We start from the raw sequence: 922,746 nt of genomic DNA on the forward strand, positions 1-922,746 counted from the left end.
CCATGTACGCCCGCCCACGCGGCGGGCGGGCTGTCCATGCTACGATGCCACGAACCGTATCGAGCATCGACCCGACATGGCAACCCTATACACGAAGCTTGGCGTAGCGGAAGACGCGAGCGCCGCCGAAATCAAACGCGCCTATCGCAAGGCCGCGATGAAGTGGCATCCGGACCGCAATGCCGGCAACGAAGAAGCCGCGCGCGCAACCTTCCTCGACATCAAGGATGCGTACGAGATTCTCTCCGATCCGGACAAGCGCAAGGTCTACGACTCGGTCTACGCCACCGAGATGCACCGCTGGCAAACGCAGCAGCAACGCCGTGATGAACAGCAGCGGCAACATCGCGAGCATCAGCATCGGCAGCACGCTCAACAGCAGCAGCAACGCGACCGTGAGAAGTCCGAACGGGCGCGGCGCGAGCGCGCCGAGCAGATCGCGGCCGAAGCGAAGTATCAGGAGCGCGTAAGCTTTGCGATGCGCTTTGCCGAGCAGGGCCATAACCGCGACGTGCTGTTCGGCGTGCTGCTCGGCCGCGACTGTCCGCCCGAGATCGCGGCGCGCATTGCCGATAGCGTCTCGGCGTTGCAGCAGGCGCGGGTCGGCGCGGCGCGCGCCGCTGCCGCCACGCGCAAGCGAAGACCCGCACCACGCGCGTACAGTGCGGCCACGAGCACCGCGCCGCGCGCGGCAGGCAGCAAGGCGGATGCGCACGGCAAAAAGCCGTCAGGCTTCCTCGATTCGTTGTGGCATAGCTTTTTTGGCGTGCGCTCGTAGGTTGAATGGCGCCGCCGCACGTCGCCCCCTCTAGCCCCGTCTAGCCGGTCAACCGTATGACGAAACACGGCGGGTCGGGCAGTTCGACAGACTTCAGCGTTGCCACGGCGCAGTCCGCGCCATCTCCACACCACCCTGCCCGCCTTCGCCGCGGTAACGCGCAATCGCTTCGCGCACGATGCTGCGATCGATTTCGCCGTCATCGGCCAGCGCATTGAGCGCGGCAATCACGATCGATACGCGGTCGATTTCGAAGAACGCCCGCAACGCGCTGCGCGTATCGCTGCGGCCGAAGCCGTCGGTGCCGAGCGTCACATAGCGGCGCGGCACGTAAGCGCGAATCAGCTCGGGCACCGCTCTCACATAATCGGTCGCGGCAATCACGGGGCCTCGCGTCGCGTCGAGTGCGGCCGTTACGTACGGAATCGGCGCCTCGTCCGATTCGCCAAGCGCCGCGCCGCTGTTGCGCGCGTGCCGCTCCGCTTCCATGCCGTCGCGCTGCAGTTCGGTAAAGCTCGTCACGCTCCATACCGCTGCGTCGATATGCCAGTCGTCGGCAAGCATGTGCCGCGCGGCGATCGCCTCGCGCAAAATCGCGCCGGAGCCGAGCAGTTGCACGCGCGCATTACGCTGCTCGCTTTCTGGCTCGTTTTCCGACTCGTTTTCTGGCTCGCTTTCATGATCCACGGCGCGACCGTGATCGACGGCAGAAGCCGGCAAGCGGTACATCCCCTTCAGAATCGGCTCGCGCAACGCATCGAACGTCGCGGCAAGCACCGATGGCTGCGCGTAATTTTCATTCGTGACGGTCACGTAATAGAACACGTCGCGTTGCGCATCGACCATCTCGCGCATGCCCGCGTCGACGATCGCCGCCACTTCGTACGCGAAAGCCGGATCGTACGCGCGGCAGTTCGGTATCGTCGATGCCGCCAGATGGCTCGTGCCGTCCTGATGCTGCAAGCCTTCGCCGCCGAGCGTCGTCCTGCCGGCCGTCGCGCCGATCAGGAAACCGCGCGCGCGCTGGTCGGCCGCGGCCCAGATCAGGTCGCCGATCCGCTGGAAGCCGAACATCGAATAGTAGATATAGAACGGCAGCATCGGCAGATCGTGCACGCTGTACGACGTCGCCGCCGCGATCCACGACGACACCGCGCCTGCCTCCGAAATACCCTCTTCGAGAATCTGTCCTTTCGTGTCTTCGCGGTAATACAGCATCGAGCCGAGATCCTCGGGCTCGTAGAGCTGGCCGAGCGGCGAGTAGATGCCGACCTGGCGGAACATGTTCGCCATGCCGAACGTGCGCGCTTCGTCCGCGACGATCGGCACGACGCGTGGACCGAGCGCGCGGTCCTTCAGCAGCGCGGTCAGCATGCGCACGAGCGCCATCGTCGTCGAGATTTCGCGGTCGTTCGAGTCGAGCGCGAACTGGGCCCAGTCGGCGACGGGCGGCACCGGCAGCCCGTGCGTCGCCGTGCGGCGGCGGCGCGGCAGATAGCCGCCGAGCGACTCGCGGCGCGCGTGCAGATACTGCATTTCGGGGCTGTCCGCTGCGGGCTTGTAGAACTTCAGCTGCTCGACATCGTCGTCGGAGAGCGGCAGGCGAAAACGGTCGCGGAATGCCTTCAGTTCGTCGACGCCGAGCTTTTTCTGCTGATGCGTCGTCATGCGCCCCTGTCCCGCTGCGCCCATGCCGAAGCCCTTCATGGTCTTGGCGAGTATCACGGTCGGCTGGCCGCGGTGGCGGCGCGCCTGTGCATACGCGGCGAACAGCTTGCGCGCGTCGTGGCCGCCGCGGCGCAGGCGGTCGATATCGTCGTCGCTCATCTGTTCGACGAGCGCTGCGAGCGCCGGATTCTGCCCGAAGAAATGCGCGCGGTTATAGGCGCCGTCGTTTGCGGAGAAGGTCTGGAACTGGCCGTCGACGGTATCCGCGAATGCGCGGAGCAACGCGCCCGTTTTGTCGCGTTCGAACAGCGCATCCCAGTCGGAACCCCACAGCACCTTGATCACATTCCAGCCCGCGCCGTTGAACTGCGCTTCGAGTTCGTCGACGATGCGGCCGTTGCTGCGCACGGGCCCATCGAGCCGCTGCAGATTGCAGTTGATGACAAACACGAGATTGTCGAGCCCTTCGCGCGCGGCGAGCGACAGCGCGCCGATCGATTCGGGCTCGTCCATCTCGCCATCGCCGAAAAAGCCCCAGACGGTGCGCCCATCGGTTTGCGCGAGGCCGCGGTTCTGCAGATAGCGCATGAAGCGCGCCTGGTAGATCGCGTTGATCGGACCGATGCCCATCGAGCCGGTCGGAAACTGCCAGAAATCGGGCATCAGCCACGGATGCGGATACGAACACAGGCCCGGACCCGCGATTTCGCGGCGGTAATGGCGCAAGTGCTGTTCGTCGAGAAAGCCTTCGAGAAACGCGCGCGCGTAGACGCCCGGCGACGAATGCGGCTGAAAGTAGACGAGGTCGCCGCCGCTGCCGGCGTGCTTGTCGACCTGCTCATCGGCTTGCGCGCGCGGCGCGGACGCACGGAAAAAGTGATTGAAGCCGACTTCGAACAGATCGGCCGCCGACGCGTAGCTCGCAATATGGCCGCCCAGTTCGCCATACGCCTTGTTTGCGCGCACAACCATCGCGAGCGCATTCCAGCGCAACGCGGCCGCGAGCTTTTCCTCGAGTTCGACGTTGCCCGGATAACGGCCCTGCTGCGCGAGCGGAATCGTGTTTTCGTACGGCGTGACGCGCGTGCGAGCCGATTGCACGCCAAGCGAGCGCGCATGTTCGGCCAGACGATCGAACAGGAACTGCGCGCGATCCTTGCCCGCATGTTCGAGCACGCCCTCGAGCGCGTCGAGCCATTCGGCCGTTTCCTGCGGGTCGGCATCTTCGCTGAGCCGCAACAGTTGCTCGTTGCCATTGGACAAGTCCGTCATCGCATACTCCAGATCCGGTTGCCGATTCAAGCGCCATCGGGATGAGGAATATGTTAGCGACGGGTGCGCAAAATGTGCATCTCATTTGCTTGCGCTTTTTGGCTCGCGTAGTGTATTTATTCTTAAACTCGCACGATAACCGGAATATTCGCACTATGACCTCGCCCACCCGCCCTACCGTCACGTCCCGCCGCCTCGACCGCATCGACATCGGCATTCTCAACGAGTTGCAGCAGAACGCGCGCATCACGAATTCGGAGCTTGCGCGCGCGGTGAACCTGTCGCCCACGCCGTGCTTCAACCGCGTGCGCGCGCTCGACAAGCTCGGGCTGTTCAGGCAACAGGTCACGCTGCTGAACCCTGAAGTGCTCGGTTTGCAGATCAACGTGTTTATTCAGGTGAGTCTGGAAAAGCAGGTCGAAGACGGACTGCGGCGCTTCGAACAGGCGATCGACGAGCGCCCGGAGGTGATGGAGTGCTATCTGATGACGGGCGACGCCGACTATCTGCTGCGCGTCGTGATGCCTGACATTCACGCGCTCGAGCGCTTTATCGTCGACCACCTCACGAAAATTCCGGGCGTGTCGAACATCCGCTCGAGCTTTGCACTGAAGCAGGTGCGCTACAAGACCGCGCTGCCGCTGCCGCCGGGCGGTCTGACGCTGTATGGCCGGGAGGACGAGGGCCTCGCGTAGACGCGGCCCCTCGCTCGCCGCCGCGTACTTCGCATGTCAGGCTTTGTTTGACGCTCGCGTCAAGCGTCCACCCAGTCGGCGAACGTCGCTGCCTGACCGCGGTAGGTACCGTCGCGATCGACGAGATTCCACACCACGGCTTTTTCGATCCAGAAGCGGCGTCCTGACTTCGCGATGCGCTGTCCGCGGTAGTCGGCGGAGTAGCCTTTCGTGCGCACGTCGTCGAGCAGGCGCGCGCGTTCTTCGCGATTCGGCTGCTCGGCGGACAGGCGCGAATGAAGCGTGACGAATTCATCCCAGTCGTACTCGAAGCAACGTTGCGCGGTGCGGTTCGCATACACGAAGCGCGGGTCCGCGTCGGTATTGTGCGAGACCACGACAAACGGCGCGTCTTCGTAGAGCCAGCGCGCGGCATCGGCGGCGGGAATGTCCGCCGGAAGCAGCGGGCGGCCGACGAGGCGCCGATAGCTGTCGGTCAGTAAGGCGGCAAAAGCGGGATCGGTGGCGAGGGAAGTCATTGAAGGTGCAGGCGCATGAAAGTTGAACAGGCAGGCGCAAGATCGCACGACAACGCGCCCGCATGGCCTGCAAATACTAGCGTAGGCTCGCGGACCGTGCAGCGTAGATGCCAGCGTGGCTTCGATACCTGGCGAATTCGACCACCCCTGGTAGCCTCGCAAGCGATGCACGCGAGAGCAAAAACCCGTTCGCCAGCTAAAACCCGTTCACATCGGCCAAAAAACTCGCCTCGCACGCCTAACTAATCTCACAAAGCAAAGCGTCGGCCTCTGCGCCGCGCGCGAAGATGCTTCGCCCGACCCGCTGCAGCGCACCCGGCCAGCGCATCAGCAAAAGCGCGACAGTCCGCGCAATTCAGCGTGCGCGCAATCCGCACGCCCTCCCTGGAATAGAGCCAGAACGACGGATGTTTAAGAGGACAAGCCGCAGCACACGCAGGCGCGCAGGCGGCGGCCACCATCGTCCCAAGGAGAACGATCATGCTCCAGCGTTTCCGTCCCGGCCCCTCGCTGCAGGAACAGGTCGAGCAACTCGGCCTGCTCGCCGATCTGAGTGGCCGCTGGTCCGGCCGCGGCTTCAATCTGATCTCGCTGCCCGACTTCGATTCGACGCCGCCGAGCACAGGGCCGAAGCCTTTTCGCGTGCTGCTCTCCGCCACACACGAAACACTGGAGCTGGAGCCGATCGGCGCCCATGTTCCAAACCGCGGTTCGGAATCGCGAGGCACCCCCACAACCGGTCAACCGGACATCACCCTCTTCGGCCTGCGCTATCTGCAGCGGATCAATGACGTCGATTCGCACGAGCCATTGCATATCGAAAACGGCTTCTGGCTCAATGTGCCATCGAGTGCGATTCCGAAGGAAGACCCGTCGATCGTGCGGCAAGGCTCGATTCCGCACGGCTCGTCGATTCTCGTGCAAGGCAAGGCCTTTGAATCGCCGAACGGCAAGCCGCAATTCGCCACGCTAGACTCGACGCCGCATCGCAACCCGGCCGGCGCCGCACTCTCGAGCGCCTACCTCGAACCGCTGACCAGCGCGACACTGCCCCCGCGCATCACGAACAAGGATGCGGTGAAGAATCCGAATGTCGTGCTTGCCGATGCGATCCAGCCCTTCATCGAGCATCTGGCTGCCACGACGGTCCTCACCGTATCGAGCAAGACAGCAGGCGGCGTGCTGAACATACCGTTCCTGCAGAACGCGACAAATAACAACGCAGCGGCCACGGCGGTCGAGGCAACCTTCTGGATCGAGACAGTGCAGCCCGAGCGCGGGCATCCGTTTCAGGTTCTGCAGTATTCCCAGACTGTCACGCTGAATTTTCTCGGCATCGACTGGCCGCATATATCGGTGGCGACGTTGTATCGCCAATGAGCGGCAAGTGACTCAAACGCGGCGCGGCATCGCTCGTCGCCCCATGCATCGATCGAGGCGCCCGCCCGCTTTGTCCAGTCGTTCCTTTTTCTAGTCTTTCGCGTCGGCTGCCGGGTCGTGCGCCATCGGTGGCTTGAAGTCCGGATCGACCTTGTCGTGCCGCGCCGGCCCGCTCGAACGGTCGCGCGAGCCCTCCTCTCGCGCACGTTTCGCCGCCGCGCGTGCAATTTCTTCAGCGTCCAGTTCGGCGAGCGGCGCTTCGGGACCGCCTGGCTCATCCATCGTGTTCGCGGGCTCGTTGGGCCGAATGTCCGCGCGTGCGCGCGACTGTGCGCGCGATGGCCGGCTCGATGCTCGTGTCATGGCGTTGCTCCTCGACGAAAAACACATTTGAAGCGCTTTAAATGCATTAGCGCGCACTGACAGCTACGCCACCACACGGCGCAATACCCATTCCCGTAAGCGCGCGGCACATGACGTGCTACGCATCGATGTTCGAGACTTCGGATCCGCAGTCGTTACGCTCAGGCGCCTGCGAGGCCCGCAAGCGCTTCCAATGCCTTCTCGCCTTTGACAACGATGCCAAAAATCACCGCTCGGTCCGCCATGCGCTCAGTCGCCGTTTGCTGCACGGCGCTGCTGCTAGGGGCCTGTGCGCACATCGGCCCCGACCGGCTGCGCGCCGACCAGGTCGACTACGAGCGCGCGCTCGGCGAAGCGAAAAAGCGCGAAATTCTGACCGCAATCGTGCAACTCCGTTTCGCGGACGCACCGTCTTTTCTGACCGTCAGCCAGGTGATCGCCGCCTACAATATCGACGCATCGGCGCTTGCGACGCTGAATGCGGGGTCCGGCGCCCAGCCGAACTATGCGCTCGCGACCGGGCAGCTGTCGTACTCGAACCACCCGACCTTCACGTTCACGCCGACCACTGGCGACGCGTATGCGAGCGCCTATATCCGGCCGCTTGCGCCGTCGCTCGTGCTGCCGCTCGCCGAAGGCGGCATTCCGATCGACCTGCTGTTGCGCATCGTCGCGCAATCGATCGGCGGCTTGCAGAACGGCTCCGCACTCGGCGGCGCAAACAGCGCCGGCACGCCGAAGTTCTTCCAGATGCTGCAAGCGCTGCGGCGTCTGCAGCTCGCCGGCGAACTCAACGTCGAATTGCGCAGCGACGACAAAGGCAGCAACAAAAACGGCGGCGGCGAACAGCACGTTTATCTTGTGATAGGCGCCGCGCAGACGACCGAGTCGTCGCTGGTCACGCCCGATCTGCGTTTTGTGCGCGACACGATGCATCTGTCGACGAAAACCAACCGGTACGAGATCGTCTACGGTCAGGCGTCGCCGGGCGGCGACCAGATCGCGATCCTCACGCGTTCGGTGCTCGGCATTCTGACCAACTTGGGCGCGCAGATCGAAGTGCCCGAAGCGAGTATCCGCAACGGCGCGACCAAGCCGACCGTGCCGCTCGTCGGCGGCGAGACGCGTCCGACGATCGTCGTGCACAGCGGCGATGCGCCGGGCGATAACGCGTATGTGGCGATTCGCTATGGCCGCTCGGTCTATTGGGTCGATCGTTCGGACTTCGATTCGAAATACGCGTTCACGGTGGTGCAGAATCTGATGGCGCTCGCCGAAAGCGATACGAACAGCAAGGCGCCGATCGTGACGATTCCGGCCAACTGACGCGCGGCCGCCGTCCGGCAGCCGCTCGTTCACCGTCCTTGCCGCGTGCGCGCGATCGTATGCATGAGTTCGATCAGCGCATCGGGGCTCACGGGCTTCACGAGGTGATGGGCAAAACCCGATGCGCGCGAGCGCGCGAAATCTTCGGGCTGGCTAAAGCCTGTCAACGCAATCAGCACCGGACAGACGCGCTGCGATTGCGCCGCCAGATGCCGTGCAATCTCGTGGCCGCTCATGCCCGGCAATGCGATGTCGAGCAGCGCGACGTCGGGGTCGAACTGCTCCGCAAGCGCAAGCGCCGCCGGACCGTCGGCCGCCGTGCGCGTGTCGTGCATGTCGAGCACGAGCGCGAGCGACTCGGCCGCATCGCGATTGTCGTCGACGATCAGAATACGAAGCCGTCTTTCCGGCACGTCGGCATAACGGCGGTCCGCATAGTGCTCGCCCGCAAGCGGCGTATCGGCTGGCGACACAGTGGCCGGCACCGGCGTCCCGGCAAGCGGCAGCGTGATCGAAAATTCGCAGCCCTTGCCGACGCCGTCGCTTGCCACCGAGATCGTGCCGCCATGCATGTCGATGAGCTTGCGCGCGACGAACAGGCCGATGCCGAGACCGTCGCGCGCGCGGCCCGCGGGCGGCGTCGCCTGCATAAACAGGTCGAACAGCGCCGGCAGCTCGGCCGCTGCGACGCCGATGCCGCTGTCCTTCACCGCGACGCGCGCGCGGCCGTTCACGACTTCCGCGCGGATATGGATCTCGCCACCGTCGTCCGTGTATTTGATTGCGTTGTCGACGAGGTTCGACAGGATCTGCGTGAGCCGGGTGCGGTCGCCATCGACCGGAATCGGCGTCGCGCGCGTGTTCAGAAAAATGCGATGGCGTCGTTGCCCGGCGGCCGGTCCGTTGATTTCCATCGCGCGGCCGATCGCATCGCGCAGATCGAGCACTTCGCGCTTCAGGTTGATGCGGCCCGTCGTGATGCGCGAGACGTCGAGCAGATCGTCGATCAGATGCGAGAGGTGGTGGCTTTGCCGCTCGAGCACCGCCTGCACCCAGCGGATTTTCGGCGGCAGGTTTTCGCTATCCTGCTTCAGCACATGCGCGGCGTTGCGGATCGGCGCGAGCGGATTGCGCAGTTCGTGCGCAAGCGTCGCGAGAAACACGTCCTTGCGCCGGTCCGCTTCCCTGAGCGCTTCCTGCGCATTGGCTCGCGCGGTGATATCGGCGAGCGTGCCGACGAACGAATGCCGCATGCCGTGCGCGTCGTAGCGGAAGCGTCCGTGCATTTCGAGCACGCGCAGCGCGCGGTCGCCGATGCGAAATGCGCGAAACACGGTATGGAACGGCCGGTGTGCCTGCTCGTCGGCGCGATAGCGCTCGACGAACGCGGCGGCGTCGTCCGGGTGCATGAAATCGCGCATGAAGGCTTCGTTCGTGAGCGGCCCGACGTCGATCGGCTGCCCCGTAATTTCAAACATCCGCGCGTTTTCCCACACGCCCGAGCGCGTCCCCGCATTCCATTCGAAGATGCCGAGGCCGGCCGCGCCCGCCGCGATGCGCAGCCGCTCGTCGCTTTCCTGGCGCGCGGCCAGCGCGCGGTCGCGCTCGCGCAGCGACGCGCCGATGCGCTGGTTCTGTTCGTCGAGCAACTGGCGGATCGCGCCGTGGATCGTCGCGCTGAAAAAGCTTTCGATCGTCCGATGCGCGCCCGCCTGTTCGGCGCGCGGCGACAGCGTGTTCGCGAAGTACTCGCGCACGACGTGCTGGACGCTGACCTGCAGCAGATCGAGCTCGCGATAGAGTTCGTCGAGCTGGTAGCCGTGCATCCAGCGCTTGCGCGCGTACTGGCGCGCATCGAAATCGATCCGCGCATCGAGCGCGGAATTCGGCACCGCGGTCAGCGCGGAGCAGATCTCGTCATAGAGCTGCGGGAGCAGATCGATCAGTTGCCGGTTCGTCAGCCGGTCGGCCGGCTCGATCGACGGGTCGGAGCGGACTGCGCGCAGCCAGCGGCGGGTAACGCGCCAGCGCTTGAAGCGAATGTGCAGCGCGAGATCCGCATACGGCCCGGCTTCGGGCGCTATTGTCGTGTTCAAGCGTGAGTCATGCGATGTTGCGTCGAGTTCCCGAACATATCACGCGGACGCGGTCGGAGTTTTGACGAATGCGAACCGTGTTTCCGGCAAACGACACATTAGCCGGGGTTTCGGTGCCGAACGCCGCGCACGGCCCGGCTTTCTTGCCGCCTTCCCCCGGCTTTCCTGCGCGGTGCGAGTACCGATAAGCGGTACGACCCTTGCTTGCGAAACGATATCGCCACGGTCGATTCGTCAGGTATCGGCCCGCGCGCCGCCTTCCGTGCCGTTCTCAAACCCATTTTTTCCCGCGAGGCCCAACGCGCTCATGACCCTCGAAGCGACGTGGTATCTGATTATCGGCGGCCTGCTGATCGCAATGGCACTGGCGCGCAAGCTGATAGCGCATCTGCCGATGACGGGCGCGATGGTCTATCTGGCAGTCGGCTTCGCGCTGGGCCCGGCGGGCGCAGGGATGCTGACGTTCGACGTCGCGAGCGGCGCGTCGGTGCTGCGCATCGTGACCGAAGCGGGACTCGTCATCTCGCTCTTCGCAATCGGCATGCACCTGCGCGTGCCGCTGCGCGACCGCTTGTGGTGGCTGCCGCTGCGCCTCGGCGTCGGCGCCATGCTGCTGACGATCGCGGCGATGACCGCGATCGGGTATTACGGGCTCGGCCTCGCGCCAGGTCTCGCGCTGATCGTCGCCGCGGCGCTCGCGCCGACCGATCCGGTGCTCGCCAACGAACTGCGTCCGCGTGCCGCCGGCGATTCGGAGCCGCTGCGCTTCGCCCTGTCCGGCGAAGGCGGCTGCAATGACGGCGCCGCGTGGCCGTTCATGCTGCTCGGTCTCGCGCTTTGCGGCGTCGAGGTCGGCGGCACAGCCGATGCGATCGGTGCAAACGGCGGCGGCGCAGGCGGTTCGATGGAGTCCATCGTCAGTTTCACCGGCTTCGCGGCGAGCGTCGCATGGGGCATCGCGAGCGCGCTTGCGATCGGCTGGGCGCTCGGCGCCGGTGTCGTTGCGCTCGTTACGCGCTTGCGGCTGCGTTTCGATCTCGCACTCGGCGTCGAAGGCTTTCTTGCGCTCGGCCTCATGTCCGCGTGCTACGGCGCCGCGCAACTCGTGCATGGCTATGCGTTCGTGGCGGTCTTCGTCGCCGGTGTCGCGTTGCGGCATCAGGAATTGCGCGCGACCGGTACGCATACCGTGCCGACGGCCGCGCTCGAAAAGGTCGAGCGCGGCGAGCGAAACAAAGCTGCGCGCTCGCCGGAACTCGCGCACGCATTTATAGCGGAATCGATGATGGCCTTCGCGGTCGAGGTCGAACAGACGGTCGAGCTCGTGCTGATGCTGCTGATCGGCAGCGTCGTGTCCGCGCATTGGCGCGAACTGCTCGACTGGCGCGCCGTGTGGCCCGCGCTCGCGTTGCTGTTCGTCGTGCGGCCGCTGTGCACGCTCGTGGCGCTGGCCGGTTCGAGTGCGACCTGGCCCCAGCGGTTGCTCGCCGGATGGCTCGGCATTCGCGGCGTCGGCGCGTTTTACTACCTGCTGTTTGCCATCGAGCGACTGCACCGCGTCGCGCAAGATGCGGCGCTCGCAGTCGTCATGGCTGCAATCGTCGGGTCGGTGCTGCTGCACGGCGTGTCGGCGACGCTGCTGCTCGACCGCTATCTGCGTGCTCCGCGCGAGCCGTGAGAGGTCGCTGCGATGCGCGAACCGCGAACCGCGATGCGCGTAGCGGCCTGCGCGCAACGGTGCAACCGCTTGCGCGACGGTTCGACTCGCGCATACGGCTTGCGCGTGCGACTCATATGTGCGCGCTAAGCCTCGGGATTCTGCAGATCGCCGGTCACTACGTTTTCGCCATAGCGCTGTGCGGCTTCACGCGCTTCCCGGCCGCTGTCGAACGGGCCGATATCGGGCGCGCCGGCGAACGGAAACAGAAGCCGCCCGTCGGTCTTGCGCACGACTTTCAGCAGTCCGACGAATGCGCCTTCGGTCGTCCGGCGATACGTTGCATAGATCTCATAGTCCGTTTTCGATTCGGCACGCGAAGTCGCGGAGTCTCGCGACTTGGGGAAAATCATTCGTGGCCTCGTCATTTTGCCGCTCCGGATCGATACGCACGCCGACGTCCCCGCCGGCAGAAAGGGCTTTGCAAACGATCCGCAAGCGATGTGCCCGTGCGGCGTGCGTGGTGGACCCGTCGTCGCCGCGACGCGCCGGGAGCGCCGGATGCGCCATATTCAGCACACGCCGCGCGTTGCGCCCGCTCGCCCGTCAACGGACCGCGCAGCGCGCCGGCCGAGGGTTGGCGCAATGGCGCGAAAAGTTACACCGCTTGAGTATGTTTGCAACGCGCCGCAGGCGGGCCGGTCGTTCGGCAGGCAGGCGGCCGGTCGTTAGACAGGCAGACCGGTTACTCGCCGCAGCCCGATCGTGCGACAGGCAGGCCGATCGTAAGTCCAACTACGCGCGTGGCACACTGTCCGTACCGTCTATCACCGCAGCGACGGGAGCCGAAATATCATGGAGCGTACATTTACCGATCGCGCCGAGGCCGGCCACACACTGGCGAATCTGCTCGACGCCTATGCGCATCGCAACGACGTCATCGTGCTCGCGCTGCCGCGCGGCGGCGTGCCGGTCGCGTTCGAAGTCGCGCGTACGCTCGGCGTGACGCTCGACCTGCTCGCGGTCCGCAAGCTCGGCGTGCCATGGCACGGCGAGCTTGCAATGGGCGCCGTCGCATCGGGCGGCGCGCTGTACGTCGACGAAGCGCTCGTACGCGAGATCGGATTGACGCAGGCCGCGTTCGATCGCGTCCTCGCGAGCGAGCGCGCCGAACTCGAGCGGCGCGAACGGTCGTACCGTGCTCGATTCCAGGCGCCGTGTGAGATTCAAGGCCGCATCGCGATCGTCGTCGACGACGGCGTGGCCACCGGCGCGTCGATGAAAGCCGCGGTGCGTGCGTTGCGCGCGCGCCGGCCCGCAAGAATCGTCGCTGCACTACCGGTCGCGCCGCCCGGTGCGGCAAGGCGGCTCGAAGAGGAGGTCGACGAATTCGTCTGCGCACTGACGCCGGCGAACTTCTACGCGGTCGGCCAGTTTTACGCCGACTTCAGCGAGACGACCGATGACGACGTGCGGGCGCTGCTCGCGCAGACCGGCCCGCGCGGCACGATATGAAGCGCCGCTTCAATTGATGCGACAGTTCAGCGCGGGCAGCACGCCCGGCCACGTTGCAAGGCAACGCCGCGCGTTGCAGGCAGGCATCGAGCGAAGCGCCGTGATTCAGAACGCGCGCGTGCGCGGCGTCAGGAACGACTTCGCCATGATCAGCAGGTGGAAATAAAACCGGCGGCTAAAGCCATAGTTGTACGCGGACAGATGCGAAAGCGCGAGCTTGAGGCTCTCGAGCGGCGCATGATTGCGCGCGTGGATCGACACGACGATCGGCACCATGCGCCGCAGCGCAAGCCGGCGCGCCGGTTCGAGTTGCGGCGGCAGCGCAAGCGCGCGCAGGAAGTTATACGCGACGAGCGTCGAGGCGCTCGTCGAGGCGCGCGTCGTCGTCGTAATCGAGACCTCGGTCTGGCGGTTGTACGACACGTACTCGTTCAGATAGACCACGCCTTTCGCCGCAAGGCAAATCTCGGTACCGAACACGTAATCGCAGGCGACGCCATTCTGTTCCCGGTAGCCGATGCGCTTGACGAGATCCGCGTCGGCCATCCAGCCGTTATTCGGGAACATCTGGACCAGGCCGGTTCGGCCCGGCTGCTTTTGCAGTCCGGCCGCGTCGCGCGTGCGGTGATAGGCGCGATTCAGATGCTCGCTCGCGGCGGGAAGCACGGTGCCGCGCGAGTCGGTCACGTACTGGTCGCCGAACGCGACCTGAACGTCCGGATACGTGCTCCACGCCGAAAGCATCCGCTCGAGCGCGTTTTCGACAAGGAAATCGTCGTCGTGGATCAGCAGAATCCTGTCGCCGGTGGCGCGCGCGAAGAGACTCTCGACGTTGCGCGCCTGCCCGAGCGAAGGTGTGTTTTTCACATAGCGCACGCGCGGATCGGCCGCATATCGCGCTTCGATCAGCGACTGCGTGCGATCGTCTTTGGAGTCGTCGCCGATCAGCACCTCGATGTTCGCGTGCGTTTGCGACAGACATGAATCGAGACACTGTCCGATCAGTTCAGGACGCTGATAGGTCGGCACGCAAATCGAGACCTTGCTTCGTGTTGTCATGAATGCGATCCCTCCGCTTTCATCATGCCATTGTCAACCGCTGCTTTATGACGTCGCCATAAAAATCAGCGTGCCCGAGTATGATTCGACGCCGCAAACGCGTCAACGCAAGCAACAATTTGTTTATTTTTCGTTTATCGGCCGATTAATTTTTTTCTTAGACTAGGCTTGGCGTGTCATTGCCGGGAAGGCTCGCGTGGCATGCCCCGCCTGCTCCCGCGCGTGATCGATGCATTGCGATGCATTGCAGGCGCCGCGAAAAGCGGCGTCGCATTTTTACCCGGCGCGTCAATTGACTCACGGTAATTTCTATATGGATACACACATGACTGGAGTACTGTCTATCCAGATGCGTGCAGTCGGTCACAAGACATACGCGAAGCTGATTCGCGACACGTCCGGTTATGAAACCGATCTCGACGTCGATTCATTCTGGGTCGATGACGAGCGCTCCGTCATGACGAAGATCGTGCGGAAAATGGCCGAGTTCCGCGTGCCGAAGCTGAACCGGCGCAATCTCGATTTCCGCCGTGCGCGTGCCGAGTGGGCCACGGGCGCCATGGGCTCGAAACTCGCGCATCGAAAAGCCGGCCTCAAGAACTACGACGTGCTGCACTTTCACACGCAAACCGCGGCGTTCGGCAGCGTGAGCCTCATGAAGTCGATTCCGACCGTCATCACGATCGATATGACCGCGTTCCAGCTGATGCGCGAGCACGGCTCCGGGCCCGAGTGGACCTATCGCCCGAACGTGCTGATGGAGCGCAACGTGTTCCAGCACGCGGCGCATATCGTCGCGTTCTCCGATTGGGCCCGCGATTCCGTGATCGACGAACACGGCATCGCCCCCGAGCGCGTGTCGGTCATCACGCCAGGCGTATTGAAGGAAGCATTCCATCAACCGCAATTCGAATCGGGCTCGGTCACGAAACCGAAGATCCTGTTTGTCGGCAATGAATTTCGCCGCAAAGGCGGCGACGATCTGATCGCCGTGTTTTCAGAGCACTTTGCGCACAAGGCTGAACTTCATCTGATGACGAACGATCCGCACGTTCCGTCGGGCGAGTCCGTCTTCGTCCATCGCGGCGTCTCGTCTTACACGCCCGAATGGCACCGTCTCTATGAGGAAGCCGAAATCTTCGTCATGACGAGCCGCGCCGAGGCGCTCGGCATGGTGTTTCAGGAAGCGGCCGCGTCGGGCCTGGCATTGATCGGCACCCGCATCGGCGGCATTCCGGAAATGATCGACCATGAAGGAAACGGCTTTCTGATCGCGCCCGGCGATCGACGCGCATTGCGTCAGTATCTGGGTGCGCTGATCGACAACCCGGCCATGCGCACGCGCATGCGCCACGCGAGCTACGAAAAGGCCGTACGGGAATTCAACGCGAGAACCAACACGAGACGCGTGTTCGAAGTGTTTCGATCGGTCGCCGCGCCCCACGACGCACAACCGGTGCTTGTCGGTTCGTAGGTCCGGACCCGCAGCGCGGCTGGGCGTAGCGCATAGACCGCCCGCCACCGCCCAACGCGCACTTCACCGCTCACACTTCGACGACATCGCGTCAGCGAAACGATGCGCGCCGGCGCGCACGGTGGACGCGCATGCGCGCCTTGCGGCGCCGGCCGCGCGAGGCCCGGTGACTGACGCGACCGGGCACGGCCCCATGGCTGCGAAGCAACGGCAGCGGCGCCATCACAGATTGCGCCGCGTTCGTTGCATGCGGCAGGCCGAGCGCAGCTGATCGGTCACCTCAGGCAGCCGCAGCCGTGAGATGCGCGGGCAGATAGCTTTGCAGGTATTCCTCGAACTCGGCGCGCACTTCCGGGTGACGCAACGCGAATTCGACGGTCGCTTTGAGGTAGCCGAGCTTGCTGCCGCAATCGAAACGCGTGCCGAAGTAGCGATAGGCGAGCACCTGCTCTTCGGTCAGCAGCGACTCGAGCGCGTCCGTCAGTTGCAGCTCGCCGCCCGCGCCCGGCTTGAGCGCGCGGATATGGCGGAAGATGGTCGGCATCAGCACATAGCGGCCCACCACGCCGAGGTTCGACGGCGCGACTTCAGGCGCCGGCTTTTCGACGATGCCCGACAGCTTGATCACGTCCTCTTCCCACTCGCGGCCCTCGACCACGCCGTACGAACGGCTGTCTTCGCGCGCGATCGTTTCGACGCCGACCACCGAGCTGTGATAGTGGTTGAACACGTTGACGAGCTGCTTCATCACGGGCTTTTCGCTGTGCAGCAGGTCGTCCGCGAGAATCACCGCGAACGGGCTGTCGCCGACGAGCTTCTCGGCGCACAACACCGCGTGACCGAGGCCCAGCGCTTCCGCCTGGCGCACGTAGAAGCAGTCGACATTGGCCGGCTTGATGCCGCGCACCAGTTCGAGCAGCTTTTCCTTGCCGCGTGCTTCGAGTTCCGACTCGATCTCATACGACTTGTCGAAGTGATCTTCGATCGCGCGTTTGCTGCGGCCCGTCACGAAGATCATCTCGGTAATGCCGGCTTCGATGGCCTCTTCAACCGCGTACTGGATCAGCGGCTTATCGACGATCGGCAGCATTTCCTTCGGACTCGCCTTGGTGGCAGGCAAAAAGCGCGTGCCGAGACCCGCCACGGGAAACACGGCTTTGGTGACTTTCAGCATGGTATGCATTCCCACTCGGTTGATGACGTTGGCAACCGCCGGTTTCCGGAGCGGGCGTCCACCCACGTCCGTGCAGACCCGGCGGCGAATCTGATGTGCAAGAAGCGTAGCGGAAAAATAATAGGACTTTCGTTAAAGCGCCGCTAATTTCCTCGAGTGGCTTTCGCAGATTTACCGCGGCCGTACTCTAAAATCGATAAAGCCGTTTTGCTTACCGCATAAACTGCCGCCGACGGCTGGCAATTACGTAAATATTGCCGGCCGCCGGCTATCCGTCGGCAATTATTGAAGAGCGGACTCTTCGTTATCATCGAACTGCGGCAGTTTTCCCGGGTTCATGCGAAAACGGCCGATTGGCTCGTTGCGCAACGCTTCGCGGTATGCCGAGACTGCCACCAGCACGAGCAGGACGATGACTCCAGCCAGCACATGTATGCTCATTGACACCCCCTCGTCAAGAATTTGGCCAGTCCAAGTTATCACAAAAAAAGTAGTGGATAACGCGAACAGTATTTACCCGGAATATTTAATCTTGACACTGCCGTGACAGTGACCGTTGTAGATCAAATGTGCATATTTTCCAGGACTTTTTTATCGCTTTTATTTCAAACACGATGCATTAGCATAGCGATGTGCGGTCTGCACGCGGCGGCCATTCGTCCGCGCCGGTGCCGCCGCACGATAACCGGAGTCGATATCGCGCGCACCCGCTTTCATTCACCTGTCGCGCCACCGTGCCGGCATGCAGTAACGAGGACCGCATGAGCGACACCGCTCTGACCGCCACCACAGCTACTACAGCCCCTGCACAATCGCTGGCCTTTTCCGCCGCACCTGCCGACGCGCACGTGTCGAGCGCGGGCAAGGAGCAGGTGATCGACGTAATGCGCGGCTTCGCCGCCTTGCTCGTCGCTTACTTCCACTGCCGCCAGGTGGTGTGGGTCGGCATGCAGAGCTTTCACCACGCTGTCGGCACCTCGCTCGCGCCGGGTTCGCTCATTGCGTATGCGACGTTTCCAATCGCGTGGGGTTCCGCAGGTGTGCCAATCTTTTTCGTGATCAGTGGCTACTGCATCCATCGCGGCGCCGCATTCAGGCTCGCCCACGACCCGCACTACCGGCTCGATGCGGGCAATTTCTGGATGCGCCGGTTCGCGCGCATCTATCCGGTGCTGCTCGCCGCGCTACTGCTCACGCTCGCACTCGATTCGATCAGCCTGCAACTGCCGCCCGTCAACCATAAGATCCGCGAGATCGGCCTTTATCCGTTCCTCGTCAACCTGTTCTCGCTGCAAGGCGTCGCAGGCCATACGTATGGATCGAACGGCGCGCTCTGGACGCTGTCGCTCGAAGTGCAGTTCTACGCGATCTATCCGCTGCTGTTCGCCTTGCGCCGCCGTTTCGGCATCAATGCGATTGTTGTCGGGGTTGCGCTCGTCAATATCGTGTCGGCGCTCGTGCTCGAGCGGCACGACATCCAGTTTTTCCCGTCGTACTGGTTTTCGTGGATGCTCGGCGCGTGGATCGCCGAAGCGCAGGCCGGCGCGACGCGCGTGCGGCCGCCGCGCTCGGCGCGCCTCTGGTACGGCCTCGCGGCGCTCTTCACGCTCGCGGGCTGCGGCGCGTTCTATGTCGGCCAATACCTCGCGTTCCAGCTGTGGGCGATCGGATTCGCGTGCTACCTGTACAAAGCGCTCGAGACCCGCCGCGCGGCGGCCGGATCGGCGCCGATGCGGGTGCTGTCGCGGCTCGGCGACTTCAGCTTCTCGCTCTACCTGATCCACCTGCCGCTGTTCGTGCTGCTGTCGTCGGTGATCTACCGGTCCGAGCTGCAGATGTCGATCTGGCCGTCGCTCGGCTATATGTGCATCGCGATTCCGGTCGCGTATGCGTTCTACCGGCTCGTCGAATTGCCGGCGATGAAGTGGTCGGCAAACCTGAAGCCGAAGGCGCGCGCGAAGGTGGAAGGCGCGGGCGTGCGCGTTGCCTGAAGCGGCAAAGCGAAGAGGCCGGGAGCAGAGCCCGATCGCGTTTCGCGTGAGCCCACGTTAAGAGCTAATGGGAACGTTCAGGGGCCGCCCGGCCCCCTCGTTGGCGTCGCTTCGTTGGCGTCGCTTCGGCGGCGTAACTTCGGTGGCATCCGCTTGCGTGAGGCCGTTTCGGTGACGAAGCCAGAGCAACGTCGCCTGGCTTGCCCCGCTCGGCCAGCGGCCATCGAATCGCGTCGCTCAGGCGGCCTTCTTCTGCTGTGCCTGCCCTCGCCGGTCACGCGGCGCCACGGCCGCCACGCGCTTCAGAATCCGCTCGACCCCGTCGACATACGCCACCGTGCCGAACGAATCGACCGCAGTCCGGTAGCCGTGCGTCACGAGCCGCTCGCGCAGCGTCCGGTTAGCGTGCAATTCGGCGAGCGTGGCGGCAAGCGCACGGGCGTCGCCCGGTTCGCAGAGCATGCCGTTCTCTCCGTCGCGCACGATCTCGGTCACGCCGCCCGCACGCGCCGCGACGACGGGCCGCCGCGCGAGCATGCCTTCGACGATCACGCGCCCGAACGGCTCCGGCGTGATCGACGTATGCGCCACGACATCCATCGCGCCCATGCAAGCCGCGATATCGTGCTGGAAGCCCAGAAAATGCACGCGCCCGGCAAGCCCGTGCTGCGCGACGAACGCGCGCAGTTCCGCCTCGTACGCATCCTCGCCGAACAGCGCGGAGCCGACGAATACCGCGTGCATCTGCGGATTCAGAGCGGCGCCGCCCTGCGCCATCGCCTCGAGCAGGACGTGCTGTCCCTTCCAGCGCGCGAGGCGGCTGAACGAACCAACCAGAAACGCATCGCGCGGCAGGTTCAGGCGCGCGCGCAGCGCCGCTTGCGGCATGTCGCGCAGCGCGTCGAACGGCGCGCTCGCGATGCCGTTGAACACGACGTCGACCTTGCGGTCGTCGAATTTCGTCAACTGCATGAACGCGCGCGCGGATGCGCCCGAGTTCGCAATGACATGCGCAAGCCCAAAGCGCGCGCACCATTTGATGACCGCGAGCTGCCGCCGGCCGAAGTGCTCGGCGCTGACGATGTCGCGCAGATGCCAGACCACCGGCTTGCGCGCGAGCTTGCCGGCCAGCACGCCGACCACCATCGAGCGCTGCGTATTCGCATAGATCACGTCGTTGTTGCGCGCCCGCGCAGCGGTCGCGCGCACCAGCGACCAGACGCTTTTCAGCGCGCGGCCAAGCGGCGGCGACGCGCCCTGCTTGCGCATGTCGCGCGTCGCGCCCGCGTCGAGCACGGTAACCGGGACGCCCGCCCGGTCGAGCGCCGCGCGAAACGGACCGTCGTCGAACAGCACGACATCCATGCGCGCGCGCAGCGCCTTGACGATTTCGAGCAGCGACAATTCCGCACCGCCGAGCACGCCGCTCTGGTCGACCGCGAGCACGCGCAGCGACGCAGCCGCGTTCGCGGCCGCGCCTCTCGGCGGCGGATCGTAGGGCGGCAGCTTCGCGCCCTGCAGCGCGGGCACGTGTGCGCACACATGGGCGAAGAAGCGCTCGCGAAACAAGGCCGCCGAAAAGCGTTCGGCGCTCGCGCGGCAGTGCGTGGGCGCGAAACGGGCGTGGACCGTACCCTGGCGTGGACCTTTGCCCGGAACTTCATCTGCGCCTTGGGCCGGATCCTGCTGCGTCCCGAGCTCCGGCGCCGACTGCGCCTCGAAGCTTTCGACGGCGGCGACGATCGCCTCGGCGCTCTGCTCGTCGAAAAACAGGCCGGTCGGCTGCGGGTGCGACAGATCGCGCACGGTTTCGAGCGCGCCGCCCTTGCCGTAGGCGATCACCGGCGTGCCGCAGGCCTGCGCTTCGACCACCGAAATGCCGAAGTCCTCTTCGGCGGCGAACACGAAGGCACGCGCGCGGCGCATGCGGTCGCGCAGCACCGCGAACGGCTGATAGCCCATGATCTCGACGTTCGGCGCCGCCTTTGCGCGAATCTTCTGCATCTCGGGCCCGTCGCCGATGACGACGAGGCGCCGCTGCGGCATCTTCGCAAACGCTTCGACGATCAGATCGATCTTCTTGTACGGCACCATGCGTGATGCGGTCAGATAGAAGTCTTCCTTCTGCTCGAGCACCGAGAACGCTTCCACGTCGACGGGCGGATTGATCACGTCGGCGTCGCGCTGATAAACCTTCTTGATACGCCGCGCGATAAAGTCCGAATTCGACACGAACGAATCGACCGAATTGGCCGTGCGCACGTCCCAGTTGCGGATGTAATGCAGGATCAGACGCGCAAGCGCCGACTTCGGGCCGGCCGTCAGCCGCGATTCGTTCAGGTATTGATGCTGCAGATCCCACGCATAGCGAATCGGCGAATGCACATAGCTCACGTGCACCTGGTCGGGACCGGTCAGCACGCCCTTGGCCACCGCATGGCTGCTCGAAATCACGAGGTCGTACGCGGACAGGTCGAGTTGCTCGATCGCGAGCGGCATGAGCGGCAGATATGAGCGGTACTTCGTCTTCGCTTTCGGCAGCCTCTGGATAAACGATGTCGTGACCGGCTTGCCGCGAATGAAGCTGCGGTCCTCGAGGAAGTCGACGAGCGCGAACAGGTCCGCATCGGGAAAGCACGCGATGATCTGCTCGAGCACGCGCTCGGCGCCCGCATAGGTGACGAGCCAGTCGTGCACGATCGCGACGCGTACGCGTTGCGCGGCGAACGACGGATGCGGCGTCATGCGCCGCGGCGGGACCGTCGCCGGCCTGTCGAACGCGGCGTGGCCCGCGGGCGCCAACGGGACCGACGAGGCAGCGGAATGCGCGAGCGTGCGCGTCGGATTCGGCAGCCGCGTGTCTTCAGCGATATCGTGGTTCATGATGCGCTGTTCCTTGAATACAGTCTCGAGAGCCTGCCCAGCACGGAGCGCGCCAGATCGCGCAGCGCCGGTGTCATCGTCAGCGACCAGGCGACGTTCGCAGCGGTCATCAGCACGACAGCCGCGGCCGCGAGCGGGATCGTCGTCGCGATCGTGGCAATCCACAGTGCCGCCGCGAGAAAGGCGAGGTGCGGCACCATGTCCATCACGATCGGCCGCGCATGCACGCGCGACAGTCTGAGCAGGACGAAGTAATCGAAGAAGCCGCGCGCGGCCACCGCGATCGCCGCGCCGGTCAGCCCGAAGTAATGCACGCCGGCCCAGATCGCGCCCGCGAACAGCGGCGTTTCGACGATGCTCACGCGCGCCGCGACGGCCGGATGCACTTGCGCCTGGATCATGATGCGCGCGAGGTTCGACTGCCCCGTGAGCCACACGAAGATGATCAGAATGCGGCCCACCGGCGCGCCCGCGCTCGCGACTTCGTTGCCGACCCACAGATGCAGAAACGGTTCGAGCACGAGCATCGCGACGAGCATGACCGGCGTGAATACGCCGTTCAGAAATTCGATCGACTGGCGCAGCACGAGGTCCGCATTTTCGCGATTGAGCGCGGACAGGCGCGGAAACAGCGTGCGCATCATCGCGCTCGGTATCACGCCGAGACGCCAGACGAGGTTTTGCGGCACCGAGTAATAGGTCACGAAACGCGCGCCGAGCGCCGAGCCCACCAGCACGCGGTCCATCGAATCGCCCATCAGTTGCAGCGTCGACGTGACGAGCATCCAGCCGCCGAAGCTGAACAGCCCCTTCGCGACGCCGAACTGCGGCGGCAGGATCTTGCGGATCTCGAGCACCTTCAGCGCGGAGCGGCCAAGCATCAGCGCCGCGATGATGCGCGCCGCCACGGCAGCGGCGAGCACGTTCGGCAAGGTCGGCGCGATCCACCACGCAGCGAACAGCGGCAGCAACTGGAACAGGAACGTGCCGATCGTCTGGTTCGTGTTGTAGCTGCCGAACTTCTCGGCGCCGCTGATCGCGCCGGCAAACACCCACGACACATTCGCGATCGGTATCGCAAGCGCGAGCCACGGCAATGCGCCGATCACTTCGTGATGCAGTTCGGGCGGCACCTTCGAGAAATACGCCGTGTAGATGAACGTGCCGAAATAGATGAGCAGCCCGCCGATCGCACCGGTGGCCAGGTTAAGCCAGGTGGCGCTCCAGAATACGCGCGCGCATTCCTCCTTGTCCGCGGACGCGCGCGCCTTCGAGATCTGGTTCTGCGCGGCCATGCTCATGCCGAGATCGAGAATGCCGAAGTAGCCGATCAGCACCCAGACGAGACTCACCACGCCGTACCGTTCGACGCCGAGCGCCTTGATGTACGCGGGCACGGTCACGAGCGAGACGAACGTGGGCAGTATCAGGCCGATGAAATTGATCCCTACGTTCCTCAGGATGCTTTTGTCCATCCGGTACCCTTCACGTCAGTCGTCGACGCAGATCGACGCATGTAAAAAGACGGCGCCGCACGTCCTGTGCAGCGCGAAACAAAACGCCGCGCATGCGTGGTGCGAATGCAGGTCGCAGCGCACGCTCATGACGGCTTCCAGCGATACATCATGACCTTGCCGCGCGCATCTTCCTCGACGAAGATCAGGTACTCGCCGTCGCTGCGCCGCGCCGCGCTCACACCGTTGGCGACGTCGACCCAGCCCGACGCGCGACCCACTTCGGGCCCCGGCCGGATCACGCCGATTTCCTTGCCGCGGTCGGTGTCGTACACGTGCACGACGCCGGCCGGCTCGACCGCGAAGATGTATTTCCCTTCCACGGTGAGGCCGATGATCGTGAAAATCGGCTTCGCATCGGTGTCCCACGGCAGCTTCAACGTATAGCGCGCGACCGGCTTGCCGCTCGACCACTTGTCGTAGCGCACGAGCACGCGGCCGACTTCCTTCCATTGCTGCTTGCGCGGCGGCGCATCGTCGGTGTAGCCCGTCACGTACAGCGAATCGGTCGACGCGTCGTAGATCGCGCGCTGTGCCTGCGTAAACGGCGCCGGCACGTCGTACGCCTGCATGTTGTCGTACGAGTAGATCGGGTTGCCGGACTTGTCGAGGCCGCCGAAACGGAAACGATAGATGCCGTGCGAATCGACGGTGCGCCACACGTCGCCGGCCGTGTCGACCCACCAGCCCCAGCCGCCGACGAGCCGTTTGCCGGTTGTGTTGCGCGCGAATTCGCCGTCGTCGAACCGGCCGTTGCCGTTCGCATCGCGCCAGATCCAGTCGCCGCCCGCCGGCGCGTTCGGAATCGCCTTCGGATCGCGTAGCCCTCGCCCGCCGAAAAAGCCGGACGGTATCGCCGTTTCGCCGTCGCGCGCCGCGTCGAAGCGATAGATCTTCAGGTGATCGGCGTACATGTCGGTCAGGTAGAGGAACGTGTGGCCTTTCACTTGCCGCGCGATTGGCAGGCCCGGCCACTGGTCCGTGTGGAAGACCGGATCCTCGGGATATCTGAAGCGGTTCGACAGGAAGCCGACGTAGGTCCACTGCTGACCGGCGGGCTTCGACAGATCGAGTTCGAAGCGCTTGTTGCCGGTATAGACGCTGTTCGGACGCGCAGGATCGATCCATGCGCCGTCGACGAACAGCAGCCCCTGAACCTGCCATAGCCGCTTGCCGTCGGGCGCATAGCTCTCGAGCGTCGCGCCCAGTCCCGCGCCGAGCGCGGCGCCGAATCCGGAACCCGGCGGCGAAAAATTCGGGCCGATGCCGTTGGTCGACACATAGATGTTGCCGCTCTGATCGACGCCGACGCCGGTCAGCCCGTTGAAGCGCTGCGGACCGGGCCGCCCCGCCACGCCCGAGAAGATGCCGCCGCGCTCGCCGAGCGAACCCGACGCCGCGTAGCGGCCGTTCTGCCTGCTGAAGAACAGCACCTGCTGGCGCGGACCGTTGTCCGCGACCAGCACGCGGCCTTTCGCATCGACCGTGACGTCGGCCGGCACACTGTCCGACGGCAGCGGCAAGGTGTCGTCGAGTTTGTCGCCGCTCGCCGAATAATGGACGATCTGCGATTTACCCGATAGCGTATCGGTCAGCACCCAGAGCGAGCCGTCCGGTGCGACGGCAAGATGGCCCGGCTCGTGTGCCTTGAACGAACCTTTGCGCATCATCGAATCGGGATCGTAGATATCGATGCGATCGAGCGCCGCGGTCGCGACGTAGAGCACCTTGTCGTTCGCGGCGAGTCCCGTGACTTCGTTATGGACGTTCCATGCGACGTCGCTGACGATCGCGAGGCTCGCCGCGAGCCGCGCCCGCGGATCGGCCGCGTTCGCGACCGGCTGGAACGGCGCCGTGCGCTGCGGGTCGCCGATCTCGCGCCGCGAGACGCCATACCAGATGTGGCCCTTCTGCGGCCACACGCCCTTGCCGACCAGGTGATCTCGTTCCGTGTTGACGCTGACCGCGATAAACGCGTAGCGACGGTTGACCGCGACGGCGTTGCCGCCGCCGTTGCCCCAACCATGCGTACCGTTCGCGTAGCCCAGCATTTTGCCGTCCTGATAGACACCCGACTCGGCGCCGCTTTCATCCCACGGCGCGTCCGTATAGACCTTGCCGTCGGGCGAGACCGCGATCGCAGTCATATTGATCTGCGTCCAGGTTCCGTTGCCGTAGCCGAAGGTGTTGCCGATCCATGACGTTTGCGCGTCGAGCGTCGCGGCAGCGCCTCGCGACTCTTGCGCGGAGTCGCGCGCGCGGTCTTGTCCGCGCTCTTGTGCGCACACGCCTGAAACGGCGATCAGCGATGCAAAAGCGCAAAGCGCTCCGGCAAACAGGGCTCGGATCAAAGGCACTTCTCCACAGTCGGAACCCGGGACTGGCGAACCTTGCGGCGGCCGCCGCGCCGGGTTGCTTGATGATGAAAGGTATTGCGTTCGAGCAGCGCTCTAAACAATGCAGCGCAATACGAACGAAACTGCGGAAACTGCGACGACAGCCACCGCGCAGCAACTGCGACGACACAGCGTATGAAATTCCGCGAGCAGCGCACGACGGCGCAGGTGGCCGCAGGGAAGCCCGGACCTGAGATTAAGCGGAAAGGGTGCGCGCAAAATAAATCCAAAAAATTCAAAATAATTCAGCGCAAAATCGAACCGGCATTAAACGGTATATTGCGGCCATAACCTTTTTGACTTGCGGGCGAAAATGCACGTATCAGGTTTTTCGTAATCCGCAGCTTTTGCCAGATGAATACGCGGCTGTAGAACTTACCTACCGCAACATCGTCATCCGATTGCCCGGCCGGCGTGCCTGTCGCGCGTGCATGGTGCAGCGCGCCGCGCACTCTGCCGCGAGCCGGCGCCGCTCGCCTTTCGGGGTCGATGATTAATCGTTTTCCTTCCAGTTTTTTCATCCATTTTCTCTTTCTAGAATGAGTGACCACTTATATCGGTCGCTTCGGCCACTGCGGCATCGACCGCGAGGCCCGGCCGATTTTGCGGCCAGCGCGACGCTGCAGATACCCGCGCCTATGCCGCGCATGTACCGGATCACAGGCAACGAGAAAGGCAAACGATGACAACCCAACGCAAAGCCATCATTACCGGCGTATCCGGCCAGGACGGCGCCTACCTGACCAAGCTGCTGCTCGGCAAGGGCTATCAGGTGACCGGCACGTATCGACGCACGAGTTCGGTGAACTTCTGGCGCATGGAAGAGCTCGGCGTGCTCGACCATCCGAATCTGAGGCTCGTCGAACACGATCTGACCGATCTTGGTTCGACGCTGCGCCTGCTCGAATCGGCGCAGGCCGACGAGGTGTACAACCTCGCCGCGCAGAGCTTCGTCGGCGTATCGTTCGACCAGCCGGCGACCACCGCGCAGGTGACGGGCGTCGGCGCGCTGAATCTGCTCGAAGGCATTCGCGCCGTGAACCCGAAGATGCGCTACTACCAGGCGTCGACTTCCGAGATGTTCGGCATGGTGCAAGCGATACCGCAGCGCGAGGACACGCCGTTCTACCCGCGCAGCCCGTATGGGGTCGCCAAGCTGTTCGCGCACTGGACCACGGTCAACTATCGCGAGTCCTACGGGATCTTCGCGACGAGCGGCATTCTGTTCAATCACGAATCGCCGTTGCGCGGACGCGAATTCGTCACGCGCAAGATCACCGATACGGTCGCGAAAATCCATCTCGGCAAGGCGGACGTGCTCGAGCTCGGCAATCTCGATGCGAAGCGCGACTGGGGCTTCGCGCTCGAATACGTCGACGGCATGCATCGCATGCTGCAGGTCGACGAACCGGACACGTTCGTGCTCGCGACCAATCGTACCGAGACCGTGCGCGACTTCGTGAAGATGGCCTTCGCCGCGGCCGGCACGCAGCTCGAGTGGTCGGGCAAAAACCAGGGCGAGACGGGCGTCGACATTGCAACGGGCCGCACGCTCGTGCGCATCAACCCGAAGTTCTACCGTCCCGCCGAGGTCGATCTGCTGATCGGCTGCGCGGATAAAGCGAAGGCGAAGCTCGGCTGGGAACCGCAAACCACGCTCGAGCAGTTGTGCCAGATGATGGTCAACGCCGATATCGCGCGCAACCGGATTCACGAAACGTTCTGACCGGCCGGGCCGTTCCGGTTCGCGTCTCTTCCAGCCCCCCTCCTGATGCGTGGGCGTTGCCGGCGGCAACGCCCAGCGCGCCCTCGCTCCTCTGTCCCCGCTGTCGCATTGCGCGGCCGTAGTGCGTACGCACGACCCGGCACGACGCCGGTCAGCCGAAGATCGCAGGACGTGATCGGCATGCGTACCGCACAACCCGAACGGAGGAAGGAATTGGATGTCCCGATAGCCACCCGGCAGTACCCGGTTCGACCCTACGGCTTCGCCGCCTCGAGCGAAGCCGCCAACGAAGCGCGGTCCGGCGGCGCAAAAGCTGGCGCGACGTCCGGTATGATGTCCGGCGCGCGCGCAGCGTCCGTCGCGCGCGCGCGACCGGGCGAGTCCGATAACCCGCATGGAGCCGACGAAGCGCATGGAACGAATCGCGGACCCTCCAGCGCCCTCACCGCGACCGAACTCGATCGCCTCTTTCACGACTATGCGGAGCAACGCCAGCCCGGTAGCGGGACCGACGTGCCGACGCTCGCCAACGACACGCGCAACGGACAGAAGCTCGCGGACGGCGCGGCGCGGGACCTGACCGGCTACCCGCGCGAGATTGCCCGCTTCGAACAGCGCCATGCGGGTTTGCTCGACCAGCTCGCAGCGCTCCCGCCGAGCCAGTCCCGCTTCTATGCAGCCGGCGCCGCGACCTTCGCCTCGGCCTACCGGATGGCGACGCCCGACGGGCGCGCGGACATCGACCGCGAATTCGGACAGCTGGAAAACGCGGTTCGCGACGAATACAACCGTGCCGTCAACGATCCGCTCGAGCGCGTGCTCGGCGTCTTCAATACGCCGGTCGGTGCGGGATATCTCGACCGTGCGGGCCAGAACAGGATCGGCCAGCTGTCGCGCATGCGCAGACGGTTCCTCGCGGCCGCGACACCGGAGCAACGCGCAAGCGTCTATCGGTCTGCGCTGTCGTTCAAAAAGAATCTGCAGTCGCAGATATCGGGGGCAATCGATACGTATGGCCGCCGGCAGGCGGCGGACTGGAAGGCAGCCAACGACGACGTCGACCGGATGCTCGGCGAAGCCGAACGCGTCGACGACGATCCGGGCAAGCGCTACGAACTCATTGCGCGCCAGCTCCACACGTCGAACCCGGGCAGCGGCGAAGATCCGTTCGAGGAGAAACGCATTCTCGCGTTCACGGAACGGATGCAGGACGACCCCGCGGTGCGCGACAAGCTCGCGCAATGGGGCTTCGATGCGGGAAAAAAACTCAACAGCTTCGGCGTGGGCGGTCCGAAACGCTACGCAGACATCGTGAACGATCCGCCCGCGGCGGGCCCCGAATACGTACGCGAGCTCGCCGACCGCTACGACGCCGTGCTGCGCGACGCCACGACGAAGGACCAATCGATCACGCCGCAGGAACGCGCGAAGCATGTGGCCGCGCAGATCCTCGAGGGAACCGCGCGCTTCGTGCTCGGCATGACGCCGTTCGCACCGCTTTCCACGGTGTTCGATGCGCATTCGTCGTTGCCGCCGAACGCGCGCATCGGCGTCGATGTCGCGGCAAATGTGCTCGGCACGTTGCTCGATCCGGCAAGCGCGGCAAGCGGTGCCATCGCGGAGTCGAAGGCGTTCGCCGACGCGATCGCGGCTATCGACACGGCGGCCGATCCCGGACATGGCGCCGCAACGGTCCTCGCTGCGGCGGCGTCGAAGCGGCCGCTCGCGCCCGTTTCGACGGTCGGATATGCCGGCTCGCTGGACAGCGCACCGGCACATCCGCTGACCGTCCCCGCCGCATACGCGTCCCATGCGCCGCTTGATTCGTTGAAGGCGTCCGCCGAAGCAAGCGCGATCCTGGAGGACGCGAGCGGGCAGAACTTCGTCGCAATCGGCGGCCGTGCGTACCCGGCCCGCTATGACAAAAGCAGCGGCACAGCGCGCGTCTACGACGCGGACAACCTGTGGAATCCGAGCTATTCCGCCCGGCTGAATTCGAAGCGCGAATGGGAGATCGTCGACGTCGGACCCCTGCGGCTCAGAGGCGGCGGCGGCGCGGCCGAAGCCGGGCCATCGAGCTCGCCGCCGATGTCGCAGGAACTGAAGACTGCGCTGCAAGCCGAGGACTGGCGCTCGCCGGCGAACGCGTACCTCGACGATCCAGCCTATCGGCAACGCTACCAGGCCGCGTTCGACAACCTGAGCGCCGACCAGAAAACGGCGCTCAGACGATGGACCGCGCTCGACGAGCGTGCCTCGAGCGAGAACGGCAACGATAGCGACAGCGGCAGCGATAGCAACCACAGCAGCGATACTGATAGCGATAGCATCGGCAGCCGCAGCACAGCGGGGCTCAACTTCGACCTGAACCACGATTTGCGCGCGGGCGATCCCTCTGCTGCGATGATCAAGGCGCGCGACGATCTCGCAGGCGCGCTCGAGCGCCTGCCCGCCCCGGCAACACAGGATGTCCGCCTGCTTCGCGTTGCCGACGTTCCCGCCGACTACGCAAGCCGGTTCAAGCCCGGCGATCTCGTCACGGATAAAGGCTTTATGGCCGCATCGAGCGACCGGCAGTACGCGCTCGACTCGATTGCGGACGACGGTGCCGTCGGCGGCTCGGAACAGCCGGCGATGGCCTTTTACGCGATCCAGTCGCGCTCCGCGAAGCCCTTTATTGCGGGCATCGACACCGATGCGTCGAACGAGAGCGAGTGGCTGATGCGCCCCGGCACGGTATTCAGGGTCGACGAAATCGCCACGCTCGTTCCGGCCGACACCGAACTCAAGCCGCGCATCGGACTGCGCCTGACCGAAGTGCCGGTGACGGCGCCCATCGACGCAAAAGACATCTATACCGGACAGGCCGTGCACGTTTCGCCGGGCGGGCGGATTACCGACGAACCGCCTGCCGGTCCTCCCGCGAAAAAGCAGAAAACCGGCTCGCCACGACCGCGCTAGCGGCCCGTTCAGTGCACCGAAGCGTCGGAGATCGCTTCGCTGTACACGGCCGCCACGCGCTTCGCGATCACCGGATTGTCGAAGTGCGCGCGCGCGTATGCACGGCATGCGTCGGCATCGGGCAATTTGAGCGTCCCGTCGAGCGCCTTCGACACGCCTTCTGCAATCGCATCGGCGCCGGTCGACGGCAGCACGAGATCCGGCGACAGCCCCGCGACCGCTTCCGGCAGGCCGCCGACCGGCGTCACGAGCACGGGCGTGCCCGACGCCAGCGATTCCACCGTGATCAGCCCGAAGCCTTCGAGTGCCACGGTCGGCACGACGCTGAGCGTCGCCGCGCGGTACAGCGTCGCCAGATGCTGGTCGGGCACGAAGCCGAGCAGCTTCACGTTGTCGCTCAGGCCGGCTTCGTCGATGCGCGCCTGCAGTTCGCCCTGGAGACGCCCCCTGCCGGCGATCAGCAGCAGCACGTCGGGGGCGCGGCGCTTGACGATCTTCACCGCGTCGATCAGATCCTCGAGGCCCATGCGGCGCACGAGACGCCGCACCGCGAGCACGATCGGCCGACCGAGCGGCAGTTGCATTTTCAGGCGCGCTTCGTTCTGCGTGAGCGGCAGATCGAACTGGTCGACGTTCACGCAGCCCGGCACCACGCGGATGCGCTCGGGCGAAATGCCGAAGCGCGACGTGAGGATCTTGCCGAACGCGTCGGACAGCACGATGAGCCGCGACGAGCGCGCATAGACGGTCTGCTCGAGATAGCGCTTCGCACGCTGGCCGAGCGAATCGGCCCCTTCCACATGACTCTCGTCGGCCCACGGCCCCTGGAAATGCGACACCTGCGGAATGCCGCGCGTGACGTCGAGCCCCGGAAACGTATAGAGCGCGAAGTGCGACGAGATCACGTCGGGACGCTGCGCGCGGATTTCGCGGCGCAGCGCGCGGCGCGCGGCCATCAGACGCAGCGGCAGCGATTGCGCGGCCGGGCCGAAGCCCTGGATCGCGCCGTTCGTGTCGGCCGCGACGCGCGGCGAGCCGGCCACCACGCCGCGCACCTCGACGCCGGCGCCGGGCAGCGCGCCGATCAGCGAGTAGTACATCCGGTCGAGGCCGCCCGCGCGCTCGGGAAACCAGTGCATGCCGATCTGCAGAGATTTGATCGAAGAGTGAGTCATGGCCATTCCTGTTGGTGTTCGTCGGGTTGTTCCGGATGCGCTTGCCCGTGTGCCGCTCATGCGCGATCCGCGCCGCGCGGCGCGCCTGCGAGCAGGCCCGGCGTCGTGATGTCGGCCGCGATGTCGGCATCGCGGCTCGCGCCGTTGCGGCTGCGGTCCTCGCGCGGCCCGGCGATCTGCCGGTACAGCGCGATGTACTGTTCGGCCATGCGCGCCCAGCCGAAACCGACCGCGAGCTCGCCGGCCGCGGCGCCCATCGCGCGGCGCAGGTCGTCGTCGTCGGCAAGCCGTCCGATCGCGCCGGCGAGCGCGCGCGGATCGTCGGGGTCGTCGAGCACGATGCCGCACTCGGGCGTGATGATTTCGGCGCCGCCCGCGGTGCGCGCGGTCACGACAGGCAGTCCCGCCGCCATCGCCTCGAGCAGCGACAGGCTCATCGCCTCGTAGCGCGACGGAAACACGAACGCGTCGACCGAATGCATGAGCACCGGCATGTCCTTGACGAGCCCGAGAAAATGCACGCGATCGGCAATGCCGAGCGCGCGCGCTTCTTCGGGATACGGGCTGCCCGGCAGATAACCGGCCACCGCGATCTGTACGTGATGCGGCAGATGCTGCAACGCGCGCAGCACGGTGCCGAGGTTCTTGCGCGGCGTGCGCAGGTCGCCGACGAACAGCAGCAGAAACGCATGCGCGGGCAGCCTGAACTTCGCGCGATCGCCGCTTGCCGCGGCGAAACCGCGCGTATCGACGCCGTTGTAGATCACGTCGAGCCGGTTGCGCGGCGTGAGGCCGATCGCGCGGATTTCGGCAGCGACCTTTTGCGACACCGCGGTGATCACGCGCGAGCGCCGGTACGCCCAGCGTTCGAGCATCGCGTTCACGCGCGTGTACACGTACTGGTATGCGGACCACACGCCGCCGGTGATGCCGAACGGGTAGTACTTGCTCGCGAACCAGCCGCTGTGCACGAAGTGCGCAGTGTTCACATCGGCGGCCGTCCACGAGATAAAGCCGTTCACATGCAGCACGTCGTATTCGCTGCGATGCGCCCGCAGCCATTGCGCGCTCTTCAGCGCGAACACCTGCTGGCGCAGCAGATTGGTCGGCCACCAGCGGCCGATCTTCATCGGCACCCAGCGCACGAGCGGATGTTCGAGCAGTTCCGGCGCCACATGCGACGCGACGAGCGTGACCGAAATACCCGCTTCGAGCGCGGCGCGCGCGATCTCGTGGTTGACGCGGCCCTGTCCATCGTTATGACGCACGACATGCGTGACAATCGCGACTCTCAATCGGTAACTCCGTGAAGAACGACCCTCGCCCTGCGGTGCTGCTTCTCGTAATGCGCCGCGGAGAGAATCGAAAACAGACTCATGAAAAGCAGTGCGCCGCCGGTGCCGACGAGCGTGTTCGTGAACACGATCATCGCCAGAATGGCCAGCGACAGCGACAGGCATGACGCAACGAATTTGTCGTCGCCGAGCTTGAACGTGGCGAACACCGCGCGCATGACGAGCCACGCGATACCCATCACATACAGCAGCGTGCCGGGCCAGCCGAGCACGAACGGAACGTTCATCACGCCGCTGTCGAAGCTGCCGTACTGGCCTTGCTGGCCGTCGTTGCCGGACGCGAGCTTGGTCGACGTGCCGGTGGCGCCCATGCCTTCGCCGGCCACATCGGTAAACGCGGTTTTCGCAAAGGTCGCGTAGAACTGGTTACGCGCCTGATAGCTCGGGTCGCTGTCGAGATCCGTGAGGGTCTGCAGACGCGTCTGCATGCGGTCGGCAACCGGCCCGATCGCGAGCAGCGGCACGCCGAGACCGACCAGCAGCACGCCGCTCGCAATGATGCGAAAGCGCACCTTGTTGTTCGATTTGACGAGCAGCATCGCGAGCGCGATGATCCAGCCGCCCCACGTCGAACGCACGAGCGAGAGCGCGAACGAGATAAAGCCGAACGCGCCGGCGATCCAGCGCACCTTGTGCTGCGCGGCGAGCACGAACACCATCGCACCGAGCATCGCGAGCGCGAACGGGCCCGACGAGTTCATCGTGCTGAACACGCGCACGCCTTGCGGCACCGGGTCGCCCTGCGAGCTCATCTGCGAGCCGAGCATCCACAGCACGTCCCACGCCGGCATGATGAAGAACTGCACCACGCCATAGACGCCCATCACGAGCATGCCCCAGATAAACGTGTTGACGATCGTCTCGCGAAACTTCGGGTAGTCGCGCGTGTTCACCATGATGTGAAAGCCGATCAGGATCGGATACAGCCAGTTCGCGAGGTCGTACACGGCGGCGAGCGGCCCCGCGGACACGATGCCGACCAGCAGCCCGTACGCGAGGCCGAACAGGATCAGCAGCACCGGCAGCCCGCGCCGCTGCGCGAGGATCGGGTAATAGCGCAGCAGCGACAGGCCGCAGATCATCGTGACCGCGAGCGGCGCGATCTGGATCAGGCTCGTCGGCGTGTACGAACCCTTCGACCAGTCGGCAAGGCGCCGCACCTCGGGGCTCAGGAACCACTGCCACCAGACGAAGCCGATATAGCGCGCCGGACTCCTGAAATAGAGCCAGGCGCCGACCAGCACCGAGAGCAGCGGAAAGCCGTAGGTCAGCGCGGTGCCCTGGTGGCCGATGATCAGCACGGCCGTGATCAGCCACAGCAGCGCCGGCGGCATCCATTCGGAGCGCTCGCCGCTGACGAGACCGCGTGCGCTCGTCGCGCCGGCATGCAGGAGCGAGGCCATCGGCTACGCGCCTCCGCGATTGCCGCGCGCGGCGACGCGCGGCGCGGCCGCGCTATCGACACCACCGGCGACACCACTGCCGCCCCCGCCGCTTGCCGACACGCCACTGCCGCAGACACCGCTGCCGGAGACACCACTGCCCGAGACACCGGCGGCGCGCATGCGACGCTGCAGCAAGTCGCGCGTGATTTTCACATGCTGCCGCGCGAACTGCTGCGTCGTGAAATCGCGCGACAGCAATTCGGCGGCGGCCGCGCGCGCCTGGCGCAGCGCGGCGTCGGGCGAAGCGGCTAAGCGATCGGCGGCCGCGCGCAGCGCCTCAGGATCGAACGGCGGCACGTAGCTCGCCGCGTGGGCCGAAAAATACTCCTTCAGTCCGCCGACGTCGGTCACGATCATCGGCTTGCCGACGGCCGCGGCCTCGAGCGTCACCGTCAAGCCCGAGACATGCGAGTTATGCCGCAACGGCACCACGATCACGTCGGCCCACGCGTACAGATCGCGCTGTTTCGCGATGCCCGATGCCGATGCGATCTCGACGTTCGGCGCGTGCAGCGACGCCGGAATGCGCCGCCGCGTCGCGAGCTTCACTTCGTAGCGCGCGTCGTTGCCGAAGGCCTCGATCAGCGTGCCCCAGTCGCGGTCGCGATCGTTGCCGATCGCGGCGACCCGCAGCGGCGTATGCGGCTGCCACGCGTCGGGCTGGCGGACCGGGAAATCGCTCGTGTTCAGGCCATAGAACACCTGCGTCGCATCGCGCTGCAGATAGCGGCGGCACAGCGCGGCATTGACGCTCGAATGCGTCGTCAGCACGTCCGCGCGCGCGACGAGCTTGCGGTAGAACCAGCGCCGCAACATACCGTAGCCGGGCCATTTGTCGAGCAGCCAGATGCTTTGCGCGAGCAGCAGCGGCGCAGCGCGGTGGCGAAAGCGCTGGCCATGCAGCATCAGCAGCAAGGCGACGGCGAGATGCTCGTGCTCGGTGTGGGTCCAGACGACGTCCGCGTTAAGGATCTGCTCGCGGTTGCGCCACGTGTGGATCATGTCGAACCCGGCCAGCGCTTTCAACGCGCGGCGCACGAGCCTGACGGGTTTGCTTTCGCGCGCGTCCTCGGAGTACGTGAGGCGGAACTCGTCGGATTCGGCATGGTGATAGCCGTACAGGCAGCCGATGTTGTCGCCCTTGCGATAAGTGCGCGGGTCTGCGCCGTAAAACAGATGGACGTTGACATTGATGCTCATGCAGGCACTCCGGTCTGCGTGTTCAGGGCACATTGCGGGACATCGTCATGATCGGCGCAACGGCGCAACGAAAATGCGAGGTGAAACGCAATGCATGAATACGTAACGGCGCGAAACAACGCAAAAACAGCGCCGCGGTAACCGAACCAGGCCACGACGACGCACAACCCGGCACGACCGGGCGGCGACGAAGCGACGTAGCAACGCAGCGGCACGGCGGCCCGGCGGCGCCGAAGCGGCAGCGCCGTTACGGCAGCGCGCGGCGCGCTTCGCGCGCGCCGCTGCGCACCGCTTTCCAGCGCGACAGTTGCGCGCGCTTGCGCGAGGCCATCGCGAGCACCGCATGCACGAAGCCCGGATAGGCGCGCGTGCCGACCAGCGCGTACCACCACCATGCCGTCTCGCGGTGCAACGGCGGCAGGTGCGCGCGCAGGATCAGATGCAGGTTGTAGGCGGCGTTGCCGATCGCGGCCATCGTCTGTGCGTCGCGCCGGTCGTCGTCGTGACGCTCCGCGGGGAAATGATCGACCGCGACGTGCGGGTCGTAGACGAGCTTCCAGCCCGCGCGCTTCACGCTCATGCTGAACGCCATGTCGTTGTGCACCTGCGCGCCCGCGCCGCGCAGGCGCGTATCGAAACGGATCGTGCGGATCGCCGCGCGCCGGTAACTCATGTTCGCGCCCTTCAGCATGTCGACTTCGCGCGCGTCGCCGACGCCGAGATGGTGATTGCCGATCAGCTTGCCCGAGCGCGTCAGCTTGCCGACCATGGCGCGCGAGCCGTTCAGCACGCTGCCCTTCTCGTGCACCCAGTCGCGCCCGCCGAGCGCGCCGAGCTTCGGGTCGGCGGCGAAATGCGCTTCGATGCGCGCGACCCAGTCGGCGTGCGGCGCGGCGTCGTCATCGGTAATCGCGATCACGTCGCCGGTCGCGGCGTCGAGGCCGCGATTGAGCGCGGCCACCTGCCCCGGCACGTCGACCGGTGCGATGACGAGCGGCAGCCGCTTATTGGCCACATGCGCGTCGAGGCAAGCATGCGTCTCATGGTCGTCGGGACGCGCGACCACCACCACTTCGTCGGGCGCGCGGTGCTGCCGCTCGAGCGCGGCAAGACAGCGCGTCAGGTCGTCCGGACGGCGAAAGGTCGGAACCAGCACCGTAATTTTCATCCTCTCCTCCGTACAGGCTCAGCAGGCTCGATCACGTGCTCAGGTATTCCTGAACGGCCGCGTAGCTGCGGTCGTAGCCGCCGCGCGCGCGGGCCGGCATCGCGTTGAAGATCGCCCCCTGCACGTGCACGCCCGCCACGCTGAGGCGCTTGAGCGAATCGCTGATCTCGTTCTCGGTATGCATGCCCGAGCGCACGACGAAGAACGTCGAGCCGACATAGCCCCCGATGATCGACGCGTCGGTCACCGCAAGCACCGGCGGCGTATCGATGAGCACGACGTCGTAGCGCTTTTGCAGCGCGTCGAGATACTGCGGCAGGCGCGGCGACATCAGCAGTTCCGACGGGTTCGGTGGACGCACGCCGCACGAGATGAACATGAGGCCCGGCGTGTCGGTCGGGCGGATCGCTTCTTCGAGCGAGATCTGCCCGGACAGCAGCTCCGACAGGCCGTTCGCCTGCGTGCCGCCGAGGTGCCGCTCGAGCGAGCCGCGCCGCATGTCGCCGTCGATCATCAGCACGCGCTTGCCCGAGTGCGCGAGCAGCACCGCGAGGTTTACGGTCAGGAAGCTCTTGCCGACGGCCGGCATCGGGCCGGTCAGCATGATGATGCGATTGCGCGCATCCATCAGCGTGAACTGGATCGACGTGCGCAGGCTGCGCAGCGCTTCGACGCAGACGTCCTTCGGCTTCGCGTTGGCGAGCACCTGGCGCTCGCGCGCCGCGCCGCGCGACACCTGGTTCTCGAGCACGGCCTGCTCGGCCGACAGCGGCACGAGACCGTACACGGGCAGATGGAAGATGCGCTCGACATGCTCGGGATCGTCGATGCCCTTGAACATGTTGCGGCGGACCAGCACGAAGCCGATGCCCGCGATCAGACCGAGAATCGTCGCGGCCGACAGGATCAGGAATTTCTTCGGCTTGACGGGCTCGCCCGGACGCAGCGCCGCGTCGACGATATGCACGTTGCCGCCCGTCCCGGCGCGCTGCACCGAGAGCTCCTGCACGCGGTTGAGCAGCAGCACGTAGATGTCTTCCGCGACCTTCGCATCGCGTTGCAGCTGCACGGCGCGCACTTCGGTCGCCGGCAGATCGCGAAAGCGCGCCGAATACCGCGCTTCCTGCGCCTGCAGTTCGGCCATCTGCTCGCGCGCGGCCTTCAGGATCGGGTGATCGTTCGCGTAGGTCTGCTGCAGCGACGCGATCTGCATCTTCAGCGAGGCGATCTGCTTCTGGTAGTCGACCGCGCCGTTCAGGTAGATCGTCGCTTCATCGGATGCATTGATCGAACCGGACTTGCTCTGATACTCGGTCAGCGCGGCTTCGGCATTCTCGAGTTCGGACTTCAGGCGCGGCTCTTCGCTTTTCAGAAAGTCGAGCATGCGGCTCGCGTCGGCCTGCTTGGTCTGGATGTGCTCGCGCAGATACGACTGCGCGACGGCGTTCGCGATCGCCGCGGCCTGATCCGGGTCGCCGCTTTCGAGCGAGATCTGGATCACGCCGGTCTGCTTGCCCTGCTCGGCCACCTTGATCGCCCCCTGGAAACCGGCGATCGCGTCGAGATCGTTCGCGCGCACGACGGTGAACTGCGTGCCCGGCCGCGCGACGAGCTTGTCGACGACGATCGTCACGCCGCCGCCCTGCGCGGTTTCGCCGACCTGGCCGCGCAACAGCAGCTGGCCGTTCGGCGCGCGCAACTCGTACTGGTTGCCTTCGAGGGCGGTCATCGTCAGCTCTTTGCCTTCGAGTTCGGGCGTCACTTCCACCGAATCGACGACGGCCTGCTCGCCGCCCCACGCATAGCTCTTCAGACCGAGCCACGGCTTCGCGAGGCCACCCGAATGATGCAGGCGCGCCGCGAGCCGGCCGAGAAACGGAAACGTCTTCGGCGTCACCGAGAAGTTCAGCTTCATCTGCTGCACGACAGGGCCGAGCACGCCGCGGCTCTTGATGATTTCGATCTCGGCGTCGGTCGGCAGTGCCGCCGCTGCGCCGCCGGTCGTGATGGCCGCGCCGCTCTGGTTTTGCGTCAGCGCCTGCGACGTGTTGTCTTGCGGTTCGACGCGCACATGCGCGTCGGCCGAGTAGACCGGCTTGGCGACGTAGCAGTAGACGCCCGCGATCGCGACGATGGTCGCGGCGATCGCGACCAGCCACCAGATGTCGTCGATGATCGTCTGGATCAGTTGCCCGAGGACGACGTCCTCTTCCTCGGTTCGGCCCTGAATGGCCAGATGCGTGTTGACTTGAGTACTCACGGTTCAATCCCCGGGTTAATCCCCGCTCGGTTCGAGGCTTACTGCGGTTTCGGGTGCGGCCGGCCTGCGCGCGGCAGGAGCCGGCCGCCGGCGATCGCGTTGCGCGTGCCCGTTGCTTTCGCAACGGACAGCCGCCGGGGCCGGTTCGGCCTCAGGCGGCGCAACCACGGTCGCAAGGGGCGATCAGTTCGTCAGCTCCTTGATGAAGAACACGGACTGCAGGGCCGGCAGGATCTGCTGGATCATGCGGTTGAACGTTGCGCCCGCCGCTGTGCCGACATACACCACGTCGAGCGGCTTGAGCTGAAATTGCGAACTCAGCATCACCGCGTCGGGTTGCGTCATGTCGAGCCGGAAAATCTCCGGCGAGGTCGGGTTGTCGCGCATGCCGCGCATCACGAAGATTTGCCGCGGGTTGGCGTCGGTGTCGAGAATGCCGCCCGCGCCGGTCAGCGCGTCGGCAATCGTGAAGCGGCCCTTCAGCATGCTGAGCGTGGCGGGGCTCTTCACCTCGCCCATCACGAAGATGCGGCTGTCGGTGCGGTCCGGCACGTTGAGCACGTCGCCGGGCTGCAGCAGCACGTCTTGCGAGGTGTCGCCGCGATCGAGCATCGCGTCCGCGTTCAGGATGTAGAGCTTCTGGTTGCGCGTGAGACGCACGCGCTGCAAATCGGCATCGGGATTCGTGCCGCCCGAGCGCGTGATCGCGTCGACGAGCTTCAACGGCACGTCGCTGATCGCGAGCGGTCCCGGTGTTTTCACTTCGCCGGTCACCTCGACGCGCTGGCTGCGGAACGCGAGCACGCGCACGTCGACCTGCGGGTCCTTGATGAACGGCCTGAGACCGATCGAGAGCTCGTCGCGAATCTGCGTGGTGGTTTTGCCCGCCGCGCGAATCCGCCCGACGAACGGGAAGAAGATCGTGCCGTCGGGGCTCACGGTCTGTCCGAACGGATCGGCCTGGCCCGGCAGCGCGGTCGTGTACGGCTGCTGCAGCACGCTCGAGATGGTCTGGGTGGTGTTGCCGCCGGTCGACAGCGACGTGCCGCTTTGCGTCGTCAGTTCCGGGTGATTCCATACGGTGACGCCGAGGATGTCCTGCGGCTCGACGTGATAGACGTAGTTCTGCAAGGTGTATTTCGACGGCGGCAGCGGCGCGGGCGCCATCGCGGCGGCGAACTTCGCCTGCGCGACGACGAGCTGCGCGTCGATCACCTTCACGTCGTAGGTCGGGGCGGGGCCGCTCGGCGGCTGCTCGTTCAGGCGCGACGTGTCGAGGTGGTTACCGGGCGCAATCGAGCACGCCGACAGAAAGATCGTCAGCGCAAACAGAAAAAGACAGGTGATATTTCGCTTTAGCATATTTTGTTGAGCCATCCCATGACCAGATGTTCGATGAGGACGAGGCTTTCGCGGTATTCGCGTTCTTCGCCTCCGTGCGGGTCGACGACGTCGGACCCCTCCCATTTGCCGAGCGCGTGGACCTTGCCGCGTGCGGCCGGGTCCAGCGCTTCGACGTCCTTGACCTGGCGCTGCTCGGTCACGAGCACGAGGTCCGCATCGCGCACCATCCGTTTGTTCAGGCGTCGCGCATGGTGTTCTCCGGCCACGATGCCGCGCTCGGCGAGCAGGCGCTGCATGACGGGATCCATGCTGTCGCCGTCCACCGCGCGGATGCCGGCGGAGTGGAACGCAATTGGCGCGCCCGGTTGTCGGTACTGGCCCGCCTTGAACAGCATCTCGGCCGCGGGCGACCGGCAGACGTTGGCGTGGCACACGATCAGGACATTGGCGAACATGTCAGTATCCCTGGATGTCTTGCGGGTTGAACGGTTTTTTGTCCGATAGTGGTCAAAAGTTCTCAAGCGGTTTGTCAAAAAAACCTGGTCGCGGCCTTGCGTGCGTGAAAGCTTGCAAGGCCGCAGCGCACCGGCGCCGATGCCTAGAGCGTGGTCGCGGGCGTGGCCGCAGCCAGCGCTTTCGAACCATCGCGCACGGCCGCATCCTGCTGCGCGTGCTGGCGGCCGATCGCGTGATACTCGATACCGAGTTCGCGCATCGAATCGGGTTCGTACAGATTGCGGCCGTCGAAAATCAACGGCGTCTTCAGATTCGCCTTCAGGCTGTCGAAGTCGGGGCTCTTGAAGACTTTCCATTCGGTCAGGATCACGAGCGCGTCGGCGCCGTGCAGCGCGTCCATTTCCTCGTCGACGAACGAGAGACGCGCGTGGCGCTGCGGCATCGATTCGAGATCGAGCGCGAGCACGCGCTTCGCTTCATCGATCGCGACCGGGTCGTAGGCCTTGACCCGCGCGCCGCGCGCAAGCAGCTCGGCGATCAGCGGACGGCTCGGCGCTTCGCGCATATCGTCGGTATTCGGCTTGAACGCGAGGCCCCAGACCGCGAACGTGCGGTCCGACAGATCGCCGCCGAGACGCTCGACGATCTTGTTCGCGAGAACCTTCTTCTGCGCGTCGTTGACCGCTTCGACGGCTTCGAGAATCTGCAGGCCTTCGCCGTGCTCGCTGGCGGTGCGGATCAGCGCCTGCACGTCCTTCGGAAAGCACGAGCCGCCGTAGCCGCATCCCGCATACAGGAAGTCGTAGCCGATGCGCGGGTCCGAGCCGATGCCGCGGCGCACGGCTTCGATATCGGCACCGACGCGGTCCGCGAGGTTCGCAAGTTCGTTCATGAACGAGATGCGCGTCGCAAGCATCGCGTTGGCCGCGTACTTCGTGAATTCGGCCGAACCGACGTCCATATACAGCGTGCGTTCGCGGTTGCGGTTGAACGGCGCATAGAGCCGCTTCATCATGTCGCGCGCCTTCTCGCCGGGTACGTCTTCGTCGCAGCCGATCACGATGCGGTCCGGGCGCGTAAAGTCTTCGACGGCCGCGCCTTCCTTCAGGAACTCGGGGTTCGACACCACCGAGAACATCTGCTTCGAGCCGCGCGCAGCGAGCTCTTCGGACACCGCCGCGGCGACGCGGCGCGCGGTGCCGACCGGCACCGTCGACTTGTCGACGATCACCTTGAAGCCGTCCATATGCCTGCCGATGTTGCGCGCGGCGGCGAGCACGTATTGCAGGTCCGCCGAGCCGTCTTCGTCGGGCGGCGTGCCGACCGCGATGAACTGGATGTCGCCGTGCGCGACCGACGCCGCCACGTCGGTCGAGAACGTGAGGCGCCCCGCCTTGCGGTTGCGCGCAATGATCTCGAGAAGACCGGGCTCATGGATCGGCACGCCGCCGTTGTTCAGCACATCGATCTTGCGCTGATCGACGTCGAGACAGAACACGTCGTTGCCGATGTCGGCGAGACAGGCGCCTGTCACGAGGCCTACATAGCCGGTTCCAATGATCGTCACGTTCATGAATCACACCTCAAATAGTGAGTAGTCCACCGTGGACACGAATGACACAACCGAATAACGAATGAGTCACGGCGCCGCATCGATGCGAAAGCGCGACGCAACCCATGCCTGCATGCGTGGGTTGCGCAAGCCCTGCGCCGCTTTCAATATGCGTTGCTGCCGACGAAACCTTTCCAGAAAGTCAGCACGACGATCTTCATGTCGAGCCAGAAGGTCCAGTGCTGCATGTAGTACAGATCGAGCTTCACGCGGCCCATCATCTTTTCGATGCGGTCCGTTTCCCCGCGATAACCGTTGATCTGCGCCCAGCCGGTAATGCCCGGCTTGATCCGGTAGCGGTGCATATAGCCGCGCACCAGATCTTTATAGATGTCGTCGTGCTCGAGCGCGTGCGGACGCGGGCCGACCACCGACATCTCGCCCCTCAGCACGTTGATGAACTGCGGCAGCTCATCGAGACTCGTACGGCGCAGGAAAGCGCCGACCGGCGTGATGCGCGGATCGCGCCGCGTGGCCTGCGTGATCTTGCCGGCCTGCTCCTTGTGCACCTTCATCGAGCGAAACTTGTAGATCTCGAACTCGTTGCCGTCGATGCCCTTGCGCTTTTGCCTGAAAAACACGGGCCCCGGCGACGACAGCTTGACGAGCACCGCGATCACGAGCATCAGCGGCGACAGCGCGCTCAGCGCGGCGAGCGCGAACAGGCGATCGAACACGCGCTTGGGCAGCACGCGCAGATCGGTGATCGGCGAGGCCGCGAGGTTGATGGCCGGCACACCGAGCAGATCGACCATCGGCTGATTGAACAGCGTGAGGCTGCGCACGTCCGGAATAAAACGGATGTTCACGAAGTCGTTGCGGAATTCGGTGACGAAGCGATGGATCGTGCGCTCCTTCGACATCGGCAGCGCCATCCACAGCTCGCGCACCGCGCCACGGCGCACCATCTGCACGAGATTCGCGTAGTCGCGCACGACCGGCACGCCCTCGATATCGGGCGGCCCGAACTCGCTCGCGGCGGGATCGTCGAGCGGATCGTTCTCGCGGCGGTTGTGCGCGCCGTCCTCCGTATAGAAGATGACCGGCGCGAAGCCCGCCTCGGGGCGGCTTCTCATCTGCTCGATCAGAAACTTGCCGTACGGCACGCTGCCGACGATCGCCACCGCCTTCTGATTGAAGCCTTCGCGGCGCAAGCCCTTCAGCACGGTATGCACGAGCGCCTTCGTGACGATCAGCAGCACGACGCTCGCCACGGCCCAGTAACCGAGCCACAGTCGCGACAGAAGCTCCGCGCGATGCAGGCTGAAGCTCATCAGGATGCCCGTCACCTCGACCAGCAGCCAGCCGCACGACACACGCCACATCAGGTCGTATAGCGATTTGCCGCGCCACGACTGGTAGATGCCGAGCGCCGGAAAGAACAGCACGATCAGCAGACAGTCGAAGGTCAACGAAATGCTTTGCATATCGTCGAGCCACACGAAGTGCCCACGGTGCACCGCGGCCGCGATCATGGCGCCCAGGGCGACCATCGCAATGTCGATGATTCTCGATAGCACGCTCAACATACTGCTGCACCTCGTTGATCAATACGGTCCGGATCACGGCCGCAACCCATGCAGGACGCCTCTCGAGGCAATCCGGCAGGTCCGTTTATTCGCGCGGGGATGCACTGGCGAATTGGTGAATACCCTCGTACTAGTATGAATAAAGAGGCATTAAAATTCGCGCCGCAAGTTTCTAAAAAAAACAATTTGTATCGGAAACTATTTCGCGATTTTTTTCTGATTTCTGCGGCAACAATTACCTCTTTTCTACCACTGGGAATGCGTTTCCAGCGCCGTCCGGCCGTGCTTCGCGATATTTTTTACGTTTCTTTCGCGCAGCTGTTGTATTCATGCATTCGCGATTCGTCCGGAACAGCGTCAGGGATATTTCGCTAATTCTCATATTTATCTGAGTTTTTCGGGTCGCTCTGACTTAAATCTATCGCAATTCCGGGCAGGAAGTTTTCCGGAAAAATTCGCTTTGAATTAAGCTTTCTTTTATTGACCAATTACTACGTGTTAAAACTCCGAGAACTCATTCCAGCTCGAGGAGTCAACCATGAGTGCTCTCGGCACGGCGTCCACTGCCGTCCAATCCCGCGTAGCGTCCGCCACGCCGCTTTCCGTCAAGCTCAAGGTTCAACCCGTGATTCTGGCCGGCGGCTCAGGTACGCGCCTATGGCCGATGTCGCGCGAGCAGCATCCCAAGCAGCTGATCGGCCTGCTTGGCGAGGACTCGCTGCTGCAATCGACGACGCGCCGTCTCGACGCGCTCGACGCCGGTTACGCGGTGGCCGAACAGCTCGTCGTGGTGTGCAACGAAGAGCATCGCTTTACGACGGCCGAACAGTTGCGCGTGGCCGGCAAGGCGAGCCGGCTCATGCTCGAGCCGGTCGGCCGCGACACGGCGCCCGCGCTGACGGCGGCCGCGCTGTCGGTGGCGGCGCAAGACGACGATGCGATCATGGTCGTGATGCCCGCCGACCACGCGATCGCCGACCTCGCCGGCTTCCAGGCGGCCGTGGCCGCGGGAGTCCAGTACGCGGCGGCCGGCCATGTCGTGACGATGGGTATCGTGCCGACGCGCGCGGAGACGGGCTACGGCTATATCCGCCTCGGCGCGCCGATGCCGGCGACGGCGGGCGAAAGCGGCGAAAGCGCGCCGGCAGGCGGCGCGCGGCACCTCGACCGCTTCGTCGAGAAGCCGCATTTCGAACTCGCGCAGCGCTATGTCGAATCGCAGGATTACTGGTGGAACAGCGGCATTTTCATCATGCGCGCATCGACGTGGCTGAAGGCGATCCGGCACTTCCACCCGGCGATCTACGATGCGGCCGCCGCCGCTTACACGGGCGGCACCGCGGACGGCGACTTCTTCCGCCTGCAGCGCGAGGCGTTCGCCAGCTGTCCGTCGAACTCGATCGACTACGCGGTCATGGAGAAGCTCGGCAGCGACGCGTCGGTGGCAAGCGGCGTCGTCGTGCCGCTCGCGGCCGGCTGGTCCGACGTCGGTTCGTGGGATGCGATCTGGCAGATCTCGCCGAAGGACGACGCGGCGAACGTGAGCCGTGGCCGCGTGATTTTCGAAGGCGCCGAATCGACGTTCGCGCATTCGGAAGGACGGTTGATCGCTTGCGTCGGCACACAGGATCTCGTGGTCGTCGAAACCGACGATGCGATTCTCGTCGCCGATAAAGCGCATGTGCAGGATGTGAAGAAGGTGGTGGGCCGGATTCGCAGCGAGCGCGGTACCGAAGCGACGAACCATCGCAAGGTGCATCGCCCCTGGGGCCACTACGATTCGGTCGATACGGGTGAGCGTTTTCAGGTGAAGCGCATCGTCGTCAAACCGGGTGCGCAACTGTCGCTGCAGATGCACCATCATCGCGCCGAACACTGGATCGTCGTGCGCGGCACGGCGCTCGTCACGCGCGGCGAAGAGCGATTCATCGTGTCGGAAAACGAATCGGCCTATATTCCGCTCGGCGTCACGCACCGGCTCGAGAATCCGGGCAAGATGCCGCTCGAAATCATCGAGGTGCAGTCGGGCTCGTATCTCGGCGAGGACGATATCGTCCGCTTCGACGATACGTACGGACGGCGGTAAAGGCGGTCGACCGGGGGGGCGCGACAGGTCTATTGCGCGCGCCCTTCTTTCGCTTCGCGCTACTGTGTTTTCACGTGCTCTGCTGCGCCGCGATGTCCAATAGGGCGACGGGTCGCTTCGAAAACTGCATCGGCACGCAGGCGAATGCTTCGAACGATCGCGCCGCGGACCTCGAAAGGTTCGCGGCGCGATCGTATTTGCGAAATGAGAACGCCGGCGTGTGGCCAACGTACGACGTGAGGAGACCGTCGGCCTAGCGGACGTGCGAAAGAATTTTGCGCGTCGGCGGAAAGCGGTCCGTCGTTTTCTCGGCGGGCGCACTGCTGCCGTTGCCTTCACTCGGATAGCGGCGCAATTGCACGCGGTGTGCATTCGCATGCTGCGGATATGCGCCCGACGCGGTCGCGGAACCATTGCCGACGTTGCCGGCGCTTGCGGTGCCGCCACTGCCGTTGCGGTTCGCGCTGGCGGCCGGCAACGCATTCTTGACCGCGGCCGACTCCGGCATTGCACGCGCCACGGGCGCCGTCGCAGGCATGGCCTGCTCCGGCGTTCGCGCAGTCAGCGCGACTACGCTCTGCTGCTCGCTAACCGCATCGACGTTGACCGACGCATAGCTCGGCATCTGCGCATGTCCGGACGCCGCCGCGACGTCATCGCCGTACGCGTGCGCGCCCGTCTCGCTACATTCGCGATCGATCCATTCGGTCGCCCATTCGAGCGCGAAACGGCGCGCCGCTTCTTCGTCCTCGAAACGCGGACCGATCAGCCCGGACCGCTCGATGCGCCGGCCATCTCTCAAGATTTCGGCCCACGCGCGATACATCGAACTGGCGACCTGCTCGGCAACGACGTAAATCACATAGCCGCGTTCGTCGTCGAACTGCGCGCCGCCCGGCATCGCGAGATTCATCCACAGCGGCGCGTGATAGTTCGCAAGGTCGTGCTGACGGCTGTGGCCCCAGTCGTCGTCCGACCCGCCATCGGCTTGCGTATGGCCCGCGTACGCCCGCTCGTATTGGTCCTCGTGAGCGCCGTCGAAGCGGCGGACATCGGCGTGCCCGTCGAAGGCATAACCGCCGGCTCCCTCCGGGTGATCGTCGAACTGGCGAGTGCCGTTCGGCAGATCGTTGAATCGCGACCCGTCGAACTGCGGCTTGGCGAGCGGCGCGCGCTCCGATGCAGCGCCGTATGACGCGCCATATCGCGTGTCGCGCTCGACATGCGCGTCAAGCATCTCGCGCGGCGCGTGCGCCTGCGCCTGCGCCGCACGCGCACGGGTGACCTCGCGCAGCACGTCTTCGTCGGGCGAACTCGACGCACCGGCGCCCGATGCATCGGCGTGAGCCGGCGGCGCGACGTCGTCCGAGAAAGTTTGCTCGTCGACCGCGCCCGCGAGCTGGCGCGTGATATCGGCCATTGCGCCAAGCGGACGCCAGCCGTTCGCGACGCCTGTGGCGGAGCCGGCGGTTTGCCAGGACTCCGGGCTCTTCCAGTAGACGCCGCGCACGGTGTCGTCGCGCGGCTTCGGCTGCTCGACTTCAGGCGCCGGCTTCGCCACGGCGGGCGGAGTCGGTTCGGGGATATACGCGAACGTGCGGCCCGTCTCGGACAGAAGACGAACCATTTCGATCAGGGTTCCATTGGCCTGCCATTCTTCGAAACGGCGGCGGCAGGTCGGGCCGGACGGATAACGCCCGGGCAGCTTCGACCAGGGTTCGCCGGTTGTGAGAATCCACAACACAGCGTTGGCGACGATGCGTGGTTCGGCTCGCGGCCGTCCACGGCGATTCAACCGGACGGCTGGCTCATCGGAAACGAGCGCGGATAGCCGAGCCCATTCGTCATTGCTTAGCTCATCGAAAAACATGCATTTCTCCACGCGGGCCAGGCCAGGCCGCGGCTTTGGGCCGTCACGAACTTCTACGGTTCGTGTAAGCGCCCCCGGTTGCACAATATGTTTTTCCGTTCCGGCTGCATCGCGAAGAAAGCGCATGGCGCACGGCGCCAGTGCGTGTTTTCCCAATTAGCGCGCACGAAACGTGGTCTCACTCATGCATGGGAGAATTTGTGCACGAAGCATACCATTACCAGGGTAAGCGTGAATGGGCTGCGGGCAAGTGTTACGGATAGAAACAATCTTGTCCTGTTTGCCGGGCTGTTTTGAATGCGTTTGTCACGTAAACGTCGTGCATTCTGTTGCAGCGAACGCGCGCTTCGCGGCAAGCATCGGCCGCTTATGCGCTTCTTCGTTTAGCTTATTCAAACGATCGCGCCAACCACCGCACAACCTGCTTTGCAAGCCATCCGAACGGCATGCGTTGCGTGATTCATACGCTTCGTCACGCGTCGCTGTTGCGCCACTGTTGCACCTCGCTTACGCGAATCTGAATAGCAACATGTCTTCGATGTTCACGCGTTCGCCGAACGGTTCGCAAATCGCGACTGCCGCTCGCGTCCACGCATTTTGCAGCGCGACTTCGATGCCGGTTACGCTTGCCGATATGCCGTGATCGCGCGCTTGTCCCGCTCGTCATCACGATCGTGATCGCAGTCGGAGAATGACTAAGCGCAGGCCGCACGGATTCGTTTCAACGCACGGGCGTTGCCTCGGCTTCACCGACGGCATTGCGAGTCTCCTTCATTGCGAAAAGCGAGTGGACAAAACGGCAACGCGTATTGCGCATATCGCGCATCGGCGCAAGCGTCGTTAGCGGGGATACCGGATACCAGGGAAACACCTGCCCTGCCCGCGCGCATAACCGTCAACCGGTGCACCCGTTTGCCCGTTCTGACATTTACCATTCAATACGATGGTGCAGTCAACGGGCCGGACGTCTTTGCCCCGGATCGAATAACGACGAATAACCGATAACCGATGGAGTCTCCCATGAAGATCCAATCCGCAATCGCCGCACTCGTACTCGGCGCAGTCCTCGCAGCGCCCGCCTTCGCCGAAAACAGCCAGCAGAACAAAATGACGATGTGCAACAAGCAGGCCGGCGACAAGAAAGGCGATGAACGCAAGGCGTTCATGAAGAACTGCCTGTCGGCATCGTCGGCGATGGCGGCCTCCGCGCCGATGACGCAGCAGGAGAAGATGAAGGCGTGCAACACGCAGGCCGGCGACAAGAAAGGCGACGAGCGCAAGGCATTCATGAAGAGCTGCCTCAGCAACAAGGGGTAAGCGCGGACTCCCCGCAGGTACGCTGTGGCGAGGCGCCAGGCCTCGCCTGAACCGGCGCGTTCGCGCGACGCGCCGGCCAGTCGTTGCACCCGCAAGCATCGACGCCTCCCGTACAACGGCAAGTTACGCCGGGGCCGTTTTCTTCTATGATGGCGGCACAAACGGCCCACAATACGCAATAGAAAAGACAGCCGACACACCAGAAAGGGCCGCCCGCTTGGTGGTATGCCAAAGCGCATGCACGGAGGCAACAATGGTTGGGAGACACAAGAATCGATGGCTGCGCCGCTGGCTCGTCACGATCATCTTCTGGTCGGTGCCGGTGGGGATCGTCGCAGTGCGCGAAATTCAGGAGGAGATGGCCTATAACCGGGTCGACCTGAACAACGCGCTCACGAGCTGGCAATTCACCGACGCGCAGCGCGCCGCCGGCGCGCCAGTTCATTGCCGCGGCACGCCCGATGTCGCACGCGACGCCGGCTGTCCGGCCGACGTGCTCGCCGCGAACGCGCCACGCCAGCAGGAAGCGATCGACGAATACAACCTGCGGCGGCGCACGCTCGCGTCCTACCTGTGGCATGCGTTCGTCGGGTACTGGGTCGTGCCGGCGGCGACGCTGTTCGTGATCGGCGCGCTGATCGGCGGCATCCGGCGCGCGCTGCGCCGGCCGCCTGCCGATCGCGTCGCGAGCCACATCGTGCCGGGCACTGCTGCGCCGGGCACGGCTCCGGGTGCCGCGCAGCATTCTTCGAAGGGCACGGCGAATCGTTAGGCCCCAGCCAGTGATGCGCAGCCGCAACACTTTCAGGAACATTTCAGTGGCTCGCGGCAGCCGCGCGAATCGAGTAAAAACAACCCGTTTTCGCGGAGCTTGCCCGGCCAGCCAATCATCAGCCAAAAGCCGCTGCGGCAAGAGCCGCGCACCATGCGAATCCGCCGTGCGCGCCTATGCGGCACAGGTCACAGGCGAGGTCAGATTTACCCGAAGTTTTGCCCGGATGGCCGGAAACGCCCATCACACAAGGCGTTGCGGGCGGCCCCCAAAAGGCACTCTTTACTCATCTGTGTGTTATAACTAAACGGCAACCCGCGTGAACTGAGGCTGCATCCCCGGAACCACGATGGAGAAAAACGATGCAAAGACGAAACTTCATTCTAAAAAGTAGCGCTGCGCTCGCTTTCGGAAGTCTTGCACTGGCAGGCTGCACCACCACCGGGAAGTCTGGAGAATCGGCCGCGACAGATATGTCGAAGCGCCAGTCGATCGACGCAAGCGTCGACGGCACGATGTCTCGGCTCTATTCCACGGTCGCCGGTTCGCGCGAACTGGTCGCGAAGTCGCGCGGCGTGCTCGTGTTCCCCTCCGTGCTCCAGGTCGGCTTCATCGTCGGCGGGCAATACGGCGAAGGCGCGTTGCGCGTAGGCGGCAGTTCGGTTGGGTACTACAGCACCGTGTCGGGCTCGTTCGGTCTGCAAGCAGGCGCGCAATCGAAGGCGATCATTTTCTGCTTCATGACCCAGGATGCGCTCGACCGATTCCGCAGCGCGGATGGCTGGTCGGTCGGCGCCGATGCATCGGTTGCGCTCGTGAAGGTCGGCGCAAACGGCGCGGTCGATTCGACGACGGCAACTGCGCCCGTCGAGGTGTTCATCCTGACGAATGCCGGCTTGATGGCCGATGTGTCGCTGGCCGGCACGAAGGTGACAAGGCTCAAGATCTAACCGGCCGCCGATCCGCCATCGGCATCCGGGGAACTCGCGCGGCACTCCCGCCCGGGAATCCGCGTGCGGCACCGACGGACATCGGCAGGAAAGTTGGCCCCACGTCTCTTCACCGGGACGTGGGGTTTTGTTTTGCGAGCACGGTATCCCCTTATTGCCTCATCGAGCGGCTCGCTGAACAGAATGGGATGTGTCGTCGCCGTCGAACGACACGTCGAATGCCGGCCCGCGTCTTGGCCGCGCAACCGCCAACTTCTTCATTTGCAGGAAGGTAACGATGAAAATCACGAATCAGCAGCAACCGTTTGCCGCCACGCAGGCTGACACGTCCGCGTCTCCGGTAACAGCCGGACTTAACGGTCCGCGCATCACGCCCTTGCCGATCGTCGATCGACACCCGGCCAACGACTTCGCCAATGGGGGCTGGGAGCGGCGCTCGTCCCTGCCGCCGACGCTCACGAGCAAGCCCTGGCAGCCCGCCGCCGACAACCATGCCGATTGCCGCTGCGAATCGATGACGAAGGGGATGTCGTCGGAGCCGAAGGGCAAGGACGTTTCCGAGCCGCCCATGACGTTGCTCGGCCACGACTCGCTGCTTGGAGTCTCGCGCGAGACCCGCGACGACGCGGCATAGAAGCGCTGTGCAACGCACGCTTGCGTGCCGCGCGCGCACCTCGCGCACCTCGCACGCGGTGCGACGCAGGCGTGTCGCCGTCACACGTTCGTCGACGACGCGTCGATGACCTTGAATCGCGAACGCTTCTGCGCGCGGATCACCGCCTGATACGCGTCGACGTACTGCTGGGCCATCCGGTGCGACGTGAAGCGCTCTTCGAAGCGTTGACGCACGCCCTTGCGCGGCACCTTGTGCAGCCGGTTCAACGCCGCCACCGCGCCGATCTCGTCTTCGACGATAAAGCCCGATACGCCGTCATCGACCACTTCCGGCACCGCGCCGCGATTGAACGCAACCACCGGTGTCCCGCAGGCCATCGCCTCGATCATCACGAGGCCGAACGGCTCCGGCCAGTCGATCGGAAACAGCAGCGCGTGCGCGCCCGACAGGAACCCGGCCTTCTGCTCGTCGGCGATCTCGCCGATGTACTCCACGTACGGCAAATCGAACAGCGGCTTGATATCGCGCTCGAAGTATTCGCGGTCGGCCGCGTCGACTTTTGCCGCGATGCGGATCGGCATGCCGCAGCGGCCCGCGATGCGAATCGCCGTATCGACGCGTTTCTCCGGCGAAATGCGGCCGAGAAACGCGAGGTACTTCTGCTCGACCGGCTGCGGCGTATAAAGCGTTTCGGGCAGCCCGTGATAGACGGTCGTGAGCCAGCGCGCCTGCGGCAACGGCTGGCGCTGCGAATTCGAAATGGAGATGACGGGCGCGGTGTTGAAGGTGTCGAACACCGGCTGCTGTTCGGGCAGATCGAGGCGGCCGTGCAAGGTCGTGACGAACGGCGTCTCCTGGCGCTTGAATACCGAGAACGAGTAGTAATCCATATGAAAATGCAGCACGTCGAACTGGCTGGCCTGGCGGCGCACCAGTTCCATCAGCAGCATGTGCGGCGCAACGCGGTCGCGAATGCCGGGGTCGAGGCGCAGTGCGCGCGGCCAGACCGCTTCGAGCTTCGCGTTCGTCACCGAATCGCCGCTTGCAAACAGCGTCACGTCGTGGCCGAGGTCGACGAGCGCCTCGGTGATGTACGACACGACACGTTCAGTGCCGCCATATAGCTTCGGCGGGACCGATTCGGTCAAGGGGGCGATCTGCGCAATTCTCATGGCGTCTCCGTAGTGGCGAGCGACTGTGCCATTGCGGCGGGCCTGCGGGCAATCGGAGCGGATCGCGCGGTCGACGTATCGTCGAACCGCGCGGTCCGCTCCGCATGCTCGCCCTCCCATGCACGATGGCTTTTTGCCTTGTCTGCTTGTGTCCTGCTTTTGTCGTTTTAGCCGGCCCGTTTCTCCTGGCCGTTCGTTTTGCTTACCTTACATGTGTCGATTATTGCCTGGCTCGCCGAAAAAAACTGCGTCTATTTCACTTGAAGAGCGCTGTTACAGTCGGGAAACATTCGCTCACGAATCGCCATGCGGGGCGATCAGGCGCGCCGCGCCGCTGCGCATCGCGTGCCGCACGGCTTACCGCACGGCTTAACGCGCCGGCCATTTCCACGGCGGGATGTCGAGCTCGTCGCTGCCCATGATGCGCGTCGCGCCGAGTTCCTTTTCGAGCACGAGCGACCGGCTGCCGCTTTCGCGTTCGAGCGCCGCGATCAGGCGCGCCGCATGCGAGACGACGAGCACCTGCGAATGCGCCGATGCTTGCACGATCAACCGTCCGAGCGCGGGCAACAGGTCCGGATGCAGGCTCGTCTCCGGTTCGTTGAGCACGAGCAGCGCGGGCGGCCGCGGCGTCAGCAGCGCCGCGATCAGCAGCAGATAGCGCAGCGTGCCGTCCGACAGCTCGGCGGCCTTCAACGGCCGCAGCAGCCCATGCTGGTGCATCGTCACCTCGAAGCGTCCGTCGAGGTTGGCGATGTCGATGCGCGAGCCCGGAAACGCATCGGCGACTGCGTCGTCGAGGGCCTGCGGCGAACCGATCTCGCGGATCGTCTGCAGCGCGGCGGCAAGGTCGGCGCCGTCGTCGGCGAGCACCGGCGTATGCGTGCCGATTTGCGGCAGCCGCGCGGGCGCGCTCGCGTCGGTGCGGAAGTAGTCGTAGAAGCGCCACGAGCGGATCTGCTCGCGCACCGCGAGCATTTCCGGCGCGCCGCGCGGATCGGCGAACTCGGTCATCATGCTGTCGAAGCTCGCCACGCTTTGCGGCACGGTTTGCCATTCGCCGTCGTCGGCGCGCGTGCGCAGCGAGGCGCCGTGGCGGTCGACGAGCAACGCCGACGGGCGCAAGACGGGCCCGCTCCAGATGCATTCGCGCTTGATCACGGGGTCGAGGCCGAACTGCGTGGGCCCTGGAACCGGCAGCCCGAGGTCGATCGCGTAGCCGAAGTCGTCGCCGGCAAAGCCCAGGCGCAGGTTCACGGGCTCGTGGCGGCGCGTACCCTGTACCGGCTGTTCGCCTTCGCGCATCGCGCGCGAGAAACGTTCGGGGCCCGCCCATAGCGTCGATTGCAGGCCGCCTTCGCGCGCAAGCGACGGAATCACGCCGCCGCGCGCAGTCGCCGCAAGCAGCCGCAATGCGCGATAGACGTTCGATTTGCCGCTGCCGTTCGGGCCGGTCACGACATTGAGCCGGCCAAGCGGCACGATCATGTCGCGCAGCGAGCGGTAATGGGCGATCGCGAGTGTGGTCAGCACGCGGATGTCGGGTCGCCGGTTAAGCGTTGAGCGCGCGGCGCTCAGGACGCGGCCCCGCGTGCGCTGCCCGGCGCGCCCGCGGTTTTCCCAGCGGGCCTCGCCTTCTCGAGCGGCACGGCGCGCAGATCGCGCAGATACGTATCGCGCCACACGCCGAGATCGTTCTTGCGCAGCGCGGCCATATTCGTTTCGTAGCGGCGCTTGCGCTCGTCGAGCGGCATCGACAGCGCGCGCTGCAACGCCTCGCACATGCCGACCGAATCGTGCGGGTTCACGATCAGCGAGCCGGTCAGCTCGGCCGCGGCGCCGGCGAACATCGACAGCACGAGCACGCCCGGATCGTCCGGGTTCTGCGCGGCCACGTATTCCTTCGCGACGAGATTCATGCCGTCGTGCAGCGGCGTGACGAAGCCGATCTGCGATTCGCGGAACAGCGACATCAGTTTCCAGCGGTCGTAGCGCTGGTTCAGATAACGGATCGGCGTGTAGTCGAGGCCCGAGTAGCGGCCGTTGATGCGCCCTGCCTCATATTCGAGGTCCTGACGGATCTGCTGGTACGTCGAAACGTCGGCGCGCGTCGGCGGCGCGATCTGCACGAGCGTCACGTTGCCGCGCCACTCGGGCGAGCGCTCGAGCAACTGCTCGAAGGCGCGGAAGCGCTCGACGAGTCCTTTCGAATAATCGAGCCGGTCGACGCTCATGATCAGCTTGCGCCCTTCGAGGCTCTGCTTCAGATCCATCACATGCTGCCGGCTTTCGTAGCGTTTGGCCTGCTCGGCGATTTCGTCCGGGAACACGCCGATGCGATAAACGCCGGTGCGCAGCTTGCGGCCGAACGCTTCGACGTGGCCGCCCGGCTTCACGGTGCCGCGTGCATGGCGCTCGATATAGTCGTGAAACGCGAGCTGATCGGTCTCGGTCTGAAAGCCGATCAGGTCGTAGCAGCACAACGATTTCACGAGCTCTTCGTGCGGCGGAATGTTGATCAGAATCTGCGGCGACGGAAACGGAATATGCAGAAAGAAGCCGATCCGGTTCGTGACGCCCTCGGCGCGCAGCGCCTCGGCGAACGGAAGCAGATGGTAGTCGTGCGCCCAGATGATGTCGTCGGGCTGCAGCAGCTTGACGAGCTTGTGCGCAAGCCATGCGTTGACGCGCCGGTAGCCCGCGTATTCGTCGCGCTCATAGCGCGCGAGGTCGTTGCGGTAGTGGAATACCGGCCACAGCGTCGCGTTCGAAAAACCGCGGTAGTACTGGTCGTAGTCCTTGCGGGTCAGGCCGACGGTCGCGAACGTGACCGCGCCGTCCTGCTCGAGCGTCGGGCCCGCGTTCGCCACCGTCTCGCTGACGACGTCGCCGCTCCATCCGAACCAGACACCGCCCGTGTCCTTCAGCGCGCCGAACACGCCGACCGCGAGTCCGCCAGCGGAGCCTTTGGTTTCAGTGGGCGTCGCCACACGATTCGATACGACAATCAGTCGGCCCATGCTGTAGTCCTCCTTATCCCGTTCAGGTTCGATCAGGCCGAGCCCTGTGTCTGGTTCGGCCGGCGTGACGCCGGCCCCGTTGCACAATCATCCGCTTGCGCGGCGGCGAGGCGCTTCGGCTGCGCGCTGCCTCGGCGCTGCGTGGGCGCTGCGTGCGCGGCTAGGTCGTGCGATCGGGTATGCGCGTGCGACCCGCTGGCGCGCGCGGCCCAGCGGACGGCCCAGCGGACGGCCCGTCGGACCGATCGCGCTCGCCGCGTGGGCCTCGTTTTGCCACCGGGTCGGCCGCGGTGTCGGCCGCGGTGCTCGATGCCGGCGCGGGCGTCGCCTTCGGCATCCAGTCTAGCTCGCCCGTGTCCGCACCGGGGCCGGTCCGGTCCGCAGCGCCCCCCTTCGTTACGTGTTCCAGATCGCCGGATGCCGCGCCCCAGTTCGCCGCGAGATCGGCGCGTGCGCGCGGCAGATACTGAGGATAGTGCCGCTGCACGAAGCTCACGAGCCCTTCGCGTACGCGGCAGCGCAAATCCCAGTTGAGCCCCGAATCGTTCGAACTGACGAGCACGCGCAATTGCATCGCACGCTCGGTCGCGTCGGTCACCTGCAGCACCTGCACGCGGCCGTCCCACTCGGGCGCCGCCTCCACGATGCGCGCGAGTTCATCGCGCAGCGGCACGAGCGGCATCCGGTAGTCGACGAACATGAACACGCTGCCGATGATCTGCGCATCGTTGCGCGTCCAGTTCTGGAACGGGTTTTCGATGAACCATTGCAGCGGCACGATCAGGCGCCGCTGGTCCCACAGGCGCACCGAAACGTACGTACCGGTGATTTCCTCGATGCGCCCCCACTCGCCCTCGATCACGACCACGTCGTCGAGGCGAATCGGCTGGGACAAGGCGATCTGCAGGCCCGCGATCAGATTGCCGAGCACCGGCCGCGCCGCAATACCGGCGACGAGACCGGCGACACCGGCCGACGCGAGCAGGCTCGCGCCGATCTGCCGCACGTTCGGGAAAGTCATCAGCGCGGCGCCGATCCCGATGATGACGATCACCACCATCACCGAGCGCGCGAGCACGCGCGCCTGCGTATGGATGCGGCGCGCCTGCAAATTGTCGGCCGTATCGAGCGGATGCGCGGCGACGATCGCTTCGCCGATCGACGCCGCGATGCGCACCGTGAGCCACGTGATGGCCGCGATCAAGGCGAAGGCCGCGGCATCGCGCAAGCCGCCGATCAGCAGCAGCGTATCGGGCGCTTCCCACCAGACGATCTCGAGCGCGACGATCGCCATCACGAACTGCGCCGGCCGGCCGATATGGCGCAGCACGACGCTCATCAGCGGATAAGGCCGCGCAATACGCATCAGCACGCGCTGCCCGACCCAATGCAGGCCGATCGAGCAGGCGACGAGGCACACCGACACGATCAGCGTGCCGAACCACGAATGGAGCGGTGCCGCTGCGATGCGGCCGAAGTCGTCGAACGTCACCATCAACGCAATGATTCCTCGTCAAGGTTACGGAGCAAAGGGCCGGCGCGAAGCCGGCGCAAAGCCGGCGTAAAGCCGGCGCAAAGCCGGCGTAAAGCCGGAAACCCGCGGGCCGGTCCGCGCGGTTCATGTCGGCATGCAGTCGACGCGCGGCGGACTGTGCGCGCACGTTGCGCGCGAGCTATCGTCCAATGCGCTGCCCGATGGGTTCACCGCGGGGTTCACCACGGGGTTCACCACGGGGTTCACCGCAGCGTTCACCGGCGTTCACCGATGTGTACGCCGTGGTGCGCACCGCCGGCAGGCCGAGCGGAGAAGCAGCGCTCGTGCCTGTCTCTGACGGCCTGGAGCCGATCGAGGCAGCGACGCCGCGCAACGCGCGGCCATCGGCCTTGGGGGTACAGCCCGGTACTGCAAGTGATCAGGCGCGGTGGTCACGCAACGACCCGCATGAGCGCGCCGGGGTCGCACGGTAGGCCCGGGTACGCCTGGGTACGCCCGGACGCCCGCCCTGGTTCGTCCGTCAGTTGGACGACCCTTTGCATGGAAATGCCTTGCCGAGCCCGAGCGAGACGGCCGTGCTCGCGTTGAAACTCGCCGCACTCGGATTTTCCGCGATGTATTTGCGTACCGCATCGGTCAGCTGTTGCGAGCGAGCCTCGGGCGGCAGGCAGAAGTACTGCCCGACGCGCGGCCCGGTCGTGCCGCCGATCGCATCGATCGTATTGAATACCCCGTCGGCCGCGCCTTCGATATACGCGCCGCATGCACTTCGCGAAGCGATATCGGTCTTCGTGCACAGCTTGTTGAGGTCGGCCCCCGTAAACGCATTCGCTGTCAGCGGCACGGCGAGCACGCTGGCGCAAATCAGAACCCGCAGCATGTTGATCCTTCAAGGTATAAGCGGAGCAGATTTTTTCCGGCCACTCCGTGCTTCGGCCGGTCCGCTATTTTGCACTGTTTTGCGACGCCGGCGCAGCGGCGCCGGCGGGCGTCTGCTGCTGGATCTGCTGCAGCCGCGCCGTCAGCCCGTCGACGACGTCCGGCTCCTTGTACTGCTTCGCGAAGTCGAGCGCCGTGAGGCCCAGCTGGTTCTTCACGTTCAGGTCCGCGCCGTTATCGAGCAGCAGCTTCACCGTCGACACATGGCCGCCGCGCGCGGCCATCATCAGCGGCGTCGTGCCGTTCGGCGAACCGGCGTCGATATAGGCGGAGTGGTCGAGCAGCACCTTGACGACGTCGTCGTGGCCATTGGTTGCCGCGTAGTGCAGCGGCGTCCAGCCCTTCTTGTTGACCTCGGCGTCCTTCGAGATCAGCAGATTCACGAGCGCGACGTCGCCGTTCAGCGCCGCCATCATCATCGCGTTTTCGCCGGCCTTGTCGACGATCTCGATGTTCGTTTTCGGATTGTCGAGCAGCAGCGCCGCCACGTTGTCCGACTTTTCGCGCGCGGCCAGCACGAGCAGCGGATAGCCGTACGAGTCGGCCATGTTCGGGTCCATGCCGTTGGCGAGCTGCTTTTTCACTTCGCTCACGTCGTCGAACTTGACGGCTTTGATCATCGTGTCCGCGGGCGCCGCCACTGCCGGCTGCGAGACGAGCGCGGCGAATGCCGCGCAGGCGAGCATGCCGGCCGCGACCGCCCGAGCGGCGGCGCGCGCGACGCCAACGCGCGCTTCAGACGGACCACGCAGCTCACGAATACGGAGTTCAGTGAAATAGTTTCGCATATTTAACTTTAATAATATTCGGTATCTTATTGATATCAAAAAAATAAAGGCTTTACACCGTCACGCCGTGCGGCGTTACGCGCCGACTGGCGCCTGAAGGCCGAACAGCCGGAAGAAGTTGCGCGTCGTCGCGGCGGCCAGTGCCTCGTCCGGCATCTCGCGCTGCTGCGCGATGAAGCGTCCGACATAACTTACGTACGCAGGTTCATTAGGCTTGCCACGATACGGCACCGGCGCGAGGTACGGCGAGTCCGTTTCGATGAGCAATCGATCGAGCGGCACCCGGCGCGCGACGTCCTGCACGTCGACCGCGCTCTTGAACGTCACGATCCCCGACAGCGAAATATGGAAGTTCTGCTCGAGCGCCCGCTCGGCGACCGCCCACGGTTCGGTGAAGCAATGCATGACGCCGCCGGTATCGCCCGCGCGCTCTTCGGCCATGATGCGCAGCGTGTCGTCGGCCGACGCGCGCGTATGGATGATGAGCGGCTTTTTCGTCGCGTGCGCGGCACGGATGTGCGTGCGGAACCGCTCGCGCTGCCATTCCATCTCGTCGATCGTGCGGCCTTCGAGGCGGTAGTAGTCGAGGCCCGTCTCGCCGATCGCAATCACCTTTGGGTGCTGCGCGAGTTCGACGAGCTCGGCGACGCTCGGCTCGCGCGCATCCTGGTGATCCGGATGCACGCCGACCGACGCGTAGATGTTGTCGTGCCGCGTGGCGATATCGAGCACCGACGGCAGCGTTTCGAGATCGACCGAGACGCACAGCGCATGCGTGACCGCATGCTCGCGCATCCGCTCGAGCACCTGCGGCAGGCGGTCGGCGAGCCCTTCGAAATTGATATGGCAGTGTGAATCGACAAACATGGCAAGTCCTGGTCAAGCGTTAATCCGGCGTCCCAATGTCGGGCCGCATTCGACGCCGCCGTCGAGCACGGTCCCCTCATCCACACGCGCTACGCGAACAGGTCGCGGTATCCGAGAAATAGCTCTTCGAACACGAGTCGCGCATTGAGCGGATGGTTTTCGACGGCCCGCTGCCGCGTGACGGTTCTCATGAAACGCGCGAACGCGCCGGCATCGGCGGCCTGCGCGCAGCGCGCAAGCGCGGCCGTCGCGTCCGGGAAATAACGCGGCGCGCCGGCCGTGCGCTGCGCGAGCAGATCGTAGAGCCAGCGCTGCAGCCAGCCGAGCACGAGCGGCACCGGCAGCTTCTGCAGCGTTTCGCCGCACGCGAACGCATCGCACTCCCGGCCGGCCGCGAGCTGTTGCAGCGTCCAGTCGCGCAGCGCGCGGTTTTCGTCGTGCGCGAGCGCAAGCGCCGCGAGCGGCGCGCCGCCCGCTTCGGCGAGCAGTGCGCGGGCGTCTTCGATATCCTGCGCGGCGAGCCACGCGGCGGCCGCGTCGGGCGCCGGCGTCGGCATCGGCCACTGGCGGCAGCGGCTGATGATGGTCGGCAACAGCCGGTCGATACGCGCCGACACCATCAGGAACACGACGCCCGCGGGCGGTTCTTCGAGCGTTTTCAGCAATGCATTGGCGGCCGCGACGTTGAGTGCCTCGGCCGGATACAGCACGACGACGCGCAGACCGCCGCGATGCGAGCCGACGCCGCAGAAGTCGAGCAGCGCGCGCACCTGTTCGATGCGGATTTCCTTGCTCGGCGCGCGGGTCTTCTTGCCGTCGTCGGCATCGGCTTTGTCTGCCTTATCGGCCTTCTCGTCGCCGTTCGCCGCGACGAAGCCCGCTTCGGCCGCCAGCGCTTCGGGCAGCACGATGCGGTAGTCGGGATGATTGCCTTGCACGAACCAGTTGCATGCCGCGCATTGGCCGCATGGCTGCCCGTCGGCTTGCGGCGCCTCGCATAGCAGGCCCTGCGCGACATGCTGCGCGAAGTGCAGCTTGCCGATGCCCGCCTGGCCGTGCAACAGCAGCGCGTGCGGCCACGCCGCGCGCAATTGCTGCAGGCGATTCCATTCGTCGATTTGCCAGGGATAAATCATTCTTTTTAAATTCAGATATTTGCGATCAGTTCTTCAAGTTGTCTCTGAATAATCGGCATGCTCAGCGTCGAATCGATAATGGCGAACCGGTAGGGTGCCTCTTCGGCCCGCCGCAGGTATTCGGCGCGCGTACGCGTAAAAAACGCGTCGGATTCCCCCTCGAAACGGTCCGGCGCGCGCACGGCGCCGCGGCGCGCGCTGGCGGTGTCGGGCGGCACGTCGAACAGCACGGTCAGATCCGGCTGGAAACCGCCCTGCACCCAGCGCTCGAGCGCTTCGAGCTTGTCGCGCGGCAAGCCGCGCCCGCCGCCCTGGTAGGCGAAGGTCGCGTCGGTGAAGCGGTCGGACAGCACCCAGTCGCCGCGCGCGAGCGCCGGCTCGATGACCTGCGCGAGATGTTCGCGGCGCGCCGCGAACATCAGCAGCGCTTCGGTTTCGAGGTCCATCGGCTGGTGCAGCAGGATGTCGCGCAACGTCTCGCCAAGCGGCGTACCGCCCGGCTCGCGCGTGACGACGACCGACCGGCCGCTGCCCGCCACTTTCGCCTCGAGCCGTTCCCGGAACCAGCCGAGGTGCGTGGTCTTGCCCGCGCCGTCGATACCCTCGAATGTGATGAATTTGCCGCGCGCCATCATTGCCCTCGAATGTATTTGTCGACGGCCTTGTTATGATCGCCGAGTGAGTCTGAAAAAATGCTGCTGCCGTCGCCGCGCGACACGAAATACAGTGCGCTCGTCTGCGCCGGGTTCAGCGCCGCCTGCAACGACGCGACGCCCGGCAGCGAGATCGGCGTCGGCGGTAAGCCGAGGCGCGTGTAGGTATTGTAAGGAGTGTCCGTCTGCAGGTCGCGCTTGTGCAGATGGCCCGTATAGCTTGCGCCCATGCCGTAGATCACCGTCGGGTCCGTTTGCAGCGGCATGCCCACCTTGAGCCGGTTCGCGAACACGCCGGCCACCATCGGCCGGTCCGACGCCTTGCCCGTTTCCTTCTCGATGATCGACGCCATCGTCAGCGCTTCATACGGCGTGCGGTACGGCAGACCGGCCGCGCGTGTCGTCCAGGCTTCGTCGATACGCAGTTGCATGAGCCGGTACGCGCGGCGATAGACGTCGAGGTCGCTCGTATTCCTGTCGAATAGATAGGTGTCCGGGAAAAACAGGCCTTCCGCATTGCCGGTCGGCGTTTGCGGCGCGCCGATCGCCTTCAGCAGATCGGCATCGCTGAGGCCCGCGGAATCGTGCCGCAACGCCGGGTTCGCATCGAGTTCCGCGCGCATCCGTTTGAGCGTCCAGCCTTCGATTACCGTCGCAACATATTCGTTCACGTCGCCGCGCGCGATTTTCTGCAGCACCTCGTACGGCGTGATGCCCTGCTTGAACTCGTAGTTGCCCGACTTCAGCTCCGCCTGTAAACCGAGCGCGCGCGCCATCAGGACGAACAGTTCGGGCGCGACCGGCACGCCGCCGCGATTCAGTTGCGCGGTCACGCCGCGCAGCGTGCTGTGCGGCTTGATCGTGACGTCCAGTTGGGGGGTGGCCAGATTGACCGGCGTGGTGGCCCAGCGATAACCGCCGGCGGCAGCCGCCGCGGCCAGCACGACGAGCGCCGCGCAGGCCAGGAGACATTTCTTCAAAAGGGTCATGCGGGACAGGGCTCAGGTGAAGACCCATATAATAACTGGTCGCCTTACCCCGAGTCATGGCCTACCCTGGTTTCCCCTTCCATGAACGCATCGCACGATTCCACCTCCGCCGCCGGCGTCGCTTCCGGCTCCGTTCCCACCGCCGGCGCTACCGCGCGTGCGCCGCTTGCCGCGCCCGTGCCGCCGCTCGCGCCGCTGCCGCGGCCGGCGCGCGACGAGTTCGACGCCGTGCTCGCGCGCGGCGCCTATATCCCGCTCACGCAATTCGGCGTGATCGACGTGACCGGCGACGACGCCGCGACTTTCCTGCACAGCCAGCTCACCAGCGATACGCAGCATCTCGACGCCGCCAGCGCGCGTCTGGCCGGCTACTGCACCGCGAAGGGACGCCTGCTGGCGTCGTTTCTCGCGTGGCGCGCCGGCGACGCGATCCGTCTGCTGGTCGCGCAGGATGTCCAGGTGGCCGTGCAAAAGCGCCTGTCGATGTTCGTGCTGCGCGCGAAGGCGAAACTTGCCGATGCGAGCGGCACGCTCGCCGCGGTCGGTTTCGCCGGCGACGTGCGCAATGCGTTGTCGACTGTGTTCGATGCGTTGCCCGACGGCGTGCACGTGAAGGTCGACGGTCCGCATGGGTCGCTGATGCGCGTGCCCGATGCGGCCGGGCGTCCGCGCTACCTGTGGGTCGGTCCGAAGGCCGACGTCGAGGCGCGCCTGCCTGCGCTCGACGCGAAACTCACGCGCGCGTCCGCTGCGGTGTGGGACTGGCTCGACATCCGCGCGGGCGAGCCGCGCATCACGCAGCGCGTCGTCGAGCAATTCGTGCCGCAGATGGTCAACTTCGACGTACTCGGCGGCGTCAACTTCCGCAAGGGATGCTATCCGGGCCAGGAAATCGTCGCGCGCAGCCAGTATCGCGGCACGATCAAGCGGCGCACCGCGCTCGCGAACGTCGCGGGCGAACCCGAGACGGTACTGCCCGGCACCGAGCTTTTTCATGCGAACGATGCGGGCCAGCCATGCGGGATGGTCGTCAATGCGGCCGCGGCGCCGGACGGCGGCGTCGACATGCTCGTCGAGATGAAGCTCGCCGCACTCGAAGCGGGGACGGTTCGTCTGGGGTCGGCGCACGGACCCGAACTGACCTTCATGCCTTTGCCGTACGCGCTGCCCGTCGACGACGCCTGAGCGCATCAGGTCCGCTCGCTGTAGTTCGCGCCGGGGCGCGGGCTACGGACGTCCGCGCGGCCGGCATCGGCCCGGATATCGAATTCCTGCCATCATTGTCGCTTTAGCGGCCGGGCGTCGTTGCGCGCCTGCCCGCGATCATCACCTATAAAGCGACTTCAAACGATGTGCCTGATTGTTTTCGACTGGCGGCCCGCCGCGGCCCATGGCCCGCTCTTCACGCTCGCCGCGAACCGCGACGAATTCCTGCGCCGCACAGCCGAACCGATGCATTGGTGGCAGGATGCCCCGGCGCTGCTCGCCGGCCGCGATCTCGCAGGCGGCGGTACATGGCTCGGCATGACGCGCGACGGGCGTTTCGCCGCGCTCACGAACTATCGCGCGCCGCAGTCGACGCGCCCCGATGCGCCGACGCGCGGCACGCTGGTCAGCAACTGGCTCACGCGCGCAAGAGGCGCGACGCCGCTCGACTATCTGAACGAAGTCGCGCAAAACGGCGACATGTACAACGGCTTCAATCTGCTGGTCGGCGACTGGGCGCGGCGCGAACTCGCGTGGTACTGCAACCGCTCGCCGCAGGCGCCCGCGCTGCTCGCCGAAGGCACGCACGGCATTTCGAACGCGGTGCTCGACACGCCGTGGCCGAAGCTCGTCAACCGGCGCGCGGCGCTCGCCGATGCACTGGCCGGCAATCCGCTCGTGCCGCTCGATCAGCTGATCGAACTGATGCGCGACACGCGCGTCGCCCGCGACGACGAATTGCCGGCTACCGGCGTGACACTCGAATTCGAACGCGCCCTGTCGGCACCGTTTATCGAAATGCCCGATTACGGCACACGCGGGACGACTGCCTTGCGCGTGTGCGTGCTGGCGAACGACCGCGACGAACGCGAGCGCCTGACCGTGCAGACCGCTGAGCGCAGCGACGACAACGGTTCGCACATCATCAGGCGGCCCGGCGATTACGAACGCAGGTTCGAATTCGATATCGAGGCGTGAGCTGCACCGCGCACGGAGATTGTGGTTTCGAAGCGCAGTTTCCAGGCCCAGCTTCGAACCGCGGCTTCACTCGATACCGAACGCCGCGCGCAGCGCAGCGGCCGCATCGGCATGCGCTTGCGCGACTTCGGGCACATAGCCGCCCATCTTGAAGAATTCGTGGATCATCCCGTCGTAGCGTACGAGCGTGACCGCATTGCCGGCCGCGCGCAGCTTGTCCGCGTAGGCAGCACCTTCGTCGCTTAGCGGGTCGTATTCGGCGATCGCGATCCACGCGGGCGCGACACCGCTGAAATCGGGCGCGCCGAGCGTGCCGTCGAGCGGCGCGAAGCGCCAGTCGACGCGGTCCTCGGCGCAGCGCAGATACTGCGAGAAAAACCACTGGATCGTCGTGCCGGCCAACAGATAGCCGTTCGCGAGCCGCGCGTGCGAACCGGTTTGCTGATGGCTCGAGGTACCCGGGTAGATGAGTAACTGCAAAACGATCGGAATACCGGCGTCGCGTGCAAGTACCGCATTGACGGTCGCGAGCGTGCCGCCCGCGCTGTCGCCGCCGAGCGCGATGCGCGACGCGTCGATTCCGTAAGCTGCGGCGTTTTCATGCAGCCAGCGCAGTGCGTCGAACGCGTCGTTCACGGCAACCGGGAATTTGTGCTCGGGCGCGAGCCGGTAGTCGACCGAGAGCACCGCGCATTGCGCATCGCGCGCGAACATCCGGCATATCGCATCGTGCGTCGCGACGCTGCCGACCGTGAAGCCGCCTCCATGAAAATAGACGAGCGCCGGCGCGGGCTGCGCCCAGTGCGGCTCGACCGGGTGATAAAGACGCGCGCGGATCGTCGTGCCTGTCGTGCCTGTCGTGCCTGTCGTGCCTGTCGTGCCTGTCGTGCCTGTCGTGCCTGTCGTGCCTGTCGTGCCTGTCGTGCCTGTCGTGCCTGATGTGCCATTCGGTCCTGTCGCGCCGTCTTGCACGGGCACTGCGAGGTCTTCGACCGAAAACATCGGCGCACTGGCGATCTCGAGAATCGGCGCGCTCTTTTCATACGACGCGCGTGCCTGTTGCGGTGTCAGCTCGTGAAGCGGCGGGCGCTTCGCGCGCCCGACCATGTCGATGATCTGTTCGATCCTGGGGTTCAGCGGCATCGTGCTTCGGGTGGCGCGGCGGCGCCCGTACGGAGGTGGCGAAGCGGGCAATGATGCCACGAAGCGTTCCGAACGGCAGGCGGCGCGCCGACCCTGCTCGCCTTCCGCAGAGGAAAGACGCGCGATCGCCGCTGCTCGTGCAGCGCGCGCCACGTTCTGCATATGGCGCACGTCGCGCCGCAAGCATCATCCTTCGCGCTTCGCCTCGCGCCGCAACGACATCGGATCGGTCGGCGCGCGTCCTTCCTCGATATCGGCATGACGCAGCTTCACCGCTGCGAGAATCGACGGATGCGTAAGCACATAGAAGCGCCCTTCGCGCACCGCATCGAACGCGAGCTTCGCAATATCGGCGGCGCTTTTTCTGCCCGACTGCACGGCGCGCTGCAGTTGCCGGTCCGCGGCGAGACGCGACGCGCTCGGCGGCGCATCGTCGCGTAGTTCAGCCGGACGCGCGCGCGCGGAATCCGCGATGCCGGTCGGCACATACGCGGGACACAGCAACGAACAGCCCACCGGCGCGCCCGTATTTCGCAGATCGTGATAGAGCGTTTCCGTCAGCGCAACGACCGCGTGCTTCGACGCGTTGTAGATCCCCATGGCCGGCGCCGACACGAGCCCCGCCACCGACGCCGTGTTGACGATATGCGCCGGCTCGTTCTGCCGCAGCATGATCGGCGTGAAGACGCGCACGCCATGCGCGACGCCCAGCACGTTGACGCCGAACACCCACGCCCAGTCGTTTGCCGAGCATTCCCACAGATGGCCGAGCGCGCCGACGCCTGCGTTGTTGAACAGCAGATGCACACGGCCGAACGCGTCGAGCGCTGCCTGCGCGAGCGCTTCGACTTCGTCGCCGCGCGATACGTCGGTACGCACGCCGATCGCCTCGACGTGCGCCGCGCGCAACTCGTCGACGGCGCGCGCAAGCGCCGCCTCGTCGACATCGGCGAGCACGAGCTTCATGCCGAGCGCGGCGCCATGGTCGGCAAACGCGCGGCCGAAGCCGCTTGCCGCGCCCGTGATGACGGCCACCTTTCCTGCGAAATCGTTGAACATCGAATCGTCCTTTCAGACCGCGAGACAGAGCGCGAAAGAGTCGAAGTATGCCGCGAAAGTCCGCTGCTATCCGCCGAAGGAGCCGTTACCTCGCGTCGTGAAGGATCCCTGCGCGTTCTCGATCTCGCGATAGCTGAAACTGCGCGGCGAGTTTCTCATGTCCTCCAGCTTTCCTCTCGATGCCACGACGCGCACGGTCACCCTGCCGTCCATGGCTTTCGTGATGACGGCTTTCGCGTTTCCGACTTCGCCGGCGTTGCGGTCCGGCGCCAGATAATTGAAGTTCAGCATGCTCCACAACTTCCCTTGCGAATTCAGCCCCGCATCGACCGGGGGACCGTACTTCGGGTGAGGCTGATTGCCCGAAGCATTGTCATAGCTGTAGACGACTGCCGAGAACGGACTCCCCGTCGCCGCACGCAGCAGACTGTCGAAACCGCTGCGCGGCGCTTTCGAGGTCGATACGGGCGCGCCGCTTGGGCCGAAGCGTTCCGCGGCCGTGGCGATGCTGCTTGCCGCCGCGTCCGAGGCCTTCGCACTCGACCTTTTCGGCACCTGCGCATGATAGGCGTACAGACCGCCTTCGTCCGCCGTGAATAGCATCGTGCTGCCGCGCATCGGCCCGCCGGTCACGATCGTGGTCGAACCGGGCTCGAGATCGGCGAAGTTGACATTGATCGCCGCCACGCCGTTCCTGCCGCTACCGAGCTTGATCACGCTGGCTTTTGCGAGATCGGCGCTCACGCTGATCGGCGCGCTGCGGTTCAGGTCGGCCCCCATCCCGGCGTCGTACGACGTGAGGTCCTTGCCTGTGCCGACCGACAGCACGCCAAGCCGCTCCTGATATCCCGTTGCATGGATGACCGCGGGGAAATCCGATGTCGCCTGCTTGTCACGCCTGTAGAACGTCACGGGAGCAGCGAATGCGTCGATCCTTCGTCGATCCTCCGCCCGGTTGAGCGCAGGCGCGAGGTTGAGCGGTCCGAACTTCGCGAGCTCCTTCGTTTGCGAAACCGACGCCTGTTCAGCCGAAGATGGCGCATTCGCGGCGCCGCCGTTTCCGCGGTCGCTTCCAGACGCGATCGGCCCCGCGCCCGAATTCGCGGGCCGCGTTCTGGCACCCGGGATAACGACATCCACCATCGCTGCCCCGTCGGCCAGATCTTCGATCAGCTCTTCCCGCGTCGGCATCTTGCCGTTGGCAGCGTTATTGATCCGGTTGAGCATTTTCCCAACCGTCTGCATGCTGCCGGCGGCCGGCACGATGCCCGCGGCGGTATCGAAGTGTTCAGTGATGCTTCGAATCGCGTCCTTCTGTTGTTGTGTCGCCGGCCGTCCGTCGATAAGCAGCGAGCCCGCGTTGGCCGTGCACTCCAGAAACGCGGTGAATGGCTTTGAAAACGCGTCACCCGCAATCTGCAGCACTTCCTTCGCCGTATAGGATGTCTTGATCCCGACACCCTGGATTCGTAACGCGCTTACCCAATTGTCTTTCCCGGCGCCGCGCTTGCCGGCGGGCAGCGATGCGCCGGTTCCCGTGACGGAGGAACGCGGCGGCGGCGCCGCGCTGCGTGTAGTTCGTTGCAGCGTCGCTGCGTCCTTCCCGGGTGCCTGAGTCGACGCGTTTTCGGTCTTGCCGGCATCACCCTGCGTTACATCGGTACTTCGTTGAACCTCGCCTGTTTTCATTTGATAAGCCCTCGCATTGGTCAGCATGTCGAAATAATCGAATGATTCTTTCAACGCTCGGAAATCGATCGATCTCCGGACATGCGAGGCTTATTTTCGAGTTCGAGAATCTGACTGGCGCAATGACTGCTCACAGCAACATACTTTTTACATCTCAGGTACGGATATTCACCGCGCGAGTGCATTGCGCACTGCGCGAGTGCGTCGGCGGCAACACCGCAATACCGTTAGTGCGGCACGCCTGCCCTCGCACGGCAGGCCTGCGTCTCTGCCATGGCCGGCTCGTACAATCGCCTGGTCCCTAGCTGTCGCTCGGGCCGGGTCTTGCAGACGGATCCGTACGCTGGCGCTGCTGCACGACGTCGCGGCCGACGGCGAGACGGCGCATGTACTTGAACGTGCCGAGCGCCTTGGCGACGAAATGGCCTTCTTCGTCGCGAATCTCGCCCTCGCAATAGGCCATCGTGGTCGAGCGGTGCAGCACGCGGCCCGTCGCGCGCAGTTCGCCGCGGCCCGGCTGCATGAAATTGACCTTCATCTCGACCGTGACGACGCCCACGCCGTCCGCAGCGAGACTGCGTGCCGCGATGGCGAGCGCGACATCGGACAGCGTCATCGTGACGCCGCCGTGCGCGACGTTCCACGTGTTCAGATGGTCGGGCGCGAGCGGCAGCACGACTTCGCTCGCGCCGTCGGCGGCGCGCACGACGCGCACGCCAAGGTGTTCGACGAACGGGCTTTCGATGACCAGCGACACCGCATGGTTGAGCGGCGCGGCACGATCTTGCGGCGCCGCGTTTTGCGATTCATTCATCAGGCAATCACACTTCGTAATCGACGCATTCGCGCGACTCGCGCACCTTGCCGACAAACGCCTTCAGCGCTTCGTGCGTCGGATGGGTCTGATAAGCGTCGAGCGCGGCCTTGTCGGTGAAATCGGAGACCAGCACGACGTCATACGTGGATTCGAGGCCCGGCTTTGCGAGCCCGGCTTCGAGATGCACAATGCCGGGCACGATCGAGCGGCAGCCTTCGAGCTTTTCCTTCAGCTTCAGCGCATTTTCCGCGCGCGTCGCGCCTTCGGCGTGTTCCTTCAGTTTCCACATCACGATGTGACGAATCACGGTCTTCTCCTTGTCCATTGATCGCGCTTGATCATATTTGACGGCGACGGTGCGCGGCATCGCCGCGCCCTCGTATCCTCATGATGATAACCCGCCCGGTCGATCGCATTGGCGCATGCACGCACAGACGACTCGTCAATATGTACTTGCATCAACCGCAACGGAGCGAAAAAAAGACGCCTCATGTGCGCGGCACCGCTGCGGGCGGCCCTGCCGTTTCCTATACTTTTTCCATCACGCTGCTTGCGCGGCCGTCTGGTCTTCCATTCCGACAATCCGCATCGAAAACGCCGCCCGATCGAAGCGCACATGCGCGCGACGCGGCGCCCCGGCCCGTGCGCCGGTCCGCACACGCAAACGCACCCGCACGCCCATGCGCAAGCGAGTGCACAGACCGATATCGACTGATGCGGCGCGCGACGCGCCGCGCGCACGGCACATCGCCATCCGACTTCGAGAGGGCAACATGGCTACGTACATCATGCTCGTCAACTGGACCGATCAGGGTATTCGCAACGTGAAGGACACCGTCAAGCGCGCCAAGGCATTCGAGGAAACCGCGCGGTCACTCGGCACGTCGATCGGCTCGCTCAAATGGACGCTCGGCGCCTACGATCTCGTCGTGACGTACGACTGCCCCGACGACGAGACCGCCACGCGCATCGGGCTTGCGCTCGGCTTGCAAGGCAATGTGCGGACGTCGACATTGCGCGCCTTCGGCGAAGACGAGATGGAGCGGATTCTCGCCGGCCTAAAGTGACCGGTGAGCGGCGAGCGGCGAGCGGCGAGCGCAGTTCGACGGCACCCGTCGGGCGCGAGATCGGGCGAGCGCTTCCTGTTGCGACGCCTGCTGGGCCTTGCGTGTGCCTCGCAAATGACAGACAGGCAAACCGGCGCGCGCATGGCAGTAACCATGCCGCGCCCAAATCGCCCGGCCCCGACTACAATGACCGCCAGATTCCCCCTCTCGCCGAGGTGCCGGCCATGTACTCCGATCGCGTCGTCAGGTTGGTCCGCTTCGTTGCTGTCGTGCTTGCCGTGGCCGCGTTGTCAGGCTGCGCCACGTGGTTCGGCAGCGATCCGCTGCGCGTGAACGTTGCCGGCCTCGAGCCGCTCGATAGCCAGGGCATGGAAATGCGCTTCAACCTGAAGCTGCGCATCCAGAACCCGAGCAGTTCAGCGGTGAACTTCACCGGTATTTCGGTCGATCTCGAAGTCAACGGCAAGTCGTTCGCGACCGGTGTGAGCCCCGCGTCGGGCAGCGTGCCGGCATTCGGCGAAACGGTCGTCAGCGTGCCTGTCACCGTCCCGGCGCTCGCCGTACTCAATCAGATGTTCGTGTTCGTCGACCGATCGCAATACGGCCAGATCGAATACATCCTGCGCGGGCGGCTGGCCGGTACCGGCATAACCGGCAGCACGCGCTTTGTCGACCAGGGCTCGATGTCGATTCCGTTCCCGTCCATCGGCGGCGCGACTTCCTGATTCACACGGTCGGCCCTTCGACCGGCTTGCGGCGCAAGGCGACCGCAATCGAGCTGCCCACCACGAGCGCGATGCCGGCCACCGACACGAACCCGATCGTCTCGCCCCACGCGAGATAACCGAATAGCGTCGCCCAGACGATGGTCGTGTAGTTGTATGGCGCAAGCGCGCTCGCGCTCGAATCGCGAATCGCGACGGTCATGAGGATCTGGCCCGTCCCGGCGAGAACGCCGATCAGCGCCATGTGCCCGAGTGCACCTGGCGTCGGCGTGCGCCACAGAAAAGGCAGCGACAGGCTACTGACGAGCATGCCGACGAGCGTGAAGTACAGCACCGCAACACTCGAATCTTCGGTCGGCTCGAAGCGCTTGATCTGGATGATCGACAGCGCCCCCGTGATCGCGCTCAGGATCAGCAGCAGCGGCCCGATCCAGTTCGAGTGATTGCCCGTCGGCCGCACGATCAGCAGCACGCCGATAAAACCGATGGCGGCCGCCGCGGCATCGCGGCCTCGCAGCGGCTCCTTCAGCAGCAACGGCGCGAGCACGGTGACGAACAACGCCTCCGAATACAGAATCGCGACCGCCTCGGACAGCGGCGCGTACGGCAATCCCGCAAAGAACAGCCCGAGCGTGACGAGCAGCGTCAGTGCGCGCAGCGTCTGTCTGCGCAGGCTCAGCGTTTTGATCCGCTCGCGCAACGGCGTGCCGCGCAGGCACATCGCGAGCGCCGGCGCGAGGCCGAACATCATCCGGAAGAATGTGAGCTCGTTGGCCGGATAGTCGAGCGAGACCGCTTTCGCAAGCGCGTCGACGAGCGCGAAGCAGAACATCGCGAGCAGAATCTGCACGATGCTGCGTGCGGTCACTGCATGCTGCCGGGGGACGGCGATGGACAAGGGAACCGGGCCCTTCTAGTTCGGCGAATTCGCCGGCACGCTCGCCGGCTGATCCGCCGACCGATCCGCCACCGACCCGCCCAGCAGATCCGTCGAGCGCGCACGCTGCACACCCGCGGCCTCGATCTCGCGCCACGCCGCCTCGAGCGAGCCGTTCAGGTCGATCGCGCGCGTCGCGTCTTCGATGACGATCACGTCGAATCCGGCCGCGCGCGCGTCGAGCGACGACCACGCAACGCAAAAGTCCGTTGCCAGCCCGCAGCACCAGACGCGTTTGACACCGGTGTCGCGCAAGTAACCGGTGAGTCCGGTCGGCGTCGCATGGTCGGCCTCGACAAAGGCCGAATAGCTGTCGACATGCCGATGATGTCCCTTGCGGATAATCGCGCGCGCGTGCGGAATATCGACGTCGCGATGAAAGGCGGCGCCCGCTGTTTCCTGCACGCAATGCACGGGCCACATCACCTGCTCGCCGTACGGCAGCGGGATGGTCTCGAACGGCTTGCGGCCTGCATGATTCGCGGCGAACGAAATATGCGAGCGCGGGTGCCAGTCCTGCGTCAGCACGACGTGGGCGAAAAGACGCGCGAGCCGGTTTGCGATCGGCACGACCTCGTCGCCGCGTGCCACCGCGAGCGCGCCGCCCGGCATGAAGTCGTTTTGCAGATCGACGACCAGCAACACGTCTTCGGTCTGGTCGATGTCGTACTTCGATACGGTGTTCATGCTTTTTCCCGCCTCTCCCGTTGTCTCATTCGCCGTCTAGCCGTTGAAACGCCGCCCCTGTGCCGCGCGGTCGACCAGGCCCGGTGCGATGTCCCACGCATCGCCGTTCGGCTCGGCCGCCGCATACCGGCGAATCGCGCGCTCCACCTCGTCAAGACCAACCGTATCCGCATACCACATCGGTCCGCCGCGCCACAGCGGAAAACCGTAACCGGTCAGATAGACCATATCGATGTCCGACGCTTTCGCGGCAATGCCTTCGTCGAGAATCTTCGCGCCTTCATTGACGAGCGCGTAGACGAGCCGCTCGACGATCTCGTCATCGCCAAGCTCGCGGCGCGCGACGCCCGCCTCGCGCGCATGCGCAACGATCATGTCGTCGACGGCCTTTGAGGGACGGGCGGTACGCTCGCCCGGCTCGTAGTCATACCAGCCGCCGCCGGTCTTCTGACCGAAGCGGCCCATCTCGCAGAGCCGGTCGGCGACTTTCGCATAGCGTTGCTCCGGATGCTCGCGATAACGGCGCTTGCGGATCGCCCAGCCGATATCGTTGCCCGCGAGATCGCTCATCCGGAACGGTCCCATCGCGAAGCCGAACACCTCGATCGCGCGGTCCACCTGTGCGGGCAGCGCGCCCTCTTCGATCATAAAGAGCGACTGGCGGATGTATTGCTCGATCATGCGGTTGCCGATAAAGCCGTCGCACACGCGCGCGACGACCGCGGTTTTGCCGAGCTTCTTCGCCAGCTTCATGACGGTGGCGAGCACGTCCTTCGCCGTCTGTTCGCCACGCACGACTTCGAGCAGCTTCATCACGTTGGCGGGGCTGAAGAAGTGCATGCCGATCACGTCCTGCGGGCGCTGCGTCAATGCGGCGATGCGGTTCAGATCGAGCGTCGACGTGTTCGATGCGAGAATCGCGCCCGGTTTCGCCAGCGCATCGATGCGGCGAAACACCTGCTCTTTCACGTTCAGATCCTCGAATACCGCTTCGACGATCAAATCCGCGTGCTTCAGATCGTCATAAGTTAACGACGGCTCGATACGCGCAAGCCGTTCTTGCGCCGCTTCAGCCGCGAGCTTGCCTTTTTTGACAGTATTGTCGTAATTCTTGCGGATCGTCGCGAGACCGCGCTCGATCGCTTCGTTGCCCGTGTCGATGAGCGTAACCGGTAAACCCGCATTGGCGAAACTCATCGCAATGCCGCCGCCCATCGTGCCCGCGCCGATCACGGCGACCCGCGCGATCGTGCGCGTCGGCGTATCGGACGGGACATCGGCAATCTTGCCGGCCGCGCGTTCGCCGAAAAATGCATGGCGCAGCGCGCGGCTTTCGGGCGATTGAACGAGCGCGACGAAGCATTCGCGCTCGAACGCGAGGCCCCGATCGAAACCGTGCAACACGCCGGCTTCGATCGCATCGATACATCGATGCGGCGCGGGATAATGCCTCGCGGTCCCGGCAATGTGTTTGCGCGCGGAGGCGATCTGAGCCGCCGCATCGGGACCGTCGATGGCGCGCTCGCGGAGCTTCGGGTGCGGTCCGGGCCGCGCGCCTGCGTCGCGCGCGAAAGCCAGCGCGGCGTCGAGCAGATCGGCTTCGGCGAGCCTGTCGAACAGCGCGGTATCCGCGAGCGCTTCGGACGTCGCCGGCGCCCCCGTCACGATCATATCGAGCGCACGCTGCAGCCCGATTGCGCGCGGCAGGCGTTGCGTGCCGCCGGCGCCGGGCAGAAGTCCGAGCTTCACTTCAGGCAATGCGATCTGCGTGCCGCGCGCGGCGACGCGATAATGCGCGCCGAGCGCGAGTTCGAGCCCGCCGCCCATGGCCACGCCGTGGAGCGCCGCGACAACCGGCTTCGCGCTGCCTTCGAGCGCGCGAATCACCGTGCCGAGCATCGGCTCAGCGCTCGCTTTCGGCGTGTTGAATTCCGTGATGTCGGCACCGCCGCAGAACACCTTGCCGGCGCCGGTCAGCACGACTGCGATCACGGCCGGGTCCTGCCGCGCGCGTTCGAGCGCATCGACGATACCCGCGCGCGTCGCGTGGCCAAGACCGTTGACGGGCGGATTGTTCAGCGAAATGACGACAACGCCGTCGCGGGTCGCGTAATCGACTGCCATCTGCGTGCCTCCGGGTTGGCCTGCGTGAGGCCGGAGCCGCATACCGCGTGCACGGCAGTGCATGATGCGTTCACGCGGATTCAGCGGGATGTAGGGCTACGGCTATTGTCCGCATTTTGCAGCGAACGTATCGCGAGCACGCAGCATACACAGACAGGAACGATCGTTCAATTCAGGTCGGGGCAACGGCGGGGCAACGGCGGGGCATCGCGAGGTTATCGCGAAGTTATCGAATCGTGCTCCCCGTAGTCAGCGCCCTCAGCGCCTGGAGCGCCGTACGCCCTCGCCAGGCGCTTCGGCGTCCGCGCCACGATCCGTGCCGGCGGCATGCGCAGGCGCGCTCGCCACTGGACATGCCGGGTCGGCAAGCACCGAAGGCGGCACATAGTCGCGGAACTGCTCGCGCAGCTTCACCTTTTGCAGCTTGCCGGTCGCCGTATGCGGCAGTTCGTCGACGAACACGACATCGTCGGGGATCCACCATTTGACGACCTTACCCACATAGAACGCGAGCAGCTCGTCGCGCGTAAGCGTCGCGTGGGGCCGTCTGACGACGACCAGCAGCGGCCGTTCGGTCCAGCGCGGATGCGCAACGGCGACGCACGCCGCTTCGGCAACGGCCGGATGCGCGATGGCAATATTCTCGAGATCGATCGAACTGATCCATTCGCCGCCGGACTTGATGACATCCTTGCTGCGATCGGTGATATGCATGAAGCCATCGGGGTCGAGCGTCGCGACGTCGCCGGTCGGAAACCAGCCGTCGATCAGCGGCGACGTTTGCGCGCCGTAGTAACGGTCGATCACACACGGCCCGCGTACGTGCAGATCGCCGAACGACACGCCGTCCCACGGCAGTTCGCGGCCATCGTCGCCGACGATCTTCATATCGACGTTGAAGATCGGCCGCCCCTGCTTCTCGCGCAGCGCGCGCCGCCGGGCGGCAGGGCGCCGCGCCTCCTCGCCTGTGAGCTTGACGAGCGTGCCGAGCGGCGACATCTCGGTCATGCCCCACGCGTGGATCACTTCGACGCCGTAGTCGTCCTCGAATGCGCGCAGCATCGCGGGCGGACACGCGGAGCCGCCGATCACCGTGCGCTCGAGCGTCGAAAAGCGCGCACCGGTTTCCTTCATATGCGCAAGCAGAGCGAGCCAGACCGTCGGCACGCCGGCCGAACAGGTGACCTGTTCCGCTTCCATCAGCTCGTAAAGCGACCGTCCGTCGAGATCCTTGCCCGGAAACACGAGCTTCGAGCCCGACAGCGGCGCCGCGTGCGGCAGACCCCATGCATTCACATGAAACATCGGCACGACCGGCATCACGACGTCGCGCGCCGACAGGGCCATCGCATTCGGCAGCGCCGCGTTGTACGCATGCAGCACCGTCGATCGATGCGTGTACAGCGCGCCTTTCGGATGGCCGGTCGTGCCGGACGTATAGCACAGGTACGATGCGCTGCGCTCGTCGATAAGCGGCCATTGGTACGCGCCGTCGTGCGGTGCGAGCAGCGCTTCGTAGCTTGTCACACGGTTTGACGCGAGTGCGCGCATGTCGGGCAGATGCGCGTCGTCGGTCAGCGCGATCCAGCCGCGCACGTGCGGACATTGCGGCGCGAGCACGTCGACGAGCGGCGCGAACGAGATGTCGAACAGCACGTAGCGGTCTTGCGCGTCGTTGATGATGAACGCGATCTGATCGGGAAAGAGCCGCGGATTGATCGTATGGCAGACCGCGCCGAAGCCCGTCGTGCCGTAGTACGTTTCGAGGTGCCGGTAGCCGTTCCAGGCGAGCGTCGCGATCCGCTCGCCTGGCTGCACGTGAAGCGCAATCAGCGCCTGCGCAAGCTGTTTCGCGCGCCGCTCGCACTCGCGCCAGGTATAGCGATGCAGATCGCCTTCGATGCGCCGCGACACGATTTCGACCGAACCGTAGAACCGCGCCGCGTGCCTTAGCAGCGCGGACACCGTCAGCGGCACATCCATCATCTGACCTTGCAGCGACGGCGTCATGGGCCTATCCCCAGTACTGGTGCGTTGTCGTTGATGATCGTCACTTCGCGAGGGCCGCAGTTTCCACTTCCGCGTCAAGGCATGGCCTATGCGACTAAAACCCGCGACCCAAACCCGCAAAGCACATCCGCGAAGCACATCCGCGAAGCAAACCGGCCGCCAGCAGCGCAAGACACGCGGATTTACAATATCGGCTATTAAAGAGGCGCTCAATATGACGTTTTCACCAGGCACCGCAGAACTTCCCGAAGCCGGCACGTCCGGTCCGCTCGATACGGCTGTCGCGGCAATCGCGAGCAAGCGGGACGGCTCGTTCGCCGAACTCGGTTCGGCATTCCTGACCCGCTTGCCTGCCGCGCCGCTACCCGCCCCGTATGTGGTCGGCTTTTCGCCGGAATGCGCGGCAATGCTCGGCTTTCCCGCCACGCTCGCGAGCGACCCCGGCTTTGCCGGGTTTTTCTCGGGCAATACCACGCGCACATGGTCCGCCGACGCGCTGCCGTATGCCTCGGTCTACTCGGGCCATCAGTTCGGCGTCTGGGCGGGCCAGCTCGGCGACGGCCGCGCGCTCGGTCTCGGCGAAGTCGAACACGCCGGCAAGCGCTTCGAAGTGCAGCTGAAAGGCGGCGGCCGCACGCCGTATTCGCGCATGGGCGACGGCCGCGCAGTACTGCGCTCGTCGATTCGCGAATTCCTGTGCTCCGAGGCCATGCATCACCTCGGCATCGCGACGACGCGCGCGCTGTGCGTGACGGGTTCCGACGAGCCCGTGCGCCGCGAGGAAATGGAAACCGCCGCCGTCGTGACGCGCGTGTCGCCGAGCTTCGTGCGCTTCGGACATTTCGAACACTTCTATTCGAACGACCGCACCGACGCGTTGACCGCGCTCGCCGATCACGTGATCGATCGCTTCTATCCGGCCTGCAGGCAGGCCGACGACCCCTATCTCGCGCTGCTGAACGAAGCGGTGGTGTCGACCGCGGACATGGTCGCGCAATGGCAGGCGGTCGGCTTCTGTCACGGGGTGATGAACACCGACAACATGTCGATCCTCGGCCTCACGATCGACTATGGCCCATTCGGTTTTATCGACGGCTTCGACGCGAATCACATCTGCAATCACTCGGATTCGCAAGGCCGCTATACCTACCGGATGCAGCCGCAGATCGCGTACTGGAACCTGTTCTGCCTTGCGCAGGCGCTGCTGCCGCTGTTCGGAGCACGGTATGAAGAAAGCCGGCGCGGCGAGCGTTCCGTCGAAGATGCGCAGCGCGTGCTCGAAGGCTTCAAGACGCGTTTTGCGCCGGCGCTCGAAGCGCGCATGCGCGCCAAGCTCGGCCTCGAAACCGCGCGCGACGGCGACGACGCGCTCGCGAACCGGCTCTTCGAGATCATGCATGCGAGCCGCGCGGACTTTACGCTGACGTTCCGCCATCTCGCACGCGTCTCGAAGCACGATGCAAGCGGCGATACGAGCGTGCGCGATCTGTTTCTCGATCGCGCCGCGTTCGATGCCTGGGCGAACGACTATCGCGCGCGGCTGTCACAGGAAGCACGCGACGACGCGTCGCGCGCGCTTGCAATGAACCGTGTGAACCCCAAATTCGTGCTTCGCAATCACCTTGCGGAAACGGCAATCCGCCACGCGAAGGAAAAAGACTTTTCCGAAGTCGAGCGGCTTGCAGCGGTGCTGCGCCGGCCGTTCGACGAACAGCCCGAGCACGCCGCCTATGCGGCGCTGCCGCCCGATTGGGCGGGTTCGCTCGAAGTCAGCTGTTCGTCGTAAACAACCGCGGCTTATCGACCGCCTTATTGCCCGACCCGCATTCTCTTCAGGACCCGACCATGAACGCTGACGATCTGAACCACTCCGCGAAGGCCTCCGCCGATACCAGCGAGTACCCCGTGCAAAAAGACGACGCCGAGTGGCGCAAGCAGCTGTCCGAGACCGAGTACGAGGTGACGCGCCACGCGGCGACCGAGCGCCCGTTTACGGGCCGCTACTGGGACCACTGGGATCGCGGTATCTACGATTGCGTCGCGTGCGGCACGCCGCTTTTCGAAAGCGATACGAAGTTCGATGCGGGCTGCGGCTGGCCTAGCTACTTCAAGCCGATCAACGGCGAAGTGATCGAGGAGCGCACCGACCGCTCGCACGGCATGCTGCGTATCGAAGTACGCTGCAAGAATTGCGGTTCGCATCTGGGCCACGTGTTCGAGGACGGTCCGGCGCCGACCGGCCTGCGCTACTGCATCAACTCGGCTGCGTTACAATTCGACCCCAAGTAAGCTCGCCGATATCGCTTCGGCGAAAGTCCGCGCTCAGGCCGCCCCTCGGGTCGGCCTCTTGCCAACTTGCGCGGCCCGCCGCAACCCGCGCGGCGAAGCGTGCACAATGTGCGCTTCGCCAGCGGATTCCTCCGACCTGATAATGAAATTCCTGTTCGATCTGTTCCCGATCATCCTGTTTTTTGTCGCATTCAAGGTCTGGGGCATTTTCACCGCGACCGCGGTGGCGATCGGCGCGACGCTCGTGCAGATTGCGTGGGTGGCGTTTCGCCATCGCAAGGTCGATCCGATGCTGTGGATCAGCCTCGGCGTCGTGACCGTATTCGGCGGCGCCACGCTCGTGCTGCACAACGACACGTTCATCAAATGGAAGCCCACGGTGCTGTATTGGGCATTTTCGGTCGTGCTGATCGTCTCGCAATTCGCGTTCGGCAAGAACCTGATCGAAGCGATGATGGGCAAGCAGATCACGCTGCCGCATCGGATCTGGGGGCACCTCAGCATTGTCTGGGCCGTGTTCTTCGTGCTGCTCGGCATGCTGAACCTGTTCGTCGCGTACAACTTCTCGACCGACACATGGGTCAACTTCAAGCTGTTCGGCGCGACAGGCTGTCTGGTCGTGTTTATCGTCGGACAGAGCCTGTGGCTCTCGAAGTATATGAAAGAAGAGTGACATCATGAGCGCCGACGCCTTCCTTCACGCCACGCCGGCCGAGCGCATCGCATTGATCGAAGCGCGGCTTGGCGCCGCGCTCGCGCCAGTCGAATCGATTACCGTGCGCGACGATAGCGCGCAGCACGCGGGACACGCCGGAGCCGCCTCGGGCGGCCATTACAGCGTGACGATCGTGGCCGCCGCGTTCGCCGGAAAGCCGCGGGTCGCGCGTCATCGCCTGGTGTATGATGCGCTGGCCGATGCGATGCAGCGCGGCATCCACGCGCTCGCAATCACGGCTTACACGCCGCAAGAATTCAGGCAGTTGCCGCATTAGCGCCTGTGTATCCCCGTGTCTCGGCCCCGTAGCCATGCGTTGCCTCGTGCGTGTGCTGCGCCTTGCACGGGCGAGTACCTTCGAAGTCGTTCTGATCGGCCGCCGCTATCCACCCACGTTACGTTAGCCCCCGTTAGTCTGCTCCATTAGGAACTTCCGATGACCTTGAAAAACACCCGCTACTGGGTCTTGCTGGCCGCGTGCGCGGCGGCCCCTGCGTTTGCACAGAACATCGCCGTCGTGAACGGCACGCCGATTCCGAAATCACGTGCCGATGCGCTCGTTCAGCAACTCGTGGCACAAGGTCAGCAGGATTCGCCGCATCTCGAGCAGGCGGTGCGCGAGGAGCTCATCAATCGCGAGATCCTGATGCAGGAAGCGGCGCGCCGCGGCCTGCCCTCGCGTCCCGACGTCAAGGCGCAGGTCGCAGTCGCGCAGCAGACGGTCGTGCTGCGCGCGCTGATCGAAGACTTCGTGAAGAACAACCAGCCGAGCGATGCCGAAGTCAAGGCCAAGTACGACGAGCTCGTCAAGGAAGCCGGCGGCGGCAAGGAATATCACCTGCACCACATCCTCGTCGACAGCGAGCAGCAGGCCAAGGATCTGATCGCGAAGATCAAGGGCGGCGCGAGCTTCGAAGACCTCGCGAAGCAATATTCGAAGGACCCGGGCTCGGCCAAGAACGGCGGCGACCTCGACTGGTCCGATCCGAAGGCGTATGTGCCTGAATTCGCGACGGCCGCGGAAAAGCTGCAGAAAGGCCAGATGACCGATACGCCGGTGCACACGCAGTTCGGCTGGCACATCATCCGCGTCGACGATGTGCGCGAAACCCCGCCGCCGCCGCTCGAACAGGTCAAGCCGCAGATCGTCCAGCAGATGCAGCAGGAAAAACTGCAGGCGTTCGAAGAAAACCTGCGCAAGAACGCAAAGATCCAGTAAGCGCGCTTTTCTCGAGCGCCACCGTTTCCGCGTAAACCCCCATGCTCCACGCAGCATGGGGGTTTTGCTTTTTGGGCGCGCCGATTCGCGCGGGCTTACGATTTTCAAACAGATCCAGACAATTTTCTAAAGCCGGTCAACCAGCCGGCCGTTATAGCCGTTTGCTTCCTTTACTCACTATTTGCACAACGGTATCGGTGCAGAGCCGCGCCACGCAATGCCTGGCGGCACATAGGGCGGTCGGCTCGCACCGTCGATCATAAAAACGACATCAAAGGATTCGCCGCGCGCCGCGGCAACCATGCCTCGAAATTCGGGTCTTCGAGGGTGCGGCGCAGCAACGCGGGTCCCCATGCTCCGAACCCATGCATGACACAGACTTATCCAGCCTGCACCGCGTTCTCGCGCGCGTAAGGCGCCTGCCCGGCGTGCAGCATTGGCGCCAATGCCTCGTTCCGGCCATCGCGTTCGGCGTCTGCGCGCTTCTGCTCGTCGTCTTCCAGCATCTGTCGCAAGCGGTCGACTACCGTTCGGTCGTCGCCCGGCTCTGCCATCTGTCGGCCACCGAATGGGCCGGCGCGCTCGGCGCGACCGCGGCGAGCTACGTCGCGCTGGTCGCGCGCGACGCGGTCGGGCTGCGCTACGCCGGCGCAAAGGTGCCGCGCGCGCCGTTGTGGGTCGGCGCGACGGTCGGCTCGGCGCTTGGCAACGCCACCGGTTTCGGCGCGCTGACGGGCGGCGCGGTGCGCTGCCGCGTGTACGGCGTGGCCGGCGTTACGCCTGTGCAGGTCGGCCAGATGACGGTGTTGACGAGCATCACGCTGGCGCTCGCCCTCGCGCTGATGACGGCGGCCGGCATGGTCGCGGATGCGTCGACGCTCGCGCGCATGACGGGGCTCGCGCCCGGCATGCTGCGCATGATCGGCTGCGCGCTGCTCGCCGGATTCGCGGTCCTGATCGCGGCGTGCGGCCCGAGCGCAAGGCGCGTGCAGTTTTCGACGCGCATCGCGATCGCGTTCACGGTGCCGGCGCGCCGCGATCTGGTCGAGGAACTCGCGCTCGCGGTGCTCGACGTCGTGGCGGCCGGCCTCGCGCTGTGGACGCTCTTGCCGCACGCGGGCGCGCAGGTGGGCTTCATCCAGTTCGTGACCGTTTACGCGGCCGCGATGCTGCTCGGCATGATCGGACACACGCCGGGCGGCGTCGGCGTATTCGAAGCGGCGATGGTCTATGCCTTGGGCTCGCGCGTGCCGACCTCGCAGATGCTCGCGGCGCTGCTCGCGTACCGCGCGATCTACTTTGGCGTGCCGCTCGTACTGTCCGCGGGCGTGCTCGCGGTGTTCGAGGGACACGCACAGAAAAAGGCGCTCGCCTCCGAACTCGCGCAGCGTGGCGCGCACAGCGTGTCGCAGCTCGCACCGCTGTTTCTGGCGATCTGCACGTTCGTGGTCGGCAGCATGCTCGTCATTTCCGGCGCGACGCCCGCGTTCGCGAAGCGCATTGCGATCCTGCAGACGGTCTTGCCGCTCTGGGTGCTCGAAAGCTCGCAGATGCTCGCGAGTCTGTTCGGCGTGCTGCTGCTGTTCGTCGCGCGCGGCCTGTTGCGGCGGCTCGACGCCGCCTGGTGGCTCGCGCTGATCGTCGCCGCGCTGAACCTCGCGCTGTCGCTGGCGAAAGGACTGGCATTCGTCGAAACGGGCGTGCTGTGCGTGCTGATTGCGCTATTGATGGCGACGCGCACGCGCTTCAACCGTCATTCGTCGCTGTTCACCGAGCGCTTTACGCCAGGATGGCTTGCCTCGGTCGGCATCGTGATCGCGCTGGCGGTGTGGGTGCTGTTCTTCGCGTTTCGCGACGTCGAGTACTCGCGGCACCTGTGGTGGCAGTTTGCGTTCGACGAGCGCGCGCCGCGGGCGCTGCGCGCGACGCTCGCCGCGGGCCTGTTCGCCGCGGCGCTCGCGTGCTGGCAGTTGCTGCGGCCCGCCGCCGGCCGCTTCGAAAAGCCCGCCGAAGCAGACCTCGTCGAAGCAGCGGGCGTGGTGCGCGCGCAGGAGCGCAGCGATGCGGTGCTCGCGATGATGGGCGACAAGAGCTTCCTTTTTTCCGAGTCGCGCAACGCCTTCCTCATGTACGCGAAACGCGGCCGTACATGGGCTGCGCTGCACGATCCGGTCGGGCCGCGCAGCGAATGGCCCGCGCTGATCCAGCGTTTTGTCGCGCTCGCGCATGCGCATGGCGGCCGCGCCGCGTTCTATCAGGTACGCGCCGATGCATTGCCGCTTTATCTCGACGCGGGCCTCACGCTGATGAAGCTCGGCGAAGAAGCGCATATCGCGTTGCCCGCCTTCGAACTCAAAGGCTCGCATCGCGCGCATCTGCGCTATGCATTGAAGCGCGGCGAACGCGACGGCTTTTCGACCGACATGATCGAACCGGCTTGCGTGCCCGACGCGCTGCCCGTGCTGCGCGAGATTTCGGATGCATGGCTCGAAAGCCGCGTCGCGCGTGAAAAGAGCTTTTCGGTGGCCGCTTTCACGGCCGGTTACCTCGCGGCGCAGTCGGTCATGCTGTTGCGCCAGCACGGCAAGCCGCTCGCGTTCGTCACGTTCATGACCACCGACCTCAATACCGAAGCAACGGTCGGCGTGATGCGCCATCTGCCCGGCGCTTCGCCTTATGCAATGGAATATCTGTTCACGCAGCTCGCGCTGCATCTGAAAAGCGCGGGCTTCCGCTCGCTGAGTCTCGGCGTCGCGCCGCTGTCGGGCATGCGGCCGACTCCGCTGGCGTCGCCGTTGCATCGCGGCGCGGCGCTCGCGTGGCGCTTCGGCGGCTGGTTCTACAACTTCCGCGGGCTGCGCAGCTTCAAGGACAAGTTCCAGCCGCGCTGGGAGCCGCGTTATCTGGCGGCGTCGGGGTCGATGAGCGTGTTTTTGACGCTTGCGGATCTTTCGCGGCTGGCGGGAGGGGCAAGGTCATGAGGGGTGTTGGCTTGAAGCGTGTGAAGTTGAAATCGGCGGCCTATGCCGCGTGTGCTGCGCTTGGCGCATCGATCGCATTTGCGCCGCTCGGACCGCTGGTTCGCGCCGCGCGCGCCGACACGACGGTCACGACCGTCGCGGGAGGCCGTTACGGCAACGTCGCCGTGACCAAACCTGCCGGCGACATGCGCGGCTTTGTCGTGCTGTTTTCGGATGCGGGCGGCTGGACCGCGTCCGATCAGCAGACAGCCGATGCGCTTGCACACGAGGGGGCGTTTGTCGTCGGCGTCGATACGGCGCGCTATGCAGCCAGACTCGCCGCGCAGAAACAGGAAAGTTGCCACAAGCTGTATAGCGACGCCGAGGAAATCGGACATCAGCTCGAGCGCCAGGTGCAATCGAGCCGCTATTTCTCGCCGATCATGGCAGGTACCGGCGAAGGCGCGCTGCTCGCCGAGCGCACGCTCGCGCAAGCTCCGGCCAATACGATTGCGGGTGCGGTTTCGCTCGATGCGGGCGGCGCGCTCGATCGGCGCTTTGCGCCGTGCCCCGCCGATCCGACTCTGAGTCGCGGCACGGGACTGCCTGGGTTTCTCGCGCAAGGCGTGACGGCCGCGGAGCCCGGCAACGCCGGTCGCAACGGCGCCGGCGCAGCGTCGGTTCCGGCTGCGGTTGCCGTTGCGCAGCCGAACAACGCGAAGTCCGTGCGCCGCACATTCGCGCCGAGCATCACGAAGGCCGCGCGCCTCACCGCGCTGGCCGAACCGTATTTGCGCACCGACGACACGACGCACGAAGAAGATGTGTCGGACCTGCCGCTGATCGAACTGCCTGCCGCGCATCCTTCGGACATGCTCGCCGTCGTGATCTCGGGGGACGGCGGCTGGCGCGATCTCGACAAGACGATCGCCGAGTCGCTGCAACGGCAAGGCGTGTCGGTCGTCGGCTGGGATGCGCTGCGTTATTTCTGGAGCGAAAAGACGCCCGCGCAGACGAGTCGCGATCTCGCCCGCGTGCTGAAGACTTACGGCGCACGCTGGCACGCAAGCCAGATTGCGCTTGTCGGTTATTCGTTCGGTGCGGATGTGATGCCGTTCGCGTACAACCGGTTACCCGACGCGCTGCGCGCCAAGGTGTCGTTCGTGTCGCTGCTCGGTTTTGCACCCGATGCCGATTTCCAGATTCGCGTGACCGGGTGGCTCGGCATGCCCGCTAGCGACAAGGCGCTGCCGGTCAAGCCCGAACTCGCGAAAATGCCGCCGGCGATCATCGAGTGCGTGTATGGCGAGGGAGAGAAGGATACGTTGTGCCCGTTGCTATCGAAGACCGGCATCGAGCTCGTGCGTACCGAGGGTGATCATCATTTTGGCGGACACTATGATGAACTCGCGAAGCACATCGTGCAGAGCTGGAAGAAGCAGATCGCAGCGCGGCAGTAACGCTGCACGGTAGCCGCGCGCCCGTGGTGAAACGCGTGCGCTGCCCGGTGATCTGCCGGTAACTTGCCACTTGCCGCTGATTGGGCGCGCCCGAATTTACCTCGGGCGCCCCCGTCACCCTGATTATCCGAGCCACTTCCGCGCGTTCTGAAACACGCGCATCCACGGGCTGCCGTCCGTCTTCGCCGCTGCCCATTGCGGCGGCGCCCAGCTCATCTGCACCGTCCGGTGCACGCGCTCCGTGTGCGGCATCAGCACCGTAAAGCGGCCGTCGGGCGTCGTCACCGAGGTAATGCCGTTCGGCGACCCATTCGGATTGAACGGATACCGCTCCGTCGCTTGACCGCGATGGTCGACGAAACGCATCGCAACTGCGACGCGCGACGCATCGCCTTGCTGCGAAAAGTCCGCGAACCCTTCGCCGTGCGCCACGGCCACCGGAATGCGCGAGCCTTCCATGCCGGCAAAGAAAATCGACGGCGACGCCTGCACTTCGACGAGCGACGTCCGCGCTTCGAATTTCTCCGACTTGTTGCGCGTAAACTTCGGCCACGCCTCGGCGCCGGGGATCATCGACGCCAGGCTGCTCATCATCTGGCAGCCGTTGCAGATGCCGAGCGCGAACGTGTCCTTGCGAGCGAAGAACGCGGCGAACATATCGGCCAGTTGCGCATTGAAGCGGATCGTCTTGGCCCAGCCCTCGCCTGCGCCGAGCACGTCGCCATACGAGAAGCCGCCGCATGCGACGGCGCCCGCGAAGTCCGCGAGCGAGGCGCGCCCCGCGAGCAGATCGCTCATATGCACGTCGTACGCATCGAAGCCCGCGCGGTCGAACGCGTACGCGGTTTCGAGATGCGAGTTGACGCCCTGCTCGCGCAGAATCGCGACGCGCGGCCGCGCGTTTTTGCCGATGTTTGCCGCAATGAACGGCGCGGCAACGTCTTCCGTATGGTCGAAGCTCAGTTGCGGCGCGAGGCCAGGATCGGCTGCGTCGAGCAACGCGTCGTACTCGGCGTCCGCGCATGCGGGGTTGTCGCGCAGCCGCGAGATGCGCCAGCTCACCTCGCTCCAGGCGCGCTGCAATTCGACGCGCGGCGCTTCGTAGATCTTCTTCGCGTCGCGATAGATTTCGATCGCGTCGTTGGCGTTCGGCTTGCCGATCACATGCGCGCACGCGGACAGGCCAAATTCGCGCAGCGTCGCGAGCACCGCATCGCGCTCGCCGGCGCGCACCTGTACGACCGCGCCCAGTTCTTCGCTAAAGAGCGCGCGCAGCGTGCGGTCGTCGCGGCGGCCGCTCGTCTGCTTCGCCCAGTCTTTGGCGTCGCCATAGTCGAACTCGTGGTTTGGATCGAGCGTCAGCATATCGACGTTCAGCGACACGCCGACGTGTCCCGCAAACGCCATTTCGCAGACCGTCGCCCACAGGCCGCCGTCCGAACGGTCGTGGTACGCAAGCAGCTTGCCCTCGCCATTGAGCGTCTGGATCGCTTCGAAGAAATGCTTGAGGTCTTCCGCGCTATCGACGTCGGGCACCGTGTCGCCGACCTGCTGCGTGACCTGCGCGAGAATGCTGCCGCCCATGCGGTTCTTGCCGCGGCCGAGGTCGATCGCGATCAGCACGGTGTCGAGCGCCTGGCCCGCATCGTCGGTGCGGCGCAGTTGCGGCGTCAGATGCTTGCGCACGTCGTCGACGGGCGCAAACGCCGAGATGATCAGCGAGACGGGCGCGACGACTTCCTTGGCCACGCCGTTCCCGTTTCCGCTTTGTTCGACCCATTTCGTGCGCATCGACAGCGAATCCTTGCCGACCGGAATGCCGATGCCAAGCGCCGGGCACAGTTCCATGCCGATCGCCTTCACCGTGTCGTAGAGCGCCGCGTCTTCGCCGGGGCTGCCGCACGCAGCCATCCAGTTCGCCGAGAGCTTCAGCTTGTCGAGCGACGCGATCGGCGCCGACGCGATATTGGTTACCGCTTCGCCGACCGCCATGCGGCCCGACGCCGGCGCATCGATCACGGCAAGCGGCGTGCGCTCGGCCATCGTCATCGCTTCGCCGTGGAAGCCCGCGTAGTCCATCGTCGTGATCGCACAGTCGGCTACCGGCACCTGCCATGGGCCGACCATCTGGTCGCGCACCGTCGCGCCGCCGACCGAGCGGTCGCCGATCGTGATCAGAAACGATTTGCTGCCGACCGTCGGATGACGCAGCACGCTCGTCGCAACGTCGTTCAGCGACACATGCGTGAGGTCCACCGCCGGCAGCGCGACCGATTCGCGCCTGACGTCGCGATGCATACGCGGCGCCTTGCCGAGCAGCACTTCCATCGGCATATCGACGGGCTCGTGCGTACTCGTTTCGCGCGGCTGCGCGTCTGCGTCGGTCAGCTTCAGCTGACGTTGCGCCGTCGCCGCGCCGACCACCGCGAACGGGCAACGCTCGCGCTCGCAGATCGCTTCGAACTTCGCGAGGTCCGCCGGCGCGATGGCGAGAACATAGCGTTCCTGCGCTTCGTTCGACCAGATCTCGCGCGGCGACAAACCGCTCTCTTCGAGCGGCACCTTGCGCAGCTCGAAATGCGCGCCCTTGTTCGCGCCATCGACGAGTTCCGGGAACGCGTTCGACAGGCCGCCCGCGCCGACGTCGTGAATGCTCAGAATCGGGTTGCGCTCGCCCATCTGCCAGCACGCGTTGATCACTTCCTGCGCGCGCCGTTCGATTTCGGGATTGCCGCGCTGGACCGAGTCGAAGTCGAGTTCCGCGGTGTTCGTGCCGGTCGCCATCGAGCTCGCGGCGCCGCCGCCCATGCCGATGCGCATGCCGGGGCCGCCCAGTTGAATCAGCAGCGATCCTTCGGGCAGGTCATGCTTGTGCGTGTGCGCATCGGAGATATTGCCGATGCCGCCCGCGATCATGATCGGCTTGTGATAACCGCGCACGCGTCCCGCGACGTTCTGCTCGTACGTGCGGAAGTAGCCGCCGAGATTCGGGCGGCCGAATTCGTTGTTGAACGCGGCGCCGCCAAGCGGCCCGTCGATCATGATCTGCAGCGGCGAGGCGATGCGGTCCGGACGCCCGTACGGGCCATGCGGGTCGGCGCCGTTGCGGTGATCGACCGGCTGCGTGGCGTCGCGATCGTTTTCCCATGGCTCGCGCGCATCGGGCAGTTCGAGACTGGACACCGTGAAGCCTGTGAGACCGGCCTTGGGCCGCGCGCCGCGGCCGGTCGCACCTTCGTCGCGAATCTCGCCGCCCGCGCCGGTCGCCGCCCCCGGGAACGGCGAGATCGCGGTCGGGTGGTTGTGCGTCTCGACCTTCATCAGCGTGTGCGTGAGCTCGACGTGACGGCCGTAGTGTTCGGCCAGCGCGCCGTCCTGCTGCGCGGGACGCGGGAACCAGCGCTCGGCCGGCGCGCCCTGCATGATCGCCGAGTTGTCCGAATACGCGACGATCGTGCCCTGCGGATTGAGCTTTTCGGTATTGCGGATCATCGCGAACAGCGACATGTCCTGCGCTTGTCCGTCGATCGTCCATTGCGCGTTGAAAATCTTGTGGCGGCAGTGCTCGCTGTTCGCCTGCGCGAACATCATCAGCTCGACGTCGGTCGGATTGCGCCCGAGCTTCGTGAAGGCGTCGACGAGATAGTCGATTTCGTCGTCGGCGAGCGCGAGGCCCAGTTCGGTATTCGCGCGTTCGAGCGCCTTGCGGCCCCCGCCCACCTCGCCGAGGATATCGACCGTCAGCAGCGGTTTGGCCGGCAGTTCGTCGAACAGATGCATCGCATGGTCGCGCGACGGCGCGACGCTCTCGGTCATGCGGTCGTGCAGCGCCGCGGCGACGGCCTCGCGCGCGCTGTCGGAGAGGCTTTTCCTGCCGCCGAGCAGCCCGCCTTTGAGCACCACCGTGTATTCGATGCCGCGCTCGATGCGCCGCACCTGCGTGAGCCCGCAGTGGTGCGCGATATCGGTGGCCTTGCTCGCCCACGGCGACACGGTGCCGAAGCGCGGCACGACGAGGAAGGTTTCGACCGCGCCGGTGTCCTTGTGGCTGCCCGCTTCGAACGGATCGCCATAGTGCATCAGCGCGTCGATCTTCGCGCTGTCTTCGCCCGAAAGCGGCGTGTGCGCGTTGACGAAGTGCAGATACTGACCGCGCACGCCGACGATATGGGCGTCGATGCGCGTAAGCGTGTCGAGCAGACGGGTTTGACGGAAATCAGAGAGGGCCGAAGCGCCGGGAAAACACGAGAAGTGGGCCATGGACTTGACGGTGCTTGACTGTACGCCGGGTGGCCCCTTGGGTTGCCGAGAAAGGTGCCGATCCGCGTTGGTACCTGTTGGTACCTTTGGTACCTGGTGATACCGGTGGTACCTGGTTGAACCTGGAGGTTTCCTGCGGGTTCCAGGTCGTTCCAGGTGCATACGCGGATCGCGCATCCGAGGCGCCCGTCGGGGCGAAGAGAAGTCCGAGATTATAACCCGGAAGCGCGCCTGAACCGGGCCTTCGCCGCAACCGGCCGGCTCGCCCGCCTACCCGTCATGCATCGCCGCGCTGCGCTGCTCGTGCGACCGCCCCGCATTGGCTGCTATCATGCGGCCTTTCATCAGACGGGCGCGGTACTGCACACCACTGCGGCAAACCAATGCGGCAAGCCACTGCGCAAGCCGCCGCGCCGCATCGGCCATCGGGGCTCCCGCCGGCAATACGAAACACAATATGGATGTCATTGTCATCGGCGGCGGGATCGTGGGCGTCGCCACCGCCTATCAGTTGCGCGCGGCCGGTCACCGGGTCTGCGTGGTCGAGCGGCACGCGACCGTCGCGCAAGGCGCCACGTACGGCCACGGCGGCACCGTGCTGCCCACTTCGCTCGACGTCTGGTTCGGCCCCACCTTCATGCCGCACCGGCAGGCCGCGAAGAACGGGATCATCCGCAAAACCGGCTTTAACGGCGCGGCTCGCGACTTCGTCAAGCGCCTTGCCGCCTTGCAGACGCCCGACGCTTTCTCGCAGCAATACGCGCGGCTGCGGCCGCTGATCGAATCGGCCCGCGATGCGCTGGCCGATATCGAAGCGCGCTTCGGCCTCGATTTCGAGCAGTCGAACGGCCAGTTGTATCTCGTGCGCGCGCAGCAGGAGTGGGAGCAGATCAAGCCGGCGCTCGAATTGCTGCGCCAGTTCGAAGTGCCGCATCATGTGCTGACGCCGGGCGAATGCGTCGCGCTCGAGCATTCGGTGCCGGCCGATCCGCCGTTCGCGGGCGGCGTGCTGTTTCGCGACGAACGCACGGCGAACTGCCCGCTCTTCGCGAAGCTCGTCAAGCAGACGCTCGATACGCAAGGCGGCGTGCAGTTCCAGTTCGGCCGCGAAGTCACCGCGATTCGTCTCGACAGCCAGCGCGCGGCGGTCGAACTGGCGCCGCGGCCGGGCGACCCCGTCAGTTCGCGCGAAGTCGACGTGATCGGCGCCGATGCGATCGTCGTCGCGGCCGGTGTCGGCAGCTTGCCGCTGCTCGATCGCGTGGGCCTGCAGTTGCCGCTGCACCCGTTGCGGCTGCACAACCTCGTCGCGCCGATCGCGCGCGAAGAATTCGCGCCCCATATGACGGTCATCGATGCGGTCAAGCGCATCACGATCACGCGCAGCAATCACCGGTTGCGCATTGCGGGCGGCGCGGTGCTGCAAAGCGCGCGCGACACCGACAAGCCGCTTGGCGAACCGCTGACCAAAGAAGCACTCGCGCTGCTCGGCCAGGCGACCCACGACTGGGTGCCCGGCGCCGCGCGCATCTCGCAGGCGCTGCCGTGGGAAGGCATCAAGCTGCTGTCGCCCGACGGCTTGCCGGTGACCGGCAACGCGCTGCATCCGCGGCTTTTCGTCAATCTCGGCCATGGTCCGGTTGGCTGGGGGCTCGCGTGCGGGTCGGGCAAGCTGCTCGCGGACCTGATCTCGGGCCGTGCGTCCGATTTGCCGCAGGAGACCGTGGCAGCGCTCGCGCCGGAGCGGTTCAGGCACTGAGCCGCGCTGGCCGCTGGTCGCTCGTCCCTGGTCGCCCGTCGGCGGTGGACGCCAGCGGGCTTCGCCGGTTGGACTCGCCCGCGCTGGTGGCACGGTTACGCACATTGCCACTAACATCGAGGTAATCGCGCCCGCGGCGCGGGTCTTTCGGCGTGCCGCGGTCTGCGCCTCCTCCACCCGTACGCGCTTCCGAACGCCGCCATGACCGCTGCCAAGTCCTCCGCGTCCTCGTCTGCCGCTTCTGCGTCGTCATCCGCGCAGTCCGCCGCGGCCGCGCCGATGCTCGTCAATCCGCATGACCGGCCGCTACCGCTTTACACCGTCGCCGAACTGCGCGCACTCGAAACGCAGGCCGCCGCGGCATTGCCGCCGCATACGCTGATGGCGCGTGCCGGCGCCGCGGCCGCGCGCTTTCTGATCGAACAGATCGCGCACGACGGCTCCGTCGACGGTGCGCATCCCGTGCTGCTGATCGCGGGGCCGGGCAACAACGGCGGCGATGCGCTCGTCGTCGCGGCCGAATTGCAGCGCGCGGGCGTCGCCGTCGAGGTCTGCATGCCGGTGGAAGTGAAACCCGACGATGCGCGCTGGGCGCTCGGCGAAGCGCGTGCCGCAGGCGTGACGATCACGGCGACGGCGCCCGCGTCGCTCGACGGCTTCGGCTGGATCGTCGACGGCATGTTCGGCATCGGCCTTGCGCGGCCGCTCGAAGGCGTGTTCGCCGAGCTGGCGCAGCGGCTCGCGGCGCGCGCGTCGAGTACGCCGGCCGATGCGGCGCAGTGGCCGCATGCCGCCTCGCCTGCCTCGCCTGCCTCGCCTGTCATGCCGGCATCGCCCGCGGCGCATGGACGCGTGCTCGCGCTCGATGTGCCAAGCGGTCTCGATAGCGATACCGGCAACGTCGTCGACGGCGGCGTCGCGGTCCGCGCGACATGCACGGTCACGTTCATCGGCGCGAAGCCGGGCCTCTTCATGGGCGCGGGGCGCGATCTCGCGGGCGCGGTAAGCGTGGCGCCGCTCGAACTCGACTCAAACCGCGCGCATCACCGGGCCGGCGCGCAACTGAACGCGCCGGCACTGTTCGCCGCGCATTTTCCGCCGCGCGATTTTGCCACCCACAAAGGCACGTTCGGCAGCCTCGCGGTGGTCGGCGGCGATACGGGCATGTGCGGTGCGCCGATTCTCGCGGCGCGCGCCGCGCTTTATACCGGTGCCGGCAAGGTCCATGTCGCGTTGCTCGGCGCCGGCGGTCCGGCCTACGATCCGCCTCATCCCGAACTGATGCTGCATGCGATCGACGACCTGCCGCTCGACAGCATGGATGCGCTATCGATCGGCTGCGGCATGGGCCATGGCGAGCGGGCGACGCGCGTGCTGCACGACGTCTTGCCGCTCGATCTGCCGAAGCTCTTCGATGCCGACGCGCTGAATCTGCTCGCCCGCGATGCGTCGCTCGCGGCGGCGCTCGAGGCGCGCGGCTCGCGCGACAACGACCCGGCGATTCTTACACCGCATCCGCTCGAAGCCGCGCGCCTGCTCGGCATCGACGCGCCGGCCGTGCAGCGCGACCGGCTCGCCGCGGCGCGCGCGCTGACGCGCCGCTTTGCGAGCGTCGTGGTGCTGAAAGGGACCGGCACGGTCGTCGCGGCGCCGGACGGCCGCCTCGCGATCAATCCGACCGGCAATGCGGCGCTCGCGACGGGCGGCACCGGCGATGTGCTCGGCGGGATCATCGGCGCGCTGCTCGCGCAGGGCTTGCCGCGATACGAAGCGGCGCTCGCGGGCGTCTATCTGCATGGGCTCGCCGCGGATGCGCTCACAGCGCGCGGCGACGGTCCCGCCGGATGCACCGCGGGCGAACTCGCGCCGATGGTGCGCAAACTGCTGAACCGCCTGTTCTATCCCGCGCAGGGTTAGACGGCCCTGCCCAACCAGGCATGCAGCATCACACCGCATGCATGCGCGGCTGCAGCATCGGATACGTGAACAGCAGAAAGTGCGTCGCGTTGAGCGCGAAGTGCGCGAGCACCGCCGCGCGCAGTCCGCCGAAGCGGTAGGCAAGCCCATAGCCTAGCCCCGCGACCGCGCCGAACACGACCCACAGCCATCCGCCTCCCGGCAAATGCATGAGGCCGAACAGCACGGATGCGACGACGAGCGCGATCGTCTTGCCGAGCGGACGGCCGTCGAAGAGCCGCATCATGCCGCCTTGCAGATAGCCGCGAAAGAACGCTTCCTCGACGACCGACACGAGCAGCAGGTTGTTGACGAGAAAAAGCAAGGCATCGGCCGGCCACTTCGGCTCCCAGACGATGAGCCGCATCGCGAACGCGGTGCCGATGCAGACGAGCGCCGTCAAGAGCCACCCGCCGATGCCTGCGGCGAGCGCAAGCGTCGCATTCTGCGGCCCGCGTATCCAGCGAAACGTCAGCAGCAGCCAGAACGCCACGAGCGGCTTGTCGAGATTCAGATACATCGTGAACGGCAGCGCGTCGGCGGTAAAGCGCTCCGCATGAATCACGCGCGGATTATGAAAGCCCGGCACCCAATGCAGGATCAGCGCGACACCGATCACGATGAAAACTGCATGCGCAACGCGGCGCACGGCCGGCGGACGCGGCGGCAGCACCGCATAGGCAAGCACGAGCAGCACGACAATGGCGGCGAGCGCCGCGGCGCCGAGCATCCCTGATACGAACGCTGCACCGTAACCGACCACGAGCAGCGCCACGCCGATCGCGCGCCGCTCGATCAGCCACGTCGCGGGCACCGCAAGGAAAATCGCGACCCAGGACAAGACAAACATCGAATCCCCGCAAAAAATGCGCTCGCGCGCGGCCGGCAAGCGCCTCGCATCGTTCCGGCGGATGGCCGGTGCATGGCTGACCCGATCGCTGCCAGCTCGTGGCGCTGAGCGAATGGTATGAATAAAACGGTCAAGCGCGACGATACCGTATCGTTGCGTAACGCGCGCTGAACCCGGCATCCGCGCATCGGTGCGGCTAGGCCGGGCATTGAGCATTGGGCGTCGCGCTGCGCCTCGGGTCCGTCGATGTCCCGTTATCTGGGGCTCCAGCGCCCACGCTGAACAGCGCGATCGTGCGCCGCTATACTGAGTGACTGCATGCGTCGACGGCGCGCTGCCGCGATTCCCGGAACGCACCTGCCGGGCGCGCCGTCTCCCTTCGTGCCCCTTCGTTTGACGGACGGTTATGACCAAGATCACTTTTCCCGCCTGGACCTCACTGCAAGCGCATTACGAACAGATTCGCGATGCACGGATGCGTGACTGGTTCAAACCCGAGAACGACCCTGCCCCGACCCGCGCTGAACGCTTCACGTACTCGGGCGGCGGCATCGCAGCCGACTTTTCGAAGAACCGCATCACGGACGACACGCTGAAGCTGCTGGTCCAGCTCGCGCGCGAAGCAGGCGTCGAGAAGCGCCGCGACGCGATGTTCGCGGGCGAGATCGTCAATCCGACCGAGCACCGCGCGGTGCTGCACACGGCCTTGCGCGCAAGCGACCCGAACGCGCCGTTCAACGCGCAGGTCAAGGCCGAGCGCGCGAAGATGGCCGCGTTCGCGACACAGGTGCGCGACGGCAATTGGACCGGTTACACCGGCAAGCGCATTCGCCATATCGTCAATATCGGCATCGGCGGCTCCGACCTCGGGCCGAAGATGGTCGTGCATGCGTTGAAGCACATCGCGTCGCCCGATATCTCCGCGCATTTCGTGTCGAACGTCGACGGTGCGGATCTGTACCGCGTGATCGAGAACATCGATCCCGAAGAAACGCTCGCGATCGTCGTATCGAAAACGTTTACGACGCTCGAAACGATGACGAATGCGCGCTCCATGCGCGACTGGTTCCTGCAAAATGGCTGCCCGGAAAGCCAGCTCGCGAAGCATTTCGTCGGGGTGTCCGCGAACCCCGCCGAAGTCGTCAAGTTCGGCATCGCGAAAGAGAACGTGTTCGAGATGTGGGACTGGGTCGGCGGCCGCTATTCGCTGTGGTCCGCGGTGGGCCTGTCGATCATGATCGCGATCGGACCGAAGCATTTCGACGAACTGCTCGCCGGCGCGAATGAAATGGACCAGCATTTCCGCACCGCGCCGCTCGATCGCAACCTGCCCGTGCTGCTCGGCATGATCGGCATCTGGTATCGGAACTTCTTCGGTTCGCAGAGCTATCTCGTCGCGCCGTATTCGGAAGCGCTGCACTTCCTGCCGTCCTATCTGCAGCAGCTCGAGATGGAGAGCAACGGCAAACAGGCGCGCCTCGACGGCACGTTCGTCGACTATGCGACGTCGGCGGTGACATGGGGCGAACCCGGCACGAACGGCCAGCATGCGTTCTTCCAGATGCTGCACCAGGGCCCGACGATCGTGCCGATCGATTTCATCGCGATCCTGACGCCCGAGCATCCGCTTGCCGACCATCATCCGAAGCTGCTCGCGAACTGCTTTGCGCAAAGCGAGGCCATGATGCTCGGCCGCACCGAGGAAGAGGCGAAAAAGGTCGCGGGCCCGGACAAACCGCAGCTCGTGCCGCACATCATGTTCCCCGGCAACCGGCCGACCACGACGATCCTCGTCGACGCGCTGACCGCGCATTCGCTCGGCTCGCTGATCGCACTTTACGAGCACAAGGTGCTGACGCAGGGAACGGTGTGGAACATCAACTCGTTCGATCAGTGGGGCGTCGAGCTCGGCAAGATTCTCGGCAAGGTGGTCGAAGCCGATCTGACGGCGGCCAGCACCGATGCGGGCAAGCATGATTCGTCGACGTCCGCGTTGATTGCACGGGCGCGGGCGGCGTTGAAGAAGTAATTTGCCGGTTTCGATGGAAGACGCGGGCCTTCGATTCGAATGGCCCGCTTTTTGTTTTGCGTTCTGCTTTCTCTGGCGTCTCGCTAGACAAGCCGCCCCGCCTCGATCGTCACCGTCGTATCGCAGCGGCGCGCCAGCTCGATGTCATGCGTGACGAGCACGAGCGTCGCGCCGTTCGCGCGGTTCATCTCGAACATCAGGTCGATGACCGCGTGGCCGGTCGCCGCATCGAGGCTGCCGGTCGGTTCGTCGGCGAAGAGAATGGCCGGATGCGTGACGAATGCGCGCGCCAGCGCGACGCGCTGCTGTTCGCCGCCCGACAGCAGCTTCGGATAGTGGCGCATGCGCTCGCCGAGCCCGACCTGCGTGAGCAGCGCTCGCGCCCTCGCGACGATGTCGCGCGCGGCCATGCCGCCTTGCAGTTCGAGCGGCAGTGTGACGTTTTCGAGCGCTGTCAGATGCGGCATCAGCTGGAACGACTGGAACACGAAACCAACGGAGCCGCTGCGCAAGGCCGCACGCCCGTCTTCGTCGAGTTCGGATAACTCACGGCCAAGCAAACGAACCGACCCCGAGGTCGCGCTGTCCAATCCCGCGAGCAAGCCGAGCAGCGTGGACTTGCCCGACCCCGATGCACCCACGATCGCCACACGGCTGCTGGCTTCGATCGACAGATCGATGCTGTCGAGTATCGTCAGCTCGCCTGTTGCGTCCTTAACCTTCTTCGTCAAACCCCGCACTTCGATGACTGGATCGGATTTGTTTTGCATGTTGAAGCGTAGGTTGAAAGTGCATGCGCTTTGTCAGGCCGCGCTGATCGCCGCTCGTGTGACGCCTGTCGTGCTGGTCGCGAGCTTCGCGGCTCATGCCGATGCCGCTTCTGCTGCGACTACCGGTGCGACGACCGGTGCGACTCCCGCTGCATCAGCCACCGCATCTGCCAGATTTACACAGACCAATGCGCCCGCGAACAAGCCCACGGTTGCGGCCAGGCCGGTCATCGTCGTGCTCGGCGACAGTCTCTCCGCCGAGTACGGCCTGCCGCGCGATACGGGCTGGGTGCAACTGATGCGGCAGCGTCTCGCCGACCAGCGGCTCGATTATAGCGTTGCGAACGCAAGCATCAGCGGCGATACCACGAGCGGCGGCCGGGCGCGCTTGCCGGTGCTGCTCGAGCGGTTGAAGCCCGCTATCGTGATTGTCGAACTGGGCGCCAACGACGCACTGCGCGGTGTACCGCTTTCAACGACCAAAGACAATCTGCGTACGATCATCGAACAGTCGCAGCAGGCGCATGCGAAGGTCGTGCTGATCGGCATGTACGTTCCGCCTAATTACGGTCCCGACTACACACAAAAGTTCCACGGCATGTACGTCGCGTTGTCGAGCGAGTTTCATGTGCCGCTCGTGCCGTTTCTGCTCGCCGGCATCGAGAGCAAACCCGATATGTTTCAGGCCGATCAGATCCATCCGACTCAGCAGGCACAGCCCCTGCTACTCGACAACGTGTGGCCGGCCGTGAAACCGCTTCTTCGCACAACTTCGACGCGGTGAACAGCACGCTGACATCTTGTTTCCTAATATTGGGGAACGTGCCTGGATGAGGTCTATCCGACACTATCGCCGGCTCCGCAAACCGGTTCTTTTTTAAGCGACTATGAAGGAGATGACGTGAAACACTTACCTCTTATCGCTTTGACAGTGGCGATTTCCGCTTGTGCAGCCCAGCCGCCTGCAGGTGTGCAGTCAGTCGGCACGAGCCAGCAACCTCCCGCAGCCGTCGGCAAGTGCATTGCGCAGAAATGGGCCGACAAGTCGCAACAACAGGTCGTGACGCAGAACACGCTCGCATGGGATCGGGCCATGGACGTATATGCGCCTGGTCAGCAACCGCCCAGCGGCTCGGCCGCACTCGTGCGTCCGTCGTACCAAGGTTCGGGAACGTGGGTAGGTTTCCGCCCGGGTGCAAGCGGCGGCACGGCAGATACCAGCGATATCAGCGGCTGCCTGTAACCGTAACGCGCGTCGCGCGTATCGCCCGACGATTCGAAGAAGTACTAGAAGTACCCGAGGAAAAGAAAAAGCCCCGCAAATGCGGGGCTTTTTCTTGGGCGAGGCATGGACTCAGGAGACGCATGTGCGCATGCCTGTGTCCGCCGTCGAGCGTTATTCGCTGCTCGGCGACGTTTGCGCGCTATCGAGCGTGCCGTACAACTTGATCTTCGAACGCGCACGCAGTGCATCGAAATACGCCTGCATTTGCGCTTGCGCATCGACCTGCGCGATCTGCTGCTGCGCGGCCGCCAGATGCTGCGGATCCACCGCTGCCGGCGGCACGATCGAATTCACGCGATAGATCGCATAACCATCGCTGCCGAGATCGACCCCCACGTAGGCCGGCAATTTCTGCGCATCGACTTTGTAAATTGCGCTCAATGCAACCGGCGGCACGCCTTGCGGATCATTGCGCGACACCTTCAATGCCGACGAGAAACCCGCCGTCGATTTCGACTTCTGCAGATCGGCGAGCTTCGCTTCGCCGTCCTTCTGTGCGAGCTCAGCCGATTGTTGCGCAATCACCTTTTGTCGAACCGCATCCTTGATCTTGTCGAGCGACGGCACTTCGGCCGGCTTGAAGTCGGTCACGTGCGCGGAGATCAGCGTGCTGTTGCCCACGTCGATCGCCTGCGTGTTGTTGCGGTCCTTGACCGAGTCGCTCGCGAACACAGCTGCGAGGAACTTCGGATTGTTGAGCGGGCTGTCGGCCGGCAGCGCCGGATTCGGATGATCGGTGACGGTGGCCGTCTGAACCTGCAGCTTGTATTTGTCGGCTGCGGGCTTGAGGCTCTTCGCCTGTTCATAGACGATCGACGTGAAGCCCTCCGAATCGTCGCTGAACATCTTCGCGGCCTGCTGCGCCTGCACGTCCTTCTGAATGGCCTGCCTGACGTCGTCGAATGGTTTCGTGACGGCCGGCTTCACGTCGGTCACCTTGATGATGTGATAGCCGAAGTCGGTTTGCACGATGCCGCTGATCTCGTCCTTCTTGAGGCCGAACACCGCATCGTCGAAGGCCTTGCCGCCCGCGATCATGCCGCGCGTGAAGTAGCCGAGGTCGCCGCCCTTCGATGCCGAGCCCGGATCCTGCGATTCCTTCTGCGCGATCGCGGCGAACTGGTCGGGATGCGCCTTCACTTCGGCGAGAATCTGTTCGGCCTTCTGCTTCGCCTTGTCCTTGTCGGCTGCGCTCGCGTCCTTCGGCGCCGTGATCAGGATGTGGCTCGCGCGCACTTCGCCTTCGGTGCGGTAGTGCGCGATGTTGTCTTCGTAGTACTTCTTGAGGTCCGCGTCGGTCGGCTGCGTAGCGGCCGCGAGCGCAGCCGGCGACATCACGACGTATTCGATCGTCGCTGTGGCGGGCGTCTGGAACTCGCTCTCATGCGCGTCGTAGAACGACTGCAGTTGCGCGTCGGTCGGCTGCACTTTCGACGCGTAGTCCTGCGCGCGAAACGCGAGACCCTGCACTTCGCGCTGCTGCTCGGCGAGTTCGGTCAGACGCTGCGCGAGCGCCTTCGGCACGAAGGCCGTGCTCTGGATCGCCGCCGGCAACTGCTGCATGGCCATGCCGTAGCGGACCTGCTCCTGATACTGATCGGGCGTCAAGCCCTGCATCGCGAGCAACTGCTTGTAGCGATCGAGATCGATCGTGCCGTCAGGCTTTTTCAGCGATGCGATGACGGGGTCGTTCATCAGCGCACGGCGCAGCGCATCGTCGGAAACCGTCAAATGCAAGCGCTGCGTTTCATCGGCGAGCACGCGCTGCTGGATCATGCCGTCGAGCATCTCCTTGCGGCGCTCCGGCGTGTCGAACGCCTTCGAGTCGAACTGGTTGCCGAGCATCTGACGCGCGCGATCGAGTTGCATGCGCATCGAGTTGTCGTATTCGGCGCGGGTGATCTTGTGTCCGTTGACGCTTGCGACGTTCGCGCTCTCGTCAAAGAACCCGCGGAAGCCCTGGATGCCAACGAAGCCCAAGCCCGGCAGGATGACCAGCACGAGCATGAACATCATCAGACGTTGGTGATTGCGGAAAAAATCGAGCATGCTTTCAAGCGCGGAAACAGTCCAAAGGAAATCCCGTGGACAGGGTTGCAAGAACGGGGTGGCCGAAAAACGGAACGCCCGATAGTACAACAGCGGACAACAAAAAAGGCGAACCGGAGTTCGCCTCGCAGTTCGCCTTGCTAGGATGCTGGCGGAGTGGACGGGACTCGAACCCGCGACCCCCGGCGTGACAGGCCGGTATTCTAACCGACTGAACTACCACTCCTTGTTACCGACTGATTGCTCAGTGGGACTGCTCAATGCCTGCGACGACTGGAACTGGTGGGTGCTGAGAGGCTCGAACTCCCGACCTACGCCTTGTAAGGGCGCCGCTCTACCAACTGAGCTAAGCACCCGTTCCGTGATACGCGACGTGCGACTCATGTGCCATGTCTCATTTGCCATGACTCATTTGCCATGTATGTGCCACGTACCGCCGTTCGCTACTGGTTGCTATTGGTTTTCACCAACCGGTGTTAGCAGGACACGCTTGAAGGATTGCATCCTTCAGCAGCCTTTCACCCTCAACCAGAGAGCCAGCTAGTTTAACGCATCCTTCAGAGCTTTACCAGGCCTAAATTTCGGCACCTTGGCCGCCTTGATCTTGATGGCCGCGCCCGTACGCGGATTGCGACCCGTGCGCGCGGTGCGTTTGCCGACCGCGAAAGTGCCGAAGCCGACCAGCGTGACCGAGCCACCCTTTTTCAACGTGCCCTTGACGCCACCGATCATGGCATCGAGCGCGCGTCCTGCCGCCGCTTTCGAAATATCTGCTTGTTCGGCGATGTGGTCGATCAATTCCGTTTTATTCATTCCAACCCCCGAGAATGTTGTTGGCAATCGTTAATGCGCCTGTAATGCGCTCGCTTATAAAACGGCCCGGCAAATACGCCGGGCCGTTTATTAGAATGAGCCGAAACCGCCGTGTCAACCGGGGTTGCGCCCAATTCCTGGCGGTTTTTTACAGGGTTTTCGTGACAGATTTTTGCGACCCGGTCGATACGATCGCAACTGATCGCATCGGGCCTCGCGGAAGTGCAAACGTTTGACACCGGTGACTATGAAAACCAGTGCGCGGCTGTAAGCAGAAAATAAAAAACCCGCGGCATGAGCCGCGGGTTTGGCTTGAGGCTTTCGCTTACGTCAGCTTACGTCAGCTTCCATCTGCTCTAGCCAGCTTAGTCTTAGTGCTTGACGACCTCGCTGGCCGCGCCGGATTCCGTTGCCGCTTCACCCACAGGCGTAGCCGGCTTCGGTTCTTCCTCGGGCAGCGGCGCCGGCGTACGCTCGAGCGCGAGTTCGAGCACCTTGTCGATCCAGCGGACCGGCACGATTTCGATCGCGTTCTTCACGTTGTCCGGGATCTCGGTCAGATCCTTGACGTTCTCTTCCGGAATCAGCACGAGCTTGATGCCACCACGATGCGCCGCGAGCAGCTTTTCCTTGAGCCCGCCGATCGGCAGCACTTCGCCACGCAGCGTGATTTCACCCGTCATCGCGACATCGGCGCGCACCGGAATGCCGGTCAGCACCGACACGAGCGCCGTCGTCATCGCAATACCGGCGGACGGACCGTCCTTCGGCGTCGCGCCTTCGGGCACGTGGATGTGGATGTCCTGCTTGTCGAACGCCTCGTCCTTGATGCCAAGACGACGCGAACGCGAGCGCACCACCGAACGTGCCGCTTCGACCGACTCCTTCATCACGTCGCCGAGCGAACCCGTGCGGATCACGTTGCCCTTGCCCGGCATGACCGCCGCTTCGATCGTCAGCAGATCGCCGCCCACTTCGGTCCATGCAAGACCCGTGACCTGGCCGGTCTGGTTTTCCTTCGCGGCCAGACCGAAGTCGTACTTGCGCACGCCGAGGAACGTGTCGAGGTTGCCGCTATCGACGACGACCGCCCCGTCCGCTTTCTTCAGCAGCAACATCTTGACGACCTTGCGGCAGATCTTCGACACTTCGCGCTCGAGCGAACGCACGCCCGCTTCACGCGTGTAGTAGCGAATGATGTCGCGGATCGCGCCTTCGGTCACTTCGATCTCGCCAGTGCGCAGACCGTTGTTCTTCTTCTGCTTCGGCAACAGGTAACGTTGCGCAATGCTGACCTTCTCGTCTTCCGTGTAACCCGACAGACGGATCACTTCCATCCGGTCGAGCAACGGCGGCGGGATGTTCAGCGAGTTCGACGTCGCGACGAACATCACGTCCGACAGATCGAAGTCGACTTCGACGTAGTGATCGGCGAACGTGTGGTTCTGCTCGGGATCGAGCACTTCGAGCAGCGCCGACGACGGATCGCCGCGGAAATCCATGCCCATCTTGTCGACTTCGTCGAGCAGGAAGAGCGGATTGCGCACGCCGACCTTCGTCAGGCTCTGCAGGATCTTGCCCGGCATCGAGCCAATATACGTACGACGGTGGCCGCGAATCTCGGCTTCATCGCGCACGCCACCAAGCGCCATACGCACGAACTTGCGATTCGTTGCGCGCGCAATCGACTGCCCGAGCGATGTCTTGCCAACGCCCGGCGGCCCAACGAGGCACAGGATCGGCGCCTTCACCTTGTCCACGCGTTGCTGGACCGCGAGGTACTCGAGAATCCGTTCCTTCACCTTCTCGAGACCAAAGTGGTCTTCGTCGAGCACGCGCTCCGCATTCGACAGGTCATTGTTGACCTTGCTCTTCTTGCGCCACGGCAAGCCGATCAGCGTGTCGATATAGTTGCGCACCACGGTCGCTTCAGCGGACATCGGCGACATCAGCTTCAGCTTCTTGAGCTCGGCGTCAGCCTTCTTCTTGGCTTCCTTCGGCATGCGCGCGGCGGTGATGCGTTTCTCGAGTTCTTCGAGATCCGCGCCCTCTTCGCCTTCGCCCAGTTCCTTCTGGATCGCCTTGACCTGCTCGTTCAGGTAGTACTCGCGCTGGCTCTTTTCCATCTGACGCTTGACGCGCCCGCGGATGCGCTTTTCGACCTGCAAGATGTCGATTTCAGCTTCGAGCTGCGCGAGCAGATGCTCGAGGCGTTCGATGACCGGGAACATCTCGAGGATGTGCTGCTTCTGATCGAGCTTGAGCGGCAGGTGCGCGGCAATCGTATCGGCGAGACGGCCTGCTTCGTCGATGCCCGACAGCGATGTCAAGATTTCCGGCGGGATCTTCTTGTTCAGCTTCACGTACTGGTCGAACTGCGAGACGATCGCACGGCGCAGCGCTTCGGTCTCGGCGCTGTCCGCATGATCGGGCTCGAGCGGCATGACTTCGCACGAGAACTGCGTTTCCTGTTCTTCGATCGACAGCGTCTTGGCGCGCTGCAAACCTTCGACGAGCACCTTCACCGTGCCGTCGGGCAGCTTCAACATTTGCAGGATGTTCGCGACGCATCCTACTTCGTACATGTCCTTTTCGGTGGGTTCGTCCTTGGCCGCCGTTTTCTGGGCAACAAGCATGATGTGCTTGCCGCCTTCCATCGCCGCTTCGAGCGCTTTGATCGACTTAGGCCGCCCGACGAAGAGCGGAATCACCATGTGCGGAAAGACGACTACGTCTCGCAGCGGGAGCAGCGGGAGCGTGACGCGTTCCGGCGGGAGGAGTTGGGTTCCTGACATTTCATTTCCCCATGAGTGGAATCAGTTTCGTTCGGTAATTAAGGCCGCGAGAAAGGATTGCAAGCCTACGCGTGTGGAGAAAAGTTCAGTGACACCAAAAAAACAGTCCAGCCTGACCACAAGATAAACGAAAAAAGCCGTTCACGTCGCCATGAACGGCTTTTTCTCAAAAATCGGGAAGCGCCGATCAATTCGAACCTGCAACCTTCGGTGCGTCTTCATAGATCAACAGCGGCTTGCCGTCGCCGTCGATCACGTTGTCGTCGATGATGACCTTGCTGACGCCTTTCATTGTCGGCAATTCGTACATGACGTCGAGCAACGCCTGTTCCAGAATCGAACGCAGGCCGCGAGCGCCCGTCTTGCGGCGGATCGCCTTGCGGGCAACCGCCTGTAGCGCAGCCGGCCGGATTTCCAGTTCCACGCGTTCCATGTTGAAGAGCTTATGGTATTGCTTGACGAGAGCATTCTTCGGTTCAACGAGAATTTTCATCAATGCCGCTTCGTCGAGCTTGCCGAGCGTCGCCACCACCGGCAACCGGCCGATCAATTCAGGAATCAACCCGAATTTGATCAGATCTTCCGGCTCGACGTCGCGCAGCACTTCGCCCGCGTCTCGATCCTGCTTGCTCTTCACGCTCGCGCCAAAGCCGATGCCAGTCTTTTCGGTGCGGTCGACGATCACCTTTTCGAGGCCGTCGAACGCGCCACCGCAAATAAACAGGATATTGGTCGTATCGACCTGGATGAAATCCTGGTTCGGGTGCTTGCGACCGCCTTGCGGCGGCACCGACGCCATCGTGCCTTCGACAAGTTTCAGCAGTGCCTGCTGCACGCCCTCGCCCGACACGTCGCGCGTGATGGACGGGTTGTCCGACTTGCGGCTGATCTTGTCGATTTCGTCGATATAGACGATGCCGCGCTGCGCCTTGTCGACTTCGTAGTTGCAGTTTTGCAGCAGCTTCTGGATGATGTTTTCGACGTCTTCACCGACGTAGCCCGCTTCGGTCAACGTCGTTGCGTCCGCAATCACGAACGGAACGTTGAGCAGGCGAGCAAGCGTCTGGGCAAGCAGCGTCTTGCCGGAACCGGTCGGGCCGATCAGCAGGATGTTGCTCTTCGACAGCTCGATTTCGTCCTTCTTGTCGAGATGCTTCAGACGCTTGTAGTGGTTGTAGACGGCGACCGCGAGAATTTTTTTCGCGCGTTCCTGGCCGATTACGTACTGATCGAGAATTTCGCGGATTTCTTGCGGACTCGGTAAATCTGACTTCGACATACCGGTTTCGAGTCCCGCGCCCGCTGCTTCGTCACGGATGATCTCGTTGCACAGGTCGATACATTCATCGCAGATGAATACCGACGGGCCAGCGATCAGCTTCTTGACCTCATGCTGACTCTTGCCGCAAAACGAGCAATACAACAGCTTCTCGCTGTTCGAACCTTTTTTGTCCGCCATAGATATGTAAGCCTCCGGACACTCCGAATAACATGATACGCCGTTTGCCCCGCCCTCACTCCGAGGCGGACCAATGTGCAAATGCTGACGGCGTTTGCCGCAGGCGATCAGACGGGTCTTATTATTTCACAACGCTTTTACCGGGCGCTCTTTCCCCTATTTGCGGAAAAAACGCGCCGGATCGGCGACGCCCGTATCTGACTCAGTTACCTGACTCAGGGACGCCGCGCCTGAAGACGCCGCTCAAGGACGCTTGTGCAGCACCTGGTCAACGAGGCCGTACGCCTGCGCGTCGTCACCGGACATAAAGTTGTCGCGGTCCGTATCGCGCTGAATACGTTCGACCGGCTGACCCGTGTGATGGGACAGTAGTTGATTCAGCCGTTCCTTCAAATACAGGATTTCACGGGCCTGGATTTCGATATCCGATGCCTGGCCACGCGCGCCGCCGAGCGGCTGGTGAATCATCACGCGTGCATTGGGCAGGGCAAAACGCTTGCCCTTGGCGCCGGCTGCAAGCAGAAACGCACCCATGCTCGCGGCAAGACCCATGCACAACGTCGACACATCGGGCTTGATGAACTGCATCGTGTCGTAGATGGCCATGCCGGCCGACACCGACCCACCGGGGCTGTTGATGTAGAAGCTGATGTCCTTGTCCGGGTTTTCACTCTCGAGGAACAACAGCTGCGCGATCACGAGGTTCGCGGTCTGATCGTTCACTTCGCCGACGAGGAACACCACGCGCTCTTTCAGGAGACGCGAGTAGATGTCGTACGAGCGCTCGCCACGGCCGCTCGTTTCAACGACGATCGGCACGAGACCGAGCGCCTGCGCTTCGAGATCCCGATCCCTCGACTGCGAGGTCAGCGTCTGGGAAGTCAACGTGTCCAGCATTTGAGCGCGGAAGGTCATGCAATGGATCCTTGTCTGGAAATAAGTACTGGACAGGTGAGTGCTGCGTAAGCGCTATTCAAGTATCAGGCGGACAACAAAAAACCAGAAAGCAAAAACGGCGTGCAGCTGTCGCTCGGACAGCCGGCACGCCGTAGCAGCAACGCTTAAGCCTGTTGCGCCGTTGCGCTTGCCAGCTCTTCGAAGCTCACTTCCTTATCCGTCACCTTCGCCTTGCTGAGCACGAAATCGACGACGTTCGATTCGACGACGAACGCTTCCATCTCGGCGAGACGTTGCTGATTCGAATAATACCAGCGGACGACTTCCTTCGGGTCTTCGTAGCTCTTCGCGAACTCGTCCACTTCGGCGCGAATCTGCTCGGGCTTCGCCTGCAGGTCGTTCGCCTTCACGAGCTCGGCGAGCACGAGGCCGAGCTTCACGCGACGCTCCGCCTGCTCCTTGAACATTTCACCCGGAATCGGCGCGTTCTGCGCGTTCGGCACGCCACGTTGCACGAGATCCTGGCGCGCCATTTCGACGAGACGCTGCTGATCCTGTTCGATGAGCGCGTTCGGCACGTCGAGTTCGGAGATCTTGAGCAGCGCGTCCATGACCTGATTCTTCACGACAGCCTGCGTACGGCGCTTCGCTTCGCGCTCGAGATTATCCTTGATCTCGCCGCGCATCTTCGTGAGATCGCCGTCTTCGATGCCGAGCGACTTTGCGAACTCGGCGTCGATCTCGGGCAGATGCGGCCACTCGATCTTCTTCATCGTGATCGTGAATTGCGCGGTCTTGCCGGCCACTTCCTTGCCGTGATAGTCGTCCGGGAACTTGAGATCGAATTCGCGCGATTCGCCGACTTTCAGACCGAGTGCGGCCTTTTCGAATTCCGGCAGCATCCGGCCTTCACCGAGCACGAACGCGAAGTCTTCCGCGCTGCCGCCCTCGAATGCAGCGCCATCGAGCTTGCCGACGAAGTCGACCGTTACGCGGTCGCCGTCTTTGGCCGCCGTGTCCGCGCCGCCGTCGCCATGCGCGCCGGCTTCGCCGCGCGCGTGATAGTGCACGCGCTGCTTGCGCAGGATGTCGAGCGTGCGATCGATTTCAGCATCGCTGATCGTGGTCGTGGTGCGCTCGATTTCGGCGGTCGCCACGTCGCCGAGCTGCACTTCCGGATAAACCTCGAAGGTCGCGTCGAACGCGTACGCGCTCTCGTCCGCATCGGTCTTCGGGGCGAAGCTCGGCTGACCGGCCACGCGCAGATTCTCCGCACGGCTGATGTCGAAGAATTCCTTGCCGACCTTGTCGCTCAGCACTTCGGCTTCGACCTGGCCGGCGTACTGCTGAGTGACCATCTTGAGCGGCACCTTGCCCGGACGGAAGCCGGGCATGCGCACATTCTTCGCCAGTTGACGGATGCGCGAATCCACTTCTTTCTGCACGGCGTCCTTCGGCAGGGAAATCGTCACGCGGCGTTCGAGCTTGCCGAGGTTCTCAACAACGTTAGCCATGGCTTCAATCGTCCTAAAATTATTCGAGCGAATCAGTTATCTTTTCTGCGCCTTCCGCCGACGTCCGAATTGCCGACACTCTTGAACATCGAGTACCGCTTCGGCGTCGCTCCTCGTTCTCATCGCTTGCACACCAGCCCGAACCAGCGCGGCGCCGGCCTGGTGCCGATCTGTTGCCGACTGCACGCGTGTGAGACACCCGGGTGGCGAATCGGTTGCACGCTGCGGACTGCACGCCTCGCGCGGACGCAGTTTGGGTCAGAGAGCCAAATATTTTACCAAACTATTTGCGCCGCCCACTGCGAATCGACGTCGAGCGGACAACGGCGGCGTTTGCCGGTCATTTTGCGGCCGGCTCGCAGACGGTTTGCGCAACCGGACTGCGACCGCGCGTGCCCGATGTTCTTCACGTGTTCCTGTGTGGGCCAGAAGAACTTCGCGAACCCATCGCGCAATCCTATGCAGCGTCTTTCATCGCTTCGCGCAACCTGCGTTCGCGCGGCGATGCGCGCTATGCCGTCCGGCCTATTCAGTCGCGGGCGCCATGCTGCTAAGCTAGCGGACGCGGTCGGGCAAGCCGGCCTGTCAATCATCGTCCGTGCTGCGCACTCCGGCCACAACTCAAATCACGAAGAGACATCATGCCTAATCCGTCGTCCGCGCCTCACGCCGCGCCCGTTGTTGTCATCGCTCCCGATTCGTTCAAAGGCTCGCTGAACGCCGAAGAAGTCGCACAGGCGATCGCCGACGGCATCCGCCGCGCGCGCGCGGACGCGAACATTCGCATTTGCCCGATGGCCGACGGCGGCGAAGGCACGCTCGACGCGATGCTGTCGCGCGGCGGCGAGCGCCGCATGCTGACCGTGCGCGGCGCGGCCGGCACAGCGCGAGATGCGGCGACGGGTCTCGTCGGCGACGGCAGCGCGATCATCGAAACGGCGGAAGTGGTGGGCATTACCGATCCGGTCGGCATGGGCGTGCCGGTCGAAGACCGCAGCACGCGCGGCATGGGCGAAGCGATACGCGCACTGCTCGACGAAGGCGTGCGCCGCTTCTATGTCGCACTCGGCGGAAGCAGCACCAACGACGGCGGCGCGGGTCTGCTAGTCGGCCTTGGCCTCAAGATTTTCGATGCACACGGCAACGAACTCGAACCGACGCCGCAGCGGCTCGCGCTCGCCACGCGCGTCGATGCATCGCAACTCGACGCGCGGCTTGCCGAAGCCGCCTTCATCGGCATGTCCGACGTCGACAACCCGCTCACCGGCGACCATGGCGCAACCGCGGTGTTCGGCCCGCAAAAAGGCGTGAAGCCCGATCAGGTCATCGCGCTCGACGCCGCCCTCGCCCGCTTTGCCGATCTGCTCGAGCCGGCGCTTGCGCGCAACGCACGCAACCTGCCAGGCGCGGGCGCGGCCGGCGGCCTCGGCTTCGCGCTGCATATGCTCGGCGCGCAGTTCGAACCGGGCGCCGAAGTGGTCGCGCGGCAAATCGGTCTCGACGATGCCTTGCAGGGCGCGGACTGGCTCATTACCGGCGAAGGCCGCTCGGATGTGCAAACGCTGCACGGCAAGGCGCCTTTCATCGCATGCCGCCATGCGCGGGCGGCCGGCGTGCCTGCTACGCTGCTTTCAGGCGCGATCGATCCGGCGGCGCTACCACGACTCACGGAACACTTCAGTGGATGCTTTTCGCCCGCGCCTGGACCGATCACACTCGAGACCGCGATACGCGACGCGGCGCGTTTGCTCGCGAACGAAGCCGAGCAATTGACGCGTCTGCGATACGACATGCGCGGCATGCGTTGACCCGCGCAGCGGATGCGGCAACAATCACAGCGCTACGACCGCATTCACTCCCAACAGGAAGACCATGAAGGCCTCCGATAAAGCCGGACTCGAGCAGTTTCTGACGTATCGTCTGCACATACTCAACAAACTCTCCGAGCGCGGCATCAGTGATCGTTATCTGGAGAAGCTTGGCGTGACGTTGCCTGAGGCGCGCGTGATTGCATCGGTTGGCTCGTTCGGTCCGTTTTCGATCATGGACCTCGCGCGCCATGCAAATCTCGACAAAAGTCAGGCGAGCCGGGCCGCTGAAGCGCTGATCAAGCAGGGGCTCGTGCAACGCGAAGCCAGCGACGACGACGGACGGGTCGTGCTCGTTTCGCTGACCACCGAAGGACGCGCGCTCTATCGCAAGGTGATGCCGATCGCGCGCAAGTGGAACAGCGATCTGTTCGACTGCCTCGACGAACGCGAAAAAGCGATGCTCGGCGCGACACTCGACAAGGTCATCGATGCAGCGCTCGAGCGCAACGAACCGTAGAGACGCGGCCAGGCTTTCTGCTTCAGGTCGCGTCGTTCAAACCCCGCTGTCGTTCAAAGCCCACTATTCGCCGCTCGTTGCCGCAGCAATCCGAGCACCGCATCGCAAAACGGCGTCGGCACATCGAGCTTGCGGCCCAGTTCCGGAAACACCCCGAGAATGGGCTCGACTTCGAGCGGGCGGCCTGCTTCGAAGTCCTGCAGCATCGACGTCCTGAACGCGCCGAGCTTGCGCGTGATCGCGAGACGTTCGGGCGGACTCATGCCCGCCGACAGCCCGAGCCGCGTGCCGATCGACGCGGCCTCTTCCATCATCCGCAGCACGAGCGCGTGCGTCAGCGGATCGTCGAGCAGACGGTCCGCGGTCGAGCCGGTCAACGCGCTCAGCGGATTCATGTTCATGTTGCCCCACAGCTTCGTCCATATGTCGGTGCGAATCGCTTCGGACAGCACGACATCGAAACCGCCGATGCGCATCGCATCCGCGAACATGGTTGCCTGCTCGCTCATCAGGCTATTGGGATTGCCATCCGGCGCGCCGACGATCAACTGGTTGCCACGTCCGCGGCGCACGACGCCCGGCGCGTCGGTCGATGAAGACAGATGCACGACGCAGCCGATCGAGCGTGTCGGCGGCAAGGCCGCCGACACGCTGCCCCCCGGATCGACGGCCTCGATGATCTGGTTATCGAGCGGCCCGGCGAAGCCGTGAGTGAACCACCAGGGCAAGCCGTTCATCGCGGCAACGATCGCGGTGCGCGGCCCGATCATTGGCTGCAAACTCGCGGCAATGGCAGGCAGCGTCTGCGCCTTGAGCGCAATCACGACGTAGTCCTGCACATCGAACGCATCCGGCGCATCGCCGGCATTCACGCGCACGACGGATTCGCAGGAGCCGTCGATCACCCTGAGCCCGTCCGTGCGCAACGCATCGAGCGTCTTGCCGCGCGCGAGCACGCTAACCGAATGGCCGGCGCGCACCGCCGCCGCTGCGATCAGACCGCCGATCGCGCCCGCGCCGACAACCGCCGTGCGAACGGGCTGTCGGACGGCTCGCTGCGCTGCCGCGTGGATGGATTGCGACTCGGAACTCATCGCGTATCACTCCTTGTATGACGCATCGATACGATCGATCTGCCTCGCAACGCATGCAAGAGATCGGCGCCCACGCCCTGGCGCGAATCGGATGCCAGTGCATCGCACGTGTTGCGCGCGGCGATATGGTCGGTGATTGCACGCGCCGTGCCCAGCGTTGCGACACCGGGTTGCACTTCGCAGGCGCGATTGGAGGGACCGCGGCCGCACGCGATTCTGCGCCCGGTTCTGCAAACGATACTCACGAGATTCCACGCATTCGTTCGGTGTTCGGCGCAATGCGAGCCGGAAGATTGACCAGAAAATGTCTGCCAGGCCGGGAACGCCCATTCGCCAACGGACCATGTGCATCGCGAGCATCAAGCAGACGGCTCGCGCGCGGCTGGCGTTGCGGTCGCCGCAGCATAGGCCAAACTGGTTGCACGCGCAACGAAAATGCGAACTGCACGCGACCTGTTCTTCAACGTACTTTCAGCAAATCGTAATACACGCTTGTTAGCATGTTGACCCCCTTCCCGTTATTTGATTTTCAGAGGACTCAGGATGAAGAAGGTTTTACTGGCGCTGGTTGCCGTCGCGGCCGGAATGGGCAGCATCTCGTCCGCATTCGCTTACGACCACCATCACGAAGTGTGCCACAAGGTGCGCGTCCATCATCATTGGGAGCGTCGCTGCCATCGCTGATCGTCGGTGCAGTTCGCGCGATGTGATTCACGAGATGTGACCGCATTCAACCCCGCGTCATGCGGGGTTTTTTGTCGATGCGGATTCGGGCTCGGATTCCGTTCCCGGCAATGCCGACAGCCGCGTGACGCTGCCCGGCGAAACGGCAAAATCGCGTACCACCGCATTCGTGTGCGCGCTGTCCTGGGTCATGCCGAAATAGAAGCCGAGCACCTGTTTCGCTTCGCTGAGCACGTAACCGATTAGCGTGCCGATCGTCAGCGCGGCGGTCGTGTCCTTGATCTCGTCATAAGCGTGGCCGCCGAGCACCGCCCACACGATGTAAGTGGTCAGCGCCATCAGCACGATGGCAAGCAGCGGCCGCATGAAGTCTTTTGGCTGCTGCGCGGCAAGCTTGCGCGCGCTGTCGCGGTCGGCCGCTTCGGCCTGATAGGAGTTCAGCGAGAACTGCATGCGGTTCTGCTCCTGCTGCACGAGCAGTTGCTGCATCTGGGTCTTGTTCGCGAGTTCGGCTTCCTTGAGTTTTTCAAGCGATGCCGGGTCGGCCTCGAGCGCCTTGCTGACCGCATCGGGCGTGTTCTCGGTGCCAAGCGCGCTTGCAACGAGCGCGCCGGCCAGTCCGCCGATCGGGCCGCCGAGCGCCGTGCCGAGAATCGGCGCCGCCTTGCCGACAGCGTTGGCAATGTCTTTCCAGTCCATCGAAGTCCCTCGGGTGCGATTGGGTAGCGCGTCGCAGACGAACGCGTCATCCGTTAAGGACGTTGCGCGTGAATTCTGTGAACTGGATGGAGTCGGTTAGCGGCCCGCACGCGATGCCGGGCAGTGCGACCGAACCGCGCGACCGAACCGCGCGACCGAACCGCGCGCAGCGCCGCTCAGCCGCGCCGCGCGGCGCGCCACGCGACCCACAGCTTGCGGATCGGCGTCAACGCAATGCGCTGATGCAGCACCTGATACCCGTCGCGCTCGATCTCATCGAGCAGCGCAAGCGCAAGCGCGGCGAGCGCGCGCAGCGTGCGCTGCGAGCGACGTTCGGCGCCGGGCAGCGCTGCAAGCGCGGTATCGATCGCGTCGCGAGCGCGCGTGGTCTGAAAGCGCATCAGGTCGGTGAATGCTTCGCTATACCGGCGGTTGATCAGGTCAGCGGCCGTCACATTGAAGCGCTGCATCTCGTCGATCGGGATATAGATGCGGCCATGACGCGCATCGTTGCCCAACTCGACGACAAACTGCGCGAGCATCAATGCCTGCCCGAGCGGCGCCGCCCAGCTTGCCGCCGCCTGCGGATCTTTCGCGGTCGCGCGCGCGACCACCGACGCAAACGTGCCGCCGACGCTATCGACATAGCGGCGCAGATTCGGGTAGTCGAGGTAGCGGGCCTGATCAAGATCCATCTCGAAGCCGGCAAGCAGTGTCTGTAGCGCCGGGTACTCGGTGTGAACGCCCGGCCAGTGCGCGGCCAGCGCCTTCGACACCGGATGCGACGGCTCGCCAGCCGCAAGCGCGGCGGCTTCCTTGTGCCACCATGCAAGCTTCGTGCGGCCGACGGTCGGATCGCTCGTTTCCTTTACCGTTTCTTCGAACTCGCGACGCAGCGCGAAGAGCGCAGTAAGCAGCGGCTGCCGCGCAACCGGCGCTTGTCTGAGCGCGTAGTAGATGCTCGACCCGGGAGGCGCCGCTTTCTGCTGGCAATAGTCGTCGAAATTCACGGGATGGCAGTGTCGGTGCGGTTTGGGCGCGATGTTGCGTAAAGGGTGATGACCGGGCGAAGCGTACCGAAGTGGACGCCGGCAAGGCAGGCGCCCCGATGCCGCCGCGTCGCCCCGCTTGGCGAGTCGAAAATTGTAGCATTGCGCGCGATCGCAAGTTGCAGACAAGCGCATGCCGATCGGGTAGAATCTCGCGCTCACGCTTTCGACCATGCCGTGTCGGTGCACGATGCGGTAGAAGACTGGCAAAAACCCAGCAATCACGACGAGAACACGCACTGGCTTTTGCGCCCCGGCATTTTTTGTCGGGGCGACAAAAACATCGGGCGCGATGCGCCCGGCGGCGAGGATGGCGAAATTGGTAGACGCACCAGGTTTAGGTCCTGACGCCCGCAAGGGTGTGCGGGTTCGAGTCCCGCTCCTCGCACCAGAAAGCGCATGAAAACCCGATGGGCTTCGCCCATCGGCTCCCGACGTCTTCCATCTCCTTGACGTCTTTAACTTCTCGGACACGCAGGCCTCAGACACGCAGTAGAGGCAGCGGCTCGAAGTAGCGTTCGAGCACGACGGCCGCATCGCATCCCCAGCACGACCGCAGCACGGTCGCATAAAGACATCTGAAGTCGACCGCCATCGGCAGATTGCCGTTCCCATCCAGTTGCGACAGCGACGGCGGCGCGCCGTACAGACCGCCGCGCACCCGGCCGCCGAGCACGAAGTGAGGCGCGCTGCTGCCATGCTCCGTGCCGCCGTTATCGTTTTCACGAGGGTGCCGACCGAACTCCGAGCTGGTCATGACAAGCGTGTCATCCCAGAGACCCAGTTCGAGCAGCGCCGCATGCAACGCGTCGATGCCTCGAGCGAGCTGCGCGAGCAGCGCTGCATGCCGCTCGCGCTGATTGAAATGCGTGTCGAAGCCGTTCAATGTGATCCGAATCACCGCGGCATCAGGCTTGCCTTGCGCACCGAGCACCGCACCGAGCGACGATGGCATTGGCGCCGTTGCGATATGTGAAGCACCGGCAAGCGGCCCGAACTCCGCACTACCGACGACGAGACCCCCGCCGCACATCGCGTGGTCCGCTCCGGCTTGCGCAAACGCGCGCGCAACCCAGCCCTCGCGCAAATACCGATGCGCGTCGGACGCGGTGTCCCAGATCTCCGTCGCGCGAAAGTGCGACAGATTGAATTGCGGATAGCCGAGCCCTTGCACGATGGCAAGTTGACCGTTTTGCCAGAGCGGCATCAACGGATCGAGCGCCGGATGCAGTGCCGCGCGTTCGCTGATTGGCAGTACCGTGTCGCGACTCACTGCGACACGTGGACGCAGTTGATAGTAGAGCGGGTCGGCATAGGGCACGACCGTATTGAGCCCGTCGTTGCCGCCTTTGAGTTCGACCAGGACAAGCAGTTTGCGACCGCTGGCCGCAGACGTTGAAATAGCGTTCGTCGAGACATCGATGCAGCCCGAACCAGAATTTCCCGCGCGCATCAGCGCAGCGCCGAACGACATGGGTGGCAACGCAAACGCTGCTGCAGCAGCGGCCGCCGTCGAAAGGAACTCGCGTCGCTTCATGCCGTGTCTCGCTCCGTTATCGAAGAGGCATTGCCCGCCAACCGGCAAACAACATACGCCCGGTAGGCAAGCCCCGCTTAAGAAACACAGTCAGCGCTTGTACAGTTCGCGTACCGCGTCTTCGATGTGCTGCCGCAACAGCCGTCGTTCTTCGGGTGTCATATGGCCATCGCGACGGCGTTGATCGAGGTCGGGCGGCACTGCCGTGCGCACGATCGGGTCGGAAGCCGGTGTTTCTGCAGGCGGTTTGCGCTGCGAATGGTAGGTCCGTGAACGCGAATGCGGTTCAGGACGTGCGGGACGTGAAGCGGGATGAGGAGGAGCGGCGCGGTCGGCAACTGGCGGGGGATCGGCAAACACAGGTGGGCTCAAAACGGCCGCGAACGCGCTCGCTGCTGCCAGCGCAATCATGCTCAGGCGCACGTTCGGCCAAACCCCTCCCTTCATCTTGTTCCCTTCGTGACGCAGCAACCGGCTTCCTCAAATGCGTATGGTGATTCCGGCAAAAACCGGGCGCGAAAGTTTTGGTCTTGTGAAGTATCTACCGAACAGGCGCAAACAGTAAAGGAGTGTAAGCGCGCCCGCTTTACGCCGTGCCACAGGCCGGGTAAATTTTGTAACTGACTGTTACTCGATAAATGCCTCAAAGGCGTTCCCCTTTGTAATCGCGCTAAGATGCCGACCATGGAAACCAAAAACCCTTCGAAAATCCTCGTCGTCGACGACGACCCGCGCTTGCGCGATCTGCTGCGCCGCTACCTTGGCGAGCAGGGTTTCAACGTATATGTCGCGGAGAACGCGCCGTCGATGAACAAGCTTTGGGTTCGCGAGCGCTTCGATCTGCTGGTGCTCGACCTGATGCTGCCTGGCGAGGACGGGCTCTCCATCTGCCGCCGGCTGCGCGGCAGCAACGACCGCACGCCGATCATCATGCTGACGGCGAAGGGCGAGGACGTCGACCGCATCGTCGGCCTCGAGATGGGTGCGGACGATTATCTGCCCAAACCGTTCAACCCCCGCGAACTCGTCGCGCGCATTCATGCGGTGCTGCGGCGCCAGTCGCCGTCCGAATTGCCGGGCGCGCCGTCCGAGACGTCCGAAGTATTCGAGTTCGGCGAGTTTGCGCTGAATCTCGCCACGCGAACGCTCACGAAGGCCGGCCAGGAAATCCCGCTCACCACCGGCGAGTTCTCGGTATTGAAGGTGTTCGCCCGCCATCCGCGCCAGCCGCTGTCGCGCGAAAAACTGATGGAGCTCGCGCGTGGCCGCGAATACGAAGTCTTCGATCGCAGTCTCGATGTGCAGATTTCACGTCTGCGCAAGCTGATCGAACCGGATCCGGGCAGTCCCCGCTTTATCCAGACCGTCTGGGGTCTCGGATACGTGTTCATTCCTGACGGCGCGGCCTGAATTTGCTCGCTGCGTGGAGTCTGTTCTTCGATAAGAAGGCCGCATGCGGATCGACCGGCGCCTCCTGACGCTCGCGTTCGGCGGCCTCTTCTGGCGGACGTTTCTGCTGATCGCGCTGTTGATCGCGGTCAGTCTCGCCGCATGGTTTCAGAGCTTTCGCGTGATCGAGCGCGAGCCGCGTGCACAGCGGGTCGCGCTGCAGCTCGTCGCGATCGTGAAGCTCACGCGCACCGCATTGCTCTACTCCGATCCCGATCTTCGTCGCGCGCTTCTGCAAGATCTCGAGAGCAACGAAGGCGTGCGCGTGTATCCGCGCGAAACCACCGATAAATACAAGCTGCAGCCGGACGAATCGCTAAACCGTCTGATCGAGCACGACATCCGCGGGCGGCTTGGCGACGATACGATCATCGCGCAGTCGGTAAACGACATCCCCGGCGTCTGGATCAGCTTCAAGATCGACGACGACGATTACTGGGTCGCGCTCGATCGCGATCAGCTCGATAACGTAACGGGCCTGCAATGGGCCGGCTGGGGCATATTCGCGCTCGCGCTATCGCTATTCGGCGCGGCGTTCATCACGAGCCTCGTGAACCGGCCGTTCGCGCGTCTCGCGATGGCGGCACGCAGGGTCGGTTCCGGGCAGGCGCCGGAGCAACTACCCGAACGCGGCCTCGGCGTGGCAGCCGAAACCAATCGAAGCTTCAACCAGATGGTGCGCGATCTCGATCAGCTCGAAGCCGACCGCGCGCTGATGCTCGCCGGCATCTCGCATGATCTGCGCACGCCGCTTGCTCGCTTAAGGCTCGAGACGGAGATGAGCCCGTCCGATCAGACGACCAAAGACGCAATGATCGACGACATCGAACAGATGGATATGATCATCGGGCGCTTCCTCGATTACGCGCGCCCGGTGCAGCGGATGCCCGAGCCCGTCGATCTGTCGGTCATCGCGGGAGAGCTGGCGGCGCGAATGTCGACCGAGGATGGAATCCGGCTGATTACGCGCCTCGCGCCCTCGGCCGTCATCGAAGCGGACGAAACCGATATCCGGCGCGTGGTCGGCAATCTGATCGAGAACGCGCGCAAGTACGGGCTGAGCGAAGAGGACGGCATTCCGCACGTCATTCTCGAAACGCGCGTATCGCATTCGCGCGTCGAGCTGTCCGTCGTCGACGAAGGGCCTGGCATTCCGGAAGACCAACTCGCGCTTGTCACACGACCGTTCTACCGTGTCAATTCGGCGCGCACGCAGGCGAACGGAACCGGGCTCGGCATGGCGATCGTGCAGCGGCTCGTCGGCCGGTATCGCGGCGCACTGCGGCTGCGCAACCGGACGCCGGGTCCAGGCCTCGAGGTGACGATCGAATTTCCGCTCGCCAGGAGCAGCTGAACCGGGCCGAAGCGGCAGATCTTTCAGCATTTGGTAGCGTTGGTCGCAGCGTTAATCGGAAGTTTCTGCTTTTTCCGTTTTGCCCCCATATAAAAACAAGATTGACTCGGAATGAATCCGAAAACAATCGCTTGGGTGCACACTATCGGTGCGTTGAAGAAAATCTATCCGGTTCGTTAGTGAAAAACTATTGACCACAAATAGCAATAGAGTTATAGTTTTGTCTGTGGGACGCAGCGCATGGCTAGAGCGCCCAGCGGTGAGCCCAGCGCGCGGCGCTACCCGATCCGTTTCGTCTGGGCGGTTACGGCTTTCCGGCAATCGCCATTTTTGAATCACCTCGCTTTTTACTGGCTTTTGGCCCGCTTTTTACCGTTTGCCACTTTCACATAGGAGTGTCTGCATGAAAACCATCGGCGATAAACTCGAAGCTTTCACCGTCACCGCTGCCAAGCCTGGCTTTAACCACCACGAAGAGAACGGCGTGTCGGCGTTCGAAGAAATCACCGAACAGTCGTTCCCGGGCAAGTGGAAGATCATCTATTTCTATCCGAAGGACTTCACGTTCGTCTGCCCGACGGAAATCGTCGAATTCGCCAAGCTCTCGAAAGATTTTGAAGAGCGTGACGCCGTTCTGCTCGGCGGCAGCACCGACAACGAATTCGTGAAGCTCGCATGGCGCCAGGCGCATAAGGACCTCGACAAGCTGAACCACTACTCGTTCGGCGACGTCAAGGGCGAACTGGTCGACCAGCTCGGCGTGCGCGACCGCGAAGCTGGCGTGGCACTGCGTGCTACGTTCATCGTCGATCCGGACAACACGATCCAGCACGTTTCGGTCAATAACCTGAACGTTGGTCGTAGCCCGGCGGAAATCCTGCGTATTCTGGACGGCCTGCAAACGGACGAACTGTGCCCGTGCAACCGCGCAGTCGGCGGCGCCACGCTGTAAGCCATTGCAGCTGAAAGCCCGCTAAGCTTGAAAAAGCCGGCGGGCTTTTTTATCGGCAACTCGATAGGAGATATCTATGGAATTCTTGTCCGCGATCAAAGAACTTGTCCCCGACTACGCGAAGGACATCCGTCTGAACCTCGACGGCACGATTGCGCGCTCGTCGCTCGAAGGCAATGACGCAGTCGGCGTCGCGCTTGCTGCAGCGTTCGCATCGAAGAGCCCGGCGCTCATCTCTGCGATCCGCAACGCGGGCGTGCTGTCGCCCGAAGAAACCAACGGTGCGCTGACGGCGGCCGCGTTGATGGGCATGAACAACGTCTGGTATCCGTACGTCGAGATGACGGATAACGCGGACCTGAAGGGGCAGCCGGCAGGTCTGCGGATGAACGCCTACGCGTCGCATGGCGGTGTCGACAAGCGCCGCTTCGAAATGTACGCGCTGGCTGCGTCGATCATCGGCAAGTGCCACTTCTGTGTGAAGTCGCACTTCGACACGCTGCTCAAGGAAGGCATGAGCTCGACGCAGCTGCGCGACGTCGGCCGGATTGCGGCCGTGGTCAATGCGGCGGCGCTCGTGATTGCTGCTGAAGACAAATAAGGGCAATTAAGGGCAAATAAGCGACCCGGATACGCCGCACAAGCGAGCGACGCAAACCGGCAACGCGAGCTCACTGCGGCAACAACGTGCACTCTCGCGCGCGGCGGTACACGATACCGCCGCGCCTGAAGCGAAAACGCCACGCATGATCTGCGTGGCGTTCTCCTTTTCATGGACGCGTTCGAGGCAGCGGCGCGCCGCGCGCGCCCGGGCCGGCGCGCGGATTCAGGCGGCACATCGCCGCATCAACGCGTCAACAACACCGCGGCCTGCGCCTCGATCCCGTCGCCCCGCCCGAGGTAACCGAGTTTCTCGTTGGTCTTCGCCTTCACGTTGACGCGCTCGAGCGGCAGTTGCAGATCCGCCGCGATATTCGCGCGCATCGCGTCGATATGCGGCGCGAGCTTAGGCGCCTGCGCGATCACCGTGCTGTCGACATTCGCGATCGAGAAGCCCGCGCGCGCGATGCGCGCCGCGCATTCGCGCAGCAGCACGCGGCTGTCGGCGCCGGCAAATTCCTTGTCGGTGTCGGGAAAATGACGGCCGATGTCGCCAAGCGACGCGGCGCCGAACAGCGCATCGGTAATCGCATGCAGCAGCACGTCGGCGTCCGAATGGCCGAGCAGACCGCGCTCGTAAGGCACGGTCACGCCGCCGATGATGAGCGGCCGGCCCGGCACGAGCGCGTGCACGTCGTAGCCTTGTCCGATTCTGAAATCCATAGTGGGTCCGTTGTAGCGAGTACGTCGTTTTTATGAAGAAGCCGCGTTGAGCGTGGCCGCCGGGCGGCTCAGGATCGCGTCCGCGAGATCGAAGTCTTCCGGGTAGGTGACCTTGAAGTTACGCAGGCTCCCTTGCACGAGCCGCGGCGCGTGGCCGATCCATTCGATTGCGCTCGCCTCGTCGGTCAGATCGTGGCCGTCCTGCTGCGCACGCAGGATCGCCTCGCGCAGCATGCCGATGCGGAACATCTGCGGCGTCTGCGCCTGCCAGAGCCCGTCGCGGCCCTCGGTGCGCGAGATGCGCGTATCGGTGTCGGGCGCGATGCGCTTGAGCGTATCGGCGACCGGCAACGCCATGATGCCGCCGATCGCATCGTCCTTCAGCGCATCGACGAGCGAGCGGATCAGCGCGGGCGTGATGCCGGGACGCGCGGCGTCGTGCACGAGCACCCAGTCGCTGTCGTGCGCGCCGAACTCGGCGAGCGCATGCAGCCCGTTCAGCACCGACGCCTGACGCGACGCGCCGCCGCAACGCCGCACCGCGAAGCGCAAACCGCTGAAGCGGCGCGCGTCGAAATGCTCGTCGTTCGGCGCGAGCACGACGAGCGTCTGCGAAAACTCGCTGCACGCATCGAATGCAGCCAGCGAGTAATGCAGCATGTCGCGTCCGGCGACGCTTCGATATTGCTTGGGCATCGGCGCGCCGGAGCGGCTGCCGGTGCCCGCACCGGGAATCAGGGCAAACAGGCGGGGAGTCACAGAACGGACGGTGCAAAGTCAAAGTGAAGGTCGGATTTTATAATAGGTCTTTCGTCCGCACGTCCCGACACGCGTAAACTTGCCGTTTCTGTCGCGCTGCAGTCGATGCCTGCTCCGAAGTCTGCTCAAAGTCCGCACGAAGCGAGCCCTGACGCTACCCCGACGTTACTTCATAAAACGGCCGTTCTTCCTTATTTATGTCCGACACCGCCGCATCCCCGTCGAATCCGCCGCAAGCCGCTTCTCCGCAGGAGAATGGCCCCGGGCGGCCCGCCGCCCAATGGAATCCCCCCGTCGCGCTCGTCAAAGCCGGCCAGCGTTTCGCGTTCGACGGCTCGCAAGGCTCCGCCGACGCGCTGCTGATCGCCCGCTATCACCTCGCGTACCACTCGCAGTTGCCGCTCCTCGCGGTGGTCTGCGCGAGCGCGGTCGACGCGCAGCGTCTGTCGCAGGAAATCCCGTACTTCGCGCCGAATGCCCGTGTGCGGCTGCTGCCCGACTGGGAAACGCTTCCGTACGACACGTTTTCACCGCACCAGGATCTGGTCTCGGAGCGGCTCGCGACGCTGCACGACCTCGGCGAAGGCCGCTGCGACATCCTGCTCGTACCGGCTACCACGGCGCTCTACCGCATGCCGCCCGCGTCCTTCATGGCCGCCTACACGTTCGCGTTCGCGCAGGGCGAGCGCCTCGACGAAGCGAAACTGAAAGCGCAGCTCACGCTGGCCGGCTACGAGCACGTCAGCCAGGTCATGCGCCCCGGCGAATACTGCGTGCGCGGGTCGCTGATCGACCTGTTTCCGATGGGCTCGCCGCTGCCATACCGGCTCGACCTGTTCGACGATCAGGTCGACTCGATCCGCGCGTTCGATCCCGACACGCAGCGCAGCCTGTACCCCGTGCGCGACGTGCGTCTGCTGCCGGGCCGCGAGTTTCCGTTCGACGAAGCGTCGCGCACGGCATTTCGCAGCCGCTGGCGCGAAGTGTTCGAGGGCGATCCGAGCCGGGCGTCGATCTACAAGGACATCGGCAATGGCGTACCGTCGGCCGGTATCGAGTATTACCTGCCGCTCTTTTTCGAAGACACCGCCACCCTCTTCCACTATCTCCCCGACGGCTCGCATCTGGTGTTCACGGGCGACCTCGACGCCGCCATCAAACGCTTCACCGCCGACACCCGGCAACGCTTCAACTTCCTGTCGCACGATCGCGACCGGCCGATTCTCGAGCCGCAGCGGCTCTTTCTGTCCGATGAAGATTTCTTCACGCTCGCGAAGCCGTTCGCGCGCCTGACACTGCCCGCGAAAGCCGAGGGCGGCTGGGCCGCGCCGCTGCCGAACCTCGCGATCGACCGTCACGCGGAAAATCCCATCACGGCATTGCGCGCGTATCTCGACACGACGCCGAATCGCGTGCTGTTCGCAGTGGAGTCGGCGGGGCGCCGCGAAACGATCGCGCAGTTGCTCGCGGAAAACGATCTGCGCGGTGGCTCAGTCGACAGCTTCGAAGCGTGGCTCGCCGCCGATGTGCGGTTCGCGCTCGGCGTCGCCCCCCTCGCGAGCGGCTTTGCGTTGCCGGGCGAAGGCATCGCGATCATCACCGAAACCGAGCTTTACGGGCCGCTCGCGCGCCGTGTGGGACGCCGCCGCCAGGAACAGGCGAGCAACGTCGATTCGATGGTGCGCGACCTGTCCGAACTGAAGGTCGGCGATCCGGTCGTGCATGCGCAGCACGGCATCGGCCGCTATATGGGCCTCGTGACGATGGATCTCGGCGAAGGCGAAACCGAGTTTCTGCACCTCGAATACGCGGGCGAAAGCAAGCTATACGTGCCGGTCTCCCAGCTGCACGTGATCTCGCGCTATAGCGGCGCGGACCCGGAAAGCGCACCGCTGCACGCGTTGGGCTCGGGCCAGTGGGAGAAGGCAAAGCGCAAGGCCGCGCAGCAGATTCGCGATACGGCCGCCGAATTGCTGAATCTGTACGCACGCCGCGCGGCACGCGAAGGCCACGCGTTCAAGCTCGATCCGCGCGACTATGTGAAGTTCGCCGAAAGCTTCGGCTTCGAGGAAACGCCGGACCAGGCCGCGGCGATCGCCGCCGTGATCGGCGATATGACGAGCGGCAAGCCGATGGACCGGCTTGTCTGCGGCGACGTCGGTTTCGGCAAGACCGAAGTCGCGCTGCGCGCCGCATTCATTGCGGTGATGGGCGGCAAACAGGTCGCGCTGCTGTCGCCGACCACGCTGCTCGCCGAGCAGCACACGCAGACATTCAGCGACCGCTTCTCCGACTGGCCCGTGCGCATCGCCGAACTGTCCCGCTTCAAGACCACGAAGGAAGTCAACGCGGCGATCCAGCAGATCAACGAAGGCAGCGTCGACATCGTGATCGGCACGCACAAGCTGCTTTCGTCGGAAGTGCAGTTCAAGCGGCTCGGGCTCGTGATCATCGATGAAGAGCATCGTTTCGGCGTACGTCAGAAGGAGGCGCTCAAAGCGCTGCGTGCCGAAGTGGACGTGCTCACGCTGACCGCGACGCCGATTCCGCGCACGCTCGGCATGGCGCTCGAAGGCTTGCGCGACTTCTCCGTAATCGCCACGGCGCCGCAAAAGCGGCTCGCGATCAAAACCTTCGTGCGCCGCGAGGAAGACAGCGTGATTCGCGAGGCGATGCTGCGCGAGCTCAAGCGCGGCGGCCAGGTTTACTTTTTGCATAACGAAGTGGAGACGATCGAGAATCGCCGCGCGATGCTCGAGGCGCTCGTGCCCGAAGCGCGCATCGCCGTCGCACACGGACAGATGCACGAACGCGAACTCGAACGCGTGATGCGCGATTTCGTCGCGCAGCGCGCCAACGTGCTGCTGTGTACGACGATCATCGAGACCGGCATCGACGTGCCGAGCGCGAACACCATTCTGATTCACCGCGCCGACAAGTTCGGCCTCGCGCAATTGCACCAGTTGCGCGGCCGTGTCGGCCGTTCGCATCACCAGGCTTACAGCTATCTGCTCGTGCACGATCCGCAGGGACTCACGAAGCAGGCGCAGCGGCGCCTCGAAGCGATTCAGCAGATGGAAGAGCTCGGCGCAGGCTTCTATCTCGCGATGCACGACCTCGAAATTCGCGGCACCGGCGAAGTGCTCGGCGACAAGCAGTCGGGCGAAATTCACGAGATCGGTTTCCAGCTATACACCGACATGCTCAACGATGCCGTCAAGGCGCTGAAGGACGGCAAGGAGCCCGATCTCACCTCGCCGCTCGCGGCGACGACCGAAATCAATCTGCACGCGCCCGCGATTCTGCCCGCCGATTACTGCGGCGACGTGCAGGAACGCCTGTCGCTCTACAAGCGGCTTGCCAATTGCGAGCACAACGATTCGATCGACGGCATCCAGGAAGAACTGATCGACCGCTTCGGCAAGATGCCGCCGCAAGCGCATGCGCTCGTCGAAACGCACCGGCTGCGGCTCGCGGCACGGCCGCTCGGCATTTCGAAGATCGATGCGGGGGAAGCCGTGATCGCGCTGCAATTCATCCCGAACCCGCCGGTCGACGCGATGCGCATCATCGACATGGTTCAGAAGCACAAGCACATCAAGCTGGCGGGACAGGACAAGCTGCGCATCGAAACGCGCAGCCCCGATCTCGCGGTGCGCGTCGCGACCGTCAAGGAGACGTTGCGTGCGCTCGGTGCGCCGGCGCGAGGCGCGGCCGGTCAGCGCGCGACCGCGCAATGAGGCTGCGATGAAGGACGCAGCGGGGAGCGGCCACGGCGAAACGCGCGCAAACGACGCGGATCGAGCCGCGCTTGCGCGAGACGCGCCCCGCGTGCTCGACACACTCGACGCCCGCACGGCCTCGATCGTCGCTCTGCTCGCGCAGCTCGTGTGCATTCCGAGCCGCGGTGGAATCGATCCCACAACACCGATACTCGAGTGCATCGAGCAGTGGTTCGCGCAACATGCGCCGAACCTGCCGCGCACACGCCTCGTGTCGCAAGGCGGCGAGCCGCTCGGGTTGTACACGGAAGTTCGTGGAAGCGCTGCCACGCCGGCCCATGCTTCGTCCCATTCATCGGACGAAGCTTGCGGCCATGCGCCCTACTACGTGCTCAACGCGACGCTCGACACCGCCGGCTTCGGCGACGAAGCGCTCTGGACCCAGCCGCCGCTTGGCGCGCGGATCGTCGACGGCTGGCTATACGGCCGCGGGGCGGCCGACAGCAAGGCCGGCGCAGCGCTGTTTGCGCATCTGCTCGTCGCGCTTTCGCAACGCACCTCGGAGTTCACCGGCCGTATCGGCCTGCTGCTCGACCTCGACGAACACACGGGCCGTTTCGGCGGTGCACGTGCCTTCTTCGACGAGTTCGTCGACCACCAGGTCGACCGTCTCGCCGACACGACCGTCAAATTTGACAGCGTTGCCAATCGAACCACGGGCGACGCTGACGCATCGCGCCCCGATGGCGTATTGATCGGCTACCCGGGACACAAGCGCATCATGGTCGGCGCACGCGGCTTTCTGCGCGCGAAGCTCGTCGTGCATGGCGTTGCCGCGCATTCAGGCAGCGGCAGCTCGCGAGGCCTCAACGCGGCGGTACGCGGCGGCGCGCTGGCCAACGCGCTGCACGACGTGCCGCTGCCCGATATCGACGACACGACTTTTGACCGCCAGGCACAATTGAGCGTGACCGGCATCGAGGCAGGCGACGGCGGCTTCGCTGCCGTACCCGATCGTTGCGAACTGAAGATCGATATCCGGCTCACGCCCCGCTTCGATGCAAAGCTCGCGCGCAGCCTGATTGCGGACGCAATTCGCGCGCACGACATCGCCTATACCTCCAGTCCTGCAAATAAACTATTGACGGACATCGAATGGATCGAAGGCTGGCCCGCTTATCGGGTGGCCGATACGCACCCCATGTTGGGCGCATTGTGCAAAGCCGCACAGCGCACATTCGGTGCAGTGCCGCGGTGTGAAGTGGCCGGGCCTTCGAATATCGGCAACTACCTCGCGTCGCTGGCCATTCCCGCGCTGTGCGGTTTCGGTCCGCGCGGCGAACGGCTGCACGCCAGCGATGAACGCGTCGAACTGGCGAGCATCGCTCCCGTCTATCGAATCTACGAAGACGCGATGCTCGAGTTATTGCGCCGGTAGCCGCTGCTAATGCGAGCCGAACGCAATTGCAAGCGCGCGTATTAGCGATTTATGCTGCATCGCGCAAACGATTTAATTGCCCTTTATCAGCGCTTTATCTGACCTTTAGCGCTTTGGCTTATTAAGGGTTTTTCGGTATGATCGGGCAGACAATCAAGTGGAGTCCCGTCATGTCCCAGGTCGCTGAATCAGCAGCTCAGCCCTCACGAACGTCTTCTCCATCCGCATCCGCTGTGTCAAACGTTTCCGTCAACGCTTCTTCCAACGCCTTTTCCAGCACTGCTCCGGTCTCGCTACCGTGGATCGAGCGCCTCGTGTCGTTCGACACCGTCAGCCGCAATCCGAATCTCGGACTCATCGAAACGGTGCGCGACGCATTGCGCACCCAGGGCATCGACGCCACGCTCACGCACGGCGAAGGCGGCACGTGGGCCAATCTCTTTGCGACGATTCCCGCGCACGACGGCGAAACGAATGGCGGCGTCGTATTGTCCGGACATACCGACGTCGTGCCCGTCGATGGCCAGAAGTGGGATAGCGATCCATTCAGGCCCGAAGTGCGCGACGGCAAACTGTATGGCCGCGGCACCTGCGATATGAAGGGTTTTATCGGCGCGGCGCTCACGCTCGTGCCCGACATGCAAAATACGAAACTCGCGCGGCCGATTCATCTTGCGCTGTCGTTCGGCGAAGAAGTCGGTTGTGTCGGCGCACCGTTGATGATCGAAGATCTGATCAGGCGCGGCATCAAACCCGACGGCTGCATCGTCGGCGAACCGACCAGCATGCGGCCCGTCATCGCGCACAAAGGCATCAATGTTTACCGGTGCTGCGTGCGCGGTCAGGCCGCGCATTCGTCGCTCACGCCCAAGGGCGTCAACGCGATCGAATATGCGGCACGGCTTATCTGCTACATCCGCGACATGGCCGATCGGTTCCGCGAGCAAGGGCCGTTCGACGAACTCTACGACGTACCGTTCACCACTGCGCAAACGAGCACGATCGAAGGCGGCAATGCGGTCAACACAGTACCGGCCGAATGCCGTTTCGCATTCGAGTTCCGCAATCTGCCGACGCTCGAGCCCGAACCGATCTTCGCGCGCATCGAGCAGTACGCGCGCGAAACGCTGCTGCCGAAAATGAAGCGCGAGCACGAGGCAGCCGCGATCGAATTCACGAAGGTCGCCGCGGCGCCGGGTCTCGACGCGGCGGAACAAACGGCGATCACGCAACTCGTGCGCGCGCTCACCGCGAATCAGGACAAGCGCAAGGTCGCCTATGGCACCGAGGCGGGACTTTTCTCGCGTGCCGGCATTCCGAGCATCGTCTGCGGACCCGGCGATATCCAGCAGGCGCACAAGGCGAACGAATTCGTCGCGCTCGAACAACTCGTGCAATGCGAACGCTTTCTCGGCAAGTTCATTCACAGCATGTCGGTCGACGCACGTACAGCCTGAGTCTTCAGACCCGGCGCAAGCATCCCCCACAAACGCAATCCACGTACGATCACGCCATGTCCACCGCCATCCAGCAGCACACCGACCACACGATCGACGGCGAGCCGATTCCGACGCTCGATGCGATCGCCTCGCAGCATTTTGCGTTGACGCCGTGGGTCGTGCGAACGCCGGTGTTCGACCGGATGGACTTCCCGACGCTCGAAGGCACGCTCGTCAACTTCAAGTTCGAACTGCTGCAAGCGGGCGGCAGCTTCAAGGCGCGCGGCGCGTTTACCAATCTGCTCGCGCTCGACGAGCCGCAGCGCAGTGCGGGAGTGACATGCGTATCGGGCGGCAATCATGCCATCGCGGTCGCGTATGCGGCGATGCGGCTTGGCATCAGCGCGAAGGTCGTCGTGTTCCGTTCGGCCAACCCGGCGCGCATCGCGCTATGCCGTCAGTTCCGCGCGGAAGTCGTGATCGCGGAAAACGCGGTTGAAGCATTCGAGATCGTGCGCCGGATCGAAGCGGAAGAAGGCCGCTATTTCGTGCACCCGTTCAACGGTTATCGCACCGTGCTCGGCAGTGCGACGCTCGGTTACGAATGGGCGACGCAAACGCCCGATCTCGACGCGGTGATCGTGCCGGTCGGCGGCGGCGGCCTCGCGGCCGGCGTCTCCACTGCGCTGCGCCTCGCGAATCCGCGCGTGCATGTGTTCGGCGTCGAGCCCGAAGGCGCCGACGTCATGAGCCGCAGCTTCGCCGCGAACCATACGGTGAAGATGGGCCATATGCATTCGATCGCCGATTCGCTGATGTCGCCGCATAGCGAGCAATACAGCTACGAGTTGTGCCGCCGGCATATCGACCGGCTCGTAACGGTCTCCGACGACCAGTTGCGCGCCGCGATGCTCACGTTGTTCTCGCAACTCAAACTCGCGGTCGAGCCTGCTTGCGCGGCAGCGACCGCAGCGCTGCTCGGCCCCTTGCGCGAAACGCTGCAGGGCAAACGCGTCGGCGTGCTGCTATGCGGAACCAATACCGATACGCTCACGTTCGCGACTCATATCGAGCGCGCGCGTTCGGCACAGACGTAACGGACGCAGCCGGAGGCGCACTCGGAGGCGCAATCAGGCGTGCAGCAAGCCGCGCAGAAAAGACGTCCTACCCGCCTGTCCGATCGTTCGCTATCATGCGTGCATTGACCACCAGGAGATATGCCTCATGAGCATGATCAAGGAATTCAAGGAATTTGCCCTCAAGGGCAACGTGATGGATCTGGCAGTCGGCGTGATTATCGGCGGTGCATTTTCCACCATCGTCAATTCAGTCGTGAAAGACCTGATCATGCCGATCGTCGGCACCGCAACCGGCGGCCTCGATTTCTCGAACCTGTTCATCCTGCTCGGGCACATCCCCGACAACTTCAAAGGCAACCCGGGTTCATACAAAGACCTGCAAACCGCAGGCGTCGCCGTGTTCGGCTATGGCGCATTCATAACGGCCGTGATCAACTTCGCGATTCTCGCGTTCATCATCTTTTTGATGGTCAAGTTCATCAACAATCTGCGCAAGCCCGCTGAAGCGGCGGCGCCGGCCGCACCGCCCGAAGATACGTTGCTGCTGCGCGAGATTCGCGATTCGCTGAAGAATTCACCGCGCTAGCCGACTTCGGCGCGCACGCTACGCCCCGCGCCACAGTGCGGCGCATGCCGAGGCGTCCTTCAGAACGCGTTCGCGCCGTCGCCCAAAGCCTTTTGCGCCTTGGTATTCGCCGCGCTCTCAATGGCTTTTTCGAGTTGCATGAAGTTGACGGGCTTCGTCAGATGCGCGTTGAAACCCGCATCGAGACAGCGCCGGATATCCTCGTCGGTGCCGAAACCGGTCAGCGCGACGGCCGGCACGTCGGAGCGCTCTCGAAGCACGCGGATAAAGTCGATGCCCGTGCCGTCGGGCAAACCGACGTCGCTGACGATCAGGTCGAACGACGCGCTCGAGGTTGCCGCAAGCGCATCCGCCACACGCCCTACCACGGTCACTTCGTGGCCGAGCATGCGAATCAGCTGCGCCATGACCTCGGCGGTGTCTTCGTGGTCTTCGACCATCAGAATCGAAAGCGCACCGGCCGGATGACGCGTCGATGCGTCCGCCACGACCGGCTTTTTTGCCGGCGCTTCGGCAGTCGGCAAGGTGATCGTAAAGGTGGCGCCGCAATGCGCACCGGGGCTATACGCGGTAACCGTGCCGCCATGCGCATCGGTCAGCGCCTTTGTAATTGCCAGCCCGAGCCCGAGGCCGCCGAATTGCCGCGACATGTTCTGGCTGCCCTGCTCGAATGCATTGAAGAGCTTGCCGATCTGCTCGGGCTCGATGCCAACGCCCGTATCTTCCACCGAGATCTGCACATGCATGCGCTCGTCGCGCGTGCGTACATAAATATGCCCGCCATCGGGCGTGAACTTCGCCGCATTGCGAATCAGATTCCATAGCATCTGCTGCAGCCGCGCGCGGTCGCCCAGCACATAGTGATGGTGAGCCGCCTTGTCGACATGCACGTCCTGCTGCTTGACCTGGATCTCGCTGCGAAAAAGCTCGAGCACGCTGTCTATCACTTCGTGCACATCGACCGTTTCATGCGACAGACGCAGCTTGCCGTTCGCCACGCGCGTGAGATCGAGCAGATCGTCGATGAGCCGCGCTTCGAGTTCGACGTTGCGGCGAATCATCGCGATGCCCGAGCGCGCCGCTTCGGGCAGTCCCGGAATCATCTCGACCATGCGCGCGCCGGCCAGCACCGGCGTAAGCGGCGTGCGCAGCTCGTGCGACAGCATCGCAAGAAAACGATCCTTGGCGCGGTTCGCTTCTTCGGCTGCCTGGCGCGCGGTCTGCTCCGACTCGAGCAGCCGCTCGCGCTCCTCGATCGCCTCGCGCTGAGAATGGATGTCGGTGCAGCTGCCGAACCATTTGCTGACGGTGCCGTCGGCGTCGCGCATCGCGACGATGCGCGTGTCGAACCAGTGATAGATGCCATCGTTGCGGCAAATGCGCAGTTCGTGCCGATACTCGGACGTGCCGCTGCGCACGGTCTTCAACCACGTGCGGCGCACTTCCTCGCGATCGTCGGGATGCACGGCGTCGAGCCACGCGAGGCCGAGCGAAGCCGCACTTTCGAGCCCCGTGTAATCGACCCATTGCTTCGACACGAAATCGCACGCGCCGCTCGCGTTGCACGTGAGCACGAGGTGCGGCAGCGCTTCGGAAAGCGTGCGGTAATGCTGTTCGCGATCGCGCAGCATCAGCGCTTCGGCCGATGCGCGCTGCAGCCGCACCTGCGACAGCACGCGTTCGACCGCTTCGGGCAAATAGTCGAGATAGTCGCCGGCCTTCGGCACGACGTCGGATACGCCCGAGCGCAGCGCCTCGATCACGCGCGATTCGTCGGTGAAGCCGGTCACGAGAATGGCCGGCACGCGCACGCCTTCGCTGCGCAAGCGCCGGAAGAAATCGAGCCCCGTCTCCGCGCCGGTCAGCTGATAGTCGAGCACGAGCAGGTCCGGCTCGCTCTCGGCAATCCGCGCGCGCGCCGCGCCGACGCCCGCGCACAGCGCGACCTTGCAGCCCGCGCGTTCGAGCGATTTGCGCGCGAGCCGCAGGATGCCCTCGTCGTCGTCGACGACGAGCACATGAGCCGCGGGCAACGTGGATCCTTCTGGTGTCATGCTGTTTCTTCGTTGTCTCTGCTGTCAATGACCAACGACCGCGCCCTCGCACATCGCGCGCGCATAAGCACGCATATGCACGCATCGCCGCGCTGCGGCGCGCGTGCCGTCACGCGACGATCATCCGGTGGCCGGGAGGCAGTTTAACCACTTGCAGGAAGAACCCGAGCCGGCGCACCGCCTCGATAAACGCGTCGTACTCGACCGGCTTCGTGATGTACACGTTACAGCCGAGTTCATAGCACCGTTCGATTTCGCGCGGATCGTCGGTCGTCGTCAGCACGATGACCGGCATCGCTGCCGTCGTGGGCGACTCCTTCAGCCGCCGCAGCACCTCGAAGCCGTCGACGCGCGGCATCTTGAGATCGAGCAGCACGACGTAGTTCGCGAGATCGTCGCGCGGCGGATACTTGCCCGCATGCTCGCCAGGCGGCCGATCGCCAAAGAAGTAATCGAGCGCCTGCTGGCCGTCCGCGAATCTTACGAAACCATTCGATATGCCCGCCCGGCGCAGGTTGCGCTCGACGAGCGTAGCGTGCCCATCGTCATCCTCGACGAGCACGATGCCCACGGCCCTGCCCATTGCTGCCGAACCCGTCATGTTTTCTCCGTCCGCTGCGTGCATTGACTGCTGCCCCCGTCGCTGTAATTGATTGTCCCGTTGCCGGCCGGGCCCGCGATCGCCGTTCAGACACTGCAGCCGATTGCACCGACCGCACCGACCGCACCGGCCGCACCGGCTGCCTGATCCTGGCAGGCTTCGCCAACCGGCCGGTCGCTTCGCCCGCGAGGCTCACGCCGTGCGCACCGGCTGATCCGGCAGCACGACGAAGAACGTCGACCCCGCGCCTTCCGCCGATTCGACCCAGACCCGGCCGCCGTGCCGTTCCACCGTGCGACGCACGAGCGCGAGACCGATGCCGTCGCCCTTCGATACATCGCCATGCAGCCGCTGGAACGCGCGAAACATCTTCGGCATGTAGGCCGCCGGAATTCCGAGGCCATTGTCGCGCACATAGAAGGTTCGCGTCGTCGGCGCTTGCGGGTCTGCTTCGTCCTCGGGTTCGGCGGGAAGCGCGCCCACTTCGATCCGGCCTGGGCGTCCCGGATCGAGGAAGTTCAATGCGTTGCTGATCAGGTTGCTGAACACCTGCTCGATCGCGGCCGGGTCGCCCCACGCGGTCGGCAGGTCGCGCACGGTGACGATCGCGAACCGTTCGCGAATCTGCGCTTCCAGCGAATCGACCGCGCGCGCGACCACGCGGCCGACGCTGACGCGCTGCCACTGATACTCGAGGCGCCCGGCGCGCGAAATGCGCAACAGCGCATCGATGATCGCCGCCGCGCGCGTGACCGACGAGCGCAGGAACTGCAGCGACTCGCGCATATCGCCATCGAGCACGCGATCGAGGCGCCTTCCTTCGACGTCGGGCAGGTTCGCTGCATCGATCGTGGCGCGCACATCGTCGCACGACACCTGCAGCTCCTTCGAAAAGCCCTGCAGGTTCACGAGCGGCGAACGCAGGTCGTGCGACACGCTGTAGATAAACATCTCATTGTCCTGCGTCTCCTGGCGCAGGGCCTCGTTGACGCCGGCGAGTTCCGCCGCGCGCGCCTCGAGCCGCTTTTGCAGCGTGACCTGCTCCTGCTCCGCCACGCGCAGACGGGCACTCGTCTGGTGCAGCGCGCGATCGAGCGCCGCGATTTCGTCGTTGCCGGCAAGCGGTGCGGAAAGCGGCTGACCGTTGCCGAGGCGTTCGGCGTTATCGGTCAGCACTTCGAGACGGCGGCCGATGTTGCGCGCGAACACGAGCGCCGTGACCGCCCAGATCAGCATCGAGCCGACCACGGCGGCGATCAGCGCATACTGCTGGCGCGCACGCGTTCGCATCACCGATGCGCTGTGCTTTGCGTCGAGACGCGAAGCTTCGGCGACAAACGCATCGAGCTCGTTGCGCACGATGCCGATCTGCGTGGGCATCGTGTTCGCTTCGAGCGAAATATAGGCTTTCGTGCTGCGGCCATCGCGCAGCGCATCGGCGGCATCGACGGCCTGCGCGTGATACCGGTCGATCGCATCGCGCATCGTGCGCACGCGCGCGGCCTGCTGCGGCGTATCGGCCACGAGCTGATCGAGATGCATGAGCCGGTCCGACAGGTCGACCCAGGCCGCATGACGCTCGATAAACGCCGGATCGCCGACGATCAGCCCCGTGCGCACGCGCGCCGCCTGGCGCAATAGCGGGTCTTCGAGCGCGGACGCCTGATAGAGAATCTGCTTGCTGTTCGCGGCCGACTGCACGGCAAGCGCGGTCTGCTCCTGCGTATCGAACACCAGCGCAAGCAGTGCGAGCTCGACGACGCTCGGCAATGCGATCAGCAACAAACCCTTCGTGAATAGTTTCATATTCGGCTGGCAAACGTTCCGACCGCAAACAGTCGTTCCGGCCGCAAGGACAGACAGCGCGATCGATGCACCGTAACGTGCGCGAGGCAAGCGGACAGGACGACAGGCGGCACAATGAGCAGCGAACTGAGTAGCAAACCAGGCAATATCCAGGCAACCGCCAGACAGCGAACAACGCGCGAAGGCGAGGCATCAGGACATGCACGGGTAGGCAACCACGACGACCTCAGGTAGCCTGAAAACCGGGCAGCTCCGGCGCGCCGCGCGCTGCGCGGCTGGAACCGAGCCATTATCGACGTGAATGGTCGACATTTCAACGCGGCGAGAAGGTGCGGCATGGCGCATGCGAAGCGATGCGCAATACCGCGCGGCAAATTATGTTGGAGAAGTGCTGGCGCACACAAAAATGCCTTTTTTATCGGTGACGGAATCCATCGCGCAGCCCCTGCGTCTATGATGGAGACAGATGCACAGAACGCGAAAGCGCACGGCGACACGATTGGGCATGTTCCGCACGGGCCGGTGTGAGACGGAACAATGTCGAATCACCGTGAATCCGGCATTTTCGTATGCTATAAAAGATCGACGTGCGGCGCGCGAAGCCGGGAGTGGTCGCATGAGGACGCTGCGTTTCTTGCAATTCTTTTTCAGGCGAATTTTTATGTCCTTCCCGAAAAAGCGTAGACGCGCGAAGGTGGACGGCGATGAGTCGTTCCTCGCGGTACTACGTCATTTCAAGGCGTTCGGCCAGCTCGATACCAAAATCGCGCGCGCCCGTGCGCAGGACGAACCGGTGCTCTATGCCCACGTGCTGCCGGGTCTCGACGTGCTCCTATGCTGCGTGCGCGGTGCTCAGCCGCCGTATCCGGCCACGGCCGAATTGCGCCGCCGCTGCATCGAATCGATCGCAAACGCGCTCGAGCAGCCGCTCGATGGACTCGAGAACGGCGGCTACTGGTACGAGGCCGACGGCTTTGGCTTCCTCGTGTTCGCAAGCCGCGCGCGTGCGCGGATTCTCCCCGAGTTCGGCGCGACACGCGCAGCCGCCGGTGCACGGCGCATGCGGCGTCAGGATGCCGGCGACGCAACGCCGCGTTCGCTGCGCTAGGGTTTGTCGATATCGTCAGGTTTCGCGCGTAGCGAAACAATCGTTCTCACGCCCGCCGCCGCGTTTAACCCGTCGTCATTCGTTCAGGTACAGAAAGAAGGCTGCGCACATGCGCGGCCTTCTCCGTCTTTGCTGCGGGAACGCACTGCACGCGATGGCACCGTCACTGCATCGCAGTGTCGACCAACCGGATATTTCGCGGCCCGTATCATCGACGCCGGGCACCGGGTCGAATACTCATCGATATTTGATCTTTGTGCGTGACCGAAACGCGACAACAGGTCAGCTTCCCTTGTATTCGGCCGCCTTGTCCGGCGTAGCCGTCTTCGGAGTCTGTCTTGCAGGTCCGTTCGCCGGCGCATGAGCAGGGGTGTCTCGACGCGTCGGCTGCGCGCCCGACGCCGCCGTATTGTCCGGCGTCAGCAACGGCGCCTTCGGCTTTTCCTTCTGGCCCGGCGGCGGCGCGACCGGCTTCGTGCCTACCTTTGAAAGCAGCTCCTGGCAGGGCAACGGCTTGTTGTTGCTCGGTGCGATCAACGGGATCAGCGCGGCGAACGGATTGATGAGACCGAGTCCGACGGCCGCGCCGCCGCGCAGCGCGAGCGCCGCCGCATTCACGCCGACATGCGGATTCTTGAACGTCCCCTTCGCATAGAGCGGCGAGCGCAGCGAAAAAATGCGGAAGCCCTTCGTGTGCGGGTGGACGCCGAGATCGAGCGTCTCGTCGCGCAGATTGATGTTGCCGTCGATGTTGATCACGGCGTCGGTCGTGTCGAGTGCGAAAACGCGCGAATCGAGCACGCCGTCGGTCACGACGAAGTCCGCCGCCGCGCAGTTGATTTTCACATCGTTTTTGCCGAAGAGCTTTTCGTAGATCACGTTCGCGACATTAAGGCCAGCCGCTTCCATCAGCAGGCGGCTCACGGTGCCGTCCGTCACGAGCAGCTTCACTTCGCCGTTCGACGTCGCGGCAAGCGCGGCCGGCGAATTGCCGGTTGCCGACAGGGCCGCGTCGCCATTGATCTCGCCCAGCGCGCTTTGCATCGTCCCGACTTTCGGAAACAGCTGTTTGAGCTTGATATGACGCGCCGATGTCGAGAAACGTCCCTTGAGCGGCGCGCCGCTGCCGTCCAGATCGATATTCGACGCGAGCGATCCGCCGGCGACGCCGAACTTCAGCGGCTCGAGCGTCAGCACGCCGTCCTTCATGACGACATGCGTGTAAAGGTCTGTGATCGGCAGGCTCGGATCCTTGACGATGCGCCGGCCCGTGAACTTGACGTCCGCATCGATCGCTTTCCAGCGGTCCGTCTTGAACGGCTCGACCGGCAGCACCTTGTCCGATGGTTGCCGGGCCGTATCGCCGCGTTTGGCTTTGCTCGCATTGCTGTCAGCGCCGATGATCGGCGCGAGGTCCGCAAAGCGCAACTCGTGCGAAACGAGCTCGCCCTGCAGCAACGGACGCGGCTTGCGGCCCACATAGGTCAACGTGCCGTTCAGGTCGCTGCCGCCGACGCGACCTGTAAAATTTTCATATCTGAATACGTTTCCGCTGTCCTTGAACTGGCCGATCAGATGGCCTTCGGTCGCATACGGCGGCGTCTCCGGCAAGGTGATGCCGGTGAATCCGTAGAGACGGTCGAGGCTCGTGCCGCGCAGCCACAGGCGCAAATCGACCGCGGCCAGATGCATCGGATCGGTGATCGTGCCGACCAGTGCGACGTGCAGATCGCCGGCGTGCACATCGGCCTGGATCGGAAACGGACGATCGGCGTCCTGCAGCGCAAGCACGCCGCCGACCTTGCCGCTGCCCGATACCGGCTGACGGTTATACGTGCCTTTGACGGTCCAGCCGATCGCGTATGGCGCGATGATCTGGCGTCGCGGCCCTGCAACCGCAGGTATGCTCACGCCGCTCGCCGGCACGGCCGCGAGATCCGATGCGCCGGACGCACTCGCCGTCGCCCCCGCACCCGGCGCGGCAACGACGGTCGAGGCGCCCGACGCGACGGCGTCCGACGCCCCATGGGCGGGCGGCTCGATCGCGGCCGTCGTGCCGGAAGCGGTCGACGCCGCCGACGCCTCTGCCGCTTTCGCCTGCTTCTCGAGCCGATTCGCGCCGGCCCGTCCAACTTGCTGCGCCGATTCGGCGCGCGACTTCTCCTGCTGCTGCTCGAGCGCCTCGCCGATCGGAATCGGCTTGCCCAAGGTATCGACGACCACCTGCATGTCGAGCTTCTTCTGCTGGTCGCTGACGGCGATATGACCTTTGTCGAACTCGATGTCGTGCAGATCGAGCTTCCATTCCGATGGGCTGGCCGACTGCTTGAACTTGAAGGTCCAGTTGTTGCGTCCATCGATGAGCCGTTCGACATCGACCGACGGGTTCACGAGACGGATCGCCGGAATTACGATGTCATGCGCAATCAGCGGCAGCACCTTCACCTCGAAGTCGATTTCATCGAGCGTCGCGAAGTGCGGCTGCTTCGTCCAGTCGGGATTGGCAATCGTAATGTTGGCCGCCGAGAAACGCGGCCAGGGCACCCAGCCGCGCCACCCGGTCTCGCCGACCGGATGGCGCCATCCGACCTTCAGGTCGCCCTCGATCGCAAACGGTCGCCCGATGGCTTCGCTCACTTTTTCATTGACCCATGGGCGTGCACGATTCCAGTCGAACGTCAGAATGAAGACGACTAGCACTGCGATCAGTATCGCGAGCACGGCGATACACCATGCGACGATCTTGCCGATGCGGCGTGCGAGCGACGGGTGGCTCTTCTGCGAAACATTCATGAGGCCTTGGCTCCGGTCTTATCCGTGCGCCGATTCGTCAGCAGATCGCGTGCCCGGTTTGCCCGAAGGCGCGCCGCGGCTTAACATGACAGCCGCGCCAGCCTCCCGTTGTGCAATGCGTCGCATCGCGACGCGTCGCGCAGCAAGCAAAGCTGGCGCGATCTCCCCACATACGAACATGATGACGGCTACTCCCCTCGTACAGGCCGACGGCATCGTGCGCCGCGACGCCGTGCACGGCACGATCCTGTTGCAGCCGACCGATTTCGCGCTCGCCGGCGGCGATCGCGTCGCGGTCACCGGTCCTTCGGGCTCGGGCAAGAGCGTGCTGCTGCGTGCGCTCGCGCTGCTCGACCCGCTTTCGGCCGGGCACGTGCGCTGGCGCGGCAAGGCCGTGTCTCGCGCCGCGATTCCGCGCTACCGCCGCGCGGTCGCTTATATCCGGCAGCGCCCCGCGCTGCTCGACGGCAGCGTCGAAGACAATCTGCGCTATCCGTTCTCGCTCTCCGTCTATCGCGATGCGCGCTTCGAGCGCGGCTACGCCGAAGCACTCGCGACGCGCGCGGGCCGCGGCGCGGGCTTTCTCGAACGTCAGGCAAGCGAACTATCGGGCGGCGAAGCGCAGATCGTCGCGTTGATCCGCGTGTTGCAACTCGTGCCCGATGTGCTGCTGCTCGACGAGCCGACCGCGTCGCTCGATCCCGAATCGACGGTCGCGTGCGAGGCGCTGATCAATGCATGGTTCGACGATGCCGCGACGCCGCGCGCATGGATCTGGGTTTCGCACGACGCGGCTCAGGCGGCGCGCGTCGGCAAGCGGCAATTGATCATGCGCGCAGGCGTGCTGAGCGAAAAAGCGGAACAAGCGGAACAAGCAGAACAAGCGGATAGCAGGCTTTACGCGCATCGCGACAGCGCCGAAAACACCGCACAACACAGCGCAAAACCCGACATCGCAGCCGGCAAGGAATCGACACGATGACATTGCAAGACTTAAGCCTGTGGCAAGTCGGCATCGCCGCGCTGCTGATCGTCGTCAACGGCGCGCTGTCGCTGCTGCTCAAGCTCGATCTCGAACGCAAGCTCGCGTGGGCGGCAGCGCGCACGATCGTCCAGTTGCTTGCGGTCGGATATGTGCTCGGCTGGGTGTTCAGCCACGCGCGCTGGTATTTCGTGCTACCGCTCATGATCGCGATGACGCTGATCGCCGGCTTTGCGGGCGCGGGACGCAGCAAACGGACCTACGCCGGTCAGCGTGCGGACAGCATTGTGTCGATCTGGGCCGGTTCGTGGCTCGTCGCGGCGGTCGGGCTGTTCGTCGTGATCGGCATCCACCCGTGGTACGAGCCGCAGTATGCGATTCCGATTCTCGGCATGATCCTCGGCAATGCGCTAACGGGCGTCTCGCTCGGCATCGAGCGGATGACCGAGGAACTGACGGCGCGGCGCGACCGCGTCGAAATGGCGCTCGCGCTCGGCGCGACGCGTTGGGAAGCCGCGCAGGGACCGGCACGCGACGCGGTGCGCGCCGGCATGATCCCGACGCTCAATCAGATGACGGTAGTCGGCGTGGTCAGCCTGCCCGGCATGATGACGGGTCAGGTGCTGGCGGGCCAGTCGCCGCTGCAGGCCGTGCGCTATCAGATCGTCATCATGTTCCTGATCGCGGCCGCGTCGGCGCTTGCCACGGTCGGCGCGGTGCTGCTCACGTATCGCAAGCTGTTCTCGGCCGAGCACCGGTTTCTCGCGTCGCGGCTCGTCGAGCGCGCCCGCTAGCGGCGTCTCGCTTACCGCTTCGCCGTCACCGCGATCTGCGACCCATCGCTGAGCGTCAAGGTCTTCGTGCTGCCGTTGGTCGGCATCGTAAAGCGGAGCACCTGGCTCACCGCCGTGTAGTCGGGACACTTGAGCGTCTTGCCATGGCTCGTGACGTCCTTCGTGCCATGCGGCGTTTGCGCCTGGAAGTTCAGTTGCACCGTTGCCGTGCCGTCCTTCGCGACGACCGGTGCAAAACGGATCTGCGTCTGGCGGATCATCGCGCCGTTCGAATCGAGCGCTAACGACGCGTAGTTCGGGCATTCGTCCGGCGCGGGCACCGGGCCCCCGGGCGGCACGGTCTTCCATGTGAAGTCGTCGGATTCGCCCGAGCGGATCGTGCGGGTTTCCTGCGAATTGCCGAACTGCTTCGACGTGACCTTCACCGTGTAGCGGATCGGTCCATCGGTGGACGCTTTCGACGTGACGGTGATCGGCGTCGCGGCAAGACTGCTCGCAGGCAACACGGCCAGCATGCAGGCGAAGAAGGCAGCAACAGAAACGGCGGAGAAGCTCGAGCCGATACGCATGCTTTTGCTCATATGTCACCTCGTTGTTGTGCTGGCGGGCGGTCTCCCATGCAAACGCCCTGCCAGCCAGTCTAACGCGGTGCGCCGCGCGTGCGTGCATCGATCGGATCGGGTATTACCCCGCTTGCCGTACGCGATGAACGCGCGCGCCTTCGTTCAAAAGCCTGTCAGCACGAGCTTGCCGATCGCGCGCCCCTCCTCGAGCATCCGGTGCGCGCGGCGCAGATTCCCGGCGTTGATGCGCCCGAGATCCTCGCCGACCGTCGTGCGCAACGTGCCCGCGTCGACGAGCCGCGCGACCTCGGTCAGCAGCAACACGGCCAGCATGCAGGCGAAGAAGGCAGCAACAGAAACGGCGGAGAAGCTCGAGCCGATACGCATGCTTTTGCTCATATGTCACCTCGTTGTTGTGCTGGCGGGCGGTCTCCCATGCAAACGCCCTGCCAGCCAGTCTAACGCGGTGCGCCGCGCGTGCGTGCATCGATCGGATCGGGTATTACCCCGCTTGCCGTACGCGATGAACGCGCGCGCCTTCGTTCAAAAGCCTGTCAGCACGAGCTTGCCGATCGCGCGCCCCTCCTCGAGCATCCGGTGCGCGCGGCGCAGATTCCCGGCGTTGATGCGCCCGAGATCCTCGCCGACCGTCGTGCGCAACGTGCCCGCGTCGACGAGCCGCGCGACCTCGGTCAGCAGCTTGTGCTGCTCGATCATGTCGGACGTGCCGAACATCGCGCGCGTGAACATGAACTCCCAGTGAAACGCGCCGCTCTTCGCTTTCAACAGCTCGACGGGCACCGGCCGTTCGTTCTCGACGATCGTGCAGATCGCACCTTGCGGTTTGATCATTTCGGCGGCGGCCGGAAAATGCCGATCGGTATCGTTGAACATCAGCACATAGTCGACTTGCGGGATGCCAAGCGCTTTCAATTGCGCCGGCATATCGCCGAAATGATCGACGATATGATCGGCGCCGAGTTCTTTCGCCCACTTCGCCGACGCCGGCCGCGACGCGGTCGCAATGACCGTGAGCTTCGCGAGCTGCTTCGCGAGCTGGATGCCGATCGAACCGACCCCGCCCGCCCCGCCGATGATCAGTACCGTGCGGCCTGCATCGGCGCCTTGCGGCGACACATGCAGGCGCGCAAACAGGGCTTCCCACGCGGTAATCGCCGTGAGCGGCAATGCGGCCGCCTGCGTGAAGTCGAGCGAGGCCGGCTTGCGTCCGACGATCCGCTCGTCGACAAGATGAAATTCGCTGTTCGCGCCCGGACGCGTAATGCTGCCCGCATAGAACACCGGATCGCCGACCTTGAACAGCGTGACCTCCGGGCCAACCGCGGCGACCGTGCCCGCGGCATCCCAGCCGAGCACGCGCGGCGTCGTCTCGACGGTATCCTTCGGCGCGCGCACCTTGTAGTCGACAGGGTTCACCGAAATCGCCTCGACCTTCACGAGCAGATCGCGGCCGGTCGGCGTGGGCTTGTCGATGTCGAGATCGAGCAGCGCTTCGGGCTCGCTGATCGGCAGGTAGCGATAAAGTCCTACGGCTTTCATGACGGTTCCTTTTCAGAGATCTTCGTTGATGGGTTGTCCGCTGCATGAAACACATCGTAGTGGCCCGCTGCTTCGCCGAAAACAGCCATAATTACTGAAACATTTTCAGGAATTTCCGAAAAATGGCTTTCGTCGCTCCACTCCCCGATCCGCGCGACAGGCTCGATCTGCTCGACGTCGCGCTGTTCGTGCGTGCGGCACTGCTCGCGAACGTGTCGGCCGCCGGCCGCGAGTTCGGGCTCTCGCCGGCAGTGGCGAGCGCCCGTATTGCGAACCTCGAACACGAACTGGGCGCACGCCTGCTGCATCGAACCACGCGCCGCATCAGCCTTACACAGGAAGGCGAAGTGTTTATGGGCCGCGCGCAGACGCTGCTCGAAGCGGCCGCCGCCGCGCGCGCGTCGGTCGGACGCGCGCAGGCCGAACCGCAAGGGCGGTTGCGCGTATCGATGCCGTCGTCGTTCGGCAGGCAGCATGTCTCCCCCGCGATCGCGGCGTTCCTGCGGCGCTTTCCCGGCGTCAGCGTCGATCTGAGGTTGACCGATCACGTCGTCGATCTCGTCGACGGCGGCGTCGATGTCGCGATCCGGGTCGGTGCGCTCAAAGATTCGTCGCTCGTCGCGCGGCGGCTCGCAGCGAACCGGCGCATGCTGTGCTGCGCGCCCGCCTACCTCGCCGCGCGCGGCACGCCGCATCATCCGTCGGACCTCGCCGCACACGAGTGCATCGTGCTGTCGAACCAGCGCGACTGGTCGTTCATCACGCCGGCCGGTCCGGTCAGCGTGCGCGTCGAAGGACGGCTTGCCACCGACAACGGCGAGGTGATTCGCGACGCGCTGCTCGACGGCTTCGGCATCGCACTGAAATCGACGTGGGACGTCGCGCCGTATCTGAAAAGCGGCGCGCTCGTCACGGTGCTCGACAGTTACCCGCTTGCCGAGACCGTCGCGATCTGGGCCGTCTACCCGAGCCGCGCATTCGTGCCGCCGAAGACGCTCGCTTTTATCGATTTTCTCGCCGAGCGCTTCGGCGACCCGCCGTATTGGGACGACCCGTCATAGCACGGCCTGCGTCGGGACGGCCCGGACCGGGACGGCTAGTGTCTGCCCGTCCCCTTTCCTTGCGAATTGCGGTTCGTATGCGCGTCGTTCTGCGTGCGCTCCTGATAATCGCCGCCGCCGCGCCGGTCCGTGTCTTCGAGCCCCTGCTCGACATCGCGATGTGCCTGCTTGCCGATGCCGCGTGCCGCATCTTCATGTTGCGATTCGCTATTTTGATCGGTCTCGTGCGGTAGCGGCGCCGACGCTTCATGCGACGCGTGCTGTTGCCCTGCGTTCTGCTTGTCGCGCTCGGTGGACGACTTCTGGTCGCCGGTCGCGCGTTGAGTCGATGTTTTCATCGTTGATTCCTCCGTCTGGTTTGGGGGTGCAGCCGATAACGGATAGCGGCTCGCGCAACGCACGCCGCTACCCGCGTTCGCCCGCGAGGCGTTTTCTCATCGCCGCCGTGATGCGCTGCCGCGTCTTCGCATAGTCGGCCCACGGATCCTCGCGCAGCGACTGCAGGCGCTCGTGCAGATTCGCGATGTTCCACTGGTCGCCGGCCGTGGTGTCCGGCACTTCGTCCCAACTGAGCGGCACCGAGACGCCGAGACCCGGCCGCGCGCGCGCCGAATAGGCTGCGACCGTGCTCGAGCCGCGGTTGTTGCGCAGGTAGTCGACGAATATCTTGCCCTTGCGGTTTTGCGCGCCCATCTTCGCGGCGAAGTTCTTCGGCAGCGTGCTCGCCATGTGCTGCGCGACGGCCTGAGAAAACGCCTTTACGTCGTCCCAGCCCTCGTGTTTCGTCAGCGGCACCACGACATGCAGGCCCTTGCCGCCGCTCGTCTTGCAGAACGATACGAGTCCGAGTTCGGCGAGCAGCGTATGCGTCAGTTGCGCCGCTTCGATCATCCGCTCCCAGCCGAGCGCAGGATCGGGGTCGAGATCGAACACGACGCGGTCGGGTTTCTCGATGTTCGAGGCCACCGCATTCCACGTGTGCAACTCGATCGTGCCCATCTGCGCCGCGCCGACGAGCGCTTTCGCGCTGTCGATCGTGATCAGCGACGGATGGCCGGGATCGAGCCCCGGATGCTGCGTGATGTTCGGGATCGACAGCTTTTCGGCATGCTTCTGGAAAAACAGCTCGCCGCCGATATCCTCGGGCGCGCGTACGAGCGACACCGGGCGATCGCGCAGATGCGGCAGCATCCAGTCGGCCACTGACTCGTAATAGCGCACGAGATCGATCTTGCGTGTGTCCGTGTGCTTGTCGATCACGCGGTCCGGATGCGAGATCCGCACGCCCGCGACCGTCTGCGTCGCGGCGCCCCGCGCTTTCGATGTGCCGCGCGACGCAGCCGTTGCCGCGCGCGTGTCGCCGCCTTCGGCTTGCGCCGTCTTGCGCGACGAAGACGCCTTACCTGCGCGTTTGGTTGCCGCCGTGCCGTCGCCGTCATGCGTCGCGGTCCGCGCTTTCGCCGCGCGTGCCTTCGTACGCGGCGCGGCCCGCGAGGCTGCGCTTTCGTCTTCACTCGTCTGTTGCACGTCAGCTCCTTGGCGCGGCGCTTCGATGACGATCTGCCGCGCGGGTTTATCGCTGCGCAGGCTGACAAACGACGCCTGGCGGACGATGCCTTCATCGGTCAATTCGGCGAAATTGCATTCGGCGACGAGCTCGGGCTTGACCCAGTGCACGGGTGTGCGACTGCGTTCGCTGGGTACGCTCGCGAAAGGCATCTTCGTCGTTTCGCGCGCGTCGAGCTCTTTTTTTACGGCACGCAGCCGCTTCGCATCGAAGCCCGTGCCGACGCGGCCTGCATAGCGCAGCTTGCCCCCTTCGTCGTAGACGCCAAGCAGCAGCGCGCCGAAGTCCGACCGGCTGCCGCCCGGTTCCGTATAACCGCCGATCACGAATTCCTGGCGCCGCCGGCATTTGAGCTTGATCCATGCCGACGAACGGCCCGACGTATAACGGCTGTCGCGCCGCTTGCCGATGATGCCTTCGAGCGACATCTCGCACGCGCTTCTGATCAAGGCCTCAGCGTCAGTGCCGAAGTCGGCCGAATAGCGCAACGCGTCGTCGTCGAGCGATTCGAGCAGCGCGCGTAGCAATGCGCGGCGCTGTTCGAGCGGTACGTTGCGCAGGTCGTAGCCGTTCAGATACGGCAGGTCGAACAGATACAGCGTGATGTCGCGTTCGCGATGCGTATCGAACGCGTTTTGCAGCGCCTGAAAGCTCGGTACGCCATGCTCGTCGAGCACCACGGCTTCGCCGTCCAGCCATGCGGTCTCGACTCCGATCTTCGCGAGCGCTTGCGCCTGTTTGCCGAACCTTTCGGTCCAGTCGTTGCCCGCGCGCGTGAAAATGCGCACCGGATCTTTCTCGTTGCGCTGATCGATGCGCGCGAGCACGCGGTAGCCGTCGAACTTGATCTCGTAGGTCCATGTGTCGCCGGCGGGCGGGGTTTCGACGAGCGTAGCGAGCTCCGGCTTCATCGCGGCAGGCAGCGCGGCCTTTTTCGCTCCTTCGATCGCAGGCGTTTGCGCGAGCTCGCGCAGCGACTCGCTGTTGCGCGTCGCGACGATGTCGGGGTGCTCGCTGCGCCTGGCCGCGCTGGTGCCAGTGCTGGTACGAGCCGTGCGAGCGGGCGCGCGGCCAGTCGATTGCGGCTTGGTCTGCGGCCTGGCGGCGCGCTCGCCCTTGCTCGCACCGTGCCCGCCCTGCGCGCCCGGCGCATCGGACAACACACTGCCAGGATACGCGCCGAGCACATCGAATTCGCTCTCGCTATGGGCTTCGCGGTCGCGCTCCTTGATCAGCAGCCACTGCTCCTTGTCGCCGCTGCCGCGCATATGGCTGCGCACGAGCGTCCAGCCGCCGTGCAGCTTCTCGCCGTGCAACTGGAACTTGAGCTTGCCGGCCGCGTATGCGGCGAGCGCCTCGCGCTCGCCGCCGACCGGTTCCCACGTGCCACGGTCCCAAACGATAACGTCGCCTGCGCCATAGTGGCCTTCCGGAATCGTGCCCTCGAACGACCCATAGTCGAGCGGATGGTCTTCGACGTGCACGGCGAGCCGCTTCACCGACGGGTCGAGGCTCGGCCCTTTCGGTATCGCCCACGATTTCAGGGTGCCGTCGAGCTCGAGCCGGAAGTCGTAGTGCAGACGCCGTGCATCGTGCTCCTGAATGACGAAGGCGAGCGCATGCGTCGCTTTGCGCGCTGCGCCTCGGCCGGCGGCCTTGCGCGGCGCATCCGCCCCGGACGGCTCGGGCGTTTCATCGAAGCGTCGTTTGCGGTGATAGGTTTCCAGTTTGTCGGCCATGATTCATCGTGACGGTCGGCTTCGCTATCTGTACGCCTAGGCGGCGCGGCGTTTGCGCACGGCCGTGCTGCTCGCGCCGCCTGAGCTTCGCCGCGTCGTTGCCTTGCTCTTTGCGGCGCGGCGCGGTGCGCGCCGCGTGTTGGCGCCGGTTTCCTGTTCGGCGTCCTCGTCACGGCTGGCGCGCGCACGCGCCGGCTTCGCCGTGGCTTTCCCATCTGCTTTCGCCGCCGACTTGCGCGCGCCCGCGGCTTTGCCCTTGCCGAGGCTGCGCTTGAGCAGTTCCGACAGATCGAGAATATCGGCGCTCGGCCGCGTGTCGGCCGGCTCGTCGACCTCGCCGATTTCCTCGGTCCTGCCTTCGCTGACCTTGCGGTCGACCAGGGCCATGATGTCGTCGTGGAACGTGTCGTGATACGCGGATGGATCCCACGCGTCGCTCATATCGTCGATGAGCTTCTTCGCCATCTCGAGCTCGCGCGGCGTGACGCCGGCCTTCTTGCGGTTTTCGTCCGGCAGCTTCAGTTCGTCGTACGATCGAACTTCGCCGGCCCAGCGCAGCGTGTTCAGCGCGAGCACCGGGCCGATCGGTATCAGCGCCGCGAGATGCTGCTTGTTGTGCATCACGACGTTCGCAATACCGATCTTGCCGCTTTCCTTGAGCGCCTCGCGCAACAGCGCGTAGACCTTTTCACCCTTGCGATCGGGCGTCAGATAGTAGGGCGTATCGAGATACAGGAACGAGATGTCCGGCGCTTCGACGAACGCGAGAATATCGACGGTCTGCGTCGATTCGGGGTTTGCCGAGCGAATCTCCGCATCGGACATCACGACATATTTACCCTTCTCGTACTCGAAGCCGCGCACGATATTCTCGCGCGTGACTTCCTTGCCCGTGCGCTTGTTGATCTGCTTGTATCCGATCGGATCGATCGACCGCTTGTCGAGCAGATTGAAGCCCACTTTCTCCGACTGCGTCGCCGGATACAACTGCACCGGCACATGCACGAGACCGAAGCTGATTGCGCCTTTCCAGATCATATGTGCCATCGCGCACTCCCCGAGGTTCAGACTTCGATGGAAGCAGCAAGCATGCCACGCGGCTTTCCACGTTGTGCCCACGGTAGATGGCTCGAGCACGCGCATTCATATGCGTATCGTGCCGCGAGCAGGCTGTAAGAGTTGCGTGCCGGGCGGCAAAAGATGCGGGCGGGCGAGCGCGTAGATCGGACCCGTTACAATAGCCGGATTTTCGGCGGCCGCCCTGCAGTGAACTGCAGTGAACCTCGCGGCCCACCTTTGCGCGCCTGTTTCCCTCTATTGCTTCCAGCCATTTTCGCGTCGACATGAACCTCGTCATTCAAAGCCCTGTGCCGCTTTCCGCCGATCATCGCAAACCGCTCGCCGCGCTCGCGCACGGCTCTCAAGCGATCGTCATCGACGAGCACGCGATTCGCCTCGAAAACGTGAACCCGGCGCAGCGCGCGGATCTCGACGTGTATTGCGGCACGCATCGGCTCGATTACGCGTTCGTCGAGCCGGGCCTGCGCCTCACGCATTTCGGCCTCGTCGCGATGGATATGGATTCGACGCTGATCACGATCGAATGCATCGACGAAATCGCCGATTTTTGCGGCCTCAAGGCCGAAGTGGCGGCGATTACCGAAGCGTCGATGCGCGGCGAGATCAAGGACTTCAACGAAAGCCTCACACGGCGTGTCGCATTGCTCGAAGGGCTCGACGCAAGTGCGCTCGAACGCGTCTACGAAGAGCGGCTGCAGCTGTCTCCGGGCGCGGAACGGATGCTTGCGGGCGCGAAGGCCGCAGGACTCAGAACGTTGCTCGTGTCGGGCGGTTTCACGTTCTTCACCGAAAAGCTGCAGGCGCGCCTGAATCTCGATTTCACGCGCGCAAACACGCTGGAAATCATCGACGGCAAGCTGACCGGGCGCGTGCTTGGAGAGATCGTCAATGCGGATGTGAAAGCGCGCACGCTGCGCGAGACGTGCGCGACGCTCGGTATCGAACCGGGCCGCGCGATCGCGCTCGGCGACGGTTCGAACGATCTGAAGATGATGGCCGAGGCCGGGCTCTCGGTCGCGTTTCGCGCGAAGCCCGTGGTGCGCGAAGCAGCGAGCGTCGCGTTCAATTACGTCGGGCTCGACGGGTTGCTGCGGCTTTTTCCGGGTTAGGCCCGCTCAGCGCGCAGGCACGGCGAGCGCATCGAGGCAGCGCTCGAGATCGGCGCGCAAGTCCGCCTCTTCCTCGAGCCCCATGAAAAAACGTACCAGCGTGCCGCGATACGGCCATGCGGACGCGCTGCGCATCGACGCGACGTCGTATGGCATCACGAGGCTCGCCACGCCGCCCCAGCTCCAGCCGATCGCGAACAGTTCGAGCGACTCGCAGAACGTATCGATTTGCGCGGCGCTGTAGCGGTCGTCGAATACGACTGAGAACAGGCCGCCCGCACCGGTGAAATCGCGCCGATAGTGCTCATGGCCCGGGCAATCGGACAGCGCGGGATGCAGCACCGCGGCGATCTCGGGCCGCGTCTTCAGCCATTTCGCGAGCGAGAGCGCGGTGCGATCGTGCTGCTGGAAGCGCACCTGCATCGTCGGCAGGCTGCGCAGGATCAGCGAGCAGTCGTCCGACGAAACGCCAAGGCCCATGTGCATGCGCGCGAGCTTGAGCTTGTGATGCAGCGCCTTGTCTGCCGTGATGGTCGCACCCATCAGCACGTCGGCGCCGCCCGACTGGTACTTCGTCAACGCCTGCACCGAGATATCGACACCGTGGTCGAACGGACGGAAAGCGATGCCCGCGGACCATGTGTTGTCGATGGCGGTTACGATGCCGTGCGCGCGTGCCACCGCGGTGATCGCGGGAATATCGGGCACTTCCATCGTGACCGAGCCCGGCGCTTCGAGCCAGATCAGCCGCGTATTCGGCCGGATCAGGTCGGCGATGCGCGCGCCGATCATCGGGTCGTAATAGCGCACGCTCACGCCGAAGTCACGCGCGAGCCATTCGCCATGATCGCGGTTCGGCGAATACACATTATCGGGAACGAGCACGTCATCGCCGGACTTGACGAACGCGAAGTACACATTCGAAATCGACGACAGCCCCGACGGCTGCAACAGCGTGTGCTGGCCGCCTTCGAGCGCCGCAAGCCGCTGCGCGAGCACGATCGAGGTCGGCGTCGCGTGCAGGCCGTAGCGCCACTGCGCATCGTTGCGCCAATCGAGCGCGCGCATCGTCGCGAGATCGGGAAAAATCACCGTCGACGCACGCGCGACCGGCACCGATAACGATTCGAAACCCGGTGTCAGGTCATCCTTCGGGTGGACGATGCGCGTCTGCAAACCATGTTTCGGAGGAGATGAGTTCATGTTCGTTGTCCGCTGGGGTTTTGCCGATCGGGCATAGCCGATCAAACTCGACGGGTTTGATTTTGTCGGTCTTGTTGAAGCTATTCGGCGGTGCGCAGGTTACTCACGCCGTTGACGGCCTGGCCGCCGGACTGCGCCCCGCCGCGCTGGTCCGACGGCGTCGGCGCAGTGGGCGTAGCGGGCGCGGCGGCAGCAGGTGCGCTCGCCGCGGCAGGCGCAGCGGGCGGCGGTATTGCCGCCCCCGCGGCCAGCGGGCGCAAATCGAATTCCTGCGGATTCGAATCGTCGACGTTCATCCGCTCGCCCGTCAATGTGCCGTCGGCGGCGAACTTGCCGACCCAGTTGCCGGTGATGTGCGTGCCGTCGTTCGATTCTTCGACCTCGAGCGTGTCGTCCGTGCGATCGCCCGCGATCAGGATCACTTCGCCGTTGTCGGTGAACTGATATTCGCCGTGCACGCCGGACGGATCGTCGGTTTTCGGCCCGAGCCGCAGCACGATCTGCCGCGAGCCGAGCATGCCCGCGTAACGCGGAAACTTCGCATACCCGGCGCTCGGCTTCAGCGGCAGCTGAATCGGCGGCGGCGCGGCCAGTTCCTTCACCGCATTGCCTTGTGCATGCGCCGTGGGCGCTATCGTTGCGCCCGCAACGACCAGCGCAACGGCGATCATCCTGAGCGTGCCGCGCATCGTTGCGCGCGTCTCGATCGGCTTCGTATGCTGCATTCGTGGTTCCTGTCGTTCGTTCTTTCGTCGTGCTTGCGTATTCCCGCGACTGCGTTGCAAACGCGGTACCCGCAGGTCGAGCGTTGCTCCGCAGTGCCGCGCGTGATGCGGCGACGCCGCGCAAACGCGCGGCGCGCCCGCTCAGTGCTCTAGACGCGCTCGAAGATCGCAGCGATGCCCTGCCCGCCGCCGATGCACATCGTGACGAGCGCATAGCGACCGCCGGTGCGCCGCAATTCATATAGCGCCTTGACCGTCAGCAACGCGCCCGTCGCGCCGATTGGATGGCCGAGCGAAATGCCCGAGCCATTGGGATTGACCTTCGCGGGGTCGAGCGCGAGCTCGTTGCTGACCGCGCATGCCTGCGCCGCGAACGCTTCGTTCGCTTCGACCACATCGAGGTCCGCCACCGTGAGGCCCGCGCGTTCGAGCACCTTGCGCGTGGCCGGCACCGGACCAATACCCATATACGCAGGATCGACGCCCGCATGCGCATAGGCGACGAGACGCCCGAGCGGCTCGATGCCGCGCGCATCGGCAACGCCACGCTCCATCAGCACGAGCGCGGCGGCCGCATCGTTGAGTCCCGATGCGTTGCCGGCCGTAACTGTGCCGTTCTCCTTCGCGAATACGGGTTTGAGCTTAGCGAAATCTTCCGCTTTTGCGTCGGCACGCACATGTTCGTCGGTATCGAACACGGTCTCGCCTTTCTTCGATGCGATCGTAAGCGGCAGGATCTGGTCCCTGAAGTAGCCGGCCGCGATCGCATGCGCCGCGCGCCGATGCGATTCGAGCGCGAGCGCGTCCTGCGCGGCGCGCGTGATGCCGTACTTTTGCGCGACGTTCTCCGCGGTGATGCCCATGTGGACGGCCTGGAACGGATCGTTGAGCGCACCGAGCATCATGTCGACGACGCGCGCGTCGCCCATGCGCTGGCCGAACCGCGCCGACGGCATGACGTAGGGCGCACGGCTCATGCTTTCGGCCCCGCCCGCAATCGCGATGTCCGCATCGCCGAGCAGCACGCTTTGCGCGGCTGACACCACCGCCTGCAGCCCCGAACCGCACAGGCGGTTCACCGTCAGCGCGGGTGCATGTTGCGCGACGCCGCCGTCGAGCGCCGCGACGCGCGCGAGATACATGTCCTTCGGCTCGGTGTGGATCACGTTGCCGAATACGACGTGCCCGACTTCGTCGCCGGCTACGCTCGCACGCGACATTGCCTCGCGCACGACGCGCGCCGCGAGGTCGGTCGGCGCAAAATCCTTGAGGCCGCCGCCGAAGTCGCCGATCGCGGTACGCACGCCGCTTGCCACGATTACTTCACGTTGCATCGCTCGCTCCTCCTGATATCGCTCGTGTATGTGCGGGCCGGCATGGCGAGCCGGCAAGGGATCGCTTCGCCGCCCCGACCGGTTGCATGGCTGCGTTGCGCGAATCAGCCGCATCGCTGCCGTGCAGCATCGCGCTGCGCCGCATGGCTGCACGAATTGTCGCGCAGATTGCGCCGCGCAACGTCCGGCAATGTCACGCGCCTACGCCGCCAGCAACCGCTCGACGGTCGCGCGATCGGGAATCGGCGCGACCGCGCCATAGCCTTGCGTCGACAGCGCGGCCGCCACGTTTGCATAGCGCGCGGCAGCAAATGCGTCATCGCCGGCGACGAGGCGCGCGACGAACGCACCGCCGAAGCAATCGCCCGCGCCCGTCGCATCGACTGCGTCGACGAGCAGTGCGGGCACCACGCGGCGTTCGTCGCGCGTCGCGATGTAAGCGCCGTCTCGGCCGAGCTTCATCGCGACGATACGCGGCCCCTGCGCGAGAAGAAAGTCGACGATCTCGTCGCGGTCTGTGAGGCCCGTGAGCACGGTGACATCATCCCAGCTCGGCAGACAGATGTCGCACTGCCGTATCGCTTCGAGCATCACCGCGCGCGCCCGCGCGAGCGGCCACAGTTTCAGCCGCAGGTTCGTATCGAAGCTGATGCGCACGCCGTGTGCGCGCGCATGTGCGATCGCGGCGAATGCGGCATCGCAGGCGCTCGCGCCGATCGCGAGACTGATACCCGACAGATGCACGGCTTTCGCCGCGGCAATCGCATCGAGCGGCAGATCGTGCGGCGCATAGCGGCTCGCGGCGGACCCCGCGCGCAGATAGTCGAACTGATGACCGGCCGAACCGTGCGAAACGAAATAGACGCCGGTCGGCGCGCTTTCGTCGACGCGCACGCACGACGTATCGACGCGTTCGTTGCGCCACAGCTCGAGCAGCAGCTCGCCGAACCGGTCGCGCCCCACCGCCGAGACGAAACCCGCCGACGCATCCTGGCGCGCGGCCGCAATGCAGAAATTCGACGTGTCGCCGCCGAACCCTTGAAGCCACGTCGGCAGGCCCGGCTGCGCCTGGTTGAATTCGATCATCGCTTCGCCGAAGGCGAGAATGTCGGGCGCCGCGGCTCGTGCGTCATCGCTCATCGTTCAGACTTCACCCCACAGGTCGTGGCCGTCCGCGCCTGTTATTTTCACCGCGACGAAATCGCCGACCTTGTAGCGCTTAGACGCCTTTGCCGACGGCGCTATGTAGACGACGCCATCGATTTCCGGCGCATCCGCCGCAGTGCGGCCGATGCCGCCGTCGGCATTGATTTCGTCGACGAGCACCTTCAGCGTCTTGCCGACCTTGCGCGCAATGCGCTTCGCCGACACCTGCTCGGCCACTTCCATAAAGCGCGCGCGGCGTTCCTCGCGCACGTCGTCAGGCAGTGCCCCGTCGAGTTCGTTCGCGCTCGCCCCTTCGACCGGCGAGTACGCGAAGCAGCCGACGCGGTCGAGTTCAGCCTCGCGGATAAAGTCGAGCAGCGCGTCGAACTGCGCTTCGGTTTCGCCCGGAAAGCCCGCGATAAACGTGCTGCGGATCGTCAGATCGGGGCAGATCTCGCGCCATGCGCGCACGCGCTCGAGCACCTTTTCCGCGTTGGCCGGCCGCTTCATGCGCTTGAGCACCTCGGGATGCGCGTGCTGGAACGGCACGTCGAGATACGGAAGTACATGGCCCTTGAATGGCCCCTCGGCCATCATCGGAATCACTTCGTCGACGCTCGGATACGGGTACACGTAGTGCAGCCGTACCCATGCGCCGTATTGCGCGGCGAGTTCGCCGAGCGCGGCAACGAGGTCCGTCATGCGTGTCTTGATCGGCTTGCCGTTCCAGAAGCCCGTGCGATATTTGACGTCGACGCCGTAAGCGCTCGTGTCCTGCGAGATGACGAGCAGTTCCTTGACGCCGGACTTGAACAGATTCTCCGCTTCGAGCATCACCTCGGCGACCGGCCGCGACACGAGATCGCCGCGCATCGACGGGATGATGCAGAAGGTGCAGCGATGGTTGCACCCTTCGGAGATCTTCAGATACGCATAATGACGCGGCGTCAGCTTCACGCCAGCCGCGGGCACGAGATCGACGAACGGGTCGTGCGGTTTCGGCAAGTGGCTGTGCACCGCCTGCATGACTTCGCCAACCGCATGCGGACCGGTTACCGCAAGCACCTTCGGGTGCACTTCCTCGATAAGGCCCGTACCGCTCGCGCTCTTCTTTGCGCCGAGACAGCCGGTAACGATCACCTTGCCGTTCTCGGTCAGCGCTTCGCCGATCGCATCGAGACTTTCCTGCACCGCTTCGTCGATAAATCCGCACGTGTTGACGACGACGAGATCGGCGCCGTCGTATGTGCCCGAGATTTCGTAACCTTCGGCGCGCAGTTGCGTGATGATCTGTTCGGAATCGACGAGGGCTTTCGGGCAGCCAAGTGAGACGAATCCCACCTTCGGTGTGGCCGACGGCTTATTCCTGGGGTCTGTAGGGTTTGAATAGGCGCTCAACTTATTACTTCCGGACGAGGGGCGAAAAAAACGCCGCGTAGATAGACTGGCTGTCCGCATTTTACCCGCAGCAGCCGTTGCGAAAGGACAGAGTTCAATGAGTCAGCCCGTTTTCCCCACCGTTTTGCTCGCCGGTTGCCCTGTTTCGCTGTTCCACACGAGCAACTTGTGCGCGAATAGCAAATTTGCTAATATTTGCCTATGACCTGGAACGTCGTTTATTTCAATGACCAGGTCAAACGCGAAGTCTTCGAACTACCCGATGGCATCCTCGCCAGCTATTTGCGGCTAGTCGACATCATGGAAGAATTCGGCGCCGATTTGCGTATGCCGCACTCGCGCGCGATGGGCGACGGATTGTTCGAGTTACGTCCGCGTGGAGAGGAAGGCATCGGGCGCGTGTTCTACTGCATGCACGTCAACCGGCAGGTCGTCGTTCTGCATTCCTTCGTCAAGAAGACGCAGGAAACGCCGCGCAACGAATTGAGCAAGGCTCGCAAGCGCTTGAAAGAAGTACAACGTTCGAAGGAGGTAGTACGCAATGGCTAAAGTAACTGCGCAGCGCGGCGGCAATCCCAAGGGGTTCGAGCCGGTCGCTCATACGAAGGCCGACACGGAACGGCTGCTCGCGAAACCGGATGTGCGCGCCGCGTACGACGCGCTCGAAGACGAATACTCGGCGCTGCGCGTGCTGCTTTCGGCGCGCCGCGAAGCCGGGCTCACTCAAGCGGAGATCGCCGAGCGCATGGGGACGACCGCATCGGCCGTGTCGCGCCTCGAAGCATCGCTTTCGAGCGAAAAGCATTCTCCGTCGTTCGCCACATTGCGCAAGTACGCCGCCGCATGCGGCAAGCGGCTCGTCATCTCGTTTGCGTAGCGGGGGCGCCGTCGTGCGTAAGCCGCCGTTGGCGGCCTTGGTGCACGCGTGCAAGCCCGCCCGCGCCAACGTCTATCAGCGCGGCGCCGGCGCAGTCCGCTTACTTCTTCTCCGGTTCCGCGTTCGGCGTAGCCTGCGTGAACGGGAACGAACTGAACATCGTCTTCGCCTGGTTCTGCATCTGCTCCTGCATCTGCACGAACATATTCTTCGACTGCTCGATGTAGCTCGTCATCATCCCCTGCATCATCGGCGCCTGCATGTTCATGAACTGCGACCAGACCTCGGGGTTCATCGTCTTGCCTTCGTAGAGACCCTTCGACTGATCCGCGAGCTTGTTCTGGATGTCGATGAACGCCTGGATGTTCTTTTCCAGGTACGTGCCCATCATGCCCTGCATCGCGTGCCCGTAAAAACGGATGATCTGCGACAGCATCGGCGATGAGAACATCGGCAAGCCGCCGCTCTCTTCTTCGAGAATGATCTGCAGCAGGATGCTGCGCGTCAGGTCCTCGTTGCTCTTGGCATCGATGACCTTGAATTCCTCCTGATCCAGCACCAGCTGCTTGACGTCGGTCAGCGTGATGTAGGTGCTGGTCTCCGTATCGTACAGTCGACGGTTCGGATATTTCTTGATGAGTCGTTCGGCTGTTTTCTTTGTAGTAGTGGTCATGTAACGCCTTTGAGCGCCAATGCAGCGCGGAAACGGCGCCTCTCGCACACAACGCAGCACAATACGGCTATTGCCTGCGCGAGACGCCGCCAGACACACCTGAAACCACGGTCCCGGCTCCTGCGAGCGGAACGCGTGGATCAGCCCATATGCAGGCCACCGTTCAACGAGAAGTCGGCGCCTGTTGCGAAGCCGGATTCCTCGGAAGCCAGCCACGCGACGATCGACGCGATTTCTTCCGGTGCGCCGAGGCGGCGTACCGGGATCGTCGCAACGATCTTCTCCAGCACATCGGGGCGAATCGACTTCACCATGTCCGTGCCGATGTAGCCCGGCGAAACGGTGTTGACCGTCACGCCCTTCGTGGCCACTTCCTGCGCGAGCGACATCGTGAAGCCGTGAATGCCGGCCTTGGCGGTCGAATAGTTCGTTTGACCAAACTGACCCTTCTGGCCATTCACCGACGAAATATTGATGATGCGGCCCCAGCCTCGCTCGACCATCCCGTCGATCACCTGCTTCGTGACATTGAAGAGGCTCGTGAGGTTCGTATCGATGACCGCGGTCCAGTCTTCGTGCGTCATCTTGCGGAACACGACGTCGCGCGTGATGCCCGCATTGTTGACGAGCACGTCGATCTCGCCACATTCGGCCTTGACCTTGTCGAACGCGGCCTTCGTCGAATCCCAGTCGCCCACATTGCCTTCCGAGGCGACGAAGTCGAAGCCGAGCGCCTTCTGGTCTTCGAGCCACTTCGTGCGGCGCGGCGAGTTCGGGCCACAGCCGGCGATAACCTTGAAGCCCTGCTTGTGCAGGCGCTGGCAGATGCCCGTGCCGATGCCGCCCATGCCGCCTGTTACGTACGCAATTCGCTTTGACATAAACCTGACTCCATTATCGTTTGCGGAAGCGCCGGCCGGCGGCCTCCTGCTTGCGTGGCTACTCCCTGCCCGTCACCGCGTGACCTTCGGGCTACCTTCGGTCTTGCATCGACCTGCCGGCGGCGTGACCCGAATCGGGTGGCGACCCGCGCCGGCGGCCACGCATCGATCGTCTCGCGTGCCGCCGCCAGCGCTCACGGCATCAGGGGCGCTCGACGGCGAGCGCCACCCCCATCCCGCCGCCGATACACAGCGACGCAAGACCGCGCTTGGCATCGCGCTTCTGCATTTCGTGCAGCAGCGTGACGAGCACGCGGCAGCCCGATGCGCCGATCGGATGGCCGATCGCGATCGCGCCGCCGTTCACGTTGATCTTCGACGTGTCCCAGCCCATCTGCTTGTGCACGGCCAGCGCCTGTGCGGCAAAGGCTTCGTTGATTTCCGCGAGGTCGAGGTCGTTGATGCTCCAGCCCGCGCGTTCGAGACAGCGGCGCGATGCCGGCACCGGACCCATGCCCATCACCTTCGGGTCGACACCGGCATTCGCGTACGCCTTGATGCGAGCGAGCGGCGTGAGGCCCAGCGCTTCGGCCTTCTTCGCCGACATCACGACGACCGCCGCGGCGCCGTCGTTGATACCCGACGCGTTCGCAGCCGTCACGCTGCCTTCCTTCGAAAACGCAGGCTTGAGCCCCGCAAGCGCCTCGGCCGTCACGCCATGGCGCACGAACTCGTCGGTGGCGAACGTAAGCGGGTCGCCCTTCTTTTGCGGAATCTGGATCGGCACGATTTCATCGTCGAAACGGCCGGATTTCTGCGCCGCTTCCGCCTTGTTCTGCGACAGCGCAGCGAACGCGTCCTGCTGTTCGCGCGTAATGCCGTATTCCTTCGCGACGTTTTCCGCAGTCATGCCCATGTGGTACTGGTTGTACACGTCCCACAAGCCGTCGTAGATCATGGTGTCGATGAGCTTCGCGTCGCCCATGCGGAATCCGTCGCGCGAATTCGGCAGCACATGCGGCGCCGCGCTCATGTTTTCCTGGCCGCCGGCCACGACGATCTCCGCGTCGCCCGCGATGATCGCATTGGCCGCGAGCATCACGGCCTTCAGGCCCGAGCCGCATACCTTGTTGATCGTCATGCCGGGCACGGCCGTCGGCAGGCCGGCCTTGATCAGCGACTGCCGCGCCGGGTTCTGGCCGGAGCCGGCCGCCAGCACCTGGCCCATGATTACTTCGCTGACCTGCTCGGGCTTCACGCCCGCGCGTTCGAGTACCGCGCGAATCACCGTGGCGCCGAGTTCAGGCGCAGGGATTTTCGCGAGCGAACCGCCGAATTTGCCGACGCCCGTGCGGGCCGCCGATACGATCACTACGTCAGTCATTTCGATTTCCTCCGGTACCGGAGCCGCCGCTTGCGCCATACGCTGCCGCAAACTGCCGCAAAGTGCCGTCAAGTTAAAGATTCGCTCAGTCGTCTACTGCTTCCACTGCCTGCCGTTGCGACGGCAACCTGCACGTCGCGTCGGGCATACACGCACATACGTACCGCTCACGCGCTACTCGCGTTGCTGCACATAACGCCCCGGCGCCGGTTCGATGACCGGGAACCCGGCCGAACCAGCCTCGGCGCGCGGCTTCACTTTCTTGCCTGCGTATTGGTCAAGCCATGCGGTCCATTCGGGCCACCAGCTGCCCGGCGTTTCGGTCGAACGCTCGAACCAGTCGTCGGCGCTGCGCGGCAAGGTCTTGTCGTCGCCGCCCATCACCCAATAACTGCGCTTTTTCTTTGCCGGCGGATTGATGACGCCCGCGATATGCCCCGACGCGCCGAGCACGAACTTGAGCGGGCCCGTCAGCAGCGGCACCGACGCATACGCGGTTTGCCACGGCACGATATGGTCTTCGCGCGAGCCATAGATGAACGTCGGCACATCGATGCGCGACAGGTCGACCGGCTCGCCGCATACCTTGAGCCGGTTCGGCTCGCGCAGGCTGTTCTCGAGATACGTGTTGCGCAGATACCAGACGTACATCGGGCCCGGCAGGCTCGTTGAATCGCTGTTCCAGTACAGCAGATCGAACGGCATCGGCGTGCGGCCCTTCAGGTAGTTGTCGACCACGTAGTTCCACACGAGGTCGTTTGGCCGCAGGAACGAGAACGTGTTCGCGAACTCGAGACCGCGCATGAGTCCGGGCGGCGTGCCGTTCTTGCCGCCGATGGTCTGCTCGCGCATCTGCACGTGCGCCTCGTCGACGAATACGTCGAGCACGCCCGTATCGCAGAAATCGAGCATGGCGGTAAGCAGCGTCATCGACGATGCCGGATGCTCGCCGCGTGCGGCCGCAACCGCGAGCGCCGTGGCGAGCATCGTGCCGCCGACGCAGAAGCCGAGCGTATTGATCTGCTCGCGCCCGCTGATCTGCTGCACGGTGTCGATCGCGGTCAGCACGCCTTCTTCGACGTAGTCATCCCACGTCTTATGCGCAATCGACGCATCGGCATTGCGCCACGAAATCAGGAACACCTGATGACCCGCGTCGAGCGCATGCGCAACGAGCGAGTTCTCAGGCTGCAGGTCGAGAATGTAGAACTTGTTGATGCACGGCGGCACGATCAGGAGCGGCCGCTCGCGCACCGTCGCGGTACGCGGCTTGTACTGAATGAGCTGGAACAGATCGTTTTCGAATACGACCGAGCCTTCGCTCATCGCGAGATTCTTGCCCACGACGAAACGCGACTCGTCCGTCTGCGATATCTTGCCGCGCTGCATGTCGGCCAGCAGATTCATGACGCCCTGACGCAGACTTTCGCCGTGGCTTTCGAGCAGCGTCTTTTGCGCTTCCGGATTCAGCGCGAGAAAGTTGCTCGGCGATGCGGCCGCCGTCCATTGCTGAACCGCAAAGCGAATGCGTTCGCGCGTTTTCGCATCGGTCTCGAGCGCGTCGACGAGTTCCTGCAGATAGCGCGCGTTCAGCAGATACCACGCGGCCATGTACGCGTAGATCGGCGTCGCCTTCCATGCTTGCGCGCTGAAACGGCGGTCCTTCAATTCGGGCGCGCTCGACGAATCCTGCGTAGCCTGCTGGAACAACTGCATGGCGTCGCGCGAATAATCGCTCTGCAATTTCTGTAGCCGTTCGGGCGGGATGGCCGCGGTGGGCAGCTTCATGCCCGGCAGCGCGGTGAAGGACTGCATGAAGGGCTGCATGGGCGGCTTGACCATCTCCGGGCCAAACCCGGCACCGGGCACGGCACCAAACGCGGTCCCAACCGGCTGTTGCGCGGCTTTGGCGAATGGCTCGGCCCACTGCCGGGCGAATTGTTCTGCGAATTGCGGCATGCCGGCGGCCGCTTGCATGAAATCGGGCATGCCGGCGGCCACCCCCGCGGGCAGCGCCGCAGGCCACCCTGCCGGCATCCCTGCCATTCCGGCAGGCAAACCCGGCACCGCGAACGGATTGCCGTTTGCAGCGGCCGGTGCACCGATTGAACGCCATGCGTTCAACCATGCGTCGAATAACTGTTGAACTCCGGCGGCATTCGCGCCCGGCTGCTGTTGCGTGCGATCCGATGAAGTTTGCGTGCGTGAGGAAGTCGAGGAGTGTTGAGCTGCCACCATACCTGCTTTTACCGGTGAGTCCTCGCGGACGGTTGAGAGGCAGGTGCCTTCGTGCATAGGCGGCGAAACGCTTGCGGCCGCTTACGCCCTGTCCCGTTGTTGGAGAACATTCTTGCGCCCCACTGCAAGGCATGTCAATGCTTGATCCCGATTTTGCCGCACTGCGATATTTTTTTCATTATCGTTTTCCCCATGTAAGGGAACGTGCGTTCGCAAGCGCCCTACCCATGCCGTTCGAATCTGACAGCGTGCCCGACAAATCAGGGTTTTCCGGGAGATGGCGGCGCCTCGCTGCGACACCGAAGACGCGGCCGTCTGTTAAACGTACGGTCATGCACGAAGGTTTCCGCGGCGCAGCAAAAATGTCGAAACTTTGCACAGCCTTCGGGCTTTTGCTGCAGCACCAATTGGCTCCGTGAGCAGCGGTATCGGTCGTCGGCCGCCGCTCATCGCACCCTTCACCATGCTTCGTGCGATGCGACTTTGCAAAGTCGAGAAAACGTCGCCATGAGCAGCAGCACGCGCCGCGGCACCGCACATGCTCAGCGCGCCAGCCAGATCAATGCGGCCATGCGGCCGGTGACGCGATCCCGTCGATATGAGTAATAACGCTCGCGTTGCGTGAACGTGCATTGGTCGCCGCCCGTCACCTGAACAATGCCGAGTTGCGCGAGCCGCTCGCGCGCGAGCGCCGGCAAGTCTGCCAGGTATTTACCGGGAGCCGCGCTACGCGGCACGAACGCACGCGCAACCGCATCGCGGCGCGCCGTCGGCGCCGCGTCGACGAATGCGTGCAGCACGTCCTCTCCGACTTCGAACGCGGACGGCCCGATGCACGGCCCGAGGTACGCATGCAATGCGGACGGTTCGACGCCCGCCAATGCGGCGACGCGTTGCGCGGTGTTTTCGACGACACCGGCGGCGAGGCCGCGCCAGCCCGCATGCGCAGCCCCGACCGCGCCGCCCGCCGGGTCGCACAGCAAAACCGGCATGCAGTCCGCGATCATCACGATCGATACGGTGCCTGGCTGGCCGGTCACGCTCGCGTCGGCGCTGATCGCCGCGCCGCCCGCGCGTGCATTCTCGAGTACGTCGTCGGCACTCACGACGTGCGCGCCGTGCACCTGCTGGAGCCACGCCGGTTCGTCGATGCGCGCGAGCGCGCGCAGCCGCGCGCGGTTCCGTTCGACATGCGCGGGCGCGTCGTCGGCGCGCCTGCCAAGATTAAGACCGCCGGGCTCGTCGGCGCCGTCGCGCCATCTGCCGTACGGCGGCAGACTCACGCCGCCGTTGCGCGTCGTGACGAGCGCCCGCACTTGCGGCGCGACGCGCCAGCCCGGTTGCAGCACATCGGCGAAGGTCAGGTCGGGAACGTTCATCGGCGGTGATCCTTGTTCTTGTGACGCGGATGGCCGCGCGCTTCGCGCGTGGCGCCGTGCGAGGCTTCGCCATCGGGCCCTCGACTGCGTTCGTCGAGCGCGTCGTCCGCTGCGACGGCATCGCTCTCGTCTTCGTCATCAAAACCGTCTTCGGCTTCCAACGCCTCGATGTCGCGATCGGCTTCATCGGCATCGAGCGTCGCATCGTAAGCGGCTTCGTCGTCGAGATATGCGTCTTCCTCGAAATCGTCCGCTTCTTCGCGGTCGAATCCGAGCGCGGCGCACAACGCCGCGAGGTCGTCGGGCACGTCCGCGCGCCACTGCATCGTGCGGCGCGTTTCGGGGTGAACGAGCCCCAGACGCCACGCATGCAGCGCCTGCCGCGCGAAGCCGCCCGGCAGCGGCGTCACGGAACGCTTGCCGCGCGCGCGTCCGTACACGGGATCGCCAAGCAGCGGGTGGCCCGTGTGCGCGCAATGCACGCGAATCTGATGCGTGCGCCCGGTTTCGAGATCGCAGTGAATCGCGGTCACGGGCTGCCGCTCCCACACCACCGTCGCAACGCGCCGGAAATGCGTGCGCGCCGGTTTGCCCGACGCGCCGGTCACGACTGCCATGCGCGTACGTTCGCGCGGGTCGCGGCCAATCGGCGCGTCGATCGTGCCTGCTTCGGGCATCCCGCCCCAGACGAGCGCGACATAGCGACGCTTGACCGTGCGCGCCTGCAACTGCCGCACGAGATCGGTCTGCGCGGCCAGCGTGCGCGCGACCACCATGAGCCCCGAGGTTTCCTTGTCGAGCCGGTGCACGATGCCCGCACGCGGCAGGCCCGCCGCCGCTTCGCCATAGCGATGCAGCAGGCCGTTGAGCACGGTGCCGCTCCAGTTGCCGGCCGCCGGATGCACGACGAGCCCCGCGGGCTTGTTGATCACGACGATCGTCTCGTCTTCGTAGACGATATCGAGCGGCACGGGCTCCGGCGTAAACGCCAGCTGCTCGGGCAGCAGATCGGGCACGAGCTCGATCGTCGCATTGAGCGGCACGGGCTGACGCACCTTCGCCGGCTTGCCCTCGACATGCACGCGCTGCGCTTCGATCCAGCTTTGCAGCCGGCTGCGCGAGAACTCGGGGAAGACTTTCGCAAGCACCTTGTCGAGCCGTTCGCCTGCGAGTTCGGCCGGCACGGTCACGACGCGCGGCGCTTCTTGTGCGGCCGCGCCGGGTCCGCAAGCGCGAGAAACCGGGGTGTCCAGCAGTTCGTCCGCGGCGAATTCGTCGTCGGGCATGCCGCAACGATTGGAACTGTCGGGGCTCGCCTCGTCGGAGCGTCCTTCGCATCGGCTATAATCTTTGTCGCTATTCCGTGTGCCGGCTGCGGCGCGCGGAGTATGAGAACGGGTCATCGAGACTGGTTACCTGACGTAAAGCGCTTGACGTGAAGCTGGACTGAGAATGCGAGCCTTGAACATGATTACCCAAATGGCCCAATACGCGACGGGAAAAGCGGCCCGAACGATCGCGTGCCTGTGCGCTGTCGCGCTCGTCGCAGCGTGCCACGGCCTGCCCGAGAAGACCGACGAAACCGCCACGTGGACCAACAACAAATTATATAACGAGGCACAAGACGCCTTGAGCGGCGGCGACTGGGGCAAGTGCGCCAAGTATTTCGAAGCGCTCGAGGGTCGCGACCCATTCGGCCATTTCGCCCAGCAGGCGCAGATCAATGTCGCGTATTGCAACTGGAAAGACAGCGAAACGGCCGCAGCCGACCAGGCCATCGACCGCTTTATCCAGCTTCACCCGGATCACCCCGATATCGCGTACGCGTACTACCTGAAGGGTATGATCCACTTCAACGACGACCTCGGCCTGTTTGGCCGGTTCTCGGGTCAGGACATGAGCGAGCGCGATCCGAAATCGCTGCGCGAGTCATATGACGCTTTCAAGGTCGTCGTCGACAAGTATCCGAAAAGCAAATATGCGCCCGATGCCGCGCAGCGCATGCGATATATCGTGAATGCGCTCGCGTCGCACGAAGTGCATGCGGCCGACTACTACTATCGTCGCGGTGCGTACGTGGCCGCGATCAATCGCGCGCAACTGGCGATCAAGGAATACAAGAACGCGCCGGCCATCGAAGATGCGCTGCATATCATGTGGCTGTCGTATGAGAAGCTCGACCAGCCGCAACTCGCCGACGACACGAAGCGCGTGCTCGCAGGCACCTTCCCGGACAGCCCGTACATCACGGGTCATGCGCGTCCCGGCAAGGAGAAGTCGTGGTGGCAGTTCTGATGCACCCGCATTGACGCCAACGCTGCTGCGTCGATAATAAAAACGCCACGGCATGCCGTGGCGTTTTTGTTTGCAGCCTTCGGTTTGCAGCCTTCGCACAGGCTGCGCGACGTATCGGCGGCGATCAATCGCGCTCGAAAAGCGCAATCGATTCGACGTGCGATGTATGCGGAAACATGTTCACCACGCCCGCGCCCTTGAGCCGATACCCGGCTTCATGGACGAGCAGCCCCGCATCGCGCGCGAGCGTCGCCGGATTGCACGACACATAGACGATGCGCTGCGGCAGCGGCCCGTCGCCGCTTTGCGCGATATCGGCCAGCGCCTTCGATACCGCCAGCGCGCCTTCGCGCGGCGGGTCGATCAGAAACTTGTCGAAGTGCCCTAAAGCACGTAAATCGTCGGCACCGACTTCGAACAGATTGCGGCATGCAAACGATGTATGTCCGTCGACACCGTTTTCCTTCGCATTGGCGAGCGCGCGCGCGGTCAAGGCTTCGCTACCTTCGATGCCGACCGCTTCGCGCGCGAGTCTCGCGAGCGGCAACGTGAAGTTGCCGATCCCGCAGAAAAGATCGAGCACGCGGTCGGTTTTCGACGGCGCAAGCAGACGCAACGCTCGCCCCACGAGCACGCGGTTGATCTGGTGATTGACCTGCGTGAAGTCCGTCGGCAGAAACGGCATGCGGACGCCGAACTCGGGCAGCGTGTAGTCGAGCTGTACGCCGGGCGGATAGAACGGCACGACCGAATCGGGGCCCTTCGGCTGCAGCCAGAACTGCACGTTGTGCGCATCGGCGAATTCGCGCAACAGCTGTTCGTCGGCGGCATCGAGCGGTTCGAGCACGCGCAGCACGAGCGCCGTGACGGTCGCGCCGACCGCGAGTTCGATCTGCGGCATGCGATCGCGAATCGACAGGCCTTCAACGAGCCTGCGCAATGGCACGAGCAGATCCGACACATGCGGCGGCAGCACTTCGCAGCTCGTCATGTCGGCAACGTAACTGCTTTTGCGTTCGTGAAAGCCGACGAGCACGCCGCCCTTTTTCACGACGTTGCGCACCGTCAGACGCGCACGGTAGCGGTAGCCCCACGAGGGCCCGTGGATCGGGCGGAAAATCGTTTCGGCACGCAGCTTCGCTAGATGCGCGAGGTTGTCTTCGAGAACGCGCTGCTTGACGGCGATTTGCGCGCGCACATCGAGATGCTGCATCGAGCAGCCGCCGCAGGTGCCGAAGAAGCGGCACTGCGGCCTGGTACGAATCACGCTTTCACGCAGGATATCGACTGCAACGGCCTGTTCGAAACTCGGCTTCCTTCTATAACTCGAATAGGTAACGCGCTCGCCGGGCAGCGCACCTTCGACGAAGATGACCTTGCCCGGCGTGCCGTCATCGGTGACGGTACGACCGACGCCGCGCGCTTCCATGTCGAGCGACTCGATGTCGAGTTCGGGCAACGCGGCGGGCGGCGTCGCGGTGCCGCCCGCGCGGGCGGCTTTGCGTTTTGCCGCTTTGCCCGGCGCCGGCTTGGGGGCGGAATTCGGCGCGGAATTCGCCTCGGAATTCGCCGCATGGGGCGTCGCGTTGTTCGCCGCGGCGTTCGGCGCCGCGCCTGCGGGCGGGCTCGCTTCGGCAGTTAAGGCTTCGCGGGGGACGGTTTCAGACACCAGCAACTTCCTGACAGACGGTGAAGTAAAGGCGAGATTGTAGACGAACGGAAACCTCGAACGGAGATTTGACGATGCGACTGATTAGCTGGAATGTCCAGTGGGGACGCAGCGCGAGCGGCGACGTCAGCCTGCCGCGCATGGTGAACGAGGCGAAGCGCCTCGCCGATTTCGACGTGCTGTGCATGCAGGAGGTGACGCGCGGCTTCAACGTGCTCGCGGGCCATCCGGGCGACGACCAGTTTGCCGAACTCGCCGACGAATTGCCCGGCTACACGGTACTCGACGCGATCGGCGCCGATCTCGCGCCGCTCAAGCTCGACGGACCCAGCGCGCCGCGCAGGCAGTTCGGCAATGCGCTCGCCACGCGTCTGCCCGTGGAACGCGTGATTCGCCACTCGCTGCCATGGCCGGCCGACGCCGACGCGCCATCGATGCAGCGCGTCGCACTCGAAGCCGTGCTGCGCGCGCCTGGTGGACCGCTGCGCGTCATCGTCACGCATCTCGAGTTCTATTCGCTGCCGCAGCGGCTCGCGCAGGTCGATGCGCTGCGCCATATGCAACAGGAAGCGGCTCGGCATGCGGCCCATCCGGCGCCTGCGGAAAACGCGATCGGGCCGTTTGTCGACACGTCCCGCCCGGTCAGCGCAATCGTCTGCGGCGATTTCAACAGTGCGTACGACAGCGACGCCTATCGGCGCATGATCGCGCCGCTCGACGGCAGCGCTTCATTTATCGACGCATGGACGACGTTGCATCCGGGCGCCACGCCGCCGCCGACGGCGGGCGTCTACGATACCGAGCAATGGAAGGACGGGCCGCTCACATGCGACTTCGTGTTCGTCACGGAGGATCTGCGCGGCAGGCTGCGCAGTTGCGAGATCGATGGTGCAACGCGCGCATCCGATCATCAGCCGATCGTGGTAGAGATCGCTTGAGACTGATCGGGCGATTGCGCCACGCGCGCGGCATCGACGGCGTCTTCCGCGCTGCTGCAACGCGGGAGCGCCGCACGCAAATCTAGTCGTCGAACGCGGCGAGATATTGGGCCCAGTGCGCGGCCGGTTCCTGCGCGAGTGCGTTCTTCACGAACGCGATTTCGTCAGCGTATTCGTCGGCCGAAAAACCGCCGCGCATCAGTTGGAACCGGCAATACAACAGATAGGTATTGACCACGTCGGTTTCGCAATAATTGCGAATTTCCTCGATGCGCCCCTGCTGGAACGCCTGCCACACCTGGCCGCCGTCCATGCCGAGCTTGCCCGGAAAGCCGCACAGCCTGGCAAGCGCATCGAGCGGCGCATTCGCGCGCGCCTGATACATCGCGAGCACGTCCATCAGGTCCGTATGACGCGCGTGATAGCGGCTGATGTAGTTATTCCATTTGAACTCGCGGTCGTCTTCGCCGAGGTCCCAGTAGCGGCTCGCGGTCACGCCATTGACCAGCGCGCGATAGTGCAGCACGGGCAAGTCGAAGCCGCCGCCGTTCCACGACACGAGCTGCGGCGTGTACTTTTCGATCACACGAAAGAACGACTGGACGAGCGTCGCTTCGCCATCGGCAAGCGTGCCGAGAGAACGCACGCGAAAGCCGTTGTCGTCGCGGAACACACAGGAAATCGCCGCGATCCGCTGCAGATGATGTGGCAGGAAATCGCCGCCCGTCTTTTCGCGGCGCGCGGCGAAGGCAAAGTCGGCGACTTCGGCATCGGATAACGTGGCGGGCAAATCTTCGAGCCGGCGAATGCCGGCGACATCGGGAATCGTCTCGATGTCGAATACGAGAATCGGAGTCATCAGGTTAGAGAACGGCGTCCTTGCGTACGCCATTGGACGCGAAGAAACGCTTGAGCCGCACTAGCGCTTCCTGCTGGATCTGCCGCACGCGTTCGCGTGTCAGGCCCATTTCGTCGGCCAGTTCCTCGAGCGTGGCCGGCTCGATGTGGTTCAGGCCAAAACGGCGCTCGATCACATGGCGGTGCTTGTCGGACAAGCGCGCAAGCCATGCGCGTGTAAGCGTTTCCAGTTCGCGATGCTGGACTTCGGCATCGGGAGACTGGCTCTGGTCGTCGGACAACAGATCGAGCAGACTGCTGGCCGGGTCGAGATCGAGCGGCGCATCGAGCGACGCCGTGTGCTCGTTCAGCGCGAGGATGTCCGTCACTTCGTCGCTGGTTTTACCGGTCAGATACGCGATGTCGTCGATGCTCGCGTCGCGGCGGTCCGCCGCTTCGCCCGAATTCATCGAGTTCTTTTCCAGATGGCGCTTGGCGCGCAGCACCTGGTTCAGTTCGCGGATTACATGCACAGGCAGCCGCACCGTGCGCGCCTGATTCATGATCGCGCGCTCAATGCTCTGGCGAATCCACCAGGTGGCGTATGTCGAGAAACGGAAGCCGCGCGTCGGGTCGAACTTCTCGATCGCGTGCATCAGGCCGAGATTGCCCTCTTCGATCAGATCGAGCAGCGGCACGCCCCGGTTCAGATAGCCCTTCGCGATACTGACGACGAGCCGCAGATTGCGCTCGATCATGACCTGGCGAGCCTCGAACTCGCCAGCCTTCGCGAGGCGCGAAAAACGCTGCTCTTCCTCGACCGTGAGCAGCGGCTTGACGCTGATCCGGTTCAGATAGTGCTGGATCGTATCGGCGGTCAGTTCAGCCTGCAGCAGTGCGCGAAAGTCGTCGGCGTCCGACGGGGCGTCGTTTGTGCCTTCGCGCCCTTCCGAGCCTTCGCCGTCGTCGCCGGAACGGCTGTCCTCGGAATCGGAGGCCCCGTTGTCGAGGTCGTCGATGCTGTCGTCGTCCTGGTCCGAAGCGCCCGTGTCTTCCACCGATACATGCGTGGCACGGCTGATCGTCTCAGTCTCGGCTTGCGGTGGTTGGCGCTTCGATTTCGGCATGGTCGTAATCGCTTATTGCGGCGGCAAATACTTCAGTGGGTCGACAGGCTTGCCCTGCCGGCGAACTTCGAAATGCAACATCACACGGTCCGAATCGCTGTTGCCCATCTGGGCAATTGTCTGCCCCTTCGTCACCGCGTCCCCCTCTTTTACCATCAAAGCGCTGTTATGTGCATAGGCGGTAAGGTACGTTGCATCATGCTTGATGATAATGAGATTGCCGTAACCGCGCAGCCCATTTCCGGCATAAACGACCCGGCCGTCCGCGGAAGCCTTGATCGGTTCCCCGATGGTTCCGCCAATATTCAAACCTTTGTTTTTCGAATCGTCAAACGTGTTGAGCAGCGGTCCGCGCACCGGCCACGCGAATGTCACATTGCCCGCGGCCGCCGCCGCGTCGCTCGTGGCGGCCGGCGGCTGGGGCGGAATGGTCGTGGCCGTCGCGCCGGGCGCGTTGCTGGTTGCGCCGTAAAGCGGCGGCTGCGCGACGCCCGCAGCAGCCGGCGCGCCACCGGCGGCCGCGCCGGCGATCGGCGCGCTTTGCACCGCACCGCCGGCAATCGGCGCCGTCGCGACGCCCGGCGTGGCCGCCGTCGGCGTCGTGCCCGGCGGCGCCACACGCAGCAACTGGTCGACTTCGATCTGATTCGGGTTGGTCAGATTGTTCCACGTCGCGATATCGCGATAATTCTGGCCGTTTTCGAGCGCGATCCGATACAGCGTGTCGCCGGGCTTCACCCGGTAATAACCCGGAGGCGGCGGGCCGAGCGGCGCCGGCGGCTGCACCGCCGCCTGTTGCGAGGCTTCGGTGCCGAGCGCGCCGGAGCGATCGACGACCGGCGCATTGTCCAGGCGCGTCGCGCAGGCCGCGAGCAGCGACAGCGCGAATACGCACACACCACGTTGAGCCACGGTCAGACGGACATTCGTGCTGGTTCTTTGCATCGTGCGCAGCTTACTGATAGTCATCGGATTCAAATCACTCCGGATTTTAAGGGTACAAAGAAAACGCGATCAAGCCGCGACTCCCGCCACTGCGCGGGCCCCGTGCGTTCGACGAGCGTGAGCACCTGCGTCTGACCGTCCTGGGTGCCGACCGGCGCGACGAGACGCGCACCGATCGCCAGTTGTTCGAGCAAGGCCTGCGGCACGTCGAGACCGGCCGCCGCGATCACGATCGCGTCGAACGGCGCCACCGCCGGCAAACCGATGCGGCCGTCGCCGTAATGCAAGCGAATATTCGGAATACGCAGTGGCCGCAGATTCGTCTTCGCTCGCTCGTATAACGGCTTGATGCGCTCGATCGAATACACGTCGCGCGCGAGCTGGCTCAGCACCGCCGCCTGATAGCCGCAGCCGGTGCCGATTTCGAGCACGTTGTTGAGTTCGCGCCCTGCGGCAGCCAGTTCGATCATCCGTGCGACTACCGACGGCTTCGAGATAGTCTGGTGATGGCCGATCGGCAGCGCCGCGTCTTCGTAAGCCTGGGTGGCAAGGCCTGGATCGACGAACATGTGACGCGGCACCGTTGCCATCGCGTCCAGCACGCGCGGGTCCGCCACCCCGTTGGCTCGCAGCCGTTCGACCATGCGTTCGCGGACCCGTTCCGACGTCAGCGCATGCGCACGGTTCAAGGGTACATTCGGCGCGCCGGCGCGCTCGGGCGAAGCCGGCAGCCTTAGCGCCGGTTGCTGGCGCGTGCTCGCGGTGCCGCTCGTGATGCCGCTCGCAGTGCCGCTCGTGATGCGTTTGGCTGAGCTGTCCGCAGGCTCGTTGCGTTTGGCGGTCACCCCCACGCGTGCGCCTCGCGCGCCGGCGCCGATAGACGAAGCCGTACCGGAATTGCCGCCCGCCCCGGGACCGCCCGATAAACGGCCATCCAGCACCGCGGTTTTCGCCGGGCGCGCGTCACCCGAACGCGCTTCGCTCCGGCGCGGTTCGCGCACCAGGTCTTCGAGGCCTAGCGGGAAGCGCTTTGCGCGCTCGCCCGTCATGAAGCGCTGCTCCCGGCGTGCGCCCAGTCGCGCGTGGCGGGCAACATCTCGGTATGCGTGAGATCGAGCTGCAGCGGCGTGATCGACACGTAACCTTGCGAGACCGCGTGAAAGTCGGTGCCTTCGCTTGCGTCGCGCGCGCTGCCGGACGGGCCGATCCAGTAGATCGGTTCGCCGCGCGGGTTGGTCTGCCGGATCACCGGTTGCGACGGATGCCGCTTGCCGAGCCGCGTGATGCGCCACTCGCGCAACTGTTCGTACGGCAAGTTCGGAATATTGACGTTAAGAAGCGGATGGCCCGGCAACGGCGCGTCGAGATAATGTTTGACGATTTCGGCAGCGACACGCGCCGCCGATTCGAGATGCGCCCAGTCTTTATCGACGAGCGAGAACGCGATGGCGGGCACGTTGAACATCACGCCTTCGGTCGCGGCGGCGACGGTGCCGGAGTACAGCGTATCTTCGCCCATGTTCTGACCGTTGTTGATGCCCGACACCACGAGGTCCGGCGTATGGTCGAGCATGCCGGTCAGTGCGATGTGAACCGAGTCGGTCGGCGTGCCGTTCACGTAATAGAAGCCGTTCGCGGAACGCAGCACCGACAACGGCCGCCACAGCGTCAACGAATTCGATGCGCCACTGCAGTTCTGCTCGGGCGCCATCACGGTGACGTCGGCAAGCGGCTTCAGCGCTTCGTAAAGCGCCGCCAGACCCGGCGCCAGATAACCATCGTCGTTGCTGAGTAGGATTCGCATCCGGCGATTGTAACCGAGGAAACAAGGCACGCGAACGACATGGCATGGTGCGATTGCCGATCGCGCGGCACCCGCGCGACATGCGCGCAACGGGCATGTGCCGCACGATGGAAAGCACGTCGGCAAACACATTGGCAAGCACGTCGGCAAGCGCGCCGCGACACACGCCATGACACTGCGCGACACGAACGCCGGCGGCACGACGCGCACGGTCGTTCGAGCCTGCTTTACACTCGCTGCGTCCGCCCACCTGTGCCCGTCTGCGAACACCGCTCAAAGGAGACGTCATGCGCGCCATCCGCTGTCATCGATACGGGCCGCCCGATATGCTCACGCTCGACGAACTGCCGGATTTGCAACCGCAGGCCGGCGAGGTCGTCATCGACGTGAAGGCGGCCACGGTCAACTTCGCGGACGTGCTGATCATCGAGAACCGGTATCAGTTGAAGCCGCCGCTGCCCTTCTCGCCCGGCGCCGAAGTCGCGGGCGTCGTGCGGGCGACCGGCGAAGGCGTGACACGCCTGAAACCGGGCATGCGCGTGGTCGCCTATGTCGCGCACGGCGGCCATGCAGAGCAGGCGCGCGCGGCCGCCAACGCCTGCGTGCCGTTGCCCGACGATGCGCCGTTCGACATCGCCGCTGCGTTTTCGCTGACCTACGGCACGTCGTACCATGCGCTCGCCGACCGCGCAGCGCTGAAGGCCGGCGAAACCTTGCTCGTGCTCGGTGCGGCGGGCGGCGTCGGCCTCGCGGCGGTCGAAATCGGCAAGGCGCTCGGCGCGCGCGTCATCGCGGCGGCATCGAGCGAGGCAAAGCTCGCCGTATGCGTCGAGCACGGCGCCGATGCGACGATCGACTATGCGACCGACGACCTGCGCGAGCGCATCGCGGCGCTGACCGACGCGCGCGGCCCCGACGTGATCTACGATCCGGTCGGCGGCGTCTACACCGAGCCCGCGTTTCGCAGCATCGGCTGGCGCGGCCGCTATCTGGTGGTCGGTTTCGCGAACGGCGAGATCCCGAAGTTGCCGCTCAATCTCGCACTGCTCAAGGGCGCGAGTATCGTCGGCGTGTTCTGGGGGGAGTTCACGAAGCGCGAGCCCGAGCGCGAGGCCGCCGCTTTTGTCGAAATGACCGGATGGATCAGAAGCGGCAAGCTGCGGCCGTTCGTATCGGCGCACTATGCGCTGGAAGAAGCGGCGCAGGCGCTCAACGATATTGCGGCGCGGCGCGTGGTGGGGAAAGTGGTGATCACGCCTTGAGGGCCCCAGCGAGAATTGCATACGCATTGTTGGGGGGCGCTGAGGAAGCACTGAGGAAGCACTGGGGGGCCGCTGAGATGCCCGGGCCCGCACCGGGGCCGCACCGGGCGATCACTGAATGCGCGCTAACGGCGCACGCTGTCATCGGAGATCACCTCACGCTCACAGCTTGTCGGTTTCGCCGCTCGCCGGCTGCCACTTCATGAAACGCCGCTCGATCACGCCGACAATACCGTCGAGAATCAGCGCGAACGCTGTCAGCACGAGAATGCCGGCGAACACGGTGTTGATATCGAACGTGCCCTCGGCCTGCAGAATCAGATAACCGACGCCACGCGCGGAGCCCAGATATTCGCCGACCACCGAGCCGACGAAGGCGAGCCCGACCGACGTGTGCAAGCTCGAAAACACCCAGCTCATCGCGCTAGGCAGATATACATTGCGCAACAGCTGCTGACGATTCGCACCGAGCATCCGCGCATTCGCGAGCACGACGGGGCTCACTTCCTTGACGCCCTGATAGACGTTGAAGAACACGATAAAAAACACGAGTGTCACGCCAAGTGCGACCTTCGATCCAATCCCAAGACCGAACCATACGCCGAAGATCGGCGCCAGAATCACGCGCGGCATCGAATTCGCGGCCTTGATGTACGGGTCGAACAACGCGCTCGCAACGGGCGCCAGCGCGAGCCACAAGCCGACCGCGAGCCCGAGCACAGTGCCGATCACGAACGCGAGCACGGTCTCGACGAGCGTGATCCACAAGTGAATATAGATTTCGCCCGACGTGAACCACTGCCAGATTCGCACGATGACTTTCTGCGGCTCGCCGAACAGGAACGCAGCCTTGTTCGGGTCGTCGAAATAGAACGCGGGCAAGAGCGTCGGGCTCGTCAGCACGTACCAGAGCACGAAGCACAGCACGAGCAGCAGCCACTGCCAGATCACGAGGTTCGCCCGGTTCGGACGCAGCATCTTCCACATCGGTCGTCAGGTCCTTTCGCTGTTCACGCGTGCGCCGCTCATACCGCTTTCAGCTGTTGCTGATAGCCCTTCAGTACCTCATCGCGCAGCACGCCCCAGATCCGCGCATGCAGTTCGACGAAGCGCGCATCCGAGCGGATCTCGGCGACGTCGCGCGGGCGTTGCAAATCGATGGCGAATTCGCCGATCGGCCGCGTCGCCGGACCTGCCGACAGCACGACGACGCGATCGGACATCGCGATCGCTTCGTCGAGATCGTGCGTGATGAAGAGCACGGCTTTGCGCTTCGCGGCCCACAGGTCGAGCAGTTCGTTTTCCATGAGCTGGCGCGTCTGGATATCGAGCGCCGAGAACGGCTCGTCCATCAGCACGATGTCGGGATCGAGAATTAGCGTCTGCGCCATCGCGACGCGCTTGCGCATGCCACCCGACAACTGATGCGGATAACGGTCGCCGAAACCGCCCAGACCGACGCGCTTGAGCCACGCTTGCGCGCGTTCGCGCGCTTCGGCGCGCGGCACGTTGTGGAACGACAGCCCGGCCATCACGTTATCGAGCGCGCAACGCCACGGCATCAGCGCGTCGGCCTGAAACATATAGCCCGCGCGGCGGTTGATGCCGCTCAACGGTTCGCCGAACACGCTGACCGAACCCGCCGACGGCGCAAGCAGACCGGCGCCGACGTTCAGCAGGGTCGACTTGCCGCAGCCGGTCGGGCCGACCACCGAGACGAACTCGCCGGGCGCGATATGCAGCGTTGCATCTTTGACAGCGGTGTAACGCGCGCCGCGTTCGTCGCGCGAAGCGAAGGTGCAGGTGATGTTGTCGAGCGCGAGTGCCGGGACCGTCATCGTCGCGCACCTAGGCCTTGACCGTCGCGAGCGCCTTCTTCACGAAGTCGTTGGTCCACGCTTTCGACAGATCGATCGGCTTGCCTTGCACGGTCGCATCGAACGCCTGCAGCGTTTTCAGCGACGTTGCGGGACCATCGGCAGGCATCAGTCCATCGGGCGAAATCGCCGGCTTCACGTGCTGCCAGGCCGCGATATACAACGCGCGGTCGCCGAGCAGATACGACTCGGGCACGGCATTGGCGACGTCGTTGTCGCTCGCCGTTTGCAGCCATTTGAGTGCGCGCACCATCGCATTGGTTAGCGCCTGCGTCGTATTCGGATGCTTGTCGATAAAGCTTTGCGACGCATACAGGCAACCGGCCGGCATATCGCCGCCGAACACCGCGTGCGTATCGGCAAGCGTGCGCGTATCGGAAATCACGCGGATGTCGCCCGCGCGCTCGAGTTTCGTCATCACCGGATCGAGATTGGCGAGCGCGTCGATCTGTCCGGCCTGCAGTGCGGCGACTGCGCCGGCGCCCGCGCCGACTCCGATAAACGACACGTCCTTCGCAGTCAGTCCCGCTTTCGCGATCACGAAGCTCGCCATGATCGCCGTCGACGAACCGGGCGCGGTCACGCCGATCTTCCTGCCTTTCAGATCGGCGATCGTTTTGTAGTTCGGCATTGTCTTCTTCGACACGGCCAGCACGATCTGCGGCGCGCGTCCCTGCAGCACGAATTCACGGAACATCTGATGCTGCGCCTGCAGCAGCAGCGTGTGTTCGAACGCGCCCGAGACCACATCGGCACTGCCGCCGACGGCCGCCTTCAACGCCTGCGAACCGCCCGCGAAATCGGAGATTTCGACGTCGAGCCCTTCGTCCTTGAAGTAGTTGCGCCGCTCCGCGATAGTCAGCGGCAAGTAATAGAAAAGGTTCTTGCCGCCGACCGCGATCGCGACCTTGCGCGTCTCGAGTTTCGCTTGCCCGAACGCGAACGGCGAATGGGCTGCGATCGCCGTGCCCGCGAGCGCCGCGGTGCCGGCCAGAAAGGTTCTGCGTTGCATCGTTGCAATCTCCGTTTCTTTTCTACTTGTGCTTGCGGTGTGCGCTTGCAGCGCTCGAGTCAGACGACCTGTTGCGCACGCAACCTTGCGATGTGGTCCGCATCATACCCCAGCGATTGCAGGACCTCGTCGGTATGTTCGCCGAGTTGCGGACCGAGCCAGCGCGTGTCGCCGGGCGTGTCCGAAAACTTCGGCGTCACCGCGGGCAGCGCGATCTCCTGACCGTCCTGCCACTTGAAGGTCTGGATCATCTGACGCGCGAGGTACTGCGGATCGGTGAACATATCCGCGACGCTGTAGATGCGGCCGGCCGGCACGTCGGCTGCATTCAGCACGGCGAGCGCCTCGTCGATCGTGCGCGTCGAGAGCCACGCGGCGATCGCGCCGTCGATTTCCTGCGTGCGCGGCACACGTCCATCGTTATGCGCAAGCTCGGGGTCGTTCGCCAGATCGTCGCGGCCGATCGCCAGCATCAGCCGCTTGAAGATCGGATCGCTGTTGCCGCCGATCACGATGCTGCCATCGCGGCACGGATACGTATTGGACGGCACGATACCGGGCAGCGACGCGCCCGTGCGTTCGCGCACCATGCCATAGACGCCGTACTCGGGCACGACGCTCTCCATCATGTTGAAGACCGCCTCGTACAGCGCGACATCGACGACCTGGCCTTTGCCGCCGTTCACCTGCCGGTGATGCATCGCCATCAGCGCACCGATCACGCCGTGCAGCGCCGCGATCGAATCGCCGATCGAAATGCCGATGCGCGGCGGCGGCAGATCGGGGTAACCGGTAATGTGCCGCAAGCCGCCCATCGCTTCGGCGATCGCCCCGAATCCGGGACGATCGCGATACGGGCCGCTCTGACCGTAACCGGAGAGCCGCACCATGACGAGACCGGGGTTCCCGGCCGACAATACGTCGTAGCCGAGTTCGAGCTTCTCGAGCAGCCCCGGGCGAAAATTTTCGATGACGATGTCCGCTTCCTTCGCGAGACGCCGCACGATTTCCTTGCCCTCTTCGGCCTTCAGGTTGACCGTCACCGATTTTTTATTACGCGCCTGCACGGCCCACCACAGCGATGTGCCGCCTGCCTCGGGATACAGCTTGCGCCATTTGCGCAGCGGATCGCCGCCCTTCGGGTCTTCGATCTTGATCACATCCGCGCCGAATTCGCCGAGAAAGCGCGCGGCGAACGGACCGGCAATCAGGGTGCCGAGTTCGAGCACCTTCACGCCTGCGAGCGGGCCGCCTGCGTGAGCGGTGTGAGAAGCGTTCGTCGCGTTCATGGGTGTCCTTCGATCATGGGTTACATCGAACTGCGTCGAACTTCGAACTGCATCGACCTACATCGAACGCCGGTCGAGCATCGCCCGCGCGATGGTGCCCGCGTCGACATATTCGAGTTCGCCGCCGACCGGCACGCCGCGCGCGAGGCGCGTGACCGACAGGCCGCGCGCTTTCAGCGTCTGCCCGAGATAATGCGCAGTCGCTTCGCCTTCGTTCGTGAAGTTGGTCGCGAGCACGACTTCCTTGACCACGCCGTCGGCGGCGCGCCTGACGAGGCGATCGAAGTGGATCTCCTTCGGACCGATGCCGTCGAGCGGACTCAGACGCCCCATCAGCACGAAGTAAAGGCCGCGGTAGGTCATGGTCTGCTCGAGCATGATCTGGTCGGCCGGTGTTTCGACGACGCACAGCAGCGTCGGATCGCGCTCCGGATCGCTGCAGACTTCGCAGATCTGCGCTTCGGTGAACGTATTGCACTTCTCGCAGTGCTGCAGATGCTCGGTCGCATAGAGCAGCGACCGGCCGAGCTTCTGCGCGCCGTCGCGATCGTGCTGCATCAGGTGATAGGCGATGCGCTGCGCGGACTTCGGCCCGACGCCGGGCAGTGCGCGCAGCGCTTCGACGAGCGCCGACAAGGCGGACGGTTGTTTCATGCGGATTTCTGGCGCAAATGCCGGGCTCGGATTGAAAACCGTAATTTAGAAAGGCAGCTTGAAGCCCGGCGGCAACGGCATACCCGCGGTCATGCTGCCCATCTTCTCCTGTGCGGTCGTCTCGGCCTTGCGCACCGCATCGTTGAACGCGGCCGCGACGAGATCCTCGAGCATGTCCTTGTCGTCGGCAAGCAAGGACGGATCGATCGACACGCGGCGCACGTCGTTCTTGCAGGTCATCGTCACCTTCACGAGACCGGCGCCCGACTGGCCCTCGACCTCGATCTGCGCGAGCTCCTCCTGCATCTTCTTCATGTTTTCCTGCATCTGCTGGGCCTGCTTCATCAGTCCCGCGAGTTGGCCTTTCATCATGGACGTGCTCCTTCTTGATCGTATGGGATGCGCGCAACGCTTCAGTGTCGCTCAAGCGCCGCAAGTTCGCTTTGGATTTGCGCTTTATGCTCGCGCTTCGGGTTTCCAATACTGTCCCGGTTCGGGCCGGTGTGGTTTGTTTCGGCGGTTCGATTCGACTGCTTTGCTTCGGGTTGTCCGGTTCTGCCTTTGGCGTGGGTCAGTGTGCGGCGCTCGCGCCACCCGCGCCGCCCTGCGCCGCCGGCATCAACGGGCGGACCGAGCCCGGCACGATGCTCGCGCCGAACTCGCGGATCAGCGACTGCACGAACGGGTCTGCGCCGATCTCGCGCTCGGCTTCCTGCTGGCGTTGCGCGCGCGCCGCGGCGTCGAGCGCGGCCGCCGTGCGACGCGCCGGGCCGACTTCCACGACGACCTCGACCGGACGGCCCAACCGCTCGGCCAGCGCGGCCTTCAGCTTTGCGACCTGCGCCGCGTCCGCGTATTGCGGAACCGGCACGTTGAGCTTGAGCGTCGTGCCGTCGAGCGCCATCAACTCGCTGTTGAACGCGAGCTGATACGAAATACCCTTGAGCGGCAGACCGGCGGCAAGCATCGGCCAGTCGCCGTGAAAGCCGAGTGCGTCGAGCGGCACGGCCGGCGGCAACGGACGCGTGTCGACGACCGGCGCCGGCGCGGTGGCCGGGCTCACGCGGAGATCGTTGGCGCCGCTGTCGAAAACCGGTGCGAAGCCGTCGTCGGGCGGCGCGAAAAACGCGTCGTCCGCGGACAGCGGGACGTAGTCGTCGAGTGCGCCCGCGGCGTCCGGCGGGATGTCCTCCCAGGGCGGCACCGTGGCGCTGCTGCCCGCACCGGCGTTTGCACCCGCGCGCGACGAAGCGGCGCGGGATGACGCGTTGTCCTGCTGCTGAGCCTGTGCCTGGGCGCGCCGCGCGGGGTCGGGCGTCGGTACCACCACGCGCGGCGCAGCGGGCTTCGGCGGCACCGGTGCGGCTTTTGCAGGCGCCGCTGACGCCGACGCATTCGGCCTGCTGCCGCCCGCCAGCTTCATGCCCGCATTGCGCAATACGTCGAGTGCCGCACTCGCGCCGCCGCGACGCGGCGCACCGTCGGCCGGTTGCGTTGACGGTTGTGTCGAAGATGACGTAGGCGCCGGCTCCGGGTCCTGCGCTTGCGCCGCCGCGTCGATGAAACGCTGTTGCACGACCGCGGCAGATGCGGCTGGGACCGGGGCCGGCTCGACTGCGCCGGATGCGTCAGCGCCCGACTTCGCACCGACATTCGTATCAACGTCGGCGGTCTGCGCACCGCTTCCGGCACCCTCGGAATTTTCCGAGCCCGAAACGGGTGGTGTCGGCGCTTCGGTTCGTGCGGGCGTCGAAGCCGTTGTGGCATGCGCGGCCAGCGTGTCTTGCTGAACGACGGTTTCCTGAACGACGGTTTCCGCTGCATTGGCGTCGCCACCCGACAACGCGTGGCTCGCGCCCGCCGGAACCGATGCTGCTTGCTGTCCGCGCGCTTCATGCGCCGGCTCGCGCGTCGCAGCCGTCTCGTCAGCAGCAGCGGACCCGTCCGCATTCGCCGCATCGAACACGACATCCGCTGCCTGCGCGTCGGCCGATGCCATACGGCGCTCCAGCGGCACCTGCGGCACAACGGTCTGCTGCGCCGTCACCGCGGGCGCGCCCGCGCGCCGGCCGCCGGCCGCCCCGCTTTGCTGGCCACCGGGCCGCGCCGCGGTTGCCGGCCCACCGCCCGCCGCGCCCCCGCCGCCGTTGGCTGCCGGTTCGAAGGCGAGCATGCGCAGCAGGGTCATCGTAAAGCCCGCGTATTCGTCAGGCGCGAGACCGAGTTCGCTTCGGCCGATCGTCGCGATCTGATAGAACAGTTGCACCTGCTCGGGACTCAACGCATCGGCAAAACGCCGCACGTCGCCGGCCTCGGGCCATTCGTCGAGCACCGACGACGGCGCGAACTGCGCCCAACCGATCCGGTGCAGCAGGCTCGCGAGGTCTTGCAGCGCCGTCGAAAACGACAGGCTGCGCAGCGCCATTTCGTCGGCCACCGCGAGCACTGCGGGGCCGTCGTTCGCCGCGAGCGCGTCGAGCAGCCGGATCAGGTAGCTTTGATCGAGTGCTCCGAGCATGCCGCGCACGGCTTCTTCGGTCACCTGGTTTGCCGAATACGCAATCGCCTGGTCGGTCAGCGACAACGCATCGCGCATCGAACCGTCCGCTGCGCGCGCGAGCAATCGCAACGCCTGCGCTTCGAATGCGATCTGCTCCTCGCCGAGAATCCGCTCGAGGTGCGACACGATATGGCCGGCCGGCATCTGCTTCAGATTGAACTGCAGGCAGCGCGAGAGCACCGTGACGGGAATTTTCTGCGGGTCGGTGGTCGCCAGAATGAACTTGACGTGCGGCGGCGGTTCTTCCAGCGTCTTCAGCATCGCGTTGAACGCATGGTTCGTCAGCATGTGCACTTCGTCGATCATATAGACCTTGAAGCGCGCATCGACGGGCGCATAGACCGCGCGCTCGAGCAGCGCCGCCATTTCGTCGACCCCGCGATTGCTCGCCGCATCCATCTCGACATAATCGACGAAGCGCCCTTCGTCGATCTCGCGACACGCGCGGCACACGCCGCATGGCGTGGCGGTAACGCCGGTTTCGCAGTTGAGCGCCTTGGCGAAGATGCGCGACAGCGTCGTCTTGCCGACGCCGCGTGTGCCGGTGAACAGATAAGCGTGATGCAGGCGGCCGCCATCGAGCGCATGCGTGAGCGCGCGCACCACGTGCTCCTGTCCGACGAGCGACGCGAAATCTTTCGGCCGCCACTTGCGTGCGAGAACTTGATAGGTCATCGGGAAATTGTATCAGCAACGCATCGGCACAAAGCCGGTTCGGCCGTAGGCAGCAAAGCGAATGCGAGAAACGGGCTTGAGCGCTCTATTGTATTTGGCTAATGGCCCGATAGAAAATGGTCATTAGCGTGAGGCGTCTCGCGCGTGCCCGCACGCAAAAGCGGCCAGGGCGAAAATCGCGCGCAAATTAAAAGAAAGCGAGTTGGAGAAAGCGAGGTGGACGCAAACGCGTCGACGGACATGCCTGGAACAAGATAGAACCAGCGACGCGGAACGCGACGTGCAACATGCAGAGGAAGTGGAAACAGGAGAAAACAGGAAGGTGACGAGCCCGACCCTCGGCACTGGTGGAAAACGGCTGTGGCTGCTTCGTTCCCGACCTGACCAGGTTGACCGCACCTCCATGCGAGGAGGCCCGTCACGTCGCATTCTATCATCGCGGCGGCAAATCTCCTAACCCTTGTGTTCGCCGCCACCATCTCCAGATAGGTGCGGAAAGGAACGGCAGAGGGTTGCGGCAAACCCGCTGCAACGCGCCGCTCCTGCTGTCCGCGATGGGTACTATCACCACGGGCAGCACATAGCGAATTAGGCTAAACTGCGTGCAAGTGACCCGTAAAGCCAAGCGCCGAGCGCCTTCGCAGGTTCTTAGCAGCCAGTCCCCACAGACCCTCGAACGTCATTCGGTTGAGCCTTTCTTTGCGGTAAAGCGAACGGAGATTTTCTTCAGTTTTGATGTATCGTGGCGAGCATTCAGGCGGGCCTCGAACCGGATGAGGTATTCAGACAATGAGCGAACAAATCAAGCACATCAGCGACGCATCGTTCGAACAGGACGTTGTGAAATCGGATAAACCCGTACTGCTCGATTTCTGGGCGGAATGGTGCGGCCCGTGCAAAATGATTGCACCGATCCTCGACGAAGTCGCAAAAGACTACGCAGACCGCCTGCAGATCGCGAAGATCAACGTCGATGAGCATCAGTCCACGCCGGTCAAGTTCGGCGTGCGCGGTATCCCGACGCTGATTCTCTTCAAGAACGGCGCAGTCGCCGCACAGAAGGTCGGCGCGCTGTCGAAGTCGCAGCTCACCGCGTTCCTCGACGGTAACCTTTAAACAGCTTTAATTGAACGATTAGCCGGCGCGTTTTATTGCGACTGTTTTATTGTCGTGTTGTGCGACCGGCGAATCCCGCGAGTGTGGCGTTGCCGACACCTGCCCCTCCATCCGGTTTGCCGCGCGACGCACGCGTGCATACCGGGGGAGATCGTGCCGGGTCGGACCGACGGTCAGGGTGCCCGGTTAAATTGCCGGATTAAAAAGCTTTCACCGTCCCTCCAGGTTCTGTGCTGTATGGCCCGTTGTTGTGGGTTCACAACACGGGCAAAACAAAGCGGCCGCTCCGCCACGCAAGCCGTAGCACGCGTGTGCTATGCTAGAATTCACAAAACGTCGAAAAGACGATTAAGTCCCTGAGCGGTTCCGCTCAACTCTCCTCCCAGATTTCTTTTCAGGTCGCACCTTCTCCTGCGGGTTCTCCGTATGCATTTATCCGAGCTTAAGACTCTGCACGTGTCACAGTTGATCGAAATGGCCAATGGCCTCGAGATCGAAAGTGCGAACCGCCTGCGCAAGCAGGAATTGATGTTCGCCATTCTCAAAAAGCGCGCGAAGACGGGCGAAACGATCTTCGGTGACGGCACGCTCGAAGTGCTGCCGGACGGCTTCGGTTTCCTGCGCTCGCCGGAAACGTCGTATCTCGCGAGTACGGACGATATTTACATCAGTCCGTCACAAATTCGCCGTTTCAATCTGCATACGGGCGATACGATCGAAGGCGAAGTGCGCACGCCGAAAGACGGCGAACGCTATTTCGCGCTCGTGAAAGTCGACAAGGTCAACGGCCAGCCGCCGGAGGCGTCGAAGCACAAGATCATGTTCGAGAATCTGACGCCGCTGCACCCGAACAAGGTGCTGCTGCTCGAACGTGAAATGCGCGGCGAAGAAAACGTCACGGGCCGCATCATCGACATGATCGCGCCGATCGGCAAGGGCCAGCGCGGCCTGCTCGTCGCGTCGCCGAAGTCCGGCAAGACCGTGATGCTTCAGCACATCGCGCACGCGATCAAGCAGAACCATCCGGACGTCGTGCTGTTCGTGCTGCTGATCGACGAACGTCCTGAAGAAGTGACGGAAATGCAGCGCTCGGTGGCGGGCGAAGTGATTGCGTCGACGTTCGACGAACCGGCCGCGCGTCACGTGCAGGTTGCCGAAATGGTGATCGAAAAAGCGAAGCGCCTCGTCGAAATGAAGAACGACGTCGTGATTCTGCTCGATTCGATCACGCGTCTTGCACGCGCGTACAACACGGTCGTGCCGGCATCGGGCAAGGTACTCACGGGCGGTGTCGACGCCAATGCGCTGCAGCGTCCGAAGCGCTTCTTCGGTGCGGCTCGCAACATCGAGGAAGGCGGCTCGCTGACGATTATCGGCACCGCGCTCATCGAAACCGGCAGCCGCATGGACGACGTGATCTATGAAGAGTTCAAGGGCACCGGCAATATGGAAGTGCACCTCGAGCGTCGTCTCGCGGAAAAGCGTGTCTACCCGTCGATCAACCTGAACAAGTCGGGCACGCGCCGCGAAGAGCTGCTGATCAAGCCCGAGATCCTGCAAAAGATCTGGGTGCTGCGCAAATTCATTCACGACATGGACGAAGTCGAAGCAATGGAATTCCTGCTCGACAAGATCCGCCAGACGAAGAACAACTCCGAGTTCTTCGACATGATGCGCCGCGGCGGTTGACGCACTGGCATGCTTCGAACCAGCGCTGCAAATCAGCGCTGCAATCAGCGCGTTCGAGTTAGTTGAATACGCCCGCATTCGCGGGCGTATTTTCATTGAGCGTCGAATCAGGCCGGCGCCGCGAATCATCGCGCGTCGCGTCGTGTCGGGTTGCACAATGCGCATGGCGGAGCCCGGCGCGATTAAAATCATCGCTGTCCGGAAAACCCACGGCCACGAAAATCGTCATTGCGTCATCGCGCGTGACGTCGCCGCCTTCAGCAATGCTCTCGAAACTGACTCAGTGGATCGACACACGCCGCCGCAATCGCGCGCTGCGCACACACGCGGTGTCCGACGCGCTGTGGCAAAAGACGCTCGCCGGCCTGCCGTTTCTCGCGTGTCTCGACGTCGAAGACCAGCAGCGTCTGCGCGAGCTGACGAGCCTCTTTCTCGCGCAAAAGGAATTCTCGACCGCGCATGAACTCGAACTGACCGACGAGATTTGCGTCGCGATCGCGGTCCAGGCGTGCCTGCCGGTGCTCAATCTCGGCCTCGAACTGTATCGCGGCTGGGTCGGCATCATCGTCTATCCGGGCGAGTTCGTGATCCGCAAGACCGTCGAGGACGAAGACGGCGTCGTCCACGAAGTCGAACACGATGCGAGCGGCGAAGCATGGGAAGGCGGCCCCGTTGTGCTGTCGTGGGAGGACGCACAAATGACGGACGGCAGCGACGCGTACAACGTCGTGATCCACGAATTCGCGCACAAGATCGACATGGTGACGGGCGAAGCGGACGGTCACCCGCCGCTTTTTCGCAGGCTGCACGCGCCACTCGACAGCACCGCCTGGGCCGACGTGTTCGATCATGCGTACGACCATTTCTGCGCGCGGGTCGATGCGGTGCCCGATCGCCGCTGGGCGCGTTTCGAGCGCGAGTCGCTGATCGATCCGTACGCGGCCGATCATCCGTCGGAATTTTTCGCGGTCTGCAGCGAAGCGCTGTTCGTCAAGCCGCGCGAGTTCGAAGCCGGGTATCCGGAGCTTTACCGGCTGCTGGCCCGCTATTACCGGCAGGATCCCGCGAAAACAGGCGTGCTGCGGACAGCCGCAGCTGATTAGAAATATCTGACGAAATTCTCGCCAAGCGACTGATTTTCTGGCATAATCGCCGCTTTTCGACCTTAGGCAAGTGGCTTACGAATGCGCGTGCTCGCTGAGCGAACTGAGCGCAAGATGCGCGCAAATTCACGCGCATCAGGATTCGCAGGCTGGCTACCGCCCGATCAGAGGAACCACCATGAAAGAAGGCATTCACCCCAATTACCGCGAAGTGCTGTTCGAAGACATGTCGAACGGCTTCAAGTTCGTGACGCGCTCGACGATCCAGACGCGCGACACCGCTGAATTCGAAGGCAAGAGCTACCCGCACGCGAAAATCGAAGTGTCGTCGGAATCGCATCCGTTCTACACGGGCCAGCAGAAGATCATGGACACGGCCGGCCGCGTCGAGAAGTTCAACAAGAAGTTCGGTGCCCGCGCAACGGGCAAGGCCACGAAGTAAGCGCGCGTCGCGAACTTCGCGGCGCCGGGACGACACGCAATGCTCGACCCGCGCAGCACAACACCAGAAAGGGCAGCATACGCTGCCCTTTTTTATCGGCCCGACCAAACCGGCCCTCGCTCGACCCGTCACGGTATCGATCGCCGCGCCAGCGCCGCCTGCGCGTGCATGCAGACAAAACGGAAAAAGCAGGTAAAACAGTACAAGCACGCCGAGCTTCAGGCCAAGCTTCACGCCGATGCATGCCGCATGTGCGGCGACGGCCCGCCATGCGGGCCCAAACATCGGATACCGAACCGGCGGCGCACGCACGAACTCGAGCTGCTTCATATCGCCGTTCCAAGTCTGCGCAAGGCAGCAACGTCCATGGCGGCGTGTACCGCAGCAAAATCGCCATTAGCAAAGCGCCGTTGTCAACACCTGGTTGTCAGCACGCCATGTTGCCTGTTACACATTCATGACGTGCAGCGCCGCGCACGTCTACAATGCCGGATGCTCAAAACCGGCCGGGGCGCCGCGCTGCACGCCGGGACAAAACCAGTGGCAAACCCCGTGTTCGATACCGAGGTTGCCTCGCTGTCCAACCGCTCGCTGTCCGACCGCTTGCGGTTCGGTCGCTTGCTCCCGGAACGTCCATCGCGTCCCGAAAAAACGCTTCATCACGATCAATAACACCGCATGAGACCCGTTGTCCGACTCACCGCCTCCGCGACCAGCGCCTTACCGCGCTCCCTGCTGCTCGCCATCTGCGTGATCTACGCGTCGTTCGGCCTGTTCGGCCGCGACCCGTGGAAAAACGAGGACGCGGCCGGCTTCGGCGTGATGTGGACGATGGCGAACGGCAATCTGCACGACTGGCTGCTGCCGAACCTCGTCGGGAAGTTCATCACATCGGATGGACCGCTCGGCTACTGGCTCGGTGCCGCCGCAATCCGCGCGCTCGCGCCGTGGGTCGACGCGAGCAACGCGTCGCGCGTTTTCACCGGTCTGCTCTTTTGCGCAGCCTGTGCGTTCGTCTGGTACGGCGCCTATCTGCTCGGCCGGCGGCCCGAGGTGCAGCCGTTCAAATACGCATTCGGCGGCGAACCGGAACCGCGCGATTACGGCCGCACGCTCGGCGACGGCGCGCTGCTGATCCTGCTCGCGTGCTTCGGCCTCGCCGAGCGCGGTCACGAGACCACGCCCGCGCTCGCGCAATTCTTCTGCATCTCGATGCTCGTCTACGGTCTCGTGCGCATGCTCGACAAGCCGATACAGGGCACGCTGATCTGGGGCGGCGGCCTCGGCCTCGTCATGTTGACGGGCAGCCCCGTGCTGGTCGGCGCGCTGCTCGTCGGCACCTTCGTCATGACGCTGATCGTGCGCGAAGCGCGCACGCGCTGGCTGCTGATCGCGGGCCTGCCGGTCGCGCTCGCGCTGTCGATATCATGGCCAATTGCCGTGCTCGCCGCGTTTCCGGCCGACGGCGTCTGGTTCCTGAATCAGTGGATGCGCGGCAGCCTCAATTCGTTCATGGGCCCGTTCGGACCGGTGCTGCTGTATGCGCTGAAGAACCTGCCGCTATTCACATGGCCGGCGTGGCCGCTCGCGATCTGGGCATGGATCAGTTGGTCGGGCTTGCGCCGCGCGCCGCATATCGCGATTCCGCTCGCGGTGATCGGCCCGCTCTTCGCGCTCGTCGTGCTGCAAAGCTCGGAGACGAACCGCCTGTATATGCTGCCGCTGCCCGCGCTGTCGGTGCTCGCCGCCTTCGCGCTGCCTACGCTCAAACGCGGCGCGATCAATGCATTCGACTGGTTCGCAGTGTTGAGCTTCACCGTGCTCGGCTCGTTCGTCTGGCTCGTCTGGCTCGCATCGATGACGGGCTTCCCGTTCTTCCTCGCGCGCAACCTGTCGCGGCTCGTGCCCGGCTATGTGCCGCAATTCAAGATCGTGTCGCTGATCTGCGCGATTGCGGTGACCGTCTGCTGGATGGCGCTCGTGCAATGGCGCGTCGCGCGGCACCCGAAGGTGTTGTGGCGCAGCGTCGTCCTGTCGAGCGCGGGCACGACGCTGATGTGGGTGCTGCTCATGACGCTGTGGCTGCCGATCGTCAACTACAGCCGGACCTACAAGGACGTCGCGCAACAGATCGCCGCACATTTGCCCGAAGACTACTCGTGCATATCGCCGGTGCGCCTCGGCAACGCACAGATCGCCACCTTCGCCTATTTCGGCGGCATGCACTTCTCGTTCGCCGACGACGACTGCGACGTGATCCTGCGCCAGGACACGCAGGACTTCGGCGAGCCGAGTTCGATGTCGAACTTCGTCTGGAAGCTCGTCTGGGAAGGCCGCCGCGCGGCCGACCGCGACGAGCGTTTCCGGCTGTACGTGCGAATCGACCGTCCGAAGCCGCCGGTCAAGCGGCGCAACGTGCGGCCCAAAACGCTGCAGTGAATCCGATAGTGCGCGAATCGCCGCTCGGCGCGCCCTTTCTCGCGAACCTCCGCAAGATCGCGGTGCTCGCGTGGCCGCTGCTGATCGGCCAGCTCGCGATCATTGCGTTCGGCGTGATGGACACCGCGATGGTCGGCCGCTATTCGTCGACGGATCTGGCGGCGCTCGGGCTCGGCGCCTCGATCTATATCTCGGTCTACATCGCGCTGACGGGCATTCTGACCGCCTTGCAGCCGATCGTCGGACTTGCGTACGGCGCGGGGCGTCATGCGGAAATCGGCGAAGACGTGCGGCAGGCGCTATGGCTCGCCGCGGCGCTGACGGCAATCGGCTTTCTGATCCTGTACTTTCCCACCCCGCTGCTGCAGCTCGCGCACGCGCCCGATGCGCTGCGCGAGCGCACCGTCGCCTATCTGCAGATTCTCGCGTTCGGATTGCCGGCAGCGCTCGTCTTTCGCGTCTATTCCGCGCTCGCGACTGCAGTCGGCCACCCGCGGCTCGTGATGTTCCTGCAGGTTGGCGCGCTCGCGCTGAAAATCCCGCTGAACCTGTGGCTGATTTTCGGCGGCCTTGGCGTGCCTGCCGCTGGCGGTCCCGGCTGCGCGCTCGCCAGCACGCTGCTGAACTGGCTGCTCGGCGCGACCGCCTTGCTGCTGCTCGTGAAGCTCGAGGTCTTCAGACCATTCGCGATTTTCGCGCGCTTTTGCTGGCCGGTCCGCAAGCGCCAGTTCGCGCTGCTGAAACTCGGCATTCCGATGGGCGCGTCGTATCTGATCGAAGTAACGTCATACACGTTCATGGCGCTGTTTATCGCGCGCTTCGGCACGACCACGCTCGCGGGGCACCAGATTGCCGCGAACCTCGGCGCCGTGCTGTATATGACGCCGCTGTCGATCGGCATCGCGACCTCGACGCTCGTCGCACGCGCGCTCGGAGCGCGGCACGATGCGGCGGCGCGCACCCTCGCGCGGCACGGCATCGTCATGGCATGCGCGATTGCGTGCTGCTTCTGCGCGATCGTGCTCGCGCTGCGTCCATTGATCGTGGCAGGCTATACGACCAACGAGCACGTGACGGCCGCCGCGCTGCCGCTCGTGTTGATCGTCGCGATCTATCACATCTGCGACGCGTTGCAGGTCGCGTCCGCGTTCGTGCTGCGCGCCTACCGGATCGTGATCGTGCCGACTGCGATCTATGCCGTCGCGCTGTGGGGCGTCGGGCTCGGCGGCGGCTATCTGCTCGGCTTCAACATCGGCGGTGTCGTGCCGCCGTGGTTGACCGGCGCGCGCGGTTTCTGGGTGGCGAATACCTTGAGTCTCGCGGTGGCGGGCGTCGCGTTGCTGTTCTACTGGCACAACGTCAGCGTTCGCCCTGTACACGCCGACGAGGCGCGCGACGCGGCGTAGCATGCGGTGCCGCACCGCGTTTTCAGGCGCGCCGGGTTCAGGCCGCCGCGCCCCCTGCCGCGTCGATATGCCCGAACACGTCCCGCGCGGCAAAGAGCGCATTCAGCGCAGCCGGAAATCCCGCATACACGGCCATCTGCATAAACACTTCGACGATCTCGTCGCGCGTGCATCCGACATTGAGCGCCGCTTCGATATGAACCTTCAGTTGCGGCTGCGCGTTACCGAGCGCGGCTAGCGCGGCGATCGTCGCGATCTCGCGTGAGCGCAGATCGAGCTGCGCACGGCTATAGATATCGCCGAACGGAAATTCGATCAGAAGACGCGCAAAATCCGGTGCGATCGGCGCCAGCGATGCGAGCACTTTTTCCCCGGCCGCGCCGTCGATTTCCTTCAGCTTGTCCCAGCCCCGCGCATAGCGCTCGTCCCGCGCATTGAGTTCATGGTGAGTGTGTTGCATCGTGATCTTTCGCTCCGCTCAAATTTGATCGACATGTCATGTCTCACTGCGCGTCGCCCCGCTTGCCGCCCCGCTTGCCGCCCTGCCTGCCGCCCGATTCGCTGCCGCGTTCGATCGCTTCGTAGTGGTCGATCTTGTCGCTGATCGCCGCAAGGTTCGCCTGCAATTGCGCGATGCGCGCGAGGACCGCCTCGCGATGCGCGACGAGCATGTCGCGGCGCGCACCGACGCTGACGTCGCCCTGGGCACGCAAGGCGGCGAACGCCTGCATGCCGGCGATCGGCATGCCGGTCGCCTTGAGCCGCATCACGAACTGCAGCCAGTCGAGGTCGGCCGGCGAATACAGGCGATGCCCCGCCTCGCTGCGTCCGACGGCGCGCAGCAGGCCCGACTGCTCGTAGTAACGCAGCGTGTGGGTGGAAACGCCGCTCGAAGCGGCAACCTGACCGATCGTGAGTGGTATGGACATGACAGCACCAAGGTTAGGAGTTCGAGTGCACTCTAAGTCAAGCGCGCCGCTTCGTGAACCGTCGGTACGCAAAGACGTCGTCCGGTTTCTCGCGCCGCGTAGGGTTGCGCCCACACCGTTTGACGGTTGGGAACCCGCCTCGTCCTCAGTTAGAATCGCCAGCGTTCTGTAAGCAATCTGGAGCTCGCTCGATGCGATTGGCGATGCAACGCGGGACCCGCCGGCGGACATGGCGGTCGGCATGTTGGACGTTCTTCATGCTGTGCGGCTTCGCCGCGTTTGCATGGAAGGCCGATGCAGCCCGCATCGCGCAGGTGTCGCCGCAAGGCAAAGTCGCGCAGGTGCGTCAGGTCGTCGTCAAGTTCGATCAGGCGATGAGCGCGTTCGGCGCCGCGAACGCAGCGGCGCCGGCGCGCGTGCATTGCGACGACGCATCGGCGAGCACGGGCAGCGGCCGCTGGATCGACGCAAAGACGTGGGCGTGGGACTTCAAGGCCGATTTGCCGCCGGGCATGCGCTGTTCGGTCGACCTTGACGACGCATTGAAATCGTCGTCCGGAGAGCCACTGACCGGCCCGCGCCGATATGCATTCGAAACCGGCGGACCGTTCGTACAGAGCGTGATGCCCGGCGGCGGCGAAATCGAAGAAGACCAGGCGTTTATCGTGCGTCTGAACGGCCCGGCCACCGATACTTCGGTACGCGAACATATCTGGTGCGAATCGAGCGGTCTCGGCAATCGCATCCCCGTCAAAGCAGCCGAGCCCTCCGTGCGTAGCGCCCTGCTCGCGCGCTTTCGCTTGCAGAAAGACGCCGCACGCATCCTGACGCTGCAATGCCAGCAGACGCTGCCCTCGGGCACGAAGATGCAGCTCGTCTATGGCGCCGGCGTCGCGGGCCCGAGCGGCCTCGCCAACGATGTCGAGCGGCGCTTCGATTACACGGTGCGCGAGCCTTTCGCCGCGAGCTTCTCGTGCGAGCGCGAAAACGCGAAAGCGCCATGCACGCCATTGCGTCCGTTGCGCGTGAAGTTCAACGCACCGATCGCGCGTGCCGACGCCGTAAAGATCCGGCTGCAGGCGTCCAAAGAACGCGCTGACGGAAGCACCGAGGAAAGCACCGGGCGGAACATCGCCCCGACCTTCCCGCGCGACGACAAAAGCGCCGAAGTCGACACGGTCGAATTCGCCGCGCCCTTGCCCGAACACGCCGAACTGACGATCGACGTGCCCGCGCATCTGAAAGACGTCAGTGGCCGCGCGCTCTCGAATGCCGACCTCTTTCCGCTGAAGACGACGACCGCGCCGCTGCCGCCGCTCGCGAAGTTCTCATCGGGCACCTTCGGCATTATCGAGCGCTATGCGCAGCCCGATACGCCGGCGCTTGTGCCCGTCACGCTGCGCAATGTCGAAGCGGATCTGCACGTCGAAGGGCTCAACGCAGGCAACCCGCAGTTCAGCGAAATGCGCGTCGATGCGGATACCGACATCCGCAGCTGGATGCGTGTCGTCGATCGTTTCGATCAGTATGGAATGACGCGCGAATCGATCGCGAAGCTGATGCCGGATCTGCTCGAGCGCAACCCGCATCCGGTGTTCGTGCCGCGTGCGCGCGATGAAACGCCGAACAACGCGCAAAATAACAGCGAGCGCGAGCGGCTGATCGATGTGCGCTCGCTGTCGCTGCTCGCCGGCGAGCGCGGCGTGACAACGCTCACCTTGCCGAAGGCCGACCCGAAAACGCTGAGGCCATTCGAAGTGATCGGCGTGCCGATCGCGAAGCCAGGCTTCTATGTGATCGAACTCGCCTCGCCAGCGCTCGGCGCATCGCTGCTCGCGAAGCCCGCGCCGATGTACGTGCGCACGGCCGTGCTCGTGACGAACCTCGGCGTGCACTTCAAACAGGGACGCGAAAACAGCGTCGTCTGGGTGACGACGCTCGACAAGGGCCAGCCGGTGCCGAATGCGGCCGTCCGCGTCAGCGACTGCAACGGCAGCGAACTCGCCTCCGGCAACACCGACGCGCGCGGCCTGCTCACGATCGGCAAGCCGCTGCCGACGCCCGAGCGCTGCAACGACGACAACTACGAAGGCCTGTTCGTCTCGGCCCGCATCGACGATCCGAAGACCGGCGCGGACATGGCGTTCGTGCGCAGCGAATGGAATCGCGGCATCGAGTCGTGGCGCTTCAATGTGCCGACCGATATGAGTCGCGAAGAGACGGTGCGCGCGCATACGATTTTCGATCGCACGTTGTTGCGCGCGGGGGAAACGGTATCGATGAAGCACATGCTGCGCGTCGAGACCTTAAGCGGCTTCGCGCTGCCGAAGCGGTATCCGGCGCGCGTGACGATCCGGCATCTCGGCAGCGGACAGACCTACCATTTGCCGCTGAAGTGGGCCGCCGATCACACGGCGGATTCCACCTTCGCCATCCCGGCCGCGGCGAAGCTCGGCGAATACAGTGTATCGCTCGACGATGACGACCCGAATGCGGCGGCCGGTAACGGCAACAACGATGCTGAAAGCAACGACGGCAACGAAGCCGATGCGGACGGCGGCCCTGCGCCGCACATGAGCTACGAGTCGGGCAGCTTTCGCGTCGAAGCGTTCCGTCTGCCCGTCTTCAAAGGCTCGATCGCAGTACGCGACGAGAATTCGCATCCGCTGATCGCCGCGCGCGAAGCGCCGCTCGCATTGCAGATCGACTACGTATCGGGCGGCGCGGCATCGGGCTTGCCGGTGCAGGTCTCGGCGCTAACCAGAAGCACATCGCCCGCATTCGCCCACACGTATCCCGACTTCAGCTTCATGCCGTATCGCAAGCCGTCCGACGACGATGCCGCGTCTTCCGCGAACGAAGACGACGGCGACGAGGGCGGCGGCGACGGCGGCGCGTCATCTCCGTCGAACGAAGACAGCACGAAGCTCGTGGCCGACAAGGAACCGGTCACGCTCGAGCGCAACGGGTCCGGCACGCTGACGCTGAAGAATCTGCCGCCGCTCGACGCGCCGAGGCGCCTCGTGCTCGAAGCGACCTTCGCCGATCCCAATGGCGAAGTCCAGACGATCAGCGGCGGCACGACGCTGTGGCCCGCCGCTGTCGTCGCGGGCGTGAAGTCGGGGCAATGGGTGTCGGTTGGCCATACCGTGCCGGTCAAGGCGCTGGCCGTCGATCTGCAAGGCAAACCGCGCGCCGGCGTGGCGCTCGACGTGCGCGCGATCGCGCGCATCACGAGCAGTTCGCGCAAGCGCATGGTCGGCGGCTTCTATGCCTACGACAACCACACCGAAACACACGATCTCGGCTCGCTTTGCAGCGGCACGAGCGACGCGCACGGCTTGCTGTCGTGCGACGCGACGCTACGCGAAGCGGGCAATATCGACCTCGTCGTGACCGCGAAAGACGGCGAGGGCCGCCAGTCGACGGCGACCACGTCAGTGTGGGTCACGCGTGCCGACGAATTATGGTTCGGCGGCGACAACACGGACCGTATCGACGTATTGCCCGAAAAGACCAGCTACGAGCCCGGCGAAACCGCGCGCTTCCAGGTGCGCATGCCGTTCCGCTTCGCGACCGCGCTCGTCGCGGTCGAGCGCGAAGGCATTATCGACACGCGCGTCGTGCAACTGAACGGCACCGACCCGACGATCGAACTCAAGGTAAACGAAGCGTGGGGCCCCAACGTCTACGTGTCGGTGCTCGCGCTGCGCGGGCGGATTCGCGACGTGCCGTGGTATTCGTTCTTCACATGGGGCTGGAAAGCGCCGCTCGAATGGGCGCGCGCGTTCTGGTATGAAGGCCGGCGCTACGAGCCGCCGACGCCGCTCGTCGATCTGTCGAAACCGGCCTTCCGCTATGGCCTCGCGCAAATCAAGGTCGGCACCGCCGCGCACCGGCTCGCGGTCGACGTGACGCCCAATGCGCAAACCTACACGGTACGCGGCAAGGCGCACGTGAAGCTGCGCGTGCGGATGCCAGGCGGCGCGCCCGCGCCGGCCGGCACGCAGATCGCGGTGGCCGCCGTCGACGAAGCCTTGCTCGAACTGATGCCGAACCGCAGCTGGGATCTGCTCGACGCGATGCTGCAACCGCGCGCCTACGGCGTCGAAACCTCGACTGCGCAGATGGAGATCGTCGGACGCCGGCACTTCGGCCGCAAGGCGGTGCCCGCCGGCGGCGGCGGCGGACATGCGGCCACGCGCGAACTGTTCGACACGCTGCTCTTGTGGAACCCGCGCGTCACGCTCGACGCGCAGGGCGCCGCCTCGCTCGACGTACCGCTCAACGATTCGCTGACGCGCTTCAGGATCGTCGCGATCGCCGCCGTCGGCACCGGCACGTTCGGCACCGGCAGCGCAACGATTCGCAGCACGCAGGATTTGCAGCTTATCTCGGGACTGCCGCCGCTCGTGCGCGAAGGCGATCGGTTTCGCGCGCAATTCACGGTGCGCAATACGACGGCACGCGCGATGAAGGTGGTCGTCAGCGCGAATGTGCCGGGGCTTGCATTGCCGCCGCAAACGGTCGATGTCGGACCGGACGCCGCGCGCGAAGTCGCGTGGGATGTCACGACGCCCGACGGGCTCGCCGATGCGGCATCCCCCGCGCTGGCGTGGAATGTGAGCGCGTCTGAGCAGGCAGGAGCGCGCGCGGCCGACTCGCTGAAGATCACCGAGCGCGTCGCCGCGGCGATTCCGGTCACGGTCCAGCAGGCGACGCTCGCGCAAGTCGACGCAACGCTGTCGCTGCCCGTCGCTGCGCCGCCCGATGCGAGCGCGGGCAGCAACGGCGCATTGCGCGGCGGCATTGCGGTGTCGCTGCAGCCGAAGCTCGCGGACGGCCTACCCGGCGTGCGGCGCTGGCTCGAACGCTATCCGTACACGTGCCTCGAACAGCAAAGCTCGCGCGCAATCGGCCTGCGTGACGCGCAGTTGTGGCAGTCGGTGGTCGCGAAGATGCCTGCCTATCTCGATCGCGACGGCCTCGCAAACTACTTCCCGCCCGGCGACGGCAGCCGCGACACAGGCAGCACGGTGCTGACCGCGTATCTGCTGTCGGCAAGCGACGAAGCCGCCAGGCTCGATACGCGCTTCGCGCTGCCCGACGCGTTGCGCGGCAAGCTCGAGGCGGGTCTCGCCGCTTTCGTCGAAGGCCGCATCGAGCGCAATGCGTGGGCGCCGCGCAAGGATCTCGATTTGCGCAAGCTCGGTGCGCTCGAAGCATTGTCGCGCTTCGGCGCGGTTCAACCGCGCATGCTCGATTCCATCGACATCGCGCCGAACCAGTGGCCGACCTCGGCGGTGCTCGACTATTACGCGGTACTGTCGCGCGTCAAAGGCATTGCGCAGCGCGACGAAAAGCTCGCTCAACTCGAACAGATACTGCGCGCGCGCCTCACGTATCAGGGCACGCGGCTCACGTTTTCGACCGGATCCGGCGACGACCTCTGGTGGCTCATGACCGGTCCCGAAACGAATGCGGCACGTTTCGCGCTGACGTTCGCCGATGCACCGGGCTGGAAAGACGAGATGCCACGGCTCGTCGGCGGCCTGCTCGCGCTGCAGCGTAACGGCGCATGGCAAACGACGACGTCGAATGTCTGGGGCTCGCTTGCCGTCGAGCGCTTTTCGCGTGTGTTCGAAAGCGAGCCGGTGAGCGGGCGCACGACGGTGCGGCTCGGCGCGCTCGACAGGACGATTGCGTGGAACGCGCCGGCGCCTTCGGTGTCCGGTGCTGCCAATGTGACTGCGGCTTCCGGTTCTGCTGCCGCCTCGGCTTCCACTACTTCGGCTGCATCGCCGGCGAGCGGCGCGGCCACGAAAACCACCGCCGCCGGCAACGCCACGCGCAGCGCATTGCTGCCGTGGCCGCCCGCCGCGCAGGGCACGCAGCCGCTTACGCTCACGCAGGAAGGCGCCGGCAAGCCGTGGGCGACGATCGAAAGCCTCGCGGCGGTGGCGCTGAAAGCGCCATTCGCCTCGGGCTACCGGATTGCGAAGACCGTCACGCCGCTCGATCCGGCCGTCAAAGGCGTTCTCACGCGCGGCGACCTCGTGCGCGTCCATCTCGACATCGATGCGCAAAGCGATATGACGTGGGTCGTCGTCGACGATCCGGTGCCCGCCGGGGCGACGATTCTCGGGTCGGGGCTCGGCCGCGATTCGCAGACAGCCGTGCTCGGCGAAAACCGGAACGATCGGAACGACGAAAACGCGCCGCATACCGCGTGGCCCACGTTCGTCGAACGCGGCTTCGACGCGTATCGCGCGTACTACGAGTACGTGCCGAAGGGCCGCTTGTCGATCGAATACACGGTGCGGCTCAATAACGCCGGCACCTTCGGCCTGCCGCCGACGCGCGTCGAGGCGCTCTACGCGCCGTCGGCTTACGGCGCATGGCCGAATGCGCCGGTCGTCGTGCGCGAGGCGGCGGCGCCGGGCGCGACTCAGGCGGTCACGACGTCGGCATCGTCTTCCGCCGCCTCCTCCGCCTCCGCCCCTGCGTCCGCGTCGGCCCCGAAGTAGCCGCGAACGGAACGGGACCATCATGCGCCGCGCGCCCAGCTCGCTACGAACCCGACCCGCGCAGGCACGCGCACTCGCGCGCGCGGCGGTTGCATGCGCAACCTTATTCGCGACGCTGACGCCGCTCGCCGCTTACGCCATGCCGGCATTCGACGATGTGCGCGCGCAATGGCGCAGCTCCGACTGGCTGCTGTTATCGCGCGAGGGCGAACCGCTGCAGCGCACGCGCATCGATCTGAGCGAGCGGCGCGGCGAATGGGTCGCGCTCGCCGATGTTTCGCCGGCGCTGCGCGAAGCGATCGTCGTATCCGAAGACAAACGCTTCTACGCGCACAGCGGTGTCGACTGGCGCGGCGCGGCCGCAGCGGCCTGGGGCAACTTGTGGAATACGCGCACGCGCGGCGCGTCGACGGTGACAATGCAATTATCAGGGCTCCTCGACGACGACCCGCGACGCTCGGGGCAACGCTCGCTCGTGCAGAAGGCCGGCCAGGCCTTCGACGCGTTGCGTCTCGAACGCAGCTGGCGCAAGGATCAGATCCTCGAGGCCTATCTGAATCTCGTGCCGCTGCGCGGCGAGACGGTCGGATTGTCCGCGCTCTCGCTCACGCTGTTCGGCAAGGCGCCCTCGGGCCTCGACGATCGCGAGGCCGCTGTGGCCGCGGCGCTCGTGCGCGCGCCGAATGCACCGTATCCGAAGGTCGCCGCGCGCGCGTGCCGGATCCTGCGCGACATGCAGGCGGCCGCGCGCTGCGCGAATCTCGACAGCTTCGTGCAACTCGCGTTCGCGCGCCCTGCCCCGGCGTTGCTGAGCACGTCGCCCGCCGCCGAATCGCTTGCGCCGCATTTCGCACGCCGCGTCGCAAATGAAGTGCATCCGGCCGCCGGTGCGCGCGTGCGCTCGACCCTCGACGCGAACCTGCAGCGCTTCGCGCGCGATACGCTCACGCGTACGCTCGCGGAGCTGAATGCGCGCGCACACGCGCGCAACGTGCACGACGGTGCGGTCGTCGTGCTCGACAACGTGAGCGGCAACGTACTGGCGTGGGTCGGCTCATCCGGCAATCTGTCGGCCGCACCGGACGTCGATGCGGTACTCGCGCGCCGTCAGGCCGGCTCGACGTTAAAACCGTTTCTGTACGCCGAGGCCATCGACGAGCGCCGCGTAACGACCGCGACGCTGCTCGACGATGCGCCGCTCGATCTGCCGGCGGGCGGCGGCCTCTACATTCCGCAGAACTACGATAAGGGCTTCAAGGGCTGGGTCAGCGTGCGCACCGCGCTCGGGTCGTCGCTGAATGTGCCCGCGGTACGCACGCTCGTGATGGTCACGCCGCATCGCTTTGCCGATACGCTCGTCGCGCTCGGGCTGCCGCTCGAGCAAAGCGGCGACTACTACGGCTACAGCCTCGCGCTCGGCAGCGCGGACGTCACGCTGCTGTCGCTGACCAACGCATATCGCGCGCTCGCCAACGGCGGCATGGTGTCGCCAACCGCGGATCTCGCGATGCGGTCAAGCGCGGCGCGCGCCAACGACACCGCGTTCGCAATGCGGCGCGTATTCAGCGCCGACGCGAGCTTTATCGTGACGTCGGTGCTGTCCGACAACAATGCGCGCACGCGCACGTTCGGCTTCGACAGTCCACTCGCGACACGCTTCTTCTCCGCCGTCAAAACCGGCACGAGCAAAGACATGCGCGACAACTGGACGATCGGCTTCACGTCGCGCTATACGATCGGCGTCTGGGTCGGCAATGCCGACGGCACGCCGATGTGGGACGTATCGGGCGTAACGGGTGCAGCGCCCGTCTGGGCCGCCGTCGCCGGTTATCTGCATCGGCGCGTGGCCAGTACGCCGCCCGCGGCCCCCGCGGGCGTGATCCGCACCCGTGTGACGTTCGAGCAGGCGCTCGAACCCGCGCGTGACGAATGGTTTCTGCGCGGCACGCAAATGCCGACGGTCGCGCTGTCGGCGGGCGCGCGCGGCGACGAAGCAGCGAACCCGCTCATGGCGCCGCTCGTGCAGCGAGGCACAGCGGCCGGTGCGACAAGAACGGCGATAACCGCGGCAACACGATCGACCGCCGCGATTGTCGCCACCCCCTCGCCCGCTGCCGCGCCCCGCATCGGCGCACCGGCCGACGGCACGCTGTTCGCACTCGACCCCGACATTCCGCCCGCGAACCAGCGCATTGCGTTCGAACGCGCAAACGGCACGTCCGCGCATAGCGTATGGCAGCTCGACGGCAAGCGGCTCGGCGATGCGCAGCGCGTAATGTGGCCGCCGTGGCCAGGGCGTCACACGCTCGAACTCGTCGACGCAAACGGACGCATCGCCGACAGCGTGCGCTTCGAGGTGCGCGGCGCGACCGCGCGCGCGGCGAGTGCGCGCGACGCCGCCGGCCATCCGCGCACATCGGCCGCCGCATCGGGCCATCCATCTTCCGCAACGCCTGCCGCTGAACCATTGCGCAGATGATTCGAACTGCATGGCCCGTGCGAAGCGAAACCTGACGGCGCGAAGCAGCCGCCGACGCACACGACCCGCACCCAATCGTCCAATGGCACGACGAATCAACGGTTTTCGCAATCGTGCCGCACAAAGTGTCCTATGCTTGAGTCGCAGTGCTTGCTGACTGCATGCGCGGTCCGTTCCCGGCCTTGTTGCCCTCAATGGAGTGCTTGCCATGTTGAAGAAGCTCTGGATGCTGTGCGTTGCGCTGGCTTTCGTGCTGTGCGCGGGCCTCGCCGCTGCGGTCGAGGTCAACACGGCCGATCAGGCCGCGCTCGAATCGGTGAAGGGTATCGGGCCCGTCCATGCGAAGGCGATCATCGACGAGCGCACGAAAAACGGCCCGTTCAAGGATGCCGACGATCTCGCGGCTCGCGTCAAGGGCATCGGCACAAAGTCGGTGAAGAATCTCGAAGCAGCGGGTCTGACAATCAACGGATCGGGCGCGCCGCCGACAGGCGCGGCACGGTCCTCATCGAAGTCGGCATCGAAGTCGACGAAGTCCGCACCGCCCTCTGCCGCGACCACGCCCCAGGCGCCTGCCGCCGATGCGCCCGCGGCCGCATCGGGTGGCAAAGCATCGAAATCGAAGAAGAAGAACAAGGCCGCCGCATCGGCGCCTGCGGCGTCGTCGGGCGCCTGACCCAAACCCGTGTTTCGGCTCGCAATCGTCTTTTACGATTGACGTGACGCGCACGTGTACGCTGTCGTTTCCCGGTGGCAAGCGTCGCAGTCCTGACGTTGCCCGTATGTCCACCGCCGCTGCACCGGTCGTTGCCCGTACAACGACCTTTGCCGGCACTTTCCGTGCCGCGCGATGCTCGCGGCGTTATCCCCCACAACCGGTCGCATGGCGCGCACCGGCCCTCAGGAGAGACAGTCATGAGCCTACTCGATACGATCGGTTCGATGTTCGGCAATTCGCCGCAAGGCGGCGGAAGTCAGCAGGCGCTCGTTGCAAGCGTGCTCGAATTCATCAACAACCAGCCTGGCGGTCTGAACGGCCTGATCCAGCGCTTCCGGGAGAATGGCGCCGGCGAGATCATCGGTTCATGGATCAGCACCGGCGAAAACCAGGCGGTCAGCGCCGACACGCTGCACAACGTGCTCGGTTCGGAAACCGTCACGAATCTGGCGGCAAAAACGGGCGTCGAGCCCGAGCAGGTTACGGGACTGCTGTCGCAAATCCTGCCGCACGTCGTCAATGCCGCGACGCCGAACGGCGAAGTACCCGCCGACGGCAAGATCGAACCGGCGAACCTGTCGGGCGCGCTCGGCGCATTGAGCGCGTTGTCGGGATTGTTCGGCAACAAAAACGCCTGACGTGTCCCGTCGCGCCGTCGTGCGTGGCCGGGGCGGCGGCGCCGAAACCGCGCGCGCCGCCCGGCCACGCGCTCATCTCGGCGCTTGCCATTGTCGCCAGCGCTCCAACGCGTCCAGTTCGAGATCGACTTTCAAACGTTCCGCTACCAGTTGCTGAATCCGCTCGGCGTTCTGATCCTGCTCCTGTAGCAAGACCCTGCGGTCCTCGCTCAAGCGCATTGCGTCGTTCCGGGCGACCATCCAACGTTGCTGCAGCATCGGCCGCACCGCTTCCACCGCGGGCAAATGGCGCATCGCGATCAGATCGCCTGCGTTTGCGGCACGCCTCAACTGCTCGATGTCGCGCCCGGTGGTCCTGCCGGCGTCCGCGAATGCCCGCGCAATCCGGTTCCAGACAAAGCCATGCTGCTTGACCGCGTACTGCCGGCCATGTATGTCGGCATCGAGCGCGCGGCCATGCTCGATCTGCTGATCAAGCCATCGCCGCCGCTCCCACAGCATGGGCTCGCGGTCGGGCCGCGCCATGGCGACCGGTTCGCGGCCATAAGCCGGTGCGAGGTCCACCCGCCATTGGGTCGCATAGGGCTCGAAACGCTGCCGCGGGGTCGGCAACAATCCTTGCCCTGTGTTCCGTCGTTGAGGCATCGACTGCGCCTGCGCTGCGAATGCGGCGGCGAAATCGCGGCTATCGATCGCCCGCGATCGAGGATACGGATGAAAGCGCACCCCCGCAGACGCTGCGTCATAGCCTTGGCCGACGAAATCGGGTCCGGGCATCGAACCCGGCGCGCGCGCATTGTTGCGGTCTGCGGATATCGGCCTGTCGCCACGGTCCGCGGCCGGTCCCGACGAAGCCGGAAACGCTCGCCCGTCCTCGATGAAAAACCGCATCCCGTTGCTGCGGTCGATGAAAATTCCCGGCGTTTCCGACGACTCGTATTCGGATGGAGGCGCGGACAAAGCGCGAGCGGTGGGCGGCCTTGACTGCCCGGCGAACGGCGGCTGCGTCCGCGGAAAAGGCACATAAGGCGTGGAAACACGCGCACGCGCGCCGCTGCGCACGTTTGCGCCCGGCGCACGCACGACAGCGGGCGGGCGCGTATCGACAGGCACATTCGCGGGGCGCGCTTCGGGCGCCCGGATCGTGTTCGGATGCATCGGCAACGGGTACATAGCACATCTCCATTCGTCGCATGCATAGATGCTAGAGACGCGCTACCGCACGGGTGCAATGCTTATTCATGAGCGGCAAAAAAAAGCGGACAACGAATTGCTTCGTTGTCCGCTTGACCTGCGCGCGGCGAGTACCGCTCGCCGAACGTGCGATCAGTGTACGACGCGCTCGAACACGAGCTTGCCGTTACGCACGTCGACCGGAATCACATCCTTCGGTCCGAACTTGCCCGCGAGAATCAGCTTCGCGACCGGGTTCTCGATCTCCTGCTGGATTGCACGCTTCAGCGGCCGCGCCCCGAACAGCGGATCGTAGCCGACCTTGCCGATCAGCTCGAGCGCCTCGTCGGAAACGACGAGCTGCATATCGAGCTTCGCGAGCCGGTCATGCACACGCTCGAGCTGGATCTTCGCGATCGACTCGATGTTCGAGCGGTCGAGCGCATGGAACACGACGACGTCGTCGATCCGGTTCAGGAACTCAGGCCTGAAGTGCAGCTTCACCTCTTCCCATACCGCATCCTTCACCGCATCCTGCGGCTCGCCGACCATCGACTGAATGACCTGCGAGCCGAGGTTCGACGTCATCACGATCACCGTGTTCTTGAAGTCGACGGTGCGGCCCTGGCCATCGGTCATGCGGCCGTCGTCGAGCACCTGCAGCAGCACGTTGAACACGTCCGGATGCGCCTTCTCGATCTCGTCGAGCAGGATCACGCTGTACGGCTTGCGCCGCACTGCTTCGGTCAGGTAACCGCCTTCCTCGTAGCCGACATAACCGGGCGGCGCGCCAATGAGCCGCGCGACGCTGTGCTTCTCCATGAATTCGCTCATGTCGATGCGGATCAGATGCTCTTCCGAATCGAACAGGAACGAAGCGAGCGCCTTGCACACCTCGGTCTTGCCGACGCCCGTCGGCCCGAGAAACAGGAACGAGCCGTACGGACGGTTCGGATCCGACAGGCCCGCGCGCGACCGGCGGATCGCATCGGCGACCGCGCTGATCGCTTCGTCCTGACCCACCACGCGCTGATGCAGTTTCTCTTCGATCTGCAGCAGCTTTTCGCGCTCGCCCTGCATCATGCGCGCGACCGGGATGCCCGTTGCACGCGACACGACTTCCGCGATTTCCTCCGCGCCGACCTGCGTGCGCAACAGACGCGGACGCGTCGGATTGTTCTGCTCCTGCGCTTCGGCCTGCGTGACCTGCTTCAGGCGCTGCTCGAGCTGCGGCAGCTTGCCGTACTGCAGCTCGGCAACCTTCTCGAGCTTGCCTTCGCGTTGCAGCCGCGCGATTTCGGCACGCGTTTTCTCGATCTCTTCCTTGAGCTGTGCTCCGCCTTGCACCGCGGCCTTTTCAGCGGTCCAGATTTCTTCGAGATCCGAATATTTGCGGTCGAGCTGCTCGATTTCTTCCTCGATCAGCTGGAGGCGTTTCTGCGACGCTTCGTCCTTCTCCTTCTTCACCGCTTCGCGTTCGATTTTCAGCTGGATGCGGCGCCGATCGAGCCGGTCCATTTCTTCGGGCTTCGAATCGATCTCCATCTTGATCTTCGACGCGGCTTCGTCGATCAGGTCGATCGCCTTGTCCGGCAGGAAACGGTCGGTGATGTAGCGATGCGACAGCTCCGCGGCCGCGACGATGGCCGGGTCCGTGATATCGACGCCGTGGTGCAGCTCATAACGCTCCTGCAAGCCGCGCAGAATCGCGATGGTCGCCTCGACGCTCGGCTCGTCGACGAGCACCTTCTGGAAACGCCGCTCGAGCGCCGCATCCTTTTCGATGTACTTGCGGTATTCGTCGAGCGTCGTCGCGCCGACGCAATGCAGTTCGCCGCGGGACAGCGCCGGCTTCAGCATGTTGCCCGCGTCCATCGCGCCTTCGGCTTTGCCCGCGCCGACCATCGTGTGGATTTCGTCGATAAAGACGATGGTCTGGCCTTCGTCCTTCGCGATGTCGTTGAGCACGGCCTTCAGGCGCTCCTCGAATTCGCCGCGATACTTGGCGCCCGCGAGCAGCGCCGCCATGTCGAGCGACAGCACGCGCTTGCCCTTCAATGTTTCCGGCACTTCGCCGTTGACGATGCGCTGCGCGAGCCCTTCGACGATCGCCGTCTTGCCGACGCCCGGTTCGCCGATCAGCACCGGATTGTTCTTCGTGCGGCGCTGCAGGATCTGGATCGAGCGGCGGATTTCATCGTCGCGGCCGATCACGGGGTCGAGCTTGCCGGCGCGCGCGCGCTCGGTCAGATCGATCGTGTATTTCTTCAACGCTTCGCGCTGGCTCTCGGCATCCTGGCTGTGCACCTGCGAGCCGCCGCGCACGGCGACGATCGCCGCTTCGAGCGATTTGCGCGTGAGCCCATGTTCGCGCGCGAGACGGCCGGCCTCGCCTTTGTCGTCGGCGACGGCAAGCAGGAACATCTCGCTCGCGATGTACGTGTCGTTGAGCTTTTGCGCTTCCTTGTCGGCCTGGTTCAACAGGCCCGTCAGTTCGCGGCCGATCTGCACGTTGCCGTCGGTGCCCTGCACCTGCGGCAAGCGCGCGATCGCGTCGTTCAGTGCGCTTTGCAGCGCCTGCGCATGCACACCTGCTCGCGACAGCAGCGAGCGCGCCGAACCATCGGGCTGCGCGACGAGCGCCGCGAGCAGGTGAACAGGCTCGATGTATTGATTGTCATGGCCGACCGCAAGGCTTTGCGCGTCCGCCAGCGCTTCCTGGAATTTGGTGGTGAGTTTGTCGATTCTCACAAGAGACCTCCAATTTCGAATGTCACCAAAGTGAGGGAGGTTATTCGCGTTTCAAGCGGTTTTTTGCGCCGGGAGATAACAATTCGCCCAATTGGTCGGGCCGACGGCGCTAATCCGCCCGCCGACTGCGTGCGCGCGGGCTTCGCGCCGCCGCGGACGCCGTACGGACAGCATGCGGCCTGACGCCGCGTCGGGTGCGGCGAGGCGCCGCGCCCGCACTTATACGTCGGGAGAGACCGGGACGATCGACGCGACCGGCATCGCGGCAGGCATCAGACCCAGCAATCTTAGCAACGGGTCGCTCGGCTGGGCGATATCGCGGATCGTGTGGCGGTCGAGTTCGGCGAAAAACGCGTCGCGCGCGCTTTCGAACACGCCCTTCAGGCGGCAATGAGAGCGGATCGTACAGTCGCGATGCGCGCCTTCGCCGTCGGGCAGGCAGGCGACGAACGCGAAGTCGTTCTCGGCCGCGCGCACCACCTCGCCGACCGTCAACTCCGACGAGTGCTCGTACAGCCGCAGCCCGCCGTTGCGTCCGCGCACCGTCTCGACCCAGCCGAGCTCAGCGAGCCGCTGGACGACTTTCATCAGATGATTTTTGGAGATTCCGTACGAGTCGGAAATGTCCTGGATCGTTGCAAGTCCCTGAGGACGTACGGCGAGGTACAGCAGCACACGCAACGAGTAGTCGGTATAGTCTGTCAGTCTCATGTATGCCAAGTCGCGATCGGCGAAGGCGGGGCCGCACAAAAGTCGGGACTCGTCCTTTCCAAGGTTGCCGTGAACGCTGTTCATCGCATGCTGGGTCGCACGTCTGATTGCAATAAGATGCTTGCATTGCGCATCTTATTGCTGCGTTTGTCGTGTTATTTCGCGTAACTATAAACGTTATGGTTTCTTTGCATGCGGACTTTTTTACAAGTTTGATGATGTCTTTTTGCATTTGACCGCCCGGTCTTTGTCGACCGGCTTACTTGCGAACGTTGAATGAATCCGTCTTTCGAGCCTGCCGCGGCCGTCGTGCGGCAATCCGAAGCAACTGAAGCGAATATCCGCGAGCTCGTCTACGCGTTCTACGAGCGCGTGCGCGCGGATGCGCTGCTCGGGCCCGTATTCGAGCAGAAGATCGCGGGCCGCTGGGACGAGCATCTGCCGAAGATGTGCCTGTTCTGGGGCAGCCTCGTACTCGGCTCGAAGCAGTACCGGGGCAATGTGCAGCAGAAGCATGAGCCGCTCGAAGGCATCGAGCCGCGGCACTTCAGCCGGTGGCTCTACCTGTTTCTCGACACCGTCGAAGCGCGTTACGCGCCTGCGGCGGCCGTGCGCTTCATGGAACCGGCGCTGCGTATCGCGCAGAGCCTGCAATTGAGCAAGTTCGGGTGGGACTACGAAATTCCCGCCGAGCAAAAGGCGTTGCTCGAGCGCGTGGCGCCGAGGCGGCCGAAAAAGGAAGGCGATGCATCGCATGCGCATGATGCGGACGCTTTGCCAGCGCGGCCGCGCGGCGAGCCGTTTCCGGCGAAGTTCGTCGGACGCGGACGGGACGACCGGTAAGCGCGCCGCCGGCGCCGCGTCCGCGCGAGGCGCAGTTCAACTGTTCAGCCGCTCGACTGTTCAGCCACTCAAACAGCGCCGCGCCAGCAAAGCGCGCCGCCGGACGCGTCATTCCGGTTTCGCGTTACCGGAGTCCAAACCCCATCGCTCGAGCGCCTTATCGTCGGTAACGCGCGCATCGACCCAGCGCTCGCCGTGTTCGGTCTTTTCTTTCTTCCAGAACGGCGCGTGGGTCTTCAGATAATCCATCACGAACTCGCACGAGGCGAACGCGTTGCCGCGATGCGCGGACGTCGTTGCGACGAGCACGATCTGATCGAGCGGATAAAGCTTGCCGACGCGATGCACGATCAGCACGTCGGTGCCGGGCCAGCGTTCGCACGCGGCGTCGACGATGCCTTCGAGCGACTTCTCGGTCATGCCCGGGTAGTGTTCGAGTTCCATCGTCTCGACCGTGCTGCCTTCGTTCAGATCGCGCACCGTGCCGATAAAGCATGCGACGGCGCCGACTTTCGGATTTTGCGCGCGCAGCGCGGCCAGCTCGGTCGAGACGTCGAAGTCTTCGGTCTGAACGCGTACCGTCATGGTTCGACCCCTAGCCGCCGGTAACCGGCGGGAAAAACGCAACTTCGCAGCCGTCGGTGATGCGCGTGCCCGCATCGGTCATCACATGATTGCAGGCCATGCGCAAGGCGCGCCCTTCGGCAAGCGTATCGGCCCAGATGCCGCCGCGCACGCGCAACCATGCGCGCACGTCGCCGACGGTCGCGACCTCGGCCGGCACGTCGACCGCCTCGTCGGACAGGCCAAGCGCTTCGCGTACGCTTGCAAAATATTTGAGCTGGATTTTCATCGGCGGCTTCGATTGAGTCGTGACAGGCTTCGCGACGCTAGTTCAGCAGTTCGGAAAACGGAATGAAGCGCACGGTCTCGCCGGCACTGATCGCATGATTCGGCGGATTGTCGATGAGCCCATCGCCCCATACCGTCGACGTCAGTACCGCCGAACTCTGGTTTGGAAACAGGTCGAGACCGCCGGCCGCGTTGACGCGCGCACGCAGAAACTCGTTGCGGCGATCGGCCTTGTGCTGCGTGAAATCGGCGCGCAGCGACAGCGCACGCGGTGCGACCGTGCGCACGCCGGCCAGACGCAGCACGAACGGCCGCACGAATAGCAGAAACGTCGCGAAGCTCGAGACCGGGTTGCCGGGCAGACCGATAAAGAACGTTTCGGCGCGTGCGGTGGACGTGCTTGCCGTGCTGGCCGCGTCACCGGCGCTGCTGCCGGCATGAGCGGCGTCGCCCGCGGCGGTACGCCGCACAGCGCCGAATGCGAGCGGCTTGCCCGGCTTCATCGCGATCTGCCACATCGACAACCGCCCTTCCGCCTCGACGGCCGGCTTCACGTGATCTTCCTCGCCGACCGACACGCCGCCGCAGGTCAGGATCAGATCGTGCTCGCGCGCCGCATCGCGCAGCGTCGCGCGCGTCGCATCGAGCCGGTCGGCCACGATGCCGTAGTCGGTCACGTCGCAGCCGAGTCTCTCGAGCAGCCCGCGCAGCGTGAAGCGGTTCGAGTTGTAGATCGCGCCCGGCTTCAACGGCTCGCCGGGCATCGTCAGTTCGTCGCCCGTGAAGAACACCGCGACTTTCACGCGGCGCTTCACGCGCAGTTCCGCGCAACCCACCGAGGCAGCGAGGCCGAGCGCTTGCGGCGTAAGGCGCGTGCCGGCCGGCAGAATCACCGCGCCGCGCCGGATATCGGCGCCTTGCTGCGTGATCCATTCGCCGGCCTTCGGCGTATGCAGCAGCGTGACGGCGTCGCCGGCGGCCTCGGTCTGCTCCTGCATGACGATCGCGTCGGCGCCGGGCGGCACGGTCGCGCCGGTGAAGATGCGCGCCGCCGTGCCCGCCGCCAGCGGCTGCGGCGCGTGACCGGCTGGAATGCGCTGCGATACAGGCAGGCGCCGGTCGCCATGCGCCAGGTCGGCCATGCGCACCGCGTAGCCATCCATCGAACTCGTGTGCATCGGCGGGACGTCGAGCGGCGAGATCACGTCGGCCGCGAGCACGCGGTTCAATGCGTCGAGCGTGGGCAAAGTTTCTTCGCCGTCGATCTGCACGGCGGCGCCGAGCAGAGTGGCGAGCGCATCGGCAGTCGACAGCATCGGGGCGCGAGGTGCGGCAGGCGTGGGTGTGGACATCGGTAGCGGGCGCGGGCGGGACGAAAGGTTATTTATTGTAGTGCGCGCGTCTATGACGCGACAGACCCGGCGACACGCTTCGCGACATACGCCTTCACACGTTCGGCATCGGCCGGCAGCACATCGAAGCGCTGCGGCAGCGCTTCGAGTCCGACAAATGCCGCGGGCCGCTCCGGCTCGCGCAACAGCGCCTCGCGGATCGTCTCGCCGAATTTGATCGGCTGCGCGGTCTCGAGCACGATCATCGGGATGCCGGCCTGCAGATGCTCGCGCGCAACCTTGAGGCCATCGGCCGTATGCGTGTCGATCATCGTGTCGTAGCGCTCGAACACATCGCGAATCGTCTCGACGCGGCTCGCATGCGTGCTGCTGCCCGACACGAAGCCGAATTCCTTGACGCGCGTGAAATCGCCGCTTGCCGCGAGATCGAAGCCGCCCTTTTCCTCGACATCGCGAAACAGCTGCAGCACGCGCGCCGGGTCGCGGCCGAGCAGATCGAACACGAAACGCTCGAAGTTCGACGCCTTCGAGATATCCATGCTCGGGCTGCTCGTGTGATACGTCTCGGCGGCCTTGCGCACGCGGTAGATGCCGGTGCGGAAAAACTCGTCGAGCACGTCGTTTTCGTTCGTCGCGACGACGAGCCTTTCGATCGGCAAGCCCATCATGCGCGCGATATGACCGGCGCACACATTGCCGAAATTGCCCGACGGCACGGTGAACGACACGCGCTCTTGATTCGACTTCGTCGCGGCAAAATAGCCCTTGAAGTAGTAGACGACCTGCGCCACCACGCGCGCCCAGTTGATCGAATTGACGGTGCCGATCTTCTGCGCGGCCTTGAACGCGTGATCGTTCGAGACGGCTTTCACGATGTCCTGGCAATCGTCGAACACACCTTCGACCGCGATATTGAAGATGTTCGGATCTTGCAGGCTGTACATCTGCGCCGTCTGGAACGCGCTCATTTTCCTGTGCGGCGACAGCATGAACACGCGAATGCCCTGCTTGCCGCGCATCGCGTATTCAGCCGCGCTGCCGGTGTCGCCCGAGGTCGCGCCGAGAATATTCAGCGTTTCGCCATGCTTCGCGAGCGTGTACTCGAACAGGTTGCCGAGCAGTTGCATCGCCATGTCCTTGAACGCGAGCGTCGGCCCGTTCGACAGCTCGAGCAGCGAAAGCGGCGCGCCGTCCTCGATGCCGAGCGTTTTGAGCGGCGTGATCTGCGCCGCCTGTTCGTCGTCGCGCACGTTGCAGTACGTTTGCGCGGTGTAGGTGCGGCGCGTCAGTTCGCGCAGGTCGTCGGCGGGAATGTCGTCGCTGAATTTCGACAGGATTTCGAACGCGAGGTCGGCATACGGCAGCGCGCGCCAGCGCGCCAGTTCCTCGGCCGACACGCGCGGGTACGAGGACGGCAGATACAGGCCGCCGTCTTTCGCAAGGCCGCCGAGCAGAATGTCGGAAAACGAATGGCGTTCGCCTGCCCCGGCGCCGCGCGTGGAAATGTAGTTCATGAGAGAAGTCCGCTCGAGTTCAGTTCAACGATTCCATACGCAGTTTCGTCACCTTCGAAACGACCGTGCGCAATGCCTCGATGTCTGCGATCGCCGCATTGACGTTCTTTTCGACCGTCTCGTGCGTGATCAGGATGATGTCCGTTTCGCCCTTGCCGTGATCGTCGACCTGCTCCGATTCCTTCTGCAGCAACGCGTCGATCGAAATGCCGGTGTTCGCGAGAATGCGCGTGATATCGGCCAGCACGCCGGTCACGTCGGCCACGCGCAGACGCAGGTAATAGCCGCTCGTCACTTCGTCGATCGGCAGGATCGGCGTGTCGGACAGCCGGTCGCGCTGGAACGCGAGATGCGGCACGCGATGCTCGGGATCGGCCGTATGCAGCCGCGTCACGTCGACGAGGTCCGCGACCACAGCCGAGGCCGTCGGCTCCGCGCCCGCACCCTTGCCATAGTAGAGCGTCGTGCCGACCGCATCGCCATGCACGACCACCGCATTCATCGCGCCTTCGACGTTCGCAAGCAGGCGCTTGGCGGGAATCAGCGTCGGATGCGTGCGCAGTTCGATGCCCTTGCCGGTGCGGCGCGCGATGCCGAGCAGCTTGATGCGGTAGCCAAGTTCCTCCGCATAACGGATGTCGATAGCCGCGAGCTTGCTGATGCCTTCGACGTAGGCCTTGTCGAACTGCACGGGCACGCCGAACGCGATCGCGCTCATGATCGTCGCCTTGTGCGCGGCGTCGACGCCTTCGATATCGAACGTCGGATCGGCTTCGGCATAGCCGAGCTCCTGCGCGGCCTTCAGCGCCGTGGCGAAATCGAGCCCGCGATCGCGCATCTCCGACAGAATGTAATTCGTCGTGCCGTTGATGATGCCCGCGATGTATTCGATGCGGTTCGCCGTGAGCCCTTCGCGCAGCGCCTTGATGATCGGGATGCCGCCCGCCACCGCCGCTTCGAACGCGACCATCACGCCGTTCTTGTGCGCGGCTTCGAAAATTTCCGTGCCGTGCACGGCGAGCAGCGCCTTGTTCGCCGTCACCACATGCTTGCGATTCGCGATCGCGCGCAACACGAGTTCGCGCGCGATGCCCGTGCCGCCGATCATCTCCGCGACGATGTCGATCGACGGATCGTCGACGACCGAGTTGAAGTCGTCGGTCACCGCCACGCCGGACGCATCGGCGCCATCCGCGTTGGCGAGCGCGCGCTTCGCTTTCTCGGGATTGCGCACCGCAAGGCGCGCAATCTCGATGTCGCGGCCGGCCCGCCGTTTGATTTCTTCCTGATTGCGGCGCAGCACCGTATAGGTGCCGCAGCCGACGGTGCCGAAGCCCAGCAGTCCAACTTTGATCGGTTCCATGCAGCGTGTGTGTTTCTAGTGAGAGTTTGAGGGAACGGGTAAGCGCAGGACCTGTATTTTAGGCCGCTACGTCAGGCCGCGTGCCGCTTCCGGTAGCCGTCGAGAAAGCGCGCGATGCGGTTGATCGAGTCCGCGAGGTCGTCGACGTTCGGCAGGAACACGACGCGGAAGTGGTCCGGCGCCTTCCAGTTGAAGCCCGTGCCCTGCACGAGCAGTACACGCTCCTCGAGCAGCAGGTCGAGGATGAATTGCTGGTCGTTGTGGATCGGATAGAGCTTCGGGTCGAGCCGCGGAAACATATAGAGCGCCGCTTCCGGTTTCACGCAGGTCACGCCCGGAATGGCGGTCAGCATGTCGTAGGCGAGTTCGCGCTGCCGGTAGAGCCGCCCGCCCGGCGCGATCAGTTCGTTGATGCTCTGGTAGCCGCCAAGCGCCGTCTGAATGGCGTACTGGCCCGGCACGTTCGGACACAGCCGCATCGACGAAAGAATACCGAGCCCCTCGAAATAGTCCTTCGCACGGCGCCGGTTGTCGCCGCCGAGGCCCGACACCCACATCCAGCCGGCGCGGTAGCCGCACGACCGGTAGCTCTTGGAAAGACTGTTGAACGTGACCGTCAGCACGTCTTCGGACAGCGACGCGATCGCCGTGTGCTCGCGGCCGTCGTAGACGATCTTGTCGTATACCTCGTCCGCGAAGATCACGAGACCGTGCTGGCGCGCGATGTCGATCAGTTCGAGCAGCAATTCGTTCGAATACAGCGCGCCGGTCGGGTTGTTCGGGTTGATCACGACGAGCGCGCGCGTGTTCGGCGTGATCTTCGCGCGGATGTCGTCCGGGTCCGGCATCCAGCGGTTCGATTCGTCGCAGATGTAGTGCACCGGCGTGCCGCCCGAGAGGCTTACGCCCGCGGTCCACAGCGGGTAATCGGGCGCCGGCAGCAGCACTTCGTCGCCGTCGTTGAGCAGGCCCTGCAGCGCCATCACGATCAGTTCGGAGGCGCCGTTGCCGATGTAGATATCGTCGAGTTCGACGCCGTGCACGCCCTTCTGCTGCGCGTAGTGCATGATCGCCTTGCGCGCCGCGAACACGCCTTTCGAATCGGAGTAACCGGACGATGTAGGCAGGTTCAGGATCATGTCCTGAATGATCTCGTCGGGGGCTTCGAAGCCAAACGGCGCGAGGTTGCCGATGTTCAGCTTGATGATGCGATGGCCTTCCTCTTCGAGCCGCTTCGCGTGTTCGAGAACGGGCCCGCGAATGTCGTAGCAGACATTGAGCAGCTTGTTGGATTTGAGTATGGGTTTCACGGCGGGTTTCTCGACGGGCACACGCGGCACTGACAACGCGCGCAACAAATAATGGAACGAACCGCAAAAACGCCCGGAACACGCGTGGAACAAACACGCAGGCTGGCAGCCAAACCGGATGAACGAGTGATTCAGGACGCCGTGCGCGGCTTGTTGATCTATCGATCGCGCTGACCGCGGGCCGCGTGCACAGCGCGAAGGGCCGCCGGGCGGCCAAAAAGCTATAATTTAGCGGATTTTGACCGACTTCCGCAATGCACCACTTGCGCGCAAGGCCCGCCGCCCGGGCGTCGCGTCGGGCATCAAGCGTGTTCGCCACCTATTCGTCGCAACTCACGGAATACCAGTTTGAAATTACACCAGGATTCGAGCGGTGCCCTCAATACCGTCACCGGTTACGGCGCCGACTACGTCGAAATCAATCTCGAACGTCATACCGGCAGCATCATCGTGTTGCCCGAACAACCGGTGATCGCATGGCCGGTTTCGTCGTTCGAGGACCTTGCCCCCGAGCATTTCGCGCTGCTGATCGGGCCGGCTCCCGAAGTCGTGATCTTCGGCAGCGGCGAACGGCTGCGCTTTCCTCATCCGCGGCTCACATCGGCGCTTGCGGCACAGCGCATCGGCGTCGAAACGATGGACTTCAAGGCGGCCTGCCGGACCTACAACATCCTGATGGCCGAAGGCCGCAAGGTCGCCGCCGCGCTTCTTATCGAGCAATAACGGCGCGCGCAGGTCGGCAGCGCCGCGCCGATCGAGTAAACTGCGCGGCGTTTCCCGAAGACGCACACCGCGACGCGCCGCGCGCGCAGCCTCGATGTGCGGCTCGATGTTCCGGCTTGACGCCGTTGTAAGGTGCGTCGATAAGGCTCCGTTAAGCTTCACCGCTGCATACTCACGGCGCGGCGCCGCGCGCAACGGCCGCCGGGACGTGCCGCGTAACAGAACGATGCGGCCCGGCCGCACCGGGGCAAGCGCCCCGGCAAGCATCGGGACCGGGCAAAAAAAGCATTAATCAGGCACCAAACAAGGTTGAAATCAATGAACGATACGCCTTCCAGGCTACCGCTCAATCGCACCGTCATTCTGCTGTTGCTGATCGCGCTCGCGCTTGTCTGGTTCGTGCCGCTCGACTGGCGCCATCTGCTGCCGAGCGACGAGGGCCGCTACGCCGAAATGGCGCGCGAGATGTTCGTTACCGGCGACTGGATCACGCCGCGCTACAACGGCTACAAGTACTTCGAGAAGCCGCCGCTGCAGACCTGGGCCAACGCGTTGACGTTCGCGTGGTTCGGGCTCGGCGAGTGGCAGGCGCGCCTGTATACGGCGCTCACCGGCTTCGCGGGCGTGCTGCTGATCGGCTTCACCGGCGCGCGCGTGTTCAACGCGGCCACCGGCGTCTTCGCGGCAATCGTGCTCGCATGTTCGCCGTACTGGTACCTGATGGGCCACTTCAACACGCTCGACATGGCCCTGTCGTTCTGGATGGAGCTGTCGCTCTGCGCGCTGCTGCTCGCGCAGCGCCCGGACCTGCCCACGCGTGCCGTGCGCGGCTGGATGTGGATGTGCTGGGCCGCGATGGCGCTCGCGGTACTGTCAAAGGGATTGGTCGGCATCATCCTGCCGGGCGCCGTGCTCGTGCTGTACACGCTCGTCGCGCGCGACTGGGCGATCTGGAGACGCCTTTACCTGGTCAGCGGGCTCATCGTGTTTTTCGCGATCGTCACGCCGTGGTTCGTGCTGGTCCAGCAACGCAACCCCGAGTTCTTCAACTTCTTTTTCGTGGTCCAGCAGTTCAGGCGTTATCTGACGCCCGAACAGAACCGCCCCGGCGCGTTCTACTACTTCGTACCGGTCATTCTGGTCGGGTTTCTGCCATGGCTGTCGGTCAGCGTGCAAAGCATGCGCCGCGCGCTGCAAACACCGCGCCAGGCGAATGGCTTCGCGCCGATCGTCATGCTGCTTGTCTGGTCGGCATTCATCTTCCTGTTCTTCAGCGCCTCGCATTCGAAGCTGCTGTCGTACACGCTGCCGATCGCGCCGGCGCTCGCGCTCGTGATCGGCATGTATTTGCCGCTCGTCACGAAGGCGCAATTTCACCGGCACCTCACGGGCTATGCGCTGTTGCTCGTCGTCGCCGCATTCGGCGCGGTGTTCCTGAGCCGCCTCGGCGACGATCGCAATCCGGCGGCGCTCTACATCGAGTTCCGCACATGGGTTTTCGCGGCGCTCGCAGTGGGGTTCGCGCTCACGCTCGCGGCCATCTGGATCAACCGCAAAAGTCGCCACGGCATTGTCGGCGCGACACTCGCGTACGGCGCCGCCTGGCTTCTGCTCGCCACGATCGCCGGCACCGGCCACGATGTGTTCGGCCGCCTCAGTTCGGGCGCGCCGCTTGCGCCGGCGGTACGCGCCGCGCTCGCGAAACTGCCGCCCGACACGCCGTTCTACTCGGTCGGCGTACTCGACCATACGATGCCGTTCTATGTGCGCCACACGATGATCATGGTCGAACACGGGGACGAATTGACGTTCGGCATCAGCGTCGAACCGCAAAAGTGGGTGCCGACGGTCGGCGAATGGATCAAGCGCTGGAACGCGGACCGCTATGCACTTGCGCTGCTGCCGCCCGACCGCTATGCCGATCTTGCGGCGCAGCATCTGCCGATGCAGGTCGTCGCGCGCGATGCGCGGCGGGTCATCGTCGAAAAACCCGTTGCCCAGGCGCAACCCGCCGCTGCACTACCGCATGCGCAGCAGGATGCGCAACCCGCGGCGCCAGCGTCCGGCGCCGCACCCTGACCTTCACGCCCACCCCCTCGATGAACCCGATCTCCCTCTTTTGCATTCTCGCGGGCGTCACGCTGAACGCGTGCGCGCAACTGCTGCTCAAGGCCGGCACGAATGCCGTTGGACACTTCGAATTCACCCGTGCGAACATCCTGCCCATCGGCTTCAGGCTGGCGACGCAATGGCCGATCATCGGCGGCCTGTGCTGCTATGTGGTGAGCGTCGTCGTGTGGATCGTCGGGCTGTCGCGCGTCGATGTCTCGATCGCCTATCCGATGCTCTCGCTCGGCTACGTGCTGAACGCCGTCGCCGCGTGGTACCTGTTCGGCGAAGTGCTGTCGGTCCAGCGCCTCGTCGGGATCGGCATCATTCTGGTCGGCGTGTTCGTGCTGGCGCGCAGCTAGCAAGCCGGTGCGAGGCAGTACGGCGGGTGCTTCGGCGCCACGCGGCGGGCGCCGCGCAGATCGGCGCGAAATGCCGTGCGCCTCTGCGCGCCGCTCGCCATGGCTTAAGCTTTGCGTCACGCGGTTGAAAGTATTCTTTATGCTGTCGGCATCGCGCCGTCTTCCTTATCGCTCAAGGTTCTCATGACCCAGTCATCCGTCCCGTTTTTGCCGTTCGTCCGCCCGGATATCGACGAAGAAACGATCCGCGGCGTCGCCGACGTGCTTCGCTCCGGCTGGATCACGACCGGGCCGCAGAACCAGGCATTCGAAGCGGCGTTGTCGGAATTCTGCGGCGGCCGCCCGGTGCGCACGTTCAACTCGGGCACGGCGACGCTCGAGGTCGGCTTGCGGATCGCCGGCGTCGGCCCCGGCGACGAGGTGATCACGACGCCCGCGTCGTGGGTCGCGACGGCCAATGTGATTCTCGAAACGGGCGCGACACCGGTCTTCGTCGATATCGATGCGCGTACGCGCAACATCGATCTGAACCTCGTCGAGCAGGCGATCACGCCGCGCACGAAGGCGATCATTCCCGTCTACCTCGCAGGCCTGCCCGTCGATATGGACCGGCTCTACGCGATCGCGCGCGAGCACAAGCTGCGCGTGATCGAAGACGCCGCGCAGGCGTTCGGTTCGACCTGGAACGGCGAGCGTATCGGCAAGCTCGGCGACATCGTCTCGTTCAGCTTCCACGCGAACAAGAATCTGACTTCGATCGAGGGCGGCGCGCTCGTGCTCAACGACGAAGCGGAAGCCGTGCTCGCGCAGAAGTACCGTCTGCAAGGCATTACGCGCACGGGCTTCGACGGCATGGACTGCGACGTGCTCGGCGGCAAGTACAACCTGACCGACGTCGCCGCGCGCGTCGGTCTCGGCCAGCTGCCGCGTCTCGAGGGCTTTACCGCGCAGCGCCGAAAACTCGCGCGCGCCTACTTCAACGGCTTCGCGGACGGCGCCGCCGTGAAGCTCGGCATCGGCCTGCCGCTTGCCGACTTCGCAAACAGCAACTGGCACATGTTTCAGATCACGCTGCCGCTCGAGAAGCTGAGCGTCGATCGCGCGGGCTTCATGGGCGCGCTGAAGGAACGCGGCATCGGTTCAGGCGTGCACTATCCGGCGATCCATCTGTTTTCGCTGTATCGTGCGCGCGGCTTCAGGGAAGGCATGTTCCCCCATGCCGAGCGCTTCGGCGCGTCGACGGTCACGCTGCCGCTCTTCACGCAGATGAACGAAGGCGACGTCGCGCGCGTCTGCCGCGCAGTCGACGAGATCTGCGAGCAGCATGGACGCTGAACGGACATCAGGCAAACCACGGACACACCACGCGGAATACAAGCGGACATGAGCCAAACGGAACAGCGCCGGGGACGACCCGAAGTGTCGATCATCATCCCGGTCTATAACGAGGAAGCCGGGCTGCACGCACTTTTTGCGCGCCTCTATCCGGCGCTCGACGCGCTCGGCACGGACTACGAAGCGATCTTCATCAACGACGGCAGCCGCGACAGATCGGCGGCGCTGCTCGCCGAGCAGTTTCGCGCGCGCCCCGACACGACGCGCGTGATCCTGCTCAACGGCAACTACGGCCAGCATATGGCGATTCTCGCGGGCTTCGAGCAGTCGCGCGGCGATATCGTCATCACGCTCGACGCGGACCTGCAGAACCCGCCCGAGGAGATCGGCAAGCTCGTTGCGAAGATGCGCGAGGGCTTCGACTATGTCGGCACGATCCGCATGCAGCGCCGCGACAGCCTGTGGCGCCGCAAGGCGTCGCAGGTGATGAACCGGCTGCGCGAGCGCATCACGCGCATCAAGATGACCGACCAGGGTTGCATGCTGCGCGCGTACAGCCGGCACATCATCGATACGATCAACCGTTGCGGCGAGATCAACACGTTTATTCCGGCGCTGGCGTACACGTTTTCGCAGAACCCCGTCGAAATCGAAGTCGCGCACGAAGAGCGTTTTGCCGGCGAATCGAAGTATTCGCTATATAGCCTGATTCGCCTGAACTTCGACCTCGTCACCGGCTTCTCGGTCGTGCCGCTGCAATGGCTGTCGTTTATCGGCGTGATTCTGTCGATGGGCTCGGCGGGACTCTTCATGCTGCTGCTGATCCGCCGCTTTATCATCGGCGCGGAAGTGCAAGGCGTGTTCACGCTGTTCGCCATCACGTTCTTCCTGCTCGGCGTGATTATCTTCGCGCTCGGGCTGCTCGGCGAATATATCGGCCGCATCTATCAGCAGGTGCGTGCGCGACCGCGTTATCTCGTGCAAACCATCCTCGAGCAACGCAACGGCGAAGCGGTCTCGGGCACGCCGCGCCAATCGGTCGTGCAGGCGGTACAGCCCGCGCACATCGTCGATCAGGGGCAAAACCCATGAAGCCGCGCGCCGTCGTGTTCGCGTATCACAACGTCGGCGTGCGCTGCCTGCAAGTGCTGCTCGCGCGCGGCGTCGATGTCGCGCTGGTCGTCACGCACGAAGACAATCCGAACGAGAACATCTGGTTCGGCAGCGTTGCGCAGGTTGCGGCCGAACACGGCATCGCGTGCGTGACGCCGGCGGATCCGCGCAGCGCCGAACTGCGCGCGACGCTCAGCGCGGCGCAGCCCGATTTTATTTTCTCGTTCTATTACCGGCACATGCTGCCGCTCGATCTGCTCGCGATCGCCGGGCGCGGCGCGTACAACATGCATGGCTCGCTATTGCCGAAATACCGCGGCCGCGTGCCGACGAACTGGGCGGTGCTGAACGGCGAAACCGAAACCGGCGCGACGTTGCACGAAATGGCCGCGAAGCCCGATGCCGGCGCGATCGTCGCGCAGACGCCCGTGCCGATTCTGCCCGACGACACGGCCGCGCAGGTATTCGACAAGGTGACCGTCGCCGCCGAGCAAACGCTGTGGCGCGTATTGCCGGCACTGCTCGCAGGCGAAGCGCCGCATCTGCCGAACGATCTCGCGCAGGGCAGCTACTTCGGCGGCCGCAAGCCCGAAGACGGCCGCATCGACTGGACGCAGCCCGCGCAACGCGTCTACAACCTGATCCGCGCGGTCGCGCCGCCGTATCCAGGCGCTTTCACCGATCTCGGCGATCACCGCTTTATCGTTGCGCGCGCGCGTCTGATGGCGCCCGGCACCGGACCCGCAAATTTGCCGCCGGGCATCCACGTAAGCGATAATGTCTTTTTTGCGACATGCGGCGACGGTCGCGCGATCGCGATTCACGAACTTTGGCACGAGCGCCGCGGCCCCACCGCCACGGACGAGGTCACGTCCGCTGGGGTGCCCGCTGTGGTGCCCGCGGCCGTACCCGCGGTCAAGCCCGCAGTCATACCCATAACGCCCGTCGAATTCACACGGCTCACCCAACCTTCCCGCAACTGATGAAAAAAGTCCTGATTCTGGGCGTGAACGGCTTTATCGGCCATCACCTGTCCAAGCGCATTCTCGAAACGACCGACTGGGAAGTGTTCGGGATGGACATGCAAACGGAACGCCTCGGCGACCTCGTCAAGCACGAGCGCATGCATTTCTTCGAAGGCGACATCACGATCAACAAGGAATGGGTCGAGTATCACGTGAAGAAGTGCGACGTGATCCTGCCGCTCGTCGCGATCGCCACGCCGGCCACTTATGTGCAGCAGCCGCTGCGCGTGTTCGAGCTCGACTTCGAGGCGAACCTGCCGATCGTGCGTTCGGCGGTGAAGTACCGCAAGCACCTCGTGTTTCCGTCGACGTCCGAGGTGTACGGCATGTGCGCCGACGACGAATTCGATCCGGACGCGTCCGCCCTCACCTACGGCCCGATCAACAAGCCGCGCTGGATCTACGCGTGCTCGAAGCAGCTGATGGACCGCGTGATCTGGGGTTACGGCATGCAGGAGGGTTTGAACTTCACGCTGTTCCGTCCGTTCAACTGGATCGGCCCGGGGCTCGACTCGATCTATACGCCGAAAGAAGGCAGCTCGCGCGTCGTGACGCAGTTCCTCGGCCATATCGTGCGCGGCGAGAATATCAGCCTCGTCGACGGCGGCGCGCAAAAGCGTGCGTTCACCGATATCGACGACGGCATCGGCGCGCTGATGAAGATCATCGCGAACGACAACGGCATTGCGTCGGGCAAGATCTACAACATCGGCAACCCGAAGAACAATTACTCGGTGCGCGAACTCGCGCACAAGATGCTTGCGCTCGCGGCCGAGTTCCCCGAGTACGCGGACAACGCGAAGAAGGTGCAGCTCGTCGAGACCTCGTCGGGCGCGTACTACGGCGCCGGCTATCAGGACGTGCAGAACCGCGTGCCGAAGATCGACAACACGATGCAGGAACTCGGCTGGGCGCCGAAGTCGACGTTCGACGAAGCGCTGCGCAAGATCTTCGAAGCGTACCGCGGCCATGTGGCCGACGCGCGCGCGCTCGTCGAGTAAGCGTCTGACCGGCTCCGCCCGTTCGCAGAAGAAGGCCTGATTCCTTGGCTCGCATCGTTCTCAAGATCGACGTCGATACGCTGCGCGGCACCCGCGAAGGCGTGCCCAACCTCGCGCGCATTTTCGATCGCTTCAAGGCGCGCGCGACGTTCCTGTTCAGCCTCGGCCCCGACCACACGGGCTGGGCGATGCGCCGCGTGCTGCGGCCGGGCTTCCTGAAGAAGGTATCGCGCACGTCGGTGGTCGAGCATTACGGCATCCGTCAACTGATGTACGGCGTGCTGCTGCCGGGGCCCGACATCGGCGTGCGCGCCGCCGCCGAGATGCGCGCGATTCACGAGGCCGGCTTCGAATGCGGCATTCACACGTGGGACCACGTGTACTGGCAAGACAACGTGCGCACGCGCGAGCGCGGCTGGACCGCCGCGCAGATGGAAAAAAGCCATGCACGTTTCATCGACATTTTCGGCATGCCGCCCGCGACGCACGGCGCGGCCGGCTGGCAGATGAACGTCCACGCGTTCGAGCAGATCGACCGGTGGGGCATGCGCTACGCGTCCGACGGACGCGGCCATGCGCCGTACTTCCCGGTGGTCGACGGCAAGACGCTCGCGCACGTGCAGATGCCCACTACCTTGCCGACGCTCGACGAAGTGCTCGGCGTCGATGGCATCGACGAAACCAATGTCGCCGCGTGGATGCTGAAACTGACCGCCGGCAATCCGCACGACCAGGTGTTCACGCTGCACGCCGAACTCGAAGGACAAAAGCTCGCGCCGGTGTTCGAGCGATTGCTCGAAGGCTGGCGCGCACAGGGCCACACGTTTGCGACGATGGGCGATTATCACGCCGCGCTAGACCGTGACACGCTGCCATCGTACCCTGTCACGTGGGGCGAAATTCCGGGCCGCTCGGGCGAATTGATCGTCCAGCCCGACTGACGCGACGACGCTGGTTTGTGAGGCTCATCTGGAACACCCATCTGGGACACTCATCCGCGACACGCGCTCGCGACGGTCATGCGCGGCCGCCATGGTCTCGATGGTCCGCGTCGATCCACATCGGTCATTTCAAGCCCCTCGGTCTCGCCAAGCTCGAGCCGGCGCGAGCGTGCATGCCAGAACCGGCACATGATCCGCACCGGCCATAACAATCGGAGAAACTCGTGCCCATCGCAGTCGACCAGCCCGTTCCCGACTTCACCGCCGCTGCAACCGGCGGCGATTTCACGCTATCCACGCTTCGGGGCAAGAAGGTGGTGCTGTATTTTTATCCGAAGGACAACACGCCAGGCTGCACGACCGAAGGTCTGCAGTTCCGCGACCTCTATCCGAAGTTCAAGCAGGCGGGCGCCGACATCGTCGGCGTCTCGCGCGACAGCGTGCGTTCGCACGAAAATTTCAAGTCGAAGCTGGAACTGCCGTTTACGCTGGTATCGGACCCGGACGAGACGCTCTGCACGCTCTTCGGCGTCATGAAACTGAAGAAAATGTATGGCAAGGAAGTACGTGGGATCGAACGCTCGACGTTCGTCATCGACGGGAACGGCGTGCTGCGCCTCGAGTGGCGTGGCGTGAAAGTACCGGGTCACGTCAATGAGATTCTGGAGGCTGTACAAGCGCTGTGAGGCGCGTTATATTGGGCCGCAATGATTGCCTGTCCACCCTATATTTTGCGCTGTTGCGCGCGCCGTCATCACGTTCGTCACACGCTTGACAACAACGCAAGCAGAAGCGACGTGAGAGCCGCGAGGCTTATGAGGCGCAACGCAACGCCCCAAGTCGAGCCGCTTGCCCCGTTCACCGGGGCGGCGGCTTTTTTAATTGCGCGCAGCTTCGTTGCGTCCGTTGCGACGCCGCGCGCCCTCGTCAAGGAGCCGATCGAAAAACCGCGGAACCGGCATCACTAACCGAAGCGCGCCTGCCGGCGCAAACTGCGTGCGCAACACCGGCACGTTCAGGATGCGGCAGCCGGCGCACACGATATGTTGCACAGATCATTGCGCAGGTTATCGCCGCTCATCGCCAGCCGACGCAACCGGTCTATGCCCCCGATTCCATTCGAGGAAAACCATGCCTTTGCCTACTCCGCCCAGCAAACTCGGTAATCTGTTGCCGCCTGACGAATACAAGGCCAAAGCCCATCCGGCACGGCCTGCTCGAAAACAGGGGCATGAAGGGGAGCAAGCAGAGTCGCCCGAATACGGGCGTGCGAATGTCGCCGTGCCGATGACGGACGCGGCAAATGCGGCCACCACGCTGCGGCCGGTGCCCGTTGCGGCCGCGACGCTCGCCGGCATCGACGCGCCCGCCGTGCCGCCCGAACTGGCCGGTCCCGGCAGTTCGGCCCGCGGCCGCAAGACGAAGCAGACGGCCGCATTGCTGCAACCGATGCCGCCCGCGCCCTCGACGGAAGACGAAGCCGGTTTCGCGACCCCCGCGGTCGCGCGTCGCGGCAAGGCGCCCGCCGGCGCCGACACCGACGTGGCGGAGACTGCGTCCACGCCGCGCGGCGGTACGAAGAAGCGCGACACGAAGGGCGCCGCGGTCGAAGTCCGCAAGCTTTTCGTGCTCGATACGAACGTGCTGATGCACGATCCGACCAGCCTGTTCCGCTTCGAGGAGCACGACGTCTATCTGCCGATGATGACGCTCGAAGAACTCGACAACCACAAGAAAGGCATGTCGGAAGTCGCGCGCAACGCACGCCAGGTGAGCCGCACGCTCGATGCGCTCGTCGCGAACGCGGGCGCGATGAGCGAAGGCATTCCGCTCGCGCGTCTGGGTAGCCGCGAAGCACTTGGGCATCTGTATTTCCAGACGAAGCTGACCGATATCGAGCCGGTCGAAGGCCTGCCGCAAGGCAAGGCCGACAACCAGATTCTCGGCGTCGTGCGCGCGCTGCAGCGCGACCGGCAGGATCGCCAGGTCGTGCTGGTGTCGAAAGACATCAACATGCGGATCAAGGCGCACGCGCTCGGCCTGCCCGCGGAAGACTATTTCAACGACCAGGTTCTCGAAGACAAGGACCTGCTCTACAGCGGCATCCGCGCGCTGCCGCAGGACTTCTGGACGCGCCACGCGAAAGGCATGGAAAGCTGGCAGGACACGAAGACGGGCACCACGTACTACCGCGTGACCGGCCCGCTGTGCGCGTCGATGCTCGTCAACGAGTTCGTCTATCTCGAGCCGCAGAACGGCGAGCCGACGTTCCATGCGATCGTGCGCGAGATCAACGGCAAGACGGCGCTGCTGCAGACGTTGCGCGATTACGGCCACCACAAGAACAATGTGTGGGGCATCACGGCGCGCAACCGCGAGCAGAACTTCGCGCTGAATCTGCTCATGAATCCGGAGATCGACTTCGTCACGCTGCTCGGCCAGGCCGGTACCGGCAAGACGCTCGTCGCGCTCGCGGCGGGTCTTGCGCAGGTGCTCGACGACAAGCGCTACAACGAAATCATCGTGACGCGCGCGACAGTGCCGGTCGGCGAGGACATCGGCTTTCTGCCGGGCACCGAGGAGGAAAAAATGCAGCCGTGGATGGGCGCATTCGACGACAACCTCGAAGTGCTGCAGAAAACCGACGATGCGGCCGGCGAATGGGGCCGCGCGGCGACGCAGGAGCTGATCCGCTCGCGCCTCAAGATCAAGAGCATGAACTTCATGCGCGGGCGAACCTTCGTCGATAAGTATCTGATCATCGACGAGGCGCAGAACCTGACGCCGAAGCAGATGAAAACGCTGGTCACGCGTGCGGGTCCGGGGACGAAGATCATCTGCCTCGGGAATATCGCGCAGATCGACACCCCGTATCTGACCGAAGGCAGCTCGGGACTGACGTATGTCGTCGACCGGTTCAAGGGCTGGGCGCACAGCGGACATGTGACGCTCGCGCGCGGCGAGCGCTCGAGATTGGCCGATTACGCGTCGGAGATTCTGTAGGCAGTCGAGCGGTTCCAGTCGAAGCATCGCGAATGCCGCTTCCGGCCCAGGCTGGAAGCGGCATTTTTACGGGCAAAGCTCAAAAGCAACAGTTAGCGCGTAAACCTCAAGTAATTCATCAAGTTTTCTTGCTCAGGCCAAGCTGGACGGGCTACCATCGAACATCGTCCGTTTCAGGGCGAGCCTGGCGCTCGCCTCGCCATTCATGCGCCGTGCCGGTTCGATTGCTCCGGGGTTCACGCCCCTCCTGAGGCTCCTGACGCTGCTGCTGGCCGTGCTGCTCGCCGCCTGCTCCAGTGCGCCGCAGCGGACCGTACGCGGCAGTGCAGGAGGCGCATCGTCGACGGCCGGCGCCTACCGCACGCCGCCCGGCTTCCCGCACTTCGTCGATCACAGCATCGGACGCGAGGAAATCTCGATTCAGGCGATGAGTCTCGTCGGCGTGCCGTACCGGTGGGGCGGCAATACGCCCGATGCCGGCTTCGACTGCAGCGGACTCGTCCACTATGTGGTCCAGCGCGCGGCCTCGGTGAATCTGCCGCGCACGACCGCCGACATGAGTTCGCGCGGCACGTCGATCGCCCCCGACGAGATCGCGGCGGGCGACCTCGTTTTCTTCAACACGACCGGGCGGCCACATTCGCACGTCGGCATCTACGTCGGCAAGCTGCGCTTCGTCAACGCGCCGTCGACAGGCGGCACGGTACGGCTCGACTACCTGACCAATCCGTACTGGGCGAAGCACTTCGACGGCATCCGGCGCGTTGCGCCGCCGCTCGCGCCGTCGAAGCCGACGCCGTTCGACGAGCCGACTTACGAGGCCGCAGCGCCGAAGGCGAATCGGGCCGTGAGCGAGACCGCCGGAGTCGCGCTGGCCGCGCCGGGAGGCGCATCGGTCGGCGCGCCGGGCACGGCGCCGCTGGGTGCAGCGGCCGAACAGACGCCGCTCACCGCGCAGCGCGACAGCCGCGTAGCGGCCGCGCGTGCGCCGGAAAGCGCGACGACCGCGACAACCGCTGCCGGTGCGCCCGCTGCCGGATCCACCGATGCGTTCGAACCACCACCCTCCGCGATGAGCGCCGCGCAATCGCAGGCACGCGCGGCAGGCGCCGTGTCGCCAGCCGTTACGCCAGCACCGGAATCCGCATCCGCGCCGACACTGCCGGTCACGGCCAGCGCGCGCGCACCCGACGCGATCGACGCCGCCGCCGATGCTTACGAGCCCCCACCCTCGTCCGCGATCGCGGCGGCACGCCAGGCGCAGGCCGCGCAGCGAACGCCGCAAGCAGCCGAATGGCAACGGCCGGCACCGGGCGGCAGCGTGCAGATCATGCGTGCGTCGACCGACTCGCGCGGCGTTCCGGCTTCGACACAGACCAACGACGATCCGATTGCCGGCTTCGCGAACAGCAGTTATTGACCGCGTTTCCCGTGCGGCACGAGACGCGCGGCGCCGCCAGACACTGAAAGATCGATGGCTCGTCTTACGGACCATCGTCACGCATCGCGACCTCGCGCCGGACCCGCCATCGCGGATCGAATTCGAACTGAAAGCCCTCTGTCAGCGCCGCCACTCGTCATTACTTCGAGGCCCGACCCCGAACCATGCACGCCGCCGCGCGCACCGCAATCGCGTCTGCTATCGTGTCCGATATTTTCAGAAAAAGCGGGTGTCACGATGGATCTCGGACTCAAAGGCAAGGTCGTCCTGATTACGGGCGGCAGCAAAGGAATCGGCCTCGCGTGTGCGCGCGCATTTGCGGTCGAAGGCGCAAAAGTCGCGATCGTGTCACGCGATCCGGCCAATCTCGCGCGTGCGCGCGAGCAGTTGAAAAACGAGGGCTTGCAGGTTCACCTCGCGCGCGCCGATTTGCACGATGCGCACAGCGCCGCCGATGTCGTCGAAGAAGCGACGCAGGCACTCGGCGAGATCGACGTGCTGGTCAACAGCGCGGGTGCCGCGCGCCGCTATGACCCCGAAACGCTCGACGCCGACGCGTTCAAGGCCACGATGGATGCGAAATATTTCCCGTACATCTACCCGCAGCAGGAAGTGCTGCGACGCATGGTCGCGCGCGTGAAATCCGGCGAGGCGGCCGAGCCGGGCACCATCGTCAATATCATCGGGATGGGCGGCAAATACGCGACGGACATCCATATTGCCGGCGGCGCCGCGAACGCGGCGCTGATGCTGGCGACCGTCGGCCTCGCGCACTATCACGCCCGCTATGGAATCCGTATCAACGCGATCAACCCGGGCGCGACGCTGACCGAGCGTGTCGAGGAAGCGCTCGCGCTCGAGGCGCAGCAGCAAGGCGTCGATATCGCCGAAGCGCGGGCGCGCGGCGAAGCGAAAGTGCCGCTCGGGCGTTTTGCGAAGCCTGAAGAAATCGCCGATGTCGCGCTTTTCCTCGCGAGCCGCCGCGCGAGTTATGTGACCGGCGCGCTGATCCCGATGGACGGTGTCAGCACGCCGCTGATCTGAGCACCGCCGTTACAGGAACCGATGGGCGAACCACCAGCCGGCGCCCGCGAGTATCGCGGACGCCGGGATTGTCAGAATCCACGCCCATACGATATTGCCCGCGACGCCCCAGCGCACGGCGGACAGCTTCTGCGTCGCGCCGACACCGACGATCGCGCCGGTGATCGTGTGAGTCGTCGACACCGGAATGCCGAGCCACGACGCGAGAAACAGCGTCAGCGCGCCGCCGGTTTCTGCGCAAAAACCGCCGACCGGCTTCAGCTTCGTGATCTTCTGCCCCATCGTGCGCACGATGCGCCAGCCGCCGAACAGCGTGCCGAGCCCCATCGACAGATAGCAGCCGCCGATCACCCAGAGCGGCGGTGCATCGGCGCCTGCCGACGCATAGCCGGTTGCGATCAGCAGCATCCAGATGATGCCGATGGTCTTCTGCGCATCGTTGCCGCCGTGCCCGAGGCTGTACAGACCCGCCGACAGCAGTTGCAGCCGCCGGAAGCGCCGGTCCACCTTGCTCGGCGGCGTGCGGAAGTACAGCCACGACACGCTCAGCATGAAGAACGACCCGAGCACGAAGCCGAGTAGCGGCGAGATAAAAATGAACGCGATGGTTTTCAGCAGACCGTCGATATTCAGCGCGCCCCACCCCGATTTCGCCAGCGCCGCGCCGACCAGCCCGCCGATCAGCGCATGCGACGAACTCGACGGGATGCCGTAGTGCCACGTCACGATATTCCAGCCGATCGCGCCGACGAGCGCGCCGAACACGACGTAATGGTCGACGATGCCCGGATCGATCGTGCCTCTGCCGACCGTCTGCGCGACCTTCAGGTGAAAGATGAAATACGCGATGACGTTGAATAGCGCCGCGAACGCGACCGCCTGTTGCGGCTTCAGCACGCCGGTCGAAACGACCGTGGCGATCGAGTTCGCCGCGTCGTGGAAGCCGTTCATGAAGTCGAACACGAGCGCGACCGCTACGAGCGTCGCGACGCCCCAGATGGCGAGATGTATCGAATGCATCAGGCGTTTTCCAGCACGATGCCTTCGATGATGTTCGCCACATCCTCGCATTTGTCGGTGACAGACTCGAGCAACTCGTAGATCGCTTTCAGCTTGATCAGCGTTTTGACGTCGTCTTCTTCGCGGAACAGCTTCGACATCGCCGCGCGCAGCACACGGTCCGCTTCGGACTCGAGACGATCGATGTCTTCGCAGGCCTTCAGGATCGTGCGCGCCTGCTTCATGTCGGACAGCATGCCGACCGCCGCCTGAACGCGCTCGCATGTCGACGTGCAGATATGCGCGAGCTGGCTCGCCTCCGATGTGACGGCTCGTACGTCGTACAACGAAATGGCGGTAGCGACGTCCTCCATCAAATCGAGGATGTCGTCCATCGTGCTGATCAGTTTGTGGATTTCGTCGCGGTCGAGCGGCGTGATGAAGGTCTTGTGCAGCAGATCGATCGTTTCGTGCGTGAGCTTATCGGCGGCTTTCTCGGCGGACTGGACGTTCTGCTTATGGATTTCCGCGTCGGCGAGATTATCGATCAGCAGTTCGAGCTCATGGCTCGCCGAGACGATGTGCTTCGCATGCGCGTTGAAGATTTCGAAGAATTTGCCCTCGGTGGGCATGAAGCGACCGAACATGGGGTACCTGAAGGAGAGCTGTCAGTCCGCCGATGTAGAAACGACGGTGCGTCTGTCATAAATCCGACATATTGTACCGTTCGTCGCACACCGAGACACTGACTTTGGAGCATTCTCCGTGGCATCCATGCGACTTCCGGGCGTTCGGTCGCATCGTCGTCGGTCGCGGCCGCGTTTCTGCCCGCCTTCGCGCCACTGTTTCCACGCGTGGCCTCTACTCGCTGCCGTAGAATGCCTGCGCGCCTGCAAAATTGTCGAATTTCGTGTACTGCCCGAGGAACGTGAGCCGAACGGTGCCGATCGGCCCATTACGCTGCTTGCCGATAATGACCTCGGCCGTGCCCTTGTCCGGGCTGTCCGGGTTATAAACCTCGTCGCGATAGATAAACAGGATCACGTCGGCGTCCTGCTCGATGGCGCCCGATTCGCGCAGATCCGACATGACGGGTCGCTTGTTCGGACGTTGCTCGAGGCCGCGATTGAGCTGCGACAGCGCGATCACCGGTACGTCGAGCTCTTTGGCAAGGCTTTTCAGCGAACGCGAGATTTCGGAGATTTCCGTCGCGCGGTTTTCGCCCGCCGACGATCCGCTCATCAGCTGCAAATAGTCGACGATGATGAGACCGAGCTTGCCGCATTGCCGCGCCAGTCGCCGCGCGCGCGAGCGCAATTCCATCGGGTTCAGGCCGCCGGTCTCGTCGATGAAGACCTGCGCTTCGCTCATTTTCTGCACCGCGTGCGTGAGCTTCGGCCAATCTTCGTCGGTGAGACGCCCGGTGCGCATCCGATGCTGATCAAGGCGGCCGACCGAACCGAGCATACGCATCGTCAGTTGCGTGCCCGGCATTTCCATCGAGAACACCGCAACCGGCAGGCCGTACTCGACCGCGACGTATTCGCCGATGTTCATCGACAGTGCGGTCTTCCCCATCGACGGTCTTCCCGCCACGATGATCAACTCGCCGCCATGCATGCCCGACGTCATCCGGTCGAGATCGACGAAGCCTGTCGGCGTGCCCGTCACGTCGCTCGGGTTCGCCGTGTGATAAAGCGTGTCGATCCGCTCGACGACCTGCGTGAGCAGCGGACCGATTTCGAGGAAGCCCTGCGTGCCGCGCGCGCCGTCTTCGGCGATCGAAAACACCTTCGATTCCGCTTCGTCGAGCAGTTGACGCACTTCCTTGCCCTGCGGATTGAACGCGTCTGCGGAAATTTCATCGGCCACCGATACGAGCCGGCGCAGCACCGCGCGGTCGCGCACGATTTCCGCATAGCGGCGGATATTCGCGGCGCTAGGCGTGTTCTGCGCGAGTGCGTTCAGGTACGCAAGACCGCCGACGTCTTCGGCCTTGCCCGACGTTGTCAACGCCTCGAACACCGTCACGACGTCGGCCGGCCGCGTTGCCGCGATCAGCCGGCCGATGTGTTCGTAGATGATGCGGTGGTCGTACCGGTAGAAGTCGCCTTGCGACAGAAAGTCCGCGATGCGGTCCCACGCGGCGTTGTCGAGCAGCAAACCGCCAAGCACCGATTGCTCGGCCTCGATCGAATGCGGCGGAACTTTCAGCGACTCGAGTTGGGGGTCTTTCGGCGGTGCGTTCATGGGGTGGGATTATCGGGCAATTAGCCGTGTCAGCAAAGACCGCCGGTGCGCGACCCGGCGATAAAAAAAGCAGGGGCCGGTTTCCCGGCCCCTGCCCTCGCGCCTCACTGATGCCCGGCGACTTTTTCTTGCGATCCGGCTCAGCGCCGGTTGCCGCTTACACGTGCTCGCCGAGCACCGACACCGTCACGTCGACGAGAACGTCAGTGTGCAGCGAAACCTGCACCGGATGGTCGCCGACCATCTTGAGCGGGCCTTCCGCCATGCGCACTTGCGCCTTTTCGACCGCGAAGCCTTGCTTCGACAACGCATTGGCGATGTCCGCGTTCGTCACCGAACCGAACAGACGGCCATCGACGCCCGCCTTCTGGCCGATCTGAACCGTCAGGCCGTTCAGCTTTTCGCCTTGTGCCTGAGCGGCTGCGAGCTTTTCGGCAGCGACCTTTTCGAGTTCCGCGCGGCGGACTTCGAATTCGGCGATCGCATCTTTCGTTGCGCGGCGCGCCTGCTTGTTCGGGATCAGGAAGTTACGTGCGTAGCCGTCCTTCACCTTGACGATATCGCCGAGGTTGCCCAGGTTGACGACTTTTTCGAGAAGAATGATCTGCATTCAAATGCTCCTAATGGCGCCGTCGGGTTTAGGCCTTGTGCTGGTCGGTGTACGGCATCAGCGCGAGAAAACGCGCGCGCTTGATGGCCGTGTCCAGCTGGCGTTGATAGTGCGACTTCGTACCCGTGAGACGCGCCGGCGTGATCTTGCCGTTTTCGCCGATGAAGTCTTTCAGCGTTTCGATGTCTTTGTAGTCGATCTGTTCGACGCCGGCAGCCGTGAAGCGGCAGAACTTCTTGCGCTTGAAGAGCGGGTTTTGTTGCTGGCGACGCTTGTCGAATTTCTTACCAGTCGGGCGGGGCATGTTCAGTCCTTTCCTATGTCCTGCAAATCTGTGATGTGAAACACCAGAGTTCTCGCATTGCGGCTTTTCTTGGCCAGAAAGCCTGTGAAGAGCGTTTCGACGCCCATCGCACAGCGTTCCAGCCTGCCGCTCGCCTCACCGGCCGCTACCGCCGGCATCGTCAGTTCAACCACGCGGGCGATGCCCGCTTCGACGACTTCGGCGCGGTGCTGCAACGTGCAGCCTGCAATCGGAACGCCGGCGGGCGTGTATCGCACCGGTTCGCGTTCGACGACGCTGGCTGTGAGTTGCAGCCGGTTCATTGATTCATGATTGACGGCGTTGCGTGACTCTGATGGCTTAAATAAAGAGTCTTAAGCCTGCGCTTCGGACGGTTGCGTAGCAGCCGCCTTCTTGGCTTCTTCGCGCTGCACTTCCTTCATCATCGGCGACGGGCCGGTTTCGGCCTTCTTCATCTTGACGATCAGGTGGCGCAGCACGGCGTCGTTGAACTTGAATGCGTGCTCGAGCTCTTCGAGCGTGGCCTGGTCGCACTCGATGTTCATGCAGACGTAGTGAGCCTTCGCGAGTTTCTCGATCATGTAGGCCAGCTGGCGACGGCCCCAGTCTTCGATGCGGTGGATCTGGCCGCCGTGCGACGTGATCGTGGACTTGTACCGCTCGATCATGGCGGGCACTTGCTCGCTCTGATCGGGGTGCACGATAAAGACGATTTCATAATGACGCATACACACTCCTTGTGTCGCTTATGGATATAAAGCCGCCCGGGCGTCGAACCGGTGCGGCAAGTGAGAAGCCCGAAAGTCTAACCTGAATGGGGCTCGAATGCAAGCTGGAATCGATGCTTGCAGGGCGTGATTATGCTTTGAATTTCAACGATTTACCGTACGCCGGCGCGACCGGGTCCCAGTCTGCCGCGCTATTGCCCTCGCCGCGCCGGACCAACGTCCGGCGCGGTTTTGCGCTGCTTCCCCCGTATCCGTTCTGTTTTGCTCGCGGGCACCGCCCGGTTTTCCAGCGCTGGCATCGCCCGATCAGCCGTCGATCAGCGCCCGATCAGCCGTCGATCAGCGGTCGATCACCCGCCGCCGAGCTGCAGCCGCGCCCGCAGCGCCGCCTCGAGCTGCGTCAGCGATTCCGGCGACGCATCGGTGACCGCCCACCACATCATGCCCGCGTCGCGCCAGCGCGCCACCGAGTAGCCGTCGCTCGACAGCGACGGCCCCGGCTTGCCGCCCGCCGGATCGGTGTCCGGAAACACATAGACGTCGATCACGTGCTTGCGATGCGTGTAGGTCAGCACCGCCACGCGCCGATGGCCGACGTAGTCGAGCCGTCCGCCCGCCAGCGCAAAGCCGCTCGACGCGAGGTCGACGACCGGCGGCGCGTAGTCGATGCGTCCGTTGAACCACGGCTTCACCGTGTGCTGGTCCGATGAAATCACGTCGATATCGCGCCCCGAAATCTGCGCGCGCACATGGCTCGACACGAGTTCGTCGACGAGCCCCGGCGGCGCGGCCGCACGCTGCTGCGTGTAAAGCACGCCGAGCGCGGCGGCCGCGCATACCGTCAACGCAATCGCCCCGCCGCGCCACGCGGCCGCGCCGAAAGGCTGCGCGAGCGGCGCCGGGTCCGACGGGCCGCCGCGCGCAGGATTGCTTGCCGGCCGCGCGCCGCGCAGAAAATCGAGCCAGCGGTTTCTCGCGGGCGTATTGCGCTGGCCGGCGCGAGCCGGGTCCGACGCCGCATCGCGCGCTCTTTCCGGCGCGTCGCCACGCCGTGGTTCGCCAGAATTCCGCTCCGCGGCGGCCCGGCGGGTCTCGTCGTCGCGCGGCTGTAAGGCTTGCGTCGCCGGCAGCGCCCCGATGATGCGCGCACGCAGTGCCTGCGGCGCGCGATGATATTGGGCCGCGTTGCGCACCGCGGCGCCGAGCGCGCGGATCGCGTCGGTTTCGCGCTGGCAGGCGGCGCACCCGTCGATGTGCTGCTGCAGCGCATGCGCATCGGGCGGCGAGAGTTCCCGGTCGACGTTCGCGTCGATGAGCGGGCGGGCGTCGTTACAGTCCATCTGGGCTCTCCTCTGCGATGCCGCCCGGCATCGCACCGCGATTGCCGGGGCTGCCTGCCGGCGGTTCGGCGGTCTTGCCGGGCATCCGGTCCTGCGAGTTGGTGGAAGTCGATGCGCCCGGCGTACGTGCGCCGGTCCAATTGGCTCGATTGGTCCGGTCGGCCGTCGCGGGCAGCGTTGGAACAGCGCGGGACGGCTGCATCGGCGCGGCATTTGATGCCGGCATGGCCGCAGCCGCGCCGGCGAAGCTCGCTGCGCACCGCTTGTCGCGCGCGCTGCGCCCGCCGGAACCCGCCGCGGACGACACCCCGCTGCCGCCGGCGGCCGCGCGCGACGGCGCCGACCCGCCACCCGGATTCCCCGAGCGCGCCTGCATCGACGCAAGCGCTGCCGCCAGCCGCCTTCGCCCGCGCGCAAGCCGCGACATCACGGTGCCGACCGGCAGGTCGGCGATCGTCGCGATCTCGCGATAACTGAGTTCCTCGAGTTCGCGCAGCACCATCACTTCGCGATACTCGGTGGGCAACTGTTCGAGCGCCGCATGCACGAGCCGCGTGTCCTGGTCGCGGATCATCAGCGTCTCGGGGTCGGCGTTCGAATCGCTCCAGCCTTCGAAGGTCGAGTCGTCGAGGTTTTCGTCGAATTCGACCGAATGACGCGACATCTCGCGCTTCTGCCACTCGCTGTACCACGTGCGCCGCACGATCGTGAGCAGCCACGGCCGCGCGTTCTCGCCGTGGAACATATCGAAGTATCGGAACGCGCGGACGTAGGCGTCCTGCACGATGTCTTCGGCATCGTTCGGATTGCCGCACAACCAGCGTGCGAGGTTAAAGGCCGCATCGAGATGCGGCAGCGCCATCTGCTGGAAGCGGGCGCTGCGCTGTGCGGCATCACTGTCGGTTTCGGTCACCGGAGCCCTCCGATCGTTACGGCTGCTGTACCGGCTACGCGACGAGTTTATTCCCGCGAGATGCGTCGTTCAGCGAAAAATTTCAAACGGGAATAAACGGTGTGCCCGCCAGGTTCGACAGACAAACCGCGACATTCAACGGCAAGCGGGTCACATCCGGGTGACGTCGGGGTCACGTCCGGGTCACGTCCGAGCGGCAACCAAGGAGGCAGTCATGCAAAGCACCCTTCGTCATCTGAAACGGCGCGATTTCCTGAAGCTGGCCGCGCTCGGCGGCGCGGCCTTCGCGTCGGCATTGCCCGGCTTCACGTACGGGCGCGACCAGGACTTCTATTTCGTCCAGCTATCCGATGCGCACTGGGGCTTCGAAGGCCCCGCTGTCAATCCGGATGCGAAAGGCACGCTGCCGAAAGCGATTGCCGCCGTCAACGCGCTGCCGGTCAAGCCGGATTTCGTGATCTTCACCGGCGATCTCACGCACACGACCGACGATCCGATGTTGCGCCGCGAGCGGATGAAGCAGTTCGAGGCGATCGTGCTCAATCTCGACGTGAAACCGCTCTACCTGATGCCCGGCGAGCACGACGCGAGCCTCGACGCAGGCGCCGCGTTCAGGGAGCGCTTCGGCGACACCCACTACACGTTCGATCACAAGGGCGTGCACTTCATTACGCTCGACAACGTATCGGACCCGGCGGGCCGCGTCGGCGCCGGGCAGCTCGCGTGGCTTGCCGCCGATCTCGACAGGCAGCCGGGAGATGCGCGCATCGTCGTCTTCACGCATCGGCCGCTGTTCGATCTCGCGCCGCAATGGGACTGGGCGACGCGCGACGGCGCGCAGGTGATCGAGGTGCTGACGCGCCGGCAGAACGTGACCGTGTTCTACGGACACATCCATCAGGAACACCACACGATGACCGGCAATATCGCGCACCACGCGGCGCGCTCGCTGATGTTCCCGCTGCCGGCACCGGGCTCGCAGGAGAAGCGGCTGCCGGTGCCGTGGGACGCGGCCGCGCCCTATCGCGGACTCGGCTGGCGCCAGGTCGAGGTGGACAGGTCGCCGGACGCGTTCGCGCTCGACGAGAAGCCGATTCGCAACCTTTCGTGATCGTGGGGAAGCGCGATGCAAAAACCAGTCGAATCCACCGCCCGCCACGCCACCGCTACGGCGCCGGGCAAACGTGCCGGCCATTCGGTCATGAAACCCGCCGCTGCGCAACCCGCCGCCAGGCTCGCCGCCGCGCCCGCACGGCGCAGATGGCTGATGCTGGCCGGCGCGGCCGCTGCGCTCGCCGCGATGTCGCGCATACCCGCGCGTGCCGCCGCGCCGCGCGTGATCGAGGTGCGCGCGAAGCGCTTCGTGTTCACCCCGAATCAGATCAGGCTCGCCCCGCACGAAGCAGTCGTCTTCGAACTGACCGCCGAAGACGTACCCATGGGGTTCTCCATACCGCAATACGGCGTGCGCGCCGACGTACTGCCGGGACCGCCGGTACGGCTCGCCGCGCAAGCCGGCGACGCCGGCACCGTCGAGTTCTTGTGCGACATCTTTTGCGGATCGGGGCACGAAACGATGAACGGCACGCTGGTCGTCGGATGAACGCTACGCCTCGCCCGTCCAGTAGCCGGGCCGCGCGTAAACGTCTTTCAGATAGTCGATGAAATAGCGCACCTTGGCCGGCACGAAGCGCTGCTGCGGATACACGGCAAGAATGTCGTACTCGGGCAGCGCGTATTCGTCGAGTACGGTTTCGAGCTCGCCGCGCGCGAGTTGCTGTTGCACTTCCCACGTCGAGCGCCAGCCGAGGCCGAGGCCTTCGGATACCCAACGATGGAGCAGCTCGCCGTCGTTGCAGTCGAGCGAGCCGCCGACACGCACGGTCGCGCGCTTGCCGTTGCGCCGGAAATACCAGCCGCGGTTCTGGCCGCCTTGCAGGTTGAAAGCGAGACAATTGTGCCCGGGCAGGTCTTCGAGCGTTTTCGGCCGGCCATATCTGTCGAAGTACTCGGGCGTGCCGCACACGACGCGCCGGTTCGACGCGAGCTTGACCGCGACGAAGTTCGGATCGACGGCGCCGCCGATGCGAATCGACAGGTCGTAGCCTTCGCGCACGAGATCGACGACGCGGTCGGTCAGATTGAACGACACCTGTAACTCCGGCTTGTCGGCAAGAAACGGCGGCGCGAGCGGCGCGACGTGCTTGCGGCCGAACGCGGCCGGCGCCGACACGATCAGGTGGCCGCCGACCGCGCGGTGCCCGGCCGACAGTTCGTTTTCCGCCTGATCCCATTCGGCCAGCAGCCCACGGCAGCGTTCGAGAAACACCGCGCCCTCCTCGCTGACGACGAGCCGCCGCGTCGACCGGTACATCAGCTTGACGCCGAGCCGCTTTTCGAGCGCGTCGATACGGCGGCCCAGAATGACCGGCGAGACGCCCTCCTCGAGCGCCGCGGCCGCGAGGCTGCCGGAGTCGGCCACCCGCACGAAGGTTTCGATCTGTTTGAAGCGGTCCATCTGCTGTCTCCGTGCCCAACCCGATTCGATACTTTTTGTATCGGAATAAACGACCCAAACCGATCTTATCAAACCTTTGGTGCGAGCCTAAAGTGCATGGAACGCCCCATTCCCACTTTGCAGGACCTCCCGAGGAGACACTCATGGCCAAGATGAGAGCCGTCGACGCAGCCGTACTCGTGCTTGAAAAAGAAGGAATCGACACCGCGTTCGGCGTACCCGGCGCCGCGATCAATCCGTTCTACTCTGCGATGCGCAAGGCGGGCAACATCAGCCACGTGCTGGCTCGCCACGTCGAAGGCGCATCGCACATGGCCGAAGGCTACACGCGCGCCGCGCCGGGCAACATCGGCGTCTGTATCGGCACGTCGGGCCCCGCGGGCACCGACATGATCACGGGCCTCTACTCGGCATCGGCCGACTCGATTCCGATTCTCGCGATCACGGGCCAGGCGCCGCGCGCCCGCCTCTACAAGGAAGATTTCCAGGCCGTCGATATCGAATCGATCGCGAAGCCCGTCACCAAATGGGCCGTCACGGTGCGCGAGCCGGCGCTCGTGCCGCGCGTGTTCCAGCAAGCGTTCCACCTGATGCGCTCGGGCCGTCCGGGTCCCGTGCTGATCGACCTGCCGGTCGACGTCCAAGTGGCCGAGATCGAGTTCGACATCGACACCTACGAACCGCTGCCGGTCTACAAACCGAAGGCGACGCGCGCGCAGATCGAAGCCGCGCTCAAGATGCTCAACGACGCGGAAAAGCCGCTGATCGTCTCGGGCGGCGGCGTCATCAACGCGGCTGCCGAAGATCTGCTCGTGCAGTTCGCCGAAACGATCGGCGTGCCCGTGATTCCGACGCTGATGTCGTGGGGCGCGATTCCCGACGACCATCCGCTGATGGCCGGCATGGTCGGCCTGCAGACGTCGCACCGCTACGGCAACGCGACGATGCTCGCCTCCGACTTCGTGCTTGGCATCGGCAACCGCTGGGCCAACCGCCATACGGGCAGCGTCGAGGTGTATACGAAGGGCCGTAAATTCGTGCACATCGATATCGAGCCGACGCAGATCGGCCGCGTGTTCGGCCCCGATCTCGGCATCGTGTCCGACGCGAAGGCCGCGCTCGAACTGTTCGTCGAGGTCGCAAAGGAATGGAAGGCCGCGGGCAAGCTGAAGAACCGCGGCGCGTGGGTCGAGGAGTGCCAGGAGCGCAAGCGCACGATGCTGCGCAAGACGCACTTCGACAACGTGCCGGTCAAGCCGCAGCGCGTCTACGAAGAGATGAACAAGGCGTTCGGCCGCGACACCTGCTACGTGAGCACGATCGGCCTGTCGCAGATCGCCGCCGCGCAGTTCCTGCACGTGTTCAAGGCACGCAACTGGATCAACTGCGGCCAGGCGGGCCCGCTCGGCTGGACGATTCCCGCTGCGCTCGGCGTGCGTGCGGCCGATCCGCAGCGCCCGATCGTCGCGCTGTCCGGCGATTACGACTTCCAGTTCATGATCGAAGAACTGGCGGCCGGTGCGCAGTTCAAGCTGCCGTATGTGCACGTGGTGGTCAACAACTCGTATCTGGGCCTGATCCGCCAGGCGCAGCGCGCGTTCGAGATGGATTACTGCGTGCAACTGGCGTTCGACAATATCAACGCGCCCGAAGTGGAAGGCTACGGCGTCGATCACGTGAAGGTTGCCGAGGGTCTCGGCTGCAAGGCGCTGCGCGTGTTCAAGCCCGAAGACATCCAGCCGGCGCTCAAGAAAGCGCAGGCGATGCTGTCCGAATTCAACGTGCCGGTCGTCGTCGAAGTGATTCTCGAGCGTGTGACGAACATCTCGATGGGCGCCGAAATCGACGCAGTCAACGAGTTCGAAGAACTGGCCGCGTCGCACGAGGATGCGCCGACGTCGATCACCGCACTGAGCGCGCTCGATTGACGAAACGAGCGGCGGATTGCGCCGCGCCGGCGCGCCGCCCTCGCCTGTGCCGCGCGTTGCCGTCGCGGCACATCTACCAGTCCGTTTCTGTTTTTGCCATGCCCGTGCGGCGGTTAGCGACAACCGCCCGCGGGACGTTGTCCACCTGACCGACCAGAGAGCAACAATGCCGAAATTCGCCGCAAACCTGACGATGCTGTTCAACGAAGTCCCGTTCCTCGAGCGCTTTGCCGCCGCGGCGAACGCGGGTTTCGACGCCGTCGAATTCCTGTTTCCGTATCCGTACAAGACGGCCGAACTCGCCGAACGCCTGCAGCAGAACGGCCTGAAGCTCGTGCTGCACAACCTGCCCGCCGGCAACTGGGAAGCCGGCGAACGCGGCATCGCATGCCTGCCCGATCGTGTCGGCGAGTTTCAGGAAGGCGTCGGGCGCGCGATCGAATACGCGAAGGCGCTGAAGGTGCCGCAATTGAACTGCCTCGTCGGTATTCCGACGGCCGGCGTCGATGCGGACAAGGCGCGCGCGACGATCGTCGACAACCTGCGTTTCGCCGCCGCCGAACTGCAGAAGGAAGGCATCCGGCTGCTCGTCGAGCCGTGCAACTCGTACGACATTCCGGGCTTCGCGCTGAACCGCTCCGCCGAAGGACTCGACGTGATCCGCGCGGTCGGCTCCGACAACCTGTTCCTGCAATACGACATCTATCACATGCAGCGCATGGAAGGCGAACTCGCCGCGACGATCAAAAAGAATGTCGCGTCGATCGCCCACATCCAGCTCGCCGACAATCCGGGGCGCAACGAACCGGGCACCGGCGAAATCAACTATCCGTTCCTGTTCGATCTGCTCGACTCGCTCGGCTACGCAGGCTATATCGGCTGCGAATACAAGCCGCGCACGACGACCGCCGAAGGACTCGGCTGGTTCCGGCAGGCGAAGTCGGCGCACGGCGCGAAAGCGACGGCGTAAGCACAGCGAAAACCTCAGGACCTCAATTTCCAGCTATCACGGAGAGTACGTAAATGGCAAACATCGGTTTTATCGGCCTTGGCATCATGGGCGCGCATATGGCGCGCAACCTTCTGAAGGGCGGCCACACGCTGTTCGTGAACGGCGCGTATCCGGTGCCGGACGATCTGACCAGAACCGCGACCGTGGTCAAGGATTCGACGGCCGTTGCGCAGGCATCGGACGTGATCGTGATCATGGTGCCCGATACGCCCGACGTCGCGAACGTGCTGTTCGCCGCTGACGGCGTCGCGGCGGGCCTCGCCAAGGGCAAGCTCGTGATCGACATGAGCTCGATCTCGCCGCTCGAAACGCAGGCGTTCGCGAAGAAGATCAACGAACTCGGCTGCGACTATCTCGATGCGCCCGTGTCCGGCGGCGAAATCGGCGCGCGCGAGGCGACGCTGACGATCATGGTCGGCGGTCCGCAGACGGCCTTCGATCAGGCCAAGCCCCTCTTCGATCTGATGGGCAAGAACGTCACGCTGATCGGCGACAACGGCGCGGGCCAGACGTGCAAGGTCGCGAACCAGATCATCGTTGCGCTCAATATCGAGGCGGTTGCGGAAGCGCTGCTGTTCGCGGCGCGCTCGGGCGCGGACCCGGAGCGCGTGCGCCGCGCGCTGATGGGCGGCTTCGCGGCGTCGCGCATTCTCGAAGTGCACGGCGAGCGCATGACGAAGCGCACGTTCAACCCGGGCTTTCGCATCGAACTGCATCAGAAGGACCTGAACCTTGCGCTCGACGGCGCGCGCAAGCTCGGCATCGCGCTGCCGCATACGGCGAGCGCGCAGCAACTGTTCAGCGTCTGCGCGGCGAACGGCGGCAAGGCATGGGATCACTCGGCGATGGTGCGCGCGCTCGAGATCATGGGCAACTTCGAAGTCGCGCAGGCGCCGGCGAGCGACGCGAAGGCAGCCTGACGCGTTCTTGCACCTGATAAAGCAGTCGAGCAGGACTCGGGCTGTCGCATCTGCCGCAACAGGCAGCGACAGCCCTCTCGTGGGGCGTCCGGTCCGAAGCGCATCGCGCAACGGGCTGGACAAATCAAGCCGCTCTGGGCTGAGGGCGGCTAGTGGGGTCCGCAGCGGCACCCGTCGGCGACGGGGAAGCCTTGGTCGGTCAGACGTCGTCGTCGGGTGTCCGCCTGTCGGATTTCAATCGAGCGCGCGCGCAACGCGACGTGCTTCTAGCGCACGCACCGCGCGTGCGAGGCCGCGTACCCAATCAGTAAAGATCGAATACGCGCTGCAACGCCGCTTGCGTCGTGTTGCCGGCCGCCAGCGCCAGCAGCAGCAGAACACGCGCCTTATAGGGATTCAGTGCATTCGCGCTGACAAAGCCGAGCGTGTCGTCCGATGCCGCACCGTTGTGCATCACATGCCCCGAACCGACACGCGATGCGCGTACGACTGCGATGCCCTGCGCAGCCGCGTCTGCGAGTGCTTGCTGCAGCGACGCGTGAATCGACCCGTTACCCGTGCCCGCGACGACGATGCCGCGCACAGCGGCCTTCACGAGGGCATCGACCGTCACGCGGCTTGCGCCCGCGTAACTCGCGACGATTTCGACAGCAGGCCAGCTATCGTTCGCCGTCGCTTCGATCGCGAACGCGGTGGCCGTCGTATGCGGGCGCACGACGCGGCGCTGAAATTCGACGCGCCCATCCTGCACCCAACCGAGCGCGCCGACTTCCGGCGACTGGAATGCGTCGACGGCGAACGTGCTCGTCTTCACCACATCGCGTGCGCTGTGAATGCGGTTATTGAACGCGACGAGCACACCCTGGCCGTGGGCCGCGCGGCTCGCCGCGACGCTGAGCGCATTGAGCAGATTGAGCGGGCCATCGGCCGACAGCGCACTCGAGGGCCGCATTGCCGCGGTCAGCACGACGGGCTTCGTGCTCTTCACGCTCAGATGCAGCAGATAGGCGGTTTCCTCGAGCGTGTCGGTGCCGTGCGTGATGACGATGCCGTCGATGTCGTCGGCGGCGAGCAGCGCGTTGACGCGTTGCGCGAGCGTGGTCCACAAAGCGAGCGACATGTCCTTGCTGTCGATGCTCGCGACCTGTTCGGCCCGGATGTTCGCGAGTGCCGCAAGCGCGGGCACGGCCGCAAGCAGTTGCCCGACACCGACGACGCCGGCCTGATAGCCGGCGGTGCGGGTCGCATCCTGTGCGGAGCCGGCGATCGTGCCGCCGGTCGCGAGCACGGCGATGCGCGGCAATGCGCTACAGGACGCGGCGGAAGGCGACGAAGAAGAGGTATTCATGCCGGCGATTGTAAGCGATGCGCCGCTTCGGTCCGCAGCGAAACGCATTGCCCTGCGCGGCTCGCGTCAGGCGAACGCTGAAACCGCCTGCCGCGAGTCCAGCCACGCTTAGGCCGTCTCGCGCAATTGCGCCGCGATTTCCGCTTCGCTCAATTGCGGCGCGAACATTTCGATGAGCCGGTACGCGTAAGCGCGCAGAAACGCGCCCTTGCGCAAGCCGACGCGCGTCGTGCTCGCTTCGAACAGATGCTGCGTGTCGAGCGCGACGAGTTCGCTGTCGCGCTTCGGATCGAACGCCATTGCCGCGACGATGCCGACGCCCATGCCGAGTTCGACATAAGTCTTGATCACGTCCGCGTCGATGGCGGTCAGCACGACGTCGGGCATCGCGCCGACCTTCGTGAATGCCTGGTCGATATGCGAGCGGCCCGTGAAGTCCTGGTCGTAGGTGACGATCGGGAATTCGGCGATCTCTTCGAGCGTCAGGTTCGCGCGGCCGACGAGCGGATGATCTTTCGGCACGACGACGACGTGATGCCACGAATAGCACGGGAACGTCACGATATCGGGGTAGCGGTCGAGCGCTTCGGTCGAGATGCCGAGATCTGCTTCGCCGTTGATGATCATCTGCGCGATCTGCTGCGGGTTGCCCTGGCGCAGCGCCAGATGCACTTTCGGAAACACGTCGGTGAACTGGCGGATCACTTTCGGCAGCGCGTAGCGCGCCTGCGTGTGCGTGGTCGCGACGACGAGGTGGCCGTTGTCCTGGTCCGCATATTGCCGTGCGACGCGACGCAGATTTTCCGCATCGAGCAGCATCCGCTCGATCAGCTGATGCACGGCCTTGCCCGGCTCCGTGAGGCCGGTGAGACGCTTGCCGCGCCGGATAAACACATCGACGCCGAGTTCGTCCTCGAGGTCCTTGATCTGTTTCGACACGCCCGACTGCGACGTGTAGAGCACGTTCGCGACTTCGGTCAGGTTCATATTCTGGCGCACGGCCTCGCGCACGAAGCGCAACTGCTGGAAGTTCATGGGGTCTCCTGTCGACCCGAGTCAGCGCTTCAGCGCTTACTCGGGCCCCATGCTGACGATGGTCCAGCTTAGCGCTTCAGCGCTTAGCTGGACCCGTCAGCCAATCCTGTTCAATCCCGCGCCGGGAACACACGCAGCGAACGCGGCACCGCGGTCACCGTATCGCCGACGGCAAGCTGCAATTCGCGCCACGCTTCGCGATCAAGCTCCGCTTCGAGCACCGGTGCGCCGGGTGCATCCGCCGCCGTTTCCCCCCCGCCGCGCTTACGCCCTTCGAGCTCGACACGCACCGACCCGCCAAGCGTCACCACGCGCCGCACGCCGAGCGCGATGCCCTCACATTGCCCACCCGCCGCCTCGCGATACAGCACGAGATCGTGCGGTCGCACATACGCGAGCGCCGGCCCCTCGAAGCCCGCATCGACGGCGATCGGCTGCGCCGCGCCGTCGACGACGAAGCCGCGCCGGTCGACACTGCCGTGCAGACGGTTCGCCGCGCCGAGAAACTCGTAGACGAACGACGTCTGCGGATGGTCGTACACATCCTGCGGGCTGCCGACCTGCTCGACATGCCCGTGATTCATCACGACGATGCGGTCCGCCACTTCGAGCGCTTCTTCCTGATCATGCGTGACAAAGATCGTCGAAATATGCAGATCGTCGTGCAGGCGGCGCAGCCAGCCGCGCAGCTCCTTGCGCACTTTCGCGTCGAGCGCGCCGAACGGCTCGTCGAGCAGCAGCACCTTCGGTTCGACCGCGAGCGCGCGCGCCAGCGCGATACGCTGCCGCTGCCCGCCCGACAGCTCCGACGGATAGCGCGGCGCAAGCCAGTCGAGCTGCACGAGCTTGAGCAGTTCATGCACCTTCTCGCGAATCGCCGCTTCGGACGGCCGCTCGTTGCGCGGCTTCACGCGCAGACCGAATGCGACGTTCTCGAACACGGTCATATGCCGGAACAGCGCGTAATGCTGGAACACGAAGCCGACCTGGCGCTCGCGCGCGCGGACTTCGGCGACGTCCTGCCCTTGCAGCACGACCTGCCCGTCGTCCGCGAACTCGAGACCGGCGATCACGCGCAACAACGTGGTCTTGCCGCAACCGGACGGCCCGAGCAGCGCGACGAGTTCGCCGGGCGGAAAGTCGAGCGACACGTTGTCGAGCGCCGTGAAATCGCCGAAGCGCTTATGCAAGTTACGAACGGTGATGCCCATCTGTTGCGCTCCTTATTGAACCCGGCGGCCGGCGGCCGCGCTCGACGGCACCGCCGCGCCCGCTTGAGCGGCGACCACGCCGGCCACGATGCCGGACGCGGCAGCGGCCTGCGCACCGGCACGCGACGACGAAGACTCTTCCGACATATGCCGCTCGGCAAGCAGCTTGAGGCCGAGCGTCACGAGCGCGAGCAACGCGAGCAGCGACGCCACGGCGAACGCCGCCGAGAAGTTGTATTCGTTGTAGAGAATTTCGACGTGCAGCGGCATCGTGTCGGTCTGCCCGCGAATATGGCCCGACACGACCGACACCGCACCGAACTCGCCCATCGCCCGCGCGTTGCACAGAATCACGCCGTACAGCAGACCCCACTTCACGTTCGGCAGCGTCACGCGGCGGAAAATCTGCCAGCCCGACGCGCCTAGCACGTGCGCGGCTTCTTCTTCGTCGGTGCCTTGCGCCTGCATCAACGGAATCAGTTCGCGCGCGACGAACGGGAACGTGACGAACACGGTCGCGAGCACGATGCCCGGCACCGCGAATACGATCTGCACGTCATGCGCTTGCAGCCACGGGCCGAACCAGCCCTGCGCGCCGAACAGCAGCACATAGATCAAGCCTGAAATGACGGGCGATACCGAAAACGGCAGATCGATCAGCGTCGTCAGCAGCGCCTTGCCGCGGAACTCGAACTTCGCGATACACCACGAGGCCACGAGCCCGAACACGAGATTGAGCGGCACCGCGAGCGCCGCGGTCAGCAGCGTCAGCTTGATCGCGGACCATGCGTCGGGGTCGGCGAGCGACTCGAAATAGAACGCGAGGCCTTTGCTCAACGCCTGATAGAACACCGCGGCCAGCGGCACGACGAGAAACAGCACGAGAAACAGCAACGCGACAGTAGTCAGAATCCAGCGGACCGCGCGCGGCTCGGTAACCGGACTGTCGGCGCGCGCGGCTTTCGAGGCCGTACGACGCGTGTTCGACAGCACGACGGAGTCGTCGCTCATCGCGCACCTCCGTCGTGCGCCGTGGCTGCCGGCAGATGGCCCGCGGCCGGCACCGGTGCCGATGCGCTGCGGCTCGTACGGCGCTGCAAATACCACTGCAGCGTATTGATCAACAGCAGCATGATGAACGACACCACCAGCATCACGACCGCGATCGCCGTCGCGCCCGGATAGTCGTACTGCTCGAGCTTCGTGATGATCAGCAGCGACGTGATCTCCGACTTCATCGGCACATTGCCCGCGATAAAAATCACCGAGCCGTATTCGCCGAGCGCGCGCGCGAAAGCGAGCGCGAAGCCGGTCAGCAGCGCCGGAAACACGGCCGGCAGGATCACGCGCCGGAAGGTCAGCCAGCGCGATGCGCCGAGGCACGCGGCCGCTTCCTCCTGCTCGCGTTCGAACTCCTCGAGCACGGGCTGCACCGTGCGCACGACGAACGGCAAGCCGATAAACGTCAGCGCGACGAGCACGCCGAGCGGCGTGAACGCGATCTTGAGGCCGAGCGGCTCCAGAAACCGGCCGATCCAGCCGTTGCCCGCATAGACGGCCGCAAGCGAGATGCCGGCCACCGAGGTCGGCAGCGCGAACGGCAGATCGACGATCGCATCGACGACGCGCTTGAACGGAAACGTATAGCGTGTGAGCACCCACGCGACGAGAAAACCGAACACGGCGTTGATCAATGCGCCGCCGAGCGCCGCGGAAAACGTGAGCCGGTATGACGCGAGCACGCGCGGCGAACCGACCGCGCGCACGAACTGGCTCCAGTCGAGCGTTGCGGTTTTGAGGAACGTGGACGCAAGCGGGATCAGCACCACGAGGCTCAGATACGCCACCGTGATACCGAGCGTCAGGCCGAAGCCCGGCAACGCACTCGGCTTGCGGAAGGTCAACGTCGTCATGCTGGGTACTCTTTCAAAAGTCTTGCGCGGGTCGCTGTCATGCACAGTGCGCGCACTGCGCAACAGGCACTTCGGTTACACGCTCAAAAGTGCGCCCGAAGGCGCGCTTGCCTGACTGCATCCGCCGCAGCGCGAGTACTACTGCGGCGAGTAAATCGAATCGAACACGCCGCCGTCGGCAAAGTGCGTCTTCTGCGCGTTCGTCCAGCCGCCGAACGTATCGTCGACCGTGTAGAGCTTAAGCTTCGGAAACTTTTCGGTCAGCGCCGCAGGCACCTTGTTCGAACGCGGACGGTAGAAGTTCTTTGCGGCGATCTCCTGCCCCTCTTCGCTGTACAGGAACTTCAGATACGCTTCGGCGAGTTTGCGCGTGCCATGGCGGTCCACGACCTTGTCGACCACCGCGACGGGCGGCTCCGCGAGAATGCTGACCGACGGCACCACGATCTCGAACTTGTCCGGTCCGAACTCCTTGATCGACAGGAACGCCTCGTTCTCCCATGCGATCAGCACGTCGCCGATACCGCGTTGCACGAAGCTCGTCGTCGCGCCGCGCGCGCCGGAATCGAGCACGCCCGCGTTCCTGTAGAGCTTCGACACGAACGCCTTCGCCGTCTGCTCGCTGCCGCCGGGCTGATGCAGCGCATACGCCCATGCAGCCAGATAGTTCCAGCGTGCGCCGCCCGACGTCTTCGGGTTCGGCGTCACGATCGCGATGCCCGGCTTCACCAGATCGTCCCAGTCCTTGATGTGTTTCGGGTTGCCCTTGCGCACGAGAAATACGATCGTCGACGTGTACGGCGAGGCGTTATCGGGCAAGCGCTTCTGCCAGTCTTTATCGACGAGACCCTTGTTCGCGAGCGCGTCGATGTCGTAGGCGAGCGCGAGCGTCACGACGTCGGCCTGCAACCCGTCGAGCACCGAGCGCGCCTGTGCACCCGAGCCGCCATGCGACTGCCTGAAGGTGATCGACTCGCCGGTCTGCGCCTTCCATTGCTTGCCGAATGCCGCATTGATGTCCTGGTACAGTTCGCGCGTCGGGTCGTACGACACATTGAGCAACGTCGTATCAGCATGCGCCTGTGCGGCCAGTCCGAGCACCGCAGCCGCACCGATGGCCAGAGAAGCGAAGAATTGCTTCGCGCGCACCGTCGAGCGCCATGTCGTCTCCCGCCGTGCCGCCATGTTTGGCGTCGACGTTTTCTTGCGCTCAGACGCGCTTTCTGCGAACCCCGTAGTGCGATCGTTCATTGATGTTTTCTCCGCTCGCCGCTGTTTCCCGATCCCGCGAATTGCTTACTCCGCCGGGCCTCATATCGATTTGAGGCCAGTCTATCCGCGGCGCTTCATCATTAAAAATAATGTTTCTTCATTTTTTAATACGCAAAAGTGGTAACGCCGGCCCGACACGGCGTTCGGACGGAAATTCCGAAGTGAAGAAAGATAGGGCTTGTCGACGAGGGGATCGGGAGCCGAACTTAAAGTAAAGCTTGAAAAGCGCCGGATACTGTATAAAAATACAGTCACCTGTTCATCCATACAGTGGCGCCATGACCAAACTCACCGCACGACAGCAGCAGGTTTTCGATCTGATCCGCCGCGCGATCGAGCGCACGGGCTTTCCGCCCACGCGCGCCGAGATCGCGGCCGAATTGGGCTTCAGTTCGGCCAACTCGGCGGAAGAGCATCTGCGGGCGCTCGCTCGCAAAGGCGTGATCGAACTCGCGGCCGGCGCGTCGCGCGGCATCCGGCTGCTGGCCGGACAAGACGACGCGCCTCATCAGTTCACGCTGCCGCATGCGGCGCTCATGCAGCTGTCGCTGCCGCTCGTCGGCCGCGTCGCAGCCGGCAGCCCGATCCTCGCGCAGGAGCACATCGCGCAGCACTATGCGTGCGACCCGGCGCTGTTCTCGAGCAAGCCCGATTACCTGTTGAAAGTGCGCGGCCTGTCGATGCGCGACGCGGGCATTCTCGACGGCGATCTGCTCGCGGTGCAAAAGCGCAGCGAAGCAAAAGACGGCCAGATCATCATTGCGCGCCTTGGCGACGACGTCACGGTCAAGCGCTTGAAGCGACGGCCGAACGGCATCGAACTGATCGCCGAAAACCCCGATTACGAAAACATCTTCGTCGAGGCCGGCAGCGCGGATTTCGCGCTCGAAGGCATCGCGGTCGGCCTGATCCGGCCAGGTGAATTCTGATTTCCCGCTGATTTAGCGCCGAGTGTTAGCGGATTTCCGTTCAGTTTCGGCTCGGTTTCAGCTCAGTTTCGCTCAGTTTCAGATACCGTCTGGAGAGATTCATGGAACGCCTTGCCCGCTTGCTGCCCTTCCGTCAGTTCGGCCGTCTGCGCCACCTGCGCAACCTCGTGCCATGCGCCGTGCTCGATGCGATGCATGTGCCGCGTACCGGCTCGCTGTTCGATTTCGAAGAGCATGAGCGGTCGATGGTCGAAGCCGACGCGTCGTTGCCGTCGTCGCTCCCCGCGTTTGCACGCGTCTCGCTGAACGCCGCGCTCAACGCCGAGCCCGCACGCCGCGCGCCGGTGCGCGTCTATCACGGGCCGTCGCGGCTCATCATGGTCGGCACCGTCGATGCCGTGTGCAGCATGATCGACCGCTGCATCGCCGAGGAGCACGCGCAAGCGGCGTGAGCGCGCCCGTTCATCGCGAACGTGCATATCGCGAAGGTGCATGTCTCGGCGCATGTCGCCAACGCGCATGTCGCCAACGCGCATGTCGAGAACGGCCGAGGCGCGATGAAGTACATAAGATTGCGGGATCGTTTCAGCGAGAATGGGGTCCACGGTAAACCACCCCATTCACCATGAAAGGAACGTTCCGCACGATGATGGTTCGCACAAGCTGCGCGCAACGCGCGATAAATGACCGCATCGGTGGCCACATGAATCACAAGATGACCGGCAGCGTCAGGCGGTCCGTGCTGGTCACGGTCGTTGTCATCGTTGTGCTGATCGCGCTGGCCTTCGCGTATGCATCGCCGTATATCGCACTCAACCGCCTGAAACGCGCAGCCGACGCGCGCGATGCGGCAACAGTCAACGAATACGTCGATTTCCCGGCGCTTCGCGAGAGTCTCAAGGAACAGCTCGGGGGCTTGCTAAGACGCAGAATCGGCGCGGAAAGTCACGGCAATCCGCTCGCCGCGCTGGGCGCCATGATCGGTGTCGCGTTGATCGGGCCGCTCGTCGACGCGTATGCGACGCCGGACGGCGTCGCCGCGCTGCTCAACGGAATGCCGCCACGCGGCGAACCGGGCGAGCGCCCGCCTGCGCCGCCGGACGCGTCGGCTTCGTCGTCCGATTCGTCGTCTGATTCGTCGTCAAACGGTGGCAACCCCGCTGCTGCGCGCTCTGCTCCACCCGTATCACCGGCACCGACAGCATCGGCCGCGAACGGCTCGAAGCCGCCTCAGCCTCCGCAAACCACAGCCGGATATCGCGGCGTCAACGAGTTCGTCGTCACGTATCGGCACGGTGTCGGCGACACGCGCTATGCCGCGATTTTCCATCGCGAAGGGCTTTTCACGTGGAAGCTTGCGGCAGTCGATCTCGGCGAGTAGGCAGCGCCGGTTCTGCCGGCTAGAGCCTCATGCCGCGGCCGACTGCTCCTCGCCTGGCGACGAACACGCAACGAGAATGCTGCACGACACGCGATCGAGTAGCGGCGTGTTGCCCGCGCCCATCCACCATCGCGAGAGTCCATGCCGGCAGCGATGGCCGACGACGACAAGATCGACCTTCAGCTCTTCCGCAAGCGCCGCGATTTCATCGATCGGATGACCGAACGCAAAGTGCCCTTGCGCCCTGACGCCACGCTCGGTCAGCCAGTCGACGCCTTCTTGCAGGATGTCGCGCGCCGTCTTTTCGAAACTGCCGCACGCCACGTCGGTCAGCAGGCCCGCGCTTTGCGCGATGCTCGAGCGCATGTCGACGACCGACAGCAGATGAGTCTCCGCTTTCAGATCCAATGCCAGATCCGCACCGCAGCGCAGTGCCTTGCGGCCTTCGCGCGAACCGTCGTAGCACAGCAGAATTTTCTGGTAGCTGGCCATTGTCGTTTCTCCCTTCCGCGCCAATCGCGGACGTCGAGTCAATCATGGTGCGCCGCAATTGCGCTTGCAAGGGCTGGAAAACGCTAAGTGCGCGCAAGCACGTTCGATGCCGCATGCGGCACCGCACGAAAGCCCGTCGCAGCCTTGCGGTGACCGCCCCGCGCCCGAAGACGTGGCCTAGAATAGGCGACGCTTCGAAGCGGCCAGCTCGTGAACGACTGCTTCGTTTTTATTCGACATCCCGTCGCGCCTGCTGTTCGTGTCGCCTCGCCGCTAGCTGTCGTTCGTCGTTCGTCGTCCGCTGTTCTGTTGCGCTGTCTCGCAGTCTCGCCGTCGCCCGTAGCGATCGCGAGTCATTGCGATCTTTGTCCAATCAACTATCGTCATCGAACGCTCCGCTTATGTCCGACGCCGCGATCGAATTCCATCGAGTCGAAAAACGTTACGGCGGCAGAAAGGTCATCGACGGCCTGTCGTTCGATGTGCGGGTCGGCGAATGTTTCGGTCTGCTAGGTCCGAACGGCGCCGGCAAGACCACGACGCTGCGCATGCTGCTCGGCATTGCCGCGCCCGATGCCGGCGCGATCCGTCTGTGCGGCGAACCGATTCCCGCGCGTGCGCGCATCGCCCGCGCGCGCATCGGCGTGGTTCCGCAATTCGACAATCTCGATCCGGACTTTACCGTTCGCGAGAATCTGCTCGTGTTCGGCCGCTACTTCGGCCTTAGCGCCAGGGCAATACGCGAGCGCGTGCCCTCGCTGCTCGAATTCGCGCGGCTCGAACACAAGGCCGATTCGCGTGTCGCCGAACTGTCGGGCGGTATGAAACGCCGGCTCACGCTCGCGCGCGCGCTCGTCAACGATCCCGATGTGCTCGTCATGGACGAGCCGACCACAGGTCTCGATCCGCAGGCGCGCCATCTGATCTGGGAACGGCTGCGCTCGCTGCTGTCGCGCGGCAAGACGATTCTTCTGACGACGCACTTTATGGAAGAAGCCGAACGCCTGTGCGACCGGCTTTGTGTGATCGAAGAAGGCCGCAAGATCGCCGAGGGCGAACCGAAGGCGCTGATCGCATCGGAGATCGGCTGCGATGTGATCGAAGTCTACGGCCCCGATCCGCTGGTGCTGCGCGATGCGCTCGCGCCGTTCGCCACGCGTATCGACATCAGCGGCGAGACGCTTTTCTGCTATGTCGACGATCCGCAGCCCGTGCACGCGCAACTGAAACAGCGCGACGACGTGCGCTATCTGCATCGGCCCGCGAATCTCGAAGACGTATTTCTGCGCCTCACCGGCCGCGAGATGCAGGACTGACGTGGCACGATCGAACGGCACGACTCAAACGCCGGAACTCAAAACAGCAGCACACACGCAGCAGGACTCATCGACCATGGATGCCCGCTCATACGATACCCCCGACCACCCGCTCGAGCCCGCGCGCGAACGCTTCGCGGCACTACCCGCCAATGCGCTGAACTGGTTCGCGGTGTGGCGCCGCAACTATCTCGTGTGGCGCAAGCTCGCGCTCGCGTCGATGTTCGGCAATCTGGCCGATCCGATGATCTATCTGTTCGGCCTCGGTTTCGGGCTCGGGCTCATGGTCGGGCGCGTCGACGGCGTGTCGTATATCGCGTTCCTCGCGGCAGGCACGGTCGCCTCGAGCGTGATGATGTCGGCGAGCTTCGAGTCGATGTATTCGGGCTTTTCGCGAATGCACGTGCAGCGCACATGGGAAGCGATCATGCATACGCCGCTGACGCTCGGCGACATCGTACTCGGGGAGATCGTCTGGGCCGCAAGCAAATCGGTGTTGTCCGGCACGGCAATCCTGATCGTCGCGGGTCTGCTCGGCTACGCGAAATTCCCCGCAACGCTCGTCGCCCTGCCCGTCATCGTGCTCGCGGGTCTGGCGTTCGCGGGCCTCGCGATGATCGTCACGGCGCTCGCGCCGTCGTACGATTTCTTCATGTTCTATCAGACGCTCGCGCTTACGCCGATGCTGCTGCTCTCGGGCGTGTTCTTTCCCGTGTCGCAGCTGCCGCCCGCCGCACAATACGCGACGCAACTGCTACCGCTCGCGCATGCGGTGGACCTGATCCGGCCAGCGATGCTCGCGCGGCCGATCGACGATGCGGCGCTGCACGTAGCCGTGCTCACGCTCTATGTGATCGTGCCGTTTCTGATCTCGGCCGTGCTGTTGCGCCGCCGGATGATGCGGTAAGCCGCTGCTCGTCGTTTCAGTCATCGAGCCGGCTTAATCTTCGTCGTCGGACCACGGGATATCGACGTCGGAAATGAATGCGACGGTTGCAAACGGCCCGCCTTCCTGGCGGCCGATCTTGCCGTCCGCACGATGCCATTCGACGCGGAACACGGTGCCCGGATCGTTGGCGAGAAGGCGCACGGTGCGCACTTCGTCGGGATCGGCCTCTTCGACGGGACCGTCGAGCGAGACCAGCAATGCCTGCGGCCACACGCCCTCGTCCGGGTCGTAGATGCGGTCGCCATCGGGAATCGAGGTCGACGCCTCGACGCCGATCGTCGCCGATGCGTCGACGATCATCTTGCCGAGCGCTCGCAGCAAAGCGGTTGCACGCGCCGAATTGGCCTGGCGGATCGCGAGGTCCCCGCGCGTGAGCGCCTGCTCGAGCTTCGGATTGGTCTTCTGTTGCGCCATGCGTTTGTCCTGAGTTCGATCGTCTTTTGACTATGAATAATCGCCTGCCGGATTGCCGACCGGCAATCTGCCGCCCCTGAGCACCCGGCTCCACCCAGTTTAGGTCGAGATTCGACCGTGGAGGCGGCTTGAAACCGCTTGAAACCGCTTGAAACCGCTTGAAACCGTTGAAACGGCCTGAAACGGGTTTGAAACCATTTGACGTGCCGAATCGCTCGATGACATGGGCGATGTTACGTCAGCCGCCCGCGCATCCGCTGTTGCAGCGCGTCATTTACAGGCCCATGCCGACCGCCAGCAGACCCGCCACGATACCGAATGCGACCACCGCGACCGCGACGATAGCAAGCACGCGCGGGCGAAATGAACGCGCGAGCATCGCGAGCGACGGCACGCTGATCGGCGGCAGCGTCATCAGCAACGCGCCGGCGGGACCGACGCCGATGCCTAGCGTCAGCATCGCCTGAATGATCGGTACTTCGCCCGCCGTCGGAATCACAAACAGCATACCGGCGACCGCGAACGCGACAATCCAGCCGATCTCGTTGCCAATCGCCGGCCCGATCTGCGGAAACAGCCACGCGCGCGCTGCGCCGAGCAGCAAGACCAGCACCAGATACTCGGGCACGAGGCGCACGGTCATGCGCGCGAGGATCCCCAACCAGCGCGCAAACGCGCTGCCTTCCTGCTGACGCGCAACCTGTTCGGCAAGGCGCGCGTCGGCCGCGCTGGCCTCGCCGGGCGTGACGAGCCGGTTTACGAGGTAACCCAGACCGAACACCATCAGCACACCGAGTGCAAGCCGCAAACCCGCCCATTGCCAGCCGAGTACGAAGCCCATGAAAACGAGCGTGGCCGGATTGAGCACCGAGTTGCCGAGCCAGAATGCGATCGCGCCGCCCGGGGACGCGTGGCGCGCACGCAAGCCCGCGACGACCGGGGCCGCGCAGCAGGTGCACATCATGCCGGGAACCGCGAGCAAGCCGCCTGCCGCCACGCTGCCGAATCCGGTCTTGCCGAGCACCTTTGCGACCCAGTGCGCAGGCAGCAACGCCTGTACCGCGGAGCCGAGCAGCAGGCCGAGCACCATCGCCTGCCAGATCGCCTTGCCGTATGCCCACGCGTAGGCGAGCGCCGCGGAGAGCGACGGCGCGGGCGGGCTCGACACACTGCCCATGAGGATCGACGAGCCGATCGAATGGGTCGACGCCGCCGTGAATGCGCGGTGATAGTACGGGAACCACTTCACATAAAAGAGTCCCGCGACCGCAAGCAGCAGGAAGATCAGCCACCCCGATGCCGGGGCGGTCTGTCGCGTGGTATTCATCTGGATTGTCCTCTGATGCGTATGTTGCCGGTTGCTTCTGTTCGAGTCGTAGTGCTTGCTTATGTAGCGTGCCTGTGTCCGCCAGGTATGCTGCGCAATCGATCAAGTAGACGCGTGCGCGATCCCTGGTTCATCGGCGCTGACCGATACCGATAACTGCGCGAGCAGCGCGTGCGCCTGATCGAGCGTGTCGCCGGCAGTCGGCCTGAACGTGAACCGCTGCGCATGCGCGAGCTCGGTGAAGTGTTGCCGGCTGCTGCGCTGATACGCGGGATCGTAGTGACGCTCGAGCAGTTCGTGGAACAACTCGCTGCGTGCATCGTCATCGATCATCTGCTGCCAGCGCGTCACCTGTTCGCGGCTATGCAGCCCGATCAGATGCGCAAGTTGATGCTTGAAGCCCGAGCGGTCGTCGAACAGATGGCCATAGTCTTCGAGCAGGAACGCCACGCGTTCGTCGAGCGCCGCGCGAATCTCGACACAGGCGCCGCGATGAAAGCGCTCGAGCAGCGCATCGGGCAACGTGATCGCGCCGATGCGCCGGCTTTCGGACTCGACGAACACCGGACGCGCCGGATCGAATTGCGCGAGCGCGCCGATCAGCGCGCTGTCGAACGCCTTCTGCGACGGTTGAGGCCGGCCCGGCCACGCGCCGAGCAACGACCCGCGATGGCACGCGAGCCCTTCGAGTTCGAGCACCTGCGCACCCGCGTCGCGCAATGCGTGCAACAGCCGCGTCTTGCCCGTGCCCGTATGACCGACGAGCGCGATGTAGTCGAACTCCCGCGGCAAGGTCGCGAGCCTGTCGACCACCGAGCGGCGATACGTCTTGTAGCCGCCGTCGAGCTGCCGCGCCTGCCAGCCGATCATGTTGAACAGCGTTGTCATCGATCCGGAACGCTTGCCGCCGCGCCAGCAGTAGATGAGCGGGCGCCAGTTGCGCGGCCGGTCCGCGAAGGTCGTGTCCAGATGGTGGGCGATATTGCGTAACACGAGCGCGGCGCCGTGGCGCGTCGCTTCGTAGGGCGACACCTGCTTGTACATCGTGCCGACGATCACGCGCTCTTCGTTCGACAACACCGGCGCATTGAATGCCCCCGGAATATGATCTTCGGCAAATTCGAGCGGCGTGCGCACGTCGATGATTTCATCGAAGCGCGCGAGGTCGTCGAGCGGCGCAAGCAGACTTTTCAATTTGGACACGCGAAATAAAGGGCATTTCCGGCGCGCACTCGGCGGTGGGCGTGCGCACGGGTTCTGCGAATCCGGGATTATCTCATGCGATGCCCATCGGCGAAGAGCGGTGCCGCGTACATGCGGCGCGGCGTTGCGTCGCCCCGTCGCCATTTGCGAGGCGATGCGGGCGCATGCGGAAGCGACGAAACGTGTGGCGATCAGTAGAATGTCGCTCCGAAAGCTTTTCCAGCATTCATCGCACTCTGCTACCCGCTGCACGGAGCGTTATCCCAATGTCAGATTCGCCGACCGCCGCTGCCCGCCCGGAAGACTCCACACTGATTGTGATGCTCGTCGCGGCCGCGTACTTCATGGAGAATCTGGACGGCACGATCATCGCCACCGCGTTGCCGCAGATGGCGCAGTCATTCGGCGTGCATCCGGTCGACCTGTCCATCGGCATCACATCGTATCTGCTCACGCTCGCGGTATTCATTCCGATCAGCGGGTGGGTCGCGGACCGCTTCGGCGTGCGCAACGTGTTCACCGCGGCGCTTGCCGTCTTCACCGCTGCGTCGGTCGTGTGCGGCATGACCAATGGCCTCGTCGGCTTTACGGCGGCGCGCGTCGTGCAGGGCATCGGCGGCGCGATGATGGTGCCGGTCGGACGGCTCGCGGTGCTGCGCGCAACGCCGAAAGACGATCTGATGCGCGCCATCGCGTTCATCACGTGGCCGGGGCTCATCGCACCCGTCATCGGGCCGCCGCTCGGCGGATTCATCACGACCTACTCGTCGTGGCGCTGGATCTTCTATCTGAATCTGCCGCTTGGGCTGATCGGCATCGTGCTCGCGTGGCGCTTTATCCATGCGGCCGGCAGCACGGAGCGGCGGCCGTTCGATGTGGCCGGCTTCGTGCTGTGCGGCGTCTCGGGCACGGCGATCATGTACGCAATGGAGTTGCTCGGCCGCGTCGATACGCGCTGGCCGCAAGCGCTCGCGTTTCTCGCCGCCGGAGTCGCGGCGGGCACGGCCGCGCTTTTTCATGTGCGGCGCACCGCGCACCCGGTCATCGATCTGAGCGCGCTGCGCGTGAAGACGTTCGCGGTCTCGATGGCGGGCGGGTCGCTGTTCCGCGTGTCGATCAGCGCGGTGCCATTTCTGCTGCCGCTGATGTTCCAGATCGGCTTCGGCATGAATGCGTTTCGCTCCGGGTTGCTCACGCTCGCGGTGTTCGCCGGCAACCTGTCGATGAAGCTCGTCACGACGCAGGTGATGCGGCGCTACGGCTTTCGCTCGGTGCTGCTCGTCAACGGCGTGCTAGCCGCATTGTCGCTCGCCGCGATGAGCCTGCTTACTGCGCAGACACCGTACTGGATCATCGCCGCGGTGCTGTTCGCGAGTGGCCTCGTGCGCTCGTTGCAGTTCGGCGCGATCAACACACTGAGTTTCGCCGACGTGCCGACAGCGCAGATGAGCGGCGCATCGACGCTCTCGAGCACGGTCCAGCAACTGACGATCGGCATGGGTGTCGCGCTCGGCGCCATCGCGCTGCGCATCGCCGCGTGGCTTCACGGACATGGCGCGCAATCGGTCACGAATGCCGATTTCAGCGTGGCCTTCCTGCTCGTTTCCGCGGTCGGATTCGCGTCGATTTTCGACGTGTTCGGGCTCGATGCGCGCGCCGGCTCGCATGTGAGCGGGCATCGCGCGTCACGCGCCGGGGCAACGCGATGAAGCCTGAAGACCTCGAACTGCTCGTCACGCGGGTCATGCCTTTCGGCAAATACAAGGATCGCGTGATCGCCGACTTGCCCGGCCACTATCTGAACTGGTTTGCGCGGCAAGGTTTTCCACCCGGCGAAATCGGCCGGCTGCTCGCGCTGATGCAGGAGATCGATCACAACGGGCTCAAGCCGATACTCGAACCGCTGCGTCGCAAGACGTAGAGCGCGCGATGGCAGCGCGCCGGTGCGCCGGTGCGCCGATGTGGATATCAAGGCGGCGAAATCGCGCCGCTAAAACTGGCTGAATAGGCGAAATCTGCCAAAATTGCGAAACGAAGCGATCCGAAACACGCTCTTTCGTAACAGTTCGTCATTTTTCTGCGGTTGAAATCAATCTTTTAAGCGGATACTGTAGTGCGGCGCCTGATCTCCAAGGAACCTTTTTCATGCGCAGCCCCGCTCCCGACTTTCAGCGGGGTTTTTTTTCGTCAACGGGCTAAATGAGGCGGATCGCGGCGCGGCATCATATCGACGAGCCGTCTACCTTCGGCGTACCCCGCATCGCGCGCTTCGTCTTCGCTGCGAAAGGTCGTGACCATTTCCTGAAAGCGTGTGCTCTGGCCTGCCAGATGCGCATCCGCGCCATGCCGGCAAAAATACGCGGTGTAGTGCCAGAGCGTATCGGGCGCCGGTGGCCCGTAGGCCAACACCGGCATGACCCAGATTTCGTAACCGTTGTGCTCGATGCGATCCCACATGTTCGGCTCCCGGCGGTCGTTCTTCAGGAATCCTAGCATGCGCTGCGGGCTTGCGATGAGCACGCGCCGAGTGGCCGTGCCGGTCCAAACCGGACGAAACGCCAGTGGTTAATCGGCTGCCGGCTGATCTTCGTCGGGCACTTCGCTGCCGAACCGGTTAGCGACGTAAAAGCGCATCGCGGCGACGAGCGGCGTCGCGCCATAAGCGCGGAACTGCGGAGCTTCGCCAGTCGGTCCGGCACCCCATGCATGCGCATCGGAGTAGCCGATGCAGATCAGTGCGCGTTCGATGAACGGCCCGCCGTGCGTCCAGTCCGTGGACGGCGCGAACGCGGCTTCAAGCGCGCCAGCGGGATCGCCGTCGCACGCGGGCTCTTCGATCCAGCAAAAGCCGTCATCGACGCGCGGCTTCGGCAATTGCGCGGCACGCGCGACCCAGTAATCGAGCAGCGGACCTTCCAGATCGGCAACGTTCATGGGTTCTCCCGTAGTCCCTTATGTTTGGTGGCAGACACGAATAGTAGCTTTTGTTCGGGACAGGTGTCGGATCAGGTTCAGCGGCGCGCCAATGCGGGGTTCGCTGCGCAAGCGGCAGGCGCGCGATTCAAGTCGGCGAGGCGCAACGACCTGCAACTGAAAGACTCGGGAAGCAACGGGAAAAATCGAAAGCAGCGATGAAAGAAACGAGATGGGGTGGCTGATGGGACTCGAACCCACGACGACAGGAATCACAATCCTGGACTCTACCAACTGAGCTACAGCCACCACTGGAACTGCTATCTGGCTTGCCAGAACTGGCTCACCGACGAAGAAGCGAGATTATACAAACACGTTCTGTGTTTGCCTAGCCCTTATTCCAACATTTCGACCGCGGCAGCGCTTTGCACGTCATTGCGACCCGCCTTGTCGTCGTCGCTTTCGGCGACTGCACGCAGATGCTGCCGCGCTTCATCGAAGATCGACAGATCGCGCGCCGCGAGTTTGCGGTTATCGGACAGCACACGACGCCACCCGCGCGCACCGGCCACCCCGCGATAAAGCCCAAGTGCATGGCGCACGATCGCGCCTGGATAGGTGCCGCGCGCGAGTTCGGTTGCACAGTAGTCGATGAGCTTCGCCTCGACTTCGTCGCGCGTCGGCGCCGCATCGGTCGAACCGTAGAAGCGCGCATCGACGCCGGCGAGCAGATAGGGATTGTGATAAGCCTCGCGACCCAGCATCACGCCATCGACATGCTCGAGATGCAGTGCGACTTCATCGAGCGTCTTGATCCCACCGTTGATGATGATCTCGAGATCCGGAAAATCGCGCTTGAGCCGATACGCGTATTCATACTTGAGCGGCGGAATCTCGCGGTTTTCCTTCGGGCTCAAGCCCTTCAGGATCGCGTTGCGCGCATGCACGATAAACACGCCACAGCCCGCTTCGGCAATCGTGCCGACGAAATCGCGCACGAACTCGTAGTGCTCGACCGCATCGACGCCGATGCGGTGCTTGACCGTTACCGGCACGGACACCGCATCGCGCATCGCCTTCACGCAGTCGGCGACGAGCTGCGGCTCGTTCATCAGGCACGCGCCGAACGCGCCACGCTGCACGCGCTCGGACGGACAGCCGCAGTTCAGATTGATCTCGTCGTAGCCCCATTGCTCGCCAAGACGCGCCGAACGCGCGAGGTCGTCCGGTTCGCTGCCGCCCAGCTGAAGCGCAACGGGCGCCTCGTCGGGCGTAAACGCGAGATGGCGCGCGACGTCGCCGTGAATCAGCGCGCCGGTGGTCACCATCTCGGTGTACAGCCACGTATGACGTGAAATCGCGCGATGGAGCGAACGGCAGTGACGGTCCGTCCAGTCCATCATGGGCGCCACGCTGACGCGGCGAGGACTCGAGGCCCGGTTCGGGGCCTGATTCGGGGCCTGGTTCGAAGAAGAAGACATCGGAATGTATGGCAAATGCGAAGCAGCGCAACGCGCTGCGCTCAAGGCTCGGATGGACGCGCATTTTAACGCAGGCCAGCTTATGACCCGAGCAGCCGTCCCCATGTGTTTTCCCGTCTTCGGCTTCTCAATTATTGGATAACGTCAGACGGGAATAACGACGGAAAACCCTTGAAAGCCCCGCCAGATAAGGCCGAGGGATTGTTTCGATTGACAGAAAAGTAATTTCGAGATATCGCGCACAAAACTTCGATAGTAAGGGTATACACTGCGCTCCAACGATGTCGCAAACCTTTCGTCTAGCCGATGACCGCGACATCTAGCAAATATCGAAACTTACTGGAGGTTGTCATGAAGACCAAATTTATCGCTGCTGCCCTGCTCGCCGCTTCCGCCGTTGTCGCCGCTCCGGCTTTCGCCAGCGGCTATGGTCCGGCTCCGTTCTACCGTCCGAACGTTGGTGCACCGGCCTCGCAACGCGGCGAAAGCGCACAAACGCTGGCTGCCGAACAGCAACAGATCGACGACAACGCAGTCGCCTACGGCGGTGTGCGTTCGGGCGAGACGCAAACGGGCTACCGCGTTTCGAACGCGCCCCAATCGGCATCGGGCAACAACAATGGCGTGTTCAAGGGTCACTAAGCCGACGGCAGCCGGTCGACCGCGTCAGGTCAACCGCTCGTAGCCGAAGGCAGGTCCCCGGGAAAACGGGCGTTCGAATCGGACGCCCGTTTTTTTCGTCTTGCGTCTTGCGGCAATCGCGTGACTACGCGGCGTCTTCCAGCCCCTTGTCGATCATATCGCGTGCCGCTCGAAGCGCCGCCTCGGCGGCCGCGCGTTCAGTCGGCCAGAACCGGTCGATGTGCACGAGGCGCCAGTCCAATGCGACAGTGCCATCTTTCAACACGCGGAAGTGCGCTTTCACGCCAGTAAGCACCTGCTCGACCGCGACCTCGATATCAAATTCCTTGTACCGTTCCTGATAGTCGCCCATGTCGAACCCCGTCGGCTCCATGTCCGGCTCCTTGATGCGGCTCGTGCCGCGTCGGTCAAACGTCAGACGGCGTCAAGCGCACGAGTTCGCGCCTCGCATCCAGCGTGTCAATCGCAATCGCCGGACAGGTACTTCCTGCCATCGCAGGTAATTTCGATGCCATCGCGGCCAGCCTTCGCGACGAGGCCGGCACCGAGCAGTTCCGCTACCACCGTGGCCGGCGGCGCGGTGGGCTGCGCGCCGGATGGCGCATCGTTCAGGTGCCGCAACGTGTCGATCGCATCGGGACTCAGCGCTTTCATCATTGCTACCTCCGCAAAAGGAACGGCCTTGTTCGCGGCGTCTACTTGCGGCCTGCATCCACCTTCGTTGCCCGATTCATGCTAGCACTTCCAGCGAGGCTTGCCGGCCGTCGCCGCAAGCAATGCGCGTGTTGCACGCGCACGCGCGCGCGAATCTTCATAGCGGCCGGCTGTCTACGAAGGGACGGGTCGCGCATGATGCATGACACGCAGAGAAAATGAACGGAAACTGGGCAAAAAACCGGAGGATCGATGAACGGAATGAAACTGCGAAAAACGCTGGCGCCAGCAGTAGGGTCGGGCGTCGTTCTGATTGCGAGCGCACTGGCGAGCGGTGCTGCGTTCGCGCAACAAGCCCCGATGCAAAATGCGCCCGCCGAGGACAGCGGGGCATCGATGGTCAAACCGCCTTCGGCCGCGTCAGGCGGCGAAAATCCGGACAATATGCCGGTCAAGAAACCGCGCAAACCGACCAACGACAAAATGATGCACTACCCGCCCGCCAGCGCGGCCAACGCGAAGTGATGCCGTCGTAGCGCGATCGCGCGAGCTGCCTTCGTGTGCATGCTCGCGAGACCGCGCCACAGTCCGGAACGGATCGGAGCGGGTCAAAGCCGTGCGATCGATCCGTCTGTCGTGAAAAGCGAACCGGCATACGAACTGGCAGGCCCGTCTTTCGATAGTGCATCGCTGCTGCCGGCGTCGCGCCTGAGCACCTGGCGCAGCACGCGGTCCTCGATACGCGCAAAGCCCGCCGACGCGCGCTCGCGCGGCCGCGCGAGCGGCACCGGCAGATCGAGCGCAATGCGCCCCGCTTCGATCAGCAGGATCCGGTCGGCCAGGGCAGCGGCCTCCTGCACATCGTGCGTGACGAGCAATGCCGTAAAGCGATGCTCGCGCCACAGGCGTTCGATCAGCGCATGCATTTCGATGCGCGTGAGCGCATCGAGCGCGCCGAGCGGTTCGTCGAGCAACAGCAGGTGCGGCCGGTGCACAAGCGCACGCGCCAGAGCAACGCGCTGCCGCTGGCCACCCGACAGTTGCGCGGGCCAGTCGTTCGCACGCTCGATCAGGCCGACTTCGGCAAGTATCGCGCGCGCATCTTCCCGCGCACCGCGGCCGAGGCCGAGCATTACGTTCTGCAGCACACTCTTCCACGGCAGCAGGCGCGCGTCCTGAAACATGATGCGGGTATCGAAACGCGCGGCGTTCGAGGCCGTGCCGGCCGCTTCGTTCGACACACTACTTTCAGCGCGCTTTTCGAGCGTGCCTGCCGTCGGCGTTTCGAGCCCGGCGACGAGCCGCAACAGCGTCGACTTCCCGCAGCCGCTGCGCCCCACGATCGACACGAAACTGCCGCGTTCGACCGACAGATCGAGATCCGCAAGCACCGTGCGCTCGCCGTATCGTTTGTGTACGCCGCGCAGTTCGACCGAGTAATCGGCGTTGCGCCGTTCGGTGACAGCGTGCTGCCCCGCGCAGCGCGAACGCTGCACGACCTCTTCGCGTAACAACGCGCCATGGACCGCTGCGCCGTGCGCTTGCGTCTGCTGCGTCTGCTGCGTCGGCGCGCCAGCAACCGCTTCACGCGCACGCTGCTGCCCGCGCTCAAGCCGGGCACGCACCGAACCGCCGCCGGGCCACGACGTTGAAAACCCGCTCGCACTCATGTCTTTGTCCCTTGTTGATAAGCAGGATGCCAGCGCAGCGTGACGCGCTCGAGCGTTTTGGCGAGCAGGTCCGCCAGCTTGCCGAGCACCGCATATAGCAGGATGCCGACCACCACCACGTCGGTCTGCAGAAACTCGCGCGCATTCATCGTCATATAGCCGATGCCCGACTGCGACGAGATCGTCTCCGCGACAATCAGCGTGACCCACATGAGTCCCAACGCGAAACGCACGCCGACGAGAATCGACGGCAGCGCGCCCGGCAGAATCACCTCGCGATACAGTGCAACGCCTTTTACGCCATAGCTGCGCGCCATCTCGACCAGATTCGCGTCCACCGAACGGATGCCGTGAAACGTGTTCGCGTAGATCGGAAAGAACACGCCGAGCGCGACGAGAAACACCTTCGCTTCTTCCTCGATGCCGAACCATAGAATCACGAGCGGAATCATCGCGAGCGCGGGAATATTGCGGATCATTTGCAGGGTCGAATCGAGTGCGACTTCGGCGGGCCTGAAAAGCCCCGTCGCGAGTCCGAGCGCGAAACCGATGCCGCCGCCCAGCGCAAAACCCGATAGCGCGCGCCACGTGCTGACCTTCACGTCGTCCCACATTTCGCCCGACCGGATCAGCGACCACGCGGCTTTCACGACCGCAAGCGGCTCCGGCAACACGCGCGTCGACAGCACGCCGCTTCTCGCGGCGAATTCCCACGCGATCAGTATCGCGAGCGGCACGAGCCACGGCGCGATGCGCGCGCCATACGACGCGCTGAAGTACCGCTTGTCGACGGCGAGCGCCGCAGTAGTAGACATCGATATGCCCTCCCCGCTTCAGCTTTGCGCGGCCTGCGGCGCATAGTGGTTACCGACGATTTCGCCGAACGGCCCCGACAGCGGTCCGTTTGCGCTCGCGCGCTGCCGGCCCGGCAGCAGCGGAAACACGAGCTCGGCGAAACGGTAGGATTCTTCGAGATGCGGGTAGCCCGACAGGATGAACGTCTCGATGCCGAGCGACGCATACTCCTGCATGCGTTGCGCGACCTGCTGCGGGCTGCCGACGAGCGCCGTGCCCGCGCCGCCGCGCACGAGGCCGACGCCGGCCCACAGGTTCGGATAGATTTCAAGGTCTTCGCGACTACCGCGCTTGCCGCCGTGCAGCGCGGCCATGCGCCGCTGCCCCTCCGAATCCATCTTCGCAAACGACGCCTGCGCGCGTGCAATCGTCTCGTCGTCGAGTTTGCTGATGAGCCTGTCGGCAGCGGCCCACGCTTCGTCTTCGGTCTCGCGCACGATCACATGCAGGCGGATGCCGAAGCGAATGGTTCGCCCGTACTGTTGCGCGCGCGAGCGGATCTGCGCGATCTTCAGCGCGACCGCGGCAGGCGGCTCGCCCCACGTCAGATACGTATCGATATGCTCGCCGGCGATGTCATGCGCGGCCGGCGACGAGCCGCCGAACCACAGCGGCGGATGCGGGTCCTGCACCGGCGGATAGAGCAGCTTGCCGCCCCTCGATCTCAGATGCTTGCCGATGAAGTCGAGCGATGCTTTGCGATGCGCGCCCGCAAGCAGACCGCGCCAGATATGCAGGAACTCGCCGGTGATCTCATAGCGCGTGTCGTGATCGACGAAGAGGCCGTCGCCTTCGAGTTCGACCGTATCGCCGCCCGTCACGACGTTGATCAGCAAACGCCCGCCCGAGAGCCGGTCGAAGGTCGCCGCCATGCGCGCGGACAAGCCCGGCGACGTAATGCCGGGGCGAATCGCGACGAGAAACTTGAGCCGCTTCGTGACCGGAATCAGGCTCGATGCGACCACCCATGCGTCTTCGCACGAGCGTCCGGTCGGCAGCAGCACGCCTTCGTAGCCGAGCGTGTCGGCAGCGCTCGCGATCTGCTGGAAATAGCTGTAATCGACGGCGCGCGCGCCTTCGGACGTGCCGAGATAGCGCGTGTCCCCGTGCGTGGGAATGAACCAGAAGACGTTCATCTGAAACTCCTGCATATCGCCAATTTGCCGTTCGATTAGTTGAATAAAGCGTGCGGAAAAACGTTGCCCGTGCGCGGCTCGCGCGACGCGCGAGCGCACCCGGGCCGCGCGCCGCGGCACATCGGTCAAACCATTAAGGAAAGGGAATTGCACTGTCCGCGTGTCGACTGCGCGGCATGGCAACGGAGCACGGCGCACGCGCCGTCTGCATCGAAAGCAGTCTATGGATGGGCCGGCGTCTTTAGAACGATTTTTTTGAGCTTAGGTTTTGCGCTTTCGTGATTTGACGCATTCACGGTGTATCGCGTGTCGATGACGACAGCCCGCCGCGCGCTTGCATTTATGCAACACCACGCGCCACGAATCGCGTCGAATCGGACCGGATAGCGAGGCACCGTCTATATAATGACGCTCGCTTTGCGACCATCCCGCTGGTCCCGCTCGCTGTTCCCGCTTTCAATACCGCCTGGCCGCGCCGGCCTTGCGTTTCGCGCGTGTGCGATAGATGCAAAAACTCATACTGCCGTTCGTGTCCGGATTTCTCGCCGCGCTGTTTTTCCATGACGCGACACTGGGCCTGCTGCACGCGGCCGGCGTGATCGACCTGAGCGGTTTTTCGACCGCGCCGTTCGCGCCGCTCGACATACCCGAATTCATCGCCAACGCGATCTGGAGCGCCGTATGGGGCGTGCTGATGGCGTGGCTGCTGCGCGTCTCGCCGGAACGCACGGCGCCGTGGGTGCCCGCGTTCCTGTTCGGCGGCATCGTGTTGACGGCGGGCAGCGTGTTCGTCGTCGATCCGATCCGCGGCATCTGGCCCGCCGGCAATATGCTGCCGCGCCTCGCGGTCGGCTTTGCGGCCAATGCGATGTGGGGCTGGGGCGCGCTCGTTTTCATGCGCGCGTTCATGGCCCGCGACAGCGAATCGTAGCGCGAGGCTCGCTGGCTCGCGCTCGCCGCTTCGCTTCAGCCGACGAGGTCGCGTAACGGATGCCCGTTCGCCGGCCACGGGCTCTCGAACATGCCAGCCACATACTCGGCCGGTACATCCTCGACCCGCGCGAAACGCCAGTTCGGCCGGTTGTCCTTGTCGATGATGCGCGCGCGGATGCCTTCGCTGACATCGCCGCGCTCGAACGTCGAGCGCGTCAGATCGAGGTCGCGCCGCAGGCAATCGGCCATCGTGCCTTCCGCGCGCGTGACCACTTCGAGCGAGACCGCCATTGCAAGCGGCGAGCGCTCGCGCAACACGCCGCCGATCTGCTCGGCCCAATCCGCATTCGCGCAATCGCCTTCCGCATCGAGCGACGCGATGATTTGCGCGACGTCGGGCAGCGCGAAATGCCGGTCGATCAGCGCACGCGCGTCGGCGATCGGCGATGTATCGGGCGTCGGCACGACCTTGTACGCGGCCGCTTCGCGTGCGACGCAACTCACGACGTCGGCGCCGCGCTCGAACGCTTCGGTCCTCAGACGCTCGACGAGCGCGGCTAGTGCCTCGTCCTCGAGATAGGCATCGGCCAATCCCGCATAGAGCGCGTCGGCCGGCCCCAACGACTCGCCTGTAACCGCGAGATAACGCCCGATCGCACCCGGCGTGCGGGCGAGAAACCAGCCGACGCCGACATCGGGAAACAGGCCGATGCGCGTCTCGGGCATCGCCATGCGCGTCGACGCGGTCACGACGCGCAGGCCGCCCGTGCGATATGCGCCCTGCGAAATGCCCATGCCGCCGCCCATCACGATGCCGTTCATCAGCGCGATATACGGCTTCGGATACGTGAAGATCGCATGGTTGAGCCGGTATTCCTCGATGAAAAACGTATCGAGCGCATCGCGCTCGCCGCGCCGATGCGCGTCGTACAGGAAGCGGATGTCGCCGCCCGCGCAGAACGCGCGCGGGTTCGCGCTGCGCACGACAATCGCGAGCACCTGCGGATCGTCGCGCCACTGGTCGAGCGCGGCGTGCATCGCGCGAATCATGGCGGTCGACAGCGCGTTCAACGCCTTGGGACGGTCGAGTTCGATGAAGCCGATGCGATTCGCGACGTAAGTCGCGACGTCATCGCCAGCGGCTAGCGGTGAGTGAGTCGACATGGGAATAACGCAGACAATAGTGACAGGCGACAGGGTGAACGGTAACACGTACCGATGGCATACAACGTGACGCGCGGCTTTCGGCGTTACGTTTTACCCGTCGGCGACGTGCGCGTCGCGCGTTTGCGCGCCGGCTTCGCGATTTCCGTAGCGCGCGTCGAACGTTCTCCGAGCCATGCATCGAGCGCCGTGTCCACCACCGTATCGAGCGACGTGCGGGGAAAAACCGGACAGGTCAGCCGTAACGCGACAATGCCGTGCATCGTCGCCCACAACGCTTCGGTCCACACGTCGCTATCCGCCGACGCGGGCAAACGGCCCTGCGATTTCATTTCATCGAGCGCATCGGCGACGAGCCGGAACGTGGCTTCGCCCGTATCGTCGCCGGCCTGTGCGGCGCTTTCGAAGGCGGCGCCGACGTAAGTCGGATCTTCCATGAAGATCAGCCGGTACGTTTGCTGATGTTCGATACCGAATGCCACGTATGCGCGCCAGATCGCCTTCAGGCGTTCAGCGGGATCGGTGACGGCCATATGCGGCTTGAGCGTCTCGATCAGCTGCGCAAAACCTTCCATGCACAGGGCCCGCGCGATTTCGTCGCGATTCTCGAAGTGCAGATAGAGCGTGGCCGGTGAATATTCGATCGCGTCGGCGATCTTGCGCATCGATAGCGCAGCAAAGCCCTCGCGCATCACGATGCGGCGCGATGCCTCGAGGATGCGCTCGCGCAGTACCTGCTTTTCGCGGGTTTTTCGTTCGGCAATTCCCATGCGCTGCATTTTCGGATTGACAAATTGAAATGTCAAATTAAACTGAACACCGTTTACTGAACAGTGTTCATTGAAACCACACCCGGGAGTTCTGATGGAAAACGATCGCACCCTTCCCGCTCGCATCGGCCTGTTCGGCGCTGCCGGCGCGGCGGGCCGCAGCATCGCCGCGGCGCTGCGCGCACGAGGCATGCGCTTTCGCGCTATCGGCCGTTCGCGGCAGGCACTCGAGGCCGCGTTCGGCAACGATCCGAGCGCGGACATCGTGATCTGGGATCCCGATAACCCGTCGTCGGTCGCCGCGGCAGCCGCGGGACTGCAAACCGCGGTCTACCTTGTCGGCGTGCCTTACGACCGCTTTGCGACGCATCCGCCATTGATGCGCAACACGCTGGCAGGGCTCGATGCGGCTGGTGTCGAGCGATTGATCCTGATCGGCACGGTCTATCCGTACGGGCGCCCGCGGCAGCGACCGGTTACCGAAGCTCATCCGCGCGAACCGCATACGTTCAAGGGCCGCATGCGACGCGAGCAGGAAGATCTCGTGCTCGATGCGCACGGGCGCAACGGCCTGTCGACGCTCGTATTGCGGCTGCCCGATTTCTACGGCCCGGGTGTCGAACGCAGCTTCCTGCACGGCGTTTTCGAAGGCGCGGCGCGCGGCGGCCGCGCTCAGATGATCGGGCCAATCGACATGCCGCACGAATTCATTTTCATGCCCGACCTCGGACCCGTCGTCGCCACGCTTGCGCAAACGCCGGCGGCCTACGGCCGCGTGCTTCATCTCGCGGGTGCAGGCACGATCACGCCGCGCGAGGTCGCAACGCGCGCGTATGCGCTGGCGGGCCGCGAACCGAAGCTGATGGTCGCCGGCAAGACAATGCTGCGCGCGATGGGCCTCTTCAATCCGCTGATGCGCGAACTGGTCGAAATGCACTATCTGCTGACGGACCCGGTCATCCTCGACGACTCGGCCCTCGAGGCGTTGATCGGTCCGATCAGCAAGACGCCATACGACGAAGGGATTCGACTGTCTTTCGAAGCCGCGCAGCGCGCGCTGGATCTGCAGGGCCGCAAATCTCACAGCCGATGAGGAAGCAACTTCGGATCGACTCGCTCGACGCGATGTCTCGCGACACGGCGCAAGCGGATCGATCACACGGCAATCACGCGGCGCGTGAAATCTGCCTGCGTCCCCTGCCTGCACCTCCGCCTGCACCAAGATACGCGGGCAAGACCCGCATTCACGACCGCACGTTGTCGCCGGGTGGGAAATGGCCGCTCTTGAGCAGCACCGGCGTGCCCTTGCTGATCTGCAAGTGCTCGCGCGCAACCGCCTCGATGCGTGGCCGGCCATTGTCGAATGCGCGCATCCAGCCGTCGCGATCGTAGGTCGGCGCACCGAAGTGATCTTCGAGCGCTTCGACCGAAATCGCGCACGGCACGGGCTCGCCGTCCACCAGCGCGCGAAAGACGACGGTCAGATTCGAATCGCGGTACGCGGGCGCGTCCGCGGGAAAGCGGATGTCCATGTTCGCCTCATCATCTGAATGATCGTGCAAAAGCCGACACGGCCGCACGGCGATGCAGCTCGAGCTGCCTGAGCCGATCGGCATTGTCGGGCTGATGGGGAGCTATGGTACTCGTCCCGGCAATCGCCAGTCTAGCCGGGCGCCGCGGCCGCGCCCACGCACCGGTGCACCCACGCATCCATGTGCGATCGGCCGCCGCGGCCGCTGGCCATTGCGGCTAAAGCGTATTCACGCCGACGATACCTGCAACAGACGATCGATATAGGCACGCGCGGCTCGTTCGACGTGCTCGAGGGCGCACTCTTCGGTCGCGAATCGCTGTTCGTCGCCAAGATCGAGCAAGGTCTCGATGCGGTGCACGTCGTCCGGTCCGCGCTGCGACAGACTGACCGAGCCGACATAGATTCCGCCCGTGCTCCCGGCGGCCGTACCCGGCGATGGCGCCGATTCGTTCGCATGGACGAGCCGCGCGGCCGCGCTGATGTAGTAGCCGCGATAGGGTCCGCTGACGCGTTCTGCCATTTCAACCTCCGTTTGACGCTCTTGCATCGACGCTCGTGCGTATGGATATAAGGCGCCTGCAAGGAAAATTAGTTCTGTGCACCTGCTTGCGCCACCTGCGTGCCACCCGCGTGCCGCTGTCGCGCGATGCGCCGGCCGGGCCGCGGCGTGTCCGTTGCGCAATGCACTAATTCGCCGCACATCGGTCGAACCCCGCGTGCCGCTCCGGCATACGACAATGGAGCGCCGCACGGTCGGCGCGAAGCGTCAGTCGTGCATATTCGTCAACCGGAACTAGCGATATGGGAAAATATTTCCTTCGGAACACAGAAGTGGCCGAACCCGATGCGGCAAACGCGTGGTTTTCCTATGCGGGAGAACACGGCATCGATATGCCGAAAGCGATCAGCATCTGGGAAGACGCGTCAAGCGAAGAAGGCGGCGACAGCCGGCGGGCGGTCGGAAAGGCGGGTATTCGCATCGAACCGGGCGTGGGCTGATGTGCGACGCGATCTTTTCCCGGCGGGCGTAAATCGTCGACCCGTCGACATACACGTTTCGATGCTTGCCGATCCGTGCATCGGCTTGAGGGATCGCGTTGTCGCCAGCCACGAATTCATCACAAGAGGACATGCCATGAAGTACCTCACGACGCGCTTGCGTTCGTCACGATCTGCGTTTGACCCGGCGCTTTCGCCGCGCACGGCATCGCGTCCCAGGCGTCTGAGTGCGGCGCACGTACGCGCCGCGCTGCTACCCGGCATTGCGCTCGTCGCTGCGAGCCTCGCTGCGTGCGCGTCGTCGAACACGACGTCGTTGATCAACCTGCCGAACGGCGAGACCGGCTTCGCGGTCAACTGCAGCGGCGCCGATGCGGGATCGAGCTGGGCTTCGTGCTATGTGCAAGCGGGCAAGGCGTGCGGCCCGACAGGGTACGACATCGTCTCGAAGGACAACGACGCAGGCGGCACGGCGGGCGGCGGCATCACCAATGTCGTGTCGGCCAACGTGAAGAACCGCTCGATGATCATTCGCTGCAAGTAGGGGCGACGCGGTGCAACGCGCTGCCGCGACGCCCGCGCGATGGCGGATTTCGCTGCGTCCGTCGATATGGATTCGCGTGTCAGTGCGTCTGCATCTTCGAAAACAGATTGAGCACGACCACGCCGGCGACGATGAGTCCGAGCCCCGCAACCGCGGGCAGATCGGGCACCTGTCTGTACATCACGAGCGCCACGAGGGTGATCAGCACGATGCCGACGCCCGACCATATCGCATAGACGACACCGACCGGAATGCTCTTCAGCGTGAGCGACAGCAGGTAGAACGACACGCCGTACCCGAGCACGACGACGACGGCCGGCAACCCTCGCGTGAAGCCATCGGATGCGCGCAGTGCGGACGTGGCGATTACTTCCGCGACGATCGCAATCGCGAGTAACGCATAAGGCGGCAAGCGCATCGCTTCAGGCCTTCGCGAGTGCGAGCTTGCTATAGTCCTGGTCGAGTTGCGCGCACAGCGCCTCGACGACGAGCTCGTGATCGGCGCGTTGCGGCAAGCCCGATACGGTGATCGAGCCGATCACGCCGGCGCCTGTCACCGCTAGTGGAAAGGCGCCGCCATGCGTGGCGTAGTCGGCAACGGCGAGTCCATGTTTGTCGGCCAGTGTCGCGCCCGATTGCTGCAGCTTGAGCCCGACTGCGTACGAGCTACGTCGGAAGTGCGCGACGACGTTGCCTTTGCGGCGTGCCCACTCGACGTTGTCCGGCGTCGCGCCGTCGAGCGCGCTGAAGAACAGCAACTGGCCGAACGTGCGTATATCGATGACAAGTGCGAGCCCGCGCGCCTTGGCGATTTCATGCAGGTACGCGCCGAGTTGCCATGCGCGATCGGGATCGAATTGCGCGAACACCAGCGCCTTTTCCTGAGCGGCGATCGCTTGCAGATCGTGAACGATGTCCATGTGCGATTGATTGGCAGAGAGAGGGAGAAAGAACGCTACGGCAATGAGGCGCCGCTGCGGCAGATCGAATAGCGATTCTAGCGCAGCCGCTTGCGACATCCGCGATGCCGGACGCGAGATGGGCGCGGCGATATGTGCGTAATAAAACGTGTGTGCAGATTGCGCGCCGCTCGAAACGCGAACATGTCGAAGCGAACAAGGGTGTTGCGCGCGAAGAGGGTTTGCCCTATAATCTTTTCTTCGACGGACGCGGGGTGGAGCAGTCTGGCAGCTCGTCGGGCTCATAACCCGAAGGTCGTAGGTTCAAATCCTACCCCCGCAACCAAGTGCAGCAAGGCTTCGAGCCGGTTTTTGCATCCTGTGTGAGTTGCCCGGTTTGACTGTTAGGGCAAACTGAGGGCAAACCCGGCGGATTTTAGGCGAAGTCTCACAATTATGGAACCCGCTACGGCGGGTTTTTTGTTGTCCGTTCGCTTTGCGTGTGCTCGACCGCTTCCCCTCGACCGCTTCCCCCGTACCCAATCAATTCGCCATCCTGATTGATTGTTTCAAACGTGGCGTCGACCTCTTCAAGCTCACGCTAGAACTGGCCTTGCGAAATTATCGCCGAAACAAGCCATAGTAACCTCCTCTGTTACGTCGCCTCAATATAGTAGCAATCCTAACTCAATCCCCTCGCGCTTCACCAGGTTCTCTGGCGCCAGCCAGGCGACCATGAACAACACGCAGAGTTCAAGCCTCACGGACCTTGCCCCCACATCGCCAACCGCCCCCCCCCTCGACCACTACACATACCTCTCGCAAGCACCGCGCGTCCCCGAATTTCGACCCGGTGATAAACTCCCATCACCGATTCCCGTCCCTGTTTCCATGAAATTCTGTTCTGTCTGCGGCCACGCGGTCAGCGTGAGCATTCCGCCCGGCGACAACCGCGAGCGCTTCGTCTGTGCGAATTGCGGCACCGTGCATTATCAGAATCCGCGCAATGTAGTCGGCACCGTCCCGGTTTGGGACGACAAGGTGCTGCTGTGCCGTCGCGCAATCGAACCGCGCTACGGTTACTGGACCCTGCCCGCGGGTTTCATGGAGATGGGCGAAACCACCGCGGAAGCGGCGGCGCGCGAAACGCTCGAGGAGGCCGGCGCGCGCGTCGAGGTGCAAAGCCTCTACACGCTTCTGAATGTGCCGCACGTGCATCAGGTGCATCTGTTCTACCTCGCGCGCCTGCTCGATCTCGATATCGCCGCCGGCGAAGAAAGCCTTGAAGTCAAGCTCTTCGACGAACGCGACATCCCGTGGGACGACATCGCATTCCCCACTGTCGGGCAGACGCTGCGCTTCTTCTTCGCCGACCGGAATTCGGGCAGCTTCGGCCTTCACACCGGCGACATCTTCCGCTCGTTGCGCGAAGGCTGAGCGGCCGCATGGTCCCCTGGCTTGGCCCCGACGACCCGTTTCCCTCCGTCGAGCGCGCGCTCGGCGAGACGAGCGGCGCGCCAGGCCTGCTCGCCGCGAGTGCCGATCTGCTGCCGTCGCGCCTTATCGATGCGTACCGCCGCGGCATCTTCCCGTGGTACTCGGACGGTCAACCGGTGCTGTGGTGGAGTCCCGACCCGCGGATGATCCTGCGGCCGCGCGAATTCAAAGTGTCGCCGTCGCTTCGCAAGACGCTCAAGCGCGTCGTGCGCGACGACACATGGGAAGTGCGCGTCGATCACGACTTCGCGGCCGTGATGCGCGCCTGTGCGCAGGCGCCGCGCCGCGGGCAGCGCGGCACATGGATCACCGCCGATGTGATCGATGCCTATACCTCGCTGCACCGGCGCGGGGATGCACACAGCATCGAGACCTGGCGCGACGGCATGCGTGTCGGCGGATTGTATGGCGTGTCGTTCGGCCGGATGTTCTTCGGCGAATCGATGTTTGCCGAAGCGACCGATGCATCGAAAATAGCGCTGGCCGCACTCGTCGCGCACTTGCAACGCCATGAAATAGAAATGATAGACTGCCAGCAGAATACGTCGCATCTGGCGTCGCTGGGCGGCCGCGAGATCGCGCGCAAGGCGTTTGTCGCGCATGTCCGCGCATCGGTCGATGGGCCGCCGATTCCCTGGCGCTTCGACAAATCGGTGCTGCTCGATCTCACGCGCCGCGAAGCGAATTCGTGACACGAAGTCGTGACACGAATTCATGAGGCAAATCGAGCCGCCACTCAGCGCCGCCGAACAGCGCAATCCGGTGCAACTGAAACACCGATGCGAAGAACACCCCGGCCCGCAATTGCGGACGTGCCCGTGATAGAGACGCTTCGAGAGCTGCCAACGTGACTCACCCGAACGAGCTGCCGCTTTCACCGCTTTCCGCGCTGCAATTTTATGCAACGGCGCCATATCCCTGCAGCTACCTGGAAGGGCGCATCGCGCGCTCGCAGGTCGCGACGCCGAGCCACCTGATCAATTCCGACGTCTACACCGATCTCGTCAAGGCAGGCTTTCGCCGCTCCGGCGTATTTACCTATCGGCCCTACTGCGACGGCTGCCGCGCCTGCATTCCCGTGCGCGTGCCGGTCGAGCGGTTTGCGCCGAACCGCACACAGCGGCGTATCGGCAAGCTGCACAGCGGGCTCGTCGCAAAAGTCACGCCGCTTCACTACGACGAAGAGCACTACGCGCTCTATATGCGCTATCAGTCGGCGCGTCACGCGGGCGGCGGCATGGACCGCGACAGCCGCGACCAGTACGAGCAGTTTCTGCTGCAAAGCAGGATCAACTCCCGGCTCGTCGAGTTCCGCGAACCGGCGCCGGACCAGGGCGGATACCCGGGCGCGGGACAACCGGGCACGAACCCGCCCGAAGCGGGCCGCCAGGGCGCGCTGCGCATGATCAGCATGATCGACATCCTCGGTGACGGACTCTCCTCGGTCTATACGTTTTTCGATCCGGATCAGCCGCGCAGCAGCTTCGGCACTTACAACATTCTGTGGCAGATCGAGCAGGCAAAGAGCCTGCATCTGCCGTTCGTCTATCTCGGCTACTGGATCCGCGAAAGCCCGAAGATGGCGTACAAGTCGAACTATCGGCCGCTCGAAGGACTCGTCGACGGCAACTGGAAAGTGCTCGATCCTTCGAATCCGCTCGAGTCGGCCATCGATGCCGCGACACACGGCCGCCGCGGCCCGGTCTACCTGTAGACTGCCGTGCCCGAAAGCGCCCGGCGCGTTGTCGTAAAATAGCGGGTTACCATCTCCAGCGCCGCCCTTTCGTGTTCAGTTCCCTTTACCCGCTCGTACGCGCCCAACTCTTTCGCATGGACGCGGAAGATGCCCACCATCTGACGCTTCGCATGCTCGGCGCCGCCGGCCGCACCGGCATGGCGAGCGCGCTCGCCGCGCGCGTGCCCGACGCGCCGCGCACCGTGATGGGCCTCGAATTTCGCAATCCCGTCGGTCTCGCGGCAGGTCTCGACAAGGATGGCGCATGCATCGACGGACTTGCCGCGCTGGGTTTCGGCTTTATCGAAGTCGGCACCGTCACGCCGCGTGCGCAGCCGGGCAATCCGCGGCCGCGCATGTTCCGGCTGCCGCAGGCAAACGCGCTGATCAACCGCATGGGGTTCAACAACGCCGGCGTCGATCAGTTCGTGAAGAACGTGCAAGCCGCTCGCTATCGCGGCGTGCTGGGCCTGAACATCGGCAAGAACGCCGACACGCCGATCGAGCGCGCTGCGGAAGATTATCTTTACTGTCTCGAGCGCGTGTACCCGTTCGCGAGCTATGTGACGATCAACATCTCTTCGCCGAATACGAAGAACCTGCGCCAGTTGCAGGGCGCGGGCGAACTGGACCAACTGCTCGCTGCGCTGAAGGACAAGCAGCAGCGCCTCGCCGATCTGCACGGCAAGCTCGTCCCGCTCGCGCTGAAAATTGCGCCGGATCTCGACGACGAGCAGATCAGGTCGATTGCCGATACCCTGCTGCGCCATAAGATCGAAGGCGTGATCGCGACCAACACCACGCTCTCGCGCAGCGCGGTCGCCGGACTGCCGCACGCCGACGAGGCCGGCGGCCTGTCAGGCAAGCCGGTGTTCGACGCCTCGAATCAGGTGATCCGCAAATTGCGCAGCGAACTCGGCGACGCGCTGCCGATTATCGGCGTCGGCGGCATTTTCTCGGGCGCCGACGCGCTCGCGAAGATCGCGGCCGGCGCATCGCTCGTGCAGTTGTACACGGGCTTCGTTTATCGCGGGCCGTCGCTCGTCGCCGAGTGTGCGGACGCGTTGGCGCGAGTACACGCCGCGTAGCGCGGCAGCGAACGCGTCGCATCGGCCCGCGCGCTGCTCGCGCCGATCTGCATCGCCGGCTCGCTTGCCACGCTCGCTTGCCACGCTCGCTTGCCACGCTTATTCGCGCCGCTTGTTCACCCGCTCACTCCCCCGCAAAGCGCAATCCAAGCGCTTCGCGCGCCGCATCGGCCATCGCGATCATATGGCGCGACGTCGCGTGCGGCATCACCGGGCTTTCCAGTTGCCCCGCGCGGATCAGTTCGCAGAAGTGCGCGGTCTCGTAGTTGAGCCCGCCGCCCTCGAACGGCGCGTCCAGCTCGACGACCCGCCCATCGACATAACGTACGGTCGCCCGCACCGGATTCCACCAGTTCTCGTGAATCGTCACGTGGCCATGGCTTGCCGCGATAAACGCATCGCCCTTGCCGTGCAGATCGAGGCCGCAGAACAGTTGCGCGATACCGCGCTCGTGCCGGCAATTGAGGCTCGCGAACGTATCGACGCCGGTCGGCCCGAGGCGCCCGAGCGTCTGCACGTCGAGCGGCGCGCCGAGCCAGTCGACCGCGAGAAAGAGCTCATAGATGCCGATATCGAGCAGCGCGCCGCCCGCATGTTCGAATGAAAAGGCCGGATGATCGGCCGGCGCATTCGCAATCGAACAGCCGGCGCGCACCAGGCCCACCTCGCCGATCGGGTCTGCCGCAAGCTGCGCGCGCAGCTTGCGATAGAGCGGATAGAACGGCGGCTTCATCGCCTCCATGAACAGCCGCCGGGCGTCGCGCGCGGCGCGCAAGACGTCGTCGAGTTGCGCCGCGTTGATCGTCGCGGGCTTCTCGCACAGCACATGACGCCCTGCCCGCAGCGCCGCGTGCGCATATTGCGCGTGGCTGTCCTGCAGCGTGGCGATGTAGACGGCGTCGATATCGCTGTCGAGCAATGCGTCGAGGCTCGCGCACGGCACGCAAACCGCGCCGCCGTATTCCCGCGCAAACGCTTCAGTCGCCTCGGCGCGCCGCGACCATAGCGCGCCCAGCTCGGCGCCCGGCACGAAGGCCAGGCTCTGTGCGAAGCGCTGTGCAATACGCCCCGCGCCCACGATGCCCCAGCGAACGACAGTTTCGTGACTCATCGGTTGTTCGGATCCGGTCCGGTTGTGCGAAAGCGCTATTGTCGCGCACGCGCGGACGATTACCGAACCGGTCAGCCGGGACGGGACCTCTTCGTCACTCGTGCCTGCCGTTCGGCGCTTTCCTGTCGCCCATCTCGTCAGCCGCGAACTCGATCAGGTCGCGCGAGGCCGCCTCGGCTTCGGCCGCATCGTGACGCTCGATCGCTTCGACCACACGCGTGTGCTTGCGGATCACCTCGTCCCACACCGCCTGGTCCGCGTTCACGAACTGGGTCGATGCCGATAAGGCGCCACGCACGATCGCAGCCATCTGCTGGAAGAACTGGTTGCCACTGGCAATGACTATCCGCGTGTGCAACAGTTCGTCGGCCGCCTGGTGACCCGGGTCGTCCGGCCGCATGACGCGAAAGCTCTCGAACGCCTCGCGGATCGCCGCGATATCCGCCGCGTTGCCGCGTTTGGCCGCCTGAGCGGACGCGCGCGGCTCGATCAGCATCCTGAACTCGATCACGTCGCGCAGGAACTCGGGATCGGGCTTCGCGCGAAACCGCCAGCTCACGACGTCTTCGTCGATCATCCGCCAGTCGCGCATCGGCCTGATGCGCGTGCCGATCTTCGGACGCACATCGAGCATGTGACGGGCGAGCAGCATCGACAGCGCCTCGCGCATCACGGTGCGGCTCACGTCGAACTCTTTCGACAGCACGTCTTGCGGAGGCAATACAGCACCGTATTTTTCTTCGACGATCCCCGTAACGAGACCGTCCATTACCTTGCTGACGAGCGACCGCTCCTTCGTTGCCTGTTCCATATCTTTCTCCCCGACTCGGCGTTTGGTACCCGTTGATCACGCGCTTCATGTGCCTGTAGTCGTACTTATTTCGACACGTTGCTTGCTTCGATACGCATGCGCCAGTTAGGAAACTTCCTAACAGGGTTATCCCTCTTACGAATTGTTTCGTTCGTGCAACGCGAGATGAAGCGAAGCACGCCTGGCCGCGATACCACATACGCCGAGCTGGAAATTTTGCATTGCCTGGCGTCCCCGACAGCAAACTTATGCAGTACCCGCAATCGATTGGAACAGACGATTAACCGCAAATTCTGTGCGAGGGAACACACAGCCAAACGTGATTGCTCGTACAACACACGTAACGTGTGACGTATTTCTCTTCGCGCTGTGCATGCGCGCGAATCGGACACCAATCATGTGTTCACGGCGCGCCTGAAAGCCTCGCTCGCTATGCGCTACATACGCGACGTCCGGCGGCGGTAAATTCATTCGTTATCCTCGCTATTCATGAGATATATGCGCGACGAGGGCGCCAGAAGGCCGGGCGAAGAAGCGGAGCGGATACCGTCATTACTCTGTTTAAAGTTGACGATACAAGTGCGACACCGCACGTCCGGAAGTCTGCCGATACTGCCATCGGATGCGAACAGTGCGGTGCTGAACGGCGAATATTCGCATGCAGCCGCAAGATCGGCCCTGTGGTGTGCGTAGCGCCTCGTGTCACGCGCGTCGAGTGTCGGAGCGCGTCCAACAGCCGGATTTTTTCCGACGCGATAAGCGCAGTTCGCGCCGCTGTTGTGTTCGCCAGCGCACGCAAGCGATAGAACACAACTGAATCATTTCTGGCACAACCCGGTCGCGCGTGTAAAACCAGTTGAATCGCGTGTCGGGAGCGCGAGCGCACGCGTCCCACAACGCGAATGAAGTCAGATAAATCTAATATTATCAATCACTTGCATCAGACGAAATTAGATTTCGAAGGCTCTACTGGGCGCAGATTGCGTTTTACAGAATTGAAACAAAAACACACATTTCGCCCGGTCCAGGACGCCCGCCGCGCTCGTTGCATCGCATCAGCGCTCGTTGTGCGACCGGTTGGCATAGTCCTCGCTAAAAGTGAGGCGCAACACACATGCACGGACGCAAATGGCGCTTGACGCTCGACGCGCACCGCATTACGGGGCCGTTCCCGCCCCCTCGGCCGCCCGCCAGGCGGCGCAGCGCGAGGCGACGGAAACGGAATACAACAGAAGCCGCAAGCGGCTTCGATGCGAGGACCGATTATGCTCACCCTTCAATCCGATCTGCACGGCAACCACCTGCTCGGGGCTCTTCCGTCGCATGAGTGGCAGGCGCTGGCGCCCCATCTCGAACTCGTTCACCTGCGCGCCGAGCAACTGTTGTGCGACTCCGCGCAGCGCATTCACCATGTGTACTTTCCGACCACCGCGATCATCTCGATGCTCTCGACGATGGAAGACGGCGGCTCGGTCGAGATCGCCGCTGTGGGCCGCGAAGGGATGACGGGCGTACCGATTCTGACCGGCGGCGAAACGATGCCGAGCCGCGTGCAGGTGCAATCGGCCGGCTTCGCCTACCGCATGACCGCACAGTGCCTCAAGCAGCAGTTTGCGCGTTCGGACTTCCTGCGCCGCCTGATGCTGCTCTACATGCACGTGCTGCTCACGCAGGTCGCGCAAACGGCGGCGTGCAACCGGCACCATTCGCTGAACCAGCAGTTGTGCCGCTGGCTTCTCATCGAAGTGGACCGCACCGCGTCGAACGAGCTGACCGTCACGCAGCAGCTGATCGCGGACATGCTCGGCGTGCGCCGTGAAGGGATCACCGAAGCGGCCGGCAAGCTCCATAACGAAGGGCTCATTCATCACAGCCGCGGCCATATCAAGGTGCTCAACCGCGTGGGACTCGAAGCAAAGGCATGCGAATGCTACGGACTCGTGCGGCGCGAATTCGATCGTCTGCTGCCGCGTCTGCGCCAGGCCGAAGCGGTCAGCTGAGCGGGTCGCGACAAGACCGTCGCAGCGGGCCACCATGCGGGCCATCGCGTCGTAGCGGTTCAAAACAACGACAACAACAGTTCGACTTCCCAGGCACTGCGCGCCGCCTGGACGCACGCCGCCAGCGTGCGGGCGCGTGGATCGCCGCGTGGCAGCGCTTCTCGCAACAACGCAACAACAAATGAACGGGGAAACGGCGGGCCGCGGCCGCATGTGCGGCTCCTGCCTTGCCGGTCTGGCGCAGATGCCTGATCGCCGGCCACGTCGAATCACGTTGCGCACGCAACGTTTCACGACGCGAGATCGGGCCGCCGTCAGTTCAATCGAGGCTTCCATGTCTGCTTTGCTGACACCGCCATCCGCACACGAAGTGCATGTCTGGCAGTGGCATCTCGATGTCGGCGATGACGATATCGACCGGTACTGGCAAACGCTATCGACGCAGGAGCGCGAGCGCACCAACCAGTTCCGTTTCGACCGGCATCGCCGCCGTTACGTCGCAGGACGAGCCGAACTGAGGCGGCTGCTCGGCCGCTATCTCGGGTTGCCGCCGCACGCCGTCTCCATCGACTATGGTTCGGATGGCAAACCTTTCTGCACATCCGCGCCGCGTGGACGGCCGATCTGCTTCAACCTCAGTCATAGCGAGCATACGGCCGCGCTTGCCGTCTCGAGCGGTTTCGAAGTCGGCATCGATGTCGAGCATGTGCGCCCGATCGAGGCGTGCGTGCCGGTCGAAGTTTTTTCCTTTCGCGAACACGCGGAATTCATCGCATTGCCAGACGCGCAACAGCAAGCGGTCTTCTTCGAAAGCTGGGCGCGCAAAGAGGCCTGCCTGAAGGCGCTCGGCACCGGCTTCACCTTGCCACCCGATCATTTCGAATTCGATCTCTCTATTCGCGGCGATACCGTCCCGCGTTTTGTCGGCGGCGAAGCCGAAGAGGCGGCGCATTGGCGCATCGGCGACCTCTCTTTGAGTCCGACGTGCGCGGGAGCGGTGGCTGCGCGCTGCACCGACTGGTCGATTGTCAGGATGAATTGACCGCCGGCGCGTCGGCGCGTCGGCACGGCGGCGCACGCGACGGGATGCGTTCGAACCGGCCCACCGCGCGCGGCATTCACGGCCACGGCACTCACCACGTTGCTACATGAAAGCTTCGGGTAACCGCCCGGGTACGGTGGCCATTTTCAGCCCGCCATGCCGCGCTTCGTCCAACGCGGATAGACGCCCTGCGCACGGGCGTTCGCGGCTGTTGCGTTGTTGCATCGTTCGTGCGACGGCGTACGGATAGCGATGCCGCGGAAGACTAACTTTCACTTGCGGCGGATTTCGCGCTCGAGACACGGGGGTCGGGCGCGCAAAGGCTCCTGCCGCTTGCCTCCCGTGACCGCCGCCGTTGTGTGTGCTCGCTGCGCGCTTATCGCCAGACGTAGCCAGGTACAAGGCTTTCATCGAAATAATTGGAGAGCGGCAAATGTCACACAGAGATGGATTTCCAGGCGACACGCCGGGCTGGACCGCTCATGGACCTGGCGTCGCAGCGCGCTTCGATGCCGTATGTGCGGAATCTGGCCATCATCTTGCTGTGATCGACGCGACCGGTGACGAAACGTATGCCGCACTCGGCGTTCGCTCGGCCCGCATTGCAACGGTCCTGCGCGAAATGGGTCTTGCGCGCGGCGATCGTTGCGCGATCATGGTTCCGCGCAGCCGGGACACGCTCGCATTGATTCTTGCGATCCTGCGCCTCGATGCGGTCTATGTGCCGCTCGATCCGGCCTATCCGAAAGCGCAACTCGATTTCATCGTGGCCGATTGCGCGCCGAAGCTCGTCATCGCAGAAGCCGCGGCGCTCGCCAGCATCGGCGAGCTCGACGCAGCGATGGTCGATCTCGCCGATATCGTCGCCTCGTCGCAGGCAGCCGCTCCCGCTGCGCTCGCGACGTGCAATGCCGACGACCCTGCCTACGTCATGTACACATCGGGCTCGACCGGCAAGCCCAAGGGCGTGATCGTGCCGCATCGCGCGATTCTGCGCCTCGTGCGCGGCCAGAGCTTCGCCGCGCTGTCGGCAGGCACGCGCTTTCTCAATCTTGCGCCACTCGCGTTCGACGCAAGCACGCTCGAAATCTGGGGGCCGCTGCTGAACGGCGGTTGCGCCGCCATCATCAACGAGGTTCAGCCTTCGCTCGATACGATCGCCACCGAAATGGCACGGCTCGACGTCACGAGCGCGTGGCTGACGGCCGGCCTCTTCAACGCACTCGCCGACTATCGGCTCGAAGCGTTCATGCCGCTCAAGGAGGTGCTGACGGGCGGCGACGTGCTCTCGCCTGCGCACGTGCGCAAGGTCATGCAGGCGCATCCGGGCCTGCAGATCGTGAATGGCTACGGCCCGACCGAGAACACGACCTTCACCTGCTGCTACCGCATTCCGCGCGACGGCGACGCCCTCGCAAACGGCGAGGCCGTTCCGATCGGCGACGCGATCGCCGGCACGCGCGTCTACATCGTCGACGACAAGCTTGCGCCCGTGGTCGACGGGGAAATCGGCGAGCTCGTCACGGGCGGCGACGGCGTGGCGCTCGGCTACCTGAATCGCAGCGAACTGACGACGGAAAAATTCATCGACGATGTGTTCGCGCCCGGCGGCAAGCTCTATCGCACCGGCGACCTGGTCCGGCGGCGCCCCGACGGCGCCATCGATTTCCTCGGCCGCAACGACCGTCAGATCAAGATCGCCGGCAAGCGCATCGAACTCGACGAGATCGAGCATGCGCTGCGTGCGGCGCCCGGCGTCGCCGATGCGGCCGTGGCCGCATTCGAAGGCCGCCGGGGCAAGTCCATCGCGGGCTTCGTGAAGGCCGGCGCCGCCGATGCCAACGCTGCGACCGTCTTCGTCGACGGTCTGCGCGCCCATCTCAAGGCTGTGGTACCCGACTACATGGTGCCGGCGGAACTGCGTGTCCTCGCGGAGTTTCCGCTGACGCCGAACGGCAAGGTCGACCGCAAAGCGCTGCTCGCGAGCCTCGATACGCCTGCCGCCGCACCAGCGGCACCGGCGGACGACGATGCGGCGGACCACGATTTCGCCGGCAGGCTCGCATCCGTGTTCGAAGGATTGCTCGGCCACCCCGTCGAGCGCCGCTCGAACTTCTTCGATCTCGGATTGCGCTCGCTCGATCTGATGCGCGCGCACGCGATCATCGTGCGAGACGTGGCGGCGAACGTCGCGCTCGTCGATCTGTTCCGGCATCCGAATGTCGAGGCGCTGGCCGCCCATCTGCGCACCACGCTCGAGTTGAACAGCAATGAAACATTCCAGCGCAGCCGACATACGCGCGGCAGCGCACACAGCGGCGCGATCGCCGTGATCGGCATGTCCGGACGATTTCCCGGCGCACGCGATGTCGCCGGACTGTGGGCCAATATCCTGGCGGGCCGCGACTGCATCACGCGTTTCGACGTCACCGAGCTCGAAGACACGTTCGACGAACGTTCACGCCGCGAAGCGCATTACGTGAAGGCGCGGCCGATCCTCGCCGACGTCGACCGCTTCGATGCGGGCTTTTTCGGCGTGCTGTCGCGCGAGGCGGCGCTGACCGATCCGCAACAGCGCCTGTTCCTCGAGATCGCGTGGGAAGCATTCGAAGACGCCGGCTATGACCCGGCCACGATCGCCGGTGCAGTCGGCGTGTTCGCCGGCACGTCGATGAACACGTATTTCCTCAAGCATGTGCTGTCCGATCGTGGCGTCATCGACGAATTCACGAGCCAGTTCCAGATCGGCGAGTATCAGAAGCTGGTCGGCGCCGGCGATTTCGTCGCAACGCGCACCGCGTACAAGCTCGGCCTCACGGGGCCCGCCGTTTCGGTACAGACCGCATGCTCGACCTCGATGACCGCGATCGGCATGGCCGTCGAGAATCTTCGCTCGGGACGTTGCGACATGGCGCTGGCCGGCGGCGTATCGGTCACGTTCCCGCAAAAGCGCGGCTACTTCTACGAGGAAGGCGGAATGGGCTCGCCCGACGGCGTGTGCCGCCCGTTCGATGCCAACGCGCAAGGCACGGTGTTCGGCTGCGGCGCCGGCGTCGTCCTGCTCAAGCGTCTCGAGGACGCGCTCGCCGACGCAGATTCGATCTATGCGGTGATCCGCGGTGTCGGCATCAACAACGACGGCGCCGACAAGGTCGGCTTCACTGCACCGAGCGTCGATGCGCAGGCGCGCGCGATTGCGATCGCGCACGCCGAAGCCGGCATCGATCCGGCCTCGATCGGCTATATCGAGGCCCACGGCACCGCGACGCCGCTTGGCGACCCGATCGAATTCGCCGGCCTCGTGCAGGCGTTTCGCCTCGGCGGCGTCGAAGGCGGCCAGTACTGCGCGCTCGGTTCGGCCAAGGCCAACGTCGGACATCTCGACGCGGCCGCCGGCGTGACCGGATTTATCGCGGCGTCGCTCGCGCTGCGCGACCGCGTCTTGCCGCCGCTGCTGCATTTCGGCACGCCGAATCCGGCCATCGATGTCGCGAACAGCCCGTTCTTCTTCAACACGGCAGCGCGTCCGTGGGCCGATGGCCCGACGCCGCGCCGGGCCGGCGTCAGTTCGTTCGGCGTCGGCGGCACCAACGTCCATGTGCTGCTCGAGGAAGCACCCCGCCCTGTCGATGCATGCATGCGCGCATCCGAATCGGGTCTGCAGATCCTGCCGCTGTCGGCACGCAGCGCGGCCGCGCTCGAACGCGCGAAGGCCAATCTCGCGCAGCACCTCGCAACGCATCCCGGGCTCTCGCTCGCCGACGTGGCCACGACACTGCAAACGGGCCGCCGTGCTTTCCCGCGCCGCGCCGTCGTGATCGCCGACAGCGTCGAGCAGGCGCAGGCCAGACTCGGCAAAGGCGCAATCGAAGCGCAGGCGCCGCAGGCCGCCCCTGCGGTCGTTTTCATGTTTCCGGGACAGGGCGCGCAGTATCCGGGCATGGGCGACGCACTCTACCGCAGCGAGCCCGTCTATCGCCACTGGATCGATAAGGGTGCCGAAGCATTGGCCGCGCATGTCGGTCTCGATATCAGGACCCTGCTCTTCAGCGAGACGCCCGAAGGCGACGATACGCCGCACCCGATCCGTTCGACGATCTACGCGCAGCCCGCGCTGTTCCTCGTCGAATATGCGCTCGCGCAACTGTGGATCTCGCGCGGCATCAAGCCGGCCGCGATGATCGGCCATAGCGTCGGCGAGCTCGTCGCGGCCTGCGTGGCCGAAGCGATCTCGTTCGAGGACGCGCTGTATCTGATCGCGCGGCGCGGTGCGCTCATGCAATCGGCCGAGCCGGGCGCGATGCTGGTCGTGCGCCTGCCCGAGGCCGAACTCGTGCCCGTGCTGCCCGACGACGTCGACCTTGCGGCCATCAACGCGCCGTCGCTGAGCGTCGTGGCGGGTCCGTTCGCGGCCATCGAAGCGTTCGAGGCACAGCTCAAGGCGAGCGACATCGAGCATCGCCGGCTGCACACGTCGCATGCGTTTCACTCGCGCATGATGTCAGGCGTCGTCGACGATCTCGCCAAAGTCGCCGATACGCTCGCCTTCGCACCGCCGAAAATTCCGTATGTGTCGTCGGTCACCGGACAGTGGGCATCGATGGACGAGCCCGTGCAAGGACATTACTGGGCGAGCCACTGCCGCAACGTCGTGCGCTTCAGCGACGCACTGGCCACGGTGACGGGAGAAAGCAAGCCGCTCCTGCTCGAAATCGGCCCCGGCCGGACGCTGTCGACGTTCGTCATGCAGGGCTTGCCCAAAGACCGCCATCAAGGCGCGATTGCCTCGCTGCCCGACTTCGCCACGCGCGAGCGCGAACTTGCGGTGCTTGCCGAGGCGACCGGGCGGCTGTGGCTGAACGGCGTCACGCCAGACTGGAAAACAGTCCAGACCGCAGGCGCGCGCCGCATCTCGCTGCCCACGTATCCATTCGAACCGGAACGGCATTGGATCGATGCCCCGGCCACCGCTTCTTCACGTCAACCGGTAACGACCGCCGCGGCAACGACCGCAGCGGCGATTGCCGCTCCCGCATCAGCCGACGCAATCACCGAGACCGCCCAGACCGCCATGTCCCAGACCGTTCAAATCGACCGCAAACCGCGCCTTATCGCCGAACTCGCTTCACTGCTTGCCGAGATGTCCGGCGAGGCGCCCGATACGTCCAATCCTGACGTGACCTTCTGGGATCTCGGTTACGACTCCCTGTTCATGGGGCAAGTCTCGCGGCAACTGCGGCGCCGCTACGACGTGACGATCAGCTTCCGGCAGATCATGAGCGACTATCCGACGCTGCCGACGCTCGCGCAGTTCCTCGATGGCGCGTTGCCGCCCGATCCGGAGCAGCCGGCGGTGGCCGCAGCTCCTGCCGCAACCGAAGCCGCGGCCGCCGCTGCGCCGTTCGCCATTGCAGCAGCGGCTGCGCCTGTCGCGACCGCACCGGCCGCCATGGTCGCGTCGTCCGCCCCAACGACGGCCGCGCCGTTCGCCTCGGTCCCGGCCACGGGGGAAATCCAGTCCGTGTTTCGCGACCAGCTTGCCGCGATGCAGTCGCTGATGTCGCGTCAGCTCGAGTTGCTGCAAGGCGCGCCGCTGGCCGCCCCGCAGCCCGTAGCGGCCATTCGGGCGTCCGCGCCGGGCGCCGTGCCCGCATCGACCGCCGCGCCGGCTGCGGCGGCCGCCCTGCCCGCACCTGCTGCACCTGCCGCGCCCGCTGCGGCCCCTGGCCGCGCCGCCGGCCCCGAAATCAGATTCGACGAAAACCGGCCGTCGCGCTTCGCCGCCTACAAGCCTGGCGCAACGAGCTCCGCCCAGATGACGGACGGACAAAAGGCGTTCATCGAGGACCTGTCCGCGCGCTACTCGGCAAAAACGCCGACCTCCAAGGCCCGCACGCAGTCGTATCGCGCCGTGCTGGCCGATCCGCGCACCGCGAGCGGCTTTCGCGAGGAATGGAAGGAACTCGTCTATCCGATCGTCGCCCAGCGTTCCAAAGGCTCGAAAATCTGGGATGTCGACGGCAACGAATACATCGATCTCGTCAACGGCTACGGACAAACCGCGTTCGGCCATACGCCCGATTTCGTCGTCGACGCCGTCAACGCGCAGATGCAGGAAGGTTTCGCGATCGGCCCGCAATCGCCGCTCGCGGGCGAAGTCGCGCGCATGTTCGCCGAGATCACGGGGCATCAGCGCGTCACCTTCTGCAATACGGGTTCCGAAGCCGTGATGGCCGCGATGCGCCTTGCACGTACGGTCACCGGCAAGGAAAAAGTAGTCTGCTTCGACGGCGACTACCACGGTCAGTTCGACGAAGTGCTCGTCAAGCCGGGCAGCGAAGCCGGTGTGCCGCGCGCGTTCCCGATCGCCCCGGGCATTCCGCAGCACTCCGTCGGCAACATGGTCGTGCTGCCGTATGCGCGGCCCGAAAGCCTCGAGTGGATCAAGGCCAACATCGACGACATCGCCGCGGTGCTGATCGAGCCCGTGCAATCGCGACATCCGAACCTGCGTCCCAAGGAATTCGTGCAGCAGCTGCGCGACGTCACGGCGGCCAATGAGTCGGCGCTGATCGTCGACGAGGTCGTGACGGGCTTTCGCGTCCACCCGGCCGGCATGCAAGGCTACTGGGGCATCAAGGGCGACATGGCGACCTACGGCAAGGTGGTCGGCGGCGGCCTGCCCGTCGGCGTGCTCGCGGGCAGCGCCCAGTATATGGACGCGCTCGACGGCGGCCAGTGGCAATTCGGCGATGCTTCGGTACCCGAAGTACCGCCGACTTTCTTTGCCGGCACGTTCGTGCGCCATCCGCTCGTGCTCGCCGCCATGAAGTCCGTGCTGCTGCATCTGAAGGAAGCCGGCCCGGCGTTGCAGGAATCGTTGAGCGGCCGCATGGCCGGCCTCGTGCAACGCATCAATGCGCATCTGGAGAAGGTCGGCATCGCCACGCGGGCCGAAACGTTCTCGAGCTGGTTCTATGTCAGCTTCGCCGGCGAAGACCGCCTCGGCAGTCTGTTCTACGCGTACATGCGCTACCTCGGCGTCCACATCATGGAAGGCTTCCCGTGCTTCCTGACGACGAGCCATTCGGACGAGGACATCCGTAGAATCGGCGACGCCTTCGTCGCAAGCATCGACGCACTGCAGCGCGTGGGCATTCTCGGCGGCACGCATGAAAGCGCCGCTGTCGCGGCGCCGGCCCCGGCGCAGCCGCACGCACGGCCGCAGCCGCAGCAACCGCAGCAGCCGCAACTCACGCAGTCGCCGCTGACCGAACCGCAGAAGGAAATCTGGATGTCGGCCCAGGTCGGCGACGAAGCCTCGCTCGCGTTCAACGAGTCGTTCACGCTCGAATTGATGGGCAATCTGGACGAAGCCGCGTTCGAACGCGCGTTCGCCGCCACCGTGGCGCGTCACGATGCGTTGCGCGTTCGCTTCTCGCGTATCGGCGACACGATGTTCGCCGATGCGGCGGCGAGCGTGCCGCTCGTCCATATCGATCTGTCGGGCCACGCCGACGCGGCCGCGGAACTCAAGGCCCTCGTCGACGGCGAAGCGCGCGAACCGTTCGATCTCACGGTCGCGCCGCTCGCGCGCGCCGCGCTGATCCGTCTCGATGCGCAGAAGTGGGCGTTCGTCTTCACCGCTCATCACATCGTGTGCGACGGATGGTCGATCAACATCATCCTGCGCGATCTGCAAGCGCTCTATTCGGCCGAGGTGTCGGGCAAAGAAGCCGAGCTCGACGAGGTGCAAAGCTTCCTTGCCTTCGCCAAAGCGCAGGACGAGGCCGGCGTCGACGCGGCCACGCGCGAGTTCTGGCTGAATCTGCATCGCGACCCCGCGCCGCAGGCCGACTTGCCCGGCGATCGGCCGCGCCCCGAGATCAAGAGCTTCAGCGGCGCATCGACGACGCGCCACATCGGCGCCGATCTTCTGAAGCAGGTGAAGACCGCTGCGTCGAAACAGGGCTGCTCGCTATTCGCCGCGCTGTTCGGCGCGGCCCAGGTGCTGTTCGGGCGTCTGTCGGGCAACGACGATGTCGTGATCGCCGCGCCGATGGCGGGCCAGTCGCAGGCCGGCGAAGCGCTGCTCGTCGGGCACTGCGTCAACTTCCTGCCGCTGCGCGTGCGATTCGACCGCGACCAGCCGTTCGCCGCGCATATGAAGGCGGTGCGCGATCATCTGTTCGACGCCGGCGACCGGCAGAACTACACATATGGCGCGCTCGTACGCGACCTCGGCATCAAGCGCGATCTGAACCGGCTGCCGCTGACCGACCTGCAGTTCAATCTCGAGAAAGTCGACGCACAGCTCGAGATGGCCGGCGGCGTCACCACGCGCTTCGCGCCGAACGCCAAGGCGTTCAGCAACTTCGATCTGTTCCTCAACGTGATCGAATCGGCGCAGGGGCTTCGTCTCGATTGCGACTTCAACACCGACGTCTATGACGAAACGACGATCCAGCGTTGGCTCGGCCACTATGAAACCTTGCTCGGCGCGATCGCGCGGAATCCCGAAGCGACCGTGGCCGCGCTGCCGCTGCTGAACGAAGACGAGATCCGTCACCTTCGCGACGAACTGAACGCGTCCGAACGCGCCTACGATCTGTCGCGGACCACGCCCGCGATGATCGCCTCGCAGGCGCGCCAAACGCCCAATGCGATGGCCGTATCGGATGAAACGGTGCGCCTCACTTATGGCGAACTCGACGAATACGCGAACCGCATCGCGCGTCGGCTCGTGGCGGCGGGCATCGCGCCGCATGGGCGCATCGCCGTCGCGATGGACCGCACGGTGATGACGGTGGCCGCGATGATCGGCGTGTGGCGAGCGGGCTGCGCCTATGTGCCGCTCGACATGACGATGCCGCCCGCGCGTCTGCGCCAGATTCTCGACGGCGCCGGCATCGCCGCGATCGTCAGCGACGCTGCAAGCCGGAATGTGCTCGAAGCGGGCGCGCATCGCGTGCTGGAGGTCGAATTGCTGCTTGCGCAAGGCGACCACGAGCCCGTGCGGCTGCCGGTCGTGCCGGACGCCGATCCGGCCTATGTGATCTTCACCTCGGGCTCGACAGGCCAACCGAAGGGCGTGGAAATTCCGCACCGCGCATTGAGCAACTTCCTGCTGTCGATGGCGCAGACGCCGGGCTTCACGGCCAGCGATCGCATCGTCGCGGTCACGACGTTCTCGTTCGATATTTCCGGTCTCGAGCTGTTCCTGCCGCTTGTCGTCGGCGGGCAGACCTTTATCGCAGGCCACACGGAAGTGCGCACCGGCTATGAGCTCGTGACGCGCCTGAAGGAGCAGTCCGCCACCGTTCTGCAAGCGACGCCGTCGCTGTGGCGCATGCTGCTCGAGGCCGGCTTCCAGGCGCCGCGCGGCTTCAAGATTCTGTGCGGCGGCGAAGCGCTGCCGCGCGATCTCGCAGACGCGCTGCTTGCGACAGGCGCCCAGGTGTGGAACCTCTATGGCCCGACCGAGACGACGATCTGGTCTTCCGCCTCGCGCGTCGAAGCGAACGGCCCGGTGGTGATCGGCGCGCCGCTCGCCAACACGCAACTGCATGTGCTGACCGACGACCTGCGTCTCGCGCCGCAAGGCGTGAGCGGCGAACTGTGGATCGGCGGCGAAGGCCTCGCCAACGGCTATTTCAATCGCCCTGATCTCACCGATGCCGCGTTCCGATCGGTGGCGATCGAGGGCGCCGCGCCGTGCCGCCTCTATCGTACGGGCGACCTCGCGAGGCGGCTTGCCGACGGTTCGCTGCAACATCTCGGCCGGCGCGACCAGCAAATCAAACTGCGTGGCTTTCGCATCGAGATCGAGGATATCGAAGCGGCATTGCGCAAAGCGCCGAGCGTGGCCGCAGCCGCCGTCGCACTGCATACCGTGAGCGGCAGTCCTCGCCTCGTGGGCTACATCGTCGAGGCCGTCGCGGGCAAGACCGACCAGGGCGCGGTCGCGGCCCACGTTGCCGCGCAGTTGCCGGCCTACATGGTGCCCACGCTGTGGATGACGCTCGACGCGCTGCCGCAGACCGGCAACGGCAAGCTCGACCGCAAGGCGCTGCCCGTGCCGACCGCGGACATGGTGGCCGCCCCCGTGCGCCAGCCGCAAGCCGCGCTCAAGGCGGTTGCGCAAATCACCGTGCCCGCCGAACGCGCGGCCGCGCCGATCGAGCCTGCTGCCATGACGCCTACCGAGGCCACGCTCGCGGCGATCTGGGGCGACGTGCTCGGCCTGCAGCACGTCGGCACCGACCAGCAGTTCTTCAGCCTCGGTGCAGACAGTCTGCAGCTGTTTCGCATCGTCGCGCGGATGAACGAGCGCGGCCTCGGCGTCGATGCGCGTCAGCTGATGAAGAACGTGACGATCGCCGAACTGGCGGCGAGCCTCGACGGCACGCAGGCGCAGACGCTGATCGAAGTCCCGGCCGTGGCACGGCCCTCGATCCTCAACTTCAAGCGCAGGAATGCAGGAGGACTGTGAGCGATGAACTCGATAGCGTTGGATATCGCCCCGGCTCATGCAGTCGATCAGGCAGTCGATCAGGCAGTCGAAGCCGGTTATGCGCTGTTCCCGGCGACCGCCTGCCAGATCCGCTTCTGGCATGAGCAGAAGGCTTCGCCGAAGGCCACCGCGCTGAACATCGCGCTGCGCCTGCAATTGTCGGGGCCGCTCGACGCCGCCAGCATCGAACATGTGCTCGGCGAACTCGTCGCCCGCCACGAGATCCTGCGCACCGGCTTTCTGATGACGGGCGCGGGCTTGCGTCAGCAGGTCTGGAGCCGCGCCGCCTTCCGGCTCGAGGTGGTCGACCTGACCGGTCTCGACGACAAGGCCGCGCTCGCCGAGGCCGAGCGCGTCGGCGGGCAGCAGGCGCGCACGCCGTTCGACCTGTCGTCGTCGTCGTTTTTCCGGGCCGTGTGGCTGCCGAGGTCGGGCACGCAGGGCGAACTGCAACTGACCTTCCATTCGCTCGTGATGGACGGCTGGTCTTTTGCGATCGTCACGCGCGAACTCGTCGAAGGACTGGCCGCGTTGCATGCGGGCCACGATCCCGATTATCCCGACGTCGAACTGCACCACGGCGACTATGCGCTGTGGAAGCAGGAGTTTCTCGGCAGCGGCGCGCTCGATCGCGCGCGCGCTCACTGGCGCGACGAGCTTCGGGGCTTTACGCGCTTCGATGTGCCAGGCGATCGTCCCCGCGCGCAGGAGCGGCGCTTCCAGGGCGCGATCCGCTCGATCCTGTTGCCCAACGCGTTGAGCGAGCGCCTGATTGCAGCCGCCAAGGCCCAGGGCGTGACGCTCTTCAGCGTGGCGGCCGCGGGCCTCGCCATGGCGCTGCGAGCGGCGGCCGGCCAGAGCAAAGCCGCCAACGTGGCGATCGGCACGCAGATGTCGTTGCGCGACCAGCAGGAACTCGAGGGCGTGGTCGGTCCGCTCATCAACACGGTGATCCTGCGTCTCGACATTCTCGAAGGCAGCACGATTGCCTCCGTCATCGCGCAATGCGGCGCCAAGCTCAGCGATGCGATCGAGCATCTGCACGTGCCGTTCGAAGAGATGATGGAGATGGCGGGCGAGGTGGCCGACGTCAACCGGCCGCCATTGTGTTCGGTCAATTTCGCCCTGCAGCAAAGCTTCGTCGGCGTAGGCGACGAAGTGCGCCGCGACGGGTTCGCCGCAACGACTTCGCCGTCTTTCAACGCGGGCGCGCTCTACGATCTGAACTTCTTCATGGTGCGGCGCCCGGACGGCTGGCGCATCTCTTGTGAAGGCGATACGGACCTCTACGACATCGGCACGATCGACCGGCATCTGGAAAAGTGGCGCGAGATGCTGGAAACCGTCGAGATCGTAACGGCACATCCGCAGGCACGCACGCCCGGCAAAACCGCCGCAACGTTCGCGGGCGGCGTCGGCCCGAGCGGCTTTCTGAGTCAGGCCCAGCTCGAGGCGAAGGCGCGCAATATCGTGAAGTTCAACGAGCATGCGCCGGGCACGCCGATCATCGCGCTCAACAACACGGCCGTGTTCTACGAACTGGCGCGGCAAATCGGCGACGAGCGGCCGGTTATCGATATTCCGATGGTGCCGGAAGGTCCGCCGCGTGAATTTCCGCCGCGCGCCTACGAAGATATCGCCGCGGACGCCGTGCGGCTCATCAGGCTGGCGCGGCCGACGGGCCCGTATATCCTGATGGGCCACTGCGTGCTCGGCGCACTGGCGATCGAAGCGGCCCATCAGCTGCGGCGCGACGGCGAAACCGTCGAACTCGTGATCCTCAACGATTCGTGGTGCCCCGGATACCGCGAGACGATGCCGTGGTACGACCGTTTGCTGCGCAAGCTGCGCGTGCGCGCCTACGATATTCCGCGCGACTTCCGCGCGGCCCGGCGGCGCGAGACCTCGATGGTGGTTTTCCTCAAGCAGTTCCGTACGGTTCGCTGGTTCCATCTGATCGAGCTCGGTCACAAGCTCGGTCTGTTCAAAAACGATGGGCCGAACAACGAGCTTGCCGAAAACCTCTGGTATATCGGCCATCTGCGCATGCAACAGGTGCGGTACCGCGCGGCGCCGTATGACGGCGATGTGCAGATTTTCCGCAGCGGTCAGGCGCTCAAGGGGCGCCTGTTCGCCCACGACCTCGGATGGCATCAGGTCGTGACGGGCAAGCTCGTCGTCACCGAGATTCCGGGCATGCATGACCAGATGTTCCGCGCCAACGGCGCAGCGATCATTGGCAAGCAACTGCGTGAGCGCCTCGCCGCCATCGAAGGAAAGCGCGCGGCGGCCCGCTTTGGCGAAGAGAACGCCGCCGCAGCGGTCACGAGCCGTGCCGAGGCTTAGATCGGAGATGGACTGGATAAGGTGGCTCGATGATGTCCCGTTTGCGTATCGTGTTGCTGGTCGGGCTTGGCGGTCTTCTGACGGCAGCCGGCCTGATGTTCGTCGGCGCGGCCATGCCTGACTGGCTTGGCCGACCGTTTGCCGCAGCCGACGCCGTCGCTGCCGGGTCGGCGCCGCCGTCGGCGCGGATCCGGTTGGCCGTGCTCGGCGATTCCGACAGCCAGTCGTATCACGACACGCAGATGCTCGGCAATCCGGGCCTGCGCGGCGGCGCGTGGCGCGCCACCACCTGGCAGTGGACCGAGGTCCTCGCCCGGCTGCGCGGCGACCAGATCGATCTCGGCGAATGGGGCGCATGGGGAACCGGCAAGTATCGCGCGCGCTTCGACAGGGTTTTCGGCGTCATCGCACGCACGCCCGCGAAAGACGACTATCGCTACGATTTCGCCGCAAGCGGCGCGTGGTGCAATCAATTGCTCGGATCCCCGCAGCATCAGGCCGTCAATCTTGTCGATTTGATGGACCGGGAACCGCAGGCGTGGAAAGGCGGCATCGTGCTGATCCGCATCGGTATCAACGATGTCGGCGGGCATGGCGTGCTCGACGAGCTGTCGCACGATCCGGGCGCATCGCATCCGATGTCGTTGATCAACGGGTGTGTCGATGCGATCGGCGAGACAGTCGCGTTGATCCACAAGCGGCACCCGCAGACCCGTGTCGTACTGGTCGGCGTGCTCAGCAATGCCGACTGGGCGGTCGAGTTCGACCATTGGCAATCGGCGCAGGCAATCGCCAATATCGATGCCGGCATGGATGTGTTCGACAACGGCTTGCGCAAAATTGCCGCGACCCATCGCGATGTCTACTTCCTCGACGATCGCGCGTGGTTCAGAAGCGTGTGGGGATCGCGCGACGAGCAAGGCCGTCCGCTTTACAAGACCGTGCATCTGCAGCCCGGTTGGGCGATCACCAATTCGTCGGGCGACGATCCGCACAACGCCGTGCTCTCCGATGGCCATGCGGGCGTCGTGTGGAACACGTTGTGGGCGCAACATCTCGTCGCTTCGTTGAACGCCGCGTTCGGTTTGCATCTGAGACCGATCACGAATGCCGAGGTTGTCGGCTTTCTCGAACCGAGCTTTGCTGCCAAACATCCGTGATTGCGGATCCCCGTTGCCACGCTCAGCTTTCGAACGGCGCTTCGAGCAGCAGGTCGCAGACGTTGGGAATCTCGAGACCGGGCACGAGGCGACGTCCGATATCCGCCAGCCCCGTTCCGATCGCGGTGTGCGGCTTGCGCCTCGCGACCTCGGCCAACGCCTCCGCAAACGCCTTCTTGAAACCGAGCCGCGGATAGAGCGCAAGCGTGTCGTCGATCAGTTCGGGCGAGATCTCGTCCATCCTGAGTCCCAACACGTCGACGTGGGCGCCGATGTGCACGAGCGCGATTTCCGGCTCCCTGCGATCGGCAATATCGGCGGACGAGTGAAGCGCAATGGCATCCCAGACGATATCGACCTTCGTCGCCGGATAGTCGTGCGCATGCAGGAACCTGCTCGCAGCGTCGGCACCATCCACTTCGAAGCGCTTGTGCGCAGCGTGATGGTCCGATAGGCCCAGATCGTGAAGCAACGACGCGAGATACACGAGCTCGCGATCGTACTTCATTTGCCGCCTGTTACCGATGAACTCGGCGAACCACCATGTTCGGTGAACATGATTGAGAAACGGCTTCGAATGGGCCCGCTCGACGAGCGCCGCCGCCTGGCGCGCAAGCTCGGAGTCCGGCGCAGTCATGCCTGCGATGGTGACAGGAACTTTCATAAACTTTCCTCGAATGTCTGATTCGAAAAAATAGTTCATCCTGTCTTTGTCAGCAATGACAAACACCCCTCGTTCGAGGACATGCATCCCCCGCCGGCGCGACGGCGTTCATGGCGAATTGCGCGTCAAGCCTTCGGCCGCCCGAAGCGTCGGCGATAGTCCTGGGGCGACACGCCATAGGCTTTTGCGAATGCGCGGCGCATGCGTTCGTCATCGCCAAAACCGGTCCGACGCGCGATGACCTGAATCGGGTCGTGCGCGGATTCAAGCAACCGCCTGGCCGCTTCGATACGAAGCCTCTCGACGGCCCGCGCCGGACTTTCGCCCGTTTCGCGAAGATAGACACGCGCAAAGTTGCGCGGGCTCATGCGTGCTGCGTCCGCCAACGCAGGAATGGACAGGTCCCCTTCCAGGCGGGTTCGAATCCAGTCATGAAGATCGTCGAACCGGCCGCGCGCATCGCGCATCTGCTGACGCAGTTCAATGCTGAACTGCGATTGCCCGCCCGGTCGCTTGAGAAAGAGCACCATGCCGCGCGCCACATCGAGCGCGGCCAGATGGCCCAGATCGTCCTCGATCATCGCCAGCGCCATGTCGATCCCGGCGGAGACGCCGGCCGATGTCCAGATATGGTCGGAGGTGACAAAAATCGCGTCGGGCTTGACGTTAATGGTCGGATGCTGGTTCTCGAGCCGGCTGCACGCAGCCCAGTGCGTCGTCGCATCGCGGCGATCGAGAACACCGAGCTGGGCCAGCACGAATGCGCCCGTGCAGACGGAGCCGAGCCGACGCGGCCGGTCGAGATAGTCCGCGAGCCTTGTTCGAAGCGATGCAGTCGCGGCGGCGGGCATGATCAGGTCGCCGCCCGCAATGAGCAGCGTGTCGACAGAGTCGATCGCCGTGTCGTCGAGGCGGACGGTTTCCAGCCTCACACGCGTATCGGTGCAGACAGAGCCGCCTGACTCGGAAGCGAGCACCACCCGATAAGCCGGGCGGCCATCGGGAAAGCAGGCATCGCTGAATGCCTGCAGCGGGCCCGATATGTCCATGAGTTTGGCACCATCATAAGCGACGATGACAACCTTGCGAGGCCCCTGCCCGTCCGAATTGTGGATTCCAGACATTGATCTGACGTATCGAGATGCCGCGGGTCGTGCCGATCACGGGCCCCGCCGGCGAGCTTCGACGTCCGCCGGCACGCACGATGACCCGAACACTGGAGCAACTGGCGGTGCGTCCCTGACAAAGCTTATAGGCATTTCAGAGGCGGCAGCAATGACAACCACACCTCTTTTTCTGCCAATGTGCGGCGATGCGGATGCGCGCTTGCGAACGCCGATCTCGAGCGACAGCGCTTTGGCAGAAATCGAGGGCGCAATGTCATTTCTGCCAGCATTGCGCAAATCTATACTTGGTGGCGAGCGCAGCCTTCGACAGCTGCATGCGTATCGGTCAGGCATCGACCACTCTGGAGCAAGGCAATGGCGAAATACAGCGAATTCGAATTCAGGACACAACCCTGGTTTGACCCGGCGTGGTTCGATCGGTCGGACTTCAAGGGATTCAGCCAGTTCATCCCGATGAAAACCATCGTGATCCACTGCTTCGATCCGCGGGCCTCCGAGATACCACAGGCCGTTGCCGATTATTTCGGGGATGAGGTCTATCCGGGCGAAAACATTCTCGACGAGGCCGGTAACCGGATCGGTAACACGCGGACGCTGTTTGCCGTGTCGAACGCGGGCGGCCGCGCTCTGTCGGCTTTGCAATCGGTCGCGACCATGGATTATCTCTTCAAGGTTCAGAACGTCGTGGTGGTTCATCATTCGTTCTGCGGCGCGACGGCGTTCACGCCGGACGCGCTCGTCGACGAGTTCCACGATCATCACCATACCGACATCTCGGCGATGTTCGATCACGATAGTCTCGCGATCTCCGATTTCGAGGAATCGATCAGGCACGACGTCGACTTGCTTCGCGCGAGTCCTGCTGTGCCGAAAAACGTCAAGCTCTACGGCTTCTTCTACGAAATCAATTCGGGAAAATTGACGCAGGTCGTGCAGGACCTCCCTTCATAGCGTTGCGTCGATTGTCGACTGGGCCTCTTGCAAGGCTCAGCCAATCCGCTCGACGAGATGCCGCCAGCTCTCGAGAATCGGTTCGCGCGCGAAATTGGCGAGATGCGTGCGAGCCTGAGCCATCCGGCGTGACCGCTCGTCGTCAGGCAGGCACGCCAGCGACCTCATGCCGGCCGCGATCGATTCCTTATCGAGCGGATCGGCATCGATCATTGCTTCGCCGCCGATTTCCGTCAGGATGCTCGACCTCGAGACGAGGCACGGCAAGTCATACTCGATCGCCTCGATCACCGGCATGCCGAATCCTTCCAGCAGACTCATCAGCACAAAGCCCGATGCATTGCGGTAGAGCCAGCGAAGCTGATCGTCGCTCGTATAGCCTGGCATGATCACACCGGCGCTCTGCTTTGCGAGTTCGATCGCGGCCTCGGCACCGGGCTCGCACTGCCCGACGATGACGTACTGCCAGCCCTCTTGCGCAAGCCCGCTTGCCGCGAACGCCTCGATGCAACGAGCCTGATTCTTCCGGTCGCCGACACTTCCCACGGTCAGCAGAAAACGGGAGGAAACGCCATCCACGGCACGTCCCTCTCCTTCCTTCACCCCGAGGCGCGTCGGGTTATAGATCACGCTCGACGATGCGTAGTCTTCGCCGTACAGGCGGTGAAACTCCTGCTGGGTCGTCTTGCTGACAAACACCATGTGCGGCTTGATGCGTCGAATCTGATCGTAGGCGAGCACATAGAACTCGTGCACGCCCGGCGCAAAATATTGGGGATGCGTGATCGGACCGACGTCGTGACACAGCACGATATCGCGTGCCTCGAGGCGATGACGCACGACGCTAAGCGGATCGAGATGCAGCGTGGGGCGAGGATCGCGGATGACGGGCAGCAAAGACGACAGCCGCGGTCTGAATACGCGCGCGACGGTTTCCTTGAGCGTCAGACGGCCCGCCACGCGGCGCATGAAATCGGTTTGCGGAAACTCGTGAAATCGTCCATAGCGAACGCGCGTCACCCTCGTGCCGAGCGTCGAAATAATATCTTTCCCCAGAAACAGCTTGCCGGTCCGATCGTTGAGCGCCAGCGAGAAATCGACATCGATAGACATGGTTCACCCTCAGTCTCTTTGTTCAGGGAATCAGCGCGAATCAGCGCGACACGGCGCTTACGGCGTCGAACAGATGGCGCGCCGCCTGCTTCCAGGTAAAGTTGCCGGCCCGTTCGCGTCCCGCCGAGATCAGCGATTGGCGCACCGCTTCGTCATCGAGCGCCGCCAGAATATTCACGCTCCACGCCTGCGGACTGAACGGGTCCGCATACAGCGCCGCCGTGCCGCACACTTCCGGAAGCGCGCCATACGGTGCCGCGACCACCGGACAGCCGAGCGCCATGGCCTCGAGCGGCGGCAAACCGAACCCTTCTGTTAGCGAAGGAAACGCGAGCGCGCCCGCATTGCGCATCAGCCCGACGAGTTCAGGATCGGTAATGCGGCCCGCGAACCGGACGTTCGGCGGCACGACGTGCCCGAGATTTTCGAAATCGGCCCGCGTCGCGCCGCCGAACAGCACCAGCTCGACATCGCTCATTTCCGCATGGGCGAAGGCCTTGAGCAGCACGCCGATATTCTTGTGCTTCTGCGTATTCGCAAGCGCAAGCACATAACGCCGCGGTTCGAGATTCAATACCGCGAGCTGCCCTTCGTCGGGCCGGATCTGCAAGACATGGTCGCAACCGTTGTGCACGACCACGATCTTGTCGGCACTCGCAATGCCGTAGCGCACGAGTTCGCTCTTCGAGAATTCCGACACGGTCAGGATGACCTTGTGCCGCTTGCCGATAAAAAAGAACAGGAACTTATACCGCAGCCGGAATGGCAACGAATACGATTCGGGCGCGGAATACACCTGCGCGTCGTGAATCATCGTCGCGCAGTCGCGGTGGAACAGCGGCCCGAGATTGCAGAGGTTGAGAATGAAATCTTTTCTGCGGGCCATCGGCAGATACAGCTGCTCCCACGCAGTCCTGTGAATCTTCCGAACCCACGGATCCTCGCGGACACACGAAATGTTTCGATAAGGCGGCACCTTGGCGCTGTCTCTGACCACAACGGCATAGTCGACGCCATCGGCGGCTTGCCCCGCGATCAGCGCATCGGTCGCCGCGACAAGCTGCTCGGCAACCCGGAGCACACCGGTCGGCGCTGAACCGAAAAACTTGCCATTGAACGCTATCGTTTTCGATGCGATCGTTTTCATCATCTTCCCGTCCGCCCAAGCGTCAATCTTCTTCGCAGTTATTTGCGGAATCCGACCAGATTGCCACTTAAACTACCCCCAAACCGTCAATGCAACACTCCGGCGCGGGACGCGCGATACAGCAGGCGCGCCATGCGCGGGCGATGCGATTTTCTATGCAGGGATCGTATCGATGCGGCGCATGCGCCACTGCTGCCTACCGCACGCAAGCTTCGACATTGAATGCGGCGTGCGCCGACGAACAAACTGCGCTGCGCGCCTCGGCCAGAATGCCAGGACGGCATACCGGACCATTCCATGAGCACCAAACCGAGTCTCAAACGCAGCGCCACCATCAACCTCGTCGGCAGCATCCTGCCGATCCTGGTCACGCTCGCAACCACGCCAATCTATCTGCACCATATCGGCACCGCGCGTTACGGCGTGCTCGCGATCGTCTGGATGGTGCAGGGTTATTTCGGCTTTCTCGACCTGGGGTTGTCTCAGGCGACGGCCAACCGCATCGCGCAACTCGACGACGCACCGCACAGCGAGCGCCAGGCCGTCGTATGGACCGCGCTGATCCTCAACGCCGGATTGGGTATTGCCGGCGGCGTCGTGCTGTTTGCGCTCATGCACACGCTGCTCGCGTTCTTCGACATCGGCGAGTCGCTCTCGGCGGAGCTGCTGCCCGCGCTGCCCTACGTTGGCTGCCTCGTGGCGCTCTCGAATCTGATCAGCGTGTTCAACGGCGCGCTCGTCGGACGCGAGCGCTTCGGCGCGCTCAACGCGCTACAGCTCGCGGTCGCCATCCTGTATCAGCTCGCGCCGCTCGGCATGGCGTTCCTGTTCGGGCCCAACCTGCGCTATCTGGTGTTCGGTACGCTCGGCGCCGGCATCGTAGCGCTGGTGCTGACGGCAATCGTGGTCTGGCGGGTATTTCCGCTGTCGCTTGCGAACGGCCCGCGCCGTGATCTGGTCCGCCCGCTGTTTTCGTACGGCGCATGGATCAGTCTGACGCGCCTCGCCACGCCCGTGCTGGAAACGGCCGACCGCCTTCTGATCGGCCACGCGCTCGGACCGCAGGCGGTCACCTACTACCAGGTGCCGTTCAATCTCGCGCAGCGCGTGCGGCTCTTTCCGTTTGTCGTTATCCGCACGCTATTTCCCCGTCTGTCGTCACTCGACGCCGCAAGCGCTGCAACACTCTCGTTCGGCGCAATACGCGGCCTCGCCGCCGTCCTCACGCCGATGATCGTGTTCGGCATCTTTTTCATGCACCCGTTTCTCTCGCTGTGGCTCGGCCGGGAATTCGCGTCGCGCGCCACTTCGGTCGGAGAGGCGATTCTGGTCGGCATCTGGATCAATTCGCTCACAATGATCGTTGCCACTCATCTGCAGGCAACGGGCAAACCCGGCATCGTCGCGCGTCTGCAGACCTACGAAATACTGCCGTTCCTCGCCTTGCTGTGGTGGATGCTGCAGCACTTCGGCGTGCTCGGCGCGGCGCTCGCCTGGAGCGTGCGCAGCCTCGTGGACGGGCTGCTGCTGTTTTATGCCGCGCGCCTCGATGCGCGGCCGATACGCATGCTGGTCCCGCCTGCGCTGATCGTCGCGGCAGCCTATGTCGGGACACTCGTGTTCGCTCCGCTCACCTGGCCGAGCATCGCGGTGTGGCTCGGCATGACGGGCATCGCGCTCGTATGGAGCGCGCACACCGAACCGCGGGCCCGGGTGCGCGTGATCGAGCTGTGCGCGTCGATCCGCAACTACACGCGGCGTTCGGCACAAAGCCAATAGGATCCGCCGCGCATCGCCGCCCGTGCTCGCGCATTCTGCCGGGCAAGACGGCAATGCGTTGCGTACGACCATCGGCCCTCGCGCCGGCGCGCGTCTATCACGCATACGTCGCCGGCGCCTCGACAATCGGCGCTTAGCGACTGGCAGGCCACGCCTCGACCGCAATGTCCCGCATGAGCCATCCGCCGATGTATCGCGATCCATCGGAAGTCAGATGATCGCGGTCCGTGTACATGAACTCGCCACCCTGACGCGCGTAGCAATTCTGCTTGTCGCACAGAAGCGGAAGCGGGTTGAACACCTTCACGTCGGGAAATCTCGCCAACGCCACGAGGATTTTCTTTTGCGTGCCTGACAGCCGCTGCTCCACTTTCGAACGCGGAACCGCGCAAGGCGAGCGCACCGAAATCTGCACGGGGCGCCGCACACAGGTGCTCGGATCGAAGTCGAGTTCCGGCGTGTCGAGAACGAAAATCACGCGCTTGCCTGCCGCGCGAAGCCGCGTCAACGTGCGTTCGAGACCGGCGAGATAAACCTCCATATTGCTCTCGTCGCCGCGTCGGGCCACGCCTCGCGCGGCCTGTGCATCGCGTGCGGCCACCAGACGGATATAGTCGCCCTTGCCGTAGTCGAAATCGCCTGCGATCGACGAAATCGCATAGCTCGACAGAATCACCGTATCGATATCGCGCGACTTCACCACGTAATCGAGCACGCCATCGAACAGCGCCGCGCAATGTTTGACGTACGTGCCAAGATAAATATCGACGCCGGAAAACGGCGGACAGTTGCCGGCGCCGACCGCAAGGAGTCCCGTTCCGCGCGCGGCCAACTCGCGTCGCAGCCCTTCGTAAAAGTGATTGGCATGACTGTCGCCGAGCAACGCCACTTCGGCGCGCCCGTGGGTCGTGGGCATCATGCAGAATTCGGCGCCCGGAAAGGCTTTCTTGCAGGCGTCGGTATAGACCCAGTGCTCCTGATGTTCGTTGAAGCTCGCGTCGGGAAAGCGGTTCGGCAGGCCGTTGTCGCGCGAAATCGCGTAGCTGGACACGCCGATGCCGGCCATCATCGCAAATAGCACGCTCGCCATGCGCACGGGGTGGCTGCGTGCGATACGGCTGAAGCGCACAGGCGCTTCGATGCACTTGAATGTCAGCACCGACAGCGCGAAGGCGACGCCGACGGCGGCAAGACGCATCGTCGCCGTCGGCGCGCCGCCGCTCGATAGACGAAGAAAGACGAGTATCGGCCAATGCCAAAGATAGAGCGGGTAGCTGATCAGGCCGACGTAAGTCATCGGCCTCAACGCAAGTACGCGGCGGTTGAGCCACGCTGTCGGGCCAGCGGCAATCACGAGCGTGGCGCCGCCGGCGGGCAGCGCCGCACGCCAGCCCGGAAACACGTTAGCTGGATCGTACAGCGCGAGGCTCAGCGCAATCAGCGCGACACCCGCGCACGAGGCGAGCTCGCGCAGCGGCACGCGCCGCGTCCACGCGAGGACCATCGTACTTGCACGCACGCTGCGATATGCGCCCGCGTGAAACTCCGCCCACGCCAGCGCGGAGCCGAATAACAGCTCCCAGCAGCGCGTCACCGGCAGATAGAACGCCGCGACGGCGTGCGTACCGCTCAAGACAATGCTGCTTGCAAGCGACAGCGCGATAACCGCGGCGATCGCGAACGTCGCCACGCGCCGGCTCGTATATCGCCACAGCACGAAGAGCGCGACCGGCCAGACGATGTAGTACTGCTCCTCCACGCCGAGCGACCACAGATGCAGCAGCGCGCTCGCGCCCGCACCTTGCGAAAAGTAATCGCGCGTCGTGAAGAAATAGAGGTTCGCGACAAACGCAACGCTCGCGAGCGCATCGGATGCAAGCTGCTCGAGTTCGCCCGATGCCATCATCACGATGCCCGCCGCGAGACAGGCCGCCATCACCGTGATAAGTGCCGGATAAATACGCTTGATACGTCTCGCGTAGAAACCCACGATGCTGAACCGCTGCTGATCGAGCGTCTCGATGATGTGCTGCGTGATCAGGTAGCCGGAGATCGCGAAGAAGATATCGACGCCGGCGAATCCGCCCGCGAGCGCCGCCGGGAATGCGTGAAAAACGACCACCGCTATCACCGCAACCGCACGTAATCCGTCGATGTCAGGCCGATAGCCCTGCACAGGCTTGCGTAACGTTGCGCTCACCGGAGTATTCCCTTCGAACGTGTATATGTGGCCGTGGATTCGAACCACGGCTCCTGCGCTCGATAGAGGATGCGCCAGACGATCCGCATATCGATGCGCCTGATCATGGTATCGGCTCGGCAAACACGCACTGCGGCCTATCCCACGCAGTATGCATAACACGCGCATTCGCCATGCGTACGCTTGCGAGTGCGCTTCCATGTGCGCTAGGTAGCAGTGCCGCGTCGGCCGCGGCAATACCATGCCTCCTGTATGAAGGCTGCATGGCTCACGAGGAGCCGGGACGTTCAGCCGATGACTAGATAGCGGTATCGGGGCAAGGCATGGAGGCCGGGGATGGAAGCAGTGGAAACAAGCGTCAAAAGCGGTGTATCTGTTCGCAAGCAACCTAAAGTCTGTCTGATCTTCGCGACGCGCAACCGCGCCGAGCTACTGGGGAAAGCAATTTCGTTCGTCGACATACAGACGGTGAAACCCGACCTGATCATCGTCTCGTGCGTCACGGACGAGGACGTCGGCGGCCTTGCAAGCCGACCGGGACTGCTGGTGGTCAAGGGCCGGCCCGGTCTGACCGCGCAGCGTAACAATGGCTTGAATCATGTGCCGGCCGGGTTCGACGTTCTGATCTTTCTCGACGACGACTTCCTCATGCATCGCACGTGGGTCGCCGCAGTCCTTGACGCCTTCGATAGCGATCCATCGATTGCCTGCGTGACAGGAATGACGCTCGCCGACGGCATCAACGGACCCGGCTATTCCTTCGAAGAAGGCAGCAAAATCCTCGCCGAAACGAACCACGTTCCGCAAACGATGATCGCGGCCGCGACCGGCGGTCCCTACGGCTGCAACATGGCCTTTCGCGCCCGCAGCATCGCGGGCCTGCGTTTCGATGAGCGGCTCGTGCTCTACGGCTGGCAGGAAGATCGCGATTTCGGCGGCCAGATCTGGAACCGCGGCGATCGTGTCGTGCGCATCAATACGGCGCTCGGCGTGCATCTCGGCACCAAGGGCGGCCGGATGTCAGGGCGCAGACTCGGGTATTCGCAAGTCATCAATCCGCTCTATCTGGCGAAAAAGAAGACGATGCCGTTGCGCGACGCGCTCGATCACGTTCTACGCAACGTATTCAGCAATATCACACGCAGCATTTCGCCCGAGTCCTGGGTCGACCGTCGAGGCCGGCTGAACGGCAATCTGATTGGCGTCTGGGATTTTCTACGCGGAAGACTGACGCCTGAGCGGGCCGAGAAGCTCTGACGAAGGCTGTTTGCCGGGAGCCCCATGTCAGGGCACTATGTTAGGTACCCTGTATAAGCGGCCCCGTTTCAGGGGCCGGTCTCAACCCCCTGTTTCAACCCCTGACGACGGCCCCGGCGACCGCACCTTGACGACGTCTCGACACGCGCCTTGGCACGCGCGCCGAGAGCGCTCCGGCGGCGGCCGCGAACAGATAGAAACACGAGCCGAGTTCGAACACCGAACCCGAAATCGATACGACGATCAACGCCGCCATCACAGCATGCCGCGCCGCATAGCATACGGCGCGTTCCGTGAACGGATAATCGGCCGACACCGGCGAAAGCAACGATTTGCCGACGAACATCGCATAGCAGAACGTCCCCACGACTCCGAGGCTGCCAAGCAAGACCACCAGAAAGCTCGACGCGCGAATACTGCCGAGTCCGACGCCTATCCCGTAGGTATCGAAGAAGTTGGTCATTCCCTGCGCATTCCATCCCATCCGTTCGACGCCGGACGAGCTGCCGGCTTTGCTCATGACCGTGATGTCGACAAAGTCGCTGAGTGCCTTCACGACCCCCGGCAGGAACAGGACGACGTACAGCACGCCGAGCACGCCCATGCACGTGGCAATGATCCACATGCGATGCTTGCGCGCGGCGGCCGCTCGCGTGACGAGGCTGGGTCTGCTGAACAGCAGGATGACCAGATACCCGGCGAGGCCGACATAGGCGCTTCCGGAAGTCGAGATCAGCAGCAGTCCGCCCGTCGCGAAAGCAAGCGCGCCGGCCAGTTTCGGGCGCCACCCGAGTATCCAGAGATTAAGACAGAACACGAACAGCGGCAGCGAAAAGGTCGAAAACGCCGAAGTCTCGCTGAAGGTGCCGCTGATGCGCACGAGTCCGCCGAGTTCCTCGCCGGTCAGGTCGGCGAACTGCGCGGTCTTGGTAAACGCGAGCGCATCGACGCCGACTGCGTGCGAAGCAAAGTCGACCACGCCGGAGAGCACGTTGAGCGCGGTGAGCACGAGCAGCGCGTTCGCGAGGGTCCGGTATGCGCCGCGATATTTCAGGAACGCAGCCATGCAGCAATACACGACGACGTCGCCGACGCAGTACACGACCTGCGAGACATTGCCCGACACCGGAGCGAGCGGTTGCAGCATGATCTCGTCGACGCTGCGATCGACGGGAAACACGAGCGTCGAACCGTGCAGCAGACGCGGCAGCACGATGGCGCCCATACATGCCCAGACGCTGGTGCAGAGCAGCCAGAAACCCGGCGTGTCCAGCGAGAACGCATCGGCAAGCTTCTTTCCGCCGACGAGGTTGAACGCCCTTAGCGCGAAGAAGGCAAGAAACAGTTGCGGCGGCAGGATACCCATGCCGCCCAGGCCCAAGGCGAGCGCACACCCGAACAGCGAGAATACGGCCATTCCGTAGATCGCGGCGCGATACGACATGTAAAGCACCGCCAGTCCGGTGAGGATCACGGCGATCCCGAATATCGACAGTTCCACTTGCTACGCCCCCTTCCAGTCAGCTGCCCTGATGTGCCGTCTCACGCGGAGCGCCGGTAAAGCACCGCCGGCGGCGTATCGTCGGCCAACCCGTTGTCCTGCGCTATCGCGCGTTCCACCGCAGCGAAGAACTCATGTTTGAACCGTTCGGCCGAGAAGCGCATCGCATTGCGGCGGCAGACTTCCCCGCGCAACGGCGGACGCGCTTCGAAACGCTCCACCGCATCGACGATCGACGCCACCGTCTGTTCGCCGAAGAAAAGCCCGGTGCCGCGCTCGGGATCGGCCGAATCGACGACAATTTCGCGCACGCCTCCGCGGCCGAACGCGATCACCGGCGCGCCGCATGCCTGCGCTTCGACCACCGAGATGCCGAAGTCTTCCTCCGCGGCAAACACGAACGCGCGCGCGCGTTGCATGTAGTCCACCAGCACCGCGTCGGGCTGATAGCCGAGCAGCGTCACGTTAGGCGTCGCGCACGCCTTGGCGCGTGCGAAATCGGGGCCTTCGCCGATCACGACGAGACGCCGCGACGGCATCGCCGCAAACGCCTCGACGATCAGCGGAATGCGCTTGTAGGGCACCATGCGCGACGCAATCAGGTAGAAGTCTTCATGCTGCGTGCCGAGTTCGAACCGCTCGACATCGACCGGCGGATAGATCACGGCGGCGTCGCTGCCATACGCCTTCCTGATGCGCCTTGCGACAAAGGCCGAATTGGCGACCAGCGCGTCCACGCCATGCGCGGTTCGCTGGTCCCAGATACGCATGTAGTGCAGCAGCGCGCGTACGATCCAGCTCTTCATGCCGCGCTGCATGCCGGCTTCGGCCAGATACTGATGCTGCAGATCCCACGCGTAACGGATCGGCGAATGCACATAGCTCACATGCACCTGATGCGGTCCGGTCAGCACGCCCTTTGCCACCGCATGGCTCGACGAAATCACGAGATCGTAGGAGGACAGATCGAACTGCTCGATCGCGAGCGGCATCAGCGGCAGGTAGTGGCGAAACGCCCGGCGCGCCCACGGCAGATGTTGAATGAACGACGTATGCGCATGCTTTCCGCCGAGCGCGGCGCGCTGCGAATCCGGAAAGAAATCGACGATGCTGTAGAGGTCGGCCTGCGGAAACAGTTTCAGAATCTGCTCCACCACCTTTTCCGAACCCGCATACGCTGCGAGCCAGTCGTGCACGACGGCGACCCGGCCAAAACGACTGGCGTCGTTCGTTACAGCGGCGGCAAGCGTCACATTAGCCACGGCGAGATCTCCTCGATCAGCTTGACTGCCGTGGCGCGCCACGTCAGTTCCGCGGTGCGCGCGCGGCCCCGCTCGCGCAGGCTCTCACGCAACGTGTCGTCGCCGGTAATCTGCTCGAGCAGGCGCGCGAGCTCGGCGGGATCGTCGGGCGATGTGTAGAGCACGGCGTCGCCGCACGCTTCCTGCACGGCCGGCAATCTCGATGCGATGACGGGACAGCCGAGCGCCAGCGCCTCGACAGGCGGCAATCCGAAACCCTCGTAGCGCGACGGATAGACGAAACAGGCCGCGCGCCGGTACAGCGCCGCCAGTTCGCCGTCGCTCACATAACCGACGTGCTTCACGAATGCGGGCAACGCCTGCTGGCCCGTTCCATATACGCGCGCATCGCCGCCGCCGACCACGACGATGTCGAACTGCGCATCGCGAATCAGACGCGCGGCCTCGGCCACCAGATGAAAATTCTTGTGCCGGTTGAGGCTTCCGACCGCCAGCACGAATGGACGTCCGTGCAGCGTCTGCGCCACCGCGCCTTCATCCTGTTGCACGCGCAACATATGCTCGCCGCTCTCGGGCACGACGCCGATCTTGCCGGCCGGGATCCGGTAAGCGTCGCTCAGCTCGCGCCGCGAGAATTCCGAAACGGTGATCACGCGCTGCGAAACGCGGCCGATGCGCGGCGCCATCAGGCGATACCACGCGACGAACGAGCGGCTGTAGCTGTCGGGCACGCGCGCGGGTGCTGCATCGTGCAGCACCGTCACCTGGCGGCGGTACATCAGCGGGCCGGAATTGCAGAGATTGAGCAGTAACTGGCCGCTTGCCGCCTGCGGCAACGCGAGCTGTTCCCAGCGCAAACCGCCGCCTTTGCCGCTCGCCCGCAGCCTGATGTGCCGGAATGGGTTGGACATGCAGGCCAGTGCCTGAGGCACGACGATCTCAGTCCTGAGACTGGCCACAAGCGGATCGCGCAATTCGACCAGCTGATCGAGCGCGCGCAAGGTTTCGAAGGCGAAGCGATCGACACCCGTGGCGCGGCGTCCAAGAAAGCGGCCGTTGATCAGCAGATTGGGAGCATGTTTCATCGACGAAGGTCCGGGATATCGCTCGTGGCGGGAAGTCGTGCGCGCGCCATATCACCGCAACCGCGCGAACGGAACCGACCTGCGAGGCAATTCAGTTCACATGTTTTCCAGTGTGACCCGTCTTCGCGTCGAAGAATGTTCGCCGTCGCCCATAGCTGCGCTGATCTGCATGCCCTCCCGGGTCGGGCTCGATCCGATCGCTTCACCGGCGGCCCGACGAGCCGCAGCCCGTTTTTCGGCGCGGCTTTCAAGCGGTCGACGACAACGGGTTTCCCTCGTAGCCGAGGGACGCATACGTCTCGTGCAAGAGCCAGCGACCCATCTGCGCGGCGCCGCTTATTGCCGTATCTACGCGTGCCGGATCGCTGCATCGGCGATCCGGGCAATGGTGCTTTCCCTAGTCGGCAGCGGCTCTTCTCCCTTCCTTCACTACGCCGTAGCTCGCATAACCATAAGCGGCGTATGCATCGCCATAGCGCCCGGGACGCGACACCATATCGTTGAAAATCACGCCGCGAATCGGCACGCCAACCTGTTCGAAACGGCGCACCGATTCGCGCAGTTCGGATACGCTCGTGGCGCCCTGGCGCGCAATCACGAATACCGTGCCCGCCAGCTTCCCGATAATGCCGGCATCCGCCACCGGCAACACCGGCGGTGCGTCGATCAGCACGAGGTCGTAGGCCTCGTTGGCCCACGCCACGAACTCCCTGAAGCTGCCTTCGCGCAGCAGTTCGCTTGCATTGGTCACATAGCCGCCCGTCGCGACGAAGTCGACGCCGGGCATCACCTCGCGATACACCACCTGGTCGTAATCCTGGTTCAGCTCGAAGATATTGGTGACGCCGGGGGTGCTCGGCACGCCCATGTGCTGGTTCAACGAGCCGCGCCGCAGATCGGCGTCGACCAGCAGCACACGCTTGCCCGACGCGCCGAACACGGCGGCCAGATTGACCGAGACGAACGATTTGCCCACCATCGGCGTCGGCCCGGCCAGCAACACGACGCGGTTCGCGGCATCCACGAGCGAATGTTCGAGCGCGCTGCGGAAGCTGCGCAGGCTTTCGACAGCCGGGTCGAATACGGCCTTGTGCGCAAGCACCATGTTCGTGCCCGGCGCACCGCGCGGCACGCGGCGCGTCAGCGAATGCTGGATGCGGCTGCGCGGCACGGCCGCGAAGACCGCGAGCCCCGTCCCCACTTCGATCTCGTCCACGAGCGAGACGCCACGATTCAACCGGTGACGCAACAGCACGATCGCCGAACCGATCAACATCCCGGTGAAGAACGCCGCGAGCAGCAAAACGACGCGCTTTGGCCGAACCGGGCTCTCCCCCGGCACCGCGGCATCGATCATGCGCACGTTCGACACGCGGCCGGCCTTGAGCAGGCGCATCTGCTCGCGGCTATTCAGCAGATTCGTGTAGATATTCGTATCGACGGTCACTTCGCGCTGCAAACGCACGAGGTGCTGTTCCAGCGGCGGCAGCGCGCGCGTCTGTCCCGCGAGATCTTTCAGCGACTTCTCCGCTTCGGCGACCTGCCCGTTCACGGCGACGAGCGCGGGGTTGTCCTCGGTGAAGCGTGCCATCAACATGGCGCGCTGCTGGCGCAGGTCGGCGATACGCTGCTGCGCGATCGCGGAACTCTGCAGCAGTGCCGTCGCCTCGGCACCCAGGTTGACGGCCCCATGCTCGGAACGGAACGTGTTGTACTCGTTCTCGGCTTTCTCGAGTTGTTCCTTCAGCACCGGCAGTTGCTGATCGAGGAAGGCAATCGATTTTTCCGCTTCTTCCTGCGTGCGCTTCGCGTTCTGCCGCAGATACTCGCTGCCGATCGCATTGAGGATCGTGGCGGTCAGAACCGGATCTTCGCCGTCGAGCACCACGCCGATCACATCGGACTCCTTGCCCTTCTCCGAAATCGCCAGCGCGGTCTGCAGCGACTTGATCGCCGTCAGTTCCGAACTGCGCGACAGATCGAAGTCCGTACCGGGCTGCGCATCGATGCGGTTCACGAGCAGATCGATCGTGCCGTCCGCGGCCGGCGCATGCAGCTTCTCGCCCACATGTCCATCGAGCGTGATGCCGCGATACTCGAGCGTGTAGGCGCCGTTGCCCCGGTAGGTCAGGACGAACGGCTTGCCGAGCAACTGCGGCGGGACGTCGAATTGCGCCACGTCGATCGCTTCGTCGCCCCATGCATAGCCCTGCCACCCCGACCAGCCGGCGAGGTTCAGATGCTGCGCGGCCCAGCGGCCGACAACCGGAAAATAGCGCGGCGTCGCGTGAATATAGAGCTTCGTCGCATTCACGGCCGACGAGACGACGAGCCGCGAACGCAGCACCTCGATTTCCGCCGTCGCACCGGTCTTGATCGCGAATTGCGCGGAAATATCGGCAAGCGCCGTTTTTGCGGGATTCGGGTTTTCTTCCACCTGAATGAGCATGTCCGACTGATACACCGGACGCGCCAGTAGCGCATACATGCCGCCCAACAGCGTACAGACCGCCGCGACGATCAGGATCGTCTTGCGGCCAGAGTGCAGCGTATCGAGCAGATTGCCCATATGTCCGCCGTCGGGCGCGATCGGCATGATCGTTTCGATGGGCCCTTCCAGCAGATAGTCACGCTGATTCATCTTGTTCTCCAGGTGGCGTGCGCGCTGAGTGTCGTAGCTTCGGTTCATGCGGGTTTCAGTAACCCACCGCGCGGCTCGCGGCGGCGGCTTGGGTAGTCGGCAGAATCAGACTGATGACGCGGCTCCACTTGACGAGCGTGGAGGTATCGACAAACACGACATCGTTGGGCTGCAATGCGAACGAATCGGCCATGGCCATCGCGGACGCACTGCTCGCGTCGAGATGGAATACGACCGGATTTGCGCTGTCCTGTCCGCGCACGACATAGACCTGAGACGCATCGGCCGACGCCTGGGCGATCCCGCCCGCGTTGCCGAGCGCCTGGTTCAGCGACATATGTCCGTTGTTGAACGCCACGCCGCCGGGGCGCTCGACCTCGCCGACCACGAAGACCTTGCTGTCCGCCGCCGCGTAGACGCGGACGAGGTCGCCGTCGCGCAACACGATGCGATCGGGATTGAAGCCCTTGCGGATCATCTCCGGCATATCGACCGCCACGGTCGTATCGCCGCGCGTCACGGCGACGCGCGAGCGGTCGGCGAGGCTCGTGAAGCCGCCGGCCCGGTTGATCGCTTCAGGCAGCGTCATCGGCCTGTCGTTGAGCACTTCGACGCCCGGCGTCTTGACCTCGCCGTCGACGTAGACGCGCTTGCTGCGGTACGTCTGGATGCGCACCGTGACCTGCGGCTTGCGCACGTAGCGCGCGAGCTTTTCGGAGAGCGCATCGCGCACCCCCATCTCCGACATGCCTTCGACCTTCAGCGGACCAATATAGGCATACTGAATGAAGCCGTCGTTATCGACCGTGTAGCCCGGAGACACGGAACGGTCTCCCGCGGCGCTGTCGGTGCCGCTGCTCGAGGTCGGCAGGTTGAGCTCGGGATGATCCCAGACCACGATGCTGAGAATATCGCCGGGCCCGATCTGGTATGGCGTGGCTTTGGCGAACAGCTTCTCCACGTCTGTGGGAACGCCTTTGGGCCGCGCGGCCAGTTCCTTTTGCACGAGCTCGCTCGTGATCTCGACGAGTTGGGCGTTTGCCGCGCCCGGAATGCCCTTGGTCACCACGCTGTCGGGCACGCCCCCGCCCGATGCACCGCCCGTCGCCGCGGCTGCGTTGCTCGCCGCTGCGGCGCCGCCGCTGGTAGCGGAGTTCGAACCCGGACCGCCATAGGTCATGCCCGGCGCCATCGCGCAGCCGCTCAGCACCACGAGCGCGAGCCACGCGGCGCACACGGCGCCCCGGCGCAATGTTCGCGTGACGCCGGCATGCCGCGCGCCACGCGCGCACGCATCGATCGATTCCATCGCATAGAGTCCCATTGCAATACCCCCAATTTCGTTACAAGGCTCCGGGCCATGCCGTGTGGCCCGGATACCCGACGTGTCGGCGTATTCCCGCTCAATACGCCCCGCTACGGCGAATCACCACGAAAAACGTCTTGAACAGAATCCCAATGTCTTTGCGGAAGGTCCAGTTCGTGACATAAGTGACATCGAGCGAGACGCGTGTCGCGTAATCGACGTCGTTGCGTCCGCTCACCTGCCAGAGACCCGTGATGCCGGGCGTCGCCATCAGGTAGTACTTGCTCGCGTCGCCGTAACGCTCGAGCTCCTGATCGACGATCGGGCGCGGGCCGACAAAGCTCATCTCGCCGCGCAGGACGTTCCAGATCTGCGGCAATTCGTCGAGACTCGAGCGCCGCAGGAAATGACCGATCCGCGTCACGCGCACGTCGTTCTTGAGCTTGAATTCGCGCTCCCACTCGGCGCGCGCCTCGGGATCGCGCGCAAGCAGATCCTTGAGCGCCTGCTCCGAATTCACGACCATCGAGCGAAACTTCAGGCAACGAAATTTCTTTCCATGTCGGCCGACGCGCGTGTGTCCGTATAACGCCGGACCGCCATCGCGCTTGACCATCAATGCGATGACGAGGAAGACGGGCGCGAGCAAAACGAGCGCGCTTGCCGCTGCAACGATGTCGAACAGGCGCTTGAGCGCATGCCCCACGACAGCGCTGCGCACCACGCTGCGGCGCGCCGTGACCTCGAGCGGCTCGCGGGTCCACCATGCCCGCGCGAGGCGCAGCACGCTGAACTCCGAAAAGAACAAGGTGTGCGACAGCAGCAGCGAAATACCTGTCGTGAGCGTCCAGTAGATAAACCACGGCAACGGCAGCAGGCGGTCATGATGAATCGCGTAAAGCAGCACGAGTCCGCACAGTTGCACGGCAAGCCACGCGAACGCCGTGCGGCCTGCCACGTTGAAAACCGATCGGCTGCCGCGCGTACCGTAGGTGCCGCAAGCGGGAAACACCGACAACGCAAGCGCCGCACAAAACGCCACGAGGGCGGGATCGGGATGACGCGCTTCGCCCATCATCGCGAAGTTCAGGTTAAGGTGTGCGCCGCATACGGCGCCCAGCACGATCAGCACAATATCGACCGTACGTTGCGTTAGCTCAGACATGTCCCCTACCTCAGCGCGTATCGTGTCCATCAGACGTTCGTGCTCCGGCGCGGTCGTCAACCCGAAGCGAACATGCGGATCACTCTGCCCCGGGAGATCCACGCGTTCGCATCGCCCGCCCCGATAAGCCATGGCGACACATTAAGGTTTGAGCAACGGCGAATCCGTGCGCAATCCCACCAACCATGGGCGGTCGTCGCAGACTTGCCGTGTGCGCCGCGTGCGAGCGGCATGACAGGACATGGGTAAACGTCGCGTTGTGCGCGCTCGCGCACATAAGGTCTTGTCTTTTGCGAAACGGCCGGCTTTCACCGAGCCGGATTGATAGAGAGGATTCCGTATCTTACGGTTGACGATCTGTTCACTGCCGGCTTCGTTCCCGCTTGCGAACGCGCAATGCCTTGCAAGCGAAATTTAATATTCCGTGGAAATACCGGACCGTTCGCCGACGCACACATGAACGACGCACCGGCGCGTCAGAATGGCGTTCGCCTGTCTCTCTCGGGGAGGGGCTGCCATCGAGAGGCCGGGCTCAGGCAGATCGCGCGGAACCGGCAACTTTCCCACGCGAGGAGTACGCCGTGAAGCATTCCGTAGCCACCGCCGCCGTTCTGCTTTCCGTACTCGCGCGCGCATCGACCGCACAAGCAGGCGATGCCGTGCGAGCGATGCCGGCCGACGCGTTCATCGACACACTCGGTGTCGGCATCCACCTCACCTATATGGATACCGCCTACACCAATGTGCGCAACGTCTACGACGATCTGAAGTGGCTCGGCATCCGGCACGTTCGCGACTATCCGCCCGGCGACAGGCCGCCGTTTTCGACCTATGTCTTTCTCGCGCAGCTCGGCATCAAATTCAACGTGCTGACGAACCCGGACTTCGCGTGGTCGGTCGGCGCGGCGGCGCGGTTGAACGCAGCGGTGCCCGGCAGCGTCGTGGCCGTCGAAGGCTCGAACGAGATCGATAACTGGCCGGTCTCGTACCACGGCCTGACGGGTGCCGCTGCCGGCCTTGCCCAGCAGCGCGATATCTATGCGCGCGTGCACGCCGCACCTGCGCTCGCGGGCGTGCCCGTCTACGATCTGACCGGCTTCGACACGCGCAAAGTCGAGTCGCGTGCGGGGTCGGCCAATTACGCGAACCAGCATGTCTACCCGCAGAACGGCGAACAACCGACCTATAACTCGAACGGCGACCGGTGGATGCCGGCGGCCATCGATGCCGTCAAGAAATACCAGTTGCCGATGGTCATCACGGAATTCGGCTATTTCTCGATGCCGCAGTCGGGCTGGTACATGATCGGCGTCGACGAGCCGACGCAGGCCAAAGGCGTTCTGAACGGCTATATGGATGCGGCGGCGGCCGGCGTGAAGCGGACCTACGTGTACGAACTGCTCGACGAAAAGCCCGACCCTCAGAACAAGGACAGCGGCATGCACTTCGGGCTCTTTCGCAACGACAACAGCCCCAAGCCCGTCGCCCACGCGATCCGCAATCTCACGACGATCCTGAACGCGGGCAAGACACGTCGCGCCAACGCCGCGGCGATGCGCGGCTCGCTCGCTTATACGCTCTCGGACATGCCCGTGTCGGCGAACAGCCTGTTGCTGCAGAAGAAGGACGGCCGCTTCGTGCTCGCACTATGGAACGAGACGCCGATCTGGGACCGGGCGATCGGCAAACCGGTCGAGAGCCCGCCCGCGCGCGTCGGCATCGACTTCGGCGCGAAAGCAAGCCGTGTCGACGTGTACGATCCACTCGTTTCGACGACGCCGTCGGCAAGCCATCGTGACGTGAGCCAGCTAGCCGTCGATGTGCCCGACCACGTGATCCTGCTCGAAATCACCGCGGTGGGCACACCTCGCCTGTAAGCGTCGGCGCGCACGCACGCGCAGCGCGCCTTGCGGCGCGCCGTTGCGACCCGCCGCTGCGGCTTTATCCGCGTCCGTAGCTGTCGTCGAAACGCACGATATCGTCTTCGCCGAGATACGCGCCGGACTGCACCTCGATCACTTCGAGCGGCAGCTTGCCGGGGTTCTCGAGGCGATGTTGCACACCGAGCGGAATGAAGGTCGATTCGTTTTCGCCGAGCAGGAACTGCTCGTCGCCGCGCGTCACGCGCGCGGTGCCGCGCACGACGATCCAGTGCTCGGCGCGATGGTGATGCAGCTGCAACGACAGCCGCGCGCCCGGCTGCACGACGATCCGCTTCACCTGGAAGCGCTCGCCGCGATCGAGCGAATCGAAGAAGCCCCATGGGCGGCGCACCTTGCGATGCTGATCGGCCTCAGGCGCCTGTTCGGCCTTGATCCGCGCGACCAGTCCCTTGACGTCCTGCACGCGCGAGCGGTCCGCGACGAGCACCGCATCGGCCGTTTCGACCACCACCACATTGGTCGTGCCAACGCATGCGACGAGGCGTCCTTCCGAATGCGCGTAGCTCGCGGTCGCCCCTTCGAACATCACGCGGCCGCGCGCGACGTTGCCGTCGGCGTCCTTTGCGTGCGCGTCCCATACGGCGTCCCACGAACCGAGGTCGGACCAGCCTGCTTCGAGCGGCACGACCACGCCCTGGCACGGCAGTTCGTCGGTGCCCAGATGCTCCATCACCGCATAGTCGATCGAATCGGACGGACTGCGTTCGAAGTGTGCGGCAGCCGGGCGCAGAAATGCGCCGTCGTTGCGGCTTTCCGCGAACGAGGCGACGCACGCGTCGTGCATGGCCGGCTGCAGGCGCCTGACCGCCTCGAGCCAGATCGATGCGCGCACCACGAAGATGCCGCTGTTCCACCAGTATTGGCCGCTCGCCAGGTATTGCGACGCGAGCTCCTGCGCGGGCTTTTCGACGAAACATTCGATATGGTGCGCGCCGTCCTGCAGCACCGCGCCGATCCTGATATAGCCGAAGCCCGTATCCGGCCGCGTCGGCGGCACGCCGAGCGTGACGATCGCACCGCCCTCCGCGTGGCAGGCAGCGGCGAGAATCGCGCGCTGGAACGCATCGACGTCGGCGATCGAGTGATCGGCCGGCATCGCGACGAGAATCACGTCCTCGCCGTGCGCCGACGCCACCGCCGCCGCGAGCGTCAGCGCCGGCGCGGTGTCGCGGCGCGCCGGCTCGACCACGAGCCGCGCGTCGACACCGTTCGCATGCAACTGTTCGATCGCGACAAAGCCGTGCTCTTCGCCGCACATGATGATCGGCGCACCGGCCACCTTGCGCTCGGCGGGAAAGTTCGACATGCGCCGCACCGTCGTCTGCAACAGCGAGTCGGGGCCGACGATGTCGAGCAACTGCTTCGGGCAGTTTGCGCGCGACATCGGCCACAGCCGCGTGCCGGAGCCGCCCGCAAGCACGACCGGCGCGAGTGCGAGCGTCTGCGAAGGCGGCAGCTGTCCCGCGAGACAGGCGCGCGAACGTTCGTCGAGGGTGTGGGCGATGGCTTCAGTCTGTTCGCTATCCAACATTTTAGATTCCTGAATATGTAGACGTTTGTTTCGCCGAACCGTCGGCAAACAATCCCTTGCGTCCGATGGCGTTCAGTTTCTCTTTAGCGAAATCGAAGTACGGTGCGCCAGCACGCGTAGCGATGCATGTGGTGGGCGGGCCCATGTTGCGCCGCCGCCGCAAAAGAAAAACGCCGTGCGCAGCAATTGCTGCGCACGGCGTCGTGGAGAACCGATCGCGATCTTGAGCGCGACGGAATCAGTGCGAGAGCCGTGTCAACGCGTCGGGTAGTCGATGCGCTCCACGCCCGTTTCGGCGCCTAGCAGACAGACGTTCGCGCCACGGCTCGCGAAGAGCCCGACCGTCACGACGCCGGGCCACGCGTTGATCTGCGCTTCGAACGCGAGCGGGTCGCCGATCTTCAGACCCTTGACGTCGATGATCTCGTTGCCGTTGTCGGTGATATACGGCGCGCCCTCTTTCGTCACGCGCACGACCGGCACCCCGCCCAGCGCCGTCACGCGACGGCCGATCGCGGTGCGCGCCATCGGCACGACTTCGATCGGCAGCGGAAACTGGCCAAGCACATCGACACGCTTGCTCGCATCGACAATACAGACGAATACGTCGGACACCGACGCGACGATCTTCTCGCGCGTAAGCGCACCGCCGCCGCCTTTGATCATCGCTCCGCGGCGATCGATTTCGTCGGCGCCGTCGACATACACGGGCAGCGAGTCGATCTCGTTCAGATCGAACACCTTCATGCCGAGCGCCTGCAAACGCGCGGTGCTCGCCACGGAACTCGATACCGCGCCGCGGTATCGACCCTTGTGGGCCGCGAGCGCATCGATGAAGCAGTTCGCGGTGGAGCCGGTGCCGACGCCGATGACCGAGCCCTCCGGCACATTGGCGTTCACGTAGTCGGCGGCGGCCTGGCCGACCCGTTGCTTGAGTTCGTCTTGAGTCATGGAAGTCCGGATGCTGGCGTGCGGAGAAACCGCCAGTTTACCGGACTCGCGCCGGCGCCGGATGAGCACGCGTGGCGGCCGCTCAGGCGGGGCTGCGGCCATCCGACGATGGGTGGCCTGCGGCCGCTCACGGTGTCGGCTTCGTCTCGCCGGCCGCGGCAGGCATATATTTGTCGAGCAGCGCCTGCGCGATCGCATCGGTTTGCGCATCCGGGTTGCCCGCATAGTCGCGCGGCCGGAAATGCATCTGGAACGCCGCGAATACGCGCCGGGTTTTCTCGTCGAGCACGCCGTCGGTGGCGACGTCGTAGCCGTAGCGCGCGAGTTTCTGCTGCAGGCCGCGCACGTCGGCAGGCGCGTCGGGCGCGCGGCCTGCGAGCTCCGCGGCAACGGTCCCCGCATCGGGCCAGGCGCCGACACCGGCATCGTAGAGTTGCTTCCACGGAAAAAGCGGACCGGGGTCCGTCTTGCGTTGCGGCGCGATATCGCTGTGGCCGACCACGCGCGTCGGCGGAATGCCGTAGCGCGCGACGATGTCCTTCGACAGGCGGATCAACGCGTCGACCTGCGCGGGCGGATACGGCTGCCACGTACGGCCCTGCGGCGTATCGATCGGGCCGAGGTTCACGTTTTCGATGCCGATCGATGCGGCGTTGAGCTCGGTCGTGCCCTGCCAGTAGCTGACGCCCGCATGCCACGCGCGCTGCGATTCCGGCACGAGCTGCCAGACGACGGGCTCGCCGTTCCTGACCGGCGGCGCTGCCGGCACGAGGTAATGCGCGCTGACCTGTTCGGTGGTCAGCACGTTCAGCGACTGCGCTTCGTCGATTTCCGTGTAATGCATGACAAGGAAACGGATGCGCGTGTCCGCGTACTGCGCATGATGGCTCGTATCGGCGTAATAGGTGCCGCGATCGATCGTCGTGGTCGTGCAGGCGGCAAGCAACGCCGCTGCGAAGGCGAACGCAGCACGCATGGGCGAACGCACGAGCGCCGGTCCAGGTCGGCGAACGCGGGCGAGAGGGCGGGCGAAGATCATCGTGACGGTTCTTGTTCTCGAAGCACCGGTGGGAAGCCGCGCAGCAAGGAAGCCGCGCGGCGAATCGGACTATTTCGGCGCGGCCCTCTGCCGCACCGCTTCGAACAGACACACCCCGCTCGCCACCGACACGTTGAGGCTCTCGACGCTCCCCGCCATCGGAATATGCATGACCTCGTCGCAGGTATCGCGCGTGAGGCGGCGCATGCCCTCGCCTTCCGCACCCATCACGAGCGCAACGGGCCCGTCGAGTTTCGTCTGATAGAGGCTCGCGGGCGCATCGCCAGCCGTGCCGACGACCCAGACGCCCGCATCCTTCAGTTCGCGCAGCGCGCGTGCGAGATTCGTGACGGTGATATACGGCACCGTGTCCGCCGCGCCGCTCGCTACCTTCGCGGCGGTCGCATTGAGGCCGACCGCGCGGTCGCGCGGCGCGATCACCGCATGGGCGCCAGCCGCGTCGGCCACGCGCAGGCATGCGCCCAGATTGTGCGGATCCGTCACGCCGTCGAGCACGAGCAGCAGTGCCGGTCCGCTCAGACCATCGAGCAGTTCGGCGAGATTCTGCGCGAGCGGCAAATCGGTTGCGCGCGCAACCACACCCTGGTGGCGCTCGGTATGCGCCAATCCCCACAGCCGCGTTTCGTCGGCGGCGATCACGCGCACACCGGCTTCTTTCGCGAGGTGCAGGAATTCGTTCATGCGACGGTCGCGCCGCGTCTGATCGTAGTAAACATCTTCGATCGTCGACGCGTCGTGCCGCATCCGGGCGATTACCGCATGAAACCCGTATAGAACCTTAAGACGTGACATGACTGAAACTACCTTTTATTAGCGAACGCCATTCGCGCATCAACGCTTTTTTCTGGACTGGCCCTTCGCCGATTTCGCCGACGCCGAACGCTTCTTCGCCGCGCCACGCGCCGCGCGCGCTTCTTTCACCGCGACGCTCGGCGCGGGCGCGGCCTTCTTGCGATGCGCGCCTTCACCCGGCGCCAGCGAGCGCACGCGCGGTCCGCCGTCGCCACGCTCGCCGACCGTTCTATCGAGCGCCGCGGCGCGGCTTGACGGCGGCTTGATCGGCGTGTCGCGCACGAGACGGAAATCGATCTTGCGCGCGTCGAGGTCGACGCGGCTCACCTGCACGCGCACGCGGTCCGATAGCCGGTAGCGGATGCCCGTGCGTTCGCCGCGCAGTTCGTTGCGGATTTCGTCGTACTGGAAGTAATCGGAACCGAGCTCGGTCACATGCACGAGCCCTTCGATAAACAGCGCGTCGAGCTGCACGAAGATGCCGAACGACGTCACGCCGCTCACCATCCCGCCGTACTCTTCGCCGAGCTTGTCGCGCATGAAGTAGCACTTGAGCCATGCTTCGACGTCACGCGAGGCTTCGTCCGCACGCCGTTCGTTCGACGAGCAATGCAGCCCGAGCTCTTCCCAGATCGCGGTGTTTTCGCGGCGGCGGCCCGCGCGCTTTTCGTCGTCGGCCTGCATCGCACGCGCGCGCGGCGACAACGCGGTGTTCAGCACCACGCCTTCGGGCGCTGCCGGCTGGTACTTGCGCCCTTGCAGGATCGCGTAGATCGCGCGGTGCGTGAGCAGATCCGGGTAGCGGCGAATCGGGCTCGTGAAGTGTGCGTAGGCCTCGTACGCAAGGCCGAAGTGACCGATGTTATCGGGGCTGTAGACGGCCTGCTGCATCGAACGCAACAGCATGGTCTGCAGCATCTGCGCGTCGGGCCGGTCGCGGATGTGCGCCATCAGCGCCGCGTAGTCGCTCGCGTGCGGCGTCTCGCCGCCGGTCAGCGTCAGGCCCATGCCGCGCAGGAAGGTGCGCAGGTTTTCGAGCCGCTCCGCCGTCGGTCCCGCGTGCACGCGGTAAAGCCCCGCATGCCGGTTGCGCTTCATGAAGTCGGCCGCGCAGACGTTCGCGGCCAGCATGCATTCCTCGATCAGCTTGTGCGCGTCGTTGCGATGGCGCGGTACGATCTGCTCGATCTTGCCCTGCGCATTGCAGACGATATACGTTTCCGTCGTGTCGAAATCGATCGCGCCGCGCTTCTGGCGCGCCGCGAACAGCGCCTTGTAGACGCCGTACAAATTCTGCAGATACGGCAACAGCGCCGCACGGCGCGCGGCCTCGGGCCCCTTCGTATTCGCGAGCACCGCGGCGACCTCGGTGTAGGTGAGACGCGCGGCCGAGTGCATGACGCCCGGATAGAACTGATACGCCTTGATCTCGCCGCGCGCAGTGATCACCATGTCGCAGACGAGCACGCAGCGGTCGACGTGCGGATTCAGCGAGCACAACCCGTTCGACAGCTTTTCCGGCAGCATCGGAATCACGCGGCGCGGGAAATAGACCGACGTGCTGCGCTCGATCGCATCGACGTCGAGGCCGCTGCCCGGCATCACGTAGTGCGATACGTCGGCGATCGCGACGATCAGGCGGAAGCCGTCGCCGCGGCCGACCTTCATCGGCTCGCAGTACACGGCGTCGTCGAAATCGCGTGCGTCTTCGCCGTCGATCGTGACGAGCGGCACGTCGCGCAGATCGACGCGATGGCGCAGATCCGCGGACCGTACTTCGTCGGGCAGCTTCGCGGCGGCCTCGAGCGCCGCATCGCTGAACTCGTGCGGCACGCCGTATTTGCGCACTGCGATTTCGATTTCCATGCCGGGATCGTCGATATCGCCGAGCACTTCGACGACACGTCCAAGCGGCTGCGAATGGCGGCTCGGGAAGTCGGTGAGTTCGACCACCACCACCTGTCCCACCTTCGCCTTCTTCGTGTTCTGGGTAATCAGGATGTCGTGGCCGATGCGCTTGTCTTCGGGCGCGACGATCAGCGCGCCGTTTTCGTTGAGCAGGCGCCCGATCACACGTTTGTTCGCGCGGTCCGTGACCTCGACGATATGTCCTTCGGGTCTCCCGCGCCGGTCGTAGCCGACGATGCGCGCGAGCACGCGGTCGTTATGCATGACCTTCTGCATTTCGCCGTTCGGCAGGAACAGGTCGTCCTGACCGTCGTCGCGCACGAGAAAACCATAACCGTCGCGATGGCCCTGCACACGGCCCGCGACGAAATTCGACGGATGGGTCAGCTGATAATGCCCGCGCGGATCGAGCCGGATCTGGCCGTCGCGTTCCATCGCGGCCAGACGTTTGAAGAAGCCTTCGCGTTCCTGGCGCTTGATCGAAAGCGCCTCGGCGATGTCGTTCGCAGCAAGCGGCGTTTCGCTCGTACGCAGCACGCCGAGGATTTCTTCACGGCTCGGGATGGGATACGGATATTTGCTCAAGGGCTTATCGATGGTTTTTCTCGGTGCGTGGACGTCGCGGATCAGGTGCCGGGCTACACTGCGCGGCGCTAACGCTGCGTCGGGCTCGCCCTGCTGTCAACGTACTGCTGCGGGCCATTCTATCATCCGTCTCTTAATGCAAACCGCGTCGCGAGGCACGTATGCAAGGCTTTGCGGCCGGCTTCGAAGCCCGTTCGGCGCGGCGCGGACGGCCTCTGCCGAACGCTTGACAGAACCCGTCAGCTCGCTATAATTGCGGTCTTTGCTGTTTCGCGTGTGTGTTTATCTTCAGCGGAGCGGCGGAAAAGACACCTTGCCCAGGTGGCGAAATTGGTAGACGCACTAGGTTCAGGTCCTAGCGGTGGCAACACCGTGGAGGTTCGAGTCCTCTCTTGGGCACCAAAGATTCAAAAAAGGCCGGCTTTTGCCGGCCTTTTTCGTTTTTGGCGTGGCTCGAACATGGCCGCCGGTTTTTAAACTTTCATTGACACAATGCCTCATGCCGCTACAATAGCGGTCTAGCTTGAGACGTGCCCAGGTGGCGGAATTGGTAGACGCACTAGGTTCAGGTCCTAGCGGTGGCAACACCGTGGAGGTTCGAGTCCTCTCCTGGGCACCAGCAGATTCAAAAGAAGGCCGGCAAAATTGCCGGCCTTCTTCATTTCGCCCTCTTCATTTCGCCCTCTTCATTTCGAGCTCGCACCATCGGTACCATCGGTCAGGCGAGCCGAAAAGCGCCCGACATCTGCTGCTGACGCGACGCGATACCGAGCGGCTCCGCAATCTTGCGCCACTGAGCCACGATGCGCCGCTGCCGCTCGACGATTTCAGCCGCCGCTTTAGCGCGCACACGAAAATAAGGCGCGACCTCGAACGCCAATTGCAGATCCATCGCATTGTCGGCTTCGCTGATGTTGGGTTCGAGCCCGTGCGCGTCGGCACTCGGATTCATGTCGAAAGCCGGCGACAAAGCCCAGCCCTTTCCGGGCACCAGCAAAAAACCATGATTGCGCAGGTGATCGTCGGTATTCGAAACCAGAAGACTGAAGACGATGCGCGACCACAGCTGCAGCAAATCGCGATCGGTTTGCGCGCCATCGGTCATCAGCACGCGGGCGATTTCGAGGTAGCTCGCGCCGGTCGACGCGTCGTCGCCGTCCCGATGGCCGGTCAGATTCATGGCGGACGCGAAATGCAATCGCCGCCCTGCCTCCGTTCGATCGAACCGCTTGACGAGAAACATATGATGCGGACCACCAAAGCGCCGCACCAACGCATCGGGCACGTCGAGGCCGCATGCCCTGGCGAGCGTATGGACCACCATCTCCCAAGCGCCGACATCATGCTCGTCGCGCACGCTCGGAAATCTGGCAATCCATAGATGCCCTTGCGGGTCGACCACGCTTGCCTTCGGCCGCGCGCCGCCCAACGAACCGCCGGGCGCGATCAGCATGCGCAGCCATTCGTCCGCCGCGCCAGCCGTGTTGTCCTCGTCGCGCTCGAGCGCGAGGCTTGCGGCTTCGAGCGCGCGCAACTGCACGAACGGCGGCGCGGCGACATCATGCCCGTCGTCCAGAAACGCGGCGTCATCGCCCCGGCGAAGGACGTGCAAGAAAGGCCCGATCGAATTCGAAATCGAACACCTCGCGAGCCGCCTCCGTGCCGCTGCGTACTGCAGTTTCTTCAGTCGAATTCGCGTGGAAATGCTGAATACCCGAACCCGAAACCGCGCCAGACAAATTACTTACAACTTACTAAAAGCCATCAAATAAAATTCATTTATTACATTAATAAAACAACCATCCGGCAATTCACTGCACGTTGATTCCCAGGGAATACCACTGAATCGCGCGCATTCACATGCAGCCGCTTGACGGTCGGCGTACACTCGTCCCGCGGCCGCGCCACGGGGATGCGCGCGTCACGCAGCAACGCTCAACACTCGAAAGCACGATCGCAAGAGGAGAATAAACACGATGGCATGGACCCGCGAACAGAGAAACGTCACGATCGCCGCCTATCTCGGCTGGACGCTCGACGCATTCGATTTCTTTCTGATGGTTTTTATTCTGAAAGATATCGCCGCCGAATTTAATACGAAAATCCCGGAGGTCGCGTTTGCGATCACGCTGACGCTCGCGATGCGCCCGCTCGGCGCATTGATCTTCGGCCGGCTCGCCGACAGGTACGGCCGCCGTCCGACGTTGATGGTCAATATCGCCATCTATTCGCTGCTCGAACTGCTGTCCGGCTTCTCGCCGAACCTGGCGACGCTGATCGTACTGCGCGCGCTGTTCGGTATCGCAATGGGCGGCGAATGGGGTGTCGGTTCCGCGCTGACGATGGAGACGGTGCCCGCGAAGTCGCGCGGCATCGTGTCGGGGCTCCTGCAGGCCGGCTATCCGAGCGGCTATCTGCTCGCCTCGATCGTATTCGGCGTGCTTTATCAGTACATCGGTTGGCGCGGCATGTTCTTCGTCGGCGTGATTCCCGCGCTGCTCGTGCTCTACGTGCGCTCGAGCGTGAACGAGTCGCCGGCATGGGTCGCGATGGAGAAGAAAGCGCGCCCGGGCCTGCTCGTCACGCTCAAGCGCAACTGGGTGCTTTCGATCTACGCGATCATCCTGATGACCGCGTTCAACTTCTTCTCGCACGGCACTCAGGATCTGTACCCGACCTTCCTGCGCGAGCAGCATCATTTCGATCCGCACACCGTTTCGCTGATCGCCATCGTGCTGAACATCGGCGCGATCGTCGGCGGTCTGCTGTTCGGTTCGATTTCCGAGCGCATCGGCCGCCGCCGCGCGATCTGCATCGCGGCACTGATTGCACTGCCGGTGCTGCCGCTGTGGGCGTTTTCGTCGACACCGGTCATGCTCGCGATCGGCGCATTCCTGATGCAGATCTCCGTACAGGGCGCGTGGGGCGTGATTCCGGTGCACCTGAACGAAATCTCGCCTGACGAAATTCGCGCAACCTTCCCGGGCCTCGTCTACCAGCTCGGCAACCTGCTTGCGTCAGTCAACGCGACGATGCAGGCGTCGTTCGCCGTGTCGCACAACAACAACTACGGGCTCGCCATGGCCATGGTCGCGGGCACGGTGGCGGTCATCATCGCGGTACTGATCCTCTTTAGCCGCGAGCGGCGCGGCATCGATATGACTAAATCGGCCGAGGCGGTCGCGGCAACCACGTCATAATCGCCGCCGCACCGCAGAACGCTTCAAACCGCGAAAGCCGAGAAAGCCGCGCCGATCCGATCGGCGCGGCTTTTTCATTGCCGCTGCGCTACACGCGCGTGCGCCGCGCCGTCGATCTGGTCGATGTGCAACGACCGCCGGTTAGAAGACTTCCCCGACGCCGATCGCTTGCCGGTTCGCCGTGGTCGTCCGTATCCTTCGTCAGCCACGCATGGCGCACATCGAAAACAGCCACGCACCGTTGAAACGGCAGCCATACTGTCTGTAGAACAGACAAGAACAGTCCAAAGGACAAGAATGGAATGGAGACGACCATGAGCCCATCGCCGCAGCCGCTACCGGCATGCCCCGCCGAAGTACGCGTTTCGCATGCGCCCCCGCAGCCGGTGCCCAATACCGATGGCATCTGGTACGCGTCGTATGCGCCCGGCGTGCCGCACGAAATCGACGTCGCGCAGTTCGCCTCGATCGTGCATCTCTTCGACGAATGCACGCAGAAGTATCGCGACCGCGTGGCGTACGTGAGCGTCGGTTCGGACCTCACGTACGGCGACCTCGCGCGCAAGGCCAACGCATTCGCGAGCTGGCTGCAAGGCATCGGCGTGAAGCCGGGCGAACGCGTCGCGATCATGTTGCCGAACACGTTCCAGTATCCGGTCGCGCTGTTCGGCGTCCTGAAAGCGGGCGCCGTGGTCGTCAACGTGAATCCGCTCTACACGGTGCGCGAGCTTGCGCATCAGCTAAAGGACAGCGGCGCGCAGACCATCGTCGTGTTCGAGAACTTCGCGAAGACGCTCGAGGACGCGCTGCCTGGCACGCGCGTGCAAAACATCGTCGTCACCGCGCTTGGCGACCTGCTGGCCGACGGGCTCAATCTCAAAGGCCGCTGCATCAATGCGTTGCTCCGGCATCTGAAGAAGATGGTGCCCGCATATCGATTGCCGCAGGCGATACGCATGCGCGAGGCGCTTGCGATCGGCACGCGCCGCGCGCCGGCGCCCGTCGCGGTCAACCAGACCGACCTCGCGTTTCTGCAATACACGGGCGGCACCACCGGCGTCGCAAAAGGCGCGATGCTCACGCATCGCAACATTATCGCCAACGTGCTGCAGGCCAAAGCATGGTCCGAAAGCGAGCTGGCCGGCGATATCGAAACGGTGCTGACGCCCTTACCGCTTTATCACATCTACTCGCTGACGTTGAACGCGATGATCTTCATGCTGCTCGGCGGGCGCAATATCCTGATCGCGAATCCGCGCGACACGAAGCGCGTGATGAAGGTCATCCGTCATGAAACGTTCACCGGCATCACGGCCGTCAATACGCTCTACAACGCGTTTCTCGACAACGAAGAATTTTGCAGGCGCGACTTCTCGAAGCTCAAGCTCGCGATGGCAGGCGGCATGGCGATGCAGAAAGCCGTAGCCGAGCGCTTCAAGGCGGTGACCGGAAAACCGGTTATCGAAGGCTACGGCCTCACCGAATGCTCGCCCATCGTCACGATGAATCCGGTCGACCTCAAGCATCTGCGCGACTTCGACGGCTCGATCGGATTGCCCGCGCCATCGACGGTCGTGCGTTTTCGCAAGGAGGACGGCAGTTGGGCTGGTATAGATGAGCCCGGTGAGTTGTGCGTGAAAGGTCCGCAAGTCATGAAAGGCTACTGGAATCGTCCGGAGGAGACGGCGAAGGTGCTCGACGACGCCGGATGGCTCGCAACGGGCGACATCGGCGTGATGAACGAGCACGGCTATATCCGCCTGATCGACCGTAAGAAGGACATGATTCTCGTGTCGGGCTTCAATGTTTATCCGAATGAAATCGAAGACGTGATCGCCATGCATCCGGACGTGCGCGAAGTCGCCGCGATCGGCGTGCCCGACGCGGCGCAAGGCGAGCGGGTCAAGGTCTTTATCGTGGCGCGCAATCCCGCGCTGTCCGAAGCGCAAGTGATCGAGCATTGCAGAAAGAATCTGACTGGCTACAAGGTGCCGAAGCTCGTCGAGTTTCGTGACGAGCTGCCGCAAACGAATGTCGGCAAGATTCTGCGACGCGAACTGCGCGCCCAGGAACTCGCGAAGCAAAAACCTGCCTGATGCAAGATATGTGCGGCACCAACGGCCGTCATCGGTTCAGCCGTTTCCGGTTTCTGTGGGAGTCCACTCATGCCGCACCCGCCGTCGACGAATCCGACTCGCCGCGCACCGGTCATGCGCGCGTTGCGTTGGCTCGCCTGCGCGGCAACCCTGTATATGACAAGCGCCGCGCTCGCGCAGCCGGAGCAGCAGCCAGGCGAGACGCCGGCGGCTAACCCGTCGTCCGCTGGTTCATCCGCTGGTTCATCCGCTGGTTCATCCGCTGGTTCGTTCGCTACATCGACGGCTTTGCCGGACAGCGCAGCCGGCACGAACAACTCGACCAGCGCACCGGCCACAACGAACGCGTCGGACCCCGCGGTTGCCGCGAGCGGCGCCAAACCGGAAGTCCGCCCGCCGACCGTTCCACCCGGCGAAGCAGGCAGGCTCAAACCCGCCGAACAGGTGCGATGGCTGCGCCAGGCGGCGCAAAGCGGCCTGCTCGAAAAACTCGACGATGCCAGTCTCACCGCGCTGTTCCAGTCGCTCGATCCGTTGACGGTGCCGCGCTACATCAAGGACGGCCCGAACGGCTACCCGTCATACGAGTTCACGATGATCCGGCAGGAGCGCATTCGAGGCGTATGGCCGAGCCGGCCCGATCGTATGGTGGTGCGCGTGACGCGCGACCCGATCCGCATCTACGCGAAATGGCTGCCCGGCGGCCCGCACACCGGGCAGGAAATCATCTACGACGAAACGCGGCGCAGCGACGAGATGTACGGCCATCTCGGCGGCTTCCTGAACATCATCCCGGTATGGGCATCGCTAAACGGCGCGCTCGCGCGCACGCAATCGAACCATCAGATTCGCGATCTCGGCACCGAGTACATCGCGAAGCAGTTCCTGTCCGAAGGCGAGAAATACGCACAGGCCGGCATTACGCGGCCGGAGCGCATCGAAGTGAAGACGCTCGACGGCGTGCGCGTGGTCGCATTCACCTACGAGACGAGCGCCGGCATGCCCGAGTTCTACGCGAAGCGCGAGACGCTCGGTCTCGATCTACGGCATCCGTACTTTCGCACCGTCGAATCCTACGACAACGACGGGCGCATCTTCGAGCGCATCGTGTTCCAGACGATCACGCCAAAAACCTTCGACGACGAAACCTTCGATCCGAAGAATCCCGCGTACAAGTTTTGATGCACGCACGGTCGCCCCGTCATATGGAAATAACGAACGAAACCGGTGCATTGGCATGCGGCCGGCTCGATTCCGTTGTGCGTGCAACGAGGCGGCCGGGGCGCAGCGCGAGACGCGTCAGCACGAAAAAATCCGACGCGCGTGTGAAGCCGATCAGCGTCGGCGACGGTGCGCGCGCCATGCTTGCCGCAAGCGACGTATGCCAGAGCGCACCGATGTCGTCGCCGATCTCGAAGACGGGAATGGCGAGCCGCGCCGCATGCTCGGCGAATGCATCGGCCCGAGCGAGCGAGGCATCGAACAGCGCGAAAGTCCGTGCGGTGCGCGCGAGCGTCGTGTCTTGCCGTGCGGCATCGTGAGACGCAGCGGCCCGTGCTTCGGCTGTTTCCGCGGCGAGCCACGCCGGCAGCCATGCGGCGCTCGAGTACCACGTGCCGGTCGCGATGAAGGTACGCCGGTCCATCGCCTATCCCGCGGCACGACGATAGCGGCGCGCGCTCGAGGCATTCACGTATAGCCCCGCTTGTCGCGCAATGCGCGCGGCCAGATACCCTGCTTGCCCGGCGACAGAATGCCCGCGGGGTCGAGTGCGTCCTTCACGGTCTCGGACAGGCGCAGCAATGCGCCGTCATTGAAGCTGTACTGTGCGGCCGCGTAATCCATATGCATCAGATGCGACCGGTATTCGCCGTAGCCGGCCGCGCGGACGTCGCTCATCACCGCGCGCAGCAGATCGCCGGCCCGTTCGCTTTGCATGGCGTCGTCGCGATTGAAAATGGCGGCGAAGATGTGGTGCAAGTGCCGCCCGCCGGCCGTGAAACCGCCGTAGTAGTCGAAACCGAATGATGCAGCGCGCCCTTTCACCATCATGTACTGCCGGAACGCGTCGCGGCCCACGGCCGGGCAGATCGGCGAGAAGTCGATATGCGCGCCGGTGCCGCCGCGCCAGTCGAGCATCCTGAACGCGGTCATCGCGGGAATGCCGGCCATGTTGCGATCGCCGCCGCCGGCAGGCTGCGCATCGCCCGCGTATTGCTTCGCGAACGTCGTCGCGCGAGGCACACGCGCAAACGCACGCTGCACGATCCGGTTGCGCGCGTCGAGCAGTTCGTCCGTGCCGTATAGCGCGTAATGCAGATTCCAGCGGCCGACGTCGAGCTTTTTCAGCATCGCGTCGATGGCGCTGTCGGGCATCGCACCGTCGCCGTCGTACCACTGCGCGCGCGGCGAGAGACCGGCCGCGCGCCGCAGGCCGCCTTCGATCACCGCGTGGTTCGTGATCGTGCCGTCAAGACGCAGCGGCCGCAGGATATCGACGATCGCCTCGAGATCGCGCTCATCGTGAAACTGGATTTCGCCGAGCAGATACGCGGGCGGCGCGGGCATCAGCCAGACGCCCATCTTCGTGACGATGCCGTAATTCGACTGCATGAACATCGCATCGAACGAGGGGCCGTAGCCTGGCCGGTACACCTGCCATGACGTGCCGATCTCGATACCGCCCATGCCGGTGCGCACGACATCGCCGTTCGCGAGCACCACTTCCATGCCGCACTGGTTTGCCGCGTGATCGCCGTAGGCGGTATAGCCGAAGCCGCGCTCGAGCGTGTTGCCGATCACGCTGCCCCAGCCGGCAGCGGGTGGATCGACCCACAGCTTGTAGCCGTGTTCGCGCAGGTAGTTGTACAGATCGAAATAGCTGACGCCAGGCTCGACGAGCGCATATGCGAGTGTTTCGTCGACCGCGAGCACGCGGTTCATACGCTGCAAGTCGACCACCACCGAACCGGCGAGACGCGGCGCCGCGCCGCCGTACGCATAGTTGCGGCCCGTCGATACCGTCCACAGCGGAATGCGGTACTCGTTCGCGATACGCAACACCGCCCGGATCTCGTCGACCGACGACGGCAGCAATGCCGCCGATGGCACAAACGCCGCTCCGGCCGGTCCTGGCGCGAACGGATCGAGATAGGACGTGAGCGCGGCGCCGTCGAGCACATGCTCGTCGCCGACGATCGATTGCCATGCGGCAAGCGCACGCTCGAACTGAGCGGCGCTGACATCGGGCGGCAGGATGCGGATCGCGGGCGACGTCATACGCCGACTCCCGGCGATGTATACGCCCCGGCCACGCTAGCGGCCATGGAAACCGCCTCCTCCGCCGTGAAATCCGCCTCCATGGAACCCGCCTCCATGGAATCCACCCCCATGGAAGCCGCCTCCGTGAAATCCGCGGTGAAACCCGCCATGCGCGAAACCGTGCGGATATCCGAAATGAACATGATCGATGTGATGGAAATGATGAAACCGGTCGACGAAGACGAACGACGCGCCGACGCCGAACAGAAACGGCGGCCCCCAGAACGGATCGTACGGATAAGGGTACGGATACGGATAGCCATACGCATAGTATGGATCGTACGGTGGCGCGTCGGGCGCTGCCGCTTCAGTCGCCCCGTCGGGGGCCACGCCGGGTGCCGGGTATGCAGCACCACCGTTGTCGCCCGCATCGTCGTCCGATTCCTCGATTCGCCATGTGCCGTCCGGCTGCCGGCACGCAAGTCCGCTGAACTGCTGCTGCTTGCCGTCGATCTGCGCATTGCCGCTGACGTCGCGGCACTCCTGTCTTGCCTGATCCTGTTCCGCTTGTTGCGCTTGTTGCGCTTGTTCCGCCTGCTGGGCCGGCTCGGCGAATTGCTGGGCGTATTGCTGCGGGTTGGGCGCGCTGCTCGTGTTCTGCGGAACATCGCCGCTTCGCCCATAGCCTTGCGCCCGCTGGTCGCCGTCCGTCTGCGAATCGTTGGGCGGCACATTGAGTTGCGCGCCCGAAGGCGCATTGAACATCGGCGGCCCGGACTCCTGGGCCATCACGGCCTGCCCGCTCATCGCACAGCCCACACAAACAAAAACCCCTGCTGCAAGTCCGAAAATATCGCGCATCGTTTATCCCGTCTCGACGGTGCGGCGCCGCGGCACGAACGCGTGCCATCGCCGTGCAGGCCCTGTCGATTCGCCTGCGTGGCCCGCGCCGCCGGCGCATCGATGCGCCGGAACAGCAGGCCTGCACTTCTATAAACGACACGATGCATATAGCTATTCCGCCGCATTGCGGGCGCGCAGCAGCCGGTTCGTTACCTGGTATTTCCGAACGCTCAGGTCGTGTGTCACCGGGCAAGCGCAACGGCGCAATCCGCGATTCGCGGCATGGGCTCAGCAAGCGATCCGCGCTCGGGCTGATATCGAGGCACGGTCCGTGCAGGCTCGCGTGCTATTGCCACGCTTCCGGCCGGCCGCCGAGCGCGCTGCAGACGTCGATCGCAATCGTGCGCAGTTTGCCCTCCGCGATCGGGCCGGACAGCGCATAGCCCATTCCATCGTTGACCCAATAGAAGGTGCGGCGGTTGCCGTCGCGAAAGAGACGAAATGCCGTTTCGTCTTTCGGCACGCCGGTTACGTAGAGCGTGAGGCGTGCACCGGTCTGGTTCTCGTACATGAATTGCGCGGCCGGCCCCGCTTCGCCGGGCAGAAGCCGCCCGCCGACCAGCGAGTAGCCGTATTCCTGAAGCGACGGGACCGAGAGCTGCCGGTTCAGACGCTTCGACAGCCACGTAATCAGATGCTCTTCCTCGGCCGCTGCGACTTCGACCGGATGACGACGCTCCGGCGTATAGACCGCATACGCGATATCGGCGCGCCGTGCGAACGACATCGTGTCGCCGCCCACGAGTCGCGGCACGAGCGGCGCCGCGCCGAGCGCGAGTCCCGCGCCGGCGACGAGCCAGCACGCGGCGATGCCCGCGCGCTGCCACCACGACGAACGCGACCGCAGGACCACGAATTGCGTGTCGTCGCGCGTCGTCGCTCCGCACAATGCGCGCAACGCCTCCTTCTGCGCGCGCCATGCGGCGACCTGCGCGGCCGCCTGCTCGTCGCGTTCGAGATGCTCTCGCACCGCGGCCGTGTCGTTCTCGCTCAGTTCGTTGTCGACGAACGCCGACAGCATGCGCAGGTCGGGCGAGGATGCGGGATGGCGGGCGTCGTTGTTCATGAAGAATTTCTCACCACTTTCAGCGACGGGGACTTGTGCGGCTTTTCCTGCGAGTCTGGCCGATCAGGACCTTCGGTCAGCATCAGTCTCATCTGCTCGCGCGCGCGCGACAGTCGGGACATCACCGTTCCAACCGGCACGCCGAGCGCAATCGACGCTTCCTGATAACTGAACTCCTCGACGCAGACGAGCAGCACGACTTCGCGCTGCTCGACCGACAGACTGTAAAGCGCACGTTGCACGTCGCGCAATATCAGTCCGTCGACTTCGCCGCGCGGCGCCTCGAGGTTGCGCCACGGCGCGCTTTCCTCGTCGACGGCCACCTCGCGGCGCACGCGCAGCTGGTCGATATAGAGATGCCGGAGAATCGTAAGCAGCCACGCGCGCAGGTTGCTGTTCGGCCTGAACGCCTTCCAGCGGGCGAGCGCGCGCTCGGCCGTATCCTGAACCAGATCGTCCGCCCAAGCGTGATCTCCCGTCAGCGCGCGCGCGTATCGACGTAGCTGCGGGAGCCAGGATACGACCTCTGCTTCGAAACTCACCCGGCTGGCAAACCGCGCGTCATCTGCGGATCAATATCCGCCGGAAGAACTGGAGCCGCTGCCGCCGCTCGCGCCGCCGCTGCCCATATCGCTGCAGCCGGTTGTCACAAGCGCCGCCGCGCCGAGCGCGACGAGCATGCAAAGGGTACTGACGAGTCGAGTCAACTTCATATGAGCCTCTTCTTTGGGTACGGGCCGGGCGGCCTCGTGAACGGGGAACGGATATTCGTGGAACGTGAAAGCGGGACTGCACCTGAACAAAACGAGAGTTCCGCGCGATTTATTCCGTCCCGACCCGCCGTTTTTTAAAGTTATGCCAAATCGGTTACAGCGACGTCTTTTTCGCCTCTGGCCGCTCGCCGGGCAGTGCGTGACGATGTCGAATGCAAAGATTCGTAACGCAACGTTACACATCGTATTTAACGGATGCTTATGCGCGCGCAAGCCGTTATAGTGGTCGACAAGTTCGTCGATTAGTACGCGTATGTGCCGACCCATGTAGAATCCCGGCGAACAACCGCACTTCCACACACAATCGTCCATGCCTTCCGCAGAATCGCACCCGCAAAACGACTTCATGAACGCCGCGCGCAAAGAAAGAAAGCGCGTCGAAATTTATCTCGTCAACGGTATCCGTCTGACGGGATGCATCGAGTCGTTCGATCAGTACCTCGTGATGCTGCGCACGCCTGTCGGGCTGCAGGGCATCTACAAGCGTGCCATCTCGACCATCCAGCTCGACACCGGCACGCGTCCGGGGCCTCGCGCCGGCCGGCCGTCGCATGGCGAGCATTCGTCGCGCGGACCGCATGGCTCGCACGGGTCGCATCGCGATTCGCCGCGCGAACCGCGCGAGTCGTATGGCGGCGGCGCGCCAGCATCATCTGAACGCTCGGGCTCCGACACACCGGTCGTCGTCACGCGCCGCCGGCGTCTGTTCGGCGCGGGCTCGAGCGACAACCACGGCCACGGCAATAGCCACGGCAATAGCCACGGCAACAACAACCACGGCAACAATCACGGCGGCTCGGGCAACAACAACAACAACAACGAATAACCGCAAAGCGCGCCTAGCCGTTCGGTCCGGCGAGGCGCTTGAGCATCCGCTCGATGCGCATCCCTTGCTGGTGCGTAAGCTGGTAACTTCCCTGAACCGCCAGCACACGACGGCGCCAGTACTGGGCGTCGAACATGTCGAGCATGGGTTGCCGCGTCGCCCACTCCAGATGCTCGAGTTCCGCGTCCACCACATGGGACGCATTCCAGCGCGGTATTCGGTCCGACCCGTCCGTCTCCACCATGGCTCACCTCGTCGTTGTGTCCGCGGACGGCTCGATGTGTCTCGGCCAGACGATTCGCAAAAGGCGGCCGTTGTCGCGCAGTGGAGCTAAAACGAAATCCCGCGCTGAAAATTCCATTGATCGCCGCGCGGCCCGCGGGGCACGCGATTGCGGCGGCGTTCATGCGACGCTTATTGAAATGCAGCGGCGGTCGAACCGCGACCTTGGCCGTGACTGTGCAAGATTAAGATTGGCCTTATGCCGTTCGGTCGAGTGTTGTCGATAGTGGCTTTGCGCTATTCTGGTTGTTCGACAACGTCCGAGCGGAGAGCGATATGTCCACGTCGAAGCCGAAATCTCAACCGGCCGAGCTCAGCGTCGAGCGGCGCCTCGACGAGGCACTCGCGGAAACCTTTCCGGCCAGCGATCCGATTGCCGTCGATCCCGAAGAACCGAAGCATCCTCCGGCAAAGCCGAAGGCGGGGGCGGCGAAACAGCCTGCGCCACACGGCACGCGGCCGAAGCACCCATAAGCGGAACCGGCCGGGCCTATCACCTCAGCCAAGTGCTACGCGCCCGAGGCGGTGCTGACCGCCCGGCGCCACTGCAGCGCAGATCCGGCAGCACGCCGTAGCGCAGCGCATTCAGCAAGCACGTGCACTACTACGGCGCGTGCGATCAACGAATTGGCAGGCCGCTGTCCAACTGGCGCTGCAATTCGCGCACCTGGCGCTGCGTATCGCGCAGCTGGGCTTGTGCCTGCGTCTTCTGTTGCTGCAACGCGCTCGCTTCGGCGCGGTTCTGCGCCTGCTGGCTGTTCACGATCGTCTGCTGCTGGCGTGCGATCGACAGGTCGGCCTGCAACCGGTTCGCGCGGTCCTGTGACAATTCGATCAGGTGATCCGTGAACGCCTTTTGCGCTTCGAGCTTCGTGCGCCGGATTTCGACTTCGGACAGTTGCGCGGTCTGGCGCACGAAGTCGCGATAGATCATCTCGGCACGCTGATCGTCGGAGGTCTTGATCACACGCCAGAAGTTTTTCTTCTGGAAGAGCGCGACGTAGTACGTCACTTCCTTGCCGTAGAACATCAGGCTCGCGCCATAACTGCCGTTGTACGTCGTGCGCATTTCGGTCAGATCGGGGCCGTGGATCATCTGTTGCAGTTCCGCCACATTGCCTGTAGCGGACTGCTTTGCCTCGTCTGGCGTCAGCGCAATCGTTTGACCCGACGGGACGGACGAAGCCGCCAGCGTGTCCGGCTGCGCCGCCGCTGTCGTTTCCACGGCCGCCCCGCTCGCGGCACTGTCCGACACCGCTTCCTGCGCAAAGGCGGCCTGCATTCCCCCGGTCGCGATCAATACCGACAGCACGATCTGCCGGGCTTTCGACTTCTGGTCCATGTAATTCCTGCTTTGAACAGTTTTTTGTTTTCACCCAATCGTCTCATTATTACTCAGTTTCTCGCGTTTCGGGTTCATCGTCGAAAATTTGATACTTCCTCATCTTCTTCTCTCGCACCTTGGAACGAGCGCCGAGGTGTCGCGCCGCGAGTGGCGCCGGCAGCGGTTCGCGTTCGACGCTGCCCGCATGCGGTTTCGCTCGTTGATATCGCGCTTGCCGCGGTCGATCGGCACTTCAGCCGCGGCGCGCCGGATGCCTGCCGACCGTTGCGTGCACGCGTCAGAAGACGCTGCAGCGCATCGCGTTCCGCGCGCGGGCGAGAGGCACTTTCACGCCGATCCGAGTCATCGCGTTGTGAAGTTCGCTGACGTTGCCGGAAAAGCGGGAACACCGATCGCATCAACCAGCCGATAACGGCATACCGGACGACGTCCGAGTCGCCCGACGCCCGTCGTCGACGCAATCAACGACGTGCAAGGGTTGTCGCGGAGTAACCGCCTTGCCGATGTCGCGACCGCGCTCGCACTGTCCACTGTCTATTCGAGCATGAGCGGGTCGATACTGGCACCGGCATCGCTTTCAATCGCCCCGGCCGCTCGGCGTCTGCAGGCGATCGCGAAAACGGACTGGCGTCACCCGGTCGGCAGTCGGACGTCTCGTCTCCATGCCAAAGAGGCGCGCCGATGCTCGAACGTCGTCACAGTCGGGGCAGTGCCGAACGATGGCAATCGACAAGGCGACGGTCGATGCTTCGCACTACCAGGGCATCATTACTCGCATTGCGGCATGCCCATCGATCCGGCGTCCGCGGGTCGAAGACACACGTCGGCCATCCGTCCGTCAACTGCGGATCGATGTCGCAGCTTGTATCTCTCGAACCGAATAACGCCGGCATCGCGGGCGGGCGATTAGAAGACTTCCTATCAGACAGCGCGCGTCCTCTAACGTATTCTGCGACATCGACCGAACCGGCCCGCAGCGAAGCCGGTTCGCGCGGCACGCTGCACGCGTAGAAGCAAGCGCACAAACGAAAGGCCGAAAGAAGCCTCCCGCGAATGTGATTCACAATGCATCCGGCCGAGATGACTGGGAAATGACCAACGCGGACCAACGCGTCTCGCCTTCGCGACGATACGAACAAGGAGCACAGCAATGACGCAATTCTCTGGTCGCGCCCTGCGCAACGCGACCCTGGCCGGTGTGCTGTTCGCAAGCGCCGCTGCTGCGTTTGCACAAAGCAGCAGCCCGGTCGGCATGTGGCAGACCGTCGACGATCATACGCATCAGCCCAAGGCGATCGTGCAGATCACGCAGGACGAGAACGGCACGCTAACCGGCAAGGTGATCAAGGGGCTCAACCCGAACGAGCCGCCCGGCCGCCGGTGCACCGCATGTACCGACGCGCGCAAGGATCAGCCGATCATCGGGATGACGATCATCGACGATATGAAAAAGGACGGCGACGGCTGGGACGGCGGGCAGATCCTCGACCCCGACAACGGCAAGGTCTACCGCTGCAAGATGCACACCGAAGACGGCGGACAGAAGCTTGTCGTGCGCGGCTATATCGGCATCTCGCTGCTCGGCCGGTCGCAGACGTGGATTCGTGAGCAATGAGCGATCGGCACGTGCGATGCCTTCGCGTATGAAAAACGGCCGGCGGTATGGACCTGCCGGCCGGCTGCTTCTTCAAAGGAAATGCGCTTTGCGCGACTCGCGTCGTTCGACTGACTGCCTGGCGTCGCGCATCCGTCACGCCGCGTGCTTGAGCGAGCCGCCATATTCGTACACCGGCGCACTGGACGGCGCCTGTGCGTACTCGACAGGCGCTGCGGCAACGGATAGTTCGTCCGCCTGACCCGCGACATGTACGCGCATGCGCGCTTCGATCGAGTTGCACAAGTCCGTGCCCGCCGCGCCGAACAGTTGCTCGAGCATGCGCTTGAGCACGCCCGACTGATGCCACGCCTTGAAGCGGCGATGGCAGGTTTGATACGACGGGTATTTGCGCGGCATGGCGGACCACGTAGCGCCGCTGTACATCACCCACAGCACGCCGTTGAGCACGGCCCGGGTGTTGGCAAGAGGCCGGCCGCGCAGTTCGGAACGCGGCCGTAGTTCAGGAAGCAGCGGCGCGACGCGCAGCCACTCTTCATCGGTTAGATCACGGTATGGGGTCAAGGTATCCTCCTTCGTCGATACCCGACGACGATATCGACTGACCCACACACCGAATATCAGAACAATCCGAATCTTGAAAATGCGACGCGTCCCGACGCCATTCGGCGCAACGCGCCGCGCGTTATCTCGTTCAGTTGAATTCCATCACTACGTAAGCGATGTGTCGACGGTACGCCGTGGCGTATCCAGATATTCCTTCGATTGCATTTCGACGATGCGCGACACGGTCCGCGTGAACTCGTTCGCCATCGGCCCTTCCACGTAGAGCTGTTCGGGCGGGACCGCCGCCGACATCAGCAGTTTCACCTTGTGGTCGTAGAACACGTCGATGAGCCACGTGAAGCGGCGCGCTTCCGACTGCATGCGCGGCGTCATTTGCGGCACGTCGGAAAGGATCACCGCATGAAAGCGCGAGGCGAGCTCCAGATAGTCGTTCTGCGAGCGCGGACCGCCGCACAGCGTCGCGAAATCGAACCAGACGACGCCGTCCGCGCGGCGCAGCGCCTTCAGCTCGCGCTTTTCGATATGCAGCAGCGGACTTTCGTCGGGCACCGCGGCGAGTCGCGCGTAGGCATCGCGCAACGCCTTGTCGGCGGCGGCGCCAAGCGGCGTGAGATAGACCTCGACCTGCGACAGCGTGCGCTGACGGTAATCGACACCCGCATCGACGTTGATCACATCGAGCTTGCTCTTGATCAGCTCGATCGCGGGCAGCATGCGGTCGCGGTGCAAACCGTCCGGATACAGCGTATCGGGGTCGTAGTTGGACGTCATCACGAACTGCACGCCGTTCGTAAACAGCCGGTCGAGCAGGCGGTACAGGATCATCGCATCGGCAATGTCCGACACGTGGAATTCGTCGAAGCAGATGAGCCGGTAGCGCTTCGCGATCCGGCGTGCGAGTTCGTCGAGCGGATCGGCCTGCCCTTTCAGCTCGTCGAGTTCGCGATGCACTTCGCGCATGAATTCGTGGAAGTGCAGGCGTGTCTTGCGCGTGAGCGGCACGATCATATAGAAGCTGTCCATCAGGAAGCTCTTGCCGCGGCCCACGCCGCCCCACATGTAGACGCCGCGCGGCAAGTCCGGATGCATGATCAGCTTCATGAACGCATTCGGCCGGCGCGCCTTGTACGCCACCCACTCTTCATAGCATCGCTGCAGACGATCGACTGCCGCGCGTTGCGCAGGGTCGGACTGATAACCCCGAGTCTGCAGCTCGTTTTCGTAGTATTCGGTGACGTTCATCGTGTGCGGCTTGTGTAGCTCATGTGACTTGTGCGATCGACGCACTTGCACAGCAGATAAGACGAAGGCGGGAGGGTTCGCACCCTGCCCGCCTTCGTCGTGATACCCAATGCGAGGAATCGGGCTCTTCGGACTTACATGTTCAGCGCGCGCTTGTCGACGGCGAGCGCCGCTTCACGCATCACCTCGGACAGCGACGGATGCGGATGGCAAATGCGGCCGATATCTTCCGACGCGGCCTTGAACTCCATCGCCACCACGGCTTCCGCGATCAGATCGGACGCGTTCGCCGAAATGATATGCACGCCGAGCAGCTCGTCGGTCTTCGCGTCGGCGATCATCTTGACGAAACCGTCGGCTTTATTGATGCCGAGTGCGCGACCATTCGCCATGAACGGGAACTGGCCCGTCTTGATCTCGCGGCCTTCGGCCTTCAGCTGCTGCTCGGTCTTGCCGACCCATGCGATTTCCGGCTCGGTGTAGATCACCCACGGAATGCAGTTGTAGTCGATATGCGGCTTCTGCCCGTCGATGATTTCGGCGACCAGCACGCCTTCGTCTTCGGCCTTGTGGGCGAGCATCGGACCGCGCACGACATCGCCGATCGCGTAGACGTTCGGCACGCTCGTCGCGCAGTGATCGTCGACGTCGATAAAGCCGCGCTCGTTCGCCTTCAGGCCGATCGCCTCGAGACCGAGATTGTCGGTATTCGGCACGCGGCCGATCGACACGATCAGGCGGTCGGCGTCGAGCGTCTGCGCGTTGCCGTCCTTGTCCGTATAAGCGATCGACACGCTGTTCGCAGTGGTCTTCACTTCGCCCACCTTCACGCCGACGTGAATGTCGAGGCCCTGCTTCCTGAACTGCTTGGCGGCTTCCTTCGCGAGCGCCTGGTCGGCCGCGCCGAGGAACTCGGGCAGCGCTTCGAGCACGGTCACGTCGGCGCCGAGACGCCGCCACACCGAGCCGAGTTCCAGACCGATCACGCCCGCGCCGATCACGGCGAGCTTCTTCGGCACTTCGGTAAACGACAACGCGCCTTCGTTATCGGCGACGATCCTGTTGTCGACCGGCACGTTCGGCAGATGGCGCGCCTTCGAACCCGTCGCGATGATCACGTTCTTCGCGACGACGGTCTCGGTTTCGCCTTCGCCGCTGACTTCGATCTGCACGCCGGCGTCGCTCCTGCCCATGAACTTGCCGTGGCCCTTGAGCCACGTGATCTTGTTCTTGCGGAACAGGAACTCGATGCCCTTCGTCATCTTCTCGACGATGCTTTCCTTGCGCGACAACATCTTCGCGATGTCGACCTTGACATTTTCCACGCTGATGCCGTGGTCCGCGAGATGGTGCGACGCGTTCTCGAACTCTTCCGACGAGGCGAGCAGCGCCTTCGACGGGATGCAGCCGACGTTCAGACACGTGCCGCCGAGCTTCAGCGCGCCGGCCGGGTTCTTCCACTTTTCGATACAGGCGACGCTCTTGCCGAGTTGCGCGGCACGGATCGCGGCGATATAGCCGCCGGGACCGGCACCGATCACGACGACGTCAAATTCTTTGGACATGACAATCCTTTGGAGAGGAAGGCGCCGCACAGCCACGCTTCGTGGCGCGCGACGCTCCGGTACTGACTGCGTACTGTGAACGACATGCGCGTTGCCTCGCTACCACCGAGGCAAGCGCGAGGCGCTGTACGGCGGCTTACAGGTCGAGCAGCAAGCGCGCCGGGTCTTCGAGCGCATCCTTCATCGCGACGAGCGACAGCACCGCTTCGCGGCCGTCGATGATCCGGTGATCGTACGACAGCGCGAGGTAGTTGATCGGACGGATCACGATCTGGCCGTTCTCGACAACCGGCCGCTCCTTCGTCGCATGCACGCCCAGAATGGCCGACTGCGGCGGGTTGATGATCGGCGTCGACAGCATCGAACCGAACACGCCGCCGTTCGAGATCGAGAACGTGCCGCCCGTCATTTCTTCGATCGACAGCTTGCCGTCCTTCGCCTTCTGGCCGAATTCGGCGATCTTCTTTTCGATGTCGGCGAGGCTCATCTGGTCCGCGTTGCGCAGGATCGGCACGACGAGGCCGCGCGGCGAGCCAACTGCGATACCGATGTCGAAGTAGCCGTGATAGACGATGTCGTTGCCGTCGATCGACGCGTTCACGAGCGGGAATTTCTTCAGCGCATGGACAGCCGCCTTCACGAAGAACGACATGAAGCCGAGCTTCACGCCGTGTTCCTTCTCGAAGCGGTCCTTGTACTTGTTGCGCAGATCCATGACCGGAGCCATGTTCACTTCGTTGAACGTCGTGAGGATCGCGTTCGTTTGCTGCGACTCGAGCAGACGCTCGGCGATACGCGCGCGCAGGCGCGACATCGGCACACGCTGCTCCGGACGATCCTGCAGCCATTGATCCGCACCCGGCGCCTTGACGTCGGGCAGCGACGGACGCGCAGCCTTCGGCGCGGCAGCCGGTGCCGGCGCGGCCTTCGGGGCCGGGGATGCCGAACCCGCCGCCGCTGCCCCGACGACGTCCTGCTTCGTGATACGGCCATCGCGGCCCGTGCCGGCGACGTCGCCGGCCGACAGGTTTTTCTCGGCCATCAGCTTCGTGGCAGCCGGCGACGACGCTGCATTCGCGTTCGCTGCGGCGGGCGCTGCCTGTGCCGCCTGCGCCGGAGCGGCTTCGGCCTGCGGCGCGGGCTTCACTTCGGCTTCGACGGCTGCGGCGCCTGCCTTGCCTTCGGTGTCGATCTTCGCGATCACTTCGTCGGCGACGACGATGTCGCCGTCGTGCTTGATGACCTGCGCCAGCACGCCGGCGGACGGCGCCGGCACTTCGAGCACGACTTTATCGGTCTCGATTTCAATAAGGATTTCGTCCTGCGTCACCGCTTCACCCGGCTTCTTCTTCCACTGCAGCATCGTGGCTTCGGACACCGACTCGGAAAGCTGGGGAACCTTGACTTCAACAATAGACATGTGATTTTCCTGGGACTCTATATGAGCGTATTTGGCTAACCGCGTGATTCAGCGCGTGATTCAGCAAATGACCGAGCGAATGACTCGTCGCATGATTCGCGCGTGTTCTGAGGCTCTGTTCTGGAGACGTCGTTCTGTCGCTAAGGGAAGCGAACCGCGTGCGCACTGCGAGATGCGCCGCGGGAAAGCGCGCTTGCGCTTTCCCGGTTCGCGTTGCCGTTATTTAACGATTGCTGCGCCCTTCAGACGGCCGAAAGCGCCTTCGACGAGCGCCTTCTGCTGCTCGTAGTGCTTCGCGTAGTAACCGACGGCCGGCGATGCCGATGCCGGGCGGCCGCTGTACGCGAGCTTCTGGCCTTCCTTCATGCCTTCCTTCAGGTGGTGCTCGATGTAGAACCACGGGCCCTGATTCTGCGGCTCGTCCTGCACCCAGACCACCTCGGTCGCGTTGTCGTACTTCTTCATTTCCGCTTCGAACTGCTTGTGCGCAAACGGATAAAGCTGTTCGACACGGATGATCGCGACGTCGGTCGACTTCGCTTCGCGGCGATGCGCGACGAGGTCGAAATACACGCGGCCCGAGCATGCGAGCACGCGCTTGACCTTCTTCGGATCGATCGAATCGTCGACCTCGCCGATGACCGTCTGGAACGAACCCTTCGCGAGTTCGGACAGATCCGACACGGCTTCCTTGTGACGCAGCAGCGACTTCGGCGTGAAGACAATCAGCGGCTTGCGGAACAGGCGGATCATCTGACGGCGCATCAGATGGAAAATCTGCGCCGGCGTGGTCGGCTGGACCACTTGCATGTTGTGGTCCGCGCACAGTTGCAGGAAACGCTCGATGCGCGACGACGAATGCTCCGGACCCTGGCCTTCATACCCGTGCGGCAGCAGCATGGTCAGACCCGAGACGCGGCCCCACTTCACTTCGCCCGACGAGATGAACTGGTCGATCACGACCTGCGCGCCGTTCACGAAGTCGCCGAACTGGCCTTCCCATGCGACGAACGTATTCGGTTCGGCGGTCGAGTAGCCGTACTCGAAACCGAGCACCGCTTCTTCGGACAGCACGGAGTCGATGACCGTGAACTTCGCCTGACCGTCCGCGACGTTCTGCAGCGGCACGTACGTGCCGTCGTTCCAGCGCTCCCGGTTCTGGTCGTGCAGCACCGCGTGACGGTGCGTGAACGTGCCGCGGCCCGAATCCTGGCCCGTCAGACGCACGGCGTAGCCTGATGCGACGAGCGACGCGAACGCGAGGTGCTCGCCCATGCCCCAGTCGAGCGGCGCTTCGCCGCGGCCCATCGCACGACGGTCGTTGATCACGCGCTCGACGAGCGGGTGCAGCTTGAAGCTTTCCGGAATCGTCGTGATGCGCTCGGCGAGGCGCTTCAGTTCCGCGAGCGGCACGGCCGTGTCGGCGGCGTCGGTCCATTTGCGGTTCAGGAACGGCACCCAGTCGACCGCGTACTTGCTCTTGTAGTTCGAGAGCACCGGGTCGATCGTGTGATGGCCTTCGTCCATCGCCTTGCGGTAGGCCTTGACGAACTCGTCGCCCTGTTCAGCGGTGATGACGCCCTGCTGCACGAGCTTTTCCGCGTACAGCGCGCGCGTGCCCGGGTGCCTGGCGATCGTCTTGTACATCAATGGCTGCGTGACCGCCGGCGTGTCCTGCTCGTTGTGGCCGAGCTTGCGGAAGCAGATGATGTCGACCACGACATCCTTGTGGAACTGCATGCGGTAGTCGATGGCCAGCTGCGTGGCGAGCACGACCGCTTCCGGATCGTCGCCGTTCACGTGCAGCACCGGCGCCTCGATCATCTTGACCACGTCCGTGCAATACAGCGTGGAGCGCGAGTCGCGCGGATCCGACGTCGTAAAGCCGATCTGGTTGTTGATGACGATATGCAGCGTGCCGTGCGTGCCATAACCGCGCGTCTGCGCAAGGTTCAGCGTTTCCATCACGACGCCCTGGCCGGCGAAGGCCGCGTCGCCGTGGATCTGCACCGGCAGCACCTGCAGGCCTACGTCGTCGCCGCGACGGTCCATACGGGCCTTCGCCGAACCTTCGACAACCGGGTTGACGATTTCGAGGTGCGACGGGTTGAACGCGAGCGACAGGTGAACCGGGCCGCCTTCGGTCGCGACATCCGACGAGAAGCCCTTGTGGTACTTCACATCGCCGGCCGGCAGATCGTCGACGTGCTTGCCTTCGAATTCGGCGAACAGGTCGGCCGGCATCTTGCCGAGCGTGTTCACGAGCACATTCAGACGGCCGCGGTGCGCCATGCCGATGACGATTTCCTGCACGCCCTTTGCGCCGCCGTGACGCACGACCTCATCCATCGATGCGATGAAGCTCTCGCCGCCTTCGAGCGAGAAGCGCTTCTGGCCGACGTATTTCGTATGCAGGAAGCGCTCGAGACCTTCGGCCGCGGTCAGGCGGTTCAGGATGTGCTTCTTCTTCTCGCTCGAGAAGTTCGGCGTCGAGCGGATCGATTCGAGCCGCTCCTTCCACCAGCGCTTCTGCTCGGGATCGCTGATGTACATGTACTCGGCGCCGATCGTGCCGCAATACGTGTCGCGCAGATTCTTCACGATGTCGCGCAGCGATGCGTGCTCGAAGCCGAAGTACAGCGCATTCGCGTTGAACACCTGGTCCATGTCGGCTTCGGTGAAGTCGTAGAACGCGGGTTCGAGTTCAGGGATCGGGGGACGTTCGCGGCGCTTCAGCGGATCGAGATTGGCCCATTGCGAGCCAAGGAAGCGGTATGCGTCGATGAGGGACTGGACAAAAACCTGTTTGCGGGCAGTGGATTCTTCCGCACCGCCTGCGACGCGCGGCAGGAAAGCATTCGCTTTCGCGCGCTGGGCGAACGATTCGACGATCGGGCCGTGGGCCACGTCGTTAGCACTGGTGCCATCCGATGCAGGAGTGTTCTGCAACGCGTCGAAATAGCTGCGCCAGTTCTCGGGCACTGACGCCGGATTGTCGAGATACGCTTCGTACAGTTCTTCTACGTACGGAGCATTGCCGCCGAACAGATACGAGTTCAGCTGGAATTGCTTCATCATGTTTACGCTCACCTTTCGTCGAGTTTCTCGAGAAATAGCGGGTTGTTGAACCTTCCGCGACACGGCCTGACCGTTTAGCGGATTGCGCGAATCAAGTCTTGCTTGGAAGGACCTAAAACTTGCATCCGCGGAGAATAGCACATAACCATCCCGAATGCCCGCATGCAAAGGCCCCGAACGCCCGTTGGAAAAGGGTTCGCGGGACAATGGCGCGATCGCTGCGATATATCTGCGGGCTTGCTGGGGCGCTCGCCGCAATATCGCCGCCTCGTCGATTCGAACCGCGCTTGCGACGACGCTTCGGGTCACGCCTCAAATCGCACAGAACACTTTGTGCAAAATCGCAACGATTGCGTCCGCTTCCATTGATATATCAGGGCGCGCACAAATAAAAAAAACCGCCCGAAAATCAGGGCGGTTCTGTGATCCGGCAACTGCGAAAGCGCCCGGCAACGACGCGCTGGCGCCTTCAGGCGGAAAGGGGCGCAAGGTCAGTCGACCGCAGCTTCGCGGCTCGCGCGGCGACGCTCGTGCTCCTTCAGATGGCGCTTGCGCAGGCGGATCGAAACCGGCGTCACTTCGACGAGTTCGTCGTCGTCGATGAATTCGACTGCGTATTCGAGCGACATCTGGATCGGCGGGACGAGGCGCACCGCTTCGTCGGTGCCCGACGCGCGGACGTTCGTCAACTGCTTGCCCTTGATCGGGTTCACGACGAGGTCGTTATCGCGGCTGTGGATGCCGATGATCATGCCTTCGTACAGCGGATCGCCCGGCTTCACGAACATGCGGCCGCGATCCTGCAGCTTCCACAGCGCGTAGGCGACGGCCGCGCCGTCGTCCTGCGAGATCAGCACGCCATTGCGGCGCTCGCCGACCGAACCTTCCTTGATCGGGCCGTATTCGTCGAATACGTGGCTCATCAGACCCGTGCCGCGCGTGAGCGTGAGGAATTCGCTCTGGAAACCAATCAAACCGCGCGCCGGAATGCGGTATTCGAGGCGCGTGCGGCCGCGGGCGTCCGACGCCATGTCGAGCATTTCGCCCTTGCGGCGGCCGAGTTCTTCCATCACGCCGCCCTGATGACCGTCTTCGACGTCGACCGTCAGCAGCTCGTACGGCTCCTGCTTCACGCCGTCGACTTCCTGCAGCACGACGCGCGGCCGCGACACGGCGAGCTCGAACCCTTCGCGGCGCATGTTCTCGATCAGGATAGTGAGGTGCAGTTCGCCGCGGCCCGACACTTCGAAGACCGTTTCGTCGCCGGTATCGCGCACGCGCAACGCGACGTTATGGTTCAGTTCTTTCGTCAGACGGTCGCGAATCTGGCGGCTCGTGACGAATTTGCCTTCCTTGCCCGCGAGCGGCGACGAGTTCACGAGGAAGTTCATCGTGAGCGTCGGCTCGTCGACGGTGATCATCGGCAGCGCCTCGGGCTTGTCCTGCGCGCAGATCGTCGCGCCGATACCGATGTCTTCGATGCCGTTGATCAGCACGATGTCGCCGGCCTGCGCTTCGTCGACCTGCACACGCTCGAGACCGTGGAACGACAGCACCTGGTTGATCTTGCGGTTCAGCACCTCGCCTTCGGGCCCGAAGCGCAGCGCAACCGCCTGGCCAGGCTTGATGCGGCCGCGGTTGATACGGCCAACGCCGATCCGGCCGACATACGTCGAGTAATCGAGCGATGTGATCTGCAGTTGCAGCGGACCGTCAGGGTCTGCCGGGCGCACCGGCACGTGCTCGAGAATCGCTTCGAAAAGCGGCCGCATATCGCCTTCGCGCACGCTCGGATCAAGCCCTGCATAGCCGTTCAGGCCCGACGCATACACTACCGGGAAATCGAGCTGTTCTTCGGTCGCGCCGAGCTTGTCGAACAGATCGAACGTCTGGTTGATGACCCAGTCGATGCGCGCGCCGGGCCGGTCGACCTTGTTCACGACGACGATCGGCTTCAGGCCGAGCGCGAGCGCCTTCTTCGTGACGAAGCGCGTTTGCGGCATCGGGCCTTCGACGGCATCGACGAGCAGCAGCACGGAATCGACCATCGACAGCACGCGCTCCACTTCGCCGCCGAAGTCGGCGTGGCCCGGGGTGTCGACGATGTTGATGTGCGTGCCTTCGTATTCGACCGCGCAGTTCTTCGCGAGAATGGTGATGCCCCGCTCTTTTTCGATGTCATTCGAATCCATCACGCGTTCCGCGATCTGCTGGTTTTCGCGGAAGGTGCCGGACTGGCGGAGCAACTGGTCGACGAGCGTGGTTTTGCCGTGGTCGACGTGGGCGATGATGGCGATATTGCGAAGAGCGCGGGACATAGGAACCTGAGGACGATTGAAGTGCCCGGCGGCGAGTGCTGAAGACAGCTTCGGCACATTCAGAACGCAAAGTGGGCGCACTTCCGGGAACCGCACATTCTAGCACGGACCTATGACGCATTTAACACAATCGCCCTCGTATTCCCCAATAGGCACCGCGCGAAGCCGCGACCGCGACGGTTTAGCCGACGCCGCGCATTGACGGCGCGCAAGCTTCACGCGTCGCCCGCTTGTGTAACAAAACACCCTTTCCTAATCTGTAAGAACGCTTGCCATGTCAATTAAGCGTTCTTATAATCATGCCTAGTCAACCATTGCTGTCGCATAAGAAACATGACGGACCCGTCCTCCACGCCGCCACCCGAGGTTCGCGACTATCAGCTCGCGGAAAGTGTCGGCTATCTGATTTCGCGCGTGAAATCGACGATGTCGAACATGGTCACGCAAAAGGCGATGGCCGAGCTCGGCATTACCAGCACGCAAGCCAGCATTCTGTTCATGGTCGCGAGCGGCAAGTGCCTGCTTGCCGCGGAGCTTGCGCGCGAGTACGGCATCGATGCGAGCGCGGTCACCCGCCTGATCGACCGCCTCGAAAAACGCGGCCTTCTGACCCGCGTGCGCAGCAGCGAGGACCGGCGCGTCGTGCGCCTTGCGCTTACGGCGGAAGGCTGTGCGATTGCGGCTAAGCTGCCGGCCATCTTCACGAGCGTGCTGGACAAACTGCTGTCCGGCTTTACGCCCGAGGAAGTTGGCTTCCTTAAGAGCATGCTCAGGCGCGTGCTCGCCAATAACGTCGATTCAAGCGGCATAACCCGTGACACGGCAAGCAATTAAGAGGCCAAGCCGCGGCAAAGTAGTTGCAGTGTCCATTACCAATATTGATTACAAGCAAGGGACGGATACATGAAGTCGTACCTTTCGTTCGCGCCCGGCCGGCCGTGCCGGGTTGCTGCCGTTTCCGTCGCGTCGGTCGCGCTGACGGCAACGGCCCTCGCCCTGTCGGGGTGCGCGAACTACATCGGCATCAGCAGCGACAAGCAGATTGCCGCGCCCGCGCAATACGAGGCCACGCAAAGCATGCCGGACGAAGGCGGGACGTGGCCGTCGCTCGACTGGGCCAACCAGTTCGGCGACCCGCAGCTGCCGAAGCTGATCGACGAGGCGCTCGCCGGCAACCCGTCGATCGCGCAGGCACAGGCGCGCCTCGAGAAGGCACAGTCGTATATCGAAAGCTCGCGCTCGGCGCTGTTCCCGCAGGTCACGGGCAGCTATACGTGGACACGCGAGCGCTATTCGCCGAACGGCCTCTTCGTTCCGCCGATCGGCGGCAAGTGGGACAGCGAGAACAGCGTGATCGCGAACGCGACGTGGGAACTCGACCTTTGGGGTAAAAACCGCGCGAAGCTGCAAGCCGCGGTATCGAAGGAAAAAGCTGCTCAAGCCGAGATGCAGCAGGTGCGCGTGACGCTCGCGGCGTCGGTCGCGAGTACGTATAACCGGCTCGCGCAGCTGTATGCGCTACGCGACATCGCGCAGCGCGAGATCCAGAACCGTCAGACGGTCGGTTCGATTACGAACGACCGCGTCGGCGCGGGGCTCGACACGAACGTCGAACGGCAGACCGCGAACGGCAACATCGCGACGAGCCAGTCGTCGCTGACCGACCTCGACGGCCAGATCACCGTCGTGCGCTATCAGTTGGGCGCGCTGCTCGGCAAGGGACCGGACCGCGGTCTGCAGATCGCTCAGCCCGTGCTGAACGCCGGCGACCCGGTCGCACTGCCCGGCAATCTGCCGGCCGATCTCGTCTCGCGCCGTCCCGATCTCGTCGCGGCGCGCTGGCAGGTCGAAGCGGCGCTGCAAGACGTGAAGGAAGCAAAGGCGGAATTCTTCCCGGACGTGAACCTCGCGGCCACCTTCGGCTTCGACGCGTTCGGCTGGAGCGACCTCTTTCTTTGGGCAAGCCGCCAGGTAATGGCCGGACCGGCGATTCATCTGCCGATCTTCGATGCGGGCGCACTGCGCGCCCAGCTCAAGGGCCGCTATGCGGACTTCGACCTCGACGTCGCGAACTACAACCAGACGCTCGTCAACGCACTGAACGACGTCGCCACCCAGATCACATCGATCCGTTCGATCGACAAGCAGGAAGGCGACGCGCAACGCGCACTCGATGCATCGACGAAGGCGTATCAGCTCGCGGTGATCCGCTACCGCGCGGGCCTGTCGCCGCAACTGCAGGTGCTCAACGCCGACGACAACCGGCTCGCCGCCGAGCAGGCGGTGACGAACCTGAAGATGCGCCGCCGCGATCTGCAGATCGGCCTCGTGAAGGCGCTCGGCGGCGGGTTCGACGCGACGGCCGTCGGTCTCGCGGCACCGCCTGACTCGCCGGCCGGCGCCAGCGACGCAACGCAGGCGCAAGCGCGCACCGATAGCGCGTCGACCACAGCCGCTTCGGCGCAGATGGCGAACTGAGCGTCCGCCCGCAACGGGTTGCCCGGGCATGGAAGCCCGATTGCGGCGCACCAGCTCCACCCGCCGCGCATCGAACACCACACGACACGCAAGCAGCACATAAGAGACACGGAAGAATACGGAGTACATCATGAGCACGCCTCAACAACAACCCGCGCCGAATGCGCGCCCTTCGAACAACAGCGGTAAGCGCAAACGGATGATGACGGTGCTTGTCGTCATCATCCTGCTCGCCGCGATCGGCTACGGCGCGTACTACTTCCTCGTCGCGCGCTTTCATGAAACGACCGACGATGCCTACGTCAACGGCAACGTCGTGCAGATCACGCCGCAGGTGACCGGCACCGTCATCGCGGTCAACGCCGACGACACGCAGACCGTCAAGGTCGGCGACCCGGTCGTCGTGCTCGATCCGGCCGACGCGCGCGTCGCGCTGCAGCAGGCCGAAGCGAATCTCGCCCAGGTCGTACGCCAGGTGCGCGGCCTCTACGTGGACGACAACCAGTATCAGGCGCAAGTGGCGCTGCGCGAGTCGGATCTGTCGCGCGCGCAGGACGATCTGCGCCGCCGTCTGAGCGTCGCGCAGACCGGCGCAGTCTCGGCCGAAGAAATCTCGCACGCGCGCGACGCAGTCCGCGGCGCGCAGGCCGCGCTCGACGCCGCGAAGCAGCAACTCGCGGCCAACCGCGCGCTGACGTCGAACACGACGATCACCAACCACCCGAACGTGATGGCCGCCGCCGCCAAGGTGCGCGACGCGTATCTGAACAACGCGCGCAACACGCTGCCCGCGCCCGTCACCGGCTACGTCGCGAAACGCTCGGTGCAGGTCGGCCAGCGCGTAGCGCCGGGCACGCCGTTGATGGCGGTCGTGCCGCTCAACGGCGTGTGGGTCGACGCCAACTTCAAGGAAGGTCAGCTCCGGCATATGCGCATCGGCCAGCCGGTCGAACTGACGGCGGACATTTACGGTTCGTCGGTCGTCTATCGCGGCAAGGTGGTCGGCTTTTCGGCCGGCACCGGCGCGGCGTTCTCGCTGCTGCCCGCGCAGAACGCGACCGGCAACTGGATCAAGGTCGTCCAGCGTCTGCCCGTGCGGATCGAACTCGATCCGCAGCAGCTCGAAAAGCATCCGTTGCGTATCGGCCTGTCGATGCAGGTCGATGTCGATATCCGGAACGACAACGGCGGACAGCTCGGCAACGCGCCGAACACCGTCTATCAGACGAAGGTCTTCGACAAGTACGGCGACGAGGCCGACGCGGAGATCGCGCGCATCATCGCCGAAAACGCGGGACACAGCGGCGGCAGTGCATCGCAGAACGCCGCGGCATCGGCGCCGCACGGCACGAGCAAACGCGCGGCGGCGGCCAGTCTGATGTAAGCCGGCTCGTTTCGTTTCAACGCCAGACCCAAGTTCACACCACACAGAGGCTTCCTGCTCAATGGCTCAGGCTCAAGCGCCGATCATTCACCCGCCGCTCGAAGGCGCGCAACTCGTGATCGGCACGATCGCGGTGTCGCTCGCGGTGTTCATGAACGTGCTGGACACGTCGATCGCCAACGTGTCGATCCCGTCGATTTCGGGCGACCTCGGTGTCTCGTCCGACCAGGGCACGTGGGTCATCACATCGTTCGCGGTCGCCAATGCGATCTCGGTGCCGCTGACGGGCTGGCTCACCGACCGCATCGGCCAGGTGCGCCTGTTCATGGCGTCGATCGTGCTGTTCGTGATCTCGTCGTGGATGTGCGGCCTCGCGCCGACGCTGCCGTTTCTGCTCGCGTCGCGCGTGTTTCAGGGCGCGGTCGCGGGTCCGATGATTCCGCTTTCGCAAACGCTGCTGCTGGCAAGTTACCCGCGCGCGAAGGCGCCGATGGCCTTGTCGATGTGGGCGATGACGACGCTGATCGCGCCGGTCGCGGGACCGATTCTCGGCGGCTGGATCTCCGACAACATCTCGTGGCCGTGGATCTTCTACGTGAACATTCCGGTCGGCATGATCGCCGCGGCGGCCACGTGGGCGATCTTTCGCAACCGCGATTCCGTGATCAGGAAAGCGCCGATCGATACCGTCGGCCTCGCGTTGCTGATCACGTGGGTTGGATCGCTGCAGGTCATGCTCGACAAAGGTAAGGACCTCGACTGGTTTTCGTCGACGACGATCGTCGTGCTCGCATTGACCGCGATCATCGCGTTTGCGTTTTTTGTAGTTTGGGAACTGACTGCCGACCATCCGGTGGTCGACCTGTCGCTCTTCAAGCTGCGCAACTTCACGGGCGGCACCGTCGCGCTGTCCATCGGTTACGGGCTCTACTTCGGCAATCTCGTGCTGCTGCCGCTATGGCTGCAAACCGATCTCGGCTATACGGCCACCGACGCGGGCATCATCATGGCGCCAGTCGGGCTGTTCGCCATCCTGTTGTCGCCGCTGACGGGCAAGGTGTTGCCGCGCACCGATCCGCGCTATATCGCAACCGCGTCGTTCCTCGTATTCGCGCTGTGTTTCTGGATGCGCTCGCGCTATACGACCGGCGTCGATACGTTCGCGCTGACGGTGCCGACCTTGATCCAGGGCGTTGCGATGGCGGGCTTCTTTATCCCGCTCGTGTCGATCACGCTGTCGGGCCTGCCCGGCATCCGGATTCCGGCGGCGTCGGGCCTGTCGAACTTCGTGCGGATCATGTGCGGCGGCATCGGCACATCGATCTTTCAGACCGCGTGGGACCATCGATCGATTCTGCACCATACGCGGCTCGCCGCGCAGGCCAACCCGTATAACCCGGCCTTCGATGCGTCGATCCAGCAGATGAACCAGCTCGGTTTGAGTCGCGAACAGGCGTACGGCCTTTTCAATTCGATGGCGACGCAACAAGCTGCGCAATTGGGCGTCAACGACCTGTTCTATATTTCAGCCGGTATCTTTATCGCGCTCATCGCGCTGATCTGGATCACGAAGCCCGAGCGTTCGGGCGGCGGCGATGCGGGCGCGGCAGCCTCCGCTGCACACTGAAATTGACGCGGCGAGGCAGTGACGCGAGCAGACGCGAATCGCCGCATTGCACGGCGAATTCGCGTCATCGATAAAGTGACTTGATCTGGTCGAGGCGGTAGATTCGCGACATCGTCGCATCGTCGTTACGACGCGCGCCGACACCCTCCTCGATTGGTCATTTGCAGGTCACTCATCATGAAAAAACACTGGACGAAAGCTTTCGCCACTGCGAGCGCCACGCTGGCACTCGCAACGCTTGCTCCGGCTGCCTCGCAGGCGCAGGAACAAACGGAAGTTCTGAAGCCGGTCAAGGTAACGAAGCCGGAAATCAACGGCGCGATCTTCGAGCGAAAAGACGCCGTGCATGAGAACAAGGACGGCAATGCGACAACGGATGTCGTCACGTTCACGTCGAAAGACAACGGCTATCAAACGGGGCTTTATAAATCCGGGCCGCTGCACGAGGTCATTTCGAAAGCGCCGGGCTATCCGTACAACGAGTTTCTCTACTTCATTTCGGGCGGCGCGACGTTCACGTCGGCGGACGGCTCGGTCGTCGCCGTTCACGCCGGCGAGGCCGTGAGCCTGCCGAAGGGCTGGGTCGGCACGTTCGACACGAAGGGCTATACGAAGCTCTACGTCACGTATAACCCCGACGACGTCAGGAAGTAGCCGCAGCTGCGACGATGAGCCGTTCCGGTGCGAGCACGCCGTCGGCCGCCTTTGCGACACCGAGCAGGCGCCCTCCTGTTGCCGCGTAGACGCGCACGCGCGGCGCGCATGACGGTTCACGGTTCAGGTCGCTGCTTATCGTGCTGCTTACCGTGCCGGTTATGCCGTCGCTGATCGATAGATCGGCAAGACGCAGCCGCTGGCCGTGCAGGAAGCGGCGTGCCGCTTCGTCGTCGAGATGCACCGCGGGGAATGTCGAGAGCAACGTGTCGACGGGCTGCAGCCAGCGATCGAGTTCGCCTTGCGCCGCATCGCTTCGCGCCGCATCTGACAGCGCGTCGAGCGTCACTGCATGTTCGAGCGTCAACGCGCCGACGCCGGTGCGTCTCAACGCGATCAGATGCGCGCCGCAGCCAAGCGACGCGCCGATATCTTCCGCCAGCGTGCGCACATACGTGCCCTTGCTGCAGGTCACGCGAAACGCGACATCGGGCAGCGCGCATGCGATCGGTTCGAGCGCGTGAATCGTCACGCGGCGTCCTTCGCGTTCGACCGTCTGCCCGGCACGCGCGTATTCGTACAACGGCTTGCCATCGCGCTTCAGCGCCGAGTACATGGGCGGAATCTGCACGATTTCGCCGCGAAACCGCTCGAACGCCGCGGCGATATCCTCTTCGCTGCAACGCACGTCGCGCGTCAGCAGCACTTCGCCTTCGGCATCGCCGGTAGTCGTCGTGACGCCGAGGCGCATCGTCGCTTCGTAAGTCTTGTCGGCGTCGAGCAGGTCCTGCGAGAACTTCGTGGCCTCGCCGAAGCACAGCGGCAGCAAGCCCGACGCAAGCGGATCGAGCGTGCCCGTATGGCCCGCCTTTTTCGCCTGATAAAGTCGCTTCGCGCGAATCAGCGCGTCGTTACTCGACAGTCCCACCGGCTTGTCGAGCAGCAGCACGCCGTCGAGCGCGCGGCGCGGCACGCGCACGCGCTGCTGCGGTGCGCTCGGAGAAGCATTCGTCATATCGGCCAACGCGTGCAGAGGTCAGGCTTCCGGGTCTTCTTTCGCGCGATTCGCATTCGCTTCGTCGATGAGCCGCGACATCTGTACCGCGCGCTCGATCGTCTTGTCGTAGTGGAAATGCAGCGTCGGCACGGTATGAATGTGCAGACGCTTGAAGAGCAGGTTATGCAGATGGCCGGCCGCATGATTGAGCGCGACCTGCGTTTGTTCGGCGTCGCCGGTCAGCGTCGTGAAATAAACCTTTGCGTGCGCATAGTCGGGTGTCAGTTCGACGCTCTGGATCGTGACGATTCCGATGCGTGGGTCTTTGACCTCGCGTAGCAATTCGGACAGATCGCGTTGAATCTGGTCCGCGATCTGCACATTGCGATTGGGAGAAGTGCGTTTTTTCGGCATGTTCAGTCAGGCATAAAAACAAAGGGCGGAGCGGCTTTGCGCCCGCTCCGCCCCGGTAGCGCGGCGCTCCGGTTACAGCGTACGCGCGACTTCGGTGACTTCGAAGACTTCGAACTGGTCGCCTTCGACAATGTCGTTGAAGTTCTTCACCGACATACCGCACTCGAAGCCCTGGCGCACTTCGCGGACGTCGTCCTTGAAGCGTTTGAGCGAATCGAGCTCGCCGGTGTGAATGACGACGTTGTTGCGCAGCACGCGCACCGACGACGTCCGTTTGACGATGCCGTCCGTGACCATACAACCCGCCACCGTGCCGACCTTCGGCACCTTGAACACCTGACGCACCTCGACCATGCCGGTAATGACTTCGCGCTTCTCCGGCGCGAGCATGCCCGACATCGCCGCTTTGATCTCATCCACTGCGTCGTAGATGATGTTGTAGTAGCGAATGTCGACGCCGTTCGTCTCGGCCAGCTTGCGCGCCTGCGCATCGGCCCGCGTATTGAAGCCGACGATGACGGCCTTCGACGCCGTCGCGAGGTTGACGTCCGATTCGCTGATGCCGCCCACCGCGCTGTGCACGATCTGCACGCGCACTTCGTCGGTCGACAGCTTGAGCAGCGCCTGTACGAGTGCTTCCTGCGAACCCTGCACGTCGGCCTTGACGATAAGCGGCAGGTTTTGCACTTCGCCTTCGCCCATCTGCTCGAGCATGTTCTCGAGCTTCGCGGCCTGCTGCTTCGCGAGCTTCACGTCGCGGAACTTGCCCTGGCGGAACAGCGCAATTTCGCGCGCCTTGCGGTCGTCCGGCATCACGATCACTTCTTCGCCGGCCGCCGGCACTTCCGACAGACCCTGGATTTCCACCGGGATCGACGGACCCGCCGACTTCGTCGCCTTGCCCGTTTCGTCGAGCATCGCGCGCACACGGCCGTAGGCGCTGCCCGCGAGCACGACGTCGCCGCGGTTCAGCGTACCGGACTGCACGAGGATCGTCGCGACCGGACCCTTGCCCTTGTCGAGCTTCGCTTCGATCACGAGGCCCTTCGCAGGCGATTCGACCGGCGCCTTCAGTTCCAGCACTTCTGCCTGCAGCAACACGTTCTCGAGCAGATCGTCGATGCCCTGGCCCGTCTTCGCCGACACCGGCACGAACGGCGAATCGCCGCCGTACTCTTCCGGCACGACGCCTTCCGCGACGAGTTCCTGCTTCACGCGATCCGGATTCGCTTCCGGCTTGTCGATCTTGTTGATCGCGACGACGAGCGGCACGCCGCCCGCCTTTGCATGCGAGATCGCTTCCTTCGTCTGCGGCATCACGCCGTCATCGGCCGCGACGACCAGAATGACGATGTCGGTTGCCTTCGCACCGCGTGCACGCATCGCCGTGAATGCTTCGTGACCCGGCGTATCGAGGAACGTGATGACGCCGCGCGGCGTTTCGACGTGGTATGCGCCGATATGCTGCGTAATGCCCCCCGCTTCGCCAGCCGCCACTTTCGCGCGGCGGATGTAGTCGAGCAGCGAAGTCTTGCCGTGGTCGACGTGACCCATCACCGTGACGACCGGCGGACGCGGCAATGCTTCCGCATCGCTGACTTCGCCTTCGATCAGCATCGCCTCGGGATCGTCGAGCTTCGCCGCCACCGCATGGTGGCCGAGTTCCTCGACGACGATCATCGCGGTTTCCTGATCGAGCATCTGGTTGATCGTGACCATCTGGCCGAGCTTCATCATCACCTTGATGACTTCCGACGCCTTCACCGACATCTTGTGAGCGAGGTCGGCGACCGTGATGGTTTCCGGCACGTGCACTTCGCGCACGATCGGTTCGGTCGGCGCCTGGAACGTCGTGCCCGAATCCTGATGCTTGCCGCGTCCCTTCGGACCGCCGCGCCAGCCGCGATCGACGCCGCCGCTCGTGTCGCCACGCGTCTTGATGCCGCGGCGCTTGGCTGCGTCGTCCTGCCAGCCGCCGGGCTTGCCGCCCGGGCCGCGCTTCTTGTCGCCGGCAGGCGCCGTCGACGGCGTCGTGGTCGATGCCGGTGCTGCTGCAGCAGGCTTCTTCGCCGCCGGACGCGCGGCTGTTTCGCCGGCCGGACGCGCCGGCTTGTGCAGCGTGCCCTTCGCCTCGGCCGCCTTCGGCTGCTCGGCGGGCTTTTGCGGCGCGGGTTCCGGCGCCTTCGCCTGGGCCGCCTTACGCGGCGTGTTCATCATTTCGCGAATCGCACGCGCTTCGGCTTCGGCGGCCGCACGGCGCTTCGAAATCTCTTCCTGCTCGGCACGCGCCTTTTCGGATGCGGCGCGTGCCGCGTCCTCGGCCTTCTTCGCCGCTTCGCGCTGCGCCGCGCGTTCCGCTGCGGCGCGCTCGTCTTCCTGCTCGGCGGCACGCTCGGCTTGCGCCTGTTCGCGCGCCGCGGCCTCGGCCATCGCGGCTGCACGCTTCTTCGCGGTTTCCTCTTCCGCGCGCTGGCGCTCGGCCTCGGCCGCGTGCTCGCGCGCCTGGCGCTCGGCCTCTTCGCGCTCGAGCCGCTCCTGGCGCTCTTTGAGCTCCTGAGCCTGCTTCTCGAGCAATTCAGCCTGCTGACGCGCTTCTTCCTCACGACGCTGCAGCTCGAGGTCTTCGGCCTCGGCGGCCGCCGCTGCATGAGCCGCGGACTGTTCGTTCTGCTCGGCCGTCTCGTCGCGGCGCACGAACGTGCGCTTCTTGCGCACTTCGACCTGAATGGTACGAGCCTTACCCGTCGCGTCGGACTGCTTGATTTCCGACGTGTGCCGTCGCGTGAGCGTGATCTTGCGCTTGTCGGCGTCCTGAGAGCCGTGCGACTTGCGCAAGTGGTCGAGCAGGCGCGCCTTGTCGGTTTCCGACAAGGCATCGTCCTCACTCGCTTTCTGGACGCCCGCTGCCTGCAGCTGCTCGAGAAGCACGCCTGCAGGCATTTTCAGTTCCGCGGCAAATTGGGCTACGTTGTTACTCGCCATTCATTCCTCTTAGTGCAAGGACCGATTCCTTGCGGTTAGCATCGGGTCGTGCGGCCATAAGACTTCAGATGAGGCTTGAAACGCAATTTCAAGAATTGCGATTCAACTACGCCTCGCATCGAAGCCGGCCGCGTTCAGGTCAGTGGTTCATGGTCATGTCACTCTGTCACTGAAACCAGTGTTCACGGGCCTTCATGATCAACGCCTTGGCGGCGTCCTCTTCCATGCCGGTCATCTCGACCAGCTCGTCTACTGCCAGTTCTGCCAGATCGTCGCGCGTCTGCACCTGATGTTCGGCGAGCTTTGCGAGCAGATCGGCGTCCATGCCCTCGAGGCTCTTCAGATCGAGCGCAACGCCCTCGACCTTCTCCTCGTTCGCAATCGCCATGGTCAGCAACGCGTCGCGGGCGCGGTTACGCAATTCGTGCACCGTGTCTTCGTCGAACGCTTCGATTTCGAGCATCTCGTTGAGCGGCACATAGGCAATCTCTTCGAGGCTCGTGAAGCCTTCATCGATCAGGATGTCGGCAACTTCCTCGTCGACATCGAGACGCGCCATGAACAGGTCGCGCAGGACACTGCGTTCCTGATTCTGCTTTTGAGCAGACTCGTCCGGCGTCATGATGTTGATCTGCCAGCCGGTCAATTCGCTGGCAAGACGCACGTTCTGGCCGCTGCGGCCGATAGCGACCGCCAGCTCGTTTTCGTCGACGACGACGTCCATCGAATGCTTTTCTTCGTCGACGACAATCGACTGGACGGCTGCCGGCGCGAGCGCGCCGATCACAAACTGGGCGGGATCCTCCGACCATAGCACGATGTCGACGTTTTCGCCACCGAGCTCGTTGCGTACGGCCTGCACACGCGAGCCGCGAATGCCGACACACGTGCCGATCGGATCGATGCGCTTGTCATAGGCAATTACGCCGATCTTCGCCCGCACGCCGGGATCGCGCGCGGCGGCCTTGATCTCGAGCAGCCCCTGTTCGATTTCGGGCACTTCCATTTCGAACAGCTTCATCAGGAATTCGGGCGCGGTGCGCGACAACTCGATTTGCGGGCCGCGCGCCGTGCGATCGACCTTCGCGATATACGCACGCACACGGTCGCCGACGCGCAGATTCTCCTTCGGAATCAGCTGGTCGCGGCGCAGCAGCGCTTCGACGCGGCCCGACTCGACGATGAAATTACCTTTATCGAGACGCTTGACCGTACCGGTCATGATGCTCTCGCCGCGCTCGAGGAAGTCGTTCAGGATCTGCTCGCGCTCGGCATCGCGAACCTTCTGCAGAATGACCTGTTTCGCAGCCTGGGCGCCGATGCGCCCAAATTCGATCGACGGCACCGGCTCTTCCAGAAAGTCGTCGATCTCGGCATCGGGTTTCTGCTCGCGCGCCTCGAATAGCAGGATTTCCTGGTCCGGCTCCTGCAGGCCCGCCTCGTCCGGCACCACACGCCAGCGCCGGAAGGTTTCGTGCTCGCCGCTTTCACGGTCGATATGGACGCGAATGTCCGCGTCCTCGTCGAAGAGTTTCTTGGATGCCGAAGCGAGTGCCGCTTCGAGTGCGGCAAATACGACGTCCTTGTCGACGTTCTTCTCGCGTGCCAGCGCATCCACCAGCATCAACACTTCGCGACTCATTGTTTGCGGCTCCTAAAGTCAACTTTCGGAACGAGGCGTGCCTTATCGATATCCGCAAGCGTGAAATCCAGCATCGCGGCGCCTTCCTTCCCTTCAAATTCAAGACCGATCGTCTCGCCCCGCGGAGCATGCACGATGCCCCGGTACGATTTACGTCCGTCCAATGGCTTTTTCAACGTGATCACCGCCTCGCTGCCCGCGAAGCGTTCGAAATCCGCCAGTTTCTTGAGCGGCCGGTCGAGACCCGGCGACGATACTTCGAGCCGCTCGTAGTCGATGTTCTCGACCGTCAGGACGTGCTGCAACTGACGCGTGACCTTTTCGCAATCTTCGATCGCGATGCCGGCAGGCTGGTCGATAAACACGGTCAGCATGCCGCGCCCGGTGCGCTCGAGATCGACGAGTTCGTAGCCAAGGCCTACGACCGTCGTTTCAATCAGTTCCGTCAGTTGCACAAGTGCCCTCTAGATGTTCGCGCGGCGCGCCTGCCGGGTTGCCACGGGGGGGTTGCCACGAAGCTGCCGCCGAACACCACCACAGGAACACCGCCGCAGCGGACCGCGCCAGGCCGGCGCGCTTATTCGCGCGTTATTGCATGTCGTTTTGCACGTAATAGCGCGCTGTTGCCTTTCGCTTTCGTATACCGCCGGCCCGCGTGCGACACCACCGTTGAACGCATTGATTTACGAACTTGCGCGGCAAAAAAAAAATGGGCGAAACGCCCATCATCTTATTGCCGGTGGTCGCACCTGAGCCGTTCGCAAAAACCAGACTCCCGACCGCACGCCCAGCGACTTCGTGATTGTAGCCATTTTTCAGGACAAACGCAAACCACGGCCGGCCGCAAAAGCGCATCCGCGCTCGTTCTGACGGCAATCGACCGGATCGGCGTCGCTTGAAAAAACCGCGCGAATGTCGGCCAGCAAAGGCCTGCAGCTAACCGGCCATCTGTGTGGAACCGACCCTGGCAAGACGTCGGACCAGCGCATCGCGCCCGCTCCACGCGGGCAACGCGCTGGGCGTTTACCGGCTGAGAACCGGTGGCGGCTACATGGACCGGCCCGGCCGCGGATCAGCGTCCGCGCGTGCGACCGCGCGGCGCGCGGTTTCCATTCGTGTTCGGGTTCGGACTGCCGCCGCCATTGCCGCCGCGATTCGCATTGGCGTTGCCGCGACGGTTCAGGTTGCCGGCCATGGCGCGGTTGCCGCCGCCACCCGCCCGCGCCCCGCCGCCCTGCGCCCCAGGCGCGCGATTGCCGCCGCCCGTCGGAGCACGGTTGCCGTCGACATCGTGTCCGCCGCGACCACCACGCTTGTTATCGCTACGACCATCAGTGCGATTGCCGTTGCGATTGCCGAAGTTACCGCCCAATCCGCCGTTCAATGCGTTGAACGCGCCGCCGCCCGACTGGCCTCGCCGACCGCCGCCAGCACCGCCGCCGCGCTGCTGATCGAAACGTCCGTGCGACATCAGCACGGGCTCGCGATGAATGAAGCCCATCGAGGTTTGCATCGGATCGGGCTGACGCCGCTCCTGCTCGGCGTGGCGGCTGCCCTTACCGCCTTTCTCTTCGCTCGGCGCCTTAAGACCCACGGCTGCCATCAGGCTGCGCACCTGATTGTCTTCCAGCTCTTCCCAGCGGCCGCGCTTCAGACCGCGCGGCAGCGAAATCGGACCGTGCCGCGTGCGGATCAGACGGCTCACCATCAGACCGACCGCTTCAAACATCCGCCGCACTTCGCGGTTACGCCCTTCCGCGAGCGCAACGTGATACCAGTGATTCGTGCCCTCGCCGCCGCCATCGCGAATACGCAGGAAATTGGCGGGACCGTCGTCGAGTTCGACGCCAGCGAGCAGTTTCTGGCGCATACCCTCGGCGAGTTCGCCGACGACCCGCACCGCATATTCGCGCTCGACGCTATAGCGCGGGTGCATGAAGCGGTTCGCCAGATCGCCCGAGGTCGTGAGCATCAGCAGGCCCTCGGTATTGAAGTCGAGGCGGCCGACCGCGAGCCATTTCGCGCTCTTCATCGGCGGCAGCTTGTCGAATACCGACGGGCGGCCTTCCGGGTCCGCGTGACTGACGATCTCGCCGGTCGGCTTGTGATACAGCAGCACACGCGGCGGTTTGTTCTGCAGCTTGCGCTTGACCGGCTTGCCGTTGATGCGAACGAGGTCGGTCGGCATGATGCGCTGGCCGATATGCGCCGGTTCGCCGTTGACGGACACGCGGCCCGCGACAATCAGCTCTTCCATTTCGCGGCGCGAGCCCATGCCCGCTTCGGCCAATACCTTGTGCAGCTTCGGCGCATCGTCGTCGGGGGCGAGCACGCGCTTTGGCTGCGCGGGCCGGCCGCGCCGCAGCATCGGTGCGCGCACCCCGCCACCGGCACCACCGTTCGGCACATTCGACGAATTATCCGCATCGAATGCGGGCGACGTCACATACGAGAACAGGTCGTCGTCCGCACCTGCGTCCGGCGCGCCCTGCGGACCGTTCTGGCCGCCACGCCGGTTCTGCTGGCGCGCGCCGTCGCGCGGCGCAGCGTCGCGCGGTGCCTGATTCCGCTGCCCGTCGCGTTGTCCATCGCGTTGTCCATCGCGTTTGCCGCCGGCTCGGCGGTTGCCTTGTCCTTTTGCGGCGGCGTCCTTGCGCGGCATACGCACCTGGGCGACGACCTCGCCATCGGGCGGCGCTTCGGGCACGGCCGGCACCGGTTGCTGCGCGGTCGCGGCGTCGCCGGGTGCCTTGCCCTTTGCGCCCGCGCGACGGCGTGCGATCAGGCTACGCGGTCCGCGGCGCAGGCCGCGGCGCGGCCGCTCATCGCCTTGCGCGTCGGATCCCTCGCCTGGCGCGCTAGCCGCGCCTTGGCCACCAGCGGGCGCGCCCGCGCCGCCGGGTCGTTCCGCGGCATTCGCCGGGGCCGCCGCCGTACGCATGTCGTCGACGGGCGCAGTGCGCACCGCGCGCTCGGATTCGGGCGAATCGGTATCGTGGATGTCTGTCAAAACAACCTCAAAATGTCAGGTCGCGCGCCCGTTGCGGGCGCGGCATAGGTTTGTTACGTCAGGCGCTGCGTGACTCGGGCTCGTCGTCCGTCAGCACGCCGGCGTCCTGCGCGGCGTCCCGGCGGTCTTGCAAACCGCCGCCGTGAGCCGCTTGAGTCGATTGCGGCCCGGTTGTGTGTTTCACGTGCTCCGCGTGTTCGGCTTCGCTGCGATCTTCACCGTGAAGTTCGTTGTGAAGCACGTGGGGATCCGCGAATTCCTCATGTTCGGCTGCGCCGGAGTCTGGTTCGTCGTTCCGCGCGGCGGCGCCGATCTTCTGCGCCGCGTCGCCGTCCGCATCGGGTGACGCGTGGCCGGCTTCGTGCTGTTTCTGATCTTCCTGCGCTTCCTGCCCGTTCGTTTGCGCTCCAGTTGGCGCAGACGTCATATCGTGACCAATGCCGTCGCTCGCCGCGTCGCTGGCAGGCGTGTCGGCATCGCTGCTCGCAGCGGACGCGAGTGTCGCATCTTCGGCCGCGTCCGCGCTTTGCGGCGCTTGCGGTATCTGATCCATCACTTCGGTCATCGACGCATGTTCGCCCGCGATACGATCGCCCGCTGCATGCGCGTCGACTCCATTCGCGTCGCGTTCAGCCGGCGCAGCAGCAGCCGCACTCAAACCTGCGTCGCTATCGCCATGCTGCCGGGCTTCGACCTCGAGCGCTGCGCCTGCATTCGCGTCCAATCCGGCATCGCTGCCCTCGGCACCGCCTTGCATCGCTTCATGCGATTGCGCTTCGCCTCGCGTTACACCCGGTTCGCCCGCGTTCGCACCGGCCGGCGCGGCGTTGCCCGATGCAGAGTCCTCCGACGTCTGCGCCGCGTCGCCCTCCGTGAACTCGATCGAATGCTGCGCGAGCAGATCGACGTTCGCTTGCGCCGACGGATCGTCGAGCGGCGGCAGTTCGTCGAGCGCTTTCAACCCGAGGTCGTCGAGAAACTGGCGCGTGGTCGCGTACAGCGCCGGACGTCCCGGCACGTCGCGATGACCGATCACCTCGATCCAGCCGCGATCTTCGAGCTGCTTGACGACCTGCGTATTCACCGTGACGCCGCGAATTTCTTCGATATCGCCGCGCGTGACCGGCTGCCGGTAAGCGATGATCGCCAACGTCTCGAGCACCGCTCGCGAATACTTCGGCGGCTTTTCCGGATGCAGACGATCGAGATACGTGCGCATTGCCGGTTTGCTCTGAAAACGCCAGCCCGTTGCGAGCACGACCAGTTCGACGCCGCGCCCCGACCAGTCCTGCTTCAGGTCTTCCAGCAGCGTGCGAATCGTGTCTGCCGACACGTTGTCGGCAAAAAGCTTACGCAACTCACCGAGCTTTAATGGCTCCTGCGCGCAGATCAATGCAGTCTCGAGGACGATCTTCGCCTCTTGGGTATTCATGCAGCTAGGTCAGACCCTGTGGTCAAAAGAACCGGATCAAACAGACGACAAGCAGACGATATGGAACAGAAGACGCGCTCGCCCGATTTTGATCGGTCATATTGATGGGAGCACGCACCGGGGGGAGGCAAAACAGGCATTCAGGCCATTCCCAGCCGGACGACGGAGCAGCGATATTCCGGAAAGGAATCGCGTGACTGGCTGCCATATTACGCAAAAAGATTCGGTGCGTAAAGCGACGGGGGCACGACCGCAAAACACCGGCGGACGGCGCGCTCGCCCGCTCGGGGCAAGACGCGCGCCCTTACCCCGGGCACCGTGCGTCGAGAAACCGTCGCAGGCGCGCGACGCCCTCATCGAGCCGCGCCGTATCAGACGCATAACACCAGCGCACGAAGCCCTCCCCTTCCGGCCCGAACGCGCTGCCCGGCGCGAGGCCAAGACGCGCATCGCGCACGAGCGCCTTGCACAATTCAAGACTGCCGGAAGTGCCTCGCACGGCCCCCGGCAGCGTGAAGAACAGATACATCGCACCCGCCGGCGCCTTCACGTCGACACCTGGCAGCGTCGACAGCGCCTGCACCAGATGGTCGCGCGACGTCTTCATTTCACTGACCAGCCGCTGCGCAAACGCCTCACCCTGCTGAACGGCCACGAGCCCGGCCTGCTGGACGAAGGCGGGCGCACACGACGTGTTGTATTCGACGAGCTTGCCGAGGTCGTCCATTAGCAAGGCGGGCGCGACGATCCAGCCGAGCCGCCAGCCCGTCATGAGCCACGCCTTCGAGAACGAGTTGACGCAGATCACGCGTTCGTCGCGCGCCGCAAGATCGAGGAACGACGGCGCGACGCGGCGCGCGTCGCCGGTCGCGCCGGCATGGCCCGCGTCCGCCCCGCCTGCCCCGTGCGCCTCGTCCACGTAGTAAAGGCGCTCGTAGACTTCATCGGCGATGATCCAGATGCCGTGGCGGCGGCAATGGTCGAGCACCGCGCGCTGCTCGTCGCGCGTCATCACCCAGCCGGTCGGGTTATTTGGCGAATTCACCATGAGCAGCTTCGTGCCGGGCGTCAACGCGGCGAGCAGCCGCTCGAGGTCGAGCGCCCAGCCGCGCGGACCGTAGTCGAGCGCCACCGTTTCGACATGCGCGCCGAGAATTTTCGGTATTTCGACGAGATTCGGCCACAACGGCGTGACCTCGACGACGCGATCGCCCGCGCCGACGACAAGCTGCGCCGCCAGCATCAGGGCGTTGACGCCGGCGCTCGTCACCGCGACGTTGTCGATCCCGGTTGCCCCATGCAATCCGCTCACGTAGCCGGCAAGCGCCGCGCGCAGCGGCGCGATGCCGAGATTGTGCGTGTAGAACGTCGCGCCGGCGGCAAGCGCCTCGCTAGCTGCATCGCGAATAAACGCCGGCGTCACGCGGTCGGATTCGCCGAACCAGAAAGGCAAAACGTCGGCGAGCCCGAGACCCGCATTCGCGACCTCGCGAATCTGCGATGGCCGCAGCGCGCGCACCGCAGCGCGCGCATTGGGGAAAGAGGCGGGGGATGCGTGCGCGCCCATGTCCGCTTTTGTTTCCGCTTTTGCGTCCGATTCGCTCATCGAAGTATCCGGGGAACTGAAAAGCCGACAGTTTATCTTCACGTCCATTTCTGTCGGGCAATCCATTCCGGCATGGTGAACCCGGTGCCCCCCACGGCGGCCTGACGATCACCTCACGCGCATTGCCAGGCACGCGGCAACGGCAGATCCGTCGACCGGGCTGCCCGGGTGGCCGCCATGGCAACCGGCGTCGAACGCCCGACGCTGCGCGTTCAACGCAAGTCCTCGCTGCGCGGCGGGACCTGCGTGATCAATCCCCACACTGCCTCGGCGGCCGGCGACAGCGACCGGTCGCGGCGCCGCACGAGCTCGACGGTGCGCTCCGCGCGTGGCACGAGCGGCAGCGCGACGAGCTTCGCGTCGGCCGGCAGCGGCAGCGCGAGCCATGGCAGCACGCTGATGCCGATACCGGCCTCGACGAGCCCATAAACCGTGGCCGGATGGCCGAGCTCCTGAACGACCGACGCGTGCACGCCCTGCTGGGTCATCGCCGCGTCGATGATCGGCCGACTGCCCGACGCGTAATCGAGCATCACGAGACGCTCTCCGTCGAGCGCCTTCCATTCGACCTGCTCAAGCTGCGCGAGCCGATGATCGGCGCGCGACACGACGCAGAACGAGTCGATCATCAGGGTCTCCGTCGATAGGTCGTCGGCCGCGATCGGCCCAACGACGACGCCGAAATCGACCTCGCCCGACTTCACCTTGCGCACGACATCGGTTTGCACGTCGTCGCGCAAACCGAGCGCGATATACGGAAACTGCCGGCTGCACGCGGCGATGACCTGCGGCATGAGCCGGCACGCGATCGTCGGGCTCGCCGCCACCACCACGCGCCCGCGCCGCTGCTCGCCGATCTCGCGAATCTCGCGCAGTGCGTCGTCGAGGTCGGTCAGAAGGCGCGACACGCTTGCGACCAGATTGCTGCCGGCGTCCGTCAACTGCACTTCGCGGGTCGTCCGGTCGATCAGCTTGAGGCCTAGCTCCGCCTCGAGTTCGCGCACGCAGCGGCTGACCGCGGATTGCGTCAGACCGATTTCGTCGCCGGCGCGGCTAAAGCTCTGCCGTCGCGCGACCTCGATGAAGACGCGCAGTTGCCGCAGCGTCACATTCATTTAGCGACCTCATCAATATCCTCGTTTGATGCGAATTGTATGCGGGAATCCTCATCGACCCGGCGCTGGCGCGCGATGTTGCCGCCCTCATTTCGCTGCGGCGCAGCAATAATGCGCAAACGCACGGGCGGTGAGCCTTGCTGCACAAGATTGGTGATTGTCCCGATTTGCGTGTCGGGTTTTTTGGATTCTCATACGGGCCTGGCTACTGCCCGTCTTGGCTTGATGCGACGGGACTTTCGGGCGGTTCGGCTACCGATTGGCACACTTCATGCGTTGAATTCGCGCAAGGGTCGGCGCCGAATGAGGTTCATAAACACCCGCCGCGGCAAGCCCGACCCCGCCTGGCATCCGGCTCGCGAGAATCCCGTACTCGACTCATACGGCTTCACGCTCAACCGGGTGCATCGAGAGTGCGCGGCGCGGGGCAGCGCACCGGAGTTAGCTTCGCTGAGGTGAAACATGATGCTGTTCGACGATTTGAAAGACAACGAGTGGTCTCTGGTCGAGGCGTTGTTCTGTGCGGAGCCGGCGCGGAGCGAACGTCGCGGTCGGCCACGCGTGGAAGCGCGGGCCGTGGTCAACGCGGTGCTGTGGGTTCTGTCGACGGGCGAAGGCTGGTCCAAGCTGCCCGGGCGCTATCCGTCACCGCCGACCTGCCGTCGCCGTTTCGACGAGTGGCAGGCCGACGGCACTCTCGCCGAAATAGTCAAGCGGCTCGCGACGAGCGGCCGTCAGATTTCGTTGCGCGGACGCATCGGCGCAACCGCGGCCAAGCCGCCTGCACCGCCGAGCCGCGACCGCCTGCGCGGCGCGTTCTGGACGAATCCGGAATCGTGGCGCGCCCCGGTCAAAATGGCCTGAGCGCCAACCGACGCCCCAAACGCTGCCCGTCTATCCCCTCCGGGCATATTGCTTCGCTGCCATCGGGCGCCCTCGGGCGCCCGACGCGTTTCAAGCGGACCGTCCAAACGCCGCGACGGTCAGACAGCATATACGGCACCATGTCCGCGCCGATCCCGTGCCTGCCTCGCGCCTTTACCCCGCGCCCTTCTGTCGCGCCCTTATCTCGCGCCCGCAGCCGACGGTCTGCCTGCCGCGGATGAAACAACCATTTACCATTATTTACAGCGCGCTTTCTTCGTCAGGCATACCGTTGCGGTATGCAAACCAGTCGGAACCGACCGTCCTGACGGGAGCCTTCCATGCGACCAATGTCCCTGCTTTTATGCGGCATTGTCGTCTCAATCTTTGCTGCCACCGCGCTGGCCCAGCAACGGCCGCAACAAGGCTGGAGCTGGAAGCCGAACCAGCCGGCCACGCTCGAAGCTTGGCAACAGGCGCAAACACGCAATCACGATTTCACGCCGCCAACACCGCGTGGCGATCTGCGCGGAGATATTGCCAGCAACGTGCGCGCGCCGCGTCCGGTGCAGCCACGCGACGACGATGCATCGCGCCGCCACCCGCCGCCGCGCACGCGGCCGTAACGGTCATGGGCGGCTGCGCCGGCTTTGCCAGGCTTGTGCCAGGCTTGTGCCCGGCTTCCGGCGTTTGGCGTGTACAACGATGAATTCGGGAACCAGGCGCTGGGCGGCTAGTCTCATCTTTTGCCATAAGCACAGCGTGGCAGAAGTATCCGGTATGCCCGTATCCGCGCGATACGGGCTTTTTTTGCGCGCGGCGAACGCGACGTATCTGCAGCCGGCAAGGATCGGCACACCTTCCCTCCCGCCGCCCGATGCAGCACCGCCGACGCATGTCGCCGCTCGCGCGCCATGCGCTTACGAACGACCCTTGCCGTTCGCGCAACCCCAACATCAAAAGTATCAGCTGAAAAAAACGCCTGAAACGGTCACCCCGGGCCGGAGTAATCCGGCCGGTCGGCTTCGTCTAGAGGGCCGCCGCCCGCGGCTCGGTCGCCACGTAGCTGGAGGTGCGCCGCGCGTCCCAGTCGAGCGCTCGCTCATCGCGCGCAAGCCGCGCGAATTCGGCACGACCTCGCTCGGTCAGCACCGCAATATCGACCGGCGCATGAAAGCCCGGCGCCGGCGCCACAGTACGCTGGCGCACCGTATCCATCATGCCCAGCGAGCGTAGATATTCGAACACGCCCGGGCGCTTCGCCCATGGCACCTGGCGATATTGCACACGCCGCAATGCTTCGAGTACCGCTTCATTGGAATAAGTGGTCATCTCACTTCTTTCTTAAAGTGCAGCCATCGTATATGTCGCGCGACAGTGGCCTGCCAGACGGCTTACCGCGACGCCCACGAAGCCTGCCGTGCCGCGCGCCCTGCGGCCGTGACACCGGCCGCGATTTATTTCATTCCGGCCCCCGTTGACCGGCATGATAACGTTCGCTGCGCGATGAAAGAATGCGGCGATGCAGCGTTTGTTTCGCTGCGATACCGAACGCGCAAATCTCGAGAACAGATGTTCCAGAACGATACGTTACCCCAATCAAATTGATTCTATTCATTTTATTGGTGCTTTTTTTCGCAGCTTTTCTGCTGATACGGCGCGCGCGCCTCGCTGTCGCCTTGACGGCACTCGCCGTGTTCTGGCTCATCGCCGCGGGGTGGCTCACCGCGCCGCTGCTGGCCAGTGCGCAAACCGTCGTCGCCAGCGGCAAAGATCTACCGCCCTCTGCATTTGCTGCCCGCACCGCGATCGTCGTGCTCGGCGGCGGCACCGAATATGCGAAGAACGGTACGCTGATTCCGAAGCGCGATGCGACTGTCCGCATCGCCGTCAGCGCCGACCTCTACGCGCGCTGCAAGCGTACGGCTACCGTATGCGACGTGATCGTAAGCGGCGGCAATCCGCAACATCACGATGCAGCCGAAGCCGACACCTATCTGCCGTGGTTACTGCGCGAGCATGTTCCGCGCGAGGACATCATTCTCGAGAACCGCAGCCTCACCACGTATCAGAATGCGCGCAACGTCGCTGCTATTTTGCCGCACGGATATTACGAATCTTTGATCCTCGTGACGTCTGCGTACCAGATGCCCCGCGCGTTGCTCGATTTCCGCCGCTTCGGCATGACGCCGCTGCCCGTGGTGTCGGACACACGGCACGCGCGGCGCGGCGTGTTGCCGCGTTACGAAAACCTGATCGGCGCCGAGATTGCGCTGCATGAGTTGATCGGGCTCGCACAGTTCTATGTTTATCGCGCGACCGGCTGGTTTTGATGCACGTCGAATGCTCATGTCGAGTTATCGTGCGCTGAGCAATTGCCTCGCTCTCCGATAGCGTCGCGCATCTGCACGACGCACGGCGCGCTAAAGACAACGCATTATTTAGCGATCCGATACATCAGCGAATCGCAGCTTCCGTGAAACGCCCTCATGTTGCCAAAGCGTCGTCAATCGCAGAATGGTGCTTGTTTCGCAGCGTTGCGAGGGGACGCGATGCACGCGCGAATCGCTCATTTTTACCTCCACCGGCGCGCCCACACCCGGCGCGGCACGAAACATGCGGGCCGGCAGGCCGTATGGGCGGGGCGTTTGCCGCCATGCGGCGTGTACGTTACCAAATGTAACGGTCTGTGAAATCTGTTACTTCGCCACCGCTGGACCGGACATTGCTGGATAGAATGCATTGTCTTTCCCCTTGGACAGGCCATACTTGGGTCAATAACCACTCTCCGGAGGTAGCGATGAAGAAAGTGTCCCTCGCAGTCCTGGTTTCCCTTTCGGCATTGACGGGCGCCGCGTACGCCCAGCAGGACGGTAGCGGCATCACGATGAGCACCGATCCGCAAAAAGCCGCTGAAATCGAGCAACATGCACAGGACGTGCAGGCCCGTCAGCAGCAGATGGAAAGCATGCCGGCGCAGCACCATCAGAAGGGAAAGACGCATCACAAGAAGCCGAAAATGGATTCTCAATAAGCGGTATGCGCATCGCGGCATAAAGCGCGCCCGCCGCCATGGCCGCTTCGCCGCTGTCTTACGCGGCCGTTGGGCGCCATAGATCGCGCGTCCGCAATCACGCGTTATGCGTAATGAAGAAAAAGGCCAAAGCCGTGGACCGCGGCTTTGGCCTTTCTCGTTTTGACCGTCAGATTGCGTGACGCGTTGTGGTGTATTGCCACGCTCATTTGCCCATGCCTTGCAGCGTAGCGGCAATGCAGCCGTATGCTAAAGTCGCGCACCGAATCCGATACAACGGATAGACGATTCAACCACGCGCACCGAGGTGCGGAGGAAAGCATGAGCAACATCCAGCTGGACATCGAATGGACTGAAGCCGCATCGCGCAAGATCGAAAAACTGATGCCGCGCGGCAGTCAGGACGCGTATCTTGCCTTGCCGCCAGTCGAATGCCTGCCGATGGAAGGCGACGTGCTGTTCCTCGGCCCGCAAGGCAAGCAGCAACCGTTCATCGTGGCCGAGCGTCAGTATCACCACGAGGGCGACGCGGACTGGACGATCATTCTGATTCTCGACGTGCCGCAGGCGGCGCACTGATCGCCACGCAGCGAATGCGATGCGAGTGCGATCGCCGCATCCGTCACCTGATTTTCTTGAGCACGCGGATTTCCGCATGCTCGACCCAGTCGGCAATCGCCTTCCGGTACGCCGCGATATGCGCGGACTGCGCGTGCGCGGCGAGCGCTTCCTCGCTTTCCCAACGCTCATAGAAAACAAAGCGACGCGGCTCGCGCAGATCGCGATGCAGGTCGTATTGCAATGCCCCCGCCTCGGCACGCGACGGCGCAACGATGCGTTCGAGCGCCTCGCGCAACTGCTCTTCAAAGCCCGCTTTCGCAACCGAGATTGCCACCACTGCGATTTCACTCATTGCCGACCTCCGTGTTTCGTGCAAAATCGAAGAGCATACCCGCGAAGCCGAAATCTCGCCGGCCACGCTCGACCTGCGAACGCGAACTTCGTCCGGATGGACGTCGATTGTTCCCGGGGTCTGTGATAACCCGAACATTCGCGTAGCTTTCGAACTGCTAGACTGCTTCGGGCAAGCTTGCGGGAAGCCTCACCTGGCCGTACACGTGGCTGCACATGGGGCCACACAAGGCTGGTGCGCCCGCACGCCGACCGGCGCGATGCAACTGCCGCCGCCGAAGCTCGAGTCCCGTGCCGAAAGATTTCCGGCATCCAGATTTCACCACGCGCCGCACGCTGCATAGGACATTCTGACGCCATGCCAAACGTCGACGATACGACGCTCACTGGCCTGTTGCAGCACATGGTGCTGGAAGAGACCGGCTGGGCCGCGCCATGGCGCACGATCACCTTGCGCAGCGTGTTCCAGCCCGTCGTATCGATCACCCACCAGCGCGTGGTCGGGTATGAAGCACTGCTGCGCGCGTTCGATCCCATCGGTCATCCGATCTCACCCGCCGTGCTTTTCTCCGGCACCCGCTCCACATCGGACGCGCGTGCGCTCGACCGGCTCGCACGATGTCTGCATGTCGCGAACTTCATGGAACAGCATATCGACAATGGCTGGCTCTTTCTGAACACGCGCCCGCAAGTGTTCGAAACGGGCTGGCCGCAACGTCCGTTCATCGACGAACTGTCGCAGCATTTCGGACTGCCGCAGGAACGCATCGTGATCGAAGTGCTCGAGCAACCGGCCGACGACGAGTCCGCCGTCGCCAGCATGCTGGCTGCTTCGCAACCGCGCGACTTCCTGATCGCTATCGACGATTTCGGCACGGGCTTTTCGAACTTCGATCGCGTGTGGCGCTTCCGCCCCGACATCGTGAAGCTCGATCGCTCGCTCGTCGCGCGTGCCGGGCGGCGCGAAAGCGACAACGCGCTCATCAATCATCTGATCACGATGCTGCATCAATCGGGCACGATGGTGCTCGCCGAAGGCGTCGAAACCGAAGACGAACTGATGACGCTGATGCAGGCCGACGTCGATTTCGTGCAGGGCTTCTGGTTCGGCCAACCGAAGCCGCTGATCGAGGCCGCCAACGCGCGCATACCCGAACTGGTCGATCAGATGTGGCAACGGTTTAACGAATACGAGCGCACGCACACGCGTTATCAGCGCCCGGAATTCGAAGGCTTCACCGAAGCCGTGCTGAACGGCGCACAGATCTTTGCGGCGACCGGCGACCTGTGCCTCGCCGCACAGCCGGTGTTCAGGATTGCCGATGCGCGCCGCGTGTTCGTGCTCAACGAGCACGGCGAGCAGACGCAGCCCTCGATCGCCGCGGCCGATGCGCCACCGCCCTCGCCGCGACTTGCACCGCTCTTTCCCGACACGCGCAACAACTGGTCGCGGCGCGCGTATTTCAAACATGCGCTGGCCGCGCCCGGACGCGTTGCGATGATGGGGCCGCACTGTTCGCTTACCGATGGCGAAGACTGCTATACCGCTGCTGTAGCCGTACCGCGCGACGGCGAACTCCATGTGTTCTGCGTCGATTTTCTGCCGCACTGACGCACGACGCCGGTTCTCTCATTCGAGTGTTGGCCGCTCGCTGCGCCGCTTCGCGTCGATCATTCGTCGCTGATTCTGCGCCGTCCCGATTTGACATCGCCACGGCGCGATTTGCTCTCGAGCCGGCGCTGTTGCGACGCGCGTGTCGGACGCGTGGCGACACGCGCCTTACGGTTCACGCTGACGCTTGCAATCAATTCGTCGAGCCGCGCGAGCGCCGCGGCGCGGTTCATTTCCTGCGTGCGGTACTCCTGCGCCTTGATGACGACCACGCCGTCGCGCGTAATCCGGTTATCGGACAGCGCGAGCAGGCGCATCTTCAGCACCTCGGGCAAAGACGAAGCGCGCACGTCGAAGCGCAGATGAATCGCGCTCGACACCTTGTTGACGTTCTGGCCGCCCGCACCTTGCGCGCGCACCGCCGTCAACTCGATCTCACCGGGCGGAATGTCGTAACGATAGGTCATGATCGGCCACAGCATAGCAAACACATCCGGTGCGCTGAAACCTGGCCGAACGGACGAGGTCAGAACGCAGACGAAATCAGTTAGACTCGCCTGCAGTTTTTGCCACGCTTCATCCCAACATTCACTACGCAAGCGGCCCGGTCAATTCGATGCGCTATTCGGTCGAGATCAAGAAATTTCTATACAGCCAGTATTTTTACGGCGGCCTGCGCATCGCGGTCGGTGTGTCTTTGCCGGCGGTGTTGTGTTTGACGGTATTTCACGATCGCGAGCTCGGCTTCACGATCGCGACCGGCGCGCTCGGCGCATGTGCGGTCGATATGCCCGGCCCGCTCAAGTACAAGCACAACGAAATGCTCGCGTGCAGCGTCATCGGCTTTCTGTCGGCGCTCGCAACGGGCCTCGCCACCGTCAACGCGCTCGCGCTGTGGTGCACCGTCGTGCCGCTCACGTTCGTGCTGTCGCTGATCGTCGTGTACGGCAACCGCTGGCCGCAGATCAGCTTCGCCACGCTGTTCATGATGACGATGACGCTCGAAGAGCACTTCACGCCGCTGCAGGCGCTCATCAATGCATCGTGGATCCTGCTCGGCGGCCTCTGGTACACCTACTGGTCGACGCTCGTGAGCCGCTGGATGGTGCACCGGATCGAGCAGCAGGCGCTGGCCGAAAGCGTGTTCGCATGCGCGGACTATCTGCTCGCGCGCGCCGACTTCTACGATCTCGACAACGACGTCGACGAGTGCTACCGCAATCTCGTCGCCAAGCAGATCGCGGCGGTCGAGCGCCAGGATGCCGCGCGCGACATCGTGCTGCGCAACCTGGCGAAATTAAAAAGCGGCCATCTCGAACCGGCGCGCGTCACGCTCTTCAACCTGTTCATCAATACGGTCGATCTGCATGAACTCTTTGTCGGTGCGCATACCGACTACCCGCTTGTGCGCACGACCTTCGGTGGCTCGGACGTGCTCGTTTTCTACCGCGATCTGATTCGCAAGGCGGCGGCCGATCTCGAGGATATCGGCCTCGCCGTACTGCAGGACCGCCCGCCGCGCGGGCGCATCAATATGAAAGCGGAACTGCGTGCGATCGAATTCGAGCTCGATCAATTGCGCAAGCACGGCCTGCCGGCCAAAAACCCGGAAGCCTATGCGGCGGTGTCCGCCTCGTTCAGACGCCTGTGGAGCGCGACGCGGCTCATCGACAGGATGCGTCGCAGTCTTGCGAACGAAACGTCGACGACCGAAACCGAACTCAGAATCGACCAGGCGCTCGCCCGATTCGTCTCAAGCCGGCGCGTGCCCTTTCGGCAGATCTTCTCGAACCTGACGATGGCATCGCCGAGCTTTCGCCACGCGCTGCGCGTGACGATCGCCGTCGCGATCGGCTTCTGGCTCGGGCGGCTACTGCCGCTCACCAACGCATACTGGATCGTGATGACGGTCATCATCATCCTCAAGCCCGGCTATTCGCTGACCAAGCAGCGCAACGGGCAGCGTATCGTCGGAACGGCGATCGGCTGCGCGGCGAGTATCGCGCTGATGATGTTCGTGAAGGAGCCGCATATCTTGCTCGTCGCGATGTTCGCATCGATGGTGATGAGCTACAGCCTGCTGCTTTTCAACTATGCGGCGAGTGTCGTGTTTACGTCTTCTTACGTGCTGCTGATGTTCCATCTGCTCGCACCGGGCAGCATGCGAATCATCGGCGAGCGGGCGATCGACACCGTCGTCGGCTGCGCGATCGCCATCGCTGCGAGCCATCTGTTCCCATACTGGGAATACCGGCTGATGGGCAAGCTCGTCAACAGCATGATCGCGGCGACGCGCCAGTATCTCGAGGCGAGTTGGTGGTGGAGCGGCAAGCCCGCGCTCGCAGTCGCGCCGGCCGCGGTAACCGAAGCCGGTGCGCGCGCGCCGGGCGCCGCTGTCGCGCGTCAGGACGCTCGCGTCGAGGTCGCCGTCGGCGGCGCGGCGCGGTCGGCCAGCGGCAGCGACCCGCACACCGCATTGGACACGAGCCGTGTCGAACCGCAGAACCGGATCGACCGGAAGGACGAGCTGACCGCGACACTCGCGGCCGCGACCGCCAATGCCATTCCCGCGGACGACGCGCCACCGCCCGTTCCCGCGTCAGCGCCGGGTTCACCCCCGGCGTCCGCTTCGAACGCGCGCGGCGCAGCGCCTGCATCGGGCGCCTCCGCCGCGGCCAGCGCGCTCGATCGCGACTATCGCTACCGTCTTGCGCGCAAGAACGTGCACGTCGCCTTCGCCAACCTCGGCCAGGCATTCCAGCGCATGATGCTCGAGCCGAAGTCCGCGCAGAAGTTCGTGCCCGAGTTAAACAACCTACTCGTACGCAGCCATGTGCTGGCGTCGGAAATCTCGGCCGCGGCGCCGCTGTTGCGCACCATCATCCAGGTCGACCGGAAGTCTCAGCAGCCGCTGCAGCGGGCGTTGAGCGTCGTGCGGGAAAATCTCGAACAGGCGGAAGCAGGCAACGCGCCGCCCACCAATCAGACCGACGTCGTCAGGCAGTTGACGCGCGAACTCGACTCGATGGTGATCGAAGCGGAAAAGGCGCCCGACAGTGCGGGCAAGGCCGAAGCGGTCAGTGAACTGAAACTGCTCGCGCACCAGTGCAAGCAGATGCTCGCGGCATCGTTTCTGATCCGCAAGGATGCGAGCGTGATCCGCCTGCCGGAGAATTGATTCGAAACCTGCTTACGCGCAGCTCGATCGGGAGTCATGCTGCGTCACTGCGCCGCACTGCCCGAAGCTGCCGTTGTGGCGGAAGCGCCCGCTTCGGCCGTACTCGAGGCAGCACTCGATGTCGCATCGGGTGGGTTCTCGCGCTCGAACTCACGCTTCTCGGTGATCGCGTTGTACAGCACGGTCGCGATCACCAGTCCCACCACGACTACGATCAGCACGGCAACACGGGTGGTCGGGTTTTTCTTGCGCGGTTCGTTCATCTCATGCCCTGCGTGCGGTTGATCGACAAAGCGGGCATTCTACGCCGCCGCGCCTTGCGGGTGCCTTGCAGTACGGGCGCGAATTCAGCCGATCACATGCAGCCAACCGCACGCAGCCAGCCGCATGAAGCCAACCGCATGCGCCAGGCGCCGACATCGGCACCGCGCTTCAGGCAGCCCTTGAACGCGGCATCAACCATTGGACGCCGTAACCTGCGGCCTCACCGGCAACGCCGTCGAATACTTGATCTGCTCCATCGCAAAACTCGAACTCACGTCATAGAGCGGCACCGATCGGATCAGTTGCTTGTACACGCGGTCGTAGTCGTCGATATCGGAGACGACCACACGCAGCAGATAGTCGGTTTCGCCGCTCATGCGGTACACCTCGACCACTTCAGGAATATCCCTCACCGAACGCGTGAACGTCTGCGCCCATTCCTCGGTGTGCTGATTCGTGCGCACCGCGACGAATACCGTCGTCCCGACACCGAGCTTGCGCGGATCGCACAGCGCGACCTGCGCGCGAATCACGCCCGCTTCCTTGAGCCGCTGCACGCGCTTCCAGCACGGCGTCTGCGACAGGTTTACGCGCTGCGCCAGTTCGGCGATCGGCATGGTCGCGTCCTCCTGCAGCAACTCGAGCAGTTTTCTATCAATGATATCCATGGGTTGGGGCTGGTTTTAATTTTGGCTTACAGATAGAAAAATCTTCTACCCGGTGACGATCTGAGGAAATTATATGAAAACTCTTTCTCCGCGCAAACCGGTATAAATGTGGCTGTCCGATCACATCAAAACCAGCAGTCACCGGAGTCTCCGATGAGCCACTCGAACCAGCCGCTCAACGTCGATCGTCATGGCAAGCAGGCCGCGCGTCACAGCGCCGCGGCGACCCGATTGGCGCTGCCCGGCGACACCGCCGCGCGCCCCGCGAACGCCATCGAAAGGCTGCGCGCGGCGCTCGATGCCGCACTCGATCTGTGTCGCGACACAGCCGACCTCGCGCGCGATGCCCGCTTCGCACGCGCGGTGCGCACCGCGCTCGTCGAAGCCGCCGCCGATCCGCATCTGCTAACGCCCGCGCAACGCGAAGGCGCGGCGGAAAAGTATCAACGCCATCTGCTTGCCGCAGACCCGCTCGGCCGCTACGCGATTGCCTCTCTGGTGTGGATGCCGGGTCAGACGAGCCCCGTGCATGCGCACCACACGTGGTGCGGCTACGTCGTGCTCGATGGCACGCTCAGCGAAGCACTCTATGACTGGAACGAAGAAGAAGATTACGCCATACCGGTTCGCACGCAGGCGCGCGACCGCGGCGCCGTCTCGTACGCGCGCGCGGGACGCAGCGCTATCCATCGGCTCGGCAACGCGAGCGGCGCGCCCGCGATCTCCGTGCATGTATATGGCGTGCCCGAAGCCGAGTTCGCGACTCGGGTGAATGACGTGGTCCGCTCTGTGGCGCACACGCCAGAAAGCATGCAGCCTGCCATGCGTGCCTGAGCTTTTTTAACTCTTCCCTGATTCGCCCGCCGTCGGAATCTGCGGCGGCACCGATGCGGTCTGTCCCGTCGAGGGCGGCGCCGGACGCGGCTCGTGCGATACGTCGCGCGCCGGCGCAGCGGCCAACGCCGCACTGGCCTGGCCCGCGCCCGTTGCAGCGAATGCCGGCATCATGTCGGCAACGCTTGCCGCATTCGCTCGCGACGCGCGCGGCGCCGGCCCGCCATCGGTCTCGTGCGCCGCACGCAGCGCTTCATGATCGGCCTCGTCGACGGCAGCGTCGCGCCGCGACGTCGCAGCGTTATCGAAGAACGGCTCGCCCTGCTGATCCTGGGCACCGGTGAAAATACGCATCTGCGGAACCGGAATCTCGATACCCGCCTGATCCATCATGCGCTTGAGCCGCAGGTTGAACGCGCGCGCGACGCTCCATTGCTGCAGCGGCCGCGTCTTGATCTGTCCTTTGACGACCATCCAGTTCGGATCGAACCGGTCGAGCCCCCACACTTCGACCGGCCCGAGCATCTCGCGCCGATAGCGGAAGTCGGCCATCAGGTCGGCACCGACCGCGCGGATCAACTGCGTCACCTCATCGACGTCGGCCGAAAACGGCACGCGCACTTCGAACACCGCATACGCAAAGTCGCGCGAGAGATTTTTCACGATCTTGATCTGCGAAAACGGAATCGCGTGAATCGCGCCCTGCCCGTCACGCAGCCGCACGGTGCGGATCGACAGGTACTCGACCGTGCCCGCATGCCCGCCGTCGACGTCGATCCAGTCGCCGACCGAAATCGTGTCCTCGAGGATGATGAAAAGCCCCGTAATCAGATCCGCGACCAGCGACTGCGCGCCGAAGCCGATCGCGAGACCGATCACACCTGCACCGGCAAGCAGCGGCGTCACGTTGATGCCGAGATTGGCCGCGGTGACGATGCCGGCAACCGTCAGGATCAGCACGAACAGCACGTTGCGCAACAGCGGCAGCATCGTGCGCGCGCGCATGCTCGGGTTGTGCGACTTGTTGCGCGGATTGGCCGGATTGAGCGCTTCGAGAATCGCGGTGTCGACGAGAATCCACACGAGCCACGACAGGAACAGCGTGGCGACGATCGCCGTCATTGCATGGGCGATGCCGCGCGCGGTCACGCTTTCCTCGATGACGCGCGCGAGCGAGATATCCCACAGCCGCGCCGCGAGTTCGAAGTACGCAAGCCATATGACCAGCATCAGCAGCGTGCCCGCGAAACGCGTGAGCCGCGTCACATACGGCGAACGCCGGCGCCGGCGCGCGCTTTGCGGCCGCGTGATACGGATGACGATGGCCGACAGGAAAAACGCGAGCACGAGCAGCAGCGCCGTGATCACCGATATCTGCAACACGTTCTCGCCGCTGCCCATACCGCCGATCGTCGCGACCACCGACGCGATCGCAAGCACGAGCATCGGCAGATGCCATAGCGAACCGAGCACGTCGAATGCATCGGTCGCGACCTTGTGGCCATGCCGTTGCTCGTATGAGCGGTTGCAGATCAGGTGCGCGACGGGCCGGCGAAACGCGAGCGCGAAGTACGCGGTCAACGCGGCCGCCGTCATGTTCGACACGGTTGAGATCAATGCGGCGAGATTGGTGCCAAGCTGATGCGCAACCTCGTAGTTCGTGGCCGCATCGCCGAGCGCGCTGCAGATACCGATCGCAAACAGCATCCGGCGTGCATGTTCGATCAGCAACTGCACGGCCGCGCGCCGATGTCCCGAGCCGAACAGCGAAAACATGATCAGGCAGATCGCCGAAAACACGGCGCCCGCGACGATCGCATAGGCGATCACCATCGCCAGCGTGCGGCCCAGCGCATCGGGCATCGAGCGCGCGAACATCAACGCGGCGACGAACGCCACGATCCACGGACCGACACGGCGCAATGCGAAGATCAGCAGTTCGCGCGTCGTCGGATTCGGGTTGAGCCTGACGACGATGCCATAGCGCGCATGCAGCTTGCGCTGCACGTAGATCAGCGCGGCCGCGCATGCGCCCCAACCCGCGAGCATCGCGAACATGTCGAGCAGAATGCGGCCGAATTTTTCGCGGCCCTGGCTCGACACGATGGTGTAGAGCTCGTTGCCCGCCGCATTCAGACGTCCGGACCAGTAGCTGATCGGCGTACGCCCGCGATTGACGTCCGCCTCGACCGAGGCGATACCCGAAGCGATGGCGCCGAGCAGACCCGGGCCAGGCTGCGCAGGCGCGACCGGCCCGACCGTTTGCGTCGCCTCGCGCAGTTTCTTCAGTTGTGCGACGAGTGCGGTGCGCTGACGATCGTTGTCGAGCGTCGTGATGACGCTGTCGAGCGAATGATTGAGCTCGGCCTGGCTCGCGGGCGACGGCGCGGATGCGGCTGTGGCAGCCGACGCCGCGGACGCGGGCGCCGCGGTTGCGCTATTGATGAGGCTTTGCAGCGCGGGCAGCACAGGACCGCCTGCTGCATGCGCGGCACGCGGCATCAGCAGCAGACAGGCAAGCGCACAGCAGAACGAAAAGATCGCAAACGCGGAAACGGCGCGAGACAATGCAGAGTGCGCCGAACGGCCGCCGGCATTCGGCGCAGCTCGACATTCGCGTCGCGGCGGACATGACTTCATGACGGTCGGATGAGCTAAACGGCAGACGGCCAAGTTTAGCCGCAGTTGCACCCGGCAAGCCGCAAACGGGCACAAGGATGCGTAACGGAATGTTAGAACGCTTGCACGGATCCGCGATACGCGTTCTGCACTGCAGCATCTGCAGACAAATCGAAAAGTGAAAATGAAAAGTGAAAAGCGCCGCCAGTACGGGCCGCTAACAATGCGGCATCACCGTTCCAACGCTTTGGCACTGCACGTAGCGTTGGCACCAAAGAGGTTCTGGCGCTTCGGCATTTCACGCAACGCTATTTATCCATCTGCTTTTGCGCAGCGCTCGTATCGCCCGACGATGCCGCAGCGGAATTGCTGCCCGCGTTCTCGTTCGACCATTGCTGCAGTTTGCGCCCCGCGGTTTCGAGCCCCACGCCCGCGGTGCTCGCTGCTTTGGCGAGTGCCGCATTGGTTGCGCTTGCCGCATCATGCAGATTGGCTTGCGCAGTCGACGCAAGCTGGCTCGGGTCGATTTTGATGGTTGCAGCCGGATTCGATGCGTCGGACGCCGCCGTGGCGACGTTCCCCTGCAGCGCCGCACGCGCCGCGTCGGTTTGCTGGCCGACATAGCTCGCCGCCTGATCGAGTTTCTGCCCCGCCTGCTGCGCGACGCTGTTCAGCGTGCTGTTGCCCGTCTGGCCAGCCGACGCGTCGTTTTTCTGGCATGCGGCAAGACCTGCGAGCAGCATGGCGGCGAATACGGTACAGCGAGCGAGCGGATATCGGGAGAACGGGATCATTGAGGAATGTGAGCCGCGACGAGCGGCTTCTGCATGCGAAAACGCTTCAATGATACGCCGTTGCGATCGACGTCCTCCTCCGCGAGCACGTGAAACCCCGCGCGTTCGAAGCTGCGCTTCGCGCTCGCGCTCGCATGGGCGGTCAGCACGGGCGTGCCCGCCGCGCGTGCCACCGCCTCGAAACGCGCGAGCAGCGTCCATGCGATGCCCTGCCCCGCGAACGCGGGCGCCGTGTAAAGCATCGATACATGGTCGGCCGGATGCAATTGCCCGAACGCCGCGATCGTATCGCTCGATACCGCGACGAGCGTCAGGCCCTGCGCAAGACGTGCGCCGAACACGTCGAGATCATCGGCCGATGCCGCCCACGCGGCGCGGCCCGCTTCATCGTAATGCGACGCCGCAAGCTGCATCACCGCGTCGCGAAACAGGTCGGCAAGCACGGGCGTGTCACCGGCTCGTAAAGTGCGCCATTCAATATGATTGATTGCCATTGCTTCACCATTCGCGTTTCTGTCGCGCCCGAGTCGAGTTCGATGGAGTAGACTCGTCAGCGACCAACGTGTTCCATCCTCAACGGAGGCATTCGATGGCGGCAAAAAACATCCTCTTTCTGACCGGCGACTTCGCCGAAGATTATGAAACGATGGTGCCCTTTCAGGCGCTTCGGGCAGTCGGCCATCGCGTCGATGCGGTGTGCCCCGGCAAACGCGCGGGCGAACGCGTGAAGACTGCGATTCACGACTTCGAAGGCGATCAGACTTACAGCGAGAAGCCGGGCCATCAGTTCACGTTGAATGCGACGTTCGACGAAATCGAACTCGCGAACTATGACGCACTGGCAATCGCCGGCGGGCGTGCACCCGAATACTTGCGGCTCAATTCGAAGGTGCTCGACGTCGTGCGCCATTTCGCGTCGAATGGCAAGCCGATCGCGGCGATCTGTCATGCGGCACAGCTGCTGGCCGCCGCCGACGTGATACGCGGCAAGCGCATTTCCGCGTATCCGGCCTGTGCGCCCGAGGTCGCGCTGGCCGGCGGCGAATATGCCGATATCGCGATCGATGCCGCGCATACCGATGGTCAGTTCGTTACCGCGCCCGCATGGCCCGCACATCCGGAATGGCTGCGCCAGTTTCTCGTCGTGCTCGGCACACGCATCGAACTCTGAGCGTTGTGCGCAACGCGCCGCATAAGCATGCGGTGCGAGTGCGGAATCAAGTGCGGAATCAAGCGCGGAACCAAGCGCGGAACCAAGCGCGGCATCAAGCACAAGCCAATGTGCGGCAATTTCGCGCAACCGCGCGCGATTGAGAGTAATCCGATGGTCTGAAGGCAAAGGCATCTCTAGAGTCGGCGGCTGACTTTTGAGGGCCTCGTGATGGACCTGACCAACTGGATCATCATTCTCGCCATCGCATGGACTGCGGTGGCGTTTGTTTGCCTGCGGCCCCGCGCGGACTGGTCGATCGAAAATCTCGCGCGGCGCCGTGCCGGCACGCGCCTCATTGCGCAAGCGGTGCTGGCGGCGTGGAGCGCGGCGCTGATCGTCGTCCACGGTCTTGCGCTAGCGTGCGCGCATCGCGCCGGCGATGCAGCGCCGCTTGCATGGCTGATCTTTGCCGCGGCACTGTGCGCGTGCGGCTCCTACTGGCTGATCCGCGGTCTGAAGCTTCTCAGGACACGCCGCCTCTTCACCTCGTGCTGAGCGGCCAGATCGCAAAGCCGAGGTCTTGCGTCGCACCCGCCTCCTCGGTGGTTACCTCGTCTTCCTGCGGCAAACGCGAAGCGGAATCGGGCAGCGACAGATAAAACGTCGTGCCCACCCCCTCCATCGATTCGGCCCATACGCGCCCGCCGTGCCGCTCGACGACGCGGCGCACCATCGCAAGGCCAATGCCTTCGCCGCTGGCGATATCGCCGTGCAAGCGCTGAAACGCATTGAAAAGACGCGGCAGCGCGACCTCCGGAATACCGAGCCCGTTGTCCTTGACATAGAAAATGCGTAACGACTGGACGCCCGGCGGCGCCGGCGCGGTGCCGATCTCGACGATGCCGTCGCGCTCCGGATGCAGATAGTTGACCGCATTGCCGATCAGATTCGCGAACACCTGTTCGAGCGCGGTCGCATCGCCCCAGACGCGCGGCAGCGTATGCACGACGATGCGTGCGCGCCGCGCGCGAATCGATACCTGCATCGCGTCGATGACCCGCTGCACGATGTCGCGCACATCGACCTGCTGCCGCCGGTACTCGACGCGCCCCACGCGCGACAGCCGGAGCAGCGCATCGATGATGTGCGACGCGCGCAGCACCGCGGTCTGCAGAAAATGCAGCGCTTCGCTGATATCGCCATCGATGAGCTGCTCGATATGCTCGCGCTGCGCGTCCGGCAACGACGACTGACGCACCGTCTTGCGCAGGTCGTCGCAAGCGTGCAGCAATTCCTTCGAAAAGCCTTGCAGATTCACGAGCGGTGCTCGGAGATCGTGCGACACGCTATAAATGAACGTCTCGTTTTCCTGGGTCTGCTGGCGCAGCGTTTCATTCGTGCGCGCAAGCTCGCCCGCGCGCCGCGCGAGATCGAACTGGAAGCGCGCCTGCAGCCGTTCGGATTCGAGCAGACGCCGGCTCGTTTCATGGAGCGTGCGATCGAGGCGCGCAATCTCGTCGCTGCCGGTATCGAGCGGCGCAAGCGGCTCGTTGCTCGCGAGCCGGATCGCGTTATCGGACAGCAGATCGAGCCGGCCGCCTACGCCGCGAGCAAACAGCCAGCAAGCGGTCGCCACGAACGCGAGCGAGCCGAGCACGGCCGCGACGATCAGCACCTGCTGCCGGGCGCGCGCCGCGGCGGCCACGCTCGTGCGCAACGCATCGAGCCGCCGTTCTTCGGTTTGAAAGGCGGTGACCTGCAGGCGGAAACTGTCGACGGCATCGGCGTTCGCCAGATCGCGAAAGCGCTCTATCACATCGCGCCGCCTACCGGCGCGCATCAGGTCCTGCACACGGCTCGACCATTGACGGTATGCCTGCACCGACTGGCGCATCTGCACCGCGCGCTCCACCTGCGCCGGGTCGTTCGAAACGGTTTCGGCGAGCCGGTCGATGCGCCGGTCGATCTCGACCCACAGCGCGTCCGGCGTGCCGGCCTCGCGCGCGCCGGCGACCACCGCGCCGCGCAAGCGCAGCGAATCGAGCAGCACCGGTTCGAGAATCGCGGTGGTCTGGTGCAACACGTCCTCGCTGTGCAGACTCCAGCGCTCCGCTTCGCGTGTGTCCGCCTGCGCCTTGACGATGCCGGACAGCAACGCCAGCTCGATGACGGCCGGAATCGCGATCAGCAACAGCCCTTTGGTGGTCAGTCTCATTGAAGCGCAGGCAAGATTCGAAGGCGTCGCCGGGCGGCGCGCATGGGACGGACATTATGTCGTTGTTTGAGTGGCCTGACAAAAATCGCGCGATAGGGTCGTCAAATATGCGTAGTAATAAGACTGGAAGCTTGCGCCCTCGAATAGCGCATTCGTCCGCCCGATTTTTGGGCACGAGCACATGTATGGTGCCTCTCGCCCGGCCCATTCGGCGCATGCGTTACAGCGCTTTGACCGCACGAGCGCTCGCCACCCTTCCATTTCAGTGCGTATTTGCACCTCTGAGATGCGTCGATGAACCAGATTGGCCCATTTTTTGCATTCAATGGGCGCTTTTTGCGCAACGAAGATTTCAACGCCAGATGGAAAACCTCAAAACCGGCACCGACACGCTCTTTCTGCTCCTGGGTGCCGCGATGGTGCTCGCGATGCATGCGGGTTTCGCATTTCTCGAACTCGGCACCGTCCGAAAGAAAAACCAGGTCAACGCGCTCGTGAAGATTCTCGTCGACTTTGCAGTCTCGACGATCGCGTATTTCTTCATCGGCTATACGATCGCGTATGGCGTTCAGTTCTTCGATGGCGCACAGGTGCTCGCCGCGCATAACGGCTATGCGCTCGTGCGGTTCTTCTTCCTGCTGACGTTCGCGGCTGCGATTCCCGCGATCGTGTCGGGCGGCATCGCCGAGCGGTCGAAGTTCAATCCGCAACTGTTCGCGACCTTCGTGCTCGTCGGCTTCGTCTATCCGTTTTTCGAAGGCATCGTCTGGAATGGACGCTTCGGCATCCAGGACTGGCTCGGCGCCGCGTTCGGCGCGCCGTTTCATGACTTCGCGGGCTCGGTCGTCGTGCACGCGTTCGGCGGCTGGATCGCGTTGCCCGCCGTCATGCTGCTTGGCGCGCGGCACGGCCGCTACCATCGCGACGGGCGCATTGCCGCGCATCCGCCGTCGAATATTCCGTTTCTCGCACTCGGCGCCTGGGTGCTGGCGGTCGGCTGGTTCGGCTTTAACGTGATGAGCGCGCAAACCATCGACAAGATCAGCGGCCTCGTCGCGGTCAACTCGCTGATGGCGATGGTCGGCGGCACGCTGACCGCGTGGATCGCGGGCCGCAACGATCCGGGCTTCACCTACAACGGGCCGCTCGCGGGACTCGTCGCCGTCTGCGCGGGCTCCGACATCATGCATCCGCTCGGCGCGCTCGTGACCGGCGCGCTCGCCGGAGCGCTCTTCGTCTATATGTTTACCTGCGTGCAAAACCGCTGGCGCATCGACGACGTGCTCGGCGTGTGGCCGCTGCACGGCTTGTGCGGCGCATGGGGCGGCATCGCGGCGGGCATCTTCGGGCTGCGCGCACTGGGCGGCCTCGGCGGCGTGTCGTTCGCCGCGCAGCTGATCGGCACGCTCGGCGCAATCGCGATCGCGTCGGCGGGCGGCGCGATCGTGTACGGCGCGATTCGCGCGACGGTCGGCCTGCGTCTTGAACAGGAAGAAGAGTTCGACGGCGCGGACCTCACGATTCATCGCATTTCGTCGACGCCCGAACGCGAGACCATCGTGTGATCATGGCGGCGACGCGCGCAGACCTGCCCATCGCGCCCCGTTTCGCGAACGACAGTGATAGACTTGCGCACCGGAGATGGCATTCTCCTTTAACCGCCCTTGTGGCTGATGATGCCTGCTTCGTCCGGCTGACCGCGGACGCGGTGTCATCACGCCCGCGGTTATCGGCGGCTCAACTGAAAGCAAGCTGCAACCCGTTTGAAATCGGCTTGCGGTTGATCTGCAGTTCACCGCCAGTCAGCCGGGTTCGTCGACGTTTCCGACCTTCCAGGCCTTTCCATGTATCTATCGATTCTTGCCGTCGGCATCGGCGGCGCGCTGGGTTCGCTGTTCCGCTGGTTTCTCTCGATCCGCCTCAATGGCGTGTTTCCCCCGCTGCCGATGGGCACATTGGCGGCCAACCTGATTGCCGGTTACATCATCGGCGTCGCCGTCGCGTTCTTCGTGCGCAACCCGAGTCTCTCGCCAGAATGGCGGCTCTTTATCATCACCGGACTGATGGGCGGCCTGTCGACGTTTTCGACGTTCTCGGCCGAAGTCGCGCAACGGCTGCAGGAAGGCCGATTCGGCTGGGCAGCGGCGGAAATCGCGATTCACGTGGGCGCGTCGGTGATCGCGACGATTGCCGGACTCGCGACGATCGGGTTCGCGTCAAAGTGAGCGGACCCGTGACCGACGACGAACGGGATAGAACGCGTTGAAATGGGAAGAAGCGCGGAAACAAGCGGGAAACACGCGGGAAACACGCGGAAACAAGCGGGAAACACGCGGGAAACACGCGGGCAATAAGCTTGAAATCCGCGCCCGCAGCACCGCTTCAGCGCGGCAACGTCACCACATTGCCCCGCTGACGGCCGGGCCGCGCGCCGAAACGATAGGTCGATCGGCCGGCCTGCTTCGCCGTATACATCGCGGCATCGGCCACGTCGAGCAGTTGCTCGACGGTATCGACACGATCGGGCCACGTCGCAATGCCGACGCTCACGCCAAGCGGAAAGCGCCCGCCGTAGTCGCGCCGGCCGATCTCCCGCACGCGCTCGATTAGCCGTCCCGCCAGGTCGCGTAACTGCGCGTCGTCGCCATAAGCGGGCACGACCATCACGAATTCGTCGCCGCCGACGCGCGCAAGCATGTCCTGCGCGCGCGTCGCCGTGCGCAGCGCTTCGCCGAGCCGGCGCAGCAGCGAGTCGCCGGCGCTGTGGCCAAGCGCATCGTTGACACCTTTGAAACCGTCGATATCGAGGTACAACAGCGCAAGCCGCTCCGTATCCGGCGCCTCGGCACGGCTTTGCGCCAGTTCGTCGAGCGCCGCGAGCAGCCTGCGGCGGTTGGGCAGGCCGGTCAGCGGATCGTGCGCGGCCGCGCGATCGAGCGCCGCCGAATGCTCGCTCATCTTGCCAAACGCCCTTCTCTGCACGTACAGCGTATAGACCAGCAGACCACAGATCAGCACGGCCAGCACCGCGAGCGCGATCGTGCCATACCACAGCCGGTCGTGCGCATCGCGCACCGCGGCGGCACGCCGCGTGCGCCAGTCGCTCAACAGATCGCCGAGTTCGTTACGCAGCGTGGCCATGTAACGCTCGCCTTCGTTCGTCTGCACGAGCGCGATGGCCGCATCGCGATTGCCCGAATGTGCGAGTTCGACCGTGCGGGCCAACTCGCTCACTTTCAGCGTCTTCGCATGCTCGATTCGGCGCACGGTTTCGACGGATTTATCGTCGTTCGTTACAACGCGTTGAAGGCGCAGGACCGTATCGTCGAGATCCTCGATGCCGCTGCGGTACGTCGCGAGGTAACGCTCGTCGCCGGTCAGCAGATACCCGCGTTGGCCCGTCTCGGCGTTCTCGAGGTCGTGCAGCAGCCGGTTCGCCGCGCCGAGCACCGCAAACGCTTCTTCGTCGCGCAAACCGTCGTCGACGATCTTGCGCGCTTCGTACATAAACAGCGCGGCAGCGACGATCAGGCCTACGGCCATCACCGCGTAAAGCGTGAGAAAGCGATTTCGATCGGAATGGGCGGAAAGCGCAAGACGCGGTGGCTGCAAAACGGCTCCCGGGCAACGACGGCACGGGACACATGATAGCGAAACCGCGAGCCGCGGGCCAATGCGAAGCGAAGATTACCGCTGCGCCATGCAAAAGACCGTTCGCGTTACGCGATCGTCGACATCGTTGACAATGTTGACACGAATGTCAAAATAACTCGCCCGAACCGTATTCGGTCCGCAGTTAGCTCGACGGCACGCGCGCCGCGAGCACCGATCAGGAATCACCGCCGATGACCGGCCCCGACTTCGCCTCCCTGCTCCCCGACCTGCTGCCGCGACTATGGGCATTTGCGTTACGGATCGCGGGTAACCGTCACGACGCCGAAGACCTCGTTCAGCACACCTGTGTGCGCGCGCTCGAACGGCAGCATCAGTTGCGAGCCGATACGTCGCCGCTCAGCTGGGTATTTGCGATCGCGCATTCGATCTGGCTCAACGAGGCGCGCGCGCGCAGCATCCGGGGTCGCACGAATGTCGCATGGGACGACGCGCTGCTCGAAGTGATTGCCGACCCGGATGCACGTACGCCCGAAAACGATGTAATGAACCGGCAGATCATCGAGGTGGTGGCACGCTTGCCCGAAGCACAGCGCAACACGCTTTTGCTCGTCGCAGTCGAAGGATTGACGTATCAGGAAGCGGCCGTGGCCCTCGATGTGCCGATCGGCACGGTGATGAGCCGGCTTGCGCGTGCCCGCCGCTCGATCGGCGCGCTGGCGCACGAACATGGTTTGCGCTCGCCTGCTCCCTCGCACCCGCAGCAACCGCAAGACGAAGTCGTGTAGCAACGCGTGACGGCGTAGCAAGACACCTGAAGGCACACGCTTATTCCGCACAAAATATTAAACATGAAGCCGTTTGGCACAATAGTTTCCTCCAGGCTCCAGCGTTTATCCGACAGCATGCTTGCAGCGACAATCACGGCGACCTCGTAAAGCCATGTCGCCGCGCTTGCAGTCGCTGCGCGCATGGCCGGGGTCAATTCTCTGCGCAGTTGCAACTCTTCGTTATCGAAGAAATTCACCTGATCCAGTTCGGCATTAATCGTCCGCTCAGGTGTTATGTGCTTCGTGTGGACTGCGTGTGCGCGGTCTCTACACAGTCTTCTTGTCGCGGCGGACAACCCCGGTCGTGCGAATCAGTCAGGCAGCCATGCTTGCATGGCCGCGCCGCGCTCATTCGCCCATCGATTCCGCCTTCGCTTTAAAGCATCAACTTGATTCGGTCGGGATACCAATATGCTGAAAAACTCAAAACGAGTGGTCTGGGTGTTTGGCGCACTCATTGTGATCGGCGGGGCCGGCGCACTCGTCGCGTGGCGCAATGACGCGAGTCCGGTCAGTCTGGCCGCGGCGGCCGACCAGGCTGCGCCGCCCGCGGTCGAAGTCGATGTCGCGACTGTGATTTCGCGTCCGATTGTCGACTATCAGGAATATTCCGGCCGGCTCGAAGCGATCGACGCCGTCGAGATCAAGCCGCTCGTGCCTGGCACGATCGTGGCGGTGCATTTCAGGGACGGCGCGCTCGTCAAGAAAGGCGACCCGCTCTTCACGATCGACCCGCGCCCGTATCAGGCCGAAGTCGATCGCGCGGCCGCGCAGCTTGCGATGGCGCTGGCGCGCGAAAAATATACCGACGCGGACGCCGCGCGCGCCGATCGTCTGCTGCCCGACAACGCGATCGCGAAGCGCGATTACGATGAAACGCAGAGCCGCGCGCGCGAAGCGATCGCCAACGTGAAAGCCACGCAGGCCGCGCTCGAAGCCGCGAAGGTCAATCTCGACTACACGCAGATCAAAGCGCCGGTCGCGGGCCGCATGTCGCGCGCGCTGCTGACGGTCGGCAACGTCGTCGCGCCGGGCGCGAATGCACCGGTGCTGTCGACGCTCGTGTCGGTCTCGCCGATCTATGCGGCGTTCGACGTCGACGAACACACGTATCTCGCGTATCTGAATCGCGACGCCGGCCACCCGGTGCCCGTATCGATCGAACTGGCGAACGAAACGACGTATTCGCGCCAGGGCTCGATCTACTTCGTCGACAACCATCTCGACACGAGTTCCGGCACGATCCGCGTGCGCGCGCGCCTCGACAACGCCGACGGCTCGCTCGTGCCCGGCCTCTATGCGCGCGTGCAGGTCGGCGGCGGCCAGCGGCACCCGGCGATCCTGATCGACGATGCGGCGATCGGCACCGACCAGGCGAAGAAATTCGTGCTCGTCGTCGACGGCACGAATCACGTGCAGTACCGGGAAATCGTCCAGGGCGAACTGCATGAGGGCCTGCGCGTCGTGACGAGCGGCTTGAAAGCGGGCGACCGGATCGTCGTGAGCGGCATCCAGCGTGCGCGTCCCGGCGACCTCATCAAAGTCCACGACGTCGATATGGCGACGGCCGCGCGCGCGAGCGGCTCTGCTGCCTGATCGACATGAAGCAACGATTTGAAGCGGCGATTTGAAGCAACGATTCGCAGCAACGATTCGCAGCCATTCGAAGCAATACGACGGAAGTCCATCATGAACATATCCCGATTCTTCATCGACCGGCCGATCTTCGCGGGCGTGCTTTCGATGCTGATTCTGCTCGGCGGCATCATCTCGCTCGTGAATCTGCCGACTGCCGAATACCCCGAAGTGATCCCGCCGTCGGTGGTCGTGAAGGCGCAATACCCGGGCGCGAACCCGAAGGTGATTGCGGAGACCGTCGCGTCGCCGATCGAGGAACAGATCAACGGCGTCGAGAACATGCTGTACATGCAGTCGCAAGCCAATAGCGACGGCAACATGACGACCACCGTCACGTTCAAGCTCGGCATGGACCCGGACCTCGCGACGCAGCTCGTGCAGAACCGCGTCAATCAGGCGCTGCCGCGTCTGCCCGACGAAGTGCAGCGGCTCGGCGTCACGACCATCAAAAGCTCGCCGACGCTGACGATGGGGGTGAACCTGATTTCGCCGGACGGCCGCTACGACATGACCTATCTGCGCAACTACGCGCTGATCAACGTGAAAGACCGCCTGAGCCGGATTCCCGGTGTCGGCGAAGTGCAGCTGTGGGGCTCGGGCGACTACGCGATGCGTATCTGGCTCGATCCGCAGAAAATCGCCGAGCACGATATGACCGCGACCGACGTGGTCAACGCGATCCGCGAGCAGAACGTTCAGGTCGCGGCCGGTATTGTCGGCGGCGCGCCGTCGAGCGCGCCGCTGCAGCTGAACGTGAACGCGCGCGGACGCCTGACGACGGCCGACGAATTCCGCGAGATCGTGCTGAAGGCGGGGCCCAATGGCGCAGTCACGCGCCTCGGCGATGTCGCGCGCGTCGATCTCGACGCGCAGGAGTACGGGCTGCGCGCGATGCTCGACAACAAGCAGGCCGTGATGATGATCATCAACCAGCAGCCTGGTGCGAACTCGCTCGCGATCGCCGAGAACGTCTACAAGACGATGAAGGAACTCAAAGCCGACATGCCGGAAGGCGTCGACTACAAGATCGCGTACGATCCGACCGAATTCGTGCGCGACAGTATCAAGGCGGTGATTCACACGCTGATCGAGGCGATCGTGCTGGTGGTGATTGTCGTGATCGTGTTCCTGCAGACCTGGCGCGCCTCGATCATTCCGCTGCTGGCGGTGCCGGTGTCGATCATCGGCACGTTTTCGCTGATGCTCGCGTTCGGCTTCACGATCAACGCGCTATCGCTGTTCGGCATGGTGCTCGCCATCGGTATCGTGGTCGACGATGCGATCGTCGTCGTCGAGAACGTCGAGCGCAATATCGGTAACGGTCTCAGCGCGCGCGAGGCCACTTACGAGGCGATGCGCGAGGTGAGCGGACCGATTATCGCGATCGCCTGTACGCTCGTCGCCGTGTTCGTGCCGCTCGCGTTCATGTCGGGCCTGACCGGCCAGTTCTACAAGCAGTTCGCGATGACCATCGCGATCTCGACCGTGATCTCGGCCTTCAACTCGCTGACGCTGTCGCCCGCCCTTTCGGCTCTGCTGCTGAAAGACCATCACGCGCCGAAGGACTGGCTCACGCGCGCCATGGACAAGGTGCTCGGGCGCTTTTTCCATCACTTCAACCGCGTCTTCAACCGCGGTTCGGAGAACTACGGCAAGGGTGTGAAAGGCGTGATCCGCCACCGCGGGCTGATGCTCTGCGTCTACGCGGTGCTGCTCGTGTGTGCAGGGCTGATGGCGAAGATCGTCCCCGGCGGCTTCGTGCCCGCGCAGGACAAGGACTACGTGATCTGCTTCGCACAGTTGCCCAACGGCGCGTCGATCGACCGCACCGAAGACGTGATCCGCCAGATGAGCGCGATCGCGCTGAAGCAGCCGGGCGTGCAGCACGCGGTCGCGTTCCCGGGCCTGTCGGTGAACGGTTTCACGAACTCCTCGAGCGCCGGCATCATGTTCGCGAAGCTTTATCCGTCCGCATCGCGCGGCAAGGGCGAATCGGGCAACGAAATCGCCGCGGCATTGAACCAGAAATACGCGGGCATCAAGGGCGCGTTTATCGCCGTGTTCCCGCCGCCGCCGGTGCTCGGTCTCGGTACGCTCGGCGGCTTCAAGATGCAGCTCGAAGACCGCGGCGCGCTTGGCTACGACGCGCTCAACAATGCAGTGCAGGCGTTCGTGAAGAAGGCCGCGCAAACGCCGGAACTGGGGCCGACCTTCTCGAGCTACCAGATCAACGTGCCGCAGCTGAACGTCGATCTCGACCGTGTGCGGGCCAAACAGCTCGGCGTGTCGATCACCGACGTGTTCGACACGATGCAGATCTATCTCGGCTCGCTGTACATCAACGACTTCAACCGCTTCGGGCGCGTCTACCAGGTGCGCGCGCAGGCCGATGCGCCGTTCCGCTCGACCGCCGCCGACATCGGACTTCTGAAGACGCGTAACGCCGCCGGCGAGATGGTGCCGCTGTCGTCGGTCGTGAAGGTGACGCCGACCTACGGGCCGGAGATGGTCGTGCGCTACAACGCGTACACCGCCGCGGACATCAACGGCGGACCCGCGCCCGGCTACTCGTCGAACCAGGCGCAGGCCGCCGCCGAGCGGATCGCCGCGCAAGTGCTGCCGCGCGGCATCAAGTTCGAATGGACCGACCTCACCTATCAGCAGATTCTCGCCGGCGACTCGGCGCTATGGATCTTCCCGATCAGCGTGCTGCTCGTGTTCCTCGTGCTCGCCGCGCTGTACGAAAGCCTGACGCTGCCGCTCGCGGTGATCCTGATCGTGCCGATGAGCCTGTTGTCCGCGCTGCTCGGCGTGTGGCTCATGCGCAGCGACAACAACATCTTCACGCAGATCGGGCTGATGGTGCTGGTCGGGCTGTCGGCGAAGAACGCGATCCTGATCGTGGAATTCGCACGCGAGCTCGAAATGGGCGGACGCTCGATCATCGACGCGGCGATCGAAGCCTGCCGGCTGCGCCTGCGACCGATTCTGATGACCTCGATCGCCTTCATCATGGGTGTGGTGCCGCTTGTCATATCGGTCGGCGCGGGCGCGGAAATGCGCCGCGCGATGGGTATCGCCGTGTTCTTCGGCATGCTCGGCGTGACCTTCTTCGGGCTCATGCTCACGCCCGTGTTCTACGTCGTGCTGCGCAAGCTGACCGGCGACGAGCATCTCGTCGACAAGCATGGCAACCATCCGCATGTGCAGGTCGGCGCATCGGTCTACGAAGAATAAGAGGCGTACGACAATGAAAACACTCCCGGAAAATCGGGCGCTGAAAAGCGCCGCTTCGAAAAGCGCGACGCCGCAAGGCGCGCCTCTGAAACGCCCGGCGCTGCTCGCCGCGCTCGTCGCCGCCGCGTTCGCGGCAACGGCCTGTTCGCTCGCGCCGAAATATCAGGTGCCCGATGCGCAAGTCGCGCCCGCGTACAAGGAAACCGCGGCCGACTTCACGCAGACGGCAATCAGGGTGCCGACCGACGGCACCTGGAAAACCGCGCAGCCGTCCGAAGCCATCGCGCGAGGACAGTGGTGGACTGTCTTCGACGATCCGACGCTCGATTCGCTCGAACAGCAGGCGCACGACGCAAACCAGGACCTGAAAGCCGCCGTCGCGCGCGTGAAGGAAGCGCGCGCTCTGAACGAGGTCGCGCGCGCGGGATTTTTCCCGACCATCAATGCGGGCTTCGGACCGACACGCCAGCAGATCTCCGCGGTGTCGTTCCTCCAACCGGACGGCACGCATATACCGGAGCAGACGATCTGGCGCGCACAGGCGAGCGCTTCGTACGAGGTCGATCTGTTCGGACGCGTCGATTCGAACTACAACGCGACCAAGGCCGACGCGCAGCAAACAGAAGCATTGCTGCACTCGGTCCTGCTCGCGTTGCAGGCCGACGTGGCGCAAAACTACTTTTCGCTGCGCGAACTCGACGGCGAAACGGCAGTGCTCGCCAATGCGGTCGATCTGCGCGTACAGGCACTCGGCCTCGTTCAACACCGCTTCGACGACGGCGAAATCAGCGAACTCGACGTCGCGCGCGCGAAGGCCGAACTCGAAAGCACGCGCTCCGACCTGCTGACCGTGCAGCGTTTGCGCGCCTCGTCCGAGCACAGCCTCGCCGTGCTGCTCGGCAAGACGCCTTCGGAATTCACGATGGCGGCCAACCCGCTGTCCCCGGTCGAAATCCGCATTCCGCCGGGCCTGCCGTCAGCGCTACTCGAGCGGCGGCCCGATGTCGCCGCGGCCGAGCGTGCGATGGCGGCAGCGAACGCGCGCATCGGCATCGCACGCGCCGCGTACTTCCCGTCGCTCGAGCTGACCGGCAATGCGGGCTTCGAGGCGGCCACCATCGGCAACCTGTTCCGCGCGAGCAGCTGGGCGTTCCTCGCCGGCCCGGCCGCCGGCACCGCGCTCACGCAAACGATCTTCGACGGCGGACGGCGCAAGGGCAACCTGAAGAACGCCCACGCGCAGTTCGAAGAGCAGGTCGCGAACTATCGCGAGCAGGTGCTCGTCGCGTTCCAGCAGGTGGAAGACAACCTGTCGGACCTGCGCATCCTCGAAGACCAGACGCAGACGCAAGGACGCGCGGTCGCGGCCTCTTCGCGTGCTGCTCACCTGTCGCGCGTGCAGTACAACGAAGGCGCGGTGAATTATCTCGATGTGATCGACGCGGAGCGCACGGTGCTCGACGCACGCCGCGTCGACGTGCAGTTGCGCGGCGTCCAGGCGGAATCGACCGTCGCGTTGATTCGCGCATTGGGCGGCGGCTGGGGCGACACCATTCCGAAGCCACCGGAAGAACCGAGTCTCGCGAAGCAGTGAGACGCCTGTTGAGAGGTGGCGGTCGCGACGGCGTCGCGGTCGCCGTCTCGATGCCGCGATGCCGCGATGCCGGCCCGGAAAGACCCGACCTGACTGGCCAGCATTCGCACCTCCCTTAATGCCTCGCCATTTACCTGTTTCTGCATCCATGGCTATTAATTCCCATAGCCTATAAAAATAAAAACGACAAGTAAATTTATGGCGAGACGCAAACTCCACTACCGGCCCACCGATTGTTTAGCAGGCTGATTGACTTCGAGCCTGAACTGCTTCCACGAGATTTATCAACTGCGAGGGCCGGGCGAATTCGAACAATCAAACGGCAATTGCGAGTGATTCTCCGTTCGTATATTGCTTAAAGGCTAACGAACATGGACGGCCTTATATGAGGGGACTTATGAAGCCCCCGGGAAAAAATAACGACGCATCAAACACTATGCAAAACGAATTCCTCATTTCATAGGAAAAATAAATTACGGTTTCCCGACGATGATTTTTCATACGGTAGCTATCAGAAAATGTAAAAAAGGGCTATTAGTATTGAGAAACAGGTTCTTTGTTACCGCATTGAAACTGGCATCGCGACCGATCCGGTCGCGTTTTCCACGAAGTGCCGCGATAAGCGGAAATCCCCTGACGCTGTTTCCGGTAAGCGGCGCGGCGCGCGCTGCCCAACGGATTTCCTATGGACGAGACACAAATGCGCTCTACCACAGATAATCTTCCGAGCGTCGCCCGCAGGATGCTGGCGGGCAAAATGTTAACGGACGGCGCAACCGTCGATGCCGTCGCCGACGCGCTGCATATATCGACTTATACCGTGCGTCGCTATAGAACGATTCTCAACGATGGTGGTCTCGACGCATTGCGCCGGATCAGTATCGGCGGCCGTACGTCGGTACTCGACGATATGGCGCGCGAATGGATTGCCAACGCATTACGCGGCTCTGCGAAAGAGCACGGCTTTCCAAGCGATGCGTGGACCAATGGGAGATTGCGCGAGCTGATCGGCTCGCGTTTCGGCGTGCACTATTCGCGCGTCTATACCTGGCAGATTGCGACCGATCTCGGATTGGGTCACCGGTTGTCGAAATCACGACGTTGAAATTTTTTAATTTCCCGATATCAATTACGCAAGCAAGTATTTATTGCGATCAATTCAACTATTTGGCGTGAGTCGAAACACCGATGTTGCAATATGCAAAAAAAAGGCGCCACGTAACCGTGGCGCCTTAAAAAGTTCTAGCCATTCCGAGGGCCGTGCTAGAACCTGAGAGACGGAATCCGAAAACCCTGGCTGTGTCCATTAATGTTGCTGACGACGCCCTGAATGTTAGTCCCGCCATAAGACATCCATGCGACGACACAGCGACAAAATCGAGAAAGACACGCTGCCGCCCGAATGACCGGGGTCATGCTTTCGGAATAAGGTCCCAATTTTTTATGGTTACGCTGCCCAAGTCAAGCAAAATCTCCTGAATATGGGCCCGGAAAAGTCATCCGGATATAATGAAACGGACGCTTAAACGGCGTCCAACCGTCGCTATAACTGACAGTGCGCAGCGCCGGCCGCGCAGCCGGTCGAAAATCCGGAACAGCGTTTCAAACCCGCCTGAGCGCGCCGGCGGGCAATCGGGAACCCGCAATCCCTCGCTGCCAGCCTGGCGTTTTCAATCTGTAACCTACGTAACCTTGCGAAAAATACACAGGCTGGACTGTTACCAGGGTGGGACGTAGCATCATGCTTCTTGCGGCTCATGCCCGTCCACGCAAGCTTGCCGCAAGCCCGGAAATGCCCGCGGCAAGGCGCCGCCGGAGCATCGTTGCGTCGACCTCTGTCGAGGTGGACATGCGAAGCGCCGCAGCGATACGCGAGGCGATACCGGCAAGCCGCGTGTCACACGTCGCATACACGCTCAAGCTTTATCGTATGGCCGCGGCCGGATCGACGCGCCCGGCCGGTGTCAGCAGGCGCCGCGCGCTTTGCGCCTGCTGCAGCTACGCTCTTTGCCACGCTTTGTCCTGCTTGAGTCAGTGCCTTGCCTCTTGCTTTTTTAACGCCGCATCGCGTTCGCTCCTCGGTCGCGCCAGCCGATCAGCGCGCCGCACGCACCACGCGCCGTACCGATATGCGGACCGTCGTGCAGCCTCGCGATACTCCGTAGTGTTTGCCCATATCTCGCTAGCCAGCTGATCGAACCGATGGACGAAAAACAAAAGCAGTCGGACACCAACCGCAACCCGCCTCCCGCACCTGCCCCCGCAAACCGGCCTCCCGCACCGGGCGGCGGACCGCGGCGCAGCCGCCGGGCGATATGGCTGGCGCTGGCCATCGTCGTCGTCGCGGCGATCGTGCTCGTGCGCTGGCATCCATGGCGCAAGGCCGACACAGGCGCGCGCGCAGGCGCCGCGGCCGGTGCAAGCGGCGCGCACGCCGGCCGCACGGGCGGCCGGCGCGGCGCATTCGCGAACCAGCCGCAGCCGGTCAAGGTTGCCTCGGTCACGCAAGGCGACATGCCGATCGTCATCACCGCGCTCGGCACCGTCACGCCGCTCGCGAACGTCACCGTGCGCACGCAGCTCTCGGGCACGCTGCAGACCGTCGCTTTCCAGGAAGGCCAGATGGTGAAGAAAGACGAGCTGCTCGCGCAGATCGACCCGCGCCCTTATCAGATCTCGCTTGCGAACGCGCAAGGCACGCTCGCGAAAGACATGGCGCTGCTGCAGACGGCGCGCCTCGACCTGAAGCGCTATCAGACGCTTCTGGCGCAGGACTCGATCGCGAGCCAGCAGGTCGATACACAGGCCTCGCTCGTCAAGCAATATGAAGGGCAGGTGCAATCGGACAAGGCGAATATCGACACCTTCAAGCTCGATCTGACCTACGCGCGTATCACCGCGCCGGTCGCGGGCCGCGTCGGCCTGCGCCAGGTCGACCCCGGCAACTACGTGACGCCCGGCGACGCGAACGGCATCGTCGTGATTACGCAGCTGCAGCCGATCAGCGTGATCTTCACGACGTCCGAAGACAATCTGCCGGCCATTCTCAAGCAACTGAACGGCAGGACGAAGATGTCCGTCACCGCATACGACCGCACGAATTCGACGTCGCTCGAAGCGGGCTACCTCGAAACGATCGACAACCAGATCGATACGACCACCGGCACCGTCAAGCTGCGCGCGAACTTCGCGAACACCGGCAACATGCTGTTCCCCAACCAGTTCGTGAACGCCCGCCTGCTCGTCGACGTCATCCACAACGCGACGATCGTGCCGACCTCGGCGGTACTGAACGGCTCGATCGGTCAGTTCGTCTACGTCGTGAAGCCCGATAACACGGTCACAGTACGCAAGGTCAAGGTGGGCCCGGTCGACGGCGAGCGCACGAGCATCGCGTCGGGCCTGCAGGTCGGCGAACGCGTCGTCACCGACGGCTCGGACCGCCTGAAGGAAGGCGCAAAGATCACGATTCCGGCCGAGCATCCGGCCAGCGCGTCGGGCGCGGCCGGAGCGTCGGGCGCGTCCTGGGCCGCCGGCGCGTCGGCTGCATCGGGCGCGCATGCCCACCGTCATCGGCACGCGTCGCAAGCGTCGTCGCAATGAGGCGCGCTTCGGATAACCACTTCAGGCGCCCGCTTCAACGACACGCTTCAACGACACGCTTCAAGGACCCGCTTCAAGGACCACTGATATCGCATGAATCCATCCCGCGCCTTTATCCTGCGCCCCGTCGGCACCGCGCTGCTGATGGCTGCGATCATGCTGGTCGGCCTCGTCGCGTTGCGTTTTCTGCCGCTTTCCGCGCTGCCCGAAGTCGACTACCCGACCATCCAGGTGCAGACCTTCTATCCGGGCGCGAGCCCCGACGTGATGACCTCGTCGGTCACGGCGCCGCTCGAACGGCAGTTCGGGCAGATGCCTTCGCTGAACCAGATGTCGTCGCAAAGCTCGGCCGGTTCATCGGTCATCACGCTGCAGTTCAACCTCGATCTGCCGCTCGATATCGCCGAACAGGAAGTGCAGGCCGCCATTAACGCGGCCGGCAATCTGCTGCCGTCCGATCTGCCCGCGCCGCCGATTTACGCCAAGGTCAACCCGGCCGACGCACCGATCCTCACGCTCGCCATCACGTCCAACACGCTGCCGCTCACGCAGGTGCAGGACATTGCCGACACGCGTCTCGCACAAAAGATCTCGCAGGTCGGCGGCGTCGGTCTCGTGAGCCTGTCGGGCGGCCAGCGCCCGGCCGTGCGCATCCAGGCGAACCCGCTCGCGCTCGCGTCGTACGGCCTGAACCTCGACGACCTGCGCACCACGATCTCGAACCTCAACGTCAACACGCCGAAGGGCAGCTTCGACGGCCCCACGCACGCCTTTACGATCAACGCGAACGATCAGCTGACCGACGCCGATGCGTATCAGAGCGCGGTCGTCGCCTACAAGAACGGCCGGCCGGTCATGCTGACCGACGTCGCGAAGATCATTCCCGGCGCGGAAAACACCAAGCTCGGCGCGTGGGTCGACGGCACGCCCGCGATCATCCTGAACGTGCAGCGCCAGCCGGGCGCAAACGTGATCCAGGTCGTCGACAGCATCAAGAAACTGCTGCCGTCGCTGCAGCAATCGCTGCCGGCCGCGCTCGACGTGCGGGTCGTCACGGACCGCACGACGACGATCCGCGCCTCGGTGCGCGACGTGCAGTTCGAGCTGCTGATGTCGGTCGTGCTCGTCGTGCTCGTCATGTATCTGTTTCTCGCGAACGTCTACGCCACGATCATCCCGAGCCTGTCGGTGCCGCTGTCGCTGATCGGCACGCTCGCGGTGATGTACCTGTGTGGCTTCTCGCTCGACAACCTGTCGCTGATGGCGCTGACCATCGCCACCGGCTTCGTCGTGGACGACGCGATCGTGATGATCGAAAATATCGCGCGCTACGTCGAGGAAGGCGATTCCCCGCTTCAGGCTGCGCTAAAAGGCTCGAAGCAGATCGGCTTCACGATCATCTCGCTCACGGTCTCGCTGATCGCGGTGCTGATCCCGCTGCTGTTCATGGGCGACGTGGTCGGGCGCCTGTTCCACGAGTTCGCGATCACGCTCGCGGTGACCATCGTCATCTCGGCGGTCGTATCGCTCACGCTCGTGCCGATGATGTGCGCGAAGCTGTTGCGCCACACGCCGCCGAAGGAAAGCCACCGCTTCGAGGCGCGCGCGCATGCGTTTATCGATTACGTGATCGACCGCTACGCCGTCGCGCTGCGCTGGGTGCTCGACCGCCAGCCGGCCACGCTCGTGGTCGCGGTCCTCACGCTCGTCGTGACCGCGCTGCTTTACGTGTTTATCCCGAAAGGCTTCTTTCCGGTCCAGGATACCGGCGTGATCCAGGCGATCACGCAGGCGCCGCAGTCGGTCTCGTATCAGTCGATGGCCGAACGCCAGCAGGCGCTCGCGGCCGAAGTGCTGAAAAACCCGAACGTCGACAGCCTCACGTCGTTTATCGGCGTCGACGGCACCAACATCACGCTGAACAGCGGCCGCATGCTGATCAACCTGAAGCCGCGCGACGACCGCGACGCCACCGCGAGCGAAGTGATCCGCGAGCTGCAGCGCGCGACCGCGCATATTCCCGGCGCGATGCTTTACATGCAGCCGGTGCAGGACCTGACAATCGATTCGACCGTCAGCCCGACGCAATACCAGTTCATGCTCACGGACCCGAACATCGCCGAGTTCCAGACCTGGGTGCCGAAGCTCGTCGAACGGCTGCAGCAGTTGCCCGATCTCGCCGACGTCGCGACCGATCTGCAGAGCAACGGACAGTCCGTGTACGTGGAAATCGACCGCCCGACCGCCGCGCGCTACGGCATCACGCCCGCGACCGTCGACAACGCGCTCTACGACGCCTACGGCCAGCGCATCGTCTCGACCATCTTCACGCAGTCGAACCAGTACCGCGTGATTCTCGAAGCGACGCCCACGCTGCAGCACTACACGGATTCGCTCAATTCGATTTACCTGCCCTCTTCCACCGCGGCCGGCGGCCAGGTGCCGCTGTCGGCCATCGCGAAGTTCCACGAGCGGCCGGCGCCGCTGCTCGTCACGCATCTGAGCCAGTTCCCGGCCACCACGGTGTCGTTCAACCTCGCGCCGGGCGCGTCGCTTGGCGCGGCCGTGAAGGCCATCCAGCAGGCGGAAAAGGACATCGGCCTGCCCGCGTCGTTCCAGACACGCTTCCAGGGCGCGGCGCTCGCCTTCCAGGCGTCGCTGTCGAACGAACTGTTCCTGATTCTCGCGGCGATCGTCACGATGTATATCGTGCTCGGCGTGCTGTACGAAAGCTTCGTGCATCCGGTCACGATTCTCTCGACGCTGCCGTCGGCCGGTGTCGGCGCGCTGCTCGCGCTGTGGTCGACGGGCCACGATCTCGACATCATCGGCATTATCGGCATCGTGCTGCTGATCGGCATCGTGAAGAAGAACGCGATCATGATGATCGACTTCGCGCTCGAAGCCGAGCGCGAACACGGCAAGCCGCCGCGCGAAGCGATCTATCAGGCCTGCCTGCTGCGCTTCCGGCCGATCCTCATGACCACGATGGCGGCCCTGCTCGGCGCGCTGCCGCTGATCCTCGGCAGCGGCGCAGGCTCGGAGTTGCGCCGGCCGCTCGGGATCGCGATCGCGGGCGGCCTCATCGTGAGCCAGCTGCTCACGCTGTTTACGACGCCCATCATCTACCTCGGCTTCGATTCGCTCGCGCGCCGTCTGCGTGCGCGCTTTCATCGCCACACGGGCGGCGACCCCGGCGGCGACCGCGGCGATGGCCCCGGCAACCGTGCGACGCCGCCTGCCACCGATGCCGGGAGCTGACCGATGAACCTGTCGCGTCCGTTCATTGCGCGCCCCGTTGCCACGACGCTGCTGTCGATCGGCATCGCGCTCGCCGGCCTCTTCGCGTTTTCGAAGCTGCCGGTCGCGCCGCTGCCGCAGGTCGACTACCCGACCATCTCGGTGCAGGCCTCGCTGCCGGGCGCGAGCCCGGAAACCGTCGCGACGAGCGTCGCGAGTCCGCTCGAGCGACACCTCGGGGCGATCGCGGACGTCACCGAAATGACGTCGACGAGTTCCGTCGGCACGACGCGCATCACGATGCAGTTCGGCCTGAACCGCGATATCGACGGCGCGGCGCGCGACGTGCAGGCCGCCATCAACGCGGCGCGCGCCGACCTGCCGGCCAGTCTTCGGCAGAACCCCACGTATCACAAGGTCAATCCGTCCGATGCGCCGATCCTGATCCTGTCGGTCTCGTCGAACACGCTGCAGGCCGGTCAGCTCTACGATTCGGCCGCGACCGTGCTGCAGCAATCGCTGTCGCAGGTCGACGGCGTCGGCGAAGTCGACGTCAGCGGCTCGGCGAATCCGGCCGTGCGCGTCGAACTCGAACCGCACGCGCTGTTCCATTACGGCATCGGCCTCGAAGACGTGCGCGCCGCGCTCGCCTCCGCGAACGCGAACAGCCCGAAAGGCTCGATCGAGTTCGGCGACAACCACGTGCAGCTGTACACGAACGACCAGGCGAGCAAGGCGTCGCAATACAAGGATCTCGTCATCGCGTACCGCAACGGCGCGGCCGTCCATCTGTCCGACGTCGGCGAAGTCGTCGATTCGGTCGAGGACCTGCGCAACCTCGGCCTCTCGAACGGCTCGCGCGCCGTGCTCGTGATCATCTACCGGCAGCCGGGCGCGAACATCATCGAGACCGTCGATCGCATCAAGGAGGAACTGCCGCAACTCGTCGCGTCGCTGCCGCGCGACGTGCAGGTGGTGCCCGCCGCCGACCGCTCGACGACGATTCGCGCCTCGCTGACCGACACCGAGCACACGCTGATGATCGCGGTCGCGCTCGTCGTGATGGTCGTGTTCCTGTTTCTGCGCAACTGGCGCGCGACGCTGATTCCGAGCGTCGCGGTGCCGATCTCGATCGTCGGCACGTTCGCGGCGATGTATCTGATGGGCTTTTCGATCGACAACCTGTCGCTGATGGCATTGACGATCGCGACCGGCTTCGTCGTCGACGACGCGATCGTCGTGCTCGAAAACATCGAGCGGCATATCGAGAACGGCGTGCCGCGCATGAGAGCGGCGATCATGGGCGCGCGCGAGGTCGGCTTCACGGTGATGTCGATCAGCATTTCGCTCGTCGCGGTGTTCCTGCCGATCCTGCTGATGGGCGGCATCGTCGGGCGCCTGTTCCGCGAGTTCGCGCTGACGCTGTCGCTGGCGATCGGCGTCTCGCTCGTCGTGTCGCTGACGCTGACGCCGATGATGTGCTCGCGCCTGCTGCACGAGCCGCATGAGAAAAAGAAGGAAGGCCGGATCTCGCGCTGGCTCGAAAGCGGCTTCGAGCGCATGCAGGAAGGCTACCGGCGCACGCTCGGCTGGTCGCTGCGTCATCCGCCGATCATTCTGCTCATGCTGTTCGCAACGATCGGTCTCAACATCTGGATGTACATCATCATCCCGAAGGGCTTCTTCCCGCAGCAGGACACGGGGCGCCTCGTCGGCGGCATTCAGGCCGACCAGAGCACGTCGTTCCAGGCGATGAAGGGCAAGTTCGCCGAGATGATGAGCATCGTGCAGGCGAATCCGAACGTCGACAACGTGGTCGGCTTCACGGGCGGCCGGCAGACGAACGCCGGCTTCATGTACGTGTCGCTGAAGCCCAAGCCCGGCCGCAAGGCCACGGCGGACCAGGTGATCCAGCAACTGCGCGGGCCGCTGTCGCACGTCGCGGGCGGCCGCACGTTCCTGCAGGCCGTGCAGGACATCCGGGTCGGCGGCCGGCAATCGAACGCGCAGTATCAATACACGCTGCTTGCCGATTCGACGCCCGATCTGTACAAGTGGACGCCGCTCATCACAACGGCGCTGCAGGCGCGCCCCGAACTCGCCGACGTCAATTCCGACCAGCAGGAAAGCGGTCTCGAGGCGTTCGTGACGATCGATCGCGCGACCGCCGCGCGCCTCAAGATCACGCCCTCGCAGATCGACAACACGCTCTACGACGCGTTCGGCCAGCGCCAGGTATCGACGATCTACAACCCGTTGAACCAGTACCACGTCGTGATGGAAGTCGCGCCGAAATACTGGCAGAGCCCGGAGATGCTCAAGCAGGTGTGGATCAGCACAACGGGCGGCACCGCGAGCGGCTCGCAATCGACGAACGCGACGGCCGGCACCGTGACGGCGACGAACGCATCGGGCAATGCCGCGAGCACGTCGGGCGCGGCGGGCGGCGGCACCTCGGCGGGCGCCGCCGGTTCGTCGAATGCGGCGGCTATCGCCGCCGATGCCGCGCGCAATCTCGCGAACAACTCGATCGCGGCGAGCGGCAAATCGGGCGCCTCGACGGGCGCGGCCGTCTCGACGTCGCAGGAAACCATGATTCCGCTCTCGGCAATCGCGACGTTCGGGCCCGGCAACACGCCGCTCGCGGTCAATCACCAGGGGCAGTTCGTCGCGTCGACGATCTCGTTCAACCTGCCGCCTGGCCGCTCGCTATCCGACGCGACGGCCGCCATCGACGACACGATGGCACGGCTTGGCGTGCCCGCGACGATACACGGCAGCTTCCAGGGCACCGCACAGGCGTTCCAGCAGTCGCTGAACGACCAGCCGATCCTGATTCTCGCCGCGCTGGCCGCCGTCTATATCGTGCTCGGCATTCTGTACGAAAGCTATATCCACCCGCTCACGATTCTGTCGACGCTGCCGTCTGCCGGGGTCGGCGCCCTGCTCGCGCTGCTGCTCTTCAATACCGAGTTCAGCATCATCGCGCTGATCGCGGTGATTCTGCTGATCGGCATCGTGAAGAAGAACGCGATCATGATGGTCGACTTCGCGATCGACGCCTCGCGCACGCGCGGGCTCGCGTCGCGCGAGGCGATCGAGGAAGCGTGCCTGCTGCGCTTTCGCCCGATCATGATGACGACCTGCGCCGCGCTGCTCGGCGCGCTGCCGCTTGCGTTCGGGCGCGGCGAAGGCGCGGAGCTGCGCGCGCCGCTCGGCCTCGCGATCGTCGGCGGCCTGATCGTGAGCCAGATGCTCACGCTTTATACGACGCCGATCGTTTATCTGTATATGGACCGCCTGCGCGTGCGGTGGGAAAAGCGCCACGGCGGTACCGGTCAGCCGGCTGCCGCGGCCGAGTGAGTGCGCGGCGGCACGCACTAGCCGTTCATTGCCCGCGCAGTTGCCTGCATCGCTAGCATGACAGCGTGCCGGGCCGGCTATCGCACTATCGCAGGTGGCGAGGCAACCGGATCATGCGGAGGTGCCTGTGATTCCTGTCTTCCGACCAACGCGCATCGCAGAGCGGCCGCCCGCCTCATTGCGGCCCGCGCACGAACCGGCTCCGCACGACACCACGGTGCACGACCGGCCCATGGCGCGAGGCGCGCGGCTGCCGGCCCCCGCTGCCATCGCGGACGATGCGCGGCCCGGTGTCGGAACGCGCACGCTGCCGAGCGGTCATCGCCGGCAACCGGCAGCGCTGCCGGTCGTGCCCGTCGCACCCGAGCGCCTCGCGTGCGCAGCGCCGGGGAACGTGACGCCACCCTTGCGCGCTCGCGATGCCGCCTTGATGTTCCGTACGGTTTCCGCGTGGAATCAGGCGACATCGGCGAAAGACGCAGAAGCAATCGACGCGCTCACGCAGCAGTCGAACGCCGGCCAGTTCGCGCGCCTGCAGCCATTCATCGAAGACGGCGAGCCGCAGATCAACCGTGCATTGCGCACGCATCGGCACCGAACCCAGACCATGCAGCGGTTTCTTTCCGACTTCGCGCAATTGCGCGACTATCGCGGCGAGTCGTATCGTGCAGCCTGGCTCAAGCCCGCGGCGCTCGACGCGCTATTACACCGCGCGCGTACGCGCTTTTTCGACGACGGCATCCAGACTGCGTCCGTCGCGCTGCCTCACGCGCAGATCTGGTTACGCAATCTGCCGCGCACCGAGCAGGATCGGAAGCCGGCGATTCTGATTTTCGATGCGAGCGTGCGGCAAAAAAATCTCTCGTACGGCAACGGACTCGGTATGGTCGCGGTCGAACCGGGCGTGCCGCTCGAACTGCGGCGCGTCACGCAGCAGCAAGGCATTACGTTTGCGCTGTTCACTGCGGCCGACGACGCCGACGGCCTGCTGACGAAGCTGCCGGACGGTTCGCTGGTCCATCGCTCCACCGTTTGACCGGCGCCGCTTGCCGCGCGAATGCGAGCTGAAAGACGTCACCTGAAACCGGTTAGCTAAAACAGGCTAACTAACACCGGCCAACTAAAGCTTCTGCGTTATCGCGCGCGTCAGAATGCGCTGCCACTGGCGTGCCTGCCGCTCGGTTTTCATCGGCAGTTGCCAGACCGGGCGCGCCGCATCCTTGACCCGCAGCCCGACGCGCCAGCCGCTGCCGTCGCGTTCGGCCTGCGCGCCTTGCAGGTCGCCGAAAATATAGTCGCCCTTTGCGCCGCCGAGCTGGATCGAACATAGGCCTTTACCCGCGGCAAGCCGCACGCCGCCCCATGGTTCCTTGAGCTCATGGGTCCAGTCGCCGTCGTCGATGTTCGGCGCGATCTCGCGATGGCGCCGCCACCCGTAAGCGAGCGCTGCAATCACGATCAGGGCCGCCACGGCCGCGGCGCCAATCGCGACGCCAGCGCCGAAGTGCGCGGCGAGCACGTGGTACGCGCGCACTGCGCCGTAGATCAACGCAATCAGCACGAACAGAGCGACAAAGACCGGCATCGCGCCTCCGTAAGGACGTGGGTCAAGCGTGGGCCAATCGTGGGACAAGCGCGTGGGTCAGGCTGCCCGATGGCGATCCAGTACGACGGGTTCACGCGCGGCCAGCACCGGCCCCGCGCATCGAGGCAAGACTTATTGCGGCTTGTGCGTCGCCGCCCATTGCTTGACCGCCTGCATCGTATTCTCGACGTGCTTGTCCGGCGACATGCTCGTGTATTCGTAGATGATCTTGCCGTCCGGCGCGATCACATACGAGACGCGATTCGCCATCGAATCGTGCATCGGCAGCCCGGCGTCGTAGGCGCCGATCACCTTGGCGTCGGAATCGGCGGCAACGGGGAATTTGCTGCGGCATTCGCTGACCGAGAACTTCGTCAGGGTGTCGATATTGTCGTGCGACACGCCGATCACGGTCGCGCCGTATTTCCTGTATTCGTCGACGGCGTCGGCAAACTCGTGCGCCTCGATCATGCAGCCTTTCGTGAAGGCGGCCGGATAGAAGTACAGCACGACCGGCCCCTTCTTCAGCGCATCGGCGAGCGAGTACGTGTAGGTCTTGCCCCCGAGCGACGCCTGCGCGGTGAAATCGGGCGCGGTGTCGCCGGGCTTCAAGGTGGCCGATGCGCCGAGTGCGTAGAACGACAGCGCGGCGGCGAGGCCGGCCGTCGCGACGGCTTGCTTCAGCATATGTTTCATCTGCGTGCCTCCGGTTCGTGCAGTGGGCGCACGGCGCTGCTCCGAAATTGCCTTCGCCGCCACGCACATCGATTCGCTATTGGATCACAGTTTGCGCGGCACCCGTGCATCCTGCCGTCAGCCCGACGAGCCCGTTGCCGGTTCAGCCTTATGCCGCCCCCTTTGCCGTCCTGTTCGTGGTCCCGTTTGCCGTCCCGGTTTGCGGCCGCATTCGCCGTCTCAGTTTCCACCCGCATGCGCACCGAACCACGCGGCCGCCGACAGGTTAAGCTCCGCCAGCACCGCGGGCGTGAACACCGCGAAGCGCTCGAGCGTTTCCGCCTGGACGATCGCCGTCGTCTCGGCGCCCTGCCCCGCCGCTTCGGCGACACGCAGCAGCGCGCCCATCTCGCCGTCGCGCTCGACGATCGCATTGCGGATCAGCGGCGACAGTCCAAGCTTGTCGAGCGCCTTAGCGGGCGACGAATCGACGACGACGTGGACGAGCGAAAAGATGCCGGTCATGAATGCCGCGTCGGCGAAATCTTCGTCGCCGGGCCGCAACAGGCGCGCGGCCAGCTCCATGAAGCGCGAGCGCGTGCCGGCCAGCTGCACGAGCGGATCGGAGCTCCATGGGAGCTCGCCGCCGCCCGCGTACAGCAGCAGTTGCGCCCAGCGCGCGATCTGCCGCGTGCCGGTCGCGATGATGGCCTCGCGCAGCGACGCGATATGACGGCCAAGGCCGAAGGCGCTCGAATTGACAAGGCGCAGCAATTGCACGACGACGTTCGGGTGGCGCTTCAGTTCCGCTTCGAGTTCGAAGAGACCGGCGTCGCGCGACAGCAGCGCGAGCAGGCGCAACAGCGCCGCGCTCGACGAACGGCTGCGTTGCGCGGCAAGCACCTGCGGCCGCGCGAAGAAGTAGCCCTGGAACAGATCGAAGCCGAGGTCGCGCGCCTGCAAAAAATCCTCGCGCGTTTCGACCTTCTCGGCGATCAGCGTCTTGCCGTGCCCGCGCAGCGTCGCCGCGAGCGTTTTCAGCGTACTGCGCTCGGCCAGCAGGAAATCGACCTTGACGATATCCGCGTACGGCAGCATCGCGTAAAGGCTCTCGGACAGCTCCCAGACGTCGTCGAGCGCGATCCGGAAGCCGGCCCGGCGCAATTCGGCCAGACGCGCGAGCAGCCGCGCATCGACGGTCACGTTTTCGAGGATTTCGAGCACGAAGCGCTGCGGCGACATCAGATGCACGGTGTCGTCGAACAGCAGGCGCCGGCCGATGTTGATATAGCCGCGGTGCTGGCCGAGCACGGCGGGCACACCGATGGAGCCGATGGTGCGCGCCACGACCTGGGCGGTCGCCTGCGCGTCGTCGGACACGCGCGCGTGGTTGTGCGCGCTGTCGCGGAACAGCAACTCGTAGGCATTGAGCGCGCCGCTGCGGTCGAGAATCGGCTGGCGGCCCAGATAAACGAACTCCGAAGCGGAACGCGGGGCGCCCAGCGACACACCGGGTGTGCCGCTCTGCGTGCCGCCGGCTCCTTTATCGGCCCTGCGGTCGTCTCTATCGTCGAACGGTTCTGACATGATGGATGGCGGCGTGGATTCAAAAAACAGCAATCGTGCAGGCCTGGGATGGAAACGGTCCCACCGACCGCCGCGCATCGTACCAAAACCGAACCGCATCACGAACAATCGCATTAACGGAACAAGGGGGGCAGTACTTTAGCGCGGCGCTCGATGCGGCGTCGCGAGCACCGCGAAACAGCCCCCGATCCGGCGAAATCGGCTCCCGCCGCGCGGAAAACGGGTATTTGCGATGCTTTTTTTCGACGTTGCGCTAAAGATTTTGCCGCGCCGGCCGTTATGGTGCTCTGATGGACGTCTTCCCATCTTCCGGCCGGATGCGGTAACCGGCAGGCGGACTCGCCCGCCTGCGACGAAACAGGATTGTCAGCGACTTACATGGAAGCGAACAGGATTACTGCACCTCGACGGGGCTGGCTGCGCAACGCGATCGACCGTTGGCGCACGGTACTGAGCCCGCGCGGCGGCGAGGCGCACGCGGCCGGTGCCGGCGCCGCCGCCCTCGGTCTCGAGCAGACCGTCGGCGCAGTCGACTTCCTTGCCCACGTCGACCGGGATTTGCGCTTCCTCTACGTGACCGACGCGAGCCTGCGCTTCATCGGCTACCACCGCGAGTATCTGCAAACCATCTCGTTGCACGACATCGTCGCCCCGGCCGACAGCGCGCGCCTCGAAGCCGTGCTGACGCGCGCCGAGGCAAGCGGCGCGGTCGAAAAGGTCACGCTCGATCTGGTCAAGTCGCTGACTTACCCGATCGCCGTCGAACTGCGCGTCGTGCGCAACAACCACGACGGCATCGAAGGCTATGCGATCGCGGGCTTCGACGTCTCCGCGTGGCGCGCCAACGAAGCGAGCCTCAAACGCGCGCTGCATACCGATCATCTGACCGGCATCGCCAACGTGCCGGCGCTCGTCGACGCGCTGCGCGACGCGCAGCAGCAGGCCGACGCGAACGGCACGCCGGCCGCGCTGCTGCTGCTCGACCTCGACGACTACCAGCGCGTGAACCGCGCGCTCGGCTACGACGCCGGCGACGAAATGCTGCGCGACACCGCGAAGCGCCTCACGCACATGACGACGCAAGGCGAAATCATTGCGCGCGTCGCAAGCGACGAGTTCGCGATCCTGCTGCCGCCGGCCGCGACGCGCACCGACGCCGCCATCGCCGCCGAAGCGCTCGCGCGGCGCCTGCTGACCGCGATCCAGCAGCCCTACTCGTATAACCGGCAGCCCGTGCATCTGTCGGCCAGCATCGGCATCGCCCTGTACCCGGACGTGCAGCACCTGAACGACACGACCTCGCGCGACAGCCAGTTGCTGCGCTGGGCCGACCACGCGCTGCTGCGCGCCAAGGCCGCGGGCGGCAACACGCTCGCGTTCTACGTGCCCGACGACAGCCCCGCCGACGCCGAGCGCCTGAAGCTCGAATCGGACCTCTACGACGGCGTGCGCAACGGCGAGTTCTCGTTGCACTTCCAGCCGATCACGAGCAGCCACTCGCGCGGCGTGGTCGGCGTCGAGGCGCTGATCCGCTGGCACCATCCGTTGCACGGGCTCGTGCCGCCGTCGATGTTCATTCCGCTTGCGGAGTCGGTCGGCCTCATCAACTACCTCGGCAACTGGGTGCTGAAGGCCGCCTGCATGCAGCTCATCCAGTGGGACGCAAAGGGCATCAAGCTGCAATACGTCGCGGTCAACGTGTCGCCGCAGCAGTTCCGCGACCCGCGCTTCACCGACAACGTGCGCGAAGCGATCGCGCTGACCGGCATCGACCCGCGCCGGCTCGTGTTCGAAATCACCGAGACGCTGCTCATGCACGATCCCGCGCATGCAACCGCACTGCTCGCGGAATTAACTGCCATCGGTATTCGTTTTGCAGTAGACGACTTCGGCACGGGTTATTCGAGTCTCGCGTATCTGCAACGTTTCCCGCTCGCCAAACTGAAAATCGACAGGAGCTTCGTCGAGAATCTGCTAACCTCGCGCAATGATCAGGCAATTGTCAGCGCGGTGGTCGGGCTTGCGCAGACACTCGATCTCGAACTGGTCGCCGAAGGCGTCGAAACGGAAGCGCAGCGTGCATTGCTGACCCAGATGGGATGCGATCACATTCAGGGGTGGCTCGTCTGCAAGGCGCTGCCGTCGGAAGAACTGGCGCAGCGCTTCGAATCGCGCGCGCTCTACCTGCACGACGCAGCATGACTCACGCGGCGCAACCACGCACCGGCGGTCCGCGCGCAAGGCGCGGCCCGCTACTCACTGGAACACGTATGGCTTTTGCGGGACTCACATGTTAAAGGCGGCGTTGCTCGACAGGCTCTGGGGCAAGATGAGCGAACGCGGCGATTTTCCGATGCTGTCGCAGTCGCTCCGCACCACGATGGCCGCCGTCAAGAACGACGAACTCGACTTCACGTCGCTCGTTCAGGTTGTGCTCTCCGACTTCGCATTGACGCACAAGGTGCTGCGTCTTGCGAATTCGGCGATGTACATGGCGTTCGGCGGCAACATCACCACGGTCTCGCGCGCGCTGATGGTGCTCGGCATGGACGCGGTCGGCCATCTCGTCGTCGGCCTGCAGATCGTCGATCACTTTCACCATAGCGCGCCACGCCGCATCGACGCAAAGCTCGAACTGAACCGCACGATGCTCTCGGGCTGCGTCGCGCGCAAGCTGACCGAACGCGGCGACCTGCGCGCGGGCGAAGAAGCGGTGGTGTGCACGCTGATGCGCCAGGTCGGCAAGCTGCTCGTCGTGTTCTATCTCGACACCGAATGGGACCAGATTCGCCGCCAGCTCGATGCGGGCGTCTCCGAAAAGGATGCGTGCGCAAGCATACTCGGCGTCTCGTACGAAGAGATCGGCATCGAGGCCGCGGCGCGCTGGCGCCTGCCCGAAATCATCCGCACCGGCATGACCGCGTTCGATCCGTCCCGCGACGACGAGCCGCGCCAGACGCAATGGATGCGCGCCGTCACGACCTTCTCGACCGAAGTCGCGAACCTGCTGACCGCGCCCGACATGCCCATCGCCGTGCGCGACGCGCGTATCGCGGAGCTCGCGCAGCGCTACAGCCGGCCGCTGAACACCGATGCGGACGTGCTGATCGAAATGAGCATCGCGCTCGCGCGTGAAGAAGCGGGCGACGGCGTGATGCGCGAAATCAACGAACTGCGCGCGAGCGCCGACGCCATCGCGCGCGAGCCGCTCGAACCCGAAGACCGCATCCGCGCGGGCGTCGAAGACCTGCGCGCGCTGCCCGCGGACAACGCGCTCGCGCCGGCGCTGACGCTCGCGTCCGAAACCGTGCTGGCGGGCCTCGGCTTCGACCGCACGGTGGTGTTCGTGCGCCAGGGCAGCGGCACCTTCAAGGCGAGCATGGGCTTCGGTCCGAAAGTCGACGCAGTGATGCCGCAGCTGTCGTTTGCCAGCGCATTCCAGCCGGACGTGTTCCACCTCGCCATCGCGAACTCGGTCGGCATCTTCATCGAGAACGCGCGCGACCCGAAAATGGTCGCGCGGCTGCCGGACTGGTACAAACGCTCGTTCAGCGACGCGCGGTCATTCGTGCTGCTGCCGGTCATGCTCGAAAATCAGTCGACGGTCGCGCTGATGTATGGCGACTGGACGCACAATACCGAGCCACGCCGCATCAGCCAGCAGGAAATGGCGGCATTGAACGAGCTATCGCGGGAATTACGGCGTTTTTTCGTCCAGGCGCCGGTGGTGGGTGAGCTGGAGACGCAGTGACTCGATCCCGCCAACGGGATTGATGGGAATCGCATCTCACTGAGCTGACAACTCTGCCGGCGCGGCATGCCCTCGCGTATGTGCGCGGTATGCGCCGCTGTGTGCCGCTGTGTGTTTCACCTGCACATGCGTACAGGCCTTGCACATTGACAGAGATTCAATCTTCGATCCGCTCGAGCCCTTCGGCTTCGGCGCTGCGATCGGCAATGCCGGCCCATGCGGCCGCGGTCAGCGCGAGTTCCGCCGCTTCAGGCACGGTCAACGGCGCGAGCGACTCGCAAGCCGCCTCGACTTCATCCCACGCGCCGCGTTCGAGCGCTTCGGTCAGCGTCAGCAGCATGCCGAGCGAGCCTTCGTGATGTTCGATTGCCGCGCGAATCGGCCGCGACAGCATCAGCACATTGAGCGTGGTTTCGAGCGAACCGCCGAACACTGCATCAACGAACGAAAAGACGCCGGTCAGGAACGCCGCGTCGGCTTCATCGCGCCCTGCCTCGGGCAAACGTGCAACCGCGAGTTCCATGAAACGTGCGCGCGATGCGGCAAGCTGCAGCAGCGGATCGTCTTCGAGTGCGACCTTGCGGCCGTCCGCGTACAGCAGCAATTGCGTCCAGCGCGCGATCTTGTCGGTGCCCGTTGCGTTGATCGCATCGCGCAGCGTCGTGACGCGCAAGCCCAGCGCTAGCCCGCTTGCATTCGCGAGACGCATCAGGTGCATGACGAGCACCGGATTGAGCTTCAGCTCCGCCTCGAGCTGCGCGACCGTCGGTTCGCCGGCCAGAAGCTGCAGCAGATTCAGCAGCGCATGGCGCGGTGCGCTTACGCGGCGCGTCGACGAAACGCTTTGCGCACGCGCGAAGAAATAACCCTGGAAGCGGTCGAAACCGAGATTGAAGGCGGTCTGGAAATCGTCGTGCGTATGCGTGTTGAGCGCGATCAGCATCTTGCCTGCCGACTTCAGTACGCTGGCGAGCTTCGGCAGCAGCGCGGCCGGCGTGCGCTGCAGATCGATCTTGACGGTCTCCGCATACGGCAGAAGGCGCGCAAAGCGGTCATCGACCTGCGTGACGTGATCGATCACGAAGCGAAAGCGCCGGCCGTGCAGCGTAACGATGCGCGCGATCAGTTCTTCATCCACGTGGATGTCGGGCGGCAACTCGAAAATAAACCGCTCGGGCGGCAGCGCCTTGACCGCCTCGTCGAACAGCAGTTCGCGGGTCGCATCGATATAGGCGGGATGGCCGGTCAGCGCGAGCCGCACTTCGGCCCGCACCAGCGCGCGAATCAGCTTGCCGACGCGCGCCTGGGCGGAGTTTTCGTTCGCGGATAATTCGCCGCCGCCGTCGCCGTCAGCGCCGCTTTGCGGTTCAGTGTTCTCGCCGGCATCGGCAGGCCCTGCGTCCTCGGCGGACACGAACGGTTGCTGGATTTTCAGCTCGAAACCGCACAGCATGCCGTCCCGGTTCAATAGCGGCTGGCGGGCGAAATAGACGTCGCGCGGCGCGCCTTCGGCGGTGCTGCCGGCGTCGCTTCGCCGGTCGCCGTCAGTGGAACCCGAAAGGCCGTCTGGCCGGCCTTCCTGCTGGACTGCGGTGGTGGTCATGCGGCTCCCCTATGGCAAGGCGCGCGTGGCGCGTTGCGCTCTCTTCGTTATACCTGGCGGTGCAATGAACCTCGCGATCCGCATTGCATGGAGGCGATGTTTTCCGAAGCGGCCCGATCGAATGCATGGCCGCGATATCGGGCCGTCGTGCCGTGCGGCCGATGCCGATATCAGCCCCATGCGGGTCCATATCAGGCCATACGGGCTCATACGGAGCTCATACGTGGATCAGACGCGACTCGGTCGCGGCCCATGCGCGATACACCGGGTTCAGATGCCCGGCGATTTTAGCGCACGCACGCATGCTGCGGACAGCGAAATCGTGTGCGGGGAACGAAACTTCGCTTATTGCAGTGACGCGAGCGCGTGCTCCGTCGTTTCGACGACCATCAGACCTGCGCGCAGCCCGGGTTTTACCGATGCATTCGGAAACACGATGCGCTCTTCCGGATGGCTCACCGTATAGCGATAAGCGCCGTCGCGCGCGAGCAGCGTGTGTTGCGGATAGGCGGTGAAATTCGGCACATCGGCTTCGACGAACAGTTCGAATGCGTCGCTGTGCTTCGTGATCTGGCCGATCACCGTAAAGACGCGCGGAAGCGGCAAGTCCCCCGCCGTTGCATCGCCGGAACCGACGCGAGCGGCACGCTCGTGTCCGTCATCACGCTGACCCGCAAGCAGGTTACGCAACGCGCGATCGGCACCCGCAAAACGCGCGAGCTCGTTCTGTCCGAACGGACGTACCTTGCCGAGTTCGAGCGTGCACGCATCGGCGCCGCACGCTTCGGAGGTGAAATGCGAATACGTGGTGCTCTTCGCCGCATGCACGAGCACGGCCGCGATCTGCGCATCGCGCAGCCATTCGAACATCGCGTGCGACATCGGCTCGCCTGTATGCGGCAGCAGCGCAAAGCGCTCGAACACCGATGCGCGGATCGCCGTGTGCATATCGATATGCCAGCGCGCGCTGCGCCGTTGCGGTGCATTCGCGAAGAATCGCGCGGCCGCGCGTTCGAGCGCCGCGGCGCGCGGCGCTTCCTCGCTCTGCGGCAATTGCGCGTGACGGCCGCTGAAAAGGCGGTTCAGATCGTCGTCGATATAACGGCACGCCGCGCGCATGGCCGAGACATTGCCGAGCACGACGAGCAGCCGGCACGCGAGCGGTGCGCGGCCCTGCGCGATATCGCGCACGAGCGTCGACAGCAACTCGATCGGCGCGGTTTCGTCGCCATGAATACCGGCCGACGCGAGCACGCTGTGCACGCCGGCAGCCTCGCCTGCCTCGCGTGCCTCGCTCCGAGCCGCCACGGGCTCGAACTGCAGCACGCCATCGTCGAGCCAGTTCCAGCGCACGCCATCGGCGCACACGCCTTCGCGTTGCGCATCGGCGGGCGGCGCGTGGCCGGCTAGCGTGTAGGCGAGAAAGTCGTCGAGCATCTTGCCCTGCCCTGTCATGGTTCCTGCGAAACGCCGCCTCGGAGACTCAGCAGCAACGATCAACGCTCATCAATCAACGCTGAAAATCGTACAAGGATCCGACACGCAGAATCTGCGTCAGTTCGTCGAGCGCCGTGCGCGATTCGTCGAGCAGTTGCGCGTCCGCGAGATCGCCCGGCGCGAGCCGGTCGCGATAGTGCCGGTCGATCCATGCATCGAGCAAAGCGAACAGCCGCCCGTCGATCCATACGCCCGGCAGCACCGCTTCGCGCTCCGCGTCGGTCAGCACGACACGCAACCGCAGGCAGGCGGGGCCGCCGCCGTTCTTCATGCTTTCGCGAAGATCGAATACCTTGACCTCGTCGATCGGTCCCGACCCCGCCACGAGCGTGTCGAGATAGCGCGCGACGCGCTCGTTTTCACGGCATTCCTGCGGCACGACGAGTATCTGCCTGCCGTCCTCGCGCATCAGCAACTGGCTGTTGAACAGATACGACGTGACGGCATCGTCGACGCTCACGAGCGCATCCGGCACTTCGATCACGTCGAACGGCGCATGCTGCGCGGCAAGCTTCGCGCGCAGTTCGTCATACACCGCGCTGGAGTCGACAAACGCGAGTTCATGGCAAAAGAGCGTGTGCGCGTTGCCGACCGCGATCACGTCGTTATGAAACACGCCCGCGTCGATCACGTCGGGATTCTGCTGCGCATAGACGGTCGTTGCTTCGGCGAGCCCATGCCGCTGCGCGACGGCGCGGCTTGCCTCGAAGGTCTGCCGCGCCGGGTAGCGCTTCGGTTCCGGACCGCGCCGGTATTCGCTGCGGCCGTACACGAAAAATTCGACGCCGCGCTCGCCATACGCCGCGCAAAAACGCGTATGGTTCGCCGCGCCTTCGTCGCCGAGCGCGGGCGTACCCGGCAACGCTTCGTGCACCGCAAAGCGGTTCTCGTCCGCGAAGATCGCGCGCAGCGTGCGGCGCGTCGATTCGTGTTCGATCGCGCGATGCAATTTGCTGCACAGATTCGCCGGCGTGAAATGCACACGGCCGTCTGCGGTGTCGGCCGAGGGACTCACGGTGGCCGCGTTCGCGGTCCACATCGCGGATGCGGAACTTGCCGCGGCGAGCAGTTCGGGCGCCTCCTTCGCGACCTTCGCCATCACGCTCGCGTCGGCGCCCGAAAAACCGAGTTCGCGCAGCAGACGCAGCGACGGCCGCTCCTGCGGCGGCAACACGGCCTGCCGGAAACCGAGGTCGGCAAGCTGCTTCATCTTGCGCAGCCCCTGCTTCGCCGCGGCCTTCGGATTGGCGACCGACTTGTCGTTCGACACCGACGCGACATTGCCGAACGAGAGGCCTGCATAGTTATGCGTCGGGCCCACCAGCCCGTCGAAATTCGCTTCGATCGCTCGCATGGTGCTATCCCTCGAAATGAAGTCCCGGCGACACGTTCGCGGGCATCTGCAACTGCGCGCTTTCGACCGACGCCATCGGGTACGAGCAATAGTCGGCCGCGTAGTACGCGCTGGGACGCTGGTTGCCCGAGCGCCCGATGCCGCCGAACGGCGCGGCCGACGACGCACCGTTGGTCGGCCGGTTCCAGTTGACGATGCCGGCGCGAATAGCTCGCTGAAAATGCGTCCATTGCGTTTCGTCGTCGGCGAGCAGGCCCGCGGAAAGTCCGTACGCGGTGTCGTTCGCACGTTCGATCGCGGCGTCGAAGCTGTCGTAGCGAATAATCTGCGCGAGCGGTCCGAAATGCTCTTCGTCGGGCAGATCGGGCACAGCGGTGACGTCGAGAAGCGCCGGGCTCACGAAGCCGAGCGCGGGATCGCGCTGCTGCATGCCGAGCAGCGGGCGCGCGCCGCGTTCCACGAGGCGCGCCTCGGCTTCGACAAGCCGGGCGGCCGCACGCGCGGTGATGACCGCGCCCATATACGGCTGCGGGTCCGCATCGTATGTGCCGACGCGAATGCGCGATGTCACGTCCACGAGTCGCGCGACAAAGCGCTCGCCGAACGCATCGTCGGGCACGAGAATGCGGCGCGCACACGTACAGCGCTGCCCCGCCGACAGGAACGCCGACTGGATCGTGTGATGGACGGCCGCATCGAGATCGGCCACTTGCGCGACGACGAGCGGATTGTTGCCGCCCATTTCGAGTGCAAGCACGATCTCCGGGCGTCCGCCGAACTGCTTGTGCAGCAGCGTGCCCGTGCCGGAGCTGCCGGTAAAGAAAAGCCCGTCGATCTGCCGATGATTCGCAAGCGCAACGCCTGTGTCTTTTTCGCCCTGTACGAGATTGAGCACACCCGCGGGCAGCCCGGCTTCCTGCCACACCTCGATGGTTGCGCGCGCAACGGCCGGCGCGAGTTCGGACGGCTTGAACACCACGGCGTTGCCCGCGATCAGCGCCGGCACGATATGCCCGTTCGGCAGATGCCCTGGAAAGTTATACGGGCCGAACACCGCGACCACGCCATGCGGGCGATGCCGCAGCACCGCGGTGCCGTCGGCGATGACCGAACGCTTTTCGCCGGTGCGCTCGTGATACGCCTGAATCGAGATATCGACTTTCGCCGCCATCGATGCGACTTCGGTGCGCGCTTCCCACAGCGGCTTGCCGGTCTCGCGGCCGATCGTCGCGGCAAGCGCTTCCTTGCGTTCGCTCAACAGCGCGGCGAAGCGGCGCGCGATCGCGCAGCGCGCTTCGAACGCCGTGGCCGACCAATGCGCGAATGCGCGGCGCGCGCTTCTGACCGCGCGCTCGACATCATCGGCCGATGCACTGTTGCCTTGCCAGACGAGCTCGTTCGTGCCGGGGTTGCGCGACGCGAACGCCGCGCCGGTACCGGCAGTCCAGCTGCCGTCGATGAATAGTTCGCTCATGCGGATCCCTGTTTCCGTTTCGGTGTGTGCATCGCCGCAAGCACGCGCACGGGGTCGCCGGCGTGCACGCGAAGCGCCGCGGCTTCGTCGGCGGACAGGCGGAACACGCCCGCTTCGACAACGCCGGGTGCGACGCCGACGCGAAAATCGTCGAGCGACGTATTCGAGACGAGCGAGCGCGGCGCTTCGCATTCACTGTCGGGCTCGCGTTCACGCGCGGGCCGAGCCGATGCCGGCGCGGCGTCGACGATCTCGACCGGCACGACCACACTCTCGCGCACGGTGCGCAAATCGGCGATATGGCATTCGAGCACCGGGCCCGCATCGAAGATATCGACATGGTTCTCGTAACGGAGCCCCTCCGCTTCGAGCATCTTGCGGGCAGGCAGCGTATCGCTGTGCGTGAGGCCGACGCATTCCTGCGCTTCTTCGGGCAGCAGATCGACATACACGGGAAAGCGCGGCATCAGTTCGGCGAGAAACGCCTTGCGGCCGTGCGAGCTCAGATAGTCGGCCGCATTGAAATCGATCTGATAGAAATGCGAACCGACCGCGCGCCAGAACGGCGACGTGCCCTCCGCATCGAAATGGCCGCGCAGTTCCGCGCAAATGCGCTGCGCAAAGCGCTCGCGGAACTGCGCGATAAACATGAAACGCGAACGCGACAGCAAGCCGCCCACCCCGCTTGCGCGATAGCGCGGGCTCAGAAACAGCGAGCACACTTCCGCATAGCCGGTCAGATCGTGCGAAATATTGAGCGCGCGCATCAGCGTCCAGATGCCGAGATCCTGGCTCGCGTGCACGACCGTGCTCACACGATAGTTGTAGAACGGCTGATCGAGGCCGACCGCCGTTTCGATGCCGCATACGCCCGCGATGTCGCCCGTCGTGCTGTCTTCCATCACGAACAGGTAGCCCTGCTCGTGCGGCGCCGCGCGATTGTCGAGCGTGCGGCGCGAGCGCGCGATGCGCGCCTCGAGCGCGGCGCGATCGGGCTTGAACGTGGTGAGGCCGGGGCCGGTTTCTCCCGCAAGGGTGACGAGCGCGTCGAGATCGCCCGTCTGCACGACACGCACGACGATCATGGGGCGTCCTCCGAAGATGCGTAGTTCTCTTCCTGATGCAGGATCACGCAGCGCACGGCATCGCCGGCATCGACGCCGAGCGCGGCCCGCGCCGCGGCCGGCAACGGCGCACCCGCGTCGCGCTCGCGCGGCAAATCGACGAGCACGCAGCGGAATTCGCCGGGGCGGTTGCTCGCGGCCATATAGGTGGCGCTGTGCGCGCGCTCGGGCGGCACGTCGTTTGCGGCGAGCACCGTGCGCATCTCGTTGCGCTTCACGCACGCGCTGCGATCGACCTGCGCGGTCAGCACCGGGCCCGCGTCGAAGATATCGACATAGCGGTCGGTCTCGAAGCCTTCTTCGAGATGAATCTCATACGCGAGCAGCGCTTTTTCGTCGGGCTCGCCGAGCACGCGCTGCGCCGCTTCGGGCAGCAGCGGCACATAGATCGGATAGCTCGGCATCACCTCGGCGATAAACGTGCTGCTGCGTCCGCCCGACTGCACTTCGATATCGGCGAAGTTGCGGCCGAAAAACTTGCGGCCCACCGCCTCCCAGAACGGCGACACGCCCGCCTCGTCGGTCACGCCGAGCAGCAGCGAAAACACCTCGGGCGTGAAGCGCTTGCGGTTCGCGGCGATATACATCATGCGCGCGCGCGACAGCAGATGCGCGGCCGCGGCGCCCCGCAGCTCGGGTTCGATATAGAAGCCGCCGAGACGGCTCTTGCCGGTCAGTTCGTGCGACATCGTCAGCGCGTGGATCTTGCGGTTCACATGCAGCTCGCGCGACGCATGAATCAGCGCATCGTTGCGAAACGCGTAGAACGGCTCCGCATAACCGGCTGCCGCGACGATGCTCGCGGTGCCGAGCAGCTTGTCGGTTTCGCTGTCTTCGAGCACGAACAGATAGAACTCCTCGCCCGGAAAATCGGCTTCTGCGCGAAACGAGTCTTCCGATAGCGCGACGCGCGCTTCGAGCGCGCGGCGGTCATGCGGCAGCGAATGCAGCACGGGCTGCGCGGCGCGCGCCATGCGGTCGAGCGCATCGAGGTCGGCGAGGCGGCCGGGGCGTACGAAGAGCATCGTCGTTCCTCAGTAGACTACTTTGCGTTCGACGCGGCCGTCGCACCGGCCACTTCCTCGATCGCCTTCGCGAGCCTTGCCAGGCCCTCGTGCAGATCGTCGAGCGGAATGATCAGCGACGGCGCGAAGCGCAGCACGTCGGGGCCCGCCATCAGCATGATGAGCCCGTGCCTGCCCGCCGCCGTGACAAAGTCTTTCGCGCGCCCCTTGAATGCACCGTCGAGCTCCGCGCCGATCAGCAGCCCCTTGCCGCGCACCTGCCTGAAGATGCCGAAACACTCGTTGAGCTTCGCAAGCGTTTCCTGCAGCACCGTGCTGCGCGAGCGGACGCCGGCAAGCAGCTGTGGATCGCTGATCAGTTCCACCACCTTCAGCGCGATCGCCGAAGCGAGCGGATTGCCGCCATACGTGGTGCCGTGCACGCCCACCTTGAAGTGCGCGGCCAGTTCTTTGGTGGTGAGCATCGCGCCGATCGGAAAGCCGTTGCCGAGCGACTTCGCCGTGGTCAGGATGTCGGGCGTCACATCGGTGTCCTGATAGGCGTAGAAAAAGCCGGTACGACCCACGCCCGTTTGCACTTCATCGAAAATCAGCAGCGCGCCGTGCCGGTCGCATGCTTCGCGCAAGGCGCGCAGAAACGCAGGATCGGCGGGAATCACGCCGCCTTCGCCCTGAATCGGCTCGACGACGACCGCGCATGTTTTCGGGCCGATCGCCTTGCGCGCCGCTTCGATATCGTTGTACGGCAGATGCACGATGCCCGCCGGCACGGGCCCGAAGCCCTCCGAGTATTTCGGCTGCCCGCCGACGCTGACGGTAAAGAACGTGCGGCCATGAAACGACTGCGTGAAGGAAACGATCTCGATCTTGTCCGCGCCATGCCGCTCGAATGCGACGCGACGCGCGAGCTTGAAGGCCGCCTCGTTCGCTTCGGCGCCGGAATTCGCGAAAAACGCGCGGTCGGCAAACGTCAGCTCTTCGAGCCGTCTTGCGAGGCGCAGCACGGGCTCGTTCGTATAGCCGTTGCCGATATGCCAGAGCTTCGCGCCCTGCTCGTTCAACACCTCGAGCAATTCGGGATGCGCATGACCGAGCGCGGTGACGGCGATGCCGCCGGCGAAGTCGATATATTCGCGGCCCTGCGTGTCCCAGACATGCGAGCCTTTGCCGCGGTCCGGCACGAACGATGCGGGAGAGAACACCGGCACCATCACTTCGTCGAAGGTCTGGCGTGTCACATTCTGGTCGTTCATGGCGCGATCCTCGTGGCGGGCAATATCCGTAGTGTAGAAAACGATGCGCGCGCCGTCTTGCGCATACGCGACGTGTTCTATCGAAGATCGCGAGGGGCGGCGTGCCGCACTATCGTACGTCGCGCGCCGGCGGCTCGCCCGGTGCGGCGGGCGCCGCAGGCGCCCCGTGCGCCGACCCGCCCGCCGCCTGCCTGTCGAGCCAGTTGCGGCGTTCTTCGCGCGGCGTCACCTTGAAGCGCTCGCGGTAGGCATTCGAAAAATGCGCGGCCGATGAAAACCCGCACGCAAGGCTGATCTGCACGACCGACTTGCTCGTGCGCTGCAACTGCGTGCGCGCCTTCGCGAGCCTCAGGCCCAGATAGTAGCGGGACGGCATCGCGCCGAGGTACTGGCGAAACAGCCGCTCGAGCTGGCGCCGCGACACGCCGACGAGACCCGCGATCTCGTCGGTCGTGAGCGGATCTTCGATGTTCGCTTCCATCAGCAGCAGCGCGTCGTTCAGATGCGGATGGCGTTCGCCCGGCGCCGTCACGTACGGAATGCGCTGCCGCTCGGCGCCCGCGCGCAGCGTGCCGACGCCAAGCGCATCGGCGATCCGTTCGGCGAGTGGCTGGCCGTGGTCGCGCGCGATCATCGCAAGCATGAAGTCGACGCTCGCCTGACCGCCCGTGCAGGTCGCGCGGTCGCGATCGATTTCGAAGATCTGCTGCGTGACGATCGCTTGCTCGAACTGCTCGGTGAACTGCTGATACGTCTCCCAGTTGACGCTCACGCGATAGCCGGACAGTTGCCCCGCCATCGCGAGCCACCAGACGCCGTGATGAATGCCTGTCACGAGCGGCGTGCGCTCGCTCGCACGTGCGAGGTTCGCGAGAAAAGGCCGGTAGTCGGAGAATGGCTCGAAGCGCTCGCTGATCACGATCAGCCAGTCGCACGCGAGCGCAGCGCCGAATGCGGCGTCGGCCGGCCATTGCGCGCCGCCCGCCAACGGCACGGGGCGCCCGTCCGCGGAGCAGACCTGCCAGCGGTACAGCGCGCGGCCATCGATTTCATTCGCGAGATTCAGCGTATCGACGACCGGTCCGACGCCGGACATCGACACCGGCGGCAATGCAACGATCGCGACCTGCGTGGTGCGCGGAGCGCCGGCTTCAGCGCCGGTCCGCGCGTCGGCTCGAGCGCTTGCGCCAACGCCGCTCTCAGCGCGGCCGCCGGCGTCTTCGCCAGTACTGCTGCCGGAAGCGGCACGAATCGATCGCGTCATGCACGCGCCGCTACTTGAGGCTGCCGGACAGAAACTGCCTGAGCCGCTCGCTCTTCGGCGTAGCGAGCACTTCGGCGGGCGGGCCTTCCTCTTCGGTGCGGCCCTGATGCAGGAACATCACGTGATTCGACACGTTGCGCGCGAAGCCCATCTCATGTGTGACGACGATCATCGTGCGGCCTTCGTCGGCGAGCGCCTGCATGACCTTCAGCACTTCGCCGACGAGTTCGGGGTCGAGCGCCGAGGTCGGTTCGTCGAACAGCATGACATCGGGGTTCATCGCGAGCGCACGCGCGATCGCGACGCGCTGCTGCTGCCCGCCCGACAGGTGCGACGGATACTGCTTCTCGAGCCGCGGCGCGAGGCCGACCTTCTCGAGGTACGTGCGCGCGCGGTCTTCGGCTTCCTTGCGAGACAGGCCCAGCACATGGATCGGCGCTTCGACGACGTTCTCCAGCACCGTCATGTGCGCCCACAGATTGAAGTGCTGGAACACCATGGCGAGTTTCGTGCGGATGCGCTGCAGCTGTTTGTGGTCGGCCACTTCGAAATTGCCTTCGCGGTCGGCCCTCGTGCGCACCGTTTCGCCGTCGACGATGATCTTGCCCGCGTTCGGCCGCTCGAGAAAATTGATGCAGCGCAGGAACGTGCTTTTGCCCGAGCCGCTCGCGCCGATAATGCTGATCACGTCGCCCTTCTGCGCGTTCATCGACACGCCCTTCAGCACTTCGTTGTCGCCATAGCGCTTGTGGATATCCTGCACGACGAGCTTGCAGACTTCATCCCTGGCTTGAGTTTGACTGTTATCGGGCAAGATGGTCTCCGGTGCAGAGGAGTCGACGGCGCGGCAGGGCAAGGTCCGCGACGGCATCAGGATCGCCGTATTGCTGCATAAAGGCAAGGTACGGCGCAGCGCGGAAAATAGCACATCCGGGCAGCGTCGCGCGACGCTCGGCATCACATAGGAAACCGCTCGAAACCGCGCTAACCCGTTCAAACCGACGAGGCGCGAACGCGCGTCACTCGCCGAGCAGCGCGCGGATCGCGGGCAGCATGGCCTCGACGGCCGCGCGCCCTTCGGCGATAGCCGGCTGCGCTCGATGAAAATCGAAGATGCCGAGGCCGCCGAGACGCGGCTGGATCAGCACGTCGGCCGGTTCGCCGGCGAGGCGGCTGCGGGTGATGCGCACCTGCATGATGTCGATGCTCTGTGCGATCGAACTGAGCATCGACGGTACGCGCGCGCTCGGCGCAGGCGGCACCCGGACGTCGCCCGGATGCACATTGCCTACGTGCACGTCGCCCACGCGATCTTCGAATCCCGGCGCCGGCTGCAGCCAGCGCGGCCACGGTTTGCCGTTACGGCGCAGTGCAGGCGTTTCGGCGGCACGCGCAACCTGGTCCGCCAGCGACGGCCCCGTCAGCAGCACATCGGCCTGCGGGTGAAGCGGATTCTCGAGCGGCATGGGCGCGGCTGCGCGCGGCGCCGGGCGTCGGCGCGCCCGCGCATGCGGACGTGCGGTGGCCGGCAACGGCAGCGCCAGGCCACCGAGGTCGCGCCCATTCAGGATGTCGTTGTTCAGGTCGACGGCAATCACACAGTCCGCGCGCATCCCGCGCGCGACCGATACCGGCACCGGATTCGCAAGCCCTCCATCGACGAGCCAGACGCCCTCATGCCAGACCGGCGTGAAAATGCCCGGAATCGCAATCGACGCGCGTACTGCGTCGACGACGCTGCCTTCCTGCAGGCACGTCTCGCGGCCCGTATCGAGCTCGGTGGCGACCGCCGCGAACGGCATCTTCAGGTCGCGAATTTCGCAGCCGTTGAAGCGCTCGGCAAAGACCTGGATCACCTTCTTGCCGCCGAACAGTCCACCCGAGAAACGCAGATCGAGCAGCCTCACGACCGACTGCCACGTGAGCCGCGAGACCCAGTCCTCGAGCCAGTCGAGGTCGCCGTGCGCATAGACCGCGCCGACCAGCGCGCCGATCGACGTGCCGCAGACGACGTCGGGCTTGATGCCCGCCTCGTGCAGCGCGCGGATCGCGCCGATATGCGCCCAGCCGCGCGCGGCGCCGCCGCCGAGCACGAGACCGATCTTCTTGTAACGACGTCGATGCGCCACCTGCCTGCCCTCTCCTCGTCGTATTGCCGTCAACGACCTTGCCGCTCAATGGCCGCGCATCACATCCGAGCGCGACGTCGTGTAGACGACGTGATTCGCATCGAAATGCACATTGAAGAACGCTTCTTCGGTGACGCCGCCTTCGCGCCACTTCCAGCTCCACACCGTTTCGGGCTTCAACGGATAGACCGCGATCTGGCCGGGCTTGCCGAGCAGCCGGCGCACTTCGTCTTCGGTCATGCCGGCGCGGATTTTCGCGAAGTTCGCCGCGGTCAGCACCTGCGTGACGGCCTGCAAGCGGCCGTCCGGACCGATGTCGACCATGTAGGTGTTGAGGCCTTCGGGACCGCGCGGATATTCGAGGCGCTTCGAGCCGTCGGTGAAGTTGCGCTCGGTTTCGGGCTTGCCCATCTGGTCGCGAATCTGCGCCTCGGTCGTGACGCCGGGCGTGAGTCCCTTGAGCAGCAGCACGTCGGGCTTGATCGCGTTGAAGAAATCCTTGAGCTTCTGCACGGCTTGCCCGGTCTGTTGATTGTCGCAGCCGGTCAGTGCAATCGATGCGCCGAGCGTGGCCGCGACCAGCGATGAATAGCGGAAGGCCATCTGAAAGCGTGGAAGGTGACGGACGTCACGAAGTCAACGACGTGACAGGATACCGCAGACGGGCGAAGCGGCGCGCAATGCGGCGAAGTCAGGACGAACCGGAAGTGCCGCGGCGCCTGAGCGAAGCTTCGGCGCACGCGCGCAGCGGCACGCACAGACCGCGTGGCCGATCGGATCGGTGCGTGGGAGATGGATGCGCGGAAATGTGAACGAAGCTCGAGAGGGCAACACAACGGCCGCGGACGTTTCGTCCCACGGCCGTTGTGCATGCTCCGCTTTGTCCGGCCGCGTTCATGCGGCTCTGTCGCTTTGTGCGGCCGCGCGTACGCGGCCGTCTGGCCCCTCGACTATGCGCCGATTGTTCACAATCTAGCGTCGCAAGGACGAACACGCGAGAGCGCGTTTACACCGAATCGGCTGACGAAACTGCAATCACGCGCGCGATGCCGACGATGCGCGCGAATGATGCGTCGGCGTCACGCTCCGGCTGAGCCGGTCGCCCGCTGCGTCCGGGGGTGCACTGCGTAGCCGACCTACGCGTGACGAGCTCAAGCGACCGGCGTCGAAGTCCGAGGAAGGCCGCGGCCATGTCGACAGCGCCAGCTTCAGGCTAATGCGCTCGTGCCTGCATTTCTGTGCGAATTCACACGCTTGCGGCTGCGGCGCAGGCTCGCCGCAGCAGAGCCCCGGCACATCGCGCAGCCCGACCATGCGGCGATTGTGGACTTATCGCGGCCTTCAGCGGAAATGAAAGCGGTTTGGCACAATCCGCTCTGATCTGCGCCGCTCAGGCGGCCTCCCTCTGGATTGCCATGATTCCCTTTTCCGTACTCGATCTGTCTCCGATCACCGCCGGCTCGACCGCCGGCGACGCCTTGCGCAACACGCTCGACCTCGCGCAACATGCGGAACGCTGGGGCTACAAGCGCTTCTGGCTGGCTGAGCATCACAACATGACGGGCATCGCGAGCGCCGCGACGTCGGTCGTGATCGGCCATGTCGCCGGCGGCACGCAAACCATCCGCGTGGGCTCGGGCGGCGTCATGCTGCCCAATCACGCGCCGCTCGTCATCGCGGAGCAGTTCGGCACGCTCGCGTCGCTGTATCCGGGCCGCATCGATCTCGGTCTTGGCCGCGCGCCCGGCACGGACCAGACCACCGCGCGCGCATTGCGCCGCGATCTGCAGGGCAGCGCGGACTCGTTTCCCGACGACGTCGTCGAACTGCAGCGCTATTTCGCCGAACCCGTCGCGGGCCAGCGCGTGCGCGCGGTGCCGGGCGCGGGACTGAACGTGCCGCTGTGGCTGCTCGGCTCGAGCCTTTTCAGCGCGCAACTGGCCGCGGCGCTCGGCCTGCCGTTCGCGTTCGCGTCGCACTTCGCGCCCGATCACATGATGACCGCGCTGCAGCTGTATCGCGCGCAGTTCCGCCCATCGGCTGCGCTCGAGCGGCCGTATGCGATGGTCGGCGTCAATCTGTTCGCCGCCGATACGAACGACGAGGCGCGGCGGCTCTTCACATCGCTGCAGCAGCAGTTCGTCAATTTGCGGCGCGGCACGCCGGGGCCGTTGCAGCCGCCCGTCGAGCGCCTCGAAGCGTCGGAGTTCGAACTGGCGAGCGTCGCGCATTCCCTCGCCTATTCGGTGATCGGCGACCGCGACACGGTGCGCGAGCAGCTCGCGTCGATCGTCGAGCAGACCGCCGCCGACGAATTGATGCTGACCGCGCAGATCTACGATCACGCCGCGCGGCTGCACTCGTTCGAACTGGCCGCGCAGATTCGCGACGAACTCGACGCGGCGGCGCGATAACGGCACATCGGCACCCGCACCCGCCTGCAGACGGGTGCAGGTACGACGGTCGAGCCGATCGGCCTCGCCGCGGCGGCGCACCGGGCATCGCTCGCACACGCCTGAACGCGGATCGTACGGCGGCGCCTCACGCATGCGGCGCCACGATCTACGCGTCCCGATGCGTAACCTTGAAATTCACGTTTTACCGTTACATGGGCCGGATGCGTCGGGCCGCGCAACTGCGTTACTTCGCGCCCTGCACCGCGGCCATGCCGTCGAGCAGCGCCTTGTGAAACGCCTGAGGATCCTGCAGCTGCGGTGCATGACCGAGCGTCGGGAATTCGACAAGCGTCGCATGGGGAATCGCGCGGGCCGCAGCCTTGCCGAGCTCCGGATAATGGCCAAGCTTCGCGCGCACGTCGGGCGGTGCGGCGTCCTTGCCGATCGCGGTGTTGTCCTTGTCGCCGATCATCAGCAGCGTCGGCACCTTGATCAGCCCGAATTCGTAATAGACGGGCTGCGTATAGATCATGTCGTAGAGCAGCGCGGAATTCCAGGCAACGAGTTGCTTGCCCGGTCCGCGATACATGCCCGCGAGCATCTGCACCCACGGTTCGTAGGCATCGCTCCATTGGCCCGCGTAGTACGTGGCCTGTTCGTAGCGGCGGATCTTGTCCGCGCTGGTCTTGAGCTCGCGCGCGTACCACTGGTCGACCGATAGCGAAGGCACGCCCTTCGCCTTCCAGTCTTCGAGGCCGATCGGGTCGACCAGCACGAGTTGCTGCGTCGCGTCCGGGTACATCAGTGCATAGCGGATCGCGAGCATGCCGCCGGTCGAATGGCCGATCATCGTCGCGCGCGTCACGCCGATCGATTCGAGCAGATCGTGCGTATTGCGCGCGAGCTGCTGGAACGTGAACTGGTAACGCTCGGGCTTGCTCGACTTGCAAAAGCCGATCTGATCCGGGGCGATGACGCGGTAGCCGGCATCGGTCAACCGGCGGATCGTCTCGACCCATGTCGCACCGCAAAAATTCTTGCCGTGCAGCAGCACCGCGGTGCGGCCGTTCGCATGGGCCGGGTCGGCGGGCGCGACATCCATATATGCCATATGCAGCGGTTCGCCTTGCGACATGAAGGTGAACTGGCGCACCGGATACGGGTAGTCGAAGCCTTCGAGTTCGGGGCCGTAGGCCGGCCCGGCGTCGCCGGCCGCGCTCCCGCCGCTCCCGCCGCTCCTGGAAACGCCGGAAGCCGCGCCGGCGGCGGACACGGCCACCGGCGCCGTACCGGTGCCCTCGGCCGCCTGAACGGCCGGCGCCAGCGCGATCGTCAGCGCACAGACGCCACCCGTCAACGCAGACGAAACTCGGGAAACCGAAAGGGAAACTGAGCGGGAAGCTGCGGGCAAAAGCGAAGACAACGACGCGAGCGTGAAAGGATGGCGCGGTTTCATGGGTTTGTTGTTGATTGAGAGGCGCAGGGCCATGCCGCTTGCCGTGCAAGCTATCGACCACTGATCGCGGTGCACGGCAGCAGCAGTAACCCGAACTTGAACCGACGTGGATCGGAGCGGATGATTCTACCTGGCGCCGCTCGAACGTGCTGGCGCAGGCACAGCCGGCACCCGTGCCTCGCAAGGGCGGGGAGGCACGAGGTTTGCAATATGCAGGTCTTGCTGCGCATTGCGCACGGGGTCCGCAAGGTCCAGACTGTCGAAGGTCGCATTCACAACAATAAACAGGAACAATACGGTTCGCAGCACGCCAGCTTGTCCGTCCGGGGGCTTCATCGAAAGCAACAGTGACCCGCGTAAGCGCCAAAGCGCCAGCGCAGGTCGACAAAGGAGACGCAGATGGATACTCCGGCAAGCCTGAACGATCTGCAACACACCACGCTCGCCATCGTGCTTGCGGGCGGCCGCGGCACCCGGCTCGGGCCGCTCACCAACAAGCGCGTCAAACCGGCCGTTCACTTCGGCGGCAAATACCGCATCATCGATTTCGCGTTGTCGAACTGCCTGAACTCGGGCATCCGCCGCATCGCCGTGGTCACGCAATACAAGGCGCACTCGCTGCTGCGGCACGTGCAGCGCGGCTGGGGTTTCCTGCGCGGCGAGTTCAACGAGTTCATCGATCTGTGGCCCGCGCAGCAGCGCGTCGAAGGCGCGCACTGGTATCGCGGCACGGCCGACGCGGTGTTCCAGAATCTCGACATCATCCGCTCGATCGGGCCAAAGTACATCATCGTGCTGGCGGGCGACCACATCTACAAGATGGACTACACGCGCATGGTGATGGACCATGTGGAAAGCGGCGCGGACTGCACGGTCGGCTGCATCGAGGTGCCGCGCATGGAAGCGGTCGCCTTCGGCGTGATGGCCGTCGACGAGCAGCGCCGCGTGACGGGCTTCGTCGAAAAGCCGGCCGATCCGCCCGCGATGCCGGGGCGCCCCGATATCGCGCTGGCCAGCATGGGCATCTATGTGTTCAACGCGCAGTATCTGTACGAACAGCTCGAGGACAACATCACGAGCGGCGCGACGGACCACGACTTCGGCAAGGACATCATTCCGCGCGTCGTGACCTCGGGCAAGGCGATCGCGCATCCGTTCAGCATGTCGTGCGTCTCGTCGGACCCGACCGTGGAGTCGTACTGGCGCGACGTCGGTACGATCGACGCATACTGGGCCGCGAATCTCGACCTCGCGTCGACGATTCCGACGCTCGACCTGTACGACCGCAACTGGCCGATCTGGACGCATCTCGAGCAGTTGCCGCCCGCCAAATTCGTGCGCGACCTGAATGGCTTGCAGGGCTCGGCGACGAACCTCGTTGTCTGCGCGGGCTGCGTGATCTCGGGCTCGCAGATTTCCCGCTCGGTGCTGTCGACCAACGTCGTCGTGAACTCATTCTGTAACATCAATGAGGCAGTCTTGCTGCCGCAGGTCACGATCGGCGCGAGCTGCCGGCTGCGCAAGGTCGTGATCGACCGCGGCTGCCAGATTCCGGACGGCACGGTGATCGGCGAAGACCCGGCGCGCGATGCCGAACGGTTCTATCGCACCGAAAGCGGCGTCGTGCTCGTGACGCCGGAAGCGTTGCGACGGGACGCGGCGCGCTGAGGCCGCAGCGCACGCAGGCCGGCACGCCTGCGCGCAGCACGGCATATGTGATTTCCACAAGGCCGCCGCGCGCCGCCGCGGCGGCACAAACATCGATGCCCCCCGATTGCGAGGACGACGCCTATGACGATTCGTGCGCTGCACGTGGCAAGCGAGCTGTATCCCCTTCTGAAGACAGGCGGCCTCGCCGACGTGACCGGCGCGCTGCCGCCCGCGTTGATCGAGCTCGGCGCCGACGTGCGCGTGCTGCTGCCGGGCTTCCCGTCCGTGCTCGCGGGACTGGCGGACCTGAAGCCCGTCGCGCGCCTCGAACGCACTTTCGGCGCGCCCGAGGCGACGCTCGAACAGGGCACGCTCGCGGCGAACGGCGTGATCGTCTATGTGCTGCGCGCCGACGCGTTCTACGAGCGGCCCGGCAATCCGTATCTCGATGCGCAGCATGTGCCGTATGGCGATAACGCGCAGCGTTTCGCGCTGCTCGGCTGGTGCGCGGCACAATTGGCCCAGCATCTCGATCCGGCCTGGGCGCCGCAGATCGTGCACGCGCACGACTGGCACGCGGGCCTCGCGCCCGCCTATCTGAGGGCCGCCGAGCGCGAGCGCGGCCGGCCGCTCGCGAAAAGCGTGTTCACGGTGCACAACCTCGCTTACCAGGGCGTCTTTCCGGCGCAGCAGTTCGGCATGCTCGGACTGCCGTCCGACTTCTTCGGCATCGACGGCATCGAGTTCTACGGCCAGATGTCGTTCCTGAAAGCGGGCCTCTACTTTTCGGACCGCCTGACTACGGTCAGCCCAACCTATGCGCGCGAAATCCAGACCCTCGCCCAGGGCGGCGGTCTGCACGGCCTGCTGCGCCAACGCATGCACGACCTGTCGGGCATTCTGAACGGCGTCGACTACACGGTCTGGAGACCGTCGACCGACACGCTGCTGCCCGCGCGCTATACCGATACGCGTCTTGCCGGCAAGCGCGCCTGCAAGACGTCGCTGCAGGCCCGCTTCGGGCTGCCGCAGAAAAGCGACGTGCTGCTGTTCGGCGTGGTAAGCCGGCTCACCGAGCAGAAAGGCCTCGACCTGCTGCTCGCCGCGCTGCCCGAAATCATCCGCCGCGGCGGTCAACTGGTCGTGTTCGGCACCGGCGACCCTGCGCTCGAAACGGGCCTGCAGCGCGTCGCGCAGACGCATCCGGAATCGGTCGCGGTCGAACTGGGCTTCGACGAAACGCTCGCGCACGCGATCATCGCCGGCAGCGACGTCGTCGCGGTGCCGTCGCGTTTCGAGCCGTGCGGGCTCACGCAACTCTACGCGCTGGCTTACGGCACGCTGCCGCTCGTGCATCGGGTGGGGGGCCTCGCCGACACGGTCGTCGACGCATCGCTCGAAAATCTCGCCGACGAAGCCGCGACCGGCTTCGTGTTCGACCGCTTCGAGCCCGAGGCGCTCGCTGCCGCGATCCGCCGGGCCTTTGCGCTGTACGCGCGGCGCAGCGAATGGAAGGCCACGCAGCAGCGTGCGATGCGCGAGGATTTCGGCTGGAGCACGTCGGCCGGACGGTACCTGGCGTTGTATCGCGAGCTCGTCTGACTCGCCCGCAGGGCGCGCTTGACGGTTCGGCGCAACAGCGCGCATCGCCCGATCGTTGCACGGCACAAAAAGTCATGTATTGTTCATTGACGCACATTGGGCGCGAGGGATCCGCGCGCAACACCCAATGTGCATGGGCATCGGGCCGCAAGCCCGATCGATCGAGGCAACCCGGCGAGCCGCTCGCTATAAAAATTACGCGCGTCCTGCGCACCGCCAGTCATGAAAAGCGTTCTGAGCATCCAGTCGCACGTCGTCTTCGGGCACGCGGGCAACAGCGCCGCGGAATTCCCGATGCGGCGTCTGGGCGTCAACGTGTGGCCGCTCAATACCGTCCAGTTTTCGAATCACACGCAATACGGCCATTGGGCCGGCAGCGCAATCGACGCGAAGCAGATGCAGGAGCTCGTCGAAGGGATCGGCGCAATCGGCATGCTGCCGCGCTGCGACGCCGTGCTGTCCGGCTATCTCGGCACACCCGAGCAGGCGCAGGCGGTGATCGAGATCGTCCGCGCCGTGAAGGCGGCGAACCCGCACGCGCGCTACTTCTGCGACCCGGTGATGGGCACCGCCACGGGTTGCCGCGTCGAACCGGGCATTCAGGAGTTTCTCGTCAACTCGATGCCGGAGGTGTCGGACGCGATCATGCCGAACCACAGCGAGCTGCAACGGCTCGTCGGCCGCATGATCGAGACGACCGAGGAAGCGGTCGTCGCGTGCCGCGAACTGATGCAGCGCGGGCCGAAGCTCGTGCTCGTCAAACATCTGCTCGATCGCAATAGCCCGGCCGACCGTTTCAATATGCTCGTCGTGACCGAGCGCGAGAACTGGGTCGGGCAGCGCCCGCTCTATCCGTTTGCGCGCCAGCCGGTCGGCGTCGGCGATCTCACGAGTGCGGTGTTCGTCGCGCGCACGCTGCTGGGCGACCCGCTGCGCGTCGCGTTCGAGCATACGCTCGCGGCCGTCAACGGCGTGATGCGCGCGACGTGGGACGCCGGCCGCTACGAACTCGAGCTCGTCGCGGCGCAGAACGACATCGCGCATCCGCGCGAGTGGTTCGATGCGTGGGTCGTCGAATCGGCGTGACGATGCGCGACGCGGCGCAAGCCGGCGTCGGCTTGCGCGAGGCTTTGCGAGCGCCGCTGCGGCTGCCTCGCTACTCGTCGCCGAGGAAATGCAGAACCGCGAAGTTGAACGCCGCGGGGTCCTGCAGGAACGCGAAGTGGCTCGTATCGGGCAAGATCGCGAGACCTGCGCCCGGTATCGTCGCGGCCATATATTCGGTGTGCGCGCGCTTGATTGCTTCGTCGTGATCGCCATCGAGCACGAGCACCGGCGATCTGATCGACTTCAGCTGATCGTCGGTCCAGTTCGGCTGCGATGCCCACATATGGCTGATCTGTTCGACGAACGCGTCGTACTCCTTCGGTGTGGGCGACAGCCGCCCGTATTCGTCGCCGGCGCGTTTGATAAAGGCGGCAAAGGTCGGATTCTTTTCGACGCCTTCGATCACGCCGTCGGTTTTCGTGTTCGCGGCGAACGCGACCACCTTGCCGACGCGATCCGGATGCCGGATCGCCAGGTCGAGCCCGATGATCGCGCCGTCGCTCCAGCCGACCACATCGGCCTTTTGCAGATGCAGCTTGTCCATCAGCGCCACGACGTCGTCGGCCATCAGGTCGTAGCCGAACGCACGCGTATCGCGCGAGCTGCGTCCATGACCGCGGCTATCGACGACCACCACCTTGTGGCGCTGCATCAGCGCCCGAATCTGGTTGCCGAGGTAGTCCGAATTCGCCAGCCCGCCGTGCAGCAGAATGACCGGTGAGCCGCGCCCGATCGTCGCGTAGTAGAGATGGATGCCGTTGACATCCGCCCTGCCCGTTAGCTCGCCCGCGACCGGCGCGGGCGTCGGCGGCAAGGTCTGCCAGCGCGGTGGCGACTGGACCTGCGCCTCGGCGTGATGTAGTGCTAATGCCGCGCACGCGAACAGAAAGCAGCGCAACAGACGTGATTGGGGTTTTGCGGACATGGGGCGATCTCCTCGGAGGATGCGGGTTCATATCGGGCGTCGCAACGCATACACATAACAAACGATATCCCTGCACTATTCCTTCATAACGCTTCGGCCCTCATCTCGCGCCTGACTCACGTCCTATAATGCGTGCCGCGCAACAGCGATCACATGGCAAACGCAGCGCGATCGCAGCGCCCATGCACCACGAACGCGCGCAGTTTTCAATCAAGGCATAGAGGTATCGATGGACGGCTATATCCGCAGTGAACGCGAAGAGCAATTCGAGGCGCTGTGCGTCAGCGTCGACGCAGACGAGGCACACGAGCAGGAAGCGATCGAGTTCTTCGAAGCACAGTTCGCAGAGGACGGCTTCGACGCCGCGCAATGGCTCGATATTGCGCTCTACTACTCGCCCGCGGTCGCGCGCGGCATCATCGACATGGTCACGCCCGACGACAAGGCGCGCAGCAATATCGCGTTCGTCATCGCCGATAGTCTCGACATTTCGTACGGCGAGGAAGAATGCCGGCAATTCGCCGAGACGCTGCAGTTCGCGATGGCCAACGGCGTGCCCGTCGATCTCGACATCGTGCTCGACGGCTGCCAGAACGCACTCGACGACCTCGACACGTGGGCCGACGACGAAACCAAAGAGCCGCTTTTAGGGCTGCGCGAAGAACTGTTGCGCATGCAGGGCGAGCAGTGACCGCCTGATCCTATGTTCGCGGGCCGTATCGCGGCCCGTATCTCGGCCCGTATCGCGGGCCGCCCTCGCGCCCCGCCCTCGCGCCATCAAGGCGAGCCGCGCCGTCTTTTTTCCGACTTACTTCCGCACCCCTCATCGTGCTTGCGCGGCCTTGCGCTTTTTGTAGGCAAATTGCCAACAGGCGAAAAGAAATTTAAACGTCAGCTAAATATCACGCGGCGTTCACTGCTCATACCTATCGTCTCCCGGATCGATCCAAAACCGTTTTTTCAACGCTAGTCCCGGGAGACTACGACATGGCACGTGCCCACCCCCTTGCATCGTTGCGTCCGAAGAACGCTTTGAAGTCCGCTTTGAAGCCCCTTGCGGCTGCAACACTGTTTGGCCTCGCCTCGCTCGGCGCGCAAGCGCAGACCGCGGCGAGCGCATCGCAGATCCCCGACCCGAGCACCGAAATCACGCAGAGCGGCTACTCGCCGACCTACCTCGGCGTCGATGCCGAAACCGCGACCGTGCCGTCGAATCCCGCGACGGCCGGCGGCCCGCCGACGATCAGCCGTGCCTATATCACGCGCGTCGACCTGTTCGCGCCGGGCATCACGCTCGAGACGACGCAGCACAGCGGCTCGCTCAATACGACGGCCGAGACGATTTCGCAGTTCGCCGCACGTACGCGTACGCGCATCGCGATCAATGGCAACTTCTTCGCGCCGTGCTGCAACGCGGCTCCCGAACCGAAAACCGTGATCGGCCTGCTCGTCTCGAACGGCAACGTGGTGAGTCCGCTCACAACCGATCCGACGCAAAGCGAAGCGGTGCTCGCGGTGACGCGGCAGAACCGCGCATTTATCGCTGAAGCGCCGCAGATCTCGCCGGCCGAACTGAAGCTGATCCAGTACGCGGTGGCCGGTTCGGCGATCCTCGTGAAGAACGGCCAGGACGTCAGCGCGCAAAGCCCGAACGAGGGCGATCCGTTGAATCCGAATCCGCGCACGCTAGTCGGACTGTCGCATAGCGGCCGCTACCTGTACTTCGCGGTGATCGACGGCCGGCTGCCCGGCTACTCGACCGGCACGACGAACGAACAATCGGCGCAGCTGATGCTGGCGGCCGGCGCGACCGACGCGATCAATCTCGACGGCGGCGGTTCGACCGAAATGGTCCGCGCCGACGTGCTCGGGGAGCCGTTTATCGTGAATACGCCGAGCGGCGGCGCCGAACGCTTCGATGCGGTCGGCTTCGGGGTGCACGCGTTAGCGTTGCCGCAACTGCCGTTCTAAGCGGCATGGGTGCGGGCCGCGCCGAACCAGATCGCGGCTTCGCACCCATTCGCCGCAAGCGCCTCGCGCGGCGATATGCCATAGCGTTCCCTGAACGCGCGGCTAAAGTGCGCGGGCGTCGAAAACCCGCAGCGATACGCGATATCGCCAATCTGCACGCGGCCCCCATCGCTGCACCCGCCTCGCTCACCGCGCCTGCCGCGCCTCAACATGTCCGCCGCCAGCGCGAGCCGGCTCTGCCACACATAGCGCATGACCGACTGGCCCTCTGCGCGAAACAGCCGGCTCAGGTGCGCCTCCGATACATAGACCGCCGCTGCGATCAGCGGCACCGTCAGCTCCGGATTGCGCAGATTCTGCGCGATGAAACGCCGCGCGCGGAATAACGTCGCATCGCTGCTGCGCGCTCGCGTCAGCGCGGCAGGGTCCTCGATCAGCAGATCGATCAGTTCGAGTAGCTGATCGCCCTGGCGATAGCGAAACGCCGCGCTCGTCTCGCCGCGCTGCGCGGCGATCGACATCACGAGTTCGCCGATCGCGCGCGTATCGGCAGCCGACATGTCGGGCGTGATCAGTCCGCGCAGCGCGTGCCGCAGCCCGCGCTCTTTCAGCGCGTGCGACGGGAAGCGCAGCGCGATCATATCGGTCTGCTCACCGAAAGATTGCCGGTACGCCTGCGAAGACTCGACGAGCACGATCTCGCCCGGCCCGATGCGCCGCGCCTGCCGGCCCTGTTCGATATGCATCGCGCCGTTCGTGACGAGCTTCAGATACAGCCATGAGTCGTCGCGGTCGGCCAGCGGCGCCAGCGACATATGCATGAAACGCCCGTCCAGCATGTCGAGCCGGCCGAGGCTCCATGCGTCGAGGCTCGAGCCGGCCGATCCGCCCGACTCGTACTTGCAGTCGAGATGCAGCTTCATTGCGCTGTCGTGGCGCCAGTTGTCCTTGCTATTGGGATCGTCGGTCACCGCGATTCGGCGGCAGTAGTCGTTTTGCATGTCTTCAGAAAGTTGTCGGCAAATGGAGCGCGGATCGGGAGATCGCGCCCTGCCGAACCGTACTGAAAGAACAGGCGCAGACGATCGCTTATTCCAGGCAACGCCGTATACACGAACGGAAAAGCGCGTGAATTCAAGCGCGCGTCGACGCCGCGCAAAACGCGCGCTCCGGCCAAATCGCCTGCCGGTTCTGGAACACTCGCGTGCGCGCGGCTCCCTTACGCTTGTCCTACCGATCCACTCGACAACGCAACGCACCGCGTCCGCACGCGTCGCGCCCCGCCGCCCTCAACGTTTGCGCTTCAAGGAGCCCGCATGCAAGCTTTTCAAACCCATTTCTGGAACTGGGAATCCCATCCGGCCGCCGACCAGGCCGTCCGTCCGCTACGCATCGTACGCGGCGACGGCTGCTATCTGTACGACGATCTGGGAAACGAACTGGTCGACGGTTCATCCGGCCTCTGGAATGTCGCGGTGGGACACAATCGCCGCGAAGTCAAGCAAGCAATTACGAAGCAGCTCGACGAGCTCGAGTACTCGACGCTGTTCGGCGGTGCGATCTCGCATCCGCGCGCCGAGGAACTCGCGAAGCGCCTCGTCGACATGCTCGAGCCGGAACAGATGCGCCGCGTGTTCTTCAGCCAGGGCGGCTCGGACGCGGTCGAAACCGCGCTGAAGCTCGCTCGCCAGTACTGGAAGATCGAAAAGCAGCCCGAGCGCAGCAAGTTCATCGCGCTGCGCATGGCCTATCACGGGACGCATTTCGGCTCGGCCGCCGTCAACGGCTTCACCGTATTCCGGCGCAATTACGAACCGACGCTACCCGGCGTGTTCCACGTCGAGCCGCCGTGGCTGTATCGCAATCCGTTCACTGAGGATCCCGATGAACTCGGCAAGCTCTGCGCCGCGCTGCTCGAACGCGAGATCGTGTTCCAGGGACCGGACACGGTCGCCGCGTTCATCGCCGAACCGATTCAGGGCGCGGGCGGCGTGATCGTGCCGCCCGCGAACTATTGGCCGCTCGTGCGCGAAGTGTGCGACCGTCACGGCGTGCTGCTGATCGCCGATGAAGTGGTGACCGGCTTCGGACGTACCGGTGCGTTATTCGGCAGCCGCATGTGGGGCGTGAAGCCCGACATCATGTGTTTCGCGAAGAGCCTGTCGTCGGGCTATGCGCCGCTCGGCGCGACCGTCGTCAACGAACGCGTCGCACGCGCGTTCCACGCCAACAGCGATTTCACCGGCGCGATCATGCACGGCTACACGAACTCCGGCCATCCCGTTGCATGCGCGGCCGCGCTCGCCACGCTCGATATCGTCGAGCGCGACGGGCTCACGGCCAATGCCGCGACACAAGGCGACTACCTGCTCGGCGCGCTGCGCCCGTTTGTCGACCGTTTCGACACGGTCGGCGACGTGCGCGGCAAAGGCCTGCTCGTCGCGCTCGATCTCGTGGCGGACAAGTCGACGCGTGAGCCGCTCGATCTGATGGGCGGCTACCCCAACCGCGTGTGCGATATCGCGCGCGCGCATGGCGCACTCGTGCGACCGATGGGAACGATGATCGTTGCCGCGCCACCGCTCGTCGCCGATCAAAAGCCTCTCGACGTGATCGTTGCGGCGCTTGCAGCCGGACTCGAACAGGCAAAGCGTTAATCGCGCCGCGCTTCTCGCGTCGTTTCTCTCACGCCTCTCCTATACACGGGCGCCCGTTCGCAATTATCGGGCGCCGGTCGTTTTGCGCCGTTCCGAACGGCCGCGAATGTTCGCCGTTCCTCGCAAACCGCTTCATCGTGCAGCCGCTATGCCGAAATCCGCATCGCGCATGCCGTGATCTGCCAAGACGGCCAAAAATTGGCTCTCTATATTCGCGCCAATCGGACGTGAGCTGCTTGCGCTTGCGTTCGACATGCTTCGCGTTTTCCTGCATTGCAGGCTGCTTCGCGTCATCCGTAATCTCGTGCATTCCTATCTTGCGAGGAGATCCCGCCGCCCGATCGATACGACATCGCCGCCCCATCCGATCAAGCATTGCATCGAGCAATCCGGCAAGCCGCGCCGTAGCAAGCCTGAAGCTGCGCAGCGCGAAACGCGCGCCTTCCTGCCCATCGTCTGTGCCGACACAAGGAGAAGCCCATGAGCTTGAGCAAAACACTAAAACCGTTTGCGCTGTTGGTGGGAGCCATGCTCGCCATGACCGCGCCCACCGCGCATGCGGACGATCTGACCGTGAAGATCGGTTCGGCCGCACCGCTGACGGGCCAGAACGCCGGTTACGGCAAGGATCTGCAAAACGGCATCCGGCTTGCGATCGACGAAGCAAACGCGCAGAAGATCACGATCGGCGGCAAGGTGGCGAACTTCGTCCTCGTTTCCGAAGACGATCAGGCGGACCCGCGCGTCGGCGTGCAGGCCGCGCAGAAGCTCGTCGATGCGAATGTCGCCGTGGTGATCGGCCACTTCAATTCGGGCACGACGATTCCCGCATCGCAGGTTTACGAGTCGGCGGGTATTCCGATGATCGATCCGGCGGCGACGAACCCGATAATCACGAACCGCGGCTTCGCGAACACGTTCATGGTGATTTCGACCGATGCGCAGAATGCCGGCAACGCGGGCACCTATGCGGTCAAGACGACCCAGGCGAAGCGTATCGCGATCATCGACGACCGCACCGCTTTTGGCCAGGGCGAAGCCGATGAATTCGAAAAAGCGGTCAAGGCCGCGGGCGGCGCGATCGTCGCGCGCGAGTACACGGACAATCATGCAGTCGACTTCAGCACGCAGCTCACCAAGATCAAATCGACGAACGCGGATCTGCTGTTCTTCGGCGGCCTCGACACGCAGGCGGCTGCGATCGCAAAGAAGATGAAACAGCTCGGCATGAACACGCAACTGCTCGGCGGCGGAGGCGTGGAAGACCCCGAGTTCATCAAGCTTGCCGGCGACGCGGCCGAAGGCGCGATGGCATGGGAATACGGCAGGCCGCTCGCGCAACTGCCGGGCGGCAAGGACTTCGCACAGAAGTTCAAGGCGAAATTCGGCGAAGACATCCTGTCGTACGCGCCGTTCGGCTACGACGGCACGTGGGCCGCAATCAAGGCGATGCAGGCGGCCGGGTCCGCCGAGCCTTCCGCCTATCGGCCGAAACTCAAGAGCATCCGTTTCGAAGGCGTGACCGGCACGATTGCGTTCGACAGCACCGGCGCCTTGAAGAACGCCGCATCGACGCTGTATCAGGTGAAAAACGGCGTGTGGGTGCCGGTGGTGACGAAGACCGGTACATAGTCGCTCGTTTCGCTCATCGCTTCGCTCGCCGTTTCGCCATCGCTTCGCGTAGTGCTTTTTATCGTGCCGCGTCGGGCGCTCACTGCGGAGCTAACCGCGACGCCGGCGGCTGCGCTTCGTTGCCGGCGCGCACGACGATCTGCGACAGCGCATCGCGCTCGATTCTGACAAGCGCTGCGCGCGCCGCGGCAAACTCGTCCGCGCTGCACATCTGATGGCCGAAGCGCGCGCTCAAGCGCCGCGTGATCTGCACGATCCGCGTATCGGGATCGAATATGTAGTGCGACGTGAAATCGAAGAAGCGGTCGTGCACCTCGGCGTCCTGCGGCAGATCGGTCACGCGCACGGTGTCGGGCAGCGCGATTTGCGACGTCTCGTCGAAGTCGCCGCCGATGCAGACCCATGGCTGCGTGCGCTTCGGCTCGGCGAGCCACGCCTGCACCTGCGTCGCGATACCGCCCGACAGGCTCGTCAACGCGGGCAGCGCGGTCGTGCCATCGGGCCACGTCACATGTTCGAGCGTACCTTGCATCGACGTCACGAAGGGCCCCGCGGTCGCGTTCAATTCGCCGGGCTGGATTCGCGCAAAGCCGGTAAGGCCCGTTTGCCGCAGCCGTTCAGCGGCGATCTGCTGCCAGCGCTGCCGCGTCGAACGGCGAAACACATTGCGCTCGGTTTCGGCCGGCGCGCCGATATCTTCGACGCGATAGCCGAAACGGCCCGCGCCGCTGCGATCGACGTCGATCTGCACGCGCGTTTCGCGCGCGCGCCGCTGCACGGCCGGCGTGCGCGCGAGCGTGCCGTCGTCGACGAGCAGCGCCGGCCGGTCCATCACGCTGGCCGGCAGATAACCGAAGCCGGTGCCGCCCGCGGTCGTATCGGCGAACAGCGCGAGCGACGGAATCCACGTAATCACATGATTGATCGCGCTCGCGCCATAGCCGGGCACGTCGGGCAACGTATAAACCGGCCCGAGGTTCAGCAGCACCGGTTCGCTTTGAATACCGACCGCGGCAAGCAGCGCGCCGAATAGCGCGACATGGTCCTTGCAATCGCCGTAGCGGTTGCGCAGCACGTCGACTGCGCGGTGCGGCACCGCGGCGGTCTCGCCGAGAAAAAGCGCGACGTAGCGGATATTGAAGCGCATCCAGTCGTACAGAATCCGCGCCTTCTCGCGCGGGTCGTCAGTCTGCGCGGTCAGTTGCTGCGCGAGCCGCACGATGGCGGGATCGTTCGTCGACGGGTCGGCGGCTGCATTGCGGTAGCGTGCGGCGAATGCGGCGAAATCGGGCGTCGTCGAGACCATCAGCCGGTCACCCCACGTCGCATAGCCGACCGCACCCGATTCGACCGCCGCATACGGGCCATGCCGGTAATCGAACGTATAGCGCGTGCGGCCGTTTTCGGTGACGGGCGGCTCGGCGACATAACCGCGCGCATCGGCATAGAGCGGTACGTCGGCGGGCAGATCGAAAATCAGCTTCTGCATCTCGATCGGGCCGCGCGTCGGTTCGACGAAATACGCGAACGTACCGGTTTGCAGCGGCACCGTGCGCGTCTTGCGAAACGCGAGATGCACACGCGAGCCCGGTTCGACACCGGGAAAAATCACCGTGCGCAATACGCCGTCCTGAAACGTCGGCGCGCCGGCCGAGCGCGGTTCCTGCACGTCGCGAATGCCGTCGGGGCCGACCGGACGCACGACGCCGTCGCGGTCGATCGTTTCCGCGGCGAGCAGTCGCACCTGCTCGATGTCCTTGTTGAACCAGACGTAGCGCTGCGCGATATCGTCGACGCCGCTCGTGGTATTCGCGCGTAACACGGTGTCGTCGTGCTCTTCGACCGAGCCGTCTTTCTGCACCACGAACAGATGGACGTCGCGCTCGATCGCCGAAGGCGGCGTGTCACCGGGCATGGCCGTCGCGTCGTCGGCCCGTGCGCCCCGCGCGACCAGCAACAGGCAGCCGAGCGACAGCAGGCATGCGCGCAGCAAGCGTCGTCGGCTCGGTTTGCGCACGGCTCGCATGCGGCGAGTCATTCGAGCCTCGCGAGCAGTGCGCGAAGTGTGCCGGCTTCCTTGCGCTCGCACAGCGCGTCCCGCGGTTGCGCGGCAATCTTCCTCAAGATGTGACCTCCCGAACGCCGTATCGTCGTATCGTCGTGTCGCCGTTTTAACACATCGACGCGGCGCATGGTCGCAAGCGCGTCCCACCCTTTTTTCAACGCCGGCGTCGATCGCCGGCATTCTGCACGGCCGACTCAACGCTGCCGCAATTCGTTGCCCTCTTCATGCGAGAGCCTGACGAAGAACAGCAGCGAACAGAGCGTCAACGCGCCGATCACGAAAAACGCCGGTGAAAAATCGCGCGCACCCAGTTGCGCCGCGCTGCCGCCGTTCAGATACGCCGTCAACGCGAGCAACGACGCGGCAAACGCCACGCCGATACTGATCGACAGTTGCTGCGCCATGCTCGCGAGCGCGGTTGCGCGACTCATTTGCGGCTTCGGCATGTCCGAATAGCCGAGCGTGTTGAGCGTCACCATCGCGAGCGAATTGAACAGGCCGCCGAACACCAGCACGACGAAAATCAGCGCGTGCGACGTGGCCGGCGTGAAGAGGCCGTAGCTCGCATAGAAGCAGCCCGTGACGAGCGTCGTGCCGATCAGCAGCCGGCGAAAACCGATGCCGCGGATCGCCGGCCCCATCAGCGCGCGTACCGACAGCGACCCGACCGCCGTGGCGACACTGATCGAACCGGACGCGAGCGGCGAGAGCCCGAAGCCGAGCTGCAGCATCAGCGGCATCAGAAACGGCGAGGCACCGAGCGCGATGCGCAACGGCATGCCGCCGACCACCGCGGTGCGATACGCGTGATAACGCAGCAGGCCCGGATCGATGATCGGCTCGGAATGCCGCCGCGTATAGAACCAGTACGCCATGAGCGCAAGCGCGCCGGTGGCGATCAGCGCGAGCGTCACCGGTTGCGCGACGAGGCCGCGTCCAGCCGTCTCGAAGCCGCCGACCATGCCGACGAGCCCGATCGACAGCAGCAGGAAGCCAGGCAGATCGAAGCGCGCGTCGTGCGGCTCCTGCGCATCTTCGATAAACGCGAGCGCGCATATCACGCCGATCACGCCGAACGGCACATTGAGCAGAAAGATCCAGCGCCACGATGCAACGGTGACGACAAAGCCGCCGAGCAGCGGCCCGGCGAGCCGCCCCACCGCGCCCGGCACCGTGAACCAGACCATCGCGGCCACCATGCGCGCGGGCGGCACGCTGCGCAGCAAGATCAATCGTCCGACCGGCACCATCATCGCACCGCCCATGCCCTGTACCACGCGAAACAGCACGAGTTGCGGCAGCGATGTCGCGAGGCCGCATAGCGCCGAGCCCACCGAAAACAGCGCGATCGCCGTACAGAATATGCGGCGTGTGCCGAACCGGTCGGCCAGCCAGCCGCTTGCCGGCAGAAACACGGCCAGGCTCAGCAGATACGAGGTGATCGCCAGATTCAGATGCAGCGGCTCGACATCGAGCGAGCGTGCGATCGACGGCAACGCGGTTGCCATGATCGAGGTGTCGAGGTTTTGCAGCAACAGGGGACAGGCGACGATGATGGGGATCAGTCGGGCACGGTCGGTCATGCGTTCTTTTACCGCAAATCACGCCACACGACGAGCGCTTGCGCCGTTTCCACTGTTACAGGGCATTTCGTGCCGACCTTCGCGGAGCATGACGCGGCGGACTCGACTGGCCTGCTCCGACACGGCCGCGTACCACGCCCGAGGATCGTTGCATGCGCATCGAATCGCCACGCCGGTTCAACCTTTGCCCCGGGTGCTTCGCGCTGCTCGGAGGTTCTCAAGGGCCGTCGTTCTCGCCGAGCCCCGCAAGCAGTTCATGCAGCTTCTCGACATGCCGGATCAGCATATGCCGATGCTTCTCGATCTGCTCGAGCCGGCCCGCGAGATCCGCGTGCACGTGATCGTCGAGATCGACCGCGCCCATCACGTCTTCGACTTTCGTGCGCAACGCGCCGATGTCGACGGGCGGGTGCGTGAGGTGCCGCTCGAAGCGCCGCACCTCCTGCATCGCGAGGTCGCGCACCTTGCGCAGATACGCCTGCTTGCGATGCGCTTCGGCGTCTTTCGCGTCGTCCTCGGGCTTCTTCGCGGGCGTTTGCCCGAAGATCGGCTCGGGCGGCCGCAGCACCGCCTTCTTGCGCACCGGCGCCGCGGTGCCGCGAAAGCGCGCAAGCGGGGCTTCGTTGTCGATTGCCGCCTGCGCGGCTTCGGGCACATCGTCCGCTTCATGCGGCGCGTCCATCCAGCCGGCCGGCAGACCCGTGACGGCCTCCACGCCGCGCGCGAACTCCTCGCTGAAATCGCGCTGGCCCGCGAGCATGAGCTTCAGGTACGACGCGGAGAATGTCATCATCCGCGCAAGACGCGTCGCTGCGCCGACCTTGCGCGTCAACAGCAGCAGATTTCCCCGCCAGACCGACAGCAGGGTTTCGTCGGAATATTCCATTGCTGGGCCTTCCTTTCGCTCTTTCGTTCCCGAAGGCAATGCGGCGCGACGCGCATCGATGCGCGGCCGTGAACGCCGATTTCCGTCAAAGATTAGTCGCTTGGCGATGCCGCGCGCAAGCGGGACGGCCGCCGCCGTCGACGCGTGGACGCAACAGCCGTGCCGCGCTGCGCATCGTTCCATCACAGGATGGACTTCGCGAGACGTGCCTTGTTCCTGGGCACGTGAATTGCGCCATTGAGCGACCTGACGCGCGACAGGGCGTCGCGCGACAGGAATCAGGTTCGCGCGACGGTGGGCTCGTTGGCGAGTCGAGCGGCCGCGCGAAGTTTATTCAGGTCCTGCTCGCGTGAACGGTCTCGCCGGCCCGCACGACGCGCGCACACAACGGCCGCCCGATCCAGTACGGCAGTTCCGCAAGCGACTCGACCGACCACACCGCAAAATCGGCCGCGCGGCCAGCCGCGAGTACGCCGTGCACATCGGCCTTGCCGAGCGCCTGTGCCGCATGACGCGTCACGGCCTGCAGTATCTCGGGTACCGTCATGCGGAATAGCGTGGCGGCCATGTTCATCATCAGCAGCAGCGAGGTGACAGGCGAGGTGCCCGGATTGCTGTCGGTCGAAATCGCGATCGGCACCGCGTGGCGGCGCAGCAGTTCGAGCGGCGGCAATTGCGTTTCGCGGATGAAGTAGTACGCGCCCGGCAACAGCACTGCGACGGTGCCGGCTTCTTTCATCGCGGCAACGCCCGCTTCGTCGAGATATTCGAGGTGATCCGCGGACAACGCGCGAAAGCGTGCAGCGAGCACCGCGCCACCGCTGTTCGATAGCTGTTCCGCGTGCATCTTCACCGGCAGGTTGTAGCGCGCCGCGGCCTCGAATACGCGCTCGCTCTGCGCCAGCGAAAAACCGATGCGCTCGCAGAACACGTCGACGGCATCGACGAGTCCCTCGTCGGCCAGCGCGGGCAGCATCCGTTCGCACACCTCGCGGATATATTCGTCGGCGCGGCCCGCGTATTCGGGCGGCAATGCATGCGCGCCAAGAAACGTCGTGTAGACGGACACCGGATAGCGCTCGCCCAGTTGCCGCGCGACGCGCAGCATCTTGCGCTCGTTTTCGAGGTCGAGACCGTAGCCGGATTTGATCTCGATCGCGGTGACGCCTTCGGCGATCAGCGGTTCGAGCCGGGCGGCGGCGGCGCGCAGCAGCGCGTTGTCGGCGGCGGCGCGCGTCGCGCGCACGGTCGACACGATGCCGCCGCCGCGCCGCGCGATCTCTTCGTAGCTGACGCCGGCGAGGCGCTGCGCGAATTCATCGGCACGCTGTCCGCCGTAGACGAGATGCGTATGACACTCGACGAGCCCGGGCGTAACCCACGCGCCGCCCAGATCTTCGCGCGGCCAGCCACGGTATGCGGCCGGCAGTTCGTGCGCGGCGCCGAGCCATTCGATGCGGCCGTTCTGCACCGCGATCGCGGCATCGGCGATCGTGTCGTTCGGATCGCCCTGCGCGCAAAGCTTGAGGTGCTGCCAGACGGTTTGCTTCATGGTCGGTTCGCTCGATAAGAATGCGCGCCAGCCGCGCTCGGCTCAGATTCGCGCCGCCTGCTCCCGATAGCGGATCGATATGGCAAGCACGGTGCCAGTGCCGCTCACGGCACAGTGCGACACCTGCCGCGCATCATCGATCCGCAACGTGTCGTTCGTTGCAAGCGCAACCGATCCGTCGATGCCGGCGAGCGCCACGTCCACGGAACCTGCGCTGCAGAACAGGAGCAGCGTATCCGCGCAGATGCGACGAAACTCGCCGTCGCGCCATACGTCTATTTCGCCTGTTGCGGCGCCGCGCCGGATCATCAGGTTGAAGTCGCGTGTCGCGCCGTCGACAAGCCGCGCGTCGATCGCCGTTTCGCCGGCAAAGCGCGCGATGTCGTACGGTTGCTCGAGCGCATACGTGCGCCCTTGCGCTTCATCGAGCAGCATGCCCGCACCGGACAGCAGCACGAGCGTACGGTCGATGCCTGCGAAAGACGAGAACGGTCCCGGCTGCGCGACGTCGGCGAGGCTCACGCGCCAGATAAACGTGTCGAAGCCTGCGCCATGCGGATAGGCCGCGATCTCGCGCGTGACGCCGCCGCCATTTTTCCATGGCGCCGCAATCAGGTCCGCGCCGCGAAGCAGCGAGGTTTGCATCGCCGTGGTTTTGGGCTCCATGCGCGGCATCCTGTTCATCGGCCCAGCATCGGCAGCTTGAGTCCTGCCTCGGCCGCGGTCTTGCGTGCGAGGTCGTAACCAGCATCGGCATGACGCATCACACCGCTTGCCGGGTCGTTGAACAGCACGCGGCCCAGTCGCGCATGCGCGGCGTCGGTGCCATCCGCAACGATGACGACGCCCGCATGCTGGCTATACCCCATGCCGACACCGCCACCGTGATGCAGCGACACCCAGGTCGCACCGCCCGCTGTGTTCAGCATCGCATTGAGCAACGGCCAGTCGCTGACGGCGTCGGAGCCGTCGAGCATCGCTTCGGTTTCGCGATTCGGACTTGCGACCGAACCGGTGTCGAGATGATCGCGGCCGATCACGATCGGCGCCTTCAGTTCGCCTTTCCTGACCATTTCGTTGAACGCCTGGCCCAGGCGATAGCGGTCGTTGACGCCGACCCAGCAGATGCGGGCGGGCAGGCCCTGAAAAGCAATCCGTTCGCGCGCCATATCGAGCCAGTTGTGCAGATGCGCATCGCCTGGAATCAGCTCCTTCACTTTCGCATCGGTCTTGTAGATATCCTCGGGGTCGCCCGACAGCGCGACCCATCGGAACGGCCCCTTCCCTTCGCAAAACAGCGGACGCACATAAGCTGGCACGAAGCCCGGAAAATCGAATGCATTTTCGACACCCATGTCGAGCGCCATCTGCCGGATGTTATTGCCGTAATCGAGCGTCGCGGCGCCGCGCTGCTGCAGTGTCAGCATCGCGCGCACCTGGTTGGCCATCGACTGCTTGGCCGGCGTGACGATGCTTTGCGGGTCGGTCTTCTGACGTTCGCGCCAGTCCGCGACATTCCAGCCTTGCGGCAGGTAACCGTTGATCGGGTCGTGCGCGCTCGTCTGGTCGGTCACGCAATCGGGCGTGATGTTGCGTTTCACGAGTTCGGCGAAGACATCGGCTGCATTGCCGAGCAGACCGATCGAGACCGGCTTGCCGCCGGCCTTCGCTTCGTCGAGCATCGCCAGCGCTTCGTCGAGCGTCTTCGCCTTTTTATCGACGTAACGCGTCTTCAGGCGAAAGTCGATGCGCGTCTCGTCGCATTCGACGGCGATCATCGAGAAACCCGCCATCGTCGCGGCAAGCGGCTGCGCGCCGCCCATCCCGCCCAGGCCGCCTGTCAGAATCCAGCGGCCTTGCGGCTTGCCGTCGAAATGCTGATTCGCGACCGAGAAGAATGTTTCATACGTGCCCTGCACGATGCCCTGGCTGCCGATGTAGATCCAGCTGCCCGCGGTCATTTGCCCATACATCATGAGGCCCTTGCGGTCGAGTTCGTGGAAATGGTCCCACGTCGCCCAGTGCGGTACGAGATTCGAGTTCGCGAGCAACACGCGCGGCGCGTCCGGATGCGTGCGAAACACGCCGACCGGCTTGCCCGATTGGATCAGCAGCGTCTCGTCGTCGTCGAGATCTTTCAGCGACGCGAGAATCTGATCGAAGCAATCCCAGTTGCGCGCCGCGCGCCCGATCCCGCCATAGACGACGAGCGCATGCGGATGCTCGGCGACCTCCGCGTCGAGATTGTTCTGGATCATCCGGTACGCGGCTTCGGTCAGCCAGCTCTTGCAGGTCTTCTCGCTGCCGCGCGGCGCGCGGACCGTGCGCGACGGGTCGAGACGCGGATCGATATGCTTCGGGTTGTTCATGGTGATGAGCCTTGAAAGTGCGGATAGAAGCGGCTTGGAAACCGCGGCCACGACAACGAAATAAAAACGGCGACTGCAGCGGTAAAGGGCAACTGCGCGGCAACGCTGCGCGCGCTCAGAAATGTCCGGTAAACCGATAGCGGCTGCCCGGGTGCCAGAGGTTGGCCACCGACGCGACGATGCCTTGCGACCATGTGCGCCGGTGCAGCACGAGACACGGCTCGGCGTCGTCCATCGACAGCAGCTCGCGGGTGGTCCCGTCGGCGGCCAGTGCCTCGATCCGGTATTCGACGCGCTGCAACGGCGCGACGCGTACCAGGTACTGGTTCGGCGTCGTGTTCGTGAAGTCCTGCTGTGCGTAGTCGGGCGCGGCGGCGGGATTGACCCAGCGCTCTTCGAGCTGCACGGCTTCGTCGTTTTCGAAATGCAGCACGCGCGAATGGAAGATCGGGCTGCGCGCTTTCAGCTGCATCTCGTCCGCAAGCGCGGCATCGGCGATTTCGCCGCCGATGTGCAGCACCTTCGCGTGATAACGATGACCGCGCGCGACGATTTCATCCGAAATGCTGCGGATCGCGACCAGCGTCGACTCGTATTTCGGACGCGCCACGAAGGTGCCCGAGCCCTGCACGCGCGTGAGCACCTGCTCGGCGGTCAGCTCGCGCAGCGCGCGGTTCACCGTCATGCGCGCGACATTGAAGTCGCGCGCAAGCTCGTTTTCCGACGGCACGAGGTCGCCTTCGGCCCATTCGCCTGCATGAATGCGGCCGAGGATGAAGTCCTTGATGCCCTGATAGGCGGGAGCGCTCATGTCAGCGACGCCCGGATGCAAATTCGAGCGGGCTGTGCGCGCCGATCGCGCCGTTTTGCACGAGGCGCGTGATCGCGGCGATGTCCGGCGCGAAATAGCGGTCGAGTTCATAGTGCGGCACTTCGTTGCGCACCACGCTCATCACGCGCTGCAGTGCAGGGCTCGTGCGATGCGGGGCACGCAGATCGACGCCTTGCGCTGCGGCAAGCAGTTCGATCGCGAGAATGTTCGCGGTGTTTTCGGCGATATCGGCGAGCTTGCGGGCGGCGAACGTCGCCATCGATACGTGATCTTCCTGATTCGCGGAGGTCGGCAGCGAATCGACCGACGCCGGATGCGCGAGTGTTTTGTTTTCCGAAGCAAGCGCGGCCGCCGTAACGTGCGCGATCATGAAACCGGAGTTGACGCCGCCATCCTTGACGAGAAACGGCGGCAGGCCCGACAGCGTCGCATCGATCAGCAGCGCGATGCGGCGCTCGGCGAGCGCGCCGATTTCGGCCGCGGCGAGCGCGAGATTATCTGCGGCGAACGCGACGGGCTCCGCGTGGAAGTTGCCGCCGGACAGCACTTCGCCGGTGTCGGGAAAGATCAGCGGGTTATCGGAAACCGCATTGGCTTCGATCAGCAGAATGTCGGCAGCATGACGCATCTGATCCAGGCATGCGCCCATGACCTGCGGCTGGCAGCGCAACGAGTAGGGGTCCTGCACCTTGCCGCAATCGCGATGCGACAGATTGATCGCCGACCCGTCGAGCAGCGACCGGTAGGCGGCCGCCGCTTCGATCTGGCCTCGATGTCCGCGCAGTTCGTGAATGCGTGCGTCGAACGGCTTGACCGAGCCTGCTGCCGCATCGACCGACAACGCGCCTGCGACGAGGCCCGTGCGATACAGGTCTTCGATCGCGAACAGGTTATAGAGCGCGAGCGCGGCCGACGCCTGCGTGCCGTTCAGTAGCGCGAGACCTTCTTTCGCCTGCAGCGTGAGCGGCTTCAAACCAACGAGATGCAGACCGTCGACGGCCGACATGCGCTCGCCCTTGCTGAATACTTCGCCGACGCCGAGCAGCACGGCCGACATATGCGCGAGCGGCGCGAGATCGCCCGATGCGCCGACCGAGCCCTTGACCGGAATCACGGGCAACACATCTGCGTTGAAAAGCGCGATCAACGCGTCGATCACTTCGCGGCGAATGCCGGAATGACCGCGGCCCAGACTGGAAAGTTTCAGTGCCATGAGCAGGCGCACGACCGGACGCGACATCGGCTCGCCGACGCCCACCGCGTGCGACAGCACGAGATTGCGTTGCAGCAGTTCGAGCTGATCGTGCGGGATATGCGTGCTGGCAAGGCGCCCGAAGCCGGTGTTGATGCCGTACGCGGGCTCGCCTTTCGCCGCGATATTGCGGACCGCGTTCGCGCAGGCATCGATGGCGGCGAAGCTCGCGGGATCCAGTTCAAGCGTGACCTGCTCGCGTGCGATCTGGCGCAGTTGCGGCAAGGTGAGGCAGCCAGGCGTGAGGATCATGGACGGCGTTCCTGTCTAGACAAGTGAAGTGATGGCGGAAGTCTAGCCGTTTCGAGTTGTATATACAAGTCGTTTTTGCAGGCAGGGCAGTCGGGGAATTCCATTAGGGGAAAGCGTTTCGGGGCGGTGGCCGGACGGATATGCGGACTCTGCGCAGAACAGGAAAAGTCGCGGCCAGATTCGGATCGTTCGACGGTTTTTTTGTTGGATGTGCATTTATCGTGATGCCCGTTGTCGCGGGTAATAAACACATACGACGAGAGAAAATTCGAATGGGTCTTTATGCTTCGCTGCCGCGCAAGCGGCACGGCCAGCCTCGATCGCATCAATCGCTATTGCAATGCGCCGGAGCCGGTCGCGCCGGAAACGAGTTGCCCGGTCGCCGATCCGGTTTATCCGGGCACCGGCGTCACGACGCTTGCCGAGGCCGATTTCGTCAGCGGCGGCGATACGCCGGTGACGTTTCGACGTACGTATCGATCAGTACCGCATCTTCATCCGGACGCGGGCGTCGGTTCGGGCTGGTTTCATAACTGGCAGCGCCAGCTCGACCTGACGAATGCGCGTGCCGCTTCGCCTCAGGTGATCGCCTATCGCGAAGATGGCGAGCCTGTCACGTTTGTCAAAACGAACGGCGCGTGGCGTGGAAAAGGCACGGCCTCGTTTGCGCTACGCGATGGCACGAACGGGTGGACGCTCACCGACCTGACGACCGATACCGCCGAGGCGTATTCGTCCGCGGGCGTACTGCTATCGGTCAGCACGCACGATGGCCAACAGGAACACCCACCGCGGACTATCGCAGAGGGACCGACCCAATCAGTGTAGAGATCCGCCTGAAGTGAGCTAGCTATGAGTATCATCCAAGACCGTCCCACCTTCGATCGCCTACGGCAAACGTGTAGCTCAATCGCGAACTGGAGGTCACATGACCCGGACAAATACGGGCAGAACATCGAATATTGCGACTGGATGGAGTTCAAGGTCGCCAATTTTTTAAATTTCGTCAATGCGCTTTCGCATGCGAACGGTGACGCCGAGTACTACTTTGTCGATGTTTGCGCAATGTCGCGCGACGACCTTGTGCTCACCGCCGGAGATTTCCCCGCAATAAGGTTCGACTGCCAGATCAGCGAGCGCGACTATTTTCACGAACTCGACCGGAAGGTGAATTTTATAAAAGACATGGACTACTACACCATGTTCTACACGAACGAATACGCGTTCTTCCCGTTATCGATGAACTGGCACATATACGGCCTCTACGATATCGAACTGGCGCGCATCCAAAGCCGGGCACCGTTCCCGGCAACGCCGTTCCCTCACGACTATATCCGGGCCGACGAAGCGCATCGCCTGATCCGGTTGCTCGATTAGTGACACCGGGCACTTGTTCAGCGAGTATGCAATGGCAATCGTCCGAGACGATCAAACGTTCGACCAATTGCGACGGATCTCCGGGGAAATCGCGAACTGGAAAACCCATGACGCCAATCGATATGGCGATAAGGTCGCGTACTTTGACTGGCTGGAATTTCGAGTTGCCGGCTTTATAGAATTTGTCAATGCCTTGTCGCATGAAAACGGTGATTCCGAATACTATTTCGTCGATGTCCTCGCGTTGGCTAGCGACAACCTCATCCTGACGGCTGGAGACTTCCCCGCGATGAAGCTCGATACTCGCGCCAACGAGCGCGACTATTTCAATGAACTCTACAGCTCGGTCAACTTCATCGAAAATGTGAACTATGCGATGGGCTACACGAACGAATACGCGTTCTTCCCGCTATCGATGAACTGGCACATATACGGCCTCTACGATATCGAACTGGCGCGCATCCAAAGCCGGGCACCGTTCCCGGCGACGCCGTTCCCTCACGACTATATCCCGGCCGACGAAGCGCATCGCCTGATCCGGTTGCTCGATTAGCCACACCGGGCACTTGTTCAGCGAGTATGCAGCTGCTCGATGACCCACTGACAGATAACCGACGAAATCTACAACCGTTATGTACCCCGCGCCGTCACCTCCAACAGCGGCGAAATTTACCTTCACGCTTCCCGACATGCTCAATTTCATCGCCGGCGAAAACGAAAACCTCGCCATACCCGGCTTCGACAGCTTCAAGCTAAAGCCTCACCCTCTGTTGAATAAAATCCAGAAAACACTTCACCCGACCGGCCAAAGACGCACTCTGGTAGTACACCGCATGAATCGGCTGCCGCCGATCGACCATCACGTTCTCCAGCACCGGCACAAGCCGCCCTTCCCGCAAATCGCCGGCAATCATGAAGTCGGCAAGGCACGCGATGCCCCACCCGTCGATCGCCAGCCTGCGCAACGTCTCCCCGCTCGACGCCGCAATACCCGGCTCGATCTTCAATAAGTCGCGTTCGCCGTCGCGCAGCGGCCACCGGTTCAAATGTTCAGGCGCCGTAAACCCGATCAGCCGATGCTCGTGCAACGCATCCACCGAGCGCGGCACCCCACGCTCCGCGACATACCCAGGACTCGCCACGATCCTCAGCTTGCTGCTGCCCAACGCGCGCGCATGCAGCGTCGAGTCCTGCAACTCGCCGATGCGGATCGCAATATCCACACGCTGCCTCAACAGATCGACGGTCCGTTCGTTGCTCGTCAGTTCGAGCCTGATTTCCGGATACAAGGCCGAAAACGCCTTCATATGCGGTGCTATGCAATGCAGCATGAACGGCGAGGCCGCATCCACGCGCAACGGCCCCGAAGGGCGCCTGCGCCGCCGTGCGACCGACTCCTCGGCCTCTTCCATCGCAGCAAGGATCGCGCGCGCTTTGGCGAGATACAGCTCGCCTTCTTCAGTCAGTTGCAAACGCCGCGTCGTGCGCCGCACGAGCGCGGTGTCGAGCTTCTTCTCGAGCCGCGACAGCGCGCGGCTCACGCCCGACACCGTTTGCTGCAGCCTTTCCGCAGCCGCCGTGATCGATCCGCTATCGATCACCGTCACGAACACGAGCAGTTCATCGGTCGAAGTTTTCATTGTTGATTTCAAATCAAGTGTGATTTGAGACTAACACGCTTTTTGCGAGAATCAGCCGGCCGCATACTGCGTTCAACGCCGCAACGCGCGGTATGGGAGAACATCGTGAATATCTTCATCACAGGCGCGAACGGCTTTATCGGCGGTTCGATCGCCGCCGGCCTCGTGCGCGCGGGGCATCACGTCACCGGTCTGATCCGCAAGCCCGAACAGGCTGCCGAACTCGAACGGCTCGGCATCGTCCCCGTCATCGGTTCGCTCGACGACCGCGCACTGCTGGTCGCGCAGGCACAAGCGGCCGACGCCGTCATCAACGCAGCAAGCAGCGATCATCGCGGCGCGGTCGAAGCGCTGATCGAAGGCCTTGCCGGTTCGAACAAGCCGTTTCTGCATACGAGCGGCTCGAGCATCGTCGGCGATGCGTCGGGCGGCGAAGCCGGCGCGGCTGCGATCTATCGCGAAGATTCGTTACCCGAACCAACTGCCGATAAAGCCGCTCGCGTGGCCATCGATCAGCTCGTGCTCGACGCCGCGAAACGCGGCGTTCGCTCGGCCGTGCTGTGCAATACGCTGATCTATGGGCACGGCGCGATCAAGGGCAGCGCAAGCGTGCAGTTGCCGCGACTCATCCGTCAGGCGCAAAAGAGCGGCATCGTCAGGCACGTCGGCAGCGGCGGCAATATCTGGTCGAACGTGCATATCGACGACGTGGTCGAACTTTATCGTCTCGCGCTCGATAAAACGCCCGCCGGCACGTTCTATTTCGTCGAAAGCGGCGAGGCGTCGTTTCGCGAGATGAGCACGGCGATTGCCGACGCGCTCGGTCTCGGCGCGCCGCAAGACTGGCCGCTCGAGGAAGCGAAGAAAGAATGGGGCTACGAAATGGCCTCGTACGGCCTCGGTTCGAACAGCCGCGTGCGCGGCACGCGCGCGCGCGAACTGCTCGGTTGGACGCCGAAGCGCACGTCGGTGATCGACTGGATCAAACAGGACATGCGCACGGCATCGGCTGAATAACAGCTTACGTCTCATTTGCGCGACTTCGTTGCGAATCCGTAAGGTCAACTCGATAGAATCGGCTCACCTGAACAAACGATTCTTCCGGGCGAGCCCGGATTCGCCGATGTTGCTCGCGCTCAACTTCGACTGGCTAACCAATCTGCTTGCGATTCTCTTTCTTGTCGCTTGTATGTACGACATGCGATACGACGAGTATGGGACGCTGACGCTCGCCGTCGCCGCGATGGGGCTCGTCGTGATGGCGATCCATCTGTTTCTCAAGCCCGCTTTCGAAATGTCGTTATAGCGCGGCGTGTGCCTCAGTGGGCGCGTATAAAACAACGGGCGCCGCGCAAGGGAACCGCGCCGCACCCGTGGAGGAAACCGCTAACCGGCAACCGCTAAACACCCGCAACAGGCGTTACGCATTACCGGGTTAATTCAAGCGCGCTCTGATCGGATCAGATCGCCCAGCCGCCCAGATAGAACACCGCAAGAACGATTGCGATCGCCACCGTCCCGACATTGAGCCTGCTGTACTCCCCGCTCACGATCCGACCGATCACGAGTGTGCAGAAGCCGAGCATGATGCCAGTCACGATATTCGCGGTCAGCACGATAAAAACGGCGCAGACGAGACCCGACATCGCGTCGACCATATCGTCCATATGCAGCTTGCTGACGCTCGACAGCATCAGGAGCCCGACATACATCAGCGCGGGCGCGGTCGCATACGACGGCACGAGCGCCGCGAGCGGCGAAAAGAACATCACGCAAAGAAACAGCAGCCCGACGACCGCGGCCGCGAGACCCGTTTTCGCGCCGGCGGCCACGCCGACGGTCGATTCGATATATGCGGCAGCCGGTGCGCCGCCCATCAGGCCGGAAAAAATCGAACTGACCGAATCGGCCGTCAACGCGCGGCCGCCGTTGATGATGCGGCCGTTCTGATCGAGTTGCCCCGCCTGCCCCGCAACCGCGCGAATCGTGCCCGTCGCATCGAACACCGCGGTCATCACGAGTGCAAGCACGCTCGGCAGCACCGCGAGCGACAACGCGCCTTTCAGGTCCATCGCGCCGATCAGCGACGTATGTCCCGGTGCACTCAACGACGGCAACGCGAACACGCCATGAAACGCGACCGCCGGGTCGAGCAGCAGCGCAAGCGCCGAGATCGCGACAATCACAATCAGGATCGCGCCCGGCACGCGGCGCCGCACAAGCCCGAAAATCGCCGCGAGCCCGATCACCGACATCAGCGCCGGCAGCGACGTGATATGGCCGAGCGACACCGGCATGCCAGGCCCCGGATTCTTCACCACGAGCCCGACGTCGTTGGCCGCGATCAGCAGCAGAAAGAGCCCGATGCCGATGCCCGTGCCGTGCGCGACGCCCGCCGGCAAATTGCGCAGAATCCATGAGCGCACGCCCGTCACCGAAATCGCGGTGAACACAAGGCCCATCAGAAACACGGCGCCCAATGCGACGGTCGGAGGCAATCCCTTGCCCAGCACCAGCCCGAACGCGGTAAACGCGGTCAACGATATCGCGCAGCCGATGGCGATCGGCAAGCGCGCCCATACGCCCATCAGCAGCGAGCCGAACGCCGTTGTCAGACAGACGGCGACGAATACCGCACTGGTGTCGAAGCCGGCCTTGCCGAACATGCCTGGCACGACGAACACCGAGTACACCATCGCGAGAAACGTCGTGATGCCCGCCACGACTTCGCGGCGCTGCGTGCTGCCGCGCGCCGACACTTCGAAGTAGCGGTCGATCATTCCCTCAGCCGCGCCTTCGAATGCGGCGGGGTCGCCGTCGAGGCCGGTTGCCGGCAAGCTTTGCGCATGCGCCTCTGTTTCCATCATGGTGAGTGCCTCCTTTATCAGCAAGCTGAAACGGCCATGCGGAAGCCGTCATCAGGTTCGTCTCGTCGAGTTGTCGTACGGCTTGTGCGGCTTGTGCCGCTTGTGCCGCCTGTTCGTATCGCAGCACGCGTGCGCCGCCGCCTTTTCTGTAGTTGCGAAGCGTAGGTGAAGACAAATATGTCTCCTATCGCAGCGAAGGCATGCCCGGCATGTCTCGATGCTTATATCGCCGAGCGCGCGGGAGTCGCGGCACGCGTGCCGGGTGTTTACACCTACGAGGAAAAACGCGCTAAAGCGCGTCGTGTGGCGATACGCGACGCGCCGCAAACCCGGCCTGGCCGCCGCAGCAGGTTAAACTCTGTCCGCGGCGCGCTTTGCGCCTCGCATTCACGCTCGCGATGAATGCGAGGCTCGCGCGCTGCAGAGCAGGTTTCGCAGCAACTTTTACAGCCAGTTTCACGGCACGTTTCACTGCACCGATCGCGGCGATGTTCAAACGCATCCCGCTTCACGCACGGAGTCCCTGTTGATGAGCGGCGGTTTCCTACGTCCGGCTTTCCGACTACTGTTTCTCGCCGTCCTGGCGCTCGCGGCCCTCGCGCTGTCGGGCTGCGCGCTGTTCGGCCCGACCCATCAGGAGCCCGCCCCGATTGTCGAGGCGGTGCCGACCATCGTCGAGCCGCCTGCGCTGCCGCTCGTCGAGAGCGAGCCCGAGGAAACGGAACCGGCCGAGCCGGCTCAGCCGAAAAAGCCCAAGCGGGTGATCGCGCGGCCGCACAAGGTCGAGCCGCCGCCCCCTCCGCCGCCCCCTCCGCCTCCGCCGCCGCCTCCTCCGCCGCCGCTGATCGTGACGCATGCGATCGACCGCGGCACGGTGCGAGGCCTGCTCGACAGCGAAGTGCAGAAGCCCGACGGCAAGGTGATCGGCCGCGCGGTCGATCTGACCGTCGACGTGCATGGCGCGCCGCGCGAACTCGTCGTCAATCTGCAAGGCTTCATGGGCATCGGCGACCGCAAGGCAAGCTTCCCGTGGAACGCGTTCCGCTTCAATCCGACCGCGAAGCCCGCCCCGATCACGATCACATTGCCGCCGAACCAGATGGCATCGGTGGGCCGCGCGAAGCCATCGACCTCGCTTGCCACGCCGCTTGCCGGCATTCCGCCCGCGCCGCCGGTGCCGGACGGCCAGCTTCAGTTGCTCGACGCGACCGTCGCACGGCCGAACGGCGCACAGGTTGGACGCGTGATCGATGTGCTGGTCGACGGCAACGCGCAACCGCAAGCGGTCATCATCGACGTGAGCGGCATCATCAATCTCGACCGCCGCTCGATTGCGGCGAGCTGGTCCGCGCTGCATTTCACGCCGAAGGACAAGTCGCTGCACGCGCTGATGGATCTGAACGAGGCGCAGATCAAGGCGTCGCCCTCGTATGAAAACGGCAAGCCGATCGTCGCGGTGTCGCCCGCGCCGCCGCAGGCTCCCGCATCGAGTGCATCGGCGCCGGCCGCGAGCGGCGCCCCGTCTCGCGCGGCGTCCCCGGCTTCGCCGCCTGCTTCGTCGTCCGGCGCGACGGCTTCTTCCGCGCGCACTTCCCGATGACGAGCCGGCACATGGTCAACGCACGCAGTCTCCGCGCCCTCGACTGGCTCAACTTCTTCGTCGCGAACGTGCAGACGGGGTTCGGGCCGTTTATCGCGTCGTATCTTGCGACACACAAATGGACCCAGGGCGAAATCGGTCTCGCGCTATCGGTCGGCACGATCAGCGCGATGGTGAGCCAGATCCCGGGAGGCGCAGCCGTCGACGCGCTGCGCAACAAGAAAGCCGCCGCCGCATGGGCGACCATCGCGATCATCGCCAGCGCGCTGCTGCTGGCGGTCAGCCCAACCGTGCTGCCTGTGATGGCCGCCGAAGTGCTGCACGGCTTCGCGAGCTGCATGCTCGTGCCGGCGATGGCGGCGATCTCGTTCTCGCTCGTCGGGCGCGCCGATCTCGGCGACCGGCTTGGCCGCAACGCGCGCTGGGCATCGATCGGCAGCGCCGTCGCGGCGGGGCTGATGGGGCTGACCGGCGAATACTTCTCGGCGCGCGCAGTGTTCTGGTTGACCGCCGCTCTCGCCATGCCCGCGCTTTTCGCGCTGACGATGATTCATCTGCCGACAGTGCTGCCGCGCGCGCGAGGTGCGCCAGGCCCGCACGAACCGCCGCCCGGCGACGCCGAGCCGACGTTGCCCGCGGATGCGGCGCCGGACGATGCGCCTGTCGAGCCCGAGCAGCGCGAGTCGATTCTCGAACTGCTGCGCGACAAGCGGCTGCTCGTGTTCGCGGTCTGCGTCGTGCTGTTCCATCTGTCGAACGCGGCGATGCTGAACCTCGCCGCCGGCGAAGTGACCGCGGGCATGGGCGACAACGTTCAGCTCGTGATCGCCGCGTGCATCATCGTGCCGCAGGCAATCGTCGCGCTGCTCTCGCCGTGGGTCGGACGCACCGCACAAAGCTGGGGCCGGCGGCCGATCCTGCTGCTCGGCTTTTCCGCATTGCCGATTCGCGCGCTGCTGTTTGCGGGCGTGAGCAGCCCGTATCTGCTCGTGCCGGTACAGATGCTCGACGGCATCAGCGCCGCGGTGTTCGGCGTGATGCTGCCGCTGATCGCCGCCGACGTCGCGGGCGGCAAGGGCCGCTACAACCTGTGCATCGGGCTCTTCGGGCTCGCGGCGGGCATCGGCGCGACGCTAAGCACGTCGCTGGCGGGCTTTGTCGCAGACCGCTTCGGCAATGCGGTGAGCTTCTTCGGCCTCGCGGGCGCCGGCGCGCTTGCCGTGCTGCTCGTGTGGGCCGCGATGCCGGAGACGCGCAACGGGGGCGCGCAGCAGAAAGCCGATGCGTTGCCGGAAGCGCGGTAACGGTGACCGGTAACCGGTAACGCGCGCAGACTCGTGGGCGGAACGAAGCCGCCGTTGCATGCCCGCAGCGGTGTCGCCCGCTGCCGATGTGCGCTGCCGATGTGCGCTGCCGATGTGCGCTGCCGATGTGCGCTGCCGATTCCCCGATTCAATCGAGCAGTTGCGCCGCCTGCTTGCGCAACGCAAGGCCGAATTCGTCGAGCCAGCCAATCGAGAGACGCCAGCTTTGCCAGTACAGATCGACGTCGAGATGCCTGCCCGGCAAGATGTCGATCAGTTCCCCGCGAGCGAGAGCCGGCGCAACCATCCGCTCCGGGCACATGCCCCAGCCGAGCCCCGTCATGCATGCGCGCATGAAACCGGCAACGTGCGGAATCCAGTGCTTCGGCGGATCGACTTCCGCGCGCGTGATCTTGCGCATGAAGCGCTTCTGCAGTTCGTCCTTCGGATTGAAGTCGATGCACGGCGCGCGGCGCAGCGTGTCGCGCGTCACGCCCCCGGCGAAGTGCCGCGCGTGAAATGCCGGCGTGCAGACCGCGAGGTACCGCATGCGGCCCAGCCGCGTCGAGCGGCAGCCCTGCACCGGCTCGGCCTGGGTGGTCACCGCGCCTTGCACGCTGCCGTCGCGGATCAGCTGGGCCGTGTGGTCCTGGTCGTCGATCACGAGGTCGAGCAGCATTTCACGCTCGGTGCAAAAGCCCGCAACCGCATCGATGAACCATGTCCCCACGCTGTCGTCGTTCACCGCGACGCGCAGCATGGGCCACGCCTGCAACTGCGCGCCCGGCAGCGCGGGAAGCGGGCCGGCCAGTTCAGCCTCGAGCAACTGCACGCGCTCCGTATGCCGGCACAGCAGCGCACCTGAAGTGGTGGCGACACATGGCGAGCCGCGCTTGACGAGCACGCTGCCCACGCGCTCCTCGAGCAGCTTCACGCGCTGCGATACCGCCGATGGCGTGACGTTCAGTTCGCGTGCGGCACGCTCGAACGATCCATGACGGACCACAGCCGCAAGCGCATCCAGCAATGCGTAGTCGAGCATTAGCGTTCCTTAACCGGTGTTAAGAGAATTAGGTTTTCTTAGCCAACAGATTACTTCAGACTGCGGCGATCCACCCTTTTATATTGTTTTGATACGCGATGAACTGGATATCTTTTTCTCATGGCGCCGCATTGTGCGCGTCGCTGATCGTGACGATCGGTGCGCAAAACGCATTTGTCCTGCGGCAAGGCATCATGCGCGCGCATGTCGGCAAGATCGTGCTGCTGTGCGCGCTGTCGGACTTTATCCTCATCGGCGCGGGCGTCGGCGGCGCCTCGGCACTGGTCAGCCGCTATCCCGTGTTTATCCACACGCTGCTGTACGTCGGCCTCGCCTATCTCACATGGTTCGGCATCAGCGCGTTGCGCCGCGCGCTACGGCCGAGCGGCAAGGTCCTCGATGCGCAAGGCTCCGACGCGTCGCGGGTTGCGTCTTCGACTGCATCCGCCCGCGAAACGCAGCGCACGATTCCGATTATCTTGATGACGCTCGCGTTCACATGGCTCAATCCGCATGTGTATCTCGACACGTTTCTGCTGATCGGCACGGCCGGCGCACGCGAGCCGGAAGGCGCGCGTACCGCATTCGCGCTCGGTGCAATGGCGGTCAGCGCAGGATGGTTCGTCGCGATTGGTTATGGCGCGCGCGTGCTTGCGCCGCTATTTCGTCGCGCCAACGCATGGCGCGTTCTCGATGGTGCAATCGGCGGGATGGTGTTGTTGCTCGCGCTCGCGCAGTTCCGCTGATTCGATGCCGCCGGCTCAGTTGCGTTGCGCGGCATCGAGCCGCGCCCGGCATGCCGCATCCGCACCGACGCCGACCGTGCGCAACGCGCCATCGGTCACATACGGCTCGATGCCTGCCGCGCAGATTTTTGCGGCGATGTCGCGCCGGCACGCTTCATCGTCCGGCGCGCAATAATCGATCGAAATTACCGGTAACCGGTAACGCTCGCGAATCGTGCGCGCCTGATCGAGCAGCCATTCGCGGTCGTCGGCCGGTACGGCTCCATAGCGCTGCTTGCCCTGGTCCCAGTTGCCGTACAGCGATTCGAATGCAACCGCCGCGACGTCGCCGTGAAGCTCGGGCAGCACTTCGAAGCCCCGGTTAAAAATGAGTTGCGCGTCCGGATAACGCGCCTTAAGCGCGCGAATCGTATTGACGAGTCCTGCCTGCTGCCGCGCACGCGCGGCATCGGTCTTCGCGATCAGTTGCCACGAATCGAGCGTATCGAGGAAAAAGCCGCGATAGCCGCGCGCCCACAGCGGCGCAATGATGTGTTCGACAAAAAACTGCGGCCAACCGGGCGCGCCCTGATCGATCACCGCCGAGGCCCACTCCGCATTGCGCCCGATCAGCCACTGCTTCGGCATCGACGCCAGGTAGTCGCGATCCTTCGTGACCTCGCCGACGCTCACATAGGCATACCATTTCGTACAGCGCGACCTGTCTGCGCCGTTCGCCGCCGCCATCGAAGATACCGTGCGCGGATCGAAGCCGCTATCCGCTTCGACCACTACCGTATCGAACTTCGACAGCTGATCGACCGGCACCTGTTCGCCGTAAAACAGGGCCACCGCACCGACACCGCCTTTCGCTCCGCGCGAGCAGGCTGCCAGTGCCGGCCGCGCACAGATAGCCGATAACAGCACGAGTACCGCCGCCACGCACGCGATCTGCACCCAGGGTGGGCCAAGCCGTGCGAACAGATTCGCGAGCGCGGTCATCTCAGTTGTGCAGCATGTAAGTTTCGTACTCGAGCCTTGCGAACTTGCGGTCGAGCATCTGCACGGCCGCGACGACGAGAATCAGCAGCGTCAGCGCAAAGCCGTAGCCATACGTGTCGGGCGAAAGCCGCAACGTGATGCCGGTCAGCACGCCGTTCAGCGCGACAAAAGCGACGCAGAGCTTCAGCACCGAGCGCCGCGCATCGAGATAGAAGAATACGTTCAGCAAACCGAGCAGCAGCACCTGCAGGCTTGCCGCGATCACGTCGAGAATCAGCAGCGGCATATACAGCGTGGAGATGTGCAGTGCATCGAGCACCCACCTGCCGAACGCAAGAATAAGCAGCAGCACCACCGCCTGGATCTTGACGATCTCGTAAAGGCCCGCGCGGATGCTCGACACCATCATGTCGCGCATGTCGTTGATATGGCGCAGCGTCGCGCCGCTGCGCACCGCATCGTAGAACGCGTCGTAGTACTCGACGAAGTCAGCCTCGATACGTACGAGAAACGTCGCCATGCCGGGCATCACGCATACATAGGCGATAAACACCGGAATATCGTAGATCACCGACGCATGCAGCGGCCCGATCACGGTCGCCCCCGTGGCCGGCGCGTACCAGAACATGAACTTGTCGAGCCACACGCCGAGATTGAACAGCAAACCGGCCAGCGCGAGACTCGGATACGCGAAACGTCGTTCGAACGCTTCGAACGAAATAAAACGCTCGCTGCGGTAGTTCCGGTAAATGAGCCCGGAAAGGCCCGTGAGCAGCACGACATGCCCCGCGACGAAGCCGCCCAGCAGCCCCGCAATGCCGTGCCGGTTCAGCATCAGCGCGAACGCGACCGTGCAGCCGTAACCGATAAAAAATACGACAAGAATCTGCCGGTATTGTTTGACGCTCGACAGAAAGATCACCGCGATCCAGATATTGCTGATCACGACAAAGCCCGCGACCATCAGCAGCCGGTACAGCAGCGGCTCGCCGCCGAAACCGAGCCACACGGCGAGATAGCCGACGATTCCCGACGCAGCCGTCGAGACCAGCACGACGCCGTTGTAGTTCGACAGCACGAGATCGTCGCGCTTTTCGAAGAGGCGGTCTGAAATGAAGCGCGTAAACGACAGCTGCAGCGGCCCCGTCAGAATCAGGCTGCCCGCAATCAGGTAAGTGACCGACACCTGGAATTGCACGATCGCGTATTTCGGGATCGTGAACGCAAGGCTCATCAGGCCGATCACGAGAATGCCGACGATCGACATGATCAGCGGCCCGGAACTGATCAGCCCCGCGTACGCGTAGGCGCGCATCGCGCCGGTCAGCGTGTCGCGCCGCAGGATCTTGCGAAGCTCGAAACCAATGCCTGCCATCAGCGATTCTCCTGCGCTTGCGAAGGCTGTACGCCCGCTGTGCCGGCCGCGGCTGCGCGCGCGCCCGCGTGCACCGGGCAACCCGTCATGCCCGATGCGATGCCTGCCGCGCCGCCCGCGTCGTTCGCGCCGCCACGCGCGGTCCGCGTCGGCGCGGCGGCAAGCCGCTCGTACAGTTCGCGATATTGATCGATCATCTGAGCCTTCGTATAGAAGCGGCGCACGCGTTCGAGGCCCGCTGCCTGCGCGGCTCGCCAGCGCGGCACGTCGCCGAGCAGTTCGAGCACCGCCTGCGCGAAGGCGGCCGGGTTCGCGATCGGCACGACAAGGCCGGCCGCGCCGAGCGCACGGTCTTCGTCGCCATAGCCTTCGATCAGCTGCCGGCACGATCCGACGTCCGTCGTAATCGACGGCACGCCCGCGGCGAACCCTTCGAGCACGACCAGCGGCAACGCCTCGCTGATCGACGTCAAGGCAAGCGCGTCGACTTGCGGCAGGATTTCATCGATGCGCTGAAAGCCGAGAAACTTCACGTGCCGCGCGAGGCCGAGACTTTGCGCGAGCGCGCGACATTCCTGTGCATAGGCCGGGTCTTCTTCTTCCGGTCCGACAATCCATCCTTCGATATCGGGCATCGTGCGCGACGCAATGAAAATCGCGCGGATAAACGTCTTGATGTCCTTGATCGGCACGACGCGGCCGATCAGCGCGACGACCTTGCCGGCCCGCGCCTGATCGGGCTCATGCGGCGCGCGTTTGGCGACGAGCGGCGCCAGCCCGTCGACATCGACGCCATTCGGAATATTGCGCGTACGCGCCGCATCGGCGCCATCGGCGATCTGCCGCTGCCGGTTCGTTTCGTAGAGCGCGACGATATCGTCGGCGGCGTCGTACGCGAGCTTGCCGAGCGCTTCGAAGAAGCGCACCCACAGTTCGCGGAAATAGCTGATCTTCGAGATGTCGCGCTCGAACGCGCCACGGTTGTCGCGAATCCACTGGCTTTGCAGCAGGTCGATCTTGCGTTCTTTCGTGTAGATGCCATGCTCGGAGACGAGCAGCGGCCGGCCGGTGCGGTAGTGCAGCAGCGCGCCGAGAAAGCCCGCATAGCCCGTCGATACCGTGTGGTACACGCGCGCCGGCGGCAATTGCGCGGCAATGCGCGCGAGCTGCCACAGCGGCTTGTGCATGATGCGCACGGTCCAGAAGTAGTCGGTAAACGACGGGTCCGTGCAATGCCGATGGTACTGATCGACGATAAAGTCCCATGCCGCGCGGCTCGACACGAATTGCTGCTCGTTGAGCGGTCCGTCGTCGCCGATCAGGTGCACGAGGTCGGCCATCAGCGCGGCCGGATTTGCGCCGTGCCGGTTACGCCATGCATCGTGCAGTTGGGCCGATTTTGCGAATGCGGCCGCATCGCCGGGAATTTCGCGCGCCGTCTGCCTGTCGGCCGGTGCCGCCTCATACAGGTAATGCGCTTCGAAGTGGACGACGTTATCGGGCAGCTCATACGCGGCGCCGTGATAGTCCTCTTCGCGGCTGCCGACGAATGCGATCGCAAAGCGAATTCCCGGGTACGAGCGGATCATCTGATTGACCCAGCTCGACACGCCGCCTCGCACGTACGGGAACGTGCCTTCGAGCAGCAGGCAGACATCGGCATCGGCGGCGCGACGAAAAAGTGACGAATTCATGGCGACCAGTATTGAACGACGGGTTTGAGCAGCGGCAGCGCCGATGCGTGGCCGAGCGACGCGAGCAATTCGGCCACGCGCGCGTAATCGCGTTGCAGGAACGCGGCTTCGGCGAGCCACGGCACGAGGCGCTCGCGCGGAAAACCGAGCGCCTGGGCGCGCGCCAGATAGCCCGCGGCATCGGCGGCCGCGCCTTGTGCGAGCGCGAGACGCCCGCGGATCAACCAGAGCGCAGCATCGCCGGCGTCGATCTCGAGTGCGGCGCTCGCGTAATGGTCGGCCTGCTCGAGCGTGTGCGTATAGACCGCGCCCTGCACGAGGTTCTGATAAACGAGCTCGAAATACAGCTCGGCCAGTTGCCGGTTGATCGCGTGACGCTCGCTATCGGTCTGCGCGAGTTCGAGCGTCTGCGCGGTCTGGAAAATTTTCTGCATCACGTCGTTCTCGGCCTGATCGAGCGTGCCGTATGCAATCAGCCGCACGTCTTCGATCGGATCGGCGAGCAGATCGCGCAGCAACGTGCCCGTGGTGCGCGTCGGCATGCTCTGGATCGCGACGAGCGCGGACAGCCGGTCCGATGCATTGACCTGCGTATTGACGAGCCGCGCCTGCAGGCGCGCGCCGCCGCCGTGCGAGACGCGCGACATCAGATACGTGACGAACTCCGGTGCGGGCACTTCTTCGAGATCGTCGTCGCTGCGCTTGCCTGGAAACCAGGCAGCCCATATGCAGCTCGCGAGCAGGACGAGGCCGGCCGCGACCGGGACGAACGTGCAGAAGAGCCACAGGAACAGCAGCGTGAAGCCGCGCGGCTCGCGATACCGTGGCGGCAGCAGCAGGCGGAACAGCACGGCCTGCAGCGCGCCGCAGATCGCGTCGAGCAGCATCGCGGGCAGGATCGGCCCTTCGACGGTCGCACCGGGCGCGAGTTGCCACAGCACGCTGCCCTGCACGAGTGCCAGCGCAACGATCGCCAGCAGGGCCAGCACGGACAACACCACGCGCCACGCGTTCGAACCGTTGGAAACGCTCGACGAGCGCTCGCGCCTAGCCATCGATGCCGCTGCGTGTCAGCAGCCCTCGCAACGCCGGGCCCGGCGCGCCGCTGCCCAGATGCAGCGTATGCACGCCGATGCGCGCGCCTTCGAGATCGAGATCGAACTGCACGCGCAGGCTTGCTTCGATACGCGCGAGATAGCCGTCGACGCCGGTCTCGTCGGTCGCGGGCATCAGATTCACGAGCACCGACTTGCCCTCGGTCCTGATCGGCCACAGCAGATCGAGCGAGCGGCGCCGGCGCATCACATGCTCGAAGAACGAATCGCCGGCGTCGTCATGCGGGAATACGAGCGCGACCAGCGACGACGCGATGCCCGCCGAGCGCGCAAGCCGCGAGAGCCGGCTCAGATCGAGCGCGAAGTCGTACGGGCAGTTCTGCACGACATCGAGAATCTCGCGCACCTGCCGCGAGTGCTCGACGCCATCCGCGTAATAGCCGAGCAAAACGAGCAGCAACTGGAGATTGTCGAAGTTCAGCGACAGGAACGGCATACGCCGGATCGCGACGAGCGCGAGCACATCGCCGTCCGCGGCGACCACCGGCGCACAGACGAGCAGCGAGGTATGCACGACCGGCCGTTCGTCGCTGCGCAGATGCGCAACGCTCTTCGTTTCGAGCGCGCGCGCCACGAGGTCGTCGTGCGCATCGAGTTCGAACGCGTCGCCCACGCGCGCGAGCGCCGCGGCGCCGGCCTTGCCGCCCTGCACGGGAAACAGCGCGGCCACTTCGATCTGGCATGCCTGCGCGACGAATTCGAGCAGTTCGTGCGCCCCGGGCATATCGTCCGCGGCACGCGTGCGCGGCGCCTCGAGGCCGTGCGCGACCGACAGCCGGCGCAACTCGGTAATCGAATCGCGCAGCGTGGTCGGCTTCGACAGCAGGTCCTTCTCGAGCCGCTCATGCGATAGACGCATCAGATAGTGGCTATTCGTGATTGCGACGAGCCGGTCGTTCAGATAACCGTTGAGCGCGTTCGCGCGTGCCGCGCGCGCGCCCCAGATATCGCCGAAATGACCGACGAGAATTGTCTGCAACAGGCCGCCGATGAAAAACGTCGTCGGCCATGCGTCGCCGCCGCCGTGCGTGTGCACGAGCCAGGCGCCGACCAGCATGGCGCTCGCCAGAAGACCGAGCAGCGTGCCGTAGCGCAGCGCGACCACGAGCGTCGCGAACCAGAGCCACGGAAAGCCCGTGTCGAGCAGCAGCGGGTCGGACGGATCGAAATGCCAGCACAGCAGGCAGACGATCAGCATGAAGCCGACCGTCTCGACGATCGCGAACGGCCGCGTGACCGCAGGCGCCACGAAGCGCCGCACGGCATTCAGATGACCGAACGGGTGCGCGCTGCGCGGCTTCACGGCTGCCGCGTTCGCGCTGCTGTCCGGTCGGGAAGTGGCGGTATTCACGGCCGACTCCTGATGGCTTGTCTAAAACCCGATGACGGCATGCGCCGCTTCATGCGTGCGCGCGCAACGGCGCGAGCAGCTTGCCGATCAGCGACGTCGCGACGTTTGCGAGGCTCGAGCGGCTCCAGCCGCTGCGCGAGCCCGTCGCGCTCCATACGACCTGGCCCGACGCGACATCGACGAGTTCGAACGTGACGCCCGCGACCGGCTCGCCATCGACGCCCGCCTTGTAACGCCACTCTTCGACCGCGCCGGTCAGCACGTATTTGACGTGCTGCTCGCGCGCCCAGGCGAGCTTCTTCTCGCCGATCTCGCGCTGCGCGGTGTCGAACATCGCATTCGACGCCGCATCGGCCGGCGCGACGCGCACGTCCGTGAGGCCGTTCTGACGCAGCACGTTCGCGGCGATCGCGGTCGCGCTGCTGCCGGCCGCCGGCGTCTCGGTGAAATTCGCCAGCGCGACGACCGCCACCGAATCGCCGGTGGCGAGCGACGGCGTGGCCGCGCTCTGGCTGATCGAGCCGCATGCGGAAAGCAGCAGCACGGTCGTCGCGGCGGCGGCAAGCCAACGAAGCGGACGGAACCGCCCCTGTGCCGTATGCGTAAGTTTGTCTCTGGTGTTCATCGAACCACTCCTTTCCCGTTCATTGCGTTTTACGTTGTCGCGCTTTTTCGATGCGAGTTTCGGTCACTGCCGTCCTGCCCTGCCCATCAGTAGTACCAGCTATATCGCGCACCCATCAGCGTGACCGGCGTTCCGAGACGCGACACGCGCTGATGCTGGATAAACAAGGCCATATGGTCGCCGCCGAACACGGTGCCCGCCAGGCCGACGTTGAAGTCCGGTCCCCAGCCCTGATTCGAATCGTGCAGGATGCCGACGTCGAGAAACGGCCGCCAGCGATGCGTGTACTGTTCGAGCAGGTCGTTGCCGAAACCGAAGTAGAGGCCGTACTGCGTGTATGTGTCGGGCAGGAAATCGCTCGCGACCGCAGGCTGATCGGCCGCGGGAATCAGCCGCGAGATCAGCGGATCCGCGCTGCCGCTTGCGCCGTAACCGCCGTGCGTGCCGACCACGCGCACCGTGTAGTCCGGATATTCGGTGTGAAAGCGGTAGCTGATTTCGCCGTTCGACAGCACGCCGCTGCCGATATAACTGCGCGCCTGGCTATAGAAACGGTCCGCTTCGACGCTGCCGGTGACCGTGATGCGCTCGGTCACGCGCCAGGTGAAGTCGCCGACGAGGTTGTCCTTCATGGCGCCGACCTGCAGCGATTGCGTTTCGTCGGCAAGCTGATTGCGGCCCGCGTGCACGCCGAGCGTGAGCGGCGAATTGCGGCCCGTTTCGGCAGCAAGCGCGAACGTATAGAAGCTGGCGAGCGCGTCGCGCCGGCCGCCTGTCACCTTGAACGAGGTATCGCGCGTCTGGCGCTCGCCATAGATGCTCAGCGACCGGTCCACCGACGGCACATTGACGAGTTGCGTGATATCGGTCGAATGCTGGAAGTTCTGCACGCCGAGCACGCCGACCCTATAGCGCTCGGCGATCTTGTGGCTCGCCGCGAGCGTCTGCTCGATATAGTCGAGCGGATGCTCGACGTGGCTCGTCACCGTCGCGTCGATCGATTGCGGCCAGTCGAGCGCCGTTTCGGTCACGCGCGTATGCAAGGCCGTGTCTTCCGGTGCGCCTTCGAGGCCCTCGAACGCAATCTGCTGCGCGCGCCGCGGCTGGTCGACAGCGATCGTCGCGTCGATGCGGTCCGCGATCGGCAACCGCGAGCGTTCCTGCGACAGCAGGCGCTCGAGCGTGGGAATGTCGTTGTCGGCAAGCGCGATCGTCAGTTGCGCATCCGCGGGGCGCGCGAGACGCGCTGCGTATTGCTGCGCGAGCCAGCGCTTCGCAAGCGGATTGCTTTCGTGCGACAGCGCCCATGCGATCGCTACCTCTTTGGCGACCGCATCGCGCAGGCGGCTGTTTTGCGGCAGTTTCGCGCCGGCCTCGGGCGCGCCTCCGGGCAAGCCGCTCGCACTGCCGAGCAGCGTGCGGCGCACATACGAAACGTCGGGCGGCGCGGCTTGCGTCGAGAGCAGGTTATCGAGCAGTGCCGCCGAGGCGTCGGCCGTCGTGTAGTCGGTCGACAGCGCAACGCGCCGGCCGCGCACATCGGCCAATGTTTCGGCATCCTGCGCGGTGCGCCCGCGCAGCGCGCCGCGCGGCGCGCCATGCAGCTTCGCGAGCGCGGCTGCATCCTGTTGCAGCTGCAGCCAGACCTTGTGGCGGATCGACCATGCGAGGTCCGCGTGGCCCGCCATTTCCTGCGCGTCGGCATAGGTCAGCAGCCACAGCGGATCGCGCGAGAGCGCGCCGGCCTGACGGCGCAGATACTCGAGCGCGGCGACCGGCCGGTTCAGGCGCATCTCGGCGGCCGCATACGGCTCCCACAGCGCGGCGCTGCGATCGATGTTGCCGCGCCAGCGATTGAGCGCGAGCTTCAGGTCCGCATCGCTGCCGTAGTCGACGAGGGTCCACAGATACGCCGCGCGCATGTCCGACGTCGCATCGGGCAGCTCCACCGCACGCTTGAGGTCGGCAAGCGCATCGAGCGGCCGGTCGGTCAGGCGCTCGTATTCGGCGCGCACGGCGAGCACGCCCGGCGAAGCTTCGGCGGCACGCAACTCGTCGGGCGTGAGGCTCGCGAGCAGTGTGGCGACGCGGTCGTATGCCTGCGCGTCGGTGTAATAGAAGATCGCATCCTGCAGCGCGCGCGGCGTGTGATCGCGCCGGTAGCGCAGTTCGGCCACGCGTGCCGCGTCGATCGGATACGGATCGTAGAAGTACGTCATTTCGCCGAGCTCTTCGGGCGTCGCGACGCCACTTGCGAGCAGATGCTGGTAGGCATCGTTCGCTTCGCTGTCGAGCTGCAGCAGGCGCGCGAGTTCCGCATAGTCGCGCCAGAAATCTTCGTCCTTGTCGCTCGCGCCGGCGCGCGCGCGCTTCAACGCTGCAAACGACGCGCGATAGTCGCCCGCGCGATACAGCACGCTCGCGGTGCGCAATGCCGCATTTGCATCGTTCGGATGGCGCGCCTGCACTGCGCGATAGGCGGCGAGCGCCTGATCGTCGTGGCCGGCCCGCTCCGCGAGGGCGCCGATGCGCTGGTCGAGCGCATCGCCATTCACGCCGCGCGGCAGCGAACGCAGGAACGCGAGGCCGTCGTCGGGACGGCCGAGGCGCTCGTAGGTCGCGGTGACGTTGTCGATCAGCTTCAGGTCGTTCGGCGTCTGGCGTGCCTGATGGACGAGCGCGGTCAGATACGCTTCGTCGTCGTCGAGCATCGGCGCGATGCGCAGCACGTTCTGCCAGCCGACCGGGTCGTCCGACAGTTGCGCGTAGTCGAGCCACGATTTCAGCGCGCGCGGCGCATCGCGGTTCCACTCGGCCGTCTGCGCGAGGCGTTTGACCCACAGCACCGAGTGCGGATCGCGCTGGACCTGTTGCGCGGCGATTTTCTCGGCGCTCGCGAGGTCGCCTGATTCGACGAATGCGTTGTAGACGACGTCGGCTACATTTCCGTTCGCGACGGGCGCCGATGCGCCGGCCGGCACTGCCGCCGAGGTCGATGCGGCTGCCGTCGATGCGGTAGCGGGATCAACCGGTTGCTCCGGCACCGCGGCAGGCTGCGTCGACGCCGCAACGCGGATCAGATGCACACCATCATGCATACCATCACGCGCGGCATACGACGCGCCCGGCGCGCGCCGCACGACCGGACCGTCCAGATACGCGTACGACGCGGAAGCTGCATTGACGCGCGCACGCGCATGCATCTTCGCGACGATCGCCATTGCGGCAGCCAGATCGCCATGCGCCTGCGCGTATGCCAGTGCGGCTGGTGAATGGGTCGAACGCGGCGCATCGGGTTCGGCGGGCTGCGCCTGCGCATAGCGGGCCAGCATCCGCGCGTAGCGGTCGACCGCCTCCGGACGGTTCGCCGCGCGCGCGAGATTCAGCAATACGATCAGCGTCGCCGGATCGTCGGCGAGCGTGCCGAGATGCGCGTCGGCCGCCGCAAGCGCATCGTCGAGCAGATTGCCGGACTGCAGCGTGCGGATGCCCGCGATAAAGCAGCGGCGGGCTTCGTCGCGCGTCTGCGCGGCGGCCTGCTTGCGGAACCATGCGTCGGCGGCCGCATGGTAGTCGCCGACCTGCAGCGCGTAGCGCGTGATCTGCGTGTCCCACTCGGTGCGCCCTTTCGGATCGTGCGCCGACAACTGCGCATAAAGATCGAGGGCGACTCGCGGCAAGCCGGCCGCGGCCGCGCGCTGCGCAAGCCATTCGAGATCGTGCGGCGCCCACTGCTCGTTTGCCGCGGCTGTCAATTTTGCGCGAAGGTCGTCGAGCGCGGCCGCACGGCGCGGATCGGTCTCGACGAGCGCGAACGTGCGCTGCTCGGCGACGCCAAGACGTAGCATCGTTGCGGCGCGGCGCATATCGTCGGTATGCAGTGCGTCCATTCGCGCGGCCACGCGCTGCGCATCGTCGGCGCGGCCGAGATACAGATACTGCGCACCGAGCAGCGACAGAAACTCTTCGTTGTCCGGCTGCACGCGCGACCACGCTTCGAGATAGGCAACGGAGAGATCGCTCGGCGCGCCGACCGACGCAATGCGCTCACGCATGCCGCCGCGCGGCGCCACAGCGTACATCGTCGCGAGCACGACGGCGGCCAGCGTCAGCACGAGCCATGTCGAAACGATGCGCGGGCGCTTCTGCGCCGCGGAACTGGCCGTTTGGGTTTCCACATTCGCCGCCGGATTAGCCATGACACGCAACCTCGACGGGCTGATAGTCGATGTTCAGACCGGCGGCGGGCGCCGTGTCGAAGCGCAGTTTCGAGCCATCGCGCTTCGTTGCGACCGGCCGCCCCGCTACGCTGACGCTGCAGCGCTGCGCGTTCGCGAGTTCGACAAAGGGCTGGTAGTAGCCGCCGAACTGGAACGACATGCCACGGCCGTCGCGCTTGAAATCGCGCACGAAACCGTTGGCCTGCGCGATGTAAGGCAAGGTGTTCGACGATGCCGCCGGCGCTTGCGCCGCGATCGCGTCGCGCAACGGCGTGTCGAATGCGACGCGCGCGGCGCCGTCGGCAATGTGGATGTATGTGCCGTCGGGGCCGGGCGCATAGCCGGTCACGCCGCGCGAAGCGCCGAGATCGGGCGCGTTCGTGCCCGGCCAATGCAATTCGCGCACTTCGCCGTTGCCGCGCACGATCCACGTGCTGCCCGCGGCGGCTGCCGTGTTCTCCGCGCGCTCAGTGCTCTGAGCGCTCTGAGCGCGCACTTCGCGCGCAACCGCGAACGTCCGCCAGTCGAGCACTTTCTGCGTGTAATCGGTGATCTGCACCGGCAGCACCGGTTGCTTCAAGACCGCCGCGAAGATCTGGTCGAGCGCGCGCAGCGATGCGACTTTCGTGCCGCTATACATGTGGTAATAGATGTCGATCGGCTTGAAGCGCAGCGGCCGGTCGGTCATATCGAACGTTTCGAGCACGCGCGTGAAACCGTAGAACGGCCCGAGCCAGTCGTTCGTATAGACGTTCTCGTCCTGATTCGGCGCGTACACCTGGTAAGCGCCCGGCCCTTTCGCGACACCGATCGGCGCGATGTTCGTCCAGCTGTTCGCGCTCTTCGTGATGACCGTGTCGCCGCCGTTGATGTTGTCGACGCCCGCCGCATATACCTTACGCACGACGATCGCGGGCGGCTCGCAGTTGCCGGGCCATTGCAGCACCACGGTCTTTTTACCCGGCGGCGCGAGGCGCGAATTGATGTAGTCGATCGAGCCCGTGATCTCGCGGTCGATGTTGAATTTGTAGTTCGGAATGTTCAGCGAGAAAGCCGTATCGCCGCCGCCGCGATCGATTCGCTCGCCGGTCTTCGCATCGACGTTCTCCCATTCGAACGGATGCGAAAAGGTGTGCGTGCCGATCGCCACGTACGGCAGCGCGAACATCTTGCGCGCGATCTCTTCGAGGCGCGGCGATATCTGCGGATACAGGCCCTTCGGACCGACCTCGCCTTCGATCACCGACAGCGTCATCGGCACCTTGTAGCGCGTGAAGATCTGCTGGTACAGCGCTTCGCCCGAGTAGTCGGCGCCCGGAAACTCCGCACGCGACGCGAAGCCGTCGCCATCGACATGCGACATGAAAAGACGCCGCCCGTTCTCGGTGGTTACGCTCGGCGCCGGCATCGGCGTGAGGCGCAGCGCATCGGCAAAGAATCTGATCGGCTGAATCGCCCAGCGCTCCTGGCCGATGCCGTTCAGCGAAACGACCGTGTAAGGGCTCAGTGCGTAACCGCCCCATGGCGTGATCGCGACCGGATCGAGCGTCGCTTCGCCGGACTTCACACGCAACAGCGACCGGCTCGCCGCGCCGACGCGTATGCCCGTCAGATCGCGCGGACCGAGCTTCGGGTCCGTCTCGAAACCGATGATCGGATCGCGCGACACCACGCTGACCGGTTCCGTGAAGGGCCCAGCCACCGGCTGCAGATCGAGCGCCGGACCTTCGTCTTCGGCCGCATCGAAACCGAACTGGCCGATGAACGCCACCGGCACGTGCGAAGCGATGCGTGCGTCGATCCATCTGCGCCACGTGGCCGTGTCGCGCGCCTCGTCGCCTTCGAGCCAGACGACGACGCCCGCATAGCGGTCCGGCGTCACGTCGTCGGGCAATCCGTCGTTGATGTTCGCGTATGCGACGTCGTAGCCGAGGTAGTTGAGCGGCGTGGCGACGTCGCGCACGCCCGGCGTTTCGTCGAGCGGCAAATCGTCGGGGCGATCCTGCACGACGAGGACGCGCCGCGGCAGCACCTCGATCGCGCCGATGCCGACCACGTTGCGCGAAAGGTTCGTCACATAGGGCGTCACGCCGCTCGCCACGACCCGCGCGGCGGTCGTGCGCGCGCAGGCACGGTCGTCGCCCGGGCACAATTCGATCGAGATCACCGGCACGCCGGTGCGCTGCGTGAACGAACGCGCGGCCGCGCTGCGCGCGGTACGCTCATCGGCCGACACGTCGAGCGTGCGCATGACGGCGCCCGGCGCGGCACCGCGCACGAGCGACGGACCCACCACCGCATACAGCGCGGCGGCGTGCGGCAAAGCGGCCTCGAGCGCGTCGGCGCCGCCGACGACCAGACGCGCGTCGACATGCGCCGCGCGAATCGCGTCAATCGCGGCAATCGCCGTCGGTGTGTCGAGCAGGAAGCCTCGATAGCCGCGCTGCCACAGCGGCTCGATCTGCTGTGCGACGAATGACGATGGATCGCCGCCCATCGCATGCGTGCGTGCGATCCAGGCTGTATGCGCGAGCGGATGTGCGGCGGGGTCGAAGCCGCTCGCCGGGTCGATCACCACGGCATCGAAGGCCTGCAGCAGATCGACGGGAGGATGCGCGCCATCGAAGAAGGCGATGTTAGGCGCGCTGCCGCGAGTTGCGCGGTCGACGGAGGGCGCCGCGGCGAGCGCAGCGGTGTCCTGAACGTCGGGAGTCTGCGGATGCGTCTGTGCCTGCGCTTCGCGTTGCGACACGGCGCCCGCGCCAAGCATGACGAGCGCGAGCGTCAGCCAGACGCACGCGGTATGCCGCACCGGAAGTGCTGAAAAAAACCAACGAATGCGTGCCGATAGCGGCCTCGCCGTCCCCGCCCCAAACTCCGTTGACATGATGGCTGTCCGTTCGCTTATTGCTTTTAACCGGACCATCGAATTACCTGCTTATCGACGGCTTATGCGACTTCCTGAATCGGATTCCCAACGCACCGGTTTTTTTCTCTGCCACGCGGCTATTTCCGCGTCGAATTGCAGACCAGCAACGAACGGACTTCACGAAGCGCTATTCCCTGAATCGGCGCGCATTTTAGCGTGCGTTCCCGCACAAAGAAAAGGCCTTTTGTCGAAATAGACTGCGCAAAAACTACCGAATGAAACGTGCGATTGATCAATAGCCCTTATCGTTAAAGACGCGCAAACGTTAAACAGAATTTTTCATAGAAAACGCATCGACGACGCTTTGGCTTTTTTACAACCGGCAATTTCGACTGAAATATCCGCAAATTTCGCGGAAAAATCCCGGGCGATAGGCACGACAGTTGCTCTGCTCGATGCGTCGGTGAGCCAGGAGCGTCGATGCGACGGCCGCCGCAATCGGGTTTGATCAGATCATTCAGCTACTCAACGGTGGAGGGATTCATGCTTCGATACGCTGCCATTTTCTTCGTGATCGCCATCATCGCGGCCGTGTTCGGCTTCGGCGGCATAGCGGCCGGCGCCGCGGAAATCGCGAAGGTGCTGTTCTTTATCTTTATCGTGATCTTCCTCGTGACGCTGCTGATGGGCGTCATTCGACGTTGACGCGCACCGCTCGGACCCGCCGGGCCAGCGCGCCCGGCCGCAAGAATTGCAAGCCGTGCGAGTGCGATTGAAATTGTTGCCGCTTACGCCGGCAGGGCGGGCATCCGGACGTGGATAGGTTCGGATCGTAAAGGTGGTGCGCGCCGGAGATGCGGTCCGGGATGCGGGCCGCGCCAGCGCAAGCATATACAGAGACGACGACTACGGACGGTTACGGCTGCGCTCGCGCTTCGAGGGCGAGCAAAGCTTCGTTCAGCTTCTTTACGCGGCTGCGTTGCGACGGCACAGATGCGGCGGAGGTCACGCTCTCCACGCGCTTGCGCCAGTATGAAAGTGAAAGCGGAATGCGATCATTTGCGCAGACATGGGTAAGCACCTGCTCGAGGTGCTGGATATCCGTTTCCAGCTGGTAGTGATTCATGGCCTTCCCCGATGACGGCCAAGCGTTTTTTGACAGCTATTCGATCGCCAGGCGCCCGACAAGCTTTCTTGTTCGAGTGGAGAGAATGGACAGGCTTGGCCCGTCCGCGGACCGACAATATGACATCGGCACAAACGGTCGGGCAAGAGGCTCGCACAGTATGCGAGGATTCCTCATAACTTAGCTTGCCGCGCAAACGGCGCTGGACATCTATGCCGCACGCATGTCGGCAACCGGCGGCGATTAGCTGCCCACAGGAGCAACGCCCGGCGGCAGGTCGTAGCGGATGAAGCCGAGAATGAGGCGCACCATCTCGTCCTCGAACCTGCGCGTGCCGAGATATTCGGGCCGCTCGAGCGCCGTCGCGAGCAACACACCCGAGATCGCACGGAACAGTACAAAGCGCGCCTCGTCCGCGGCAATGCGCTTGCCGGGTTCGGGACTTTCGTTATGCAATGCGTCCGAGATCAGCCGGAAATATCGCTGCATGCCCTCGCCGATCGGCGAATCCCGCGCCGCATCGCTCCACTCGGCGCGCAGGATGCCATAAAGGCGCGGCCTGTCGCCAATGAACGCGGCCATCGCGCGTATCATGCGGCGCGCGTTGATGCCCGTACCCGACGGGGCGGCGTCGGCAAGCGCGTTGCTCATCAGTTCGGTGAGGCGATCCAGTTCGCGCCGCGCGAGCGCCTCGACAAGGCCCTCCTTGTTCGGGAAGTACTGGTAAAGCGCGCCGATACTGAAACCTGCGGCGTCGGCTACGCGCTGAGTGGTCAGTCCTGATTTGCCATGTACTTCGAGAATGCGCGCGGCGGCTTCGAGAATGCTGTCGAGTGCGAATGACGCGCGGGCCTGCTTCGGCCGACGTCGTTCCGAAGACGAGTTGGACAAAGGGACTCCTATAAGGGGACACAGCTATCTTAGTTGAGTTGGCAACGGCTTTCAGCAGACACTGTGTAATATCCGCAACGTCTTGCCCAGATAGCATGGGCCGAAAAGATCGTCGATCGCGTCATTCGGTCTTTCTTCGTCGGCTCGAAAATGAAAGTCGACTTCAACCCGGACTCAACTCCGGCACCACCGCACAGCCCGCAATCTAAATTCTTGCAAAACGGATCGAGGAAAGACAAATGAACGAGGATGAACGCGCAATTCGCAATCTCGTCGATAGCTGGCTCGCCGCCACGCGAGCCGGCGATTTCGCCACGTTGTCGAGTCTGATCGCCGACGATGCCGTTTTTATGGTGTCCGGTGAAAAACCATTTGGCAAAGCGGCTTACATGGCTGGAATGGACAGCTTGAAACCGGCGCATTTCGAAGCGGCAAGCAATATCGAGGAATTACAGATACTCGGCGACTGGGCGTTCCTGCGCAATTGCCTCGATGTCACGCTCACACTGCCCGGAAATCTGCCGTCCATCCGTCGCGCAGGCTATACCCTGACGATGCTGCGCAAGGAACAGGACGGCAAATGGCGGCTTGCAAGGGATGCGAATCTGATGGTCACGAAAACGTAAGCATAAGACTTGCGCGTAGACGTTCCGAAAGCCACCCGAAAATGCGAAGGGCGTCACCTTCGTCTAACTTCGTGTGGCGACGTATGCGGATTGCCTTATAACGTTTTGTTTTGGACTTGCAGCAATCCACGAACCTGAGTAATAATCAAATCTCGATCCTCAGGGGGTTTCGTGGTTCTATCGCCTAAATTCACCAGCCCAAAATTGGCTGCGAAGATTCTTGGCGCTCGTTCGGAACAACGCGTAATCGATATTCTGAATACGGCTCAGGTTGTGTTCGGAGAACAGGGCTTCGACCGCGGCACGACCGCGGAAATCGCGCGCCGCCTCAACATTTCCGAAGCGACGATCTTCACGTATTTCGGCAGCAAGCGTGAGCTTTGCCAGGAGTTGCTCTACACCTGGTACACGATGATCACCGCGCAAATGGAAGAGGACTTTCCACGCACCGAAGGCCTGCGCAACAAGATCGACTATGTGGTGACGCGGCACCTCAATTATCTGCTGCAAGATACGAAAGGCTTCTGTGCGCTCATCCTCAGCGAAGGGCGCACGGTGCACGGCGAGTTCGCCGAAGATCTTGCCGATCTCAAACGCCGCTACCTCGCGAGCTTCATGGTCGCACTGCGCGAAGCGCAAGCAGCCGGCGAGATCGACCCGGAGATCCGTTTATCGATCGTACGCGACATGCTGTTCGGCATGATGGAACACATCCTGTGGCGCAATATCGAAGCCAATCGCGTGCCGGACATTGCCACGACCGCCTCCGAAGTCACCCGGCTTATCATGAAGGCGATTGCGCCAAACGGCGACGAACTACGCCGTCTTCGTCAATTTCGCGAGGACGTCGCCGCGTCGCTCAAACGCATCGACCAGTAACGTGGCGCAGAAGACACTGCACGGCGAACGAATGTCGTCGCGCAGAAAATTGAAATGAAATTGCTGTGATGCGCATAGCCCGGTGTGCGCGCCGACGCGCGTTCATACGCACGGGCTCGGGCCACGTTCGAGATAGGTCGTCAAAGCAATGTAGCTGCGCGTTCCGGCAAAGCCTTCGATCGAATGGATGCGCTCGAGCAAACGTTCAAGACTTTGCGTGTCGCGCGTGCGAACCTTCAACAGCATCGCGCTTTCGCCGGTGACGGTATGAATCTCTTCGATATCGGGCAACTCTTCGAGCTGCAGCAGTTGCCGGGTAACCATCCAGCTTGTCGTATCGACATGCACGAACGCGAGTAGAGGCCGGCCGAGTTTTGCGGCATCCATTGTGACGACGGTAGCCTTGACGACGCCATCCTGACGCAAGCGCTTCGCGCGTTCATGCACGGCGGGAGCGGAGAGATGGAGGCGCTTGCCGAGCTCGGCGTACGTGAGGCGTGCGTCTTCCGATAACAACGCCAATAGTTTGCGGTCAGTAGCGTCCAGTGTCGTTCCCGCACACGATTTTTTGCGATCCTTATCGGTCCCTGAAGTCATCTAGCCTCACCTGAACAAATCAGAGGCTGGTTGAGCTTTAGTCAAGTTAAAAATGCAAACATCTACATCTTTTTAATGAACTCCGCCCAACGAGCCGAATTTACCAGCTGCGCGGGGTTGAGTATAGCTCAAGTGAAAAAATGATGCCCACCATATGTCGACACTTTGTATGGCTTCAATCAAATATCTGCGCTTTACAGAACATTGTTGTCCCGAAAATTGACCATGCCGCACGCGCGATGTATTCGCCCGGTTCGCGCCCGATCACTTTGCCTGTCGCCGTTAACGGCAGATCGCCGACAAAATGAATGTTGCGCGCACATTCGTGCGCGGCCAGGCTTGTCTTTAGATGTAGCCGCAGCGCGGCTCGCCATCCGTGACCATCACAGGGTCGGCACGCGCACCCATCGCACCACATTCGTGGACGCTCAGGTGCGCGTTCGCCATGTCGACCGATCGCGATAGAAAGAGCCGAGACGGCGCCCTTTTACACACCGTTGGGCCGCAACGCACGAGCAACGCGGTCGGATCAGCGCTTCAGTACATCGAACGTATGTCGCTAGACGCGGCCGTTCAGCGATTCCTCGACGACCGTCGGTGCGCCCCTTGAGGTCGGCCCACCTGTCGCACGCATTGCCGCCGCTGTCGCATCGCGCGGATGCGCCATTCGGCACGGCACGATGTCTGTTCGTAGCCGCCGACGCGACGACGCATGACGCGTCCGAATATCGTTCGCCTGAATTTTGATCGGACGGCGTTCGCGGCACCCCGCGCCACCGTTCCTTACGATACGCTCACTTGCTGAGCGGCCCTATCGACGGCTTCAACGCTCGCAAGCCCGCGAGAATCACAAGCGCGATGACCGTGCTGAGGATCGCGGTCGCCTCGCGCCCGAGCCCGGCCGCGACACCGACGCCGGCGGCGAACCACAGGCTCGCCGCCGTTGTGAGTCCGCGTACTTCGCGCTCGGCGCTCAGTTTGATGATTGCGCCCGCGCCGAGAAAACCGATGCCGGACACGAGGCCTTGCAGCACGCGGCTCATGTCGTCCTGCCCGAAGCCGGCCTGCAATGGCACGAGCACAAAAAGCGCGGAGCCGGTCGAGACCAGCATATGCGTACGCAAACCGGCGTCCCGACCGGCCAGTTCGCGCTCGAAACCGAGCACGCTGCCGAGCACGAGCGCGACGCAAAGACGGATGACGAGCTGAGTGATGCTCGCCAGATCGTTGAGATCGGAGAACTCGCGCTGTGCGACCACCCAGACCTCGTGCATCCAGCCGTTCATATTGGCTCTCCTTACGGTCGGCGGAAATGGGCTCATCGGCCGCGCGACGCCGGAGCCGGCCCGCGGCACGATGCCAGTATGATGACGGCTGCGCGCGGGCGCGTCATTGTCTGCCGCACGATGCCGCATGGAGAGCGGCCGCGCCGTTGTCAAACATTGTCGACGGGTTCTCGTACCGGGTCTTTGTACCTATTGGGTCTTTGTACCTATTGCCGTCGGGGCGCGTGCGCCCTCACAATGCGCGCACTTCGGGAGGAACATGAAGAGACGTCTGCTGCTGGCCGGGGTGAGTGTGCTGACTGCCTGCACGGCGGTATCGAATGTGGAAGTACGGCCGAACGGCTCGTTGATCGTCACGAGCCGTGCGCGCAACAGCTTTGCATCATGGAACAGCATCCGCAATGCGGGAATGAAACACGCGAATGCGTACTGCCGCGAGCAGAACAAGCGCATGCACGCGATTTCGGTGCACACGATTGGCGTGCGTGGCGTCGACAACGAATCGATCGAAATCACATTCGAGTGCTTTTGACGCGACAGCGCCGTTGCCGTCTTATCCGGATTCAGCCGGCGCGCAACCAGTAATCGATCAACGGTCCGGTTTGGCCCAGCACCGGATCGGACGGCGGGAACGGCAAGGCCTCCATCTTCGTGCACTCTTCGCGCGTCAGCGCATCGCGGCGGATATCCCACTGCTGTCCTGTCGGGTAGGCGCCGACCACGCTGAACCGGCCGCTTGCCGATTGCAAACAGTGGCCGGTGCCGGCGGGCAGCAGCATCACATCCCCGGTGCGCACATGCACGACACGGCCGCGGGGCCCGCCGACAATCACATCGGCTTCGCCAGACACAATCGCCAGCACTTCGTGCGCGGTCGAATGGAAATGGTGGTAGTCGAAGATGCTGTCGCGCCAGCGTGGCGGCCAGTGGTGCTCGTCAAACAGTGCTTCGAATGCGGCGGCACGCTCTTCGGCGTCGATACCGGCGTCGCCAGACAGCGCGTCGCGGTACAGAACGACCGGCAGCCTGCGATTGTTCGGCACCCAGTCGTGAGGCGCCAGCTTGAATACTTCGACGTCGAGCTTCGTCGCATCGGGCCGGATTGCGGGATCCGCGTGCATGCTTGCCTCCGAGGAATCGTTACAGATCAGGCAGCACCGCCGCGCGTGCGCTCCCGACGGTTTCGCGCAACGCGAAATCCGATGGTCCCGGTGCGGGCACGCCCTTGGGCGGGTCCGATTCGCCTAACGGTTCGTCAGCATCGGCCGGCGCCGCCGGATCGGCGCGCTCGGCAGAATGCGCCCGATCGTGCTTCGCAGGCTGCTCGCCTTTTTCGGGCAGCGGCTGATCGAGACCGGGCTCGACCGGCGTCGGTATCGCGTCGCCGATCGGCTTCGATATCTCAGTCGGCGACTGTTCGGAAGGATCGAAGGGCTCGGCGTCGTCTGCGCCGCTGCCCGGTTTCGTCGTGGCCATCATGCGCTCCCTGAACACACTGAGCCTACGAACCAGCAACGGCCGTACCCGGGGCAGCCGCGCTCAGACCGACGCGCCCTGCGTTGGCGCGTCCTGACACGGCTTGCGCGCAAGCATCTTGCACAGCCGGGCGGCGGCGACGGACCCCGCAACGGCAAGCACGATCGGCACGAGCATTGCATGGCGCATATGCGTGAACTCGGCGATCAGCACAACCGCGCTGATCGGCATATTCATCGACGACGCGAGAAACGCCGTCGCGCCGATCAACGCGAATGCGCCTGTCGGCAGATTGACGCCGACGAATCCGCACACGCTGCCAAGCACGATGCCGGCCAGCGAACCGATCGCGAGGCTCGGCGTCAGCACGCCGCCATATGCGCCCACGCGCAGGCTGCCGAGCGTCACCGCCACTCTGAGCGCGAGCAGCGCGGCCGCGAGGCCGATCGTCAGATGCGTGTCGAAGCCGAGCTGCGCGGCGCTCTTACCATTGCCGAGCAGCTGCGGAAAATAGATAGCGAGCGCGCCGATGGTGGTGAAGTTCAATATGCAGAACACCGGCAAGCGCCAGCCGTCGCGCGGTGCTGCCGCGCCCGCCTTCTTCGCCGCCCAACTGAAGCCATAGGCCGCAACGCCGAGAATCGGCCCCACGATCACGGCCCAGACAATCATGCTCGTGCTGTCTGTCAGCACGGGCACGACGTACAGCGGCGCGTCGCCAAGCGCGAGACGTGCGGTCAGCGCGGCGATCACCGAAGCGGTCACCGCCATCGCGACGGCGGTTGCGTTCATCGAGACGAGCAGCACTTCGAGCACGAACACTGCGCCGCCGAGCGGCACGTTATAGACGGCCGCGAGCCCCGCTCCCGCGCCGCATGCAATCAGCAGCCGCGCCTGCGCGGGCGTAAGCCGCGCGAGCTTCGCAAGCCAGCCGGAGATCACCGCGCCGAGTTCGCGCGGTGCGGTCTCGCGGCCGAGCGGCGAACCCAGCGCGACGGTCACGATTTGCAGCAGCACATGCACGAGCGTCGTGCGAGGAGGCATCGGCGCATCGGGCGCGGCAAGCGTCTTCGCGATGCCGACGAGCGGCCGGCCGAAACGATGCAGCGCCCACCATCCGAAACCCGCGACCACGCCGCAGACGAACATCACCGCTACGCGCCGCAGCGGCGACGCATCGGTCACGCCCTGCAGGAACGTTTGCGTATCGACGAGCCTGTCGAGGCTGTAGCCGTACGCGACATGCTGGATGCCGTGCAGCAGCAGCGCGAGCAGCGCGCCGCCGAGGCCGGCGACGATACCGGTCGCGACTGTCGCCACCGCGAGGCGCAGCGCGGTGCGACCGGGATGCGGCGGCGGCGATTGCTCGCGCACGGTTTCGGAAGGCATGAAAGAGCTCCCTGAAAGGCGTCGGCGACCCGTGCACTATAGAATTTACATGCGGATGAATCAAATGACCCGGCCCGAACCATCGTTGCACGCGAGGCTCCGGCGCGCAAAACCGTATGCCGCGCGCCGGCTCGTCGCCCTAAGCCTTGCAACGCTACGCGAAGCCAGCATGGCGCCATTTCATAACCGCACTATGCAATCGCTTCCCGCACGCAGCCCTTCACGTCCAGTCGTCGCCCGTTGCAGCGCACTGCAGCCCGCCGCGTGGCTGCGCGTCTGCATCGCTGCAAGGCAGCGGCTTCGTCAACTCGCCGCGAACGCCTGGCGCAGTTTCTCGAGGAACCTCAAATAAGCGGTCGCGCCAGGATCGGGATGCCCGATGCTGCGCTCCTGCACCCATGCGGCGCGGCCCTTCTGCGATTGCAGCGCCGCTGTCGTCTCGACCTGTTCCTTCGCCATGCTGATCATCGCGTCGAGCACTGCGCCCGCATCGTCGTGCGATGCTTCGAGCACGTCGAGGCTCGGCACGAGCGCATCGAGCACGGTCTTGTCGCCGACCTTGCTTTTGCCGCGCTCGGTGATGCGCGCCGCGATCGCGCGGCCGATGGCGAGCGCATCGGCTTTCTCGAGTGCGTGTTTGCCCGTGACGGTCTTTGCCGCCGCCAGCAGACCGCCGCCGACCAGCGCCGCAAACGTCGACGGATTCGCGGTCGAAAACGCCTTGCCCGCGGCGAGCAGCAGGTCGGACGCCGACGCGTCGGCGGGCAGCGCGGCCCACGCCGCGACCACGGCCTTCGAGCCGGACTGCACGGTGATGCCGAGGTCGCCGTCGCCGAGCGCGGCGTCGAGATCGCGCAATTCCTCGGTATGCGCGGGCAGCGCATCGAGCGCGCGGCTCACGCGCTCGCGCATGTCACTGCTGGAAACGCTCATGCCAATCTCTCCTCACTCCGGTTCAACGAGATCCGTTCATTGCCATCGCGCGCCGCCGTCACGTCGGCAGCCAGTCGCGGAAAAACGGCGAACGCGCGGGCGCGGCGAGCAACGCCTCGAGTTCGTCGTCGAGTTTCATCACCGTAATCGATGCGCCGGCCATCTCGAGGCTCGTCACATACTCGCCGACGTACGAGCGCGCGATCGTGAGCCCCTGATCCGCGATGTTTTTCGCGGTGCGCCGATACAGCAGGTACAGCTCCTCGAGCGGCGTGGCGCCAAGGCCGTTGACCAGCACCGCGACGCGCGTGCCCTTCGGGGCCGCGAGATCGCGCAGGATTTCGCTGGAGAGCCGGTCCGCAATCGCATCGGCCGTCTCGAGTGCGCCGCGGTGCGTGCCCGGCTCGCCGTGAATGCCGATGCCGACTTCCATCTGTCCGTCGGGCAGCGTGAAGGTCGGCTTGCCGGCCGCGGGCAGGATGGTCGGCGACAAGCCGACGCCCATCGTGCGGCATGCGTCGTTCGCCTTCGCCGTAATGCGCGCGACGTCATCGAGCGAATCGCCGCGTTCGGCCGCTGCGCCGCCGCACTTGAACGCGAACACCATGCCCGCCACGCCGCGCCGGTCGCTCGCGCGTTCGCGCGGCGCGGACGCGACATCGTCGGTCAGCACCACGGTTTTCACGTCGATGCCTTCCGCCTCGGCCAGATCCGCCGCGAGATCGAAATTGAGCACGTCGCCGCCGTAATTGCCGTACACATAGAGCACGCCGGCGCCGCCGTCGACGGCTTTCGTCGCTTCGAAAATCTGTTCCGACGACGGCGACGAAAACACATTGCCGACCGCGACGCCGCTGCACAGCCCCTGCCCCACGTAACCGAGAAAGCCCGGCATATGGCCGGAGCCGCCGCCGGTAACGATGCCGACGTGCCCTGCTTGGGGCGCATCGGCACGCACAAGCGCACGTTGATCCGCGGTGGCGGCCTTGATCCAGCCCGGATGCGCGACGAACAGCGACTCGATGATTTCGTCGACGAACCGGTCCGGCTGATTGATGATCTTCTTCACGCGTTTCTCCCGAAATGATCTGCCTGAAAAGAAAAGGGTTTCAGTTCTTGCGGCGCTGGCTCAGCGCATCGAGCATGACCGCGGCGAAAATCACGCCGCCCTGAATGAATTGCGTCCAGAACGGGTTCACGCCGAGCAGCGATAGCCCGACGTTGATCACGCCGATCAGCACGACCCCGATAAAGGTGCCGACGATCGAGCCGCGCCCGCCCGCGAGCGACGTGCCGCCGATCACGATGCCGGCGATCACCTGCAGTTCGAGCCCGTTCGCTGCGGAAGGCAATGCCGAATTCAGGCGCCCGGCCAGCACGATGCCGGCAATCGCCGCCGTCAGGCCGGCGAGCGCGTACGTGATGAACATCACGCGCTGCACTGGAATACCGGCCAGACGCGCCGCCTCGCGATTGCCGCCGACCGCGAACACCTGATGACCGAACGTCGTTTTACGAAGCAGCACATGGCCGATGACGAACACGACGAGCATCACGAGCATCGGCATCGGCAATCCGGCGATCGATTTCGCGCCGAACACCGTGAACGCATTCGGGAAATCGAATTTCGTGCGGCCATCGGAAATGGCGAGCGTGAGGCCGCGCGCCATGGCCATCATCGCGAGCGTGACGATGAACGGCACGAGCCGCAGCCATGCGACCGCAAAGCCGTTCAGCGCGCCGACGCCGGCGCCCACGGCAAGCGCGATCACGAGACCCGCCAGCCCGAGGCCCAGGGCATCGGGCTGCGAGCCGGCCATGAACGTCGCGGCAACCATGCCCGTCAACGCAACGAGCGAGCCGACCGACAGATCGATGCCCGACGTGATGATCACGAACGTGCCGCCGACCGCCGCGATCCCGACCACCGACACCTGCACCATGATGTTGGTCAGTGTGCTCGTCGTCAGAAACTCTGGTAGCGCGAACGACAACACCATGCAGATAATCAGCAGTGCCGCGAGCAGCGGACCGATGCCGCTGCGCATTTGCCGGATCACGCGTGTCGACCACGCCTGCGAATCGGCTTCTTTTGCTGCCGTCGAATTCATGCGCCTACTCCTGTCGTCGCCCATTGGATCACCGTCTCCGAATCCGCCTTGTCGCGCGGCAATTCGGTGACGATACGGCCGCGATACATCACGAGCACGCGGTCGGACATGCCAAGCAGCTCCGGCAATTCGGAGCTGACCATCAAGACCGCGGCGCCCGCGCGCGCCATCGCGATCATGTGTGCGTAAATCTCGGTCTTCGCGCCGACGTCGATGCCGCGCGTCGGCTCGTCGAGCATGATGACCGCGGGGCTGGTCGCCGTTGCGCGGCCCAGAATCACTTTTTGCTGGTTACCGCCCGACAGATTGCCGGTGATCGCGGTCACCGACGGCGCACGTACCGCGAAACGCGCACTTGCTTCCTGCGCGAGCTTGCGTTTTCGCGCACTGCGCACGAAGCCTCCCGTGGCGAGCGCCTTGAGGCTCGACAGCGCGATGTTTTCTTCGATGCTCGCATCGAGCACGAGCCCTTCGAGCTTGCGGTCTTCGGCGGTATAGACGAGGCCTGCGCCGACGCCGGCTGCCGGCGAATGAATGTCGACCTTGCGGCCGCGCACATGGATTTCGCCCTGCGTGACCTTCTGTGCGCCGAAAATCGCCTTCAGCAATTCGGTGCGGCCCGCGCCGGCAATGCCCGCGATACCGACGATTTCGCCTGCACGCACGGCAAAGCCCGCGTGCCGCACGACCGGCGGACTGGCGAGATCGCGCACTTCGAGCACGACCGGCCCATATTCGCGCGGCTCCCACGGATAGAACGAATCGAGATTGCGCGCGACCATCGCCTGCACGAGGTCCTGCTCGGTCCATTGCGACATCGGCCGCGCGTCGACGGTCGCGCCGTCGCGCATCACGACGGCCGAGTCCGCGAGCTCGAACACCTCGTCGAGATGGTGCGAAATAAAGATGATGCCCATGCCGCCCTCGCGCAGGCGCCGCACGACGCGATACAGATTCGCGATATCGTCGTGCTGCAGCGCGGCGGTCGGCTCGTCCATCACGAGGATGCGGGCTTCGCGCGCGAGCGCCTTTGCGACCTCGACGAGTTGCCGCTTGTTGAGCGGCAGATCGCCGAGGCGCATCGACGGCGGCACGTTATCGAGCCCGACCTGCGCGAGCGCTTCGCGTGCGCGACGCTCGGCGGCACGGCGGTTCACGAAACCGCCGCTTGCCGGCATGCGGCCGAGGAACAGATTCTCGGCCACCGTCATATCGTTGACGAGCGACAGTTCCTGATAGATGACGGCGACGCCTGCATCGATGGCCGCGTGCGTGCCGCGCGCAAGCGCCACGCCGTTGATCTCGATCGTGCCTTCGTCCGGCTCGTATGCGCCGGACAAGGTCTTGATCAGCGACGATTTGCCCGCGCCGTTCTCGCCGACAATCGCCATCACGTGCCCTGCGTGCAGCGTGAGGCTCACGCCGCGCAGCGCCTTCACACCGGGAAAGCTCTTGACGATGCCTTCCATATGCAGCAACGGCGGCGCGCCGCCCGGGCGCCCTTCGGCGCGGGCGGCGGCCTGCTGCTGCGAACTCGATCCGGCATTCATGAATGATTCCGTCCTGCTTTAAAGCATGCGTTGAAGCGGAGCGTGCAAGCAAGCGCGTACGTCGGGTCGTGCCACCGTTCGACGCGACGCACGCGCGCTGTCGATGCCGCCGCTTACTGGCTGACCTCGAGCGACCACAAGCCGTACTTCTTCACTTCGTCCGAGTCGATATTCGACTTGTCGATCAGAAGCGTCGGCCATGCGTAGTTCGCCGGCACGTCCTTCTTCGCGATGTAATCGGAAATGAAGCTCAACGATTTCGCCGCCATCTGGATCGGGTTCTGCGAGATCGTCGCGTCCTGCTTGCCGGCGCGAATTGCGGAAAGCGCCTGAGCGGTGCCGTCCGCACCGATCACCATGATGTGCTGCTTGTCGCCGAGCGGCTTGTAGCGGCCCGCGTTGTCGATCGCCTTTTCCGCACCGACCGTGTTGTCGTCGTTGGCGCCGAACACCGCGTCGATCTGCGGGAACTTCTGCAGGATGTTGGTCATTGCGTTCAACGATTTCTCCTGATCGAAACCGCCCTCCTGACGCGCGACGACCTTGATGTCCGGGTACTTCGCGATCTCGTCGCTAAAGCCCTTTTCGCGGTCCGTGGCGGCCGTCGTGCCGACGAGACCGATCAGGTCGACCACGTTGCCCTTGGGCGATCCATAGCGCGCTTTGAGCTGATCGGCGATCCACTTCGCCGCGGTCTGGCCCAGCGCGACGTTATCCGACGCGACGAACGACGTGACCTTGCCGCCATCGGAGCCGCGATCGAGCGTGAAGACCGGCACGCCCATCTGGTTCGCCTTCTGCACCGCGGGGATGATCGCCTTGGAATCGATCGGGTTCAGCACGAGCGCGGTGACGCCCTGGCTCAACAGGTTGATCGCATCGTTGACCTGTTGCTGCGCGTCGCCGTTTGCGTTCGTTTGCACGAGTTCGAAACCCTCGGCTTTCGCGCCTTTCTCGACACCGAGTTTGAGGCCGACGAAGAACGCATTGTTCAGCGTCGAGACCGAGAAGCCGACCTTCGTCTTGCCGCCGTTCTCGCCGCCGCCCGACGCAGTCGCGGCCGGTGCCGCGCTTGCCGCGGCGGGCGCGCTTGCGCTCGTATCGCTTGCCGCGTTGCTGCCCGACGACGATTCGTTTTTCGAACAGCCGCTCAGCACGGCGGCCGTGCACAGCAGCACGGCGGCGGCCGACGGGCCGAATGAGGTCCAGCGATCGAATCTTCCTGCGTTCCAGGCCATGAGTGTCTCCATTGTTCAAGTTGTATGCGCCGTGTCCGATGCATCCGGTCTGGCGTTGGGTCAAACAGAACTGCGGCAAACAGAACTGCGATGCGAAAAACCGGTCCCGACGCGTGTCGTGCAGTGCACGTCAGGGCCTGTCGCTGCCGCTTGCGCGGCGCAAACCATAGTTGCTGAACTTCTTCACCACCTCGGCGATTTCGTCGTCGGACAACACCGGCGGCGGGCCAAGCTGACTCGCGAGCAGATACTGCGTCGCAAGCACTTCCACTTCGTTCGCGAGCCACAGCGCCTTTGCGAGATCGCGGCCCAGCGCGATCACGCCGTGATGCGCGAGCAGACAGGCGGTGCGGTCTTTCAGCGCTTCGAGCGCATGGTCGGACAGCGCCTGACTGCCGAACGTCGCATACGGCGCACAGCGGATCGAATTGCCGCCGGCGGCCGCCACCATGTAGTGATGCGCGCGGATGTCCCGGCCGTGTATCGCGATCGCCGTGGCCGCGCTCGAATGCGTGTGCACGACCGCGCCGACATCGCTGCGTGCGCGCAGGATGTCGCGGTGAAAACGCCATTCGGTCGACGGACGGCTCTGGGCGAAGACCGGCGCGTCGGCCTGGACATCGAATGGCAGCCACACGATCGCATCGGCGCTCAGTGCGCTTGCGGGCACGCCGCTCGGCGTGATCAGCAGGCCTTCGTCGAAACGCGCGCTGACATTGCCGGACGTGCCCTGATTGATGCCGAGACGCTCCATTTCGCGAGCCGTGCGGACGATTTCGTCGCGCAGCGCGGCTTCGTGTGCGCCTTGCGCAACGTGTGCGCTCCGTGCACCCGAATCGTTCGTGCCCGCGCGCGTGCCGCGCGTGCCGCTCATGCCGCCGCTCCACCGAACAGCGCCGCGAGATTCGCATCGAACGGTGTCTGGACGATGCCGCGTTCGGTGATATAGCCGGTTACGAGATCATGCGGCGTCACATCGAACGCAGGATTGCGGACCTTGATTCCCGCAGGCGCGATCGGCGTGCCGCCCAGATGCGTGACCTCGCTATCGCGGCGCTCTTCGATGACGATGCCGCGGCCGGTCGGCGTCTCCAAATCGAGCGTCGACGACGGGCAGGCGACATAGAACGGCACGTTGAAATAGCGCGCCGCAATTGCGACGCTCAGCGTGCCGATCTTGTTCGCGAAGTCGCCGTTCGCGGCCACGCGGTCCGCGCCGACGATCACGACGTCGATCAATCGTTGCGCCATCAACGATGCGGCCATGCTGTCCGTGATCAATGTAACGTCGACGCCGGCCTGCTGCAGTTCATATGCGGTTAAACGCGCGCCTTGAAGCAGCGGCCGCGTTTCGTCCGCGTAGACGCGAAACGCGATGCCTTCGCGCTGTGCCGTATAGATCGGCGCGGTTGCAGTGCCCAGTCCGGTCGTGGCAAGCGCGCCCGCGTTGCAATGCGTGAGCACGCCGCTGCCTGCGGTAATGAGCGGCAAGCCATGCTGGCCGATACCTTCGCAAAGTGCTTCGTCCTCGCGATGGATGCGCGTCGCTTCATCGACTAGCGCGCGATAGAGCGAGGGGGTATCGGCGACGCGCGCGCGATCCGCTGCGCGCAGCATGCGTTTCAGGCTCCAACTAAGGTTGACCGCGGTTGGACGTGCGCTGTCGAGATACGCGGCCTGTTCTTTCAATACGGCGCGAAACGCCTCAAGCGTCAAATGCCGTGCGCGCTGCACCGCGACGCACAAGCCATAGGCCGCCGCGACGCCGATCGCGGGCGCGCCGCGCACGCGCAATTCGTGAATCGCACGCCAGACATCCTGTGCGGTGCCTAGCGTCTCGACCACCGTCTCATTCGGCAAACGGGTTTGATCGAGAATCCGCAGACTATCGTTGTCCCACGCGAGCGTGGCCGGCAGATTCTGGAAAAGCGACGGCGAAACCATGCATGCTCCTATTCGTAGTGCGTCGCCTGAATTTCGCGCGCTAGCGCGACGACGTCGTCGATCGATGCAATCGAATGCCGGTCGACGAGCAGCCGCTCCGCGCATCGCAGCGCGCGCACTTCGACCGTTGCGCGCAATGCATCGTCGGCGATGCTCGTGACGTCCGCAACCTTCGCCATGCCGACGATGCGCCGGACCATCTTGCAGCCCGCAAAGCCGAGCGATGCGGCGAAAAGCCGCTGCATGAAGCGCGCGCGAAATGCTTGCGCGCATGCGCCGCTGCGATCGTCGCCAATGAAATGGCTTTTGCGGCGGCTTTCGTGCTCGCGCCACAGCGCGGCGAACTGCGTGGCAAAACCGCTCCAGATTTGCGTGGCCTGCTCGAGCAACCAGTCGCGATACGCGGGTTCCGCGCTCGTTTTTGCGTTTGCTTTCGCATGTCCATCGTGCCAATCGCGCGAGAAATAGGCGAGCAGCAAATTCGCGAGCACCGCGCCGACATCGAAGCCCATCGGTCCGTAGAACGCGAACTCGGGGTCGATCACGTAGGTCTCGTCCTGATTGACCATGATCGAGCCCGTATGCAAGTCGCCATGCAGCAGCGTTTCGGCGTCGTTCATGAACGACCACTTCATTTCACCGACCGCGACGCGCAATGCGGGCGATTTCCAGAGCCGCTCGATTTCGGCGCGCGGAAACGCGGCGCTGTAGACATTCGACGCGTGGTCCTCGAACGGATAGGTGAAGACGAGGTCTTCGGTGATCTTGCACAGCTCGCTGTTGATCGCGGCGCTCACGGCCTGCTTTTTCACATCCGGCGCGAGATAGAGATCGGAGCCGAAAAACAGCGTATGCGCGAGATAGGTGGACAGATGACCGGCAAGCTTCGGATAGACGATGCCGTCCATCAGTCCTTGACGCAGAATGCGATGCGACGACAGCCGCTGCATCACCATCAGGAAGCGCTCGTTGTCCGCGTGATAGACGCGCGGCACATGCTGCGGACACAGCGCGCCGAAGCGCCGCAGCGCGGCGACTTCGCGCTCCATGCGATGCCGCGTCAGCGGCCAGGTCTTGCCGACGAGACGCAGAAACGGCGGCGCCTGCTTGACGACCACGCTTTTCTCGGGCGTCTTCGCATTGCTCGCGAAGTAGACGTAGTTCAGATTGCCGTCGCCGACTTCGGCAATGTCGAGTTGGCCGGGCTCGTTCAGCAGCGCATAGACTGAAGGTACGCTGCATAGATAAGCCGATAGTTCGTCACAACTCATTGCCTCAAATTCCATGGACTGTCTCCTCCACGGTTGAACCGCAATGCCCGGTTCGTTCTCTGGCGCTTTTGCGCCAGGCGTTAGTGTCCGCGTGTTATCGCTTCTTGCGAACCAGGTCGAACTTGAAGATGCTCGTGTTGTAGTAGTCGTTGCTATAGCAAAGCGGCTCGCCGCTCTGATCGAAATCGACCTCGTCCAGCAGCAGAAACAGACCGAAGCCATCGCCGAGTTCGGGCAGATCGCGCGGCGTCAGGATGGTCGGCTGGATCGACGTATGCGTGTGCGACAGACGGCGGCCCGTGCGCGCGAACATCGCAAACAGCGACTCGCCGAGATCGCTGCCGGCCGCATCGAAAACGGCCTTCGGCACCGTGTCGATGCAGTAGGCGGCAATCGCGTCATCGGCACAGCGTACGCGTTCGATGCGCACGCAGTCGTCGCCGACGTTGATTTGAAGCTTGCCCGCGAGGCTTTCCGACGCCTTGATCTGCTCGATCTGAATCCGGCACGTGGACGGCACTGCACCGACGCTGCGGATCATGTCGGTTACAGACATCAGATCATCGAGGCCGCCTTGCAGTCTGAGCGAAATTTGTCTGATGAAGGTGCCGCGTCCCTGCACTCTCGACAGCAGGCCATGCGAAATCATCTGCGCGACCGCTTCCCGAAGGCTTGACCGTCCGACCCCCAACAGCTCGCAAAGCTCCATTTCAGTGGGGATCTGGTCGCCCGGCTTCAACGATCGCTCGCGGATCATCGCCATCAGCGATTCCTGGATCTTCTCGCTCATCGAGTGTTCGACGGACAGGCGCATAGGGGCAAGGGAGTCGGCTAACGGACCGAATATACATCAGATGTCTGATGTTTCCGTGGGTGTTTACCCGTGTTCAGACGACCATCAGAGCGCGTACGCCTGATGCGCGATGCGATTGCTGCGCACGCACATCGCCGCCTATGCTTGAGCTTTTAAGGATTTTTGCTTGGATTGCTTTGAGCGCTGGCTGAACCTGCGCAATGACCTTAGGGAGTTCTGGATGCTGCAAGCGCTTCACCATCTGCACGTGCGGGCGCGCACGCGCGGACTCGTCGACATAACGAAGCAGATCAGGGAGTTCGTCGCGGAACAGTCGATTGAAGTCGGGTTGCTGACGATTTTCTGCCGGCATACCTCGGCGTCGCTGCTGATTCAGGAGAACGCGGACCCATCGGTGCAACGCGATATCGAGCGATACTTCGCGACGATCGCGCCCGAAGATGCGCATCGCTACGAACACGATACGGAAGGACTCGACGACATGCCCGCGCATCTGCGCACGGCGTTGACGCAGGTGCACTTGTCCGTGCCGGTCGAAGAGGGTCGCCTCGTGCTTGGCACGTGGCAAGGGATCTATCTGTTCGAGCACCGGCGTGAGCCGTCGACGCGCGACATCGTGCTGCACCTGCTTGGGACCTGACTGGCGGTCCGTCAGCGGACCATCAGTCTTCGAGACGCTTGAGCTCTTCGTGAGCCATGCGCTCGAGTTCTTTTAGCGTGAAGTCGTTGACGTTCATGCTGGCTTGAAAATGAACCTGCACCTTCGCCGACTCCCCTGCCGGATTCTGCAGAACCACGAAGACGGTATTCGGATGGACGGTGCGATCGATTGTGACCGTTGTAATTCTGAGCGTCATTCGCTGCTCCCCGGTTTTGACGTTGTTTTAGCTTACCCGAAGCCTGGGCATGACGAAACCCGTAAGCTTGCCTCGACATCGTAAGCTTCGGTGGTGCGTCAATTTGTCTCCTCCGGTCATGTCGCGATTTCATATCGTCACGACAGGCTGCCGCCTCTATTACGGCACAAACGGCGATTATCGATCAGTGAAGTTCGCACGGCAGTTGGGTAGATGCAACCTGCGCTGTATGCCAATCGTCAATCGACGCGACTGCGTTGCGTTCGACGATGCTCATCGCCATCAGCACGTCGATTTTCAGCTTCGGGAAGGTTACGTCGACGCCTGGAATGCGCGCCTGACGTGTGCGTTCTTCAATGCCCTCAATCGTGGCCTCGCAATGCCATTGCGTGCCGGACGGGTCGGGCGCCATATCGACAGTTACCCGAAAGCCGCGGTGATTGAATGCCATAAATCCTCCAGATTCCTAACAAACTGCACGCGAGCTCGCCGCGAGATGCGGAGAGGCCGCGACTATACATCTGGCGAAGAAGTCGTTCAGCGACATGGGCGCTTTCAGGAACTCGCGCAAGCGTGTGTGTCTTACAGCAGATTGACGGAAAGCTGAACGGATATACTTGCGCTGCTTTTCGCGTCTCGCGACACCTGTCCCACCTGAAGCAGGCGGTCACGATGATTCCCTCCGTTCGATACGGGCTGGCATTTTTCGTCAACGTGGTGTTGCCGACGGCGGCGTATCGCCTCGCCTTTGCGCACGTCGGCCTGCCCGGCGCGTTGCTCGTCTCTTCCGTTCCGCTATTCGTGTGGATCGGGATCGATCTTTTGCGTTATCGGCACTTCGATGCGCTGAGTGCGCTCGTGCTCGCGAGCATCGCGATGTCAATGCTGATCTTCGCATCCGATGCTGCCGATGCATTGCGCGCGGCGCGTGAGCCTCTGGTGAGCGGCATCGTCGGTGTGCTTTTTCTGCTTTCGCTTCTTCTGCGGCGGCCGCTCGTTTTCTATCTCGCGCGCTCGACGCTATCGCGCGAGCGCCAGGGGCGCGAGTCTGAATTCGACGCGATGTGGCTGAGCCGGCCCGCGCTCGCGAGATCGATCCGGTTGATGACGGCCGTTTGGGGCATCGGCCTCGTTTGTGAAAACGCGATGCGGTTATGGATGGTCTTGTCGTTTGACACCGACGACGCGCATCGTGTCTCGACTTACGTCGGCTATGCGGTGTATGCGGCGTTGACGGTGTGGACGATTGTTTATCGGCATGGGGTGATCAAAAGGCAGTGAGGCCTTGCTGCGTTGTTCGGTCTTGTCTTTGTCTAGCTCCCCGCTAATTCGCTCGCTCCAGCCTTGTGGACGTAGGCTCGATCGGCGGCCATGCGCTTGCATGATTTCCAGTCGCTTGCTGCTAGGCGCGAATGGGCCGGCTTTTCCAGAATGCTGCGTTCTTGCCGTCAAATGCCTGTGTGGTCGCGCTCAATCGTGCCGCACTTGCCCAACGGGCGGAGCATAAAACACAGCGTAAAATTCACCAGCGATCCGACGCGCAGCGCAGTCGCGCGTTAATCACTAGCCGAGAGCTCATAACGGGCCGACCTCGTCTCCGAGCCCGGCTTCGCCGTCGGTCACGATCCCGGCATAGACGCCGCAGAACACATGGCCGAAATGCTTTGCCAGCGCTTGAGGAATGCCAAGGTCACGCTCTGCTGTAACCGGATTGACGTTCGTCGCAGCGCAGCGTCGCGTCTGCCGGACGATTCGTGCAGTCGCACTGCCGATCTTCACGTTGCGGTCGAGCCAGTCGAGCTCGCTCCAGGGCACCCCGTTGTCGAAATACAGATTCGCCCTGAAACGCAGCGGATCGAGCTCGACACCCATTGCGCGGCCCAGGTCGCGCAATGTAGCGAGATTGATAAGCGAGATGGCATTCATCAGCGCTGGCGAATACACGCTGACATCGGTGAACCGGATACCGTCCGCGCTGACCAGTTCCGGACGCCCGGGCAACGATATGCCGTCAAGCACGCGCAGCATCAGATCGCTGAATCGTTCACGGTCGGACGCGTTGCCAAGGTCGAACCGCTGTGTCCGACCGTCCCGTTCCCGAACCTGCAACGTCCCGTCGCTATCGCGCCAGGACGTCGACAGCGCTGCAAGCCGCTCATATTTGACGAGCGCCAGATAGTCGGTCTTGGGACGCGGAACGAAGCCGGCCGCATCGAATACCCACTCGCCATTTGCGATCGCGTAGCGTCGGTCGGACGGGAAACCCTGCCCGGCACTCAAGGACACACTCGACAGCATCTCGGCCGACAAGCCCTTGACCGGATAACGGCACAGCAAGCTCACGTGTTCCATAACCATCCTCAGGAGTCTCTTCTCTGCACGGCGCGGCAAGCCGAAGCCGGCCGCGTCGTTCAGATCGCGATCAGTAACCGTTCTTCTTCAGAAAATCGAGCATCAGGCTCGCGATTTCGTCGACCTGTTCGTCGAATGCGAAATGCCCGGCGTCGAGTAGATGGATCTCCGCATTGGGCAAATCCCGCGCGTAAGCTTCGGCCCCTGGCGCGATGAACGACGGGTCGTTCTTCCCCCACACCACCAGGGTCGGCGGTTTGTGCGCACGCAGCCAGGCCTGCCACGCCGGATAGGACGCGACGTTCGTCCGGTAGTCATAGAGCAGCGCGCCCTGAATCTCGCGCTGCCCCGGACGGGACAGGTGCGCGTATTCGTCGGTCCACGTGTCGGGATCGTAGCGCTCAGGATGCGATGTCCCGGCCGTGTGACGCTGTTCCGTTGCAGCAAATGAAATGAACGTATCCAGCACTTCGGGATGCGCGTTCGGATCGGCCCAGTATTGGGCGATGCCGGTCCATTTCGCGCCCAGCCCCTCGCGATAAGCATTGGCGTTCTGAATAATCAGCGTCTGTACCCGCTCGGGATGCTGGGCCATGATCCGGAAGCCGACCGGTCCGCCGTAATCGTGCAGATACAGGCTGTAGCGACGCACCCCGAGCTGATCGAGCAGTTCGCTGGTCGTCTGCGCCAGGTGATCGAATGTGTATGCGTACGCTTCCGCAGACGGGGCATCGCTCTGACCGAAGCCCGGAAAATCCGGAGCGATCAGGTGATAGCGCGTCGCCAATAGCGGGATCAGCGAATCGAATTCGCGTGACGAAGACGGAAAGCCGTGCAGTAGCACGATCGTCGGCGCGTCCGTGGGACCGGCCTCGCGATAGAAAATCCGTATGTTGTCGACGGTGGCACGATGATAGGAAGTCGTGCTCGAAATCGACGCCAGCGGTTCCGCCTGCACGGCGAAGCTGGCGGTCAGCGCGACCACCGCAGCCAAAAGAGTGTGTGTTTTCATCTTCAGGTTCTACCGGGTTGAAAAGCGCTGTTTGTACTGCCTACGGCTTGCCGGCGGACAATGCCGGCAAGCTTCTTCGTATTCTGCGTTCCGGGAAGATTCCCGGCGCCCCTCAGAACTGCGTCAGCCCGCCGTCGACCACCAGTTCGACGCCCGTCGTGTACGACGAATCGTCGCTGGCCAGGAACAGCGCGCTCCTGGAGATTTCCATCGACTCGCCGAAGCGCTGCAGCGGCACCTTGGCCTGAATGGCTGCCGCCGTTGCGGCGAGTTGTTCATCGGTGAGCCCGAGCTTGCCGTAGAACGGCGTCGTAATCGCACCCGGGCTCACGGCATTCACGCGAATGCCGCGCGGTGCCAGTTCCGCCCCCAGCGTGCGGACCAGCGACCGGACCGCTGCCTTGGTCGCGGCCAGCAGCGACAGGCCCGGCAGGCCGACGGTGTCGAGAAACGACGTCGTCGCCACCACGCTGCCGCCCTTCGGCATGAGGGGCACGGACTTCTGGATCGTCAGGAACAGGCCGGTGAAATTCAGCGAAAAATGCTCGTCGATCAGTTCCGCGGTGACGGCCTCGAGCGGTGCCACCTTGCCGGCCCCTGCATTGGCGAACACGACGTCGATACGACCGAATCTGGCGCGTACCGCTTCAACGGCACGTTCGATATCGACCGGCTTGCGCAGGTCGGCGGACAGCAACAGCACATCGCCGCCGATTTCCTTTCCGGCCGCGGCGAGACGCTCGGCATTGGAGCCGAGCACGACGACCGAGGCACCTTCCGCGCGAAACAGCTTCGCGGTTTCCAGACCGATGCCCGATGTGCCGCCGGTGATCAGCGCAACCTTGTTCTTCAGTTTCACTTTTCTTCCTTTACTCATGTATCAAAGAGGAATACGAACATTCACACATGGACTGTCCCGGCAAAAAGCGGTTACCCATGTAAATCTCCACACCGTCGAGTCCGGCTTCCCCCCATCCGGGCTGCGTGCCGGTACTCGTCGATGAACGGGCATCGACAGATCCGCATCATGCCGCGCGGCGCTTCGATGTTGAATCCACTAGAATCGATTTTCATTTCCTCAAAAAATGGACAAGTGACGTGGATCGACTCGAAGCCATGACGATGCTGCTCGCCGCGATCGAGAAAGGCAGCTTCTCGGCCGCCGCGCGCGAAATGAACGTGCCGGTGCCGACGCTCACGCGCAGGGTCACCGATCTCGAAGAACAACTGGGCACGCGCCTGCTCACGCGCACGACACGCAAGTTGGCGCTGACGGATGCGGGCGTGGCCTATGCGGCCACGGCCCGGCAGATTCTGGATCTGGTCGCCGAACAGGAACGCGAGGCAACAGGAGAATTCACGGTCCCGCGCGGAGCGCTCACGATCGCGACGCCGGTGCTGCTCGGGCGGCTTTATGTGCTGCCGCAGATCCTGGACTTTCTGGTTGAATTTCCCGAGATCGACGTCACGCTGACGCAGTCGAATCGAAATGTCGACCTGGTTGAAGCACACATCGACGTGGCCGTGCGTATCGGCAGGCTGCCCGACAGCAGCCTGATCGCGACGCGCATCGGTGCATTTCGTCCGGTCGTATGTGCAAGCCCGGCTTTGCTGGCGAAGCGAGGCGTTCCTCATGCGCCCGCCGACCTGGCGGATATGCCCTGTGTCGTATTCAACGGCCCCATGCTGTCGCCGGACTGGAACTTTCGATGTCCGGACACTGGGCGGCTCGTCACCGTTCCCATTTCGCCGCGACTGCAGGTCTCGTCGCCCGACGCCGCAGTCGACGCGGCGATTCGCGGTCTCGGGTTCACGCAACTCCTGCACTATCACGTTGCCGAGGCCATCGACGCCGGCAAGCTCGAGATCGTGCTGGATTCCTTCGAACTTGATCCGGTGCCGATCCAGATGGTCCACGTTTCCCGCAACTTGATGCCGTTGAAATTGCGGCGTTTTCTCGACTTCGTGACGCCACGACTGCGAGAATCTCTTTCGCGGTTCGCCAGGCAGACTCAAGCCGCACAGATGCATCTCACCGCAAGCGGCAGCGCACCGGCCGATTCGACTTATTGACCCCGTGTCGCCGCCCACGAGCCAACGAAACTCGATTTGTCGACTGGATGGCGTACCCGGCATCACTGCGCTCCTCTGGTGAACACCGGGGCAGCCGTGCAGGGCCGCCCCGTCCGAGAATCAAGCCACTGCCCCCGATGTGAAGCCGGCATCGATCTCGACCCGCGACAGATGCGCCACCGTGTTGGCAAGCGTCTTGCCCGCCACGGCCATCGCAATGGCGACTGCCGCGCGACGATCGAGGCCGGCGGCCGTCAGCGCATTGACATCGCTGTCGGAGACCTGCGTGCGCTTCGAGGCAATCGCCGTTGCAAAGCGGCGCACGGCTTCCAGCTTCGGATCGGCAAACTCGCCGCCATGACGCAGCGTGTCGACGACAACGCCGCTTGCACCGAGCTTGCCGGCCAGCGTCGCATGCACCGCCACGCCGTAGTCGGCCGCGTTCGCTCGGCTGGCCGCGGCCATCGCAACCTGCTGCGCGATCGGATCGAGCGAGGTCGTGCCGAGCGCCTGCAGCCAGGCCAGATAGGCGCCGAGCACCGCCGGCTCCACGCCCAGCGCATAGCCGAGGTTCGGCACGAAATCGAACACGCCGCGCATTGCCTCGAGGATCGGCCGCGCTTGCGCCGGAGCGTTCGCTTCGTTCAGCGCGCCGAACAACGCTTCGCCTTGCGCAGCGTCCAACGTACGCGCAAGGAAGGCGCGGATGATGCCGGCCACTTCGTCGAGATGCGTTTCGAGCGGGAAATGCCCGCCGTCTACGAAACGCACTTCGGCGTCGGGCAGATCGCGGCGGAACGCTTCGGCGCCGGCCGGCAGGAAGAACGGATCGTTCTTGCCCCACACGGCCAGCATCGGCGGACGATGCGTGCGGAAATATTCGTGAAAGCGCGGATACATCGCGACATTCGTCCGGTAGTCGCCGAACAGGTCGAGCTGGATCTCGTCGCTGCCGGCGCGGTCGAGGAAATGCTGGTCGAGCGTATAGCTTTCCGGCGCGATCAGCGTGGTATCCGGCTCGCCGTGCTGGTACTGGAACTGCGTGGTCCCGACCGCAAGCATGGCGCGCAGCTGCGTGCGATTGGCTTCGGACGGATCGTTCCAGTACGCGCGGATCGGATTCCAGCCATCGCTGAGACCTTCCTCATAGGCATTGCCGTTTTGCGAGATCAACGCAGACACGCGCTCCGGCCGCGAGGCAGCCAGACGGAAGCCGACCGGCGCGCCGTAATCGAACACATAGATCGCATAGCGAGTCAGGCCGATCGCGTCGGTGAAGCTTTCGATCACTTCGGCGAGATGGTCGAACGTGTAGCCGAAAGCCTTCGCATCGGGCGCATCGGAGAAACCGAAGCCGGGCAGATCCGGCGCGATCACGCGGTACTTGTCGGACAGCCGCGCAATCAGGCCACGGTACTGGTGGCTCGAGGTCGGGAAGCCATGCAGCAGCAGGACGGCGGGCGCGTCCTCCGGGCCGGCCTCGCGATAGAACAGATTGAGCGCGAGGCCCGTACGCCGGTCGGCGACGGAGACGGTTTGATAGGTGGGAAGCACGGACATCGAAATCTCCTGGATCGAGGGAACAGGCTAAAGCCGGACAAACTGAACCGAACGATCGGTACAGTATTAATAAACTATCGATCCGTCAAGCGTTGATTTCCGAGCATTCATTCCGTAAACTTTGGACTGTACCGAATGATCCGTCCAATCTAAGCACGCCATGTCCACTACGCAAACCGCAAAAGACGAAATTGTCGATCGATTGTTTGCCGTATTCCGCGATCGCGGTTTCGAGGGCGCGTCACTGGGCGACCTGTCGCGCGCGACCGGGCTCGGCAAGTCGAGCCTTTACCACCACTTCCCCGAGGGCAAGGAACAGATGGCGAAGGCTGTGCTCGAGCGTGCCACGGCCGCGATCGATAGCGAGATCCTGGGCGTCGCACAAGCCACTGGCTCGCTCAAGACACGCATCCGCAAAATCGTGGCGACGTTCGATCAGATGTACGCCGGTGGCCGCACGCCGTGCGTACTCGGCCGGCTATCGAGCGCCGACATCGGCGCCGGGGCTCGACAAGATCTGGGGCAAGCACTTGCGCACTGGATCGGAGCGATCGAAATACTGGCGCGCGAGAGCGGCCTGTCGCCGCTCAAGGCGCGGCATTTTGCGGAGGATTGGGTTGCGCGCGTGCAGGGAGCATTGGTTCTGCAAGCGGCGACGGGTGAAATCGGACCGTACAGGCGTGCCATGAACGCGTTGCTCGATCTATCGAAAGACAGCGCATCCCGGGCACCGGACTAACGCATTGTCCAACGCATCGATCCGGCTGCACGGCAGTTCAAAGCGGCATCGGATTCGCACTCGCCGAATCGTACCTGTCGGCAGGTTTCAACGTCGTCGGCAACGGGCGTTCGCAGGAACGTCTGCAGGACGCAGCAGCAAAACTCGGCAATCCCGACAGCTTCCTCGCGGTGGCGGGGGACATCGCCGTCGCCGGCACGTCGCAGCGCCTTTTCAGCGAAGCGATCGGCCGCTTCGGCAAAGCCGAGATTCTCGTGAACAACGCGGGCGTCTTCATCGCCAAGCCGACCACGAGTTATACGACCGACGACTTCGACAAGCTGATCGACACGAATTTGCGCGGTTTTTTCTATCCGACGCAGGCGGCAGCGACCCACATGATCGGGAACGGCGGTGGGCACATCGTCAACGTCACGGCCGTGGTCGGCATTCAACCGAACGCCAACGTGCCCGCGACCTTGTCGGCACTCGTGAAAGGCGGAATCAACAGGTCAAGGCGTCATCGGCAACGGCCGGATTTCGAGGACAAGTCCATCCCAAATAAAAAAGGCTCCGCACTGGCGGAGCCTTCCATATTTATTCCTTGGCGGAGAGACGGGGATTCGAACCCCGGATAGGCTATTAACCTATACACGCTTTCCAGGCGTGCGACTTAAACCACTCATCCATCTCTCCGGCGGGGACGCGCATTATAGCAAACTCCCGGGCGCTCGCCCATATCCCGAACGGCCGCCCGCAAACGGCGGACGAACCGCCGCCAGACACCCGCGCATCACCCGGGAATAGCCCCCTCAAGGGTGCCGGATATAGTCCACCAACGCCCGCGTATAAGCATCCGGTTTCCGGTCAACCAGACTCACCACGATCGCCACCACAAACCCCGCCGGCACGCCGAACACGCCCGAGCTGATCGGCTCGATCCCAAACCACCGCGGTCCGGCAAAGCCCGTCATCTGCGTGAAGTACGGGTACGTCGACACGATGTAATAGACGCACACCGCGAGCCCCGCCACCATCCCGGCCACGGCGCCCAGACGCGTCGTCCGCTTCCAGAACACGCCGAGCACGAGCACAGGAAACAGACTCGACGCCGCCAGCGAAAATGCCGCGCCGACCAGAAACAGAATGTTCCCCGTGTTCAACGACGCGACGTACGACGCAAACAATGCCACGCCCAGCAGCAGGATCTTCGAGATCGTCACGCGCCGCTGACTCGATGCTTGCGGATCGACCATGTGATAGTAGACATCGTGCGACAGCGCATTCGCGATCGTCAGCAACAAACCGTCCGCCGTCGAAAGCGCCGCGGCGAGCGCACCCGCCGCAATCAACCCCGACATCACATACGGCAGTCCCGCAATCTCCGGCGCGGCCAGCACGACCATATCGGGCTGCATGCGGATCTCGCTCCAACGCACGATGCCGTCGCCATTCAGGTCCGCAATACTGATCAGATATGGCTCGACCTTGCGCCACTGCATCACCCATTGCGGCAAGTCCGAAAAGCGCCCGCCGACCAGATTCGTCAAGATCTCGTACTTGATCAGCACCGCAAGCACCGGCACAGTCAAATAGAACAGCGCGACAAAAAACAGCGTCCACCCCACCGAGCGACGCGCGGACGCGACCGACGTCGTCGTGTTATAGCGCGTCAGAATATGCGGCAGGCTCGCCGTTCCCAACGAAAGGCACAGCAGCAGCGAAAGAAAATTACGCTTGTGCACGCGTCGTTCTTCTTCGCCTTCATCGGGAAACGGCTCATGCATCGGCACGGGCGGCGCGGCCAACGCCAGCAGTTCATCGCGTTGCTGCGTCCATACGACCCGCGCCGCCGCCGGGTCGCGCGGAAACCGCGCCAGCGTGCGTTCGAGTTCGGCGATTTCGCGCAGCGGCCCGTTGTGTCGGCGCAGCTCCTCGAGCCGTTGCGTCAGCGCATTCTTCCCGTCGACGAACGATTGCGGCAACGCGTCGATCTCCGTCTGTATCTGGGCCGCGTGCCGCCGGTACACCTCGCGCACGGCCTGCTCCTGCGGCGCGCTGCGCACGTCGCGCTCGAGCGCTTCGACCCGCTCCATCACGCGCCCATAGTTGAACTGCGGCACCCAGCCGAGTCCGTCCTTGTGCGCGATCATCGAAATCGGAATCAGGATCGCGGCGATCAGAATGATGTATTGCGCAACCTGCGTCCATGTCACCGCGCGCATCCCGCCCAGAAACGAGCACACGAGTATGCCCGCCAGTCCGCAGAAAATGCCGATCGCGAAATCGACGCCGATAAAGCGCGTCGCGATCAAGCCGACACCCTGAATCTGCGCGACCAGATACACGAATGAACAGAGAATCGCCGCGAGTGCCGCAAGTGCGCGCACCGCGTTGCTCGAAAACCGTGTGCCGAGAAAATCGGGAATCGTATAGCGCGCGAGTTTGCGCACATACGGCGCGAGCAGAAACGCGACGAGGCAGTAACCGCCCGTCCAGCCCATCATGTACGCAAGTCCATCGTAGCCGGTCGCGTAGAGCGAACCCGCAAGGCCGATAAACGATGCCGCGGAAAGCCAGTCGGCCGCGGTCGCCATGCCGTTGAACGCCGACGGCACGCGCCGCCCCGCCACGTAGTATTCGACGAGATCCGACGTGCGCGACAGCAAACCGATCACCGCATAGACAGCGATCGGCACGAACAGGAACACATAGCCGACCCACATGCCGGGCCCGTTCGCCGCTTCGATGCGCCACGCAATATAGATAAAAAGCAGAAAGCCGAGCGTATAGATCGAATACGAGCGGATCAGCCGATGCGCGAGCTTCATCGGTTCGCTTGCCGCGCGGCGGCATCCGCTTCGAATGCACGCTGCAATGCGCGATCGGCGAATTGCATCGAGACGATATAGACGACGATCAACGCCAGGTAGACGAGAATCGCCCCCTGCGCGCCGACATAGAACGGCAAGCTGAACCCGAAGAGCCGCACACCCGCCAACCCTCGCGAGGCGGCCGGCACAATGAACGATACGACGAAGCCGATTACCATCAGCGTCGCGATCAGCATCAGATTGAAGCGCCAGTAACGCCGATGCGCAAGCGCCATCGCGTCTGAAACCGGCGGCGGCTCAGGCGGTGGATTGATTGTTTGTCGGTTCGAAGCGTGTGGCGCGGCCATGCGCCTATTTAACAAAAAGCCGTTGCGCACGCAATCAGGATTGTCCGCGCAACGGCCTTTCGTACCACTGCAATACGACTGTCGTGGTATTGCTGTATTGCTTTCTGAAGCGCTTCGCCTGCTTCAGGCGCGCTTCACTTCAGCGCGACTCGCCCAACTGATCGAGAATCGCCGGGTTCTCGAGCGTCGACACATCCTGCGTAATCTCCTCGCCCTTCGCGAGCGAGCGCAGCAGACGCCGCATGATCTTGCCCGAGCGCGTTTTCGGCAGGTTGTCGCCGAAACGGATGTCCTTCGGCTTCGCAATCGGCCCGATTTCCTTGCCGACCCAGTTGCGCAGGTCGTTGGCGATCTGCTTCGCTTCATCGCCTTCCGGACGCGAGCGCTTCAGCACCACGAACGCGCATACCGCTTCGCCCGTCGTTTCGTCGGGGCGGCCAACCACGGCCGCTTCCGCCACGAGCGGGTTCGCGACCAGCGCCGATTCGATCTCCATCGTGCCGAGCCGGTGACCCGACACGTTCAGCACGTCGTCGATGCGGCCCATGATCGTGAAGTAGCCGGTTTCCTTGTCGCGGATACTGCCGTCGCCGGCGAGATACAGCTTGCCGCCCAGCTCTTCCGGGAAGTAGCTCTTCCTGAAGCGCTCGGCGTCGCCCCAGATCGTGCGGATCATCGACGGCCACGGACGCTTCACGACCAGAATGCCGCCCTGGCCGTTCGGCACGTCCTGGCCCGTTTCGTCGACGACAGCGGCCATGATGCCCGGCAGCGGCAACGTGCACGAACCCGGCACGAGCGGCGTCGCGCCCGGCACCGGCGTGATCATATGGCCGCCGGTTTCGGTCTGCCACCACGTATCGACGATCGGACAGCGCGCGCCGCCGACCTGCTCGTAGTACCACATCCACGCTTCGGGATTGATCGGTTCGCCGACCGTGCCGAGCACGCGCAGCGACGACAGATCGTAGCTCTTCGGATGCACCTTCGGGTCCGCGTCGGCCATCTTGATCAGCGAACGGATCGCCGTCGGCGCCGTGTAGAACAGCGTGACCTTGTGCTTCGCGATCATGTCCCAGAAGCGGCCCGCGTTCGGATAGGTCGGCACGCCTTCGAACACGACTTGCGTCGCGCCGAGCGTGAGCGGCCCGTAAGCGATATAGCTGTGGCCGGTGACCCAGCCGATGTCGGCCGTGCACCAGAACACGTCGGTCGGCTTCCAGTCGAACGCCCATTTAATGGTTTGCGCGGCCCACAGCAGATAGCCGCCGGTGCTGTGCTGCACGCCCTTCGGCTTGCCCGTCGAACCCGACGTGTAGAGGATGAAAAGCGGATGCTCGGCGCCGACCCATTCCGGCGCGCACTGATCGCTTTCGCCTTGCGTGATTTCATGCATCCACAGGTCGCGGCCTTCGTTCCAGGCGACCTTGCCGCCCGTGCGGCGATAGACGATCACGTTCTTCACCGCGTCGCAGCCGCCCATCGCGAGCGCTTCGTCGGCGATGCTCTTGAGCGGCAGCGCCTTGCCGCCGCGCATCTGCTCGTCGGCGGTCACCAGCGCTGTAGCGCCGACGTCGACGAGGCGCTCGTTCAGCGATTTCGACGAGAAGCCGCCGAACACGACCGAATGCGTCGCGCCGATGCGCGCGCACGCCTGCATCGCAACGATGCCTTCGATCGACATCGGCATATAGATGACGACGCGATCACCTTTCCTGATGCCGCGCTTTTTCAGCGCATTGGCGAAGCGCGACACGCGCTGCAGCATGTCGGTGTACGTGACACGCGTCACGGTGCCGTCGTCGGCTTCGAAGATCACGGCGACGCGCTCGCCGTTGCCTGCCTCGACATGACGATCGAGGCTGTTGTACGACGCATTGAGCTCGCCATCGTCGTACCACTTGTAGAACGGCGCGTTCGATTCGTCGAGCACCTTCGTGAACGGCTTGTGCCAACTGAGCGTTTCGCGCGCCAGTCGCGCCCAGAAACCTTCGTAATCGCGTTCCGCTTCGGCGACGAGCGCCCGGTAAGCGTCCATGCCGGATATCGCGGCCGCTTTCATCGTTTCGGCGGACGGCGGGAATACGCGGCGTTCCTGAAGAACGGATTCAATCGCTGACATCGACTACCCCTTGGTGAAGATGAAACGTAAAATCTGTGCCGGCGTGCCTCGGCACGCCGTATGACGCCAATTCGCGCGTAGCGCATACGAACGCGGCGCCTGTCTCCTTACCCTTGTGCACAACGAAGTCGCGTGACGATCCGCGCGGTTCGGCACGATGTGAAGCAAACACGCGTGCGGCAGCGCAACATGGCGCCCGCATCGGCCGGCGCGTGCATAAGTTCAGATGAGTGCGCATCGCGTACAGGTCATATACGACCTTGCCGACCCGTTACCGTGCCAAATTAAGCGCCGCAACTTACCGTGCACTTACGCGGCCCTGCACATTCGGGTCATCCCCTACTCGCCGCGTTGCACGGTGATGCTCCACTGCTGCAATGCTAACTGAACTGACCATTTTTCTTCCAGCGAAGCGGCAACGGGCACACATATCGACGCCATTATCCGCAGCGGCGCGGCGCCGGCGGGTGTCGCGGTACAATGTCGCGCCGCGCGCACGTCCGAAACCGAACCGACCCGGCGCAGCCCCCAGCCGGCACGACCGGCGCCCTCTTCCGCGATCCTGACCGCCTATGTCCGCCTCGAACTTCGATCCCGGCCGCCACTCGTCCCGCCGTCGCATGCGCCCGCTGCCCTCCATCATCTTCATGAGCCGCTGGCTGCAGGTGCCGCTGTATCTGGGCCTCATCGTCGCGCAAGCAGTTTATGTGGTGCTTTTCCTCAAGGAAGTCTGGCACCTCGTCACGTCGGCGATGAAGCTCGACGAAACGAGCACGATGCTCGTCGTATTGAGCCTGATCGACGTGGTGATGATCTCGAATCTGCTGATCATGGTGATCGTCGGCGGCTACGAAACGTTCGTGTCGCGTCTGGGCGTAGAAGGCCATCCCGACGAGCCCGAATGGCTCGACCATGTGAACGCCGGCGTGCTGAAGGTCAAACTTTCGATGGCGCTGATCAGCATCTCGTCGATCCATCTGTTAAAGACCTTTATCGATCCCGACCAGCGCAGCGAACACGCGATCCTGTGGCAGGTGCTCATCCATCTCGCGTTCCTGCTGTCGGCGGTCGTGATGGCACTCGTCGACCGACTGACGACGCATACGCATCCCGAGCACTTTCACGAGCCCGCGCCGCGCAAACCAAAGGCGCCCGACGCCACCGATTTCTCCTCCCCTGAAGGCGCATGAGTGATAGCGCATTCGCGATCACGACAAAAAACGCCAATGTCCCCACTGAGCTAGCCATGACCGTTATCAAACAGGAAGATCTGATTCAGAGCATCGCCGATTCGCTGCAATACATCAGCTATTACCACCCGCAGGACTATATCGAGGCGCTCGGCCGTGCTTACGAGCTCGAAGAAAGCCCCGCGGCGAAAGATGCGATCGCGCAGATCCTGACCAACAGCCGCATGTGCGCCGAAGGCCACCGGCCGATCTGCCAGGACACCGGTATCGTCACCGTGTTCGTGAAAGTAGGCATGGACGTGCGCTGGGACGGCGCCACGATGAGCGTCACCGACATGATCAACGAAGGCGTGCGCCGCGGCTATATGCATCCCGACAACGTGCTGCGCGCGTCGATCGTGAGCCCGCCCGAAGGCGCGCGCAAGAACACGAAAGACAACACGCCGGCGGTGATTCACTACGAGATCGTGCCCGGCGACAAGATCGACGTGCAGGTTGCGGCAAAGGGCGGCGGCTCCGAAAACAAGTCGAAGTTCGCGATGCTCAATCCGTCCGATTCGATCGTCGACTGGGTGCTCAAGACCGTGCCGACGATGGGCGCGGGCTGGTGCCCGCCGGGCATGCTCGGCATCGGCATCGGCGGCACGGCCGAGAAGGCGATGCTGATGGCCAAGGAATCGCTGATGGATTCGATCGACATTCAGGACGTCATCGCGCGCGGCCCGCAAGACTGGATCGAAGAACTGCGCGTCGAACTGCACGAGAAAGTGAACGCGCTCGGTATCGGCGCGCAAGGTCTCGGCGGCCTGGCCACGGTGCTCGACGTGAAGATCATGGCCGCGCCGACGCATGCGGCGAGCAAGCCGATCGCGATCATCCCGAACTGCGCGGCCACGCGTCACGCACATTTCACGCTCGACGGCTCCGGCGTCGCGAAGCTCGAACCGCCGTCGCTCGATGCATGGCCGAAAGTGCAATGGACCGCGAACACCGAAACGAGCAAGCGCGTCGATCTGAACACGCTCACGCCCGCAGAAGTCGCGAGCTGGAAGCCGGGCCAGACCTTGCTGTTGAGCGGCAAGATGTTGACGGGCCGCGACGCCGCGCACAAGCGCATCGCCGACATGCTGGCCGCGGGCGAGAAGCTGCCGGTCGATTTCACGAATCGCGTGATTTATTACGTTGGCCCCGTCGATCCGGTACGCGATGAAGCGGTCGGCCCGGCGGGCCCCACCACGTCGACGCGCATGGACAAGTTCACCGAGACGATGCTGGCGCAGACGGGCCTGATCTCGATGATCGGCAAGGCCGAGCGCGGTCCCGTCGCGATCGAGTCGATCCGCAAGCACAAGGCCGCGTACCTGATGGCCGTGGGCGGCGCCGCCTATCTCGTCTCGAAGGCGATTCGCAGCGCGAAGGTGCTCGCATTCGAAGACCTCGGCATGGAAGCGATCTACGAGTTCGATGTGATGGATATGCCGGTGACCGTCGCCGTCGACTCGAACGGCACGTCAGTCCATCAGACCGGGCCGAAGGAATGGCAGGCGAAGATCGGCAAGATTCCGGTCGCGACCGCCTGAACACCGTTGGCGGCCTGAGCGGTCTGCACCGCTTTGAAGAAGCAAAGCCGGGGCGTCAGGTCCCGGCTTTTTTATCTTTCAGAGCAGTCTTGTCAATCGGGCGCGAAGCCAATTCGCGCAAACGATTCTCATCAACCACATCTGTTCTTGGCATTTTCGAACTGCGCGTTTATTGTTGTGGAAAATCAAATCTGCCCGGTCTCCAAGAGGAAATACCATCATGCAAGGCGACAAGAAGGTCATTGAATATCTGAACGCCCAGTTGAAGAACGAACTGACTGCGATCAACCAGTATTTTCTGCACGCGCGGATGTACAAACATTGGGGCCTCGACAAGCTCGGCAAGCACGAATACGACGAGTCGATCGGCGAAATGAAGCACGCCGATAAACTGATCGAACGTATTTTCATGCTCGATGCGCTGCCCAATCTGCAAGACCTGCACAAGCTGCTCATCGGCGAAGAAACCAAAGAGATTCTCGAGTGCGATCTGAAACTCGAGCAAGGCTCGCAGGCAACGTGCAAGGAAGCGATCGCGCATTGCGAATCGGTACGCGATTTCGTGTCGCGCGAAATTTTCGTGTCGATTCTCGAAGACACCGAAGAACATATCGACTGGCTCGAAACGCAGCTCGACCTGATCGACAAGGTCGGCATTCAGAATTACCAGCAATCGGGCATGGGCGACTCGATGGAGTCGTAAGCACGATGCGGTGATCGATGCTCGCGCGCGGTCGTTGGTTTTCGTTCGGCCGCGCAGTGCACGTGCGATGCGATCTGACGTGATGTCGCATGCGGGTTATGGCTTGTACTGCAGTGCTGTCTGGTTCCACTTTGATACGCTTCTGTCCTGCTTCTATCCTGCTTCTATCCTGTTAAACTGCCGGCCACTTGCCTCGCGCTAGCCGCAATCGCCGTTCATCGCCGTCGCGCGCCCGTGGCATACGCCGCACGATTTTCGTGCTGAACGCTTTCTTCTTTCCATGACCGCTTTGCCGTCCGCTTCGATCAACGCCCCCTCCTCGCCGTCCGGCGCGCCGACGGCGGAGCGTATCCCGGCGGTCGGCTCGCACGCGCCGGTCGGCATCTTCGATTCGGGCCTCGGCGGGCTGTCCGTGCTGCGCGCCGTGCGTGCGCACTTGCCCGGCGAAGCAGTGATCTACGTCGCGGATTCGCGTTACGCGCCGTACGGCGCACGCGACGACGATTTCATCGCCGAGCGCACGCTTGCGATCGGCGAGTGGCTGATCGCGCAGGGGGCAAAGGCGCTCGTCGTCGCCTGCAATACGGCCACCGCCCAGTCGATCGCGCAGGCGCGCGAGCGCTTGCCGATTCCGGTGATCGGCGTCGAGCCCGGCATCAAGCCCGCGGCGCTGCAGTCGAAGACCCATGTCGCCGGCGTGCTGGCGACGCAGGTTACGCTGCGCAGCGCGCGGTTTCTCGCACTGCACGAGCGCTACGCGGCCGATTGCAGGTTCCTCTGCCAGCCGGGCCACGGTCTCGTCGAGGCAATCGAGCGCTGCGACCTCGGTTCGCCCGAATTGCGCGCGCTGCTCGACGGCTATCTGCAGCCGATGCTCGATGCCGGTGCAGACACGCTGGTGCTCGGCTGCACGCATTATCCGTTTCTCGATGCCACGATCCGCGAACTCGTCGGCGACCGGCTCGCGCTGATCGACACCAGTGTCGCGATCGCGCGTCAGCTCGAACGCGTACTCGACCAGCACGGTTTGCGCGCGGCTCCCGGCACCGCGGCGGGCGTGCCGCGCTTCTGCTCGACGAGCGACGGCGCGCATCTGCAGCAGTTGACGCGCACCTTGCTCGATCTCGAAGCGCCCGTCGAACGCGTGACGATCCCGTCGCCTCGAACGATCCAGCTCGAGAAGGCCGGGCAGGTCAAGCAGGCCGACGGCGAGGCCGAAACGGGGGCACAAGCCGCTACGCATAGCGACGATCCGCTCTCCGATCTGGCACCTGCCTCGCGTCCGGAACCCGAAGCGGCCTGACCCCTTCGTTCACCCAATCCAGCCGTCCCGCTCTCCCCGCTCCCGCGTGCGGCACAGCACGCCCAGCCGGCGAAAACCCTGCCAGGTGGCTGGTTTTGTTACAAAATTCCGCACGTAGCGCTTGCCAAACCGCGTCTACAAAATGATAATAATTCGCATTAACGTTGCCTATCGCGATCTACCATGATTGTCTGCGTGTGCAAATCCGTTTCCGACCGGAAAATCCGGGCTTCGATTGCCGAGGGCATCGATACCTTCGACGAGCTGCAGTTCGAACTCGGCGTGGCGATCTGCTGTGGCAAGTGCGAGGAGACCGTGCGCGACGTGATGGCGCAAAGCGGTGTCTGCGCGAGCCGCTGCGGCGTGGATGCACCGGTCGAGGCCGTCCCGCTGACGTTCTACGAACGCAAGGCCGCGTAAGCTCTGCCGGCGCGGCAGTCTCCGCGCTCAACCGCCGTCAGCAAGCCATCCAGTCATCGGACTTAAGCCAGCGACACGATTCCTCGAGGAGTTCGGGATGGAATTGCTGATTGGTTTCGTCACGACGCTGTTCATTTCGCTGCTCATATTCCGCAAATGACCTTGCTTTGCCTGACGCGCCGCATCGCCGGGGCGCCGCTACGCTAAACATGCAGGCTTCCTCCTCTACCACGGCAGGCTTCTCGCCTGCCGGTTCCGCCCGGTTCAAGCCGCGCCTCGCGGCGGCGGTCGTCGCGGTTCTTGCCGTGCATGCCGTGCTCATCGTCATTGTGTTGACGATGCGCGACAAGCCCATGCCGAAACCCGTCGAACTGCGCTCGATCACGGCCGAACTGCTGAGCCCGCCCGCTCCGCCCGTGGCCGCGCCGGCGGCAATCCAGTCGACGCCGACGCCGCCGCCGAAACCCACGCCGCCCGTCCATCGTGAAAAGCCGAAGGTTCAGCCACGGCCGACGCCGGTGCAAAAGCCGACGCCGACGCCGCTGCCCGAAGCGGCCGCGCCGTCGCAACACGAGATCGCCTCGCCCGAGCCGGCGCCGCCCGCTCCGCCCGCGCCCGCCGCGCCGCCTGAAGCGGCCGCGCCGCCCGCAACCGCCAAGCCGACGCTTGCGCTGTCCGCACCGAAAAGCGTCTCGCATCTCGACTGCAGCATCACGGCGCCCGACTATCCGGCCCTGTCGCGCCGGCGCGGCGAAAGCGGCACTGCGTACGTGCGTTTCGTCGTCGGCTTGACGGGCAAGATCGAAAACATCGAACTCAAAAAGAGCAGCGGTTTCGACCGGCTCGACGACGCCGCGATGTCGGCGATGCGTTCGAGTTCCTGCAAGCCGTATCTGGAAAACGGCCAGCCGATCCGCGCAGCGTACACGCAACCGTTCGAGTTCGGCCTCAGGGATTGAGCCTGCGCATTTGCGGCGCTCGAGCGCAGTCAACACGGAATTCGATCTGTCGGCGCCGTCGAACCGCTGACGCAGTTTTCAAAAAGAAGGAATGGCAATGCAAAACTACGGTATGGCCCACGTGTGGGCGCAAGGGGATTTCGTGACGCGCGGCATCGCGCTCGCGCTCCTGATCATGTCGGTGCTGTCGTGGACCGTGATCGTCGTCAAGAGCCTCGGCGTGATGCGCCTGAACCGGCTCACGAAAAACGCCGAACGCGCGTTCTGGCATTCGGACGATCTCGCCGAAGGTATCGGCAAACTCGGCAGCGGCAAGTCGACGCCGCAGGACAATCCGTTCCTCGCGCTCGCACTGTCGGGCCAGGAAGCCGCCGATCATCATCACCAGACGCAACCGCATCTGCATGACCGCATGGATGTGTCCGACTGGATCACGCGCTGCCTCAAAGATACGATGGACGATTGCGTCGCGCGCATGCAAAGCGGCCTCGCCATTCTCGCGTCGATCGGCAGTACCGCGCCGTTCGTCGGTCTGTTCGGCACCGTGTGGGGCATCTATCACGCGCTGCTGACGATCGGCGCAACCGGCCAGTCGTCGATCGATCAGGTGGCCGGTCCGGTCGGCGAGGCGCTGATCATGACCGCGGCCGGTCTGTTCGTCGCGATTCCCGCAGTGCTCGCATACAACGCGCTGACGCGCGCGAACAAGGGCATCGTCACGAAGCTCAACCGCTTCGCGCACGGCTTGCACGCGTTCTTCGTGACGGGCGCGCGTCTGTCGTCGTCGCGGCGCAGCGCCGACGGTCTTCGGCTCGCGGCGCAGCGACGCCCGGCCCATGCCGCCAACGCGAACTGATTGACGAGGCACTTCGATGGCAATGAGCCCTTTCGCCGGCGACGACGACGACGGCCTGATGAACGAAATCAACATGACGCCGCTCGTCGATGTCATGTTGGTTCTCCTGATCGTCTTCATGGTGACGATTCCGGTGATCCGCCATGCGGTGAAGATCGATCTGCCGCACGCGAGCAGTCAGAAGGAAGACACGAAGCCGGCGCAGGTCACCGTGTCGATCGACGCCGACGGCAACGTAATGTGGGACGACAAGAAAATTTCCGACGACGATCTGCGTGCGAAGATCGCTGCGGCGGCACAGCAGACGCCGCAGCCAGAACTGCATCTGAATGCGGATCGTAAGGTTGCGTATGAGAAGGTGGCCGATGTGATGTCCGCTGCGCAAGCGGGTGGACTGACGAAAATCGGCTTCGTCACGCAACCGGCCGGGAAGCCCTGAGGCCTACAAAGCAGACAAAGTAAAAGGCCTTCATCGTCGGATGAAGGCCTTTTTTCCTTGCGCACGCGGCGCCTTCGGGCGGCGGGATTACTTGCCATCGGAAGAGTAGCCAGCATCACCGCATGCGACAGCCGTGGTCGACACGGACAGCGCGGTCAGCCCTATCAGGCTCGCTATGATAGCGGCCATGAGTTTTCGCATAGGAAGCTCCCTTGCGAACGGGATTCCAATATAGGCCTGGCGGCGCGCGCATTCAAGCAAATGGCCATTGAAAGTACTGATCGGTGCGCGCGCTCGAATGCCTAAATCAAACCGCCCGCCATGCAGCATGCCGCGAGCAGCATCCTCGATACCTGGGACTGCCTATAGCGACTCCGCTCGCGCGTGGGCGTTGGCTTCGGCTTGCTCCGGCTCGGCCGAAAATCGCGTCGGGCACTCGCGCGTGATGTATTTGCCCGCATCGGGGTCGAGCATTTCGACGAGGTAATCGACGAAAGTCCGCACCGCGGGCACCATGCCCTGCCGCGACAGAAACACCGCATATAGCTGCGGCGACGGCAGCGTCCAGCCCGGCATCACCGGCGATAACTGGCCCGAACGCAACGCGGCGCCGTACAGCATTTCCGGCAGCGCGGCGATGCCTACGCCCGCCATCGCCGCCTCGCGTATCGTCGCGAGGTCGGCGGTGACGAGGCGCGGCTCATGCTCGTGCATATGCCGTGTGCCATCAGGCGCAATCAGACTGAATACGTAACGGCCGTCGTGAGTCGGCGTATCGAGCGTCTCGAAGCGGTTCAGGTCCGACGGCTGCAGCGGCGGCGCATGCTGGCTCAACAGGCTCGGCGCACCGACGAGCATCTGCTGCGTGCGCCACAGCGGCCGCACGATGATGTTCGAGTTGTCGGGCGGATCCGAACGCACACGCAGCGCGACATCGATCGAATCTTCGAACAGATCGACGACACGGTTCGTCACGCGCATCACGACGTGCACTTCCGGGTAACGATGCATGAACTCGGGAAGAATCTGCGACATGATCGTTTGCGAGACGGTGACGGGCACGCTCACGCGAACCGTGCCACGCGGCGACGAACGCAGTTGCTGCACGACGTTGACCGCCGCTTGCGCCTCCGCGAGCATCGCCTGACAGTGCTGATAAAACAGATGGCCCGCTTCGGTCAGCGCGAGCTTGCGTGTCGAACGCTGCAACAGGCGCACGCCGAGCGAGCCTTCGAGCTCAGTCAGGCGGCGCGATAGCCGCGACTTCGAAATGCCGAGCACGCGCTCGGCAGCGGAAAAACCGCCGTGCTCGACGACCTGCGAAAAGTACATGAGGTCGTTCAGGTTATGCGAATCGATCTTCATCTTATCGTTCCACTGGTAGAACAATCCATTGCGGCGCGCCCACTGTTAGCGCCAAAAGCGGTCCATATAATAGCCCTACGTTTCAAAAATAACGCCATTCCCCATTTTTCGAGGTGACTTTGATGAGCTCGACCCGCACGATCGAACGCACGTATCCCGCCGTTCGCACGACCGAAGGCGGTGGTTTTGTCGTCCACCGTCCGTTCCCTACCCGGATGCTGATGGACTTCGACCCATTTTTGCTGCTCGACGAAATGGGACCGGTCGACTACGCGCCGGGCGAAGCGAAGGGCGCGCCCGACCACCCGCATCGCGGCTTCGAAACGGTCACGTATGTGCTCGAAGGGCAATTCGGCCACAAGGATTCGGCAGGACATTCCGGTACGCTGCGTGCGGGCGATGTGCAGTGGATGACAGCGGGCGCCGGCGTCGTGCACAGCGAGATGCCTGATCCTTCGTTCGTTGCAACGGGCGGCCGCGTGCACGGGCTGCAGCTATGGGTGAACCTGCCGCGCCGCGACAAGATGATCGCACCGCACTATCAGGAAATACCGTCGACACGTATTCCCGTTGCGACGTCAGCCGACGGCAAGATTCGCGTGAAGGTCATCGCAGGCGAAGCGCTCGGTGCAAAAGCGGTGATCGAAACGCGCACGCCGATTCTGTATCAGCATTTCACGCTGCAGCCGGGCGCACAACTCGTGCATCCGGTGCCGCGCGAATATCGCGTGTTCGCTTACGGTCTGTCGGGCACCGGCCTGTATGGCGAAAGCCGGCAATCGATCGACGCGCGGAAGATGGTCGTGTTCAACGCCGACGGCGACAGCATCACGCTCGGAGCCGGCGACGAGCCACTCGATGTGCTGCTGTTCGGCGGCGTGCCGCTCAATGAGCCGGTCGTTCGCTACGGCCCGTTCGTGATGAACACGGAAGACGAAATCCGCCAGGCGGTGATCGACTACCAGGCGGGCCGTATGGGCAGCATCGCGCATTGATGCGTTTGACGCATGAGCACGCATCGCGAGCCCTCGCTGGCGTTGCCCATGGCAACACGATGTTTCGCGCGATTTCGGTCACAATAGCGGTTCGCCTTGCGCGCGGCGTCTGATGCACGTCGATGGTCTCGGGGGCTTCAAGGGGCCTCAGGGGTTCATGCCGCGCGCTGCAATCTACCGTTAAAGGAGCGTACATGGCAGAGCCCAAGGTCGGCGCACATATCGGCTCGACGAACTTTCAGGTTCTTTTCGACGACGGCGCACATACGTGGCTCGCCGACGAGCCCGAATCGCTGGGCGGCGGCGATCGCGGACCGACGCCGGTCAGCCTGCTGCTGTCGAGCCTTGGCGCATGCACATCGATCACGCTGAAGATGTATGCGCAACGAAAAGGCTGGCCGCTCGACGACGTGCACGTCACGCTATCGATTGAAACGGGCGACGAAGGATCGACGATCGACCGCCAGATTTCGCTCGAAGGCAATTTGTCCGACGAGCAGCGGGAACGGTTACTGCAAATCGCCAATGCATGTCCGGTCCACAAGATCCTGACGCGGCCGATTGCGATCCGCACGGGTTTGACCGCTGTTTGACATACGCCGCGACGCGGTGCCGAGACAAGGTCGATGTCGCACGTCATGCGCCCCATGTAATGCGACGTACCGATGCGACGACCCGACGTGACGATGCTGATGCGCCGTTCGCGACAACGAGGAAGCTGCCGTTTTGAATTTCGAACATCTGATCCAGATCAACGACCCGCTGAACCCGCTCATGGAAGACATGACGCGCGATCAGCTTTGGGAAGGCCTCGTGCTGCGCGCTGAGCAGCCGCAACTCTTCGTACTGGGGCTCGACAGTTGCACGATACTGTCGCGCACCGAAAACACGCTCGAGCGCGAACTGCATTACGGCCATGCCACCGTGCGCGATCGCGTCACGCTTGAACCGAAAGAAAGCGTGCGCTACGACATCATGGCGACGTCGGCGCACGTCGGCGGCTCGCTTACGATGACCATCGAGCAGCCCGACGCGCTGCAGCTTTTCCTGCGCTTCGAGTATCAGACGACGCTGCCGACTACCGAAGAGAAGCCGGCCGACAACGACGTGCGCCAGACGCAGGAAATCGTGAAATCCGCGTATCGCGAATCCGATATCGATACGGTGCGCCTGATTCGCGAATACATGCTCGGGCACAACACGCCGGATCAGCTGCACTGACTCCGTTGCAGCACTCGCCTGAAGACTCGCGAGAGACGCGCCCACTGCCGCCTTTTCACTCCTCGCTATCAGATCGTTATTCCGATGAATTTCGATTTCTTGTGAATAGGAATGGTTATCATTTAGAATCAACTCCATCGAATCGACAAACCGATGGCACCGAATGACGAACATGACGCGCCCTTCCACGTTGAGCTTGCGCCGCCCCGCGGCGCAAGCGCTGACGACGAGCCGTGCGAGCAAGACCAGCGCACCGGCCGCCACATCGACCGCGGAACGCGCGGGTCACGCCGCGTCGGCGTCGCCGGAGTCATCGGCTGGCGAACGTGTCGCCGAACGTGTCGTGCGCAGCGAAACGCTGCTGCAGGGCCGCAGTCACATCAGCATTACGCACAACGGCGAGACGTACCAGTTGCGCGCAACGCGTCTGGGCAAACTGATTCTGACGAAGTAGACGCTGCGTGCAAACGCAGCGTTGCAGTCACTGATTGCAGTACTAAAGGGTATTGTGGGGACCACCTCTGCGAGAGGTGTTAGGCTTTAGCCAGCCACGACGGCTTGCACGCGAGATCTAGACCCCTTCGTGCAGACACCCAAGCCAGCCGTCGAAGCCAGCCAGGCCGCTTTTTTGGTTCTCACGCATGGCAACGCGACATGTGGCCGTATCGACGAATCGACCAATCGACCCAGTGCATCGCGATGCAGCTAATCGATACGGCAAAAGCCGCGCAGGGGTTTATCCCGTCGCGCGGCTTTTGTGCTTTCAGCCGTCGCGTGTCACGGCGCGTGCGCCTCATCGAGCGCGGCGATGCCGGCCCGCGCGATCGACGCGTCCTGATCGGACTTCACGCCCGACACGCCGATCGAGCCGACCACCTCGCCATTCACGATGATCGGCACGCCACCCTCGACCATCGCGATCAAAGGCGCGCTCAGGAACGCGGTGCGCCCCTGCTTGATGATGTCTTCGTAGACCTTGGTTTCGCGCCGCCCGAGCAGCGCTGTGCGGCCCTTGCCGATCGCCATTTCGACGGTGCTCGCCGCGACGCCATCGCCGCGGTGCAAATAGAGCAGATGGCCGCCTTCGTCGAAGATCGCGATCGTCACATGCCACTGGTTCGAGGCCGCGTGCGCTTCGGCAGCGGCGGCCATTTTCCCGACGTCGTCGTCGGTCAGAACAAGTTTGCTTCTCACGGTAGTCTCCGTACAGGCCCACACGGGGCCTAACTGGGTGCCCGACTCGCCGTCAGCGCGCCCAGCCCCAGAACATGAGCCACCACGCGCTATCGACGACGGCCAATGCAGCGATGAACCATAGCATGGCGAACCCGCGCTGGAAAAGCCGTGCGCTGTAACGGCGCGTGACGAGCCACGCGAGCCAGGCGCTCCACACGTTCGCAATGGCGAGAATCGTAAGCCGCACATCCGACGCCCAGAAAAGCGGCACATGCTCGGCACGCAACAGCGATAGCGTGGTGGCCGACAGTCCGAGAAATACGCCCGTGCCCGCGATCGGAATCAGCGCCTGCGCGAGATGATGCAGGCGCGTCCTGTCGAAACGGCCGAGCGCGCGCGACGCACCCGCCATCAGCGCCAGCAGCACGGTGCCGTATACGAGCCCCGTCACGACGATATAGCCGATCACCATCGTGCCGTCGAGCCACGAGAAGACGTCGTTCTGCTCCGGATAGTGCGTAAACAGGAACCACGGCACGTGATCGGTTTCGAGCGGCCATGTGATGTCGCGGTCGATCATCCATGTCGCGAGGAACTGCTTGACGCCGATGAACCACGGCGACACGGTCCAATGGAATGCGCCGATCGCGATGCCGAGCAGGCCGTAGAGAATCAGCGCCGTGTCCCACGCGCTCGCCTGCCTGTCGCCGAGTTCGACGACTTCGGTGGAAGGCTTGCGCCACGTCAGCGCAATCGCATCGCGATGGCCGGCGCAGCGGCCGCACATATGGCACGCTGCCGCGCCTTTCATATTGCGCAGCGGCACGAGCGGCGCACAGTTGATCGGTATCACGCGGTGGCCGTGCTCGCCCTGTTTGTACGAGCGGCGCCAGGCCTCTTCGTCGACCTTGTAGTGAAACGGCGCTAGCCGCGCCAGCAGCGCAAAGACCCCGTTGACGGGGCACAGGTACTTGCACCACACGCGCTTCTCGCGCCCGTACAGGAAGCCGATGATCATCGCCGCGAACGTCGATCCGCCGAGCACCAGCAGCACCGCTTTCGGATACTGATAGACGCTCACCATCTGTCCGTAGATGGTGGTAATGCCGAACGCGACGAACGGCCACCCGCCCCAGCGCATCCAGTGCGGAATCGCGCGGCCGCGGCCGAATTTGCTCGCGAACTCGGCGAGCGCGCCTTCCGGGCACAGCACGCCGCACCAGACGCGGCCGAGCATCACCATCGACAGCAGCACGAACGGCCACCAGATGCCCCAGAACACGAACTGGGCGGCCAGCGTCAGGTTGTTCCACAGGTGCGCGGTATCGCCGGGCAGCGGCGTGAAGGCCGGAACGAGGATCAGAAATGCATAAACGGCGACGACCACCCACTGGATGCCGCGGATTGCCGCGCCGTGGCGCTGCATCCACTGGCCGGCTTCGGCAAGCCGGCCCGGTCGGCTTACCACGCTGCTCATGCGGTGCGCCCCGCCTGACGTTGCGCGAGCGGACGCTGCGCACGGCGCATCAGCAGATAGACGACCGCCCAGTACACGGCATAGGCAATCAGATTCATCAGCGCCGGATGCGCGCGATAGCCGGTCAGCGTCGCGACGAGCGAGCCGAACGTGCTCGAATCATCGAGCAGCCACGACGAGTTCCACACCTGGTCGACGATGGTCGGCAGGAATTCCTTGTCGATCAGCTTGTCGACGCCGGTCTCGAAAAGGCCCGCGCCGAGGAACAGCAGCATGATCTCGGTGACGCGGAAGAAGAGGCGCCACGAGAACACCTTGCCGCCCAGTTGCAGCACATAGAACGTCAGGAACGCGAGCGCGAGCCCGATCAGCGCCGCAAGCACCTGGCTCACCGGAACATGTCCCGACTGGCCAAACCCGACGCCGTAAAGGAAGATCACCGTCTCGCTGCCCTCGCGGGCAATGGCGAGCGTGACGAGCAGCGTGATGCCCCACCAGTTCGCATCCTGCGTGCTCTTTTGCAGCGATTGCTCCATGTCGCGCTTGAGCGTGCGGCCGTGCTTCTTCATCCATAGCACCATCTGCACGATCAGCACGCAGGCGATCAGCACGATCGCGGTCTGGAAATAGTCCTGCGCGTCGCCTGAAAGAACTTCGGTGAAGCCGACCAGTGCGGCGCCCAGCGCGATCGCCGCGAGCACACCCGCGCCGACGCCCGCCCACAGATAAGGCAAGCCGCGCCGCGCATTCTCGTCGCCGTTCTTCAGCCACGCATACAGGATGCCGACGACCAGCAGCGCCTCGACACTCTCCCGCCACACCACGAACATCACCTGACCCATCAAAGCCTCCAACCGCATTGCAGGGAGCGCCTGCGCGCTCCCGATCCTTGCCCGTGTGACCGTGGACATCGGCCGACTGCCCGAACCGGTGCCCGCAATTTCTGCTTTGCTACCGCTGCCCTGCTGCTCTTACTTCGCGACGATCACGCCTTGCGCCTGCTGGTGAAAATCGTCGAAGAACTTGTACTCGCCCGGCGACAGCGGCGCGATCACGACAAACGACGACGCGCCGGGCGCCAATACCTTTTCCTTGCGCAGTTCGACGCTCTCGAACTCGGCGGCGCCCTTGCCGACGTTATGCACTTCGATCTTGATACGCTGGCCGGAAGGCACTTCGATGCGAGCCGGGATCAGTTTGCCGTCGTTCATCTGGAGCTGGAACGTCGGCAGATCGGCAGCGTACGCGACATCGACCACAGCAGCCGAACCGACGAGCGACACCGCCGCGATTGCCGCACGCACCATCCTGTTGTTAAGTCTCATGCATCATCCCTGAAGCTTCGCTTAAGAACGCGCGGCGCCGCGCGCCACGCGTTATCGTCGAGTCATGCGACTCGCTGCGTTCCTGCGTTTGCGCGTTCCCGCGCTCGATACCCGCGCTCGATACCCGCGCTTAATACCCGCCCTTCTTGCCGATGCCGGCGAACGTGAAGTCGTAATCGAGCGTGAACGGCTTGAACCACGGACCCACGCCGGTTTCCTTGTCGATGTGACGGCCGAACGCCATATGGCCCGTCTGCATCGGCGGCTCGACGATCAGCTTCAGGTGATACTTGCCCGGTCCCGACAGTTTCACGTTGTCGCCGTAGTGCGGGCCGTCGTTCGCGACCATCGCCATCAGATCGCCCTTCTGCGACCAGCTCGAACCGTTCTTCGTCAGTTCGTAATGCACCTGCAGGTACGGCATCCAGTCGCCTTCCGCAAAGCCGGTCGGATTGTTCTTGACCGCATGGATGTCGGCTTCGAGGTGAACATCCGAATCCGACGCCTTGCGCATCATCCCTTCAGGATCCATCGTGATCGGCTGCAGATACACGGCGCCGATTTCCATACCGCCCTGAATCTGCTGCTTGCCGATCGGGTACTCGGCGGCCGCGGCCGGCAAGGCAACAGCCGCGGCAACGGCGAAAACACCACTGCACAAAATTGACGAAACGCGCATTGAAACTCCTTTGTTTTTGTAAGTCGTAGCGGACCGTCACGACCTGCCATGACGATTCACGCGAGGACTTTCCTGTTACCGCCGGCCACGAGTGCCGGCCACGACCGCCGACTGCGTGCTCACTGCGAACCTCATTGCAAACCTCATTGCAAACTTCTGCGACTGCGAAACCAGTAAATAACGGTAATGCGAACCATTCTCAATACTTGTCGCGAGTTTATCACTGTTCTGTTTCCGGGACAAATGCAAATGTGCTGGAAACCTAATCGCGACAGGGGTTTACGGGGAGCGTGTAGTCGTCTTGCCGGAGTAAAACAGGAAGTGAAACCAGGAGGTCGCGCCACGTGCGGCGCGATGCCGCACGCAGCGTAACCGAAGGAGATTTCATTTCGTCAGTCGGTGCCGGTCAGATGGTCGCCGACGTTCGCGCCGAATACGCGCCGGCGCAACAGCGCGAGCTGATCGCGCGCCTGCGCCGCCTTTTCGAATTCGAGGTTCTTTGCGTAGTCCATCATCTGCTTTTCGATGCGTTTGATTTCCTTTGCGAGCTGCTTTTCGGACATGTCCTCGAACTTCGCGCGCTGTTGCTGCTCGCGCAGTTCGGTGCGCGCTTCGTCCGCGTTGTAGACGCCATCGATAATGTCCTTGATCCGCTTGACCACGCCGCGCGGCACGATGCCCATCTGCGCGTTGTAGGCGATCTGCTTCGCGCGCCGCCGCTCGGTTTCGTCGATCGCGCGGCGCATCGAATCCGTAACGTTGTCCGCATACAGAATCGCCTTGCCGTTCACGTTACGCGCGGCGCGGCCGATCGTCTGGATCAGCGAGCGCTCGGCGCGCAGAAAGCCTTCCTTGTCCGCATCGAGAATCGCGACGAGCGACACTTCGGGGATGTCGAGCCCCTCGCGCAGCAGGTTGATGCCGACGAGCACATCGAACGTGCCAAGCCGCAGATCGCGGATGATTTCGACGCGCTCGACCGTATCGATGTCGCTGTGCAGATAGCGCACCTTGACGCCGTGGTCCGCGAGGAACTCGGTCAGCTGTTCGGCCATGCGTTTCGTCAACACCGTGACGAGCACGCGCTCGCCGGCCTTCACACGCTCGTTGATTTCGCCGAGTACGTCGTCGACCTGGCTGCGCGCCGGGCGCACTTCGATCTCCGGATCGACGAGGCCGGTCGGCCGCACGACCTGCTCGGCCACCTGGCCCGCGGTCTTCTTTTCGTAGTCCGCAGGCGTCGCCGACACGAACACGACCTGACGCATCTTGCGCTCGAACTCATTGAACTTGAGCGGCCGGTTGTCGAGCGCCGAAGGTAGCCGGAAGCCGTAATCGACGAGGTTTTCCTTGCGCGCGCGATCGCCGTTGTACATGCCGTTCAACTGACCGATCAACACGTGCGACTCGTCGAGCAGCATCAGCGCATCGGGCGGCAGATAGTCGACGAGCGTCGGCGGCGGCTCGCCCGGCAGCGCACCGGAGAAATGCCGCGAGTAGTTCTCGATGCCTTTGCAGAAGCCGAGTTCCTGCAGCATCTCGAGGTCGAAGCGCGTGCGCTGCTCGAGCCGCTGCGCTTCGACGTGCTTGCCTTGCGAATGGAAGAACTCGAGCCGCTCGCGCAATTCGGCCTTGATCGTTTCGACGGCGCGCATCACGGTTTCTCGCGGCGTGACATAGTGCGACGACGGATAGACGGTAAAACGCGGAATCTTTTGGCGCACACGGCCCGTGAGCGGATCGAACAGCTGCAGCGTGTCGATTTCGTCGTCGAAGAGCTCGATGCGTACGGCCATTTCGGCGTGCTCGGCCGGAAACACGTCAATCGTATCGCCGCGCACGCGGAATGTGCCGCGCTGGAAATCGGCCTCGTTGCGCGTGTACTGCATCGCGATCAGCCGCGCGATCACCTCGCGCTGCCCCAGCCGATCGCCGGTTCTGAGCGTGAGAATCATCTGGTGGTATTCGGATGGGTTGCCGATACCGTAGATCGCCGACACGGTCGCGACGATCACCACGTCGCGACGCTCCATCAGGCTTTTCGTTGCCGACAGGCGCATCTGTTCGATGTGCTCGTTGATCGACGAGTCCTTCTCGATGAACAGGTCGCGCTGCGGCACATACGCTTCCGGCTGGTAGTAATCGTAGTACGAGACGAAGTACTCGACCGCATTGCGCGGAAAGAACTCGCGAAACTCCGCGTACAGCTGCGCGGCGAGCGTCTTGTTCGGCGCGAACACAATGGCCGGGCGGCCAAGCCGCGCGATCGTGTTCGCCATCGTGTAAGTCTTGCCGGAGCCGGTCACGCCGAGCAGCGTCTGGAACGACAGTCCGTCTTCGACGCCTTCGACGAGCGTCTGGATGGCCGTCGGCTGGTCGCCGGCCGGCGCATACGGCTGATAGAGCTTAAACGGCGAGCCTTCGAACGAGACGAATTTGGATTCGTCTAGCGTGTCGTCGACTTCACGCAGGTGATGTTCGGACATGAGGGCGGCATCCTGGGCCGAAAGCAAACGACTATTCTAGCGATTTGCGAAGCGGCAAGCTGTGAGTTGAAGGCGGTTTGAGCGCGGATCTGGATACGGTCGCGTGGCCCGGTGGTTGGATTCAGGCTTATTAGCGTTCCGGGGCGGCATTTGTGTCGCTAAAGGCGCTTGGTACGGCGGGCTATGGGCCGGCTTGTGGCTTGCTTGTGGCCTGCTAGTACCGCTTGCTTGCGAACCCTGTTTCCGCGCTTCAAGCGGGTACCGCATGAGTAGTGATCCGGCACTCAAAACCATCCCGAAACCGCTCAAAACCCGCTCAAAACCCGCTCAAATCCACGCTGAAACCGCGGCAAACCCGTGCAAACCGTCACGCAATGCGCTGGCCGCGAACGCCCCGCGCGGCGCGTTATCGCCCGCGACACGACAAGCCGCGCAAGCTTGCATATGTGGTCATCGTGCTGCATTCCAACAGATTCGCGCCGAAAACCGCTCGCGGATTCGCTACAATGGCGCGTTGCGCTTCGCCCGCGCGTCACCTGGTTGCATTTTGCGTGGTGGCAAGCCATGCGCTCGCAAGCGCCGATCTAGCCGATTGAGAAGCTGTCCCGTCGCCGTCTTCCTTTTCACTACTGCCGAACCATCATGTCTCTCTTTTCCGCTGTCGAACTTGCCCCCCGCGACCCGATCCTGGGCCTCAACGAAGCCTTCAACGCCGATCCGCGCCCGACCAAGGTCAATCTCGGCGTAGGCGTCTACACGAATGAGGAAGGCAAGATTCCGCTGCTGCGTGCAGTGCGCGACGCGGAAAAGGCACGCATCGAAGCGGCACTGCCGCGCGGCTACCTGCCGATCGAAGGCATCGCCGCTTATGACGCAGCGGTCCAGCAGCTGCTGCTCGGCAAGGACTCGCCGCTCGTCGCGGCCGGCCGCGTCATCACCGCGCAAGCGCTCGGCGGCACCGGCGCGCTGAAAATCGGCGCGGATTTCCTCAAGCGTCTGAACCCGTCGGCCAAGGTGGCGATCAGCGACCCGAGCTGGGAGAATCACCGCGCGCTGTTCGAGAATGCCGGCTTCGAGGTGATCTCGTACCCGTACTACGATGCAAAGACGAACGGCGTCAATTTCGAAGGCCTGCTGACGGCGCTGAACGGCTATGCGCCGGGCACGATCGTCGTGCTGCACGCATGCTGCCACAACCCGACCGGCGTCGATCTGACGGCCGACCAGTGGCGCCAGATCGTCGAAGTCGTGAAGGCGCGTCAGCTCGTGCCGTTCCTCGATATCGCGTATCAGGGCTTCGGCGACGGTATCGAGGCAGACGCGGCCGCCGTGCGTCTCTTTGCGCAGTCGGAACTGAACGTGTTCGTGTCGTCGTCGTTTTCGAAGTCGTTCTCGCTGTATGGCGAGCGCGTCGGCGCACTGTCGATCATCACGAACAGCAAGGAAGAAGGCTCGCGCGTGCTGTCCCAATTGAAGCGTGTGATCCGCACGAACTATTCGAACCCGCCGACGCACGGCGGCTCGATCGTCGCGGCCGTGCTCGGTTCGCCGGAGCTGCGCGCAACATGGGAAGCGGAACTCGGCGAAATGCGCGAGCGTATCCGCGCGATGCGCAACGGGCTCGTCGAGCGCCTGCAGGCCGCTGGCGTCGATCGCGATTTCAGTTTCGTCAACGTGCAACGCGGCATGTTCTCGTACTCGGGGCTGACGGCTGCCCAGGTCGATCGTCTGCGCGAAGAGTTCGGCATCTATGCAGTCAGCACCGGACGCATCTGCGTCGCGGCGCTCAACACGCGCAACCTCGATGTCGTGGCGAACGCGATCGCGCACGTGTTGAAGTAAAGCCGCCGGTCGTACCGGGTGGCCGGGTTATGCGGCCCCGCTTTGGTCGACGCGACGTGTGAAGGCGAAAAGAGTAAAAGCGGAAGCGGCACTGTGAAGCGGTGCCGCTTTTTCTTTGCTCGTTCACCTTGCGCTTTTGCTCTACGCTTTTTTGCGATACCTCGTGCTTCGACCGTCGCCCTGCTCGCCCTGGCGAATATCAACGTACGTCGCGATGAATATCGTGCGTGACGAAGCCCGAGTCGTTGTCCGGCATATCGAGCCAACCAGGCTGCGCAAGCGACGCGCGAATGTCTTCGAGTCCGCTTTGCCAGTGTTCCCGCATCGTCGACAAGCCGAACTGATAGTCCTTGTAGTGCCCTTCGTACTCCTTGTTCCGGTAGATCAGATGGATCACGTTGTAGCGCTTCGAGCACGATAGCTCGTCGGCCAGCTTGCACCACGGGTCGTTGCGATGCTCTGGCGCGACACGATCGAGCAGTTCGCGCAGCACGTGCCTGAAACGCTGCGTGCGCTGCATCGTGTCTGTGACGTAGCGCGTGCGGCTCGAATACTGGATGTCCTTGACGCGCCCCTGCACATCGGTGATGTTGTCCGGCACCGGGCCGATCGCACTCCATAAATCGACCTGAAATGCGAGCGTATCGCGCCGCGGCGTGGTTTGCGCGACCTGATAGAGCGGCGTGTTCGACATCAGCCCGCCATCCCAGTAGTACTGCCCGTCGATCTCGACAGCGCCGAAGCCCGGCGGTAACGCGCCGGAGGCCATGAAATGCTCCGGCTTCAGCACCGTGTTCGGGTGCATGTTGTCGAAGTACGAGAAGTTACCGGTGCCGACGTTGACCGCCCCGACCGATACGCGCATCTCGCCCGAGTTGATGCGATCGAAATCGCAGAGCCGCTCGAGCGTCGCTTTCAACGGCGTGGTGTCGTAAAAGCTCGCGACTTGCGGCGGGCCGGACACGGTCGGCAGCGGCGGCGGAAAGCGCGGCACGAAAAAGCCCTTCTGCCCGTCGACGATCGCACCGACGGCTTGCATCGCGGTGAACGCCTTGCGGACCGCCTCGGTGGAATTGAAAAATGCGTGCTCGACGAATGGCGGCAGCGGCGGCCCGAACGCAGGCTGGCAGATGGTCTCCCAGAACTCGAGCAGCCGCTCGACGCGATGCTCGGGCGCATTGCCGGCGATGATCGCCGTATTCAATGCGCCGATCGAGATACCGGCGAGCCAGTTCGGCACAATACCCGCCTCGTGGAGCCCCTGGTACACGCCTGCCTGATACGCGCCGAGCGCGCCGCCGCCTTGGAGCATCAGCGCGATCGTTTCGTACTGCGGCAACTCGAGGCGACCGCTCGCGCGTGCACCGGCCACTGCGTCGGCCGCCGCACTGGCAGCGGTGCCGCCGCCTGCCGCACCGGCGGGCTCGCCGCTACCTTCGCCGGCCACGCCCGCGCGAGCCTGTTTGACGTTGCTGACGTTGCGTTGTGCCATTCGCGCTCTCCATGGTTATTGCATGTACCAGCCGTGGCTCACGATAAACGACTGCCCGGTCAATGCCGCTGTCGGGAAGGCCGACAGGAACAGCACTGTCTGCGCGACATCTTCGACGGTCGTAAACACGCCGTCCACCGTGCCGCCCAGCATCACGCGCTTGACGACTTCTTCTTCGCTGATGCCGAGCTCCTTCGCCTGCTCGGGAATCTGCTTGTCGACGAGCGGCGTGCGCACGAAGCCCGGGCAAACCACATGCGAGCGCACGTTATGCTTCGCGCCTTCCTTGGCGAGCACGCGTGCGAGACCGAGCAGCGCATGCTTGGCAGCCACGTACGCGGACTTCAGCGGCGACGCTTCATGCGAATGCACCGAGCCCATGTAGATCACGACACCGCCGCGATCGTCCTTGTACATGTGCTTGAGCGCCGCTTTCGTGGTGAGGAACGCACCATCGACGTGAATGGCTTGCATCTTTTTCCAGTCGGAGAACGCGTAGTTCTCGATCGGGTTAACGATCTGGATGCCGGCATTTGAAACCAGGATGTCGACCGAGCCCAATTCGGCCGCAACCTTGTCGATGCCTTGATTGACGGCGTCTTCGTTCGTCACATCCATCGCGACACCGATGGCCTTGCCGCCCGCCTTCGTGATTTCATCGGCAACGGCGTTCGCACCGTCCTGGTTCAGGTCGGCAATCGCGACGGCCGCGCCCGCTTGCGACAGCGTCAACGCGATCTGTTTGCCGATGCCGCTTGCCGCGCCGGTGACGACCGCGACCTTGCCCGTGAGACTCGTATTCAGTGACGACATCCAGAACCTCCATGCAGTAGATGAACAATGAAACCATGACGCACGTGCGCCGTGAAGCTAGCCGAACGGCATATGCCATCCGGCTGAATGTTGCACTGCAGCCAGCGCTGCTATTGTGCATGAACCTGAATGCGCAAAGCACGAGTCACGTATCGCGCGGATTCGGATTAAGCTAAGCGGTTTCAAGTACTGCTTGAATCAACCGTATGCATACCAAAGGGGAAAGGCATGAACTATCGTCGTCTGGGCCGATCGGGCCTGCAGATCAGCGAATTGTCGATCGGCTCGTGGATCACGTACGGCAATCAGGTGGACCGTCGCCTCGCGCGTGAATCGCTCGCTGCGGCACGCGACGCCGGCATCAATTTCTTCGATAACGCGGAAGTCTATGCAGGTGGCAAGTCAGAAGAAATCATGGGCCATGCGCTCAAGGAACTCGCGTGGCCGCGCGTCAGCTACGTTGTCTCCACGAAGTTCTTCTGGGGCCTCAATGAAGCGCCGAACCAGTATCACACGCTGAATCGCAAGTACCTGATGAACGCGATCGATGGCTCGCTTGCGCGCCTGCAGCTCGACTATGTCGATCTCGTGTTCTGCCATCGTCCCGATCCCCATACGCCGATCGAGGAAACGGTCTGGGCAATGAGCGACATCATTTCGCGCGGCAAGGCGCAATACTGGGGTACGTCCGAATGGAGCGCCGATGAAATCCGCGCGGCGTACGAAATAGCCGAGCGGCATCATCTGCACAAGCCCGTCATGGAACAGCCGCAGTACAACCTCTTTTGCCGCAAACGTGTCGAGGAAGAGTACAGCCGCCTTTACGAGGACATCGGTCTCGGCTTGACGACATGGAGCCCGCTTGCATCGGGCCTGCTGACCGGCAAATACCGCAATGGCGTGCCGGCCGGCAGCCGCGCGGAACTGCAGGGTTTCGACTGGCTGCGCAGCGCGGTAACCGACACGAACAAGAACAGCATTGTCGGCAAGCTCGGCAACGTCGCCGACGAACTCGGCTGCTCGCTCGCGCAACTGGCGCTCGCGTGGATCCTGACGAACCCGAACGTGAGCACCGTCATCACTGGTGCGTCGCGCGTCGAACAGATCGGCGAAAACATGAAGGCGCAAGATGTCGCCGCGAAGATTACACCGGAAATCAAGAAGCGCATCGAGGCGATCGTCGGCGAGTCGTATCAATGAGCTTCGCTCGAACGTAACACCGCAACGCCGGGACGTCGCCGCTGAAAGCCGAATGCACCGGACCATCGCGCATCGCGCGGCGTCGCGCGCTACCGGCGGCGCGTACTACCGTACTACAATACGCGCCCGCGTTGGACGAACCCTCAACGTACAAACCATGCGTCGCCGGTCGGAACGGCCGGCACGTGCCTATCTGTTTCTGGACACCCGCCCCGGATCGATCCAACATGCTCAGCTATCGACACGCCTTCCATGCGGGCAATCATGCCGACGTACTGAAGCACGCCGTACTCGTGCAGTTGCTCAAATACCTTGCTCAGAAAGACAAGGCCTACTGGTACATCGACACGCATGCCGGCGCCGGCGTTTATGCACTGAAGGAAGGCTACGCCGCCAAGTCCACCGAGTCGGCAAGCGGCATCGTGAAGCTGTGGAAACGCACCGACCTGCCCCCTGTGCTTGCCGAGTACGTCGAGGAAGTATCGGCGCTCAATCCGGACGGCGAGCTTCGCTACTACCCGGGCTCGCCTTATCTCGCATGGCGTCTGATGCGCGCGCAGGACAGGATGCGTCTCTTCGAGCTGCACAGCACCGAAATCGACGTGCTACGGCACAACTTCCGCGACGCGGGCAAGCGGGCCATGCTATTCGCGGGCGATGGGCTCGAAGGCATCAAGCCGCTGTTGCCGCCGGCGCCAAGACGGGGGCTCGTGCTGATCGATCCGTCGTATGAGGACAAACGCGATTACTCGCGCACGCTCAGTTGCATCGAAGACGGTCTGAAGCGGTTTGCGACGGGCACGTACGCGGTCTGGTATCCGCAGGTCGCGCGGCCCGAATCCCAGCGATTCGCGGAGCAGCTCAAGCGCTTGCAGGAGAAGAACTGGATGCATCTGTCGCTGACGGTCTCCAGCCAGCCGGCCGATGGTTTCGGCCTGTTCGGCAGCGGCATGTTCATCGTGAACCCGCCGTACACACTGCCGAATGCGATGAAGGAAACCATGCCCTGGCTTGTAGAAGCGTTAGGGCAGGACAAAGCGGCGCAATTCAAGGTCGAGTTCCGGCTCGATTAGATCGACGGTCTACCGTTGCCGAGGCCACCGCCAGTCTTTCCGCAAAACAGCCTGCGCCGTTTTCGTTGATGCCGCGCGCGACGCTATTGAGGCAGCCGCGGCTGTGGCGTCGGACGTGGCGCTTGCTGGCCGCCCGCGTGGGGCGGTCTGCCGCCATTCGCCGTGTTGGTCGGCAGGTTGATGTATGGCGCGACGTAAATCGGCGTCGACTGGTTATACGGTGCAAGCTGCGCGGGTTGGGCTGCGGGCGCGGCCTGCACGATCGGCTCCTGCGAGAGCGGTGCGTTTTGCAGCACGATGCCGCTCTGGCCATCGCTGATGCCATGTTGCGTGTCGAGGATCAGTGGTTGTCCGCCGCCCGCGGCGAAGGCTGTCGAAGCAACGAGCGCGCTCGCCAGCAGCATCGAGGCCGTGGTGGGGAGCGCGAAGCGGATCGAGCTGATGTTGCGCATGAATGAGCAAGCCCGGTGACTAGGCCAAAAGTAAAGACATCAACGAAGTCGACTGCAAGACCAACAAAAATACAAGCAGAGGTACAAGCAGATGCGCTAGCGAGACACGAGCGCCTATATCAAAAAAACCGCTTTACCTTACCGCAGTGGCAACGTTCAGACTAGTGAATATTAAGTGTACGGGTGCCAGAAACGACAAAGCCCCGCAGAGCGGGGCTTGATTAACGACTGCATTGCGCCTTCGGACTGCCTTACAGCGAATAGCCGCCCTTTTCGAGTTCGCGGATCCGCTGTTCCAGCTGAACGATATCGGCCGATTCGGCCAGATACGTTTCGCGACGGCTTTGCTCAGCGGTTTCGAACCAGTTGCTCAGTTTTTCGACAATGTACGCGATCATGATGCTTCTCCAAGGACCAGTATGAATCCCCGGTGGATTGGACGTCAGGGATTTCCCGTAAAAGGGTTAACCCGCATTATAGCCTTACGCTGCGCGTCCGCCAGTGAAATGCCTGACTTGCGTGCATTCCGATTTGGAATGGTGCGTCTGCTTTGCGACCGTAAGCATTTGATTCGCTGTCTATTTTTGATGACCAAGCGCAAAACGGCAGTTCGGGGAATCAAAAATCGCACCACTGTTGTGCAACACGCCATACAGCGATGAACGGCGATCCATCCCCACCAATCGGTCAATTGCCGTGGCATCCGCCACTGTCGCTCGCTGCGAGCCGCTCGATGATGGGGCAATCGGGCCGATCGTCACCGTGGCAATGATCCGCGAGATGGGAAAGCGTGTCGCGCATCTCTGTCAGTTCGGCAATCCGCCGGTCGAGCTCCGCAACGTGTTCGAGTGCGATCGCCTTGACTTCGGCGCTGGCGCGCGAGCGATCGTGCCACAGCGCAAGGAGGCGGCGAATGTCGTCGACGAGAAAACCGAGGCGTCGCGCCTGGCGGATAAAGCGCAACGAATGCACTTCCTGCGTTCCGTACACGCGATAGCCAGCCGGCGTGCGCTCCCTCGCCGCCAGCAGGCCGACACTTTCGTAGTAGCGGATCATTTTCGCCGTGACGCCCGACGCGCGAGCGGCTTCGCCAATATTCATGTCACTTGTTCCCGTTTCATCACTTTGCCGTCTGATCCTACACCTTCCCATGATGGGAAGCTCATCCTCGCGGTCTCACCGGGGCTTAATTAGGATCCGCCAGGCATAATCCAACCGTCGTCTTACCTGTTTGCCTAAGGAGTTTCGAATGACCATCGAATTCAACGTGGAAGGCATGAGTTGCCAGCATTGCGTGTCGGCCGTTACCCAGGCGATTCGCGAACGCGACGCAGCCGCGCATGTCAGCGTCGATCTGGCGGCAGGCAAGGTCTCCGTCGAATCGTCCGCATCGGTCGAGAGCTTGAAAGAGGCCATCGACGACGCCGGCTACACGGTCGTCGCCGTCGCGAACCAGTGACAGAGGAAAACCCGCCCGGGACTGACGACACATGTACAAGGTCGCATTAATCGGTGCATCGGGGCTGCTGGGCCGCGCCGTTGCGCAACGCCTGTCGCAACGGAATGACTGGCAGGTCGTGCAAACGGCGTTCGCGCATGCCGAGGCACCGCAAGTCGTGCTCGATATCCGCGATGAAAATGCGATTACCCGCTTCGTCGATGAGCAGGCACCAGACGCGATCGTGATCGCCGCGGCCGAACGGCGTCCCGATGTTTGCGAGAACGATCCCGCGCTCGCTCGCGCGTTGAACGTCGAAGCGGTGCGTGCAATTGCAGGTGCGGCGCGACGGCACGGCGCGTGGGTGCTGTCGATTTCGACCGACTACGTGTTCGACGGCACGCGGCCGCCCTATCGTCACGATGCGCCTGCGGCGCCGATCAACGCCTACGGCCGCAGCAAGCTCGAAGGCGAGCGGGCGCTGTTCGATGCGACGAACAATGGCTGCGTGCTCCGCTTGCCGTTGCTGTACGGGCCGATCGTCAGCTGGCAGGAGTCGGCGGTAACGAGCCTCGTGCCGGCGATCGCCGCTTCGGCTAGCGCCGCGGCGTGTCCGGCGGTGATGGACGCATGGGCAACGCGCTATCCGACGTTCACCCCGGACGTCGCGATCGTGATCATGCAAATGCTCGAGCGGCATGCGCGCGGCGAGCCCGTGTGCGGCATTACGCAATGGTCGGGCGACGAACCGATGACGAAGTACGACATCGCATGCCGGCTCGCCAAGGCGCTCGAACTCGATGCGCAGTCGATGCCGCCGCAGTCGATGCCGCCGCAGTCGATGCCACCGCAGCTGACGCCACCGCAGCTGACGCCACAATACGCGCCGGCTGACGCGACGCCTCGTCCGCGCGATTGCCACCTCGACTCGAGCGTGCTCGAAGCGCTCGGCATCGGACGCCGCACACCTTTCGATGTCGCGATCCGGCAGGTGCTGGCCGATTTTCCATGGCGCGGCGCTGCGGCCTGAGTGCTGTGGCCTGAGTGCTGCTACATGAGCGCAACTCGTGGTGCGCCGCGACGCGTGAGGTAGCGCGCATGCCGTGCCTGCCGGTGCGCTCGCGCGCGTCTTTGCGTCACAGTCTTCGGGATGCCGCGCGATTTTCGTCGCGTGCAGACACACCGGTTCAATGGTTGAATGGGCCGCACACGCGCATCATTGCGGCGCCCGCTTTCTTGCCGGCAACGCCCATCAGCAAAAGTCGCGACTCGTCGACTGCAATCCGCCGAGCAGATGCGACATATCGACAAGCCGATGCGCAACGAGATGCCGCACTTCGCCTTCGCATTGCCAGACGCCATACACTGCAAGCAGCGACGCGCCCAGCAGCTCCTTGCGCTGCGCTTCGACAAGCTTCGGCCATACGATCACATTGATATTGCCGGTTTCGTCCTCGATCGTGACGAAGATCACGCCTTTCGCGGTGCCCGGCTGCTGCCGCACCGTGACGATGCCGCAGCCGCGCGCGAGCCGGCCGTTGCGATACGTGTTGAGCGTCGCGGCCGGCATCAACCGGTGTTCGAGCAATTGCGGTCTGAGCAGCTCGAGCGGATGGCGGCCGAGCGTGAGGCCCGCGGACCGATAGTCCGCGACGATGTCCTGCGCTTCCGACGGCGCGCCCAGCGCGGGCGTTTCGTCCGTGACCGCGGTGCCCGCCAGCATGTCCTTGTCCGGCACCGCAGCCACCGACTGCCACAACGCCGCGCGACGATTGCCGGCGAGCGTCGCAAGCGCATTCGCATCGGCCAGCACATGCAGATCGCGACGGTCGAGCTGTGCGCGGTGCGCGAGATCGTGCACGCTGACGAATGGCCGCACCGCGCGTGAAATCTCGATGCGTTCCGCCGCGCCATCCTTCATTCCGCGCAGTAACGAGAGTCCGAGACGCACCGCGGGACGTGCTTCGCCTGCGAGTGTTTCGAGCGACGCATCCCAGCCGCTCACCATGACATCGACCGGCAACACCTTGACGCCATGACGCTTCGCGTCCTGTACGAGCTGCGACGGCGAATAAAAGCCCATCGGCTGACTGTTCAGCAACGCAGCGAGAAATGCCTCGGGCTCATGACACTTGAGCCAGCTGCTCGCGTAAACGAGCAACGCAAAGCTGGCGGCATGACTCTCCGGGAAACCGTACTCGCCGAACCCTTTGATCTGCTCGAAGATCGAGTCAGCGAAATCTTTTTCATAGCCACGCTCCAGCATGCCGCTGACGATGCGGTCATAGTATTTCTGCAGGCCGCCCTTGCGCTTCCAGGCCGCCATCGAGCGGCGCAGCTGATCGGCTTCGCCCGGCGTGAAGCCGGCCGCGATAATCGCCACCTGCATCACCTGCTCCTGGAAAATCGGCACGCCGCACGTGCGGCCGAGCGCGACTCTCAGCGCGTCGCTCGGATAGGTTTCAGGCTCGAGCTTTTGCCGCCGCCGCAGATACGGATGCACCGCCCCGCCCTGAATCGGCCCCGGCCGCACGATCGCGACTTCGATCACGAGGTCGTAGAACTCTCTGGGCTGCAGGCGCGGCAACATGCTCATCTGCGCACGCGATTCGATCTGGAACACACCGACCGTGTCGGCGCGCGAGATCATCCTGTATGTTTCCTTGTCTTCGGGCGGAATCGATTGCATTTCGAAGTCTTCGCCGCGCCGCTGCGCAACGAAATCGAGCGCGCGCCGAATTGCCGACAGCATGCCAAGCGCAAGCACATCGACCTTCAGCAGACCGAGCGATTCGAGATCGTCCTTGTCCCATTCGATCACCGACCGGTCCGCCATCGCCGCATTCTCGACCGGCACGAGCCGTGTCAGCTTGCCGCGGCTGATCACGAAACCGCCCGAATGCTGTGACAGATGCCGCGGAAAATTGAGCAGTTGCGATGCGAGTTTCGCCCACATCTGGATCAACGGCGTTTGCGGATCGAGGCCCGCCTCTTCGAAACGCTTCAGCAGATCGCTGCTCGAATCGAACCAGTGATGCGTCTTCGCCACCTTGTCGACGATCTGCGAATCGATGCCGAGCGCCTTGCCGGTCTCCCGCAGCGCACCGCGCGGCCGGTAGGTGGATACCGCAGCGGCGATCGCCGCGCGGTCGCGGCCATATTTGTTATAGATGTACTGAATGACTTCCTCGCGCCGCTGATGCTCGAAATCGACGTCGATATCCGGCGGCTCGCCGCGTTCTTTCGAAATGAAACGCTCGAACAGCATGTTGCCGCGTGCCGGGTCCACTTCGGTAATGCCGAGGCAGTAGCAAACCGCGGAGTTCGCCGCGGAACCGCGCCCCTGACACAGAATGTGCTGGCTGCGTGCGTAACGCACGATGTCGTACACCGTGAGGAAGTACGACTCGTAGTTCATATCCGCGATCAGCGCGAGTTCGTATTCGAGCTGTTGCTGCACTTCGTATGGAATCCCCGATGCAAAACGCCGATGCGCGCCCTTGTAGGTTTCCTGCCTCAAATACGTGGTCGGCGTGTAGCCCGCGGGCACGATCTCATCGGGATACTCATAACGAAGGCTATCGAGCGAGAACGTGCAGCGCGTGAGCAGGCTCATCGTCTCGCGCACCGTATGCTCGGGATAAAGATTCGCGATGCGCACACGCGAACGCAGATGCTGTTCCGCATTCGGCGCGAGATCGTAGCCGCATTCGCGCACCGGTTTGCCGGCACGAATCGCCGTCAAGGTGTCCTGCAACGGCTTGCGCGAGCGCACGTGCATCACGACATGACCAAGCGCGACGACCGGCACCCGCTGACGATCCGCCACATATTCAACCGAGCCGCGATGAATATCGTCCATTGCGCGCTGATGCAGCACGAGGCCCACCCATGCACGATCGGGAAACGTCTCATCGAGCCATGCGATTTGCGCATCGAGCGTTTCTTCTTTGGCCGGAAATTCCGGCACCAGAATCGCAAGACAGTCGGGCATGCCGCGCAGATGCGCGTGATCGCGATCGGGCCGCGACAGATCGTGCGGCGTCAAACGGTACTCGCCCTTTGGCGCACGCGTGCGCGCAAGCGTGATCAACTCGGACAGATTGCCGTATCCCTCGCGATTCTGCGCGAGCAGAATCAGCCCGAATGCGGGCGATCCGTCGGCATTGCGCAGTTGAAAATACGAGCCGATGACGAGCGGCAGATTCATTTCCTTCGCCGCGACATGTGCGCGAACGACGCCGGCAAGCGAGCATTCGTCGGTGATCGCGAGTCCTGAATAGCCCAGTTCCAATGCACGCTGCACCAGTTCCTCCGCATGCGATGCGCCGTGCAGGAACGTGAAATTCGAGAAGCAGAACAGCTCTGCATAGGCCGGCAATGTGTACGACACAGCGGACGGTTCGATGAAAGAGCCATCGGCGGACGGCGGCACGGCGGGCGGGACAATGGTCGAGGCCATGGTGCGTTGTGTTCCCGTTGTGTTCCGTCAGCCGAACAGGCCATGCAGGAACCAGCGCTGTTCCTCATCAGCGGCTGTACGGCTGCCGACACGCTCGAGGTATATCCAGTAACAGCTGAGATCCTCTGCCTGCATGACGTAGTAATCGCGCGTCACGAAGCCGTTGTCGAACCAGCCGGCTTCGATCCGCTCGGCCGGAGACACCTTGCGCAGCGGCGAACCGTAGAACGGACGGTTCTCGCGCATCAGGAGCCGCACCGGCGTTTCCAGCAGCCATGTCGGGCGCGGCAAGCCCTGCGGCAAAACGATTTTCTTCTCCTGATCGGCGACCGGCACCCAGCGGTTCGCAATTTCAGGCCGATAATCGGCCGTCGGTGCGGAACGCAACACGTTTTCCGGGCCGAGACGCGCGATCAGCAATTCGAGCAGACGCGCGTGGTCTTCCAGCGTGCCGCCCGGCTCCGGGAAAAGATTGTCGTTGGCCTGTTTCGCCGATGCGATTTTCGTCGCATCGAGCCGCAACGCAATGGCGGCCGCTGGCAGTTCCGCGCGATGCAGACGCTCTTTCACGAGCCGCAACAAGTGCTCCTCGCGCCATGCCGGTTCGCCGAGCGCAATGTCGATCAGCGTCGGCTCGAGCGCCTGTCTACCCCGCTCGTGTTCGAAAGTGAGCGTCAATGCGGCGGCCGCGAGTTGCTTCGCACATAGCCAGCCACATAGTTGTACGAGCAACCGGTGCGCGGCAAATACCGCACCGTCCGCATGCTCAAGACGATCAGGTAACTCGATGCGCGCGGAAAAAGTGGGCGGCAATTCGAGCCAGTCGAACAGCTCGGGCGCAACGCCGAATGCACGATCGAGCGAGTCGAGCAGATGCTCGCCGCAACGACGCTGCAAGCCCGCGCGCGGCAGACGACGCACATCGGCAATCGATTCGCAGCCGAGCCCCGTGAACCAGTCGGCAAACGGACGGATCTCCGGCACCGCATGCATCGGCAATGGCGCGAGCGAGCGCTCGAGCGAACTGATTTGCAGCACTCTGCGATTGCCGTGCTTCGCGAGCAACCACGCGCCCTGGCCGGTCGGCGCCGCGCTGATGCGCGCGGTCAGGCCGAACGTATCGAGCAACGCCTTCGCCTGTCGGCACAGCGACAGCACGCCGCCGAAAAGCCGTAGGCTCGCACCGACTTCGACAATAACCGTCGCCTCGTCGAGCAAGGCGACATCCGGTGAGAACTTCATCAGTGCGATGCCGACTTCTTGCTGCACGGCGCTTTCGCGTGCGATGTCGCGGTCGTATAAACGCGTCTGCGGCGCGAGCGTGTGCACGCCTGCCCGCTTCATGCCAGGACGCACACCGGCCGCGCGGGCCGCGCGATCGACGATGACCACCACGCCCTTCTCCAGCACGGCACAGCCATGCTCCGCACCGGCCGCCGCGCCCTCACGCAGCCACTTCGGCTGGAAGACTTCGAGGGGCAGCTTCGGCAAATGAACGGCGAGAAAGACGCGCATGACGGGAATACAGAACAGGTGTGGGTTGCAGGGAAATCGACAGAGGCTGCGCGCGCGTGGGACCTCGTCGTTTCACTATGTCGACCATCAGGCCTTCCGCAGCCGGTCGTAAGGCCAGCCGTAACGGAGCCGGCGATGAGCCTTGTGCGGCCGTAAGCGGCCGGACCATGATGAACAGCGTCTCGGATGATTGAGCAGCCAGATGCAAACGCCGCAACGACGATGCTTTTACGTGCTGCACCCACAGCAGGACTGCGCCGCAACTGCCGGCCTGAAGCATCTGCTCGGCTGACCATAATGCGTCGGTGATCTTCGTCGCCTTGATCTGCAACAGCCGGTCGAGCGACAGACCGATGTAGTTCAGACCCGGCCCGTCCGGTATATGCGGCGGCTTGATCAGCGCGATGGGTCGATCATTGAGCAGACTGAGCGCGGGCCGCAGAAGCCGCATTTCGCCGACACCCGGCTGCTCCACCATCAGATCGACGAGTTCACCGAGTGGCCACCCGCCACCGGGCAATTCGGTGGACAGGACCGGATAACCCGTGTCGACCGTCTTCCCACGCCCGTGCGCAAGCTGCGACGCTCGCCAGAGCGCCGGATGAATCTCTTCGGCAGGGATAGCGACGGGGGACATTGGTCGTAGGAAAAACCTGTATATTTATACAGTATCCTACACGCAATTCAGCACTCTGAACTGGCACTTTTTGAGATGCGCGAAACGAGATTCAGCTGAAGTAAGACGCGAAGTGAGACGCGAAGTAAGACGATTAGCCAGCTTTCAGGCTCAGTTGAGATAATCACTGAAAGCGGTTAGTTGAAGAATTGAAGGGCCGGCTTAGGAAGAACTTGATGGGGCGATGGACAGCACACCGCATATCGGGAATTCGATACTCACAGAGTGCTAATCGGTTTCAGCCGGCAGTAAACGCATCAACCCCGCTTTTGAGGGCGGGGTTGGTGTTTTCAACTGAGGGGGAGCCTGACGATTACCTACTTTCACACGGGCAATCCGCACTATCATCGGCGTGGAGTCGTTTCACGGTCCTGTTCGGGATGGGAAGGGGTGGGACCGACTCGCTATGGTCATCAGGCATGACGGGTTGTCCTGCTGCGCGCGGGCAGCCGGACCAATCGGGAAGAAGCGTGGTGTAGCAGGGGGTGGGTTGTGTTGTCTGGCACAACGCGGCTCACTCGACCGTGTGTCTGCGCTGCCCCCTGACGGGGGTGGGGTCCTGGTAGATGCTGGAGCATTAACCATGACCGCAAAACACACCGGTTATAGGATCAAGCCTTACGGGCAATTAGTATCAGTTAGCTTAACGCATTACTGCGCTTCCACACCTGACCTATCAACGTCCTGGTCTTGAACGACCCTTCAAGGGGCTCGAAGCCCCGGGGATATCTCATCTCAAGGCGAGTTTCCCGCTTAGATGCTTTCAGCGGTTATCTCTTCCGAACATAGCTACCCGGCGATGCGACTGGCGTCACAACCGGTACACCAGAGGTTCGTCCACTCCGGTCCTCTCGTACTAGGAGCAGGTCCCTTCAAATATCCAGCGCCCACGGCAGATAGGGACCAAACTGTCTCACGACGTTTTAAACCCAGCTCACGTACCTCTTTAAATGGCGAACAGCCATACCCTTGGGACCGGCTACAGCCCCAGGATGAGATGAGCCGACATCGAGGTGCCAAACACCGCCGTCGATATGAACTCTTGGGCGGTATCAGCCTGTTATCCCCAGAGTACCTTTTATCCGTTGAGCGATGGCCCTTCCATACAGAACCACCGGATCACTATGACCTGCTTTCGCACCTGTTCGACTTGTCAGTCTCACAGTCAAGCACGCTTATGCCATTGCACTATCAGCACGATTTCCGACCGTACCTAGCGTACCTTCGTACTCCTCCGTTACACTTTGGGAGGAGACCGCCCCAGTCAAACTGCCTGCCATGCACTGTCCCCGAACCCGCTTCAGGGTCCAAGGTTAGAACCTCAAACAGATCAGGGTGGTATTTCAAGGACGGCTCCACTGAAACTGGCGTTCCAGCTTCGTAGCCTCCCACCTATCCTACACAGACCGGTTCAAAGTCCAATGCAAAGCTGCAGTAAAGGTTCATGGGGTCTTTCCGTCTAGCCGCGGGGAGATTGCATCATCACAAACACTTCAACTTCGCTGAGTCCCGGGAGGAGACAGTGTGGCCATCGTTACGCCATTCGTGCAGGTCGGAACTTACCCGACAAGGAATTTCGCTACCTTAGGACCGTTATAGTTACGGCCGCCGTTTACCGGGACTTCAATCAGGAGCTTGCACCCCATCATTTAATCTTCCGGCACCGGGCAGGCGTCACACCCTATACGTCCACTTTCGTGTTTGCAGAGTGCTGTGTTTTTATTAAACAGTCGCAGCCACCAGTTTATTGCAACCCCTTCACCCTCTGCGCGCAGGCGCATCAAGCTACAAGGGCGTACCTTATCCCGAAGTTACGGTACCAGTTTGCCGAGTTCCTTCTCCCGGGTTCTCTCAAGCGCCTTAGAATACTCATCTCGCCCACCTGTGTCGGTTTGCGGTACGGTCAATGTGAAACTGAAGCTTAGAGGCTTTTCCTGGAACCCCTTCCAGTTGCTTCGCTCCCGAAGGAGCTCGCGCCACGCCCTTGAATTACGTGCCCGGATTTGCCAGAGCACCTTCTCCAACGCAGCGACCGGGACTTCCAACACCCGGACAACCTTCCGCGATCCGTCCCCCCATCGCATTTCACACTGGTGCAGGAATATTGACCTGCTTCCCATCAGCTACGCATTTCTGCCTCGCCTTAGGGGCCGACTCACCCTACGCCGATGAACGTTGCGTAGGAAACCTTGGGCTTACGGCGAGGGGGCCTTTCACCCCCTTTATCGCTACTCATGTCAGCATTCGCACTTCCGATACCTCCAGCACACTTTCCAGTGCACCTTCGCAGGCTTACGGAACGCTCTCCTACCATGCGCGCTTGCGCGCGCATCCGCAGCTTCGGTATATGGCTTAGCCCCGTTACATCTTCCGCGCAGGACGACTCGATCAGTGAGCTATTACGCTTTCTTTAAAGGGTGGCTGCTTCTAAGCCAACCTCCTGACTGTTTTAGCCTTCCCACTTCGTTTCCCACTTAGCCATATTTGGGGACCTTAGCTGGCGGTCTGGGTTGTTTCCCTCTTGACACCGGACGTTAGCACCCGATGTCTGTCTCCCGTGATTGCACTCTTCGGTATTCGGAGTTTGCTATGGCGAAGTAATCCGCAATGGACCCTTCAACCATGACAGTGCTCTACCCCCGAAGGTGAGACACGAGGCACTACCTAAATAGTTTTCGGAGAGAACCAGCTATTTCCAGATTTGTTTAGCCTTTCACCCCTATCCACAGCTCATCCCCTAGTTTTTCAACACTAGTGGGTTCGGACCTCCAGCACGTGTTACCGTGCCTTCATCCTGGCCATGGATAGATCATCTGGTTTCGGGTCTACACCCAGCGACTGATTCGCCCTGTTCGGACTCGCTTTCGCTACGCCTGCCCTAATCGGTTAAGCTCGCCACTGAATGTAAGTCGCTGACCCATTATACAAAAGGTACGCCGTCACCCGTTTCCAGGCTCCGACTGTTTGTATGCATGCGGTTTCAGGATCTGTTTCACTCCCCTCCCGGGGTTCTTTTCGCCTTTCCCTCACGGTACTGGTTCACTATCGGTCGATCACGAGTATTTAGCCTTGGAGGATGGTCCCCCCATCTTCAGACAGGATTTCACGTGTCCCGCCCTACTTGTCGTACACCTAGTTCTTCCACACTGCTTTCGCCTACGGGGCTATCACCCGCTATGGCCGCACTTTCCAGAGCGTTCGGCTAACAGTACAGATAAAGAGTACAGGCTGCTCCCATTTCGCTCGCCACTACTCTGGGAATCTCGGTTGATTTCTGTTCCTGCGGCTACTTAGATGTTTCAGTTCGCCGCGTTCGCTTCACATGGCCTATGTATTCAGCCACGGATACTCCATTCGGAGTGGGTTTCCCCATTCGGACATCTTCGGATCAATGCTCGTTTGCCAGCTCCCCGAAGCTTTTCGCAGGCTACCGCGTCCTTCATCGCCTGTGATCGCCAAGGCATCCACCACATGCACTTGTTCGCTTGACCCTATAACGGGTGTGTCTCCACGGACTTGCGTCCCTTCGACCACACGCACTACAGGCTGAGTTTTAGCGTGTCGCTGCCCGTTAGTGCTTTAGCACTTACAGGCAGCCCACACACTTGCGTGTTGTGCCGTATTCCAAGCGCCCTCTCATCGAGGACCCTAAAAAATACTTCGATACAATCACAACCCTGACCAATCTACTCACGCCCATCTCACAGACGCTTTCATTGATCTCTACTACTGCTTCTTCCTGATTGTTAAAGAACGACAGCCGATATGCCTTACCGCTTCATACCAGAGCTGACTGGCGCAATTGCCAATGCGTAATACCCGGCTCACCTGCTGACCGGACACTAGGCACTGGTAATTGGTGGAGGATGACGGGATCGAACCGACGACCCCCTGCTTGCAAAGCAGGTGCTCTCCCAGCTGAGCTAATCCCCCGCACGACAACTTTCAAGGGATCTGCTCTCCACCTTCCGCCCCCTTCGGGGGTGGGGCTTCCGTAAGCGCCAAAGCGCCAACGGCAGCCGACATGGTGGGTCTGGCTGGATTCGAACCAGCGACCCCCGCCTTATCAAGACGGTGCTCTAACCGACTGAGCTACAGACCCCTTCAGCCTGTCCTTCAATGCACAGCCGACAAGTGTGAGTGCTCAACTTTGAGCGCTTAAGCTCTGGAAAGGAGGTGATCCAGCCGCACCTTCCGATACGGCTACCTTGTTACGACTTCACCCCAGTCATGAATCCTACCGTGGTGACCGTCCTCCTTGCGGTTAGACTAGCCACTTCTGGTAAAACCCACTCCCATGGTGTGACGGGCGGTGTGTACAAGACCCGGGAACGTATTCACCGCGGCATGCTGATCCGCGATTACTAGCGATTCCAGCTTCACGCAGTCGAGTTGCAGACTGCGATCCGGACTACGATCGGTTTTCTGGGATTGGCTCCACCTCGCGGCTTGGCAACCCTCTGTTCCGACCATTGTATGACGTGTGAAGCCCTACCCATAAGGGCCATGAGGACTTGACGTCATCCCCACCTTCCTCCGGTTTGTCACCGGCAGTCTCCCTGGAGTGCTCTTGCGTAGCAACCAGGGACAAGGGTTGCGCTCGTTGCGGGACTTAACCCAACATCTCACGACACGAGCTGACGACAGCCATGCAGCACCTGTGTGACGGCTCCCTTTCGGGCACCCTCAACTCTCATCGAGGTTCCGTCCATGTCAAGGGTAGGTAAGGTTTTTCGCGTTGCATCGAATTAATCCACATCATCCACCGCTTGTGCGGGTCCCCGTCAATTCCTTTGAGTTTTAATCTTGCGACCGTACTCCCCAGGCGGTCAACTTCACGCGTTAGCTACGTTACCAAGCCAATGAAGGCCCGACAACCAGTTGACATCGTTTAGGGCGTGGACTACCAGGGTATCTAATCCTGTTTGCTCCCCACGCTTTCGTGCATGAGCGTCAGTATTGGCCCAGGGGGCTGCCTTCGCCATCGGTGTTCCTCCACATCTCTACGCATTTCACTGCTACACGTGGAATTCCACCCCCCTCTGCCATACTCCAGCAATGCAGTCACCAATGCAGTTCCCAGGTTAAGCCCGGGGATTTCACATCGGTCTTACATCACCGCCTGCGCACGCTTTACGCCCAGTAATTCCGATTAACGCTCGCACCCTACGTATTACCGCGGCTGCTGGCACGTAGTTAGCCGGTGCTTATTCTTCCGGTACCGTCATCCTCCATCCATATTAGGGACGAAGTTTTCTTTCCGGACAAAAGTGCTTTACAACCCGAAGGCCTTCTTCACACACGCGGCATTGCTGGATCAGGGTTGCCCCCATTGTCCAAAATTCCCCACTGCTGCCTCCCGTAGGAGTCTGGGCCGTGTCTCAGTCCCAGTGTGGCTGGTCGTCCTCTCAGACCAGCTACGGATCGTCGCCTTGGTGGGCCTTTACCCCACCAACTAGCTAATCCGCCATCGGCCGCTCCTTGAGCGCGAGGCCTTGCGGTCCCCCGCTTTCATCCTCAGATCGTATGCGGTATTAATCCGGCTTTCGCCGGGCTATCCCCCACTCCAGGACACGTTCCGATGTATTACTCACCCGTTCGCCACTCGCCGCCAGGGTTGCCCCCGCGCTGCCGTCCGACTTGCATGTGTAAGGCATGCCGCCAGCGTTCAATCTGAGCCAGGATCAAACTCTTCAGTTCAATGCCTGTTACTGTTTTCGGTTCATGTTTTTCGCAGTTTCCTGCGATGAACCGGTCGCTCACTCAACGTACTGACAGTTCGGCCTCCATCTCTGGAGACCCTTCAATACTGTGTGAGACACTTGATACTTTCGCTATCCGATAACCCCGAGAGGTCATCGTGCGCCGCCATCAAGCACCCACACTTATCGGCTGTGAATTGTTAAAGATCGATTCACGAATCGGGCTTCCCTTCCGGCGCATTCCACTGAACCGCCACCGCCTTCTTCGTGTCTGCCGCTCGCTGCAGCAGAGAAGCGAGATTATGCAGACTCCCACTCACATCGTCAACAGGTTTTTAACTTCGCCTAACCCGCCCGACGCCGCGAAAGCCCCGCCATTGCTGGCGATCCCGCTCACTTCCTCTTTCCGCGCTTTCTTCAACTGCGCCTCACAAAGACGCTGTCCGAAGCGCGAAAGACCGCGATTCTAGCTACTCGCCACAGCACGCGCAAGTGGCAAAGCGCGCTTTATTTTTCGGGAGCCTTTTCGACCTCGCGAGAAGCACCTTGCGCATCTGCTGCAACGATAGCCGATTCGCTCACGACAGCTCCCCGCGCGAGCGCCGAACCGACGGTCCAGTCGCGCAACACCGTATAGGCAACCGCCAGCAAGGTCGGCCCGATAAACACACCGAGAAAACCGAATGCAAACGCGCCGCCGAGAATCCCGAGCATCACGAGAATCAACGGCATGTCGCTGCTCTTGCCGATCAGGATCGGCTTGACCACGTTATCGGACATGCCGACAACCACGACGCCCCAGATGATCAGGAAAATCGCCCACCCGGTCTCGCCGCCGTGATATAGCCAGATCGCGGCCGGCAGCCAGACCACGACTGGGCCGCCCGGTATCACCGATAGAAAGAACGTCGCGAGCCCGAGCAGCGCGGGCGCCGGAACGCCGGAGATCCAGCAGCCGAACCCCGCCAGCACCCCCTGCACGAGCGCGGTGCCGAGAATGCCGTAGACCACGCCCTTCACCGTGCTGCCCGCGAGCGCGAGCAGATAGTCGGCGCGTTCGCCGGCCACGCGCCGCATGCCGGCGTTGAGCCATGCAGCCGCACCCTCGCCGCCCGTATAGAAAAAGAACGCGAGAATGATGCTGAGCGCGAGCAAGCCGAGACCATGCGTGACCGCGAGCGCGGCCGCGAGAATCCACTTGCCGGCCGGCGCGGCCAGCGTGCGCAATTGCGCGGCCATCTCGGAGCTGCTGCTCGTCACACGCTCCCAGAACGCTTCGATATTCGTGCCGACGAGCGGAATATGCGCGACCCATGGCGGCAGATCGGGCAGCCCTCCATCGAAAACGCGCTGCACGAACGCCGTGATGTCGCGTGCATGCGCGCCGAACGCGAAACCCGCATACACAAACGGGCCGAGCACGACGACCAGGATCATCAGCACCATCAGCGTCGCGGCCCACTTGCGCCGCCCGCCGAGCACCGCGGCCAGTCTGCAGTACAGCCCCCATGAGCTGAAGCTCAGAATCGCGCCCCACAGCAGCGCGGTCGTGAAAGGCGCGAGTACGAGCAGTGAGCCGCCGACAAGGATGATCAGCGCGAACACGGCCGCGAGTCGCTCGATAAGCTGGTCCGATTTCACCATGAGGCTCTCCCTATGCCAGAGCACGGCGACAGTCGTCGTTGCAACACAAAGCTCGCCCAGTCAGTATAGGAGAGCGTTACGGCACGCATTTTCGCGCGACGTTCCACCCCTGCGGTCGGCTTGAATCGACTGCTTCGCAATGCAGACCTCCAGCAGCCTTGTGTGCATCCCGGACATATCGCGCGATAGAAAGGACTAGAATATATGGTTCTCTGCACACAACCTTCGGATTTATGCGCTCGCGAATAGCCAAACGCCTCCCTCCCGATGCCGACAAGCTGGTCGGTCTGTCGCTTGCCCTATTCGCATCGGGCAGCCGCACTGAAGACCGTTTCTGGGAAGCGAAACTCGACGCCATGCTTGCGAAGATCGTTCGCAACGGCAATCAGACCACGCTCGACGCCGCTCTCGACCATCTGCAGCAGAATCACCCGGACGCATACGGCGCGCTCGCCGACATGGCCGAGACGCATAGCGAGTCGCTCGTCGTCGAGCATGAGGGCGCGACCTACGAAGCGTTGCTGATCGCGGCGCCCGTGCTCGCGTGGACCCGCTACGCGATCCCGTCCGGCACGTTGAAAGGCGACGCGTCCGACGCATTGCGCGCGCATCTGCAGGCGCATGTGCTGGCGGCCGACACACGTGTGGCGATGGCACCGTTTCTCTACAGCATCGACCAGTTGCCGCGCCATCACGTCGAAACATGGCGGCTCGCGCAGCAACTTGCGCAGGCCGCGATGAGCGGCGGCAACGCGAAGATCAACTTCGGCGAGCTGCCGGAAACTTCGCCCATTCTCGCGGACCCGCGTTTTCTGCTCGCGGTGGTCGCCGCACCGGTCGGCGCACCGGTGTTCCGCTGGCAGGAGGAAGAGCACGGCACGCGCATCGAGCGCGGTCAGTGTCTCGAGCAATGGGCTGCTCAGGGCGGTGCCAACCTGTCGGTCGTGCTGCCGGGCTGCGAATTCGAATGCCTGCTGCCCGATGCGTACTACTCGGCATGCCGCGACGCGGACGAACGGGTGCGCCCGCATACGGTTCGCACGGCGGTGCGGTATCTCTTCGACACGATCGGCACGGCGCCGCAGGAACTGCGCGCCGTGGTCGCCGGCTTCGGCGAGCGGCGCATCGACGAATATCGGATCGGCTTTACGCGGCGCGGCAGCAACGACGTGATCTACGGCGTCGTATGGCCGCTTTATGGGCGCGAGAACGGCGATCCGGGCATCGATGAGGAACCGCAGGAGCCCGGTGCGGAAGAAGGCCCGCTCGAAGAAATCGTCGCGCTGCTGAAGGAAACGGGCATCACCGAAATTCGCCGCCATGCAGGGCGCTTCGAACCCGAATATTGCGACGACTGCGGCGTGCCGCTGTATGCCGATCCGCTCGGCGAAATCGTTCATGCAGAAATGCCTGAAGACGCGGAGCCAGCACAGCCGCATTTCCACTGACTGCTCACACTGTTCTTAAGAACACGTCTCCAAACTCGAAAAAGCCCCGCCCAGCGCGGGGCTTTTTCAATTTTTGTGCGCTGATCCTATGCCTATCGGACAGGCGGTCATCCGTTAAGGAATTTGTCATTATCGGATTGGTGGGTGACGCATCGCCGCGCAACAGTCTCTAACGTTTCGCGCGCATCGCGGCACCTCGATTGCGACACATCAGGAGGCATGGCAATGCGTTTCTCGCTTCTCAACTCAGACGCCGAACGGCGCGAAGGGCTCAAGGCACTGCTGCGGCAGATCGACCGGAAAGCGCGTTTCAACGAAGCTCAAGACTGGCGTCAGGCCGACCGCATCCTGCGGCGCCATCCGCCGGAGCTGCTCGTCATCGACTGGCAGGACTGGATGACAATCAGCGATGCACGCGGGCTCTTTGCGGACCATCCGCACGTGCCGGTCGCCGTGCTCGTCGACGACACGTCGCCCGATTGCGTGCGCGACCTCGTCGAAACAGGCGTGCTCGGCGTGATTCCACGCTCGACCGATCCGCGCCTCATCGTCCGGGCGCTCGAGCTCGTGCTGCTGGGCGGCCACTACATCCCGCCCGGAGCGCTCGCCATCGTGTCGCCGGCGCTACCCTCGGCGCAAACGCCCCCGCCGGACCCTTCCGACGAAGTGGCGGCCGCCCTCGCCGAAGCCATGACGCCCTCGCTCTCCGACGACGTGCCGCGCCGGCTCGAACTCGTCCCGGCGCCGGCGCGGCGCATACGCTTCGCGGGCGGTCTGTCGCCCCGACAGGAACAGATCATGCGGTGCGTGCACATGGGCAGCACGAACAAGATGATTGCCCGTGCGCTTGGCATCAGCGAGGGGACCGTGAAAATACATCTGGCCAGCATCTTCCAGCAGCTCGGCGCGCCGAATCGGGCGGCCGCGGTTGCGATCTACAACGGCTGGCTCAACGCGCAACTGGAGGTGCTGCGCACAAGCCAGGAAAGCGCAGAGCGACCTGTGCGCGGGCAGCCCGGCATCGTGCCGCTGCGCCGCCGCGCGCGCCGCAAATTCAAATATCCGTTGCCTGCGAACGACACTGCGACACCATTGCCGATGGCAGCCGAACCAACGGAGCCGTTCGTCGAGCCATCCGGTGCATCGTGCGACGATGCCGCATCCCCTCCGGAGCCCACCGGAAGCACCGCTGCGACACCGGAAACGGGTGTCCAGGCGGTCGGCGCAGGCTGCGGCGATCCCGCCCCTGCTGCCCTCGAATGCGTACCGGAAGGCGAAGCAACGGATGCCGCGCGCGACGACTGGCACGGAATCCGCTCACACGTTTCGCCGCCCAACGAGTAATATGAGACATATGGGTTTCCTCTATACTCCGCTTCCGCTATGGGTCGCTGTCGGTGGCTGGATCGCCGCTGCGGCGCTGCTCGCGCTCGCGTTGTGGAAGAACCCTTTCAAACGTCTTCAGGACTCGGTGCTCCAGCACGTGTGGCTCGCGATCATCGTCGCGGTGTCGGTGCTGTGGGCAAGCAATGCATGGCTTGAGGATGGCACCGTGCTGCATCTGCTCGGTGCCACACTCGTCGTCACGCTATTCGACTGGGCGCTTGCGCTGCTGGCCATGGCCGCCGTGGTCGGCCTCGCGGCGCTCGTGTTCGATGCGCCGTGGCAAGGCATCGCGCTTACATTTCTGATCTTCGGCGCGTTGCCGGTCGGCGTGTCTGCGCTGTTGCAGCGCCTCGCCAAAGCGTGGCTGCCGCGCAGCCTCTTCATGTTCATCTTCGGTCAGGGCTTCGTATCGCCGGCCATCGCGGTGACGGTCGCATCGGCTGCCGCGCTGGCCACGCACATCGGTCTTTCCGACGGCTCGCCGAAGGTCATTCCGGCCGGCTACGCGTTCAGCGTATTCCTGCTCGCGTCGGGCGAAGCGTGGTTCACCGGCATGGCCACCGCGTTGATCGCCGTCTATCGGCCCGCGTGGGTCACGACCTACGACGTGCGACGCTATCGTCTCGGGGGCCCGCGTACCTGAGGTCAGGCTCCCGCTACGTCGTCATCGCATCTGGGTCACGACGATGCAAAATATTTGTGTCACGATTGAACTCGGTCCGGTATCAGCGCATCTTATTGGGCTGATGTCTTGAATCGTCCGCAGTTTTTGTTCTCCAGTTTCGTGCTTCCGTTGCGTTCCGATCGCGCGTCTTACGCGCCGTGCGCGTGACGGACGCATCATTCACTACAAGATGGATCGCACCAACGTACCGCGCCGCTTGCTGCGGTTGGTCGGCCGGATCGCGGTATGGGTGACGGGCGTAGCGCTCGCCTCTCCCACGCTCTCATTGGCCGATCAGCTCGAGCAACACAATCAGCTCGTCAATCAGTTCGTCAACGACATGCATGCCGATCCGCTCGTCGCGGACTGCGCCGCGCACGGCAGCTTCGTCGCGAGCACGTCGACCGCATTCGACCGCGTCGAATTCCCGCCCACCGCATTCGATAACGTGCACGCGTCGGTCACGCCGTGGAACGACTCGTTCGACGAGCGCAAACAGCGCGTGAAGGTCGAGAGCATCGTCACCGTCGATGGCCTCGGCATTCGGACGAACGGCGGCGATCCCGAGGAACTGCATTTCCGCTGCGGCTATGTCGGCGCGCAAATGCTCGCCTTCTCATGGAACGACCCCGTACCGCCGTTGCGGCGGGCGGCGCGCAGCGAGGCAGCGCCGGGCGCGGCCAGCGCGCATGGCAGGCAGGTGGCACGCGGCCACGCATCATCGACGAAAAAATCCACGGGGAAAGCGTCGAAGAAAGGCTCGACGAAAAAAGGCGCGAAATCCGCGGCAAAGTCCGGCTCAGCGAAATCCGGTACGACGAAGTCCAGCGCGAAGTCGGGCGCGAGATCCACCGCGAAAGCAACGAACAAAACGCCGGCGACAAAGTCGACCGCGACGCACAAGACGCCGTCAACGGCAAAGAAGAAAAAGCACTGATCGGCACGCGCGGCCCGCGAGATCAAAGGGTGGATCGGCGCGTTGATCCACCCTTTGCCGGCCGCGTCAATCATACGTTCCTAAGCGAACGCCTCCACATGCCGCAAAATCGCGTGCAGCATCGCCGCGCCAAGCGCGGCGCTGCGCTCGCCGTTCCAGCCGACACGTTCATCGGGCAAATTCGCGTTGTCCTTGAACGGCATCTCGAGCGTCAGTGACAGACACCCGAACTCGTTGCCGATAAATTTCGACGCGAGCCGCAGCGCATCCTGCCGGTATTTGCTCGCCTCGTAGCCGTACTTGTCCTGAAAGTCGGGACTCGCCTGCTTGAACGCTTCGATAAACGCAGTCTGCTCGCGCGCCTGGCGCTCGGTAAAGCCCGGCAACATCTCCGAGCCCGCGACGAACACATACGGCAGCACTTCGTCGCCGTGAATATCGAAGAAAAGATCGCAGCCGGTCGCGCGAATCGCATCGCGCACGGCGAGCACCTCGGGACTGCGCGCCGCATCGGGATCCAACCACTCGCGGTTCAGGTTCGCGCCGGCCGCATTGGTGCGCAGGTTGCCGTGCACGCTGCCGTCGGGGTTCATATTCGGCACGATGTAGAACACTGCGTGGTCGTAGAGCTTGCGCGCGACCGGATCGCCGGCCCAGTCACCCCAGCCCGCGAGCCGTTTGACGAGCCCTTCGACGAACCATTCGGCCATCGTTTCGCCCGGATGCTGACGCGCGATGATCCAGATACGCTTTTTCCTGGCACCGGCACCCGCCGCATCGTCGGCTTCGGGCGTCCCGAGCACCAGCATCGAAACCGGCCGCCCTTCGACGCTCCTGCCGAGCTCGGTCAGCGTCGCATGCGGCATCTGCTGGACCGCGCCGAGAAATTCCGCATGCCGCTCCTCGCTATACGGCTCGAAATACGCGTAGTAGATGCGATCGAATTCAGGCGTGTGATCGATCGTCAGCACGCGACCGTCATAGGTGGTCGGCACGCGAAACCAGTTCACGCGATCGTAGCTGGCCATCGCGTGATAGTTGCGCCAGCCGTCGGCGAATGCGCAGTCGCCGGCGTTTTCGAACTTCATCATGCAGCGCTCGCCGCGCGCGCCCGACAGGCGGAAGTAGAACCATTGCGCGAATTCCGCGTGGCTGTCGTGACGCACGCGCAGACGAATGTCATCGGCGTGCTCGCATGACAGCACCTCGATTGCGCCGGCGTCGAAGTTGCTCGTGATCGAAAGCGTCATCGTGTATTCCCGCTTGTTGGCATTGCTGCTGTTGACCTGCTCACGACGTGCGGCCCGTCAGCTTGCGACGCGCCTCCGAAAAACATAGGTAGCATCGTTCGACGCTTTGGCATCGAACGCGTAGCCTTCTGAATCGAAGTCCTTGAGCCCCTCGGGCGCGGCGATCCGCTGTTCGACGGCAAAGCGCGCCATCAGCCCGCGCGCACGCTTCGCGTGAAAGCTGATCACCTTGTATTCGCCGCCCTTCCAGTCTTCGAACACTGTCGTGACGACCGGCGCATCGAGCAGCTTCGGCTTGACCGACCTGAAATATTCGTTCGATGCGCAATTGATCAGCACGCGCGAGGCACCCTTGATGCGCTTCAGTTGTGCGTTCAATGCTTGCGTGATGCGCTCGCCCCAGAACGCATAGAGATCTTTCCCGCGCGCGTTCGCGAATCGCGTGCCCATTTCGAGCCGGTACGGTTGCAGCAGGTCGAGCGGACGCAACAGCCCATAGAGACCCGACAGCACGCGCACATGATTCTGCGCATAGTCGAGGTCGGCGGCCGACAGCGTGCGCGCGTCGAAGCCTTCGTAGACGTCGCCATTGAACGCGAGCACGGCCTGCTTCGCGTTGTGCTTGCCAAAGTGCGGCGACCAGTCGGCGTAACGCTGGAAATTCAGTTGCGCGAGCGGATCGGAAATATCCATCAGCGACGCGATCTGCTGCGGTGACAGCCGGCGCAACCCGCCGATCAGTTCGGCGGCATCGTCGACGAAATCGGGAATCGTGTGCTTGCTGACGTGCGGCGGGGTTTCGTAGTCGAGCGATTTCGCCGGCGACAGAACGATTATCATAGAGGCTTTCAGGCACGCCGTGCCTGTCGGTCAAAGACGAAGGCCCGATTGTAGCGAATGTAACGCATGCCCGGTTCCCTTGCCCCGCGCCTCGCGCCAGTTGTGCCCTCTGTGCCCTCTGTGCCCGATACTGCGCCACGCATCGTGCTCGATTCGAACGTGTGGATCGACATCCTCGTGTTCGACGATCCGCACACGCGCCCGATCCGTGCCGCGCTCGAATGCGGCGCGCTGTGCGCGCTCATCGACGCGCGCTGCCTCGGCGAACTGGCCTACGTGCTCGACTACCCGCAGTTTGCGAAGCGGGCCGTCCATAAACAAACCGCGCTCGACACGCTGGCCCGTTTGACTCAACCTGTCGAGCTGCCCACGCCCGACGAGGTCGCCAACGACGCCGCCATCAAACCGTTGCCGCAATGCAAGGACCGCGACGACCAGAAGTTCGTCGAACTCGCGTACCGCGGCCGCGCACAGTGGCTCGTATCGAAAGACCGCGCGGTGCTGAAGCTCGCGCGCCGCGTCGAACGCGACTTCGGTTTCAGGATTGCGCAGCCGGCCCGGTTCGTCGAAGCGTGCCTGTTGCACGACGAAGCGTCCGCGCCCGCATAACGATCCATCCGGCCACATACCGCCGCCCGCCTCTCAACCCTGATGCCCACGCCTACGGACCGCGCCATGAATGCACCGAACGACACGCCCTTCACGCCTTCGTTTCCGTCCCGCCTGCCGAACGTCGGCACGACCATCTTCACGGTAATGAGCGCGCTCGCGGTCGAAAAGAACGCGGTCAATCTGGGGCAGGGATTTCCGGACTTCGAATGCGACCCGCGCATTGTCGACGCGGTAACGGACGCGATGCGCACAGGCCATAACCAGTACCCGCCGATGGCCGGCATCGCGCCGCTGCGCGAAGCGATCGCGGAGAAAATCGCGAACCTGTATGGCCGCCGCTACGATGCGGCGAGCGAGATCACGGTAACGGCCGGCGCAACGCAGGCGCTCCTGACCGCGATTCTCTGCGCCGTGCATCCGGGCGACGAGGTGATCGTGATCGAGCCGACCTACGACAGCTACCTGCCGTCGATCGAACTCGCAGGCGGCAAACCGGTATTCGTCACGCTCGAAGCGCCCGACTACGCGATTCCGTTCGACAGGCTCGCCGCCGCGATCACGCCGAAGACACGGCTTATTCTGATCAACACGCCGCACAATCCGACCGGCACCGTCTGGCGCGCCGACGACATGCGCAAGCTCGAAGCGATCGTGCGCGGCACCAACGTGTCGATCGTCTCCGACGAAGTGTACGAGCACATGGTCTACGACGGCGCGCCGCACGAGAGCGTCGCGCGCTATCCGGAGCTCGCGCAGCGCAGCTTCGTCGTATCGAGCTTCGGCAAGACCTATCACGTGACAGGCTGGAAGGTCGGCTATGTCGCGGCGCCGGCCGCGCTCATGGCCGAGTTCCGCAAGGTCCATCAGTTCAACGTGTTTACCGTCAACACGCCGATGCAGATGGGCCTCGCGCATTACATGCAGGACCCTGCGCCTTATCTGAATCTGGCCGCGTTCTATCAGCACAAGCGCGACTACTTCCGCGCCGGCCTCGCGAATTCGCGCTTCCGCCTGCTGCCGTGCACGGGCACGTATTTCCAGTGCGTCGATTATTCGGCGATCAGCGATCTGCCCGAGGCAGAATTCGCGCAATGGCTCACGCGGGAGATCGGTGTCGCCGCGATTCCGGTTTCGGCCTTTTATCACAAGCCGCACGAATCGGGCGTCGTGCGCTTCTGCTTCGCCAAGAAGGAAGAGACGCTCGCCACGGCGCTCGACCGTCTCGCGCGGCTCTGATACGGCAAAACGCAAATCGGGGCGATGACGCGCGGTATCGGGAATCGCCAGCGGCATCGCTTGACGCGCGCTTACGATTCGCGTTTTGCGCGCCGCTTCCCCGCAGTTTCCATGTACGCCTTGCGATCGGCCGTCACACGCTGCGCGGCCGGACGCACATTGATCGCCTTCCAATAACTTTTCCAGTCGATACCCGCCTCGACGAGAAAGTCGCGTCCATACACCTGCTGCGTCGCAAGACCGACGAGCGGCAAATGCACGAAGCCGCTGAAATCGGCAACGCTGAATCGATCGCCGCGCAGATACGGTCCGAACTGCGCGAGACGCCTGAAGCCGCCGATATACCGCGTCAGCAGCTTTTCGACGCGCCCTTTCGTCGCATCGGTCACCGTGCCGCCGAAAAACGCCTGCTTGTACAGATTGCGCGCGGTCAGTTCGAGATGCACGTCGACGAATAGCATCATCTCGCGCTCCTTGGCCGCTTGCCAAGGGTCACTCGAGAAAATCGCCTTCTCCGGATAGCACGCTGCAAGGTACTCGATAATCGCCTGCGATTCGCAGAGGCTGCCGTGCCCGGTCTTCAGGAACGGCACCTTGCCGAGCGGCGAATGCGCAAGCACCGCATCGTCCTGGCTCGCCTGCACGGTCTCTTCGACAAAAGGGATCTCGTGTTCGAGCAGCGCAAATTTGACTTTGTTGTAATAGTTGGACAGCGAGAAGCCGCATAGACTGATCATTCGATGTCTCCCTTTATCGTCATCGATCGTCGGGCAACGACACTGCCCGCATGGCCATGTCCCCGGCGTCGTCAAGCCCGAAACCGCCATAGCCGGTACGGCCCGTGCTATTTTAGGATAACCATGGAGACAAACGACGCAATGACTCCCCTCTCTCCCGGGAACGCTCGCGACAGTCACGCAGGCACGCGCGGGCCGCTCGGCATCGAGACCATCGGCATCGTCGGCACCGGCGCAATGGGACGCGGCATCGCACAGATCGCGGCGCTCGCCGGACTCAACGTGCGGCTGTTCGATACGAACGCGTCTGCCGTGACGGCCGCACGCGACTACCTCGCCAATACATTCGCGAAACTCATCGCGAAAGGCAAGCTCGACGACATCGCAGCACGCGCGGCGCTCGCGAACGTATCCGGTGCGCAAGCGCTCGCGGAATTCGCCGATTGCGATCTCGTCGTCGAAGCTATCGTCGAAAAGCTCGATGCGAAGCGCGCGCTGTTTCGAGAGCTCGAATCGATCGTGAGCGGCCGCTGCGTGCTCGCGTCGAATACGTCGTCGCTGTCGATTACCGCGATCGCTGCAGGCTGCAGCGACCCGTCGCGCGTGGCCGGCTATCACTTCTTCAATCCGGTGCCGCTCATGAAGGTCGTCGAGGTGGTCGACGGACTGCGCAGCGATCCGGCCGCCGGCGACGCATTGATGGATCTCGCGCGGCGCATGGGCCACACGCCGGTGCGCGCGAAGGATATGCCGGGCTTTATCGTCAATCATGCGGGGCGCGGCATGAATACCGAAGGCTTGCGCATCGCCGACGAAGGCGTCGCGAGCTTCGTCGATGTCGATCGCATCATGCGCGAGCAGGCCGGTTTCCGGCTCGGGCCGTTCGAGCTGCTCGACCTGACCGCGCTCGACGTGTCGCATCCGGTCATGGAATCGATCTATCACCAGTTCTACGAAGAGCCGCGCTTTACACCGTCGCCGATTACGGCAAACCGGCTCGCGGGCGGACTGCTCGGACGCAAGGCGGGCGAAGGCTTTTATCGTTATGTCGACGGCCAGCAGCAAGCGCCGCAGGAACCCGCTGCGCCGGCCGCCGCCTTGCCGCAGCGCGTCTGGATCAGCAAGCGGCACGCGCAGGCCCACGACGCGGTGCAAGCGCTCGTCGAGCAGGCGGGTGTGGCGCTCGACACGGGCGCCACACCTGGCGCCGGCTCGCTGATCGTCGTCACACCGTTCGGACTCGATGCGACGACGGCCGCGCTCGACGAACAACTCGATGCGACACGCGTCGTCGCTATCGATGCGCTGTTCCCGCTATTTCCGTCGGTCGATGCCGCGCGCCGCACGCTGATGACCACGCCCGCAACGACGCGCGCCGCACGCGACAGCGCGCACGCGCTCTTTGCCGCCGACGGCGTGCCCGTGACCGTGATCCGCGATTCGGCGGGCTTCGTCGCGCAACGCGTCGTCGCAATGATCGTCAATATCGGCTGCGACATCGCGCAACGGCAGATCGCGACGCCACAGGACATCGATCTCGCCGTCACGCTCGGCCTCGGCTATCCGCGCGGGCCGCTCGCGCTCGGCGATGCCCTCGGCGCGCCAACCATCCTGACGATTTTGCGCAATATGAGCCGCGTGCTCGGCGACCCGCGCTACCGCCCGTCGCCATGGCTCGCGCGCCGCGCACAACTGGGCCTGTCGCTGACGCAAGCGGACGCGGCCGATACCGATTCACCGAACGCCGGGGAGCCACTGCAATGACCGCCGAACTGCTCGCCGCGCGCCCCGCCGAAAGCGAGGCGACGCTCGTGCTGACGTTGTCGAATCCAGGTGCGCGCAACGCGCTGCATCCCGATATGTACGCGGCCGGCATCGAAGCAATCGAAACCGCCGAACGCGACGCGTCGGTACGCGCGATCGTGCTGACCGGCGCCGACCAGTTCTTCTGCGCCGGCGGCAATCTGAACCGGCTGCTCGAAAACCGCGCGAAAGATCCTTCGGTGCAGGCACGCAACATCGACCTGCTGGCCGAGTGGATCGCAACGCTGCAGGCGTCGACGAAGCCGGTCATCGCCGCGGTCGAAGGCGCGGCGGCCGGCGCCGGTTTCTCGCTTGCGCTCGCATGCGACCTGATCGTCGCCGCCGACGATGCGAAATTCGCGATGTCGTATGCACGCGTAGGCCTGACGCCCGACGGCGGCGGTTCGTGGTTTCTCGCGCGCGCATTGCCGCGTCAGGTCGCGACCGAAGTGCTGCTCGAGGGCAAGCCGATCGGCGCGGCGCGTCTGTACGAACTGGGCGTGGTGAACCGGCTCGCGAAACCGGGCATGGTGCGCGACGCGGCGCTCGCATGGGCCGACGAACTCGGCAAGCTGTCGCCGCATGCGCTCACGCGCATCAAGGCGCTGATCGGCGCGGCCGGCTCGCAACCGCTCGACGCGCATCTCGCTGCGGAACGCGACAGCTTCGTGGCGTCGCTCCATCATCGCGATGCACTCGAAGGCATCAGCGCGTTCCTCGAGAAACGCACGCCCATCTACAAATAATCGCGGCAGACTTTCGCGCTCACACCATGCCTCAATATCAATTACCGAAGCGCCGCCGGATTTATCTGATGCGGCATGGCGACGTCACCTACTTCGACGCCTCGGGCCGCATGATCGACCCGGACACGGTGCCGCTCAACGCGAACGGCCGCGAGCAGGCGAGTGCCGCAGGCCGCGCCTTCGCCGAACAGCAGATCCGCTTCGATCGCGTGATTGCAAGCGGCTTGCCGCGCACCGTCGAAACGGCGCAGCGCGTGCTCGACGAGACACGTCAGCAGATCGACGTCGAGATCGAGCCCGCATGGCTCGAAATCCGCGGTGGCAAACTCGGCGGCATTCCGGACACCGACATCGAAGCCGCGTTTCTCGGCATCTTCGATGGAATCGTCCCCGAGCACACGCAGTTTCTCGGCGGCGAAACCATCGGCGCACTGTTCGACCGGGTCCTTCCCGCGCTCGGCGCGCTACGCGAAGACACGACATGGGATTGCGTGCTGCTCGTGCTGCACGGCGGCGTGAACCGCGCGATCCTGTCGCACGCGCTTTCGGCCGGCGGCCGCACGTTCTACGGGCATATCTCGCAGGCGACCGGCTGCATCAATGCACTCGACGTCGGCGACGCGCCGCGCGACTGGGTGCTGCGTCTGATCAATCATTCGCCGCCGTCGCCGCTGCATCGCGATATCCGTAATACGACGATGGAAATGCTGTACGCGCAGTTCAGTCAATATAAGAAGCAGAGTTAGCGCATCCGACTGAGACGCCAACCAGGCGTTAGGAGGAGACAATGCCGCAAACGAGGCCCGCTGTGACGTCCGACGCGACGTCCAATACCACGTCTGATACGACGCCCAATAAGGCGCCCGGCAGCACCGACTATTCCGCGTTCATCGGCACGCGCCCCGTGGCGGACCACCAGCGCGTCGACATCGACTCGCTCACCGCCTGGCTCGCCGCGCATGTCGACGGATTCGAAGGCCCGCTCGCGCTCGAGCAGTTCGCCGGCGGGCAATCGAATCCGACGTTCAAGCTGAATACCCCGTCGCGAGCGTACGTGCTGCGCGCAAAACCGGGGCCGGCGGCGAAGCTGCTGCCATCGGCCCATGCGATCGAGCGCGAATACCGCGTCATGCATGCGCTGCGCCGCAGCGGTGTGCCGGTCGCGCACATGCTCGCGCTGTGCGAAGACGAAAGCGTGATCGGCCGCGCGTTCTATGTGATGCAACACATCGAGGGCCGCGTGCTGTGGGACCCCTCGCTGCCCGGCATGACCGCTGAACAACGGGCCGCGATCTACGACGAGATGAACCGCGTGATCGCGGCGCTCCATCGTGTCGATCCTGCGGCCATCGGCCTGACCGGCTACGGCAAACCGGGCAACTATTTCACGCGGCAAATCGGCCGCTGGAGCAAGCAATACGCCGCGTCCGAAACCGAGCCGATCGACGCGATGCAACGGCTGATCGACTGGCTGCCGCAGCATGTCCCGAACGAAACCGGGTCGCACGTTTCGATCGTGCACGGCGATTACCGGCTCGACAATCTGATCTTCGATCCGCAGGAACCGCGCGTGCTAGCGGTACTCGATTGGGAGCTGTCGACGCTAGGCGATCCGCTTGCCGACTTCGCGTATCACTGCATGGCGTGGCACGTCGATCCCGCGCAGTTTCGCGGCATCGCGGGCCTCGACTGGCCGGCGCTCGGCATTCCCGACGAAGCCGCGTATGTGGAGCGCTATTGCGCGCGCACGGGCCTCGAGATTCGCGGCGACTGGAACTTCTACCTTGCGTACAACATGTTCCGTATCGCGGCGATTCTGCAGGGCATCATGAAACGCGTCGTCGACGGCACCGCGGCCAGCGCGCAGGCGCTCGATGCGGGCCGCCGCGCGCGGCCGATGGCGGAACTCGCATGGCGGTACGCGCAGCAAGCGCGTTAATCGTGCAATTCGATGTGCAACTGAAGAGGCAAGAATGAATTTCGACTACACCCCGAAAGTGCAGGCGCTGTGCGAAAAACTGCGCGCTTTCTTCGACGAGCATATCTATCCGAACGAGCGCGCATTCGCCGCCGAAGTCGCGCTGAACCGCCAGAACGGCAATGCGTGGGTACCGACCGAACTGATCGAAACACTGAAGCAGCGTGCGCGCGACGCGGGCCTGTGGAACCTCTTTTTGCCCGATTCGCAGCGCGGCGCCGGACTGACGAATCTCGAGTACGCGCCGCTATGCGAGATCATGGGCCGTGTGCCGTGGGCACCCGAGGTGTTCAACTGCAGCGCGCCCGATACAGGCAATATGGAAACGCTCGAGCGCTACGGCAGCGAAGAAAACAGGCGCGAATGGCTCGAGCCGCTGTTGCAAGGACAGATCCGTTCGGCGTTTCTGATGACGGAGCCGGAAGTCGCCTCGTCGGATGCGACGAATATTCAGACGCGTATCACGCCCGAGGGCGACAGCTACGTGATCAACGGGCATAAATGGTGGTCATCGGGTGCGGGCGACCCGCGCTGCAAGCTCTTTATCGTGATGGGCAAAACCGACCCCGATGCGCCGCGCCATCAGCAGCAGTCGATGATCCTCGTACCGTCGGACGCGACCGGCATTACCGTGCATCGGCCGCTCACGGTGTTCGGCTACGACGATGCGCCGCATGGCCATATGGAGATTACGCTCGACAACGTGCGCGTGCCGGCGTCGAATCTGCTGCTCGGCGTCGGACGCGGTTTCGAAATCGCGCAGGGGCGGCTCGGGCCGGGCCGCATTCACCACTGCATGCGGCTGATCGGCCTTGCCGAGCGCGCACTCGAACTGATGTCGAAGCGTGCGCTGCAGCGCGTCGCGTTCGGCAAGCCGATCGCCGCGCAGACCGTTACGCAGGAGCGCATTGCCGAAGCGCGCTGCATGATCGAGCAGGCGCGTCTGCTGACGCTGAAAACCGCCTACATGATGGACACAGTCGGCAACAAAGGCGCACGCGGCGAGATCGCGATGATCAAGGTCGTCGCACCGAACATGGCGTGTCAGGTGATCGACTGGGCGATTCAGGCGCACGGCGGGGCTGGCATGAGCGATGACTTTCCGCTCGCTTATGCCTATACGACGGCACGCTGGCTGCGGTTCGCCGATGGTCCCGACGAAGTGCATCGCAATGCGATCGCGAAGCTCGAACTGGCGAAGTACGCGCAGGCGGGTTCGAACCGATAAGCGCGGTATCCACGTCGGCCCTCATGCGGCCGCGAAACCCGGCAGCGCGGCGAAGCGCGCGAGATGGTGATCGACATCGCCAAGCGTCGTTTCGATGATCGAAAGCCGCTTGAACAGATGCGCCGCCATCACCTCGTTCGTCATGCCCATGCCGCCGTGCAACTGGATCGCCTGCTGACCGACGAAGCGTGCGGCCTGCCCGATGCGCGCCTTCGCCGCCGACACCGCGCGGCGCCGCTCGTCGTCAGCGGCGCGCGTTGCATAGCGGACCGCCGCCACGTACGTGAGCGAGCGCGCCTGTTCGGTGTGAATCATCATATCGACCATCCGATGCTGCAGCGCCTGGAAGCGCGCAATCGGTGCGCCGAACTGCTCTCGGGTTTTCGTGTATTCGACTGTCGCGCGGTTCAGCGCGTCGAGTGCGCCGAGCGCTTCGGCGCATAGCAGCACCGTAGCGTAGTCGGCGATGCGCTCGAGCGTCGCCGCGCCGGCACGTGCATCGCCAAGGCTCAGTGGACGCGCAGGCGTCTGGGTGAACCCAAGCGTTGCGGCGCGCTGGCCGTCGATGGTCCGATAGTCGGTGACGTCGGCACCCGCGGCGCCGCGCGCAACGACGAACAATGCGATCTCGCCGGCATCGACGCGCGCGGGCACGATCCAGAAGTCGGCCTGTGCACCGTGCTGAACGACGGACTTCGTGCCGTCGAGCATGTATCGATCATCGCGCCGCGCGGCCTTGGTCCCGACTGCAAACAGGTCATAGCGCGCGCCCGGCTCGTGAAACGCGACGGCAAGTCTGAGTTCGCCTCGTGCGACCTCGTCGAGCAGTGCGTGGTCCGCTTCATCGCCGCCCGCAAGCCGCAGCGCCTCGACGCCGGTGACGGTCGCCCAGTATGGCTCGACGGCGAGCGCGCGCCCCAGCTCCTGCATCACGACCAGCATATCGATCGCATTGCCGCTAAACCCGCCGTGCGCTTCGGGTACCGGCAACGCGTTCAGACCGAGTTCGGCGAATGCGGCCCACTGCGTGTCCGACACGCCCGCCGCCGACGCGATGATCGCGCGGCGCGCCTCGAATCCATATTCCTTGTCCAGATACCGGCGCAGCGCGTTCGCCAGTTGCTGCTGTTCGTCGTTGAACGTGAAGTCCATGCGCCGCTCCTCAAAGTCCGAGCATCATCTGCGCGATGATGTTCTTCTGGATTTCGTTCGAGCCGCCGTAAATCGACGTCTTGCGGAAGTTGAAGTAGTACGCGGCAAGCGGCGCCGCATCGTCGTCGCCGGCTATGCTGTGCGCGCGCTCGCCTTCGAGGAACGGCACGTCGAACGGCGCGGCAAGCGGTCCGATTGCTTCGACCATGAGTTCGGTCAGCGCTTGCTGTATTTCCGTGCCCTTGATTTTCAGCAGCGACGCCTCCGGTCCCGGCCCGCGTCCCTGCGTTTCGTTTGCGACGACGCGCAGCACCGTGACCTCGAGCGCCATCAGATCGATCTCGAGACTCGCGACCTTCGCGGCGAACACGGGATCATGCAGCAGCGGCTTGCCGTTTTTCCGCTGCGCGAGCGCAAGCCGTTTGAGGAACACCAGCTCGCGCTTCGAACTGGCGACGCGCGCGATGCCGGTGCGCTCGTGGCCCAGCAGATACTTCGCGTAAGTCCACCCGCGATTTTCCTCACCGACGAGATTCTCGAGCGGCACTTCGACGTCTTCGAAAAAGACTTCGTTGACTTCGTGATCTTCGTCGAGCGTGATGATCGGCCGCACCGTAATACCGGGGCTCTTCATGTCGATCAGCAGGAACGAGATGCCCTCCTGCTTCTTCGCATCGCCATCGGTGCGCACGAGGCAGAACATCATGTCCGCATGCTGGCCGAGCGTGGTCCAGGTTTTCTGGCCGTTCACCACGTAGTGGTCGCCGCGGCGCTCGGCACGCGTGCGCAGCGAGGCGAGGTCCGAACCGGCGCCCGGCTCGGAATAGCCCTGGCACCACCAGTCGGTGCCGTCGAGAATGCGCGGAAGATAATGCTGCTTCTGTGCGTCGCTGCCGTATTTCATCAGCACCGGCGCGACCATCGATACGCCGAACGGCAGCACGAGCGGCGCGCCGATGCGCGCGCATTCCTCATCCCAGATATGGCGCTCGATCGCGTTCCAGCCAGGGCCGCCATACTCGGCCGCCCACGCGGGCGCGGACCAGCCGCGCGCGCCGGTCACCCTGTGCCAGCTCACGTAGTCATCGCGGTTCAGACGTTTGTGCTGCAGAACCTTCTCGGAGAGCGTGCGCGGCAGATTTGCCGCGAGCCATGCGCGAATCCCGGCGCGAAATTCGTTTTCGGCGGGCGTGTAGTTCAGATCCATACGCGGATTCTCCCTGCCGCGGCCGCTTCACGTTGAGTGCCTGGCCGCCGGGACACCGCGCACGTTATTGCAGCGGTTCTTTCAGCGCGGCAGGAATCGGCAGCGGCATCACGTCGATGCCTTCCTCGACCAGAGCTTTTGCATCTTCGGGTGTCGTGACACCGCGAATATTGCGTGCGGGCGCTTCGTTGTAGTGAATGCGCCGCGCTTCCTCGGCGAAGCGGTCGCCCACGTTCTCAGTTTTTTCCAGCACCTCGCGCAGCGCCCGCATCGCCCGCGCCTGCCACTCCTGCTGCGACGGCGATCCGGCGGCTGCGGCAGCCGGCTGTGCCCCGCTGGCACCCGACAGATTGAGGCGCGGTGCGGACGGCAGACGGCTCACTTCATTGGCGCCGCAAACCGGGCATTCGACAAGGTGCCTGGCCGCCTGCGCTTCGAAGTCTTCAGCGGAGGCGAACCAGCCTTCGAACCGATGGCCGTGCGGACACTGTAAATCGAGGACCTTCATCTGGAATCAGGGCTTGCCTGCGAGTTTAGCGTAAAAGACTGGTTTGTGAACGATCGTTCCAAAACGTGATTGCCTTGGTGTCGGCACCTTAATGTGGGGATTATCCCGGCAGGCACAATGGTACTCCCGCGTCGACCGCTCGGGCCGGACGGACAACGGCATCTTCGCGACTCACGTCGCACGCTCGAGCGCGATCTCAGCAATGTGCAGCAGGGTTACACCCTCGTTGCAGTCGCGTTGCAGCCTGGTCACAGCCGGGTCACAGCCGAGTGCAACGCCCACGTTCTTGACATCGGCTTTCCGGGCCTCGTCTTCAGCCCTCGACGGGCGCCGGAACGGACCACTCGCCGGACAGGAACTTCTCCAGCCAGAACGTGCCGATAATCGTCTTCACATCGCTCAGCTCGCCGTTGCGGATCCACTCCGACACTTCAGGCACCGTCGCGGTGAACGTCTCGATGAATTCGCCCTCGTCGAGCCTCGGCTCGCCCGCAGTCAGACCGCGCGCAAGGTAGATGTCGATGAACTCGGTCGAATACGAAATGATCGGATGGATGCGCGTGAGATAGATATACTCGCGCGCCGTATAGCCGGTTTCCTCTTCGAGCTCGCGCTTCGCGCACGTGAGTTCGTCCTCGTTCGGATCGAGCTTGCCGGCCGGATATTCGATCATCACCTTGCCGGTCGCATAGCGATACTGCCGCTCGAGCAGCACGCGGCCATCGTCGAGCAGCGGAATCACCATCACGGCGCCCGCATGCACGACGTATTCGCGCGTCGCTTCCTTGCCGTCGGGCAAGCGCACGACGTCGAGGTTGACCGTCATGAACGGCCCCTTGTACACCTGTTTGCTCGACACGCGCGTTTCGTTCAGTGCGGCGTGACGCTCCAGGTGATGCTGTTCCGGATGACCGGTAGGCTCAGCCATATGCGACCTCTGGAAGACCAGGCGCCCCGGCTGGAACCGTCAGCGCCGTTTGACGAGATATTGAAACGCGAAACCAGGAAACGAGAATACGACGAACAGGCTGAAAGTAATTGCGTAAAATTGCCAGCCCTGCTCGAAGCGGTTGCCGGCGCGCGCTTCGAGCATGAAGCCGAACGCGCCGACCACGAAATACAGCACGATCATCTCGCCGATTCGGATCCACGCGTTTTTCTTCGCGGCCCTCATCGGCACGACCGCGAAGAGACGCTGGTTCGCAAATGGCAGGTTGGCGCCGACAAGCGCCAACAGCACGATAAACCACCCCGCCGCCGACATCGGTTAGAGCGGCAACGTGTGCGAGATAGCCTGCAGGCAGACCGTCATCAGCGGGCCCGGCACGATGCCGAGCAGGACCACGGCGATGCCGTTCAGCGCGAGCAGCAGGCGCTTGCTCGAATCGGCGGCGATCGCAGTCGTGTCCTGCGGCTCGTCGAAGTACATGAGCTTGACGATACGCAGGTAGTAGAACGCGCCAAACAGCGAGGTGATCACCGCGAGCACCGCGAGCCACGTAAGGCCGGCGTTCATCGTCGCCTCGAGCACCGCCAGCTTCGCATAGAAGCCGACCGTCGGCGGAATGCCGGCGAGCGAGAACATCATCACCATCATCACGAACGCGTACACGGGATTGCGCTGATTCAGGCCTTTGAAATCGTCGAGCGTGTCCGCTTCGAAGTCGCGTCGGCCGAGCAGCATCACGACGCCGAACGAGCCGAGCGTCGTCACGAGGTAGACGATGCTGTAGAACATCGCCGAACCGTATGCGCTTGCCGCAGCCGTCGTTTTGCCGTCGACCACGCCTGCGAGCAGACCGAGCAGCACGAAGCCCATGTTCGAGATCGCCGAGTACGCGAGCATCCGCTTCACATTGCGCTGCACGATACCGGTGATATTGCCGACGATCAGCGACAGCGCCGCGAGAATGACGAGCATCTCCTGCCAGTCGACCGCGAGCGGCAACAGGCCCATCACGAGGAAGCGCAGACCCCACGCGAACGCCGCGACCTTTGGACCGCCGCCGACGATCAGCGTCATCGCGGTCGGCGCGCCTTGATATACGTCGGGCACCCACATATGGAACGGCACCGCGCCCATCTTGAAGGCGATGCCGGCGACGATGAAGATCACGCCGAACAGCAACACGACATCGTTGATGCGGCCCGATGCGACCGCCTTCAGCACTTCGTTGAGCTCGAGCGAACCGGTCGCGCCGTAGATCATCGAGATGCCGTACAGCAGGAAGCCCGATGCGAGCGCGCCCAGCACGTAATACTTCATCGCCGCTTCGTTCGACTGCGACGCGTCGCGGCGCAGTGCGATCACCGCGTACAGCGACAGCGACATGAGCTCGAGGCCCAGATACAGCGTCAGGAAGTTATTGCCCGAAATCATGATCAGCTGTCCGAGCAGCGAGAACATGCCGAGCAGGTAGAAATCGCCGCGGAACAGGTTGCGATCTTCGAGGTACTTGCGCGAATAGATGATCGAGACCGTGTAGCCCAGCGTGACCACCGCCTTCATCACGCTCGCGAACGGGTCGACGATATACATGCGCGAGAAGTAATAGTGCTGCACCGGGTCGAGCGCGAGCGTCGCGAACCAGATGCCGGCGACGAGCGTCGAGAACAGCGAGATCAGATACGTGGTGCGCCGGCCCGCCTGGCCGGCGAACGTATCGTTGAGCCACGCGACGACCACCGCGGCCATCACCAGCGCGTCGGGTAGCAGAGCACTCAAAGGGGCGTTTTGCATGATTTTTCAGTTCCTCCGCTCTGCACTACTGCGACAGCGGCAGCTTCGACTGCGATACGTGGGTAAGGAGATTCTCCACGGACGCATGCATCACTGAAGAGAAAGGCTTCGGGTACAGGCCCATGAACAGCGTCAGCGCGGCGAGCACGATCAGCATGAAGAACTCGCGGCCGTTGATGTCGATGAGCTTCTTGACGTGGTCGTTGCCGATCGCGCCGAAGTACACGCGCTTGTACATCCACAGCGTGTACGCGGCGCCGAGAATCAGCGTGAACGCGGCGCCGAACGCAATCCAGAAGTTGTACTGGACCGCGGCCAGGATCACCATGAACTCGCCGACGAAGCCGGACGTGCCCGGCAAGCCGCAGTTGGCCATCGCGAACAGCATCACGAACGCGGCGAACTTCGGCATCGTGTTGACGACGCCGCCGTAGTCCGAAATCTGGCGCGTATGCATGCGGTCGTACAGCACGCCGATGCAAAGGAACATGGCGCCCGACACGAAGCCGTGCGAGATCATCTGCACGATCGCGCCTTCCACGCCCATCTGGTTGAAGATGAAGAAGCCGAGCGTGACGAAGCCCATGTGCGCGATCGACGAGTACGCGACGAGCTTCTTCATGTCCGCCTGCACCAGCGCGACGAGACCGATATAAATCACCGCGATCAGCGACAGCGTAATGACGACCGGCGCAAGGAAGTGGCTCGCATCCGGTGCGATCGGCAGCGAGAAGCGCAGGAAGCCGTAGGCGCCGAGCTTCAGCATGATCGCCGCCAGCACGACCGAGCCGCCGGTCGGCGCTTCGACGTGCGCGTCAGGCAACCACGTGTGCACGGGCCACATTGGCACCTTTACCGCGAACGCGAGGAAGAACGCGATAAATAGCAGCACCTGCGGTGTCATCGGAATCTTCGCCGCATGCCATGCGGCGAGATCGAACGTGCCCGTCTGCGTGTACAGATAGATGAGGCCGACCAGCATCAGCAGCGAACCCATCAGCGTGTACAGGAAGAACTTGAACGCCGCGTACACGCGGTTCGCGCCGCCCCAGACACCGATGATGATGTACATCGGAATCAGCGTCGCTTCGAAGAACACGTAGAACAGCATGCCGTCGGCAGCCGAGAACACGCCGACCATGATGCCCGACAGGATCAGGAAGGCCGCCAGATACTGGCCGACGTTCTTCGTGATCACTTCCCACGCGGCCACCACGACGATCACCGTGATCAGCGCGGTCAGCACGACAAACCACATCGAAATGCCGTCGACGCCGAGGTGATACGTGATGTTGAAGCGCTCGATCCAGTTGGCCTGCTCGACGAACTGCAGCTTCGCCGTGTCCGGATTGAAATCCGTCATCAGCGGAATCGTGACGATAAAGCTCAGGATCGAGCCGACGAGCGCAATCCAGCGCGCGGGCGCCGGGTTGCGATCGTTGCCGACCGCAAGCACGATCAGACCAAACACGATCGGCATCCAGATCGCGATGGAGAGAATCGGATAGTTGTACATGGTGTCTCCTCGCGTTGTTTATTTGCCGCCGAGCGTAACGAACAGCGTCAGGAGGCCCAACATCCCGATGATCATCGCAAACGCGTAGTGGTAGATATAGCCGGACTGCAGGAAGCGGATCACGCTCGCGAACCAGCCGACGAAGCGCGCGCTGCCGTTGACGATACCGTCGATCACGACCACGTCGCCTTCCTTCCACAGACCGCGGCCGATCGCCACGGCGCCGCGCGCAAAGACGACTTCGTTGATCTTGTCCATGTAGTACTTGTTGTCGAGCAGCGTGTAGATCGGCGAGAACGTCTGGCGGATCTTCGCCGGCAGCGACGGACGCTTGATGTACAGGAACCACGCGACGATCACACCCGCGAGCGACAGCCACACAGGCAGACCCTCGAACGACATGATGCCCATCTGGAACCAGCCGTGGAACTCTTCGGCCATCTCCTGCAGCGCCGGGTGGTTCTGGGCGATGTAGATGACCTTGTCGAACGCGACGCCATGGTCGAAGAAGCCGCCGTACAGCATCGGCTTGATCGCGATCGCGCCGATGATGACCGACGGGATCGCGAGCAGCACGAGCGGCACCCAGACGACCCACGGCGTTTCGTGCGGCACGTGCGGGCCATGATGGCCGTGGCCGTCGTGCGCGTCGTGACCGTGATCGTCACTGCCGTGGCCCTGCCCATGCGTCGCTTCTTCGGCGCCCATCGGCGAGTCGGGATGCTTCGGACCGCGGAAGCGCTCTTCGCCGTGGAACACCATGAAATACATGCGGAACGAGTACAGCGCCGTGACGAACACGCTCGCGGCGACCGCGAAGTACGCGAAGCCCGAACCCGGCAGATGCGACAGACGCGCCGCATCGATGATCGAATCCTTCGAATAGAAGCCGGCGAAGAACGGCGTGCCAATCAGCGCGAGCGAGCCGATCAGCGACGTGATCCACGTGATCGGCATGTACTTCCACAGGCCGCCCATGTTGCGCATGTCCTGGTCATGGTGCATGCCGATGATCACCGAACCGGCGCCGAGGAACAGCAGCGCCTTGAAGAACGCGTGCGTCATCAGGTGGAACACGGCGACCGGGTAGGCCGATGCGCCGAGCGCGACCGTCATGTAGCCGAGCTGGGACAGCGTGGAATACGCGACGACGCGCTTGATGTCCATCTGCACGACGCCGAGAAAGCCCATGAAGAGTGCCGTGATCGCGCCGATCACCATGATGAACGACAGCGCGCTATCGGACAGTTCGAACAGCGGCGACATGCGCGCGACCATGAAGATGCCGGCCGTCACCATCGTTGCCGCGTGGATCAGTGCGGAGATCGGCGTCGGGCCTTCCATCGAATCGGGCAGCCACACGTGCAGCGGAAACTGCGCGGACTTACCCATCGCGCCGATGAACAGACAGATGCAGGCGACCGTCAACAGGCCCCAGTCGGTGCCCGGGAACGTCAGCGATGCAAGTTCGTGGTTCTTCGCGAACACGTCGGCGTAGTTCATCGAGCCGGCGTACGCGAGCAGCAGGCCGATGCCGAGCAGGAAGCCGAAGTCGCCGACGCGGTTCACGAGGAACGCCTTCAGGTTCGCGTAGATCGCGCTCGGACGCGTGTAGTAGAAGCCGATCAGCAGGTACGACACGAGACCCACCGCTTCCCAGCCGAAGAACAGCTGCAGGAAGTTGTTGCTCATCACGAGCATCAGCATCGCGAACGTGAACAGCGAGATGTACGAGAAGAAGCGCTGGTAGCCGTCCTCGCCCGCCATGTAGCCGATCGTGTAGATGTGCACCATCAGCGACACGAAGGTCACGACGACCATCATCATCGCGGTCAGCGAATCGACGAGGAAGCCGACCTCGAACTTGAGCTTGCCGATCGTCATCCATTCGTAGATCGTCGCATTGAAGCTCCCGCCGTTCTGCACGTCGAGAAACACGATGACCGACAGGACGAACGAAATCGCCACCCCGAGGATCGTTACCGAATGAGCGCCTGCACGCCCGATCGTCTTGCCGAAGAGCCCCGCGATCAGCGAGCCCGCGAGTGACGCGAGCGGGATGGCCAGCAGCAGGTTTTCATTGAGTGTCGTTGACATAACCGCTTACCTGAAATGAACTTCGCTGAAATTAACCTTTGAGCTGATCGAGGTCCTCGACGTTGATCGTGTCGAGGCTACGGAACAGGGTCACCAGAATCGCGAGGCCGATCGCCGCTTCGGCTGCGGCCACCGTCAGCACGAAGAAAACGAAGATCTGGCCGTGCACGTCGCCGAGATAGTGCGAGAACGCGACGAAATTGGTGTTCACCGCCAGCAGCATCAGCTCGATCGCCATCAGGATGATGATCACGTTGCGGCGGTTCAGGAATATGCCGACGATGCTGATCGCAAAGAGGATCGCACCGAGCACGAGGTAATGAGCAAGGGTCAACATGTTTTTCTCCTCTCGGGCGCTCAGGCCTTGCCTGCGGGCGCCGGGGCGCCGGTTGCGGCACCGGCCGCGGTCGCGGCTGCCGTCGCTGCCGTTGCCGGCTCCGTGGGTTCCGGTGCCGGTGCGACTTCCGGTTTCATCTTTACGATGCGCACGCGATCCTGGCGGCGCACGGCCACCTGATCGGAAACGCGCTGGCGCTTGCTGTCTTTCTGATGGCGCGTGGTCAACGCGATCGCCGCGATGATCGCGACGAGCAGCACGAGGCCTGCCACTTCGAACGCGAAGATGTAATCGGTGTAGATGACCTTGCCGATCAGGCGCGTGTTCGACCAGCCGGCCGTGCCGCCTGCTCCGGCAACCGCAGCCGCCGTCGTATCGCGCACCGGCTGCACCGTCGCGCCGTAGCCGTGCCACAGGATCAACGCGGTTTCGATCACGATGATCGCGCCGACGATGGTCGCCATTGGCACGAAGCGTTTGAAGTCTTTGCGCAGCACGTCGAGATTGATGTCCAGCATCATCACGACGAACAGGAACAGCACCATCACCGCGCCGACGTACACGAGCACCAGCAGGATGCCGAGGAACTCCGCCTGCAGCAGCATCCAGATCGCGGCCGCATTGAAGAACGCGAGCACGAGGAAGAGCGCGGCCGACACCGGGTTGCGCGAAGTGATCACCTTCAGCCCCGACACCGTCAGGAGCAACGCGAAGATGTAGAACAGTACGGTCGTGAATTCCATGATTACCGGTTCTTCGTTAGGCCATCGTCAGGCAGGGTCCCTCGGCTTGCCGCGGCACGCGCGCGCATTTTACGCGACGTCGATCGGCGCGCGATGCGCGCGAGATGCAACGTGATACACGCCAGCGGCATTCGAGGGGCTGCGCACCGCGCCGCCATTACCGCGGCGGCCGACGCGACTTCGTACTACAGCAATGCAACTTCCTGGATCAACGATACGGTGCATCGGCCGCCTTGTTCGCGGCGATTTCCGCTTCGTAGCGGTCGCCGACGGCCAGCAGCATGTCTTTCGTGAAGTACAGGTCGCCGCGCTTTTCACCGTGATATTCGAGAATATGCGTTTCGACGATCGAATCGACGGGGCAGCTTTCTTCGCAGAAACCGCAGAAGATGCATTTGGTCAGGTCGATGTCGTAGCGCGTCGTGCGGCGCGTATTGTCCGCGCGCGTTTCCGACTCGATCGTGATGGCCAGCGCCGGGCACACCGCTTCGCAGAGCTTGCAGGCGATGCAGCGCTCTTCGCCGTTTTCATAGCGGCGCAGCGCGTGCAGGCCGCGAAAACGCGGCGAAATCGGCGTCTTTTCTTCCGGGAACTGCACGGTGATCTTGCGCTGGAACGTATAGCGTCCGGTCAGTGCGAGACCCTTCAACAGCTCGGTCAGGAAGAAGGTCTTGAAGAAGTTTTGAAATGCGGTCATGGGGACATCCGCCCTTTATTTCCAGATATTCAACGGCGACATGATCCAGAACCCGACCACCACGAGCCACACCACGGTCACCGGAATGAACACCTTCCAGCCGAGACGCATGATCTGGTCGTAGCGGTAGCGCGGGAACGTCGCACGCACCCAGATGAATACCGACAACAGGAAAAACACCTTGAGGACGAGCCAGAAGATGCCCGGAATGAACGACAGGAAACCGAACGGTGCGTCCCAGCCGCCGAGGAACAGGATCGAGGCGAGCGCCGAGATCACGATCATGTTGATGTACTCGGCGAGGAAGAACAGCGCGAACGCCATCCCCGAGTAATCGATCATGTGGCCCGCGACGATTTCCGACTCCCCTTCCACCACGTCGAACGGGTGGCGGTTCGTTTCGGCAATGCCCGACACGAAATAGACGACGAACATCGGCAGCAGCGGCAGCCAGTTCCACGACAGGAAGTTGATGCCGAAGCCCGCGAAGATGCCGCGCGTTTGCGAATTGACGATGTCCGACAGGTTCAGGCTGCCGGCCGTCATCAGCACGACGACGAGGGCGAAACCCATCGAGATTTCGTAGGACACCATCTGCGCGGCCGCGCGCATCGCACCGAGGAATGCATACTTCGAGTTCGATGCCCAGCCGGCGAGAATCACGCCGTAGACACCGATCGACGAAATCGCGATCGCGTACAGCAGGCCCGCGTTGATGTCGCCGAGCACGGCGCCCGCCTGGAACGGAATCACCGCCCAGATCGCGAAGGCCGGCACGACCACCATGACCGGCGCGATCAGGTAAATCCAGCGGCTCGCCTGGGTCGGCTGGATCACTTCCTTCAGCAACAGCTTGAGCACGTCGGCGATCGGCTGCAGCGAGCCGCCGGGACCGACGCGGTTCGGGCCCAGACGCACGTGCATCCAGCCGATCAGTTTGCGCTCCCAGAGGATCAGGTACGCGACGCACAGCAGAATCGCGACGGCCACCACGATGATGCGCACGAGCGCCCACACCGTCGGCCACGCGACGCCGAGAATCTGGCTGCCGCCCGCGTTGATCGTATCGAACAAGGTCATTTACGCCTTCTCCACCAGCAGTTCGCCGAACAGGCTCCCCAGCGCCGCGCCGGCAGGCGTGGCCGCCGACACGCGGACCACCGTCTCCGCAAGATTCGCATCGCGCACGGCCGGCACCTGCACCGAACGCTCCCCCTGGCGCACGCGCACCGCGTCGCCGTCTTTCAGACCCAGCTTGTCGAAGAGGCCAGCCGGCAGACCGATCGTGTTCGCGTTGCGCGCGGCTTGCGTCAGATGCAGCGAGCCGGCACGGCGCACGAGCGGATCGGCGTGGTAGATCGGCACGTCGGCGATGCGCTCGAACGAGCCGTTCGCGGCCCTGGCCGCACCGCCGTTGCCGCGTGCAACCGGCGACGTGCTCTGGTTCGACAGACGCGGCGCGAGGTCCGCATCGCCGAGCGCGGCCGCGCGCACTTCTTCGGCCGTGTCGTATTCGAAGCCCGACGCGCCGAGCAGGCTGCCGAGCACGCGCAGCACCTTCCATGCGGGACGCGCGTCGCCGAGCGGCCGCACGACACCGTTGAAGCTCTGCACCGTGCCTTCCGCGTTGACGAACGTGCCGGCCGTTTCCGTGAACGGTGCGATCGGCAGCAGCACGTCGGCGTAATCCATGCCCGTTCTGAACGGAGACATCACGACGACCATTTCCGCCTGGTTCAGTGCGGCAAGCGCTTGGGCCGGGTTCGCGGTGTCGAATTCCGGCTCGACGTTCATCAGCACGTAGCCCTTGCGCGGCTGCTCGAACGCTTCGCGTGCATTCAGGCCGCCGTTGCCCGGCAGCGCGCCGACGAGGTGAGCGCCGACCGTGTTCGCCGCTTCCGTCAGGAAGCCGAGCGTCGCGCCCGTCGCGTCGGCGATCCATTGCGCCGCGGCGTGGATGCGTGCGAATTCCGGATGCTGCACCGCTGCGTTGCCGATCAGCACCACGCGCTTTTCGCCGGCTGCGAGCGAAGCGGCGACCAGCTTTGCCGCATCCGATGCCTGTGAGCCTGCGAACGCTTCGGGCAGCGCGACGCCGCGCGCTTCCGATACGGCAGCCGCGATGCCGGCCAGTTCGTCGAGCCATGCGGACGGCGCTGCGGCGATGACCTGTGCCTTCGGAATCAGCGAGTTGTCGCTCGATGCCTGCAGCAGCGTGAGCTTCGCGCCGCCCTTCGATGCCTGGCGCAGACGCGCGGCCAAAAGGGGATGATCGCGACGCAGCGACGACGTGCCGACCACGAACGCCGCGTCGACGAGCGACAGGTCGGCGATCTTCACGCCAAGCCACGGCGCGCCGTTCACCGGCGCCGAGAAGTCGGCCTGACGCAGACGGAAATCGATGTTCGGCGTACCGACCGCCTGCGCAAGCTGCTTGAGCAGGAACAGTTCTTCGACCGTGCTGTGCGCGCTGCCGAGCGCGGCGATCGCGTTTGCGCCGTGATCGCCCTTGATGCCGTTGAAACCCTTGACGACGTATTCGAGCGCCGTTTGCCAGTCGGTTTCGACCCACTGGCCGCCCTGCTTCACCATCGGCCGCGTCAGGCGCTCTTCGCTGTTGAGCGCTTCGTACGAGAAGCGGTCCTTGTCCGAGATCCAGCATTCGTTGATCGCTTCGTTCTCGAACGGCAGCACGCGCATCACGCGGTTGTTCTTCACCTGCACGACGAGGTTTGCGCCGACCGAATCATGCGGGCTCACCGACTTGCGGCGCGACAGTTCCCACGTCCGCGCGCTGTAGCGGAACGGCTTGCTCGTCAGCGCGCCGACCGGGCACAGGTCGATCATGTTGCCCGACAGTTCGGAGTCGACGGTCTTGCCGACGAAGGTCGTGATTTCCGAATGCTCGCCGCGGTTCAGCATGCCGAGCTCCATCACGCCCGCCACTTCCTGGCCGAAGCGCACGCAGCGCGTGCAGTGGATGCAGCGCGTCATCTCTTCCATCGAGATCAGCGGCCCCACGTTCTTGTGGAACACGACGCGCTTTTCTTCGCTATAGCGCGACGACGACTTGCCGTAGCCGACCGCGAGATCCTGCAGCTGACATTCGCCGCCTTGATCGCAGATCGGGCAATCGAGCGGATGGTTGATCAGCAGGAACTCCATCACCGATTGCTGGCCCTTGATGGCCTTCTCGGATTTGGTGCGCACGACCATGCCTTGCGACACCGGCGTCGCGCAGGCGGGGACCGCCTTCGGCATTTTCTCGACGTCGACGAGACACATACGGCAATTCGCCGCGATCGACAGCTTCTTGTGATAGCAGAAATGCGGCACGTATGTGTCGACCTTATGCGCAGCCTGGATCACCATGCTGCCTTCAGGTACCTCGACCGTTTTGCCGTCTATTTCGAGTTCAACCATGATGGTCAATCTTCCTTAACCTGATACCGCTCAATCGTTCGCCCCGTTCATCGCGCCGGGCGCACGCCGTGTAGACGAGGCGCACCGCGGTGAATCTGCATTCGACGTTCTGCTTCTTCTACGCCGCGACCGTTTCCGACACCGCCGCCGCCCCGGCATGGCCACCGACGAGGCAGCGCTTGTTGGCGACGTGATACTCGAATTCGTCCCAGTAATGCTTCAGCATGCCGCGCACCGGCATCGCAGCCGCATCGCCGAGCGCGCAGATCGTGCGGCCCATGATGTTTTCGGCAACCGAGTTGAGCAGGTCGAGATCTTCCTTGCGGCCAAGGCCATGCTCGATACGATGCACGACGCGGTAGAGCCAGCCGGTGCCTTCGCGACACGGCGTGCATTGGCCGCATGACTCTTCGTAATAGAAGTACGACAGGCGCAGCAGCGAGCGCACCATGCAGCGTGTCTCGTCCATCACGATCACCGCGCCCGAACCGAGCATCGATCCGGCTTTCGCGATCGAATCGTAGTCCATGTCGGTCTGCATCATGATGTCGCCCGGGATCACCGGCGCCGACGAGCCGCCCGGGATCACCGCCTTGATCTTCTTGCCGCCGCGCATGCCGCCGGCGAGTTCCATCAGCGTCGCGAACGGCGTGCCGAGCGGCACTTCATAGTTGCCAGGACGCTCGACGTCGCCCGACACCGAGAAGATCTTCGTGCCGCCGTTGTTCGGCTTGCCGATCTCCAGATAGGTTTGCGGACCGACCTCGAGCAGGAACGGCACCGCGGCGAACGTTTCGGTGTTGTTGATCGTGGTCGGCTTGCCGTAGACGCCAAAGCTCGCGGGGAACGGCGGCTTGAAGCGCGGCTGGCCTTTCTTGCCTTCGAGCGACTCGAGCAGCGCCGTTTCCTCGCCGCAGATATACGCGCCGTAACCGTGGTGCGCATGCAGCTGGAACGAAAAGCCCGAACCCATGATGTTGTCGCCGAGGAAGCCCGCGCGGCGAGCCTCTTCGAGCGCCTCTTCGAAGCGCAGATATTCGGCGAAGATTTCGCCGTGAATGTAGTTGTAGCCGACCGTGATGCCCATCGCATACGCGCCGATCGCCATGCCTTCGATCAACGCATGCGGATTCCAGCGCAGGATGTCGCGGTCCTTGAACGTGCCCGGTTCGCCTTCGTCCGAGTTGCAGACGAGGTACTTCTGCCCCGGAAACTGGCGCGGCATGAAGCTCCATTTGAGCCCGGTCGGGAAGCCCGCACCGCCGCGGCCGCGCAAGCCCGATGCCTTCACATCGGCAATCACCTGCTCCGGCGGGATTTTTTCTTCCAGGATGCGGCGCAGCTGCTTGTAGCCGCCACGCGCGACGTAATCTTCGAGATGCCAGTTCTCGCCGTTCAGACCGGCGAGAATCAGCGGCTTGATGTGACGATCGTGTAAAGACGTCATTTCGAAAGTTCCTCGAGCAGCTGGTCGATCTTCTCGCGGCTCATGAAGCTGCACATACGATGGTTGTTCACGAGCATCACCGGTGCGTCGCCGCACGCGCCCATGCACTCACCCTCTTTAAGCGTGAACTTGCCGTCCGCGGTGGTTTCGCCGAAGTCGATGCCGAGCTTCTGCTTCAGATATTCGGCGGCGCTTTCCGAGCCGCCGTCCGGGCCGAGCTGACACGGCAGGTTCGTGCAGAGCGTGATCTTGTGTTTGCCGACCGGCGACGTTTCGAACATCGTGTAGAACGTCGCGACTTCCTGCACGGCAACAGCCGGCATGCCGAGATAGTCGGCGACGTACTGCATCAGATCGGGCGACAGCCAGCCATGTTCGTCTTGCGCAACGGCCAGCGCCGCCATCACGGCGGATTGTTTCTGATCGGCGGGGTACTTCGTGAGCGCACGATCGATTTCTTTCAGGCCTTCAGCTGAGATCATTTTCAGACACGACTCTTTCAATTCCTACCGAACGAAAACCTGTCGCTCACTGCATGATGCGACAGACCCGGCGTTCCTTGCTTGCCCCTTGCCTCGCGCCGCGCTGGCACGGCCTTCTCGCGCGGACGGGCCTCGATGAAAACGCTTTAGCGATCCACTTCGCCGAACACGATGTCCTGCGTGCCGATGATCGTGACCGCATCGGCGATCATGTGGCCGCGCGCCATTTCGTCGAGCGCGGACAGATGCGCGTAGCCCGGCGCGCGAATCTTCAGGCGATAAGGCTTGTTCGCGCCATCCGAAATCAGATAGATGCCGAACTCGCCCTTCGGATGCTCGACCGCCGCATACGATTCGCCTTCAGGCACATGGAAGCCCTCGGTAAAGAGCTTGAAATGGTGGATCAGCTCTTCCATGTTCGACTTCATCCCGACGCGCGACGGCGGCGCAACCTTGTGATTGTCGATCATCACGGGGCCGGGATTCTTGCGAAGCCAATCAATACACTGCTTCGCGATACGCGTCGATTGACGCATTTCTTCGACGCGCACGAGATAGCGGTCGTAGCAGTCGCCATTCACGCCAACCGGAATGTCGAAATCGAGCTGATCGTACACCTCGTAAGGCTGCTTCTTGCGCAGGTCCCACTCGATGCCCGAGCCGCGCAGCATCGCGCCGGTCAGACCCAGTTGCAGCGCGCGTTCGGGGCTCACGACACCGATGCCCACGAGACGCTGCTTCCAGATCCGGTTGTCGGTCAGCAGCGTTTCATACTCGTCGACACACTTCGGGAACCGGTTGAAGAAATCTTCGATGAAGTCGAGCAGCGAACCCTGGCGGCTCTCGTTCATTTTCGACAGCGCCTTCGCATTGCGGATTTTCGACGCCTTGTATTGCGGCATCGCGTCGGGCAGATCGCGATAGACACCGCCCGGACGATAGTACGCAGCATGCATACGCGCGCCCGACACCGCTTCGTACACGTCCATCAGGTCTTCGCGCTCGCGGAACGCATACAGAAACACGGCCATCGCGCCGACGTCGAGCGCGTGCGCACCGATCCACATCAGGTGGTTCAGCACGCGCGTGACTTCGTCGAACAGCACGCGGATGTATTTCGCGCGAATCGGCACATCGATGCCGAGCAGCTTTTCGATCGCGAGCACATAACCGTGTTCGTTCACCATCATCGACACATAGTCGAGACGGTCCATATACGGCACGGACTGGATAAACGTCTTGTTTTCGGCGAGCTTTTCGGTCGCACGATGCAGCAGGCCGATATGCGGATCGGCGCGCTGGATCACTTCGCCGTCGAGCTCGAGCACGAGACGCAGCACGCCGTGCGCTGCCGGGTGCTGCGGGCCGAAGTTGAGCGTGTAGTTCTTGATCTCTGCCATGGCGTTCTCTTAATGTTTCAGACCGCCATAGCGATCTTCGCGGATCACGCGCGGCGTGATTTCACGCGGCTCGATCGTCACCGGCTGATAGACGACGCGCTTCTCTTCCGGGTCGTAACGCATTTCGACGTAACCGGAGACCGGGAAATCCTTGCGGAACGGGTGACCGATGAAGCCGTAGTCGGTCAGGATGCGGCGCAGGTCCGGATGGCCTTCGAAGACGATGCCGTACAGGTCGAACGCTTCGCGCTCATACCAGTTCGCCGAATTCCACACGTCGACGACCGACGGAACGATCGGCAGATCGTCGTCCGGCGCGAATACGCGCACGCGCACGCGCCAGTTGTTTGCAATGGAGAGCAGATGCAGTACCGCGGCAAAACGCGGGCCTTCGTAAGCGCCGTCGCCATACGTCTGGTAATCGACGCCGCACAGATCGATCAGCTGTTCGAACTTCAGCGATGTGTCGTCGCGCAGACGCTTCACCACGTCGAGGTATTCGCTCGCCTTCACGACGATCGTCAGTTCACCGATCGATTCCGTGATGCTCGACAGGCGGCCGCCAAAGGCCGCCTCGAGATTCGCTTTGAGGGTCTCGAGTTTGCTTGCCATATTGTGGGGAGGCTTGGGCCTTTATTGACGGGCGATGGTGTTGGTGCGGCGGATCTTTGCCTGTAGCTGGATCACGCCATAGACGAGCGCCTCGGCCGTCGGCGGACAGCCCGGCACGTAGACGTCGACCGGCACGATACGATCGCAGCCACGTACGACCGAGTACGAGTAGTGGTAGTAGCCACCCCCGTTCGCGCACGAGCCCATCGAAATCACCCAGCGCGGCTCGGCCATCTGGTCGTATACCTTGCGCAGCGCCGGCGCCATCTTGTTGCACAGCGTGCCGGCGACGATCATCACGTCCGACTGACGCGGACTCGGACGAAACACAACGCCGAAACGGTCGAGGTCGTAGCGGGCCGCGCCCGCATGCATCATCTCGACCGCGCAACACGCGAGACCGAACGTCATCGGCCACAGCGAGCCGGTGCGCGTCCAGTTGATCAGTTTGTCAGCCGTCGTGGTGACAAACCCTTCCTTCAAGACCCCTTCGATACTCATTTGCTTTCCACTCCAGACGGGCAGCTAGCATAGGCCGCCCTGAAACCGGCAATTGGACCCGTCATTCCCAGTCGAGACCGCCTTTCTTCCAGATATAGGCGAAGCCCAGCAGGAATTCGAGCAGAAAAATCATCATCGAAATGAAGCCCGGCCAGCCGATATCGCGCAGCGCAACGCCCCACGGAAACAGGAACGCGGTTTCAAGATCGAAAATGATGAACAGGATGGCGACAAGGTAGTAGCGCACGTCGAACTTCATGCGCGCATCTTCGAACGCTTCGAAGCCGCATTCGTACGGCGCGTTCTTTTCGCTGTCGGGCCGGCTGGGACCGAGGATCTTGCCGATACTGACCAGTGCTACGCCTAAACCGGTACCCACGAGGAGGAACAACAATACGGGGAAATAGGCTGCGAGGTTCAAGACTATCCTCAATCGGTTGGTTCTAACAAACCATATGCCGGGAGCGGACCCCTCCCCCGACGCGAATCACTTCGGCCTGCTTGCTGTTGTAAGCGTATGGCAAGCAGCTCACTAGAAGTGAAAATGCCAGCCGAAGCGAAGCAAGCGGCTGGCATTAGGATAACGTCTAGATAACATTGGTGCCGACGGCGAGACTCGAACTCGCACAGCTTTCGCCACTACCCCCTCAAGATAGCGTGTCTACCAATTTCACCACGTCGGCACTGTCTGCAATCCGGGAAATCAACTTATAAAAGCCGCGAATCGCTTCAAGACTTGAATTGTAACTGGTTTAAACAGTTTGTTCAACGCACAAAAGCAGGCTAAACGAAAATTTATTTCGGCACATCCTGACCCGGCGCCGACGATGCAGGCGCAGCAGCCGCAGCACCTGAAGACGCACCTGAACCACCCGGAGCAACCGCATTCGTTGCAGTAGAAACCGACGCGGGCGCAGCGGCCGATGCGGGCCCGGATGCCGGTGTGGCAGCAGGCGCGCTTGTCGTTGCCGCGGTACCAAGGACACCTGCCGAAGGCTTCGCGTGATACGCACCGAGATAAGTCAGCGCAAGCGTCGTGACAAAGAAGATCGCGGCGAGCACCGCCGTCGAACGGGACAGGAAGTTCGCCGAACCGGTTGCGCCAAACAGGCTGCCCGATGCGCCGCTACCGAACGCCGCGCCCATGTCCGCGCCCTTGCCATGCTGCAACAGCACGAGGCCAATAATGCCAAGCGCCGACAACAGCTGCACGACGATGATCAATGTTTTCAAATACAGCATCACACTCACCCGAGTCTTTATTTAAAGGCGCAACGTAAAAGCACGCTGCGCGCAACAATCGAATTACCGCAACGATCGAATCTACCGCACCGCATTCGCCGCGACCGCCGCCTCGCAGATCGCAAGGAAATCGGTATGTTTCAGCGATGCACCGCCAATCAGGCCGCCATCGATGTCCTGCTGGCGAAACAGTTGTTCCGCGTTTTCCGGTTTCACACTACCGCCATACAACAGCGCAACACCCGCTGCCTGGCCCTTTGCTGCAATCCGCGCACGCAGAAATGCATGCACCGCTTGCGCCTGTTCGGCCGTCGCGGTCTTGCCGGTTCCGATGGCCCAGACGGGTTCGTAAGCGACTACGATGCGCGATACCTGATCGGACGACAGCTTCGCGAGCACGGCATCGATCTGCATGCCGATGACGTTTTCGGTTTCGCCAGCTTCGCGTTGCTCGAGCGTTTCTCCGACACACACAATCGGCGTCAGGCCCGCTTCGAGCGCACGCAGCGCTTTCGTCGCCACGAGCTCAGCACTCTCGAGATGGTAAGCGCGCCGTTCCGAGTGACCAACAATCGCATACGACGCACCGAACTCTACCGCCATTTCCGCCGCGACTTCACCGGTGAACGCGCCTTGCTCGTGCGCGGAGATATCCTGCACTCCCCACGCCACCCGGCTGCCATTGAGCAGCGCCTGCGCCTGCGCGAGATACGGACACGGCACGCAAACGCCGATGCCTACCTCATCCGGCAAGCCGCCCGCGCCTTGCGAGACCGCCTGCAGCAGCAGCTTGTTGTCGGCAAGGCGGCCATGCATTTTCCAGTTGCCGACTACCAGTTTCGCTCGTTGTTTCGCCATCGTCTTGCCCGTTGCCCCGATGTCATGAATGGTGGACCAACTCCGCTTCGTCGTTCGCCCCGTCGTTCGCCCCGGTTCCTTGAACCACGATGCTGTCTGGCTGCAACCCTGGCTTCGACCTGACTGCAACCCACACTCGCCGCACGCGCAAAACACGCGATTTTACTTTGCGCGGCACAGACGGGTCAAACGGGGAGCAAATTGAGCGGCAGCACATTGCCGCGCCGTCTCGCGACAACCGGTGCGGTCACGGCGCGATGCCCGCCGCGCGGCCACCCGTGCCTCACGTCTCGATCAGCTGTCCGCGCCCCAATTCAGCACGATCTTGCCGACGTGAGTGCTGCTTTCCATCAGCTCATGAGCTTGCGCGGCCTCGCGGGCCGGAAACACGCGATGCACGACCGGCTTGATGGTCCCGTCTTCGAGATGCGGCCACACACGCTCCTTGAGCTGCGCGGCGATCTTCGCCTTGAATTCGACAGGCCGCGGACGCAGCGTCGAACCCGTGATGGTGAGCCGGCGGCGCATGACGTCGCTCAGGTTCACTTCCGCCTTCGCGCCGCCCAGCAGCGCGATGATCGCGACGCGGCCGCCATCGGCGAGCGCCTTCAGTTCGCGCGCGATATAGCTGCCCGCGACCATGTCGAGAATCACGTCGACGCCGCGGTCGTTCGTCAGTGATTTCACCACTTCGACGAAGTCTTCGGTCTTGTAGTTGATCGCGCGCTCGGCGCCGAGCGCTTCGCACGCGCGGCATTTGTCGTCGGAACCCGCGGTCGCGAATACGCGAAAGCCGAGCGCATGGGCGATCTGGATCGCCGTCACGCCGATGCCGCTCGAGCCGCCTTGCACGAGAAACGTCTCGTTCGCGCCGCCTTCGCCCTTGCCCAGTTGCGCGCGGTCGAACACGTTGCTCCAGACCGTAAAGAACGTTTCCGGCAGCGACGCGGCTTCGATGTCGGTCAGTCCCTTCGGCACCGGCAGACACTGCGCGAGCGGCACTGCGGCAAATTCCGCATAACCGCCGCCCGCGAGCAGCCCGCATACGCGATCGCCCATCTTGAGGCCGAACGGATTGTGCTTTGCGTCGATCGTGCCGCCGACGATCTCACCGGCCACCTCGAGCCCCGGCAGATCGGACGCGCCCGGCGGCGGCGCATACGAACCCTTGCGCTGGAACACGTCGGGCCGGTTCACGCCGGACGCAGCCACCTTGACCAGCACTTCGCCCGCTTTCACTTCCGGCATCGGACGCTCGGCAAGCTTCAATACTTCCGGCGCGCCGAACTCGGTAATTTCGATCGCTTTCATCGCTGTCGTCTCCAAAGGTGGGGATTGCGCTGAAAACTGCGGGAACAATTGCGGCAACGACTGCGGCAACAGCTGCGGGTTCGCAATGCAATCCACCCTACATGAAAAACGGCCGGCGCGCATTCACGCTGCCGGCCGTCTGTTCGAGCCTCGCTTACTGCGGGGTCGATTCGGGTTGCGTCGCGGCGCCGTCGTTCAGCAGCGCCTTTGCCGACAACCGCACGCGGCCCTTTTCATCCGTCTGGATGACCTTGACCTTCACCTGCTGGCCTTCCTTCAGATAGTCGTTGATGTCCTTGATGCGCTCGTTCGCGATCTCGGAGATATGCAGCAGACCGTCCTTGCCCGGCAGGATATTCACGATCGCGCCGAAGTCGAGCAGCTTGAGCACCGTGCCTTCGTAGATCTGGCCGACTTCGACTTCCATCGTGATGTTTTCGATGCGTTTCTTCGCTTCGGCCATGCCTTCCGCGCTCGTGCTCGCGATCGTCACGACGCCGTCGTCGGAGATGTCGATCGTCGTGCCCGTTTCTTCGGTCAGCGCGCGGATCACCGAGCCGCCCTTGCCGATCACGTCGCGAATCTTTTCCGGATTGATCTTGATCGTGATCATGCGCGGGGCGAACTCGGACAGTTGCGTGTTCGCGCCCGACACGGCCGAGGTCATCTTGCCAAGGATATGCATGCGGCCTTCCTTCGCCTGGGCGAGCGCGACCTGCATGATTTCCTTCGTGATGCCCTGGATCTTGATGTCCATCTGCAGCGCGGTCACGCCGTCGGCGGTACCGGCCACCTTGAAGTCCATGTCGCCGAGATGATCTTCGTCGCCGAGGATGTCGGTCAACACCGCGAACTTGTTGCCTTCGAGGATCAGGCCCATCGCGATGCCGGCGACGTGCGCCTTCATCGGCACGCCGGCGTCCATCAGCGCGAGACAGCCGCCGCACACCGACGCCATCGACGACGAACCGTTCGACTCGGTGATTTCCGACACGACGCGAATCGAATAGCCGAATTCGTCGGCGCTCGGCAGGCACGCGACGAGCGCGCGCTTGGCCAGACGCCCGTGGCCGATTTCGCGGCGCTTCGGCGACCCGACGCGGCCCGTTTCGCCGGTCGCGAACGGCGGCATGTTGTAGTGGAGCATGAAGCGGTCGCGGTATTCGCCTTCGAGCGCGTCGATGATCTGCTCGTCGCCCTTCGTGCCGAGCGTCGCGACGACGAGCGCCTGCGTTTCGCCGCGCGTGAAGAGCGCCGAACCGTGCGTGCGCGGCAGCACGCCCGTGCGGATCTCGATCGGACGCACGGTGCGCGTATCGCGGCCGTCGATGCGCGGCTCGCCGTTCAGGATTTGCGAACGGACGATCTTCGCTTCGATATCGAACAGCACATTGCCGACCGTCGCCTTATCGGCCGCAACGCCGCCCGTTGCGAGCGCTTCTGCTTCGAGCTTCGCCGACGTCGCTGCGTAGACTTCCTTCAGCTTCGCCGAACGCGCCTGCTTGTCACGCGTTTGATAAGCGGAAAGCAGTTCGTTGTAAGCGATTTCGTTGACGCGCGCGATCAGCGCTTCGTTCTTCGGCGCCGGCTGCCAGTCCCACTCGGGCTTGCCGCCTTCGCGCACGAGTTCGTGGATCGCGTCGATCGCCGTTTGCATCTGCTCGTGGCCGAACACGACCGCGCCGAGCATCACGTCTTCGGGCAGTTGGTCCGCTTCGGATTCGACCATCAGCACGGCACGCTCGGTACCGGCGACGACGAGGTCCAGACGCGATTCCTTGATCTGCGAGCGCGTCGGGTTCAGCACGTATTCGTTGTTGATGTACGCGACACGCGCGGCGCCGACCGGGCCGTTGAACGGCAGGCCCGACACCGCGAGCGCAGCCGATGCGCCGATCAGCGCGGGGATGTCGGCCGGCACGTCCGGGTTGATCGACATCACGTGGATGACGACCTGCACTTCGTTATAGAAGCCTTCCGGGAAAAGCGGACGCAGCGGACGATCGATGAGGCGCGAGATCAGCGTTTCGCCTTCCGACGGACGGCCTTCGCGGCGGAAGAAACCGCCCGGAATCTTGCCTGCCGAGTAGGTCTTTTCGATGTAGTCGACCGTCAGCGGAAAGAAATCCTGGCCCGGCTTGGCGGTCTTCGCACCGACGACGGTGGCGAGCACGACCGTATCTTCGACGTCAACGAGCACGGCACCGCTCGCCTGGCGGGCGATTTCGCCCGTCTCGAGGCGAACCGTATGCTGCCCCCACTTAAATTCTTTGACGATCTTGTTAAACATAGACATTTGTCCTCCATTGATCTTTTCGTCAAGCCGTACACGCCAATGCGCGACGGCTACGCTTGAGCCGGTGCCGCAGGGGAAGAGGAGTGTTATGCCATTCCAGAGGGCCGCGCGGCGTGCGCGAACCGCTGGAATGACACAGCGCTCTTCCCTGAAGCCCGGCTGATTGCTGTTGCTCTTGCCTTGCTATTGCTTTCTGATCTTGCCTGCTTCTTGCCTGCTATCGGTTGCCTGCTATTGGAACCGACAGATCGGAACTGCCAGGAGCCGCCCGCGAGGCCTGAATGCGCACGGAATTTCGATTGATACGGCGACCCGTTTTGCGCACCGTTCAAAAACAAAATGCCTGCATCAGCGGAACTGACACAGGCACTTTGCTGAAAAGAACGACCCGCTTACTTACGCAGACCCAGCTTCTCGATCAGCGAACGATAACGATCGGCGTCCTTGCCCTTCAGGTAGTCGAGCAGCTTGCGACGGCGGCTCACCATGCGCAGCAGACCGCGGCGGCTGTGATGGTCTTTCGTGTGGGCCTTGAAGTGAGCCGTCAGCTCGTTGATGCGCGACGTGAGCAGTGCGACCTGCACTTCGGGGGAGCCGGTGTCGTTGGCGCCGCGAGCGAATTGCGCGACGACGTCGGATTTTTTGATTTCAGCAACAGTCATTTGATTTCCTTTGATTCAACAGGCGGTCACGGAAGAAGAGCCGTGCCGTGGGTTACAGCGAAACCGCTGGATTCTACGCTACAACGTGGCATACGAAAACCATGCGCCTGCTGCATTGGCCATGTCATCGCACTTGCCATGGCATTTGCCATGTTTTGCAACGAGGCGCGTATTGTAGCACAGCCCGAAAGCCCGGCGAATCGTGGTCTTTCGGACAGGTCGGACACCGCAGCCGCGTGCTCGCCCCGCCGAATTGCTATGCGGTTTGAAAATCTTTCGCCGCATCACATGTCAAAATGATGCCTGTCCGCGATAGAAATTATCGTGAAAACGCATCTGGAGAGATTCATGTTCAATCGCCTTTCAACAGCATACGCAGCGATTGCGCGGTACGCGCGCGGCCGGCGCATGCTGGTTGCCTGCGTCGGCACGCTCGCGCTGGCAGGCTGCGCGCAACCGTGGCAGGGCTATCAGCCAGGCGCCGACCAGTCGACGGTGCTCTCGCGCCTCGGGCCGCCACGCGAAGTCTACGATCTGCCCAACGGCGGCAAACGGCTCATGTGGCCGACGCAGCCGATGGGCGAATACACGACAGCCGCCGACATCGACGCAAACGGCAAGATTGTCAGCGTGCGCCAGGTGCTGCAGCCGAGCGAATTCTATCGCGCGGAAATCGGCAAATGGACGCGCGCCGACGTGCTCGTCAACTTCGGCCGCCCCGAGGAAACCTCGTATTTTCCGCTGATGAAGCGTGAGGTGTGGACCTACCGGTATTACGAGGACAACGTCTGGTACATGCTGTACAGCTTCTATTTCGACGATCAGGGCATCCTGCGGCTCACGCAGAAGACGCCCGATCCGCTGCACGACCCGGACCGCCGCAGCCTGTTCTGAGCGCACGCGGCGCTGGCATGAAAAACCCCGTGCGGACTTTGGAGTCCACACGGGGTTTCGTTTTTACCGCTGGCGCGATAACGCCGGCGTCAGTGCTTACGAGCGCTGTGGATTGAGCTTGTCCACACCGGTGTAAAGGCGGTTCAGCGCCGCGATATATGCCTTCGCCGAAGCCGCGACGATATCGGGATCGGTGCCGACGCCGTTGACCACTCGCCCGGCCTTCGACAACCGCACGGTCACCTCGCCCTGCGCCTGCGTGCCGGTCGTAATCGCGTTCACCGAATACAGCAGGAATTCCGCGCCGCTGCCGACTTCGCTTTCGATCGCGTTCATCGTCGCGTCGACGGGACCATTGCCGCGCGCTTCGGCCGTGACCTCCTTGCCTTCGACCGAGAACACGATCCGCGCATGCGGCTGCTCACCCGTCTCCGAGCGCTGCGAGAGCGACACGAACTTGTAATGCTCCTTCTCCTGCGCTTCGGCCGATTCCTCGGTGACGATCGCGATGATGTCCTCGTCGAAAATTTCGGCTTTGCGGTCGGCGAGTTCCTTGAAGCGCGAGAACGCGGTGTTGAGTTCGGCTTCGCTGTCGAGCGAAATGCCCAGTTCCTGCAGACGCTGCTTGAACGCATTGCGGCCCGAGAGCTTGCCGAGCACGATCTTGTTCGCGGTCCAGCCCACATCTTCCGCGCGCATGATTTCGTAGGTATCGCGCGCCTTCAGCACGCCGTCCTGGTGAATACCCGACGCATGCGCAAAGGCGTTCGCGCCGACCACCGCCTTGTTCGGCTGCACGACGAAACCGGTGATTTGCGACACGAGCTTCGAGGTCGGCACGATCTGCGTCGTATCGAGGCCGACGTCGAGGCTGAAATAGTCCTTGCGCGTTTTCACGGCCATGACGATTTCTTCGAGCGACGTATTGCCCGCGCGCTCGCCGAGACCGTTGATCGTGCACTCGACCTGACGCGCCCCGCCGATCTGCACGCCGGCCAGCGAATTGGCGACCGCCATGCCGAGATCGTTATGGCAGTGCACGGAAAACACGGCCTTGTCCGAGTTCGGAATGCGCTCGCGCAGCGTCTTCACGAGATTGCCGTAGAGCTCCGGTACGCCGTAGCCGACCGTGTCCGCGATATTGATGGTCGTCGCGCCTTCGGCGATCACCGCTTCGAGCACGCGGCACAGGAAGTCCATATCCGAGCGGCTGCCGTCTTCGGGCGAGAACTCGACGTCGTTCGTGAATTTGCGCGCGAAGCGCACCGCGAGTTTCGCCTGCTCGAACACCTGCTCCGGCGTCATCCGCAACTTCTTTTCCATGTGCAGCGGCGACGTCGCGATAAACGTATGGATGCGGAAATGATCGGCGGGCTTCAACGCGTCGGCGGCGCGCTGAATGTCTTTGTCGTTCGCGCGGGCGAGCGAGCAGACGGTGCTGTCCTTGATTGTCGACGCAATCGTCTGGATCGCATCGAAGTCGCCGTTCGAGCTTGCCGCAAAGCCGGCTTCGATCACGTCCACCTTCATCCGCTCGAGCTGCTTCGCGATACGGATTTTCTCTTCCTTCGTCATCGACGCGCCGGGCGACTGCTCGCCGTCACGCAACGTCGTGTCGAAAATGATCAGCTTGTCTGCCATCTCAGGTCTCCTGGGGATCCGGTCAATTCAAATCGAAAAGGAATACGGGTGTTTGCGCCACCGGCTGGCGACGCTAACAGGAGACGAGGCAGACGGGAGGCGAAAACGATCAGCGCGACAGGCGCGCCGAAGCTAGCGAGCGTAGTAGCGCGCCGGCTTGAAGAGTCAGGAAGGGGAACTTGGAAAGTGCCATGCCAGCGACTATAGCGAGATTCATCGATTCGCGCAATTCACGATAACGGCCGGCGCGACCGCTCCACAGCCGCTTGTTCGACGGTCGACACGGCGCGCGCCATATGGCGTAACGGTCCCCCGGCAACGTGCAGCAGGCGGCAATAGGCGCAGGCAAACGCGGCGATTGAAAAGCAGAATCAAGCGGAAAGAAGCAGAAACGGCTGCTTTGGCGCGGCGGGCGCGTCGCACCCGCCCTGAGCTCAAAGGCAGCCGTCGACCATGACCGCGTGACGGGCGTCGCAGCCGATCACAGCGGCGCCGACGGCTACGGCTGCCGCTGCGAAGAACGCGCGGGATTGCTACGGCCGCGCAGCGTTTGGTACCCCCAGAACACATAGCCCGAGAGGCCATACAGCACGAACAGTCCGAACAGCATGAGCGGCGGATCGGACGACACGAGCACGAACAGCATCACAATCAGAAGCGTCGCCGCGAACGGCACGCGATGCCGGATATCGAGCGCCTTGCCGCTATAAAACGGCGCGTTCGACACCATCGTCACGCCCGCGTAGATCGTCAGTGCGAACGCGACCCACGGCAGCCAGCCAAGCTTGAGCGGCACGCGGTTGTCGGTGGCGAGCCAGACGAAGCCCGCGATCAGCGCGGCCGCAGCCGGGCTCGGCATGCCCTGGAAAAAGCGCTTGTCGACAACGCCGATATTCGTGTTGAAGCGCGCGAGCCGCAGCGCCGCGCCCGAGCAGTAGACGAACGCCGCGAGCCACCCCCAGCGTCCAAGGTCTTTCAGCACCCATTCGTACATGACCAGCGCCGGCGCCACGCCGAACGACACCATGTCGGACAGGCTGTCGAACTGCTCGCCGAACGCGCTTTGCGTATGCGTGATACGCGCGACGCGCCCGTCCATTCCATCGAGCACCATCGCGACGAAGATCGCGATCGCCGCGACTTCGAAACGCACGTTCATCGCCTGCACGACCGCGAAGAAGCCGCAGAAGAGCGCCGCGGTGGTGAATGCATTCGGCAGCAGGTAAATGCCGCGCTTGCGCAGGAATTGCTGACGCGCGGCGCGCCGGCTGTCGATTACGACCGGCACGGGGTCGCCCGTCGGCTTGTTGCGGCGGAACGGTCTGATCGGCCGCGGTTGCGGTGCGGCGCTGCTGCGTGGTCGACGCGGTTTCAGGGCCATCGGAGTCTCCGTGAGCCGCTTTATAGTTCGGCCAGAATGGTTGACGAGGCCGATACCTTCTCGCCGATCGTCACGCGCGGACGGCTGCCCATCGGCAGGTACACGTCGACGCGCGAACCGAAGCGGATAAAGCCGTAGCGCTGGCCTCGCGTAAGCGGCTCTCCCGCACGGACGTAGCAAAGAATGCGCCGCGCGATGAGTCCGGCGATCTGCACCGACGTCACTGTCGCCCCGCTTGCCGTTTCGATGACGATCGCATTGCGCTCGTTTTCGAGCGACGCTTTGTCGACGGCGGCATTCAGATACGAGCCCGGAAAGTATTCGACCTTCTGGATCGCGCCATCGACCGGCGAGCGCTGCGAATGCACGTTGAACACATTCATGAACACGCTGATCTTCAGCGCCTCGCGCTTCGCATACGGGTCATGCGCGGTCTCGACAGCGACGATACGACCGTCGGCCGGGCACAGCACTGCGTTCGGCTGCGTCGGAATGGGCCTCGCCGGATCGCGGAAGAATTGAACGACGAAAATGACGAGCAGCCAGAAAAGCCACGCAATGCCGAACCCGAGGAAGGCATGGACCAACAGCGCGACGACAACGGCGATTCCGATAAACGGCCAGCCTTCGCGTGCGATGATCGGGTGAGGGTAATTCATGGATGGCTTCAGTGTTTTCGTAAAACCGTAGGATAGCAAAAGCCGCCCAGGGTTCAGCACGCTGGACGGCTTGGAGGGACGGCGCAGCGCAACGGCTGCGCCCGACATGGCATACGCTGGCGGAATGACCCCGGAGAAAAGCCCCGGGGAAACAACCGCACCGCCGGTCTTAGTTTTTCGACTGGTCGACGAGCTTGTTCTTCGCGATCCACGGCATCATCGCGCGCAGCTTCGCACCGACCTGCTCGATCTGGTGCTCGGCCGTCAGACGGCGGCGCGATTGCAGCGTCGGCGCGCCGGCGCGGTTTTCGATGATGAAGCTCTTCGCGTATTCGCCCGTCTGGATGTCTTTCAGCACGTCCTTCATCACCTTCTTCGTTTCGTCGGTGATGATGCGCGGGCCCGTCACGTACTCGCCGTACTCGGCGTTGTTCGAGATCGAGTAGTTCATGTTCGCGATGCCGCCTTCGTAGATCAGGTCGACGATCAGCTTCAGTTCATGCAGGCACTCGAAGTACGCCATTTCCGGCGCGTAACCGGCCTCGACCAGCGTCTCGAAGCCGGCCTTGATCAGATCGACCGTGCCGCCGCACAGCACGGCCTGTTCGCCGAACAGGTCGGTTTCGGTTTCTTCGCGGAAGTTCGTCTCGATGATGCCGGCACGGCCGCCGCCGTTCGCCGCCGCATACGACAGCGCGATATCGCGCGCCGCGCCCGATTTGTCCTGCGCAACCGCGACGAGGTGCGGCACGCCGCCGCCTTGCGTGTACGTGCTACGCACCGTGTGACCCGGCGCCTTCGGCGCGATCATGATCACGTCGAGGTCCGCACGCGGAATCACCTGGCCGTAGTGCACGTTGAAGCCGTGTGCGAACGCGAGCGCGGCGCCCTGCTTCGCATTGGCGTGCACTTCGTTCCTGTACACCTCGGCGATCTGCTCGTCGGGCAGCAGCATCATGACGACGTCGGCGCCCTTTACCGCCTCGGCCACTTCCTTCACGGCGAGGCCCGCGTTCTCAGCCTTGCTCCACGAAGCGCCGCCCTTGCGAAGACCGACGGTCACCTTCACGCCGCTTTCTTTCAGGTTCAGCGCGTGCGCATGGCCCTGCGAGCCGTAACCGATGATCGTGACCTGCTTGCCTTTGATGAGGGAGAGGTCGGCGTCCTTGTCGTAGAAAACTTTCATGTCTGTTCCTTGGCGATATACGGTGAATTCAAATGTTGCGTTTTACTGCGCGGCCGAGCGCGCGGTTGGCGCGCCCGGCCATGATCGATGGCGTCGTCAAACCTTGAGGATACGCTCGCCGCGCCCGATGCCCGAACCGCCCGTGCGGACCGTTTCGAGAATCGCGGTCGCATCGATTCCTTCGATAAACGCGTCGAGCTTGTCGCTCGCGCCCGTCAGCTCGATCGTGTAGGTCTTTTCGGTGACGTCGATGATGCGGCCGCGGAAAATGTCCGACATCCGCTTCATCTCTTCACGCTCCTTGCCGACCGCGCGCACCTTGATCAGCATCAGCTCGCGCTCGATGTGGGCGCCCTCGGTCAGGTCGACCACTTTCACCACCTCGATCAGGCGGTTCAGATGCTTCGTGATCTGCTCGATCACGTCGTCCGAGCCAATGGAAACGATGGTCATGCGCGACAGCGAACGGTCTTCGGTCGGCGCCACCGTCAAGGTTTCGATGTTGTAGCCGCGTGCCGAGAAGAGCCCGACGACGCGCGACAACGCGCCCGGTTCGTTTTCGAGCAGCACGGAAATGATGTGTCTCATGATCGCTTCTTCCAGATATCCAAGTATCGATTTATCCGCACCGGCCGCGCCGCTCCGCCTGCATTGCGCCTTTTGTGAAGGCGCGCATGGCGAAGCCAACGCTCAGTGACAAAAGCCGGCGCCGTTATAGATCTTCCGCACCGAGCAGCATCTCCGTGATGCCCTTGCCGGCCTGTACCATCGGCCAGACGTTCTCGGTAGGATCGGTCTGGAAGTCGAGAAATACCGTGCGATCCTTCAGACGCAGCGCTTCCTTCAGCGCGCCTTCCACATCCGACGTTTTCTCGATGCGCATGCCGACATGGCCATACGCTTCGGCAAGCTTCACGAAATCGGGCAGCGCATCCATGTACGAATGCGAATAGCGCTTGCTGTATTCGATCTGCTGCCACTGGCGCACCATGCCCAGATAGCGGTTGTTCAGCGAAATGATCTTGACCGGCGTGTCGTACTGCTTGCACGTCGACAGTTCCTGGATGCACATCTGGATCGAGCCTTCGCCCGTGATGCACACGACTTCATCGTCCGGATGCGCGATCTTCACGCCCATCGCGGCCGGCAGACCGAAGCCCATCGTGCCGAGGCCGCCCGAGTTGATCCAGCGGCGCGGCTTGTTGAAGCGGTAGAACTGCGCGGCCCACATCTGATGCTGGCCGACGTCCGAGCAGACAAACGCGTTGCCGTCGGTCAGTTCCCAGAGCTTCTCGACCACATATTGCGGCTTGATGATTTCGCTCTTGCGGTCGTACTTGAGGCAGTCTTTCGAACGCCAGCCTTCGATGTCCTTCCACCACGCGGCAAGCGCTTCGGTATCCGGGCCGTGGTCGGCCGTCTGCAGCTGTTCGATCAGTTCCTTCAGCACTTCCTTCACGTCGCCGACGATCGGGATGTCGACCTTCACGCGCTTCGAAATGGATGAAGGATCGATGTCGATATGAATGATCTTGCGCGGCCGCGACGCGAAGTGCGCCGGATCGCCGATCACGCGGTCGTCGAAACGCGCACCGATTGCGATCAGCACGTCGCAGTGCTGCATCGCCATATTCGCTTCGTACGTGCCGTGCATGCCGAGCATGCCGACGAATTTCTTGTCGCTCGCGCGATAGCCGCCGAGACCCATCAGCGTATTCGTGACCGGGTAGCCGAGCAGATCGACGAACTGGTTCAGTTCGCGCGCCGCGTCCGCGAGGATGATGCCGCCGCCGGTGTAGATATACGGGCGCTTCGCCGTCAGCAACAGCGACACCGCCTTGCGGATCTGGCCCGAGTGGCCTTTCGTGACCGGGTTATACGAGCGCAACGCGACGGCTTTGATCGGCTCGTAGTGGCAAGGCGCTTTCGAGACGTCTTTCGGAATGTCGATCAGCACCGGACCGGGCCGGCCGGTACGCGCGATATAGAACGCTTTCTTGACGGTGGCGGCCAGTTCGCGCACATCCTTCACGAGGAAGTTGTGCTTCACGCAAGGCCGCGTGATGCCGACCGTATCGCACTCCTGGAACGCATCCTGGCCGATTGCCGCAGTGGGCACCTGGCCGGTGATGATCACCATCGGGATCGAATCCATGTACGCGGTGGCGATGCCGGTAACCGCGTTCGTGACGCCAGGGCCCGACGTGACGAGGCAGACGCCGACCTTGCCGGTCGAGCGCGAATAGGCGTCGGCGGCGTGAACCGCGGCCTGCTCGTGGCGCACGAGCACGTGCTGGAATTTGTCCTGCTTGTAGAGCTCGTCGTAGATGTAGAGTACCGAGCCGCCAGGATAGCCCCAGACAAACTCGACGTCTTCGTCGGCCAGCGCGCGCATGAGCACGGTGGCGCCGATCGAGTCAGCTTCGGGATGGGGAGTGGTATCCGACGTGGAGAATTCCGCGCTGGGCATATTCATCGTTCACCTTTCGAATTTTCGGCAAAAAATTGATCGGGTGCTCTCTGCCGGGCTTGTGGCTCGGGTTCAAGCGGCGCGTCCAGTTTGACCGGCGGACTTCTTGGGCCCGCCTCAAATGAGACTAGTCACTTTATGTTGCGAACCAGCGACAATAGCGTTAAGCGGCGTTTCGGTCAAGAAAATATTTCCGCGCCGGGGATGCATCCGGCATTACGTTCATGCTCCGCAATTGTGCCGCGCTAACCGCTTGCTTCGCGCGTCCCGGCCTGCGCTTACTGCCTGTTTTTCCAACGTTTTTCTCCCAAACGTTTGCGACGCGGTTTGCACGAGGCTGCCCGATTTCTCCCGGCCGGCGCCGATTTTTGTTAGCATCCGCGAGTTTTACGACATTTTTCGGCCGTTGCTTCACGTGTACCCAGCCGGCTTTTTCTCACCGTTTCCAGCGCACGCGCCCGCTTCGCCCACTCAGCACGGATGGCATCAGACAAAGAACTCGCCGATTTTCTGGCGGGCGTCGAAAGGCGCGCGTTCAAGCAGACGGTGTACGCCGTGCGGGACGACGACGCTGCACTCGACATCGTGCAGGACGCCATGATCAAGCTCGCCGAGAAGTACGGCGACCGTCCTCCGCCTGAGCTTCCACTTTTGTTTCAGCGTATTCTTCAGAATGCGACGCACGATTATTTTCGTCGCCAGAAGGTGCGCAACACGTGGGTGAGTCTCTTCTCGTCGCTCGCCAACTCGGACGACGACGAATTCGACCCGCTCGAGACCATCGATGTTCAGGACGGCGCGCCCGGCGCGGAAAGCGGCGAAGAGCGCCTTGCGCGCGAGCAGATTCTGCAGTTGATCGACGACGAAATCCAACGGTTGCCGGCACGTCAACGGGAGGCGTTTCTGATGCGTTACTGGGAAGATATGGATGTCGCCGAGACTGCCGCCGCGATGGGCTGCTCCGAAGGCAGTGTGAAGACCCACTGCTCGCGAGCCACCCATACGCTGGCCCAGGCGCTCAAGGCCAAAGGAATCACGCTATGAGCCCCGCTCACGATAAGGAAATCGAGTTCGCGTGGCAGGTGCGGCGCGCCCTCGACGAAAGCGCCGCCCGCATCCCGCCCGCCACGGTCGACCGGCTCGCCGCCGCGCGCCGCACCGCGCTCGCGCGCAAGAAGCCGGAAGCCGTGCGCGCGCCGGCCTTCGTGCCGGTGCTCGTGCCGGCTCCGGCGGGCGTCATGCCGGCCACCGGCCCGGCGCCGCGCCGCGCGTCGAAACTGCGCCGCTTCGCGCTCGCATGGCCGATCGCCGCGCTCGTCGTCAGCCTCGTGGCGATCGCGTACTGGGAAGACCAGCAGCGCACCGCCGAGCTGGCCGATATCGACGCCGCGATGCTCAGCGACGACCTTCCGCTTTCCGCCTACCTCGATCACGGTTTCAACGCGTATCTGTCGCATGCGCGGTAGGACTGGGAGAAGCGACGGGTGAATTACAAGCGCGGCCTTGCCGTTGTCTCCGGATGTGTGATCGCCGCCGTGGTTGCGTTCGCCGCCACCTATCCGCGCTTTCATGCGCCGGCGCCCGTGCATGCCGCGGCCGGCACGCCCGCCAGCGCGACGCCTGTCGCGCCGAAGCCCGCGGCGCCCGCGCTCGCGGTCGAGATTCCCGGCTTGCGGAACAACGGCCCGCTTGCGTGGGCACGGCTCACGAATGCCGAGCATATCGCGCTCGCGCCTTTCGCCACGCAGTGGGATTCGTTCAGCGACGAGCGCAAGCGCAAATGGTTGAAGATTGCGGCGCGCTACCCGAAGATGACGGCCGAAGCGCAAAAGCGCCTGCACGAGCAGATGACCGAGTGGGTCAGGATGACGCCCGAGCAGCGCCGCATCGCGCGCGAGAACTATCAGATTTCGAAGGGGCTGTCGCGCGAAACGCGGCAGAACGCCTGGAAAGCCTATCAGTTGCTGCCGGAAGAACAGAAGGAACGACTCGCGGCGAGCGAGCATAGGCGGCGGCCGACTGTCGTCAGCGCGCCGCCGTCCGGCAAGAGGGAACTCAAGGACATCAACCGGCTCGTCAACGGCAAGGAACGCCCCGCAAGCGGCGCAGCCGGCAAACCCGCGCCGGGCGCTTCAGGCGTGTCGGGCGTGCCAGGCGCGGGCGGCGCACCGGCCGCTCTCGCGTCGACGGCGGTCGCCGCATCGCAGCCGGTCCTGCCCGCGATCCCGTCCGCCGCGAGCTTCGTGCCGGCGACGCCCACGCCGGTTTCGCCGGCCGATGCGCCGGCCGCGTTCCACGGCTCGTAAGCGGCCGGCAACGTGCCATGGCGGCGGCCGCCGCATAGGCGCGGCGCACACGGCGCACACGATGCGTGCGCGCCTCCGGGCATCTCCGTTTTCTGGGTCTTTTCCCTGATTCACGCTGCGGGACTTTTCCGTGATGCTCGCGGCTGATGCTGGCCTCGATCCTCCTCTGGTGCGCGCCGACCCGATTCGATGAAACCATCCGCTTCCGCTCCGAACGCCGCGCTTGCTTCGGCCGACTTGCCGCCTGAACCCGCGATCAGTCGGCAGACGCCGCCGGAACCGAAAACAGGCGCGGACACGCCATCGCCCGCACCGGCCCCCACCGTCCGCCGCCGCCTTGCAACGCTCGTCTACGAAGGCGTGATCCTGTTCGGCATTGTGTTTATCGCCGGCTATCTGTTCAGCACGCTCACGCAGCAGCGCAACGGGCTCGTCCATCGCGACTGGCTTGCGGCGTGGATCGGCATCGTCGTCGGCGTGTATTTCGTCTGGTGCTGGACGCACGGCGGACAAACGCTGCCGATGAAAACATGGCGCCTGCGCGTCGTGCGCGCGAAAGACGGCGCACCGCTGTCGTGGCCGCGCGCGCTGGCGCGCTACGTGCTCGCATGGCTCTGGTTCCTGCCGCCGCTCGCGCTGCATCCGCTCTTCGAGCTCACGGTGCCGCACACGCTCGCCGTCGCGGGCCTCTGGTTTATTGCGTGGGCCGCTGTCGCACGGCTTTTCGCAGACCGTCAGTTTCTGCACGACCGGCTCGCGGGCACGCGCATCGAGTCGGTCACGCGCTGAGACGCCGGCGCCGTTCCACCGCGTGCCGCCCGGCAGCGGCAACGGCAACGATAGCGGCGCGTCGGGCACCACACGAGGCGCACGCGAGTCCGCAAGCGAATGCCAGTGCTGCAAGCCGCACCGCTTCGAGGCTTTTCCGCCACTGCGCACATTGCATCCGTGTGACCGCAACGGTGAGCCTCGCCGCTGTATCGCGCGCACCACACGTCGGGTTGCGTAAAAAGAAATTCTCGTGACTGTCACGGCTCCGTCATGACGCAACTGTGCAATGCGGGTACTGCAACCCGACGCGCGAGCCATGGACCCAAAAACGTCCGCGACTTCCCTGTTCCGCCAGACTGGCCCGAGCGTCGACCCCGTCGGCTTCGGGCCCAACAGCCCCTCTGCCGCTGCGATTCCTCTGCCTCCGATTTCCGCCATTCCCTCCTCCAGCGACGCACCGCACGACGACAATCCCGATGAAGTGCATCGCTACCGGACCATCTGGCTCTCGGATATTCACCTTGGATCGAACGGTTGTCAGGCATCCTACCTACTCGATTTTCTCCGGCATAACGAGTCGGAATACCTGTATCTCGTCGGCGACATCATCGACGGATGGCAGTTGAGGAAGGGCTGGTACTGGCCGCAGGCGCACAACGACGTCGTGCAGAAAATCCTGCGCAAGGCGCGCAAAGGCACGCAGGTGGTCTACGTGCCCGGCAATCACGACGAAGCCGCGCGCCAGTTCTGCGATCTTGCATTCGGCGATATCCACGTGCGCGGCGAAGCGTTCCACACGACGCTCGCGGGCCAGCGGTTGTGGATCGTGCACGGCGACCTGTTCGACGGCGTGATCCAGCATGCGAAGTGGCTCGCCTATCTCGGCGACACGCTCTACACGCTGATTCTCGTGCTGAACCGCTGGTTCAACCGCATCCGCAGCAAGCTCGGCTTCCAGTACTGGTCGCTGTCGCAGTACCTCAAGCATCAGGTGAAGAACGCCGTGAATTTCATCTCGTCGTTCGAACGCGTGATGACCGACGAAGCGCGTCGCCGCGGCTGCGACGGCGTCGTCTGCGGCCATATTCACAAGGCCGAGATTCGCGATATCGACGGCGTGCTGTATTGCAACGACGGCGACTGGGTCGAAAGCCTCTCCGCGCTCGTCGAGACTTACGAAGGCGAACTGAAGGTCGTCTACTGGACCGTGATGCGCGCGCCGCCGGTCAGCGCGCAGAAGGCGCGCGCGACCGCGTAGTGCGCGCGAGCACGGCTCTCGCGCCGTTGCCCTGAGAGACATCGCAGGCACACAGCGCGAGAGCCATGCTCCCTCGTTTACCCGTCTGTCCCACTTCTTTCGACAAGGGCCACACCGATGAAGATCATGATCGTCACCGATGCATGGGAGCCGCAGGTCAATGGCGTGGTTCGCACGCTGAAGAACACGACGCGCGAACTGACCGCGCTCGGCCATCGCATCGAAATGCTCACGCCGCTCGAGTTCAAAACGATTCCGTGCCCGACCTATCCCGAGATTCGCCTGTCGCTGTTCCCGAAGCGCCATTTGCATCGTCGCATCGACGAATTCGCGCCCGACGCGCTGCATATCGCGACCGAAGGCCCGCTCGGACTCGCGGCGCGCGCCTATGCGATCAAACACAAGCTGCCATTCACGACCGCCTACCACACGCGCTTTCCCGAGTATGTCCAGGCGCGCTTCGGCGTGCCGCTCGCGTGGACGTATCGCTTCCTGCACTGGTTCCACAAGGCATCGCTCGCGGTGATGGCACCGACGCCGGTCGTGAAATCGGACCTCGAAAAATTCGGCTTCACGAACGTCGTGCTGTGGACGCGCGGCGTCGATCTCGACATCTTTCATCAGATGGACTCGAAGGTGCTCAATACCGCGCGGCCGATCTTTCTGTACGTCGGGCGCGTCGCCGTCGAGAAGAACGTCGAGGCGTTTCTGAAGATCGATCTGCCCGGTTCGAAATGGGTCGCCGGCGAAGGCCCCGCGCTCGCCGAACTGAAATCGCGCTATCCCGAAGTCAATTATCTCGGCGTGCTGTCGCAGCCCGAACTCGCGAAAGTCTATGCGGCCGCCGACGTATTCGTGTTCCCGAGCCGCACCGACACGTTCGGCCTCGTGCTGCTCGAGGCGCTCGCCTGCGGCACGCCGGTCGCCGCCTATCCGGTGACGGGCCCGATCGACGTGCTCGGCGATGGCGGCGCGGGCGCGATGAACGAGGACCTGCGCGAAGCGTGCCTCGATGCGCTGAAGATCGACCGCGACCACGCGCGCGCATGGGCCGAGCGTTTCTCGTGGGCTGCGGCCTCCGAGCAATTCGCCGCGCACCTGAAACCGCTGCCGCGCACCGCGTATCCGCGTGAAGAAAGCGCCGCCGCATAACGCGCGGCTCACGCGAGCCAACCGGTCACTTCCCATGCGAGCCAGACACCCGCATTTGCTGCGCGCTTCGCAACGCGCGCAGCACGATGACGAAGCGCATAGCGCCGGCGACGATCCGTTCGCCGACATCCACGAACACGAACACGGCCGCGACGAACGCGCCGCGCATCGCGAGCCTGCGCAGAACGGAACCGCCACGCACGCTTTCGACGAGCGCGCGCGCATCGAGCGCACCGCGGCGGCCGACCCGGCGAGCATGCGCTATGCTGGGCATCCGACCACGCCGAGGAAGCCCGCGATGCATTCCGAGCCGTCCCCGCGCCGCGAGTCCGACGCGCACGAACCGCTTGGCCCCGACGATCCGCTCGCGCCCCTGCCTTTCAATCCGTACAAGGGCAACCGCGGCCTCACGCGCGCATGGCATGCGATGAAGAATTCGCTTGCCGGCTTTCGCGTTGCGATTCGCGAGGAAAGCGCATTTCGTCAGGAACTGACGCTCGCGGCGATTCTCGTGCCGTGCGGTCTCGCCGTGCCCGTCGATCCGGTCTCGCGCGTGCTGCTGCTCGGCTCGGTGCTGCTCGTGCTGATCGTCGAACTGCTGAATTCGAGCGTCGAAGCCGCGATCGACCGCATCTCGCTCGAGCGTCACGAACTGTCGCGGCGCGCGAAGGATCTCGGCAGCGCGGCCGTGATGGTCGCGCTCTTCATGTGCGTGATGACGTGGGCGCTGATCGTCGGCCCGCTGATCGCGCGGTGGATCGGCGTGCTGTTTCACTGAAAAACGGCGAGCGCGCCGCGAAGCCGTTCGCTGCCGCTTGCCTTCGCATGCGTTCACTTGCCTTATCTCGCGGCGCGCTGCCTGATGCGTCGCTTCGCCGCCACGTTCGTCTCGGGTAAAACCCTGACCGCCCGGTCGGGGATTCGAACGGTCGGTTTATAATCTTCAAATAATCTCAGCGAACGCTGATCGGACGTTTACACCTGCACCGGGCGGACGCGCCGCAGTCGCATGCGGCTTTTTCGTGTCGGCCCGGTCATTATCTGAGGGCAGGACGACATGGAAGCCAAACCTCCCCGTCGCACGCGCGAACGGATACTCGAACTGTCTTTGAAGCTCTTCAACGAGATCGGCGAGCCGAACGTCACGACCACGACCATCGCCGAAGAGATGGAGATCAGCCCCGGCAATCTGTACTACCACTTCCGCAACAAAGACGACATCATCAACAGCATCTTCGGCCAGTTCGAGCAGGAGATCGAAAAGCGGCTGCGCCTGCCCGACGACCATCGCGTGACGATCGACGAGATGTGGTCGTATCTGCAGTACATGGTCGAATTCACGTGGCGCTATCGCTTTCTCTACCGCGATCTCAACGATCTGCTCGCGCGCAACCGTATGCTCGAGATGCACTTCAAGCAGATCATCAGCCACAAGGTGCGTTTCGCGAGCCAGTTCTGCGAGCAGCTCGTCGAAGACGGCGAGATGGTCGCGACACCCGACGAACTGCGCGTGATCACGACCAACATCGGCGTGATCGGCACGTACTGGCTGTCGTATCAGTTCGTCATGAATCCGCGCAAGTACAATGACCCGGAGTCGATCCGCGCGGACCTGCATCAGGTCAGCGTGCAGATCGTGTCGGTAATGGCCCCGTATCTGCGCGGCCGCTCGCGCCAGCTATTCGACGATCTCGTGTCGGGCAAGCTGCCGAAGCGCGAGTTCTACGACTACCTGCCGCCGCGCGATGCGGCGCCGTCGGCATCGGCGGCTGCGCCGGTTGCCGCGTCGGCCAACGGTGCTGCCGCAGCGGGCACGGAAGTCGCGCGCGAACGCAGTACGGTCAAACCTTGAGTGCGCATCGCACGCATCCTGAAGCAGGAAGTCCACTTGATGAAAGCAGTGTGTGTCTATTGCGGCTCCGCGAAAGGAGCCAACCCCATTTATGCAGAAGCGGCGCACGCGTTCGGCCGTGCCCTCGTCGACGCGAATCTGGCGCTCGTGTACGGCGGCGGCAAGGTCGGCCTGATGGGCATGATCGCCGACTCGGTGATGGCGGCCGGCGGCCGCGCGATCGGCGTGATTCCGGAGCTGCTCGTCGACAAGGAAATCGGCCATCACGGCCTGACCGAACTGCACGTCGTGTCCGATATGCATGAGCGCAAGAAGCTGATGGCGGACCTCTCCGATGCGTTCGTCGCATTGCCGGGCGGCGCCGGTACGCTCGAAGAGCTGTTCGAGGTCTACACGTGGGCGCAGCTCGGTTATCACCGCAAGCCCGTCGGCATACTCAATATCGCGGGCTTCTACGACCCGCTGATCGCGATGCTCGAGCACACGGTGCGCGAAGGCTTCATGCAGCAGACCTACTTCGAGACGCTGCAGATCGACAACGAGGCAGCAGCGTTGCTCGGCAAGCTGCAACACTACCGCCCGCTCGCGCAGGACAAGTGGTCGCAGCACCGCGACAAGGTTTGACGCGCTCCACTTGCGCGCAAGCCTTGATCCCCTTCATTGAACCGATGAGGCAACCATGACGAAAGTCGTTCTGATCACAGGAGCGAGCCGCGGCATCGGCCGCGCGACCGCGCGGCTCGCTGCCGCGCTCGGCTGGTCGGTGGGCATCAACTATTCGAGTAACGAAGCGGCCGCGCGCGAAACGGCGGCACTCGTCGAAAGCGCCGGCGCACGCGCGCATCTGCTGCCCGGCAATGTGGCCGAAGAACCCGCGGTGATCGCGATGTTCGACGAATGCATGCGCGTGTTCGGACGGCTCGACGGCTTCGTCAATAACGCGGGCATCGTCGCGCCCGGCATGCCGCTCGCCGATATGGACGCCGCGCGCATGAAGCGGATTTTCGACACCAATGTCTATGGCGCCTATCTGTGCGCGCGCGAGGCGGTGCGGCGCATGGCGAAGGACCGCGGCGGCCATGGCGGCGCGATCGTCAATCTGTCGTCCGCGGCCGCGCGGCTCGGCGCGGCGAACGAATATGTCGACTATGCCGGCTCGAAGGCCGCCATCGATACGCTGACCATCGGTCTTTCGAGGGAAATCGGCCCGCACGGCGTGCGCGTGAACGCGGTGCGCCCCGGTCTCATCGATACCGAGATTCACGCGAGCGGCGGCCGGCCCGATCGCGCAGCGGTGCTCGGCGCGCAGACGCCGCTTGGTCGCGCGGGCAGCGCGGAGGAAGTGGCGGAGACGATCGTATGGCTGTTGAGCGACGCATCGTCGTATGTGACCGGCGCGATAATCGACGTGACGGGCGGCCGGTGATTGCGAGGACTTGCGCGGCCGCCGTCCGCCGGGCGCACGGCCGCCTTGCCGCTGGCTGCACCGCTCGACCATTAGAAAAACGCGTTCGGAGCGCGCTGGAATCGTGCCGGAACTGCGCTAGAACCGCGATCCGCGCTCGCGCAGAAACGCGATCTCCTCTTCGGTCGATTGACGGCCCAGCAACGCATTGCGATGTGGAAAGCGCCCGAAGCGTTCGATGACCTTCGCGTGCCGCACGGCCGACTGCGCGTACGATGCGTCGAGTCCCTGCGCTTCCAGCTCCCGATAAAGCCGCATCGATTCGCGCTGGGCTTCCATCGTTTCGTCGTGCTCGAACGGGATATACGCGAATGCGCGATGGTAGAGCGTCGGCAGCAACACGTCGCTACCCTCTTCGATCATATGCCGCGCAATGTTCAGCGCCTGCGCATCGCCGTCGTACATACGCGCCGAACCCCGATGACAATTGCGCGTGAACTGGTCGAGCACGATGACGAGCGCGACGGACCCCAGCGGCGTCGCAAGCCATGCGTCGAGTTCATGCGCGAGCGCCGCTTCGATCAGTGAACCGAAACGCTCGCGCAGCATCGCGTCGAACGCGCCGCTGCGTTTGAACCAGCACTTGCGGTCCGTGCCATATTCGCCTGAAGCTGGCACGCCGAACCAGCAATCGAGCACGTCGCGCGAGCGCGCATCGAGCGAGGCATAGTCGGCTTGCGGCGAATACGCCTGCGCGCGGTTCGAACGCTCGCTCACACGAGTTCCAGCACGAGCCGGCGCGTGCGCGCACTCTTCTTTTCGAGCTTCGCGACGCGCAGTGCGCCGATTTCTTCCGTATTGCGTACATGCGTGCCGCCGCACGGCTGCAGATCGACACCTTCGATACGCAACAGACGCACGCGGCCGAGTCCCATCGGCGGCTTCACGCTCATCGTGCGCACGAGCTCGGGCCGCGCGGCCATTTCGTCGTCGGTGATCCATTCGGTCGCGACGTCATGCGCGCCGCCGACGAGCTCGGCGAGCCGCGCTTCGACATGCTCGCGCTCGATCGGCTCGACCGTCGCGAAGTCGAGCCGCGCATAGTCGGTCGTGATGCTGCAGCCATCGACCGCATAAGGCAGCACCGCGCACATCAGATGGCTCGCCGTGTGCAGCCGCATATGACGGTAACGGCGCGCCCAGTCGATTTCCGCGCGCACGCGCGCGCCCGCGCCGAGGCGCGCAAGCAGGGCTTCCTGGCCCGGCGCCGGCACGTGCACCGCGTCGTCGGGCGTCGCGCCTTCGAACTTCGCCTTGCGCGTGTCGGCGATCCCGATGCGCGTGCCGTCCGCGAGCACGAGCGCGCCCGCATCGCCGGCCTGACCGCCGCCAAGCGGATAGAACACAGTCTGGTCGAGATGAATGCCGTGTTCGTCGACGGCCGTGATCGTCGCGTCGCAGCCTGTCAGATATGCGTCTTCGCGAAAAAGTGCACGCGTCGCCATGGGGGAATCTCCTTGGTATCGTGATTCGGTTCGTGCGTCATGTTCGGTACCCGAAGCATGTGCCGGCGGCGGCATCGCGCGTGCTTCAGGCCCGACTCGGCTCTACCGTGGACGGTAGAACACATGTGCTCAGCCAGGCCGGTTACGCATCCAGTCCGCCGTGTCGAAGAACGAATGCAGCAGCCGTTCGCGCAGCGTGTCGGACAAACCGACGTCCTGCATCGCCCACGCCATGCAGCGCAGCCACTGATCGCGCTCGCTCGACGCGATCGCGAACGGCAGATGCCGCGCGCGCAGCCGCGGATGGCCGAAGCGGTCCTCATAGTGGCTCGGGCCGCCGAGCCAGCCGCACAGGAACCAGAAGAACTTGTCGCGCGAGCCTTCGAGCGTCGGCGGATGCAGCGCGCGGATGCCCGCGAAATCGGGCTCGAGGTCCATCAGGTCGTAAAAGCGGTCGACGAGTTCGCGCACGCGCGCCTCGCCGCCCACGAGTTCGAACGCCGTCGGTGGGGCGATCGTCGTGTCGTTAGAGTCGGTCATACGGGGAAAAGCCAGTTCATTGCAAATGAAGAAGTGTGACGCGCTTCACGCGTCGCGCAGCGATTGAAGCGCCGGCCGCATCAGCACATGCCGCAGGCTCAGCCAGCCGCCGAGTCCCGCGCACGCGATTCCGGCGGCGATGCCGGCCGGCAGCAGCCACGGATCGAACTCCAGATAGAAGTCGAATACGCGCGTGGCGAGCAGCGAACCGACCGCCTGCGCGCCAAGCGCGGCCATCAGGCCGGACAGCGCGCCCACCGCGACGAATTCGGCGATCTGCACCGCCCGCACCTGCCGGTGCGACGCGCCGAGCGCGCGCAGCAGCGCCGATTCTCGCATGCGTTCGTCGCGCGTGCCCGCCAGCGCCGCGTACAGCACGAGTACGCCCGCGACGAGCGTAAACAGGAACAGGAACTGCACCGCATCGATGACCTGCTCCATCACCGTCTGCACCTGGGCGAGAATCGGCGCGGTGTCGATCGCGGTCAGGTTCGGATAGGCGGCGATCAGACCATCGATGGCCGAGCGCCGCTCGGGCGGCACATGAAAGCTCGTGATGAACGTCGCGGGGAAATCCTTCAGCGCGGCCGGCGGCATCAGCACGAAGAAGTTCACCTTGAACGAGCCCCAGTCGAGCTTGCGCGTACTCGTGACCGGCGCCTCGATCGACAGACCCGTTACGTCGAAGCGCAGCGTGTCGCCGGGCTTGACGCCGATCAGCTTCGCGAGCCCCTGCTCGATCGAGATTTCCGGTTTGTCCGTAGCGCCGTACCACCGGCCGGCCTCGATCCGGTTGTCGTCGGGCAGTTGCGTCGTGTACGACAGGTTGAACTCGCGGTCGACGAGGCGCCGTGCATCCTCGCTTTTGTAGTCGTCGGGGTTGACCGGCTTGCCGTTGATCGCGGTGAGCCGGCCGCGCACCATCGGCGACAGGTCGACCTTGGCGAAGCCGTGCTGCGCAAGATACTGCGTGACCGGCACGCGCTGATCGGGCTGGATATCGATGATGAATTCGTTCGGCGCGTCGGGCGGCGTCGATTTGCGCCAGCCCGCGACGAGATCGTCGCGCGTCATCGCGATCAGCAGCAGGCACATCAGGCCGATCGCGAGCGCGGTGATCTGCAGCGCGCTCGCATTCGCGCGCCGCTCGAGCGACGCGAGCGCATAACGCCAGCCGACGCCGACCGCGAAACGCTCGCTGCGCACGACGCGCGCCGCGCCCCACAGCGCCACGCGCGCAACGCAGACGAACACGAGCAGCCCGCCCGCGAATCCGCCCGCGACGATCCCGCCTAGCTTCAGTTCGCCGGCCGCGAGCACGAGCAGAGCCGCGAACAGCACGACGCCTAGCGCATACGCGGCCCACGCGGTGCGGCCCGCTTCGCCCCATTCGCGGCGCAGCACGCGCACCGGCGGCACGCGCGTCAACGGCAGCAGTGGCGGCAGTGCGAAACCGAGCAGCAGCACGAGCCCCGCCGCAATGCCTTCGAAGGCCGGCCACGCGCCCGGATACGGCAGAACGACGCCGATCAGGCCGCCGAGCCAGCGCAGCAGCACGAAGTGCCCGACAAAGCCGAGCACGACGCCGACGAGTCCGCCGATGACGCCGAGCCCGACGAACTCGATCGTAAAGAGCGCGCGCAGCGTGCGCTGGCTCACGCCGAGGCAGCGCATCGCCGCGCAGCTGTCGAGGTGCCGGCGCATGTAGCGATGCGCGGCCATCGCGATCGCGACCGCCGCGAGCAGCGCGGTCAGCAGCGACACGAGCGTAAGGAAGTGGCGCGCGCGATCGAGCGTCTGGCGCACCTGCGGCTGACCGTCCTGCAGCGATTCGAGCGCGACGCCGCGCATCTTGCCGCCGTCGACGTGTTCGTGCGCCCATTTCGCATAGGTCTCGACCGACGCGTCGCTGCCCGCGACGAGCAGCCGGTACGTGACGCGGCTACCGTAGGTGATGAGCCCGGTCGACGCGACGTCGGCATCGTTCATCATGAGCCGCGGCGAGAAATTGACGAAGGCGAAGCCGCGATCGAGCTCCTTCGTGATCACCGCGCCGATCCTGAAATCGCGACCGCCGACTTTCACGCTGTCGCCAACCTGCACCTTCAGCGCGTCGAGCAGTTGCTCGTCGACCCAGACGGTCCCGGGCGGCGGAATCGAGCGGGCCGCTTCGTCGGGCGCCCCGGGCTTCGGTGCGATCCGCAGCGCGCCGCGCAACGGATAGCCGGGCGACACCGCCTTGATCGCGGCAAGCCGCGACATCGGCTGCGCGGCCGTCGAGTTGACCATGCTAGGAAAAATCGCCGTAGTCGCGGTCTCCAGACCGAGCGACTTCGCCTCTTGCGCGAATTGCGAATTGACCGGGTGATCGGCGCGCACGACAAAGTCGGCGGCGATCATCCGGCGCGCATCGCGTTCGAGCCCCTGATGCAGCCGGTCGGCGAGAAAGCCGACGCTCGTCAGCGCGGCCACCGCGAGCACGAGTGCGAGCAGCAGCATCGTCAGCTCGCCGGCGCGCCAGTCGCGCGCCGTCATCAGCGCCGCCTGGCGCAGCAGGTCGCCGGTCGCGACGCGCCGGCGCGGCACGGGCAGCGAGCGCTGCGCTACGTGTTTTCCTGCTTCACGGGCCGGCGCGCTCAATCGTGCCGGCTCCGCGCAAGACGCGACACCATATGCGTCGCCATGCCGCGGAAGCCGCCCTGCACGCCGCGCCACAGCCGCGGCAGCACCCAGCTCACGACGACGAGAAAACCGACCAGCAGCACGAGGAAGATGACCGGCGCGAACAGCGCGAGCAGCAGGCCGCCGAACACCATGCCTTCCTCGGCCGTCGACGTGACGACGTTCGACACCGGCTCGGGCGACAGGTTGATCAATGCGCGCGTACCGGCCTTCGTCAGATGCGCGGTGCCGGCGAGCGTGCCGCCCGCGAGCGCGGCCACCGTCAGCAACGCCGGATCGGCATGGCCGAGCGCACCGGCCGCGAGCACGGCGCCGGCCGGAATGCGGATAAACGTATGGATCGCATCCCACAGCGAATCGAACGCGGGAATCTTGTCGGCGAGGAATTCGGCAACCGTCAGCGCCCCGGCGACGCCGATTACCCATGACGAACTCAGCGCAGAGAGCGTGTCGGGAAGATGGATCACGCCAAAGCGTGCGAGCAGGCCCGCGATCAGCACGGTCAGATAGAGGCGCAGTCCGCTGCCCCATGACAGGCCCGCTGCAAGCGAAAGGGGTTCAAGCATGGCGCGCCTCCGGAGACGCGCACGGTGCACGCCTCGTGCTCCTCGCGACCTGCGGTGCGAAGCGCGCCCGTGCGCCCCGCCCAGCCATTGCCGCCGAGTCCGCGCAGCGCCACGCCGCACGGTACGAGTTCAGGTTGGAATTGGGTTCATTATAGCCACGTCGTTTCGGAATCCGCCGATTGAAAGGCAGAACTGCTGTGGCGAAAAGCGGACTATGCGCAGCAGATTCAAGGTTTTGCAGCGCCAGCCAGGCCGAACCGGATGAGTTGCGCGGGCAACCGGGTTGCCCGCGTGGCGTGCTCGATGCGTAATCGCCGAGCGCCTCGTCGACGCTCGGAGGTCGCTTGCAGACCGCTAAATGATCGCTCAATGACCTGACGACAGCTTGAGCCCGATCAATCCGACAACGATTAACAGCGCGCTGGCGATACGCGGCAGCGTTACCGCCTCGCCCATCATGACGATACCGAATACGAACGCGCCGACTGCGCCGATGCCGGTCCACACGGCGTACGCGGTGCCAAGCGGCAACTGGCGCATCGCGAGCGCGAGCAGCACGAAGCTGCCGAGCGCGGTGACGACGGTGAACACCGACGGCCACAGCCGCGTGAAACCATCGGAAGATTTGAGGCCGGCCGCCCAGGCAACTTCGAGCAGCCCCGCAATAAACAGAAGAAACCACGACATCAGGACGCTCCCACACGGTAACTGGGGTCGTCCCCGTTGATTCCGAACGCGTAAGGCCGTCCTTACGATACCGTAATTATATCAAACGGCATCTGATGAAAGGCGCACACATCCGCGAATCGATATAGTGCGCCGCACGCCGGCCTCAAGCCACGCCGACCAGCCGATACCCGACGCCGGTTTCGGTCAGGATATGCTCGGGCTGCGCCGGGTCGCGCTCGAGCTTCTGCCGCAGATGCGCCATATAAATGCGCAGATAGTGGTGGCTTTCGACGTGCGACGGCCCCCAGACGTCGCGCAGCAGCTGCCGGTGCGTGAGCACGCGGCCCGCATGGCGCACGAGCGTCGCGAGCAGCCGGTACTCGATAGGCGTCAGATGCACGAGTTCGCCGTCGCGCCACACCTGGCGCAGCGCGAGGTCGACCGTCACCGCGCCGAAATGCGCCTGCGGCGAGTCGCTCGCGCCCGCATGATTGCGCCGGCGCAGGTGCGCGCGAATCCGCGCGAGCAGTTCCGAGACGCCGAACGGCTTGGTCAGATAGTCGTCGGCGCCCGCGTCGAGCGCGGCCACCTTCTCGCTTTCCTGCGTGCGCGCGGACAGCACGATCACCGGCAGATCGCTCCATCCGCGCAGCTCGCGGATCACATCGAGGCCGTCGGTATCGGGCAGGCCGAGGTCGACGATCACGAGGTCGGGCTTGCGCGTCGCCGCTTCGACAAGCCCCTGCTTGCCGGTCTGCGCGTCGTGCACGACGATGCCCTCGCCTTCCAGCGACGCGCGCACGAAGCGGCGAATCTGTTTTTCGTCTTCGATCAGTACGACCGTGATGCTCGGGTCACTCATGGCCAGGTTTCGCTAATGTTGTCGTTGCCGTCGAAGCGGGCGAGCGGTCGCCGCCCGGCGGCTCGCGGCCCGACGATTCGCCACGCGGCACGTCGCCGTCCTGCGCCGCGCGGCCGTCATCATGGGCGCCGCTTTCTTCTTCGGACTCGTCTTCGAGCGCCTCCGGCACCGGCGGCGGCGTCTCGACCGGCAGCGTGAACCAGAAGCGCGCGCCTTCGATATGCCCGTCCGGCGCAACCCGATTGGCCGCACCGATCTTCCCGTCATGCGCGTCGACGATCGCACGGCAGATCGCGAGCCCGAGGCCGATGCCGGGCTTCGCCGACTCCTTCTCGCCGCGCGTGAATTTTTCGAAGATACGCGACTCCATGCCGGTCGGCAGGCCCGGCCCGGAATCGTCGATGGTGACGCGCACGAACGGCTTGCCGTCCTGCTCGATCTGCTGCGCGCCGATCACGAGCGGCGTATCGGCCGGCGTGTACTTCGCCGCGTTTTCGAAGAGATTCGCAAACAGCCGCTCCATCAGCACCGCGTCGAGCTGCAGCAGCGGCAGATCGGCCGGCAGCCGGACCTGCACCGGATGCCGCTCGAGCACGCGCCGGCATGTGCGCAGCGCCGCGCCGACCGTCTCCTCGAGCAGCGACCATTGCCGGTTCAGTTGCAACCCGCCCGCCTGCAACCGCGCCATATCGAGCAGATTCGTCACGATGCCGGCCATGCGCATCGACTCTTCGTGGATCGCATCGACGAGGTCGTCGATCGCCTGCGCCTGCGCGTGCGTCGCTTCTTCGAGCGCGCCTTCGGATGTCGCCTGCGCGGCGGCGCCTTCGGCCGCATTCTGCGCGGCGCGCGCCTGCGCGAGCATCGACGAAAAGCCGACGATCGTCGTGAGCGGCGTGCGCAGATCGTGCGAGATCGCCGACAGCAGCGAGTTGCGCAGCCGCTCCGATTCCATGTTGACGAGCGCATCGCGCGCGATTTCAACGTAATGCACGCGCTCGAGCGCGAGCGCGATCTGCGCGCCGAAGGCCTCGAGCATGCGCTGCTGCTCGGGCACGTCGAGTTCGCGTTCGTCGTGCATCTTCACCGCGAGCACGCCGCGCGTGCGCATCGGCGCTTTCAGCGGCAGATAGAGCGCGACCGCGGCCGGCAGCGTATCGGTGCCGTGTCCGGCCGGCTTCTGCTGGTCGTATACCCACTGGCCGACGTCGATATCGAGCGCCGCGCCGTCCAGCATGATCTGCTGATCCGGATCGTCGACCTTCTGGCGGACCTGATCCGCGCTGTCCGGCAGCAGGATCGCGACACGCGCGCGGAACACCTCGCTCACGTGGCGGCTGCCGATGCCGATGATCTGCTCGGTCGTCAGCGCCGCCGCGAGTTCGCGCGCCATCGCGTACATCGCGCCGGTGCGCTGTTCGCGCCGCTGCGCGACGCTCGCCTCGCGGCGCAGGCTCGACGTCAGATGGCTGATCACGAGCGACGTGAGCAGCATGCCGAAGAAAGTCAGCAGGTATTGCGTGTCGGTGACCGACAACGACATGCGCGGCGGCACGAAGAAAAAGTCGAACGCGGCGACGCTCAGAAACGACAGCACCACGCCTGGCCCGCGCCCGAGCCGGACCGCAGCGAAAATCACGCCGAGCAGGTACAGCATGACGAGGTTCGCGAGATCGATATGCCCGATCAGCAGGCTCGCGATACACGTGATCGCCGCGCAGATCGCCGCGGCCCACGCATAGGCGCTGCGCGGCGAGCGCCGTTCGCGCGCGGTGCGCAGCGCGTCGCGCCATGCGCTCGCGTCGGCGTCCTGTCCGCCGTCGCGTGCGCTGCCGCGTTCGGTCATCGCGCGGATCAGCGTCAGGTCGAGATCGTCGGCGCGCTCGGCGAGGCGTTCGGCGAACGGCCGCTGCAGCCGGCGCCGCAAGCCGCTGCGCGACGTGCCGCCCGCCACGAGCTTCGATACATTGCGCACGCGCGCGTAGCCGACGAGCGTGCCGATCGCGTCGGCGCCCGCGAGCGTCGCGGTTTCCGCGCCGAGTTCGGCCGCGAGCCGCAGCGCATTGAGCGTGCGTTCGCGGCGTTCGTCGGAGAGGCGCTGCAGCTTCGGCGTTTCGACGTACACCGCGATCCAGTCGGCCTTCAGCGCAGCCGCGAGACGCGCGGCCGCGCGCACCAGCATCGGCGCCTCGGGTCCGGGTCCCACGCAGACGAGCAGCCGCTCGCGCGCCTGCCAGATCGGCTGGATCGAGCGGTCGGCACGGTACTCGCGCATCTGCGCATCGACGCGATCGGCCGTGCGCCGCAGCGCCAACTCGCGCAGTGCGATCAGATTGCCCTTGCGAAAGAAGTTGCGCACCGCGCGCTCGGCCTGCTGCGGCAGATAGACCTTGCCGTCGCGCATCCGGTCGAGCAGTTCTTCGGCGGGCAGATCGACGAGCGTCACTTCGTCGGCGCGGTCGAACACGCGATCGGGCACGGTCTCCCAGACGCGAATGCCGGTAATCTGTCCGACCACGTCGTTGAGGCTTTCAAGGTGCTGGACATTGACCGTCGTATAGACGTCGATGCCCGCGTCGAGCAGCTCGTAGACGTCCTGCCAGCGCTTCGCATGCCGCGCGCCGGTCACGTTCGAATGCGCGAGTTCGTCGACGAGAATCAGTTGCGGCTTGCGTTCGAGCGCCGCGTCGAGATCGAATTCGGCGAGCTGCCGTCCGCGATACGCGATGCGCGCAAGCGGCAACACGTCGAGTCCGTCGAGCAGCGCGGCCGTTTCGGAGCGGCCGTGCGTTTCGGCGATGCCGACCACGACATCGACGCCTTCTTCCCTGCGCCGCCGCGCGGCCTGCAACATCGCATAGGTCTTGCCAACACCGGCGGATGCGCCGAAGAATACCTTCAGCTTGCCGCGCTGGCGTCGTTCTTCTTCGCGCTGCAGTTTGCCGAGCAACTCGTCGGGATCAGGTCGGTTCATGCTTGAAGGGGCTCGTCAATCGGACAGTCGACGCCACCATGCAAACGTCAATCGCTCATGGTGACACGCCGGGTGCAAAGCAGCAAACAGGCGCCACGCATACGCCAGGACGGAGCGAACCACGCTGCGCCACAAAGACGATCGGGGCGGCGCCCGCATGAGCGCCGCCCCGGGCCTCCCGGCAGTTGCGCGAGTCAGCCGTGCTGCATCGCGTCGAGCGCGAGATTGAGCTCGAGCACGTTTACGCGCGACTCGCCGAAGATGCCGAACTGGCGGCCCGACGTGTACCGCTCGACGAGCGCCTGTACGTCGGACGGCTGCAGATTGCGCGCTTTGGCGACCCGCGCGACCTGGTACGCGGCCGCGGCCGGCGTGATCTCGGGGTCGAGACCGCTGCCCGACGACGTCACGAGATCGACGGGCACGGGCTGCGACATATCGGTGCCGGCGGCCTTCAACGCATCGAGGCGGCCCTTCACGTTATCGGTCAGCGACGAATTCAGCGGACCGAGGTTCGACGCGCTCGAACCGCTCGCGTTGTACGGGTTCGGGCTCGTGGCCGACAGGCGCCCCCAGAAATACTTCGGCGCATCGAACTGCTGGCCGATCAGCGCGGAGCCGACCACCTTGCCGTTCTGCCCGATCAGGCTGCCGTTCGCCTCGTGGTTGAAGACAGCCTGACCGATGCCGGTCATCACGGCGGGATACGCGAGACCGGTGATCGCAGCGAGCACGACGAACAGCACGATCAGTGGACGAAACATGGATTTCATGATGGTTTCCTCAATTGAACATCGGGCGCATCAGGCCCAGCCGCATGCGGCAATCACCATGTCGATCAGCTTGATGCACGGGAACGGCAGGATGATGCCGCCGAGGCCGTACACGAGCAGATTGCGGCGCAACAGCGAGGCGGCGCCGATCGGCCGGTACCTGACGCCTTTCAGCGCGAGCGGAATCAGCATCACGATGATGATCGCGTTGAAAATCACCGCCGACAGAATGGCCGACGCCGGCGTGGTCAGATGCATGACGTCGAGCACACGCAGTTGCGGATACGTCGACGCGAATGCCGCCGGAATGATCGCGAAGTACTTCGCGACGTCGTTGGCGATCGAGAACGTGGTCAGCGAACCGCGCGTCATCAGCATCTGCTTGCCGATCTCGACGATCTCGATGAGCTTCGTCGGATTCGAATCGAGATCGACCATGTTGCCCGCTTCCTTCGCCGCCTGCGTCCCGGTGTTCATCGCGACCGCGACGTCGGCCTGCGCGAGCGCCGGTGCGTCGTTGGTGCCGTCGCCGGTCATCGCGACGAGGCGGCCTTCGGCCTGGTGCGCGCGGATCGTCGCGAGCTTCGCTTCCGGCGTCGCTTCCGCGAGGAAGTCGTCGACGCCCGCTTCGGCCGCGATCGCCGCGGCGGTCAGCCGGTTGTCGCCGGTCACCATCACGGTCTTGATGCCCATCTTGCGCAATTCGGCGAAACGCTCCTTGATGCCGCCCTTCACGACGTCCTTGAGCTCGATCACGCCGAGCACGCGCGCCCCATGCGCGCCCTTCTCGGCCACCACGAGCGGCGTGCTGCCGCGCCGCGCGACTTCGGTGACGACGTGGTTCACTTCGGCCGGGAAACGGCCGCCGCGCGCTTCGACATAAGCCTTGACCGCATCGGAAGCGCCCTTGCGGATTTCGCGGTCCGCGAGGTCGACGCCGCTCATGCGCGTTTGCGCACTGAATGCGATGAAAGTCGGATGCAGTGCCGCCATATCGCGCTGGCGGATATTGAAGCGTTGCTTCGCGAGCACGACGATGCTGCGGCCTTCCGGCGTTTCGTCGGCGAGCGATGCGAGCTGCGCGGCATCGGCGAACGCGTCTTCGGCGACACCGGGCGCCGGCACGAAAGCCGACGCCTGGCGGTTGCCGAGCGTGATCGTGCCGGTCTTGTCGAGCAGCAGCACGTCGACGTCGCCGGCCGCTTCGACCGCGCGGCCGGAGGTGGCGATCACGTTCGCCTGCATCATGCGGCTCATGCCGGCCACGCCGATCGCGGACAGCAAACCGCCGATCGTCGTCGGAATCAGGCAGACGAGCAGCGCGACGAGCACGGTGATCGTCACGACGTGGCCGGCCTTGACCGCTTCGACCGCGAACATCGAGAACGGCAGCAGCGTGGCCGTGGCAAGCAGCAGCACGATGCTCAACGCGACGAGCAGAATGGTCAGCGCGATTTCGTTCGGCGTTTTCTGACGCTTCGCGCCTTCGACCATCGCGATCATGCGGTCGAGGAACGCTTCGCCCGGATTCGCCGTGACGCGCACGACGATCCAGTCGGACAGCACGCGCGTGCCGCCCGTCACCGACGAGAAGTCGCCGCCCGATTCGCGGATCACCGGTGCGGATTCGCCGGTGATCGCCGATTCGTCGACCGACGCGACGCCCTCGATCACTTCGCCGTCGGCTGGAATCGTGTCGCCCGTTTCGACGAGCACGACGTCGCCCTTGCGCAGATCGGTTGCCGTCGTGATGCGGATCGGCGCCTTCGGATGCGGCTCGTTGAGCTTCTTGGCCATCACGTCTTTCTTCGCGCTGCGCAGCGACGCCGCCTGAGCCTTCGAACGGCCTTCGGCGAGCGCCTCCGCGAAGTTCGCGAAGAGCACCGTGAACCACAGCCACAGCGCGACGGCGAGAATGAAGCCGGCCGGCGCCTCGGCCTCGCCCGCGAGCGCAGCGATCCACAGGATCGTGGTCAGGATGCTGCCGACGTACACGCAGAACATGACCGGATTGCGGAACTGCGTGCGCGGCGTCAGTTTCTTGAAGGAGTCCACGATCGCCGGGCGGATCAGCGCCGGGTCGAACATGGACCGGGTTGCGGAATGTTCAGTCATTTCTTCCTCGAATAATTCTGTCTGCAAGCCCCGCCATCAATGGCCGAGAACCATCATCAGCTGCTCGACGCCCGGACCGAGCGCGAGCGCCGGTACGTAGGTCAGCGCGCCGACCAGCAGCACAGTGCCGAGCAGCAGCGCGACGAAGAGCGAGCCGTGCGTCGGCAGCGTGCCGCCCGTGACGCCAAGGCGCTTCTTTTCCGCGAGCGAGCCGGCGATCGCGAGCACCGCGATCAGCGAGCCGAAGCGGCCGAACCACATGCAGATACCGAGCGCCACGTTGTAGAACGGCGTGCTCACCGTCAGGCCGCCGAAGGCACTGCCGTTGTTGTTCGCGGCCGAGCTGAACGCGTAGAGGATCTCCGAGAAGCCGTGCGGGCCCGGGTTCAGGATGCCGGCCTTGCCCGCATCCGTGAGCACGCCGACCGACGCGCCGACCAGCACGAGCAACGGCGTCAGCAGGATCACGATCGACACCATCTTCATTTCGTACGCTTCGATCTTCTTGCCGACGTATTCGGGCGTGCGGCCGATCATCAGGCCTGCGACGAACACCGCCAGCAGCGCGAACGCGAGCGCACCATAGAGACCGGAACCGACGCCGCCGAACACCACTTCGCCGAGCTGGATCAACAGCATCGGTACGAGGCCGCCCAGCGGCGTGAGCGAGTCGTGCGCGTTATTGACCGCGCCGCACGAAGCCGCCGTGGTCGCGACCGAGAAGATGCCCGACTGCGCGATGCCGAAGCGCGTTTCCTTGCCTTCCATGTTGCCGCCGGACTGCAGCGCGCTCGCGGTCTGATCGACGTGCAACGCGGTGAACGCCGGATTGCCGACCTGCTCGGAACCGATCTCGACGGCCACGCATACGGCGAACGCGATCGTCATGAAGGCGAGCAGCGCGACGCCCTGGCGCTTATCGGCGACCATCCGGCCGAACACGAGACACAGCGCCGCCGGAATCAGCAGCATCGAGATCATCTGGACGAAGTTCGCGAACGGTGTCGGGTTCTCGAACGGATGCGCGGAGTTCGCGTTGAAGAAACCGCCGCCGTTCGTGCCGAGCATCTTGATCGCTTCCTGCGAGGCGACCGGGCCCATCGCGATCGTCTGCTTCGCGACCGGCGTATCGACCATCACCGGATTGCCCTTCGCGTCCTTCACCGGGTTGCCTTGCGCGTCGACCTTCGGCGCCGGATACGTGGTGGTCTGCAGCGTAGGCACATCTTCGTAGGCCTTGAAGTTCTGGATCACGCCCTGGCTCATGAGGACCACGGCAACGACGACCGACATCGGGATCAGCACGTACAGCGTCACGCGCGTGATATCGACCCAGAAGTTGCCGATGGTTTTGGCCGAATGACGCGCGAAGCCGCGGATCAGCGCGATCACGACGACGATGCCGGTGGCCGCCGACAGGAAGTTCTGCACGGTGAAGCCAAGCATCTGCGTCAGATAGCTGACCGTCTGCTCGCCCGAGTAGTCCTGCCAGTTCGTGTTCGTGACGAAGCTGATCGCGGTATCGAATGCGCCGTCGGGCGTCATCGCGCCAAGCGCCTGCGGATTGCCCGGCAAGAAGCCTTGCACGCGCAGGATCAGATACAGGACCGCGAGGCCGAGCACGTTGAAGGCGAGCGTCACGATCGTGTATTGCTTCCAGCCCATCTCGGCCGACGCATCGACGCCCGCGATGCGATACAACAGCTTTTCGAGCGGGCCGAACCAGCGCACGACACGCGACGAGCCGTCCATGACGCGCGTGATGTAGCCCGCGACCGGCACCGATAGCGCGAGCAGGACGACGATATAGACCGTCACCTGCAAGACATTGTTGGCGTTCATTCAATGTCCTCCGCGCGCAGCAGCGCATAAACCAGATAAACGAAGAGGAACGCCGTCGCGGCGCCCGATAGCCAGAGGATCCAGTTCATGAGCGCGCTCCCTGTCCCCGCCGGAATTGCATCAGCTTCGAGCAGCCGGCGACGAGCCCGAAGGTGAGCACCGTGATGACCACGAGGCCCCCGACATACAGCACATCCATCTCATGTTCCCCATTGTTGGCTATGGATGCGGAACGTTATGCCGATTCGGATAAAGGCCTGGTCAAAGATCGTTGGAGCGATATAAAAATGGCGTAAACAAAAAGCCGTTCCACAGTGACATGGAACGGCTTTGAAAGTGACGCGACGAGCGCAGCGAAAGCCCCGGAGGCCCGCGGCACAAGGCTGTGCGAGGCGCAGCGGCAACGCGTACGCTCGGTAGGAAGTAAGGATCCGCTAAGGAACCTTTAACACGGCGCTACGCGCGTTGATCCGGTTTCTTCGATCAGGGCACGAGGATCGTCGAGCCCGTCGTGCGACGCGCTTCGAGGTCTTCATGCGCCTTGGCGACATCGGCGAGCGCGTAGCGCTGGTTGACGCTCGTTTTCACCTTGCCCGATACGAGCACGTCGAACAGTTCGGCCGACATCGCTTCGAGGTCGCTGCGCTTGCCGATATAGGAAAACAGCGTCGGCCGCGTGAAAAACAGCGAGCCGCGGCTTGCGAGTTCCTGTGAATCGATCGGCGGCAACGGGCCCGACGAACTGCCGAACGAGACGAACATGCCAAGCGGCGCGAGACAGTCGAGCGACGCGATAAACGTGTCCTTGCCGATCGAGTCGTAGACGACCGGCACGCCCGCGCCGTTCGTCAGCTCGCGCACGCGCTTCGTGAAATTTTCGCGCGTGTAGACGATCGGGTAATCGCAGCCGTGCGCCTTCGCGAGTTCCGCTTTTTCATCCGAGCCGACCGTGCCGATCACGGTCACGCCGAGCGCCTTCGCCCACTGGCAGACCAGCAGGCCGACGCCGCCCGCGGCCGCCTGGATCAGGATCGTATCGCCGGCCTTCACGCGATACGTGCGGCGCAGCAGGTATTGCGCGGTCAGACCTTGCAGCATGACCGACGCCGCTTCGTCATAGCCGATCGCATCGGGAATCTTCACGACCTTCGCGGCCGGCATCACGCGCTCCTGCGCATACGCGCCCGGCGGTCGCTCCGCGTACGCGACGCGGTCGCCCTCCTTGAACTGCGTGACGCCTTCGCCGAGCGCGACGACTTCGCCGGCAGCTTCCATCCCGAGCCCGCCGGGCAGCGGCAACGGATACAGGCCGTTGCGAAAGTACACGTCGATGTAGTTGAGGCCGACCGCATGCTGCCTGATGCGGATTTCACCCGCACCGGGGTCGCCCACCTCGACGTCGACCCACTTCATCACGTCGGGACCGCCCGTCTTGTCGAATCGTATCGCCTTGACCATCGTTGCCGTTCTCCAGTTCGTCCAGCTCGTTCAGATGTGCTGCGTCATACGCAGCGCCAGTACATCGAGAATCATCCGTGCGGTCGAGATATTCGTCGCGCACGGTACGTTATGGACGTCGCAGGCGCGCACGAGCGCGTTGATATCGGGCTCGTGCGGCTGCGGCGTCATCGGGTCGCGCAGAAAAATCACCATGTCGACGCGGCCTTCGGCGAGTTGCGCGCCGATCTGCAGGTCGCCGCCGTTCGGGCCGGACAGCATCCGTTCGATTTCGAGTCCGTGCGCCGCCGTCACGCGCGCCCCCGTCGTACCGGTCGCAAGCAGATCGCAGCGCTTCAGCGTATCCACATATTCGCCGGCGAGTTTGACGATGTCGTCTTTCTTATGGTCGTGCGCGATCAGCGCGATGCGTGCTGTCATCTATCGATTCCCCCTGATTTTTTCGTTGCTCGAGTGTGGTTGTCGTTGCGCGTGCGTTGCGTGCGCTGCAGGTCTGCCGGAGGCTGCCCGTTCCGGAGGTTGCCCGTTCAGTAAGTGCCCGGATAAGCGCCGCCGTCGATCAGCAGATTTTGCCCCGTGATATAGCCCGCGTGCACGCTGCACAAGAATGCGCAGGTACGGCCGAATTCGTCCGATGTGCCGAAACGGCGCGCCGGAATGCCGGCCACGCGCCGCGTGCGCGCTTCTTCCATCGTGATGTTTTGCGCCTTCATCTGCGCAGCCATCGTCGCCGCGATGCGATCGGTATCGAAGGCGCCGGGCAGCAGGTTGTTGATCGTCACGCCGTGCGGCGCGACCTTGCGCGCGACGCCGGCTACGAACCCGGTCAGGCCCGAACGCGCGCCATTGGAAAGACCCAGCGTATCGATCGGCGCCTTCACCGACGAACTCGTGATGTTGACGACGCGCCCGAAACCGCGCGAGATCATGCCGTCGATCGTGGCGCGAATCAGCTCGATCGGCGTGAGCATGTTCGCTTCGAGCGCGCTGATCCAGTCGTCGTGCGTGAAGCTGCGAAAGTCGCCAGGCGGCGGACCGCCTGCGTTGGTCACGAGAATATCGGGCTGCGGACACGCGGCGAGCGCGGCCGCGCGGCCCTCGGGCGTCGTGATGTCGCACGCGATGGTCTTGACGGTTGCACCGCTTTTCGCGGCAACGGTCGCGCGAATTTCTTCGGCCGTGTTCTCGAGCGTATCAGCGGTGCGCGCGAGGATCACGATATGCACGCCTTCGGCTGCCAGCGCCTCGGCGCAACCGCGGCCAAGCCCCTTGCTCGCCGCGCAAACCAGCGCGGTGCGCCCTGCTATTCCAAGATCCATAAGATGCCTCCTCGTTGAATGCCGCTGTGGCGTTTGCCTGTCGTGTTTGCCTGTCGCGTTGCCTGAGCGTTTGCCCGTCGCGTCTCTGTCGTCGATGGGCGTTGCCCGTTGTGCGCACCGGACGCCCCGACGGCAAGCGCCCGCAAATGCCCCCGATTCTAGAAGAATCGACGCGACGCTGCCGACGCTGACTTATTCGGTCAATCGCATTGAACGGTTCGCCAAATGGGTTCGCCAAATGGCCATCCTGGAAATCTCGTGTTTCTTCCGCCAATACTTTCGGTAAACTTGCAGGAGTGGCGCACCGGTCCGACGGTCCGTCTCCCATCCCTTCGCCTCGCGCCGCGCCATGACACAGGACAGCCGTTTTCCCAATCTGTTTATCCTCGACCACCCGCTGATCCAGCACAAACTCACCCATATGCGCGACCGCGATACGTCGACGCGCACATTCCGCGAGTTGCTGCGCGAAATCACCTTGCTGATGGGCTACGAGATCACGCGCAACCTGCCCATGACCACGCGCCGCGTCACCACGCCGCTCGTCGAGGTCGATGCGCCGGTCATCGCCGGCAAAAAGCTCGCGATCGTCCCCGTGCTGCGCGCGGGCGTGGGCATGTCCGACGGGCTCATGGAGCTGATTCCGTCGGCGCGGGTCGGCCATATCGGCGTCTATCGCGACGTCGACCATCGGCCGGTCGAGTACCTCGTGCGGCTGCCCGATCTCGAAGACCGCATCTTTATTCTGTGCGACCCGATGGTCGCAACCGGCTACTCGGCCGTTCATGCGGTCGATGTGCTCAAGCGCCGCGGCGTGGCCGGCGAGAACATTTCATTTCTTGCGCTCGTCGCGGCGCCCGAAGGGGTCAAGGTCTTCCACGACGCGCATCCGGACGTGAAGCTCTTTGTCGCGTCGCTCGATTCGCATCTGGACGAGCACGCTTACATCATCCCGGGCCTCGGCGATGCCGGCGACCGGCTGTTCGGCACGAAGAACTAGCGCCTGAGCCCACCTGCCCGAACCGGGTGGCCTCGGGCGCCTGCGTGGGCGTCGCGCCCGCTCGGCCGGCGCGGGGCGCGTTCCGGCGGTTCTCTCGCAATGCCGCATACGCGCCACGCATCCGCCGCGCATCGGCGCCATGATAAAATCGCTATCCGCTCATCGAGCGGCTCGCCTTGCCTGCACTGCCCCGCACATCGCCGCCCCGCACATCGCGCTCTCACGCAGGCAGCGTACGGCACGCCGGGCACCGGGGCGGACACCGGGCGACACTGAGCGGACATCCGGCGAAACAGGTCCATCAAGGGTCCGCGCAGCCAGGCTTGGACCGAGGCGCGTCTCGCGAAACGCGCCCACATTGCACACAATCACGCGACGACACATTGCACATGCGTGCGCCCCGCTGGCGCGCGCGCTGGAGAAAAGTATGGCGGGTCATTCGAAATGGGCCAACATCAAGCATAAGAAAGCAGCGGCCGATGCCAAGAAGGGCAAGGTCTGGACGCGGCTCATCAAGGAAATTCAGGTTGCCGCGCGCATGGGCGGCGGAGAGATCGACTCGAACCCGCGTCTGCGGCTCGCGGTCGACAAGGCGTACGACGCGAACATGCCGAAGGACAACATCAACCGCGCGATCCAGCGCGGCACCGGCGGCGTCGACGGCGCGAACTACGAGGAAATCCGCTACGAAGGCTACGGCATCGGCGGCGCGGCGATCATCGTCGATACGATGACCGACAACCGCACGCGCACGGTCGCCGAAGTACGGCACGCGTTTTCGAAGTTCGGCGGCAATATGGGCACGGACGGCTCGGTGTCGTTCATGTTCGATCACGTCGGCCAGTTCCTGTTCGCGCCCGGTACAGCCGAAGACAAGCTGATGGAAGCAGCGCTCGAAGCGGGCGCCGACGACGTCGTGACGAACGAAGACGGCAGTATCGAAGTGCTGTGTCCGCCAAACGACTTCCCGAAGGTCAAGGCCGCGCTCGAAGCGGCAGGCTTCAAGGCCGAACTCGCCGAAGTCACGATGAAGCCGCAGACGGAAGTCGAGTTCACCGGCGACGACGCGGTGAAAATGCAGAAGCTCCTCGATGCGCTCGAAAATCTCGACGACGTGCAAGAGGTGTACACGAACGCAGCGATCGTCGAAGAGTGACGCGTTGACGCCGCACCGCCGTTCCATACCAGGCGGCGGTCCGGCATCGGTTTCGCGATTTGTGTTGGCTTCGTCACAGGCGTTCGATGCGAGTTATGCGAATCTTGCAGGTATTCACGGCCGGCGGCGCACCAGCAGCCCGCTCCAGCAGCACGCACCAGCAGCCTGGCCAGCCGTTCATGGTTGATAGCATTCGGGGAATCTCATGAAGTTACTCGTCGTCGGATCCGGCGGTCGCGAACATGCGCTCGCGTGGAAGCTCGCGCAATCGCCGCGGGTCCAGCTCGTCTATGTCGCGCCGGGCAATGGCGGCACTGCGCAGGATGAGCGTCTGCGCAACATCGACATCGTCGATCTGAACGCGCTCGCCGACTTCGCGGAGAAGGAACAGATCGCCTTCACGTTAGTCGGGCCGGAACAGCCGCTCGCGGCCGGCATCGTCAACCTGTTCCGTTCGCGCGGGCTCAAGATATTCGGACCGTCGCGCGAGGCCGCGCAGCTCGAAAGCTCGAAGGATTTCGCGAAGGCATTCATGAAGCGCCACGCGATTCCGACCGCTGAATACGAAACGTTCTCCGACACGGCTGCCGCGCACGCGTATATCGACGCGAAAGGCGCGCCGATCGTGATCAAGGCCGACGGGCTGGCCGCGGGCAAGGGCGTCGTGGTCGCCCAGACGCTCGACGAGGCGCACGCGGCCGTCGACATGATGCTGTCGGACAATAAGCTCGGCGACGCCGGCGCACGCGTCGTCATCGAGGAATTCCTCGCCGGCGAAGAAGCGAGCTTTATCGTGATGGTCGACGGCAAGCACGTGCTGCCGCTTGCCTCGAGTCAGGACCACAAGCGTCTGCTGGACGGCGACGCAGGCCCGAACACGGGCGGCATGGGCGCCTACTCGCCCGCGCCGATCGTCACGCCGCAACTGCATGCGCGCGTGATGCGCGAAATCATTCTGCCGACCGTGCGCGGCATGGAAAAGGAAGGCATCCGCTTTACCGGCTTCCTGTATGCGGGCCTGATGATCGATGCGCAGGGCAATCCGCGGACGCTCGAATTCAACTGCCGGATGGGCGACCCGGAGACCCAGCCGATCATGGCGCGCCTCAAGGGCGATTTTTCGAAGGTCGTCGAGCAGGCCATTGCCGGCACGCTCGACACCGTCGAGCTCGAATGGGACCGGCGCACGGCGCTTGGCGTCGTACTCGCCGCGCACAACTATCCGGACACGCCGCGCAAGGGCGACCGGATCAACGGCATACCGGCCGAAACGGCCGATGCGGTGACGTTCCACGCGGGCACGACGCTCGCGAACGGCAAGCTCTCGACCTCGGGCGGACGTGTATTGTGCGTCGTCGGGCTCGCCGACTCGGTACGCAGCGCGCAGTCGGTCGCGTACGAGACGATCAACCAGATTTCGTTCGACGGGATGCAGTACCGGCGCGACATCGGTTATCGCGCGGTCAATCGCAAGCATTAGCAGGCAACGTAGAACACCGCAGGACATCGGTGGTCGGTCCGATCGCCTGCCCCGAGGCCGCTTCGCCGCTCCCCGAGTGCCCGACCGCCCCGCCGGCGCTAAACTTCGCTCATTCGTGCGACGAACGGATTTCGACAGGCGCGCCGACGCGCCGTTGAGCGCCGCGGCTCCTGCAAAACCGGCATTTACCGTTTATCGTCGGCATACGCATGACAGAATACGGCGCGTTGCCTGCCGACGCGGGCCGGTTTTATCGGGCGAGTGCCCGGTTTTCCTTTTGACGAACAATCCGCTGCGCGAATCGGCATCCCGCGCGGCCCCCACAGACCGATGACAGATTCGACTTTCGACGCGGCGGCCGTGCGCAACTGGCTGCAGGGTCTGCAAACCCGCATTGCCGATACGCTCGGCGCATTCGACGGCGTTGCGTTCGCGACCGACACCTGGCAGCGCGCCCCCGGCGGCAAGCTGCGCGGCGGAGGCTGCACGCGCATTCTCGAAGGTGGGCGCTTTTTCGAGCGCGCGGGCATTGGCTTTTCCGACGTCGCCGGCGACGCGCTGCCCGCTTCGGCCAGCGCACTGCGCCCGCAACTGGCAGGCCGCGGCTTCGAAGCGGCAGGCGTTTCGCTCGTGCTGCACCCGCACAATCCGTACTGCCCGACCGTGCATATGAACGTGCGCATGCTCGTCGCGACGAAGGAAGGCGAGGCGCCGGTGTTCTGGTTCGGCGGCGGCATGGATCTCACGCCCTTTTACGGCTACGAAGAAGACGCACAGCATTTTCACCGCACGTGCCGCGACGCGCTGCAGCCGTTCGGCGCGGACCTGTACCCGCGCTTCAAGCGCTGGTGCGACGACTACTTCTTCCTCAAGCATCGCAACGAAGCGCGCGGCATCGGCGGCATTTTCTTCGACGACTATTCGGAGCCAGGCTTCGAACAGTCGTTCGCGATGACGAAAAGCGTCGGCGACGCGTTTCTCGACGCCTATCTGCCGATCGTCGAAAAGCGCCGCAACCAGACCTACGGCGAGGCGCAACGCGAGTTTCAGGCGTACCGGCGCGGGCGCTACGTCGAATTCAATCTCGTGTTCGACCGTGGCACACTGTTCGGGCTGCAAAGCGGCGGGCGCACCGAATCGATCCTGATGTCGATGCCGCCGGCCGCGAACTGGCGCTACGACTGGCAACCGGAACCCGGTACGCCGGAAGCGCGCCTCTACACCGACTTCCTCGTACCGCGCGAATGGGTCTGAACGAGACAGGCGCGCCGTCCGCGACGGCGCCACAGCCGCATAGCTCAGCCACGGCGGGCAAGCCGCTTGCGCGCCGCGTCGGCGTACTCGGCGGCACGTTCGACCCGATCCACAACGGTCATCTCGCGCTCGCCCGCCGCTTTTCCGACGTGCTGCAACTGACCGACCTGATCCTGCTGCCCGCGGGACAGCCGTGGCAGAAAGCCGGCGTGTCCGGCGCGCCGCATCGGCTCGCGATGACGCGCGCCGCCGCCGGCGCGCTGAACCTGCCGGGCGTGTCGGTCACGGTCGCGACCGACGAGATCGAGCACGATGGCCCGACCTATACGGTCGACACGTTGCGGCGCTGGCGCGAACGGGAAGGCGCGGACGCGTCGCTGTCGCTGCTGATCGGCGCGGATCAGCTCGTGCGCCTCGATACATGGCACGACTGGCAACGCCTGTTCGACTACGCACACATCTGCGCGGCGACGCGGCCGGGCTTCGACCGGTCGGCGGCGTCGCCAGCCGTCGCCGCGACGATCGCCGCGCGTTCGGCCAGTGCCGAGGTGCTGCGCGCAACCCCGGCAGGCCGCCTGCTGATCGATACGACACTTGCGTCCGACATTTCGGCAACCGATATCCGCGCGCAGTTGAGGCAACAGCTCGACGAACGCGAACGGTTAGCGAACGACGCCGCAAGCACGGCGGCCCATCGCGCGAGCGGCCACGGCACGGCCCGCGACGCGGCAGACCACACCGACACCGGCCCGCAAAGCGAGGTGCCCGCCCCGGTGTGGGACTATATTGTTCAACATCACCTTTACCAATCGTAAAAATGGATATACGCAAGCTGCAACGCACGATCGTCGACGCGCTCGAGGACGTCAAGGCACAAGACATCAAGGTATTCAACACCAGCCACCTGACCGAGCTGTTCGACCGCGTGATCATCGCGAGCGGCACGTCGAACCGGCAGACGAAAGCGCTCGCGTCCAGCGTGCGCGAGAAGGTGAAGGAGGCCGGCGGCGAGATCGTCAGCACAGAAGGCGAGGACATCGGCGAATGGGTGCTCGTCGACTGCGGCGATGCGGTCGTTCATATTCTGCAGCCGGCACTGCGCCAGTACTACAACCTCGAGGAAATCTGGGGCGACAAGCCCGTGCGCGTGAAGCTGGCCAACTCGAGCCCGTTCGGCGGTGCGCGCGTCGCCGACGATGAAGACGAAGAAGCCGAGGCCGTCGCGCGCCCGGCCCCGGCGCGCCGCGCGCCGGCGCGCCGCCGCTAGGCGCATCGCATGGCTCGCGCGCGCCGGTGACGCGCGGCGCCACGCCCGTTTCCAATGAAATTGCATATCCTGGCCGTCGGCCACAAGATGCCCGACTGGATCGCCAGCGGCTTCGACGAATACGCGAAGCGCATGCCGCCCGAACTGCGCATCGAACTGCGCGAACTCAAACCGGAGCAACGCTCGTCCGGACGTCCCGCCGACAGCGCGATGGCCGCCGAGCGGCAGCGCATCGAAGCGGCGCTGCCGAAAAACGCCCGCATCGTCGCACTCGACGAACGCGGCAAGGACTGGACCACGATGCAGCTTGCCGGCGCCCTGCCCGGCTGGCAGCAGGACGGCCGCGACGTCGCGTTTCTGATCGGCGGCGCGGACGGACTCGATCCCGCCCTCAAGGCGCGCGCGGACCTGCTGCTACGGCTGTCGAGCCTCACGCTGCCGCATGCGATGGTGCGCGTGCTGCTCGCCGAACAGCTTTATCGTGCGTGGACGATCACGCAAAATCATCCGTACCATCGCGCGTGAACGTGCGAGGCGGGTGGGCAACGCGCCAGGTTGCCACATCTGAAGCCGCTTGAACACGCTTTACCACGCTCGAGTCCGCTTGCGCTCGCCTGAACCCATTTGCCAGGATTGATTCATGTCAACGTCGCCCAACGGTCTCTATCCGTTCGTTTATCTCGCTTCGCAAAGCCCGCGCAGACAGGAATTGCTGCAGCAACTCGGCGTGCGTTTCGAACTTCTGCTGCCGCGCCCGGACGAAGACGCCGAAGCGCTCGAAGCCGAACTGCCCGGCGAACGCGCCCACGATTACGTGATGCGCGTTTGCGTGGAGAAAGCGCGCGCCGCGCGCAAGCGCCTCGAAGCGAGCGGCCACGCCAGCGCGCCGATTCTCGTTGCGGACACAACGGTCACGATCGACGATGCGATCCTTGGCAAGCCGCGCGACGCCGGCGATGCGGTCCGGATGCTCACGCGCCTTGCTGGCCGCGCCCATGAAGTGCTGACCGCGGTAGCCGTCGTCGATGCGGCCGGCGCGCAGTTGCCCGCCGTACTCTCGACCTCGCGCGTGCGTTTCGCGCCGGTGACGCACGCTGCGCTCACGCGCTATGCGGCAAGCGGCGAACCGCTCGGCAAGGCCGGCGCGTACGGCGTGCAGGGGCGCGCCGCCGAGTTCATCGAACATATCGACGGGTCCTATTCGGGTATCATGGGTTTGCCGCTTTATGAGACCGCTGCGCTACTGCGCGCGGCGCGCATCGACTTCTAGAACAACACCATGAACGAAGAGATCCTGATCAACGTCACGCCGCAGGAGACGCGTGTCGCGTTGGTCCAGCAAGGTGCCGTACAGGAGCTTCACGTCGAACGCACGCTGTCGCGCGGGCGGGTCGGCAATGTGTATCTCGGCAAGGTCGTGCGCGTGCTGCCGGGCATGCAATCCGCGTTCATCGATATCGGTCTCGAGCGCGCCGCGTTTCTTCATGTGGCCGACATCTGGCATCCGCGCATCGCGGGGCGTGCTCCGGGCGAGATGCCGCAGAACGTGCCGCATCAGCCGATCGAAAAGATCGTTTTCGAAGGTCAGACGCTGATGGTGCAAGTGGTCAAGGATCCGATCGGCACGAAGGGCGCGCGGCTGTCTACGCAAGTCAGTATCGCCGGGCGCACGCTCGTTTATTTGCCGCAGGAACCGCATATCGGCATTTCGCAGAAGATCGAGAGCGAAGCCGAGCGTGAAGCGATCCGCGCGCGGCTCACGTCGGTGCTGCCGGTCGATGAAAAAGGCGGCTATATCGTGCGCACGATCGCCGAAGATGCGACAAGCGAAGAACTCGCCGCCGACGTGGCTTACTTGCGCAAAACGTGGGCGACGATCCAGTCGCAATCGCAGCGCTTGCCGGCGACGAGCCTGCTGTATCAGGATCTGAATCTCGCGCAGCGCGTACTGCGCGATTTCGTCAACGACGATACGTCGCGCATTCAGGTCGACTCGCGCGAGACGTTTCAGATGCTTTCCGAATTCGCGACAGAATTTACGCCCGCGGTGCTCGCGAAGCTGCATCACTATTCCGGCGAGCGGCCGCTTTTCGATCTGTACAACATCGAAACCGAAATTCAGCGCGCGTTATCGCGGCGCGTCGATCTGAAATCGGGCGGCTATCTTGTGATCGACCAGACCGAGGCGATGACGACGATCGACGTCAATACCGGCGGCTACGTCGGTGCACGCAACTTCGACGATACGATCTTCAAGACGAACCTCGAAGCCGCGCACACGATCGCGCGGCAACTGCGGCTGCGCAATCTGGGCGGCGTGATCATCATCGATTTCATCGATATGGAGAACGTCGAACATCGCGACCAGGTGCTGTCCGAACTGAAGAAGGCGCTCGCGCGCGATCGCACGCGCGTGACCGTGAACGGCTTCTCGCAGCTGGGATTGGTGGAAATGACGCGCAAGCGCACGCGCGAATCGCTCGCGCACGTGCTGTGCGAGCCCTGCCCCGTATGCCAGGGTAAAGGGCAAGTCAAGACCGCGCGCACCGTTTGCTACGACGTGCTGCGCGAGATTCTGCGCGAGTCGCGTCAATTCAATCCGCGCGAGTTTCGCGTGGTCGCATCGCAGCAGGTGATCGACCTGTTTCTCGAAGAGGAATCGCAGCACCTCGCGATGCTGATCGACTTTATCGGCAAGCCGGTGTCGCTGCAGGTTGAATCGAATCTGAGCCAGGAACAGTACGACATTGTGCTGATGTAGGGCGGGAGATCGCTTTTTGCATCGCTTTTTGCATCGCTTTTTGCATCGCTTTTTGCATCGCTTTTTGCATCGCTTCCTGCATCGCTTCCTGCACTACTTCTCACTCCGCCTGGCATCAGGCTTCACGATTGACTCACAACGGCTGATGCTCACGCAGCCAATCGCGCAACGCGTCGTTCATGCGCGTTTGCCAGCCCTCTCCGGTCGCCCGGAAGCGTTCGATGATATCCGCGTCATAGCGGATCGAGACGAGCACTTTCGGCGACTCGAGCCGCGGCCGGCCGCGCGAGCCGAGCGGCTTCATCTGCCTGAATGCCTCGGCGGACACTTCGAAGGTGTCGGGGTCCGCCGCGATTGCGCGATTGATTGCCTCGTCTTCATCCGAAGTCGGCATGACGATCTTCGATTTGCTCGACATAATTTCTGACCTCTCGCTGGTTCGCCTTGCGCAGACTGATGATATGCATCGTGTCGTCTCGCTGCGTGAAGACGACACAGAACAGACGCTCGCCAATGACGCCGTAGCCGATTTCCCGAACTTCGCGGTAATCGCGGCACGTATCGACACAAGCCATCACTTCAGACCCGTCGAGATACGAGGCAGACGACAAATCAACGCCATGTTTGGCGAGATTGCTCTCGTTCTTCAGCGAGTCGTAAGTCACGTGCATTGGCATTATTGTAGCTACCATAATTGGCGAATTGCAAGCTTCGATTGTAGCTACGGTGAAAGCGGACTTCGCCTCGACCAGGTGGCATAGGACGAACTCGCGGTTACCGCGTAACCCTTGTCAGACGGGGCGCTTGGCCAGGTGGCACAGCGTTTGCTGAATCCGCTTACCTCACAGCACGCCGGACCACCGCCATGCATGCCGATCGCATCGAAATCATCGAAGAGTCCACCGCCGAAGCACCGGGTTTCGGGCAATGCTTCGGGTCGTTCGCCGGGCCGGCTCCGGCGCCCGCCCGTGGCTCCGAGGCCGAGCCGGAACCGACTCCGGTCGGACTGCTCACCCTTGGTATCGCATGGCTATTCGGCCTCGAGGCGCTGCTCGCGGACGAGCGCCGGCCGAAACGCTAGACGAGGCATTGCCGCAACGCGCACCGCGCATTTTCGTCAAGCACCGTGTAGACGTTACAAGCCGTTACATTTTGGGAAGATCCGCGCTGCCACCCGCCCGCCACGGGGATCGCCCGCGTCACCTAGACTTTGTATTGATCGGGATCGAACGGAGGCTGCCATGGCTGAATCGATGGTAAGCGTCGTGATAGCAGTGGCGTTCATCGCTTTCGCGGCGATTCTTCTGGCTCACCAGTTCAGACGCCATTCCCATCGCGGCAAAACGGCCGAGCGCACCGAAGGGCGCTTCGATCGCCGCCATCTGTGGGAACGGATGCGGCATCGGCATTGAGGGAGCTCGCTGGCAGCACCCGCTGTGCAATATCGCGTTTGTAGCGAGGCCACCATGTCCGACGATAACGTCAGCTCGCAAACGGTCGATCATGAAGCGGTCGGCTACGAAGGATTCGAGATCCACGTCTCGACGCGTCTCAAACGCAGCACCGACCGCTCGAACGGCGCGGGCTTTGCGTCGGCCGATGCACGCGAGCCTGCGCGCTACACGTACATCGGCTACGTTTGCCACCCGGGCGCTACGGTCGCGCTGCCCGGCCACACGGTGCCGTTTCATGCGGATGGCGACGACGCGTTCGCCACGGCGCAAGACGCATACGCCGAAGCGCTTAACGTCGGCCGCAGCATTATCGACGGCACGCATCCGGATCTTTCGGTCTTGTCGCTCGTGACAAGCGGCGCGTGAAGCGGCGCGTGAAGCGGCGCGTCAGATTGATGTGCGCGCGAGCGTATAGCCGTATAGCCCGTGCGCACCCCCACGCCTCGCGTGCCGTTTCATTTGCAAAGCCGGTCGAAAATATCAGCACGGGCCTCGGTATCCGGCAACCTGTGCGATCGCGCCGGCGACCCGTCAGCCGGTATAGCGCGATGCCTGCGGCATCTGCCCGCGCTCGCCGCGCTGCCGCTCGCCGCAGCCAAGCATCAGGCCCGCGAACGACCAGAATGCAAGCATGGTCGTTTGCCACATGAAATCGTCGGTTATGTTCTTGGTAATCATGCCGACGACAAGCGCGACGCCCGCCATCGCTATCCACAAGTTCACGCGCCGCAACTGCCAGAAACGCGCAATCAGCGCCGCGAACAGCACGATCTGCAACGCAAGCCCGATCAGTCCGGTTTGCAGCCACGTATTGAGAAACAGGTTGTGCGCATGCGTGAGCGCAACGGGCTCGAGCTTCAGCAGCGCTGCCGGCATCACGCTGTGATACGCGAGACCTGGCAGCGGCTTGCCGAAACCGATGCCGAGCCACTCGTGCGACTTTGCCGCCGACGAATAAAACGCCCACAGGCGCGGGCGCGTGTCGCCGGCCATCGTATCGTCGATGCCCGATAGCGCGCGCGGCAGATAGAGCGCGTGGCCGTCGACCGTGAGCGCGCCGCGAGGCGCCTGCACGATCGCCTCGCCGATTCGCAGACGCGAACTGAGTTCGAGCGTGCCGAGCCCCGCGACCGCGACGATCGCGATCGACACGGCGGCCAGCACCAGATGCCGGCGATAGAGCGGATAGAACGCGATCACGAGCGTCACCGCAACCGCGGGCCAGAAGAAGCGGTTCAAGGTCGCAAGACCGATGAACAGGCACAGCACGATGCCGAGCGCCCCCACCGCCCGCCAGCGCGGCCGCGTCAGCAGCGTGCCGGCGAACAGCGTGAGCGCGAAGATCGCGAGCGTGCTCGTGTGGCCGACGCGCGCGTAGTAGTGCAACAGAAAGGTGTCGGCTGTCGGCGGCTGTAAACGGCCCCAGTAGACGACGCTCGTCAGCACGAGCACCGCACAGGCGAGCCAGGCGATGCACACGAACCGCTCGGGGTGCGCGCTCTTTTTGCCGAGCACCCAGAACGCCCAGAATGCGACGAGCGGATAGAACACTTCGTCGAACCACGCGTGCAGGCTCACCGACGGCGCAAACGACCAGCCGATCGACGCAAGCGTCCACGCCGCCCATGCGGCGATCGGCAGTGCGAGCGGCCATTTCAAACCGCGCGCGCCACCGGTGCGGAACGCGGACCATGCGGCGGCAAGCGTGCCGATCGCCAGCACGGCCAGCGCGATATACACGATCGCCGTCATGTGCGCGAACATCAGAACGAACAGAAGCACCGGGCACGCGACCCAGAGTGCGCGCTCGAGGCGCGCTGCGATCAGGCTCATTGCACCTTCACCAGAACGTTTTGCAGCGCATCGCACACCGCGGCGACGGACAGCCGGCCCATGCACTCCGCGTGGTCGCCGCGCCACGCGACACAGGTCGTCGCATTGCGGTCGCAGCGCCTCACCCACTCGACCCTGCGACGGAAAATAACAGGCTCGTCGCGGCACGGCATGTCGGCGATCGTGACCGCGACAAACGGCACATTGCGCCAGTATCGGCCCGCGCCGTGAATCGACGCATTGCCGGGACCGAAGAGCGCGATGGTCGGCACGCCGACGAGGCGTCCCAGGTGCGCGACGCCGGTGTCGGGGCAGACGATCGCTTTCGCGCCGGCAAACAGATGCCACAATTCGCCGAGCCCGAGCCTGCCGGCAAGATCCGGATGACGCGGGTCGGGATCGATCGCGCGGATCAATGCGACTTCGCCGGGGCCGCCGCTCCATACCGGCATATAGCCGCGCGCTTCGACGAACCGCGCGACCTCGAGCCAGCGCGCGTCGGGCCAGCGCTTGACCGCGGTGCTCGCGCCCGGATGCAGTACGACGTAAGGCCGCGCGAGCTGATCTGCATCGGGAAGCTCGACATGGGACGGCGCCGGCCAATCGGCAGGATGATAGGCGCGCGGTTCGTCGCCGGGCACGAGGTCGGCCGTCAGGTCCGCCCATGCGGCCGGTACCTCCGGATAGGGCACAGCTTCGTCGACGGGCCAGTTTTTCCACGCGGGCACGTCATGCGCATGCGCGACGATCCACCGGCACCCGGCGGCAAGCGCGAGCCAGCTATGCCGGTTGTCTCCGGCTACGATGCCGAGGTCGTACGGGCCCGAACGCAGCACGCCGAGCACGCTCGCGAGATCGCGCGGATCGAATGGCAACGCGGTCACGCCGAACGGCCGGCCCGCATAGAGTGGCGCGATTGCCTTCGGGCACGCGAGCGCGATCTGCGCGTCGCGATACTGCGCGCGCAGCTTCGCGAGCAGCGGCGCCAGCAGCAGCGTATCACCGAGCAACAGATGATGTGCGATCAAAATCCGTTGCGGATGCAACGGCTTGCGGCGCAGCGGCTTCGCAAGGAGCCGCGGCAGCGCGCGTGCAAAAATTCGAATACGTCCAGCTAGTCGACTCATCGGGGTATCGGCGAGTTCGTCCCGCCTGTCATCTTGCTGTACGCCGTTATCCGGCAAGAAGCCGCATTCCCCTGCTTACTTCTTCAGCGGTTTCAATCTGAACGGCCGCTTCACGCGGCACGCGAACCGGGTATATCCCAAAAAGTCGGCACACATTTACAGCAGGCTTCGATGTTCGGCCGGTCCGTCAGTGCGACCGTATGGCGATTCAAGCCAGGTGAGATGGCGCCTGACGGAATGTGCCTGACGAAACAAGCGAAATGCCGGAAACAACACGGAATTCGCCCGAACGACAGACCGGAAAAAGGCCAAAACACGAACGACCGATCATAACATGTACCCTGCTCGAGCCACGACTTGAGCGGGCCTCGCGGCGTGCGCGAGCACCGTGCGGCCTCGCGCACGACGCGGCAAAAATCGGTGGAAAGCGACAACAAGCAACAACGAGCGACGGCAAGCAACAACGAGCGTCCGCAAGCGATAAGAATCAACGGCGCCCGACGATGCGCGTCGCGGCGCGCAGCAGCGCCTCGACATGGCTTGCGATGCGCGTGTCGTAAAGCACGCCGCCGCGCGCGACGTCCGCCGACGAAGCCGAAGCCGCGCCACCCGTTTGCGCACGTTGCCGCGCAATACGCTCGAGCGTCGCGCGCAAGTCGGCCGCGTCGCCGGGTTCGAACGTATGCTTCGCGTGCGGCGCAATCGCCGTGCAGCAGCCGAGCGTGGTCGGAAAAACCACCGGCGTGCCGCACATCACCGATTCGATACCGACGAGGCCGAACGGCTCGTACTTCGACGCGAGAATCGTGAAGTCCGCGGCGCGATAGCAGTCTTCGATATTTCTCGCGTAGCCGAGATGGCGCACGCGCGCATCGACGCGCTCGGGCGGACGTCCGGCAACGGCTAGCACGAAAGGCGCGTCGAGCTCGCGCAATGCGGCCTCGATCAGCGGCAAGCCCTTGCGGTCGTGGCTGCTCGACGGAAACAGCAGTACGATTTCGTGATCGGCAAAACCGAACCGCTTGCGCAGTGCCGCGCGCTCGTCCGCGCCGACCGGAGAAAAGCGCGCGTCGTCCACAGGCGGATACAGCACTTCGATCTTCGCATCGGCGATGCCGTAGAGTTCGCGCAGCTCGTCGCGCATCAGCTGCGAGTGCGCGACGATCAGTTTCGCATGCGCGTACTGGCTGCGTTCGAGCGCAATCTGCCTGACGTCGGAGCCTTTGTGCCGCCGGCCCGTCGCGCGCAGAAAGCCCAGGTGCGTGCCGCCGCAAATCGCAATTTCCGACGAATCGACCCGATTGACGCCGATCAGCACGTCGACGCCGGCGTTGCGCCGCGCCGCGCGCAAACGGCGCGAAAACCAGCCGTCGCGCCACTTGCCCGGCAGAAAAGACACGTTGATCCGATGCGCGTGCACCATCGCGGCTTCCGGCAACGACGCGTCGAAGCGCCGCGCAAAAAACTCCGGCGTCACGCCGGCCGCAACGAAACCGCGCACGAGATCCATCGCGTAGCGCTCGAGGCCGCCGCTGTGTTTCAGCGCGTTACTGGAGATGCCGATCTTCACGGTCACGCGGCGTTCTGCTGGAACTGGATCCGATGCAGATGCGCATAGAGCCCGTTATGCACCAGCAGTTCGCGATGCGTGCCGCGCTCGACGATGCGCCCCGCTTCCATCACGAGAATGCGGTCGGCGCGCTCGATCGTCGAGAGCCGGTGTGCGATGACGAGCGTCGTGCGGCCTTTCATCAGCGTTTCGAGCGCCGCCTGCACATGGCGCTCCGACTCGGAATCGAGCGCCGAGGTTGCTTCGTCGAGGATGAGGATCGGCGCATCCTTGTAAATCGCGCGCGCGATCGCAAGGCGCTGCCGCTGTCCGCCCGACAGCATCATGCCGTTATCGCCGACCAGCGTATCGATGCCGTTGGCCATCGCTTCCACGGTATCCCACAGGTTCGCCGCACGCAGCGCCGCTACGACGCGGTCGCGATCGGGCGTCTGCCCGTACGCGACGTTGCTCGCGATCGAGTCGTTGAACAGCACGACGTCCTGGCTCACCATCGCGATCTGGCTGCGCAGCGCATGAATGCCGTACTCGGGCAACGCCACGCCATCGACGAGAATCTCGCCGCTCGACGGATCGAAAAAGCGCGGCAGCAGATTCACGAGCGTGGTCTTGCCGCTACCCGACGGCCCCGCGAGCGCGACCATTTCGCCGGGCGCGACCTTGAACGACACCTGATCGAGCGTCTGGCGCTGCATCGGCCCGCTCGTGCCATAGGCGAACGAAACGTCGCGAAACTCGACCTCGCCGCTCGCGCGGTCGAGCGGCAGTCCGCCGCCGGCCGGCTCGGGCGGTTCGTCGATGAGTCCGAAGATCAGCTCCGCGGCCGTCATGCCGCGCTGCAGCGGCTGGTTGACGTCCATCAGATGCTTGAGCGGCGAGATGATCAGCAGCATCGAGGTCACGAAGGCGACGAAGCCGCCGACCGTCGTCTGGTCGGCCGTCGATTGCACCACGGCAATGGTCACGACGACCGCCAGCGCGATCGACGCGAGAAATTGCGTGAGCGGCTGTGCGAGGCCGCCCGAGACCTGCATCCGCATCGAATAGCCGCGCAGGCGCTTGCTCATTTCGGTGAAGCGGTCCATCTCGTACTGCTCGCCGTTGTGCACCTTGACGACCTTATAGCCGCCGACGGTTTCCTCGACGATGTACGACAGTTCGTTCGTGAGCAGCTGATGCTCGCGGTTCAGGCGCCGCAGCCGCCGGTTGATCTTGCCGACGAGCCAGCCGATGGTCGGCAGCAGCACGGCCACGATCAGCGTCAGGCGCCAGTTCAGATAGAACAGATAGCCGAGCAGGAACAGCACGGTCAGCGAATCGCGCACGAGCGTGACGAGCACGCCGAGCAGCACGTTCAGAATCTGGTTCACCTCGAACACGATCGCATTGATGACCGTGCTCGCCGTCTCGCGCTGGAAGAACGCAACGCTGGTGTGAAGCATGCGTTCGAACATCTTGAGCCGCAGGTCGAGCAGCACGCGGTTCGACACGTACGCGAGCAGATAGCCGGACGCGTATTGCGACGTGCTGCGCACGAGCGCAAGGCCAATTATCGCCATCGGCACGAACCATTTGGCGCGGTCGCTGCCGTGCGCGCCGAAACCATGGTCGAGCAACGGCTTGAGCAGCGCGGGAATCGCGGCGTCGGTGGCGGCGCTTGCCGCCATCGCGGCGATTGCCCCGACGACGACCCAGAAAAGCGGCTTCAGGTACGGCCAGAGCTTGCGCCAAACGATCATGGCGGACGACGCCTGACCGGATCCGATCGGTTTGCTTAACGTAGGCTTTGCGCTCAAGACTTCCTCAGAATTAGCGGACCGGCGCATGGCTCGACCATGGCCTTGCTGCGTGCATCGCATGCGCACCACAACCGCACCGCGGATGCGCGCAAATGCGTCACTTCGCTGTCCGGCAAACAAAAACAGCATTGTATACTTGCGCGACCCCGCGACCCCGCGACCCAGCACGCCCACCGCCGCCATCACGCATGAACGAACCCTCTCTCGGTGTCGCGATCATCACGAAAAACGCCGCTTTGCGGCTTGCGCAATGCTTGCAGTCGGTCGCGTTCGCCGACGAGATCGTCGTGATCGACGGCGGCAGCACCGATACGACCGTGGAGATCGCGCAGGCGCACGGCGCGCGCGTCGTGATCGACCCCGACTGGCCTGGTTTCGGCCCGCAAAAGAACCGCGCGCTCGACGCGCTCTCGACCACCTGGGTTCTGTCGATCGACGCCGACGAAGTCGTGACGCCGGAGCTCGCGGCATCGATTGCCGCCGCCCTCGCCGCACCGCGCGCGGACGTCTATGCGATCGACCGGCTGTCGTCGTTCTGCGGCCACTGGATTCGTCACTGCGGCTGGTATCCGGACTGGATTCCGCGTCTTTTCAGGCGCAGCGCCGCGCGCTTCTCCGATGACCTCGTGCACGAGCGGCTCGTATTCGACACACCGATCGAGCGGTTGTCGGGCAAGCTGCTGCATTACTCGTACGAAGACCTCGAAACCGTGCTGCGCAAGCTCGACGCGTATTCGACGGCAGGCGCGATGCAACGTCATGCGGCAGGCCAGCGCGCCGGCTTCGGCAAGGCGCTTGCGCGCGGCGCATGGGCGTTCGTGCGAACGTACGTGCTGCGCCTCGGCTTTCTCGACGGTCGCGCCGGCTTCATGATCGCGGTGTTCAACGCCGAAACGGTGTACTACCGGTTTCTGAAGCTCGCGCATCTCGGCACGCGAGCACCGCGCGGGTAGCGACGCGCGCTGCGGGACAGCGCGCACGGCCCGCGCTGTTAAGCGACGGCTTCGACGGCTTCGACCGCTTCGACACCTTCAATAGACGATTTCGATCGCGCTGTCGGCGAATTCGCCACGCAGCGCCGCGAGCAATTCATCGGTCGGCTTCACGCGCCACGCGTCGCCGAGGCGCACTTCGCCTTCCGCATGTTCGCTGCGATAGACGATCTGCACGGCAAGGCCGTTCGGCGCCGGCGCCGAGGCGCGTTGCCCGCGGCCATTGTCGTAGCCGCCATGGCCGTTGCCACCGTTGCCATATGCGCGGCCGCCGCCGTTGGCGCCGCGCCCACGCGCACCGGAAGCAGAAGCAGAAGCCCGCTCGTCACCGGCCCCGCTCGCCGCATCGGCCGCCGCGCTGTACGCTTCGAGCACGCGCCGCAACGCATGCGCATCGGCATTGCCGTTCATCTGCACCTTCACGGCTTGCGCGTAGCGGCTGCGCGCGCCGCCGAGGTCCATCGGCGTATCGACAGTGAAACGGATGCCGCCCGTAAACGCATCGTTACGCGCCTGCCCGTGCACGACGAGCAGTTCGTCTTCCTTGAACAGTTGCTTGTTCGCTTCGAACTGCTCGTTGAAGATCGTCACTTCGCACTGGCCCGTGCCATCGTCGAGCAGCGCGATCAGCATCTTGCCGCGCTGCGTCATCTGCGTGCGCAGCGACGAGATCACGCCGGCCACGAGCTTGTCGCGGCCCTCCTTGAGCTCGCCGATCTTCTGCCGCACGAAGCGGCGCACCTCGTCCTTGTACGCATCGAACAGATGCCCCGACAGGTAGAAGCCGAGTGCGCTTTTTTCTTCCTGCAGCCGCCGCTTGTCGGACCATGCCGGCTCGTCGACGAGTTCGTGGCCTTGCGACGGCGAATCGTCGCCCATATCGAAGAGACCCGCCTGCATCGCGTTCGCGCTCGCCTGATCGGCCGCCTCCATCGCGAGCGACACCGACGCGAGCAGTTGCGCGCGATTCGCGTGCAGCGTGTCGAACGCGCCCGCGCGAATCAGCGCTTCGATCGTGCGGCGATTGACGATGCGCCGGTCGATGCGCGCGCAGAAATCGAACAGATCGGTAAAAGGTCTTTCCTCGCGCGCACGCAGGATTTCTTCGATCGCGTTCTGCCCGCTGCCCTTGATCGCGCCAAGCCCGTAGCGGATCGTGCGCGAGCGTTTGCCGTCGGCTTCGGCGACCGGCTCGAAGCGATACGCGGACAGATTGATGTCGGGCGGCAGCACCGACATCTTGTTGGCGATGCAGTCTTCGAACAGGATCTTGACCTTGTCCGTGTCGTCCATCGCGAGCGACATGTTGGCCGCCATGAATTCGGCCGGATGGTGCGCCTTGAGCCACGCCGTGTAGTAGGCGAGCAGCGCGTACGCAGCCGCGTGCGACTTGTTGAAGCCGTAGCCCGCGAACTTCTCCATCAGGTCGAAGATCTCGTCGGACTTTGCGCGCGTGAGACCGTTTTTCGCGGCACCCTCGGCGAAAATCTCGCGATGCTTCGCCATTTCCTCGGGCTTTTTCTTGCCCATCGCGCGGCGCAGCAGGTCGGCGCCGCCGAGCGAATAGCCGCCGATGATCTGCGCCATCTGCATCACCTGCTCCTGGTAGACCATGATGCCGTAGGTCTCTTTCAGAACAGGCTCGACGCGCGGGTCCGGATACTCGACCGTTTCGCGTCCATGCTTGCGCGCGCAGAAGCTCGGGATCAGGTCCATCGGCCCCGGGCGATACAGCGCGACGAGCGCGATGATGTCCTCGAAGCGGTCCGGCTGCGCGTCTTTCAGCATGCCTTGCATGCCGCGGCTTTCCAGCTGGAACACGGCGACCGTGTTGGCCTTCTTGAGGATCGTGAACGAGGCCGGATCGTCGAGCGGCACTTGTGCGAGCGACCAGTTCTCCTTCGACGGATCGAGCCTGCGGATATACCGCTCGGCCCAGTCGAGGATGGTCAGCGTGGTGAGGCCCAGAAAGTCGAACTTGACGAGGCCGACCGCTTCGACGTCGTCCTTGTCGTACTGGCTGACCACGCCGCTTTCGTCGCCTTGCGTGTAAAGCGGGCAAAAATCGGTGAGCTTGCCGGGCGCGATCAGCACGCCGCCCGCGTGCATGCCGACGTTACGCGTGAGGCCCTCGACGCGCTGCGCGAGTTCGAGCAGCTGATGCACTTCGTCTTCGTTATCGAAGCGCTCCTGCAACAGCGGCTCTTCCTTCATCGCGTCGGCAATCGTCACATGCTTGCCGGGTTTGAACGGAATCAGCTTCGCGACGCCGTCGGTGAACATGTAGCCGAGATCGAGCACGCGGCCGATATCGCGCACCGCCGCCTTCGCGGCCATCGTGCCGAACGTCGCGATCTGCGACACGGCATCGGCGCCGTACTTCTCCTTCACGTACTGGATCACGCGATCGCGGCCGTGCTGGCAGAAGTCGATATCGAAGTCGGGCATCGACACCCGCTCCGGATTCAGAAAACGTTCGAACAGCAGGTTGTAGCGCAGCGGATCGAGGTCGGTAATGCCAAGCGCGTACGCGACGAGCGAGCCCGCGCCCGAACCGCGGCCCGGACCGACCGGCACGCCGTTGTTCTTCGCCCAGTTGATGAAGTCCGCGACGATCAGGAAGTAGCCGGGAAAGCCCATCTTGATGATCGTGCCGCACTCGAAGTCGAGCCGCGCATAGTACGTTTCGCGCTGCGCGTCGCGCGTGGCCTCGTCGGGGAACAGCTGCTCGAGGCGCTTTTCGAGCCCTTCCTTCGACAACTGCACGAGGTAGTCGTCGAGCGACATGCCGTCCGGCGTCGGGAAAAGCGGCAGCTTCGGCTTGCCGAGTTCGAGCGTCAGGTTGCAGCGTTTCGCGATCTGAACCGTGTTCGCAAGCGCGGACGGAATGTCGGCGAACAGCGCGGCCATTTCATCCTGCGTACGAAAGTGCTGACCGGTCGTGAAGCGCTTCGGGCGCCGCGGATTCGCGAGAATATCGCCTTCCGAAATGCACACGCGTGCCTCGTGCGCGGTGAAATCGTCGGGCGTCATGAACTGCAGCGGATGCGTCGCGACGACCGGCAGTTTCAGCGACGCCGCAAGCGCGACCGCCTGCTGCACATACGCTTCGCCGCCCGGCTGGCCGCAGCGTTGCAGCTCGATATAGAAACCGTTCGGGAAAATGCGCGCCCAGCGCCCGGCATTGCGTCTGGCCGCTTCGTCGTTGCCGGCCGCGAATGCGATGCCGATGTCGCCCTGCTGTGCACCCGACAGCGCGAGCAGCCCTTCGGCAAGTCCGCCCTCGAGCCATGCGGCGTCGACTTCCGCGCGGCCGCGATACTGGTTCGTCAGCCATGCCTTCGTCAGCAATTCGCAAAGATTCAGATAACCGCGCCGGTCCTTGACGAGCAGCAGCAGTCGCGACGGCTTGTCGCGGTCGGCCGGATTCATGATCCAGACATCGCAGCCGGCGATCGGTTTAACCCCTTTGCCGCGCGCTTCCTTATAGAAACGGACGAGGCCGAATGCATTGCCGAGGTCGGTGAGCGCGAGCGCGCCCTGAGCGTCTTTTGCCGCGGCGGCGACAACGTCTTCGAGACGCACGATGCCGTCGGCAATCGAGAACTCGGAGTGGACGCGGAGGTGGACGAAGCGGGGATCTGACATGGGCGGTATTGTAACTCGCGCCCCCGCGCAATAGGCCGTTCGTTATAGGGCAAACGGCCGGTCAGATTGCCGGCCGTGCGGCGCCGCCGGTCGGCGGGCCCCGCGCCGCTTCCGGCGCATCCGCCGGATGAGGGATAATACGGGTTTGCCTGTTGCGGGCGGCCGTCCCCTCACCGCAGTTATCCGTGGTTCTGCGCGGGTTGTGCGCGATTTTCCACGGTTATGCGCGGTTTCCCGGACGGCAGCCCCCTGAATCACCATGAGTATTCTCAATCTTTCCGCCTACCAGTTCGTGACGCTCGATGCGATCGCGGCATGGCGTCCGCTCGTCACCGAACGCTGCAACGCGCTCGGCCTGCGCGGCACGATCCTGCTTGCGCCGGAGGGCATCAATCTGTTTATCGCGGGCACGCATGACAACGTGCGCACGTTTATCGACTACATCCGCCGCGATCCGCTTTTCGAAGGCAAGTTCGCGAGCCTGCAGTTCAAGGAAAGCGTGTCCGACGCGCAGCCGTTTCGCCGGATGCTCGTCAAGCTCAAGCGCGAAATCATCACGATGAAGAAGCCTGCGATCCAGCCCGAGCTCGGCCGCGCGCCGTCGGTCGATGCGCGCACGCTGAAGGGCTGGCTCGATCGCGGCCACGACGATGCGGGGCGCCCGGTCGTGATGCTCGATACGCGCAATGCGTTCGAGGTCGACGTCGGCACGTTCGATCACGCGCTCGACTACCGCATCACGAAGTTCAGCGAGTTTCCGGACGTGATCGAACGCAATCGCGCGGACCTCGAAGGCAAGACGATCGTGTCGTTCTGCACGGGCGGCATCCGCTGCGAGAAGGCCGCGATCCATATGAAGGACGTCGGCATCGACCACGTCTATCAGCTCGAGGGCGGCATTCTGAAGTACTTCGAGGAAGTGGGCGGCGCGCATTACCACGGCGAGTGCTTCGTGTTCGATTACCGCACCGCGCTCGACCCGACGCTCGCGCCGACGGCGACCGTGCAATGCTTCGGCTGCCGCGCGGTGGTCACGCCCGAAGGGCAGCAGTCGCCGCTCTACGTGCCGGGCAAAACCTGCGCTGCGTGCCATCCGCAGCGTGACGGCGCGCGCGCCGCCTGAGCGACGGCGCGATGCGGCGCGACGCCACGCAGCACCAGACGATGCGATCGGTCGCGATGCGCGGCGCCGCATCCGCGCCGCGATGACGTACCGCGGACGCTTCGCCCCCTCCCCCACCGGCCCGCTGCATTTCGGTTCGCTCGTCAGCGCGCTCGCCAGCTGGCTCGATGCGCGCGCGCACGGCGGCCGCTGGCTCGTGCGCATCGACGATATCGACGGACCACGCACGGTGCCCGGGGCCGCGGAAGATATCCTCGCGACGCTCGAATACTTCGGCATGCGCGCGGACGAACCGCCGGTCTGGCAAAGTCGGCGCACCGCGCGCTACGAACAGGCGTTCGCGCAACTGCAGGCCACCACGGACCTCGTTTATCCGTGCGGCTGCACAAGAAAGGAAATCGCCGATTCGCTCGTGCGCGCGCATGCGCGGCATACGACGCTCGCGTATCCGGGCACGTGCCGCGACGGTCTGCACGGTAAGGCGCCGCGTGCGTGGCGCTTGCGCGTGCCCGACAGCGCCGCGCACGAACCGGAAGTCATCCGCTTCGACGACCGCTGGCAAGGCCCGCAAAGCCAGAACCTCGCAACCGAAGTCGGCGACTTCGTGCTGTTTCGCGCGGACGGCCAATGGGCATATCAGCTGGCGGTCGTCGTCGACGATGCCGATGCCGGCATCACGCACGTCGTGCGCGGCGCCGATCTGCTCGATTCGACCGCGCGCCAGATTTATCTGCAGCGCTGCCTGCGCGTGCCGACACCGTCGTATCTGCACGTGCCCGTGGTCGTCAACGAAGCAGGCGAGAAGCTCAGCAAGCAGACCGGCGCGCAGGCGCTCGATGCGAGCCGGCCGCTCGACGCGCTGCATGCGGCGGCCAGCCATCTGGGGCTCGAACCCGGGGCCGGCGCGCGCGCTTCGCTCGACGCGTTTTACGCCGCCGCGATACCGGCATGGGCGCGGCGCCTCGCGGCGCTGCATCGACGCTGACGCGACTAGCGCAGCCGGAACTTGCCCACCATCTGCTTTAACGCGCGCGCCTGATCGTCGAGCGACTTCGCGGCCGCGCTCGCCTGCTCGACGAGCGCCGCGTTCTGCTGCGTGCCCGCATCCATCTGCGAAACCGCGAGGTTGATTTCTTCGATGCCCGAACTCTGCTCGGCCGACGCGGCGGAAATCTCGCCCATGATGTCGGTCACGCGCTTCACGGCCTTGACGACTTCGTCCATCGTCTGCCCCGCGTCCTGCGCCAGTTGCGAGCCGTTGTTCGCGCGCTCGACCGAGGCGCCGATCAGCGCCTTGATCTCCTTCGCGGCCGACGCGCTGCGCTGCGCGAGATTGCGCACTTCGCCCGCGACGACCGAGAAGCCGCGGCCATCTTCGCCCGCCCGCGCCGCTTCGACCGCCGCATTGAGCGCCAGGATGTTGGTCTGGAACGCGATGCCCTCGATCACGCCGATGATGTCGCCGATGCTTTTGGCGCTGTCGTTGATCTCGTTCATCGTCGCGACCACGCGGCCGACCACGTCGCCGCCCTGCTCCGCGATCGACGATGCGTTATCGGCGAGCGTGCGCGCCTGCTTCGCGTTGTCGGCGTTCTGCCGTACCGTCGAGGTCAGTTGTTCCATGCTGCTCGCGGTACGCTCGAGCGCCACCGCCTGCTGTTCGGTGCGGTGCGACAGGTCGAGATTGCCCGTCGATATCTCGCTCGACGCGGATGCGATGGCCTCGGCGCTCGCGGCGATATCGGCGACCGTCGTCGACAGGCCGCTTTGCATGTCGGAGAGCGCGCATAGCATGCTCGACGTGTCGCGCTTGCCGAGCGCGATCGCATTCGACAGATCGCCCGCGGCGATGCGCGATGCGATTTCCTTCGCGTAGACGGGCTCGCCGCCGAGCTGCCGCACAAGACGGCGCACGACCCATTCGCCGATGACGAACGCAAGCACGATCAGCGCGAGCGTCGCGGCCGCGATCATCACGAACGACGAGCGGAAGATAAACGCGGACGCGCCGATCGTCGCCTTCGCGGCCGTGCCCTGCTGCGCGACGAGGCCGTCGACGAGTTTTTCGAGCTTGCCGGTTTCGACGAGCAGCGAGACATCCTGCATGCCGACCTGCCAGTTCATCTGCGACAGATCGAGCGACTGCGCCTGCACGAGCTTCACGAAGTCGCGCAGGTGCGTGCTCCACGTGGCGACGGCCGCGGCGAATTTCTTCTGCTGACCGATCGCCTCGGGCGTGCTCGCATACTGGCCGAGCGTATTGAGGTGAGCGCTCAGTGCCGCGAGCCCCTTGTCGATATCGGTGCCGAGTTCCTCGCGCTCTTTAGCGGTGGTCGCCGTAAGCAGCATTTTCTGCGCGCGGCTCGCGCGCAGCATCTCCCCGCGTGCTTCCTCGGCCGCGCGGTTCGCGATATAGCCCTGCTCGTAGATCGATTGCGTCGAGCCGTTCAGACGGCTGATCTGCGTCAGCGCGAATATGCCGATGGCGAGTGTGCCGGCCAGCAGCACGGCAAACGCGAGCCGCAGCGTTGCCTTCACCGATAGCCCGGCCCGCCGGGTCCCCAGTGCAACTGTTTTCATCGTTCTTTCCCCGTTCCGACCGACGGAACGGTCGGCTCCGGCGGTCTTTCAACTTCATGACAGGTTGACGGCAAGAGCGGCGGTGGTCTTTAGGTCTGTGCCCGTCGCCGTGCGCGTTCCGGCTGTCGCCCCTGTGCGCCGCCTCGTGGGCCGCGCGACCGGTGTTATACACGGCCAAAATCCCGCAGTCAGCCCTTGCTGACGCGCAGCCCGCGTCCGGTTCGAGGCGCTTTTCGCGACGTGACCATGTCCGATTCGCGACAAATCTTGGCAGGACAACTGGCTCAGGCCACATTACAATCCATCGCATACGATCCTTCGTCGACATTGCAGCGGCATTGCCGGAACGCGAAGGCCGTGCCGATCACCCCAACTTCAAGCCCCCCATGGAAACGAGCCTCGACAAACGCGCCCTCGCCGGCGCCCAGGCTGGCGGCGCATCCACTCCCGTCGCGGCGAGCGCGGCAAAGGTGCCGCAAACCGTCTATTCGATCCTCGGCGCGATCAGCTTCTCGCATCTGATGAACGACATGATCCAGTCGCTGATCCTCGCGATCTATCCGATGCTGAAGTCGAACTTCGCGCTGTCGTTCGGGCAGATCGGCCTCATCACGCTGACCTATCAGATCACCGCGTCGCTGCTGCAGCCGCTCGTCGGTATCTATACGGACAAGCATCCGAAGCCGTACTCGCTGCCGGTCGGCATGGGTTTCACGCTGGCCGGCCTGCTGCTGATGTCGGTTGCGCCGAACTTCGGCATCCTGCTCGTCGCGGCTGCGCTGGTCGGCTGCGGCTCGTCGGTGTTCCACCCGGAATCGTCGCGCGTCGCGCGCATGGCGTCGGGCGGCCGTCACGGCCTCGCGCAGTCGCTGTTCCAGGTGGGCGGCAATGCGGGCACCTCGCTCGGGCCGCTGCTCGCCGCGCTGATCGTGATTCCGCATGGCCAGCGCAGCATCGCGTGGTTCTCGCTCGCGGCGCTGGTCGGCATCGTCGTGCTCTCGCAGGTGAGCCGCTGGTACAAGCATCATCCAGCCACGAAAAAAGCGCGCGCGGGCGTCGCGCATGCCACGCTGCCGCGCGGCAAGATCGCATTCGCGATGAGCGTGCTCGTACTGCTCGTGTTCTCGAAATACTTCTATCTCGCGAGCATCAACAGCTACTTCACGTTCTATCTGATCGACAAATTCCATCTGCCCGTGCAGGCCGCGCAGATCCATCTGTTCGTGTTCCTTGCGGCCGTCGCGGCGGGCACGGTGATCGGCGGACCGGTCGGCGACCGCATCGGCCGCAAGTATGTGATCTGGGTGTCGATTCTCGGCGTGGCGCCGTTCACGCTGCTGCTGCCCTATGCCAACCTGTTCTGGACCAGCGTGCTGACCGTGGTGATCGGCGTCGTGCTCGCCTCCGCGTTCTCGGCGATTCTCGTCTACGCACAGGAGCTGATTCCGGGCAAGGTCGGCATGGTCGCGGGGCTGTTCTTCGGCTTCGCATTCGGCCTCGGCGGCGTCGGCGCCGCGGTGCTCGGCCAGCTTGCGGACGCGACGAGCATCGATTACGTGTACAAGGTCTGCTCGTTCCTGCCGCTGATCGGCATTCTCACGGTGTTTCTGCCGGATATCGAAGGAAAGCGCGCGAAGGCCTGACCGGACGGTCGATCGTGGTCGCCAGCGGCGCCGCACTCGCGGCGCCTTTTTTATCGCGGCCGCCGGTGACAGATATCGCTGACATTTCGCGCGGTTGCGGCGCGAATGTTAGATATTTCAGACGCTCACTCCCTCTTTTCTCACTGCGCGGTGTCATGGTGAACCCGCGTTGTCCGTGCGTTCGCGCCTGCTCTATGCTGTGCTCATCGCCGCACCGGCATGCCGATTGCGTGCGCCGCATCGTCGTTCGCCGGAACGCCGTTGTCCTTGATCCGCCCGCCCAAAGGATGGCCGCCGATGACCCGCTACCGCGAATTCCACCGCCGTTCGATCGAAGCGCCCGACGAGTTCTGGCGCGAAGAGGCCGCCCGCATTCACTGGCACACGCCTTTCGACACGGTGCTCGACCGCTCGAAGCCGCCGTTCGCGCGCTGGTTCACAGGCGGCAGGACGAATCTGTGCCATAACGCGGTCGACCGCCATCTCGCCGCCCGTTCGCAGCAGCAGGCGCTCATCTATATCTCGACCGAAACCGGCATCGAGCGCCGCTATACGTACGCCGAACTGTACGCGGAAGTGAACCGCATGGCCGCGGTCATGCGTTCGCTCGGCGTCGCACGCGGCGAGCGCGTGCTCATCTATTTGCCGATGATTCCCGAAGCGGCATTCGCGATGCTCGCGTGCGCGCGGCTCGGGGCGATTCACTCGGTCGTGTTCGGCGGCTTCGCGGCGCCGAATCTCGCGGCGCGCATCGACGATGCGAAGCCCGCGCTGATCGTCACCGCCGACGCGGGCGCGCGCGCCGGCAAGGTGATCGATTACGCGCCGCTGATCGACGAAGCGTTGTCGCGCGCCGCGCACAAGACGCCGCGCGTGCTGCTGATCGACCGCCAGCTCGCGCCGGAAAAGTTCAGTGCCCCCTATCTGCTCGACTACGAGCCGCTGCGCGAGCAGTTCTTCGACGCGCACGTGCCGTGCGAATGGCTCGAATCGAACGAGCCGTCGTACGTGCTGTACACATCGGGCACGACCGGACGCCCGAAAGGCGTGCAGCGCGACGTCGGCGGCTATGCGGTCGCGCTCGCCGCATCGATGGAATACATCTTCGAAGGACGCCCCGGCGACACGATGTTCACCGCCTCCGACATCGGCTGGGTCGTCGGGCACAGCTACATCATCTATGCGCCGCTGATCGCGGGCCTGACGACCGTGATGTACGAGGGCACGCCGATCCGTCCGGACGGCGGCATCTGGTGGCGGCTCGTCGAGCAGTACGGAATCAATCTGATGTTCACCGCGCCAACCGCGTTGCGCGTGCTCAAGAAGCAGGACCCGGCGCTCATGCAAGCCGCCGACCTGTCGAGCCTGCGCACGCTGTTTCTCGCAGGCGAGCCGCTCGACGAGCCGACTGCCGCGTGGGTCGCGCAATCGCTTGGCAAGCCCGTCGTCGACAACTACTGGCAGACCGAAACCGGCTGGCCGATTCTCGCGATCCAGCGCGGCGTCGAAGCGCTGCCGCCGAAGCTCGGCTCGCCGGGCGTGCCCGTATACGGCTACCACGTGACGCTGCGCGACGAGGTGACGGGCGAGCCCTGCAGGCCCGGCGAAAAAGGCGTGATCACGCTTGCGTATCCGCTGCCGCCGGGCTGCATGTCGACCGTATGGGGCGACGATGCGCGCTTTGTCGATACCTACTGGTCGGGCGTGCCGAACCAGACCGTCTACTCGACCTTCGATTGGGGCGTGCAGGACGAAGACGGCTATGTGACGATCCTCGGCCGTACCGACGACGTGATCAATGTCGCCGGCCATCGCCTCGGCACACGCGAAATCGAAGAAGCGCTGTCGGGCCACCACGCGGTGGCCGAGGTCGCGGTGGTCGGCGTGAACGATCCGCTGAAAGGGCAGGCCGCGCTTGCATTCACGGTGCTGCGCGATGCGGACCGCTACGCGTCGCCTGAAGCACGCGCGAAGCTCGAAGCGGAACTCACGGCGACGGTCGACCGGCAGTTGGGATCGATTGCGCGGCCGGCGCGCGTGCATATCGTGTCGATGCTGCCGAAGACGCGCTCGGGCAAGCTGCTGCGCCGCGCGATCGCGGCGCTCGCCGAGGGCCGCGACCCCGGCGATTTGCCGACGATCGAAGACCCGGCCGCGCTGCAGCAGATTCGCGACGCGCTGCGGGCGTCGGCCCCGGCCTCGCCCTGAAGCTGCTTACCGCACGTTATGCGGACGCTTATGCGGTCGTTTATTCGACCGCTTATCCGCGCGCTTGCAGGAACCGCCGCAAGATCCCGCTCGAATACGTGCCGGCGATCTCGACGAGAAACGTCGAGAACGACGCCGGGGCGTGCACGTCGGCAGTGTCGGAAATCGTACGCACGATCGCGCACGGCACGCCGTACTCGAAGCAGACTTGCGCGATCGCCGCGCCTTCCATTTCGACGGCGAGCGCATCGGGCAGCGCGGCGCGCAATGCGTCGACCGCCGCCGCGCTCGCAATAAACTGATCGCCGCTGATCACAAGACCGCGATGCACTCTGGGCCGCGCGGTACTGAAGCGTTCGGCGAGCGCGCCGCCTTCCTGCGCGATGAATTCTTCGCATGCCGAGGCGAGCGCTTCGGCGAGCGGCGCATCGGCGGCAAAGCGCGCGACGCCGAGCAACGGCACTTCGAAACGCGGAAACAGCGGCGACGCGTCGAGGTCGTGCTGCATCAGCGTATGCGCGACGACCACGTCGCCGATCTGCACGTCGCGCCCCACGCCGCCGGCCACACCGGTGAACACGACTGCCGCGACATCGAACGCGTGAATCAGCGCGCTGACCGTCGCGGCGGCGGCGACCTTGCCGACGCGCGCCAGTGTCACCACGCACGGCGCGCCGTGCACGGTGCCGACGTGATAGTCGCGCTGCCCGTGCGCGACGGTGCGCACGTCACCCTCGGCACGCATCGCGGCGACGAGGTCGCCGAGTTCTTCGGGCAGCGCCGCCATCACGCCCAAAGGCCGCAGCGTTCCGGCATCTTCGGCATCGCTGCCACGTTGAACGCCACGCGCCACTGTCTGCTTCGCTACTGCATCCTTCGCTTCGCTCATTCCACCGCCTGTAATTTCGCGACCGCGAGTGCCAGCCACTTCTCGCCATGCCGCTTGAATCTGACCTGCGCCTTGCCGTCGGAGCCGCCGCCTTCGAGCGCCGTAATCGTGCCTTCGCCGAACTTCGTATGGAACACCTGTTGCCCCACGCGAAAGCCCGTTTCGACCGCGCGCTGCTCGTTCGCGAAAGCCGGTAACGGGGCCGCGTGCGCGCCGCTGTCGTAGTTCGCGTAACCGTTGTCTTCGCGGTTCGAGCGCCCGAACCAGTCGCGGCCCCAGCCCGCATTGTCCGAACGGCCGCCCCAGCGCGAACCGGCCTCGACTTTCGGCGTGAGCCACTTTAGCGTGTCTTGCGGAAGTTCGTCGAAAAACCGGGAGCGGATGTTGTAGCGCGTCTGGCCATGCAGCATCCGGCTCTGCGCAAAGGACAGATAAAGCCGCTCCTTCGCCCGCGTGATCGCCACATACATCAGGCGCCGCTCTTCCTCGAGCCCGTCCGTTTCCATCGCGCTGTTCTCGTGCGGGAATAGCCCTTCTTCGAGACCCGTGATGAACACCGCGGTGAATTCGAGACCCTTCGCCGAATGCACGGTCATGAGCTGCACGGCGTCCTGGCCCGCCTGCGCCTGGTTGTCGCCGGCCTCGAGCGACGCGTGCGACAGGAAGCCCGCGAGCGGCGTCATCGTGTCGGGATTCTGCGCGGGATCCGCGGGGCCTGCCGGATCGAGCACGACGCTGCCCGGATCGTCCGTTTCGACCGCGATTTCAGGCGCGGCCGTCGCGCCCGGGCGCAGCGGAATCGAGCGCGCGGGCGTATCGAGCCCGTAGCCCTCTTCGCTGACGAACGCCGCCGCCGCATTGACGAGTTCCTGCAGGTTCTCGAGACGATCCTGCCCTTCGCGCTCGTTCTGGTAAAAATCGGCGAGACCGCTGCCGCGCACGACATGCTCGACCGTTTCCGGCAAGCTCATCTGCTGCGTTTCCGCGCGCATCTTCGCGATCAGGGTCGCAAACGCGCCGAGGCTCGAACCGGCCTTGCCGGTCACGTACGGAATCGCCGCCGCCAGCGAGCAGTTGTAGAGGCGCGCCGCATCGGCCAGTTGTTCGATGGAGCGTGCGCCGATACCGCGCACCGGAAAGTTCACGACACGCGCAAACGCCGTATCGTCGTTCGGATTGTCGATGAGGCGCAGATACGCGAGCGCGTGCTTGACTTCCTGGCGTTCGAAAAAGCGCAGGCCGCCATACACGCGATACGGAATGCCGACATTGACGAGCGTGTGTTCGATCGCGCGCGACTGCGCATTGCTTCGATACAGCACGGCGATCTCGCCGCGCGACAAGCCGGTATTGATCAGCGCGCGAATCTCTTCGACGATCCAGCTCGCTTCCTGCGAATCGGTGGCCGCCTCGTAGACGCGCACCGGTTCGCCGTGCCCCGCATCCGTGCGCAGGTTCTTGCCGAGCCGCCGCGCGTTGTGCGCGATCAGGTGGTTCGCCGCATCGAGAATATGGCCGTGCGAACGGTAGTTCTGCTCGAGCTTGATCAGGTTGCGGACCTTGAACTCGTGCTCGAAGTCGCGCATGTTCCCGACGTTCGCGCCGCGGAACGCGTAGATCGACTGGTCGTCGTCGCCGACCGCGAAGATCGCGTTGTGCTCGCCGGCGAGCAGCTTGAGCCATGCGTATTGCAGCTTGTTCGTGTCCTGGAACTCGTCGACGAGGATTTGCCTGAAGCGCGCCTGGTAGTGCGCGCGCAGCGGCGCATTGTGCGCAAGCAGCTCGTAGCAGCGCAACAGCAGCTCGGGAAAGTCGACCACGCCTTCGCGCTGGCATTGCTGCTCGTAGGCTTCATAGAGCTCGACGAACTTGCGGTTGAAGTTGTCGGTCGCGTCGACGTCTTTCGGCCGCAGCCCCTGCTCCTTCGCATTGTTGATGAAGTACTGCAGGTTCTTCGCCGGATATTTTTCGTCGTCGACGTTGAGGCCTTTCATGAGGCGCTTGATCGCCGACAGCTGGTCCGCGGTGTCGAGAATCTGGAATGTTTGCGGCAGGCCCGCGTCGCGGTAATGGGCGCGCAGCATCCGGTTGCACAGGCCGTGGAACGTGCCGATCCACATGCCGCGCGTATCGATCGGCAGCAGCGCCGACAGCCGCGCCATCATTTCGCGCGCGGCCTTGTTCGTGAACGTGACCGCCAGCACGGTGGGCGGCGACGCATAGCCGTGCTGGATCAGCCATGCGATGCGCGTGATCAGCACGCGGGTCTTGCCGCTGCCGGCGCCCGCCAGAATAAGCGCCGGTTCGTTCGGCAACGTGACGGCGGCAAGTTGTTCGGGGTTCAGGTTGGCGAGCAGATCGGGCATGTCGGATGGGCGGACGGATGAGCAGACAGATGAGCGCACTGACGGGCAGAGGGGGCAAAGGGCAACAAAGGGCAACAAAGCGGGCAAGCGGCAAAGCGGCGCATCGGGCAGTGATCGGGCAGTGGCGACCAGGCCGTCCGCCATTATAAGTCCCGCCCGACACTCGCATCAGGCGGGTGTCGCCTTGGCCGAATGGCCAGGTGACGGCCTGTCGTGCCGCGCAGCCTTTATAATTCAAGGTTTCGGGCATCTTTTCACGCATTTTTCGGCAGACTTCCACAATGAGCGACAGCACGCTGGCCAAAAGCTTCGAGCCCCACACGATCGAGGCCGAATGGGGCCCCAAATGGGAACAACGCGGCTATGCCGCGCCCGCGATGCAGCCGGGCCGCCATAATTTCTCCATTCAATTGCCGCCGCCGAACGTCACCGGCACGCTGCACATGGGCCACGCGTTCAATCAGACCATCATGGACGGTCTGACGCGCTATCACCGCATGCTCGGCGACAACACGCTGTGGGTGCCGGGCACCGACCACGCCGGCATCGCCACGCAGATCGTCGTCGAACGGCAGCTCGATGCGCAGAAAGTGTCGCGCCACGATCTCGGCCGCGAGAAGTTCGTCGAGCGCGTATGGGCGTGGAAGCACGAGTCGGGCTCGACGATCACGAACCAGGTGCGGCGTCTCGGCGCATCGATCGACTGGTCGCGCGAATACTTCACGATGGACGACAAAATGTCGCCCGCGGTCGTCGACGTATTCGTGCGCCTCTATGAGCAGGGCCTCATCTATCGCGGCAAGCGTCTCGTGAACTGGGACCCGGTGCTGCTCACCGCGGTGTCGGACCTCGAAGTGGTCAGCGAAGAGGAAAACGGCCACCTGTGGCACATCCAGTACCCGCTGTCGGACGGCTCCGGCCATCTGACCGTTGCCACGACACGCCCCGAAACGATGCTCGGCGACGTCGCCGTGATGGTGCATCCCGAAGACCAACGCTACGCGCATCTGATCGGCAAGACCGTCAGGCTGCCGCTCGCCGGTCGCGAGATTCCCGTGATCGCCGACGACTACGTCGACCGCGAATTCGGCACCGGCGTCGTGAAGGTAACGCCCGCGCACGACTTCAACGACTATCAGGTGGGCCAGCGTCACAAGCTGCCGCAAATCGAAATCCTCACCCTCGACGCGAAGATCAACGACAATGCGCCGCCAGCGTATCGCGGCCTCGACCGGTTCGAGGCGCGCAAGCGCGTCGTGGAAGACCTCGAAAAGCTCGGCCTGCTCGAATCGGTCAAGCCGCACAAGCTCATGGTGCCGCGCGGCGACCGCACGAACGTCGTGATCGAGCCGATGCTGACCGACCAGTGGTTCGTCGCGATGAGCAAGCCGGCGCCTGAAGGTACGTTCAATCCCGGTCGATCGATCGCGCAGACCGCGCTCGACGTCGTGCGCAACGGCGAGATCCGATTCGTGCCCGAGAACTGGACCACCACCTACTACCAGTGGCTCGAAAACATCCAGGACTGGTGCATCTCGCGGCAACTGTGGTGGGGCCATCAGATTCCCGCGTGGTACGGCGAGAACGGCGAAGTGTTCGTCGCGCACACCGAGGAAGGCGCGCGTGACAAAGCAGCGCAAAGCGGCTACACGGGCCCGCTCACGCGCGACCAGGACGTGCTCGACACGTGGTTCTCGTCGGCGCTCGTGCCGTTCTCGTCGCTCGGCTGGCCCGCGCAAACGCCCGAACTGCAGGCGTTCCTGCCGTCGTCCGTGCTCGTCACGGGCTTCGACATCATCTTCTTCTGGGTCGCGCGCATGGTCATGATGACCACGCACTTCACGGGCAAGGTGCCGTTTCACACGGTCTACGTGCACGGCCTCGTGCGCGACCACGAAGGCCAGAAGATGTCGAAGAGCAAGGGCAATACGCTCGATCCGCTCGATATCGTCGACGGCATCGAACTCGACGCGCTGGTCGCCAAGCGCACGACCGGGCTCATGAACCCGAAAAGCGCGGCCACCATCGAAAAGAAAACGCGCAAGGAATTCCCCGACGGCATTCCGGCATTCGGCACCGATGCGCTGCGCTTCACGATGGCGTCGATGGCCACGCTCGGCCGCAACGTGAACTTCGACCTCGCGCGCTGCGAGGGCTATCGCAACTTCTGCAACAAGCTGTGGAACGCCACGCGCTTCGTGCTGATGAACTGCGAAGGCCACGATTGCGGCTTCAGCAAGCCGGGCGCGTGCCAGCCCGGCGATTGCGGCCCCGGCGGCTATACCGATTTCTCGCAGGCGGACCGCTGGATCGTGTCGCTGCTGCAGCGGGTCGAGGCCGAAGTCGCGAAGGGCTTCGCCGACTATCGTTTCGACAATGTGGCGAATGCCCTATATAAGTTCGTCTGGGACGAATACTGTGACTGGTACCTCGAACTCGCGAAGGTGCAGTTGCAGACGGGCACGCCCGAACAGCAGCGCGCGACGCGCCGCACACTGCTGCGCGTACTCGAGGCGGTGCTGCGCCTGCTGCACCCGATCGTTCCGTTCATCACCGAAGCACTGTGGCAGAAGGTGGCGCCGCTGACCGACGCCTACCCTGCCGGCGTGGCCGAAGGCGAAGCATCGATCATGGTGCAGCCGTATCCGGTTGCCGAAACGAAGAAGATCGACGAGTCCGCCGAACAGTGGGCAGCCGATCTGAAGGCCGCGATCGATGCGTGCCGCAACCTGCGCGGCGAGATGAACCTGTCGCCGGCGACGAAGGTGCCGCTGCTCGCCACCGGCAACGCCGCGCGGCTCAAAACGTTCGCGCCCTACGCGCAAGCGCTCGCCCGCCTGTCCGAGGTGCGCATCATCGACGACGAAGCGCAGCTCGACAAGGAAGCGCATGGCGCGCCAATTGCTATCGTAGGAACTGACAAGCTCGTGCTGAAGGTGGAAATCGATGTCGCCGCCGAACGCGAACGGCTGTCAAAAGAGATTGCGAGATTAAACGCAGAAGTATCGAAATGTAACGCCAAGCTCCAGAACGAGAGCTTTGTCGCGAAGGCGCCGGCCGCCGTGGTTGAGCAGGAGCAGAGAAGGCTGGCAGAATACCAGACCACTATCGGCAAGCTTACAGCGCAGCTGACGCGCCTGCCGGCCTGACAGAGGCGGTGCCACAAGCGCCGCATCGACGGGTCGTTCGCACCACGGCAAGGGCAGTCAACAGACTGGCCAATCCATTACCAGGGGTAATCGAATGCTCAAAGTTACAAAAGCAGTCTTTCCGGTAGCAGGCCTCGGCACACGGTTTCTCCCGGCCACCAAGGCAAGCCCGAAGGAAATGCTGCCGATCGTCGACAAGCCGCTGATCCAGTACGCAGTGGAAGAAGCGATGGCAGCGGGCATCACGGAGATGATCTTCGTCACGGGCCGCAGCAAGCGCGCGATCGAAGACCACTTCGACAAGTCGTACGAGATCGAAGCGGAACTCGAAGCGCGCGGCAAGGCGAAGCTGCTCGAGCTCGTGCGCAGCATCAAGCCGAGCCACGTCGACTGCTTCTACGTGCGCCAGCCCGAAGCACTCGGTCTCGGGCACGCGGTGCTGTGCGCCGAGAAGCTCGTGGGCGACAACCCGTTCGCGGTGATTCTCGCGGACGACCTGCTGTACGGCACGCCGCCCGTCATGCAGCAGATGATCGAGGTGTTCGACCACTATCACAGCTCGGTCATCGGCGTCGAAGAGATTCCGCGCGACGAGACGAAGTCGTACGGCATTGTCGACGGCAAGGAATGGGAAGACGCGATCATCAAGATGTCGGGCATCGTGGAGAAGCCGGCGCCGGACGTCGCGCCGTCGAATCTCGGCGTGGTCGGCCGCTATGTGCTCAAGCCGCGCATCTTCGAACATATCCGTGCGCTGAAGCCGGGCGCCGGGGGCGAACTGCAGTTGACCGACGCGATCCAGTCGCTGCTCAACGACGAACAGGTGCTCGCGTACAAGTATCACGGCACGCGTTTCGACTGCGGCAGCAAGCTTGGTTACCTGAAGGCGACCGTCGAGTTCGCGCTGCGTCACCCGGAAGTGGCGGCCGATTTCGAACAGTATCTGCGCACGCGTTCGCCAGTGCTCGAGGGCTAGGAGGCCAGGGATCGGCGCTCGACTGCGACCGCGCGCGGTCGCGACGGCGCTCGACAATGGCAAAGATGGCACAGATGGCAAAAATGGCAAAAGGCGCTATGTCTGCTCATGCAGGCATAGCGCCTTTGTTTTGGGCGCGCGGTCGCCGGGAAGAGCGGCCTGCTTTCGATCTGCTTTCGCCCCGCTATCGCCGCCGGATCAGAAAGATGAACGTCTTGTCCTGCGTCGTCGTTTCGACGATACCGTTGCCCGTCTGCTTCGCGAACGCGGCGAAATCGCGTTGCGAGCCCGGATCGGTTGCGAGCACCTTCAGTATTTGACCGCTCTCCATATCGGCGAGCGCTTTTTTCGCGCGCAGGATCGGCAGCGGGCAGTTCAGCCCGCGCGCATCGACTTCCTTGTGAATCTGAATTTCCATCGGCCAAAACCTTCGGGATGAGGCGTCATCGAAACGCCATACAGAGGGCCAAATTCTACCGCAGGCGTCTCGTGCGCGCCGCCCCACCCTGATTTGCGCCGCACTGCGACGCGGGTCCTCACAGCCTGACAGCCTCGCCCGTTTCGAGCGAACGCCGCAACGCACTGCCAATGCGTGTCGCCTCGAGCGCATCGGCGAGCGTCGCACCGCTCGGACCGCCGGCGCCGCCGTGACCGTTGCGCGTGTTCCGGACTTCGGCGACGAACGCCTGCGCTTCATACAGGAACGCGTCTTCGAAGCGGTCGAAAAACGTCGGCGTGCACTCGTTGCGCACGCCGTGCACGTCCGCGATCTCGACGCGATCGAGCCGGGGATTGCGGCCAATCGCAAGCGCTCCCGCAGTACCGATCACTTCGCTGCCCGTATCGTTGCCGTGCGCCATCGTGCGCGACGCATAGAACATCGCGAGGCTGCCGCCTTCGAATTCACAGATCGCGACGCCGTTGTCGACGTCGCCGAACTCGCGCAAGCCCTCGTGCAACGCGACGGTGCCCGCCGCATAGACGCGCTTCGCCTTCGGCTTGCCGAGCAGCCAGCGCGCGACGTCGATATCGTGCACGGTGCAGTCGAGAAAGATGCCGCCCGAAGTCGGCGCAAAGCGGACGAAGAAGCCGTCCGGATCGTTGAGGTCGCAGGTCTGCGAGCGCACCATGAATGGCCGGCCGATCAGGCCCGATTCGATCTTGTCGTACGCATCGCGATAGCTCGGGTCGAATCGGCGCATAAAGCCGATCGTCGCCTGCAAGTGCGGCTGGCGCCGCGCTTCGCCCAGCACGCGCTCGCATTCGGCAAGATCGAGCGACAGCGGTTTCTCGCAGAACACATGTTTGCCCGCATGCAATGCGTCGACGATCTGCTGCGCGTGCAAGGCCGACGGCGTGACGAGCCACACCGCGTCGATGTCGCGCTCGGCGAGCAGCGCCGCGTAGTCGCGATACTCGCGCGGCGCGGGCAGCGCACCGCGCGCCCACGCGAGCTCTTCATCGAGCGGACTGCACACGGCGGCCAGCGTCGCGCCGCGCACGCGATACGCGAGGTTCTGCGCATGCCGCTTGCCGAGCCGGCCGAGGCCGACGACGCCGATCCGCAGCGGTGCGCCTTGTAGCGCTTCCGGCGCCGCCATCACGAAGCCTCGCCGAGCTTCACGGCACGCCCTTCGCGCCACGAACGCGTCGCTGCTTCGGCCAGCTCGAGCGCCTTCAGACCATCGGCAATGGTCGTGCGCACGGCTTTGCCTTGCGTGAGCACATCGAAGAAATGCGCAATCTCGAGCGCATACGCCGCTCGGTACCGTTCGAGAAAAAACGCCTCGGGCACATCGCTCGACACCGCGGTCTTCGAATACGCGACGACTTCGGTCGGCCGCACGTTGCCCGCCTGCAGCATGCCGTCGCTGCCGAGCACTTCGAAACGCTGGTCGTAGCCGTACGCGGCGCGCCGTGCGGTATTGATCTGGCACAGGCGCCCGCGCTTCGTGCGGATCGTCACCGCGGTCGAATCGATATCGCCCGCGTCGGCGATCGCCGGGTCCGACAGACAGCTGCCGGTCGCATGCAGCGTGTCCGCTTCGTCGTCGAGAATCCAGCGAAAGATATCGAAGTCGTGAATCAGCATGTCCTTGAAGATGCCGCCCGAGTGCCTGATGTACTCGACGGGCGGCGCGCCCGGATCGCGGCTCGTCACGACGAGCATTTCGGGCGTACCGATTTCGCCTGCTTCGATGCGCGCTTTCACCGCGGCAAAAGTCGGATCGAAGCGCCGCTGGAAACCGATCATGCAAACCACACCCGCTTGCGCAACCGCATCGGCGCATGCGCGCGCGCGCTCGAGCGCGAGGTCCACGGGCTTCTCGCAGAACACATGTTTCTTCTGCGCCGCCGACTTCAGAATCAGATCGGCATGCGTATCGGTGCTCGAGCAGATCACCGTCGCGCCGACCGACGCATCGCCCATCGCGCCATCGATATCGGCCACCTGCGCGCCATGCTGCGCAGCCAGCGCCGCGGCTGCATCGCGGTTCACATCGACCACGTATTTGAGCCGCACGCCCGGCTGCCGCGCGAGATTCGCCGCATGAATCCTGCCGATGCGGCCCGCGCCGAACACCGCGACGTCGATTGGTTTGCCGCCTCCCGTCACGCCATCAGTCATCGTATCCTCCAGTGTCTTTCGATTCTTCAACGTTCAGTTCAAGCTTGTACGCAAGCGCGATAAAGAGCGCCTGGCACAGGCAGATCGTGCTGGTCAGCGAGCGGAACGCGAACGCGCTGCCCTCTTTCACATACAGCTGCGTGGTTGCATAGCGCGCGAGCGGCGACAGCTGGCTGTCGCTGATCAACAGCGTCTTCGCCTGATGGTGATGCGCAACGCGCAGGCAGTACTGCGTCTCCTTGCCGTATGGCGCGAAGCTGATCGCGATCACCACGTCGCCTTTCTTCACGCTGCGAATCTGCTCGCGGTACATGCCGCCGAAGCCCGATACCAGATGCACGCGTTTCGGCGTGTGCTGCAGCGCATAGACGATATAGCTCGCCACCGGAAACGAGCGCCGCACGCCGACCACATAGATGTTGTCGGCCTGCTGCATCATCTTCACGGCCGCATCGAACTGCGCGTCGTCGAGGGTGCCCTCGAGTTCGTCGAGACCGCCGCGGCACGCGGCGATGAATTCGCGCGCGACCGTGCCGCCCGCGAGGCGACCGGGCTTCTCGTCGATCAGCTTGCGAATGCGTTGCTGATAACTCGGCGACGATGCGCCCTGCCCCGTATATGCCTGACGAAATACCGCCTGCAGATCGGAAAACCCGGAGAAGCCGAAGCGCTGCGCAAAGCGCACCACCGCCGACGGATGCACGCCGCAACTCGTCGCGATATCGCTCGTGCGATCGACCATCACGCTGCCGCGATGCTGCTCGATATACGTCGCCACGCTCTTCAACTGACGCGGCAGCGATTCGTAATTCTCCGCGATGCGCTGCATCAATTCATCGACGCTCGGCAATTCCTCTGTGTTGTCCTCGGCCATGGCCTTCCCTTCAGTGCTGTGTTGCGTCGCAAAAGCCGCGTGGTTCGTGTGTGCTGCGTTCATCTCGACACGCCCCGGCAGGCGCGCCGGAGCGGCTCTCCGACGTTGCCGATTATAGGTAGCGCACCCAACAAATGGAACGTATTTTCCAATTTTATTTTTGTTGAAATTTCCATTGCACCGCTCTCGAAGTTGACCTAATCTTGGTCGTGAGCGATGGTGCGCCCGCCTCGGTTCGTGTCGCGGCAGGCAGGCGCCCCATATGCTCCCTTCAAAAACGAACAGACCGAGAAAGGTGGAGACAATGAAACTTTGCAGAGGCAAGGGTTCGCTCACGGCGCTCTTTGCGGCGCTTTCGCTATCGCTTGGCTTCGCGGCATCATCGCCGGCACAGGCGGCGCCCGATGCGCACTTCGTGCTGATCAGCCACGCGCCCGATTCCGATTCGTGGTGGAACACGATCAAGAACGCGATCAAGCAGGCCGACGAAGACTTCAACGTCGAAACCGACTATCGCAATCCGCCGAACGGCGACATCGCCGACATGTCGCGTCTGATCGAACAGGCCGCCGCGCGCAACTACGACGGCGTGATCACCACGATCGCCGACTACGACGTGCTGAAGAGTTCGATCGGCAAGGTCACTGCAAAGAAGATTCCGCTCGTCACGATCAATTCGGGTACCGAAGAACAGAGCGCGAAGCTCGGCGCGATCATGCACGTCGGCCAGCCTGAGTATGTCGCGGGCAAGGCGGCCGGCGAAAAGGCGAAAGCGGCGGGCGTGAAGTCGTTCCTGTGCGTGAATCACATTGCGACGAACTCGGTGTCGTTCGACCGCTGCCGCGGCTTTGCCGACGCGATCGGCGTCAACTACAAGACGTCGACGATCGACTCGGGCCAGGACCCGACCGAAATCCAGTCGAAGGTGAGCGCGTATCTGCGCAATCATCCGAACACCGGCGCGATCCTGACGCTCGGACCCGTGCCTGCCGCTGCGACGCTGAAGGCGGTCCAGCAGATGGGCCTTGCCGGCAAGATCTATTTCTGCACGTTCGACTTCTCGGACGATATCGCGAAGGCGATTCAGGCCGGCACGATCCAGTTCGCGATCGATCAGCAGCCGTATCTGCAGGGCTACATTCCGGTCGCGGTGCTGGCGATCGCGAAGAAGGATCACACGACCGATCCGGTGAAGATCCGCCAGATCCTCCAGGCCAATCCGAAGTTCAAGGAGCGGCTCGAGACCTACGGGCTTCAGCCGTCCTACGGGCCTAAGGACATCCGCTCGGGTCCGGGATTCATCACCAAGGAGAATCTCGACAAGGTCATCAAGTACGCGGGCCAGTATCGCTGATCGATCGGAGGCGAAGTGCGCACCCCGCACACGCGCGCGGCACCGGCGGACTTCGCTCCGTCCCCGCCCGCGTAACAACGCGCCGGGCCGCACCAATTACCTGTTTTCTTCGTTCGCAGCGTCGATCACGCGAGTGAAGAAAACCGGGCATCTTGCAAGGAGACATCATGGGCGTAGCCGGCAAACATTTTCCGTCGCATACAGCAGAGGCGTCGAGCAGCAGCGACGCGTCGCCTGCCGCGACGACCGCGACGCAACCGGCGGCGCAACCCGCGGCGGCGCACGGCGACGAACGCATCCGCAAGGAATCCTGGTTCGGCCATCTGCTGAACCGCCCCGAGTTCGCCGCGATCTCCGGCACCGTGCTCGTGTTTCTCGTCTTCGCGATCAGCGCCGGCCACTCCGGCATGTTCAATCTCGACGGCGTAATGAACTGGGCGCAGGTATCGGCCTATCTCGGCATTCTCGCGGTCGGTGCGTGTCTGCTGATGATCGCCGGCGAGTTCGACCTCTCGATCGGCTCGATGATCGGCTTCGCCGGCATGATGGTGGCGATTCCCGCTGTCTATTTCCACTGGCCGATCTGGGCAGCGATCATTTTCGCGTTCGTCGGCTCGATGCTGCTCGGCGCCCTGAACGGCTATCTCGTGATGCGTACGCGGCTGCCGTCGTTCATCGTCACGCTCGCATTCCTGTTTATTCTGCGCGGCCTCACGCTCGCGCTGTCGATCATGGTGGCGGACCGTACGATCATCTCAGGTGTCGGCGACCTCGCGCAAGCCGATCCGGTCAGCAACTTCCTGTTCCATGGCGTCGCACTGCACGGGCTGTTCACGACACTCGCGCATATGGGCATCGGCACCTTGCTCGATAACGGCAAGCCGCTCGTGCCCGGCATTCCCAAAGTGCTGCTCTGGTGGTTCGCGCTCGCGGCGATCTGTGCGTTCGTGCTCGCGAAGACGCGCTACGGCAACTGGATTCTCGCCGTCGGCGGCGATGCGAATGCGGCCAAAAACGTCGGCGTGCCGGTCAAACGCGTGAAGATCGCGCTGTTCGTGCTGACCGCGTTCTGCTCGTGCCTGTTCGCGGTGCTGCAAGTCTGCGATATCGGCTCGGCCGCCGCCGACCGCGGTCTGCAGAAGGAATTCGAAGCGATCATCGCCGCGGTGATCGGCGGCACGCTGCTGACCGGCGGCTACGGCTCGGTGATCGGCGCCTGCTTCGGTGCACTGATCTTCGGCGTCGTGCAGATCGGCATTACCTACACCGACGTCAGTTCCGACTGGTTCCGCGTGTTCCTCGGCGTGATGCTGCTGCTTGCGGTGCTGTTCAACCACTACGTGCGCCGCCGCGTTGCGCAGTCGTGAATCGAGAGAGCAAGGAGACGAACATGTCCGACCTCATCAACCCCGGCGAAAGCGCCGCCCCGAATTCGGCGGCAGAACACGGCGACTACATCCTCGCGCTCGAAAACGTCAGCAAGTTTTTCGGCAAGGTTATTGCGTTGTCAGGCGTCACATTGCGCCTCAAACGCGGCGAAGTGCACTGCCTGCTCGGCGACAACGGCGCGGGCAAATCGACGCTGATCAAAACGCTGGCGGGCGTGCATGCGCCTTCCGCGGGCCAGTATCTGGTCGACGGCAAGCCCGTGCATTTCGAGTCGCCGAAAGACGCGCTCGACCGCGGCATCGCAACGGTCTACCAGGATCTCGCGCTGGTGCCGCTGCTCTCGGTGGCGCGCAACTTCTTCATGGGCCGCGAGCCGCAGAGAAAGATGTTCGGCCTCTTCACCGTGATGGACCTCGATACGAGCGCGCAGACCGCGCGCGAAAAGCTCGCGGAAATGGGCATTCACGTGCGCGATCCGCATCAGCCGATCGGCACGATGTCGGGCGGCGAGCGGCAATGTCTCGCGATCGCGCGTGCGATCCACTTCGGCGCGCGCGTGCTGATTCTCGACGAACCGACGGCGGCGCTCGGCGTGAAGCAGAGCTTCAACGTGCTGAAGCTGATCCACAAGGCGCGTGCGAAAGGCATTTCGGTGATCTTCATCACGCACAACGTGCATCACGCGTATCCGATCGGCGATTCGTTCACGCTGCTCAACCGCGGCAGATCGCTCGGCACTTATACGAAGGACACGATCAGCAAGGAGCAGGTGCTCGACATGATGGCGGGCGGCGCCGAAATGCAGAAGATGATCGCCGAGCTCGACGGCGCGACGATCTGAGCACACCGCCGCCGCCGAACCGCGCACCATCGCCGCCCACCTGATCCGACGCCACGACATACAGGACATTCCATGGCACCTACTTCGAATTCCGCGGCCGATACCTCCCGCTCCGACGGTCCGGCCGCGCATACGGGCCGCTTCGCCGCCGGCCGCAGCCGCGACATCATCTGTCTCGGCCGCTTCGCCGTCGACCTCTACGCACAGCAGGTCGGCGCACGGCTCGAAGACGTATCGAGCTTCGCCAAATATCTGGGCGGTTCGTCGGCGAATATCGCGTTCGGCTGTGCGCGGCTCGGACTCGCATCGGCAATGCTCGCGCGCGTCGGCGACGATCATATGGGCCGCTTTCTGACCGAAACGCTCGCGCGCGAAGGCTGCGACGTGAGCCATGTGCGCATCGACCGCGAACGGCTCACGGCACTCGTGCTGCTCGGCCTCAAGGACCGCGACACGTTCCCGTTGATCTTCTACCGCGAGAACTGCGCGGATATGGCTGTCGACGAAGCGGATTTCGACGAGGCGTTCATCGCATCGGCAAAAGCGCTGCTGATCACGGGCACCCATCTGTCGACGCAACAGGTGAACCGCACGAGCCGCCGCGCGCTCGAGTATGCGCGCCGCAACGCCGTGCGCACCGTGCTCGACATCGACTATCGACCGGTGCTGTGGGGTTTGACGGGCAAGGCCGACGGCGAAACGCGCTTTATTGCGAACGAGGGCGTGAGCGCGCATCTGCAAGGCATGCTGCCGCTGTTCGACCTCGTGATCGGCACCGAGGAGGAATTCCGCATCGCGGGCGGCCACACCGACCTGCTCGAAGCGCTGCGCACGGTGCGCTCGGTCACGCCCGCGACGCTCGTCGTCAAGCGCGGGCCGCTCGGCTGCCAGATCGTCGACAGCGCGGTGCCCGCGACACTCGACGACGCGCCGCTTCACGGCGGCGTGCAGGTCGACGTGCTGAACGTGCTCGGCGCCGGCGATGCGTTCGCGTCCGGGTTCCTCTCCGGCTGGCTGCGCGACCAGCCGCTCGACGCGTGCGCACGCGCCGCCAACGCGAGCGGCGCGCTCGTCGTGTCGCGCCATGGCTGCGCGCCGGCCATGCCGACGCCCGCCGAACTCGACTACTTCCTCGCCGAAGCGAAAGCGGACCCGCAACGGATGCGCCGCCCCGACCTCGATGCGAAGCTCGCGCGTCTGCATCGCGTGACGCCGGCCCGCAAGCAATGGGACGAAGTGCTCGGCTTCGCCTTCGACCATCGCAACCAGTTCTTCGAACTCGCGCAACAGGCGGGCGCGAGCGACGCGCGTATCGCGCAGTTGAAGGGCCTGTTCGTCGCAGCGGTCGCGCAAACGGAAGCCGCGCTCGGACTGCAGGGGCGTATCGGCGTGCTGATCGACGACCGCTACGGCCAGGATGCGCTCAATGCGGCGACCGGGCGCGGCTGGTGGATCGGCCGCCCGGTCGAACTGCCGGGCTCGGCGCCGCTCGTGTTCGATCACGGCCGTTCGATCGGCACGACGCTCGCGAGCTGGCCGCGCGAGCACGTGGTGAAATGCCTCGTCCACTATCACCCGGACGAGCCGGTCGAACAGCGCGTCGAACAGGAGGCGCAGCTGCGCGCGCTGTACGACGCGGTGCAGGCAAGCGGCCACGAATTGCTGCTCGAAGTGATTCCGCCGAAGCGCGCCGACCTGCCGTGCGATCCGGACATCGTCCAGCGCGCGCTGAAGCGGCTCTACAACATCGGCATCTATCCGGAATGGTGGAAGCTCGCGCCGCTCGACGCCGCGCAGTGGAAGGCCGTCGATGCGCTGATCGCCGAGCGCGATCCGTATTGCCGCGGCGTCGTGCTGCTCGGACTGTCGGCGCCGCTCGAGCAGCTGATCGACGGTTTCGGCGCGGCGGCGGCGTCGGCGACGTGCCGCGGCTTCACGGTCGGTCGCACGATTTTCCACGAACCGAGCCATGCGTGGCTTGCGGGCGAGATCGGCGACGACGAACTGATCGCGCGCGTGCGGCGCACTTTCGAAACCTTGATCGCGTCGTGGCGTACGGCGCGCGGCGGCGACGCTGCGCGCGCGGCCAGCGCGCACGCGGTCCATCAGGAGCAGGCAGCATGAACGAGCGTGGCTTGAGTCATGAAACGGCGACTGTGGAAAGCGCAGCCGCGCAGGCTTCCCCGAACGGCACGGTTCGCCTGACTGAGCGCCTGACCGCGTCGCAGGCGCTCGTGCGCTATCTGGCCGCGCAGCGCGTGGTCAGCGAAGACGGCAAGAGCACGGAGCCGCTGTTCGGCGGCGTGTTCGCGATCTTCGGGCACGGCAACGTGGCCGGCCTCGGCGAAGCGCTCTACCAGTACCGCAACGAGCTGCCGACGCTGCGCGCGCACAACGAGCAGGCGATGGCGCATAGCGCGATCGCGTATGCAAAAGCGCATTTCCGCCGCCGGATGATGGCGGTCACGACGTCGATCGGCCCCGGTGCGACGAATCTCGTCACGGCCGCCGCGCTCGCCCATGTGAACCGCCTGCCGGTGTTGCTGCTGCCCGGCGATATCTTCGTCTCGCGCGCGCCCGATCCGGTGCTGCAACAGGTCGAAGACTTCCACGATGGCGGCATCTCCGCGAACGACGTCTTCAAGCCCGTCTCGCGCTACTTCGACCGCATCGTGCATCCGGCGCAACTGCTCCATGCGCTGCCGCGCGCGCTGCGCGTGCTGACCGATGCCGCGCTCTGCGGCCCCGTCACGCTCGCGCTGCCGCAGGACGTGCAGGCCGCGGCCTACGACTATCCGGCCAGTTTCTTCGAGCCGCGCGTCGTGCAGTTTCATGCGCCGGCGCCCGTCGATCACGAGATCATCGCGGCACTCGCCCGCTTGCGCGATGCAAAACGCCCGCTGATCGCAGCGGGCGGCGGCGTGCTGTACGGACGCGCAACCGAAGCGCTGCGCGCGTTTGCCGCGCAGCACGGCATTCCGGTTGCGGAAACGCAAGCCGGCAAGGGCTCGCTTGCGTGGAGCGATCCGCTCAACATGGGCGCGCTCGGCGTGACCGGCTCGCCCGGTGCGAATGCGCTCGCGCACGAAGCCGATTGCGTGCTCGCCGTCGGCACACGCTTGCAGGATTTCACGACCGGCTCGAATACGCTCTTTACGCAGGCGGACGTGATCGGCATCAACGCGAATGCGTTCGACGGGCTCAAGCATCGCGGGCTCGTCGTCGAAGCCGATGCCGGGCGCGCGCTGGCGGCACTGTCCGCGCAATTGCGGGACTGGCGCGCCGACGCTGCATGGACGCAGCGCGCGCATCGGCTCGCCGACGAATGGCGCGCGGCCGTCGACGGGCTCACGCACGCGCCGCAACGCGACAACGTGCTGCCGTACGACGCCGACGTGATCGGCGCGGTGCAGCGCTCGAGCGCGCAGTCGGCCGCCGACGACATCGTCGTCTGCGCGGCCGGCACGCTGCCCGCCGAATTGCACAAGCTGTGGCGCGCAAGCCGGCCCGGCGCCTATCACGTCGAATACGGCTACTCGTGCATGGGCTACGAGATCGCGGGCGGCCTCGGCGCGAAGCTCGCGCGCCCCGAGCGCGAAGTGATCGTGATGGTCGGCGACGGCAGCTACCTGATGCTGAACAGCGAGATCGCAAGCTCCGTGATGCTCGGCGCAAAGCTGATCGTCGTCGTGCTCGACAACCGTGGCTACGGCTGCATCAACCGTTTGCAGCAGGCCTGCGGCGGCGCGCCGTTCAACAACCTGCTCGACGACTGCGTGCAAGGCGCAGGCGGCGCGCCGGCCATCGATTTCGCCGCGCATGCGCGCTCGCTCGGCGCACAGGCAGAGCATGTCGCGAACATCGGCGAACTCGAAGCCGCGCTGCAACGCGCGCGCGCCGCCGATCGCACGTACCTGATCAGCATCGATACCGACCCCGCCCGCACGACCGACGACGGCGGCTGGTGGTGGGAAGTCGCGGTGCCCGAAGTCTCGCCGCGCGCGGGTGTGCGCGATGCACGCGTGCAATACGAAGCCCAACTCGCCGCGCGCGGCGGACCCGCATACAGCCAGACCCACGACTGAATACGCGCCCCGACGCCGGCACCGGGGGCCATCGAACGAGGAACATCGCATGTCAACCTTCGAAGTACGCATCGGCATCAATCCGCTGTCGTGGATGAACGACGATCTGCCCTCGCTCGGCGGCGAAACGCCGCTCGAGGTCGCACTGACCGAAGGCCGCGAAATCGGCTACGAGGGCTTCGAGCTCGGCAACAAATTTCCGCGCGAGCCGCAAGCATTGAAGACGCTGCTCGCGCAGTACGATCTCGCGCTCGTATCGGGCTGGTATTCGGGGCGGCTCGCGAAGCGCAGCGTCGCCGAAGAAATCGAAGCGGTCGGACCGCATCTCGAGCTGCTCGCGAAGAACGGCGCCAACGTGATGGTGTATGGCGAAGTCGCCGATTCGATCCAGGGCTCGCCCGCGCCGCTTTATCAGCGGCCGCGCTTCTTCACGGAGGCGCAGTGGAACGCTTACGCGAAGCGCGTCGATGAATTCGCGCAATACACGCTAAGCCGCGGCGTGCGGCTTGCGTATCACCATCATATGGGCGCGTATGTCGAAACGCCCGCCGACGTCGACCGGCTGATGACGCTCACGGGCGATGCGCTCGGCCTGCTGTTCGACGCCGGCCATATCACGTTCGCGGGCGGCGACCCGCTCGAGGTGCTCGACCGGCATATCGCGCGCGTCTGTCACGTGCATTGCAAGGATGTGCGGCCCGCGATCATGAAGCTCGCGCGCAACCGCAACTGGAGTTTTCTCGACGCGGTATTGAACGGCGCATTCACGGTGCCCGGCGACGGCGCGGTCGATTTCGCGGGCATCGTCACGCGGTTGAAACGCCACGGTTATCGCGGCTGGCTCGTCGTCGAGGCGGAGCAGGATCCGGCCGTCGCGCCATCGTATGCATTCGCGCAAAAGGGCTACCGGACGCTGCGCGCGCTCGTCGACGCGCCGCTTACCGTGGCGACCACGACCGCACAGGAGGCAGCATGAGTCTGCTCGTCAAGGCCGAACGCGAAGGCCAGACCATCGCGCGCGTCACGCCCGACTCGGCGGGCTGGCGCTACGTCGGCTTCGCGGCCTACCGGCTCGAAGCGAATGAAGTCGTGCATGTGCTCGAAGCATCGCGCGAAGTGTGCATCGTCGTGCTCGAGGGCGCCGTCGATATCGAGACCGGTCAGGAACGCTGGACCAGTCTCGGCTCGCGCGACAGCGTGTTCGAAGACAGCGCGCCGTATGCCGTGTACCTGCCGCCCGGTGTGCGCGCAACGGTACGCGCGAACCGGCGCGCGGAACTCGGCGTCGCCAGCGCGCCGGCGACGGGCAAATTCGCGGCGCGTCTGATCGAGCCCGCGACGATGAAGCGCTCGACGCGCGGCAAAGGGCTCAACACGCGCTATGTGTGCGACATCCTTCCACAAACCGAGCCGGCCGAATCGCTGCTCGTGGTCGAGGTGCGCACGCCCGGCGGTCATTCGTCGAGCTATCCGCCGCACAAGCACGACACCGACAATATTCCGCACGAAAGTTCGCTCGAAGAGACGTACTACCATCGGCTCAATCCACGCCAGGGTTTTGCGTTCCAGCGCGTCTATACCGACGAACGCGATATCGACGAATCGATGGCCGTCGAGGATCACGACATCGTCATGGTGCCGCGCGGCTACCACCCGGTGATCGTGCCGTACGGCTACGACTCGTACTATCTGAACGTGATGGCGGGCACGCAGCGCGTCTGGCATTTCAGAAACGACCCGGCCCATGAATGGATCGTCGAGCGCGATGCGCGCGGCTGATACGCGGCGTCGCGTCTCGCACGGTGCACGGCCATCGCGACGACGGCCATCGCGACGGCGGGAACGATGCGGCGGGCTACGCGCGGTGCCGCCCGGTTCGAGAATGCGCGGTATCGCGACGTTATCGGGATAGCACCTCGCACACGCGGGCTCTGCTTTGATAGAGGGGCGGTTTCGCCGATGCGAACCACCCTTCTTTCACATAAGGCAGCCCATGACGACATCTGCAGCAAGTCCCACTGTCGCCGCCCACGCGATCCCCAGCGCGCCTCCCGGCGCAGACCCCGATGCGAATCAGGCGCTCGACCCGGCGCCGCGCCACGCACCGGACCCTACGCGTTCGGGCCGCCCGAAGCAACATCCTCGCGAGCGGCACCAGCGGCACGACGGACAGAACCCGCAGCCGTCGTTGCCTTCCGCCGCACAGATTGCGGCAAGAGGCGCGCCGCCTGCCGGCCCGCTTACCTCGCCGCACACCGCGCGAACCGCGCAAACCGCGGCAAACCGTCTGCAAGCGGCGCCTGATGCGCGACACGCCACCGACGCCGAACTCGCCTCGCTACTCAAGCGTTATGACGACAAACACGCTAACGCCGCCGGCGATACGCTCAATGCCGACCTCAGTGCGCGGCTCGTGGAAGTCCTGATGGCTGGCTATCCCGACGATGCAGGAAAATTCGAAGGCGAGGTGGAGCGCGATCTGGGCATGCTCGCGCAATTGCCTTCCGACGTCGCCGCTCAGTATCGCAATCAGATGAAATCGAACTGGGACGCGTTCGAATCAACATCGAATGCATGGCTGCGCGACAAGTACGCCAACGACGCCACGACGCTGCGCGACCAGCTCGCGGACGAATATCAGGAAGCGAGGACCGATCCGCGGCAACGCGCGCAAGCGATCTTCAATGCGCCGTTCGGCAGCGGCACGCTCGGCGATGGCGCGCAGGACGATCTCGACAGGCTCAGCGATCTCGGCAGGCAGTTCCGTCTCGCGCATTCGAAGGCGGACCGCGAAGCGATCTTTTTCGACGCGAGCGGACTCAAACAGTCGCTGCAGAACCGCGTAAGCGACGCGATCCTGGACCAGATCGACGCGTCGAGCCGCGCCGAGGCGGCCAGCGAAAAAGAAGTCATGCAGGCATTCGAACTCGCGCAAGGTATGAGCGGACCCGGCGCGACGCCGGGCGGACGGCTCGCCGATTTCGTCGGGCAGGTAGCCGCGAACGAGGCCCGCGCACGCGCGTTTACCGAACTGCGCCGCCTCACGCCCGAACGGCTGCAGCAATTGAAGGACATCGATCCGGACCGCGTCGCCCACCTGACGGCGCTCAAGCCCGAACGGCTCGAACAGCTGACGCAATGGGAAAATGCGCTCGCCGGACAGGATAGCGAGGCTGCGCGCGCGTTGCCGGAAGTGCCGCTCGATCCACTGAAATATCCGTCGGATGTGCGCTTCTACCTGCCGGCGCCGGGGTCCGGTTATGGCGAGGATTTGCGGCAGCGATACGTCGATTCGCTAAAGACGATCGTCGCCGCCGACAAACGCATCAGCATGTCGCACGAATCGCGGTCATCGCCGATCCGGCAGAACTACATCAGGACGCACCGGCCGCCGCAATGAGCGCGCGCACGCGAGACAAGCGCCGCATACGCGCGCGTCAGATCGCCATTGCCTGCTCGATATGCTCGCGCAGAGCCGGCGTGCAGACGATCACGCGATTGCCGTTGCGCAGACAGTCGGGCGTGAGAAAGTCGTTCGCCCAGCCGCCGGCCTCCTCGACGAGCAGCACCGCGGCCGCCGCATCCCACGAGTTGATGTGCAGTTCGCAGTACGCGTCCTGCCGTCCCATCGCGACATAGGCGATGCCGAGCGCGCCGGAGCCGCGGCGCTTGACGCCCGCGCCGAGCGCCTGCAGGCGCGCCTGCACGGTCGCAAAGCCTTCGAACGGGATGCGCGACGACCAGCCCAGCTCGACGACCGATTGCCGGATGTCCGCGATCGTGCTGACCTTGATCGGCGCGCCGTTCAGCGTCGCGCCTGCGCCCCGGCGCGCCGCGAACAGTTCGTCGAGCATTGGATCGTAGAGCACGCCGATTTCCGCCCGGCCGTCGCGCACGAACGCGATCGACACACAGAAGTGCGGCACGCCGCGCGCGAAGTCGGCCGTGCCGTCGATCGGATCGACAATCCAGACGTCGCGGCCGAACGACCCGCCGCCCTCCTCGCCGAAAAAATCGTCGTCGGGAAACGATTCGGCGATGCGCGCCGCGATCAGCCGTTCGACTTCGGCATCGGTTTCGGTCAGGTAGTCCTGCGGACCCTTGAATTTCAGCGTCAACGCTTCGTCGCGCTGCTCGAAGCGCAAGCGGATCAGGCGGCCCGCTTCGCGCGCGATCGCGCATGCGGCCAGGTAGCGGTGATGCAACTGCACGTCGGTCATACCTTCCTCGTTGCGGCGAGCGCGCAGAAAAACCGCGCGCGGTTGAAGTGTGCGGTGTGCACATTAAAGCGATTCGGTCAGCATGCGCCGGTAGTCGTCGGCGCTCGCAAGGCGCGGGTTCGTCTTGTGGCAATGGTCGGCCAATGCGCCTGCAACGACCTTATCGAACACGCTCGCGTCGACGCCCATCTGCGCGAGGCCGGTCGGCAGGCCAAGGCGCGCGGTCATGTCATGGACCGCCTGCGCGAGATCCGCGTTTTCCGGCAGGCCCATGACGCGCCGCATGCGCGCATAGCGATGATTCGCGATCACGCTGTCCGCGCTTTCGTTAAAGCGCAGCACGGCCGGCAACACGACCGCGTTCAGCGTGCCGTGATGCAGCGACGTGCGCCCGCCGACCGCGACGCCGCCAAGCGGATGCGACAGCGAATGCACACAGCCAAGCCCTTTCTGGAACGCCATGGCGCCCTGCATCGATGCGCTCATCATATTGAGCCGCGCATCGCGATCGCTGCCGTCCGCGGTGGCGCGCTCGATATGGGCCCACGCGCGTTCGAGCCCGTCGAGCGCGATGCCGTCGGCCGGCGGATTGAACGCCGCCGACAGAAACGTCTCGATGCAATGCGCGATCGCGTCCATGCCGGTCGCGGCGGTCAGCGCGGGCGGCAAGCCGAGCGTGAGGCCGGGGTCGCAGATCGCCGCCTTCGGCAGCAGATGCCACGAATGGAAGCCAACCTTGCGGCCGTCGTCGAGAATCACGATCGCGCCGCGCGCAACCTCGCTGCCGGTGCCGGCCGTCGTCGGCACGGCGATGAGCGGCGCACATGCCGACGTGATCCTGTCGCTGCCGCCTTCGATCGTCGCGTAATGCCTGAGCGGGCCCGGATGCGCGACGGCAATCGCGACGCCCTTCGCGAGATCGATCGACGAACCGCCGCCGACCGCGATCAGTCCATCGCACCGTGCTTCGCGATAACGTTCGGCCGCTGCATGCACCATCGCTTCAGTCGGATTCGACGGCGTCTCGTCGAACACGGGCGCAGCGCCGAGCTTCGCCGCATCGAGCACGCGCTCGACGAGCCCCGCCGCGACGACACCCTTGTCCGAGACGACGAGCGGCTGCCGTATGCCCGCGCGTGCGCACTCGGCCGGCAATGGCGCGAGCGCATCGTATCCAAGATGAATGTGGGTCAGGTAGTAGATGTAGGCCATGTCGGGACGCTCCTCGATGCTCGTTCTGATGACCGACCCGGTTCGGCCAGACGCGGAACCGGGACGGATGCCTGATGCACGTCGATAGACGTTGATGCAACCTGCACGAACAGACGCGGCGCGACGCGTGTTCCGTCAGACGAGCGTGGCGCGGCGGCCGACGTTCAGTCTACTGCGCTCCACTGCGTCCTACTGCCCCGGACGCTCGACGAATTCGAACGGCAGTCCGCGCCGGCGCATCCATTCGCCGAGCGCCTGCCCCGTGCCCGCGCGCCACGGCCGCAACTTGGCCGGCTCGACGAGGCGGTATTCGAGCAATTCCGGCGACAGCGCGATCGTTCCATGTGCACGCACGTGATACGCGATGATCAACTCGTTCTTGCGTATGAATTCATAGACGCCGACGAGCTCGACCGTGTCGGCGACCAGCGACGTCTCTTCTTTCACTTCACGCGCGATTCCCTGCTCCGGCGTTTCGCCGTTTTCGAGGAAGCCCGTGATCAGCGCGAACATCCCTTCGGGCCATGCTGCGTTGCGCGCGAGCAGAATGCGGCCCTCGTATTCGACGATCGCCGCCACCACGGGCAGCGGATTGTTCCAGTGCACATAACCGCAGCCGTCGGCCGGACAGCTCTGGCGAATGCGGCCGCCCTCGTGTTCGGGATCGGTGCGTTCGGTGAGCGGCGTGGCGCAGCGGGGGCAAAAACGGTAGTCGGTCATGACGAGGCGGGGTGGGGGTTCGATGGTTTGCGCTGCCGGGCTGTGCTAGCCGGTTGCGGGCGTCACGCGTGCGTACATAGCTGACGCACGTCGGCGGCGAAGCGCTCGACCGTCTCCGGCTGCGTATCCCACGCACACATCAGACGGCAACCGCCCGCGCCGATGAACTCATAGAACCTCCAGCCGCGGTTGCGCATCGCTTTCGCGGCGTGCGCCGGCAGTTGCGCAAACACCGCATTCGATTGCGACGGGAACATGATGGAGACGCCCGGAATGTCAGCGAGACGCGTCTGCATCAGGCGCGCCATCGCATTCGCATGGCGCGCGTTGCGCAGCCACACGTCGTGATCGAGCAGACCGAGCCACGGCGCCGAGATAAAGCGCATCTTCGAGGCAAGCTGACCTGCCTGCTTCAGCCGATACGCGAAATCTTCGGCGAGCGCGCGGTCGAAAAATACAACCGCCTCGCCAACCGGCAAACCGTTTTTCGTGCCGCCGAAGCACAACACATCGACACCGGCGCGCCACGTGATTTCGGACGGATGCACGTCGAGCGCGGCAACCGCATTGGCAAAGCGCGCGCCATCCATATGCACCTTCAGATGCCGGCGCTTCGCGATCGCCGCGATGGCGCGCACTTCTTCGACGCTATAGACGGTGCCGACCTCGGTCGATTGCGTGAGCGTGACGACCTTCGGTTTCGGATAGTGGATGTCCGCGCGGCGCGTGACGACCGCTTCGATTGCATCGGGCGTGAGCTTGCCGTTCACGCCGGGCGCGGTCAGCAGCTTCGAGCCGTTCGAAAAGAATTCGGGGCCGCCGCATTCGTCGGTTTCGATATGCGCGAGTTCGTGGCAGATCACCGAGTGATACGACTGGCACAGCGAAGCGAGCGCGAGCGAATTGGCCGCCGTGCCGTTGAAGACGAAAAACACTTCGCAGTCGGTCTGAAACAGGTCGCGCAGACGGTCGCAGACGCGCTGCGTCCAGGAGTCGTCGCCGTAAGCGGGCTCGTGGCCGCTGCCGTTGGCGGCGATCAGCGCCTCGAGCGCCTCGGGGCAGATGCCGGCGTAGTTGTCCGACGCGAAATGTTGCATGGCCGCCTGTCGCGCGGTGGCTGCCGCGCGGTATGAAGTAGGGAAGCCGACATTCTAGTGCGCGGGCGGGGATCTGTTTGGAGACGATGAAAACGCGGGATGCGCAGATGGGGCGCGATTTTGCGCCCGCCGCTTGTGCCCTCGCACGCTCACCTCGGTCTTGCGAGGCTCACCGCGACCAGACCGGCCGCGCCGGCAAGCAGCGCGCCGGCCGCGAGCCACAAGGCGATCGTGAACGAGCCCGTACGCGCGGCGATCGGTGCGGCGATCAGCGGCCCGACGATCTGGCCCAGACCGTAGGCGGCCGTCGCATACCCCATGAGCCCGGCCGCATCGTTGCCGTGCAGTCGCCGCGCCTCGCGCATCGCGAACAGCGTGATCGCGGTGAACGGCAAGCCGATCAGCACGCTGCCGAACGCAAAACCACCCGCGCTCGGCCAGACGATGCCCGATGCGATGCCGAGCGCCTGCAACACATAGCAGGCGGCGAGCAGCGTCCGGTTGTCCCAGTGCGCGGGCAGGCGCGCCCCGGTGAGCGCGCCTGCCATCAGCGCGACGCCGAACATCGGCCAGAACAGATCGGGCCACGCAGAACCCGGCAACGCGGCGCGCGCGATAACGGGCAGGAAGGTCGCGGTGATGATGTAGCCGAATCCCGGGATGCCGTAGAGGATGACGAGCCACCAGGCGTCGGCGCGATGCGCTCTGCGCGCCATCGCGGCGGCGGTGCTTTCGTTTTCGGGTGACGGTGGGCTCGTGCGGGCGGCGCCGTGATCGTCGGTCTTCGATGCCGGCGCTGCCCGTGCCGTTGAATGAGCGGCGCGGTCACGAGGAGCGAACACACGCCACACGAGCGCGGTCAGGACCGCGGACACGATGCCGAAGCCGATCCACCCTGCCGTCGCGCCATACCCGCCCGCGACGCTGACGAACAACCCGGTCCCGACGATACCGAAACCCGGGCCCGTATAGATGAGTCCGCCCCACGCGCTTTCGCCCAGTTCGGCGAGCCGGCGCAGCCCCCATTGCGACGCGAACACGAAGGTCCACGCACTCGCGATTCCTGCGACAAACCGCACGGCACACCACAGCGCGAGGCCGTCGACGATGCCCATCGCCAGCACCAGCAGCGCGGTCGCGCCAAGCCCGCAGCGCACGACACGCGCCGCATCGACGCGCAACGCCGCGCAGCTGAGCGCGCCGATGAAATAGCCGGCGTAGTTCGCCGACGCAAGCCAGCCGCCCTGCCTGATATCGAGCACGCCGCTTTTGAGCATCAGCGGCAGCAGCGGCGTGAACGCGAAGCGGCCGACACCGAGCGCGACCGCGAGCGTGACCATGCACGCGAACGCCGCACGCCGGGCCGCGGCGGGCCCGGCGCGCAGGTCGAGCGCAGCGCGTGTCAGGTCGTTCATAGGCTGAAGACGGGGGAAGCGGCGTTCACGGTGTCCGCGAGCGTTCGGACGTTCCGGTGCCGGCATGCTCGGGTGCGCGGACGTCCGCACCGAGAGCAACCGATAAACGACATCTTAATTGACCTTCCTGATCCCAAAAAATGAATTATATTGATCCAAACCATCACCTGAAGAGAACGGCTGGAGAACTCATGGACCTCGCCGCATTGACGATCTTTCGCGCCGTGGTACGCGAAAACGGTGTGACGCGCGCGGCTGCAAAGCTGAACCGCGTGCAGTCGAACGTGACCACGCGCATCAAGCAACTCGAAGAGCAGCTCGGCACCGACCTTTTCATCCGCGACGGCCGGCGGCTCGTGCTGACGCCGGCCGGCGAAACGCTGCTGCCCTACGCGGAGCGTCTGCTCGCGCTCGCCGACGAAGCGCGCCACGCGGTGCGCGAGAATCGGCCGAGCGGACGATTGCGTCTAGGCACGATGGAAAGCGTAGCCGCCACGCGGATGCCGGAACTGCTCGCCAGGTATCACCAGACCTGGCCCGACGTGTCGCTCGAACTCGAAACGGGCACGACCGGACGGCTGATCGAACGCGTGCGCGAGTTCGAAGTGGATGCCGCACTGGTCGCGACGCCGCTCGACATCGCCGCATCGCTTGGCGAACAGTTCGACGTCGTGCCGGTGTTTCGCGAGGAACTGGTGATGCTGACGCCGCGCGAACACCCGCCGATCGGACATGCGCGCGATATCGCGTTGTCGACGTTGATCGCATTCGAACGCGGTTGCGCCTATCGCAGCTATGTCGAGAAGTGGTACCACGAACACGGCATGCAGCCGACCCGCGTGCTCGAACTGGGCTCGTATCATGCGATCGTCGCATGCGTCGCCGCGGGCGCGGGCGTAGCCGTCGCGCCGCGTTCGGTGCTGGAACTGCAGCCCGAGATGAGCAACATCGCCGTTCACTCGCTCGGCGATCTGGGAACGATCGACACGCTGCTCGTCTGGCGGCGCGGGCATTTTTCGTCCGCGCTCAACGCGTTGCGGGACATGCTGCTCGAGCGGAGCAACCTGAAGGCGCAGAAGGCTGGGGCGGCCGATGAGAACGGGGCGTTGGAAGCCGCTTAGACGTTTTTTCTTATCAAATCCGCTCCGATCTTATCAACGGAGCGGTTTTGCCGAACACCACGCTTCTCACCGACATTCTGGCGTACGTCGAAAGCGTGCAAACCGACGCTTCTCCGGCGGAGATTACCGACCGCGTCGGCATGTCCCGGCCGACGGTCAACCGCGCGCTGGCGAAGCTGGTCGCAGACGGCCGCCTCGTGATGTCGGGCTCGGGCCGCTCCACCCGTTATCGGCTGCCATCCCGCGCAGAGTCGATCCAGCGACCGGTGCAGACAGTCGCGCGAGCCCTGCAATGGAGCCCGCAGAGCCAGACGCTCATCGCCACGCTCCCGGCGCCGCTTGGAGAGCGTACTCCGGTCGCGTACCAGCGAGCGTTCGTCGATGCCTACGAGCCGAATGTCTCGAGCTTGCTGCCCTCGGCACTTGCCGAGGAGTTGCATGCCGCGGGCCGCCTCCACGGACAGCAGCCTGCGGGCACCTATTTACGCAAGGTTCTCGAGCAGCTTCTTATCGATCTGTCGTGGCACTCTTCACGTCTCGAAGGCAACCGCAAGAGCTTGCTCGACACACGCGAGCTTTTCGAACGGGGTCGATCGGCACATGACGATCCCGACGCCACGATGCTTCTGAACCATAAGGAAGCGATCGAGTTTCTCGCGGACGCCGTTCCGACCGACGGGATGATCGTCCCCATTGTCCGTAACCTGCAAAGCGTGCTTAAGCAGGGCTTGCTCCACGACGACACGGACCTGGGCGCCATACGGCACAAAATTGTTCATATCCAGGATTCTGTCTATCTGCCTGCCCAGATGCCGTCCCTGCTCGAGGAGATGCTGGAGATCATCGTCGGGAAAGCACGCAGGACGCAAAATCCAGTCGAAGCGGCCTTCTTCCTGTGGGTCAACCTTGCTTATTTGCAGCCATTCGTGGACGGCAACAAGCGCACCAGCCGTCTTGCCGCCAATATGCCGCTTCTGCTCGCGAACTGCGCGCCGCTGTCATTCCTCGACGTGACCCAAGCCGATTATGCGGAGGCGATGCTCGGCGTCTACGAGCAAACCAGCGCCGCAATGGCGGTGGACCTATTCGCGTGGACCTATAGACGGTCAATCGCGAAATATCGGGTAATCGAACAGGCGATGGGGGTGCAGGACCCGCTGCGGGTTCGTCTGCGCGAAAAGCTCAATGACGCCATCCAGCAGATCGTCTATCACGGCAACACGCTGGCTTCGACGCTTGCAAGCCTGAGCCTCGAGCCTGACGACGTGAGCCCCTTCAAAACGATGCTTGAACACGAGCTGAAGATATTGGCCGTTCATAACTGCGCCCGCTACCGGCTGCCGCTCAGGAAGACGCGGGAGTGGATCGATGCGGGCCGCCCCTGCTGAACGGCCCCATGACCTCCGGCACAAGCGGCTGAAGCGAAAACCCAAAAGTTGGACACGAAAGTCGGACACCAATGGGCGACGAGTCGACAAGCAGTGAGTCAACAAGCGAGTGGCGACTTTACGCGCGTAAAGTCGCGTGAGGCTAGCGCATCACAACTAACTGCGCTTTACAGCTGGGCTTCGACCCAACCCTTGACACCCGCCAGCGCTGCCGGCAAGTTGGCCGGCTCGGTGCCGCCGGCCTGAGCCATGTCCGGACGGCCACCGCCCTTGCCGCCAACCTGCTGCGCGACGAAGTTGACGAGCTCGCCCGCCTTCACTTTCCTGCTCGCCTCCGACGTCACGCCCGCGATCAGGCTGACCTTGCCGCCCTCGACCGACGCGAGCACGATCGCCGCGCTCTTCAGCTTGTCCTTGAGCTTGTCGACCGTTTCGCGCAGCGTCTTCACGTCCGCGCCTTCGAGCGTCGCGGCCAGCACGTGCACGCCGCCCACTTCGATCGCCTGCCCGGCCAGTTCGTCGCCCTGACTCGATGCGAGCTTCGACTTCAGTGCGCCTAGTTCCTTTTCGAGCGACTTCACCTGGTCCTGCACCTGTGCAATGCGTTGCGCGAGCTCCGACGGCTGCGCTTTTAGCGCCCCTGCGGCCGCATTGATGCGTGCGTCGAGTTCCTGCACATAGCGCACGGCGTTGTCGCCGGTAATCGCCTCGACCCGGCGGATGCCGGCCGCGACTCCGCCTTCCATCACGATCTTGAAGAGCCCGATATCGCCGGTGCGCTGCACGTGCGTGCCGCCGCACAGCTCGCGCGAGAAACCGAGATCGAGCACACGCACTTCGTCGCCGTATTTTTCGCCGAAGAGGGCCATCGCGCCGCCCTTCACCGCTTCGTCGAACGGCATCACGCGGATGACGCCCGGCGCGTTCGCGAGCACCTCCGCATTGACGATCGTTTCGACGCGGCGGATTTCGTCGTCCGTCATCGGCGCGTTGTGCGCGAAGTCGAAGCGCGTCTTGTCGGCATCGACGAGCGAACCCTTCTGCTGCACGTGGCCGCCGAGCACTTCGCGCAGCGCCTTGTGCATCAGGTGCGTTGCCGAGTGGTTGCGCGCGGTGCGCGCGCGCCGGATCGCGTCGATTTCCGCCTTCACCACGTCGCCCACCTTGAGCGTGCCCTGTTCGAGCTCGCCGTGATGACCGATCACGTCTGCCTGCACCTTCTGCGTGTCGCCGACGGCGAAGCGCACGCTTGCGTTCGCCAGCAGGCCCTGGTCGCCGATCTGGCCGCCCGATTCCGCGTAGAACGGCGTGTGATCGAGCACGACCACTGCCTGCTGTCCCTTCGCGACTTCGTTGACCGACACGCCGTCGACATACAGCGCGATGACCTTCGCGTCGTCGAACACGATCTCTTCGTAGCCGTGGAACGTGGTCTTCGCACCCGAGTATTCGAGACCCTGCGCCATCTTGAACTTGCCGGCCGCGCGGGCCTGCTCGCGCTGTCGCGCCATCGCTTCGTCGAATGCCGGTTCGTCGACCGTGACGCCGCGTTCACGGCACACGTCCGCGGTCAGATCGAGCGGGAAGCCATACGTGTCGTGCAACTTGAACGCGAGCTCGCCGTCGAGCGTTTTAACCGATTTCGAGTTCAGATCGGCCAGCGCGTTCTCGAGAATCGACATGCCGTGTTCGATCGTCTCGAAGAAACGCTCTTCTTCCTGACGCAGCACGTCTGTCACGCGCGTTTCGGCTTCCTTGAGCTCCGGATAGGCGCCGCCCATCTGCGCGACGAGGTCCGCCACGAGCTTATGGAAGAACGCGCCCTTGCGGCCGAGCTTGTAGCCGTGGCGGATTGCGCGCCGCACGATGCGGCGCAGCACGTAGCCACGGCCCTCGTTGCCCGGAATCACGCCATCGACGATCAGGAACGAGCATGCGCGAATATGGTCTGCAATGACTTTCAGCGAGTTGTTCGTGAGGTCGGCAACGCCGGTTTCGCGCCCCGCGGCCGAGATCAGCGCCTGGAACAGATCGATTTCGTAGTTGCTGTGCACGTGCTGCAGCACGGCTGCAATCCGCTCGAGGCCCATGCCGGTATCGACGCAGGGCTTCGGCAGCGGCGTCATGTTGCCCTGCGCGTCGCGGTTGAACTGCATGAACACGAGATTCCAGATCTCGATGTAGCGATCGCCGTCTTCTTCGGGCGATCCCGGCGGGCCACCCCAGACGTCCGGGCCGTGGTCGTAGAAAATTTCCGAGCACGGGCCGCACGGACCGGTATCGGCCATTTGCCAGAAGTTGTCCGACGCATAGCGCGCGCCCTTGTTGTCGCCGATGCGGATGATGCGTTCGGTCGGCACGCCGATGTCGTTCGCCCAGATGCCGTACGCTTCGTCGTCTTCCTGGTAGACGGTGACCCACAGCTTGTCTTTCGGCAACTGGTAGACGGTGGTGAGCAGCTCCCACGCGTAGTGGATCGCGTCGCGCTTGAAATAGTCGCCGAACGAGAAGTTGCCGAGCATCTCGAAGAACGTATGGTGACGCGCGGTGTATCCGACGTTCTCGAGGTCGTTGTGCTTGCCACCCGCGCGTACGCTGCGCTGCGCCGTCGTGGCGCGCGAGTACGGACGCTTTTCGGCGCCGAGGAACACGTCCTTGAACTGAACCATGCCCGAGTTCGTGAAGAGCAGCGTCGGGTCGTTGCCCGGCACGAGGCTCGACGAACGGACGATCGTGTGGCCCTTCGATTCGAAGAACTTGAGGAATTTCTCGCGGATTTCGGCGGCTTTCATAACGTGCTGGGGACGGGTTCCGGGCATGGTTCCGACGCCTTGTTCAAGGTTTGTCGGCGTCGTGAATCGGGGGTTTCCTGAACCGCCGATTATACGGGATCGGCGAGCGCACGCGACGGCGCATCGCCCGCCGCGCGCGGCGCTGGCCGAACGGCCAGGGCAATCGGCCGCAAGTCGCGCCTGGCGCGGCCTGCACTCGCGTATCCGTAGCCGGCGTCACGGTAGTAAAGCGCGCCGGTAACCGGCGACCCGGTGGTCTGCGCGCTTCGCGCGGCGCCGCGTCGGTATGTGCGTTTTACCTATGCCGTTTGGCCGAATAGGCCCGCGCGCCGCGATCGCTTAAGATGCGTGACGTCGCTGGAATCCGCTTGCAATTCTGAAGGGGCGCGCCGCCGCGCCGCTCGCATGTCGAGGAGACATTAACCGAACATGGGCGCTCTCAGCCATATCCGCGTGCTGGACCTCAGCCGCGTGCTTGCCGGTCCGTGGTGCGGACAAACGCTCGCCGATTTCGGCGCCGACGTGATCAAGATCGAGCGTCCCGGCGCCGGCGACGATACGCGCCATTGGGGCCCGCCGTACCTGAAGTCGCCCGACGGCGCCGATACGCGCGAGGCAGCGTATTACCTCGCGGCAAACCGCAACAAGCGGTCGGTCACGGTCGATATCGCTACGGCCGAAGGCCAGCGCATCGTGCGCGAGCTTGCTGCGACGTGCGACGTCGTGCTGGAAAACTACAAGGTCGGGCAGCTCAAGCGCTACGGCCTCGACTATGAATCGCTGCGCGCGGTGAAACCGGACCTGATCTACTGCTCCGTGACGGGCTTCGGGCAAACCGGTCCGTACGCGCAGCGCGCCGGCTACGACTTCATCGTGCAGGGCCTCGGCGGTTTCATGAGCATCACCGGCGAGCGCGACGGCGAACCCGGCGGCGGCCCGCAAAAGGCCGGCGTCGCGATCGCCGACCTGATGACGGGCATGTATGCGACGGTCGCCGTGCTCACCGCGCTAGCGCATCGCGATCGCACCGGCGCCGGGCAGTACATCGACATGGCGCTGCTCGACGTGCAGGTCGCGATGCTCGCCAACATGAACTCGAATTTCCTTGCGAGCGGTACGCCGCCCGCGCGCTGGGGCAACGCGCACCCGAACATCGTTCCATATCAGACGTTCCAGACGAGCGACGGATGGATCATCGTCGCGGTCGGCAACGACGGGCAGTTCCGCAAGTTCGTCGAAGCCGGCGGGCATGCAGCGCTTGCCGACGACGAGCGCTTCGCGACCAATCCGGCGCGCGTGCGCAACCGCGAAACGCTGGTGCCGCTGCTTGCCGCGATGGTGCGCGAACGCAGCAAGCGAGCATGGATCGATGCGCTCGAAGCTGCGCAGGTGCCGTGCGGGCCGATCAACGATCTGCGCGAGGTGTTCGATAACGAACAGGTGATCGCGCGCGGCATGCAGGTGGACCTGCCGCATCCGTCGGGCGGCACGGTGAAGCTCGTGCGCAATCCGATCAGGATGACGGAAACGCCGCCGCAAGCGGCCGCGCATCCGCCCACTCTGGGCGAGCACACCGAGGAGGTGCTGCGCAGCGTGCTCGGCTACGACGATGCACGGATCGCCGCATTGCGCGCGCAACAGGTGGTGTAACCGGCGGTGCGACTTTCCGGAGGGCTGACTTCGTGCAGGCGACCGATTGCCCGCGCAGGTGCCGGTCGCGGCTCCGGCGCTGATGCCGAGGCTGATGCCGACACTGATACCGAGGCTGAAACCGATGCCGATGCGCCCTTGAGGCAACCAGGTTCAGCGATCGGCGTCGCGTTCAGGCAAACGACTTGAGCCAACCCAACCCGTCCTGCCAGTCGCCAAGGCCGCTATCCGCGTTGATATGACCGCGTGCGCCGATGCTGATCCAGCGGCTGCCCCACGCGGCCGCGCACGTGTGTGAGAACGGCACGCCACCGTAGGGGTCGTCGGTGCTGGCAACGACGATGGTCGGAAACGGCAGGCGTTCGTCGGGAACGGGCGTAAAGCCGTTCGCGGTGGCGGGAAACGCGCGGCCCGCCGGATCCGGCACGGCCACGAGCAGCGCGCCGGCCACCTTGTCGCGCTGCGCGGGCGCGGCATAGCGGGTCGCCCACCACGCAACAGTGAGGCAGCCGAGGCTGTGCGCGGCAAACACGACCGGTGCGCCTTCCGCCGTTACCGCGGTCACGGCGGCGTCGAGCGCGTGACACCAGTCGTCGCGCACCGGATGCTCCCAGTCGGGCATGCGCACCCTCGAGAACGACGCGTGCGCAGCCTCCCAGCGGGTTTGCCAATGCCCGGGGCCGGAGTCCAGATACCCCGGCAGCACCAGTACGTTGGGTTCTTTTTGCAACGCCATCACGTCATCCCCGTTTGTCGTTCAAGGTGTCCGATCGACACCCCACTGCTGCGGATTGCCTGCTAAGGAAACACGCGCGCAACACCCGCGCCGCGCGGGTCCGCTGCCGGCTGCGGCGTCGTGCCGTCGATCCTGATCATCTGCACGTCGCCGTTGAAGTCCTGTCCTTCCGGCGTGTAACCAAGCCGTTGCAGCTGCTGCGCGAGATCGCCGGCAATCGGGTGGTACGGCTCCCAGTAAATCGCCTTCGGCGGCAATGCCTGATGATGAAAGCGCATCGCGGCCAGCGCGTTCGTCGGCGGCATGCCAAAGTCGTACAGATCGGTCATCACCTGGAAGATCGTCGTAAAAATGCGCGAGCCGCCCGGCGTGCCGATGACCAGCACGACCTTGCCGTCCTTCAGCAAGATCGTCGGCGTCATCGACGACGCGGGCCTGCGGCCCGGCGCGATCGTGTTCGCCTCGTCCATGCCCGCGCCGGGCTTCGCGACAAAATCGTCCATCGCGTCGTTGAGCAGGAACCCGCCGCCGTCGACGACGACGCCGGAACCGAACGAACCGTTCAGCGTGTACGTGTTCGACACTGCGTTGCCCCATTTGTCGACGACTGAATAATGCGTCGTCTGAGGCTTCTCGGTCGGCGGCGCGTCGCCCGAAGCGGCGTTGTTCGACGCCGCGGCGCCGTCAGGCTGCGCCGGCGCAGCGGGCCTCGCTTGAACCGGTTGCGGCTGAGGCGCGTTTGCCTGCGGTGCGCCCGGTGCGCTCGCAGCGAGCGCATTCGTTGGCCCGGCATTCGCCTGCCCGCCACCCGGCTGACTCGCGTTCCGCTGCCCTGCGCCAGACGCAGCAGCGCCCGGCTGATTGGTATTCGGCTGACCAGCGTTTGCCGGTCCGGCGCCGGGCTGCCCTGCACCCGCCTGCCCCGCGTCTCGCTGCGTCGCGTTCGACTGCCCCGGGGCTTGCGGCACGGCGAGTTGCGCTGCGGCGGCCGCCTGACTCGCACCCGCCGGCCCCGCGCCGGCCGGCGCCGCAGCGCTGGCCTGCACCGCGCTCGCAGCCGCGCCGCTAGCCTGTTGCGCCGCCTGCTGCGCTTGCTCCTGCTCCGCCTTTTCCTGAGCCGCCTTTTCCTGAGCCGCCTTTTCCTGTTCCGCTTTCTCGCGCGCGGCCTTTTCCTGTTCCGCCTTCTCCCGCGCCGCCTTCTGCTGCGCCCACAGATCCTTCACCTCGCCCGCACGCTGCGCCAGGTACGCATCGTCGGTGAGCTTGCCGACCGGCACCGGCACCGCGTCCGGATCGGCCGCGTACTTCGTGCGATCCGCGAACACGCGGTCTTCCATTTGCGCAATCAGCTCGATGTACGGCGCGGAGTTCAGCTCGAGCCCGGCGAACTGCGGCTTCAGATCCGCCTTCATCTTCAGCAGCTGGATCAATGCGATGCCGCCCGAGCTCGGCGGCGGCGCCGTCACGATCCGGTAGCCGTTCCAGTCCGCCGCGAGCGGGTCGCGCCAGACCGCCTTGTACTGCCCCAGATCGGCCTTTGAAATCATTCCGTGGCCGTACATCTGCTTCTCGATCAGATCGGCGGTCTGCCCTTCGTAGAATTCGCGGCCACCGTCGTCGGCGATCCGTCCGAGCGTCTGGGCGAGCTCCGGCTGCCGAAACGTCGCACCCGCCTTCAAACCCGCAAAGTACACGTTGAAGTTCGTCTTGCCCGCGAATTTCGCGGCCGCATCGTCGCGGCGCTTCTGCAACGACGCGTCGACGACGAAGCCATCGCTCGCGTAGTGGATGGCCGGCGCAAGCACCTGCTTCCACTTCAGTTTGCCGAAGCGCTTCTGCGCGTCCCACAGGCCTTCGACGGTGCCTGGCACGCCCGCCGCCCGGAAACCGATCGAACTCATGTTCTTGACGACGTTGCCCTTGTCGTCGATATACATATCGCGCGTCGCCCGCTGCGGCGCCTGCGCGCTGTAGTCGAGAAAGTACGGCTTGCCGTCGACCTGCAGTGTCATGAATCCGCCGCCGCCGAGGTTGCCCGCGTCGGGACGCGTAACGGCGAGCGTAAACGCGATCGCGACCGCCGCGTCGACCGCGTTGCCGCCTTCCGCGAAAATCTGCTGCGCGGTGTCCGCGCTATAGCGATCGGGTGTCGCGACCGCCGATGCGTCGAACACGGTCCTGGCGGCCGCGGTCTTTGCGCCGGCAGGCATCGCGCCGAGCATGAGCGCGCCCAGCAGCGCCGCGAGCGCGACCGCATGCAAGGTCTCGCGAGCGGGTTTGCGGCCGGCTGTGTCGATGTCGGCCCTATTGCCTGAAAAGGCGTGACGCGCAAACCGCGCATCGAGCGTCGTAGGAGGCATGCAGGGAACTCCGGAAAAAATGAGTGCCGGCTGGATGCCGGCAAAGCGAACACGGGAAGTGTTGCACACCGCGCCGGGTGGATGGTCCGTCGGCCCATTGACGCAATGGCACAGGAGCGAGAAGCCCTCGACGCAGAACGCAGCCGAACGCCTGGTCGGCGAAGTCGATCGCGCATGCGTGCGCCGGCGAGTCCGGTCGCGCGACGCTGCGCGCGTGGTTGCGCGTATTCGTTCACCGGCGAATCCGCTCGCGCATCCCGTTCGCGCATCTGCCCGCGCCTGTTTCGAACCATCTGTTCGTGCGCATTGTCCGCGCCGCTATTCGGGTCCGCCGTTGTTCGCGTCGCCACTCGCGCCGCTTTCCGCGCCGATTTCCGCGCCGTTTTTCGCTTTGCGACCCGCGAAGATAGCGTGCCGTGCGAAACATCCGAACCGCCACAGCGAAGCACCGGCGAACCTGGCGAAGCGCAAACATCGCGCCCCGCGCAGCCCGGACGATCGTTTGGCGCCCAGAACCCACTTCGCCGTTGGCGGCATGCTACCGGCGCCGGCGCTCGCGGTCCAAACCGATTTACGTCCTGTTACAGCGCCTTTCGGATCGCCTCGAACCCGGGCGCCCACCCCGTCTCGTACCGCGCCTCCGTGCACCGCCGCGCTACGTGCCGCGTGCGCCGGACCGCGGCCGCGTCAAAGCGCTGTACCTCGCAATGCCGTCAGGTAGAATTGTCGGATTAGAGGGAGCAGCGCGCGCCCTCGTCACCTTCTCCCATTCGCATGAGTACAGACCGCAAGCACAGCGAGCACGGCGACGCATCCGCCGCCGCGCCCGCCGCCAACTTCATCCGCAACATCATCGACGACGACAATCGCTCGGGCAAATGGGCCCAGCGCGTCGAAACGCGCTTCCCGCCCGAGCCGAACGGCTATCTGCATATCGGCCACGCCAAGAGTATCTGTCTGAACTTCGGCATCGCGCGCAGCTATGGCGGCGTGTGCCACCTGCGCTTCGACGATACGAACCCGGAAAAGGAAAGCTTCGAGTACGTCGAATCGATTATCGACGCGGTGAAATGGCTCGGCTTCGAATGGAAGAAAGATGAAAAAGAGCACCTGTACTACGCAAGCGACTATTACGACAAGCTCTACGCGTTCGCCGAACTGCTGATCGAACGCGGCAAGGCCTACGTGGATAGCCAGTCGGCCGAAGCCATGCGCGCGAATCGCGGCTCGGCCACCGAGCCCGGCACGCCGTCGCCGTATCGCAACCGCTCCGTCGAAGAGAACCTCGACCTGTTTCGCCGCATGAAGGCCGGCGAGTTCAAGGAAGGCGAGCACGTGCTGCGCGCGAAGATCGACATGGCGTCGCCGAACTTCAATATGCGCGATCCGGTGCTGTACCGCATCCGCTTCGCGCATCACTACCGTACCGGCGACACCTGGTGCGTGTACCCGATGTACGACTACACGCACTGCATTTCAGACGCGCTCGAGAACATCACGCATTCGCTGTGCACGCTCGAATTCGAAGACCATCGGCCGCTCTACGACTGGATTCTCGACGAACTCGCCGCAGCCGGCGTCTTCACGCGGCCGCTGCCGCAGCAAATCGAATTCTCGCGTTTGAATCTCACGTACGCGATCACGAGCAAGCGCAAACTGCTGCAACTCGTAACCGAAGGCCACGTCGACGGCTGGGACGATCCGCGCATGCCGACCGTCGTCGGTTTGCGGCGGCGCGGGTTCACGCCCGAATCGATCCAGTTGCTGTGCGATCGCATCGGTGTCACGAAGGTCGACTCGTGGATCGACATGAGCGTGTTCGAGGGCGCGCTGCGCGACGATCTCGACGACAAGGCGCCGCGCGCGACCGCGGTGCTCGATCCGCTCAAGCTCATCATCGACAACTACCCCGAAGGCACGACCGAGGAATGCAGCGCGCCCGTGCATCCGCATCATCCGGAGCGCGGCACGCGCACGTTTCCGTTCTCGCGCGAGCTGTGGATCGAGCGTGAAGATTTCAACGAAACGCCGCCGAAGGGCTATTTCCGGTTGTTTCCAGGCAACAAGGTACGCCTCAAGTACGGCTACGTCGTCGAATGCACGGGCGCCGACAAGGACGAAAACGGCAACATCGTCGCGGTGCACTGCAACTACTTTCCCGATAGCCGCTCGGGTACCGAAGGCGCGAACAGCTACAAGGTGAAGGGCACGATTCACTGGCTCAGCGCGGCCGGCGCATGTCCCGCGGAGGTGCGTCTCTACGACCGCCTTTTCAAGGAAGCGCAGCCCGACGCGGGCGGCCGCGATTTCCTCGAGGCGCTCAATCCGGATTCGAAGCGAATCGCGCAAGCCTACGTCGAACCCGGCGCACGCGAGGCGGCGCCGGAGCAACGCTATCAGTTCGAGCGCCATGGCTACTTCGTCGCCGATCGTTACGACACGAAGCCGGGCAAACCCGTATTCAACCGCATCGTCAGTCTGCGCGACAGTTGGGGCAAGCCGGCGTAACGCAGACAAGCGGTTTATCGCGGGTTTATCGCGGGTTTATCGCGGGTTGATCACCGATAACAACGGTCCTTCGAAGGAGACAGAGAGGCCGGAAGAAACGCCGGCCCGGGGGAAACGATTGATGAACGCTGTTGTACGTCGAGACTCGCGTGTCGCACTTGCCGCGATCGCATTGCCTGTTGTCGAGAACTTCGTCAGGTTCGTGAAGTTCGCGACCTTTACCGCATCGATCGCGACATGCGCGGCTGCGTACGCATCCGCACCGGATGCCGCCTCGGCCGTATCGGGGCCGCGTTCGGAAGAACTCAGCGGCACGCTCAAAAAGATTCGCGACGAAGGCGTTGTCGTGCTGGGCGTGCGCGAAGCGTCGATTCCATTTTCGTACTCGGACGGCGGCCGCACGGTCGGCTATTCGCAGACAATCGCGCTCGCCGTTGTCGACCAGATTCGCAAGACGCTGGGCCTGCCGAATCTGCGCGTGCGCGAAGTTTCGATTACGTCGGCCAACCGCTTCCTGATGCTCGTCAACAATCAGATCGACTTCGAGTGCGGCTCGACCACGCACACGCGCGATCGCGAAAACGTCGCCGCATTCTCGAACAGCTTCTTTCAGTACGCGGTGCGAATGCTCGCCCGCAAGAACTCGGGTATCACCGACTTCGCCGACCTCGCGGGCAAGCCGGTCGTCACGACTGCGGGCACGTCCGACGAGCGGCTCGTGCGGCAACTGAACAGCGAGAAGCAGTTGAACATGCGCATCGCGAGCGTGAAGGACCACTCTGACGCATTCGCCGCCGTCAAGTCGGACCGCGCGGTCGCATTCGTGATGGACGAGCCGATTCTGTACGGCTTCCGCGCGAGCGACCCGCGCCCCGACGACTTCATCGTGACCGGCACGCCGCTTGGCTACGAGACCTATGCATGCATGTTCCGCAAGGGCGACGAGCCGTTTCGCGACCTCGTCAACGGCGTGATCTCGCAGATGCAGACATCGGGTGAAGCGGAGCGGCTCTACAACGTGTGGTTCACGCAGCCGATCCCGCCGCACGGAATCAACCTGAATTACCCGCTATCGCAGGAAATGCGCGCGTTGTTCGCGCATCCGAACGACAAGGCGCTGGACTGAGCGGTGAACTCTCGAACGGCACGCGCGAAGACCGCCGCCGCACCAGGGGCGGCGCAGCGTCGTTACAGCGACTGATGCAGTTCCGCAAGCGATAACGTCGTCTGAAACAGCCGTGTCAAACTTCGGCTTGCATACCGCTCGACTTCGTCGGGCCGGCACCAGCGGTATGCGTCCATCTCGGGAATCATCACGCCGTCCGAACGTCGCGGAAACAGCGACGTGCAGTTGCACGGCGTCAGGTCGAGTTCGTTCGGGCGCGCCCGCGCGGCAAACAGATGCAAGTCTTTATCGCGCCGGTAGACGAAGCGGCCAAGATCCTTGAGTCGCTCGACGCCGAGCGTGATGCCGGTCTCCTCCACCAGTTCGCGCAATGCCGTGACCGCGGGCGCTTCACCGGCTTCGCCGTGCCCTTTCGGAATATCCCAATGATTGGTGCCGGTCGCATGCGCGAGCAGCACGCGGCCATCGGGCGTGAGCAGCACGACGCCGCATGAAACGATGCGTTCGCTCAATGCTTCTTCTGCAGGATCCAGCGGCCGCTGTTGCCCTGACGGCAGTAGCGCGGCCCCAGATTCACCGACTGCCCTTTCGCGTTGAGCACCACGCGCACCGTACGGCAGGTGTTCGCGCCGTCTTTCGCGGTATCGACGGGCGTCAGTTGCGCATCGATTTTCACGCCGTTGCCGGTGCCCTCGTTATTCCACGTAGTCGATTCGCCGTCCGCCTTGTTGCTGAGCACCTTGTCCGCGGCCGAGCGCAGCGAATCGATATCGCGCTGCTTCATGTAGCTGATCGGCGTGTCGTTCAGAAAGCCGAGGTTCGCCGCGTGCGCGGCAAGCGAGCCCGCGACGAGCACAGCGCCGATCGTCAGACGGCTCAGCAAACGGGAATGACGCAGTTGACGTGAAGTCCGGTTTTGGATCGGCATTTTGCTTGGATCTCCGTGGGTGGTCGGGGCGGGTCAGCCTCGGCGAATTGGCCTCAGGAGGCCAAGGCCAATCGATCGGGCGGCCCGATGATCGGCGTGTCTCGATCTGGACCTGAAAAGAATAGCACGCGCGCGTGGCGGCCGATCTCACAAAGCGCGCGACATCGTGCTTCGCCGCGTGGCGCCACGGCGTCATCGACCGATGCGACTCCGCGCGCGTGGATTCGAAGGTGCGCGAGCCGTCGATCACCGTCCGTGAACGTATTGAGGGACGACGACCACGTCGTCGATTACCGGGTCGTCGATTACGGGCCGGTCGGGACGCGGGCTCGCGATCGAACGGAGGGTCGGCATGCGGTCGGCCCCGTGCCTTTTGGACTGGTCGCCAAACTGGCATTGACGCTGCACGGTGGGGCCTTTCTGTGCAATGATCGCGCGTCGCCGGACCAGCGCAAGCGGTTCTTCACCGGCTGCTGCGAACGCATGGCGCTCGACGGCGTCGGCATGTACCGCAGCGCGAGGCGAGGCAAGCCAATCGAGTCCGGGATCATCGGATTTCCGATGCCTGAGCCCCGGTTCCCACCCGTCACCGCAATCATGCTCACCGCCTATGTTCAAGTTCTCCGCCAATCTGTCGACGCTGTTCCAGGATCGCCCGCTCGCCGAACGTATCGCGGCCGCGCGCGCGACCGGCTTTCGCGCCGTCGAGATGTGGTTTCCGTATGACGTCCCGCCTGCCCGGTTGCGCGACACGCTGGACGAGCACGGCCTGCCGATGATCGGCATCAACACCGCGCCCGGCAATGCGAACGCTGGCGACTGGGGCCTCGCCGCCGATCCGCGCCGGCGCAGCGCATTTATCGAGTCGCTGCACGAAGCTTTCGAGTATGCGCAGGTGATCGGGTGTCCGAATGTTCATGTGATGGCGGGCATCGTCGACGCGTCGCTATCGCACGAAGCGGCGTGGGACGCGTATCAGGCGAATATCGACGAAGCGTGCGGCATGGCGGAACGACACGCGCTGACGGTGATGATCGAGCCGCTCAATGCCGTCGATCGCCCCACGTATCTTCTGACGAAACAGCAGCAGGCGATTGCATTGATCGAGACGCTCAAACGTCCGAATCTGAAGATCATGCTCGACCTGTTTCATGTGCAGCGCGGCGAAGGCAATCTGATCGAGCGGATGCTGGCGAGCCTGCCGTACGCAGCGCACATACAGATCGCGGATGTGCCCGGACGGCATGAGCCGGGGACCGGCGAAATCAACTTTCCGAAAGTGTTCGAGGCGCTGCAGTCCGCCGGTTGGACCGGATGGATCGGCGCCGAGTACTTTCCGGCAAATGGGACGGAAGCGGGCCTGGGGTGGATGTAGAGGGCGAGAGGGCGGCAAACGAGATGGCCGGCCGATTGCTATAAAGCGGACGGCCGCGAAGCGATTGGCGCGGCAGGAGGGACTCGAACCCCCGCCCCTCGGCTTAGAAGGCCGATGCTCTATCCAGCTGAGCTACTGCCGCACGAAAGAGCGGTGATGCTACACCAATGCACCGCTCATTTCATCTGTGACCGAACGCGGCCGGAGGAATTCTCCGCGAATTGATTCATTCGTCAGTTCGCCGCCTCGATGCTCGCCCATTGCGGGCGAGCCGGCATTCTACCCGAGCGCGAAGCCGCCGCGGTGTGCGCGGCGCGTTACATGGCGCCGCCCGACCGTCACGCCACCGGCTGTGGATGCGTGATAAACCAGCCGAGACACGCGAGCCCCGCGATCACGCAATAGACGCCAAACGACGCGAGCCGCCCGCGCCCTTCGAAATAGCGCATCAGAAAACGCACGCTCAGATAAGCGGCAATCGCGGTCAGCACGCCGCCGAGCGCCGCATCGCCAAGCTGCTCCGGCGCGTGAAAGAGCTTCGGCACCTCGAGCAAGCCCGCGGCGAAAATAATCGGCGTGCCGAGTAGAAACGCGAATTCGGCGGCTTTCTCCGCGGTGAGGCCCGCCGCATTGCCCGCGATCATCGTCAGTCCGCTGCGCGAGAAGCCCGGGATCAGCGCGCCGACCTGCGCGAGGCCGACGAAAAACGCCTGTTTGAACGTGAGTTTCTCGGGCGGACGATGCGCGCGCGAGCGCTGCAGACGGTCGCCCAACCACAGCAGGATGCCGTTGACGATCAATGCGATCGCCACGATACGCAAGTCGTGAAATACGCGTTCGAGCCGCTTCTCGAGCACGAGGCCGACGATGCCGGCCGGAATCGTGCCGATGATCAGCGCCCACATCATGTGACCGTCTTCGTTGCGCCGCCCGCCGAGCGACGCGAAGAAGCCGCCGATCAGCGCGATCCAGCGCTCGCGGAAATACCATAGCAGTGCAAATGCGGTACCCAGATGCAGCGCGACGAGGAACGGCAGCAATTGTGGCGCGTGCTTGTCGATGTGCATCCCGAACAATGCGGGTACAAGCAACGTATGACCAAGGCTGCTGACCGGAAAGAGTTCGGTGACGCCCTGCAGCACGCTCAGAAAAATCAGAAACGACAGGCTCACGCGGCGGTCCTCACGGAAGAGAAGGAATTGGGAGACAGCGCACCGGGCATGGATTTCCGGCGATCTGAAGGCGCGTCGATTATGCCTGGGCGACGCGAACCCGCCAAGCGCCCGGCGATTTTTTCACCAATTTTTTTCCGCAGTGCGGCGCACGTATGCGCAGTCTTTCCCTGGCGCGCGACGCTTGCGCCGCTCGCGCCGCGCACGAATCTTTCGGCCATGAAAGCAAAAAGGCCCGCCGTTCAAGGCGGGCCTGCACAGAGAGGACGCTCGGCCGGCTAACGCAACGCGTGTCCGGCTTCGCGGATCTCGACGCCCCGTTCTAGCGTGTCACTTTATGGAAAAAATAAATCGTACTGCCCGCGAACATCCCGAGCAGTGCCACGCCCATTGCCATTGCGAGATCCATAGCGCCTCCGAAAGCGATGAGCCCGATTTCCGGATCGGCTTAATCGGGCCTCGGTACAGATTATCGACGCGCGCGACTGTTCGACGACACTCGCAATTTCCCGATAAAGGGTTTCCCCGTAGCGCAAAGCGGCGCACAATCAGCGGCAACCCGCGGCAACCCGCGGCAACCTGCATCAACCCGCACCACCCTCAGGAACCCAAGCGGCCCCCGCCGTGGCGGCATCGCGCAGAGCACGTTCGCTGCACGCAGCGCCGCTTGCTGAGCTACGCTTGACGTTCGATCAACCGCTTTGACATCGCACCGACCATGCCTCAATTCCAGCAGCAGGACATCCTCGAGATCGCACAAGGCCCGTCGCGGCTGCGCTTTGCGCCACAAGCGGGCGGCCGGCTGCTGTCCTGGGACATCGACGGTAGCCCCGTCATTTTCTGGCCCGATCAGGCGGACTGGAGCCACCCCGCGAAAATTCGCGGCGGCAACCCGTTGCTGTTTCCGTTTCTCGGCCGCCATTTCGTCGATGGCCGCATCGGCGAATGGCGCGACCGGCAAGGCACGGTGCGCGCATTGCCGATGCACGGCTTCGCGCGCGACCTCGCCTTCGACGCGGCACTCGACGAAGCGCGCGCAACGGTGCGCATGACGCTCACCGACAGCGAAGCGACACGCACCGGCTACCCGTTCGGCTTCCGCTTCGAAGCGACGTATCGGCTTATCGATACGCATACGCTCGACGTCGAACTGACTACGTCGAACACCGGCGAGACCGCCCTGCCGTACTACGCGGGCCATCACTTCTACTTTGCGCTGCCGCACACGCAGCGCAACGAGACGGTGCTCGAGTTGCCGTGCACCGAAACGCGCTATCAGCTGCCGGACGGCACGCTTGCGGCGCCCGAGCCCGGCGAGCCGAGCTACCGGCTCGACGAAGACCGCATCCTCGATCGCTTCCACTGCCTGAAGGGCGCTTCCGCGCATCCGGTGCGTCTGGTTCAGCTCGGACTCAATCGCAGCATCACCATCGATCTGCAGCGGCCGGGGTCGGTGCCCTGGTTCGCCGTCACGACCTGGACCGAGAAGCCGGAGTCGGACTTTTACTGCGTCGAGCCATGGCTCGGCCTGCCCGATGCCATTCACAACGAAGAAGGCTTGCGCTGGCTCGAGCCCGGTGAGGCAGAAACCGCGGCGCTGCGTATCGCGGTGGGCTCGTTGCCGTAATGCAGGCGTTCGTTCCTCGGCATTCACTGAACTGAGCCGCATCGAACCGCTCCGAAGCGACCGGGGCGTATGCGCGCGGCGGACGAAACCTCCGCGCGCGGCGCCGATTTTTCCGTGCTGCGATGCAAAACCGTTAGAATCGGACGTTTTCTTTTCGCCGCGCGTTCGTACGACATAAGCGCGCCGACCCTTCCGGCATTCATGCAACCCGGCACGGTCGGTCACCGCGCGGCGGCGGTTTTGCGAGGTCCAATGTTGACAACAAGAATGAGACGGCTCGCCTGCGCACCACTGGTTGCAACGGTAGTCGCAGTGCTGGCCGCATGTGGCTCGGCTCCGGTCGGGCCGGGGTTTTACCGCGTCGAACGGGGCGACACGCTGACGAAGATCGCGCGCGATAACCGGCAGTCGGTGTCGAGCATCGCGCGCTGGAACAATCTGTCGAATCCGGATGCGATCGAAGTGGGCCAGGTGCTGCGCGTCGCACCGCCGGCCGGCGCCGCGTCGGCGTCGGCGACGACGTCGACCGCAAGCGCACGCAGCCGGAGCAACGCCGCCGCGCCGAATGGCGCAGCAGCCGAAGCGCCTGTGAACGTCGCCAACGCGCCGCCGATTTCGCTCGTATGGCCTGCGGCCGGCACCGTGATCCGCCGCTTCGACGGCAAGAACTCGAAGGGCATCGATATCGCGGATACCGCCGGCACGCCGGTCGTCGCGGCCGCGTCCGGCACCGTCGTCTATGCGGGCAACGGTCTGCGCGGATATGGCAATCTGCTGATCATCAAGCACAACGCCGACTACCTGACCGCGTATGCGCACAATCGATCGCTGCTCGTGAAGGAAGGACAGGCCGTGCAGCAAGGCCAGAAAATCGCGGAAATGGGCGATACCGACAACGACCGCGTGATGCTGCATTTCGAGCTCCGTTACGATGGCCGCTCGATCGACCCGTCGCGTTCGTTGCCTCCGCGCTGACGGCATCGGTCTGCATTGCGCGTCACGCTTCAAGGCATCGCGCAAACGTTCGCGCACGAGACGCACGCCTATGCGACGCGTGCTTTGTCGTGTTGTAGGACGCGCCGTCGTGAGCGCGTCGTTCGCAACCCGGCGTCGGGAACCCGGCACTGCGCAGCAGGCTCCATTGCAAAGGACATGGCAGATACGGCACGCGCCGTATCGACACCAGGACAACAGCGAGGAATGTAAATGAAAACCGTATTGGCAGCGGCGCGCGCGATGGCAGCGGGCCTTTCGATCTCTGTCGCGGCGGCGCTGGCCGGCTGCGCGAGCTCGACGACGATGACTTATCTGCCGAGCGGCGATACCGGCTTCGCGATCAACTGCAGCGGCAGCGACGCGAGTTCGAACTGGGGCGAATGCTATCAACGGGCAGGCGAAGTGTGCGGTGCGTATGGCTATGAAGTGATCTCGAAGGACGTCGACAACGGCGCGACCTCGGGCGGATCGCTTGGCGGCATCTTGGGCGCAAACGTCAAGAATCGTTCGATGGTGATTCGCTGCAAGCAGTAAGGTCCTGGACAACGCTGGGCGAGCATGCTTTTACGACCATGCGGCCATGCCGCGAGCCCTTCGTAAAGCCCGTTTTTTCAAAGAATGCATGCGTGCGCAACCAAAAAAAGGCCCGGCGCGAGGCCGGGCTAACGGGGGTTCGGCGCATATCGGCAAAGGACCGGTTTACCATGCGCCGAAACGAAATCTAGCAACGCCCCTATAGGCGTGCAATCGATTAATTGATCGAAATATGTGAGTCGGCGCACGGATCGAAAGCCGGATAGGCGTCACCGCGCTCGCTTTGGAAACCGAATCAACTCACATTGCATCGCCGCGCATTTGTTCATCGGAATGCTCTTTGCTTGAAAACCCGCATGAAATGGGCATCTCGATTCGTATGCGTCATGCAGGAGCGGTTCGAAGCGTTCGACGCCGGCCTCGGTTATACGCAATTTCCGTCACGAAACCGACATGCTCGATTTGGTACGCGAGCGCACCCAGCCGTTGTTTTTGTTTCGACTGAGCATTTGATTCGCGCCGGTTCGCTGCGCGAGGCGACGCGACCGGAATGGCCGAGCGTGTGACCACGCAATCGACTGTTGAGCTAGGCACGATGGTTTATAGTAACGACCGCAAGTCTGCAATCGGTTCCCACACTGCCCACATGGGCCACGCTTCCCGCGCATTCCGATGACCTCCCCCACCTCCCCCGATACACCGCAAGGCCCGTCGCAAAGTCCGCTCTACGCCAAGCTGCTCGGCGAAACCGCAAAGATCGGCTGGTCGGAACTCGAGCGTTTCTTCGCGCGTGGAATGCTGCTGCACGTAGCACGCGATCTCGACCTCGTGAGCGTTGCCGAGGCGATCGCCAACGACGATACCGAACAGGTCACCCGGTGGCTCGCGTCCGGGCTTGTCGAACGCGCGCAGGCGAACACGGCCGCCGACTTCGCCGCGCGCGACCCGGAGCTGTGGGCAGTCGTCGTCTCGCCCTGGGTTTGCGTGCAGGAGCGCGGTTGAATGCGCGTCAGCTTCGGCACGGTTGATCCACGCGTCAATGCGGCCTGACAGTTGAACGCCGCCGCACATGACGCGCAGTCATCATCGAGTGCGCCCGCGTTGCCGGTGCGTTGGCATCGACGCGTACTCGGGCTCGCGTTTCCGATCGTGCTTGCCAATCTGACGCAACCGATCCTCGGCGCGGTCGATACGGCGGTCGCCGGCCATCTGGCAAACCCCTCGTATCTCGGCGGCGTCGCGCTCGGCGGGCTCTTCTTCAACTTCGTGTTCTGGGGCTTCGGCTTTCTGCGCATGGGCACGACCGGGCTCGTCGCGCAGGCGTTCGGCGCGGGCGACGGCGTGGGCGTGCGCAGCAATGTCGTCCGTGCACTGCTGCTCGCGTTCGCGATCGGTGCTGCGGTGCTCGCCGTGCAAATACCGTTGATCGAATACGCGATTCGCGGGCTCGGCGGCAGTGCGGCGGTACAGCAGCATGCGCGCGCGTACTGTCACGCACGCATCTGGGCCGCGCCGTTCGCACTCGCGAATTATGTCGTGCTCGGCTGGCTGCTCGGCACGCAGCGCGTGCGACTCGCGCTCATCACGCAGGTGTTGATCAACACCGTCAACATTGCGGCCGTGCTGCTCTACGTATATCGCTTCGATTGGGGCGTGGCGGGCATCGGCGCCGCGACCGCGACCGCCGATGCGCTCGGCTTCGCATTCGGCGCATGGCTATTGTGGCGCATGCGGCCGCATGGCTTGCCGGCGCTTTCGCGCGGCGAGCTATTCGATGGCGCTGCGCTCAAACGTCTGATTTCGATCAATCGCGACATCTTCGTGCGCACGCTGTGCCTGTTGTCGTCGTACGCGTGGTTCACGCATCTTGGCGCGCGGCAGGGCGACGCGACGCTCGCCGCGAATGCACTGCTGCTCAACTTTCAGACCTTCATGTCGTACGGACTCGACGGCTTTGCGCATGCTGCCGAAGCGCTCGTCGGAGCGGCACTCGGCGCGCGCGATCGTCATGCGTTTCGCCGGGCGGTGCAAGTCACGCTGTTGTGGTCGGCGCTCGGCGCACTGGCGTTTTCGTTGGTCTACTGGATGGCGGGCGGCTGGGTCATCGCGCGGTTGACCGATCAGCCGGCCGTGCGCGAGTCCGCGAAAACGTATCTCGGCTGGGCCGCATTGTCGCCCGTCGTTTCGGTGTGGGGCTTTCTGCTCGACGGCGTCTTTATCGGGGCGACGCGCACGCGCGAACTGATGATGTCGATGGTCGTATCGCTTGCGGTGTTCGTTGCCGCGTCGTGGGCGTTGGCGGCCCCGGGCGGCAACCACGGATTGTGGGCTGCCCTGCTCGTTTTCATGGGCGCGCGCGGCATCACGCTCGCGCGCTACGTGCCGCGCATCACGCGCAGTATCGGACCCGAGACTGCGTAGGCCTTGAATGCTGTCGCGCACGGCAACGACGTGCCGCGCCGTGCGCGATGTCGGCACTTATTGGGACGTGGCATCCGGTGCGTTGATGATTTGCGGCGGCCGGTCGTCGGTCGGCACGCCGTGATAGTCCGGCGGATCTTGTGGCGGCGCGTGACGATGCAAGGTCACGTCATCGGCGCAGCCCGCGAGGGCCGAGAGTGTCAGGGCAAGCAGAAAAGTGCGCTTCATGGATATTCGCAGGCTCGACTCGAAACATTCAATGTGGGGTTAGAGTCTACCCGCAAAGGCCGTCATGCGATGGTCACCGTACGGCGGCCGCCTGCGTCGGGCGGCGCCTTGAATGCCGGTCGGCATTCGGTAGTCCGCGGCATCTGTCCTACTATGTAGAGAGACGTAGTCGGGGCCACGATGGCCCGAGGAGGCTGCCATGGATGCCGAATCAATCGCCGGTCTGGTCGGTCTTGGCGTGGGCTTGCTGGTGCTTGTCGCGCTATCGGTTTTCGAATCGAGAACTTATCGGCGCGAACACAATGGGGAAGGCATGATGCACCACTGGCTCGCCGAGCATCACGTGCTCGACTGGATGCATCGCAAGCATTAGGCGCTGCAACGCTTCGCTTTCGATACCCTCTTTTCGCGCGGCGCGCCTATCGCGTGGACCACGCGCCGCGCGCCGCCCTCCATGCTGGACTCTGCCGCGAAACTCCCGCGCGGCAGCGCGCGCAGCCCCGCACCGCACCACCGGACAGGCACACGCCTTGCTGGACGTCTGTCACTGGACGGCGCGGTTCGCCCACCACCGTGCCGTTGACCGATGTGCCGACCGGGGCGCGCAGGCGCGATTTTATGCGCCAGTGCGCGACGGTCGCGCGAAACACCGCGTGGGCGGGCCATAACGAGGCCATAGGCCATCAAGGGAGAAATAACATGACGCTCGGAACCATCTTGCTGATCGTGCTGATCCTGCTGCTGATCGGCGCCTTTCCCAGCTGGCCGTACAGCCGCGGCTGGGGTTACCAGCCGACCGGCATCATCGGTGTCGTGCTGGTCGTCGTGATCGTGCTGTTGCTGATGGGGACGATATAGCGGGTCCACGCGCGAAAAAGGTTGTCCCGACTCTTGCCTTGCGCGTCGGGCACACCCCCTTTTCGCGTGCACCCGACGCCACCACGATCCTGGATTTGACGCTCGGCACGAAAGCCGGATAGAATGCTCGGCTTGTCGGAGCGTAGCGCAGCCTGGTAGCGCATCTGATTTGGGATCAGAGGGTCGAAGGTTCGAATCCTTTCGCTCCGACCAAAGGAACTAGGCAAAGGAATCGAGGGTTTGGCTCGCGCCAAACCCTTTTTTCTTTTCTACTGCTTCATTTCCATCCGGCGCAACATCAAGCGCAACGCAAATGGCTTCGTAGCCGATCCCCGCACCACCCTCCCCGTACCCCTTCCTTGCATTCGCGGCATCCCGCATGCGACATTGCTTGCGACCGACCGCATCGAAGCTCGCTTCAGGAAACGCAATCAAGCTTATGGGAGGCATGCAATGAACCTGATTCTCTGGCGTCACGCCGAAGCGGAAGACACCGCCGCCAACGATCTCGCCCGCCAACTGACGTCGCGCGGCCGCAAGCAGGCGCAGGCCGGCGCGAAATGGCTGCGCAGCCGTCTCGATAACGACGCGGTGATTCTCGTTAGCCCCGCCACGCGCACCATTCAGACCGTCGAAGCGCTGACCGACCAGTACCGCGTGGTCCGCGAGATCGCACCGGACGCGAGCGCGTCCGACGTGCTCGGCGCTGCCGGCTGGCCCGACGGCGTCGCACCTACCATCGTCGTGGTCGGACATCAGCCGACGCTCGGGCACGTCGCGGCGCGCCTGATCGCGAAGAGCGGCGAGAGCTGGGCGATCAGGAAAGGCGGCATCTGGTGGATCGAAAGCCGCGAGCGCAGCGGCGACCTGGAAGCCGTACTGCGCGCCGCGATCAGCCCCGATCTCATCTGATCTGCACGGATTTCATCGCACCACTACCCTTCTGGAAACCATACGAACAGGAGTGTGCCAACCTTACGCGAAGTCATCGAATCGTCACGGCATTGCCACGCGAACGTCACTGCTCGTTACTACATTGGCGGCAAAGCGGAATCCTCACCTTTTCGACCAGGAACGCCACAATGCGAGAACTGCCGACGCCCACTCTGCCCTTCGCTTCGATCCCGCTTGAGCCGCGCCGCCGTCTGCCACGCTCCGAGGAAACGGTCACCCCGCAACACCGCCTGCAAGTGTCGTGGGTACGCTCCGACGAGGAACTTCGCGAAGCGCAGCGTCTGCGTTACCGCGTGTTCGCCGACGAAATGGGAGCGCGTCTGTCGGGACCGACCGGCCTCGACGTCGACGCATTCGATGCATATTGCGACCACCTGACGGTCCGCGATCTCGACACGCTGCAAGTGGTCGGCACTTACCGTGCGCTGCCGCCGCATCAGGCGGCGCGCATCGGCCGCCTTTACGCGGAAGGCGAATTCGACGTGTCGCGGCTGACACATCTGCGCTCGAAAATGGTCGAGGTCGGCCGTTCATGCGTGCATGCCGACTACCGCAGCGGTTCGGTGATCATGTCGCTGTGGGCGGGCCTTGCCTCGTACATGCAGCACAACGGTTACGAGACGATGCTCGGCTGCGCGAGCGTGCCGATGGGCGATGGCGGCCACTACGCGGCGAATCTGTACAAGTCGTTGCGCGACTCGGAACTGACGGCGCCGGAATACCGTGCGTTCCCGCATACGCCGCTGCCGTACGACGATCTGCAAACAGGCGCGAAAGTCGCGCCGCCGCCGCTCATCAAAGGCTATCTGCGCCTGGGTGCCAGGATTTGCGGCGCGCCGGCCTGGGATCCGGACTTCAACGCAGCCGACTTCCTGACGCTCTTCCGCCTGTCGGAAATCAACGCACGCTACGCACGCCACTTCCTCGGCGACGCAATGCCGCGCTGACGCACCGTCAAGTGGAGCGCCGCTTGCCTGTCGCGCGTTCGCGGCAAGCAAGCGCTAACATCGCTCGCATGCAAAGGCGGATCCGTTAGCCAGAAAAATGCCGATCAAATGAAAAGGCCCAGCATTTAACCTGCTGGACCCTTTTGGCATTCCAATCCGGAAACGACAGGCAGATATCGCTCATTCATCCGCCCGTTTTTCCGTTCGTCCTCCGCTTAATCATCCGCTTAATCATCCGCTTAAGCATCCGCGCAGGCATTCTCTTACGCAGCCCTTTAGTCATCCGTATAAACGACCCGATACGGCGTGCGGATCTTCTCCCACTCAGCCGCTTCCTGGCTCAGGCTGTAGTCGGTCAGCGGATTGTTCGCCACCCATGCATTCGGCAGACGCACCTCGTACCCGCCATTCGCCTGCGCGACCGTGATGTCGGGCAGCCCGACATCGGCGCGGCGCCGGCACAGCAGCGCGGCAAGGCGCAGGCAGAACAGCAGCGGCCACTCCACGTCGCGCGTCTGCGCGAGCTTGCCGAGCTTGCCCACGTGGCCGAGCACGAGCGACGCGACACGCGCCTGATCGGTGCGCGAAAAACCCGGCATGTCGGCGTTGCTCGCGATATAGGCGGAATGCTTGTGATACGAGCTATGCGAGATCGACAGTCCGATTTCATGCAATGCAGCTGCCCAGCCGAGGAACATGCGGTTTTCTGCGCGGCGCTCCGCATCGGGCTCGTCGAGCTGATCGTAGAAGCGCACGGCCAGCTCGCCGATACGCCCGGCCTGTGCGCGATCGACGCCGTAGCGCCGCATAAACCCTTCGACGGTGATCGTGCGCATGTCCTGATGCTGCGAGCGCCCGAGCAGGTCATACAGCACGCCGAGGCGCAGCGCGCCGTCGGTCGTATCTACATACTCGATATCGAGCTCTTCGAACACGGCCAGCATGATCGACAGCCCGCCCGCGAGCACCGGAATGCGATCGGGTTTGAGCGCGATCAACTTCAGCCGGTTGACGTTTTCCGCCTTGATCAGCGCACGCTTCAGACGTTCGAGGCCGATCCGCGAAATGCCATGCGTGATGCCGGCATCGTTAAAGCCGTTCGCCTCGACCAGTTCCGCGAGCGCACGCGCGGTGCCCGACGAACCGATCGCCTGTTCCCAGCCGGTCTTCCTGTAGTCCGAGGAGATGATCTGGATTTCGCGCGACGCAGCGAGTTCCGCCTGACGCATCGTGTATTCGTCGACATTGCCGGCCGGAAAAAATGCACGGCTATGGCTCACGCAGCCGATATAGAGGCTTTCCATTTTGATCGGCGTGTAATGCGAGCCGATGATGAATTCCGTCGAGCCGCCGCCGATATCGACGACGAGCCGCTTGCCCGCGCTCGCCGGTACCGAGTGCGCGGCACCCGCGTAGATGAGCCGCGCTTCCTCGCGGCCCGCGATCACTTCGATCGGAAAACCGAGCGCCGCTTGCGCTTCGGTGAGAAATTCGCCCGCGTTCTTCGCGACGCGCAGCGTGTTGGTGGCCACGGCCCGCACATGATCGGGGTGAAAATCGCGCAACCGTTCGCCGAAGCGCCGCAGCGCATCCCAGCCACGCACCTGCGACGCACGATCGAGCATCTTGTCGCGCGACAGGCCCGCTGCAAGCCGCACCGGCTCGCGCAGCGCGTCGACCTGGTAGATCTGGCTGCCTGCGTCGGTTTCTTCGACGCGCCCCACGATCAGGCGGAAACTGTTCGAACCGAGGTCGACCGATGCGAGCAATGGCGGATTATTAGCCATCGGTTGTGAGCACTCCATGCGCGCGGACGAGATACTGCTGCTCACGCCCGCCCTGTTGAAAGGCGCCATTTTAAGCACACTGGTTCCCATCATGTCACCTCGCGGACGGACGTCCGGAACATGTTCGCAAATACCTGCGTCATATTTACGACACGTGGGTCAGATAGCGATAAAATTTGAGAGAAGTGTAAACGTCACAAAAATACCATCAATCTGTGAGAATTTCCGAGCGTCCTTTCGAATCCTATCGCGCATCATCGCCTCTGCCGATGTCCATCCGCTACCCTCTTCTGAATCGCGAGCTGGGCATTCTGGGTTTTAACGAGCGCGTCCTCGCTCAGGCCGCCGACCCGGCCGTCCCATTGCTCGAACGTCTACGCTTCATTTGCATCACCAGCAGCAATCTCGACGAGTTCTTTGAAATCCGCATGGCCGGATTGCAGGAACAGATGCGCGACAACCCCGGCGCGCTGTCGCCGGACGGCATGTCGCTGCAGCACGTGTACGATCTCGTCGCCGAACGCGCGCAAAAGCTCGTGCACCGCCAGTATGCAATGCTGCATGAGACGGTCCTGCCCGCGCTCGAAGACGAAGGCATTTACTTTCACGGCACCGAAGCGTGGAGCGACGCGCAAACGGAATGGGCGCGCAGCTATTTCGTCGACGAACTACTGCCGGTGCTCACGCCGATCGGCCTCGATCCCGCGCATCCTTTTCCGCGCGTGCTGAACAAGAGCCTGAACTTCGTCGTCGAGCTCGAAGGCAAGGATGCGTTCGGCCGCCAGGCGGTGATGGGCATCGTGCAAGCGCCGCGCGCGCTGCCGCGGCTCGTGCGGATGCCGCACGAACTGTCTGGCTATCCGCACGGTTTCGTGCTGTTGAGTTCGCTGATGCAGCGCTTCGTCAACGAGCTGTTCCCGAATCTCATGGTGCGCAGCTGCAACCAGTTTCGAATCACGCGTAATAGCGAGCTCTTCGTCGACGAGGACGAAATCACGAACTTGCGCGTCGCGCTGCAGGGCGAATTGCCGGCGCGGCATCTCGGCAACGCCGTGCGGCTCGAAGTATCGGCCGACACGCCCGCGCATCTGGTGCAGCGCCTGCTCGACGAAAGCAGCCTGTCGGAGAAGGACTGTTACCGCGTCGACGGCCCCGTGAATCTCGTACGGCTCATGCAGTTGCCCGAGATGGTCGACCGCCCCGACCTCAAGTTCGTCCCGCATATTCCGGCTACGCCGCCGCAAATCGGCACGAGCGCAAACCTGTTCGACGTGATCGATCAGGGCGACGTGCTGCTCCATCATCCGTACGAGAGTTTCCAGCCGGTGCTCGAGCTGCTGCTGCAGGCCGCGAAGGATCCGAACGTCGTCGCGATCAAGCAGACCATCTATCGCACCGGCACCGACTCGCCGCTGATGGACGCGCTGATGCAGGCCGCGCGCAACGGCAAGGAAGTGACCGTCGTCGTCGAACTGCTTGCGCGCTTCGACGAGGAAACCAACATCAACTGGGCCTCGCAGCTCGAAGCGGTCGGCGCGCATGTCGTCTACGGCGTCGTCGGCCATAAGTGCCACGCAAAGATGATGCTGATCGTGCGGCGCGTGTCCGAGGCCGGCAAATCGATGTTGAAACGCTATGTGCATCTCGGCACCGGCAATTACCATCCGCGCACCGCGCGTCTATACACCGACTTCGGCTTGATGACGGCCGATCAGAAGATCTGCGAAGACGTGCATCACGTATTCCAGCAATTGACCGGCATCGGCGGCGAACTGACATTGCATGAGCTGTGGCAATCGCCGTTCACGCTGCATCCGCGTCTTGTCGAAGCGATCCGCAACGAGGCCGAGCACGCGCGTGCCGGCAAGCGCGCACGCATCGTCGCGAAGATGAATGCGCTGCTCGAACCCACGGTGATCACCGAGTTGTACGAAGCGTCGCAGGCGGGCGTGAAGATCGATCTGATCGTGCGCGGCGTCTGTGCGTTGCAGCCGGGCGTGCCGGGCCTGTCGGAAAACATCACCGTGCGTTCGATCGTCGGGCGCTTTCTCGAACACCACCGCATCTTCTACTTCTACGACGGCGGCAGGGAGCAGGTCTACCTATCGAGCGCCGACTGGATGGATCGCAATTTCTTCCGGCGCGTCGAAGTCGCGTTTCCGATCAATAACCGGCGTCTGAAGCGGCGCGTCATTGCGGAGGGACTGTCGGCGTTCCTCGGCGACAACCAGGCCGCCTGGCTCATGCAAAGCGACGGCCACTATCGCCGGCGCCGGCCGGGCAAGTCGTCGCGCAACGCGCAGATGAGCCTGTTGACGAAGTTCTGTTCGTAGTCGGCGTAGCGGCGTAGCGGCATGGCAGCCGGTCCGGCCGGCTCGCTGGCGATCGGCTACCGGCTGCCCGTTCAGGCCGGTGCCGGCTGCCGGCGCGCAGTGCGGAACGCAGGAAAGCGCGCGGTGAACGTACTGCCGCGTCCCTCTTCGCTCTTCACTTCGAGTTGCGCGTCGTGCCGCTGCAGCACGTGCTTGACGATCGCGAGCCCGAGCCCCGTGCCGCCCGTATCGCGCGAACGGCTGCGGTCGACGCGATAGAAGCGCTCGGTCAGGCGCGGAATATCGGCGGCGGGAATCCCGAGGCCGCTATCGATAACCGAGAACGTAGCCTGCGCGCCATGCACGTGCCAGTTCACATGGATCGACCCGCCGTCGGGCGTATAACGGACCGCGTTCGTCACGAGATTGCCGAGCGCGCTCAATATCTCGGTCTCGACGCCGGTTACCGTCAGGCCTTCATCGATATCGAACGAAATGCGATGCCGGCCGGCCGATAGCGTTTCGGCATCGTCCTTCAGATGGCGCAACACCGCGCGCATATCGATCATCTGCTCGCTCGGCGGCTTGCCGTCGCCTTCGAGCGTCGCCAGCACCAGCAGATCGCGCACGATGTGCTGCATGCGCGACGCCTGCTGTTCCATCAGTTCGAGATAGCGCGCGCGTTCGGCATCGTTGAGCGGCAGCTCGCGCATCGTTTCGAGAAAACCGGAGAGCACCGTGAGCGGCGTCTTCAGCTCATGCGATACGTTCGCGACGAAGTCGCGGCGCATCGAGTCCGTACGCTCGAGCTCGGTGATGTCCTGCGACAGCACGAGCTTGCGATTTTCGCCGTAGGGAAACACCTGCACCGACAGCACGTTCTGCCGCCGCTCGCCCATGCCGCGCATGATCAGCATCTCTTCGTAATGGTGCGAGTTCAGGTAGCGGACGAAGTCGGGCTGGCGCACGAGATGCGTGATGTGCTGACGCAGATCGCGTTTCGCATCGAGCCCGAAATGCAGCTCGGAAATCGCGTTGCACCATTCGATCTGGTCATGATCGTCAAGCATCGCGACGCCGTTCGGCGATGCCTGGATCGCCTGAATAAAACGCGAGTGCTGCTGCTCGACCTGCCGCACCTGCGCGTGCCAGCGCTTCGCGAGCTTATGCAGCCGGTAGTAGATTTCGCCCCAGATGCCCGGCGCACTGGGCACTTCGCCGTACACCGGCGCGTCGAGCAGACGCCACAACTGCTGCTTGTGAAAGGTACTGAAGACGCCCTGCGCAAGCAGCACGACGATCGCGAGAATCAGCGCCGCCTTGACGCCCGCAACTGCACCGACCGCCACGCACAGAACAGCGAGCAACACGAGCGAAACAAGGGAGCGCGCCCAGATGATGTTCATGTTCAGCGATCGAAGAGTAACCGGGAGCTGCGCTTAAGGCGCGCGCAGCCAGCGCGTTCCATGCGTCTTTCGCCGATTGAAATTGAAAGCGCGTGGGTGACGCCAGGGTGCCTTAAGTGGCTTAAACGGCTTAAGCGCTTTTCGCGAGCCGATAACCGCTGCCGCGGACCGTTTCAATCATAGCATCGCAACCAGCCGGTTTAAGGGCAGCGCGCAGACGCTTGATATGCACGTCGACCGTCCGTTCTTCGACGAACACATGGTCGCCCCACACCTGGTCGAGCAGTTGCGTGCGGCTGTGCACGCGCTCCGGATGCGTCATGAAGAAGTGCAGCAGACGGAATTCGGTCGGGCCGAGATCGAGCTTGATCTCGCTGCCCTGCGCATGCGCGGCGACGCGGTGCGTGGACGGATCGAGCTTCAGTCCGTTGATCGCGACGACATCTTCGGTCAGTTGCGGCGCACGGCGGCGCAGCACCGCCTTGATGCGCGCCATCAGTTCCTTCGGCGAAAACGGCTTCGTCACGTAGTCGTCGGCGCCGATTTCAAGGCCGAGCACCTTGTCCTGCTCATCGCCGCGCGCGGTCAGCATGATGATCGGGATATGCTTCGTACGTTCGTTGTTACGCAGATCGCGGGCAAATGCAATGCCCGATTTGCCCGGCAACATCCAGTCGAGCAGGACGAGGTCGGGCAGCACGTCGCTGATCAGGTTTTGCGCCTGTTCCGCGTTGTACGCGCGGATCGGGCAGTGTCCTGCGTGTTGAAGATTGACCGAAATCAGTTCGGAAATCGCGGGTTCGTCTTCGATGATAAGAATACTGCTGGGCATCGGTGCCTCGTGAGCTCTTAACAGAAATCGATCAGGGGCTCAGCCGGGCACGCTAGCACGGGTGGCTAGCGTGTCAGCTGAGCGCCTCTCGCTCGAGCGCGTCGCGCGACTTGTGCCGTACGTCCGTGCCCTTCACGATGTAAATGATGAATTCCGCGATGTTCTTCGCGTGGTCGCCGATCCGTTCGATCGCTTTGGCGATGAACAGGAAATCGAGGCCCACCGAAATCGAACGCGGATCTTCGGTCATGTACGAGATCAGCTTGCGCACGAAGGCGCGGAATTCTTCGTCGATCGCCTTGTCGTCGCGCACGATCTGCGCGGCCGCGACCGTATCGAGACGCGCGAACGCATCGAGTGCGCGGCGCAGGATCGACACGGCCATTTCGCCCGACAGCTTGATCTCGGCGATATTGATCGTGCGCGACGCGCCGTCTTCCATCAGGCGCTTCGTGCGCTTCGCGATTTTCTCGGCTTCGTCGCCAGCGCGCTCGAGATTCGTGATCGTCTTCGAAATCGCGAGCAGGAGGCGCAGGTCGCGTGCGGCCGGCTGGCGGCGCGCGATGATGTTGCTGCACTCTTCGTCGATTTCGACTTCCATCACGTTCAGACGGTCTTCGGCCGCGATCACCTTCTCGGCGATCTCGAGGTCGAAGTTGTTGAGCGCGTTCATCGCGTCGACGATCTGCGCTTCGACGAGGCCGCCCATTTCGAGCACCTTCGACGAAAGCAGGTTCAGGTCGGCGTCGAACTGGCTGGACAGGTGTTTATCGGACATGGCGTGCTCCCTTCGCTTGGCTCGTTGCCATCAACCGAAACGGCCGGTGATGTAGTCTTCCGTTTCCTTACGTACCGGCTTGATAAAGATCTTTTCGGTGTCGCCGAACTCGATCAGTTCGCCCAGATACATATAAGCAGTGTAGTCCGAACAACGCGCGGCCTGCTGCATGTTGTGCGTCACGATCACCACCGTGTAATCGCTCTTCAGCTCGGCGATCAGCTCTTCGATACGGCCCGTGGAAATCGGGTCGAGCGCCGAGCACGGCTCGTCGAGCAGCAGCACTTCGGGGCGGATCGCAATGCCGCGCGCGATGCACAGACGCTGCTGCTGACCGCCGGACAGACCGTAACCGCTTTGGCCGAGTTTGTCCTTCACTTCGTTCCACAGCGCCGCTTTCGTGAGCGCCCATTCGACGCGGTCGTCCATTTCCGAGCGCGTGAGCGTCTCGAACATCTTCACGCCGAACGCGATGTTGTCGTAGATCGACATCGGAAACGGCGTCGGCTTCTGGAACACCATGCCGATGCGCGCGCGCAGCAGCGAGATGTCGCGCTTCGTCGTCAGCAGGTTCTCGCCGTCCATCAGGATTTCGCCTTCGGCGCGCTGCTCGGGATAGAGCGCGTACATCTTGTTGAACGTGCGCAGCAGCGTCGACTTGCCGCAACCCGACGGACCGATGAATGCGGTCACCTTGCCTTCGGGAATATGCAGGTTGATGTTCTTCAGCGCGTGATACTTGCCGTAGAAGAAGTTCAGGTTGTTGACTTCGATCTTGGGCCGCGAAGGCGCATGGGCCTGGCCGTTCCGGGCGGGATCGAAACCTGCCGGCGCGGCCGGACGTTCGACGGGATTCAGGTGACTTTCTGCCATGTTCATCGGATCGCTCCGCCCTTACTTATTCGAGAAGATCGTACGCGCGAGGATATTCAACCCAAGCACGCCGAGCGTAATGAGGAACACACCGGCCCATGCGAGCGACTGCCACTGCGCAAACGGGCTCATCGCGAACTTGAAGATCGTGACGGGCAGGTTCGCCATCGGCTGGTTCATGTCCCACGTGAAGAACTGATTCGACAGCGCCGTGAAGAGCAGCGGCGCGGTTTCGCCGGCAATACGCGCGACCGCGAGCAGCACGCCCGTCACGATGCCGGCGAGCGACGCCTTGAGCGTGATCGACAGCACCATCTTCCACTTCGGCGTGCCGAGTGCGAAGGCCGCTTCGCGCAGCGCGTTCGGCACGAGCTTCAGCATGTTCTCGGTCGTGCGGATCACGATCGGAATCTGCAGCAAACCAAGCGAGACGACACCGGCCCAGCCGCTGAAGTGCCCCATCTTCGCGACGACGAGCGCGTACACGAACAGACCGACGACGATCGACGGCGCCGACAGCAGGATGTCGTTGATAAAGCGCGTGATGCTCGCAAGCACACCCTTCTGGCCGTACTCGGCGAGATAGACGCCGGCCATGATGCCGATCGGCGTGCCGATCACGGTGGCGAGCACGCAGAGCAGCAAGCTGCCGACGATCGCGTTCGCGAGACCGCCGCCATCGGTATTCGGCGGCGGCGTCGACTGCGTAAAAAGATCGATCGACAGGCCGCCGACGCCCAGGCGCAGCGTCGTGTAGAGAATCCAGATCAGCCACAGCAGGCCGAATGCCATCGCCGCGAGCGACAGCGTGAGCGCCACCGCGTTGGTGATCCGGCGGCGCTTTTGCAGCTTGTTGCGGGTTCTTTCGAGCGTGGCCGCGTCGGCCATGCCGGGCATGTTCAGAGGCTGGCTCATCGCTTCGTGCCCTCCCCTTTCTCGAGACGCAGCAACATCAGTTTGGAAATCGCGAGCACGATGAAGGTGATCACGAACAGGATCAGACCGAGTTCCATCAGCGCCGCGGTGTGCAAGCCCGGGTCCGCTTCGGCGAACTCGTTGGCGAGTGCCGACGTGATGCTGTTGCCCGGCGAAAACAGCGATACGTTGTCGAGCAGGTTCGTGTTGCCGATCACGAACGTCACGGCCATCGTCTCGCCGAGCGCGCGGCCGAGGCCCAGCATGACACCGCCGATCACGCCGTTCTTCGTGAACGGCAGCACGATCTTCCACATCACTTCCCACGTCGTGCAGCCGATGCCGTATGCGGACTCCTTCAGCAGCACGGGCGTGACTTCGAATACGTCGCGCATCACCGATGCGATGTACGGGATGATCATGATCGCGAGAATCACGCCCGCGCAGAGAATGCCGATGCCGATCGGCGCGCCCCTGAACAGCGCACCGACGATCGGCACGCCCGAGAGCAGCGTGCCGAGCGGCTTCTCGAACCACGTCGCGAAGATCGGCGCAAACACGAGCAGACCCCACATGCCGTAGACGATCGAAGGAATCGCGGCGAGCAGTTCGATCGCGATGCCCAGCGGCCGGCGCAGCCACGCGGGAGACAATTCAGTGAGGAACAGCGCAATGCCGAAGCTGACCGGCACCGCGATAATGAGCGCGATGATCGACGTCGCGATCGTGCCGTAAATCGGCACCAGCGCGCCGAACTGCTCGGAAGGCGGATCCCAGTCGGCGGTCCAGAGGAAGCTCAGGCCGAACTTCTCGATGGTCGGCAATGACGCGATGATCAGCGACACAATAATGCCACCGAGCAGCAATAAGGTAACGATAGCGGCAAGCCGCGCAAGGCCGCCGAAGATAACGTCGCCGGTGCGGCTGGGCGCTTTCTGCTGCGCTGCGCTGCCTGGCGGGTTCGACACGATTGGAATGTCGGACATGGGAGCCTGTCGAAACTGTTTCCGGATGCCGCGCGGCAGGATGCCGGACAGCGTGTACTGCGGGTTACTGCACGCCCGCGCGTCGATGCAGGACGACTTGCCTACGCGCCGATGCCAACCTGACGGCCAACCAGTACCTCGGCCGATCTTCCTGCGTCAACTTACGCGAAACGACGCGGCTGCGCCTGGCGCCGCGCAGTGTACCGCGCAGCCTGTCGACGGATGTGCTCCGCGGCGTCTGGTCGAGCCGGAATGCGCGATTCGCATTCCGGCTTCGCTACCTCGGTTCAGCTTACTCCGCTGCGAGCGACTTGCCCGAAGCGTCCTTCACTTTCGTCTTCCACTGCGACTTGATCTGGTCCACCACCGATTGCGGCAGCGAGATGTAGTCGAGATCCGCAGCAGCCTGGCCGCCGTTCTTGAACGCCCAGTCGAAGAACTTCAGCGTTTCCGCGCCTTCCGACGGCTTGTCCTGCGTCGTATGCAGCAGCACGAACGTCGCGCCGACGACCGGCCATGCGTCCTTGCCCGGCTCGTTCGTCAGGATCTGATAGAACGTCTTCGACCAGTCGGCGCCGGCTGCGGCTGCCTTGAAGGTTTCCGTCTTCGGCTCGACCACCGCGCCCGACTCGTTCTTCATGGCCGTGTACGTCATATGGTTCTGCTTCGCGTAGGCCCACTCGACATAGCCGATCGCGCCCGGCAGACGCTGCACGAACGCCGCGACGCCGTCGTTACCCTTGCCGCCCGTGCCCGTCGGCCAGTTGACCGTCGTGCCTTCGCCGACCTTCGTCTTCCACTCGTTGTTGACCTTCGACAGGTAGTTCGACCAGATGAAGGTCGTGCCCGAACCGTCCGCGCGGCGCACCACGGCGATGTCCGTATCCGGCAGCTTGACCTTCGGGTTCAGCGCGGCGATTGCCGGGTCGTTCCACTTCTTGATCTTGCCCAGATAGATGTCGCCGAGCACTTCGCCCGACAGCACGAGTTCGCCAGCCTTGATGCCCGGCAGGTTGACAGCTGCCACGACGCCGCCGACGACCGTCGGGAACTGGAAAAGACCGTCTTTCGAGAGTTCGTCATCCTTCAGCGGCGCATCCGAACCGGCGAAGTCGACCGTCTTTGCAATGATCTGCTTGATACCACCGGAGGAACCGATGCCCTGGTAGTTGACCTTGCCGCCACCGCTCTTTTGATAGGCGTCTGCCCATTTCGTGTAAATCGGTGCTGCAAAGGTGCTGCCCGCGCCGGTAATATCCGTTGCTGCATGCGCTGCGATCGCGAAGAGCGCGCCAGCAATGCCAGCGAACGCGGTTTGCATCAATTTCATGAGACCTCCAGTGGTGTGAGCGGATGACACGACACCGCGAAGAATAGGGTCTCCCTGTGACAGTAATGTGACTGTCCGTGAAACTCGCGTGACAAATACATTACAGAATCGAAAGGCTTGCGCGAAGCGTCCGTATGCATATACGTGCAACTGCGATATGCATTCAGGCTGAACAATGCTCGTTTGTTCGCATGAAAGTTCGGTTTCATGCGGTTTGCAGCGAAGCCAACGGCGCCGTCAGCTTCGAAATGGCGCGCGGATGGCGTGTTCATGCCGCGGCCCGTAAATGGCGGCCGCAGGGTGAAAATATTCTGACAAAAAGACGCAACTGTCGTCGCGATACGCACCGCCAGCGTGCGAGGATGGCCGCCGCGGCGGGCGGTGACGACTGATCAGGCAGTCGCGCGTCGGACGACTTCCGCGATCGCTTCCGCGTGTCCGAGCGCATCCTGCTCGCGCGCGGCCTCTACCATCACACGCAACACGGGCTCGGTGCCCGAGGCGCGAATCAGCACACGTCCGCTGCCGTCGAGCGCGTCCTGCGCCGCGCTAATCGCGCGTTGAATGGCATCGCTGCCCTTCCAGTCGGAACCCGGCTGCATGCGCACGTTGATCAGCTTCTGCGGGAACAGCGTCACGCCTTCGAGCAATTGTGCAAGCGATTTGCCGCTGCGCTGCATGGCCGCCAGCACGAGCAGCGCGGAAACGATGCCGTCGCCGGTCGAATGGCGGTCGAGCGACAGGATGTGCCCCGAGCCCTCGGCACCCAGTTGCCAGCCGCGCTCGCGCAATTTTTCGAGCACATAGCGGTCGCCGACCGCCGCGCGCACGAATTCCACGCCCTCGCGCTGCAGTGCGACTTCGACGGCCATGTTCGTCATCAGCGTGCCGACTGCGCCGTCGACTTTGCCGTCGGTCGAAATGCGATCCTTGACGAGCACATACAGCAGTTCGTCGCCGTTAAAGAGGCGGCCCGTCGAATCGACGACCTGCAGCCGGTCGGCATCGCCATCGAGCGCGATGCCGAGGTCCGCGTTGTTGGCCCGCACCGCGCGCATCAGCGCATCGGGCGCGGTCGCGCCGACGCCGTCGTTGATATTGAAACCGTTCGGCGCGACGCCGATCGGCACGACGTCCGCGCCGAGTTCGTGGAACACCTGCGGCGCGACGTCGTACGCGGCGCCGTGCGCGCAATCGACGACGAGCTTCATGCCATGCAGGTCGTAGTTCGCCGGGAACGTGCTCTTGCAGAATTCGATGTAGCGGCCGGCTGCATCGTCGAGGCGCCTCGCCTTGCCGAGTTGCTCCGACGGCGCGCAATCGAGCGGCTGTTCGAGTTGCTGCTCGATCTGCGCTTCGACTTCGTCCGGCAGCTTGTTGCCGTCCGCGGAAAAAAACTTGATGCCGTTATCGTAGTACGGATTGTGCGATGCGCTGATCACGACGCCCGCCGCGAGCCGCAGCGCCCGCGTGAGATACGCGACGCCTGGCGTCGGCATCGGGCCCGCAAGCATCACGTCGACGCCGGCGGCCGAGAAGCCCGACTCGAGCGCCGCTTCGAGCATATAGCCCGACACGCGCGTGTCTTTGCCGATCAGGACAGTCGGGCGCGTGCCGCTTTTCGCCCAGCGATCGGCGCCCGCCAGCACCTTGCCGGCCGCATAGCCGAGCCGCAATACGAAATCCGGCGTGATCGGCGCGTCGCCGACTTTGCCCCGAATGCCATCTGTACCGAAGTAGCGCCGTGTCATTGTCGAGTTTTCCTCTTTGTGGAGTCAGCTGCGGCGCGCCGCGGCACGCGTTGCCGACCATATCTTCAGTGCGTCCACCGTTTGCGCGACGTCATGCACGCGAATGATCGCCGCGCCGCGCTCAGCCGCACACACCGCGGCTGCAATGCTTGCCGCCACCCGCTCGCTGGCCGCGTTGCGGCCAGTGACCGCGCCGAGCATCGACTTGCGCGACATGCCAGCGAGGATCGGTAGCGGCGAGGCGCCGCCTGGTGCGATGTCGGGCAAGTGCGCAAGCAAAGTGTAATTCTGCTCGACTGTCTTGCCGAAACCAAATCCCGGATCGACAACGAGACGCGGCCGTGCGACCCCAGCTTGTAGCAGCGCTTCCGTGCGTTCGACAAGGAACGCGCGAACATCGGCGACGACGTCACGATAGACAGGCTCGCCGACCTGCATCGTGCGCGGCTCGCCGAGCATATGCATCGCGCACAAAGCGCAGCCGCTGCCGCGCACCGCGTCGATCGCACCGGGCATCCGGAAAGCCCAGATATCGTTGATCATGTCGGCGCCGGCTGCAAGCGCGGCGCGCATGACTTCGGGCTTATACGTATCGATCGATAACGGCACGTTCGCACCGCGCAATTGTTCGACCAGTGGGATGACGCGCGCCAGCTCGTCATCGAGTGCGACGGGCGACGCGCCCGGCCGCGTCGACTCGCCGCCGATATCGATGATGTCGGCGCCTTCGAGCAGCATCCGCTCAGCCTGGCGCAGCGCATCGCCTTCTTCGACGTAACGGCCGCCGTCCGAGAACGAATCGGGCGTGACATTGAGAATGCCCATGACGAGCGGCCGCTCGAGCGACAGCGAAAAACGGCCACATTGCAGCGGTTCGGCGTGTTGTCTGGAAGTTGCGTCGGTGGACACGAATGGGAGAGCGTGTAGTTGAGTGAACCCGGGTTGACCAACCGGCTTTATGGGACCGCTCACGCGAAACCGGCGGGATCCGCCCGTTGTTTGTTTGGACTCGTTCGGGCTGAGCCGATAAGGCGCAAAGAATACAAAACGGGCCGGTGTGATTGGCACCGGCCCGTATGACTGAGTTGGCCTCGATCAGGCCGGCGCGGTAGCGCTGCCCGGCTTGACTTCAGCGCCCGGGCTGCTGCCGCCCGAAGGCGCATCGCCCGGCGACGGCGTGCTCTTCGGCGAACGCGGTGGTCGACCAGCCATGATGTCGTTGATCTGATCGGCGTCGATCGTTTCCCATTCCATCAGGGCCGCGGTCATCGCCTCGACCTTGTCGCGGTTCTCGTTGAGCAGACGCTTCGCGAGGTTGTACTGCTGATCGAGCACACTGCGGATTTCGGCATCGACCTTCTGCTGCGTCGCTTCCGAAATCGTACGCGTGAAGCCCCGGCCAAACGGCGACGCATCGTTTTCGTCGTCGACATAGACCATCGGTCCCAACGCGTCGGTCATGCCGAAGCGCGCGACCATCGCACGTGCCGTCGCCGTCGCCTTGTTGAAGTCGTCGGATGCGCCGGTGCTGATCAGGTTCAGAAACAGCTCTTCGGCCACACGGCCGCCGAACAGGATGGCGAGGCGATCGAGCAGATATTCCTTCGAATACGTTTCGTTGTCGTGCTCCGGCAACTGCCAGGTGACGCCGAGCGCGCGACCGCGCGGAATGATCGTGACCTTGTGCACCGGGTCGGCCTTCGGCAACAGCTTCGCGATGACCGCATGGCCGGACTCGTGGTAAGCCGTCGCCCGCTTTGCGTCTTCGCGGATCACCGCCGACTTGCGCTCCGGACCCATGAAAATCTTGTCCTTCGCGTCTTCGAAATCTTGCATCTCCACGATGCGTTTGCCGCGACGCGCGGCAAACAGCGCCGCTTCGTTGACAAGATTCGCGAGATCGGCGCCCGAAAAGCCCGGCGTACCACGCGCGATGACTGCCGCGTCGACGTCATTCGCAATGGGCACCTTGCGCAGGTGCACCTTCATGATGTGCTCACGGCCACGAATATCGGGCAAGCCCACGTACACCTGGCGGTCGAAACGGCCCGGGCGCAACAGCGCCTTGTCGAGTACGTCCGAGCGGTTCGTCGCAGCGATCACGATCACGCCCGAATTCGCCTCGAAGCCGTCCATCTCGACAAGCATCTGGTTCAGCGTCTGTTCGCGCTCGTCGTTGCCGCCGCCCATGCCGGCGCCGCGATGACGACCAACCGCGTCGATTTCGTCGATGAATACGATGCAAGGAGCGTGCTTCTTCGCCTGCTCGAACATGTCGCGCACACGCGCCGCGCCGACACCGACGAACATTTCGACGAAGTCCGAACCCGAGATGCTGAAGAACGGCACTTTCGCCTCACCGGCAATCGCGCGCGCGAGCAACGTCTTACCGGTTCCCGGCGGGCCTACCAGCAGCACGCCGCGCGGTATTCGCCCGCCCAGCTTCTGAAACTTTTGTGGATCGCGCAGGAAGTCGACCAGTTCGGACACTTCTTCCTTCGCTTCATCGCAGCCGGCAACGTCGGAGAAATTGATTGCGTTGTTGTTCTCATCGATCAGGCGCGCCCGGGATTTGCCGAACGAGAACGCCCCGCCTTTGCCGCCCCCCTGCATCTGCCTCATCATGTAGAACCAGAAGCCGATAATGAGGATCGTTGGTCCGAGGTAGTACAACGCGGAAACGAGCGCGTTCGGTTCGTCGTCGGCCTTGCCGCTGACCTGAACGCCATACTTCATGAGGTCGCCGACCATCCAGATGTCGCCGGGCGACACGATCTGATACTTCTGGCCATCCGCCGGGGTTACCGTCAGATTACGGCCCTGGACGATGACGCTCTTGACCTTGCCGCTTTTCGCATCGTCCATGAACTGCGAATAGGAAACGCCTTCCTGGACACGGGGCTTGTCGAACTGCTTGAACACCGTAAACAGCACCAGTGCGATAACCAGCCACACTGCCGCCTTGGAAAACATGTTGTTGTTCAAAGCACCACTCCTTCACTCATAGACAAGCGCCTACATTTGCCTTGCGGCACCACTCAGGCATTCTAATCCAGACCGCAGACCCCTGCCATAAGCATTCGCTACGGCATATATAGCGAGAGCCGCACCGCGCCAGCGCCGTTTTCCGGCACATTGAAAATAACAAGCTGGCATTTGAATCGCTTTTTTCAACGGGGACGCTTCAAATGTTTGCCCAAAATAAACGTCTCGGACGATTTGTCCCGCGACGCTTTCGGTTTGCGGGCCGCCACCGTCTTAAATTGCTGCTTGAACTTCTCGACAATCTGGCTGTAACCGCTGCCGTGAAAACATTTGACTAAAAGGGCACCATCCGGCTTCAGGTGATTCTGTGAGAACTCCAGCGCGAGGTCGCATACATGCTCGATTCTCGCGGCATCCGCCACCGCCACCCCGGACAGATTGGGCGCCATATCCGAAATTACAAGATCGACGAGGCGCTCTCCGACCACTTCTTCCAGTTGTTCGAGCACACTCTCCTCGCGGAAATCGCCCTGGATGAAGTGCACGTCCGCGATCGGCTCCATTGGCAGCAGATCGAGCGCGATGATGGTGCCGTCGATGCCGCCTTCACGCGACGCGTCGCGCCGCGGACTCTGCGCGAGCTTGTTGCGCGCGTACTGGCTCCAGCTGCCGGGCGCGGCGCCGAGGTCGACGATGACCTGGCCCGGCCGGATCAGCCTGTCCTGCTCGTCGATTTCCTTGAGCTTGTAAGCCGCACGGGCACGATAGCCTTCCCGTTGCGCCATTTTGACGTACGGATCGTTGATGTGGTCGTGCAGCCACGACTGGTTGAAGCGGTTTTTTGCCATTAATCGTTGAACTTTTGCTGCGTGATACCGCGCTTTCAGCGGATAATACGCGTTTAATCTGCGCAACCAGCGCGTGCGCCGCTTCCGCGTCGATTCACAGGTCGATTCTGTAAGGATTGCGCCTGCTGCCGCGATATATTTGCACCTCGGGTCGCTCCGCGGTCATACGAATGCTCATCGCGCGCAAACTGCAACGAGCCGCGCGCGGCCGCGGCGCGCCATTTTAGTCGAGTCCCTCACTTTCCATGCCAGCCCTCAAAGTCTCCTCCGAACAACGCGCCGCGCTGCGCTCGCAGGCTCATGCGCTCAAACCCGTCGTGCTCGTAGGCGCCGAAGGCTTGACCGATGCCGTGCTGGCCGAAATCGAAGTCCACCTCGTCGCTCATGAACTGATCAAGATTCGCGTATTCGGCGACGAGCGCGACGAACGCGTCGCGATCTATGACGAGATCTGCGATCGCCTGGGCGCCGCGCCGATTCAGCATATCGGCAAGCTGCTCGTGATCTGGAAGCCCGAAGCCGCGCGCCCTGCAACCCGATCACCGCGTCGCAATGCGTTGCCGAGCGCGGGCGAAGCCGCTGCTGCTGAAAAAGCGTCCGCACAAGGCCGGGCACCACGCGTCGTCAAGGTCGTCAAGGTGTCCCCCGATAACCCGATGCGCCGTCCGAAGCCGCAAAAGGTACTGGTACGCGGCAACGAACGCGTGACCGCGGGTGGCAACATCAAGCGCGCGAAGAAACGGCAGACCAGCGCAAAGCGCCAGCATCAATCGACGAAGTAACCGGTATGACGCCTCTGCGCATGCGACGAAACGTCGCGGCGAAGCACGGTGCAGAGGTGACGCGAGCAAGGCCTATGCAATAAGAACCGCGTGCGCACAGCGTGGAAACGGGTGCAAACAGCATCATCATGCATGTGCGGCTATCATCGGCCGGCGCCCAACCGCCTTCGCGCACCTCGACTTCGAATTCGACTTACGCAGAAGAAGCCGCACAACATGCGGCGCGAATGCCGACGTTTCAGCCAGCCGCTTTTGGGCGACCTGCAGTCGACCCCACGTGCGTCCCAGATGCTGCCGACGCTGTAGCAATCGGCAGTTTCCACACGAGGACGAGCGCCAGCACGCTTTCGATCAGATAGAACAGACTCGATACACCGTGAAGCATGCCGAAGCGGCCCGCGTAGGCCGAATGGCCAACATCGGTGCCAGCTTCCTGCGCGGCAATGCGCAGCGCATTCATGAACGGCTGCAGCGCGAAGTATCCGACAAGCACGCACACGAGCATGCCGGCCACGAGCCAGCGCAGCCGTTTATAGACAACTTCGTCGCGACGAATCAGCACATTGCACAGCGCGAGCAGCAACACGCCGCACACGACGCCGATCACGCCTTCGATCCGAAACAGTTGCGCGGCAACGGAACCCGCCGTGATGCGATCGAGCGAAGCGAACAGCACAGGCGCGACCGCATAACCGATGGTCAGCAGACTGCCGACCCACACGACCGTCAACAGGCGGAAGATTCGATGCGGCATCGAGGGCACCTGGCGTGTGTCGCTCAGACGTAGCGAACCGAGATGATCTCGTATTCGCGCACGCCGCTCGGTGCCTGCACCGATGCGACGTCGCCTTCGGACTTACCGATCAGCGCACGCGCGATCGGCGAGCTGACCGAAATCAGGCCGTGCTCGAGATCCGCTTCGTCGTCGCCGACGATTTGATAGGTGACCGCATCGCCGCTGTCGAGATCTTCGAGTTCGACGGTTGCCGCAAAGACGACGCGCCCATCCGCATCGAGCGCGGCGGGGTCGATAACCTGGGCAGCGGCAAGCTTCGATTCGATATCGGCGATACGCCCTTCGATAAAGCCCTGCTTCTCTTTCGCTGCGTCGTATTCGGCGTTTTCCGACAGGTCGCCCTGGGCACGCGCTTCCGCGATCGAATTGATGACCGCAGGACGTTCAACCGATTTCAGGCGCTGCAATTCATCGCGCAACTTGTCAGCGCCGCGTTTCGTCAAGGGAATAGTGCTCATAAACAACTCTTTGGCAAAAAAACGGCCTTCAAAAAAAATCAACCGCGGTTAAGTGCATCCCCAAAGAGGTACACGATGCCGTGGCGCTCGTACAAGAGCCCGATCCGGTACCTTCAGGGACGCCGCTTAACCGCGGCACATACAGCTTCGACAGAGATTCGAAGCCTTAGTTTAGGCGAGCATGAAGCCCTTGTAAATCATAGACCTCGAGATCCTTCAGATACCGCAGGCCCTCAACCGCCGCGCGCGCGCCCGACATGGTCGTGTAGTACGTGACCTTGTTCGCCTGTGCGCTCATGCGGATCGAACGCGAATCGGCGATCGCCGCACGCGTTTCGTCGACGGTCGTGAACACGAGCGCGATCTCGCCGTTCTTGATCATATCGACGATATGCGGGCGGCCGTCCTTCACCTTGTTGACGACGCGCACCGGCACGCCGGCCGCTTCGATCGCCGCGGCCGTGCCCTTCGTCGCGACGAGCGGGTAGCCCAACTCATGCAGCATCCGTGCGACTTCGACCGCCTTCGGCTTGTCGGCGTCCATGACCGTCAGCAGCACGGTGCCCGACTCGGGCAAGCGCGAGCCAGCCGCGAGCTGCGACTTGAAGAGCGCCTCGCCGAACGTACGGCCCACGCCCATCACTTCGCCGGTCGAACGCATTTCCGGTCCGAGCACCGGGTCGACGGCCGGGAATTTGATGAACGGGAACACAGCCTCCTTCACGCTGAAATACGGCGGTACGACTTCCTTCGTCACGCCCTGCTGCGCGAGCTTCTGACCGACCATCGCGCGCGCGGCGATCTTCGCGAGCGGCAAGCTCGTTGCCTTCGATACATACGGCACCGTGCGCGACGCACGGGGATTCACCTCGAGCACGTAGATCACATCGCGCTTCGAGCCGTCTTCCTGCGGCACCTGCTGGATCGCGAACTGCACGTTCATCAGGCCGACCACATTCAGTGCCTTCGCCATCGCGGCAGTCTGGCGCTTCAGTTCGGCAACCGTTTCCTGCGACAGCGAATACGGCGGCAGCGAACACGCCGAGTCGCCCGAGTGCACGCCGGCCTGCTCGATGTGCTCCATCACGCCGCCGATAAACACCGCGTCGCCATCGGAAATGCAATCGACGTCGCATTCGATCGCGTCGTTGAGGAAGCGGTCGAGCAGCACGGGCGAATCGTGGCTGACCTTCACTGCTTCGCGCATATAACGCTCGAGATCGCGCGGCTCATGCACGATCTCCATCGCACGGCCGCCGAGCACATACGACGGACGCACGACGAGCGGATAGCCGATTTCGTCGGCGAGCTTCAGCGCTTCGTCTTCGTTGCGAGCGGTGCGGTTCGGCGGCTGGCGCAGCTGCAGTTGCTGCAGAAGCTTCTGGAAACGCTCGCGGTCTTCCGCCGCGTCGATCATGTCCGGCGACGTGCCGACGATCGGCACACCGTTCGCCTCGAGATCGAGCGCGAGCTTCAGCGGCGTCTGACCGCCATATTGCACGATCACGCCGAGCGGCTTTTCCTTGTCGACGATTTCGAGCACGTCTTCGAGCGTAAGCGGTTCGAAGTACAGACGATCCGAGGTGTCGTAGTCGGTCGACACGGTCTCGGGATTGCAGTTGACCATGATCGTCTCATAGCCGTCTTCGCGCATCGCAAGCGCCGCATGCACACAGCAATAGTCGAACTCGATGCCCTGGCCGATGCGGTTCGGACCGCCGCCGAGCACCATGATCTTTTTGTGGTTCGTCGGGTTCGCTTCGCACTCTTCTTCATACGTCGAGTACATGTACGCGGTCTTCGTCGCGAACTCGGCTGCGCATGTGTCGACGCGCTTGTACACCGGCCGCACGTTCAGCTCGATACGGCGCGCGCGGACTTCTGCAGGCCTCGCCTTCAACAGCTTCGCCAGACGCCGGTCCGAGAAACCGCTTTGCTTCAGATAGCGCAACTCGTCCGCGGACACGCTTGCGAGCGCGCGTCCTTCGAGTGCCTTTTCCTTCAGCACGATCTGCTCGATCTGTGCGAGGAACCATGGGTCGATCGCGGTTTCCTCGAACACTTCCTGCGGTGTCAGACCGAGGCGGAACGCGTCGCCGACGTACCAGATGCGATCCGGACCCGCCTCGCCGATCTCGCGAATCACTTCGTCGCGGCTCGTGGTCTTCTCGTCGAGCCCGTCGACACCGACTTCGAGACCGCGCAGCGCCTTCTGGAACGATTCCTGGAACGTGCGGCCGATCGCCATCACTTCGCCGACCGACTTCATTTGCGTGGTCAGACGCGGATCGGCCTCGCGGAATTTTTCGAACGCGAAGCGCGGGATTTTCGTGACGACATAGTCGATCGTCGGCTCGAACGACGCCGGCGTCTGACCGCCGGTAATCTCGTTCTTCAGTTCGTCGAGCGTGTAGCCGACCGCGAGCTTCGCCGCGACCTTCGCGATCGGGAAGCCCGTTGCTTTCGATGCGAGCGCCGACGAACGCGATACGCGCGGGTTCATCTCGATGACGATCATGCGGCCGTCTTTCGGATTGATCGCGAACTGCACGTTCGAACCGCCCGTGTCGACGCCGATCTCGCGCAGCACCGCAAGCGACGCGTTGCGCAGGATCTGATATTCCTTGTCGGTGAGCGTTTGCGCCGGCGCGACCGTGATCGAATCGCCGGTATGGATGCCCATCGGATCGAGGTTCTCGATCGAGCAGACGATGATGCAGTTGTCCGCGCGGTCGCGGACCACTTCCATCTCGTACTCTTTCCAGCCGAGCAGCGACTCTTCGATCAGCAGCTCGCGCGTAGGCGACAGGTCGAGACCGCGCTTGCAGATTTCTTCGAACTCTTCGCGGTTGTACGCAATGCCGCCGCCCGAACCGCCGAGCGTGAACGACGGACGAATCACGACCGGGTAGCCGATACCGCCCGTTTCGACCGCGATCTGGGCCTGCACCTTCAGCGCTTCTTCCATCGAATGCGCGGTGCCCGACTTCGCCGAGCCGAGGCCGATCTTCGTCATCGCGTCCTTGAACTTCTGGCGGTCTTCGGCCTTGTCGATCGCTTCCGGCGACGCGCCGATCAACTCGACGTCGTACTTCGCGAGCACGCCATGGTGATGCAGGTCGAGCGCGCAATTGAGCGCGGTCTGGCCGCCCATGGTCGGCAGCACCGCGTCCGGGCGCTCCTTCGCGATGATGCGCTCGACCACTTCCCACGTGATCGGTTCGATATACGTCACGTCGGCCGTGTTCGGGTCGGTCATGATCGTCGCCGGGTTGCTGTTGACGAGAATGACCTTGTAGCCTTCTTCACGCAGCGCCTTGCAGGCCTGCGCGCCCGAGTAATCGAACTCGCACGCCTGGCCGATGATGATCGGCCCCGCGCCGATGATGAGGATGCTTTTGATGTCTGTCCGCTTGGGCATAACGCTCTCGCTAATCTCTAATGCTGTGTCGACTGGAGCGGGCGCTTTGCGCTTGCTCCGGTGCCATGCAGGGTTATTGCGGTTGTTTCCGTTGGCGCGCTGAAGTCGCGGGTGCGGTTACCGCCCCGCCACGCGCGCGCCAGAATTCTGTTCGCGTCCGGGAGATGCTTATGCCGCCGCGGTGTGACTGTTGGTGCTGCGGTGTTTGCAGGCATCCATCAGCGCGGTGAAGCGGTCGAACAGATAGCCGATATCGTGCGGACCAGGCGACGCTTCCGGGTGGCCCTGGAAGCAGAACGCGGGCTTGTCGGTGAGCGCGAAGCCTTGCAGCGTGCCGTCGAACAGCGATACGTGCGTCACTTTCGCATTCGCGGGCAAGGTTGCCGCATCGACAGCGAAGCCGTGGTTCTGCGACGTGATCACGACACGGCCGTCAGCGAGATCCTTCACCGGATGGTTCGCGCCGTGGTGGCCGGTTTTCATCTTCATGGTCTTCGCGCCGACCGCGAGGCCCATGATCTGATGGCCAAGGCAGATGCCGAAGGTCGGGATGCCGCGCGCGATGAATTCGCGTGTTGCCTCGATCGCGTAGTCGCACGGCTCCGGGTCGCCGGGGCCGTTCGACAGGAACACGCCGTCCGGGTTGAGCGCGAACGCGTCGGCCGCGGTGGCCTCGGCGGGCAGCACCGTCACATGGCAGCCGCGCTCCGCGAGCATGCGCAGGATGTTGTGCTTGACGCCGTAGTCGAACGCGACCACGCGATACTTCGGCGCATTCTGCATGCCGAAGCCGCTGCCGAGGCGCCACTCGGTCTGCTTCCACTCGTACTGGCTTTTCGTCGACACGACCTTCGCGAGGTCCATGCCCGCGAGGCCGGGGAACGATCGCGCGAGCTCGATTGCCTTCGCTTCGTCATCCGAGCCGGCGAGAATGGCGCCGTTCTGCGCGCCTTCGTCGCGCAGAATGCGCGTGAGCTTGCGCGTGTCGATACCGGCGATCGCGACGACGCCTTCGTCGCGCAGATAGTCGGACAGCGTGCGCTCCATGCGGAAGTTCGACGCGAGAACCGGCAGATCGCGGATGATCAGGCCGGCGGCATGGACTTTCGTGGCTTCTACGTCTTCTGCGTTGACGCCGACATTACCGATGTGCGGATACGTCAGCGTGACGATCTGTTGCGCGTAGCTCGGGTCGGTCAGGATTTCCTGATAGCCGGTGATCGCCGTGTTGAACACGACTTCACCGATCGTATGACCGGCGGCGCCGATCGAATAACCACGAAAGACCGTGCCGTCGGCAAGCGCGAGCAGAGCGGGAGAAAATGACGGCAACACGGGGGACTCCTTGGCGGAACACCCTGTTGCCGACCTGGTCATCCGCTCGTGCCGGTGCGCGCGCATGGTGCGACGCGCATCGGCCGATGCAGGCGTTAGCCCGCTCGCGTAGCGCGGCCAGCCAGCGATCCACAAGATTCGCATGCGTGAATCTGGGGCATCGTGACATCGGGCGCGGCGGCGGATGAACGGTTTAGAAGAGGTAGGCGCTAGGGTGCGGGTTGATAAGCTCAAACCTTGGAATTATAGCCCGAAAGCGCCCCTCCCTTCAAATCCGAGATAGCTCCGGCCGCATGCGAACCGGTTCATGGAACCGCCGGCCAAGGCCTACGAGTGGTGCTTCGCCAGCATTTGCGCGGCGTTCGGCAGCACCTGACTCGGCAATACGTACCAGATCGCTCCGGCGACCTGCAGGCCGAGCATGATCGCCCACGTGGTCAGATGGGCGATCGCCGGATAGTGCCCCGCAACGGCCTGCCAGTGCGACAGCACTGCGCCGACGCCAACCTGAAAGCCGAAGATCAGCAGAAAGATCACGAGGTTCATGGTTGTGTTCGCGCGGCCAATCATGTGCGCCTCGAAATACCGCGGCAGCAACGCGTAGCTCAGAATGCCCGTGCCGCCGAAGAATCCGTAGGCCGCCCATAGCAGCCCGGCCGGCAGCGGCGCGTTCATCATGATCAGCAATTGCGTGACGACGAACATGCCGCCGCCGATTCCGCAAAACGCATACAGCGACACGCCACGCCGCTCGAGACTGCGCGCGGCCGCGCCGAAGCCGACGCAGCCTGCCATCATCGCGAACCCGAGCACCGAGACGAGCGCCGCCGCCGGCCCCGGCTGGAAGCCGCTGACGTCGCGCAGCCACGCACCGACCCACAGCGACTGCATCGCGTAGAACACGCCTTGCGTGATCACGGGAAACGACGCGATTTTCCAGAACGCCGCGCTACGCAAGATATCGGCCGTGCCCTTGAACTGCCCCATCAGCGTCGTATGGCGCGGCGCGCTCGTCGTGTCGGGCGCGCAGCTCCACAGGATCAGGGCCACGACGACGGTCATGACGCCGAGGCCGACACAGACCGTGCGCCAGGTGGTGAACGTGAGGACCCATGTGAGCGGCGAACCGACCACCACGCCACCGAGACCGCCGACCGCCATCGTGAGCCCGTTGACGAGCGGCAGGCGCGCGGCCGGAAAATGTTGCGCAAGCGCCTTGAACGCAGCACCGAGACACACCGACACGCCGATACCGATCAGGAGACGCCCGATCATCATCGCGCCGATGCCATGCGCGGCGCCGAACACCCAGATGCCCGCGGCCGCGAACAGCAGCATGCCGGCGGTGGTGCGACGCGAACCAAAGTGATCGAGCAGCACGCCGGCCGGAATCTGTGCGCCTGCGAAACCGAGGAAGTAGAGGCTTGTCAGCAAGCCCAGGTCGGTGGCCGACAGCGCCATCTCGCGCGTGATGAGCGGCGCGAACCCAAGGTTGACGCCGCGAAACACGTAGGAAACGAAGTAGCCGGCGGAAAACAGCAGGAAAACGCGGAGTGGGGTCGACAACATCGGCGCTGGACTGGACGGACAATGGACAAAGACGGCCTGGCCGGGGCTCACGGGAGATCGGCCGGATCCAGAACAATAAATGATTTGTGAACAAGCCGCTTAAATGAAAACGCCGCCACGAAGAAGGTGGCGGCGCTGAATAAACGAGGCGTATCGGAGCGCACTGCATACGCTGCCCCCGCAGCGCATGTTTCGACATCCTCGGCATACCGCCTGTTCTGGTTACTTCTTGCCCTTCTTCGCGTTAGCCGCGGTCTTCTGGCGGCTAGGCGCCGCGGCTTTCGGCGACCTCGCGGCCGGTGCGTCAGCCGCCGTCGAAACCTTTTTCACGCCGCCCGTCTTGCCCGCATGCCCGGATGCCTTCACGACGCCCGACTTGCCGCGCGCCTTGTGGCTGCTTTTCTCAGCCTTCGATGGCTTGCGGTCGTCGGCGCTGTCGCCGCCGACGTGCGCGCTGATCTTCTGCACGCCGCCGCCGCGCACATCCGTCGCGAGCCGCTCCGGGCCCGGCTCGGTCGGCACGCGCCGGCCGACCGGCACGTGCAGCACGATCACCTGACCGGCTCGCACTTCATTGCGATGCGTGCGATTCCAGCCCTTCAGCTGACCGACCGATACGCCATAACGGCTCGCGAGCGACGACATCGACTGCGAACGGCGCACGCGGATCAGCATCTTGCGCGTATCGGGAACGTCCGGCTCCATCGCGAGCACTGCGCCTTCGGCGATGTCGGCGCTGATGTCCTCGTCATCGTCGTCGCCGCGCGGCACGACGATCGTCGAGCCCGGTTTCAGGCGCATGCCCGCCGGAATCTTGTTGACCTCCATCAGCGTGTCCGCGTCGACGCCGATTTTCTGCGCGATCGCCGCCGGGCGCGAACGCTCGGTCACCGTATAAGTGGTCCACGACGACAACGACCCGCTGTACGACTTCAGATTGCGCTCGAACGCGCTGGCGTTGTCGAATGGCAACAGAATCTGCGGCTGCGTGGCGCCGAGAATAACGGGCTTCTTGAACGACGGATTCAGCGAGCGGAATTCTTCCGGCGTCATGTTCGCCAGTTTCGCGGCGACGTCGACGTCGATATCGTGCGACGTGGTGACCGTGACGAAGTACGGGTGGTTCGGAATTTCCGGCAACGTGAGCCCGTAGACCTGCGGGTTCTCGATGATGTTCTTCACTGCCTGCAGCTTCGGCACGTAATTGCGCGTTTCCATCGGCATGCGCAGACTTTGATAGTCGGTCGGCAAGCCCGCCGCCTCGTTGCGCGCGATGGCACGCTGCACATTGCCCTCACCCCAGTTGTACGCGGCGAGCGCGAGGTACCAGTCGCCGAACATGTCGTGCAGCTTCGACAGATAGTCGAGCGCCGCGCTCGTCGATGCAAGCACGTCGCGCCGTTCGTCCTGCCACATGTTCTGCTTGAGGTTGTACGTGCGGCCCGTGCCCGGCACGAACTGCCACATGCCGGCCGCCTTCGCGACCGACAGCGCCTGCGGGTTGTACGCGGACTCGATGAACGGCAGCAGCGCGAGCTCGGTCGGCATGTGCCGCGCCTCGAGTTCTTCGACGATGTGATAGAGATACTTCTGCGAGCGCTCGGTCATCCGTTGCACGTAGTCCGGTCGCTGCACGTACCAGTTGACCTGCATGTCGACCAGATCGCTTTGCAGGTCGGGCATCTGGAAGCCGCGGCGAATGCGACTCCATAGATCGCTATCCGCGCTCGTCAACTGATTGACGGAACCCTGGTCGACGTTAATGGTTTCTTTGGCGGAAGCGGTCTTGCGAAGGGTATCGGCTACGGCTTGCTGGGTGGCGGGATTGGAGGCGGCGGCGGTGTTGGAACCGACGGTCGTTGGCCCCTGGCTCGCGCACGCGGCGAGCATCAGGACCAACAACGCGCTAAAGATAAATCTCATGAACGTCTCGGCTTCCCGAAAAGGCTGGAACTGCAACCTGAAACGGCTGGCTGGAATTGCTGGAAAAACACCGCCGACCGGAACGACCCACTGAACGCGAGTTAAGACGGCGGATTGGGACCGCAGAGTGAAATGCGGTTGGAATTTGCAGCCGATAGTACGAAAGAGCGCGGTTTCCGTCAATCAGAAATGTGTGAAAAAGCCCGCGAAATCTGAGGCTTGGCGGGCTTTTTGATGATTCAGATGAAGATTACCTTAGGCGCGCTTGGGTCAGAGGAACTTTTTAAAGCGCTTTATCGGAATCTGTTCTTCCATTCCCGCATGAGCGTAAACGCGGTAAGACGGTCGGGCACCGCTTCGTGGAGCGCGTCGGCGAGCGTCGCCTGAACGGCCGGTTCGCCCGCGCGCAGGAACGGATTGACCGCGCGTTCGTGCGCGATCGTAGTGGGCAGGGTCGGCACGTTGCGCGCGCGCCGCGCGGCCGCTTCGTCGCGCCACGCCTGCAATTCGGCATTGCCGGGCTCGCATGCGAGCGCAAAACGGATATTGGACAACGTGTACTCGTGCGCGCAATGCACCTCGGTCGCGCCGGGCAGCGCCGCGAGCGAATCGAGCGAATCGAGCATCTGCGCGGGCGTGCCTTCGAAAAGCCGGCCGCAACCGCAGGCGAACAGCGTATCGCCGCAGAAGACATGAGGCGTACCGCGCGGGTCCGCCGCCTGGAAATACGCAATGTGACCGCTCGTGTGGCCGGGCACATCGAGCACAGTGAATTCGAGCGCGGGTTCGGCGATGCTGACGCGCTCGCCGTGGGATAGTCTGTCGGTCAGATGCTCGATCGATTCGCCCGCAGGGCCGTACACGGGCAAGTCCCGGCCTTGCTCCTGGCCTTTCAGCAGATCGGCCACGCCGCCGACGTGGTCGCGATGATGGTGCGTGAGTAAAATAGCGCTCAACCGCCAGCCCCGTTTCGCGAGATAGGCCTGCACCGGGGCAGCTTCACCCGGGTCGACCGCCACCGCATTGCGGCCGTCGGAAACGAGCCAGATGTAGTTGTCTTCGAAGGCCGGGACGGGTACGTATTCAAGCGAATTCATAGGCGACGCATCTCTAACATGTCTGACCGATCGATTATAGACTGGCCCGCCTGGACGGATTCGCCGCCCGGCCGCTACGTGCTGCAGTGGGAGCAGGCGCAGCTCGACCGGGTCGTGTCGGACGTGTTCGGCTTTCACGCGCTGCAGCTCGGCCTGCCGCAACTCGACGCGCTGCGCGAAAACCGCATGCCGGGCCGCGGTCTCGTGCTCGATGCGGCGAGCGGCTCGAGCGCGCCGTACGTCCTGCCCGACGGCCAGGCGGGCGGCCTGCCGGGCCGCCACTCGCCGCCCTCGCGCAGCACCATATGGTGCGACCTGCTCGATCTGCCGTTCGAAGCGCAAAGCGTCGATCTGATCGTGATGCCGCACACGCTCGAATTCACGAGCGATCCGCACCGGCTGCTGCGCGAAGCCGAACGCGTGCTGATGCCGGAAGGCCGGCTGATCATTCTCGGCTTCAACTCGTTGTCGCTGTGGGGCGCGCGGCAGTCGGTCGGCAAGATGACGGGGCGTCCTTTCGTACCCGCCGCGCACGACCTGATCGCCTTCACGCGCCTCAAGGACTGGATCAAGCTGTTAGGCTTCGATCTTGATCGCGGGCGCTTCGGCTGCTATCGTCCGCCCCTCGTCAGCGACGTGTGGCTCAACCGCTACGCGTTCATGGAAGCCGCGGGCGACCGGTGGTGGCCGATTTTCGGCGCCGCATACATGGTGACGGCGATCAAGCGCGTGCGGGCCATGCGCCTCGTCGGCCCGGTCAAGGTCAAGAAACCCGTGCTCGCTGCCGGCCTCGCGCCCGCCGCCACGCCCAATACACGCAACCATACTCATGACGTCTGATCTGATCGAAATCTTCACCGACGGCGCCTGCAAGGGCAATCCGGGCCCCGGCGGCTGGGGCGCCATTCTGCGCTTCGGCGAGCACGAAAAGGAACTGTTCGGCGGCGAAGCGAATACGACGAACAACCGCATGGAGCTGATGGCCGTGATCGCCGCGCTCGAAGCCTTGAAGCGCCCGTGCAAGGCAATCGTGCATACCGACTCGCAATACGTGCAAAAAGGCATCAGCGAGTGGATTCACGGCTGGAAAAAGAAGAACTGGATGACCGCGGGCAAGACGCCCGTGAAGAACGTCGAACTCTGGCAACGGCTCGATGCGCTCGTCGCGCAGCATCAGATCGAATGGCGCTGGGTCAAGGGGCACGCGGGGCATCCGGAAAACGAACGCGCCGATGCGCTGGCCAATCGCGGCGTGGCCGCGCTTGCCGACCTCTGAAGAACCAACGCCTATTCCGACATGCGCCAGATCATCCTCGATACCGAAACGACGGGCCTCAATGCGAAGAGCGGCGACCGCATCATCGAAATCGGCTGCGTCGAACTGCTGAACCGGCGGCTCACCGGCAACAATCTGCACTTCTACGTCAATCCCGAGCGCGACAGCGATCCCGGTGCGCTTGCGGTGCACGGTCTCACGACCGAATTTTTGAGCGACAAGCCGAAGTTCGCGGAGGTGGCCGATGCGATCATCGACTTCGTCAAAGGCGCCGAACTGATCATTCACAACGCGCCGTTCGACATCGCGTTTCTCGATGCCGAGTTTTCGCTGCTCGGGCTGCCGGGCTTTTGCGACCATTGCGGTACCGCCATCATCGATACGCTCGTGCAGGCGAAGACGATGTTCCCCGGCAAGCGCAATTCGCTCGACGCGCTATGCGACCGCTTCGGCATCAGCAATGCGCACCGCACGCTGCACGGCGCACTGCTCGACTCGGAGTTGCTCGCGGAGGTCTACCTTGCGATGACGCGCGGCCAGGAAAGCCTCGTCATCGACATGATCGGCGATACGGCGGCGGCAGGCGCGGCGCTGGCGCCCGGTGTCGAGCTCGAGGCGCTCGAGTTGCCCGTGCTCGCGGCCACCGATGAAGAACTCGCCGCGCACGAAGCGGTACTGAACGATCTCGACAAGGCGCTCAAGGGTGTGAGCGTATGGCGCATCGAACCGACGCCGCCTGTGGACGCCGCCATCGAAGCGAATGCGGACGCGCAAAGCGCTTAAAAATTCCTTTACGGGGTCGTGAAGCTCTGACATAATGCACAGCTCTTCGGGTGGTTAGCTCAGCGGTAGAGCACTGCCTTCACACGGCAGGGGTCACTGGTTCGATCCCAGTACTACCCACCAGGATTCGCGGGAAACCGCGTAAAAAGTGAAAAAAGGCCCTCAGGCAGTTGCCGAGGGCCTTTTGCTTTCACGTTGCCGCTTTGTGCCTTGTTGCCGCTTCTGTCGCCGCCAGTGCGCCACGGCGCGCTCCGTCGTCCACTCAAACGCGCGGCGTCCTCAACTCGAACAGCTCCGCCGCCGTCCGCTCCGTGGGCGGCAACTCGCCGCGCCCGGAGCGCTCGAGCAGCTTCTCTTCCACTTCTCGCTCATCGACGAAATCTTCGACTTCACGCGCGACCACTTCGCGGCCCTCGAAACCTTCCACGCCTTCGATGCCTTCGATGCCTTCGACACGTTCAAGCCGCTCGCGACGCTCGCGCATCTCGAGCAGCCGCGCGAGCGCATTGGCGTCTTTCGACTCGTGCGTCGCACCGAACCAGTACGAGGTCACGAGACGCGCCTCGCTCATGAAGTACATCAGCACGCAGCCCGCGGTCGCGGCAATCGACGGATCGTGCAACGCATGATCCGCAAAGCCGAGCAGCACGAGAAACACGACGATGATCGTCGCGATCACCACGGCTGCCGTCAGCAATGGGCGCATGAAGAAGTACTTGCTGCGCAGCCGATCGTTGCTGCGCAGGTGCGCGGCGTACCGCATCAAGCCAAGGTTTTTCCAGAAGCCCGGCTGCCCGCCTCGCGCCGCATTGAACGCCGGTGCGGCGGCCGCGCCGCCTCCCGTACGCAACACATAAGCAACGAGCGCCGCGCGGCTTTGCGCTTCGGCAATGCGCAGTCTGTCGAGCACCGTGGAATCGGCCGCGATCGCAGCAGCTGCCGCGCCCGGATCGTCGATTGCGGTTCCGGTGATCGACGCGACGATCGCGTGCACCGGTCCCGCATTTGCATCAGGTGAACGGAGTGCCGAGCCGATCAACGGCGCGTGACGCGCAACCGTATCCGCGAGGTCGGACCATCTCATGTGAAAGCCTCCTTGAGATAGAACGAACGCCGTAACACCCACAGTGACATCCGCGGGAAGCTCGCCAGGCGTTCGCCATGGTCCACCACCGCATCGGCCTTAAGCGCCGGCCCGCGTACCGTATGCATCGTGTCGCTTGCCGGCTCGGAATGACGGGGACACTGCGGCGGTGTCGATAACCTACAGAACACCTCGCGATCCGGCGATATTCCTGCGCGTCACCGCCTGGACGAACCGTCCAATTGTCCGGCAACGCGTGCCCTCGCGTGCTCGATCACGCGTTGCAATCAAGCGCCTCATTCGTCGAAATCGGTCGACATCGTGACCTTCTCCCACGCCTTGATCTGGAATTCGACATCGGCGAACTTGCTTCGCACGAAGCCGAGCGCGTCGGTGCCCAGCAGCAGATGCGTCGGCGCATTCGGTGCATCGACGACCGCAAGAATCGCTTGCGCGGCCTTCGCCGGGTCGCCGATCTGATGACCGTCGCGCCGCATGCGACCCGCGCGCAGCGGCTCGAACATCTCGTCGTAGTCGGCAATCGTGCGCGCCGCGCGCACCATCGATTTGCTGGCCCAGCGCGTGCGAAAACTTCCGGGCTCGACCGCGGTTACGCGAATGCCGAACGGCCGCACCTCCTTGCACAGCGCCTCGGTGATTCCTTCGATCGCGAACTTGCTGCCGTGGTAAAAGCCGAGCCCCGGAAACGTCACGATGCCGCACATCGACGTGATATTAACGATATGCCCCTTACGCCGTTCGCGCATATACGGCAACACCGCCTGAGCGATCGCGACGGGCGCGATCACATGCACTTCCATCTGCTTGCGCAATTCGTCGACGGGCGATTCCTCGATCGTCCCTTCATAGCCGTAACCGGCGTTATTGACGAGCACGTCGATCGCGCCGACATTGCGCTCCACTTCGTCGACGAGCGGCGCAATCGCCGGTATATCGGTCACATCGAGCAGGCGGCCGAACGAGCAACCGGGCTTCAGTTCATCGAACGCGGCGCGCTGGCTCTCGTCGCGCAATGTGCCGACGACACGATGGCCGGCAGCAAGCGCGGCTTCGGACAAGGCGCGCCCGAAGCCCGAACTTACGCCGGTGATAAAAAACGTTCTCGCGGTATTCGTTCGAATCATGATGTCGAGGTCCCTGGAGGCGCCGACGCGCAGCCACGGCCGATGCCGTCGGGCGCGTCATGCCGGCGCGTGTTCAGCGTGCGGGCGCGAAGACATCCTTCTCTTTCTATCCGTCCCGCCGCGCACAGGCTCGATCGTGCCGCCTCGCCCTTTACGCGCCTTCTTCGCCCGCACGACATTTATCTGATTCGCCCGGTGCACTGACGTGCGAATGCGCAAGCTACCCGCGAGAACACACGCGTCTCGTACGCTGCGTTCAACGCAGTCGTCTGCAAAGAAGGGATGGCCCTTCTTCGCAACGATTTGCTCGCGGCGATGGGCCCGAAGCGGCCACGCCGGCCCGCCGTTGCCTTATCGCGCGCCGGCCGACGGGTTCGCCTCGAGCGTCAGCGTATGAACTGCCGCACCCGGCAGAAACGGCGCCACGTCGCCATGCACCCACGTTTCGTGACCGGCGATGAAATATGGCGACATCGGATTGCCCGACTCGCCGCCCGGCATTTCGAAAATGCCGTCCTCTTCGTGCCCCGGCGACACCGCAAAACGCTCCGAGGCACCGAACGCCGGCCCCTGCACGCGCGGCATATTGATGTCGCCCGGCAGCGGATCGCGCGGCGTGCTGAGCGACGCGCGCGCCCACGGCAGCCACGCCGGCAGCAGCCGCGCAAACGGATGCGCGATCGTCGAGCGATTGCGATCGCCCCAGCGCGCCTCTTCGAGTTTCGTGCCCGGCGGCAGCTGTGCAATCGAGCGATCGATGCGCTCGAGCATGAACGCGCGCCAGTCCGCGAAGCCGTCGGGTATCCAGGCGCGACGATCGGCCAGCATCTCCATCGTCGCCTCATAACGCGAGTTCGCCGCGCGATAACCGAGCTGGGGCGCGAGCGTGTTCATCTGCTTGTCGAGCGGGCCGAACCAGGCGTCGTACAGCGAGAAGTAGAACGCACGCACGAGCCGATAGCCGACCGCGCGCGTATCGGCGCGGCCGTCCCAGGTTTCGACGAGCCGCCGAAACTCCGCACGCTGCGGGTGACCCGAAATCGCGCGTGCGTCGAGCGCATCGAGCGCGACCCGGCGCCAGAACTCGATCCAGAACGCGCGGTCGTCGGTCTGTACCGACAGCATGTCGCGCTCGGTCGCATGCGGCAGCGCGAGCAGATCATCGCGGATCTGCGTCGCACGCGCGCCGAGATCGGTGCCGGCGTCGCCGATGTGAGCCAGTTCGGGAAGCGGCAGCAGCCGGTTGTTCGCGGTCCAGATGCGGCCCGTCGGCGGATCGATTCGCATCGGGTACGCGCTCGGCGGCAGATAGCCTTGCCAGCCGACGTAGGTCGCGGACGAGTACGGCAGGCTCAACGGCGCTGCGCCCGCATCAGCGGAAGACGCCGCCGCGCTCACGTCCGCATCGGAAAAGCGCGGCACGGGGCCGGCGAGTGTCCAGCCGATATGGCCTCGTGCGTCGGCGACCGTAAAGTTTTGCGTCGGCAGGCCGAAAGTCTGCGCCGTATGCAACGCATCGGCGACGGTCGTGATGTCTTCGAGACGCACGAGATTCGTATTGACTGCCTGCGGATCCTGCGCAACCCAACGCAGCGCATAGGCATGCGCGCCGACGACGAGTTGCGGCCCCCAGCGCGTCTGCACGACCGGCAGATCGACGCTCGCGCCGCCCTTTATGTCGAGACGCTCGTGAATGACCTGCGCCTTCTCCCATGCGCCGCCCGGCACGCGATAGCGCAGCGGGTCGGCCGGATCGCGCTGCAGTTCGATCAGATCGACGAAACGGCCGTAGCTGTTCGTAAACGCCCACGCGATATGACCATTGCTGCCCGCCACGATCAGCGGCGCGCCGGGCAGCGTGACGCCGGTAATACGGCGCGTGCCGCCGTCGGGCGCCGGATAGACGAGCGACATGCGATACCAGATATTCGGCAGCGACAGGCCAAGGTGCATATCGCCTGCGACGAGCGCACCGCCGTGCGCGCTATGCGCACCGTCGACGGCAAAGCCGTTGCTGCCGACCATCGAGTCGAACGCGCCCGCCGGACCGTGCGAGAAGCCCGGCACGCCGGCGAGGAGCCCGGTTATCTGCGGTTCGCTGTCGGAGGCGGATTGCACGGCGTGCAGCCACGGCGGCCTCGTGTCCGGCACGGATGGCAGCGCGGGCTGCGTCGGCTCTGCGGGCAAGGCGGGAGACGCGGGATTCGGCGCAGCCGGGTTTGCGCTATCGAGCGGCGCGTCCCAGTGGCTCGTCGCCGGCAACAGGAACGCAAGCAGATCGCCGCTCGCATGCTCGCGCAGCGCGGCGCGCGACAGCACGCGCGTCACCTGATCGTATTGAAGATCGAAGTACATCGCGTAGACGACGAGCAGCGTGTCCTCAGGGCGCCACGCCACGGGTTGCGCGCGCAACACCCAGTACTCGAACGGCCGCGCGCGCAGCGAGCGCAGTCCGTCGTTGACACCGGCCGCGTAGCGTTCGAGCAGTTGCCGGTCGGCGGCGGGCAACGCGGCAAGCGCCGCCTGCGCATGTTCGCGAAACCGCAATGGACGGTCGCGCCGGTCGATCGGCAACGCGGGCGGTCCGATCAGCGCACTCAATTCTCCGGCGGCCACCCGGCGCAGCAGGTCCATCTGAAAGAAACGGTCTTGCGCGTGGATAAAGCCCGTCGCGTACGCGACGTCGGCGCGTGTGCGCCCCTGTACCGTCGGCACGCCGAGCGCGTCGCGGCCGATCGTGACCGGCGCCGACAGCGGCGCATCATGCGTGCCGTCGAGTTGCGGCAGGCTCGCGCGCAGCATCAGCCAGCCGGCCAGCACGACAGCCGCCAGCAAGACGACGATGACGCACAACAGAACGAGCGGCCACGCGCGGCGCCGCCTCTGCGGGAAAAGACTCGAACGGGTCATTGCGGATCACGCGATCGTTGTTCAACGCTTGTTGCAGCGGCGGCCGGATCGGCCGGACGACGTGGACCATAGCATGACCATGTGAAGACGATACGCGAGCAAGGCAAGCGCGCGAACCGGTGCCGAAGCAGGTGCCGCCCGCCTCGTCCCCGCAGCGTGCCTGACCTTACGAAGCGTCGCGTTCGAGCGGCGCCGCCGCTGCAAACGGCCCGCCCTGAAAGCGTTGCGCCATATCGTCGAAATCCGCGTTCGGCGCGACCGCTTCGAACAGATGGGCGAACTGCTCCGAACTATCCTGCGGACGAAAACCGAGGAACGATGCCTTCGTGTTGTCGACCCACTTCGTGGGGTTATCGGATACGCCATAGACGATCGCGTGACCGACGCGATTCGCAAACAGCGAACAGCGGACCAGTTCGATGAAATCGCGGAAGCTCAGGAACGTGACCATCATGCGGCGGTTCTTCGGCGCGTCGAACGAGGAGCCGATGCGCAGACACACGGTCTCGATACCGAAGCGGTCGAAGTAATAGCGCGACAGCGCTTCGCCGAAACATTTGGTCACGCCGTACAGGCTATCCGGCCGTAGCGGCGCATCGACGTCGACGACCGACGTGACCGGATGAAAGCCCACGACATGGTTCGAGCTCGCATACACGACGCGCTTCACGCCGTGCTTCACGGCTGCCGCGTACAGGTTGTAGACGCCGCGGATGTTCGCTTCGAGCAGATCGTCGAACGGCGCATCGATCGAGATGCCGCCGAGATGAACGATCGCGTCGACGCCTTCGAGCAGCGCATCGACGGCCGCGCGATCGGCGAGATCGGCGCTCACCGCTTCTTCGTGACCGGCCGCCGCGCTGAGCGACGCGATGTCCGACACGCGCACGACGTCGGCCCATGCACCGAGCGCACCGCGCAGTTGCACGCCGAGATTGCCGGCCGCGCCAGTCAACAGAAGACGATGAAAGGGCTTGCGCGCGCTCGAGGTCCGCGCTTGTGGGTCGGTCATGGCGTGTTGTTCCAGATCTGATGTTGAAAAAAGCCCAAATCGAAACGGGCGACGGGTACGCGTAGCGTCGCGGCTCGTCGGAGCCATGGCGAGTCGCGTGGAACGCTTCGCGCTGCAGCCGCGAGTCGACTACCAGTCGTTGCCCGCCACGCCGACGCCGCGCGTCATGCCGGTCGCAGCGAACACCATCACGACGAGCAACGCGGTCTGCACCGAGCCGATCGCCGCGAACCGATGCACGCGGCCAAGCGGCGGCGGAACGCCATTTCTGAGCGCGATGCGCCAGCGGATCAGCGCGATCATCGGGACGATTTCGAGCAGCAGGATCAGCACGAGCGCGCCCATCTTCACCTGGAACAGCGGCTCCTGCAGATAGAACGACGCGCCTTTCTCGAAGCCGCCGAACGCACGCAACGAACCCGTGACGATCATCAGCAGCGCGGACAGGCCCCAGACGTTGTCGGCAAGAAACACGCTGGGCAGGCTGTGTTCCGACGTGCAGCGGCTAAGCGCCCGTGTGCGCGCAATGATCGCGGTCAGCGCAAGGCCATAGCCGAGCAGATGGAGCGTGGCCAGCAACCAGCGGATCAGTAAGGGCGTCTCCATACGGTGTCTCTATGCTTTCGGGTCTTTTCGCAGGTCTTTCACGCGGTTGTCGCGGTTGTCGCGGTTGTCGCATTTCTCGCTTTCTTGCGCAGCCGCGGCGATTGATCGACGGCCGCGCGTCGATCCCGCTTATCCGGCCTGCCGCAGACTCGCATCGAGCGCGCGCGCAGCAGCGCGATCGCCTTCCGAGACGAGCGGCACACGAAAAACCGTTTGACGGTTATGTCCGGCCGCCGCCGGCGAGTCCCACATCAATTCGATCTTCGGCCGGCGCAGCCAGCCCGCAAGACCAGCGCGCCGCGGCGGCATGGCGGGACCCGCACCGGCGGACGCCGGCGCGGCTGCGTAATCGCCGCCGGTCGCGGTGGCGGCCGTGGCCTGCGTCGGTGAAATGTCCGCGCCGGTCGACGCTGACGAGGCGGCAGCCGGTGCATCCGCGCCCGTGGAAGCCAAACCGGATTCGGCGCCTTGCGGCGATGGATCACTGCTCGCTGCAGGCGACGCGCCGTCTTCCGCCGTGTGCGCATCCGACGCAACGGCAGCATGCGGTTGCGCGGCATCGGGCGCGGCATTGCCCGATACGACGCTGCGCGACACCTCGCGCTGCGCGAACCCGGGACTTCCGCCGCCGGCCGTCGTCCCCGGCCAGCGCACCGAAAGCTCGCGCGCATCGTACTGTCCGACCTTGCGGCTTTCCATCCACACAATGGTGGTGCGTGTCAGGTTATCGATTGAAATCGCGTAGCGGCCTATCGCAAAGCGGCGTGCGCCGATGTTCGTGCGCCACAATGCGCGCGGCCGGCAGATCCACAGCACGGCCGCGTAGAGCGCCGGCGCGGCGAGCAGCCAGCCGTTGGTCGCCGCGACCGCATGAGCCGCGCGCCGCCAGCCCGATGTCCACGCGAATGCGCCGACCGACCAGACGGCAAACAGAAATCCGAGAAACGCAAAAAGCCGCAGCGCCTGCCGCAGCCATTGCGGCAGCGGATGGAACGGGCGCTCGGCGCGGGCGCGCGCGCCGGGCAGGAAGATCAGCAGAAACAGGAAGACAAGATTGATGCAGGCCCACGGCGACGAAGCCATCGCGGACAGCGCGGTCAGCACGTCCATATCGGACATCGAGAACAGCCATCGCGCGAGAATCACGAGACCGATCGCACGCAGCGCGAAGATCGTGCCGGCGCCCGGCGCGGCGTTCGCTCGCGTCTGTTTCGTTCTCGCCAAAGCCCTCTCCTCTTGTCTGTGCGGCAGTCCGCCGATTTTGCGGCACGGCCATTATAGGGATATTGGACGTCGCGCTCACCCCGCGCGCGTGCCGCGCGCTGTTTTCAATGCACGGCGCATCGGCAACACAACCGGGCGCAGTGATCGAGGCCGACCGTGGCGCGTGCCGCCCATGTTTGCATGCTGGTCCGAATTCCGCCCTGTTGCATGCCGCGTGCCGTCGCTGCAGCCAGATGCGACGACGCCCCGCGTGCAATGCACACGCGGGGCGTCGATGGGCCATGTCGGCGCGACCCGCCGCCGTCGGGGCAGCGGTGCGCGCCCGGTTCGCGCCTAGCTCGCGTTGACTTCGCGCAGCACCGTGCGGCGCTTCTGGCGCAGAAGTTCCTCGTACGTCGCCACGTAGTTGCGCGCCATGACCTGCGACGTGAAGCGCGCTTCAAAGGCCTTGCGCACCGCGGCGCGCGGAAGTTGCGACAAGCGCTTGATCGCGGCGACCGCGCTGATTTCGTCTTCGACGACGAAACCGGACACGCCGTTTTCGATCACTTCCGGCACCGAGCCGCGCTTGAACGCGATGACCGGCGTGCCGCAGGCCATCGCTTCGATCATGACCAGACCGAAGGGCTCCGGCCAGTCGATCGGGAACACCAGGGCATGCGCGTTGCCGAGGAATTCACGCTTTTCGGCTTCGCCGATTTCGCCGATGTACTCGACGTGCGGGAGCGCCATCAGCGGCTTGATCACTTCTTCGTAATAGGCGCGGTCGGCCTTGTCGATCTTGGCGGCCACCTTGAGCTTCATGCCAGCCTGGCCTGCGATGCGGATCGCGCGGTCAAGGCCCTTCTCCGGCGAGACGCGGCCGAGGAACGCGAGGTAGCCCGGCTCGACGTTGGGAATCGGCGTGAGCACATTCTCCGGCAGGCCGTGGTAGACCGTCTGCAGCCAGTTCGCCTGCTGCAGCGGCTGGCGCTGGTTGTCCGAAATCGACACGACCGGCACGTCGCTGAACGTGTTGAAGACCGGCTGCAGTTCGGGCAGATCGAGACGGCCGTGCATGGTCGTCAGGAACGGCACCGGCTGGCGCGCGAACAGCGAAAACGGGTAGTAGTCGATGTGGAAATGCAGCACGTCGAATTCGTCCGCGCGGCGGCGCACTTCTTCGAGCAGCAGCATGTGAGGAGCCATCACATCGCGAATCGTCGGATCGAGACGCAGCGCCTGCGGCCAGAACGCTTCGAGCTTCGCGGAGGTTTGCGAATCGCCGCTCGCGAACAGCGTCACGTCATGGCCCTGCTCGACCAGCGCTTCCGTCAGGTAGGACACGACCCGTTCCGTGCCGCCGTACAGCTTCGGCGGAACCGCCTCATGCAACGGAGCAATTTGAGCGATTCGCATGGTGGAGAAACTCCTCGTAAAAGATCAGGCTAAGTGATCAAGCTAAGTAACTGCAGTTTGTAAAAGCGACTCGCATGCTCGCCAAGGTTGCACTGCCGCGATTCACGCGGACGTGCATCTGCTTTCTTCGAGAAAATCCTGCGATGGATCGCCTGGTAGGGACGCCGGAACCAGCCATTGCCGCCCGCCGCCTCGCCGTAAACGCACAGCAAGCGCAACCGTTGACAAATGTCAGTCATCCTGGGCCGACCGAGCACGCATTATCGATGCCAGGCGCGCCGAACAGCACGTACATTTCAAAGACTTTACGTTGTTACAAAGGGGAAACACTTTGCAAACCCTTGTTTTCTAAGACAGTTCTACATTAAGAGCCTGTAGCTGCGCGTCCTCCCGGACGTGCGATTTCGATGCGGTTTCCGTCCCACTTTCGGACGCACTCGCAACTCCGGTCGCAACCCATCGCACGATCGGGCCTGCCACCCGAGCTGGACCCGGGTTCGACCGTTGCGCACCACCGTCATGAATCGCGGCAGGCGCCTGTGCAGGCCCCGTTTGTGCTTCGACGCTGCTTCGAAATGCTTTGGTTGCATGCCCGGTCAGAGGGCTTCCGCGGAGGTTGCGCCAGCGCGTATAACGCGCCGCATCACGACCCCCCGGCGGACGGCATTGAATGCAAACTGTAATTGTATCCCGAAAAGACCGTGATTCGCTCGCTCGCCTGCACCGGTAGTGGGTTTCGCGAACCGACGTTGTGCGCGTGACATCTCAAAATGAATCGCGTGTGACGTGTCCGGATTTCGTCTTTCCGAGGGCCTAATTCGCTTTTGCATGTTTACAATGCGGAACCTACGCTGTGTTACGAGGCTACCCGTGACCGATGACCTAACCCGACTTCAATCGACAGCACGCCCAATTGGAACATCTCACCATCGCCCAGCGTAATGCCCACAACGCAAAGCTCGCGAGCTATGCGGAGCGGCCGCTTGCGTTCCTGTTTCGCTTCATCCGCCGCCATCCGTTTGCACACTCGGTGGTGCTGGCAAGCGTGTTCGCCGCAGTCGGCTGCGCGCTTGCGTCGCAATACGCGATCAAACATCTGATCGACGTCCTGAGCCAGGGCCGCCACCATCCGGGCCCGCTGTGGGGCGCGTTCGCGATCCTCGTCGGCCTGATTGCCGCCGACAACCTGCTCTGGCGCGTCGGCGGCTGGTTCGCCGCCCACACGTTCGTGGTGGTCACCGGCGATCTGCGCCGCGACCTGTTTCAGTATCTGAGCGGTCACTCGCCAACCTATTACGCCGAGAAGCAGCCCGGCACGCTCGCGAGCCGCATCACCGCGACGTCCAACGCCGTGTACACCGCCGAAAACACCACCGCGTGGAACGTGCTGCCGCCGTGCATCGCGGTGATGGGCGCGATCGTCATGATCATCGCGGTGAATCCGCTGATGGCCGCCGCGCTGCTTACCTGTTCGGCCATTCTCGCCTTCGTGCTGTACAAGCTCGCCGGCCGCGGCTCGGCGCGTCACCAGGCGTTCGCCACGCGCGCTGCGGCCGTCGACGGCGAGCTCGTCGACGTGATCAGCAATATGTCGCTGGTGCGCGCGTTCGGCATGACCTTTCGCGAGCAGAAGCGCTTCGGCTCGACCGTCAAGGCCGAAATGGACGCACGGCGCAATAGCCTGCTCTATCTCGAGCGGCTGCGCCTGCTGCACGCGGTGATCACCGCGCTGCTGTCCGCGGGGCTGCTCGGCTGGGCGCTGTGGCTCTGGGACCAGGGCCGCGCGACCTCCGGCGACATCGTGCTCGTCAGTTCGCTCGGCTTCACGATCCTGCACGGCACGCGCGACCTCGCGGTGGCGCTCGTCGACGTCACGCAGCACGTGGCGCGTCTTGCCGAAGCGGTCAAGACGCTGCTCGAGCCGCACGGCATGCCGGACCACAACGATGCGGCCGAACTCGTGCCGCAAGGCGGCCGCGTCACGTTCGAGCAGGTCACGTTCGCCTATCCGAAGCGCCGGCCGATTCTCGATCACTTCGATCTGAACATCGAGCCGGGCCAGCGTGTCGGCCTGATCGGCAAGTCCGGCGCCGGCAAGTCGACCGTGCTCGCGCTGCTGCAGCGTTTCTACGAACCGCAGGGCGGCAAGATCAGGATCGACGGCCAGGATATCGGCGCAATTACGCAGGACAGCCTGCGCCATGCGATCGCGCTCGTGCCTCAGGATATTTCGCTGCTGCATCGGACGATTTACGAAAACATCGCGTACGGCCGGCCCGAGGCATCGCGCGAGGAAGTGCTAGCGGCGGCGCGCGACGCGCGCTGCACGGACTTCATCGAAGCCATGCCGGAAGGTTTCGACACGATCGTCGGCGACCGCGGCGTGAAGCTTTCCGGTGGTCAGCGTCAGCGCATCGCGATTGCGCGCGCGATTCTGAAAGACTCGCCGATCCTGCTGCTCGACGAAGCGACCTCGGCACTCGACAGCGCGTCGGAAGAAGCGATCCAGAAGGCACTGGACCGGCTGATGGTCGGCCGCACGGTGATCGCGATCGCGCACCGCCTGTCGACGCTGCACAACTTCGACCGGATCATCGTGATGAGCGCGGGCAAGGTCATCGACGACGGCAGCCCGGAAGAACTGCGCAATCGTCCAGGCCTCTATCGCGACCTGCTCGCGAAACAGTACGGCAAGACGACGACGCTGCATATCGGCGGCAGCAAGAAGGTCGACGAGCAGCACGTGGCCTGATCGCCGCGCGCGACCGAAAAAAAGCCGCTTCGAACCTGGTGTTCGAAGCGGCTTTTTCGTTTGGGGTCGCTTTGGGTCGCTTTGGGTCGCTTCGGGCCGCGTACGGCCACGCACCTCTTGCTCGCGCGCTCGCGGATCAGCCCGTCACGTCCGCGCGCTCGTCGTCGATTCGATGCGGCGTCTCGTCGCCATCCGTGAGATGCGAAAGAGCCGGCAATGGCTCGGCACGCTGCAAATCGCGCATGAAGTTGTCGCGCCACACCGACACATTGTTCTCGCGCAACTGCGTCATCATGTCCCGATGCCGCGCCTGCCGCTCGGCAAGCGGCATCGCCAGCGCCTCGGCGAGCGCATCGGCCATGTCGTCGATATCGACCGGGTTCACGATCAGCGCGCCGGTCAATTCCTGCGCCGCGCCCGCGAAGCGCGACAACACGAGCACGCCCGGACTTTCCGGATCCTGAGCGGACACATATTCCTTTGCGACGAGGTTCATGCCGTCGCGCAGCGGCGTCACATAGCCGACGTGCGCCGTGCGGAATAGCGCCGCGAGCACCGAACGCTCGTACTGCCGGTGGATATAGAGAATCGGCGTCCAGTCGAGCTCCGCGAAGCGGCCGTTGATGCGGCCCGACTCGCTTTCGAGCTGCAGCCGGATTTCCTGATACGCGTGCATGTCCGCGCGCGTCGGCGGCGCGATCTGCAGGAACGACACGTTGTTGCGCTGCGCGGGCGTCTGATCGAGCAGCCGCTCGAACGCGCGGAAGCGCTCGACGAGCCCTTTCGAATAATCGAGCCGGTCGACGCTCATGATCAGCTTGCGCTTGTGCAGCGTCGCTTTCATCGTGCGCACCGGCTTGCCGCGCTCGCCCGCTTTCGCGAGTTCGGCGATCTCGTCCGGATACACGCCGATCGGATACGCAGCCGCGCGCAACGTGCGACCGAACGCGTGTATCCGCAGCGGTTCGGCCGCGGCCGCGGGGCGCAAATCGATGCTGCCGCCCGCCTCGTTGACGATGTAATCGCAGAACGAACGCAAGTCGGGGGCGGTCTGGAACCCGAGCAGATCGAACGAGCACAGCGCCTCGACGAGCGCGCGATGCGGCGGCACGGCGAGCAGCACTTGAGAAGCGGGAAACGGAATATGCAGAAAGAAGCCGATGCGGTTCGTCACGCCCGCCGAGCGCAGCGCCTGAGCAAACGGAATCAGGTGATAGTCGTGCACCCAGATCACATCGTCGGCGCGCAACAGCGGCACGAGCTGTTGCGCGAGCCACGCGTTCACGCGGCAATAGCCTTCGAAATCGTGCCGGTCGTACTGCAGCAGATCGGCGCGGTAATGAAACGCGGGCCATAGCGTGGCGTTCGAAAAGCCGCGGTAATACTGATCGTAATCACGCCGCGCGAGGCCGATCGTCGCGAACGTCACGGGGCCGCGCTCTTCGAGCTTGATTTGCGGCTGCCCCGCGGCGAGCACGTCGCCGCTCCAGCCGAACCACATGCCGCCGGTTTCCTTCAGCGCGTCGTAGACGCCGACCGCGAGGCCGCCCGCCGCAGGACCGCCTTCGGAAATCGGCGCGACGCGGTTCGATACGATGATGAGACGGCTCATGACGCGCCACCGCGCGCCGCCGCCACGATTGCCGCGAGCCACTGGTGCAGCGCGCCGACCGAATCGAGGCGCGTGCGCGCGATCGTATCGCCGCCGCCGACCTTGATCGAAACGCCGCCCGTTTCGTTGACGACCGCGAAGCCCTTTTCGTCGGTCAGGTCGTCGCCGGCGAACACGGGCTTGCGGCCCGCGAACGGCGGCTCGTCGAGAAACGCGCGCAACGCGCGGCCCTTGTCGACGTCCTTCGGCTTGATCTCGTAGACCATCTTGCCCGGTTGCAGCACGTACGCGCCCGGATAATCGGCAACGAGCCGCGCGGTCGCCGCGCGCGCAACCGGCTCGCGGTCCGGCGCGTTGCGGTAGTGAAGCGCGAGCGATGCGCCCTTGATCTCGAGCAGCATGCCGGGATTGTCGTTGACCACACCAGCGAGCACCTGCTCCATGCGCAGTAACCGGTCGTCGTTGAAGCCGATGCGCTGCGTGTCGCCGTTCGCATCGCGCCGCTCGGCGCCGTGCAAACCGGCGATCGGCAGGTCCGGCAGGCTCAGGAAGCCGTCGATGCTGCCGATGCCGCGGCCCGACACGACCGCGACCGCGCCGTTGGTCAACGTGCGCAACTCGGTCAGCAGGGCCGGCACGTCGGGCGGCACGAGCACGCCGTCCGGCGTCGGCGCGAGTTCGACGAGCGTGCCGTCGAAGTCGAAGAAGAACGCGTATTCGGTGGGGGCGAAGGCTACGGGAGGTGCTTGCATCGATATGTCTTGCCTTTCAGCAGCTTTCGGCTGCTTTCAGCCGGAAAAGAACGCGCATCTTACCGCGCATCGGTCGATTTATCGAGACGCCTGGACTCGGCAAGACGCCGCCGCAATTTGTCCGATGCGTCGTAGGCGAACTATAAGCGGACACATGTGAATTTCGTTCAAAAACGGAACAATCCGGCTTCATGTGGCTTTCAGCTGCTGCGTCATATTGCCTCTCAGGCCGCGTCGGGCGGTCCGCGCGTGACGCGGCTTCGGAAAATGCGCTACAGTTTCTGCCTCCGCCGCAAACCGCATTGTTGCCGGATTGTCGTCGATTCCGTTTTGACGGAACTGTCGAACATGTTGGGCCGGCTCGCGTTTTTGCTGCGCTTTTGCTGCGCTTTTGCCGCGCTTTGCCGCGTTGTCGCCGCGTTTTCGCCGCCCTGCTTGCTGCGGTTCCGACGCCCGTCCTTCGCGTCCATCCTTCAATCGAGTCGGTGATAAAGCCTTTGTTCCCCGCATCTTCGTTCACACGTTTCATGTTCGCCCGCTTGTGCGCGTGGCGCACGGTGCGCAGGGTGCGCTCGTTGCGCGCATGGCGTATGCCCGCTCGCGGCCTCGCCATGCTGACGGTCGCGCTGTGCATGACAGGCGCGCTCACGGCCTGCTCGCACGACGACACGCCATGGCATCTGACCGACGTGACCGGCCATTTGCCCGACCTCCAGTTCTCGCTGACCGGCGACGACGGCAAGCCGGTCACCGGCGACTCGTTCAAAGGTCTGACGACGCTCGTCTACTTCGGTTACACGCATTGCCCCGACGTGTGCCCGGAAACCATGGCCCGTTTGATGCAAGTGCTCGGCAAGCTCGGCCCCGACGCGCAACAGGTGCGCATTCTGTTCGTGACCGTCGACCCGGCCCGCGATACGCCGCAAGCGCTGCACGACTATGTCGGTGCGTTCGATGCGCAGCATGCGCGCGGCCTGACCGGCAGCGATGCGCAGATCGAATCGCTCGCACAACGCTATCGCGTTGCGTATCAGATGGAAAAGCGCGACCCGAACGGCAATTACGAAGTCACGCATAGTTCGGCCGTCTATATTTTCGATGCACAAGGCCATGCGCGGCTGCTCGCCACGGATCAGGACACGCCTGATCAGATCGCGCAGGATCTGCGCCGTATCATCGAGGCGCGCTCGTGATGCATTGCGCCGCGTATCCTGTTCCTGTTCCTGTTCCCACGATGACCAACAAATATGAGACCACTGACCTCTTCGATGCATCGCTTTGACTTCGCGCCGAAGCTGACGCAAACCGTCGCACTGTCGCTCGCGCTGATGTTCGCCGCCGGCGCGCCTGCTTATGCGGCCGGCGCCGCGCAGTCGATCGCGGTGAAGAACGCGTGGGTCCGCTGGCTGCCGAACAACCTGCCCGCCGCCGGCTACGTGACACTCGCAAATAGTAGCGACAAGCCGATCGACCTCGTCGATATCTCGAGCGCCGACTATGGCAGCGCGATGCTGCATCAAACGGTGTCGAACGGCTCGACGCAGAAAATGGTGATGGTCGACAAGCTCACCGTGCCGCCGCACGGCGAAGCGCAAATCTCGCCGGGCGGATATCACGTGATGCTCGAAGATGCGAAGCACAAGATCGCGCCCGGCGACACCGTGCATCTGAAGCTGCATTTTTCGGACGGCGAGACCGTCGATACCGCGTTTTCCGTCAAATCGCCGGCGCAGACTAACTGACGGTTCGCGCCCGTAAGCACGTCGCGCGCGACGATCTTCATGCGTCGCGCGCCGCATCGGTGCTGTCAGGCCGAACGCATCCAGACGTGCGGGATGCCGTCTTCCTCGTGGACGTCCGAAATCGGCTCGAAACCATACGCGCCGTAGAACGCCTGCAAATGCGCCTGTGCATGCAGACGGATCGGCGTGCCCGGCCACTGCGCATCGATATGGCCCAACGTACGTTCAAGCATCGCCTTGCCCAGGCCGACGCCGCGAAAGTCGGCCGTGGTCAACACGCGGCCGATGCGGATATCCGCTTCTTCAGCGTCGGGCAATAGCACGCGCAAATAGCCGGCAAGCCTCGCGCCCGTTGCATCGGAACCGTACGCGAGCAGATGCCACGCGCCGCGATCGAGTCCGTCGATGTCGCCATACAGACAGTTCTGCTCCATGACGAAAACCGCGCTGCGCGCGGCGAGCATCTCGTAGACCTCGACGTTGGTCAGATCGTCGAAGGCTTTCCAGCGCCAGTCGAATGGCGGCGCCGGCTTTGTAGCGCGTTGTTGCGGATCGGACATGGTTGTCATCGAAAAGGCATGTGGCAAAGGGCTTGCGGAATCGGGGATTATGCCGTGGCGACGCCGCATTGTGATCGACCATCCGCCTGGGGTATGCGCAGGTATCGACGCGCGGTCTACCGGCGTTCGCCAAAGACATGACCACGCGCGCTCACATAACCGTAGAGCACGGCGACGAGCGCGACCACGGACAAGACTGCGGCACTCGCATGGCCGGTTTCCCAGCGCAATCGATAGGACGGCCAATCGAGCGGCAACGTCGCGGGCGTCCACGTTGCGACTGCGGCATTGACGGGCGCATTGAATATCCAGAAGACCCCGAGCATGCCCGCATAGGCACACGCGGCGAGCGCCGAAGCGCGTCTGTGCTCGCGTCGGGCCGATCTCGCACACGCGAGCGCAGTATTGATCAGCAGACCCATGATTTCAGTCGGCGCACCCACCAACGGTCCCCAGCCGCGATACAGATGCTGTTGCACCGCGAGCCATAGCGCTGCGTCGAGTGCGAACTTGTTCGGCATCTCGAGCGCGTGAGCGGCGGGCGCGAGCACCGCTAGCGCGGCAATCAGCAGGCTCAGATATCGCAGGAAGCGCATTTCGTTTCTTGTCGAATACGGTAACGCGAATGGCACGATGACAATCGTGCGCGAGACAGTCGTGCGGAACAAGGGGGTCGAACGAAGGCGGCCACGGTGGAAAAAGAAAAGCCCTGACCAGTTCATTCTGGATCAGGGCTTTGCTTTTCTGGAGGCGCGAACCGGAGTCGAACCGGTCTAAACGGCTTTGCAGGCCGCTGCATAACCGCTTTGCTATCGCGCCGTAAGCGGACTGCGGAACCTGGACACGTTAGTCAATTCGCACATGCATGATGCACATGCAACGGTCCGCAGATGATGTGATTGGCCCACCGGCCTGCAGAACAACTGCTCTGAACAAAAAAGCACCAAACAAAAAGGGAAGCTTCGCTTCCCCAGCTTGCTTCCCTTTATTGCTGGAGCGGGAGACGAGTCTCGAACTCGCGACCTCAACCTTGGCAAGGTTGCGCTCTACCAACTGAGCTACTCCCGCGCGATCCTGCAAAACCGCTCAAACGAGCACCTTTGCAGTGTGTTGCTTTTGCACTGCTGCTTTAACACCTGAAGCGCCGCACGATTTCTGCCTTCGGAACGCCGCTTCGAATTCTGGAGCGGGAGACGAGTCTCGAACTCGCGACCTCAACCTTGGCAAGGTTGCGCTCTACCAACTGAGCTACTCCCGCATTGCATCTGCTGCTTTTTGCTTCCTGCTTTTGCTTCTCTTCCAGCGCATCGAAATTCAGAACCGCCTGCACCGGAGAGACGAGATTATGTATAAAGCACTGAAACGTGTCAACCCTTTTTGCGGCGCGCCTGCGGCGAGCCTTACCGTGTCCGGAAACGGCTCATTCAGATTGCGTCGGACCGCTCGCAAAGGTACGCGCAAAGTCACGGACGAGACCGCACCTCAGACCGCGCCGCCGCGCTCGCGAATCTGCGGCCACGCGAGCTTCATGTAATAAAGCATCGACCAGATCGTGAGCACCGCGGCGAGATAAATGAGCCATACGCCCCACACGCGCGTGTCGAGCACGAATCCGCCTGGAAACGGCACGGGTGCGTAAAGCAGCAGCATCGGAATCGCGACCATCTGGCACGCGGTCTTGAACTTGCCGAGCGAATTCACCGCGACGCTCTTCGATGCGCCGATCTGCGCCATCCACTCGCGCAGTGCCGAAATCGCGATTTCGCGGCCGACGATGACGAGCGCGATCGCCGCGTCGAGCCGCGCGAGCTGGACGAGCACAAGCAGCGCCGCGGTGACCATCAGTTTGTCGGCGACGGGATCCAGAAACGCGCCGAATGCCGAGGTCTGGTTCCATTTGCGCGCGAGATAGCCGTCGAACCAGTCGGTCAGCGCCGCCAGAATGAAAATGACCATTGCCGCCAGATTGCGGTGCTCGGCACTCATCATGGTGTTAGGCAGGTAAAACACGCCCACGACAAGTGGAATGAGCACGATCCGCAGCCACGTCAGAAAGATCGGGAAATTGAACGGCATGGGCAGCGACAGGCTTTTGAAAAATGGAGTTGCAATTGTGCCGTCTCAATGAGACAGCTACAAGCCAACAAACATCAGGCGACGCGAAGTCCGGCGCACGCTAGCGCGCGCCGGCAGGCTCAATGCAGTTGCCGGTAAATCTGCTCGGCGAGCGCGCGCGAAATGCCTTCGACGCTCGCCAGGTCCTCGACGCTCGCCGCAACGACGCCGCGCAAGCCGCCAAAGCGCGCGAGCAGGCGCTGACGGCGTTTTGCGCCGACGCCTTCGAGTTCTTCGAGCCGCGACGTCTGCCGTGTTTTCGCGCGTTTCGCGCGCATGCCGGTGATCGCGAAGCGGTGCGCCTCGTCGCGGATCTGCGCGACGAGCATCAGCGCCGCGCTTTCCTTGCCGAGCTCGAGCGCCGTGCGGCCATCGGCGAATACGAGCGTTTCGAGACCAACCTTGCGCCCCTCGCCTTTCGCCACGCCGACCAGCATGCCGAGATCGAGCCCCAGTTCGTTGAACACCTGGCGCGCGATTTCGACCTGCCCCTTGCCGCCGTCGATCAGCACGATATTCGGCAACGTGCCGCCCGCGGCGACGGGCTCGGCCGCATCGGGCGTGACGAGCGGGTCCGCAGCCGCTTCGGTTTGCAGGGTCACGGCTTCGTCGGCGGCATTCGCCGCGGCCTGCGCGACCATCTTCTCGTACCGGCGCGTCAGCACCTGGCGCATCGCCGCGTAGTCGTCGCCGGGCGTGATGCCGGCGATGTTGTAGCGCCGGTATTCGGACGACTGCATCTTGTGATGGTGATAAACGACGCATGACGCCTGCGTCGCCTCGCCCATCGTATGGCTGATGTCGAAGCATTCAATACGCAGCTTCGCGAGGTCTTCGAATTCGAGGCTCAGCGTGTCCGCCAATGCGCGCGTGCGCGCCTGCTGCGAGCCTTGTTCGGACAACAGCCGCGCGAGCGCGAGGCGCGCGTTCTGCTCGGCCATCGCGAGCCACGCGCGCTTCTGGCCTTGCGGCTGGCGCAGCACGGCGACCTTGTGGCCGGCCTGTTCGATGAGCAGATCGACGAGCTCGCGGTTCGCGGGTGCGTGGCTCACGACGAGCACCGGCGGGATGCGGTTGCCGAGATAATGCTGCGCGATGAAGGCTTCGAGCACTTCGGATTCGATACCCGGCATGCGCGAGCGGGCGCGCGTCGTCGATGCCGATGTGCCGGCGGCGGCTGCGGCTGCGGTGACGGGCATGATGTCGTCGTCTGTCTCGTCTGTCTCGTTCGTCTCGTTCGCATCGCTCGCCGCGGCTTCGTCCGCAGCATCCGTGTCGACGGCACCGATCGCGTTTGCTTCGTCCTGCGACCCATCTTCGTCCGATTCTGCCGATCGAAGCGCTTCGAGCACGTCGAGCGCGTCGAGTGCGTCGCCGCCGGCTTCGGCAGCGGCGAGGTCCGCCGTCATGGTCAATGCCGCGACATCGTCCGCATCGTCGTCGCCGAGCCCGCCTTCATCGACCGCCAGCGCACTCTCGACGTGCGCCGGGAAATATGCCTTGTCGCCAAGATGCCGGCCGCCGCGCACCATCGCGAGGTTGACGCAGACGCGTCCGCCGAGCGCCACGACCGCGAGGATGTCGACGTCGTTGTCGCCACCGACCTCGATCGCCTGCTGATGCAACACCGTCGATAGCGAGCTCATCTGGTTACGCACCGCGGCGGCCTGTTCGAACTTCAGTTCGGCTGCGAACGCATGCATCTTCTGCTCGAGCTCGCTCATCACTTCCGACTGGCGGCCAAGCAGAAAGCGCGACGCGTTCGATACGTCGCGCGCATAGTCCTCCTCGCCGATCGCCCCGACGCACGGCGCCGTGCAGCGGCCGATCTGATGCAGAAGGCACGGCCGCGTGCGATTGTTGAACACGGAGTCTTCGCAGGTGCGCAACTGGAACACGCGCTGCAGGATCTGGATGCTCTCGCGCACGGCCCATGCGCTCGGGAACGGTCCGAAGTACTGATTCTTCTTGTCCACCGCGCCACGGTAGTACGCCATGCGCGGAAACCGATGGCCAGTCAGCTTCAGATACGGATACGACTTGTCGTCGCGGAACAGAATGTTGTAGCGCGGCGCAAGCGCCTTGATCAGATTGTTCTCGAGCAGCAACGCTTCGGCTTCGGAGCGCGTCGCCGTCGTCTCGATGCGCGCGATGCGCGTGACCATCATCGCGATGCGCGGCGACAGCAGCGTCTTCGTGAAATAGCTCGACACGCGCTTTTTCAGGTCGCGCGCCTTGCCGACGTACAGCACGGCGCCGCTCGCATCGTAATAGCGATACACGCCCGGCAGATGCGGCAATTGCGCGAGCACTTTTTTCGGCTCGAAGTCTTCTGGAGTGGCGGAAGCGTCGGAATGGGCCATGCAGGATCGGACTGTATGCCGCGCGCGGGCGGTAATTGGACTTAGAATCGCCAGTTTAGAACATTCCGATCCTGTCGCGCCCGCGCGGTTCACGGGCCCCCGCCGCCATGTCCGCCGCCGCTTCCGCTTCCCATCCCGCTTCCCATCCCGCTTCGCATCCGGCTTCGCATCCCGCCGTCCGCCGCGCTTCGCGAACGCCGCACGGTTCGGGCACGCAACAACCGCCGCCATCGTCCGCGCACGCCGGCACGCAACCGGCGCCGGCCGGCGCGCGAAACGCGACGCTCGCCTGCGATATCTTTTGCGCGGTCATCGACAACTTCGGCGATATCGGCGTCTGCTGGCGCCTCGCGCGCCAGCTCGCGGCCGAACACGGCTGGCAGGTACGCGTGTTCGTCGACGATCTGCGCGCGTTCCACGCGCTGTGCCCGGCCGTCGAGACGGAGCGTGCGCGCCAGACCGTGCAGGGCATCGTCGTCGAACACTGGCACGAGCCCGCGCATGCGGGCGATACGCTCGAAGTGGCCGATGTCGTGATCGAGGCGTTCGCGTGCGAACTGCCGCCGGTCTATGTCGCGGCGATGGCGCGCCGCGCGAGCGCACCGGTATGGATCAACCTCGAATATCTGAGCGCCGAAGATTGGGTCGCCGATTTCCATCTGCGGCCATCGCCGCATCCGCGTTACCCGCTCGTGAAGACGTTTTTCTTTCCGGGCCTCGCGCCCGGCACCGGCGGCGTGCTCAAGGAACGCGATCTCGACGCGCAACGCGCCGCATTCGAAGCGTCCGCAACGACGCGCGCTCAATGGTGGCGCGAGACGGCCGGCATCCCGCCGCCTGCCGCCGGCGCGACCGTGATTTCGCTTTTCGCCTATGAAAATCCGGCCGTCGACGCGCTGCTCGAACAATGGCGCGACGCGCGCGCGCCGGTCGTGCTGCTCGTGCCCAAAGGCCGCATTTCGGGCGCGCTTGCGCGCTTCTTCGGCTTGCCGTCGTTCGCGGCGGGCACCCACGCGACGCGTGGCAGCCTCACCGCGCATGCGCTCGCGTTCACCGAGCAGCCCGGCTATGACCGTCTGTTGTGGGCAAGCGATCTGAATTTTGTGCGCGGCGAAGACTCATTCGTGCGTGCCCAGTGGGCCGCACGCCCTTTCGTCTGGCATATCTATCCTCAAGCGGACGACGCGCATCTGCCCAAGCTCGACGCCGCGCTCGCGCACTACGTGGGCTCGGCGCCGCGCTGCGCGCCCGACGAGCAGCCCCCTGCGCTGCCGGCCGCCGCGCGCGATGCGTTGACGCGCTTCTGGCACGCGTGGAACGGCGTCGGCGCGGCCGACTGGGCCACGCTGTGGGCCGATTTCGCGCATCACCTGCCGGCGCTGACGGCACGCGCCGAACAATGGGCGCGCGAACTCGCGCGCGCCGGTGATCTCGCCGGAAATCTGGCGGAATACGCAAAATCTCAGTTAAAATAAACGGTTAGCCAACGGCCCCCGCCGGCTTTAGCTGTTTTTGCCGGTTTTTCCCGGTTTTTGCCTGATAAAGCCCGGCTTGAATCCGTATCGATCTGTATTAACCCGCATATTGAACCAGCGCATTAACCAAAGGCAGGCCGAACCGAGGCTGACCGAACCACGGCATGCCGCTGGGCAAGCAACGTGAAGCACAATATTTCGTACAGGACAGTTTTATGAAGATTGCTCAAGAACTCCGCACCGGCAACGTCGTGATGATCGGCAACGACGCAATGGTCGTGCAGAAGGCCGAATACAACAAGTCGGGCCGCAATGCCGCCGTCGTCAAGATGAAGTTCAAGAACCTGCTGACGGGCGCGGGCATGGAAACGGTCTACAAGGCCGACGACAAATTCGACGTCGTCGTGCTCGACCGCAAGGAAGTCACCTATTCGTATTTCGCCGACCCGATGTACGTGTTCATGGACGCCGATTACAACCAGTACGAAGTCGAAGCGGAAATGATGGGCGACGCGCTGAACTACCTCCAGGACGGCATGGCGTGCGAAGTCGTTTTCTACAACGACAAGGCGATTTCCGTCGAACTGCCGACCACGCTGGTCCGCGAAATCGTCTACACGGAGCCGGCGGTCAAGGGTGACACGTCGTCGGGCAAGGTGCTGAAGAATGCCAAGCTGAACACCGGATTCGAACTGCAGGTGCCGCTCTTCTGCAATATCGGCGACAAGATCGAAATCGATACGCGCACGCACGAGTATCGCAGCCGCGCGTAAGTAAAGCGCAGGCTTCCTGAGAGCGACGCTGCGCGTCGTTCTCTCTCGCGAAAGCGCCCTTTTTGGGCGCTTTTTCTTTTTTCCACGACCGTGTATGGTGGTGGAAATCTTTACCGGAAATTGATGCAAATTTGCACAGCTGACCGGGCCGTCCAAACGTCGAGCCATTGATTCTGCAGCATATTGTCGGTCTGGCACGTCCTCTGCTTAGGTACGAGCCAACCGCCCGGATTTCAGGGCGGTTCATTGAACACAAGGGAGGTCTCAATGAACAATGACATCGCTGAAGGCAAGTGGAAGCAGATCATGGGTAAGGCGAAGACGGCCTGGGGTGAACTGACCGACGACGAACTGACGAAGGCCGAGGGCCGCGCAGACAAGCTGGCCGGTCTGATCCAGGAACGTTACGGCAAAACCCGCGACGAGGCGGAACTCGAAGTGCGCCGCTTCTTCGATGCTAATCGCGAGCTGTAGTCGTCGAGTCAGTCGGCGAATCGTAGTCGAGTCAGATGCCGTTTCATGCAGTAATCCGTGCGCGTAGCAGTAGGCGCACGTGGCCGCCGGAAAAAAAGCAGCGAGTCGTGCGCCCGACCGGAACGCAAGTCGGTTCATGTCCGGACGCCGCCCCGGCTGCGCGGCCAGATCCGCGCCGCGTCCGGCACGCACGGTCGGCGCATATGGCGCTCGGGCTGGACCTGTCGACGGACCGCCAGCGCAGCGAGACAAACGAGCCATACAGAACAGGGTTCATGAGCGTTACCGGAGGCAACAGGACCAGAACAGATAAGCGTCGAGACGCCGCGTCCGAAATTCGACTGACAGCACCAGCCCGATACCGTGCCCCGCATGCGTCCGGATATCCGGCGCGGCGGGTTTCCGTCCCTTTGAAAAATTGCGCTCGTTATGCCACATGCCCTGATTGTCGAAGACGATCCCAATAGCCTGTCCGGCCTCTCGGCGATCCTGGCCGCCGATGGCTTTTCGGTCGACACCGCTATCACGCTCGCTGAAGCCCGTGCCGCGCTGACGCGCTTTATCCCGGACGTCGTGCTCGTGGACCTGAATCTGCCCGACGGCAGCGGCCTCGATCTGCTGCAGCACCTGCCGGCGCAGCCGCCAGGCGGCGCGTTGCCCGTCATCGTGATGACCGGCAACGCGACGGTCGAGAGCGCGATCGAGGGATTGCGGCACGGCATCTGGGACTACCTGCTGAAGCCCGTCAACATTCCGCGACTGCGCAGCCTGCTGGCGCGCATCCCGCGGCCGTACGAGCTGACCGAGGAAGTGCGGACGCTGCGCGCAAAACTACGCCATATGGGTCGCTTCGGCCCGATGATCGGCCGCAGCGGCGCGATCCAGCATATCTATGACACGATCGAGCACGTCGCGCCAACCGAGGCCGCGGTGCTGATCTCCGGCGAAGCAGGCACCGGCAAGGAAGTCGCCGCGCGCACGCTGCACGAAATGAGCCGGCGTCGCAAAGGACCGTTTATCGTGTTCGACTGCCGCGCGGCGGCAGCCGTCGGTGGCGGACGGCCGCTCGACAGCCTGCTGTTCGGCCACGAGCGCGGCGCGTTCAGCGGTGCCGAACAGCGCGAGCCGGGCCTGTTCGAACAGGCGAGCGGCGGCACGCTGTTTATCGACGAAATCGCGCTGCTGCCGCGTGCGCAGCAGGAAGCGCTGCTGCGCGCGCTCGACTCGCAGACCTTTATGCGCGTCGGCGGCACGAACCAGGTCGTGACCGATTTCCGCCTGATCGCGTCGACGCGCAAGAATCCGCGTGCCGCAGTGTCGGACGGCTCGCTGCACGAAGACCTCGGCCTGCGTCTCGAAGCGGCCGCACTGTCGCTGCCGCCGCTGCGCGAGCGCGGCGACGACCCGGCGCTCTTTGCCGAGGCGGTCGTCGACGAGTTGAATCGCGAAGCAAATGCACGCGGCGTCGCCGATGCGACGAAGCTCATTTCGCCCAATTTCCTGCGCGAGTGTCTCGCGTATGAATGGCCGGGCAATGTGCGCGAGTTGCAGGAGCGTGTGCGGCGCGCGTATCAGGCATCGGGCGATGTGATCGAAACGCTGCGCGCCGACGAAACGCACGGCATCGGCGGGCGCGATCTGAACGGCGGCCGCGTGCAGGTGACGGTCGGCACGCCGCTCGCCGATGTCGAAGAAATGCTGATTCGCGCGACGCTCGACGCGGTCGGCGGCACGCGCCATCGCGCAGCATCGCTGCTCGGGATCAGTCCGAAGACGCTGTACAACAAGCTGCAGCGCATGCGGTTGAACTGACCGGGGGCGGGGCTGACGGGGGTTGCACACGCAGTGGGCAAGACGAAGAAAGGCGCAAGCGGTCGAGCTTGCGCCTTTCCTTTTGTTCGGCCCGGCTTAGCCGTTCAGCGGGCCTTCGTGCCGTGTTTCATGCAATCTTAAATGCGGTGTTCACGCAAACGCGTCCTGTAACAGCGCCTGCGCGCGCTGATACTCCGGTTCCTCGACGAGCCTGTCCCACGTCGGCGCCTTGCCGCGCGGCCGCATGCGCCTGATACGCCGGCGCGATGCCTTCGATTGTTTGACGTGCAGCGCGTCGAGCACCTTTCCGGCTTCTTCGGGCTGATTGCAGATCAGCACCATGTCGCAGCCTGCTTCGAGCGCGGCGCTCGCGGCCTCGGTCAGCGTGCCGCCCTGGCGCGCGGCCTCCATCGACAGATCGTCGCTGAAGATCGCACCCGTGAAGCCGAGCGCGCCACGCAGGATGTCCTGCAGCCAGACGCGCGAAAAACCGGCCGGCTTCGAATCGACGAGCGGATAGATCACATGCGCGGGAATCACCGACGCGAGCGACATGCCAAGCCAGTCGTAGGGCGCGACGTCTTCGGCCAGAATCTCGTCGAGCTTGCGTTCGTCGACGGGCACCGCGACGTGCGAATCCGCCTGCGCAAAGCCATGCCCCGGGAAATGCTTGCCGCAGTTCGCCATGCCGGCAAGCGCGAGCCCGTGGTTGAGGCTCTTCGCGAGCATCGTCACGACGCGCGGGTCGCGATGAAACGCGCGGTCGCCGATGACCTGCGATTGCCCGTAGTTCAGGTCGAGCACCGGCGTGAAACTCATATCGATGCCGCACGCGCGCAGTTCGGCCGCGAGGATATAGCCGACCGCGGTCGCGACCTTCGTCGCGTGCAGCACGTCGTCGTCCCACAGCGCGCCGAGCTTGCCCATCGACGGCAGCACCGTGAAGCCGTCGGTGCGAAAGCGCTGTACGCGGCCGCCCTCGTGATCGACGGCGATCAACAGGTCGTCGCGTACGTCGCGGATCGCATCGGTCAGCGCGACGAGCTGCGTGCGGCTTTCGAAGTGCCGCGCAAACAGGATCACGCCACCGGTCATCGGATGCGCGAGACGGCGCCTGTCGGCCGCGTTGAGCGTCTTGCCGACGACGTCGAGCATGACCGGTCCAGCAGAGGTTTTCTTCATTGGGCGGAAACGGAAGGAACGGAGAGAACAGAACAAACAGAAGAAACAGACAAACGATGCAACGGCCGCGCGCTCGCCGGACTGCGCACCGCGGCGAACGCCGGGCTACGCACCCGTCTGCGCACCGGACTCGGCGCCGGACTGTGCGCCGGTCTCCGCGATCACGAACGACACCGCATAGTCGCGTTCGTCGGACAGCGTCACGCGTGCGGTAATGCCGCGCTCGGCGAGCCACTCGGCAAGTTCGCCCGAGGCGACGATATACGGCCTGCCGCCCGCTTCGTTGAGCGTTTGCAGCGCGCGCCATGTCATCGGCCAATGCATGCCGAGCCCGATCGCCTTCGAAAACGCTTCCTTCACCGAGAAGCGCGTGGCGAGAAACGCGAGACCGCGCACCGCGGACCGCGCGTTGCGCGCGTGATAGACGCGCAGCTCGTCGGGGCCGAGCACTTTTTCCGCGAACCGGCCTCCCGTGCGCTCCATCACGGCCGCCACGCGGCTCACCTGCACGACGTCGGTACCGATGCCATAGATCGCCATGAAGCCGCCCGCGTTTCGCTCAGGCCCGTGCAGCAAGACGCGCGGCGACCATGATCGCCTTCATCTCGCGCACCGCGTTATCCCAGCCGGCGAAGATTGCGTGCGCAACGATCGCGTGGCCGATGTTCAGTTCGACGATCCCTTCGATCGCCGCGATCGGCTGCACGTTCGTGTAGTGCAGGCCGTGCCCCGCGTTGACCTTGAGCCCGAGCGAGCGGCCCAGTTCGACGCCTTGCACGACGCGCTCGTATTCGCGCCGTTGCGCGGCTTCGTCGTGCGCTTCGGCATAAGCGCCGGTATGCAGTTCGATGACGGGCGCGCCGGCTTCGTGAGCGGCGCGAATCTGCGCGTCGTCGGCGTCGATGAAGAGCGAGACGCGCGAGCCGGCGTCGGCCAGCTGCCCGCACGCATCGCGCACCGCATCGAAGCGGCCGGCGACGTCGAGACCGCCTTCGGTAGTCAGTTCGGCGCGTTTTTCCGGCACGAGGCAGACATCGTGCGGCCGCACGTCGCACGCGATATCGAGCATCTCCTGCGTGACCGCGCATTCGAGGTTCATCCGCGTGTTCAGCCGCGCACGCAATGCGCGCACGTCGGCGTCGACGATGTGCCGGCGGTCCTCGCGCAGATGCAGCGTGATCGCGTCGGCGCCCGCCTCTTCGGCCGTCAGGGCCGCGCGGATCGGATCGGGGTAGGAAGTGCCGCGCACATTGCGCAGCGTGGCAACGTGGTCGATGTTGACGCCCAGGTCGATCACGTTCGGCGACGTGAGAAAGAAGCTCATAGGTTCTGCAGGTCGATCAGGATCTGGCGCGTCGCGAGCGGCGTGCCGCCAAGGTAAGTGTTGAGCAGGAAGCGCATCAGCGTCTTGCTTTGCGCAACCGTCTGCGCACGATGGTAATCGTCCTGCTCCATATCGAGCAAGGTCTGACCCGATACCACGGGCCATTGCGCGGGCAGATCGTCGGATGCGTCACGCACGCCGCGTTCCGGATCGAACACGTAGTGGCCGCCCGGCACGACCGGCCGGCGCGCGGCGGTGCGATCGAGCGACATCGCGTATCCGGTCTCGCGCAGCAGCACGCGCTCGAACGAACGCAGCACCTGCACGGGCGGCTCGTCGTGCGCGAGGCGCGTGAGTGTCACCACATAGTGGTGAAACAGCTGCGGATGCGGATCTTCGCGCGCACAGAACTTGACGAGCAGTTCGTTCGCGTAGAAACCGCACAGCAGCGCGTCGCCGGCCAGCGGCAGCATGCCGCCGACCCACTCGGCGCCCGTCAGCGTGCGCATCTCGGACTTGCCGGTCCATGCGAGCGAGAGCGGCTGGAAGGTCTGCAGCACGCCGCGCAGGGCCGAATGCGGGCGCTTGGCGCCTTTCGCGATCAAGGCGAGGCGACCGTGGTCGCGCGACAGCACATCGAGAATCAGGCTGGTTTCGCGATACGGATAGCTGTGCAGAACGAAGGCCGGCTGTTCGGAGATGCGGTATTCGGAGGCAGGCGCGCGTGATGACGCGCGGCGTGCGGGCCTGGCTGCGCGCGACGCGGCGCGCGCCGGTTCGTCGCCGGGCCGCTGGCTTGCGCTTGCATCGCGGGTCGCCTGATCGCGGGCTTCGAGCAGCGCTTCGTCGGCGAAATCGTCGCCGGCCGTGCGCGTCGCGGCAGACTTCTTCGACTTGCTCGATGCCGAAGAGGTCGAAGAAGTCGTGCGCTTCGCGCGACCGCGAGCGGGCGCGTCCGCGCTTGCCGGCTCGGACGCACAAGCGCGAGCGGCACGCTCCTGCGGCGGATCAGACTCTGGTTCCGGCGGCAGCGTCATCCATGCGTCATTCGTACCCATACGCGCGCAGTCCGGCTTCGTTGTCGGCCCACCCGCTCCTCACCTTGATAAAGGTCTCGAGGTACACGGGGCCGTCGAACAGCTTTTCCATATCGAGACGCGCCTCGGTGCTGATCTGCTTCAGCTTCGCGCCCTTCTGGCCGATGATCATCGCCTTGTGCGAATCGCGCTCGACGAGAATCGTGGCGAAGATGCGCCGCAGGCGGCCTTCGGCCTCGAACTTGTCGATGATCACCGTGCTGGTGTACGGCAATTCGTCGCCGGTCCAGCGGAACACTTTCTCGCGCAGAATCTCGGCCGCAAGGAAGCGCTCGCTGCGATCGGTCAGATCGTCTTCGCCGTAGATCGGCTCGCCTTCCGGCAGATACGGCTTCACCGTCTCGAAGAGCCGCTTGATGTCGTCGGGATTCTTCGCCGACAGCGGCACGATTTCCCTGAACTCGCGCAAGCCCGCCATCTTCTGCATGAACGGGAACAGTGTGTCCTTGTCGTTCACGCGATCGAGCTTGTTCGCGATCAGCAGCGTCGGCGCCGATCGCGGAATCAGATCGAGCACCTGCTGGTCGTCGGGTCCGAAGCGGCCCGCTTCGATCACGAAGAGCACCGCGTCGACGGACGTCAGCGTCGACGTGACCGCACGGTTCAGCGAGCGGTTCAGCGCGCCGCTGTGGCGCGTCTGGAAACCGGGCGTATCGACGAAGATGTACTGCGCGTCGTCGAGCGTGCGGATGCCCGTGATGCGGTGGCGCGTGGTCTGCGCCTTGCGCGACGTGATGCTGACTTTCTGGCCGACGAGCGCGTTCATCAGCGTCGACTTGCCGACGTTGGGGCGGCCGACGATGGCAACCATGCCGCAACGAAATCCTGGTGTAGTGGGCGTGTTCATATTCGGGGCTACGCTGCGACTGACCCGGCCACCGTGCATTGCATCGCGCTCGCGCAATGCGGTCGCGGTGAAAGCAGAAACGGGCGGCACGACGACGATGTTCGGTCAGGTCAAACGCGTGAATCAGTCGGGAGCAATCGTGGTGGATCAATGGCCCGCGTCGGCAACGCGCGTATGCAGCGCGTTCGCGACGCCGGGTTCGGGGTCCGCTTCGGCCGTTGCCGCGCCAGCGGCGTCACGGCTGCGGGCCGTTATCTTTTCGGTGCTGCGTGCGGCGGCTTCGAACCTGTCAGCCGGGTTATCCCGGTCCGTAGCATTCGGGGTTGCGTTTCCGCTCGTGTTTCCGCTTGCGCTGGCTGCGCGGGCAGCGGGTTCGGGCTTGTCGGCGGATTTGTCTCCAGCTCGGTCTGCGGGCCGATCAACGGCTCGATCGGCGGGACGTTCAACCTTGTCAGCGGCTTTTTCGACGGGTTTGTCTGCTTTATCTGTTTTGTCTGCGGGTTTGTCGGCCGCTTTGTCCGCGGGTTTGTCCGCAGCTTTGTCGGCAGGCGTGTCTACAGCTTTGTCCGATGGCCTCTCGGTCGCCCTGTCGGCAGTGAGCACGACGGCTTCCGGCTTGTCCACCCCCTTCTCGCCCTGACGACTCGAAGCTTCGATCGCGTCGCCGGGCATGTCCGGTGGACGCGTCGCCGCATCGGTCCGCTCGGTCTGCCGGTCGGCGCGGTCGGCTTTTTCGCCGCGCGCGAGCTTGTCGTCAGACCGCTCCGCGCCCTTGTCGCCCGTTCTCTCGAGCTTTTCCGACTTGTCCGCTTTTTCCGCTTTATCGGTGCTGCCGCCCGTGCCGCCGGCGCTGCCTTGAGCCTGGCTGTATTCGACATGCGCCGCACGAATCACCGCGAGCGGTGCCGCCTGACTCGCCGCTGCCGCCGGTGCAACCCGTTCGGCGAGCGTTTCAGCCGCTGCCTTCGCTTCGCCGCGCGCCGCGCGCTCGGCTTTGCGCAGGTCCGGCGCACGCAGATCGAGCGCTGTCTGCACGCCGGTTACGCCCGGGACGATTTCCGCTTCGGCGCTTTTCGCGGCGCGCCCGCTTTTCGACCGCTTCGGCTTCGCGACGACGGCCGGCGCCGCCGCCATCACCTCGTCGAGCGCCTTTTTCGCGGCAGCCTGCTCGGCCGCGCGCCGGCTCGCACCGGAACCGGACACCTTGACGTCGAGTTTCGGCACCGCGCATTCGACTTCGAACTGCTGATTGTGCGCCGCACCATGGGTGGCGACGACGGTGTAGGTGGGCAGCGCAATCTTGTGACCCTGCAGGTATTCCTGCAGCAATGTCTTCGCATCCTTGCCCAGCGTGCGCGGATCGATATGGTCGAGAATCGGCACGTACAACCGCTTGATGACCGTCTGCGCGGCCTCGAAGCCGCCGTCGAGGAAAATGGCGCCGAGAATCGCCTCGAGCGCATCCGCGAGGATCGACGGCCTGCGGAAACCGCCGCTGCGTAACTCGCCCTCGCCGAGGCGAAGTCCGTCGGAAATATTGAGGGCCTGAGCGATTTCGTAAAGCGATTGCTGCTTGACGAGATTGGCCCGCACCCGCGACAAATCGCCTTCGTCGAGCTTTCCGAACCGTTGGAACAAAAGTGCCGCCACCGCGCAATTGAGAACGGAGTCGCCGAGAAACTCGAGCCGTTCGTTATGCGTGGCGCTATGACTGCGATGAGTGAGAGCCTGGCGCAGCAATTCCGCATTGCGAAATTCGTAGCGCAGCCGGCTTTCCAACGGAGATAAAGGCATGGGCAGAGTATAACGCGGGCGCCAGCCCCGGCGAAAACGCGGACCGGCATGCGAACAGGCGTGGGGAAGCGAAGTTACAACACGTTCTTAAAGTAGCGTGATAACACGTTGCGCAGATTTCGCAGCGCGATTCGGAGCTGCAGTTCGGGGCTGCAATTCGTGCTTCGAGTCGGGTTTGCTTGGGAGCCGGCATCCGGGCTTTGATGCTGGCCGTGGTTAGCCCATGATTTGCGGACCGATTCGACGCGGTGCTTCAGAACCGGCAATCGAAATAGCGACGCAACTGTCCTCATGCGTAACGTTCAAGCCGCGATTTTCACGGCAAGCAGACGCTGCTTGCATTCGCAACCGGAGCGCAAACCGCGGCATGAACAGCAACGCGAATCGAAGCAGGTGTCGAAGCGGGCGCGTCTCGCGCTCACTGCGCACCGCCCGCTTCGATCCGCGAGGAAGAAGCGGTTCACTGCTGGAACGAGCCGATCCGCTTGAGGTTGCTGAAGTTCATCCAGATGAAGAACGCACGGCCCACGATATTCGCGTCCGGCACGAAGCCCCAGTAGCGGCTGTCCGCGCTGTTGTCGCGGTTGTCGCCCATCATGAAGTAGTGACCCGGCGGCACTTTGCAGATCACGCCGCGGTCGTTGTAGTCGCAGTTGCTGCGAAACGGGTAATCTTCCGCGCCGACGACGAACGGCGGCACCGCCGGATTATTCAGAATGCGGTTCTTGCGGCCGTCGAGATCCTCTTCGAACTGCTTCGCATAGCCAATGCGCTCTTCGTCGAAAAAATCGGGCAGCGGCGTTTCCGGGACCGGCTTGCCGTTGATCGTGAGCTTCTTGTCCTGATACGCGACCACGTCGCCGGGCAAGCCGATCACGCGCTTGATGTAGTCGACCGATTCGTCTTTCGGATAGCGGAATACGACCACGTCGCCGCGCTGCAGCGGATGGCCCGACGTGATCTTCGTGTTCACGATCGGCAGGCGCAGCCCGTAATCGAATTTATTCACGAGGATAAAGTCGCCGACCAGCAGCGTCGGCACCATCGAGCCCGATGGAATCTTGAACGGCTCGACAACAAACGAGCGCACGACGAACACCACCAGAATGACCGGGAAAAAGCTCGCCGTGTATTCGAGCCACCACGGCTGGCGCAGCTTCTCGTCGCGAAGTTTTGCGCGCGTTTGCGCGGGGTTTTCATCGGCGAAGCGTTCGCCGACGCGCTCCTGCTGACGGTCGAACTCGGCGACGGCCGCATCCGCCGCGCGCCGTCGCCGCGGCACGAAAAAGAGCTTGTCTGCAACCCATGCGATACCCGTCAAAACGACGAGCACAAAAAGAATCAATGCAAAATTCATCGAGGGGTTCCCGTTGTTCGTCTTATTTGTCTTCGACTCGCAGGATCGCGAGGAACGCCTCCTGCGGAATCTCGACCGAGCCGACCTGCTTCATCCGTTTCTTGCCTTCCTTCTGTTTCTCGAGCAGCTTCTTCTTACGCGTGATGTCGCCGCCGTAGCACTTCGCGAGCACGTTCTTGCGCAGCGCCTTGATGTTCTCGCGCGCAATGATGTGCGCACCGATCGCCGCCTGGATCGCGACGTCGTACATCTGGCGCGGGATGATTTCGCGCATCTTCGCGGCGACTTCGCGGCCGCGATACTGGCTCTGGGCGCGGTGCACGATAACCGACAACGCGTCGACCTTGTCGCCGTTGATCAGCATGTCGACCTTCACGACATCGGACGCGCGATACTCCTTGAACTCGTAGTCCATCGACGCATAGCCGCGCGACACCGACTTCAGCCGGTCGAAGAAGTCGAGCACGATTTCGGCCATCGGGATTTCATAGGTCAGTTGCACTTGCCGGCCGTGGTACTGCATGTTGATCTGACTGCCGCGCTTCTGCGTGCACAGTGTGATGACCGACCCGACATAGTCCTGCGGCATGTACAGATTGACCGTGACGATCGGCTCGCGCACTTCCTCGATCTTCGACGGATCCGGCATCTTCGCGGGATTTTCGACCATCGCGATCGTGCCGTCGCGCTGCAGAACCTCGTACACCACGGTCGGCGCGGTGGTGATCAGGTCCATGTCGAACTCGCGTTCGAGCCGCTCCTGCACGATTTCCATATGCAGGAGGCCAAGGAAGCCGCAACGGAACCCGAAACCGAGTGCCTGCGAGACTTCCGGCTCGTATTGCAGCGACGCGTCGTTGAGCTTCAGCTTTTCGAGCGATTCGCGCAACGCGTCGTACTGGTTCGCTTCGACCGGATAGAGACCGGCGAACACCTGCGGCTTCACTTCCTTGAAACCCGGCAGCGGCTCGGGCGCAGGGTTCTTGACGGTGGTGACCGTATCGCCGACGCGCGCCGCCGTCAGTTCCTTGATGCCCGCGATGATAAAACCGACCTGCCCCGCGGATAGCGTGTCGAGATTGCGCGACTTCGGCGTGAACACGCCGACGTGCTCGACCGGATACTCGGCGCCCGTCGCCATCATGCGGATGCGGTCTTTCGTGCGCAGCGTGCCGTTGACGATGCGCACGAGCATCACGACGCCGACGTAGTTATCGAACCACGAGTCGATGATGAGCGCCTGCAGCGGCGCGTCCGCATTGCCCTTCGGCGCAGGCACTTTCGCGATCAGCGCTTCGAGCACGTCTTCGACGCCTTGGCCGGTCTTCGCGCTGCAATGCGCGGCATCCGTCGCGTCGATACCGATCACGTCTTCGATTTCGGCAATCGCGTTTTCGGGATTCGCCGCCGGCAGATCGATCTTGTTGAGCACCGGCACGACTTCGACGCCGAGTTCGATCGCGGTGTAGCAGTTAGCTACCGTCTGGGCTTCGACGCCCTGGCTCGCATCGACGACGAGCAGCGCGCCTTCGCACGCGGACAGCGAGCGGCTGACTTCGTACGAGAAGTCGACGTGGCCCGGCGTGTCGATCATGTTCAGGTTGTAGACCTTGCCGTCGCGCGCCTTATACGAGAGCGCCGCGGTCTGCGCCTTGATGGTGATGCCCCGTTCGCGCTCGAGATCCATCGAGTCGAGCACCTGCGATTCCATTTCGCGGTCCGACAGGCCGCCGCAGATCTGGATAATGCGATCGGCAAGCGTCGACTTGCCATGGTCGATGTGCGCGATGATCGAGAAGTTACGAATATGATCCATTCAAGGCCGAACAAGCAAAAAAGGCGCGCTCGGTGGGTCGCGAAGCACGCCTTGTAAACTGACTGAAAAACCTGTCTATTTTAGCCGAAAAGGGGTATCACAGGCGGTTTTGCAGAGAAGGGGCACGGCAGCAGCGCGTCACGCATAGACGATTCGCTACGATTCGCAGCGAAATCGCGCATGCGGTTTGCGCCAGCGGCCGGGAAAATAATGCGCGAGCGATGCATCAGCTAGCCGGCGCATTGAGTCGCGCGGCCAGCACCGCCCGCACGCGCGCAGCGTCGAGATGATAGCGGCACAACTCGACACCATCGCATATCAATACCGGCACGGCTTCGTTGTAGCGTGCTTCTAGCGCGGGATCGTCGTCGATATCGACGACGTCGACACGCGCGCCGGATTCGACGAGAAGCGGTTCGAGCGCAGCGCGCATGTCGTCGCAAAGATGACACCATGCGCGCCCGTAAAGCGTGAATACGAGCGGCGCACGCGACGCCGCCGGGTTCGCCTCAGTGGTTGCGTGCGTGACCTCAGCGGCCGCTTCCGGGGTCGCGTCGCGGACCAATGAACGGGCGCCTGTGTGGGTCACTGAGCGATCACTGAGCGCATCACTTCGGCGACGACGTGCGCGGACGGATCGGCACGAACTGCGTGTTGTCGCCGCGACGCACGAGCAGCGCGACCATCTTCTGCGGATCGAGATGCGAGGTGAGTTCGTTGAACTGCTTCGCGCTCGTCACGTCGGTGTCGCCAATCCGCAGGATGATGTCGCCCTTCTCGAGCCCGACGCGCGCGGCCGGCCCGTCGACCGCGTCGACCTGCACACCGTTGCGCAGCTTCAGCGTCTTGAGCTGATCAGCAGGGATGTCGCTGACGGCGATACCAAGCGCGTTCGACGCCTGCTGTTTCGGTGCGGGCGGCTTGCGCTGGTCGGCGCGTGTCGTCTTGTCGGGCTGCATCTCGGCGACCGTAACCGACAGGTCGCGCGTCTGGCCCTTGCGCCAGATCGTGATCGACGTCTTCGTGCCCGGCTTCGTATCGCCGACCATGCGTGGCAGGTCGGTCGCGGTATCGACCGGATGGCCGTTGAACTTGAGGATGATGTCGCCCGGCTGCACGCCCGCCTTGTCGGCCGGACCGCCCGGTTCGACGCTGCTCACGAGCGCGCCTTGCGCCTTCGGCAGGCCAAGCGAATCGGCGACGTCCTTCGTGACTTCGCCGATCGCGACCGCGATCCGGCCGCGCACGACCTTGCCCGACGTCTTCAGCTGATCGGCGACGCGCATCGCTTCGTCGATCGGAATCGCGAACGAGATGCCCATAAAGCCGCCGGTGCGGCTGTAGATCTGCGAATTGATGCCGATCACCTCGCCTTGCATATTGATGAGCGGGCCGCCCGAGTTGCCGGGATTCACCGCGACGTCGGTCTGGATAAACGGCAGGTAGTCGCCGGTATCGCGGCCCTTCGCGCTGACGATGCCGGCCGTCACCGTATTCTCGAGGCCGAACGGCGAACCGATCGCGACCACCCATTCGCCAACGCGGACCTTGTTCGAGTCGCCGATCGTGACGGTCGGCAGATTCGTCGCGTTGATTTTCACGACCGCGACGTCGGTGCGCTCGTCGACGCCGATCAGTTTCGCCTTGAATTCGCGCTTGTCGGTCAGCGTGACGTAGATCGTGTCGGCATCGTCGATCACGTGCGCATTGGTCATCACGTAACCGTCAGACGACAGGATGAAGCCGGAGCCGACGCCGCTGTTCGTTTCGGAATCGCTGTTGTCCTGCTGCTGCGAATCTCCACCGCCCTGCCCGCCTTGACTGCCCTGATTGTCGCTGCCGCCACCGCCGCCACCGCCACCACCATGAGGGGACTGCGGCGACTGCGGCATCGGAATGCCGAAGAAGCGGCGGAAAAATTCAGACATATCGCCGTCATCGAGCCCCGGCGGCAAGCCGCGGTTGCTGGTCGGCACGTGCGCGGTCGTCCGGATGTTGACGACCGCGGGGCCGACCTTGTCGACGAGGTCGGTGAAATCGGGAAGGCTTGCCGCGGGAGCCGCCGCCGCCGTATGCGGCAGAAACGGCAGGCAAGCCGCTAGCAACGCGGCCGCGAGGAATGTGCGCACCGAGAGATTCGTCATGTCGTCGTAAACCGATGGATTACTTGGGAGCCTTGTATTCTATGGCAGACGCGAACTGCTGCAACGTGACCTGGGGCACTTCGCCAAGCAGGGTTATCCAGAAGTCCCCGCGGCGCTTGACGAGCACATGGGTTGCCCCCGTGCTGCCCGCGCCTTCCTTCCGGGTATTTTTTTCGACGGGCTCGACGAAGATGGAAATAGCCGCGAGGCCATCCGAAAACACCATTTGATCGACGGGAATCGGCGGATTGCCCGGATCGTGCGCGGCCATCGGGCGCCGCAACTCTCGGATCTTTCTGAAGCCCGGCACGTTCGGCGTGATCTGCCAGCCCTGCGCTTCCATATTGACCTGCTCAACCGGCGGGTGCACGACCGTCCATCCGGCTGTATTGCGAATGCCCGCGGCGATCGGTGTTTTGTCGACCGGCACGCCGATGCGAATTTGCGAAAACGACAGTTGCTCGAGCACGTCGCCGTTTGGATCGAGGGTCTGTGCGCGCAGCAGCAAGCCAGTTTTCTTATCGGCCCACAGCTTGTACGCGAAACGATACTGGTCTTTCGGGTCGAGCTCGATCACGTCGGCCTCGAGGCCCGCGACACGATCGCGTCCGAGAATTTTCGGCTCGTAGACCGACAGCACGTCATCGCTGCTCGCCGACAGCAACGCGGGGAATGAATCCTTGTTCTGCCGCTGCTCGACGACGCACAGATGCCGTTCGGGTATGAACGTGTAGAGCTCGTCGTTATGGCGCAGCATTCTGCGCGGCTTGCCGTCGAGACTCTCGAGCTGCTCGTATTCGCCGTCGTTGCGCGTCGCATAGTGCGAAATGCGCGAAGTCTGTACGAACGCGCCGCGCTGGTAGACGAATGCGCCTTCGTAATTCTGCTGCTGCGCAGCCTGATGAATCCGATGGAGCAGTTCGGCCGCCTGATGGCGGGCCGACGAATCGTCCTGCGCGAATGCGCGAGGCGAGGCGGATAACGCCGAAAGCAACGCGGCTGCACAGAACACAAGTGCCGGCAGCCGTCCCCAGGTTTTCGTTTTATTGAACCGCAAAGTCTGCATCGAGCTATCGATCCTGTGGACCCTAACGTCCTTGCGTCGTCGTGACGGCCGCACGGATCAGCGGCATCGCGCCGCCCATCGACGGCTGCTGCGCGAATTGCTGATGGGCCTCGAGATATTGATCGAGACTCGCGTCGCGGATGATGTTCGCGTCCTGCACCGCCGGCTGCGCGGTTGCGGCCGGCATCGACGCCATCGCCACGCGCTGCACGCGATCGCCCGACCGGTCACCCGACGATAGCGAGGCGATCTGCGATGCATTCTGCAGCCCCGTATTCACGCCCTGCAGTTGCGGGACGACGATCCATGTCAGCGTAGCCGCCGCCGCTGCCACCGCGAACGCGGGCACGAGACGCAGACCGAACCGCTTGCTCTGCGCGGCGCCGCTCGCGCGCGATGCCGCGGGTGCGACAATATGCGCTTCGTTTTCGAAGCGCGCCGCAAAGCCGCTCATGAACGCGCGACTGGCGCTTGCGCCCAGCGCGAGATCGTCGGAACGCAATGCGTCGCCGATCAGGTGGTAGTTCGACCACGCCGCGCGATCCTCATGATCGAGCGCGGCGATGAACGCATCGGAGTCTTCTCCTTGCCATTCACCGTCGATCAACGCAGACAGACGCTCGCCGCGCGAGCCCGTTTGCAGACTGGCCTGCGAATTCGCTTGCACATGCAACGAAACCGACCCCATGATGCTCCCCATCCTTACAGACACCCCGTAGTGACACCACCTGACCCAGATATTGGACCGCTGCCCCGACGCGACTACCAGCGCTTACCCTCGGGTGTGTCCAGCAACGGACGCAATTTTGCCGCAATGGCTTCGCGAGCACGGAAAATTCTCGATCTGACGGTGCCAATCGGGCAACCCATCATTTCGGCGATTTCCTCGTAGCTCAATCCCTCAATTTCACGAAGAGTAATGGCGGTGCGCAGCTCTTCCGGTAAAACCGCCATCGCAGCATTGACCGTCTCTGCGATCTGCTTGCTCATCAACATCGACTCGGGCGTGTTGATATCCCTTAGTTGGTCGGCATCCGAGAAAGTTTCAGCTTCTTCAGCGTCCGCTTCGGTGGACGTGGGCGCCCGCCGGCCCTGCGTCGCAAGGTAGTTCTTCGCCGTATTCACGGCAATCCGGTACAACCACGTATAGAAAGCCGACTCGCCGCGGAATTGCGGAAGCGCCCGGTACGCCTTGATGAACGCATCCTGGGCCACGTCCTCGACCTCGGCCGGATCCCGCACGAGGCGTGAGATCAGCCGGATGATCTTGCGGTGGTATTTCGTGACCAGAAGCTCGAACGCGGCCTTGTCGCCGTTCTGCACGCGCTCGACCAGCACCTGATCAATTTCTTTTTCGCTCACCTGATAAATCCGTTAGCAAGGGGCCCGCGGGGGCACCATTGTAGCGTCCCCTTCATCCCGTCACGTTACAGCAGTAACGGCGGTAACAGTCGTTACATTGCCCCGTGCGCGGCGCGCCGGGCTTGTACCGACAGTTCACGGAAATGGTCGGAGCAAAGCATGTCGGCGGTGACCAGCAACGTGCGGGAACGGCCATTGTCGCTTACCAGCGCAACGGACAGCAGCCAGCCGCTCCATTGCGCGAAGCCCGCGACACGCCCCTCGGCGATCTGCTGCCCGGCGCGGTTCCACGCAGTCAAGCCATCCGGCCCGATTTTAAGCGACGCAGGGCGGCGGCGCACATCGTGCACCCACGCGAGGCATAGCATGGCGAGCATCGCGATCGCCGCCACTGCGGCATGCGGCCATCCGGCGCGCGGCATCAGCGTCGTGAAAACCGCTGCGGTCGCAATCGCGATGAAGGCCGCGGTCGAACCATGCAGCAAGGCGGATCGTCGCAGCACGATGCGCTGCGACGATCCGCCCCGGGATTCCTGCGATGGTTGCGTATGCGACTGCGTCAAACGGTAAGGCCGCTTACGCGCGCTTGAACACCAGCGTCCCGTTCGTGCCGCCGAACCCGAACGAGTTCTTCAGCGCGACATCGATCTTCATCTCCCGAGCGGTGTTCGCGCAGTAGTCGAGATCGCATTGGGGATCCTGGTTGAAGATGTTGATGGTCGGCGGCGACACCTGATGATGCAAGGCGAGCACCGTGAACACGGACTCGAGGCCGCCCGCGCCGCCGAGCAGGTGCCCGGTCATCGACTTCGTCGAGTTAACGACGATTTTCTTCGCGTGGTCGCCGAACGCGCGCTTGATGCCGATCGTTTCCGCGAGATCGCCCAACGGGGTCGACGTGCCATGCGCATTCAGATAACCGACTTCGTCTGCGTTGATACGCGCGTTCTTCATCGCGGCCAGCATGCAGCGGCGTGCGCCGTCGCCGTCTTCAAGCGGAGCGGTCATGTGGTACGCGTCGCCGCTCATGCCGTAGCCCGCCACTTCGGCGTAGATCTTCGCGCCGCGCGCCTTCGCGTGTTCGTACTCTTCGAGCACCATCACGCCCGCGCCTTCGCCGAGCACGAAACCGTCGCGGTCCTTGTCCCACGGACGGCTCGCCGTCGCCGGGTCGTCATTGCGCTGCGACAGCGCGCGCGCCGCCGCGAAACCGCCGATGCCGAGCGGCGACACGGTCGATTCCGCGCCACCCGCGATCATCACGTCGGCGTCGCCGTATTCGATCAGACGCGAAGCTTCGCCGATGCAATGCAGGCCCGTCGTGCACGCCGTGACCATCGACAGATTCGGGCCCTTCAGGCCGAACTTGATCGACAGATGGCCCGAAATCATGTTGATGATCGACGCCGGCACGAAGAACGGCGAGATGCGGCGCGGGCCGCGGTTCAACAGTTCGGTCTGCGTGATTTCGATCATCGGCAGGCCGCCGATGCCCGAGCCGACGACAACGCCGACGCGCTCGGCCAGCGCTTCGTCGATCGCGAGGCCGCTATCCTTGATCGCCTGCATGCCGGCCGCGATGCCGTAATGGATGAACGTATCCATATGGCGCGCTTCCTTGGCCGGAATGTATTCCTCGACGCTGAAGCCTTTGACCTCGCCGGCGAAGCGAGTAGAGAAATTCGACGTGTCGAACTTCGTGATGTCGGCGATGCCGGATTTGCCGGCGACCAGATTGGCCCACCCATCGGCAACATTATTGCCAACAGGCGAAATCAGCCCCAGGCCTGTAACAACAACACGACGGCGGCTCACGGTAACCCCTTTTCCATAGAATGACGAAAGCGAAAGCGGCAGTTTCAGCCCAAAGCAAAAGCCACAGCGGCAACAGGAAACGAGCCTGTGTACCCTGTGGCTATGAGTCTGGCATGAACGCCGGAAGCGGCGGCCCGGCCGCCTGTTCCACGCGTGGCGCGCGGGCCACGGTGCGGCGGCGCGCCGACACGGACGATGCGGGCGGCGCCGGCAGATGCGAAGACCATGCGGGCGACGACCATGCAGGCAGCGACGCTGGCGCGAATGACCTTAGGCCTTGACGTTGGCGCGAGCGTAGTCGATCGCTTGCTGCACCGTGGTGATCTTCTCGGCTTCTTCATCCGGAATTTCCATGCCGAATTCGTCTTCGAGGGCCATCACGAGTTCGACGGTATCGAGCGAATCAGCGCCGAGATCGTTGACGAACGAGGCTTCGTTCTTGATTTCCGCTTCGGCGACGCCCAGTTGTTCCGCAACGATCTTCTTAACGCGTTGTTCGATGTTGTCCATTACCCCTCCAAGGGAAAAAAGTTCATAAATACAGGTGCGCGCATTTTATCAGGTTTGCCCCGCGGAAAAACGGCGCGCACGTTGCTGCCAAGGCTCCGTCCGCGCACGCGCGAAACTGCGCTGCGGCGCGGATAGTAACCGAATTTGATTACGACATATACATGCCGCCGTTTACGTGCAATTCGACGCCTGTGATGTAGGCGGCTTGCGGCGATGCGAGGAACGCGACCGCGTAGGCGATCTCTTCCGGCGTGCCCAGGCGCCCCAGCGGCACCTGCGCCTTCAATGCGGCCTGTTGCTCTTCGGGCAGCACGCGCGTCATGTCGGTGTCGATGAAGCCCGGCGCGACGCAGTTCACCGTGATGCCGCGGCTGCCGATCTCGCGGGCCAGCGCGCGCGTCATACCGGCCACGCCGGCCTTCGCCGCCGCATAGTTTGCCTGGCCCGGGTTGCCCGACGCGCCGACGATCGACGTGATGTTGACGATGCGCCCGCCACGCGCCTTCATCATCGGGCGCAGCACCGCGCGCGAAAGACGGAACACGGCCTTCAGATTCGTGTCGAGCACGGCGTCCCAGTCTTCGTCTTTCATGCGCATCGCGAGCTGGTCCTGCGTGATGCCCGCATTATTCACGAGTATGTTGAGCGAACCGAATTCCTTCACCGTGCCGTCGATCAGCGCTTCGACCGCAGCGGCGTCGTTGACGTCGAGCACCGCGCCGCGGCCGTGCAGATTCGCTTCGCGAAACGCTTCGGTGATCGCTTGCGCGCCGCTCTCGCTGGTCGCCGTGCCGAGCACCGTTGCGCCCTGACGCGCGAGTTCGAGCGCGATCGCGCGACCAATGCCGCGCGATGCGCCGGTGACCACTGCGATCTGCTTGTCGAGAGATTTTTCCATCGTTGAATTCCGCTGTGATTCTGCCAGGTTCCGCTTGCCCGCTGTTCGCAGGCGGTTTAAACCGATCCGCGGCGGCGGCCGTGCGCGATCGATCGTGCTGGCCGTTGGTCCGCCATTCTATTTGCCGTGGCGCTGCCGCTTCGTACCGTGCGTGTGGTGCCGCGCCTGCCCTGCGTCACGTCACGCGTTCGCGAGCTTCAGCGCTTCGTCGAGCGACGCCGGATCGACGATTGCGGCGCCGCCGAGATTGCCGTCGATGCGCTTCGTGAGGCCAGCAAGCACCTTGCCCGGACCGCATTCGAATACCTGCGTGACGCCCTCTTTCGCCATCGCCTGCACGCATTCGACCCAGCGCACCGCACCGGCCGCCTGGCGCACGAGCGCGTCCTTGATCGCAGCCGGCTCGCGGACGATCGCGACGTCGACATTGTTGATCACCGAGATCGACGGCACCTCGATTTCGACATTCGCGAGATAGGTACGCAGTTGATCGGAAGCGGGCTTGAGCAGCGACGAGTGGAACGGCGCCGACACCGGCAGCGGCAGCGCGCGCTTCGCGCCCTTCGCCTTGGCGATTTCGCACGCTTTTTCCACCGCGGCCTTGTGGCCCGCGATCACGACCTGCGCGGGCGCATTGAAGTTGACGGCCTCGACCGAGCCTTCGGACGATGCCTCGCTGCATGCGGCGCGCACCGTATCGTCGTCGAGGCCGAGAATCGCGGCCATGCCGCCGACACCGACCGGCACCGCGCTCTGCATCGCTTGCGCGCGAAAACGCACGAGCGGCACCGCGTCGCGAAACTTGAGCGCGCCGGCCGCGACGAGCGCCGTATATTCGCCGAGGCTGTGGCCCGCGACGATAGCCGGCGCGGGGCCACCGGCCACCTGCCATGCACGGTAAATTGCATAGGCTGCAGTCAGCATGACGGGCTGCGTATTCGTCGTCAGGTTCAGATCGTCTGCCGGGCCTTCCGCGATCAGCTTGCCGATGTCCTGGTTCAGTGCATCCGACGCTTCCTGGACCGTCTCGCGCACAACAGGATGATCGCTGAACGCGTTCAGCATGCCGACCGATTGCGAGCCCTGGCCCGGAAAAACGAACGCAAATTTCATATCGCCCTCAAAATCGATGAATTCAGATGTGCGCGGTGAGGCGCGCGATGCCGTCCTTTGCATGCGCGCGTTCCTGCGTACCCGCAAGCAGCATGCGTGCTATCGCGCCCTTGCCGACCGTGCCGCCGTTGCCGCTGTTGCATAGGTGAGCGGCACGCGGCCGTCGTCACGCAAGAACCGCGGCAGGAACTGGCCGGCCGTCAGAAACGGATCACCGAAGCGCCCCATGTAAAACCGCCGCCGACGCCTTCGATCAGCACGTTATGCCCGCGCTTGATGCGGCCGTCGCGCACCGCGACGTCGAGTGCGAGCGGGATGGATGCAGCCGACGTATTGCCGTGCTCGTGCACGGTGACGATCATCCGCTCCTGAGGCAAGCCGAGCTTGCGACACGTGCTTTGCATGATGCGGATGTTGGCCTGATGCGGAATCAGCCAGTCGATTTCTTCGGCCTTGAGGTTCGCTTTTTCGAGCGCTTCGACCGCAACCTTCTCGAGCACGCCGACCGCGAGCTTGAACACCGCCTGGCCGTCCATATGCAGGAATGCGCTGCCTGACACCACACCGCCGTTCACATTGCCCGGCGTGCAAAGGATGCTCGAGTAGCTGCCGTCCGCGTGCAGCGCGTTCGACAGCACGCCCGGCTCGTTCGATGCCTGCAGCACGACCGCGCCTGCGCCGTCACCGAACAGCACGCACGTGGTGCGATCGTTGAAATCGAGAATGCGCGAGAACGTCTCGGCACCGACGACGAGCGCGGTGCGATGCTGGCCGCTGCGGATAAAGCTGTCCGCCGTCGCGACGGCGTAGGCGAAACCCGAGCACACGGCCTGCACGTCGAATGCGGCGCCGGTGTTCCGGATGCCGAGCTTGTTCTGCAACAGGCAAGCGGTGCTCGGAAACACGAAATCGGGCGTCGAGGTCGCGACGATGATGAGGTCGATCGACTGCGGATCGACATCGGCGGCTTCGATCGCGCGCTGCGAAGCGAAGAGCGCGAGGTCGCTCGTCGTGACCTCGGGATCGGCGAAATGACGGGCGTGGATGCCCGTGCGGGCAACGATCCATTCGTCGCTCGTCTCGACACCCTGCTTCGCGAGACGATCGGCCAGTTCCTGATTGGAGACGCGTTGCGGCGGCAGATAACTGCCGGTGCCCAGCACGCGGGAGTAAAGAGTGGATTGCGCCATTATGCCTTCGAGGATGATGCGGCGTAGGGCCCGGCACGACCTGTGCGGCCTGCGAGAGGATCGACCGCAGGACTAGCGGCAGGACTGGCAGCGGAGCCCGCGGGACCGTCGGAGCCGACCGCACCGGCGGATGAACCGGCCGGATTCGCCGGATCGGCAGCGCTGGGCTCAGGAGTCGGCCCGGGGGTCGATGTGACGGTCGATGCGGGGGTCAACTTCTCGGGACCACCCGATCCGGATGAAGTGGCCAGATCCGCCGAAGCGCCGCCCGCTGCGGCCGCCGCCGTGCTGCTCGCGTCGCGCGCGGCTTGCGCCGTCTGCGTTGCCTGTTCGAGGGAACCCGCGTTCTCGTCCATCGCGCGCGCCAGACGGTCGAGCACGCCATTTTTGACGGCATCATACCCGCGTTTGATGGCCCATTCAAACGCGTATGCGTCGGCTGAACCGTGGCTCTTGATCACGAGACTGCGCAGGCCGAGCAGCGCCGCGCCGTTGTATTGCCGATGATCGACGCGCTTCTTGAAACGCAGCAGCACCGGCAGCGCGAGCACCGCCATCACCTTCGTGAGCCACGAGCGGCCGAACTCTTCCTTGATGATGTCGGAGAGCATCTGCGCGAGGCCTTCCGACGTCTTCAACGCAACGTTGCCGACAAAACCGTCGCAGACGATCACATCGGTCGTTCCCTTGTAGATGTCGTCGCCTTCGACGTTGCCGCGGAAATTCAGCGTGCTTGCGCGCAGCAGTTCGCCCGCACGCTTGATCGTCTCGTTGCCCTTGATCATCTCTTCGCCGATGTTCAGCAGACCGATGGTCGGACGCTCCTTGCCCTCGAGCGCCGACACGAGCGCGTGGCCCATCTCGGCGAACTGCAGCAGATGCTGCGGCTCGCAATCGACGTTCGCGCCAAGGTCCAGCATCATCGTATAGCCGGTCGGGTTCGGCAGCGCGAACGCGATCGCCGGGCGCTCGATGCCGGGCAGCGTTTTGAGCACGTAGCGGGAGACCGCCATCAGCGCGCCGGTGTTGCCGGCGGAAATGCAGGCCTGCGCGTCGCCATCCTTCACCCGGTTCAGTGCGACGCGCATCGACGAGTCTTTCTTCTTGCGCAGCGCAACCTCGACCGGATCGTCCATGGCGACGATCTCGCTCGCCGGCACGACCGTCAGCGCCGGCTCGTTCAATGCTTTCAGCTTCTTCAGTTGCGCGCGGATCGCGCTCTCGATGCCGACCAGCATCAATTGCGCGTCGGGATGCGAGCGAACGAAGTTGACGGCAGCGGGGACGGTCACGGACGGGCCGTGGTCGCCTCCCATGCAATCGATCGTGAGTTTTACAGTCATCGAGTGCGACGAATTTCGGACACAAAAAAGCGGCAAGTGAATGCCGCCTTTTCGATGTGCCGGGAAAATGTCAGGCGAGTGTCTGTCAAGCCGATACGAAACAGCCTGATCGTTGAATCCGCTGCAATGGCCGCAGCGCAAACCACAGCCGCGCAACCGGCAGCGACGGACCGATCGCCGCGCGCAACGCCTATGAACGGGCGCAACACGCTCTCGCCGATTAGTCGTTCTTCGTCTTGACGACTTTCTTGCCGCGGTAGTAGCCGTTCGGGCTGACGTGGTGACGCAGATGCACTTCACCCGTGCTCGGCTCGACTGCGAGCGGCGCCGTGTTGAGGAAATCGTGCGAACGGTGCATGCCACGCTTCGACGGCGACTTCTTGTTTTGTTGAACTGCCATGATAACTCCTGAAAATTTTCCGAATTCTAACACAGCGCGATGTCACGACCGCGACAGGCAGGCTTGCTAACCGGCCCACTTTGCAACCCACCTCGCGGCCCACTTCCTGGCCGCCCCGCGCTACCCCTGCAACCTGCTCAGTGCTTGCCGCCCGAATTGCCCGGCCCGTCGTCGGATTCGTCATCTGACTGAGCCGGACCCTTCGATTTCAGGCCTTGCAACACTGCAAACGGATTCGGCCGTTCCGGCTCGGCTCCGCCTTTTTCATCTGCTTCGTCGTGCTCGTCGCTACCTTCCGTACCGGCCGCGCCCGAGCTCAGACTCTCGTGCACTTCGGGGCAGACCTCGTGCTTCGGCACGAGCGGCAGCGACAACAACAGTTCTTCTTCGATCAATTCGACGAGACCGAACTGGCGCGAGCCCACGATCACATCGACTTCATCTTCATCGAGCGGAAACTCTTCGGCTTCCGCTTCAGTGCCGACGATGCGATAAATCGCATCGACATTGAATGCCTGCTCGTACGGCGCAAGACAGCGCTGACATTCGAGCCACGCGCTCCCGTGAATCGCGAGCCGCAAATACGGCTGCGGTCCTTCGGTGCCGTCGTCCTGCAATTCCGGCTGCGTCGATCCTTCGGCTTGCCAGGTGAAAGCGGTATCGCGTTCGCCTGCTGGCGCGTCCGCCGGAACTTCGTTTAACATGCGCGGCAGTTGCGAAACGCGCACGACACCGGCCGCTTGCCGCCCACTGCGCGCAAACTCGAACAGGTCGAGTTGCCGTGGATCGACGGTGGCAGGCGTACCTTTGTGCTGAGTCGAATGCGTCATGTGCGTCCCCTGCTGTCTGCATTTTCCAGCTCATTTTCCAGAGCTATCGCCGCCCGCCCGCTTCGCCTTTTACCTGCGCTGCGAGGTGCTTGCGAGCATCTGGCAGGGCGTGCAGCAAACCCGGCAGCAAACCCCGCAGGCCTTGCCGCAAAAGGCTTCCGCAAAACTCCCGCCGCGAAGGATTCAGCGAAAAATCGAGAAACCCGGAGCAGAAACTCAGAGATCACGCAGCGCTTTTCGCAGGATCATCGCCCGGAAAAGCCCAAAACTATATCCGTTTTGTCTTTTCGAGTCAAACACTTAAGCCGCGCTTTGCGGCGTCGCACGCGGACCACCTTTCATAACCCGTTCTTCACCATGCCGGAACCGCTCAAAAGCCCGTCCCAACGCCCGCCCCGCCTGATTCTCGCGTCGAGTTCGCGCTACCGCCGCGAGTTGCTCGAACGCCTGCGCATCCCGTTCGATGTCGCCGTGCCGGACCTCGACGAGACACCGCATGCCGGCGAAAGCCCGCAAGCGACCGCGCTGCGCCTTGCCGAGGCGAAAGCGCGTGCGGTCGCGGCAAGCCTCGCCGCCCGCGACGAAGCGCTCATCATCGGCTCCGACCAGGTCGCCACATTCGACGACCTGCAGATCGGCAAGCCCGGCACTCACGAAAAAGCGCTCGCGCAGTTGCAGGCAATGCGTGGCCGCGACGTGCTGTTCCACAGCGCGCTATGTCTCTTCGACAGCCGCTCGGATCGGGCACAACGCATCGATGTCGTGACGCGCGTGCGCTTCCGGAAGCTTCCCGACGCTGCGCTCGACGCGTATCTGAGAGCCGAAACGCCGTACGACGTCGCCGGCAGCGCGAAGGCCGAAGGGCTCGGCATCACGCTCATCGAGGCCATCGAATCGGACGACCCGACCGCGCTGATCGGCCTGCCGCTGATCGCGTTGTCGGGCATGCTGCTCGCCGCGGGCTATCCGCTCTGGGGAATGCAATGACCGGCGTGCTGTATCTGATCCCGAACACGCTCGGCGACGGCGACGCGAGTGCGCTCGACGCCGTGCTTCCCGCGCCGGTTCGCGCGCGCGCCGCGACACTTGGCTATTACATCGGCGAAAACGCAAAGACCACGCGCGCATTCCTGAAGAAGGTCGGCACCGGGCGGCCGATCCAGGAAATCGAGATCCGCGAACTCAACGTGAACACGCCCGCCGGTGAAATCGACCGGCTGCTCGCGCCGATTCTCGCCGGAACCGACGCGGGGCTCGTATCGGAAGCCGGCTGCCCCGCCGTCGCCGATCCGGGCGCGCTGCTCGTGCGGCGCGCGCATGAGCGCGGCGTCAAGGTCGTGCCGCTCGTCGGCCCGAGTTCGATTCTGCTGGCGTTGATGGCGTCGGGCCTGAACGGCCAGAGCTTCGCCTTTCACGGCTATTTGCCCGTCGATGCGGGCGAGCGCGCAAAGCGCTTGCGCGAACTCGAACAGCAGTCGCGCAAGGCGAAACAGACGCAAATCTTCATCGAAACGCCGTATCGCAATCGCGCTCTGCTCGACACGCTGATCGCATCGTGCGCGCCGTCGACGCTTGTCTGTGTCGCGGCCGATCTGACGCTCGCGAGTGAAACGATCGTGAGCCGCGCGGTCAGTGACTGGAAGAGGAAGCCGGCGCCCGACTTGCACAAGCGGCCGGCGATTTTTCTGCTGCTGGCGGTTTAGATCGCGAGGGCGGCAGCGGGAGCCGTGACGCCATCCGGTATCACGCCTCCTCGCGCCACCTAGGCCACCTCGCGCCGCCGACGCGCCACGTCGAGCCGCCCGACGCGCGCGTCACCGCCCGCGCGTTACCGCAAATTGAGCTTTCCGCCGGCAATCATCGCGTGAATCGCCGCGCTGCCGACCGCCGCACCGAACTTGCGCGCCACGCGGTCGGTGATGCTTTCCTTTACCGTGTAGTCGACCACATCCGGCGCCTTGATGATTTCGCGCGCGACATAGTCGGTGTCGCCGAAGCCGTCCGCAAGCCCTAGTTCGACGCTCTTCTCGCCGGTCCAGAACAGGCCCGAGAAGATGTCCGGCGTCTCGTGCAGCCGCTTGCCGCGGCCCTGGCGCACCGCGTCGATGAATTGCGTATGAATCTGGTCGAGCATCTGCTGCGCGTGTGCGTCCATCTTCGGCGTGTCGGGCGAGAACGGGTCGAAGAAGCCCTTGTTTTCGCCGGACGTATGCAGCCGCCGCTGGATGCCGAGCTTGTCCATCAGGCCGGTAAAGCCGAAGCCGTCCATCAGCACGCCGATCGAGCCGACGATGCTCGCCTTGTCGACATAGATCCTGTCCGCCGCGGCAGCCACATAGTAGCCACCCGACGCGCACATATCGCCGACCACGACATAAAGCGGAATCGACGGATGCTTGCTGCGCAGCCGCCGGATCTCGCTATAGATAATGCCCGCCTGCACCGGGCTGCCGCCCGGGCTGTTGCAATGCAGGACCACACCGGCGGTGCCGGCGTCGTCGAATGCATCGTCGAGCGCAGAGTTGATGTCGTCCGCGTTCGCATTGGTATCCGACGAAATCTCGCCGTCGAGCGAAACGAGCGCCGTATGACGGCCCGTCGCCGCGACATGGTCGCCCGTCAGATCGAACGCGCCCCAGCCGATCACGACGAGAATCGCGAGAAACACGAAGCGGAAGAAGATGCGCCAGCGCCGCGCGGCACGCTGCTCGGCAATCGCGGCGAGCGCGATGCGTTCGAGCGCGGCGCGTTCCCAGCCGGGCTCGTGGCCGGCTGCGGACTTTTGTGCAGCCGCTTTGGCCGCTTCGTGAGAATCGGGAGTGAGATTGTCAGACATGCGTTGCCGCCTGCATCGATTGGATTGTTGTTACGGGAATTGAACGCGATGATCGGGGTGCTTCGGGTTCGGCGCTCAGCGGATCGGACGCAGCGGCCCAGACTCAGCGGCCCGAACCCAGCGGCCGAAGCTCGTCATCCGGTAGCCAGAACACCGCGCGCCCTTCGGGCGTTTCGCGCTCTTCGACGCGCACCGGACGCAACCGCCCGCCACGGCATGGACCGCCGACGCATTTCCCCGTATCGGGCGCGTAAATCGCGCCGTGCGTCGAGCATATCAAGTATAAACCCGACGATTCGAAGAACTGACCTTCGACCCAGTCGAGCTCCATCGGCACATGCGCGCAGCGGTTCAGGTAGCCGTATGCGGTGCCATCGTAGCGCACGAAGAATACAACGACGTTACCGTCGCCACAGGTCGCGTCGCGCCGCACGCCGGCGCCGCCGTCGACGAGGTCGTCGGATGCGCACACGCGCACGGGATCGGGCGATGCGGCGTTTTCGCTCATCATGCGTGCTCGCGCAACCAGTCGGACAGCGAGCCGATGCTTTCGGCGATGTACTTCGGTCCGAAAGCCGATAGCGAGTCGGCCGGATGCGCGCCGTAAGCGACGCCGATGCCGGCAACGCCCGCGTTCGCCGCCATTTGCAGATCGTGCGTCGTGTCGCCGATCATCACGGTGCGCGCCGGGTCCTGCCCGAGTTCGCGCGTCAACTCGTGCAGCATCGCCGGGTGCGGCTTCGAGAAGGTTTCGTCGGCGCAGCGCGTGCCGTCGAACAGGCTCGTCAGACGCACCTGATCGAGCGCGCGGTTCAGACCGACGCGGCTCTTGCCGGTTGCGATCGCCAGCAGGTAACCGGTTTCTCGCAGTTCGGCCAGCAATTCACGCGCGCCGGCAAAGAGCTCGGTGGTCGGATCTTTCACGAGGAAATGGAAGCGATAGCGCTCCGCAAGCCGCGGATAGTCGGCCGGGTCCAGCGTCGGCGCGGCGATTTGCAGCGCATCGCGCAGGCCGAGGCCGATCACATAGCTCGCCGCCTCGGTCGCCGGCACCGGCAACCCCAGATCGCGGCACGCGGCCTGAATGCTGCGCGCAATATGCGCGGTCGAATCCATCAGCGTGCCGTCCCAGTCGAAGACGATCAGATCAAATTGCTGTCGAGCCATGCGTGTGCGTCTCGTTATCGGAGGAAATAAGGGTAGAAATGCTCGATGAAGTACCGGAGGGATTTTGCCCGTTCAGCTCGGCAAGCTGTGAAATAAAGCGTCGGCATTCGTCCGGCAGCAGCGCCTCGAACTGCAGCGTGTCGCCGGTCGCCGGATGGGTGATCTTGAGCCGGTACGCGTGCAAAAACATGCGTTTCAGCCCCGGCACGGCGTTCGCACGCGCGAGCGCCTTGTTTAGCGCGAAGTCGCCGTACTTCGCGTCGCCGACGATCGGCAACCCCAGGTGAGCCAGATGGACGCGTATCTGATGCGTGCGCCCCGTTTTCAGCTCCGCTTCGAGAAGTACGTATTCGGGCCAGCGATCGACGAGATTGAACACCGTATGCGACGGCAATCCGTCCGGCTGCACGCGCACGCGACGCTCGCCGTCAGGCAGCAGGTATTTGTGCAGCGGCTCCTTGACCGCGCGGCGGCGGCCCCAGTCGCTCGCCCATGCGCCGTGCGCGCATGCGTAATAGCGCTTGTCGACGCGGTTCTCGCGAATCTGCTCGTGCAGATCGACGAGCGCCGCGCGCTTTTTCGCGAGCATCAGCACGCCCGACGTTTCGCGGTCGAGCCTGTGTACCAGTTCGAGGAACTTCGCCTGCGGCCGCGCCGCGCGCAGTTGCTCGATCACGCCGAACGCAACGCCGCTGCCGCCGTGCACGGCGACGCCGGCCGGCTTGTCGATCACGAGCAGGTGGTCGTCTTCGAACAGGATCGTGAAATGGGCGGAAGGCGGCGGCAGCGGCGCCGCCTGCGCCGCGCCGTGCGCAATGCGAATCGGCGGCACGCGGACCAGGTCGCCGTACGCAAGCCTGTATTGCGCATCGACGCGCCCCTTGTTGACGCGCACTTCCCCGCTGCGCAGGATGCGATAAATATGGCTCTTTGGCACACCTTTACAGATGCGCAACAAAAAATTATCGATCCGCTGACCTGCCGCGCTGTCGTCGATTTCGATCATCGACACCTGATCACCTGCGACCGGTTTCTGCGAATTTTTGCCTAACTCTTTCATTCTGAATATAATTTGCCCAGCAGTCTGCGGCGGGAGCGGGTTCGGCCAGCGCCATGGAACCGACGCCGGTAGCCCGAAAGCGGTCCCAATGAGGTTCAAATGCGGTTAAAGCGCAGTCGGACCCCAGTCGAATCGCAGCCAAACCGCGGGCGGATTGCACAGGTGCAGGTGTTAAACCAACATTTTACTTGCGCCAGGGGCGCGTTGCTCACCCCAAAACGAGATGCAACAAGTTGCACGCACGGAAGCCGTGCCCGGCAGGGACAGCGCCCAGAGGCGCGTTCGGTCGAAACGGCTCCGACGGTAACGGAACTTTGGTCAAAAAGAATTTGACGGGCGCGCTTCGATGCGAGGCGCGCCGGTGGCGAAAATACGGCGAGCGCCCATGGCGTCCTGCGAGGAAATGCAGGACTTGGCGACGTCAAAAATCAGGCGAGACAGCTTAGAGCGGGACATCGCGGTGCACAGCGAATCCCATGCGTTAGACCGCAGCCTTCGCCCGTCCGGTTCAGCGCCCAGTTGGCGCGTCGGCGGGAATGGATGAAGGCACAGGCAGACGGTCGGCCGGGCTCTGGCGTGTCGCGCCGTTATTTGAAGCCGTGTTCGCATGTGCCCTGCGGCAGTCGTCCTCGTCCTTTCTTGCGGACGGCGCCCTCTTAAGGCAATTCTCCCGCCACTTTTCCTGCTCCAGCGTGCTTGTGAAAACACAATAAGGCGCGGCGTGCCGCTGCCTGTCATCCGGCGACGGGTCCGCAACTGGCTGCAACAGGTTGCAACCCGGGTTGCACCTCGCAGTTCGTCGGATGCCGGGCCGCGCAAAGCCGCTCTGGAGCCGTTCAATGAAACGCATGCTGTTCAATGCGACGCAGCAGGAAGAATTGCGCGTCGCCATCGTCGATGGGCAAAAACTCATCGACATCGATATCGAAACCGCCGGCCGCGAACAGCGCAAAGGCAATATCTACAAGGGCATCGTCACACGTATCGAGCCGTCGCTCGAAGCCTGTTTCGTCAACTACGGCGAAGACCGCCACGGCTTCCTGCCGTTCAAGGAAGTCGCCCGCCAGTACTTCCGCGATGGCGTCGAAATGCGCTCCGCGCGCATCCAGGACGCGTTGAAGGAAGGCCAGGAACTGATCGTTCAGGTCGAAAAGGAAGAGCGCGGCAACAAGGGCGCGGCCCTCACCACGTTTATCTCGCTCGCCGGCCGCTATCTGGTGCTGATGCCGAACAACCCGCGCGGCGGCGGCGTGTCGCGCCGCATCGAGGGCGACGACCGGCAGGAACTGCGCGAAACGATGGCGCAGCTGCAACTGCCCGAGGGCATGAGCATCATCGCGCGCACGGCCGGCATCGGCCGCAGCGCCGAAGAACTGCAGTGGGACCTGAACTACCTGATGCAGCTGTGGCGCGCGATCGAGGCCGCCTCGCAAAGCGGCCAGCCTGGCACGCCGATGCTGATCTATCTCGAATCGAGCCTCGTGATCCGCGCGATCCGCGACTACTTCCAGCCCGATATCGGCGAAATCCTCATCGATACGACCGAAATCCATGACCAGGCGCGCGCCTTCATGGACATCGTGATGCCGGACAACGTCAGCAAGGTCAAGCGCTACCACGACGACGTCCCGCTCTTCTCGCGCTTCCAGATCGAGCATCAGATCGAAACCGCGTATTCGCGCACGGTGCCGCTGCCCTCGGGCGGCGCGATCGTGATCGACCATACCGAGGCGCTCGTCGCGATCGACGTGAACTCGGCGCGCGCCACCAAAGGCGCCGACATCGAGGAAACCGCGGCGCGCACGAACCTCGAAGCCGCCGACGAAGTCGCGCGCCAGCTGCGTCTGCGCGATCTGGGCGGCCTGATCGTGATCGACTTCATCGATATGGAGTCGGCCAAGAGCCAGCGTGAAGTCGAGCAACGCCTCAAAGACGCGCTGAAGCACGACCGCGCGCGCGTGCAGATGGGCAAGATTTCGCGCTTCGGTCTGATGGAACTGTCGCGCCAGCGGCTGCGTCCGGCGCTCTCGGAAGGCAGCCACGTGACCTGCCCGCGCTGCAACGGCACCGGCCATATCCGCGATACCGAATCGTCCGCGCTGCAGGTGCTGCGGATCATTCAGGAAGAAGCGATGAAGGAAAACACCGCGGCGATCCACTGCCAGGTGCCGGTCGAGGTGACGGCCTTCCTGCTCAACGAAAAGCGCTCGGAAATCAACAAGATCGAATCGCGCTTCAAGGTCAACGTCGTGCTCGTGCCGAACAAGCACCTCGATACGCCGCACTACAAGCTCGAGCGCCTGCGTCACGACGATGCGCGCCTCGACGACCCGCGCGCGTCGTGGAAGATGGCCGAGGAAGCGGCTCGCGAACTCGAGTCGGAAACGGGTTACAGCAAGCGCACCGAAGAAGTGAAGCCGAAGCAGGAAGCGGCGGTCAAGGGCATCACGCCCGAGAAGCCGGCGCCGAGCGCACCGGTGCGAACCGCTGCGGCCACACCGGCGCCGGTTGCGGTCACGCCGGCTTCGGGCGGCTTTATCGGATGGCTCAAGGGCCTGTTCGGCATGCAGCCGACAGCGCCGGCCGCCCAGCCGGCTCCGGCGGAAAAGACCGCCCGGCCTGCACGCGGCGAGCGCGCCGAACGTGGCGAGCGCACGGGTGAACGCGGCGGCGAACGCGGTGGCGATCGCAACCGCCGTGGCGGCGCGGCGCGCGACAAGGTCACGCGCGACAAGGTCACGCGCGGCGAAGGCGCGGCGGCCGGCGGCCGTCAGGGTCAGCAGCCGCGGCGCGAGGAGCGTGAAACGTGCGAGACGCGTGGCGGCCGGGATGGACGCGAAGGTCGCGAGGGTCGCGAAGGTCGCGACAACCGCGGCGAGGGCCGTGAAGGTCGCGAGCCGCGTGAAAGCCGCGAGCGCGACAGCCGCGAAAACCGCGTCGAGCGCGCGGAACGCGGTCAGGACCGCGCAGCCGAGCGCGCCGATACGGCGGAAGCCGGTGCGCGCGGCGAGCGCCAGGAGCGTGGTGAACGCCGCGAGCGCGCAGACCGCGGCGAGCGGCGCCGTCAACAGCAGGAAAATGCCGATGCGCTGAGCCAGACCGAAGCGCAAGCCGCGGACACCGCTCTTCAGACTCAGGCGAACCTGACCGACGGCGTCATGCCGGTCGACCAGGAAGTCGCGCGCGACGGCGAAGAGCGTCGCCGGCGCCGCCGCGGCCGTCGTGGCGGCCGTCGCGAGCGTGAAGAGGAAGGCGTCAACGTCAACACGGCAGCCGATGTCGCGGAAGCGGAAGGCGATAGCGCGAGCGTGCCGGCGGAAATGCCGGTGCGTGCGCCGGAATATGCGGGCCGCCATGAAACGCAGCAGGCGGCACAGGCCGCGGTGGAAGTGGTCGTAGCGGCCGTTGCGACTCAATCGCACGTCGTCACCGAATTGCAACCGGCCGACGAAACGCCGCCGCTCGCAGCCGAAAAGGCCGCGACGGTTCAGCACATGGAACCGGTGGCCTCACAACCGGCGCCGGTCGTCAGCGAACCGGCGGCAACGCATGCACAGCCCGAGCCGTCGGCTGCTCCGGCGCCCGTTGCGCCTGCACCGGCACCGGCACCGTCGCACGCCGAGGCTGCTCCGGCTGCCGCATTCGACGCACCGTCGGCTGCGCCGCAAACCGCCGACGAAGCATCGGCGCCCGTTGCAGCCGCTTCTGCCCCGGCTTCCACTCCGGCTTCGGCCGCGGTCGAACCGTCGGGTGCAGCGGCAACGCAGCCGGAGTCACAACCGGCCGCGACAGCACCGGCTCACGTCGAAGCCGCCGCGCCGCAACCTGCAGCTCCGGCCTATGCGCCCGCGCCGCAGCAAGTCGAAGCGCCGCGTACGGCAACCTTCGAAGCCGCCGAGCCGGCAGGAACGACCATTGAACCGGTACGTGAAACTGAAACAGCAGCCGAACCAGCGGCGGCGCCCGTAGCGGCGAGCGCCGCCGCTGCGAGCCCGGCTGCCGCCGTCGCGCACGAGCAGGCGTCCGTCGCGCCGCAAGCAGCACGCGCCAACGGCACGCACTCCGCGGCCGCAGCGTCGCCGCAAGCGTTGCAGTCGATGCTCGAAGGCGCGGGCCTCGTCTGGGTGAACACCGATGCCGACAAGCTGCGCGCAGCACAGCAAGCCGCCGCGCAGGTCGTGCCGCCGGTGCGCGCGCCGCGCGAGCGCAAGCCGCTGCCGCCGGTCGACACCGCGCCGATGCAACAAGTCGAAACGGTGAAGCACCCGCAGTAAGACTCGGCGGGCTGGTGGCCGCACAACCGGTCGCCACGCCCCGCCAGACGGCTCCCGATGCCTGACCCGCAAAGCCCGCCCGATCGGCGGGCTTTTTCACAACCAGCAGGTATTCCCCGAATCGAGCGAAAAGAAGCGATCCGTTAGAATGAAGTCCTGGATCTCAATATTCGAACCATGTCCCGACGCATCATTCCTCTGACCGATGTCAGCGCGGTGCCGGTATTTTCCGGTCCCGCGCAAGCGCCGCGCGGCGAGTTGCGCGACACGCTGTCGCGACCGCTGCGCGATCTGCGCATTTCAGTCACGGACCGCTGCAATTTCCGCTGCGTCTACTGCATGCCGCGCGCGGTATTCGACAAGGATTACCCGTTCCTGCCGCACAGCGCGCTGCTGAGCTTCGAGGAAATCGAGCGCGTGGCGCGGCTATTCGTCGCGCAGGGCGTCGAAAAGATCCGGCTGACCGGCGGCGAGCCGCTGCTGCGCAAGAACATCGAATTCCTGATCGAGCGGCTCGCGAACCTGACGACGCCGGATGGCCGCCCGCTCGATCTCACGCTGACGACCAACGGCTCGCTGCTCGCGCGCAAGGCGCGCAGCCTCAAGGACGCGGGCCTCGCGCGCGTGACGGTCAGCCTCGACGCGCTCGACGACGCGCTGTTTCGCAAGATGAACGACGCCGACTTCGCGGTCGAAGACGTGCTCGCCGGCATCGACGTCGCGCAGTCGATCGGCCTTGCGCCCGTCAAGGTGAACATGGTCGTCAAGCGCGGCACGAACGACACCGAGATCGTGCCGATGGCGCGTCATTTCAAAGGCAGCGGCGCGGTGCTGCGGTTTATCGAATACATGGATGTCGGCACGTCGAACGGCTGGAACATGGCCGAAGTACTACCGTCGGCCGACGTCGTCGCGCGCATCGGCGAGCAGTTTCCGCTCGTGCCGCTCGAGGCGCATAGCGCGGCGGAAACCGCGCAGCGCTGGGGCTACGCGGACGGCAGCGGCGAGATCGGCGTGATTTCGAGCGTGACGCGCGCGTTCTGCGCCACCTGCACGCGCGCACGGCTGTCGACCGAAGGCAAGGTCTATCTGTGCCTGTTCGCCTCGAACGGCCACGACTTGCGCGCGCTGCTGCGCAACGGCTCGAGCGACGACGAGATCGCGACCGCCATCGCGCATATCTGGGAAGCGCGCGCGGACCGCTATTCGCAGCTGCGCGGCAGCGCGCAGCCGGGACAGCAGGCCGAGGCGGCCGAGCGGCGCGTCGAAATGTCGTATATCGGCGGCTAACGGCAAAATAGGACGCGGCAGCGCTCACACGCGACTGGCCGCCCTGCCCCACGCCCTACGCCATCCCGATCAAACCCATGCCGATTCCGACCGAACAGATCACCGGCCTCCTGCTCGCAGGCGGCCGCGGCATGCGCATGGGCGGCGTCGACAAGGGATTGCAGATGCTATGCGGCGAGCCACTCGCGCTGCATGTATTGAGGCGCCTCGCGCCGCAAACCGGCGCGCTGCTGATCAGCGCGAACCGCAATGCGCCGCGCTATGCCGAACTCGGCGCGCCGTTCGACGCAACGGTCATCGCCGACACGTTGCCCGACTTCCCCGGTCCGCTAGCGGGTTTGCTCGCCGGCCTGCGCGCCGCGCGCACAGGCTTTATGCTGAGCGCACCGTGCGACACGCCCGCGTTGCCCGCCGACCTCGCCGCGCGTCTCGCCGGCGCGCTCGATGCCGAACACGCCGACATCGCGACCGTCGCCACGGGCAATGCGCAGCACGAGGTATCGATCCACCCGGTCTTCGCGCTCATGCGCACCGCCCTTGCCGACGATCTCGCGAGCTTTCTGGCAGCAGGCGAGCGCAAGGTACGCGCGTGGTACGCGCGCCACAAGACAGTCGAAGTCGCTTTTGCCGATGAACGTGCGTTTTACAATGTCAACTCTTTGCAAGAACTGGCCGACCTCGAACGAAACCGAGGACCAGACTGAGGGCAGCGGGCACCCGCTTTCCGCTGTCTCTGCCGCGATCGTCCGGCCACTGCCGGACCCGCATCCGGTCGCGACCTTTCCCGATTCATGACCACGTCCAACGAACTCTCACGCTGCGTAGCGCAGTTCGATCCTCAGGCTTTGCCGGTTTCGGCCGCGCAGGCGATCGTGCGCCAGTGGGCAACCCCGATCGTCGCGGCCGAGCGCGTCACGCTCTCCGACGCCCTCGATCGGGTGCTCGCGGAAGACATCGTGTCGCCAATCGACGTGCCGGCTTACGACAATTCGGCGATGGACGGCTACGCGTTCGACGGCGCGGCGCTCGCCGCAGCGGCGCAAGCCGACGGATCGGTTTCGCTTGCGGTGGCAGGCCGCGCGCTCGCCGGCCATCCGTTCACGGGCAATATCGACGTCACGCAATGCGTGCGCGTCATGACGGGCGCGCTGATGCCGGCCGGCTGCGACACGGTCGTGCCGCAAGAGCAGGTGCAAGGAGTGCAAGCTGTAGAAGGGGCGCAAGCGGACCAGGCAGCCGGCGACGGTCAATCGATCCGCTTTGCCGCCGCCGCGCTGCGCGCCGGCTCGAACCGGCGCCGCGCGGGCGAAGACCTCGCACGCGGCGCGCCGGCCGTGCGCGCGGGACGCATCCTGCGCGCCTCCGATCTCGGCCTGCTCGCGTCGCTCGGTATCGGCGAAGTCGCCGTGCGGCGCCGGCTGCGCGTGGCATTCTTTTCGACCGGCGACGAATTGCGCTCGATCGGTCAGCCGCTCGAACCCGGCTGCGTCTACGACAGCAACCGCTATACGCTGCTCGCGATGCTGCGCCGCCTGAACTTCGATGCAATCGACCTCGGTGTCGTACGCGACGAACCGGCAGCGCTCGAGAAAGCGCTGCTGACGGCGGCAGCCAGCGCCGACGTGATCCTGACGTCGGGTGGCGTATCGGTCGGCGACGCGGATCTGACGAAGCGGCTTTCGCGCGCGCTCGGCGACGTCGCATTCTGGAGTCTCGCGATGCGACCGGGCCGGCCGATGGCGTTTGGCCGCGTATGGTCGGGCGGCCGTGCCGGCGCCGGCGACCCTGCGCTCTTCTTCGGCCTGCCCGGCAATCCGGTCGCGGTGATGGTCACGTTCTATCAGATCGTGCGCGACGCGCTGCTGATCATGGCGGGCGCCACGCCGCAGCCCGCGCCCGTGCTGCACGCGATATCGGCGGTGCCGATCCGCAAGCGTCCCGGCCGCACCGAATTTCAGCGCGGCACCGCGCAGCGCGCCGCCGACGGCCGCTGGCACGTCGCACCGACCGGTTCGCAAGGCTCGGGCGTGTTGAGCTCGATGAGCGAAGCGAACTGCTTTATCGTGCTCGCGCACGACCAGCCGGACGTCGATGCGGGCGACACTGTCGATATCATGCTTTTCGACGGTTTAATCTGACACACGCGCATTTGCGTATAAATTCGCGATCACGACACGCGCCAGAACAAGGCTGACCACATTGCTCACTACGCGACTCACGGGTACGACCTCAATGAAAAAACAGATCTCGTCCATCGCACCGGGACAAACCGCCAAAGCGCTGATCCTCGTCTATCTGACATTCAGCGTGCCGATCGTGCTGCTCGGCGTGCTCGTCGCGTTTATCCGCTACGGCTCGGTCGAACTCTCGACCGTGTTCAGCGCACTGCTGCTCAACGCGATTCTCGGCTTCGTGCTGCTGTGGATCGCCTGTCATGCGTATAACTGGGTCGCGTCGCGCTTCGGCGGGATCGAGATCCAGTTGAGCGACGTGCCGGAGGAAGCGTGATGGCGGCGGCCATTCGTGCGGCGGCGCCGGCCGACGTCGGCGCGATGCGCGCGCTGATGTACGAGCTCGCCGAATACGAAAAGCTCACGCATCTGTTCATCGCGACCGATGCGGACCTGCATGACGCGCTGTTTGGCGCGCGGCCTTCGGCCGAAGCGCTCGTCGCGGAAAACGACGGCCGTATCGTCGGCTACGCGCTGTTCTTCCACAACTACTCGACCTTCCTCGGCCGCCGCGGGCTGTATCTCGAAGACCTGTATGTGCAGCCGTCGCAGCGCGGCAGCGGGCTCGGCTCGGCAATGCTGCGCCATCTCGCGGCCCTCGCGGTCGAGCGGCAGTGCGGGCGCTTCGAATGGTCGGTGCTCGACTGGAACCAGACGGCGATCGACTTCTACGAACGAATGGGCGCGAACGTGCTGCCCGACTGGCGCATCGTGCGAATTACCGGCGACGCGCTTGCGCAGCTTGCAGCGAGCGTCGGGCAGAAGTAGCGGCGTGAAGCTGGCATGAGGCACGTATGAAGCGGATGTGAAGCGGGTGTGAAATAAGCGCCGCGGCAGCGCGATCGCTGCGGGAAGGCGCCAGTCGGCACGAACCGCCCCCCTCCACCGCTGCTGCTCAAGGTTCGTCGGCGTCCGACCCGGACAATGCGTCGCCGAGCAATTCACGCGCTTCTTCCCCCGGCAACGCTTCGACATCGCGCAATTTGCGGTTCATCGCGCGCGTGCGCACTTCGGCTTTTTCGATCGAGCGCGTCACCGTTTCGAGTTGCGCCTTCGTCTTCGCGAGCACATCGCCGAACTGGCCGAACTCGGTCTTCACCGCGCCCAGCACCTGCCAGACCTCGCTCGAGCGCTGCTCGATCGCCAGTGTGCGGAAGCCCATCTGCAGGCTATTGAGCAACGCGGTCAGCGTCGTCGGGCCGGCAACCGTCACGCGATAGTCACGCTGCAGCAGGTCGGTCAGACCCGGCCGGCGCAACACTTCCGCGTAAAGCCCCTCGGTCGGCAGGAACAGCAGCGCGAAATCGGTGGTGTGCGGCGGCGCGACATACTTTTCGGCGATCGTGCGAGCCTCGCCGCGAATGCGCGCCTCGAGTGCGCGCGACGCCTCTTCGACGGCGACCGGGTCCGCGCGCTCCTGCGCGTCGATCAACCGCTCGTAGTCTTCCCGCGGAAATTTCGCATCGACCGGCAGCCACACCGGTTCCGCGGCGCCGTCGGCCGACGGCTTGCCGGGCAGCCGGATCGCGAATTCGACGCGCTCCGCGCTCTTCGGCTTCGTCGCCACATTCTTCGCGTACTGATCGGCCGTGAGCATCTGCTCGAGCAGAGCTTCGAGCTGCACTTCGCCCCACGTGCCGCGTGTCTTCACATTGGTCAGCACCTTCTTCAGGTCGCCGACGCCGGCCGCGAGCGTCTGCATCTCGCCAAGCCCGCGATGCACCTGCTCGAGCCGCTCGGACACGAGCTTGAACGATTCGCCGAGACGCTGCTCGAGCGTCGCATGCAGCTTTTCGTCGACTGTGCGGCGCATCTCTTCGAGCTTCGTCGCGTTGTTCGCTTCGATATCCTTCAAGCGCTGTTCGATGGTCGCACGCACTTCGGCAAAGCGCCGGTCGTTCGCTTCGGTCATTTGCGCAAGCTGCTGCGTCAGCGTGTCGCCAAAACGCTTCAGCGTGACGCCCTGCTCGTCGCGCGCCTGTTGCGCCTGCAACTGCAGGCTCTGCCGCACCGTGTCGAGCTGATGCGCGTTCGTTTCGGTCAGCTTCACGAGTTGCTGCGCGAAGCCGTCGATCTTGCCGCTTTGCACGCTCGTCATGCTCGTAAACTGCGCGGCAAGGGTCTGCTGAAACTGCGAGAAGCCGCCCGCAAGTTCGGTGCGCGACACGCGCGCGGTTTCGGTGATGTCGTTGCGCAACTCGCGCTCGACGCGCTCGAACTCGCGCGCCTGCGCATCGGTGCTCGATGCGATACGTCCGCTCAATTCGTCGAAACGATCGCCGTCGCGCGCCTGCGAGCCCGCGCGCATCAACACGACGAGCGCGATCACCAGCGCAACCGCGAGAACGACGACTGCCGCCAGCAATGCCGTGATCATGAACGCGCCTTCCCGATCACGTCCGGGTTGATCGGATTCGGCGGCTGACCGGCACGCGGCCCCACGCCAAGGCCTGCGATCAGATTGTCTGCGGCGAGATTGGCCATTGCGCGGCGCGTCGATTCGGTCGCGCTGGCGATATGCGGCGTGAGCACGACATTCGGCACCGTGAGCAGCGCCGGATTCACGCTCGGCTCGCCTTCGAACACATCGAGGCCGGCGGCCGCGATCCGTTTCGCGCGCAACGCCTCGGCCAGCGCCGCGTCGTCGACGATGCCGCCGCGCGCGATATTGGTCAGCGTCGCGGTCGGCTTCATCTGCGCGAGTTCGGCCGCGCCGATCGTATGGTGACTCGCGGCGCTGTATGGCAGGACGAGCACGACGTGGTCAGCGCGCTTCAACAGTTCTTCCTTCGACACGTACTGTGCATTCAACTCCGCCTCGATCTCGGGCGCGACACGCGACCGGTTGTGGTAGATCACCTGCATGTTGAAGCCGCGCGCGCGGCGCGCGAGCGCCTGGCCGATGCGGCCCATGCCGATCACGCCGAGCGTCGAGCCGTAGACGTCGGCGCCGAGAAAGCTGTCGTAGCCCCACTTCTTCCAGTGACCCGCGCGCAACCAGTGCTCCGATTCGGTAACGCGTCGCGCTGTCGCCATCATCAGCGCCCAGCCGAAGTCGGCCGTCGTTTCGTTCAGTACGTCGGGCGTGTTCGTGCCGAGCACATTGGCCGCGTTGAAGGCGGCCATATCGAAGTTGTTATAGCCGACCGCCATATTCGACACGACACGCAGGCGCGGCGCGGCCGCGAACGTCGCGGCGCCGATCGGCTCGCCGGCCGTCAGTGCGCCGTCTTTATCGGCGAGGCGCTCGAGCAACGCATCGTTGCCGAGCACGTCGCCATTGTTCCAGTCGACCTCGAAATGCTGCTTGAGCCGATCGATCACATCCGGAAAAATCGGACGTGCGACGAGGATTTTTTGCTTTGCCATTTCCGTATTCTCCGAATAATGCGCGGCATCGCGGCCGCTTATCGATTGCCAAACGATGCTGCGTCCATGAGCGCGCTGTGAGCCGCTTCAGAAAAACAACCACGTCGTCGCGATGAACAACGGTATGAGCACCGCGCCCGACCACGCGAGATACGCGAAGAACCCCGGCATCCGTACGCCGCGCGATTCCGCGATCGCCTTCACCATGAAATTGGGCGCATTGCCGATATAGCTGTTCGCGCCCATGAACACCGCGCCGGCCGAGATCGCCGCCAGCGTCGAGGCGCCCGCGGTCATCAGGTGCCGCGCATCGCCGCCTGCCAGATTGAAGAACACGAGGTAGGTCGGGGCATTATCGAGGAACGACGACAGCAGGCCCGTCGCCCAGAAGTACATCGCATTGCGCGGCTCGCCCGCCGCATCGTTGACCAGATGCACGACGCCCGCGAACGCGCCGGCCTCTCCCGCGCGCAGCATCATGATGACCGGCGCGATCGTCACGAAGATGCCCGCGAACAGCTTGGCGACCTCTTCGATCGGCGCCCAGTCGAACGCATTGCCCTTGCGCGCCGAACGTGGCGTAAGCGCGAGCGACAGCAGCGCGACGACGATCAGCGCCACGTCGCGCACCGCGTTCTGCAGTTCGACACGCGCGCCGGCCAGATCGAACGCGATGCCGGGTTTCCACAGACCGCTCATCAGCACGAGCGCGATCACCAGCGCGAGCAGCACGAAGTTGATCTTGCCGTCGATGAAGAATAGGCGAGAATCGGGCGTCGGGTCGAGAAACGGCTTGCGCGTCTCGCCGCTGCCGCCGTGGCGGCGGAAATAGTACGAATCGAGCGCATAGAACGCCGTGAGCAGCACCGCGCAGATGAACAGCATCGGCAGCGCGAGATGCACGGTGGTCCAGAAAAAATCCACGCCATTCAGAAAGCCGAGGAACAGTGGCGGATCGCCGAGCGGCGACAGCGAACCGCCGGCATTCGCGACCAGAAAAATAAAGAACACCACGACGTGCACGACGTGCTCGCGGTTATCGTTCGCACGCAACAGCGGACGAATCAGCAGCATCGCGGCGCCGGTCGTGCCCATGATGCTCGCGAGCAGCGTGCCGAGCGCGAGCATGCCCGTATTGAGCCGCGGCGACCCGTGCAGGTTGCCCTTGATACAGATACCGCCCGCCACCGTGTAGAGCGTGGTGAGCAGCACGATGAACGGCAGATACTCTTCGAAGACCGCGTGCATCAGCGTGCCGAACGCCGCGTGTGGGCCGAACGCGATGGCGAACGGCACGAGCAGCAGAAGCGCCCAGCCGGCCGAAATCTTGCCGAAGTGGTGATGCCAGAACGACGCTGCGACGAGCGGAAAAACCGCGATGGACAGCAGCATGCAGGCGAACGGCAGACCCCACCACACGGACAGCGCGGCGCCGTCGACGCTTGCCGCGAACGCGTGTTGCGGCCACGCAGCGCATGCGATCGCGAGTGTGGCTAGCGCGCGAGGCGCGGCTGCGCGCGCGGCGAGTGCCGTGGCATTGAACGGAGTGGAAAAAGACACTAATAAACAGGCCGAAAAGCGGAATGACAAACGGGAGAAAACACGGCTGAACAAACAGCCAAACGAAGCGAGCAACGAGACGCTCACGCGCCGCGTACGACGATCACATGCACGCGATATGGCCCATGCGCGCCAAGCACCACCGTCTGTTCGATGTCGGCGGTACGCGATGGCCCCGACACGAAGTTCGTTGCGCGCGGCAACTCGCCGCCGCGTTCTTTGCGCGCGAGATCGAACACGTCCTCGTGACAGCCGACGATACGCGACGCAGGCACGATCGCGATATGCGTTTCGGGCAGCAGCCCTGCCGACGCATATGTTTCGGCACCCGACATCAGAACCACCGTGCCGGTCTCGGCGATCGCGCAGTAGCAGCCTGTCAGACCGACCTTGTCCGAATCGACGGGCTTGCGAAATTCGACAGTGATGCCCGCCGCGGCCCACTGCATGTCCTGCAGCGTCTGCCATGCGATCGCCTGCACAGGCAAGCCCTGCTCGCTCAGATAGCGGTACGCGGCTGCGGGAACGTCGGCCAGCGTTTCGACGGCGTCCACGGTGCTCACCATCAGCTGCGCGCGCTCGACGAAGCATGCGACGAGATCGTCGGGCAACGGCGGCCGCGGGCCGCGCGGGTGGCTTGCGATATAGCGCTCTGCCGCGTCGCGCTCGCCGGCGGCCGGTTCGGGCGCGCGCCCCTGCGCCGCGCGAATGCGCGCGAGGATGTTGCGGCGGGCGGTGGATGTGTCCATGAGCGAAGTCCCCGTATCGTGGCTGATGCGATGAAGCAACATCGGCGGATTATACCGGCCGGCCCTTGCGCGTAACACTCGGCCATCCGGCTAATGCACACGCCGCGAATGACGGCGTAGCATCACTGCAAGATCACTTTCCGGAGTCGAACGCGTCGTCGGTGGGCTGCGCAATGCCGAACACCTGGCGCAGATAGGCGAGATAGGCTTTGTCTTCGCACATGTTCTTGCCCGGCGAATCGGACAGCTTCGCCACCGGCTGGCCGTTGCAGCGAACCATCTTGATCACGATCTGCAGCGGCCGGTAGCCGAGATCGTTGGTCAGATTCGTGCCGACGCCGAACGCGAGCTTGCAGCGGCCGCGAAAGCGCTCGTACAGCTGCAGCACCTTCGGAATGTCGAGCGCATCGGAAAACACGAGCACCTTCGTGCGCGGGTCGCAGCGATTGTCCTCGTAGTGTTTGAGAAGCCGCTCGCCCCAGTCGAACGGGTCGCCGGAATCGTGGCGCGCGCCGTCGAAGAGCTTGCAGAAGTACATGTCGAAGTCGCGCAGGAACGCCTGCATGCCGTACACGTCGGAAAGCGCGATGCCGAGGTCTCCGCGATATTCCTTCGCCCACATCTCGAAGCCGTAGATCTGCGAATCGCGCAGCCGCGGCCCGAGCGCCTGGCATGCCTGCAGATACTCGTGCGCCATCGTGCCGAGCGGCGTCAGGCCATGCTTCATCGCATAGTGGACGTTGCTCGTGCCGGCGAACTGTTCGGCGAGCCCGTCTTTGAGCGTGAGCAGGATTTCCTCGTGCCACTGCTTCGAAAAGCGGCGGCGCGTGCCGTAGTCGGCGATCTTGCAGTCGGCGAATTCAGGCCGCGCGCCGAGCATCGCGATCTTGCTCTTGAGCCGCTCGCGGCCTTCGAGATAGTCGGGCTCCTGCTGCGTATTGCGGAAATACACTTCGTTGACGATCGCCAGCACCGGCACTTCGAAAAGAATCGTGTGCAGCCACGGCCCCGTGATGTCGATATCGATCTCGCCATTGCCCTTCGCGGACGGCGTGATCGTGATGTACTTCTCGTTCAGGTGAAAGAGCGCGAGAAACTCGACGAAGTCGCCTTTGATAAACCGCATCCGGCGCAGATAGTCGAGTTCGCCGTCGCTGAAACGCAGTTCGCACAGCTTGCGCACTTCGCTGCGAATCTCGTCGATATACGGCACGAGATCGATGTTCGGCGTACGGCAGCGAAACCGGTATTCGACGCTGGCCGCCGGAAAGTGATGCAGTACGACCTGCATCATCGTGAACTTGTACAGATCGGTATCGAGCAGCGAGGTGATGATCATGAGGTAACGGGCAAAACCGCGGATAAACGACGATTGCTATGGTCAGTGTATTCGAATGTGAAGCAGCGAATGTGAAGCAGCGAACGTAAACAGGCGTCGCATCGCGTGAACAGCCGGATGGTATCCGATGGTGGGGCGGCAGCCGCTCCGCTGAAACCGGCCTGCCCGGCCGCCATAAACTAATCACCAAACGGTATAAGGGCAGGGGAACTGTCCCGTATGCGCCTGTTGTCGTTACGTTACAATAGCTTTTTTGGCGTTTTGCCATCCCCAATATTCCCCATACCGCTACCGCATCCAGGAGTTGCCTGAATGACTCACGTTGTGACCGAAAGCTGCATCAAGTGCCGCTATACCGACTGTGTCGATGTGTGCCCGGTCGACTGCTTTCGCGAAGGTCCCAACTTCCTCGCGATCGATCCGGACGAGTGCATCGATTGCGCTGTGTGCGTCGCCGAGTGTCCGGTGAACGCCATCTACGCCGAAGAGGACGTGCCGGGCGACCAGCAGCACTTCACTGAATTGAACGCGGAGCTCGCTAAAGGATGGCCGAGCATCACGAAAACGAAAGCGCCGCTGCCCGAGGCGGACGAATTCAAGGACGTGAAAGAAAAGCTCTCGCTGCTCGAGCGTTGATCCGGGTTGAAGCTGCGGGCCAAACAAAGTCCGATTGCGATGACAAGGTTGTGGTGATCGCGGTTTGATGATCGGGCCGCGCTGCCCGTCGCAAGCGCGCCGCTAAAGCGCCACTACAGCGCCGCCACAGCTATTGACAGGCCGCATAGCACCTCATACAATTTCGCTTCTCTGCTGTTTGTTGTTCCCCGATAGCTCAGTCGGTAGAGCGCCGGACTGTTAATCCGTAGGTCCCTGGTTCGAGCCCAGGTCGGGGAGCCAAGAATTGCAAAGGCCCGTTCTTATAACGGGCTTTTTTATGTACCGGAATCCGGTCGAGTTGAAGTTTCACCCTGCCTGGGTCGTGCCTCTTCTGGTTCTGCCTCTGTAGTGGTTCCCGTGCAGGTCCCCGATAGCTCAGTCGGTAGAGCGCCGGACTGTTAATCCGTAGGTCCCTGGTTCGAGCCCAGGTCGGGGAGCCAAACATCGAAGGCCCGCATTTCGTGCGGGCCTTCTGCATTTTCGGAGCGAAACCACGCTGGTATACGATGTGGTTTTTTTCTCCGGTCTCCCGATGAAACCCACTCTGCTTCGCGCGCCGCTCGCGATCCGCACGATTCTGACGATCGCAGCGACGATCGGCGCGGCCCTTCTCGCCGCGCCGATCGCGCAAGCCGAAGAAGTCGCAAGCGTCAACACCAATTTCCATATCACGGGTTCGGACCGCGTCGTCGTCGAAGCGTACGACGATCCGGCCGTCGAAGGCGTGACCTGCTACGTGTCGCGGGCGCGAACAGGCGGCATCAAGGGTACGCTCGGCATTGCCGAAGATCCGACCGAAGCGTCGATCGCGTGCCGCCAGGTCGGCCCGATCCGCTTCGCGGGCGGACCGCTCAAGCAGCAGGCCGACGTGTTCACCGAGCGGATGTCGCTGATCTTCAAGACGTTGCACGTCGTGCGGGTCGTCGACGCGAAGCGCAATACGCTCGTCTATCTGACATACAGCGACCGGGTCGCGTCCGGCAGCGCGAAAAATAGCGTGAGCGCCGTGCCGATGCCGGCCGGCACGACGATCCCGTTGAAATGATCGAAGCGCGCTGCCTCGCGTCGATCCGCGATCCGCGGCTCGAGCGGCAATGAAAGCAATCTGTCTGTCCGCCCGAGCGGCGCGGTAGACTGGCGAGTCTAGCCGGATTTCAGCCGGATTCCAGCCGCTTCGACACGATGACCACCACCCGTTTCCGCGATTCCGCCCGCTACTGGCGCACGCCGCTCATGCCCGGCGCGGATCTGCTCACGGCCGAATATCACGATCACACGTTCACGCCGCACTGGCACGACGCCTACACGATTCCCGTGATCGAAGCGGGCGCGGAAACGTACCAGTACCGCGGCGCGCGCTACGTCGCCGAGGCGGGCAGCGTGCCGGTCATCAACCCGGGCGAGCTGCACACCGGTTCGCGCGCGATGGACGAAGGCTGGCGTTACCGCGTGCTGTATGCGCCGGTCGACTATCTTCAGCAGCTTGCGGAAGACATCGCGGGGCGCGCGCAACCGCTGCCGTGGTTCGACGCCGAGGTGATCCGCGACCTCGACCTCGCGCAGCGTCTGTCGCACGCGCATCGGCTGCTCGAGGCGAACGGCGATGCGCTCGCGGCCCACGCCGCGATGCTCGATGCGCTGTCGACGCTGCTGGTCCGCTACGGCCGCACGCGGCCCGATGCGCCGCAAGCGGCCGCCGGCGACAAGCGCGTGAGCACGATGCAGGAACTGCTCGGCAGCGCACTCGCAGAACCCGTGACGCTCGCGGAACTGGCCGACGCCGTTGCGTTGTCGCCGTTTCATGCGGCGCGCCTCTTCACGCGCGCGACGGGTCTCGCGCCGCACGCGTGGCGCAACCAGGTTCGTCTGCAGCGCTCGCTTGCGCCGCTGCGCGCCGGTGTGCCTGTCACCGAGGTCGCGGCCGCGAGCGGGTTCACCGATCAGAGCCACTTCACGCGACACTTCCGCCGGATGTTCGGCGTGCCGCCGGGCCGCTGGCAAGGCGCCTGAACCGACCTGACACGCACCTGAGCACGCACCCGAACACGCGCCTGAACACGCACCTGAGCATCCCACACCGCAAGAACGTACAAGCCAGGCGCTCTCCTCCGCGTTAGCCTCACGCTTCGGAGGAATTCAGCTTGACAGCCACCCACCGCCTCACCGCATTCACCGCCGGCGCGCGCGACACGATCCCGATGCTGATCGGCGCCGCGCCGTTCGGCGTGATCTTCGGCACGCTCGTCGCCGCGGGCCCGCTGCATTTGTGGCACGGGCAGCTGATGTCGCTGATCGTGTTCGCCGGCTCCGCGCAATTCATCGCGCTCGGCCTCGTCGCCGGTCACGCGAGTCTTGCCGTGATCTGGGCCACAACCTTCGTCGTCAATCTGCGTCACGTGCTGTATAGCGCGACGCTCGCGCCGCATGTCGCGCATCTGCCGGCGCGCTGGCGCTGGGCGCTCGGCGGCCTGCTCACCGACGAAGTATTCGCGGTGGCATGGGCGCACTACCGGCTGCATCCGCCCGGCTCGGTCGGCCCTTACTATTTCCTCGGCTCGGGCCTGTCGATGTATCTGAACTGGCAGATCTGGACGCTCGCCGGGCTGCTGTTCGGCGCTGCGTTTCCGGGCCTTCAGTCGCTCGGGCTCGACTTCGCGATGGTCGCGACGTTTATCGCGATCGTCGTGCCGCAACTCGTCGCGTTGCGCTACCTCGCGGCGGCCGTCACCGCGGGCGCGCTCGCCTTCTTCTGGCAGGCCTGGCCGTACAAGCTCGGCCTGCTCGCCGCGGTGTTCGCCGGCGTCGCGGTCGGCGTTCTGCTGTCGAGGTCGCGCGAAACGCGGCGCACCACCGTGGAGGCGTCGCGATGAATTATGTGCTGATGATCATTGGCATGGCGCTGATCACCTGGCTGATTCGTGCCACCGTCTTCGTGCTCGGCGACCGGCTCGTGTTCGCGCCGCTCGTGCGCACCGCGCTCGGCTTCGTGCCGGTCACCGTGCTGACGGCGATCATCGTGCCGATGGCGGTTTCGCCGCACGGCGGCGGCGCGGAACTCACGTGGCGCAACCCGCAACTGGTCGGTGCGCTCGCCGCGGTCGCGGTCAGCGCGCTGACGAAGCGTCCGCTGCTGACCATCGCGGCTGGTCTCGCGGTGTTCTTCGTATGGCAAGCGCTGCTGCCCAAATAGGCGCAAGCCGATTCAGGCGCAAGCCGATTTCCTCAAGTTTCAATTCCAGCCGCCGATAAACAGTCGAGGTCCACCAGCCTGGCATGCTTCCGCAAGCGCCCGGCAGCCCGGCCTCGACCGTGTCGCGCATCGTTCAATCGCGCAGTTTTACGGTTTCACACCGTGGCCAGAAGCCGCTCTCGCGCATGCGATGCCGCGCCGGATCACCAAACGGGATATGACATGGGGCAAATCACCCTTTCATTGAAGGACGAGACTGTCGCCTCGTTGCGCAAGGATTTCGACGCGTTCGTACGCGTCTCGCTGAAACTCGACGCGCAGTTCGCGACGCCGTCGTTCGAGGATTTTTTGCGTGCGAAGCTGCTCGACAGCATGGTGCCGCTGACCGAGCACGCCGTGCAGCGAATGCTGCAAGGCGGCCAATACGCATGGGCCAAACGTACGCTGGACAAAGAATTCCCTGACGTTGTCGCGATTCTGATGCGACAGGCGACGGACTTCGGCTTTGCGTTCGCCTCCCGCTCCGAATGGACGCCCGAAGAGCTCGCGAAGCAATGCCGCGAATGGGCGACGGCGATCGTCAACGAGGCGCAATGCAGCCCCAATCTCGTCGATCCGCTCGCCGCGCAGATCAAGTCGGCGGCCCAGGACATTCAGACCGTTGAAGAATCGATGCAGACGCCCGCGTGGCGGCTCGCGGAATCGCTGCGCCAGCGCGTGTACGAAGCAAAGGTCGCCTGCGAGACGAGCTTTGGCAGCACCGCGCGCGAAAAGCTCGGCGAGCTGCGCGGCCTGTTGCGCCTCGGCATTACGCACGGCTCGTTTCAGAAGCAGGAAGCGCAGCAGATCATGGAATACCTGCGGCTGCTGAAGCCGGAGATTTTCGTCGAAGAGCCATACGACGTGTTCACGCGGCTCGCCGCGTGGCTGCGCAACTTCTTTATGCCGGCACCGCGGCCTCAGTCGCCGCAACAGCAACAGCAGCAGCGGCAGCCGCGCTAAAGTGGAGCACGCTCCGGTCCTCGCCCGCAGCCACTTGCGCGATCACACCGGGGCGCCTGCTCGAGACCCGCTCATTCCCACATCTTCCTGAGCTTCGCGGCAATTTCCACTTTGGCTTGCGCGGCAGCCGCCAGCCCTGCCGCGGTCGGCGCAGCGGGCACCGCCACGGGCGGCCACGCGTAGGCGTCGAACAGCGGCAGCAGGTCCACCGGAATAAACCGCGTACGCGATGCCCATACGTGCCGGTCGCCCAGATGGGTCTGGTTGTGCACGTAGAAGCGCTGCGGCACGACGATATGCAGATCTTCCTTCGCGCGCGTCATTGCGACATACAGCAGACGCCGCTCCTCGTCGATCTCTTCGTCGCTGCCGGTGGCGAGGTCCGACGGAATGCAGCCGTCGACGCCGTTGAGCACGAATACATTGCGCCATTCCTGGCCTTTGGCGGAGTGAATGGTCGACAGGATCAGGTAGTCCTCGTCGAGCAGCGGCACGCCGGACTCGCCGCTCGTCGCATCGGGCGGATCGAGCGTCAGTTCGGTCAGAAACCGTTCGCGCGACGCATAGGTGCCGGCGATGCTTTCCATTTGCAGCAGGTCCGCGTGACGCACGATCGCGTCTTCGTGATTGCGCTCGAGGTGCGGCTCGTACCAGCGGCGGATCAACTCGAATTCGGCGGGCCACACCGACTTGCGTTCGTTCAGCGTCGACATCAGTGCGACGAACGATGGCCAGTCTTCCTGCGCGCGCGGCGGCGGCACGAAGCTGGCGAGTGTTTGAGCCGTGGCGGTGCGCGCCGCTACAGGGGCCGAGTTGCCCACCGCAGAGTTGCCAGCCGCCGAGACGCCGGCCGGCGGGGCCCCAACCGCCACGTCCAGCACCCGCGCCGCCGTTGCCGGCCCCACGCCCGGCAGCAACTGAACGACGCGAAAACCCGCCACCCGGTCGCGCGGATTCTCCGCCCAGCGCAGCACCGCGAGCACGTCCTTCACGTGTATCGAGTCGAGAAACTTGAGTCCGCCGAACTTGACGAACGGAATGTTGCGCCGGGTCAGCTCGACCTCGAGCGCGGCGCTATGGTGCGCGGCGCGAAACAGCACCGCCTGCGACTTCAGCCTGACGCCGGCTTCGCGCGCGGCCAGCACCTGTTCGACGACATAACGCGCCTGCGCGGCATCGTCGGCGACCGTCACGAGGCGCGGCCGCTGCGCCGATGCCTTGTCGGTCCACAAGTTCTTCGTAAAGCGCTCCGACGCGAGGCCGATGACCGCATTGGACGCCGTGAGAATGGGCTGCGTTGAACGGTAGTTGCGCTCGAGCGTGACCTGCTTTGCCGGCGGGTCGAAGTGCGCCGGGAAATCGAGGATGTTGCGCACGGTCGCGCCGCGAAACGAATAGATCGACTGCGCGTCGTCACCGACGACGGTCAGCCCGCGGCCATCGGGCTTCAGCGCGAGCAGGATCGACGCCTGCAACCGGTTGGTGTCCTGATATTCGTCGACGAGCACATGGTCGAAGCGGCTCGACAGATCGGCCGCGATCGACGGCTCGGCCGCCATATGCGACCAGTAGAGCAGCAGATCGTCGTAGTCGAGCACGCCTTGCTTCTGTTTCGCGTCGACGTACGCGGCAAACAGCACGCGCAAATCGGCTTCCCATTCGCGGCACCACGGAAAAGTGCTGTTCAGCACGTCGCCGAGCGATGCACCCGTATTGACGACGCGCGAATAGATCGCAAAGCAGGTCGACTTCGACGGGAACCGGCGCTCCTTTCCCGAAAAGCCCAGTTCGTGGCGCACGAGGTTCATCAGGTCGGCCGAGTCTTCGCGATCGTTGATCGTGAAGGTCGGCGCGAGGCCGATCAGATCCGCGTATTCGCGCAGCAAACGCGCGCCGACGCTGTGGAATGTGCCCGACCACGTCAAACCCTGGGCGAGCGCCGCGCGCGCGCCGAGCGCGTCGCCGGCGATGCGCGTGACGCGGTGCGTCATCTCGAGGGCGGCGCGGCGCGAAAACGTCAACAGCAGAATGCGGCGCGGGTCCGCGCCCTTGACGACCAGATACGCGACGCGGTGCGCAAGCGTGCTGGTCTTGCCGGAGCCCGCGCCCGCGATAACGAGCAGCGCGCCGGGCGCGCGCGTGGCGTCGTCGGCGCCGTATTCGACGGCGGCGCGCTGTTCGTCATTGAGTCTGGCGAGCCAGGCGTCGGCGCCCGATGCGCCGGCACACGACGCACAAGCGCCGGGCATATCGACGCTGGAGGCGGCAAAGACGGATTCGGACGTGGAAGCGGCGGGGGAAGGCACGGCGTGCGAACGGAAACGAAGTCAGGGCGACGCATACTGTATATCCATACAATGTACGGCGACAAGCGCCCTTTTTTCGGCACGCACGCCGCCGCCTGTCACTCCTGCTTCTTCGCGTCCTTCACGCGCGCATCCGCCGCGGCCTTATCGGCATCCGACTGCGCGTCGGCCTTTTCCCTGTCTGCCTTCGCCTGGGCCACCGCAGCCTTCCTGTTGGCCTTCGCCTGTTCCTTCGCGGCCTTATTATCGGCGTGCGTCACCGGCTCGGCGGCCGGATCGTGCGACGTTTGCGCAAAGGCGAACGTCGACACGCTGCCCACGATCAATGCGGCAAGCAACCGGTTGGTCGATCGAGTCATCTGCTATCCCTCCTTCAGTCAAGGTGATCGGTAAGCGCGGCTAGCGCGCGTTCAGTCAGTGTTTGGTCTCGTCGTCAGGCACCTGCGTGCCGTTGCCCGATTGCGAATCGATCTTCAGCTGGTTGGCGGCGGCCTGCCGGTCCGCCGCGCGATTGATCTTCGCGTTCTTCAGCTGTTCCTTGTACTGCGCCTTCGACGCCTTCTTCGCGTCGTGATACTCGGCATTGGCGCGCGCGTCGGCGTCGCGCTTCTGCACGAGCGGATCGGGCGACGTCGGGGCGGTCAGCGTCTGCCGCGGCGGTACGCCGGCCGGCGCCGGCGCGGGCATTTGCACGCCCTGCGCGGCGGGCGCCGTGGCGGGCGCATTCGGCGGCGTGCCCGACGGCATCGTGGCCGGCGCGCTTTGCTGCGCGATCTGGGCCGCTTGGGGGGCCGGCCCTTGCGGCGTCGCAGGCACCTGATAAACCCGGTTCGGCTGACTCACCTCGGTAACGCGCGGGCTACCCTGGTTCGAGGTCTGCGCGACGGCACCGGTCGTGGCCAGCGCGGCAATGGCGCTGCCGATCAGCAGCGAACGAAGCTCGGTCATGGCGATCCTCTCTGAAAGTTGTCGGCCGGGCGCAGCGCCTCGGCGCATACCCGGCACTTGTTCGACCCGATGCAAAATGCAGCAGGCTCTTCTACCGACAGCATTTTTCTGAGTGAAGTTCTTGATCAACCGCCGCTTTTACTAACGGTTTCATTTTCTGACAACTGCATAACATCCGGTCGCAGGCGAAGTCTTCGAGTCCCGGAACAAATCCGCGCGCCGCTCACGCCGCAGGGCGACGCCCCGCACGCTTTCGCTTATGATGCGAATCCTTTCCGCTTCATCGCGCGTCGTCCCGCCACGAGATGCGTGGTCCTTTTCCGCAACTGCCATGCCCAACCTCGATTTCACGCTGACCGGCGATTACGTCGAACTGCACAATCTGCTGAAGCTCACGGGTCTCGCGGACAGCGGCGGATCCGCCAAGGTGCTCGTCGCATCGGGTGCGGTGAAGGTGGACGACCAGGTCGAACTGCGCAAAACGTGCAAGATCCGCGCGGGCCAGGTCGTGCTGCTCGGCGATACGCGCATCGCGGTCCACGAAGCGTGAGCGCCGCGATCGCTTGCGCGCGACGATTGCGCACCGGGCGGTTCGCGACGTTCGCGATCGAGGCCGCGCCGTCCCGGGCACACGGCTTCGCAAAAAATCCGCACCATAAACGTGCGTGCTGATCGACAGCCGCCGCGCGACGCAATAAGCTGTTCGCTTTGACAAAAACATTACATGCCGCGCGCGCCGTGCATGCGGCGCCGCGCCACGCTGCCGTCATGTCCCAATCCGGTCTGTCCCGCCCGCTTGCCGGGCCGCCGTCGCTGACGCGTCACGCCGCCGACACCGCGCGCCTCGCCGCGCCGCTCGCCATCGCGCAGTTGTCGCAGATGGCGATGAGCGTCACCGACACGGTGCTGCTCGGCTCGCTCGGCCCCGACGCGCTCGCCGCCGGCGGCCTCGGCGCGAACCTGTTCTTCGTCGTCGTCACGCTGCTGCAAGGGGTGCTGACGTCGGTCAGCGTCAGCGTCTCGCACGCGCGCGGCGCACAGGCCGACGAGCGCGTGCCGGACATCTACTGGACCGGCTTCGTGCTCTCGATCCTGCTCGCCGTTCCCGCCTTCGTGCTGCTGTCGTTCGCGGCACCGATCCTGAAGACGTTCGGCGAACCGGCGGTGCTCGCCGGGCACATCGGCGAATACTGCGCGGTGCTGCGCTGGGGCGCGCCCGCGAGTCTGATCGGCGTCGGTCTGATGCGCTCGTTCCTGCCGGCGATCGGCGCGGCGAAGCGTTTGCTGTGGGTCTCGGTCGGCAGCGTCGTGTTCAACGGCTTTCTCAACTACGGCCTCATTCACGGCGCGTATCGACTGCCGCGTCTGGGCTTTCTCGGTTCGGCCGTCGCGACGACAATCACCGTCTGGCTGTCCGCGCTGATGCTGATGGCGCTGCTCCATCTGCGGCCGCGCTACCGGCACTTCGTGACCGCGGCACGGCCCAACGTGCCGCTGATGGGCGAACTGTTCGGCATCGGCTGGCCCGTTGCGATCACGTACGGCGTCGAATCGCTGCTGTTTCTCGCGACCGGCCTGATGGTCGGCCTGTTCGGGGAAGCGCAGCTTGCCGCGCATCAGATCGCGCTGAACGTCGCGTCGGTGGCCTTCATGGTGCCGCTCGCGATCGGCCAGGCCGCGAATGTGCGCGTCGGCTACTGGTCGGGCGCGGGCGTACCGCTCGCCGCGCGCCATGCGGGCTTCGTCGCGCTCGGCCTCGGCGTCGGCTTCATGTCGCTGTCGGGACTCGTGATGGTGAGCGCGCCGCACTGGATCGTCGGCCTCTATCTGCACCTCGACGACCCGTCGAACGCGCACACGGTCGCGCTTGCCAGTTCGCTGCTCGGCGTCGCGGCGATCTTCCAGATTGTCGACGGCATGCAGACGGTGGGGTCCGGCTGCCTGCGCGGACTCAAGGACACGCGCGTGCCGATGATCGCCGCGACCTTCGGCTACTGGGGGATCGGCTTTCCGACCGGGTACGTGCTCGCGTTCCACTTCGGGCTGGGCGCGCGCGGACTCTGGTGGGGACTTGCCGCGGGCCTCGCGAGCGTCGCGATCCTGATGACATTGCGCTTTCGCCGGATAAGCGCGCGTCATATCGCGGCCGTGCAGGCGTAACGGTAACGACCGGGGTCGCGGCGTGCCGGCGCGATACGATGGCGCGGCATTGCGTCGATCTGGTTGCGCGCGCAACCAGTGAGGCGTGCCACAGTGCGTCAGGGCTGCCGGGCGCCGCGGCGCGCCGCCGCGTGTCGCCGCGTGTCGCCGCGTGTCGCCGCGTGTCGCCGGTAGAATGCGCCGCACACACCAACAACAACAGGACCGCCTCGATGCTTTCCCGCGTTACCCGTCTCTTTCCGCTGTGGGCCGTGCTCGTTTCGCTGGCCGCTTACTTCGCGCCTGCGTCCGTGGCCGGCATCGCGCCGCACGTGACGGCGCTGCTCACGCTGATCATGCTGTCGATGGGCGTCACGCTGTCGATCGCCGATTTTCAGCGCGTCTTCACACGTCCCGCACCGGTCGTCGCTGGCATCGTGCTCCACTATCTCGTGATGCCGCTCGCCGCATGGGCCATCGCGAAGATGCTGCGCATGCCGCCCGATCTGACCGCCGGCATGGTCCTCGTCGGCAGCGTCGCGAGCGGCACCGCATCGAACGTGATGATCTATCTCGCGCGCGGCGACGTCGCGCTGTCGGTCACGATCAGCGCGTTGTCCACGCTCGTCGGCGTGTTCGCGACGCCGCTGCTCACGCGCCTGTACGTCGCCGCGTCGATTGCCGTCGACGTGCGCGGCATGCTGCTGAGCATCGTGCAGATCGTCGCGCTGCCGATCGTGGCCGGCCTCGCCATCAACCATCTGTGCGGCAGGCTCGTACGCCGCATCGAGCCCGTGCTGCCGCTCGTCTCGATGGTGTCGATCCTGCTGATCATCGCGGCCGTGGTCGGCGGCACGCAGGCGAGCATCGCGCCGGTGGGTCTTACGGTTGCGCTCGGCGTCGTGCTGCACAACGGCATCGGTCTGCTCGGCGGTTACTGGGGCGGGCGTCTGCTCGGCTTCGACGAAGCCGTCTGCCGCACGCTGGCCATCGAAGTGGGCATGCAGAACTCGGGCCTTGCAGCAACGCTCGGCAAGCTTTATTTCGCACCGATCGCTGCGCTGCCCGGCGCGCTCTTTTCGGTGTGGCACAACCTGTCGGGTTCATTACTCGCCGGCTTCTGGGCGGGCCGGCCGGCGCGCGACCCGCATCGATCGCATACGACGATGCAAACGGAGCGCGCAGCCACGCTCGACAGCGAACCTCGCTGATCTCGCCGCGCGCCGCTGCAGATAGCGGCGGCGCGATGCTGCATGCGCGACGCCATGCGGCAGGCGGGAAAGTCCATCGGGAGAGTCCGGCACGAAGGTCCGTCGCGATGCCCGGTCGACCGCGGCATCGGCTCGCGCGTCAGCGCATGGCCGCCTGCGGATTCGCTCGCCCGACCACCGCGACGTTGGCCCGCACCATGCTTGCGATCTTCCCGACCCGCTTTGCCGAATCCACTTAGAATGGCCTTCCCAACGTGACGCCTGGCCGCGAGGCGTTAGCGCGAAGTCAAAAAGTCGGAGGGTCAGCGTGCCGTCGTACGATCGTCAAAGTCGCAACATTGCGCCATGCAGCGCATGGCCGATCCTGTCCATGCTCGTTCCGGTAATTCGTACACTTTCGACGTTGCGCCGCTCGCGCTCGACCTCGCTGACGCTGGCACGCACCACATTCATCGCCGCATCGGCCGTTGCCGCAGCTGCATTGAGCGGGTGCGCGACGCGTCCGCCCGCGTCGTCGTTCGACCCGCCGGTCACGCACGCGCTGCCGCAATCGACGGCCACGCCGCTCGGTGCCGCGCTTGCCGCGCCGGAAGCGGCGCATCCGGGCCAGTCCGGTTTCCGGGTGCTGTCGAGCGGCACCGAAGCGCTGCAGATGCGCATCGCGCTGGCGCGCGCCGCGACGAAAACGCTCGACATGCAGTACTACATCGCCAACGAAGACACCACCGGCAAGCTGCTGCTCGCCGCGGCGCTCTACGCGGCGGACCACGGCGTGCGCGTGCGCATGCTCGTCGACGACCTGAACTTCAAGGATCTCGACGACATCATGGCGTCGCTGAACTCGCATCCGAACATCGAGATTCGCGTATTCAACCCGTTCGGCAGCGCACAAGGCAGCCTCTACCAGCGCACCGAAAACTTCTTCACGCAGATCGGCAGTTTCACGCGACGCATGCACAACAAGGCGATGATCGCCGACAACCAGCTCGCGATCGTCGGTGGCCGTAATCTCGGCGACGAGTATTTCAGCGCGAGCCCGACGCTGCAGTTCCGCGATATCGACGTGCTCGCGGCCGGTCCGATCACCGCGAAAGTTTCCGCGAGCTTCGACGAATACTGGAACGACAGCAGCGCATACCCGCTGCGCGCGCTGAACAAACAGACGTTCGATCCGAAGCAGCTCGACGAGACGCGCGATGCATTGCGCGAACATTGGCACAAGAACGCGGACCCATACAGCGCCAAGCCGCTGAACGCCACGCCGCTCGCGTCGCAAATCCAGAAAGACGAACTCGGCCTCACCTGGGCGCCGGCGGAGTTCAACGCCGATTCGCCGGCCAAAGTCCGCTTGCCGCAGGCGGATTACCAGAGCCCTGTGATCGCGCGTATCGCCGAACTCGTCAACGATGCGCAGCAGGAAGTGCTGATCACGTCGCCGTATTTCGTGCCGCACGACGCGGGCGTAAAAGCGCTCGCCGGCCTCACCGCGCGCGGCGTCAAGGTGAAGGTGCTGACCAACTCGCTCGCCGCCACCGATGCGGTCGCCGTGCAGGCGGGCTATAGCCCTTACCGCGAGCCGCTGCTCAAGGCCGGCGTCGAGCTCTACGAGTTCAAGCCCGTGCAGGAACAGGGCACGCGCCCCGGCATGTTCGGCTCGCAATCGCGCGCGAGCCTGCATGCGAAGACGCTCGTGTTCGATCGCAAGACGCTCGTGATCGGCTCGATGAATCTCGATCCACGCTCCGCGCATCTGAACACCGAGCTCGGACTCGTGATCCACAGCGCGCCGCTCGCGGAGCAGGTCGCGACGCTGTTCGACCGCGTGACCGGACCGGAGTCGAGCTACCACGTCACGCTCGCCGATCCGTCGCGGTTCTTTTTCCGTGGACCGGAGAACCCGTACCACCTCGTCTGGACCGACGAGGAAGACGGCCACACGGTCACCTACGACGTGGACCCGAACGCCGGTTTCTACCGGAATGTGCTGACAGGTTTATTCCTGTTTTTACCAGTCGACGACCAGCTTTGACCGCGTGCGCCGGCCACGCGCCGTCGTCAACCTCAAGCGGAGTGAAATCATGACCGAAGATGTACGGATGGAACGCGATACGTTCGGCGAGATTGCGGTGCCGAACGGCCGTCTCTGGGGCGCGCAGACGCAGCGCTCATTGCAGAACTTCAGGATTTCGAGCGAGAAACAGTCGCCGGAACTGATTCATGCGCTCGCGGTGATCAAGCGCGCGGCGGCGGAAGTCAACCTCGGTCTCGGCGTGCTCGATGCGAACAAGGCGAAAGCGATCGTTCACGCAGCCGACGAAATCATCGAAGGCAAGCACGCCGGCGAATTTCCGCTGGCGGTCTGGCAGACCGGCTCGGGCACGCAGACCAACATGAACCTCAACGAGGTGATCGCGAACCGCGCGAGCGAGCTGCTCGGCGGCCAGCGCGGCGAAGCGCGCCTCGTGCATCCGAATGACGACGTGAACCGCGGCCAGTCGTCGAACGACGTGTTTCCGACCGCGATGCATATCGCCGCCGCGGTGGGCATCGTCAAGCATCTGCTGCCCGCGCTGAAGACGCTGCGCGATACGCTCGACGGCAAGGCAAAGGCATTCGCCGACGTGGTGAAGATCGGCCGCACGCACCTGCAGGATGCGACGCCGCTCACACTCGGCCAGGAATTCTCGGGCTATGTCGCGCAACTCGATCAGGGCATGCGCCATGTCGAATCGACGCTGCCTCACCTGTATCAGCTCGCGCAGGGCGGCACCGCGGTCGGCACGGGCCTGAACGCGCATCCGCAATTCGCCGACCAGGTCGCGGCGGCGATCGGCAAGCTGACCGGCTTGCCGTTCGTGTCGGCGCCGAACAAGTTCGAGGTGATGGCCGCGGCCGACGCGCTCGTGTTCGCGCACGGCGCATTGAAGACCGTCGCCGCGAGCCTGATGAAGATCGCGAACGATATCCGCTGGCTCGCAAGCGGCCCGCGCTGCGGTCTCGGCGAACTGTCGATTCCGGAAAACGAGCCGGGCAGCTCGATCATGCCGGGCAAGGTCAACCCGACGCAGTCCGAAGCGATGACGATGCTGTGCTGCCAGGTGTTCGGCAACGACGTCGCGGTGAACGTGGGCGGCGCGAGCGGCAACTTCGAACTCAACGTATTCCGGCCGATGATCGCGCACAACGTGCTGCAATCGGTCCGCCTGCTTGCGGACGGCGCGCTGAGCTTCAACGACAACTGCGCGGTCGGCATCGAGCCGAATCGCGCACGCATCGATACGCTGCTCAATGAATCGCTGATGCTCGTGACGGCGCTCAATCCGCACATCGGCTACGACAAGGCCGCGCAGATCGCGAAGAAAGCGCACAAGGAAGGAACGACGCTGAAGGCGGCCGCACTATCGCTCGGTCATCTGACCGAGCAGCAGTTCGACGAATGGGTGCGGCCGCACGAGATGGTCGGCCATGTGAAGGGCTGAGCGAGCCGGCCGGTTCAGGCTCGCTGCTTCAGATGCGAGGCGTCGCGCCAACGCCTCGCACGAATCTCGAACCGAATCTCAAACTTTCCCCTGCGCCACTTCCTCCGGCTTCAGCTCGACGATCGCGTCGAGCGCCGCCTTCACGTCCATCGCGTACTTCGCAAGGCGCTGATGTTCATCGGTGACCGGTACGAAGGCCGGCACCGGCAGCGGATTGCCGTTCTCGTTGACGGCCACCATCACGACGAGACAGTCGGTCGTCTGCATCAGCTCGCCGCCCTTCGGGTCGCCGGCGAACACCGACACATGGATATGCATGCTCGTGCGACCGGTCGCGACGACGCGGGCGCGCAGCTCGACCAGATTACCGACGTGAATCGGCCGGCGAAAACGGATGTTGCCGACGCTGACCGTCACGCAATAACGCCCCGACCAGACCGCGGCGCACGCGTACGCGGTTTCGTCGATCCATTTCATCAACGCGCCGCCATGCACCTTGCCGCCGAAGTTGACCGATGTCGGCTCGGCGAGAAAGCGGAAGGTCGTCTCCGAACGATCCAGCGGTGCGGCGGAAGGGGTGCTCATCTTGACTCCGGTCGATCTGCGAATTGAAAGGAGCCGATTATACGAGCGCCGCAAAAAATCGGGCCGCCATCCGCGACGCGCCTTACTTGCGCACCGTGACGCCTTCGTCGATCGTGCCGTACATCTCGATGCTGCTGCCGGACGAGCCGACCGGCGTGCTCGCGCCGCCTTGCGCGCAAGCGGCGCACGACAGCACGGCGATGACCGCGCAAGCGGCAAGAATGACTTTCATCGGATTGTGTTTCCCGGATAAAACGCGTTTCCGATTCTAGCCTGGCGAGGTTGCGCGAGACGCAACGGGCGGACGCGAGACCAACGCGCCTCGCGCGAGCGCCCCGGCCGGATATCTCGGTTCCCCGGTTCGCCGATTCCATACCTGCGCATCCGACATTTCGCGCGATCCTGAAACGTCGGATGCGAGCGAGGGCTACAGTGGAGTCATGACGGGTGCGCCCCTCCCCCGCGCCGGCCGCACGGCAACTTCGATTGCAGAAAACCCGAGGACCTCCGATGACCAATCCGCTTACCGAAGCAACCGGCCAATTCCCGGGCTTGAGCCGTATCGGCGCGCTGCTCGCCGATCCCGGCCGCGCCGCGATGCTGTGGGCGCTGATGGACGGCAGCGCCCGGCCCGCCGGCGAATTGACGCTGATCGCGGGCCTCTCGCCGTCGGCGGCCAGCGCGCACCTCGCCCGCCTTACCGACGGCGGACTGCTCGCGCTCGAAGTGCGCGGACGGCATCGCTATTACCGGATCGCGACGCCCGATATCGCGGCCGCGATCGAAGCGCTCATGAATCTCGCTCAGGCAGCCGCCCCGCAGCGGCCGACGCCACGCCCCGCGCGCACTGTACCCGTCGACATGCGCTATGCGCGCACGTGCTACGACCATATGGCCGGCGAACTGGCGGTGCGCGTCTATGAGCGGCTCGTCGGCGACGGCCTGCTCTCATGCGAAGGCGACCGGCTCGACGCCACGCCCGCGGGCGCAGAACAGCTCGCCGGCTGGGGCATCGACGTCGCCGGCCAGCGCGCGCTGCGCCGCCGCTTCGCCTGCACCTGCCCGGACTGGAGCGAGCGCCGTCCGCACGTGGGCGGCGCACTCGGCGCGGCGCTACTCGACGCGTGGTCGTCGCACGGCTTCGTCGAGCGCACCGAACGGCCGCGCGTGCTGCGCGTGACGCCCGCCGGTCGCCGTCATTTCGACGACTTCCTGCGCGGCGCATAATGCGAAGCCCAGCGCGGGATCTTCGCACCGCCGGCCCGCTGCGAAACGGCTGCGCACCGCACGACACGTCTTGTTACAGCGCGGGCCGGATAGCTTACAAATGAGCGCGTCTTGAAATACGCGCCGCGGGTACAGTGATTTCACACGGTGCCGTCTCTCGCGTGGCACCCGACGGAGTCACACTAATGAAAACGCACACATCCGGTTCTTCGAATTCCCGCTCTGCCCGAACTGCCCGCGCCGCTTCGCCTGTCGTCGCGACCGCGATCGCAGCCGTTGCCGCCGCGCTGTTCGTCACGTCGGGCGCGCCGCGCGTCTATGCGCAGGAGGCCGCGCCGCCCCCGAACGCCGCCGGGCCGGCCGCGCAGCCGGCCGGCGCGCAGGACGCCGACCCGCCGGGCCGCGTCGCGCGCCTGAACTACATGGCCGGCACCGTGACGACCGAACCGGCCGGCGCGACCGACTGGTCGTACGCGCAGGTCAACCGGCCGCTGACCACCGGCGACCAGTTGTGGAACGACAAAGGCGCGCGCTCGGAGCTGCATATCGGCTCGACTGCGGTGCGCGTCGGCGAATCGACCAATGTCGACATCCTCAACCTCGACGACGACAGCACGCAGCTGAAGGTCGCGCAAGGCACGCTGTCGACGCGCGTGCGCGAACTGCCGGCCGGCACGTCATATGAAATCGATACGCCGAATCTCGCGCTCGGCATCGACGGGCCAGGCGACTATCGCGTCGACGTCGCGCCCGACGGCAGCGAGACCACCGTCACCGTGCGCGGCGGCAATGCGACCGTCTATGGCGACAGCGGGCAGTTGCCGATCGCCGCGGGCCAGCAGATCCGCTTTTCCGGCACGAATCTGCAGCAAATCGCCAGCAACGGCGCACCGGCGCCCGACGCGCTCGACCAGTGGGCCGCGAGCCGCGACGCCGCGGAAGACAACTCCGTGTCCGCGCGCTACGTGTCGCGCGACGTGCCCGGCTATCAGGATCTCGACGCGAACGGCACGTGGAGCCAGAACCCGCAGTATGGCGCGGTGTGGACGCCGAACCAGATGCCGGCAGGCTGGGCGCCGTATCAGGACGGCCATTGGGTGTGGCAGGCGCCGTGGGGCTGGACCTGGGTCGACGATGCGCCATGGGGTTTCGCGCCGTACCACTACGGACGCTGGGCGTATATCGGCAACTCGTGGGCCTGGGTGCCCGGCGAAATCGTCAGCGAGCCGCCCGTCTATGCGCCGGCGCTCGTCGCGTTCGTCGGCGACGGCGGCGGCGGCGGGGTCGACTGGGGGGTCAGCCTTGCGGTCGGCGGCGTCGCGACCGCCGGGCTCGCATGGTTTGCGCTCGGCCCCGGCGAGCCGTGGCATCCGCACTGGGGGCACGGCTGGAGCCCGCGCTACTACGACCGTGTAAACCGGCCGATCTACGTGCACAACCGCATCACGAACATCCACAACACGTACATCAACTACCGTGTGCCGCATGCGATCACCTGCGTGCCTGCGACTGCGTTCGTGCACGGGCAGCCCGTCAATCGCTTCGCGCAGAAGGTCGATCCGCGGCAATGGCACAACGCGCGCTTCAACGCGGGCGCGCCGGGCATCGCGCCGGTCCGGCAAAGCTTCGGGCCCGGCATGCGCAATGCCGCGTTCCGGCCTCCCGCAGCGGCGGCCGGCCGTCCCGTGGTGGCGACGCGCCGGCCGGACGTGCCGCCTGCGTACCGCGATCATCTCGCCCAGCAGTTCGCGCATGGCGGCGGGCGCGTGGCGGGCGCCGGCAATCCGGTCGTGCATACGTCGGTGCCCGCGAGCTTTCGCGGTAGCAGGATCGGCGCGGCGGGCGGCCCGCAGCCCAACGTGCGGCTCGTCGCGGTGCGCGGGCCCGGTTCGGTCCAGGGGCGGCAAGCGGGCGGCGCGCCACGGCCCGGTGTGCCGCCGCAAGCGGGTTTCGCGCCTCCTGGGACACGCGGAGAGCCGAACGGGCGGCCGCCGGGCGGCCAGCCCAACGGCGTGCCGCATCCGCAGCCGTTCGCGGGCGGTGCACCGGGGCAAGCTCGTGCGCCGATGCCCGCGCAGGCGGGCGCCGGCGCGCCGCAGCAAGCGAATGTGCAAGCGCGACCGGGCAACGGTGTGCCGCGGCCGCCTCAATCTGCCGGCGGCATGCCGAATCCGGGCACTCATGCGGGTCCGCAGCAACTGGGCAATGTGCCGCAAGCCCAGCGCCGGGAACCGTCGTGGACACAGCCGCATACGCCGATCGGACAACAGCGTGGCGGCCGGCCAGACCAGCCGTTTGCGCAAGGCGCGGGCCGGCCGCCGCAGATGCAGGCACAGCCGCAAGCGCAGCAGACGCATGGAGGACAGCTGCGGCCCGAATTCAATCCGCAGGCGAACACGCCGCGGCCGCCCGCTCAAGGGCAGCCACGCGTGCAGCAGCCGGGGGGTCGTGCGCCGCAGGCGCAACAGCCGATGCAACAGGCACGTCCCGAGTTTCATCCGCAGCCAATGCAGCAGCCGCGGCCTGAGTTCCACCCGCCGCAGGTACAGCAGCCGCGCCCGCAGCCGATGCCACAGCCGCGACCGCAGCAAGTGCAGCAGCCAAGGCCCGCGTTTCACCCGCAGCCACAACCCGTGCAACAACCGCGGCCGCAACCGGTGCAACAGCCGCGGCCTCAACCCCATCAGGAACAGCGCGCGACCGGCGGTGGACGCGACGACCACCGCCACGGGTAACGGCCAGCGACAGCTGACCGGCAATGAACAAGGCCCGCCGCAATCTGCTTGCGGCGGGCCCTCGTCTAGCTGCGCTTCAGAGACAGCGAACCAGCGGCAACCCGCGCCGTCCGCTGCGCATCGAATGCGTGTCGCGAGCCCCGGATACGAGCCTCAGATTGCCATCGGTGCCGTCAGCGGCTCATGGTGCTGATATCCCACCAGCGCGAAATCCGACGGTTCGACCCTGTCGAGCCACTGCGGCTCGTACACGCCCGTTTTTGCATACTCGGGCACGCGTTCCGCGATCTCGAGACGCGGGCTCGGATACGGCTCGCGCGCCAGTTGCTGTTGCAGCATATCGAGCTGGTTCTCGTAGATATGCGCATCGCCGATGAAATACGTGAACCAGCGCGGCGTATAGCCGGTCAAGCGGCCGACGAGGTGCAGCAGCGCCGCGCCTTCGGTCAGATTGAACGGCGTGCCGAGGCCGACATCGTTGCTGCGAATGTAGAGGCATAGCGAAATCTCGCGGCGCGCTACGTTGGGCAGGAACTGATACAGCAGGTGGCACGCGGGCAGCGCGATCTCGTCGAGCACGGCCGGATTCCATGCATGAAACAGAATCCGGCGGTCCGACGGGTTGCGCATGATCGTGTCGAGGCACTGACGCAACTGATCGATCGCCTTGTACAGCAGCACCTTGCGGCTGCCGCCCTCTTCGAATTCGGCCACCGGCTGGAAACCGCGCGCGGCCGCGTCTTCGAGCTGCGCGCTCGCGGTCGTGTCGAGCACCTTGTACGCAGGCCATTGACGCCACTGCACGCCATACACGCCGCCGAGGTCGTCGGCGCCTTCGCGGTACGGATTCGCGAGCCACTGCGGGTTTTCGTTCGCATTGGCGTCCCACACCTTGCAGCCGAGCGCGCGAAACTGCGCCGCGCTGCGCGACGCGCGCAGAAAGCCGATCATCTCGCCGATCGCCGATTTGAATGCGAGCTTTTTGGTCGTCACAGCCGGGAATCCCTGCTGCAGATCGAAGCGCAACATCGCCCCCGGCATGCTGATCGTGCGGATGCCGGTGCGATTCTCCTGCCAGCTGCCGGTGTCGAGAATCGTGCGGACGAGGTCGAGATACTGTTTCATTCGGGGTTCCTTGGCGTGGCGCCGCTGTCGGGAAAGCAGCGCCGGCGACGTCGCGTGACAACGGGAAACCCGGATTCTAGCAAGCTTGGCAGAGGTGCTGAACGCGCACTGCAGCTTCGCGCAAACACCGGTCGCGAACGGCCGCCGCGTCGACGCGCATCGGGGCATGCCGCGCGCTGCCTTCGAACCTGAGCATCGACTAGACAAGCGCCGATATCGCCGTGCCGCACATGCGACATTCGACTGCCCATCAAGGCGATGTTCGGGTTGAGTGTCGACTCAGATCAAAGGTGCTGAACCGACGGAGGCATGTCCGCGTGCGGTGTCATCTGTTCGCTTTCCATATGTCGCATGCCATGCGAACACAGAAGCCGGTATAGCGTGACGCGCGAAATGCCGAGTTCCTGCGCCGCATCGCCAAGACGTCCGCGGTGGCGCAACAGTGCGAGTTCGATCGCCTGCCGTTCGGCCGCTTCGCGCGCCTGCGCGAGCGACACGGGCACGATTTCGACGTACTCGGACAATTCGAGGTCGCGCGCGGTAATCGCACGCCCTTCCGACATCACGATCGCGCGCCGCACGCGGTTGATCAGCTCGCGCACGTTGCCGGGCCAGCTGTAGTTATGCAGCGCCGCGATCGCATCGGGCGCGAAGCCGCGCAGACGCCGGCTCGCATCTTTTCTGAAACGTTCGAGCATATGCCGCGCAAGCAGCTCGATATCCTTGCCCCGCGCGCGCAACGGCGGTTCGTCGATCTGCAGCACGCACAAGCGGTGATACAGATCCGAACGGAAACGCCCTTCGATCATCGCGCTGTTCATATCGACGTGCGTCGCCGAGATGATGCGCACGTCGACCTCGATCGAGCCGTGGCCGCCGAGACGCTCGACCTTGCGCTCCTGCAAAAAGCGCAGCAGGCTCGCCTGGCTCTCGAGCGGCAGATCGCCGATTTCATCGAGAAAGAGCGTGCCGCCATTGGCCGCTTCGACGCGGCCGATCTTGCGCTGATTCGCACCCGTAAACGCGCCGCGCTCGTAACCGAACAGTTCGGATTGCAGCAGATGCGGCGGAATCGCACCGCAATTGATCGCAACAAATGGCGCATTGCGACGCGCCGAGCGCTCGTGAATCGCCACCGCGGTCAGTTCCTTGCCGGTGCCCGATTCGCCTGAGATAAACACCGGCGCATCGGTCATCGCGACTTTACGGATCGAGCGGAACAGCGCGAGCATTGCATCGCACGAGCCGACCATTTCGCCTTCGGTGCCCGTCGTTTGTGTCCCATCGTTCGATGCGGTCTCGCCAAGCGAGATCATTCCGTATGCGTGGCCGACGGAATCGACGATGCGGTCACCTGAATAAGGGACCGTAACGTAGTCGAAACAGTAATCGCGAACGAGCCGGCGCAGCGCGGCGTCCTGCAGTTGGCCGGGTGCCGTGGCCGCGACCCAACCGACGTTGGGCATCGTCAGACAGGATTCGAATGCGGCGATTTCGTGTTGCTGGAAACAGCTGGAAAGATCGAGCAGACCGCCGGCCGCCGTGCCGGCGCGCACCGCGCGGCGCACGTCGCGCGCCGAGCCGACTACTTCGACATGCCAGCCCCGCTCATTGAAGCGCGCGTTGAGGTCAGCACTGGGATCGCGTGAAACGTAAATCAGTTGCCGCGTTGCGGATTCCATTATTCAGATCCTCTCGTCAACGAACGTTAAGGATGACGCACGTACCCGAGGCGCTATTCTCGCATTCCTCAGATACGTCTATTCGCATCGGGATTCGCTAATACAACGAAAACCGAACGGCCATTCCATTCCGTACGGACAGCTGATCCCCGAAAAACGGCGCTTTGTATTGAACGGCCCATGAATGGGCTTTTTTAAAACTTGTGCTGTAGTCGAGAGCTTACTATACGTACGGCGCTTCGAAAAACAAATATGCAAATTAATTGAGTAACCCTTGATTAGGTAAGGCTGACCGGGCGCAAATAGCCGCCGGTAAGTTCTTTCTGAATAAAAAACATTAAGCGCATTCACCATACTTTATTCGCCGCAAACAAATCGTTGCGTGCGCAAACAATCGTCCAAATCGCACTATTGCGCGGTGTCGTATCAACGCTGAAACGTTTTCAGCCGATTTCCGAATCCGCGCGCGCCGCCCTTTACATCTAAGCCTGCTGCATCAACGGAATGCTCGATATGGCATATGTTTCGCTAAATGTGCGGCACCAAGGAGACACATCATGCGACACGTTTCCCGCGGCGCTTCATGCCATCGCCACACCACCGCCGGCCTGACCGGCGGGCGTATTCGTGCTGTTTCCGAACGCTCGCTTGCCGGCGTCGCCGCGCTCGGCGCAACGCTCGCCATCAGCACGCTGCTGTTCGCCCTGCCCCTGGCCGCGTTCGCTCAGGAATCCGCTACGTCGACAGCTTCCGATGCCCATCGCGCCGCCGTCCCGGACATCACGCCTGCAGCGGCGCCACGAGAGGCAGCGGCCGTTAGTCAGAACGATGCGCTGACACAGGTATTGAACACGCCCGCCGATGTCGTTTCGATGACCGACGTTCCGCTCGATGACCACGTGCTTGCGCGGCAACGCGGCGGCGCGACCGGATTCACGATGATCGCGGCCACGCCGGATCTGTTGCGCGGCTCGTCGGTCACGCTCTGGGACGAGATCGCACCGCCCGCTCCATTGCCGGTTCCGGTCGATGCGGGACGTGCGGCGCAAAGCAACGTCGCGAATTACCTCAGAAAGTAAGCGGAAAAAAATGCGCCGACGTAACGCGAGGCAATCGAGGATGCACCCAAAGATGCAACAAAAACACAACGGACGAAGTAGCAACTTGACAGGCCCTTAACAACCCTTAACAACCACCAACCAATTAACAACCGGTCTTCAACAACACGCTGTCGGGGTATTCATGAACGCGTCGCTTAATGCAACCGTGAAGGCATCGTCGAACGTATCGATGCGGACTTCACGCGGTCGGCTTACGTTTGCACGGCCGTCCCTGGCCGCCGCGCTCGCCGGCTCATACATCGCCTTCATTGCTTGCGCCGCACACGCGCAGCGGGTCGCGAACCCCGGCGACATCGTGCTCGAACGCGAGGTCGCACCGCGTAACGCGTTTGTTTCGGTTCCAAACAATCAGGAACCCATATTATCTAGCGCAACCACGTTCCCCGCGAACAGCTTCAATCCCGCGATGGCGCAACTCGCGTCCGACGCCGATCTGACCAACGCGCGCGGCTCGACCGGCCTGAGCTCGCCGGGCGTGCTCGCCGGCACCGGCATGCAGGCGGTCACGCGCATTCTCTCCGGCAACGCGACCGGCAATAACGTCGCACTCGGCGCGGGCAGCATCGGCCAGCCGGCGGCCGGCATCGGCGGCACGATTTCGTCGTCGGTAACGGGCGCGCTCGCGCCGCTGTCGAGCGCGCTGGGCGGCGCATTGGGAGGTCTCAAATGAACGCGCGCCGCTCGAGCATCAGCGTCACGATAAAGATCGCCCGCGCCGCTTATGCGGCCCTCACGGTCGCCGGCGCCGCTGCGACGTTCGCATGCACGGCACAGCTGGCGCATGCCCAGGCGCTCGCGCGCATCACCGGCGAGGCGCGCATCGCAACGGGTGCGGCCGTCGGCGCGACGGGCGCGATCACCGTCAACGAAGCCGCAGGCATCGACAACGCGCAGGCCAACCAGCTGACGATCTCGACCGGCGGCTCGGCCGCCAACGACAACGCAAGCGTACAGAGCGCGAGCGCGTCCGCGAAAGTCGCGAGCGCGCGCGCATCGATTGCGGGCAACGCATTTTCGAATACATCCGGCGCCGTACTGGTGAACCAGTCCGCGGGCGCGGGCAATCTCCAGCGCAACAGTGTGCAACTCGGCACTGCTGCGATCGGAGTCGAGACCGTTTCGGACAGCGTGCTGTCCGCAGCGGTCCCGAAAAACGGTGGTCTGGCGCGAGCGAACGGGGTTCACGACGCGAGGGAGGCGACTCTCTCCAACGAGGCCTTCAGAAACGTCAATGGCATCGTGCAGATCAACCAGACTGCCGGAGCCGGTAATGCCACGGCGAACAGTTTTGTGCTCCGTCCCCCGGCGGGCACTCTTTTCTAACTGACCAATAAGTATCGGAGCGAGATCATGAAACTCAAGCGCACCCTGATTGCGGCAGCGGTCCTTGCCGCGGCATCCGGCAGCGTGTTCGCAGGACAGCTGAAGAATCCGTACCTCTTCAATGCGACGATGGTCGGCGAACAGATCGGTATCGAAGGATTCGTGCGCCTGTTCGGCTGCGTATCCGTGTCGAGCACCGCGGGCGCCGTCGTCCACAACACGCAGAACGTGTATGTCCATGCATCGCTCGATCCGCAGGCGCAAAGCTACCTGCGCGGCGCGCTGACCACGCGTGTCAACAATGCAACAAATAGCGTGAGCGGCACGGGCAGCAACACCGTATGGGCCAACAGCTCGTTCTCGACCAGCGACAGTCATTCGTCGTCGCATTGGTCGTCGAGCTCGCACAACGCGAATTCCACCACGACCGTCAGCACATCGAGCAACTATGCATACGCAAACCAGGCAAAGGCGAGCGCGTCGAGCGAATATCACCAGTCGAGCGACAGCGGCCATGCAAGCAATAGTTCGTCGTCGTTCGACGCCGGCATTTCGCTTAGCGACAACAGCAAGCACTCGAGCTCGCAGTCGGGCAACTTCAGCGGCAAGTTCTCCGGCGGCGCGTCCGCTTCGACGAGCTCCAGCTCGCACGGCAAATACTGGGGAGGCTCTAAAGATCATTCGACGAGCGTTTCCGAAGAAGCGCAGGCCCACGCGAGCGGTTCATACGACAAGAACCATATGTCGAGCTCGTCGGACTCGCTTAACGCCAACGCGTCCGGCCATCTGAACACGAGCCATAGCGACACCGAAAGCCAGCACAAGAACGCGTCGCAGAGCTGGTCCGCGCAGGCGTCGAACGGCGGCTCGGGCAACCGGTCGGCGAGCGCGACGCTCACGTATGCGCACAACGACTCGAAGTCGAGCTCGGAGTCGCATTCGGGTTCGTCCTCGTTCTCGACGTCTTCGTCGGCGTCGAAGAGCTGGGGCTATAACGTGAACGACAATCTCACGACGGTCGACGAAAAGACCAGCGGTTCCGTGACGCAGTACGTCAATACCCAGGCGCCGGGCACGCTCAATGCGGGCACGGGCAGCAACGCCGCGTCGGGCGTCTCGGGCAATCTCGGCATCAACATCGCGCAAGGCATCGACAACGCACAGAGCAACGATGTCGCGCTCGCGTCGGTCGACGTCGGCAATGTGTTCGGCAACGCACAGATCTTCAACTCGCAGGGTTCGGGCGGCAGCGCGAAGATCAATAACTTCAATCTGAACGCATCGGTCGGCGACGGTTCGCTGTCGCACGTGACGGGTAATGTCGGCGTGAACGTCGCATCGGGGATCGGCAACGTGCAGAACAACAGCCTTGCCGGCGCGGTGACGACGACCAACGCCGGCACCGCGATGACGACCGCGATGGTGGCCACGGACGAGAACTCGCAATCCGCGAACATGGCGGTGCGCGGACAGTTCCAGGGCACCGCGATGCTCGGCGCCAATACGCTTGCGGGCGCATCCGGCAACATCGGCGTGAATATCGCGGGCGGCGCCGGCAACCTGCAGCACAACGGCCTCGCGATCGCCGCGCTCAATAGCGGCCATTAGGATGTCGCACTACGAAGCAAATAACGTGAAGCAGGCCCAAGAAGCCTTATAAGCCATCACGCGGCATGCACCGGCTGCCGAACAGGCAGCCGGTGCACAGCCTCCGTGTGAGGTATGAAGGAGACCAGCATGTCCGGGTTTGTCGGCTTCCCGGCGTTACGGCTCGCCGTGGCGTTCTCATGTTGCACGTTGTGTGCGACAGCCCACGCACAAGCGAGCATCGATACGTCTACCCTCGCAGGTATTCCGCTGACCAAAACGGTTCGCTCGATGAGGGACATCCGCTACAGCCATATCGTGAGCCAGCAGTTCGACTACAGCTGCGGCGCGGCCGCACTCGCGACGCTCCTCAAATACGGTTACGGCATCGATATTCCCGAGACGGAACTGATCCGCCGGATGATGGTTTTCTCGTCGCCGGACATCGTGGTCAAGAACGGTTTTTCGATGCTCGACATGAAGAAATTCGTCGAGACGATCGGGCTGCGCGGCAGAGGGTTCCGGGTCAATCCGGACGCGTTGTATCACCTGCAGATCCCCGTGATGGTGTTGATGAACATCGACGGCTATGAGCATTTCGTGATCGTCAAACATGCGGAGAACGGCCGCGTTTTTATCGCGGACCCGGCGCTCGGCAACCGGATCCTCCTCGAAGAGGATTTCTCGAAGACGTGGAACGGGCTCGTGTTCGCCGTGGTCGGCAAGCCATTCAGGGAGGATTCGCCGCTGTTGCAGGACAACGAGTCGCTGGCGTTGAAGCTGCGTGCGGGCGCGCTCGCAACCGGCGCCGCCGCGACACCTTTTGTCGAATACGGCCTGTCACGGGCCGAGCTCTTCTGAGCCCATCATGAAGCGCGAACTCTCAATCAGCAATCGTGCGTTGCTCGCAACCGTAGCGAGCGCCGCCATCACGACCGCAGCGCTCGCGGCAGCGAGCACTGCGTACGCAGCGCAAGCAGACGGGACAGCACCGATGCCCGCGTTTCTGTCGGCACGCGATTCGGCACGCGATGGCGGTCTGGAGACGATCAGATGGCAGCCCGTCGGCGACGACGTGCTCGCAAGTCAGACCGGCAAGTTTGCGAATGGGCAGATGATCTCCGGCTTCGTGCTGAACCTGTTGTCGCAATGGAATCTGCCGAACGGCGCAAGCGCGATCGCACAAGGTTCGCTCGCAGTCGCGCAAAACGCGGCCAACCAGATGAGTGCGACAGTCAACTCGACGGCGCGCGTCGTGAACGGCAGCGGGCGCGACAGCGGCGCGGATCGGTCCGCGCAGGTCGACGGCGGCCAGCGGATCGCCGTAAACGGCGTTTCTCAGGTTACGCAGGTGGCAGGCAACAGCAACATCGGCATGAACGCGGCGCAGATCGATTTCACCGGCAACGCGCTGCCGTCCGCAAGCGGCAATGGCGCGACGCGTGCGAGCGCATCGAACGCGAACGGCACGATCAGGGCGGGCATCACGTTCGGCAACGGCGGCGTGAGCGTCGCGCTGCAGACGCCTGCCGGCATGGCGACGCAAACGATCGCGCCGGGCGGGGGTCAGGCCGGATCGATTGCGCAGATGCTGCAGATCGCAGGCAATAACCAGCAGGTCGCGAACCAGTTGCAACTGCAGTTGCAGACCGCGCAGATGTCGTCGGCGTCGCTACGGCAGGCCGGTGTGCTTCAGGCGCTGCAGAACGCGATCAATGCAAGACGCTAACGCGAAGCGCAGTGCGGCAGAGCGCGGTGCGCGGCAGGTAGCGCCAGGCAGCGCCAGGCAGCGGCAGGCAGCGGCAGCGGATAACGGGGGACGTCTGGCAGAAGGCAAGAAAGCAAGAAGGCAAGGCAGGAGACCAGCAGCGAGACCAAGCGGTAAGCAACAACGGGGGAAACAAGGGAGACAGCGGCGGGCCGCCACCCGCACCGCATGACACAAGGCAGCAATGAAAGACAGGGGACGAGGTCCGCGCGAGGCATAACAACAGCGACGCGCGGCCTGCTTGACCGGGGGAATAAAAAACATGATTGCCGATACAAAGACCAGGAGGCCGCGTCTTGCTCTCGCGGCCATTCCGGCTGCAGCAGTGATGTTTGCATGGGCACAGGGGGCGGCCGCTCAGGCCATTGCCAGTCAATCGATGGAAGAGCGGCTCAATCAGCTGATGCGCGTCGTCGACGAGCAGCAGCGGCAAATTCAATCGCTCGAGCGCCAGATGACGAATCTGGAAATGGCGCAGCGCGGCCGCGGCGCACCGGGATACGGCGCGCCCGGCTCGACGGCGGTGGCCGAACAACCAGGCGCCGACGGCTTGCCGATGCCGTTGCCGCCGCTTGCGCAGGTGACGCCGGGCGCACCGATACCCGGCGGCCAGGGCAGCAGCACCGCGACCGGTGTGCCGGTCAATCCGCCGGCGCCAGAAGGATCGAGCGCGACCGGTTCGACTGCGCCCGGTGCGCCGGTCGCCCCCGGCGGCGCGATCGGCACGACGCAGAAAGCCGCTGAACCGGTGCGCACGCAGGCGGAAGAGGCCGTCGTGCAGCGCGAGCATGCGCCGCTCTTCGATCACAAGCTCACGCTCGACTGGGGCATCAGCGACACGTACTACGACCGCCGCCAGTTGCAGCTGTCAGGCTTTCTTGCGCTCGATGCAATCTTCCTCGGCAACATCAACCTCGGCGAAACGAAATCGCATCAGGTGATGTCGGACCTCGACGTCCGCTATGGCCTGACCGACCGCATCAGCGTCGACGTCGATGTGCCGTATGTCTATCGTCACAGCACGTTTATCGTCGGCGGCGCGGGCGGTTCGGCGAGCACGCTTTCCGATGCGTCGGTGAACTCGCATGCGATCGGCGACGTCAACTTCGGCATTTACTATCAGTTGCTCAAGGAGACCAACACTATTCCGGATGTGGTCGGCAGCCTGCGCGTAAAAGCGCCGACCGGCACCTCGCCGTTCGGCATCAAGGTCGTGCAGCTGACGCCCGACAACACGAATCTCGTCGCACCGTCGGAGCTGCCGACCGGCACAGGTTTCTGGAATATAACGGCCGGTTTGTCGGTACTGAAGACGTACGACCCGATCGTGCTGTTTGGAAGCCTCTCGTACACGTATAACGTCGCGCGTTCTTTCGCGGATATCTCGTCGGTACAGGGGCAAACGCAACCGGCGACCGTGAAGCTCGGCGACATCGTGCAGATCGGCGGCGGTGTCGCGCTCGCGTTTTCCGACAAGGACTCGGCGAGCATCTCGTACACGCTCGCACTCGAGCCGTCGTCGAAGACGAAGGCGCCGGGCGGGAGCTACCAGGACGTGCCCGGCAGCGAAACGACTGCGGCCGTGCTCAATTTCGGTTTGAACCATGTCGTCAACAAGCACCTGACGATCAACGGCACGGTGTCGATCGGCATGACGCCCGATGCACCGAACTTCGTGGTCGGATTGCGCTTTCCCTACACTTTCTGATGTGTCATCGAGACGAGGCTGATCGTGCGTGAACCCTCTCATCTGACTTCCGTGCCGAAAGTCGCGCCGGGCCGCCCGCCCCTCTCGGCCGCGCGCACTGCGCCGCCCTCGACGGGCGCGCCCGTCGCGCAAGATGCGCGAGCCGCCGATACGACAGGCGCGAGCGCGCGCAACGAGCGCACGCTGCTCTATGTCGCACGCACGCCCGACGACACGCTCGTCGCGCATCTGAAGAGCCGCGGCTGGTCTGTGCTGACCGCGCGCTCCGCGCATGAGACCGGCCGGCTGCTGAAGCCGGACGCCGCCTGCGCGGGCATCGTCGATATGGCGAGCTTCGCGCTACGCGACCTCGCGTCGCTCGAAGCGAGCCTGCGCCAGCAGCAGGTCGGCTGGATCGCGCTCGCGAACACGGAGCGGCTCGCGGACGCGGAGGTGCGGCGCCTGATCCGCCACTACTGTTTCGATTACGTGAAGATGCCGGTGGCGCACGCAACGATCGATTATCTGGTCGGCCACGCGTTCGGCATGGTCACGCTATACGATGCCGACGTGCCCGCCGATGTCGCGCACGAGGATGACGAGATGGTCGGCACCTGCGATGCGATGCAGGCGTTGTTCCGCACGATCCGCAAGGTGGCGAACACCGACGCACCGGTGTTCATCTCCGGCGAATCGGGCACTGGCAAGGAACTGACCGCGGTCGCGATTCACGAGCGTTCGCCGCGCCGCAATGCGCCGTTCGTCGCCATCAACTGCGGCGCGATTCCGCATCACCTGTTGCAGTCCGAACTGTTCGGCTACGAACGCGGCGCCTTTACCGGCGCGAATCAGCGCAAGATCGGGCGCGTCGAAGCGGCCAGCGGCGGCACGCTGTTCCTCGACGAAATCGGCGACCTGCCGATGGAAAGCCAAGCGAGCCTGTTGCGCTTCCTGCAGGAAGGCAAGATCGAGCGCCTCGGCGGGCATGAATCGATTGCCGTCGATGTGCGCATTATTTCGGCGACGCACGTCGACCTCGAAGACGCGATGCGCGAAGGACGCTTCCGCGCGGACCTGTTTCACCGTCTGTGCGTGCTGCGCGTCGACGAACCGCCGCTGCGCACACGCGGCAAGGACATCGAAATTCTCGCGCATCACATCCTGCACAAGTTCAAATGCGACAGCGCGCGCAAGATTCGCGGCTTCACGCCGTCGGCGATCGAAGCGATGTACAACTACAACTGGCCGGGCAATGTGCGCGAACTGATCAACCGCGTGCGGCGCGCGATCGTGATGGCGGAGACCAAGCTGATTTCGGCCGACGATCTCGATCTCGCGAACTACAGCGCGCAGCAGACGATCTCGCTCGCGCAGGCCCGTGAAGCGGCGGAAAAGCGTGCGATCGAGGCTGCGCTGCTAAGGCATCGGCATCGCTTGAACGAGGCGGCCGCGGATCTCGGCATTTCGCGCGTCACGTTGTATCGGCTCATGGGTTCGCATGGTTTGCGCGATTCCACGAACGGCGACGACAAGGGTATGTTTCCGGGGGAAAGCGACGTGCGAGAGTGAGCGCGTTTTCTTGCCTCGCCGCGCGAACAGCGGAACCGGCGAGGCGCGTGCGCGCGCGTCGGGTAGAATCGCTGCGAACCGATTTTCTCGCCTCTTCCCATGACGACGCTGACCCTGATCGTCGCTCGCGCCCGCAACGGCGTGATCGGCCGCGATAACCAGTTGCCCTGGCGGCTTCCCGAAGACCTCGCTTTCTTCAAGCGCACGACGATGGGCGCGCCGATCGTCATGGGCCGCAAGACGCACGAATCGATCGGCCGCGTGTTGCCGGGCCGCCGCAATATCGTCGTGTCGCGCGATGCGGCGCGTCGCTACGACGGCTGCGATACGGTAACGAGCCTCGCGGCCGCGCTCGAACTCGCCGCGCAGGATCAGGCACCCGAAGCATTTCTGATCGGCGGCGCGCAGCTTTATGAAGACGGCTTGCGCGAGGCGCACCGACTGATCGTCACGGAAATCGCCGCAGACTTCGAAGGCGATACGACCTTCCCGGCGCCCGACCCGCGCGAATGGGAAGAAGTGTCGCGCGAAGCGCACCACGCGAATCCGCCGAACGCGTTCGACTACGCGTTCGTCACTTATCGCCGCAAAAACCAGCGCTAGAAATGGAAATCGCCACGCAGCGCAGGCGTGCGCAGCGTGGCGATGGTCTTCGGCGGCGGACTTGCGATGGCGCTTTAGCGGCTGGCCCGCCGGTCCGGCGGCTGGCCGCCGCGACGTCTCACTGCCCCGCGACCGTCATCCGCTCGATCAGCACCGAGCCCGTTTGCTTCGTACCGCGCACGATCGTATCGGCGCCGATTGCGACGATATGGCGGAACATCTCCTGCAGCGTGCTCGCCACCGTGATCTCTTCGACCGGATACTGGATCTTGCCGTTCTCGACCCAAAAGCCCGACGCACCGCGCGAATAATCGCCGGTCACGTAATTGACGCCCTGCCCCATCAGTTCGGTCAACAGCAAACCCGTGCCGAGCTTCTTCAGCATCGCTTCGAAATCGTCGTCGGGCTGCGTGAGCGAACTTTTCAGCGAGATGTTGTGCGAGCCGCCCGCATTGCCGGTGGTCGGCATGCCGAGCTTGCGCGCCGAATAGGTAGACAGGAAATAGCCTTCGACCACGCCATCCTTCACGACCGAGCGCTGCCGCGTGCGCACGCCCTCTTCGTCGAACGGCGCGCTGCCCATCGCACGCGGCACATGCGGGTCTTCGACGATCTGCACATGCGGCGCGAACACCGGCTGGCCGAGGCTGTCGACGAGAAATGTCGTCTTGCGATAGAGCGCGCCGCCGCTCGTCGCCTGCACGAAGGCGCCGAGCAGCCCGGCCGCGAGCGGCGCTTCGAACAGCACCGGCACCTTGCGCGTATCGAGGCCGCGCGCGCCGATGCGCGCGAGCGCGCGTTCGGCCGCATAACGGCCGACCGCCTCCGGGTCTGCGAGTTCGGTGGCGCTGCGCCTGGACGTATACCAGTCGTCGCGCTGCATGTTGCGGCCGCTGCCCGCGATCGGCGCGCACGCGACGTAGTGCCGCGAGTACGGATAGCCAGCGAGAAAGCCGCGAGACGTGCCGAGCACGAACTGCGAATGCTGCGCCGAGACGCTCGCGCCTTCGGAATTGCGGATCTGCGCGTCGGTGGCAAACGCGGCATCTTCGGCACGGCGTGCGATCTCGACCGCTTCGTCGGCGGACAGATTCCACGGGTGATAGAGATCGAGATCCTGCGGCGCCTTTTCGAGCAGTTCGTCTTCAGCGAGACCTGCGCAGTCGTCCTCGGCCGTGAAGCGCGCGATGTTGTACGCGGCGGTCACCGTGTCTTTCAGCGCTTCGGGCGAAAAATCGGAGGTGCTCGCATTGCCGCGCTTGTTGCCGATAAACACCGTCACGCCGACCATCTTGTCGCGGTTGTGCTCGATCGTTTCGACCTCGCCGCGCCGCACCGAGACGGACAGGCCGTCGCCTTCGGAAATTTCGGTCGCCGCATCGCTTGCGCCGAGCGACTTCGCGTGGCGAAGAATGTCCGATGCGATCTGCTTGAGCTCGTCCTGCGTATGCGGGAAAAAACGCTGCCGGGCTTCGGTTTCGATATCTGCTGCCATTGTGATTGCCGTCCTCGATTGGCGTACCGCGCTCGCGCCGGGCAGGACCCGGGTGGCGGTGACGCGCTGGGTTGCGCATGATGTCGCGTGCGTGCGCGTGCCTGACGCATGTGCCTGACGCATGTGCTTGACGCTATTGGCAGCGGTATTACCGGCGCTATTGCCGGCCGTGTCGCCAGCGCAGTTGCCAGGTCCAGCGGTTGCCAGGATTGACGCTTGCCGTGTTACGGGTACATGTCAGCGCGCATCACGCGATCATAACAAGGTCCGCGCGGACTCACCTGGGCTTTGCAGCGGGTTCGTCGCATGCGCCCGCGGTTTCCATGCAGATGCCCTGAAACGCGCACGTTACAATATCGGGCATGACACGCAAAACCCGTATTCAACCTATGTCGGGCGCGGACGCCGCCGATGACGACCACGGCTACGACCGCCCGAGCAAATCGCAACTGAAGCGCGAGATGCATGCGCTGCAGACACTCGGCGCCGCGCTCGTCGAACTGCCGAAAGACGCGCTCAAGCGCATGCCGATGCCAGAAGCGCTCGACGAAGCGGTCCGCGAGGCGCGCCGCATCACCGACCACGAAGGCAAGCGCCGCCAGCTTCAATACGTCGGACGAGTGATGCGCTCGCTCGCCGACGAAGAAACGGCTGCTTTGCGCAGTGCGCTCGATACTTACAACGGCGCGAATCGCGCCGAAACCGCGAAGCTGCACTGGATCGAACGCACGCGCGAGGCGCTGCTCGCCAACGATGCCGCGCTGACCGAGTTCATCCGCCAATACCCGTCGGCGGATCCGCAGGAAGGCCGCACGCTGATCCGCAACGCGCGCAAGGAAGCGCAGCTCGGCAAGCCGCCGCGCTACTTCCGCGAACTGTTCCAGTGGATCAAGCTGGCCGGCGGCGTGCAGATGGGCGGCAGTTCAGATACCGATAACGATTCCGACGTCGAGGAAGACGACGATGACGACTCACGCAGTTAACCCCGCGGCTGACCCCGCAGTTGACCCTGCAACTCAGCCCGCGCCTGGCCCCACCCGCAGCCACCCCGACGAGCTGATCGTCGGCCTCGTTTCGATCAGCGACCGCGCAAGCACCGGCGTCTATGAAGACAAAGGCATCCCGTCGCTCGAGGAATGGCTCGGCGGCGCCCTGAGCTCGCCGTGGCGCAGCATCACGCGCCTGATCCAGGACGATGCGCCGACCATCACGTCGACCTTGATCGAACTCGTCGACGAAGCCGGCTGCGACCTCGTGCTGACGACCGGCGGCACGGGCCCGTCGCGGCGCGACGTGACGCCCGAGGCGACGCTCGCGGCGGGAACGAAGGAAATGCCGGGGTTCGGCGAACAGATGCGTCAGATCAGCCTGAACTTCGTGCCGACCGCGATCCTGTCGCGACAGGTCGCGGTGATCCGCGAAACGCCCGCGCGCGCGGCGCTGATCGTGAACCTGCCGGGGCAGCCGAAGTCGATTCGGGAGACGCTCGAGGGTTTGCGCGACGCCGATGGAAAGGTGAAAGTGCCGGGCATCTTTGCCGCGGTGCCCTATTGCATCGACCTGATCGGCGGCCCGTACATCGAGACGAATGCGGCCGTGGTCGCGGCGTTCCGGCCGAAGAATGCGGTGCGCGCGCCGCGCTGAAGGTAACGCGCAGGTGAAGGCGCCTGCTGCTCGTCGCAGCGCGCCTTTCACGCAGGCGGGCAGCGTTGCGGTTGCTTCAGGTCACTACGCGGCGTGCTTCGCGGCTCGCTTCCAGGCTCGCTTCCAGGCCACTTCCGGCTCATTTCGCCGGTGCGTCCGTCATCGGCATACTGGCTTCCGGAATCAGGAAATGCTGGCGGTAGTAGCGCAATTCGTCGATCGATTCGTGGATATCGGCGAGCGCAGTATGCATCGCGCGCTTCTGAAACCCTTTGTAGATCGCGGGCTGCCAGCGCCGGCACAGTTCTTTCAGCGTGCTGACGTCGAGGTTCCGGTAATGGAAGAACGCTTCGAGTTCCGGCATCCAGCGCGCCATGAAGCGGCGGTCCTGGCAAATCGAGTTGCCGCACATCGGCGATTTGCCGGGCGGCACATATTCGCCGAGAAACGCGCGAATCTGCGCGGTGGCGGCGGCTTCGTCGACAGTGGATGCGCGCACGCGGTCGATCAGGCCCGAACGACCGTGCGTATTGCGATTCCACTCGTCCATCTTGCCGAGCGTTTCGTCGCTTTGATGGATGGCGAGCACTGGGCCTTCGACCACCTTGTCGAGCTGCGAATTCGTGACGACGACGGCGATTTCGATAATGCGGTCGTTGTCCGGATCGAGCCCGGTCATTTCCATGTCGAGCCAGATGAGGTTCATTTCGCTGCGCGCAAGCGATGCCAGCGGTGCGGCGGTGGAATTGAGGATGTCGGTCATCGGAGATCGGCTCAGGTGAGAATCCGGCGGGGTAGTGTGGGGTGGCCTTTCGGGTTGGTACCTGGGTTGGTACCTGGGTCGGCCCTCGAGCGGGCCGTTCCGGTTGCCCTATACGGCCTACGTGGAAGGCGCCCGCCGGCACGAACAACCCTATAATTGTCGCATAGTTACCACGGACTTCCGGATGCCCATTGTGTACTTCTCCATTCTGTTCGTGATCGCCGTTCTGGCGATGGTCGTGACGAAGCTGTGGCTTGCGTCGCGCCAGATCCGCTTCGTCGCCGCGCATCGCGCCGATGTGCCGCCGCAGTTCGCCGCGAAGATTCCCCTCACCGCGCATCAGCGCGCCGCCGACTACACGGTCGAACGTACGCGGCTCACGATGGCGGAGATCGTCGTCAGCGCGGCCGTGCTGATCGGCCTCACGCTGTTGGGCGGCGTAGAGGCGCTCGATTTCGGCATTTCCGGCTGGCTCGGGCGCGGCTTTATCGGCCAGATTGTGCTCGTCGCGGCGGTCGTCGCGATCACCGGCATCATCGACCTGCCGTTCGATTACTACCGGCAGTTCAGCGTCGAGGAACGCTTCGGCTTCAACCGGATGACGAAGCGCATCTTCTTCGCCGATCGCGTCAAGGGCGTGCTGCTCGGCGCCGCGTTCGGCCTGCCGCTGCTGTTCGTCGTGCTGTGGCTGATGGACCAGGCAGGCAGCCTCTGGTGGCTGTGGACGTGGATCGTCTGGGTCGCGTTCCAGATGCTTGTGCTCGTGCTGTATCCGACGCTGATCGCGCCGATCTTCAACAAGTTCGAACCGCTGAAGGACGAAGCGCTGAAAAGCCGCATCGAAGCGCTGATGAAGCGTTGCGGCTTCGCCGCCAAGGGCCTCTTCGTGATGGACGGCAGCCGCCGCTCGGCGCATGGCAACGCGTACTTCACGGGGTTTGGCGCCGCCAAGCGCATCGTGTTCTTCGATACGCTGCTCGCGCGCCTCTCGGGCAGCGAAATCGAAGCGGTGCTCGCGCATGAACTCGGGCATTTCAAGCGCCGCCATGTGATCAAGCGAATGGTCGTCACGTTCGCCCTGAGCCTTGCAATGCTCGCGCTGCTCGGCTGGCTGTCGCAGCGCGTCTGGTTCTATGAAGGGCTCGGCGTGCGGCCGTCGCTGTCAGGCAGCAACGATGGGCTCGCCCTCGTGCTGTTCTTTCTCGCGGTGCCCGTGTTCCTGTTCTTCGTTACACCGCTTGGCAGCCTCAGTTCGCGCAAGCACGAGTTCGAAGCCGATGCGTTCGCAGCCTCGCAGACCGATGCGAAGGACCTCGTCAGCGCGCTCGTGAAGCTGTATGAGGACAACGCGTCGACGCTCACGCCCGATCCGCTTTACACCGCGTTCTATTACTCGCATCCGCCCGCGTCGCAGCGCATCGACCGGCTGCTGCAGCACGCATGAGCGGCCGTCCGGCCAGACGCGGCGCCAAAGGCTCCCTGGATACGCGAGGTGCGGCAGACGCGTGGCCCGCAGGCCGCGCGAGCGGACTCGTGATCGCCGCCCATGGGCGTCATTACATCGTCGCGCCGTCGGGCGGCGGTGCGATGCTCCAGTGCTTTCCGCGCGGCAAGCGCAGCGAGGTGGCGGTCGGCGATCATGTCGTGTATGAGATGACGTCCGCGGACCAGGGCGTGATCGTCGAAATCGGCGAGCGTCGCAATCTGCTGTACCGCTCCGATCAATACAAGTCGAAGCTCTTTGCCGCGAACCTCGATCAGTTGCTGATCGTGCTCGCGACCGAGCCGCATTTCAGCGAAGACCTGCTCGGCCGGGCGCTCGTCGCAGCCGAAGCGAACGAACTGAAGCCGCTCATCGTGTTGAACAAAACCGATGTCGAGGGCGCACTGCCGCTTGCGCGTCAACGTCTCGCGCTGTATCGAACGCTCGGCTATACGGTGCTCGAAATGTCGATCAGAACGCTGCCGGACGCCGCGCGTGCCACGTTGATCGAGCATCTGCACGGCCATGCGACGCTGTTGCTGGGGCAGTCGGGGATGGGCAAATCGACGCTCGTGAACCTGATCGTGCCCGATGCCGAAGCCGCGACGCGCGAGATTTCGACTGCGCTCAATAGCGGCCGGCATACGACGACATTCACGCGCCTGTACCCTCTCGCCGATTCCGCTCAGGAGCACGATCACGGCGGCGCCGGCGCGCTGATCGACTCGCCCGGCTTCCAGGAATTCGGCCTCCATCATCTGACCGAAGGCAAGCTTGAACGCGCGTTTCCCGAATTCCGGCCTCTGCTCGCGAATTGCCGGTTCTACAACTGCCATCATCTGCACGAACCGGGCTGCGCGATTCTCGAGGCAGTCGCCGACGGCCGCATTGCGCGCGAGCGTCACGCGCTTTATGCGCAGCTCGTGCACGAGGCAAGCCAGGTGGTGCGCTGATCGATGATCAAGCTGCTGCGCGCGCCGAACCTGCTGATTGGCCAGCACTGGGTCAATCTGCTTGCCACTGCGGGAATCGCATGTGAGCTGCATAACCGCTATCTGAACGGCGCGTTAGGCGATATTCCGGCCGAGCAGTGCGCGCCCGAGTTGTGGCTCGTCGACGAACGCGACGAAGCGCTGGCGCGACGGTTGATCGATGCGGCTGCGCGCGGACCGGCGGCCGGCACGCCAGGGTGGCGCTGCAGTCACTGCGGTGAAACGCTCGAAGCGCAGTTCACGGTGTGCTGGCAGTGCGGGACGCCGCGTAATCCGCTGGACGAGTGATGACCGGCCGCGGCGGTAGCGATGCCGTGGCCGCTATAGCGCAAGGCCGCTTGAGCCGCTTGAGCCGCCGTCGAGGATGCGCCGGCCGCGGCGTCGAGTGTCCGGGCTCGAGCTCACGACAACCACACTGCGATCGTCAGCATCAGCAGCAGGATCATCCACAGGATCACGGCGCGCCATACGAGGCCCACGGCCGATTGCAGCGTGCGCGGCGTGCAGTCGTCGCCGACCGACATCGGTCCGCCCTCGCCGGTTGCGAGCGCATCGACGCTCGAGATTTCCGCGAGCGGCCCCGACAGACGCGCGCCGAGCGCACCGCTACCGGCCGCGAGCAGCACGCCGTCGTTCGGATCGGGCCATTGCCGCGCATGATTGCGCCACGCGTAGATTGCATCCTCGAAATTACCGACAATCGCAAAGCCCAGCGACGTCAAGCGTGCCGGTATCCAGTCGATCACGAAGAACGCGCGCTGCGCGAACGTCGAGAACGCGGTCGTACGCTCCTCGACCGGCTGCGACCACGCGCGCGCGAGATACTCGGCCACGCGATATAAGACGGCGCCAGCCGGACCGATCGGCACGAGAAACCAGAAGAACACGCCGAATACATGCCGATGCGAAGCCACGACCGCGTGAATCAGCGTATGACGGACGATCTCGCTGACCGGCATATCGACCGTGTCGATGCCGGTCCATTCGTTGAGAATCTCGCGCGCGCGCGGCACGTCGTCGTTATTGAGCGCGAGATGGATGTCGGTGAAATAGTGGCTGAACTGCCGGAAACCGAGCGTGAAATAGACGATCACGACGTTCCACAAGAACGCCAGAACGAAGTGAATCTGGTAAAGCACGAAATAGACGAGGCCAACGGCAAGCGTCCACGGCAACACGACGACGAGCCACGCGAGCACGCCATGTCTTTCCTTGCCGGCATCGAAGCCATGCGCGGTCGATTCCGCATGGTATTGAAGCAGCGACGCGATCGGATTGCTCGGCGACAGTGCACGGACCTGTTCGAGAATCAGAGCGAGCAATACGGAAAAAAAAGTCATGCGATGCGCCGTGCTATTCGAGTTATTGCGAGTTTTGCCGGGCTTTGCCGGGTTTTACATCCGACCTTTGCGTTCGATCCGTAAGATAGCACAGGGTCGAATAGGTACGATGGGGCTGCGATTACAAAGCGACAACGTCGTGAACGCAACGCTTGCGCGCGCCTCTTGCCGTGCCAGCCATCATGCGGCGAGAAAGCGATAGAAATTGCGCAACATGCCGGCTGTTGCACCCCAGATGAAGTAATGGCCGCCGGTCTCGCTTCGATCGCCACGCGGATAAGGCATGGCAAAAAAGCGACGCTCGCCGTGCTCCCAACGCAACACGCGCACCTGATGGTTCGCCGGGTTCATCAGAAACCCGAGCGGCACCTCGAAGATATCGGCAACCTCGAGCGTATCGGCGTGAACGGTGAACGGCGGGTGCACGAGGCCGACCACGGGCGTTACGCGAAAGCCGGTGCTCGTCAGATAGTCGGGCAGCGCGCCCAGCACTTCGACGCGGTCCGGGTCGAGGCTCACTTCCTCCTGCGCCTCGCGCAATGCGGTGGCGATCGTGTCGGCATCGGTCGGCTCGCGGCGGCCCCCGGGGAAGCTTACCTGCCCCGCATGATCGCTCAGATGGTCCGCGCGCTGCGTCAGCAGCACGGTGATGTCGGAATCGCGCACGACGAGCGGAATCAGCACCGCGGCAACGCGTGGGTCGAGATCGTCGCGCCAGAGTATTTCGCGAGGCTCGGGCTCCCAGCGCAACTGCTGGTCGAAGCGCGCACGCAGGCCGTCCGCGCTCAGGCGTTCAGGTGTAACCGCAGGCAGATCGGCGCCGGTCGATTCGACAGGCAGGGATTCGGGCTCGAAGACTGGACGAGGAGGACGGACGGGACGGGACAATGGCAACCCCGGTAGCGGGTGAAATGGGATACGCCGCTATTTTGAACCACTCAGAAAAAAAGCACCCGGGGTGGGTGCTTTTTCTTACAGCTCTTACTCCTGGGCAGCGCGGTCTTTCGACACGAGCTTTTCCTTGATCCGCGCCGACTTGCCCGAACGCTCGCGCAGGTAGTACAGCTTTGCACGACGCACGTCGCCACGACGCTTCACGACGATGCTCGCGAGCAGCGGCGAGTACGTCTGGAACGTACGCTCGACGCCTTCGCCCGACGAGATCTTGCGGACGATGAACGACGAGTTCAGACCACGGTTGCGCTTCGCGATCACGACGCCTTCGTACGCCTGAACACGCTTGCGGGTACCTTCGACGACGTTCACGTTGACGATCACCGTATCGCCGGGGGCGAATTCGGGAATGGTCTTGCCAGCGAGCGCACGCTCGATTTCTTCCTGCTCGAGTTTTTGAATCAGATTCACGATTGACTCCTTATGCCATCTTGTCGGCGTTCGTACCTGCCTTGCGTGCAATAGTGCTGCGACGTTCGGCGACGGCCCCGATAGAGGATGGGTTCACCACTGGAACCGTTCACGCATGAACGGCCCCGCCTATGTCCCGCGACTCGCGCCGCCGGCCCGCCACCACTCTAAAGAGCCGTGCTCAGGCCTTCGATGCTTGTTTCGCGAGACTTGCAAGCCATGCCTCATCGGCACGGCTCAACAACCTGTTCGTACGCGCCCGCGCGATCAGATCGGGCCGCTTCTCGAACGTATTGCGCAGCGCTTCGCGCCTGCGCCACAGCTCGATTTCCGCATGATGGCCGCCAAGCAGCACATCGGGCACCCGCACGCCCTGATACTCCTCGGGCCGCGTGTAGTGCGGACAGTCGAGCAAACCATCGACGAAACTATCCTGCACTGCCGACTGCGCATCGTTGAGCACGCCCGGCAACTGCCGCACCACGGCGTCCATCAATGCCATGGCGGGGATCTCCCCGCCGGACAGCACGAAGTCGCCGAGGCTCACTTCTTCGTCGACGCAACGCTCGATAAGCCGCTGGTCGATCGCCTCATACCGTCCGCACAACAGGATCAGGCCCGGTTGCGCCGCGAAGCGCATCACGCTGCCGTGATCGAGCGTCCTGCCTTGCGGCGACATCATCACCACGCGCGAGCCGGTCATGCCTTGCTCCGCCTGCGCCGCTTTTGCCGCGCCGATCGCGTCTTCGAGCGGCCTCGCGAGCATCACCATGCCAGGGCCGCCGCCGTATGGGCGATCGTCGACCGTGCGGTAATTGTCGGTCGTGAAATCGCGGGGATTCCACGTACGCAACCCGAAGCGCTGCTGCTTGACCGCGCGGCTCGTGATACCCCAATCGGTCAGCGCGCGAAACATGTCCGGAAAGAGCGTGACGACGTCGAACTGCATCGCTCTCCCCTTCAGCGAATCATTCAGTAATCAGCTTCCCAGTCGACGATGATGCGCTTCGCCGCCTGATCCACCGTCTTCACATAGACCCCGACAAACGGAATGAGCCGCTCGCCAACAGCCGGCTTGCCGTCTTTACCGGTGGTCCCGTATTCGATGCGCAACACCGACTGCGCGCCGTTGTCGATCATGTCGGCCACCTTGCCCAGCTCGACACCCGCCTCGTTGACGACGTCGAGACCGAGCAGATCCACCCAGTAGTACTCGTCGGCTTCGAGCGCCGGAAAATCGCTGCGGCGCACATAGACGCGATAGCCACGCAGCAGCAGCGCTTCGTCGCGATCCGCGAGGCCGCCCAGCTGCGCGACAATGCTGTCGCCGTGCACTTTCGACTGCCCGACCGGCGCCGACTTGCGGTCTTGCACTCGCGCATGGCCTGGGATTTGGCCCGGCGTTTTGCCCGGTGTTTTACCTTGCAGCTGGCCTTGTTGCGGCACTTTCAGCAGCCACCAGCGTTTCGCGTTCAGCAGCGCGTCGCCGCCCTGCCCGCCGCCCGCGTGCGCAGCGAGCTTGACCCAGCCTTTGAGACCGTACGCGTCGACGATGGCGCCGACTTCGATCGCGTCGTCCGGCCAGCTTTCGGCCGTTTCAGTCTGCATGACCTGCTGATGTTCAGCGGGCCCGGCAGCCGCGGCGCTTTTCACACCTGTCGCCGCGCCCGGCTTACCAGGCTTGCGGGCAAACACCCCAAACGACGCGCCTGATGACGCTTTCGCGCGACCCGGACTGTCTGAATCACGCGCGGACATCAGCCGGCCTCCTTATCGACACCGGTCTCGACACCCTTGAAACCGAAGCATCGGACAGCCCACACACGGTGCGTGGCCGACGGCCGATGCTCACTACTGCCGCCACATTTACTGCGGCCACATCAAGCAGCCGGTTGCGCCTTTTGCGCTTCCTTCACGAGACGCTGCACCGTTTCCGACAGTTGCGCGCCCACGCTTTGCCAGTGGGTCAGGCGGTCTTGCGCGATGCGCAGTGCTTCGCCCTTCGTTGCGACCGGGTTGTAGAAACCGATGCGCTCGATGAAACGGCCGTCACGGCGGTTACGCGAGTCGGTAGCGACGATGTTGTAGAACGGGCGCTTCTTCGAGCCGCCACGAGCCAAGCGGATGATGACCATACTTAAAGTCCTTGAAAACCGGGTTCGGAACTACTGAAACACGCGATTATAGCCGGAAAGCAAAGCCATAACAAACACTTACCGGCACAAACCGAGCACGCCGCGCGATTGGCCGGTGCGGAATAACAACGCGATCGGCAGAGGGACGCCTGCGCGGCCGCCCAGCGGGCACGTCGAAGGTCTGCCGACGGTCTCATGGCGAGGCCCACGGTGCGCAAGCCTACGACGTCGGGGCCTGCTGCCGGTTCGGGCCGCGTCACCACGCCACCTGACCGGCACGAGGCGCGCGGCGTAGAATGCGCGTCGGCGCTCCACGCGCTTGCTGATCCGTTCTCGGGCCGCGCCGCCCGTCACCTTGCCGCTTACTTTCATGTCGACTGCTGCTTCGCATCCCGCGCGTTTTCGTTCCAAAACCCTGACCGCCGCGCTCGCGTTTTTCTTCGGCTCGCTCGGCGCGCACCGTTTCTATCTGTACGGCGCGCGCGACCTGTTCGGCTGGGCCCACATTATCGGCACGCTGATCGGCATACCGGGCGTCCTGCTGCTGATGGCGACCGAACGTGCATCGATACCCGGCTGGGTGCTCGTCGTGCCGGGCGCGATCTCGCTGCTTGCCGCGTTTCTGGCGGCGATCGTCTACGGACTGCGCCCCGACGAGAAATGGGATGCGCAGTTCAATGCGCACACCGGGCGCGACAGCGAGTCCGGCTGGACGGTCGTCTTCGTCGTGATCTTTTCGCTGCTGGTCGGTGCGTTCCTGCTGATGACAGGCCTCGCAATAACGTTTCAGACCTACTTCGAATCGCAGGTCGACGCCGCGAAGTCGATTTCGCAATAGTCGCCGCGCCTTAGCCGCCTTAGCCGCCCCACCCGCCCTCGCCTAGAACAGATCGAGTTGTCCGTCATCGCCCGCCGGCCGCGGCGGCGGCTCGACCCGGCGAAACTGCGACATATCGAGAATGCCGTGCTGCCGCGCATTCAGCCCCAAGCGCCGCGTCGCGTTCGCAAAACGCTGCTTCAGCAAATCGGCCCACAGCCCCTCGCCTTTCATCCGGTGCGCAAACGACGAATCGTAGTCCTTGCCGCCGCGCATATCGCGCACACGGCTCATCACGCGATCCGCGCGGTCCGGGAAATGCGCGGCGAGCCAGTCCTTGAAGAGCGGCGCGACTTCCCAGGGCAAACGCAACACGATATAGCTCGCGCTCGTTGCGCCCGCTTCGGCGCACGCTTCGAGCACGCGTTCCATATCGGGTTCGGTGACGAACGGAATGATCGGCGCGATGCTCACGCCGACCGGCACGCCGGCGTCGACGAGCGTGCGAATCGTGCGCAGACGCCGCGAAGGGGTTGCTGCGCGCGGTTCAAGCGTGCGCGCGATATCGGCATCGAGCGTCGTGATCGTGATTGCGGCCATCACCTGGCCGCGCTCGGCCATCGGCGCGAGCAGATCGAGTTCGCGCTCGATCAGCGACGACTTCGTGATGGCCGCAAACGGATGATGACGCTCGTGCAGCACCTCGATGACGCGCCGCGTCAACCGCAGATCGCGCTCGACCGGTTGCCACGCGTCGGTATTGACGCCGAGCGCGATCGGTTCCGGCACATAGTTCTTCTTCGAAAGCTCGCGCGCGAGCAGTTCCGGCGCATTGACCTTCGCGTAGATCCGGCTTTCGAAATCGAGCCCCGGTGACAACCCGAGATACGCGTGCGTCGGACGTGCGAAACAATAGATGCAGCCGTGCTCGCAGCCGCGATACGGATTGAGCGACACGCTGAACGGGATATCGGGCGACGCGTTACGTGTGAGGATGGTCTTCGCGTATTCGTCGAACACGTGAGTGCGCAGCGCCGGAGCTTCGTCCTCCTCTCTTCGCTCGGCATACGCGGTCCAGCCGTCGTCGACGGCTTCGCGCTGATCCACTTCGTAGCGGCCTTGCAGATTCGTCACTGCGCCGCGGCCCTTGCGCGGCACCGGCGGCGCAACCGGATATTCATACGACAGATCGCCCGAAGCATCGGACGAAGAGACCTCAGACGAAGCGCCAGCAGCGGCGTGCGAAGGATAAGAATCGGGGTCGGCGTTGTTCACAGGTGTACGTCAAATAGCGCGCGAATACCTGTATAAATATACAGTGTTTACGCTGTTTGTCGAGCAACCACACACGCACCGCCAATCGAACCGGCAAGCAAGGGGCCCGGCTGAGCCGATCAATCGATCAATCGCCCACGGCAATCGTCAGCGTCTCCTTGATCTCCTCCATCACCACATAGCTTTTCGACTGCACCGCGCCGGGCAGTTGCAGCAGAATGTCGCCGAGCAGCTTCCGGTAGTCGGCCATTTCGCCGATGCGCGCCTTGATCAGATAGTCGAAGTCGCCCGACACGAGGTGGCATTCGAGCACTTCCGGAATCTTCTGCACCTCGCGCCGGAACTGATCGAACATGTTGCCGCTTTTGTGATCGAGCGTGATTTCGACGAATACGAGCAGCGCCGCGCCGAGTTCCGCAGGATTGACCCGCGCGAAATACCCGGTGATCACGCCGTCGCGCTCCATGCGCTTGACGCGCTCGATGCATGGCGTGACCGACAGCCCCACCTGTTCGGCCAGATCCTTCATCGCGATGCGGCCGTCAAGCTGCAACACTTTCAGAATCTTGCGATCGATCTTGTCGAGCGCGCGGACCGGCTGACGCTGCGTTCTCATCGCTAAGGTCTCTTGACGTCTGTTTATTACTGAAATTCGAAAAAATACGATAACAAAACCTGCATCGACGTTAATAGTATAGCGGTTAACACTGGACACTCCGCGTGTCACCTTGTTATTCCGCTGTCAGCCTGAATTTCGGGCGAATCAGCGAATCGACACACAGCATGAAGACGCGGCGTGCCTCGAAAACTACTGGGAGTCGAGCAATGCGTGTAGTCGTCTTAGGCAGCGGCGTCGTCGGCGTGACGAGTGCTTATTATCTTGCCCGCGCGGGCCACGAGGTCACGGTGATCGATCGCGAAGCGGGCCCGGCGCTCGAAACGAGCTTTGCCAATGCGGGGCAGATCTCGCCCGGCTATGCGTCGCCGTGGGCCGCGCCCGGTGTGCCGATGAAAGCCGTCAAGTGGATGTTCCAGAAGCACGCGCCGCTCGCCATCCGTCTGGACGGCACGCCATTCCAGCTGCAATGGATGTGGCAGATGCTGCGCAACTGCACGTCCGAGCGCTATGCGCTCAACAAGTCGCGCATGGTGCGCCTCGCCGAATACAGCCGCGATTGCCTGCAGGCGCTGCGCGCCGAGACGGGCATCCGCTACGAAGGCCGCACCGGCGGCACACTGCAACTGTTCCGCACGCAACAACAGCTCGACGGCGCGGCCAAGGACGTCGCGGTGCTCGAAGAAGCGAACGTCCCGTACGAACTGCTGATGCCGTCCGATCTCGCGCGCGCCGAGCCGGCGCTCGCCGCCACCGCGCACAAGCTGACCGGCGGCCTGCGCCTGCCCGGCGACGAAACGGGCGACTGCCAGTTGTTCACCACGCGCCTTGCCGCGCTCGCCGAACAGATCGGCGTGCGCTTTCGTTTCAACACGCCGATCGACGCGCTGCTGATGGACGGCGGCCGCATCGGCGGCGTGAAATGCGGCACGCAAACCGTGCATGCCGACGCGTTCGTCGTCGCGCTAGGCTCTTACTCGACGCAGTTCCTCGCCAATCTGATCAAGCTTCCTGTCTATCCGCTGAAGGGCTATTCGATCACCGCGCCCGTCGTCGATGCCGCGGCCGCTCCGGTGTCGACCGTGCTCGACGAAACGTACAAGATCGCGATCACGCGTTTCGACGACCGGATCCGCGTCGGCGGCATGGCCGAGATCGTCGGCTTCGACAAGCAGCTCAGGAACGCGCGCCGCGAAACGCTCGAGATGTGCGTGAACGACCTGTTCCCCGGCGGCGGCGACACCTCGAAGGCGACGTTCTGGACCGGCCTGCGCCCGATGACGCCGGACGGCACGCCGATCGTCGGCCGCACGCCGATTTCGAACCTGTTCACGAACACCGGTCACGGCACGCTCGGCTGGACCATGTCCTGCGGTTCAGGCCAATTGCTTGCCGATCTGATTTCGGGCCGCAAGCCTGCGATCCAGTCAAACGATCTTTCCGTGCATCGCTACGCGCGCGAGTTCGGCAGCACGCCGCGCCCGGCTTACGCGTAAGCGGCGCGACGACACGCGCAGCGCTTCGTTTGCGCGGCCGGCCGCGCAAGCGCAATGAAAAGACGGCACCTCGTTTGCATGCGAGACGCCGTCTTTTTGTCAGCCTGGCCCGTTGCCGCGCGGGCAGCCACGCCCACTTCCGATCAGAACTGATCGGCTGAAAGCCCGAGCACACCCTCGCCGCCTCGCGCGCTGACGATCGACGTTTCGAGCGCCGCTGCCTGCGGCAACACATGCTCGGCATAGAACTGCGCGGTGGCGATCTTCGCCTCGAAGAACGAGGAATCTTCGTCGCGCTTGCGTGCGGCGACGAGCATCGCACGCGCCATCTGCCAGCCGCCGAGCACGATGCCCGCGAGTTTCAGATACGGCACGCTGCCCGCGAACACCGCGTTCGGATCGTTCTTCGCATTCCAGACCACGAAATTCACCGCTGCCTGCAACGCATGATGCGCATGCGAAAGTTGCTGACGCATCGATTCGAATGCCGGGCCGCGCTGCGCGCCGAGCGCATCGATCGTTTGCGCAATCTGCGCGAGCAGCTGCTGCGCGACCGCGCCGTTATCGCGCAGCGTCTTGCGGCCGACGAGGTCGTTCGCCTGAATCGCGGTCGTGCCTTCGTAGATCGGCAGGATGCGCGCGTCGCGGTAGTACTGCGCGGCGCCCGTTTCTTCGATGAAGCCCATGCCGCCGTGCACCTGCACGCCCAGGCTCGTCACCTCGAGCGACAGCTCGGTGCTCCAGCCCTTCACGATCGGCACGAGGTATTCGTAGATCGCCTGATGATCCGCGCGCGCCGCCGCATCCCGATGCCGGCGCGCGAGATCGCAATGCGCCGCCGCGACATAGGCGAGCGCACGCGACGCTTCGGTCAGCGCGCGCATCGTCGCGAGCATGCGGCGCACGTCCGGATGATGGATGATCGCGACCGCCTCTTTCGACGAGCCGTCTACCGGGCGGCTCTGCACGCGCTCTTTCGCGTATGCGACGGCCTTCTGATACGCACGGTCCGAGATCGCGATGCCCTGCACGCCGACCGCGAAACGCGCGGCGTTCATCATGATGAACATGTACTCGAGGCCGCGATTCGCTTCGCCGATCAGATAGCCGGTGGCGCCGCCGTGGTCGCCGAACTGGAGAACAGCGGTCGGACTCGCCTTGATGCCGAGCTTGTGCTCGATCGACACGCAATGCACGTCGTTGCGGGTGCGGGCCTGCCCATTAGCGCCGTCCGTGCCGCCGACGAACTTCGGCACGATGAAAAGCGATATGCCCTTCACGCCCGCGGGCGCATCGGGCGTGCGCGCGAGCACGAGATGGACGATGTTGTCCGCCATATCGTGCTCGCCCCACGTAATGAAGATCTTCGTACCGAACAGCTTGTAGCTGCCGTCCTGCTGCGGCTCGGCGCGCGTGCGCACGAGCGCGAGGTCGGAGCCCGCCTGCGGTTCCGTGAGATTCATCGTGCCGGTCCAGACACCCGACAGCAGCTTCGGTACGTAGGCCTGCTTCTGCGCTTCGCTGCCCGCGGTCAGCAGCGCTTCGATCGCGCCGTCGGTCAGCATCGGACATAGCGCGAACGACAGGTTCGACGCGTTCAGCATTTCAAGGCAAGGTGTGGCGATCAGCTTCGGCAGGCCCTGGCCTTCGTATTCGGGCGGATGCTGGAGGCTTTGCCAGCCGCCGGCGGTGAACAGGCGAAACGCGTCGCCGAAACCGGGCGTCGTCGTGACGTTGCCATCGCGCCATGTGCTCGGATTGCGATCGCCTTCGACATTGAGCGGCGCGAGGACTTCGCCGCAAAACTTCGCCGATTCGTCGAGCACTGACCGCGCGGTGTCGGCATTCGCGTCTTCATAGCCGGGCAATGCGGCGATGTCGTCGAGTCCGGCCAGTTCCTTCATCACGAACAGCATGTCGTTGACGGGTGCCGTGTAGCTCATGTCTGTCTCCTCCCTGCACGATGAAAAAGGGGCGCCGGATCGGTGATCGCTGCGCCCCTTCGTTTCGCCTGGCGCCTGGCGTCTTACGCCCCGGCGCTATCGCTTGCGGTCGTGCCCGTCCATCAGCCGAGCTCGTTCACGAGTTCCGGCACGAGCGTGAACAGATCGCCGACGAGGCCGTAATCGGCGACGCTGAAGATCGGCGCTTCGGGATCCTTGTTGATCGCGACGATCACCTTCGAGTCCTTCATGCCCGCGAGGTGCTGGATCGCACCGGAAATGCCGACGGCCACGTACAGCTGCGGCGCGACGATCTTGCCGGTCTGTCCCACCTGATAGTCGTTCGGCACGTAGCCCGCGTCCACCGCGGCGCGCGAGGCGCCCATCGCCGCGCCAAGCCTGTCCGCCAGCGGTTCGAGCACCTTCGTGTAGTTCTCGCCGCTGCCGAGGCCGCGCCCGCCCGACACGATGATCGTCGCGCTCGTCAGTTCCGGGCGATCGAGCTTCGTCACTTCGCGGTTCACGAACTGCGAGATGCCGCGACCGGCAGCGGCCCCGATCGTTTCGATCGGCGCGTTGCCGCCTTCGGCCGCCACCGGGTCGAAGCCCGTCGCGCGCACGGTGATGACCTTGACCGGGTCCTCCGACTGCACGATCGCGATCGCGTTGCCCGCATAGATCGGCCGCTCGAACGTGTCGGGGCTGTCCACCGCCGTGATGTCGCTGATCTGCGCCACGTCGAGCTTCGCCGCGATGCGCGGCGCGATGTTCTTGCCGTAGGCGGTGGCGGGCGCAACGATGTGCGTGTAATTCCCTGCCGCACCCTGCACGAGCGCAAGCACCGTCGCCTCGACGTTTTCCGCGAGGCCTTCGGCCAGTTGCGGCGCGTCGGCCAGCAGAACCTTCGCGACGCCCGCGACTTTCGATGCGGCTTGTGCCGCGCCCTGTGCGTCGTGGCCTGCCACCAGCAGGTGAATGTCGCCGCCGATCTTCTGTGCCGCGGCTACGGTGTTCAGCGTCGCTGCCTTCAGCGACGCATTGTCATGTTCAGCAATTACCAGAGTCGTCATCTCGTGTGTCTCCGCGCGCCCTTACAGCACCTTCGCTTCGTTCTTCAGCCTCTCGACCAGCGTCTTCACGTCCGGCACCTTCACGCCGGCGCTGCGTGCGGCCGGCTCGGTGACCTTCAGCGTCTTCAGGCGCGGCCTGACGTCAACCCCGAGGTCCTCGGGCCTGAGCGTCTCGAGCGGCTTCTTCTTCGCCTTCATGATGTTGGGCAGCGTCACGTAGCGCGGCTCGTTCAGGCGCAGATCGGTGGTGACCACGGCGGGCAGCGTCAGCGTCAGCGTTTCCGCGCCGCCGTCGACCTCGCGCGCGACCGTCGCGCGGCCGTCGGCAATGGTCACCTTCGAGGCGAACGTCGCCTGCGGCAGGTCCGCGAGCGCGGCGAGCATCTGGCCGGTCTGGTTCGAATCGTCGTCGATGGCCTGCTTGCCGAGGATCACGAGTGCGGGCTTTTCCCTGTCGACGAGCGCCTTGAGCAGCTTCGCCACGGCGAGCGGCTGCAGTTCCCCGGACGACTCGATCAGGATCGCGCGGTCCGCGCCGATCGCGAGCGCCGTGCGCAGCGTTTCCTGGCACTGGGCGACGCCCGCCGACACCGCGATCACCTCGGTCGCGACGCCCGCTTCCTTCAGGCGTACCGCTTCTTCCACGGCGATCTCGTCGAACGGATTCATCGACATCTTCACGTTCGCAATGTCCACGCCCGTGTGGTCCGATTTCACGCGCACCTTCACGTTGTAATCGACCACCCTTTTGACTGGCACCAGAATTTTCATGCACACGCTCCAAAGTTACGAATACGTCAACCTGACGGACATTATAACGACAGCCCCTCGGCGCCCGGCCCACATGCAGCCGACGCCGCATCAGGCATGATGGATTTCGCGAGGACTGCATCGCCGTCAAAGGCAACGTCAATATCGAACGGTCGTACTATTCAAACCATTTAATCTCAAAAATACGCAACGCGCCAGACATGCGTTCGACCGGTGCCTCTAATCCGCGCGCTAATCCGCGGCGGGCGACGATCGCAATGCGCATCTACTGGTGGCTCAGCCGCCGCACAAGCCAATCGCCGAGCGACTGCGGAATGCCGAGGTCGCCAAGGCGTCATCACGGGCGGATCATGCCGAATTCGCGGCGCGCTTCGCGCAGGTCTCCCGCGGACATCGTGGTCAGATCGCGGCCGCCTACCACGACATTGCCCTCAGTGGGCCTCGTGAGCAGATTGATCGTGCGCACCAGCGTGGTCTTGCCGGTGCCGCTGCGGCCGACGATGCCGAATACCTCGCCCGACGGGATCGACAGACTGACGCTATGCAGCGCGTCGATCAAGCCTCGTGGGCCGGCAAAGCGCTGCAAGATATGGCGAAATTCGATCATGAAAAAACGGCGGACTATTGCCGGCGAGCGTTTTGCGTCTCGCTGCTGGCAATCTCCGCCGCTGCTTTATTTCGGATTGGACGCGCGATTTTACCGTACGCACGGCATGCCCTTTAATAATCGTTTTCGATTTTTTCATAACCGTACGGAATTTAGCGCGTTTGCGCATACTGCTTATCGGCTTATCCGTGGTCGCAGGCTAGCGGCGCCATTCAGGTGACCGCTTATCGATGAACGCCTGCACGCCCTCGAGCGCCGAGTCCATCATCATGTTGCAGGCCATCGTCTGGCCGGCGAGCTGATACGCGGCCTCGACGCCCATTTCGAGCTGACGATAGAAAAGTGCCTTGCCCACGCTCACCGCGCCGCGCGGCTTCGCGCAGATGCTCGCGGCTAGCGCCGCGACTTCGGCGTCGAGCCCGTCGAGCGGCGCGACGCGATTGACGAGGCCGTGCTGCTTCGCGGTCAGCGCATCGATGAAGTCACCGGTCAGCAGCATGTCGAGTGCGGCTTTCGGCATCACGTTGCGCGACAACGGCACCGCCGGCGTTGCGCAAAAGAGGCCGAGGTTGACCCCCGATGTCGCGAAGCGCGCGGTGTCGGCGGCCACGGCGAGGTCGCACATCGCCACCAGCTGACAGCCGGCCGCCGTCGCGATGCCGTGCACGCGCGCGATCACGGGCTGCGGTAAACGGCGGATCGTCAGCATCGTCTTCGTGCAGCGCGCGAAGAGCCATTGGTAGTAGTCGAGCGACGGCGCCGCGCGCATCTCCTTCAGATCGTGGCCCGCGCAGAACGCGCGGCCCGCGCCGGCCAGCACGACGACACGCGCATCCGATTTTTCGAGCGTGGCGAGCTGCGTATGCAGTTCGTCGAGCAGCGCCTCGGACAGCGCGTTGAATGCGGCCGGCCGGTTCAACGTCAAACGCACGACGCCGGGCGTGCCGTACGCGTCGTGCTCGACTTCGACGAGCGAGCCGTGGTCGGACCCGGTCTCGCGTTCCGGATCAGAACGCGATTGAGGCTGCGGATGGGCACTCATGATCGTCTCCGTTTGGAAGTCCGTTTGGGACTCCGTTTGGGTCTCGGATAGCGCCCTCGTCGGCGCTCTTTTATTGATCGTGTTTCTCGCTGCGGCTTGTGCTCTTCCAGCAGCGCCGTGCATATGCGGCGCGAGCAGTGCGCGCCTACAACCCCGCGAGCGCCTTCACATGCGCGACGACACTGCGCCCCAACGCCGACAGGTTATACCCGCCCTCGAGGCAACTGACGATGCGTCCTTTCGCGTACCGGTCGGCGATATGGCGAATCTGTTCGGTGATCCATGTGTAGTCGGCTTCGACGAGCCCGAGGTTGCCGAGATCGTCTTCGCGATGAGCGTCGAACCCCGCCGATATGAACAGCATCTGCGGCTTGAACTCGTGCAGCCGCGGCAACCACAGCAGATCGACGGCCTCGCGCACGACGTCGCCCTTCGAGCGCGCGGCGATCGGCACGTTGACCATATTCGGCGATGCGTTCTCGGTACCGCTGTATGGATAGAACGGATGCTGAAAGATGCTGCACATCAGCACGCGCGGGTCGCCCGTGAATGCCGCTTCGGTGCCGTTACCGTGATGCACGTCGAAGTCGATGATCGCGACGCGCTCGAGCCCATGCACGTCGAGTGCATGGCGAGCCGCGATCGCGACATTGTTGAAAAAGCAGAAGCCCATCGCGCGGGCCGGCTCCGCATGGTGGCCCGGCGGACGCACACTGCAGAATGCGTTGTCGAAGCGGCCCGCGATGACCGCGTCGGTGGCAGCGACCGCCGCGCCTGCCGCTCGCAACGCGGCTTGCAGCGAATGCGGGTTCATCGAGGTATCGGGGTCGATGGCCGCGTAGCCTTCGTGTGGCGAGGTCTGACGGATATGGTCGACGTGTGCCTGCGTGTGCACACGCAGTAAATCCGCTTCGTCCGCAAGCGGCGGCGATTCGCGCTCGATCAACGCATCGATGCGGCCTGCGATCAGCTGGTCTTCGATTGCCTGCAGGCGCGCGGGACATTCGGGATGCCAGTGCCCCATCTCATGCTTCAGACAGTCCGCGTGGGAATAGAAACCGGTTGCCATGAGTCGTCGCCGTCAGTCGTCGCGGGATTCGTTGCGCGCTTGCTGGTCGCGCTCCGAACGCGCGTGGGTTGTGTCCTTGAGTTGTGCCCGATTGTGCCCGATCGTGCCCGCGGGTTATGCCTTTGCTTGTGCCCGCGGTTGTGCCCATTCGTCGCGCTGATTTCGGCCGGTGATTTTGCGCGCCTGTTTTTCGCCTGTTTGTTGCTTGTCGTTGCCTGCCCGTTCGCCGAATACCGGCGGCGCGCCCTGGAGACGAAGTCCGGCCACATGCCGCATATCGTCAACTTACCACAGCACGCCATCGGACCGCGTACTGGACCGCGCGCTGCCCGGCCACACCCCGCCCCCATATGCGCTGCAGCAGGTGGAAGTCGCGCACGGCCGCGCGCTGCAATGTTCCTGCATCATTTTGCGCGACCGTCGTCGGGTATACTGCGCCGGATCGGTTTCGCACGCATTCGTGCAAATCGGCGCGCCTCGTCACTCATCCGTCACATCCATCCGCATCGCACACGTCGACCCCATGACCTTTCGCCCCGACTTGCCAGCCTTGCCCACCTTCCCCGCTCTGCCCGCACGACCCCGCGCACGATTCCGGCTCCGTACCACCACTCTGGGCGCCGCACTTTCCATCGTCGCATCGTGCATGTTCGCGGCAGCGGGCCCGGCCTCGGCGCAGACGTCGGGCGCAAGCCCGAGCCCGCAGCACAAGCCGCAGACTGCGCAAATAACGGTCGCGCAGGCGCAGCCGCAACAGCCGGTGCAGCAAGGGCAGACGTTCGAGGAAGAGATCATCCCGCAGCGCTACGCGAACAACGGCGATGTCGATGCGTTTATCAACGACATGGTTGCGCGCTACGATTTCGATGCGAACATGCTGCACGATCTCTTTGCGCGAGTCAGCTATTCGGCGACCGCGGTCAAGCTCGTCACGCCTGCGCCGACGCCCGCGGTGAAGAACTGGCATGCGTATCAGGCGCGCTTTCTCGACGCGGTGCGCATCAATGCGGGCGTGAAGTTCTGGCGCGCGAATCAGGCGACGCTGCAGCGCGCGTACGAGCAGTTCGGCGTGCCGCCGGAAGTCATCGTCGGGATTATCGGTGTCGAGACGATCTACGGCCGCTATATGGGCAACTTCCGCGTACTCGATGCGCTGACGACGCTGACGTTCGACTACCCGAACACGCCCAATCGCGCCGAACGCGAAGTCACGTTTCGCAAGAATCTCGCGGACTTTCTGATCTGGACACGCGACTCGCAGATCGAGCCGACTTCGGTGCGCGGCTCGTACACGGGCGCGATCGGCATTCCGCAATTCCTGCCCAGCAGCATCATTCAATATGCAGTCGACTACGACGGCGACGGCACGATCGATCTGCGCACGAGCGCGGCCGATGCGATCGGCAGCGTCGCGAACTATCTGAAGCAGCACGGCTGGGAAACGGGGCGGCCCGTCGTGTGGAATATCGCATCCGACGCCGGCAGCCTCGGCATCGCGCAGGCCGCCGCGAATGGACAGCCCGAGCCGCACTGGTCGCTCGAGCAATTGCTGCGTGCCGGCATGCTGATGAACGAGCCGTCTACGTTGAACGCAACGTCCGAAGCGGGAACGCCGGTGACGGTCGTCGATCTGCCGTCGCCGGGGCGGCCGACCGAGTATGTGCTCGGGCTCAAGAATTTCTATGTGCTGACGCGCTATAACCGTAGCTTCTTCTATGCGCTGGCCGTTTATCAGTTGGGTCAGCGCATCAAGGCGCAGGTCGCGGCGACGGGCGGCATCGATGCCAACGGCACGAATGGCACGAATGGCACGAATGGCGCCAACAGCGTGAACGGTGCGGCGGGTTCGAACGGCATGAACAACGGCACGAATGGTGTGAACGGTCGTGGTGCGCCGGCGCCTGAGATGCAATGAGGTGTTGCCTGGCGGGTTTGCGACGCACTGCGATCGAGACCCGCCGAAGTTCTGCGGGCACAAGGCAATAAAAAGCGTCGTGCAGCGGATGCACGACGCTTTTTGTTTGCCGACTCGCGGCATAGCGGACCAGTTGCCTGGCCCGCCGGCAAAACCGAACTCAGGCCGGAAACACACCCGTCGACAGATAACGATCGCCGCGATCGCAGACGATAAACACGATCGTCGCATTCTCGACTTGCCGCGCAATGCGCAACGCCACTTCGCATGCGCCGCCCGACGAGATGCCGCAGAAAAGGCCTTCAACCGATGCGAGCCGGCGCGCCATGTTTTCCGATGCAGCCTGGCTCACGTTCTCGACGCGATCGACGCGGCTGCGATCGAAGATCTTCGGCAAGTACGCTTCCGGCCATTTGCGAATGCCGGGAATCCGCGAACCTTCTTCGGGCTGCGCGCCGACGATCTGGACCTGCGCGTTCTGTTCTTTCAGATACTGCGACACGCCCATGATCGTGCCCGTCGTACCCATCGCGGATACGAAATGCGTGATCTTCCCTTCGGTATCGCGCCAGATTTCAGGGCCCGTCGCTTCGTAATGCGCAAGCGGATTGTCGGGGTTGCCGAACTGGTCGAGGATGATGCCCTTGCCTTCGCGCTGCATCTGCTCGGCAAGATCGCGCGCATATTCCATACCGCCCGTGACCGGCGTCAGCAGAAGCTCCGCGCCGTATGCGGTCATGCTCTGGCGGCGTTCGAGCGACAGGTCTTCCGGCATGATCAGCAGCATCTTGTAGCCGCGCACCGCAGCGGCCATTGCGAGCGCGATACCGGTGTTGCCGCTCGTTGCCTCGATCAGCGTGTCGCCGGGCTTGATGCGGCCGCGCAGTTCCGCTTTCCTGATCATCGAGAGCGCCGGCCGGTCCTTCACCGAGCCCGCCGGATTGTTGCCCTCGAGCTTGCCGAGCACGACATTGTTGCGGCCGCGGATTTCGTCGTCGACGACTCTCACGAGCTGTACGAGCGGCGTGTTGCCGATCGTGTCTTCAATCGTTTTGTAAGTCATATCGGTTGCGTACGGATCGTGCGCTTCTATTCTCAATGGACCGATTCTAAACCACGCTGCTTTTGCCTGCCGTCTCACCATGCCGCGCATGTGGAGACCCGGCACGCAACGCGGTGTCGCTTGCCCACGCAAAAAGCCCCGCGGCTGATGCAGCGCAACGCAAGGCATTGCGACGGCAGGCCGCGGGCGCCAGTCATCGGAAGCGACGGCTGAAGGAGTGGACGATGTCTGTCCAACCAGAAAAGAACGTGTGACCAACAGCAACGTGCGATCAAGCCTCGCGCATACGCGTGCGGCGACGCCGCACGCGTATGCGGCGGCTCGCTACTTCTTCACGACGACAGCCGCGTCGGTCTTGCCGGCAGGCGTGGTCTTCGTGTTTGCAGAAGCCGCATTCTGCGCGCCAGAAGCAGCGACAGCCGGTACGCTAGCGCCGACCGCGAGTCCCTCCGCCTGAAGGCGCTCGACCGTGTGGCCGCCCATGCCCTTGACCCGCTTCGCGAGATCGGCCCCATCCTTGAACGGACCGTGCGCTTCGCGCTCGTCGAGAATCGACCTGGCTTTCGCCGGACCGATGCCTTTGATGGTGCGCAGCGCGTCCTCATTCGCCGTATTGACGTCGACGACCGCGTACGCATGCTGACCGAATGCGGCGAGCATCGCCGCGGTAACCAGAATTTTTTTAAGCATACAAACCTCCCTGAAACAAAGACTCAACTCACGCGACTGACTCAACAGTCTTCAACAGCGGCAGGTGAAAACCGCCCACCGCTGGCGCTAGTTTAGGGAGGTCTGCGAAAGATTCACACCTGGCCGAATAGCCAGCGCACGTAACGATCGACGCCTTCCTGCACGGTCAGAAACGGCGCGTCGTAGCCGGCTGCGCGCAGCTTCGTCGGGTCGGCTTGCGTGAAGCACTGGTACTTGCCGCGCAGCGCATCGGGAAACGGCACGTACTCGATCAGCCCGCGCTGCACCTGCTCCGCGAGCGACAGTGCCGGTTCGTGCTTCAGCACGCGCAGCGTATTGACCACCGTCGACGCGATATCGTTGAACGGCTGCGCGCGTCCGGTGCCGAGATTGAAAATGCCGGACTTGTCCGGGTGATCGAAGAAGAACAGGTTGACCCTGGCGACGTCGTCGACGGAGACGAAGTCGCGCGTCTGCTGGCCGGCCGCGTAACCGTTGTACTCGCCGAACAGCTTGACCTTGCCCTCCGCGCGGAACTGGTTGAAGTTGTGGAACGCGACCGAGGCCATGCGTTCCTTGTGCGACTCGCGCGGTCCGTACACATTGAAGTAGCGAAAGCCCGCGATCTGCGTTTTTGCAGTCGGCAACACGCGGCGGATCACCTGATCGAACAGGAATTTCGAGTAGCCGTACACGTTGAGCGGCCGCTCGTACTCGCGCTCTTCGACGAAGCGGTCCGAGCCGCCGTACGTCGCCGCCGACGATGCATAGAGGAACTGAACGCCTTGCGCAAGGCACGCGTCGAGCACGGCGCGGCTATAGCGGAAATTGTTGTCCATCATGTAGCGGCCGTTGTGCTCCATCGTGTCGGAGCACGCGCCTTCGTGGAACACCGCGCGCACCTTGCCGAAGTCACCGCGCGCGAAGCGCTCGACGAATTCGGTCTTGTCGAGATAGTCGTCGATCTCGCAATCGATCAGATTCCTGAATTTGTCTGCACGCGTCAGGTTATCGACGGCGATGATCCGGTGTTCGCCACGCTCGTTGAGCGCCTTGACGATATTGCTGCCGATAAAACCGGCCGCGCCGGTGACGATGAGAGTCATGGTCGTCCCTGCCTGATGGGAGTGGATGAGATGAATGTATTGCGCCCGATCCAGGATCGGCATGCGCCGCAGCGTCTTCTCACGCTCGAGGTGATGTCGGGCGTAACAGCGAGCCGCTGCTCATTGTGGCGAGCGGCTGCGAGCGGCATCAGTGCGAGTGAAAGAGTTCGTCGTAATCGACGGTGGCGGTGCCGAGCTTGCCGACTACGATGCCGGCTGCGCGATTCGCGAGCGAAACCGCTTCGGCAAGCGGCAGACCCGCGCCCAGCATCACCGCGAGCGTCGCGATCACGGTATCGCCCGCGCCGGACACATCATACACTTCGCGTGCCACGGCCGAGGCGTGCAGTACGCCGTCGTTCGAGAACAGCGTCATGCCTTCTTCGGAACGCGTGAGCAGCAGCGCCGCGATGTCGAGTTCGGTGCGCAGCTTCGTGACGCGCGCAAGCAGGTCCGCTTCCGACTTCCAGCCGCCCACCACTTCGCGCAGTTCCGCGCGGTTCGGCGTGATCAGCGTCGCGCCGCGATAGCGTTCCCAGTCGTCGCCCTTCGGGTCGACGAGCACGGGCTTGCCCGCCGCGCGCGCTTTTTCCATCATTTTCGTCACGTGCGTCAGGCCGCCTTTCGCGTAGTCCGACATCAGGATCACGTCGTGGGCGGGCAGCAGCGCATCGAAACGCGCGAGGCCCGCGAGCAGCGCTTCGTGCGCGGGCAGGTTCTCGAAGTCGACGCGCAGCAATTGCTGCTGGCGCGACAGCACGCGCAGTTTGATCGTGGTCGGCAACGCGGGATCGCGCTCGAGATGCGGTTCGACGCCGCTGTCGCCGAGCAGTTGCACGATGCGTTCGCCGGGCTCGTCGTGTCCGACCACGCACAGGAGGCCTGCTTTCGCGCCGAGCGCCGCCACGTTGCGCGCGACGTTCGCCGCGCCGCCGAGGCGATCTTCCTGGCGCTGCACATGCACGACCGGCACCGGCGCTTCGGGCGAGATGCGGTTCACATCGCCGAACCAGTAGCGATCGAGCATCACGTCGCCGACGACCAGCACGCGCGCATGCGCGAGCTGGTCGCGCGGCACGATGCCGGCCTCGGGTACCGGCGTCGCGGTATCGAGGATGGAATCACGCACGGCTGGCGCCGCCGGTTCTGGATTCGGTTGCTGCGACATAAGGGCGTCCAATCGAGTGGTAGTCGATGCCGAGTTCGGTCATCGCCTCCGGTTCGTACAGATTGCGGCCGTCGAAGATCAACGGCGATTTCAAGGTCGATTTCAGATGGGCGAAATCCGGGCTCTTGAACTCTTTCCACTCGGTCACGACGACGAGCGCGTCCGCGCCGGTCAGCGCGTCGTCCTGCGTGCCGACGAATTGCAGACGCGCCTGCTGCTCGGGCGCATCGTGCAAGTCGATGGCGAACACACGGCGCGCTTCGTCGATCGCGACCGGATCGTAGGCGCGCACCGACGCGCCGCGCGCAAGCAGCGCCGCAATCAGGCGGCGGCTCGGCGCTTCGCGCATATCGTCGGTGTTCGGCTTGAATGCAAGTCCCCAGACCGCGAACGTGCGGCCGGACAGATCGTCGCCGAGCGACTGCGTGATCTTGCGCACGAGCACTTCCTTCTGCTCGTGGTTCACTTCCTCGACCGCTTCGAGAATGCGCAGACTGTGACCCGACTCGCTGCCGGTGCGGATCAGCGCCTGCACGTCTTTCGGGAAGCACGAGCCGCCGTAGCCGACGCCCGCATACAGGAAGTGGTAGCCGATACGCGGGTCCGAGCCGATGCCGCGCCGCACCGCGTCGATATCGGCGCCGACGCGTTCCGCGAGATTGGCCATTTCGTTCATGAACGAAATGCGCGTCGCGAGCATTGCGTTGGCCGCGTACTTCGTGAATTCAGCGGAGCGCACGTCCATGTACATCGTGCGCTCGTGGTTGCGGTTGAACGGCGCGTAGAGGCGCTTCATCAGTTCGCGCGCCTTTTCGCCGGGCACGTCGTCGTCGCTGCCGATCACGATGCGGTCGGGACGCATGAAGTCTTCGACGGCTGCGCCTTCCTTCAGGAATTCCGGGTTCGAGACGATCGAGAACGCATGCTGCAGGCTGCCCGCGAGGCCGCGTGCGGCCAGCTGCCCGCCGACCGCTTCGCGCACGCGCGCCGCGGTGCCGACCGGTACCGTCGACTTGTCGACGATCACCTTGAAACCGGTCATATGGCGGCCGATGTTGCGCGCCGCCTCGAGCACGTATTGCAGGTCCGCGGAACCGTCCTCGTCGGGCGGCGTGCCGACCGCGATGAACTGGATGTCGCCATGCCGCACGCTCGCTTCGATATCGGTCGAAAACGTAATGCGCCCCGCCGCGCGCGTGCGCGCGATGATCTCTTGCAGACCCGGCTCGTGGATCGGTACGCCGCCGCTGTTCAGGATGTCGATCTTGCGCGGATCGACGTCGAGGCAAAACACGTCGTTGCCGATTTCCGCGAGACACGCGCCTGTGACGAGGCCGACGTAACCCGTGCCGATGATGGTGACTTTCATACGCTTTCCGGTAGTGGAGTCCGGTAGTTCAGTACCGTCGCAGGTCCGGCCGGGACGCCCGGCTGTACGCCGGATGCCACCGCCCGCCCTCGTGGCTCTGCTGTTGTGGTATCTGCTTTTTTAGTTGCGCTCGACTGCTGTTTGGCCTTTCCCGGGGTCAGCTCGATGCCGTAATCGGCTCGACCCGGCGCGGCGCGTATGTTTCCCAGCCGCTGCAGCCCGGACACTGCCAGTAGAAAAGCCTCGCCCGGAAGCCACAATTCTGGCACGTATACCGTGGCAGATTTTTGGTGCGCTGACGGATCAGCGTACGCATCAGTTCGAGTTCGCTGCGCCGCGGCTCTTCGGCCTTGGCCTGCTGCGCTTCGAGCAGCCGCGTCATGCCGGCCAGGTTCGGCGACTTTTGCATCTGGGTGCGCGCAAGCGTGTGCGCGGCGTCGAGACCCCGCAGCGCCGCCACGTACTGGTAACCGACGTCGAGCAGATCGTTCGACGGGTAATCGTCGACCCATTGCGTAAGCACGTCGGCGCCCTCTTCCTGGCGGCCCAGCGCTTCGTACCCCTTCATCACTTTTTCAGCGACGAGCGGCAGGTACGCAGCGTTCTGCTCCTCGACGCGACGCCACTCGCCGATCGCCCTTTCGTGTGCGCCGGCCGCCGCGGCGACGTCCCCGAACAGGATCGTCGCACGCACGTTCTGCGGATTGGCGCGCAGCGCGAGGTCGAGCTGGCGCTGCGCTTCGTCGGGCTTCTTCTGCTGCAGCGCCTCCTGCGCCAGCTCGCAGTGGAACTGCGCAATCTCCTTGCCAAGCGGCTCCGTGCCCATCGTTTCGAGCCGCTGGGCGGTCTCGATCGACTTGTGCCAGTCCTTTTCGATCTCGTAGATCGTGAGCAGTGCGCGTTGCGCGCCGAGTGCGTGATCGCCGGTTTCGAGCATCCGGAACGTTTCCTCGGCACGATCGAGCAGACCCGCCTTCAGGAAGTCCTGGCCCAGTTCGTACAACGCGTGATCGCGTTCGGCGACCGGCAGATCGGAGCGGTTCAGCAGATTCTGATGCACGCGGATCGCGCGGTCCGTCTCGCCACGGCGCCGGAACAGGTTGCCGAGCGCGAAATGCAGTTCGATCGTTTCCGGATCGAGCTTGACGACCTCGATAAACGCATCGATCGCCTGGTCCGGCTGTTCGTTCAGCAGAAAATTCAGGCCGCGGAAATACGAGCGCGGCAGGTTTGCGCTTTCGGACAACAGCGCCTTGAGGTCATAACGCGCCGCAATCCAGCCGAACGCGAACGCGACGGGAATGACGAGCAGCCACCAGAAGTCAAGATCCATGCGATATGAGCGGAAATGCGCAAAATGCGTAAGTTGCGCCAGGCATCGGGCGCAACGCGGGAATGCTTAAATCAGCGGCGGCAACGGCGGTTCCTCGACGACGACCGGCGCTTCGCGTGCGACGCGCAACTCGCGCTTGAGCCGGCCGTTTTCGAGCCGCAAGCGGAACACGCCCGGCAACGCCGAGACGAGCCCTGCCACCAGGCCGACGCCGAAGAACGCGAGGCCGATCAGAATCAACGGCGCCTGCCATGCGTAACCGGCGAGGAAATTCAGCGTGGCAGGCTGCGTGTTGGACAGTGCGAGCACCAGCAGCAGCACGAACACCAGCACGCGGATCAACCAGACGATAAATTTCATTTGTGTATCTCTTGACGACGGTTGCGGGAAGGACGCCGGCCTGATGACGCATCGCGCCACGGTGTTTGCCCGCGCCGAAGTGCCCCGTATTGTAAATGAAGCCCCTGCCTGTGGGCGCAAGCTCGCTCGGCGGGGGAAATCGGGGTTTCGGCTGCGCCGGGGTCACGACAACGGACTCGCGCAACCGCACACGAAAGACTCGCGCAAAGCGCGCGCATGCAGCGACGAATTGCGCGGACGAAAAAAAAGCGCCGTAGGGCGCTTTCTGGTCTTTGCCGTTTGGCCGTGCCAGGGCAACTTACTGATCGTCGTCCGACACGTCAGCTGCGCCGGCCTTCAACGGTTCGCCGGCACGCCGGTCGACCCGTTCACGCAATTCCTTGCCGGGCTTGAAGTGCGGCACGTACTTCTCGGGCACCAGCACTTTTTCCCCCGACTTCGGGTTGCGCCCGACTCGCGACGGGCGGCGATTGAGGCCGAAGCTGCCGAAGCCGCGAATTTCGATGCGATGGCCGTTGGCGAGAGCCTCCGACATCGCATCGAGCATCGTCTTCACCGCGAAATCCGCATCTTTCAAAACAAGCTGCGGAAATCGCGTAGCCAGCTGGGCGACCAATTCCGATTTGGTCATTCTGCAGCAGACCTCTTAAGGCTTACTGGTTCTGGCCGTCGAGCTTGGCCTTCAGGAGCGCGCCGAGGTTCGTCGTACCGCTTGCGGCCGCGCTCGTCTCGGCCTGCAGGCCGCGCATCGCTTCCTGCTGTTCCGCCGAATCCTTCGCCTTGATCGACAGGTTGATGCCACGCGACTTGCGATCGATGTTGATGATCATCGCGTTGACCTTGTCGCCTTCCTTCAGCACGTTGCGCGCATCTTCGACGCGGTCTTGTGCGATTTCCGAAGCGCGCAGGTAACCTTCGACGTCCACGCCGAGCGTGACGACCGCGCCCTTAGCGTCCACCGCCTTCACCACGCCGTCGACGATCGAACCCTTGTCGTTCATCGCAACGAAGTTGCTGAACGGGTCGCCTTCGAGCTGCTTGATACCGAGCGAAATGCGTTCCTTCTCGACGTCGATGCCGAGCACGACCGCTTCCACTTCGTCGCCCTTCTTGTACTTGCGAACCGCTTCTTCGCCGCTTTCGCTCCACGACAGATCCGACAGGTGAACCAGACCGTCGATGCCGCCGGGCAGACCGATGAACACGCCGAAGTCGGTGATCGACTTGATCGCGCCCTGAATCTTGTCGCCCTTCTTGAAGTTGCGGCTGAAGTCATCCCACGGATTCGGCTTGCACTGCTTCATGCCGAGGCTGATACGGCGGCGGTCTTCGTCGATCTCGAGAACCATGACTTCGACTTCGTCGCCCAGCTGCACGACCTTCGACGGCGCAACGTTCTTGTTGGTCCAGTCCATTTCCGACACGTGGACGAGGCCTTCGATACCCGATTCGACTTCGACGAACGCGCCGTAGTCGGTGATGTTCGTGACCTTGCCGAACAGGCGCGTGCCCGACGGGTAACGGCGCGAGATGCCTTCCCACGGATCGTCGCCGAGCTGCTTGATGCCGAGCGAAACGCGGTTCTTTTCCTGGTCGAACTTGAGGATCTTCGCCGTGACTTCCTGGCCAACCGACAGCACTTCGCTCGGGTGACGCACGCGACGCCATGCGATGTCGGTGATGTGCAGCAGGCCGTCGATACCGCCGAGGTCTACGAACGCGCCGTAGTCGGTGATGTTCTTGACCACGCCTTCGACGATTGCGCCTTCCTTCAGCGTTTCGAGCAGCTTCGCGCGCTCTTCGCCTTGCGTCGCCTCGATGACGGCGCGGCGCGACAGCACGACGTTGTTACGCTTGCGATCGAGCTTGATGACGCGGAATTCGAGCGTTTTGCCTTCGTACGGCGTGGTGTCCTTGACCGGACGCGTGTCGACGAGCGAACCCGGCAGGAACGCGCGGATGCCGTTGACCATCACGGTCATGCCGCCCTTGACCTTGCCCGTGATCGTGCCGGTCACGAGTTCGTTGTTGTCGAGCGCCTTTTCCAGCGACAGCCACGAAGCGAGACGCTTGGCCTTGTCGCGCGACAGGATCGTGTCGCCATAGCCGTTTTCGAGTGCGTCGATCGCGACGGAAACGAAGTCGCCCGCCTGCACTTCTACCTCGCCCGCGTCATTGAGGAACTCTTCGAGCGGGATGTAGGCTTCGGACTTCAGACCAGCGTTGACGACCACGAAGTTGTGGTCCACACGCACGACTTCGGCCGAAATCACTTCGCCGGCGCGCATGTCTTGCTTGGTCAGCGACTCTTCGAACAGAGCCGCAAAAGATTCGGTATTCGGGGTAGAGGTTTGCAGGTCGGACATAAAAATCTGAATTGGTATGGCTTTCGCGGCGCCCGGCCGGTCTTGCTAGCGAGATCCGGCAAATAACTGGCAACTGCGGCAGATCCGGAGGCCACACGGGGTTAAAAGGTTAATACACGTTCCGCCATGCGGGCGGAACACCGGCTTCTTGCTGCTTTGCTACGGATTGCTTTTACGTCTTGCTTTACGGTTTGAATCACACCTTGACGCCAGCCCGGAACCACTGCACCACCTGATCGACCGCTTCGTCGATCGACAGCGTGGAGGTATCGAGGAGCTTCGCATCGGCTGCAGGCTTGAGCGGCGCGGCGGTGCGCTTGCTGTCGCGCTCGTCGCGTTCGCGCAAATCCCGAAGCAAGTCATCCATATTAGCAGAAAAACCTTTTTGGATCAATTGCTTATGCCGACGTGCGGCGCGCGCCTCGACGCTCGCCGTCAGAAACACTTTCAAACCCGCATCGGGAAAGATCACGGTGCCCATATCGCGGCCGTCTGCGACGAGCCCGGGCACCTTGCGAAACGCGCGCTGCCGCGCCACGAGCGCGGCCCGTACCGGCGCGTGAATCGCAATCGCCGACGCGCGGTTGCCGATTTCTTCAGCGCGAATCTCGGATGAGACGTCGACGCCGTCGAGTTGTGCAATGCCTTCGCGGAACGTGATGTGAAGATCGTCGATCAGTTTTGCAAGGGACTCGGCGTCGTCGGGCGCGATCGCGTAACGAATGCTCGCGAGCGCGGCCAGCCGGTACAGCGCGCCGCTATCGAGCAGGTGGAAGCCGAGCTGGGCGGCGACGAGGGCGGCCACGGTGCCTTTGCCGGAGGCAGTCGGGCCGTCGATCGTAATGACGGGCGTCTGGTGAAAGGGACGGGTCGGTTTCATCTAATGTAATAGTCAGTCGCGCGTCGGAGCAGGAGGGACCACGATTGTCCCGGCGAAAATTATCGCGAAGTTACGGCTGGGCGAGCGCGGCGAAGCGCTCGAAATAGTCGGGGAACGTCTTCGCGACGCACTTCGGGTCGTTGATCCGCACCGGCACCCCGCCGAGGCTCACGAGCGAAAAGCACATCGCCATCCGGTGATCGTCATAAGTATCGATAGCGGCGTTCGGCGTCAGTTTCGCCGGCGGCACGACGACGAGGTAGTCATCGCCCTCGGTGACCTTCGCGCCGACCTTGCGCAGTTCGGTTGCCATCGCCGCGAGCCGGTCCGTTTCCTTCACGCGCCAGCTTGCGATATTTCGAAGGGTCGTGGCGCCGTCGGCGAACAGCGCGGCAACGGCGACGGTCATCGCCGCGTCCGGGATCAGATTGAAGTCCATATCGATGGGATCGAGCTTGCCATCGTCGCGGCCGACGCCGCGCACCTCGATCCAGTCGTCGCCCATCAGCACGTTCGCGCCCATGCGGTTCAGCGCTTCGGCAAAGCCGATGTCGCCCTGGATGCTCGCGCGCCCGACGCCTTCGACGCGCAGCGGGCCGCCGCCGAGCACGCCGGCAGCGAGAAAATACGATGCCGACGACGCGTCGCCTTCGACCATGATCGTGCCCGGCGACTGGTAGCGCGCACCGGCCGGCACCGTGAACCGATGCCAGCCATCGCGCTGAACCTCGATGCCGAAGCGCGCCATCAGCTTCATCGTGATCTCGATATACGGCTTCGAAATCAGCTCGCCGTCGATCTCGACCACCGTCACGCCGCTTTCGCTGCGCACGAGCGGCAGCGTCATCAGCAGCGCGGTCAGGAACTGGCTCGACACGTCGCCGCGCACGCGGATCGGCGCATCGACGGCGATCCGCGAGGGGCGGATGCGCAGCGGCGGATATCCTTCGTTCTCTTCGTATTCGATATTCGCGCCGATCTGCCGCAGGCCGTCGACGAGGTCGCCGATCGGCCGCTCATGCATGCGCGGCACGCCGTGCACGCGGTAATCGCCGCCGTTCACCGCAAGCGCGGCCGTCAGCGGGCGCACCGCCGTGCCCGCGTTGCCGAGAAAAAGGTCGGCGTTTCTCGCCGTGAACGCGCCGCGTGTGCCGCTCACGACGCAAACGTCGCCGTCGCGCTTGAGCTTCACGCCGAGCCTTTCGAGCGCGGCGATCATCACGCGCGTGTCGTCCGAGTCGAGCAGGTTCGTGATCGTCGTGTCGCCTTCGGCGAGCGCCGCGAGCAGCAGCACGCGGTTAGAAATGCTCTTCGAGCCGGGCAAACGAATCGTGCCGGACGCGCGGGAAAACGGTCCGAGATCGAGGTAGTCCATGATGGTGGTCCAGTTTTCTGTTATTTCGACGCTAATTCAGCGCTCGTTTCGACGGCTCATTGCAACGCTTGTCGGGCGCTCATTTCGACGCTTCGTCAGCGCTGCCGGCCGCCGGCCGCGCCGCACGGTGCTGCCAGTCGGCGCGCGCCGCGCGCGAGCGCGCGAACACGGCTTCGAGCGACGCGCCATCGCCCGTTTCGATCGCCGCGCGCAACGCGGCGAGAACCGCAGTGTAGCTGTCGATTTCCTCGAGCAGCGCAGCGCGGTTCGCGATGCAGATGTCGCGCCACATTTCGGGGTTCGACGCGGCGATGCGCGTGAAGTCGCGAAAACCGCCCGACGCGAACGCGAAGCGCAGCGCGGCGTCCTGCGATTGCAGAATCTGCTCGACGTAAGCGAACGCGAGCACATGCGGCAGGTGGCTCACCGACGCAAGCACGCGGTCGTGCTGCGGCGGCGCCATTTCATGGACGGTTGCGCCTGTTGCGCGCCACATATCGGCAATGCGGTCAACCGAAGCCTTCGCGTTTTCGGGCAGCGGACACAGCACGACGTTACGGTCCACATAAAGATCGGGCAAGGCCGCTTCGACACCGCTCGCTTCGCGGCCCGCGACCGGATGCCCCGGCACGAACTGCGCAACGCGCCCGCCAAGCGCCGCGCGCGCGGCCGCGACGACATCCGCTTTCGTGCTGCCGGCGTCCGTGACGATCGTCGTCGCGTCGAGGAACGGCGCGATGCGCTCGAGCAGCGGCCGCGTCTGGGCGACCGGCGCGGCGAGCAGCACGATGTCTGCACCGGCGAGCGCAGCGGCCAGCGCGCGCTCGTCGTCGAGCGCTGCCGCGCCGTCGATCACGCCGAGTTCGAGCGCCCGCGCGCTCGACGCTGACGTGCGGCCCACGCCGATCACCGTGCGCGCGCCGCCCGCGTTGCTGCTGCCGCGCTCGCGCAGCGCACGCGCCAGCGATCCGCCGATCAGGCCGACGCCGAAAATCACCAGTTTGTCAAAAGAGAACGCAGCCACTTGGAGTCGGATAAAAAAGCGCGCCGCCGAGTTTCGAAGCAGCCGGCGCGCGGATCGGAGTCAAGCGCTCAGACGGAAGCAAGCGTCTTTTCGAGCGCCGCGAGAAAGGCTTCGTTTTCTTCGGGAAGACCGACCGTTACGCGCAGCCATTGCGGCAAACCGTAGCTGCCGACCGGGCGCACGATCACGCCCTGTTTGAGCAGTTCCAGATTGACGCGATCGCCCGCGGCATCTTCATTGCCGACGCGCACGAGCACGAAATTCCCGTGCGACGGCACGTACTCGAGGCCCAGTCTGTCGAAAGCTTCCGTGAGGCGCCGGTAGCCCGCCGCGTTGAGCGCCGCGCTCTTTTCGAGGAACGGCTTGTCGTTGAGCGCCGCCACCGCCGCGGCCTGTGCAAGCGTATTGACGTTGAATGGCTGACGCAGGCGGTTCAGCAGATCCGTCAATTCGGGCTGCGCGATCGCGAAACCGACGCGCAAGCCCGCAAGGCCGAACGCCTTCGAGAACGTACGCGACACGAGCAGGTTCGGATAGCGGCGCACCCATCCGATCGAGTCATAGCGCTTCTGCGCCGACAGGTATTCCGTATAAGCCTCGTCGAGCACGACGACGACATGGCGCGGCACCTTGTCGAGAAACGCCTCGAGCGTCGGACCGTCGACGAAGGTGCCGGTCGGGTTGTTCGGGTTCGCGATGAACACGAGGCGCGTATCGTCGGCAAGCGCGGCAAGCATCGCGTTCAGATCGTGGCCGTACGCGACTGCCGGCACGACGATCGCGCGCGCGCCGAGGCCCTGCGTCGCGAGTGCATAGACGGCGAACGAATATTGCGAGTAGACGACCGACTGGTTCTTTTCGACGAACGCATGCGCGGCGAGTTCGAGAATGTCGTTGCTGCCGTTGCCGAGCGTGACCCATTCGGCCGGCACGCCGTAATACGCGGACAGCGCTTCTTTCAGTTCGAACGCGTTCGAATCGGGGTAACGGCCGAGCTCGCTCGCTGCCTGCGCCATCGCGCGCTGCGCGGACTCGGGCATGCCGAGCGGGTTTTCATTCGACGCGAGCTTGACGATGCGCGCTTCGTCGAGACCGAACTGGCGCGCCACTTCCGAAATCGGCTTGCCGGCGACGTAAGGCGCAATCGCACGCACGTAAGAAGGGCCGTAGGTCGTAGTCATGTTGTATCTCCGGTCGACGGGTCGACTCTGTATAAGGGTGAGGCGTGGGCGCCTTCGTGGTGTGTCGGGCCCGCTGGCGCCGCATCGGCGATTGCACCGCCGGTGAATCTGCCGGCGAATGAGCCGGCCGATTCACCGGCAGATGCGCTGCCGATACAGCGGCGCGCGAAGCGTGAGCCGTTTAACGCGCGCGCGGATACGAGCCCAGAATTTTGAGGAACGCCGCTTTCTGATCGAGCTCGACGAGCGCCGCCGACACCGACGGATCGTCGCGATGGCCTTCGAGATCGATATAGAAGTAGTACTCCCACGTGCCGACGCGCGCCGGACGCGACTCGAATCGCGTCATCGACACGCCGTGACGCGCGAGCGGCTCGAGCAGCTTGAACATCGCGCCCGGCTCATTCGCCACCGATACGATCAGCGATGTCTTGTCGTAGCCGCTCGCCCCCGACGGCTCTTTGCCGATCATCACGAAGCGGGTACGGTTGTGCGGGTCGTCCTGGATCAGCGAGTACGCGATCTGCAGGCCGTATTGCGTGGCCGCGCGGTCGCCGGCGATCGCGGCGACGGTCGGGTCCGCCGCCGCGAGCCGCGCGCCTTCCGCGTTGCTCGACACGGCCTGGCGCTCGAGATGCGGCGCATGGGCGGACAGCCAGCGTTGACATTGCGCAAGCGCCTGCGGATGCGCGCATACGCGTTTGATGCCGGTCAGAGCGCCGCTTAGCGTCATCAGATTGTGGTGAATCGGCAGCGCCAGTTCGCCGCCGATCAGCAACTGCGTTTCGAGCAGCAGATCGAGCGTGCGCGACACCGCGCCTTCGGTCGAGTTCTCGATCGGCACGACGCCGAATTCCGCGGCGCCGGCTTCGACCGAGCGGAACACTTCGTCGATCGACGCACACGCGAGCCCTTCGATCGACTGACCGAAGTACGCGTGCATCGCCTGTTCGCTATAGGTGCCGATCGGGCCGAGAAACGCGACCTGAATGTTCTTTTCGAGCGCGCGGCTCGCGGCCATGATCTCGCGCCAGATCGCGCTGATGTGATCGCTCCCGAGCGGGCCGTCGCTCATCTCCTGCAGCCGCGCGATCACCTGCTGCTCGCGCTCCGGGCGGAACACCGGTGCGTTGAAATGCTTCTTGACCTCGCCCACTTCGAGCGCGACCGCCGCGCGCTGATTGAGCAGCGCGATCAGCTGCGCGTCGAGCGCATCGATGCGCTCACGCAGCGGTTTGAGTCGTGAATTAAGTTCGTCGTCCATGCTAGTGACTTGCCACGGCTGTATCGTCCCATGCGTGCGCGAAAACCGGTTCTTCGGTCACGCGCTCTTCCGTTCAAACTCTTTCATGTACTCGACGAGCGCCTTGACGCCTTCGAGCGGCACCGCGTTGTAGATCGACGCCCGCATGCCGCCGACGGACTTGTGGCCCTTCAGCTGCAGGAGCCCCCGCGCCTTCGCGCCGGCCAGAAATGCTTCGTTGCGCGACTCGTCGGCGAGGAAGAACGGTACGTTCATCCGCGACCGCGCGCCGTGCTCGACCTTGTTCAGATAGAAGCTGCTCGTGTCGATCGTGTCGTACAGCAGCTTCGCCTTTTCGACGTTGCGCGCCTCGATCGCGCTCAGGCCGCCGAGCTTTTTCAGCCACTTGAAGACGAGCCCGGCGATATAGATCGCGTAGGTCGGCGGCGTGTTGTACATCGAATTGTTGAGCGCGACGGTCTTCCATTCGAACGCCGACGGACAGATCGGCATCGCGCGATCGAGCAGGTCTTCGCGGACGATCACGACCGTCACGCCCGCGATGCCGATATTCTTCTGCGCGCCGCCGAACAGCACGCCGTATTTCGCGACGTCCATCGGGCGCGACAGGATGTGCGACGACGCATCGGCGACGAGCGGGATGTCGCCGAGATCGGGGATGTCGAACGTTTCGACGCCGTGAATCGTTTCGTTCGTGCACAGATGCACGTAAGCGGGATCGTCGGACAGCTGCCATTCGGCGCGGGCGGGCGCGCGCGTATAACCATCGGCCGTTTGACCGCTCGCGGCGAGGTGCGCGCTGCCGTACTTCTTCGCTTCGTTGAGCGACTTTTGCGACCACGAACCGGTCACGACGAAATCGGCGCGCGGCTTCGTGCCGAACAGATTCATCGGCACGATCGCGTTTTCACCGATGCCGCCGCCTTGCAGGAACAGGATCTGATGGCTCGACGGAATCGCAAGCAACTCGCGCAGGTCGGCGAGCGCCTCTTCGTGGATCGACATGAACTCCTTGCCGCGATGGCTCATTTCCATCACGCTCATGCCACTGCCGTGCCAGTCGAGCATTTCGTCGGCCGCTTGACGCAGCACTTCTTCGGGCAAGGCGGCGGGGCCGGCGGAGAAATTGAAGACGCGCATCGTGAGAGTTCCGGAAGCGGGCGCGCGGAGCATAAGAAGACCGGAATTGCGCCCAAAAAGAGAATGGCCGTCTGCGCGCTCGCGCAAACGGCCATTATCGCATCGACGCCGGGAACCCGCCATGCCGGCGGCCCGACCTCAGCCGAGCTTACGGCTTACTTGGCGCCCGGCTTGGCCGTGGAGACCGATGCGACTTCCTTGTCCGCCTGATCGCGCGTTGCCTTGATCGATTGCGGCATGTACTTCTGCATCAGGCCGTTCACGACGTCGCGGCCGACCTGGTCTTGCACCTGGATGAACTTGCGGCCCGTCGGGCTCTTGTAAAACGCGGTCAGGTCGTTGATTTCCGCCGTCGAGTAGTACTTCGCGTACGCGTCGTACTGCGCCTGCATTGCGTCCTGACGGAACGAGTCGGTCGCGAACACCTGGCCCGCGGAATCGACGAGCTTCGGCACGGCGTTCTTTTGCAGCGTCGGTACCGATGCCTGCTTCTGCTTGTCCGTCATCGTCTTGTTTTCGGACAGCGCGTCCGACAGGATCGCCGGCACGAGCTGCTTTGCCTGCATCTGCGCGCTGTTGCCGATCGCTCCGACGAGCTTTTGCGCGTCGATTGCGTCAAGCAGGTTCTTGATCGCGGCCTGCTTGGCCGGATCGATCGGCGCAGCTGCCGGCGCTGCGGGAGCGGCGGCGCCGGGCGCGGCCGGCTGCTGATTCTGCAGCGCCTGGGCCATCGCGAAGGTCGGCACGAAAGCGGCCAGCATCATCCACAGTTTGAATCGTTTTTGCATCACTACTCCCTGAAAGAAATGGGTTACATGCCCGCCGCGCGGACCGCGCATCGGCCCATCCGATGCGCGGGCTCACGCCCGTGCGGTTCATACTCGTTACGAGGAAAGCATCAGTGCAGGTCAGACCGGGGGGATCCGCTTGCAGCGTGGCGTGCGGCGCAACTTCGCAGTGCGGTTGCGCCGCCCGGTTCCGCGTTCAGCCCGGGCGGTTCAGTTCATTCGCCACCGTCGCCGTCCGGACCCTCGCCGTCGCCACCGCTACCCTCGCCGTTCGTCTCATTGCCGGCCACGCTGCCGTTCGTCGTACCGTCAACGTCGCCGTCCACGTCGGCTTCGGCCTCGGCGATATGCTGCAGACCGGAGAGCTTCGTGCCTTCATCAAGGCTGATGAGTGTAACACCTTGCGTCGCGCGACCCATTTCACGGATCTCCGATACGCGCGTGCGGATCAGCACGCCCGTATCGGTGATCAGCATGATCTGCGCTTCCGGATCGACCAGCGTCGCGGCGACCACCTTGCCGTTACGCTCCGACGTCTGGATCGCGATCATGCCCTTCGTGCCGCGCCCGTGGCGCGTGTACTCGGTGATCGGCGTGCGCTTGCCATAGCCGTTCCGCGTTGCGGTCAGCACCGACTGCTTTTCGTCGCCGGCGACGAGCAGGGCTATGACCTGCTGGCCGTCGTCGAGTTGCATGCCGCGTACGCCGCGCGCTTCGCGTCCCATCGGCCGGACATCGTTTTCATCGAAGCGCACGGCCTTGCCTGAATCGGAGAACAGCATGACGTCGTGCTCGCCGTCCGTGATGGCCGCGCCGATCAGGTAGTCGCCGTCGTCGAGGCCGACCGCGATAATACCCTTGCGCAGCGGCCGGCTGAACTGCTCGAGCGGCGTTTTCTTGACCGTGCCGAGCGCCGTGGCCATGAACACATACTTGTCGGCCGAAAACTCCTTGACCGGCAGCACGACCGTGATCTTCTCGCCTTCCTGCAGCGGGAACATATTGACGATCGGCCGGCCGCGCGAATTGCGCGAGCCCTGCGGGACTTCGTAGACCTTCACCCAGTAGACGCGGCCGCGGTTCGAGAAGCACAGGATGTGGTCGTGCGTGTTCGCGATGAAGAGCGAGTCGATCCAGTCGTCTTCCTTCATCGAGGTCGCCTGTTTGCCGCGACCTCCGCGCTTCTGGGCCCGATATTCGGACAACGGCTGCGATTTCACGTAGCCTGCGTGCGACATCGTCACGACCATGTCTTGCGGCGTGATCAGATCTTCGGTGTTCAGCTCAGTGGCGTTCAACTCGATCTTCGAGCGGCGCTCGTCGCCAAATTCGCTCTTGATCGAGGTCAGTTCGTCGAGAATGATCGAAGCAATGCGCTCGGGCTTCGCGAGGATGTCGAGCAGGTCGGCGATCTGCGCCATCACCTCGCGATACTCGCCGATGATCTTGTCCTGCTCGAGACCCGTCAGGCGTTGCAGGCGCATCTGCAGGATTTCCTGAGCCTGCGTGTCCGACAGCCGGTAGAGTCCGTCGGTCTGCATGCCGAACGACGGATTGAGCCCTTCCGGACGGTACGCCTCGCGGCCGCCGGCTGCCGCGTTTTCGGTTTCCGCACGCTGCAGCATTTCGCGCACGAGCGACGAGTCCCACGAGCGGGCCATCAGCTCCTGCTTCGCGATCGGCGGCGTCGGCGCGGCCTTGATGATGTTGATGAATTCGTCGATGTTCGCGAGCGCGACCGCCAGACCTTCGAGCACGTGGCCGCGTTCACGCGCCTTGCGCAGTTCGTAGATCGTGCGCCGCGTCAGCACTTCGCGGCGATGCGACAGGAAATGCGTGAGCATTTCCTTCAGGTTCAACAGCTTCGGCTGGCCGTCGACGAGCGCGACCATGTTCATGCCGAACGTATCCTGCAACTGCGTCGCCTTGTACAGGTTATTGAGGATCACCTCGGGCACTTCGCCGCGCTTGAGCTCGATCACGACGCGCATGCCGCTCTTGTCGGATTCGTCGCGAATGTCCGAAATACCTTCGAGCTTCTTCTCGTTGACGAGCTCGGCGATGCGCTCGAGCAACGAGCGCTTGTTCACCTGGTACGGCAGCTCGTCGACGATGATCGCCATGCGCTGGCCCCGATCGATTTCCTCGAAGTGCGTGAGCGCGCGCATGACGACGCGGCCGCGCCCCGTGCGATAGCCGTCGCGCACGCCGGCGACGCCGTAGATGATGCCGGCCGTCGGAAAATCCGGCGCCGGCACGATCTCGATGAGCTCGTCGATCGTCGCTTCCGGATTTTTCAGCAGATGCTGGCACGCATCGACGATTTCATTGAGGTTGTGCGGCGGAATGTTGGTGGCCATGCCGACCGCGATGCCGGACGAGCCGTTGATCAGCAGGTTCGGAATGCGCGCCGGCAGAATGGCGGGCTCGTTTTCGCTGCCGTCGTAGTTCGGCTGGAAATCGACGGTTTCCTTGTCGATGTCGGCGAGCAGTTCATGGCCGATTTTGGCCATGCGGATTTCGGTGTACCGCATCGCCGCGGCGTTGTCGCCGTCGACCGAACCGAAATTGCCCTGCCCGTCGACGAGCATGTAGCGCAGCGAGAAATCCTGCGCCATGCGGACGATGGTGTCGTAGACCGCGGTATCGCCGTGCGGGTGATATTTACCGATGACGTCGCCGACGATACGCGCCGACTTCTTGTAAGCCCGGTTCCAGTCGTTGTTCAGCTCGTGCATCGCATAAAGCACGCGGCGATGCACGGGCTTCAGTCCGTCGCGGACATCGGGAAGTGCGCGCCCCACGATCACGCTCATGGCGTACTCGATATACGAGCGGCGCATTTCCTCCTCTAGGGAGATTGGCAGAGTCTCTTTGGCGAATTGATCCATTGTCCGTTTCGTTTACTTGCGGTGCAGTGGTTCGGCTGGCGGTGAAGTCCGCTGACCTTCGCCCACGTTCGCGTGCTGCGGCGCCTCGAAACGTGCGGCCGACAGCCAGCTGATGACGTTTGGAAAAGGTTCCCGAAATGAAGCCGAAAGATTGCGCACCACGGCGGCGCTGCGATCTCAGCGCATCACGCGATTCTATCATGCGGCGCATCCGCGCCTGCCGACCTGCATGGGTCTCTCTGTATACCTATTAGCAGAACCGCGGCGAGCGGCTCCTGCCGCCGCATTTGCAGCGCGTTCCGGGCCGCGTTCGTGCCCCGTGTTCAGGCCCGCTTCCTGCTCCGCTTTTCTGCCCCGCGAGAGCCCGTGCGGCTTCTGTTGCGCATGCACCACATTCGAACGGGGCTGGATATAGGGGAGGGATTTTTTTATCGTCGGAAGGGAACGATATGGCAAAATGCCAACGCACAAAGTTAGACACTGCTCGAAGTCTATACAGCGCGTCTTTTGTTCCGCACCGATGTTATACTCCGAGCAATGTATGACGTGTCTACGGTCAACAGGCTCGCAGTAAACCTGCGGTAATCTCAATTTCGAGAGGAGAAATATGAATAAACTTTCAAAGCTCGCGTTCATTGCAGCTACCGCGGTAATGGCTGCATCGGCGTCGGCGCAATCGGTGCCGGCCTCGCGACAGGCAGTTAACGATAACTGGGTGAACGGCACCGGCGAATACGTGTGGATGAACGGCACGAACGAGCTTTGCTGGCGCGACGCGTTCTGGACGCCGGCAACGGCTAACGCAAAGTGCGACGGCGCACTCGTCGCACAGGCTCCGACCCCGCCGGCCCCGCCGCCGCCGGTCGCTCCGGCTATTACGAGCCAGAAGATTACGTATCAGGCTGACACGCTGTTCGACTTCGACAAGGCTGTCCTCAAGCCGGCCGGCAAGCAGAAGCTGGACGACCTCGCAGCGAAGATCCAGGGCCTGAACCTCGAAGTGGTCGTCGCAACGGGCTACACCGACCGCATCGGTTCCGACAAGTACAACGATCGTCTGTCGCTGCGTCGTGCTCAAGCTGTCAAGGCATACCTCGTCAGCAAGGGCATCGAATCCAACCGTATCTACACGGAAGGCAAGGGCAAGCGCGACCCGGTCACGCACGGTTGCAACCAGAAGAACCGCAAGCAGCTGATCGCCTGCCTCGCACCGGATCGCCGCGTCGAAGTCGAAGTGGTCGGTACCGCGAAGCAGTAAGCGTCAAATTACCGCAGCATCGAAGCCCCGCCACGGCGGGGCTTTTTTTATCCACCTCGATGCTCACCGCTACCCAGCAGAAGTTCGCTCATAGGTGCATGGCCGCCGGCACGCGCGGCCAACGCGCTCGACGGGCTTTTGCGGCACCTGGCGGTGACCTGTATACTCAGGGCTCGACCTCGTTGCCCTGCTCATCCGCCATCAAGGCCGCATGAACATGACCAATGCCGATCCCCACGAACTGCAGAAATTCAGCGATCTCGCGCACCGGTGGTGGGACCCCAATGCCGAATTCAAACCGCTCCATGAACTGAACCCGGTTCGGCTCGACTGGATCGACCGGCACGCGCGTCTCGCGGGCAAGCGCGTACTCGACATCGGCTGCGGCGGCGGCATTCTGTCCGAATCGATGGCCGGGCTCGGCGCGTCGGTGAAAGGCATCGACCTGTCGCACGAAGCGCTGGGCGTCGCCGACCTGCATAGCCTCGAAAGCGGCATTGCCGTCGACTACGAAGAGATCGCCGCGGAGGTGCTGGCTGCACGCGATCCGGCGAGTTTCGACGTGGTGACTTGCATGGAAATGCTCGAGCATGTTCCCGACCCCGCGCAAATCGTCGCGGCCTGCAAGACGCTCGTGAAGCCCGGCGGCTGGGTGTTCTTCTCGACGCTGAACCGCAACGTGAAGTCGTATCTGTTCGCGGTCATCGGTGCGGAATACATCGCGCGAATGCTGCCAAGAGGCACACACGACTACGCGCGCTTCATCCGCCCGTCCGAACTCGCCGGCTTCGTGCGCGCTGCCGGCCTGACCACGGCCGAAATCAAGGGCGTCGTCTATCATCCGATCGGCAAGCGCTTCGCGCTGTCCGCGGATACGAGCGTCAATTACATGCTTGCCTGCCGCCGCGACGCCTGATCAACCTCTGCCCCGCACTTTCATGAGCGATCCCACTCCTCTGCCGCAACGTGAAGACGACGAGACGTCGCTCGGCCTTTGCCAGGGCATTCTGTTCGATCTCGACGGCACGCTCGCCGACACCGCTCCCGATCTCGCTGCCGCGGTCAACAAGATGCGCGTCGATCGCGGGCTCGAGATGGTGCCGCTCGAGCAGTTGCGGCCGCTCGCGTCGGCCGGTGCACGCGGCCTGCTGGCAGGCGGATTCGGCGTCGGCCCGGCGGATCACGAATTCGCCGCGATGCGCGAAGAGTTTCTCGCGAACTACGAAGCCGATCTCTGCATCGAAACGACGCTCTTCCCCGGCATCGGGGAACTGCTCGACGAACTCGACGAACGAGGCATCCGCTGGGGCATCGTAACGAACAAGGTGACGCGACTCACGGAGCCGCTCGTCGCGCAACTCGGACTCGACACGCGCGCGGGCTGCGTGGTCAGCGGCGATACGACACCGCATTCGAAGCCTCACCCCGCACCGCTGCTGCATGCGGCAAAAGAACTCGCTCTGCAGCCGGAGCGTATCGTCTATATCGGCGACGACCTGCGCGACGTGCAAGCGGGCTTTGCCGCTGGCATGGTGACCGTAGCCGCCGCATATGGCTATTGCGGCGCCGACCTGCCGCCGACGCAATGGCATGCAAGACATGTGGTCCAATCGCCGGCCGAGTTGCAGACACTTCTGCGCGATATCAGCTAGATTTGGGCAAACGAAACGGTAAGGTCCCGTACCGCGCGACGGCAAAGCGGCCGGACGGCACGCCGCGACGCGTTGCTCCGCGATATGTCGGTGACGTGACACCCCGGCTATTGTAAAATCGCTGCTGACCCGCAGTTTTGGGTTTCTCTACCGTGGGGGCGACCTGGTTTCGACAGGGGTTGTGAAGCGGTCAGGGCATGTCGAGGACCCGTCACCTCGTTAATCAATGGGAAAAACGTAACTGCAAACGACGATACGTTCGCACTGGCAGCCTAAGGGCCGCCGTCCTCTGCCTGGCTCACTGACGGGCTAGCGTCGCAAGACCGGTAGCAATACCGCCAGAGGTCATTTACGTCAGTTAAGCCCTGGTGGCGTCACGACGCCCGGGTCGAAAATCTAGTGAATCGCCGTTGCGCAGCGTGTTCGTCCGCGTCGCCGCGGTTAAATCAAATGACAGAACTAAACATGTAGAACTGATCGTAGAGCGCTACTGGACGCGGGTTCGATTCCCGCCGCCTCCACCACAATTTTCAAGCGTGCCTTTCTGCGCGTGTTTTCTGCCTCTGGCGCGCGACGCAAAACATAACCCGAACGCTTCGGGTATTCAGACAAAACGGCCCCTCTCGGGGCCGTTTTCACATCGCCTGGGCGCAGCGCAGTCCTAGCGGCGCACGACGATGGGGATCACATTGTTGTTGTTGACGAACATCGTCGGGTAATTGCCGCCTTTGTTGCTGCCACCCGCCACGCTCGATTTCACAAGCTGATTACGATCGATTTTCTGCATTTCAAATACTCGCCAATAATGGATTGAGATCAATTCGGTTCGTCAGAAACACGTCTGTAACGACGACCCGCATCTATCATAGGCACCGCTTTTATCGTAAAAAATGCTGCTTGACATCATTTAACCGCGCTCGAAAATACCAGAAACGATTTGCGGACTTGCCCTACGCAACAAAGGAAACAAATCGAGAAGTCGCCATGGACGCACGACTGCCGACGCGCAACCGCGAGATGATGCGCAACGGATCAGGGTCGCGCTAATTACAAACTATAGTGGGAGGAGACCGGAATAATCGCATGCCGCCATTCGTTTATTGCCCGCACGTCGCCGCCAACCGGGGCGTGCCGCGGTTCAACGCACACACTCCACACACAACGTTCAAAACAGGAGCAGCATCATGCGCAAGACTCTTCTCCTCATCGCCGCTGCCGCAATCTCGCAAATGGCGTTCGCCGAGGTGCCGAAGGCAATGGACGGCCGCCTCGTTGATTCAGAGGGGTACACGCTGTACACGTTCGACAAGGACACGACGCCGGGCCAAAGTGCCTGCAGCGGCGCATGCCTGAAGAAATGGCCGGCTGCGCAAGCGGCGGCCGGCGACAAACCGACGGGCGACTGGACGATCATCAAGAACGCCGACGGCGTTCCGCAGTGGGTCTACAAGGGTCACCCGCTGTATCGCTTTGCCGACGACAAGAAGCCCGGCGATACGGCCGGCGACAATTTCCGCGACGTGTGGCACATCGCGAAGCCGTAATCGAGGTTTGAGATTGTGAGGCGCCGCCAGGCTGTGGCCGGCTGGCGCCACGGCAGCGGCGCACTTCAGCGGGTTGCGCAAGGCCGGCGAGTGAGCCGGCGAACCTGGGCGAAGACGGAAACCGGCCGGGAGCAATGTCCCGGCAAAGACACGCCAGGAAGGCGACCGCCTATTGAGGGTCGTCCGGACACTTCAGGTTGCAGCCGTCCGGATCGCCATTGTCGCCCCGCTTGCGCAGTTGCGACGGCGCGCCGCGCTGGTACTTCTTCGAGGGCGCCGATGCGGCGAATTGCATCTGCGGATGTTCCTGGAAGTGGAAATCGTCCGTCAGGATGCCGCCGGGCACGCCCGGCGAATTCTGTGCGAATGCAACCGATACGGTCGCGAGCAACGCGCCCGCCGCGGCGGTGGCAACGATGGTCTGAATCAGATATTTCATGGCGGGTTCAACGCGGCATATAAACCGCGCACGAGGTGGAATACGAAGTTGTAAAGATTAGCGCAAAGTGCCGCCAGGCGCACCTTCCGGTCGCATCCGACCGTTACGCGTTCTTACTTGCGCGCTCGCGAACCGATCCACGGAAAACGCATGCGGCGGCAGCAGCGGCCCTTCCGCCTGCTGCCGCGAGCCCGCCCGCCACTGGCCGACACTAGCCGCCGCCGCTCGTCACGCCGGCGCGCCCACCGCACTGCTCGTCAGCCCCTGATCGAGTTCGACCACGTTGCCGCACTCCTGCGGATCGTAGCCGTCGAGCTGCGCGACGCGCTGCCGGAATGCTTCGCCGCGCAGCACCGCGACCACTGCCGCGAGCGGCATGCGTTCTAGCCGCGCGCGCTCGCACGCGAAGTAATAGTCTTCATCGACGACCGGCACGAAGTCGAGCCCGAAGTGATGCGCGGCCGGTTCGACGCCGAAGCCGATGTCCGCCATCCCGCTCGCGACGAAGGCCGCGATCGCCGAGTGTGTGAGTTCGGTCGACGCATAGCCGTTGACGCGATCCGGATCGACGCCGATCTGGCGCAACGCGAGATCGAGCAGCATGCGTGTACCCGAGCCGGGCTGTCTGTTAACGAAGCGGATATCCTCGCGCGCCAGATCGGCGAGGCCGGCAATTTTCTTCGGATTGCCCTTCGCCAGGAAGAGTCCCTGCTTGCGGCGCGTCAGATGAATCAGCACGTGACGCAGCGGATCGAGCCACTGCCGGTACTTCGCGCTGAAAGCCTCGCGAAACTCGCCTCGCGGCATATGAAAGCCGGCCAGATCGCACTCGCCGCGCGAGAGCGCGACGATCGCTTCCGCACTGTCGCGATACTTGATGTCGAGCGACACATCGTCCGCCACGAGCGCCGTGACGAGCGACGCGACCGCGTAGCCGTGCGAAGCATGGATGCGCACATCGTCGCGCGGCGGCGTCAGCCACCGGTTCAATTCGCTCGCCACTTCGCTCGCAAGCGCCTGCATATTGCCGTCGAGCCGCTCGCCGCACAGACGCTGCCCGCGCAGCACGGCATGGCCCAGTTCCGACAGCACCGAGCCGCGTCCGCGCTCCTTTTCGATCAGCGCACCGCCGAGATGCGTTTCGATGCTGCGCAGCAAACCCCACGCATGACGGTAGGACAAACCCTTAAGGGCTGCCGCCTGCGCAATGCTGCCCGTCTGCGCCACCAGCGCCAGAAGCGGCACGACATCAGTCAGGCTGGTGCTTCGGCCTTCCTGGTCACGCACGATCAACTGCGCCTCACATTCAATTCGGATCATATATGCCGCGTTAGTTCCTATTGCGAAAGGCCGTTCACACGCCTATCGTTCGCTCTATCCATACTGAACAAACAAAGCATAGATGCACACTTTATGAATGACAAGTGCATATCTGACTTTGGAGGAGCCCCCACAGTGGAACCAGCCACCGCTCTCGCACCGGAAGAACTGGTGCAGCGTCACGCACAGCCGGGCATGTCGCTCGTCGCCGTGCTGCACGCCATTCAGGACGACGTCGGCTTCGTGCCGCCCGCCGCGGTCGCGCCGCTCGCGCGCACGATGAATCTGTCGCGCGCGGAAGTGCACGGCGTGATCACCTACTATCACCATTTCCGCCAGCAGCCGGCGGCGCCCGTCACGGTGCAGCTGTGCCGCGCGGAAGCGTGCCGCAGCATGGGCACCGAGGCGCTCGCGAAGCACATCGAAACCCGCACCGGTTGCCATTTCGATGCGCACCGGCACGACGCGCAGAAGCACGCGCACGACGATAGCAACGTGGCGCTCGAATCGGTCTACTGTCTCGGTCAATGCGCGCTGTCGCCAGCCATGATGATCAACGGCGAACTGCACGCGAAGGTCACGCCGCAGAAGTTCGACATGCTGCTCGCCGCCGCGATGAAACAAGTGGAGCAACCGGCATGACGCGCATCTACGTTCCCCGCGATTCTTCCGCCCTCGCGCTCGGCGCCGACAAGCTGGCCGCCGCGATCGCCGCCGAAGCCGCGCAGCGCGGCGTTGCGGTCGAGCTGATCCGCAACGGCTCGCGCGGCCTGCTCTATCTCGAGCCGCTCGTCGAAGTCGATACGCCGGCGGGCCGCGTCGGCTACGCGAACGTCGAAGCAAGCGACGTCGCGTCGCTGTTCGATGCGGGCTTCGTCGGAGGCAAGGCGCATGCGCGCCACGTCGGCCTCGTCGAAGAGATTCCGTATCTGAAGAAGCAGCAGCGCCTGACGTTCGCGCGCATCGGCATCACCGATCCGCTGTCGACCGACGACTACGTCGCGCACGGCGGTATCGAGGGCCTCAAAAACGCGCTCGCGATGGACTGCGCCAAGGCATGCGAAGCACTGATCGAATCGGGCCTGCGCGGCCGGGGCGGCGCTGCGTTCCCGGCCGGCATCAAGTGGCGCACCGTGCTCGGCGCGAAGGCCGATCAGAAATACATCGTCTGCAATGCGGACGAGGGCGACTCGGGTACGTTCTCCGACCGTCTCGTGATGGAAAGCGATCCGTACGTGCTGATCGAAGGGATGATCATCGCGGGCATCGTGACCGGCGCGACCGTCGGTCATATCTATGTGCGCAGCGAGTACCCGCATTCGATCGCCACGCTCGAAGCGGCCATCGCGAAAGCGCGCGCGGCGGGCTGGCTCGGCGACAGCGTGCTCGGCTCGCAGCATCGCTTCGAACTGTTCGTCGCAAAGGGCGCGGGCGCGTATGTGTGCGGCGAGGAAACCGCGCTGCTCGAATCGCTCGAGGGCAAGCGCGGCATCGTGCGCGCCAAGCCGCCGCTGCCGGCGCTCGCGGGCCTGTTCGGCAAGCCGACCGTGATCAACAACGTGATCACGCTCGCGACGGTGCCGATCATCTTCGCGAAGGGCGCTGCGTTCTACAAGAACTTCGGCATGGGCCGCTCGCGCGGCACGCTGCCGTTCCAGATCGCGGGCAATGTGAAGCAGGGCGGGCTCGTCGAGCTCGCCTTCGGCTGCACGCTGCGCGAACTGATGTTCGACTACGGCGGCGGCACCGCAAGCGGCCGGCCGGCGCGCGCGGTACAGGTGGGCGGCCCGCTCGGCACGTATCTGCCGGAAAGCCAGTGGGATATCCCGCTCGACTACGAGGAATACGCGAAGGTCGGCGCCGTGGTCGGTCACGGCGGTCTCGTGATTCACGACGACACCGCGAACCTCGCGGACCTCGCGCAATACGCGATGCACTTCTGCGCGCTCGAATCGTGCGGCAAGTGCACGCCATGCCGGATCGGCTCGACGCGCGGCGTCGAAGTGATCCAGCGGATCCGCAACGGCGACACGTCGACGAAGCAGGTGCAACTGCTGCGCGACCTCTGCGACACGATGGTGTCCGGTTCGCTGTGCGCGATGGGCGGCATGACGCCCTTCCCGGTCGTCTCCGCGCTCGACCATTTCCCCGAAGACTTCGGTCTCGCCACCACCGCGCCGAAAGCGGCGGCCTGACCCAGGAGCCCAACATGTCCGATGTGCTCAACCCCTCCGCCGGCGGCTGCGGCTCCGGTAATTGCAGCTGCAAGTCGCAGGCGATGCAACGCGCGGCCGCTAACCGTGTGCCGTTCGACGATACCGACTTCGGCACGCCGCTGCGCCACGCCGACGTCGACGTCACGCTCGAGATCGACGGCGAATCCGTCACGGTGCCGGCCGGCACGTCGGTGATGCGCGCGGCGATCGAAGCCGGCGTCAACGTGCCGAAACTGTGCGCGACCGACTCGCTCGAGCCGTTCGGCTCGTGCCGCCTGTGCCTCGTCGAAATCGAAGGCCGGCGCGGCTATCCGGCCTCGTGCACGACGCCGGTCGAAGCCGGCATGAAGGTGCACACGCAAACGGACCGCCTGCAGTCGCTGCGTCGCAACGTGATGGAGCTCTACATCTCCGATCACCCGCTCGACTGCCTGACCTGCCCCGCCAACGGCGACTGCGAACTGCAGGACATGGCGGGCGTCACGGGTCTGCGCGAAGTGCGCTACGGCTTCGATGGCGACAACCATCTGAAGGACAAGAAAGACGAGTCGAACCCGTACTTCACGTACGACCCGTCGAAGTGCATCGTCTGCAACCGCTGCGTGCGCGCGTGCGAAGAGACGCAAGGCACGTTCGCGCTGACGATCGCCGGCCGCGGTTTCGAATCGCGCGTCGCGGCGAGCGAAAACCAGCCGTTCATGGAGTCGGAATGCGTGTCGTGCGGCGCCTGCGTGGCCGCGTGCCCGACCGCGACGCTGCAGGAAAAGACCGTCGTCATGCTGGGCCAGGCCGAGCATTCGGCGATCACGACCTGCGCATACTGCGGCGTCGGCTGCTCGTTCAAGGCCGAGATGAAGGGCAACCAGGTCGTGCGCATGGTGCCGTACAAGAACGGCGAAGCGAACGAAGGCCACGCCTGCGTGAAGGGCCGCTTCGCATGGGGCTATGCGACGCACAAGGATCGCATCACGAAGCCGATGATCCGCGAAAAGATCACCGATCCGTGGCGCGAAGTGAGCTGGGACGAAGCGCTCACGTATGCCGCGACGCGCTTCCGCCAGATCCAGGACAAGTACGGCCGCGACTCGATCGGCGGCATTACGTCGTCGCGTTGCACGAACGAAGAAACGTATCTCGTGCAGAAGCTCGTGCGCGCCGCGTTCGGCAACAATAACGTCGACACCTGCGCGCGCGTGTGCCACTCGCCGACCGGCTACGGCCTGAAGACGACGCTCGGCGAATCGGCCGGCACGCAGACCTTCGCATCGATCGGCAAGGCCGACGTGATCGTCGTGATCGGCGCGAATCCGACCGACGGCCATCCGGTGTTCGGCTCGCGCCTGAAGCGCCGCGTGCGCGAAGGCGCAAAGCTGATCGTGGTCGACCCGCGCAAGATCGACATCGTCGATACGCCGCACGTGAAGGCGTCGTATCACCTGCAGCTGCGTCCGGGCACCAACGTCGCGATCGTCAACGCGCTCGCGCATGTGATCGTCACCGAAGGGCTGCTGCAGGAGCAGTTCATTGCCGAGCGCTGCGAAACGCGCGCGTTCCAGCAGTGGCGCGATTTCGTCTCGCTGCCGGAGAATTCGCCGGAAGCGACGGCGAGCGTGACCGGCGTGCCCGCCGACCAGGTGCGCGAAGCGGCGCGCCTCTATGCAACCGGCGGCAACGCGGCGATCTACTACGGTCTCGGCGTAACCGAGCACGCGCAAGGCTCGACAATGGTGATCGGCATCGCGAACCTCGCGATGGCGACCGGCAACGTCGGCCGCGAAGGCGTCGGCGTGAATCCGCTGCGCGGCCAGAACAACGTGCAGGGTTCGTGCGACATGGGCTCGTTCCCGCACGAGCTGCCGGGCTACCGCCATATCAGCGACCCGATCACGCGCGCGCTGTTCGAAGAAGCGTGGAACGTCGAGCTGCAGCCGGAGCCGGGTCTGCGCATTCCGAACATGTTCGATGCAGCGCTGCACGGCACGTTCAAGGGTCTGTATTGCCAGGGCGAGGACATCGTCCAGTCCGACCCGAACACGCAGCACGTGGGCGCGGCGCTGGAGTCGATGGAATGCATCGTCGTGCAGGACATCTTCCTGAACGAAACCGCGAAGTTCGCGCACGTCTTGCTGCCGGGTTCGACCTTCCTCGAAAAGGACGGCACGTTCACGAACGCGGAACGCCGCATCTCGCGCGTGCGCAAGGTGATGCCGCCGATCGCCGGCTATTCGGACTGGGAAGTGACGATCCTGCTCGCCCGCGCGCTCGGCTACGAGATGGACTACACGCATCCGTCCGAAATCATGGACGAAATCGCGCGCCTCACGCCGACGTTCCATGGCGTCTCGTTCGCGAAGATCGACCAGCTGGGCAGCATCCAGTGGCCGTGTAACGAAGAAGCGCCGAACGGCACGCCGACCATGCACATCGGCGAATTCGTGCGCGGCAAGGGCAAGTTCGTCATCACGAAGTTCGTCGCGTCGCCGGAAAAGGTCACGCAGAAGTATCCGCTGATCCTGACCACGGGCCGCATCCTGTCGCAGTACAACGTCGGCGCGCAGACGCGCCGTACCGAGAACTCGCGCTGGCACGAAGAGGACCGCCTCGAGATCCATCCGCACGACGCAGAAGAGCGCGGCATCAAGATGGACGACTGGGTCGGCATCGAATCGCGCTCGGGCCAGACCGTGCTGCGCGCGAAGGTGACCGAGCGGATGCAGCCGGGCGTCGTCTACACGACGTTCCACTTCCCCGAATCGGGCGCGAACGTGATCACGACCGATAGCTCGGACTGGGCGACCAACTGTCCGGAATACAAGGTGACCGCGGTGCAGGTAATGCCGGTCGAACAGCCGTCGCAATGGCAGAAGGACTACTCGCGCTTCAACAGCGAGCAGCTCGATCTGCTGAGAAAGCGCGAGCTGGCCGCGACTTCCGGTAAATGAGGTGAGCGATGGACGAGAATAACCTGATCGACATGGCCAACCGCATCGGCGACTTCTTCGAGTCGATGCCGGATCACGAAGAAGCAATGGCCGGCGTCGCCGATCATATTCGCCGCTTCTGGGAACCGCGCATGCGGCGTCAGTTGTTTATCGCGATCGACGAAGGGCGCGCGCAGGACATGACCGCGTTCACGCGCGAAGCGGTGACGCGCTTTCGCGAGAAGCTGATGCCGGCCGCGCCGGCCGCCGTGTAAGCGTGTAGGCGCATTCAGGCGCTCGCTTCGTCGCAAGCGCCCCCGCCTCGTCTCGAGAAGGCCGCCCTGTGCACCGGGCGGCCTTTGTTTTTATTCGGCGCGCGCGGCTCAGGTGAGCGGCGTGGGCGGCTGCGGCTCGACACCCTTCGCGAACCACGCCTCGCAATGCCGCAGCAAACCGTGCAGGTCGGACGACACGCGGCCGCGTGCACAGACATAGCCATCGGGCCGCACGAGGTAGAAACACGGGCGCGTGCGGCCATACGATTCGGCAAGCGCCGGCCCGCCCTCGCCGAGCGCATCGGTCACGCGCCAGGTGCGCACGGCGCCCGGCAGCAACGCGTCGACGTCGGCGACAAAACGGTCGATGTCTGCCGCGCGCACCGGCTTGCGGCGCAGCGCCGGTTCCGGTTTGTCGTGCGGCACCCCGGCGGCGGTTTCGGGCGCGACCAGCACGAACAGCGAGAAAAACGCCGGATCGTGCAGGTCGAATACGCAACCAGTGCCCGGCGCCCGACCAAGCGGCCCATCGACGACATGCACGAGCGCATCGGGCGCGCGCTCGCCGGCACGCGGGCCGCCGTCGAGCACCCGTTCGAGCGTCAACGGACTGCGCCGGTACTGGATCGCAAGCTCGCTGATCTGCAGGCGCGCCGCGTCGCGCAATGGGCCGAGCGACGCGAGCACCGGCATCACGCGGTCGCGCAGCAGCTTCAGCGGGCCATGATCGGCCTCGGCCATATGTGTCATGAAGCTCGATTGCCGAAGCACTTCGCGCTCGATCGGATGGCGCTCGAGGTGGTACGTATCGAGCAGGCGCTCCGGCGCGCCGCCGCTCAGTACGCGCGCGATCTTCCAGCCCAGGTTGAACGCTTCCTGCATGCCGGTATTCATGCCCTGCGCGCCCGCCGGGCTATGCACGTGCGCCGAGTCGCCGGCGAGAAACACGCGGCCGACGCGCAGTTGCTCGACCATGCGGCTATTCACATGGAAGTAGCCGGACCACCTGAGATCGGTTAGCGCAAGCGGGTGATGAACGCGCGTCGCCGCGAGCGTGCGGCATGCATCGAGTGTCGGCGCGGGCGCGGCGTGTTGCGCGTGCCGTCCCGCGGGCGAACCGGGTGGATCAAGACCCGCATGCGGAAGGTGCGGATCGCCGGACTGAGGTGGCGTGTGCGATTCCGTCGATGCCGCGCCGTGCTCCGCCGCATGCGACGCAGCGCCGTGCGCGGCTGCTTCAAGGGACGCTGCATCAAGGGACGCTTCCTGAGTTGACGCTTCCTGAGTTGACGACGCATGCGCGTCAGTCGATGCATGCGCAGTGTCCGCGGCGGACGCGCCGTCGAGCGCGGGATGATCGGCGATCAGCCGGTAGCGGCCCTTTCCCATCGGGAAAAGCGCGGCCAGCCCGTCGCCCGACGCGAAGATATGGAACTCGTCGTCGGGCCAGTCCGTATCGGCCATCAGGTCGGCGAGCAGGAAGGTCTGCTCGAACGTCCTGCCCGCGAAGTTCATCGCGAGCCGGTGGCGGATGCCGCTATGCGCGCCGTCGGCAGCGATCATGTATGACGGATGCAGCGTCTCCGTGTGGCCATTCGAGCGTTGCAGCGTCGCATTGATGCCGGCCGCGCCCTGCGAAAACATCGCGAGCTCGACGCCGCGTTCGATCTCGACGCCGAGCGTCGCGAGATGCGCGGTCAGGAGACGCTCGGTCACGGACTGATCGAGAAACAGCATGTACGGATAACGCGTTTGCAGCGGGTCGAAATCGAGCCGCGCAAGCCGTTGCCCGTTCGAATACAGATTCGCCGCTCGCGCGCGATGACCGAGATCGAGAAACGGCTCGATCAGCCGATGCTGTTCGAGCAGTTCGAGCGTGCGCGCCTGAATGCCGATCGCGCGCGAATGCGGATCGGGACGCGCTGCCTTGTCGATCAACCGTACCGGGATGCGCGCGCGGGCAAGGCTCATCGCCGCAGCGAGGCCCGTGGGACCCGCGCCGACGATCAGCACCGGTGGCATGTCGAACCATGCGGCGGCCATGCAGACCTCCGGAAATCAACATGCCGCCTAGTGTACGCCGCCGTCTTCACGCGCGACGCGTCGCTAACGCGCAGTGCGCCGACGATTGATCGGCACGCGAGGCACGCGTTCGAGTCGAAGACGATGTCGGGCCGGAGATGCTGCAATGCACACGTGCGCAAGCGGCACGCGACCGTCCGTCAAGCCTTCGCGCCCGGCGGATGATCGAGCGTACAACGGTGTTCAGTCGTGCCCATGTCCACCTGCAGCGTCGCGTGATGCATCTGAAAATCGTCGCGCAGCGCGGCGACGATGCCGTCGACGGCCCGGTCGCCTGGATGTCCGGCCGGCATCACGAGATGCGCGGACAGCGCATTGCCGGTGGTCGACAATGCCCATACGTGCAGGTCGTGCACATCGGTCACGCCGGGCTGGGCCGCCAGATAGTCGCGAATGCGCTGCAGATCGACGCCGGGCGGCACCGCGTTCATCGCAAGCGACAACGAATCGCGCAGCAACCCCCACGTGCCATACACGATCACGAGGACGACGACGATGCTCATCACCGGGTCGAGCCACCTCCAGCCGGTTCCGAGAATGATGAGGCCGCTGATGGCGACGGCCGCCGAGACCGCCGCATCCGCAACCATGTGCATGAAGGCGCCGCGGATGTTCAGGTCTTCCTTCTGGCCGCGCATGAAGAGCCATGCGGAAAAACCATTGACGACCATTCCGACGGTCGCGACGACGAACACATCGAATCCTGCGACGGGCGCCGGATTGAACAGGCGCTCGATCGCCTCCGCGACGATCACGCCGCACGCGAACAGCAGCAGGCCCGCGTTCGCGAGCGACGCGAGGATCGACGAGCTGCCGAGGCCGAACGTATAGCGCGCGGACGGGCGGCGTTTCGCAAGCTGGATCGCGCCCCAGGCGAGCAGCAGGCCGAGCACGTCCGAAAGATTGTGACCGGCGTCGGCAAGCAGGGCCGTCGAATGCGCGAGCACGCCGTAGATGGCCTGCACGACGACGATGGTCACGTTCAGCGCGACCGCGAGCGCGAACGCGCGGCCGTGGCCTTCGACCGGGGCGTGGTGATAGTGGCCGTGGCTGTGCGAGCCGCCGCCGTGGCTGTGCGAGCCGCCGCCGTGGCTATGCGAGCCGTGCGATGCGTGACCATCGGTGTGCGAATGGCTATGGGCCGGGTGGTCGTGCGAAAGGCCGTCATGCGAATGGGCGTGCCCGTGGTCGGCGCCGCCGCTCGCGGCATGCTCATGCGACGCGTGATCGCACGCCCCGTCGTGGCGATGCGCGCCGCGGCCCGGGTCTTCGGGACCGTTCAGCGCCGCGTCGGGCTGCCGGGAACTGGGGGTGTATTTCATGGCTCGTCCCGTGAAAGATCGGAGATCGGTTCGGCCACGTGCTCGAGCATGTCGGCGAGCATACCGCTGATATGCCGGTCCGCGGCAACGTAGAACACCTGTTTGCCCATCCGCTCGGCACGCACGACGCGCGCCGCGCGCAACAGCCGCAGATGATGGCTGACGAGCGACTGTGACAGGCCCAGCGATTCGGCGATCGCCCCGACCGGGCGCGGCTCGTTTGCGCACGCGAGCACGATGCGCAGCCGCGTCGGATCGCCGAGCAGACGGAACAGGTCGGCCACCGGCACTACGCGCTCATCGGAAGGAAGCGGCGAATCGGCTGAAATGCTTGGCACAGTGGACGCGGCAGGCATGGCTCGCAAACTCAGGGAAGAGGCAGGGAAAGAGGAAAAAACAGCGCAAAGGTACTGACGACGCAACGACAAACGCAACAACATATGAACACACATTCATATGTTACATGCAACAGTATCTTCGGTCAATTGCGGTGGCGCTTTCCGAGTGTGGGAAAATGCGCCATTTGCCTGCACAAACCGCTTTACCCGTCATGCATCCAGTTTTCGACCGCGCGTTCGCGGCGCATCGTGACGGCCGCCTCGACGACGCCGAAGAAGGTTACCGCGCGACGCTCGAAGTCGATCCCGTTCACGTCGACGCACTGCATCTGCTCGGCGTGCTGCGCCACCAGCAAGGGCAACACGCCGAAGCCGCCGCGCTCGTCAAGCGCGCCGCCGACCTGCGCCCGCAGGATGCCGCGCTGCAACTGAATCTCGGCAACGCGCTGAAGGCGCTCGGGCAACTCGACGACGCGATCGAGCGCTTTCGCAATGCGCTGACGCTCGCGCCGTCGTTTCCCATGGCGCACTACAACCTCGGCAATGCGTATGCGGCGGCCGGCCGTCACGAAGACGCGGCCGACGCGTTTCGCCGCTCGCTCGACCTGCAGCCGAACGACCCGTCGTCGCACAACAACCTCGGCAACGCATTGCATGCGCTGGGCCAGCACGAGGAAGCGATCGACTCGTTTCGCCGCGCACTCGAATTGCGGCCCGGCCATGCGGGTGCACACAACAATCTCGGCATGGCGTTCAACGCGCTCGACGAAACCGAACAGGCGATCGCGCAGTTCCGCGCGGCGCTCGCCGTCGAGCCGCGCTTTGTTGCCGCGCACTTCAATCTCGGCAACACGCTGCACGCTATGGGCCGCTTCGACGAAGCGGCCGCCGCGTTCGAAGCCGTGCTCGCGCTGCAGCCACATCTGCCGCCGGCGCTGTTCGGCCTCGGCAACGCGCTCGCCGCATCGGGACGCCACGCCGATGCGCTGCCGCGCTTCGAACGCGCGATCGGCTTCGACCCGAAATTCGCGCTCGCGTGGCTCGGACTCGGCACCGCGCATCAGGCGCTCGGTGCGTACGCGGCGGCGCTGCGCGCCTTCGACGAAGCGCTGCGACTGCGACCCGATCTCGGCCTTGCGCATCTGCATCGCGCGGTCTCGCATCTGACGCTCGGGAACTTCGAGCGCGGCTTGCCCGAGTACGAATGGCGGCTCGAATCGGCCACGTCGGGCGGCCCGATGCTGCCGCGCTGGCGCGGCGAGCCCGCCGATACGCGCACGCTTTTCGTCCACGCCGAACAGGGTTTCGGCGACACGCTGCAGTTCGTGCGCTTCGTCCCGCTCGCGGCCGCGCGGGCAGCGCGCGTCGTACTGGAAGTTCAGCCCCAGCTCGTGCCGTTGATTGCGGCTGCCGCGCAGCAATGGGGTGTCCAGCTGATCGCGCAAGGCACGCCGCGGCCGCGCGCCGATCTGCAGATTCCGCTGCTAAGCCTGCCGCTCGCGCTCGGCACGACCTTCGACACGATTCCCGCGCGCACGCCCTACCTTGCCGCGGCGCCGGCATACCGGCGCAAATGGCGCGGTTCGCTCGGCGGACACGCGAAGCGCAAGATCGGTCTCGCGTGGTCAGGGCGCATCCAGAAGCAGGAAAACCGCGCGATGCCGCTGGCGGCGCTCGAGCCGTTATTCGCGCTCGACGGCATCGACTGGATCGTGCTTCAGCCCGAACTCGCCGAAGCGGAACGCGCGGCGCTCGCCGCACATCCGCGCGCGAAGTCGATTCACTGTTTCGGCGAGCGCATCGGCGATTTTGCCGATACCGCCGCGGTCGTCGAGCGGCTCGACGCCGTGGTCTCGGTCGATACGGCGATTGCGCATCTGACGGGTGCACTGCGCAAGCCGCTGTGGTTGATGCTGCCGTTCTCGGCGGACTGGCGCTGGTTCACGGGCGATACGCACAGCCCGTGGTATCCGGGCGCGCAGCTCGTGCGGCAACCGCGTCCCGGCGCATGGGACGAAGTCGTCGCGGCAGTTGCGCTCGCGCTGCGCGACGACGCGTAGCGACTCCCGGCAGCGCCGGCGTGCGGTATCTGCGTCCGGCGCGCACATGCAACATGCAACCGGCGGCACGCGGCGAGACGAAGCAGCAATCGGTCAATGCCCTGCCCGCGCAATAGTCCGCCAACCGCAGCGCTCGCAACGGACGTACGCGAAGCTGGCGGCGACGCAGCGCGGCCCATAGAATCGTTCTACGCACGCCCGCGCTCGCACGATCCTCGTAGTCGAATGTATTGCAAACTTCCGCCCGATCCGCCTCGATGTATTCCACCTCTTCACTTTCGTTGCGCGCGGCGAGTGCTGCCGACGCCGATCTGATCGCTTCGATTCACGCAGCCAGTTGGCAGGCGTCTCACCGCGGGTTAGTGCCCGAAGCGTTCCTCGACAGCGAAGTCGTTCGCGAACGCGCGACCTATTGGCACGCGCGGATCGCGGCGCCCGGCGCGGAGCGGCGCCTCATGCTGATCGCGGAACGCCGCGCCCAGCCGATCGCGTTCGCCTGCGTCGAACGCCAGCCGGGTTCGACGTGGGGCGCGCTGCTCGACAATCTCCATGCGTTGCCGGCGCATCAACGCACCGGGGCCGGCAGCCTGCTCATGCATGCGGTCGAGGACTGGGCGCGCGAGCACGGCGAAACGCAGCTATGCCTCTACGTGCTCGAGGGCAACGCCGCGGCGATCCGCTTCTACGAACGGCGCGGCTGGCGGCTGTCGGGGGCCGAGCCCGATCGCGTGGGCGGAGCCGATATCACGATGCTGCGATATCTGTATCGACTCGGCGACGTCCCGCGAAATCGCGCAATCGATCGCCCCGCGCTGCCGTTCTGATCCCCACCCGTTTTAGGACTCGTCTGATCGAGCACGCGAAGCTGCCACGGCATCATCACGCCACTCGCCGGTTTTTTTGAGACACAGTCGATCCCAAGAAAGCCGGCACGCGTGTCCAGCCAGCGCTCGTCCTTCTCCGGCACGGCCACGCATCTCTTCTCAGATGGAGGCTTGCCGAGCAATGTCGACGAATATCCCTTTCACGCTGGTCGAAGGCGCAGTGGCACTGCCGCCGCTGCGTCCGCTAGGCCCGCTTTCTCAAACCCTCGGGCTCGAATGGGCGCTGCTGCCGCCTAACGTCAGCTTGCGTGTCGAACTGAAGGCGCTTTATGCGGCGATGTTGCGCACGTTTTGCCTGTCGTCGCAGGCGATCCGTTCGATGTGCCGATGGGAGCCGCTGAGTGCGCAGAACGACGCAAGCGATGCAGGGCTTGCGACAGCGGCCGGCGCCTTGTCGCAGCGCGACAGCGCAGCGGCTACGGTGCATGCGTCGTCGCAGGCCGCCGGCGTTGCGGGTTCGTTTGCCGCGACGGCGGGCGTAAAGCCCGGCGCCCGCCCTCTGCCCCACACGCCGCGCCGCGCATCGAATCTGAAAGCAGGCAGCGCGGTGGCGATCGGCGGCGCGGCCATGCTTGCGTGGATCGTGCTCGATCATCCGCATCGTGAGTATGGCAACCGCGCAACGCCCGCGGCAATTGGACCGGCATCGTCGCGCGCGGCGCAGCACGCCGAACCGTCGAAGACGGTTGCGATCGCGAGCGTCGATCAAGCTGGACACGCGGGCTCGGGAGGCAACCCTTCAACTGATCTCAACAGGTCCGCGAACGTCGAAGTAACGCGCGTGGTCCAGGCCGCAACCGTCACGAATCCGCAGCCGGTCGCGTCGCCGCAAGTCGTAGTCGCGTCGCAACCGCCTTCGTCCGGGGTCGTGCAGGCGGCCACACCGGCATCGGGCACGGCGACCGTCGCAAGCGGCGAGCGCCCGATAACGCAGAATGTCGCCGTCAAAGCGGTTACGGCGCCCGCGAGCACGACGTCGATCGCACCGGTCGCCGTCACGTCGGCCGAAGCGGCGTCGCGTCAAGCCGCAACCGTTGCAGCGCGTCGCAGCAGTACCGCGGCGGCGACCTCGAACGCAACGACGACAGCTGCGACCTGGAGCGCTCGCCACGCCGCAGCGTCGGCTGAAACGACCGTGAGCCGCGCCGCATCGGCGAGCGCAAAGCCATCGGCCGCCGGCAACTATTCGCCGTTTGCGCCGTCTGCAACTGTCGATGGCGAGTACGAATCGGTGACAGCGTCCGCCCGCACCTTCAGCAGCGACAGTCCATACGGCACCACCACCGCAAACAACGCAGTACAGCAGCGTACGCAAGCGATGCCGCGCAGCAATGTAGACCCAAACGACACATCATGGATGGGCCGCCTGTCGCAGCGGCGCGTGACCGAAGTTCCGGAGCTGTTCTCCCAGTGAGCTTCGTTCGAGGCTTCCCGCTTTTCCAACCTCGGGCGCACGCAATAACCAACCTATACGCGCGCTCTCGTTAGCCCCATAGCAAACAGCCCGGTACGCGACGCGCACCGGGCTGTTTGCATTCCAGCGCTTCGATCCGACGCTCACTCCCGCGCCGCAGGCAACCCCGCCTCGGTTTGTTGCTGCAGTTGCTGAATCTGCTGCTGCAGCTGACGCAACTGCGCTCGCGCTTTGTCCTTCTCGTCGCGCAACGCGAGCGCATCGCCCTGCGCCTCGCGCTGATATTCGGACACCTTCGCCTGCTGGTCCCGTGCAACATTGAGGTCCGCCTGCAGCCGCTTTGCGCGATCTTCGGACAGGCCGATCATCCGTTCGATATACGACTTTTGTGCCTGCAGCTTCGCGCGACGGATTTCGACGTCGGCGAGTTGCTGCGTCTGACGGGCGAAGCTGCCGTAGATTTCCTCGGCACGCGCGTCGTCCTGCAGCTTGATCACGCGCCAGAAATGCTTGTCCTGAAACAATGCGACGTAGTAGGTCAGCTCGCGCGGATAGAAAAACAGCGATGCGCCGTATCCGCCGTTGTAGGTCGTGCGCAACTCGTTCAACGACGCGCCTTGTATGAGCCGCGTCAATTCGGCGACGTCGCCCTGCGTGACGGGACCGGTGGCGTAAACGGAGTTCGCACTGCCATTGACCGCGGCCTGCGCGGCAAGTGACGCCGCCGGTGACGCGCCGCGCGCCGCGAGCGGCAACAACGCGGCCTGCACGTCGATTGCGCCCGAGCTCGCCGGCTCTGCCTGCGCGGCGGCTGAGGCGCACGCCCAATCGCATTGCAGCACCATGCTGCCGGCTGCGAACAGCACGATGCGCCGAATTGATAAGGGGTACTTCTTCACTGCATGCTCCATGCGATTCCAGAAACAGCTGCGGATTATCGCGCGGATTGGCAGCGAAACGACGAGGCGAGTCGGGACTTTAAATTGAGATAAAACAATGCGTTAGAGATGCAGCCGCGACGCAACCGGACTGCCGCCGCGGCTCAACCGCGTCTCGACCGCCGACGCGTAACCGGGACACCGCCGGGACATCCGTCGGCACGCCCGCGCGACCGCTCGGCGGCCGCGCGTATCGCAAAAACAATCAGAAGCGCGTTTCCCGTGCGACGCGCAGAAACGTATCGAGCAGCGGCGTGCAATCGAGCAGCTCGGCGCCGCCCGCGCGGTGAAACTCCGGATGCCATTGCACGCCGACCACGAACGGCGCGCGCCGGTAGCGCACCGCCTCGATGATGCCGTCTTCGGCCGACACCGCCTCGATATTGAGGTCGCGTCCCAGCACGTTGACCGCCTGGTGGTGAATCGAATTGACGATCGCTTCGCGCCGGCCGGGGAACATATTCGCGAGCGTCGAGCCGTCGGGGAAATGCACGGCGTGCCGGTGCTGGTCGTATTGTTCGTTCACGTGCACGCCGGCGGTCGGCACGTCGGTTGCGATATCCTGGTACAGCGTGCCGCCGAACGCGACGTTAATGAGCTGGCAGCCGCGGCACACGCCAAGCACGGGCTTGCCCGATTCGACGAACTCGTGCAGCAGCTCGAGCTCGTACATGTCGCGCACGCGGTCGCCGGGCCACTCGGGGCGCATCCCGGCTTCCGCGTACGATTGCGGCGACACGTCCGCGCCGCCTTGCAGCAGCAGGCCGTCGAGATTCTTCGCGTAGTCGCGCAGACGGATATTGCTCGGGTGAAGCATGCCCTGATGGCCGACGGTCGGGATCATGAAGACGAGCACGTCGCGCGACATCACCCAATGCGCGATCGATTCCTCGAGATACTGGAGCGTCTTGCCGCGCAGCCCTCGCGCGCCCGGTTCCGGGTGGAAAAGCCGCGCCGACACGCCGATACGCAGCGTGCGCTGCGTAATGCGCTGGCCCGCGCGATCGAAAATCTGCCGCGCGCGCGCAGCGAGTACGCGGCCGAATACCGACCACGCGGAATCGCTGCGCTTCAGATACGCAGGCTGGTTCGGCGGAATCGCCCCCGGCGGCGGCGGATGATAGGCGCCGAAATCGGGCGCCGCGCCGAAGCCGGGCGGCGGCGCACCGGGCGCGCCAGCTTCGCGCGCGACGCTGCTTGCGGCTGCCGCCTCGGCGGCAATCTGGGCACTCGATGCGGCCGCCGCGGCCTGCACACTCGCGGCATCGGCGGCGGCAGCGGCCGCGGCGGCGTCGCGTGCCGAGGGATGCGGAGCCAGTTGTGCGCTGGTGTCGGGAGTTGCCGGCGCGCTCACCGGCGAACCTACCTGAGGACTCGCTGCGGGACGACTCGCCGCGGGCTTCGCCGGTTCACCTGCAACGGCCGACCGTTGTCCCCGCATCGGCGCCGCACGCTCGACGCTCGGCGCGCTCGGCGCGCTCGACGTATTGGCGGCCGCACGGCCCTGATAGATCCCCGCCGTTTGCTGCGCGTCCTCGCGATGCACATCCGAACCGGCCCGTGGCGGCGTGCCCGTAGGCGAAGACCCGGACGCAGCCGGAGCCGCGCCGTCGGGCGTGATATTCGATGCGCTTTCGGGGGAATCGGTAGCTGCGGCTTCTTTGGCCGCGGGCGGGGTGGACGCTGCCGGAGTTGCTTCGGGCTTCGAACCGGCTTGCGGCCCCGACTCTACACGGGGCTTGGCTGCGCTCGACGTGGATTCAGCAGTGGCAGCGGATGGCGTACCGGAGGGTCCGGCGTTATCTGGCGTATTTTCGCTCATGACGATGTGTCAGGCGCGCTTCGATGCGCGAACGAAATGAACATGGTTCGATTATCCGCCAGCGTTCGATGACGGGCAAACCGGCACACAATTCGTCACATCCGCTCACACTGATGTTCACATAGCGTTACATCGCGTCACGCCGCTGCGACCCCGCATGCGGCACATCGACGTAAGCACAACGTCATGGATCGGGCCGCTCGTCGAGCGTCTCGCGCAACGCGATCTGCATCGATGCATGAATGCGCACGAACCAGCGCCAAAGCGCCGTGACGAGCAGCGCAGCGCAGACGAGCACGACGATCAGCAACCCCGTGGGCGGCAGGATCGTGCCCGACAGCGCGGCAACGAGCAGGAATACCCCGACCATCGACACCACCGGCACGAGATCCGAAATCGCATAGCGCAGCGCGCGCGTCAGAAGGCCAGCCTTCGCCGGCTGCACGCTGACTTCGGCCAGCAATAGCGCGAGCGACTTCGTCTTGCGGTAGACCGCGACGAGAAACGGCATCGATATCACGAGCGCCGCGCTCCACAGCACGACGCGCTGGATCGCTTCAGCCGGAATCCAGCCCGCCAGCAGTCTGCTCGCGAACGGCGCGCCATACGAAGCGCCGAGAAAGATCGCCACGACGAGCGCCAGATTGACCGAGATCTGCAAGATGATCCGCCGCGTCAGACTGAAGAGAGTGGGTTCGCCGTTCGTCGGCCCGAGGCTGCCGAGCCACTGACCATACAGTCCGAACATGTTCGCGACCGCCTTCGGCATCGCCTCGCCGACGCGCCGCGACAACGGATCGGCGGCGCGGATCAGATAGGGCGTGAAGAGCGTCGTCAGCGCCGACACGGCCACCGCGATCGGATACAGAAACGCGCTCGTCACCTTGAGCGTGAGCCCAAGCGACGCGATGATGAACGAGAATTCGCCGATCTGCGACACCGTCATGCCGACGCGCATCGCCGTGCGCCCGTCCTTGCCCGCGAGAAAGGTGCCGAGCCCGCACGACACGATCTTGCCGACGATCACCGCGACCGTGATCACCGCGATCGGCCATGCGTAGTCGACCAGCACGGCCGGGTTCAGCATCAGGCCGATCGTGACGAAGAAGATCGCGGAAAATGCGTCGCGCAATGGTGCGATCAGATGTTCGATGCGATGCAGATGGCGCGACTCGGCCATGATCGCGCCGATCAGAAACGCGCCGAGCGCGATGCTGTAGTCGAGCTTGACGACGAGCAGACAGAACGCGAAACAGAAGCCGAGCACCGACACCAGCAGCATCTCGTCGCTCTTCGAGCGCGCCACGTAATTGAGCGCGCGCGGTACGACGAGAATGCCGATCACGAGCGACACCGTCATGAACAGCAGCAGCTTGCCGAGCGTGACGAGCGCGACGCCGGCCGACAGCTCGCCGGTCTGCGCGATGCCCGACAGCAGCACGAGCATCGCGATGCCGAGGATGTCTTCGACGATCAGAATGCCGAACACGAGCTGCGCGAAGCGCTCGCGCTTGAGGCCGAGTTCGGAGAGTGCCTTCACGATGATCGTGGTCGACGAGATCGCGAGGATCGCGCCGAGAAAAAGCGCATCCATCGACGACCAGCCGAAGGCGCGGCCGATCTCGTAGCCGATCCACAGCATCAGCACGATTTCGGAGAGCGCGGCGACGATCGCCGTCGCGCCGACGCGAAACAGCTTGCGCAGGCTGAACTCGAGGCCGAGCGAAAACATCAGGAAGACGACACCGAGTTCCCCGAGCGTCTGAATGGTCTGCTGATCGTGAATCAGCTGAAACGGCGGCGTATAAGGGCCGATGATCACGCCGGCTGCGATATAACCGAGCACCACCGGCTGCTTCAGGCGATGGAACAGTACGGTGACGACGCCGGCCAACGCCATCACGACCGCCAGATCCTGAATGAAGCCGATACCATGATGCATAGCCGCAACCCTTACAGAAAGTAAACTTTGAGTGGCGATGGTATCGCACAAATTATTAACCGCGCGCGATCGTCAATCGACCGGCGGTCGTTTTAATGGACAGGTCACAATAAGGGCCGTTCAGCCACTCCATCGCGATTCCTCCTCCGCGCTTCCAGCCATGACCACTGAATTCACGCCCTTCCCGCCGCTCGCCCAACTCGCCGCCGATCTCGCCGCCGGCCGCACGACGAGCCGCGCCCTGATCGAAACCGCGCTCGAACGAATCGCCGACCCGGCCGGCCAGGGCGCAACCGTATTCGTCGACGTCGATGCAGCAGGCGCGCGCGCCGCCGCCGATGCGCACGACCGGCTGCGCGCGGCCGGCACCGTGCTGTCGCCGCTCGCGGGCATCCCGGTCTCGATCAAGGACCTGTTCGACATCGAAGGCGAGCGCACGCGCGCCGGCTCCCGCGCGCTCGCCGATGCGCCGCCGGCGCACGCCGACGCGGTCAGCGTCGCGCGCCTCAAGCGCGCGGGCGCGGTTCTGGTCGGCCGCACCAACATGAGCGAATTCGCGTTTTCGGCAGTCGGCCTGAACCCGCACTTCGGCAATCCGCTGTCGCCGTACCGGCGCGACGTGAAAGGCGACGAACGCGTGTCGGGCGGATCGTCGTCGGGCGCGGCGGCCTCGGTGGCGGACGGCATGGCGGCCGTCGCGCTCGGCACCGATACCGGCGGTTCGATCCGTGTGCCCGCATCGTTCTGCGGGCTGACCGGCTTCAAGCCGACCGCCGCGCGCGTGCCGCGCGAGGGCGGCGTGCCGCTCTCCACCACGCTCGATTCGTTCGGCCCGATCGGCGTGTCGGTCGCATGCTGCGCGCTCGTCGACCGGATGCTCGCCGGGCTCGAACCGGTCGTTCCGGCCGCCCGGCCGCTCGAGGGCGTCCGGCTCGGCGTGCTGACGAACTATGTCAACGAGGGGCTCGACGCCGAAGTCGAAGCGGCAATCGACGCCGCGCTCAAGCACCTCGAAGCGGCCGGCGCGATCGTCTCGGAAGTGCGCTTCGCGGCGCTCGACCGCCTGCCCGAGATCAACCGCATCGGCTTTTCGTCGATGGAGGCGTATGCGTGGCACCGGCCGCTGCTCGAGCGGCACCGCGACGTATACGACCCGCGCGTGCTGTTCAGGATCATGAAAGGCGAGGCCGCGAGCGCGGCGGACTATCTCGACCTGCTCGCCGAACGGACTGCGATGATCGCCGAGGCGCGCACGCTGTGGCAGCGCTTCGACGCGCTCGTCGCGCCGACCACGCCGATGGTGCCGCCGCGCGTCGCCGATGCGATGCGCGACGACGAGACGTTCTTCAGCATCAACGGCCGCATTCTGCGCAACCCGAGCGCGTTCAACTTTCTCGACGCATGCGCGTTGTCGCTGCCGTGCCATCCGCGCGGGTCGGCGCCGGTCGGGTTGATGCTCGCGGGCGCGCCGTATGCCGACGACGCGCTGCTCGCGCTGGGGCGCGGGGTCGAGGCGGTGTTGAACACGATCCGCTGACGGGCCGTCGCGCGACGTGCCGCCCGCGCCGGACAAGCGGGCGCGGCGGGCGTTTGCCGGTCGCCGGTCGCCGGCCGCGCTGTCACGGCGGCGCCGCGATGCGAGCCCCGCCGACGGCGCCGCCGCGGCCCGCGGCCCGCGCATGGCCGCGCATGGCCGCCCCGCGGATCGGCAGGCGTCACGGTGTTCGCGCTAGAATCGCGGCACCTGTCCCGGTCGCACATCAGGCTTCCTGCCGGGATCCACGCAACGCTACCGACCTATGTACAACGACAACGCCCTGCTGCGCCGCGAGCGCAACCTGTTGGTCCTGCTTGCCCTGATCTGCGTCGCGCTGGTGGGCGGCGCACTGTATCTGCAGTTCGTCGAGCATCAGGACCCGTGCCCGCTGTGCATCATCCAGCGCTATTTCTATCTGCTGATTGCGATCTTCGCATTCCTCGGCGCACGGCTGCGCGGCTGGCGCGGCGTGCGTCTGCTCGAAGTGCTCGCGCTGCTGTCGGCCGCCGGCGGTATCGTGACGGCCGCCCGGCACGTCTATATCCAGGCGCATCCGGGCTTCAGCTGCGGGTTCGATGCGCTGCAGCCGATCGTCGATGGCTTGCCGCCCGCGCGCTGGCTGCCGTCGGTCTTCAAGGTCGCGGGCCTGTGCGAAACGCCGTATCCGCCGATCCTCGGCATTTCACTGCCCGGCTGGTCGCTGATCGGGTTCGTGCTGGCATTCCTCGCGCTTGCCATCAGTCTGTGGCGCCACCGGCGCGCCGGGTGAAATGCGCCCCCCGGCACCGCCGGCCCGGGCAGTCGTCTCTTTCCGATGCGCGAACACGCCCGTGTTCGCGTAAACACCTGGCCGTGCGCCTCGCCGGCGCCGCGCGCCGCCGGCCTTTCGCATACTGGCCGGACAGCCTTGCGCAGCACGGCTTCCGGCGGTTTCCCGCCGGTTCTCGCGCACGCTCGAGGGAACCATGACCGGGCACGCATGGCCGCACATGAATAGCCTTCATCACCGTCGAGGAATATTTTCGAGACGAGGTGGTGCTATCTTCGCAACAAGGATGGCGATCTACGTGCGCGAGCCCGGCCAATGCGGGCCCATGCGTAACGCGCGCCCGGTCCGCAATGTCTTTCGGATTTGCCATGACAAAGCACACCATCCGCTTCTACCGCCAGGGCGCCGTGCACGAGGTGCGCGACGTGCCCCCGACACGCACGGTGCTTCAGCATCTGCGTGAGGATCTGCGCTGCACCGGCACGAAAGAAGGCTGCGCCGAAGGAGACTGCGGCGCATGCACGGTCGTGATCGGCGAACGCGGCGCGCATGGCGCGCTCGAGCTGAAGGCCGTCAACGCGTGCATCCAGTTGCTGCCGACGCTCGACGGCCGCGCGCTGTTCACCGTCGAAGACCTGCGCGCCGCCGACGGCGCGCTGCACCCGGTCCAGCAGGCCCTGCTCGACTGTCACGGCTCGCAATGCGGCTTCTGCACGCCGGGCTTCGTGATGTCGATGTGGGCGCTCTACGAGAACCAGCCGGCCGATGCAGGCTTGCCGACGCGCGAGGCGATCAGCGCGGCGCTCTCGGGCAACCTGTGCCGCTGCACCGGCTACCGGCCGATCGTCGAAGCGACGCAAAAGATGTTCGACTATCCGCGCGTCGCGCTCGACCGCGCCGCGCTCACGCGCGCGCTCGAGTCGATCCAACGCGACGGGACCTTCGAATACTCGGGCCCCGACGCGCGCGGCGCCGGCTTCGGCACGCCGACGTTCTACGCGCCGCTGAGCGTCGCTGCGTTCGCCGAACTGCGCGCGCGGCATCCGCACGCGCGCATCGTCGCGGGCAGCACCGACGTCGGCTTATGGGTGACCAAGCAGTTTCGCGATCTCGGCGATCTGCTGTTCATCGGCAACGTCGCCGCGCTGAAGACGATCGAACGCGATGCGCAAACGCTGACGATCGGCGCCGCCGCGTCGCTCGAAACGGCTTATGCGGCGCTGGCCGTCGATTATCCGGAACTCGCGGAACTGTGGGCGCGCTTCGCGTCGTTGCCGATCCGCAATGCCGGCACGCTTGGCGGCAACGTCGCGAACGGGTCGCCGATTGGCGATTCGATGCCCGCGCTGCTCGCACTCGATGCGCAGGTCGTCTTGCAGCGCGAGTCGAATATTCGAACGTTACCGCTCGACACGTTCTATACCGGTTACCAGAAGACGGCGCTCGAAGCGGGCGAATTCGTCGCGGCGATCCGCGTACCGCGCCCTGCGACCGATCTGCGCTTTCGCACCTACAAGGTGTCGAAGCGCTACGACCAGGATATTTCCGCGGTATGCGGCGCCTTCGCGCTGCACATCGCGGATGGCGTGGTCGCGCAGGCGCGCATCGCGTTCGGCGGCATGGCCGCGACGCCGCAGCGCGCGCGGCACGCCGAGGCCGCGCTGACCGGCGCCGCGTGGGACGAAGCGGCCGCGCACCGCGCGATGGATGCGCTTGCCGCCGACTACGAGCCGCTCACCGATATGCGCGCATCGAGCGGCTACCGCCTCAAGGTCGCACGCAATTCGTTGTGGCGCTTCCATCTGGAGACGCGCGACGATGCACCGCTGCCGCTCGTCGACGTCAGTGCGTTCGCATACGGCGCACAGTTCGACGCAAACGCGGCGACGAAGGAGGTTCTGTAAATGGACCAGGCCACGCGCGCCCCCGCCACCGGCGAAACCGCGATCGGCGTTGCGCTGCCGCATGAATCGGCCGCGCTGCACGTCAGCGGCGAAGCGACTTACACCGACGACATTCCCGAACTGAACGGCACCTTGCACGCGGCACTCGGCCTGTCGCGCCATGCGCATGCGCGCATCGTGTCGCTCGATCTCGAGGCCGTGAAAAACGCGCCCGGCGTCGTCGCCGTGCTCACCGCCGACGACATTCCCGGCGAAAACAACTGCGGCCCCGTCGTCCACGACGACCCGATCCTCGCCGACGGCGAAGTGCTGTACCTCGGCCAGCCGGTCTTCGTCGTGATCGCGACGAGCCACGACCTCGCGCGCCGCGCGGCCGCGCTCGCGAAAAGCGACGATGTCGTGCGCTACGAACCGCTCGAAGCGATCCTGACGGCTGCGCAAGCGAAGGCGAAAAAGCAGTTCGTGCTGCCGCCGCTGCATCTGAAGCGCGGCGCGCCCGCCGAAAAAATCGCGGCCGCGCCGCACCGGCTCACAGGCACATTCGAAGTCGGCGGCCAGGAACAGTTCTATCTCGAAGGACAGATCGCGTACGCGCTGCCGAAAGAGATGGACGGCATGCACGTCTACAGCTCGACGCAGCATCCGACCGAAATGCAGCTCGTGGTCGCGCATATGCTCGGCTGGCCCGCGCATAGCGTGGTCTGCGAATGCCGGCGCATGGGCGGCGGCTTCGGCGGCAAGGAATCGCAATCGGCGATTTTCGCGTGCATCGCGGCGCTCGCCGCGCATCGGCTGCGCCGCCCGGTCAAGCTGCGCGCCGACCGCGACGACGACTTCATGATCACCGGCAAGCGCCACGACGCGGTCTACGAATACGAAGCCGGCTTCGACGATCAGGGCCGCATCCTCGGCGCGCGCGTCGATATCGCGCTGCGCGCGGGCTTTTCGGCGGACCTCTCGGGCGCCGTTGCGACACGCGCGCTGTGCCACTTCGATAACGCGTACTACCTGTCCGACGTCGAAATCGTCTCGTTGGCCTGCAGGACCAACACGCAGTCGAACACCGCGTTTCGCGGCTTTGGCGGGCCGCAAGGCGCGCTCGTGATGGAAGTGCTGCTCGACGATATCGCGCGCCGGCTCGGGCTCGATCCGCTCGACGTGCGCCGCGCGAATTTCTACGGCATCGGCGAGCGCGACGTGACGCCGTACGGACAGCACGTCGAAGACAATATCGTCGAGCCGCTCGTCGACGAACTCGTCGCCTCGAGCGGCTACCGCGCGCGGCGCGCCGCGCTCGCCGAACTGAATGCGCGCAGCCCGGTGCTCAAGCGCGGCATCGCGCTGACGCCGGTCAAGTTCGGTATTTCGTTTAACGTGCCGTTCCTCAATCAGGCCGGCGCGCTCGTGCATGTCTACAAGGACGGCTCGGTGCTCGTCAATCACGGCGGCACCGAAATGGGCCAGGGGCTCAACACGAAAGTGGCGCAGGTGGTGGCCAACGAGTTCGGCCTGCCGCTGTCGCAGGTGCGCGTGAGCGCGACCGATACGTCGAAGGTCGCGAATACCTCGGCGACTGCCGCGTCGACCGGCAGCGATATCAACGGCAAGGCCGCCGAAGATGCGGCACGCAAGATACGCGAACGACTCGCCGCAGTCGCCGCGAAACTGCTGGGTGGCGATGCGCAAAGCGTGAGGTTCGCGCGCGGTCACGTCGACGCGAACGGCGCCTCGATGCCGTTCGCGCAGCTCGTCAACGCGGCGTACCTCGCACGCGTGCAGCTGTGGTCCGACGGTTTCTACGCGACGCCGAAAGTACACTGGGATGCAAAGACGCTGACCGGCCATCCGTTCTACTACTTCGCGTACGGCGCGGCGGTGTCGGAGGTGGTAATCGACACGCTGACCGGCGAATGGAAGCTGCTGCGTGCGGACCTGCTGCATGATGCGGGCCGCTCGATCAATCCCGCGATCGATATCGGCCAGATCGAAGGCGGTTTTATTCAGGGCATGGGCTGGCTCACGACCGAAGAGCTCTGGTGGAATCGCGACGGACGCCTGATGACACACGCGCCATCGACGTACAAGATTCCGGCGCTCAGCGATACGCCCGCTGCCCTCAACGTGCGACTCTACCGAAACGAGAACGCGGAACCGACGATATTCCGTTCGAAGGCGGTCGGCGAGCCACCGTTATTGCTGTCGTTTTCGGTGCTGCTTGCGATTCGCGATGCGATTGCCGCGGCGGCCGGCGCCGCGCACGGCGAGACACGCGAAGCCCCGCCGCTGCGCGCGCCCGCGACGCCCGAAGCGATCCTCGATGCGCTCGACGCAATGCATGTGGACGCAACGAACGCGGCGCGCCAGAGTCGAAACAGCGAACCGGCAGTGACGAAATCGCCCGTTGCACGAGCGGCCGCAACCGCACGAACCGGGACCCCGGATCGATAGCGCCGTGTAACCGCGTCGTTGCGATACGGATCGTCGCGGGCGCCGCGACCCGAATTGCAACGCACCGATTGCAACGTGCAGCGCAACAGACATTGCGGCACCCGAAGCATCATGCGCCACGCGCCGCGAGCGTGCAGCGCACCGATCAACCGGGCCGCGGCCACACCGCCGCGGCCTCGCATGGAGAACAGCCGAATGCATGCGTGGCTAACCGACCTGCAGCACCTGCTCGCGCACGGCGACGCCGTCGTGCTCGTCACGGTCGCACGCGCCGAAGGCTCGGCGCCGCGCGAAGCCGGCACGAAGATGATCGTCACGCGCGAAGCGGCAAGACACACGATCGGCGGCGGGCATCTCGAATGGAAGGCGATCGAGACCGCGCGCCAGGTGCTGCGCGACGGCATGCGCACGCCGAATACACGGCGCCTCGAACGCTTCGCGCTCGGCCCGAGCCTCGGGCAATGCTGCGGCGGCGCGGTCGTGCTCGCTTTCGAGCGGCTCGACGTCGGCGATCTCGGCTGGGTCACGTCGCTTGCGAAACGGATCGCGGCGGGCCAGTCGACGGTGCGCAGCGTGTCGTTCGGCCCCGCACGCGATGCAGTCATGCTGTCGGACCCCGAGCCCGGCGTCGAAAGCGCCGATTGCCTGCTGTGGGACGGCGCGGGCTTCGACGACAGCGGCGCGCTGCTGACCGAAACCATCGCGCCGCGCGACTTCGCAGTCGTGCTGTTCGGCGCCGGCCACGTCGGCGCCGCGCTCGTGCGCGTGCTCGGCACGCTGCCGTGCCACGTGCGCTGGGTCGACGAACGCGACGCGCAATTCCCGCCGCCCGACACGCTGCAGGCCGACAACGTGACGATCGACGCGAACGACGCCCCCGACGAAGCCGTCGATCATGCCGCGCCGAACACCTACTTCATCGTGATGACGCACGACCATCAGCGCGATCTCGCGCTCGCCGAGCGCATTTTGCGGCGCGGCGACTTCGCGTTCTTCGGCATGATCGGCTCGCATTCGAAGCGCAAGCAGTTCGAACACCGGCTTGCCGCGCGCGGACTCGATCCTGCGCGCATTGCACGCATGCAGTGCCCGCTCGGCGTAGAAGGCATCGACGACAAGTCGCCGGAAATCATCGCGATTTCGGCCGCGGCGCAGGTGCTGCGCGCGGTCGAAGCGAACGCGCACGCCGCATCCGCGCAGACTGCGTGACCGGCACGCAGCACGGCACAAAGCACGGCAGCGAAGCACGGCATCAAACCAACCAGAAACCCACGAAGGGCCGCCCCTATGACGACAACCACCACCCCACGCACCGCGCTCGCCGAAAAGGTTGCACGCGCACCGAAAGCGGAATTGCACATCCATATCGAAGGATCGCTCGAGCCTGAACTGATTTTCCGGCTCGCGCAACGCAACGGCGTGAAGCTCGCTTACGAATCGATCGATGCGTTGCGCGCCGCGTACGCCTTCACCGACCTGCAGTCGTTTCTCGACATCTACTACGCCGGCGCGAGCGTGCTGTTGAAGGAAGAAGACTTCTACGACATGACGATGGCCTATGTGGAGCGCGCGCTCGCCGATCATGTCGTGCACGCCGAGATTTTTTTCGACCCGCAGACGCACACCGAACGCGGCGTGCCGATCGCGACCGTCGTGGCCGGCATCGAACGCGCGCTCGCAAACGCCGAACGCCGCGGCATGTCGAGCAAGCTGATTCTGTGCTTCCTGCGCCACCTGTCCGAAGACGAGGCGCTCGCCACCTTCGACGCCGCGCTGCCGCTGTTCGATCAGTACGCGCACCGGCTCATCGGCGTCGGGCTCGATTCTTCCGAGCGCGGCCATCCGCCGTCGAAGTTCGAGCGCGTGTTCGCGAAGGCTCGCGCCAAAGGACTCAAGCTCGTCGCGCATGCGGGCGAAGAAGGACCGCCGTCGTACATCTACGAAGCGCTCGATCTGTTGAAAGTCGATCGCGTCGATCACGGCGTGCGCTCCATCGAAGACCCGGCGCTCGTCGCGCGCCTCGCGGATGCGCGCGTCGCGCTGACGGTGTGCCCGCTGTCGAACCTCAAGCTCTGCGTATTCGACGATCTGACGAAGCACACGCTCAAGGATCTGCTCGATCACGGCGTCGCCGTGACCGTGAATTCGGACGACCCCGCTTACTTCGGCGGCTATGTGAACGAGAACTACCGCGCGACGATCGAGGCGCTCAAGCTCACCGACGACGAGGTCTATACGATTATCCGCAACGGCTTCGACGCATCGTTCGTCACACCGGGCGAGCGCGACGCGCTGATCGCGCAACTCGATGCGCACTGGCACGCGGCCGCGCACTGAACGCGCCGCATGGCATCGATCCCACAATACAGACGGAGACAAGTCCTGTCATGACTCAATCGGCTTTTCGCGCACAACTGCTGACGTTCAACGGCGATCCCGCGCAATCGTCCAATGCAGCGGTCTTCGATGAAGACGGCCTGCTGATCGTCGAAGACGGCCACGTGGTCGCGGCGGGCGCGTATGCGGCGACGGCGCCGCAACTCGCGCCCGGCACGCCCGTGCAAGAGATGCGCGACAAGCTGATCGTGCCGGGCTTTATCGACACGCACATTCACTATCCGCAAACGGACATGATCGCCTCGCCGGCGCCGGGGCTGCTGCCGTGGCTCGACAGCTACACGTTTCCGACCGAGCGCGGTTTCAAAGACCCGGCGGTCGCACGCGATACCGCGCGCTTTTTCGTCGACGAACTGCTCGCGTGCGGCACGACGACCGCGCTCGTCTACTGCACGGTGCACAAGGAGTCGGCCGACGCGCTTTTTGAGGAAAGCCATGCGCGCAATCTGCGGATGGCGGCCGGCAAGGTGCTGATGGACCGCCACTGCCCCGGGTTTTTGCGCGACACCGCGCAATCGGGCTACGACGGCAGCGCGGAACTGATCGGCCGCTGGCATAACAAAGGCCGCCAGATGTACGCGCTCACGCCGCGTTTCGCGCCGACCTCGACTGACGAACAGATGCGCGCGTGCGGCGAACTCGCGCGCCGGCATCCGGACGTGTTCATTCAAAGCCACGTCGCGGAGAACACCGACGAAGTGAAGTGGGTCGCCGAGCTGTTTCCCGGGCATCGCAGCTATCTCGACGTGTACGACCACTACGGGCTGCTGCGTCGCCGCGCGGTATACGGCCACTGCATCTACCTCGACGAAGCGGACCGCAAACGGATGGCCGCAACCGGCGCGATCGCGGCGCACTGCCCGACGTCGAACCTGTTTCTCGGCAGCGGCCTGTTCGATTTCGCGCAGGCCGACGCCGCCGGCATGCCGCTTACGCTTGCGACCGACGTCGGCGGCGGCACCTCGTTTTCGATGCTGCAAACGATGAACGAAGCGCACAAGGTTGCCGCCCTGTCGGGCTACTACCTGAGCGCCACGCGCATGTTCTGGCTCGCGACCGCGGGCGCTGCAGAAGCGCTCGATCTCGCGGGCCAGGTCGGCACGCTCAAGCCGCGCACCGAAGCGGATTTCGTCGTGCTCGACCCGCAAGCGACGCCGCTGCTCGCACGCCGCACGTCGCGCAGCAACACGCTCGAAGAACTGCTGTTCGCGTTCGCGCTGCTCGGCGACGATCGCGCGGTGGCCGAAACCTATGCGGCGGGGCAACGCGTGCATCGGCGCGGCGCCCCACGCGAGCATGCGGTGAGGAAAACGAAGATCGCCGCGTAAGCGGCGAGCCGCAACGCGGTGGCGCTAGCTCGCCATCGCGAGCACCGTCTGATGCAAGGTGTAGAGGCGCCGCACCGGGTCGGCAACATACGGGTTCGATTCGTCCCACGCATATCCGGCCAGCACCGCGCTGATCATGCGGCGGATCGACGGCGTCTGGTCTTCATAAAAGACGATGTCCTGCAGTTCACCCGTATACCAGCGCTCGACGAATGCACGGAACGTATCGATGCCTTTGCGCAACGGCCGGTCGTAGGCATCGTGCCAGTCGACCGTTGCGCCGTTCAGTTGCCGCACGAGCGTATGAACCGCGAGATGCGCCGAGCGCATCGCGATCGTCACACCCGATGAGAACACCGGGTCGAGGAACTCGCCCGCGTTGCCAAGCAGCGCATAGCCGGGGCCGTGCAGGCGTTCGACATTCGCCGCATAGCCGCCGATGCGGCGCACCGGCATCAGGAACGGCGCATCGCCGATCAACGCGGCGAGCGTCGGTTCCGCGCGCACGAGCGCGCGCAGCCGCGCGTCGCGCTCCGCCTCCGGCACATCGAGAAAACTCGCCTCGGCTACACAGCCAACCGAGACACGTGCGCCCGCGAGCGGAATCATCCAGTACCAGACATTGCGATGCTCGGGATGCACGGCGACGACAATCTTGTTGCGATCGTAGGTGCCGGGCGGATTCAGATCGCGTGCATGCGTGAAGATCGCAGCGCGCGTCGGCATACGCGTCGGCGCTTCGAGATTCAGAAGACGCGGCAGGACGCGCCCGAAACCGCTTGCGTCGAGCACAAAGCGCGCGGATACGCGATAGGCATGGCCCGCTTCATCGCTGACCTCAAGCACCGGTGCATCGCCGGTCTGCATGGCCAGCACGGTATGGCCGAAACGCACCTCGGCGCCCTGCCCGATCGCGCAGCGGATCAGAATATCGTCGAAAATCGCGCGTTCGACCTGATAGGTCGTGCCCCAGCCAGCCGTATGCTTATCGCGGAAATCGAACGCCGAGACGCGTTCGCCACGCACGAACTGCGCGCCGTTCTTGAACTGGAAGCCGGCTTCGACCACGGCTTGCAGCATGCCCGCCTCTTCGAGATACGCCATGCTTTGCGGCAGCAGGCTTTCACCGATCGAAAAGCGCGGGAAGTGCTCGCGCTCGAGCACGAGCACCGCATGACCCGCACGCCGCAGCAACGCAGCGGCGAGCGCCCCTGAAGGACCGGCGCCAATGATTGCGACGTCGGTGACGACTTCGTTTGTATTCCCGATATTCATCGTTTTTCTCTGTTCGTCGAATTTTCGCTGCGTTCACAACGATCTGCCGCGGCGCCCGGCCGGCGCCGCGATTACAATGACGCGCACTCGCACAATCAAACCTGCTTTCAGACCGACCACGGGGAACCCAATGTTGTCGTCCGACACTTCCAGCGTGCAGTACGTGCCCGAATCGGCGTTCGGCGTCTGGTTTCTGCGTACCCATACGTGGGAACACCATGTGCTGCGCGTTGCCATCAACGACCTGAAACGGCTGATCGACACACCGTTGCCCGAGCATCCGGTCATCGTCGATGCGGGCTGCGGACAGGGCATCTCGTTTCGTCTGCTCGCGCAAACGTTTCATCCGTCACGCATACTCGGCGTCGATTTCCACGAGCCGTCGCTCGAGCTCGCGGCCGCTGCTGCGCACGCGTGCCGTAACCGCCATCCCGCCACGCATATCGAGCTGCTGCACGGCGACTGCGCGGCGCTGCCGGCGCCCAACGAAAGCGCCGACATCGTGTTCTGTCATCAGACCTTCCATCACCTCGTCGAGCAGGAACACGCGCTCGCCGAATTCCACCGCGTGCTGAAGCCCGGCGGCGTGCTGCTGTTCGCCGAATCGACCGATGCATACATCAAATCGTGGGTAATCCGCCTGTTGTTTCGTCATCCGATGCATGTACAGAAAAGCGCGAATGGCTACCTCGACATGATCCGCAACGGCGGCTTCGCGTTCGCCGAACGCAACGTGTCGCTGCCTTACCTGTGGTGGAGCCGCGCGAAGGATTTCGGACTCTTCGAGCGGCTCGGGCTGCATCACCCGCGGCCCGGCAAGCGCAGGGAAACGCTCGTCAACGTCGCGGCAGTCAAGCGCGCCGATCAGGATCGCTGATCAAGTCCGCGTATCAAGACCGCGTATCAAGACCGCTCGCCAAGTCCACCTGACAGGCTGCCTTGCGGCAGCGCGACGAGCGCATCACGCACGGCGGCATGCCCCGGCCGCCCGCGTTACTTCCTGAGCGTCACGACGTCGCCTTTCAGCGCGACGCCCGCCACGACCGCACCTGCGCCGCAAGTGAAATCGGTCGCGCTCTCGTGCAGCTCGTTCTTGTAGTTGCTCTTGATATTGATCACCGCATTGCCGCCTTCCTTGCGCGCGCGTTCCTGCAGCTCGAGCACCGCCGAGAGGAATACGTGCTGACACGCGGCCTCGTCGCTCTTGCCGAACGCGTTGGTCTTCTTGTTGGTCGCGAATTCGCCGATCGTCTTCACCACCGACGGATGGCGCTGGCCCGCGAAGTACAGCGCAACGTCGTCGCCGACCTTGCCCGGTTCGCTTTTCAACGCCGCATCGATCGAAAAGGTTTCGACCGAATCGCGCGCGTACGCCTGCGACGTCGCGCCCGCGGCGCAGACGCCGGCCATTGCGACAACAACCAGTGCATGTTTCAACTGTTTTTTCAATTCGTGTTGCATGCCATTCTCCCGGTTGGGTTTCACTTCGAATCGAGCACGACCACATCGCCGCGCACGTTGATGGATGCCGCGCTCGTGCTAAGACCGCACGTGTACGCGGTATCGGATTCGGTTTCGGTGCTGTGAAAACGCGTCGTGATATTGATCACCGCGTTCGCCTGATGATCGTACGCGTAGGCGCGCAGCTTCTGCAGCGCCTCGGCGAGCGCCTGATTGCACGACTGCGCACGGTCGTCGCTGCGGCGGGCGATGCGCGCGGACTGCGTGCGCTCGCCAAGCGTGCGTTTCACTTGCGCATGCGGCTGTTTGCCGAAATAAAGCGCGACCTCGTTGCCCGGTGCGCCGCGGTCCGTTACCGGTGGCAGAGGCAACGATTCGATATGCGTTGCACAGCCGGCTTGCGTGAAAGTGACGACAGCCAGCACCCCGATCATGCTTTTGACTTTCATTGTTGTTGACCTCGTTCTATAAAAAATCAGCTGCTTCGCAGCATGGCCTTTTCAAGCCGCTTTCCAGGCGTCGAATACCAGACTCGCGCAACTGCCCCCGAACCCGAACGACACCGACATCACGCGCCCGAGCACTGCGTCGCGCGTGGCACGCACGAGCGGCATGCCTTCGACGCAAGGGTCCGCGCGATCGATCGGCGCGCTGCCTGCGATAAACCGGTCGCGCATCATCAGCAACGCGTAAATCGCTTCGTGCACGCCGCAGGCGCCAAGCGGATGCCCGGTGAATCCCTTCGTCGACGAAAACGGCGGTACGTCCTCGCCCCACACGTCCTGCAGCGCGCGCAGTTCCTCGAGGTCGCCCGACGGCGTCGACGGCCCGTGCGTGTTCACGTAGTCGGGCACGCCGATCCGACCCGTGGCCCCGGCGTCGGCGCTGGCATCGGCATCGGCATCGGCCAGTGCACTTCGCATCGCACGCGCGATGCCATGCGCGTGCGGCGTCACCATCCCCGCGCCGTCCGTGCATTGCCCAAAGCCGCTCAGCTCGCCATAAACGCGCGCGCCGCGCGCCAACGCGTGATCGAGCGATTCGAGCACAAGCACGCCGGCGCCCGATGCGATCACAAAACCGTCGCGTGCGACGTCGTACGGGCGCGAGGCACGCTCGGGCGCATCGTTCGAGCGGCGCGACAGCGCATGCATCGCGTCGAACAGCAACGTCATGTTGTCGTGCAGGCATTCGCTGCCCCCGGCGAGCACGATGTCCTGCGCGCCGCTGCGAATCAGCTGCAGCGCCTGCCCGATCGCAAGCGCCGATGTCGTGCACGCCGACGACGGCGAATACGTGACGCCTTCGACGCCGAACACTTGCGCGACGTTCGCGGATGCAGTGCTGCCCATCGCCTGCGGCACCGTGTACGGCGGCACCTTGTCGACACCGCGTGCGTGCGCGACCGACAGCGCCGCGTCGTACGCCGACATCGTACCGACACCGGAGCCGATCACGGCGCCCGCGCGCGGCGAACGCAGCGCATGCGCCGGCAATGCCGCGTCGTCGAGCGCCTTCTTCGCCGCATGGCACGCGAAACGCGCGGTGTCGCCCATGAAGCGCTCGAGTTTGCGATCGAACGGCGGCTCGTTTCCGACGCTCGCCACGCCGGCCACCTGGCTCGCGAAGCCACGCTCGCGCCACGCATCGACGCGCACGATGCCGCTCGTGCCGTCGCGCAACGCAGCGGACACGCGTTCGAGCGTATTGCCGAGACACGACACGATGCCCATGCCGGTCACGACGACGCGCGCCGGGCGGCGTTCGTACGCAGCGCTCATCGAACGCGCCTGAAGATCAGCGACGTATTGATGCCGCCGAATGCGAAGTTGTTGCTCATCACGTATTCGGCATCGATCTCGCGGCCTTCGCCCGTGATGTAGTCGAGCGGCGCGCAGGCCGGATCGACCTCGGTCAGGTTCAGCGTCGGTGCGAACCAGGTGCGGTTCATCATTTCGATCGTCCACCATGCCTCGAGCGCGCCGCACGCGCCGAGCGTATGGCCGACGTAGCTTTTCAACGAGCTGATCGGCATGCGCTCGCCGAATATCTGCGCGGTGGCCGCGCTTTCGGCGATGTCGCCACGATCGGTCGCGGTGCCATGTGCGTTCACGTAGGCGATCGCGTCGCGCGGCAATTGCGCGTCGTCGAGTGCGAGCTGCATCGCGCGCGCCATCGTCGGCGCGCTCGGCTGCGTCATATGCGCGCCGTCCGAATTGCAGCCGAAGCCGGCCAGTTCCGCGTAGATGCGCGCACCGCGCGCGCGTGCATGTTCGTATTCCTCGAGCACGAGCGTCGCCGCGCCTTCGCCGACCACGAGCCCGTCGCGCGCCGCGTCGAACGGGCGTGGCGTCAGATGCGCTTCGTCGTTGCGCGTGCTGGTCGCATAGAGCGTATCGAACACGGCCACGGCCGGCCCCGACAGTTCTTCCGCGCCGCCCGCGAGCATCAGCGTGGCCTTGCCGGTCGCAATCGTCTCGTACGCATAGCCGATTGCCTGGCTGCCCGACACGCACGCGGACGAGGTCGGCACGATGCGCCCCTTCAGATCCCAGAACAGGCTCACGTTGACAGCCGTCGTATGCGGCATCATCTGCACGTAGCTGTTCGACGTGACGTTCGTCATCGCGCCGGTTTCGAGCATCGTGCCGAACGCGCGTATCGGCTCGACCGAGCCCGACGACGAGCCGTATGCGACGCCCATGCGGCCGTCGGCAATCGACGCATCGTCGGCGAGGCCCGCGTCGGCAAGCGCGAGCTCGCTTGCACGCACCGCATAGAGCGACACCGGTCCCATCGCGCGGGTCTTCTTGCGCGGGTAATGGGCAGGCGTGGCAAAGCCGGGCAGCGGGCACGCAAGACGCGTATGCAGCGACTCGAAGCGGTCCCACGCGGCAATCCGCTGCACGGCGTTGCGGCCGCGTCTCAACGCCGCTTCGATCTCGTCCCAGCGGCTGCCGAATGCGGTCACGCCGCTCATGCCGGTAATGACGACGCGCTTCATCAGATCATCCCGCCATTGACACCGATCACCTGGCGCGTCACATACGAAGCCGCATCCGACATCAGGAAACTGACCACCGCCGCCACCTCGGCAGGCTGGCCGACACGGTTCATCGGCACGGTCTTGAGCGCATGCTCGACCGGCACTTCGTCGAGCATGCCGGTTTCGATGAGCCCCGGCGCGACGCAGTTGACCGTGATGGCGCGCGACGCGAGTTCGACCGCGAGCGCCTTCGTCGCGCCGATCAGGCCGGCCTTTGCCGCGCTGTAGTTAACCTGACCGCGATTGCCCATCACGCCGGACACCGACGCGATCGTGACGACGCGGCCGCCCTGCTTTGCGCGCACCATCGGCATCGTCAGCGGATGCACGACGTTGTAGAACGCGTCGAGCCCGGTTTCGATCACGATGTCCCAGTCTTCGTCGGTCAGCGCCGGGAATGCGGCATCGCGCGTCACCCCCGCGCTGCAAACAATGCCGTAATACGCGCCGTGCGCGGCCACATCCGCTTCGAGCACTTCGCGGCATGTCGCGCGCTCGCGCACATCGAATTGCAGCACGCGTGCGGACCCGCCCTGCGCGGCGATGCCGGCCGTCACCGCTTGCGCTTCGCTACGGCCGGTGCGGCATCCGACGGTGACGGCGAAGCCGTCCGCGGCCAGTTGATACGCAATGGCGCGGCCGATGCCGCGGCTTGCGCCGGTAATGAGAACACGCCGGCTCATGATCCGGAAATCCCCTCGATGAATGACTGAAAATCGGTCGGCTGGAACACCTTGATCACGGCCTGCGCGCAACGCGTGCCGTCGTGTTCGATCGTGCATTCGTATGCGCCGTGTCCTTCGGCGCTGCGCAGCACTTCCTTGACGTCGATGATGAGTTGCGCGCCGCGCGCGAAGGCCGGCACGCACGCGTCGTAGCTGCGCGAGCCGAGCAGCACGCCGGGCCGCGCGCGGCCGCCCGCGCGCATCGCGAGCAGCGACACATGCGCGGCGATCGCCTGCGCCATCAGCTCGATACCGATCCACGCGGGCATCGCGCCGGTGGCATCGGCATACCACGCATCGGCGCGCACGGTCGCGCGCGCGCTCAGCGCGTCATCGCTGCATGCGCTCACGCGGTCGACGAGCAGCATCGTGCCGCGATGCGGCAGGATTGCCTCGATCGGCTCGAAGATTTCCGCTTCGCGATCCGCGCGGGCCGGCGCGGCAAGCGATGCGCTCGCTTCGCTTTTTGCCTCGCCTGCCGCTTCGCGTACCGTTTCGTTGATTGCTTCGCTCATGGCTTGTTCATCGCCTTTCGTCATCCCGTTCAACCCGCGAGAATCAGGCTGCAATTGCTGCCGCCGAACGCAAACGAATTGCTCATCACGTAGCGTGTGCCGGCGCCGCGCGGCAGATACCGCTCGCTCTCGACGAGGTCGAGCCGCGGCAACGCGGGATCGGTCTGTCCGTCCCAGCAGTGGCGCGGCAAGGCCATGTGTTCGCGCGCGAGCGTGAGCCATGCGAAGCCGAGTTCGGTCGCGCCGGCCGCGCCGAGCTGATGGCCCGTATACGGCTTCGTGCCGCTTGCCGCGACGCCGTCGGCGAACACGCGCGCCATCAGGTGCGATTCCATTTCGTCGTTCTTGCGCGTTGCCGTGGCGTGCAGGTTCACATAACCGATCGCGGACGGTGCGAGTCCCGCGTCGTCGAGCGCCGCGCGCAGCGCGAGTTCGCCGCCCGCGCCTTGCGGGTCCGGCGCCGAAATGTGATGCGCGTCGCTCGATTCGCCGCAGCCGACGAGCGCGACCGGACCTTCGTCGCGGCTCATCAGGAACACGGCGGCGCCTTCGCCGACATTGATGCCGCAACGGTTGACGCTCATCGGGTTCGTGCGCGTCGCGCTCGTCGATTCGAGCGACGCGAAACCTTGCACGGTCAGCTCGCACAGCGAATCGACGCCGCCGGCCACGACGGCATCGCATAGCTGCAGTTGCAGCAGCCGCCGCGCGGAGGCGAACGCTTTCGCGCTCGACGTACAGGCGGTCGACACGGTGAACGCGGGGCCGTCGATGCCGAGCACGGCAGCGGCGAACGGCGCCGGAGCGCCGATTTCCATCTGCCGGTAGTCGAAGCCCGCGGGTATCGTGCCTGTCTGAGCCCGATGCGCAAACGCCGCCTCGGCTGCGCCGATGCCCGACGTGCTCGTGCCGAGCACGACACCGATACGGTCGGCGCCGTAACGCTCGCGCGCCGCTTCGACGTGCGGTGCGATCTGGGCGAGTGCGGCGAGCAACAAGCGATTGTTGCGGCAGTCATAGGGCTCGAGCGGCGCCGGCGGCGCGC

General features: G+C 64.2%; 777 protein-coding genes, 19 tRNA genes, 3 rRNA genes, 2 other RNA genes, 7 pseudogenes and 1 riboswitch (1 of these 809 cut by a window edge). Of the genes and pseudogenes, 328 read left to right on the forward strand and 480 right to left on the reverse strand.

Going from position 1 to position 922,746, the window contains the following annotated elements; all coding sequences use genetic code 11:
- Positions 1-76 precede the first annotated feature (76 nt).
- Positions 77-778 carry a J domain-containing protein gene (locus BTO02_RS11835; protein ID WP_075157199.1) on the forward strand — a complete coding sequence of 234 codons (702 nt, stop codon included), beginning with the start codon at positions 77-79 and terminating at the stop codon, positions 776-778.
- Between the two features lie 93 nt (positions 779-871).
- Here BTO02_RS11835 and mdeB read toward each other — a convergent pair whose 3' ends face one another.
- Positions 872-3,718, reverse strand: a complete 2,847-nt coding sequence (gene mdeB, locus BTO02_RS11840; RefSeq protein WP_075157200.1) for an alpha-ketoglutarate dehydrogenase — start codon at positions 3,716-3,718, stop codon at positions 872-874.
- A gap of 155 nt (positions 3,719-3,873) precedes the next feature.
- On the opposite strand from mdeB, the gene BTO02_RS11845 reads away from it, so the two are divergent.
- Positions 3,874-4,413, forward strand: a complete 540-nt coding sequence (locus BTO02_RS11845; RefSeq protein WP_075157201.1) for an Lrp/AsnC family transcriptional regulator — start codon at positions 3,874-3,876, stop codon at positions 4,411-4,413.
- Positions 4,414-4,472: 59 nt separating this feature from the next.
- Here the strand turns inward: BTO02_RS11845 and BTO02_RS11850 are convergent, their stop codons facing one another.
- Positions 4,473-4,931, reverse strand: a complete 459-nt coding sequence (locus BTO02_RS11850) for an MEKHLA domain-containing protein (RefSeq protein ID WP_075157202.1) — start codon at positions 4,929-4,931, stop codon at positions 4,473-4,475.
- Between the two features lie 480 nt (positions 4,932-5,411).
- Between BTO02_RS11850 and BTO02_RS11855 the strand changes: the two genes are divergently transcribed.
- On the forward strand, positions 5,412-6,311 hold the full coding sequence (locus BTO02_RS11855) for a heme-binding protein (protein WP_075157203.1): 900 nt from the start codon (positions 5,412-5,414) through the stop codon (positions 6,309-6,311).
- Positions 6,312-6,401: 90 nt separating this feature from the next.
- On the opposite strand, the gene BTO02_RS11860 is transcribed toward BTO02_RS11855, so the two are convergent.
- Positions 6,402-6,674 carry a hypothetical protein gene (locus BTO02_RS11860; protein ID WP_156883809.1) on the reverse strand — a complete coding sequence of 91 codons (273 nt, stop codon included), beginning with the start codon at positions 6,672-6,674 and terminating at the stop codon, positions 6,402-6,404.
- Between the two features lie 243 nt (positions 6,675-6,917).
- Between BTO02_RS11860 and BTO02_RS11865 the strand changes: the two genes are divergently transcribed.
- Positions 6,918-8,000: a hypothetical protein gene (locus tag BTO02_RS11865; protein WP_156883810.1), complete on the forward strand. Its 1,083-nt coding sequence runs from the start codon at positions 6,918-6,920 to the stop codon at positions 7,998-8,000.
- A 29-nt stretch (positions 8,001-8,029) separates the two neighbouring features.
- On the opposite strand, the gene BTO02_RS11870 is transcribed toward BTO02_RS11865, so the two are convergent.
- Positions 8,030-10,096 carry a hybrid sensor histidine kinase/response regulator gene (locus tag BTO02_RS11870; protein ID WP_232243343.1) on the reverse strand — a complete coding sequence of 689 codons (2,067 nt, stop codon included), beginning with the start codon at positions 10,094-10,096 and terminating at the stop codon, positions 8,030-8,032.
- Positions 10,097-10,403: 307 nt separating this feature from the next.
- Here BTO02_RS11870 and BTO02_RS11875 point away from each other — a divergent pair, with 307 nt between their 5' ends.
- Entirely contained in the window at positions 10,404-11,774 is a 1,371-nt protein-coding gene (locus tag BTO02_RS11875) for a cation:proton antiporter (protein WP_075157206.1), read from the forward strand.
- Positions 11,775-11,899: 125 nt separating this feature from the next.
- Here the strand turns inward: BTO02_RS11875 and BTO02_RS11880 are convergent, their stop codons facing one another.
- Positions 11,900-12,166 (reverse strand): DUF6723 family protein, encoded by a 267-nt coding sequence (locus tag BTO02_RS11880; RefSeq protein ID WP_232243344.1) that lies wholly within the window; start codon positions 12,164-12,166, stop codon positions 11,900-11,902.
- A 442-nt stretch (positions 12,167-12,608) separates the two neighbouring features.
- Here BTO02_RS11880 and BTO02_RS11885 point away from each other — a divergent pair, with 442 nt between their 5' ends.
- Complete coding sequence (locus BTO02_RS11885; protein WP_075157208.1) at positions 12,609-13,268, forward strand: phosphoribosyltransferase; 660 nt, start codon at positions 12,609-12,611, stop codon at positions 13,266-13,268.
- Between the two features lie 105 nt (positions 13,269-13,373).
- Here the strand turns inward: BTO02_RS11885 and BTO02_RS11890 are convergent, their stop codons facing one another.
- Positions 13,374-14,327 (reverse strand): glycosyltransferase family 2 protein, encoded by a 954-nt coding sequence (locus BTO02_RS11890; protein ID WP_075157209.1) that lies wholly within the window; start codon positions 14,325-14,327, stop codon positions 13,374-13,376.
- Between the two features lie 325 nt (positions 14,328-14,652).
- On the opposite strand from BTO02_RS11890, the gene BTO02_RS11895 reads away from it, so the two are divergent.
- Positions 14,653-15,801: a glycosyltransferase family 4 protein gene (locus BTO02_RS11895; RefSeq protein WP_198039136.1), complete on the forward strand. Its 1,149-nt coding sequence runs from the start codon at positions 14,653-14,655 to the stop codon at positions 15,799-15,801.
- 280 nt (positions 15,802-16,081) lie between these two features.
- Here BTO02_RS11895 and galU (BTO02_RS11900) read toward each other — a convergent pair whose 3' ends face one another.
- Both galU (BTO02_RS11900) and BTO02_RS34770 read right to left on the reverse strand, forming a co-directional pair.
- Positions 16,082-16,975, reverse strand: a complete 894-nt coding sequence (gene galU / locus BTO02_RS11900; protein WP_075158810.1) for a UTP--glucose-1-phosphate uridylyltransferase GalU — start codon at positions 16,973-16,975, stop codon at positions 16,082-16,084.
- A 282-nt stretch (positions 16,976-17,257) separates the two neighbouring features.
- A complete protein-coding gene (locus BTO02_RS34770; RefSeq protein ID WP_198039137.1) occupies positions 17,258-17,416 on the reverse strand; it encodes a hypothetical protein in 159 nt (52 codons plus the stop codon).
- Between the two features lie 320 nt (positions 17,417-17,736).
- On the opposite strand from BTO02_RS34770, the gene BTO02_RS11905 reads away from it, so the two are divergent.
- A complete protein-coding gene (locus BTO02_RS11905; protein WP_075157211.1) occupies positions 17,737-18,966 on the forward strand; it encodes an acyltransferase family protein in 1,230 nt (409 codons plus the stop codon).
- A 237-nt stretch (positions 18,967-19,203) separates the two neighbouring features.
- Here the strand turns inward: BTO02_RS11905 and BTO02_RS11910 are convergent, their stop codons facing one another.
- From BTO02_RS11910 to BTO02_RS11925, 4 genes are all read right to left on the reverse strand, one after another.
- Positions 19,204-21,849 carry a glycosyltransferase family 4 protein gene (locus BTO02_RS11910; RefSeq protein WP_075157212.1) on the reverse strand — a complete coding sequence of 882 codons (2,646 nt, stop codon included), beginning with the start codon at positions 21,847-21,849 and terminating at the stop codon, positions 19,204-19,206.
- A complete protein-coding gene (locus BTO02_RS11915) occupies positions 21,846-23,324 on the reverse strand; it encodes an oligosaccharide flippase family protein (RefSeq protein WP_075157213.1) in 1,479 nt (492 codons plus the stop codon). Before BTO02_RS11915 ends, BTO02_RS11910 begins: the two co-directional genes overlap by 4 nt.
- A 125-nt stretch (positions 23,325-23,449) precedes the next feature.
- Positions 23,450-25,651, reverse strand: a complete 2,202-nt coding sequence (locus BTO02_RS11920; RefSeq protein WP_442953455.1) for a hypothetical protein — start codon at positions 25,649-25,651, stop codon at positions 23,450-23,452.
- Between the two features lie 353 nt (positions 25,652-26,004).
- Positions 26,005-26,280 (reverse strand): hypothetical protein, encoded by a 276-nt coding sequence (locus BTO02_RS11925; protein ID WP_075157214.1) that lies wholly within the window; start codon positions 26,278-26,280, stop codon positions 26,005-26,007.
- A 161-nt stretch (positions 26,281-26,441) separates the two neighbouring features.
- Between BTO02_RS11925 and gmd the strand changes: the two genes are divergently transcribed.
- Entirely contained in the window at positions 26,442-27,485 is a 1,044-nt protein-coding gene (gene gmd, locus BTO02_RS11930) for a GDP-mannose 4,6-dehydratase (protein WP_075157215.1), read from the forward strand.
- A 213-nt stretch (positions 27,486-27,698) separates the two neighbouring features.
- Positions 27,699-30,446: a hypothetical protein gene (locus tag BTO02_RS11935; RefSeq protein ID WP_156883811.1), complete on the forward strand. Its 2,748-nt coding sequence runs from the start codon at positions 27,699-27,701 to the stop codon at positions 30,444-30,446.
- A gap of 8 nt (positions 30,447-30,454) precedes the next feature.
- Here the strand turns inward: BTO02_RS11935 and BTO02_RS11940 are convergent, their stop codons facing one another.
- The 10 genes from BTO02_RS11940 to BTO02_RS11990 all read right to left on the reverse strand — a co-directional run bounded on the left by BTO02_RS11940 (position 30,455) and on the right by BTO02_RS11990 (position 43,990).
- The gene (locus BTO02_RS11940) at positions 30,455-31,621 is read right to left on the reverse strand and encodes a glycosyltransferase family 4 protein (protein ID WP_075158811.1); all 1,167 of its coding nucleotides are present in this window, start codon (positions 31,619-31,621) and stop codon (positions 30,455-30,457) included.
- 56 nt (positions 31,622-31,677) lie between these two features.
- On the reverse strand, positions 31,678-32,916 hold the full coding sequence (locus tag BTO02_RS11945; protein ID WP_075157217.1) for a glycosyltransferase family 4 protein: 1,239 nt from the start codon (positions 32,914-32,916) through the stop codon (positions 31,678-31,680).
- Positions 32,913-34,379: a glucose-6-phosphate isomerase gene (locus BTO02_RS11950; protein ID WP_075157218.1), complete on the reverse strand. Its 1,467-nt coding sequence runs from the start codon at positions 34,377-34,379 to the stop codon at positions 32,913-32,915. The genes BTO02_RS11945 and BTO02_RS11950 overlap by 4 nt, the downstream gene beginning before the upstream one ends.
- A gap of 3 nt (positions 34,380-34,382) precedes the next feature.
- Entirely contained in the window at positions 34,383-35,621 is a 1,239-nt protein-coding gene (locus BTO02_RS11955; RefSeq protein ID WP_083615095.1) for a glycosyltransferase, read from the reverse strand.
- A 247-nt stretch (positions 35,622-35,868) separates the two neighbouring features.
- Positions 35,869-36,789, reverse strand: a complete 921-nt coding sequence (locus tag BTO02_RS11965; protein WP_075157220.1) for a glycosyltransferase family 2 protein — start codon at positions 36,787-36,789, stop codon at positions 35,869-35,871.
- A 31-nt stretch (positions 36,790-36,820) separates the two neighbouring features.
- Complete coding sequence (locus tag BTO02_RS11970; RefSeq protein ID WP_442953403.1) at positions 36,821-39,049, reverse strand: polysaccharide biosynthesis tyrosine autokinase; 2,229 nt, start codon at positions 39,047-39,049, stop codon at positions 36,821-36,823.
- Between the two features lie 183 nt (positions 39,050-39,232).
- Positions 39,233-40,411 carry a polysaccharide biosynthesis/export family protein gene (locus tag BTO02_RS11975; RefSeq protein WP_075157221.1) on the reverse strand — a complete coding sequence of 393 codons (1,179 nt, stop codon included), beginning with the start codon at positions 40,409-40,411 and terminating at the stop codon, positions 39,233-39,235.
- On the reverse strand, positions 40,405-40,848 hold the full coding sequence (locus tag BTO02_RS11980) for an arsenate reductase/protein-tyrosine-phosphatase family protein (RefSeq protein WP_075157222.1): 444 nt from the start codon (positions 40,846-40,848) through the stop codon (positions 40,405-40,407). The genes BTO02_RS11975 and BTO02_RS11980 overlap by 7 nt, the downstream gene beginning before the upstream one ends.
- 143 nt (positions 40,849-40,991) lie before the next feature.
- Positions 40,992-42,422, reverse strand: a complete 1,431-nt coding sequence (locus BTO02_RS11985; protein ID WP_075157223.1) for a UDP-glucose dehydrogenase family protein — start codon at positions 42,420-42,422, stop codon at positions 40,992-40,994.
- Positions 42,423-42,565: 143 nt separating this feature from the next.
- Positions 42,566-43,990, reverse strand: a complete 1,425-nt coding sequence (locus BTO02_RS11990) for an undecaprenyl-phosphate glucose phosphotransferase (RefSeq protein WP_075157224.1) — start codon at positions 43,988-43,990, stop codon at positions 42,566-42,568.
- A 48-nt stretch (positions 43,991-44,038) separates the two neighbouring features.
- On the opposite strand from BTO02_RS11990, the gene BTO02_RS34260 reads away from it, so the two are divergent.
- Together BTO02_RS34260 and BTO02_RS11995 are read left to right on the forward strand one after the other, a co-directional pair.
- Positions 44,039-44,365, forward strand: coding sequence for a hypothetical protein (locus BTO02_RS34260; protein ID WP_156883812.1), 327 nt, complete (start codon positions 44,039-44,041; stop codon positions 44,363-44,365).
- A 163-nt stretch (positions 44,366-44,528) separates the two neighbouring features.
- Positions 44,529-46,076 (forward strand): mannose-1-phosphate guanylyltransferase/mannose-6-phosphate isomerase, encoded by a 1,548-nt coding sequence (locus BTO02_RS11995; RefSeq protein ID WP_075157225.1) that lies wholly within the window; start codon positions 44,529-44,531, stop codon positions 46,074-46,076.
- Positions 46,077-46,329: 253 nt separating this feature from the next.
- Here the strand turns inward: BTO02_RS11995 and BTO02_RS35505 are convergent, their stop codons facing one another.
- Positions 46,330-47,313, reverse strand: a complete 984-nt coding sequence (locus BTO02_RS35505) for a DUF6566 family protein (RefSeq protein WP_442953456.1) — start codon at positions 47,311-47,313, stop codon at positions 46,330-46,332.
- Between the two features lie 24 nt (positions 47,314-47,337).
- Positions 47,338-47,946: pseudogene (locus BTO02_RS35395) on the reverse strand (transposase); the annotation flags it as partial.
- 1,020 nt (positions 47,947-48,966) lie between these two features.
- Here BTO02_RS35395 and BTO02_RS12010 point away from each other — a divergent pair.
- From BTO02_RS12010 to BTO02_RS12025, 4 genes are all read left to right on the forward strand, one after another.
- The gene (locus tag BTO02_RS12010; protein WP_075157227.1) at positions 48,967-49,263 is read left to right on the forward strand and encodes a PsiF family protein; all 297 of its coding nucleotides are present in this window, start codon (positions 48,967-48,969) and stop codon (positions 49,261-49,263) included.
- Between the two features lie 253 nt (positions 49,264-49,516).
- The gene (locus BTO02_RS12015) at positions 49,517-50,035 is read left to right on the forward strand and encodes a hypothetical protein (protein ID WP_232243346.1); all 519 of its coding nucleotides are present in this window, start codon (positions 49,517-49,519) and stop codon (positions 50,033-50,035) included.
- 362 nt (positions 50,036-50,397) lie between these two features.
- Entirely contained in the window at positions 50,398-50,985 is a 588-nt protein-coding gene (locus tag BTO02_RS12020; RefSeq protein ID WP_075157228.1) for a BPSL1445 family SYLF domain-containing lipoprotein, read from the forward strand.
- 277 nt (positions 50,986-51,262) lie between these two features.
- Positions 51,263-51,619 (forward strand): hypothetical protein, encoded by a 357-nt coding sequence (locus BTO02_RS12025; protein WP_156883813.1) that lies wholly within the window; start codon positions 51,263-51,265, stop codon positions 51,617-51,619.
- 80 nt (positions 51,620-51,699) lie between these two features.
- On the opposite strand, the gene BTO02_RS12030 is transcribed toward BTO02_RS12025, so the two are convergent.
- The 10 genes from BTO02_RS12030 to mltG all read right to left on the reverse strand — a co-directional run bounded on the left by BTO02_RS12030 (position 51,700) and on the right by mltG (position 62,660).
- Positions 51,700-52,773 (reverse strand): glycosyltransferase family 4 protein, encoded by a 1,074-nt coding sequence (locus tag BTO02_RS12030; protein WP_075157230.1) that lies wholly within the window; start codon positions 52,771-52,773, stop codon positions 51,700-51,702.
- 369 nt (positions 52,774-53,142) lie between these two features.
- Entirely contained in the window at positions 53,143-54,306 is a 1,164-nt protein-coding gene (locus BTO02_RS12035) for an AAA family ATPase (RefSeq protein WP_075157231.1), read from the reverse strand.
- A gap of 41 nt (positions 54,307-54,347) precedes the next feature.
- Entirely contained in the window at positions 54,348-55,793 is a 1,446-nt protein-coding gene (gene otsA, locus BTO02_RS12040; RefSeq protein ID WP_075157232.1) for an alpha,alpha-trehalose-phosphate synthase (UDP-forming), read from the reverse strand.
- Positions 55,794-55,953: 160 nt separating this feature from the next.
- Positions 55,954-57,288, reverse strand: a complete 1,335-nt coding sequence (locus BTO02_RS12045; protein ID WP_075157233.1) for a mechanosensitive ion channel family protein — start codon at positions 57,286-57,288, stop codon at positions 55,954-55,956.
- Positions 57,289-57,808: 520 nt separating this feature from the next.
- On the reverse strand, positions 57,809-58,168 hold the full coding sequence (locus tag BTO02_RS12050) for a Rap1a/Tai family immunity protein (RefSeq protein WP_075157234.1): 360 nt from the start codon (positions 58,166-58,168) through the stop codon (positions 57,809-57,811).
- Between the two features lie 64 nt (positions 58,169-58,232).
- The gene (locus BTO02_RS12055; protein WP_232243530.1) at positions 58,233-58,913 is read right to left on the reverse strand and encodes an ankyrin repeat domain-containing protein; all 681 of its coding nucleotides are present in this window, start codon (positions 58,911-58,913) and stop codon (positions 58,233-58,235) included.
- Positions 58,914-59,090: 177 nt separating this feature from the next.
- On the reverse strand, positions 59,091-59,882 hold the full coding sequence (locus tag BTO02_RS12060) for a TatD family hydrolase (RefSeq protein ID WP_075157236.1): 792 nt from the start codon (positions 59,880-59,882) through the stop codon (positions 59,091-59,093).
- Between the two features lie 89 nt (positions 59,883-59,971).
- Positions 59,972-61,018: a DNA polymerase III subunit delta' gene (locus BTO02_RS12065; RefSeq protein WP_075157237.1), complete on the reverse strand. Its 1,047-nt coding sequence runs from the start codon at positions 61,016-61,018 to the stop codon at positions 59,972-59,974.
- Positions 61,019-61,029: 11 nt separating this feature from the next.
- Positions 61,030-61,650, reverse strand: coding sequence for a dTMP kinase (gene tmk / locus BTO02_RS12070; protein WP_075157238.1), 621 nt, complete (start codon positions 61,648-61,650; stop codon positions 61,030-61,032).
- The gene (gene mltG, locus BTO02_RS12075; RefSeq protein ID WP_075157239.1) at positions 61,650-62,660 is read right to left on the reverse strand and encodes an endolytic transglycosylase MltG; all 1,011 of its coding nucleotides are present in this window, start codon (positions 62,658-62,660) and stop codon (positions 61,650-61,652) included. The genes tmk and mltG overlap by 1 nt, the downstream gene beginning before the upstream one ends.
- 81 nt (positions 62,661-62,741) lie before the next feature.
- Here mltG and ygfZ point away from each other — a divergent pair, with 81 nt between their 5' ends.
- Together ygfZ and BTO02_RS12085 are read left to right on the forward strand one after the other, a co-directional pair.
- Positions 62,742-63,845, forward strand: a complete 1,104-nt coding sequence (gene ygfZ / locus BTO02_RS12080; protein ID WP_075157240.1) for a CAF17-like 4Fe-4S cluster assembly/insertion protein YgfZ — start codon at positions 62,742-62,744, stop codon at positions 63,843-63,845.
- 165 nt (positions 63,846-64,010) lie between these two features.
- Entirely contained in the window at positions 64,011-64,844 is an 834-nt protein-coding gene (locus BTO02_RS12085; RefSeq protein WP_075157241.1) for an NRDE family protein, read from the forward strand.
- Between the two features lie 66 nt (positions 64,845-64,910).
- On the opposite strand, the gene BTO02_RS12090 is transcribed toward BTO02_RS12085, so the two are convergent.
- From BTO02_RS12090 to BTO02_RS12110, 5 genes are all read right to left on the reverse strand, one after another.
- Complete coding sequence (locus BTO02_RS12090) at positions 64,911-65,987, reverse strand: alpha/beta hydrolase (protein WP_232243347.1); 1,077 nt, start codon at positions 65,985-65,987, stop codon at positions 64,911-64,913.
- Positions 65,988-66,173: 186 nt separating this feature from the next.
- Positions 66,174-67,046: an SDR family oxidoreductase gene (locus BTO02_RS12095; protein ID WP_075157242.1), complete on the reverse strand. Its 873-nt coding sequence runs from the start codon at positions 67,044-67,046 to the stop codon at positions 66,174-66,176.
- Between the two features lie 66 nt (positions 67,047-67,112).
- Positions 67,113-68,735: a hypothetical protein gene (locus BTO02_RS12100; protein WP_156883814.1), complete on the reverse strand. Its 1,623-nt coding sequence runs from the start codon at positions 68,733-68,735 to the stop codon at positions 67,113-67,115.
- A gap of 301 nt (positions 68,736-69,036) precedes the next feature.
- Entirely contained in the window at positions 69,037-69,549 is a 513-nt protein-coding gene (locus BTO02_RS12105) for a PaaI family thioesterase (protein ID WP_075157244.1), read from the reverse strand.
- A gap of 7 nt (positions 69,550-69,556) precedes the next feature.
- Positions 69,557-69,859 carry a Dabb family protein gene (locus BTO02_RS12110; protein ID WP_075158814.1) on the reverse strand — a complete coding sequence of 101 codons (303 nt, stop codon included), beginning with the start codon at positions 69,857-69,859 and terminating at the stop codon, positions 69,557-69,559.
- A gap of 466 nt (positions 69,860-70,325) precedes the next feature.
- Here BTO02_RS12110 and BTO02_RS12120 point away from each other — a divergent pair, with 466 nt between their 5' ends.
- Together BTO02_RS12120 and BTO02_RS12125 are read left to right on the forward strand one after the other, a co-directional pair.
- On the forward strand, positions 70,326-70,619 hold the full coding sequence (locus BTO02_RS12120) for a GYD domain-containing protein (protein ID WP_075157246.1): 294 nt from the start codon (positions 70,326-70,328) through the stop codon (positions 70,617-70,619).
- 224 nt (positions 70,620-70,843) lie between these two features.
- On the forward strand, positions 70,844-71,344 hold the full coding sequence (locus tag BTO02_RS12125; RefSeq protein ID WP_075157247.1) for an LEA type 2 family protein: 501 nt from the start codon (positions 70,844-70,846) through the stop codon (positions 71,342-71,344).
- 1 nt (position 71,345) lies between these two features.
- Here the strand turns inward: BTO02_RS12125 and BTO02_RS12130 are convergent, their stop codons facing one another.
- From BTO02_RS12130 to BTO02_RS12145, 4 genes are all read right to left on the reverse strand, one after another.
- Entirely contained in the window at positions 71,346-72,212 is an 867-nt protein-coding gene (locus BTO02_RS12130) for a DMT family transporter (RefSeq protein WP_269667962.1), read from the reverse strand.
- A 45-nt stretch (positions 72,213-72,257) separates the two neighbouring features.
- Complete coding sequence (gene pncA, locus BTO02_RS12135) at positions 72,258-72,968, reverse strand: bifunctional nicotinamidase/pyrazinamidase (protein ID WP_083615096.1); 711 nt, start codon at positions 72,966-72,968, stop codon at positions 72,258-72,260.
- Between the two features lie 36 nt (positions 72,969-73,004).
- A complete protein-coding gene (locus BTO02_RS12140) occupies positions 73,005-75,092 on the reverse strand; it encodes a 3-hydroxyacyl-CoA dehydrogenase NAD-binding domain-containing protein (RefSeq protein WP_075158815.1) in 2,088 nt (695 codons plus the stop codon).
- 258 nt (positions 75,093-75,350) lie between these two features.
- Entirely contained in the window at positions 75,351-77,102 is a 1,752-nt protein-coding gene (locus BTO02_RS12145; protein WP_083615097.1) for a 3-(methylthio)propionyl-CoA ligase, read from the reverse strand.
- Between the two features lie 214 nt (positions 77,103-77,316).
- On the opposite strand from BTO02_RS12145, the gene BTO02_RS12150 reads away from it, so the two are divergent.
- From BTO02_RS12150 to BTO02_RS33850, 7 genes are all read left to right on the forward strand, one after another.
- Positions 77,317-78,888, forward strand: a complete 1,572-nt coding sequence (locus tag BTO02_RS12150; protein ID WP_075157249.1) for a protein adenylyltransferase SelO — start codon at positions 77,317-77,319, stop codon at positions 78,886-78,888.
- Positions 78,889-78,947: 59 nt separating this feature from the next.
- Positions 78,948-79,391 carry a peptide-methionine (R)-S-oxide reductase MsrB gene (gene msrB, locus BTO02_RS12155; RefSeq protein ID WP_075157250.1) on the forward strand — a complete coding sequence of 148 codons (444 nt, stop codon included), beginning with the start codon at positions 78,948-78,950 and terminating at the stop codon, positions 79,389-79,391.
- A 142-nt stretch (positions 79,392-79,533) separates the two neighbouring features.
- The gene (locus BTO02_RS12160) at positions 79,534-80,064 is read left to right on the forward strand and encodes a septation protein A (protein WP_075157251.1); all 531 of its coding nucleotides are present in this window, start codon (positions 79,534-79,536) and stop codon (positions 80,062-80,064) included.
- 4 nt (positions 80,065-80,068) lie between these two features.
- A complete protein-coding gene (locus BTO02_RS12165; protein ID WP_075157252.1) occupies positions 80,069-80,383 on the forward strand; it encodes a BolA family protein in 315 nt (104 codons plus the stop codon).
- Positions 80,384-80,542: 159 nt separating this feature from the next.
- The gene (locus tag BTO02_RS12170) at positions 80,543-81,325 is read left to right on the forward strand and encodes a peptidylprolyl isomerase (RefSeq protein WP_075157253.1); all 783 of its coding nucleotides are present in this window, start codon (positions 80,543-80,545) and stop codon (positions 81,323-81,325) included.
- Between the two features lie 365 nt (positions 81,326-81,690).
- Positions 81,691-84,306, forward strand: coding sequence for a bifunctional lysylphosphatidylglycerol flippase/synthetase MprF (gene mprF, locus BTO02_RS12175; RefSeq protein ID WP_075157254.1), 2,616 nt, complete (start codon positions 81,691-81,693; stop codon positions 84,304-84,306).
- A complete protein-coding gene (locus BTO02_RS33850) occupies positions 84,303-85,745 on the forward strand; it encodes an AcvB/VirJ family lysyl-phosphatidylglycerol hydrolase (RefSeq protein WP_083615098.1) in 1,443 nt (480 codons plus the stop codon). The genes mprF and BTO02_RS33850 overlap by 4 nt, the downstream gene beginning before the upstream one ends.
- 123 nt (positions 85,746-85,868) lie before the next feature.
- Here BTO02_RS33850 and purL read toward each other — a convergent pair whose 3' ends face one another.
- The gene (purL, locus tag BTO02_RS12190) at positions 85,869-90,005 is read right to left on the reverse strand and encodes a phosphoribosylformylglycinamidine synthase (protein ID WP_075157255.1); all 4,137 of its coding nucleotides are present in this window, start codon (positions 90,003-90,005) and stop codon (positions 85,869-85,871) included.
- Between the two features lie 457 nt (positions 90,006-90,462).
- On the opposite strand from purL, the gene BTO02_RS12195 reads away from it, so the two are divergent.
- Complete coding sequence (locus BTO02_RS12195) at positions 90,463-91,764, forward strand: FAD-dependent oxidoreductase (RefSeq protein ID WP_075157256.1); 1,302 nt, start codon at positions 90,463-90,465, stop codon at positions 91,762-91,764.
- A gap of 279 nt (positions 91,765-92,043) precedes the next feature.
- A complete protein-coding gene (locus BTO02_RS12200) occupies positions 92,044-93,681 on the forward strand; it encodes an NAD(P)H-hydrate dehydratase (RefSeq protein WP_075158816.1) in 1,638 nt (545 codons plus the stop codon).
- A 28-nt stretch (positions 93,682-93,709) separates the two neighbouring features.
- On the opposite strand, the gene BTO02_RS12205 is transcribed toward BTO02_RS12200, so the two are convergent.
- A complete protein-coding gene (locus tag BTO02_RS12205) occupies positions 93,710-94,570 on the reverse strand; it encodes a CPBP family intramembrane glutamic endopeptidase (protein WP_075157257.1) in 861 nt (286 codons plus the stop codon).
- Between the two features lie 406 nt (positions 94,571-94,976).
- Here BTO02_RS12205 and pgi point away from each other — a divergent pair, with 406 nt between their 5' ends.
- Positions 94,977-96,599: a glucose-6-phosphate isomerase gene (gene pgi, locus BTO02_RS12210; RefSeq protein WP_075157258.1), complete on the forward strand. Its 1,623-nt coding sequence runs from the start codon at positions 94,977-94,979 to the stop codon at positions 96,597-96,599.
- A gap of 83 nt (positions 96,600-96,682) precedes the next feature.
- Here the strand turns inward: pgi and BTO02_RS12215 are convergent, their stop codons facing one another.
- Positions 96,683-97,369, reverse strand: a complete 687-nt coding sequence (locus tag BTO02_RS12215) for an ABC transporter ATP-binding protein (RefSeq protein WP_075157259.1) — start codon at positions 97,367-97,369, stop codon at positions 96,683-96,685.
- Between BTO02_RS12215 and BTO02_RS12220 the strand changes: the two genes are divergently transcribed.
- Both BTO02_RS12220 and BTO02_RS12225 read left to right on the forward strand, forming a co-directional pair.
- Positions 97,368-98,153: an arylesterase gene (locus tag BTO02_RS12220; RefSeq protein ID WP_232243349.1), complete on the forward strand. Its 786-nt coding sequence runs from the start codon at positions 97,368-97,370 to the stop codon at positions 98,151-98,153. The genes BTO02_RS12215 and BTO02_RS12220 overlap by 2 nt on opposite strands.
- A 117-nt stretch (positions 98,154-98,270) precedes the next feature.
- A complete protein-coding gene (locus BTO02_RS12225) occupies positions 98,271-98,612 on the forward strand; it encodes a hypothetical protein (RefSeq protein ID WP_075157260.1) in 342 nt (113 codons plus the stop codon).
- Between the two features lie 153 nt (positions 98,613-98,765).
- Here BTO02_RS12225 and BTO02_RS12230 read toward each other — a convergent pair whose 3' ends face one another.
- From BTO02_RS12230 to tig, 8 genes are all read right to left on the reverse strand, one after another.
- Entirely contained in the window at positions 98,766-100,703 is a 1,938-nt protein-coding gene (locus BTO02_RS12230; protein WP_075157261.1) for a SurA N-terminal domain-containing protein, read from the reverse strand.
- 149 nt (positions 100,704-100,852) lie between these two features.
- Positions 100,853-100,929: transfer RNA gene (locus tag BTO02_RS12235), tRNA-Asp, on the reverse strand.
- Between the two features lie 54 nt (positions 100,930-100,983).
- Positions 100,984-101,059: transfer RNA gene (locus BTO02_RS12240), tRNA-Val, on the reverse strand.
- A gap of 184 nt (positions 101,060-101,243) precedes the next feature.
- Entirely contained in the window at positions 101,244-101,516 is a 273-nt protein-coding gene (locus BTO02_RS12245; RefSeq protein WP_075157262.1) for an HU family DNA-binding protein, read from the reverse strand.
- Positions 101,517-101,887: 371 nt separating this feature from the next.
- Entirely contained in the window at positions 101,888-104,311 is a 2,424-nt protein-coding gene (lon, locus tag BTO02_RS12250) for an endopeptidase La (protein WP_075157263.1), read from the reverse strand.
- 187 nt (positions 104,312-104,498) lie between these two features.
- Complete coding sequence (gene clpX / locus BTO02_RS12255; RefSeq protein ID WP_075157264.1) at positions 104,499-105,770, reverse strand: ATP-dependent Clp protease ATP-binding subunit ClpX; 1,272 nt, start codon at positions 105,768-105,770, stop codon at positions 104,499-104,501.
- 243 nt (positions 105,771-106,013) lie between these two features.
- On the reverse strand, positions 106,014-106,685 hold the full coding sequence (gene clpP / locus BTO02_RS12260; RefSeq protein WP_075157265.1) for an ATP-dependent Clp endopeptidase proteolytic subunit ClpP: 672 nt from the start codon (positions 106,683-106,685) through the stop codon (positions 106,014-106,016).
- 146 nt (positions 106,686-106,831) lie between these two features.
- Positions 106,832-108,181, reverse strand: coding sequence for a trigger factor (gene tig / locus BTO02_RS12265; protein WP_075157266.1), 1,350 nt, complete (start codon positions 108,179-108,181; stop codon positions 106,832-106,834).
- 641 nt (positions 108,182-108,822) lie between these two features.
- Here tig and BTO02_RS12275 point away from each other — a divergent pair.
- Both BTO02_RS12275 and BTO02_RS12280 read left to right on the forward strand, forming a co-directional pair.
- Positions 108,823-109,989, forward strand: a complete 1,167-nt coding sequence (locus BTO02_RS12275) for a glycerate kinase (protein WP_075157268.1) — start codon at positions 108,823-108,825, stop codon at positions 109,987-109,989.
- A 64-nt stretch (positions 109,990-110,053) separates the two neighbouring features.
- Positions 110,054-110,509 carry a MarR family winged helix-turn-helix transcriptional regulator gene (locus BTO02_RS12280; RefSeq protein WP_075157269.1) on the forward strand — a complete coding sequence of 152 codons (456 nt, stop codon included), beginning with the start codon at positions 110,054-110,056 and terminating at the stop codon, positions 110,507-110,509.
- Between the two features lie 53 nt (positions 110,510-110,562).
- Here the strand turns inward: BTO02_RS12280 and BTO02_RS12285 are convergent, their stop codons facing one another.
- Positions 110,563-111,603, reverse strand: a complete 1,041-nt coding sequence (locus BTO02_RS12285; RefSeq protein WP_075157270.1) for a 2-dehydropantoate 2-reductase — start codon at positions 111,601-111,603, stop codon at positions 110,563-110,565.
- A 543-nt stretch (positions 111,604-112,146) separates the two neighbouring features.
- Here BTO02_RS12285 and BTO02_RS34775 point away from each other — a divergent pair.
- Complete coding sequence (locus BTO02_RS34775) at positions 112,147-112,287, forward strand: hypothetical protein (RefSeq protein ID WP_198039138.1); 141 nt, start codon at positions 112,147-112,149, stop codon at positions 112,285-112,287.
- A gap of 57 nt (positions 112,288-112,344) precedes the next feature.
- Here the strand turns inward: BTO02_RS34775 and BTO02_RS12295 are convergent, their stop codons facing one another.
- Both BTO02_RS12295 and hpnD read right to left on the reverse strand, forming a co-directional pair.
- Positions 112,345-112,986: a hypothetical protein gene (locus BTO02_RS12295; protein ID WP_075157272.1), complete on the reverse strand. Its 642-nt coding sequence runs from the start codon at positions 112,984-112,986 to the stop codon at positions 112,345-112,347.
- A gap of 176 nt (positions 112,987-113,162) precedes the next feature.
- Positions 113,163-113,996: a presqualene diphosphate synthase HpnD gene (gene hpnD / locus BTO02_RS12300; RefSeq protein WP_075158818.1), complete on the reverse strand. Its 834-nt coding sequence runs from the start codon at positions 113,994-113,996 to the stop codon at positions 113,163-113,165.
- A gap of 343 nt (positions 113,997-114,339) precedes the next feature.
- Here hpnD and BTO02_RS12305 point away from each other — a divergent pair.
- A tRNA-Leu gene (locus BTO02_RS12305) sits at positions 114,340-114,426 on the forward strand.
- Positions 114,427-114,516: 90 nt separating this feature from the next.
- On the opposite strand, the gene BTO02_RS12310 is transcribed toward BTO02_RS12305, so the two are convergent.
- Together BTO02_RS12310 and BTO02_RS12315 are read right to left on the reverse strand one after the other, a co-directional pair.
- On the reverse strand, positions 114,517-115,572 hold the full coding sequence (locus BTO02_RS12310; RefSeq protein WP_075157273.1) for a DUF1501 domain-containing protein: 1,056 nt from the start codon (positions 115,570-115,572) through the stop codon (positions 114,517-114,519).
- 90 nt (positions 115,573-115,662) lie between these two features.
- Positions 115,663-116,019: a hypothetical protein gene (locus BTO02_RS12315; protein WP_075158819.1), complete on the reverse strand. Its 357-nt coding sequence runs from the start codon at positions 116,017-116,019 to the stop codon at positions 115,663-115,665.
- A 228-nt stretch (positions 116,020-116,247) separates the two neighbouring features.
- Here BTO02_RS12315 and ompR point away from each other — a divergent pair, with 228 nt between their 5' ends.
- From ompR to BTO02_RS12335, 4 genes are all read left to right on the forward strand, one after another.
- On the forward strand, positions 116,248-116,982 hold the full coding sequence (gene ompR / locus BTO02_RS12320) for an osmolarity response regulator transcription factor OmpR (protein WP_007585880.1): 735 nt from the start codon (positions 116,248-116,250) through the stop codon (positions 116,980-116,982).
- A gap of 43 nt (positions 116,983-117,025) precedes the next feature.
- Positions 117,026-118,375 carry an ATP-binding protein gene (locus tag BTO02_RS12325; RefSeq protein ID WP_075157274.1) on the forward strand — a complete coding sequence of 450 codons (1,350 nt, stop codon included), beginning with the start codon at positions 117,026-117,028 and terminating at the stop codon, positions 118,373-118,375.
- Positions 118,376-118,778: 403 nt separating this feature from the next.
- On the forward strand, positions 118,779-119,327 hold the full coding sequence (locus BTO02_RS12330; RefSeq protein WP_075157275.1) for a peroxiredoxin: 549 nt from the start codon (positions 118,779-118,781) through the stop codon (positions 119,325-119,327).
- A 76-nt stretch (positions 119,328-119,403) separates the two neighbouring features.
- Positions 119,404-119,928: a carboxymuconolactone decarboxylase family protein gene (locus BTO02_RS12335; protein ID WP_075157276.1), complete on the forward strand. Its 525-nt coding sequence runs from the start codon at positions 119,404-119,406 to the stop codon at positions 119,926-119,928.
- Between the two features lie 245 nt (positions 119,929-120,173).
- On the opposite strand, the gene ispF is transcribed toward BTO02_RS12335, so the two are convergent.
- Both ispF and ispD read right to left on the reverse strand, forming a co-directional pair.
- The gene (gene ispF / locus BTO02_RS12340; protein ID WP_075157277.1) at positions 120,174-120,650 is read right to left on the reverse strand and encodes a 2-C-methyl-D-erythritol 2,4-cyclodiphosphate synthase; all 477 of its coding nucleotides are present in this window, start codon (positions 120,648-120,650) and stop codon (positions 120,174-120,176) included.
- A 30-nt stretch (positions 120,651-120,680) separates the two neighbouring features.
- Positions 120,681-121,409 carry a 2-C-methyl-D-erythritol 4-phosphate cytidylyltransferase gene (gene ispD, locus BTO02_RS12345; RefSeq protein ID WP_075157278.1) on the reverse strand — a complete coding sequence of 243 codons (729 nt, stop codon included), beginning with the start codon at positions 121,407-121,409 and terminating at the stop codon, positions 120,681-120,683.
- A 197-nt stretch (positions 121,410-121,606) separates the two neighbouring features.
- On the opposite strand from ispD, the gene mfd reads away from it, so the two are divergent.
- From mfd to mscL, 5 genes are all read left to right on the forward strand, one after another.
- Positions 121,607-125,149, forward strand: a complete 3,543-nt coding sequence (gene mfd / locus BTO02_RS12350) for a transcription-repair coupling factor (protein WP_232243350.1) — start codon at positions 121,607-121,609, stop codon at positions 125,147-125,149.
- Positions 125,150-125,156: 7 nt separating this feature from the next.
- Positions 125,157-126,569 carry a M20 family metallopeptidase gene (locus BTO02_RS12355; RefSeq protein WP_083615239.1) on the forward strand — a complete coding sequence of 471 codons (1,413 nt, stop codon included), beginning with the start codon at positions 125,157-125,159 and terminating at the stop codon, positions 126,567-126,569.
- Positions 126,570-126,739: 170 nt separating this feature from the next.
- The gene (argE, locus tag BTO02_RS12360; RefSeq protein WP_075158821.1) at positions 126,740-128,026 is read left to right on the forward strand and encodes an acetylornithine deacetylase; all 1,287 of its coding nucleotides are present in this window, start codon (positions 126,740-126,742) and stop codon (positions 128,024-128,026) included.
- 56 nt (positions 128,027-128,082) lie between these two features.
- The gene (locus BTO02_RS12365) at positions 128,083-129,105 is read left to right on the forward strand and encodes a threonine/serine dehydratase (protein ID WP_075157279.1); all 1,023 of its coding nucleotides are present in this window, start codon (positions 128,083-128,085) and stop codon (positions 129,103-129,105) included.
- A gap of 127 nt (positions 129,106-129,232) precedes the next feature.
- A complete protein-coding gene (mscL, locus tag BTO02_RS12370) occupies positions 129,233-129,673 on the forward strand; it encodes a large conductance mechanosensitive channel protein MscL (RefSeq protein WP_075157280.1) in 441 nt (146 codons plus the stop codon).
- A gap of 59 nt (positions 129,674-129,732) precedes the next feature.
- Here the strand turns inward: mscL and BTO02_RS12375 are convergent, their stop codons facing one another.
- From BTO02_RS12375 to BTO02_RS12385, 3 genes are all read right to left on the reverse strand, one after another.
- A complete protein-coding gene (locus BTO02_RS12375; protein WP_075157281.1) occupies positions 129,733-131,727 on the reverse strand; it encodes a hybrid sensor histidine kinase/response regulator in 1,995 nt (664 codons plus the stop codon).
- 109 nt (positions 131,728-131,836) lie between these two features.
- The gene (locus tag BTO02_RS12380; protein WP_075158822.1) at positions 131,837-132,328 is read right to left on the reverse strand and encodes a response regulator; all 492 of its coding nucleotides are present in this window, start codon (positions 132,326-132,328) and stop codon (positions 131,837-131,839) included.
- A gap of 192 nt (positions 132,329-132,520) precedes the next feature.
- Positions 132,521-134,134, reverse strand: a complete 1,614-nt coding sequence (locus BTO02_RS12385; protein WP_075157282.1) for a sensor histidine kinase — start codon at positions 134,132-134,134, stop codon at positions 132,521-132,523.
- Positions 134,135-134,750: 616 nt separating this feature from the next.
- Between BTO02_RS12385 and BTO02_RS12390 the strand changes: the two genes are divergently transcribed.
- Positions 134,751-135,242, forward strand: a complete 492-nt coding sequence (locus tag BTO02_RS12390) for a hypothetical protein (RefSeq protein WP_075157283.1) — start codon at positions 134,751-134,753, stop codon at positions 135,240-135,242.
- Positions 135,243-135,524: 282 nt separating this feature from the next.
- Here BTO02_RS12390 and BTO02_RS12395 read toward each other — a convergent pair whose 3' ends face one another.
- Positions 135,525-138,035: an AsmA family protein gene (locus BTO02_RS12395; protein WP_075157284.1), complete on the reverse strand. Its 2,511-nt coding sequence runs from the start codon at positions 138,033-138,035 to the stop codon at positions 135,525-135,527.
- A gap of 181 nt (positions 138,036-138,216) precedes the next feature.
- Between BTO02_RS12395 and BTO02_RS12400 the strand changes: the two genes are divergently transcribed.
- Positions 138,217-139,017, forward strand: a complete 801-nt coding sequence (locus BTO02_RS12400; protein WP_075158823.1) for an ABC transporter ATP-binding protein — start codon at positions 138,217-138,219, stop codon at positions 139,015-139,017.
- Positions 139,014-139,811: an ABC transporter permease gene (locus tag BTO02_RS12405; protein ID WP_075157285.1), complete on the forward strand. Its 798-nt coding sequence runs from the start codon at positions 139,014-139,016 to the stop codon at positions 139,809-139,811. Before BTO02_RS12400 ends, BTO02_RS12405 begins: the two co-directional genes overlap by 4 nt.
- An 11-nt stretch (positions 139,812-139,822) precedes the next feature.
- On the opposite strand, the gene BTO02_RS12410 is transcribed toward BTO02_RS12405, so the two are convergent.
- From BTO02_RS12410 to BTO02_RS12420, 3 genes and pseudogenes are all read right to left on the reverse strand, one after another.
- A complete protein-coding gene (locus tag BTO02_RS12410) occupies positions 139,823-140,392 on the reverse strand; it encodes a DUF6013 family protein (RefSeq protein ID WP_198039139.1) in 570 nt (189 codons plus the stop codon).
- 144 nt (positions 140,393-140,536) lie between these two features.
- A pseudogene (locus BTO02_RS33855) lies at positions 140,537-140,692 on the reverse strand (zinc-binding dehydrogenase); the annotation flags it as partial.
- 225 nt (positions 140,693-140,917) lie between these two features.
- A complete protein-coding gene (locus BTO02_RS12420) occupies positions 140,918-141,934 on the reverse strand; it encodes a zinc-binding alcohol dehydrogenase family protein (protein ID WP_075157286.1) in 1,017 nt (338 codons plus the stop codon).
- 122 nt (positions 141,935-142,056) lie between these two features.
- Between BTO02_RS12420 and BTO02_RS12425 the strand changes: the two genes are divergently transcribed.
- Positions 142,057-142,995, forward strand: a complete 939-nt coding sequence (locus tag BTO02_RS12425; protein ID WP_075157287.1) for a LysR family transcriptional regulator — start codon at positions 142,057-142,059, stop codon at positions 142,993-142,995.
- A gap of 35 nt (positions 142,996-143,030) precedes the next feature.
- Here BTO02_RS12425 and BTO02_RS12430 read toward each other — a convergent pair whose 3' ends face one another.
- The 3 genes from BTO02_RS12430 to ku all read right to left on the reverse strand — a co-directional run bounded on the left by BTO02_RS12430 (position 143,031) and on the right by ku (position 147,348).
- Complete coding sequence (locus BTO02_RS12430; RefSeq protein WP_075157288.1) at positions 143,031-143,333, reverse strand: hypothetical protein; 303 nt, start codon at positions 143,331-143,333, stop codon at positions 143,031-143,033.
- A gap of 67 nt (positions 143,334-143,400) precedes the next feature.
- A complete protein-coding gene (ligD, locus tag BTO02_RS12435) occupies positions 143,401-146,301 on the reverse strand; it encodes a DNA ligase D (protein ID WP_075157289.1) in 2,901 nt (966 codons plus the stop codon).
- A 36-nt stretch (positions 146,302-146,337) separates the two neighbouring features.
- Positions 146,338-147,348, reverse strand: a complete 1,011-nt coding sequence (gene ku, locus BTO02_RS12440) for a non-homologous end joining protein Ku (protein WP_075157290.1) — start codon at positions 147,346-147,348, stop codon at positions 146,338-146,340.
- Positions 147,349-147,644: 296 nt separating this feature from the next.
- Between ku and serB the strand changes: the two genes are divergently transcribed.
- On the forward strand, positions 147,645-148,490 hold the full coding sequence (serB, locus tag BTO02_RS12445) for a phosphoserine phosphatase SerB (RefSeq protein ID WP_075157291.1): 846 nt from the start codon (positions 147,645-147,647) through the stop codon (positions 148,488-148,490).
- A 6-nt stretch (positions 148,491-148,496) separates the two neighbouring features.
- Here serB and BTO02_RS12450 read toward each other — a convergent pair whose 3' ends face one another.
- The 5 genes from BTO02_RS12450 to rimO form a co-directional block, all read right to left on the reverse strand.
- Positions 148,497-149,693 carry a cystathionine beta-lyase gene (locus BTO02_RS12450; RefSeq protein ID WP_075157292.1) on the reverse strand — a complete coding sequence of 399 codons (1,197 nt, stop codon included), beginning with the start codon at positions 149,691-149,693 and terminating at the stop codon, positions 148,497-148,499.
- An 80-nt stretch (positions 149,694-149,773) separates the two neighbouring features.
- Positions 149,774-150,418, reverse strand: a complete 645-nt coding sequence (locus tag BTO02_RS12455) for a hypothetical protein (protein ID WP_075157293.1) — start codon at positions 150,416-150,418, stop codon at positions 149,774-149,776.
- Positions 150,419-150,567: 149 nt separating this feature from the next.
- A complete protein-coding gene (bktB, locus tag BTO02_RS12460; RefSeq protein WP_075157294.1) occupies positions 150,568-151,752 on the reverse strand; it encodes a beta-ketothiolase BktB in 1,185 nt (394 codons plus the stop codon).
- 201 nt (positions 151,753-151,953) lie between these two features.
- Positions 151,954-152,892: a sugar kinase gene (locus BTO02_RS12465; protein ID WP_075157295.1), complete on the reverse strand. Its 939-nt coding sequence runs from the start codon at positions 152,890-152,892 to the stop codon at positions 151,954-151,956.
- 3 nt (positions 152,893-152,895) lie between these two features.
- Complete coding sequence (rimO, locus tag BTO02_RS12470) at positions 152,896-154,356, reverse strand: 30S ribosomal protein S12 methylthiotransferase RimO (RefSeq protein ID WP_442953405.1); 1,461 nt, start codon at positions 154,354-154,356, stop codon at positions 152,896-152,898.
- A 141-nt stretch (positions 154,357-154,497) separates the two neighbouring features.
- Here rimO and BTO02_RS12475 point away from each other — a divergent pair, with 141 nt between their 5' ends.
- Both BTO02_RS12475 and BTO02_RS12480 read left to right on the forward strand, forming a co-directional pair.
- Positions 154,498-154,845 carry a type II toxin-antitoxin system RelE/ParE family toxin gene (locus BTO02_RS12475; protein WP_075157297.1) on the forward strand — a complete coding sequence of 116 codons (348 nt, stop codon included), beginning with the start codon at positions 154,498-154,500 and terminating at the stop codon, positions 154,843-154,845.
- Entirely contained in the window at positions 154,838-155,173 is a 336-nt protein-coding gene (locus tag BTO02_RS12480) for a helix-turn-helix domain-containing protein (protein WP_075157298.1), read from the forward strand. The genes BTO02_RS12475 and BTO02_RS12480 overlap by 8 nt, the downstream gene beginning before the upstream one ends.
- A gap of 100 nt (positions 155,174-155,273) precedes the next feature.
- Here BTO02_RS12480 and phaR read toward each other — a convergent pair whose 3' ends face one another.
- The 4 genes from phaR to phaC form a co-directional block, all read right to left on the reverse strand.
- A complete protein-coding gene (phaR, locus tag BTO02_RS12485) occupies positions 155,274-155,846 on the reverse strand; it encodes a polyhydroxyalkanoate synthesis repressor PhaR (protein ID WP_075157299.1) in 573 nt (190 codons plus the stop codon).
- A 140-nt stretch (positions 155,847-155,986) separates the two neighbouring features.
- Positions 155,987-156,727: a 3-ketoacyl-ACP reductase gene (locus tag BTO02_RS12490; RefSeq protein ID WP_075157300.1), complete on the reverse strand. Its 741-nt coding sequence runs from the start codon at positions 156,725-156,727 to the stop codon at positions 155,987-155,989.
- A 202-nt stretch (positions 156,728-156,929) separates the two neighbouring features.
- The gene (locus BTO02_RS12495) at positions 156,930-158,111 is read right to left on the reverse strand and encodes an acetyl-CoA C-acetyltransferase (RefSeq protein ID WP_075158825.1); all 1,182 of its coding nucleotides are present in this window, start codon (positions 158,109-158,111) and stop codon (positions 156,930-156,932) included.
- A 174-nt stretch (positions 158,112-158,285) separates the two neighbouring features.
- Positions 158,286-160,349 (reverse strand): class I poly(R)-hydroxyalkanoic acid synthase, encoded by a 2,064-nt coding sequence (gene phaC / locus BTO02_RS12500; RefSeq protein ID WP_075157301.1) that lies wholly within the window; start codon positions 160,347-160,349, stop codon positions 158,286-158,288.
- Positions 160,350-160,486: 137 nt separating this feature from the next.
- Here phaC and BTO02_RS34265 point away from each other — a divergent pair, with 137 nt between their 5' ends.
- On the forward strand, positions 160,487-160,768 hold the full coding sequence (locus BTO02_RS34265) for a hypothetical protein (RefSeq protein WP_156883815.1): 282 nt from the start codon (positions 160,487-160,489) through the stop codon (positions 160,766-160,768).
- A gap of 123 nt (positions 160,769-160,891) precedes the next feature.
- Here BTO02_RS34265 and pgeF read toward each other — a convergent pair whose 3' ends face one another.
- Together pgeF and BTO02_RS12510 are read right to left on the reverse strand one after the other, a co-directional pair.
- A complete protein-coding gene (gene pgeF, locus BTO02_RS12505) occupies positions 160,892-161,728 on the reverse strand; it encodes a peptidoglycan editing factor PgeF (RefSeq protein WP_075157302.1) in 837 nt (278 codons plus the stop codon).
- A complete protein-coding gene (locus BTO02_RS12510) occupies positions 161,725-163,131 on the reverse strand; it encodes an RluA family pseudouridine synthase (protein WP_083615101.1) in 1,407 nt (468 codons plus the stop codon). Before BTO02_RS12510 ends, pgeF begins: the two co-directional genes overlap by 4 nt.
- A 76-nt stretch (positions 163,132-163,207) precedes the next feature.
- Between BTO02_RS12510 and BTO02_RS12515 the strand changes: the two genes are divergently transcribed.
- The gene (locus tag BTO02_RS12515; protein ID WP_232243532.1) at positions 163,208-164,023 is read left to right on the forward strand and encodes an outer membrane protein assembly factor BamD; all 816 of its coding nucleotides are present in this window, start codon (positions 163,208-163,210) and stop codon (positions 164,021-164,023) included.
- Between the two features lie 124 nt (positions 164,024-164,147).
- Here the strand turns inward: BTO02_RS12515 and rlmD are convergent, their stop codons facing one another.
- Positions 164,148-165,482, reverse strand: a complete 1,335-nt coding sequence (gene rlmD, locus BTO02_RS12520) for a 23S rRNA (uracil(1939)-C(5))-methyltransferase RlmD (RefSeq protein ID WP_269668028.1) — start codon at positions 165,480-165,482, stop codon at positions 164,148-164,150.
- A gap of 284 nt (positions 165,483-165,766) precedes the next feature.
- On the opposite strand from rlmD, the gene BTO02_RS12525 reads away from it, so the two are divergent.
- Positions 165,767-166,630 carry an endonuclease/exonuclease/phosphatase family protein gene (locus BTO02_RS12525; RefSeq protein WP_075157304.1) on the forward strand — a complete coding sequence of 288 codons (864 nt, stop codon included), beginning with the start codon at positions 165,767-165,769 and terminating at the stop codon, positions 166,628-166,630.
- 82 nt (positions 166,631-166,712) lie between these two features.
- Here BTO02_RS12525 and BTO02_RS12530 read toward each other — a convergent pair whose 3' ends face one another.
- From BTO02_RS12530 to surE, 5 genes are read right to left on the reverse strand one after another with little or no spacing between them, the layout of a single operon-like run.
- Positions 166,713-167,489: a 3'-5' exonuclease gene (locus BTO02_RS12530; protein WP_075158827.1), complete on the reverse strand. Its 777-nt coding sequence runs from the start codon at positions 167,487-167,489 to the stop codon at positions 166,713-166,715.
- A gap of 4 nt (positions 167,490-167,493) precedes the next feature.
- Positions 167,494-168,594: an RNA polymerase sigma factor RpoS gene (gene rpoS / locus BTO02_RS12535; protein ID WP_075157305.1), complete on the reverse strand. Its 1,101-nt coding sequence runs from the start codon at positions 168,592-168,594 to the stop codon at positions 167,494-167,496.
- Between the two features lie 12 nt (positions 168,595-168,606).
- Positions 168,607-169,557, reverse strand: coding sequence for a peptidoglycan DD-metalloendopeptidase family protein (locus tag BTO02_RS12540; RefSeq protein ID WP_075158828.1), 951 nt, complete (start codon positions 169,555-169,557; stop codon positions 168,607-168,609).
- Positions 169,558-169,568: 11 nt separating this feature from the next.
- Positions 169,569-170,588 (reverse strand): protein-L-isoaspartate(D-aspartate) O-methyltransferase, encoded by a 1,020-nt coding sequence (locus BTO02_RS12545; RefSeq protein WP_075157306.1) that lies wholly within the window; start codon positions 170,586-170,588, stop codon positions 169,569-169,571.
- Positions 170,585-171,343: a 5'/3'-nucleotidase SurE gene (surE, locus tag BTO02_RS12550; RefSeq protein WP_075157307.1), complete on the reverse strand. Its 759-nt coding sequence runs from the start codon at positions 171,341-171,343 to the stop codon at positions 170,585-170,587. Before surE ends, BTO02_RS12545 begins: the two co-directional genes overlap by 4 nt.
- A gap of 287 nt (positions 171,344-171,630) precedes the next feature.
- On the opposite strand from surE, the gene BTO02_RS12555 reads away from it, so the two are divergent.
- Positions 171,631-172,605 (forward strand): NADPH:quinone oxidoreductase family protein, encoded by a 975-nt coding sequence (locus tag BTO02_RS12555; RefSeq protein ID WP_075157308.1) that lies wholly within the window; start codon positions 171,631-171,633, stop codon positions 172,603-172,605.
- A 162-nt stretch (positions 172,606-172,767) separates the two neighbouring features.
- On the opposite strand, the gene BTO02_RS12560 is transcribed toward BTO02_RS12555, so the two are convergent.
- From BTO02_RS12560 to ffs, 8 genes are all read right to left on the reverse strand, one after another.
- Positions 172,768-173,592, reverse strand: coding sequence for an ABC transporter permease (locus BTO02_RS12560; protein ID WP_075157309.1), 825 nt, complete (start codon positions 173,590-173,592; stop codon positions 172,768-172,770).
- Positions 173,593-173,630: 38 nt separating this feature from the next.
- Entirely contained in the window at positions 173,631-174,443 is an 813-nt protein-coding gene (locus tag BTO02_RS12565; RefSeq protein WP_075157310.1) for an ABC transporter ATP-binding protein, read from the reverse strand.
- A gap of 10 nt (positions 174,444-174,453) precedes the next feature.
- Positions 174,454-175,494 carry an ABC transporter substrate-binding protein gene (locus BTO02_RS12570; protein WP_075157311.1) on the reverse strand — a complete coding sequence of 347 codons (1,041 nt, stop codon included), beginning with the start codon at positions 175,492-175,494 and terminating at the stop codon, positions 174,454-174,456.
- Between the two features lie 59 nt (positions 175,495-175,553).
- Positions 175,554-176,783: a CaiB/BaiF CoA transferase family protein gene (locus BTO02_RS12575; RefSeq protein ID WP_075157312.1), complete on the reverse strand. Its 1,230-nt coding sequence runs from the start codon at positions 176,781-176,783 to the stop codon at positions 175,554-175,556.
- 57 nt (positions 176,784-176,840) lie between these two features.
- Complete coding sequence (gene recR / locus BTO02_RS12580) at positions 176,841-177,437, reverse strand: recombination mediator RecR (RefSeq protein ID WP_075157313.1); 597 nt, start codon at positions 177,435-177,437, stop codon at positions 176,841-176,843.
- Positions 177,438-177,482: 45 nt separating this feature from the next.
- Positions 177,483-177,809 (reverse strand): YbaB/EbfC family nucleoid-associated protein, encoded by a 327-nt coding sequence (locus tag BTO02_RS12585; RefSeq protein ID WP_075157314.1) that lies wholly within the window; start codon positions 177,807-177,809, stop codon positions 177,483-177,485.
- Between the two features lie 199 nt (positions 177,810-178,008).
- Positions 178,009-180,672, reverse strand: coding sequence for a DNA polymerase III subunit gamma/tau (locus BTO02_RS12590; protein ID WP_075157315.1), 2,664 nt, complete (start codon positions 180,670-180,672; stop codon positions 178,009-178,011).
- Between the two features lie 321 nt (positions 180,673-180,993).
- An RNA gene (gene ffs / locus BTO02_RS12595) (signal recognition particle sRNA small type) lies at positions 180,994-181,092 on the reverse strand.
- Between the two features lie 369 nt (positions 181,093-181,461).
- On the opposite strand from ffs, the gene trxA reads away from it, so the two are divergent.
- On the forward strand, positions 181,462-181,788 hold the full coding sequence (gene trxA, locus BTO02_RS12600) for a thioredoxin TrxA (RefSeq protein WP_006048864.1): 327 nt from the start codon (positions 181,462-181,464) through the stop codon (positions 181,786-181,788).
- Positions 181,789-182,214: 426 nt separating this feature from the next.
- Positions 182,215-183,477: a transcription termination factor Rho gene (gene rho, locus BTO02_RS12605; protein WP_075157316.1), complete on the forward strand. Its 1,263-nt coding sequence runs from the start codon at positions 182,215-182,217 to the stop codon at positions 183,475-183,477.
- A 58-nt stretch (positions 183,478-183,535) separates the two neighbouring features.
- Here rho and BTO02_RS34270 read toward each other — a convergent pair whose 3' ends face one another.
- Positions 183,536-183,706 (reverse strand): hypothetical protein, encoded by a 171-nt coding sequence (locus tag BTO02_RS34270; RefSeq protein ID WP_156883816.1) that lies wholly within the window; start codon positions 183,704-183,706, stop codon positions 183,536-183,538.
- Positions 183,707-183,740: 34 nt separating this feature from the next.
- On the opposite strand from BTO02_RS34270, the gene BTO02_RS12610 reads away from it, so the two are divergent.
- The 5 genes from BTO02_RS12610 (at position 183,741) to BTO02_RS12630 (ending at position 188,867) form a co-directional block, all read left to right on the forward strand.
- On the forward strand, positions 183,741-184,580 hold the full coding sequence (locus BTO02_RS12610; RefSeq protein ID WP_075157317.1) for a zinc-dependent peptidase: 840 nt from the start codon (positions 183,741-183,743) through the stop codon (positions 184,578-184,580).
- Positions 184,581-184,758: 178 nt separating this feature from the next.
- Positions 184,759-185,022: a type B 50S ribosomal protein L31 gene (locus BTO02_RS12615; RefSeq protein WP_075158829.1), complete on the forward strand. Its 264-nt coding sequence runs from the start codon at positions 184,759-184,761 to the stop codon at positions 185,020-185,022.
- 39 nt (positions 185,023-185,061) lie between these two features.
- Positions 185,062-185,694 (forward strand): hypothetical protein, encoded by a 633-nt coding sequence (locus tag BTO02_RS34275; RefSeq protein WP_156883817.1) that lies wholly within the window; start codon positions 185,062-185,064, stop codon positions 185,692-185,694.
- Between the two features lie 6 nt (positions 185,695-185,700).
- Positions 185,701-187,461, forward strand: coding sequence for an ArnT family glycosyltransferase (locus BTO02_RS35090; protein ID WP_075157319.1), 1,761 nt, complete (start codon positions 185,701-185,703; stop codon positions 187,459-187,461).
- Positions 187,458-188,867 carry an MATE family efflux transporter gene (locus BTO02_RS12630; protein WP_232243351.1) on the forward strand — a complete coding sequence of 470 codons (1,410 nt, stop codon included), beginning with the start codon at positions 187,458-187,460 and terminating at the stop codon, positions 188,865-188,867. The genes BTO02_RS35090 and BTO02_RS12630 overlap by 4 nt, the downstream gene beginning before the upstream one ends.
- 37 nt (positions 188,868-188,904) lie before the next feature.
- Here BTO02_RS12630 and BTO02_RS12635 read toward each other — a convergent pair whose 3' ends face one another.
- Positions 188,905-189,327, reverse strand: coding sequence for a carboxymuconolactone decarboxylase family protein (locus BTO02_RS12635; protein WP_075157321.1), 423 nt, complete (start codon positions 189,325-189,327; stop codon positions 188,905-188,907).
- A 43-nt stretch (positions 189,328-189,370) separates the two neighbouring features.
- Positions 189,371-189,796: a MerR family transcriptional regulator gene (locus BTO02_RS12640; RefSeq protein WP_075157322.1), complete on the reverse strand. Its 426-nt coding sequence runs from the start codon at positions 189,794-189,796 to the stop codon at positions 189,371-189,373.
- A 257-nt stretch (positions 189,797-190,053) separates the two neighbouring features.
- Here BTO02_RS12640 and BTO02_RS12645 point away from each other — a divergent pair, with 257 nt between their 5' ends.
- The 4 genes and pseudogenes from BTO02_RS12645 (at position 190,054) to BTO02_RS12660 (ending at position 200,158) form a co-directional block, all read left to right on the forward strand.
- Positions 190,054-196,323 carry an alpha-2-macroglobulin family protein gene (locus tag BTO02_RS12645; protein ID WP_232243352.1) on the forward strand — a complete coding sequence of 2,090 codons (6,270 nt, stop codon included), beginning with the start codon at positions 190,054-190,056 and terminating at the stop codon, positions 196,321-196,323.
- A gap of 22 nt (positions 196,324-196,345) precedes the next feature.
- A complete protein-coding gene (pbpC, locus tag BTO02_RS12650) occupies positions 196,346-198,802 on the forward strand; it encodes a penicillin-binding protein 1C (protein ID WP_083615103.1) in 2,457 nt (818 codons plus the stop codon).
- Between the two features lie 208 nt (positions 198,803-199,010).
- Positions 199,011-199,475 (forward strand): annotated as a pseudogene (locus BTO02_RS12655) (ComEA family DNA-binding protein); the annotation flags it as partial.
- Positions 199,476-199,717: 242 nt separating this feature from the next.
- Complete coding sequence (locus BTO02_RS12660) at positions 199,718-200,158, forward strand: YidB family protein (RefSeq protein WP_075157324.1); 441 nt, start codon at positions 199,718-199,720, stop codon at positions 200,156-200,158.
- A gap of 72 nt (positions 200,159-200,230) precedes the next feature.
- Here BTO02_RS12660 and BTO02_RS12665 read toward each other — a convergent pair whose 3' ends face one another.
- The 3 genes from BTO02_RS12665 to BTO02_RS12675 all read right to left on the reverse strand — a co-directional run bounded on the left by BTO02_RS12665 (position 200,231) and on the right by BTO02_RS12675 (position 204,793).
- The gene (locus BTO02_RS12665; RefSeq protein WP_075157325.1) at positions 200,231-201,331 is read right to left on the reverse strand and encodes a hypothetical protein; all 1,101 of its coding nucleotides are present in this window, start codon (positions 201,329-201,331) and stop codon (positions 200,231-200,233) included.
- Between the two features lie 153 nt (positions 201,332-201,484).
- Positions 201,485-204,082, reverse strand: coding sequence for an ATP-dependent chaperone ClpB (gene clpB / locus BTO02_RS12670; RefSeq protein ID WP_075157326.1), 2,598 nt, complete (start codon positions 204,080-204,082; stop codon positions 201,485-201,487).
- A 219-nt stretch (positions 204,083-204,301) separates the two neighbouring features.
- Positions 204,302-204,793, reverse strand: coding sequence for an Rrf2 family transcriptional regulator (locus tag BTO02_RS12675; RefSeq protein ID WP_075157327.1), 492 nt, complete (start codon positions 204,791-204,793; stop codon positions 204,302-204,304).
- 276 nt (positions 204,794-205,069) lie between these two features.
- Between BTO02_RS12675 and BTO02_RS12680 the strand changes: the two genes are divergently transcribed.
- Positions 205,070-205,636 (forward strand): group III truncated hemoglobin, encoded by a 567-nt coding sequence (locus BTO02_RS12680; RefSeq protein ID WP_075157328.1) that lies wholly within the window; start codon positions 205,070-205,072, stop codon positions 205,634-205,636.
- A gap of 108 nt (positions 205,637-205,744) precedes the next feature.
- Here BTO02_RS12680 and moaE read toward each other — a convergent pair whose 3' ends face one another.
- The 6 genes from moaE to BTO02_RS12710 all read right to left on the reverse strand — a co-directional run bounded on the left by moaE (position 205,745) and on the right by BTO02_RS12710 (position 212,027).
- The gene (gene moaE, locus BTO02_RS12685) at positions 205,745-206,221 is read right to left on the reverse strand and encodes a molybdopterin synthase catalytic subunit MoaE (RefSeq protein WP_075157329.1); all 477 of its coding nucleotides are present in this window, start codon (positions 206,219-206,221) and stop codon (positions 205,745-205,747) included.
- A gap of 10 nt (positions 206,222-206,231) precedes the next feature.
- A complete protein-coding gene (gene moaD / locus BTO02_RS12690) occupies positions 206,232-206,489 on the reverse strand; it encodes a molybdopterin converting factor subunit 1 (protein ID WP_075157330.1) in 258 nt (85 codons plus the stop codon).
- A gap of 37 nt (positions 206,490-206,526) precedes the next feature.
- Positions 206,527-207,840 (reverse strand): molybdopterin molybdotransferase MoeA, encoded by a 1,314-nt coding sequence (locus tag BTO02_RS12695; RefSeq protein WP_198039140.1) that lies wholly within the window; start codon positions 207,838-207,840, stop codon positions 206,527-206,529.
- Positions 207,841-207,890: 50 nt separating this feature from the next.
- Positions 207,891-209,354, reverse strand: coding sequence for a threonine synthase (thrC, locus tag BTO02_RS12700; protein WP_075157332.1), 1,464 nt, complete (start codon positions 209,352-209,354; stop codon positions 207,891-207,893).
- A gap of 19 nt (positions 209,355-209,373) precedes the next feature.
- On the reverse strand, positions 209,374-210,717 hold the full coding sequence (locus tag BTO02_RS12705) for a homoserine dehydrogenase (protein WP_075157333.1): 1,344 nt from the start codon (positions 210,715-210,717) through the stop codon (positions 209,374-209,376).
- Positions 210,718-210,788: 71 nt separating this feature from the next.
- Positions 210,789-212,027, reverse strand: a complete 1,239-nt coding sequence (locus tag BTO02_RS12710) for a pyridoxal phosphate-dependent aminotransferase (protein ID WP_198039141.1) — start codon at positions 212,025-212,027, stop codon at positions 210,789-210,791.
- A gap of 348 nt (positions 212,028-212,375) precedes the next feature.
- Here BTO02_RS12710 and BTO02_RS12715 point away from each other — a divergent pair, with 348 nt between their 5' ends.
- From BTO02_RS12715 to BTO02_RS12770, 12 genes are all read left to right on the forward strand, one after another.
- Positions 212,376-212,750: an Mth938-like domain-containing protein gene (locus BTO02_RS12715; protein ID WP_075157334.1), complete on the forward strand. Its 375-nt coding sequence runs from the start codon at positions 212,376-212,378 to the stop codon at positions 212,748-212,750.
- A 318-nt stretch (positions 212,751-213,068) separates the two neighbouring features.
- Complete coding sequence (locus BTO02_RS12720) at positions 213,069-214,829, forward strand: glycosyltransferase family 39 protein (protein WP_075157335.1); 1,761 nt, start codon at positions 213,069-213,071, stop codon at positions 214,827-214,829.
- A 20-nt stretch (positions 214,830-214,849) separates the two neighbouring features.
- Positions 214,850-215,221 carry a DMT family transporter gene (locus tag BTO02_RS12725; RefSeq protein ID WP_075157336.1) on the forward strand — a complete coding sequence of 124 codons (372 nt, stop codon included), beginning with the start codon at positions 214,850-214,852 and terminating at the stop codon, positions 215,219-215,221.
- A gap of 183 nt (positions 215,222-215,404) precedes the next feature.
- Positions 215,405-216,556 (forward strand): DegT/DnrJ/EryC1/StrS family aminotransferase, encoded by a 1,152-nt coding sequence (locus BTO02_RS12730; protein ID WP_075157337.1) that lies wholly within the window; start codon positions 215,405-215,407, stop codon positions 216,554-216,556.
- Positions 216,557-216,604: 48 nt separating this feature from the next.
- Positions 216,605-217,648, forward strand: coding sequence for a glycosyltransferase (locus BTO02_RS12735; RefSeq protein ID WP_075157338.1), 1,044 nt, complete (start codon positions 216,605-216,607; stop codon positions 217,646-217,648).
- Positions 217,645-218,652 carry a formyltransferase gene (locus tag BTO02_RS12740; protein ID WP_083615104.1) on the forward strand — a complete coding sequence of 336 codons (1,008 nt, stop codon included), beginning with the start codon at positions 217,645-217,647 and terminating at the stop codon, positions 218,650-218,652. The genes BTO02_RS12735 and BTO02_RS12740 overlap by 4 nt, the downstream gene beginning before the upstream one ends.
- The gene (locus BTO02_RS12745) at positions 218,652-219,695 is read left to right on the forward strand and encodes a bifunctional UDP-4-keto-pentose/UDP-xylose synthase (RefSeq protein WP_075157339.1); all 1,044 of its coding nucleotides are present in this window, start codon (positions 218,652-218,654) and stop codon (positions 219,693-219,695) included. The genes BTO02_RS12740 and BTO02_RS12745 overlap by 1 nt, the downstream gene beginning before the upstream one ends.
- A gap of 44 nt (positions 219,696-219,739) precedes the next feature.
- Complete coding sequence (locus BTO02_RS12750) at positions 219,740-220,636, forward strand: polysaccharide deacetylase family protein (protein WP_075157340.1); 897 nt, start codon at positions 219,740-219,742, stop codon at positions 220,634-220,636.
- Between the two features lie 224 nt (positions 220,637-220,860).
- Positions 220,861-221,322, forward strand: a complete 462-nt coding sequence (locus tag BTO02_RS12755) for a peroxiredoxin (RefSeq protein ID WP_075157341.1) — start codon at positions 220,861-220,863, stop codon at positions 221,320-221,322.
- A gap of 445 nt (positions 221,323-221,767) precedes the next feature.
- Positions 221,768-223,639, forward strand: coding sequence for a PhoH family protein (locus BTO02_RS12760; RefSeq protein ID WP_075157342.1), 1,872 nt, complete (start codon positions 221,768-221,770; stop codon positions 223,637-223,639).
- 205 nt (positions 223,640-223,844) lie between these two features.
- Positions 223,845-225,059, forward strand: a complete 1,215-nt coding sequence (locus BTO02_RS12765) for a C40 family peptidase (protein ID WP_075157343.1) — start codon at positions 223,845-223,847, stop codon at positions 225,057-225,059.
- A 258-nt stretch (positions 225,060-225,317) separates the two neighbouring features.
- Entirely contained in the window at positions 225,318-226,124 is an 807-nt protein-coding gene (locus BTO02_RS12770; protein ID WP_075157344.1) for an SDR family NAD(P)-dependent oxidoreductase, read from the forward strand.
- Between the two features lie 9 nt (positions 226,125-226,133).
- On the opposite strand, the gene BTO02_RS12775 is transcribed toward BTO02_RS12770, so the two are convergent.
- The 9 genes from BTO02_RS12775 to BTO02_RS12815 all read right to left on the reverse strand — a co-directional run bounded on the left by BTO02_RS12775 (position 226,134) and on the right by BTO02_RS12815 (position 233,268).
- On the reverse strand, positions 226,134-227,144 hold the full coding sequence (locus BTO02_RS12775; protein ID WP_075157345.1) for an inorganic phosphate transporter: 1,011 nt from the start codon (positions 227,142-227,144) through the stop codon (positions 226,134-226,136).
- Positions 227,144-227,770 carry a DUF47 domain-containing protein gene (locus BTO02_RS12780; protein WP_075157346.1) on the reverse strand — a complete coding sequence of 209 codons (627 nt, stop codon included), beginning with the start codon at positions 227,768-227,770 and terminating at the stop codon, positions 227,144-227,146. Before BTO02_RS12780 ends, BTO02_RS12775 begins: the two co-directional genes overlap by 1 nt.
- Positions 227,771-227,984: 214 nt before the next feature.
- Entirely contained in the window at positions 227,985-229,373 is a 1,389-nt protein-coding gene (locus BTO02_RS12785) for a replicative DNA helicase (protein ID WP_075157347.1), read from the reverse strand.
- Positions 229,374-229,530: 157 nt separating this feature from the next.
- The gene (rplI, locus tag BTO02_RS12790; protein WP_075157348.1) at positions 229,531-229,983 is read right to left on the reverse strand and encodes a 50S ribosomal protein L9; all 453 of its coding nucleotides are present in this window, start codon (positions 229,981-229,983) and stop codon (positions 229,531-229,533) included.
- A gap of 28 nt (positions 229,984-230,011) precedes the next feature.
- Positions 230,012-230,287 carry a 30S ribosomal protein S18 gene (rpsR, locus tag BTO02_RS12795; RefSeq protein ID WP_075157349.1) on the reverse strand — a complete coding sequence of 92 codons (276 nt, stop codon included), beginning with the start codon at positions 230,285-230,287 and terminating at the stop codon, positions 230,012-230,014.
- A gap of 2 nt (positions 230,288-230,289) precedes the next feature.
- Positions 230,290-230,589, reverse strand: coding sequence for a primosomal replication protein N (gene priB, locus BTO02_RS12800; RefSeq protein ID WP_075157350.1), 300 nt, complete (start codon positions 230,587-230,589; stop codon positions 230,290-230,292).
- Between the two features lie 51 nt (positions 230,590-230,640).
- Positions 230,641-231,015, reverse strand: coding sequence for a 30S ribosomal protein S6 (gene rpsF / locus BTO02_RS12805; RefSeq protein WP_075157351.1), 375 nt, complete (start codon positions 231,013-231,015; stop codon positions 230,641-230,643).
- Between the two features lie 350 nt (positions 231,016-231,365).
- Positions 231,366-232,355, reverse strand: coding sequence for an anti-sigma factor family protein (locus tag BTO02_RS12810; RefSeq protein WP_075157352.1), 990 nt, complete (start codon positions 232,353-232,355; stop codon positions 231,366-231,368).
- Entirely contained in the window at positions 232,345-233,268 is a 924-nt protein-coding gene (locus tag BTO02_RS12815) for an RNA polymerase sigma factor (protein ID WP_075157353.1), read from the reverse strand. Before BTO02_RS12815 ends, BTO02_RS12810 begins: the two co-directional genes overlap by 11 nt.
- Before the next feature lie 214 nt (positions 233,269-233,482).
- Between BTO02_RS12815 and BTO02_RS12820 the strand changes: the two genes are divergently transcribed.
- Positions 233,483-234,379: a metallophosphoesterase family protein gene (locus BTO02_RS12820; RefSeq protein ID WP_075157354.1), complete on the forward strand. Its 897-nt coding sequence runs from the start codon at positions 233,483-233,485 to the stop codon at positions 234,377-234,379.
- 90 nt (positions 234,380-234,469) lie between these two features.
- Positions 234,470-234,871 carry a cupredoxin domain-containing protein gene (locus BTO02_RS12825; protein ID WP_075158831.1) on the forward strand — a complete coding sequence of 134 codons (402 nt, stop codon included), beginning with the start codon at positions 234,470-234,472 and terminating at the stop codon, positions 234,869-234,871.
- A 3-nt stretch (positions 234,872-234,874) separates the two neighbouring features.
- Here BTO02_RS12825 and BTO02_RS12830 read toward each other — a convergent pair whose 3' ends face one another.
- Entirely contained in the window at positions 234,875-235,786 is a 912-nt protein-coding gene (locus BTO02_RS12830) for a LysR family transcriptional regulator (RefSeq protein WP_075157355.1), read from the reverse strand.
- A 143-nt stretch (positions 235,787-235,929) separates the two neighbouring features.
- Here BTO02_RS12830 and gcl point away from each other — a divergent pair, with 143 nt between their 5' ends.
- From gcl to BTO02_RS12845, 3 genes are all read left to right on the forward strand, one after another.
- A complete protein-coding gene (gene gcl / locus BTO02_RS12835) occupies positions 235,930-237,714 on the forward strand; it encodes a glyoxylate carboligase (RefSeq protein ID WP_075157356.1) in 1,785 nt (594 codons plus the stop codon).
- Between the two features lie 166 nt (positions 237,715-237,880).
- Positions 237,881-238,684, forward strand: coding sequence for a hydroxypyruvate isomerase (gene hyi, locus BTO02_RS12840; protein ID WP_075157357.1), 804 nt, complete (start codon positions 237,881-237,883; stop codon positions 238,682-238,684).
- Between the two features lie 53 nt (positions 238,685-238,737).
- Complete coding sequence (locus BTO02_RS12845) at positions 238,738-239,646, forward strand: 2-hydroxy-3-oxopropionate reductase (RefSeq protein WP_075157358.1); 909 nt, start codon at positions 238,738-238,740, stop codon at positions 239,644-239,646.
- A gap of 304 nt (positions 239,647-239,950) precedes the next feature.
- Here the strand turns inward: BTO02_RS12845 and BTO02_RS12850 are convergent, their stop codons facing one another.
- The 6 genes from BTO02_RS12850 to BTO02_RS12875 form a co-directional block, all read right to left on the reverse strand.
- A complete protein-coding gene (locus tag BTO02_RS12850) occupies positions 239,951-240,994 on the reverse strand; it encodes an asparaginase (protein ID WP_075158832.1) in 1,044 nt (347 codons plus the stop codon).
- Between the two features lie 108 nt (positions 240,995-241,102).
- Complete coding sequence (locus BTO02_RS12855; RefSeq protein ID WP_075157359.1) at positions 241,103-242,029, reverse strand: CysB family HTH-type transcriptional regulator; 927 nt, start codon at positions 242,027-242,029, stop codon at positions 241,103-241,105.
- A gap of 110 nt (positions 242,030-242,139) precedes the next feature.
- Positions 242,140-243,240: a sulfate/molybdate ABC transporter ATP-binding protein gene (locus tag BTO02_RS12860; RefSeq protein WP_075157360.1), complete on the reverse strand. Its 1,101-nt coding sequence runs from the start codon at positions 243,238-243,240 to the stop codon at positions 242,140-242,142.
- Between the two features lie 12 nt (positions 243,241-243,252).
- Positions 243,253-244,251 carry a sulfate ABC transporter permease subunit CysW gene (gene cysW, locus BTO02_RS12865; RefSeq protein ID WP_075157361.1) on the reverse strand — a complete coding sequence of 333 codons (999 nt, stop codon included), beginning with the start codon at positions 244,249-244,251 and terminating at the stop codon, positions 243,253-243,255.
- Positions 244,248-245,153: a sulfate ABC transporter permease subunit CysT gene (cysT, locus tag BTO02_RS12870; protein WP_075157362.1), complete on the reverse strand. Its 906-nt coding sequence runs from the start codon at positions 245,151-245,153 to the stop codon at positions 244,248-244,250. Before cysT ends, cysW begins: the two co-directional genes overlap by 4 nt.
- A 138-nt stretch (positions 245,154-245,291) precedes the next feature.
- Complete coding sequence (locus BTO02_RS12875) at positions 245,292-246,338, reverse strand: sulfate ABC transporter substrate-binding protein (protein WP_075158833.1); 1,047 nt, start codon at positions 246,336-246,338, stop codon at positions 245,292-245,294.
- Positions 246,339-246,703: 365 nt separating this feature from the next.
- On the opposite strand from BTO02_RS12875, the gene lexA reads away from it, so the two are divergent.
- The 3 genes from lexA (at position 246,704) to BTO02_RS12890 (ending at position 248,735) form a co-directional block, all read left to right on the forward strand.
- Complete coding sequence (gene lexA, locus BTO02_RS12880; RefSeq protein WP_075157363.1) at positions 246,704-247,354, forward strand: transcriptional repressor LexA; 651 nt, start codon at positions 246,704-246,706, stop codon at positions 247,352-247,354.
- Positions 247,355-247,455: 101 nt separating this feature from the next.
- Positions 247,456-247,806, forward strand: a complete 351-nt coding sequence (locus BTO02_RS34780) for a hypothetical protein (RefSeq protein WP_075157364.1) — start codon at positions 247,456-247,458, stop codon at positions 247,804-247,806.
- Between the two features lie 251 nt (positions 247,807-248,057).
- Positions 248,058-248,735, forward strand: a complete 678-nt coding sequence (locus BTO02_RS12890; RefSeq protein ID WP_232243353.1) for a DUF2939 domain-containing protein — start codon at positions 248,058-248,060, stop codon at positions 248,733-248,735.
- 27 nt (positions 248,736-248,762) lie between these two features.
- Here the strand turns inward: BTO02_RS12890 and BTO02_RS12895 are convergent, their stop codons facing one another.
- Positions 248,763-249,227, reverse strand: coding sequence for a universal stress protein (locus BTO02_RS12895; RefSeq protein ID WP_075157365.1), 465 nt, complete (start codon positions 249,225-249,227; stop codon positions 248,763-248,765).
- A 401-nt stretch (positions 249,228-249,628) separates the two neighbouring features.
- Between BTO02_RS12895 and nodI the strand changes: the two genes are divergently transcribed.
- Both nodI and BTO02_RS12905 read left to right on the forward strand, forming a co-directional pair.
- On the forward strand, positions 249,629-250,543 hold the full coding sequence (nodI, locus tag BTO02_RS12900; RefSeq protein WP_075157366.1) for a nodulation factor ABC transporter ATP-binding protein NodI: 915 nt from the start codon (positions 249,629-249,631) through the stop codon (positions 250,541-250,543).
- A 76-nt stretch (positions 250,544-250,619) separates the two neighbouring features.
- Positions 250,620-251,450: an ABC transporter permease gene (locus tag BTO02_RS12905; protein WP_075157367.1), complete on the forward strand. Its 831-nt coding sequence runs from the start codon at positions 250,620-250,622 to the stop codon at positions 251,448-251,450.
- A 33-nt stretch (positions 251,451-251,483) separates the two neighbouring features.
- Here BTO02_RS12905 and BTO02_RS12910 read toward each other — a convergent pair whose 3' ends face one another.
- From BTO02_RS12910 to mnmH, 3 genes are all read right to left on the reverse strand, one after another.
- A complete protein-coding gene (locus BTO02_RS12910) occupies positions 251,484-251,906 on the reverse strand; it encodes a hypothetical protein (protein ID WP_075157368.1) in 423 nt (140 codons plus the stop codon).
- A 274-nt stretch (positions 251,907-252,180) separates the two neighbouring features.
- On the reverse strand, positions 252,181-253,233 hold the full coding sequence (locus BTO02_RS12915; protein WP_075157369.1) for a permease: 1,053 nt from the start codon (positions 253,231-253,233) through the stop codon (positions 252,181-252,183).
- Between the two features lie 102 nt (positions 253,234-253,335).
- Positions 253,336-254,427, reverse strand: coding sequence for a tRNA 2-selenouridine(34) synthase MnmH (mnmH, locus tag BTO02_RS12920; protein ID WP_075157370.1), 1,092 nt, complete (start codon positions 254,425-254,427; stop codon positions 253,336-253,338).
- 275 nt (positions 254,428-254,702) lie between these two features.
- On the opposite strand from mnmH, the gene BTO02_RS12925 reads away from it, so the two are divergent.
- A complete protein-coding gene (locus BTO02_RS12925; RefSeq protein ID WP_075157371.1) occupies positions 254,703-256,145 on the forward strand; it encodes an MFS transporter in 1,443 nt (480 codons plus the stop codon).
- A complete protein-coding gene (locus BTO02_RS12930) occupies positions 256,142-256,357 on the forward strand; it encodes a DUF3820 family protein (RefSeq protein ID WP_075157372.1) in 216 nt (71 codons plus the stop codon). Before BTO02_RS12925 ends, BTO02_RS12930 begins: the two co-directional genes overlap by 4 nt.
- 266 nt (positions 256,358-256,623) lie before the next feature.
- On the opposite strand, the gene BTO02_RS12935 is transcribed toward BTO02_RS12930, so the two are convergent.
- The 4 genes from BTO02_RS12935 to dusA all read right to left on the reverse strand — a co-directional run bounded on the left by BTO02_RS12935 (position 256,624) and on the right by dusA (position 258,830).
- Complete coding sequence (locus BTO02_RS12935; RefSeq protein ID WP_075158835.1) at positions 256,624-256,893, reverse strand: hypothetical protein; 270 nt, start codon at positions 256,891-256,893, stop codon at positions 256,624-256,626.
- Positions 256,894-257,001: 108 nt separating this feature from the next.
- The gene (locus BTO02_RS12940; protein ID WP_075157373.1) at positions 257,002-257,370 is read right to left on the reverse strand and encodes a phage protein NinX family protein; all 369 of its coding nucleotides are present in this window, start codon (positions 257,368-257,370) and stop codon (positions 257,002-257,004) included.
- A gap of 212 nt (positions 257,371-257,582) precedes the next feature.
- Positions 257,583-257,658, reverse strand: a tRNA-His gene (locus BTO02_RS12945).
- 86 nt (positions 257,659-257,744) lie between these two features.
- Positions 257,745-258,830, reverse strand: coding sequence for a tRNA dihydrouridine(20/20a) synthase DusA (dusA, locus tag BTO02_RS12950; RefSeq protein ID WP_075157374.1), 1,086 nt, complete (start codon positions 258,828-258,830; stop codon positions 257,745-257,747).
- 351 nt (positions 258,831-259,181) lie between these two features.
- Between dusA and BTO02_RS12955 the strand changes: the two genes are divergently transcribed.
- Positions 259,182-259,472 carry a hypothetical protein gene (locus tag BTO02_RS12955; protein WP_075157375.1) on the forward strand — a complete coding sequence of 97 codons (291 nt, stop codon included), beginning with the start codon at positions 259,182-259,184 and terminating at the stop codon, positions 259,470-259,472.
- 124 nt (positions 259,473-259,596) lie between these two features.
- Here BTO02_RS12955 and BTO02_RS12960 read toward each other — a convergent pair whose 3' ends face one another.
- Both BTO02_RS12960 and BTO02_RS12965 read right to left on the reverse strand, forming a co-directional pair.
- Positions 259,597-259,845, reverse strand: coding sequence for a DUF6566 family protein (locus BTO02_RS12960; RefSeq protein ID WP_075157376.1), 249 nt, complete (start codon positions 259,843-259,845; stop codon positions 259,597-259,599).
- Positions 259,846-259,931: 86 nt separating this feature from the next.
- Positions 259,932-260,129 (reverse strand): hypothetical protein, encoded by a 198-nt coding sequence (locus BTO02_RS12965; protein WP_075157377.1) that lies wholly within the window; start codon positions 260,127-260,129, stop codon positions 259,932-259,934.
- Positions 260,130-260,387: 258 nt separating this feature from the next.
- Between BTO02_RS12965 and BTO02_RS12970 the strand changes: the two genes are divergently transcribed.
- Positions 260,388-260,651, forward strand: a complete 264-nt coding sequence (locus BTO02_RS12970; protein WP_075157378.1) for a hypothetical protein — start codon at positions 260,388-260,390, stop codon at positions 260,649-260,651.
- Positions 260,652-260,734: 83 nt separating this feature from the next.
- On the opposite strand, the gene BTO02_RS12975 is transcribed toward BTO02_RS12970, so the two are convergent.
- From BTO02_RS12975 to ssuD, 3 genes are read right to left on the reverse strand one after another with little or no spacing between them, the layout of a single operon-like run.
- Entirely contained in the window at positions 260,735-261,796 is a 1,062-nt protein-coding gene (locus BTO02_RS12975; RefSeq protein WP_156883821.1) for an ATP-binding cassette domain-containing protein, read from the reverse strand.
- On the reverse strand, positions 261,793-262,611 hold the full coding sequence (ssuC, locus tag BTO02_RS12980; protein WP_075157379.1) for an aliphatic sulfonate ABC transporter permease SsuC: 819 nt from the start codon (positions 262,609-262,611) through the stop codon (positions 261,793-261,795). Before ssuC ends, BTO02_RS12975 begins: the two co-directional genes overlap by 4 nt.
- Before the next feature lie 18 nt (positions 262,612-262,629).
- A complete protein-coding gene (ssuD, locus tag BTO02_RS12985; protein WP_075158836.1) occupies positions 262,630-263,787 on the reverse strand; it encodes an FMNH2-dependent alkanesulfonate monooxygenase in 1,158 nt (385 codons plus the stop codon).
- A gap of 505 nt (positions 263,788-264,292) precedes the next feature.
- Between ssuD and BTO02_RS12990 the strand changes: the two genes are divergently transcribed.
- Entirely contained in the window at positions 264,293-264,718 is a 426-nt protein-coding gene (locus BTO02_RS12990; RefSeq protein WP_075157380.1) for a hypothetical protein, read from the forward strand.
- A 35-nt stretch (positions 264,719-264,753) separates the two neighbouring features.
- Here BTO02_RS12990 and BTO02_RS12995 read toward each other — a convergent pair whose 3' ends face one another.
- A complete protein-coding gene (locus BTO02_RS12995) occupies positions 264,754-265,884 on the reverse strand; it encodes an enoyl-CoA hydratase/isomerase family protein (RefSeq protein ID WP_075157381.1) in 1,131 nt (376 codons plus the stop codon).
- Positions 265,885-265,970: 86 nt separating this feature from the next.
- Complete coding sequence (locus BTO02_RS13000; RefSeq protein WP_075158837.1) at positions 265,971-266,654, reverse strand: TetR/AcrR family transcriptional regulator; 684 nt, start codon at positions 266,652-266,654, stop codon at positions 265,971-265,973.
- A 94-nt stretch (positions 266,655-266,748) separates the two neighbouring features.
- Here BTO02_RS13000 and BTO02_RS13005 point away from each other — a divergent pair, with 94 nt between their 5' ends.
- The gene (locus BTO02_RS13005; protein ID WP_075157382.1) at positions 266,749-267,747 is read left to right on the forward strand and encodes an NAD-dependent epimerase/dehydratase family protein; all 999 of its coding nucleotides are present in this window, start codon (positions 266,749-266,751) and stop codon (positions 267,745-267,747) included.
- A gap of 151 nt (positions 267,748-267,898) precedes the next feature.
- Here BTO02_RS13005 and BTO02_RS13010 read toward each other — a convergent pair whose 3' ends face one another.
- Positions 267,899-268,186, reverse strand: a complete 288-nt coding sequence (locus BTO02_RS13010; RefSeq protein ID WP_075157383.1) for a DUF1488 domain-containing protein — start codon at positions 268,184-268,186, stop codon at positions 267,899-267,901.
- A gap of 228 nt (positions 268,187-268,414) precedes the next feature.
- Positions 268,415-268,708 (reverse strand): hypothetical protein, encoded by a 294-nt coding sequence (locus BTO02_RS13015; protein ID WP_075158838.1) that lies wholly within the window; start codon positions 268,706-268,708, stop codon positions 268,415-268,417.
- Positions 268,709-268,989: 281 nt separating this feature from the next.
- Here BTO02_RS13015 and BTO02_RS13020 point away from each other — a divergent pair, with 281 nt between their 5' ends.
- Both BTO02_RS13020 and BTO02_RS13025 read left to right on the forward strand, forming a co-directional pair.
- On the forward strand, positions 268,990-269,187 hold the full coding sequence (locus BTO02_RS13020) for a hypothetical protein (protein ID WP_075157384.1): 198 nt from the start codon (positions 268,990-268,992) through the stop codon (positions 269,185-269,187).
- 136 nt (positions 269,188-269,323) lie between these two features.
- A complete protein-coding gene (locus tag BTO02_RS13025) occupies positions 269,324-269,731 on the forward strand; it encodes a hypothetical protein (RefSeq protein WP_232243354.1) in 408 nt (135 codons plus the stop codon).
- A gap of 79 nt (positions 269,732-269,810) precedes the next feature.
- Here BTO02_RS13025 and BTO02_RS13030 read toward each other — a convergent pair whose 3' ends face one another.
- Complete coding sequence (locus tag BTO02_RS13030) at positions 269,811-270,143, reverse strand: DMT family transporter (RefSeq protein WP_442953457.1); 333 nt, start codon at positions 270,141-270,143, stop codon at positions 269,811-269,813.
- Positions 270,144-270,153: 10 nt separating this feature from the next.
- Positions 270,154-270,651, reverse strand: coding sequence for a heme-degrading domain-containing protein (locus BTO02_RS13035; protein ID WP_075158840.1), 498 nt, complete (start codon positions 270,649-270,651; stop codon positions 270,154-270,156).
- 248 nt (positions 270,652-270,899) lie between these two features.
- On the opposite strand from BTO02_RS13035, the gene BTO02_RS13040 reads away from it, so the two are divergent.
- From BTO02_RS13040 to BTO02_RS13060, 5 genes are all read left to right on the forward strand, one after another.
- Positions 270,900-270,976 (forward strand) — tRNA-Met (locus BTO02_RS13040).
- Positions 270,977-271,521: 545 nt separating this feature from the next.
- Positions 271,522-272,067 carry an NUDIX hydrolase gene (locus BTO02_RS13045; RefSeq protein WP_075157386.1) on the forward strand — a complete coding sequence of 182 codons (546 nt, stop codon included), beginning with the start codon at positions 271,522-271,524 and terminating at the stop codon, positions 272,065-272,067.
- 8 nt (positions 272,068-272,075) lie between these two features.
- The gene (gene aat, locus BTO02_RS13050) at positions 272,076-272,819 is read left to right on the forward strand and encodes a leucyl/phenylalanyl-tRNA--protein transferase (protein WP_075157387.1); all 744 of its coding nucleotides are present in this window, start codon (positions 272,076-272,078) and stop codon (positions 272,817-272,819) included.
- A gap of 155 nt (positions 272,820-272,974) precedes the next feature.
- Entirely contained in the window at positions 272,975-273,841 is an 867-nt protein-coding gene (locus tag BTO02_RS13055) for an arginyltransferase (RefSeq protein ID WP_075157388.1), read from the forward strand.
- Between the two features lie 71 nt (positions 273,842-273,912).
- Positions 273,913-274,950, forward strand: a complete 1,038-nt coding sequence (locus tag BTO02_RS13060) for a quinone-dependent dihydroorotate dehydrogenase (protein ID WP_075157389.1) — start codon at positions 273,913-273,915, stop codon at positions 274,948-274,950.
- A gap of 124 nt (positions 274,951-275,074) precedes the next feature.
- On the opposite strand, the gene BTO02_RS13065 is transcribed toward BTO02_RS13060, so the two are convergent.
- Together BTO02_RS13065 and BTO02_RS13070 are read right to left on the reverse strand one after the other, a co-directional pair.
- On the reverse strand, positions 275,075-276,061 hold the full coding sequence (locus BTO02_RS13065) for a Gfo/Idh/MocA family protein (protein ID WP_075157390.1): 987 nt from the start codon (positions 276,059-276,061) through the stop codon (positions 275,075-275,077).
- A 94-nt stretch (positions 276,062-276,155) separates the two neighbouring features.
- Positions 276,156-276,872: a FadR/GntR family transcriptional regulator gene (locus BTO02_RS13070; RefSeq protein WP_075157391.1), complete on the reverse strand. Its 717-nt coding sequence runs from the start codon at positions 276,870-276,872 to the stop codon at positions 276,156-276,158.
- A gap of 1,265 nt (positions 276,873-278,137) precedes the next feature.
- On the opposite strand from BTO02_RS13070, the gene BTO02_RS13075 reads away from it, so the two are divergent.
- The 5 genes from BTO02_RS13075 (at position 278,138) to BTO02_RS13095 (ending at position 293,933) form a co-directional block, all read left to right on the forward strand.
- Entirely contained in the window at positions 278,138-278,872 is a 735-nt protein-coding gene (locus tag BTO02_RS13075; protein ID WP_075157392.1) for a Crp/Fnr family transcriptional regulator, read from the forward strand.
- A 334-nt stretch (positions 278,873-279,206) separates the two neighbouring features.
- Entirely contained in the window at positions 279,207-279,914 is a 708-nt protein-coding gene (locus BTO02_RS13080; protein ID WP_075157393.1) for a 4'-phosphopantetheinyl transferase family protein, read from the forward strand.
- Positions 279,915-280,347: 433 nt separating this feature from the next.
- On the forward strand, positions 280,348-290,406 hold the full coding sequence (locus BTO02_RS13085) for a hybrid non-ribosomal peptide synthetase/type I polyketide synthase (RefSeq protein WP_075157394.1): 10,059 nt from the start codon (positions 280,348-280,350) through the stop codon (positions 290,404-290,406).
- A gap of 3 nt (positions 290,407-290,409) precedes the next feature.
- The gene (locus BTO02_RS13090; RefSeq protein WP_075157395.1) at positions 290,410-292,773 is read left to right on the forward strand and encodes a condensation domain-containing protein; all 2,364 of its coding nucleotides are present in this window, start codon (positions 290,410-290,412) and stop codon (positions 292,771-292,773) included.
- 29 nt (positions 292,774-292,802) lie between these two features.
- The gene (locus BTO02_RS13095; RefSeq protein ID WP_232243355.1) at positions 292,803-293,933 is read left to right on the forward strand and encodes an SGNH/GDSL hydrolase family protein; all 1,131 of its coding nucleotides are present in this window, start codon (positions 292,803-292,805) and stop codon (positions 293,931-293,933) included.
- A 22-nt stretch (positions 293,934-293,955) separates the two neighbouring features.
- Here BTO02_RS13095 and BTO02_RS13100 read toward each other — a convergent pair whose 3' ends face one another.
- The gene (locus tag BTO02_RS13100; RefSeq protein WP_075157396.1) at positions 293,956-294,597 is read right to left on the reverse strand and encodes an HD domain-containing protein; all 642 of its coding nucleotides are present in this window, start codon (positions 294,595-294,597) and stop codon (positions 293,956-293,958) included.
- Positions 294,598-294,722: 125 nt separating this feature from the next.
- Positions 294,723-295,721: a GlxA family transcriptional regulator gene (locus BTO02_RS13105; RefSeq protein WP_075157397.1), complete on the reverse strand. Its 999-nt coding sequence runs from the start codon at positions 295,719-295,721 to the stop codon at positions 294,723-294,725.
- Positions 295,722-296,078: 357 nt separating this feature from the next.
- Here BTO02_RS13105 and BTO02_RS13110 point away from each other — a divergent pair, with 357 nt between their 5' ends.
- Positions 296,079-296,675, forward strand: a complete 597-nt coding sequence (locus BTO02_RS13110; protein ID WP_075157398.1) for a carbonic anhydrase — start codon at positions 296,079-296,081, stop codon at positions 296,673-296,675.
- Positions 296,676-296,711: 36 nt separating this feature from the next.
- Here BTO02_RS13110 and BTO02_RS13115 read toward each other — a convergent pair whose 3' ends face one another.
- Both BTO02_RS13115 and BTO02_RS13120 read right to left on the reverse strand, forming a co-directional pair.
- Complete coding sequence (locus tag BTO02_RS13115; protein ID WP_075157399.1) at positions 296,712-297,788, reverse strand: glycosyltransferase; 1,077 nt, start codon at positions 297,786-297,788, stop codon at positions 296,712-296,714.
- Positions 297,789-297,828: 40 nt separating this feature from the next.
- The gene (locus tag BTO02_RS13120) at positions 297,829-298,938 is read right to left on the reverse strand and encodes a glycosyltransferase family 4 protein (RefSeq protein WP_232243357.1); all 1,110 of its coding nucleotides are present in this window, start codon (positions 298,936-298,938) and stop codon (positions 297,829-297,831) included.
- Between the two features lie 294 nt (positions 298,939-299,232).
- On the opposite strand from BTO02_RS13120, the gene BTO02_RS13125 reads away from it, so the two are divergent.
- The gene (locus BTO02_RS13125) at positions 299,233-300,714 is read left to right on the forward strand and encodes a flippase (RefSeq protein ID WP_075157400.1); all 1,482 of its coding nucleotides are present in this window, start codon (positions 299,233-299,235) and stop codon (positions 300,712-300,714) included.
- Positions 300,715-300,847: 133 nt separating this feature from the next.
- Here the strand turns inward: BTO02_RS13125 and BTO02_RS13130 are convergent, their stop codons facing one another.
- Complete coding sequence (locus BTO02_RS13130; RefSeq protein ID WP_075157401.1) at positions 300,848-302,914, reverse strand: acyltransferase family protein; 2,067 nt, start codon at positions 302,912-302,914, stop codon at positions 300,848-300,850.
- Positions 302,915-303,250: 336 nt separating this feature from the next.
- Here BTO02_RS13130 and BTO02_RS13135 point away from each other — a divergent pair, with 336 nt between their 5' ends.
- Entirely contained in the window at positions 303,251-304,171 is a 921-nt protein-coding gene (locus BTO02_RS13135; RefSeq protein WP_075157402.1) for a glycosyltransferase family 2 protein, read from the forward strand.
- 94 nt (positions 304,172-304,265) lie between these two features.
- On the opposite strand, the gene BTO02_RS13140 is transcribed toward BTO02_RS13135, so the two are convergent.
- The 6 genes from BTO02_RS13140 to BTO02_RS13165 all read right to left on the reverse strand — a co-directional run bounded on the left by BTO02_RS13140 (position 304,266) and on the right by BTO02_RS13165 (position 313,131).
- The gene (locus BTO02_RS13140; protein WP_075157403.1) at positions 304,266-305,672 is read right to left on the reverse strand and encodes a hypothetical protein; all 1,407 of its coding nucleotides are present in this window, start codon (positions 305,670-305,672) and stop codon (positions 304,266-304,268) included.
- 41 nt (positions 305,673-305,713) lie between these two features.
- Positions 305,714-306,934: a glycosyltransferase family 4 protein gene (locus BTO02_RS13145; RefSeq protein WP_075157404.1), complete on the reverse strand. Its 1,221-nt coding sequence runs from the start codon at positions 306,932-306,934 to the stop codon at positions 305,714-305,716.
- Complete coding sequence (locus tag BTO02_RS13150) at positions 306,922-308,019, reverse strand: glycosyltransferase family 4 protein (protein WP_075157405.1); 1,098 nt, start codon at positions 308,017-308,019, stop codon at positions 306,922-306,924. The genes BTO02_RS13145 and BTO02_RS13150 overlap by 13 nt, the downstream gene beginning before the upstream one ends.
- 397 nt (positions 308,020-308,416) lie before the next feature.
- Complete coding sequence (locus BTO02_RS13155; RefSeq protein WP_075157406.1) at positions 308,417-310,660, reverse strand: GNVR domain-containing protein; 2,244 nt, start codon at positions 310,658-310,660, stop codon at positions 308,417-308,419.
- Between the two features lie 55 nt (positions 310,661-310,715).
- Complete coding sequence (locus BTO02_RS13160; protein ID WP_232243358.1) at positions 310,716-311,969, reverse strand: polysaccharide biosynthesis/export family protein; 1,254 nt, start codon at positions 311,967-311,969, stop codon at positions 310,716-310,718.
- A gap of 94 nt (positions 311,970-312,063) precedes the next feature.
- Entirely contained in the window at positions 312,064-313,131 is a 1,068-nt protein-coding gene (locus BTO02_RS13165; RefSeq protein ID WP_075157408.1) for a sugar transferase, read from the reverse strand.
- A gap of 581 nt (positions 313,132-313,712) precedes the next feature.
- Between BTO02_RS13165 and BTO02_RS13170 the strand changes: the two genes are divergently transcribed.
- Positions 313,713-315,008: a calcium-binding protein gene (locus BTO02_RS13170; RefSeq protein ID WP_232243359.1), complete on the forward strand. Its 1,296-nt coding sequence runs from the start codon at positions 313,713-313,715 to the stop codon at positions 315,006-315,008.
- Between the two features lie 64 nt (positions 315,009-315,072).
- Here BTO02_RS13170 and BTO02_RS13175 read toward each other — a convergent pair whose 3' ends face one another.
- The 5 genes from BTO02_RS13175 to rnr form a co-directional block, all read right to left on the reverse strand.
- Positions 315,073-316,605 (reverse strand): mannose-1-phosphate guanylyltransferase/mannose-6-phosphate isomerase, encoded by a 1,533-nt coding sequence (locus BTO02_RS13175; protein ID WP_083615107.1) that lies wholly within the window; start codon positions 316,603-316,605, stop codon positions 315,073-315,075.
- A gap of 255 nt (positions 316,606-316,860) precedes the next feature.
- On the reverse strand, positions 316,861-317,556 hold the full coding sequence (gene rpiA, locus BTO02_RS13180) for a ribose-5-phosphate isomerase RpiA (protein WP_075157409.1): 696 nt from the start codon (positions 317,554-317,556) through the stop codon (positions 316,861-316,863).
- A gap of 127 nt (positions 317,557-317,683) precedes the next feature.
- The gene (locus BTO02_RS13185; protein ID WP_156883824.1) at positions 317,684-318,532 is read right to left on the reverse strand and encodes an N-acetylmuramoyl-L-alanine amidase; all 849 of its coding nucleotides are present in this window, start codon (positions 318,530-318,532) and stop codon (positions 317,684-317,686) included.
- Between the two features lie 132 nt (positions 318,533-318,664).
- Complete coding sequence (gene rlmB, locus BTO02_RS13190) at positions 318,665-319,408, reverse strand: 23S rRNA (guanosine(2251)-2'-O)-methyltransferase RlmB (protein WP_075157410.1); 744 nt, start codon at positions 319,406-319,408, stop codon at positions 318,665-318,667.
- A gap of 39 nt (positions 319,409-319,447) precedes the next feature.
- Complete coding sequence (rnr, locus tag BTO02_RS13195; protein ID WP_075157411.1) at positions 319,448-321,901, reverse strand: ribonuclease R; 2,454 nt, start codon at positions 321,899-321,901, stop codon at positions 319,448-319,450.
- Positions 321,902-322,216: 315 nt separating this feature from the next.
- Here rnr and BTO02_RS13200 point away from each other — a divergent pair.
- A tRNA-Leu gene (locus BTO02_RS13200) sits at positions 322,217-322,303 on the forward strand.
- 130 nt (positions 322,304-322,433) lie between these two features.
- A tRNA-Leu gene (locus BTO02_RS13205) sits at positions 322,434-322,520 on the forward strand.
- A gap of 99 nt (positions 322,521-322,619) precedes the next feature.
- Here the strand turns inward: BTO02_RS13205 and BTO02_RS13210 are convergent.
- On the reverse strand, positions 322,620-323,513 hold the full coding sequence (locus BTO02_RS13210; RefSeq protein WP_232243360.1) for a type II toxin-antitoxin system HipA family toxin: 894 nt from the start codon (positions 323,511-323,513) through the stop codon (positions 322,620-322,622).
- Positions 323,514-323,877: 364 nt separating this feature from the next.
- On the opposite strand from BTO02_RS13210, the gene BTO02_RS13215 reads away from it, so the two are divergent.
- The 3 genes from BTO02_RS13215 (at position 323,878) to BTO02_RS13225 (ending at position 328,379) form a co-directional block, all read left to right on the forward strand.
- Entirely contained in the window at positions 323,878-325,101 is a 1,224-nt protein-coding gene (locus tag BTO02_RS13215) for an MFS transporter (RefSeq protein ID WP_075157412.1), read from the forward strand.
- Between the two features lie 314 nt (positions 325,102-325,415).
- The gene (locus tag BTO02_RS13220; protein WP_075158846.1) at positions 325,416-327,197 is read left to right on the forward strand and encodes an AMP-binding protein; all 1,782 of its coding nucleotides are present in this window, start codon (positions 325,416-325,418) and stop codon (positions 327,195-327,197) included.
- Positions 327,198-327,266: 69 nt separating this feature from the next.
- Positions 327,267-328,379, forward strand: a complete 1,113-nt coding sequence (locus tag BTO02_RS13225) for a DUF1571 domain-containing protein (protein WP_232243361.1) — start codon at positions 327,267-327,269, stop codon at positions 328,377-328,379.
- A gap of 19 nt (positions 328,380-328,398) precedes the next feature.
- On the opposite strand, the gene BTO02_RS13230 is transcribed toward BTO02_RS13225, so the two are convergent.
- From BTO02_RS13230 to BTO02_RS34295, 6 genes are all read right to left on the reverse strand, one after another.
- A complete protein-coding gene (locus BTO02_RS13230) occupies positions 328,399-328,842 on the reverse strand; it encodes a hypothetical protein (protein ID WP_075157413.1) in 444 nt (147 codons plus the stop codon).
- Positions 328,843-328,886: 44 nt separating this feature from the next.
- Positions 328,887-330,476 carry an FAD-binding oxidoreductase gene (locus tag BTO02_RS13235; RefSeq protein ID WP_075157414.1) on the reverse strand — a complete coding sequence of 530 codons (1,590 nt, stop codon included), beginning with the start codon at positions 330,474-330,476 and terminating at the stop codon, positions 328,887-328,889.
- A 36-nt stretch (positions 330,477-330,512) separates the two neighbouring features.
- Positions 330,513-331,265 (reverse strand): hypothetical protein, encoded by a 753-nt coding sequence (locus BTO02_RS35510; protein ID WP_075157415.1) that lies wholly within the window; start codon positions 331,263-331,265, stop codon positions 330,513-330,515.
- Positions 331,266-331,647: 382 nt separating this feature from the next.
- Positions 331,648-332,427: an anti-sigma factor family protein gene (locus BTO02_RS13245; protein WP_075157416.1), complete on the reverse strand. Its 780-nt coding sequence runs from the start codon at positions 332,425-332,427 to the stop codon at positions 331,648-331,650.
- Positions 332,424-332,969, reverse strand: a complete 546-nt coding sequence (locus tag BTO02_RS13250; RefSeq protein WP_075157417.1) for an RNA polymerase sigma factor — start codon at positions 332,967-332,969, stop codon at positions 332,424-332,426. Before BTO02_RS13250 ends, BTO02_RS13245 begins: the two co-directional genes overlap by 4 nt.
- A 30-nt stretch (positions 332,970-332,999) precedes the next feature.
- Complete coding sequence (locus BTO02_RS34295; protein WP_156883825.1) at positions 333,000-333,140, reverse strand: hypothetical protein; 141 nt, start codon at positions 333,138-333,140, stop codon at positions 333,000-333,002.
- Positions 333,141-333,510: 370 nt separating this feature from the next.
- Here BTO02_RS34295 and hfq point away from each other — a divergent pair, with 370 nt between their 5' ends.
- A complete protein-coding gene (hfq, locus tag BTO02_RS13255) occupies positions 333,511-334,026 on the forward strand; it encodes an RNA chaperone Hfq (RefSeq protein ID WP_075157418.1) in 516 nt (171 codons plus the stop codon).
- 13 nt (positions 334,027-334,039) lie between these two features.
- Here the strand turns inward: hfq and BTO02_RS13260 are convergent, their stop codons facing one another.
- Complete coding sequence (locus BTO02_RS13260) at positions 334,040-334,270, reverse strand: hypothetical protein (protein WP_083615109.1); 231 nt, start codon at positions 334,268-334,270, stop codon at positions 334,040-334,042.
- A 314-nt stretch (positions 334,271-334,584) separates the two neighbouring features.
- Between BTO02_RS13260 and BTO02_RS13265 the strand changes: the two genes are divergently transcribed.
- On the forward strand, positions 334,585-334,782 hold the full coding sequence (locus tag BTO02_RS13265; protein WP_075158849.1) for a hypothetical protein: 198 nt from the start codon (positions 334,585-334,587) through the stop codon (positions 334,780-334,782).
- A gap of 145 nt (positions 334,783-334,927) precedes the next feature.
- Here the strand turns inward: BTO02_RS13265 and BTO02_RS13270 are convergent, their stop codons facing one another.
- Positions 334,928-335,650, reverse strand: coding sequence for a DUF2968 domain-containing protein (locus BTO02_RS13270; protein WP_075157419.1), 723 nt, complete (start codon positions 335,648-335,650; stop codon positions 334,928-334,930).
- Between the two features lie 1,153 nt (positions 335,651-336,803).
- Between BTO02_RS13270 and BTO02_RS13280 the strand changes: the two genes are divergently transcribed.
- Positions 336,804-337,268 (forward strand): DUF2147 domain-containing protein, encoded by a 465-nt coding sequence (locus BTO02_RS13280; RefSeq protein ID WP_075157421.1) that lies wholly within the window; start codon positions 336,804-336,806, stop codon positions 337,266-337,268.
- Between the two features lie 135 nt (positions 337,269-337,403).
- Here the strand turns inward: BTO02_RS13280 and BTO02_RS13285 are convergent, their stop codons facing one another.
- The 6 genes from BTO02_RS13285 to typA all read right to left on the reverse strand — a co-directional run bounded on the left by BTO02_RS13285 (position 337,404) and on the right by typA (position 347,458).
- Positions 337,404-337,832, reverse strand: coding sequence for a transposase (locus BTO02_RS13285; RefSeq protein ID WP_075157422.1), 429 nt, complete (start codon positions 337,830-337,832; stop codon positions 337,404-337,406).
- Positions 337,833-337,979: 147 nt separating this feature from the next.
- Entirely contained in the window at positions 337,980-339,077 is a 1,098-nt protein-coding gene (gene zapE / locus BTO02_RS13290; protein ID WP_075157423.1) for a cell division protein ZapE, read from the reverse strand.
- A gap of 134 nt (positions 339,078-339,211) precedes the next feature.
- Positions 339,212-340,642 (reverse strand): dihydrolipoyl dehydrogenase, encoded by a 1,431-nt coding sequence (gene lpdA / locus BTO02_RS13295; protein ID WP_075157424.1) that lies wholly within the window; start codon positions 340,640-340,642, stop codon positions 339,212-339,214.
- 136 nt (positions 340,643-340,778) lie between these two features.
- The gene (gene odhB / locus BTO02_RS13300; RefSeq protein ID WP_075157425.1) at positions 340,779-342,062 is read right to left on the reverse strand and encodes a 2-oxoglutarate dehydrogenase complex dihydrolipoyllysine-residue succinyltransferase; all 1,284 of its coding nucleotides are present in this window, start codon (positions 342,060-342,062) and stop codon (positions 340,779-340,781) included.
- Positions 342,063-342,281: 219 nt separating this feature from the next.
- Entirely contained in the window at positions 342,282-345,140 is a 2,859-nt protein-coding gene (locus BTO02_RS13305) for a 2-oxoglutarate dehydrogenase E1 component (protein WP_075157426.1), read from the reverse strand.
- A 491-nt stretch (positions 345,141-345,631) separates the two neighbouring features.
- Positions 345,632-347,458, reverse strand: a complete 1,827-nt coding sequence (gene typA, locus BTO02_RS13310; protein WP_075157427.1) for a translational GTPase TypA — start codon at positions 347,456-347,458, stop codon at positions 345,632-345,634.
- A 333-nt stretch (positions 347,459-347,791) separates the two neighbouring features.
- On the opposite strand from typA, the gene BTO02_RS13315 reads away from it, so the two are divergent.
- From BTO02_RS13315 to BTO02_RS13335, 5 genes are all read left to right on the forward strand, one after another.
- Entirely contained in the window at positions 347,792-348,292 is a 501-nt protein-coding gene (locus BTO02_RS13315) for a MarR family winged helix-turn-helix transcriptional regulator (RefSeq protein ID WP_075157428.1), read from the forward strand.
- 69 nt (positions 348,293-348,361) lie between these two features.
- Positions 348,362-349,936 (forward strand): efflux transporter outer membrane subunit, encoded by a 1,575-nt coding sequence (locus BTO02_RS13320; RefSeq protein ID WP_075157429.1) that lies wholly within the window; start codon positions 348,362-348,364, stop codon positions 349,934-349,936.
- Positions 349,937-350,066: 130 nt separating this feature from the next.
- Positions 350,067-351,320 carry an EmrA/EmrK family multidrug efflux transporter periplasmic adaptor subunit gene (locus BTO02_RS13325; RefSeq protein WP_075157430.1) on the forward strand — a complete coding sequence of 418 codons (1,254 nt, stop codon included), beginning with the start codon at positions 350,067-350,069 and terminating at the stop codon, positions 351,318-351,320.
- 61 nt (positions 351,321-351,381) lie between these two features.
- Positions 351,382-352,947: a DHA2 family efflux MFS transporter permease subunit gene (locus BTO02_RS13330; RefSeq protein WP_075157431.1), complete on the forward strand. Its 1,566-nt coding sequence runs from the start codon at positions 351,382-351,384 to the stop codon at positions 352,945-352,947.
- A gap of 177 nt (positions 352,948-353,124) precedes the next feature.
- Entirely contained in the window at positions 353,125-353,601 is a 477-nt protein-coding gene (locus BTO02_RS13335) for a cupin domain-containing protein (RefSeq protein WP_075157432.1), read from the forward strand.
- On the opposite strand, the gene truB is transcribed toward BTO02_RS13335, so the two are convergent.
- The 9 genes from truB to BTO02_RS13385 form a co-directional block, all read right to left on the reverse strand.
- Positions 353,591-354,616 carry a tRNA pseudouridine(55) synthase TruB gene (gene truB, locus BTO02_RS13340; protein WP_075157433.1) on the reverse strand — a complete coding sequence of 342 codons (1,026 nt, stop codon included), beginning with the start codon at positions 354,614-354,616 and terminating at the stop codon, positions 353,591-353,593. The two genes, BTO02_RS13335 and truB, sit on opposite strands and share 11 nt — an antisense overlap.
- 21 nt (positions 354,617-354,637) lie before the next feature.
- The gene (gene rbfA / locus BTO02_RS13345) at positions 354,638-355,012 is read right to left on the reverse strand and encodes a 30S ribosome-binding factor RbfA (RefSeq protein WP_075157434.1); all 375 of its coding nucleotides are present in this window, start codon (positions 355,010-355,012) and stop codon (positions 354,638-354,640) included.
- Positions 355,013-355,084: 72 nt separating this feature from the next.
- Positions 355,085-357,994, reverse strand: a complete 2,910-nt coding sequence (gene infB / locus BTO02_RS13350) for a translation initiation factor IF-2 (protein ID WP_075157435.1) — start codon at positions 357,992-357,994, stop codon at positions 355,085-355,087.
- 166 nt (positions 357,995-358,160) lie between these two features.
- Positions 358,161-359,636 (reverse strand): transcription termination factor NusA, encoded by a 1,476-nt coding sequence (gene nusA, locus BTO02_RS13355; protein ID WP_075157436.1) that lies wholly within the window; start codon positions 359,634-359,636, stop codon positions 358,161-358,163.
- Complete coding sequence (gene rimP, locus BTO02_RS13360) at positions 359,633-360,091, reverse strand: ribosome maturation factor RimP (RefSeq protein ID WP_075157437.1); 459 nt, start codon at positions 360,089-360,091, stop codon at positions 359,633-359,635. The genes nusA and rimP overlap by 4 nt, the downstream gene beginning before the upstream one ends.
- A gap of 617 nt (positions 360,092-360,708) precedes the next feature.
- On the reverse strand, positions 360,709-362,646 hold the full coding sequence (gene rluB, locus BTO02_RS13370) for a 23S rRNA pseudouridine(2605) synthase RluB (protein WP_075157439.1): 1,938 nt from the start codon (positions 362,644-362,646) through the stop codon (positions 360,709-360,711).
- 58 nt (positions 362,647-362,704) lie between these two features.
- The gene (gene scpB / locus BTO02_RS13375) at positions 362,705-364,078 is read right to left on the reverse strand and encodes an SMC-Scp complex subunit ScpB (protein ID WP_075157440.1); all 1,374 of its coding nucleotides are present in this window, start codon (positions 364,076-364,078) and stop codon (positions 362,705-362,707) included.
- A 304-nt stretch (positions 364,079-364,382) separates the two neighbouring features.
- On the reverse strand, positions 364,383-365,645 hold the full coding sequence (locus BTO02_RS13380) for a pyridoxal phosphate-dependent aminotransferase (RefSeq protein WP_075158850.1): 1,263 nt from the start codon (positions 365,643-365,645) through the stop codon (positions 364,383-364,385).
- Positions 365,646-365,896: 251 nt separating this feature from the next.
- Positions 365,897-366,799 carry a LysR family transcriptional regulator gene (locus BTO02_RS13385; protein ID WP_075157441.1) on the reverse strand — a complete coding sequence of 301 codons (903 nt, stop codon included), beginning with the start codon at positions 366,797-366,799 and terminating at the stop codon, positions 365,897-365,899.
- 462 nt (positions 366,800-367,261) lie between these two features.
- Between BTO02_RS13385 and BTO02_RS13390 the strand changes: the two genes are divergently transcribed.
- The gene (locus tag BTO02_RS13390) at positions 367,262-367,663 is read left to right on the forward strand and encodes an IS5/IS1182 family transposase (RefSeq protein ID WP_075157442.1); all 402 of its coding nucleotides are present in this window, start codon (positions 367,262-367,264) and stop codon (positions 367,661-367,663) included.
- Between the two features lie 341 nt (positions 367,664-368,004).
- Positions 368,005-368,289 (forward strand): hypothetical protein, encoded by a 285-nt coding sequence (locus BTO02_RS13395; protein WP_075157443.1) that lies wholly within the window; start codon positions 368,005-368,007, stop codon positions 368,287-368,289.
- A 403-nt stretch (positions 368,290-368,692) separates the two neighbouring features.
- Here the strand turns inward: BTO02_RS13395 and BTO02_RS13400 are convergent, their stop codons facing one another.
- Both BTO02_RS13400 and BTO02_RS35100 read right to left on the reverse strand, forming a co-directional pair.
- Entirely contained in the window at positions 368,693-368,995 is a 303-nt protein-coding gene (locus BTO02_RS13400) for a hypothetical protein (protein WP_075157444.1), read from the reverse strand.
- Positions 368,996-369,125: 130 nt separating this feature from the next.
- Positions 369,126-369,371, reverse strand: a complete 246-nt coding sequence (locus BTO02_RS35100) for a hypothetical protein (protein ID WP_232243554.1) — start codon at positions 369,369-369,371, stop codon at positions 369,126-369,128.
- Here BTO02_RS35100 and BTO02_RS13405 point away from each other — a divergent pair.
- The 3 genes from BTO02_RS13405 to BTO02_RS13415 all read left to right on the forward strand — a co-directional run bounded on the left by BTO02_RS13405 (position 369,268) and on the right by BTO02_RS13415 (position 371,276).
- Entirely contained in the window at positions 369,268-369,996 is a 729-nt protein-coding gene (locus tag BTO02_RS13405; protein ID WP_232243362.1) for a YdcF family protein, read from the forward strand. The genes BTO02_RS35100 and BTO02_RS13405 overlap by 104 nt on opposite strands.
- Positions 369,997-370,463: 467 nt before the next feature.
- A complete protein-coding gene (locus tag BTO02_RS13410) occupies positions 370,464-370,697 on the forward strand; it encodes a hypothetical protein (RefSeq protein WP_075157445.1) in 234 nt (77 codons plus the stop codon).
- Between the two features lie 321 nt (positions 370,698-371,018).
- Positions 371,019-371,276: a DNA-binding protein gene (locus tag BTO02_RS13415; RefSeq protein WP_075157446.1), complete on the forward strand. Its 258-nt coding sequence runs from the start codon at positions 371,019-371,021 to the stop codon at positions 371,274-371,276.
- A 43-nt stretch (positions 371,277-371,319) separates the two neighbouring features.
- Here the strand turns inward: BTO02_RS13415 and BTO02_RS13420 are convergent, their stop codons facing one another.
- Complete coding sequence (locus BTO02_RS13420) at positions 371,320-371,610, reverse strand: putative quinol monooxygenase (protein ID WP_075157447.1); 291 nt, start codon at positions 371,608-371,610, stop codon at positions 371,320-371,322.
- A 357-nt stretch (positions 371,611-371,967) separates the two neighbouring features.
- Between BTO02_RS13420 and BTO02_RS13425 the strand changes: the two genes are divergently transcribed.
- Positions 371,968-373,221, forward strand: a complete 1,254-nt coding sequence (locus BTO02_RS13425; RefSeq protein ID WP_075157448.1) for an EAL domain-containing protein — start codon at positions 371,968-371,970, stop codon at positions 373,219-373,221.
- A gap of 59 nt (positions 373,222-373,280) precedes the next feature.
- Here BTO02_RS13425 and arfB read toward each other — a convergent pair whose 3' ends face one another.
- Positions 373,281-373,688: an alternative ribosome rescue aminoacyl-tRNA hydrolase ArfB gene (gene arfB, locus BTO02_RS13430; protein ID WP_075158852.1), complete on the reverse strand. Its 408-nt coding sequence runs from the start codon at positions 373,686-373,688 to the stop codon at positions 373,281-373,283.
- 149 nt (positions 373,689-373,837) lie between these two features.
- Between arfB and BTO02_RS13435 the strand changes: the two genes are divergently transcribed.
- Entirely contained in the window at positions 373,838-376,399 is a 2,562-nt protein-coding gene (locus BTO02_RS13435) for an FUSC family protein (protein WP_075157449.1), read from the forward strand.
- Between the two features lie 44 nt (positions 376,400-376,443).
- On the opposite strand, the gene BTO02_RS13440 is transcribed toward BTO02_RS13435, so the two are convergent.
- Positions 376,444-376,662 (reverse strand): hypothetical protein, encoded by a 219-nt coding sequence (locus tag BTO02_RS13440; RefSeq protein ID WP_075157450.1) that lies wholly within the window; start codon positions 376,660-376,662, stop codon positions 376,444-376,446.
- Between the two features lie 192 nt (positions 376,663-376,854).
- A complete protein-coding gene (locus BTO02_RS13445) occupies positions 376,855-377,331 on the reverse strand; it encodes an Lrp/AsnC family transcriptional regulator (RefSeq protein ID WP_075157451.1) in 477 nt (158 codons plus the stop codon).
- A gap of 153 nt (positions 377,332-377,484) precedes the next feature.
- Between BTO02_RS13445 and BTO02_RS13450 the strand changes: the two genes are divergently transcribed.
- On the forward strand, positions 377,485-378,165 hold the full coding sequence (locus BTO02_RS13450; RefSeq protein WP_083615111.1) for a cysteine dioxygenase family protein: 681 nt from the start codon (positions 377,485-377,487) through the stop codon (positions 378,163-378,165).
- 6 nt (positions 378,166-378,171) lie between these two features.
- Here BTO02_RS13450 and BTO02_RS13455 read toward each other — a convergent pair whose 3' ends face one another.
- The 3 genes from BTO02_RS13455 to BTO02_RS13465 form a co-directional block, all read right to left on the reverse strand.
- Positions 378,172-380,805 (reverse strand): mechanosensitive ion channel family protein, encoded by a 2,634-nt coding sequence (locus BTO02_RS13455; RefSeq protein ID WP_075157452.1) that lies wholly within the window; start codon positions 380,803-380,805, stop codon positions 378,172-378,174.
- Between the two features lie 287 nt (positions 380,806-381,092).
- Positions 381,093-381,578, reverse strand: coding sequence for a hypothetical protein (locus BTO02_RS13460; RefSeq protein ID WP_442953408.1), 486 nt, complete (start codon positions 381,576-381,578; stop codon positions 381,093-381,095).
- Positions 381,575-382,072, reverse strand: coding sequence for a GNAT family N-acetyltransferase (locus tag BTO02_RS13465; protein ID WP_075157454.1), 498 nt, complete (start codon positions 382,070-382,072; stop codon positions 381,575-381,577). The genes BTO02_RS13460 and BTO02_RS13465 overlap by 4 nt, the downstream gene beginning before the upstream one ends.
- A 95-nt stretch (positions 382,073-382,167) precedes the next feature.
- Between BTO02_RS13465 and BTO02_RS13470 the strand changes: the two genes are divergently transcribed.
- The gene (locus BTO02_RS13470) at positions 382,168-382,749 is read left to right on the forward strand and encodes a DJ-1/PfpI family protein (protein ID WP_075157455.1); all 582 of its coding nucleotides are present in this window, start codon (positions 382,168-382,170) and stop codon (positions 382,747-382,749) included.
- Positions 382,750-382,959: 210 nt separating this feature from the next.
- Positions 382,960-383,286 carry a hypothetical protein gene (locus tag BTO02_RS13475; RefSeq protein ID WP_075157456.1) on the forward strand — a complete coding sequence of 109 codons (327 nt, stop codon included), beginning with the start codon at positions 382,960-382,962 and terminating at the stop codon, positions 383,284-383,286.
- Here the strand turns inward: BTO02_RS13475 and BTO02_RS13480 are convergent.
- Positions 383,273-384,946, reverse strand: coding sequence for a sensor histidine kinase (locus BTO02_RS13480; protein ID WP_075157457.1), 1,674 nt, complete (start codon positions 384,944-384,946; stop codon positions 383,273-383,275). The two genes, BTO02_RS13475 and BTO02_RS13480, sit on opposite strands and share 14 nt — an antisense overlap.
- Before the next feature lie 362 nt (positions 384,947-385,308).
- Between BTO02_RS13480 and BTO02_RS13485 the strand changes: the two genes are divergently transcribed.
- Positions 385,309-386,511 carry an ammonium transporter gene (locus BTO02_RS13485; protein WP_075157458.1) on the forward strand — a complete coding sequence of 401 codons (1,203 nt, stop codon included), beginning with the start codon at positions 385,309-385,311 and terminating at the stop codon, positions 386,509-386,511.
- 63 nt (positions 386,512-386,574) lie between these two features.
- Positions 386,575-386,636: riboswitch (Fluoride riboswitch) on the forward strand.
- Positions 386,637-386,790: 154 nt separating this feature from the next.
- Positions 386,791-387,171 carry a fluoride efflux transporter CrcB gene (crcB, locus tag BTO02_RS13490; protein WP_075157459.1) on the forward strand — a complete coding sequence of 127 codons (381 nt, stop codon included), beginning with the start codon at positions 386,791-386,793 and terminating at the stop codon, positions 387,169-387,171.
- 157 nt (positions 387,172-387,328) lie between these two features.
- Here the strand turns inward: crcB and BTO02_RS13495 are convergent, their stop codons facing one another.
- Entirely contained in the window at positions 387,329-388,558 is a 1,230-nt protein-coding gene (locus BTO02_RS13495; RefSeq protein ID WP_075157460.1) for a diguanylate cyclase domain-containing protein, read from the reverse strand.
- Between the two features lie 233 nt (positions 388,559-388,791).
- On the opposite strand from BTO02_RS13495, the gene BTO02_RS13500 reads away from it, so the two are divergent.
- The 9 genes from BTO02_RS13500 to BTO02_RS13540 all read left to right on the forward strand — a co-directional run bounded on the left by BTO02_RS13500 (position 388,792) and on the right by BTO02_RS13540 (position 407,099).
- Positions 388,792-389,346 carry an RNA polymerase sigma factor gene (locus BTO02_RS13500; RefSeq protein ID WP_075157461.1) on the forward strand — a complete coding sequence of 185 codons (555 nt, stop codon included), beginning with the start codon at positions 388,792-388,794 and terminating at the stop codon, positions 389,344-389,346.
- 453 nt (positions 389,347-389,799) lie between these two features.
- Positions 389,800-390,984, forward strand: a complete 1,185-nt coding sequence (locus tag BTO02_RS13505; protein ID WP_075157462.1) for an efflux RND transporter periplasmic adaptor subunit — start codon at positions 389,800-389,802, stop codon at positions 390,982-390,984.
- Positions 390,985-391,077: 93 nt separating this feature from the next.
- Entirely contained in the window at positions 391,078-394,263 is a 3,186-nt protein-coding gene (locus BTO02_RS13510) for an efflux RND transporter permease subunit (RefSeq protein ID WP_075157463.1), read from the forward strand.
- A 13-nt stretch (positions 394,264-394,276) separates the two neighbouring features.
- A complete protein-coding gene (locus tag BTO02_RS13515; protein ID WP_083615113.1) occupies positions 394,277-395,857 on the forward strand; it encodes an efflux transporter outer membrane subunit in 1,581 nt (526 codons plus the stop codon).
- Positions 395,858-396,542: 685 nt separating this feature from the next.
- Positions 396,543-396,962 carry a helix-turn-helix domain-containing protein gene (locus BTO02_RS13520; protein ID WP_232243363.1) on the forward strand — a complete coding sequence of 140 codons (420 nt, stop codon included), beginning with the start codon at positions 396,543-396,545 and terminating at the stop codon, positions 396,960-396,962.
- 1,097 nt (positions 396,963-398,059) lie between these two features.
- Positions 398,060-399,460, forward strand: a complete 1,401-nt coding sequence (locus BTO02_RS13525) for an MdtA/MuxA family multidrug efflux RND transporter periplasmic adaptor subunit (protein WP_075157464.1) — start codon at positions 398,060-398,062, stop codon at positions 399,458-399,460.
- A 93-nt stretch (positions 399,461-399,553) separates the two neighbouring features.
- On the forward strand, positions 399,554-402,721 hold the full coding sequence (locus BTO02_RS13530) for an MdtB/MuxB family multidrug efflux RND transporter permease subunit (RefSeq protein ID WP_075157465.1): 3,168 nt from the start codon (positions 399,554-399,556) through the stop codon (positions 402,719-402,721).
- Between the two features lie 3 nt (positions 402,722-402,724).
- Positions 402,725-406,063, forward strand: a complete 3,339-nt coding sequence (locus tag BTO02_RS13535) for an efflux RND transporter permease subunit (RefSeq protein ID WP_075157466.1) — start codon at positions 402,725-402,727, stop codon at positions 406,061-406,063.
- 232 nt (positions 406,064-406,295) lie between these two features.
- Entirely contained in the window at positions 406,296-407,099 is an 804-nt protein-coding gene (locus BTO02_RS13540; protein ID WP_156883827.1) for a hypothetical protein, read from the forward strand.
- An 84-nt stretch (positions 407,100-407,183) separates the two neighbouring features.
- On the opposite strand, the gene BTO02_RS13545 is transcribed toward BTO02_RS13540, so the two are convergent.
- From BTO02_RS13545 to BTO02_RS13555, 3 genes are all read right to left on the reverse strand, one after another.
- Complete coding sequence (locus BTO02_RS13545; protein ID WP_075157468.1) at positions 407,184-407,648, reverse strand: hypothetical protein; 465 nt, start codon at positions 407,646-407,648, stop codon at positions 407,184-407,186.
- Positions 407,649-407,780: 132 nt separating this feature from the next.
- Positions 407,781-408,335: a peroxiredoxin gene (locus tag BTO02_RS13550; RefSeq protein WP_442953458.1), complete on the reverse strand. Its 555-nt coding sequence runs from the start codon at positions 408,333-408,335 to the stop codon at positions 407,781-407,783.
- A 228-nt stretch (positions 408,336-408,563) separates the two neighbouring features.
- Positions 408,564-409,910 carry an EAL and HDOD domain-containing protein gene (locus tag BTO02_RS13555; RefSeq protein ID WP_083615114.1) on the reverse strand — a complete coding sequence of 449 codons (1,347 nt, stop codon included), beginning with the start codon at positions 409,908-409,910 and terminating at the stop codon, positions 408,564-408,566.
- 378 nt (positions 409,911-410,288) lie between these two features.
- On the opposite strand from BTO02_RS13555, the gene BTO02_RS13560 reads away from it, so the two are divergent.
- Positions 410,289-412,112, forward strand: coding sequence for a putative bifunctional diguanylate cyclase/phosphodiesterase (locus BTO02_RS13560; protein ID WP_075157469.1), 1,824 nt, complete (start codon positions 410,289-410,291; stop codon positions 412,110-412,112).
- An 88-nt stretch (positions 412,113-412,200) separates the two neighbouring features.
- Complete coding sequence (locus BTO02_RS13565) at positions 412,201-413,661, forward strand: HDOD domain-containing protein (protein WP_075157470.1); 1,461 nt, start codon at positions 412,201-412,203, stop codon at positions 413,659-413,661.
- 157 nt (positions 413,662-413,818) lie between these two features.
- Here BTO02_RS13565 and BTO02_RS13570 read toward each other — a convergent pair whose 3' ends face one another.
- The 11 genes from BTO02_RS13570 to BTO02_RS13620 all read right to left on the reverse strand — a co-directional run bounded on the left by BTO02_RS13570 (position 413,819) and on the right by BTO02_RS13620 (position 426,987).
- Entirely contained in the window at positions 413,819-415,264 is a 1,446-nt protein-coding gene (locus BTO02_RS13570; RefSeq protein WP_075157471.1) for an EAL and HDOD domain-containing protein, read from the reverse strand.
- 345 nt (positions 415,265-415,609) lie between these two features.
- Positions 415,610-416,719 (reverse strand): succinylglutamate desuccinylase, encoded by a 1,110-nt coding sequence (astE, locus tag BTO02_RS13575; protein WP_232243364.1) that lies wholly within the window; start codon positions 416,717-416,719, stop codon positions 415,610-415,612.
- A gap of 55 nt (positions 416,720-416,774) precedes the next feature.
- A complete protein-coding gene (gene astB / locus BTO02_RS13580) occupies positions 416,775-418,115 on the reverse strand; it encodes an N-succinylarginine dihydrolase (protein WP_075157472.1) in 1,341 nt (446 codons plus the stop codon).
- A gap of 4 nt (positions 418,116-418,119) precedes the next feature.
- Positions 418,120-419,589, reverse strand: a complete 1,470-nt coding sequence (gene astD, locus BTO02_RS13585; RefSeq protein WP_075157473.1) for a succinylglutamate-semialdehyde dehydrogenase — start codon at positions 419,587-419,589, stop codon at positions 418,120-418,122.
- Entirely contained in the window at positions 419,586-420,674 is a 1,089-nt protein-coding gene (astA, locus tag BTO02_RS13590; RefSeq protein ID WP_075157474.1) for an arginine N-succinyltransferase, read from the reverse strand. The genes astD and astA overlap by 4 nt, the downstream gene beginning before the upstream one ends.
- Positions 420,671-421,738, reverse strand: coding sequence for an arginine/ornithine succinyltransferase subunit alpha (gene aruF / locus BTO02_RS13595; protein ID WP_075157475.1), 1,068 nt, complete (start codon positions 421,736-421,738; stop codon positions 420,671-420,673). Before aruF ends, astA begins: the two co-directional genes overlap by 4 nt.
- A 17-nt stretch (positions 421,739-421,755) precedes the next feature.
- The gene (locus BTO02_RS13600) at positions 421,756-422,991 is read right to left on the reverse strand and encodes an aspartate aminotransferase family protein (RefSeq protein ID WP_075157476.1); all 1,236 of its coding nucleotides are present in this window, start codon (positions 422,989-422,991) and stop codon (positions 421,756-421,758) included.
- Between the two features lie 109 nt (positions 422,992-423,100).
- Positions 423,101-424,255 (reverse strand): GlxA family transcriptional regulator, encoded by a 1,155-nt coding sequence (locus BTO02_RS13605; protein WP_083615115.1) that lies wholly within the window; start codon positions 424,253-424,255, stop codon positions 423,101-423,103.
- Between the two features lie 10 nt (positions 424,256-424,265).
- Complete coding sequence (locus BTO02_RS13610; protein WP_075157477.1) at positions 424,266-425,069, reverse strand: ABC transporter ATP-binding protein; 804 nt, start codon at positions 425,067-425,069, stop codon at positions 424,266-424,268.
- A gap of 205 nt (positions 425,070-425,274) precedes the next feature.
- Positions 425,275-426,384 (reverse strand): patatin-like phospholipase family protein, encoded by a 1,110-nt coding sequence (locus BTO02_RS13615; protein ID WP_075157478.1) that lies wholly within the window; start codon positions 426,382-426,384, stop codon positions 425,275-425,277.
- A gap of 45 nt (positions 426,385-426,429) precedes the next feature.
- Positions 426,430-426,987 (reverse strand): hypothetical protein, encoded by a 558-nt coding sequence (locus BTO02_RS13620; protein ID WP_075157479.1) that lies wholly within the window; start codon positions 426,985-426,987, stop codon positions 426,430-426,432.
- Between the two features lie 812 nt (positions 426,988-427,799).
- On the opposite strand from BTO02_RS13620, the gene BTO02_RS13630 reads away from it, so the two are divergent.
- The gene (locus tag BTO02_RS13630; RefSeq protein WP_075157481.1) at positions 427,800-428,798 is read left to right on the forward strand and encodes an LLM class flavin-dependent oxidoreductase; all 999 of its coding nucleotides are present in this window, start codon (positions 427,800-427,802) and stop codon (positions 428,796-428,798) included.
- Between the two features lie 226 nt (positions 428,799-429,024).
- On the opposite strand, the gene BTO02_RS13635 is transcribed toward BTO02_RS13630, so the two are convergent.
- Positions 429,025-430,137: an alpha/beta fold hydrolase gene (locus BTO02_RS13635; RefSeq protein WP_332262248.1), complete on the reverse strand. Its 1,113-nt coding sequence runs from the start codon at positions 430,135-430,137 to the stop codon at positions 429,025-429,027.
- Between the two features lie 498 nt (positions 430,138-430,635).
- Here BTO02_RS13635 and glgC point away from each other — a divergent pair, with 498 nt between their 5' ends.
- The 3 genes from glgC (at position 430,636) to pdxY (ending at position 434,574) form a co-directional block, all read left to right on the forward strand.
- A complete protein-coding gene (glgC, locus tag BTO02_RS13640) occupies positions 430,636-431,904 on the forward strand; it encodes a glucose-1-phosphate adenylyltransferase (RefSeq protein ID WP_075157482.1) in 1,269 nt (422 codons plus the stop codon).
- A 123-nt stretch (positions 431,905-432,027) separates the two neighbouring features.
- Positions 432,028-433,488: a glycogen synthase GlgA gene (gene glgA / locus BTO02_RS13645; RefSeq protein ID WP_075157483.1), complete on the forward strand. Its 1,461-nt coding sequence runs from the start codon at positions 432,028-432,030 to the stop codon at positions 433,486-433,488.
- 222 nt (positions 433,489-433,710) lie between these two features.
- On the forward strand, positions 433,711-434,574 hold the full coding sequence (pdxY, locus tag BTO02_RS13650) for a pyridoxal kinase PdxY (protein ID WP_075157484.1): 864 nt from the start codon (positions 433,711-433,713) through the stop codon (positions 434,572-434,574).
- A 70-nt stretch (positions 434,575-434,644) separates the two neighbouring features.
- On the opposite strand, the gene BTO02_RS13655 is transcribed toward pdxY, so the two are convergent.
- Positions 434,645-435,520, reverse strand: a complete 876-nt coding sequence (locus BTO02_RS13655) for an alpha/beta fold hydrolase (RefSeq protein WP_075157485.1) — start codon at positions 435,518-435,520, stop codon at positions 434,645-434,647.
- 229 nt (positions 435,521-435,749) lie between these two features.
- Between BTO02_RS13655 and BTO02_RS13660 the strand changes: the two genes are divergently transcribed.
- Both BTO02_RS13660 and BTO02_RS13665 read left to right on the forward strand, forming a co-directional pair.
- Complete coding sequence (locus BTO02_RS13660; RefSeq protein ID WP_075157486.1) at positions 435,750-436,211, forward strand: hypothetical protein; 462 nt, start codon at positions 435,750-435,752, stop codon at positions 436,209-436,211.
- A gap of 296 nt (positions 436,212-436,507) precedes the next feature.
- On the forward strand, positions 436,508-437,491 hold the full coding sequence (locus tag BTO02_RS13665) for a phosphodiester glycosidase family protein (RefSeq protein ID WP_083615117.1): 984 nt from the start codon (positions 436,508-436,510) through the stop codon (positions 437,489-437,491).
- On the opposite strand, the gene BTO02_RS35110 is transcribed toward BTO02_RS13665, so the two are convergent.
- Entirely contained in the window at positions 437,488-438,462 is a 975-nt protein-coding gene (locus tag BTO02_RS35110; RefSeq protein ID WP_075157488.1) for a helix-turn-helix domain-containing protein, read from the reverse strand. The two genes, BTO02_RS13665 and BTO02_RS35110, sit on opposite strands and share 4 nt — an antisense overlap.
- Before the next feature lie 345 nt (positions 438,463-438,807).
- Between BTO02_RS35110 and BTO02_RS13680 the strand changes: the two genes are divergently transcribed.
- The gene (locus tag BTO02_RS13680) at positions 438,808-440,148 is read left to right on the forward strand and encodes an aminotransferase class III-fold pyridoxal phosphate-dependent enzyme (protein ID WP_075157490.1); all 1,341 of its coding nucleotides are present in this window, start codon (positions 438,808-438,810) and stop codon (positions 440,146-440,148) included.
- Positions 440,149-440,628: 480 nt separating this feature from the next.
- Entirely contained in the window at positions 440,629-441,780 is a 1,152-nt protein-coding gene (locus tag BTO02_RS13690; protein WP_075157492.1) for a branched-chain amino acid ABC transporter substrate-binding protein, read from the forward strand.
- A 79-nt stretch (positions 441,781-441,859) separates the two neighbouring features.
- Here BTO02_RS13690 and BTO02_RS13695 read toward each other — a convergent pair whose 3' ends face one another.
- From BTO02_RS13695 to hutH, 8 genes are all read right to left on the reverse strand, one after another.
- Positions 441,860-443,818 carry a DUF3857 domain-containing transglutaminase family protein gene (locus BTO02_RS13695; protein ID WP_075157493.1) on the reverse strand — a complete coding sequence of 653 codons (1,959 nt, stop codon included), beginning with the start codon at positions 443,816-443,818 and terminating at the stop codon, positions 441,860-441,862.
- A gap of 221 nt (positions 443,819-444,039) precedes the next feature.
- Positions 444,040-445,428, reverse strand: coding sequence for a DHA2 family efflux MFS transporter permease subunit (locus BTO02_RS13700; protein ID WP_075157494.1), 1,389 nt, complete (start codon positions 445,426-445,428; stop codon positions 444,040-444,042).
- A gap of 217 nt (positions 445,429-445,645) precedes the next feature.
- On the reverse strand, positions 445,646-446,314 hold the full coding sequence (locus BTO02_RS13705) for a hypothetical protein (protein WP_075157495.1): 669 nt from the start codon (positions 446,312-446,314) through the stop codon (positions 445,646-445,648).
- Between the two features lie 334 nt (positions 446,315-446,648).
- Positions 446,649-447,866: an imidazolonepropionase gene (gene hutI / locus BTO02_RS13710; RefSeq protein ID WP_075157496.1), complete on the reverse strand. Its 1,218-nt coding sequence runs from the start codon at positions 447,864-447,866 to the stop codon at positions 446,649-446,651.
- A gap of 42 nt (positions 447,867-447,908) precedes the next feature.
- Complete coding sequence (locus BTO02_RS13715; protein WP_075158861.1) at positions 447,909-448,532, reverse strand: HutD/Ves family protein; 624 nt, start codon at positions 448,530-448,532, stop codon at positions 447,909-447,911.
- A gap of 14 nt (positions 448,533-448,546) precedes the next feature.
- A complete protein-coding gene (gene hutU / locus BTO02_RS13720) occupies positions 448,547-450,235 on the reverse strand; it encodes a urocanate hydratase (RefSeq protein ID WP_075157497.1) in 1,689 nt (562 codons plus the stop codon).
- Between the two features lie 115 nt (positions 450,236-450,350).
- Positions 450,351-451,046 (reverse strand): histidine utilization repressor, encoded by a 696-nt coding sequence (gene hutC, locus BTO02_RS13725; RefSeq protein ID WP_075157498.1) that lies wholly within the window; start codon positions 451,044-451,046, stop codon positions 450,351-450,353.
- Position 451,047: 1 nt separating this feature from the next.
- Positions 451,048-452,571 (reverse strand): histidine ammonia-lyase, encoded by a 1,524-nt coding sequence (hutH, locus tag BTO02_RS13730; protein WP_075157499.1) that lies wholly within the window; start codon positions 452,569-452,571, stop codon positions 451,048-451,050.
- Positions 452,572-452,853: 282 nt separating this feature from the next.
- Here hutH and BTO02_RS13735 point away from each other — a divergent pair, with 282 nt between their 5' ends.
- From BTO02_RS13735 to BTO02_RS13745, 3 genes are read left to right on the forward strand one after another with little or no spacing between them, the layout of a single operon-like run.
- Positions 452,854-453,399, forward strand: a complete 546-nt coding sequence (locus BTO02_RS13735) for a DUF6531 domain-containing protein (RefSeq protein ID WP_075157500.1) — start codon at positions 452,854-452,856, stop codon at positions 453,397-453,399.
- Between the two features lie 24 nt (positions 453,400-453,423).
- Complete coding sequence (locus tag BTO02_RS13740; RefSeq protein ID WP_198039143.1) at positions 453,424-453,948, forward strand: hypothetical protein; 525 nt, start codon at positions 453,424-453,426, stop codon at positions 453,946-453,948.
- A gap of 31 nt (positions 453,949-453,979) precedes the next feature.
- Positions 453,980-454,501: a hypothetical protein gene (locus BTO02_RS13745; protein ID WP_075157502.1), complete on the forward strand. Its 522-nt coding sequence runs from the start codon at positions 453,980-453,982 to the stop codon at positions 454,499-454,501.
- 199 nt (positions 454,502-454,700) lie between these two features.
- Here the strand turns inward: BTO02_RS13745 and BTO02_RS13750 are convergent, their stop codons facing one another.
- On the reverse strand, positions 454,701-455,588 hold the full coding sequence (locus BTO02_RS13750; protein ID WP_075157503.1) for a LysR family transcriptional regulator: 888 nt from the start codon (positions 455,586-455,588) through the stop codon (positions 454,701-454,703).
- A gap of 105 nt (positions 455,589-455,693) precedes the next feature.
- Here BTO02_RS13750 and BTO02_RS13755 point away from each other — a divergent pair, with 105 nt between their 5' ends.
- Positions 455,694-456,605 carry an NAD-dependent epimerase/dehydratase family protein gene (locus BTO02_RS13755; RefSeq protein WP_075158862.1) on the forward strand — a complete coding sequence of 304 codons (912 nt, stop codon included), beginning with the start codon at positions 455,694-455,696 and terminating at the stop codon, positions 456,603-456,605.
- A gap of 106 nt (positions 456,606-456,711) precedes the next feature.
- On the forward strand, positions 456,712-456,894 hold the full coding sequence (locus BTO02_RS13760) for a hypothetical protein (RefSeq protein ID WP_075157504.1): 183 nt from the start codon (positions 456,712-456,714) through the stop codon (positions 456,892-456,894).
- A 154-nt stretch (positions 456,895-457,048) separates the two neighbouring features.
- Here the strand turns inward: BTO02_RS13760 and BTO02_RS13765 are convergent, their stop codons facing one another.
- A complete protein-coding gene (locus BTO02_RS13765) occupies positions 457,049-458,455 on the reverse strand; it encodes an NCS2 family permease (RefSeq protein WP_075157505.1) in 1,407 nt (468 codons plus the stop codon).
- 529 nt (positions 458,456-458,984) lie between these two features.
- On the opposite strand from BTO02_RS13765, the gene BTO02_RS13775 reads away from it, so the two are divergent.
- Complete coding sequence (locus tag BTO02_RS13775) at positions 458,985-460,055, forward strand: photosystem reaction center subunit H (RefSeq protein WP_075157507.1); 1,071 nt, start codon at positions 458,985-458,987, stop codon at positions 460,053-460,055.
- Positions 460,052-461,359 (forward strand): MFS transporter, encoded by a 1,308-nt coding sequence (locus BTO02_RS13780; protein ID WP_075157508.1) that lies wholly within the window; start codon positions 460,052-460,054, stop codon positions 461,357-461,359. Before BTO02_RS13775 ends, BTO02_RS13780 begins: the two co-directional genes overlap by 4 nt.
- Positions 461,360-461,507: 148 nt before the next feature.
- On the opposite strand, the gene BTO02_RS13785 is transcribed toward BTO02_RS13780, so the two are convergent.
- A complete protein-coding gene (locus tag BTO02_RS13785) occupies positions 461,508-462,401 on the reverse strand; it encodes a LysR family transcriptional regulator ArgP (protein WP_075157509.1) in 894 nt (297 codons plus the stop codon).
- A 98-nt stretch (positions 462,402-462,499) separates the two neighbouring features.
- On the opposite strand from BTO02_RS13785, the gene BTO02_RS13790 reads away from it, so the two are divergent.
- Positions 462,500-463,147 (forward strand): LysE/ArgO family amino acid transporter, encoded by a 648-nt coding sequence (locus BTO02_RS13790; protein ID WP_075157510.1) that lies wholly within the window; start codon positions 462,500-462,502, stop codon positions 463,145-463,147.
- 15 nt (positions 463,148-463,162) lie between these two features.
- Here BTO02_RS13790 and BTO02_RS13795 read toward each other — a convergent pair whose 3' ends face one another.
- The 8 genes from BTO02_RS13795 to BTO02_RS13830 form a co-directional block, all read right to left on the reverse strand.
- Entirely contained in the window at positions 463,163-464,128 is a 966-nt protein-coding gene (locus tag BTO02_RS13795) for an endo alpha-1,4 polygalactosaminidase (protein ID WP_075157511.1), read from the reverse strand.
- 1 nt (position 464,129) lies between these two features.
- Positions 464,130-465,503 (reverse strand): exopolysaccharide Pel transporter PelG, encoded by a 1,374-nt coding sequence (pelG, locus tag BTO02_RS13800; RefSeq protein ID WP_075157512.1) that lies wholly within the window; start codon positions 465,501-465,503, stop codon positions 464,130-464,132.
- The gene (gene pelF, locus BTO02_RS13805) at positions 465,503-467,197 is read right to left on the reverse strand and encodes a GT4 family glycosyltransferase PelF (protein ID WP_075157513.1); all 1,695 of its coding nucleotides are present in this window, start codon (positions 467,195-467,197) and stop codon (positions 465,503-465,505) included. The genes pelG and pelF overlap by 1 nt, the downstream gene beginning before the upstream one ends.
- On the reverse strand, positions 467,194-468,252 hold the full coding sequence (locus BTO02_RS13810; RefSeq protein WP_198039144.1) for a hypothetical protein: 1,059 nt from the start codon (positions 468,250-468,252) through the stop codon (positions 467,194-467,196). Before BTO02_RS13810 ends, pelF begins: the two co-directional genes overlap by 4 nt.
- Positions 468,245-469,663, reverse strand: coding sequence for a PelD GGDEF domain-containing protein (locus tag BTO02_RS13815; RefSeq protein WP_075157514.1), 1,419 nt, complete (start codon positions 469,661-469,663; stop codon positions 468,245-468,247). The genes BTO02_RS13810 and BTO02_RS13815 overlap by 8 nt, the downstream gene beginning before the upstream one ends.
- 49 nt (positions 469,664-469,712) lie before the next feature.
- Positions 469,713-470,288: a penicillin-binding protein activator LpoB gene (locus BTO02_RS13820; RefSeq protein ID WP_075157515.1), complete on the reverse strand. Its 576-nt coding sequence runs from the start codon at positions 470,286-470,288 to the stop codon at positions 469,713-469,715.
- An 86-nt stretch (positions 470,289-470,374) separates the two neighbouring features.
- Positions 470,375-474,487: a tetratricopeptide repeat protein gene (locus tag BTO02_RS13825; protein ID WP_075157516.1), complete on the reverse strand. Its 4,113-nt coding sequence runs from the start codon at positions 474,485-474,487 to the stop codon at positions 470,375-470,377.
- The gene (locus BTO02_RS13830; RefSeq protein ID WP_232243535.1) at positions 474,480-477,278 is read right to left on the reverse strand and encodes a sugar ABC transporter; all 2,799 of its coding nucleotides are present in this window, start codon (positions 477,276-477,278) and stop codon (positions 474,480-474,482) included. Before BTO02_RS13830 ends, BTO02_RS13825 begins: the two co-directional genes overlap by 8 nt.
- Before the next feature lie 642 nt (positions 477,279-477,920).
- Here BTO02_RS13830 and BTO02_RS13835 point away from each other — a divergent pair.
- Complete coding sequence (locus BTO02_RS13835) at positions 477,921-478,082, forward strand: DUF1328 domain-containing protein (RefSeq protein WP_028368672.1); 162 nt, start codon at positions 477,921-477,923, stop codon at positions 478,080-478,082.
- Between the two features lie 211 nt (positions 478,083-478,293).
- Here the strand turns inward: BTO02_RS13835 and BTO02_RS13840 are convergent, their stop codons facing one another.
- Together BTO02_RS13840 and BTO02_RS13845 are read right to left on the reverse strand one after the other, a co-directional pair.
- Positions 478,294-478,503, reverse strand: a complete 210-nt coding sequence (locus tag BTO02_RS13840; protein ID WP_075157517.1) for a hypothetical protein — start codon at positions 478,501-478,503, stop codon at positions 478,294-478,296.
- 243 nt (positions 478,504-478,746) lie between these two features.
- The gene (locus BTO02_RS13845) at positions 478,747-479,394 is read right to left on the reverse strand and encodes a TetR/AcrR family transcriptional regulator (RefSeq protein WP_075157518.1); all 648 of its coding nucleotides are present in this window, start codon (positions 479,392-479,394) and stop codon (positions 478,747-478,749) included.
- Between the two features lie 239 nt (positions 479,395-479,633).
- Here BTO02_RS13845 and BTO02_RS13850 point away from each other — a divergent pair, with 239 nt between their 5' ends.
- Positions 479,634-480,020, forward strand: a complete 387-nt coding sequence (locus BTO02_RS13850; protein ID WP_075157519.1) for a YybH family protein — start codon at positions 479,634-479,636, stop codon at positions 480,018-480,020.
- Positions 480,021-480,224: 204 nt separating this feature from the next.
- Entirely contained in the window at positions 480,225-480,899 is a 675-nt protein-coding gene (locus BTO02_RS13855; protein WP_156883829.1) for a TetR/AcrR family transcriptional regulator, read from the forward strand.
- A gap of 102 nt (positions 480,900-481,001) precedes the next feature.
- Here the strand turns inward: BTO02_RS13855 and BTO02_RS13860 are convergent, their stop codons facing one another.
- On the reverse strand, positions 481,002-481,496 hold the full coding sequence (locus tag BTO02_RS13860; protein ID WP_075157521.1) for an Lrp/AsnC family transcriptional regulator: 495 nt from the start codon (positions 481,494-481,496) through the stop codon (positions 481,002-481,004).
- 794 nt (positions 481,497-482,290) lie between these two features.
- Complete coding sequence (locus tag BTO02_RS13865; RefSeq protein ID WP_075158865.1) at positions 482,291-482,782, reverse strand: MgtC/SapB family protein; 492 nt, start codon at positions 482,780-482,782, stop codon at positions 482,291-482,293.
- Positions 482,783-483,041: 259 nt separating this feature from the next.
- On the opposite strand from BTO02_RS13865, the gene BTO02_RS13870 reads away from it, so the two are divergent.
- The gene (locus BTO02_RS13870; protein ID WP_075157522.1) at positions 483,042-483,314 is read left to right on the forward strand and encodes a hypothetical protein; all 273 of its coding nucleotides are present in this window, start codon (positions 483,042-483,044) and stop codon (positions 483,312-483,314) included.
- Positions 483,315-483,345: 31 nt separating this feature from the next.
- Here the strand turns inward: BTO02_RS13870 and BTO02_RS13875 are convergent, their stop codons facing one another.
- The 12 genes from BTO02_RS13875 to BTO02_RS13930 all read right to left on the reverse strand — a co-directional run bounded on the left by BTO02_RS13875 (position 483,346) and on the right by BTO02_RS13930 (position 495,484).
- Positions 483,346-483,903: a cupin domain-containing protein gene (locus tag BTO02_RS13875; RefSeq protein ID WP_075157523.1), complete on the reverse strand. Its 558-nt coding sequence runs from the start codon at positions 483,901-483,903 to the stop codon at positions 483,346-483,348.
- A gap of 19 nt (positions 483,904-483,922) precedes the next feature.
- The gene (locus BTO02_RS13880) at positions 483,923-484,258 is read right to left on the reverse strand and encodes a hypothetical protein (protein WP_075157524.1); all 336 of its coding nucleotides are present in this window, start codon (positions 484,256-484,258) and stop codon (positions 483,923-483,925) included.
- Positions 484,259-484,321: 63 nt separating this feature from the next.
- A complete protein-coding gene (locus BTO02_RS13885) occupies positions 484,322-485,647 on the reverse strand; it encodes a chloride channel protein (protein WP_075157525.1) in 1,326 nt (441 codons plus the stop codon).
- A gap of 303 nt (positions 485,648-485,950) precedes the next feature.
- Positions 485,951-486,580 carry a DAK2 domain-containing protein gene (locus BTO02_RS13890; RefSeq protein ID WP_075157526.1) on the reverse strand — a complete coding sequence of 210 codons (630 nt, stop codon included), beginning with the start codon at positions 486,578-486,580 and terminating at the stop codon, positions 485,951-485,953.
- A 58-nt stretch (positions 486,581-486,638) separates the two neighbouring features.
- Complete coding sequence (locus tag BTO02_RS13895; RefSeq protein ID WP_075157527.1) at positions 486,639-487,649, reverse strand: dihydroxyacetone kinase subunit DhaK; 1,011 nt, start codon at positions 487,647-487,649, stop codon at positions 486,639-486,641.
- Positions 487,650-487,689: 40 nt separating this feature from the next.
- Entirely contained in the window at positions 487,690-488,691 is a 1,002-nt protein-coding gene (locus BTO02_RS13900; protein ID WP_075158866.1) for an ABC transporter permease, read from the reverse strand.
- The gene (locus tag BTO02_RS13905) at positions 488,688-490,241 is read right to left on the reverse strand and encodes a sugar ABC transporter ATP-binding protein (RefSeq protein ID WP_075157528.1); all 1,554 of its coding nucleotides are present in this window, start codon (positions 490,239-490,241) and stop codon (positions 488,688-488,690) included. Before BTO02_RS13905 ends, BTO02_RS13900 begins: the two co-directional genes overlap by 4 nt.
- A gap of 113 nt (positions 490,242-490,354) precedes the next feature.
- Entirely contained in the window at positions 490,355-491,479 is a 1,125-nt protein-coding gene (locus BTO02_RS13910) for a sugar ABC transporter substrate-binding protein (RefSeq protein WP_075158867.1), read from the reverse strand.
- 130 nt (positions 491,480-491,609) lie between these two features.
- Positions 491,610-492,353: a class II aldolase/adducin family protein gene (locus BTO02_RS13915; protein ID WP_083615119.1), complete on the reverse strand. Its 744-nt coding sequence runs from the start codon at positions 492,351-492,353 to the stop codon at positions 491,610-491,612.
- Positions 492,350-493,423 (reverse strand): S-methyl-5-thioribose-1-phosphate isomerase, encoded by a 1,074-nt coding sequence (gene mtnA, locus BTO02_RS13920; protein ID WP_075157529.1) that lies wholly within the window; start codon positions 493,421-493,423, stop codon positions 492,350-492,352. The genes BTO02_RS13915 and mtnA overlap by 4 nt, the downstream gene beginning before the upstream one ends.
- A gap of 8 nt (positions 493,424-493,431) precedes the next feature.
- The gene (gene mtnK, locus BTO02_RS13925) at positions 493,432-494,709 is read right to left on the reverse strand and encodes an S-methyl-5-thioribose kinase (protein WP_075157530.1); all 1,278 of its coding nucleotides are present in this window, start codon (positions 494,707-494,709) and stop codon (positions 493,432-493,434) included.
- Between the two features lie 79 nt (positions 494,710-494,788).
- The gene (locus BTO02_RS13930) at positions 494,789-495,484 is read right to left on the reverse strand and encodes a GntR family transcriptional regulator (protein ID WP_232243365.1); all 696 of its coding nucleotides are present in this window, start codon (positions 495,482-495,484) and stop codon (positions 494,789-494,791) included.
- A 244-nt stretch (positions 495,485-495,728) separates the two neighbouring features.
- Here BTO02_RS13930 and BTO02_RS13935 point away from each other — a divergent pair, with 244 nt between their 5' ends.
- Positions 495,729-496,148 carry a secondary thiamine-phosphate synthase enzyme YjbQ gene (locus tag BTO02_RS13935; protein WP_075157532.1) on the forward strand — a complete coding sequence of 140 codons (420 nt, stop codon included), beginning with the start codon at positions 495,729-495,731 and terminating at the stop codon, positions 496,146-496,148.
- 22 nt (positions 496,149-496,170) lie between these two features.
- On the opposite strand, the gene BTO02_RS13940 is transcribed toward BTO02_RS13935, so the two are convergent.
- On the reverse strand, positions 496,171-496,365 hold the full coding sequence (locus tag BTO02_RS13940; RefSeq protein ID WP_075157533.1) for a hypothetical protein: 195 nt from the start codon (positions 496,363-496,365) through the stop codon (positions 496,171-496,173).
- Between the two features lie 184 nt (positions 496,366-496,549).
- The gene (locus BTO02_RS13945) at positions 496,550-496,816 is read right to left on the reverse strand and encodes a hypothetical protein (protein ID WP_075157534.1); all 267 of its coding nucleotides are present in this window, start codon (positions 496,814-496,816) and stop codon (positions 496,550-496,552) included.
- A gap of 221 nt (positions 496,817-497,037) precedes the next feature.
- On the opposite strand from BTO02_RS13945, the gene BTO02_RS13950 reads away from it, so the two are divergent.
- A complete protein-coding gene (locus tag BTO02_RS13950) occupies positions 497,038-497,646 on the forward strand; it encodes a VC0807 family protein (protein ID WP_075157535.1) in 609 nt (202 codons plus the stop codon).
- A gap of 294 nt (positions 497,647-497,940) precedes the next feature.
- On the opposite strand, the gene BTO02_RS13955 is transcribed toward BTO02_RS13950, so the two are convergent.
- The 3 genes from BTO02_RS13955 to BTO02_RS13965 all read right to left on the reverse strand — a co-directional run bounded on the left by BTO02_RS13955 (position 497,941) and on the right by BTO02_RS13965 (position 500,588).
- The gene (locus BTO02_RS13955) at positions 497,941-498,702 is read right to left on the reverse strand and encodes an MOSC domain-containing protein (RefSeq protein WP_198039146.1); all 762 of its coding nucleotides are present in this window, start codon (positions 498,700-498,702) and stop codon (positions 497,941-497,943) included.
- A gap of 85 nt (positions 498,703-498,787) precedes the next feature.
- Positions 498,788-499,729 carry an alpha/beta fold hydrolase gene (locus BTO02_RS13960; protein WP_075157537.1) on the reverse strand — a complete coding sequence of 314 codons (942 nt, stop codon included), beginning with the start codon at positions 499,727-499,729 and terminating at the stop codon, positions 498,788-498,790.
- A 112-nt stretch (positions 499,730-499,841) separates the two neighbouring features.
- Positions 499,842-500,588, reverse strand: a complete 747-nt coding sequence (locus BTO02_RS13965) for an SDR family oxidoreductase (RefSeq protein ID WP_075157538.1) — start codon at positions 500,586-500,588, stop codon at positions 499,842-499,844.
- Between the two features lie 125 nt (positions 500,589-500,713).
- Between BTO02_RS13965 and BTO02_RS13970 the strand changes: the two genes are divergently transcribed.
- Complete coding sequence (locus BTO02_RS13970; protein ID WP_075157539.1) at positions 500,714-501,802, forward strand: LysR family transcriptional regulator; 1,089 nt, start codon at positions 500,714-500,716, stop codon at positions 501,800-501,802.
- Positions 501,803-501,922: 120 nt separating this feature from the next.
- On the opposite strand, the gene BTO02_RS35515 is transcribed toward BTO02_RS13970, so the two are convergent.
- Entirely contained in the window at positions 501,923-503,362 is a 1,440-nt protein-coding gene (locus BTO02_RS35515; protein WP_075157540.1) for an alpha/beta fold hydrolase, read from the reverse strand.
- Positions 503,363-503,522: 160 nt separating this feature from the next.
- On the opposite strand from BTO02_RS35515, the gene BTO02_RS13980 reads away from it, so the two are divergent.
- Positions 503,523-504,101, forward strand: a complete 579-nt coding sequence (locus tag BTO02_RS13980; protein ID WP_075157541.1) for a TetR/AcrR family transcriptional regulator — start codon at positions 503,523-503,525, stop codon at positions 504,099-504,101.
- Entirely contained in the window at positions 504,083-504,718 is a 636-nt protein-coding gene (locus tag BTO02_RS13985) for an SDR family NAD(P)-dependent oxidoreductase (protein WP_083615120.1), read from the forward strand. The genes BTO02_RS13980 and BTO02_RS13985 overlap by 19 nt, the downstream gene beginning before the upstream one ends.
- On the opposite strand, the gene BTO02_RS13990 is transcribed toward BTO02_RS13985, so the two are convergent.
- From BTO02_RS13990 to acs, 4 genes are all read right to left on the reverse strand, one after another.
- A tRNA-Ser gene (locus BTO02_RS13990) sits at positions 504,686-504,776 on the reverse strand. The two genes, BTO02_RS13985 and BTO02_RS13990, sit on opposite strands and share 33 nt — an antisense overlap.
- Positions 504,777-504,892: 116 nt before the next feature.
- A complete protein-coding gene (locus tag BTO02_RS13995; protein ID WP_075157543.1) occupies positions 504,893-506,911 on the reverse strand; it encodes a VC_2705 family sodium/solute symporter in 2,019 nt (672 codons plus the stop codon).
- Positions 506,908-507,261 (reverse strand): DUF4212 domain-containing protein, encoded by a 354-nt coding sequence (locus tag BTO02_RS14000; protein WP_075157544.1) that lies wholly within the window; start codon positions 507,259-507,261, stop codon positions 506,908-506,910. The genes BTO02_RS13995 and BTO02_RS14000 overlap by 4 nt, the downstream gene beginning before the upstream one ends.
- 139 nt (positions 507,262-507,400) lie before the next feature.
- Positions 507,401-509,383, reverse strand: coding sequence for an acetate--CoA ligase (gene acs / locus BTO02_RS14005; protein ID WP_075157545.1), 1,983 nt, complete (start codon positions 509,381-509,383; stop codon positions 507,401-507,403).
- A 572-nt stretch (positions 509,384-509,955) separates the two neighbouring features.
- Here acs and BTO02_RS14010 point away from each other — a divergent pair.
- From BTO02_RS14010 to BTO02_RS14045, 8 genes are all read left to right on the forward strand, one after another.
- Positions 509,956-510,573, forward strand: coding sequence for a TIGR00645 family protein (locus tag BTO02_RS14010; protein ID WP_075157546.1), 618 nt, complete (start codon positions 509,956-509,958; stop codon positions 510,571-510,573).
- 56 nt (positions 510,574-510,629) lie between these two features.
- Positions 510,630-512,153, forward strand: coding sequence for a fumarate hydratase (locus BTO02_RS14015; RefSeq protein ID WP_075157547.1), 1,524 nt, complete (start codon positions 510,630-510,632; stop codon positions 512,151-512,153).
- A gap of 220 nt (positions 512,154-512,373) precedes the next feature.
- The gene (gene bfr, locus BTO02_RS14020) at positions 512,374-512,856 is read left to right on the forward strand and encodes a bacterioferritin (protein WP_075157548.1); all 483 of its coding nucleotides are present in this window, start codon (positions 512,374-512,376) and stop codon (positions 512,854-512,856) included.
- Between the two features lie 280 nt (positions 512,857-513,136).
- On the forward strand, positions 513,137-514,159 hold the full coding sequence (gene murI / locus BTO02_RS14025) for a glutamate racemase (protein ID WP_083615121.1): 1,023 nt from the start codon (positions 513,137-513,139) through the stop codon (positions 514,157-514,159).
- Between the two features lie 183 nt (positions 514,160-514,342).
- Positions 514,343-514,579 (forward strand): (2Fe-2S)-binding protein, encoded by a 237-nt coding sequence (locus BTO02_RS14030; protein ID WP_075157549.1) that lies wholly within the window; start codon positions 514,343-514,345, stop codon positions 514,577-514,579.
- A 209-nt stretch (positions 514,580-514,788) separates the two neighbouring features.
- Positions 514,789-515,538, forward strand: coding sequence for an energy transducer TonB (locus BTO02_RS14035; protein WP_075157550.1), 750 nt, complete (start codon positions 514,789-514,791; stop codon positions 515,536-515,538).
- A 97-nt stretch (positions 515,539-515,635) separates the two neighbouring features.
- Positions 515,636-516,394, forward strand: coding sequence for a MotA/TolQ/ExbB proton channel family protein (locus BTO02_RS14040; RefSeq protein WP_075158869.1), 759 nt, complete (start codon positions 515,636-515,638; stop codon positions 516,392-516,394).
- A gap of 16 nt (positions 516,395-516,410) precedes the next feature.
- Positions 516,411-516,833 (forward strand): ExbD/TolR family protein, encoded by a 423-nt coding sequence (locus BTO02_RS14045; protein ID WP_075157551.1) that lies wholly within the window; start codon positions 516,411-516,413, stop codon positions 516,831-516,833.
- Between the two features lie 363 nt (positions 516,834-517,196).
- Here the strand turns inward: BTO02_RS14045 and BTO02_RS14055 are convergent, their stop codons facing one another.
- Positions 517,197-518,198, reverse strand: a complete 1,002-nt coding sequence (locus BTO02_RS14055; RefSeq protein ID WP_075158870.1) for a LysR family transcriptional regulator — start codon at positions 518,196-518,198, stop codon at positions 517,197-517,199.
- Positions 518,199-518,320: 122 nt separating this feature from the next.
- Between BTO02_RS14055 and BTO02_RS14060 the strand changes: the two genes are divergently transcribed.
- The 4 genes from BTO02_RS14060 to BTO02_RS14075 all read left to right on the forward strand — a co-directional run bounded on the left by BTO02_RS14060 (position 518,321) and on the right by BTO02_RS14075 (position 520,868).
- A complete protein-coding gene (locus tag BTO02_RS14060; RefSeq protein WP_075157553.1) occupies positions 518,321-519,193 on the forward strand; it encodes a pirin family protein in 873 nt (290 codons plus the stop codon).
- 194 nt (positions 519,194-519,387) lie between these two features.
- On the forward strand, positions 519,388-519,786 hold the full coding sequence (locus BTO02_RS14065) for an OsmC family protein (protein ID WP_075157554.1): 399 nt from the start codon (positions 519,388-519,390) through the stop codon (positions 519,784-519,786).
- A gap of 133 nt (positions 519,787-519,919) precedes the next feature.
- Positions 519,920-520,414: an SRPBCC family protein gene (locus BTO02_RS14070; protein ID WP_075157555.1), complete on the forward strand. Its 495-nt coding sequence runs from the start codon at positions 519,920-519,922 to the stop codon at positions 520,412-520,414.
- A gap of 163 nt (positions 520,415-520,577) precedes the next feature.
- Positions 520,578-520,868: a hemin uptake protein HemP gene (locus BTO02_RS14075; RefSeq protein ID WP_075157556.1), complete on the forward strand. Its 291-nt coding sequence runs from the start codon at positions 520,578-520,580 to the stop codon at positions 520,866-520,868.
- Positions 520,869-521,191: 323 nt separating this feature from the next.
- Here BTO02_RS14075 and BTO02_RS14080 read toward each other — a convergent pair whose 3' ends face one another.
- The 6 genes from BTO02_RS14080 to uvrB all read right to left on the reverse strand — a co-directional run bounded on the left by BTO02_RS14080 (position 521,192) and on the right by uvrB (position 527,557).
- Positions 521,192-521,608 (reverse strand): GlcG/HbpS family heme-binding protein, encoded by a 417-nt coding sequence (locus BTO02_RS14080; protein WP_075157557.1) that lies wholly within the window; start codon positions 521,606-521,608, stop codon positions 521,192-521,194.
- A gap of 52 nt (positions 521,609-521,660) precedes the next feature.
- Positions 521,661-523,067, reverse strand: coding sequence for a 4Fe-4S binding protein (locus BTO02_RS14085; RefSeq protein ID WP_075157558.1), 1,407 nt, complete (start codon positions 523,065-523,067; stop codon positions 521,661-521,663).
- On the reverse strand, positions 523,064-523,909 hold the full coding sequence (locus BTO02_RS14090) for an FTR1 family iron permease (RefSeq protein WP_075157559.1): 846 nt from the start codon (positions 523,907-523,909) through the stop codon (positions 523,064-523,066). Before BTO02_RS14090 ends, BTO02_RS14085 begins: the two co-directional genes overlap by 4 nt.
- Positions 523,910-524,038: 129 nt before the next feature.
- Complete coding sequence (locus tag BTO02_RS14095; protein WP_442953459.1) at positions 524,039-524,374, reverse strand: cupredoxin domain-containing protein; 336 nt, start codon at positions 524,372-524,374, stop codon at positions 524,039-524,041.
- 148 nt (positions 524,375-524,522) lie between these two features.
- The gene (locus BTO02_RS14100; protein ID WP_075157561.1) at positions 524,523-525,071 is read right to left on the reverse strand and encodes an iron transporter; all 549 of its coding nucleotides are present in this window, start codon (positions 525,069-525,071) and stop codon (positions 524,523-524,525) included.
- A gap of 392 nt (positions 525,072-525,463) precedes the next feature.
- Positions 525,464-527,557: an excinuclease ABC subunit UvrB gene (gene uvrB, locus BTO02_RS14105; protein WP_075157562.1), complete on the reverse strand. Its 2,094-nt coding sequence runs from the start codon at positions 527,555-527,557 to the stop codon at positions 525,464-525,466.
- 642 nt (positions 527,558-528,199) lie between these two features.
- Between uvrB and BTO02_RS14115 the strand changes: the two genes are divergently transcribed.
- Positions 528,200-529,399, forward strand: a complete 1,200-nt coding sequence (locus BTO02_RS14115; protein ID WP_075157564.1) for an amino acid aminotransferase — start codon at positions 528,200-528,202, stop codon at positions 529,397-529,399.
- A 199-nt stretch (positions 529,400-529,598) separates the two neighbouring features.
- Here the strand turns inward: BTO02_RS14115 and BTO02_RS14120 are convergent, their stop codons facing one another.
- Complete coding sequence (locus BTO02_RS14120; RefSeq protein ID WP_075157565.1) at positions 529,599-530,891, reverse strand: DUF3734 domain-containing protein; 1,293 nt, start codon at positions 530,889-530,891, stop codon at positions 529,599-529,601.
- Positions 530,892-530,906: 15 nt separating this feature from the next.
- Positions 530,907-531,704 carry a 3-hydroxybutyrate dehydrogenase gene (locus BTO02_RS14125; protein ID WP_075157566.1) on the reverse strand — a complete coding sequence of 266 codons (798 nt, stop codon included), beginning with the start codon at positions 531,702-531,704 and terminating at the stop codon, positions 530,907-530,909.
- A 228-nt stretch (positions 531,705-531,932) separates the two neighbouring features.
- Between BTO02_RS14125 and BTO02_RS14130 the strand changes: the two genes are divergently transcribed.
- The gene (locus BTO02_RS14130) at positions 531,933-532,904 is read left to right on the forward strand and encodes a potassium channel beta subunit family protein (protein WP_075157567.1); all 972 of its coding nucleotides are present in this window, start codon (positions 531,933-531,935) and stop codon (positions 532,902-532,904) included.
- Positions 532,905-533,131: 227 nt separating this feature from the next.
- Entirely contained in the window at positions 533,132-533,977 is an 846-nt protein-coding gene (locus BTO02_RS14135; RefSeq protein ID WP_075157568.1) for a 23S rRNA (adenine(2030)-N(6))-methyltransferase RlmJ, read from the forward strand.
- Positions 533,978-534,060: 83 nt separating this feature from the next.
- Here BTO02_RS14135 and BTO02_RS14140 read toward each other — a convergent pair whose 3' ends face one another.
- From BTO02_RS14140 to cueR, 3 genes are all read right to left on the reverse strand, one after another.
- The gene (locus BTO02_RS14140; RefSeq protein WP_075157569.1) at positions 534,061-534,429 is read right to left on the reverse strand and encodes a hypothetical protein; all 369 of its coding nucleotides are present in this window, start codon (positions 534,427-534,429) and stop codon (positions 534,061-534,063) included.
- Between the two features lie 251 nt (positions 534,430-534,680).
- Entirely contained in the window at positions 534,681-534,827 is a 147-nt protein-coding gene (locus tag BTO02_RS34305) for a DUF3563 family protein (RefSeq protein WP_075157570.1), read from the reverse strand.
- 289 nt (positions 534,828-535,116) lie between these two features.
- The gene (gene cueR / locus BTO02_RS14150) at positions 535,117-535,530 is read right to left on the reverse strand and encodes a Cu(I)-responsive transcriptional regulator (RefSeq protein WP_075157571.1); all 414 of its coding nucleotides are present in this window, start codon (positions 535,528-535,530) and stop codon (positions 535,117-535,119) included.
- Positions 535,531-535,678: 148 nt separating this feature from the next.
- Between cueR and BTO02_RS14155 the strand changes: the two genes are divergently transcribed.
- On the forward strand, positions 535,679-535,888 hold the full coding sequence (locus BTO02_RS14155; RefSeq protein WP_075157572.1) for a heavy-metal-associated domain-containing protein: 210 nt from the start codon (positions 535,679-535,681) through the stop codon (positions 535,886-535,888).
- A gap of 31 nt (positions 535,889-535,919) precedes the next feature.
- Positions 535,920-536,897 (forward strand): dTDP-4-dehydrorhamnose reductase family protein, encoded by a 978-nt coding sequence (locus BTO02_RS14160; RefSeq protein WP_075157573.1) that lies wholly within the window; start codon positions 535,920-535,922, stop codon positions 536,895-536,897.
- Between the two features lie 222 nt (positions 536,898-537,119).
- Here the strand turns inward: BTO02_RS14160 and BTO02_RS14165 are convergent, their stop codons facing one another.
- The 9 genes from BTO02_RS14165 to BTO02_RS14205 form a co-directional block, all read right to left on the reverse strand.
- On the reverse strand, positions 537,120-540,329 hold the full coding sequence (locus BTO02_RS14165) for an error-prone DNA polymerase (RefSeq protein WP_083615122.1): 3,210 nt from the start codon (positions 540,327-540,329) through the stop codon (positions 537,120-537,122).
- Between the two features lie 27 nt (positions 540,330-540,356).
- Positions 540,357-541,844 carry a Y-family DNA polymerase gene (locus BTO02_RS14170; protein ID WP_083615123.1) on the reverse strand — a complete coding sequence of 496 codons (1,488 nt, stop codon included), beginning with the start codon at positions 541,842-541,844 and terminating at the stop codon, positions 540,357-540,359.
- Positions 541,774-542,481, reverse strand: coding sequence for a translesion DNA synthesis-associated protein ImuA (gene imuA / locus BTO02_RS14175; protein ID WP_075157574.1), 708 nt, complete (start codon positions 542,479-542,481; stop codon positions 541,774-541,776). Before imuA ends, BTO02_RS14170 begins: the two co-directional genes overlap by 71 nt.
- Before the next feature lie 343 nt (positions 542,482-542,824).
- Positions 542,825-542,938: ribosomal RNA gene (gene rrf / locus BTO02_RS14180) — 5S ribosomal RNA — on the reverse strand.
- A gap of 189 nt (positions 542,939-543,127) precedes the next feature.
- Positions 543,128-546,011, reverse strand: a 23S ribosomal RNA gene (locus BTO02_RS14185).
- Between the two features lie 366 nt (positions 546,012-546,377).
- A tRNA-Ala gene (locus tag BTO02_RS14190) sits at positions 546,378-546,453 on the reverse strand.
- 92 nt (positions 546,454-546,545) lie between these two features.
- Positions 546,546-546,622, reverse strand: a tRNA-Ile gene (locus BTO02_RS14195).
- A gap of 67 nt (positions 546,623-546,689) precedes the next feature.
- Positions 546,690-548,220 (reverse strand): 16S ribosomal RNA (locus BTO02_RS14200).
- The 16S, 23S and 5S rRNA genes sit together here with 2 tRNA genes alongside, the layout of an rRNA operon.
- Before the next feature lie 509 nt (positions 548,221-548,729).
- Positions 548,730-549,866 (reverse strand): AI-2E family transporter, encoded by a 1,137-nt coding sequence (locus tag BTO02_RS14205; RefSeq protein WP_075157575.1) that lies wholly within the window; start codon positions 549,864-549,866, stop codon positions 548,730-548,732.
- Positions 549,867-550,099: 233 nt separating this feature from the next.
- Here BTO02_RS14205 and BTO02_RS14210 point away from each other — a divergent pair, with 233 nt between their 5' ends.
- The 4 genes and pseudogenes from BTO02_RS14210 (at position 550,100) to BTO02_RS35120 (ending at position 554,301) form a co-directional block, all read left to right on the forward strand.
- On the forward strand, positions 550,100-551,314 hold the full coding sequence (locus BTO02_RS14210) for a DUF2863 family protein (protein WP_075157576.1): 1,215 nt from the start codon (positions 550,100-550,102) through the stop codon (positions 551,312-551,314).
- 225 nt (positions 551,315-551,539) lie between these two features.
- A pseudogene (locus BTO02_RS14215) lies at positions 551,540-552,484 on the forward strand (helix-turn-helix transcriptional regulator); the annotation flags it as partial.
- Positions 552,485-552,668: 184 nt separating this feature from the next.
- Positions 552,669-553,343: an energy-coupling factor ABC transporter permease gene (locus tag BTO02_RS14220; protein WP_075157578.1), complete on the forward strand. Its 675-nt coding sequence runs from the start codon at positions 552,669-552,671 to the stop codon at positions 553,341-553,343.
- A 211-nt stretch (positions 553,344-553,554) separates the two neighbouring features.
- Positions 553,555-554,301, forward strand: coding sequence for a BspC domain-containing protein (locus tag BTO02_RS35120; RefSeq protein WP_075157579.1), 747 nt, complete (start codon positions 553,555-553,557; stop codon positions 554,299-554,301).
- 80 nt (positions 554,302-554,381) lie between these two features.
- Here BTO02_RS35120 and BTO02_RS14230 read toward each other — a convergent pair whose 3' ends face one another.
- Both BTO02_RS14230 and yaaA read right to left on the reverse strand, forming a co-directional pair.
- Complete coding sequence (locus BTO02_RS14230) at positions 554,382-555,551, reverse strand: M14 family metallopeptidase (RefSeq protein ID WP_075157580.1); 1,170 nt, start codon at positions 555,549-555,551, stop codon at positions 554,382-554,384.
- Between the two features lie 57 nt (positions 555,552-555,608).
- The gene (yaaA, locus tag BTO02_RS14235; protein WP_075157581.1) at positions 555,609-556,391 is read right to left on the reverse strand and encodes a peroxide stress protein YaaA; all 783 of its coding nucleotides are present in this window, start codon (positions 556,389-556,391) and stop codon (positions 555,609-555,611) included.
- Between the two features lie 66 nt (positions 556,392-556,457).
- Here yaaA and BTO02_RS14240 point away from each other — a divergent pair, with 66 nt between their 5' ends.
- Positions 556,458-557,000, forward strand: coding sequence for a putative toxin-antitoxin system toxin component, PIN family (locus BTO02_RS14240; protein ID WP_083615124.1), 543 nt, complete (start codon positions 556,458-556,460; stop codon positions 556,998-557,000).
- A 66-nt stretch (positions 557,001-557,066) separates the two neighbouring features.
- On the forward strand, positions 557,067-558,239 hold the full coding sequence (locus tag BTO02_RS14245; protein WP_075158873.1) for a pyridoxal phosphate-dependent aminotransferase: 1,173 nt from the start codon (positions 557,067-557,069) through the stop codon (positions 558,237-558,239).
- A 71-nt stretch (positions 558,240-558,310) separates the two neighbouring features.
- Here the strand turns inward: BTO02_RS14245 and BTO02_RS14250 are convergent, their stop codons facing one another.
- Positions 558,311-558,976, reverse strand: a complete 666-nt coding sequence (locus BTO02_RS14250; RefSeq protein WP_075157583.1) for a glutathione S-transferase family protein — start codon at positions 558,974-558,976, stop codon at positions 558,311-558,313.
- A 237-nt stretch (positions 558,977-559,213) separates the two neighbouring features.
- Between BTO02_RS14250 and BTO02_RS14255 the strand changes: the two genes are divergently transcribed.
- The 5 genes from BTO02_RS14255 to BTO02_RS14275 are packed head-to-tail and all read left to right on the forward strand — an operon-like array spanning position 559,214 to position 564,731.
- Positions 559,214-560,740: a 3-hydroxyacyl-CoA dehydrogenase gene (locus BTO02_RS14255; RefSeq protein ID WP_232243538.1), complete on the forward strand. Its 1,527-nt coding sequence runs from the start codon at positions 559,214-559,216 to the stop codon at positions 560,738-560,740.
- On the forward strand, positions 560,737-561,525 hold the full coding sequence (locus BTO02_RS14260; protein WP_075157584.1) for an oxepin-CoA hydrolase, alternative type: 789 nt from the start codon (positions 560,737-560,739) through the stop codon (positions 561,523-561,525). The genes BTO02_RS14255 and BTO02_RS14260 overlap by 4 nt, the downstream gene beginning before the upstream one ends.
- Positions 561,526-561,551: 26 nt before the next feature.
- On the forward strand, positions 561,552-562,271 hold the full coding sequence (locus BTO02_RS14265; protein ID WP_075157585.1) for a histidine phosphatase family protein: 720 nt from the start codon (positions 561,552-561,554) through the stop codon (positions 562,269-562,271).
- Positions 562,272-562,312: 41 nt separating this feature from the next.
- A complete protein-coding gene (locus tag BTO02_RS14270) occupies positions 562,313-563,464 on the forward strand; it encodes a phosphotransferase (protein ID WP_083615126.1) in 1,152 nt (383 codons plus the stop codon).
- A 34-nt stretch (positions 563,465-563,498) separates the two neighbouring features.
- On the forward strand, positions 563,499-564,731 hold the full coding sequence (locus tag BTO02_RS14275) for an acyl-CoA dehydrogenase family protein (protein ID WP_075157586.1): 1,233 nt from the start codon (positions 563,499-563,501) through the stop codon (positions 564,729-564,731).
- A gap of 21 nt (positions 564,732-564,752) precedes the next feature.
- Here the strand turns inward: BTO02_RS14275 and BTO02_RS14280 are convergent, their stop codons facing one another.
- From BTO02_RS14280 to rpsO, 25 genes are all read right to left on the reverse strand, one after another.
- On the reverse strand, positions 564,753-565,883 hold the full coding sequence (locus tag BTO02_RS14280; protein WP_075157587.1) for an acyl-CoA dehydrogenase family protein: 1,131 nt from the start codon (positions 565,881-565,883) through the stop codon (positions 564,753-564,755).
- 10 nt (positions 565,884-565,893) lie between these two features.
- Entirely contained in the window at positions 565,894-567,090 is a 1,197-nt protein-coding gene (locus BTO02_RS14285) for an acyl-CoA dehydrogenase family protein (RefSeq protein ID WP_075157588.1), read from the reverse strand.
- Positions 567,091-567,154: 64 nt separating this feature from the next.
- Positions 567,155-567,598 (reverse strand): DUF1178 family protein, encoded by a 444-nt coding sequence (locus BTO02_RS14290; RefSeq protein ID WP_075157589.1) that lies wholly within the window; start codon positions 567,596-567,598, stop codon positions 567,155-567,157.
- A 313-nt stretch (positions 567,599-567,911) separates the two neighbouring features.
- Positions 567,912-568,526, reverse strand: coding sequence for an NUDIX domain-containing protein (locus tag BTO02_RS14295; RefSeq protein WP_075157590.1), 615 nt, complete (start codon positions 568,524-568,526; stop codon positions 567,912-567,914).
- A gap of 39 nt (positions 568,527-568,565) precedes the next feature.
- Positions 568,566-568,862, reverse strand: a complete 297-nt coding sequence (locus BTO02_RS14300; RefSeq protein ID WP_075157591.1) for a DUF2818 family protein — start codon at positions 568,860-568,862, stop codon at positions 568,566-568,568.
- Between the two features lie 3 nt (positions 568,863-568,865).
- A complete protein-coding gene (nuoN, locus tag BTO02_RS14305; RefSeq protein WP_075157592.1) occupies positions 568,866-570,338 on the reverse strand; it encodes an NADH-quinone oxidoreductase subunit NuoN in 1,473 nt (490 codons plus the stop codon).
- Between the two features lie 25 nt (positions 570,339-570,363).
- Complete coding sequence (locus tag BTO02_RS14310; RefSeq protein WP_075157593.1) at positions 570,364-571,854, reverse strand: NADH-quinone oxidoreductase subunit M; 1,491 nt, start codon at positions 571,852-571,854, stop codon at positions 570,364-570,366.
- An 18-nt stretch (positions 571,855-571,872) separates the two neighbouring features.
- Positions 571,873-573,951, reverse strand: a complete 2,079-nt coding sequence (gene nuoL, locus BTO02_RS14315) for an NADH-quinone oxidoreductase subunit L (protein ID WP_075157594.1) — start codon at positions 573,949-573,951, stop codon at positions 571,873-571,875.
- A 31-nt stretch (positions 573,952-573,982) separates the two neighbouring features.
- Positions 573,983-574,288 (reverse strand): NADH-quinone oxidoreductase subunit NuoK, encoded by a 306-nt coding sequence (gene nuoK / locus BTO02_RS14320; RefSeq protein ID WP_006052894.1) that lies wholly within the window; start codon positions 574,286-574,288, stop codon positions 573,983-573,985.
- Positions 574,289-574,308: 20 nt separating this feature from the next.
- Entirely contained in the window at positions 574,309-575,031 is a 723-nt protein-coding gene (locus BTO02_RS14325) for an NADH-quinone oxidoreductase subunit J (protein WP_075157595.1), read from the reverse strand.
- Between the two features lie 208 nt (positions 575,032-575,239).
- Entirely contained in the window at positions 575,240-575,728 is a 489-nt protein-coding gene (nuoI, locus tag BTO02_RS14330) for an NADH-quinone oxidoreductase subunit NuoI (protein WP_075157596.1), read from the reverse strand.
- Between the two features lie 15 nt (positions 575,729-575,743).
- Positions 575,744-576,808, reverse strand: a complete 1,065-nt coding sequence (nuoH, locus tag BTO02_RS14335; protein WP_075157597.1) for an NADH-quinone oxidoreductase subunit NuoH — start codon at positions 576,806-576,808, stop codon at positions 575,744-575,746.
- Positions 576,809-579,151, reverse strand: a complete 2,343-nt coding sequence (nuoG, locus tag BTO02_RS14340) for an NADH-quinone oxidoreductase subunit NuoG (protein WP_075157598.1) — start codon at positions 579,149-579,151, stop codon at positions 576,809-576,811.
- Between the two features lie 118 nt (positions 579,152-579,269).
- Positions 579,270-580,598, reverse strand: a complete 1,329-nt coding sequence (gene nuoF, locus BTO02_RS14345; RefSeq protein WP_075157599.1) for an NADH-quinone oxidoreductase subunit NuoF — start codon at positions 580,596-580,598, stop codon at positions 579,270-579,272.
- Entirely contained in the window at positions 580,595-581,080 is a 486-nt protein-coding gene (gene nuoE / locus BTO02_RS14350) for an NADH-quinone oxidoreductase subunit NuoE (RefSeq protein WP_075157600.1), read from the reverse strand. The genes nuoF and nuoE overlap by 4 nt, the downstream gene beginning before the upstream one ends.
- Positions 581,081-581,226: 146 nt before the next feature.
- Complete coding sequence (locus BTO02_RS14355) at positions 581,227-582,480, reverse strand: NADH-quinone oxidoreductase subunit D (protein WP_075157601.1); 1,254 nt, start codon at positions 582,478-582,480, stop codon at positions 581,227-581,229.
- Positions 582,481-582,489: 9 nt separating this feature from the next.
- Positions 582,490-583,092 carry an NADH-quinone oxidoreductase subunit C gene (locus BTO02_RS14360; RefSeq protein ID WP_075157602.1) on the reverse strand — a complete coding sequence of 201 codons (603 nt, stop codon included), beginning with the start codon at positions 583,090-583,092 and terminating at the stop codon, positions 582,490-582,492.
- Between the two features lie 21 nt (positions 583,093-583,113).
- On the reverse strand, positions 583,114-583,593 hold the full coding sequence (locus BTO02_RS14365; RefSeq protein WP_006052903.1) for a NuoB/complex I 20 kDa subunit family protein: 480 nt from the start codon (positions 583,591-583,593) through the stop codon (positions 583,114-583,116).
- A gap of 61 nt (positions 583,594-583,654) precedes the next feature.
- Entirely contained in the window at positions 583,655-584,014 is a 360-nt protein-coding gene (locus BTO02_RS14370) for an NADH-quinone oxidoreductase subunit A (RefSeq protein ID WP_075157603.1), read from the reverse strand.
- 177 nt (positions 584,015-584,191) lie between these two features.
- Positions 584,192-584,276, reverse strand: a tRNA-Leu gene (locus tag BTO02_RS14375).
- Positions 584,277-584,388: 112 nt separating this feature from the next.
- Positions 584,389-584,835 (reverse strand): preprotein translocase subunit SecG, encoded by a 447-nt coding sequence (secG, locus tag BTO02_RS14380; protein ID WP_075157604.1) that lies wholly within the window; start codon positions 584,833-584,835, stop codon positions 584,389-584,391.
- Positions 584,836-584,916: 81 nt separating this feature from the next.
- Positions 584,917-585,693, reverse strand: a complete 777-nt coding sequence (tpiA, locus tag BTO02_RS14385) for a triose-phosphate isomerase (RefSeq protein WP_075157605.1) — start codon at positions 585,691-585,693, stop codon at positions 584,917-584,919.
- 294 nt (positions 585,694-585,987) lie between these two features.
- Positions 585,988-587,004: an NAD(P)H-quinone oxidoreductase gene (locus BTO02_RS14390; RefSeq protein WP_075157606.1), complete on the reverse strand. Its 1,017-nt coding sequence runs from the start codon at positions 587,002-587,004 to the stop codon at positions 585,988-585,990.
- A gap of 154 nt (positions 587,005-587,158) precedes the next feature.
- Entirely contained in the window at positions 587,159-589,300 is a 2,142-nt protein-coding gene (gene pnp / locus BTO02_RS14395) for a polyribonucleotide nucleotidyltransferase (protein WP_075157607.1), read from the reverse strand.
- A gap of 392 nt (positions 589,301-589,692) precedes the next feature.
- The gene (gene rpsO, locus BTO02_RS14400; protein WP_075157608.1) at positions 589,693-589,962 is read right to left on the reverse strand and encodes a 30S ribosomal protein S15; all 270 of its coding nucleotides are present in this window, start codon (positions 589,960-589,962) and stop codon (positions 589,693-589,695) included.
- Positions 589,963-590,310: 348 nt separating this feature from the next.
- On the opposite strand from rpsO, the gene BTO02_RS14405 reads away from it, so the two are divergent.
- Positions 590,311-590,856 carry a hypothetical protein gene (locus tag BTO02_RS14405; protein WP_075157609.1) on the forward strand — a complete coding sequence of 182 codons (546 nt, stop codon included), beginning with the start codon at positions 590,311-590,313 and terminating at the stop codon, positions 590,854-590,856.
- 96 nt (positions 590,857-590,952) lie between these two features.
- On the opposite strand, the gene BTO02_RS14410 is transcribed toward BTO02_RS14405, so the two are convergent.
- From BTO02_RS14410 to BTO02_RS14435, 6 genes are all read right to left on the reverse strand, one after another.
- Positions 590,953-592,497, reverse strand: a complete 1,545-nt coding sequence (locus BTO02_RS14410; protein ID WP_075157610.1) for a 2-isopropylmalate synthase — start codon at positions 592,495-592,497, stop codon at positions 590,953-590,955.
- A gap of 499 nt (positions 592,498-592,996) precedes the next feature.
- A complete protein-coding gene (gene pssA, locus BTO02_RS14415) occupies positions 592,997-593,878 on the reverse strand; it encodes a CDP-diacylglycerol--serine O-phosphatidyltransferase (protein ID WP_075157611.1) in 882 nt (293 codons plus the stop codon).
- A 20-nt stretch (positions 593,879-593,898) separates the two neighbouring features.
- Positions 593,899-594,537, reverse strand: a complete 639-nt coding sequence (locus BTO02_RS14420) for a phosphatidylserine decarboxylase (protein ID WP_075157612.1) — start codon at positions 594,535-594,537, stop codon at positions 593,899-593,901.
- Positions 594,538-594,706: 169 nt separating this feature from the next.
- Entirely contained in the window at positions 594,707-595,723 is a 1,017-nt protein-coding gene (ilvC, locus tag BTO02_RS14425; protein ID WP_075157613.1) for a ketol-acid reductoisomerase, read from the reverse strand.
- Between the two features lie 96 nt (positions 595,724-595,819).
- Entirely contained in the window at positions 595,820-596,311 is a 492-nt protein-coding gene (gene ilvN / locus BTO02_RS14430) for an acetolactate synthase small subunit (RefSeq protein WP_075157614.1), read from the reverse strand.
- A 124-nt stretch (positions 596,312-596,435) separates the two neighbouring features.
- Positions 596,436-598,199 (reverse strand): acetolactate synthase 3 catalytic subunit, encoded by a 1,764-nt coding sequence (locus tag BTO02_RS14435; protein ID WP_075157615.1) that lies wholly within the window; start codon positions 598,197-598,199, stop codon positions 596,436-596,438.
- Between the two features lie 474 nt (positions 598,200-598,673).
- Here BTO02_RS14435 and BTO02_RS14440 point away from each other — a divergent pair, with 474 nt between their 5' ends.
- The 10 genes from BTO02_RS14440 (at position 598,674) to BTO02_RS14485 (ending at position 606,958) form a co-directional block, all read left to right on the forward strand.
- Positions 598,674-599,237 (forward strand): RNA polymerase sigma factor, encoded by a 564-nt coding sequence (locus BTO02_RS14440; RefSeq protein WP_075157616.1) that lies wholly within the window; start codon positions 598,674-598,676, stop codon positions 599,235-599,237.
- Positions 599,234-599,659, forward strand: coding sequence for a DUF3619 family protein (locus BTO02_RS14445; protein ID WP_075157617.1), 426 nt, complete (start codon positions 599,234-599,236; stop codon positions 599,657-599,659). Before BTO02_RS14440 ends, BTO02_RS14445 begins: the two co-directional genes overlap by 4 nt.
- A gap of 18 nt (positions 599,660-599,677) precedes the next feature.
- Positions 599,678-600,499, forward strand: a complete 822-nt coding sequence (locus BTO02_RS14450; RefSeq protein ID WP_075157618.1) for a DUF3106 domain-containing protein — start codon at positions 599,678-599,680, stop codon at positions 600,497-600,499.
- 189 nt (positions 600,500-600,688) lie between these two features.
- Positions 600,689-601,288: an RDD family protein gene (locus tag BTO02_RS14455; RefSeq protein WP_083615127.1), complete on the forward strand. Its 600-nt coding sequence runs from the start codon at positions 600,689-600,691 to the stop codon at positions 601,286-601,288.
- A gap of 298 nt (positions 601,289-601,586) precedes the next feature.
- A complete protein-coding gene (locus tag BTO02_RS14460; RefSeq protein WP_075157619.1) occupies positions 601,587-602,528 on the forward strand; it encodes a UDP-2,3-diacylglucosamine diphosphatase in 942 nt (313 codons plus the stop codon).
- 117 nt (positions 602,529-602,645) lie between these two features.
- The gene (locus tag BTO02_RS14465; protein ID WP_075157620.1) at positions 602,646-603,680 is read left to right on the forward strand and encodes a glycosyltransferase family 4 protein; all 1,035 of its coding nucleotides are present in this window, start codon (positions 602,646-602,648) and stop codon (positions 603,678-603,680) included.
- A 34-nt stretch (positions 603,681-603,714) separates the two neighbouring features.
- Positions 603,715-604,458, forward strand: coding sequence for a diacylglycerol kinase (locus tag BTO02_RS34320; RefSeq protein ID WP_075157621.1), 744 nt, complete (start codon positions 603,715-603,717; stop codon positions 604,456-604,458).
- 279 nt (positions 604,459-604,737) lie between these two features.
- Complete coding sequence (locus BTO02_RS14475) at positions 604,738-605,532, forward strand: TetR/AcrR family transcriptional regulator (protein ID WP_232243366.1); 795 nt, start codon at positions 604,738-604,740, stop codon at positions 605,530-605,532.
- Between the two features lie 39 nt (positions 605,533-605,571).
- A complete protein-coding gene (locus BTO02_RS14480; protein WP_075158877.1) occupies positions 605,572-606,156 on the forward strand; it encodes a TIGR00730 family Rossman fold protein in 585 nt (194 codons plus the stop codon).
- Between the two features lie 55 nt (positions 606,157-606,211).
- Positions 606,212-606,958: an SDR family oxidoreductase gene (locus BTO02_RS14485; RefSeq protein ID WP_075157622.1), complete on the forward strand. Its 747-nt coding sequence runs from the start codon at positions 606,212-606,214 to the stop codon at positions 606,956-606,958.
- A 117-nt stretch (positions 606,959-607,075) separates the two neighbouring features.
- On the opposite strand, the gene BTO02_RS14490 is transcribed toward BTO02_RS14485, so the two are convergent.
- The 16 genes from BTO02_RS14490 to BTO02_RS14565 all read right to left on the reverse strand — a co-directional run bounded on the left by BTO02_RS14490 (position 607,076) and on the right by BTO02_RS14565 (position 624,242).
- On the reverse strand, positions 607,076-607,714 hold the full coding sequence (locus BTO02_RS14490; protein WP_075157623.1) for a DUF924 family protein: 639 nt from the start codon (positions 607,712-607,714) through the stop codon (positions 607,076-607,078).
- Complete coding sequence (locus BTO02_RS14495; protein ID WP_075157624.1) at positions 607,711-608,442, reverse strand: alanyl-tRNA editing protein; 732 nt, start codon at positions 608,440-608,442, stop codon at positions 607,711-607,713. The genes BTO02_RS14490 and BTO02_RS14495 overlap by 4 nt, the downstream gene beginning before the upstream one ends.
- A gap of 129 nt (positions 608,443-608,571) precedes the next feature.
- Positions 608,572-608,982, reverse strand: coding sequence for a group II truncated hemoglobin (locus BTO02_RS14500; RefSeq protein WP_075157625.1), 411 nt, complete (start codon positions 608,980-608,982; stop codon positions 608,572-608,574).
- A 45-nt stretch (positions 608,983-609,027) separates the two neighbouring features.
- Positions 609,028-611,517, reverse strand: coding sequence for an ABC transporter permease (locus tag BTO02_RS14505; RefSeq protein WP_075158878.1), 2,490 nt, complete (start codon positions 611,515-611,517; stop codon positions 609,028-609,030).
- 101 nt (positions 611,518-611,618) lie between these two features.
- Complete coding sequence (locus tag BTO02_RS14510) at positions 611,619-612,230, reverse strand: DUF4126 domain-containing protein (RefSeq protein ID WP_075157626.1); 612 nt, start codon at positions 612,228-612,230, stop codon at positions 611,619-611,621.
- Between the two features lie 366 nt (positions 612,231-612,596).
- Positions 612,597-612,917, reverse strand: coding sequence for a quaternary ammonium compound efflux SMR transporter SugE (sugE, locus tag BTO02_RS14515; protein ID WP_075157627.1), 321 nt, complete (start codon positions 612,915-612,917; stop codon positions 612,597-612,599).
- Positions 612,918-613,062: 145 nt separating this feature from the next.
- A complete protein-coding gene (kdpE, locus tag BTO02_RS14520) occupies positions 613,063-613,761 on the reverse strand; it encodes a two-component system response regulator KdpE (protein WP_075157628.1) in 699 nt (232 codons plus the stop codon).
- A complete protein-coding gene (locus tag BTO02_RS14525) occupies positions 613,754-616,735 on the reverse strand; it encodes a DUF4118 domain-containing protein (protein ID WP_083615128.1) in 2,982 nt (993 codons plus the stop codon). The genes kdpE and BTO02_RS14525 overlap by 8 nt, the downstream gene beginning before the upstream one ends.
- Before the next feature lie 194 nt (positions 616,736-616,929).
- Positions 616,930-617,508 (reverse strand): potassium-transporting ATPase subunit KdpC, encoded by a 579-nt coding sequence (gene kdpC / locus BTO02_RS14530; protein WP_075157629.1) that lies wholly within the window; start codon positions 617,506-617,508, stop codon positions 616,930-616,932.
- A gap of 30 nt (positions 617,509-617,538) precedes the next feature.
- Positions 617,539-619,623 carry a potassium-transporting ATPase subunit KdpB gene (gene kdpB, locus BTO02_RS14535; protein ID WP_075157630.1) on the reverse strand — a complete coding sequence of 695 codons (2,085 nt, stop codon included), beginning with the start codon at positions 619,621-619,623 and terminating at the stop codon, positions 617,539-617,541.
- A 36-nt stretch (positions 619,624-619,659) separates the two neighbouring features.
- Positions 619,660-621,465, reverse strand: coding sequence for a potassium-transporting ATPase subunit KdpA (gene kdpA / locus BTO02_RS14540; protein WP_075157631.1), 1,806 nt, complete (start codon positions 621,463-621,465; stop codon positions 619,660-619,662).
- Positions 621,462-621,554 (reverse strand): K(+)-transporting ATPase subunit F, encoded by a 93-nt coding sequence (kdpF, locus tag BTO02_RS14545; protein WP_075157632.1) that lies wholly within the window; start codon positions 621,552-621,554, stop codon positions 621,462-621,464. The genes kdpA and kdpF overlap by 4 nt, the downstream gene beginning before the upstream one ends.
- Positions 621,551-621,664, reverse strand: coding sequence for a potassium ABC transporter ATPase (locus BTO02_RS35125; protein ID WP_075157633.1), 114 nt, complete (start codon positions 621,662-621,664; stop codon positions 621,551-621,553). The genes kdpF and BTO02_RS35125 overlap by 4 nt, the downstream gene beginning before the upstream one ends.
- Positions 621,665-621,948: 284 nt before the next feature.
- Positions 621,949-622,923, reverse strand: coding sequence for a quinone oxidoreductase family protein (locus BTO02_RS14555; RefSeq protein WP_075157634.1), 975 nt, complete (start codon positions 622,921-622,923; stop codon positions 621,949-621,951).
- Between the two features lie 30 nt (positions 622,924-622,953).
- A complete protein-coding gene (locus BTO02_RS14560) occupies positions 622,954-623,343 on the reverse strand; it encodes a methylglyoxal synthase (protein ID WP_075157635.1) in 390 nt (129 codons plus the stop codon).
- A 107-nt stretch (positions 623,344-623,450) separates the two neighbouring features.
- Positions 623,451-624,242: an SDR family oxidoreductase gene (locus BTO02_RS14565; protein ID WP_075157636.1), complete on the reverse strand. Its 792-nt coding sequence runs from the start codon at positions 624,240-624,242 to the stop codon at positions 623,451-623,453.
- 349 nt (positions 624,243-624,591) lie between these two features.
- Here BTO02_RS14565 and upp point away from each other — a divergent pair, with 349 nt between their 5' ends.
- The 9 genes from upp to rng all read left to right on the forward strand — a co-directional run bounded on the left by upp (position 624,592) and on the right by rng (position 633,160).
- Positions 624,592-625,242, forward strand: a complete 651-nt coding sequence (upp, locus tag BTO02_RS14570) for a uracil phosphoribosyltransferase (protein ID WP_075157637.1) — start codon at positions 624,592-624,594, stop codon at positions 625,240-625,242.
- Between the two features lie 427 nt (positions 625,243-625,669).
- A complete protein-coding gene (locus tag BTO02_RS14575; RefSeq protein ID WP_075157638.1) occupies positions 625,670-626,398 on the forward strand; it encodes a YebC/PmpR family DNA-binding transcriptional regulator in 729 nt (242 codons plus the stop codon).
- A gap of 205 nt (positions 626,399-626,603) precedes the next feature.
- Positions 626,604-627,878 carry a phosphoribosylamine--glycine ligase gene (gene purD, locus BTO02_RS14580; RefSeq protein WP_075157639.1) on the forward strand — a complete coding sequence of 425 codons (1,275 nt, stop codon included), beginning with the start codon at positions 626,604-626,606 and terminating at the stop codon, positions 627,876-627,878.
- 330 nt (positions 627,879-628,208) lie between these two features.
- Positions 628,209-629,132 carry an oxygen-dependent coproporphyrinogen oxidase gene (gene hemF / locus BTO02_RS14585; protein ID WP_075157640.1) on the forward strand — a complete coding sequence of 308 codons (924 nt, stop codon included), beginning with the start codon at positions 628,209-628,211 and terminating at the stop codon, positions 629,130-629,132.
- Complete coding sequence (locus BTO02_RS14590) at positions 629,123-629,947, forward strand: nicotinate-nucleotide adenylyltransferase (RefSeq protein ID WP_075157641.1); 825 nt, start codon at positions 629,123-629,125, stop codon at positions 629,945-629,947. Before hemF ends, BTO02_RS14590 begins: the two co-directional genes overlap by 10 nt.
- Before the next feature lie 2 nt (positions 629,948-629,949).
- The gene (gene rsfS, locus BTO02_RS14595; protein WP_075157642.1) at positions 629,950-630,399 is read left to right on the forward strand and encodes a ribosome silencing factor; all 450 of its coding nucleotides are present in this window, start codon (positions 629,950-629,952) and stop codon (positions 630,397-630,399) included.
- 54 nt (positions 630,400-630,453) lie between these two features.
- Complete coding sequence (gene rlmH / locus BTO02_RS14600; RefSeq protein WP_075157643.1) at positions 630,454-630,924, forward strand: 23S rRNA (pseudouridine(1915)-N(3))-methyltransferase RlmH; 471 nt, start codon at positions 630,454-630,456, stop codon at positions 630,922-630,924.
- A gap of 115 nt (positions 630,925-631,039) precedes the next feature.
- Positions 631,040-631,669: a Maf family protein gene (locus BTO02_RS14605; RefSeq protein ID WP_075157644.1), complete on the forward strand. Its 630-nt coding sequence runs from the start codon at positions 631,040-631,042 to the stop codon at positions 631,667-631,669.
- 9 nt (positions 631,670-631,678) lie between these two features.
- Positions 631,679-633,160 carry a ribonuclease G gene (rng, locus tag BTO02_RS14610; protein ID WP_075157645.1) on the forward strand — a complete coding sequence of 494 codons (1,482 nt, stop codon included), beginning with the start codon at positions 631,679-631,681 and terminating at the stop codon, positions 633,158-633,160.
- A 133-nt stretch (positions 633,161-633,293) separates the two neighbouring features.
- Here rng and BTO02_RS14615 read toward each other — a convergent pair whose 3' ends face one another.
- Positions 633,294-633,578: a BrnA antitoxin family protein gene (locus tag BTO02_RS14615; RefSeq protein WP_075157646.1), complete on the reverse strand. Its 285-nt coding sequence runs from the start codon at positions 633,576-633,578 to the stop codon at positions 633,294-633,296.
- The gene (locus BTO02_RS14620) at positions 633,538-633,852 is read right to left on the reverse strand and encodes a BrnT family toxin (protein ID WP_332262249.1); all 315 of its coding nucleotides are present in this window, start codon (positions 633,850-633,852) and stop codon (positions 633,538-633,540) included. The genes BTO02_RS14615 and BTO02_RS14620 overlap by 41 nt, the downstream gene beginning before the upstream one ends.
- Positions 633,853-634,025: 173 nt before the next feature.
- Between BTO02_RS14620 and BTO02_RS14625 the strand changes: the two genes are divergently transcribed.
- The 3 genes from BTO02_RS14625 (at position 634,026) to BTO02_RS14630 (ending at position 634,980) form a co-directional block, all read left to right on the forward strand.
- Positions 634,026-634,241, forward strand: coding sequence for a hypothetical protein (locus BTO02_RS14625; RefSeq protein ID WP_075157648.1), 216 nt, complete (start codon positions 634,026-634,028; stop codon positions 634,239-634,241).
- Between the two features lie 160 nt (positions 634,242-634,401).
- The gene (locus BTO02_RS34325) at positions 634,402-634,572 is read left to right on the forward strand and encodes a hypothetical protein (protein ID WP_156883832.1); all 171 of its coding nucleotides are present in this window, start codon (positions 634,402-634,404) and stop codon (positions 634,570-634,572) included.
- A 54-nt stretch (positions 634,573-634,626) separates the two neighbouring features.
- Positions 634,627-634,980 carry a hypothetical protein gene (locus BTO02_RS14630; RefSeq protein WP_075157649.1) on the forward strand — a complete coding sequence of 118 codons (354 nt, stop codon included), beginning with the start codon at positions 634,627-634,629 and terminating at the stop codon, positions 634,978-634,980.
- A 165-nt stretch (positions 634,981-635,145) separates the two neighbouring features.
- Here BTO02_RS14630 and BTO02_RS14635 read toward each other — a convergent pair whose 3' ends face one another.
- The 4 genes from BTO02_RS14635 to msbA form a co-directional block, all read right to left on the reverse strand.
- A complete protein-coding gene (locus tag BTO02_RS14635) occupies positions 635,146-636,447 on the reverse strand; it encodes an O-antigen ligase family protein (RefSeq protein ID WP_075157650.1) in 1,302 nt (433 codons plus the stop codon).
- Positions 636,444-637,574, reverse strand: coding sequence for a glycosyltransferase family 9 protein (locus BTO02_RS14640; RefSeq protein ID WP_075157651.1), 1,131 nt, complete (start codon positions 637,572-637,574; stop codon positions 636,444-636,446). Before BTO02_RS14640 ends, BTO02_RS14635 begins: the two co-directional genes overlap by 4 nt.
- A 487-nt stretch (positions 637,575-638,061) precedes the next feature.
- Positions 638,062-639,144, reverse strand: a complete 1,083-nt coding sequence (locus BTO02_RS14645; protein WP_075158879.1) for a glycosyltransferase family 4 protein — start codon at positions 639,142-639,144, stop codon at positions 638,062-638,064.
- Positions 639,145-639,146: 2 nt separating this feature from the next.
- Positions 639,147-640,940: a lipid A export permease/ATP-binding protein MsbA gene (gene msbA / locus BTO02_RS14650; RefSeq protein WP_075158880.1), complete on the reverse strand. Its 1,794-nt coding sequence runs from the start codon at positions 640,938-640,940 to the stop codon at positions 639,147-639,149.
- Positions 640,941-641,131: 191 nt separating this feature from the next.
- On the opposite strand from msbA, the gene BTO02_RS14655 reads away from it, so the two are divergent.
- A complete protein-coding gene (locus tag BTO02_RS14655; protein ID WP_075157652.1) occupies positions 641,132-641,896 on the forward strand; it encodes a glycosyltransferase family 2 protein in 765 nt (254 codons plus the stop codon).
- A 78-nt stretch (positions 641,897-641,974) separates the two neighbouring features.
- On the opposite strand, the gene dnaE is transcribed toward BTO02_RS14655, so the two are convergent.
- Entirely contained in the window at positions 641,975-645,592 is a 3,618-nt protein-coding gene (gene dnaE, locus BTO02_RS14660; RefSeq protein WP_075157653.1) for a DNA polymerase III subunit alpha, read from the reverse strand.
- Positions 645,593-645,842: 250 nt separating this feature from the next.
- Between dnaE and BTO02_RS14665 the strand changes: the two genes are divergently transcribed.
- Both BTO02_RS14665 and gluQRS read left to right on the forward strand, forming a co-directional pair.
- Entirely contained in the window at positions 645,843-646,706 is an 864-nt protein-coding gene (locus BTO02_RS14665; protein ID WP_075157654.1) for a sulfurtransferase, read from the forward strand.
- 82 nt (positions 646,707-646,788) lie between these two features.
- The gene (gene gluQRS, locus BTO02_RS14670; RefSeq protein ID WP_075158881.1) at positions 646,789-647,691 is read left to right on the forward strand and encodes a tRNA glutamyl-Q(34) synthetase GluQRS; all 903 of its coding nucleotides are present in this window, start codon (positions 646,789-646,791) and stop codon (positions 647,689-647,691) included.
- 5 nt (positions 647,692-647,696) lie between these two features.
- On the opposite strand, the gene BTO02_RS14675 is transcribed toward gluQRS, so the two are convergent.
- The gene (locus BTO02_RS14675; protein WP_075157655.1) at positions 647,697-649,286 is read right to left on the reverse strand and encodes a methyl-accepting chemotaxis protein; all 1,590 of its coding nucleotides are present in this window, start codon (positions 649,284-649,286) and stop codon (positions 647,697-647,699) included.
- A 386-nt stretch (positions 649,287-649,672) separates the two neighbouring features.
- Between BTO02_RS14675 and BTO02_RS14680 the strand changes: the two genes are divergently transcribed.
- Entirely contained in the window at positions 649,673-650,929 is a 1,257-nt protein-coding gene (locus tag BTO02_RS14680) for an MFS transporter (RefSeq protein WP_075157656.1), read from the forward strand.
- A 297-nt stretch (positions 650,930-651,226) separates the two neighbouring features.
- A complete protein-coding gene (locus tag BTO02_RS14685; protein ID WP_075158882.1) occupies positions 651,227-653,137 on the forward strand; it encodes a propionate--CoA ligase in 1,911 nt (636 codons plus the stop codon).
- Between the two features lie 52 nt (positions 653,138-653,189).
- On the opposite strand, the gene BTO02_RS14690 is transcribed toward BTO02_RS14685, so the two are convergent.
- Both BTO02_RS14690 and BTO02_RS14695 read right to left on the reverse strand, forming a co-directional pair.
- Positions 653,190-653,924, reverse strand: a complete 735-nt coding sequence (locus tag BTO02_RS14690; protein ID WP_075158883.1) for a 5'-methylthioadenosine/adenosylhomocysteine nucleosidase — start codon at positions 653,922-653,924, stop codon at positions 653,190-653,192.
- Between the two features lie 98 nt (positions 653,925-654,022).
- A complete protein-coding gene (locus tag BTO02_RS14695; protein ID WP_075157657.1) occupies positions 654,023-656,392 on the reverse strand; it encodes a UvrD-helicase domain-containing protein in 2,370 nt (789 codons plus the stop codon).
- A 281-nt stretch (positions 656,393-656,673) separates the two neighbouring features.
- Between BTO02_RS14695 and BTO02_RS14700 the strand changes: the two genes are divergently transcribed.
- Both BTO02_RS14700 and galU (BTO02_RS14705) read left to right on the forward strand, forming a co-directional pair.
- The gene (locus BTO02_RS14700) at positions 656,674-659,541 is read left to right on the forward strand and encodes a valine--tRNA ligase (protein ID WP_075157658.1); all 2,868 of its coding nucleotides are present in this window, start codon (positions 656,674-656,676) and stop codon (positions 659,539-659,541) included.
- Positions 659,542-659,635: 94 nt separating this feature from the next.
- The gene (galU, locus tag BTO02_RS14705) at positions 659,636-660,517 is read left to right on the forward strand and encodes a UTP--glucose-1-phosphate uridylyltransferase GalU (RefSeq protein WP_075157659.1); all 882 of its coding nucleotides are present in this window, start codon (positions 659,636-659,638) and stop codon (positions 660,515-660,517) included.
- A 184-nt stretch (positions 660,518-660,701) separates the two neighbouring features.
- Here the strand turns inward: galU (BTO02_RS14705) and BTO02_RS14710 are convergent, their stop codons facing one another.
- The 4 genes from BTO02_RS14710 to BTO02_RS14725 all read right to left on the reverse strand — a co-directional run bounded on the left by BTO02_RS14710 (position 660,702) and on the right by BTO02_RS14725 (position 664,020).
- Positions 660,702-660,935 carry a sulfurtransferase TusA family protein gene (locus tag BTO02_RS14710; protein ID WP_374992468.1) on the reverse strand — a complete coding sequence of 78 codons (234 nt, stop codon included), beginning with the start codon at positions 660,933-660,935 and terminating at the stop codon, positions 660,702-660,704.
- Positions 660,936-661,053: 118 nt separating this feature from the next.
- Positions 661,054-662,118, reverse strand: a complete 1,065-nt coding sequence (locus BTO02_RS14715) for a Gfo/Idh/MocA family oxidoreductase (protein ID WP_075157660.1) — start codon at positions 662,116-662,118, stop codon at positions 661,054-661,056.
- Positions 662,118-663,146 (reverse strand): inositol 2-dehydrogenase, encoded by a 1,029-nt coding sequence (gene iolG, locus BTO02_RS14720; RefSeq protein ID WP_075157661.1) that lies wholly within the window; start codon positions 663,144-663,146, stop codon positions 662,118-662,120. The genes BTO02_RS14715 and iolG overlap by 1 nt, the downstream gene beginning before the upstream one ends.
- Positions 663,139-664,020, reverse strand: a complete 882-nt coding sequence (locus BTO02_RS14725; RefSeq protein ID WP_075157662.1) for a MurR/RpiR family transcriptional regulator — start codon at positions 664,018-664,020, stop codon at positions 663,139-663,141. The genes iolG and BTO02_RS14725 overlap by 8 nt, the downstream gene beginning before the upstream one ends.
- Before the next feature lie 304 nt (positions 664,021-664,324).
- Here BTO02_RS14725 and BTO02_RS14730 point away from each other — a divergent pair, with 304 nt between their 5' ends.
- From BTO02_RS14730 to BTO02_RS14765, 8 genes are all read left to right on the forward strand, one after another.
- A complete protein-coding gene (locus tag BTO02_RS14730) occupies positions 664,325-665,374 on the forward strand; it encodes a sugar ABC transporter substrate-binding protein (protein WP_075157663.1) in 1,050 nt (349 codons plus the stop codon).
- A gap of 167 nt (positions 665,375-665,541) precedes the next feature.
- The gene (locus BTO02_RS14735) at positions 665,542-666,741 is read left to right on the forward strand and encodes an ABC transporter permease (RefSeq protein WP_075157664.1); all 1,200 of its coding nucleotides are present in this window, start codon (positions 665,542-665,544) and stop codon (positions 666,739-666,741) included.
- Positions 666,742-666,764: 23 nt separating this feature from the next.
- A complete protein-coding gene (locus tag BTO02_RS14740; protein ID WP_075157665.1) occupies positions 666,765-667,604 on the forward strand; it encodes an ATP-binding cassette domain-containing protein in 840 nt (279 codons plus the stop codon).
- 72 nt (positions 667,605-667,676) lie between these two features.
- Positions 667,677-669,728 (forward strand): bifunctional 5-dehydro-2-deoxygluconokinase/5-dehydro-2-deoxyphosphogluconate aldolase, encoded by a 2,052-nt coding sequence (locus tag BTO02_RS14745; protein ID WP_075157666.1) that lies wholly within the window; start codon positions 667,677-667,679, stop codon positions 669,726-669,728.
- The gene (iolD, locus tag BTO02_RS14750; protein WP_075158885.1) at positions 669,725-671,689 is read left to right on the forward strand and encodes a 3D-(3,5/4)-trihydroxycyclohexane-1,2-dione acylhydrolase (decyclizing); all 1,965 of its coding nucleotides are present in this window, start codon (positions 669,725-669,727) and stop codon (positions 671,687-671,689) included. Before BTO02_RS14745 ends, iolD begins: the two co-directional genes overlap by 4 nt.
- A gap of 49 nt (positions 671,690-671,738) precedes the next feature.
- The gene (iolE, locus tag BTO02_RS14755) at positions 671,739-672,665 is read left to right on the forward strand and encodes a myo-inosose-2 dehydratase (RefSeq protein ID WP_075157667.1); all 927 of its coding nucleotides are present in this window, start codon (positions 671,739-671,741) and stop codon (positions 672,663-672,665) included.
- Positions 672,662-673,468: a 5-deoxy-glucuronate isomerase gene (gene iolB, locus BTO02_RS14760; RefSeq protein ID WP_075157668.1), complete on the forward strand. Its 807-nt coding sequence runs from the start codon at positions 672,662-672,664 to the stop codon at positions 673,466-673,468. Before iolE ends, iolB begins: the two co-directional genes overlap by 4 nt.
- 214 nt (positions 673,469-673,682) lie before the next feature.
- Positions 673,683-675,089 (forward strand): hypothetical protein, encoded by a 1,407-nt coding sequence (locus tag BTO02_RS14765; RefSeq protein ID WP_075157669.1) that lies wholly within the window; start codon positions 673,683-673,685, stop codon positions 675,087-675,089.
- Positions 675,090-675,126: 37 nt separating this feature from the next.
- Here BTO02_RS14765 and BTO02_RS14770 read toward each other — a convergent pair whose 3' ends face one another.
- From BTO02_RS14770 to BTO02_RS14790, 5 genes are all read right to left on the reverse strand, one after another.
- The gene (locus BTO02_RS14770) at positions 675,127-675,909 is read right to left on the reverse strand and encodes an inositol monophosphatase family protein (protein ID WP_075157670.1); all 783 of its coding nucleotides are present in this window, start codon (positions 675,907-675,909) and stop codon (positions 675,127-675,129) included.
- 63 nt (positions 675,910-675,972) lie between these two features.
- Positions 675,973-677,121, reverse strand: coding sequence for an iron-containing alcohol dehydrogenase (locus tag BTO02_RS14775; protein WP_075157671.1), 1,149 nt, complete (start codon positions 677,119-677,121; stop codon positions 675,973-675,975).
- A gap of 189 nt (positions 677,122-677,310) precedes the next feature.
- The gene (locus BTO02_RS14780) at positions 677,311-677,841 is read right to left on the reverse strand and encodes an NUDIX domain-containing protein (RefSeq protein ID WP_075157672.1); all 531 of its coding nucleotides are present in this window, start codon (positions 677,839-677,841) and stop codon (positions 677,311-677,313) included.
- A gap of 62 nt (positions 677,842-677,903) precedes the next feature.
- On the reverse strand, positions 677,904-678,938 hold the full coding sequence (locus BTO02_RS14785) for a threonine aldolase family protein (protein ID WP_075157673.1): 1,035 nt from the start codon (positions 678,936-678,938) through the stop codon (positions 677,904-677,906).
- 149 nt (positions 678,939-679,087) lie between these two features.
- A complete protein-coding gene (locus tag BTO02_RS14790) occupies positions 679,088-680,353 on the reverse strand; it encodes a YbfB/YjiJ family MFS transporter (RefSeq protein WP_075157674.1) in 1,266 nt (421 codons plus the stop codon).
- Positions 680,354-680,544: 191 nt separating this feature from the next.
- Here BTO02_RS14790 and BTO02_RS14795 point away from each other — a divergent pair, with 191 nt between their 5' ends.
- On the forward strand, positions 680,545-681,474 hold the full coding sequence (locus tag BTO02_RS14795) for a LysR substrate-binding domain-containing protein (RefSeq protein WP_075157675.1): 930 nt from the start codon (positions 680,545-680,547) through the stop codon (positions 681,472-681,474).
- Positions 681,475-681,521: 47 nt separating this feature from the next.
- Complete coding sequence (locus BTO02_RS14800; protein ID WP_075157676.1) at positions 681,522-682,862, forward strand: Fic family protein; 1,341 nt, start codon at positions 681,522-681,524, stop codon at positions 682,860-682,862.
- A 167-nt stretch (positions 682,863-683,029) separates the two neighbouring features.
- Here BTO02_RS14800 and alaS read toward each other — a convergent pair whose 3' ends face one another.
- Complete coding sequence (alaS, locus tag BTO02_RS14805; RefSeq protein WP_075157677.1) at positions 683,030-685,654, reverse strand: alanine--tRNA ligase; 2,625 nt, start codon at positions 685,652-685,654, stop codon at positions 683,030-683,032.
- Positions 685,655-686,083: 429 nt separating this feature from the next.
- Here alaS and BTO02_RS14810 point away from each other — a divergent pair, with 429 nt between their 5' ends.
- The gene (locus BTO02_RS14810) at positions 686,084-687,304 is read left to right on the forward strand and encodes a CaiB/BaiF CoA transferase family protein (RefSeq protein WP_075157678.1); all 1,221 of its coding nucleotides are present in this window, start codon (positions 686,084-686,086) and stop codon (positions 687,302-687,304) included.
- Positions 687,305-687,476: 172 nt separating this feature from the next.
- Here the strand turns inward: BTO02_RS14810 and BTO02_RS14815 are convergent, their stop codons facing one another.
- Positions 687,477-688,040 carry an RBBP9/YdeN family alpha/beta hydrolase gene (locus tag BTO02_RS14815; RefSeq protein WP_075157679.1) on the reverse strand — a complete coding sequence of 188 codons (564 nt, stop codon included), beginning with the start codon at positions 688,038-688,040 and terminating at the stop codon, positions 687,477-687,479.
- Positions 688,041-688,102: 62 nt separating this feature from the next.
- A complete protein-coding gene (locus tag BTO02_RS35130) occupies positions 688,103-690,262 on the reverse strand; it encodes a gamma-glutamyltransferase family protein (protein WP_232243539.1) in 2,160 nt (719 codons plus the stop codon).
- 912 nt (positions 690,263-691,174) lie between these two features.
- Here BTO02_RS35130 and BTO02_RS14835 point away from each other — a divergent pair.
- Positions 691,175-692,908, forward strand: a complete 1,734-nt coding sequence (locus BTO02_RS14835) for a glutamine--tRNA ligase/YqeY domain fusion protein (protein ID WP_075157681.1) — start codon at positions 691,175-691,177, stop codon at positions 692,906-692,908.
- Positions 692,909-693,029: 121 nt separating this feature from the next.
- Positions 693,030-694,034, forward strand: a complete 1,005-nt coding sequence (locus BTO02_RS14840) for a transporter substrate-binding domain-containing protein (RefSeq protein WP_083615131.1) — start codon at positions 693,030-693,032, stop codon at positions 694,032-694,034.
- A gap of 62 nt (positions 694,035-694,096) precedes the next feature.
- On the opposite strand, the gene BTO02_RS14845 is transcribed toward BTO02_RS14840, so the two are convergent.
- Together BTO02_RS14845 and BTO02_RS14850 are read right to left on the reverse strand one after the other, a co-directional pair.
- Positions 694,097-694,546 carry an NUDIX hydrolase gene (locus BTO02_RS14845; protein ID WP_075157682.1) on the reverse strand — a complete coding sequence of 150 codons (450 nt, stop codon included), beginning with the start codon at positions 694,544-694,546 and terminating at the stop codon, positions 694,097-694,099.
- Complete coding sequence (locus BTO02_RS14850) at positions 694,543-694,962, reverse strand: hypothetical protein (RefSeq protein WP_075157683.1); 420 nt, start codon at positions 694,960-694,962, stop codon at positions 694,543-694,545. Before BTO02_RS14850 ends, BTO02_RS14845 begins: the two co-directional genes overlap by 4 nt.
- Positions 694,963-695,572: 610 nt before the next feature.
- Here BTO02_RS14850 and BTO02_RS14855 point away from each other — a divergent pair.
- A complete protein-coding gene (locus tag BTO02_RS14855; protein WP_075157684.1) occupies positions 695,573-696,337 on the forward strand; it encodes a hydroxypyruvate isomerase family protein in 765 nt (254 codons plus the stop codon).
- Between the two features lie 65 nt (positions 696,338-696,402).
- On the opposite strand, the gene BTO02_RS14860 is transcribed toward BTO02_RS14855, so the two are convergent.
- Together BTO02_RS14860 and BTO02_RS14865 are read right to left on the reverse strand one after the other, a co-directional pair.
- Positions 696,403-696,479 (reverse strand) — tRNA-Arg (locus tag BTO02_RS14860).
- Positions 696,480-696,675: 196 nt separating this feature from the next.
- Complete coding sequence (locus BTO02_RS14865; protein ID WP_075157685.1) at positions 696,676-697,509, reverse strand: undecaprenyl-diphosphate phosphatase; 834 nt, start codon at positions 697,507-697,509, stop codon at positions 696,676-696,678.
- A gap of 718 nt (positions 697,510-698,227) precedes the next feature.
- Between BTO02_RS14865 and BTO02_RS14870 the strand changes: the two genes are divergently transcribed.
- The 5 genes from BTO02_RS14870 to BTO02_RS14890 all read left to right on the forward strand — a co-directional run bounded on the left by BTO02_RS14870 (position 698,228) and on the right by BTO02_RS14890 (position 703,087).
- Positions 698,228-699,136, forward strand: a complete 909-nt coding sequence (locus tag BTO02_RS14870; RefSeq protein WP_075157686.1) for an aldose epimerase family protein — start codon at positions 698,228-698,230, stop codon at positions 699,134-699,136.
- A gap of 252 nt (positions 699,137-699,388) precedes the next feature.
- A complete protein-coding gene (locus tag BTO02_RS14875) occupies positions 699,389-700,111 on the forward strand; it encodes a peptidoglycan DD-metalloendopeptidase family protein (RefSeq protein WP_075158887.1) in 723 nt (240 codons plus the stop codon).
- A gap of 231 nt (positions 700,112-700,342) precedes the next feature.
- Positions 700,343-700,666 (forward strand): hypothetical protein, encoded by a 324-nt coding sequence (locus tag BTO02_RS14880; protein ID WP_075157687.1) that lies wholly within the window; start codon positions 700,343-700,345, stop codon positions 700,664-700,666.
- Positions 700,667-701,338: 672 nt separating this feature from the next.
- The gene (locus BTO02_RS14885) at positions 701,339-701,668 is read left to right on the forward strand and encodes a DUF2288 domain-containing protein (RefSeq protein WP_075157688.1); all 330 of its coding nucleotides are present in this window, start codon (positions 701,339-701,341) and stop codon (positions 701,666-701,668) included.
- 51 nt (positions 701,669-701,719) lie between these two features.
- Positions 701,720-703,087 (forward strand): MATE family efflux transporter, encoded by a 1,368-nt coding sequence (locus BTO02_RS14890; protein ID WP_075157689.1) that lies wholly within the window; start codon positions 701,720-701,722, stop codon positions 703,085-703,087.
- Between the two features lie 57 nt (positions 703,088-703,144).
- Here BTO02_RS14890 and BTO02_RS34795 read toward each other — a convergent pair whose 3' ends face one another.
- Positions 703,145-703,315 carry a hypothetical protein gene (locus BTO02_RS34795; RefSeq protein ID WP_198039147.1) on the reverse strand — a complete coding sequence of 57 codons (171 nt, stop codon included), beginning with the start codon at positions 703,313-703,315 and terminating at the stop codon, positions 703,145-703,147.
- A gap of 199 nt (positions 703,316-703,514) precedes the next feature.
- On the opposite strand from BTO02_RS34795, the gene BTO02_RS34800 reads away from it, so the two are divergent.
- The 3 genes from BTO02_RS34800 to BTO02_RS14900 all read left to right on the forward strand — a co-directional run bounded on the left by BTO02_RS34800 (position 703,515) and on the right by BTO02_RS14900 (position 704,386).
- Positions 703,515-703,688 (forward strand): hypothetical protein, encoded by a 174-nt coding sequence (locus BTO02_RS34800; protein ID WP_198039148.1) that lies wholly within the window; start codon positions 703,515-703,517, stop codon positions 703,686-703,688.
- 326 nt (positions 703,689-704,014) lie between these two features.
- Complete coding sequence (locus tag BTO02_RS14895) at positions 704,015-704,173, forward strand: DUF3309 family protein (RefSeq protein WP_075157690.1); 159 nt, start codon at positions 704,015-704,017, stop codon at positions 704,171-704,173.
- A 136-nt stretch (positions 704,174-704,309) separates the two neighbouring features.
- Positions 704,310-704,386, forward strand: a tRNA-Pro gene (locus BTO02_RS14900).
- 6 nt (positions 704,387-704,392) lie between these two features.
- On the opposite strand, the gene BTO02_RS14905 is transcribed toward BTO02_RS14900, so the two are convergent.
- Positions 704,393-704,623 (reverse strand): hypothetical protein, encoded by a 231-nt coding sequence (locus tag BTO02_RS14905; RefSeq protein ID WP_075157691.1) that lies wholly within the window; start codon positions 704,621-704,623, stop codon positions 704,393-704,395.
- A gap of 3 nt (positions 704,624-704,626) precedes the next feature.
- Between BTO02_RS14905 and BTO02_RS14910 the strand changes: the two genes are divergently transcribed.
- Positions 704,627-705,085 carry a SixA phosphatase family protein gene (locus BTO02_RS14910; RefSeq protein ID WP_075157692.1) on the forward strand — a complete coding sequence of 153 codons (459 nt, stop codon included), beginning with the start codon at positions 704,627-704,629 and terminating at the stop codon, positions 705,083-705,085.
- Between the two features lie 170 nt (positions 705,086-705,255).
- Positions 705,256-706,074, forward strand: coding sequence for a GNAT family N-acetyltransferase (locus BTO02_RS14915; protein WP_075157693.1), 819 nt, complete (start codon positions 705,256-705,258; stop codon positions 706,072-706,074).
- A gap of 275 nt (positions 706,075-706,349) precedes the next feature.
- On the opposite strand, the gene ppx is transcribed toward BTO02_RS14915, so the two are convergent.
- The gene (ppx, locus tag BTO02_RS14920) at positions 706,350-707,861 is read right to left on the reverse strand and encodes an exopolyphosphatase (protein ID WP_156883834.1); all 1,512 of its coding nucleotides are present in this window, start codon (positions 707,859-707,861) and stop codon (positions 706,350-706,352) included.
- Between the two features lie 269 nt (positions 707,862-708,130).
- Here ppx and ppk1 point away from each other — a divergent pair, with 269 nt between their 5' ends.
- Positions 708,131-710,194 carry a polyphosphate kinase 1 gene (gene ppk1 / locus BTO02_RS14925; RefSeq protein ID WP_075157694.1) on the forward strand — a complete coding sequence of 688 codons (2,064 nt, stop codon included), beginning with the start codon at positions 708,131-708,133 and terminating at the stop codon, positions 710,192-710,194.
- Positions 710,195-710,265: 71 nt separating this feature from the next.
- Here ppk1 and phoR read toward each other — a convergent pair whose 3' ends face one another.
- The 11 genes from phoR to BTO02_RS14990 form a co-directional block, all read right to left on the reverse strand.
- Complete coding sequence (gene phoR, locus BTO02_RS14930) at positions 710,266-711,579, reverse strand: phosphate regulon sensor histidine kinase PhoR (protein ID WP_075157695.1); 1,314 nt, start codon at positions 711,577-711,579, stop codon at positions 710,266-710,268.
- A gap of 130 nt (positions 711,580-711,709) precedes the next feature.
- Positions 711,710-712,411: a phosphate regulon transcriptional regulator PhoB gene (phoB, locus tag BTO02_RS14935; protein ID WP_075157696.1), complete on the reverse strand. Its 702-nt coding sequence runs from the start codon at positions 712,409-712,411 to the stop codon at positions 711,710-711,712.
- 73 nt (positions 712,412-712,484) lie between these two features.
- Positions 712,485-713,189, reverse strand: a complete 705-nt coding sequence (phoU, locus tag BTO02_RS14940; protein ID WP_075157697.1) for a phosphate signaling complex protein PhoU — start codon at positions 713,187-713,189, stop codon at positions 712,485-712,487.
- Positions 713,190-713,219: 30 nt separating this feature from the next.
- Positions 713,220-714,068 (reverse strand): phosphate ABC transporter ATP-binding protein PstB, encoded by an 849-nt coding sequence (pstB, locus tag BTO02_RS14945; RefSeq protein WP_075157698.1) that lies wholly within the window; start codon positions 714,066-714,068, stop codon positions 713,220-713,222.
- A gap of 15 nt (positions 714,069-714,083) precedes the next feature.
- On the reverse strand, positions 714,084-714,977 hold the full coding sequence (pstA, locus tag BTO02_RS14950; protein WP_075157699.1) for a phosphate ABC transporter permease PstA: 894 nt from the start codon (positions 714,975-714,977) through the stop codon (positions 714,084-714,086).
- On the reverse strand, positions 714,974-715,963 hold the full coding sequence (gene pstC, locus BTO02_RS14955) for a phosphate ABC transporter permease PstC (RefSeq protein WP_075157700.1): 990 nt from the start codon (positions 715,961-715,963) through the stop codon (positions 714,974-714,976). The genes pstA and pstC overlap by 4 nt, the downstream gene beginning before the upstream one ends.
- 292 nt (positions 715,964-716,255) lie before the next feature.
- Complete coding sequence (pstS, locus tag BTO02_RS14960) at positions 716,256-717,293, reverse strand: phosphate ABC transporter substrate-binding protein PstS (RefSeq protein ID WP_075157701.1); 1,038 nt, start codon at positions 717,291-717,293, stop codon at positions 716,256-716,258.
- A gap of 392 nt (positions 717,294-717,685) precedes the next feature.
- A complete protein-coding gene (gene glmM, locus BTO02_RS14975) occupies positions 717,686-719,044 on the reverse strand; it encodes a phosphoglucosamine mutase (RefSeq protein ID WP_075157703.1) in 1,359 nt (452 codons plus the stop codon).
- Positions 719,045-719,068: 24 nt separating this feature from the next.
- Positions 719,069-719,869 carry a dihydropteroate synthase gene (folP, locus tag BTO02_RS14980; protein WP_083615133.1) on the reverse strand — a complete coding sequence of 267 codons (801 nt, stop codon included), beginning with the start codon at positions 719,867-719,869 and terminating at the stop codon, positions 719,069-719,071.
- Positions 719,870-720,139: 270 nt separating this feature from the next.
- A complete protein-coding gene (gene ftsH / locus BTO02_RS14985) occupies positions 720,140-722,029 on the reverse strand; it encodes an ATP-dependent zinc metalloprotease FtsH (RefSeq protein WP_075157705.1) in 1,890 nt (629 codons plus the stop codon).
- Between the two features lie 185 nt (positions 722,030-722,214).
- On the reverse strand, positions 722,215-722,877 hold the full coding sequence (locus BTO02_RS14990; RefSeq protein ID WP_075157706.1) for an RlmE family RNA methyltransferase: 663 nt from the start codon (positions 722,875-722,877) through the stop codon (positions 722,215-722,217).
- A gap of 245 nt (positions 722,878-723,122) precedes the next feature.
- On the opposite strand from BTO02_RS14990, the gene BTO02_RS14995 reads away from it, so the two are divergent.
- Positions 723,123-723,659 (forward strand): YhbY family RNA-binding protein, encoded by a 537-nt coding sequence (locus BTO02_RS14995; RefSeq protein ID WP_075157707.1) that lies wholly within the window; start codon positions 723,123-723,125, stop codon positions 723,657-723,659.
- A 238-nt stretch (positions 723,660-723,897) separates the two neighbouring features.
- Here the strand turns inward: BTO02_RS14995 and BTO02_RS15000 are convergent, their stop codons facing one another.
- The 7 genes from BTO02_RS15000 to gloB form a co-directional block, all read right to left on the reverse strand.
- A complete protein-coding gene (locus BTO02_RS15000) occupies positions 723,898-724,413 on the reverse strand; it encodes a DUF4149 domain-containing protein (RefSeq protein WP_075157708.1) in 516 nt (171 codons plus the stop codon).
- 23 nt (positions 724,414-724,436) lie between these two features.
- The gene (gene greA, locus BTO02_RS15005; RefSeq protein ID WP_075158889.1) at positions 724,437-724,913 is read right to left on the reverse strand and encodes a transcription elongation factor GreA; all 477 of its coding nucleotides are present in this window, start codon (positions 724,911-724,913) and stop codon (positions 724,437-724,439) included.
- Positions 724,914-725,079: 166 nt separating this feature from the next.
- A complete protein-coding gene (gene carB, locus BTO02_RS15010) occupies positions 725,080-728,334 on the reverse strand; it encodes a carbamoyl-phosphate synthase large subunit (RefSeq protein ID WP_075157709.1) in 3,255 nt (1,084 codons plus the stop codon).
- Positions 728,335-728,502: 168 nt separating this feature from the next.
- Positions 728,503-729,669: a glutamine-hydrolyzing carbamoyl-phosphate synthase small subunit gene (carA, locus tag BTO02_RS15015; protein ID WP_075157710.1), complete on the reverse strand. Its 1,167-nt coding sequence runs from the start codon at positions 729,667-729,669 to the stop codon at positions 728,503-728,505.
- 327 nt (positions 729,670-729,996) lie between these two features.
- On the reverse strand, positions 729,997-731,238 hold the full coding sequence (locus BTO02_RS15020; protein WP_075157711.1) for an MFS transporter: 1,242 nt from the start codon (positions 731,236-731,238) through the stop codon (positions 729,997-729,999).
- 222 nt (positions 731,239-731,460) lie between these two features.
- The gene (locus tag BTO02_RS15025; RefSeq protein ID WP_075157712.1) at positions 731,461-733,161 is read right to left on the reverse strand and encodes a transglycosylase SLT domain-containing protein; all 1,701 of its coding nucleotides are present in this window, start codon (positions 733,159-733,161) and stop codon (positions 731,461-731,463) included.
- Between the two features lie 293 nt (positions 733,162-733,454).
- The gene (gloB, locus tag BTO02_RS15030) at positions 733,455-734,258 is read right to left on the reverse strand and encodes a hydroxyacylglutathione hydrolase (protein ID WP_075157713.1); all 804 of its coding nucleotides are present in this window, start codon (positions 734,256-734,258) and stop codon (positions 733,455-733,457) included.
- Between the two features lie 18 nt (positions 734,259-734,276).
- Here gloB and BTO02_RS15035 point away from each other — a divergent pair, with 18 nt between their 5' ends.
- From BTO02_RS15035 to BTO02_RS15050, 4 genes are all read left to right on the forward strand, one after another.
- Complete coding sequence (locus BTO02_RS15035; RefSeq protein WP_075157714.1) at positions 734,277-735,098, forward strand: class I SAM-dependent methyltransferase; 822 nt, start codon at positions 734,277-734,279, stop codon at positions 735,096-735,098.
- Positions 735,088-735,534: a ribonuclease HI gene (rnhA, locus tag BTO02_RS15040; RefSeq protein ID WP_075157715.1), complete on the forward strand. Its 447-nt coding sequence runs from the start codon at positions 735,088-735,090 to the stop codon at positions 735,532-735,534. Before BTO02_RS15035 ends, rnhA begins: the two co-directional genes overlap by 11 nt.
- A gap of 21 nt (positions 735,535-735,555) precedes the next feature.
- Positions 735,556-736,317, forward strand: coding sequence for a DNA polymerase III subunit epsilon (dnaQ, locus tag BTO02_RS15045; RefSeq protein ID WP_075157716.1), 762 nt, complete (start codon positions 735,556-735,558; stop codon positions 736,315-736,317).
- 48 nt (positions 736,318-736,365) lie between these two features.
- A tRNA-Val gene (locus BTO02_RS15050) sits at positions 736,366-736,440 on the forward strand.
- A 139-nt stretch (positions 736,441-736,579) separates the two neighbouring features.
- Here the strand turns inward: BTO02_RS15050 and BTO02_RS15055 are convergent.
- The 7 genes from BTO02_RS15055 to BTO02_RS15085 form a co-directional block, all read right to left on the reverse strand.
- On the reverse strand, positions 736,580-737,401 hold the full coding sequence (locus BTO02_RS15055) for a hypothetical protein (protein ID WP_075157717.1): 822 nt from the start codon (positions 737,399-737,401) through the stop codon (positions 736,580-736,582).
- Positions 737,402-737,697: 296 nt separating this feature from the next.
- A complete protein-coding gene (locus BTO02_RS15060; RefSeq protein WP_075157718.1) occupies positions 737,698-738,546 on the reverse strand; it encodes an oxidoreductase in 849 nt (282 codons plus the stop codon).
- A gap of 351 nt (positions 738,547-738,897) precedes the next feature.
- A complete protein-coding gene (locus BTO02_RS15065; protein ID WP_075157719.1) occupies positions 738,898-741,456 on the reverse strand; it encodes a penicillin acylase family protein in 2,559 nt (852 codons plus the stop codon).
- 166 nt (positions 741,457-741,622) lie between these two features.
- Positions 741,623-742,468, reverse strand: coding sequence for an NAD-dependent epimerase/dehydratase family protein (locus BTO02_RS15070; RefSeq protein ID WP_075157720.1), 846 nt, complete (start codon positions 742,466-742,468; stop codon positions 741,623-741,625).
- Positions 742,469-742,597: 129 nt separating this feature from the next.
- The gene (locus tag BTO02_RS15075) at positions 742,598-743,074 is read right to left on the reverse strand and encodes a DUF2214 family protein (RefSeq protein WP_075157721.1); all 477 of its coding nucleotides are present in this window, start codon (positions 743,072-743,074) and stop codon (positions 742,598-742,600) included.
- 129 nt (positions 743,075-743,203) lie between these two features.
- Positions 743,204-744,298: a hypothetical protein gene (locus BTO02_RS15080; protein ID WP_075157722.1), complete on the reverse strand. Its 1,095-nt coding sequence runs from the start codon at positions 744,296-744,298 to the stop codon at positions 743,204-743,206.
- Between the two features lie 333 nt (positions 744,299-744,631).
- Positions 744,632-745,696, reverse strand: coding sequence for a glycosyltransferase family 4 protein (locus BTO02_RS15085; protein ID WP_075157723.1), 1,065 nt, complete (start codon positions 745,694-745,696; stop codon positions 744,632-744,634).
- Positions 745,697-746,609: 913 nt separating this feature from the next.
- Between BTO02_RS15085 and BTO02_RS15090 the strand changes: the two genes are divergently transcribed.
- On the forward strand, positions 746,610-748,448 hold the full coding sequence (locus BTO02_RS15090) for an ABC transporter ATP-binding protein (protein WP_075157724.1): 1,839 nt from the start codon (positions 746,610-746,612) through the stop codon (positions 748,446-748,448).
- Positions 748,449-748,584: 136 nt separating this feature from the next.
- Here BTO02_RS15090 and otsA (BTO02_RS15095) read toward each other — a convergent pair whose 3' ends face one another.
- A complete protein-coding gene (otsA, locus tag BTO02_RS15095; protein WP_232243367.1) occupies positions 748,585-750,060 on the reverse strand; it encodes an alpha,alpha-trehalose-phosphate synthase (UDP-forming) in 1,476 nt (491 codons plus the stop codon).
- A complete protein-coding gene (gene otsB, locus BTO02_RS15100) occupies positions 750,057-750,812 on the reverse strand; it encodes a trehalose-phosphatase (RefSeq protein ID WP_075157725.1) in 756 nt (251 codons plus the stop codon). The genes otsA (BTO02_RS15095) and otsB overlap by 4 nt, the downstream gene beginning before the upstream one ends.
- Positions 750,813-751,423: 611 nt before the next feature.
- Between otsB and BTO02_RS15110 the strand changes: the two genes are divergently transcribed.
- Together BTO02_RS15110 and BTO02_RS15115 are read left to right on the forward strand one after the other, a co-directional pair.
- A complete protein-coding gene (locus tag BTO02_RS15110; protein ID WP_075158890.1) occupies positions 751,424-752,005 on the forward strand; it encodes an SCO family protein in 582 nt (193 codons plus the stop codon).
- Between the two features lie 75 nt (positions 752,006-752,080).
- On the forward strand, positions 752,081-752,554 hold the full coding sequence (locus BTO02_RS15115; protein ID WP_075157727.1) for a copper chaperone PCu(A)C: 474 nt from the start codon (positions 752,081-752,083) through the stop codon (positions 752,552-752,554).
- A gap of 65 nt (positions 752,555-752,619) precedes the next feature.
- Here the strand turns inward: BTO02_RS15115 and BTO02_RS15120 are convergent, their stop codons facing one another.
- The 7 genes from BTO02_RS15120 to uvrC form a co-directional block, all read right to left on the reverse strand.
- Positions 752,620-753,114 carry a GNAT family N-acetyltransferase gene (locus BTO02_RS15120; protein ID WP_075157728.1) on the reverse strand — a complete coding sequence of 165 codons (495 nt, stop codon included), beginning with the start codon at positions 753,112-753,114 and terminating at the stop codon, positions 752,620-752,622.
- A 116-nt stretch (positions 753,115-753,230) separates the two neighbouring features.
- A complete protein-coding gene (locus BTO02_RS15125) occupies positions 753,231-753,710 on the reverse strand; it encodes a hypothetical protein (protein ID WP_075158891.1) in 480 nt (159 codons plus the stop codon).
- A gap of 149 nt (positions 753,711-753,859) precedes the next feature.
- Positions 753,860-753,933: transfer RNA gene (locus BTO02_RS15130), tRNA-Cys, on the reverse strand.
- 173 nt (positions 753,934-754,106) lie between these two features.
- Positions 754,107-754,182, reverse strand: a tRNA-Gly gene (locus BTO02_RS15135).
- A gap of 114 nt (positions 754,183-754,296) precedes the next feature.
- Positions 754,297-754,372, reverse strand: a tRNA-Gly gene (locus tag BTO02_RS15140).
- Positions 754,373-754,596: 224 nt separating this feature from the next.
- The gene (pgsA, locus tag BTO02_RS15145) at positions 754,597-755,190 is read right to left on the reverse strand and encodes a CDP-diacylglycerol--glycerol-3-phosphate 3-phosphatidyltransferase (protein ID WP_075157729.1); all 594 of its coding nucleotides are present in this window, start codon (positions 755,188-755,190) and stop codon (positions 754,597-754,599) included.
- Between the two features lie 119 nt (positions 755,191-755,309).
- Positions 755,310-757,592, reverse strand: a complete 2,283-nt coding sequence (gene uvrC, locus BTO02_RS15150) for an excinuclease ABC subunit UvrC (RefSeq protein WP_075157730.1) — start codon at positions 757,590-757,592, stop codon at positions 755,310-755,312.
- Between the two features lie 107 nt (positions 757,593-757,699).
- Here uvrC and earP point away from each other — a divergent pair, with 107 nt between their 5' ends.
- The 4 genes from earP to BTO02_RS15170 all read left to right on the forward strand — a co-directional run bounded on the left by earP (position 757,700) and on the right by BTO02_RS15170 (position 762,126).
- The gene (gene earP, locus BTO02_RS15155; RefSeq protein ID WP_083615135.1) at positions 757,700-759,067 is read left to right on the forward strand and encodes an elongation factor P maturation arginine rhamnosyltransferase EarP; all 1,368 of its coding nucleotides are present in this window, start codon (positions 757,700-757,702) and stop codon (positions 759,065-759,067) included.
- A 215-nt stretch (positions 759,068-759,282) separates the two neighbouring features.
- On the forward strand, positions 759,283-759,840 hold the full coding sequence (gene efp, locus BTO02_RS15160; RefSeq protein ID WP_075157731.1) for an elongation factor P: 558 nt from the start codon (positions 759,283-759,285) through the stop codon (positions 759,838-759,840).
- Positions 759,841-760,107: 267 nt separating this feature from the next.
- Entirely contained in the window at positions 760,108-760,314 is a 207-nt protein-coding gene (locus BTO02_RS15165) for a CsbD family protein (protein WP_075157732.1), read from the forward strand.
- Between the two features lie 429 nt (positions 760,315-760,743).
- Complete coding sequence (locus BTO02_RS15170) at positions 760,744-762,126, forward strand: sigma-54-dependent transcriptional regulator (protein ID WP_075157733.1); 1,383 nt, start codon at positions 760,744-760,746, stop codon at positions 762,124-762,126.
- 150 nt (positions 762,127-762,276) lie between these two features.
- Here the strand turns inward: BTO02_RS15170 and nagZ are convergent, their stop codons facing one another.
- The 22 genes and pseudogenes from nagZ to BTO02_RS15280 all read right to left on the reverse strand — a co-directional run bounded on the left by nagZ (position 762,277) and on the right by BTO02_RS15280 (position 784,214).
- Positions 762,277-763,281 (reverse strand): beta-N-acetylhexosaminidase, encoded by a 1,005-nt coding sequence (nagZ, locus tag BTO02_RS15175; protein WP_198039149.1) that lies wholly within the window; start codon positions 763,279-763,281, stop codon positions 762,277-762,279.
- A 132-nt stretch (positions 763,282-763,413) separates the two neighbouring features.
- Positions 763,414-763,848 (reverse strand): holo-ACP synthase, encoded by a 435-nt coding sequence (acpS, locus tag BTO02_RS15180; protein WP_075157735.1) that lies wholly within the window; start codon positions 763,846-763,848, stop codon positions 763,414-763,416.
- Between the two features lie 19 nt (positions 763,849-763,867).
- Complete coding sequence (gene pdxJ / locus BTO02_RS15185; protein ID WP_075157736.1) at positions 763,868-764,632, reverse strand: pyridoxine 5'-phosphate synthase; 765 nt, start codon at positions 764,630-764,632, stop codon at positions 763,868-763,870.
- A complete protein-coding gene (gene recO, locus BTO02_RS15190; RefSeq protein ID WP_156883835.1) occupies positions 764,629-765,690 on the reverse strand; it encodes a DNA repair protein RecO in 1,062 nt (353 codons plus the stop codon). Before recO ends, pdxJ begins: the two co-directional genes overlap by 4 nt.
- The gene (gene era / locus BTO02_RS15195; protein ID WP_075158893.1) at positions 765,677-766,576 is read right to left on the reverse strand and encodes a GTPase Era; all 900 of its coding nucleotides are present in this window, start codon (positions 766,574-766,576) and stop codon (positions 765,677-765,679) included. The genes recO and era overlap by 14 nt, the downstream gene beginning before the upstream one ends.
- 270 nt (positions 766,577-766,846) lie before the next feature.
- A pseudogene (gene rnc, locus BTO02_RS15200) lies at positions 766,847-768,370 on the reverse strand (ribonuclease III); the annotation flags it as partial.
- A 460-nt stretch (positions 768,371-768,830) separates the two neighbouring features.
- Positions 768,831-769,727 (reverse strand): signal peptidase I, encoded by an 897-nt coding sequence (gene lepB, locus BTO02_RS15205; protein WP_075157737.1) that lies wholly within the window; start codon positions 769,725-769,727, stop codon positions 768,831-768,833.
- Positions 769,728-769,749: 22 nt separating this feature from the next.
- Positions 769,750-771,543 (reverse strand): translation elongation factor 4, encoded by a 1,794-nt coding sequence (gene lepA, locus BTO02_RS15210; protein WP_075157738.1) that lies wholly within the window; start codon positions 771,541-771,543, stop codon positions 769,750-769,752.
- 226 nt (positions 771,544-771,769) lie between these two features.
- A complete protein-coding gene (locus BTO02_RS35135; protein ID WP_232243368.1) occupies positions 771,770-772,108 on the reverse strand; it encodes a glutaredoxin family protein in 339 nt (112 codons plus the stop codon).
- Positions 772,109-772,151: 43 nt separating this feature from the next.
- Positions 772,152-773,687 carry a DegQ family serine endoprotease gene (locus BTO02_RS15220; protein WP_075157739.1) on the reverse strand — a complete coding sequence of 512 codons (1,536 nt, stop codon included), beginning with the start codon at positions 773,685-773,687 and terminating at the stop codon, positions 772,152-772,154.
- Between the two features lie 19 nt (positions 773,688-773,706).
- Positions 773,707-774,753, reverse strand: a complete 1,047-nt coding sequence (locus BTO02_RS15225; RefSeq protein ID WP_075157740.1) for a MucB/RseB C-terminal domain-containing protein — start codon at positions 774,751-774,753, stop codon at positions 773,707-773,709.
- Positions 774,754-774,775: 22 nt separating this feature from the next.
- Positions 774,776-775,441 (reverse strand): sigma-E factor negative regulatory protein, encoded by a 666-nt coding sequence (locus BTO02_RS15230; RefSeq protein ID WP_075157741.1) that lies wholly within the window; start codon positions 775,439-775,441, stop codon positions 774,776-774,778.
- Between the two features lie 74 nt (positions 775,442-775,515).
- A complete protein-coding gene (gene rpoE, locus BTO02_RS15235) occupies positions 775,516-776,115 on the reverse strand; it encodes an RNA polymerase sigma factor RpoE (RefSeq protein ID WP_075157742.1) in 600 nt (199 codons plus the stop codon).
- A 92-nt stretch (positions 776,116-776,207) separates the two neighbouring features.
- Positions 776,208-776,618 (reverse strand): protein YgfX, encoded by a 411-nt coding sequence (locus BTO02_RS15240; RefSeq protein WP_232243369.1) that lies wholly within the window; start codon positions 776,616-776,618, stop codon positions 776,208-776,210.
- Between the two features lie 73 nt (positions 776,619-776,691).
- The gene (gene fabF, locus BTO02_RS15245; RefSeq protein ID WP_075157743.1) at positions 776,692-777,930 is read right to left on the reverse strand and encodes a beta-ketoacyl-ACP synthase II; all 1,239 of its coding nucleotides are present in this window, start codon (positions 777,928-777,930) and stop codon (positions 776,692-776,694) included.
- A gap of 270 nt (positions 777,931-778,200) precedes the next feature.
- Entirely contained in the window at positions 778,201-778,440 is a 240-nt protein-coding gene (gene acpP, locus BTO02_RS15250) for an acyl carrier protein (RefSeq protein ID WP_004197638.1), read from the reverse strand.
- A 148-nt stretch (positions 778,441-778,588) separates the two neighbouring features.
- Positions 778,589-779,338, reverse strand: a complete 750-nt coding sequence (gene fabG, locus BTO02_RS15255; RefSeq protein WP_075157744.1) for a 3-oxoacyl-ACP reductase FabG — start codon at positions 779,336-779,338, stop codon at positions 778,589-778,591.
- A 180-nt stretch (positions 779,339-779,518) separates the two neighbouring features.
- Complete coding sequence (fabD, locus tag BTO02_RS15260; RefSeq protein ID WP_075157745.1) at positions 779,519-780,451, reverse strand: ACP S-malonyltransferase; 933 nt, start codon at positions 780,449-780,451, stop codon at positions 779,519-779,521.
- Positions 780,452-780,651: 200 nt separating this feature from the next.
- Positions 780,652-781,641 carry a beta-ketoacyl-ACP synthase III gene (locus BTO02_RS15265; protein WP_075157746.1) on the reverse strand — a complete coding sequence of 330 codons (990 nt, stop codon included), beginning with the start codon at positions 781,639-781,641 and terminating at the stop codon, positions 780,652-780,654.
- A 331-nt stretch (positions 781,642-781,972) separates the two neighbouring features.
- A pseudogene (gene plsX, locus BTO02_RS15270) lies at positions 781,973-782,984 on the reverse strand (phosphate acyltransferase PlsX); the annotation flags it as partial.
- 220 nt (positions 782,985-783,204) lie between these two features.
- Positions 783,205-783,384: a 50S ribosomal protein L32 gene (gene rpmF / locus BTO02_RS15275; protein WP_075157747.1), complete on the reverse strand. Its 180-nt coding sequence runs from the start codon at positions 783,382-783,384 to the stop codon at positions 783,205-783,207.
- 137 nt (positions 783,385-783,521) lie between these two features.
- Complete coding sequence (locus BTO02_RS15280) at positions 783,522-784,214, reverse strand: YceD family protein (protein ID WP_075157748.1); 693 nt, start codon at positions 784,212-784,214, stop codon at positions 783,522-783,524.
- Positions 784,215-784,571: 357 nt separating this feature from the next.
- Here BTO02_RS15280 and BTO02_RS15285 point away from each other — a divergent pair, with 357 nt between their 5' ends.
- Both BTO02_RS15285 and BTO02_RS15290 read left to right on the forward strand, forming a co-directional pair.
- Positions 784,572-785,201 (forward strand): Maf-like protein, encoded by a 630-nt coding sequence (locus BTO02_RS15285; RefSeq protein WP_075157749.1) that lies wholly within the window; start codon positions 784,572-784,574, stop codon positions 785,199-785,201.
- Positions 785,198-785,917, forward strand: a complete 720-nt coding sequence (locus tag BTO02_RS15290) for an SAM-dependent methyltransferase (protein ID WP_075157750.1) — start codon at positions 785,198-785,200, stop codon at positions 785,915-785,917. Before BTO02_RS15285 ends, BTO02_RS15290 begins: the two co-directional genes overlap by 4 nt.
- Positions 785,918-786,042: 125 nt before the next feature.
- On the opposite strand, the gene BTO02_RS15295 is transcribed toward BTO02_RS15290, so the two are convergent.
- From BTO02_RS15295 to BTO02_RS15310, 4 genes are all read right to left on the reverse strand, one after another.
- On the reverse strand, positions 786,043-787,050 hold the full coding sequence (locus tag BTO02_RS15295) for a S49 family peptidase (RefSeq protein ID WP_075157751.1): 1,008 nt from the start codon (positions 787,048-787,050) through the stop codon (positions 786,043-786,045).
- A gap of 103 nt (positions 787,051-787,153) precedes the next feature.
- Complete coding sequence (locus BTO02_RS15300) at positions 787,154-787,558, reverse strand: Rieske (2Fe-2S) protein (RefSeq protein WP_075158897.1); 405 nt, start codon at positions 787,556-787,558, stop codon at positions 787,154-787,156.
- A complete protein-coding gene (locus tag BTO02_RS15305; RefSeq protein WP_075157752.1) occupies positions 787,558-788,217 on the reverse strand; it encodes an HAD-IIIA family hydrolase in 660 nt (219 codons plus the stop codon). Before BTO02_RS15305 ends, BTO02_RS15300 begins: the two co-directional genes overlap by 1 nt.
- Positions 788,198-789,277, reverse strand: coding sequence for an RluA family pseudouridine synthase (locus BTO02_RS15310; protein WP_075157753.1), 1,080 nt, complete (start codon positions 789,275-789,277; stop codon positions 788,198-788,200). The genes BTO02_RS15305 and BTO02_RS15310 overlap by 20 nt, the downstream gene beginning before the upstream one ends.
- Positions 789,278-790,116: 839 nt before the next feature.
- Here BTO02_RS15310 and BTO02_RS15315 point away from each other — a divergent pair.
- The 6 genes from BTO02_RS15315 (at position 790,117) to BTO02_RS15340 (ending at position 797,840) form a co-directional block, all read left to right on the forward strand.
- Positions 790,117-793,551, forward strand: coding sequence for an Rne/Rng family ribonuclease (locus BTO02_RS15315; protein ID WP_075158898.1), 3,435 nt, complete (start codon positions 790,117-790,119; stop codon positions 793,549-793,551).
- Between the two features lie 177 nt (positions 793,552-793,728).
- A complete protein-coding gene (gene moaA, locus BTO02_RS15320; RefSeq protein ID WP_075157754.1) occupies positions 793,729-794,841 on the forward strand; it encodes a GTP 3',8-cyclase MoaA in 1,113 nt (370 codons plus the stop codon).
- Between the two features lie 77 nt (positions 794,842-794,918).
- Entirely contained in the window at positions 794,919-795,545 is a 627-nt protein-coding gene (gene mobA / locus BTO02_RS15325; RefSeq protein WP_075157755.1) for a molybdenum cofactor guanylyltransferase MobA, read from the forward strand.
- An 87-nt stretch (positions 795,546-795,632) separates the two neighbouring features.
- On the forward strand, positions 795,633-796,979 hold the full coding sequence (moeA, locus tag BTO02_RS15330; protein ID WP_075157756.1) for a molybdopterin molybdotransferase MoeA: 1,347 nt from the start codon (positions 795,633-795,635) through the stop codon (positions 796,977-796,979).
- A 94-nt stretch (positions 796,980-797,073) separates the two neighbouring features.
- On the forward strand, positions 797,074-797,349 hold the full coding sequence (locus BTO02_RS15335) for a hypothetical protein (protein ID WP_075157757.1): 276 nt from the start codon (positions 797,074-797,076) through the stop codon (positions 797,347-797,349).
- Positions 797,349-797,840 carry a GNAT family N-acetyltransferase gene (locus tag BTO02_RS15340; protein WP_075157758.1) on the forward strand — a complete coding sequence of 164 codons (492 nt, stop codon included), beginning with the start codon at positions 797,349-797,351 and terminating at the stop codon, positions 797,838-797,840. Before BTO02_RS15335 ends, BTO02_RS15340 begins: the two co-directional genes overlap by 1 nt.
- A gap of 127 nt (positions 797,841-797,967) precedes the next feature.
- Here BTO02_RS15340 and BTO02_RS15345 read toward each other — a convergent pair whose 3' ends face one another.
- The 5 genes from BTO02_RS15345 to pncB all read right to left on the reverse strand — a co-directional run bounded on the left by BTO02_RS15345 (position 797,968) and on the right by pncB (position 804,089).
- Positions 797,968-799,449, reverse strand: coding sequence for a DNA recombination protein RmuC (locus tag BTO02_RS15345; RefSeq protein WP_075157759.1), 1,482 nt, complete (start codon positions 799,447-799,449; stop codon positions 797,968-797,970).
- Positions 799,446-800,441, reverse strand: coding sequence for a 2-hydroxyacid dehydrogenase (locus tag BTO02_RS15350; protein WP_075157760.1), 996 nt, complete (start codon positions 800,439-800,441; stop codon positions 799,446-799,448). Before BTO02_RS15350 ends, BTO02_RS15345 begins: the two co-directional genes overlap by 4 nt.
- An 87-nt stretch (positions 800,442-800,528) precedes the next feature.
- The gene (locus BTO02_RS15355; protein ID WP_075158899.1) at positions 800,529-801,923 is read right to left on the reverse strand and encodes a sodium:proton antiporter; all 1,395 of its coding nucleotides are present in this window, start codon (positions 801,921-801,923) and stop codon (positions 800,529-800,531) included.
- A 161-nt stretch (positions 801,924-802,084) separates the two neighbouring features.
- Positions 802,085-802,750, reverse strand: a complete 666-nt coding sequence (locus tag BTO02_RS15360) for a LutC/YkgG family protein (protein WP_075157761.1) — start codon at positions 802,748-802,750, stop codon at positions 802,085-802,087.
- 133 nt (positions 802,751-802,883) lie between these two features.
- Positions 802,884-804,089, reverse strand: coding sequence for a nicotinate phosphoribosyltransferase (gene pncB / locus BTO02_RS15365; protein WP_075157762.1), 1,206 nt, complete (start codon positions 804,087-804,089; stop codon positions 802,884-802,886).
- Positions 804,090-804,401: 312 nt separating this feature from the next.
- On the opposite strand from pncB, the gene fdxA reads away from it, so the two are divergent.
- The 8 genes from fdxA to BTO02_RS15405 all read left to right on the forward strand — a co-directional run bounded on the left by fdxA (position 804,402) and on the right by BTO02_RS15405 (position 808,938).
- Positions 804,402-804,725: a ferredoxin FdxA gene (gene fdxA / locus BTO02_RS15370; protein ID WP_075157763.1), complete on the forward strand. Its 324-nt coding sequence runs from the start codon at positions 804,402-804,404 to the stop codon at positions 804,723-804,725.
- A 185-nt stretch (positions 804,726-804,910) separates the two neighbouring features.
- Positions 804,911-804,986: transfer RNA gene (locus BTO02_RS15375), tRNA-Asn, on the forward strand.
- Between the two features lie 124 nt (positions 804,987-805,110).
- Positions 805,111-805,186: transfer RNA gene (locus BTO02_RS15380), tRNA-Asn, on the forward strand.
- Between the two features lie 92 nt (positions 805,187-805,278).
- Entirely contained in the window at positions 805,279-805,791 is a 513-nt protein-coding gene (locus BTO02_RS15385) for a CreA family protein (protein ID WP_075157764.1), read from the forward strand.
- A gap of 137 nt (positions 805,792-805,928) precedes the next feature.
- The gene (locus BTO02_RS15390) at positions 805,929-806,756 is read left to right on the forward strand and encodes an AraC family transcriptional regulator (RefSeq protein WP_075157765.1); all 828 of its coding nucleotides are present in this window, start codon (positions 805,929-805,931) and stop codon (positions 806,754-806,756) included.
- Between the two features lie 188 nt (positions 806,757-806,944).
- Positions 806,945-807,616 carry an AzlC family ABC transporter permease gene (locus BTO02_RS15395; RefSeq protein WP_083615248.1) on the forward strand — a complete coding sequence of 224 codons (672 nt, stop codon included), beginning with the start codon at positions 806,945-806,947 and terminating at the stop codon, positions 807,614-807,616.
- On the forward strand, positions 807,613-807,936 hold the full coding sequence (locus BTO02_RS15400; RefSeq protein ID WP_075157767.1) for an AzlD domain-containing protein: 324 nt from the start codon (positions 807,613-807,615) through the stop codon (positions 807,934-807,936). The genes BTO02_RS15395 and BTO02_RS15400 overlap by 4 nt, the downstream gene beginning before the upstream one ends.
- A 222-nt stretch (positions 807,937-808,158) precedes the next feature.
- Positions 808,159-808,938 (forward strand): DUF4088 family protein, encoded by a 780-nt coding sequence (locus BTO02_RS15405; RefSeq protein WP_075157768.1) that lies wholly within the window; start codon positions 808,159-808,161, stop codon positions 808,936-808,938.
- 71 nt (positions 808,939-809,009) lie between these two features.
- Here the strand turns inward: BTO02_RS15405 and BTO02_RS15410 are convergent, their stop codons facing one another.
- The 3 genes from BTO02_RS15410 to BTO02_RS15420 form a co-directional block, all read right to left on the reverse strand.
- On the reverse strand, positions 809,010-811,187 hold the full coding sequence (locus BTO02_RS15410) for an ATP-dependent helicase (RefSeq protein WP_075157769.1): 2,178 nt from the start codon (positions 811,185-811,187) through the stop codon (positions 809,010-809,012).
- Positions 811,188-811,342: 155 nt separating this feature from the next.
- Entirely contained in the window at positions 811,343-811,603 is a 261-nt protein-coding gene (locus BTO02_RS15415; RefSeq protein ID WP_075157770.1) for a hypothetical protein, read from the reverse strand.
- A gap of 55 nt (positions 811,604-811,658) precedes the next feature.
- Positions 811,659-812,192 (reverse strand): hypothetical protein, encoded by a 534-nt coding sequence (locus BTO02_RS15420; RefSeq protein ID WP_075157771.1) that lies wholly within the window; start codon positions 812,190-812,192, stop codon positions 811,659-811,661.
- 331 nt (positions 812,193-812,523) lie between these two features.
- Here BTO02_RS15420 and BTO02_RS15425 point away from each other — a divergent pair, with 331 nt between their 5' ends.
- The 5 genes from BTO02_RS15425 to fumC all read left to right on the forward strand — a co-directional run bounded on the left by BTO02_RS15425 (position 812,524) and on the right by fumC (position 819,021).
- A complete protein-coding gene (locus BTO02_RS15425) occupies positions 812,524-812,742 on the forward strand; it encodes an RNA-binding S4 domain-containing protein (protein WP_075157772.1) in 219 nt (72 codons plus the stop codon).
- Between the two features lie 218 nt (positions 812,743-812,960).
- Entirely contained in the window at positions 812,961-814,352 is a 1,392-nt protein-coding gene (locus BTO02_RS15430) for an MATE family efflux transporter (protein ID WP_075158900.1), read from the forward strand.
- A gap of 212 nt (positions 814,353-814,564) precedes the next feature.
- The gene (gene panS, locus BTO02_RS15435; protein WP_075158901.1) at positions 814,565-815,542 is read left to right on the forward strand and encodes a ketopantoate/pantoate/pantothenate transporter PanS; all 978 of its coding nucleotides are present in this window, start codon (positions 814,565-814,567) and stop codon (positions 815,540-815,542) included.
- 370 nt (positions 815,543-815,912) lie between these two features.
- Complete coding sequence (locus BTO02_RS15440) at positions 815,913-817,571, forward strand: phospholipase D family protein (protein WP_075157773.1); 1,659 nt, start codon at positions 815,913-815,915, stop codon at positions 817,569-817,571.
- A gap of 49 nt (positions 817,572-817,620) precedes the next feature.
- Positions 817,621-819,021 carry a class II fumarate hydratase gene (gene fumC / locus BTO02_RS15445; protein ID WP_075158902.1) on the forward strand — a complete coding sequence of 467 codons (1,401 nt, stop codon included), beginning with the start codon at positions 817,621-817,623 and terminating at the stop codon, positions 819,019-819,021.
- Positions 819,022-819,099: 78 nt separating this feature from the next.
- Here the strand turns inward: fumC and BTO02_RS15450 are convergent, their stop codons facing one another.
- Together BTO02_RS15450 and BTO02_RS34805 are read right to left on the reverse strand one after the other, a co-directional pair.
- Complete coding sequence (locus BTO02_RS15450; RefSeq protein WP_075157774.1) at positions 819,100-819,606, reverse strand: acyl-CoA thioesterase; 507 nt, start codon at positions 819,604-819,606, stop codon at positions 819,100-819,102.
- Positions 819,607-819,688: 82 nt separating this feature from the next.
- The gene (locus BTO02_RS34805; RefSeq protein ID WP_198039150.1) at positions 819,689-819,838 is read right to left on the reverse strand and encodes a hypothetical protein; all 150 of its coding nucleotides are present in this window, start codon (positions 819,836-819,838) and stop codon (positions 819,689-819,691) included.
- 278 nt (positions 819,839-820,116) lie between these two features.
- On the opposite strand from BTO02_RS34805, the gene BTO02_RS15455 reads away from it, so the two are divergent.
- Complete coding sequence (locus BTO02_RS15455) at positions 820,117-820,833, forward strand: ArsR/SmtB family transcription factor (RefSeq protein WP_075157775.1); 717 nt, start codon at positions 820,117-820,119, stop codon at positions 820,831-820,833.
- A gap of 185 nt (positions 820,834-821,018) precedes the next feature.
- Positions 821,019-823,568, forward strand: coding sequence for a DUF6600 domain-containing protein (locus BTO02_RS15460; RefSeq protein WP_075157776.1), 2,550 nt, complete (start codon positions 821,019-821,021; stop codon positions 823,566-823,568).
- Between the two features lie 153 nt (positions 823,569-823,721).
- Here BTO02_RS15460 and BTO02_RS15465 read toward each other — a convergent pair whose 3' ends face one another.
- On the reverse strand, positions 823,722-824,693 hold the full coding sequence (locus tag BTO02_RS15465) for a thymidylate synthase (RefSeq protein WP_075157777.1): 972 nt from the start codon (positions 824,691-824,693) through the stop codon (positions 823,722-823,724).
- 284 nt (positions 824,694-824,977) lie between these two features.
- Positions 824,978-826,375, reverse strand: a complete 1,398-nt coding sequence (locus BTO02_RS15470; protein ID WP_075157778.1) for a sigma-54 dependent transcriptional regulator — start codon at positions 826,373-826,375, stop codon at positions 824,978-824,980.
- Between the two features lie 557 nt (positions 826,376-826,932).
- Here BTO02_RS15470 and BTO02_RS15475 point away from each other — a divergent pair.
- The 9 genes from BTO02_RS15475 to BTO02_RS15515 all read left to right on the forward strand — a co-directional run bounded on the left by BTO02_RS15475 (position 826,933) and on the right by BTO02_RS15515 (position 836,033).
- Positions 826,933-827,454, forward strand: a complete 522-nt coding sequence (locus tag BTO02_RS15475; RefSeq protein WP_232243370.1) for a hypothetical protein — start codon at positions 826,933-826,935, stop codon at positions 827,452-827,454.
- A 163-nt stretch (positions 827,455-827,617) separates the two neighbouring features.
- On the forward strand, positions 827,618-828,166 hold the full coding sequence (locus tag BTO02_RS15480; RefSeq protein WP_075157779.1) for a hypothetical protein: 549 nt from the start codon (positions 827,618-827,620) through the stop codon (positions 828,164-828,166).
- A complete protein-coding gene (locus BTO02_RS15485; RefSeq protein ID WP_232243371.1) occupies positions 828,163-828,819 on the forward strand; it encodes a hypothetical protein in 657 nt (218 codons plus the stop codon). The genes BTO02_RS15480 and BTO02_RS15485 overlap by 4 nt, the downstream gene beginning before the upstream one ends.
- Positions 828,820-828,846: 27 nt before the next feature.
- Positions 828,847-830,427 carry a hypothetical protein gene (locus BTO02_RS15490; protein ID WP_075157780.1) on the forward strand — a complete coding sequence of 527 codons (1,581 nt, stop codon included), beginning with the start codon at positions 828,847-828,849 and terminating at the stop codon, positions 830,425-830,427.
- A 129-nt stretch (positions 830,428-830,556) separates the two neighbouring features.
- Positions 830,557-831,267, forward strand: a complete 711-nt coding sequence (locus BTO02_RS15495) for a C39 family peptidase (protein ID WP_075158905.1) — start codon at positions 830,557-830,559, stop codon at positions 831,265-831,267.
- A 7-nt stretch (positions 831,268-831,274) separates the two neighbouring features.
- Entirely contained in the window at positions 831,275-832,135 is an 861-nt protein-coding gene (locus tag BTO02_RS15500; protein WP_442953425.1) for a peptidase C39, read from the forward strand.
- A 301-nt stretch (positions 832,136-832,436) separates the two neighbouring features.
- Positions 832,437-833,882, forward strand: coding sequence for a hypothetical protein (locus tag BTO02_RS15505; protein WP_075157781.1), 1,446 nt, complete (start codon positions 832,437-832,439; stop codon positions 833,880-833,882).
- 24 nt (positions 833,883-833,906) lie between these two features.
- Entirely contained in the window at positions 833,907-835,430 is a 1,524-nt protein-coding gene (locus BTO02_RS15510) for a sigma-54-dependent transcriptional regulator (RefSeq protein ID WP_075157782.1), read from the forward strand.
- Between the two features lie 99 nt (positions 835,431-835,529).
- On the forward strand, positions 835,530-836,033 hold the full coding sequence (locus BTO02_RS15515) for a dihydrofolate reductase (protein WP_075157783.1): 504 nt from the start codon (positions 835,530-835,532) through the stop codon (positions 836,031-836,033).
- A 118-nt stretch (positions 836,034-836,151) separates the two neighbouring features.
- Here the strand turns inward: BTO02_RS15515 and pmbA are convergent, their stop codons facing one another.
- Positions 836,152-837,528: a metalloprotease PmbA gene (gene pmbA, locus BTO02_RS15520; protein WP_075157784.1), complete on the reverse strand. Its 1,377-nt coding sequence runs from the start codon at positions 837,526-837,528 to the stop codon at positions 836,152-836,154.
- Between the two features lie 362 nt (positions 837,529-837,890).
- Between pmbA and yjgA the strand changes: the two genes are divergently transcribed.
- Together yjgA and mog are read left to right on the forward strand one after the other, a co-directional pair.
- Positions 837,891-838,511, forward strand: a complete 621-nt coding sequence (gene yjgA, locus BTO02_RS15525; RefSeq protein WP_075157785.1) for a ribosome biogenesis factor YjgA — start codon at positions 837,891-837,893, stop codon at positions 838,509-838,511.
- A complete protein-coding gene (mog, locus tag BTO02_RS15530) occupies positions 838,492-839,172 on the forward strand; it encodes a molybdopterin adenylyltransferase (RefSeq protein WP_232243372.1) in 681 nt (226 codons plus the stop codon). The genes yjgA and mog overlap by 20 nt, the downstream gene beginning before the upstream one ends.
- Positions 839,173-839,311: 139 nt before the next feature.
- On the opposite strand, the gene orn is transcribed toward mog, so the two are convergent.
- A complete protein-coding gene (orn, locus tag BTO02_RS15535) occupies positions 839,312-839,935 on the reverse strand; it encodes an oligoribonuclease (RefSeq protein WP_075157786.1) in 624 nt (207 codons plus the stop codon).
- A 184-nt stretch (positions 839,936-840,119) separates the two neighbouring features.
- On the opposite strand from orn, the gene BTO02_RS15540 reads away from it, so the two are divergent.
- The 3 genes from BTO02_RS15540 to BTO02_RS15550 are packed head-to-tail and all read left to right on the forward strand — an operon-like array spanning position 840,120 to position 842,698.
- Complete coding sequence (locus tag BTO02_RS15540; protein ID WP_075157787.1) at positions 840,120-841,379, forward strand: M48 family metallopeptidase; 1,260 nt, start codon at positions 840,120-840,122, stop codon at positions 841,377-841,379.
- The gene (gene rsgA, locus BTO02_RS15545) at positions 841,376-842,371 is read left to right on the forward strand and encodes a ribosome small subunit-dependent GTPase A (RefSeq protein ID WP_075157788.1); all 996 of its coding nucleotides are present in this window, start codon (positions 841,376-841,378) and stop codon (positions 842,369-842,371) included. Before BTO02_RS15540 ends, rsgA begins: the two co-directional genes overlap by 4 nt.
- Positions 842,372-842,377: 6 nt before the next feature.
- On the forward strand, positions 842,378-842,698 hold the full coding sequence (locus BTO02_RS15550) for a putative signal transducing protein (RefSeq protein WP_075158908.1): 321 nt from the start codon (positions 842,378-842,380) through the stop codon (positions 842,696-842,698).
- A gap of 113 nt (positions 842,699-842,811) precedes the next feature.
- On the opposite strand, the gene BTO02_RS15555 is transcribed toward BTO02_RS15550, so the two are convergent.
- The 6 genes from BTO02_RS15555 to rpsP form a co-directional block, all read right to left on the reverse strand.
- Positions 842,812-843,750 (reverse strand): CobD/CbiB family protein, encoded by a 939-nt coding sequence (locus tag BTO02_RS15555; protein ID WP_075157789.1) that lies wholly within the window; start codon positions 843,748-843,750, stop codon positions 842,812-842,814.
- Positions 843,751-843,930: 180 nt separating this feature from the next.
- Positions 843,931-844,638 carry a CoA pyrophosphatase gene (locus BTO02_RS15560; protein WP_075157790.1) on the reverse strand — a complete coding sequence of 236 codons (708 nt, stop codon included), beginning with the start codon at positions 844,636-844,638 and terminating at the stop codon, positions 843,931-843,933.
- Between the two features lie 93 nt (positions 844,639-844,731).
- Positions 844,732-845,115: a 50S ribosomal protein L19 gene (gene rplS / locus BTO02_RS15565; protein WP_075157791.1), complete on the reverse strand. Its 384-nt coding sequence runs from the start codon at positions 845,113-845,115 to the stop codon at positions 844,732-844,734.
- A gap of 181 nt (positions 845,116-845,296) precedes the next feature.
- Positions 845,297-846,064, reverse strand: coding sequence for a tRNA (guanosine(37)-N1)-methyltransferase TrmD (gene trmD, locus BTO02_RS15570; RefSeq protein WP_075157792.1), 768 nt, complete (start codon positions 846,062-846,064; stop codon positions 845,297-845,299).
- Between the two features lie 23 nt (positions 846,065-846,087).
- On the reverse strand, positions 846,088-846,873 hold the full coding sequence (gene rimM / locus BTO02_RS15575) for a ribosome maturation factor RimM (RefSeq protein ID WP_075157793.1): 786 nt from the start codon (positions 846,871-846,873) through the stop codon (positions 846,088-846,090).
- 122 nt (positions 846,874-846,995) lie between these two features.
- Complete coding sequence (gene rpsP, locus BTO02_RS15580; RefSeq protein WP_075157794.1) at positions 846,996-847,250, reverse strand: 30S ribosomal protein S16; 255 nt, start codon at positions 847,248-847,250, stop codon at positions 846,996-846,998.
- A gap of 370 nt (positions 847,251-847,620) precedes the next feature.
- Here rpsP and BTO02_RS15585 point away from each other — a divergent pair, with 370 nt between their 5' ends.
- Positions 847,621-848,088, forward strand: coding sequence for an NINE protein (locus BTO02_RS15585; RefSeq protein WP_075157795.1), 468 nt, complete (start codon positions 847,621-847,623; stop codon positions 848,086-848,088).
- A 42-nt stretch (positions 848,089-848,130) separates the two neighbouring features.
- On the opposite strand, the gene BTO02_RS15590 is transcribed toward BTO02_RS15585, so the two are convergent.
- Together BTO02_RS15590 and BTO02_RS15595 are read right to left on the reverse strand one after the other, a co-directional pair.
- Positions 848,131-849,255 (reverse strand): PA0069 family radical SAM protein, encoded by a 1,125-nt coding sequence (locus tag BTO02_RS15590; RefSeq protein ID WP_075158909.1) that lies wholly within the window; start codon positions 849,253-849,255, stop codon positions 848,131-848,133.
- Positions 849,256-849,469: 214 nt separating this feature from the next.
- Positions 849,470-849,958 carry an Lrp/AsnC ligand binding domain-containing protein gene (locus BTO02_RS15595; protein WP_075157796.1) on the reverse strand — a complete coding sequence of 163 codons (489 nt, stop codon included), beginning with the start codon at positions 849,956-849,958 and terminating at the stop codon, positions 849,470-849,472.
- A gap of 167 nt (positions 849,959-850,125) precedes the next feature.
- Here BTO02_RS15595 and BTO02_RS15600 point away from each other — a divergent pair, with 167 nt between their 5' ends.
- The gene (locus BTO02_RS15600) at positions 850,126-851,454 is read left to right on the forward strand and encodes a D-amino acid dehydrogenase (RefSeq protein ID WP_075157797.1); all 1,329 of its coding nucleotides are present in this window, start codon (positions 850,126-850,128) and stop codon (positions 851,452-851,454) included.
- Between the two features lie 143 nt (positions 851,455-851,597).
- Here BTO02_RS15600 and BTO02_RS15605 read toward each other — a convergent pair whose 3' ends face one another.
- The 6 genes and pseudogenes from BTO02_RS15605 to BTO02_RS15630 all read right to left on the reverse strand — a co-directional run bounded on the left by BTO02_RS15605 (position 851,598) and on the right by BTO02_RS15630 (position 857,956).
- Complete coding sequence (locus BTO02_RS15605) at positions 851,598-853,397, reverse strand: acyl-CoA dehydrogenase (protein ID WP_075157798.1); 1,800 nt, start codon at positions 853,395-853,397, stop codon at positions 851,598-851,600.
- A gap of 122 nt (positions 853,398-853,519) precedes the next feature.
- Entirely contained in the window at positions 853,520-854,467 is a 948-nt protein-coding gene (locus BTO02_RS15610; protein ID WP_075157799.1) for an electron transfer flavoprotein subunit alpha/FixB family protein, read from the reverse strand.
- A gap of 21 nt (positions 854,468-854,488) precedes the next feature.
- The gene (locus BTO02_RS15615) at positions 854,489-855,238 is read right to left on the reverse strand and encodes an electron transfer flavoprotein subunit beta/FixA family protein (protein ID WP_075157800.1); all 750 of its coding nucleotides are present in this window, start codon (positions 855,236-855,238) and stop codon (positions 854,489-854,491) included.
- A 346-nt stretch (positions 855,239-855,584) separates the two neighbouring features.
- A pseudogene (locus BTO02_RS15620) lies at positions 855,585-855,845 on the reverse strand (ATP-binding cassette domain-containing protein); the annotation flags it as partial.
- A gap of 199 nt (positions 855,846-856,044) precedes the next feature.
- Positions 856,045-856,887 (reverse strand): enoyl-CoA hydratase, encoded by an 843-nt coding sequence (locus tag BTO02_RS15625; protein ID WP_075157801.1) that lies wholly within the window; start codon positions 856,885-856,887, stop codon positions 856,045-856,047.
- A 145-nt stretch (positions 856,888-857,032) separates the two neighbouring features.
- On the reverse strand, positions 857,033-857,956 hold the full coding sequence (locus BTO02_RS15630; RefSeq protein WP_075157802.1) for a histone deacetylase family protein: 924 nt from the start codon (positions 857,954-857,956) through the stop codon (positions 857,033-857,035).
- Positions 857,957-858,602: 646 nt separating this feature from the next.
- On the opposite strand from BTO02_RS15630, the gene mltB reads away from it, so the two are divergent.
- Positions 858,603-859,871 carry a lytic murein transglycosylase B gene (gene mltB, locus BTO02_RS15635; RefSeq protein ID WP_198039151.1) on the forward strand — a complete coding sequence of 423 codons (1,269 nt, stop codon included), beginning with the start codon at positions 858,603-858,605 and terminating at the stop codon, positions 859,869-859,871.
- Between the two features lie 160 nt (positions 859,872-860,031).
- Here mltB and cysM read toward each other — a convergent pair whose 3' ends face one another.
- From cysM to gyrA, 17 genes are all read right to left on the reverse strand, one after another.
- Positions 860,032-860,934, reverse strand: coding sequence for a cysteine synthase CysM (cysM, locus tag BTO02_RS15640; RefSeq protein ID WP_075157803.1), 903 nt, complete (start codon positions 860,932-860,934; stop codon positions 860,032-860,034).
- A gap of 324 nt (positions 860,935-861,258) precedes the next feature.
- Positions 861,259-861,624 (reverse strand): ComEA family DNA-binding protein, encoded by a 366-nt coding sequence (locus tag BTO02_RS15645; RefSeq protein WP_075157804.1) that lies wholly within the window; start codon positions 861,622-861,624, stop codon positions 861,259-861,261.
- Between the two features lie 113 nt (positions 861,625-861,737).
- On the reverse strand, positions 861,738-862,730 hold the full coding sequence (gene rfaD / locus BTO02_RS15650) for an ADP-glyceromanno-heptose 6-epimerase (protein ID WP_075157805.1): 993 nt from the start codon (positions 862,728-862,730) through the stop codon (positions 861,738-861,740).
- 148 nt (positions 862,731-862,878) lie between these two features.
- Positions 862,879-863,898 carry a D-glycero-beta-D-manno-heptose-7-phosphate kinase gene (gene rfaE1, locus BTO02_RS15655; RefSeq protein ID WP_075157806.1) on the reverse strand — a complete coding sequence of 340 codons (1,020 nt, stop codon included), beginning with the start codon at positions 863,896-863,898 and terminating at the stop codon, positions 862,879-862,881.
- Positions 863,852-865,267, reverse strand: a complete 1,416-nt coding sequence (locus BTO02_RS15660) for a UDP-glucose dehydrogenase family protein (RefSeq protein ID WP_075157807.1) — start codon at positions 865,265-865,267, stop codon at positions 863,852-863,854. The genes rfaE1 and BTO02_RS15660 overlap by 47 nt, the downstream gene beginning before the upstream one ends.
- A gap of 157 nt (positions 865,268-865,424) precedes the next feature.
- Positions 865,425-866,600, reverse strand: a complete 1,176-nt coding sequence (gene lapB, locus BTO02_RS15665; protein ID WP_075157808.1) for a lipopolysaccharide assembly protein LapB — start codon at positions 866,598-866,600, stop codon at positions 865,425-865,427.
- A 66-nt stretch (positions 866,601-866,666) separates the two neighbouring features.
- Positions 866,667-866,960 carry a LapA family protein gene (locus BTO02_RS15670; RefSeq protein WP_075157809.1) on the reverse strand — a complete coding sequence of 98 codons (294 nt, stop codon included), beginning with the start codon at positions 866,958-866,960 and terminating at the stop codon, positions 866,667-866,669.
- A 298-nt stretch (positions 866,961-867,258) separates the two neighbouring features.
- A complete protein-coding gene (locus BTO02_RS15675) occupies positions 867,259-867,591 on the reverse strand; it encodes an integration host factor subunit beta (RefSeq protein ID WP_075157810.1) in 333 nt (110 codons plus the stop codon).
- A 22-nt stretch (positions 867,592-867,613) separates the two neighbouring features.
- Entirely contained in the window at positions 867,614-869,326 is a 1,713-nt protein-coding gene (gene rpsA / locus BTO02_RS15680) for a 30S ribosomal protein S1 (RefSeq protein ID WP_075157811.1), read from the reverse strand.
- Between the two features lie 196 nt (positions 869,327-869,522).
- The gene (gene cmk / locus BTO02_RS15685; protein WP_075157812.1) at positions 869,523-870,206 is read right to left on the reverse strand and encodes a (d)CMP kinase; all 684 of its coding nucleotides are present in this window, start codon (positions 870,204-870,206) and stop codon (positions 869,523-869,525) included.
- A gap of 70 nt (positions 870,207-870,276) precedes the next feature.
- Positions 870,277-871,581, reverse strand: a complete 1,305-nt coding sequence (gene aroA / locus BTO02_RS15690; RefSeq protein WP_075157813.1) for a 3-phosphoshikimate 1-carboxyvinyltransferase — start codon at positions 871,579-871,581, stop codon at positions 870,277-870,279.
- Between the two features lie 79 nt (positions 871,582-871,660).
- A complete protein-coding gene (locus BTO02_RS15695; protein ID WP_075157814.1) occupies positions 871,661-872,605 on the reverse strand; it encodes a prephenate dehydrogenase in 945 nt (314 codons plus the stop codon).
- A 68-nt stretch (positions 872,606-872,673) separates the two neighbouring features.
- Complete coding sequence (hisC, locus tag BTO02_RS15700; RefSeq protein WP_075157815.1) at positions 872,674-873,786, reverse strand: histidinol-phosphate transaminase; 1,113 nt, start codon at positions 873,784-873,786, stop codon at positions 872,674-872,676.
- A 181-nt stretch (positions 873,787-873,967) separates the two neighbouring features.
- Entirely contained in the window at positions 873,968-875,050 is a 1,083-nt protein-coding gene (gene pheA, locus BTO02_RS15705; protein WP_075157816.1) for a prephenate dehydratase, read from the reverse strand.
- 57 nt (positions 875,051-875,107) lie between these two features.
- The gene (serC, locus tag BTO02_RS15710) at positions 875,108-876,190 is read right to left on the reverse strand and encodes a 3-phosphoserine/phosphohydroxythreonine transaminase (protein WP_075157817.1); all 1,083 of its coding nucleotides are present in this window, start codon (positions 876,188-876,190) and stop codon (positions 875,108-875,110) included.
- A gap of 155 nt (positions 876,191-876,345) precedes the next feature.
- Entirely contained in the window at positions 876,346-876,978 is a 633-nt protein-coding gene (locus tag BTO02_RS15715; RefSeq protein WP_075157818.1) for a DUF2059 domain-containing protein, read from the reverse strand.
- Between the two features lie 215 nt (positions 876,979-877,193).
- A complete protein-coding gene (gene gyrA / locus BTO02_RS15720; RefSeq protein ID WP_075157819.1) occupies positions 877,194-879,869 on the reverse strand; it encodes a DNA gyrase subunit A in 2,676 nt (891 codons plus the stop codon).
- A gap of 607 nt (positions 879,870-880,476) precedes the next feature.
- Between gyrA and ompA the strand changes: the two genes are divergently transcribed.
- The 4 genes from ompA (at position 880,477) to ssrA (ending at position 883,303) form a co-directional block, all read left to right on the forward strand.
- The gene (gene ompA / locus BTO02_RS15725) at positions 880,477-881,127 is read left to right on the forward strand and encodes an outer membrane protein OmpA (RefSeq protein WP_075157820.1); all 651 of its coding nucleotides are present in this window, start codon (positions 880,477-880,479) and stop codon (positions 881,125-881,127) included.
- Between the two features lie 217 nt (positions 881,128-881,344).
- Positions 881,345-882,043, forward strand: coding sequence for a bifunctional 2-polyprenyl-6-hydroxyphenol methylase/3-demethylubiquinol 3-O-methyltransferase UbiG (gene ubiG, locus BTO02_RS15730; RefSeq protein ID WP_075158910.1), 699 nt, complete (start codon positions 881,345-881,347; stop codon positions 882,041-882,043).
- A 22-nt stretch (positions 882,044-882,065) separates the two neighbouring features.
- Positions 882,066-882,779, forward strand: coding sequence for an HAD family hydrolase (locus tag BTO02_RS15735; protein WP_075157821.1), 714 nt, complete (start codon positions 882,066-882,068; stop codon positions 882,777-882,779).
- Between the two features lie 154 nt (positions 882,780-882,933).
- Positions 882,934-883,303: a transfer-messenger RNA gene (gene ssrA, locus BTO02_RS15740) on the forward strand.
- Positions 883,304-883,440: 137 nt separating this feature from the next.
- On the opposite strand, the gene BTO02_RS35400 is transcribed toward ssrA, so the two are convergent.
- A complete protein-coding gene (locus BTO02_RS35400) occupies positions 883,441-883,566 on the reverse strand; it encodes a hypothetical protein (protein ID WP_269667968.1) in 126 nt (41 codons plus the stop codon).
- Between the two features lie 397 nt (positions 883,567-883,963).
- On the opposite strand from BTO02_RS35400, the gene BTO02_RS15745 reads away from it, so the two are divergent.
- Complete coding sequence (locus BTO02_RS15745) at positions 883,964-884,323, forward strand: COG4315 family predicted lipoprotein (RefSeq protein WP_075157822.1); 360 nt, start codon at positions 883,964-883,966, stop codon at positions 884,321-884,323.
- A gap of 169 nt (positions 884,324-884,492) precedes the next feature.
- Here BTO02_RS15745 and BTO02_RS15750 read toward each other — a convergent pair whose 3' ends face one another.
- Positions 884,493-884,762, reverse strand: a complete 270-nt coding sequence (locus BTO02_RS15750) for a hypothetical protein (RefSeq protein ID WP_075157823.1) — start codon at positions 884,760-884,762, stop codon at positions 884,493-884,495.
- 228 nt (positions 884,763-884,990) lie between these two features.
- Complete coding sequence (locus BTO02_RS15755) at positions 884,991-886,082, reverse strand: substrate-binding domain-containing protein (protein WP_075157824.1); 1,092 nt, start codon at positions 886,080-886,082, stop codon at positions 884,991-884,993.
- A gap of 93 nt (positions 886,083-886,175) precedes the next feature.
- On the opposite strand from BTO02_RS15755, the gene BTO02_RS15760 reads away from it, so the two are divergent.
- The 4 genes from BTO02_RS15760 to BTO02_RS15775 are packed head-to-tail and all read left to right on the forward strand — an operon-like array spanning position 886,176 to position 891,494.
- Positions 886,176-886,724, forward strand: a complete 549-nt coding sequence (locus BTO02_RS15760; protein WP_442953426.1) for an NAD(P)H-dependent oxidoreductase subunit E — start codon at positions 886,176-886,178, stop codon at positions 886,722-886,724.
- Entirely contained in the window at positions 886,721-888,277 is a 1,557-nt protein-coding gene (locus BTO02_RS15765) for a formate dehydrogenase beta subunit (RefSeq protein ID WP_075157826.1), read from the forward strand. Before BTO02_RS15760 ends, BTO02_RS15765 begins: the two co-directional genes overlap by 4 nt.
- Before the next feature lie 14 nt (positions 888,278-888,291).
- Positions 888,292-891,240: a formate dehydrogenase subunit alpha gene (fdhF, locus tag BTO02_RS15770; RefSeq protein ID WP_075157827.1), complete on the forward strand. Its 2,949-nt coding sequence runs from the start codon at positions 888,292-888,294 to the stop codon at positions 891,238-891,240.
- A gap of 8 nt (positions 891,241-891,248) precedes the next feature.
- Positions 891,249-891,494 (forward strand): formate dehydrogenase subunit delta, encoded by a 246-nt coding sequence (locus tag BTO02_RS15775; protein WP_075157828.1) that lies wholly within the window; start codon positions 891,249-891,251, stop codon positions 891,492-891,494.
- Between the two features lie 108 nt (positions 891,495-891,602).
- Here BTO02_RS15775 and BTO02_RS33880 read toward each other — a convergent pair whose 3' ends face one another.
- The 3 genes from BTO02_RS33880 to BTO02_RS15795 form a co-directional block, all read right to left on the reverse strand.
- Positions 891,603-893,537 carry an FAD-dependent monooxygenase gene (locus BTO02_RS33880; RefSeq protein WP_083615142.1) on the reverse strand — a complete coding sequence of 645 codons (1,935 nt, stop codon included), beginning with the start codon at positions 893,535-893,537 and terminating at the stop codon, positions 891,603-891,605.
- A gap of 179 nt (positions 893,538-893,716) precedes the next feature.
- The gene (locus BTO02_RS15790; RefSeq protein ID WP_083615143.1) at positions 893,717-894,898 is read right to left on the reverse strand and encodes a cation diffusion facilitator family transporter; all 1,182 of its coding nucleotides are present in this window, start codon (positions 894,896-894,898) and stop codon (positions 893,717-893,719) included.
- Positions 894,895-895,254: an ArsR/SmtB family transcription factor gene (locus BTO02_RS15795; RefSeq protein WP_075157829.1), complete on the reverse strand. Its 360-nt coding sequence runs from the start codon at positions 895,252-895,254 to the stop codon at positions 894,895-894,897. The genes BTO02_RS15790 and BTO02_RS15795 overlap by 4 nt, the downstream gene beginning before the upstream one ends.
- Before the next feature lie 194 nt (positions 895,255-895,448).
- On the opposite strand from BTO02_RS15795, the gene BTO02_RS15800 reads away from it, so the two are divergent.
- From BTO02_RS15800 to BTO02_RS15810, 3 genes are all read left to right on the forward strand, one after another.
- On the forward strand, positions 895,449-897,296 hold the full coding sequence (locus tag BTO02_RS15800) for a tetratricopeptide repeat protein (protein ID WP_075157830.1): 1,848 nt from the start codon (positions 895,449-895,451) through the stop codon (positions 897,294-897,296).
- 257 nt (positions 897,297-897,553) lie between these two features.
- Positions 897,554-898,120, forward strand: a complete 567-nt coding sequence (locus BTO02_RS15805) for a GNAT family N-acetyltransferase (protein WP_075157831.1) — start codon at positions 897,554-897,556, stop codon at positions 898,118-898,120.
- A gap of 181 nt (positions 898,121-898,301) precedes the next feature.
- Positions 898,302-899,594 (forward strand): hypothetical protein, encoded by a 1,293-nt coding sequence (locus BTO02_RS15810; protein ID WP_075157832.1) that lies wholly within the window; start codon positions 898,302-898,304, stop codon positions 899,592-899,594.
- 143 nt (positions 899,595-899,737) lie between these two features.
- Here the strand turns inward: BTO02_RS15810 and BTO02_RS15815 are convergent, their stop codons facing one another.
- The 3 genes from BTO02_RS15815 to BTO02_RS15825 all read right to left on the reverse strand — a co-directional run bounded on the left by BTO02_RS15815 (position 899,738) and on the right by BTO02_RS15825 (position 904,296).
- A complete protein-coding gene (locus BTO02_RS15815; RefSeq protein ID WP_075158912.1) occupies positions 899,738-900,439 on the reverse strand; it encodes a DUF2968 domain-containing protein in 702 nt (233 codons plus the stop codon).
- A 298-nt stretch (positions 900,440-900,737) separates the two neighbouring features.
- Positions 900,738-902,354 carry a gamma-glutamyl-gamma-aminobutyrate hydrolase family protein gene (locus tag BTO02_RS15820; RefSeq protein WP_075157833.1) on the reverse strand — a complete coding sequence of 539 codons (1,617 nt, stop codon included), beginning with the start codon at positions 902,352-902,354 and terminating at the stop codon, positions 900,738-900,740.
- A 184-nt stretch (positions 902,355-902,538) separates the two neighbouring features.
- A complete protein-coding gene (locus tag BTO02_RS15825) occupies positions 902,539-904,296 on the reverse strand; it encodes a cation:proton antiporter (protein ID WP_075157834.1) in 1,758 nt (585 codons plus the stop codon).
- 160 nt (positions 904,297-904,456) lie between these two features.
- On the opposite strand from BTO02_RS15825, the gene BTO02_RS15830 reads away from it, so the two are divergent.
- The 7 genes from BTO02_RS15830 to guaD all read left to right on the forward strand — a co-directional run bounded on the left by BTO02_RS15830 (position 904,457) and on the right by guaD (position 914,679).
- Positions 904,457-905,833, forward strand: a complete 1,377-nt coding sequence (locus BTO02_RS15830; protein ID WP_075157835.1) for an amidase — start codon at positions 904,457-904,459, stop codon at positions 905,831-905,833.
- A 262-nt stretch (positions 905,834-906,095) separates the two neighbouring features.
- On the forward strand, positions 906,096-906,602 hold the full coding sequence (locus tag BTO02_RS15835; protein WP_075157836.1) for a disulfide bond formation protein B: 507 nt from the start codon (positions 906,096-906,098) through the stop codon (positions 906,600-906,602).
- Positions 906,603-906,970: 368 nt separating this feature from the next.
- Positions 906,971-908,506: a xanthine dehydrogenase small subunit gene (xdhA, locus tag BTO02_RS15840; RefSeq protein ID WP_075157837.1), complete on the forward strand. Its 1,536-nt coding sequence runs from the start codon at positions 906,971-906,973 to the stop codon at positions 908,504-908,506.
- Complete coding sequence (gene xdhB, locus BTO02_RS15845) at positions 908,507-910,954, forward strand: xanthine dehydrogenase molybdopterin binding subunit (protein WP_075157838.1); 2,448 nt, start codon at positions 908,507-908,509, stop codon at positions 910,952-910,954. It begins immediately after the preceding gene.
- Positions 910,955-911,149: 195 nt separating this feature from the next.
- Positions 911,150-912,163, forward strand: a complete 1,014-nt coding sequence (gene xdhC / locus BTO02_RS15850; protein WP_075158913.1) for a xanthine dehydrogenase accessory protein XdhC — start codon at positions 911,150-911,152, stop codon at positions 912,161-912,163.
- A 78-nt stretch (positions 912,164-912,241) separates the two neighbouring features.
- Positions 912,242-913,291: an adenosine deaminase gene (locus BTO02_RS15855; RefSeq protein ID WP_075157839.1), complete on the forward strand. Its 1,050-nt coding sequence runs from the start codon at positions 912,242-912,244 to the stop codon at positions 913,289-913,291.
- 50 nt (positions 913,292-913,341) lie between these two features.
- Positions 913,342-914,679, forward strand: coding sequence for a guanine deaminase (guaD, locus tag BTO02_RS15860; RefSeq protein WP_075157840.1), 1,338 nt, complete (start codon positions 913,342-913,344; stop codon positions 914,677-914,679).
- Positions 914,680-914,703: 24 nt separating this feature from the next.
- Here guaD and BTO02_RS15865 read toward each other — a convergent pair whose 3' ends face one another.
- Positions 914,704-915,954: an NAD(P)/FAD-dependent oxidoreductase gene (locus tag BTO02_RS15865; protein WP_075157841.1), complete on the reverse strand. Its 1,251-nt coding sequence runs from the start codon at positions 915,952-915,954 to the stop codon at positions 914,704-914,706.
- 130 nt (positions 915,955-916,084) lie between these two features.
- Between BTO02_RS15865 and BTO02_RS15870 the strand changes: the two genes are divergently transcribed.
- The gene (locus BTO02_RS15870; protein ID WP_075157842.1) at positions 916,085-916,831 is read left to right on the forward strand and encodes a class I SAM-dependent methyltransferase; all 747 of its coding nucleotides are present in this window, start codon (positions 916,085-916,087) and stop codon (positions 916,829-916,831) included.
- 116 nt (positions 916,832-916,947) lie between these two features.
- Here BTO02_RS15870 and BTO02_RS15875 read toward each other — a convergent pair whose 3' ends face one another.
- The 7 genes from BTO02_RS15875 to BTO02_RS15905 all read right to left on the reverse strand — a co-directional run.
- The gene (locus BTO02_RS15875) at positions 916,948-917,364 is read right to left on the reverse strand and encodes an excinuclease ABC subunit A (protein ID WP_198039255.1); all 417 of its coding nucleotides are present in this window, start codon (positions 917,362-917,364) and stop codon (positions 916,948-916,950) included.
- Positions 917,365-917,435: 71 nt separating this feature from the next.
- The gene (locus tag BTO02_RS15880; RefSeq protein ID WP_075157843.1) at positions 917,436-917,864 is read right to left on the reverse strand and encodes a signal peptidase; all 429 of its coding nucleotides are present in this window, start codon (positions 917,862-917,864) and stop codon (positions 917,436-917,438) included.
- 51 nt (positions 917,865-917,915) lie between these two features.
- A complete protein-coding gene (locus BTO02_RS15885) occupies positions 917,916-919,196 on the reverse strand; it encodes a beta-ketoacyl synthase N-terminal-like domain-containing protein (protein ID WP_075157844.1) in 1,281 nt (426 codons plus the stop codon).
- The gene (locus BTO02_RS15890) at positions 919,193-920,419 is read right to left on the reverse strand and encodes a beta-ketoacyl-ACP synthase (protein ID WP_075157845.1); all 1,227 of its coding nucleotides are present in this window, start codon (positions 920,417-920,419) and stop codon (positions 919,193-919,195) included. Before BTO02_RS15890 ends, BTO02_RS15885 begins: the two co-directional genes overlap by 4 nt.
- Complete coding sequence (locus BTO02_RS15895; RefSeq protein WP_075157846.1) at positions 920,419-921,144, reverse strand: 3-ketoacyl-ACP reductase FabG2; 726 nt, start codon at positions 921,142-921,144, stop codon at positions 920,419-920,421. The genes BTO02_RS15890 and BTO02_RS15895 overlap by 1 nt, the downstream gene beginning before the upstream one ends.
- A complete protein-coding gene (locus BTO02_RS15900; protein WP_156883837.1) occupies positions 921,141-921,701 on the reverse strand; it encodes a hotdog family protein in 561 nt (186 codons plus the stop codon). Before BTO02_RS15900 ends, BTO02_RS15895 begins: the two co-directional genes overlap by 4 nt.
- 29 nt (positions 921,702-921,730) lie before the next feature.
- On the reverse strand, positions 921,731-922,746 hold the 3' portion of the coding sequence (locus BTO02_RS15905; protein ID WP_232243375.1) for a beta-ketoacyl-[acyl-carrier-protein] synthase family protein. The gene runs 202 nt beyond the window's last position; the window shows 1,016 of its 1,218 coding nt (coding positions 203-1,218); the start codon falls outside the window, past its right edge — the gene reads right to left on this strand; it ends in the stop codon at positions 921,731-921,733.

Source organism: Paraburkholderia sp. SOS3 (assembly GCF_001922345.1).
Classification (GTDB): Bacteria; Pseudomonadota; Gammaproteobacteria; order Burkholderiales; family Burkholderiaceae; genus Paraburkholderia.

Excerpts from the sequence above, each read along its gene's own strand:
- BTO02_RS13090 (WP_075157395.1), top strand. The coding sequence starts at position 290,410 with ATGAACTCGATAGCGTTGGATATCGCCCCGGCTCATGCAGTCGATCAG.
- ligD (WP_075157289.1), bottom strand. The coding sequence starts at position 146,301 with ATGGCCGACAAACTGGAAACCTATCACCGCAAACGACGCTTCGATGAA.
- fdxA (WP_075157763.1), top strand. The coding sequence starts at position 804,402 with ATGACTCACGTTGTGACCGAAAGCTGCATCAAGTGCCGCTATACCGAC.
- BTO02_RS15350 (WP_075157760.1), bottom strand. The coding sequence starts at position 800,441 with ATGGCAAAGCAAAAAATCCTCGTCGCACGTCCGATTTTTCCGGATGTG.
- BTO02_RS14160 (WP_075157573.1), top strand. The coding sequence starts at position 535,920 with ATGTACAAGGTCGCATTAATCGGTGCATCGGGGCTGCTGGGCCGCGCC.
- BTO02_RS12315 (WP_075158819.1), bottom strand. The coding sequence starts at position 116,019 with ATGAAGGGAGGGGTTTGGCCGAACGTGCGCCTGAGCATGATTGCGCTG.
- BTO02_RS14360 (WP_075157602.1), bottom strand. The coding sequence starts at position 583,092 with ATGGCAAGCAAACTCGAGACCCTCAAAGCGAATCTCGAGGCGGCCTTT.
- BTO02_RS13715 (WP_075158861.1), bottom strand. The coding sequence starts at position 448,532 with ATGGAGCCCAAAACCACGGCGATGCAAACCTCGCTGCTTCGCGGCGCG.
- BTO02_RS14840 (WP_083615131.1), top strand. The coding sequence starts at position 693,030 with ATGAACGCTGTTGTACGTCGAGACTCGCGTGTCGCACTTGCCGCGATC.
- BTO02_RS14495 (WP_075157624.1), bottom strand. The coding sequence starts at position 608,442 with ATGGCGACGCGTGCACTTTTTCGCGAAGACGCATATCTGACAGGCTGC.
- pgi (WP_075157258.1), top strand. The coding sequence starts at position 94,977 with ATGACCAAGATCACTTTTCCCGCCTGGACCTCACTGCAAGCGCATTAC.
- BTO02_RS13115 (WP_075157399.1), bottom strand. The coding sequence starts at position 297,788 with ATGTCTATCGATGTCGATTTCTCGCTGGCGCTCAACGATCGGACCGGC.
- BTO02_RS15735 (WP_075157821.1), top strand. The coding sequence starts at position 882,066 with ATGAGCGATCCCACTCCTCTGCCGCAACGTGAAGACGACGAGACGTCG.
- BTO02_RS12890 (WP_232243353.1), top strand. The coding sequence starts at position 248,058 with ATGAATCACAAGATGACCGGCAGCGTCAGGCGGTCCGTGCTGGTCACG.
- BTO02_RS13765 (WP_075157505.1), bottom strand. The coding sequence starts at position 458,455 with ATGATGGAAACAGAGGCGCATGCGCAAAGCTTGCCGGCAACCGGCCTC.
- BTO02_RS15595 (WP_075157796.1), bottom strand. The coding sequence starts at position 849,958 with ATGAGAACGCAGCGTCAGCCGGTCCGCGCGCTCGACAAGATCGATCGC.
- BTO02_RS13095 (WP_232243355.1), top strand. The coding sequence starts at position 292,803 with ATGATGTCCCGTTTGCGTATCGTGTTGCTGGTCGGGCTTGGCGGTCTT.
- BTO02_RS11845 (WP_075157201.1), top strand. The coding sequence starts at position 3,874 with ATGACCTCGCCCACCCGCCCTACCGTCACGTCCCGCCGCCTCGACCGC.
- BTO02_RS14880 (WP_075157687.1), top strand. The coding sequence starts at position 700,343 with ATGAAAACCGTATTGGCAGCGGCGCGCGCGATGGCAGCGGGCCTTTCG.
- BTO02_RS15495 (WP_075158905.1), top strand. The coding sequence starts at position 830,557 with ATGTCCGGGTTTGTCGGCTTCCCGGCGTTACGGCTCGCCGTGGCGTTC.
- fabG (WP_075157744.1), bottom strand. The coding sequence starts at position 779,338 with ATGGAAAAATCTCTCGACAAGCAGATCGCAGTGGTCACCGGCGCATCG.
- BTO02_RS13460 (WP_442953408.1), bottom strand. The coding sequence starts at position 381,578 with ATGATCCCGTTCTCCCGATATCCGCTCGCTCGCTGTACCGTATTCGCC.
- BTO02_RS13775 (WP_075157507.1), top strand. The coding sequence starts at position 458,985 with ATGAGCGGCGGTTTCCTACGTCCGGCTTTCCGACTACTGTTTCTCGCC.
- ssuC (WP_075157379.1), bottom strand. The coding sequence starts at position 262,611 with ATGTCTACTACTGCGGCGCTCGCCGTCGACAAGCGGTACTTCAGCGCG.
- BTO02_RS11990 (WP_075157224.1), bottom strand. The coding sequence starts at position 43,990 with ATGTTGAGCGTGCTATCGAGAATCATCGACATTGCGATGGTCGCCCTG.
- BTO02_RS15855 (WP_075157839.1), top strand. The coding sequence starts at position 912,242 with ATGACGACAACCACCACCCCACGCACCGCGCTCGCCGAAAAGGTTGCA.
- BTO02_RS14700 (WP_075157658.1), top strand. The coding sequence starts at position 656,674 with ATGAGCGACAGCACGCTGGCCAAAAGCTTCGAGCCCCACACGATCGAG.
- BTO02_RS15660 (WP_075157807.1), bottom strand. The coding sequence starts at position 865,267 with ATGAAAGTCACCATCATCGGCACGGGTTACGTCGGCCTCGTCACAGGC.
- BTO02_RS13535 (WP_075157466.1), top strand. The coding sequence starts at position 402,725 with ATGAACCTGTCGCGTCCGTTCATTGCGCGCCCCGTTGCCACGACGCTG.
- BTO02_RS14445 (WP_075157617.1), top strand. The coding sequence starts at position 599,234 with ATGAGCCCCGCTCACGATAAGGAAATCGAGTTCGCGTGGCAGGTGCGG.
- BTO02_RS11865 (WP_156883810.1), top strand. The coding sequence starts at position 6,918 with ATGCGCTCAGTCGCCGTTTGCTGCACGGCGCTGCTGCTAGGGGCCTGT.
- BTO02_RS13475 (WP_075157456.1), top strand. The coding sequence starts at position 382,960 with ATGGACCTGACCAACTGGATCATCATTCTCGCCATCGCATGGACTGCG.
- BTO02_RS15885 (WP_075157844.1), bottom strand. The coding sequence starts at position 919,196 with ATGAGCGCTGCGTACGAACGCCGCCCGGCGCGCGTCGTCGTGACCGGC.
- phoB (WP_075157696.1), bottom strand. The coding sequence starts at position 712,411 with ATGCCCAGCAGTATTCTTATCATCGAAGACGAACCCGCGATTTCCGAA.
- BTO02_RS14835 (WP_075157681.1), top strand. The coding sequence starts at position 691,175 with ATGAGTACAGACCGCAAGCACAGCGAGCACGGCGACGCATCCGCCGCC.
- BTO02_RS13385 (WP_075157441.1), bottom strand. The coding sequence starts at position 366,799 with ATGAATGTGACGCTGCGGCAACTGCGCGTCTTCATCGAGGTCGCGCGA.
- BTO02_RS33880 (WP_083615142.1), bottom strand. The coding sequence starts at position 893,537 with ATGGCCGCCGCATGGTTCGACATGCCACCGGTGCTGATCGTCGGCGCG.
- BTO02_RS13335 (WP_075157432.1), top strand. The coding sequence starts at position 353,125 with ATGAAAAAACACTGGACGAAAGCTTTCGCCACTGCGAGCGCCACGCTG.
- nuoE (WP_075157600.1), bottom strand. The coding sequence starts at position 581,080 with ATGATCTCAGCTGAAGGCCTGAAAGAAATCGATCGTGCGCTCACGAAG.
- pncA (WP_083615096.1), bottom strand. The coding sequence starts at position 72,968 with ATGAACACCGTATCGAAGTACGACATCGACCAGACCGAAGACGTGTTG.
- BTO02_RS11940 (WP_075158811.1), bottom strand. The coding sequence starts at position 31,621 with ATGACTCACTCTTCGATCAAATCTCTGCAGATCGGCATGCACTGGTTT.
- BTO02_RS12780 (WP_075157346.1), bottom strand. The coding sequence starts at position 227,770 with ATGTTCGGTCGCTTCATGCCCACCGAGGGCAAATTCTTCGAAATCTTC.
- BTO02_RS14635 (WP_075157650.1), bottom strand. The coding sequence starts at position 636,447 with ATGAGCCTGATCGCAGCGCGCCTCGAGCGCGCACTCTGGGTCGCGTGC.
- BTO02_RS13160 (WP_232243358.1), bottom strand. The coding sequence starts at position 311,969 with ATGGAATCGATCGATGCGTGCGCGCGTGGCGCGCGGCATGCCGGCGTC.
- lpdA (WP_075157424.1), bottom strand. The coding sequence starts at position 340,642 with ATGTCCAAAGAATTTGACGTCGTCGTGATCGGTGCCGGTCCCGGCGGC.
- BTO02_RS13850 (WP_075157519.1), top strand. The coding sequence starts at position 479,634 with ATGAACGAGGATGAACGCGCAATTCGCAATCTCGTCGATAGCTGGCTC.
- ilvN (WP_075157614.1), bottom strand. The coding sequence starts at position 596,311 with ATGAGACACATCATTTCCGTGCTGCTCGAAAACGAACCGGGCGCGTTG.
- BTO02_RS11835 (WP_075157199.1), top strand. The coding sequence starts at position 77 with ATGGCAACCCTATACACGAAGCTTGGCGTAGCGGAAGACGCGAGCGCC.
- lon (WP_075157263.1), bottom strand. The coding sequence starts at position 104,311 with ATGTCAGGAACCCAACTCCTCCCGCCGGAACGCGTCACGCTCCCGCTG.
- BTO02_RS13700 (WP_075157494.1), bottom strand. The coding sequence starts at position 445,428 with ATGACCGACCGTGCCCGACTGATCCCCATCATCGTCGCCTGTCCCCTG.
- arfB (WP_075158852.1), bottom strand. The coding sequence starts at position 373,688 with ATGACCTATCGTTACGACATTCCGCCCGGTGAGATCGAGTTGACGGCG.
- BTO02_RS14780 (WP_075157672.1), bottom strand. The coding sequence starts at position 677,841 with ATGACCGACTACCGTTTTTGCCCCCGCTGCGCCACGCCGCTCACCGAA.
- earP (WP_083615135.1), top strand. The coding sequence starts at position 757,700 with ATGTCCGCCGCCGCTTCCGCTTCCCATCCCGCTTCCCATCCCGCTTCG.
- pelF (WP_075157513.1), bottom strand. The coding sequence starts at position 467,197 with ATGAATTCGTCACTTTTTCGTCGCGCCGCCGATGCCGATGTCTGCCTG.
- BTO02_RS15000 (WP_075157708.1), bottom strand. The coding sequence starts at position 724,413 with ATGCCGCATCGAATCTTCCGCCTGTTGACGGTCGTGTGGGTCGGCAGT.
- BTO02_RS12030 (WP_075157230.1), bottom strand. The coding sequence starts at position 52,773 with ATGAGAATTGCGCAGATCGCCCCCTTGACCGAATCGGTCCCGCCGAAG.
- BTO02_RS14590 (WP_075157641.1), top strand. The coding sequence starts at position 629,123 with ATGGGTCTGAACGAGACAGGCGCGCCGTCCGCGACGGCGCCACAGCCG.
- BTO02_RS15900 (WP_156883837.1), bottom strand. The coding sequence starts at position 921,701 with ATGAGCGAAGCAATCAACGAAACGGTACGCGAAGCGGCAGGCGAGGCA.
- BTO02_RS12245 (WP_075157262.1), bottom strand. The coding sequence starts at position 101,516 with ATGAATAAAACGGAATTGATCGACCACATCGCCGAACAAGCAGATATT.
- pncB (WP_075157762.1), bottom strand. The coding sequence starts at position 804,089 with ATGATCATCACCTCGCTGCTCGATACCGATCTGTACAAGTTCACGATG.
- lepB (WP_075157737.1), bottom strand. The coding sequence starts at position 769,727 with ATGAATTTTGCATTGATTCTTTTTGTGCTCGTCGTTTTGACGGGTATC.
- BTO02_RS13010 (WP_075157383.1), bottom strand. The coding sequence starts at position 268,186 with ATGGACATCCGCTTTCCCGCGGACGCGCCCGCGTACCGCGATTCGAAT.
- BTO02_RS14125 (WP_075157566.1), bottom strand. The coding sequence starts at position 531,704 with ATGTCGTCACTGAATACGAGTCTCACGGGCAAGGTCGCGGTCGTCACC.
- nodI (WP_075157366.1), top strand. The coding sequence starts at position 249,629 with ATGTCCGACGCCGCGATCGAATTCCATCGAGTCGAAAAACGTTACGGC.
- orn (WP_075157786.1), bottom strand. The coding sequence starts at position 839,935 with ATGACCGACATCCTCAATTCCACCGCCGCACCGCTGGCATCGCTTGCG.
- BTO02_RS14690 (WP_075158883.1), bottom strand. The coding sequence starts at position 653,924 with ATGGCGGCGCTGCCCGAAGAACTCGGCGACCTCGTCGCCGCGATGCGT.
- ku (WP_075157290.1), bottom strand. The coding sequence starts at position 147,348 with ATGGCACATATGATCTGGAAAGGCGCAATCAGCTTCGGTCTCGTGCAT.
- BTO02_RS15830 (WP_075157835.1), top strand. The coding sequence starts at position 904,457 with ATGACCACTGAATTCACGCCCTTCCCGCCGCTCGCCCAACTCGCCGCC.
- BTO02_RS12820 (WP_075157354.1), top strand. The coding sequence starts at position 233,483 with ATGCAAAGCACCCTTCGTCATCTGAAACGGCGCGATTTCCTGAAGCTG.
- rlmH (WP_075157643.1), top strand. The coding sequence starts at position 630,454 with ATGAAATTGCATATCCTGGCCGTCGGCCACAAGATGCCCGACTGGATC.
- BTO02_RS13485 (WP_075157458.1), top strand. The coding sequence starts at position 385,309 with ATGGAAAACCTCAAAACCGGCACCGACACGCTCTTTCTGCTCCTGGGT.
- BTO02_RS13600 (WP_075157476.1), bottom strand. The coding sequence starts at position 422,991 with ATGAACGACCAGAATGTGACACGCCAGACCTTCGACGAAGTGATGGTG.
- BTO02_RS12770 (WP_075157344.1), top strand. The coding sequence starts at position 225,318 with ATGGATCTCGGACTCAAAGGCAAGGTCGTCCTGATTACGGGCGGCAGC.
- BTO02_RS12400 (WP_075158823.1), top strand. The coding sequence starts at position 138,217 with ATGACGGCTACTCCCCTCGTACAGGCCGACGGCATCGTGCGCCGCGAC.
- scpB (WP_075157440.1), bottom strand. The coding sequence starts at position 364,078 with ATGAATACCCAAGAGGCGAAGATCGTCCTCGAGACTGCATTGATCTGC.
- BTO02_RS12850 (WP_075158832.1), bottom strand. The coding sequence starts at position 240,994 with ATGAATACCTCTTCTTCGTCGCCTTCCGCCGCGTCCTGTAGCGCATTG.
- BTO02_RS13930 (WP_232243365.1), bottom strand. The coding sequence starts at position 495,484 with ATGAGCGAGAAGATCCAGGAATCGCTGATGGCGATGATCCGCGAGCGA.
- BTO02_RS15060 (WP_075157718.1), bottom strand. The coding sequence starts at position 738,546 with ATGATTCGAACGAATACCGCGAGAACGTTTTTTATCACCGGCGTAAGT.
- pelG (WP_075157512.1), bottom strand. The coding sequence starts at position 465,503 with ATGGCAGGCATTGGTTTCGAGCTTCGCAAGATCCTGCGGCGCGACACG.
- BTO02_RS12010 (WP_075157227.1), top strand. The coding sequence starts at position 48,967 with ATGAAGATCCAATCCGCAATCGCCGCACTCGTACTCGGCGCAGTCCTC.
- BTO02_RS14725 (WP_075157662.1), bottom strand. The coding sequence starts at position 664,020 with ATGGCCGAGGACAACACAGAGGAATTGCCGAGCGTCGATGAATTGATG.
- BTO02_RS35125 (WP_075157633.1), bottom strand. The coding sequence starts at position 621,664 with ATGGATGTGCTGTATGTCGGGGGCCTCGTGGTCATCACGGTGCTCACC.
- BTO02_RS14135 (WP_075157568.1), top strand. The coding sequence starts at position 533,132 with ATGCTCAGCTATCGACACGCCTTCCATGCGGGCAATCATGCCGACGTA.
- BTO02_RS13995 (WP_075157543.1), bottom strand. The coding sequence starts at position 506,911 with ATGAAGCTCGCGCATCGGCTGATCCGCTCGTATTCGATCTATACGCTC.
- BTO02_RS11950 (WP_075157218.1), bottom strand. The coding sequence starts at position 34,379 with ATGGCCTCGCTCCTGCATGCCGGCGCGACGAGCGCACGCGGTCTCGTC.
- dusA (WP_075157374.1), bottom strand. The coding sequence starts at position 258,830 with ATGTCTTCTTCTTCGAACCAGGCCCCGAATCAGGCCCCGAACCGGGCC.
- BTO02_RS13810 (WP_198039144.1), bottom strand. The coding sequence starts at position 468,252 with ATGGCTAGGCGCGAGCGCTCGTCGAGCGTTTCCAACGGTTCGAACGCG.
- BTO02_RS13425 (WP_075157448.1), top strand. The coding sequence starts at position 371,968 with ATGCCAAACGTCGACGATACGACGCTCACTGGCCTGTTGCAGCACATG.
- kdpE (WP_075157628.1), bottom strand. The coding sequence starts at position 613,761 with ATGAGTGACCCGAGCATCACGGTCGTACTGATCGAAGACGAAAAACAG.
- bfr (WP_075157548.1), top strand. The coding sequence starts at position 512,374 with ATGCAAGGCGACAAGAAGGTCATTGAATATCTGAACGCCCAGTTGAAG.
- rfaE1 (WP_075157806.1), bottom strand. The coding sequence starts at position 863,898 with ATGTCGCAGCAACCGAATCCAGAACCGGCGGCGCCAGCCGTGCGTGAT.
- BTO02_RS15335 (WP_075157757.1), top strand. The coding sequence starts at position 797,074 with ATGAAAAAACAGATCTCGTCCATCGCACCGGGACAAACCGCCAAAGCG.
- BTO02_RS12385 (WP_075157282.1), bottom strand. The coding sequence starts at position 134,134 with ATGAAACTATTCACGAAGGGTTTGTTGCTGATCGCATTGCCGAGCGTC.
- BTO02_RS12420 (WP_075157286.1), bottom strand. The coding sequence starts at position 141,934 with ATGAAAGCCGTAGGACTTTATCGCTACCTGCCGATCAGCGAGCCCGAA.
- ygfZ (WP_075157240.1), top strand. The coding sequence starts at position 62,742 with ATGAACGCATCGCACGATTCCACCTCCGCCGCCGGCGTCGCTTCCGGC.
- pdxJ (WP_075157736.1), bottom strand. The coding sequence starts at position 764,632 with ATGAGCTTCTTTCTCACGTCGCCGAACGTGATCGACCTGGGCGTCAAC.
- BTO02_RS11980 (WP_075157222.1), bottom strand. The coding sequence starts at position 40,848 with ATGTTCGCCAATGTCCTGATCGTGTGCCACGCCAACGTCTGCCGGTCG.
- BTO02_RS12910 (WP_075157368.1), bottom strand. The coding sequence starts at position 251,906 with ATGGCGCAACAGAAGACCAATCCGAAGCTCGAGCAGGCGCTCACGCGC.
- BTO02_RS15815 (WP_075158912.1), bottom strand. The coding sequence starts at position 900,439 with ATGGTGCTGCAATGCGATTGGGCGTGCGCCTCAGCCGCCGCGCAGGCA.
- BTO02_RS12140 (WP_075158815.1), bottom strand. The coding sequence starts at position 75,092 with ATGGCAGTCGATTACGCGACCCGCGACGGCGTTGTCGTCATTTCGCTG.
- BTO02_RS13015 (WP_075158838.1), bottom strand. The coding sequence starts at position 268,708 with ATGGCAGAACGCGTCAGCGGACCCTATCGCGGCTACTACATCAGCGCG.
- BTO02_RS13325 (WP_075157430.1), top strand. The coding sequence starts at position 350,067 with ATGAGCACGCCTCAACAACAACCCGCGCCGAATGCGCGCCCTTCGAAC.
- BTO02_RS12425 (WP_075157287.1), top strand. The coding sequence starts at position 142,057 with ATGGCTTTCGTCGCTCCACTCCCCGATCCGCGCGACAGGCTCGATCTG.
- BTO02_RS13450 (WP_083615111.1), top strand. The coding sequence starts at position 377,485 with ATGAGCCACTCGAACCAGCCGCTCAACGTCGATCGTCATGGCAAGCAG.
- iolE (WP_075157667.1), top strand. The coding sequence starts at position 671,739 with ATGTCAACCTTCGAAGTACGCATCGGCATCAATCCGCTGTCGTGGATG.
- BTO02_RS15285 (WP_075157749.1), top strand. The coding sequence starts at position 784,572 with ATGCCGGAACCGCTCAAAAGCCCGTCCCAACGCCCGCCCCGCCTGATT.
- BTO02_RS13045 (WP_075157386.1), top strand. The coding sequence starts at position 271,522 with ATGAAATTCTGTTCTGTCTGCGGCCACGCGGTCAGCGTGAGCATTCCG.
- BTO02_RS12970 (WP_075157378.1), top strand. The coding sequence starts at position 260,388 with ATGAAACTGCGAAAAACGCTGGCGCCAGCAGTAGGGTCGGGCGTCGTT.
- nuoK (WP_006052894.1), bottom strand. The coding sequence starts at position 574,288 with ATGTTGACCCTTGCTCATTACCTCGTGCTCGGTGCGATCCTCTTTGCG.
- BTO02_RS12490 (WP_075157300.1), bottom strand. The coding sequence starts at position 156,727 with ATGTCAAAGCGAATTGCGTACGTAACAGGCGGCATGGGCGGCATCGGC.
- BTO02_RS13525 (WP_075157464.1), top strand. The coding sequence starts at position 398,060 with ATGGACGAAAAACAAAAGCAGTCGGACACCAACCGCAACCCGCCTCCC.
- BTO02_RS14390 (WP_075157606.1), bottom strand. The coding sequence starts at position 587,004 with ATGAAAGCGATCGAAATTACCGAGTTCGGCGCGCCGGAAGTATTGAAG.
- rlmB (WP_075157410.1), bottom strand. The coding sequence starts at position 319,408 with ATGTCACGTCTTAAGGTTCTATACGGGTTTCATGCGGTAATCGCCCGG.
- hyi (WP_075157357.1), top strand. The coding sequence starts at position 237,881 with ATGCCGAAATTCGCCGCAAACCTGACGATGCTGTTCAACGAAGTCCCG.
- BTO02_RS12515 (WP_232243532.1), top strand. The coding sequence starts at position 163,208 with ATGGCCCAATACGCGACGGGAAAAGCGGCCCGAACGATCGCGTGCCTG.
- BTO02_RS15070 (WP_075157720.1), bottom strand. The coding sequence starts at position 742,468 with ATGACCGACCCACAAGCGCGGACCTCGAGCGCGCGCAAGCCCTTTCAT.
- BTO02_RS15360 (WP_075157761.1), bottom strand. The coding sequence starts at position 802,750 with ATGGACACATCCACCGCCCGCCGCAACATCCTCGCGCGCATTCGCGCG.
- serC (WP_075157817.1), bottom strand. The coding sequence starts at position 876,190 with ATGCGCGTCTTCAATTTCTCCGCCGGCCCCGCCGCCTTGCCCGAAGAA.
- BTO02_RS13020 (WP_075157384.1), top strand. The coding sequence starts at position 268,990 with ATGGGAAAATATTTCCTTCGGAACACAGAAGTGGCCGAACCCGATGCG.
- BTO02_RS13780 (WP_075157508.1), top strand. The coding sequence starts at position 460,052 with ATGACGAGCCGGCACATGGTCAACGCACGCAGTCTCCGCGCCCTCGAC.
- BTO02_RS13265 (WP_075158849.1), top strand. The coding sequence starts at position 334,585 with ATGTCCACGTCGAAGCCGAAATCTCAACCGGCCGAGCTCAGCGTCGAG.
- glgC (WP_075157482.1), top strand. The coding sequence starts at position 430,636 with ATGGATACTCCGGCAAGCCTGAACGATCTGCAACACACCACGCTCGCC.
- BTO02_RS15085 (WP_075157723.1), bottom strand. The coding sequence starts at position 745,696 with ATGCGAATCGCTCAAATTGCTCCGTTGCATGAGGCGGTTCCGCCGAAG.
- BTO02_RS15795 (WP_075157829.1), bottom strand. The coding sequence starts at position 895,254 with ATGCCTGCCGCGTCCACTGTGCCAAGCATTTCAGCCGATTCGCCGCTT.
- BTO02_RS12295 (WP_075157272.1), bottom strand. The coding sequence starts at position 112,986 with ATGGACTGGAAAGACATTGCCAACGCTGTCGGCAAGGCGGCGCCGATT.
- BTO02_RS15745 (WP_075157822.1), top strand. The coding sequence starts at position 883,964 with ATGCGCAAGACTCTTCTCCTCATCGCCGCTGCCGCAATCTCGCAAATG.
- BTO02_RS13785 (WP_075157509.1), bottom strand. The coding sequence starts at position 462,401 with ATGCTCGACTACGCATTGCTGGATGCGCTTGCGGCTGTGGTCCGTCAT.
- BTO02_RS13560 (WP_075157469.1), top strand. The coding sequence starts at position 410,289 with ATGGAAGCGAACAGGATTACTGCACCTCGACGGGGCTGGCTGCGCAAC.
- BTO02_RS14170 (WP_083615123.1), bottom strand. The coding sequence starts at position 541,844 with ATGCGCGTCTTTCTCGCCGTTCATTTGCCGAAGCTGCCCCTCGAAGTC.
- BTO02_RS14290 (WP_075157589.1), bottom strand. The coding sequence starts at position 567,598 with ATGAAGGTCCTCGATTTACAGTGTCCGCACGGCCATCGGTTCGAAGGC.
- BTO02_RS15835 (WP_075157836.1), top strand. The coding sequence starts at position 906,096 with ATGTACAACGACAACGCCCTGCTGCGCCGCGAGCGCAACCTGTTGGTC.
- upp (WP_075157637.1), top strand. The coding sequence starts at position 624,592 with ATGACACAGGACAGCCGTTTTCCCAATCTGTTTATCCTCGACCACCCG.
- BTO02_RS12455 (WP_075157293.1), bottom strand. The coding sequence starts at position 150,418 with ATGCAGCATACGAAGCCGATCGAGACGCGCGCAACGATGCGCGGCACG.
- BTO02_RS12810 (WP_075157352.1), bottom strand. The coding sequence starts at position 232,355 with ATGGACTGTAACGACGCCCGCCCGCTCATCGACGCGAACGTCGACCGG.
- BTO02_RS35400 (WP_269667968.1), bottom strand. The coding sequence starts at position 883,566 with ATGCAGAAAATCGATCGTAATCAGCTTGTGAAATCGAGCGTGGCGGGT.
- BTO02_RS14155 (WP_075157572.1), top strand. The coding sequence starts at position 535,679 with ATGACCATCGAATTCAACGTGGAAGGCATGAGTTGCCAGCATTGCGTG.
- BTO02_RS13150 (WP_075157405.1), bottom strand. The coding sequence starts at position 308,019 with ATGAAACATGCTCCCAATCTGCTGATCAACGGCCGCTTTCTTGGACGC.
- BTO02_RS15055 (WP_075157717.1), bottom strand. The coding sequence starts at position 737,401 with ATGAGATGGTCCGACCTCGCGGATACGGTTGCGCGTCACGCGCCGTTG.
- BTO02_RS13415 (WP_075157446.1), top strand. The coding sequence starts at position 371,019 with ATGAGCAACATCCAGCTGGACATCGAATGGACTGAAGCCGCATCGCGC.
- BTO02_RS13500 (WP_075157461.1), top strand. The coding sequence starts at position 388,792 with ATGACCGGCCCCGACTTCGCCTCCCTGCTCCCCGACCTGCTGCCGCGA.
- secG (WP_075157604.1), bottom strand. The coding sequence starts at position 584,835 with ATGCTGTATTTGAAAACATTGATCATCGTCGTGCAGCTGTTGTCGGCG.
- BTO02_RS13390 (WP_075157442.1), top strand. The coding sequence starts at position 367,262 with ATGATGCTGTTCGACGATTTGAAAGACAACGAGTGGTCTCTGGTCGAG.
- BTO02_RS14465 (WP_075157620.1), top strand. The coding sequence starts at position 602,646 with ATGAAGATCATGATCGTCACCGATGCATGGGAGCCGCAGGTCAATGGC.
- BTO02_RS14075 (WP_075157556.1), top strand. The coding sequence starts at position 520,578 with ATGACGAACATGACGCGCCCTTCCACGTTGAGCTTGCGCCGCCCCGCG.
- BTO02_RS14095 (WP_442953459.1), bottom strand. The coding sequence starts at position 524,374 with ATGGTGCGTGCGGCAATCGCGGCGGTGTCGCTCGTCGGTTCGGCTGCT.
- serB (WP_075157291.1), top strand. The coding sequence starts at position 147,645 with ATGAACCTCGTCATTCAAAGCCCTGTGCCGCTTTCCGCCGATCATCGC.
- gluQRS (WP_075158881.1), top strand. The coding sequence starts at position 646,789 with ATGACGTACCGCGGACGCTTCGCCCCCTCCCCCACCGGCCCGCTGCAT.
- nuoH (WP_075157597.1), bottom strand. The coding sequence starts at position 576,808 with ATGACCTTGTTCGATACGATCAACGCGGGCGGCAGCCAGATTCTCGGC.
- BTO02_RS15390 (WP_075157765.1), top strand. The coding sequence starts at position 805,929 with ATGACCACCACCCGTTTCCGCGATTCCGCCCGCTACTGGCGCACGCCG.
- BTO02_RS15340 (WP_075157758.1), top strand. The coding sequence starts at position 797,349 with ATGGCGGCGGCCATTCGTGCGGCGGCGCCGGCCGACGTCGGCGCGATG.
- BTO02_RS14510 (WP_075157626.1), bottom strand. The coding sequence starts at position 612,230 with ATGCTTGAACCCCTTTCGCTTGCAGCGGGCCTGTCATGGGGCAGCGGA.
- BTO02_RS12855 (WP_075157359.1), bottom strand. The coding sequence starts at position 242,029 with ATGAACTTCCAGCAGTTGCGCTTCGTGCGCGAGGCCGTGCGCCAGAAT.
- BTO02_RS34270 (WP_156883816.1), bottom strand. The coding sequence starts at position 183,706 with ATGACGATTTTCGTGGCCGTGGGTTTTCCGGACAGCGATGATTTTAAT.
- BTO02_RS15470 (WP_075157778.1), bottom strand. The coding sequence starts at position 826,375 with ATGGAATCCGCAACGCGGCAACTGATTTACGTTTCACGCGATCCCAGT.
- BTO02_RS34275 (WP_156883817.1), top strand. The coding sequence starts at position 185,062 with ATGCTCGACCCGCGCAGCACAACACCAGAAAGGGCAGCATACGCTGCC.
- BTO02_RS13905 (WP_075157528.1), bottom strand. The coding sequence starts at position 490,241 with ATGAATGCCGGATCGAGTTCGCAGCAGCAGGCCGCCGCCCGCGCCGAA.
- rpsA (WP_075157811.1), bottom strand. The coding sequence starts at position 869,326 with ATGTCCGACCTGCAAACCTCTACCCCGAATACCGAATCTTTTGCGGCT.
- BTO02_RS13835 (WP_028368672.1), top strand. The coding sequence starts at position 477,921 with ATGCTTCGATACGCTGCCATTTTCTTCGTGATCGCCATCATCGCGGCC.
- BTO02_RS14810 (WP_075157678.1), top strand. The coding sequence starts at position 686,084 with ATGGGCGCTCTCAGCCATATCCGCGTGCTGGACCTCAGCCGCGTGCTT.
- panS (WP_075158901.1), top strand. The coding sequence starts at position 814,565 with ATGCTTTCCCGCGTTACCCGTCTCTTTCCGCTGTGGGCCGTGCTCGTT.
- BTO02_RS15425 (WP_075157772.1), top strand. The coding sequence starts at position 812,524 with ATGCCCAACCTCGATTTCACGCTGACCGGCGATTACGTCGAACTGCAC.
- BTO02_RS14325 (WP_075157595.1), bottom strand. The coding sequence starts at position 575,031 with ATGGAATTCACGACCGTACTGTTCTACATCTTCGCGTTGCTCCTGACG.
- BTO02_RS12775 (WP_075157345.1), bottom strand. The coding sequence starts at position 227,144 with ATGCATTCGATACATCTCGCCATCTGGGGCGTCGCGACGCTCGTAGCG.
- xdhB (WP_075157838.1), top strand. The coding sequence starts at position 908,507 with ATGGACCAGGCCACGCGCGCCCCCGCCACCGGCGAAACCGCGATCGGC.
- BTO02_RS15500 (WP_442953425.1), top strand. The coding sequence starts at position 831,275 with ATGAAGCGCGAACTCTCAATCAGCAATCGTGCGTTGCTCGCAACCGTA.
- moaD (WP_075157330.1), bottom strand. The coding sequence starts at position 206,489 with ATGAAAATCCAGCTCAAATATTTTGCAAGCGTACGCGAAGCGCTTGGC.
- BTO02_RS14420 (WP_075157612.1), bottom strand. The coding sequence starts at position 594,537 with ATGAATTACCCTCACCCGATCATCGCACGCGAAGGCTGGCCGTTTATC.
- BTO02_RS13505 (WP_075157462.1), top strand. The coding sequence starts at position 389,800 with ATGCTGAAAAACTCAAAACGAGTGGTCTGGGTGTTTGGCGCACTCATT.
- ilvC (WP_075157613.1), bottom strand. The coding sequence starts at position 595,723 with ATGAAAGTTTTCTACGACAAGGACGCCGACCTCTCCCTCATCAAAGGC.
- BTO02_RS12760 (WP_075157342.1), top strand. The coding sequence starts at position 221,768 with ATGCCTTTGCCTACTCCGCCCAGCAAACTCGGTAATCTGTTGCCGCCT.
- fumC (WP_075158902.1), top strand. The coding sequence starts at position 817,621 with ATGACCGAAGATGTACGGATGGAACGCGATACGTTCGGCGAGATTGCG.
- BTO02_RS12285 (WP_075157270.1), bottom strand. The coding sequence starts at position 111,603 with ATGAGTTCCGAGTCGCAATCCATCCACGCGGCAGCGCAGCGAGCCGTC.
- rsfS (WP_075157642.1), top strand. The coding sequence starts at position 629,950 with ATGGATATACGCAAGCTGCAACGCACGATCGTCGACGCGCTCGAGGAC.
- BTO02_RS15800 (WP_075157830.1), top strand. The coding sequence starts at position 895,449 with ATGCATCCAGTTTTCGACCGCGCGTTCGCGGCGCATCGTGACGGCCGC.
- iolG (WP_075157661.1), bottom strand. The coding sequence starts at position 663,146 with ATGACTGATGGCGTGACGGGAGGCGGCAAACCAATCGACGTCGCGGTG.
- BTO02_RS14870 (WP_075157686.1), top strand. The coding sequence starts at position 698,228 with ATGCCTCAATTCCAGCAGCAGGACATCCTCGAGATCGCACAAGGCCCG.
- BTO02_RS13910 (WP_075158867.1), bottom strand. The coding sequence starts at position 491,479 with ATGGCCTGGAACGCAGGAAGATTCGATCGCTGGACCTCATTCGGCCCG.
- priB (WP_075157350.1), bottom strand. The coding sequence starts at position 230,589 with ATGAACCGGCTGCAACTCACAGCCAGCGTCGTCGAACGCGAACCGGTG.
- BTO02_RS14730 (WP_075157663.1), top strand. The coding sequence starts at position 664,325 with ATGAAACTTTGCAGAGGCAAGGGTTCGCTCACGGCGCTCTTTGCGGCG.
- BTO02_RS13875 (WP_075157523.1), bottom strand. The coding sequence starts at position 483,903 with ATGCACGCGGATCCCGCAATCCGGCCCGATGCGACGAAGCTCGACGTC.
- BTO02_RS14055 (WP_075158870.1), bottom strand. The coding sequence starts at position 518,198 with ATGAAGATCGATTCGCATAACCTGAACGACCTCATGTACTTTTCGCAG.
- aruF (WP_075157475.1), bottom strand. The coding sequence starts at position 421,738 with ATGCTCTTCGTACGCCCCGGCCGCCTCGCCGACCTCGATGCGCTCGAC.
- BTO02_RS35090 (WP_075157319.1), top strand. The coding sequence starts at position 185,701 with ATGAGACCCGTTGTCCGACTCACCGCCTCCGCGACCAGCGCCTTACCG.
- BTO02_RS12330 (WP_075157275.1), top strand. The coding sequence starts at position 118,779 with ATGAAAACCATCGGCGATAAACTCGAAGCTTTCACCGTCACCGCTGCC.
- BTO02_RS35505 (WP_442953456.1), bottom strand. The coding sequence starts at position 47,313 with ATGCTTGACGCGCATGTCGAGCGCGACACGCGATATGGCGCGTCATAC.
- BTO02_RS15400 (WP_075157767.1), top strand. The coding sequence starts at position 807,613 with ATGAATTATGTGCTGATGATCATTGGCATGGCGCTGATCACCTGGCTG.
- BTO02_RS13825 (WP_075157516.1), bottom strand. The coding sequence starts at position 474,487 with ATGGCTAATCCGGCGGCGAATGTGGAAACCCAAACGGCCAGTTCCGCG.
- sugE (WP_075157627.1), bottom strand. The coding sequence starts at position 612,917 with ATGTCGTGGTTTCTTCTGTTTATTGCGGGGCTGCTCGAAGTTGCCTGG.
- BTO02_RS13940 (WP_075157533.1), bottom strand. The coding sequence starts at position 496,365 with ATGACGCTCAGAATTACAACGGTCACAATCGATCGCACCGTCCATCCG.
- BTO02_RS13000 (WP_075158837.1), bottom strand. The coding sequence starts at position 266,654 with ATGGGAATTGCCGAACGAAAAACCCGCGAAAAGCAGGTACTGCGCGAG.
- BTO02_RS14575 (WP_075157638.1), top strand. The coding sequence starts at position 625,670 with ATGGCGGGTCATTCGAAATGGGCCAACATCAAGCATAAGAAAGCAGCG.
- BTO02_RS13420 (WP_075157447.1), bottom strand. The coding sequence starts at position 371,610 with ATGAGTGAAATCGCAGTGGTGGCAATCTCGGTTGCGAAAGCGGGCTTT.
- BTO02_RS13760 (WP_075157504.1), top strand. The coding sequence starts at position 456,712 with ATGTTGCTCGCGCTCAACTTCGACTGGCTAACCAATCTGCTTGCGATT.
- BTO02_RS15305 (WP_075157752.1), bottom strand. The coding sequence starts at position 788,217 with ATGGCTCGACAGCAATTTGATCTGATCGTCTTCGACTGGGACGGCACG.
- BTO02_RS11860 (WP_156883809.1), bottom strand. The coding sequence starts at position 6,674 with ATGACACGAGCATCGAGCCGGCCATCGCGCGCACAGTCGCGCGCACGC.
- BTO02_RS34795 (WP_198039147.1), bottom strand. The coding sequence starts at position 703,315 with ATGAAGCGCACTTTTCTGCTTGCCCTGACACTCTCGGCCCTCGCGGGC.
- moaE (WP_075157329.1), bottom strand. The coding sequence starts at position 206,221 with ATGACGGTACGCGTTCAGACCGAAGACTTCGACGTCTCGACCGAGCTG.
- BTO02_RS13880 (WP_075157524.1), bottom strand. The coding sequence starts at position 484,258 with ATGGCCACGACGAAACCGGGCAGCGGCGCAGACGACGCCGAGCCCTTC.
- BTO02_RS14065 (WP_075157554.1), top strand. The coding sequence starts at position 519,388 with ATGGCAGAGCCCAAGGTCGGCGCACATATCGGCTCGACGAACTTTCAG.
- nuoI (WP_075157596.1), bottom strand. The coding sequence starts at position 575,728 with ATGACCGCATTTCAAAACTTCTTCAAGACCTTCTTCCTGACCGAGCTG.
- mtnA (WP_075157529.1), bottom strand. The coding sequence starts at position 493,423 with ATGGTTTCGCCGTCGCTTTTCCAGAATCTGCCGGCCACGCTCGCGTGG.
- BTO02_RS15110 (WP_075158890.1), top strand. The coding sequence starts at position 751,424 with ATGCTGACGGTCGCGCTGTGCATGACAGGCGCGCTCACGGCCTGCTCG.
- BTO02_RS12965 (WP_075157377.1), bottom strand. The coding sequence starts at position 260,129 with ATGATGAAAGCGCTGAGTCCCGATGCGATCGACACGTTGCGGCACCTG.
- BTO02_RS13470 (WP_075157455.1), top strand. The coding sequence starts at position 382,168 with ATGGCGGCAAAAAACATCCTCTTTCTGACCGGCGACTTCGCCGAAGAT.
- BTO02_RS12560 (WP_075157309.1), bottom strand. The coding sequence starts at position 173,592 with ATGTGGAAGATGCTGCGTCCGAACCGGGCGAACCTCGTGATCTGGCAG.
- BTO02_RS15120 (WP_075157728.1), bottom strand. The coding sequence starts at position 753,114 with ATGTCCGATCCGCAACAACGCGCTACAAAGCCGGCGCCGCCATTCGAC.
- acs (WP_075157545.1), bottom strand. The coding sequence starts at position 509,383 with ATGTCAGCGATTGAATCCGTTCTTCAGGAACGCCGCGTATTCCCGCCG.
- BTO02_RS14060 (WP_075157553.1), top strand. The coding sequence starts at position 518,321 with ATGAGCTCGACCCGCACGATCGAACGCACGTATCCCGCCGTTCGCACG.
- aat (WP_075157387.1), top strand. The coding sequence starts at position 272,076 with ATGGTCCCCTGGCTTGGCCCCGACGACCCGTTTCCCTCCGTCGAGCGC.
- BTO02_RS14915 (WP_075157693.1), top strand. The coding sequence starts at position 705,256 with ATGCGAGAACTGCCGACGCCCACTCTGCCCTTCGCTTCGATCCCGCTT.
- BTO02_RS12895 (WP_075157365.1), bottom strand. The coding sequence starts at position 249,227 with ATGGCCAGCTACCAGAAAATTCTGCTGTGCTACGACGGTTCGCGCGAA.
- BTO02_RS12060 (WP_075157236.1), bottom strand. The coding sequence starts at position 59,882 with ATGTTTGTCGATTCACACTGCCATATCAATTTCGAAGGGCTCGCCGAC.
- BTO02_RS14210 (WP_075157576.1), top strand. The coding sequence starts at position 550,100 with ATGCGCTCGCGAATAGCCAAACGCCTCCCTCCCGATGCCGACAAGCTG.
- BTO02_RS34805 (WP_198039150.1), bottom strand. The coding sequence starts at position 819,838 with ATGAAAGTCATTCTTGCCGCTTGCGCGGTCATCGCCGTGCTGTCGTGC.
- BTO02_RS13690 (WP_075157492.1), top strand. The coding sequence starts at position 440,629 with ATGAGCTTGAGCAAAACACTAAAACCGTTTGCGCTGTTGGTGGGAGCC.
- BTO02_RS13305 (WP_075157426.1), bottom strand. The coding sequence starts at position 345,140 with ATGATGAAGCAATTCCAGCTGAACTCGTATCTGTTCGGCGGCAATGCT.
- lexA (WP_075157363.1), top strand. The coding sequence starts at position 246,704 with ATGACCAAACTCACCGCACGACAGCAGCAGGTTTTCGATCTGATCCGC.
- BTO02_RS15395 (WP_083615248.1), top strand. The coding sequence starts at position 806,945 with ATGCTGATCGGCGCCGCGCCGTTCGGCGTGATCTTCGGCACGCTCGTC.
- pgeF (WP_075157302.1), bottom strand. The coding sequence starts at position 161,728 with ATGAACGTTCCCGACCTGACCTTCGCCGATGTGCTGCAACCGGGCTGG.
- BTO02_RS34775 (WP_198039138.1), top strand. The coding sequence starts at position 112,147 with ATGAAGAAGGTTTTACTGGCGCTGGTTGCCGTCGCGGCCGGAATGGGC.
- BTO02_RS15265 (WP_075157746.1), bottom strand. The coding sequence starts at position 781,641 with ATGGCGCAATCCACTCTTTACTCCCGCGTGCTGGGCACCGGCAGTTAT.
- BTO02_RS15615 (WP_075157800.1), bottom strand. The coding sequence starts at position 855,238 with ATGAAAATTCTGGTGCCAGTCAAAAGGGTGGTCGATTACAACGTGAAG.
- BTO02_RS12275 (WP_075157268.1), top strand. The coding sequence starts at position 108,823 with ATGCCTAATCCGTCGTCCGCGCCTCACGCCGCGCCCGTTGTTGTCATC.
- BTO02_RS35510 (WP_075157415.1), bottom strand. The coding sequence starts at position 331,265 with ATGAGCGGGCAGGCCGTGATGGCCCAGGAGTCCGGGCCGCCGATGTTC.
- BTO02_RS11850 (WP_075157202.1), bottom strand. The coding sequence starts at position 4,931 with ATGACTTCCCTCGCCACCGATCCCGCTTTTGCCGCCTTACTGACCGAC.
- kdpF (WP_075157632.1), bottom strand. The coding sequence starts at position 621,554 with ATGAACTGGATCCTCTGGCTATCGGGCGCCGCGACGGCGTTCCTCTTC.
- BTO02_RS13695 (WP_075157493.1), bottom strand. The coding sequence starts at position 443,818 with ATGACTCGCCGCATGCGAGCCGTGCGCAAACCGAGCCGACGACGCTTG.
- BTO02_RS13980 (WP_075157541.1), top strand. The coding sequence starts at position 503,523 with ATGTCCACTACGCAAACCGCAAAAGACGAAATTGTCGATCGATTGTTT.
- BTO02_RS13070 (WP_075157391.1), bottom strand. The coding sequence starts at position 276,872 with ATGGAACAGGCAACGAAGGAGCGGTCGCTCGTCAGCAAGGTAATGGAC.
- BTO02_RS14685 (WP_075158882.1), top strand. The coding sequence starts at position 651,227 with ATGACCCGCTACCGCGAATTCCACCGCCGTTCGATCGAAGCGCCCGAC.
- BTO02_RS14855 (WP_075157684.1), top strand. The coding sequence starts at position 695,573 with ATGTTCAAGTTCTCCGCCAATCTGTCGACGCTGTTCCAGGATCGCCCG.
- BTO02_RS14230 (WP_075157580.1), bottom strand. The coding sequence starts at position 555,551 with ATGACGCTTTCGATCACGAGCAACTTCGACGCCGGCGCAATCGAGGTG.
- BTO02_RS12960 (WP_075157376.1), bottom strand. The coding sequence starts at position 259,845 with ATGGAGCCGACGGGGTTCGACATGGGCGACTATCAGGAACGGTACAAG.
- BTO02_RS15875 (WP_198039255.1), bottom strand. The coding sequence starts at position 917,364 with ATGGCCGGCGTCTGCGCCGCGGGCGCGACGTCGCAGGCGTACGCGCGC.
- BTO02_RS13230 (WP_075157413.1), bottom strand. The coding sequence starts at position 328,842 with ATGGACCGGCGTACCTTCATCGCGACCGGCACGTGGTACTCGAGCGCC.
- BTO02_RS14275 (WP_075157586.1), top strand. The coding sequence starts at position 563,499 with ATGAATTTCGACTACACCCCGAAAGTGCAGGCGCTGTGCGAAAAACTG.
- BTO02_RS12055 (WP_232243530.1), bottom strand. The coding sequence starts at position 58,913 with ATGCTCGCCTGCGCGGCATTCGCCGCGCTCGTCTCGCAGCCGGCAGTG.
- efp (WP_075157731.1), top strand. The coding sequence starts at position 759,283 with ATGAAGATTGCTCAAGAACTCCGCACCGGCAACGTCGTGATGATCGGC.
- rho (WP_075157316.1), top strand. The coding sequence starts at position 182,215 with ATGCATTTATCCGAGCTTAAGACTCTGCACGTGTCACAGTTGATCGAA.
- BTO02_RS13545 (WP_075157468.1), bottom strand. The coding sequence starts at position 407,648 with ATGCCGGTCTTTGTCGCTCTGTTCGTGCTGATTGCGTTGATCTACGGC.
- BTO02_RS12430 (WP_075157288.1), bottom strand. The coding sequence starts at position 143,333 with ATGAAAACATCGACTCAACGCGCGACCGGCGACCAGAAGTCGTCCACC.
- BTO02_RS12705 (WP_075157333.1), bottom strand. The coding sequence starts at position 210,717 with ATGGAACCGATCAAAGTTGGACTGCTGGGCTTCGGCACCGTCGGCTGC.
- BTO02_RS15420 (WP_075157771.1), bottom strand. The coding sequence starts at position 812,192 with ATGACCGAGCTTCGTTCGCTGCTGATCGGCAGCGCCATTGCCGCGCTG.
- BTO02_RS14100 (WP_075157561.1), bottom strand. The coding sequence starts at position 525,071 with ATGCGCGTTTCGTCAATTTTGTGCAGTGGTGTTTTCGCCGTTGCCGCG.
- BTO02_RS13820 (WP_075157515.1), bottom strand. The coding sequence starts at position 470,288 with ATGAACACCAGAGACAAACTTACGCATACGGCACAGGGGCGGTTCCGT.
- BTO02_RS13155 (WP_075157406.1), bottom strand. The coding sequence starts at position 310,660 with ATGAATCAGCGTGACTATCTGCTGGAAGGGCCCATCGAAACGATCATG.
- BTO02_RS14045 (WP_075157551.1), top strand. The coding sequence starts at position 516,411 with ATGGCAATGAGCCCTTTCGCCGGCGACGACGACGACGGCCTGATGAAC.
- ispF (WP_075157277.1), bottom strand. The coding sequence starts at position 120,650 with ATGGATTTCAGAATCGGACAAGGCTACGACGTGCACGCGCTCGTGCCG.
- murI (WP_083615121.1), top strand. The coding sequence starts at position 513,137 with ATGACCGCTTTGCCGTCCGCTTCGATCAACGCCCCCTCCTCGCCGTCC.
- BTO02_RS12575 (WP_075157312.1), bottom strand. The coding sequence starts at position 176,783 with ATGAACGCGACGAACGCTTCTCACACCGCTCACGCAGGCGGCCCGCTC.
- BTO02_RS15515 (WP_075157783.1), top strand. The coding sequence starts at position 835,530 with ATGACGACGCTGACCCTGATCGTCGCTCGCGCCCGCAACGGCGTGATC.
- ubiG (WP_075158910.1), top strand. The coding sequence starts at position 881,345 with ATGACCAATGCCGATCCCCACGAACTGCAGAAATTCAGCGATCTCGCG.
- BTO02_RS15625 (WP_075157801.1), bottom strand. The coding sequence starts at position 856,887 with ATGAGTGCCCATCCGCAGCCTCAATCGCGTTCTGATCCGGAACGCGAG.
- BTO02_RS14270 (WP_083615126.1), top strand. The coding sequence starts at position 562,313 with ATGCCGCAAACGAGGCCCGCTGTGACGTCCGACGCGACGTCCAATACC.
- BTO02_RS12735 (WP_075157338.1), top strand. The coding sequence starts at position 216,605 with ATGAGCCAAACGGAACAGCGCCGGGGACGACCCGAAGTGTCGATCATC.
- BTO02_RS14475 (WP_232243366.1), top strand. The coding sequence starts at position 604,738 with ATGGAAGCCAAACCTCCCCGTCGCACGCGCGAACGGATACTCGAACTG.
- BTO02_RS14485 (WP_075157622.1), top strand. The coding sequence starts at position 606,212 with ATGACGAAAGTCGTTCTGATCACAGGAGCGAGCCGCGGCATCGGCCGC.
- BTO02_RS14655 (WP_075157652.1), top strand. The coding sequence starts at position 641,132 with ATGAACGAACCCTCTCTCGGTGTCGCGATCATCACGAAAAACGCCGCT.
- BTO02_RS15555 (WP_075157789.1), bottom strand. The coding sequence starts at position 843,750 with ATGACTTTTTTTTCCGTATTGCTCGCTCTGATTCTCGAACAGGTCCGT.
- BTO02_RS15465 (WP_075157777.1), bottom strand. The coding sequence starts at position 824,693 with ATGAAACAGTATCTCGACCTCGTCCGCACGATTCTCGACACCGGCAGC.
- BTO02_RS14030 (WP_075157549.1), top strand. The coding sequence starts at position 514,343 with ATGATTGTCTGCGTGTGCAAATCCGTTTCCGACCGGAAAATCCGGGCT.
- BTO02_RS15430 (WP_075158900.1), top strand. The coding sequence starts at position 812,961 with ATGTCCCAATCCGGTCTGTCCCGCCCGCTTGCCGGGCCGCCGTCGCTG.
- rimO (WP_442953405.1), bottom strand. The coding sequence starts at position 154,356 with ATGCGGACAGCCAGTCTATCTACGCGGCGTTTTTTTCGCCCCTCGTCC.
- rpoS (WP_075157305.1), bottom strand. The coding sequence starts at position 168,594 with ATGCCGAAATCGAAGCGCCAACCACCGCAAGCCGAGACTGAGACGATC.
- BTO02_RS12935 (WP_075158835.1), bottom strand. The coding sequence starts at position 256,893 with ATGTGGGATCGCATCGAGCACAACGGTTACGAAATCTGGGTCATGCCG.
- BTO02_RS12085 (WP_075157241.1), top strand. The coding sequence starts at position 64,011 with ATGTGCCTGATTGTTTTCGACTGGCGGCCCGCCGCGGCCCATGGCCCG.
- BTO02_RS12510 (WP_083615101.1), bottom strand. The coding sequence starts at position 163,131 with ATGACCCGTTCTCATACTCCGCGCGCCGCAGCCGGCACACGGAATAGC.
- gmd (WP_075157215.1), top strand. The coding sequence starts at position 26,442 with ATGACAACCCAACGCAAAGCCATCATTACCGGCGTATCCGGCCAGGAC.
- BTO02_RS12405 (WP_075157285.1), top strand. The coding sequence starts at position 139,014 with ATGACATTGCAAGACTTAAGCCTGTGGCAAGTCGGCATCGCCGCGCTG.
- nusA (WP_075157436.1), bottom strand. The coding sequence starts at position 359,636 with ATGAGTCGCGAAGTGTTGATGCTGGTGGATGCGCTGGCACGCGAGAAG.
- gcl (WP_075157356.1), top strand. The coding sequence starts at position 235,930 with ATGGCCAAGATGAGAGCCGTCGACGCAGCCGTACTCGTGCTTGAAAAA.
- BTO02_RS12765 (WP_075157343.1), top strand. The coding sequence starts at position 223,845 with ATGCGCCGTGCCGGTTCGATTGCTCCGGGGTTCACGCCCCTCCTGAGG.
- BTO02_RS15415 (WP_075157770.1), bottom strand. The coding sequence starts at position 811,603 with ATGACTCGATCGACCAACCGGTTGCTTGCCGCATTGATCGTGGGCAGC.
- BTO02_RS12570 (WP_075157311.1), bottom strand. The coding sequence starts at position 175,494 with ATGCAACGCAGAACCTTTCTGGCCGGCACCGCGGCGCTCGCGGGCACG.
- BTO02_RS15865 (WP_075157841.1), bottom strand. The coding sequence starts at position 915,954 with ATGAATATCGGGAATACAAACGAAGTCGTCACCGACGTCGCAATCATT.
- BTO02_RS14905 (WP_075157691.1), bottom strand. The coding sequence starts at position 704,623 with ATGCCTCCCATAAGCTTGATTGCGTTTCCTGAAGCGAGCTTCGATGCG.
- recO (WP_156883835.1), bottom strand. The coding sequence starts at position 765,690 with ATGGGTACGAATGACGCATGGATGACGCTGCCGCCGGAACCAGAGTCT.
- BTO02_RS13660 (WP_075157486.1), top strand. The coding sequence starts at position 435,750 with ATGGACGGCTATATCCGCAGTGAACGCGAAGAGCAATTCGAGGCGCTG.
- BTO02_RS15750 (WP_075157823.1), bottom strand. The coding sequence starts at position 884,762 with ATGAAATATCTGATTCAGACCATCGTTGCCACCGCCGCGGCGGGCGCG.
- BTO02_RS11925 (WP_075157214.1), bottom strand. The coding sequence starts at position 26,280 with ATGAAAAAACTGGAAGGAAAACGATTAATCATCGACCCCGAAAGGCGA.
- BTO02_RS15505 (WP_075157781.1), top strand. The coding sequence starts at position 832,437 with ATGATTGCCGATACAAAGACCAGGAGGCCGCGTCTTGCTCTCGCGGCC.
- BTO02_RS14285 (WP_075157588.1), bottom strand. The coding sequence starts at position 567,090 with ATGGATCTGAACTACACGCCCGCCGAAAACGAATTTCGCGCCGGGATT.
- BTO02_RS13620 (WP_075157479.1), bottom strand. The coding sequence starts at position 426,987 with ATGGCCTTCCGCTATTCATCGCTGGTCGCGGCCACGCTCGGCGCATCG.
- BTO02_RS15025 (WP_075157712.1), bottom strand. The coding sequence starts at position 733,161 with ATGAGATTTATCTTTAGCGCGTTGTTGGTCCTGATGCTCGCCGCGTGC.
- BTO02_RS13735 (WP_075157500.1), top strand. The coding sequence starts at position 452,854 with ATGCTTCGCTGCCGCGCAAGCGGCACGGCCAGCCTCGATCGCATCAAT.
- rpsP (WP_075157794.1), bottom strand. The coding sequence starts at position 847,250 with ATGGTCATCATCCGCTTGGCTCGTGGCGGCTCGAAGAAGCGCCCGTTC.
- BTO02_RS34800 (WP_198039148.1), top strand. The coding sequence starts at position 703,515 with ATGGATGCCGAATCAATCGCCGGTCTGGTCGGTCTTGGCGTGGGCTTG.
- BTO02_RS12150 (WP_075157249.1), top strand. The coding sequence starts at position 77,317 with ATGACGTTTTCACCAGGCACCGCAGAACTTCCCGAAGCCGGCACGTCC.
- mprF (WP_075157254.1), top strand. The coding sequence starts at position 81,691 with ATGCATGACACAGACTTATCCAGCCTGCACCGCGTTCTCGCGCGCGTA.
- BTO02_RS12015 (WP_232243346.1), top strand. The coding sequence starts at position 49,517 with ATGGTTGGGAGACACAAGAATCGATGGCTGCGCCGCTGGCTCGTCACG.
- BTO02_RS13530 (WP_075157465.1), top strand. The coding sequence starts at position 399,554 with ATGAATCCATCCCGCGCCTTTATCCTGCGCCCCGTCGGCACCGCGCTG.
- BTO02_RS15605 (WP_075157798.1), bottom strand. The coding sequence starts at position 853,397 with ATGAGCTACACGGCACCCGTCAACGACATGCTGTTCGTGATGAAGGAA.
- BTO02_RS12195 (WP_075157256.1), top strand. The coding sequence starts at position 90,463 with ATGGATGTCATTGTCATCGGCGGCGGGATCGTGGGCGTCGCCACCGCC.
- BTO02_RS14280 (WP_075157587.1), bottom strand. The coding sequence starts at position 565,883 with ATGGACTTCACGTTCAACGACGAACAGCAGCAACTGGCGAACGCGCTG.
- BTO02_RS11915 (WP_075157213.1), bottom strand. The coding sequence starts at position 23,324 with ATGGACAAAAGCATCCTGAGGAACGTAGGGATCAATTTCATCGGCCTG.
- BTO02_RS14300 (WP_075157591.1), bottom strand. The coding sequence starts at position 568,862 with ATGTCGGCGGCGGGGTGGTTTATCGTGCTGTTGGCGCTTGTCGGCGCC.
- BTO02_RS13320 (WP_075157429.1), top strand. The coding sequence starts at position 348,362 with ATGAAGTCGTACCTTTCGTTCGCGCCCGGCCGGCCGTGCCGGGTTGCT.
- BTO02_RS12585 (WP_075157314.1), bottom strand. The coding sequence starts at position 177,809 with ATGATGAAAGGCCAACTCGCGGGACTGATGAAGCAGGCCCAGCAGATG.
- BTO02_RS11975 (WP_075157221.1), bottom strand. The coding sequence starts at position 40,411 with ATGCTAAAGCGAAATATCACCTGTCTTTTTCTGTTTGCGCTGACGATC.
- BTO02_RS13950 (WP_075157535.1), top strand. The coding sequence starts at position 497,038 with ATGATTCCCTCCGTTCGATACGGGCTGGCATTTTTCGTCAACGTGGTG.
- BTO02_RS14240 (WP_083615124.1), top strand. The coding sequence starts at position 556,458 with ATGCCCGGTTCCCTTGCCCCGCGCCTCGCGCCAGTTGTGCCCTCTGTG.
- BTO02_RS13035 (WP_075158840.1), bottom strand. The coding sequence starts at position 270,651 with ATGGACATCGTTCACGATCTGCAAGCGATCGCCGCTCAGGAAAAGGCG.
- astE (WP_232243364.1), bottom strand. The coding sequence starts at position 416,719 with ATGACAGGGCAGGGCAAGATGCTCGACGACTTTCTCGCCTACACGCTA.
- BTO02_RS13540 (WP_156883827.1), top strand. The coding sequence starts at position 406,296 with ATGGCGCGAGGCGCGCGGCTGCCGGCCCCCGCTGCCATCGCGGACGAT.
- BTO02_RS12205 (WP_075157257.1), bottom strand. The coding sequence starts at position 94,570 with ATGTTTGTCTTGTCCTGGGTCGCGATTTTCCTTGCGGTGCCCGCGACG.
- BTO02_RS13510 (WP_075157463.1), top strand. The coding sequence starts at position 391,078 with ATGAACATATCCCGATTCTTCATCGACCGGCCGATCTTCGCGGGCGTG.
- BTO02_RS14410 (WP_075157610.1), bottom strand. The coding sequence starts at position 592,497 with ATGGCAGACAAGCTGATCATTTTCGACACGACGTTGCGTGACGGCGAG.
- BTO02_RS13840 (WP_075157517.1), bottom strand. The coding sequence starts at position 478,503 with ATGAATCACTACCAGCTGGAAACGGATATCCAGCACCTCGAGCAGGTG.
- BTO02_RS15760 (WP_442953426.1), top strand. The coding sequence starts at position 886,176 with ATGAATGACAAGTGCATATCTGACTTTGGAGGAGCCCCCACAGTGGAA.
- BTO02_RS13185 (WP_156883824.1), bottom strand. The coding sequence starts at position 318,532 with ATGCGTGCTGCGTTCGCCTTCGCAGCGGCGTTGCTTGCCGCCTGCACG.
- BTO02_RS12830 (WP_075157355.1), bottom strand. The coding sequence starts at position 235,786 with ATGGACCGCTTCAAACAGATCGAAACCTTCGTGCGGGTGGCCGACTCC.
- BTO02_RS15220 (WP_075157739.1), bottom strand. The coding sequence starts at position 773,687 with ATGACGAATCTCTCGGTGCGCACATTCCTCGCGGCCGCGTTGCTAGCG.
- BTO02_RS15405 (WP_075157768.1), top strand. The coding sequence starts at position 808,159 with ATGGGGCAAATCACCCTTTCATTGAAGGACGAGACTGTCGCCTCGTTG.
- galU (WP_075158810.1), bottom strand. The coding sequence starts at position 16,975 with ATGCTGAAAGTCACCAAAGCCGTGTTTCCCGTGGCGGGTCTCGGCACG.
- rpiA (WP_075157409.1), bottom strand. The coding sequence starts at position 317,556 with ATGACTCAAGACGAACTCAAGCAACGGGTCGGCCAGGCCGCCGCCGAC.
- BTO02_RS35515 (WP_075157540.1), bottom strand. The coding sequence starts at position 503,362 with ATGTCCGTGCTTCCCACCTATCAAACCGTCTCCGTCGCCGACCGGCGT.
- BTO02_RS12280 (WP_075157269.1), top strand. The coding sequence starts at position 110,054 with ATGAAGGCCTCCGATAAAGCCGGACTCGAGCAGTTTCTGACGTATCGT.
- BTO02_RS15870 (WP_075157842.1), top strand. The coding sequence starts at position 916,085 with ATGTTGTCGTCCGACACTTCCAGCGTGCAGTACGTGCCCGAATCGGCG.
- BTO02_RS15480 (WP_075157779.1), top strand. The coding sequence starts at position 827,618 with ATGAACGCGTCGCTTAATGCAACCGTGAAGGCATCGTCGAACGTATCG.
- nuoG (WP_075157598.1), bottom strand. The coding sequence starts at position 579,151 with ATGGTTGAACTCGAAATAGACGGCAAAACGGTCGAGGTACCTGAAGGC.
- BTO02_RS15075 (WP_075157721.1), bottom strand. The coding sequence starts at position 743,074 with ATGGAGACGCCCTTACTGATCCGCTGGTTGCTGGCCACGCTCCATCTG.
- folP (WP_083615133.1), bottom strand. The coding sequence starts at position 719,869 with ATGGGCATTCTCAATGTCACGCCCGATTCGTTCTCGGACGGCGGCCGT.
- BTO02_RS13445 (WP_075157451.1), bottom strand. The coding sequence starts at position 377,331 with ATGGATATCATTGATAGAAAACTGCTCGAGTTGCTGCAGGAGGACGCG.
- BTO02_RS13395 (WP_075157443.1), top strand. The coding sequence starts at position 368,005 with ATGCGACCAATGTCCCTGCTTTTATGCGGCATTGTCGTCTCAATCTTT.
- otsA (WP_075157232.1), bottom strand. The coding sequence starts at position 55,793 with ATGGGCCGACTGATTGTCGTATCGAATCGTGTGGCGACGCCCACTGAA.
- BTO02_RS15645 (WP_075157804.1), bottom strand. The coding sequence starts at position 861,624 with ATGCTTAAAAAAATTCTGGTTACCGCGGCGATGCTCGCCGCATTCGGT.
- BTO02_RS14815 (WP_075157679.1), bottom strand. The coding sequence starts at position 688,040 with ATGGCGTTGCAAAAAGAACCCAACGTACTGGTGCTGCCGGGGTATCTG.
- BTO02_RS13705 (WP_075157495.1), bottom strand. The coding sequence starts at position 446,314 with ATGGAATATTCCGACGAAACCCTGCTGTCGGTCTGGCGGGGAAATCTG.
- BTO02_RS11890 (WP_075157209.1), bottom strand. The coding sequence starts at position 14,327 with ATGACAACACGAAGCAAGGTCTCGATTTGCGTGCCGACCTATCAGCGT.
- BTO02_RS12395 (WP_075157284.1), bottom strand. The coding sequence starts at position 138,035 with ATGAATGTTTCGCAGAAGAGCCACCCGTCGCTCGCACGCCGCATCGGC.
- BTO02_RS14785 (WP_075157673.1), bottom strand. The coding sequence starts at position 678,938 with ATGCAACATTTCGCGTCGGACAACTACGCCGGCATCTGCCCCGAGGCG.
- BTO02_RS14895 (WP_075157690.1), top strand. The coding sequence starts at position 704,015 with ATGACGCTCGGAACCATCTTGCTGATCGTGCTGATCCTGCTGCTGATC.
- BTO02_RS12875 (WP_075158833.1), bottom strand. The coding sequence starts at position 246,338 with ATGGCGGCACGGCGGGAGACGACATGGCGCTCGACGGTGCGCGCGAAG.
- gloB (WP_075157713.1), bottom strand. The coding sequence starts at position 734,258 with ATGAATTCGCTTGAATACGTACCCGTCCCGGCCTTCGAAGACAACTAC.
- rpsO (WP_075157608.1), bottom strand. The coding sequence starts at position 589,962 with ATGACTGTTGCTGAAATCAAAAAATCCGACGTCGTCGCGCAATTCGCT.
- BTO02_RS13480 (WP_075157457.1), bottom strand. The coding sequence starts at position 384,946 with ATGAGACTGACCACCAAAGGGCTGTTGCTGATCGCGATTCCGGCCGTC.
- hemF (WP_075157640.1), top strand. The coding sequence starts at position 628,209 with ATGACAGATTCGACTTTCGACGCGGCGGCCGTGCGCAACTGGCTGCAG.
- BTO02_RS14165 (WP_083615122.1), bottom strand. The coding sequence starts at position 540,329 with ATGGCCTCGACCATTGTCCCGCCCGCCGTGCCGCCGTCCGCCGATGGC.
- BTO02_RS12375 (WP_075157281.1), bottom strand. The coding sequence starts at position 131,727 with ATGACACCAGAAGGATCCACGTTGCCCGCGGCTCATGTGCTCGTCGTC.
- BTO02_RS12565 (WP_075157310.1), bottom strand. The coding sequence starts at position 174,443 with ATGACGGTCCCGGCACTCGCGCTCGACAACATCACCTGCACCTTCGCT.
- BTO02_RS34325 (WP_156883832.1), top strand. The coding sequence starts at position 634,402 with ATGGCTGAATCGATGGTAAGCGTCGTGATAGCAGTGGCGTTCATCGCT.
- BTO02_RS13570 (WP_075157471.1), bottom strand. The coding sequence starts at position 415,264 with ATGACCACCACCGCAGTCCAGCAGGAAGGCCGGCCAGACGGCCTTTCG.
- BTO02_RS15820 (WP_075157833.1), bottom strand. The coding sequence starts at position 902,354 with ATGAGCGAAAATACGCCAGATAACGCCGGACCCTCCGGTACGCCATCC.
- BTO02_RS15385 (WP_075157764.1), top strand. The coding sequence starts at position 805,279 with ATGAAACCCACTCTGCTTCGCGCGCCGCTCGCGATCCGCACGATTCTG.
- BTO02_RS11875 (WP_075157206.1), top strand. The coding sequence starts at position 10,404 with ATGACCCTCGAAGCGACGTGGTATCTGATTATCGGCGGCCTGCTGATC.
- imuA (WP_075157574.1), bottom strand. The coding sequence starts at position 542,481 with ATGTCCCCCGTCGCTATCCCTGCCGAAGAGATTCATCCGGCGCTCTGG.
- BTO02_RS15610 (WP_075157799.1), bottom strand. The coding sequence starts at position 854,467 with ATGACGACTCTGGTAATTGCTGAACATGACAATGCGTCGCTGAAGGCA.
- BTO02_RS15225 (WP_075157740.1), bottom strand. The coding sequence starts at position 774,753 with ATGCAGACTTTGCGGTTCAATAAAACGAAAACCTGGGGACGGCTGCCG.
- BTO02_RS14765 (WP_075157669.1), top strand. The coding sequence starts at position 673,683 with ATGACGACATCTGCAGCAAGTCCCACTGTCGCCGCCCACGCGATCCCC.
- BTO02_RS14630 (WP_075157649.1), top strand. The coding sequence starts at position 634,627 with ATGTCCGACGATAACGTCAGCTCGCAAACGGTCGATCATGAAGCGGTC.
- BTO02_RS12310 (WP_075157273.1), bottom strand. The coding sequence starts at position 115,572 with ATGAAGCGACGCGAGTTCCTTTCGACGGCGGCCGCTGCTGCAGCAGCG.
- BTO02_RS14790 (WP_075157674.1), bottom strand. The coding sequence starts at position 680,353 with ATGAACGACCTGACACGCGCTGCGCTCGACCTGCGCGCCGGGCCCGCC.
- galU (WP_075157659.1), top strand. The coding sequence starts at position 659,636 with ATGCTCAAAGTTACAAAAGCAGTCTTTCCGGTAGCAGGCCTCGGCACA.
- BTO02_RS14120 (WP_075157565.1), bottom strand. The coding sequence starts at position 530,891 with ATGGCACAACGCAACGTCAGCAACGTCAAACAGGCTCGCGCGGGCGTG.
- pdxY (WP_075157484.1), top strand. The coding sequence starts at position 433,711 with ATGAAAAGCGTTCTGAGCATCCAGTCGCACGTCGTCTTCGGGCACGCG.
- BTO02_RS13865 (WP_075158865.1), bottom strand. The coding sequence starts at position 482,782 with ATGAACGGCTGGATGCACGAGGTCTGGGTGGTCGCACAGCGCGAGTTC.
- BTO02_RS15065 (WP_075157719.1), bottom strand. The coding sequence starts at position 741,456 with ATGACCCGTTCGAGTCTTTTCCCGCAGAGGCGGCGCCGCGCGTGGCCG.
- BTO02_RS14205 (WP_075157575.1), bottom strand. The coding sequence starts at position 549,866 with ATGGTGAAATCGGACCAGCTTATCGAGCGACTCGCGGCCGTGTTCGCG.
- BTO02_RS13400 (WP_075157444.1), bottom strand. The coding sequence starts at position 368,995 with ATGACCACTTATTCCAATGAAGCGGTACTCGAAGCATTGCGGCGTGTG.
- BTO02_RS15230 (WP_075157741.1), bottom strand. The coding sequence starts at position 775,441 with ATGGGGTCGGTTTCGTTGCATGTGCAAGCGAATTCGCAGGCCAGTCTG.
- moaA (WP_075157754.1), top strand. The coding sequence starts at position 793,729 with ATGTCCCGACGCATCATTCCTCTGACCGATGTCAGCGCGGTGCCGGTA.
- BTO02_RS11855 (WP_075157203.1), top strand. The coding sequence starts at position 5,412 with ATGCTCCAGCGTTTCCGTCCCGGCCCCTCGCTGCAGGAACAGGTCGAG.
- BTO02_RS15345 (WP_075157759.1), bottom strand. The coding sequence starts at position 799,449 with ATGATCACGGCATTGCTGGCGGCAGTCGTCGTTCTCGCGGTTGCGCTG.
- BTO02_RS12680 (WP_075157328.1), top strand. The coding sequence starts at position 205,070 with ATGAATCCGTCTTTCGAGCCTGCCGCGGCCGTCGTGCGGCAATCCGAA.
- BTO02_RS15890 (WP_075157845.1), bottom strand. The coding sequence starts at position 920,419 with ATGAAGCGCGTCGTCATTACCGGCATGAGCGGCGTGACCGCATTCGGC.
- pmbA (WP_075157784.1), bottom strand. The coding sequence starts at position 837,528 with ATGGCAGCAGATATCGAAACCGAAGCCCGGCAGCGTTTTTTCCCGCAT.
- BTO02_RS15765 (WP_075157826.1), top strand. The coding sequence starts at position 886,721 with ATGACGCGCATCTACGTTCCCCGCGATTCTTCCGCCCTCGCGCTCGGC.
- BTO02_RS14565 (WP_075157636.1), bottom strand. The coding sequence starts at position 624,242 with ATGGATCTTGGAATAGCAGGGCGCACCGCGCTGGTTTGCGCGGCGAGC.
- purL (WP_075157255.1), bottom strand. The coding sequence starts at position 90,005 with ATGGCCCACTTCTCGTGTTTTCCCGGCGCTTCGGCCCTCTCTGATTTC.
- BTO02_RS12660 (WP_075157324.1), top strand. The coding sequence starts at position 199,718 with ATGAGCCTACTCGATACGATCGGTTCGATGTTCGGCAATTCGCCGCAA.
- BTO02_RS13120 (WP_232243357.1), bottom strand. The coding sequence starts at position 298,938 with ATGATGAAAACGATCGCATCGAAAACGATAGCGTTCAATGGCAAGTTT.
- BTO02_RS12465 (WP_075157295.1), bottom strand. The coding sequence starts at position 152,892 with ATGAGCGATGACGCACGAGCCGCGGCGCCCGACATTCTCGCCTTCGGC.
- BTO02_RS15490 (WP_075157780.1), top strand. The coding sequence starts at position 828,847 with ATGAAACTCAAGCGCACCCTGATTGCGGCAGCGGTCCTTGCCGCGGCA.
- BTO02_RS14500 (WP_075157625.1), bottom strand. The coding sequence starts at position 608,982 with ATGACCGACTCTAACGACACGACGATCGCCCCACCGACGGCGTTCGAA.
- BTO02_RS12995 (WP_075157381.1), bottom strand. The coding sequence starts at position 265,884 with ATGTCGACTCACTCACCGCTAGCCGCTGGCGATGACGTCGCGACTTAC.
- mdeB (WP_075157200.1), bottom strand. The coding sequence starts at position 3,718 with ATGACGGACTTGTCCAATGGCAACGAGCAACTGTTGCGGCTCAGCGAA.
- fdhF (WP_075157827.1), top strand. The coding sequence starts at position 888,292 with ATGTCCGATGTGCTCAACCCCTCCGCCGGCGGCTGCGGCTCCGGTAAT.
- BTO02_RS14775 (WP_075157671.1), bottom strand. The coding sequence starts at position 677,121 with ATGGCCTACATCTACTACCTGACCCACATTCATCTTGGATACGATGCG.
- BTO02_RS15775 (WP_075157828.1), top strand. The coding sequence starts at position 891,249 with ATGGACGAGAATAACCTGATCGACATGGCCAACCGCATCGGCGACTTC.
- BTO02_RS13745 (WP_075157502.1), top strand. The coding sequence starts at position 453,980 with ATGGCAATCGTCCGAGACGATCAAACGTTCGACCAATTGCGACGGATC.
- acpP (WP_004197638.1), bottom strand. The coding sequence starts at position 778,440 with ATGGACAACATCGAACAACGCGTTAAGAAGATCGTTGCGGAACAACTG.
- BTO02_RS14995 (WP_075157707.1), top strand. The coding sequence starts at position 723,123 with ATGCCAGCCCTCAAAGTCTCCTCCGAACAACGCGCCGCGCTGCGCTCG.
- phaR (WP_075157299.1), bottom strand. The coding sequence starts at position 155,846 with ATGACCACTACTACAAAGAAAACAGCCGAACGACTCATCAAGAAATAT.
- BTO02_RS12725 (WP_075157336.1), top strand. The coding sequence starts at position 214,850 with ATGAACCCGATCTCCCTCTTTTGCATTCTCGCGGGCGTCACGCTGAAC.
- BTO02_RS15295 (WP_075157751.1), bottom strand. The coding sequence starts at position 787,050 with ATGTCTGACAATCTCACTCCCGATTCTCACGAAGCGGCCAAAGCGGCT.
- BTO02_RS34295 (WP_156883825.1), bottom strand. The coding sequence starts at position 333,140 with ATGAAGTTGACTCGACTCGTCAGTACCCTTTGCATGCTCGTCGCGCTC.
- BTO02_RS11895 (WP_198039136.1), top strand. The coding sequence starts at position 14,653 with ATGACTGGAGTACTGTCTATCCAGATGCGTGCAGTCGGTCACAAGACA.
- BTO02_RS13750 (WP_075157503.1), bottom strand. The coding sequence starts at position 455,588 with ATGAAAACTTCGACCGATGAACTGCTCGTGTTCGTGACGGTGATCGAT.
- BTO02_RS12020 (WP_075157228.1), top strand. The coding sequence starts at position 50,398 with ATGCAAAGACGAAACTTCATTCTAAAAAGTAGCGCTGCGCTCGCTTTC.
- trxA (WP_006048864.1), top strand. The coding sequence starts at position 181,462 with ATGAGCGAACAAATCAAGCACATCAGCGACGCATCGTTCGAACAGGAC.
- BTO02_RS13245 (WP_075157416.1), bottom strand. The coding sequence starts at position 332,427 with ATGAACAACGACGCCCGCCATCCCGCATCCTCGCCCGACCTGCGCATG.
- ppk1 (WP_075157694.1), top strand. The coding sequence starts at position 708,131 with ATGTCCATCCGCTACCCTCTTCTGAATCGCGAGCTGGGCATTCTGGGT.
- pssA (WP_075157611.1), bottom strand. The coding sequence starts at position 593,878 with ATGGCCCTGAAACCGCGTCGACCACGCAGCAGCGCCGCACCGCAACCG.
- BTO02_RS14440 (WP_075157616.1), top strand. The coding sequence starts at position 598,674 with ATGGCATCAGACAAAGAACTCGCCGATTTTCTGGCGGGCGTCGAAAGG.
- BTO02_RS11955 (WP_083615095.1), bottom strand. The coding sequence starts at position 35,621 with ATGAGCATCAATGTCAACGTCCATCTGTTTTACGGCGCAGACCCGCGC.
- BTO02_RS12940 (WP_075157373.1), bottom strand. The coding sequence starts at position 257,370 with ATGAACGTTGCCGATCTGGAAGGTCCGCTGCTCGATTACTGGGTCGCG.
- BTO02_RS13550 (WP_442953458.1), bottom strand. The coding sequence starts at position 408,335 with ATGCTGAAGCAAGCCGTCGCGACGGCCGGCCTCGCCGCCGCGCTGTCG.
- infB (WP_075157435.1), bottom strand. The coding sequence starts at position 357,994 with ATGGCGAGTAACAACGTAGCCCAATTTGCCGCGGAACTGAAAATGCCT.
- BTO02_RS13270 (WP_075157419.1), bottom strand. The coding sequence starts at position 335,650 with ATGGACCAGAAGTCGAAAGCCCGGCAGATCGTGCTGTCGGTATTGATC.
- BTO02_RS13175 (WP_083615107.1), bottom strand. The coding sequence starts at position 316,605 with ATGTTGGATAGCGAACAGACTGAAGCCATCGCCCACACCCTCGACGAA.
- BTO02_RS12745 (WP_075157339.1), top strand. The coding sequence starts at position 218,652 with ATGAAAAAAGTCCTGATTCTGGGCGTGAACGGCTTTATCGGCCATCAC.
- BTO02_RS13915 (WP_083615119.1), bottom strand. The coding sequence starts at position 492,353 with ATGAGCGGCACGCGCGGCACGCGCGCGGGCACGAACGATTCGGGTGCA.
- BTO02_RS15165 (WP_075157732.1), top strand. The coding sequence starts at position 760,108 with ATGAACAATGACATCGCTGAAGGCAAGTGGAAGCAGATCATGGGTAAG.
- BTO02_RS14455 (WP_083615127.1), top strand. The coding sequence starts at position 600,689 with ATGAAACCATCCGCTTCCGCTCCGAACGCCGCGCTTGCTTCGGCCGAC.
- BTO02_RS14910 (WP_075157692.1), top strand. The coding sequence starts at position 704,627 with ATGAACCTGATTCTCTGGCGTCACGCCGAAGCGGAAGACACCGCCGCC.
- pstS (WP_075157701.1), bottom strand. The coding sequence starts at position 717,293 with ATGAAATTGATGCAAACCGCGTTCGCTGGCATTGCTGGCGCGCTCTTC.
- BTO02_RS13520 (WP_232243363.1), top strand. The coding sequence starts at position 396,543 with ATGGACGAGACACAAATGCGCTCTACCACAGATAATCTTCCGAGCGTC.
- fabD (WP_075157745.1), bottom strand. The coding sequence starts at position 780,451 with ATGAAATTTGCGTTCGTTTTTCCGGGCCAGGGCTCGCAATCGGTCGGC.
- BTO02_RS34305 (WP_075157570.1), bottom strand. The coding sequence starts at position 534,827 with ATGATCGCGTACATTGTCGAAAAACTGAGCAACTGGTTCGAAACCGCT.
- BTO02_RS14770 (WP_075157670.1), bottom strand. The coding sequence starts at position 675,909 with ATGACCGACGTGCAGTTGCATCACCGCTACCTGGCCGCATGCGCGATC.
- BTO02_RS12220 (WP_232243349.1), top strand. The coding sequence starts at position 97,368 with ATGTTGAAGCGTAGGTTGAAAGTGCATGCGCTTTGTCAGGCCGCGCTG.
- BTO02_RS12590 (WP_075157315.1), bottom strand. The coding sequence starts at position 180,672 with ATGACCTATCAAGTTCTCGCACGCAAGTGGCGGCCGAAAGATTTCGCG.
- BTO02_RS15810 (WP_075157832.1), top strand. The coding sequence starts at position 898,302 with ATGTCGACGAATATCCCTTTCACGCTGGTCGAAGGCGCAGTGGCACTG.
- BTO02_RS12845 (WP_075157358.1), top strand. The coding sequence starts at position 238,738 with ATGGCAAACATCGGTTTTATCGGCCTTGGCATCATGGGCGCGCATATG.
- BTO02_RS13465 (WP_075157454.1), bottom strand. The coding sequence starts at position 382,072 with ATGGCAATCAATCATATTGAATGGCGCACTTTACGAGCCGGTGACACG.
- BTO02_RS12825 (WP_075158831.1), top strand. The coding sequence starts at position 234,470 with ATGAAACCCGCCGCTGCGCAACCCGCCGCCAGGCTCGCCGCCGCGCCC.
- era (WP_075158893.1), bottom strand. The coding sequence starts at position 766,576 with ATGAACACGCCCACTACACCAGGATTTCGTTGCGGCATGGTTGCCATC.
- BTO02_RS15290 (WP_075157750.1), top strand. The coding sequence starts at position 785,198 with ATGACCGGCGTGCTGTATCTGATCCCGAACACGCTCGGCGACGGCGAC.
- BTO02_RS14875 (WP_075158887.1), top strand. The coding sequence starts at position 699,389 with ATGTTGACAACAAGAATGAGACGGCTCGCCTGCGCACCACTGGTTGCA.
- glmM (WP_075157703.1), bottom strand. The coding sequence starts at position 719,044 with ATGACACGGCGCTACTTCGGTACAGATGGCATTCGGGGCAAAGTCGGC.
- BTO02_RS14355 (WP_075157601.1), bottom strand. The coding sequence starts at position 582,480 with ATGGCAGAGATCAAGAACTACACGCTCAACTTCGGCCCGCAGCACCCG.
- BTO02_RS35100 (WP_232243554.1), bottom strand. The coding sequence starts at position 369,371 with ATGAGCCAGAACACGGCGAGTGCCGTCAAGGCGACAGCGAGGCGCGCG.
- BTO02_RS13605 (WP_083615115.1), bottom strand. The coding sequence starts at position 424,255 with ATGACGCGATCGATTCGTGCCGCTTCCGGCAGCAGTACTGGCGAAGAC.
- carB (WP_075157709.1), bottom strand. The coding sequence starts at position 728,334 with ATGCCCAAGCGGACAGACATCAAAAGCATCCTCATCATCGGCGCGGGG.
- BTO02_RS14605 (WP_075157644.1), top strand. The coding sequence starts at position 631,040 with ATGTCAACGTCGCCCAACGGTCTCTATCCGTTCGTTTATCTCGCTTCG.
- BTO02_RS15280 (WP_075157748.1), bottom strand. The coding sequence starts at position 784,214 with ATGACGCATTCGACTCAGCACAAAGGTACGCCTGCCACCGTCGATCCA.
- BTO02_RS15755 (WP_075157824.1), bottom strand. The coding sequence starts at position 886,082 with ATGATCCGAATTGAATGTGAGGCGCAGTTGATCGTGCGTGACCAGGAA.
- BTO02_RS14405 (WP_075157609.1), top strand. The coding sequence starts at position 590,311 with ATGTTCAATCGCCTTTCAACAGCATACGCAGCGATTGCGCGGTACGCG.
- phoR (WP_075157695.1), bottom strand. The coding sequence starts at position 711,579 with ATGAACATCATCTGGGCGCGCTCCCTTGTTTCGCTCGTGTTGCTCGCT.
- rimM (WP_075157793.1), bottom strand. The coding sequence starts at position 846,873 with ATGTCCGCGCGTGATTCAGACAGTCCGGGTCGCGCGAAAGCGTCATCA.
- surE (WP_075157307.1), bottom strand. The coding sequence starts at position 171,343 with ATGCGAATCCTACTCAGCAACGACGATGGTTATCTGGCGCCGGGTCTG.
- BTO02_RS12645 (WP_232243352.1), top strand. The coding sequence starts at position 190,054 with ATGCTGTGCGGCTTCGCCGCGTTTGCATGGAAGGCCGATGCAGCCCGC.
- BTO02_RS12665 (WP_075157325.1), bottom strand. The coding sequence starts at position 201,331 with ATGTACCCGTTGCCGATGCATCCGAACACGATCCGGGCGCCCGAAGCG.
- BTO02_RS15600 (WP_075157797.1), top strand. The coding sequence starts at position 850,126 with ATGAAGACGCGGCGTGCCTCGAAAACTACTGGGAGTCGAGCAATGCGT.
- BTO02_RS12410 (WP_198039139.1), bottom strand. The coding sequence starts at position 140,392 with ATGAGCAAAAGCATGCGTATCGGCTCGAGCTTCTCCGCCGTTTCTGTT.
- BTO02_RS14010 (WP_075157546.1), top strand. The coding sequence starts at position 509,956 with ATGTCCGCCTCGAACTTCGATCCCGGCCGCCACTCGTCCCGCCGTCGC.
- BTO02_RS13655 (WP_075157485.1), bottom strand. The coding sequence starts at position 435,520 with ATGTCCGCAAAACCCCAATCACGTCTGTTGCGCTGCTTTCTGTTCGCG.
- pgsA (WP_075157729.1), bottom strand. The coding sequence starts at position 755,190 with ATGCCGTTCAATTTCCCGATCTTTCTGACGTGGCTGCGGATCGTGCTC.
- BTO02_RS12380 (WP_075158822.1), bottom strand. The coding sequence starts at position 132,328 with ATGACGGGTTCGGCAGCAATGGGCAGGGCCGTGGGCATCGTGCTCGTC.
- pnp (WP_075157607.1), bottom strand. The coding sequence starts at position 589,300 with ATGTCTATGTTTAACAAGATCGTCAAAGAATTTAAGTGGGGGCAGCAT.
- BTO02_RS12860 (WP_075157360.1), bottom strand. The coding sequence starts at position 243,240 with ATGGGCATCACCGTTCGTAACTTGCATAAGCGCTTCGGCGATTTCACG.
- BTO02_RS14310 (WP_075157593.1), bottom strand. The coding sequence starts at position 571,854 with ATGTACAACTATCCGATTCTCTCCATCGCGATCTGGATGCCGATCGTG.
- BTO02_RS14620 (WP_332262249.1), bottom strand. The coding sequence starts at position 633,852 with ATGGTAGCTACAATAATGCCAATGCACGTGACTTACGACTCGCTGAAG.
- BTO02_RS12635 (WP_075157321.1), bottom strand. The coding sequence starts at position 189,327 with ATGCAACACACTCACCATGAACTCAATGCGCGGGACGAGCGCTATGCG.
- BTO02_RS12740 (WP_083615104.1), top strand. The coding sequence starts at position 217,645 with ATGAAGCCGCGCGCCGTCGTGTTCGCGTATCACAACGTCGGCGTGCGC.
- pbpC (WP_083615103.1), top strand. The coding sequence starts at position 196,346 with ATGCGCCGCGCGCCCAGCTCGCTACGAACCCGACCCGCGCAGGCACGC.
- clpX (WP_075157264.1), bottom strand. The coding sequence starts at position 105,770 with ATGGCGGACAAAAAAGGTTCGAACAGCGAGAAGCTGTTGTATTGCTCG.
- BTO02_RS12230 (WP_075157261.1), bottom strand. The coding sequence starts at position 100,703 with ATGCTCGATTTTTTCCGCAATCACCAACGTCTGATGATGTTCATGCTC.
- BTO02_RS14480 (WP_075158877.1), top strand. The coding sequence starts at position 605,572 with ATGAAAGCAGTGTGTGTCTATTGCGGCTCCGCGAAAGGAGCCAACCCC.
- hfq (WP_075157418.1), top strand. The coding sequence starts at position 333,511 with ATGCCTTCCGCAGAATCGCACCCGCAAAACGACTTCATGAACGCCGCG.
- BTO02_RS15670 (WP_075157809.1), bottom strand. The coding sequence starts at position 866,960 with ATGAAATTTATCGTCTGGTTGATCCGCGTGCTGGTGTTCGTGCTGCTG.
- BTO02_RS13945 (WP_075157534.1), bottom strand. The coding sequence starts at position 496,816 with ATGGCATTCAATCACCGCGGCTTTCGGGTAACTGTCGATATGGCGCCC.
- hutH (WP_075157499.1), bottom strand. The coding sequence starts at position 452,571 with ATGATCCTCACGCCTGGCTGCCTCACCTTGCCGCAACTGCGCCAGATC.
- BTO02_RS13435 (WP_075157449.1), top strand. The coding sequence starts at position 373,838 with ATGCGCTATTCGGTCGAGATCAAGAAATTTCTATACAGCCAGTATTTT.
- BTO02_RS14680 (WP_075157656.1), top strand. The coding sequence starts at position 649,673 with ATGGAAACGAGCCTCGACAAACGCGCCCTCGCCGGCGCCCAGGCTGGC.
- pstB (WP_075157698.1), bottom strand. The coding sequence starts at position 714,068 with ATGAACATGGCAGAAAGTCACCTGAATCCCGTCGAACGTCCGGCCGCG.
- BTO02_RS12090 (WP_232243347.1), bottom strand. The coding sequence starts at position 65,987 with ATGCCGCTGAACCCCAGGATCGAACAGATCATCGACATGGTCGGGCGC.
- BTO02_RS12720 (WP_075157335.1), top strand. The coding sequence starts at position 213,069 with ATGAACGATACGCCTTCCAGGCTACCGCTCAATCGCACCGTCATTCTG.
- BTO02_RS12480 (WP_075157298.1), top strand. The coding sequence starts at position 154,838 with ATGGCTAAAGTAACTGCGCAGCGCGGCGGCAATCCCAAGGGGTTCGAG.
- BTO02_RS13410 (WP_075157445.1), top strand. The coding sequence starts at position 370,464 with ATGAAGAAAGTGTCCCTCGCAGTCCTGGTTTCCCTTTCGGCATTGACG.
- BTO02_RS11880 (WP_232243344.1), bottom strand. The coding sequence starts at position 12,166 with ATGATTTTCCCCAAGTCGCGAGACTCCGCGACTTCGCGTGCCGAATCG.
- ssuD (WP_075158836.1), bottom strand. The coding sequence starts at position 263,787 with ATGAACGTCTTCTGGTTCATTCCCACGCACGGGGACACGCGCTATCTC.
- ppx (WP_156883834.1), bottom strand. The coding sequence starts at position 707,861 with ATGGCTAATAATCCGCCATTGCTCGCATCGGTCGACCTCGGTTCGAAC.
- truB (WP_075157433.1), bottom strand. The coding sequence starts at position 354,616 with ATGACGAATGCTTCTCCGAGCGCACCGCAGCAGCGCGTGCGCGTGCCG.
- BTO02_RS12545 (WP_075157306.1), bottom strand. The coding sequence starts at position 170,588 with ATGACGGGCGAGCGCGCAAAGCGCTTCCCGCTAGGCCTCGAAGACCTG.
- BTO02_RS15790 (WP_083615143.1), bottom strand. The coding sequence starts at position 894,898 with ATGAAATACACCCCCAGTTCCCGGCAGCCCGACGCGGCGCTGAACGGT.
- BTO02_RS12165 (WP_075157252.1), top strand. The coding sequence starts at position 80,069 with ATGAGCGCCGACGCCTTCCTTCACGCCACGCCGGCCGAGCGCATCGCA.
- hutI (WP_075157496.1), bottom strand. The coding sequence starts at position 447,866 with ATGAAGCAAACCGTCTGGCAGCACCTCAAGCTTTGCGCGCAGGGCGAT.
- BTO02_RS13065 (WP_075157390.1), bottom strand. The coding sequence starts at position 276,061 with ATGAGTCACGAAACTGTCGTTCGCTGGGGCATCGTGGGCGCGGGGCGT.
- BTO02_RS12555 (WP_075157308.1), top strand. The coding sequence starts at position 171,631 with ATGCGCGCCATCCGCTGTCATCGATACGGGCCGCCCGATATGCTCACG.
- BTO02_RS13110 (WP_075157398.1), top strand. The coding sequence starts at position 296,079 with ATGGCGAAATACAGCGAATTCGAATTCAGGACACAACCCTGGTTTGAC.
- BTO02_RS14245 (WP_075158873.1), top strand. The coding sequence starts at position 557,067 with ATGAATGCACCGAACGACACGCCCTTCACGCCTTCGTTTCCGTCCCGC.
- BTO02_RS13935 (WP_075157532.1), top strand. The coding sequence starts at position 495,729 with ATGCTGCAAGCGCTTCACCATCTGCACGTGCGGGCGCGCACGCGCGGA.
- purD (WP_075157639.1), top strand. The coding sequence starts at position 626,604 with ATGAAGTTACTCGTCGTCGGATCCGGCGGTCGCGAACATGCGCTCGCG.
- BTO02_RS14745 (WP_075157666.1), top strand. The coding sequence starts at position 667,677 with ATGGCACCTACTTCGAATTCCGCGGCCGATACCTCCCGCTCCGACGGT.
- BTO02_RS15455 (WP_075157775.1), top strand. The coding sequence starts at position 820,117 with ATGACCAATCCGCTTACCGAAGCAACCGGCCAATTCCCGGGCTTGAGC.
- mobA (WP_075157755.1), top strand. The coding sequence starts at position 794,919 with ATGCCGATTCCGACCGAACAGATCACCGGCCTCCTGCTCGCAGGCGGC.
- BTO02_RS12145 (WP_083615097.1), bottom strand. The coding sequence starts at position 77,102 with ATGACGCCGTCGCTGCAAGGTCAGATGATGGATGTGCCGCTGACGGTG.
- hisC (WP_075157815.1), bottom strand. The coding sequence starts at position 873,786 with ATGACTACGACCTACGGCCCTTCTTACGTGCGTGCGATTGCGCCTTAC.
- BTO02_RS15895 (WP_075157846.1), bottom strand. The coding sequence starts at position 921,144 with ATGAGCCGGCGTGTTCTCATTACCGGCGCAAGCCGCGGCATCGGCCGC.
- xdhC (WP_075158913.1), top strand. The coding sequence starts at position 911,150 with ATGCATGCGTGGCTAACCGACCTGCAGCACCTGCTCGCGCACGGCGAC.
- BTO02_RS12100 (WP_156883814.1), bottom strand. The coding sequence starts at position 68,735 with ATGAAAACAGGCGAGGTTCAACGAAGTACCGATGTAACGCAGGGTGAT.
- mog (WP_232243372.1), top strand. The coding sequence starts at position 838,492 with ATGACGACTCACGCAGTTAACCCCGCGGCTGACCCCGCAGTTGACCCT.
- BTO02_RS12955 (WP_075157375.1), top strand. The coding sequence starts at position 259,182 with ATGAAGACCAAATTTATCGCTGCTGCCCTGCTCGCCGCTTCCGCCGTT.
- BTO02_RS34770 (WP_198039137.1), bottom strand. The coding sequence starts at position 17,416 with ATGAGCATACATGTGCTGGCTGGAGTCATCGTCCTGCTCGTGCTGGTG.
- BTO02_RS11965 (WP_075157220.1), bottom strand. The coding sequence starts at position 36,789 with ATGAAAATTACGGTGCTGGTTCCGACCTTTCGCCGTCCGGACGACCTG.
- BTO02_RS12615 (WP_075158829.1), top strand. The coding sequence starts at position 184,759 with ATGAAAGAAGGCATTCACCCCAATTACCGCGAAGTGCTGTTCGAAGAC.
- BTO02_RS13515 (WP_083615113.1), top strand. The coding sequence starts at position 394,277 with ATGAAAACACTCCCGGAAAATCGGGCGCTGAAAAGCGCCGCTTCGAAA.
- BTO02_RS14035 (WP_075157550.1), top strand. The coding sequence starts at position 514,789 with ATGCAGGCTTCCTCCTCTACCACGGCAGGCTTCTCGCCTGCCGGTTCC.
- clpP (WP_075157265.1), bottom strand. The coding sequence starts at position 106,685 with ATGACCTTCCGCGCTCAAATGCTGGACACGTTGACTTCCCAGACGCTG.
- BTO02_RS13235 (WP_075157414.1), bottom strand. The coding sequence starts at position 330,476 with ATGACGTCGCCCGCGATCCGCATCCTGCCGCCCGATGTCAGCGCCGCT.
- otsB (WP_075157725.1), bottom strand. The coding sequence starts at position 750,812 with ATGCAAGCACCTCCCGTAGCCTTCGCCCCCACCGAATACGCGTTCTTC.
- crcB (WP_075157459.1), top strand. The coding sequence starts at position 386,791 with ATGTATCTATCGATTCTTGCCGTCGGCATCGGCGGCGCGCTGGGTTCG.
- BTO02_RS13440 (WP_075157450.1), bottom strand. The coding sequence starts at position 376,662 with ATGAACGAACCGCGCAAGAAAAACCCGACCACCCGTGTTGCCGTGCTG.
- cmk (WP_075157812.1), bottom strand. The coding sequence starts at position 870,206 with ATGAAACCGACCCGTCCCTTTCACCAGACGCCCGTCATTACGATCGAC.
- tmk (WP_075157238.1), bottom strand. The coding sequence starts at position 61,650 with ATGGCGCGCGGCAAATTCATCACATTCGAGGGTATCGACGGCGCGGGC.
- BTO02_RS12525 (WP_075157304.1), top strand. The coding sequence starts at position 165,767 with ATGCGACTGATTAGCTGGAATGTCCAGTGGGGACGCAGCGCGAGCGGC.
- BTO02_RS35120 (WP_075157579.1), top strand. The coding sequence starts at position 553,555 with ATGGATCGCACCAACGTACCGCGCCGCTTGCTGCGGTTGGTCGGCCGG.
- ompR (WP_007585880.1), top strand. The coding sequence starts at position 116,248 with ATGCCGACCATGGAAACCAAAAACCCTTCGAAAATCCTCGTCGTCGAC.
- BTO02_RS34260 (WP_156883812.1), top strand. The coding sequence starts at position 44,039 with ATGCAGGACGCCTCTCGAGGCAATCCGGCAGGTCCGTTTATTCGCGCG.
- rpsR (WP_075157349.1), bottom strand. The coding sequence starts at position 230,287 with ATGCCCCGCCCGACTGGTAAGAAATTCGACAAGCGTCGCCAGCAACAA.
- BTO02_RS14525 (WP_083615128.1), bottom strand. The coding sequence starts at position 616,735 with ATGAACCGACCTGATCCCGACGAGTTGCTCGGCAAACTGCAGCGCGAA.
- cysW (WP_075157361.1), bottom strand. The coding sequence starts at position 244,251 with ATGAGCGACGACTCCGTCGTGCTGTCGAACACGCGTCGTACGGCCTCG.
- BTO02_RS13885 (WP_075157525.1), bottom strand. The coding sequence starts at position 485,647 with ATGCCTTCCGAAACCGTGCGCGAGCAATCGCCGCCGCCGCATCCCGGT.
- BTO02_RS15805 (WP_075157831.1), top strand. The coding sequence starts at position 897,554 with ATGTATTCCACCTCTTCACTTTCGTTGCGCGCGGCGAGTGCTGCCGAC.
- aroA (WP_075157813.1), bottom strand. The coding sequence starts at position 871,581 with ATGGACTACCTCGATCTCGGACCGTTTTCCCGCGCGTCCGGCACGATT.
- BTO02_RS13225 (WP_232243361.1), top strand. The coding sequence starts at position 327,267 with ATGCCGCACCCGCCGTCGACGAATCCGACTCGCCGCGCACCGGTCATG.
- BTO02_RS14850 (WP_075157683.1), bottom strand. The coding sequence starts at position 694,962 with ATGCCGATCCAAAACCGGACTTCACGTCAACTGCGTCATTCCCGTTTG.
- BTO02_RS14015 (WP_075157547.1), top strand. The coding sequence starts at position 510,630 with ATGACCGTTATCAAACAGGAAGATCTGATTCAGAGCATCGCCGATTCG.
- BTO02_RS12170 (WP_075157253.1), top strand. The coding sequence starts at position 80,543 with ATGACCTTGAAAAACACCCGCTACTGGGTCTTGCTGGCCGCGTGCGCG.
- BTO02_RS15170 (WP_075157733.1), top strand. The coding sequence starts at position 760,744 with ATGCCACATGCCCTGATTGTCGAAGACGATCCCAATAGCCTGTCCGGC.
- ompA (WP_075157820.1), top strand. The coding sequence starts at position 880,477 with ATGAATAAACTTTCAAAGCTCGCGTTCATTGCAGCTACCGCGGTAATG.
- BTO02_RS13135 (WP_075157402.1), top strand. The coding sequence starts at position 303,251 with ATGGAAGCAGTGGAAACAAGCGTCAAAAGCGGTGTATCTGTTCGCAAG.
- BTO02_RS13100 (WP_075157396.1), bottom strand. The coding sequence starts at position 294,597 with ATGAAAGTTCCTGTCACCATCGCAGGCATGACTGCGCCGGACTCCGAG.
- BTO02_RS11995 (WP_075157225.1), top strand. The coding sequence starts at position 44,529 with ATGAGTGCTCTCGGCACGGCGTCCACTGCCGTCCAATCCCGCGTAGCG.
- BTO02_RS14265 (WP_075157585.1), top strand. The coding sequence starts at position 561,552 with ATGCCTCAATATCAATTACCGAAGCGCCGCCGGATTTATCTGATGCGG.
- pheA (WP_075157816.1), bottom strand. The coding sequence starts at position 875,050 with ATGGACGACGAACTTAATTCACGACTCAAACCGCTGCGTGAGCGCATC.
- xdhA (WP_075157837.1), top strand. The coding sequence starts at position 906,971 with ATGACAAAGCACACCATCCGCTTCTACCGCCAGGGCGCCGTGCACGAG.
- otsA (WP_232243367.1), bottom strand. The coding sequence starts at position 750,060 with ATGAGCCGTCTCATCATCGTATCGAACCGCGTCGCGCCGATTTCCGAA.
- BTO02_RS13900 (WP_075158866.1), bottom strand. The coding sequence starts at position 488,691 with ATGAATTCGACGGCAGCAAAAGAAGCCGATTCGCAGGCGTGGTCGACA.
- BTO02_RS13280 (WP_075157421.1), top strand. The coding sequence starts at position 336,804 with ATGACGCAATTCTCTGGTCGCGCCCTGCGCAACGCGACCCTGGCCGGT.
- msrB (WP_075157250.1), top strand. The coding sequence starts at position 78,948 with ATGAACGCTGACGATCTGAACCACTCCGCGAAGGCCTCCGCCGATACC.
- BTO02_RS13080 (WP_075157393.1), top strand. The coding sequence starts at position 279,207 with ATGTCTGCTTTGCTGACACCGCCATCCGCACACGAAGTGCATGTCTGG.
- BTO02_RS14250 (WP_075157583.1), bottom strand. The coding sequence starts at position 558,976 with ATGATCAGTCTATGCGGCTTCTCGCTGTCCAACTATTACAACAAAGTC.
- BTO02_RS13960 (WP_075157537.1), bottom strand. The coding sequence starts at position 499,729 with ATGAAAACACACACTCTTTTGGCTGCGGTGGTCGCGCTGACCGCCAGC.
- BTO02_RS15410 (WP_075157769.1), bottom strand. The coding sequence starts at position 811,187 with ATGCCCGGCGCTTGTGCGTCGTGTGCCGGCGCATCGGGCGCCGACGCC.
- BTO02_RS13890 (WP_075157526.1), bottom strand. The coding sequence starts at position 486,580 with ATGAGCGTTTCCAGCAGTGACATGCGCGAGCGCGTGAGCCGCGCGCTC.
- BTO02_RS14555 (WP_075157634.1), bottom strand. The coding sequence starts at position 622,923 with ATGGTCAAGGCGATACGATTCGACAAGACGGGCGGTCCCGACGTGATG.
- alaS (WP_075157677.1), bottom strand. The coding sequence starts at position 685,654 with ATGAAAGCCGCCGAAATCCGCGAGAAATTCCTCAAGTTCTTCGAATCG.
- BTO02_RS13260 (WP_083615109.1), bottom strand. The coding sequence starts at position 334,270 with ATGGTGGAGACGGACGGGTCGGACCGAATACCGCGCTGGAATGCGTCC.
- BTO02_RS12675 (WP_075157327.1), bottom strand. The coding sequence starts at position 204,793 with ATGAGACTGACAGACTATACCGACTACTCGTTGCGTGTGCTGCTGTAC.
- BTO02_RS14695 (WP_075157657.1), bottom strand. The coding sequence starts at position 656,392 with ATGCCCGATCTGCTCGCCAACCTGAACCCCGAACAACTTGCCGCCGTC.
- thrC (WP_075157332.1), bottom strand. The coding sequence starts at position 209,354 with ATGAACTACATTTCCACGCGCGGCGCCGGGGCAGGCGAACGCCATTCG.
- tpiA (WP_075157605.1), bottom strand. The coding sequence starts at position 585,693 with ATGGCGAAACAACGAGCGAAACTGGTAGTCGGCAACTGGAAAATGCAT.
- BTO02_RS15035 (WP_075157714.1), top strand. The coding sequence starts at position 734,277 with ATGTCTGACCGATCGATTATAGACTGGCCCGCCTGGACGGATTCGCCG.
- BTO02_RS14255 (WP_232243538.1), top strand. The coding sequence starts at position 559,214 with ATGGGACGCGGCATCGCACAGATCGCGGCGCTCGCCGGACTCAACGTG.
- cysT (WP_075157362.1), bottom strand. The coding sequence starts at position 245,153 with ATGACGACGTTGACCTTCCGCAAGCCGAGTGCGTTGCCGGGCTTCGGC.
- uvrC (WP_075157730.1), bottom strand. The coding sequence starts at position 757,592 with ATGGCCCATTCCGACGCTTCCGCCACTCCAGAAGACTTCGAGCCGAAA.
- BTO02_RS12730 (WP_075157337.1), top strand. The coding sequence starts at position 215,405 with ATGACCCAGTCATCCGTCCCGTTTTTGCCGTTCGTCCGCCCGGATATC.
- nuoF (WP_075157599.1), bottom strand. The coding sequence starts at position 580,598 with ATGACGTCTTTACACGATCGTCACATCAAGCCGCTGATTCTCGCCGGT.
- BTO02_RS13075 (WP_075157392.1), top strand. The coding sequence starts at position 278,138 with ATGCTCACCCTTCAATCCGATCTGCACGGCAACCACCTGCTCGGGGCT.
- BTO02_RS14885 (WP_075157688.1), top strand. The coding sequence starts at position 701,339 with ATGACCTCCCCCACCTCCCCCGATACACCGCAAGGCCCGTCGCAAAGT.
- BTO02_RS13795 (WP_075157511.1), bottom strand. The coding sequence starts at position 464,128 with ATGACCGCGCTCGCGAATCTGTTCGCACGGCTTGGCCCACCCTGGGTG.
- recR (WP_075157313.1), bottom strand. The coding sequence starts at position 177,437 with ATGAAACAACCGTCCGCCTTGTCGGCGCTCGTCGAAGCGCTGCGCGCA.
- BTO02_RS13455 (WP_075157452.1), bottom strand. The coding sequence starts at position 380,805 with ATGAAGTCATGTCCGCCGCGACGCGAATGTCGAGCTGCGCCGAATGCC.
- BTO02_RS14625 (WP_075157648.1), top strand. The coding sequence starts at position 634,026 with ATGCATGCCGATCGCATCGAAATCATCGAAGAGTCCACCGCCGAAGCA.
- BTO02_RS14435 (WP_075157615.1), bottom strand. The coding sequence starts at position 598,199 with ATGAATATGCCCAGCGCGGAATTCTCCACGTCGGATACCACTCCCCAT.
- BTO02_RS15020 (WP_075157711.1), bottom strand. The coding sequence starts at position 731,238 with ATGTTGTCGACCCCACTCCGCGTTTTCCTGCTGTTTTCCGCCGGCTAC.
- lepA (WP_075157738.1), bottom strand. The coding sequence starts at position 771,543 with ATGGATCATATTCGTAACTTCTCGATCATCGCGCACATCGACCATGGC.
- BTO02_RS13790 (WP_075157510.1), top strand. The coding sequence starts at position 462,500 with ATGAACTGGATATCTTTTTCTCATGGCGCCGCATTGTGCGCGTCGCTG.
- hutU (WP_075157497.1), bottom strand. The coding sequence starts at position 450,235 with ATGAACAACCCGAAGCATATCGATCCGCGTCTCGACCCGTCGCGCACG.
- nuoL (WP_075157594.1), bottom strand. The coding sequence starts at position 573,951 with ATGTCAACGACACTCAATGAAAACCTGCTGCTGGCCATCCCGCTCGCG.
- BTO02_RS12495 (WP_075158825.1), bottom strand. The coding sequence starts at position 158,111 with ATGACTGACGTAGTGATCGTATCGGCGGCCCGCACGGGCGTCGGCAAA.
- BTO02_RS13215 (WP_075157412.1), top strand. The coding sequence starts at position 323,878 with ATGGCATGGACCCGCGAACAGAGAAACGTCACGATCGCCGCCTATCTC.
- rpmF (WP_075157747.1), bottom strand. The coding sequence starts at position 783,384 with ATGGCAGTTCAACAAAACAAGAAGTCGCCGTCGAAGCGTGGCATGCAC.
- bktB (WP_075157294.1), bottom strand. The coding sequence starts at position 151,752 with ATGCAACGTGAAGTAATCGTGGCAAGCGGCGTGCGTACCGCGATCGGC.
- rsgA (WP_075157788.1), top strand. The coding sequence starts at position 841,376 with ATGAGCGGCCGTCCGGCCAGACGCGGCGCCAAAGGCTCCCTGGATACG.
- BTO02_RS11885 (WP_075157208.1), top strand. The coding sequence starts at position 12,609 with ATGGAGCGTACATTTACCGATCGCGCCGAGGCCGGCCACACACTGGCG.
- BTO02_RS12025 (WP_156883813.1), top strand. The coding sequence starts at position 51,263 with ATGAAAATCACGAATCAGCAGCAACCGTTTGCCGCCACGCAGGCTGAC.
- typA (WP_075157427.1), bottom strand. The coding sequence starts at position 347,458 with ATGTCCCGCGCTCTTCGCAATATCGCCATCATCGCCCACGTCGACCAC.
- BTO02_RS12105 (WP_075157244.1), bottom strand. The coding sequence starts at position 69,549 with ATGAATGAATCGCAAAACGCGGCGCCGCAAGATCGTGCCGCGCCGCTC.
- BTO02_RS11905 (WP_075157211.1), top strand. The coding sequence starts at position 17,737 with ATGAGCGACACCGCTCTGACCGCCACCACAGCTACTACAGCCCCTGCA.
- BTO02_RS12475 (WP_075157297.1), top strand. The coding sequence starts at position 154,498 with ATGACCTGGAACGTCGTTTATTTCAATGACCAGGTCAAACGCGAAGTC.
- BTO02_RS14140 (WP_075157569.1), bottom strand. The coding sequence starts at position 534,429 with ATGCGCAACATCAGCTCGATCCGCTTCGCGCTCCCCACCACGGCCTCG.
- BTO02_RS14040 (WP_075158869.1), top strand. The coding sequence starts at position 515,636 with ATGCAAAACTACGGTATGGCCCACGTGTGGGCGCAAGGGGATTTCGTG.
- BTO02_RS14220 (WP_075157578.1), top strand. The coding sequence starts at position 552,669 with ATGGGTTTCCTCTATACTCCGCTTCCGCTATGGGTCGCTGTCGGTGGC.
- BTO02_RS14560 (WP_075157635.1), bottom strand. The coding sequence starts at position 623,343 with ATGACAGCACGCATCGCGCTGATCGCGCACGACCATAAGAAAGACGAC.
- phaC (WP_075157301.1), bottom strand. The coding sequence starts at position 160,349 with ATGGTGGCAGCTCAACACTCCTCGACTTCCTCACGCACGCAAACTTCA.
- hutC (WP_075157498.1), bottom strand. The coding sequence starts at position 451,046 with ATGAGCGCTCCCGCCTATCAGGGCATCAAGGACTTCATCCTCGGCCGC.
- rfaD (WP_075157805.1), bottom strand. The coding sequence starts at position 862,730 with ATGACTCTCATCGTCACCGGCGCGGCCGGTTTTATCGGCAGCAATATC.
- BTO02_RS12975 (WP_156883821.1), bottom strand. The coding sequence starts at position 261,796 with ATGAGTGCGAGCGGGTTTTCAACGTCGTGGCCCGGCGGCGGTTCGGTG.
- BTO02_RS14085 (WP_075157558.1), bottom strand. The coding sequence starts at position 523,067 with ATGAGCAGCGTGGTAAGCCGACCGGGCCGGCTTGCCGAAGCCGGCCAG.
- guaD (WP_075157840.1), top strand. The coding sequence starts at position 913,342 with ATGACTCAATCGGCTTTTCGCGCACAACTGCTGACGTTCAACGGCGAT.
- cysM (WP_075157803.1), bottom strand. The coding sequence starts at position 860,934 with ATGACTTACAAAACGATTGAAGACACGATCGGCAACACGCCGCTCGTA.
- BTO02_RS35130 (WP_232243539.1), bottom strand. The coding sequence starts at position 690,262 with ATGCTCGGCGCGATGCCTGCCGGCGCAAAGACCGCGGCCGCCAGGACC.
- pstC (WP_075157700.1), bottom strand. The coding sequence starts at position 715,963 with ATGTCCGACATTCCAATCGTGTCGAACCCGCCAGGCAGCGCAGCGCAG.
- astB (WP_075157472.1), bottom strand. The coding sequence starts at position 418,115 with ATGCGAGCGATCGAAGCGAATTTCGACGGGCTGGTGGGCCCGACGCAT.
- moeA (WP_075157756.1), top strand. The coding sequence starts at position 795,633 with ATGACCACGTCCAACGAACTCTCACGCTGCGTAGCGCAGTTCGATCCT.
- BTO02_RS15450 (WP_075157774.1), bottom strand. The coding sequence starts at position 819,606 with ATGAGCACCCCTTCCGCCGCACCGCTGGATCGTTCGGAGACGACCTTC.
- BTO02_RS12915 (WP_075157369.1), bottom strand. The coding sequence starts at position 253,233 with ATGAATACCACGCGACAGACCGCCCCGGCATCGGGGTGGCTGATCTTC.
- BTO02_RS12990 (WP_075157380.1), top strand. The coding sequence starts at position 264,293 with ATGCAAAAACTCATACTGCCGTTCGTGTCCGGATTTCTCGCCGCGCTG.
- BTO02_RS15300 (WP_075158897.1), bottom strand. The coding sequence starts at position 787,558 with ATGAGCGAAAACGCCGCATCGCCCGATCCCGTGCGCGTGTGCGCATCC.
- BTO02_RS12390 (WP_075157283.1), top strand. The coding sequence starts at position 134,751 with ATGAGGACGCTGCGTTTCTTGCAATTCTTTTTCAGGCGAATTTTTATG.
- BTO02_RS12050 (WP_075157234.1), bottom strand. The coding sequence starts at position 58,168 with ATGCTGCGGGTTCTGATTTGCGCCAGCGTGCTCGCCGTGCCGCTGACA.
- tig (WP_075157266.1), bottom strand. The coding sequence starts at position 108,181 with ATGGCTAACGTTGTTGAGAACCTCGGCAAGCTCGAACGCCGCGTGACG.
- BTO02_RS13830 (WP_232243535.1), bottom strand. The coding sequence starts at position 477,278 with ATGCTTGGCGCGGGCGCCGTGTCGCAACGCGAAGCGCAGGCACAGACG.
- mltB (WP_198039151.1), top strand. The coding sequence starts at position 858,603 with ATGTTCGCGGCAGCGGGCCCGGCCTCGGCGCAGACGTCGGGCGCAAGC.
- BTO02_RS13565 (WP_075157470.1), top strand. The coding sequence starts at position 412,201 with ATGTTAAAGGCGGCGTTGCTCGACAGGCTCTGGGGCAAGATGAGCGAA.
- yaaA (WP_075157581.1), bottom strand. The coding sequence starts at position 556,391 with ATGATAATCGTTCTGTCGCCGGCGAAATCGCTCGACTACGAAACCCCG.
- BTO02_RS13025 (WP_232243354.1), top strand. The coding sequence starts at position 269,324 with ATGAAGTACCTCACGACGCGCTTGCGTTCGTCACGATCTGCGTTTGAC.
- dnaQ (WP_075157716.1), top strand. The coding sequence starts at position 735,556 with ATGCGCCAGATCATCCTCGATACCGAAACGACGGGCCTCAATGCGAAG.
- BTO02_RS14115 (WP_075157564.1), top strand. The coding sequence starts at position 528,200 with ATGTCTCTCTTTTCCGCTGTCGAACTTGCCCCCCGCGACCCGATCCTG.
- astA (WP_075157474.1), bottom strand. The coding sequence starts at position 420,674 with ATGATCGTCGTGCGTGTCGTGCAGACGGGCGATCTCGACGCGCTCGTC.
- BTO02_RS13555 (WP_083615114.1), bottom strand. The coding sequence starts at position 409,910 with ATGTCAGAACCGTTCGACGATAGAGACGACCGCAGGGCCGATAAAGGA.
- rng (WP_075157645.1), top strand. The coding sequence starts at position 631,679 with ATGAACGAAGAGATCCTGATCAACGTCACGCCGCAGGAGACGCGTGTC.
- rnhA (WP_075157715.1), top strand. The coding sequence starts at position 735,088 with ATGACGTCTGATCTGATCGAAATCTTCACCGACGGCGCCTGCAAGGGC.
- BTO02_RS12325 (WP_075157274.1), top strand. The coding sequence starts at position 117,026 with ATGCGGATCGACCGGCGCCTCCTGACGCTCGCGTTCGGCGGCCTCTTC.
- BTO02_RS14795 (WP_075157675.1), top strand. The coding sequence starts at position 680,545 with ATGGACCTCGCCGCATTGACGATCTTTCGCGCCGTGGTACGCGAAAAC.
- BTO02_RS34265 (WP_156883815.1), top strand. The coding sequence starts at position 160,487 with ATGCTTGATCCCGATTTTGCCGCACTGCGATATTTTTTTCATTATCGT.
- BTO02_RS13630 (WP_075157481.1), top strand. The coding sequence starts at position 427,800 with ATGATTCCCTTTTCCGTACTCGATCTGTCTCCGATCACCGCCGGCTCG.
- BTO02_RS14640 (WP_075157651.1), bottom strand. The coding sequence starts at position 637,574 with ATGAGTCGACTAGCTGGACGTATTCGAATTTTTGCACGCGCGCTGCCG.
- BTO02_RS12450 (WP_075157292.1), bottom strand. The coding sequence starts at position 149,693 with ATGAACTCATCTCCTCCGAAACATGGTTTGCAGACGCGCATCGTCCAC.
- BTO02_RS13125 (WP_075157400.1), top strand. The coding sequence starts at position 299,233 with ATGAGCACCAAACCGAGTCTCAAACGCAGCGCCACCATCAACCTCGTC.
- BTO02_RS14665 (WP_075157654.1), top strand. The coding sequence starts at position 645,843 with ATGAGTATTCTCAATCTTTCCGCCTACCAGTTCGTGACGCTCGATGCG.
- trmD (WP_075157792.1), bottom strand. The coding sequence starts at position 846,064 with ATGCAGTTCGACGTCGTCACGCTCTTTCCGGACATGTTTCGCGCGCTG.
- greA (WP_075158889.1), bottom strand. The coding sequence starts at position 724,913 with ATGAGCACTATTCCCTTGACGAAACGCGGCGCTGACAAGTTGCGCGAT.
- BTO02_RS12785 (WP_075157347.1), bottom strand. The coding sequence starts at position 229,373 with ATGAACGCACCGCCGAAAGACCCCCAACTCGAGTCGCTGAAAGTTCCG.
- BTO02_RS13085 (WP_075157394.1), top strand. The coding sequence starts at position 280,348 with ATGTCACACAGAGATGGATTTCCAGGCGACACGCCGGGCTGGACCGCT.
- mfd (WP_232243350.1), top strand. The coding sequence starts at position 121,607 with ATGTCCGACACCGCCGCATCCCCGTCGAATCCGCCGCAAGCCGCTTCT.
- BTO02_RS12925 (WP_075157371.1), top strand. The coding sequence starts at position 254,703 with ATGTCAGATTCGCCGACCGCCGCTGCCCGCCCGGAAGACTCCACACTG.
- mltG (WP_075157239.1), bottom strand. The coding sequence starts at position 62,660 with ATGACCCTTTTGAAGAAATGTCTCCTGGCCTGCGCGGCGCTCGTCGTG.
- BTO02_RS14505 (WP_075158878.1), bottom strand. The coding sequence starts at position 611,517 with ATGACGGCGCGCGACTGGCGCGCCGGCGAGCTGACGATGCTGCTGCTC.
- BTO02_RS15475 (WP_232243370.1), top strand. The coding sequence starts at position 826,933 with ATGCGACACGTTTCCCGCGGCGCTTCATGCCATCGCCACACCACCGCC.
- BTO02_RS12335 (WP_075157276.1), top strand. The coding sequence starts at position 119,404 with ATGGAATTCTTGTCCGCGATCAAAGAACTTGTCCCCGACTACGCGAAG.
- BTO02_RS14460 (WP_075157619.1), top strand. The coding sequence starts at position 601,587 with ATGGACCCAAAAACGTCCGCGACTTCCCTGTTCCGCCAGACTGGCCCG.
- BTO02_RS12095 (WP_075157242.1), bottom strand. The coding sequence starts at position 67,046 with ATGTTCAACGATTTCGCAGGAAAGGTGGCCGTCATCACGGGCGCGGCA.
- BTO02_RS15460 (WP_075157776.1), top strand. The coding sequence starts at position 821,019 with ATGAAAACGCACACATCCGGTTCTTCGAATTCCCGCTCTGCCCGAACT.
- BTO02_RS12365 (WP_075157279.1), top strand. The coding sequence starts at position 128,083 with ATGTCCACCGCCATCCAGCAGCACACCGACCACACGATCGACGGCGAG.
- BTO02_RS12125 (WP_075157247.1), top strand. The coding sequence starts at position 70,844 with ATGTACTCCGATCGCGTCGTCAGGTTGGTCCGCTTCGTTGCTGTCGTG.
- BTO02_RS13380 (WP_075158850.1), bottom strand. The coding sequence starts at position 365,645 with ATGGGCGCGCACGCATCCCCCGCCTCTTTCCCCAATGCGCGCGCTGCG.
- rplI (WP_075157348.1), bottom strand. The coding sequence starts at position 229,983 with ATGCAGATCATTCTTCTCGAAAAAGTCGTCAACCTGGGCAACCTCGGC.
- BTO02_RS14365 (WP_006052903.1), bottom strand. The coding sequence starts at position 583,593 with ATGAGTATCGAAGGGGTCTTGAAGGAAGGGTTTGTCACCACGACGGCT.
- kdpA (WP_075157631.1), bottom strand. The coding sequence starts at position 621,465 with ATGAACGCCAACAATGTCTTGCAGGTGACGGTCTATATCGTCGTCCTG.
- BTO02_RS13315 (WP_075157428.1), top strand. The coding sequence starts at position 347,792 with ATGACGGACCCGTCCTCCACGCCGCCACCCGAGGTTCGCGACTATCAG.
- rpsF (WP_075157351.1), bottom strand. The coding sequence starts at position 231,015 with ATGCGTCATTATGAAATCGTCTTTATCGTGCACCCCGATCAGAGCGAG.
- BTO02_RS14090 (WP_075157559.1), bottom strand. The coding sequence starts at position 523,909 with ATGGGTCAGGTGATGTTCGTGGTGTGGCGGGAGAGTGTCGAGGCGCTG.
- BTO02_RS13860 (WP_075157521.1), bottom strand. The coding sequence starts at position 481,496 with ATGACTTCAGGGACCGATAAGGATCGCAAAAAATCGTGTGCGGGAACG.
- BTO02_RS15880 (WP_075157843.1), bottom strand. The coding sequence starts at position 917,864 with ATGAAAGTCAAAAGCATGATCGGGGTGCTGGCTGTCGTCACTTTCACG.
- kdpC (WP_075157629.1), bottom strand. The coding sequence starts at position 617,508 with ATGAAATCCATGTTTCGTCCACTGATCGTGCTGTTCGTCGTGCTCGCT.
- BTO02_RS12215 (WP_075157259.1), bottom strand. The coding sequence starts at position 97,369 with ATGCAAAACAAATCCGATCCAGTCATCGAAGTGCGGGGTTTGACGAAG.
- uvrB (WP_075157562.1), bottom strand. The coding sequence starts at position 527,557 with ATGTCCGAACATCACCTGCGTGAAGTCGACGACACGCTAGACGAATCC.
- mscL (WP_075157280.1), top strand. The coding sequence starts at position 129,233 with ATGAGCATGATCAAGGAATTCAAGGAATTTGCCCTCAAGGGCAACGTG.
- BTO02_RS15630 (WP_075157802.1), bottom strand. The coding sequence starts at position 857,956 with ATGGCAACCGGTTTCTATTCCCACGCGGACTGTCTGAAGCATGAGATG.
- BTO02_RS13165 (WP_075157408.1), bottom strand. The coding sequence starts at position 313,131 with ATGTCTGAGCTAACGCAACGTACGGTCGATATTGTGCTGATCGTGCTG.
- cueR (WP_075157571.1), bottom strand. The coding sequence starts at position 535,530 with ATGAATATTGGCGAAGCCGCTCGCGCGTCGGGCGTCACGGCGAAAATG.
- BTO02_RS12045 (WP_075157233.1), bottom strand. The coding sequence starts at position 57,288 with ATGGTGACGTTCGACGACTTCGGCCGCATCGCAGCGGCACCGCTCCAT.
- BTO02_RS13220 (WP_075158846.1), top strand. The coding sequence starts at position 325,416 with ATGAGCCCATCGCCGCAGCCGCTACCGGCATGCCCCGCCGAAGTACGC.
- BTO02_RS13330 (WP_075157431.1), top strand. The coding sequence starts at position 351,382 with ATGGCTCAGGCTCAAGCGCCGATCATTCACCCGCCGCTCGAAGGCGCG.
- BTO02_RS15115 (WP_075157727.1), top strand. The coding sequence starts at position 752,081 with ATGCATCGCTTTGACTTCGCGCCGAAGCTGACGCAAACCGTCGCACTG.
- BTO02_RS11985 (WP_075157223.1), bottom strand. The coding sequence starts at position 42,422 with ATGAACGTGACGATCATTGGAACCGGCTATGTAGGCCTCGTGACAGGC.
- yjgA (WP_075157785.1), top strand. The coding sequence starts at position 837,891 with ATGACACGCAAAACCCGTATTCAACCTATGTCGGGCGCGGACGCCGCC.
- nuoN (WP_075157592.1), bottom strand. The coding sequence starts at position 570,338 with ATGCAAAACGCCCCTTTGAGTGCTCTGCTACCCGACGCGCTGGTGATG.
- BTO02_RS12695 (WP_198039140.1), bottom strand. The coding sequence starts at position 207,840 with ATGTCCACACCCACGCCTGCCGCACCTCGCGCCCCGATGCTGTCGACT.
- BTO02_RS33850 (WP_083615098.1), top strand. The coding sequence starts at position 84,303 with ATGAGGGGTGTTGGCTTGAAGCGTGTGAAGTTGAAATCGGCGGCCTAT.
- argE (WP_075158821.1), top strand. The coding sequence starts at position 126,740 with ATGTCCCAGGTCGCTGAATCAGCAGCTCAGCCCTCACGAACGTCTTCT.
- BTO02_RS14260 (WP_075157584.1), top strand. The coding sequence starts at position 560,737 with ATGACCGCCGAACTGCTCGCCGCGCGCCCCGCCGAAAGCGAGGCGACG.
- iolD (WP_075158885.1), top strand. The coding sequence starts at position 669,725 with ATGAACGAGCGTGGCTTGAGTCATGAAACGGCGACTGTGGAAAGCGCA.
- lapB (WP_075157808.1), bottom strand. The coding sequence starts at position 866,600 with ATGGATCTTGACTTCTGGTGGCTGCTCGTCATTCCCGTCGCGTTCGCG.
- glgA (WP_075157483.1), top strand. The coding sequence starts at position 432,028 with ATGACGATTCGTGCGCTGCACGTGGCAAGCGAGCTGTATCCCCTTCTG.
- acpS (WP_075157735.1), bottom strand. The coding sequence starts at position 763,848 with ATGGCGATCTATGGCATCGGTACCGACGTCGTGCAGGTGAGCCGCGTG.
- BTO02_RS12905 (WP_075157367.1), top strand. The coding sequence starts at position 250,620 with ATGGATGCCCGCTCATACGATACCCCCGACCACCCGCTCGAGCCCGCG.
- BTO02_RS12610 (WP_075157317.1), top strand. The coding sequence starts at position 183,741 with ATGCTCTCGAAACTGACTCAGTGGATCGACACACGCCGCCGCAATCGC.
- BTO02_RS15540 (WP_075157787.1), top strand. The coding sequence starts at position 840,120 with ATGCCCATTGTGTACTTCTCCATTCTGTTCGTGATCGCCGTTCTGGCG.
- BTO02_RS14740 (WP_075157665.1), top strand. The coding sequence starts at position 666,765 with ATGTCCGACCTCATCAACCCCGGCGAAAGCGCCGCCCCGAATTCGGCG.
- odhB (WP_075157425.1), bottom strand. The coding sequence starts at position 342,062 with ATGTCTATTGTTGAAGTCAAGGTTCCCCAGCTTTCCGAGTCGGTGTCC.
- BTO02_RS15675 (WP_075157810.1), bottom strand. The coding sequence starts at position 867,591 with ATGACCAAATCGGAATTGGTCGCCCAGCTGGCTACGCGATTTCCGCAG.
- BTO02_RS12640 (WP_075157322.1), bottom strand. The coding sequence starts at position 189,796 with ATGTCCATACCACTCACGATCGGTCAGGTTGCCGCTTCGAGCGGCGTT.
- BTO02_RS13740 (WP_198039143.1), top strand. The coding sequence starts at position 453,424 with ATGAGTATCATCCAAGACCGTCCCACCTTCGATCGCCTACGGCAAACG.
- mtnK (WP_075157530.1), bottom strand. The coding sequence starts at position 494,709 with ATGGAATTTGAGGCAATGAGTTGTGACGAACTATCGGCTTATCTATGC.
- astD (WP_075157473.1), bottom strand. The coding sequence starts at position 419,589 with ATGAGCGAACTATTCATCGACGGCAGCTGGACTGCCGGTACCGGCGCG.
- nagZ (WP_198039149.1), bottom strand. The coding sequence starts at position 763,281 with ATGCTCGACGTCGTCGGCAAGACGCTCAACGCGGCCGACAGGCGCCGT.
- BTO02_RS13680 (WP_075157490.1), top strand. The coding sequence starts at position 438,808 with ATGCAAGCTTTTCAAACCCATTTCTGGAACTGGGAATCCCATCCGGCC.
- BTO02_RS15440 (WP_075157773.1), top strand. The coding sequence starts at position 815,913 with ATGCTCGTTCCGGTAATTCGTACACTTTCGACGTTGCGCCGCTCGCGC.
- BTO02_RS12200 (WP_075158816.1), top strand. The coding sequence starts at position 92,044 with ATGCTCGTCAATCCGCATGACCGGCCGCTACCGCTTTACACCGTCGCC.
- BTO02_RS13665 (WP_083615117.1), top strand. The coding sequence starts at position 436,508 with ATGGCACGTGCCCACCCCCTTGCATCGTTGCGTCCGAAGAACGCTTTG.
- BTO02_RS14130 (WP_075157567.1), top strand. The coding sequence starts at position 531,933 with ATGAACTATCGTCGTCTGGGCCGATCGGGCCTGCAGATCAGCGAATTG.
- zapE (WP_075157423.1), bottom strand. The coding sequence starts at position 339,077 with ATGAACGTCACCGAATACTACGAAAACGAGCTGCAGACTCGGGGTTAT.
- kdpB (WP_075157630.1), bottom strand. The coding sequence starts at position 619,623 with ATGACTGAACATTCCGCAACCCGGTCCATGTTCGACCCGGCGCTGATC.
- iolB (WP_075157668.1), top strand. The coding sequence starts at position 672,662 with ATGAGTCTGCTCGTCAAGGCCGAACGCGAAGGCCAGACCATCGCGCGC.
- BTO02_RS15315 (WP_075158898.1), top strand. The coding sequence starts at position 790,117 with ATGAAACGCATGCTGTTCAATGCGACGCAGCAGGAAGAATTGCGCGTC.
- BTO02_RS14990 (WP_075157706.1), bottom strand. The coding sequence starts at position 722,877 with ATGGCAAAAAACCGCTTCAACCAGTCGTGGCTGCACGACCACATCAAC.
- BTO02_RS14295 (WP_075157590.1), bottom strand. The coding sequence starts at position 568,526 with ATGGCTGAGCCTACCGGTCATCCGGAACAGCATCACCTGGAGCGTCAC.
- BTO02_RS14000 (WP_075157544.1), bottom strand. The coding sequence starts at position 507,261 with ATGGCCGCGCCACACGCTTCGAACCGACAAACAATCAATCCACCGCCT.
- BTO02_RS13005 (WP_075157382.1), top strand. The coding sequence starts at position 266,749 with ATGGAAAACGATCGCACCCTTCCCGCTCGCATCGGCCTGTTCGGCGCT.
- rbfA (WP_075157434.1), bottom strand. The coding sequence starts at position 355,012 with ATGCCGAAAAAACGCACTTCTCCCAATCGCAATGTGCAGATCGCGGAC.
- BTO02_RS34320 (WP_075157621.1), top strand. The coding sequence starts at position 603,715 with ATGCGAGCCAGACACCCGCATTTGCTGCGCGCTTCGCAACGCGCGCAG.
- BTO02_RS13105 (WP_075157397.1), bottom strand. The coding sequence starts at position 295,721 with ATGTCTGGAATCCACAATTCGGACGGGCAGGGGCCTCGCAAGGTTGTC.
- BTO02_RS14675 (WP_075157655.1), bottom strand. The coding sequence starts at position 649,286 with ATGAAAACAGTTGCACTGGGGACCCGGCGGGCCGGGCTATCGGTGAAG.
- BTO02_RS11910 (WP_075157212.1), bottom strand. The coding sequence starts at position 21,849 with ATGAACCACGATATCGCTGAAGACACGCGGCTGCCGAATCCGACGCGC.
- BTO02_RS12120 (WP_075157246.1), top strand. The coding sequence starts at position 70,326 with ATGGCTACGTACATCATGCTCGTCAACTGGACCGATCAGGGTATTCGC.
- BTO02_RS15125 (WP_075158891.1), bottom strand. The coding sequence starts at position 753,710 with ATGCGCTTCCTGCGATATCTGAGCCTGCTGATTGCCGCGCTAGCGGTG.
- BTO02_RS12160 (WP_075157251.1), top strand. The coding sequence starts at position 79,534 with ATGAAATTCCTGTTCGATCTGTTCCCGATCATCCTGTTTTTTGTCGCA.
- BTO02_RS12065 (WP_075157237.1), bottom strand. The coding sequence starts at position 61,018 with ATGATTTATCCCTGGCAAATCGACGAATGGAATCGCCTGCAGCAATTG.
- BTO02_RS15715 (WP_075157818.1), bottom strand. The coding sequence starts at position 876,978 with ATGCAAAAACGATTCAAACTGTGGATGATGCTGGCCGCTTTCGTGCCG.
- BTO02_RS14710 (WP_374992468.1), bottom strand. The coding sequence starts at position 660,935 with ATGGAAATTCAGATTCACAAGGAAGTCGATGCGCGCGGGCTGAACTGC.
- BTO02_RS34780 (WP_075157364.1), top strand. The coding sequence starts at position 247,456 with ATGGAACGCCTTGCCCGCTTGCTGCCCTTCCGTCAGTTCGGCCGTCTG.
- BTO02_RS12930 (WP_075157372.1), top strand. The coding sequence starts at position 256,142 with ATGAAGCCTGAAGACCTCGAACTGCTCGTCACGCGGGTCATGCCTTTC.
- BTO02_RS13870 (WP_075157522.1), top strand. The coding sequence starts at position 483,042 with ATGAAGAGACGTCTGCTGCTGGCCGGGGTGAGTGTGCTGACTGCCTGC.
- BTO02_RS14735 (WP_075157664.1), top strand. The coding sequence starts at position 665,542 with ATGGGCGTAGCCGGCAAACATTTTCCGTCGCATACAGCAGAGGCGTCG.
- BTO02_RS15310 (WP_075157753.1), bottom strand. The coding sequence starts at position 789,277 with ATGAAAGAGTTAGGCAAAAATTCGCAGAAACCGGTCGCAGGTGATCAG.
- BTO02_RS12530 (WP_075158827.1), bottom strand. The coding sequence starts at position 167,489 with ATGACTCCGATTCTCGTATTCGACATCGAGACGATTCCCGATGTCGCC.
- phoU (WP_075157697.1), bottom strand. The coding sequence starts at position 713,189 with ATGTCCGATAAACACCTGTCCAGCCAGTTCGACGCCGACCTGAACCTG.
- BTO02_RS15825 (WP_075157834.1), bottom strand. The coding sequence starts at position 904,296 with ATGCATCATGGTATCGGCTTCATTCAGGATCTGGCGGTCGTGATGGCG.
- BTO02_RS14715 (WP_075157660.1), bottom strand. The coding sequence starts at position 662,118 with ATGGCGGCGCCGGAAGCGCTACAAGGCGCACCGCTGCGGATCGGCGTC.
- gyrA (WP_075157819.1), bottom strand. The coding sequence starts at position 879,869 with ATGGATCAATTCGCCAAAGAGACTCTGCCAATCTCCCTAGAGGAGGAA.
- BTO02_RS15585 (WP_075157795.1), top strand. The coding sequence starts at position 847,621 with ATGTCGACTGCTGCTTCGCATCCCGCGCGTTTTCGTTCCAAAACCCTG.
- BTO02_RS14615 (WP_075157646.1), bottom strand. The coding sequence starts at position 633,578 with ATGTCGAGCAAATCGAAGATCGTCATGCCGACTTCGGATGAAGACGAG.
- pstA (WP_075157699.1), bottom strand. The coding sequence starts at position 714,977 with ATGAGCCAGCCTCTGAACATGCCCGGCATGGCCGACGCGGCCACGCTC.
- BTO02_RS15485 (WP_232243371.1), top strand. The coding sequence starts at position 828,163 with ATGAACGCGCGCCGCTCGAGCATCAGCGTCACGATAAAGATCGCCCGC.
- BTO02_RS12355 (WP_083615239.1), top strand. The coding sequence starts at position 125,157 with ATGAAGGACGCAGCGGGGAGCGGCCACGGCGAAACGCGCGCAAACGAC.